This is a genomic window from Leisingera sp. SS27, from assembly GCF_028368855.1.
GTDB lineage: Bacteria > Pseudomonadota > Alphaproteobacteria > Rhodobacterales > Rhodobacteraceae > Leisingera.
In genome coordinates, this window is record NZ_JAQNCY010000001.1 from 167,724 (window position 1) to 1,059,469 (window position 891,746).

873 protein-coding genes, 24 tRNA genes, 1 other RNA gene, 1 pseudogene and 1 riboswitch (2 of these 900 cut by a window edge) are annotated in these 891,746 nt (G+C 62.2%); of the genes and pseudogenes, 416 read left to right on the forward strand and 483 right to left on the reverse strand.

Annotated elements, in window-relative coordinates; all coding sequences use genetic code 11:
* Positions 1-909: the 3' portion of an MFS transporter gene (locus N6L27_RS00800; RefSeq protein WP_271905163.1), read on the forward strand. 261 nt of this gene lie to the left of the window's left edge; 909 of the gene's 1,170 nt are visible here — the last part of the coding sequence; its start codon lies off the left edge, out of view; the stop codon is at positions 907-909.
* A 259-nt stretch (positions 910-1,168) separates the two neighbouring features.
* Positions 1,169-4,027: an excinuclease ABC subunit UvrA gene (gene uvrA / locus N6L27_RS00805; RefSeq protein WP_271905164.1), complete on the forward strand. Its 2,859-nt coding sequence runs from the start codon at positions 1,169-1,171 to the stop codon at positions 4,025-4,027.
* A gap of 89 nt (positions 4,028-4,116) precedes the next feature.
* Here the strand turns inward: uvrA and N6L27_RS00810 are convergent, their stop codons facing one another.
* The gene (locus N6L27_RS00810) at positions 4,117-4,551 is read right to left on the reverse strand and encodes an excinuclease ABC subunit A (protein WP_271905165.1); all 435 of its coding nucleotides are present in this window, start codon (positions 4,549-4,551) and stop codon (positions 4,117-4,119) included.
* A 121-nt stretch (positions 4,552-4,672) separates the two neighbouring features.
* On the opposite strand from N6L27_RS00810, the gene N6L27_RS00815 reads away from it, so the two are divergent.
* Positions 4,673-5,443, forward strand: a complete 771-nt coding sequence (locus tag N6L27_RS00815; protein WP_271905166.1) for an MmyB family transcriptional regulator — start codon at positions 4,673-4,675, stop codon at positions 5,441-5,443.
* A 16-nt stretch (positions 5,444-5,459) separates the two neighbouring features.
* On the opposite strand, the gene N6L27_RS00820 is transcribed toward N6L27_RS00815, so the two are convergent.
* From N6L27_RS00820 to N6L27_RS00840, 5 genes are all read right to left on the reverse strand, one after another.
* Positions 5,460-5,801, reverse strand: coding sequence for a hypothetical protein (locus tag N6L27_RS00820; RefSeq protein ID WP_271905167.1), 342 nt, complete (start codon positions 5,799-5,801; stop codon positions 5,460-5,462).
* A gap of 400 nt (positions 5,802-6,201) precedes the next feature.
* Entirely contained in the window at positions 6,202-7,077 is an 876-nt protein-coding gene (gene mmsB / locus N6L27_RS00825) for a 3-hydroxyisobutyrate dehydrogenase (protein ID WP_271905168.1), read from the reverse strand.
* Complete coding sequence (locus N6L27_RS00830; protein ID WP_271905169.1) at positions 7,074-8,120, reverse strand: enoyl-CoA hydratase/isomerase family protein; 1,047 nt, start codon at positions 8,118-8,120, stop codon at positions 7,074-7,076. Before N6L27_RS00830 ends, mmsB begins: the two co-directional genes overlap by 4 nt.
* A 51-nt stretch (positions 8,121-8,171) precedes the next feature.
* The gene (locus tag N6L27_RS00835) at positions 8,172-9,311 is read right to left on the reverse strand and encodes an acyl-CoA dehydrogenase family protein (protein ID WP_271905170.1); all 1,140 of its coding nucleotides are present in this window, start codon (positions 9,309-9,311) and stop codon (positions 8,172-8,174) included.
* Between the two features lie 362 nt (positions 9,312-9,673).
* The gene (locus N6L27_RS00840) at positions 9,674-10,291 is read right to left on the reverse strand and encodes a hypothetical protein (protein WP_271906266.1); all 618 of its coding nucleotides are present in this window, start codon (positions 10,289-10,291) and stop codon (positions 9,674-9,676) included.
* On the opposite strand from N6L27_RS00840, the gene N6L27_RS00845 reads away from it, so the two are divergent.
* On the forward strand, positions 10,199-11,365 hold the full coding sequence (locus N6L27_RS00845; RefSeq protein WP_271906225.1) for an O-linked N-acetylglucosamine transferase, SPINDLY family protein: 1,167 nt from the start codon (positions 10,199-10,201) through the stop codon (positions 11,363-11,365). The two genes, N6L27_RS00840 and N6L27_RS00845, sit on opposite strands and share 93 nt — an antisense overlap.
* 77 nt (positions 11,366-11,442) lie before the next feature.
* Here the strand turns inward: N6L27_RS00845 and N6L27_RS00850 are convergent, their stop codons facing one another.
* From N6L27_RS00850 to N6L27_RS00860, 3 genes are all read right to left on the reverse strand, one after another.
* Positions 11,443-12,045 carry a L,D-transpeptidase gene (locus N6L27_RS00850; RefSeq protein WP_271905172.1) on the reverse strand — a complete coding sequence of 201 codons (603 nt, stop codon included), beginning with the start codon at positions 12,043-12,045 and terminating at the stop codon, positions 11,443-11,445.
* A gap of 148 nt (positions 12,046-12,193) precedes the next feature.
* Positions 12,194-13,228, reverse strand: coding sequence for a fatty acid desaturase (locus N6L27_RS00855; protein WP_271905174.1), 1,035 nt, complete (start codon positions 13,226-13,228; stop codon positions 12,194-12,196).
* Between the two features lie 202 nt (positions 13,229-13,430).
* Positions 13,431-14,930: a CoA-acylating methylmalonate-semialdehyde dehydrogenase gene (locus tag N6L27_RS00860; protein ID WP_260018415.1), complete on the reverse strand. Its 1,500-nt coding sequence runs from the start codon at positions 14,928-14,930 to the stop codon at positions 13,431-13,433.
* 137 nt (positions 14,931-15,067) lie between these two features.
* Between N6L27_RS00860 and N6L27_RS00865 the strand changes: the two genes are divergently transcribed.
* The 3 genes from N6L27_RS00865 to coaD all read left to right on the forward strand — a co-directional run bounded on the left by N6L27_RS00865 (position 15,068) and on the right by coaD (position 17,081).
* Positions 15,068-15,964 carry a LysR family transcriptional regulator gene (locus tag N6L27_RS00865; RefSeq protein WP_039182816.1) on the forward strand — a complete coding sequence of 299 codons (897 nt, stop codon included), beginning with the start codon at positions 15,068-15,070 and terminating at the stop codon, positions 15,962-15,964.
* 55 nt (positions 15,965-16,019) lie between these two features.
* Positions 16,020-16,457 (forward strand): CBS domain-containing protein, encoded by a 438-nt coding sequence (locus N6L27_RS00870; RefSeq protein WP_271905175.1) that lies wholly within the window; start codon positions 16,020-16,022, stop codon positions 16,455-16,457.
* A 123-nt stretch (positions 16,458-16,580) separates the two neighbouring features.
* Positions 16,581-17,081 carry a pantetheine-phosphate adenylyltransferase gene (gene coaD, locus N6L27_RS00875; protein WP_271905176.1) on the forward strand — a complete coding sequence of 167 codons (501 nt, stop codon included), beginning with the start codon at positions 16,581-16,583 and terminating at the stop codon, positions 17,079-17,081.
* 87 nt (positions 17,082-17,168) lie between these two features.
* On the opposite strand, the gene N6L27_RS00880 is transcribed toward coaD, so the two are convergent.
* Both N6L27_RS00880 and gap read right to left on the reverse strand, forming a co-directional pair.
* Positions 17,169-17,312 carry a hypothetical protein gene (locus N6L27_RS00880; protein ID WP_271905177.1) on the reverse strand — a complete coding sequence of 48 codons (144 nt, stop codon included), beginning with the start codon at positions 17,310-17,312 and terminating at the stop codon, positions 17,169-17,171.
* A gap of 75 nt (positions 17,313-17,387) precedes the next feature.
* The gene (gap, locus tag N6L27_RS00885; protein ID WP_271905178.1) at positions 17,388-18,389 is read right to left on the reverse strand and encodes a type I glyceraldehyde-3-phosphate dehydrogenase; all 1,002 of its coding nucleotides are present in this window, start codon (positions 18,387-18,389) and stop codon (positions 17,388-17,390) included.
* A gap of 242 nt (positions 18,390-18,631) precedes the next feature.
* Here gap and N6L27_RS00890 point away from each other — a divergent pair, with 242 nt between their 5' ends.
* Together N6L27_RS00890 and N6L27_RS00895 are read left to right on the forward strand one after the other, a co-directional pair.
* Positions 18,632-19,603, forward strand: coding sequence for a DUF808 domain-containing protein (locus N6L27_RS00890; RefSeq protein ID WP_271905179.1), 972 nt, complete (start codon positions 18,632-18,634; stop codon positions 19,601-19,603).
* A 121-nt stretch (positions 19,604-19,724) separates the two neighbouring features.
* Positions 19,725-20,231: a hypothetical protein gene (locus N6L27_RS00895; RefSeq protein ID WP_271905180.1), complete on the forward strand. Its 507-nt coding sequence runs from the start codon at positions 19,725-19,727 to the stop codon at positions 20,229-20,231.
* Between the two features lie 256 nt (positions 20,232-20,487).
* Here the strand turns inward: N6L27_RS00895 and tkt are convergent, their stop codons facing one another.
* Entirely contained in the window at positions 20,488-22,509 is a 2,022-nt protein-coding gene (tkt, locus tag N6L27_RS00900) for a transketolase (RefSeq protein ID WP_271905181.1), read from the reverse strand.
* A 243-nt stretch (positions 22,510-22,752) separates the two neighbouring features.
* On the opposite strand from tkt, the gene N6L27_RS00905 reads away from it, so the two are divergent.
* The 3 genes from N6L27_RS00905 to N6L27_RS00915 are packed head-to-tail and all read left to right on the forward strand — an operon-like array spanning position 22,753 to position 24,319.
* Positions 22,753-23,586: a colicin transporter gene (locus tag N6L27_RS00905; RefSeq protein WP_271905183.1), complete on the forward strand. Its 834-nt coding sequence runs from the start codon at positions 22,753-22,755 to the stop codon at positions 23,584-23,586.
* A complete protein-coding gene (locus tag N6L27_RS00910) occupies positions 23,586-23,984 on the forward strand; it encodes a cell division protein ZapA (RefSeq protein ID WP_271905185.1) in 399 nt (132 codons plus the stop codon). The genes N6L27_RS00905 and N6L27_RS00910 overlap by 1 nt, the downstream gene beginning before the upstream one ends.
* A gap of 11 nt (positions 23,985-23,995) precedes the next feature.
* Positions 23,996-24,319 (forward strand): MliC family protein, encoded by a 324-nt coding sequence (locus tag N6L27_RS00915; protein WP_271905186.1) that lies wholly within the window; start codon positions 23,996-23,998, stop codon positions 24,317-24,319.
* Positions 24,320-24,400: 81 nt separating this feature from the next.
* Here N6L27_RS00915 and grxD read toward each other — a convergent pair whose 3' ends face one another.
* The 7 genes from grxD to N6L27_RS00950 form a co-directional block, all read right to left on the reverse strand.
* The gene (grxD, locus tag N6L27_RS00920; protein WP_065267143.1) at positions 24,401-24,763 is read right to left on the reverse strand and encodes a Grx4 family monothiol glutaredoxin; all 363 of its coding nucleotides are present in this window, start codon (positions 24,761-24,763) and stop codon (positions 24,401-24,403) included.
* Between the two features lie 107 nt (positions 24,764-24,870).
* Positions 24,871-25,104, reverse strand: a complete 234-nt coding sequence (locus N6L27_RS00925; RefSeq protein WP_271905187.1) for a hypothetical protein — start codon at positions 25,102-25,104, stop codon at positions 24,871-24,873.
* A gap of 6 nt (positions 25,105-25,110) precedes the next feature.
* Positions 25,111-25,347, reverse strand: a complete 237-nt coding sequence (locus N6L27_RS00930) for a BolA family protein (RefSeq protein WP_039182851.1) — start codon at positions 25,345-25,347, stop codon at positions 25,111-25,113.
* A gap of 65 nt (positions 25,348-25,412) precedes the next feature.
* A complete protein-coding gene (locus tag N6L27_RS00935; protein ID WP_271905189.1) occupies positions 25,413-25,931 on the reverse strand; it encodes a hypothetical protein in 519 nt (172 codons plus the stop codon).
* A gap of 90 nt (positions 25,932-26,021) precedes the next feature.
* Positions 26,022-28,187 carry a phosphoribosylformylglycinamidine synthase subunit PurL gene (purL, locus tag N6L27_RS00940; protein ID WP_271905191.1) on the reverse strand — a complete coding sequence of 722 codons (2,166 nt, stop codon included), beginning with the start codon at positions 28,185-28,187 and terminating at the stop codon, positions 26,022-26,024.
* A gap of 160 nt (positions 28,188-28,347) precedes the next feature.
* The gene (locus N6L27_RS00945) at positions 28,348-28,602 is read right to left on the reverse strand and encodes a hypothetical protein (protein ID WP_271905192.1); all 255 of its coding nucleotides are present in this window, start codon (positions 28,600-28,602) and stop codon (positions 28,348-28,350) included.
* 440 nt (positions 28,603-29,042) lie between these two features.
* The gene (locus tag N6L27_RS00950; RefSeq protein ID WP_271905193.1) at positions 29,043-29,948 is read right to left on the reverse strand and encodes a LysR family transcriptional regulator; all 906 of its coding nucleotides are present in this window, start codon (positions 29,946-29,948) and stop codon (positions 29,043-29,045) included.
* A gap of 169 nt (positions 29,949-30,117) precedes the next feature.
* On the opposite strand from N6L27_RS00950, the gene N6L27_RS00955 reads away from it, so the two are divergent.
* The 11 genes from N6L27_RS00955 (at position 30,118) to N6L27_RS01005 (ending at position 42,666) form a co-directional block, all read left to right on the forward strand.
* A complete protein-coding gene (locus N6L27_RS00955) occupies positions 30,118-33,537 on the forward strand; it encodes an indolepyruvate ferredoxin oxidoreductase family protein (RefSeq protein ID WP_271905194.1) in 3,420 nt (1,139 codons plus the stop codon).
* Between the two features lie 264 nt (positions 33,538-33,801).
* Entirely contained in the window at positions 33,802-34,395 is a 594-nt protein-coding gene (locus N6L27_RS00960; RefSeq protein WP_271905195.1) for a dimethylsulfonioproprionate lyase family protein, read from the forward strand.
* A 119-nt stretch (positions 34,396-34,514) separates the two neighbouring features.
* Positions 34,515-35,393 carry a lysophospholipid acyltransferase family protein gene (locus N6L27_RS00965; RefSeq protein WP_271905196.1) on the forward strand — a complete coding sequence of 293 codons (879 nt, stop codon included), beginning with the start codon at positions 34,515-34,517 and terminating at the stop codon, positions 35,391-35,393.
* Positions 35,394-35,402: 9 nt separating this feature from the next.
* Complete coding sequence (gene murI / locus N6L27_RS00970) at positions 35,403-36,212, forward strand: glutamate racemase (RefSeq protein ID WP_271905197.1); 810 nt, start codon at positions 35,403-35,405, stop codon at positions 36,210-36,212.
* 114 nt (positions 36,213-36,326) lie between these two features.
* Positions 36,327-37,355 (forward strand): N-acetyl-gamma-glutamyl-phosphate reductase, encoded by a 1,029-nt coding sequence (gene argC / locus N6L27_RS00975; protein ID WP_271905198.1) that lies wholly within the window; start codon positions 36,327-36,329, stop codon positions 37,353-37,355.
* A gap of 39 nt (positions 37,356-37,394) precedes the next feature.
* Complete coding sequence (gene ccmE / locus N6L27_RS00980) at positions 37,395-37,838, forward strand: cytochrome c maturation protein CcmE (RefSeq protein WP_271905199.1); 444 nt, start codon at positions 37,395-37,397, stop codon at positions 37,836-37,838.
* 209 nt (positions 37,839-38,047) lie between these two features.
* Positions 38,048-38,659 carry a holin-associated N-acetylmuramidase gene (locus N6L27_RS00985; RefSeq protein WP_271905200.1) on the forward strand — a complete coding sequence of 204 codons (612 nt, stop codon included), beginning with the start codon at positions 38,048-38,050 and terminating at the stop codon, positions 38,657-38,659.
* Complete coding sequence (locus N6L27_RS00990; RefSeq protein WP_271905201.1) at positions 38,650-39,225, forward strand: holin family protein; 576 nt, start codon at positions 38,650-38,652, stop codon at positions 39,223-39,225. The genes N6L27_RS00985 and N6L27_RS00990 overlap by 10 nt, the downstream gene beginning before the upstream one ends.
* Positions 39,226-39,335: 110 nt before the next feature.
* Complete coding sequence (locus tag N6L27_RS00995) at positions 39,336-41,300, forward strand: heme lyase CcmF/NrfE family subunit (protein ID WP_271905202.1); 1,965 nt, start codon at positions 39,336-39,338, stop codon at positions 41,298-41,300.
* 5 nt (positions 41,301-41,305) lie between these two features.
* Positions 41,306-41,779 (forward strand): cytochrome c-type biogenesis protein, encoded by a 474-nt coding sequence (locus N6L27_RS01000; RefSeq protein ID WP_271906227.1) that lies wholly within the window; start codon positions 41,306-41,308, stop codon positions 41,777-41,779.
* A gap of 110 nt (positions 41,780-41,889) precedes the next feature.
* Positions 41,890-42,666 carry an enoyl-CoA hydratase-related protein gene (locus N6L27_RS01005; protein WP_271905204.1) on the forward strand — a complete coding sequence of 259 codons (777 nt, stop codon included), beginning with the start codon at positions 41,890-41,892 and terminating at the stop codon, positions 42,664-42,666.
* A 27-nt stretch (positions 42,667-42,693) separates the two neighbouring features.
* Here the strand turns inward: N6L27_RS01005 and N6L27_RS01010 are convergent, their stop codons facing one another.
* The 3 genes from N6L27_RS01010 to gltX form a co-directional block, all read right to left on the reverse strand.
* On the reverse strand, positions 42,694-43,518 hold the full coding sequence (locus N6L27_RS01010; protein WP_271905205.1) for a calcium-binding protein: 825 nt from the start codon (positions 43,516-43,518) through the stop codon (positions 42,694-42,696).
* Positions 43,519-43,762: 244 nt separating this feature from the next.
* Positions 43,763-45,058: a citrate synthase gene (locus tag N6L27_RS01015; RefSeq protein WP_260018389.1), complete on the reverse strand. Its 1,296-nt coding sequence runs from the start codon at positions 45,056-45,058 to the stop codon at positions 43,763-43,765.
* Between the two features lie 128 nt (positions 45,059-45,186).
* Positions 45,187-46,587, reverse strand: coding sequence for a glutamate--tRNA ligase (gltX, locus tag N6L27_RS01020; protein WP_271905207.1), 1,401 nt, complete (start codon positions 46,585-46,587; stop codon positions 45,187-45,189).
* A 79-nt stretch (positions 46,588-46,666) separates the two neighbouring features.
* On the opposite strand from gltX, the gene N6L27_RS01025 reads away from it, so the two are divergent.
* Entirely contained in the window at positions 46,667-48,730 is a 2,064-nt protein-coding gene (locus tag N6L27_RS01025; protein ID WP_271905208.1) for a ComEC/Rec2 family competence protein, read from the forward strand.
* Here the strand turns inward: N6L27_RS01025 and lexA are convergent.
* The 7 genes from lexA to N6L27_RS01060 form a co-directional block, all read right to left on the reverse strand.
* Entirely contained in the window at positions 48,724-49,431 is a 708-nt protein-coding gene (gene lexA / locus N6L27_RS01030) for a transcriptional repressor LexA (protein WP_271905209.1), read from the reverse strand. The genes N6L27_RS01025 and lexA overlap by 7 nt on opposite strands.
* Before the next feature lie 144 nt (positions 49,432-49,575).
* Entirely contained in the window at positions 49,576-50,748 is a 1,173-nt protein-coding gene (locus N6L27_RS01035; protein WP_271905210.1) for a molybdopterin molybdotransferase MoeA, read from the reverse strand.
* Positions 50,749-51,219 carry a cyclic pyranopterin monophosphate synthase MoaC gene (moaC, locus tag N6L27_RS01040; RefSeq protein WP_271905211.1) on the reverse strand — a complete coding sequence of 157 codons (471 nt, stop codon included), beginning with the start codon at positions 51,217-51,219 and terminating at the stop codon, positions 50,749-50,751.
* Between the two features lie 11 nt (positions 51,220-51,230).
* A complete protein-coding gene (trpC, locus tag N6L27_RS01045) occupies positions 51,231-52,043 on the reverse strand; it encodes an indole-3-glycerol phosphate synthase TrpC (RefSeq protein ID WP_271905212.1) in 813 nt (270 codons plus the stop codon).
* Positions 52,040-52,711 carry a uracil-DNA glycosylase gene (locus tag N6L27_RS01050; protein ID WP_271905214.1) on the reverse strand — a complete coding sequence of 224 codons (672 nt, stop codon included), beginning with the start codon at positions 52,709-52,711 and terminating at the stop codon, positions 52,040-52,042. Before N6L27_RS01050 ends, trpC begins: the two co-directional genes overlap by 4 nt.
* Entirely contained in the window at positions 52,708-53,727 is a 1,020-nt protein-coding gene (trpD, locus tag N6L27_RS01055; RefSeq protein ID WP_271905215.1) for an anthranilate phosphoribosyltransferase, read from the reverse strand. The genes N6L27_RS01050 and trpD overlap by 4 nt, the downstream gene beginning before the upstream one ends.
* The gene (locus N6L27_RS01060) at positions 53,724-54,305 is read right to left on the reverse strand and encodes an anthranilate synthase component II (protein ID WP_271905217.1); all 582 of its coding nucleotides are present in this window, start codon (positions 54,303-54,305) and stop codon (positions 53,724-53,726) included. Before N6L27_RS01060 ends, trpD begins: the two co-directional genes overlap by 4 nt.
* Positions 54,306-54,493: 188 nt before the next feature.
* On the opposite strand from N6L27_RS01060, the gene N6L27_RS01065 reads away from it, so the two are divergent.
* Positions 54,494-56,065, forward strand: a complete 1,572-nt coding sequence (locus tag N6L27_RS01065; protein ID WP_271905218.1) for a divergent polysaccharide deacetylase family protein — start codon at positions 54,494-54,496, stop codon at positions 56,063-56,065.
* Between the two features lie 95 nt (positions 56,066-56,160).
* Here the strand turns inward: N6L27_RS01065 and trpE are convergent, their stop codons facing one another.
* The 5 genes from trpE to fabI all read right to left on the reverse strand — a co-directional run bounded on the left by trpE (position 56,161) and on the right by fabI (position 62,368).
* A complete protein-coding gene (gene trpE / locus N6L27_RS01070) occupies positions 56,161-57,672 on the reverse strand; it encodes an anthranilate synthase component I (RefSeq protein WP_271905219.1) in 1,512 nt (503 codons plus the stop codon).
* Positions 57,673-57,688: 16 nt separating this feature from the next.
* Positions 57,689-59,530: a peptidyl-prolyl cis-trans isomerase gene (locus N6L27_RS01075; protein WP_271905220.1), complete on the reverse strand. Its 1,842-nt coding sequence runs from the start codon at positions 59,528-59,530 to the stop codon at positions 57,689-57,691.
* Between the two features lie 118 nt (positions 59,531-59,648).
* Positions 59,649-60,824 (reverse strand): aminotransferase, encoded by a 1,176-nt coding sequence (locus tag N6L27_RS01080; protein ID WP_271905221.1) that lies wholly within the window; start codon positions 60,822-60,824, stop codon positions 59,649-59,651.
* Between the two features lie 164 nt (positions 60,825-60,988).
* Complete coding sequence (gene gpt, locus N6L27_RS01085; protein ID WP_260018375.1) at positions 60,989-61,492, reverse strand: xanthine phosphoribosyltransferase; 504 nt, start codon at positions 61,490-61,492, stop codon at positions 60,989-60,991.
* 72 nt (positions 61,493-61,564) lie between these two features.
* On the reverse strand, positions 61,565-62,368 hold the full coding sequence (gene fabI, locus N6L27_RS01090) for an enoyl-ACP reductase FabI (RefSeq protein ID WP_222475817.1): 804 nt from the start codon (positions 62,366-62,368) through the stop codon (positions 61,565-61,567).
* A gap of 132 nt (positions 62,369-62,500) precedes the next feature.
* On the opposite strand from fabI, the gene pdxH reads away from it, so the two are divergent.
* From pdxH to N6L27_RS01115, 5 genes are all read left to right on the forward strand, one after another.
* A complete protein-coding gene (gene pdxH, locus N6L27_RS01095; protein ID WP_271905224.1) occupies positions 62,501-63,106 on the forward strand; it encodes a pyridoxamine 5'-phosphate oxidase in 606 nt (201 codons plus the stop codon).
* Positions 63,107-63,237: 131 nt separating this feature from the next.
* Positions 63,238-63,777 carry a cold-shock protein gene (locus N6L27_RS01100; protein ID WP_271905225.1) on the forward strand — a complete coding sequence of 180 codons (540 nt, stop codon included), beginning with the start codon at positions 63,238-63,240 and terminating at the stop codon, positions 63,775-63,777.
* Between the two features lie 55 nt (positions 63,778-63,832).
* On the forward strand, positions 63,833-64,261 hold the full coding sequence (locus tag N6L27_RS01105) for a DUF192 domain-containing protein (protein ID WP_271906229.1): 429 nt from the start codon (positions 63,833-63,835) through the stop codon (positions 64,259-64,261).
* A gap of 43 nt (positions 64,262-64,304) precedes the next feature.
* A tRNA-Pro gene (locus N6L27_RS01110) sits at positions 64,305-64,381 on the forward strand.
* A gap of 723 nt (positions 64,382-65,104) precedes the next feature.
* Positions 65,105-68,749 carry a vitamin B12-dependent ribonucleotide reductase gene (locus N6L27_RS01115; protein ID WP_271905226.1) on the forward strand — a complete coding sequence of 1,215 codons (3,645 nt, stop codon included), beginning with the start codon at positions 65,105-65,107 and terminating at the stop codon, positions 68,747-68,749.
* Between the two features lie 315 nt (positions 68,750-69,064).
* Here the strand turns inward: N6L27_RS01115 and N6L27_RS01120 are convergent, their stop codons facing one another.
* Both N6L27_RS01120 and N6L27_RS01125 read right to left on the reverse strand, forming a co-directional pair.
* The gene (locus N6L27_RS01120) at positions 69,065-69,928 is read right to left on the reverse strand and encodes an acyl-CoA thioesterase (RefSeq protein WP_271905227.1); all 864 of its coding nucleotides are present in this window, start codon (positions 69,926-69,928) and stop codon (positions 69,065-69,067) included.
* A gap of 59 nt (positions 69,929-69,987) precedes the next feature.
* Positions 69,988-71,199 carry a serine hydrolase domain-containing protein gene (locus N6L27_RS01125; protein ID WP_271905228.1) on the reverse strand — a complete coding sequence of 404 codons (1,212 nt, stop codon included), beginning with the start codon at positions 71,197-71,199 and terminating at the stop codon, positions 69,988-69,990.
* Positions 71,200-71,465: 266 nt separating this feature from the next.
* Here N6L27_RS01125 and aroQ point away from each other — a divergent pair, with 266 nt between their 5' ends.
* Both aroQ and N6L27_RS01135 read left to right on the forward strand, forming a co-directional pair.
* A complete protein-coding gene (gene aroQ, locus N6L27_RS01130; RefSeq protein WP_271905229.1) occupies positions 71,466-71,915 on the forward strand; it encodes a type II 3-dehydroquinate dehydratase in 450 nt (149 codons plus the stop codon).
* The gene (locus tag N6L27_RS01135) at positions 71,912-72,667 is read left to right on the forward strand and encodes a LuxR family transcriptional regulator (protein WP_271905230.1); all 756 of its coding nucleotides are present in this window, start codon (positions 71,912-71,914) and stop codon (positions 72,665-72,667) included. Before aroQ ends, N6L27_RS01135 begins: the two co-directional genes overlap by 4 nt.
* 487 nt (positions 72,668-73,154) lie before the next feature.
* Here the strand turns inward: N6L27_RS01135 and tsf are convergent, their stop codons facing one another.
* From tsf to N6L27_RS01160, 5 genes are all read right to left on the reverse strand, one after another.
* On the reverse strand, positions 73,155-74,030 hold the full coding sequence (gene tsf, locus N6L27_RS01140; RefSeq protein ID WP_271905232.1) for a translation elongation factor Ts: 876 nt from the start codon (positions 74,028-74,030) through the stop codon (positions 73,155-73,157).
* 80 nt (positions 74,031-74,110) lie between these two features.
* Positions 74,111-74,884 (reverse strand): 30S ribosomal protein S2, encoded by a 774-nt coding sequence (gene rpsB / locus N6L27_RS01145; RefSeq protein ID WP_039182953.1) that lies wholly within the window; start codon positions 74,882-74,884, stop codon positions 74,111-74,113.
* Positions 74,885-75,066: 182 nt separating this feature from the next.
* Positions 75,067-75,903, reverse strand: a complete 837-nt coding sequence (locus N6L27_RS01150; RefSeq protein ID WP_271905234.1) for a lysophospholipid acyltransferase family protein — start codon at positions 75,901-75,903, stop codon at positions 75,067-75,069.
* Positions 75,900-76,655 carry a GNAT family N-acetyltransferase gene (locus N6L27_RS01155; RefSeq protein ID WP_271905236.1) on the reverse strand — a complete coding sequence of 252 codons (756 nt, stop codon included), beginning with the start codon at positions 76,653-76,655 and terminating at the stop codon, positions 75,900-75,902. The genes N6L27_RS01150 and N6L27_RS01155 overlap by 4 nt, the downstream gene beginning before the upstream one ends.
* A gap of 107 nt (positions 76,656-76,762) precedes the next feature.
* Positions 76,763-76,945: a DUF3553 domain-containing protein gene (locus N6L27_RS01160; protein ID WP_039182960.1), complete on the reverse strand. Its 183-nt coding sequence runs from the start codon at positions 76,943-76,945 to the stop codon at positions 76,763-76,765.
* Between the two features lie 34 nt (positions 76,946-76,979).
* Here N6L27_RS01160 and N6L27_RS01165 point away from each other — a divergent pair, with 34 nt between their 5' ends.
* Positions 76,980-77,576 carry a histidine phosphotransferase family protein gene (locus tag N6L27_RS01165; RefSeq protein WP_271905238.1) on the forward strand — a complete coding sequence of 199 codons (597 nt, stop codon included), beginning with the start codon at positions 76,980-76,982 and terminating at the stop codon, positions 77,574-77,576.
* Positions 77,577-77,636: 60 nt separating this feature from the next.
* Here N6L27_RS01165 and N6L27_RS01170 read toward each other — a convergent pair whose 3' ends face one another.
* The 7 genes from N6L27_RS01170 to N6L27_RS01200 form a co-directional block, all read right to left on the reverse strand.
* A complete protein-coding gene (locus N6L27_RS01170; protein WP_271905240.1) occupies positions 77,637-78,902 on the reverse strand; it encodes a glutamate-5-semialdehyde dehydrogenase in 1,266 nt (421 codons plus the stop codon).
* 75 nt (positions 78,903-78,977) lie between these two features.
* The gene (proB, locus tag N6L27_RS01175) at positions 78,978-80,084 is read right to left on the reverse strand and encodes a glutamate 5-kinase (protein ID WP_271905241.1); all 1,107 of its coding nucleotides are present in this window, start codon (positions 80,082-80,084) and stop codon (positions 78,978-78,980) included.
* On the reverse strand, positions 80,072-81,106 hold the full coding sequence (gene obgE / locus N6L27_RS01180) for a GTPase ObgE (protein ID WP_271905242.1): 1,035 nt from the start codon (positions 81,104-81,106) through the stop codon (positions 80,072-80,074). The genes proB and obgE overlap by 13 nt, the downstream gene beginning before the upstream one ends.
* A gap of 120 nt (positions 81,107-81,226) precedes the next feature.
* Entirely contained in the window at positions 81,227-81,763 is a 537-nt protein-coding gene (locus tag N6L27_RS01185) for a GNAT family N-acetyltransferase (RefSeq protein ID WP_271905243.1), read from the reverse strand.
* A gap of 249 nt (positions 81,764-82,012) precedes the next feature.
* Positions 82,013-82,282 (reverse strand): 50S ribosomal protein L27, encoded by a 270-nt coding sequence (gene rpmA / locus N6L27_RS01190; protein ID WP_019297807.1) that lies wholly within the window; start codon positions 82,280-82,282, stop codon positions 82,013-82,015.
* 11 nt (positions 82,283-82,293) lie between these two features.
* Positions 82,294-82,857 carry a 50S ribosomal protein L21 gene (gene rplU / locus N6L27_RS01195; protein WP_039145986.1) on the reverse strand — a complete coding sequence of 188 codons (564 nt, stop codon included), beginning with the start codon at positions 82,855-82,857 and terminating at the stop codon, positions 82,294-82,296.
* A gap of 201 nt (positions 82,858-83,058) precedes the next feature.
* Positions 83,059-83,910: a DUF2059 domain-containing protein gene (locus N6L27_RS01200; RefSeq protein WP_271905244.1), complete on the reverse strand. Its 852-nt coding sequence runs from the start codon at positions 83,908-83,910 to the stop codon at positions 83,059-83,061.
* A 122-nt stretch (positions 83,911-84,032) separates the two neighbouring features.
* On the opposite strand from N6L27_RS01200, the gene N6L27_RS01205 reads away from it, so the two are divergent.
* Positions 84,033-84,122 (forward strand) — tRNA-Ser (locus N6L27_RS01205).
* 194 nt (positions 84,123-84,316) lie between these two features.
* On the opposite strand, the gene N6L27_RS01210 is transcribed toward N6L27_RS01205, so the two are convergent.
* From N6L27_RS01210 to N6L27_RS01220, 3 genes are read right to left on the reverse strand one after another with little or no spacing between them, the layout of a single operon-like run.
* Positions 84,317-85,378 carry a methyltetrahydrofolate cobalamin methyltransferase gene (locus N6L27_RS01210; protein WP_039182976.1) on the reverse strand — a complete coding sequence of 354 codons (1,062 nt, stop codon included), beginning with the start codon at positions 85,376-85,378 and terminating at the stop codon, positions 84,317-84,319.
* Between the two features lie 9 nt (positions 85,379-85,387).
* Entirely contained in the window at positions 85,388-86,314 is a 927-nt protein-coding gene (locus tag N6L27_RS01215; protein ID WP_271905246.1) for a methylenetetrahydrofolate reductase, read from the reverse strand.
* Positions 86,315-86,338: 24 nt separating this feature from the next.
* A complete protein-coding gene (locus tag N6L27_RS01220; RefSeq protein ID WP_019297813.1) occupies positions 86,339-86,635 on the reverse strand; it encodes a virulence factor in 297 nt (98 codons plus the stop codon).
* A 285-nt stretch (positions 86,636-86,920) separates the two neighbouring features.
* Here N6L27_RS01220 and N6L27_RS01225 point away from each other — a divergent pair, with 285 nt between their 5' ends.
* Together N6L27_RS01225 and N6L27_RS01230 are read left to right on the forward strand one after the other, a co-directional pair.
* Complete coding sequence (locus tag N6L27_RS01225; RefSeq protein WP_271905248.1) at positions 86,921-88,033, forward strand: Ppx/GppA phosphatase family protein; 1,113 nt, start codon at positions 86,921-86,923, stop codon at positions 88,031-88,033.
* A 76-nt stretch (positions 88,034-88,109) separates the two neighbouring features.
* Positions 88,110-88,826, forward strand: coding sequence for an RlmE family RNA methyltransferase (locus N6L27_RS01230; RefSeq protein WP_065267361.1), 717 nt, complete (start codon positions 88,110-88,112; stop codon positions 88,824-88,826).
* 6 nt (positions 88,827-88,832) lie between these two features.
* Here N6L27_RS01230 and N6L27_RS01235 read toward each other — a convergent pair whose 3' ends face one another.
* Positions 88,833-89,021 (reverse strand): hypothetical protein, encoded by a 189-nt coding sequence (locus N6L27_RS01235; protein WP_271905250.1) that lies wholly within the window; start codon positions 89,019-89,021, stop codon positions 88,833-88,835.
* A gap of 129 nt (positions 89,022-89,150) precedes the next feature.
* Positions 89,151-90,017, reverse strand: a complete 867-nt coding sequence (locus N6L27_RS01240; protein WP_271905251.1) for a YihY/virulence factor BrkB family protein — start codon at positions 90,015-90,017, stop codon at positions 89,151-89,153.
* Positions 90,018-90,151: 134 nt separating this feature from the next.
* Between N6L27_RS01240 and cls the strand changes: the two genes are divergently transcribed.
* Positions 90,152-91,567 carry a cardiolipin synthase gene (cls, locus tag N6L27_RS01245; RefSeq protein ID WP_271905252.1) on the forward strand — a complete coding sequence of 472 codons (1,416 nt, stop codon included), beginning with the start codon at positions 90,152-90,154 and terminating at the stop codon, positions 91,565-91,567.
* Here cls and N6L27_RS01250 read toward each other — a convergent pair.
* Positions 91,564-92,013, reverse strand: coding sequence for a potassium channel family protein (locus N6L27_RS01250; protein ID WP_271905253.1), 450 nt, complete (start codon positions 92,011-92,013; stop codon positions 91,564-91,566). The two genes, cls and N6L27_RS01250, sit on opposite strands and share 4 nt — an antisense overlap.
* Positions 92,014-92,207: 194 nt before the next feature.
* Here N6L27_RS01250 and N6L27_RS01255 point away from each other — a divergent pair, with 194 nt between their 5' ends.
* The 3 genes from N6L27_RS01255 to N6L27_RS01265 are packed head-to-tail and all read left to right on the forward strand — an operon-like array spanning position 92,208 to position 96,317.
* A complete protein-coding gene (locus N6L27_RS01255) occupies positions 92,208-92,864 on the forward strand; it encodes an ABC transporter ATP-binding protein (RefSeq protein WP_271905254.1) in 657 nt (218 codons plus the stop codon).
* Positions 92,861-95,278, forward strand: coding sequence for an ABC transporter permease (locus N6L27_RS01260; protein ID WP_271905255.1), 2,418 nt, complete (start codon positions 92,861-92,863; stop codon positions 95,276-95,278). The genes N6L27_RS01255 and N6L27_RS01260 overlap by 4 nt, the downstream gene beginning before the upstream one ends.
* Complete coding sequence (locus tag N6L27_RS01265; protein WP_271905256.1) at positions 95,268-96,317, forward strand: lipocalin-like domain-containing protein; 1,050 nt, start codon at positions 95,268-95,270, stop codon at positions 96,315-96,317. The genes N6L27_RS01260 and N6L27_RS01265 overlap by 11 nt, the downstream gene beginning before the upstream one ends.
* Before the next feature lie 27 nt (positions 96,318-96,344).
* Here N6L27_RS01265 and N6L27_RS01270 read toward each other — a convergent pair whose 3' ends face one another.
* From N6L27_RS01270 to N6L27_RS01290, 5 genes are all read right to left on the reverse strand, one after another.
* A complete protein-coding gene (locus tag N6L27_RS01270) occupies positions 96,345-96,776 on the reverse strand; it encodes a universal stress protein (RefSeq protein ID WP_271905257.1) in 432 nt (143 codons plus the stop codon).
* Positions 96,773-99,382: a TRAP transporter permease gene (locus tag N6L27_RS01275; protein WP_271905259.1), complete on the reverse strand. Its 2,610-nt coding sequence runs from the start codon at positions 99,380-99,382 to the stop codon at positions 96,773-96,775. The genes N6L27_RS01270 and N6L27_RS01275 overlap by 4 nt, the downstream gene beginning before the upstream one ends.
* Positions 99,383-99,495: 113 nt before the next feature.
* Positions 99,496-100,461, reverse strand: a complete 966-nt coding sequence (locus N6L27_RS01280) for a TAXI family TRAP transporter solute-binding subunit (RefSeq protein WP_271905260.1) — start codon at positions 100,459-100,461, stop codon at positions 99,496-99,498.
* A gap of 800 nt (positions 100,462-101,261) precedes the next feature.
* Entirely contained in the window at positions 101,262-104,387 is a 3,126-nt protein-coding gene (locus N6L27_RS01285; RefSeq protein WP_271905261.1) for an efflux RND transporter permease subunit, read from the reverse strand.
* A 3-nt stretch (positions 104,388-104,390) separates the two neighbouring features.
* Positions 104,391-105,533: an efflux RND transporter periplasmic adaptor subunit gene (locus N6L27_RS01290; protein ID WP_271905262.1), complete on the reverse strand. Its 1,143-nt coding sequence runs from the start codon at positions 105,531-105,533 to the stop codon at positions 104,391-104,393.
* 307 nt (positions 105,534-105,840) lie between these two features.
* On the opposite strand from N6L27_RS01290, the gene ypfJ reads away from it, so the two are divergent.
* The 4 genes from ypfJ to N6L27_RS01310 all read left to right on the forward strand — a co-directional run bounded on the left by ypfJ (position 105,841) and on the right by N6L27_RS01310 (position 109,688).
* A complete protein-coding gene (gene ypfJ, locus N6L27_RS01295; protein ID WP_271906231.1) occupies positions 105,841-106,686 on the forward strand; it encodes a KPN_02809 family neutral zinc metallopeptidase in 846 nt (281 codons plus the stop codon).
* A gap of 138 nt (positions 106,687-106,824) precedes the next feature.
* Positions 106,825-107,931, forward strand: coding sequence for an S-methyl-5-thioribose-1-phosphate isomerase (gene mtnA, locus N6L27_RS01300; protein ID WP_271905263.1), 1,107 nt, complete (start codon positions 106,825-106,827; stop codon positions 107,929-107,931).
* 16 nt (positions 107,932-107,947) lie between these two features.
* The gene (locus N6L27_RS01305; RefSeq protein ID WP_271905264.1) at positions 107,948-108,613 is read left to right on the forward strand and encodes a class II aldolase/adducin family protein; all 666 of its coding nucleotides are present in this window, start codon (positions 107,948-107,950) and stop codon (positions 108,611-108,613) included.
* 28 nt (positions 108,614-108,641) lie between these two features.
* Positions 108,642-109,688, forward strand: a complete 1,047-nt coding sequence (locus N6L27_RS01310; protein WP_271905265.1) for a dipeptidase — start codon at positions 108,642-108,644, stop codon at positions 109,686-109,688.
* A gap of 143 nt (positions 109,689-109,831) precedes the next feature.
* Here N6L27_RS01310 and N6L27_RS01315 read toward each other — a convergent pair.
* Positions 109,832-109,917: transfer RNA gene (locus N6L27_RS01315), tRNA-Leu, on the reverse strand.
* Between the two features lie 164 nt (positions 109,918-110,081).
* Here N6L27_RS01315 and N6L27_RS01320 point away from each other — a divergent pair.
* Positions 110,082-110,660: a YqaA family protein gene (locus N6L27_RS01320; RefSeq protein ID WP_271905267.1), complete on the forward strand. Its 579-nt coding sequence runs from the start codon at positions 110,082-110,084 to the stop codon at positions 110,658-110,660.
* A 2-nt stretch (positions 110,661-110,662) separates the two neighbouring features.
* On the forward strand, positions 110,663-111,130 hold the full coding sequence (locus N6L27_RS01325) for a disulfide bond formation protein B (RefSeq protein WP_271905268.1): 468 nt from the start codon (positions 110,663-110,665) through the stop codon (positions 111,128-111,130).
* A gap of 62 nt (positions 111,131-111,192) precedes the next feature.
* Here the strand turns inward: N6L27_RS01325 and N6L27_RS01330 are convergent, their stop codons facing one another.
* Positions 111,193-111,618: an Lrp/AsnC family transcriptional regulator gene (locus N6L27_RS01330; RefSeq protein WP_065267363.1), complete on the reverse strand. Its 426-nt coding sequence runs from the start codon at positions 111,616-111,618 to the stop codon at positions 111,193-111,195.
* A 113-nt stretch (positions 111,619-111,731) separates the two neighbouring features.
* Between N6L27_RS01330 and rocF the strand changes: the two genes are divergently transcribed.
* From rocF to N6L27_RS01375, 9 genes are all read left to right on the forward strand, one after another.
* Positions 111,732-112,658: an arginase gene (gene rocF, locus N6L27_RS01335; RefSeq protein WP_271905269.1), complete on the forward strand. Its 927-nt coding sequence runs from the start codon at positions 111,732-111,734 to the stop codon at positions 112,656-112,658.
* Positions 112,655-113,584 carry a citrulline utilization hydrolase CtlX gene (gene ctlX, locus N6L27_RS01340; RefSeq protein ID WP_271905270.1) on the forward strand — a complete coding sequence of 310 codons (930 nt, stop codon included), beginning with the start codon at positions 112,655-112,657 and terminating at the stop codon, positions 113,582-113,584. The genes rocF and ctlX overlap by 4 nt, the downstream gene beginning before the upstream one ends.
* Positions 113,581-114,627, forward strand: a complete 1,047-nt coding sequence (locus tag N6L27_RS01345) for an ornithine cyclodeaminase (protein ID WP_271905271.1) — start codon at positions 113,581-113,583, stop codon at positions 114,625-114,627. The genes ctlX and N6L27_RS01345 overlap by 4 nt, the downstream gene beginning before the upstream one ends.
* Before the next feature lie 302 nt (positions 114,628-114,929).
* Positions 114,930-115,208: a hypothetical protein gene (locus tag N6L27_RS01350; protein WP_271905272.1), complete on the forward strand. Its 279-nt coding sequence runs from the start codon at positions 114,930-114,932 to the stop codon at positions 115,206-115,208.
* 169 nt (positions 115,209-115,377) lie between these two features.
* Entirely contained in the window at positions 115,378-115,563 is a 186-nt protein-coding gene (locus N6L27_RS01355; RefSeq protein WP_271905274.1) for a PLDc N-terminal domain-containing protein, read from the forward strand.
* Positions 115,564-115,687: 124 nt separating this feature from the next.
* Positions 115,688-116,140, forward strand: coding sequence for a hypothetical protein (locus N6L27_RS01360; RefSeq protein ID WP_271905275.1), 453 nt, complete (start codon positions 115,688-115,690; stop codon positions 116,138-116,140).
* Positions 116,127-116,528 carry a phage holin family protein gene (locus N6L27_RS01365; protein ID WP_271905276.1) on the forward strand — a complete coding sequence of 134 codons (402 nt, stop codon included), beginning with the start codon at positions 116,127-116,129 and terminating at the stop codon, positions 116,526-116,528. The genes N6L27_RS01360 and N6L27_RS01365 overlap by 14 nt, the downstream gene beginning before the upstream one ends.
* The gene (locus N6L27_RS01370) at positions 116,515-117,276 is read left to right on the forward strand and encodes a hypothetical protein (protein ID WP_271905278.1); all 762 of its coding nucleotides are present in this window, start codon (positions 116,515-116,517) and stop codon (positions 117,274-117,276) included. The genes N6L27_RS01365 and N6L27_RS01370 overlap by 14 nt, the downstream gene beginning before the upstream one ends.
* Before the next feature lie 53 nt (positions 117,277-117,329).
* Positions 117,330-118,313, forward strand: a complete 984-nt coding sequence (locus tag N6L27_RS01375; RefSeq protein ID WP_271905280.1) for an AI-2E family transporter — start codon at positions 117,330-117,332, stop codon at positions 118,311-118,313.
* Between the two features lie 39 nt (positions 118,314-118,352).
* Here the strand turns inward: N6L27_RS01375 and N6L27_RS01380 are convergent, their stop codons facing one another.
* Entirely contained in the window at positions 118,353-119,753 is a 1,401-nt protein-coding gene (locus N6L27_RS01380) for a mechanosensitive ion channel domain-containing protein (protein WP_271905281.1), read from the reverse strand.
* A gap of 498 nt (positions 119,754-120,251) precedes the next feature.
* Between N6L27_RS01380 and N6L27_RS01385 the strand changes: the two genes are divergently transcribed.
* On the forward strand, positions 120,252-120,617 hold the full coding sequence (locus N6L27_RS01385; protein ID WP_271905283.1) for a hypothetical protein: 366 nt from the start codon (positions 120,252-120,254) through the stop codon (positions 120,615-120,617).
* A gap of 130 nt (positions 120,618-120,747) precedes the next feature.
* Here the strand turns inward: N6L27_RS01385 and N6L27_RS01390 are convergent, their stop codons facing one another.
* Positions 120,748-121,332 carry an HNH endonuclease gene (locus tag N6L27_RS01390; protein WP_019297838.1) on the reverse strand — a complete coding sequence of 195 codons (585 nt, stop codon included), beginning with the start codon at positions 121,330-121,332 and terminating at the stop codon, positions 120,748-120,750.
* A 230-nt stretch (positions 121,333-121,562) separates the two neighbouring features.
* On the opposite strand from N6L27_RS01390, the gene N6L27_RS01395 reads away from it, so the two are divergent.
* Together N6L27_RS01395 and N6L27_RS01400 are read left to right on the forward strand one after the other, a co-directional pair.
* Entirely contained in the window at positions 121,563-122,216 is a 654-nt protein-coding gene (locus N6L27_RS01395) for a pseudouridine synthase (protein ID WP_271905285.1), read from the forward strand.
* A 12-nt stretch (positions 122,217-122,228) separates the two neighbouring features.
* The gene (locus N6L27_RS01400) at positions 122,229-122,651 is read left to right on the forward strand and encodes a VOC family protein (RefSeq protein ID WP_271905286.1); all 423 of its coding nucleotides are present in this window, start codon (positions 122,229-122,231) and stop codon (positions 122,649-122,651) included.
* 38 nt (positions 122,652-122,689) lie between these two features.
* On the opposite strand, the gene N6L27_RS01405 is transcribed toward N6L27_RS01400, so the two are convergent.
* Positions 122,690-123,355, reverse strand: a complete 666-nt coding sequence (locus N6L27_RS01405; protein ID WP_271905287.1) for an alpha/beta hydrolase — start codon at positions 123,353-123,355, stop codon at positions 122,690-122,692.
* Complete coding sequence (locus N6L27_RS01410) at positions 123,352-124,074, reverse strand: DNA-3-methyladenine glycosylase family protein (protein WP_271906232.1); 723 nt, start codon at positions 124,072-124,074, stop codon at positions 123,352-123,354. Before N6L27_RS01410 ends, N6L27_RS01405 begins: the two co-directional genes overlap by 4 nt.
* Positions 124,075-124,098: 24 nt before the next feature.
* Between N6L27_RS01410 and N6L27_RS01415 the strand changes: the two genes are divergently transcribed.
* On the forward strand, positions 124,099-125,316 hold the full coding sequence (locus N6L27_RS01415; RefSeq protein ID WP_271905289.1) for an MFS transporter: 1,218 nt from the start codon (positions 124,099-124,101) through the stop codon (positions 125,314-125,316).
* A gap of 73 nt (positions 125,317-125,389) precedes the next feature.
* Here the strand turns inward: N6L27_RS01415 and N6L27_RS01420 are convergent, their stop codons facing one another.
* From N6L27_RS01420 to N6L27_RS01435, 4 genes are all read right to left on the reverse strand, one after another.
* Positions 125,390-126,166 (reverse strand): squalene/phytoene synthase family protein, encoded by a 777-nt coding sequence (locus N6L27_RS01420; protein WP_271905290.1) that lies wholly within the window; start codon positions 126,164-126,166, stop codon positions 125,390-125,392.
* Positions 126,156-127,781 (reverse strand): citramalate synthase, encoded by a 1,626-nt coding sequence (gene cimA / locus N6L27_RS01425; protein ID WP_271905292.1) that lies wholly within the window; start codon positions 127,779-127,781, stop codon positions 126,156-126,158. Before cimA ends, N6L27_RS01420 begins: the two co-directional genes overlap by 11 nt.
* Positions 127,778-129,304 carry a cysteine--tRNA ligase gene (gene cysS, locus N6L27_RS01430; RefSeq protein ID WP_271905293.1) on the reverse strand — a complete coding sequence of 509 codons (1,527 nt, stop codon included), beginning with the start codon at positions 129,302-129,304 and terminating at the stop codon, positions 127,778-127,780. Before cysS ends, cimA begins: the two co-directional genes overlap by 4 nt.
* Before the next feature lie 303 nt (positions 129,305-129,607).
* The gene (locus tag N6L27_RS01435) at positions 129,608-130,186 is read right to left on the reverse strand and encodes an outer membrane protein (RefSeq protein ID WP_271905294.1); all 579 of its coding nucleotides are present in this window, start codon (positions 130,184-130,186) and stop codon (positions 129,608-129,610) included.
* 115 nt (positions 130,187-130,301) lie between these two features.
* On the opposite strand from N6L27_RS01435, the gene N6L27_RS01440 reads away from it, so the two are divergent.
* Both N6L27_RS01440 and N6L27_RS01445 read left to right on the forward strand, forming a co-directional pair.
* On the forward strand, positions 130,302-130,595 hold the full coding sequence (locus N6L27_RS01440) for a hypothetical protein (RefSeq protein ID WP_271905296.1): 294 nt from the start codon (positions 130,302-130,304) through the stop codon (positions 130,593-130,595).
* A 775-nt stretch (positions 130,596-131,370) separates the two neighbouring features.
* Positions 131,371-132,921 (forward strand): trimethylamine methyltransferase family protein, encoded by a 1,551-nt coding sequence (locus tag N6L27_RS01445; RefSeq protein ID WP_271905297.1) that lies wholly within the window; start codon positions 131,371-131,373, stop codon positions 132,919-132,921.
* Positions 132,922-133,546: 625 nt separating this feature from the next.
* Here the strand turns inward: N6L27_RS01445 and N6L27_RS01450 are convergent.
* Positions 133,547-134,767 (reverse strand): acyl-CoA dehydrogenase, encoded by a 1,221-nt coding sequence (locus tag N6L27_RS01450; RefSeq protein WP_271905299.1) that lies wholly within the window; start codon positions 134,765-134,767, stop codon positions 133,547-133,549.
* Positions 134,768-134,866: 99 nt separating this feature from the next.
* Between N6L27_RS01450 and N6L27_RS01455 the strand changes: the two genes are divergently transcribed.
* Positions 134,867-135,778, forward strand: a complete 912-nt coding sequence (locus N6L27_RS01455; protein WP_271905300.1) for a LysR family transcriptional regulator — start codon at positions 134,867-134,869, stop codon at positions 135,776-135,778.
* Positions 135,779-135,850: 72 nt separating this feature from the next.
* Here N6L27_RS01455 and phoB read toward each other — a convergent pair whose 3' ends face one another.
* From phoB to N6L27_RS01505, 10 genes are all read right to left on the reverse strand, one after another.
* On the reverse strand, positions 135,851-136,540 hold the full coding sequence (gene phoB, locus N6L27_RS01460) for a phosphate regulon transcriptional regulator PhoB (protein WP_271905302.1): 690 nt from the start codon (positions 136,538-136,540) through the stop codon (positions 135,851-135,853).
* Between the two features lie 3 nt (positions 136,541-136,543).
* Positions 136,544-137,254, reverse strand: a complete 711-nt coding sequence (phoU, locus tag N6L27_RS01465) for a phosphate signaling complex protein PhoU (protein ID WP_260018312.1) — start codon at positions 137,252-137,254, stop codon at positions 136,544-136,546.
* A 16-nt stretch (positions 137,255-137,270) separates the two neighbouring features.
* Positions 137,271-138,068 carry a phosphate ABC transporter ATP-binding protein PstB gene (gene pstB / locus N6L27_RS01470; RefSeq protein WP_271905304.1) on the reverse strand — a complete coding sequence of 266 codons (798 nt, stop codon included), beginning with the start codon at positions 138,066-138,068 and terminating at the stop codon, positions 137,271-137,273.
* Between the two features lie 13 nt (positions 138,069-138,081).
* Positions 138,082-139,440: a phosphate ABC transporter permease PstA gene (pstA, locus tag N6L27_RS01475; protein WP_271905305.1), complete on the reverse strand. Its 1,359-nt coding sequence runs from the start codon at positions 139,438-139,440 to the stop codon at positions 138,082-138,084.
* Positions 139,440-140,912 (reverse strand): phosphate ABC transporter permease subunit PstC, encoded by a 1,473-nt coding sequence (pstC, locus tag N6L27_RS01480; RefSeq protein WP_271905307.1) that lies wholly within the window; start codon positions 140,910-140,912, stop codon positions 139,440-139,442. Before pstC ends, pstA begins: the two co-directional genes overlap by 1 nt.
* 113 nt (positions 140,913-141,025) lie before the next feature.
* Positions 141,026-142,081 carry a substrate-binding domain-containing protein gene (locus N6L27_RS01485; RefSeq protein ID WP_271905308.1) on the reverse strand — a complete coding sequence of 352 codons (1,056 nt, stop codon included), beginning with the start codon at positions 142,079-142,081 and terminating at the stop codon, positions 141,026-141,028.
* Positions 142,082-142,286: 205 nt separating this feature from the next.
* Positions 142,287-143,327: a sensor histidine kinase gene (locus tag N6L27_RS01490; RefSeq protein ID WP_271905309.1), complete on the reverse strand. Its 1,041-nt coding sequence runs from the start codon at positions 143,325-143,327 to the stop codon at positions 142,287-142,289.
* A 71-nt stretch (positions 143,328-143,398) separates the two neighbouring features.
* Positions 143,399-143,920: a gamma carbonic anhydrase family protein gene (locus N6L27_RS01495; protein ID WP_271905311.1), complete on the reverse strand. Its 522-nt coding sequence runs from the start codon at positions 143,918-143,920 to the stop codon at positions 143,399-143,401.
* The gene (gmk, locus tag N6L27_RS01500; RefSeq protein WP_271905313.1) at positions 143,917-144,558 is read right to left on the reverse strand and encodes a guanylate kinase; all 642 of its coding nucleotides are present in this window, start codon (positions 144,556-144,558) and stop codon (positions 143,917-143,919) included. Before gmk ends, N6L27_RS01495 begins: the two co-directional genes overlap by 4 nt.
* Before the next feature lie 16 nt (positions 144,559-144,574).
* The gene (locus N6L27_RS01505; protein ID WP_271905315.1) at positions 144,575-145,471 is read right to left on the reverse strand and encodes a YicC/YloC family endoribonuclease; all 897 of its coding nucleotides are present in this window, start codon (positions 145,469-145,471) and stop codon (positions 144,575-144,577) included.
* 239 nt (positions 145,472-145,710) lie between these two features.
* Between N6L27_RS01505 and N6L27_RS01510 the strand changes: the two genes are divergently transcribed.
* Complete coding sequence (locus tag N6L27_RS01510; RefSeq protein WP_442915726.1) at positions 145,711-146,526, forward strand: PAS domain-containing protein; 816 nt, start codon at positions 145,711-145,713, stop codon at positions 146,524-146,526.
* A 124-nt stretch (positions 146,527-146,650) separates the two neighbouring features.
* On the opposite strand, the gene N6L27_RS01515 is transcribed toward N6L27_RS01510, so the two are convergent.
* Positions 146,651-148,021, reverse strand: coding sequence for a class II 3-deoxy-7-phosphoheptulonate synthase (locus N6L27_RS01515; protein WP_271905317.1), 1,371 nt, complete (start codon positions 148,019-148,021; stop codon positions 146,651-146,653).
* A 181-nt stretch (positions 148,022-148,202) separates the two neighbouring features.
* On the opposite strand from N6L27_RS01515, the gene N6L27_RS01520 reads away from it, so the two are divergent.
* Positions 148,203-149,207, forward strand: coding sequence for a GlxA family transcriptional regulator (locus tag N6L27_RS01520; protein WP_271905318.1), 1,005 nt, complete (start codon positions 148,203-148,205; stop codon positions 149,205-149,207).
* A gap of 19 nt (positions 149,208-149,226) precedes the next feature.
* On the opposite strand, the gene N6L27_RS01525 is transcribed toward N6L27_RS01520, so the two are convergent.
* Positions 149,227-150,276: a PQQ-dependent sugar dehydrogenase gene (locus N6L27_RS01525; RefSeq protein WP_271905320.1), complete on the reverse strand. Its 1,050-nt coding sequence runs from the start codon at positions 150,274-150,276 to the stop codon at positions 149,227-149,229.
* A gap of 240 nt (positions 150,277-150,516) precedes the next feature.
* Between N6L27_RS01525 and N6L27_RS01530 the strand changes: the two genes are divergently transcribed.
* The 7 genes from N6L27_RS01530 to N6L27_RS01560 all read left to right on the forward strand — a co-directional run bounded on the left by N6L27_RS01530 (position 150,517) and on the right by N6L27_RS01560 (position 156,644).
* Positions 150,517-151,710 carry an ABC transporter substrate-binding protein gene (locus N6L27_RS01530; RefSeq protein WP_271905321.1) on the forward strand — a complete coding sequence of 398 codons (1,194 nt, stop codon included), beginning with the start codon at positions 150,517-150,519 and terminating at the stop codon, positions 151,708-151,710.
* A gap of 97 nt (positions 151,711-151,807) precedes the next feature.
* A complete protein-coding gene (locus tag N6L27_RS01535; RefSeq protein ID WP_271905323.1) occupies positions 151,808-152,596 on the forward strand; it encodes an ABC transporter ATP-binding protein in 789 nt (262 codons plus the stop codon).
* Positions 152,593-153,423: an ABC transporter ATP-binding protein gene (locus N6L27_RS01540; RefSeq protein WP_082015792.1), complete on the forward strand. Its 831-nt coding sequence runs from the start codon at positions 152,593-152,595 to the stop codon at positions 153,421-153,423. Before N6L27_RS01535 ends, N6L27_RS01540 begins: the two co-directional genes overlap by 4 nt.
* A 3-nt stretch (positions 153,424-153,426) precedes the next feature.
* Complete coding sequence (locus tag N6L27_RS01545; protein ID WP_271905324.1) at positions 153,427-153,858, forward strand: hypothetical protein; 432 nt, start codon at positions 153,427-153,429, stop codon at positions 153,856-153,858.
* The gene (locus tag N6L27_RS01550) at positions 153,858-154,868 is read left to right on the forward strand and encodes a branched-chain amino acid ABC transporter permease (RefSeq protein ID WP_271905326.1); all 1,011 of its coding nucleotides are present in this window, start codon (positions 153,858-153,860) and stop codon (positions 154,866-154,868) included. Before N6L27_RS01545 ends, N6L27_RS01550 begins: the two co-directional genes overlap by 1 nt.
* Entirely contained in the window at positions 154,865-156,187 is a 1,323-nt protein-coding gene (locus N6L27_RS01555; RefSeq protein ID WP_271905327.1) for a branched-chain amino acid ABC transporter permease, read from the forward strand. The genes N6L27_RS01550 and N6L27_RS01555 overlap by 4 nt, the downstream gene beginning before the upstream one ends.
* 208 nt (positions 156,188-156,395) lie before the next feature.
* A complete protein-coding gene (locus N6L27_RS01560; protein WP_271905328.1) occupies positions 156,396-156,644 on the forward strand; it encodes a hypothetical protein in 249 nt (82 codons plus the stop codon).
* A 32-nt stretch (positions 156,645-156,676) separates the two neighbouring features.
* Here N6L27_RS01560 and N6L27_RS01565 read toward each other — a convergent pair whose 3' ends face one another.
* Complete coding sequence (locus N6L27_RS01565) at positions 156,677-158,221, reverse strand: helicase HerA-like domain-containing protein (RefSeq protein WP_271905329.1); 1,545 nt, start codon at positions 158,219-158,221, stop codon at positions 156,677-156,679.
* A gap of 496 nt (positions 158,222-158,717) precedes the next feature.
* Between N6L27_RS01565 and N6L27_RS01570 the strand changes: the two genes are divergently transcribed.
* Positions 158,718-159,374, forward strand: a complete 657-nt coding sequence (locus N6L27_RS01570) for an invasion associated locus B family protein (protein WP_271905330.1) — start codon at positions 158,718-158,720, stop codon at positions 159,372-159,374.
* Positions 159,375-159,438: 64 nt separating this feature from the next.
* Here the strand turns inward: N6L27_RS01570 and N6L27_RS01575 are convergent, their stop codons facing one another.
* Genes N6L27_RS01575 through N6L27_RS01590 form a run of 4 tightly spaced genes read right to left on the reverse strand, consistent with a single transcriptional unit; the run spans position 159,439 to position 163,699 of the window.
* A complete protein-coding gene (locus tag N6L27_RS01575; protein WP_271905331.1) occupies positions 159,439-160,647 on the reverse strand; it encodes a beta-ketoacyl-[acyl-carrier-protein] synthase family protein in 1,209 nt (402 codons plus the stop codon).
* Positions 160,648-160,653: 6 nt separating this feature from the next.
* On the reverse strand, positions 160,654-160,911 hold the full coding sequence (locus N6L27_RS01580) for an acyl carrier protein (RefSeq protein ID WP_260018290.1): 258 nt from the start codon (positions 160,909-160,911) through the stop codon (positions 160,654-160,656).
* Positions 160,912-160,959: 48 nt separating this feature from the next.
* Positions 160,960-162,033: a UDP-3-O-(3-hydroxymyristoyl)glucosamine N-acyltransferase gene (lpxD, locus tag N6L27_RS01585; protein ID WP_271905332.1), complete on the reverse strand. Its 1,074-nt coding sequence runs from the start codon at positions 162,031-162,033 to the stop codon at positions 160,960-160,962.
* Between the two features lie 37 nt (positions 162,034-162,070).
* A complete protein-coding gene (locus tag N6L27_RS01590) occupies positions 162,071-163,699 on the reverse strand; it encodes a L,D-transpeptidase family protein (RefSeq protein ID WP_271905333.1) in 1,629 nt (542 codons plus the stop codon).
* 347 nt (positions 163,700-164,046) lie between these two features.
* Between N6L27_RS01590 and N6L27_RS01595 the strand changes: the two genes are divergently transcribed.
* The gene (locus N6L27_RS01595) at positions 164,047-164,616 is read left to right on the forward strand and encodes a YcbK family protein (protein ID WP_029204823.1); all 570 of its coding nucleotides are present in this window, start codon (positions 164,047-164,049) and stop codon (positions 164,614-164,616) included.
* 168 nt (positions 164,617-164,784) lie between these two features.
* Positions 164,785-164,861: transfer RNA gene (locus N6L27_RS01600), tRNA-Arg, on the forward strand.
* Positions 164,862-164,890: 29 nt separating this feature from the next.
* On the opposite strand, the gene N6L27_RS01605 is transcribed toward N6L27_RS01600, so the two are convergent.
* A complete protein-coding gene (locus N6L27_RS01605) occupies positions 164,891-165,769 on the reverse strand; it encodes a LysR family transcriptional regulator (protein WP_271905334.1) in 879 nt (292 codons plus the stop codon).
* A 99-nt stretch (positions 165,770-165,868) separates the two neighbouring features.
* Here N6L27_RS01605 and tmpA point away from each other — a divergent pair, with 99 nt between their 5' ends.
* The 3 genes from tmpA to N6L27_RS01620 are packed head-to-tail and all read left to right on the forward strand — an operon-like array spanning position 165,869 to position 168,273.
* Positions 165,869-167,002, forward strand: coding sequence for a 2-trimethylaminoethylphosphonate dioxygenase (gene tmpA, locus N6L27_RS01610; protein WP_271905336.1), 1,134 nt, complete (start codon positions 165,869-165,871; stop codon positions 167,000-167,002).
* 3 nt (positions 167,003-167,005) lie between these two features.
* Positions 167,006-167,611 carry a (R)-1-hydroxy-2-trimethylaminoethylphosphonate oxygenase gene (gene tmpB, locus N6L27_RS01615; RefSeq protein WP_271905338.1) on the forward strand — a complete coding sequence of 202 codons (606 nt, stop codon included), beginning with the start codon at positions 167,006-167,008 and terminating at the stop codon, positions 167,609-167,611.
* Positions 167,608-168,273 carry an ureidoglycolate lyase gene (locus N6L27_RS01620; RefSeq protein ID WP_271905339.1) on the forward strand — a complete coding sequence of 222 codons (666 nt, stop codon included), beginning with the start codon at positions 167,608-167,610 and terminating at the stop codon, positions 168,271-168,273. The genes tmpB and N6L27_RS01620 overlap by 4 nt, the downstream gene beginning before the upstream one ends.
* A 58-nt stretch (positions 168,274-168,331) precedes the next feature.
* Here N6L27_RS01620 and N6L27_RS01625 read toward each other — a convergent pair whose 3' ends face one another.
* The 10 genes from N6L27_RS01625 to N6L27_RS01670 all read right to left on the reverse strand — a co-directional run bounded on the left by N6L27_RS01625 (position 168,332) and on the right by N6L27_RS01670 (position 176,475).
* Positions 168,332-169,552 carry a cysteine desulfurase gene (locus tag N6L27_RS01625; protein ID WP_271905340.1) on the reverse strand — a complete coding sequence of 407 codons (1,221 nt, stop codon included), beginning with the start codon at positions 169,550-169,552 and terminating at the stop codon, positions 168,332-168,334.
* Entirely contained in the window at positions 169,545-170,129 is a 585-nt protein-coding gene (locus tag N6L27_RS01630) for a YIP1 family protein (protein ID WP_039183162.1), read from the reverse strand. The genes N6L27_RS01625 and N6L27_RS01630 overlap by 8 nt, the downstream gene beginning before the upstream one ends.
* Complete coding sequence (locus tag N6L27_RS01635) at positions 170,126-170,611, reverse strand: YIP1 family protein (RefSeq protein WP_271905341.1); 486 nt, start codon at positions 170,609-170,611, stop codon at positions 170,126-170,128. Before N6L27_RS01635 ends, N6L27_RS01630 begins: the two co-directional genes overlap by 4 nt.
* Complete coding sequence (locus tag N6L27_RS01640) at positions 170,611-171,891, reverse strand: SufB/SufD family protein (RefSeq protein ID WP_271905342.1); 1,281 nt, start codon at positions 171,889-171,891, stop codon at positions 170,611-170,613. The genes N6L27_RS01635 and N6L27_RS01640 overlap by 1 nt, the downstream gene beginning before the upstream one ends.
* Complete coding sequence (gene sufC / locus N6L27_RS01645; protein WP_260018278.1) at positions 171,892-172,647, reverse strand: Fe-S cluster assembly ATPase SufC; 756 nt, start codon at positions 172,645-172,647, stop codon at positions 171,892-171,894.
* A gap of 75 nt (positions 172,648-172,722) precedes the next feature.
* Positions 172,723-173,037, reverse strand: a complete 315-nt coding sequence (locus tag N6L27_RS01650; RefSeq protein ID WP_008560327.1) for a heavy metal-binding domain-containing protein — start codon at positions 173,035-173,037, stop codon at positions 172,723-172,725.
* Positions 173,034-173,303, reverse strand: a complete 270-nt coding sequence (locus N6L27_RS01655; RefSeq protein ID WP_271905344.1) for a hypothetical protein — start codon at positions 173,301-173,303, stop codon at positions 173,034-173,036. Before N6L27_RS01655 ends, N6L27_RS01650 begins: the two co-directional genes overlap by 4 nt.
* Before the next feature lie 2 nt (positions 173,304-173,305).
* Positions 173,306-174,829 (reverse strand): Fe-S cluster assembly protein SufB, encoded by a 1,524-nt coding sequence (sufB, locus tag N6L27_RS01660; protein ID WP_271905346.1) that lies wholly within the window; start codon positions 174,827-174,829, stop codon positions 173,306-173,308.
* A gap of 14 nt (positions 174,830-174,843) precedes the next feature.
* On the reverse strand, positions 174,844-175,887 hold the full coding sequence (locus N6L27_RS01665; RefSeq protein ID WP_271905347.1) for a cysteine desulfurase family protein: 1,044 nt from the start codon (positions 175,885-175,887) through the stop codon (positions 174,844-174,846).
* A 129-nt stretch (positions 175,888-176,016) separates the two neighbouring features.
* Entirely contained in the window at positions 176,017-176,475 is a 459-nt protein-coding gene (locus N6L27_RS01670; RefSeq protein WP_039183183.1) for an Rrf2 family transcriptional regulator, read from the reverse strand.
* A gap of 186 nt (positions 176,476-176,661) precedes the next feature.
* Here N6L27_RS01670 and N6L27_RS01675 point away from each other — a divergent pair, with 186 nt between their 5' ends.
* Genes N6L27_RS01675 through N6L27_RS01685 form a run of 3 tightly spaced genes read left to right on the forward strand, consistent with a single transcriptional unit; the run spans position 176,662 to position 178,723 of the window.
* Positions 176,662-177,315: an alpha/beta hydrolase gene (locus N6L27_RS01675; RefSeq protein WP_019296279.1), complete on the forward strand. Its 654-nt coding sequence runs from the start codon at positions 176,662-176,664 to the stop codon at positions 177,313-177,315.
* Positions 177,315-177,557, forward strand: coding sequence for a hypothetical protein (locus N6L27_RS01680; protein ID WP_271905348.1), 243 nt, complete (start codon positions 177,315-177,317; stop codon positions 177,555-177,557). The genes N6L27_RS01675 and N6L27_RS01680 overlap by 1 nt, the downstream gene beginning before the upstream one ends.
* Positions 177,554-178,723, forward strand: coding sequence for an HD domain-containing protein (locus N6L27_RS01685; protein ID WP_271905349.1), 1,170 nt, complete (start codon positions 177,554-177,556; stop codon positions 178,721-178,723). The genes N6L27_RS01680 and N6L27_RS01685 overlap by 4 nt, the downstream gene beginning before the upstream one ends.
* A 31-nt stretch (positions 178,724-178,754) precedes the next feature.
* Here N6L27_RS01685 and N6L27_RS01690 read toward each other — a convergent pair whose 3' ends face one another.
* Positions 178,755-179,537 (reverse strand): class II glutamine amidotransferase, encoded by a 783-nt coding sequence (locus N6L27_RS01690; RefSeq protein WP_271905350.1) that lies wholly within the window; start codon positions 179,535-179,537, stop codon positions 178,755-178,757.
* 251 nt (positions 179,538-179,788) lie between these two features.
* On the opposite strand from N6L27_RS01690, the gene N6L27_RS01695 reads away from it, so the two are divergent.
* Entirely contained in the window at positions 179,789-180,124 is a 336-nt protein-coding gene (locus tag N6L27_RS01695) for a DMT family transporter (RefSeq protein WP_271905351.1), read from the forward strand.
* Between the two features lie 93 nt (positions 180,125-180,217).
* A complete protein-coding gene (gene typA, locus N6L27_RS01700; RefSeq protein WP_271905352.1) occupies positions 180,218-182,038 on the forward strand; it encodes a translational GTPase TypA in 1,821 nt (606 codons plus the stop codon).
* A 55-nt stretch (positions 182,039-182,093) separates the two neighbouring features.
* Here typA and N6L27_RS01705 read toward each other — a convergent pair whose 3' ends face one another.
* The 4 genes from N6L27_RS01705 to recA form a co-directional block, all read right to left on the reverse strand.
* Complete coding sequence (locus N6L27_RS01705; RefSeq protein WP_271905353.1) at positions 182,094-182,477, reverse strand: hypothetical protein; 384 nt, start codon at positions 182,475-182,477, stop codon at positions 182,094-182,096.
* 245 nt (positions 182,478-182,722) lie between these two features.
* Positions 182,723-183,010, reverse strand: a complete 288-nt coding sequence (locus tag N6L27_RS01710) for a DUF1330 domain-containing protein (protein ID WP_271905354.1) — start codon at positions 183,008-183,010, stop codon at positions 182,723-182,725.
* A 78-nt stretch (positions 183,011-183,088) separates the two neighbouring features.
* Complete coding sequence (gene alaS, locus N6L27_RS01715; protein ID WP_271905355.1) at positions 183,089-185,740, reverse strand: alanine--tRNA ligase; 2,652 nt, start codon at positions 185,738-185,740, stop codon at positions 183,089-183,091.
* A gap of 156 nt (positions 185,741-185,896) precedes the next feature.
* A complete protein-coding gene (gene recA / locus N6L27_RS01720) occupies positions 185,897-186,964 on the reverse strand; it encodes a recombinase RecA (RefSeq protein ID WP_271905356.1) in 1,068 nt (355 codons plus the stop codon).
* 192 nt (positions 186,965-187,156) lie between these two features.
* Between recA and N6L27_RS01725 the strand changes: the two genes are divergently transcribed.
* Positions 187,157-187,756, forward strand: coding sequence for a gamma-glutamyl kinase (locus N6L27_RS01725; protein WP_271906234.1), 600 nt, complete (start codon positions 187,157-187,159; stop codon positions 187,754-187,756).
* 35 nt (positions 187,757-187,791) lie between these two features.
* Here the strand turns inward: N6L27_RS01725 and N6L27_RS01730 are convergent, their stop codons facing one another.
* The 3 genes from N6L27_RS01730 to guaB form a co-directional block, all read right to left on the reverse strand.
* Complete coding sequence (locus tag N6L27_RS01730; RefSeq protein ID WP_271905357.1) at positions 187,792-190,107, reverse strand: ATP-binding response regulator; 2,316 nt, start codon at positions 190,105-190,107, stop codon at positions 187,792-187,794.
* 92 nt (positions 190,108-190,199) lie between these two features.
* Positions 190,200-191,375, reverse strand: coding sequence for an RsmB/NOP family class I SAM-dependent RNA methyltransferase (locus N6L27_RS01735; RefSeq protein WP_271905358.1), 1,176 nt, complete (start codon positions 191,373-191,375; stop codon positions 190,200-190,202).
* A 36-nt stretch (positions 191,376-191,411) separates the two neighbouring features.
* The gene (guaB, locus tag N6L27_RS01740; protein ID WP_271905359.1) at positions 191,412-192,860 is read right to left on the reverse strand and encodes an IMP dehydrogenase; all 1,449 of its coding nucleotides are present in this window, start codon (positions 192,858-192,860) and stop codon (positions 191,412-191,414) included.
* A 186-nt stretch (positions 192,861-193,046) separates the two neighbouring features.
* On the opposite strand from guaB, the gene N6L27_RS01745 reads away from it, so the two are divergent.
* From N6L27_RS01745 to N6L27_RS01760, 4 genes are all read left to right on the forward strand, one after another.
* Entirely contained in the window at positions 193,047-194,213 is a 1,167-nt protein-coding gene (locus N6L27_RS01745) for a CaiB/BaiF CoA transferase family protein (protein ID WP_271906236.1), read from the forward strand.
* A 145-nt stretch (positions 194,214-194,358) separates the two neighbouring features.
* The gene (locus N6L27_RS01750) at positions 194,359-196,407 is read left to right on the forward strand and encodes an ASKHA domain-containing protein (RefSeq protein ID WP_271905360.1); all 2,049 of its coding nucleotides are present in this window, start codon (positions 194,359-194,361) and stop codon (positions 196,405-196,407) included.
* A gap of 73 nt (positions 196,408-196,480) precedes the next feature.
* A tRNA-Gly gene (locus tag N6L27_RS01755) sits at positions 196,481-196,554 on the forward strand.
* 144 nt (positions 196,555-196,698) lie between these two features.
* Entirely contained in the window at positions 196,699-197,181 is a 483-nt protein-coding gene (locus N6L27_RS01760) for a hypothetical protein (protein WP_271905361.1), read from the forward strand.
* 48 nt (positions 197,182-197,229) lie between these two features.
* Here the strand turns inward: N6L27_RS01760 and pgi are convergent, their stop codons facing one another.
* The 3 genes from pgi to zwf are packed head-to-tail and all read right to left on the reverse strand — an operon-like array spanning position 197,230 to position 200,998.
* Positions 197,230-198,837, reverse strand: coding sequence for a glucose-6-phosphate isomerase (gene pgi, locus N6L27_RS01765; RefSeq protein ID WP_271905362.1), 1,608 nt, complete (start codon positions 198,835-198,837; stop codon positions 197,230-197,232).
* Between the two features lie 17 nt (positions 198,838-198,854).
* Positions 198,855-199,526, reverse strand: coding sequence for a 6-phosphogluconolactonase (gene pgl, locus N6L27_RS01770; protein WP_271905363.1), 672 nt, complete (start codon positions 199,524-199,526; stop codon positions 198,855-198,857).
* Positions 199,523-200,998 carry a glucose-6-phosphate dehydrogenase gene (zwf, locus tag N6L27_RS01775; protein WP_271905364.1) on the reverse strand — a complete coding sequence of 492 codons (1,476 nt, stop codon included), beginning with the start codon at positions 200,996-200,998 and terminating at the stop codon, positions 199,523-199,525. Before zwf ends, pgl begins: the two co-directional genes overlap by 4 nt.
* A 140-nt stretch (positions 200,999-201,138) precedes the next feature.
* Here zwf and N6L27_RS01780 point away from each other — a divergent pair, with 140 nt between their 5' ends.
* The gene (locus N6L27_RS01780) at positions 201,139-202,092 is read left to right on the forward strand and encodes a radical SAM protein (protein WP_271905365.1); all 954 of its coding nucleotides are present in this window, start codon (positions 201,139-201,141) and stop codon (positions 202,090-202,092) included.
* 135 nt (positions 202,093-202,227) lie between these two features.
* A complete protein-coding gene (locus N6L27_RS01785; RefSeq protein WP_271905366.1) occupies positions 202,228-203,718 on the forward strand; it encodes a caspase family protein in 1,491 nt (496 codons plus the stop codon).
* A 32-nt stretch (positions 203,719-203,750) separates the two neighbouring features.
* Here N6L27_RS01785 and N6L27_RS01790 read toward each other — a convergent pair whose 3' ends face one another.
* Entirely contained in the window at positions 203,751-204,020 is a 270-nt protein-coding gene (locus N6L27_RS01790) for an usg protein (protein WP_039183244.1), read from the reverse strand.
* 224 nt (positions 204,021-204,244) lie between these two features.
* Between N6L27_RS01790 and gyrA the strand changes: the two genes are divergently transcribed.
* Positions 204,245-206,953, forward strand: coding sequence for a DNA gyrase subunit A (gene gyrA, locus N6L27_RS01795; protein ID WP_271906237.1), 2,709 nt, complete (start codon positions 204,245-204,247; stop codon positions 206,951-206,953).
* 137 nt (positions 206,954-207,090) lie between these two features.
* The gene (locus N6L27_RS01800; RefSeq protein ID WP_271905367.1) at positions 207,091-207,441 is read left to right on the forward strand and encodes a DUF6614 family protein; all 351 of its coding nucleotides are present in this window, start codon (positions 207,091-207,093) and stop codon (positions 207,439-207,441) included.
* Between the two features lie 194 nt (positions 207,442-207,635).
* Here the strand turns inward: N6L27_RS01800 and N6L27_RS01805 are convergent, their stop codons facing one another.
* The 3 genes from N6L27_RS01805 to N6L27_RS01815 are packed head-to-tail and all read right to left on the reverse strand — an operon-like array spanning position 207,636 to position 211,067.
* Positions 207,636-209,105, reverse strand: coding sequence for a carboxypeptidase M32 (locus N6L27_RS01805; RefSeq protein ID WP_271905368.1), 1,470 nt, complete (start codon positions 209,103-209,105; stop codon positions 207,636-207,638).
* A gap of 3 nt (positions 209,106-209,108) precedes the next feature.
* On the reverse strand, positions 209,109-210,254 hold the full coding sequence (gene ctaA / locus N6L27_RS01810; protein ID WP_271905369.1) for a heme A synthase: 1,146 nt from the start codon (positions 210,252-210,254) through the stop codon (positions 209,109-209,111).
* Between the two features lie 60 nt (positions 210,255-210,314).
* On the reverse strand, positions 210,315-211,067 hold the full coding sequence (locus tag N6L27_RS01815) for an RNA methyltransferase (RefSeq protein ID WP_271905370.1): 753 nt from the start codon (positions 211,065-211,067) through the stop codon (positions 210,315-210,317).
* A gap of 166 nt (positions 211,068-211,233) precedes the next feature.
* On the opposite strand from N6L27_RS01815, the gene N6L27_RS01820 reads away from it, so the two are divergent.
* The gene (locus N6L27_RS01820) at positions 211,234-211,866 is read left to right on the forward strand and encodes a thiamine phosphate synthase (protein WP_271905371.1); all 633 of its coding nucleotides are present in this window, start codon (positions 211,234-211,236) and stop codon (positions 211,864-211,866) included.
* A 15-nt stretch (positions 211,867-211,881) separates the two neighbouring features.
* Here the strand turns inward: N6L27_RS01820 and N6L27_RS01825 are convergent, their stop codons facing one another.
* On the reverse strand, positions 211,882-213,033 hold the full coding sequence (locus N6L27_RS01825; RefSeq protein WP_271905372.1) for a HupE/UreJ family protein: 1,152 nt from the start codon (positions 213,031-213,033) through the stop codon (positions 211,882-211,884).
* Here N6L27_RS01825 and N6L27_RS01830 point away from each other — a divergent pair.
* From N6L27_RS01830 to N6L27_RS01845, 4 genes are all read left to right on the forward strand, one after another.
* Positions 213,032-213,841, forward strand: coding sequence for a DUF4198 domain-containing protein (locus N6L27_RS01830; RefSeq protein WP_271905373.1), 810 nt, complete (start codon positions 213,032-213,034; stop codon positions 213,839-213,841). The two genes, N6L27_RS01825 and N6L27_RS01830, sit on opposite strands and share 2 nt — an antisense overlap.
* Positions 213,842-213,882: 41 nt before the next feature.
* Positions 213,883-214,791 (forward strand): PfkB family carbohydrate kinase, encoded by a 909-nt coding sequence (locus tag N6L27_RS01835; protein ID WP_271905374.1) that lies wholly within the window; start codon positions 213,883-213,885, stop codon positions 214,789-214,791.
* Complete coding sequence (locus N6L27_RS01840) at positions 214,788-215,702, forward strand: pseudouridine-5'-phosphate glycosidase (protein WP_271905375.1); 915 nt, start codon at positions 214,788-214,790, stop codon at positions 215,700-215,702. Before N6L27_RS01835 ends, N6L27_RS01840 begins: the two co-directional genes overlap by 4 nt.
* A gap of 80 nt (positions 215,703-215,782) precedes the next feature.
* Complete coding sequence (locus N6L27_RS01845; RefSeq protein WP_271905376.1) at positions 215,783-216,499, forward strand: DUF502 domain-containing protein; 717 nt, start codon at positions 215,783-215,785, stop codon at positions 216,497-216,499.
* Here the strand turns inward: N6L27_RS01845 and N6L27_RS01850 are convergent.
* Together N6L27_RS01850 and N6L27_RS01855 are read right to left on the reverse strand one after the other, a co-directional pair.
* Complete coding sequence (locus tag N6L27_RS01850; RefSeq protein WP_271905377.1) at positions 216,496-217,524, reverse strand: patatin-like phospholipase family protein; 1,029 nt, start codon at positions 217,522-217,524, stop codon at positions 216,496-216,498. The genes N6L27_RS01845 and N6L27_RS01850 overlap by 4 nt on opposite strands.
* Positions 217,525-217,623: 99 nt before the next feature.
* Positions 217,624-218,397 carry a 3-hydroxybutyrate dehydrogenase gene (locus N6L27_RS01855; RefSeq protein ID WP_271905378.1) on the reverse strand — a complete coding sequence of 258 codons (774 nt, stop codon included), beginning with the start codon at positions 218,395-218,397 and terminating at the stop codon, positions 217,624-217,626.
* A gap of 427 nt (positions 218,398-218,824) precedes the next feature.
* On the opposite strand from N6L27_RS01855, the gene N6L27_RS01860 reads away from it, so the two are divergent.
* The 5 genes from N6L27_RS01860 (at position 218,825) to N6L27_RS01880 (ending at position 222,959) form a co-directional block, all read left to right on the forward strand.
* Positions 218,825-220,540: an extracellular solute-binding protein gene (locus tag N6L27_RS01860; RefSeq protein WP_271905379.1), complete on the forward strand. Its 1,716-nt coding sequence runs from the start codon at positions 218,825-218,827 to the stop codon at positions 220,538-220,540.
* A 72-nt stretch (positions 220,541-220,612) separates the two neighbouring features.
* The gene (locus N6L27_RS01865; RefSeq protein WP_271905380.1) at positions 220,613-221,446 is read left to right on the forward strand and encodes an arsenate reductase/protein-tyrosine-phosphatase family protein; all 834 of its coding nucleotides are present in this window, start codon (positions 220,613-220,615) and stop codon (positions 221,444-221,446) included.
* 22 nt (positions 221,447-221,468) lie between these two features.
* Positions 221,469-221,945 carry an arsenate reductase ArsC gene (locus tag N6L27_RS01870; RefSeq protein ID WP_271905381.1) on the forward strand — a complete coding sequence of 159 codons (477 nt, stop codon included), beginning with the start codon at positions 221,469-221,471 and terminating at the stop codon, positions 221,943-221,945.
* Positions 221,942-222,598, forward strand: coding sequence for an aquaporin (locus N6L27_RS01875; protein WP_271905382.1), 657 nt, complete (start codon positions 221,942-221,944; stop codon positions 222,596-222,598). Before N6L27_RS01870 ends, N6L27_RS01875 begins: the two co-directional genes overlap by 4 nt.
* Before the next feature lie 130 nt (positions 222,599-222,728).
* Positions 222,729-222,959 (forward strand): hypothetical protein, encoded by a 231-nt coding sequence (locus N6L27_RS01880; RefSeq protein ID WP_271905383.1) that lies wholly within the window; start codon positions 222,729-222,731, stop codon positions 222,957-222,959.
* Positions 222,960-222,968: 9 nt separating this feature from the next.
* Here the strand turns inward: N6L27_RS01880 and N6L27_RS01885 are convergent, their stop codons facing one another.
* Complete coding sequence (locus N6L27_RS01885) at positions 222,969-223,592, reverse strand: helix-turn-helix domain-containing protein (RefSeq protein ID WP_271905384.1); 624 nt, start codon at positions 223,590-223,592, stop codon at positions 222,969-222,971.
* 64 nt (positions 223,593-223,656) lie between these two features.
* On the opposite strand from N6L27_RS01885, the gene N6L27_RS01890 reads away from it, so the two are divergent.
* The 4 genes from N6L27_RS01890 to N6L27_RS01905 all read left to right on the forward strand — a co-directional run bounded on the left by N6L27_RS01890 (position 223,657) and on the right by N6L27_RS01905 (position 228,944).
* Positions 223,657-225,162 (forward strand): class I adenylate-forming enzyme family protein, encoded by a 1,506-nt coding sequence (locus tag N6L27_RS01890; protein ID WP_271905385.1) that lies wholly within the window; start codon positions 223,657-223,659, stop codon positions 225,160-225,162.
* A complete protein-coding gene (locus N6L27_RS01895) occupies positions 225,159-225,824 on the forward strand; it encodes a DsbA family oxidoreductase (RefSeq protein WP_271905386.1) in 666 nt (221 codons plus the stop codon). The genes N6L27_RS01890 and N6L27_RS01895 overlap by 4 nt, the downstream gene beginning before the upstream one ends.
* A gap of 151 nt (positions 225,825-225,975) precedes the next feature.
* Positions 225,976-227,211: a multidrug effflux MFS transporter gene (locus N6L27_RS01900; protein WP_271905387.1), complete on the forward strand. Its 1,236-nt coding sequence runs from the start codon at positions 225,976-225,978 to the stop codon at positions 227,209-227,211.
* Positions 227,212-227,270: 59 nt separating this feature from the next.
* Positions 227,271-228,944 carry a hypothetical protein gene (locus N6L27_RS01905; protein ID WP_271905388.1) on the forward strand — a complete coding sequence of 558 codons (1,674 nt, stop codon included), beginning with the start codon at positions 227,271-227,273 and terminating at the stop codon, positions 228,942-228,944.
* A gap of 54 nt (positions 228,945-228,998) precedes the next feature.
* On the opposite strand, the gene mfd is transcribed toward N6L27_RS01905, so the two are convergent.
* Together mfd and N6L27_RS01915 are read right to left on the reverse strand one after the other, a co-directional pair.
* On the reverse strand, positions 228,999-232,454 hold the full coding sequence (mfd, locus tag N6L27_RS01910; RefSeq protein WP_271905389.1) for a transcription-repair coupling factor: 3,456 nt from the start codon (positions 232,452-232,454) through the stop codon (positions 228,999-229,001).
* 37 nt (positions 232,455-232,491) lie between these two features.
* Positions 232,492-233,016, reverse strand: a complete 525-nt coding sequence (locus N6L27_RS01915; protein ID WP_271905390.1) for a component of SufBCD complex — start codon at positions 233,014-233,016, stop codon at positions 232,492-232,494.
* 184 nt (positions 233,017-233,200) lie between these two features.
* Between N6L27_RS01915 and hemB the strand changes: the two genes are divergently transcribed.
* Together hemB and N6L27_RS01925 are read left to right on the forward strand one after the other, a co-directional pair.
* Positions 233,201-234,199 (forward strand): porphobilinogen synthase, encoded by a 999-nt coding sequence (gene hemB / locus N6L27_RS01920; RefSeq protein WP_271905391.1) that lies wholly within the window; start codon positions 233,201-233,203, stop codon positions 234,197-234,199.
* A 150-nt stretch (positions 234,200-234,349) separates the two neighbouring features.
* Positions 234,350-234,925 (forward strand): YSC84-related protein, encoded by a 576-nt coding sequence (locus tag N6L27_RS01925; RefSeq protein WP_271905392.1) that lies wholly within the window; start codon positions 234,350-234,352, stop codon positions 234,923-234,925.
* Between the two features lie 101 nt (positions 234,926-235,026).
* Here the strand turns inward: N6L27_RS01925 and N6L27_RS01930 are convergent, their stop codons facing one another.
* Positions 235,027-235,902 carry an NAD(P)-dependent oxidoreductase gene (locus tag N6L27_RS01930; RefSeq protein WP_271905393.1) on the reverse strand — a complete coding sequence of 292 codons (876 nt, stop codon included), beginning with the start codon at positions 235,900-235,902 and terminating at the stop codon, positions 235,027-235,029.
* Positions 235,903-236,019: 117 nt separating this feature from the next.
* Here N6L27_RS01930 and N6L27_RS01935 point away from each other — a divergent pair, with 117 nt between their 5' ends.
* A complete protein-coding gene (locus N6L27_RS01935; RefSeq protein WP_271905394.1) occupies positions 236,020-238,497 on the forward strand; it encodes a penicillin acylase family protein in 2,478 nt (825 codons plus the stop codon).
* A gap of 48 nt (positions 238,498-238,545) precedes the next feature.
* On the opposite strand, the gene hflX is transcribed toward N6L27_RS01935, so the two are convergent.
* The 4 genes from hflX to trkA all read right to left on the reverse strand — a co-directional run bounded on the left by hflX (position 238,546) and on the right by trkA (position 243,091).
* The gene (gene hflX / locus N6L27_RS01940) at positions 238,546-239,817 is read right to left on the reverse strand and encodes a GTPase HflX (RefSeq protein WP_271905395.1); all 1,272 of its coding nucleotides are present in this window, start codon (positions 239,815-239,817) and stop codon (positions 238,546-238,548) included.
* Positions 239,817-240,056, reverse strand: a complete 240-nt coding sequence (hfq, locus tag N6L27_RS01945) for an RNA chaperone Hfq (protein WP_005611588.1) — start codon at positions 240,054-240,056, stop codon at positions 239,817-239,819. The genes hflX and hfq overlap by 1 nt, the downstream gene beginning before the upstream one ends.
* Positions 240,057-240,177: 121 nt before the next feature.
* Positions 240,178-241,713: a TrkH family potassium uptake protein gene (locus tag N6L27_RS01950; protein ID WP_271905397.1), complete on the reverse strand. Its 1,536-nt coding sequence runs from the start codon at positions 241,711-241,713 to the stop codon at positions 240,178-240,180.
* Between the two features lies 1 nt (position 241,714).
* Positions 241,715-243,091 carry a Trk system potassium transporter TrkA gene (trkA, locus tag N6L27_RS01955; RefSeq protein WP_271905398.1) on the reverse strand — a complete coding sequence of 459 codons (1,377 nt, stop codon included), beginning with the start codon at positions 243,089-243,091 and terminating at the stop codon, positions 241,715-241,717.
* A 113-nt stretch (positions 243,092-243,204) separates the two neighbouring features.
* On the opposite strand from trkA, the gene N6L27_RS01960 reads away from it, so the two are divergent.
* The 3 genes from N6L27_RS01960 to N6L27_RS01970 all read left to right on the forward strand — a co-directional run bounded on the left by N6L27_RS01960 (position 243,205) and on the right by N6L27_RS01970 (position 246,448).
* Entirely contained in the window at positions 243,205-243,672 is a 468-nt protein-coding gene (locus N6L27_RS01960) for a hypothetical protein (protein ID WP_271905400.1), read from the forward strand.
* Positions 243,673-243,788: 116 nt separating this feature from the next.
* Positions 243,789-244,091 carry a hypothetical protein gene (locus N6L27_RS01965; RefSeq protein ID WP_271905401.1) on the forward strand — a complete coding sequence of 101 codons (303 nt, stop codon included), beginning with the start codon at positions 243,789-243,791 and terminating at the stop codon, positions 244,089-244,091.
* A 14-nt stretch (positions 244,092-244,105) separates the two neighbouring features.
* Positions 244,106-246,448 (forward strand): caspase family protein, encoded by a 2,343-nt coding sequence (locus N6L27_RS01970; RefSeq protein WP_271905402.1) that lies wholly within the window; start codon positions 244,106-244,108, stop codon positions 246,446-246,448.
* Between the two features lie 40 nt (positions 246,449-246,488).
* Here the strand turns inward: N6L27_RS01970 and ntrX are convergent, their stop codons facing one another.
* The 5 genes from ntrX to dusB all read right to left on the reverse strand — a co-directional run bounded on the left by ntrX (position 246,489) and on the right by dusB (position 253,708).
* Positions 246,489-247,898: a nitrogen assimilation response regulator NtrX gene (gene ntrX, locus N6L27_RS01975; protein ID WP_271905403.1), complete on the reverse strand. Its 1,410-nt coding sequence runs from the start codon at positions 247,896-247,898 to the stop codon at positions 246,489-246,491.
* Positions 247,895-250,177: a sensor histidine kinase NtrY-like gene (locus N6L27_RS01980; RefSeq protein ID WP_271905404.1), complete on the reverse strand. Its 2,283-nt coding sequence runs from the start codon at positions 250,175-250,177 to the stop codon at positions 247,895-247,897. The genes ntrX and N6L27_RS01980 overlap by 4 nt, the downstream gene beginning before the upstream one ends.
* A 100-nt stretch (positions 250,178-250,277) precedes the next feature.
* Positions 250,278-251,642 carry a response regulator gene (locus tag N6L27_RS01985; RefSeq protein ID WP_271905405.1) on the reverse strand — a complete coding sequence of 455 codons (1,365 nt, stop codon included), beginning with the start codon at positions 251,640-251,642 and terminating at the stop codon, positions 250,278-250,280.
* A 3-nt stretch (positions 251,643-251,645) separates the two neighbouring features.
* Positions 251,646-252,725, reverse strand: coding sequence for a two-component system sensor histidine kinase NtrB (locus N6L27_RS01990; RefSeq protein WP_271905406.1), 1,080 nt, complete (start codon positions 252,723-252,725; stop codon positions 251,646-251,648).
* On the reverse strand, positions 252,722-253,708 hold the full coding sequence (dusB, locus tag N6L27_RS01995) for a tRNA dihydrouridine synthase DusB (protein WP_271905407.1): 987 nt from the start codon (positions 253,706-253,708) through the stop codon (positions 252,722-252,724). Before dusB ends, N6L27_RS01990 begins: the two co-directional genes overlap by 4 nt.
* Before the next feature lie 182 nt (positions 253,709-253,890).
* Here dusB and N6L27_RS02000 point away from each other — a divergent pair, with 182 nt between their 5' ends.
* The 4 genes from N6L27_RS02000 to N6L27_RS02015 all read left to right on the forward strand — a co-directional run bounded on the left by N6L27_RS02000 (position 253,891) and on the right by N6L27_RS02015 (position 257,345).
* Positions 253,891-255,027 (forward strand): bifunctional 2-C-methyl-D-erythritol 4-phosphate cytidylyltransferase/2-C-methyl-D-erythritol 2,4-cyclodiphosphate synthase, encoded by a 1,137-nt coding sequence (locus N6L27_RS02000; RefSeq protein ID WP_271905408.1) that lies wholly within the window; start codon positions 253,891-253,893, stop codon positions 255,025-255,027.
* Positions 255,024-255,530 carry a phosphatidylglycerophosphatase A family protein gene (locus N6L27_RS02005; RefSeq protein WP_271905409.1) on the forward strand — a complete coding sequence of 169 codons (507 nt, stop codon included), beginning with the start codon at positions 255,024-255,026 and terminating at the stop codon, positions 255,528-255,530. Before N6L27_RS02000 ends, N6L27_RS02005 begins: the two co-directional genes overlap by 4 nt.
* Positions 255,531-255,532: 2 nt before the next feature.
* The gene (locus tag N6L27_RS02010; protein WP_271905412.1) at positions 255,533-256,024 is read left to right on the forward strand and encodes a CinA family protein; all 492 of its coding nucleotides are present in this window, start codon (positions 255,533-255,535) and stop codon (positions 256,022-256,024) included.
* Between the two features lie 139 nt (positions 256,025-256,163).
* Positions 256,164-257,345 carry an ammonium transporter gene (locus tag N6L27_RS02015; RefSeq protein ID WP_271905413.1) on the forward strand — a complete coding sequence of 394 codons (1,182 nt, stop codon included), beginning with the start codon at positions 256,164-256,166 and terminating at the stop codon, positions 257,343-257,345.
* Positions 257,346-257,429: 84 nt separating this feature from the next.
* Here N6L27_RS02015 and N6L27_RS02020 read toward each other — a convergent pair whose 3' ends face one another.
* Positions 257,430-258,071, reverse strand: a complete 642-nt coding sequence (locus N6L27_RS02020) for a thiopurine S-methyltransferase (protein ID WP_271905414.1) — start codon at positions 258,069-258,071, stop codon at positions 257,430-257,432.
* Positions 258,072-258,165: 94 nt separating this feature from the next.
* Entirely contained in the window at positions 258,166-258,612 is a 447-nt protein-coding gene (locus tag N6L27_RS02025; RefSeq protein ID WP_271905415.1) for a type II toxin-antitoxin system RatA family toxin, read from the reverse strand.
* Between the two features lie 74 nt (positions 258,613-258,686).
* On the opposite strand from N6L27_RS02025, the gene hpt reads away from it, so the two are divergent.
* Both hpt and N6L27_RS02035 read left to right on the forward strand, forming a co-directional pair.
* Positions 258,687-259,232 carry a hypoxanthine phosphoribosyltransferase gene (hpt, locus tag N6L27_RS02030; protein WP_271905416.1) on the forward strand — a complete coding sequence of 182 codons (546 nt, stop codon included), beginning with the start codon at positions 258,687-258,689 and terminating at the stop codon, positions 259,230-259,232.
* Between the two features lie 255 nt (positions 259,233-259,487).
* Positions 259,488-259,850 (forward strand): hypothetical protein, encoded by a 363-nt coding sequence (locus N6L27_RS02035; protein WP_271905419.1) that lies wholly within the window; start codon positions 259,488-259,490, stop codon positions 259,848-259,850.
* Positions 259,851-259,853: 3 nt separating this feature from the next.
* Here N6L27_RS02035 and N6L27_RS02040 read toward each other — a convergent pair whose 3' ends face one another.
* The gene (locus N6L27_RS02040; RefSeq protein WP_271905420.1) at positions 259,854-260,996 is read right to left on the reverse strand and encodes an amidohydrolase; all 1,143 of its coding nucleotides are present in this window, start codon (positions 260,994-260,996) and stop codon (positions 259,854-259,856) included.
* Entirely contained in the window at positions 260,993-261,946 is a 954-nt protein-coding gene (gene lipA / locus N6L27_RS02045) for a lipoyl synthase (protein WP_260018212.1), read from the reverse strand. Before lipA ends, N6L27_RS02040 begins: the two co-directional genes overlap by 4 nt.
* A 207-nt stretch (positions 261,947-262,153) precedes the next feature.
* Between lipA and N6L27_RS02050 the strand changes: the two genes are divergently transcribed.
* The 3 genes from N6L27_RS02050 to N6L27_RS02060 all read left to right on the forward strand — a co-directional run bounded on the left by N6L27_RS02050 (position 262,154) and on the right by N6L27_RS02060 (position 265,240).
* Entirely contained in the window at positions 262,154-263,068 is a 915-nt protein-coding gene (locus N6L27_RS02050; RefSeq protein ID WP_271905421.1) for a hypothetical protein, read from the forward strand.
* A 174-nt stretch (positions 263,069-263,242) separates the two neighbouring features.
* A complete protein-coding gene (locus N6L27_RS02055) occupies positions 263,243-263,791 on the forward strand; it encodes a peroxiredoxin (RefSeq protein ID WP_271905423.1) in 549 nt (182 codons plus the stop codon).
* 153 nt (positions 263,792-263,944) lie between these two features.
* Complete coding sequence (locus N6L27_RS02060) at positions 263,945-265,240, forward strand: hypothetical protein (RefSeq protein WP_271905424.1); 1,296 nt, start codon at positions 263,945-263,947, stop codon at positions 265,238-265,240.
* A gap of 34 nt (positions 265,241-265,274) precedes the next feature.
* On the opposite strand, the gene N6L27_RS02065 is transcribed toward N6L27_RS02060, so the two are convergent.
* Positions 265,275-266,348, reverse strand: a complete 1,074-nt coding sequence (locus tag N6L27_RS02065) for a DUF6456 domain-containing protein (RefSeq protein ID WP_271905426.1) — start codon at positions 266,346-266,348, stop codon at positions 265,275-265,277.
* A 231-nt stretch (positions 266,349-266,579) separates the two neighbouring features.
* Between N6L27_RS02065 and N6L27_RS02070 the strand changes: the two genes are divergently transcribed.
* Positions 266,580-266,930, forward strand: a complete 351-nt coding sequence (locus tag N6L27_RS02070) for a DUF6477 family protein (RefSeq protein ID WP_271905427.1) — start codon at positions 266,580-266,582, stop codon at positions 266,928-266,930.
* Between the two features lie 15 nt (positions 266,931-266,945).
* Here N6L27_RS02070 and N6L27_RS02075 read toward each other — a convergent pair whose 3' ends face one another.
* The gene (locus tag N6L27_RS02075; RefSeq protein ID WP_271905428.1) at positions 266,946-268,493 is read right to left on the reverse strand and encodes a trimethylamine methyltransferase family protein; all 1,548 of its coding nucleotides are present in this window, start codon (positions 268,491-268,493) and stop codon (positions 266,946-266,948) included.
* Positions 268,494-268,736: 243 nt separating this feature from the next.
* Here N6L27_RS02075 and guaA point away from each other — a divergent pair, with 243 nt between their 5' ends.
* The 12 genes from guaA to N6L27_RS02135 all read left to right on the forward strand — a co-directional run bounded on the left by guaA (position 268,737) and on the right by N6L27_RS02135 (position 281,200).
* A complete protein-coding gene (gene guaA / locus N6L27_RS02080) occupies positions 268,737-270,305 on the forward strand; it encodes a glutamine-hydrolyzing GMP synthase (protein ID WP_271905430.1) in 1,569 nt (522 codons plus the stop codon).
* A 148-nt stretch (positions 270,306-270,453) separates the two neighbouring features.
* Positions 270,454-271,140 (forward strand): sulfotransferase family 2 domain-containing protein, encoded by a 687-nt coding sequence (locus N6L27_RS02085; RefSeq protein ID WP_271905431.1) that lies wholly within the window; start codon positions 270,454-270,456, stop codon positions 271,138-271,140.
* A gap of 41 nt (positions 271,141-271,181) precedes the next feature.
* Positions 271,182-271,997, forward strand: coding sequence for a glycosyltransferase (locus N6L27_RS02090; protein ID WP_271905432.1), 816 nt, complete (start codon positions 271,182-271,184; stop codon positions 271,995-271,997).
* A gap of 256 nt (positions 271,998-272,253) precedes the next feature.
* Positions 272,254-273,759 (forward strand): hypothetical protein, encoded by a 1,506-nt coding sequence (locus N6L27_RS02095; RefSeq protein WP_271905433.1) that lies wholly within the window; start codon positions 272,254-272,256, stop codon positions 273,757-273,759.
* A 146-nt stretch (positions 273,760-273,905) separates the two neighbouring features.
* The gene (locus tag N6L27_RS02100; RefSeq protein ID WP_271905434.1) at positions 273,906-274,790 is read left to right on the forward strand and encodes a DMT family transporter; all 885 of its coding nucleotides are present in this window, start codon (positions 273,906-273,908) and stop codon (positions 274,788-274,790) included.
* A 103-nt stretch (positions 274,791-274,893) separates the two neighbouring features.
* Positions 274,894-276,018 carry an OmpP1/FadL family transporter gene (locus tag N6L27_RS02105; protein WP_271905435.1) on the forward strand — a complete coding sequence of 375 codons (1,125 nt, stop codon included), beginning with the start codon at positions 274,894-274,896 and terminating at the stop codon, positions 276,016-276,018.
* Positions 276,019-276,159: 141 nt separating this feature from the next.
* Positions 276,160-277,023 (forward strand): ATPase, encoded by an 864-nt coding sequence (locus tag N6L27_RS02110; RefSeq protein WP_271905436.1) that lies wholly within the window; start codon positions 276,160-276,162, stop codon positions 277,021-277,023.
* A gap of 59 nt (positions 277,024-277,082) precedes the next feature.
* Complete coding sequence (gene metA, locus N6L27_RS02115; protein WP_271905437.1) at positions 277,083-278,000, forward strand: homoserine O-acetyltransferase MetA; 918 nt, start codon at positions 277,083-277,085, stop codon at positions 277,998-278,000.
* A 1-nt stretch (position 278,001) separates the two neighbouring features.
* Positions 278,002-278,955 (forward strand): alpha/beta fold hydrolase, encoded by a 954-nt coding sequence (locus tag N6L27_RS02120; protein WP_271905438.1) that lies wholly within the window; start codon positions 278,002-278,004, stop codon positions 278,953-278,955.
* A gap of 95 nt (positions 278,956-279,050) precedes the next feature.
* On the forward strand, positions 279,051-279,536 hold the full coding sequence (locus tag N6L27_RS02125; RefSeq protein ID WP_271905439.1) for a DUF995 domain-containing protein: 486 nt from the start codon (positions 279,051-279,053) through the stop codon (positions 279,534-279,536).
* A 184-nt stretch (positions 279,537-279,720) separates the two neighbouring features.
* On the forward strand, positions 279,721-280,590 hold the full coding sequence (ppk2, locus tag N6L27_RS02130; RefSeq protein WP_271905440.1) for a polyphosphate kinase 2: 870 nt from the start codon (positions 279,721-279,723) through the stop codon (positions 280,588-280,590).
* Positions 280,583-281,200: a TetR/AcrR family transcriptional regulator gene (locus N6L27_RS02135; protein WP_019296190.1), complete on the forward strand. Its 618-nt coding sequence runs from the start codon at positions 280,583-280,585 to the stop codon at positions 281,198-281,200. The genes ppk2 and N6L27_RS02135 overlap by 8 nt, the downstream gene beginning before the upstream one ends.
* A gap of 8 nt (positions 281,201-281,208) precedes the next feature.
* On the opposite strand, the gene N6L27_RS02140 is transcribed toward N6L27_RS02135, so the two are convergent.
* The 6 genes from N6L27_RS02140 to N6L27_RS02165 form a co-directional block, all read right to left on the reverse strand.
* The gene (locus N6L27_RS02140; RefSeq protein ID WP_271905441.1) at positions 281,209-282,267 is read right to left on the reverse strand and encodes an adenylate/guanylate cyclase domain-containing protein; all 1,059 of its coding nucleotides are present in this window, start codon (positions 282,265-282,267) and stop codon (positions 281,209-281,211) included.
* Positions 282,264-282,632: a group I truncated hemoglobin gene (locus N6L27_RS02145; protein WP_271905442.1), complete on the reverse strand. Its 369-nt coding sequence runs from the start codon at positions 282,630-282,632 to the stop codon at positions 282,264-282,266. The genes N6L27_RS02140 and N6L27_RS02145 overlap by 4 nt, the downstream gene beginning before the upstream one ends.
* Before the next feature lie 136 nt (positions 282,633-282,768).
* Entirely contained in the window at positions 282,769-283,380 is a 612-nt protein-coding gene (locus N6L27_RS02150) for a CatB-related O-acetyltransferase (protein WP_271905443.1), read from the reverse strand.
* Between the two features lie 153 nt (positions 283,381-283,533).
* On the reverse strand, positions 283,534-284,019 hold the full coding sequence (gene rpsI / locus N6L27_RS02155; protein ID WP_039178184.1) for a 30S ribosomal protein S9: 486 nt from the start codon (positions 284,017-284,019) through the stop codon (positions 283,534-283,536).
* A 5-nt stretch (positions 284,020-284,024) separates the two neighbouring features.
* The gene (gene rplM, locus N6L27_RS02160) at positions 284,025-284,483 is read right to left on the reverse strand and encodes a 50S ribosomal protein L13 (RefSeq protein ID WP_019296185.1); all 459 of its coding nucleotides are present in this window, start codon (positions 284,481-284,483) and stop codon (positions 284,025-284,027) included.
* Between the two features lie 166 nt (positions 284,484-284,649).
* Positions 284,650-286,053 (reverse strand): aminotransferase-like domain-containing protein, encoded by a 1,404-nt coding sequence (locus N6L27_RS02165; RefSeq protein ID WP_271905444.1) that lies wholly within the window; start codon positions 286,051-286,053, stop codon positions 284,650-284,652.
* Positions 286,054-286,149: 96 nt separating this feature from the next.
* Between N6L27_RS02165 and N6L27_RS02170 the strand changes: the two genes are divergently transcribed.
* On the forward strand, positions 286,150-286,383 hold the full coding sequence (locus N6L27_RS02170; RefSeq protein ID WP_271905445.1) for a DUF1127 domain-containing protein: 234 nt from the start codon (positions 286,150-286,152) through the stop codon (positions 286,381-286,383).
* A 172-nt stretch (positions 286,384-286,555) separates the two neighbouring features.
* Positions 286,556-287,446 (forward strand): archaetidylserine decarboxylase, encoded by an 891-nt coding sequence (gene asd, locus N6L27_RS02175; RefSeq protein ID WP_271905446.1) that lies wholly within the window; start codon positions 286,556-286,558, stop codon positions 287,444-287,446.
* Here the strand turns inward: asd and N6L27_RS02180 are convergent.
* Positions 287,443-287,865, reverse strand: coding sequence for a PaaI family thioesterase (locus N6L27_RS02180; RefSeq protein ID WP_039178196.1), 423 nt, complete (start codon positions 287,863-287,865; stop codon positions 287,443-287,445). The genes asd and N6L27_RS02180 overlap by 4 nt on opposite strands.
* A gap of 58 nt (positions 287,866-287,923) precedes the next feature.
* Here N6L27_RS02180 and N6L27_RS02185 point away from each other — a divergent pair, with 58 nt between their 5' ends.
* From N6L27_RS02185 to gluQRS, 4 genes are all read left to right on the forward strand, one after another.
* Positions 287,924-288,709 (forward strand): enoyl-CoA hydratase, encoded by a 786-nt coding sequence (locus N6L27_RS02185; RefSeq protein ID WP_271905447.1) that lies wholly within the window; start codon positions 287,924-287,926, stop codon positions 288,707-288,709.
* A 300-nt stretch (positions 288,710-289,009) separates the two neighbouring features.
* The gene (gene trmFO, locus N6L27_RS02190; protein ID WP_271905448.1) at positions 289,010-290,365 is read left to right on the forward strand and encodes a methylenetetrahydrofolate--tRNA-(uracil(54)-C(5))-methyltransferase (FADH(2)-oxidizing) TrmFO; all 1,356 of its coding nucleotides are present in this window, start codon (positions 289,010-289,012) and stop codon (positions 290,363-290,365) included.
* Positions 290,366-290,398: 33 nt separating this feature from the next.
* On the forward strand, positions 290,399-291,013 hold the full coding sequence (locus N6L27_RS02195) for a class I SAM-dependent DNA methyltransferase (RefSeq protein ID WP_271905449.1): 615 nt from the start codon (positions 290,399-290,401) through the stop codon (positions 291,011-291,013).
* Positions 291,010-291,870: a tRNA glutamyl-Q(34) synthetase GluQRS gene (gene gluQRS / locus N6L27_RS02200; RefSeq protein WP_271905450.1), complete on the forward strand. Its 861-nt coding sequence runs from the start codon at positions 291,010-291,012 to the stop codon at positions 291,868-291,870. The genes N6L27_RS02195 and gluQRS overlap by 4 nt, the downstream gene beginning before the upstream one ends.
* 49 nt (positions 291,871-291,919) lie before the next feature.
* On the opposite strand, the gene hisI is transcribed toward gluQRS, so the two are convergent.
* The gene (gene hisI, locus N6L27_RS02205; RefSeq protein WP_442915720.1) at positions 291,920-292,291 is read right to left on the reverse strand and encodes a phosphoribosyl-AMP cyclohydrolase; all 372 of its coding nucleotides are present in this window, start codon (positions 292,289-292,291) and stop codon (positions 291,920-291,922) included.
* Positions 292,292-292,369: 78 nt separating this feature from the next.
* Here hisI and N6L27_RS02210 point away from each other — a divergent pair, with 78 nt between their 5' ends.
* Positions 292,370-292,822: an iron-sulfur cluster assembly scaffold protein gene (locus tag N6L27_RS02210; protein WP_271906239.1), complete on the forward strand. Its 453-nt coding sequence runs from the start codon at positions 292,370-292,372 to the stop codon at positions 292,820-292,822.
* Positions 292,823-293,118: 296 nt separating this feature from the next.
* Here the strand turns inward: N6L27_RS02210 and N6L27_RS02215 are convergent, their stop codons facing one another.
* The 5 genes from N6L27_RS02215 to sciP all read right to left on the reverse strand — a co-directional run bounded on the left by N6L27_RS02215 (position 293,119) and on the right by sciP (position 299,021).
* On the reverse strand, positions 293,119-293,241 hold the full coding sequence (locus N6L27_RS02215; RefSeq protein WP_019296173.1) for a hypothetical protein: 123 nt from the start codon (positions 293,239-293,241) through the stop codon (positions 293,119-293,121).
* A 148-nt stretch (positions 293,242-293,389) separates the two neighbouring features.
* Positions 293,390-295,480, reverse strand: coding sequence for an ATP-dependent DNA helicase RecG (recG, locus tag N6L27_RS02220; protein WP_271905452.1), 2,091 nt, complete (start codon positions 295,478-295,480; stop codon positions 293,390-293,392).
* Positions 295,477-297,720 (reverse strand): NAD-dependent DNA ligase LigA, encoded by a 2,244-nt coding sequence (gene ligA / locus N6L27_RS02225; RefSeq protein ID WP_271905453.1) that lies wholly within the window; start codon positions 297,718-297,720, stop codon positions 295,477-295,479. Before ligA ends, recG begins: the two co-directional genes overlap by 4 nt.
* A gap of 176 nt (positions 297,721-297,896) precedes the next feature.
* Entirely contained in the window at positions 297,897-298,616 is a 720-nt protein-coding gene (gene ctrA, locus N6L27_RS02230; protein ID WP_271905454.1) for a response regulator transcription factor CtrA, read from the reverse strand.
* Positions 298,617-298,733: 117 nt separating this feature from the next.
* Positions 298,734-299,021, reverse strand: a complete 288-nt coding sequence (sciP, locus tag N6L27_RS02235) for a CtrA inhibitor SciP (protein WP_019296169.1) — start codon at positions 299,019-299,021, stop codon at positions 298,734-298,736.
* Between the two features lie 147 nt (positions 299,022-299,168).
* On the opposite strand from sciP, the gene mnmA reads away from it, so the two are divergent.
* Positions 299,169-300,314, forward strand: coding sequence for a tRNA 2-thiouridine(34) synthase MnmA (mnmA, locus tag N6L27_RS02240; protein ID WP_271905455.1), 1,146 nt, complete (start codon positions 299,169-299,171; stop codon positions 300,312-300,314).
* Between the two features lie 270 nt (positions 300,315-300,584).
* Here the strand turns inward: mnmA and lpxB are convergent, their stop codons facing one another.
* The 13 genes from lpxB to pyrH form a co-directional block, all read right to left on the reverse strand.
* A complete protein-coding gene (lpxB, locus tag N6L27_RS02245; protein WP_271905456.1) occupies positions 300,585-301,751 on the reverse strand; it encodes a lipid-A-disaccharide synthase in 1,167 nt (388 codons plus the stop codon).
* Complete coding sequence (locus N6L27_RS02250) at positions 301,748-302,536, reverse strand: LpxI family protein (RefSeq protein ID WP_271905457.1); 789 nt, start codon at positions 302,534-302,536, stop codon at positions 301,748-301,750. Before N6L27_RS02250 ends, lpxB begins: the two co-directional genes overlap by 4 nt.
* 4 nt (positions 302,537-302,540) lie before the next feature.
* On the reverse strand, positions 302,541-303,326 hold the full coding sequence (lpxA, locus tag N6L27_RS02255; RefSeq protein ID WP_271905458.1) for an acyl-ACP--UDP-N-acetylglucosamine O-acyltransferase: 786 nt from the start codon (positions 303,324-303,326) through the stop codon (positions 302,541-302,543).
* Between the two features lies 1 nt (position 303,327).
* Positions 303,328-303,798, reverse strand: coding sequence for a 3-hydroxyacyl-ACP dehydratase FabZ (fabZ, locus tag N6L27_RS02260; RefSeq protein WP_065266844.1), 471 nt, complete (start codon positions 303,796-303,798; stop codon positions 303,328-303,330).
* Positions 303,799-303,873: 75 nt separating this feature from the next.
* Positions 303,874-304,428 carry an OmpH family outer membrane protein gene (locus tag N6L27_RS02265; protein ID WP_442915727.1) on the reverse strand — a complete coding sequence of 185 codons (555 nt, stop codon included), beginning with the start codon at positions 304,426-304,428 and terminating at the stop codon, positions 303,874-303,876.
* 55 nt (positions 304,429-304,483) lie between these two features.
* Positions 304,484-306,874, reverse strand: a complete 2,391-nt coding sequence (gene bamA / locus N6L27_RS02270) for an outer membrane protein assembly factor BamA (RefSeq protein ID WP_271905459.1) — start codon at positions 306,872-306,874, stop codon at positions 304,484-304,486.
* Positions 306,875-307,001: 127 nt separating this feature from the next.
* Positions 307,002-307,127: a hypothetical protein gene (locus N6L27_RS02275; RefSeq protein ID WP_271905460.1), complete on the reverse strand. Its 126-nt coding sequence runs from the start codon at positions 307,125-307,127 to the stop codon at positions 307,002-307,004.
* A 143-nt stretch (positions 307,128-307,270) separates the two neighbouring features.
* A complete protein-coding gene (gene rseP / locus N6L27_RS02280) occupies positions 307,271-308,620 on the reverse strand; it encodes an RIP metalloprotease RseP (protein WP_271905461.1) in 1,350 nt (449 codons plus the stop codon).
* A gap of 4 nt (positions 308,621-308,624) precedes the next feature.
* Entirely contained in the window at positions 308,625-309,797 is a 1,173-nt protein-coding gene (dxr, locus tag N6L27_RS02285) for a 1-deoxy-D-xylulose-5-phosphate reductoisomerase (protein ID WP_271905462.1), read from the reverse strand.
* Between the two features lie 16 nt (positions 309,798-309,813).
* Positions 309,814-310,590: a phosphatidate cytidylyltransferase gene (locus N6L27_RS02290; protein ID WP_271905463.1), complete on the reverse strand. Its 777-nt coding sequence runs from the start codon at positions 310,588-310,590 to the stop codon at positions 309,814-309,816.
* Entirely contained in the window at positions 310,587-311,345 is a 759-nt protein-coding gene (locus N6L27_RS02295) for an isoprenyl transferase (RefSeq protein WP_271905464.1), read from the reverse strand. Before N6L27_RS02295 ends, N6L27_RS02290 begins: the two co-directional genes overlap by 4 nt.
* 9 nt (positions 311,346-311,354) lie before the next feature.
* Positions 311,355-311,918, reverse strand: a complete 564-nt coding sequence (gene frr, locus N6L27_RS02300) for a ribosome recycling factor (RefSeq protein ID WP_065266850.1) — start codon at positions 311,916-311,918, stop codon at positions 311,355-311,357.
* 230 nt (positions 311,919-312,148) lie between these two features.
* The gene (gene pyrH, locus N6L27_RS02305) at positions 312,149-312,898 is read right to left on the reverse strand and encodes a UMP kinase (protein WP_271905465.1); all 750 of its coding nucleotides are present in this window, start codon (positions 312,896-312,898) and stop codon (positions 312,149-312,151) included.
* A gap of 129 nt (positions 312,899-313,027) precedes the next feature.
* On the opposite strand from pyrH, the gene miaA reads away from it, so the two are divergent.
* From miaA to N6L27_RS02335, 6 genes are all read left to right on the forward strand, one after another.
* Positions 313,028-313,888, forward strand: a complete 861-nt coding sequence (gene miaA, locus N6L27_RS02310; RefSeq protein WP_271905466.1) for a tRNA (adenosine(37)-N6)-dimethylallyltransferase MiaA — start codon at positions 313,028-313,030, stop codon at positions 313,886-313,888.
* 130 nt (positions 313,889-314,018) lie between these two features.
* The gene (locus tag N6L27_RS02315) at positions 314,019-314,822 is read left to right on the forward strand and encodes a helix-turn-helix transcriptional regulator (protein ID WP_271905467.1); all 804 of its coding nucleotides are present in this window, start codon (positions 314,019-314,021) and stop codon (positions 314,820-314,822) included.
* A 311-nt stretch (positions 314,823-315,133) separates the two neighbouring features.
* The gene (locus N6L27_RS02320) at positions 315,134-316,798 is read left to right on the forward strand and encodes an ABC transporter substrate-binding protein (RefSeq protein ID WP_271905469.1); all 1,665 of its coding nucleotides are present in this window, start codon (positions 315,134-315,136) and stop codon (positions 316,796-316,798) included.
* Positions 316,799-316,917: 119 nt separating this feature from the next.
* Positions 316,918-317,970, forward strand: coding sequence for an ABC transporter permease (locus N6L27_RS02325; RefSeq protein WP_271905470.1), 1,053 nt, complete (start codon positions 316,918-316,920; stop codon positions 317,968-317,970).
* Between the two features lie 15 nt (positions 317,971-317,985).
* The gene (locus tag N6L27_RS02330) at positions 317,986-319,203 is read left to right on the forward strand and encodes an ABC transporter permease (RefSeq protein WP_271905471.1); all 1,218 of its coding nucleotides are present in this window, start codon (positions 317,986-317,988) and stop codon (positions 319,201-319,203) included.
* A 102-nt stretch (positions 319,204-319,305) separates the two neighbouring features.
* The gene (locus N6L27_RS02335; RefSeq protein WP_271905472.1) at positions 319,306-321,396 is read left to right on the forward strand and encodes a dipeptide ABC transporter ATP-binding protein; all 2,091 of its coding nucleotides are present in this window, start codon (positions 319,306-319,308) and stop codon (positions 321,394-321,396) included.
* A 98-nt stretch (positions 321,397-321,494) separates the two neighbouring features.
* On the opposite strand, the gene N6L27_RS02340 is transcribed toward N6L27_RS02335, so the two are convergent.
* Positions 321,495-321,869 carry a hypothetical protein gene (locus N6L27_RS02340; RefSeq protein ID WP_271905473.1) on the reverse strand — a complete coding sequence of 125 codons (375 nt, stop codon included), beginning with the start codon at positions 321,867-321,869 and terminating at the stop codon, positions 321,495-321,497.
* Between the two features lie 118 nt (positions 321,870-321,987).
* Positions 321,988-322,572 carry a lytic transglycosylase domain-containing protein gene (locus N6L27_RS02345; protein WP_271905474.1) on the reverse strand — a complete coding sequence of 195 codons (585 nt, stop codon included), beginning with the start codon at positions 322,570-322,572 and terminating at the stop codon, positions 321,988-321,990.
* Positions 322,573-322,805: 233 nt separating this feature from the next.
* Between N6L27_RS02345 and ssb the strand changes: the two genes are divergently transcribed.
* Positions 322,806-323,321, forward strand: coding sequence for a single-stranded DNA-binding protein (ssb, locus tag N6L27_RS02350; protein WP_271905475.1), 516 nt, complete (start codon positions 322,806-322,808; stop codon positions 323,319-323,321).
* 390 nt (positions 323,322-323,711) lie between these two features.
* Positions 323,712-325,910 carry a methyl-accepting chemotaxis protein gene (locus N6L27_RS02355; RefSeq protein ID WP_271905476.1) on the forward strand — a complete coding sequence of 733 codons (2,199 nt, stop codon included), beginning with the start codon at positions 323,712-323,714 and terminating at the stop codon, positions 325,908-325,910.
* Between the two features lie 77 nt (positions 325,911-325,987).
* Here the strand turns inward: N6L27_RS02355 and aroB are convergent, their stop codons facing one another.
* Together aroB and N6L27_RS02365 are read right to left on the reverse strand one after the other, a co-directional pair.
* Positions 325,988-327,094 carry a 3-dehydroquinate synthase gene (aroB, locus tag N6L27_RS02360; RefSeq protein ID WP_271905477.1) on the reverse strand — a complete coding sequence of 369 codons (1,107 nt, stop codon included), beginning with the start codon at positions 327,092-327,094 and terminating at the stop codon, positions 325,988-325,990.
* Entirely contained in the window at positions 327,094-327,684 is a 591-nt protein-coding gene (locus N6L27_RS02365) for a shikimate kinase (RefSeq protein WP_271905478.1), read from the reverse strand. The genes aroB and N6L27_RS02365 overlap by 1 nt, the downstream gene beginning before the upstream one ends.
* A gap of 81 nt (positions 327,685-327,765) precedes the next feature.
* Between N6L27_RS02365 and N6L27_RS02370 the strand changes: the two genes are divergently transcribed.
* The 7 genes from N6L27_RS02370 to N6L27_RS02400 all read left to right on the forward strand — a co-directional run bounded on the left by N6L27_RS02370 (position 327,766) and on the right by N6L27_RS02400 (position 336,759).
* The gene (locus tag N6L27_RS02370) at positions 327,766-327,915 is read left to right on the forward strand and encodes a hypothetical protein (protein WP_175392908.1); all 150 of its coding nucleotides are present in this window, start codon (positions 327,766-327,768) and stop codon (positions 327,913-327,915) included.
* Complete coding sequence (locus N6L27_RS02375; protein ID WP_271905480.1) at positions 327,905-329,422, forward strand: hypothetical protein; 1,518 nt, start codon at positions 327,905-327,907, stop codon at positions 329,420-329,422. The genes N6L27_RS02370 and N6L27_RS02375 overlap by 11 nt, the downstream gene beginning before the upstream one ends.
* Before the next feature lies 1 nt (position 329,423).
* Positions 329,424-330,365: a site-specific tyrosine recombinase XerD gene (locus tag N6L27_RS02380; RefSeq protein WP_271905481.1), complete on the forward strand. Its 942-nt coding sequence runs from the start codon at positions 329,424-329,426 to the stop codon at positions 330,363-330,365.
* 76 nt (positions 330,366-330,441) lie between these two features.
* Positions 330,442-331,752, forward strand: a complete 1,311-nt coding sequence (locus tag N6L27_RS02385; protein WP_271905482.1) for an HlyC/CorC family transporter — start codon at positions 330,442-330,444, stop codon at positions 331,750-331,752.
* A gap of 13 nt (positions 331,753-331,765) precedes the next feature.
* The gene (locus N6L27_RS02390) at positions 331,766-333,400 is read left to right on the forward strand and encodes a hypothetical protein (RefSeq protein ID WP_271905483.1); all 1,635 of its coding nucleotides are present in this window, start codon (positions 331,766-331,768) and stop codon (positions 333,398-333,400) included.
* A gap of 96 nt (positions 333,401-333,496) precedes the next feature.
* On the forward strand, positions 333,497-335,926 hold the full coding sequence (locus tag N6L27_RS02395) for a GcvT family protein (protein ID WP_271905484.1): 2,430 nt from the start codon (positions 333,497-333,499) through the stop codon (positions 335,924-335,926).
* Positions 335,927-336,177: 251 nt separating this feature from the next.
* Entirely contained in the window at positions 336,178-336,759 is a 582-nt protein-coding gene (locus tag N6L27_RS02400; RefSeq protein ID WP_271905485.1) for a nucleotidyltransferase family protein, read from the forward strand.
* Positions 336,760-336,852: 93 nt separating this feature from the next.
* Here the strand turns inward: N6L27_RS02400 and N6L27_RS02405 are convergent, their stop codons facing one another.
* From N6L27_RS02405 to N6L27_RS02450, 10 genes are all read right to left on the reverse strand, one after another.
* On the reverse strand, positions 336,853-339,081 hold the full coding sequence (locus N6L27_RS02405) for a Hint domain-containing protein (RefSeq protein ID WP_271905486.1): 2,229 nt from the start codon (positions 339,079-339,081) through the stop codon (positions 336,853-336,855).
* Between the two features lie 792 nt (positions 339,082-339,873).
* Positions 339,874-339,963: transfer RNA gene (locus tag N6L27_RS02410), tRNA-Ser, on the reverse strand.
* Between the two features lie 80 nt (positions 339,964-340,043).
* Positions 340,044-340,769 carry an alanyl-tRNA editing protein gene (locus N6L27_RS02415; RefSeq protein ID WP_271905487.1) on the reverse strand — a complete coding sequence of 242 codons (726 nt, stop codon included), beginning with the start codon at positions 340,767-340,769 and terminating at the stop codon, positions 340,044-340,046.
* Positions 340,756-343,206, reverse strand: a complete 2,451-nt coding sequence (locus tag N6L27_RS02420) for a DUF3772 domain-containing protein (protein WP_271905488.1) — start codon at positions 343,204-343,206, stop codon at positions 340,756-340,758. Before N6L27_RS02420 ends, N6L27_RS02415 begins: the two co-directional genes overlap by 14 nt.
* The gene (locus N6L27_RS02425) at positions 343,203-344,237 is read right to left on the reverse strand and encodes a cysteine synthase A (protein ID WP_271905489.1); all 1,035 of its coding nucleotides are present in this window, start codon (positions 344,235-344,237) and stop codon (positions 343,203-343,205) included. The genes N6L27_RS02420 and N6L27_RS02425 overlap by 4 nt, the downstream gene beginning before the upstream one ends.
* Positions 344,238-344,305: 68 nt before the next feature.
* Positions 344,306-345,430, reverse strand: coding sequence for a gamma-glutamylcyclotransferase (locus N6L27_RS02430; protein ID WP_271905490.1), 1,125 nt, complete (start codon positions 345,428-345,430; stop codon positions 344,306-344,308).
* Positions 345,431-345,459: 29 nt separating this feature from the next.
* Positions 345,460-345,900 (reverse strand): TrgA family protein, encoded by a 441-nt coding sequence (locus N6L27_RS02435; RefSeq protein WP_271905491.1) that lies wholly within the window; start codon positions 345,898-345,900, stop codon positions 345,460-345,462.
* Positions 345,901-345,928: 28 nt separating this feature from the next.
* Positions 345,929-347,134 (reverse strand): SAM-dependent methyltransferase, encoded by a 1,206-nt coding sequence (locus tag N6L27_RS02440; protein ID WP_271905492.1) that lies wholly within the window; start codon positions 347,132-347,134, stop codon positions 345,929-345,931.
* Between the two features lie 81 nt (positions 347,135-347,215).
* Positions 347,216-348,640, reverse strand: coding sequence for a cryptochrome/photolyase family protein (locus N6L27_RS02445; RefSeq protein WP_271905493.1), 1,425 nt, complete (start codon positions 348,638-348,640; stop codon positions 347,216-347,218).
* Positions 348,641-348,664: 24 nt separating this feature from the next.
* A complete protein-coding gene (locus N6L27_RS02450; RefSeq protein WP_271905494.1) occupies positions 348,665-349,888 on the reverse strand; it encodes an aminotransferase class V-fold PLP-dependent enzyme in 1,224 nt (407 codons plus the stop codon).
* Between the two features lie 261 nt (positions 349,889-350,149).
* Here N6L27_RS02450 and N6L27_RS02455 point away from each other — a divergent pair, with 261 nt between their 5' ends.
* Complete coding sequence (locus N6L27_RS02455; RefSeq protein WP_271905495.1) at positions 350,150-350,530, forward strand: VOC family protein; 381 nt, start codon at positions 350,150-350,152, stop codon at positions 350,528-350,530.
* A 58-nt stretch (positions 350,531-350,588) separates the two neighbouring features.
* Here the strand turns inward: N6L27_RS02455 and N6L27_RS02460 are convergent, their stop codons facing one another.
* The 4 genes from N6L27_RS02460 to N6L27_RS02475 all read right to left on the reverse strand — a co-directional run bounded on the left by N6L27_RS02460 (position 350,589) and on the right by N6L27_RS02475 (position 355,106).
* Positions 350,589-352,229 carry a BCCT family transporter gene (locus tag N6L27_RS02460; protein ID WP_271905496.1) on the reverse strand — a complete coding sequence of 547 codons (1,641 nt, stop codon included), beginning with the start codon at positions 352,227-352,229 and terminating at the stop codon, positions 350,589-350,591.
* 69 nt (positions 352,230-352,298) lie between these two features.
* A complete protein-coding gene (locus N6L27_RS02465) occupies positions 352,299-352,718 on the reverse strand; it encodes a universal stress protein (protein ID WP_271905497.1) in 420 nt (139 codons plus the stop codon).
* 189 nt (positions 352,719-352,907) lie between these two features.
* On the reverse strand, positions 352,908-353,900 hold the full coding sequence (gene acuI / locus N6L27_RS02470) for an acryloyl-CoA reductase (protein WP_271905498.1): 993 nt from the start codon (positions 353,898-353,900) through the stop codon (positions 352,908-352,910).
* A gap of 111 nt (positions 353,901-354,011) precedes the next feature.
* On the reverse strand, positions 354,012-355,106 hold the full coding sequence (locus N6L27_RS02475; protein ID WP_271905499.1) for a dimethylsulfoniopropionate demethylase: 1,095 nt from the start codon (positions 355,104-355,106) through the stop codon (positions 354,012-354,014).
* 201 nt (positions 355,107-355,307) lie between these two features.
* Here N6L27_RS02475 and N6L27_RS02480 point away from each other — a divergent pair, with 201 nt between their 5' ends.
* The 6 genes from N6L27_RS02480 to N6L27_RS02505 all read left to right on the forward strand — a co-directional run bounded on the left by N6L27_RS02480 (position 355,308) and on the right by N6L27_RS02505 (position 360,179).
* Complete coding sequence (locus N6L27_RS02480; RefSeq protein ID WP_271905500.1) at positions 355,308-356,036, forward strand: FadR/GntR family transcriptional regulator; 729 nt, start codon at positions 355,308-355,310, stop codon at positions 356,034-356,036.
* A 391-nt stretch (positions 356,037-356,427) separates the two neighbouring features.
* Positions 356,428-356,778: a transfer-messenger RNA gene (gene ssrA / locus N6L27_RS02485) on the forward strand.
* Positions 356,779-356,946: 168 nt separating this feature from the next.
* Positions 356,947-357,402: an ester cyclase gene (locus N6L27_RS02490; protein ID WP_271905501.1), complete on the forward strand. Its 456-nt coding sequence runs from the start codon at positions 356,947-356,949 to the stop codon at positions 357,400-357,402.
* A 98-nt stretch (positions 357,403-357,500) separates the two neighbouring features.
* Positions 357,501-358,316 carry a sulfurtransferase/chromate resistance protein gene (locus N6L27_RS02495; RefSeq protein ID WP_271905502.1) on the forward strand — a complete coding sequence of 272 codons (816 nt, stop codon included), beginning with the start codon at positions 357,501-357,503 and terminating at the stop codon, positions 358,314-358,316.
* Positions 358,313-359,584 carry a chromate efflux transporter gene (gene chrA, locus N6L27_RS02500; RefSeq protein ID WP_271905503.1) on the forward strand — a complete coding sequence of 424 codons (1,272 nt, stop codon included), beginning with the start codon at positions 358,313-358,315 and terminating at the stop codon, positions 359,582-359,584. Before N6L27_RS02495 ends, chrA begins: the two co-directional genes overlap by 4 nt.
* Before the next feature lie 118 nt (positions 359,585-359,702).
* Positions 359,703-360,179 (forward strand): SspB family protein, encoded by a 477-nt coding sequence (locus N6L27_RS02505; protein ID WP_271905504.1) that lies wholly within the window; start codon positions 359,703-359,705, stop codon positions 360,177-360,179.
* Between the two features lie 70 nt (positions 360,180-360,249).
* Here N6L27_RS02505 and N6L27_RS02510 read toward each other — a convergent pair whose 3' ends face one another.
* A complete protein-coding gene (locus tag N6L27_RS02510) occupies positions 360,250-360,822 on the reverse strand; it encodes a hypothetical protein (RefSeq protein ID WP_271905505.1) in 573 nt (190 codons plus the stop codon).
* Positions 360,823-361,023: 201 nt separating this feature from the next.
* On the opposite strand from N6L27_RS02510, the gene fumC reads away from it, so the two are divergent.
* The 3 genes from fumC to N6L27_RS02525 are packed head-to-tail and all read left to right on the forward strand — an operon-like array spanning position 361,024 to position 362,809.
* Positions 361,024-362,418: a class II fumarate hydratase gene (gene fumC / locus N6L27_RS02515; protein ID WP_271905506.1), complete on the forward strand. Its 1,395-nt coding sequence runs from the start codon at positions 361,024-361,026 to the stop codon at positions 362,416-362,418.
* On the forward strand, positions 362,418-362,594 hold the full coding sequence (locus N6L27_RS02520) for a DUF4169 family protein (protein ID WP_271905507.1): 177 nt from the start codon (positions 362,418-362,420) through the stop codon (positions 362,592-362,594). The genes fumC and N6L27_RS02520 overlap by 1 nt, the downstream gene beginning before the upstream one ends.
* Complete coding sequence (locus tag N6L27_RS02525) at positions 362,591-362,809, forward strand: ribbon-helix-helix domain-containing protein (RefSeq protein WP_271905508.1); 219 nt, start codon at positions 362,591-362,593, stop codon at positions 362,807-362,809. The genes N6L27_RS02520 and N6L27_RS02525 overlap by 4 nt, the downstream gene beginning before the upstream one ends.
* 59 nt (positions 362,810-362,868) lie before the next feature.
* On the opposite strand, the gene N6L27_RS23235 is transcribed toward N6L27_RS02525, so the two are convergent.
* From N6L27_RS23235 to N6L27_RS02545, 4 genes are all read right to left on the reverse strand, one after another.
* On the reverse strand, positions 362,869-363,063 hold the full coding sequence (locus tag N6L27_RS23235; protein ID WP_334312477.1) for a hypothetical protein: 195 nt from the start codon (positions 363,061-363,063) through the stop codon (positions 362,869-362,871).
* A 45-nt stretch (positions 363,064-363,108) separates the two neighbouring features.
* The gene (locus N6L27_RS02535) at positions 363,109-364,464 is read right to left on the reverse strand and encodes a cytochrome P450 (RefSeq protein ID WP_271905510.1); all 1,356 of its coding nucleotides are present in this window, start codon (positions 364,462-364,464) and stop codon (positions 363,109-363,111) included.
* Positions 364,461-365,711: a hypothetical protein gene (locus N6L27_RS02540; protein ID WP_271905511.1), complete on the reverse strand. Its 1,251-nt coding sequence runs from the start codon at positions 365,709-365,711 to the stop codon at positions 364,461-364,463. The genes N6L27_RS02535 and N6L27_RS02540 overlap by 4 nt, the downstream gene beginning before the upstream one ends.
* 109 nt (positions 365,712-365,820) lie before the next feature.
* On the reverse strand, positions 365,821-366,573 hold the full coding sequence (locus N6L27_RS02545) for a cytochrome c biogenesis CcdA family protein (protein ID WP_271905512.1): 753 nt from the start codon (positions 366,571-366,573) through the stop codon (positions 365,821-365,823).
* Positions 366,574-366,667: 94 nt separating this feature from the next.
* On the opposite strand from N6L27_RS02545, the gene N6L27_RS02550 reads away from it, so the two are divergent.
* Positions 366,668-366,901: a sulfurtransferase TusA family protein gene (locus N6L27_RS02550; RefSeq protein ID WP_271905513.1), complete on the forward strand. Its 234-nt coding sequence runs from the start codon at positions 366,668-366,670 to the stop codon at positions 366,899-366,901.
* Positions 366,902-367,083: 182 nt separating this feature from the next.
* Here N6L27_RS02550 and N6L27_RS02555 read toward each other — a convergent pair whose 3' ends face one another.
* From N6L27_RS02555 to purC, 6 genes are all read right to left on the reverse strand, one after another.
* Complete coding sequence (locus tag N6L27_RS02555; RefSeq protein WP_271905514.1) at positions 367,084-370,071, reverse strand: Rne/Rng family ribonuclease; 2,988 nt, start codon at positions 370,069-370,071, stop codon at positions 367,084-367,086.
* Between the two features lie 588 nt (positions 370,072-370,659).
* Entirely contained in the window at positions 370,660-371,997 is a 1,338-nt protein-coding gene (locus N6L27_RS02560) for a sigma-54-dependent transcriptional regulator (protein ID WP_271905515.1), read from the reverse strand.
* Between the two features lie 30 nt (positions 371,998-372,027).
* Positions 372,028-373,800, reverse strand: coding sequence for an ATP-binding protein (locus tag N6L27_RS02565; RefSeq protein ID WP_271905516.1), 1,773 nt, complete (start codon positions 373,798-373,800; stop codon positions 372,028-372,030).
* 36 nt (positions 373,801-373,836) lie between these two features.
* Entirely contained in the window at positions 373,837-374,505 is a 669-nt protein-coding gene (purQ, locus tag N6L27_RS02570) for a phosphoribosylformylglycinamidine synthase subunit PurQ (protein WP_271905517.1), read from the reverse strand.
* The gene (gene purS / locus N6L27_RS02575; protein ID WP_271905518.1) at positions 374,505-374,735 is read right to left on the reverse strand and encodes a phosphoribosylformylglycinamidine synthase subunit PurS; all 231 of its coding nucleotides are present in this window, start codon (positions 374,733-374,735) and stop codon (positions 374,505-374,507) included. The genes purQ and purS overlap by 1 nt, the downstream gene beginning before the upstream one ends.
* A gap of 101 nt (positions 374,736-374,836) precedes the next feature.
* Entirely contained in the window at positions 374,837-375,598 is a 762-nt protein-coding gene (gene purC, locus N6L27_RS02580; RefSeq protein WP_019297459.1) for a phosphoribosylaminoimidazolesuccinocarboxamide synthase, read from the reverse strand.
* Between the two features lie 271 nt (positions 375,599-375,869).
* Here purC and N6L27_RS02585 point away from each other — a divergent pair, with 271 nt between their 5' ends.
* Complete coding sequence (locus tag N6L27_RS02585; protein ID WP_039178402.1) at positions 375,870-376,187, forward strand: DUF1476 domain-containing protein; 318 nt, start codon at positions 375,870-375,872, stop codon at positions 376,185-376,187.
* Positions 376,188-376,447: 260 nt separating this feature from the next.
* Positions 376,448-377,470: a betaine--homocysteine S-methyltransferase gene (bmt, locus tag N6L27_RS02590; protein WP_271905519.1), complete on the forward strand. Its 1,023-nt coding sequence runs from the start codon at positions 376,448-376,450 to the stop codon at positions 377,468-377,470.
* 72 nt (positions 377,471-377,542) lie between these two features.
* Here bmt and N6L27_RS02595 read toward each other — a convergent pair whose 3' ends face one another.
* Together N6L27_RS02595 and N6L27_RS02600 are read right to left on the reverse strand one after the other, a co-directional pair.
* Positions 377,543-377,821, reverse strand: coding sequence for an acylphosphatase (locus N6L27_RS02595; protein ID WP_271905521.1), 279 nt, complete (start codon positions 377,819-377,821; stop codon positions 377,543-377,545).
* Between the two features lie 73 nt (positions 377,822-377,894).
* Complete coding sequence (locus tag N6L27_RS02600) at positions 377,895-378,947, reverse strand: PA0069 family radical SAM protein (RefSeq protein ID WP_271905522.1); 1,053 nt, start codon at positions 378,945-378,947, stop codon at positions 377,895-377,897.
* Between the two features lie 249 nt (positions 378,948-379,196).
* On the opposite strand from N6L27_RS02600, the gene N6L27_RS02605 reads away from it, so the two are divergent.
* Positions 379,197-379,895, forward strand: a complete 699-nt coding sequence (locus N6L27_RS02605; protein WP_271905524.1) for a corrinoid protein — start codon at positions 379,197-379,199, stop codon at positions 379,893-379,895.
* Between the two features lies 1 nt (position 379,896).
* Positions 379,897-380,607 (forward strand): DUF1638 domain-containing protein, encoded by a 711-nt coding sequence (locus N6L27_RS02610; protein WP_271905525.1) that lies wholly within the window; start codon positions 379,897-379,899, stop codon positions 380,605-380,607.
* Between the two features lie 50 nt (positions 380,608-380,657).
* On the opposite strand, the gene N6L27_RS02615 is transcribed toward N6L27_RS02610, so the two are convergent.
* Complete coding sequence (locus tag N6L27_RS02615) at positions 380,658-381,068, reverse strand: SufE family protein (RefSeq protein WP_271905527.1); 411 nt, start codon at positions 381,066-381,068, stop codon at positions 380,658-380,660.
* A 134-nt stretch (positions 381,069-381,202) separates the two neighbouring features.
* Here N6L27_RS02615 and N6L27_RS02620 point away from each other — a divergent pair, with 134 nt between their 5' ends.
* Entirely contained in the window at positions 381,203-381,712 is a 510-nt protein-coding gene (locus tag N6L27_RS02620; protein WP_271905528.1) for a hypothetical protein, read from the forward strand.
* Positions 381,713-381,787: 75 nt separating this feature from the next.
* On the opposite strand, the gene rnd is transcribed toward N6L27_RS02620, so the two are convergent.
* Positions 381,788-382,945, reverse strand: a complete 1,158-nt coding sequence (gene rnd / locus N6L27_RS02625; RefSeq protein WP_271905529.1) for a ribonuclease D — start codon at positions 382,943-382,945, stop codon at positions 381,788-381,790.
* 230 nt (positions 382,946-383,175) lie between these two features.
* Here rnd and N6L27_RS02630 point away from each other — a divergent pair, with 230 nt between their 5' ends.
* Positions 383,176-383,361 carry a hypothetical protein gene (locus N6L27_RS02630; protein WP_271905530.1) on the forward strand — a complete coding sequence of 62 codons (186 nt, stop codon included), beginning with the start codon at positions 383,176-383,178 and terminating at the stop codon, positions 383,359-383,361.
* On the opposite strand, the gene purN is transcribed toward N6L27_RS02630, so the two are convergent.
* From purN to N6L27_RS02645, 3 genes are all read right to left on the reverse strand, one after another.
* On the reverse strand, positions 383,358-383,954 hold the full coding sequence (gene purN, locus N6L27_RS02635) for a phosphoribosylglycinamide formyltransferase (RefSeq protein ID WP_271905531.1): 597 nt from the start codon (positions 383,952-383,954) through the stop codon (positions 383,358-383,360). The two genes, N6L27_RS02630 and purN, sit on opposite strands and share 4 nt — an antisense overlap.
* On the reverse strand, positions 383,951-384,997 hold the full coding sequence (gene purM / locus N6L27_RS02640; RefSeq protein ID WP_271905532.1) for a phosphoribosylformylglycinamidine cyclo-ligase: 1,047 nt from the start codon (positions 384,995-384,997) through the stop codon (positions 383,951-383,953). The genes purN and purM overlap by 4 nt, the downstream gene beginning before the upstream one ends.
* A gap of 112 nt (positions 384,998-385,109) precedes the next feature.
* Positions 385,110-386,087: an MBL fold metallo-hydrolase gene (locus N6L27_RS02645; RefSeq protein WP_271905533.1), complete on the reverse strand. Its 978-nt coding sequence runs from the start codon at positions 386,085-386,087 to the stop codon at positions 385,110-385,112.
* 119 nt (positions 386,088-386,206) lie between these two features.
* Between N6L27_RS02645 and N6L27_RS02650 the strand changes: the two genes are divergently transcribed.
* The 3 genes from N6L27_RS02650 to N6L27_RS02660 all read left to right on the forward strand — a co-directional run bounded on the left by N6L27_RS02650 (position 386,207) and on the right by N6L27_RS02660 (position 388,675).
* Positions 386,207-387,142 (forward strand): LysR family transcriptional regulator, encoded by a 936-nt coding sequence (locus N6L27_RS02650; protein WP_271905534.1) that lies wholly within the window; start codon positions 386,207-386,209, stop codon positions 387,140-387,142.
* Between the two features lie 37 nt (positions 387,143-387,179).
* A tRNA-Ile gene (locus tag N6L27_RS02655) sits at positions 387,180-387,255 on the forward strand.
* Between the two features lie 235 nt (positions 387,256-387,490).
* Positions 387,491-388,675, forward strand: a complete 1,185-nt coding sequence (locus tag N6L27_RS02660) for a hypothetical protein (RefSeq protein ID WP_271905536.1) — start codon at positions 387,491-387,493, stop codon at positions 388,673-388,675.
* Positions 388,676-388,762: 87 nt separating this feature from the next.
* Here N6L27_RS02660 and N6L27_RS02665 read toward each other — a convergent pair whose 3' ends face one another.
* The gene (locus N6L27_RS02665; RefSeq protein ID WP_039178485.1) at positions 388,763-390,082 is read right to left on the reverse strand and encodes an ATP-binding protein; all 1,320 of its coding nucleotides are present in this window, start codon (positions 390,080-390,082) and stop codon (positions 388,763-388,765) included.
* A 73-nt stretch (positions 390,083-390,155) separates the two neighbouring features.
* On the opposite strand from N6L27_RS02665, the gene N6L27_RS02670 reads away from it, so the two are divergent.
* The 4 genes from N6L27_RS02670 (at position 390,156) to N6L27_RS02685 (ending at position 392,271) form a co-directional block, all read left to right on the forward strand.
* Positions 390,156-391,073, forward strand: a complete 918-nt coding sequence (locus tag N6L27_RS02670; protein ID WP_271905537.1) for an MBL fold metallo-hydrolase — start codon at positions 390,156-390,158, stop codon at positions 391,071-391,073.
* A 69-nt stretch (positions 391,074-391,142) separates the two neighbouring features.
* Positions 391,143-391,217, forward strand: a tRNA-Asn gene (locus N6L27_RS02675).
* Positions 391,218-391,356: 139 nt separating this feature from the next.
* Positions 391,357-392,061, forward strand: a complete 705-nt coding sequence (locus tag N6L27_RS02680; RefSeq protein WP_271905538.1) for a GntR family transcriptional regulator — start codon at positions 391,357-391,359, stop codon at positions 392,059-392,061.
* Positions 392,062-392,196: 135 nt separating this feature from the next.
* Positions 392,197-392,271: transfer RNA gene (locus N6L27_RS02685), tRNA-Asn, on the forward strand.
* 118 nt (positions 392,272-392,389) lie between these two features.
* On the opposite strand, the gene dmdD is transcribed toward N6L27_RS02685, so the two are convergent.
* A complete protein-coding gene (gene dmdD, locus N6L27_RS02690; protein WP_271905539.1) occupies positions 392,390-393,196 on the reverse strand; it encodes a methylthioacryloyl-CoA hydratase in 807 nt (268 codons plus the stop codon).
* Positions 393,197-393,252: 56 nt separating this feature from the next.
* Positions 393,253-395,007 (reverse strand): acyl-CoA dehydrogenase, encoded by a 1,755-nt coding sequence (locus N6L27_RS02695; protein ID WP_271905540.1) that lies wholly within the window; start codon positions 395,005-395,007, stop codon positions 393,253-393,255.
* A gap of 112 nt (positions 395,008-395,119) precedes the next feature.
* Here N6L27_RS02695 and N6L27_RS02700 point away from each other — a divergent pair, with 112 nt between their 5' ends.
* Entirely contained in the window at positions 395,120-396,145 is a 1,026-nt protein-coding gene (locus N6L27_RS02700; protein ID WP_271905543.1) for an AraC family transcriptional regulator, read from the forward strand.
* A 14-nt stretch (positions 396,146-396,159) separates the two neighbouring features.
* Here N6L27_RS02700 and N6L27_RS02705 read toward each other — a convergent pair whose 3' ends face one another.
* Positions 396,160-397,389, reverse strand: a complete 1,230-nt coding sequence (locus tag N6L27_RS02705; protein ID WP_271905544.1) for a cytochrome P450 — start codon at positions 397,387-397,389, stop codon at positions 396,160-396,162.
* A 161-nt stretch (positions 397,390-397,550) separates the two neighbouring features.
* On the opposite strand from N6L27_RS02705, the gene N6L27_RS02710 reads away from it, so the two are divergent.
* The 3 genes from N6L27_RS02710 (at position 397,551) to N6L27_RS02720 (ending at position 398,715) form a co-directional block, all read left to right on the forward strand.
* Positions 397,551-397,898: a TfoX/Sxy family protein gene (locus N6L27_RS02710; protein ID WP_271905546.1), complete on the forward strand. Its 348-nt coding sequence runs from the start codon at positions 397,551-397,553 to the stop codon at positions 397,896-397,898.
* A 141-nt stretch (positions 397,899-398,039) separates the two neighbouring features.
* Positions 398,040-398,210: a YqaE/Pmp3 family membrane protein gene (locus tag N6L27_RS02715; RefSeq protein ID WP_039178496.1), complete on the forward strand. Its 171-nt coding sequence runs from the start codon at positions 398,040-398,042 to the stop codon at positions 398,208-398,210.
* Positions 398,203-398,715, forward strand: a complete 513-nt coding sequence (locus N6L27_RS02720; RefSeq protein ID WP_271905547.1) for a DUF4112 domain-containing protein — start codon at positions 398,203-398,205, stop codon at positions 398,713-398,715. Before N6L27_RS02715 ends, N6L27_RS02720 begins: the two co-directional genes overlap by 8 nt.
* Positions 398,716-398,795: 80 nt before the next feature.
* On the opposite strand, the gene ndk is transcribed toward N6L27_RS02720, so the two are convergent.
* Positions 398,796-399,218, reverse strand: coding sequence for a nucleoside-diphosphate kinase (gene ndk / locus N6L27_RS02725; RefSeq protein WP_039178499.1), 423 nt, complete (start codon positions 399,216-399,218; stop codon positions 398,796-398,798).
* A 198-nt stretch (positions 399,219-399,416) separates the two neighbouring features.
* On the opposite strand from ndk, the gene N6L27_RS02730 reads away from it, so the two are divergent.
* The 5 genes from N6L27_RS02730 to N6L27_RS02750 all read left to right on the forward strand — a co-directional run bounded on the left by N6L27_RS02730 (position 399,417) and on the right by N6L27_RS02750 (position 403,402).
* Positions 399,417-399,695: a hypothetical protein gene (locus N6L27_RS02730; RefSeq protein WP_271905549.1), complete on the forward strand. Its 279-nt coding sequence runs from the start codon at positions 399,417-399,419 to the stop codon at positions 399,693-399,695.
* Between the two features lie 84 nt (positions 399,696-399,779).
* Complete coding sequence (locus N6L27_RS02735; protein WP_271905551.1) at positions 399,780-401,627, forward strand: ABC-F family ATP-binding cassette domain-containing protein; 1,848 nt, start codon at positions 399,780-399,782, stop codon at positions 401,625-401,627.
* Entirely contained in the window at positions 401,624-402,244 is a 621-nt protein-coding gene (locus N6L27_RS02740) for a MarC family protein (RefSeq protein ID WP_019298524.1), read from the forward strand. Before N6L27_RS02735 ends, N6L27_RS02740 begins: the two co-directional genes overlap by 4 nt.
* Before the next feature lie 44 nt (positions 402,245-402,288).
* On the forward strand, positions 402,289-402,870 hold the full coding sequence (locus tag N6L27_RS02745) for a retropepsin-like aspartic protease family protein (RefSeq protein WP_271905552.1): 582 nt from the start codon (positions 402,289-402,291) through the stop codon (positions 402,868-402,870).
* 115 nt (positions 402,871-402,985) lie between these two features.
* The gene (locus N6L27_RS02750; protein WP_271905553.1) at positions 402,986-403,402 is read left to right on the forward strand and encodes a globin domain-containing protein; all 417 of its coding nucleotides are present in this window, start codon (positions 402,986-402,988) and stop codon (positions 403,400-403,402) included.
* A 21-nt stretch (positions 403,403-403,423) separates the two neighbouring features.
* On the opposite strand, the gene N6L27_RS02755 is transcribed toward N6L27_RS02750, so the two are convergent.
* The 3 genes from N6L27_RS02755 to N6L27_RS02765 form a co-directional block, all read right to left on the reverse strand.
* Positions 403,424-403,975, reverse strand: a complete 552-nt coding sequence (locus tag N6L27_RS02755) for a CHAP domain-containing protein (protein ID WP_271905554.1) — start codon at positions 403,973-403,975, stop codon at positions 403,424-403,426.
* Positions 403,976-404,140: 165 nt separating this feature from the next.
* The gene (locus tag N6L27_RS02760; RefSeq protein ID WP_271905555.1) at positions 404,141-404,599 is read right to left on the reverse strand and encodes a DNA polymerase III subunit chi; all 459 of its coding nucleotides are present in this window, start codon (positions 404,597-404,599) and stop codon (positions 404,141-404,143) included.
* Between the two features lie 6 nt (positions 404,600-404,605).
* Positions 404,606-406,081, reverse strand: a complete 1,476-nt coding sequence (locus tag N6L27_RS02765) for a leucyl aminopeptidase (protein WP_271905556.1) — start codon at positions 406,079-406,081, stop codon at positions 404,606-404,608.
* Positions 406,082-406,282: 201 nt separating this feature from the next.
* Here N6L27_RS02765 and lptF point away from each other — a divergent pair, with 201 nt between their 5' ends.
* The 7 genes from lptF to N6L27_RS02800 all read left to right on the forward strand — a co-directional run bounded on the left by lptF (position 406,283) and on the right by N6L27_RS02800 (position 414,639).
* Positions 406,283-407,410, forward strand: coding sequence for an LPS export ABC transporter permease LptF (gene lptF, locus N6L27_RS02770; protein ID WP_271905557.1), 1,128 nt, complete (start codon positions 406,283-406,285; stop codon positions 407,408-407,410).
* Positions 407,407-408,510 carry an LPS export ABC transporter permease LptG gene (lptG, locus tag N6L27_RS02775; protein WP_271905558.1) on the forward strand — a complete coding sequence of 368 codons (1,104 nt, stop codon included), beginning with the start codon at positions 407,407-407,409 and terminating at the stop codon, positions 408,508-408,510. Before lptF ends, lptG begins: the two co-directional genes overlap by 4 nt.
* Complete coding sequence (locus tag N6L27_RS02780; RefSeq protein WP_271905559.1) at positions 408,494-410,683, forward strand: LPS-assembly protein LptD; 2,190 nt, start codon at positions 408,494-408,496, stop codon at positions 410,681-410,683. Before lptG ends, N6L27_RS02780 begins: the two co-directional genes overlap by 17 nt.
* A complete protein-coding gene (locus N6L27_RS02785; RefSeq protein WP_271905560.1) occupies positions 410,668-411,927 on the forward strand; it encodes a peptidylprolyl isomerase in 1,260 nt (419 codons plus the stop codon). Before N6L27_RS02780 ends, N6L27_RS02785 begins: the two co-directional genes overlap by 16 nt.
* Positions 411,924-412,895, forward strand: coding sequence for a 4-hydroxythreonine-4-phosphate dehydrogenase PdxA (pdxA, locus tag N6L27_RS02790; RefSeq protein WP_271905561.1), 972 nt, complete (start codon positions 411,924-411,926; stop codon positions 412,893-412,895). Before N6L27_RS02785 ends, pdxA begins: the two co-directional genes overlap by 4 nt.
* 84 nt (positions 412,896-412,979) lie before the next feature.
* Positions 412,980-413,822, forward strand: coding sequence for a 16S rRNA (adenine(1518)-N(6)/adenine(1519)-N(6))-dimethyltransferase RsmA (gene rsmA / locus N6L27_RS02795; RefSeq protein WP_271905562.1), 843 nt, complete (start codon positions 412,980-412,982; stop codon positions 413,820-413,822).
* Between the two features lie 37 nt (positions 413,823-413,859).
* On the forward strand, positions 413,860-414,639 hold the full coding sequence (locus tag N6L27_RS02800) for a pyridoxine 5'-phosphate synthase (protein ID WP_271905563.1): 780 nt from the start codon (positions 413,860-413,862) through the stop codon (positions 414,637-414,639).
* A 78-nt stretch (positions 414,640-414,717) separates the two neighbouring features.
* On the opposite strand, the gene N6L27_RS02805 is transcribed toward N6L27_RS02800, so the two are convergent.
* From N6L27_RS02805 to prfA, 3 genes are all read right to left on the reverse strand, one after another.
* Entirely contained in the window at positions 414,718-415,395 is a 678-nt protein-coding gene (locus tag N6L27_RS02805; RefSeq protein WP_271905564.1) for a DUF4167 domain-containing protein, read from the reverse strand.
* Between the two features lie 214 nt (positions 415,396-415,609).
* The gene (prmC, locus tag N6L27_RS02810) at positions 415,610-416,461 is read right to left on the reverse strand and encodes a peptide chain release factor N(5)-glutamine methyltransferase (protein WP_271905565.1); all 852 of its coding nucleotides are present in this window, start codon (positions 416,459-416,461) and stop codon (positions 415,610-415,612) included.
* 2 nt (positions 416,462-416,463) lie between these two features.
* Entirely contained in the window at positions 416,464-417,519 is a 1,056-nt protein-coding gene (prfA, locus tag N6L27_RS02815) for a peptide chain release factor 1 (protein ID WP_271905566.1), read from the reverse strand.
* Between the two features lie 60 nt (positions 417,520-417,579).
* On the opposite strand from prfA, the gene N6L27_RS02820 reads away from it, so the two are divergent.
* Entirely contained in the window at positions 417,580-417,879 is a 300-nt protein-coding gene (locus tag N6L27_RS02820) for a hypothetical protein (protein WP_271905567.1), read from the forward strand.
* Positions 417,880-418,089: 210 nt separating this feature from the next.
* On the opposite strand, the gene N6L27_RS02825 is transcribed toward N6L27_RS02820, so the two are convergent.
* The 4 genes from N6L27_RS02825 to N6L27_RS02840 all read right to left on the reverse strand — a co-directional run bounded on the left by N6L27_RS02825 (position 418,090) and on the right by N6L27_RS02840 (position 421,612).
* Positions 418,090-418,515, reverse strand: coding sequence for a hypothetical protein (locus N6L27_RS02825; protein ID WP_271905568.1), 426 nt, complete (start codon positions 418,513-418,515; stop codon positions 418,090-418,092).
* 329 nt (positions 418,516-418,844) lie between these two features.
* Positions 418,845-419,285: a DUF1499 domain-containing protein gene (locus N6L27_RS02830; protein WP_271905569.1), complete on the reverse strand. Its 441-nt coding sequence runs from the start codon at positions 419,283-419,285 to the stop codon at positions 418,845-418,847.
* 73 nt (positions 419,286-419,358) lie between these two features.
* On the reverse strand, positions 419,359-420,306 hold the full coding sequence (gene speB, locus N6L27_RS02835; RefSeq protein ID WP_271905570.1) for an agmatinase: 948 nt from the start codon (positions 420,304-420,306) through the stop codon (positions 419,359-419,361).
* Between the two features lie 139 nt (positions 420,307-420,445).
* A complete protein-coding gene (locus tag N6L27_RS02840; RefSeq protein ID WP_271905571.1) occupies positions 420,446-421,612 on the reverse strand; it encodes a M20 aminoacylase family protein in 1,167 nt (388 codons plus the stop codon).
* 63 nt (positions 421,613-421,675) lie between these two features.
* Here N6L27_RS02840 and mazG point away from each other — a divergent pair, with 63 nt between their 5' ends.
* Positions 421,676-422,491 (forward strand): nucleoside triphosphate pyrophosphohydrolase, encoded by an 816-nt coding sequence (gene mazG, locus N6L27_RS02845; RefSeq protein ID WP_271905572.1) that lies wholly within the window; start codon positions 421,676-421,678, stop codon positions 422,489-422,491.
* Between the two features lie 77 nt (positions 422,492-422,568).
* Here the strand turns inward: mazG and N6L27_RS02850 are convergent, their stop codons facing one another.
* Complete coding sequence (locus N6L27_RS02850) at positions 422,569-423,123, reverse strand: hypothetical protein (protein WP_271905573.1); 555 nt, start codon at positions 423,121-423,123, stop codon at positions 422,569-422,571.
* A gap of 266 nt (positions 423,124-423,389) precedes the next feature.
* Between N6L27_RS02850 and N6L27_RS02855 the strand changes: the two genes are divergently transcribed.
* The 3 genes from N6L27_RS02855 (at position 423,390) to N6L27_RS02865 (ending at position 425,325) form a co-directional block, all read left to right on the forward strand.
* On the forward strand, positions 423,390-424,331 hold the full coding sequence (locus tag N6L27_RS02855; RefSeq protein WP_271905574.1) for a nucleoside hydrolase: 942 nt from the start codon (positions 423,390-423,392) through the stop codon (positions 424,329-424,331).
* Positions 424,328-424,777, forward strand: coding sequence for a GNAT family N-acetyltransferase (locus N6L27_RS02860; protein WP_271905575.1), 450 nt, complete (start codon positions 424,328-424,330; stop codon positions 424,775-424,777). Before N6L27_RS02855 ends, N6L27_RS02860 begins: the two co-directional genes overlap by 4 nt.
* 272 nt (positions 424,778-425,049) lie before the next feature.
* On the forward strand, positions 425,050-425,325 hold the full coding sequence (locus N6L27_RS02865) for a glycine zipper 2TM domain-containing protein (RefSeq protein WP_039178560.1): 276 nt from the start codon (positions 425,050-425,052) through the stop codon (positions 425,323-425,325).
* 347 nt (positions 425,326-425,672) lie between these two features.
* On the opposite strand, the gene N6L27_RS02870 is transcribed toward N6L27_RS02865, so the two are convergent.
* The 4 genes from N6L27_RS02870 to N6L27_RS02885 all read right to left on the reverse strand — a co-directional run bounded on the left by N6L27_RS02870 (position 425,673) and on the right by N6L27_RS02885 (position 429,264).
* Positions 425,673-426,125, reverse strand: coding sequence for an MEKHLA domain-containing protein (locus N6L27_RS02870; RefSeq protein ID WP_271905576.1), 453 nt, complete (start codon positions 426,123-426,125; stop codon positions 425,673-425,675).
* 125 nt (positions 426,126-426,250) lie between these two features.
* Positions 426,251-426,859 (reverse strand): DUF2306 domain-containing protein, encoded by a 609-nt coding sequence (locus N6L27_RS02875; RefSeq protein WP_271905577.1) that lies wholly within the window; start codon positions 426,857-426,859, stop codon positions 426,251-426,253.
* A gap of 63 nt (positions 426,860-426,922) precedes the next feature.
* Complete coding sequence (gene eno, locus N6L27_RS02880; protein WP_271905578.1) at positions 426,923-428,197, reverse strand: phosphopyruvate hydratase; 1,275 nt, start codon at positions 428,195-428,197, stop codon at positions 426,923-426,925.
* 173 nt (positions 428,198-428,370) lie between these two features.
* On the reverse strand, positions 428,371-429,264 hold the full coding sequence (locus N6L27_RS02885) for a DMT family transporter (protein ID WP_271905579.1): 894 nt from the start codon (positions 429,262-429,264) through the stop codon (positions 428,371-428,373).
* Between the two features lie 259 nt (positions 429,265-429,523).
* Between N6L27_RS02885 and N6L27_RS02890 the strand changes: the two genes are divergently transcribed.
* The gene (locus N6L27_RS02890; RefSeq protein WP_271905580.1) at positions 429,524-430,087 is read left to right on the forward strand and encodes a hypothetical protein; all 564 of its coding nucleotides are present in this window, start codon (positions 429,524-429,526) and stop codon (positions 430,085-430,087) included.
* A 22-nt stretch (positions 430,088-430,109) separates the two neighbouring features.
* On the opposite strand, the gene N6L27_RS02895 is transcribed toward N6L27_RS02890, so the two are convergent.
* A complete protein-coding gene (locus N6L27_RS02895; RefSeq protein ID WP_271905582.1) occupies positions 430,110-430,523 on the reverse strand; it encodes a Fur family transcriptional regulator in 414 nt (137 codons plus the stop codon).
* Positions 430,524-430,869: 346 nt separating this feature from the next.
* Between N6L27_RS02895 and N6L27_RS02900 the strand changes: the two genes are divergently transcribed.
* The gene (locus N6L27_RS02900) at positions 430,870-432,192 is read left to right on the forward strand and encodes a DEAD/DEAH box helicase (RefSeq protein WP_442915721.1); all 1,323 of its coding nucleotides are present in this window, start codon (positions 430,870-430,872) and stop codon (positions 432,190-432,192) included.
* Positions 432,193-432,462: 270 nt separating this feature from the next.
* On the opposite strand, the gene N6L27_RS02905 is transcribed toward N6L27_RS02900, so the two are convergent.
* Positions 432,463-433,167, reverse strand: a complete 705-nt coding sequence (locus tag N6L27_RS02905) for an endonuclease/exonuclease/phosphatase family protein (protein WP_271905584.1) — start codon at positions 433,165-433,167, stop codon at positions 432,463-432,465.
* Positions 433,168-433,289: 122 nt separating this feature from the next.
* Here N6L27_RS02905 and N6L27_RS02910 point away from each other — a divergent pair, with 122 nt between their 5' ends.
* Complete coding sequence (locus N6L27_RS02910) at positions 433,290-434,168, forward strand: DMT family transporter (RefSeq protein WP_271905585.1); 879 nt, start codon at positions 433,290-433,292, stop codon at positions 434,166-434,168.
* Between the two features lie 86 nt (positions 434,169-434,254).
* Here N6L27_RS02910 and N6L27_RS02915 read toward each other — a convergent pair whose 3' ends face one another.
* Positions 434,255-435,673, reverse strand: a complete 1,419-nt coding sequence (locus tag N6L27_RS02915; RefSeq protein WP_271905586.1) for a protein adenylyltransferase SelO — start codon at positions 435,671-435,673, stop codon at positions 434,255-434,257.
* A gap of 57 nt (positions 435,674-435,730) precedes the next feature.
* On the opposite strand from N6L27_RS02915, the gene N6L27_RS02920 reads away from it, so the two are divergent.
* Positions 435,731-436,150, forward strand: coding sequence for a cupin domain-containing protein (locus N6L27_RS02920; RefSeq protein ID WP_271905587.1), 420 nt, complete (start codon positions 435,731-435,733; stop codon positions 436,148-436,150).
* Positions 436,151-436,193: 43 nt separating this feature from the next.
* A complete protein-coding gene (locus tag N6L27_RS02925; protein ID WP_271905588.1) occupies positions 436,194-437,096 on the forward strand; it encodes a fatty acid desaturase in 903 nt (300 codons plus the stop codon).
* Between the two features lie 81 nt (positions 437,097-437,177).
* Here the strand turns inward: N6L27_RS02925 and N6L27_RS02930 are convergent, their stop codons facing one another.
* The gene (locus N6L27_RS02930; protein WP_271905589.1) at positions 437,178-438,287 is read right to left on the reverse strand and encodes an anhydro-N-acetylmuramic acid kinase; all 1,110 of its coding nucleotides are present in this window, start codon (positions 438,285-438,287) and stop codon (positions 437,178-437,180) included.
* Positions 438,288-438,430: 143 nt separating this feature from the next.
* Here N6L27_RS02930 and tyrS point away from each other — a divergent pair, with 143 nt between their 5' ends.
* On the forward strand, positions 438,431-439,687 hold the full coding sequence (gene tyrS / locus N6L27_RS02935; RefSeq protein ID WP_271905590.1) for a tyrosine--tRNA ligase: 1,257 nt from the start codon (positions 438,431-438,433) through the stop codon (positions 439,685-439,687).
* Positions 439,688-439,985: 298 nt separating this feature from the next.
* On the opposite strand, the gene N6L27_RS02940 is transcribed toward tyrS, so the two are convergent.
* On the reverse strand, positions 439,986-440,123 hold the full coding sequence (locus N6L27_RS02940; RefSeq protein WP_271905591.1) for a hypothetical protein: 138 nt from the start codon (positions 440,121-440,123) through the stop codon (positions 439,986-439,988).
* Positions 440,124-440,169: 46 nt separating this feature from the next.
* Between N6L27_RS02940 and N6L27_RS02945 the strand changes: the two genes are divergently transcribed.
* The 3 genes from N6L27_RS02945 (at position 440,170) to N6L27_RS02955 (ending at position 442,826) form a co-directional block, all read left to right on the forward strand.
* The gene (locus N6L27_RS02945; protein ID WP_271905593.1) at positions 440,170-441,087 is read left to right on the forward strand and encodes a GNAT family N-acetyltransferase; all 918 of its coding nucleotides are present in this window, start codon (positions 440,170-440,172) and stop codon (positions 441,085-441,087) included.
* 88 nt (positions 441,088-441,175) lie between these two features.
* Positions 441,176-441,931, forward strand: coding sequence for an SDR family NAD(P)-dependent oxidoreductase (locus N6L27_RS02950; RefSeq protein WP_271905594.1), 756 nt, complete (start codon positions 441,176-441,178; stop codon positions 441,929-441,931).
* A 340-nt stretch (positions 441,932-442,271) separates the two neighbouring features.
* Positions 442,272-442,826: a sugar O-acetyltransferase gene (locus tag N6L27_RS02955; RefSeq protein WP_271905595.1), complete on the forward strand. Its 555-nt coding sequence runs from the start codon at positions 442,272-442,274 to the stop codon at positions 442,824-442,826.
* Between the two features lie 145 nt (positions 442,827-442,971).
* On the opposite strand, the gene N6L27_RS02960 is transcribed toward N6L27_RS02955, so the two are convergent.
* From N6L27_RS02960 to N6L27_RS02970, 3 genes are all read right to left on the reverse strand, one after another.
* Positions 442,972-444,780 carry an ABC-F family ATP-binding cassette domain-containing protein gene (locus N6L27_RS02960; RefSeq protein ID WP_271905596.1) on the reverse strand — a complete coding sequence of 603 codons (1,809 nt, stop codon included), beginning with the start codon at positions 444,778-444,780 and terminating at the stop codon, positions 442,972-442,974.
* A gap of 63 nt (positions 444,781-444,843) precedes the next feature.
* Positions 444,844-445,590, reverse strand: coding sequence for a GNAT family N-acetyltransferase (locus N6L27_RS02965; protein WP_271905597.1), 747 nt, complete (start codon positions 445,588-445,590; stop codon positions 444,844-444,846).
* A gap of 66 nt (positions 445,591-445,656) precedes the next feature.
* Positions 445,657-446,130 (reverse strand): outer membrane protein assembly factor BamE, encoded by a 474-nt coding sequence (locus N6L27_RS02970; RefSeq protein ID WP_039179862.1) that lies wholly within the window; start codon positions 446,128-446,130, stop codon positions 445,657-445,659.
* A 101-nt stretch (positions 446,131-446,231) separates the two neighbouring features.
* Here N6L27_RS02970 and N6L27_RS02975 point away from each other — a divergent pair, with 101 nt between their 5' ends.
* The 8 genes from N6L27_RS02975 (at position 446,232) to N6L27_RS03010 (ending at position 453,383) form a co-directional block, all read left to right on the forward strand.
* Positions 446,232-446,768 (forward strand): YceD family protein, encoded by a 537-nt coding sequence (locus N6L27_RS02975; protein ID WP_271905598.1) that lies wholly within the window; start codon positions 446,232-446,234, stop codon positions 446,766-446,768.
* A 224-nt stretch (positions 446,769-446,992) separates the two neighbouring features.
* A complete protein-coding gene (gene rpmF / locus N6L27_RS02980) occupies positions 446,993-447,199 on the forward strand; it encodes a 50S ribosomal protein L32 (RefSeq protein ID WP_008558107.1) in 207 nt (68 codons plus the stop codon).
* 37 nt (positions 447,200-447,236) lie between these two features.
* Positions 447,237-448,349: a phosphate acyltransferase PlsX gene (gene plsX / locus N6L27_RS02985; protein ID WP_271905599.1), complete on the forward strand. Its 1,113-nt coding sequence runs from the start codon at positions 447,237-447,239 to the stop codon at positions 448,347-448,349.
* 18 nt (positions 448,350-448,367) lie between these two features.
* On the forward strand, positions 448,368-449,339 hold the full coding sequence (locus N6L27_RS02990; RefSeq protein WP_271905600.1) for a beta-ketoacyl-ACP synthase III: 972 nt from the start codon (positions 448,368-448,370) through the stop codon (positions 449,337-449,339).
* A gap of 101 nt (positions 449,340-449,440) precedes the next feature.
* Positions 449,441-449,743 carry an integration host factor subunit alpha gene (ihfA, locus tag N6L27_RS02995; RefSeq protein ID WP_008207184.1) on the forward strand — a complete coding sequence of 101 codons (303 nt, stop codon included), beginning with the start codon at positions 449,441-449,443 and terminating at the stop codon, positions 449,741-449,743.
* 16 nt (positions 449,744-449,759) lie between these two features.
* Complete coding sequence (locus N6L27_RS03000) at positions 449,760-451,925, forward strand: MerR family transcriptional regulator (protein ID WP_271905601.1); 2,166 nt, start codon at positions 449,760-449,762, stop codon at positions 451,923-451,925.
* A 175-nt stretch (positions 451,926-452,100) separates the two neighbouring features.
* Positions 452,101-452,177 (forward strand) — tRNA-Pro (locus N6L27_RS03005).
* 126 nt (positions 452,178-452,303) lie between these two features.
* The gene (locus N6L27_RS03010) at positions 452,304-453,383 is read left to right on the forward strand and encodes a 2'-deoxycytidine 5'-triphosphate deaminase (RefSeq protein ID WP_271905602.1); all 1,080 of its coding nucleotides are present in this window, start codon (positions 452,304-452,306) and stop codon (positions 453,381-453,383) included.
* 66 nt (positions 453,384-453,449) lie between these two features.
* Here the strand turns inward: N6L27_RS03010 and N6L27_RS03015 are convergent, their stop codons facing one another.
* The gene (locus N6L27_RS03015) at positions 453,450-454,010 is read right to left on the reverse strand and encodes an Lrp/AsnC family transcriptional regulator (RefSeq protein ID WP_271905603.1); all 561 of its coding nucleotides are present in this window, start codon (positions 454,008-454,010) and stop codon (positions 453,450-453,452) included.
* 44 nt (positions 454,011-454,054) lie between these two features.
* Between N6L27_RS03015 and N6L27_RS03020 the strand changes: the two genes are divergently transcribed.
* A complete protein-coding gene (locus N6L27_RS03020; RefSeq protein WP_271905604.1) occupies positions 454,055-455,209 on the forward strand; it encodes an MFS transporter in 1,155 nt (384 codons plus the stop codon).
* On the opposite strand, the gene N6L27_RS03025 is transcribed toward N6L27_RS03020, so the two are convergent.
* The 10 genes from N6L27_RS03025 to N6L27_RS03070 all read right to left on the reverse strand — a co-directional run bounded on the left by N6L27_RS03025 (position 455,202) and on the right by N6L27_RS03070 (position 464,042).
* Positions 455,202-455,399, reverse strand: coding sequence for a hypothetical protein (locus N6L27_RS03025; RefSeq protein ID WP_260018044.1), 198 nt, complete (start codon positions 455,397-455,399; stop codon positions 455,202-455,204). The two genes, N6L27_RS03020 and N6L27_RS03025, sit on opposite strands and share 8 nt — an antisense overlap.
* Positions 455,400-455,480: 81 nt before the next feature.
* The gene (gene scpB / locus N6L27_RS03030) at positions 455,481-456,158 is read right to left on the reverse strand and encodes an SMC-Scp complex subunit ScpB (RefSeq protein WP_271905605.1); all 678 of its coding nucleotides are present in this window, start codon (positions 456,156-456,158) and stop codon (positions 455,481-455,483) included.
* Positions 456,158-456,952 carry a segregation and condensation protein A gene (locus tag N6L27_RS03035; RefSeq protein ID WP_271905606.1) on the reverse strand — a complete coding sequence of 265 codons (795 nt, stop codon included), beginning with the start codon at positions 456,950-456,952 and terminating at the stop codon, positions 456,158-456,160. The genes scpB and N6L27_RS03035 overlap by 1 nt, the downstream gene beginning before the upstream one ends.
* Complete coding sequence (gene nagZ / locus N6L27_RS03040; protein ID WP_271905607.1) at positions 456,945-457,949, reverse strand: beta-N-acetylhexosaminidase; 1,005 nt, start codon at positions 457,947-457,949, stop codon at positions 456,945-456,947. The genes N6L27_RS03035 and nagZ overlap by 8 nt, the downstream gene beginning before the upstream one ends.
* Positions 457,950-458,075: 126 nt before the next feature.
* Positions 458,076-459,290, reverse strand: a complete 1,215-nt coding sequence (locus tag N6L27_RS03045) for an SPOR domain-containing protein (RefSeq protein ID WP_271905608.1) — start codon at positions 459,288-459,290, stop codon at positions 458,076-458,078.
* Positions 459,291-459,409: 119 nt separating this feature from the next.
* A complete protein-coding gene (gene argS, locus N6L27_RS03050; protein WP_271905609.1) occupies positions 459,410-461,155 on the reverse strand; it encodes an arginine--tRNA ligase in 1,746 nt (581 codons plus the stop codon).
* Positions 461,156-461,319: 164 nt separating this feature from the next.
* Complete coding sequence (locus tag N6L27_RS03055) at positions 461,320-461,658, reverse strand: YciI family protein (protein ID WP_052272268.1); 339 nt, start codon at positions 461,656-461,658, stop codon at positions 461,320-461,322.
* On the reverse strand, positions 461,655-461,954 hold the full coding sequence (locus N6L27_RS03060; RefSeq protein WP_019296548.1) for a YciI family protein: 300 nt from the start codon (positions 461,952-461,954) through the stop codon (positions 461,655-461,657). The genes N6L27_RS03055 and N6L27_RS03060 overlap by 4 nt, the downstream gene beginning before the upstream one ends.
* A gap of 145 nt (positions 461,955-462,099) precedes the next feature.
* Positions 462,100-462,492 (reverse strand): GFA family protein, encoded by a 393-nt coding sequence (locus N6L27_RS03065; protein WP_442915722.1) that lies wholly within the window; start codon positions 462,490-462,492, stop codon positions 462,100-462,102.
* A gap of 398 nt (positions 462,493-462,890) precedes the next feature.
* Positions 462,891-464,042, reverse strand: coding sequence for a deoxyguanosinetriphosphate triphosphohydrolase (locus N6L27_RS03070; protein ID WP_271906243.1), 1,152 nt, complete (start codon positions 464,040-464,042; stop codon positions 462,891-462,893).
* A 102-nt stretch (positions 464,043-464,144) separates the two neighbouring features.
* Here N6L27_RS03070 and N6L27_RS03075 point away from each other — a divergent pair, with 102 nt between their 5' ends.
* Positions 464,145-464,468 carry a HesB/IscA family protein gene (locus N6L27_RS03075; protein WP_039178633.1) on the forward strand — a complete coding sequence of 108 codons (324 nt, stop codon included), beginning with the start codon at positions 464,145-464,147 and terminating at the stop codon, positions 464,466-464,468.
* Positions 464,469-464,580: 112 nt separating this feature from the next.
* Here N6L27_RS03075 and N6L27_RS03080 read toward each other — a convergent pair whose 3' ends face one another.
* The 3 genes from N6L27_RS03080 to N6L27_RS03090 all read right to left on the reverse strand — a co-directional run bounded on the left by N6L27_RS03080 (position 464,581) and on the right by N6L27_RS03090 (position 467,343).
* The gene (locus N6L27_RS03080) at positions 464,581-465,495 is read right to left on the reverse strand and encodes a DMT family transporter (protein WP_271905611.1); all 915 of its coding nucleotides are present in this window, start codon (positions 465,493-465,495) and stop codon (positions 464,581-464,583) included.
* A complete protein-coding gene (locus N6L27_RS03085) occupies positions 465,495-466,556 on the reverse strand; it encodes a DUF6902 family protein (protein ID WP_271905612.1) in 1,062 nt (353 codons plus the stop codon). The genes N6L27_RS03080 and N6L27_RS03085 overlap by 1 nt, the downstream gene beginning before the upstream one ends.
* Before the next feature lie 97 nt (positions 466,557-466,653).
* The gene (locus tag N6L27_RS03090) at positions 466,654-467,343 is read right to left on the reverse strand and encodes a DUF6749 family protein (protein ID WP_271905613.1); all 690 of its coding nucleotides are present in this window, start codon (positions 467,341-467,343) and stop codon (positions 466,654-466,656) included.
* 277 nt (positions 467,344-467,620) lie between these two features.
* Here N6L27_RS03090 and xth point away from each other — a divergent pair, with 277 nt between their 5' ends.
* Positions 467,621-468,427: an exodeoxyribonuclease III gene (gene xth, locus N6L27_RS03095; protein ID WP_271905614.1), complete on the forward strand. Its 807-nt coding sequence runs from the start codon at positions 467,621-467,623 to the stop codon at positions 468,425-468,427.
* A 106-nt stretch (positions 468,428-468,533) separates the two neighbouring features.
* Here the strand turns inward: xth and N6L27_RS03100 are convergent, their stop codons facing one another.
* Entirely contained in the window at positions 468,534-469,700 is a 1,167-nt protein-coding gene (locus N6L27_RS03100) for an FAD-dependent monooxygenase (protein WP_271905615.1), read from the reverse strand.
* A 104-nt stretch (positions 469,701-469,804) separates the two neighbouring features.
* Positions 469,805-470,227 carry an RNA polymerase-binding protein DksA gene (gene dksA, locus N6L27_RS03105; protein WP_039146440.1) on the reverse strand — a complete coding sequence of 141 codons (423 nt, stop codon included), beginning with the start codon at positions 470,225-470,227 and terminating at the stop codon, positions 469,805-469,807.
* Positions 470,228-470,402: 175 nt separating this feature from the next.
* On the opposite strand from dksA, the gene N6L27_RS03110 reads away from it, so the two are divergent.
* From N6L27_RS03110 to N6L27_RS03125, 4 genes are all read left to right on the forward strand, one after another.
* Positions 470,403-471,242: an AAA family ATPase gene (locus N6L27_RS03110; protein WP_271905616.1), complete on the forward strand. Its 840-nt coding sequence runs from the start codon at positions 470,403-470,405 to the stop codon at positions 471,240-471,242.
* A gap of 209 nt (positions 471,243-471,451) precedes the next feature.
* The gene (locus tag N6L27_RS03115) at positions 471,452-472,813 is read left to right on the forward strand and encodes a DUF2927 domain-containing protein (RefSeq protein WP_271906244.1); all 1,362 of its coding nucleotides are present in this window, start codon (positions 471,452-471,454) and stop codon (positions 472,811-472,813) included.
* A gap of 48 nt (positions 472,814-472,861) precedes the next feature.
* Positions 472,862-473,029 (forward strand): hypothetical protein, encoded by a 168-nt coding sequence (locus tag N6L27_RS03120; RefSeq protein WP_271905617.1) that lies wholly within the window; start codon positions 472,862-472,864, stop codon positions 473,027-473,029.
* A 53-nt stretch (positions 473,030-473,082) separates the two neighbouring features.
* Positions 473,083-474,267, forward strand: a complete 1,185-nt coding sequence (locus tag N6L27_RS03125; protein WP_271905619.1) for a vWA domain-containing protein — start codon at positions 473,083-473,085, stop codon at positions 474,265-474,267.
* A 208-nt stretch (positions 474,268-474,475) separates the two neighbouring features.
* Here the strand turns inward: N6L27_RS03125 and N6L27_RS03130 are convergent, their stop codons facing one another.
* Positions 474,476-474,844: a hypothetical protein gene (locus N6L27_RS03130; protein WP_271905620.1), complete on the reverse strand. Its 369-nt coding sequence runs from the start codon at positions 474,842-474,844 to the stop codon at positions 474,476-474,478.
* Between the two features lie 191 nt (positions 474,845-475,035).
* On the opposite strand from N6L27_RS03130, the gene N6L27_RS03135 reads away from it, so the two are divergent.
* The 5 genes from N6L27_RS03135 (at position 475,036) to N6L27_RS03155 (ending at position 480,209) form a co-directional block, all read left to right on the forward strand.
* Positions 475,036-476,502, forward strand: a complete 1,467-nt coding sequence (locus N6L27_RS03135; RefSeq protein WP_271905621.1) for an alkaline phosphatase D family protein — start codon at positions 475,036-475,038, stop codon at positions 476,500-476,502.
* Between the two features lie 201 nt (positions 476,503-476,703).
* Positions 476,704-477,453: a septum site-determining protein MinC gene (gene minC, locus N6L27_RS03140; RefSeq protein WP_271905622.1), complete on the forward strand. Its 750-nt coding sequence runs from the start codon at positions 476,704-476,706 to the stop codon at positions 477,451-477,453.
* Positions 477,453-478,301: a septum site-determining protein MinD gene (gene minD / locus N6L27_RS03145; RefSeq protein WP_039178665.1), complete on the forward strand. Its 849-nt coding sequence runs from the start codon at positions 477,453-477,455 to the stop codon at positions 478,299-478,301. The genes minC and minD overlap by 1 nt, the downstream gene beginning before the upstream one ends.
* A 3-nt stretch (positions 478,302-478,304) precedes the next feature.
* Complete coding sequence (gene minE, locus N6L27_RS03150; protein WP_271905623.1) at positions 478,305-478,571, forward strand: cell division topological specificity factor MinE; 267 nt, start codon at positions 478,305-478,307, stop codon at positions 478,569-478,571.
* A gap of 186 nt (positions 478,572-478,757) precedes the next feature.
* Positions 478,758-480,209, forward strand: a complete 1,452-nt coding sequence (locus N6L27_RS03155; RefSeq protein ID WP_271905624.1) for an HD-GYP domain-containing protein — start codon at positions 478,758-478,760, stop codon at positions 480,207-480,209.
* Here the strand turns inward: N6L27_RS03155 and N6L27_RS03160 are convergent.
* Positions 480,206-481,378, reverse strand: coding sequence for a threonine/serine ThrE exporter family protein (locus tag N6L27_RS03160; RefSeq protein WP_271905625.1), 1,173 nt, complete (start codon positions 481,376-481,378; stop codon positions 480,206-480,208). The genes N6L27_RS03155 and N6L27_RS03160 overlap by 4 nt on opposite strands.
* Before the next feature lie 161 nt (positions 481,379-481,539).
* On the opposite strand from N6L27_RS03160, the gene N6L27_RS03165 reads away from it, so the two are divergent.
* The gene (locus tag N6L27_RS03165; RefSeq protein ID WP_039179889.1) at positions 481,540-482,226 is read left to right on the forward strand and encodes a M48 family metallopeptidase; all 687 of its coding nucleotides are present in this window, start codon (positions 481,540-481,542) and stop codon (positions 482,224-482,226) included.
* A 49-nt stretch (positions 482,227-482,275) separates the two neighbouring features.
* On the opposite strand, the gene N6L27_RS03170 is transcribed toward N6L27_RS03165, so the two are convergent.
* Both N6L27_RS03170 and N6L27_RS03175 read right to left on the reverse strand, forming a co-directional pair.
* A complete protein-coding gene (locus N6L27_RS03170; RefSeq protein ID WP_271905626.1) occupies positions 482,276-482,824 on the reverse strand; it encodes an RSP_2648 family PIN domain-containing protein in 549 nt (182 codons plus the stop codon).
* A 5-nt stretch (positions 482,825-482,829) separates the two neighbouring features.
* Entirely contained in the window at positions 482,830-484,044 is a 1,215-nt protein-coding gene (locus N6L27_RS03175; protein ID WP_271905627.1) for an RSP_2647 family RNA methyltransferase, read from the reverse strand.
* 136 nt (positions 484,045-484,180) lie between these two features.
* Here N6L27_RS03175 and N6L27_RS03180 point away from each other — a divergent pair, with 136 nt between their 5' ends.
* On the forward strand, positions 484,181-485,314 hold the full coding sequence (locus tag N6L27_RS03180) for a WD40/YVTN/BNR-like repeat-containing protein (protein WP_271905628.1): 1,134 nt from the start codon (positions 484,181-484,183) through the stop codon (positions 485,312-485,314).
* Positions 485,315-485,334: 20 nt separating this feature from the next.
* Here N6L27_RS03180 and N6L27_RS03185 read toward each other — a convergent pair whose 3' ends face one another.
* Positions 485,335-485,607 (reverse strand): hypothetical protein, encoded by a 273-nt coding sequence (locus N6L27_RS03185; RefSeq protein WP_271905629.1) that lies wholly within the window; start codon positions 485,605-485,607, stop codon positions 485,335-485,337.
* On the reverse strand, positions 485,588-488,395 hold the full coding sequence (locus tag N6L27_RS03190) for a glutamine-synthetase adenylyltransferase (protein ID WP_271905630.1): 2,808 nt from the start codon (positions 488,393-488,395) through the stop codon (positions 485,588-485,590). The genes N6L27_RS03185 and N6L27_RS03190 overlap by 20 nt, the downstream gene beginning before the upstream one ends.
* A gap of 469 nt (positions 488,396-488,864) precedes the next feature.
* Between N6L27_RS03190 and N6L27_RS03195 the strand changes: the two genes are divergently transcribed.
* From N6L27_RS03195 to N6L27_RS03210, 4 genes are all read left to right on the forward strand, one after another.
* Positions 488,865-489,320: a DUF2852 domain-containing protein gene (locus N6L27_RS03195; protein ID WP_271905631.1), complete on the forward strand. Its 456-nt coding sequence runs from the start codon at positions 488,865-488,867 to the stop codon at positions 489,318-489,320.
* Between the two features lie 85 nt (positions 489,321-489,405).
* On the forward strand, positions 489,406-489,837 hold the full coding sequence (locus N6L27_RS03200; RefSeq protein ID WP_039178689.1) for an RDD family protein: 432 nt from the start codon (positions 489,406-489,408) through the stop codon (positions 489,835-489,837).
* A 130-nt stretch (positions 489,838-489,967) separates the two neighbouring features.
* Complete coding sequence (locus tag N6L27_RS03205) at positions 489,968-490,792, forward strand: arginyltransferase (protein ID WP_271905632.1); 825 nt, start codon at positions 489,968-489,970, stop codon at positions 490,790-490,792.
* Positions 490,792-491,175: a VOC family protein gene (locus N6L27_RS03210; RefSeq protein ID WP_271905634.1), complete on the forward strand. Its 384-nt coding sequence runs from the start codon at positions 490,792-490,794 to the stop codon at positions 491,173-491,175. The genes N6L27_RS03205 and N6L27_RS03210 overlap by 1 nt, the downstream gene beginning before the upstream one ends.
* Positions 491,176-491,343: 168 nt before the next feature.
* Here N6L27_RS03210 and N6L27_RS03215 read toward each other — a convergent pair whose 3' ends face one another.
* From N6L27_RS03215 to N6L27_RS03225, 3 genes are all read right to left on the reverse strand, one after another.
* A complete protein-coding gene (locus N6L27_RS03215) occupies positions 491,344-493,698 on the reverse strand; it encodes a TRAP transporter large permease (protein ID WP_271905635.1) in 2,355 nt (784 codons plus the stop codon).
* A 14-nt stretch (positions 493,699-493,712) separates the two neighbouring features.
* Positions 493,713-494,639 carry a TRAP transporter small permease subunit gene (locus N6L27_RS03220; protein ID WP_271905636.1) on the reverse strand — a complete coding sequence of 309 codons (927 nt, stop codon included), beginning with the start codon at positions 494,637-494,639 and terminating at the stop codon, positions 493,713-493,715.
* 134 nt (positions 494,640-494,773) lie between these two features.
* Positions 494,774-495,856 (reverse strand): TRAP transporter substrate-binding protein, encoded by a 1,083-nt coding sequence (locus N6L27_RS03225; RefSeq protein WP_271905637.1) that lies wholly within the window; start codon positions 495,854-495,856, stop codon positions 494,774-494,776.
* 282 nt (positions 495,857-496,138) lie between these two features.
* On the opposite strand from N6L27_RS03225, the gene N6L27_RS03230 reads away from it, so the two are divergent.
* The 3 genes from N6L27_RS03230 (at position 496,139) to N6L27_RS03240 (ending at position 499,313) form a co-directional block, all read left to right on the forward strand.
* Positions 496,139-497,566 (forward strand): cache domain-containing protein, encoded by a 1,428-nt coding sequence (locus N6L27_RS03230; protein WP_271905638.1) that lies wholly within the window; start codon positions 496,139-496,141, stop codon positions 497,564-497,566.
* A gap of 66 nt (positions 497,567-497,632) precedes the next feature.
* On the forward strand, positions 497,633-498,277 hold the full coding sequence (locus tag N6L27_RS03235; protein ID WP_260018578.1) for a response regulator transcription factor: 645 nt from the start codon (positions 497,633-497,635) through the stop codon (positions 498,275-498,277).
* 67 nt (positions 498,278-498,344) lie between these two features.
* Positions 498,345-499,313 (forward strand): LuxR C-terminal-related transcriptional regulator, encoded by a 969-nt coding sequence (locus N6L27_RS03240; protein WP_271905639.1) that lies wholly within the window; start codon positions 498,345-498,347, stop codon positions 499,311-499,313.
* A 3-nt stretch (positions 499,314-499,316) separates the two neighbouring features.
* On the opposite strand, the gene N6L27_RS03245 is transcribed toward N6L27_RS03240, so the two are convergent.
* Positions 499,317-500,465, reverse strand: a complete 1,149-nt coding sequence (locus N6L27_RS03245) for a lytic murein transglycosylase (protein ID WP_271905640.1) — start codon at positions 500,463-500,465, stop codon at positions 499,317-499,319.
* 265 nt (positions 500,466-500,730) lie between these two features.
* Here N6L27_RS03245 and N6L27_RS03250 point away from each other — a divergent pair, with 265 nt between their 5' ends.
* Positions 500,731-501,720 (forward strand): MBL fold metallo-hydrolase, encoded by a 990-nt coding sequence (locus tag N6L27_RS03250; protein ID WP_271905641.1) that lies wholly within the window; start codon positions 500,731-500,733, stop codon positions 501,718-501,720.
* A 65-nt stretch (positions 501,721-501,785) separates the two neighbouring features.
* Here the strand turns inward: N6L27_RS03250 and N6L27_RS03255 are convergent, their stop codons facing one another.
* Positions 501,786-502,637, reverse strand: a complete 852-nt coding sequence (locus N6L27_RS03255; protein WP_271905642.1) for a HalD/BesD family halogenase — start codon at positions 502,635-502,637, stop codon at positions 501,786-501,788.
* 404 nt (positions 502,638-503,041) lie between these two features.
* On the opposite strand from N6L27_RS03255, the gene N6L27_RS03260 reads away from it, so the two are divergent.
* Entirely contained in the window at positions 503,042-504,793 is a 1,752-nt protein-coding gene (locus N6L27_RS03260) for an acetolactate synthase 3 large subunit (RefSeq protein ID WP_271905644.1), read from the forward strand.
* A 90-nt stretch (positions 504,794-504,883) separates the two neighbouring features.
* On the forward strand, positions 504,884-505,444 hold the full coding sequence (gene ilvN, locus N6L27_RS03265) for an acetolactate synthase small subunit (RefSeq protein WP_271905645.1): 561 nt from the start codon (positions 504,884-504,886) through the stop codon (positions 505,442-505,444).
* A 28-nt stretch (positions 505,445-505,472) separates the two neighbouring features.
* On the opposite strand, the gene N6L27_RS03270 is transcribed toward ilvN, so the two are convergent.
* Positions 505,473-505,823 (reverse strand): hypothetical protein, encoded by a 351-nt coding sequence (locus N6L27_RS03270; RefSeq protein ID WP_271905647.1) that lies wholly within the window; start codon positions 505,821-505,823, stop codon positions 505,473-505,475.
* A 235-nt stretch (positions 505,824-506,058) separates the two neighbouring features.
* On the opposite strand from N6L27_RS03270, the gene N6L27_RS03275 reads away from it, so the two are divergent.
* The gene (locus N6L27_RS03275; protein ID WP_271905648.1) at positions 506,059-506,856 is read left to right on the forward strand and encodes a helix-turn-helix domain-containing protein; all 798 of its coding nucleotides are present in this window, start codon (positions 506,059-506,061) and stop codon (positions 506,854-506,856) included.
* 2 nt (positions 506,857-506,858) lie between these two features.
* On the opposite strand, the gene N6L27_RS03280 is transcribed toward N6L27_RS03275, so the two are convergent.
* Positions 506,859-507,629, reverse strand: a complete 771-nt coding sequence (locus tag N6L27_RS03280) for a DUF2189 domain-containing protein (RefSeq protein WP_271905649.1) — start codon at positions 507,627-507,629, stop codon at positions 506,859-506,861.
* 247 nt (positions 507,630-507,876) lie between these two features.
* Positions 507,877-509,004, reverse strand: coding sequence for a peptide chain release factor 2 (gene prfB / locus N6L27_RS03285; protein WP_271905650.1), 1,128 nt, complete (start codon positions 509,002-509,004; stop codon positions 507,877-507,879).
* Positions 509,005-509,230: 226 nt separating this feature from the next.
* Between prfB and N6L27_RS03290 the strand changes: the two genes are divergently transcribed.
* On the forward strand, positions 509,231-511,711 hold the full coding sequence (locus N6L27_RS03290) for a Hint domain-containing protein (RefSeq protein ID WP_271905651.1): 2,481 nt from the start codon (positions 509,231-509,233) through the stop codon (positions 511,709-511,711).
* Here N6L27_RS03290 and N6L27_RS03295 read toward each other — a convergent pair.
* The 3 genes from N6L27_RS03295 to N6L27_RS03305 form a co-directional block, all read right to left on the reverse strand.
* Positions 511,705-514,206 carry a penicillin-binding protein 1A gene (locus N6L27_RS03295; RefSeq protein WP_271905652.1) on the reverse strand — a complete coding sequence of 834 codons (2,502 nt, stop codon included), beginning with the start codon at positions 514,204-514,206 and terminating at the stop codon, positions 511,705-511,707. The two genes, N6L27_RS03290 and N6L27_RS03295, sit on opposite strands and share 7 nt — an antisense overlap.
* Positions 514,207-514,372: 166 nt before the next feature.
* Positions 514,373-515,602, reverse strand: coding sequence for an N-acetylmuramoyl-L-alanine amidase (locus tag N6L27_RS03300; protein ID WP_271905653.1), 1,230 nt, complete (start codon positions 515,600-515,602; stop codon positions 514,373-514,375).
* Between the two features lie 93 nt (positions 515,603-515,695).
* Entirely contained in the window at positions 515,696-516,841 is a 1,146-nt protein-coding gene (locus tag N6L27_RS03305) for a pyridoxal phosphate-dependent aminotransferase (protein ID WP_271905654.1), read from the reverse strand.
* Here N6L27_RS03305 and N6L27_RS03310 point away from each other — a divergent pair.
* Together N6L27_RS03310 and N6L27_RS03315 are read left to right on the forward strand one after the other, a co-directional pair.
* Positions 516,840-518,219 carry a M48 family metalloprotease gene (locus N6L27_RS03310; RefSeq protein ID WP_271905655.1) on the forward strand — a complete coding sequence of 460 codons (1,380 nt, stop codon included), beginning with the start codon at positions 516,840-516,842 and terminating at the stop codon, positions 518,217-518,219. The two genes, N6L27_RS03305 and N6L27_RS03310, sit on opposite strands and share 2 nt — an antisense overlap.
* The gene (locus tag N6L27_RS03315) at positions 518,216-518,980 is read left to right on the forward strand and encodes a DsbA family protein (RefSeq protein ID WP_271905656.1); all 765 of its coding nucleotides are present in this window, start codon (positions 518,216-518,218) and stop codon (positions 518,978-518,980) included. The genes N6L27_RS03310 and N6L27_RS03315 overlap by 4 nt, the downstream gene beginning before the upstream one ends.
* A 77-nt stretch (positions 518,981-519,057) precedes the next feature.
* On the opposite strand, the gene ispG is transcribed toward N6L27_RS03315, so the two are convergent.
* From ispG to hemA, 3 genes are all read right to left on the reverse strand, one after another.
* Positions 519,058-520,179 carry a flavodoxin-dependent (E)-4-hydroxy-3-methylbut-2-enyl-diphosphate synthase gene (gene ispG, locus N6L27_RS03320; RefSeq protein ID WP_271905657.1) on the reverse strand — a complete coding sequence of 374 codons (1,122 nt, stop codon included), beginning with the start codon at positions 520,177-520,179 and terminating at the stop codon, positions 519,058-519,060.
* A gap of 104 nt (positions 520,180-520,283) precedes the next feature.
* Positions 520,284-521,513, reverse strand: coding sequence for a helix-turn-helix domain-containing protein (locus N6L27_RS03325; protein WP_271905658.1), 1,230 nt, complete (start codon positions 521,511-521,513; stop codon positions 520,284-520,286).
* A 130-nt stretch (positions 521,514-521,643) separates the two neighbouring features.
* Positions 521,644-522,879 (reverse strand): 5-aminolevulinate synthase, encoded by a 1,236-nt coding sequence (gene hemA, locus N6L27_RS03330; RefSeq protein ID WP_271905659.1) that lies wholly within the window; start codon positions 522,877-522,879, stop codon positions 521,644-521,646.
* Between the two features lie 387 nt (positions 522,880-523,266).
* On the opposite strand from hemA, the gene N6L27_RS03335 reads away from it, so the two are divergent.
* From N6L27_RS03335 to N6L27_RS03350, 4 genes are all read left to right on the forward strand, one after another.
* Positions 523,267-524,658 (forward strand): M20/M25/M40 family metallo-hydrolase, encoded by a 1,392-nt coding sequence (locus tag N6L27_RS03335; protein ID WP_271905660.1) that lies wholly within the window; start codon positions 523,267-523,269, stop codon positions 524,656-524,658.
* Between the two features lie 291 nt (positions 524,659-524,949).
* On the forward strand, positions 524,950-525,828 hold the full coding sequence (locus tag N6L27_RS03340) for an alpha/beta fold hydrolase (RefSeq protein ID WP_271905661.1): 879 nt from the start codon (positions 524,950-524,952) through the stop codon (positions 525,826-525,828).
* A 127-nt stretch (positions 525,829-525,955) separates the two neighbouring features.
* A complete protein-coding gene (locus N6L27_RS03345) occupies positions 525,956-526,177 on the forward strand; it encodes a hypothetical protein (RefSeq protein WP_271905662.1) in 222 nt (73 codons plus the stop codon).
* A 59-nt stretch (positions 526,178-526,236) separates the two neighbouring features.
* Positions 526,237-526,638: a nuclear transport factor 2 family protein gene (locus N6L27_RS03350; RefSeq protein WP_271905663.1), complete on the forward strand. Its 402-nt coding sequence runs from the start codon at positions 526,237-526,239 to the stop codon at positions 526,636-526,638.
* A gap of 64 nt (positions 526,639-526,702) precedes the next feature.
* Here the strand turns inward: N6L27_RS03350 and N6L27_RS03355 are convergent.
* The 4 genes from N6L27_RS03355 to N6L27_RS03370 all read right to left on the reverse strand — a co-directional run bounded on the left by N6L27_RS03355 (position 526,703) and on the right by N6L27_RS03370 (position 527,387).
* A tRNA-Asp gene (locus tag N6L27_RS03355) sits at positions 526,703-526,779 on the reverse strand.
* A gap of 67 nt (positions 526,780-526,846) precedes the next feature.
* A tRNA-Asp gene (locus tag N6L27_RS03360) sits at positions 526,847-526,923 on the reverse strand.
* Positions 526,924-527,004: 81 nt separating this feature from the next.
* Positions 527,005-527,081 (reverse strand) — tRNA-Asp (locus N6L27_RS03365).
* 199 nt (positions 527,082-527,280) lie between these two features.
* Positions 527,281-527,387: transfer RNA gene (locus N6L27_RS03370), tRNA-Val, on the reverse strand.
* A 64-nt stretch (positions 527,388-527,451) separates the two neighbouring features.
* Between N6L27_RS03370 and N6L27_RS03375 the strand changes: the two genes are divergently transcribed.
* Positions 527,452-527,682, forward strand: a complete 231-nt coding sequence (locus tag N6L27_RS03375; protein WP_271905664.1) for a hypothetical protein — start codon at positions 527,452-527,454, stop codon at positions 527,680-527,682.
* 515 nt (positions 527,683-528,197) lie between these two features.
* On the opposite strand, the gene N6L27_RS03380 is transcribed toward N6L27_RS03375, so the two are convergent.
* The 10 genes from N6L27_RS03380 to N6L27_RS03425 form a co-directional block, all read right to left on the reverse strand.
* The gene (locus N6L27_RS03380; RefSeq protein WP_271905665.1) at positions 528,198-528,620 is read right to left on the reverse strand and encodes a carbohydrate binding domain-containing protein; all 423 of its coding nucleotides are present in this window, start codon (positions 528,618-528,620) and stop codon (positions 528,198-528,200) included.
* Positions 528,620-528,907, reverse strand: coding sequence for a hypothetical protein (locus N6L27_RS03385; RefSeq protein WP_271905666.1), 288 nt, complete (start codon positions 528,905-528,907; stop codon positions 528,620-528,622). Before N6L27_RS03385 ends, N6L27_RS03380 begins: the two co-directional genes overlap by 1 nt.
* Positions 528,908-529,064: 157 nt before the next feature.
* Positions 529,065-529,286 (reverse strand): hypothetical protein, encoded by a 222-nt coding sequence (locus tag N6L27_RS03390; protein ID WP_271905667.1) that lies wholly within the window; start codon positions 529,284-529,286, stop codon positions 529,065-529,067.
* The gene (locus N6L27_RS03395; protein ID WP_271905668.1) at positions 529,286-529,474 is read right to left on the reverse strand and encodes a hypothetical protein; all 189 of its coding nucleotides are present in this window, start codon (positions 529,472-529,474) and stop codon (positions 529,286-529,288) included. Before N6L27_RS03395 ends, N6L27_RS03390 begins: the two co-directional genes overlap by 1 nt.
* 3 nt (positions 529,475-529,477) lie before the next feature.
* On the reverse strand, positions 529,478-530,158 hold the full coding sequence (locus N6L27_RS03400) for an NlpC/P60 family protein (protein WP_271905669.1): 681 nt from the start codon (positions 530,156-530,158) through the stop codon (positions 529,478-529,480).
* Between the two features lie 16 nt (positions 530,159-530,174).
* A complete protein-coding gene (locus N6L27_RS03405; protein WP_271905670.1) occupies positions 530,175-530,402 on the reverse strand; it encodes a hypothetical protein in 228 nt (75 codons plus the stop codon).
* Positions 530,399-530,842 carry a hypothetical protein gene (locus N6L27_RS03410; RefSeq protein WP_271905671.1) on the reverse strand — a complete coding sequence of 148 codons (444 nt, stop codon included), beginning with the start codon at positions 530,840-530,842 and terminating at the stop codon, positions 530,399-530,401. The genes N6L27_RS03405 and N6L27_RS03410 overlap by 4 nt, the downstream gene beginning before the upstream one ends.
* 25 nt (positions 530,843-530,867) lie before the next feature.
* Positions 530,868-531,119 (reverse strand): hypothetical protein, encoded by a 252-nt coding sequence (locus N6L27_RS03415; RefSeq protein WP_271905672.1) that lies wholly within the window; start codon positions 531,117-531,119, stop codon positions 530,868-530,870.
* Between the two features lie 21 nt (positions 531,120-531,140).
* On the reverse strand, positions 531,141-533,513 hold the full coding sequence (locus N6L27_RS03420; RefSeq protein ID WP_271905673.1) for a hypothetical protein: 2,373 nt from the start codon (positions 533,511-533,513) through the stop codon (positions 531,141-531,143).
* Positions 533,514-533,532: 19 nt separating this feature from the next.
* The gene (locus N6L27_RS03425) at positions 533,533-534,150 is read right to left on the reverse strand and encodes a hypothetical protein (RefSeq protein ID WP_271905674.1); all 618 of its coding nucleotides are present in this window, start codon (positions 534,148-534,150) and stop codon (positions 533,533-533,535) included.
* A gap of 54 nt (positions 534,151-534,204) precedes the next feature.
* On the opposite strand from N6L27_RS03425, the gene N6L27_RS03430 reads away from it, so the two are divergent.
* Complete coding sequence (locus N6L27_RS03430) at positions 534,205-534,474, forward strand: hypothetical protein (RefSeq protein WP_271905675.1); 270 nt, start codon at positions 534,205-534,207, stop codon at positions 534,472-534,474.
* On the opposite strand, the gene N6L27_RS03435 is transcribed toward N6L27_RS03430, so the two are convergent.
* The 29 genes from N6L27_RS03435 to N6L27_RS03575 all read right to left on the reverse strand — a co-directional run bounded on the left by N6L27_RS03435 (position 534,471) and on the right by N6L27_RS03575 (position 557,076).
* Positions 534,471-536,621 carry a hypothetical protein gene (locus N6L27_RS03435; protein WP_271905676.1) on the reverse strand — a complete coding sequence of 717 codons (2,151 nt, stop codon included), beginning with the start codon at positions 536,619-536,621 and terminating at the stop codon, positions 534,471-534,473. The two genes, N6L27_RS03430 and N6L27_RS03435, sit on opposite strands and share 4 nt — an antisense overlap.
* Positions 536,621-537,622, reverse strand: a complete 1,002-nt coding sequence (locus tag N6L27_RS03440) for a hypothetical protein (RefSeq protein WP_271905677.1) — start codon at positions 537,620-537,622, stop codon at positions 536,621-536,623. Before N6L27_RS03440 ends, N6L27_RS03435 begins: the two co-directional genes overlap by 1 nt.
* A 164-nt stretch (positions 537,623-537,786) precedes the next feature.
* Positions 537,787-538,644: a hypothetical protein gene (locus N6L27_RS03445; protein ID WP_271905678.1), complete on the reverse strand. Its 858-nt coding sequence runs from the start codon at positions 538,642-538,644 to the stop codon at positions 537,787-537,789.
* Entirely contained in the window at positions 538,629-539,066 is a 438-nt protein-coding gene (locus N6L27_RS03450) for a hypothetical protein (protein ID WP_271905679.1), read from the reverse strand. Before N6L27_RS03450 ends, N6L27_RS03445 begins: the two co-directional genes overlap by 16 nt.
* A 106-nt stretch (positions 539,067-539,172) precedes the next feature.
* Complete coding sequence (locus tag N6L27_RS03455; protein ID WP_271905680.1) at positions 539,173-539,952, reverse strand: phage tail protein; 780 nt, start codon at positions 539,950-539,952, stop codon at positions 539,173-539,175.
* Entirely contained in the window at positions 539,952-541,112 is a 1,161-nt protein-coding gene (locus N6L27_RS03460) for a packaged DNA stabilization protein (protein ID WP_271905681.1), read from the reverse strand. The genes N6L27_RS03455 and N6L27_RS03460 overlap by 1 nt, the downstream gene beginning before the upstream one ends.
* Positions 541,113-541,276: 164 nt before the next feature.
* Complete coding sequence (locus N6L27_RS03465) at positions 541,277-541,933, reverse strand: hypothetical protein (protein WP_271905682.1); 657 nt, start codon at positions 541,931-541,933, stop codon at positions 541,277-541,279.
* A 274-nt stretch (positions 541,934-542,207) separates the two neighbouring features.
* Positions 542,208-543,470, reverse strand: a complete 1,263-nt coding sequence (locus N6L27_RS03470) for a hypothetical protein (protein ID WP_271905683.1) — start codon at positions 543,468-543,470, stop codon at positions 542,208-542,210.
* A gap of 53 nt (positions 543,471-543,523) precedes the next feature.
* Positions 543,524-543,760, reverse strand: coding sequence for a hypothetical protein (locus tag N6L27_RS03475; RefSeq protein ID WP_271905684.1), 237 nt, complete (start codon positions 543,758-543,760; stop codon positions 543,524-543,526).
* 49 nt (positions 543,761-543,809) lie between these two features.
* On the reverse strand, positions 543,810-544,718 hold the full coding sequence (locus N6L27_RS03480; protein ID WP_271905685.1) for a phage major capsid protein: 909 nt from the start codon (positions 544,716-544,718) through the stop codon (positions 543,810-543,812).
* Positions 544,719-544,730: 12 nt separating this feature from the next.
* Positions 544,731-545,348 (reverse strand): hypothetical protein, encoded by a 618-nt coding sequence (locus N6L27_RS03485; RefSeq protein ID WP_271905686.1) that lies wholly within the window; start codon positions 545,346-545,348, stop codon positions 544,731-544,733.
* A 28-nt stretch (positions 545,349-545,376) separates the two neighbouring features.
* Positions 545,377-545,844: a hypothetical protein gene (locus N6L27_RS03490; RefSeq protein WP_271905687.1), complete on the reverse strand. Its 468-nt coding sequence runs from the start codon at positions 545,842-545,844 to the stop codon at positions 545,377-545,379.
* Positions 545,825-546,706: a hypothetical protein gene (locus tag N6L27_RS03495; RefSeq protein ID WP_271905688.1), complete on the reverse strand. Its 882-nt coding sequence runs from the start codon at positions 546,704-546,706 to the stop codon at positions 545,825-545,827. The genes N6L27_RS03490 and N6L27_RS03495 overlap by 20 nt, the downstream gene beginning before the upstream one ends.
* Positions 546,703-547,026 carry a GroES family chaperonin gene (locus N6L27_RS03500; RefSeq protein WP_271905689.1) on the reverse strand — a complete coding sequence of 108 codons (324 nt, stop codon included), beginning with the start codon at positions 547,024-547,026 and terminating at the stop codon, positions 546,703-546,705. Before N6L27_RS03500 ends, N6L27_RS03495 begins: the two co-directional genes overlap by 4 nt.
* A 65-nt stretch (positions 547,027-547,091) precedes the next feature.
* On the reverse strand, positions 547,092-549,242 hold the full coding sequence (locus N6L27_RS03505; RefSeq protein ID WP_271905690.1) for a hypothetical protein: 2,151 nt from the start codon (positions 549,240-549,242) through the stop codon (positions 547,092-547,094).
* Positions 549,242-550,711: a hypothetical protein gene (locus tag N6L27_RS03510; protein WP_271905691.1), complete on the reverse strand. Its 1,470-nt coding sequence runs from the start codon at positions 550,709-550,711 to the stop codon at positions 549,242-549,244. Before N6L27_RS03510 ends, N6L27_RS03505 begins: the two co-directional genes overlap by 1 nt.
* A 7-nt stretch (positions 550,712-550,718) precedes the next feature.
* Positions 550,719-550,874, reverse strand: coding sequence for a hypothetical protein (locus N6L27_RS03515; RefSeq protein ID WP_271905692.1), 156 nt, complete (start codon positions 550,872-550,874; stop codon positions 550,719-550,721).
* A gap of 139 nt (positions 550,875-551,013) precedes the next feature.
* Positions 551,014-551,322, reverse strand: coding sequence for a hypothetical protein (locus tag N6L27_RS03520; RefSeq protein WP_271905693.1), 309 nt, complete (start codon positions 551,320-551,322; stop codon positions 551,014-551,016).
* 215 nt (positions 551,323-551,537) lie between these two features.
* Positions 551,538-551,614 (reverse strand) — tRNA-Met (locus tag N6L27_RS03525).
* 120 nt (positions 551,615-551,734) lie between these two features.
* Positions 551,735-552,223: a transcription termination/antitermination protein NusG gene (nusG, locus tag N6L27_RS03530; RefSeq protein WP_271905694.1), complete on the reverse strand. Its 489-nt coding sequence runs from the start codon at positions 552,221-552,223 to the stop codon at positions 551,735-551,737.
* A gap of 120 nt (positions 552,224-552,343) precedes the next feature.
* Entirely contained in the window at positions 552,344-552,592 is a 249-nt protein-coding gene (locus N6L27_RS03535; RefSeq protein ID WP_271905695.1) for a hypothetical protein, read from the reverse strand.
* Positions 552,589-552,774, reverse strand: coding sequence for a hypothetical protein (locus N6L27_RS03540; RefSeq protein ID WP_271905696.1), 186 nt, complete (start codon positions 552,772-552,774; stop codon positions 552,589-552,591). Before N6L27_RS03540 ends, N6L27_RS03535 begins: the two co-directional genes overlap by 4 nt.
* A complete protein-coding gene (locus N6L27_RS03545; protein WP_271905697.1) occupies positions 552,774-553,187 on the reverse strand; it encodes a hypothetical protein in 414 nt (137 codons plus the stop codon). The genes N6L27_RS03540 and N6L27_RS03545 overlap by 1 nt, the downstream gene beginning before the upstream one ends.
* Positions 553,188-553,668: 481 nt before the next feature.
* Complete coding sequence (locus N6L27_RS03550; protein WP_271905698.1) at positions 553,669-554,103, reverse strand: hypothetical protein; 435 nt, start codon at positions 554,101-554,103, stop codon at positions 553,669-553,671.
* Positions 554,100-555,560: a DNA cytosine methyltransferase gene (locus tag N6L27_RS03555; RefSeq protein WP_271905699.1), complete on the reverse strand. Its 1,461-nt coding sequence runs from the start codon at positions 555,558-555,560 to the stop codon at positions 554,100-554,102. The genes N6L27_RS03550 and N6L27_RS03555 overlap by 4 nt, the downstream gene beginning before the upstream one ends.
* The gene (locus tag N6L27_RS03560; RefSeq protein ID WP_271905700.1) at positions 555,557-556,039 is read right to left on the reverse strand and encodes a hypothetical protein; all 483 of its coding nucleotides are present in this window, start codon (positions 556,037-556,039) and stop codon (positions 555,557-555,559) included. Before N6L27_RS03560 ends, N6L27_RS03555 begins: the two co-directional genes overlap by 4 nt.
* A gap of 31 nt (positions 556,040-556,070) precedes the next feature.
* Complete coding sequence (locus N6L27_RS03565; protein WP_271905701.1) at positions 556,071-556,343, reverse strand: hypothetical protein; 273 nt, start codon at positions 556,341-556,343, stop codon at positions 556,071-556,073.
* Between the two features lie 101 nt (positions 556,344-556,444).
* A complete protein-coding gene (locus N6L27_RS03570) occupies positions 556,445-556,729 on the reverse strand; it encodes a hypothetical protein (RefSeq protein ID WP_271905702.1) in 285 nt (94 codons plus the stop codon).
* Entirely contained in the window at positions 556,726-557,076 is a 351-nt protein-coding gene (locus N6L27_RS03575; protein ID WP_271905703.1) for a hypothetical protein, read from the reverse strand. Before N6L27_RS03575 ends, N6L27_RS03570 begins: the two co-directional genes overlap by 4 nt.
* 151 nt (positions 557,077-557,227) lie before the next feature.
* Here N6L27_RS03575 and N6L27_RS03580 point away from each other — a divergent pair, with 151 nt between their 5' ends.
* The gene (locus N6L27_RS03580) at positions 557,228-557,536 is read left to right on the forward strand and encodes a hypothetical protein (RefSeq protein WP_271905704.1); all 309 of its coding nucleotides are present in this window, start codon (positions 557,228-557,230) and stop codon (positions 557,534-557,536) included.
* A 401-nt stretch (positions 557,537-557,937) separates the two neighbouring features.
* Here the strand turns inward: N6L27_RS03580 and N6L27_RS03585 are convergent, their stop codons facing one another.
* A complete protein-coding gene (locus tag N6L27_RS03585; protein WP_271905705.1) occupies positions 557,938-558,246 on the reverse strand; it encodes a hypothetical protein in 309 nt (102 codons plus the stop codon).
* A gap of 89 nt (positions 558,247-558,335) precedes the next feature.
* On the opposite strand from N6L27_RS03585, the gene N6L27_RS03590 reads away from it, so the two are divergent.
* Positions 558,336-558,650: a helix-turn-helix domain-containing protein gene (locus tag N6L27_RS03590; protein WP_271905706.1), complete on the forward strand. Its 315-nt coding sequence runs from the start codon at positions 558,336-558,338 to the stop codon at positions 558,648-558,650.
* Between the two features lie 183 nt (positions 558,651-558,833).
* Positions 558,834-559,520, forward strand: a complete 687-nt coding sequence (locus N6L27_RS03595) for a helix-turn-helix domain-containing protein (protein WP_271905707.1) — start codon at positions 558,834-558,836, stop codon at positions 559,518-559,520.
* Here the strand turns inward: N6L27_RS03595 and N6L27_RS03600 are convergent.
* The gene (locus N6L27_RS03600; protein ID WP_271905708.1) at positions 559,463-560,062 is read right to left on the reverse strand and encodes a hypothetical protein; all 600 of its coding nucleotides are present in this window, start codon (positions 560,060-560,062) and stop codon (positions 559,463-559,465) included. The genes N6L27_RS03595 and N6L27_RS03600 overlap by 58 nt on opposite strands.
* A 255-nt stretch (positions 560,063-560,317) precedes the next feature.
* On the opposite strand from N6L27_RS03600, the gene N6L27_RS03605 reads away from it, so the two are divergent.
* The 20 genes from N6L27_RS03605 to N6L27_RS03695 all read left to right on the forward strand — a co-directional run bounded on the left by N6L27_RS03605 (position 560,318) and on the right by N6L27_RS03695 (position 570,016).
* Positions 560,318-560,650: a hypothetical protein gene (locus tag N6L27_RS03605; RefSeq protein ID WP_271905709.1), complete on the forward strand. Its 333-nt coding sequence runs from the start codon at positions 560,318-560,320 to the stop codon at positions 560,648-560,650.
* 20 nt (positions 560,651-560,670) lie between these two features.
* On the forward strand, positions 560,671-561,105 hold the full coding sequence (locus tag N6L27_RS03610) for a hypothetical protein (RefSeq protein WP_271905710.1): 435 nt from the start codon (positions 560,671-560,673) through the stop codon (positions 561,103-561,105).
* 5 nt (positions 561,106-561,110) lie between these two features.
* On the forward strand, positions 561,111-561,533 hold the full coding sequence (locus tag N6L27_RS03615) for a hypothetical protein (protein ID WP_271905711.1): 423 nt from the start codon (positions 561,111-561,113) through the stop codon (positions 561,531-561,533).
* Positions 561,530-561,730 (forward strand): hypothetical protein, encoded by a 201-nt coding sequence (locus N6L27_RS03620; protein WP_271905713.1) that lies wholly within the window; start codon positions 561,530-561,532, stop codon positions 561,728-561,730. The genes N6L27_RS03615 and N6L27_RS03620 overlap by 4 nt, the downstream gene beginning before the upstream one ends.
* Positions 561,727-562,026: a hypothetical protein gene (locus tag N6L27_RS03625; RefSeq protein ID WP_271905714.1), complete on the forward strand. Its 300-nt coding sequence runs from the start codon at positions 561,727-561,729 to the stop codon at positions 562,024-562,026. The genes N6L27_RS03620 and N6L27_RS03625 overlap by 4 nt, the downstream gene beginning before the upstream one ends.
* An 11-nt stretch (positions 562,027-562,037) precedes the next feature.
* Entirely contained in the window at positions 562,038-562,274 is a 237-nt protein-coding gene (locus tag N6L27_RS03630; RefSeq protein ID WP_271905715.1) for a hypothetical protein, read from the forward strand.
* Positions 562,275-562,372: 98 nt separating this feature from the next.
* On the forward strand, positions 562,373-563,083 hold the full coding sequence (locus tag N6L27_RS03635) for an ERF family protein (protein WP_271905716.1): 711 nt from the start codon (positions 562,373-562,375) through the stop codon (positions 563,081-563,083).
* 11 nt (positions 563,084-563,094) lie between these two features.
* On the forward strand, positions 563,095-563,799 hold the full coding sequence (locus N6L27_RS03640; protein ID WP_271905717.1) for a 3'-5' exonuclease: 705 nt from the start codon (positions 563,095-563,097) through the stop codon (positions 563,797-563,799).
* On the forward strand, positions 563,799-563,981 hold the full coding sequence (locus N6L27_RS03645; RefSeq protein WP_271905718.1) for a hypothetical protein: 183 nt from the start codon (positions 563,799-563,801) through the stop codon (positions 563,979-563,981). Before N6L27_RS03640 ends, N6L27_RS03645 begins: the two co-directional genes overlap by 1 nt.
* Complete coding sequence (locus N6L27_RS03650; RefSeq protein WP_271905719.1) at positions 563,981-564,439, forward strand: hypothetical protein; 459 nt, start codon at positions 563,981-563,983, stop codon at positions 564,437-564,439. Before N6L27_RS03645 ends, N6L27_RS03650 begins: the two co-directional genes overlap by 1 nt.
* Entirely contained in the window at positions 564,436-564,828 is a 393-nt protein-coding gene (locus tag N6L27_RS03655; protein ID WP_271905721.1) for a zinc-finger-containing protein, read from the forward strand. The genes N6L27_RS03650 and N6L27_RS03655 overlap by 4 nt, the downstream gene beginning before the upstream one ends.
* Positions 564,825-565,202 carry an HNH endonuclease gene (locus N6L27_RS03660; protein WP_271905722.1) on the forward strand — a complete coding sequence of 126 codons (378 nt, stop codon included), beginning with the start codon at positions 564,825-564,827 and terminating at the stop codon, positions 565,200-565,202. Before N6L27_RS03655 ends, N6L27_RS03660 begins: the two co-directional genes overlap by 4 nt.
* Positions 565,203-565,343: 141 nt before the next feature.
* Positions 565,344-566,087, forward strand: coding sequence for a hypothetical protein (locus tag N6L27_RS03665; protein WP_271905723.1), 744 nt, complete (start codon positions 565,344-565,346; stop codon positions 566,085-566,087).
* 147 nt (positions 566,088-566,234) lie between these two features.
* Positions 566,235-566,699 (forward strand): hypothetical protein, encoded by a 465-nt coding sequence (locus N6L27_RS03670; protein ID WP_271905724.1) that lies wholly within the window; start codon positions 566,235-566,237, stop codon positions 566,697-566,699.
* A gap of 159 nt (positions 566,700-566,858) precedes the next feature.
* Positions 566,859-567,443 (forward strand): hypothetical protein, encoded by a 585-nt coding sequence (locus tag N6L27_RS03675; RefSeq protein ID WP_271905725.1) that lies wholly within the window; start codon positions 566,859-566,861, stop codon positions 567,441-567,443.
* Complete coding sequence (locus tag N6L27_RS03680) at positions 567,433-567,606, forward strand: hypothetical protein (RefSeq protein ID WP_271905727.1); 174 nt, start codon at positions 567,433-567,435, stop codon at positions 567,604-567,606. Before N6L27_RS03675 ends, N6L27_RS03680 begins: the two co-directional genes overlap by 11 nt.
* Positions 567,599-567,916: a hypothetical protein gene (locus N6L27_RS03685; RefSeq protein ID WP_271905728.1), complete on the forward strand. Its 318-nt coding sequence runs from the start codon at positions 567,599-567,601 to the stop codon at positions 567,914-567,916. Before N6L27_RS03680 ends, N6L27_RS03685 begins: the two co-directional genes overlap by 8 nt.
* Entirely contained in the window at positions 567,913-568,227 is a 315-nt protein-coding gene (locus N6L27_RS03690; RefSeq protein WP_271905729.1) for a hypothetical protein, read from the forward strand. Before N6L27_RS03685 ends, N6L27_RS03690 begins: the two co-directional genes overlap by 4 nt.
* Before the next feature lie 617 nt (positions 568,228-568,844).
* Positions 568,845-569,129, forward strand: coding sequence for a helix-turn-helix domain-containing protein (locus N6L27_RS23270; protein ID WP_442915723.1), 285 nt, complete (start codon positions 568,845-568,847; stop codon positions 569,127-569,129).
* Complete coding sequence (locus tag N6L27_RS03695; protein ID WP_442915728.1) at positions 569,015-570,016, forward strand: tyrosine-type recombinase/integrase; 1,002 nt, start codon at positions 569,015-569,017, stop codon at positions 570,014-570,016. Before N6L27_RS23270 ends, N6L27_RS03695 begins: the two co-directional genes overlap by 115 nt.
* Before the next feature lie 74 nt (positions 570,017-570,090).
* On the opposite strand, the gene N6L27_RS03700 is transcribed toward N6L27_RS03695, so the two are convergent.
* From N6L27_RS03700 to N6L27_RS03715, 4 genes are all read right to left on the reverse strand, one after another.
* A tRNA-Val gene (locus N6L27_RS03700) sits at positions 570,091-570,166 on the reverse strand.
* Positions 570,167-570,241: 75 nt separating this feature from the next.
* A complete protein-coding gene (locus tag N6L27_RS03705) occupies positions 570,242-570,811 on the reverse strand; it encodes a histidine phosphatase family protein (protein WP_271905731.1) in 570 nt (189 codons plus the stop codon).
* Positions 570,812-570,924: 113 nt separating this feature from the next.
* Positions 570,925-570,999, reverse strand: a tRNA-Val gene (locus N6L27_RS03710).
* A gap of 233 nt (positions 571,000-571,232) precedes the next feature.
* The gene (locus tag N6L27_RS03715; RefSeq protein WP_260017980.1) at positions 571,233-571,688 is read right to left on the reverse strand and encodes an Lrp/AsnC family transcriptional regulator; all 456 of its coding nucleotides are present in this window, start codon (positions 571,686-571,688) and stop codon (positions 571,233-571,235) included.
* Positions 571,689-571,820: 132 nt separating this feature from the next.
* Here N6L27_RS03715 and N6L27_RS03720 point away from each other — a divergent pair, with 132 nt between their 5' ends.
* Positions 571,821-572,876 carry a Glu/Leu/Phe/Val family dehydrogenase gene (locus N6L27_RS03720; protein ID WP_271905732.1) on the forward strand — a complete coding sequence of 352 codons (1,056 nt, stop codon included), beginning with the start codon at positions 571,821-571,823 and terminating at the stop codon, positions 572,874-572,876.
* Between the two features lie 329 nt (positions 572,877-573,205).
* Here the strand turns inward: N6L27_RS03720 and lon are convergent, their stop codons facing one another.
* Positions 573,206-575,617 (reverse strand): endopeptidase La, encoded by a 2,412-nt coding sequence (lon, locus tag N6L27_RS03725; RefSeq protein WP_271905733.1) that lies wholly within the window; start codon positions 575,615-575,617, stop codon positions 573,206-573,208.
* Positions 575,618-575,883: 266 nt separating this feature from the next.
* Here lon and N6L27_RS03730 point away from each other — a divergent pair, with 266 nt between their 5' ends.
* Positions 575,884-577,125, forward strand: a complete 1,242-nt coding sequence (locus tag N6L27_RS03730; RefSeq protein ID WP_271905734.1) for a sugar-transfer associated ATP-grasp domain-containing protein — start codon at positions 575,884-575,886, stop codon at positions 577,123-577,125.
* Between the two features lie 50 nt (positions 577,126-577,175).
* Here N6L27_RS03730 and N6L27_RS03735 read toward each other — a convergent pair whose 3' ends face one another.
* The 3 genes from N6L27_RS03735 to tgt all read right to left on the reverse strand — a co-directional run bounded on the left by N6L27_RS03735 (position 577,176) and on the right by tgt (position 579,338).
* A complete protein-coding gene (locus N6L27_RS03735; protein WP_271905735.1) occupies positions 577,176-577,820 on the reverse strand; it encodes a hypothetical protein in 645 nt (214 codons plus the stop codon).
* A gap of 104 nt (positions 577,821-577,924) precedes the next feature.
* Positions 577,925-578,077 carry a hypothetical protein gene (locus N6L27_RS03740; RefSeq protein ID WP_271905736.1) on the reverse strand — a complete coding sequence of 51 codons (153 nt, stop codon included), beginning with the start codon at positions 578,075-578,077 and terminating at the stop codon, positions 577,925-577,927.
* Positions 578,078-578,207: 130 nt separating this feature from the next.
* Positions 578,208-579,338 (reverse strand): tRNA guanosine(34) transglycosylase Tgt, encoded by a 1,131-nt coding sequence (gene tgt / locus N6L27_RS03745; protein ID WP_271905737.1) that lies wholly within the window; start codon positions 579,336-579,338, stop codon positions 578,208-578,210.
* A 70-nt stretch (positions 579,339-579,408) separates the two neighbouring features.
* Between tgt and rimK the strand changes: the two genes are divergently transcribed.
* The 3 genes from rimK (at position 579,409) to N6L27_RS03760 (ending at position 582,229) form a co-directional block, all read left to right on the forward strand.
* Positions 579,409-580,815: a 30S ribosomal protein S6--L-glutamate ligase gene (rimK, locus tag N6L27_RS03750; RefSeq protein ID WP_271905738.1), complete on the forward strand. Its 1,407-nt coding sequence runs from the start codon at positions 579,409-579,411 to the stop codon at positions 580,813-580,815.
* Between the two features lie 248 nt (positions 580,816-581,063).
* Positions 581,064-581,954 carry an SPFH domain-containing protein gene (locus tag N6L27_RS03755; RefSeq protein WP_271905739.1) on the forward strand — a complete coding sequence of 297 codons (891 nt, stop codon included), beginning with the start codon at positions 581,064-581,066 and terminating at the stop codon, positions 581,952-581,954.
* The gene (locus N6L27_RS03760; protein ID WP_271905740.1) at positions 581,954-582,229 is read left to right on the forward strand and encodes an NfeD family protein; all 276 of its coding nucleotides are present in this window, start codon (positions 581,954-581,956) and stop codon (positions 582,227-582,229) included. Before N6L27_RS03755 ends, N6L27_RS03760 begins: the two co-directional genes overlap by 1 nt.
* Before the next feature lie 319 nt (positions 582,230-582,548).
* Here the strand turns inward: N6L27_RS03760 and N6L27_RS03765 are convergent, their stop codons facing one another.
* Together N6L27_RS03765 and N6L27_RS03770 are read right to left on the reverse strand one after the other, a co-directional pair.
* Positions 582,549-583,643, reverse strand: a complete 1,095-nt coding sequence (locus tag N6L27_RS03765) for an MBL fold metallo-hydrolase (protein ID WP_271905741.1) — start codon at positions 583,641-583,643, stop codon at positions 582,549-582,551.
* A gap of 155 nt (positions 583,644-583,798) precedes the next feature.
* A complete protein-coding gene (locus N6L27_RS03770) occupies positions 583,799-584,497 on the reverse strand; it encodes a TetR/AcrR family transcriptional regulator (RefSeq protein WP_271905743.1) in 699 nt (232 codons plus the stop codon).
* A 176-nt stretch (positions 584,498-584,673) separates the two neighbouring features.
* Here N6L27_RS03770 and N6L27_RS03775 point away from each other — a divergent pair, with 176 nt between their 5' ends.
* The 4 genes from N6L27_RS03775 to N6L27_RS03790 all read left to right on the forward strand — a co-directional run bounded on the left by N6L27_RS03775 (position 584,674) and on the right by N6L27_RS03790 (position 588,665).
* Positions 584,674-585,138, forward strand: coding sequence for a (2Fe-2S)-binding protein (locus N6L27_RS03775; RefSeq protein ID WP_271905745.1), 465 nt, complete (start codon positions 584,674-584,676; stop codon positions 585,136-585,138).
* Between the two features lie 2 nt (positions 585,139-585,140).
* The gene (locus N6L27_RS03780; protein WP_271905746.1) at positions 585,141-587,327 is read left to right on the forward strand and encodes a xanthine dehydrogenase family protein molybdopterin-binding subunit; all 2,187 of its coding nucleotides are present in this window, start codon (positions 585,141-585,143) and stop codon (positions 587,325-587,327) included.
* Positions 587,328-587,358: 31 nt separating this feature from the next.
* Complete coding sequence (locus N6L27_RS03785; RefSeq protein ID WP_271905748.1) at positions 587,359-587,943, forward strand: hypothetical protein; 585 nt, start codon at positions 587,359-587,361, stop codon at positions 587,941-587,943.
* Positions 587,944-588,074: 131 nt separating this feature from the next.
* Entirely contained in the window at positions 588,075-588,665 is a 591-nt protein-coding gene (locus N6L27_RS03790) for a YceI family protein (protein ID WP_271905749.1), read from the forward strand.
* A 335-nt stretch (positions 588,666-589,000) separates the two neighbouring features.
* Here the strand turns inward: N6L27_RS03790 and N6L27_RS03795 are convergent, their stop codons facing one another.
* Positions 589,001-589,759, reverse strand: coding sequence for a hypothetical protein (locus N6L27_RS03795; protein WP_271905750.1), 759 nt, complete (start codon positions 589,757-589,759; stop codon positions 589,001-589,003).
* 240 nt (positions 589,760-589,999) lie between these two features.
* Between N6L27_RS03795 and N6L27_RS03800 the strand changes: the two genes are divergently transcribed.
* The 4 genes from N6L27_RS03800 to tpiA all read left to right on the forward strand — a co-directional run bounded on the left by N6L27_RS03800 (position 590,000) and on the right by tpiA (position 593,114).
* On the forward strand, positions 590,000-590,362 hold the full coding sequence (locus N6L27_RS03800) for an SUF system Fe-S cluster assembly protein (RefSeq protein WP_271905751.1): 363 nt from the start codon (positions 590,000-590,002) through the stop codon (positions 590,360-590,362).
* A gap of 110 nt (positions 590,363-590,472) precedes the next feature.
* Positions 590,473-591,696, forward strand: coding sequence for a glycerophosphodiester phosphodiesterase family protein (locus N6L27_RS03805; RefSeq protein WP_271905752.1), 1,224 nt, complete (start codon positions 590,473-590,475; stop codon positions 591,694-591,696).
* A gap of 166 nt (positions 591,697-591,862) precedes the next feature.
* The gene (locus tag N6L27_RS03810; protein WP_271905754.1) at positions 591,863-592,222 is read left to right on the forward strand and encodes a HesB/IscA family protein; all 360 of its coding nucleotides are present in this window, start codon (positions 591,863-591,865) and stop codon (positions 592,220-592,222) included.
* Positions 592,223-592,364: 142 nt separating this feature from the next.
* Complete coding sequence (gene tpiA, locus N6L27_RS03815; protein WP_271905756.1) at positions 592,365-593,114, forward strand: triose-phosphate isomerase; 750 nt, start codon at positions 592,365-592,367, stop codon at positions 593,112-593,114.
* Positions 593,115-593,295: 181 nt separating this feature from the next.
* Here tpiA and N6L27_RS03820 read toward each other — a convergent pair whose 3' ends face one another.
* The 5 genes from N6L27_RS03820 to N6L27_RS03840 form a co-directional block, all read right to left on the reverse strand.
* Positions 593,296-594,672, reverse strand: coding sequence for a TRAP transporter large permease (locus N6L27_RS03820; protein ID WP_271905758.1), 1,377 nt, complete (start codon positions 594,670-594,672; stop codon positions 593,296-593,298).
* A complete protein-coding gene (locus N6L27_RS03825) occupies positions 594,672-595,349 on the reverse strand; it encodes a TRAP transporter small permease (RefSeq protein ID WP_039178967.1) in 678 nt (225 codons plus the stop codon). Before N6L27_RS03825 ends, N6L27_RS03820 begins: the two co-directional genes overlap by 1 nt.
* 101 nt (positions 595,350-595,450) lie before the next feature.
* Positions 595,451-596,452, reverse strand: coding sequence for a DctP family TRAP transporter solute-binding subunit (locus N6L27_RS03830; protein WP_271905760.1), 1,002 nt, complete (start codon positions 596,450-596,452; stop codon positions 595,451-595,453).
* Positions 596,453-597,151: 699 nt separating this feature from the next.
* Positions 597,152-598,381, reverse strand: coding sequence for a sigma-54-dependent transcriptional regulator (locus tag N6L27_RS03835; protein WP_271905761.1), 1,230 nt, complete (start codon positions 598,379-598,381; stop codon positions 597,152-597,154).
* Positions 598,378-600,123, reverse strand: coding sequence for a sensor histidine kinase (locus N6L27_RS03840; protein WP_271905762.1), 1,746 nt, complete (start codon positions 600,121-600,123; stop codon positions 598,378-598,380). The genes N6L27_RS03835 and N6L27_RS03840 overlap by 4 nt, the downstream gene beginning before the upstream one ends.
* A 59-nt stretch (positions 600,124-600,182) precedes the next feature.
* Between N6L27_RS03840 and N6L27_RS03845 the strand changes: the two genes are divergently transcribed.
* Positions 600,183-601,367 carry a cytochrome P450 gene (locus tag N6L27_RS03845; protein WP_271905764.1) on the forward strand — a complete coding sequence of 395 codons (1,185 nt, stop codon included), beginning with the start codon at positions 600,183-600,185 and terminating at the stop codon, positions 601,365-601,367.
* Positions 601,368-601,543: 176 nt separating this feature from the next.
* On the opposite strand, the gene N6L27_RS03850 is transcribed toward N6L27_RS03845, so the two are convergent.
* A complete protein-coding gene (locus N6L27_RS03850) occupies positions 601,544-602,452 on the reverse strand; it encodes a LysR substrate-binding domain-containing protein (protein ID WP_271905765.1) in 909 nt (302 codons plus the stop codon).
* Between the two features lie 105 nt (positions 602,453-602,557).
* On the opposite strand from N6L27_RS03850, the gene N6L27_RS03855 reads away from it, so the two are divergent.
* Positions 602,558-602,839 carry a hypothetical protein gene (locus tag N6L27_RS03855; RefSeq protein WP_271905766.1) on the forward strand — a complete coding sequence of 94 codons (282 nt, stop codon included), beginning with the start codon at positions 602,558-602,560 and terminating at the stop codon, positions 602,837-602,839.
* 30 nt (positions 602,840-602,869) lie between these two features.
* Here N6L27_RS03855 and N6L27_RS03860 read toward each other — a convergent pair whose 3' ends face one another.
* Positions 602,870-603,337: an Lrp/AsnC family transcriptional regulator gene (locus tag N6L27_RS03860; RefSeq protein WP_019295909.1), complete on the reverse strand. Its 468-nt coding sequence runs from the start codon at positions 603,335-603,337 to the stop codon at positions 602,870-602,872.
* Between the two features lie 210 nt (positions 603,338-603,547).
* Here N6L27_RS03860 and cobA point away from each other — a divergent pair, with 210 nt between their 5' ends.
* From cobA to N6L27_RS03895, 7 genes are all read left to right on the forward strand, one after another.
* The gene (gene cobA / locus N6L27_RS03865) at positions 603,548-604,303 is read left to right on the forward strand and encodes a uroporphyrinogen-III C-methyltransferase (protein ID WP_271906245.1); all 756 of its coding nucleotides are present in this window, start codon (positions 603,548-603,550) and stop codon (positions 604,301-604,303) included.
* A complete protein-coding gene (locus N6L27_RS03870; protein WP_271905767.1) occupies positions 604,303-604,611 on the forward strand; it encodes a DUF2849 domain-containing protein in 309 nt (102 codons plus the stop codon). Before cobA ends, N6L27_RS03870 begins: the two co-directional genes overlap by 1 nt.
* Positions 604,604-606,268 (forward strand): nitrite/sulfite reductase, encoded by a 1,665-nt coding sequence (locus N6L27_RS03875; protein ID WP_271905768.1) that lies wholly within the window; start codon positions 604,604-604,606, stop codon positions 606,266-606,268. The genes N6L27_RS03870 and N6L27_RS03875 overlap by 8 nt, the downstream gene beginning before the upstream one ends.
* Positions 606,269-606,272: 4 nt before the next feature.
* Positions 606,273-607,034 carry a phosphoadenylyl-sulfate reductase gene (locus N6L27_RS03880; RefSeq protein ID WP_271905770.1) on the forward strand — a complete coding sequence of 254 codons (762 nt, stop codon included), beginning with the start codon at positions 606,273-606,275 and terminating at the stop codon, positions 607,032-607,034.
* A gap of 5 nt (positions 607,035-607,039) precedes the next feature.
* A complete protein-coding gene (locus tag N6L27_RS03885; RefSeq protein WP_271905772.1) occupies positions 607,040-607,435 on the forward strand; it encodes a DUF934 domain-containing protein in 396 nt (131 codons plus the stop codon).
* Positions 607,436-607,577: 142 nt separating this feature from the next.
* Positions 607,578-608,444, forward strand: a complete 867-nt coding sequence (locus N6L27_RS03890; protein WP_271905773.1) for a ferredoxin--NADP reductase — start codon at positions 607,578-607,580, stop codon at positions 608,442-608,444.
* 134 nt (positions 608,445-608,578) lie between these two features.
* Complete coding sequence (locus tag N6L27_RS03895; protein WP_271905774.1) at positions 608,579-609,103, forward strand: hypothetical protein; 525 nt, start codon at positions 608,579-608,581, stop codon at positions 609,101-609,103.
* 88 nt (positions 609,104-609,191) lie between these two features.
* On the opposite strand, the gene N6L27_RS03900 is transcribed toward N6L27_RS03895, so the two are convergent.
* On the reverse strand, positions 609,192-609,761 hold the full coding sequence (locus N6L27_RS03900; RefSeq protein WP_271905775.1) for a hypothetical protein: 570 nt from the start codon (positions 609,759-609,761) through the stop codon (positions 609,192-609,194).
* A 458-nt stretch (positions 609,762-610,219) separates the two neighbouring features.
* Between N6L27_RS03900 and infC the strand changes: the two genes are divergently transcribed.
* A complete protein-coding gene (gene infC / locus N6L27_RS03905) occupies positions 610,220-610,681 on the forward strand; it encodes a translation initiation factor IF-3 (RefSeq protein ID WP_334312482.1) in 462 nt (153 codons plus the stop codon).
* A gap of 128 nt (positions 610,682-610,809) precedes the next feature.
* Positions 610,810-611,448 (forward strand): methyl-accepting chemotaxis protein, encoded by a 639-nt coding sequence (locus tag N6L27_RS03910; protein WP_271905776.1) that lies wholly within the window; start codon positions 610,810-610,812, stop codon positions 611,446-611,448.
* 55 nt (positions 611,449-611,503) lie between these two features.
* Here N6L27_RS03910 and N6L27_RS03915 read toward each other — a convergent pair whose 3' ends face one another.
* From N6L27_RS03915 to N6L27_RS03945, 7 genes are all read right to left on the reverse strand, one after another.
* Positions 611,504-612,292: an FAD binding domain-containing protein gene (locus N6L27_RS03915; protein WP_271905777.1), complete on the reverse strand. Its 789-nt coding sequence runs from the start codon at positions 612,290-612,292 to the stop codon at positions 611,504-611,506.
* Between the two features lie 88 nt (positions 612,293-612,380).
* Positions 612,381-614,744, reverse strand: coding sequence for a xanthine dehydrogenase family protein molybdopterin-binding subunit (locus N6L27_RS03920; protein ID WP_271905778.1), 2,364 nt, complete (start codon positions 614,742-614,744; stop codon positions 612,381-612,383).
* Between the two features lie 100 nt (positions 614,745-614,844).
* A complete protein-coding gene (locus tag N6L27_RS03925; protein ID WP_271905779.1) occupies positions 614,845-615,330 on the reverse strand; it encodes a (2Fe-2S)-binding protein in 486 nt (161 codons plus the stop codon).
* Between the two features lie 164 nt (positions 615,331-615,494).
* A complete protein-coding gene (locus tag N6L27_RS03930) occupies positions 615,495-616,496 on the reverse strand; it encodes a molybdopterin-binding protein (protein ID WP_271905780.1) in 1,002 nt (333 codons plus the stop codon).
* Positions 616,493-617,473: an XdhC family protein gene (locus N6L27_RS03935; protein ID WP_271905781.1), complete on the reverse strand. Its 981-nt coding sequence runs from the start codon at positions 617,471-617,473 to the stop codon at positions 616,493-616,495. Before N6L27_RS03935 ends, N6L27_RS03930 begins: the two co-directional genes overlap by 4 nt.
* 77 nt (positions 617,474-617,550) lie before the next feature.
* Positions 617,551-618,801, reverse strand: coding sequence for a vWA domain-containing protein (locus N6L27_RS03940; protein WP_271905782.1), 1,251 nt, complete (start codon positions 618,799-618,801; stop codon positions 617,551-617,553).
* Between the two features lie 58 nt (positions 618,802-618,859).
* Positions 618,860-619,777, reverse strand: a complete 918-nt coding sequence (locus tag N6L27_RS03945) for an AAA family ATPase (RefSeq protein ID WP_271905783.1) — start codon at positions 619,775-619,777, stop codon at positions 618,860-618,862.
* 209 nt (positions 619,778-619,986) lie between these two features.
* Here N6L27_RS03945 and N6L27_RS03950 point away from each other — a divergent pair, with 209 nt between their 5' ends.
* The 24 genes from N6L27_RS03950 (at position 619,987) to N6L27_RS04065 (ending at position 643,993) form a co-directional block, all read left to right on the forward strand.
* Complete coding sequence (locus N6L27_RS03950; RefSeq protein WP_271906247.1) at positions 619,987-621,048, forward strand: glycosyltransferase family 2 protein; 1,062 nt, start codon at positions 619,987-619,989, stop codon at positions 621,046-621,048.
* A gap of 157 nt (positions 621,049-621,205) precedes the next feature.
* Positions 621,206-622,162 carry a phosphoadenosine phosphosulfate reductase gene (locus N6L27_RS03955; protein ID WP_271905784.1) on the forward strand — a complete coding sequence of 319 codons (957 nt, stop codon included), beginning with the start codon at positions 621,206-621,208 and terminating at the stop codon, positions 622,160-622,162.
* A gap of 64 nt (positions 622,163-622,226) precedes the next feature.
* Complete coding sequence (gene pyrC / locus N6L27_RS03960) at positions 622,227-623,270, forward strand: dihydroorotase (protein ID WP_271905785.1); 1,044 nt, start codon at positions 622,227-622,229, stop codon at positions 623,268-623,270.
* Positions 623,271-623,339: 69 nt separating this feature from the next.
* Positions 623,340-624,017 carry an orotate phosphoribosyltransferase gene (locus N6L27_RS03965; RefSeq protein ID WP_019295930.1) on the forward strand — a complete coding sequence of 226 codons (678 nt, stop codon included), beginning with the start codon at positions 623,340-623,342 and terminating at the stop codon, positions 624,015-624,017.
* A gap of 355 nt (positions 624,018-624,372) precedes the next feature.
* Entirely contained in the window at positions 624,373-625,911 is a 1,539-nt protein-coding gene (locus N6L27_RS03970) for a replicative DNA helicase (RefSeq protein ID WP_271905786.1), read from the forward strand.
* Between the two features lie 76 nt (positions 625,912-625,987).
* The gene (locus tag N6L27_RS03975; RefSeq protein WP_271905787.1) at positions 625,988-626,980 is read left to right on the forward strand and encodes an agmatine deiminase family protein; all 993 of its coding nucleotides are present in this window, start codon (positions 625,988-625,990) and stop codon (positions 626,978-626,980) included.
* Positions 626,981-627,084: 104 nt separating this feature from the next.
* Positions 627,085-628,122, forward strand: coding sequence for an alanine racemase (alr, locus tag N6L27_RS03980; protein ID WP_271905788.1), 1,038 nt, complete (start codon positions 627,085-627,087; stop codon positions 628,120-628,122).
* The gene (locus tag N6L27_RS03985; protein ID WP_039179040.1) at positions 628,119-628,901 is read left to right on the forward strand and encodes an MlaE family ABC transporter permease; all 783 of its coding nucleotides are present in this window, start codon (positions 628,119-628,121) and stop codon (positions 628,899-628,901) included. The genes alr and N6L27_RS03985 overlap by 4 nt, the downstream gene beginning before the upstream one ends.
* Positions 628,898-629,644, forward strand: coding sequence for an ABC transporter ATP-binding protein (locus N6L27_RS03990; protein WP_271905789.1), 747 nt, complete (start codon positions 628,898-628,900; stop codon positions 629,642-629,644). The genes N6L27_RS03985 and N6L27_RS03990 overlap by 4 nt, the downstream gene beginning before the upstream one ends.
* Positions 629,645-630,049 carry a hypothetical protein gene (locus N6L27_RS03995; RefSeq protein WP_271905790.1) on the forward strand — a complete coding sequence of 135 codons (405 nt, stop codon included), beginning with the start codon at positions 629,645-629,647 and terminating at the stop codon, positions 630,047-630,049.
* A 237-nt stretch (positions 630,050-630,286) separates the two neighbouring features.
* Entirely contained in the window at positions 630,287-630,739 is a 453-nt protein-coding gene (locus tag N6L27_RS04000) for a paraquat-inducible protein A (protein WP_271905791.1), read from the forward strand.
* 147 nt (positions 630,740-630,886) lie between these two features.
* Positions 630,887-631,669, forward strand: coding sequence for a DNA repair protein (locus N6L27_RS04005; protein WP_271905792.1), 783 nt, complete (start codon positions 630,887-630,889; stop codon positions 631,667-631,669).
* Between the two features lie 186 nt (positions 631,670-631,855).
* Positions 631,856-633,217, forward strand: coding sequence for a DNA repair protein RadA (gene radA, locus N6L27_RS04010; protein ID WP_271905793.1), 1,362 nt, complete (start codon positions 631,856-631,858; stop codon positions 633,215-633,217).
* Between the two features lie 42 nt (positions 633,218-633,259).
* Positions 633,260-633,814, forward strand: coding sequence for a CvpA family protein (locus N6L27_RS04015; protein ID WP_260017931.1), 555 nt, complete (start codon positions 633,260-633,262; stop codon positions 633,812-633,814).
* Between the two features lie 387 nt (positions 633,815-634,201).
* Positions 634,202-634,882 carry a Hint domain-containing protein gene (locus N6L27_RS04020; protein ID WP_271905794.1) on the forward strand — a complete coding sequence of 227 codons (681 nt, stop codon included), beginning with the start codon at positions 634,202-634,204 and terminating at the stop codon, positions 634,880-634,882.
* 254 nt (positions 634,883-635,136) lie between these two features.
* Complete coding sequence (locus N6L27_RS04025; protein ID WP_271905795.1) at positions 635,137-636,537, forward strand: selenium-binding protein SBP56-related protein; 1,401 nt, start codon at positions 635,137-635,139, stop codon at positions 636,535-636,537.
* 3 nt (positions 636,538-636,540) lie between these two features.
* Positions 636,541-637,200: a hypothetical protein gene (locus N6L27_RS04030; RefSeq protein WP_271905796.1), complete on the forward strand. Its 660-nt coding sequence runs from the start codon at positions 636,541-636,543 to the stop codon at positions 637,198-637,200.
* Positions 637,201-637,562: 362 nt separating this feature from the next.
* Positions 637,563-639,083 (forward strand): amidophosphoribosyltransferase, encoded by a 1,521-nt coding sequence (gene purF / locus N6L27_RS04035; RefSeq protein ID WP_271905797.1) that lies wholly within the window; start codon positions 637,563-637,565, stop codon positions 639,081-639,083.
* Positions 639,084-639,185: 102 nt separating this feature from the next.
* Complete coding sequence (locus N6L27_RS04040; protein WP_271905798.1) at positions 639,186-639,773, forward strand: DUF2199 domain-containing protein; 588 nt, start codon at positions 639,186-639,188, stop codon at positions 639,771-639,773.
* A 156-nt stretch (positions 639,774-639,929) separates the two neighbouring features.
* Positions 639,930-640,190 (forward strand): hypothetical protein, encoded by a 261-nt coding sequence (locus N6L27_RS04045; RefSeq protein WP_271905799.1) that lies wholly within the window; start codon positions 639,930-639,932, stop codon positions 640,188-640,190.
* A 115-nt stretch (positions 640,191-640,305) separates the two neighbouring features.
* A complete protein-coding gene (locus N6L27_RS04050) occupies positions 640,306-640,953 on the forward strand; it encodes an SDR family NAD(P)-dependent oxidoreductase (RefSeq protein ID WP_271905800.1) in 648 nt (215 codons plus the stop codon).
* A gap of 248 nt (positions 640,954-641,201) precedes the next feature.
* The gene (gene surE / locus N6L27_RS04055) at positions 641,202-641,996 is read left to right on the forward strand and encodes a 5'/3'-nucleotidase SurE (protein ID WP_271905801.1); all 795 of its coding nucleotides are present in this window, start codon (positions 641,202-641,204) and stop codon (positions 641,994-641,996) included.
* Positions 641,993-642,640, forward strand: coding sequence for a protein-L-isoaspartate(D-aspartate) O-methyltransferase (locus N6L27_RS04060; RefSeq protein WP_260017922.1), 648 nt, complete (start codon positions 641,993-641,995; stop codon positions 642,638-642,640). Before surE ends, N6L27_RS04060 begins: the two co-directional genes overlap by 4 nt.
* A 102-nt stretch (positions 642,641-642,742) precedes the next feature.
* Positions 642,743-643,993: a peptidoglycan DD-metalloendopeptidase family protein gene (locus N6L27_RS04065; RefSeq protein WP_271905803.1), complete on the forward strand. Its 1,251-nt coding sequence runs from the start codon at positions 642,743-642,745 to the stop codon at positions 643,991-643,993.
* An 80-nt stretch (positions 643,994-644,073) separates the two neighbouring features.
* Here the strand turns inward: N6L27_RS04065 and N6L27_RS04070 are convergent, their stop codons facing one another.
* Both N6L27_RS04070 and N6L27_RS04075 read right to left on the reverse strand, forming a co-directional pair.
* Positions 644,074-644,358, reverse strand: a complete 285-nt coding sequence (locus N6L27_RS04070) for a barstar family protein (RefSeq protein WP_271905804.1) — start codon at positions 644,356-644,358, stop codon at positions 644,074-644,076.
* A 4-nt stretch (positions 644,359-644,362) separates the two neighbouring features.
* Complete coding sequence (locus tag N6L27_RS04075; RefSeq protein ID WP_271905805.1) at positions 644,363-645,205, reverse strand: ATP-binding protein; 843 nt, start codon at positions 645,203-645,205, stop codon at positions 644,363-644,365.
* A 117-nt stretch (positions 645,206-645,322) separates the two neighbouring features.
* Between N6L27_RS04075 and N6L27_RS04080 the strand changes: the two genes are divergently transcribed.
* Positions 645,323-646,486: an adenylate/guanylate cyclase domain-containing protein gene (locus N6L27_RS04080; protein ID WP_271905807.1), complete on the forward strand. Its 1,164-nt coding sequence runs from the start codon at positions 645,323-645,325 to the stop codon at positions 646,484-646,486.
* A gap of 43 nt (positions 646,487-646,529) precedes the next feature.
* On the opposite strand, the gene N6L27_RS04085 is transcribed toward N6L27_RS04080, so the two are convergent.
* From N6L27_RS04085 to N6L27_RS04150, 14 genes and pseudogenes are all read right to left on the reverse strand, one after another.
* Positions 646,530-647,171: a hypothetical protein gene (locus tag N6L27_RS04085; RefSeq protein WP_271905808.1), complete on the reverse strand. Its 642-nt coding sequence runs from the start codon at positions 647,169-647,171 to the stop codon at positions 646,530-646,532.
* 537 nt (positions 647,172-647,708) lie between these two features.
* Positions 647,709-648,026, reverse strand: coding sequence for a hypothetical protein (locus N6L27_RS04090; protein WP_271905809.1), 318 nt, complete (start codon positions 648,024-648,026; stop codon positions 647,709-647,711).
* Positions 648,027-648,104: 78 nt separating this feature from the next.
* Positions 648,105-648,892 (reverse strand): IS5 family transposase gene (locus N6L27_RS04095; RefSeq protein WP_271905810.1). Its coding sequence is split into 2 segments (ribosomal slippage): positions 648,105-648,553 and positions 648,553-648,892, totalling 789 coding nucleotides; the frame shifts between segments, so codons are not numbered across the junction.
* A gap of 280 nt (positions 648,893-649,172) precedes the next feature.
* Entirely contained in the window at positions 649,173-652,547 is a 3,375-nt protein-coding gene (locus N6L27_RS04100) for a D-Ala-D-Ala carboxypeptidase family metallohydrolase (protein WP_271905812.1), read from the reverse strand.
* 30 nt (positions 652,548-652,577) lie between these two features.
* A complete protein-coding gene (locus tag N6L27_RS04105; RefSeq protein WP_271905814.1) occupies positions 652,578-654,782 on the reverse strand; it encodes a hypothetical protein in 2,205 nt (734 codons plus the stop codon).
* A 124-nt stretch (positions 654,783-654,906) separates the two neighbouring features.
* Complete coding sequence (locus tag N6L27_RS04110; protein WP_271905815.1) at positions 654,907-656,154, reverse strand: hypothetical protein; 1,248 nt, start codon at positions 656,152-656,154, stop codon at positions 654,907-654,909.
* Positions 656,151-656,297 carry a hypothetical protein gene (locus tag N6L27_RS04115; RefSeq protein ID WP_271905817.1) on the reverse strand — a complete coding sequence of 49 codons (147 nt, stop codon included), beginning with the start codon at positions 656,295-656,297 and terminating at the stop codon, positions 656,151-656,153. The genes N6L27_RS04110 and N6L27_RS04115 overlap by 4 nt, the downstream gene beginning before the upstream one ends.
* 63 nt (positions 656,298-656,360) lie before the next feature.
* On the reverse strand, positions 656,361-656,837 hold the full coding sequence (locus tag N6L27_RS04120; protein ID WP_271905819.1) for a hypothetical protein: 477 nt from the start codon (positions 656,835-656,837) through the stop codon (positions 656,361-656,363).
* On the reverse strand, positions 656,821-658,158 hold the full coding sequence (locus N6L27_RS04125) for a hypothetical protein (protein WP_271905820.1): 1,338 nt from the start codon (positions 658,156-658,158) through the stop codon (positions 656,821-656,823). Before N6L27_RS04125 ends, N6L27_RS04120 begins: the two co-directional genes overlap by 17 nt.
* A gap of 427 nt (positions 658,159-658,585) precedes the next feature.
* Positions 658,586-659,106 (reverse strand): annotated as a pseudogene (locus tag N6L27_RS04130) (IS5 family transposase); the annotation flags it as partial.
* 162 nt (positions 659,107-659,268) lie between these two features.
* Positions 659,269-659,637 (reverse strand): hypothetical protein, encoded by a 369-nt coding sequence (locus N6L27_RS04135; RefSeq protein WP_271905822.1) that lies wholly within the window; start codon positions 659,635-659,637, stop codon positions 659,269-659,271.
* Positions 659,638-659,731: 94 nt separating this feature from the next.
* Positions 659,732-660,622: a twin-arginine translocase subunit TatC gene (gene tatC, locus N6L27_RS04140; RefSeq protein WP_271905823.1), complete on the reverse strand. Its 891-nt coding sequence runs from the start codon at positions 660,620-660,622 to the stop codon at positions 659,732-659,734.
* A complete protein-coding gene (gene tatB, locus N6L27_RS04145) occupies positions 660,619-661,095 on the reverse strand; it encodes a Sec-independent protein translocase protein TatB (protein WP_271905824.1) in 477 nt (158 codons plus the stop codon). The genes tatC and tatB overlap by 4 nt, the downstream gene beginning before the upstream one ends.
* A gap of 6 nt (positions 661,096-661,101) precedes the next feature.
* Positions 661,102-661,329, reverse strand: coding sequence for a twin-arginine translocase TatA/TatE family subunit (locus N6L27_RS04150; protein WP_271905825.1), 228 nt, complete (start codon positions 661,327-661,329; stop codon positions 661,102-661,104).
* 226 nt (positions 661,330-661,555) lie between these two features.
* On the opposite strand from N6L27_RS04150, the gene N6L27_RS04155 reads away from it, so the two are divergent.
* Both N6L27_RS04155 and N6L27_RS04160 read left to right on the forward strand, forming a co-directional pair.
* Positions 661,556-661,864, forward strand: coding sequence for a hypothetical protein (locus N6L27_RS04155; RefSeq protein ID WP_271905826.1), 309 nt, complete (start codon positions 661,556-661,558; stop codon positions 661,862-661,864).
* A 100-nt stretch (positions 661,865-661,964) separates the two neighbouring features.
* Positions 661,965-662,639, forward strand: a complete 675-nt coding sequence (locus N6L27_RS04160; protein WP_271905827.1) for a helix-turn-helix transcriptional regulator — start codon at positions 661,965-661,967, stop codon at positions 662,637-662,639.
* Positions 662,640-662,703: 64 nt separating this feature from the next.
* On the opposite strand, the gene N6L27_RS04165 is transcribed toward N6L27_RS04160, so the two are convergent.
* The 5 genes from N6L27_RS04165 to N6L27_RS04185 form a co-directional block, all read right to left on the reverse strand.
* Positions 662,704-663,555, reverse strand: a complete 852-nt coding sequence (locus tag N6L27_RS04165) for a GNAT family N-acetyltransferase (protein WP_271905828.1) — start codon at positions 663,553-663,555, stop codon at positions 662,704-662,706.
* A 42-nt stretch (positions 663,556-663,597) separates the two neighbouring features.
* Positions 663,598-664,704: an ABC transporter ATP-binding protein gene (locus tag N6L27_RS04170; RefSeq protein WP_039179106.1), complete on the reverse strand. Its 1,107-nt coding sequence runs from the start codon at positions 664,702-664,704 to the stop codon at positions 663,598-663,600.
* Positions 664,705-664,892: 188 nt separating this feature from the next.
* Positions 664,893-665,942 carry a methyltransferase domain-containing protein gene (locus N6L27_RS04175; RefSeq protein WP_271905829.1) on the reverse strand — a complete coding sequence of 350 codons (1,050 nt, stop codon included), beginning with the start codon at positions 665,940-665,942 and terminating at the stop codon, positions 664,893-664,895.
* Positions 665,943-666,106: 164 nt separating this feature from the next.
* On the reverse strand, positions 666,107-667,231 hold the full coding sequence (locus N6L27_RS04180; RefSeq protein ID WP_271905830.1) for a hypothetical protein: 1,125 nt from the start codon (positions 667,229-667,231) through the stop codon (positions 666,107-666,109).
* 15 nt (positions 667,232-667,246) lie between these two features.
* Positions 667,247-668,026 (reverse strand): SDR family oxidoreductase, encoded by a 780-nt coding sequence (locus N6L27_RS04185; protein ID WP_271905831.1) that lies wholly within the window; start codon positions 668,024-668,026, stop codon positions 667,247-667,249.
* Positions 668,027-668,230: 204 nt separating this feature from the next.
* Here N6L27_RS04185 and N6L27_RS04190 point away from each other — a divergent pair, with 204 nt between their 5' ends.
* The 4 genes from N6L27_RS04190 to N6L27_RS04205 all read left to right on the forward strand — a co-directional run bounded on the left by N6L27_RS04190 (position 668,231) and on the right by N6L27_RS04205 (position 672,772).
* The gene (locus N6L27_RS04190) at positions 668,231-669,244 is read left to right on the forward strand and encodes a Hint domain-containing protein (protein ID WP_271905832.1); all 1,014 of its coding nucleotides are present in this window, start codon (positions 668,231-668,233) and stop codon (positions 669,242-669,244) included.
* 185 nt (positions 669,245-669,429) lie between these two features.
* Positions 669,430-670,236: a glycosyl hydrolase gene (locus N6L27_RS04195; protein ID WP_271905834.1), complete on the forward strand. Its 807-nt coding sequence runs from the start codon at positions 669,430-669,432 to the stop codon at positions 670,234-670,236.
* Between the two features lie 292 nt (positions 670,237-670,528).
* Entirely contained in the window at positions 670,529-672,334 is a 1,806-nt protein-coding gene (locus N6L27_RS04200) for a sensor histidine kinase (protein ID WP_271905835.1), read from the forward strand.
* A gap of 15 nt (positions 672,335-672,349) precedes the next feature.
* A complete protein-coding gene (locus tag N6L27_RS04205; RefSeq protein WP_271905837.1) occupies positions 672,350-672,772 on the forward strand; it encodes a response regulator in 423 nt (140 codons plus the stop codon).
* A gap of 63 nt (positions 672,773-672,835) precedes the next feature.
* Here the strand turns inward: N6L27_RS04205 and N6L27_RS04210 are convergent, their stop codons facing one another.
* Complete coding sequence (locus tag N6L27_RS04210; protein WP_271905839.1) at positions 672,836-674,290, reverse strand: caspase family protein; 1,455 nt, start codon at positions 674,288-674,290, stop codon at positions 672,836-672,838.
* 417 nt (positions 674,291-674,707) lie between these two features.
* On the opposite strand from N6L27_RS04210, the gene N6L27_RS04215 reads away from it, so the two are divergent.
* Genes N6L27_RS04215 through N6L27_RS04225 form a run of 3 tightly spaced genes read left to right on the forward strand, consistent with a single transcriptional unit; the run spans position 674,708 to position 677,063 of the window.
* The gene (locus tag N6L27_RS04215) at positions 674,708-676,177 is read left to right on the forward strand and encodes a hypothetical protein (RefSeq protein ID WP_271905841.1); all 1,470 of its coding nucleotides are present in this window, start codon (positions 674,708-674,710) and stop codon (positions 676,175-676,177) included.
* A complete protein-coding gene (locus N6L27_RS04220) occupies positions 676,174-676,503 on the forward strand; it encodes a hypothetical protein (protein WP_271905842.1) in 330 nt (109 codons plus the stop codon). The genes N6L27_RS04215 and N6L27_RS04220 overlap by 4 nt, the downstream gene beginning before the upstream one ends.
* Positions 676,504-676,541: 38 nt before the next feature.
* Positions 676,542-677,063: a hypothetical protein gene (locus tag N6L27_RS04225; protein ID WP_271905843.1), complete on the forward strand. Its 522-nt coding sequence runs from the start codon at positions 676,542-676,544 to the stop codon at positions 677,061-677,063.
* 163 nt (positions 677,064-677,226) lie between these two features.
* On the opposite strand, the gene N6L27_RS04230 is transcribed toward N6L27_RS04225, so the two are convergent.
* Both N6L27_RS04230 and N6L27_RS04235 read right to left on the reverse strand, forming a co-directional pair.
* A complete protein-coding gene (locus N6L27_RS04230; protein WP_271905844.1) occupies positions 677,227-677,592 on the reverse strand; it encodes a BrnA antitoxin family protein in 366 nt (121 codons plus the stop codon).
* Positions 677,593-677,794: 202 nt separating this feature from the next.
* Positions 677,795-679,408, reverse strand: coding sequence for a response regulator (locus N6L27_RS04235; protein WP_271905845.1), 1,614 nt, complete (start codon positions 679,406-679,408; stop codon positions 677,795-677,797).
* Positions 679,409-679,595: 187 nt separating this feature from the next.
* On the opposite strand from N6L27_RS04235, the gene N6L27_RS04240 reads away from it, so the two are divergent.
* From N6L27_RS04240 to N6L27_RS04255, 4 genes are all read left to right on the forward strand, one after another.
* Entirely contained in the window at positions 679,596-681,203 is a 1,608-nt protein-coding gene (locus N6L27_RS04240) for a peptide chain release factor 3 (RefSeq protein ID WP_271905846.1), read from the forward strand.
* A 100-nt stretch (positions 681,204-681,303) separates the two neighbouring features.
* Positions 681,304-682,362 carry a glycosyltransferase family 2 protein gene (locus N6L27_RS04245; RefSeq protein ID WP_271905848.1) on the forward strand — a complete coding sequence of 353 codons (1,059 nt, stop codon included), beginning with the start codon at positions 681,304-681,306 and terminating at the stop codon, positions 682,360-682,362.
* A 66-nt stretch (positions 682,363-682,428) separates the two neighbouring features.
* Positions 682,429-683,823, forward strand: coding sequence for a DEAD/DEAH box helicase (locus tag N6L27_RS04250; protein ID WP_271905849.1), 1,395 nt, complete (start codon positions 682,429-682,431; stop codon positions 683,821-683,823).
* Positions 683,824-684,023: 200 nt separating this feature from the next.
* Entirely contained in the window at positions 684,024-684,203 is a 180-nt protein-coding gene (locus N6L27_RS04255) for an RSP_7527 family protein (RefSeq protein WP_271905850.1), read from the forward strand.
* 206 nt (positions 684,204-684,409) lie between these two features.
* On the opposite strand, the gene N6L27_RS04260 is transcribed toward N6L27_RS04255, so the two are convergent.
* The 31 genes from N6L27_RS04260 to N6L27_RS04410 all read right to left on the reverse strand — a co-directional run bounded on the left by N6L27_RS04260 (position 684,410) and on the right by N6L27_RS04410 (position 713,657).
* Positions 684,410-686,077, reverse strand: coding sequence for a ribonuclease J (locus N6L27_RS04260; protein WP_271905852.1), 1,668 nt, complete (start codon positions 686,075-686,077; stop codon positions 684,410-684,412).
* Positions 686,074-686,856 (reverse strand): type III pantothenate kinase, encoded by a 783-nt coding sequence (locus N6L27_RS04265; RefSeq protein WP_039179149.1) that lies wholly within the window; start codon positions 686,854-686,856, stop codon positions 686,074-686,076. The genes N6L27_RS04260 and N6L27_RS04265 overlap by 4 nt, the downstream gene beginning before the upstream one ends.
* 12 nt (positions 686,857-686,868) lie before the next feature.
* Complete coding sequence (locus tag N6L27_RS04270; protein WP_271905855.1) at positions 686,869-687,615, reverse strand: biotin--[acetyl-CoA-carboxylase] ligase; 747 nt, start codon at positions 687,613-687,615, stop codon at positions 686,869-686,871.
* Between the two features lie 68 nt (positions 687,616-687,683).
* On the reverse strand, positions 687,684-689,123 hold the full coding sequence (gene nuoN / locus N6L27_RS04275; RefSeq protein WP_271905857.1) for an NADH-quinone oxidoreductase subunit NuoN: 1,440 nt from the start codon (positions 689,121-689,123) through the stop codon (positions 687,684-687,686).
* A 15-nt stretch (positions 689,124-689,138) separates the two neighbouring features.
* Positions 689,139-690,689, reverse strand: a complete 1,551-nt coding sequence (locus tag N6L27_RS04280) for an NADH-quinone oxidoreductase subunit M (RefSeq protein WP_271905859.1) — start codon at positions 690,687-690,689, stop codon at positions 689,139-689,141.
* Positions 690,689-692,803, reverse strand: a complete 2,115-nt coding sequence (gene nuoL, locus N6L27_RS04285) for an NADH-quinone oxidoreductase subunit L (protein ID WP_271905861.1) — start codon at positions 692,801-692,803, stop codon at positions 690,689-690,691. The genes N6L27_RS04280 and nuoL overlap by 1 nt, the downstream gene beginning before the upstream one ends.
* 6 nt (positions 692,804-692,809) lie before the next feature.
* Complete coding sequence (nuoK, locus tag N6L27_RS04290; protein ID WP_008553673.1) at positions 692,810-693,115, reverse strand: NADH-quinone oxidoreductase subunit NuoK; 306 nt, start codon at positions 693,113-693,115, stop codon at positions 692,810-692,812.
* Complete coding sequence (locus N6L27_RS04295) at positions 693,112-693,555, reverse strand: hypothetical protein (protein WP_271905874.1); 444 nt, start codon at positions 693,553-693,555, stop codon at positions 693,112-693,114. The genes nuoK and N6L27_RS04295 overlap by 4 nt, the downstream gene beginning before the upstream one ends.
* Positions 693,556-693,557: 2 nt before the next feature.
* A complete protein-coding gene (locus N6L27_RS04300) occupies positions 693,558-694,160 on the reverse strand; it encodes an NADH-quinone oxidoreductase subunit J (protein ID WP_271905875.1) in 603 nt (200 codons plus the stop codon).
* Complete coding sequence (locus N6L27_RS04305) at positions 694,157-694,576, reverse strand: carboxymuconolactone decarboxylase family protein (RefSeq protein WP_260017885.1); 420 nt, start codon at positions 694,574-694,576, stop codon at positions 694,157-694,159. The genes N6L27_RS04300 and N6L27_RS04305 overlap by 4 nt, the downstream gene beginning before the upstream one ends.
* Positions 694,573-695,067, reverse strand: a complete 495-nt coding sequence (nuoI, locus tag N6L27_RS04310) for an NADH-quinone oxidoreductase subunit NuoI (RefSeq protein ID WP_065267094.1) — start codon at positions 695,065-695,067, stop codon at positions 694,573-694,575. Before nuoI ends, N6L27_RS04305 begins: the two co-directional genes overlap by 4 nt.
* A gap of 3 nt (positions 695,068-695,070) precedes the next feature.
* Positions 695,071-695,709 (reverse strand): hypothetical protein, encoded by a 639-nt coding sequence (locus N6L27_RS04315; RefSeq protein WP_271905876.1) that lies wholly within the window; start codon positions 695,707-695,709, stop codon positions 695,071-695,073.
* 1 nt (position 695,710) lies between these two features.
* A complete protein-coding gene (nuoH, locus tag N6L27_RS04320; protein WP_271905877.1) occupies positions 695,711-696,748 on the reverse strand; it encodes an NADH-quinone oxidoreductase subunit NuoH in 1,038 nt (345 codons plus the stop codon).
* Positions 696,749-696,754: 6 nt separating this feature from the next.
* On the reverse strand, positions 696,755-697,141 hold the full coding sequence (locus N6L27_RS04325) for a hypothetical protein (protein WP_271905878.1): 387 nt from the start codon (positions 697,139-697,141) through the stop codon (positions 696,755-696,757).
* Entirely contained in the window at positions 697,138-699,156 is a 2,019-nt protein-coding gene (gene nuoG / locus N6L27_RS04330; RefSeq protein WP_271905879.1) for an NADH-quinone oxidoreductase subunit NuoG, read from the reverse strand. The genes N6L27_RS04325 and nuoG overlap by 4 nt, the downstream gene beginning before the upstream one ends.
* A 3-nt stretch (positions 699,157-699,159) precedes the next feature.
* On the reverse strand, positions 699,160-699,564 hold the full coding sequence (locus tag N6L27_RS04335; protein ID WP_271906248.1) for a DUF5333 domain-containing protein: 405 nt from the start codon (positions 699,562-699,564) through the stop codon (positions 699,160-699,162).
* Positions 699,565-699,665: 101 nt separating this feature from the next.
* Positions 699,666-700,025 carry a hypothetical protein gene (locus N6L27_RS04340; protein ID WP_241482572.1) on the reverse strand — a complete coding sequence of 120 codons (360 nt, stop codon included), beginning with the start codon at positions 700,023-700,025 and terminating at the stop codon, positions 699,666-699,668.
* A gap of 2 nt (positions 700,026-700,027) precedes the next feature.
* Positions 700,028-700,444, reverse strand: a complete 417-nt coding sequence (locus N6L27_RS04345; RefSeq protein ID WP_271905880.1) for an MAPEG family protein — start codon at positions 700,442-700,444, stop codon at positions 700,028-700,030.
* A 3-nt stretch (positions 700,445-700,447) separates the two neighbouring features.
* Positions 700,448-701,746: an NADH-quinone oxidoreductase subunit NuoF gene (nuoF, locus tag N6L27_RS04350; protein WP_065267087.1), complete on the reverse strand. Its 1,299-nt coding sequence runs from the start codon at positions 701,744-701,746 to the stop codon at positions 700,448-700,450.
* A 6-nt stretch (positions 701,747-701,752) separates the two neighbouring features.
* Positions 701,753-701,980, reverse strand: coding sequence for a DUF5337 domain-containing protein (locus N6L27_RS04355; RefSeq protein ID WP_271905881.1), 228 nt, complete (start codon positions 701,978-701,980; stop codon positions 701,753-701,755).
* Positions 701,981-702,024: 44 nt separating this feature from the next.
* Positions 702,025-703,212, reverse strand: coding sequence for an NADH-quinone oxidoreductase subunit E (locus N6L27_RS04360; protein ID WP_271905882.1), 1,188 nt, complete (start codon positions 703,210-703,212; stop codon positions 702,025-702,027).
* On the reverse strand, positions 703,212-704,435 hold the full coding sequence (locus N6L27_RS04365; RefSeq protein WP_271906249.1) for an NADH-quinone oxidoreductase subunit D: 1,224 nt from the start codon (positions 704,433-704,435) through the stop codon (positions 703,212-703,214). Before N6L27_RS04365 ends, N6L27_RS04360 begins: the two co-directional genes overlap by 1 nt.
* Positions 704,435-705,040: an NADH-quinone oxidoreductase subunit C gene (locus N6L27_RS04370; protein ID WP_271905883.1), complete on the reverse strand. Its 606-nt coding sequence runs from the start codon at positions 705,038-705,040 to the stop codon at positions 704,435-704,437. Before N6L27_RS04370 ends, N6L27_RS04365 begins: the two co-directional genes overlap by 1 nt.
* Before the next feature lie 17 nt (positions 705,041-705,057).
* Complete coding sequence (locus N6L27_RS04375; protein WP_019295997.1) at positions 705,058-705,591, reverse strand: NuoB/complex I 20 kDa subunit family protein; 534 nt, start codon at positions 705,589-705,591, stop codon at positions 705,058-705,060.
* A complete protein-coding gene (locus N6L27_RS04380; RefSeq protein ID WP_019295998.1) occupies positions 705,582-705,947 on the reverse strand; it encodes an NADH-quinone oxidoreductase subunit A in 366 nt (121 codons plus the stop codon). The genes N6L27_RS04375 and N6L27_RS04380 overlap by 10 nt, the downstream gene beginning before the upstream one ends.
* A gap of 233 nt (positions 705,948-706,180) precedes the next feature.
* Entirely contained in the window at positions 706,181-706,963 is a 783-nt protein-coding gene (locus tag N6L27_RS04385) for a crotonase/enoyl-CoA hydratase family protein (RefSeq protein WP_271905884.1), read from the reverse strand.
* Positions 706,964-706,983: 20 nt separating this feature from the next.
* Positions 706,984-707,841 (reverse strand): hydroxymethylglutaryl-CoA lyase, encoded by an 858-nt coding sequence (locus N6L27_RS04390; protein WP_271906250.1) that lies wholly within the window; start codon positions 707,839-707,841, stop codon positions 706,984-706,986.
* A 79-nt stretch (positions 707,842-707,920) separates the two neighbouring features.
* Positions 707,921-709,858, reverse strand: a complete 1,938-nt coding sequence (locus N6L27_RS04395) for an acetyl-CoA carboxylase biotin carboxylase subunit (protein ID WP_271905885.1) — start codon at positions 709,856-709,858, stop codon at positions 707,921-707,923.
* Positions 709,859-709,946: 88 nt separating this feature from the next.
* Entirely contained in the window at positions 709,947-711,551 is a 1,605-nt protein-coding gene (locus N6L27_RS04400) for a carboxyl transferase domain-containing protein (RefSeq protein ID WP_271905886.1), read from the reverse strand.
* A 76-nt stretch (positions 711,552-711,627) separates the two neighbouring features.
* A complete protein-coding gene (locus tag N6L27_RS04405; RefSeq protein ID WP_271905887.1) occupies positions 711,628-712,131 on the reverse strand; it encodes a hypothetical protein in 504 nt (167 codons plus the stop codon).
* Positions 712,131-713,657: an AMP-binding protein gene (locus N6L27_RS04410; protein ID WP_271905888.1), complete on the reverse strand. Its 1,527-nt coding sequence runs from the start codon at positions 713,655-713,657 to the stop codon at positions 712,131-712,133. Before N6L27_RS04410 ends, N6L27_RS04405 begins: the two co-directional genes overlap by 1 nt.
* A 149-nt stretch (positions 713,658-713,806) precedes the next feature.
* Between N6L27_RS04410 and N6L27_RS04415 the strand changes: the two genes are divergently transcribed.
* Positions 713,807-714,409 carry an OmpW/AlkL family protein gene (locus tag N6L27_RS04415; protein ID WP_271905889.1) on the forward strand — a complete coding sequence of 201 codons (603 nt, stop codon included), beginning with the start codon at positions 713,807-713,809 and terminating at the stop codon, positions 714,407-714,409.
* A gap of 96 nt (positions 714,410-714,505) precedes the next feature.
* Here N6L27_RS04415 and N6L27_RS04420 read toward each other — a convergent pair whose 3' ends face one another.
* Positions 714,506-715,666, reverse strand: a complete 1,161-nt coding sequence (locus N6L27_RS04420; RefSeq protein WP_271905890.1) for an isovaleryl-CoA dehydrogenase — start codon at positions 715,664-715,666, stop codon at positions 714,506-714,508.
* A gap of 304 nt (positions 715,667-715,970) precedes the next feature.
* Here N6L27_RS04420 and N6L27_RS04425 point away from each other — a divergent pair, with 304 nt between their 5' ends.
* Positions 715,971-716,429 carry a CreA family protein gene (locus tag N6L27_RS04425; RefSeq protein WP_271905891.1) on the forward strand — a complete coding sequence of 153 codons (459 nt, stop codon included), beginning with the start codon at positions 715,971-715,973 and terminating at the stop codon, positions 716,427-716,429.
* Here N6L27_RS04425 and N6L27_RS04430 read toward each other — a convergent pair.
* Together N6L27_RS04430 and N6L27_RS04435 are read right to left on the reverse strand one after the other, a co-directional pair.
* Positions 716,417-717,610 (reverse strand): DegT/DnrJ/EryC1/StrS family aminotransferase, encoded by a 1,194-nt coding sequence (locus tag N6L27_RS04430; protein WP_271905892.1) that lies wholly within the window; start codon positions 717,608-717,610, stop codon positions 716,417-716,419. The two genes, N6L27_RS04425 and N6L27_RS04430, sit on opposite strands and share 13 nt — an antisense overlap.
* A 79-nt stretch (positions 717,611-717,689) precedes the next feature.
* Positions 717,690-718,352: an HAD-IA family hydrolase gene (locus tag N6L27_RS04435; protein ID WP_271905893.1), complete on the reverse strand. Its 663-nt coding sequence runs from the start codon at positions 718,350-718,352 to the stop codon at positions 717,690-717,692.
* A gap of 131 nt (positions 718,353-718,483) precedes the next feature.
* On the opposite strand from N6L27_RS04435, the gene glmU reads away from it, so the two are divergent.
* From glmU to N6L27_RS04450, 3 genes are read left to right on the forward strand one after another with little or no spacing between them, the layout of a single operon-like run.
* Positions 718,484-719,839 carry a bifunctional UDP-N-acetylglucosamine diphosphorylase/glucosamine-1-phosphate N-acetyltransferase GlmU gene (gene glmU / locus N6L27_RS04440; protein WP_271905894.1) on the forward strand — a complete coding sequence of 452 codons (1,356 nt, stop codon included), beginning with the start codon at positions 718,484-718,486 and terminating at the stop codon, positions 719,837-719,839.
* On the forward strand, positions 719,839-721,659 hold the full coding sequence (glmS, locus tag N6L27_RS04445) for a glutamine--fructose-6-phosphate transaminase (isomerizing) (protein ID WP_271905895.1): 1,821 nt from the start codon (positions 719,839-719,841) through the stop codon (positions 721,657-721,659). Before glmU ends, glmS begins: the two co-directional genes overlap by 1 nt.
* Positions 721,660-721,664: 5 nt before the next feature.
* Positions 721,665-722,348, forward strand: a complete 684-nt coding sequence (locus N6L27_RS04450; RefSeq protein WP_271905897.1) for a DNA alkylation repair protein — start codon at positions 721,665-721,667, stop codon at positions 722,346-722,348.
* 86 nt (positions 722,349-722,434) lie between these two features.
* On the opposite strand, the gene N6L27_RS04455 is transcribed toward N6L27_RS04450, so the two are convergent.
* Entirely contained in the window at positions 722,435-722,893 is a 459-nt protein-coding gene (locus N6L27_RS04455) for a hypothetical protein (protein WP_271905899.1), read from the reverse strand.
* Between the two features lie 90 nt (positions 722,894-722,983).
* Between N6L27_RS04455 and moaA the strand changes: the two genes are divergently transcribed.
* Genes moaA through N6L27_RS04470 form a run of 3 tightly spaced genes read left to right on the forward strand, consistent with a single transcriptional unit; the run spans position 722,984 to position 726,362 of the window.
* Positions 722,984-723,994: a GTP 3',8-cyclase MoaA gene (gene moaA / locus N6L27_RS04460; RefSeq protein ID WP_271905900.1), complete on the forward strand. Its 1,011-nt coding sequence runs from the start codon at positions 722,984-722,986 to the stop codon at positions 723,992-723,994.
* A 2-nt stretch (positions 723,995-723,996) separates the two neighbouring features.
* Complete coding sequence (locus N6L27_RS04465) at positions 723,997-725,304, forward strand: 3-deoxy-D-manno-octulosonic acid transferase (RefSeq protein ID WP_271905901.1); 1,308 nt, start codon at positions 723,997-723,999, stop codon at positions 725,302-725,304.
* Complete coding sequence (locus N6L27_RS04470) at positions 725,304-726,362, forward strand: glycosyltransferase family 4 protein (RefSeq protein ID WP_271905903.1); 1,059 nt, start codon at positions 725,304-725,306, stop codon at positions 726,360-726,362. Before N6L27_RS04465 ends, N6L27_RS04470 begins: the two co-directional genes overlap by 1 nt.
* A 112-nt stretch (positions 726,363-726,474) precedes the next feature.
* Here the strand turns inward: N6L27_RS04470 and N6L27_RS04475 are convergent, their stop codons facing one another.
* The 4 genes from N6L27_RS04475 to N6L27_RS04490 all read right to left on the reverse strand — a co-directional run bounded on the left by N6L27_RS04475 (position 726,475) and on the right by N6L27_RS04490 (position 732,081).
* Positions 726,475-727,638 (reverse strand): M20 aminoacylase family protein, encoded by a 1,164-nt coding sequence (locus tag N6L27_RS04475; RefSeq protein WP_271905904.1) that lies wholly within the window; start codon positions 727,636-727,638, stop codon positions 726,475-726,477.
* 34 nt (positions 727,639-727,672) lie between these two features.
* On the reverse strand, positions 727,673-728,839 hold the full coding sequence (locus N6L27_RS04480; protein ID WP_271905905.1) for a M20 aminoacylase family protein: 1,167 nt from the start codon (positions 728,837-728,839) through the stop codon (positions 727,673-727,675).
* Positions 728,840-729,035: 196 nt separating this feature from the next.
* Positions 729,036-730,217, reverse strand: coding sequence for an acetylornithine deacetylase (argE, locus tag N6L27_RS04485; protein ID WP_271905906.1), 1,182 nt, complete (start codon positions 730,215-730,217; stop codon positions 729,036-729,038).
* 4 nt (positions 730,218-730,221) lie between these two features.
* On the reverse strand, positions 730,222-732,081 hold the full coding sequence (locus N6L27_RS04490) for an ABC transporter ATP-binding protein (RefSeq protein WP_271906251.1): 1,860 nt from the start codon (positions 732,079-732,081) through the stop codon (positions 730,222-730,224).
* Positions 732,082-732,380: 299 nt separating this feature from the next.
* Here N6L27_RS04490 and N6L27_RS04495 point away from each other — a divergent pair, with 299 nt between their 5' ends.
* The 3 genes from N6L27_RS04495 (at position 732,381) to N6L27_RS04505 (ending at position 736,143) form a co-directional block, all read left to right on the forward strand.
* A complete protein-coding gene (locus N6L27_RS04495; RefSeq protein ID WP_271905907.1) occupies positions 732,381-734,084 on the forward strand; it encodes a peptide ABC transporter substrate-binding protein in 1,704 nt (567 codons plus the stop codon).
* A gap of 147 nt (positions 734,085-734,231) precedes the next feature.
* Entirely contained in the window at positions 734,232-735,239 is a 1,008-nt protein-coding gene (locus tag N6L27_RS04500; protein ID WP_271905908.1) for an ABC transporter permease, read from the forward strand.
* On the forward strand, positions 735,232-736,143 hold the full coding sequence (locus tag N6L27_RS04505) for an ABC transporter permease (RefSeq protein WP_271905909.1): 912 nt from the start codon (positions 735,232-735,234) through the stop codon (positions 736,141-736,143). The genes N6L27_RS04500 and N6L27_RS04505 overlap by 8 nt, the downstream gene beginning before the upstream one ends.
* A gap of 73 nt (positions 736,144-736,216) precedes the next feature.
* Here N6L27_RS04505 and N6L27_RS04510 read toward each other — a convergent pair whose 3' ends face one another.
* From N6L27_RS04510 to N6L27_RS04525, 4 genes are all read right to left on the reverse strand, one after another.
* Positions 736,217-737,497 (reverse strand): DUF3422 family protein, encoded by a 1,281-nt coding sequence (locus N6L27_RS04510; protein WP_271905910.1) that lies wholly within the window; start codon positions 737,495-737,497, stop codon positions 736,217-736,219.
* Positions 737,498-737,722: 225 nt separating this feature from the next.
* Positions 737,723-739,159, reverse strand: a complete 1,437-nt coding sequence (locus N6L27_RS04515; RefSeq protein ID WP_271905911.1) for an NAD(P)(+) transhydrogenase (Re/Si-specific) subunit beta — start codon at positions 739,157-739,159, stop codon at positions 737,723-737,725.
* A gap of 15 nt (positions 739,160-739,174) precedes the next feature.
* Complete coding sequence (locus tag N6L27_RS04520) at positions 739,175-740,746, reverse strand: Re/Si-specific NAD(P)(+) transhydrogenase subunit alpha (RefSeq protein ID WP_271905912.1); 1,572 nt, start codon at positions 740,744-740,746, stop codon at positions 739,175-739,177.
* Between the two features lie 138 nt (positions 740,747-740,884).
* Complete coding sequence (locus N6L27_RS04525) at positions 740,885-741,337, reverse strand: methyltransferase family protein (protein ID WP_271905913.1); 453 nt, start codon at positions 741,335-741,337, stop codon at positions 740,885-740,887.
* Between the two features lie 351 nt (positions 741,338-741,688).
* Between N6L27_RS04525 and N6L27_RS04530 the strand changes: the two genes are divergently transcribed.
* The 4 genes from N6L27_RS04530 to kynA all read left to right on the forward strand — a co-directional run bounded on the left by N6L27_RS04530 (position 741,689) and on the right by kynA (position 745,076).
* Complete coding sequence (locus N6L27_RS04530; protein ID WP_271905914.1) at positions 741,689-742,441, forward strand: SDR family NAD(P)-dependent oxidoreductase; 753 nt, start codon at positions 741,689-741,691, stop codon at positions 742,439-742,441.
* Positions 742,441-742,818 (forward strand): MmcQ/YjbR family DNA-binding protein, encoded by a 378-nt coding sequence (locus N6L27_RS04535; protein WP_271905916.1) that lies wholly within the window; start codon positions 742,441-742,443, stop codon positions 742,816-742,818. Before N6L27_RS04530 ends, N6L27_RS04535 begins: the two co-directional genes overlap by 1 nt.
* Before the next feature lie 81 nt (positions 742,819-742,899).
* Positions 742,900-744,093, forward strand: coding sequence for a kynureninase (kynU, locus tag N6L27_RS04540; RefSeq protein ID WP_271905917.1), 1,194 nt, complete (start codon positions 742,900-742,902; stop codon positions 744,091-744,093).
* 149 nt (positions 744,094-744,242) lie between these two features.
* Positions 744,243-745,076 carry a tryptophan 2,3-dioxygenase gene (kynA, locus tag N6L27_RS04545; RefSeq protein WP_271905918.1) on the forward strand — a complete coding sequence of 278 codons (834 nt, stop codon included), beginning with the start codon at positions 744,243-744,245 and terminating at the stop codon, positions 745,074-745,076.
* A 31-nt stretch (positions 745,077-745,107) separates the two neighbouring features.
* Here kynA and N6L27_RS04550 read toward each other — a convergent pair whose 3' ends face one another.
* A complete protein-coding gene (locus tag N6L27_RS04550) occupies positions 745,108-745,689 on the reverse strand; it encodes a TetR/AcrR family transcriptional regulator (RefSeq protein ID WP_271905920.1) in 582 nt (193 codons plus the stop codon).
* 93 nt (positions 745,690-745,782) lie between these two features.
* Here N6L27_RS04550 and N6L27_RS04555 point away from each other — a divergent pair, with 93 nt between their 5' ends.
* Positions 745,783-746,247 (forward strand): (2Fe-2S)-binding protein, encoded by a 465-nt coding sequence (locus N6L27_RS04555; RefSeq protein ID WP_271905921.1) that lies wholly within the window; start codon positions 745,783-745,785, stop codon positions 746,245-746,247.
* Between the two features lie 3 nt (positions 746,248-746,250).
* Positions 746,251-748,491 carry a xanthine dehydrogenase family protein molybdopterin-binding subunit gene (locus N6L27_RS04560; protein WP_271905922.1) on the forward strand — a complete coding sequence of 747 codons (2,241 nt, stop codon included), beginning with the start codon at positions 746,251-746,253 and terminating at the stop codon, positions 748,489-748,491.
* Positions 748,492-748,560: 69 nt separating this feature from the next.
* On the opposite strand, the gene N6L27_RS04565 is transcribed toward N6L27_RS04560, so the two are convergent.
* From N6L27_RS04565 to N6L27_RS04580, 4 genes are all read right to left on the reverse strand, one after another.
* Positions 748,561-749,340, reverse strand: coding sequence for a gamma-glutamyl-gamma-aminobutyrate hydrolase family protein (locus tag N6L27_RS04565; RefSeq protein ID WP_271905924.1), 780 nt, complete (start codon positions 749,338-749,340; stop codon positions 748,561-748,563).
* Positions 749,341-749,442: 102 nt separating this feature from the next.
* The gene (locus N6L27_RS04570; protein WP_271905925.1) at positions 749,443-749,871 is read right to left on the reverse strand and encodes a GlcG/HbpS family heme-binding protein; all 429 of its coding nucleotides are present in this window, start codon (positions 749,869-749,871) and stop codon (positions 749,443-749,445) included.
* A 109-nt stretch (positions 749,872-749,980) separates the two neighbouring features.
* The gene (locus tag N6L27_RS04575) at positions 749,981-752,128 is read right to left on the reverse strand and encodes a malate synthase G (protein ID WP_271905926.1); all 2,148 of its coding nucleotides are present in this window, start codon (positions 752,126-752,128) and stop codon (positions 749,981-749,983) included.
* Positions 752,129-752,357: 229 nt separating this feature from the next.
* Positions 752,358-752,564: a hypothetical protein gene (locus N6L27_RS04580; RefSeq protein WP_271905927.1), complete on the reverse strand. Its 207-nt coding sequence runs from the start codon at positions 752,562-752,564 to the stop codon at positions 752,358-752,360.
* 124 nt (positions 752,565-752,688) lie between these two features.
* Here N6L27_RS04580 and pepN point away from each other — a divergent pair, with 124 nt between their 5' ends.
* The 3 genes from pepN to N6L27_RS04595 all read left to right on the forward strand — a co-directional run bounded on the left by pepN (position 752,689) and on the right by N6L27_RS04595 (position 757,137).
* Complete coding sequence (gene pepN / locus N6L27_RS04585) at positions 752,689-755,253, forward strand: aminopeptidase N (RefSeq protein WP_271905928.1); 2,565 nt, start codon at positions 752,689-752,691, stop codon at positions 755,251-755,253.
* Positions 755,246-755,704, forward strand: coding sequence for a hypothetical protein (locus N6L27_RS04590; protein WP_271905929.1), 459 nt, complete (start codon positions 755,246-755,248; stop codon positions 755,702-755,704). The genes pepN and N6L27_RS04590 overlap by 8 nt, the downstream gene beginning before the upstream one ends.
* 272 nt (positions 755,705-755,976) lie before the next feature.
* Positions 755,977-757,137: a hypothetical protein gene (locus N6L27_RS04595; RefSeq protein ID WP_271905930.1), complete on the forward strand. Its 1,161-nt coding sequence runs from the start codon at positions 755,977-755,979 to the stop codon at positions 757,135-757,137.
* 43 nt (positions 757,138-757,180) lie between these two features.
* Here the strand turns inward: N6L27_RS04595 and N6L27_RS04600 are convergent, their stop codons facing one another.
* The gene (locus N6L27_RS04600; RefSeq protein ID WP_271905931.1) at positions 757,181-759,547 is read right to left on the reverse strand and encodes a Tex family protein; all 2,367 of its coding nucleotides are present in this window, start codon (positions 759,545-759,547) and stop codon (positions 757,181-757,183) included.
* A gap of 173 nt (positions 759,548-759,720) precedes the next feature.
* Between N6L27_RS04600 and gatB the strand changes: the two genes are divergently transcribed.
* The 4 genes from gatB to N6L27_RS04620 all read left to right on the forward strand — a co-directional run bounded on the left by gatB (position 759,721) and on the right by N6L27_RS04620 (position 764,115).
* Positions 759,721-761,232, forward strand: coding sequence for an Asp-tRNA(Asn)/Glu-tRNA(Gln) amidotransferase subunit GatB (gatB, locus tag N6L27_RS04605; RefSeq protein WP_271905932.1), 1,512 nt, complete (start codon positions 759,721-759,723; stop codon positions 761,230-761,232).
* Between the two features lie 242 nt (positions 761,233-761,474).
* Complete coding sequence (gene pepT, locus N6L27_RS04610; RefSeq protein WP_271905933.1) at positions 761,475-762,722, forward strand: peptidase T; 1,248 nt, start codon at positions 761,475-761,477, stop codon at positions 762,720-762,722.
* A gap of 116 nt (positions 762,723-762,838) precedes the next feature.
* A complete protein-coding gene (locus tag N6L27_RS04615) occupies positions 762,839-763,504 on the forward strand; it encodes a hypothetical protein (RefSeq protein ID WP_271905934.1) in 666 nt (221 codons plus the stop codon).
* Positions 763,505-763,617: 113 nt separating this feature from the next.
* Positions 763,618-764,115, forward strand: coding sequence for a DUF4177 domain-containing protein (locus N6L27_RS04620; RefSeq protein ID WP_271905935.1), 498 nt, complete (start codon positions 763,618-763,620; stop codon positions 764,113-764,115).
* Positions 764,116-764,152: 37 nt separating this feature from the next.
* Here N6L27_RS04620 and N6L27_RS04625 read toward each other — a convergent pair whose 3' ends face one another.
* A complete protein-coding gene (locus N6L27_RS04625) occupies positions 764,153-764,407 on the reverse strand; it encodes a BolA family protein (protein ID WP_271905936.1) in 255 nt (84 codons plus the stop codon).
* A gap of 106 nt (positions 764,408-764,513) precedes the next feature.
* Between N6L27_RS04625 and N6L27_RS04630 the strand changes: the two genes are divergently transcribed.
* The 5 genes from N6L27_RS04630 to N6L27_RS04650 all read left to right on the forward strand — a co-directional run bounded on the left by N6L27_RS04630 (position 764,514) and on the right by N6L27_RS04650 (position 771,149).
* Positions 764,514-765,137 (forward strand): DnaJ domain-containing protein, encoded by a 624-nt coding sequence (locus N6L27_RS04630; protein ID WP_271905937.1) that lies wholly within the window; start codon positions 764,514-764,516, stop codon positions 765,135-765,137.
* Positions 765,138-765,545: 408 nt separating this feature from the next.
* Positions 765,546-766,532 (forward strand): cobaltochelatase subunit CobS, encoded by a 987-nt coding sequence (gene cobS / locus N6L27_RS04635; protein ID WP_039179315.1) that lies wholly within the window; start codon positions 765,546-765,548, stop codon positions 766,530-766,532.
* A 167-nt stretch (positions 766,533-766,699) separates the two neighbouring features.
* Positions 766,700-768,577, forward strand: a complete 1,878-nt coding sequence (gene cobT / locus N6L27_RS04640) for a cobaltochelatase subunit CobT (RefSeq protein WP_271905938.1) — start codon at positions 766,700-766,702, stop codon at positions 768,575-768,577.
* Between the two features lie 377 nt (positions 768,578-768,954).
* Positions 768,955-770,745, forward strand: a complete 1,791-nt coding sequence (locus N6L27_RS04645) for an aminopeptidase P family protein (protein ID WP_271905939.1) — start codon at positions 768,955-768,957, stop codon at positions 770,743-770,745.
* A gap of 62 nt (positions 770,746-770,807) precedes the next feature.
* Positions 770,808-771,149 (forward strand): DUF427 domain-containing protein, encoded by a 342-nt coding sequence (locus tag N6L27_RS04650; protein ID WP_271905940.1) that lies wholly within the window; start codon positions 770,808-770,810, stop codon positions 771,147-771,149.
* Positions 771,150-771,323: 174 nt separating this feature from the next.
* Here N6L27_RS04650 and N6L27_RS04655 read toward each other — a convergent pair whose 3' ends face one another.
* From N6L27_RS04655 to murB, 10 genes are all read right to left on the reverse strand, one after another.
* Positions 771,324-771,515: a hypothetical protein gene (locus N6L27_RS04655; protein ID WP_271905941.1), complete on the reverse strand. Its 192-nt coding sequence runs from the start codon at positions 771,513-771,515 to the stop codon at positions 771,324-771,326.
* A 195-nt stretch (positions 771,516-771,710) separates the two neighbouring features.
* Entirely contained in the window at positions 771,711-773,393 is a 1,683-nt protein-coding gene (locus N6L27_RS04660) for a chloride channel protein (RefSeq protein ID WP_271905942.1), read from the reverse strand.
* 89 nt (positions 773,394-773,482) lie between these two features.
* On the reverse strand, positions 773,483-775,132 hold the full coding sequence (gene recN / locus N6L27_RS04665; protein WP_271905943.1) for a DNA repair protein RecN: 1,650 nt from the start codon (positions 775,130-775,132) through the stop codon (positions 773,483-773,485).
* Between the two features lie 27 nt (positions 775,133-775,159).
* Positions 775,160-776,008, reverse strand: coding sequence for an outer membrane protein assembly factor BamD (locus tag N6L27_RS04670; protein ID WP_271905945.1), 849 nt, complete (start codon positions 776,006-776,008; stop codon positions 775,160-775,162).
* Positions 776,009-776,247: 239 nt separating this feature from the next.
* Positions 776,248-777,183, reverse strand: coding sequence for a UDP-3-O-acyl-N-acetylglucosamine deacetylase (lpxC, locus tag N6L27_RS04675; RefSeq protein ID WP_271905946.1), 936 nt, complete (start codon positions 777,181-777,183; stop codon positions 776,248-776,250).
* A gap of 211 nt (positions 777,184-777,394) precedes the next feature.
* Positions 777,395-779,119 (reverse strand): cell division protein FtsZ, encoded by a 1,725-nt coding sequence (ftsZ, locus tag N6L27_RS04680; protein ID WP_271905947.1) that lies wholly within the window; start codon positions 779,117-779,119, stop codon positions 777,395-777,397.
* 386 nt (positions 779,120-779,505) lie between these two features.
* On the reverse strand, positions 779,506-780,840 hold the full coding sequence (gene ftsA, locus N6L27_RS04685) for a cell division protein FtsA (RefSeq protein ID WP_065266242.1): 1,335 nt from the start codon (positions 780,838-780,840) through the stop codon (positions 779,506-779,508).
* 1 nt (position 780,841) lies between these two features.
* Positions 780,842-781,735, reverse strand: a complete 894-nt coding sequence (locus tag N6L27_RS04690; protein WP_271905948.1) for a cell division protein FtsQ/DivIB — start codon at positions 781,733-781,735, stop codon at positions 780,842-780,844.
* On the reverse strand, positions 781,723-782,601 hold the full coding sequence (locus tag N6L27_RS04695) for a D-alanine--D-alanine ligase (protein ID WP_442915724.1): 879 nt from the start codon (positions 782,599-782,601) through the stop codon (positions 781,723-781,725). Before N6L27_RS04695 ends, N6L27_RS04690 begins: the two co-directional genes overlap by 13 nt.
* A 334-nt stretch (positions 782,602-782,935) precedes the next feature.
* Positions 782,936-783,877, reverse strand: coding sequence for a UDP-N-acetylmuramate dehydrogenase (murB, locus tag N6L27_RS04700; protein ID WP_271906252.1), 942 nt, complete (start codon positions 783,875-783,877; stop codon positions 782,936-782,938).
* A gap of 53 nt (positions 783,878-783,930) precedes the next feature.
* Between murB and N6L27_RS04705 the strand changes: the two genes are divergently transcribed.
* Entirely contained in the window at positions 783,931-784,236 is a 306-nt protein-coding gene (locus N6L27_RS04705) for a hypothetical protein (protein WP_271905950.1), read from the forward strand.
* Between the two features lie 32 nt (positions 784,237-784,268).
* On the opposite strand, the gene N6L27_RS04710 is transcribed toward N6L27_RS04705, so the two are convergent.
* From N6L27_RS04710 to ftsW, 4 genes are read right to left on the reverse strand one after another with little or no spacing between them, the layout of a single operon-like run.
* Positions 784,269-784,517 carry a DUF2484 family protein gene (locus N6L27_RS04710; RefSeq protein ID WP_039179341.1) on the reverse strand — a complete coding sequence of 83 codons (249 nt, stop codon included), beginning with the start codon at positions 784,515-784,517 and terminating at the stop codon, positions 784,269-784,271.
* A 4-nt stretch (positions 784,518-784,521) separates the two neighbouring features.
* Entirely contained in the window at positions 784,522-785,919 is a 1,398-nt protein-coding gene (murC, locus tag N6L27_RS04715) for a UDP-N-acetylmuramate--L-alanine ligase (protein ID WP_271905951.1), read from the reverse strand.
* A 5-nt stretch (positions 785,920-785,924) separates the two neighbouring features.
* Complete coding sequence (locus N6L27_RS04720; protein ID WP_271905952.1) at positions 785,925-787,016, reverse strand: UDP-N-acetylglucosamine--N-acetylmuramyl-(pentapeptide) pyrophosphoryl-undecaprenol N-acetylglucosamine transferase; 1,092 nt, start codon at positions 787,014-787,016, stop codon at positions 785,925-785,927.
* A gap of 25 nt (positions 787,017-787,041) precedes the next feature.
* On the reverse strand, positions 787,042-788,208 hold the full coding sequence (gene ftsW / locus N6L27_RS04725; protein WP_271905953.1) for a putative lipid II flippase FtsW: 1,167 nt from the start codon (positions 788,206-788,208) through the stop codon (positions 787,042-787,044).
* 235 nt (positions 788,209-788,443) lie between these two features.
* Here ftsW and N6L27_RS04730 point away from each other — a divergent pair, with 235 nt between their 5' ends.
* From N6L27_RS04730 to N6L27_RS04740, 3 genes are all read left to right on the forward strand, one after another.
* Positions 788,444-789,625, forward strand: a complete 1,182-nt coding sequence (locus N6L27_RS04730; protein ID WP_271905955.1) for an NAD(P)/FAD-dependent oxidoreductase — start codon at positions 788,444-788,446, stop codon at positions 789,623-789,625.
* Between the two features lie 68 nt (positions 789,626-789,693).
* On the forward strand, positions 789,694-789,987 hold the full coding sequence (locus N6L27_RS04735; RefSeq protein ID WP_271905956.1) for a putative quinol monooxygenase: 294 nt from the start codon (positions 789,694-789,696) through the stop codon (positions 789,985-789,987).
* Positions 789,988-789,992: 5 nt separating this feature from the next.
* Positions 789,993-790,427, forward strand: coding sequence for a MarR family winged helix-turn-helix transcriptional regulator (locus tag N6L27_RS04740; protein ID WP_271905957.1), 435 nt, complete (start codon positions 789,993-789,995; stop codon positions 790,425-790,427).
* Positions 790,428-790,483: 56 nt separating this feature from the next.
* Here N6L27_RS04740 and N6L27_RS04745 read toward each other — a convergent pair whose 3' ends face one another.
* Positions 790,484-791,377 (reverse strand): LysR substrate-binding domain-containing protein, encoded by an 894-nt coding sequence (locus tag N6L27_RS04745; RefSeq protein ID WP_271905958.1) that lies wholly within the window; start codon positions 791,375-791,377, stop codon positions 790,484-790,486.
* Between the two features lie 92 nt (positions 791,378-791,469).
* Between N6L27_RS04745 and N6L27_RS04750 the strand changes: the two genes are divergently transcribed.
* Positions 791,470-791,634, forward strand: coding sequence for a hypothetical protein (locus tag N6L27_RS04750; RefSeq protein ID WP_271905959.1), 165 nt, complete (start codon positions 791,470-791,472; stop codon positions 791,632-791,634).
* Between the two features lie 70 nt (positions 791,635-791,704).
* On the opposite strand, the gene N6L27_RS04755 is transcribed toward N6L27_RS04750, so the two are convergent.
* From N6L27_RS04755 to N6L27_RS04805, 11 genes are all read right to left on the reverse strand, one after another.
* Positions 791,705-792,046 (reverse strand): thiamine-binding protein, encoded by a 342-nt coding sequence (locus tag N6L27_RS04755; protein WP_271905961.1) that lies wholly within the window; start codon positions 792,044-792,046, stop codon positions 791,705-791,707.
* Positions 792,047-792,065: 19 nt separating this feature from the next.
* Positions 792,066-793,463: a UDP-N-acetylmuramoyl-L-alanine--D-glutamate ligase gene (gene murD, locus N6L27_RS04760; protein ID WP_271905963.1), complete on the reverse strand. Its 1,398-nt coding sequence runs from the start codon at positions 793,461-793,463 to the stop codon at positions 792,066-792,068.
* A 72-nt stretch (positions 793,464-793,535) separates the two neighbouring features.
* On the reverse strand, positions 793,536-794,762 hold the full coding sequence (locus tag N6L27_RS04765) for a tetratricopeptide repeat protein (RefSeq protein WP_271905964.1): 1,227 nt from the start codon (positions 794,760-794,762) through the stop codon (positions 793,536-793,538).
* A 726-nt stretch (positions 794,763-795,488) separates the two neighbouring features.
* Positions 795,489-796,571, reverse strand: a complete 1,083-nt coding sequence (mraY, locus tag N6L27_RS04770; protein WP_271905965.1) for a phospho-N-acetylmuramoyl-pentapeptide-transferase — start codon at positions 796,569-796,571, stop codon at positions 795,489-795,491.
* 21 nt (positions 796,572-796,592) lie between these two features.
* Positions 796,593-797,993: a UDP-N-acetylmuramoyl-tripeptide--D-alanyl-D-alanine ligase gene (locus N6L27_RS04775; RefSeq protein WP_271905966.1), complete on the reverse strand. Its 1,401-nt coding sequence runs from the start codon at positions 797,991-797,993 to the stop codon at positions 796,593-796,595.
* Complete coding sequence (locus tag N6L27_RS04780; protein ID WP_271905967.1) at positions 797,990-799,492, reverse strand: UDP-N-acetylmuramoyl-L-alanyl-D-glutamate--2,6-diaminopimelate ligase; 1,503 nt, start codon at positions 799,490-799,492, stop codon at positions 797,990-797,992. Before N6L27_RS04780 ends, N6L27_RS04775 begins: the two co-directional genes overlap by 4 nt.
* A gap of 17 nt (positions 799,493-799,509) precedes the next feature.
* A complete protein-coding gene (locus tag N6L27_RS04785; RefSeq protein ID WP_271905969.1) occupies positions 799,510-801,294 on the reverse strand; it encodes a peptidoglycan D,D-transpeptidase FtsI family protein in 1,785 nt (594 codons plus the stop codon).
* Entirely contained in the window at positions 801,291-801,641 is a 351-nt protein-coding gene (gene ftsL, locus N6L27_RS04790) for a cell division protein FtsL (protein ID WP_271905970.1), read from the reverse strand. The genes N6L27_RS04785 and ftsL overlap by 4 nt, the downstream gene beginning before the upstream one ends.
* On the reverse strand, positions 801,638-802,630 hold the full coding sequence (gene rsmH / locus N6L27_RS04795; protein WP_271905971.1) for a 16S rRNA (cytosine(1402)-N(4))-methyltransferase RsmH: 993 nt from the start codon (positions 802,628-802,630) through the stop codon (positions 801,638-801,640). Before rsmH ends, ftsL begins: the two co-directional genes overlap by 4 nt.
* Before the next feature lie 3 nt (positions 802,631-802,633).
* The gene (gene mraZ / locus N6L27_RS04800) at positions 802,634-803,137 is read right to left on the reverse strand and encodes a division/cell wall cluster transcriptional repressor MraZ (RefSeq protein ID WP_082015735.1); all 504 of its coding nucleotides are present in this window, start codon (positions 803,135-803,137) and stop codon (positions 802,634-802,636) included.
* A gap of 863 nt (positions 803,138-804,000) precedes the next feature.
* A complete protein-coding gene (locus N6L27_RS04805) occupies positions 804,001-805,065 on the reverse strand; it encodes an Mrp/NBP35 family ATP-binding protein (RefSeq protein ID WP_271905972.1) in 1,065 nt (354 codons plus the stop codon).
* A gap of 343 nt (positions 805,066-805,408) precedes the next feature.
* Between N6L27_RS04805 and N6L27_RS04810 the strand changes: the two genes are divergently transcribed.
* From N6L27_RS04810 to N6L27_RS04820, 3 genes are all read left to right on the forward strand, one after another.
* Positions 805,409-805,618: a DUF1127 domain-containing protein gene (locus N6L27_RS04810; RefSeq protein ID WP_271905973.1), complete on the forward strand. Its 210-nt coding sequence runs from the start codon at positions 805,409-805,411 to the stop codon at positions 805,616-805,618.
* Between the two features lie 313 nt (positions 805,619-805,931).
* Entirely contained in the window at positions 805,932-806,720 is a 789-nt protein-coding gene (locus N6L27_RS04815; RefSeq protein ID WP_271905975.1) for a phosphodiesterase, read from the forward strand.
* Entirely contained in the window at positions 806,721-807,584 is an 864-nt protein-coding gene (locus tag N6L27_RS04820) for an EamA family transporter (RefSeq protein WP_271905976.1), read from the forward strand. It begins immediately after the preceding gene.
* Between the two features lie 154 nt (positions 807,585-807,738).
* On the opposite strand, the gene N6L27_RS04825 is transcribed toward N6L27_RS04820, so the two are convergent.
* Positions 807,739-810,096, reverse strand: a complete 2,358-nt coding sequence (locus N6L27_RS04825) for an ATP-dependent helicase (RefSeq protein ID WP_271905977.1) — start codon at positions 810,094-810,096, stop codon at positions 807,739-807,741.
* A 253-nt stretch (positions 810,097-810,349) separates the two neighbouring features.
* Between N6L27_RS04825 and N6L27_RS04830 the strand changes: the two genes are divergently transcribed.
* The 3 genes from N6L27_RS04830 (at position 810,350) to N6L27_RS04840 (ending at position 817,139) form a co-directional block, all read left to right on the forward strand.
* Positions 810,350-812,149: a sensor domain-containing diguanylate cyclase gene (locus N6L27_RS04830; protein WP_271905978.1), complete on the forward strand. Its 1,800-nt coding sequence runs from the start codon at positions 810,350-810,352 to the stop codon at positions 812,147-812,149.
* Positions 812,150-812,227: 78 nt separating this feature from the next.
* A complete protein-coding gene (locus N6L27_RS04835; protein ID WP_271905979.1) occupies positions 812,228-813,373 on the forward strand; it encodes an alpha-hydroxy acid oxidase in 1,146 nt (381 codons plus the stop codon).
* 322 nt (positions 813,374-813,695) lie between these two features.
* On the forward strand, positions 813,696-817,139 hold the full coding sequence (locus N6L27_RS04840; RefSeq protein WP_271905980.1) for a pyruvate carboxylase: 3,444 nt from the start codon (positions 813,696-813,698) through the stop codon (positions 817,137-817,139).
* Positions 817,140-817,341: 202 nt separating this feature from the next.
* Here the strand turns inward: N6L27_RS04840 and N6L27_RS04845 are convergent, their stop codons facing one another.
* Positions 817,342-817,527, reverse strand: coding sequence for a hypothetical protein (locus tag N6L27_RS04845; RefSeq protein ID WP_271905981.1), 186 nt, complete (start codon positions 817,525-817,527; stop codon positions 817,342-817,344).
* A 155-nt stretch (positions 817,528-817,682) separates the two neighbouring features.
* On the opposite strand from N6L27_RS04845, the gene N6L27_RS04850 reads away from it, so the two are divergent.
* The 7 genes from N6L27_RS04850 (at position 817,683) to N6L27_RS04880 (ending at position 822,108) form a co-directional block, all read left to right on the forward strand.
* Positions 817,683-817,757, forward strand: a tRNA-Gly gene (locus tag N6L27_RS04850).
* A gap of 145 nt (positions 817,758-817,902) precedes the next feature.
* Positions 817,903-818,862, forward strand: a complete 960-nt coding sequence (locus tag N6L27_RS04855; protein WP_271905982.1) for a DNA cytosine methyltransferase — start codon at positions 817,903-817,905, stop codon at positions 818,860-818,862.
* Between the two features lie 42 nt (positions 818,863-818,904).
* Entirely contained in the window at positions 818,905-819,807 is a 903-nt protein-coding gene (locus N6L27_RS04860; RefSeq protein WP_271905983.1) for a NaeI family type II restriction endonuclease, read from the forward strand.
* Positions 819,792-820,205 (forward strand): very short patch repair endonuclease, encoded by a 414-nt coding sequence (locus N6L27_RS04865; protein ID WP_271905984.1) that lies wholly within the window; start codon positions 819,792-819,794, stop codon positions 820,203-820,205. The genes N6L27_RS04860 and N6L27_RS04865 overlap by 16 nt, the downstream gene beginning before the upstream one ends.
* A gap of 90 nt (positions 820,206-820,295) precedes the next feature.
* Positions 820,296-820,370, forward strand: a tRNA-Gly gene (locus N6L27_RS04870).
* Between the two features lie 144 nt (positions 820,371-820,514).
* A tRNA-Gly gene (locus N6L27_RS04875) sits at positions 820,515-820,589 on the forward strand.
* Between the two features lie 166 nt (positions 820,590-820,755).
* On the forward strand, positions 820,756-822,108 hold the full coding sequence (locus N6L27_RS04880) for an aminotransferase (protein ID WP_271905985.1): 1,353 nt from the start codon (positions 820,756-820,758) through the stop codon (positions 822,106-822,108).
* 78 nt (positions 822,109-822,186) lie between these two features.
* Here N6L27_RS04880 and N6L27_RS04885 read toward each other — a convergent pair whose 3' ends face one another.
* Positions 822,187-822,426 (reverse strand): Lrp/AsnC ligand binding domain-containing protein, encoded by a 240-nt coding sequence (locus tag N6L27_RS04885; protein WP_271905986.1) that lies wholly within the window; start codon positions 822,424-822,426, stop codon positions 822,187-822,189.
* Between the two features lie 173 nt (positions 822,427-822,599).
* Between N6L27_RS04885 and hisB the strand changes: the two genes are divergently transcribed.
* The gene (gene hisB / locus N6L27_RS04890; RefSeq protein ID WP_271905987.1) at positions 822,600-823,187 is read left to right on the forward strand and encodes an imidazoleglycerol-phosphate dehydratase HisB; all 588 of its coding nucleotides are present in this window, start codon (positions 822,600-822,602) and stop codon (positions 823,185-823,187) included.
* A 1-nt stretch (position 823,188) separates the two neighbouring features.
* On the forward strand, positions 823,189-823,827 hold the full coding sequence (hisH, locus tag N6L27_RS04895) for an imidazole glycerol phosphate synthase subunit HisH (protein WP_271905989.1): 639 nt from the start codon (positions 823,189-823,191) through the stop codon (positions 823,825-823,827).
* Between the two features lie 66 nt (positions 823,828-823,893).
* Here hisH and N6L27_RS04900 read toward each other — a convergent pair whose 3' ends face one another.
* Positions 823,894-824,625 carry an AraC family transcriptional regulator gene (locus N6L27_RS04900; protein ID WP_271906255.1) on the reverse strand — a complete coding sequence of 244 codons (732 nt, stop codon included), beginning with the start codon at positions 824,623-824,625 and terminating at the stop codon, positions 823,894-823,896.
* Between the two features lie 115 nt (positions 824,626-824,740).
* Between N6L27_RS04900 and N6L27_RS04905 the strand changes: the two genes are divergently transcribed.
* Both N6L27_RS04905 and N6L27_RS04910 read left to right on the forward strand, forming a co-directional pair.
* Positions 824,741-825,277 carry a peroxiredoxin-like family protein gene (locus N6L27_RS04905; RefSeq protein ID WP_271905990.1) on the forward strand — a complete coding sequence of 179 codons (537 nt, stop codon included), beginning with the start codon at positions 824,741-824,743 and terminating at the stop codon, positions 825,275-825,277.
* A gap of 110 nt (positions 825,278-825,387) precedes the next feature.
* Positions 825,388-825,639 carry a WGR domain-containing protein gene (locus N6L27_RS04910; protein WP_259938399.1) on the forward strand — a complete coding sequence of 84 codons (252 nt, stop codon included), beginning with the start codon at positions 825,388-825,390 and terminating at the stop codon, positions 825,637-825,639.
* Between the two features lie 16 nt (positions 825,640-825,655).
* Here the strand turns inward: N6L27_RS04910 and N6L27_RS04915 are convergent, their stop codons facing one another.
* Positions 825,656-826,042 carry a DUF2147 domain-containing protein gene (locus N6L27_RS04915; protein ID WP_271905993.1) on the reverse strand — a complete coding sequence of 129 codons (387 nt, stop codon included), beginning with the start codon at positions 826,040-826,042 and terminating at the stop codon, positions 825,656-825,658.
* Between the two features lie 135 nt (positions 826,043-826,177).
* Between N6L27_RS04915 and hisA the strand changes: the two genes are divergently transcribed.
* Both hisA and N6L27_RS04925 read left to right on the forward strand, forming a co-directional pair.
* Entirely contained in the window at positions 826,178-826,900 is a 723-nt protein-coding gene (gene hisA / locus N6L27_RS04920) for a 1-(5-phosphoribosyl)-5-[(5-phosphoribosylamino)methylideneamino]imidazole-4-carboxamide isomerase (protein ID WP_271905995.1), read from the forward strand.
* Positions 826,901-826,925: 25 nt separating this feature from the next.
* Positions 826,926-827,213, forward strand: a complete 288-nt coding sequence (locus N6L27_RS04925; RefSeq protein WP_271905996.1) for a hypothetical protein — start codon at positions 826,926-826,928, stop codon at positions 827,211-827,213.
* 2 nt (positions 827,214-827,215) lie between these two features.
* Here N6L27_RS04925 and N6L27_RS04930 read toward each other — a convergent pair whose 3' ends face one another.
* The gene (locus tag N6L27_RS04930; RefSeq protein WP_271905997.1) at positions 827,216-827,662 is read right to left on the reverse strand and encodes a DUF302 domain-containing protein; all 447 of its coding nucleotides are present in this window, start codon (positions 827,660-827,662) and stop codon (positions 827,216-827,218) included.
* A 210-nt stretch (positions 827,663-827,872) separates the two neighbouring features.
* Here N6L27_RS04930 and hisF point away from each other — a divergent pair, with 210 nt between their 5' ends.
* Positions 827,873-828,634, forward strand: a complete 762-nt coding sequence (gene hisF / locus N6L27_RS04935) for an imidazole glycerol phosphate synthase subunit HisF (protein WP_271905998.1) — start codon at positions 827,873-827,875, stop codon at positions 828,632-828,634.
* 11 nt (positions 828,635-828,645) lie between these two features.
* Complete coding sequence (locus N6L27_RS04940) at positions 828,646-828,963, forward strand: phosphoribosyl-ATP diphosphatase (protein ID WP_271906000.1); 318 nt, start codon at positions 828,646-828,648, stop codon at positions 828,961-828,963.
* Positions 828,964-829,204: 241 nt separating this feature from the next.
* Here N6L27_RS04940 and N6L27_RS04945 read toward each other — a convergent pair whose 3' ends face one another.
* The 3 genes from N6L27_RS04945 to rlmB all read right to left on the reverse strand — a co-directional run bounded on the left by N6L27_RS04945 (position 829,205) and on the right by rlmB (position 831,212).
* Positions 829,205-829,675 carry a CoA-binding protein gene (locus N6L27_RS04945; protein WP_271906001.1) on the reverse strand — a complete coding sequence of 157 codons (471 nt, stop codon included), beginning with the start codon at positions 829,673-829,675 and terminating at the stop codon, positions 829,205-829,207.
* A gap of 204 nt (positions 829,676-829,879) precedes the next feature.
* The gene (locus N6L27_RS04950; protein WP_271906002.1) at positions 829,880-830,329 is read right to left on the reverse strand and encodes a YHS domain-containing (seleno)protein; all 450 of its coding nucleotides are present in this window, start codon (positions 830,327-830,329) and stop codon (positions 829,880-829,882) included.
* A 106-nt stretch (positions 830,330-830,435) separates the two neighbouring features.
* The gene (gene rlmB / locus N6L27_RS04955) at positions 830,436-831,212 is read right to left on the reverse strand and encodes a 23S rRNA (guanosine(2251)-2'-O)-methyltransferase RlmB (RefSeq protein ID WP_271906003.1); all 777 of its coding nucleotides are present in this window, start codon (positions 831,210-831,212) and stop codon (positions 830,436-830,438) included.
* A 120-nt stretch (positions 831,213-831,332) separates the two neighbouring features.
* Between rlmB and N6L27_RS04960 the strand changes: the two genes are divergently transcribed.
* Positions 831,333-831,416 (forward strand) — tRNA-Tyr (locus N6L27_RS04960).
* A 132-nt stretch (positions 831,417-831,548) separates the two neighbouring features.
* Here the strand turns inward: N6L27_RS04960 and N6L27_RS04965 are convergent.
* The 12 genes from N6L27_RS04965 to bioB all read right to left on the reverse strand — a co-directional run bounded on the left by N6L27_RS04965 (position 831,549) and on the right by bioB (position 843,952).
* Entirely contained in the window at positions 831,549-832,067 is a 519-nt protein-coding gene (locus N6L27_RS04965) for a DUF2478 domain-containing protein (protein WP_271906256.1), read from the reverse strand.
* 62 nt (positions 832,068-832,129) lie between these two features.
* Positions 832,130-832,792 carry an NnrU family protein gene (locus tag N6L27_RS04970; protein ID WP_271906004.1) on the reverse strand — a complete coding sequence of 221 codons (663 nt, stop codon included), beginning with the start codon at positions 832,790-832,792 and terminating at the stop codon, positions 832,130-832,132.
* Positions 832,793-832,916: 124 nt separating this feature from the next.
* A complete protein-coding gene (locus N6L27_RS04975; RefSeq protein ID WP_271906005.1) occupies positions 832,917-834,953 on the reverse strand; it encodes an ABC transporter permease in 2,037 nt (678 codons plus the stop codon).
* Positions 834,953-836,005 carry a quaternary amine ABC transporter ATP-binding protein gene (locus N6L27_RS04980; protein ID WP_271906006.1) on the reverse strand — a complete coding sequence of 351 codons (1,053 nt, stop codon included), beginning with the start codon at positions 836,003-836,005 and terminating at the stop codon, positions 834,953-834,955. Before N6L27_RS04980 ends, N6L27_RS04975 begins: the two co-directional genes overlap by 1 nt.
* Positions 836,006-836,014: 9 nt before the next feature.
* Positions 836,015-836,980 carry an ABC transporter substrate-binding protein gene (locus N6L27_RS04985; protein WP_271906007.1) on the reverse strand — a complete coding sequence of 322 codons (966 nt, stop codon included), beginning with the start codon at positions 836,978-836,980 and terminating at the stop codon, positions 836,015-836,017.
* A 382-nt stretch (positions 836,981-837,362) separates the two neighbouring features.
* Entirely contained in the window at positions 837,363-838,331 is a 969-nt protein-coding gene (locus tag N6L27_RS04990; protein WP_271906008.1) for an ABC transporter substrate-binding protein, read from the reverse strand.
* Between the two features lie 162 nt (positions 838,332-838,493).
* Complete coding sequence (gene bioC / locus N6L27_RS04995) at positions 838,494-839,285, reverse strand: malonyl-ACP O-methyltransferase BioC (protein ID WP_271906009.1); 792 nt, start codon at positions 839,283-839,285, stop codon at positions 838,494-838,496.
* Positions 839,285-839,899 carry a pimeloyl-ACP methyl esterase BioG family protein gene (locus N6L27_RS05000; protein WP_271906010.1) on the reverse strand — a complete coding sequence of 205 codons (615 nt, stop codon included), beginning with the start codon at positions 839,897-839,899 and terminating at the stop codon, positions 839,285-839,287. The genes bioC and N6L27_RS05000 overlap by 1 nt, the downstream gene beginning before the upstream one ends.
* Positions 839,900-839,902: 3 nt before the next feature.
* Positions 839,903-841,201 carry an adenosylmethionine--8-amino-7-oxononanoate transaminase gene (gene bioA, locus N6L27_RS05005; RefSeq protein WP_271906011.1) on the reverse strand — a complete coding sequence of 433 codons (1,299 nt, stop codon included), beginning with the start codon at positions 841,199-841,201 and terminating at the stop codon, positions 839,903-839,905.
* Entirely contained in the window at positions 841,198-841,839 is a 642-nt protein-coding gene (bioD, locus tag N6L27_RS05010; protein ID WP_271906012.1) for a dethiobiotin synthase, read from the reverse strand. Before bioD ends, bioA begins: the two co-directional genes overlap by 4 nt.
* Positions 841,836-842,975 (reverse strand): 8-amino-7-oxononanoate synthase, encoded by a 1,140-nt coding sequence (locus tag N6L27_RS05015; RefSeq protein WP_271906013.1) that lies wholly within the window; start codon positions 842,973-842,975, stop codon positions 841,836-841,838. Before N6L27_RS05015 ends, bioD begins: the two co-directional genes overlap by 4 nt.
* Positions 842,975-843,952, reverse strand: a complete 978-nt coding sequence (gene bioB / locus N6L27_RS05020) for a biotin synthase BioB (protein WP_019294655.1) — start codon at positions 843,950-843,952, stop codon at positions 842,975-842,977. The genes N6L27_RS05015 and bioB overlap by 1 nt, the downstream gene beginning before the upstream one ends.
* Before the next feature lie 212 nt (positions 843,953-844,164).
* Positions 844,165-844,293: riboswitch (TPP riboswitch) on the forward strand.
* A 138-nt stretch (positions 844,294-844,431) separates the two neighbouring features.
* Between bioB and thiC the strand changes: the two genes are divergently transcribed.
* From thiC to N6L27_RS05060, 8 genes are all read left to right on the forward strand, one after another.
* On the forward strand, positions 844,432-846,246 hold the full coding sequence (gene thiC / locus N6L27_RS05025) for a phosphomethylpyrimidine synthase ThiC (RefSeq protein WP_271906014.1): 1,815 nt from the start codon (positions 844,432-844,434) through the stop codon (positions 846,244-846,246).
* Positions 846,243-847,211: an FAD-dependent oxidoreductase gene (locus N6L27_RS05030; protein WP_271906015.1), complete on the forward strand. Its 969-nt coding sequence runs from the start codon at positions 846,243-846,245 to the stop codon at positions 847,209-847,211. Before thiC ends, N6L27_RS05030 begins: the two co-directional genes overlap by 4 nt.
* Positions 847,180-847,377: a sulfur carrier protein ThiS gene (thiS, locus tag N6L27_RS05035; protein WP_271906016.1), complete on the forward strand. Its 198-nt coding sequence runs from the start codon at positions 847,180-847,182 to the stop codon at positions 847,375-847,377. Before N6L27_RS05030 ends, thiS begins: the two co-directional genes overlap by 32 nt.
* A gap of 1 nt (position 847,378) precedes the next feature.
* Positions 847,379-848,146 (forward strand): thiazole synthase, encoded by a 768-nt coding sequence (locus tag N6L27_RS05040; RefSeq protein ID WP_271906017.1) that lies wholly within the window; start codon positions 847,379-847,381, stop codon positions 848,144-848,146.
* Entirely contained in the window at positions 848,146-848,751 is a 606-nt protein-coding gene (locus tag N6L27_RS05045) for a thiamine phosphate synthase (RefSeq protein ID WP_271906018.1), read from the forward strand. The genes N6L27_RS05040 and N6L27_RS05045 overlap by 1 nt, the downstream gene beginning before the upstream one ends.
* On the forward strand, positions 848,748-849,716 hold the full coding sequence (locus N6L27_RS05050; RefSeq protein ID WP_271906019.1) for a ThiF family adenylyltransferase: 969 nt from the start codon (positions 848,748-848,750) through the stop codon (positions 849,714-849,716). The genes N6L27_RS05045 and N6L27_RS05050 overlap by 4 nt, the downstream gene beginning before the upstream one ends.
* Entirely contained in the window at positions 849,713-850,417 is a 705-nt protein-coding gene (thiD, locus tag N6L27_RS05055; protein WP_271906020.1) for a bifunctional hydroxymethylpyrimidine kinase/phosphomethylpyrimidine kinase, read from the forward strand. The genes N6L27_RS05050 and thiD overlap by 4 nt, the downstream gene beginning before the upstream one ends.
* 115 nt (positions 850,418-850,532) lie before the next feature.
* Positions 850,533-851,891, forward strand: coding sequence for an amidase (locus tag N6L27_RS05060; RefSeq protein WP_271906021.1), 1,359 nt, complete (start codon positions 850,533-850,535; stop codon positions 851,889-851,891).
* 6 nt (positions 851,892-851,897) lie between these two features.
* Here the strand turns inward: N6L27_RS05060 and N6L27_RS05065 are convergent, their stop codons facing one another.
* Entirely contained in the window at positions 851,898-852,887 is a 990-nt protein-coding gene (locus N6L27_RS05065; RefSeq protein ID WP_271906022.1) for a hypothetical protein, read from the reverse strand.
* 167 nt (positions 852,888-853,054) lie between these two features.
* Between N6L27_RS05065 and N6L27_RS05070 the strand changes: the two genes are divergently transcribed.
* A complete protein-coding gene (locus N6L27_RS05070; RefSeq protein WP_271906023.1) occupies positions 853,055-853,546 on the forward strand; it encodes a hypothetical protein in 492 nt (163 codons plus the stop codon).
* 379 nt (positions 853,547-853,925) lie between these two features.
* On the opposite strand, the gene N6L27_RS05075 is transcribed toward N6L27_RS05070, so the two are convergent.
* Both N6L27_RS05075 and N6L27_RS05080 read right to left on the reverse strand, forming a co-directional pair.
* Positions 853,926-854,001: transfer RNA gene (locus tag N6L27_RS05075), tRNA-Thr, on the reverse strand.
* A gap of 20 nt (positions 854,002-854,021) precedes the next feature.
* Positions 854,022-854,588, reverse strand: a complete 567-nt coding sequence (locus N6L27_RS05080; RefSeq protein ID WP_271906024.1) for a hypothetical protein — start codon at positions 854,586-854,588, stop codon at positions 854,022-854,024.
* Between the two features lie 5 nt (positions 854,589-854,593).
* Between N6L27_RS05080 and N6L27_RS05085 the strand changes: the two genes are divergently transcribed.
* Positions 854,594-854,668, forward strand: a tRNA-Glu gene (locus N6L27_RS05085).
* A gap of 158 nt (positions 854,669-854,826) precedes the next feature.
* On the opposite strand, the gene N6L27_RS05090 is transcribed toward N6L27_RS05085, so the two are convergent.
* The 5 genes from N6L27_RS05090 to N6L27_RS05110 are packed head-to-tail and all read right to left on the reverse strand — an operon-like array spanning position 854,827 to position 858,775.
* On the reverse strand, positions 854,827-855,642 hold the full coding sequence (locus N6L27_RS05090; RefSeq protein WP_271906025.1) for a formate/nitrite transporter family protein: 816 nt from the start codon (positions 855,640-855,642) through the stop codon (positions 854,827-854,829).
* 6 nt (positions 855,643-855,648) lie between these two features.
* Complete coding sequence (locus N6L27_RS05095; protein ID WP_271906026.1) at positions 855,649-856,209, reverse strand: hypothetical protein; 561 nt, start codon at positions 856,207-856,209, stop codon at positions 855,649-855,651.
* On the reverse strand, positions 856,206-856,805 hold the full coding sequence (locus N6L27_RS05100) for an SCO family protein (protein ID WP_271906027.1): 600 nt from the start codon (positions 856,803-856,805) through the stop codon (positions 856,206-856,208). Before N6L27_RS05100 ends, N6L27_RS05095 begins: the two co-directional genes overlap by 4 nt.
* Positions 856,805-858,265, reverse strand: coding sequence for a cbb3-type cytochrome c oxidase subunit I (locus tag N6L27_RS05105; protein ID WP_271906028.1), 1,461 nt, complete (start codon positions 858,263-858,265; stop codon positions 856,805-856,807). The genes N6L27_RS05100 and N6L27_RS05105 overlap by 1 nt, the downstream gene beginning before the upstream one ends.
* Positions 858,266-858,775 carry a cytochrome C oxidase subunit I gene (locus tag N6L27_RS05110; protein ID WP_271906030.1) on the reverse strand — a complete coding sequence of 170 codons (510 nt, stop codon included), beginning with the start codon at positions 858,773-858,775 and terminating at the stop codon, positions 858,266-858,268.
* 93 nt (positions 858,776-858,868) lie between these two features.
* On the opposite strand from N6L27_RS05110, the gene N6L27_RS05115 reads away from it, so the two are divergent.
* Positions 858,869-859,339 carry an RrF2 family transcriptional regulator gene (locus N6L27_RS05115; RefSeq protein WP_271906031.1) on the forward strand — a complete coding sequence of 157 codons (471 nt, stop codon included), beginning with the start codon at positions 858,869-858,871 and terminating at the stop codon, positions 859,337-859,339.
* A gap of 41 nt (positions 859,340-859,380) precedes the next feature.
* On the opposite strand, the gene N6L27_RS05120 is transcribed toward N6L27_RS05115, so the two are convergent.
* The 19 genes from N6L27_RS05120 to N6L27_RS05210 all read right to left on the reverse strand — a co-directional run bounded on the left by N6L27_RS05120 (position 859,381) and on the right by N6L27_RS05210 (position 877,491).
* Positions 859,381-859,560, reverse strand: coding sequence for a hypothetical protein (locus N6L27_RS05120; RefSeq protein ID WP_271906032.1), 180 nt, complete (start codon positions 859,558-859,560; stop codon positions 859,381-859,383).
* Positions 859,547-860,419, reverse strand: coding sequence for a cytochrome-c oxidase, cbb3-type subunit III (ccoP, locus tag N6L27_RS05125; RefSeq protein WP_271906033.1), 873 nt, complete (start codon positions 860,417-860,419; stop codon positions 859,547-859,549). Before ccoP ends, N6L27_RS05120 begins: the two co-directional genes overlap by 14 nt.
* Positions 860,410-860,577, reverse strand: a complete 168-nt coding sequence (locus N6L27_RS05130) for a cbb3-type cytochrome c oxidase subunit 3 (protein WP_271906034.1) — start codon at positions 860,575-860,577, stop codon at positions 860,410-860,412. The genes ccoP and N6L27_RS05130 overlap by 10 nt, the downstream gene beginning before the upstream one ends.
* Positions 860,574-861,305 carry a cytochrome-c oxidase, cbb3-type subunit II gene (gene ccoO, locus N6L27_RS05135; protein WP_271906035.1) on the reverse strand — a complete coding sequence of 244 codons (732 nt, stop codon included), beginning with the start codon at positions 861,303-861,305 and terminating at the stop codon, positions 860,574-860,576. Before ccoO ends, N6L27_RS05130 begins: the two co-directional genes overlap by 4 nt.
* Before the next feature lie 6 nt (positions 861,306-861,311).
* Complete coding sequence (gene ccoN / locus N6L27_RS05140; protein ID WP_271906036.1) at positions 861,312-862,934, reverse strand: cytochrome-c oxidase, cbb3-type subunit I; 1,623 nt, start codon at positions 862,932-862,934, stop codon at positions 861,312-861,314.
* A gap of 53 nt (positions 862,935-862,987) precedes the next feature.
* Positions 862,988-863,734, reverse strand: a complete 747-nt coding sequence (locus tag N6L27_RS05145) for a DUF2189 domain-containing protein (protein ID WP_271906037.1) — start codon at positions 863,732-863,734, stop codon at positions 862,988-862,990.
* A gap of 33 nt (positions 863,735-863,767) precedes the next feature.
* Positions 863,768-864,187, reverse strand: coding sequence for a group III truncated hemoglobin (locus tag N6L27_RS05150; protein WP_271906038.1), 420 nt, complete (start codon positions 864,185-864,187; stop codon positions 863,768-863,770).
* Between the two features lie 215 nt (positions 864,188-864,402).
* Positions 864,403-865,440, reverse strand: coding sequence for an extracellular solute-binding protein (locus N6L27_RS05155; protein WP_271906039.1), 1,038 nt, complete (start codon positions 865,438-865,440; stop codon positions 864,403-864,405).
* Between the two features lie 20 nt (positions 865,441-865,460).
* Positions 865,461-866,270 carry an ABC transporter permease gene (locus N6L27_RS05160; protein WP_271906040.1) on the reverse strand — a complete coding sequence of 270 codons (810 nt, stop codon included), beginning with the start codon at positions 866,268-866,270 and terminating at the stop codon, positions 865,461-865,463.
* Between the two features lie 3 nt (positions 866,271-866,273).
* The gene (locus N6L27_RS05165; RefSeq protein ID WP_271906041.1) at positions 866,274-867,203 is read right to left on the reverse strand and encodes an ABC transporter permease; all 930 of its coding nucleotides are present in this window, start codon (positions 867,201-867,203) and stop codon (positions 866,274-866,276) included.
* Positions 867,203-868,333: an ABC transporter ATP-binding protein gene (locus N6L27_RS05170; protein WP_271906042.1), complete on the reverse strand. Its 1,131-nt coding sequence runs from the start codon at positions 868,331-868,333 to the stop codon at positions 867,203-867,205. The genes N6L27_RS05165 and N6L27_RS05170 overlap by 1 nt, the downstream gene beginning before the upstream one ends.
* A 335-nt stretch (positions 868,334-868,668) precedes the next feature.
* Positions 868,669-869,808 (reverse strand): acetylornithine deacetylase, encoded by a 1,140-nt coding sequence (argE, locus tag N6L27_RS05175; RefSeq protein WP_271906043.1) that lies wholly within the window; start codon positions 869,806-869,808, stop codon positions 868,669-868,671.
* Positions 869,809-869,810: 2 nt separating this feature from the next.
* The gene (locus N6L27_RS05180) at positions 869,811-871,880 is read right to left on the reverse strand and encodes an oxidoreductase (protein WP_271906044.1); all 2,070 of its coding nucleotides are present in this window, start codon (positions 871,878-871,880) and stop codon (positions 869,811-869,813) included.
* A 92-nt stretch (positions 871,881-871,972) separates the two neighbouring features.
* Positions 871,973-872,917, reverse strand: a complete 945-nt coding sequence (locus tag N6L27_RS05185) for a LysR substrate-binding domain-containing protein (RefSeq protein ID WP_271906045.1) — start codon at positions 872,915-872,917, stop codon at positions 871,973-871,975.
* Between the two features lie 33 nt (positions 872,918-872,950).
* Positions 872,951-874,447, reverse strand: a complete 1,497-nt coding sequence (locus N6L27_RS05190; RefSeq protein ID WP_271906046.1) for an aldehyde dehydrogenase — start codon at positions 874,445-874,447, stop codon at positions 872,951-872,953.
* A 14-nt stretch (positions 874,448-874,461) separates the two neighbouring features.
* Entirely contained in the window at positions 874,462-875,136 is a 675-nt protein-coding gene (locus N6L27_RS05195) for a DUF1028 domain-containing protein (protein ID WP_271906047.1), read from the reverse strand.
* Positions 875,137-875,258: 122 nt separating this feature from the next.
* The gene (locus N6L27_RS05200) at positions 875,259-875,675 is read right to left on the reverse strand and encodes a RidA family protein (RefSeq protein ID WP_271906049.1); all 417 of its coding nucleotides are present in this window, start codon (positions 875,673-875,675) and stop codon (positions 875,259-875,261) included.
* 88 nt (positions 875,676-875,763) lie between these two features.
* Positions 875,764-877,023, reverse strand: coding sequence for a flavin-containing monooxygenase (locus N6L27_RS05205; protein ID WP_271906050.1), 1,260 nt, complete (start codon positions 877,021-877,023; stop codon positions 875,764-875,766).
* A 378-nt stretch (positions 877,024-877,401) separates the two neighbouring features.
* A tRNA-Ser gene (locus N6L27_RS05210) sits at positions 877,402-877,491 on the reverse strand.
* A 252-nt stretch (positions 877,492-877,743) separates the two neighbouring features.
* Between N6L27_RS05210 and N6L27_RS05215 the strand changes: the two genes are divergently transcribed.
* The 7 genes from N6L27_RS05215 to N6L27_RS05245 are packed head-to-tail and all read left to right on the forward strand — an operon-like array spanning position 877,744 to position 884,260.
* On the forward strand, positions 877,744-878,667 hold the full coding sequence (locus N6L27_RS05215) for an SPOR domain-containing protein (protein ID WP_271906051.1): 924 nt from the start codon (positions 877,744-877,746) through the stop codon (positions 878,665-878,667).
* Positions 878,651-879,865: a D-alanyl-D-alanine carboxypeptidase family protein gene (locus tag N6L27_RS05220; protein ID WP_271906053.1), complete on the forward strand. Its 1,215-nt coding sequence runs from the start codon at positions 878,651-878,653 to the stop codon at positions 879,863-879,865. The genes N6L27_RS05215 and N6L27_RS05220 overlap by 17 nt, the downstream gene beginning before the upstream one ends.
* Positions 879,862-880,521, forward strand: a complete 660-nt coding sequence (gene tmk / locus N6L27_RS05225) for a dTMP kinase (RefSeq protein ID WP_271906054.1) — start codon at positions 879,862-879,864, stop codon at positions 880,519-880,521. The genes N6L27_RS05220 and tmk overlap by 4 nt, the downstream gene beginning before the upstream one ends.
* A complete protein-coding gene (locus tag N6L27_RS05230; RefSeq protein ID WP_271906055.1) occupies positions 880,518-881,636 on the forward strand; it encodes a DNA polymerase III subunit delta' in 1,119 nt (372 codons plus the stop codon). The genes tmk and N6L27_RS05230 overlap by 4 nt, the downstream gene beginning before the upstream one ends.
* 35 nt (positions 881,637-881,671) lie before the next feature.
* Positions 881,672-882,481 carry a TatD family hydrolase gene (locus tag N6L27_RS05235; RefSeq protein ID WP_271906056.1) on the forward strand — a complete coding sequence of 270 codons (810 nt, stop codon included), beginning with the start codon at positions 881,672-881,674 and terminating at the stop codon, positions 882,479-882,481.
* Positions 882,481-883,278: an MBL fold metallo-hydrolase gene (locus tag N6L27_RS05240; RefSeq protein WP_271906057.1), complete on the forward strand. Its 798-nt coding sequence runs from the start codon at positions 882,481-882,483 to the stop codon at positions 883,276-883,278. The genes N6L27_RS05235 and N6L27_RS05240 overlap by 1 nt, the downstream gene beginning before the upstream one ends.
* A 49-nt stretch (positions 883,279-883,327) precedes the next feature.
* Positions 883,328-884,260 (forward strand): AEC family transporter, encoded by a 933-nt coding sequence (locus tag N6L27_RS05245; RefSeq protein WP_271906059.1) that lies wholly within the window; start codon positions 883,328-883,330, stop codon positions 884,258-884,260.
* A 113-nt stretch (positions 884,261-884,373) separates the two neighbouring features.
* Here the strand turns inward: N6L27_RS05245 and N6L27_RS05250 are convergent, their stop codons facing one another.
* From N6L27_RS05250 to N6L27_RS05260, 3 genes are all read right to left on the reverse strand, one after another.
* On the reverse strand, positions 884,374-885,108 hold the full coding sequence (locus N6L27_RS05250; RefSeq protein ID WP_271906060.1) for an aspartate/glutamate racemase family protein: 735 nt from the start codon (positions 885,106-885,108) through the stop codon (positions 884,374-884,376).
* 9 nt (positions 885,109-885,117) lie between these two features.
* The gene (locus N6L27_RS05255; RefSeq protein ID WP_271906061.1) at positions 885,118-885,810 is read right to left on the reverse strand and encodes a GntR family transcriptional regulator; all 693 of its coding nucleotides are present in this window, start codon (positions 885,808-885,810) and stop codon (positions 885,118-885,120) included.
* 94 nt (positions 885,811-885,904) lie between these two features.
* Positions 885,905-886,807: a LysR family transcriptional regulator gene (locus N6L27_RS05260; RefSeq protein ID WP_271906062.1), complete on the reverse strand. Its 903-nt coding sequence runs from the start codon at positions 886,805-886,807 to the stop codon at positions 885,905-885,907.
* A 52-nt stretch (positions 886,808-886,859) separates the two neighbouring features.
* Between N6L27_RS05260 and N6L27_RS05265 the strand changes: the two genes are divergently transcribed.
* The 5 genes from N6L27_RS05265 to N6L27_RS05285 form a co-directional block, all read left to right on the forward strand.
* The gene (locus N6L27_RS05265) at positions 886,860-888,035 is read left to right on the forward strand and encodes an enolase C-terminal domain-like protein (protein WP_442915729.1); all 1,176 of its coding nucleotides are present in this window, start codon (positions 886,860-886,862) and stop codon (positions 888,033-888,035) included.
* Complete coding sequence (locus N6L27_RS05270) at positions 888,032-889,285, forward strand: NAD(P)/FAD-dependent oxidoreductase (RefSeq protein ID WP_271906063.1); 1,254 nt, start codon at positions 888,032-888,034, stop codon at positions 889,283-889,285. The genes N6L27_RS05265 and N6L27_RS05270 overlap by 4 nt, the downstream gene beginning before the upstream one ends.
* A 49-nt stretch (positions 889,286-889,334) precedes the next feature.
* Positions 889,335-890,309 carry a TRAP transporter substrate-binding protein gene (locus N6L27_RS05275; protein ID WP_271906064.1) on the forward strand — a complete coding sequence of 325 codons (975 nt, stop codon included), beginning with the start codon at positions 889,335-889,337 and terminating at the stop codon, positions 890,307-890,309.
* Between the two features lie 72 nt (positions 890,310-890,381).
* The gene (locus tag N6L27_RS05280; RefSeq protein ID WP_271906065.1) at positions 890,382-890,915 is read left to right on the forward strand and encodes a TRAP transporter small permease; all 534 of its coding nucleotides are present in this window, start codon (positions 890,382-890,384) and stop codon (positions 890,913-890,915) included.
* A 6-nt stretch (positions 890,916-890,921) separates the two neighbouring features.
* A protein-coding gene (locus N6L27_RS05285) for a TRAP transporter large permease (protein WP_271906066.1) crosses the window boundary here: on the forward strand, positions 890,922-891,746 show its 5' portion. The gene runs 486 nt beyond the window's last position; only the first 825 of its 1,311 coding nucleotides appear in the window; its start codon is at positions 890,922-890,924; its stop codon lies beyond the right edge, outside the window.

Genomic DNA, 891,746 nt, shown 5'->3' on the forward strand with positions numbered 1-891,746 from the left:
ATGTCGGCGCTGCAGGTGCTGCATCTGCCTTACGGGCTGTTCCTGGTGACACGCGCGGCCGAAGGGTTGTCGCATCTGGGCATCGTGGTGGCGGGGCCGACGCTGATGGCGCTCTTGGCAAGCGACCGCCAGCGGGGCACGGCACTGACCGTGTGGAGCACGTTTTTTGGTGTTGCCTTTGCGCTCTTGAATTGGCTGGGGCTGCCGCTGGTGGCCGCGCATGGCCTGCTGTCGCTGTTTGCCGCGCATGCCGCACTGATGGCGGTGCTGGCTGTTCTGCTGCAGTGGTCGATGCGGGGCCTGCCGATGCCGCCGCGCCAGCCAATGCCGCAGCTGGCCAACCTGGCGGCCCTGCATCTGAAGATCTACCGGTCACCGTTCAAGCTGGCGCCGGCCGCGGGCTGGCTGTTTTACACCACTTGTTTTGTAGCGCTCCTGACGGTGCTTCCGCCGCATCTGCCAGCTGAGCAGCGGGCCTTTGTGATGGGGGCGTTTCCGCTGATCTCCATCGCGTCGTCGATGCTGTTGGGGGTGGCATTGTTGCGGGTGATGCCGGCGGTGCAGCTCATTCAGCTGGGTTTTGGATTATGTGCGGCGGGCGGGCTGTGGCTCTGGGCCATGCCGGGCGATTGGCTGGCGTGTTTTGCGCTGGCGGCGGCCTTTGGCCTGGTGCAGAGCGGCAGCTTTGCCTGCGTGCCGCAGCTGAACACCACTGCGGCGGATCAGGCCGAGGCGAACGGGGCGATGTCGCAGGCGGGCAACGCAGGCAATGTGATCGGCACGCCGCTGCTGCTGGGCTCGCTGGGCCTGGCAGGCTATGGCGGCATGATGCTGGTGGTCTGCGCCCTGTTCCTGGCGGGCATTCTGGTGCACCAGCTGCTGGCCGCACGGCGGCGCGCCTGGGCCTGAGCGGCGGCTCCCGCCCGTCACAGGCCCCAAGGGGCCCGTTCCCGTTGGGCCAAGCGCCGCGCAAAGCGCGCGGCGCAACGGAATTCGTGCCGAATTCCGGGCCGGAAAACCCAGGTTCTCCGGCTGTTGCCAGCTGCTGTCAGCAAGTTTCAACCTGTTCGCGCAATGTTCTCTTTTTGGGCTTGGCGTTTTCCACAGCATTCCCTATCTGTAGGGCGGGCGTCCGCCAAGGGTTCGGCGGCGCGGGTACGGGGGCATTATGGCTGAGCTGAAATCCATCGAAGTGCGCGGCGCGCGCGAGCATAATCTGAAGAGCATCGACGTGGATATTCCGCGCGATGAACTGGTGGTGATCACCGGTCTTTCGGGTTCGGGCAAGTCCTCGCTGGCGTTTGACACGATCTATGCCGAGGGCCAGCGCCGTTATGTCGAAAGCCTGTCGGCCTATGCGCGCCAGTTCCTGGATATGATGGAAAAGCCGGATGTGGACCATATCAGCGGTCTGTCCCCGGCGATCTCGATCGAACAGAAGACGACGTCGAAGAACCCGCGTTCCACCGTTGGCACGGTGACGGAGATCTATGACTATCTGCGCCTGTTGTTTGCCCGCGCCGGCACGCCCTACAGCCCGGCCACCGGCAAGCCGATTGAGGCGCAGCAGGTGCAGGACATGGTCGACCGGATCATGGAGATGGAGGAGGGCACCCGCGGCTATCTGCTGGCGCCGATCGTCCGCGACCGCAAGGGTGAGTACAAGAAGGAATTCCTGGAGCTGCGCAAGCAGGGCTTCCAGCGGGTGAAGGTGGACGGGGAGTTCTATGAACTGGACGAGCCGCCCACTCTGGACAAGAAGTTCCGCCATGACATCGACGTGGTTGTCGACCGCCTGGTGGTGCGTGAGGGGATGGAGACGCGGCTGGCGGACTCACTTCGCACTGCGCTGGACCTGGCCGATGGTATTGCCATTCTGGAAACGGCTCCGCGGGAGGGGGATCCGGAGCGGATCACCTTCAGCGAAAACTTTGCCTGCCCGGTCAGCGGCTTCACCATCCCGGAGATCGAACCGCGGCTGTTCTCCTTCAACGCGCCGTTCGGGGCTTGCCCGGAATGCGACGGCTTGGGGGTTGAGCTGTTTTTCGATGAACGGCTGGTGGTGCCGGACCAGAGCCTGAAGGTCTATGACGGCGCGCTGGCGCCCTGGCGCAAGGGCAAGTCGCCCTATTTCCTGCAGACCATTGAAGCCATTGCGCGGCATTACGAGTTCGACAAGAACACCGTTTGGAAGGACCTGCCGGAGAAGGTTCAGAAGGTGTTCCTGTACGGCTCCGGCGACGAAGAGATCATGTTCCGCTATGACGAGGGCGGCCGGGTCTATCAGGTGGAGCGCACCTTCGAGGGCGTCATTCCGAACATGGAGCGGCGCTACCGCGAGACTGATTCCAACTGGATCCGCGAAGAGTTTGAGCGCTACCAGAACAACCGCCATTGCCATCACTGCGAGGGCTACCGTCTGCGCGAGGAAGCGCTGGCGGTGAAGATCGCGGGCGTGCATGTGGGGCAGGTGGTGCAGCTGTCGATCCGCGAGGCGCTGGCCTGGATCGAGGATGTGCCGAACCATCTGACCCAGCAGAAACAGGAGATCGCCCGCGCCATAGTCAAGGAGATCCGCGAGCGGCTGGGCTTCCTGAACAATGTGGGTCTGGAATATCTGACGCTGAGCCGCAATTCCGGCACGTTGTCCGGTGGCGAGAGCCAGCGGATCCGTCTGGCGAGCCAGATCGGCTCCGGCCTGACCGGGGTGTTGTATGTGCTGGACGAGCCGTCCATCGGCTTGCACCAGCGCGATAATGACCGGCTGATCGGCACCCTGAAGAACCTGCGCGATCAGGGCAACACAGTGATCGTGGTGGAGCATGACGAGGACATGATCCGACAGGCGGATTACGTCTTTGATATCGGCCCCGGCGCCGGGGTGCATGGCGGCGAAGTGGTGAGCCACGGTACGCCGCAAGCAATTGCGGCGGACACGGGGTCGATCACCGGCCAGTATCTGGCGGGCACCCGGGAAATCGCTGTGCCGGCCAAGCGCCGCAAGGGCAACAAGAAGAAGATCAAGGTGGTCAAGGCCAGCGGCAACAACCTGAAGGAGGTGACGGCGGAGTTCCCGCTGGGCAAGTTCGTCTGTGTGACCGGCGTGTCGGGCGGCGGCAAGTCGACGCTGACCATCGAGACGCTGTTCAAGACCGCCTCAATGCGCCTCAATGGCGCGCGCCAGACGCCGGCACCTTGCGAAAGCATCAAAGGGCTGGAGCATCTGGACAAGGTGATCGACATTGACCAGCGCCCTATCGGGCGGACTCCGCGTTCAAATCCAGCGACTTACACCGGGGCCTTCACCCCGATCCGCGACTGGTTTGCCGGGCTGCCGGAGGCCAAGGCGCGCGGCTACAAGCCGGGGCGGTTCTCCTTCAACGTCAAGGGCGGCCGCTGCGAGGCCTGCCAAGGCGACGGCGTCATCAAGATCGAGATGCATTTCCTGCCCGACGTCTATGTCACTTGCGAAACCTGCAAGGGCGCGCGCTACAACCGCGAGACGCTGGAGATCAAGTTCAAGGGCAAGAGCATCGCCGATGTGCTTGATATGACTGTGGAAGATGCACAGACTTTCTTCCAGGCGGTGCCTGCGATCCGCGACAAGATGGACGCGCTGATGCGGGTGGGCCTGGGCTATATCAAGGTGGGCCAGCAGGCGACGACGCTGTCGGGCGGCGAGGCGCAGCGGGTGAAACTGTCGAAGGAGCTGTCGAAACGCTCTACCGGGCGGACGCTGTATATCCTGGATGAGCCGACCACCGGCCTGCATTTCGAGGATGTGAAGAAGCTCTTGGAAGTGCTGCACGAACTGGTGGAGCAGGGCAATTCAGTGGTGGTGATCGAGCACAATCTGGATGTGGTCAAAACCGCCGACTGGATCATCGACATCGGCCCGGAAGGCGGCGACGGCGGCGGCGAGATTGTTGCGGCCGGGACCCCGGAAGCGGTGGCCGAGGAGCCGCGCAGCCACACCGGGCGCTATCTGAAGGACATTCTTGCGGCGCGGAAGGTGGCGGCAGAGTGAATAAGAGGGGCGCTGCCCCTCTTGGCCTTTGGCCAATTCACCCCGGGATATTTTTGGCGAGATGAACAGAGGGGCGTTGCCCCCCTTTGTTATGCAGTTTGCGCGGCGGCGGGGCGGGCCAGCAACAGCGGCACCACGAGCAGCCCCAGAAAGGCCGTGTTCATCACCACGTTGAACCAGGCGCCGGCGGCGAGGGAGCCGAGGCTGTCGGGGATGTACCAGGCCAGCAGCGCCGGGAGCAGCAGGCGGCGGCCAAGGGCCGGGTCGGCACTGTAGATGTGCTCTGTCACAAGGTAGATCAGAACACAGAAGCCGCACATCAGCCCGCCGCTGATGGCTGTCATCAGGGCGGCTGCGCCCGGGCTGAGCGCCTGGGCGCCGTCTAGCGGCAGGAAGGCAAGGTCGAGGAAAAGATCGAGTGCTCTTCCCAGAGGTGTTGCCAGCGCCAGCACGAGGGCAAGACCGAAGGCTGCGCCCAGGATTGAGACTGTCTTGAGCAGTCGGGTTGCGGCGGTGTGTGTCATTGGAAGCTCCTGTGAAATGTCTTCGGCAAGATGCAGCGGAGAGCGGAGGCAAAACAATTACCTGGGGGGTAAGTGTATTCCCCGCTGCAGCCCCCTATGCTGCGGAAAACGGAGGCATCAAATGGCGGAGAGCTTTGGCGCGGTTTTGAAAAAATGGCGCGGACATAGGCGGATGAGCCAGCTGCAGCTGGCACTGGAGGCCGGTGTTTCAGCCCGGCACTTGTCGTTTCTGGAGAGCGGCCGCTCACGCCCCAGCCGCGGCATGGTGCTGCGGCTGAGCGAGGAGTTGCAGCTGCCGGGCGGGGCGCAGAACCAGTTGCTGACGGCGGCGGGGCTTGCGCCGGCCTATGCGCGCCGGGACCTGGCCGATGCGGAGCTGGCGCCGCTGCAACAGGCAGCTGCGCAGATGATGGCGGCGCATACGCCCCTTCCGGCGATGATGATCGACCGGCATTGGACCCTGCTGGATCTGAACCGCCCCATGGAAATGATGCTGGGCAGCGCCGGTATCAGCCGGGGCAGCAACCTGATCGAGGCATTGCTGGACAATTCGGCGTTGCGCGCGGCGCTGGACAATCTGGAGGAGGTGGAGTGGCTCAGCCTGGCGCGGCTGAGGACCGAGCTAGGCCATTTCGGGTCCGATCCGGTTCTGGAGCAGGCGGTTGCACGGCTGCAGGAAAAAGCCTTGAGCCATGCGGCCCCGGAGGAGGGGGTGCTGCCGGCGGTGATCCCTGCGCGGTACCGGATGGGCGGCCAGGTGCTGGCGTTCTTTTCCACCATCACACAGTTTGGCGGCACTGGCGACCTTGCGATGTCGGAGTTGAGGATCGAGATGCTGTTTCCTGCAGACGAGGCGACGCGTCAAGCCATGACAGCGTTGGCCGGGGCTTGACCGGGCATCTGCGCCTCTACTTGGCGAGAGTGTCCGCGGCGCCGATCAGGCGCAGCACCTTCTGGGTCTCGCGGTTGACCTGATAGACATAGCCGCCGGCCTGAACATAAGTGCCATAGGGATCCGGCGCCCATTGTCCGGGATCTCCGATCCAGATGTATTCGTCCAGGATGTGATCACCGCGGCGGTAGAACTTCTTTACCGGACCCGGCGGCGCGCAGTGCGAGGCTTTCATCACCAGCCCGCCGGGGCATTGCAAGCGGTCCCTCTCCTCGCCGCCATTACCTGCGGCCAGCGGAATTGCCAGCGCGCTGGCGGCGGCAAGAACGGTGATCGGAACAAGACGGCGGCGTACCATTTACAGCTGGTCCTTTTTTCGCTGCCTTCGTCATAAAGGGCTGCGGGGCAAAGCCAAGGGAGCCGAAAAACGGCGGCGGCGCGCCGCCAGTTGCCGCTCGGGCGGCGGCAAGAACCCGCGCTTGCAGGTTCTGCGTTGTGCCGGCAGAAGCATTTCGGAACCGGCAGCCGGTTTTAGCTCAGTGCCGGGATAAAAGCCGCGGATTTTCGCCTGCGCGGCGTTGCGCTGCACGCAACCGATTCCGGTGCAGGACGTGCTGCTGCGGACGTGTTTGGCTGGCCGGGAAAACATCTTTGCAGGCCCGCGCGCGGTGTTCCGGATGCCAGAGGCCGGCCCTGTGCGGGGCCGGCCTGGCGCCAAGCCGGTTTGGGAGGAAACCGCGTGGAGGCGGCCGGGCGTGTCAGCCCTCCCGGCTGCGCTTCTCGAACCGCGGCAGCATGGCAGAGAAATCCATGCCCTTGCCGTCTTCGTCCTCGACGAACTTCTTATAAAGCGCCATCGCCAGTTCCCCCATCGGGGTGTCTGCATCGGCGCTCTCAGCCGCTTGCTGGCTGAGGCCCAGATCCTTGAGCATCAGTTCAGCTGCAAAACCCGGCTGGTAGTTGTTGTCGGCGGGCGACTGCGGGCCGACGCCAGGGGCCGGGCAATAGGCGTTCATGGTCCAGCTGTAGCCGGAGGAGGTGGAAACCACGTCGAACATCTTCTGCCGGTCGAGGCCCAGCTTGTCAGCCAGGGCAAAGGCCTCGCAGGTGGCGATCATGGTGACGCCCAGGATCATGTTGTTGCAGATCTTGGCGGCCTGGCCTGCTCCGGCCTCGCCGCAATGCACGGCCTTCTGGCCCATGATGTCAAACAGCGGTTCCGCTGCCGCAAACGCCTCTGCCGAGCCGCCGGCCATGAAGGTGAGCGTGCCGCCCGCGGCGCCGCCGATGCCGCCGGAGACCGGCGCGTCGACGGAGAGGAGACCTGCGGCCTCTGCCTGCTCAGCCACCGCGCGGGCGGAGTCCACATCGACGGTGGAGCAGTCGATCAGCGCGGCGCCCTTGGCCATGGCCGGGATCACCTCCGCCGCGACAAGGCGCAGGATGGCGCCGTTGGGCAGCATGGTGATCACCGCATCGGCACCTGCCGCGGCCTCAGGGCCGGAGGCTGCCATTCTGACGCCTTCGATGCTGACATCGGCCATGTCGAAACCGGTGACGTCGTGGCCTGCCTTGGCCAGGTTGGCGGCCATCGGCCCGCCCATGTTGCCAAGTCCGATAAATCCGATCTTCATGCGAGTTCCTCCTCAAATGTCAGCGCATCCGCGCCCAAGGGCGCCAGCAGGTCGTCAACCGCCTGTGCCGGCACCGGCTGGCCTGCATATTGCCATTGCGGATTGCGGTCCTTGTCAATGATCTGGGCCCGGATGCCTTCCAGGAAATCGCTCTGTTCCATGGCGCGGAAGGTATAGCGGTATTCCAGGTCCAGCGCGCGGCGGATGGCGGGGCCGTCGGCGCGCAGGCGGCGCAGCATCTCCAGCGTGCAGGCCATCGACAGCGGCGAGTTGCGTTTGAGAGATTTCAGTGCGGCAGCGGCAAACTCGCTATCTCCGGCCTCAAGACCAGCAAGAATGTCCTCCAGGCTGTCCTTGCCGAAGTGTCTGGCGGTGTGCTCGCGGACCGTGCGCAGCTTGCCCTCAGGCGCGGGCTTGGCGGCATCCTCGACCAGCTTAGCGCTGCCGGTCTCCTCCAGCGCGGCGACCAGCGCGGGCCATTGTTCCTGCGGGATGAAGTAGTCTGCAAAGCCTGCGAGGATGGCGTCATCCGCGCCCATCCGCGCGGCTGTCATGCCGAGGTATTCGCCCAGGTGATCCGGCGCCAGCGACAGCATCAGCGAACCGCCCACATCCGGCACCAGCCCGATGCCGACCTCCGGCATGGCGATCTGGCTGCTTTCGCCGACCACCCGGTGGGTGCCGTGGCAGCCGATGCCGACACCGCCGCCCATGGTGAAGCCCTGCATGAAGCTGATCACCGGCTTCTTGTACTCGAAAATCCGGGCGTTCAGCCGGTATTCATCGCGCCAGAAGGTGCGGCCATAGGAATAGTCGCCCTTGGTGCCGGTGTCATAAAGCTCGGCAATGTCGCCGCCGGCACAAAAGGCCTTGTCGCCCTCGGCATCGATTACCACCAGTTTGACGGCGTCATCCCCGGCCCAGTCGCGCATGGCCGCGTCGATTGCCATGCACATCCCGTAGCTCATCGCGTTCAGCGCCTTCGGGCGGGTGAAGGTGATGCGGCCGGCCTGGCCGGATTTGCGGATATGGATATCACTCATCGGGCGTGCTCCGTCAGTATGTGTTGCCGCGGGCAGTGTGCTGATTGCAGGTTACTCTGCAATCAGCTGGCGCGCGACGATCAGGCGCATGATCTCGTTGGTGCCTTCCAGGATCTGGTGCACCCGCAGGTCACGCACGATCTTCTCGACGCCGTAGTCGGCCAGATAGCCGTAGCCGCCGTGCAGCTGCAGGCAGCCGTTGGCCACGTCAAAGGCGGTGTCGGTAACCATCAGCTTGGCCATGGCACAGAACTTGGTGGCGTCATGGGCGCCAGTGTCCAGTTTCCATGCGGCCTGGCGCAGGAAGGTGCGGGCGGCCTGCAGGCGGGTTTCATATTCCGCCAGCCGGAACTGCAGCGCCTGGAACTGGTTGATGGATTTGCCGAAGGCCTTGCGCTCGGACATGTACTGCACGGTCTGATCCAGCGCCGCCTGGGCACCGCCCAGCGCGCCGGCTGAGATGTTCAGACGGCCGCCGTCGAGACCCGCCATTGCGTAGGAGAAGCCCTTGCCTTCCTCGCCGATCAGGTTTTCCGCGGGGATCGCGCAATCGTCGAACTGCACCTGAGAGGTCGGCTGCGCCTTCCAGCCCATCTTGTCCTCCAGCGCCCCGAACGACAGGCCCGGGTTGCCGTCCTCGACCACCACGGTGGAGATGCCCTTGGGGCCGTCCTCGCCGGTGCGGCACATCACGACATAGGCGTCGGAGTAAGAGCCGCCGGAGATGAACGCCTTGGTGCCGTTCAGGATGTAGCCCTCATTGCTGCGCTCGGCGCGGGTTTTCAGCGCTGCAGCGTCAGAGCCGGAGCCCGGTTCAGTCAGGCAGTAGGAGAAGATCTTCTCCATGGTGCAAAGACCGGGCAGCCATTTCTGCTTGGTCTCTTCCGAGCCGAACTTGTCGATCATGCCGCCGCACATGTTGTGGATCGACAGGAAGGAGCCGATCGCGGGATCTGCCATGGCCAGCGCTTCGAACACCAGGGTGGCGTCCAGGCGCGACAGGCCGGAGCCGCCGTATTCCTCAGAGACGTAAAGACCGCCAAACCCCAGCTCCGCCAGTTGCGGCCACAGGGATTTGGGGATGGTGCCAGCCTTTTCCCACTCACGGGAATGCGGCGCAATATTGTCCTGGCCGAATGCGCGGGCCATGTCGAAAATGGCCTGCTGTTCCTCTGTCAGTGCAAAATCCATGCGCCGTACCTCCCGTCGCTCAGATGAATTGAACAGTTGTTTATTTAATAGCGGCCGGCGGACGCTGAGGCAAGCTGCGCAAATGCAAAGCCGGCGTGCAGCAATGCCCTGCCTGTACGGCCAGGGATGAGGAGAAAATTAAGAAACTTGCGCGAAACTCTGTCTCAAACCGATCAAGCGCGGGTCAATCCCGCGCGCACATTCCAAAAGGAGTAAGCGCAGTGTCAAATTCCGGGGCGCAGCATTTTCTGGCTTCATCAGTTCCGCAGAGCCCGGACCAGGTCAAGCAAGCTTTTGCTCAGGCTGTGACTGGCAACGCCCGCGCTGATTTTGCCCTGTCTGTCAAGCACGGGACACTGAAGTCAAATGGGGGCAGCCCAAAGGAACAGGCCGCGCATTTGATGAAGGATGCCCGGCGAAAGGCCATTGACCGCAGCTTTGACGATGCGGTCTATCTGCTGGAACGCGCACTGAAGCTTGACCCCAAAAACCGCAAGATCCACACCACCCTCGGCGAAGTTTTCGAGTTGATGGAGAAACGTGATAAAGCTCTTCTTTGTCACATCGAAGCGTTGCGGCTTGAACCTCAGAATTCGGAATGCCTGGCCTACATCGGAAGCTACCTGATGCGGATTGGCCAGGAAGAAGAGGCTATCAACTATTTTCAGGATACGCTGAAATTCAACCCTTCGAATGAGGTTGTCTTTGCCCGGATGATGCATCTGAAACGGCAAAAATGCGATTGGGCAGACTTTGATAAAGCGCGGCGGAAGATCAAGAGCGGTTCGAAAGGTTTGGCGGTCATCGATCCGTTTTCCTTCCTGAGCCTTGCCGACGACCCTGAAATGCAAAAGGAGTATTCTGTTCTTGCGGCGAAAGCCAACAAGATCTGTAAGACCGAAACGGCCAAGTTCACTGCACCCCTGCCGAAAAAAGACAAGATCCGTATTGGCTATTTCTCCTGTGATTTCCTGGATCATGCAACGATGTTCCTTATCGGCCGGATGTTTGAACTTCATGACCGTGAGAAGTTTGAAATCTACATTTATGACTACGGTGCGATGAACGACAATGACGGGCGGCTCAGGGCGGAAAAGTCCGCGGATGTCTACCGGCACGTGGGAAATGTCGACAGCGAGACAATTGTCGAACAGGCGCGGGAGGACGGTCTGGACATTGCTGTTGACCTGAAGGGGCATACCAAGGGCAACCGGATCAATCTGTTCGATCACCGCATGGCGCCTGTTCAGATTTCCTATCTCGGCTACCCCGGAACCTCTGGCGTGGAATCCATCGACTATATGGTTGCAGACCCAGTTGTGGTGCCCCCGAAGTACCGGAAGCATTACACTGAAAAAGTGCTCTATATGCCGGACTGTTATCAGTCGAATGATGATGCCCGCAAAGCCGCTGAGCACAAACCTACCCGGGCAGACGCGGGATTGCCGGAGGATGCGGTGGTGTTCTGCTCCTTTAACAGCCCTTACAAGGTATCACCGGACGAGTTCGACATCTGGATGAAGCTCCTGAAGCTGGTGCCGGACAGTGTTCTGTGGTTCTACGCAGTCCGTGATGGAGTCCGGGAAAACATCCTGGCTGAGGCGAAGCGGAGGGGTATCGGGCCGGACCGGATTGTCTTTACCGGGTTTGCCAAGCAGGAAGAGCACCTGGCCCGTCTCCCGCTGGCGGACATTTTTCTGGATACATTCTTTGTCAACGCTCACACCACGGCCAGTGACGCCCTTTGGGCTGGTGTTCCCGTTGTTACGAAAGTCGGCAAGCAGTTCGCGGCACGGGTCGCAGCGAGCCTGCTGCACACAATTGGCATGGATGAGCTGACTGCCACCACGCCGCAACAGTATCAGGCGCTGGCGCTGAAACTGGCGCGTGACAAGGAATACCTGGCGGACGTGAAGACACGGGTGAAACAGGGGATCGAAACAGGCCCGCTGTATGACACCGAAAAGTTCACCCGCAACTTTGAGGCGCTGCTGGAGAAAACGCTGGAGCGATTCAATGCCGGGCTGAAACCGGACCATATAAGCCTGAGCTGATCAAACCGGACTATGACAAAAGGCGCGGAGGATTTCGCGCCTTTTCCGATTCAGGTCAATTGAACGGAACTGACAGGTCAGAGCAGCCGGACCTGGGTGCCGATCTCCACCAGCTCATAAAGCTCTTCGACGTGCTGGTTATAGAGACCGATGCAGCCGGAGGAGCTTTGCCGCCCGATCTTGCGGGTGTCATGGGTGCCGTGAACCAGGTAGGCGGGCCAATCCAGGTACATCGCGCGGGTACCCAACGGGTTGTTCGGCACGCCGCCTTCGATGGTCACCGGCAGTGACGGGTCGCGCTCCCGCATCGAGGCAGTCGGGGTCCAGCTGGGGTTTTCCCTCTTGCGCACAACCTTGGTGTAACCGCGCTTGGTCAGATCCTCGGTCATTGGCACTGAGGAAGGGAACAGCCGGTAAGTTTCACCGTCCGAACCCCAGTAATGCAGCGCGCGGGAGCTGATGTCGGCCAGCAGGCAGCCAACGCCCAGAGTCTCGAAATGGTCCTGCCAGTTCTGCTGCGTGAAGGCAGAAGTGTTGCGCTGCACCGGGACTTCCTCGCGGATTGCAGGCTCGCTCTGCGGGAAGGCATCAGAAGATTGGGCGCGCAGAAGGGCCGGGGTGGCCATCGTGGCGCCAAGACCCATCAGGGTTGCGCGGCGGGTAATGCGGAGTTTGGTCATGGTGCCTCTACCGTGCTGCTCGAAAACTCCGGCACAAGATAAGCGCAAGCGCGGGTTTTCCTAGGGGCGGCATAGCGGAAAATCCGCGTCTCACAAGCTTGTGTTTTCCCGGGCAGCGGAAGATTGCCGTCCGGGAACTGTCTGGGGGTCAGGCCGCCAGGCTGCGGGCCTGGGCAAAGGACAAGAGGCGCTTGCTGTCCTCATCCCACAGGTGCAACCGGGCATTGGCCAGGCTTTCGCGGATGGTCATCCGGTTGCCTTCGGCCAGTTCTGCATGGTCGCGCAGAACTTCGGGCAGCCGGTAAAATGGGATGCGGCTGTAAAGGTGGTGCACATGGTGGATGCCGATATTGGCGCTGAGCCACTGAAGCACCGGCGGAAGCACGTAATGCGAACTGCCATGCAGCGCGGCGTCATGCAATTGCCAGTCCTCTTCCTGCTCCCATTGGGTGGTCTCGAACTGGTGCTGCACATAGAACAGCCACAGGCCGGCGGTGGCAGCGATCAAGGTGGCCGGCAGAAAGATCAGCACCAGCGGCATCAGGCCGCCGAAATACCAGATCAGCCCCAGCGCGGCCAGGATCGATGCATTGGTGCCCATTGCGCTGATCCAGTAGCGGGCCTGCCCTGTCAGGCCATAGGGGATGCGGTTCTGCAAAAAGAAAAGGTAACCGGGGCCAATGCAGAACAGCGTCACCGGGTGGCGGTACAGCCGGTAGATCAGCCGGTCCCAGCGGCTGGCCGCGCGGTATTCGGCAACGGTCATGGTGTGGATATCGCCCATCCCGCGTTTGTCCAGGTTGCCGTGGGTGCTGTGATGGATCGAATGGGTGCGGCGCCAGACATCATAGGGGGTCAGCGTCAGCACGCCGATGATGCGGCCCACCCAGTCGCTGACATGCCGGTTGTTGAAGAAGGACCCATGCCCGCAATCGTGCTGGATGGTGAACAGGCGCAGGAGGAAGGCAGCGATGCAAACTGACAGCGCAAGCGTCAGCCAGTAGCTGACCGACAGCGACCACCAGGCCAGCGCCCAAAGCACCAGAAAAGGCACCACGGTCACGGCCAGCTCAAAGCTGCTGCGAAAGGAATTGGGTTCGCGGTATTGGGCCAGGATCTTGACCCAGTCGCGGGCGGTCTTTGCAGCCGCCTGCGGCTGGTCCGGTACTTCTGTCTTGCTCATGCGCCTGCCGTTTGTCTGTCTCTTCCAGACCGGATAGACGAGTTACGCTGCGGAACAAGCAAAAACTGGCTGAAGAGCTTATTTTAACTGACTCCGTGCCGGCAAAACCGCCACGATTTTCAGCAATGCAATTGCATCGGAAAACAGGGACTGAAAAAGGCCCCGGAATGTCCGGGGCCTTTTCGTGTTATACCGCAAGTGGTTAGTCCATGGCCTTGAAGTTGAACTCGCCGCCTTCCTTGATGCCCGAGGGCCAGCGGGAGGTCACGGTCTTGGTGCGGGTGTAGAACTTGAAGCTGTCAGGGCCGTGCTGGTTCAGGTCACCGAACATCGACTTCTTCCAGCCGCCGAAGGTGTGATAGGCCAGCGGCACCGGGATCGGCACGTTGATACCCACCATGCCGATGTTCACGCGGGAGGCGAAGTCACGCGCGGTGTCGCCGTCGCGGGTGAAGATCGCGGTGCCGTTGCCGTACTCGTGATCCATCGCCAGCTTCAACGCCTCCTCGTAAGTGCCTGCACGCACAGTGGAAAGCACCGGACCGAAGATTTCCTGCTTGTAGATGTCCATGTCGGTGGTGACATGGTCGAACAGGTGGGCGCCGACAAAGAAACCGTCCTCGTAACCCTGCAGTTTGAAGTCGCGGTTATCGACCACCAGCTTGGCGCCCTGGTCGACGCCGGACTGGATCAGGCCCAGGATGCGTTCCTTGGCAGCGGCGGTTACAACCGGGCCCAGGTCCACGTCGTCGCCGGCGGTGTAGGGGCCGACTTTCAGCTTTTCGATGCGCGGGATCAGCTTCTCGATCAGCTTGTCGGCGGTTTCCTCACCCACCGGAACCGCAACCGAGATTGCCATGCAGCGTTCGCCGGCCGCGCCGAAGCCTGCACCCACCAGCGCGTCAGCGGCCTGATCCAGATCGGCGTCGGGCATCACGATCATGTGGTTCTTGGCGCCGCCGAAGCATTGGGCGCGCTTGCCGTTGGCGGTTGCACGGGAATAGATGTACTGCGCAATCGGGGTGGAGCCCACGAAGGACACGCCCTGGATGATCTCGCTGTCCAGAATGGTGTCCACCGCCTCGCGGTCGCCGTTCACCACCTGGAACACGCCCTCGGGCAGGCCGGCCTCAACGAACAGCTCCGCCAGCATCAGCGGCACGGAGGGATCGCGCTCGGACGGTTTCAGCACCACCGCGTTGCCGCAGGCCAGCGCCGGGCCGACATGCCACAGCGGCATCATGGCGGGGAAGTTGAACGGCATGATGGAGCCGACAACTCCGAGCGGCTGGCGCATGGAGTACATGTCGATGCCGGGGCCTGCGCTGTCGGTGAATTCACCCTTCAGCATCTGCGGCGCGCCGATGCAGTATTCGATCACTTCCAGACCGCGCTGCAGGTCGCCCTTGGCGTCCGGAATGGTCTTGCCGTGCTCGCGGCTCAGCGCCTCTGCCAGCTTGTCCATGTCGCGGTTCATCAGGCCGACCATCGCCATCATCACGCGGGCGCGTTTCTGCGGGTTGGTGGCGCCCCAAGCGGGCTGCGCCGCGGCGGCTTTTTCGATCGCATCGGTGGTCTCGGCAGCGCTGGCCATCGGGCACTGGTACTGCACTTCGCCGGTTGCGGGGTTGAAAACATCGTCAAAGCGGCCCGAGGTGCCGGAGACCAGTTTGCCGTTGATAAAGTGGCCGAGTTCTTTCATCGGATCCTCCTCTGTTCATCTTGCCCATATCGTAGGCTTGCAAAAAACATCGGAAAAGAGGAAACATTTCAAAGAGGCTTTGCAGGAACGCAAAAGGTTAACGTAAGGTTAGCAGCAGAACGGAGGACCCGGGGCCAATGGATCCGCAGTGGGATGATATGAAAGTGTTTTTGGCGGTGGCGCGGGAGGCGAGCCTGTCGGGCGCCGGCCGCATCCTCAAGATGGATCCCGCCACCGTCGGCCGCCGCATTGCCCGGTTTGAGGCGGCACTGGAGACCCCGCTGTTCGTGAAATCGCCGCAAGGTTATGCCCTGAGCGCCGCCGGCGACCGGCTGCTGGTCCATGCCGAGGCCGCGGAACAGGCAATGCGGGCAGGGACGGAAGCCCTGAGCGGCCCCAGCGACACCATGTCCGGCCAGATCCGCATCGGCGCGCCCGATGGCAGCGCCAATTACATCCTGCCGCAGGTCTGTGCCGAGATCGCTGAAGCGAACCCGGATCTGGATATCCAGATCGTGGCGCTGCCCCGCGTCATTAACCTCAGCCGCCGCGAAGCGGATATGGCTGTTACGGTCAGTGCACCCACGGCGGGCAAACTGCTGGTGCAGAAGATCTGCGACTATAAGCTGCACCTTGTCGCCTCGCGTCATTACCTGAAGGACCATCCGCCGATCGAAAAGCTGGAGGACCTGAAGGGCCACAAGATGATCGGCTATATCCCCGACATGATTTTTGACAAGGAATTGGACTATCTGAACGACATCGGGATCGAACGTGTGGCGCTGGCGTCCAACTCTGTCTCGGTGCAGATCAAGATGGCGGCGCAAGGAACGGCGGTCTGCGTGGCACATGATTTCAGCCTGCCGGCCCACCGGATGCTGCGTAAGATCCTGACCGACAAGGTGAGCCTGACGCGCAGTTTCCACCTGGTGCGCCACCAGGGCGACCAGCGCAGCGAGCGGCTGAACCGCTTTGCCCAGGCCTTGTCCAAGGGCATCCGCGACGAGGTGGCCCGGCTGGAAGCCTTGACTTAAAGCTGCGTTGCGGCACACTTAATTTATAGAGAAGTTATTTCCGGAGGTCTCCAGCGTGCTCGTTCAAGAGATTTTAAAGTCCAAGGCCGGCTCGGGTGTTGTTACGGTCAGCCTGTTTGCGAGTGTTTCCGAGGCAGCAAAAGTCATGTCCGACAACCGTTTTGGCACCGTGGTTGTCTCCGCCGACGGAGACTATCCGGACGGCATTCTGTCTGAGCGCGATATCGTCCGGGAACTGGCCAAATCCGGCTCAGGCTGTCTGGACGAGCCGGTCAGCAGCTATATGACCAAGGAGTTGGTCACCTGCACCAGCCAGTCCAACGTCGGCGAGGTCCTGCAGCAGATGACCGATGGCCGGTTCCGCCACATGCCGGTGGTGGAAGACGACGGAAAGCTTATCGGGATCATCACACTGGGCGATGCCGTCAAGGCGCAGCTTGCCCAGGTCGCGATGGAGAAGGACGCGCTGCAGGACATGATCATGGGCCACTGAGCCGCAGGCCGGCGCGCGGGGCACTTGGCCGCAGGCGGGCTCTCTGTATTTCTGCCTACTTGCATTGGCAGCGGCAAATATGTTTGCGTGTGCAGAAATTTCTGACAAGGCAGGAGGCCGCCCATGCGCGTTGGTCTGTATCCCGGCACCTTTGACCCGATTACCATCGGTCATATCGACATCATCCGCCGCGCCAGCGCACTGGTGGACAAGCTGGTGATCGGCGTCGCCATCAACCGCGACAAGGGGCCGCTGTTCCCGCTGGAGGAGCGGGTGGCGATGATCGAAGCGGAATGCGCCAAGCTGAGCGACGAGACCGGCACCGAGATCGTGGCGCATCCGTTTGAGAACCTGCTGATCGACTGCGCCCGCGACGTCGGCGCCCAGATCATCGTGCGCGGCCTGCGGGCGGTCGCCGATTTCGAGTATGAATTTCAGATGGTCGGCATGAACCGGGCGCTGGACAGCTCGATCGAGACCGTGTTCCTGATGGCGGAGGCACGGCACCAGGCAATCGCGTCAAAGCTGGTCAAGGAGATCGCCCGGCTGGATGGCGATGTGTCAAAATTCGTCACACCGCTTGTCAATGACAAGCTGATGGAGCGGTTGGGTAAGTCCGGCTGAAACCAATCACAGCATTGGAAACAAACAAAGCCGGGCTGACGCCCGGCTTTTTGCTGTCCGGGGAACGCTGCTGGAATGTGAGGGGCTTCAGCGCCAGAATGCGGCCCAGTCGATCAGTGCAAACAGCTTTTTGCCGAGAAAGATCATATGCGTGTCGCCGAACAGGATGATATCGATGACAGCGGCGGTGATCAGGAACAGCCCGAGGTAGATGGCAATCCGGTTGGTCATGAAGGCTCCGCCGCAAATGAAAACGCCCGCCCAGATAACCTGAGCGGGCGCGAATTCTCAAGAGGCCAGGGGCGTTTAGCCCAGCTTGCCCATGGCGACAGCAACGTCCGCCATGCGGACCGAGAAGCCCCATTCGTTGTCGTACCATGCCAGCACGCGCACCATGCGGTCCTCGACCACGCGGGTCTGGTCCGGCGCAAAGATCGAGCTTTCCGGGGAGTGGTTGAAGTCAATGGAGACCAGCGGCGCCGGCTCATAGCCCAGAACGCCTTTCATCGGGCCCTCTGCGGCTTCCTTGACGGCGGCGTTGACCTGCTCTGCGGTCACGTCGCGACCGGCGCGGAAGGTCAGGTCCACAGCGGAGACATTCGGGGTCGGCACGCGGATGGCAGAACCGTCCAGGCGGCCCTTCAAGTTCGGCAGCACTTCACCCAGGGCCTTCGCAGCGCCGGTCGAAGTCGGGATCATCGACATGGCGGCAGCGCGGGCGCGGTACAAGTCCTTGTGGCGGCGGTCCAGGGTCGGCTGGTCGCCGGTGTAGGCGTGGATCGTGGTCATGATGCCATGCTCGATGCCGAAGGCCTCGTCCAGCACCTTGGCCAGCGGCGCCAGGCAGTTGGTGGTGCAGGAGCCGTTGGAGATCATCGTGTCACCGGCTTCCAGCTGGTCGTCGTTGACACCGAATACGATGGTCTTGTCGACATTCTTGCCGGGGGCGGACAGCAGAACCTTCTTTGCGCCGCGCTCCAGGTGCGCCTTGGCCTTCTCACCGTCGTTGAACTTGCCGGTGCATTCCAGAACCACGTCGCAACCGGACCAGTCCAGCTCGTTCATGTCGTAGGTGGAGAACATCTGCATGTCGCCGCGGCCCAGGTTCATGGTGCCGTCGCCGATGGTCACTTCACCCGGGAAACGGCCATGCACGCTATCGTATTTGATCAGATGCGCCGCGGTCTCCAGCGGGCCGGTGGCGTTCACCTTGATCACTTCGATGTCGTCGCGGCCCGAAGCGGCAATGTGCGACAGGGTGCAGCGGCCGATGCGGCCAAAACCGTTGATCCCGACTTTGATGGTCATGAGTACGTCTCCAAGCGAGCAAAACCTTTGGCCGCCATATAGACCGGGGCGGATGTGGCCTAAAGGGGTAAAAGCGTCATTAAATGAAACTGTTAGCGCAAAATCATTATGTTGGCGGTAACGGTTTCATCCGGTGGCGTTAACGGAAATCAGCGCTCCGTGCGCGGTGGCGCTAACGCTTGTGCTGCGGCGCGGAACCGGGCAGATTGCCCCCAAACGCGAACAGGTTTGAAGGATTTGGCATGAGCGGATTGCTGGCGCTGCTGGATGATGTGGCGGGGATTGCCAAGGTGGCTGCGGCATCAGTCGACGATGTGGCGGCAGCGGCGGGCAAGGCCGGCGCCAAGACCGCAGGCGTAATCATCGACGATGCGGCAGTGACGCCGAAATACCTGCAGGGCTTTGCCCCGGCGCGTGAACTCCCGATCATCTGGCGCATCACCCGGGGTTCGCTGTTCAACAAGCTGATCCTTTTGCTGCCCGTCGCCATGCTGCTGGCGAATTTTGCGCCTTGGGCAATTACGCCCTTGCTGATGCTGGGCGGGTCCTACCTGTGTTTTGAAGGCGCGGAAAAGGTCTTTCACGTGCTGTTCCCGCACGCGAGCCACGCTATTGACGAAGATATGAGCATCAAGGACCCCGGTCATCTGGAAGAGCAGAAGATCAAGGGCGCGATCAAGACCGACTTCATCCTGTCGGCGGAGATCATGACCATCGCGCTGGCCGCCATCGAGGCGCCGAATGTCTGGATGCAGGCGGCAACGCTGGCCGTGGTGGCGATTGGTGTGACGCTGGCCGTCTACGGCTCAGTCGCAGTGATCGTGAAGATGGACGACGTGGGCTTGTATCTGGCGGGCAACGCACCAACGCCGGTGGGGCGCGGCCTGGGGCGCGGGCTGGTCAAGTTCATGCCGGTGCTGATGTGGATCCTGTCCGTTGTCGGCACCGCAGCGATGCTGTGGGTCGGCGGCTCCATCATCATCCACGGGCTGGAGGTGCTGGGCTTTGGCTGGCTGGGTCATCTGATCCACGATTGGGCCTATGCCGTGGGCCATGCGGTGCCTGAGGGCTGGACCGGCTTTGCCGAGTGGAGTGCCAAGGCGGCGATGGACGGCGTGTTTGGGGTTGTGTGGGGGCTGCTGCTGATCCCGCTGGCGACCAAGGTGATCGGGCCGGTTTTGGGGAAGTTTGGCAGCGAGAAGGCGGACCACTGAGAATGTGTTATTGTCTCTGCTAAACCATAAGCGATAAAGCTCCTTTTAGTCAGTTATGAGGTTCGAACCGAGGTCATGTTAAAAAAACCATTCAACTTCAAAGATTTGATGTCTTCAATTTATGGCTGACGAATTAGCATACTCGCGAAGACAATTGGCAACTGCGGTTAATTTGTCTGCGCTGTTGGGGTGGACAGGGATTGCATTGCCGCTTTCGTTTGAGATTGGGGTAGGAATTCTCCCTTGGGCAGCAGCCATTGGGCTTCCGATTTCGTTTTTTTGCTGCTGGTTGATCGCTGCACCAATCTTTAGGCGGATTATGCGTAAAGAAATAAGTTGCTTTAGGGCCGCGTTCTGGGGCGGTGCAATTGCACTCTTTATGGCACTAGTGAGTATCGTAGCAGGTCGTTTTCGCGGTTGGATGAAGTCACTCGACCCGAACTATAGCTCTCAGCTTGGTGGAGGTGACTACGTTCGGGAAATTGACGGTATACTTACAGCTTACGGCTGGCTCATGTTGGCGAAATCTACCGCTGTTTTTGTAGCATTGGGGGTAATAGTTGCGCTTGCGGTGCGTTGCTGGATCGGGAAGCCCGACACTGTCACTGCGAAGACTGATGCAAATTGAATGATCGGTATTCGCTTTTTGTATCGTCTGTTTGTGGAAAAATATCTCGCACAAAAGACGAACAGTACACTGCTTTCAATCCTACAAATTTTGCTGTTTTGGGTTATCTTTGCAGTCGGCATTTTCGTAGCTTACCTGCGGTTCACTCGCGCTTGAAGTTTGCCCCACCCGCGTGCTTCGGCCAAGCTCATCGACCAAAAAGTAAAAGGGCGCCCTGTGAGGCGCCCTCAATTTCTTTGATGCAAGCTAATCGAGCTTAACCCAGCAGCACTTTCACCTTCGCCACGGTACCCTCGGCCGTGATGCCGAACTTCTCGAACAGCTCGCCTGCCGGGGCAGAGGCGCCGAAGCGGTCCATGCCGACGAATGCGGCTTTCTTCTCCTGGCCGCGCTCGCCCAGCAGCCAGCGGTCCCAGCCGCCGTCGCGGACGGCGGCTTCGATGCCCACACGCACCGGACCTGCGGGCAGGACCTTGCGGCGGTACGCTTCGTCCTGGGCTGCGAACAGCTCCATGCAGGGCATGGAGACAACCCGGGTGCCGATGCCTTCACCTTCCAGCTTGGCCTTGGCTTCCATGGCAACGGACACTTCCGAACCGGTGGCGATCAGGATCACCTGGCGCTTGTTCTCTGCCTCGGCCAAGACGTATGCGCCTTTTTCGACCATGTTGGTCAGCTTGTGCTCGGTCCGCACGGTCGGCAGGTTCTGACGGGTCAGCGTCATCACCGAGGGGGTTTCCTTGGAGGTGAGGGCAATTTCCCAGGCCTCGGCGGTTTCCACGGTGTCGGCGGGGCGGAACACATAGGTGTTCGGGGTCGCGCGGCAGATCGCCAGATGCTCCACCGGCTGGTGGGTCGGGCCGTCTTCGCCAACGCCGATCGAGTCGTGGGTCATCACGAACACCGACGGGATCTTCGACAGGGCGGCCAGGCGCATCGCCGGGCGGGCATAGTCGGTGAAGCAGAAGAAGGTGCCGCCGTAGGGGCGCATGCCGCCGTGCAGCGCCATGCCGTTCATTGCCGCGGCCATGCCGTGCTCGCGGATGCCCCAGTAGACATAGCGGCCCTTGCGGTTGTCGGTGTCAAAGACGCCCAGGTCACCGGTCTTGGTGTTGTTGGAGCCGGTAAGGTCGGCGGAGCCGCCCACGGTTTCCGGCATCAGCGGGTTGATGACGGCCAGCGCCATTTCCGAGGATTTGCGGGTGGCAACCTTGGGCTGCTCTTCGCTCACCTGCTTTTTCAGCGCCTTGATGGCAGCGGACAGCTTCTTGGGCGCGTCCAGGTTGTAGGCACGGTTGAAACGGTCCTGCTTCTGCTGCGAAATCTCGGCAAAGCGGGCTTCCCAGGCGGCACGCTCGGACTTGCCGCGGGCGCCGATTTCTTTCCACTGGGATTTGATCTCTGCGGGCACTTCAAACGCGCCGCCGGTCCAGCCGTAGGCGTCCTTGGCCGCTTTCAGCTGGTCAGGGTCGGTCAGGGCGCCGTGGCCTTTGGAGGTGTCCTGTGCGGCGTGGCCCAGGGCGATGTGGGTTTTGCAGGCGATCATCGAAGGTTTCTTCGATTTTTTCGCTGCGGTGATGGCCTCGTCGATGGCAACCGGGTCGTGGCCGTCGATTTCGATCACCTGCCAGCCGGACGCCTTGAAACGCTGCACCTGGTTGGTGCGGTCGGACAGCTCAACGGTGCCGTCGATGGTGATGTTGTTGTTGTCCCAGAAGACAATCAGCTTGCCCAGCTGGTGGCGGCCTGCGAGGCCGATGGCCTCTTGGCTGATGCCCTCCATCAGGCAGCCGTCGCCGGCGATCACATAGGTGTGGTGATCGACAACCTTCTTGCCGTAATGGGCGCGCTGCATTTCCTCAGCCATAGCAAAGCCGACAGCGTTGGAGATGCCCTGGCCCAGCGGGCCGGTGGTGACTTCAACCGCGTCCAGCAGGAAGTTCTCGGGGTGGCCCGCGGTCAGTGCGCCGGACTGACGGAAATTCTTGATCTGATCCAGAGTCACCTGTTTGTCGCCGGTGAGGTACAGCAGCGAATAGATCAGCATCGAGCCGTGACCCGCCGACAGGATGAACCGGTCGCGGTCCGGCCACTGCGGGTTGGATGCGTCGAACTTCAGGTGCTTTTCAAACAGCACGGTGGCCACGTCGGCCATGCCGATCGGCATGCCGGTATGGCCGGAGTTGGCGGCGGCAACGGCGTCCAGTGCCAGCGCGCGGATGGCGGCGGCCTTGTTCCAATGGTCGGGATTGGCGGTGCGCAGGGCTGTCAGGTCCACTTGGATTGTCCTTTGGCGTTAACAGGCATTTGCTGCGCTCAATAACAGCGATCAGCCAAAGATCAAGCATGGTTGCGCCTATTGCAGCCAAACTGCGCGAACTAGGCGCGGCAAGTGGTTGAAACGCAAAGGGGGGTGATTTATTCCTGAAAGGGAAGAACTGGCCCAGGCCTGCCGCGCCCGCTCGATTCGGACGGACAGCGGAAGGATAATGGAACGGCCGGGTGCGGGTGAGGGACAGGCATGAACCAGATTGAAGAATTGCAAGGCCGCATTCAGGCCGCGCTGGAGCGCATCAGTGCAGGCTCTGCCGCGCTGCAGGAGGCGAGCGCTGCGGACAGGATCAAGGCTGAGGAAGCCGCCGCCGAGGCTGTTCAGGCCGCTGAGGCCGCCGCAGCCGGGGCCGCCAGCGCCGAGCTTGAGCAGGCATTGGACGAAGAGAAGACTGCCAACGCCCAGCTTGAAGAACGGGTGAAGGTGCTGCACGCCCGGCTGAAGGAAGCGGAGGGCGGAACGTCTGCGGGATCCGCCAGCGATGAAGACGTGGCCGCGATGCAGGCTGAGCTTGAACTCCTGAGAAACGAAGCCGGAGACCCGGCAGAGAAACAAGCGCTGCGGTCTGAGGTTGCCCGCCTGAAGGGCCAGCTGGAAGCGGCAGCCAATACCGCGGCCAGCGAAAAGGAAGCGCTGGAGGATGAACTGACCGAGGCCAAGGCAGCCAATGACGCCCTGCAGGCACAGTTGGAGGCCGCACCAGCCGCAGGCGGAACACAGGCGGATGCCCCGGACTTGGACGCTGAACTGGAACGCCAGAACGAGGCACTGGTGCGGCTGGACACCGAACTGCAGCAGCTGCGGCTGGCAAATGAGGAGCTGCGCGCCTCCAACGCCGCGCTGCGGGAGGCCAACGCGCAAAGCCTCGGCGATGCCGGGTTGATCAACACGGCGATGGAAGCTGAGATCGAGGGGCTGCGCGCTGCGCAGGCCAGTGATCAGGCTCAGGTCAATGCGGTTCTCGCCAAGCTTGAGCCGCTCCTGGTCAACGCCCGGAACCTGCCTGAAGGAGAGGAAGTCTGATGCCCGAAGTGACCATTCATATCGGCGGCCGCGGCTTTGAGGTCTCCTGCCAGGAGGGTGAGGAAAGCTATCTGCACGCTGCCGCCAAGATGCTGGATGACGAGGCGCAGGTGCTGTCTGACCAGATCGGCCGCATGCCCGAGGCGCGGATGCTCTTGATGGCCGGGCTGATGCTAGCCGACAAGACTGCCGCGGTCGAGGACCGGATCAAGGAAGTCGAGGCAGAGCTGGCCGAACGCATGCAGGAGCTGGAAACGCTGAAGGCCGCGCCTGCACCCGAACCGGAGCGGATCGAGGTCGCAGTGGTGCCGCCGCAAGTAAACGAGACCCTGGCCGAACTGGCCGCCCGCACCGAGGCGCTGGCGCTGGAGATCGAAGAACAGGCAGCGGCCACGTGAATTTCAGGTTGATGCTATTAGCGGCCGCCGCCGCGGCTGTTTGCGGGCCGGTGCGGGCGGCTTCAGGCCAGGCCCTTGAAGAAACAGCCTACAGCTGTGACGGCGGCTGGATCGACGCTGTGTATGTCGAAACCGGCAGTCAAAGCTCGGTTGTGCTGCTCGCAGAAGGAAATCTGGTGGTGCTGAAGGCCGGCCCTTCCGGCTCTGGCGTCCGCTACGCGCCAGAGAGCGATACGGACGGTTACATCTGGCACGTGAAAGGAGGGCAGGGTGTTCTTGCCTGGCAGGAAGCGGGCCGCAGCAGCCTTGTACTGAACAATTGTTTCGAACAATAGGCGCTGGCCGGCGCAACCGCAGGAATGAAAAAAGCCTCCCGTCAAAAGACGGGAGGCTTTTTCTGTTACGGACACCTAAGATCAGGCGTTGGCTTCGCGGATCTTATCGGCGGCTTCTTTGTTGAAGGCGATGCCGTTGTCGTCAAACAGGGTGTCCAGTTCCGAGGACAGCGCCATCTCGGTGATGATGTCGCAGCCGCCGACGAACTCGCCCTTGACGTAAAGCTGCGGGATGGTCGGCCAGTCGGAATACTCCTTGATGCCGGACCGGATCTCTTCATCCGCCAGAACATTGACGTCGGTGTAGTCCACACCGATGTAGTTCAGCACAGCCGCAACGCGCGAGGAGAAGCCGCACTGCGGCATTTCCTTGGTGCCTTTCATGTAGAGCACCACGTCATTGGCTTTGACGGTTTCGTCGATGCGGGTCTTTGCGTCGGTCATGTATTCATTTCCTTTCGGCAGCTGCGCCGTTTCCGTTGGCGGTCATATAAGGAATGCCGTTCATTTTGCCAATCCGCCCAAATGGGAACACCGGGGTGCGTGTAGCGCTATTTCCGTTTGTTCTTGGGAACAAAGAAACGGGCATATTCCTGCGGGTCTTTGGGAACTTTCCAAGTTCGGGCCGACCCGCCACCCATGCCGGATTGATAATCAGAGCGCAGGGTGTGGTAGTTCGGGTCATCGTCATCCTCTTCCAGCGGGCGGCGGCGCTGGGATACGAGCGCCACTATGGCGGTCATGATCACAATGCCAATCACCAGGATAGAAGAGAACAGCGACATCCCGGGTTATTCCGGCGCCTTGGTGGTCAGCGCCAACGCGTGCAACTCGCCGTCTGGGCCGTCCATCTTGCCTTTCAGCGCGGCATAGACGGCGCGCTGCTGCTGGACGCGGTTCTTGCCGCGGAAGCTTTCGTCGACGACCATCGCCGACATGTGCACACCGTCGGAGCCGCCGACCTGGATTTCGGCATCCGGGAAGGCATCTCGCAGCAGTTCTTCGATTTCATGGGCTTGCATGGGCATCCGGGGAAGTCCTTTGTCTTGTTTGCCAAAAATGTAGGTGTGCGGCAGGTACTGTGCAAGCAGGTTTAGGCTTGGCCCGGCGCAAAAGGCGCAATGCTTTCGACAAATTCCGGCACCGCTGCCAGCGCCTCCTGCACGGTATCTTCCTCAAAATCCCAGACGGAGGAGGGGTCCACCGGGCAGAGCGCCCGGGCCAGCTCTGCGCAGCGGTCCTGAAAGTCCTGCGGCAAAGGCAGCGCAGCGGCCTCCTGCAGAACCAGCAGCGCCTCATGGACCGGGAGGACAACCCGCAGGGCATAGGTCATATGGCTCAGCAGGTCCGGGTCATCACGCCAGGTTTCGCCATCAAACAGCTCCTGTGTCACCCGCTGGCCGGCACCGGCGCAGGAGTAGGCCACACAGCCGCCAAAGCCGCATTTGGCAAGATCGGTGTGAATGGAGCAGCGAAAGTCCGGGGCGAGGTTGGGGCAGGGGGTGTCTGCCGCCTTCAGCAGGCCGAAATCCTCATGCGCCTCAAACGGATAGGCGAGGCAGCAAAGGCCCGCACAGCGGCTGCAATCCTCTGTCAGCTCTGGAAAGGTCATCGGCATGCCTCCGGGACAAAGAAAAAGGCGGGACGGCTGCGCCATCCCGCCAATGTTCATGTATCAACTGCCGCCCGTTCGGGCCAGCAATCAGGCCACAGCAGCGGCAAAGCTGGAGCGGAAGATGTCCTTCAGCTCTGCCAGCGGCGCCTCGGAGGTGCCGATTTTCACCATGTCGCCGCCGAACTTGCCGACGGTGGTGATGGCAACTCCTGCCTGGCCTGCGGCCAGCATCAGCGCCTCGGCCTGGTCGAAGTTGCAGGCGATCAGGTAACGCGCCTGATCCTCGCCGAACACGGTCTGGGTGTCGCCCGCGTCGATCTGCACGCCGACGCCGGCCTCCTCGGCCATCTCGAACGCCGCCAGCGCCAGGCCGCCATCGCCAAGGTCGGTGCAGGCCTTGATCAGTTCGCGGTTGGCGCGGATGAACTCTCCGTTACGCTTCTCGGCTTCCAGGTCCACCGCCGGGGCGTCGCCGTCCTCGCGGTTGAAGACTTCGGCCAGCAGCGCCGACTGGCCCAGATGGCCGACGGTTTCACCAACCAGCAGGGCGACATGGCCGTCGCGCGCCTCGCCGATGATCGGCTCTTCACCCGCGGCAATCAGGCCCACGGCGCCGATGGTCGGGGTTGGCAGGATGCCCTTGCCGTCGGTTTCATTATATAGCGACACGTTGCCGGAGACGATCGGCATGTCCAGTGCGGCAACCGCCTCGCCGATGCCTTTGATGGCGCCGACGAACTGGCCCATGATCTCCGGCTTTTCGGGGTTGCCGAAGTTCAGGTTGTCGGTGGTCGCCAGCGGCAGGGCGCCCACGGCGGTCAGGTTGCGGTAGGCTTCGGCCACCGCCTGCTTGCCGCCCTCAAACGGGTTCGCCTTGACGTAGCGCGGGGTCACGTCAGAGGTGAACGCCAGCTTCTTGTCGGTGCCATGCACCCGGACAATGCCGGAACCCGCGCCCGGACGGCGCTGGGTGTCGCCCATCACGGTGGTGTCATACTGTTCATAGACCCACTGCTTGCCCGCATAGTTCGGCGAGGACAGCAGCGCCTTGAGGCCGTCGATCGGGTCAATGGTCGGCACATCCGCGTCGGTCAGCGCCTCGGCTGCCGGGGTTTCAACCCACGGGCGGTCGTATTCCGGCGCGGTGGAGGACAGCTTGGACAGCACCAGATCGGCTTTCACTTCGCCGTTGTGCATGATCAGGAAGCGGTCTTCGGCAATGGTCTCGCCGACGATGGCAAAGTCCAGGTCCCACTTTTCGAACACCGCGCGTGCCTCGGCTTCCAGCTCCGGCTTCAGCACCATCAGCATCCGCTCCTGGGATTCCGACAGCATCATCTCGTAGGCGGTCATGTTCTCTTCGCGCTGCGGCACCTTTTCCAGGTCCAGGCGCACGCCCAGTTTGCCCTTGTCGCCCATTTCCACGGCAGAGCAGGTGAGGCCCGCAGCACCCATGTCCTGGATCGAGATCACCGCGCCGGTCTGCATCAGCTCCAGCGTGGCTTCCATCAGGCGCTTTTCGGTGAAGGGGTCGCCGACCTGAACGGTGGGGCGTTTTTCCTCGATGGTGTCGTCGAATTCCGCCGATGCCATAGTGGCGCCGCCAACGCCGTCGCGGCCGGTCTTGGCGCCCAGGTACACAACCGGCATGCCAACGCCGGAGGCGGCGGAGTAGAAGATCGAGTCGGTGCGCGCGAGGCCCGCTGCAAAGGCGTTCACCAGGCAGTTGCCGTTATAGGCAGGGTGGAAGCGAACCTCGCCGCCTGCACAAGGCACACCAAAGCAGTTGCCATAGCCGCCGATGCCCTCAACCACGCCGTTGACCAGCTGGCGGGTCTTGTGATGGGACGGCTCGCCGAAGGACAGCGAATTCATCGAGGCGATGGGGCGTGCACCCATGGTGAACACGTCGCGCAGAATGCCGCCAACCCCGGTTGCCGCGCCCTGGTAGGGTTCGATGTAGGAGGGGTGGTTGTGGCTTTCCATTTTGAAAACAACGGCGTCGCCGTCGCCGATGTCCACGATGCCCGCGTTCTCGCCGGGGCCGCAGATCACCTGCGGGCCGTCGGTCGGCAGGGTGCGCAGCCATTTCTTGGAGGACTTGTAGGAGCAGTGCTCATTCCACATCGCGGAGAAGATCCCCAGCTCGGTGAAGGTCGGCTCCCGCCCGATGATTTCGAGGATCAGATCGTACTCGTCGGGCTTCAGCCCGTGGTTTGCGATCAGTTCAGGCGTGATGGCGGGTTCCTGCATCCGTAAACGTCCCCAATGGCTGCGATTGCGCGCCTTTTAGAGCAAGCTTTGCCATTGGGAAAGAGGGGTTGCGCAAACGGATGAAGGCAACTTGGCCGCAGGGCAGCAAAGGGGCGAATTGGACGGCAGCAGCCCTGGCGCGGCAGCCGAGTTGTCTGGATCATCCGCTGCTCGTCTTCTTGTTCTCCTCGGCTGCCTGATGCTGCGCGGCGGCAGCCGCGGCAGGCCTCCCGGTATCGTTCAACCGGTCCGCATCTTCTGGCCCCGGGATTGCCATCCGGACCTCGCGGCGGGCAAAGCTGATGCCGTTTTCGGCAAACGCCGCCTCCACCCGGTTGCAGGTCTCCTTGCGGATGGTGAACAGGGTGCCTGGCTTGGCCGTGAACTTGCAGCCCATGATCATGCCGGCGTCCAAGAACCATCAAAGAAACGATCAAAATGCGGGCAAAGTGCTGAAATTTGAACGTCGACGAAACCTTCTGCGCCAGGGAAGCAGGAGGGAAACGGGCGAAAACTGGACCAGCAGACCCGGTGAGTTGTAATCAGATCAAAGAAACAGGTTTTCGCCGCAGGATGTTAATCCGCTGCATGCGGCCGCACAGGGCCGATTGGCCAAAAAAAAGGCCGAGCACTAAGCTCGGCCGAAGTCCAACAGGGAGGTATGAAGGGGGGCGAAGCCGCCGCCTCCATACGTTTCATTTAGGGTGATGAGGCCTGCCCTTCAAGGGGAGTTACGCCAAATCAGCGTCAATGCTGCTATGCGATTTTTGCATGGCTGACGCCTGCAGTTTCCAAACAACGGCCCGGCTGACGCAATGCAGCTCTGAACCCAGCATGCCAAACCGGTCCGGGCGGTCAGAGTTTGCCCAGTTCCTTCATATGTTTGCGGTGGGCCATAATTTCGCTTTGCACGAAATCACGGAAGGCACCGACGCGCTGGGAGTGACGCAGTTCTTCCGGGTAGGCCAGGTAAACCGGTACTTCGTTTTGCAACTCTTCGGGCAGAACCTCGACCAGCTGGGGAAATTCCTCGGTCACATAGTCAGGCAGAATGCCAATCCCCAGATTGTGCAGCACGCCCTGAAGCACACCAAAGTAGTTGTTCACTGTCAGCAGCGAGCCGGGGTTCATCGCCATCAGCTTCTTGCCAAGAACCGCAGCGGAGCCCACCTGCGCCGACCGCTGATTCTGGCAGATCAGCCGGTGCTGGGAAATATCCTCGGAAGTTTCCAGGTTACCGTGCTTCTCGAGATAGGAAGGTGTTGCATAGAGCCCCATCCGCACTGTCATCAGCCGCTTGCGCACCAGATCGGCCTGGCTCGGCTCCTTCATGCGGATTGCCACGTCAGCCTCGCGCATGGGAAGGTCCAGCACCCGCTCTTCCAGCATCAGGTCGATCTTGAGGTTGGGGTACTGTTCATACAGCTTGGTCAGGCGCGGCGCCAGCCACAGGGTGCCAAAGCCCACGGTGGTGGTCACCCTTAGCTCGCCGAACACTTCCTCTTCACTGTCACGGATACGGGCAGAAGCCGCTTCCAGCCGTGCCGACATGGATTGCGTCGCGTCAAACAGCAGCTCCCCCTGCTCAGTGAGAATCAGTCCGCGCGCATGACGGTGGAAAAGCGTCGCATTGAGGCTTTCTTCCAGTGCACGGATCTGGCGGCTGACCGCCGATTGCGACAGATTCAGCTTGTCACCCGCATGGGTCAGGCTGCCCGCATCGGCCACCGCGTGAAATATTCTGAGCTTATCCCAATCCATATACGTTACTTTCTGTCCGTTCGGGGCCGACTGTATGAAATCTTAGTTATGTATCAGTTTTCACGGTGCAAGCGAGCAAAAACGAAAAAAATGCGGCTATTCAGGTCAGCAATTATGACCTATTCTTGCGGGCAGAAAGTGCAAGCTAATCCCGGTTGAGGAGGCCACGATGAGCACGCCGAAAATCACGCTGAACGACAAATACGACCTGACCAAATCGCCGGTTCTGCTGAACGGCACCCAGGCGCTGGTGCGCCTGATGCTGATGCAGAAGCACCGCGACAAGGCGGCAGGCCTCAACACCGCCGGGCTGGTCACCGGCTACCGCGGGTCGCCCCTGGGGGCCGTGGACCTGCAGATGTCCCGCGCCGAAAAGCAGCTGAAGGAGGCTGACGTCACCTTTCAGTACGGTCTGAACGAGGATCTGGCTGTCACCGCGCTCTGGGGCGCGCAGCAGGCAGAGGTCCGCGGCGAAGGCAAATACGACGGCGTCTTTGGCCTGTGGTACGGCAAAGGGCCGGGCGTCGACCGCTCCGGCGATGCGATCCGGCATGCCAATATGGCCGGCTCCTCAAAATACGGCGGCGTGCTTCTGGCGATGGGTGACGACCACACCGGCGAAAGCTCCACCGTGCTGCATCAGTCGGAATGGTCGCTCTTGGACTGCTACCTGCCGATCGTCAGCCCGGCGGGCGTTCAGGAGATCCTGGACTATGGCATCTATGGCTATGCGCTTTCCCGCTTCTCGGGCCTCTGGACCGGCCTCAAGACCATGAAGGACACTATTGAGGTCACTTCGGTAGTCGATGCCCGGCCGGAACGGATGGAGATTGTCACTCCTGAGTTCGACATGCCCGCCGACGGGTTGAACATCCGCCTGGATGACGACCGTTTCCGCCAGGAAAACCGCATCATCGACTACAAGCGCTTTGCGGCAGAGGCGTTCAGCCATGCCAACAAGATGGACAAGCGCGTGTGGGGCAAACCCGGTGCCAAGATCGGCCTTGTCGCTGCGGGCAAGAACTGGCTCGACCTGGTGCATGCGCTGAAGCTCTTGAACATCGACGAGAACATGGCCGAGCGCCTCGGCATCACCACCTACAAGGTGGGCCAGACCTGGCCGATGGACATGAAAGGCTTCAACGACTGGGCCGAAGGCCTGGACCTGATTGTCGTGGTCGAGGAAAAGCGCAAGCTGATCGAGATCCAGATCAAGGAAGCGATCTTTGACAACCGCCGCGGCCGCCGGGTTTACGGCTGGTACAAGGGCGGCGCCGGCGGCATGCACCGCGAGGAGCTGTTCCCGACCAAATACGCGCTCGACCCGATCATGATCGCCGAGAAACTGGGCGGCATCCTGATCGAGGAAGGCCGCGAGACCGAAGCGATCAAGGCAGGGCTGGAGGCGCTGGCAGAGGCGCGCCGCGCCGACAACGCCGAGGAAATCGCCACCCGGCTGCCGTACTTCTGTTCCGGCTGCCCGCACAACTCGTCCACCCGCCTGCCGGACGGCTCCCGCGCCTATGCCGGCATCGGCTGCCACTTCATGGTGCAGTGGATGGACCGCGAAACCACCGGCTTCACCCATATGGGCGGCGAGGGAGTGAACTGGGTCGGCGAGGCGCCGTTCTCCACCCGCAAGCATGTGTTCCAGAACCTGGGCGACGGCACCTACAACCACTCCGGCGTGCAGGCGATCCGCGCTGCATTGGCCGAAGGCACCAATATCACTTACAAGATCCTGTATAACGATGCGGTGGCGATGACCGGCGGCCAGCAGGCCGAGGGCGGCCTGACCGCGCAGCAGATCGCGCATGAGCTGAAGGCGATGGGCGTCAAGACCATGGCCGTGGTCTATGACGAGAAGGAAGACGTCGACGCCTCCCTGTTCCCGGCGGGCATGCGGATGCATGAACGCGCCGAGATGATGAAGGTCCAGCGCGAGCTCGAACAGGTCGAGGGCGTCTCCGCCATTATCTACATCCAGACCTGCGCCGCCGAGAAACGCCGCCGCCGCAAGCGCGGCCAGTTCCCGGATCCGGACCAGCGGGTGTTCATCAACAGTGACGTTTGCGAGGGCTGCGGCGACTGCGGCGTGCAATCAAACTGCGTTTCCATCGTGCCCAAGGACACCGAGCTTGGCCGCAAACGCGCTATCGACCAGTCCTCCTGCAACAAGGATTTCTCCTGCCTCAACGGCTTCTGCCCGTCCTTCGTGACCGTCGAAGGCGCCAAGATCCGCAAGGAAGCAACCGCGGGCCTGGACCTGCCGGATCTGCCGAAGCCGGACCTGCCGGCGATCGACGGCACGCATAATGTGGTGATCACCGGCGTTGGCGGCACCGGCGTGGTGACCATCGGCGCGGTGCTGGCGCAGGCAGCGCAGATCGACGGCAAGGGCGCGGGCCTGATGGAGATGGCCGGCCTCGCCCAGAAGGGCGGCGCGGTGCATATCCACTGCCGGATTGCGGAGAAGCCCGAGGATATTTCAGCCATCCGCGTTGCCACCGGCGAGGCGCACGCCCTGATCGGCGGCGACCTGGTGGTGAGTGCCGGCGCCAAAACCCTGGGGCTGACCACCACCGGCAAGACCGGCGCGGTTGTGAACAGCCACGAAATCATCACCGGTGAGTTTACCAAGAACACCGAGTTCAAGGTGCCGTCCGACCGTCTGGAACTGGCCCTGCAGGCGCGTCTGCGCGACCAGCTGGACCTGTTTGATGCCTCCGAGCTGGCCCGCGCCACCATGGGCGACTCGATCTTCTCGAACATGATGGTGTTCGGCGGCGCCTGGCAGAAAGGTCTGATCCCCGTCAGCTTTGAGGCCATCGCGCAGGCGATCGAGATGAACGGCGCCGCGGTGGAGCGCAACAAGCGCGCCTTCGACATCGGCCGCTGGGCCGTGCTGCACCCGGAAGAAGCCGCCAGGCTGATCGCGCCCAAGGTGGTGAATAAGCCCAAGACGCTGGAGGAGAAAATCGCCTTTCGCGCTGATCATCTGGTAGCCTACCAGGGCAAGGGGCTGGCCAAGCGTTACGGCAAGCTGCTGGACGGCATCAGCGATCCCGCGCTGAAAGAAGCGGTGGCAAAGGGCTATCACAAACTGCTGGCCTACAAGGATGAGTACGAGGTCGCCCGCTTGCTGCTCGACAGCCGCGCCAAAGCGGAAGAGGCGTTTGAGGGCGATCTGAAGCTTTCCTACCACCTGGCCCCGCCGATGCTGGGCGGCACCGACCCCAACGGCCGACCGAAAAAGCGCAAGTTCGGCGCCGGCATGGAACGCGGGTTCCGGCTGCTGGCCAAGCTGAAACGCTTGCGCGGCACGCCGCTGGACGTCTTCGGCTACACCGAAGAGCGCAAGATGGAACGCGCGCTGATCAAGCAGTATGAGGCTGACATGAAGGAATGGCTGCCCAAAGCCGCGCCTGAGATTATGGAGCCGCTGGTCGCACTGGCCGAACTTCCGCTGCAGATCCGCGGCTTCGGCCCGGTCAAGATGGCGAACGAGCAGAAGGCCGCCAAACGCCGCGAGGAGCTGCTGGCCGCGCTGCGCCAGGGCGGCGTGCCGCTGAAACAGGCGGCAGAGTAAAGCCGCTGAGTAACACCCGGGGCAGGGCGGGGCACTCCCGCCCGCCTTGACCCTTTCAAAGAAAGGCCCAAACCCGTTGGGCCCGGCGCCGTGCTGACGCGCGGCGCTTGCCGTTCCGCCTTTTGGATCCTGTCCGCTTGATTTTTTTTGCTGCGGCGGTCGCTTTTGGCAAATTTTCCTGCAAATGCAGCGCGCGGCTTTATGCGCCGCCGCTAGGCTCGGCCCGAATTGCATGTTTCTGCTGCACCGGAAAGGAGCCGCCCGATGTCCCTCTCTCAGGCCTTGAAGGCCGCACGTGAACTGCACAGCCAGCTGCCTGCCCTGCGCGAGTTTGCACCCTGGCCCAGTGACTTGCAGCCGACTGCGCTTGCGCCCGCAGCAATGCCCGCGCAAGACCAGGTAGCGGGGTTCAGCCAGCCGGGCACGCCCGTGACCCAGCCGCTGATCAATGCTCTGCGCACCTCGGCATCCCAAGCGCATTGGACCCAGACCTACACCGAGGCCGAGGTCGGCGCGCATTTCCTGCAGAACTACGGCTACTTCGAGCTGTTCGGCCCGACCGGCCATTTCCGATCTACAAATTTGCGCGGCTATATCGCCTATTGGGGCGCCGGGTTGAAATACGATTGGCACAGCCACGAGGCGGAAGAGCTGTATGTGGTGCTCGGCGGCGGCGCGCAGTTCCTGACCGAAGACAGCGAGCGCTGGCTGGGCGCTGGCGAAACGCGCTTGCACGGCGGCTGGCAGCCGCATGCGATGAACACGGGCGCACAGCCGATCCTGACCTATGTCCTGTGGCGCGGGGCCGGGCTGGAGGGCCTGCCTCTTATGGGCAGCAACCGGGAGACCGCGGCCTGACCAATTTGCCGACCTTGCGCGGGAATCGGCAGCACATCGTCACACCTGCGTCACAAGCCTGTTGCATGCAGGGTTGCCGGCCTTATCTGGCTGCAGACACCCTACGGAGATCCGCCCGGATGCAGGCGCAGCACCATACCGCACGTGACATTTCTTATGCCCATTCCGCCTCGACCCGCGCAGGCCGCGCGGTGATCCGGCTGATGGAGAACTCCACCGGCCGGCTGAACCTGATCCGACGCGCTGCCGGTTACGAACAGGAGGTGGCGGCGGGCCGGGACTTCTGGGCCGTGATGGCAGACCGCTACGGACTGACGCTGGATATTGCAGGCGGAACGCTGGCGAATATACCGCGGGACAGGCCGGTGATCCTGATTGCCAACCATCCTTACGGCATCCTCGACGGGCTGATGATGGGGCATATCCTGGCCCAGACCCGCGGCGATTTCCGCATCCTGGCAAACCATGTTTTCCGCAAGGCCCAAGACCTGAACAGGGTGATCCTGCCCGTTGATTTTGCCGAAACCCGGGAGGCGGTGCAGACCAACCTGCAAACCCGCAAGGCGGCGCTCAGCTATCTGGGGCAGGGCGGCGCCATCGGCATCTTTCCGGGCGGCACCGTGTCCACCGCGGCGCGCCCCATGGGTCATCCGATGGACCCGGGCTGGCGCGGCTTCACCGCCCGGATGATCGCCAAGTCCGAGGCCGTGGTGGTGCCGGTGTTCTTTGGAGGCCATACATCGCGCCTGTTCCAGATCGCCAGCCACCTGCATTCCACCCTGCGCATGGGACTGCTGATCCAGGAATTCCGCAAACGCGTCGATACCCCGGTCCGGGTGGTGATCGGCGCGCCCATCGGCCGCGACGTTCTGGCGCCAATGGCCAAAGACACAAAAGCACTTATGGATTTCTTGCGCAAAGCGACGTATGAGCTTTCTCCAGAACCGCTCAAATCCTACGCGTACGGGTTTGAGTTCGAAGAGAAACACCGCGCGTGAGAAGGCGACATGGCTGTAGGCATCTTTGATTCAGGCCTGGGCGGGCTGACCGTCCTGGACGCGGCGCAAAAGCGCCTGCCGGATGTGGATTTCCTTTACTACGGCGACAACGCCCGCGCGCCTTATGGCGTGCGCGATGCCGAGGATGTCTATCAGCTGACCAAAGCCGCTGTTCATGACATGTGGGATAAGGGCTGCGATCTGGTGATCCTCGCCTGCAACACCGCCTCTGCCGCCGCGCTGCGCCGGATGCAGGAGGGCGGGCTGCCCCAGGGCAAACGGGTGCTGGGCGTCTTTGTGCCCCTCATCGAGGCGCTGACCGAACGGCAGTGGGGCGACAACTCGCCCCCGCGCGAGGTCGAGGTGAAGCATGTGGCGCTGTTCGCCACGCCGGCCACTGTTGCCAGCCGTGCCTTCCAGCGGGAGCTGGCCTTCCGCGCCATTGGTGTCGATGTCGAGGCGCAGGCCTGCGGCGGCGTTGTCGACGCGATCGAGGACGGCGATATGATCCTGGCCGAAGCGCTGGTGCGCTCCCACGTCGATGCGCTGAAACGCAAGATGCCGCACCCGCAGGCCGCGATCCTTGGCTGCACCCATTATCCGCTGATGGAGCAAACCTTTCAGGAGGCGCTGGGACCGGAGGTCAAGGTATTCAGCCAGGGCAGCCTGGTGGCTGACAGCCTGTCGGACTATCTGACCCGCCACCCGGACATGTACGGCAGTGGCGCGGGCGGGTTCTATACCACCGGCAATCCGGGCCGTGTCAGCGACCGCGCGACCCAGTTTCTCCGACGGGAAATCACCTTTCAGGCGGCCTGAGCGCAAACGTCCCGGAACCTTGTTCCAAGTCAAAGTGCTGAGGCGCAGTATTTCCTATCTCTCTCCGCAGATGGCTGCGGAACCGGCATATCACATTGAAAGACGAGGTCTGACATGACCCATAAAGTGGCTATCCTTGGCGCTTCCGGCTACACCGGCGCCGAACTGGTGCGGCTGATTGCCCAGCACCCGAATATCGAGATCGCGGCGCTGTCCGCCGACCGCAAGGCCGGCATGACCATGGCCGAAGTGTTTCCGCACCTGCGCCATATGGAGCTGCCGGTGCTGTGCAAGATCGATGAGATCGACTTTGCGGGTATCGACCTCTGCTTCTGCGCGCTACCGCACAAGACCAGCCAGGAAGTGATCAAAGCCCTGCCGAAAGACCTCAAGATCGTTGACCTGTCGGCAGACTTCCGGCTGCGCGACCCGGCGGAATACGAGAAGTGGTACGGCAACCCCCATGCCGCGCTGGCGCAACAGGAAGAGGCGGTCTATGGCCTCACCGAATTCTACCGGGATGAGATCAAATCCGCGCGGCTGGTGGCCGGGACGGGTTGCAACGCTGCCACCGGCCAGTTCGCCCTGCGGCCGCTGATCGCGGCGGGCGTCATCGACCTGGACGACATCATCCTGGACCTGAAATGCGCCGTCTCTGGCGCCGGCCGGTCGCTCAAGGAAAACCTGCTGCACGCAGAGCTGAGCGAGGGCTACAACGCCTATGCCATCGGCGGCACCCACCGGCACCTGGGCGAGTTCGACCAGGAGTTCAGCAAGATCGCGGGCCGCCCGGTCAAGGTGCAGTTTACCCCGCATCTGCTGCCGGTAAACCGCGGCATTCTGGCGACCGTCTATATCAAGGGCGACGCCAAGGCGATCCATGACACCTTTGCCAAGGCTTACGCCGATGAGCCCTTCATCGAACTTTTGCCCTTTGGCGAGGCGCCTAGCACCCACCACGTGCGCGGCTCCAACTTCTGCCATATCGGCGTGGCACAGGACCGGATCGAAGGCCGCGCCATTGTCATCGCAGCACTGGACAACCTGACAAAAGGAAGCAGCGGCCAGGCCTTGCAGAACGCCAACCTGATGTTAGGTGAGAACGAGACCGAAGGCCTGATGATGGCGCCGCTGTTCCCCTGATCCAGGGCGGCGCTGAATTGGGCTTGAATTGAGGACACCATGAAGAACCTGAAGAAACAGCGCCGTATCCAGGTCATCGCCGTTGCCGCGGTGGCCCTGATCGTTGCCACCGCCTTGATTGGCACGGCCATGAAAGACGGGATCAACTATTTCCGTTCGCCCAGCCAGGTGGCGGAGGAGCCGCCGAAACCCTCCGAGGTGTTCCGCATCGGCGGGCTGGTGGCCGAAGGCTCGCTGCAGCGCGGCCAGGGCGAGACCGTGCGTTTTGCCGTCACCGACGGCGGCGCCACGGTGCAGGTGGCCTATACCGGCGTTCTGCCTGATCTTTTCGAGGAGAACCAGGGCATGGTCGGCACCGGAAGCTACGTCAACGGTGTCTTTGAAGCCACTGAAATCCTGGCGAAACACGACGAAACCTATATGCCCAAGGAAGTCATGGATGCGCTGAAGGAACAAGGGGTCTATCAGGAACCGGAATCCTGATCACCAACCTGATCTCCGGGTCTGGAACAGAGCCCTCCCGCCGCAAAGACGCCTCCCTTCCGGGAGGCGTTTTGCGTTGGGCCCGGCGCCGCGCGATGCGCGGCGCACCAGCGCCCCGCAGGGGTGTTGCGTACCCTGCGTACGGTGGTGTCAGGGGATCTTAGGCCCTGTGCGGCAGTATGACCCGAACCGGAAAGTGGTGAGGTGACATGCTGACAGTGACTGAGATTGCGGAACAGATCGTGGCGCGCGAAGGCGGCTTTGTGAATGACCCGGCTGATCCGGGCGGCGCCACCAAATACGGGGTGACCATCGGCACGATGCGGCGGCTGGGGTTCGACCTGACCGGCGACGGACGCGTTGGCATCGCGGATGTGCGGGCGCTCAGCCGGGCGCAGGCGGTGGAGATTTTCATCCGCCATTATTACGAGGCGCCCCGCATCGCCAGCCTGCCACCCAGCCTGCAGGCGACGGTCTTCGACATGTATGTGAATGCAGGCAACAACGCGGTGCGCATCCTGCAGCGCCTGCTGCGGGAAATGGGATTTGACGTTGCCGTGGATGGCGTCATCGGCCCCCAAACCGCATCCGCCGCAGAGCAGGCGGCTCTGGTCGACGCGGACGCCCTTCGCGACGCCTACGGGATTGCCCGGCGCAATTACTATTTCCGCCTCGCCGACCGCCGTGCGGCCAGCCGCAAATACGCCCGTGCCCGGGATGGCACCAAGGGCGGTTGGATCAAACGGGCGGAGGAATTCATCTCTGCCCAGTACCACCTGAGCCGCCAGGCCTTTCAGAGGAGGACTGCAGAATGGGGCTGATCACGGATGTTCTGGGTTTGATTTTCGGCAACCGGCGCAATGTCTTGCGCGAAACCGTTGAGGTATTCCGCGAAAATGCCGAGGCGGGTGCCGCGCGGGCGCATGACATGCAAGGCGCTGCGCTGAGCCAACTGGCAGCCGAATTCCAGTATGGCGGCAAAAGCCGGTTCGACCGCTTCATGGACGGGGTGAACAGGCTGCCCCGGCCCTTGCTGGCACTGGGGACACTGGCTCTGATGGGGGCCGCACTGTCAGATCCAGTCTGGTTTGCTGCAAGAATGCAAGGGCTGGCCCTGGTTCCGGAACCCTTGTGGTGGCTTCTGGGAGTTATCGTCTCCTTCTATTTTGGCGCCCGCCATCAGGTCAAAAGCCAGGACTTTCAGAAGGGACTTGCTGCCAGCATGGCACGAACGCCGCAGGTCGCCCGGAATGTCGCGGCGCTGGAGGCTTTGAGGGCAGACTCACCGGCTGCCGCTGCAACCGGCACTGACGCCGCCGCGCGCCTGGATGCAACGGAAACGGAGACCAACCCGGCCTTGCGGGCCTGGAGAGCCCGCCGCGGCTGATCACAATTTGCCCTCTGCGGCGGCGTGGCGCGGCGTTTGCCATTGGCCCTGCCGGCATACAGGCGTATAGGAAACCCATCCCTGAAGACCATGCATGGACAGACCGGCACATGATCACAGAACTCGGACATTTCGCCCTAATTCTCGCCTTCATGATTGCCATCGTGCAGGCCGTTATCCCCTTGATCGGCGCCCACAAACGCTGGCCCGGCTGGATGGCCGTGGCCGAACCGGCGGCGCAGGCGCAGTTCCTGTTCACAGCCTTTGCCTTTGGCGCACTTATGTGGGCCTTCATCACCTCCGACTTCTCGCTGAAGCTGGTGACGCTCAACAGCCATTCGGCCAAGCCGATGCTGTACAAGATCTCCGGCACCTGGGGCAACCACGAGGGCTCGATGCTGCTGTGGGTGCTGATCGTCAGCCTGTTCGGCGCCATGGCATCGGTCTTTGGCGGCGGGCTGCCGCCCACGCTCAAGGCCCGCGTGCTGGCAGTGCAGGCGGCCATAGGCGTCGCCTTCTTTGCGTTCATCCTGTTCACCTCCAACCCGTTCCTGCGGCTGACGGTGCCGCCGTTTGACGGGCAGGACCTGAACCCGCTGCTGCAGGACCCGGGGCTGGCCTTCCACCCTCCGTTCCTCTACCTCGGCTATGTGGGCCTCTCGATGGCGTTTTCCTTTGCCGTTGCGGCCCTGATCGAAGGCCGCATCGACGCCGCCTGGGGCCGCTGGGTGCGGCCCTGGACGCTGGCGGCCTGGGTGTTCCTGACCATCGGCATCGCGCTGGGGTCCTGGTGGGCCTATTACGAACTGGGCTGGGGCGGTTTCTGGTTCTGGGACCCGGTTGAAAACGCCTCCTTCATGCCCTGGCTGCTGGCCGCCGCTCTGCTGCACTCCGCCATCGTGGTGGAAAAGCGCGAGGCGCTGAAAAGCTGGACCATCCTGCTGGCGATCCTGGCGTTCGGCTTCTCGCTGATCGGCACTTTCATCGTGCGGTCCGGCATCATCACAAGCGTGCACGCCTTTGCCAACGACCCGGAACGCGGCGTGTTCATCCTGTTCATCCTGGCGTTTTTCACCGGCGGCGCGCTGACGCTGTTTGCCGCCCGCGCCCAGGCAATGGAAGCCAAGGGCCTGTTTGGCATGGTCAGCCGCGAAACCGCGCTGGTGGCCAATAACATCCTGCTGGCGGTCAGCTGCTTTGTGGTGTTCTTCGGCACCGTCTGGCCGATCGTCGCGGAGATGGTCTTTGCCCGCAAGCTGAGCGTCGGCCCGCCGTTCTTCAACTCTGCCTTCACGCCGTTCATGGTGGTCCTCGGGCTGATCATGCCGATCGGGGCCATGCTGCCTTGGAAGCGCGGGCGGATAGGTAAGGTGGCCTGGCAGCTGCGCTATGTGTTCGGGCTGGCAGTGTCGCTGGGCGTCTTGGCCTGGGCGATGCAGACCGGGCGTTCCGCGCTGGGTCCGGTGGGGCTGTTCCTTGGCTCCTGGATGGTGTTTGGCGCGTTGGCCGACCTGTGGCTGCGCAGCGGCAAGACGAACCGCCTTGGCCGCATGCTGCGGCTGCCGCGGGCGGACTGGGGCAAGGCCGTGGCCCATGGCGGTCTCGGCATCACCATCTTTGCCATCGCGGGCCTGACCGCCTGGGAGCAGGAGGACATCCGCGTAGCCAAGCTGGGTGAGCCGTTTGAAGTTGGCGCCTTCACCTTGACGCTCACAGACGTGAGCCGCGAGCAGGGACCGAACTATTTCACCACCAAGGGCCGCGTCGAAGTCACCCGCAATGGCCGTCCTGAGGCGGTGATGTTCCCGGAGAAGCGCGACTACCCGGTTGCCAAGATGCCCACCACCGAGGCAGCGATTGATTACCGCGTGACCCGTGACCTCTATGTGGTGCTGGGCGACCAGCAGGCGGACGGCAGCTGGACCATGCGGACCTATATCAAGCCCTTTGCCAACTGGATCTGGGCGGGCTGCATCCTGATGTCGCTTGGCGGGCTCCTCAGCCTCAGCGACCGGCGTTTCCGCGTTGCTGCGGGCGCGCGTAAGACACCTTCGGCGGGAGTGCCAGCGGAATGAAACAGATGCGTTTTCTGATCCTTGTGCTGGCAGCGCTGATGGCTGTAGCAGTCTTCGTTACGGCACCGGTGCTGGCGGTGGAGCCGGATGAGGTGCTGGAGGACCCGGCGCTGGAGGCCCGCGCCCGCGACCTGTCCGAGGATCTGCGCTGCCTGGTCTGCCGCAATGAGAGCATTGACGAATCCAACGCCGACCTGGCCCGCGACCTGCGCGTCCTGCTGCGCGAGCGGCTGGTGGCCGGGGACAGCGACCGCGAAGCAATTGATTTCATCGTCGACCGCTATGGCGAGTATGTGCTGCTGAAACCCACGGCATATGGGGCCAACCTGCTGCTTTGGGCCGCAGGCCCCCTGATGCTGCTGGCGGCGCTGGTGATCGGGGTATTCTATGTCCGCGGCCGGGCGCGCGCGCCCAAGGCGGCGGAGCAATCCCTGAACGCGGAGGAGCAGGAACGGCTCAGGAAAATCCTGGAGGATTGACGCCGGGTCTGTCTTTCCGGCCCGCGCGCTTTGCGTCACGATGCCTGCCAACCGGCTGCGCGTGCGGACTGATCGCGCGGCCCATGGCTGATTTTAGGTAGGGCACTTCGATGGAATACAAGGAAATCCTGTTTTCTCTGCAGGACGGGCTGGCGGTCATCACACTGAACCGGGAGGCGCGCAAAAACGCGCTGACCAGCCGGATGCGGTCCGAGATCACCCACGCGATGCGGCTGGCCGCGGCTGAGGCGCGGGCGGTGGTGCTGACAGGCGCTGGCGATGCGTTCTGCTCTGGCCAGGACCTGAGCGATGCAGGCAGCCAGGGCAAGCTGGATCTGGAGCGCACGCTGCGTGATGAATACCTGCCGATGCTGCAGGCGATTTATGACTGTCCGGTGCCGGTGATTGCCGCAGTCAATGGCGCCGCAGCCGGGGCAGGGGCCAACCTGGCACTGGCGGCGGATGTGGTCATCGCCTGCGAAAGCGCGTTCTTCATGCAGGCGTTCACCAGGATCGGGCTGATCCCGGATGCCGGCGGCACCTGGTTCCTGCCGCGCCAGATCGGCCTGGCCAAAGCAACGGGGGCTGCGCTGTTCGCCGACCGCATCAGCGCGCAGCAAGCCAGCGAGTGGGGCATGATCTGGGAGGCGGTGCCGGACACGGAGTTCGACGCCCACTGGCGCGCGCGTGCGGCCTATCTGGCCGAAGGCCCGACCAAGGCGCTGGCGGCAACCAAGGCTGCCCTTCGCGACAGTTACACCCGCACCCTGGCAGAGCAGCTGTCGGAAGAGGCGCATCTGCAGGGCCAGTGCGGCAAAACCCGTGATTTCCTGGAAGGGGTCACCGCCTTCATGGAAAAGCGCCCCGCGAAATTCGAGGGGCGCTGAGAGCCGGAAAGGGAAAGCCAGGCCGCTTTAGAAGAACAGGCGGCCGTTTTCTCCTTGGTCGATAACCGACAGATTACCCAGTGTAAAACTACCGCCTGCGCCTGACAGGCGGGCGACGAGAACACCGTCAGCGAAAACCAGAGCTGAGCCTTGGCCTTCACCGGTTCCGTCATCGTCACGCGTGACCGAGAATTCGGGAAGCGGTCCCTGGCCGTCATGCGAATACACCAGGACGTCTTCACTTGTATTGAAATCCGTCACAGTGACCTCATCATCGTCAGCATCGATCCAGTCACCGACAATTTGGGTATCCTCGCCCTCGCCGAGGGACACAATGTCCCCATCGCCGGAAATGACTGTGTCATCCCCATAGCCCGCGTAAATTCTATCTGGGTCTGAATCGGTGTCTGTGCTCCAGTCCGGTTCCAGCAGAATGGAATCGTCAGGGTCATCGAGAGCAATGTAGTCCCGTGCAGCTTGTACTGCCTGATCAGAGCCAACAGCACTGGTCGAGACAATCAAGTCGCCCCCCAGGTCCCCATAGATGGTGTCACTGCCGGTGCCGTCAATGATCAGGTCGGGGTCCGAACCGCCGCGCAGGAAGTCATTGCCTTCGCCGCCTACCAGCAGGTCTTCACCATCCTGGCCGAACAGGCGGTCGTCGCCGCCGCTTCCGTCTACGATATCGTTGCCGTCCCCGGCGAAAACCGTGTCGTTGCCTTCGGCACCGGCAAGGTCATCATCTTCTTCTGTGCCGGTGATCTTCTCGCCTGTGACATCGTCATCATCGTCCAGCGCAAGGGCGATGCCGCCAACGGTCAGGCCGATACCCAGCAGAATCAATAGTTCCATGTCTTCTATCCCCCAACTGCCTGCCGGAGCGCACTCCGCAATACGCGCAGAAGTGTACCGTCAGCAGTAAGTAAACTTTTCAGTTCAGTAGTGGGTTGTGCAGGGCCAGTCAAATTCTCTTAAATATTGAACTGTTTGCGGAAACAATCCTGGAGAAACCGGGGGATTGTCAGCGGCTTGGCAGTGCCCGGAAAAAGAAAACGCCCCGCAGTTTGCGGGGCGTTTGGATGATTTGAACCGGCGTTTAGCGCTGTTCGATGTCGACGTAGTCGCGCATGGTTTCGCCGAGGTACAGCTGGCGCGGGCGGCCGATCTTGTTCTGCGGATCGGCGATCATTTCCTTCCACTGCGAGATCCAGCCAACGGTGCGCGACAGCGCAAAGATCGGCGTGAACATGGAGGTCGGGAAGCCCATCGCCTCCAGGATGATGCCGGAGTAGAAGTCGACGTTCGGGAACAGCTTCTTCTCGATGAAGTAGGGATCGTTGAGCGCGGTCTGCTCCAGTTCCTTTGCGACCTGCAGCAGCGGGTTGTCGTCAACACCCAAGAGCTCCAGAACCTCGTCCGCGGACTGTTTGAGCACGGTCGCGCGCGGGTCGGTGTTCTTGTAGACGCGGTGGCCAAAGCCCATCAGGCGGAACGGGTCGTTCTTGTCCTTGGCGCGTTCAATGAACTCAGGAATGCGGTCGACGGTGCCGATTTCCTTGAGCATCTCCAGGCAGGCCTGGTTGGCGCCGCCGTGGGCCGGGCCCCAAAGGCAGGCGATGCCGGCCGCGATGCAGGCAAAGGGGTTCGCGCCGGAAGAGGATGCCAGACGCACGGTCGAGGTAGAGGCGTTCTGCTCGTGATCCGCGTGCAGCGTCAGGATACGGTCCATCGCCCGGCTGAGGATCGGGTTCACATGGTATTCCTCGGCCGGAACCGAGAAGCACATGTGCAGGAAGTTGGCCGCGTAATCCAGATCGTTCTTGGGATACACAAACGGCTGGCCGATCGAATACTTATAGGCCATCGCGGCAATGGTCGGCAGCTTGGCGATCAGGCGGACGGCGGCAACTTCGCGCTGCCACGGGTCGGTCACGTCCAGCGAGTCGTGGTAGAAGGCCGACATCGCACCGACAACACCCACCAGGGTAGCCATCGGGTGCGCGTCGCGGCGGAACCCGCGGAAGAAGTTGTGCATCTGCTCATGCACCATGGTGTGACGGGTCACACGGGTCTCGAAGTCCTCCAGCTGGGCTGCGGTCGGCAGTTCGCCGTAAAGCAGCAGGTAGCAGACCTCGAGGTAATGCGACTTGGACGCCAGCTGGTCGATCGGGTAACCGCGATGCAGCAGTTCGCCCTTGTCGCCGTCGATATAGGTGATGGTGCTGTCGCAGCTGGCGGTGGAGGTGAAGCCCGGGTCGTAGGTAAACACACCTGCCTGCGCATAGAGCTTGCGGATGTCGACAACATCGGGCCCGGCCGTCGGCGAGAAAATGGGCAGCTCGTAATTTTCGCCATTCAGCGTGAGCGTGGCAGATTTCTGTGTCTCGGTCATAGATGTCCCTTCCTGTTGCAGGCACGAAAGCTGCCCCGTCCGGGCGTCTTCATGCGGGGCAGCGCCTGCGCGGTTTCGCGCAGGGGTTGTCGTATCAAAACAGGCTTTACCGGGTGTTAAGACCGCAGTCAGCCTGTCGCGTCCTTGAGCCGGGCGAGGGTTTCCTCGCGGCCCAGAATCAGCATCATGTCGAACACCGAAGGCGTTACCGCCCGGCCTGCCAGCACCGCCCGCAAGGGGCCGGCCAGCTTGCCGAACTTGGTATCATGTGCTTCTGCAAATGCGTTCAGAAGCGCCTCCAGATCGTCACGGACCCAGCTAGCATTTTGCAGCTGCGGCGTCAATTCACCCAGTATACCATCGGATACAGAAGTGAGCGCTTTTTCTGCCTTCGCATCCCGTTCAAGAGGCCGTGAGGCAAGGATAAAATGCGCTTTTTCAAGCAGTTCCGGAAAAGTGCGCGCCCGGTCCTTGAGGCAATACATCGCACGCTCCAGCCCTTGTGACTGCGCGTCAGTGAGGGCGGGTTCCCCGGCTGCCGCCAGATAAGCGCAAATTTCCTGCCGCAGCGCGGCATCATCGCTAACGGCAATGTGCTGGCCGCAGAGATTCTCCAGCTTCTTGGTGTCGAACCGGGCAGGGCTTTTGCCGATGCCTGCGAGATTAAACCATTCTTTGGCCTGCGCGTCCGTAAAAAACTCGTCATCGCCGTGTGACCAGCCAAGACGGGCCAGGTAGTTGCGCATGCCGGCCGCCGGATAACCCATCGCCTGGTATTCCTGCGCACCGAGCGCGCCGTGGCGTTTGGACAGCTTCTTGCCGTCAGCGCCATGGATCAACGGGATATGGGCCCAGACCGGCACGTCCCAGCCCATCGCCTGATAGATCATCATCTGGCGGGCGGCGTTGTTCAGGTGGTCATCGCCACGGATCACATGGGTCACGCCCATGTCGTGGTCGTCGACCACCACCGCCAGCATATAGACCGGGGTGCCGTCCGAGCGCAGCAGGATCATGTCGTCGAGCTGGTCGTTGCGGATGGTGACGTCGCCTTGCACCTCGTCTTTAATGACAGTTACGCCGTCCTGCGGTGCCTTGATGCGGATAACATAAGGCGCATCCGGGTGGCTCGCCTCCGCCGCGTCGCGCCAGGGCGAGCGGTAGAGGGTCGACTTGCCTTCTGCCTTGGCCTGGTCGCGGAAAGCGGCGATTTCTTCCTGCGTGGCGAAGCATTTGTAGGCTTTGCCTTCAGCCAGCAACTGCTCGGCAACTTCTGCGTGGCGGTCCGCGCGTTCGAACTGGCTGATCACTTCGCCGTCATGATCCAGACCCAGCCATTCCATGCCTTGCAGGATGGCGGCGGTGGCCTCCGGTGTGGAGCGTTCACGGTCGGTATCCTCGATCCGCAGCAGGAACTTGCCGCCGCGGCCGCGGGCATAGAGCCAGTTGAACAGCGCTGTGCGGGCGCCGCCGATGTGCAGGTAGCCGGTGGGAGAAGGCGCGAAACGGGTGACAACCGGTTGGGTCATGTGCAGGATTTACCTTTTGGAAACCATGTGAGGCGTAGAGTTTCCGCCTGTCTACCGGGCGAGACGGCGGGGGGCAAGCATGGGGCTTGGAACTGCAGCCAGCAACGTTCTGCAAGGCCAGCGCGGCAACCTGTTTCCCTGGGTGCCGGTGTTTCTGGGCACGGGCATAGCCGTCTATTTCAGCCTGAAGGCTGAACCAAGCGCAACGGGTATTGCCGTTTCGGCGGCTGCCTCAATGCTGTTCGCAGCTTGTGCGTTGATACGGCACGCCTTGGCTTTTCTGTGCTGGGTGCCTGCGCTGCTGGCGGCTGGCATTTGCCTGGCGTTCACACGCACACATCAGGCGGCCGCCCCGGTTCTGGACTTCCGCTATTACGGGCCGGTTGAGGGGCGGATAGTGGCAATTGACCGCTCTCCGACGGATGCGCTGCGGCTGACACTGGACCAGGTGCGGCTGGACCGGGTCGCGCCTGCAGATACGCCTGCGAAAGTCAGAATTTCACTGAAGGGATCAATTGACATTCAGCAGCCCGGATCACGAGTGATGACAACCGCGCATCTGCTGCCGCCGCAGGGGCCGGTGGAACCGGGGGGCTTCGACTTCCGCCGCCACGCCTGGTTCAAGCAGCTGGGCGGGCTTGGCTACACGAGGGTTCCTGTGCTGCTGGCCGAGGCACCCGGCAGCGGCAAGCCGGTCGAGCGGCTGCGCAGAACGCTGGCACAGTATCTGCAGACGCGGCTGCCCGGAGAGAGCGGCGGGTTTGCCGCGGCTGTCACGGCGGGCGATCGAAGCGGTGTGGGTGAGGAGACACTGACCGCGCTGCGGCAAAGCAATCTGGCGCATCTGCTGGCGATCTCCGGCCTGCACATGGGCCTGCTGACGGGGTTTGTTTTTGCATCGCTTCGCACCCTGATGTGCCTGGTTCCATGGGCTGCGCTTCGCTGGCCGGTTAAGAAACTCGCGGCGGCGGCTGCATTGGCCGCCGGGTCCGGGTATCTGCTGCTGTCGGGCGGCAATGTCGCGACAGAGCGCGCCTTTGTTATGGTGGCGGTAATGTTCGGGGCGGTGCTGCTGAACCGGCGCGCAATCACCTTGAGAGCTGTGGCGGTGGCGGCGTTGATCGTGCTGCTGAGGCGGCCGGAAAGCCTGCTGAGCCCCGGGTTCCAAATGAGCTTTGCCGCCACCGCGGCGCTGGTTGCAGTGTTTGCCGCGCTCCGGGACGGGGAGGTTCCATTGGGCCCGCGCTGGCTGCGGCCCTTGCTTGCCCTGGTGCTGTCTTCTGCTGTGGCCGGGGCTGCGACGGCCCCCTTTGCCGCGGCGCATTTTAACACCATTCCGCATTACGGGCTGCTGGCGAACCTGTTGTCGGTGCCGGTGATGGGGACGGTCGTGATACCTGCTGCGGTACTGGCACTGGCACTGGCTCCGCTCGGGCTGGAGTGGATCGGGCTGACAGTCATGCAATGGGGCATGGAGTGGATCCTGTGGGTCGCCCGGACCGTGTCCGGCTTTGACGGGTCCGTATCGCATGTCGCAGCACCGGGGCCGCGGGTTCTGCCATTGCTCGCTGCAGGCTTCGTCTTTGCGGTGGTTTGGCAGGGGCGGCTGCGGCTGGCAGGCCTGACAGCCTGTGCCGCCGCCTTCGGGCTGTGGTCAATGGCGGAGCGCCCGCACATCCTGATAGCCGATTCTGGCGGACTGGTCGGCGTCATGGGTCCGGAAGGGCGCGCGCTGTCGCGTGCCAAGGCGCAAGCCTTCATCGCAGGGGTCTGGCTGGAGAATGACGGAGATCCGGAGCCACAGCCTGCCGCCGCCGCCCGCTGGGCTGGCGGGCTGGACGGGTTGGCGGTTTGGAAAGGTAACAGGTTCCGCCTGGTTCACGCACCGGGCATGCGCAAACTTTCCTCCGTAAGCAACTGCACCGGAACAGATATTATCGTTACCACAGTGGCAGGGAGCGGCGATTGCCTGCTGCTGACGCCAGAAGTGATGCGGCAGACGGGCAGCATAGCCCTGACACGCAGCGGCGCGTTTCTGACGGCGCGGGAGACAGCAGGCGACCGGCCTTGGACCGGCTGGCAGCCGGAGGGACAGGAAATCCGCCGCCTGCGGCGGCTGCTGAGCGGGGTCGGCAGTCAGTAAGTGCGGATCAGGCCGACAAGACGGCCCTGCACCTGGACCATATCTTCGGGGTAGCGGCGGGTTTCATAGGCCGGGTTGGCGGCCTCCAGCGCGATCATGGAGCCTTCGCGGAAATACTTCTTCAGGGTTGCTTCCTGGCCTTCGACCAGCGCCACAACAATGTCGCCGTTATCGGCTGCCGAAGATTCGCGGATCACCACGATATCGCCATCGTTGATACCGGCCTCGATCATCGAGTCGCCTTTGACCTCCAGCGCATAGTGCTGGCCGGTGGCGGCGATCATGCCGCCCGGCACCGCCACCTGATGCGAGACCTGGCTGATCGCCTCAATCGGCACACCGGCAGCAATCCGTCCCATCACCGGCAGTTCAACCGCTGCCTGGCGCAGCGGTTCCGCTGGTTCGGCTGTTGGAGCCGTGGCGCGTGCCTGGCCGCCGTCGATCACCTTGGGAGCGAAGCCTTGCGGCTCAGCTGCGCCGCCAAGGCTTTCGGGCAGGCGGATGATTTCGATGGCGCGAGCGCGGTGCGGCAGGCGGCGGATGAAGCCGCGCTCCTCCAGCGCCGTGATCAGCCGGTGGATACCGGATTTCGACCTGAGATCGAGTTCGGTCTTCATTTCGTCAAAACTGGGGGGCACGCTGTCGCGCTGCAAGCGTTTGTGAATGAATTCCAGCAGTTGAAGTTGCTTCTTTGTGAGCATCGCCGCGCCCTCCGTGCCTCATGTTTTCTTTTGTTCTACGCATGTTCACGTTTTGTGTCAACACGGCTGTTTTTCCGGACAGCACGGGAACGCGCCAGAGGCGCGTGCCTCCGGCGGATGTTTTTGTGCAAAGAAGAAGCTGGATCAGATGGAAAGGTATTGCACCGTTTCGCCTGCGCTGCGGGCAGGGTCACCCGGCGGCCGCACCAGCAGGGCGTTGGCGTTCGCAAGGATGGTGAGCAGCGAACTGTCCTGATTTTCAAAAGCCGTCAGTTGGCCGTTTTCGACCTGCGCCCGCATGTAATGCTCTCTCGGGCCATTTTGACCGAGCGGCTCTGCAAGGGTTGCTTCCTGCAGTTGCTGCGCTTCAGCAGGCAATCCCAGCATAGCTCTGATCATGGGGGCCAGGAAAACATGGCCGCAGACCATTGCAGACACCGGGTTGCCGGGCAGGCCGGCCATTGCAGCACTGCCCATGCGGCCGGCCATCAGCGGTTTGCCAGGACGCATGGCAACCTTGTAGAAGCTACGCTCCATGCCGAGGTCCTGCGCCACCTTGCCGACCAGATCGTGATCGCCGACCGAGGCGCCGCCGATAGTGACAACCAGGTCCGCACCCTCAGCCAGCTCAAACGCGGTGCGCAGGGAGCTTTCGGTATCGCGGGCGATCGGCAGGATGCGGGCGCGGGCGCCCAGATCCACGAGCATCGCCTTGAGGCCGAAGGTGTTGGAGGCGATGATCTGGTCCGGTCCGGGCGTGCCGCCGGGCATCACCAGCTCGTCACCGGTGGAGATCAGCGCGATCTCCGGGCGGCGGGTGACAGTGACCGAGGGGAGGTTCATCGCGGCCAGCAGGGCGATGTCCGAAGGGGCCAGCAGCCGCGGTGCGCTGACGGTCTGGCCATCGGTGAAGTCGCCGCCGCGGGGACGGATATTGTGGTTGCTGCCGGGCTCATCCGTGATGGTGATGAGGTCGCCGTTGCGGGTCACATCCTCTTGAATGACAACGAAACTTGCCCCTTCAGGCACCGGGGCTCCGGTGAAGATCCGCACCGCCTGACCGGCACCCACCTTGCCCTGATACGCGTGGCCGGCAGCGGCCTCGCCGATCACCTTGAACATGGCGTGCAGCTCAACCTCGGCGGCGTTGACGGCATAGCCGTCCATGGCGGAGGCGGAGAACGGCGGCTGGTCGCGGCGGGCCTGCACATCGCGGGCAAGCACGCGGCCTGTGGCCTGGTCCAAGGGGACTTCCTCAGGTTCCAGCTGGCTGACAAGCGCCAGAAGATGTGCGCGGGCTTCGCTGACAGGGATCATCTACGCCTCGTACCTGCCTGATTTTCCGCCATCTTTCAGCGTGACACGGATGCCGCCGATCTCCATCGCCTTGTCCACCGCCTTGGCCATGTCATAGACTGTGAGCGCGGCGGTAGAAACGGCGGTCAAGGCCTCCATCTCAACCCCGGTCTGTCCGGTGGTCTTGACCGTGGCCTCGACCCGCACGCCGGGCAGGTCGGGATCCAGCGTCAGTTCGACCGCGACCTTGGTCACAGGCAGCGGATGGCAGAGCGGGATCAGGTCGGGCGTCTTCTTGGCGCCCATGATGCCGGCAAGGCGGGCCACTGACAGCACGTCACCTTTCTTGGCGCGGCCCTCGGCAATGATGTCAAAGGTTTCCTGCGCCATGGTGATGTGGCCCTCGGCAGTGGCGATGCGCGAGGTCACTTCCTTGTCCGAGACGTCGACCATATGGGCGTCGCCCTTGGTGTCGAAATGCGTGAGGCTCATGGAGGGTATCCTTACATCATGCCCGGTGTCAGCGGGTTGGCGAGCAACGCGCGTGTTGCGCCGGCCACGTCGTCCTGCCGCATCAGGCTTTCGCCGATGAGGAAGGTGCGGGCGCCGTAGCGCGCCATATCGCTGAGATCCTCGGGCGTGAACAGCCCGCTTTCGCAGACGATGGTGCGGTCCGCGGGCACCATGCGGGACAGGGTCCGGGTGGTGTCCAGCGTGGTCTCGAAGGTCTTGAGGTTGCGGTTGTTGATGCCCATCAGCGGCGATTTCAGATTGCAGGCGCGTTCCAGCTCTTCGGCGTCGTGCACTTCCAGCAGCACATCCATGCCCCACTCAAAGGCACTTTCCTCCAGCTCCTGCGCCTGAGCGTCAGAAACGGAAGCGAGGATGATCAGGATGCAGTCGGCCCCCAGCGCGCGGGCCTCGGCCACCTGGTAGGTGTCATACATGAAGTCCTTGCGCAGTGCGGGCAGCGCGCAAGCATCGCGGGCCTGGGTGAGGAATTCCTTGGCGCCCTGGAAGCTGGGGGTGTCGGTCAGCACCGACAGGCAGGTGGCGCCGCCGTCCTCATAGGCCTTGGCCAGTTCCGCCGGTTCGAAATCGGGGCGGATCAGGCCCTTGGAAGGGCTCGCTTTCTTTATCTCGGCAATCAGGCCATAGCCTGTTCGGTTTGCCTGCATCAGACTGTCGGCAAAGCCGCGCACCGGCGAGGCCTCGCGTGCCTCGGCCTCAACCGCCTCAATCGGTTTGGCGGCTTTGTCTGCGGCCACTTCCTCGAGCTTGTAGGCCTTGATCTTGTCGAGCACGTTTTTGGTCATTCCGGTGCCTCCGTTCCTGCGTTCCAGTCTATGGCAGTTTCACCACGGTCGGCGAGCCAATTGTTCACTTTCGAAAAGGGCCGGGACCCGAAGAAACCGCGCCGCGCCGACAAGGGCGAAGGATGGGCGGTTTTCAGGATCAGGTGATCGCCCGGTTCGATATGTTTTTCAAGCTTTTGCGCCGCATTTCCCCAGAGAATGTAGGCGGTTGGGGTTCTGGACGTCAGATCCAGCACCTGGTGCACCAGTTGATGCCAGCCCAGATGCTTGTGGCCGTTTGCCTCACCTGCGGGAACCGACAGGGCGGTATTCAGCAAAAGCACGCCCTGACGTGCCCAGCCCCGCAGATCCGCATTCGGGCGGGTGATGCCAAGATCTTCCTGCAGCTCCTTGTAAATGTTGGACAAGGACCGGGGAAAGGGGCGCACATGCGGTTCCGCGGAGAAGGCCAGCCCGTGGGCGTGGCCGGGCGTCGGGTACGGATCCTGGCCGAGGATCACAACCCTTGTATCTTCCGGCTGTGTCAGTTCCAGCGCCGCGAACCGCTGATGCACAGGCGGCAGGATTTCCCGGCCATCCGCTTCAATCGAAGAGGATATCCCAGGCCAAACAGAACTGAAAAAAGGCAGGCTGGACCAGGCGCCCAGCCCTGCGGGAAGATCGGTCATGCGGCTGAGGTGATACGGGCCAGTGCTTCGACCTTTGCCTTGGCGGCACCGCTGTCGATCGACTCGGCGGCGCGTGCCACGCCCTCCTTGAGGTCCGCGGCCTTGCCTGCCACAACCAGCGCAGCGGCGGCGTTCAGCAAAACTGCGTCACGGTAGGCCGAGGGCGTGCCTTGCAAAAGCACCCGGAAGGCCATGGCGTTTTCCTCGGGCGTGCCGCCGATGATCTTGTCAAAGTCGTGCACCGGCAGGCCTGCATCCTCAGGGTGCAGCTCGACATCGCGGATTGTGCCGTCCTCCTCCAGAGCCGAGACCCAGCTGACACCGGTAATGGTCAGTTCATCGGTGCCATCGGAGCCGTGCACCAGCCACGCGCGCTCTGAGCCGAGGGTTTTGAGCGTTTCCGCCATCGGACGGATCATCGCGCGGCTGAAGGCGCCGGTCAGCTGGCGCTTGACGCCGGCAGGGTTGGTCAGGGGGCCTAGAATGTTGAAGATGGTCCGGGTGCCGAGCTCAGCCCGGGTGGGCATCACATGCGCCACCGCCGGGTGGTGCATCGGCGCCATCATGAAACCGATCCCGGCTTCATTTATTGCCTTTTCAACCACTTCCGGCCCGACCATAACGTTGATTCCCATTTGGGACTGCATGTCGGCGGTGCCGGATTTGGAGCTGAGATTGCGGTTTCCGTGCTTGGCGACCACAACGCCGGCGCCGGCGGCGACAAAGGCAGTGGCGGTGGAGATATTGAGGGTATTTTTGCCGTCGCCGCCGGTGCCAACGATATCCATGGCTCCGGCGGGCGCCTTCACCGGATTGCATTTGGCGCGCATCACCGCAGCCGCGGCGGCGTATTCGTCAACGCTTTCACCGCGGGTGCGCATGGCCATCAGCAGGCCGCCAATCTGGCTTGGCGTGGCCTCGCCCTCAAACAGCAGGGTGAAGGCTTTTTCAGCCTCTTCGCGGCTCAGCGAGCGTTCTGCAGCGGCGCCGATCAGTGGCTTCAGCTGATCGCTCATGCCGGCACCTGCATCACGTCGAGGAAGTTCTTCAACAGCGCGTGGCCGTGTTCGGAGGCAATTGATTCCGGGTGGAACTGGACGCCGTGGATCGGCAGCTCCTTGTGCTGCAGCCCCATGATGGTGCCGTCTTCCAGCTCAGCCGTGATTTCCAGGCAATCAGGCAGGCTTTCGCGCTCCACCACCAGAGAGTGATAGCGGGTTGCCTCAAAAGGCGTCGGCAAGCCTTTGAAAACGCCGGTATCCTTGTGATGCATCATGCCCATTTTGCCGTGAACGATCTCGTGGCAGCGCACGACCTTGCCGCCGAAGGCCTGGCCGATGGTCTGATGGCCGAGGCAGACGCCCAGAAGCGGCGTCTTGGTCTCTGCCGCAGCCTCAGTCAGGGCGAGGCAGATGCCGGCCTGATCCGGGTCGCACGGGCCGGGCGACAGCAGAATGCCGGAAGGCTTCATCGCCATGGCTTCCTGCACGTTGATGGCATCGTTGCGATGCACTTCCATTTCAGCGCCAAGCTCGCCCAGGTAGTGGACAAGGTTGTAGGTGAAGGAATCGTAGTTATCGATCAGCAGCAGCATCTTGCGGGCTCTTTTAAGGGTGGCGGGCGGGGTGCGCGCCGCAGTATAGTGGTTGCAACATACTTGTTCAGGGATACGGGGCAGCGTCAAGGGCAGGAACGGCGAATGGCAGAGGGTTACCGGTACCGGTGACGGCTGGCAGGCTGAAATGGCGCAGCACTTGGGAAAGATTGAGAGGCGAAACGGGCATGCGTGGATTTCTGGGCGGCGTGAGTGCCGGGGCTTTGCTGGCGGCGGGCGGACTGGCGATGCTGTCACTTTCGGTGCCATTGCCGCAGACGGCAGTCAAACACGAGCCAGCGCCGGAACCTGCCGGGCAAGCTGCGGGCGCAGGGCCTGAAACGGCGGAGACACAAACATCTGATGCTCCGCAGCCGGTTGCGCATGATCCCGGCGAGGTGCCGCAGATGGCTAATGGCGGCGGGGAAGCCGCAGCCGTTCCCAGCAACGGCCAGCGCGACGCCGACTTGGCCGAGGTTCACCCCGAAGCGCCCGGCACAGATCCAGCCGGAGATGACCTGAGCGCCTTGGCTGGCGCCGATACAGCCCCAGCAGACCAGCCCGCGATCGGCCTTTTCACTGCGGTGCAAGGTGCAGGCAATCTTGCACCTGCGGAGGCTCCGGCCCCGGCAGGGACGTCCGGCGAGCATCAGCCGCAGGCGGCGTTGCCTTCCGCGCCCACGGCGCCCGGCAGCGAGAGTGTCGTCGTGGCCGCAACTGAACCCGCTGCAGCGCCGGATGAACGCACCGGAGCCGTGGAAAGTGACGTCGCTGAGGTGACGGCTCAGCAGAACGCTCCCACGACAGTGGAGGCGCCTGTTTCCAGCACTGTTCAGGTTCCGGACATCGGCAGTGCGCCAGCTGAGGTCACATTGCCGGTGATTGGTGCAGCATCCGGTGTTCCGGCCGCCGAAAGCGGCAGTGTCGCTGGCGGAAGTGCGGATTCCGCTGAAACCGCCGCGGCGCCGGAAACTGCAGAGCCTGCCCCCTTGACGCCAAGCATAGGAACACCGGTTGTGCCGCTGACCGAACGGGACAAACAGGAAACCAGCTCTGCCGCTGCCGGCAGCGAGCCAGTGGACAACCCTTTCACGGCCTTTGCGGAACCGTTTTTTAACCCCGAAGACCGGCCGCTGATGTCTATCGTGCTGATTGATGATGCTGGCGCCGTCGGTGCGGAGGCCCTCGCGGAATTTCCTTATCCCTTGAGCTTTGCGATCGACCCGGAGGATCCGGAGGTCGCAGTGAAAATGGCTGCCCGCCGGAAGGCAGGCTTCGAGGTCCTTATGCTTGCGGACCTGCCGCGTGAGGCCACGCCGCAAGACGCGGAAACCTCCTTTGAGGTCTGGCGCGGCAAGCTGCCGGAGGCAGTGGCGATCCTTGAGGGGGTTGATACCGGCGTGCAAGGAAACCGTCCGCTGGCAGACCAGGTGGCAGCGGTGGCGGCCTCAGCCGGTTACGGCCTGGTGACCCAGGACAGCGGCCTTAATACCGTGCAGAAACTGGCATTGCGCGACGGCGTGCCGGCTGGTGTGGTGTTCCGCGACTTCGATGGTGCAGGGCAGAATCCGCGGGCGATCCGGCGGTTCCTGGACCAGGCGGCGTTCCGGGCCGGGCAGGAGGGTGCAGTGATCATGCTGGGCCGGCTGCGGCCCGATACGATTTCTGCACTGCTGCTGTGGGGGCTTCAGGACCGGGCGGAACGGGTGGCGCTGGCGCCGGTTTCGGCCAGCCTGGAAGCCAAGCTGCCGGCCAAGTGATCCCCTGCAAAGTCAAACGGCGCGCCTGAAGCGCGCCGTTGCCTCCGGCGGGAGTTTTTCAGGAAAGATGAAACTCAGAGCCTTGCGGCTCCGCGTCAGTTGTTGCCGTTGCCAGTGAAACGCGCGGCGTCCGCGGCAGCGCGGCGGATGGCGTTGGATTTGTGGACGGTCTCCATGTATTCGGCCTCCGGATCGCTGTCATAGACAACGCCGCCGCCGGCCTGGATATAGAGGTTCTGATCCTTGACGATAGCGGTGCGCAGCGCGATGCACATGTCCATGTCGCCGCCGGCCGAGAAATAGCCGACGCCGCCGCCGTAGATACCGCGTTTTTCCGGCTCCAGCTCGTCGATGATTTCCATTGCGCGCACCTTGGGCGCGCCGGAAACGGTGCCTGCGGGCATGCCCGCAAAGAATGCGTCCAGCGCATCCTTGTCCTCTGCCAGCTCACCCACGACGTTGGATACGATGTGCATGACGTGGCTATAGCGTTCGATGATGAACTTTTCAGTCGGGCGCACGGTGCCGATCCTGGCAACCCTGCCAGTGTCGTTGCGGCCCAGATCCAACAGCATCAGGTGCTCCGCCAGCTCCTTCTTGTCGGCCAGCAAATCGGCCTCCAGCGCTTTGTCCTCTTCCGGCGTGGCGCCGCGCGGGCGGGTGCCTGCGATGGGGCGGATGGTGACCTCCTGCCCGAAGACGCGGACCAGGATTTCAGGCGAAGCGCCCACCACCTGGAAGCCGCCGAAGTTGAAATAGAACATGAAGGGCGACGGGTTGGTGCGCCTGAGCGAGCGGTAGAGCGCGAAAGGCGGCTGGCGGAATTCCTGGGTCCAGCGCTGAGCTGGCACCACCTGGAAAATGTCACCGGCACGGATGTACTCCTTGGCCCTCTCCACCGCGGCCATATAGCCGTCCTTGGTGAAATTCGACACCGGCGGTGCAGCCTCGTGCGCGTCGCCCAGATCGCGGCTTTCGGCGGGCATCGCCCGTTCCAGATCGCGCACGGCATCCATCACCCGTTCGGCGGCCTGGGCATAAGCGGCCTTGGCCGTCTGGCCGTCACTGGACCAGACGGGGGACACCACGGTCACCTCGCCCTTGACCCCGTCCAGCACCGCAATGACCGAAGGGCGCAGCATCAACGCGTCGGGCAAGCCGAGGGGATCGGGGTTCACGTCCGGCAGGTGCTCGACCAGACGGATCATGTCATAACCCAGGTAGCCGAACAGGCCGGCCGCGGCCTGGGGCAGGTCGTCGGGCAGGTCGATTTTGCTCTCAGCAATCAGCGCCCGCAGGTTGTCCATCGGATTGCCATCCTGCGGTGTGAAATCATCCGCATCAAACCGCGCTGAGCGGTTCAGGGCTGACTGCGCCCCGTGGCAGCGCCAGACCAGATCCGGCTTCATGCCGATGATCGAGTAGCGCCCGCGCACTTCACCGCCGGTGACGGACTCGAGCATAAAGGCGTCCTTCTGGGCACCCGTCAGCTTGAGCATCAGCGAAACCGGGGTGTCGAGATCAGCGGCAAGGCGCGTATAAACGACCTGGTTCTCGCCGGCCTCATAAGCCTTGGAGAAGCTGTCGAAATCGGGGGTCAGGGCCATGAGTCTGGTGCCTTGATTACTGGAAGTTCGCCTGCGCTGCGTTCAGCGCCTGCTGGTCTACACGGGGTTCCGCGCGGGTTTGCACGTCCTGCGCAAAAGCCTGGAACAGCTCCTGCGCCAGCGTCTGGTCCAATTGCGCCTGCAGCGCCTGTGTGAGCAGGGTCATGTCGTCGCTGGCCTCGGGCGGCAGGATGGCGTCAAGACGCACAACCACAGCGGATTCCGCGTCCTGCACCAGACGGAAACCGCCGGTTTCCATTCCGAACACATCCGCGACCAAGGTGGCCGGCACGGTGTCGATATAGGCTGTGCGGGTCAGGCCGGTTTCTGTTTTCACCTCAGCGCCTTCAGCAAAGCTGCCCGAGGCCTTTGCCTGGGCCAGCAGTTCCTCGCCCTGTTTCCGCAGGGTACCGGCCCGAAGGCCAGCATCCCGGGCGGTCAGAACCTTATCCCTGGCATCCGCAAAGGGTTCCGGGCGTTCCGGCAAAACCTCATCCAGACGAATGGCAAACAGGCTGCCATCCTCAAGGAAACCGACTTCAGGGAAGTCCTCGGCAGTGACAGCAGCGGCGGCGGCGCGGAAACCCTCGTAGGCGGCGATATCCTCGCTGCTGTCCTCGGTCCAATTGATTTGGGCCAGCTCCAGCCCGCTGTCGGTTGCCAGCTCCTCCAGAGTGGCACCGCCAGCCAGCATGTCGTCGATGTCCTCGGCCTGCGTTTCCACCAGACGGCGGGCGCGGTCGGAGGCCAGTTCTTCGATCAGCTCAGGTTTGGCGTCTTCAAAAGTGGTGATCTGAGCCGCCAGCCGGCCGTTCACGCGGTAGAGCGCCGGGCCAAGATTGGAGGGCAGGGGGCCTGCCACGGTGCCGACTTCAGCGGCAAAGACATCGGTGCCGGCCGCGCCGAGATCGCCCATGGTCACGTCGCCCATGTCGATGTCCTGCAGTGTCAGGCCGCGGGTTTCGACGAGGCTTTCAAAGGTAGCACCTCCGGTTTCCAGCTGCGCCTTGGCGCTGGCAGCGGATTCGTCATCAGCGAACACAAGGCGTTCGACCAGGCGGCGTTCCGGAACCTGGTATTGGTCGGAGCGCTCCTCGAACAGGCGCTGCAGCTGGGCTTCGTCCACCTCAATTTCGTCCAGCAGCATGGACGGGCGCAGGGCAGCGTAGGTGATGACCTTGGTTTCCGGCAGCATAAACCGGTCCTGGTTGGCCTCATAAAAAGCCTGCAGATCAGCATCAGAGGGCGTCAGGGTGACCAGCGCGATGTCGGAAGCCATCAGCTGCACGTAGGAAAAGCTGCGGCGGGCGCCGATGTAGCTGGTCAGGGTTTCTGTCAGGGTTTCAGGCATCTTCGCACCGGACAATACTGCGCGTTGCACAATGGTGCGGGCGGCTTCGCGGCGCAGGTCCTCCTCGAATTCCTTCTCTGTCAGACCGGCATTGCGCAGAGCAAAACTGTAGGCCTCACGGTCGAACTGGCCATTCACGCCCTGAAAGGCGTCGATTGCGGCCAGTTCTTCGATCAGGTTCTCATCGCCGAGCGAAAGACCGAGAATCTTGGTCTCATGATCCAGTGCGGCAAGTGAAATCAGGCGGCCCAGCACGACCCGATCGAGGCCGAAGGCCGTTAGCTGTGCCATAGACATGGCCTGGCCGGTTTGCGCCTGCAGGGCACGCTGCTCGCGCTGAAGTTCGCGCACATAGGTACCGATGCTGACATCCTCATCACCGACCTGGGCAACGGAGGAAGAGGAACTGGAGAAGTTCACGGCGCCAAAGCCGGCAAGGCCAACGATCAGCATCCCCATCAGGATCCAGACGAAGGTTTTGGATAGATGTTTCATGCCTGCGGCCATGATGCCCTCTTTATTGTTCTGCCGTGCAAGGGACGACCCTGCAGCGGGAAATGCCGCTGACTGAATACGCGGCTGCCCGCAGAGGGGCAAGATGAATGCAGCGCAAACTGCTGGATGATCAGGGATTAAAGGCCGCCAGGCGTTCAAACAGCGTGTGAATGCCCGCGCGGTCCACATTGGCGAAAGCTATACGGAACTGCCGGGCGCCGTCCGGGTCGCCCGCGGGCATGAACATGGAGCCCGGCAGCATCAGGATTGAAGCGTCCTTTACCAGCTGGCGCGCGATCTGCTCCGACGGCTGTTCAAACGGGTGCTCGACATAGGCGAAATAAGCGCCGCAGCCGAGCAGTTTCCAGCCTTTTGCAGCCAGCACCGGGAAGCCTTCCTCAATCGCCAGGCGGCGGTCGAGGATTTCCTGGCGTTCGCCTGCCAGCCAATGATGCAGGTTTTCAATGCCCCACAGCGCGCCGGCCTGCCCCAGCTGGGAGGGGCAGATGGTGACCGTGTCGAGGAATTTCTCCATCTCAAACAGGCGGTCCGTCGAGGCGGCAATTGCACCGACCCTATGGCCTGTCAGACGGTAGGCCTTAGAGAAGGAATAGAGATGGATCAGGGTGGTATCCCAGTCCGGCATCTGAAACAGCCCGTGAGGTGCGCCGCCGCGGCTGTCAGAGTCTCGGTAGGTCTCGTCAACGATCAGCGCCAGCCCGCGGCTGCGGGCGAGGCTGAAGAAAGCCTGAACCAGGCCGCTGGGGTACTCCACACCGCAGGGATTGTTGGGCGTGACCAGCACGATGGCGCGGGTGCGGTCCGAAATCAGCGCTTCTGCTGCGGCCAGATCCGGCAGCATACCTTCGCCCGTTCGAAGCGGCACGGCGGTTACCCCTGCCATGTCCAGCCACATTTTGTGATTGAAGTACCAAGGGACCGGGATGATTACTTCATCGCCTTCACCGCAAAGCGCTGCTATCGCGGCGGCAAAGGCCTGATTGCAGCCCGAGGTGATCCCAACCTGTTCCGGCAAGACCTCTGCCTGATAGTGACGGCACATCTGCTGTGCCAGCGCGCGGCGAAGCGGGTCGTTGCCGAGCACGGGGCCATAGAGATGCGCAGAGACGTCATTGAGCGCAGCATCCGCCAGCGCCTGGCGCAACCCTTCCGGCGGAGCTTCTGCCGGGGCGGCCTGGCTCACATTCAACAGCGGACGGTCCGGAGGGAACTCCGCCCCGGCCAGCCAGCGGCGCGATTCGACGATGGGCGACACAAAGGTGGCTTGGGTGCGGGGCTGGGGCATGGGCGGCTCCGGGCTGCGTCAGAAACTTCCGGCGCGCCGGTTTGCGCGCCTGCGTATGTCTGGCACGGCGGCCCGGACGGCTCAAGCGGGAACGGCGGTGCTGGAACGGCCAAAGAAAAAGGCGCGCAGTGATGCGCGCCTTTGAAATTCAATCACGGTGCGGATCAATCCTTGCCGCGGTAGGGCTCCACATACTGGAGCGCCATATCCCAAGGGAAGAAGATCCAGGTGTCCTGGCTGACCTCTGTGATGAAAGTGTCCACCATCGGGCGGCCCTTGGGCTTGGCATAGACGGTGGCGAAATGCGCCTTGGGGTACATCTGGCGCACCAGCTCCAGGGTTTTGCCGCTGTCGACCAGATCGTCAATGATCAGCACGCCCTCACCGTCGCCCATCAGGCCCGCATCCGGCGCTTTCAGAACCTCGGCCTCGCCCTGGGCCTGGTGGTGGTAGGAACGCACGGAAATGGTGTCCACGGTACGGATGTCCAGCTCGCGGCTGACGATCATGGCTGGCGCCATGCCGCCGCGGGTGATCGCCACAACGGCGCGCCAGGCGCCATCGTCGGGGCCTTGCCCGTCCAGCCGCCAGGCCAGCGCGCGGCTGTCGCGGTGGATCTGGTCCCAGCTGATGTGAAAGCCTTTTTCGTGCGGCAGACGATCTGTCATGTTATGTGCTCCCCGCGGTGTCGCGTCAGCTTGCAGGCGTCCGGACCGCTGCCCGGCCGCCCTTGTTTTCAATTACTTGGAGATATCCGGCGCATCCACGGCCTTCATGCCCACAACGTGATAACCCGCATCCACATGCAGGTTCTCGCCGGTGACACCGGAGCTGAGGTCGGACAGCAGGTACAGAGCGGAGTTGCCGACATCGTCGATGGTCACGTTGCGGCGCAGCGGCGAGTTGTACTCGTTCCACTTCATGATGTAGCGGAAATCGCCGATGCCCGACGCGGCCAGCGTCTTGATCGGGCCGGCAGAGATCGCGTTGACGCGGATGCCGTCCTTGCCCAGGTCCTCAGCCAGGTATTTGACCGACGCCTCCAGCGCGGCCTTGGCAACACCCATCACATTATAATGCGGCATCACCTGTTCGGCACCGTAATAGGTGAGGGTCAGCAGCGAACCGCCGTCCTTCATCATCTTCTCGGCACGGTTGGCAACGGCGGTGAACGAGAACACCGAGATGTCCATGGTCATCTGGAAATTGCTGCGGCTGGTGTCGACGTAACGGCCGCGAAGCTCATTCTTGTCGGAGAAGCCGATGGCGTGGACTACGAAATCCAGCTTACCCCATTTTGCTTCCAGTTCGGCGAACAGTGCATCGATGGATGCTTCGTCCGACACATCGCAAGGCAGGACGATATTGCTGCCCAGTTGTTCGGCCAGCGGGTCGACCCGCTTCTTCAGCGCATCGCCTTGATAGGAAAAGGCAAGCTCGGCGCCGGCGTCGGCGCAGGCCTTGGCAATGCCCCACGCAATGGATTTGTCGTTGGCCAGGCCCATGATGAGGCCGCGCTTACCGGCCATCAGTTGACTAGACATGCAGGTTCTCCGCCTGTGATCTGATAATTTAGCGGTGTTTATAATGCCGCGCGGGGCGCTTCAAGGGTTCACGCCCTTGTAGGCCGAAAGGAAGCTCCTTAGGTTGCAATCAAATTCCCGTTTGAGGTGCCCATGTCCGACCGTACAGGTATTTTTGAAGGCGACGATCCCTTTGCCATCGCCAGGTCCTGGCTCGCAGAAGCAGAGCAGAGCGAACCCAATGATGCAAACGCCATTGCGCTGGCCACGGTGGACGAGACCGGGCTGCCCAACAGCCGCATGGTTCTGCTCAAGGAAATCGAGGACAGCGCCTTTGTCTTTTATACCAACTACGGCAGTGCAAAGGCGCAGGAATTGGATCATGCGGGCAAGGCCGCCTTTGTGATGCACTGGAAATCGCTGCGCCGCCAGATCCGCGTGCGCGGCACGATCACCCGTGAGGAGGGGCCGCAGGCGGATGAATATTATAAGTCCCGCTCGCTCAAAAGCCGCCTGGGCGCCTGGGCGTCCAAGCAATCGCAGCCGCTGGACAGCCGCGGCACGCTGATGGCCGAGGTCGCGAAAGTGACCGCGACGAAAGGCCCGAACCCGGAGCGACCGCCGTTCTGGGGCGGTTACCGGCTGGTCCCGGTCGAGATCGAGTTTTGGGCCGATGGCGCCTTCCGGTTGCACGACCGGTACCGCTGGCGCCGCGATGACGCATCTGTAGCGTGGACGATCCACCGCCTCAATCCCTGACAAGAATCGTCAGTTTACCTTGGGTCAAGAAGTCTTTCCTGACATTTTCAAGACTTTTTAGCTTGAATTCCAAGGTCAGTTTGGCGCATCAGAACACCATCAAAAAAAAGAAACGCGGTAGGGAATATCCAGTGGCAGAAGATCTCAGCAGCTTGCAGCAAGTTCAGGGGCTGGTGAAGTGGTTCGACCCGGCGAAAGGTTATGGCTTTGTCGTTTCCGACACCGGCGGACCGGACATTCTGCTGCATGTGAATGTGCTGCGAAATTTCGGTCAAAGCTCGGTTGCAGATGGCGCCCGTATTGAGATCGTGACGCATCAGACCGGCCGCGGTGTTCAGGCCGTAGAAGTGATCTCGATCCAGCCGCCTGAGCGCGAAGACACACCGGTGCTGAGCGATTTTGCCGAGCTGGACATGGGGAGCCTTCAGAACGAGCCGCTTGAGCCTGCGCGCGTCAAATGGTTCGACAAAGGCAAGGGCTTCGGCTTTGCCAATGTGTTCGGCCGCGGTGAAGATGTGTTCCTGCATGTCGAAGTGCTGCGTCAATCCGGCCTTGCGGATCTGCAGCCCGGCGAAGCGCTGGCGATGCGGGTGATCGATGGCAAGCGCGGCCGCATGGCGGTCGAAGTCCTGGCCTGGGAAGCCGCTCTGGCGGCAGGGTTCCAGGAGTAAGCTGATGCAGCGGCGTCTTCGCAACTGGAGTATCGCCGCCGCCGCTTTTTCTCTGATGGCAGCCCAGGGATTTGCCGGAGAATGCCAATCCGGGCGGGTCGATCTGCGCGGCAGTTGGGGCCAGACCGGGTTTTCCGTTGAAATTGCTGACGACGAGCAGGAGCGCGCCCAAGGGCTGATGTTCCGTGAGTCAATGCCGCGTGGGGCAGGGATGCTGTTCGTCTATGACCGGCCCCAGCCTGCGGCGTTCTGGATGAAAAACACCCTAATCCCGCTGGACATCATTTTCCTGGATAAAACCGGGCTCGTGACCACTGTGCATGAGAACGCCAAACCTGGCGATCTGACACCGATCCCAGGCGGTGATGAAGTGTTTGCTGTGCTCGAAATTAACGGTGGGCTGGCCCGCCGGTACGGCATCGCGCCGGGCACTCAGTTGCGGCACGAAATTTTTTCCGCCAGAGGCGCAGTTTGGCCCTGTTAGGGGTTTTCAAATCACTTCTCTGAAGATAGGAAGGCGCACGGTCCGGGGCGTGGCGCAGTCTGGTAGCGCACCTGTTTTGGGTACAGGGGGTCGTGAGTTCGAATCTCGCCGCCCCGACCACTTCTCTTCATAAAATGAGCAGCGAATCTTTGTCGGCAATAGCCGTATAGGGATTCGTTTCGCGGCTTTGGAGATCTTGAACGCCTGCTAACAACCATGGGTGTTAATACTTCCTTAACGCCTTGTTAACACTCCCTTAACCAACTGCCGCTGTCTCGCATCAGATGGTTAACGAAACGACAGGCGCCGGTCCGGAAGTTCCATGATACCACCGCGAGGCCACCATAAAGCTGGTTGAACCTTCCGGCATACACCGGCCGGCCGACAGCTGTGAATCATTAAGGAGAGGCACTGCGGTCCCGGCACCTCTTAGAAGCGGCAAGTCACTTGCTCGGCGTAAGAATTCCGGGTTCCGCGCGGACCTCAAAGAAGCCCTGCCTGTTGTGGCCGCCTGTGGATGAATCAACGGCCCCGGCCATACCCTTGAAACCGCGAATACCGTCAACAGCAAAGATCGTTGCCAAGGGGTAAATTTTACGTTGACCCTTTGTGTATGAATACGCCAAATTGTGGACACCGGTTGCGACGGCACTAAATCTGGTGGGTTAAGGGGCCGCAGCAACAACGCTGAAAAACAGCAGACAGTCCTGTGAAGAAAGGCCGGCGAGGGCCGCAAGTACGCCGTATCCGGCGTGCGCTGGGTATCTGCGTGTTGCGCGGCCGGGCTGGCTGGTGCGGGGGCACCGTGACACTGACCGATGTGTGCTTGAGAAGGGGCAGAGCATGAAGATCGAACGGAAATTTACCAAACCCGGGCAGGATGCTTACGCCGATCTGGCCTTTGTCTCTGCCACCTCGGAAATCCGCAACCCGGACGGAACCATTGTTTTCCGGCTCGACAAAATCGAAGTTCCCGCGTCCTGGAGCCAAGTGGCCAGCGATGTCATCGCGCAGAAGTATTTCCGCAAGGCTGGCGTGCCGAGCCGCCTGAAGAAGGTCCGCGAGAAGGATGTGCCGGAGTTCCTGTGGCGCTCCGTCCCCGACAAGGGCGCTGAATTCGGCGGTGAAACCTCCTCCAAGCAGGTATTCGACCGTTTGGCGGGCGCTTGGGCCTATTGGGGCTGGAAGGGCGGCTATTTCTCCTCTGAGGCAGATGCACGCGCATACTACGACGAGATGCGCTATATGCTGGCGACCCAGCGCTCGGCCCCGAACTCGCCCCAGTGGTTCAACACCGGCCTGCACTGGGCCTATGGCATCGACGGCCCGGCGCAGGGCCATCACTATGTCGACTACAAGACCGGCAAGCTGACCAAATCGGACAGCGCCTATGAGCATCCCCAGCCGCACGCCTGTTTCATCCAGTCGGTCTCTGACGACCTGGTCAAGGATGGCGGCATCATGGACCTTTGGGTGCGTGAGGCGCGGCTGTTCAAATACGGCTCCGGCACCGGCACCAACTTCTCCCATCTGCGCGCCGAGGGCGAGCCACTGTCGGGCGGCGGCAAATCCTCCGGCCTGATGGGTTTCCTCAAAATCGGCGACCGCGCGGCGGGCGCCATCAAATCAGGCGGCACAACCCGCCGGGCAGCAAAGATGGTGATCGTCGACGCCGATCACCCGGATATCGAGCAGTTCATCGAATGGAAGGTGCTTGAGGAACAGAAGGTCGCGTCGATCGTCGCAGGCTCCAAGATGCACGAGAAGATGCTGAATGGAATCTTTGAGGCAATTCGCAGCTGGGACGGCGCAGAGGCCGATGCCTATGACCCGGCGGTCAACGACGGGCTGAAAAAGGCGGTCCGCGAAGCCAAGAAGGTCGCGATCCCGGAAACCTACATCAAGCGGGTTCTGGATTACGCCAAACAGGGGCACACCTCAATCGAGTTCCCGACCTATGACACCGATTGGGACTCCGAGGCCTACAGCTCAGTCTCCGGTCAAAACTCCAACAACTCGATCCGGGTCACAAACGCCTTCCTGCACGCGGTCGATAAAAATGCCGACTGGGAACTGTTCAACCGCACTGACGGAAAGGTCGCCAAGGTGATCAAGGCCCGCGATCTGTGGGAAAAGGTCGGCCACGCGGCCTGGGCCTGCGCCGATCCGGGCATCCAGTTCCACGACACCGTGAACGAGTGGCACACCTGCCCGGAAGACGGTGAGATTCGCGGTTCAAACCCTTGTTCGGAATACATGTTCCTGGACGACACCGCCTGCAATCTCGCATCGCTGAACCTGCTGAGTTTCTTGAAAGACGGCCAGTTCCAGGCAGATGACTACATGCATTGCTGCCGCCTGTGGACGCTGACGCTGGAAATCTCGGTGATGATGGCGCAGTTCCCCTCCAAGGAAATCGCGCAGCGCTCCTATGACTTCCGCACCCTGGGCCTGGGCTATGCCAATATCGGCGGCCTCCTTATGAACATGGGCTACAGCTATGACTCGGATGAGGGCAGGGCGCTTTGCGGTGCGCTGACCGCACTGATGACCGGTGTTGCCTATGCGACCTCCGCCGAGATCGCATCTGAACTGGGCGCCTTCCCGGGCTATGCGAAAAACGCCGATCAAATGCTGCGGGTGATCCGCAACCACCGCAACGCTGCAAGGGGCAACGCTGAAGGCTATGAGGCGCTGTCGGTCAAGCCGGTGCCGCTGGACATCGCCAATTGCCCCGACGCATTGCTGACCGATTTGGCCGCCAGCGCCTGGGACGAAGCGCTGGAGCTGGGCGAAAAGCACGGCTACCGCAACGCCCAGACCACGGTAATTGCGCCAACCGGCACCATTGGCCTGGTGATGGACTGCGACACCACCGGCATCGAGCCTGACTTTGCCCTGGTGAAGTTCAAGAAGCTGGCGGGCGGCGGCTACTTCAAGATCATCAACCGCTCCGTGCCATCGGCGCTGGAAGGGCTGGGCTACAGCTCCTCCCAGATCGAAGAAATCGTGTCCTACGCGGTGGGCCATGGCTCTATCGGCAACGCGCCCGGCATCAACCACACCTCGCTGGCAGGCCACGGCTTTGGCCCCAATGAGCTGGCCAAAGTGGATGCGGCACTTGAATCTGCCTTTGATATCCGTTTCGTGTTCAACCAGTGGACCCTGGGTGAGGATTTCTGCACTGGCGTTCTGGGCATCCCGGCGACCAAGCTGAACGATCCAACCTTTGACCTGCTGCGCCACCTGGGCTTTACCAAGGCGGACATCGAGGCGGCCAATGACCACGTCTGCGGCACCATGACCCTGGAAGGCGCGCCGCATCTGCAGGAAGAGCATTACGCGATCTTTGACTGCGCCAACCCGTGCGGCAAAAAAGGCAAGCGTTTCCTGAGCGTTGACAGCCATATCTATATGATGGCCGCAGCCCAAAGCTTCATCTCCGGCGCGATCTCCAAGACCATCAACATGCCGAATTCGGCCACCATCGAGGATTGCCAGAAGGCCTATGAGCTGAGCTGGAGCCTGGGCATCAAGGCGAACGCGCTCTACCGCGACGGCTCCAAGCTGAGCCAGCCGCTGGCGGCAGCGCTGGTTGAAGATGATGACGATGCGGCGGAAGTTCTGGAAAGCGGCTCGACCCAGGAAAAAGCCGCGGTTCTGGCCGAAAAAATCGTCGAGAAAGTGGTCATCAAGGAGGTGCTGAAGTCGCACCGCACCAAAATGCCGCAGCGGCGCAAGGGCTATACCCAGAAGGCGGTTGTCGGCGGCCACAAGGTGTATCTGCGCACGGGCGAGTATGAGGACGGAAACCTCGGCGAGATCTTCATCGACATGCACAAGGAAGGCGCAGGCTTCCGGGCAATGATGAACAACTTCGCCATCGCGGTGTCGGTTGGCCTGCAGTACGGCGTGCCGCTGGAGGAGTTCGTAGACGCCTTCACCTTCACCAAATTTGAACCCGCGGGCATGGTTCAGGGCAACGACTCGATCAAGAACGCGACATCGATCCTCGACTATGTGTTCCGTGAGCTAGCGGTGTCCTATCTCGACCGTACCGATCTGGCACATGTGAAGCCGGAAGGCGCGACCTTCGACGACCTTGGCCGCGGTGAGGAAGAAGGTGTTTCGAACCTGACAGAGCTTAGCGAAAGCGCTGCAACGCGGTCTCTGGAAGTGCTGAAGCAGATTTCCTCGACCGGCTATCTGCGCAAGCGTTTGCCGCAAGAACTGGTGGTACTGCAAGGCGGCCAGCCGGAGGCAGGTGTGCTTGGCACCGGAACTGATCCGGTTGCCGCGCTGCAATCGCTGGTGCCGGAGACCACTGAAGCACCGGTGCAAACCACCGGCGGCATGGACGCGCGCACCAAGGCAAAAATGCAAGGTTATGAGGGCGAAGCCTGTGGCGAATGCGGCAACTACACGCTGGTGCGCAACGGCACCTGCATGAAATGCAACACCTGCGGGGGAACCTCCGGCTGCAGCTGAGGACCTTCGCTTGCGGCGCCGGTCTTACCCCCGACGGCGCCGCATCTAAGAACCGCAGGCAGGCTGAGGGCTGCTTGTGACGACATCAGGAACGGGTGCGCCCGTTCTGAACACCGGGATGGCCCAGGTAAGAAAAAACTTTCGGGCAGTCAATGAAGGAGCCTGACCGGTGACAACTGGCTTCCTCTGGATCAGAGGGAGCCATTTTCTTTATGCAGTATGTCTGTGCAAAGGCCTCAATCAATTTCCTATAATCAGAATTATGGTAAATAAACACCCAGTCAAAGTGCCCATACCAAGAAATTTCTCACAAAATCAGCGTCTTAATGGCCTTAACAAGCCTTCCTGGGCTACGCTGGCGACCAATTCGCCGCTTTCTGTGTAGATCGATCCGCGATTGAAGCCGCGGGCGTTACCGGTGAATGGCGCATCCATCGAATACAGGTGCCAGTTCTGTAACTCGACCGGCGCGTGGAACCACATCGCATGGTCCAGACTGGCCGTCATTGCTTCGGGATTATGAAACGTCAGGCCATGCGGACGCATTGAGGATCCGAGCAACCCGAAATCGGACACATATGCCAGCAGTATGTGTTGCAGTTCCGGACCTGCATCACGGGCGGCTTCCATTCTGACCCACATCTGATTGGAATCACTGGCCTTTTCCGGCGCCATCGGGTCGCGCGGCTCCACCTCGCGAATTTCAAATGGCCGTGGCCGCAGCAACTCAGCCTGTTTTCCGGGCGCAAAGCGGCTGGCATTCCGCTTTAGAATTTCGTGGCGCGGCTCCAGACTGCCCGGCTCAGGAACCGCCGGCATTTTGTGCTGGTGATCCCATCCTTCCTCTTGGGCGTGGAAGGATGCTGCCAGGTTAAGGATTTGCTTGCCGTTCTGCATCGCGACAACCCGCCGCGTGGTGAAACTACGGCCGTCACGGGCTGGATCCACCTCGTAGATCACAGGCCGGGACGGATCGCCCGGCCGGATGAAATAGGCATGAAGAGAATGGCATAACCTGTTTGAAACACTAGCATAAGCCGCAGCAAGAGCCTGCGCGATGACTTGTCCTCCGTAAATCCGCGTTGGGGTTTCACCGCCAGAGCCGGACCCGCGAAAGAGATTGCTATCAAGTGTTTCAAGATCCAGGAGATCAAGCAGAGCTTTGGCGGTATCAGTCATTGGGATGTCTTTCGTTCACCATCCGCCCGCAAGTTTTTCAGGGGCGAAAGAGATGGAGGTTAATCTGAGATGGCACCATGCACCAGAGCTTTAAGTTCTGGTCGCGAAGGGTAAGAACTGGACGGCGCGAGCTGGGTCAGGAACACCACCGACAGATCCAATTTCCTGTCTACCCAGAAAAAGGTCGAGGCAATGCCGCCCCAGCTGAAATCACCGACGGAACCTGGACAGCGCGCGCGAGCGGGATTCAGCACCACAGCGCCGCCAAGCCCAAAGCCTATGCCCTCCATCGGCTGCTCTGCAAAACTGCTGGGGCCCATCGATGCGATGTCGCCTGCGAGGTGATTTTCCATCATGAAATCAACAATATGCGGACTGATGATGAAGCCGTCGGAGCAACGCCCTCGTTGCCGCAGCATCTCAGCGAATGCCATATAGTCGTCAATGGGGCCAACCAGCCCGCCACCGCCGGACTGCAAGCTGGCCCGCTCAAACGGTGAGGTTCCGTAACAATCGGTCAGGCGCAGGCTGTCACTGCCTGCTTCTGCTGAATTGAGCTCCATCGCATCACCGGCCAGCGGTGTGTAGAGTGACGCAAAGCGGTTCCCTGCCCCGTCCGGGACTTGAAACCCGGTTTCCGCCATACCCAGGGGCTCAAAGATTTCTGTTCTCAGAAAGTCGCCCAGAGTTTTCCCGGACACAACCTCCACAACCCGGCCCAGTACATCTGTTGCCACTGAATACTCCCAACGGCTTCCCGGCTTGAACGCAAGCGGCAGCTCTGCCAATCGCGCCACCATGGCGGCCAGCGGTCCGTGATCCGGTTTGAACAGGATATCTTCTCTCGCCATCGCTTCGGGTAAAACCCCGGGATTGAACGGATAACTCAGCCCGCTCGTATGGGTCAGCAGCTGATGCAGTGTCGGTACCGGACAGGGCTCCGACTGATCGATTGCAGACGCAGCCGGTACCAATGCACGCATCTTGCTGAATTCAGGGAGGAAATCACTGACAGGCGCATCCAGATGAAATTCACCGCGTTCCAGCAGCAGCATGACAGCCACGGACGTCACCGGTTTGGTCATTGAGTAGAGCCGCACCAGAGTATCGCGGGTGTACGGCAGGTTTTCTTCAATGTTCCTCAAACCAGCGGCATGGAAGTATTTTTCCTCGCCTCCGCGGCGTATCAGCAGGGAGCTCCCGGGGTATTTCCTTTGATCGGCATAGCGTTGCTGCCAGGATCTAATCCTCCCCAACCGCCCTGAGTTCATTGGTTCCTCCCCTGGATGCCCGGTCATTTACCACCGGCTGTTTGCGGATAATGCGTTGCACGGCCAGGCAGGTCGAGCGGATTTCGCGCTGTTTGGCTGAGCAGAAGAATATTGCCCCGGATCACGGGCAACCGCTTCGCTGCCTTCCAGCCGTCTCAACCCCAGCACGTTGCGCTAATTTTTTTTCACCTGAATATGTTTGTATGTTCGCATTCGAAATAAATTTGTCTTAGAAGTTCAAAGGGAAAGACGGCAAGGACATGCAAATGGCGAGTATTCTGGTATTAAACGGACCCAACCTGAACCTGCTTGGCACCCGCCAACCGGAGGTCTACGGTTTTGTTACTCTGGAAATGGTCGAGGATGCCTGTGCGAACCATGCTGCAAAGCTGGGGTTGAAAGTTGAGTGCCTGCAATCGAACCACGAAGGCGCGCTTATTGATACGATCCATGATGCCAAGGGCCGCCATCAGGGGATCATCCTGAATGCCGGTGCCTATACACATACTTCGATTGCTTTAATGGATGCGCTGATTTCCGTTGAAATTCCGGCGGTTGAAGTGCATCTTTCGAACATCTATGCACGCGAGGCATTCCGTCACTCCTCCTACATTTCCAAGGCCGCCCTGGGTCAAATCTGCGGATTTGGAGCACAAGGCTATTTGCTGGCTTTGGATGCCCTGGCGGCGCATTTGAAGGATGCCGGTGCCGCATGAGGGTCCGCAAATATTTGAATTTTGTCTGCGCCGCGCAGAGCCTTGAGGAGTTGTGGCATGGCCACGTCCAGCAGATGTCGGAATATGGTTTCGACAGGCTGATCTACGGGCACACGCGCTACAAGACAGAGACATCACTGGGGGATCCGGATGACTTTGTCATTCTTTCCAACCACAATAATGAATATTTGGACGGGTTTCTGCGTAAGGGGCTCTACTTTCACGCGCCTATGCTTCGCTGGGCACTGGAGAATGAAGGTCCCGGAAGCTGGAGGATCGTGCAGGAGATGGCCGAAGAAGGCACTCTGGGACCCGAAGCCCTGAAAGTTCATGAGTTCAACCAAGCTCTGGATATGAAAGCGGGCTATACAATCAGCTTTTGCTCCTCATCTCCGCGCTACAAGGGTGCGATCTCCCTCGCCGCCCGGTCTGGCCTTTCACAGGATCAAGTTGATGCCCTATGGCAGGATGAAGGCGGAGACATCGCCTTGATGAACAACGTCGCGCATTTGAAGATCCTCACCCTCCCCTACGAGGCCCCGCACCGGAGCTTGACCAAGCGGCAGCGGGAAGTTCTGCAATGGGTTGGAGACGGCAAAACAACCCAGGATATCGCACTTCTGATGGGGCTGACACCGGCAACAATTGAAAAGCACCTTCGCCTGGCACGGGAATCTTTGTCGGTTGAAACGACTGCACAGGCGGTCCTGAAAGCTGCTTTATACAACCAGATGTATGTACTGGACGCCTGAACTCCGCATCTGAAGGACGCCTGGCCCAACTGCGCCGCGTGAACTATCCCATTGATATAGTTTATATTTTGACGCCATCCGGCATTAAAAGATGGGAGAGCCCTGTTTCAGAGGATCAAAAGACGTCAATTAGCGTCAAAAAGTATGGTATTCTGTACTACCGCTAAAGGATAATTCATTGCAAATTCCTCATGTTCCGTGAGTGGTGGCTTTGGCCTAGGAACTTTGGGTATTGAACCTTGCGATTACAGGGCTCTCCTACCTGATCGGGGGCAGGCACGTATAGATCCGTGTTCTGCCCCGATATTTGAGGGGTCCTGCCCATCCCCATCAGCGGGGCCCCTCGCACCTCCTCTGCGCAGCAAATTGCCGGTTTAGCAAGGGTGCTCGAGCCCCTCTCCTCCCTGCCCCTTTCCAGTCATCGGCGCACGAAAAAACCGGCAGGATTTCTCCTGCCGGTTTGCATGCTTCTTGACCTTGGAGCGGATCAGCCCTGTGCAGCCTTTGCCACTTCGGCTGCGAAGTCTTCCTTCTCGACTTCAATGCCTTCGCCGACTTCCACACGGACAAAGCCAGTGATGGTCGCGCCGGCTTCTTTCGCCGCAGCTTCCACGGTCAGGTCGGGGTTCACAACGAACTGCTGGTTCAGCAGGGTTGCTTCAGCCACGAATTTCTTCATGCGGCCTTCGATCATCTTCTCGATCACCTGCTCCGGCTTGCCGGATTCGCGGGCGATGTCGATCTGAACCTGCTTTTCCTTCTCAACGATGGAGGCATCCAGATCAGCTTCGGACAGCGCCGCCGGGTTCACGGCCGCGATGTGCATTGCAACCTGCTTGCCGATGGCTTCGTCGCCGCCGGTCATTGCGACCAGAACGCCGATCTTGCCCATGCCGGCGGTTGCTGCGTTGTGGACGTAGGAAACGACTGTTTCGCCTTCCAGGGTCGCCATGCGGCGCAGCGACATGTTCTCGCCGATGGTGGCGATCTTGTCGGTCAGGGTGTCGGCAACGGATTTGCCGCCCAGGTCTGCAGCGGCCAGGGCCTCAATGTCGCCAACAGCCAGAGCTGCGGCTGCGATTTTGCCGACCATGTCCTGAAAATCACCGTTTTTGGCAACGAAGTCAGTCTCGGAGTTCACCTCAACAGCAACGCCCTTGCCGCCTTCGACGACAACGGCCACCAGGCCTTCTGCGGCGGTACGGCCGGATTTTTTGGCGGCTTTCGCCAGACCTTTGGTGCGCAGCCAGTCAACCGCGGCTTCCATGTCGCCGTTGTTTTCAACCAGTGCTTTTTTTGCGTCCATCATGCCTGCGCCGGTGGATTCGCGCAGTTCTTTCACCATTGCTGCAGTGATTGCCATCTCTTGGCTCTCCTCAATTCAAAAACAGATTTGGGGCAGGTGATACCCTGCCCCGCATGTCAGTTCCGTGACAGGACGGATTAGGCCTCAGCAGCTGCTTCTTCAGCAACAGCTTCTTCTGCCGGTGCTTCTTCCAGCGCGCCCAGGTCAACGCCTGCTGCGCCCAGCTGAGCGGACATACCGTCCAGAGCCGCGCGGGCAACCAGATCGCAGTACAGCGAGATGGCGCGCGATGCGTCGTCGTTGCCCGGGATGATGAAGTCAACGCCATCGGGGGAGCAGTTGGTGTCGACAACAGCCACAACCGGGATACCCAGTTTCTTGGCTTCGGCGATGGCCAGCGCTTCTTTTTTCACGTCGATGACGAACAGCAGGTCCGGCACGCCGCCCATTTCACGGATGCCGCCCAGGGAGGCCTGCAGCTTCTCCTGGTCGCGTTCCATGCCCAGACGCTCTTTTTTGGTCAGGCCTTCGGCGCCGCCGGACATCTTCTCGTCGATTTCCTTCAGGCGGTTAATCGACTGGGAAACGGTTTTCCAGTTGGTCAGAGTGCCGCCCAGCCAACGGTGGTTCATGTAGTACTGAGCAGATTTCTCAGCAGCTTCGGCGATCGGGCCAGCTGCCTGGCGCTTGGTGCCGACAAACAGGATGCGGCCGCCCTTGGCGACGGTGTCACGGACAACCTGCAGCGCCTGGTCCAGCATCGGAACAGTCTGGGTCAGGTCCATGATGTGGATGCCGTTGCGCGCGCCATAGATGAAGGGCGACATGCGCGGGTTCCAGCGCTGAGTCTGGTGGCCGAAGTGAACGCCAGCTTCCAGCAGCTGACGCATGGAGAACTCAGGAAGAGCCATGCTAATATATCCTTTCCGGTTTCAATCCTCGGCGGGGGTTCAGAGCGGATGCTCCAACCGGGGGTCCGTCAGGGATGTCTCCCCTGATCAGGCCAAACCCCACCTGCGGGTTCGTAGGCGCGCCTATAGATCAGAAATTGTCAGCTGACAAGGGCTGCGGGGCGGAAAAGCAGCGCAAACCGTCAATTACCCGCCGGGCGGCCGGTTTCATGGCCGAAACGAACCATTTCCGCCGCCTTGGCGGCCAAGGATTTGCGGTCCGGAAAGTCCGAGACCTTCAGAGGCGGATGGTAGATCAGTTCCACCGCCCCCTGCCGCGGAGCTGCAAGGATCTTGAGCAGATGAGGCCCGAAGTCCATGTCGCCCCACCAGCCGTAAAACCGGTCTGGCTCTCCTTTGGGCGGCAGAAACCGCACGGAAACCGGTTGCACATGCAGCTGTTCGCGCAGTTCCTTTGTGAAAAAGGCGGCAAAGAGTGTTGTTTTAAATGGCAAAACCCGCAATCCGTCTGTCGAAGTGCCTTCGGGAAAAAACAACAGCTTGTGCCCCGCCAGCAGGCGCTGTTCGAACAGTTCCGCCTGCTCCCTTGCCTTTTTCGGATTGCGTTCGATGAAAACGGTGCCGGTTGCCTGCGCGAGCCAGCCAATCCCCGGCCATGTGGCGACTTCCGCCTTGGAGACGAAATAGATCCGCTTACGTGCATTGAGTGCGAAAATATCCAGCCAGGAGGAATGATTGGCAACCACTGCTCCGTTCCGGCGCATCAGGCCGCCCCGGGTTCTGTAATTGATCCCGAGAAGGCGGAACGCATTGCGGCAGACAAACTGGGTGATGAACGGTGTTACCGGGCGCCGAACGCCAAAAAGGGGCCGCTCGGCAAGCCGAACCATCAGCAGAATGGCCAGCCCGCCGAACACCAGCAGCGCCAGCGGAAGACCGCGCAAAAGCACTAGCAACCAGCCAGCAAAGGGGATCCGTATCGGGTCCGGGGGATCTTCGCTGTGCCAGCTGATGTTCATTCCCGGCCTCCCGTGTAGATCCTGCGCTGACGCTCATTCATCCGCGACGTGTCCAGGATCAGGCAAACATCGGTGGTGTTGAAGGCATGATCGACATAGGCGCCTTCGCCGACAAAACCGCCGAGGCGCAGATATGCCTTGATCAGAGACGGTATTTCGACCATGGCGCGCTTTCGGTCCAGATCATCAACGCCCACCAAGTCCATGGTTTGAAATTTCTTTGACCGCACACGCAGATCTGGCGGCGCCAGATGGTTGTGGTGCAGCATGGCAAGCGGATTGGCCAGCGCCTTGGGGTTGGTGCCATGGAAGCTTGCGACGCCGAACAGCAGCTCAATCCCGTGCTTTTCTACATAGTCCGCCAGTCCGGACCAAAGGTGAAACATGGCCATGCCGCCACGGTAATCGGGGTGAAGGCAGGACCGGCCCAATTCCAGCAGCCGGCGGCCTGAGGCCTTCAGCGCACTCAGGTCGTATTCATCCTCTGAATAGAACTGTCCCGCCTGTGCCGCCTGGTCATCACGCAGCAGCCTGTAAACCCCGGCCACCGTGCCCGTGGCCTCATCCGTCACCAGCATGTGGTCGAACAAGGGGTCGAACCTGTCCCGCTCCAGCCCAACCTCGTGATCGACCATCTCGCCGCCACCGCCCAGTTCACGCACGAACACGTCATAGCGCAGGGCCTGCGCGGCGCGCAGTTCATCCTCAGATTCAGCGATTTTCACAGAAAACTCCGGGGCGGCGTCTGCCATTTGCTCACCTTCGCATCGTTGAGGGTTGAGCGCTGCAAGCCAATCAGGCAAAGAGCGCGCAGGTATTGGGGAAAATTTGAGGGAATACGTTAACCCTTCATAAACCGTTATGGATCAAAGACGGGAATAAGGGAGACACGCGCTCCGTCAATCACAAGCTTGCCCTGGTCGGGAAAGTTCACAGTGATCTTGCCGCCCGCGTTCGACTGCACCTGGCCCACTCCCCAATCGGGGTGATCCGGGTGACGGACGAACATGCCGGGGGTGAAAATAGCGTTGAGGTCATTCATAGGGGGATGGCCCAGTTCGGAGGAAGTAATAGTTATGGGTGTAGATAACGCCAATCTGGCCGCATTGGTAGGGTCGCGGATCTGTCATGATCTGATCAGCCCGGTCGGCGCCATCAACAATGGTTTGGAGCTTCTGGGCATGGCCGGCAGCATGTCGGGACCAGAGCTGGAGCTGATTTCCGACAGTGTCGCAAATGCCAATGCGCGCATCCGTTTCTTCCGCATCGCCTTCGGCTCCGCCGGCGACCAGCAGACACCGCGGGCAGAGGTGGTTTCCGTGCTTGAAGACGTCAGCAAGGGCGGACGCATTCAATATCAATGGTCGCCACTGGAGGGCTGCACCCGCAGCGAAGCACGCCTTGCGCTTCTGTCGGCGCTGTGCCTGGAAAGCGCTCTGCCCTATGGCGGCACGGTTAAAATTTTCTGCGCAGATGGCAAATGGACGGTGGTCGGCGAAGGCCGCAAGGTCACGGTGGATGATGAATTATGGGCCCGGGTCAGCGGTGGCAGTTCAAACGCCGAGATTACCCCGGCACTGGTCCAGTTCGCCTTGCTGCCAGAGGCCGCCAAGGAAGCAGGCCGCACTGTGCGGCTCGAGCTGAACCTTGAAAACATCTCGATGCAGTTCTGAACACCGTATTTACACAATGAAACGCCGGGCGATCTGCCCGGCGTTTTGCATTTCCGTGGGTCAGGCGCGCGTAGTGCCGTTGCCGCGCACCAGATATTTGAAACTGGTAAGCTGGGTTGCCCCCACCGGGCCGCGGGCGTGCATCTTGCCCGTGGCGATCCCGATTTCTGCCCCCATTCCGAACTCGCCACCATCGGCAAACTGAGTTGAGGCATTGTGCATCAGGATGGCGCTGTCGAGTTCTGAAAAGAACTTCTGAACCGCGTCCTCGTCCTCAGTGATGATGCAATCGGTATGCTGGGAGTGATGCGTGCGGATGTGCTGGATCGCTTCATCTATGTCCGCTACCTGCTTGGCTGCAATGATGGAATCCAAATACTCCTTCCCCCAGTCTTCAGCCGTTGCGGCGGTCATGCCGTCCGGTCCGGGCAGCCTTGCCTCGGCGCGGATTTCAACGCCGGCAGAGGCCAGCGCGTCCAGAACCATTTTGCCAAGCGTAGGTGCAATGTCCTGATGGATCAGAAGGCACTCGGCAGCACCGCAGATGCCGGTGCGGCGTGTCTTGGCGTTCAGCACCACATCCAGCGCCTTCTGCGGATCTGCAGCCTTGTCGAGGTAGATGTGCACGATGCCCTCGAGGTGGGCAAAAACAGGCACCCGCGCCTCGCGCTGCACAAGCCCGACCAATCCCTTGCCGCCGCGCGGGACGATGACATCCACATAGTCTGTCATGGTCAGCAGTTCCTGCACCGCGGCGCGGTCGCGGGTTGGAACCAGCTGCACGGCGTCTTCCGGCAGGCCTGCGGATTTCAGACCTTCTGCCAGGCAGGCATGGATCGCTTGCGAGGAATGGAAGCTTTCGGAGCCGCCGCGCAGGATCACCGCGTTGCCCGATTTCAGGCACAGCGCGCCGGCATCGGCGGTCACATTGGGTCGGCTTTCGTAAATCACACCGATCACGCCCAGCGGTGTGCGGACACGCTGGATCTTGAGGCCGGTGGGCTGTTCCCACTCATCCATCACCTCGCCAACCGGGTCGCGCTGTTCCGCCACGGCACGCAGGCCGTCAACGATGCCTTGAATACGCGCCTCGTCCAGCATCAGACGGTCCATCATCGCGTCTGACAGCCCCTTACCGCGGCCAAACTCCAGATCCTTGGCGTTTGCGGCGATGATCTCTGCACGGCGGCTCCAGACCGCTTCCGCGGCTCCGATGAGCGCTGCATATTTGCGTTCTGCGCTGGCCGTGGCCAGGGTTTGCGCTGCTTGCTTTGCACGTTTGCCAAGCTCCGCCATCACGGCGGGGATGTTTTCATTGTCTTTCATATGTCTCGTGCCCTTGCCGGTCCCTGTCTGGCACTGATTGCCGTCCCGGCTGGAATAAACTATCAGGTGGTGCGGTCAAAGCGCCATATCATCGCGGTGGATCAGCGCGGCGCGGCCGGGATAGCCCAGCGTCGCCTCTATCTCCTGCGATTGGCGCCCCTGGATGGCACGGGCCTCGTCCGCGGTATAGCGCGACAGCCCCTGCCCCAGTTTGCGCCCGTCTGGGCCTAGGATGGCCAGCGGATCGCCGCGGCCAAAGTCACCCTCCACATGACGAACGCCTGCAGGCAGCAGGCTTTTACCGGACATCAGCGCCCGGGCGGCGCCTTCGTCGATGGTCAGAACGCCGCGGGTCTTCATCGCCGCGATCCAGCGTTTGCGCGCAGCCTGCGGATCCCCCTGCCCGGTGAACCAGGTGCAAGGCGCACCTTCCTCAAGTGTTTTCAACGGGTTCAAAGGTGAACCTTCAGTGATCGCCATGGCGCAGCCAGCGGCGGTTGCCATCTTGGCAGCCAGCAGTTTGGTGATCATGCCGCCCTTGGACAGGCCGGAAACGCCGTCCCCGGCCATCGCCTCAATCTCTGGCGTGATTTCATCAATCCGGTCATAGCGTTTGGCATCAGCGTCCAGCGCGGGGTTGGCGCTGTAAAAACCATCCACATCTGACAGCAGGATCAAAGCATCAGCCCCAACGGTCACCGCAACCTGCGCCGCCAGACGGTCGTTGTCACCATAGCGGATTTCATCGGTGGCAATGGTGTCATTCTCGTTGACGATGGGTACCGCTCCCATGCCCAAAAGCGTCTCCAGCGTCGCGCGGGAGTTCAGGTAGCGGCGGCGGTTTTCGCTGTCTTCCAGCGTCACCAGAACCTGCGCAGTTGTGATCCGGTGCGGCGCCAGCGCCTCCTCATAGGCGCGGGCAAGGCGGATCTGACCGACGGCAGCGGCGGCTTGGGATTGCTCCAGAGGCAGGTCAGCACGCGGCATGCCTAAAACACCACGCCCCAGGGCGATAGAGCCGGAGGACACCAGCACAACGTCGGTGCCGCGCGACTTCAGCCAGGCAACGTCATTGGCCAGCGAATGCAGCCAGCCAGCACGCAGCTCACCGGTCTCCCGGTCAACCAGCAGCGCAGAGCCGATCTTGACGACAATGCGTTTTGCCGACGTCAGGGCTGCCAAGGCGCTTCCTCCTCGGCGGGCTTCATCCGCAGGCGGTCGTCGTCGATCTCATTGCGCAAGGCGCGCAGGATCTCGTTCACGCCCTGGCGGCTGACGCCAGACATGAGATGCACTGGACCGCCAACAGCCTCTTCCAGAGCTTTGCGCTTCTCGTCCATTTCCTCCGGGTCGATGGCATCGACCTTGTTCAACGCCGTGATCCGGGTCTTGGTGGCCAGAACACCGCCGTAGGCCTCCAGCTCACCGATGATGGTCTCGTAGTCCTCGACCACGGTATCGGAAGTGCCGTCAATCAGATGCAGCAGCACCGCGCAGCGTTCCACATGGCCGAGGAAACGGTCACCGATCCCCTTGCCCTCATGGGCGCCCTCAATCAGGCCCGGGATGTCCGCAACCACAAACTCGGTATTATCGATGCCGACCACGCCCAGGTTAGGGTGCAGCGTGGTGAAGGGATAATCCGCGATCTTGGGCCGGGCATTGGAAGTCGCCGACAGGAAGGTCGACTTGCCGGCGTTCGGCAGGCCCAGAAGCCCGGCATCCGCAATCAGCTTGAGCCGCAGCCAGATGGTGCGGTCCACGCCTTCCTGCCCCGGATTGGCGCGGCGCGGGGCCTGGTTGGTGGCAGATTTGAAATGCAGGTTGCCGAAACCGCCGTTGCCGCCCTTGGCAAGCAGCACCCGCTCGCCGGGCACGGTGAGGTCGGCCAGAACGGTTTCCTGATCCTCGTCCAGGATCTCGGTTCCGACAGGCACACGCAGAATGATGTCGTCGCCGTCCTTGCCCGTGCGCTGGCGGCCCATTCCGGACTGGCCGTTCTTGGCAAAGAAGTGCTGCTGATAGCGGAAGTCGATCAGAGTGTTCAGCCCCTCGGTCACCTCAGCCCAGACTGAGCCGCCCTTGCCGCCGTCACCTCCATCCGGGCCGCCGTATTCAATATATTTTTCACGGCGGAAACTGACGCAGCCGTTCCCGCCGGCGCCCGAGCGGATGTAGACCTTTGCCAGATCGAGGAATTTCATGACAGCTCCTTAATGCGGCAGGCACCCTGCCCCGTCCGCGCAGTACAAGTATCCCGCCAGAGCCCAAGGCCGTGGCGGGACTGTTTCGATTGCCTTACCGCAAAGCGCTTGCCGCGCCAATCACAGTTTTCGGCTGTAGGTCCAGGTTGGAACGGTTGTGTCGCGGGCCACCGAATAGCTTTCGGCGTCGCCCAGATAGTCGAAGCCGCAATGGATCAGCACCCGTGCCGAGGCCGGATTGTCCTGAAAGACGCAGGCGAACATCGCATCGTTGTTCTGGGGGTTGGCATCGACCAGCGCCTTCAGCGCGGCTGATGCCAGCCCTGTGTTCCAGAACGGCGGCGCAGTCCAATAGGACACCTCCGACTGGTTCCGGTCCATCCGCTTGAGCCCGATCACGCCCTTCAACTCGGAATCGCCCTCGACCGTGCCGTCAATCACCCAAACGTCTTCATCCCGTTCTTCAGCCATCGCGCGGGCCACAAATGCCTCAGCCGCGCCTGGCGGCAGCGGATGCGGTACTGAACGTGTCATCCGGGCGACGCGCTGGTCGCTGACGTAATGCTCAATCAGGCCGGCATCGGACTTTCGCAGCGGCCGCAACACAAAACGTTCTGTTTCGATAACTTGCTGGCACACGATCTGTTCCAGGTTCATGGGTCTGCTCCTCCTCAGCCCGTATTCTTGCGGCTGCTTGCTTGAGATGTGTCTGCGCGGCTGCCACAGCAATAGTTACAGCGTTCAAATTGTGCAAAAATTCCCGTTTGCCGGGCGTGAACACATTCTAAGCGCGCCCTAACATCGGACTTTACTGGGAAACTCATCACATTCTCACAGACTAAAACGGCAAAGGGGACCGGCCTTGTAGCCGATCCCCCTAAAGATTTCTTTACCCTTCGGGTCGGCTTACTCAGCGGCCTCCGCCACTGGGAGAACCGATACAAAGGTGCGGCCTTTCAGGCCTTTGCGGAAGCTCACAGCACCGTCAGCAGTTGCAAAGAGTGTGTGGTCCTTGCCCATGCCAACGCCTTCGCCGGCCCAGAACTTGGTGCCGCGCTGACGCACGATGATGTTGCCTGCGATGGCTGCCTGGCCACCGTAGAGTTTCACGCCAAGGCGGCGACCAGCAGAGTCGCGGCCGTTACGGGAGGAACCGCCAGCTTTTTTATGTGCCATTCTCTCTCTCCTTAGCCTTTGGCCAGTTCTTTGGCCTGCTCAACCCACTCGGGCTTCACTTTGATCGCCTCGATACCAGCAATGTCGTCTTCGGACAAGGCTGCGATCTGGGCGAAAGTGGTCAGGCCGGCTTCTGCCAGTTTCTTGGCAGCAGCGGGACCAACACCGGTCAGGGCAGTCAGGTCGTCCGAACCTGCAGCAGCTTCAGCGGCCGGAGCAGCTTTGGCTTTGGCAGCAGCTTTCGGTGCGGCTTTGGTTGCGCCCGAAGCCAGGATCTCGGTGATCCGGACCAGGGTCAGCTTCTGACGGTGGCCTTTGGTGCGCTTGGAGGAGTGCTTCCGGCGGCGCTTGACGAAGTGGATCAGCTTCTCGCCTTTGATCTGCTCGATCACTTCTGCCTTGACGGCTGCGCCGTCAACCAGCGGAGCACCGACAACCGGAGCGTCGCCGCCCAGCATCAGAACTTCGTCGAATTGGATGGTGTCGCCGGCATCTGCAGCAAGTTTCTCAACGCGGAGCACGTCGCCCGCCTGAACCTTGTACTGCTTGCCGCCAGTCTTGAGGACCGCAAACATATGCGTCTTTCCTTTTCTAACCGCGTCCTACGGCCCCCTTGCGGGCGTTTCGGCAGATGCCGCCTCGAACAGCGCGCCCTTGGATGGGCGTATGACAAATAAACCCCGGCGCACGGATTCCGGGCCGGGATGCGGGCTTATGGTTCGGAATTCCGGGGGTGTCAACCGTTTTCCACAGGCGCGCCGGCTGATCTGCGGAAATCAGATATCCTGGCCCGGTGTCAGCTCAGCCATGCGGTGGGCAAGTTCCTCAAAACGGTTGGCTGTGATCTCATACTGGACCGCGTTCAGCAGTTCATAGACCCGTTGCATCGGCTCCTCCTCCAGGGCCTCAACATATGCCTGCACCTCGGCGTCCGAGAACTCCTGATAGGTATAGGCCGAAGCCGCCAGGCTGGAGGCCTGCAGGCTGAGGCGCAACTCGCCCTCCTGCTCCTTCATCAGCGCCCGCAGCTCATCGGCGTCAAGTTCCAGGTCAATCACACCAGCAGCAGCGGCGGCCATCAGGAAGCGGAACTGGATCTGCTGCAGCGCCTTGACGCCAGTGCCAGCAGCATCAATGGCCGTTCCCATCCGCTGGTACATCGCCACCCTTTTGCTGCCAGCCTTGACCAGATCCGAGATGATGCGGTTTCCAGCCAGCTGCTTCACCTCGTCATCCTCAATCAGATGAGACGAATTTTCCGCGCGCACCAGACGCTTCCCAAGGTCACTGGCATAGAAAGCGGCAGCATGGTCCAGCGCGGCATCGTCCAGGGTGTTTTCCAGGATGTCCAGCGCCAGGCCGCGCATCTTGTCAGTGTCAAAGACGTCTTCGGACATTTCGGTCCACTGGCTGCCAAATGCGCCGGCATCAACGCCCAGCATGTCCGGGGCAGTAGAGGCTGACAGCGCAATGCTGTCGAGCGCCACATCGAAGCCGGTGATCTTTAGAAATGCCTCCACCTGCGTACGGTCCGCGGCAGCAACGGGCTGCGCGGCACCCCAGCAGCCGAGCCACATCACGGCAAGACAGCGCATCAGGAAAGCGGGGAACGGAAGGAACATCTGCATAGTGCAAATCTAAGCAAAAACCTTTGGCTGGCAACGGAAATCCGGCTTTTTTTGCCAAAGCCGCATTTCCCGCTTGCGCCGGCCCGGAATCAACCTTAAACGCTGCCCCACCAGACCCCCGCGGAGAGGTGCCGGAGTGGTCGAACGGGGCGGTCTCGAAAACCGTTGTGGGTGCAAGCCCACCCAGGGTTCGAATCCCTGTCTCTCCGCCATCCCCCTTACAGGCCGCTTCAACATCAGACCGCAGAACTACGCGGTGACGCGACTATTTCGTCCGCTTGCAGTGACCCCCAGGTGCGTTCCGAACGCCTGCAGCGGCCTAACATCGCCCCAACCACCCTTGAAATCACAAACAAAAAGGCCGGACATTGCTGCCCGGCCTTTGTATTCCTTCGCTTTGCGCGGATCAGGCGCGGCGGCGGCGTCCGCCGGCGCGGCCGCCACGGCCGCGGCCTTCTTCACCCTCGGCTGCCGGGGGCTTGTTGAATTTGATCCACTCGCCGCCATGCGGGTCGTTGTTGGTCAGGAAGTTGGCGGCGCGGATGGCCTCCATCTCTTTACCGGCGCGCGGCTTGGTGGAACCGAGGCCGAACATGGTGACAAACGCCTCGTCGTCCATGGCTTCCGGCAGGATGATGCCAGCGGCTTCGACGGCGGCCTTCTTCTCGGCGATTGCCTTTTGGGTCACCGGCAGCGCCACCGGGTTCATGATCGCAGAAGTCATGCCGGCGCCCATTGCCATCGGCAGGAAGGCGTTGTTGATGCCGTGACGGTTCGGCAGGCCGAAGGAGATGTTGGACGCACCGCAAGTGGTGTTAACACCCAGCTCTTCGCGCAGACGGCGGACCAGGGCAAAAACCTGCAGGCCGGCAGTCGCCATGGCGCCAACGGGCATCACCAGCGGGTCCACCACGATGTCATGCGCCGGGATGCCGAAATCGGCAGCACGCTCGACGATCTTCTTGGCGACGGCGAACCGCACGTCGGGGTCTTCCGAAATGCCAGTGTCGTCGTTGGAGATCGCCACAACCGGCACGTTGTACTTTTTGACCAGTGGCAGGATCTGCTCCAGGCGCTCTTCTTCGCCGGTGACCGAGTTCAGCAGCGGACGGCCTTCACAGACTTCCAGGCCAGCTTCCAGCGCGCCGGGAACCGAGGAGTCGATGCAGAGCGGCACGTCAACCAGGCCCTGAACCAGCTCGACGATCTTCTTCATCAGCGGCGGTTCAGTCTCGTTCGGGTTCGGGTTGGAGTTGTAAACCACACCCGCGTTGATATCGAGCACGGTTGCACCGGCCAGAACCTGTGCCACAGCGTCCTTTTCAACGGTGGAGAAATCGCCGGCTTCCAGCTCGGCCGCCAGTTTCTTGCGGCCGGTCGGGTTGATGCGCTCACCGATGACGCAGAACGGCTCGTCAAAGCCCAGGACCGCGGTTTTTGTTTTTGATTCTACGACTGTACGGGTCATTGTGGATCCTTAGGAGTTAACCGGCTTGGCGGAGTCGCCGCCGTTGTTGATGGCCCAGGTGGCATTGGTCTTGATGCCGCCCAGCGGGAAGAAGTGAACCTTCTCGATTGCAAAGTCAGGGTTGGCTGCCTTGTGGGCTGCCAGACCCGCCAAAACCTCACCCGGCTCATGCGGCAGCAGCAGCTTGGACACGTCCTTGGCGCGCTTCTGCAGAACTTTCAGCGACGGGCCGACGCCGCAGGCGATGGCAAATTTGATCATGGTCTGCAGTTTGGCCGGGCCGGCGATACCGATGTGAACCGGCAGGTTCATGCCGCGCTCGTTCAGCTCGTTCACCCAGTCGATCACGGGCTGTGATTCAAAGCAGAACTGGGTTGCCAGCGCCATCCGGGCGTCGGTGCGCTTGGAGAATTCCTGTTTCCAGTCCAGCGCCGCATAGGTGTTGGCGCGGCCGCCTTTGGGGTCGATGTCCAGGTTCGGCTCGGGGTGGCCTGCCACGTGCAGGTTGGTAAAGCCTACCTGGTCGAACAGGCCGGTCTCCAGCAATTGCATCGAGCTGTCGAACTCACCGTGCGGCTTGGCAACGCCGCCCGCCAGAATCAGGCCCTGCTTGACGCCGGCTTCGCCCTGATAACGGTTGATCCAGTCACCCAGGGTCGCCTTGTCCTTGATGATCCGCGCCGGGAAGTGCGGCATCACATCATAGCCTTCGCCAGCGATGCGCTTGGCGGTATCGACCATATCCTCGATCGGCGTGCCTTCGATGTGCGCAATGTAAACGCGCGTTCCGGCGGGCAGCAGGTCGCGGAAGTCCTCCACCTTTGCAGCAGTACGCGGCATCACCTCGATGGAATACCCCTTCAGGAAAGCCTCCATCTCCGGGGTGGCGGATTGGCCTGCGCCAGAGTCGCGTTTTTTAAAGTTCAGCAAAGCCATCACGGCCTCCCAAAGTGGTAAGGGTCACGCCCATCCGTCATTCGCAATCAGTGCCTTCAGGCGGTCCTGATCATACTCAGTTTCCAGGCGCTTCGCTTCGGCTTCGGCGACTTCAGCCGCCTCGCCTTCAGCAGAGAAAGGCGCGGCCTTGCGCCATTCAGCCAGATAAGCGTCCGCGTCTTTTGCGTTCACCTTCATAGCTGCGCGGTCAATTGCCTGCTCGAACCGTTCTTCGAGCTGACGCTTGGCGCCGCGGCGGCCTTTGCCAACGATGACCTGCGCGGGGATATCGCGCCAGTATACGATCGTAACGTCGGGCATGCCTTGCTTTCCTCCTAACCTGAATAGACCACGTTCTAGTGCGGTGGCGCGCCGCAGGTTGGTCGATTTTCGACAACACGATGGGATTGAGCGACGTTTTGCTGCCGCGACACTAGCTTTGTGCACCTGTGAATGCCACAGCGGCGAACCGCCAAAATATTCATGTGGATTATGAGATTTCCGGGAAGCAGCGGAATTTGCTTCACTTCTGCCCCCGCGGCGCTTGCGCCTGTGCAGCCGCGCACCTATTGTCATTGTTAACACGATAATCGGAGGGCGTGAATCATGGCGCCCAGGCGCTCGAAAGGTGCGGGCGCGTTTCCCAAAGCGGTTGAGACCCCTGCACCGGCCCGTCCCGATCCTGATGCGCTTTATGCGGCGCTGGATCTGGGTACAAATAGCTGCCGCATGCTGATTGCCCAGCCCAAGGGCAGCGGCATTCATGTGGTCGACAGTTTTTCCAAGTCGGTGCAGCTCGGCGCCGGGCTGGAGCGGACCGGACGGCTGTCGCGGTCGTCGATGGCGCGTACCATTCAGGCACTGCGTATCTGCCAGCAGAAACTGAAACGCAATAAGGTCAAGCGGATGCGGCTGGTGGCCACAGAGGCCTGCCGCCGCGCCAAGAACGCACGCGACTTTATCCGCCAGGTGAAACGGGAAACCGGGCTGACGCTGGAAATCATCCAGCCGGAGGAGGAAGCGCGGCTCGCAGTGATTTCCTGTGCACCACTGGTGTCCACCAAGACCGAGCAGCTCTTGGTGGTTGATATCGGCGGCGGCTCGACCGAACTGGTTTGGATCGACGTCTCATCTGTGCCGCGGCGCGACCGCCCTGCGGCCATCATGCGTCTGCACAACGGGTTTCACCCGACCGAAAGCCCCTTCCCTGCCGCCAAAGTGGTGGACTGGATTTCGGTGCCGCTGGGAGTCGCCACGCTGCGCGACCAGTTCAACGACGTGGAGGATGACGCCGCGCGTTTTGCCCTCATGAGCTGGTTTTTCGAGGAGAACCTCACCGATTTCGCCCCTTACAAGGACGAACAGGCACGGGCGGGCTTCCAGATCGTCGGCACCTCCGGCACCGTCACCACTGTGGCTGCATCGCATCTTGGCCTCAAACGCTATGACCGGACCAAGGTGGACGGGTTGCGGATGACCAGCGATCAGATTGACAAAGTGATCCGGGGTTATCTAGAACTCGGCCCTCAAGGCCGCCGCCGCGATCCCCGCATCGGCGAAGACCGGCAGGCCCTGATCATGTCCGGCTCCGCCATCCTGCAGGCGCTGCTGCGCTGCTGGCCCACTGACCGCCTGTCGGTCGCGGACCGCGGCCTGCGCGAAGGCCTGCTTTATGCGCAGATGAGCGCGGATGGTGTTCTGGAAGACGGCCCCTATTAGGCGGGGCCGGTAGAATTGGATTTTTCCGGGCCGGAGGTGTCGAAACTCCGGGCACCCGGCGCAAATGGTGGCAGTCATGGCAAAGACACCGACAGGAAAGAATACTTCGGGACGCGGGCAGCGGGATCTGAAGGTCAATGTGAAGACCGCGCGCGGACGCAAGCTCAGCTCGACCCGCTGGCTGCAGCGCCAGCTGAACGATCCTTATGTCAAACGCGCCCAGGCCGAAGGCTACCGCGGCCGGGCCGCCTATAAGATCATGGAGCTGGACGACAAATTCCGCTTCCTGGTGAACGGTGCGCGGGTGGTCGACCTTGGCTGCGCGCCGGGCGGCTGGGCGCAAGTGGCTGTGAAGCGGATCAACTCCCTGGGCGAAAAACAGGGCAAGGCCGTCGGCCGCATCATTGGTGTAGACCTGCAAGAGGTCGAACCGCTGGCGGGGGCAGAATTCCACCAGCTCGACTTCATGGACGACGGCGCGGACGAGCAGGTCAAGGAATGGCTTGGCGGCAAGGCGGACGTGGTGATGTCGGACATGGCGGCGGCCAGTTCCGGCCACAAGCAGACAGACCATTTGCGGATCATTTCGCTGTGCGAAACTGCAGCCTACTTCGCCTTTGACGTGCTGGAAGAAGGCGGCACTTTTGTCGCCAAGGTTCTGGCCGGCGGTGCAGAGGGTGAGTTGCAGAAGCTGCTGAAGCAGAAGTTCACCAAGGTGATGAACATCAAGCCGCCCTCCTCGCGGTCGGACAGCTCAGAGAAGTTTGTGGTTGCCACGGGGTTCCGCGGCTAAGCCTGCTCAGACCTGACGGTTATGGGGCATGGTCAGCGACCGGGCGGCCATTGTGCGAAGCAAGATGGCCTCGTCGCCCTCTTCGTCAGTCAGCCGGGAAACCCGCAGTTCGCGGCCGGCATTGCTGGTCATGCCACGTTGTCGCATCAGTTCAAACAGCCGCATGCGGCGCAGTTTGTTTTGCAGTTTTGTCATGGTGGCCCCTTCTGGATCCGCTGCTTTCCAGCAGTCCTAGGGGCCGATTGGGCTGAGACCGGGGCGCAATTGTGGCAAGCCTGCCTTATTGTTGAATAAATGGAAACAGTTGCACCAGGGCCGCAGGTTCTATGTCCGGCCCATGCTGTTGGCCATATCGATGAGGGCACCGTTGAATTCCGCGCCCAAGATCAGAATAGCGGAGTTAAGATACAAAAAGATCATCGCCGCCATCGCGCCTGCCAGGCCTGCATACGTGGCTGAATACTGAGCAAATGAGCCGACATAGATCGCAAAGCCGCTGCCGCAGAGCAGCCACAGCAGCAGCGTCAGCACAGCGCCCGGCAGAATGCGCCGGATACGATGCACCCGCCCAGGCAGCAGAACATGAAAGGCCAGCACTGCACCCGTTGGCAGCGCCAGCGCCAGAAGCCCCCGCAGCCCCTGCTCCCAGCCTTGCGGCACAGAGGCAAAAGGCAGCAGCTTGGCAATGTGGCGCACATAAAGCGGCATGATCACTTCAAACACCGTGACCGCCAGAATGCCCGCTCCGCCAAGAATGACCAGCGCGATGCACAAGGCTCGGGACCGCCAGAACGGCCGGGTGTCCGTGTCGTGATAAGCCTGGACCATGGCGGTCCGCACTGCGTCGACCCCGTTTGACGCAAAATAAAGCGCAAACAGGCCGCCCAGTGTCACCAGTTGCGTATTGGACGTACGCAGCACCGCCTTCAGCTCAGTCAGGATCGGCCGTGCCACCGCATCCGGCCAGACACTGAACACCTGCTCCGTCATCGCCTCGACCTCGACCTCCTGCGACAAGAGACCAGCAACGGTGCCCGCAAGTGCTACGGTGAACAGCACAAAAGGAAAAAGCGCCAGCATCATCGACATGGCGATGTGACTGCTCATCACCCAGCCGTTCTTGCTGTTGAAGCGGCCGGCGGCGGATAACAATGCGGCTGGCCACATGCGGAGTGGCGGAAGGATCGGCATAGCCGCAACGTCCCACAACTGCAGGGCAATTGCCAGCGTCAAATAATTGCCCCTACTGATCAGAACCTCCACGGGTATGGCGGGGAACCCGGATCAGTACTAGTCTGACACTTAGGCAGATTTTGGAGCCATCTATGTTCTGGATCGTTCTAAGCACGGCGGCCTTGGCCGCAACCTGGACGGCGGCCGGAGTGGCAGCACTAAGCGCAGCACGTACTGCACGCACCCCGCAAGGGGCCATCGGCTGGGTCGTGTTCCTTCTGTCGGCTCCGGTGCTGGCTCTGCCTGCCTACATGATTTTCGGCCACCACCGCTTCAAAGGATACTGGACGACCCGCCGGGCTGCGGAGCAGGCCGTTATCGCCAAGCGCAACTTTACCACTGCCCGGACACAAGACGTTTCTGAACTGACCGTAAATACAGCCCCCTTTGAGGTGATTGCAGGTCTGAACGTCTGTCAGGGCAATGGCATGAGACTGCTGCTCAACGGCACAGAAACCTTCACCTCCATCTTCGAAGCGATTGATAACGCGCAGGATTACATTCTGGTGCAGTATTACATCCTGCACGCCGACGGCGTCGGGATGCAACTGCAGAACCGGCTGATTGCCGCCGCACAGCGTGGTGTGACTGTCTGGCTCATGACGGACAGCATTGGCAGCCGAAAGCTGCCGCGCGACTACAAGCAAGCGCTGGAAAACGTCGGCGTCAACATGATTGATCCAGCGGTCCAGCGCGGCCCCTGGCACCGTTTGCGGATCAATTTCCGAAACCACCGGAAAACTGTGATCGTGGATGGGCGGATTGGCTTTACCGGCGGTCTCAACGCCGGGGAGGAATACATGGGGCTGGATCCGGAATTCGGACCTTGGCGCGATACGCACGTCCGGCTTACCGGACCCGTGGTCCAACAGCTTCAGTTGTCCTTTGCAGAAGATTGGCACTGGCGAACCCAAGAACCTATCCTGGACCTTCTTGCCTGGAAGCCCGAAGTGTCACCGCAGGACCTGCCAGGCCTCATCGTCTCGACTGGGCCAGGTGACACAACCGGCAATGGCTCCATGCTCTATTTCTCCGCGATCACTGCGGCGCAGTCCAGGATCTGGCTGGCGTCTCCATACTTCGTTCCTGATCAGGATGTTTTTGCAGCCTTGAAGCATGCGGGCCTGCGGGGTGTTGATGTCCGGGTACTTTTGCCAGAAACTATTGACCACCACCTGCCATGGCTCGCCAGCTTTGCATTTTTTGATGAGTTGCGCGACGCCGGGGTTCGGATCCTGCGCTATCAGGGCGGCTTCATGCACCAAAAGTGCTTTGTAGCCGACGACACAATTGCCGGCATCGGGACCGCAAACCTCGACAACCGCTCCTTCCGGCTGAATTTCGAAACCATGGCGCTTTTTTTTGATCCGGGCCCCGCCTCCGAAATTGCCAACATGCTGGCAGAAGACTTTCAGAGTGCGTACGAAATGACCGAAAGTCTGAGCCAGCAGAAACTCTGGATCAGGCTTCTGGCACCTGCAGCGCGCCTGTTCGCCCCAGTGCTCTAGCCGTCCGCGCCGGGACGTTGTCCATTGAAGGAAAACAGCCGCCCCATGGCACTTACAAGGAACGCTGTGCTGATCCCGAACCCGAACAGCCCCGTTACCGCAGCCAAGGCCGCAAAAATCCTAAGAGCAGGCCCCAGCACCACATCGCCATAGCCAAGCGTGGTATAGGTCACCAGCGAGAAATACACCGACGTGTTCCAATCCTCGATCGCGCCGACCATAACAAAGGCCGAAGACCAGATCCAAACCTGGGCCGTATGGCTGCCGAGAATGATAAAAATGGCAACCAGCAGCATCAGCCCCAACTGCCAGGGCCGGTAGGGTTTGGGAAACCGTTTGGACATCCTGTTCAGCACCGAGGCGCACCAGACCAATACCGTGATTTCAAGGATCAGGCAGGCGCTGAGGTAGATTGACCCCCACAGAAGCTGGTTCCACAGCGTCACGCCTAACCTCCCGTTTGAACTTGCTTTGGCAACCCTTGGCTGCACCATAGAAATCCCGTGTGAAAGACGCAATTGCAGCATTCCGCCACGGCGCAGTGACCCTACATCACGGTCTCGCGTCTGGACATAGCCGGCACAAGCGTATTGAGTAATTTGGCAGCAGATAAAGGCCCGAGGCGCAGAGACAGACGCAAATGGTTCTGACAATCCGCAATGTGACCAAGCGTTTTCCGGGCCAGACGGAGGAAACCGCCGTGCTCCGCGGGGTATCTCTGGATCTGGATCGCGGCCGCAGCCTGGCCCTGACAGGAGAAAGCGGATCCGGCAAGAGTACCCTGCTGCATCTGGCCGGTGCGCTGGACCATTTTGAAAGCGGCGAAATCACTATTGGCGGCACGCGTCTCTCCGAGCTGGGTGACACTCAGCGCGCCGCGCTGCGCCGCCGTGATGTTTCGCTTGTTTTCCAGCAATTTAACCTGATACCTTCACTTGATGTCAGCAAAAACATCGTCTTGCATGCGCGTCTTGGCGGCAGATTGGATGAGGGCTGGGTGACGCGGCTTTCAGAGCGGCTAGGGCTTGCTGGTCTTCTGGACCGCTATCCCGAACAGCTTTCCGGCGGACAGCAGCAGCGTGTGGCAATTGCCCGCGCGCTTGCTGTGCGGCCCAAATTGCTGCTGGCAGATGAGCCGACCGGAAACCTGGATGAAACGGCCAGCGCAGCCGTGATGGAACTGATGCTGGAACTTGTCCGGGAAAGCGGCACTGCACTGTTTCTGGTTACCCATTCAGAAGCAATTGCCCGGATGCTAGACCAGCGCCTGCATTTGCGGCACGGCAAGGCCGCATGATAAGCGCTGCGCTTCCAGCAATTCTGTCCCATTGGCGGCGCCACCCTCTGCAACTGGCTACCCTGATCGCCGGGCTGGCGCTCGCGGCCGGTTTGTGGTCGGCCGTCCAGGCAATCAACGCCGAGGCGCGGGCGAGTTACTCCCGCGCAGCCGAACAGCTTGGCACGGCGGGACTTGCCCGGCTTGTTCCAGAGTCCGGATCCATCCCAATTGCCCGCTACGCCGAGTTGCGGCGCTCGGGATGGAAGCTTGCTCCAGTGCTGGAAGGAGTTGTCAGATTCGACCGGCAAAGCTTTGATATCATGGGTGTTGACCTGCTCCAGCATCCGAACGCACCGGACCTTGCCAAAGCCGCAGAAGCCGACTCCGCAGCACCACTGGAGGCACTGCGGCCGCCAGGGCGGATTTTTGCGCACCCGGAAACAGCCGCGCTTTTTTTCAAAGCGCAGCAAGTGCATCCAGTAACCCCTTTGGAGGCGTTGCCGCGGGGACTTGGAATGGCGGATCTCAGCCTCGCCAGCCATTTGCTCCGGCAGCCAGACAGTTTGAGTTACCTGCTGGTTCTGCCTGAACAGCCGCCTGGACTGGACCCGCTTGCCGAACTTGCGCCGGAACTGACCTTCATCCCTGCCCGCGCAGCGGCCTCGGATACGGCACGGCTGACGGACAGTTTTCATCTGAACCTTACCGCTTTTGGCCTGCTGTCCTTTGCTGTCGGCCTGTTCATCGTTCAGGGCACCATCGCGCTGAGCTTGGAACAGCGGCGCGGGATGATCCGGACCCTGCGCAGTCTTGGTGTGCCTATGCGGCTGCTGACCGGTCTGTTTATCGCCGAACTCGCCGCCATTGCCCTGGTAGCGGGTATTGCCGGGCTTGTGTGCGGCTACCTGTTGGCGGCGGCATTGCTGCCCGGCGTCAATGCGACCTTGGCCGGGCTTTATGGCGCGTCCGTGGATGGCAGTTTGTCACTGCGCCCGGGCTGGGTGTTTTCAGGGCTTGCGATGACGCTGGGCGGCGCGTTTCTGGCCGGTGCGCGGTCGCTCTTTGCGCTTTGGCGGATGCCGATTCTGGCTGCTCCGGCAACCCGCGCCCGCGGCCAGCAAGCCAGCCGTTCGCATGTGGTCAGCGCTTTCTCCGGCGTTGCAACCATAATTGCTGGTTTAGTAATTATATCGATTTATCAGAATCTTATTGCAGGCTTTGCATTCCTTGGCGCACTCATGCTGGGCGCTGCGCTTTTGCTGCCGCTGCTGATTTCGGCGGGCCTATCGCTCGGAGCGAAGATGGCAAAGGGCGCGTTGACTGAATGGCTGTGGGCTGACACCCGCGCTCAGCTCCCTGGCATGTCCCTGGCATTAATGGCACTGCTGCTCGCTTTGGCTGCGAATGTTGGCGTTGGCACAATGGTGTCCAGTTTCCGCCTGACCTTTACCGGCTGGTTGGATCAGCGCCTGTTCGCGGAAGTCTATGTCACTGCTGCAAGCGATGCTCAGGGTGCTGAACTGGCGCAATGGCTGGAGACGCAGGGCGTCACGGCACTATCCCGCAGTTATCATGACACCCGGTTCAAGAGCGCACCGCTGCGGGTTTACGGATTTGAAGATGACTCAGCCTACAGGTCCAACTGGCCCCTGTTGGACGCCTTGCCGGATGTCTGGGACAAAACCGCGAGAGGTGACTCTGTGCTGATAAACGAGCAGCTTGCACGCCGGCACGGGCTGGTACCCGGCAAAATCCTGGAACTTGAACCTGGATGGCGCCTGCCAATTGCCGGGGTTTACTCGGATTACGGCAATCCGAACGGCCAAGCCATGGTTGCGCTGCAAGCGCTGCAAAAACACGTGCCTGGCCTGCCCAACCGGAGTTTCGGCCTGCGCGCAGCTCCGCAAGAGGTTTCCACCTTGATCACCTTAATCAGACAGAGGTTTGACATCCCAAGGGAAAACATCACAGACCAAGCCACAGTCAAGGCGCGTTCACTGGAAGTTTTCGACAGAACTTTTGTCATTACCGCGGCTTTGAACCTGCTGACGCTGGGTGTCGCGGGGTTTGCGCTGCTGACCAGCCTGCTCACGCTGTGGAGCCAGCGCCTGCCTCAGCTAGCGCCGGTATGGGCCATGGGCGTGACCCGCCGCCAGCTGGCCGCCGCTGAGGTTCTGCGCAGCCTTCTGCTTGCGGCTGGCACAGCGGTTCTTGCGCTGCCACTGGGGCTGGTTCTGGCTTGGGTTCTGCTTTCGGTGATAAATGTGGCAGCCTTTGGCTGGAAGCTGCCCATGTATCTGTTTCCGCTAGATTGGCTGCGGCTGTTTGTGCTGGCACTTCTCGCTGCGGTTACTGCTGCAGCCCTTCCAGCGTGGAGGCTGAGCCGGATTGACCCGGCAGATCTGCTCAAGGTATTTGCCAATGAACGCTAAGATCTTTCTAGTTGCCTCGGGCCTCATCTGGGCAACTGCCGTGCAGCCGCAAGGCTATGCCGGGCTGGGAACGGACGCGGAGGGGTTTGCTATCCCAAAACCCGATACCGGGCCGACCTTCCCTGCGGACCACGGCCCTCACCCTGATTTCCGTATTGAATGGTGGTACTTGACGGCCAACCTTGAAGGCGCGGATGGCGCAGATTATGGCATTCAATGGACACTGTTCCGCTCTGCTCTGGCCCCCGGAGAAGCAGCAGGCTGGCAAAGTCCGCAAATCTGGATGGCTCATGCCGCCGTCACCACAAAAGACAAGCACCTGTTTGCTGAACGTATCGCGCGCGGCGGTGTAGGACAGGCTGGTGTGCAAACGCATCCCTTTTCCGCATGGATCGACAACTGGCAAATGCGTTCCGCCGATGAGACGATTGAAAATATTTCTCTTTCCGCCTCCGGAATGGAGTTCTCCTACGACCTGAATCTAATGGCGGACGGCCCGCTGGTTCTGCAAGGCAATGCCGGCTACTCCGTCAAGTCTGCCAGTGGCCAGGCGAGCCATTATTATTCTCAGCCTCACTATATGGTTTCCGGAACACTGTCGCTGCCTGACGGGCCGGTGGATGTCACCGGCCATGGCTGGCTGGACCGCGAATGGTCAAGCCAGCCGCTGGCAGAGGATCAAAGCGGCTGGGACTGGTTTTCGCTCAGCTTCGACAGCGGCGAAAAGCTGATGGGGTTTGTCCTGCGCGGTGCACGCGGCGATTTCACCTCCGGCACCTGGATATCCGCTGACGGCACCGCCGAACCGCTGGAACCAGGCGCTTTTCAAGCGCAGCCGCTTGGTATCAGAGATGTTCAAGGCCGCGAGATGCCCACGCACTGGCATGCCTCTGTGCCAGACAAGGGTGTTTCCGTCGAAGTTCTGGCGCTGAATCCGCAAAGCTGGATGGGCACCTCGTTCTCTTATTGGGAAGGCCCGGTCACGGTCACAGGAAGCCACAGCGGCAAAGGCTACCTTGAGATGACCGGCTACGAATAAGGGCGCCCGCAGGCGCCCTTGTTTAACTTAGCGGACCACAAAGACCGAACAGTCCGAGTGGCGGATCACCCGGGCCGCGTTTGGCCCCAGCAGGTAATCCTTCAGGTCCCGCTTATGCGCGCCGATCACGATCAGCCCGCTGCCTGCGGTTTCCGCAACCTTCAGGATTTCCTGATAGGCCGTCCCGGTCGCCACCAGATGGCGGACCCTGGCATTGCGCTCCTTGCCAAGAACGCTTTCGCACAGGCCGGTCAGCCGTTGAGTGGTGTCTTTGACAGCCTTCTCGTGGTGGTGCTCCTCAAAAAAGCCCGAGACCCAGCTTTCACCAAAGTCTGGCAGCACGTTGACAACATCCAGCTGCGCGCCATCCAGATCGGCCAGCCGGGCAGCCTGAACCAGAACTTTTTCGTCCAGATCCGGGTCGTTCAGTTCCAAGGCGCAAAGAACAGGTTTTCTCATGCTGTTACTCCTTCTTCTTCACGCGCGCGGCCGCGCTGCATAAGGGCAACCAGCGCCACCAGCAGAAGTGCCGGCAGGAACATCAGTTCCTTCGGAAGCTGGCTGGCGGGGGCCTGGATGGTGACGATCTGCACCGGCGCGTCGGCATAGAAATCGAAGCTTTCCAGGTTGGGGGCTGCAGGCGTGCCGAACATCGGCTCTTCCAGCTTGACCGCACCATCCTCTTCCAGCAGCAGCAGACCATAGGCATCCAAGGCCGCCTGCCCGTCCGAGCCATCGGCGGTCATGATCATCGTGGTGCTCTTGATCTCAGAAGTGTCGAAATCGGGACCTTCAACAGTGATCCGAAGCTCAGCTCCCGGTTCTGCCTCACCCAGAGCCTGCGCCAGCTGGGCCGGCGGAACCTGGGTAAACGGCGGCATCACCCGGTCCATGAAGAAATCCGGCCGGAACAGCGCAAAGGCTGCAAAGATCAGCAGGATGCTCTCATAGATCCGGTTGCGGCTGACGAAGTAGCCCATGGTGCCCGCGGTAAAGACAAGAATCGCAATGGTGGCTGATATGGCCACAAGTATCCCCTGTATCCAGTTTACATCGATTAGCAGCAGGTCGGTGTTGAAGATAAACACAAAAGGCAGTGCCACAGTCCGCAAGCTGTAGAAGAAGGCGGTGAAACCTGTGCGGATCGCATCCCCGCCAGACACCGCCGCGGCGGCAAAGCTGGCAAGCCCCACAGGAGGTGTCACGTCAGCCATGATCCCGAAGTAGAACACAAACAGGTGCACAGCAATCAGTGGCACGATGAGACCGGACTGGGCACCCAGTTCCACGACCACACCCGCCATCAGCGAGCTGACGACGATGTAGTTGGCGGTGGTTGGCAGGCCCATGCCCAGCACCAGCGACAGAAGGCCAACCATCACCAGCATCAGGATCAGGTTGCCGCCGGAGACGAACTCGACCAGATCAGCCATCACCTGTCCGACTCCGGTCAGGGTCACGGTGCCGACGATCACGCCAGCCGTTGCTGTGGCCAGCGCGATACCGATCATATTGCGGGCGCCGTCGATCAGGCCGTTCCACAGGTCATGCACACCTTCCACGAAGGCGTTTGCCATGTCGCTCTGACCGCGGAAAATGGCCTTGAGCGGTTTCTGGGTCAGCAGTATCACAAACAGCAATGCTGTGGCCCAGAATGCCGACAGGCCGGGCGACTTCTGTTCAATCATCAGGAAGTAGACCAGCACGATGATCGGCAGCAGGTAATGCAGGCCTGCCTTGTAGATCTCAGCAACAACCGGCAGTTCGACCTCTTTGGCGTTGGGGTCATCCGGCACCAGGTCATCAACACCCGAAGCCAGCCACAGCAGCGCGATGTAGGCAACCACGACCAGCGCCGACAGGGTCAGGCCGGAGGCACCGGGCATCGCTGCGACAATCCACTTCACCGGGTACTGAACGCCATAGCAGAGCGCCGCAAAGCCCGCGAAGAACAAAGCCATGCCGCCAATAGTGCGGCCCATGGACACCACGCGGTTGCCCAGCGTCGGCATGTTCCGCTTCACGGCCTCAAGGTGCACGATATAGACCAGCGCGATGTAGGAAATCGCAGCCGGCAGAAAGGCATGGGTGATCACCTCGACATAGGAGATGCCCACGTATTCCACCATGAGGAAGGCCGCAGCACCCATCACCGGCGGCATGATCTGGCCGTTCACGGAGGACGCGACCTCGACCGAGCCAGCCTGCTCAGAGGTGAAGCCAACCCGCTTCATCAGCGGGATGGTGAAAGTGCCGGTGGTGACCACGTTGGCGATGGAGGAGCCGGAAATCAGGCCTGTCGCAGCAGAGCCGACAACAGCCGCCTTGGCCGGGCCGCCGCGCAGGTGGCCAAGCGCGCCAAAGGCCATCTTGATGAAGTAATTGCCGGCCCCCGCCTTATCCAGCAGCGCGCCAAACAGCACGAAGAGGAAGACGAATTTGGTGGAGACACCCAGGGCAATGCCAAACACGCCCTCGGAGGTGATCCACATGTGGCTCATCGCCTTCTTCAGGCTGGCACCTTTCCAGCGGATAACCTCGGGCACCCATTCGGAGGAGCCGAAGAAGACATAGGCCAGGAAGATCGTCGCAATGATCGCCATCGCCGGGCCAAGCGCGCGGCGTGCGGCCTCGAACAGCAGGAGCAGGCCTGCCAGCGCAAACCATTTGTCCATGTCGTCGGCAAGTCCGCCGGAATCAACGATTTTTTGGTAGAAGATGTAGCCATACATGGCGATTGCAGTACCGGCCAGCGCGAACATCCAATCCTGTACAGGAATGTAATTCCGCGGGCTGGACTTGAATGCGGGATATGCTGCGTAGGCCAGGAAAATGGCAAAAGCCAAATGAATTTGGCGGGAATTGTTGATCACGCTGCCAGGCAGCAGCTGATTGGCCAGCGGCGAGGCCAGGATGACTTGGAACACGGACCAGATGACGGCGACAATCGCCAGAAACAGTCCCACGCTTCCCACCGGGTTGCGGGCGCCGGCGTCTGAGGACGCGACAAGTTCCTGAAGCTCTTCTTCACTGAGCGGCCGATTTCCCTGAGCATCGGATGTCATGGATAATCTCCCCTGCGGCCGCCGTTTCCCGGGGCCGGTATAGTCAAGCCCGGGCCTTGGGCCTCAGGCGAAAACGGGGCGCTTGATGCGCCCCGTTCCTGCTGTCTGGCGGATTACTCGATCCAGCCTTTTTCTTTGTAGTATTTGGCAGCGCCAGGATGCAGCGGCGCCGACAGCCCGTCTGCAATCATCTCTTCCGGCTTCAGGTTGGCAAAGGCCGGGTGCAGCTTCTGGAAGGCTTCGAAATTTTCAAAGACTGAGCTGACCACTGCATAGACTGCATCCTCAGACACGTCAGCGGAGGTCACGAAGGTCGCGCCCACGCCAAAGGTGCTGGTGTCGTTGTCAGACCCGCGGTACATGCCGCCTGGAATGGTTGCCGTGCGGTAGAAAGAGTTGTCGCCAACCAGCTTCTCAACCGCTTCACCGTCAACGGTCACCAGAACCGAGTCACAAGCCGTGGTGGCTTCCTGGATAGAGCCGGACGGGTGGCCGACGGTGTAGATCATTGCGTCGATCTGGTTGTCGCAGAGCGCCGCGGACTGTTCCGCCGCCTTCAGCTCGGTTGCCAGGGCGAAATCTTCCATACCCCAGCCCTTGGCTTCCATCAGAACTTCCATGGTGCCGCGCTGGCCGGAACCCGGGTTGCCGATGTTCACGCGCTTGCCTTTGAGGTCGTCAAAGGTGGAGATGCCGGCATCTGCGCGGGCCACAACGGTGAAAGGTTCCGGGTGAACCGAGAACACGGCGCGCAGGCCTTCGAAGGCGCCCGCTTCCTCAAACTTGGAAGAGCCGTTGTAGGCGTGGTACTGCCAGTCAGACTGGGCAACACCGAACTGTAATTCGCCTTCACGGATGGTGTTGATGTTGTAGACCGAACCGCCGGTGGATTCGACGGCGCATTTGAAGCCGTGCTCCTTGCGGCCCTTGTTCACCAGACGGCAGATGGCGCCGCCGGTCGGGTAATACACGCCGGTCACGCCGCCGGTGCCGATGGTGATATATTCCTGAGCAAATGCTGCGGGCGCCGAAATGGACGCCGCCACCAATGCACCGATAGCCAGCTTGGTGTGTTTCATGATCAAGTCTCTCCCACTTGTCTTATGAATTTCAGCTTGTCTGCGTCCGCCTGAATTACCTGTCTGCAGTTGACCCGCAGACGTCAGTTCCGGTCCGACAAGCAAGCTGTGTGCGGTTTATTTTGCACGCGCAGAAGGGTTTCACTGCCACCCTCTCAAGTCAAGACTGCTATTTATTGACGCACCCTCTTTAGGCCCATTTTTCCTCTTATTGACGTAAGTTAGAGATTTTTCCCCGCAAACGCACAACACTTCCGCACGGTCTGCGCGCAAAGTTTTTTCTTGCAGGGAAAGATCAGTTGCGCACGATTCTTGACTGCCTCACCTCGAACCCGAAGACTTGCACCGGGTAACACGTGAATTCCGGCGGTTTTGCACATACTGAAAAATCAGCCGGTGACAAACCGCCGCAACACAGCTATTACACAGCCCATAAAAAAATTGAGCCACGGTTTAAAAAACGCCGTGGCCGTTACCAGCAATTGACAGGGAGCCTGCAGCGATGCTGCTGAGCCAAGTAATTTTCAGCAATCCGTCCCTGACGGACTTTTGGGCTTTGGAGCGGTGTGTCTCCGCTCAGGCCCGCCGGCTTCCGCGGGAAATCAGCGCCCCGCTGACATGCGACGTGGAGCCTGAATTCAGGTGCACCCCCCGAAAGTGGGAATTGATCCTGGCCGAAGCACATGAACGCGGACTGAGAGCGCGTCAGGCGGCCTGAGCCTCCAGCGCCTCAGGCTTTGCGACCCGCTCAAGGAAGGAACAGTTCCCCGGCAACGCAAAGGCTGCCGGGGGCGCATATTTTATTCAGCCGGATTGATCTGCGGCTTGCCCTTGATCCGTTCGCGCATGCCTTGCATCAATGCATAGAGCACCGGCACGACGATAACGCCGACAACGGTCGCTGCAAGCATACCGCCGAAGACAGCGATGCCGATGGCTTTCTGGCTGGCAGCGCCTGCACCTGACGCGATCAGCAGCGGCACCACCCCCAGCAGGAAGGACAATGCCGTCATCATCACCGCCCGGAAGCGCTGCTTGGCTGCTTCCTGCGCAGCTTCGCGGATGCTGAGCCCGGCCGCCCGCTGCTCCATCGCGAACTCTACTATCAGGATGGCGTTCTTTGACGCCAAGCCGATCAGCATGATCATCCCGATCTGCGTGTAGAGATTGATGTCATTGCCAGCGACCGCCACGGCAGCAACAGCCCCGAACAGCGCCACGATGACCGAAAGAAGAATGGCAACCGGCATCGTCCAGCTTTCGTACTGACCGACCAGAAACAGGTAGCCAAACAGCACCGCCATGGCCAGGATCACGGTGACCAATCCGGCTGAATCCAGCTGCTGCTGCGCTGTGCCGGTCCACTCAAACGCATACCCCGGCGGCAGTGCTGTCGCGGCTTCCTCCTGCATCACCCGAATCGCGTCGCCGGTGGACAATCCTGGTCCGGGGACAGCGGTCACGGTCGCCGAGCGGAAAATGTTGTGCCGTTTCAGCAATACCGGCCCCAGAACATTCTCTACGTCAATCAGGGTCGACAGGGGCACCATTTCGCCGGACTGAGCACGCACGTACAGGCCGCCGATATCCTCGATCTTGTCGCGGTAAGACCCCTCTGCCTGCAGCATCACCTTGTAGACGCGGCCGAAAAGGTTGAAGTCGTTGACATAGTAGGACCCCAGATGGGTCTGCATGGTCTGGAACACCTCGGCAATCGGTACATTCAGCGTCTTGGCCTTTTCCCGGTCCAGATCGACAAACACCTGCGGCACATTGGCCCGGAAGGTTGTGTAGGACTGGGCAATCTCAGGCCTCTGATTGGCGGAATAGACCAGCGAGCCGACCGACTGCGCCAGATCCTGTGGTGTGCCGCCGGCGGTTTGTTGCACTGCCATCTCAACACCGGCTGACATACCAAGACCCGAGATCGGCGGCGGGTTAAAGGCCACGATACTGGCTGCGGCCTCACCGTTGGCAATCCCATATATCTGGCCGAGGATCGCATTCGGCTGCAGCGCCTCGTCTTGCCGCTCCCCCCAAGGCGCCAAGGTTGCAATGATCATCGCACCGTTGGCGCTGGCACCGTTCAAAAGGCTGAAGCCGTTGACCAGAACGGTGCCCTGCACGCCCGGGATCTGACGGATTTGCTCGTCGATCCGTCGGGTCACTGTTTCGGTCCTCCCCAGCGCTGCCGCGTCAGGCAGCTGAACATCGACAAACAGGTAACCATTGTCCTCGGCCGGCAGAAAGCCCTTGGATGTGGAATTGAAAACCGTGCCGGTTCCAAAAGCCACGACGGCGATTATCGCAAGCCCTATTACCGGCAGCCGCAGCAGGCGCGTCACAATACTGAGGTAGCCGCTGCGCACCCCGCCGATCATGTTCTCAAACACCGCCAGCAGCCCCTTTGGCGGGCCGGAACGGGCTTTGAGAACGATCGCGCAGAGCGCGGGTGAAAGCGTCAGCGCGTTCACCGAGGAAATCACCACCGCAACAGAGATCGTCACCGCGAATTGCGAATAAAGCTTGCCAGTGATCCCCGGCATGAAAGTGACCGGCACAAATACTGCCAGCAGCACCAATGTGGTTGCGATCACCGGGCCAGTGATCTGACCCATCGCCTTGCGGGTCGCATCAGGCGGTGACAGCCCCTCTTCGGCTATGATGCGTTCGACGTTCTCCACCACCACGATGGCGTCATCCACCACGATCCCGATCGCCAGAACCAGCGCAAACAGCGAGATGGTGTTAAGCGACATGCCGAGCACGAGGAGGAAAGCAAAAGTGCCGATCAGGGATACCGGGATGGCAACTGCCGGAATGATTGTTGCGCGGAAAGACCCGAGGAAGATGAACACAACCGAAATCACCAGCACAAAGGTCATCATCAGGGTAGTGACAACATCGTTCAGCGATTGTTCAACGAAATCCGTGGTGTTGAACGGCACCGCATAGGAAACATCCTCGGGGAAATCCGCGGACAGGCGCTCCATTTCCGCCAGCACATTCTCCGACACCGCAAGCGCATTGGCGCCAGGCGCCTGATAGACCGCCAGAATGGTTGCAGGCACGCCGTCAAAGAAACCGGAAGAACTGTAGCTTGAAGCGCCCAGTTCCACCTTGGCGATGTCCCGAAGACGCACGCTGCTGCCTCCGTCGCCGGTACGGATGACAATATTTTCGAACTCGCTGACTTCTGTCAGCCTGCCCTTGGACTTGATGGTGTACTGGAACACCTGATCACCCGGAACTGGCGGCGCACCCACCTGCCCTGCCGAAACCTCAATGTTCTGCTCCTGCACGGCGCTGATCACATCACCCGGTGAAATACCCAGGCCTGCCATCTTATTCGGATCCAGCCACACCCGCATGGCGTACTCAAAATTGGTCAGGATATCCGCCTTGCCAACGCCGTCGACACGCGCCAGCGCATCTTTGATGTTGATCGCAGCATAATTTGACAGGAACACGCTGTCATAAGACCCGTTCGGCGACGTCAGCGCCGTTACCAGCAGCATGTTGGAGGAACTTTTTTGGGTTACAACACCATTGGCGTTGACCTCAGCTGGCAGAGACGCCGTGGCCTGTGCCACCCGGTTCTGCACGTTGACTGAAGCGATGTCAGGATCAGTTCCAACCTCAAAGGTCACCGACAGCGAATAGCTGCCGTTGTCAGCTGAGGTGGAAGACATATAGAGCATGCCGTCGACGCCGTTGACCTGCGCCTCAATTGGCGCAGCGACACTCTTCTCAACAGTTTCGGCGTTGGCACCCGGGTATGTTGCGGTGACATTCACCACCGGCGGCGTGATTTCAGGAAACTGTGCAACCGGCAGTGCGAAATAGCCGATCACTCCCATGACCGTCAGCACCAGGGAGATGACGATTGCGAATTTCGGCCTTGAAATGAATGTGGAAGAGAACATCGGTTACTCTCCTGCCTGGGCGGCCATGACCGGATCCACCTCGACGCCTGGGCGGATTTTCTGCAGGCCTTCGACCACAACGGTTTCACCTTTTGCGAGCCCGTCAAGAACGATGATCCCGGTGCCCTGAACCTCCCCGGTGACGATATAGCGCTGCTGGACCTGGTTCTGGTCATCGACCACCAGAACAAACGGCCCCTGTTGATCCCGCTGGATCGCCGCTTGGCTGATGACGATCCGGTCTACAGCCTCTTGCGACTGGAGGCCGACAGTCAAAAATGCGCCGTCCAAGATCAGCCGCTCATCATTCTTGAATTCCGCCCGCACGGTGACAGCGCCTGTTGTCGGATCAACCCGGTTGCCGGCAAAGGCGATCCGTCCTTTCTCCTCCAGTTCCGCTCCATTAGGCAGCACCACGAACACCTCTGGAGCGGCTTCGGTATTGCCGCGGTCAATTCCCTCGGCTTCAAGTTCCTGCAGGATTTCGACAAACTGCTTTTCGTTCAGCGAAAAAGCCACATAAACAGGGGCTTCGCGCACGATATTCACCAGCGGAGATCCGCTGGGGCTGACCACATCACCGGAACTGACCTCTACGCGCCCGATCCGTCCAGAGAAAGGGGCATGGACTTCGGTATAGCTCAGATCCAGCTCCGCTTGCTGAATTGCGGCTGCTGCCGCACGCACTTGCGCCTCAGCCACCAGTTCATTTGCGCGCGCGGTATCACGGTCCGCCTCCGGAACCGATCCGCGCTCGAACAGTTCCTGTTTCCGGACCAGGTCCAAGGAAGCCAGTTCCAAATTTGCTTCGGCTTGCGCAAGTTCAGCGCGCCGACTCTCCAGCACAGCCTCATAGGCGCTGCGCTCGATGCGGAACAGAATGTCGCCTTTTTTGACTTCGGCGCCATCCTTAACCAGCACTTCCTCCAGGTACCCGTTGACCCGGGCCATAATGTCGGCCTTGTCAATTGCCTCACCCCGGCCGATGAATGTCGCCGTATCCTTAATCGGTTTGATCACCGCCTCGGAAACCGACACTTTAGGAGCAGCGCTCTGCTGCTGTGCCTGGACTGCACCCGCAGCAGTCAAGCCAAACGCCGTAACTATTGCCAGCCCGGTCAGGCCCCTGTTCCAGAAACAAGTCATTCTTGAGCCTCTCAATCAATCAGAAATTTCGCACAAATGCCAAACCGGACAGCCGCCCCGTTTCCAAATCATTCCCCTATTGAATACTTTCTCGGCATTCATCTGCAAGCAGCACACGCATCTTTAAGAGACTTCCGTCGCTGACGGACGCTCAGCACAAGCGGTGGAGACAGAAAACTGCCGCCCAATTGCAGGTGTTTCAGAAAAGCTGAACGGAACCAATCCTTGCAGGCAGCATTTGATTACTGTGGCTCGGCAGTTACCTTGTTCCGGCAAGGGTGCCTGGCTTGAAAGCAAGGAGCATGACATGCGGTGGAGAGGGCGGCGGCAAAGCCGGAATATCGAAGACCGGCGGGGCCGCCGGATGTCTGGCAAAGGCGCGGGGATCGGCGGCGCCGGTCTGTTGCTCATCGTTGTTGCCGGGGCCTTCTTGGGCGTAGACCTGACACCGCTTCTTCAAGGAACCGCACCGCAATCCAGTGCTAATGCTCCAGTCACTGCAGCCGACCAAGAGGCTGCACAGTTTGTCAGCGTCGCGCTCGCGGATACAGAGGTTGTCTGGGCTTCCATTTTCGAACAGCAGCTCGGACGGCGGTACAGCCCGGCCGTTCTTGTCCTTTACAAGGGAGTGACCCAGTCTCCTTGCGGCGGCGCAAACGGCGCAACCGGCCCATTTTATTGCCCGCTGGATGAAAAGGTCTATCTCGACACGTCCTTCTTCACCACACTCAGCCAGCGGCTGGGCGCGCGGGGCGACTTCGCAGCCGCCTATGTCGTCGCCCATGAAGTTGCTCACCATGTTCAAAACGAGCTTGGCATCCTAGGTGAGACCCAGCGTCTCAGGGCCCGCGTAAGTAAAGTGGAATCCAATGCAATTTCTGTCCGGACGGAATTGCAGGCAGACTGCTTCTCGGGGATCTGGGCGCGCTACGCGAAGGACGCGCTCGGCACGCTTGACCCCGGCGACGTCGAAGAGGCCATGAACGCCGCAAAGAAGATCGGCGACGACACATTGCAGCGGAATGCCGGCCGTGTGCCCCAGCCGCACACGTTTTCCCATGGCACCAGCGCACAGCGGCAAGAGTGGTTTGCCCGCGGATTTCAAACAGGCGAAGTTCAGGCTTGCGACACTTTCTCAGCCAGCTCCTTGTGACACTTTGAGTGTGCAGGCCGTTGAAATCTTTTAGTACTGGTGGTTGTGTAGCAGCACAGGCAGCACTGCACAGGACACGCATGACAGAATGCCTTCGGCCGCATGCACATACAGCAGCACACCAAGGGAGACAGCAGAATGAAAGTTGACGGGACGCACTACCGTTCACTGTGGTGGGACCACGAACGGGACGTATTGCAGATCATCGACCAGCGCTGGCTGCCGCACGAGTTCCGCGTTCAGCAGGTCGACACGCTGCAGGGTTTTGCTGATGCCATTGTTGAAATGCGGGTGCGCGGTGCTCCATTGATCGGGGCGACTGCTGCCTATGGCATGGCGCTCGCGATGCGGCTGGATCCGTCCGATGCCGCCATGGATCAGGCCTGGAGCTTTCTAAACGCAACCCGTCCGACTGCAATCAATCTGCGCTGGGCTTTGGACCGCTGCCGCGCGCACCTGCGGCCGCTGGCTGAAACAGAGAGGGCCGCGGCTGCGTTGGCTCTGGCACATGAGGTTTCGGATGAGGACGTCGAAATCAACCGCAGCATTGGCGCGCATGGTCTGGAACTGATACGGCAGATCGCCGCAAACAAACCTGCAGGTGGGCCGGTCCGGCTGCTGACCCATTGCAACGCCGGCTGGCTGGCAACCGTGGACTGGGGCACTGCCACCAGCCCGATGTATCACGCCCATGAGGCCGGAATACCAATTCACGTCTGGGTCGATGAAACCCGTCCGCGCAATCAAGGCGCGCTGACCGCGTGGGAACTTGGCAGCCACGGGATCAGCCACAGCTATATTACCGACAACGCCGGCGGCCACCTGATGCAGCATGGCCTGGTTGATCTGGTCATCACCGGCACTGATCGCACCACCCGACGCGGCGATGTCTGCAACAAGATCGGCACCTATCTGAAGGCATTGGCCGCCCATGACAACGGGGTGCCCTTCTACGTCGCCCTGCCCTCTCCGACAATCGACTGGACTGTCACCGACGGCGTTGCCGAAATCCCTATCGAGGAACGCAGCCAGCAAGAGATTACTCATGTTCAGGGCAAGACCGATGAAGGCGCAATCGGCGTTGTCCAAGTGACACCTGACGGAACACCGGGCGGCAACCCGGCCTTTGACGTGACACCAAACCGGCTGGTTACCGGGCTGATCACCGAACGGGGAATTTGCAAGGCGTCCGAGGACGGTTTGGCAGGCTTGTTCCCCGAAATGGCCGCAGCCAAATCCGCCTGATGCCTGAGGCTGTCCAATGAAACCACCGTATCGGGACTGCACCGCACTCAGGCAGGCGGTGATAGACGCCTGCCTCGAAATGAATGCTGCCAGGATCAATCAGGGCACTTCCGGCAATATCTCTGTTCGCGCAGGAGATCACATGCTGATCACCCCGTCGGGGGTTCCATACGAGACTATGATGCCCGAAGATCTCGTCCTGATGCCGCTGGACCGCAGCGGCTCTCAGACGGGTCAGCGGAAACCCTCAACCGAATGGCCTTTTCATCTGGCGATCCTTCAGGCCAAGCCCGGCGTAAACGCTGTGGTCCATGCCCATCCCGTTTTTTGCAGCGCGCTTGCAATGAACCGCCAGGCGATCCCGGCGTGCCACTACATGGTTGCGGCTTTTGGCGGCAGCGACGTGCCTGTGGCGGATTACGCCTTGTTCGGAAGCCAGAAACTTTCCAACAACATTTTGCGCGCCTTGCAAAACCGCAGTGCGTGCCTCATGGCCAACCATGGCGCGGTTACAACTGGTGACAACCTTCCCCGAGCTCTCTGGCGAATGGTGGAATTAGAAACTTTGGCACAGAGTTATACGACAAGCCTAACCATCGGAAAGCCGCACATTCTGAGTGAGGAGGAGATGGCGGAAGTTGTGACTGCCTTCTCGGATTACGGCTTGAAGGACAGCCGGTAATCTTGCAAAAACGCAAAACGGAGCCGGAATGGAACACCCGCTGATTTTCGATGGGCACAATGACCTGCTGCTGCAGATCCAGACCGGCAATGTTTCAATTGATGAGGATGGCTTCCTTGGCTCTGGCGGCCACCACATCGATTTACTCAAAGCTCAAAAAGGCGGCTTTGCAGGCGGCCTGTTTGCGATCTTTGTTCCTGATGAAACCGATGCATGCTTCATGGAAGAAATGATGGCCGAGAGCTATGATCTGCCCTTGCCACCGGCCCTGGGCTGGCCGCGGTCAGCTCAAATCGCTTTTGCTCAGGCCGCCATTCTGAAGCGTCTTGAGCAACAAGGTGCGGTCAGTATTTGCCGCACGGCTGCCGACATCCGCGGAGCGATGCAAGAGGGCATCATGGCAGCCGTCATGCATATAGAAGGCGCCGAGGCAATCGACCCCGATTTTCATACGCTCGAGGTTCTGCACTCCGCGGGCTTGCGTTCGCTTGGTCCGGTTTGGAGCCGGCCCACACTCTACGGGCACGGCGTGCCATTCCGCTTCCCCTCCAGTCCGGATACCGGTCCCGGCCTGACGGCAGAAGGCATCCGCCTTGTCAAAAAATGCAATGATTTAAATATCATGACTGACCTTTCTCATTTGAACGAAGCGGGTTTTTGGGATGTTGCCAGCCATAGCAGCAAACCTCTGGTCGCCACCCATTCTAATGCTCACGCGCTGTGTCCGCACAGCCGCAACCTGACAGACCGGCAACTGCATGCGATCCGCGATAGCGAGGGCATGGTCGGGTTGAACTTCGCCGTTGCCTTCCTGCGGGACGACGGGCGTATGGACGCAGACACGCCAGTTGCCCGAATGATTGAACACCTCGACTACCTGATTGGCGAACTTGGTGAGGACAGAGTCGGACTTGGCTCTGATTTCGACGGCGCAACTGTGCCCGCGGCAATCAGGGATGTATCCGGGCTGCCGGTGCTGCGCGATGCAATGAAGGCACGCGGTTTCGGCGAAGGCCTGATGGCAAAGCTCTGCCATGAAAACCGGATTCGGGTACTGGAGAACACCTGGTCATAGCGCAACGCTGTACGTCACCAGCTGAACAAAGCAGATGACCGGCACACAGCTTGAGCCGGAATGCAGGGGTCGTCTTCCTGGGGAAGCGGATTTCGAAAAACAAAGGCCTGCAGCAAGAGAACGCCGCAGGCCTTTGTTTTTGTTGGTACCCAAGGCCGGACTCGAACCGGCACGCCCGCAAAGGCGGGGGATTTTGAATCCCCTGCGTCTACCATTCCGCCACTTGGGCCACGCCCTGTTCCTAGCCAAGCAATCGGCCAAGGTCCAGAGGCAAAACGGCAGGCGGCCGCTGAAAATACACCGGGTTGCAAAATCAGCCTCCGCCCAGCTTGACGGAACGCCGCGCGCGTGCCACCTCCCTAGGAAAACGCCGGTGAGGACGCAGGACCCAGCATGCTGAAACCATTATATGACCGGACAATGGCCTTGGCGGATCACCCCAAGGCGCTGTGGTGCCTGGCGGCGGTCGCCTTTGTTGAAAGCTCGGTTTTTCCGATCCCGCCGGATGTTCTGATGATCCCGATGATCCTGGCCCGCCCCTCGCGGGCCTGGCTGATCGCACTGGTGGCGCTGATTGCGTCCGTGGCCGGAGGCGTTCTGGGTTATGCCATTGGCGCCTTCTTTTATGAAGGCATCGGCCAGCCGGTTCTGGAGGCCATGGGCAAGGGCAATGCCATGGCAGAGTTCAACACCCGTTTCAACGATTTCGGTTTCTGGGCTGTTCTGGGCGCAGGCATCACACCATTCCCCTACAAGGTGATTACCATCATGTCGGGATGGACCGGGATGCCGCTTGGAACGTTCATTGCCACCTCTATCCTCGCACGGGCATTGCGTTTTTTCATCGTTGCAGGCCTTCTGTGGCAGTTTGGCGCCCCGGTCCGTGATTTCATTGAACGCCGCTTGGGCCTGGTTTTCACTGCCTTCGTGGTGATCCTGTTCGGCGGCTTCCTGATGGTGAGGTTCATCTGATAATGCACAGGCTTCTGATCGTTCTTGCAGCTGGCGGTTCAGCTGCGCTGCTTCTTGGCGCCCTTGGCTTTCAGTACATTGGCGAAATGGCCCCCTGCAAGCTGTGCTACTGGCAACGCTACCCGCACGCAGCAGCCGCGGGCATCGGCGTTCTTGCGCTGATTATCCCGGGAGCGGTACTGCCTTATTTGGGCGCGCTGGCCGCGCTGGCCACTTCAGGAGTCGGCGCCTATCACACCGGGGTCGAGCGCGGCTGGTGGGAAGGCCCCAGCACATGCACATCCGGACCCATTGGCGGGCTGTCCCCTGACCAGCTGATGGACCAGATCATGGCCGCGCCGCTGGTGCGCTGTGATGAGGTTCCGTGGGAGATGCTGTCGCTCTCCATGGCCAGCTGGAACGCCATCGCGTCCTTTGGCCTTGCACTGCTGTGGATTTCCGCCGCCAACCACATCCGCAAACAGAATTAACTTTTCTGAAAGCTTCAATGCGGCCTCCAACGCACTGGCCGCATTGAAAAACCTGACCTGCCTCAGGTGTCTTTTTTGGTAGCCAGCAGCAGGTTTGTTTCGCTGCTCACGACGCCCTCGAACGTCCGGATTTTGGCCAGAGCGGCATCCAGTGTTTCCAGCGTCTCAGTGCCGAGTTCGACAATCAGGTCCCAGCGCCCGTTGGTGGTATGAATAGCCCGCACTTCAGGCAGCCCCTGCAACTGCCGAGTGATGCGGCTGGTGCCCCGGCCCTCGATCCCGATCATCATCAGCCCGCGCACCGGATCGCGCAGTACATCCTCCTTCAGCACTACGGTAAACCCCAGGATATCCCCCCGCGCCTGCAACCGCTCAATCCGCGCACGCACGGTGGTCCGCGACAGGTTCAGCTCCAGCGCCAGATCAGACAACGAAGCCCGCGCATTGTGCCGCAAGGCTGACACCAGCCGCTCATCCGTTTTGTCCATGCCCCACCCCATTTTGGCCAATTGCCCCTCATTATGGGCAAAATGACCGCTAGATTCCATCACGTTTCGGAAGTTTCTAGTATTAAACCTGAGAATTTGGGAGATTAAAAACAGTGACTTCGCAACACTGCATCCTGATTGGCGCACCAGTGGACAGCGGCAAACGCAGAGCTGGCTGCCTGATGGGCCCTGATGCCTACCGCACCGCCGGCATCACCGAAGCCCTGCAAAGCCTAGGGCACACCGTTGAGGACCTTGGCAATCTGTCCGCCGACCCCCATGAAGAAGACGCCAACGACGGGCTCTTGTTTGCCCGCAATGAGACCATCGGATGGACTTCGCGCCTGGTACAGGCCGCGGAAGATGCTCTGGGGCGCGGCATGCCTGTCTTTCTCGGCGGCGACCACTCGCTATCTCTGGGATCTGTGGCCGGTGCAGCCAACCACGCTGCCAAGGCAGAACGCCCCCTGTTTGTGCTGTGGCTTGACGCGCACACGGACTTTCACACGCCGCAGACAACGGACAGCGGCAATCTGCACGGCACACCGGTTGGATATTTCACTGGCCGCAAGGGCTTCGATGGCTTTCCTAAGGTGACTAATCCGGTTCCGCAGGAAAACGTTTGCATGATCGGTTTGCGTTCCGTTGATACACAGGAACGGCTGGCGCTGGAAGGCAGCAGCATCCTGACTCACGACATGCGCCATATTGACGAAAACGGCATTGCCGGCCCTCTGAACCGTTTCTTGGAAAGGGTGGCACAGGCCAACGGCATGCTGCATGTCTCGCTGGACGTCGACTTTCTTGACCCGTCTGTGGCTCCTGCGGTCGGCACCACAGTGCCCGGCGGCGCTACCGTGCGCGAAGCGCATCTGGTCTGCGAGATCCTGCATGATTCCGGCCTGATGACTTCGTTGGATCTGGTCGAACTTAACCCCTTCCTGGACGAACGCGGGCGCACCGCTCATTTGATGGTGGACCTCTGCGCCTCTGCACTTGGCCGCCGCGTCTTTGACCGCCCGACCCGGAGCTACCAGTGAGCAGCCTGCAAGCACCCTCAGCGGTGGTTATGATCCGGCCCCACAACTTCTGTTCAAATCCGGAAACGAAGGGCGACAACGCCTTTCAAACACTGGCAAATGAGTCGGCAGAAGCAACCTCTGCCCAAGCACTGATCGAGTTTGACGGCGCTGTGGAAGCCCTGCGCGGTGCTGGCGTCACCGTGCATGTATTTGACGACACCACCACCGAAACACCGGACAGCGTGTTCCCGAACAACTGGTTCTCCACCCATGCAGGCGGCCATGTTGCGGTGTACCCGATGTACGCCGAAAACCGGTGCAAAGAACGCCGTTGGGACGTGATTGAGCTCCTTAAGCGTGACTACCGCGTGCAGGACGTAATCGACTATTCCGGCCTTGAACAGGACGGCCTGTCGCTGGAAGGTACCGGCGCCATGGTGCTCGACCACATCGGGCGCATCGCCTACACGGTGAAATCCAACCGCGCCGATCCGGTGCTGCTGGAACGCTTCTGCACCCATTTCAATTTTGAACCCATGGTGTTCGAAGCCAAAGATGATGCAGGCCGCGACGTCTATCACACCAATGTTCTGATGGGCATCGGCACTGAATACGCGCTGATCTGCCTGGACATGATCGCCGATCCGGCACGCCGCGCAGAGGTTGCTGCGCGACTGGAGGAAACAGGACGCCGGGTCATTGACCTGACGCCAGCGCAGATCTCCAGTTTTGCAGGAAACGCTTTGGAACTGACAGGCCGCCGGCGCCTTCTGGCCCTCTCCGCCAAAGCTCTGCAAGCACTGCGGCCAGACCAGATTTCGGTCATCGAGCAAAGCGCTGAGCCGCTGCCGCTCACCATTCCCACAATCGAAACCGCCGGCGGGTCGGTGCGCTGCATGCTGGCAGGCATCCACCTAAGCCCCCGTGAAAGGATATCAGCATGACACAGCCCTCAGATAAGGCCCTGGTGCCTTTTGTCAGCGTCGACAACATGATGCGCCTCATTCATCACGCAGGAATCGAACAGATGCTGCGGGATCTGGCGGACTATGTTGAAGAGGATTTTAAGCGCTGGGAGCTGTTCGACAAGACTCCGCGTGTCGCAAGCCATTCGGACGTCGGCGTGATTGAACTGATGCCGACCTCGGATGGCGAGGCCTATGGCTTCAAATATGTGAACGGCCACCCCAAGAACACTTCCGAGGGGCTGCAGACCGTCACCGCCTTCGGGCTGCTTGCCGATGTCTACACTGGCTACCCGGTGCTGCTGACCGAGATGACCATGCTGACCGCGTTGCGCACTGCGGCGACATCAGCCATGGCCGCCAAGTATTTGGCGCCCAAGGGCGCGACCACCATGGCGATGATCGGCAACGGCGCACAATCCGAATTCCAGACCCTCGCGATGAAGGCGATTATCGGCCTCAAGTCCGTTCGCCTATATGACAAAGACGCGGCGGCGACCAGAAAATGCGCCCGCAATCTGCAAGGCCTGGGGATCGAAGTTGTCAGCTGCAAGACACCGGAAGAAGCCATTGAAGGCGCTCAGATTCTCACCACCTGCACCGCCGACAAGCAGTATGCGACCATCCTGACCGACAACATGGTCGGCAGCGGTGTGCATATCAATGCGATCGGCGGCGACTGCCCCGGCAAGACCGAACTTGCTGCAGGCATCCTCAGCCGCTCAGACGTGTTTGTCGAATACCCGCCTCAAACCCGGATTGAGGGCGAAATCCAGCAGATGCCGGAAGATTTTGCCGTGACGGAGCTGTGGGAAGTGATTTCCGGCAAGAAACCGGGACGCACCGGCGACCGGCAGATTACGCTGTTTGACAGCGTTGGCTTTGCGATCGAGGATTTCTCAGCACTGCGCTACATCCGCGACCGCATCAAGGGCACTGACTACTTCATAGATCTGGACATGCTGGCAGACCCGGATGATCCGCGCGATCTGTTCGGCATGCTGCAGCGCGCAAAGGCGTAATTCCGTTCCGGCGTTTGCCGCGAGAGCGCCAAACGCAGATCCAACGAAGAAAACTTGCATTCATTGGGGAACCAATCAGCGTCTTGTGCGTCTTACACAGACAGGCAGCCTGCCGCTGCTACTGGACACGTCCCCAAAATGTCCGACAACTGGCCCCCGCCTTCTACTGGCGGGGGCTTTTTCTTTTTCAAAGAGCCTTGGCATCAAAAAGCACCGGAACCTTTTGCCTGCACAACCGTTGACCCGGCACAACGCGCTGATCGATGCGCTGCAACGGCAACCAGATGCAAAGGAAAGAAAGTATGACAAAGACAGCCGCAACAAAGCAGTTTGCCAACGCCGATCCCGCATCCGAAAAGCCCTCGGGCGAGCGGCTGGCTGACCGGGCCAAAGATCAGGCCCAAGAGGCCGTTGAGCAGGCACAGGAACACCTGCAAGCCGGCATCAGCTATGGCAAAGGGGAGATCGACCGGCTGACCAGCCAGTCTCGGGACTTCATCAGGAAGAACCCGGGCCTGGCCGTTGCCGGTGCACTTGGCGCTGGAGTGCTGCTTGGTCTGGCGCTGCGCAGGCGGTATTGATCTGCTAACCATCCTTACCTGCTTCAGAAAGCTGCGCAGATCGCGCAGCTTTTTTTGTTTTCCGCACTCATCTGATTGCGCCTTTCACGCCGAAACAGCTTGCAGCAGGGAACCATATCCTTGCTGCCCGCGTTTACCCATCAGAAGCAATTTCCTGAGGGAGAAGATCATGGAATATGGACTTATCGGCCTGCTTGTTCTGGCAGCAGACATTTATGCGATCATCAAAATTGTCTCCTCCGGCGCCTCTGCCGCTGCAAAAATTCTCTGGGTTCTTCTGATTCTGCTGCTGCCGGTCGTGGGCTTCATTATCTGGCTGATTGCCGGTCCGAAATCCTCTGCCGCCCACATCTGATCGCCGCAATGGCACCAACCGCCGACCTGGCTTGAATGCCGTCAGGCCGCTGGCACCATTTGCACAGGTATCCCCTGCAGAACGCGCTGCACTTCAGCGCACGGACACCCGAGAGGCTTTGAAAATGATCGACACTTCCGATTTGGAGCAACAGGCGCGCAGTCAGGCTGCTGGTTTGGGCCGCAAGGCCAAGGCTGCGGTGGCAGGAAAACTCCGTGAAGCAACGGACGCCGCTCAATCTCAGGCCGCACAGGAGGTAGAGGCCACGGCGGATGCGGCAGATGCAGCCGCCGGTGCCTTTGCACCCGGATCAGTGCAGGCCCAGGCTGCAAGCATGGTTGCCGGTCATTTGGAGGATGCAGCCCACCGCGTCCGGTCGCTCGACATTGAGCAAACAGTTGAGGATGTCAGCGCCTTTGCGCGCCGCAACCCGCTCCTGTTCCTGAGCGCGGCTGCGCTTGCCGGTTTTGCTGCAACCCGCTTTCTGAAGGCACACGATCGCGAAGCTGAAACGTCAGGCGGCGCTGTCCGCAATCCTGCTTCACAACAGATGGGAGCTGGTCATGGCGCATCGTGATCTGCGCGAGACGCGGCAGCTGATCTTCGAGTTACTCCGCCATTTTGCGGCCTTGTTGCGCAGCGAAGCTGAACTGGCCAAGGGTGAGCTGCAGGAGAAGGCTGCCAGCGCCGGAACCGGCCTGGCCTGTCTGGCCGCCGCAGCAATACTGGCTCTGGCCGGCTTACATGTCCTCGCGGCCGCACTGGTTGCATGGATTGCATCCGCAGGTTTGTCTCCGGGTCTTGCTGCCTTGCTTGTCGGCGGCGTGCTGATGGCTGCAGCCGCATGCCTGCTCGCCGCGGCCAGAGCGCGCCTGAATAGCAAGGCGCTTTTGCTCTCGCGCACAATCCGCAGTGTCCGACTGGATGCTGCCAGCATCATGGAGGCCACTCATGACCGGAACTGACAAGCTCGAACAGCAGGCCCAGGAAAACAGGCGCCGCTTGGCAGTTTCTCTATCCGGGCTGACCGGCGCGTTGTCGCCTCGTCATGTCACAGAGCAGCTGACAGCTACGGCCCACGGGTATGGCGGCCAGGTGGGCCATGAGGTGATGTCCGCTGCCAAACGCAACCCGGCCGCGCTGCTTCTGACCGGTGCAGGCCTTGCACTGATGTTATCAGGCACAGGCAGCCGCCCGAAGGCGCCGCCCGCAGAATGCGTTGCGGTTCCGCCCGAAAAAGCGTTTACCGGCTTCGATGACCGTGTTGCCGCAGCGGACGCCGCGATGAAACAGGAGATGACAGGGATGAGCGAAGAAAACGTCCGCAGCAGCAAGATGCGTGAGACCTTGCATGCAGGGCTGGACGCCCTGCCCGATGCCGCCCGCAAACGCGTTCTCAAGGCGCGCACGGCTGCATTGCACGCCCAGGAGAAAATCGAAGAACAAGCCGCGCGCGCGGTAGCTCAGGGCCGGACCTTCTATGACCGGAATCCGCTGGCTGCAGGTGCCATTGCGCTAGGCCTGGGTGCGCTGATCGGTTCGCTCCTGCCGCCTACCCGCCGCGAAGACGAACTGCTGGGGGCGCACCGGGATGCCCTGGCTGCCAAGGCAGAAGCGGCCCTGCGGGAGGAGATAGACAAACTGTATCACAAGGCCAGTGCAAAGCTGGATGCAGAAGACAGCAGGCTGCCGCGCCAGACCGCTGCACACTGACGGTCATGCCCGGGTTCTTGAAAACTGCCCTAAGCGGCCGGGGGGTCCGCGTGATGCTGATGATCCTGACGGTCATCAGCATCACTGCCGCTTTGCAATTGGCACAGCAGATCCTCGCACCGATGAGCTTCGCGCTTGTGCTGGGTGTGGTGGTGTCGCCGCTGGCCGACAAGCTGGCGCGCGCCGGCGTGCCGCGGCTGGCCATTGCTTTGACGCTGCTTCTGCTGTGCACGCTGTTTGTGGCGGTCATCCTGCTCTTGATCGAACCACTGATCAACGTCCTGATAGACGAACTGCCCCGCATCAAATCTGTTATGGTCGGCTTGATCGACCGCGCCTCTTCTCTGCTGCGGGGCATCGAAACAATCAGCCAGGAAATCGAAGAAAGCGTCGGCGCCGAAGCGGTTGAACCACAAACTGCGATCCCCTCGGTCGGCGATGCCCTTTGGCTGGCACCAAGCTTTGTTTCCCAGGTTTTCATCTTCGTGGGCACATTGTTTTTCTTTACGCTGACCCGCAACGATCTCTACAACCTGACGGGATCGCTAAAGCCCCGGCTGAAGCACGCAGATACCGTTGTTGCACGCTACTTTGCGGCGATCACCCTGGTGAACACAGGCCTTGGAGCCGTCACCGCTGCCGCGATGATGGCGCTTGGTGTTGAATATGCCCTTCTGTGGGGCCTGGCGGCGGGACTGTTGAACTACGTGCTGTACCTGGGCCCGCTGCTGATAACTGTGAGCCTGGCAATTGCCGGAATGCTCCAGTTCCATGGCTTCTATGCAGTGCTCCCGCCGGCTGTCTTCCTGCTGATAAACGTGACAGAGGCCAATCTCGTAACGCCATTGGTCGTGGGTCAGCGCATGGCGATCAATCCCTTGCTGATCTTCGTGGCGATTGTCTTCGGCTTATGGCTGTGGGGGCCGGTTGGCGCCTTCGTGACACTGCCGCTGCTTCTTTGGCTTGGCGTTTTGCTGGAACCGCAGCCGGGACCAAAGGGGCTAACGGCAAAAGACCCGCTGAACAAAGTCATGTGAAACCGCAGGCGCCCCCCGTGCAGCTGGCGCTCTATTCTATCACTCCACCTGTTGCTGAACGTCCAGCAGGTTCTCTCCGCCGTCCAGTCCCGTGCGTTCACGTTCCGCAGCCTCTGCCACAGCAGGTTCCGAGCGTGCGGGATCCGCAGCCTCTGGCAGGTCGGCAGGTTCAGTTGCGGGACGGCCAGCCACAACGGTTTCTTCAGAAGACGGCACTGCCGCCTGGGCGCCATCAAGACGCACGCGGTAGATCGGCTCAGGCAGACCGAAGCCCGCAGCCTCCAGCGCCAGCTTGGCCGCCCGGATAGCCTCGCCGCGCGCCTTGGCAAAATCCACCTTGGTCTGATCCACCCAGCCGGTGAAGGTCAGGATCACGTTGGAATCCCCTACCTCGCTGATCCAGGCACCGACTTCGGGATCCTTCAGCACAAACGTCTGCGCCTCCAGCGCGGTGACCGCCGTGGCCAGCGCGGCCGCCAGATCCGCATCCGCATCGACCCCCAGGTTAAACCCGAAACGGCGCCGGGGATCACGGGTGAAATTCACGATACGGCCCTTGAACACGGTGGCATTCGGAATTCGGATATGGTTGCCCTCGGGAGAAATCAGAATGGTCGCGCGCGAGGTCAGCCGGGCGACCGTCCCCTGGTCCCCCTGGATGTCCACAAAGTCGTTGGGCCGGAACGGCTGACGCAGGCTGAGCAGAATGGAGGCAATGAAATTCTCCACCGTATCGCGCACCGCAAAGCCAAGAGCCAGACCAACGACACCAGCGGCACCCAAGACCGCGCCGATCAGCGCGGTTGCATTCAGGATGTCCAGCGCCAGCACCAGCCCCGTCAGGATGAACAGGATGCGCGCAACGGCGCGGTAGACATCAGCAATAAAAGCGTTGGGAGCCAGCCGGGTCCAAATACCGATCCGCGTGGTCAGCAGCCAGCCCCCCGCTGCGACCACAAGAAATGCCGTCAGCGCCACAAGAAAAATCGGCCCGTTTGCCAGCAAGTTACGTGTCCTTGCTGCAATCCGCTCCATTGCCGGGGCCAACCGTTCCTCCAGGGTTCCGCTGATCTCGGTCTCGTTTTCGATCGCTACCACGCCCTCTACCCGGTTGATGATCTGGTTCACCCGGTCCTGCGCCGCATTGTCGATCACTTGCCCGGTGATCCTAACAACCCCTTCGGAAACCGACACGTCCACCGCGGCAAACCCATCAATCTGGGCCAGAAGCTTTTCGATCCGGTTGAGGATCTCACTATCGCGCACAGCTTCGGCGCCCACTTCGATTTGACCATCTGTCTGAACCGGACCGTCTGCGGATTGCGCCAGACTGCCGGACGCAGTGAGAGAGAACATCGCAGCGGCCGTCACACCCAGAACCACACGCAATAGCGCGCGCTTTACATTCACGGACCCGTCAACTCCCCGTTCCAGCTTCAAGTCGACTTCCTCCTCAGAGCAATAGCGGCGTCAAAAATAACGGCCTGCGCTTCAACCAATACCCCGGTGGACCCGGTTGCGCATTACTTAGAGCAGAAAAGCGGGGTTGAACACGCAGGATAATACATCACTGCTCCACTGCGACGGGTTCCGGAGAGTTCAATGTGGTTGCCCGCCTCGGTTCTCTCATCTGTTTTGCTGAAGTATTGCGGAGCGCCTCGCCGGAGCCAGTTAATCTGCGACAACCTACCAGCCTAGGCGCAAGGCCAGAGAAAGAGCCCGGAAACGACAAATGCCCCTTCCTGCCCGCGGCCCAATTTTGCAACTATATCATTGTAATTATTCACAAAACTAGAATGGAGAGACAAAATTTCTTTTTCCGCAAACCAGTTCTGACAGAGCTATAATTTTTTTGAGCAACTGCACGCTGGTATGTCACAGTTTAATGCGGCTCCGCTGTCCAAGTGGCATGGCTCCTTGATCACTCAAGGAGACCTTATGGGCACTGAATCTCGTAGTGCGGACGCACCAGTTCTAATTCTGACCGAGAACACGTTCGAGAGCCTCGACATCAGCGACTACTTGATGCGCCGGGGACAAGGCAAAATTGTCAGCGAAACCAAGATCGAGCATTGCGATACATTCCTGGAAGATGGCGCGCCGCCTCCACAGCTTGTGTTTTTCGCATTCTCCCTTGGCGTTCCTGCGGCCCGGAACTGGCTTCTTGCCGCACGTGACAGGGGGTGGCGTATCATACTGGTCAACGGGAAAACCACAGACCCGGATGTGAAGGGCCTGCCGATGCTGAACCGGCCATTCTCGACCGCGCATCTGGACGCAGTGATGGACCAGATCGAAAAATAGCCACTTCTGAACCCGTCGCACATTGTGAAAACAACTGAAACAGCGCATGGCCTTATCAGGCCGTGCTCCTGGTGGAGACTGGGATTTCCTGGAAAGTTTTTCAAAAATAGGAGGCCCCTGCCTCCTCACTTCAGGCGTCCAGCTCGGTATCCCAGTACAGGAAATCCATCCAGCTTTCATGCAGGTGGTTCGGCGGGAACTTGCGCCCGGTATTGCGCAATTCCTCTGCTCCTGGCCGGCGCGGCGGCTTGCGCAGCGACATCCCTGCCCGGTGCAGCGACTTCGACCCTTTCTTGAGGTTGCAAGGGCTGCAAGCGGCAACGACATTTTCCCAGCTGGTCACCCCGCCAGCCGCCCGCGGCACCACGTGATCGAACGTCAGCTCGCCTTTGCTGCCGCAGTACTGGCAGCAGAATTCATCCCGCAAAAATAAATTAAAGCGCGTGAAGGCCACGCGCTTTTGAGGTTTTACATAATCTTTCAGAACCACCACAGACGGTATTCGGATCTCTGTGCTCGGACTGTGCACAACCTCGTCATATTCTGCCACGATCGCCACCCGGTCGAGCCAGGCAGCCTTGACCGCATCCTGCCAAGACCAAAGTGACAGCGGATAATATGAAAGCGGCCGGTAATCCGCATTCAAAACCAATGCCGGGTGCTGTTTCAGCGCCCCGGGAGATCTGACAAACTCTGCTCTGAAATCGCCATCCATTTTTGAACGTCTTCCTCGCCCTGACCTTCCGTTTCCCGGAACCAGAGCGGGGAACCCGCCCCAGCCTAAGTTTGACTATATATCGTGGTTGGCACCTGACAAGCCCCAATGATCCACAATATGTCGGGAGCAAGCTGCGCTGATTCCATGACAGGCCGATGACAGTTACCCACAGGCCGCAACAAGGGCTGCCTCTTGCCCTGCTGCCCCAGTCCGCCTATTGCGCAGCCATGACCCGCCTGATCCGCTTCAACAAACCTTTTGACGTCCTGCCGCAGTTTACCGACCGCGGCAGCCAGGACAGCCCGCGAGCGACGCTCAGCCAGTATATTGACTGCCCCGGTGTCTATGCGGCAGGCCGCCTTGACCGCGACAGCGAAGGACTGATGCTGCTGACGGACAACGGCCGCCTGCAATCCTGGATCACCGACCCCAAGCACAAGATGGATAAGACCTATTGGGTGCAGGTGGAGGGCATACCCAGCGCAGAAGCGCTCAAGCTGCTGGCAGAAGGCGTTGAACTCAAAGACGGAGCAACCCGGCCAGCCAAGGTGCAGGTCATTCCGGAACCGCCCGGTCTCTGGGCGCGCACGCCGCCTGTCCGGGTGCGCAAAACCGTCCCGGACAGCTGGATCGCGCTCACCATTCGTGAAGGGCGCAACCGCCAGGTACGGCGTATGACAGCGGCTGTCGGGCATCCGACCTTGCGGCTGATCCGCTACAGCATCGGCACCTGGACCCTGGATGGGCTGGCCCAAGGCGATTGGGAGGATCTGGAACCGCCGCGCGTGCCCGGCCCGCCCAAACCCTCTCTGAAACCGCCGCGCAGGCCCAAGGCTGTATCACCGCGCCCGGCAAAAGGTGACAGGCCCCGCCGCCGCTGATAGCCTGCAGCCATGCTGCCCAAAGCCCCTGCACCGAAAGCCATTCTCGAATCCGCGCTCTATGTGGATGATCTGGATGCCGCCGAGGAGTTCTATGGCGGCCTGCTTGGGCTGGAACGGATTCAACGGGCTGACAACCGGCATGTGTTCTTCCGCTGCGGCAATTCCGTCCTTTTGCTTTTCAATGCATCAGAAACAGTAAAGGCGGCCGGCAACCCCCGCTTGCCGGTGCCTCCGCATGGTGCACACGGCCCGGGGCACGTTTGCCTCGCCCAGCCCCGCGAAGACATGCTGGAAATGCGCGACAGGCTCCGCGCCGCCGGTGTTGACATAGAGGCGGAATTTGACTGGCCTCATGGGCCCCGGTCTGTTTATTTCCGGGACCCGGCTGGAAATTCAGTTGAAATCGCCGAGCCGCATTTGTGGTCGTATTGAACCGCGGCAAGATCGGAAATTCTTTCAACTGCAAACCGTTACAGGCTCAACTTGTCCCGCATGAAGGCCAGCGCAACGCTCAACCCGTCGGGGGCGATGCCATGAGCCGTGCCCTTTTGGATATGGGCAAACACATCCTGAAAACCCGCCTCTTGCAGCGCTTCGGCAGCTTCCGGCAGCGACTGCACCGGCACCACGTCATCCTGATCGCCATGCACCAGCAGAACCGGCATTTTGGAAACCGCTTCATCCTTCAGCAGTTCCGGCGCCAGCAGACGGCCAGAGAAAGCCACGATCCCGGCAACCGGATCTTCTCGCCGCGGAGCCACATGCAGGCTCATCATCGTCCCCTGGCTGAAGCCAAACAGAACCACCTGCTCTGGCAGTACGTCCTCGTCGACCATCAGCGCATCCAGGAAGGCGTTCAGATCTTCGACCGCGGCCTGCATGCCGCGCATGCTTTCTTCTTCGGACGAGCCGTCAATCCACGGGATCGGAAACCACTGGAATCCAAACGGCGCCCCGGCGCAGGACTCGGGGGCGTCGGGGGCGACAAAGAGCGTATCCGGCAGGTGTTCACCCAGTGGGTCGGCCAGCCCCAGCAGGTCCGCGCCATTGGCGCCATAGCCATGCAGAAACACCACAACAGAGCGGGTTTCGCCGGAGAACGGCTCCTTGCGGCCAGCATTCAGTACACGAGTCATCGGATTCCTTCCCTGTCCTTCGCCACCCGGTAATAGGCCCACAGAATGCGCGCCGCAACCGACCGCCATGGCGACCAGGCCTCCGCGATTTGCCGCATCTCCCGCTCCTTGGGGCGTGCCGGCAGATCGAACAAAACCCGCGCAGCCTCCTGCAGCGCCAGATCGCCATGAGCAAAGACATCCGCGCGGCCCAGCGAAAACATCGCGTAGATCTCCGCTGTCCAGACTCCGATCCCCGGGACCTGAACCAGCGTGGCAATCACCTCCGCATCAGGAACGTTTCGCAAAGCCTTGAAATCAATGCGTGCCTCAGCCAGCGCCCGGGCATAGCGGATTTTCTGGCGGCTGAGGCCAGCTGCGCGCAAGTCGTCGTCCGTTGCCCAAAGGATCTTGCGCGGCCCTGTCAGCTTGGCGTCCTTCATCCGTTTCCAGATCGCGTTCGCAGAGGCCACGCTCACCTGCTGGCTGACAATAGCGCTCAGCAATTCGGCAAACCCTTCGGGCTTGCGCCGCAATGGCAGCGGACCAGTCAGCTCCAGCGCTTCGGCAAACCGGCGGTCCTTTATCGCCAGCCATTCCGCGCCCTCTATTACGCAGTCGCCGCATTGGATGATCCGGCCGGCACCGGGCAAAAACTTCGGCTGATCTGACGCCACGTCACCCCCTTTGACCGCGGCAAATGGGCGGCCTTCCAGCGCGGCAAGCGCCTTGCCCCGCATCCGGTTCACCGCTACGCATCCCATATGAGCATGACCATGACCACCCCCAGCGACGCGGTCGCCAAGAAAAACGTTGCCATCCTGGTTCTGGCCCAGGCGATCCTCGGCGCGCAAATGCCGATGATCTTTATCATTGGCGGCCTTGCCGGCCAGTCGCTGGCGTCCAACCCCTGCTTTGCAACTCTGCCCATCTCTCTGATCGTGGGCGGCTCAATGCTGGCAGCCACGCCGATCTCGGCCATCATGCAACGCTGGGGCCGCCGCGCCGGCTTCTTCACCGGCGCCGCATTCGGCGCGATGGGCGGCCTGGTCGGCGCCTACGGGCTGTACCTTGGTTCCTTCCCGGTCTTCCTGCTCGGCAGCCTGATGACCGGCGTCTACATGAGCGCACATGGCTTCTATCGTTTCGCGGCGGCGGACACCGCCTCAGAAGCGTTCCGCCCCAAGGCGATTTCCTATGTGATGGCAGGCGGTCTTGCAGCCGCTTTGATCGGCCCGCAGCTTGTGAAACTGACCAGCCAAGCCTTTGTTATTCCGTTTCTTGGCACTTATCTGGCAGTGATAGCCGTCAATGTGTTCGGGGCGGCGCTGTTCCTGTTTCTGGACATTCCCAAGCCGCCTGCCCCCAGCCAGGACAGCCCAATGGGCCGCAGCCGTCTCGAGCTGCTGAAGACCCCGGTCATTGCCGTTTCCGTAATCTGCGCAATGGTTTCCTACGCACTGATGAACCTTGTGATGACATCCACCCCGCTGGCGGTCGTGGGCTGCGGATTCTCCAAGGACAATGCGGCTGATGTGGTGATGTTCCACGTTCTGGCAATGTATGTGCCATCCTTCTTTACCGGCCACCTGATTGCCCGTTTCGGCGTGGAAAAGATCGTTGCCGCAGGCCTGGTAATTCTTGCCGGCGCCGGGGCAGTTGCGCTCCAAGGCGTTGAACTGGAGAACTTCTTTATCGCGCTTGTGCTGCTCGGCCTTGGCTGGAACTTCGGTTTCATTGGCGCAACCACCATGCTGGCAGGCGCCCATGACAGCCACGAAAAGGGCAGGATGCAGGGATTGAATGACCTGCTGGTCTTTGGCGGCGTCACCATGGCGTCGCTGGCCTCGGGCGGCCTGATGAACTGCTCAGGCGGCAATCCGGTGGACGGCTGGAACGCGGTCAACATGGCCATGGCGCCCTTCCTGGTGCTGGCAGGCGGTGCGCTGATGTGGCTGGTGATGCGGCCCAAGGAGGCCTGACCACATCCGGTTAAAAGTCAGGACAAAGGAAAAAGGCGCCCGAACGGGCGCCTTTTTGAATCACTCGAGCCCCTTACCAGCGCCCGGTGACCGCCCGGCGCATCAGCCCTGCCCGGCGCCGGAACTCGCTTTGGCCAAGGGCGCCCTGCGCAACCCGCCCAGGCTGCCTGATTGCCTGTTTCAGCACCGCTTCTGCTTGCCATCCCGCCAACAGCGCAACGGCGGAAGGCTTTGAAACAGAAGCTCTCTGACTACGCGCTTTTTGCAGTCTTTCCAGCCCCTTGCACGCCAAATTCTGCACACCTTCCAGCGTACCATCCAAGAGCGGAATCCGTTTCTGCGCTTCCAGTTCAGGGATTGCGCGCAGCCAGCTGGCAACACCCGCTCCATAACCGAAGTCCCTGACCACGTCCTCCTCTGCCGGCCCCAGGGACGCGGCCGCCATCCACATCAGAGAGCCACTGGTGCGGTCAATGTAGCGGTCGAATTCCGCCTGATCCTCAAAAGGATCCTTGTAAATGTCCCAGCGGCGGGCCTCCGCCATGGTGTCAATACAGGCAGCCAGCTCCGGTTTCAGCAGCCGTGCCAAGGGGGTTGCCACATAGTGACGGCGCACCTGCTTGCCCTCGGCAATCTCCGCCCCCACGTCGCGCCACCATTGCACCCGCATCTCTGCAATCATGCCTTCCTTACTGGCCCAGGGCGCCCGCGCCAGCTCGATATTGAAGGCATAAAGCGCAAACAGCAGCGGGCGCGCCGGGACCGGCGCTGCCATGGTGGCAAGAAACCGGTCCGGATCGCTTTTCTGCACCAGTTCCGCGCAGGCAGTCAGATCTGCGTCAAATTGCATCCGCCTGCCCGTCATGGATCAGCTTCCAACGGATTGCGTCCAGCAGCGCCTCGAACGACGCGTCGATTATGTTTGCGCTGACCCCAACGGTGGACCAGCGATGCCCCTGGCTGTCCTCACTGTCGATGATGACCCGTGTCACCGCCTCGGTGCCGCCTTGGGTGATCCGCACCTTGAAGTCCACCAGCCGCATGTCCTCCAGCTGCGCGGAATAACGACCCAGATCCTTGCTCAGCGCCCGCGCCAGCGCGTTGACCGGGCCGCGGTCGCTGCCGGTTTCATCCAGCGACTCGCTGACCGACAGGCGTTTTTCTCCATCAACCTTCACCACGACCACCGCCTCTGACAGGCTGACCATGCGGTTATACTTGTTTTTGCGCCTCTCAACAGTGACCTTGTAGCGCTTGACCTCAAAGAAATCGGGCAGCTGGCCCAGTTCCTTTCGCGCCAGCAGCTCGAACGAAGCCTGCGCGGTGTCATAGGAATAGCCCTCTGCTTCCCGCTCCTTGATCCGCTCCAGGATTCGCGCCAGCGCCGGGTTGCCGTGATCGACGCTCAGCCCCGCATCGGTCAGCCGCTTGCGCAGGTTCGACTGCCCGGCCTGGTTCGACATCGGGATCACCCGCGCATTGCCAACCTTGCCCGGCTCGATGTGTTCATATGTGGAAGGATCTTTCAGGATCGCGCTGGCGTGCAGACCCGCCTTGTGGGCAAAGGCCGAAGCCCCCACATAAGCCGCCTGTCGCACCGGAACCCGGTTCAGGATATCGTCCAGCATCCGGCTGTTCCGGGTCAGCCCCGCCAATGCTTCCAGGCTTACCCCGGTCTCGAACTGGCTGGCATAGGGTTCCTTCAGCAGCAGTGTCGGGATCAGAGCGGTCAGGTTGGCATTGCCGCAGCGCTCGCCCAGACCGTTCAACGTGCCCTGGATCTGACGCGCGCCGGCGTCGACAGCCGCTAACGAGCAAGCGACAGCATTTTCCGTGTCATTATGGGTATGTATGCCCAGTTTCTCACCCGGAACACCAGCTGCAACAACCTCACTGACGATCCGGTGAACCTCTGCGGGCAGCGCGCCGCCATTGGTGTCGCACAGCACCACCCAACGGGCCCCGGCCTCCAGCGCGGCACGGCAAGCGGCCAGCGCATAGTCAGGATTGTCCCTGTAACCGTCAAAGAAATGCTCGGCGTCAAACAGCGCTTCCCGCCCCTGCGCCACGATATGAGCAACCGAGGCACGGATGTTCTCCAGGTTCTCTTCCAGCGTGATCCCCAGCGCATGGGTCACGTGGTAGTCATGGCTCTTGCCAACAAGACAAACCGCTTCGGTTCCTGCGTTCATCACCGCGGCCAGAACATCGTCGTTCTCCGCCGACCGGCCTGCCCGCTTGGTCATGCCAAAGGCCGTCATGGTGGCGCGGGTTTGCGGTGCCTCCGAAAAGAACGCGCTGTCAGTGGGGTTGGCCCCCGGCCAGCCGCCCTCGATGTAGTCGATTCCCAAGGCGTCCAGCGCCTTTGCTATTTGCTTTTTCTCTGCGGTTGAAAACTGCACCCCCTGGGTCTGCTGACCGTCGCGCAGAGTGGTGTCGTAAAGGTAGAGGCGTTCCCTGCTCATGAAACAAACTTTTGATAGAGTTTTTCAATCATAGTTGACTGGTTTTCTTTGCAAGGATGCTGTCCGGATTGCATTCTACTCAGAACTCGAGACCAGAAAACAGCATCATCATCACTTTCCGTAGCTGTCGCTCTGTTGGCTCTTGCTTCAACTGAAGTCATAGAATCTAGCTGCGAGACTTCCCATTCCACGCCTTCCGATGTGTCTTTCAACAAAACACCAGCCGTTTTCAACCCATCTCTTATTTCGTCGGCAACTTCAAAATTCTTACTTTCCTTTGCCGCTCTACGGGCTTCGATCAGGGCTGCGACTTGGCTTTCGATTTCTGTAGAAACAACTTTCACGTCCCAAGCGCCCATCTCCTCCGTCAGCAGTCCCAGCATCCGGGCCGAGGCCAGAAGACCGGCGGCATCGCCAGCCGCGGCCAGCTTGTGCAGTTCGGCAATCGCACCGGCAGAGTTCAGGTCATCCGCCAGCGCGTCCAGGACCGCGGCAGCAGCGGTGGACGCGGGTTCGATGCCCGCGGTCAGCGCCCGCCACCTGCGCAGCGTGGCTTCGGCTTCCTTGGCCTTCTTGTCGGTCCAGTCCATCGGCTTGCGGTAATGGGTCTGCAGGAACACCAGCCGGATCACCTCGCCCGGATACCCCTGGTCCAGCAAGTCGCGCACGGTGAAGAAATTGCCCAGGGACTTGGACATTTTCTTGCCTTCGACCTGCAGCATCTCGTTATGCAGCCAGTACCGTGCAAAGCTGTCATCGCCATTGGCGCAGCAGCTTTGCGCAATTTCGTTTTCATGGTGCGGGAACATCAGGTCATTGCCGCCCCCGTGAATGTCGAATGTCTCACCCAGCAGTTCGTACGACATTGCCGAGCATTCGATATGCCAGCCAGGCCGGCCACGGCCCCAGGGGCTGTCCCAGCCCGGCAGCTCATCGCTGGACGGCTTCCACAAAACGAAATCCATCGGGTTCTTCTTATAGGGCGCCACTTCAACCCGGGCACCCGCTATCATGTCGTCGACCGAACGGCCCGACAGTTTGCCATACAGCTCCTTCCAGCTGTCGACGGCAAACAGCACATGGCCTTCAGCTGCATAGGCGTGACCTTTGGCGATCAGATCTTCGATCATCGCCACCATCTGCGGAATGTACTGGGTTGCACGCGGCATGTGGTTGGGCTCCAGCGCGCCGAGCTCACCCATGTCATCCAGGAACCATTGCGTCGTCTCGGCGGTAATGTCGCCAATCGGCCGCCCGCTTTCCGCCGCGCGGGCGTTGATCTTGTCATCAACATCCGTGAAGTTCCGGGCGTAAGTCACTTGTTCTGCGCCATAAACCTCCCGCAACAGCCGGTACAGCACATCAAACACCACCACCGGGCGGGCATTGCCCAGATGCGCCCGGTCATACACGGTAGGGCCGCAGACATACATCCGCACGTTTTCGGCGTCGATCGGAGCAAAGACCTCTTTCTTACGGGTCTTCGTGTTCTGCAGCTTGATCACTCTGTCCATGGTTCCCATGCCCGGTTCCTTTCGCATGCCCAGCCAACAGCGGCAGGCACTACCCTTTGCGCGCAGCGCGGGCTTAGCAACTTGTCAGGGAAATGAAAACGACAGAAACCAGCCCGCTGATATGTCAGCAGGTAATGCAGCAGGTAATGGTGGTGCAATTCTGGTTCATGCAGGCTGCTTAACACGCAGCCTCAACTCCGCCAAGTCTTTTGGCGGAGAGAAACGTCAAAGACCGCCCGGTCAGCCTTGGGTGCAAACCGGGCGGCCAGCAGCGCGGCGGAACAGGCGTGCCGCGCTGGTGTTTTTTTCAGGTTAGAATTTAAAGGACGCGCGCAGCGACACTGATGTTGCATCGGCGCCAACGCCCGAGGTGCCGAACTGATCGAAATCATGTTCCAGCACTTCACCGCCGACCTGCCACTGGTCGGTCACCTGGTAGGCCAGTCCGACACCGTAGAAGTCGCCGGTTTCGCTGCCCAGCGAGCTGTCTGCCTCGGCCACACCGCCGGTCACATAGGCCAGTACCCGGCCAAAATCATAACCGGCCTTCAGCTTGGCCCGGGCCACCGAGTCGACAGTTGCGCCGCCGCCCAGATCCAGGTCGGTTGCGTCATAATCCAGTTCGCCGCCCAGCACGAACCGGCCAAAATCATAATTGTAGCCGCCGTGAATACCGTATGCGGCATCATCACCGGAGGCGCCGTTACTGGCATCCGCGTCCAGCTGGCCGATCTGGCCACCCAGATAGAAACCGGTCCAATCGCCGCCCTCATTGACCGCAACCGGCGCCGGAGCCGGCGCGGGTTCGACCACCGGCTCAACCAGGTTGCCGGCAAAGGCCGCACTGCCCATTACGGTTGCGATGGCTGTCATAGCTACGAAACGAGTCATTCAGACTTCTCCTTTTGCAGTCCCGGCGCAGGCTGTGCGCCGGTGACGCCTACAAAAGGTCTTTGCCTGGCAGTTTCCAGAGCTGCCGGGTTCACGAGCTTTGACTTGGCGGTGAGTGGCCGAAATCCCGTCACCAGCCGCGCTTTTCCGCCGGAATCCGCGAGCGGAAATCCGCCAAGCTATTGAAAGAGCGCAGAGCTTTTCCTATCGCCCAGCCAAACAGACGCACGCTGCCGTGCGATCAAAACCGGAACGCAGCACTGACCGCGAGGGTTTCGCCACGCGGACTTCCACTGCCGTCCCTTGGACCAGCTTCGTGATGCAGAAGTTCCCCGGTCAATTGCAGCGCGCGGTTCAAGGAAACCCGCATGCCGAAACCGAACAGCGTCCCATGGCGGCGGCGGCCTGAATCTTCAGCCTGCAGACCTCCGACAGTCACAAAGCCGGTCGCAGGCCCAAAGTCGTACCCCGCATGCAGGCGCAGCTGATGCGTTTCCTCCGCCTGCAGGGTTCGTGTGAAAGGACCGGTCTGCCGGGTTGCAACACTGCCCCCCAGGATCAGCCCATCAGCCCCCTGGCCGTATCCGAAAGCGAAAGAGTGACCTTCGCCCCCTGGACTGCTGAATCTGAACGGTACTGAACTCTCAGAAGCGGAGCGGCCGCGGTCCTCAGCCCAAGCGGATTGCCCATGCAGCGCCGCAACGGCAAGTGCCGCGGCAAGCGTTCGGCAGAGTTTGGTCATCCTAACCATCGGCATGTGGCTTTGCCTTCTCTCAATGCGCCGTTCAGCGCGTCATCCCCCTAGGCCCCCACTTATACCCATTAATGCTTAATATTTGGTTCCAAGACTGCCTGAAAACGTTCTGTTTCAGAAGCGTTAAAAGAGGCGCCTTTACCGTAAAACCCAGCAAAATTTATGAACCGTTCACGCTCGGGCGTGTGCCCCAAACGACCGGATGAAAAAAATGTCGCATTTTTCACCAAGGTCGTTATCGTGCTAGAAACTTCGCAAATGCATGCCAAACTGCCGCGAAGATAACAGGAGACCGCATGCAGGAAGAACGCAGCCTTCTTAACCTCGTTTGCCGCACCATTGGCGCGGCTCGGGGACGCGCCGCCAGAGGCCGGCCGTACTGAGTTGAAATTAAGCAAGTTTCAACTCAAACTCCCGAAAGGCTCCCAATATGAACGACCAAGCCTCCCCCGCCCGCGCCACCCGCAGCGGCGGGCGCAATGCGCGCCGTGCAGCCCGTGCCGCCGCCCTCCCCGACCATCTTCGCCCGATCCGCCCCGGCATGGAATCCACCGCCTTGAAAGTGCTGAGCCAGGCGGACATGGAAAAGATCCACGAGGCCGCCCTCACCGCGCTGGAAGAGATCGGTCTTGCTGACGCCCCGCAGAGCGGGATCGACTACCTCACTGCCGCCGGCTGCACACATGGCGATGACGGGCGCATCCGTTTCCCCCGCGCACTGGTAGAAGACACAATCGCCAAGGCAAACCGCTCCGTCACCCTTTACAGCCGCGACGGCAAGAACGATCTGCAATTGTCCGGCGGCCGCGTCCACTATGGCACCGCAGGCGCCGCAGTCAGCGTTGTCGATGTGCTGGGCAGGAACTACCGCGACTCTACCGTTCAGGATCTGCATGATGCAGCCCGGATCTGCGACCAGCTGGACAACATCCACTTTGTCCAGCGCCCGATGGTCTGCCGCGACATTCCCGACAACTGCGAAATGGATCTGAATTCCATCTACGCCTGCACTTCTGGCACCACCAAGCATGTCGGCGTGTCCTTCACGGAACCCGGCTTTGTCAAACCCGGACTGGAGCTTTTGCACATGATTGCGGGCGGAGAAGACAAATGGCGGGAGCGCCCGTTTGTTTCCAACTCCAATTGCTTCGTGGTTCCGCCGATGAAGTTTGCCACCGAATCCTGTGAGGTGATGGAAGAATGCATCAAGGGCGGCATGCCTGTTCTTCTTCTGTCGGCAGGCATGGCTGGCGCCACCGCCCCCTCCACCATTGCTGGGGCAATCACACAAGCGGTTGCCGAATGCCTGGCAGGACTGGTTTATGTAAACGCCGTAAAGCCTGGTGCTCCCGCGATTTTTGGCACCTGGCCCTTCGGTCTCGACCTGCGTACAGGCGCCATGACCGTTGGCTCCGGCGAGCAAGCCTTGCTGACGGCCGGCTGCGCCCAGATGCACAAATTCTACAACTTGCCAGGCGGCGCAGCAGCCGGAGCGTCAGATTCCAAACTGCCGGACATGCAGGCTGGCTGGGAGCAGATGTGTTCTGCTGTCATGGCAGGCCTGTCAGGGCTCAACATGGTCTATGAGTCAGCCGGAATGCACGCCTCGCTGCTTGGGTTCTGCCTGGAATCTCTGATCCTGGACAATGACTTGCTGGGCCAGGCGCAGCGCTGTGTCCGCGGCATCGAAGTGAACGACGAGACGCTTGCGCTCGACCAGATGCGCGCCACCTGCATGGGCGGGCCTGGTCACTATCTGGGCACCGATCAGACGCTTGGCCGGATGCAGGTGGATTATGTCTACCCAGACCTGGGCGACCGCACCTCCCCCAAGGAGTGGGCAGAGCGCGACAAGCCGGACCTGATCGAAAAAGCAGTCGCCAAAAAGGAGAAAATCCTGTCCGAGCGCGCCGCAGCCCGGTTTGATGCGGAAACCGACATGGCCATCCGTCAAAAATTCAATATTCATCTGCCTGCCTGAGGCAGAACTGAATGACCTTACAGCGGGCCGGGAATTCCGGCCCGTTTTCGTTTGGCCAACGGCTTCCGAACTATGCGGAGGTCGCAAATTTCAATTCTGAAAACCCTCTTAACTTGGACCTTGAGCCTTCCGGGATTGCAGGTTAACCTCTTGTAAAGAGTGAAATAAACGCAAAGGCACGCGGCATCTGGCGCCGTTTAACCTGCAAACAGGCAGGGATAGAAACGCAAAACGCAATTGCAGTTTCGCAAAGCGCGCCATTTGCATGACGATTTTCAGTCAAACGCATTGCAAAGATGCAAGGCGAGCACGCAAAAATCCCCTCAATTGGCACACTGCACTTTTGCAGGATCAAGGCCGTAAAAAGCGTGATCAAACGCCCTATTTTGCAGATCTGGAAACGCGCATTAACTTTTAGTCCGGCAGCGAAGTGATACTTGCTTCAAAATTTACCGCATTGAGCTGACAAGGCGTTAACAACGACCCTGCGCCCCGGCAACTTCTCAGGCACAATTGGCAGCCTCTTACCCTTTGCAGATTTCTTAGTCCGCCTTGGCATTGCAAATATGCATTTCCACCTTGCAGAAACACAGCGCGGAGCGATCTCCGCGCTGTGGCCGTGCGATCAGAAGAACGCCTGCAAACCGGTCTGGGCGCGTCCCAGGATCAATGCATGCACGTCGTGGGTGCCTTCATAGGTGTTCACGGTTTCAAGATTCACCATGTGGCGGATCACGTTGAACTCCAGGCTGATGCCATTGCCGCCGTGCATGTCACGCGCCATCCGGGCAATTTCCAGCGCCTTGCCGCAGTTGTTGCGTTTGATGATGGAAATCATCTCAGGCGCGGCGTTTGCCTCGTCCATCAGACGGCCGACACGCAGGGACGCCTGCAGGCCCAGGGTGATTTCGGTCTGCATGTTCGCCAGTTTCAGCTGGAACAGCTGGGTGTTGGCCAGCGGCCGGCCAAACTGGGTGCGGTCCAGACCGTATTGACGTGCCGCATGCCAGCAGGCCTCTGCGGCCCCCATGGCGCCCCAGCTGATGCCATAGCGTGCACGGTTGAGACAGCCGAACGGCCCCTTCAACCCTTCCACATGGGGCAGCAGCGCGTCCTCGCCGACCTCAACGCCGTCCATGACGATCTCACCGGTGATCGACGCACGCAAAGAGGCCTTGTTTTCGATCTTCGGCGCGCTCAGGCCCTTCAGGCCCTTGTCCAGCACAAAGCCGCGGATCTTGCCGCCATGCGCCTCGGACTTTGCCCAGACCACAAAAACATCGGCAATCGGCGCATTGGAAATCCACATTTTGGATCCCTTAAGCCTATAGCCGCCTTCAATTTTCTCGGCCCGGGTCTTCATGCCTGCAGGGTCGGAACCGGCATCCGGTTCCGTCAGGCCGAAACAGCCGATCCACTCTCCAGAGGCCAGTTTCGGCAGGTATTTCTGGCGCTGCTCCTCGGTGCCATATGCATATATGGGATACATAACCAGTGAGCTTTGCACAGACATCATCGAGCGGTAGCCGCTGTCCACACGCTCCACCTCTCGGGCCACGAGGCCATAGGACACATAGCCGCCGCCAAGCCCGCCGTATTCTTCGGGGATGGTGGTGCCAAGCAGGCCCATTTCGCCCATCTCGCGGAAGATCTCGGGATCTGTTTCCTCATTTTCATAAGCACTTAGCACGCGCGGTTGAAGTTTTTCCTGAGCATAGGCACGGGCTGAGGCGGAGATCATCCGCTCATCCTCAGTCAGCTGATCCTCAAGTCGCAGAGCGTCTTCCCAGTTGAAACGGCCCAGGTCCGGGGCATCCTTGGCGCGCAGGGCGGGTTTATCGGTCATCTTGTCACCTCAGTGGTTCGCGATTTGGCCAAACCCTAACGGGAGGTGAACGGAAAAAACAGCGAGACTTTGGCAACAAAGCATGACAAACACTCATACATGACAGTCCCACGCAAATTCCTGCCCTCAATCTCCTCCCTGCGCGCCCTGGAGGCGCTGGACCGGCTTGGCAGCGCCTCTGCCGCCGCGGATGAGCTGGCCCTGACGCAAGGTGCAGTCAGCCGCCAATTGCAAACTCTGGAGCGTCAGTTGGGGATGGAGCTGGTCCAGCGCGACCAAAAGCGGCTGGCGCTGACAACAGAGGCCCAGGATTACGCTGCGGAGATCCGGCAGGCCCTGAACCAGATCGTGCAATCCACCTTGCGTTTGCAAGCCGCACCGCTGGCCGGGACGCTGAACTTGGCGATCCTCCCAGCCTTTGGCATGCGCTGGCTGATGCCGCGACTGCCGGAGTTTGCCCGGCTTCATCCGGATGTGACCATCAACATGGCCACCCGCCTGGAACCATTCAATTTTGCCACTGAACCCTTTGATGCTGCGATACATTTCGGAAACGCCGAGTGGCCCGGAACACAATCCCTGCTGCTGAAGCATGAACAGCTGCTTCCGGTCTGCGCACCGCAACTGCTGGACGGGCGCAAGATTGAAGAGCCGAAGGACATTCTGAAGCTGCCGCTGCTGCACATTCAGACCCGGACAACCGCCTGGAAGGATTGGTTTGAGCAGCAAGGCATTGAGGCTGACGCGGGATTAAGCGGTACGATCTATGATCAATTCGCAACCATTACCCAGGCCGCGCTGCACGGGCTTGGGGTCGCGCTGATGCCGGATTACCTGGTGGAACAGGACCTGGCGACCGGCCGGCTGGTGGCGCTGCATCCGGAGGCGGTGGAGACTGCCGGCGCCTATTACCTGGTCTGGCCGGAGCGGAAATCAGACGCGCCGGCGCTGATAAAGTTCCGCGGCTGGCTGGCAGGAAAAGCGCAGCCGGAGGACCCGCTGCCACGGTGAAAATCAGGGGGTGGCATGCGTGCACCCCCTGTACACCCCTTGTGCACCCCCCGGTGCCGTTTCCGCCAGGCCTCAGCCCAGGGCGTAGCCGGCGCCGCGCACGGTGCGGACGGGATCGTCGCCGCCGTGCTGGGTCAGCGCCTTGCGCAACCGGCCGATGTGAACGTCGACGGTGCGGGTATCGACATAGATGTCGCGGCCCCAGACCCGGTCCAGAAGCTGTTCCCGGCTCCAGACCCTGCCCGGCTTCTCGATGAAGGTGGAGAGCAGGCGGAATTCGGTCGGACCCAGCTTCAGCTGGTTTCCGGCACGGCTGACCTTGTGGGTTTCGGCGTCCAGCACGATGTCGTCGTATTCCAGGCGCACACCAACGGTGGAGGGCCGCACCCGGCGCAACTGGCTGCGCACCCGGGCCATCAGCTCAACCACCGAATAGGGTTTCACCACGTAATCATCGGCGCCGGTTTCAAGGCCGCGCACCTTGTCCACTTCCTCTGACCGGGCAGACAGCATGATCACCGGGATGTTGCGGGTCTCGGCGCGGGTCTTGAGGCGGCGGCAAACCTCGATGCCGCTGAGATTGGGCATCATCCAGTCAAGGATGATGATGTCGGGCATGTCCTCCTCGACCACCAGCAGCGCTTCCTCGCCATCCTTGGCCTTGAGCACGCGGAAGCCGTCAGCTTCGAGATTATAGGCCAGCACTTCGCGCTGCGCCATTTCGTCTTCTACAACCAGAACGGTGGGCTGGTCGGTAGCCATCGGTCAGATCTCCTGCGGTGTGGTCGAGGTGGTGTCGGCTTTCTTGCGGTCTTCTTCCGGCTTCTCGCCGGTGACCAGATAGATCACCTGTTCGGCGATCGCGGTCACGTGGTCGCCCATGCGTTCGGTGTTTTTTGCTATAAAATGCAAGTGCATACAGGCCGAAATGTTGCGCGGATCTTCCATCATGTGGGTCAGGAATTCGCGGAACAGGGCGTTGTACATCTGGTCGACGTCGCGGTCGCGTTCGATCACGTCGCGCGCCAGTTCCACATCGCGCTGGATGTAGGAGTCCAGCGCATCTTTCAGCATCCGCTCCACCTCGCGCGCCATGCGGCGCAGGGCGGATGTGCCTTCGCTGATATTCGGCCCCTGGGCCAGGACACCGGTACGCTTGGCCATGTTTTTTGCATAGTCGCCAATGCGTTCCAGGTTGCCGGCAATCTTCATCACCGAAAGAACCAGCCGCAGGTCAGAGGCCGCAGGCGCGCGCAGCGCGATCAACCGGGCGGTTTCCTCGTTGATCAGCTCTTCCAGCCCGTCGATGGCCTTGTCGCCCTGGCGCACAGTCAGCGCCAGTTCCTCGTCACGGGTTTCCAGTGCCTGCGCGGCTTCACGGATGGCGTCCTCGACCAGACCGCCCATTTTCATGATCCGGGCCTGAATTGCCTCCAGATCGCGGTCGAATGCAGATGCAATATGCTGTGCAGTCATTTGTTTTTCCTAGAAATCAGCCGATCCGGCCGGTGATATAGCTTTCGGTGCGCGGATCTTCGGGGTTGGTGAAGATCTGGCCGGTGGGGCCGAATTCCACCAGGTTTCCGAGGTGGAAGAAGGCGGTTTTCTGGCTGACCCGCGCGGCCTGCTGCATCGAGTGGGTGACGATCACCACGGAATACTGGCTGCGCAGTTCGTCGATCAGTTCCTCAACCTGCGCGGTGGCGATCGGGTCAAGCGCCGAACAAGGTTCGTCCATCAGCAGCACCTCAGGCTCTGTCGCAACGGCACGGGCGATGCACAGGCGCTGCTGCTGGCCGCCGGACAGGCCGGTGCCGGGGGCATCCAGACGGTCCTTCACCTCATCCCAGATCGCACCCCGGCGCAGGGATTTTTCCACGATTTCATCGAGTTCCGCCTTGTTTCTGGCAAGACCGTGGATGCGCGGGCCATAGGCCACGTTGTCGTAGATCGACTTGGGGAACGGGTTTGGTTTCTGGAACACCATACCGACCTTGGCACGCAGCTGCACCGGATCGACGCGCTTGTCATAGATGTCCTCACCGTCCAGCAGGATGTCACCCTTGACTCGGCAGATGTCGATGGTGTCGTTCATCCGGTTCAGGCAGCGCAGGAAGGTTGACTTGCCGCAGCCGGAGGGGCCGATGAAGGCGGTGACGGTGTTGTCCTCGATCTCGACGTTCACGTCTTTGATCGCGTGGCTGTCGCCGTAATAGACGTTCACGTCCTTGGCGGCGATTTTGATATTCTGGGTTTCCACGGTCTTTTCCATCAAGGTCATGTCGTTCATTACTATGCCCCTTTTACCAGCGGCGTTCAAAGCGGCGGCGCAGGATCACGGCAAGCGTGTTCATGGTCACCAGGAAGAGAAGAAGGATGATGATGCCGCCCCAGGCGCGTTCGTAGAATGCGGGGTCGGCGCGTTTCGCCCATTCGTAGATCTGGGCGGGCATGGCGGAGTTCGGCGCCAGCAGGCCGTCCGCCAGGGTTTCCGGCGCATTGGAGGCGATGAAGCCAACCATGCCGATGAGCAGCAGCGGCGCAGTTTCCCCCAGCGCCTGCGCCAGTCCGATGATGGTGCCGGTCAGGATACCCGGCGCGGCCAGCGGCAGCACGTGGTGGAACACCGCCTGCATCTTGGACGCGCCGACACCCAGCGCTGCGTCGCGGATCGACGGCGGCACCGATTTCAGCGAGGCGCGGGTGGAGATTATGATGGTCGGCAGCGTCATCAGCGTCAGCACCAGACCGCCCACCAGCGGCGCCGATGTCGGAAGGTGCATGTAGTTGATGAAGACCGCCAGGCCCAGGATGCCGAACACAATCGACGGCACGGCTGCAAGGTTTGAGATGTTCACCTCGATCATGTCGGTGAGCCAGTTCTGCGGCGCAAACTCCTCGAGATAGATCGAGGCGGCGACGCCGATCGGCAGCGCCAGCGCCAGTACCACCAGCATCATGAACAGCGAGCCCAGCATGGAGACGCCGATGCCGGCGGCCTCAGGGCGGGCATCGGAGGCATCCGCGCCAAAGATGAAATCGAGGTTGAAGGTCTTCTCCAGCACTCCGGCAGCGGCCAAAGCATCAACGAGATCAAGCTGTTCGGCTGAGATGTTCTTGTCGTTGACGATGCTGTCGCGGGTCACCCGGCCCTTCAGGTAGCCGTCCACACGGCTGGAGGCGAGGAAGCGGAACTCCACCGTTTGACCGATCTGGTCCGGGTTGGCGATCACATAGTCGCGCAGCTGGGCGGCGACGTCCTTGGACAGGATACCGGCCAGTTCTTTGGATTTGAGGCTGGTCTCAATGCCCAGATCCTCGATTGCTGCCTCCATCGCGCCCTTGATGATCGGGGCGTAGCCGAAGGTGGTGACCTTCTTGATGTCGGCCAGATCGCGGTTGCCCTTCTTGTCGAGCTTGGCTTCCAGCAGCTCCACATTCAGCGTGACAAAGGTCTGCTGGAAGGCACCGGTGCCCTTGCCGACGATGGTGGTCACCAGCACCAGCAGCATGATCAGGCCCGCGGTGATGGCGGCAATGCCATAGGCCTTGAACCGGGTTTCTGCCGCGTTGCGTTTCCTGGTGTGCGGGGATTTCTCCAGCAGCGAGCCGCCGTGTTTGCGGGGTGCAGCGCCTGCGGGATTTTGGCTGAGGTCAGTCATTATTCGTACTGCTCCCGGTATTTGCGCACGATGTAGAGCGCCAGGACGTTCAGGCCGAGGGTCAGGACAAACAGGGTCAGGCCCAGGGCAAAGGCAACCAGCGTTTCCGGGCTGGCAAAGTCGGTGTCGCCGGTCAGCTGGCTGACGATACGGGTGGTGATGGTGGTCATCGATTCCAGCGGGTTGGCGGAGAACTTGGCAATCGCCCCTGCCCCCATCACCACGATCATGGTCTCGCCAATGGCGCGCGAGGCGGCCAGCAGCACCGCGCCGACGATGCCCGGCAGCGCGGCGGGCATAACAACCTGGCGCACGGTTTCCGATTTGGTGGCGCCGAGGCCCAGCGAGCCGTCACGCATCGCCTGCGGCACCGCGTTGATGATATCATCGGACAGAGAGGAGACGAAGGGGATCAGCATGATGCCCATCACAAGACCCGCAGTCAGCACCGAGGTGGCGCCAGCCATCCATTCGACACCCAGGAGGCCGCCCTTGCCAAAGAGGTCCGCCAGCGCCGGGCCGACGGTCAGCAGCGCAAACAGGCCGTAGACGATGGTGGGAATGCCCGCGAGGATTTCCAGCAGCGGCTTGGCAAAGGCACGCACGGCGCCGCTGGCGTATTCGGACAGGTAAATGGCGGCGAACAGGCCAACCGGCACAGCAACCAGCAGCGCAATGAAGGAGATGTAAAGCGTGCCCCACAGCAGCGGCAGGATCGACAGTTCACTGCCGCCGCGGAAATTGGGTGCCCAGGTGGAGCCGAAGAAGAAATCTGTCCAGGAATGCAGGCCAAAGAAGTTTTTGGTTTCAAACAGCATCGACAGAACGATGCCGACGGTGGTCAGGATCGCCAGCGAGGCGGCCAGCACCAGCAGCGCCAGCACCGCGCGTTCCACCACGTTGCGGGCGCGGAAATCCTTGTGGGTGCGCACGTAGGCGGAGGCAAAGCCGCCAAGAGCCAGCAGCGTCACAACCACGGTCATGGCGGTGCGGCCGGCGTGGGACAGGTTGCGGTAGGCCTGTGCGGCCTTCAGCACTTCAGGGCGCACCTCGGAGCCGAGAGCGACGCCCACTTCGCCCATCAGGGCGCGCAGGTCCTGCTCGCCAGCAACAGCATTGCGGGCCTCACGGGCGCTCAGCAGCCCCTGCTCCACTGCCAGATCCAGCCCTTCGGCAACCCGGCGCACGTCGCTCATCACCAGGCCAATGGAAGAGCTTTCCGGGACCGCCGCTGCCGGGATCATGCCAGAGACGCGGGTCTCGATGAACATTGGCTGGGCGAGCAGCCAGACCAACAGGGCGGCAATGGCCGGCACAAAGGCCGAAAGCGCAACATGGTAGCCGTAATAGGATGGGAGCGAATGAAGGTTTTTCACATTGCCCGCAGCGGTGGCAATCGCGCGGCGGCGGCCGCCGTAGAAGCCGGCGGCGGCAAGCGCGATCAGGAGGACAACAAGCCAGAAAGTGGGCATGAAAAGCTCCGGTTTTGGCGGTGGCGTATCAGCTGCGGCAGCCCTGCCGCGGAAAGAATGCGCCGGGGCGGATGGCTCCGCCCCGGCAAGGATCAGATCACAGGCGGGGCCGCTTAGGAGTTGCCGCCCATCACGGTCTCATTGGAAACCGCTTCCTGGGTTTCGGTCAGTTCCGGATCGGCAACCAGGCCGTATTCGGCCAGCGGCCCGTCTTCGCCGGCAACCTCGTCAGCGACGAAGAACTCAGCATATTCCTTGAGGCCCGGGATCACGCCGATGTGGGCTTTCTTCACGTAGAAGAACAGCGGGCGGGAGACCGGATATTCGCCGGTTGCGATGCTCTCGGTCGAGGGCACAACGCCGGACATGGTGGCAACCTGCAGCTTGTCGGTGTTGTTCTCGTAGAACGCCAGGCCGAAGACGCCGATGCCGTCTTTGTTGCTTTCGATGCGGGCCAGGGTTTCGGTGTAGTCGCCGTCGATGTCGACCGATTTGCCATCGGTGCGCAGGGCAATGCAGGCCTTCTCAGCGGCCTTGTGCTTGGCCTTGTCGGTGTCGCCTTCGGCGTGGGCCAGCAGGTGCTCAAACGCGCCGGTGGCTTCGCAGCCGGCCAGGATCACCTTGTCTTCGAAGACTTCGCGGGTGCCGTGCTTGGTGCCCGGAACGAAGGCCTGGATGTCCACGGCAGGGAAATTCGGGTTCACGTCTGCCCAGGTGGTGTTCGGGTTGTCGGCCAGTTCACCGTCAACCATCACCTTGTCGGACAGGGCCAGAAACCAGTCGGTGGGGGTGAATTCAAAGGAGTTGGCGTTGATGTCGGAGGCAAACACGATGCCGTCATAGCCGATGCGCACTTCGATGATGTCGGTCACACCGTTTTCGGCGCAGGCGGCGATTTCTTTGTCTTTGATCTGGCGCGACGCGTTGGCGACGTCGATGGTGTTTTCACCCACGCCTTCACAGAAACGCTTGAGGCCGGCAGAGGAGCCGCCGGATTCCACAACCGGGGTCGGGAAATCAAAGTTCTCGCCAAAGGCTTCTGCCACGATGGAGGCGTAGGGCAGAACGGTGGACGAACCGGCAACCTGCACCTGATCGCGCGCAGCGGCTGCGGTGGCGGAAACGGCGGAAATCGCCAGGGCGGACGCGGTCAGTTTCACAAAGGACATTTGTGTCTCCAAGAGTTTCAAAGGTCGATCACCCCGTGATGATCTTGCCGCCTCTCCTAGAAGCTGCTGATGAGGCTTTTGTGACAGCTGTGTAACGCCTGTATGACAAAGCGGGGTTCGGCAGAAAAATTTCTGATACAAACGGCAAAACCGCCGCCGCGGAAGAGCAGCAGCGGCTTGGTTCGCTCTGGCAGGCGGAAATGGGTTAGTCCGGCAATATAACCGTAAAAACAGACCCTTGGCCCAGCTCGCTTTCGACGCGCAGGCGCCCGCGGTGGCGATTGACGATGTGTTTGACGATCGCGAGGCCAAGGCCGGTACCGCCCATCTCGCGGGAGCGGTGGCTGTCGGCGCGGTAGAAGCGCTCGGTCAGCCGCGGCAAGTGGATGGGATCGATTCCCGGGCCGTTGTCGATCACCTGGACATGCGCGGCAGGCGCACGCACCGAGGGATCACGGTCTGTTCGGCTCAGCACCACCCGCACCTGATCACCGCCATACTTCACCGCGTTTTCCACCAGGTTGGTGAACACCTGCTGCAGCTGGTCCGGGTCGCCGGTGACGCAGACCGGGTCCTCCGGCGACTCCAGCACCATCGCGGCGCCGCGCGCCTCTGCCACCGGTGCCAGAGTTTTGAGCGTGGAGGCCAGATGCGCGCTCAAATCCACCTGTTGTTTGGGGCGCACCCGCTCTTCACTTTCCACCCGGTTCAGCGACAGGAGGTCGCCAACAAGACGGTTCATCCGGCTGGCCTCGCCCTCCATGATCGTGAGGAACCGGTCGCGCGCGGCGGCATCATCCCTGGCAGGGCCGCGCAGGGTTTCGATGAAGCCGATGAGAGCAGTGAGCGGAGTGCGCAGTTCATGGCTGACATTGGCCACGAAATCACGCCGCATCTGGCTCGCCTGCTCGCGCTCGGTGATGTCGTCGAAACAGGCCAGCACCGCGCCGCCGCCTACCGCGCCGATGCCGGGCACATAGCGCAGGGTGACCGTGTAAGTGGTGTCCTGCGCGCCATCGTTGGACAGATGCCGGGCGGTGCGGGGTTGCTTGTCGTGCAGGCAGGCCTCGATCGCAGAGGCAACGCTGGGCTGGCGCAGGATGGTGGCAAAGTGGCGGCCCTGGATGCCCTGCCCCAGCAGCGCCTCGGCACCGCTGTTGATGGCAATGAAGCGTTCGGTCTGGTCCACCATCACGGAAGGCAGCGGAAAAGCAGCCAGAAACCCGTTAATCAGATCCGTTGTCATCTGGTCTCCGCGGTTAAGATCCCGGCCTGTCTAGCGCTGCTGTGTAAAGCTGATGTTGCAAAACCTGCCGGCTACAGCGGTTTCAGCTCCGCCCGGAAGCGGCGCATGTTGTCCTGATAGAGGAGCGCGCTTTGCGTCAGCTTTTCAGCCAGCGCCGCGTCCACCTCCCGCACCACCTTGCCGGGGCTGCCCATCACCAGGGAGTTGTCGGGGATCTCCTTGTTTTCCGTGATCAAGGCCCCGGCCCCGATCAGGCAGTTCTTGCCGATCTTTGCCCCATTCAGAATTGTAGCGCCCATGCCGACCAGGGAGTTTTCGCCGATGGTGCAACCATGCAGCATCGCCTTGTGGCCGATGGTGCAGTTTTTGCCGATGGTCAGCGGATAGCCAGCATCAATATGCATGATCACGTTTTCCTGCACGTTGGTGCCTTCGCCGATGCGGATTTCCTCATGGTCGGCGCGGATTGTTACGCCGAACCAGATCGAGGAGCCCGCTTCCATCACAACCTTGCCGATCAGGTTGGCATCGGGGGCGACCCAGGTGTCCTCGTGGATCTGCGGCTGATCAGCGCCAAGAGCAAAAAGGGTCATGACTGTTCCTCAAACTGGGTTTGCAGGGTACGCACGTGATCCTGCAGCCGGGGCTGCTGGATGCGGCGCATGCGCTCAGCCTCGACGATGGTCTTCAGCCTGGCCTCGGTCTCGTCCAGGTCGTCGTTGACCAGCACATAGTCATAATAACCCCAGTGGCTGATCTCATCCCAGCTTTTCATCATCCGCTTGGAGATCACCTCATCACTGTCCTGCGCCCGGGTTTCCAGGCGGCGGCGCAATTCGGTGATCGAGGGCGGCAGGATGAAGATCGACAGTGCATGCTTGCCCAGATCGGAATTGCGGATCTGGATCTCACCCTGCCAGTCGACGTCGAACAGCACGTCCTGGCCAGCCTCGATGGTGTCCTTCACTGGGCCTGCAGGGGAGCCGTAGAAGTTACCGAACACGTGGGCGTGCTCCAGCATGCCGCCCTCGGCCACCTTCTGTTTGAACTCTTCTTCGGACAGGAAGTAATACTCACGGCCGTGCTCCTCGCCCGGGCGCGGGGCGCGGGTGGTGGCAGAGACCGAGAACGCAAGTCCCGGATCCCAGGCCATCAGGCGGCGGGCCAGCGTGGATTTGCCTGCCCCCGAAGGCGATGAGAGGATGATCAAAAGGCCGCGGCGGTCCGCCATCTGGGCACTCCTTTTCTTATTCTATGTTCTGCACCTGCTCGCGCATCTGGTCGATCACGGTTTTCAGCTCAAGCCCCACAGCCGTCAAGCCGGCATGCTGCGCCTTTGAGCAGAGCGTATTGGCCTCGCGGTTGAACTCCTGCATCAGGAAGTCCAGCTTGCGCCCCACAGCCCCGCCCTTGACCAGCAGGTCGCGGGCGGCGGCGGCATGGGCGCCCAGGCGGTCCAGTTCCTCGGTCACGTCCGCCTTGACCGCGATCAGCGCAAGTTCCTGTGCCACCCGATCTGGATCGGCACCATCCGCGTTGTCCATAACCCGCGCCAGATTGGCCGTCAGCGTTTCAGCCATTTTTGCCTTGCGCTCTTCAGCGCGCTCTGCCGCCTGGGCGGTCAGGGCAGCCACCTCCTCCAGTTGAGTGTTAAGGATTACGGCAAGCGCGGCGCCCTCGGCCTCGCGCATCTGCACGAATTCCGCCACAAGGGTTTCCAGTTCCTTTGCAAGCGCGGCAGTCAGAGGTGCCGGGTCGTCATCGCCTGCGGATTGTTCCAGCACCCCCTTGAAGGACAGCAGCTCGGCTGCTGAGGCCGGGCGAACCTCCACCCGGTTCTGCTTCGCAATCGACTGCGCCTCCCCCAGTGCCATGACCACGGACTTCAGAACCGCGGCATTCACCTGCACCTGACCGGCGCTGTCTTCAGTGCAGGCAATCCGCAAGGTCAGCGAGACATTGCCCCGTGCCAGCGCCTTGGAAAGGGCGGACCGGGTCAGGTTTTCAAGGCCTTCCAGCCAGTCCGGCACCCGGAGACGGATATCCAGCCCCTTGGCGTTGACCGACCGGAGCTCCCAGTTCCAGCTGTGCTGATCGGAGCTGCCCTGTGCCGAGGCAAAGGCGGTCATGCTGCGGATGGTCATCGGAAAGCCCCCTGAACGCTGGTGATTTATCTGCTCTACTGTCTTGAAACTACAGGGTGCAAGCGCAATTGCAAAAACGGGCGCACGCGAAGGCGTTAACCATTGCTTAAAGAAGTAGTCCAAATTTGAATTAGATTGTGGCATCTTAACTTCAGGGTAACCAAACCGGCCCTAAGTCTTAAGGCAGCAAGGAGCTGCGCAGGACCCGAGGGATGTCCGGAGTTGCAGGGGAAGAAGAGATGATTTTTGGCAGCCGCAGCGGAAATGGCCTTTCTGACGGACCGGGGAACGTAGTATCCATGAACCGCTTCCGCAAAGGCGGTGCGCTGTCGCCGCTGCGCCAGGCTGAAGCCTATTGGACTGCATTGCGCCGCGGCGACGATGTGCCAAACCGCTCGCAGATCGATCCGCGCGGTCTGGAGAATATCCTCAGCAACACCTTCATTCTGGAACGCATTGCGCCGGGCATTGCGCGCTTCCGTCTGGCTGGATCTCAGGTTAATGAAATGGCCGGCATGGAAGTGCGCGGCATGCCTGTGACTGCGTTTTTCACTGCAGATGCGCGCAAGCAGCTGAGCAATGCGATGGAGCACATGTTCGACACCCCTGCAGTCGTCGAGCTGGAATTGCAGGTCCTGTCGCCGCGTCTCAGCACCCCGCGCGAAGCCCGCATGCTGCTGCTGCCGCTGCGCAGCGACCTTGGCGACATCAGCCGGGTGCTGGGGGTGCTGGTAGCGGATGAGGTAACATCCGTCACATCCCAGCGGTTCTCGATCACCTCGATTGAGATGCGCGCCGTCGGCAAAGCGGATACCTCTGCCGAGTTCAAGGCCAAGCCGCGCGCAGAGACCAAGAATGAGAATACAGACGTGAACCAGCCCAATCCCGGCTTTGCCGAGACCCAGGCCCGCTTTAAGCCGGAACGCTCGCTACTGGACGAGGCCAAGGCTATGCTGGAGCGCAGCCGGGCCGGCAAGACAGAGGAATCGGCCGATACCGCCCCTGCCAAGCGCAAGGGCGCGCCGCATTTGCGCCTGGTGGTCAGCCGCGACTGATCAGGGCGCAGCCCTAAGAGAATTCAAGGTTCAAGTACAAGGTCATAACTGCTTGAATTGACTGCGCCCCGGAGGAGAACCTCCGGGGCGCTTTTTTAATTTCCAAAAGCTGACACAAGATGCGTCAGCCGGCCTGACGGGCGGATTGCTCCGCGCGCAGGGCAGACAGCTCTTCCGCCACCAGGAAGGCCAGCTCCAGCGACTGGCTGGCGTTCAGGCGCGGGTCGCAGGCCGTGTGGTAACGGTCGGACAAGTCTTCTTCGGTCACCGCACGCACGCCGCCGGTGCATTCGGTCACATCCTGGCCGGTCATTTCGAAATGCACGCCGCCCGGGATGGTGCCCTCGGCCTTGTGAACACCGAAGAAGTCGCGCACCTCGCGCAGCACGCTGTCGAAGGGACGGGTCTTGTAGCCGGTGGAGGACTTGATGGTGTTGCCGTGCATCGGGTCGCAAACCCAGGTGACATTGGCGCCCTCTTCCTTCACCGCCTTGATCAGGCGCGGCAGATGCTCCCCCGCTTTGCCGGCCCCGAAGCGGGCGATCAGGGTCAGCTTGCCTTCTTCGTTCTCAGGGTTCAGGCGCGCTGTCAGCACCTTCAGGTCCTCAGCCGTGGTGGTGGGGCCGCATTTCAGGCCGATCGGGTTCAGCACGCCGCTGCAGAATTCCACATGCGCGCCGTCGGGCTGACGGGTGCGGTCGCCAATCCAGATCATGTGGCCGGAGCCGGCCAGCCATTTGCCGGATGTGGAATCGAGACGGGTCAGGGCCTCTTCGTATTCCAGCAGCAAGCCCTCGTGGCTGGTGTAGAAATCGACGGTGGAAAATTCATAGGTGGTGTCGGCAGTAATGCCGGCCGCTGCCATGAAATCGATGGTGTCCTGAATGCGGGTGGCGATCTCGCTGTACTTTTGCACTTCCTGCTCATCGGTAAAGCCGAGAGTCCAGGAGTGCACCCGGCTCATATCGGCAAAGCCGCCGGTGGAAAATGCGCGCAGCAGGTTCAGGGTCGCAGCCGCCTGGGTATAGGCCTGCAGCATCTTCTGCGGGTTCGGAATGCGGGCCGCAGAGGTGAAGTCCAGTTCATTGATGATATCGCCGCGATAGCTTGGCAGTTCGACACCATCAATGGTTTCGGTCGGCGCGCTGCGGGGCTTGGCGAACTGGCCCGCCATACGGCCCACCTTCACCACCGGCACCTTGGCGCCATAAGTCAGCACCATCGCCATCTGCAGCATCACCTTGAAGGTGTCGCGGATCGCGTCGGCGCTGAACTGGTCAAAGCTTTCGGCACAATCGCCGCCCTGCAGCAGGAACGCTTCGCCGCGCCCTGCAGCCCCGAGGTGCTGCTTCAGGCGGCGCGCTTCACCAGCAAAGACCAGCGGCGGATACTTGGACAGCTGAGCCTCAACAGCGTTCAGCGCTGCGGCATCGGTGTAGTCCGGCATCTGCACCCGCGGCTTGTTGCGCCAGTCCGATTTTTGCCATTCGCTCATGACTTTATCTCCGCATCAGAGGTCTTTAGAATATGTTGGGTGCTCTATACAAAATCCGCCCGGGAGAGACCAGTTTAGAATTACGGAGACTTGACCCCGGGTCCAAGCTGTGAGCACGGTTTTCCGACTTGCCGCGGAGCCTGCTCCCGCGGCCCGACTTGTTTCTTGAAGGACACCCGCCATGCAGACGCCACGCAAGCCTGCTGTTTCAGGAGTAGCCGCCGGCCAGCCGAAAAGGTTTGTCTTCGTGCTCCTCGACAAATTCACCCTGCTTTGCTTTTCGGCCGCGATGGAGTCGCTCAGGATCGCAAACCGGATGGCTGGCAAGGAGTTGTACAGCTGGTCTGTGGTCGGTGAAGGCGGCGAGACGGTAACTTGCTCCGCGGGTACTGTTTTCCAACTCGATTCGGATCTGGACGATCTGCAGCGCGACGACACAATCATGCTGTGCGGCGGTATTGACGTTCAGGGCGCCTCTACCAAGAAAATTCTGTCATGGCTGCGCCGTGAGGCCCGCAAGGGGCTGATGGTCGGCGGATTGTGCACCGCGTCCTACACGCTGGCCAAGGCCGGGCTGCTGGATGGCAAGCGCGCGACCATCCACTGGGAAAACGCCGACAGCTTCAACGAGGAATTCGACGAGGTGGAACTGGCGAAGTCAGTCTTTGTGATCGACGGGAACCGGCTGTCGACAGCCGGCGGCACGTCCTCCATCGATCTGATGCTTAAGCTGATTGCCAACGACCATGGCGAGGACTTGGCCAATGCCGTTGCGGATCAGCTGATCTATTCCTCGATCAGGACCGACCAGGACACCCAGCGGCTGTCAATCCCGACCCGGATCGGTGTGCGCCATCCCAAGCTGTCGATGGTGATCCAGATGATGGAAGCCAATATCGAGGAGCCGATCAGCCCGTCGATCCTAGCGCAGGATGTGGGGATGTCCACCCGTCAGCTGGAACGGTTGTTCCGCCGCTATCTGAACCGCTCTCCCAAGCGCTACTACATGGAGCTGCGGCTGCAGAAAGCGCGCAACCTGCTGATGCAGACGGATATGAGCGTGATCAACGTGGCGCTGGCCTGCGGCTTTGCCTCACCGTCGCATTTCTCCAAATGCTACCGGGCGCATTACGACACCACCCCTTACCGCGAACGCGGCAGCAAGGCGGCGGCGTTCAAGGCCTGAGCCGCCCCGGCCCGGGCGGCTAACGGGAGATCCGGAAAACCGCCCCCTCGCTTTCTGACGCAAACCAGATGCTGCCATCGGGCGCCTCCCGCACATCGCGGATGCGCCCGGTTGCTGTGCCGCGCAGTTGCTCGGCCTCTTTCAGCGGCGCCCCGGAAAGCCGGGAGATATAGTCGAACTTGAGCGAACCGACGAAGATATGGCCGCGCCACTCAGGCCACATCCGGCCGGAATAGATCATCATGCCGGACGGCGCCATGGAGGGGTCCCAATACCATTCGGGCTGTTCCATGCCGGGTTTCGAAGCGCCCTCGCCGATCTTTGCACCGGAATAGTGGCGGCCGTTGGAAATCACCGGCCAGCCGTAGTTTGCGCCCTTGCGGACGCGGTTCACCTCATCACCGCCTTTGGCGCCATGTTCCGCCACCCAGAGGTTGCCCTGCAAATCAAGTGCCATGCCTTGCGGGTTGCGGTGGCCGTAAGACCAGATTTCGGGCTGCGCATCTGTGCGCCCGGCAAAGGGATTGCCGTCCGGCAGGGTTCCGTCCCTGTTTATCCGAACCACTGATCCCTGATGCAGCCTCAAATTCTGGGCGCTGGGCCGGTCACCGCGCTCCCCCAGTGAAATGAACAGAGTACCATCCCGCGCTTCCATCACGCGGGAGCCGAAGTGGCGCCCGCCGGTGGCACCGGGTGCGGCTTCGAACAGGATCCGGAGATCAACCAGTGCGCTGTTATCCGCACTGAGACGGCCCGCGGCCAGAGCGGTTCCCGCGCCGCGGCCCTGACGTTTCGCAAAGGTCAGGAAAACCTCCCGGCTGGTTTGAAAATCCCGCGGCACCATCACATCCAGCAGGCCGCCCTGCCCCTCTGCGGCCACGGCGGGCGTGCCGCTGATGCGATTCTTTTTTCCGCCTTGAACATGGAAAAGCGTGCCGTCCCGCTCTGTCACCAGAAAACCGCCATCCGGCAGAAAAGCCAAAGCCCAAGGCACATCGAAGCCGCCCGCCATCCTCGTCACGCTCACGCTGCCAAGGCTGCTGTCCATCGTATCTGCCTGAACAGTCATGGAAAACGGCACCAGAAGAAACGCAGCCGACAAAATGAGTAACCGCCGCAACATTTTTGCTTCCCCTTTTGTTACTTCAAGCTTAAATTAAATGCAGCTCCGCAGAACACAAACGTATAATAGCGGAGAAAAACGGGACGGACTCTTTGCTATCTCACGCCTCAACGGGACTTTTCTTTTCCAGACGGCTTGCCTAGGGTCCGATGTGAACATTTTTGTTCCAACAATGGGAGTTCTCAAATGAAGAAACTGCTGATGGCCACCGCGGCCGCTGCGCTGACTGCTGGCACCGCTTATGCCGGCGGCCATGCCAAGGAAGTGAAACTGGGCGTGCTGTTCGGCTTCACCGGCCCGATTGAATCGCTGGCCCCGGCCATGGGCGATGGCGCTGAGCTGGCCATGGAAGAAGTCACAAAATCCGGCAAGCTCTTGGACAGCGCCACCGTGACCCCCGTGCGTGCTGACACCGGCTGCATCGACAACGGCCTGGCCGTGGCAAACGGCGAGAAGCTGGTTGCCGAAGGCGTGAACGGCATCATCGGCGGCGACTGCTCCGGCGTGACCGGCGCGATCCTGCAGAACGTGGCAATCCCGAACGGCATGGTGATGATCTCGCCGTCGGCGACCTCGCCCGGCCTGTCGACCATGGAAGACAACGGCCTGTTCTTCCGCACCTCCCCGTCGGATGCGCGCGAAGGCCAAGTGATGGCCGAGATCCTGAAAGAGCGCGGCATCAACTCGATTGCCCTGACCTACACCAACAACGACTATGGCAAGGGCCTGGCGGACGCGATCCAGTCCTCGTTCGAGGGCGTTGGCGGCGAAGTCACCATCGTGACCGCGCATGAAGACGGCAAGGGCGACTATTCCGCTGAAGTCGGCGCACTGGCATCGGCCGGCGGCGACGTGCTGGTGGTTGCAGGTTACCTGGACCAGGGCGGCCTGGGCATCATCCAGGGGTCGCTGGATTCCGGTGCCTTTGATACCTTTGGCCTGCCCGGCGGCATGATCGGCGACAGCCTGCCCGCAAACGTTGGCGCGGATCTCGACGGCTCCTTTGGCCAGATTGCGGGTTCCGACAGCAAAGGCGCTGAAATCTTTGCTGAAATGGCAAAAGAACGCGGCTTTGACGGCACCTCGGCCTATGCGTCTGAATCCTATGACGCAGCAGCGCTGTTCATGCTGGCAATGCAGGCCGCCAACTCCACCAATCCGGCGGATTATGTCGGCAAAATCCTGGACGTGGCAAACGCCCCGGGCGAGCCGATCAACCCCGGTGAGCTGGGCAAGGCGCTGGAAATCCTCGCCGCTGGCGGCGACATCGATTATCAGGGCGCAACCGGCGTTGAGCTGATCGGCCCGGGTGAGAGCGCAGGCTCCTACCGCGAGATCGAAGTGAAGGACGGCAAGAACGAAACCCTGCGCTTCCGCTGATAAGCATCTGAAAAGCAACCAAGATAGGCCAGCCCGGGTTTTCCCGGGCTGTTCTAAATTAAAAACGCCGCGAAAACGCGGCAGGGGATGAAATGACATGATCGTCGTCGAGGACTTGCACAAGCACTTCGGCGGGTTCCACGCGGTTGACGGCGCCTCGCTGGAAATCGCCAAGGGGTCCATAACCGGTTTGATCGGCCCGAACGGGGCGGGAAAAACCACACTTTTCAACGTCATCGCAGGCGTGCTGAAGCCGACCTCAGGCCGGGTCACCATGGACGGTGAGGACATCACCGGCCTGCCGCCGCATGAGTTGTTCCACAAGGGGCTGCTGCGCACCTTCCAGATCGCGCATGAGTTCTCTTCGATGACGTGCCGGGAAAACCTGATGATGGTGCCGGGCGCGCAATCAGGCGAGACGCTGTGGAACACCTGGTTCGGCCGCAAACGGATTGCTGACGAAGAGCGCGCGCTGCGGGCCAAGGCTGACGAGGTTCTTGAGTTCCTGACCATCAGCCACATCGCGGACCTGAAGGCGGGCCAAGTGTCCGGCGGCCAGAAGAAGCTGCTGGAGCTGGGCCGCACGATGATGGTGGACGCCAAAATCGTCTTCCTCGACGAGGTTGGCGCCGGTGTGAACCGCACCCTGCTGTATACCATTGCCGACGCGATCAAGCGCCTCAATGAGGAGCGCGGATACACCTTTGTCGTCATCGAGCATGACATGGAGTTCATCGGCCGCCTGTGTGACCCGGTGATCTGCATGGCCGAAGGCAAGAAACTGGCCGAAGGCACCCTGGACGAGATCAAGGCAAACGAGCATGTGATTGAGGCCTATCTGGGTACCGGCCTGAAAAACAAAGACAAACTGGAGGCGGGCGCATGAGCGACAACCCCTACCAGGACGATCACGGCAACAAGGATGCCTCGATCACCAATACGAAAGGCATCGGCACGATGCAGCCCGCCCATATGAAAAGCGGCCCCACCCACAAGGTCGACGGCGGCCCGTTCCTGATCGGCGACACCATGACCGGCGGCTACGGCAAGGGTCCGGACATCCTGCATGACTGCACCATCGCCGTCGACAAAGGCGAGATCGCGGTCATCGTCGGCCCCAACGGCGCCGGCAAGTCGACCGCGATGAAGGCGGTGTTCGGGATGCTGAACGTGCGTTCCGGCGCCGTGCGCCTGGATGGCGAGGACATCACCCAGCTCACCCCGCAGGACCGGGTGGTCAAGGGCATGGGCTTTGTGCCGCAGACCAGCAATATCTTCACCTCGATGACGGTGGAAGAGAACCTGGAAATGGGCGCCTTCATCCGCACCGATGATTTCCGGGACACGATGGAGCAGGTCTATGATCTGTTCCCGATCCTGCGCGACAAGCGCAACCAGCCCGCAGGCGAACTGTCCGGCGGCCAGCGCCAGCAGGTGGCCGTGGGCCGCGCACTGATGACCAAGCCCAAGGTGCTGATGCTGGACGAACCCACAGCGGGCGTCTCTCCCATTGTGATGGATGAGCTGTTCGACCGCATCATCGAGGTCGCCCGCACCGGGCTGCCGATCCTGATGGTGGAACAGAACGCCAAGCAAGCGCTTGAGATCGCGGACAAAGGCTATGTCTTGGTGCAGGGGCGCAATGCCTATACCGGCACCGGCAAGGAGCTGCTGGCCGATCCCGAAGTGCGCAAGTCGTTCCTGGGGGGATAAAGAATGCACATTGTTATCCGCCCCGTGCTTAAGTTGGCCGCAGCAGTCAATGCGGCTGCCCTGCTTGCTCTTCCTCTACCGAGCTTCGCTTCGGCAGCCAGCCAATGGACATGCATATCGTCACATGGCTGCGTGGCGACAACCCCATGCACTGAAAAACAAATTGGCCATTCGATTATCCACAACGGTGAGAACGTAGTCTTTACTTCAGCAGAAAGCCGTTTCGACCTGAAGGCACTTGAGCCGTCAGATGGCGCTATTTTACGTGCCTATGGTCAGCCAATCGCTGCCCAAGGAGTGAGCTCTCTGACTTTGTTTGACGACCTGACATTTGCCTACTCAATCCATGTCTCAGTCGAAATGAATCCAGATACAGGTCAGCACATGGGGCTTGTTGCTTCCGTGCTTGGCACCTGTGAAACGGTGGTGTCGTAATGGATCTTCTCAACGCCCTTGTGGCGCTAACCAACTTTGTACTTGTCCCTGGGCTGGCCTATGGCAGCCAGCTGGCGCTCGGCGCGCTGGGGGTGACGCTGATCTACGGGATCCTGCGGTTCTCGAACTTTGCCCATGGCGACACCATGGCGTTCGGGGCGATGGTCACGATCCTGATCACCTGGGCCTTTCAGTCGATGGGCCTTAGCGCAGGCGTGCTGCCGACGGCGCTTCTGGCCCTGCCCTTTGGCATCCTTGGCGCCATCGCGCTGGTGCTGCTGACCGACCGCACCGTCTACCGGTTCTACCGCGAGCAGAAGGCAAAGCCGGTGATCTTTGTCATGGTCTCGCTGGGTGTGATGTTCATGATGAACGGCATCGTGCGCTTCATCATCGGCCCCGGCGACCAGCGGTTTGCCGATGGCGAGCGTTTCATCATCAAGGCGCGCACCTTCAAGCAGATGACCGGCCTGAACGAAGGCCTGGCAATCAAGACCACGCAAGGCATCACCGTGATCACCGCGATCATCGTGGTGGCGGTGCTGTTCTGGTTCCTGAACAAGACCCGCACCGGAAAATCCATGCGGGCCTATTCGGATAACGAGGATCTGGCGCTGCTGTCGGGCATCAACCCGGAGCGCGTGGTGATGTACACCTGGATGATCGTCGCGGCGCTGGCGACCATTGCAGGCGTGCTTTACGGCCTCGACAAGTCGTTCAAACCCTTCACCTATTTCCAGCTTCTGCTGCCGATCTTTGCCTCTGCCATCGTGGGCGGCCTCGGCAACCCGATCGGGGCCATTGCCGGCGGGTTCATCATCGCCTTCTCCGAGGTGACGATCACCTATGCATGGAAGAAGGTTCTGACCTACAGCCTGCCGGACAGCCTGGCACCTGACGGGCTGGTTCAGCTCCTCAGCACCGACTACAAGTTCGCGGTCTCCTTCGCGATCCTGATTGTTGTCCTCCTGTTCAAGCCCACCGGCCTTTTCAAAGGGAAAGCGGTATGACCGAGACCATGAAACATACCCTTCTTTTCGTCTTTGTCGGCGTGATGATACTGGCTGAGGGCGCGACAGACTTCCTGTTCTTCTCCGGCTCCTGGAACTCGGCGCTGGTGATCCTGAACATGGGGCTGATCTCCGCCATCATGGCGATCGGTGTGAACATCCAGTGGGGCTTTGCCGGTCTGTTCAACGTCGGCATCATGGGCTTCACCGCGCTTGGCGGGCTGGCCGTGGTACTGGTGTCAACACCGGTGATCCCAGCGGCCTGGTCGTCGGGCGGCGTCAGCATCGTGATGGCGCTGGTGATGGGCGCCCTGACGGTTGTGTCCGCGGTGATGGTCACAAAGTTCCTGCCCGCAGGCAAACTGCGCACTGCTGTTCTGCTGGCGGTGTTGATCGTGGGCTTCTTTGTCTACCGTGCGATCTTTGATCCAGCGGTCGGCTCAGTTGAGGCAATCAACCCGGCGCTTCAAGGCAATATTGGCGGTCTGGGCCTGCCGGTGCTGCTTGCCTGGCCCGCGGGCGGGCTGCTGGCGGCTGGAGCTGCCTGGCTGATCGGCAAGACCGCTTTGGGCCTGCGCTCTGATTATCTGGCAATTGCCACGCTGGGCATTGCAGAAATCATCATCGCGGTCCTGAAGAACGAGGACTGGCTGTCGCGCGGCGTCAAAAACGTGGTCGGCCTGCCCCGACCGATGGCATATGAGATCGACCTGCAAGCCGATCCTGCCTTTATTGAGCGGGCGGCAGCGTTTGGGCTGGATGGCGTGGAGGCCTCGACGCTCTACGTCAAGATCATCTACGCACTGATGTTCACCGTGGTGCTGCTGGCGCTTCTGTGGATGGCGCAAATGGCATTGAAAAGCCCTTGGGGCCGGATGATGCGCGCGATCCGCGACAACGAGACCGCAGCAGAGGCGATGGGCAAGGATGTGACCCGCCGCCATCTGCAGATCTTTGTGCTGGGGTCCGCGATCTGCGGCATCGCCGGTGCGATGATGACCACGCTGGACAGCCAGATGACGCCGGGCACCTACAACCCGCTGCGTTTCACCTTCCTCATTTGGGTGATGGTGATTGTCGGCGGGTCCGGCAACAATTTTGGCGCGGTGCTGGGCGGCATGCTGATCTGGTTCTTCTGGATCAAGGTGGAGCCAATGGGCATCCTGCTGATGGAGCTGGTGACCGCTGGCATGGCCGAGGGCAGCGCGCTGAAGGCGCATCTCCTGGAAAGCGCCTCGCATATGCGGCTGTTCACCATGGGGCTGATCCTGTTGCTGGTGCTGAGGTTCAGCCCGCGAGGCCTGATACCTGAAAAATAAGGCAGCATGGGTCCGGACTGGAACACCCTGTCCGGGCCCAGCGTCCCATGGCGGTAACGCCGTCCGGCATTTATTTGCCTTACCCCTTGCAGGAATTCCGGCAGCCAAAATCGCCTCAGCATTGCCCCAGAACGGCGAAAGTGGCGCCTTAATTAATTGTTCTTTTGTGGCTGATACTGCTCAGAAGAGTTCAATGAGGCCGGAAGCCATGCACATCGTTTTGAAATCCTTTGCCGCCATCGGCACACTTGCGGCTTTGACCGGCTGTGTATCCCCGGAACAATTCGAAACCGCCCCGGTTCAGCTGAGGACAAGCAAGGGCATTGTCACCTGCCAGCTTTACACCAAGGAACGGGTCCTTTGGGACCGCTCGATCGACCGCCCGGCATCGATGACCGTTCAGGAGGCCGATGACATCTGCAAACGCGAAGGCTACAGGCAGAAGATCGAGGGCTGATAACAGCCCGGATCCCCAATGCCCGTCTTTGGTCAGCGCCCCTTGAACAGACTGCCCAGGATACCGCGGACGATCCGGCGGCCGGTTGTGCCCTTTAGTTCCTTGATAACTGCCTCTGACATGGCGGACGCAAAATTGTCTTTCTTCTTGTAGGAACGTGACGTTGACCGGCTCACCCGTGACCCGGAGTAGCGGCGGGCGGCATTGAACTCCCGCGCCATCGGTTCAGAAGCAGCCTCAGCAGTTTCCTCTGCAGCTTCAGCCGCCTGCGCCGCGGCCTGCGCCCGCTGGGCCAGGATTTCAAAGGCCGATCTTCGGTCCATCGGGGTGTCGTATTTCCCGGCCATGTCAGAGGCTTGCAGCATCTCCTTGCGTTCCTCCGCTGTGATCGGCCCCAACTGCGTGCTGGGCGGGCGGATCAACGTCCGTTCGACCACGCCAGGCACGCCCTTCTTCTGCAGCATTGAGGTGACCGCTTCGCCCACGCCGACCTCGCGAATGGCAGCTTCGGTCGAAAACCGCGGGTTCTCCCGGTAGGTTTCGGCCGCCAGCCGCAGGTTCTTGCGGTCCTTGGCCGTAAACGCGCGCAGCGCGTGCTGGACGCGGTTGCCAAGCTGCCCCAGAATGTCCTCTGGCACATCTGCGGGGTTCTGGGTGATGAAATAGATCCCGACCCCTTTGGACCGGATCAGACGGGCAACCTGCTCCACCTTGTCAATCAGCGCCTTGGGCGCGTCGTCGAACAGCAGATGCGCCTCATCGAAGAAGAACACCAGCCGCGGCTTGTCCGGGTCGCCCACCTCTGGCAGCTCCTCGAACAGCTCGCTCAGAAGCCACAACAGAAAAGTGGAATAAAGCCCCGGCGCCGCCATCAGCTTGTCCGCGGCCAGGATATTGACCATCCCCTTGCCTGACGCGTCACAGCGCATCAGGTCGCTGAGCGCCAGCGCCGGTTCACCGAACAGTCCCGCACCGCCCTGGTTTTCCAGTACCAGCAGGCGGCGCTGAATGGCGCCGATTGAGGAAGTGGAGACGTTCCCGTATCGAAGCGACAACTGGCTGCGGTTCTCTCCGATCCAAACCAGAAGCGCCTGCAGGTCTTTCAAATCCAGAAGCGGCAGCCCCTCTTCGTCGGCAAGCCTGAAAGCGATGTTCAGGATGCCCTCTTGCGCCTCGCTCAGCTCCAGCAGGCGTGCCAGCAGCAGCGGCCCCATCTCCGCAACAGTTGTGCGCACCGGGTGGCCCTGCTCGCCGTAGAGATCCCAGAATGTGACTGGGCAGGCATGATAGGAATAACCGGCAAAGCCGATCTTGGCGGCGCGGGATGTGAAAGCCTCGTGCAGCTTGTGGCCTTCCGAGCCTGCCTTTGCCAGCCCGGACAAATCACCCTTCACATCCGCAAGGATCACCGGGACACCAGCATTGGAAAACCCTTCCGCGAGGATTTGCAGGGTCACTGTTTTACCGGTTCCGGTTGCGCCCGCAATCAGTCCATGGCGATTGGCGTATTTGTAATTCAGCCCTTGCTGCTCACCGTAGCCCTCGCCACCGCCGCCTAGAAATAATATGTCTGACATGCCTGCCCCGCGTGTTCTTTTTCCTGTGGATAACAATACAAAGTTAACTTTTGGATGCGATAGTCAATCTTGCCCGCCCCTGCAAAAGCGGTTGCCGTGGCGGACATTTCCTCCCTGTCAGACTGGCCGTGCTTCGTGCACGGCCTTCTTTTTGGGCAATGTTTGCCTGTAAAACGGGCATATTTCTCTGCTCACTCAGCCCAAAGCCTTCAATTTTCATGAAATCCGGCCCGTCAGGAAATTTTTTGAAGTTGGATGTTGACCGATGGCCAGCCCTTTCGTAACGTCCTACGCAATAACTAAGTCGGCCAGTCCGACGGGGAGATGCAAACACGAGAAAGGGGACCAGCCGGTTCCCTTTTTTGCATTTTTTCAGAGACTTCCGCGGCTGAGCTGCGGTGCGCGGAATTCCCCGCAAATCCCGAGTAATAGGCCTGACACCGTCTGGGCGGCATGCTAAACGCGTTGGCAGCGTCTTTAGAAAAATGAGGCATTCATGTTGAAGTCCCTGACCCCGATCACGCTTGCCGCGGTGCTGGCCATGACCGCACCGCTGGCGGCGCAGGAAACCACCTCCGAGGACACTGGCGCCACGGACCAGGCCGCCGGGGCGGAAACCGCAGAGCAGGCAGAACAATCGGGATCGACTGCAGATCAGCTGCTGGACCTGGGCGAACCGGTAAATGACGGCCCCAAGCTGGGAGACCGCTATTCCAAGGAGAAACACGGCGACTGGGATCTTGCCTGTATCCGGACCGAACAGGAAAACGACCCCTGCTCGCTGTTGCAGGTTCTGGCCGGGCCGCAGGGCAATCCGATGGCCGAAGTGTCGCTGTTCCGGATCGAGCAGCAAGGCGGCCAGGCGGTTGCCGGAGCCACCGTGATCGTGCCGCTGGAGACTTTGCTGCCGGCAGCGCTGACCATCTCCATCGATGGCGCACCGGCCAAGCGCTACAACTATTCCTTCTGCAACCCGCTGGGCTGTGTGGCGCAAATTGGTCTGACCCAGGGCGACATCGATGCCTTCAAAAAGGGCAAAGAGGCCGTGCTGTCGCTGCGCCCGGCACCGGCGCCGGACCAGATTGTCGAGATGAAACTTTCGTTGAGCGGTTTTACCGCCGGCTTTGACGTGGTCGACGTCGTCAAGCAGTAAGAGCAGGCATCAGCCAAACATTCCGCCGCGCGCCCAAGGGCCGCGGCGTTTCTGTTTAAGGGCATCAGATCTTGCGAAGTGCCAGCACCGCGTTCAATCCCCCAAAGGCGAAGGCGTTGGACAGTGCCACCGCAACCTTGGCTTCGCGCGCTTCGTTCGGCACGACGTCGAGCGCACATTCCGGATCAGGCTCCTCATAGCCGATGGTCGGTGCAATCACCCCGTCGCGCAGCGCCATGATGCAGGCCAGAAGCTCCACCGCCCCGGTGCCGCCGATCAGGTGGCCGTGCATGGACTTGGTGGAGGAAATCATCAGATTGTCAGCCTGCGGCCCGAACACATCCGCCACTGCAGCGCATTCCGTCTTGTCATTGGCTGCTGTGCCGGTGCCATGAGCGTTTATATATCCAACCTCTGAGGCGTCGATGCGACCATCCTGCAGTGCACCGGAAATGGCCCGTGCCGCCCCCTGCTTGCTGGGCATCACAATGTCAGCCGCATCAGAGGACATTGCAAAGCCGATGACTTCGCACAGGATTTCTGCCCCCCGGGCCTTGGCGTGCTCGTATTCCTCGAACACGAAAATGCCGGCGCCCTCCCCCTGCACCATGCCGTTGCGGTTGGCGCTGAACGGGCGGCAGGCGTCCTTGGACATCACCCGCAGGCCTTCCCAGGCTTTCACTCCGCCAAAACACAGCATGGATTCCGATCCGCCGGTGATCATCACCGGGCTCATTCCGGAACGCACCATTTGAAACGCCTGCGCCATCGCATGATTGGAAGACGCGCAAGCCGTGGATACGGTGAAGCTGGGTCCCTTGAGGTTGAACCGCATCGACACGTGGCCGGCCGCTGCATTGTTCATCAGCTTGGGCACGACAAACGGATGCACGCGGTTCTTGCCGTCCTCGTAAACGCTGCGGTAGTTCTCATCCAGCGTCTGCATACCGCCGCCGGAATTGCCCAGAACCACTCCGGCCTTGGCTGACAGTTCGCCATGAAACTCCAGCCCTGACTGTTCGATCGCTTCTTTGGCAGCGGTCAGCGTGAACTGGGTGAACCGGTCATAGAGGCTCATCTGCTGGCGGTTGAAGCGGCCCTCGGCCTCAAAACCGCGGACCTGGCCGCCGATCCTGATGGCCAGCCGCTCCACATCGCGGAAGTCCAGCTGACCAATACCGCAGCGCCCCTCGCGCATGGCGGCCAGCGTGGCGGGGACCGAATGACCCAGGGCATTGATGGTTCCGGCCCCGGTAATGACGACGCGTTTCATGAAGCCTTACGCTTTTTCCAGAACCAGCTTGTCGATACCGGCAACAATTGCTGCGACATTGGAAATGTCAAAGTCGCTTTTTTCCGGCTCATTGGCGTTGAAGGGAATCGAGATGTCGAATTCCTCTTCGATTGCAAAGATGCTCTCGACCACGCCCAGGCTGTCGATTCCCAGATCCGCAAGCGTGCTGTCGAGGGTCACATCCGACGGCTCCAGAACCGCCTGTTCGGCAATGATTGCAATGACCTTGTCCTGCGTGCTCATGTAAAGATCCCCGATGTTCTGCCTGAGGCTGATGTAGGTATTCGACGGTTACTTGAAAACAGCCTTTTTTAACAATTCGATGTCACGCATCAAACGCGGCAGGCGGCGCTGTGCCTTATACATTTCGGTGTTGGTCTCCATCTTGACCGCGGGATAGCCCATGATGACACGGCCCGCCGGCACATTGGACAGGATCTTGGTGCCGCCGCCGGCAATCACCCCGTCACCAATGAAGATATTGTCAACCACACCGCACTGGCCGCCCAGTACAACGTTGTTGCCAATGTCCACCGATCCTGAGATCCCGGTCTGGCCGCACAGCAGGCAGTCATTGCCGACGCGGGTGTTGTGGCCCACATGCACGAGGTTGTCGAGCTTGCTGCCATCGCCAATCACGGTGTCGCGGATGGTGCCATTGTCGATGGTGCAATTGGAGCCGACCTCCACGTCATCGCCAATCGTGACCGCCCCCAATGAATGGATACGAATCCAGGATTGCGCCTTGGCCTCGCCCTGGTCGCCCAGGGTCTTGCGCACGTTTTCCGCGCCCGACACTTCGGGCGTGACATAGGAAAACCCATCCCCGCCAACCCGCGCGCCAGGCTGTGCACGGAAACGGGCGCCGATGGTTGCGCGGGCGGAGATGGAAACCATTTCGCGCAGATATGCGTCGTCGCCGATAACAGCATCCGCCCCGACATAGCAGTGCGGGCCAATAACGGAGCGCGATCCGATCCTTGCGCCCGCGCCGATCACGGCCAGCGGACCGACAGAGACATCTTCACCCAAAACCGCTGAAGGATCGATAACGGCGGACGGGTGGATACCCGGCGGGAACCCCTGGCCGCGGTCCAGCATTGCCGTCACACCGGACATGGCCATGCGCGGGCGCGGGGCAAATATTGCCGCCTTCAGTCCGAACGACTGCCAGTCCGCACCGTCCCAAAGAATGGCTGCCAGCGCCTGGCCTTCCTTCAGGCCATCTGCATACTTCGGCGCCATTGCCATGGCGAGCTGACCCGCCTGAGCATCCTGAGGCTCCGCTGCCTCTGCGACCTGCAGGTCAAGGTCGCCCTCGGCATCAGCGCCCAGAGACTCGGCAATCTGGCGGATTGTGAACATGTCAGGCCCTCTCAGAATTCCTGTATGGGCCCGACATTTACCCCTGAACGCTGGGCAGCGCCACCCCTGCCCGTTCCAGTGCCGCCCAGACTTTGGCGTCACGTCCATAGACATCCCGGCGGAACTCCGCGCGGCCTTTGCCCGACACCACAGCGGTCCGGTAAATGATGTGTACCGGCACCTTTGTCTCAAGCTCGACCTTGGTTTCCTTGCCGGAATTCAGAATGCGGTGAAAGAAATCCTTGGGGTTTTCGGTCTGCTTGGCCAGCAGCGCATAGGCGAACTCGAATGGCTGGGCCAGGCGGATGCACCCATGCGAGAAGGCGCGCACTTCGCGGGCAAACAGGCTCTTCTGCGGGGTGTCGTGCAGATAGATGTTGTATTTGTTCGGGAACATGAACTTAACCAGACCCAGCGCATTACTGCGGCTGGGGGGCTGGCGCATGGAGAACGGGAAATTCCGCGCAGTATATTGCGAGAAGTCTGCCGAACCGCGGTTCACAACCCTTCCGCGGCGGTCTGTGATCTGGATGTGGCCCACAGCGTTCGGATTGTTCTTGAGTTTCGGCAGGTATTCCTTGGTGATGATCGAGCGCGGCACATACCAGCTCGGGTTGATCACCATATGCTCCATCTCATCCGAGAATTCCGGGCTGCGGCGGTCATGGGTGTTCTTGCCGATCACGGAGCGGGTTTCAAAGGTCACATCGCCGTTGTCGACGATCTTGGCGGTGAAATCGGTCTGGTTGACCAGAATATGACGCTCGCCGCGCTCCGGCGTCAGCCAGCGCTCCCGCTCCATAGCGATGATGATGGACTTCAGGCGCGCGCTGACCGGCTTGTTGATCTCATCAATGGTGCCGGCTCCTGCCACGCCATCTGTTTCCAGACCATGATCTGACTGGAAGCTTTGAACAGCCTTCTCCAGTGCCGCATCATAGGTCCGCGCAGCGCTGCGCTGCAGGTAGCCCATCAGCATCAGCCGGTTGCGGAGCGCAACTACGGCCGGTCCCTGATCGCCGCGCTCCAATTTCTTGGCGTTCACTGCCGGACCCCAGCCGCCAGCAGCCATGACCTGCTCCAGCCGCAGTTTTTCCCGCATAAGCCCACGGTATTGCGGCGATGCCGGAACCAGGCTGCGCAAATAAGCATATGGCTGGGTGTCGCGGATCCCCGCCAAGAACGTTGCCCCGTCCACAGTATGTTTCTTGCGCACCATACCGTCATCGATTTGCGAGGGAACCAGCAGCCCGGTCTGCAGATCGGTGGCATATTGCACCAAGGCCCGGCTCAGCGCGGCCTCGACATTGCCGATATCACGCGTCGTGCGCACATCACGCATCTGCTCAATCAGCGCGCTGACCTCGGCAGAACGGTCCGGCAGGCCATGGGCCTGGGTGTCGCCCAAGGCTGCCAACAGAGCATTGCGGCGCTGGCGCGACGCCTCATCCTGACCGGTCCAGATCGCCTGGTACCCGTTTTTGCGGTAGAATTCCGCCACGGCGTCGCTGCCAAAGGCCGCCTCGGCAACGGCTTGGCGGAAAGCCGCCGAAACTTCAGCCTGTGCTGAACTGGAAACAGCCCCCGCGGCCAAACCGCCCAGTGCCAGGGCAAACAGCCCGGCTTTGATCCCTGGCAAGAAGCTTCCTGCAGTCGCACGAGTCATAATTTCCGGTCCTTGCGCCGATTTTTGTCAATTCTGGCAGTGCCTAACTGAAATTCTGGTAAATGCCAGCCGCTGTTGTCCATTCACAATTGCGAAAAGTCAGCTTTGATGCAGCAATGACGCGTCTATGAAACCCGGCTGCAACAGTCGCGGGGAAAAGTTCCCTTGCCCTCCCCTTATGCGCAAGAAATCGCCGAAAAACCGGCTATCCGTTACAGCGCGGCAAAGAAATGTTGGATCAGGATTCTCTGTGTGCCATACATGCCGCACGTTAACTGAGATCGTTAACGAGCCCGTAACATCGGGCAATAGGCAGGACTAAAAGCGTACGGGACGGCGCAGTGACAATGGCAAAAACCACGGGCACGGGGATTTCCCGGCGTTCTCTCTTGGGTGTATTTGCTGCAACCGCAGTGGCAGCAGCCCCGACTTTCTCCAATGCAGCAGGCTTCCTTCGCGGCGGCGGAGATATCCGCCGCATCCGCATGTACTCGGGCCGCACCGGCGAGCGTCTGGACATGGTGTACTGGATTGATGGCGACTACATCAAAGATGCGGTCAAGGAAATCAACCACTTCATGCGGGACTGGCGTACCGATGAAGTCAAGAACATGGATCTGCGGACCATCGACATCATGGCGGCTTCCCACAACCTGCTGGATGTGAACGAGCCCTATATGCTGCTGTCCGGCTATCGCAGCCCCAAGACCAACGCCATGCTGCGAAGCCGCTCTCGCGGGGTTGCGAAAAACTCGCTGCACATGCGCGGCCAGGCTGCTGATCTTCGCCTTGCCTCCCGTTCCGTTTCGCAGATGGCACAGGCCGCTGAAGCCTGCCACGCAGGCGGAGTTGGTAAATACCATCGCTCGAATTTTGTGCATATGGATTGCGGTGTTGTCCGCTCCTGGCGCGGTTAAACCCGCCAGCCTTTGCAAGAATGCAAGCCTGCACACCACGTGCAGGCTTTTTTGTTTTCAGCACAATCAGCCAAGGCCGTGATCTATGGGCGACGTCAGGAATTTGGAAACAGGCAGTTTTTCCCGTTGCAGAGGCAATCAAGCGCGGGTATACCCCGGCGTAACGACGCACCTGTAGCTCAGCTGGATAGAGCGCTGCCCTCCGAAGGCAGAGGCCAGAGGTTCGAATCCTCTCAGGTGCGCCACTTCTCCCGCAAACTAGACGAAGTTTCCGCTACTGATCCTGTTCTTTGATGGCATCAGCGAGCGCATCCAGAAGCGTTTTCTGCCGCGGGGTTTTCCCGAGGCTCGGCGGCCAGGTCAGCCAATAGCCGTCAATCGTGCTCATTTCGGCGGCAGGAAGACAGATCAACTGCCCGGTCAGCAGCAGATTGGCAGCCAGCGCCCTGGATCCCAGAACCACCCCCATTCCAAGCCGGGCCGCCCGCAGCGCATGCGCCATGGAATCCACCGAAACCGGCCCGGCCTCAGGCGCCGGCTCTCCTGTTACCCGCGCCCACTCGCTCCAGCCCGGCCGTTCTCCGCGCAACTCAATCGCCGGCAGTTGGCGCCAGTTGGCTGTATGATCCGGGGCCGCCATCGGTTGAAGAACCTCATTTGCCAGCAGGACACCGTCGCGGCCTTGCCAGTTACCGCGCCCGAAACGGATGTGCAAAGCGCCATCTGCCGCTTCGAAGTCCAGCCGCTTCGGCACGGTTTCCGTGACCAGCCGAAGCTCTGGATGACTTTCAGAAAACGCCGTAAGCTTCGGCAGCAAAAGCATTTCCAGATGCGAAGGCTGAGCAGCGATCCGAAGCTCCCGAACACTGTGCCCAAACAGGTTTTCTGTTCCCTGCTCCAGCGCACGCAGGGAATCATGGACCAGCGGCAGGTAGCTTTCACCATCGACCGTCAGCGACACACCGCGGGCGGAGCGGATGAAAAGCTGCCGCCCCAGCCAGGATTCCAGGTTGCGGATCCGCTGGCTGACGGCGGCCTGTGTTGCCCCGAACTCTTCTGCTGCGGCAGTAAAACTGCCATGCCGGCCAGCGGCCTCAAAAACCTTGAGCCAATCAAGCGGCGGCAAGCCCTGCTTGTTCACTTTCTTAGGCATTAGAAAACCTAACTCTCAAACCCCAATTTCCGTCGTTCTCTTGATGGCTCAGCATTGTTAGCAAGGCAAGCAAGAACCAGGCCAACCGGAGAGACCCTCATGCCCCGTTCCGTATCCGCCGACGCATCCGGCAGCTTCCTGACACTGACTTTTGAAGACGGCTGCGAAAGCCGCTTCCATGCGATCTGGCTGCGTGACAACGCGCTGGACCCTGAAACCCGTTCACCGGGGAACGGTCAGCGGCTGATCACCATTGGTGACATTCCAGCCGACACCAAGATCAGCACTGCGCTGGTGGAAGACGGATCTTTAACCGTCACATTCGCCCCAGAAGGAAAGACCGTGACTTTCCCGGGTGCCTGGTTGAAGGCACACGCCTATGATATTGAGCGGAGGACGGAATTCGGCCGATTGGCACCTGGCATCGAAACCTGGAACAGCAACCTGCCCGCCCCTGTATTCGACTGGGAGGAGGTGCAGTCCGACCCCAAAGTCAAACGGGACTGGCTGGAGGCGATTGCACGTTTGGGGTTCGCCAAACTGGTGAACGGCCCTGTGAGCGAAGGCGCGCTGATTGAGAATGCCGGGATGTTCGGTTTCGTCCGCGAGACGAATTACGGCAAGTATTTCGAAGTGCGCACCGAGGTAAACCCGACCAACCTCGCCTATACTGGCCTGGGCCTGCAGGCCCATACCGACAACCCCTACCGCGACCCGGTGCCGTCGCTTCAAATCCTCTATTGCCTGGAAAACTCTGCTGAGGGTGGTGAAAGCATTGTGGTGGACGGCTTCCGTGCCGCCGAGCGTCTGAAAGCGGAAAACCCAGAGGGCTTTGCGCTACTGGCAGGCTTTCCGGCCCGGTTTGAATACAAAGGATCCGACGGTGTGCACCTGCGCTCCCGCCGCCCGATGATCGAACTGTCACCCGATGGCGAGATGATCGGGATGCGCTTCAACAACCGGTCCTCTGCCCCATTTGTCGATATCCCGTTTGACAAGATGGAAGCCTACTACGCCGCTTACCGCCGTCTGGGTGAATTCATCGACGATCCGGACATGGGCGTCTCCTTCAAGCTGGAGCCGGGGGAGAGTTTCATCGTGGATAACACCCGCGTAATGCATGCCCGTTTGGGGTATTCCGGTTCCGGCTCCCGTTGGCTGCAGGGCTGCTACGCAGACAAGGACGGGTTGCTGTCGACGCTCAACGTGCTGAACGCGCAGCTGGAGGGCTGAGAGATGAGCAAGCCAGACGTCAGCCAGCTGAACCGGGACAATATCGTAGACTTCATAGGCGGCATTTTTGATCGCCGCGGCGACGAAGAATACCTGGGCGAACCAGTCACCATGGCCGAGCACATGCTGCAAGGCGCCACCATCGCTGAGCAGAACGGCCAGCCGGAAGAGATCATCGTGGGGGCGCTCCTCCACGATATCGGCCATTTCACCAGCGAGTTCGGCACATTCTCCATGGATGACACAGAGGACCGCTATCACGAGGAAGCCGGAGCCGAAGTTCTGGAGCAGTTCTTTCCCTCGGTGATCACCGATTGCGTCCGCTACCATGTGGCGGCCAAGCGCTATCTCTGCGCCACCAAACCGGAGTATTTCAACCGTTTATCAGAGGCTTCTGTACACTCCCTGAACCTGCAGGGCGGGCCGATGAACGCTGAGGAAGTGGCCGAGTTCGAGAAAAACCCGAACCTCAAGCAGATCGTCGCAGTGCGGTATTTGGATGAGGCCGGCAAGCGGGACGACATGGACACCCCGGACTACTGGCATTTTGCACCGATGGTCCAGCGTATGGTCGATAAGCACCTGGGTACGGCAGGTTCTGCAAAATGAGCGCGCCCGAGTACATTTTTGAGGCCAGTTCGAAACCTTCGCTGCCCTGGCACGAGGTGCCGCTGATCCGGGCTACCGATGAAAGCGTAAAGGGCTATGGCTGCCTGGTGGATGATCCGGAGAATTTCGAGATCGAAATCGTGCAATGGCCGGCTCAGGGCTGGCGGCCGATCGACGAGGGCACCGGCGACGAGGCCGGCTGGGTCGAGGGTACCTTCCGCGGCGACTGGCGCGGTGATGTGCTCTACGGCGAGAACGAAGCGGTCAACGGCAACTATGTGCTGGGCTGGTCCACCGACCCGCAAAAGGCACAGGCGGACAAGCAGACCGCGCCGCGGGACCAGGTGCTGTTGTGGCACATGAACTATCACCCCGACGGCGGCCAGATGTTCTATCCGCTGGACAACAAACCCTTCATCATTCCAGCGGCCTTGCCGGGGGATGATCTGAAACCGGAAAAGGTCGTGGCGTTCTGGTGTGACGGGTCAAAGGGGCTCTATATCCATCCCAATATCTGGCACGAGGGGATCTTTCCGCTGGACAACAGCCAGCGTTTCCTCGACCGGCAGGGCAAGGTGCATGCCCGTGTCAGCTGCGACATTGGCAAGGAGTTCGGCGTCTACCTGTCCTGCCCGCTTCGCGAAGCAAAGATCCAGGGTTAAAGCCTGAAAGAAAAACGGCGCCTCGAGGGCGCCGTTTTTTGATTATCAGGTGAAGAGCTTAAGCAAACAATTCATGCGCCAGCTCCAGAGCGTCGACCAGCGTGTCGACTTCTTCCTTGGTGTTGTAGAGGCCAAAGGACGCGCGGCAGGTGGCGGATACTCCAAGATGATCCATCAGCGGTCCGGCGCAGTGATGGCCGGCACGCACAGCGACACCCTTCTTGTCGAGGATGGTGGAGATATCGTGGGCGTGTGCCGCACCCTCCATGGTGAAGCTGAAAATCGCTGCCTTACCAGGTGCTTGCCCCTGCACATTGATCCAGTTCAGCCCGGTCAGCCGCTGCATCGCATAGTCGCGCAGGCAGCCCTCGTGCTTGGCAATGTTGTCCATGCCAAGCGCCATCATATACTCCAGTGCAACCCCCAGACCGATGGTCTGCACAATGCCCGGCGTGCCGGCCTCGAACTTCATTGGCGGATCGTTGTAGATGATCCCCTCTTTGGAGACCTCTTTGATCATGTCGCCGCCGCCGATGAAGGGGCGCATCTCTGCCATGCGTTCCGGTTTGATATAGATCGCGCCGGAGCCGGACGGACCGTAGAGCTTGTGACCAGTGATCGCGTAGAAGTCGCAGCCGATGTCCTGCACATTGACCGGCATGTGCACCGCGCCTTGTGAGCCATCAACCAGAACCGGCACCCCCTTGGCATGGGCGCCTTGGGTGATCGCCTTTACATCCACAACCGTGCCCAGCACGTTGGAGCATTGAGTGACGGCCACCAGTTTGGTCTTGGGGCCAATCGCATCAATGACTTTCTGCGGATCAAGGCTGCCGTCCGCTTCGGTATCCACCCATTTCAGCACCACCCCCTGACGTTCGCGCAAGAAGTGCCAGGGCACGATGTTGGCGTGGTGTTCCATAACGGACAGGACGATCTCGTCGCCCGCCTCAAACCGCGGCATTGCCCAGCCGTAGGCAACCAGATTGATCCCCTCAGTGGTGCCGGAGTTCAGAACGATGGTGTTCTCATCGCCTGCATTCAGGAACCGCGCAATGATGCCGCGCACGGCCTCATATTTCTCCGTCGCCAAGTTGGAGAGAAAGTGCAAGCCGCGGTGAACATTGGAATATTCCTCAGCATATGCCTTGGTGATGGCATCGATCACCACCTGCGGCTTCTGGGCCGATGCGCCGTTGTCGAGATAGGTCAGCGGCTTACCGTTCACCTCGCGCGACAGGATCGGAAAGTCGGCGCGGATTTTGTCCAGGTCATACATTTTCGGGAAGTCCCAGATTGGCTGGGCCGATCAGACCCACGATAAAGAGAAGAGCAAAGACCAGGATCATGCTGGCCATTAATACCACCCCAAGCGAGCGCCAGACGGAACCAAAACGGTGCGCCGCGTTGACGAAATGCAGAAGGATGAAGAACACAACGATATTGGCCGCAATATTCAGCAGTGCGGCCAGCGACGGCATAACCAGGAACACAACCACAATGGCACCGTTCAGTCCCGCCTGCAGCAGCTGCAGCCAGGTAACAAGCGCCAGCAGTTCAGGCAAGTTGCCTTGCCCGCCCAGCCAGCGGCCGGCTGAGGACAGCATCGCAATGAAACAGAGCTGCAGCAGCAGCACCATGGCGAAATAGACGCCGGGCGTGAAGCGCGGCAGCAGGACCTCAGGCGGCAGCGGGAACAGGATTTTCTGAACTGTGTAGACGCAGGTGTTCAGAACCACCGACAGCAGGAAGGCGGTCCACAGCGCCTCCCGCGGCCAGTCGCGCGCCAGAATCTGATGCGCCGCATCACGCGGCGACTTCAGTGTCAGAAGGGCAAAGGCAGCCAGCGCATTCATGATTTGGCCCAATAGCCCTGGATCATGCCGGACACCCAGAACCAAATAAATACAGCGCACCACAGGATGCCCACCAGGGTCAGGGACGGACCGGGGCCGATGAAACCGGCAACCAGCCCGTTCAACAGCATCAGCGGGCTGGCCGCCAGAAACGCCCAGAAAAGCGCCAGCCGGGCGCGGTAGGCATCACCCTGACCGCCAAAGGCGCGGGCAATCCAATGGGCAACCAGCGCCAGAACATACAGCAGAAGCGGCGCGATAAAGACCAGCGCCAGCAGCGAACCGCCCAGCAGCATGTTCAGCTCCTGCCCGGTCAGATGCGCCTCCCGGGCCAGTTTCGGCATCTGCGCGACAAAGGTCAGAACACAGCCCGCAAGCAGGAAGACCAGCAGACGGTCCTCTCGGGCGCCCATGGCCAGAAGCCGCGCAAACACCTTGCGCGGCCCCTTATAGGTCGCCGGGATATCCGTTGTGACGGACATCAGCGGCGCCGGGCCAGCCAGCCTTCAAGGCGGGAGACGATATCCGCGGCGATTTCCGCGTCCTCGATCTCATCCACCGCTTCAGCCAAAAAGGCCAGCGTCATCAGGTCGGTTGCCTCTGCATGCGGCACACCGCGGGAGCGCAGGTAGAACAAGCCCTCCTCGTCGATGGCGCCAGAGGTGGAACCGTGCGAGCAGGCCACGTCGTCGGCATAGATTTCCAGTTCAGGCTTGGCCAGAAACTGGCTGTCATCGTCCAGCAGCAGCGACTGGGAAATCTGATACCCGTCAGTCTTTTGCGCGCCTTCCTTCACCAGGATCTTGCCCTGGAACACACCGGTGGCACCGTTGCGCAGCACCTTCTTGAACACCTGACGGCTTTCGCAGTTCACGGCGTCATGGGTGATGAAAACGGTGTCGTCGTGGTGGAAGTCACCGTCGCCCACGCAGGCACCTGCGATATGGGCAACCGCGTCATCACCGGTCAGCTCAATCACCGCCTCATTGCGGGTCAGTACGCCATTCACGGTCAGGGTGAAGGACTTAAACACCGACTCTGTACCCAGTCGGGCAAACAGATGGGTCGCCGCGCGGCGCTCATGGTCGCGGCCCTGGGCACGCACAAGATGCATCTTGCCGCCATCGGCGATGTCGATCTCCATGCATTTGTTAAAGCGCGACGCAGCCGGGCCGTTCTCCAGGATCGTCACCTCTGCGCCGGTTTCCACGCGGATCACATGGTGCAGGATCGCGTCGGAGTTTTCGTCCGAATGCACATAGGTGAAGTTCAGCGGTTTGGAGACCTTGCCTGTCACCCGGATCGCCACGCCATCACTGGCAAAAGCGGTGTTCAATGCTGCCAGCGGACGTTCCACCGGGGTCTGGCCGCGCGCCTCAAGAACACCGTACAAGTCCTTGGCCCAATGGATATCCTTGCAGCAGATATCCTCAATCCGGTCGATAGTCAGACCTTCAAGCTCCAAATCGTCAGAGGCCTCGGCGTCAAACACGCCATCCACAAAGACGATATTCAGCCGCTCAAACGCGTTGAACATCGGGGCTTCGTCGGCGTGAAACACGGCTGCCTTGGGCGCTTCCGCCTGCACCAGCGTGTCCGGCTTGGTGTATTTCCAGTATTCGTCGCGGCGCGACGGCAGACCCATGGTCTGGACCCGCGACAGCGCTGCCTGGCGGGCCGCCTTGAGGCAGCCGCTCTCCGGCAAGGTCAGCGCCGACAGCCGCGCCTCGGTTGCACTTTGCTTGACTTCGGGCAGGGCCATTTACGCCTCCTCTGCCAGGATGCCGGCGTAACCGTTGTTCTCGACTTCCAGCGCCAGCTCCGGGCCGCCGGTTTTGACGATGCGGCCGTTTGCCAGGATGTGCACCACGTCGGGTTTGATGTGGTCCAGCAGGCGCTGGTAGTGGGTGATCACCAGGAAGCCGCGGCCTTCGTCGCGCAGGGCGTTCACGCCTTCGGCCACCAGCTTCATTGCGTCCACATCAAGACCGGAGTCGGTTTCGTCCAGAATGCAGAGCTTCGGCTCCAGCATGGCCATCTGCAGGATCTCGTTGCGCTTCTTCTCACCGCCGGAGAAGCCGACGTTGACCGGGCGCTTCAGCATTTCGGCGTCGATCTTCAGGGTCTTTGCCTTGGCACGCACTTCCTTCAGGAAGTCGGAGGCCGACAGCTCTTCCTCGCCGCGCGCCTTGCGCTGTGCGTTCACCGCGGTGCGCAGGAAGGTCATGTTGCCGACGCCGGGGATCTCCACCGGGTACTGGAACGCCAGGAACATGCCCGCCGCGGCGCGCTCTTCCGGCTCCAGCTCCAGAATGTCTTCGCCATTCAGGGTGGCGGAGCCTTCGGTCACTTCATAACCATCGCGGCCCGACAGCACATAAGACAGGGTGGATTTGCCCGAGCCGTTCGGCCCCATGATGGCATGCACCTTGCCGGCCTCGACCTTGAGATCCAGACCTTTCAGGATCTGCTTGTCTTCATCTTCAAGCTTGACTTGCAGGTTCTTGATTTCGAGCATTTTCTTCCTCGTCTCACATGTCTTGCAGGCCTGCGGCCCGCAATATTCCCATGGCCCATCGGGGCCGTTACATTCCTATCCCAGCACCACCGCGGTGCCGCTGGCCGAGACCATCAGCATGGACTGCCCGACCACTTCGTAATCCAGATCAACGCCAACCACGGCGTTTGCGCCCTTGGCCCGGGCGCGGTCTTCCAGCTCTGCCAGCGCGGTTTCGCGCGCGTCTTGAAGCTTGCTTTCGTAGGCACCGGAGCGGCCGCCGACGATGTCGGTGATCGAGGCAAAGACATCGCGCACCACATTGGCGCCCATGATCGCCTCACCCACCACGATGCCCTTGTATTCGGCAATCTGGTAGCCTTCGACGTTTGGTGTGGTTGTGACGATCATTTCTTCCAATACTCCAGCACTTTTCGTCCTTGCCGGGAGGTGAACCCCCATAGCAGCAGGGCGGGTCCTCCAAAAATCGCCAAGCAGAGCAGCCCAGCTACAACTCCATTCACAGCAAAGGCCATAATAACGGCAAACAAGAAAACGAAGAAAAGAGGTGCGGCTATGCGCTGCAAGAACCAGATGAACGCAACGGCGCGAACACCTTCTTTCGCGTTATATTCAAAGGCCTTGACCTCCGCTGCTGACCTCTCCTCCACGGTCATTATTACCCCACAGACCCTTCCAGCGAGATCGCAACCAGTTGCTGCGCTTCCATGGCGAACTCCATCGGCAGCGCCTGCAGCACGTCCTTGCAGAATCCGTTGACCACCAGGGCCACAGCCTCTTCCTCGTCCATGCCGCGCTGGCGGCAGTAGAACAGCTGATCGTCGTCCACCTTGGACGTGGTCGCCTCATGCTCGACGCGCGACGAGTTGTTCTTGACCTCGATATAGGGAACTGTGTGGGCGCCGCATTTGTCGCCGATCAGCAAGCTGTCGCACTGGGTGTAGTTGCGGCTGTCCTTGGCCTTGGGGTGCATCGACACCAACCCGCGGTAGGTGTTCTGCGCCTTGCCCGCGCTGATGCCCTTGGACACAATGCGCGACTTGGTGTTCTTGCCCAGATGCACCATCTTGGTGCCGGTGTCAGCCTGCTGCATGTTGTTGGCGATGGCGATCGAGTAGAATTCGCCCTGGCTTTCATTGCCGCGCAGGATGCAAGAGGGGTATTTCCAGGTGACCGCCGAGCCGGTTTCGACCTGGGTCCACATCACCTTGGACCGGTCGCCGCGGCAATCGGCGCGCTTGGTCACAAAATTGTAGATGCCGCCCTTTCCGTTCTCGTCACCGGGATACCAGTTCTGAACGGTGGAGTATTTCACCTCGGCGTCTTCCTCGATGATGATTTCCACCACCGCGGCATGCAGCTGCGCAGTGTCACGCTGCGGTGCGGTGCAGCCTTCGAGGTAAGAGACGTAGGATCCTTTGTCCGCAATGATCAGGGTACGCTCGAACTGGCCGGTGTTTTCCGCGTTGATCCGGAAATAGGTGGACAGCTCCATCGGGCAGCGCACGCCCGGCGGCACATAGACAAAGGAGCCGTCCGAGAACACGGCAGAGTTCAGCGTCGCATAGAAGTTGTCGGAGACCGGAACCACGGAGCCGAGGTATTTCTTCACCAGTTCGGGGTGCTCGCGGATCGCTTCAGAGATCGAGCAGAAGATGACGCCAGCCTCTTTCAGCTCTTTCTGGAAGGTGGTGCCGACGGAAACGGAGTCGAACACCGCGTCCACGGCGACCTTGCGGCCTTCTTCCGGGGTCTCGCCTGCGCCTTCGACGCCAGCCAGAATCATCTGTTCTTTCAGCGGAATACCCAGCTTTTCGTACGTTGCCAGCAGCTTGGGGTCGACCTCGTCCAGCGACTTGGGCTTCACTTCCATCGATTTCGGGCGGGCATAGTAGTACTGGTCCTGGAAGTCGATTTCCGGGTAGCTGACCATCGCCCAGTTTGGCTCATCCATCTGCTCCCAGCGTTCAAAGGCCTGCAGGCGCCAATCGGTCATCCATTCAGGCTCTTCGTTCTTTTCCGAGATCAGCTTGACGATATCGGGGTTCACGCCCTTGGGCGCGTATTCCATCTCAATATCGGTTTCCCAGCCGTATTTGTAAGCACCGCCAACCTCGCGGACTGCGTCCACGGTTTCCTGGTCAACACCTTCCTTGACTTGGGTCTGGTCCAAAGCGGCCATTGTCATCTCCTCACTCACGCCGCGCGGGCGCGATGTTTCTTTTCTTTTTGCAGCCACGCCTCGGCAAAGCGCAGCACATCTTCTTCCGTTGCCTCCGGCCCCAGCGACACCCGTACGGCGCCTTGGGCTGTGGCCTCGTCATATCCCATTGCGGTCAGCACCGCGCTGGCGCGCACCTTGCCGCTGGAACAGGCGCTTCCGGCACTGATCGCAAAACCTGCAAGGTCCATCTGCATGACCTGGGTTTCGCCCTTCCAGCCCGGCGTTGCAAAACACAGGGTGTTCGGCAGCCGCCTCTGATCCTTCCCGACAAAAATAGTATGGCTTACGCCAGACACAAGCGCCTTTTCTAGAATATTTCTAAGTTCTGCAACCCTGTCCCAAACACCATTTGCCAAATCTTTTGCGGCCGCTTCAGCTGCAGCGCCGAAGCCTGCGATTCCAATGACATTTTCGGTGCCGGAGCGGCGACCCATTTCCTGACCGCCACCCTTGATCTGCGCAGGCAAATCAGTTCCGCGTTTCATCACCACGGCGCCGATCCCCTTGGGGCCGCCCAGCTTATGCGCCGAAATCAGCGCCATTCGGGCGCCCAGCCAGTTAAACGCCACCGGCAGTTTGCCAAAGGCCTGTGTCGCATCGGTGACTGCCAGCCCTTCGGGCAAGCTCTGCACAATGCCGGTCTCCGAGTTGGCAAGCTGAACTGTGGATCGCGCTGGGTCTGCAACCTCCACAGCACCCCCTGCAGTCACATGCAAATCTTCAACAGTCCAAGCCCGCACCGCATCATGTTCCACCGGCGCGCCATGCAGTCCGCGTCCAGCCAGTGCCAGCGCCGCGCCTTCAGTAGAACCAGAGGTGAATACGATATCCGCCCCGTCCGCGCCAAAGGCCGCAGCCACCTGCGCCCGTGCCTTCTCAACCAGAGCCTTGGCGGCCCGGCCCTCGGCATGCACCGACGACGGGTTGCCGCAGACCTCCATCGCCGCAATCATCGCAGCCTTCGCCTCAGGGCGCAGCAGGGCGGTGGCGTTATGGTCGAGGTAAACACGTTTCATAGAGTCATCTTTTCGCGGGCAACTGCCGCGTCATAAGCCGCCTTGCCCCAATTGGCAAAGCTTCCGCGCAGTTTTTGTGCGGATTGCGCTCCAACCTGACAGGCGGATCTGTGTTGCCTGACCTGCACCTCAGTCATCCACCACCGCAAACAGGCTGGGCACAGCCGGGCACGGGGCCAGATCGTTCTTGATCACATCCGACAAGCGGGTCTGGTGCAGGAACACATAGACATGCGCGCTCAGCCCCTCCCACAGGCGGTTGGTCAGCGACTGCGCGCGGCTGCCGGACAAGGCGCCGGATGCCCCTGCCCCCTTGTGCATGGCATCGACAGTTTCATCCACGGCAGACAGCACATCCACCACCCGGATCTCAGATGGGGGCATCGCGAGCCGGTAACCGCCGCCCGGGCCGCGCACCGACTCGACCAGCCCGGCGCGGCGCAGCTTAACAAACAGCTGCTCAAGATACGGCAGCGAGATGTCCTGGCGCTTGGAGATATCGCCCAGCGGCACCAGATCGCCCTGCGGCTGCAGCGCAATATCCGCCAGCGCAACCATCGCATAGCGCCCTTTGGTGGAAAGCTTCATAATTTACCCCTCGAAACCAGGGCGCGAGTGCGAAAACATTGACCTTCCCTCCGACTGTGCGTATCTCAGCCTGACGGTGTATGGCGAGGCCAGCGCCCGTGATTAGAACTGTTCTAAGATGCCTGACCGAACCCGTCAAGTATTCTGCCGGCAGACCCGACAACGAGAGTAGGATTTTAACCGCCCATGCCCGAGGTCATCTTTCCTGGACCCGAAGGCCGCCTCGAAGGCCGCTATCACCCGCAAAAAGAAAAAGACGCCCCGATCGCAATCGTGCTGCACCCGCACCCGCAGTTCGGCGGCACCATGAACAACAAGGTGGTCTACAACCTCCACTACGCGTTCTACAACATGGGCTTCACGGTTCTGCGGTTCAATTTCCGCGGCGTCGGCCGCAGCCAGGGCGAATACGACCAGGGCGTAGGCGAGCTGTCCGATGCCGCCTCAGCGCTGGATTACCTTCAGTCGATGAACTCCAACTCCAAGCATTGCTGGGTTGCGGGCTTCTCCTTCGGTGCCTGGATCGGCATGCAACTCTTGATGCGCCGCCCTGAGATTACCGGATTCATCTCGGTTGCGCCGCCGGCCAACATGTATGATTTCTCCTTCCTGGCACCCTGCCCGTCCTCCGGCCTGATCATCAACGGCACCGCCGACCGTGTGGCACCGCCCGCGGACACTGCCAGCCTGGTCGGCAAGCTGCATGAGCAGAAGGGCATCACCATCACCCATACTGAGGTGGAAGGCGCGGATCACTTCTTTCAGGAACCGCACATGGACACGATGATCGGCACTGTTTCCGATTACGTGAAGCGCCGCCTGACGGAGAACACCCGCTGATGGGCACAATCGAAACGCTGGCCCAGAAACTGGCGGTCGATACGCTCAAAGTGCAGGACGCCAGTGGTGAAGATCGGTTTTATGTGGAGGTGGGCCAGGTTCTTGGCGCCGCCTCCCAATCGCTCGAAGAGGCATTTCTGACCGAAATCCGGGTGCGCTTGGCTGAACGCAAGGCGCGCGACTTCCTCAACAAGAAAGTTGCCGACCTGCAAGCCCAGCTCGGCGCGAAGGGTGAGACGTGAGCGCCCGCCTGCAGTCGCAGTTTGCCTTTCTGCTCGAAGCCGACAAGCTGCGCGGTGTTGAGCGCCAGAACCTGATCATCGATTGCAGCCGTTGCGAGAACTCGGCCGAGCACAGCTGGCACCTGGCGCTTTATGCGCTGGTTCTGGCTCCTTTTGCCACACCGGAAGTGGATGTTTTCCGCGCCATACGGATGCTTCTGCTGCACGATCTGGTAGAGATCGACGCAGGCGATCACCCGATTACCGATGAAGTCGATTGGGAAGCGGTGGCAGCTGCAGAACAGGCTGCGGCCCAGCGGCTGTTCGGGCTGCTGCCGACAGATCAATGTGCTGAATTCCTGTCCCTGTGGCACGAATTCGAAGCCGCAGAGACGCCCGACGCTCAATTTGCCAAGCGGGTGGATCACTGCCAGCCGATCTTTCAGACGCTCTATGGCGCTGCTCCGCTGGATTGGCACATAGATGTGGTCCGGCAGAACCTGTTTGGCGGCCGGGCGGCAGCACTGGAACAGCATCTGCCGGAAGCCTTCCATCACGCGCTTTCGCTGCTGGGTGAGGGTACAGGGCACGATTGCAGCCGCCTGACTGCACGCCTGCCCTTCCTCAACGAGGCCGACAAACTGAAGCTGATTACCCGCGCCTCTAAACTTGGCGATGGGTCAAGGCACGAAAACTCGGCGGAGCATAGCTGGCACATCATGCTCTATGCCTGGGTGCTGTCAGAACACAGCTCTGAAACAGTTGAAGTCGACCGGGTGCTGCAGATGCTGCTGCTGCACGACCTTGTGGAGATCGACGCCGGCGATGCGCCGATCCACGGCGTGGTTGATCCTGCAGCACTTGCTGCCCTGGCTGCCGAGGAACTGGCTGCTGCGGATAGATTATTCGGCCTGCTACCTCAGGACCACGGGGCACCGATGCGGGCGGTCTGGGAGGAATTCGAGGCTGCAGAAAGCTCTGATGCAGTTTTCGCCAAATCCATCGACCGGGTGCAGCCTGTACTCTTGAATCTGCTGAACGGCGGCGGCAGCTGGGTCGATTACGACGTCAGCCTGCCGCAGCTTGACGCCCGTGTCGGCGGCAAAGTCAGCCGCGGCGCGCCAGATGTCTGGACTTATGTCCGGGCGCAGATCGAGCCCTGGTTCCGCGAAGCAGGCCGCCTGTAAACAGTTGCGCCGCCCCTCACGAGGCAGCACTTCACCCCAAAAATGGCTGAAACGGCTGAATTTCCGCCCCCTTCGATGTCAGCGCCAGAAACTCTCCCGGCTTCAGCTCGCACCACGCTTCACCAGTATCCTCCAGCGGCTCCGACACCACTGCCCAGCCGTTCATGCATTCACTCCAGCGGTAGTAAACCGACGGCGCAATGCTGTCCGATGAATAACGCGCCGCGTACAAGGTCTTGCCATCTGACATCGCCGCCGACAAACGCATATGGGGGGTTGTCCCGCGTGCCCGCGAGAGCCCCTCCATTCGCGCCACTGCGCGTTCCAGAGCCCCCTTGGGATCCGCATCCAGCCCCTCACGCAGGGCCAGCAGAAACAGCACCTCGCTGTCGGTAGCCCCCTTGCGGTGCTCATACAGTTCATCCGGGATGCACATGTCGGCGTGGCGGCGAAACGTCTCGAACCCTCCGACCTGTCCGTTGTGCATGAAGCTCCACTTGCCTGCGGTGAACGGATGGCAATTGTTACGGCTGGTGGCAGATCCGGTGGAGGCCCGGACGTGCGCCAGGAACAACCCCGACTGCACCTGATGCGCCAGCGCCCGCAGGTTGCAGTCCGACCAGGCCGGGTAGACATCGCGGTACAGTCCGGGCTCGGCCCGCTGGCCATACCAGGCGATCCCGAACCCGTCGCCATTGGTGGCGGTTTTGCATTCCACCGCTTTCTGGCTTTGCGCAATCAGCGAATGCGCAGGTATAGATATGATGTCTTCCAGGAAGACGTCGGCACCCGTATAGGCAGCCCAGCGGCACATGCGGCAATCCTCATTCCGATTCCAGGAATCAAACTAATGTTTCAGTTCGATCCACATTGTTGGAACAATCTCCTAATAATTAACCAACATGAAGTACAGTGTGCCTGCGCACAGTAGCCTGTTCACTTCGCGGCGCTTGCGGAATCCGGCAAGCCCGTGCCGCTTCAGGACTTCCCCGGCACGAACAGATCGGATAGGCCGGATGTCAGACCAGCGGGTTTACCCGCGGCAAGCGCTTGAGGGAGGCTGGGATGCCGGTTCACTACGTCTACCTGATCATCGCGGTGGCTGCAGAGACCATCGGCACCACAGCGCTGCAGGCCAGCCAGCAGTTCAGCAAACTTGGCCCGTCTCTGATCGTGCTCGTCGCCTACGCCTTTTCGTTCTACATGATGGGACTGACGCTCAAATTCATGCCCGTAGGCGTCGTCTACGCCATCTGGTCCGGCCTTGGCATCCTGCTGATTGCGGTCATTGCGTTCATCGTCTTCGGGCAAAAACTGGACCTGCCCGCCGTTATCGGCATGGCGCTGATCATGTCCGGAATCGTCATAATCCACTTGTTTTCCAAGTCCTCAGGCCACTGATCGGCATTTGAGGCGGCCCGCGGCGGTTTTCCTCTGGCCTTTGTGCGGGGTTCGGGCTATGCGCGGCCCAACTTCCTTACAAAGGCGAACGTCATGGATATGCGCAACATTGCGATCATTGCTCACGTTGACCACGGCAAGACCACCCTGGTTGACGAGCTTCTGAAACAGTCCGGCGCCTTCCGCGAAAACCAGGCTGTGGCGGAGCGCGCCATGGACAGCAACGATCTGGAGCGCGAGCGCGGCATCACCATTTTTGCCAAACCGACCTCGGTGGAATGGCACGGCACACGGATCAACATCGTCGACACCCCCGGCCACGCCGATTTCGGCGGTGAAGTTGAGCGGATCCTGTCGATGGTCGACGGTGTGGTGCTGCTGGTGGATGCGGCCGAGGGCCCGATGCCCCAGACCAAATTCGTGACCTCCAAGGCGCTGGCCCTGGGCCTGCGCCCGATCGTGGTTCTGAACAAGGTCGACAAGCCGGACGCCGAGCCCGACCGCGCGCTGGACGAATGCTTTGACCTCTTTGCCTCGCTCGACGCGACCGAAGACCAGCTGGACTTCCCGCACATGTATGCCTCCGGCCGCAACGGCTGGGCCGACAATGAGCTGGACGGCCCCCGCAAGGACCTGAGCGCGCTGTTCAACCTGATCGTGAACCACGTGCCCGAGCCCAAGCAGGTGAAGAAGCAGGACGACGATTTCCGCATGCTGGCCACCACGCTGGGCAGCGACCCGTTTGTCGGCCGCCTGCTGACCGGCCGGGTTGAAACCGGCACCCTGAAAGTCGGCGCCACCGTGCAGGCAATCTCCCGCATCGGCCAGAAGATCGAACAGTTCCGCGTGACCAAGATCCAGGCGTTCCGCGGTCTGGCCCAGCAGGACATTGAAGAGGCACAGGCGGGCGACATCGTTTCCATCGCCGGCATGTCCAAGGCCACCGTTGCCGACACGATCTGCGCCCTGGCAGTGGATGAGCCGCTGGACGCCCAGCCGATCGACCCGCCAACCATCACCGTGACCTTCGGCATCAACGACAGCCCGCTTGCGGGCCGTGACGGTAAGAAAGTCCAGTCCCGCGTTATCCGCGACCGCCTGATGAAAGAGGCCGAATCCAACGTCGCCATCAAAATCGCCGACACTCCCGGCGGTGAGGCATTCGAGGTCTCTGGCCGCGGCGAACTGCAGATGGGCGTTCTGATCGAAAACATGCGCCGCGAAGGGTTCGAGCTGTCGATCTCCCGTCCCCAGGTGATCATGAAGGAAGTCGACGGCGTCCGCATGGAACCGATCGAAGAAGCCACCATCGACGTGGACGACGAATACTCCGGCGCGGTGATCGAGAAGCTGACCGGCGCCCGCAAGGGTGAACTGGTCGAGATGAAGCAGGCTGGTGCCGGCAAAACCCGCATCATCGCCCACGTCCCCTCCCGCGGTCTGATTGGCTATCACGGCGAGTTTCTGACCGACACCCGCGGCACCGGCGTGCTGAACCGCGTGTTCCATGGCTGGGCTCCGCACAAGGGTTCCATTCCGGGCCGCCGCGCAGGTGTGCTGATCTCGATGGAAAACGGCCAGTCCGTGGCTTACGCGCTGTGGAACCTGGAGGAGCGCGGCAAGATGATGATCGGCGCCCAGGCCGACGTATACACCGGCATGATCATCGGCGAGCACTCCCGCGACAACGACCTGGAAGTGAACCCCCTGAAGGGCAAGAAGCTGACAAACGTGCGGGCTTCCGGCACCGACGACGCGGTCCGCCTTACCACCCCGATGTCGCTGTCGCTGGAAGAGGCTATTGCCTATATCAACGACGACGAACTGGTCGAAGTGACACCGAACAAGGTACGCCTGCGCAAACGCTACCTGGACCCGCATGAGCGTAAGCGGATGTCCAAGGCCAGCCAGTAAATACAACAAAGGCCGCTCTGCAGAGCGGCCTTTTCCTTGGCAGGGCTGCTTGTCCTCAGACCCGGATATCCATGATCGGTTTTGACGGGTCATGACCCGCCGCAGCCAACTGCGTCTTCAGCTCCGTGCGGAACTCACCGTTTGATGAAGTGCTGCTCAACAGATCCTCTAAAATCTTGACAGCTTCTTCGTTTATGCCACCGGTGCCGCCGCGCCTGGGCTGCTGATTCAACTCAGACTGCAAGTCCGCGTCGCGCCCCTTCCCGGTATCCGGCACCGCCAGGACCACCATAGACGCCACCGCACTGCCCGGCAGTTTGGACGCAGGCTGCGCAGAGAGCAGCCTTTCATCAGAGCGTTGCGCATGCTGAGTTTGCTGAACCTGCTGCGGACCAGGCTGCGGAACTGTCTGCGATCCAGAGATAATGTGAACAATCATGGCACGGCTTCCATCCTGAGCGAACCACGATCCGGTAGATCAGAAGGTCATCCGCTTTTGGTTCCTTGGAGAACATCCCCCTTGGGAATCGCCGTTCTGGTCATCTGTTTTCAACACCGCAGCACGCACATCTCAAAATGAACAAGCCATGATGCAACCTTTCCTGATTAACACAAAACCCCATCCGGCAAAGCGCCGAATGGGGCTAATTTCTATCAAACAGAACGTGTCTGCCCGACCAGCGCCTATTCGCTGGTTTCCAATACCATCAATTCGCGCTCAGACGCGCCGCGCGCGTGGCTCAGCGCTTCCTGGTATTCCGGGCTGTGATAACAATCCACCGCAGCTTCGACGCTCGGGAATTTCGCCACCACATTGCGCGGGCGCTCCTTGCCCTCCAATTGCACGAACCGGCCGCCGCGAGCGATGAATTCACCGCCATGCTTGGCAACGGCGGGTCCTGCCAATTCGGCATATTTGCCATAGGCATCGGCATCAGTAACGGTCACATGTGCAATCCAAAGTGCGGGCATCGGAGCCTCCCAGTTTCATGATCTTTCCGGCAGCTTAGGCAGATTGCCGGAAAGACCAAGTGTTTTTTGACCAAATGGTCAGCCGGCCAGCAGCGCCTCCGCTGCCTTGATCGCTTCCTCAGCGCCGGAGAAGTCCTTACCGCCGCCTTGGGCCATGTCCGGACGGCCGCCGCCGCCCTTGCCGCCCACTGCAGGGACGGCAGCCTTCAGCACATCCACAGCCGAGACTTCACCGGTCAGATCGTCGGTGACACCGGCCGCGACAGCAACCTTGCCATCTTCCTCGGCGATCAGCAGGATCACACCGGAGCCGATGTTCTGCTTGTGCTTGTCGATCAGGCCGCGCAGGTCTTTACCGGACACGCCCTGCAGCGCCTGGGCCAGGAATTTCTTTCCATTGACGTCCTTGGCCTCAGCTCCGCCGCCGGAACCACCGCCCATGGCAATCTGCTGCTTGAGGTTGGAAATCTCGTTCTGCAGCGCCTTGCGTTCGTCCATCATCGCCTTCAGACGGTCCAGAACCTCAGCAGGCTGCGCCTTCAGCGCGCCAGCGACCTCAGCCATCCGGCCCGCTTCACGCTCCAGATGCTCAACCGCCGCCGCACCGGTCAGCGCCTCAATCCGGCGCACCCCGGCAGAGGACGCGCTGTCGCCCAGGATGACAAAGGTGCCGATGTCGCCTGTCTGCTTCACATGGGTACCGCCGCACAGCTCAATCGAGTAGGTGTCGCCATCGTGGCCCTTGCCGGTCGGCGCACGGCCCATGGAGACAACACGGACCTCTTCGCCGTATTTTTCGCCGAACAGTGCCTGGGCACCCAAGTCGCGCGCGTCATCCGGGGTCATGATCCGGGTCGACACGGGCGTGTTCTGACGAATGAAATCATTCACTTCCAAGCCGACCTTGGCCAGTTCTTCCGCGCTCATCGCCTTGTTGTGGCTGAAGTCGAACCGCAGCCTGTCTTCTGCGTTCAGCGACCCCTTCTGCGCCACATGTTCCCCCAGCGCATTGCGCAGCGCTTCGTGCAGCAGGTGCGTGGCCGAATGGTTGGCACGGATCCTGCTGCGGCGTGCGTGATCCACTTCCATCGCCGCGCCTTTGCCCACGGCAATCTCGCCCTCGGTCACTTCGGCGATGTGCAGGAACAGGCCCTCCACCTTCTTGGTGTCGGTGACACGGGCTGCACCGCCTTCAACGGTCAGCACGCCAGTGTCGCCCACCTGTCCACCGCTTTCGCCGTAAAACGGCGTCTGGTTCAGGATGACCTGCACAGTGTCGCCCTTGGCCGCGGACTGCACCTGCGCGCCGTCCTTGACGATGGCAACGATCTGGCCCTCGGCCTTCTCGGTCTCATAACCCAGGAAATCAGTGGTGCCGGCGGCGTCCACGATGTCGAAGTAAACCTTCACATCCGCGGCTTCACCCAGCCCGATGCCGCCAGCGCGGGATTTCTCTTTCTGCTCTTTCATCGCAGCGTCGAACCCATCGGTGTCGACCTCGATCTCCTTGGCGCGCAGGGCGTCCTGCGTCAGGTCGAGCGGGAAGCCGTAGGTGTCATAGAGCTTGAACGCGGTTTCGCCCGGCAGAACATCGCCCTTGCTCAGATCGGCAGAGGCGTCGTCAAGCAGCTTCAGGCCGCGGTCCAGGGTCTTGAGGAAGCGGGTTTCTTCCTGCTCGAAGGTTTCCTCGATCAGCGCCTGCCCTTGACCAAGTTCCGGATAAGCCGCGCCCATTTTCTGGACCAGCGACGGCACCAGCTTGTGCATCACGGGATCGGTGGCACCCAGGAGCGAGGCATGACGCATCGCGCGGCGCATGATCCGGCGCAGAACATAGCCGCGGCCTTCGTTGGACGGCAGCACGCCTTCTGCAATCAGGAAGGAGCAGGAACGCAGGTGATCGGCAATCACCCGGTGATGCACGTTCTGATCGCCAAACGGATCGGTGTTGGTGACGTTTGCTGAGGCTTCGATCAGCGACTTGAACAGATCGGTTTCATAGTTATCGTGGGTGCCCTGCAGCAGCGCTGCAATCCGCTCCAGCCCCATGCCGGTGTCGATCGACTGCATCTCGAGGTCAACCATCGAGCCGTCCGCGAACTTCTCGTTCTGCATGAAGACGAGGTTCCAGATCTCGATAAACCGGTCGCCGTCTTCCTCGGGCGAGCCCGGAGGGCCGCCCCAGATGTGGTCGCCGTGGTCATAAAAGATTTCGGTGCAAGGCCCGCAAGGACCGGTGTCGCCCATCTGCCAGAAATTGTCAGAGGTGGCGATGCGGATGATCCGGTCCTCCGGCACGCCCATCTTCTTCCAGATTTCAAAGGCTTCGTCGTCGGTGTGATAGACGGTGGTGTACAGCCGGTCTTTCGGAATTTCGAATTCCTTGGTGATCAGTTCCCAGGCAAAGGGGATCGCCTCATGCTTGAAGTAGTCGCCAAAGGAAAAATTGCCGAGCATCTCGAAGAAGGTGTGGTGGCGTGCGGTATAGCCAACGTTGTCGAGATCATTGTGCTTGCCGCCGGCGCGCACGCATTTCTGCGAGGTGGTCGCGCGCTTGTAGTCGCGGGTTTCCACCCCGGTAAAGCAGTTCTTGAACTGAACCATGCCTGAGTTGGTGAACATCAGGGTCGGGTCGTTGCGCGGCACCAGCGGGCTGGAATCGACAACTTCATGCCCCTGTTTGGCAAAGTAGTTCAGAAAGGTGGAGCGGATATCGTTGAGCGTCGGCATGTGCGGGATCTCTTGCGGGCTTAAAACAAGCGTTCCGGGCAGGTTTACCCGTGCACCCGGGCGCTGTCCACAGCGGTAAGCGGCATCGCCTGCGAAAAAGGGCGCAGCCTGCGCCGCGCCCTTACCGTTTCGGTATTTGATCAGATTTTCCGGCGCTTAGGCCTCAAGGATATCGTCTGCGCCGTCTGTTTCCGGGCGCTCGAACTCCAGCCCGTGGGAGGCGCGGATCTTATCTTCAATGTCAAAGGCAACAGACGGGTTTTCCTTCAGGAAGGTCTTGGCGTTTTCCCGCCCCTGCCCGATCCGCTCATCCCCGTAGGAGAACCAGGCGCCGGACTTGTTGACGACACCGGCCACCACCCCCAGGTCCAGCAGTTCGCCCATCTTGGAGATGCCTTCGCCATACATGATGTCGAATTCCACCTGCTTGAACGGCGGCGCGACCTTGTTCTTCACCACTTTGACGCGGGTTGCGTTGCCAACCACCTCGTCCCGGTCCTTGATCGCGCCGATGCGGCGGATGTCCAGACGGACGGAGGAGTAGAATTTCAGTGCGTTGCCGCCGGTGGTGGTTTCGGGCGAGCCGAACATCACGCCGATCTTCATGCGGATCTGGTTGATGAAGATCACCATGCATTTGGAGCGGCTGATGGAGCCGGTCAGCTTGCGCATTGCCTGGCTCATCAGACGGGCCTGCACACCGACGTTGCTGTCGCCCATATCGCCCTCAAGTTCGGACTTAGGGGTCAGCGCCGCCACCGAGTCGACGATCACCATGTTGACCGCGCCGGACCGCACCAGCGTATCGGTGATTTCCAACGCCTGTTCGCCGGTGTCGGGCTGCGAGATCAGCAGCTCATCCAGATCGACGCCCAGCTTCGCCGCATACTGCGGGTCCAGCGCATGTTCCGCGTCGACAAAGGCGCAGACGCCGCCCTTTTTCTGCTGTTCCGCAATGCAGTGCAGGGTCAGCGTTGTCTTGCCCGAGCTTTCCGGGCCATAGATTTCGATGATCCGGCCCATCGGCAGGCCGCCGATCCCCAGCGCGATGTCGAGCCCCAGAGAGCCGGTCGAGCTTGCCTCGATCTCCTGCATGGCATTGCCGTCGCCGAGCTTCATGATCGAGCCCTTGCCGAACTGCCGCTCAATCTGGGCAAGCGCGCTGTCGAGCGCCTTTTGCTTGTCACCGCTTACTTTATTTTTCATGGTCAAAAGATCCGCCATAGTCCCTTGTCCTTTTCTATGTGTCACACACCGGGGCGCGCGGCAATCACTGCTTTGTTCACCTCTTGTTCCTTATGGGATCAAAAGGAGAACATTGCAACAGATTTCTGGAGTACCCACTTCAGGACGAGGGTGTTAAGGATTGGTTTATGGTTAATCGGCAGCAAGATTATTTACCGGGCAGTTAACGGAATGATGATATTTTTCAAGGAACGGCTGGCACTTTTGTCTGTTCCCAAAACCGGCACCACAGCGTTTCAGGCGGCCCTGCGCGGCCGTGCCGATCTGGTGATTTCCGATCCGCCGGAACTGAAGCACGCGCCGCTCTACCGCTACAACCGCTGGATACGGCCGATGTTTGAAAAGGTCTGCGGCGCTGAACTGGAAGTTGCAGCGGTGATGCGGGAACCCGTCAGCTGGCTCGGCAGTTGGTTCCGCTACCGTCAGCGCCCCGCGCTTGACGGCCAGCCGAATTCCACAAAAGGGGTCAGCTTCGACGAATTTCTGCAGGCCTATTGCAAGGGCAAGCCGCCTGCATTTGCCAATGTGGGCAGCCAAGCGAAGTTCCTGGAGGCGCAGCCCAACGGCTGCAAGGTAGATCATCTGTTCCGCTACGAAGATCAGGAAGCGCTGAAAGTGTTTCTAGAACACCGCCTGAACACCGAAATCCGGCTGGAACGCAAGAACGTGAGCCCCCAGGCGCCCATGACACTCAGCCGGGAGACAGAGACGCATCTGCGGCGCAAGCGCGCAGCAGAGTTTGAGCTCTACAGCAGCATCCCAACCCGCTGACTGAAACGGACCGCCGGCAACGGCGGTACACCCGGTCAATGCAGCTGCGCGTGCACTGTCTCCGTCAATTGATTGAGCGAGAACGGTTTTGGCAGGAAGACTGAGTTTGGCACATCCGGCTCTGCCTCGCCAAAGGCGCCCTCTGCATAGCCGGATACGAACACCACACGGGTGTCCGGGCGTTCCTTCAGTGCCTCGCGCACCCAGCTTGGACCGTCCATTCCCGGCATCACAACATCCGTGACGAACACATCCACCGTGAGCCCGGGATCTTCCAGCGTGCGCAGCGCATCTTCGGCCGATTCCGCTTCCAGAACCGTGTAGCCGCGCATTCTAAGCGCACGGGAAGCAAAGGCACGCACCGGCGCCTCGTCCTCGACCAGCAGCACCACGCCTTCACCATGCTGCGCGGCGGCGGCCTTGTCGGCAGCGGCTTCCGGCTTCTCCGCGGCCAGCTGCTCTGCCTGCTGTTTGTAAACCGGGAAGAACAGCGTGAATTGCGTTCCGTGGCCTTTCACCGAATCGACAAAGATATAGCCGCCTGTCTGTTTGATGATGCCGTAGGCCGTCGAAAGCCCCAGGCCCGTCCCCTCACCCGTGCGTTTGGTGGTGTAAAACGGCTCAAACACCTTCTGCAGCTTGTCCGGGGCAATCCCGACACCTTCGTCCGAAACCTTCACCGTCACCCAATCGCCTGCAGGCACCGTTGCCCGGTTCCGCTCCAGAGGTTTTTCAAGCGAGACGACTTCGGTCTCGACCCGGATTTCACCGCCCTGCGGCATCGCATCACGGGCATTCACTACCAGGTTCATCAGAACCTGTTCCAGCTGCCGCTTGTCGGCCCGGATCGATTTCATCACCGGATCATGGCTAAGCGTCAGTGTGACCTTTTCCCCGACCAGGCGGTTCAGCAGATGGGTCAGGTCGGACAGCGTATCCCGCACATCCAGGGTTTCCGGCTGCAGGGTCTGCTTGCGGGAGAACGCCAGCAGCTGGCTCACCAATGACGCCGCCCGGTTGGCGTTTTCATGGATCTGAATCAGATCGCCATAATCCTGATCCCCCTGGTCGTGACGCAGCAGCAGCAGGTCGCAATGGCCTGAAATCGCCGTAAGAAGGTTGTTGAAGTCATGCGCCACACCGCCTGCCAGCTGGCCGATCGCCTGCATTTTCTGGCTTTGGACAAACTGCGCCTCCAGCGTTTTCAGCTCTGTCGCGTCATTCAGGACGGCAATCAGAAGCGGTGTTCCGTCTTCCACCACGCGGGTCAGTGTGACCTGTACAAAAACTTCCTTGTCAGAGCGCGACAGACGGAGGAATTCCGATTTGTTCGGGGCCAGCCCGTCCGCGGTATCGCGCAGCCAATCGGACATCGGGCGGCCAAGGCCTTCCATAAGCTGACCCAGTTTCAGGCTGGCGCAGCTGTCGACCCCAAGAAGCCTCAGCGCCATCCGGTTGCTGCTCAGGATCTCCCCCGAAGGCGCTACCTTCAGGAAGGGCACAGGCAAAGCCTCGAACCCGGCTTGGGCGGACTCAAAACTGCTTTCATCCACCTCCATCAGGAACAGCTCGCTGCGGCCCTGGGTGCGGTTCTGCTCGCTCACAAGCACCTGCACCGGCCCTTTTTTGGTGCTGAGCGTGTTGATCTGCCCCGGCAGCACCGGAAGCACCGGAAACAGGCGGTCCGTTGACTTCACCCGCTCGCCGATCAGGCTGCGCGCGGCCTCGTTCATGAACAGCACCGCACCAGTGCGGCCCACAGTGATCATCGGAACCGGCAGCGCGTCGGCGCCGCGGCCATTGCTGCTGCGCTCCAGTATATCCTCTACCCGCCACAGGAAGCTGCCGCCGCTCATCTGGTGCACGGCCAGACGCACATGGCCGCGGCGGGTGACAATGTCCTCACGCGCCGCACCGTCAACACGGGCGCGGCTTTGCAGCCGGTAGAGCACCGCAGAGGGGTTTGCCAGGATCGACCGCAGCGAGCCTGCCAGCGTTTCGCGGCTGGCATCTTCAAACCGCTTTATGGCAGCGCCATTGCACGCGTGGATCACCCCGTCACCATCGGTGACAAAGCTGGGGGTAGCATCCTTTTCAATGAATCCTGTCAACAGCTCCGCCGCCATCGCCCGCGCATTCAGCCGCATCCGCGCCTGCACCACCAGCAGCGCTGCAACAGCCGCCAGCGTCAGCCCCACCATGACAAAGCCGCGGTCCATCCAGTGCGGCAGCGGCAAGATCCACGGCGCTGCCATCAGCATCACCGCCAGCAGCAGTGTTGCGGCCAGCCGGGCATGTTCAGGTGCGTAAACGCGCAGTTCCGGGACGGAGGATTCTAGGCGACCGGACATTGCGGCTCCATGGTCAGTGCATATTGTCGCCATAACGCGGCGGTTTAGGTTAAAACCACGTTAAGAAACACAAACGCTTTACGGTCAAAACCCTAACAACCGCCCTTTGCGCGCGTCAACACGGCAACATAGAACCCGTCAGTGCCGTTCTGTACCTGCCAGCCATTTTGATCCGCCAGATGCCAGTCCGGGCTTTCCTCAATAAACCTTTGAACTTGCGCGCTGTTTTCGTCATCGAGCATAGAGCAGGTCGCATAGGCCAGCGCGCCGTCCGGCGTCACCAGCCCAGCCGCCTTGCGCAGGATTTCCCCTTGGATGCGTTGCAGATCCGCCAGCCCTTTGGCGGTCAGACGCCATTTACCTTCGGGCGCCCGGCGCCAGGAACCGGAACCGGAACACGGCACATCGCACAGAACCAGGTCAAACGGTCCGGAACGGGCCAAATCACCGGTCGGAAGAAGCGTGACTTCCGCGCCGGCCCGCGCGGCTCGCTCCGGCAGGTCCTTCATCCGCCGGGGGTCGGCGTCATGTGCGAAACTCCGGATACTGGCCCGCGCCGCCATGGCCAAAGACTTGCCGCCTCCACCGGCGCAATAGTCCAGAACCTTCATGCCGTCTGTTAACGGCAACCGGTCCGTCACAGCCTGACTGGCCGCGTCCTGAAGCTCCACAAAGCCATCCTGATAGGGCTTGGAGTTGCGTAGTTTCCGCGCACCATCTGTCACTTCAAGCGCAGTGGACGAAGCAGGGTGCGGCTCAGCAGTAATGCCTTCCGCAGCCAATGCGTTCACTGCCTGATCAACAGTTCCGCGCGCGCCATTCACCCGCAAATGAACAGGTGCCCGGCTGCGCAGTGCCAGTGCTGCGGCCGCGGCCTCTGCGCCAAGGCTCGCGCGGAAATCCGGCCATAGCCATTCGGGGATATCCAGCGCTTCCGCCCCTGAAGGTGCGGACGGCAGGTCCCGTTCGCTGTCTGTCAAAGGCGCAGGCGCATGACCCAGGCCGGTGAAGACCTCATCCGGGTCCTGCCCTGCCTCGCGCAGCGCGCCCAGGATCAATCCGCGGCCGCTGCCGGCGCCTCCAAGAGCGGCGTGCGAGCGCAGGCAGCGCACCGCATCAAACACATGATCGCGCACCGCGGCCCGGTCCTTGGACCCGGCAAAACGGCTGCGGCGCCCCCAGGACGTCAGCGCCTTCTCGGCGGGTTCCCCCGCCAGCACCTGATCCAGGATTTCGATGGCCGCCTGCAGGCGGGCGGCGGGGGTCATGCCCCTGCCCTGTTTTGACACGCGGCCATCATGATCTTACCCCACCCGGTAGTTCGGCGCTTCGCGGGTGATCTGCACGTCGTGGACGTGGCTTTCCTTCAGACCAGCGCCGGTGATGCGGACAAAGTTGCAGTTCTTGCGCATCTCATCGACGGTTGCACAGCCGGTATAGCCCATCGCCGCACGCAGGCCGCCCACCAGCTGGTGGATCACTGCATTGGCACCGCCTTTATACGGAACCTGGCCTTCGATCCCTTCCGGCACCAGTTTGTCGCTGGCCGCGTCCTTCTGGAAATACCGGTCGGCAGAGCCGCGCGCCATCGCGCCCATGGACCCCATGCCGCGGTAGGATTTGAACGAGCGGCCTTGATACAGGATCACCTCGCCCGGGGACTCATCGGTGCCGGCAATCATCGAGCCGACCATGGCGCAGGAGGCGCCAGCCGCAATCGCCTTGGCAAAATCGCCGGAGAACTTGATGCCGCCATCCGCGATAACCGGCACATTGCCAGCCGCAGCGGCGCAGTCCATGATCGCGGTCAGCTGCGGCACGCCAACGCCCGCCACCATACGGGTCGTGCAGATAGAGCCGGGGCCGATACCGACCTTAACCGCATCGGCGCCTGCGTCGATCAGCGCGCGGGTCGCATCACCGGTGGCGACGTTGCCTGCGATAACCTGAATATTGCTGTATTGTGCCTTGATACGCTTCACGGCGTCGATCACGCCCGCGGAATGACCATGCGCGGTGTCCACCACCACAACATCGACGCCTGCGTCGATCAGCGCCTCGGACCGCTCATACCCGCTGTCACCAACAGAGCTGGCAGCCGCCACACGCAGGCGTCCCAGCTCGTCCTTGCAGGCGGTGGGGTTCAGAACCGCCTGCTCCGTGTCCTTGAGGGTCAGCAGGCCAGTCAGCTTGCCGTCCTTGTCGGACACCAGCAGCTTCTCGATCCGGCGCGCCTTCATCAGCGACTTGGCCTCTTCCAGATCGGCCGGCTCTTGCAGCATGGCCAGATTGTCCGAAGTCATCATGACGGAAACCGGCGTGCTGGCATCGGTTGCAAAGCGCATGTCGCGGTTGGTGACGATGCCGACCACGCGGCCGGACCCATCCACCACCGGAAAACCGGTAACGCGGTAGCGTTCCTGCAGCGCCTGGGCATCCGCCAGGGTCTGATCCGGGGTCAGGGTGATGGGGTTGTAAACGATACCGGAAACAAACCGCTTGACCCGGCGCACTTCGCGGGCCTGCTCCTCGGTGTTCAGGTTCTTGTGGATCACGCCCATGCCGCCGGCCTGCGCCATAGCAATCGCCATCCGCGCCTCGGTCACGGTGTCCATCGCCGAACTCAGCAGCGGAATGTTGAGGGCGATCGACTGGGTCACGCGTGTGCGCGTATCCGCAGTGTTGGGCAGAACGCTCGACGCGCCTGGCACCAGTAGAACATCATCAAAGGTGAGAGCCTCACGAATCTGCATTGGTCGTCCTCATGCATAACCCCGTTTGGCGGTGACCCTATGGCACAGAACCTTGCGGGTGGAAAGAGGCCCGTTGCAAGAATTCCTGCACCGCAGCAATTCTTTGGCGCGCGGCTGATCTGGGTCAAGGCGTATGTCCAGACACCGGCTATCTGTAAAGCTGCAGAAATGACTCAGGATTTTGCCATGTCCGCCCCCTTGAAAGACATCACCGTTCTGGACCTGACCCATGTTCTGGCAGGCCCCTATTGTTCAATGATCCTGTCGGACCTTGGCGCCAGGGTGATCAAGGTGGAGCGGCCGAGGACCGGCGACGACACCCGCTCTTTCCCTCCTTTCAAAGGCGGAGACAGCGCCTATTTCGCCACCATCAACCACGGCAAGCAAAGCATTGCGCTGGACTTGAAGGCGTCTGAGGACCGTGAGATCTTTGAACGCCTGCTGGTGCAGGCCGACGTGCTCCTGGAGAACTACCGCCCGGGCGTTATGCAACGGCTGGGGTTCGGCTGGGAAGAGCTGCACGCCCGGTTCCCCCGGCTGATCTACGGAGCGGTCTCAGGCTTCGGGCACACAGGCCCTGACGCCTTGAAACCGGCTTATGACATGGTGGTCCAGGCCCGCGGCGGCGTCATGTCGATTACCGGCGAAAAGAACCGCGAACCGGTGCGTGTCGGTGCCTCCATCGGCGACATCGTGGCTGGCATGTTCCTCGGCCACGGCATCCTCGCAGCCCTTCTGGACGTTCAAAGAACGGGCAAGGGCCGTTTCATCGACGTCGCCATGCTGGACAGCCAGCTGGCCTTGCTCGAGCACGCTATTGCCATCACCTCCGTCACCGGCGAAGCGCCGCTGCCCTCCGGTGCGCGGCATCCGTCGATTACCCCGTTTGAAACCTTCCACGCTGCGGATGGGCTGTTCGTGATCGCGGCAGGCAATGACACACTGTTTGCCCGGCTCTGCGACGCCCTGCAGCTGCCGCTGGCCGCAGACCCGCGCTTTGCCACCAACCCGGCACGATGCGAAAACGCCCGCCTTCTGAAGCGCTTGATCGAAGCAATTACCTTGGATCGCCCCAAGGATCACTGGATTGCGGTTCTAAGCGAGGCTGGTGTTCCCACTGGCCCGATCCAGACGGTGGATCAGGTGCTGCGCGATCCCCAGATCCTGGCCCGGAACATGGTTGTTGATGTGCTGGATGAGGACGGCCGCCCGGAAAACACATCCGCCGGCAACCCGATCAAGATGACCGGCCTGCCTGACCCGGACACCCGCCGCCCGGCTCCGCGCCTTGATGGCAACCGGGCAGAGATTCTGGCGTGGCTGGAAGACGTTGAGGCGCAGGCGGGCGGCTGACCGCAAGCCGCTCAAAAACAGCATTCGAAACTCATCAAATCCCGGAAAATGGCGCCAGCAGACGTGAAAATGCCGCCCATTGCCTTTCGCTTGCCGCAAAAGCCCATATGCTCCGCCTAAATTGCGGAATGAGAAGGCCACAGGCATGACTGACGAACCCCTCGTTGTGTTTACCCCCTCCGGCAAGCGCGGGCGTTTCCCCGCGGGCACGCCGATCCTGACAGCCGCCCGGCAGCTCGGTGTCGATCTGGACTCGGTCTGCGGCGGCCGCGGCATCTGCTCCAAGTGCCAGATCACGCCCTCCTACGGCGAGTTTCCCAAACACGGGGTGACCGTGGCCGAGGGGGCATTGAGCGAGTGGAACAAGGTTGAGCAGCGCTACAAGGACAAGCGCGGCCTGATCGACGGCCGCCGCCTGGGCTGCCAGGCCACCGTGCAAGGCGATATCGTGATCGACGTGCCGCCCGAAAGCCAGGTCCACCGCCAGGTGGTGCGCAAGCGCGCCGAGGCCCGTGACATCACCATGAACCCCTCCACCCGGCTGTACTATGTCGAGGTGGAAGAGCCCGACATGCACAAGCCCACCGGCGACATGGAGCGGCTGATCGAGGCGCTGGATGCCCAATGGGACCTGAAGGGCGTCAAGACCGACCTGCATATCCTGAACGTGCTGCAGCCCGCCCTGCGCAAAGGCAGCTGGAAGGTGACCGTTGCCGTGCATTTGGGCGATGAGAACCACCCGCCCAAGATCATGCACATCTGGCCCGGCTTCTATGAGGGTTCGATCTATGGTCTGGCGGTTGACCTTGGCTCGACCACCATCGCTGCCCACTTGTGTGACCTGAAAACCGGTGAGGTCGTGGCCTCCTCCGGCATCATGAACCCGCAGATCCGCTTTGGCGAAGACCTGATGAGCCGCGTTTCTTATTCGATGATGAACAAGGGCGGCGACCAGGAGATGACCCGCGCGGTGCGCGAGGGCATGAACGCGCTTTTCACCCAGATCGCAGCTGAGGCAGAGATCGACAAGGCGCTGATCGTGGATGCCGTTTTTGTCTGCAACCCGGTGATGCACCACCTGTTCCTCGGCATCGACCCATTTGAGCTGGGCCAGGCGCCCTTTGCGCTGGCGACCTCCAACGCACTGGCGCTGCGCGCGGTGGAGTTGGATCTGAACATCCACCCCGCCGCCCGTGTTTACCTGCTGCCCTGTATCGCCGGGCACGTCGGTGCCGATGCCGCCGCTGTGGCGCTGTCCGAAGCCCCCGACAAATCCGAGGACCTTGTGCTGGTCGTGGACGTTGGCACCAACGCCGAGATCCTGCTGGGCAACAAGGAGAAGGTCCTCGCCTGCTCCTCCCCCACCGGCCCGGCGTTTGAGGGCGCCCAGATCTCCAGCGGGCAGCGCGCCGCCCCTGGCGCCATCGAACGGGTTGAGATCAATCCGGAAACCAAGGAGCCGCGCTTCCGGGTGATTGGCTCCGACATCTGGTCGGATGAGGACGGTTTCTCGGAATCCATCGCCACCACCGGCATCACCGGCATCTGCGGCTCAGGGATCATCGAGGCGATTGCAGAGATGCGCCTGGCAGGCGTGCTGGACGCCTCCGGCCTGATCGGCTCAGCTGAGCAGACCGGCTCTGCCCGCTGCATTCAGGACGGGCGCACCAACGCCTACATGCTGTGGGACGGCTCCGCCGAGGGCGGCCCAACCATCACCGTCACCAACCCCGACATCCGCGCCATCCAGATGGCCAAGGCCGCGCTCTACTCCGGCGCCCGCCTCCTGATGGACAAGTTCGGCGTCGACACCGTGGACCGCGTGGTGCTGGCCGGCGCCTTTGGCGCGCATATTTCTGCCAAGCACGCCATGGTTCTGGGCATGATCCCCGATTGCGTGCTGGAGAAGGTCACTTCGGCCGGCAACGCCGCAGGCACCGGCGCCCGCATTGCGCTGCTGAACACCGAAGCGCGCGGCGAGATTGAGGAAACCGTGCGCCGGATCGAGAAGATCGAAACCGCCGTAGAGCCCCGCTTCCAGGAGCATTTCGTGAACGCCTCGGCGATCCCGAACTCGGCGGAACCCTTCCCGATCCTGGAAACCGTGGTCACCCTGCCGCAGGTGAATTTCAACACCGGCGGCGGTGATGGCGACAGCGCGGGCGGCGGCCGCCGCAGACGCCGCCGCGGCTGATCCTGTCGAGCTAAAAATTCCGCTGCGGCGCCCTTGACCTTACCGGCGCCGCAGCATAATCCTGCCCTCACAAGCGGGTATGGTGAAATGGTATCATGCGAGCTTCCCAAGCTTAAGGCGCGGGTTCGATTCCCGCTACCCGCTCCAGCCTTCCATATTTTTAAAACACTTACCGAACGCACTCCCGGCGCAGCCGTTTGACCGCCCCGGTCAAGCACCAGCCAGCTGTTTGTGCTAAACTGGTGTCGCGCGCCCGCGTAGTCCGGGCTGTTAGTTTGGGAGGGTACCAGTATGACACGCCACTTTTTTGCCGCCGCACTCCTGTGCGCCTTCAGCGCCGGATCTGCTGGAGCAGGAACAACCTGGGAACAGGGCGGCACCGGAACAGGCACCGCAAGCAACTCCCCCACCGAGATTGCTGACGGCCACATGGTGATCCAAACCAGCAGCACCTATGAGAATGTCGAAATGGAGGATCCCGGTCATCCTATGAACGGTGCCGCAGGCCCCTGTTTTGGCGCAGTTGAAGCCGCACCAGCCGGAGTGACGGGCGGCGGCATCTGCGCCTTCACCGACAAGGCCGGCGATAAGGTTGTGCTGCATTGGCACGCCGAGGGCATGGATGCCTCCGGTGCCCTGACCGGCAGCTGGAAGCTGAGCGGCGGAACCGGCCCCTGGGCAGCAGCTGAGGGAGGCGGTAAGTTTTCCTCCCTCACTGATCCGGCAAGCGGAAACTTCGTCAACACAATCACCAGCAGCGTCACGCTGCCCTGATCATAGCCGCGCGGGGCGTTGCCGCCCCGCCACCACATAAAACCGGGATTACCCGCTGGCGCTGCGCACATAGTCTAGCAAAGCGCGGGTTGACCCGTCTTTGCCGTCTGCACTCTTCTCCCCCGCCAGCAGCGGAGCCAGCGTGTTGGCCAATTCCTTGCCCAGCTCCACCCCCCATTGATCAAAGGAGTTGATTCCAAGGATCACACCCTCGACAAACACCCGGTGCTCGTAAAGGGCAATGATCTGACCCAGCACATGCGGCGTCAGCTTGGGATAGAGCAATGTGGTTGAGGGCCGGTTGCCCGGGAACACCCGGTGCCGCGCCTGGCGTTCCAGCTCGGCGCCCTCAAAGCCCTTGGCCCGCATCAGCGCGCAGGCTTCCTCCAGGCTGCGGCCCAGCATCAGCGCCTCAGACTGGGCCAGGCAGTTCGCCACCAGCAGCTTGTGGTGATGCGCCAGATCCGGCTCATGCCCCTGTGCCGCCACCAGAAACTCGGCAGGAATGACCGATGTGCCCTGATGCAGCAGCTGATAGAACGCGTGCTGGCCGTTGGTTCCGGGCTCTCCCCAAACCACCGGGCCGGACGGATACGGCAGCGACGTGCCGTCCATGGCCGTAGATTTGCCGTTTGATTCCATTTCCAGCTGCTGCAGATAAGCCGGCAGCCGCCGAAGCCGCTGGTCATAAGGCAGCACTGCCCGGGTCGGGTAGCCGCAAACCTGATTGTGCCAGATGCCGGTCAGTGCCAGCATCACCGGCATATTCTGCGCCCAAGGGGCATTGCGGAAATGGTCATCCATCGCCTTGCCGCCCGCCAGGAAGGCACGGAAATCTTCCGGTCCCACAGCCAGCATCAGGCTCAGCCCGATCGGCCCCCAGACCGAATAGCGTCCGCCGACCCAGTCCTCAAAGCCGAAGACATGATTGCGCGGAATGCCAAAGGCTGCCGTTTCCTCCTCAGAGGTCGACAGGGCGAGGAACTGCTGCGCCGACTCACCACCGCCTGCCTCAACCCAGCGCCGCGCAGTCGCCGCGTTGGTCATGGTTTCAATGGTCGTGAAGGTTTTGGAGGCGACAATCACCAAAGTCGTCTTCGGATCAAGCCGTTGCAGGATGTCGTGAATATGCGCGCCATCCACGTTTGAGACAAAATGGCAGCGCGGCCCGTCATGGTAAGGCGCCAGCGCAAGCGTCGCCATCACAGGCCCCAGGTCGGAACCGCCAATGCCGATATTGACCACGTCGGTAAACATGCCGCCCGGCCCCTGCATCACGCCAGAACGGACATCGGAGGCCAGTTTCTCCATCCGCTCAAGCGTCTTGCGCAAGGGCGCCCGGATGTCTTCACCGTCAACCAGCAGCTCCGGCCCGCCCGGATCGCGCAGGGCTGTGTGCAGAACCGCGCGCTGCTCGGTTTCGTTGATCTTGCTGCCCTGGAACATCGCCTCGCGCCGGCCTGCGACCTCCCGTTCGCTGCACAAAGCCGTCAGAGCGTCCCGAACCTCGCCGGTTATGAGGGTTTTGGAGTAATCAAACAGAAGATCCCCGAAACAAACGCTGAACGTATCAGCACGGCCCGGATCCGTATCAAACAAATGAAAAATATCTTCGCTGCAAAGCTTGGAATGCAGCGTCTTCAATGCAGTAAACATTTCTACCTTTCCAGTATTCAAGGCGCCCAATGGACTGACGCCTCGGACAGAACAGCTTGAATGGGGGCGTCTTCCGGCGGCAGCGACATCGCCTGCTCCAGCGCCTTGCGCTTGGCATCGCCGAAGATCACCAGATGCTTGGCAATGGCCTCATCCAGCACCCTGGCCGTCAGGCTGATCCGCGCCTCGGGCTGGCTGTCCGGCCGCATCACCGCCAGCGGCGGAGCGTTCGTGGCCAGCGCCGCCTCAATTCCGGCAGTACCGGGAAACAGCGAAGCCGTATGCATGTCTTCGCCCATGCCCAACAGCAGCACAGACAGCGGCAATTCCGGCACCACCAGGCTTTCAAGCTCTGCCAGCACGTCTTCCGGTTCCCGCTCCGGAACATGGAACGGAAGGAACTGCGCACTCGCAGCCCGGCTCTGCAGCAGCCGCTGGCGGATCATCGCCGCGTTAGAGCGGGCATGCTCCTGCGGCACCCATCGCTCATCTGTCGCCATGACGTGCACCCGGTCCCATTCGATATCCGCGGCGCATAGATCATCAAAAATCAGCCCTGGCGAGGTCCCGCCCGCAACTGCAAAGGACACCGTGTCGTGATGCAGAAGATGAGTCTTCAGATCCCCGGCGATTTCATTTGCAACTTCAATCGCCAGCATGTCCCGATCAGGATATTCGTTGAATTTCATGGGTTGATCCCCCTCCATTCCCGCCCGTCGCGGCGCATCAGCAAATTGGCGTCCTCCGGCCCGGTGGTACCGCTAACGTAGGGTTTAGGCACATCGCCGCGGGATTTCCAGCCCTCAATTACCGGATCGGTCCAGGCCCAGGCGGCTTCGACCTCGTCGCCCCTCATAAACAACGTCTGGTTGCCGCGCACAACATCCATGATCAGCCGTTCATAGGCATCCGGCGGATCGCCGCCCTCTGGCCCAAGTGCCTCGGCAAAACTCATGTCCAGCGGCACATCGATCAGCCGCATCCCGCCCTGCCCTGGCTCCTTGATGGTCACGCTGAGGGTGATGCCTTCGTTCGGCTGCAGACGGATCTTCAGGTGGTTGGCATGCCGCCCGGCCTCGGCGCCGAAGATCGAATGCGGCGCGTCCTTGAACATCACGTTGATGACGGATGACCGGTTCACCAGACGCTTGCCGGTCCGCAGATAGAACGGCGTGCCCGCCCACCGCCAGTTGCTGATATGCGCCTTCAGCGCCACATAGCTCTCAGTGGTGCTGCGCGGGTTGCCGACCAGCCCGCGGTAGGATGGATGCGGCGCTTCGGGGTCCAGGCTGGCCTGATACTGGCCGCGCACGATGTGGTGCGGCTCCACCGGTTCCATCGCCCGGATTACCTTCAGCTTCTCATCGCGGACCGCGTCAGGGTCGAACTTCGCGGGCGGTTCCATCGCGATCAGGCACAGAAGCTGCATCAGGTGGTTCTGCATCATATCGCGCATGGCGCCCGCGCGCTCATAATACTCCTCACGGCCTTCAACACCGACTGTCTCGGCCACGGTGATCTGGATGTGATCCACGTACTGGCTGTTCCACAGCGGCTCAAACAGCATGTTGCCGAAGCGGACCGCCATCAGGTTCTGCACCGTCTCCTTGCCCAGATAATGGTCGATCCGGTAGATCTGGCCCTCGTCAAAGTGGCTGGCCAGCGTCCGGTTCAGCTCCCGTGCGGTTTCCAGATCACGGCCAAAGGGTTTTTCCACCACGATCCGCGTATCCGCGTTGGCCAGCCCATGCCGGTGCAAACGCTCTGCCAGCGGCCCGAACAGGCCGGGTCCGACCGAGAAATAGAACACACGGACCGGCACATCCTCCGCCGGGCGCAGCTGCCGGCTCAGCTCCTGCCAGCCCTGCTCTCCCAGGGCATCCAGCGCCACATAGCTGATCCGCTCCAGAAACGCCTCCAGCGCGCCGCCGCCGCAGGCCTTAGGCCCTGCATGCGCGCGCAGCGCTTCAGCCACAACGGTCCGGTACTCTGCGCTGGTCAGGCTGGTGCGCGCGGCACCGATGATCCGCTCATCCCCCTCCAGCTGGCCGGCGCAATGGCGCCGGAACAGCGCTGGCAGAATCTTGCGCTGCGCCAGATCGCCCGTACCGCCGAAAATCACCAGGTCAAAAGGGTCGACCGGTATCACACGCGAAACCATTCTTGTTCTTCCTGTCTCCGCCGGTGCAGGCGCGGCACACCGCCGCTCACATCCCTGTCATGTGCCTGCCCGGCCGCTTTCATTTCCCGCCCAGTATAAGGTAGCTTGCCGCGAAAGGAACTGCTCCGAAGGACATCCGCATGAAAGACCTGCAAAAATCTGCCGCCAACCTAGGCAAGTTCCAAGACGCCTTTGTGACGGCAGACGGTCAGCAGCGGGCTTCAGTGCCGCTCAGCCATCCGGAAACCCTTTGGTTCAATACCGGCACCCTTTGCAATATCGAATGCAGCAACTGCTACATCCTCAGTTCTCCGACAAATGACGCGCTGGTCTATCTGTCCGAAGCGGAAGTGCAGGACTACCTAGACCAGATTGAGGAGCGCAACTGGCCCATTCGGGAAATCGGCTTCACCGGCGGCGAGCCCTTCATGAACCCGGAGATGATCCCAATGGCCCGCGCCGCGCTGGAGAGGGGGTTCGAGGTTCTGATCCTGACCAACGCCATGCGCCCGATGATGCGCAAGACGGTCAAGACAGGTCTTCTGGCCCTGCGAGAAAACTACGGTGACAAACTGACCCTGCGCATATCGGTCGACCATCACAGCGCCGAACTGCACGATAAGGAACGCGGCGCCGGCAGCTTTGCCAAGACCATCGAAGGCATGGAATGGCTGCGGGACAACGGTTTTGCAATGGCAGTGGCAGGCCGCACCGTCTGGGGGGAGAGCGAAGCTGAGGCCCGCGCAGGCTATGCCGCGCTGTTTGCCGAACACGGCTTTGCAATCGACGCGCAGAACCCGGGCCAGACCGTGCTGTTCCCCGAAATGGACGAAACCGTCGAAGTCCCCGAAATCACTACCGCGTGCTGGGGTATTCTGAACAAGACACCGGACAGTGTGATGTGCGCCTCGTCCCGTATGGTCGTGAAGCGCAAAGGCGCCGGCAGCCCCGCTGTGCTGGCCTGCACCCTTCTGCCCTACGCGCCGGAGTTTGAGCTGGGCAGGACCTTGGCCGAGGCAGAGCGCCCGGTACAACTGAACCACCCGCATTGCGCCAAGTTCTGCGTCCTCGGCGGCGCCAGCTGTTCGGCCTGAAACCGCAACACGCTTTGACCTAACGGCAGCGGGATGGCACCATGGCGCCATATTGTCTGCCGGGGTTCCATCATGCGTTTTCTGTTTGCTCTTTTTCTGTGTCTTATTCCCATCGCGGCATCAGCACAGAACCGGATGGCGCTGGTCGTTGGCAACAACAGCTATTCTGACGTCCCCGTTCTGGCCAAGGCCCGCGCGGATGCTCAGTCCATTGGCACAAAACTCAATGAGCTGGGTTTCACCGTCACTACTGCTCTGGACCAGGACCGCCGCGGACTGAACAAGAAAATCTCTGAATTCACCGCCCGTCTGGAACCCGGCGATGCGGCCTTTGTCTTCTTTGCCGGCCACGGGGTGGAGATCGACGGCGAGAACTACCTGCTGCCCACGGACATTGCGGCCCCCAGTGCTGGCGGCAGCGACTTTGTGAAATCCGAATCCATTGCCCTTTCGGATCTTCTGGACCGCGTCCGCAAGACCGGCGCCCGCTCCGCCGTGGTGGTCATAGACGCCTGCCGCAACAACCCGTTCGAACTGGTCGAGGGCCGCAGCATCGGCACCACCCGCGGCTTGGGCCGTATTGCGGCCCCGCAAGGCACCTTCGTGATCTTCTCCGCCGGCGCTGGCCAGCTGGCGCTGGACCGGCTGAACGAGCAAGACACCGCAGAAAATTCCGTCTTCACCCGTGCGCTGCTGCCGCTGCTGTCCGAACCGGGGCTGGAGCTGCGCACGCTGGTGGCAGGACTGCGGCGCGAGGTGCGCGATCTGGCACTGACCGTCCAGCACCGCCAGGTGCCTGCCTATTATGATGAAATGCTGGGGGAATTCTATTTCACACAAGCCGCCCTGCCAGCTGAACCTGCGCCCTTGCCTGCAAGCACAATGCAGACAGATTTTGAGGTCGCCCGTTCGATAGGAACTCCTCAGGCCCTCGACAGCTTCCTGGAACGCTACACGGGCCGCGAAGACGAATACACCTACACGGTTGCCCTGCAGCTGCGGCAAGGCCTGGAGCCCACGCACCCCCTGCCGGAAGCAGCCGCTGAACAATTGCCGGAACCGCCTGACGTTCCGGTCATCCCGGACTCCAAGGCGGTGATGCGCGACACACAGGCAGCGCTGAACGAAATCGGCTGCCACTCTGGACGCCCCGACGGAATTGCCGGCCCCCGCACCCGCAGCGCCTTTGCCGCCTATCTGGCAGCGGCAGACAGCACCCTCGGCGCCGATGATCTGGGCACCGCCCACGCGCTGGAAGAACTGCGCCAGAAGTCGGGGGAAATCTGCAAACCTGCGCCCGGAACTGCCTCCGCCCGGGCACCTGCACCAGCAAAAGCCGCTGCGCCGCTGGCAGGCGCCTGGAAGTTCAAGGCAACCTGCGCCCTGGTGGTCAAGGTCACGGGAAACGTCCATTACACCCATGCAGGCGGCAATAAATACCACGGGCGGCTCAGCGACTCACTGGGCCAGAACGCCAACACTGAGGTCTATCTGAACGGCCAGCAGATCAGCGGCACGGATTATTTTCCCGGCATCACCGTCACCTGGCGCGGCCGTCTTGCCGCGGACGGGCGCAGTTTCACCTCCAGCGGCTCAACCGGCTGCGCGGTCTATGCCTGGCGCTGATCCGGAACAATGGATTTGACCGGTGAATATGGTCAGTGGATCTGAAATTCTCCGACCACGTTGCGCCATTCGCCGGGGCCGATCATCTTGCGGTGATTGAACCGCACCGAATGCAGCGGCCCTTCGATCTCGCGATGCCAGAATTCGATGAACTCAAACAGCCGCGGGTGGTCCGGCGCGAGGTCGTATTGCTGCCAGACAAAGGTATTCAAAACATGGATATGATCCGGCATGTGATAGGTGAATTCTGCCGTGGTCAGCCCGTATCCCTTGAGCATCAGCTCGGTTTCGCTGGTCTCCATCTCTAGCCTCCAATTCTTACCCCCTCAGATTGATGCTAGGCTGCAATTGGTTAATTTCCTCAAAAACAGTGCGTTACCGATGCGTGAACAGCAGGTTTCCGGCTTTCGGGGGCTGTGTGCTTGCGCCCCATATACGGTCTCTGATAGGGTGCGAACACAATATATAGACCCAGAAGAAAGAGCGGGCAGCCAACGTGAGCGATACGCCGGAAACTCCTGAAAACATGGACGAAAACCTGCCGGAACGCCCGGCCTATGACGGGCCGACCGTTTCCATCGAAACCGAGATGCGCAACTCGTATCTCGACTATGCGATGTCGGTCATCGTCAGCCGCGCGATTCCGGACCTGCGGGACGGTCTGAAACCGGTGCACCGCCGCATTCTCTATGCGATGCACGAATCCGGCAACAGCCATGACAAGGCCTACCGCAAGTCGGCGCGTCCAGTGGGCGACGTGATGGGTAAATACCACCCGCACGGCGACAGCGCGATCTATGACGCACTGGTGCGCATGGCGCAGGACTTCTCGATGTCGCTGCCTCTCTTGGATGGCCAAGGCAACTTCGGCTCGATGGACGGCGATAATCCTGCGGCCATGCGTTACACCGAAGTGCGGATGGACAAACCAGCCGCCTTCCTTCTGTCTGACATCGACAAGGAAACTGTCGATTTTCAGGACAACTACGACGGCAAGGACCGCGAGCCCACCGTGCTCCCGGCCCGCTTCCCGAACATGCTTGTCAATGGCGCCGGCGGCATCGCGGTCGGCATGGCCACCAACATCCCGCCGCACAACCTGGGCGAAGTGATCGACGCCACTCTGGCACTGATCGAGGATCCGGATCTGACCAGCGAGCAGCTGATCGACTATATCCCCGGTCCCGACTTCCCGACCGGCGGTGTGATGCTGGGCCGCTCCGGTGCGCGCAAGGCGTACCTAGAGGGCCGCGGCAGCGTGATCATCCGCTCGAAAACCCGCGTCGAAGAGATCCGCAAGGACCGCTATGCCATTGTCGTGGACGAGATTCCCTATCAGGTGAACAAGGCCGCGATGATCGAGAAGATCGCCGAGCAGGTCCGCGAGAAGAAGATCGAGGGCGTCGCCCATGTTCAGGACGAATCCGACCGCAACGGCGTGCGGGTTGTTGTTGAACTCAAACGCGACGCCACGCCCGAGGTGGTGCTGAACCAGCTGTTCCGCTTCACCCCCATGCAGACTTCCTTTGGCTGCAACATGCTGGCCCTGAACGGCGGCCGGCCCGAACAGCTGACCCTGCGCCGTTTCCTGACTTCCTTCATCGATTTCCGCGAGGATGTCGTGGCCCGCCGTACTGCGCACCTGCTGCGCAAGGCCCGCGAGCGCAGCCACATCCTGTGCGGTCTGGCTGTGGCGGTCTCCAACGTCGATGAAATCGTCGCAACGATCCGCTCCTCCGCGGATGCGGCTGAAGCGCGTGAAAAGCTTATGACCCGGCGCTGGCCAGCCGCCGATATTGCAGACTACATCCGCCTGATCGACGATCCGACTCATAAGATGAACGACGACGGGACCTATAACCTGTCGGAAACCCAGGCCCGGGCAATCCTGGAATTGCGGCTGCAGCGCCTGACCCAGATCGGCGTCAAGGAAGTCACCGACGAACTGGAAGAACTGGCAGCCAAGATCAAGGAATACCTTGAGATTCTGTCCTCGCGCGAGCGCATCATGGGCATCATCGGCGATGAGCTGCGCGAAGTTCGTGACAACTTCGCCGTGCCGCGCCGAACCGAGATTGTCGACTGGTCCGGCGACATGGAAGACGAGGACCTGATCGAGCGCGAGGACATGGTTGTGACCGTGACCTCCGGCGGCTACATCAAGCGTACTCCGCTTGCCGACTTCCGCGCCCAAAAGCGCGGCGGCAAGGGCCTGAGCGGCATGCAGACCAAGGAAGAGGATGTGGTGACCACGCTGTTTGTGGCCAACACCCACACCCAATTGCTGTTCTTCACCACCGACGGCATGGTCTACAAGCTCAAGACCTGGCGTCTGCCGCAATCGGGGCGCACCGGCAAGGGCAAGGCGATCGTCAACATCCTGCCGATCCCCACAGGCGTTTCCATCGCTGCCATCATGCCGGTCGATGTGCCGGATGAGGAATGGGAAAACCTGCAGGTGGTCTTTGCTACCTCCGGCGGAGACGTGCGCCGCAACCGTCTGTCGGACTTCACCAACGTCCGCCGCAACGGCAAGATCGCAATGAAACTGCCGGAAGACGGCTCCGTTAAACTGGTGAACGTGCGCATCTGCTCGGAAGATGACGACGTGATGCTGTTCACCAATTCGGGCCGCGCCATCCGCTTCCGCTCCACCGACGTGCGCGTGTTCAACTCGCGCGAATCCACCGGTGTCCGCGGCATCAAGCTGACCGGCGAGGACGATGTGGTCTCGATGTCGGTGATCCGCCACTCCAAATACACACCGGAGCAGCGTACCGCCTACCTCAAAATGCGCCGCGCGATGGCCGGTCTGACCGACGATGCCGAGGCCTCGGATGAGGACGCACCGGAGGATCCAAATTTCTCCACCGAGCTTTATGCAGAGATGTCTGCGGCGGAGAACCTGATCCTGACGATCACCTCGGGCGGTTCCGGTAAACTCTCGTCCTCGCACGACTACCCGGTGCGCGGCCGCGGCGGCATGGGTGTGACCGCGATGGACAAGGCGATGCGCGGCGGCGAGATCGTTGCCTCCTTCCCGGTGGAAATGGACGACCAGATCATGCTGGCGACCTCCAAGGGACAGTCGATCCGGGTTCCGGTCGATGGCATTTCCTTCCGCTCTCGCTCTGCCGGCGGTGTGCGGGTGTTCAACACCGGCAAGGGCGAGGAAGTTGTCTCTGTCGCTTGGATTGCCGAGAACGGCGAGGAAGAGGATGGCAGCGAGGAATAAGCCCCTTACGCCCCATCCCATTGGAAACATTAAACGCCGTCCCGTTGCCGGGGCGGCGTTCGCTTTGTTAACGGCCCCCTAACAGATCTTGGATATTGTTGCGGCAAGTTCTGATTTCTCATGAAGGGATTGCCCCAATGAACTTGTACCACTGCTCCATCGACCTGCAGCATGAGGCTAAGGCGCTGAGTTTTGCCAGTGCGGTCGATCAATGGATGGGATACTTGCAGGAACGCGGCGTGGTCCAAAGCTGGCGCCTGCTGCGGCGCAAACTGGACATGGCCAGCGACAATTGCCGCGACTTCCTCCTGGAGATCGAATTCCGGGACATGACCCAGTTGGATCAGGCCTTCCGGGTGCTGGGTGAGCATGACGAGGAGGTTGAGAAGCTCTATTCCCACGTCAGGGCTTTGATCGCCACCGCCGACATCGGTCTCTACCGGCCCTTCCCGGATCCGGAACGGGCGGAGCGGATGGCGCTGATCTGACGGGCAGATGCCTCAGACCAGGGTGGCTCCCAGCACATAACTGGCAAAGATCAGGTAGGCGACGGCTGTATGCATCAGATTACTCTCTTACTCACACCCCCAAGGATTAAGAGAATACTGTTAAAATGCGGCATTTTCGGGGCAGCGGGATTTCCGCTGCCGCCAGAGGGCCTTAGCGGTAGTTCAAACCCGATTCAGAGATCGTAGAGCAGGCTGAACTTCTCTTCGAGGTAGGCCAGCAGCGGCGCGTGGCCGGGCTCCATGCCGGAGGCGTGCCTGATGGTTTCGCGCGGGCTGCGCAGGCCGCCGTGCTGCTGCAGGTTTTCCTTCAGCCAATTGGTTGCGCCTTCGGTGTTGCCTTCCGCCAGCTCTGCATCCAGCCCCGGCACATCCCGCCGCAGCGCCTGATACAGGCAGCCGGCATAGACATTGCCCAGCGTGTAGGTCGGGAAATACCCGAACAGGCCCACCGACCAGTGCACATCCTGCAAACAGCCGTTGGACGGTTTGTCCACGGCATAACCGAAGTCCGCCTCGAACCGGTCGTTCCAGGCCGTTTCCAGATCCTTCACCGCCAGATCGCCGCTCATCAGCGCGCGCTCCAGGCCGAACCGCATCATGATATGGAGGTTGTATTGCAGTTCATCCGCTTCTGTCCGGATATAGCCCTTGTGCACCGTGTTCACGGCGGCATAGAAAGCATCCGCATCGGCAACACCAAAGTCGCCAAAGGCGTCCTTCATCTCACCGAACAGCCAGCCGGTAAAGGCGCGGCTGCGGCCGATCTGGTTCTCATAGATCCGGCTCTGGCTTTCATGCACCCCCATGGACACGCCGCTGCCCAGCGGGGTCAGCAGGTAATCGCGGCTGATGTTCTGCTCATAGGCGGCATGGCCGACCTCATGAATGGTGGAATAAAAGCAGTTGAACGGATCGCTTTCGCTGGTCCGCGTGGTGATCCGCACGTCCAGCCCCGCGCCGGAGCAGAACGGATGCACTGCCTTGTCGACCCGGCCGTGGGACATGTCATAGCCGAACTGCCTGGCGAGCTTTCGGGTCAGCTTCATCTGCACGGCTTCGTCAAATGTGCCGGTCAGCCCCTTTGGCGCGGGTTTTTCCAGCACCTTGGCACGCAATTCCACCAGTCCGGGGCGCATGGCATCAAAGATCTCCGCGATCGCAGCCCCTGTCATGCCATGCTCATAGTCCTCGACCATGGCGTCATAGACATCACCGCCCGCCGCCAGCGCCAGTCCCTCCTCGCGCTTCAGCGCAACGACTTCCTCCAGCACCGGGACAAAACCCGCCACGTCCTCATCCGCCCGCGCCGCGGCCCATTGGCCCTGCGCGACAGAAGTAACCTGAGCGATCTTCTTGGCCAGATCGGCGGGCACCTTGACGGTGCGCTCATAGCTGCGGCGGATTTCGCGCAGCTGCGCCTCACCTGCCTCATTGGGGGCAACCGCTTGCTCCAGCCACTCCGCCACCCGCGGGTCGCTGCGGCGGGCGTGCAGCACCGCCTCCATCGCGGCCATCTCCTCACCCCGCTGCGGCGCCGCCCCGCGCGGCATCATGGTTTCCTGATCCCAGCCCAGACGGCCCGCAATCTGCCCCAGCGCCTGGGTTTCGCGCTGGAAGGCCATCAATTCGACAAATGCGCTCATAATTCATTGATCCTTGATCGAGGTTGCAATGGGATAGGCAGACAGGAAGCGGGCGCGCAGGATCAGTACCCATACGCCCACAGCCACCAGCTGGTGGGTAATCGCGGCGTGCAGCGGCGCAGCATAAACCACGGTGATGATCCCCAGCAAAACTTGCACGGAGAGCGCCGCAAAAACGGCATTGAACGCGAAACGGGTGCGCGCGTGGGCCGAGTTGCGTCCCCGCAGCCAGGCGACCACAGCAAAGGCAAACAGCAGATAGCCTGCCACCCGGTGAATGAACTGCACCAGACCGGGGTTTTCGAAGAAGTTCTTCCACACCGGGTCGATCATGAAGGGGTTCGGAGGGATCACCTGCCCGCCCATCAGCGGCCAGTCGGTATAGGAGCGGCCCGCGTCAATCCCTGCGACCAGCGCGCCCAGCAAAATCTGCAGGAAGGCAAAATGCATCAGGCCCGTAGACAGGCTGAACAGCTTGGCTTCCTTGGCGCGGCGCGCCTGCATCAGCTCGCGCTCTTCGCGGCCCAGCATCAGCACATACCAGGCAATGAAGCCAAGGATCACGAACGCCAGCCCCAGATGCACCGCCAGCCGGTAGGAGGCCACCGCAGTCATCCCCTCGCCCTGGGTGACGCCAGAGGCCACCATCCACCAGCCGATGGCGCCCTGCACGCCGCCCAGAAGGCCAGGCAGCAGCAGTCGGCCGGTCCAGCCCGCCGGGATCTTGCGGGCCGCAAAGAAGCCAAGGAAGCCGAGCGCCCAGACTACGCCAATGAAACGTCCCAGCTGGCGGTGGCCCCATTCCCACCAGTAGATCTCTTTGAAATCAGACAGTTCCATCCACTGGTTCTGGATGCGCCACTGGTCGATTTCCTTGTACTTGTCGAATTCAGCCTGCCATTCCGTTTCGGACATCGGCGGGATGGCTCCGGTCACGGGGCGCCATTCTGTGATCGACAGGCCAGAGTCTGTGAGCCGCGTCAGACCGCCCACCACGATCATTGCAATCACAAGCGCAAACAGCACCATCAGCCAGGCGCGGATCGCCTTGCGGGCGCCGCCGCGGCCGCGGTCGATCAGCCCCGGCTGGCCTGCGGGCGCGTCCTTTTTCTCGCCCTCAACCTCTTCGAAAATGCTGCGCTTGCTCATGCTTGCCTCTTTGTCTGTGGTGCCAAGCTAGGGGCGGGTTATTCAAAGGTCCAGAGCGGCTTACTCGCCGCCACGCTCTTTCCAGCGGACCATCTGCCGCATGATCCCGTGCAGCATCTGCACATCCGAGCGGGTCATCCGCATCCGGGACCACAGGTTGCGCAGGTTGGTCTTCATGCCTTCGGCCTTTTCCGGCGGGAAGAAGAAGCCCGCCTCGTCCAGCCGGTCCTCGTAATGCTCCACCAGTTTTTCAACCTCAACACCGGTGGCCCACTCGCCCTTGCGGCCAAGGTCGGTGGTTTCTTGCAGCACTTCGCCGGATTGGCGCATCCATTCATAGCCCGTGAGCAGCACGCACTGGCCCAGGTTCAGCGAGGCATAGAGCGGGTTCACCGGCACCGAGATGATGGCGTTCGCCTTGGCGATATCCTCGTTTTCCAGCCCGGCACGTTCCGGGCCGAACATCACCGCGACCTTTTCGCCCGCTGCGATCTTCTCAGCCGCGATCTGCATGGCGCGTTCAGGGCTGTAGACAGGTTTGGTCAGGCCGCGCTGGCGGGCGGTGGTGGCGAACACATAAGTACAGTCGCCCAGCGCCTCCGGCACATCCGCACAAAGCTGCGCCTCGTCCAGCAGCCGTCCCGCACCCGAAGACATCGCCACCGCCTTGGGGTTCGGCCAGCCGTCGCGCGGCGCCACGATGCGCATCCGGTCGAGGCCGAAGTTCCACATCGCCCGCGCCGCGGCACCGATATTCTCGCCCATCTGCGGGCGGACAAGGACAAAGGCGGGCTGGGGCGTATCGGTGGGCATCGTATTCTCCGGCAAAATCGGCACTGCTGTACTGCCCGCGCGGCTGCGGGGCAAGGTCCAGCGCGGGTTTGGGCTTAATTTACCGGGGCTTCACCACCGCAAATCCTTGCGTCCTGCAAGAAATCGGCTAAACACCGTCAAACCGCCTGAACAATGGAGCACCGCCATGGGAAGCCCTGCTGACGCACCGGAGCAGCCGCAGATCTATCTGATTTCCCCGCCGAGTTTCGAGCTGGGCAAATTCCCCGGCCAGCTGGCGCGGGTGCTGGATGAGGTCGACGTGGCCTGTGTGCGCCTGGACATGGCGAGCCGCGATCAGGACACCCTCAGCCGCGCTGGCGATGCGCTGCGCGAAGTGACCATGGCGCGCGATGTGGCGCTGGTGATCTCCGACCATCAGATCCTGGCGGAACGGCTGGGCCTGGACGGCGTGCATCTGACCGATGCGTCCAAATCCATCCGCACCGCGCGCAAGGCGCTGGGGCCGGATGCGATTGTCGGCTGTTTCTGCGGCGCCTCGCAGCATGACGGCATGGTGGCCGGTGAGGCAGGCGCGGATTACGTGAGCTTTGGCCCGGTGGGCACCTCCGGCCTGGGCGATGGCGCGCAGGCAGAAGCAGACCTGTTTGAATGGTGGTCCAAGATGATCGAGGTGCCGGTTGTGGCCGAGGGCGGCCTGACTGAGGATCTGGTGCGCGGCATCGCGCCCTATACAGACTTCTTTGGCATTGGTGATGAGATCTGGCACACGGAAGACCCGTTGGCTGCGCTCAAGGTGCTGCTGCGGGCGATGGGCTGACGTTCTGCAGGGTGTTTACAGGAACACCCGCTCCACAAACCAGTAACCGCCGATCATCGCGATGGTGACAGAGGCCGGGATCGCCACCCGGCCGCGGTACTTCGGATGCCGCCCGAACCACAGACGCACCCCGAGGTAAGCGACGGCAATCACCGCCAGCTGGCCGAATTCCACCCCCACGTTGAATCCAATGAGCGCGGGCAGGAACTGATTTTCAGGCAAACCGAACTCCCCCAGCACAGAGGCAAAGCCGAGCCCGTGCAACAGCCCGAATCCAAAGATCACGAAACTGCGCCATGTGTGCAGCTTGCGGGCGAAGATGTTCTCGACCGCAACAAACACGATCGACAAGGCAATCAGCGGTTCGACAATGGCGGGGTTCACATTGACTATGCCCAGCGCGCCCAGCGCCAGCGTGATGGTATGCGCCACCGTAAACAGGCTCACCTGCAACAGCAGCGGCTTCACCCGCGGGCTAAGGAAGAACAGCCCAAGCACAAACAGGATATGATCCAGCCCCTTGGGCAGGATGTGGGTAAAGCCGACAGGAATGTACTCCATGAAGGCCTCAACCGGCGTCTTGGCCGCGCCGCCTCCCAATGGGATCGGCGGTGAGGTCTCTCCGCCTTGCAGGTATCCCGTATACGGCTCATCCACCCCGTTCTGCCGCAGAACCACCCCGCCAGACCCCTTGGGCCAAGTGATACGCAGGCTGCCTGTGCCCGGAGGAATGCCCCCGGCCAGTTCCAGGAAGGACGCCCGCGGCAGGCTGGCGTCGCCGACCTCCGGTATGGTGATCCGTGTGACATCCAGATCAACAGGCTCCGCTGCACGAATGGAGACCGTCTCCAGCCATTCCTCCGCAAAGAGCTTGACCATTGGGGTCAGCTCTTCCGGCGTCAGCGCCCGCAGTTCATCGTAGTCAGCGGCCTGTGCGGTCTGGTTGGTATCTGAGAGCCCATCGAGGTTTATGCCCGCAACAAAGGCCTCCACGTTCAGACGCAGTTCCAGCGTGATCTGCCCGTCCTTCACCGTAAAATCTGCAATCGCGGGCGTGACCTCATGCGCGCGGGCTGGGGACGCAGCTATTGCAACCACACAGAACAGCAGCGCAAATAGGCTCTGCAGCCAAATGATGCCGCGTCTGACAGCCAAGGACATTTCCATGCAATACCGCCTGTTCTGCTCAATTCTTTGTGCCGGGCTGACCCTTGGGGCCTCGCCAGTGTTATCCCACGAGTTTTGGATTGAGCCGCAGAAATATCAAGTGAATTCCGGGGAGCCGGTGGTGGCTAAACTGCGCAACGGACAGGAGTTCAACGGGGCGGAGCAGCCCTATTTGGATCACCGCATCGCCCGGTTCGAGGTTTTTCAGGGCGGAACCGCCGTGCCCTACCTTGGCCGCATGGGGGATATGCCCGCCTTTGCCGCCAGCACCTTGCAGGACGGGCTAGCCGTGATGATCCACCAGACCCGGCCGCAGACCATTACCTATGACAGCTGGAAAGAGTTCCAAGCGTTCATTGATCACAAGGCTTTTGGCGATATCCGCACACAGCACCAGGCGCGCGGTCTGCCGGACGCGGGATTCGTTGAGCAGTACACCCGCTATGCCAAGGCGCTGGTTGCCATTGGCGATGGCAAAGGAGCGGACAAAGCCACCGGGCTGGAGACCGAGATCGTGGCCCTGGCCAATCCCTATACGGACAACCTGGCAGACGGGCTTCGGGTCCGGGTACTGTATCAGGGTGCTCCGAGGGCAGACGCGCAGGTTGAGGTGTTTGCCCAGGCCCCGGATGGCACAGTCTCCATCACGACCCAGCCAACGGACGTGAGGGGGGAGACCATCGTCCAGGTTGCTCCCGGACACAGCTATCTGCTGGACGCCGTGGTTCTGCGCCCTGCCCCCGATGGCAAGGATTACGTTTGGGAAAGCCTTTGGGCGGCCCTGACATTCGCGGTGCCCGCCCGGTGAAGCGGCTTGCAGAGGCCTGCCAAAGGCGGCAATAGGTCAATATGACACAAGCCCCAAACTCTCAGACACCCGCCATCCTGTGCATCGGGTCGGTCCTGTGGGACATCATCGGCCGCTGCACCAGTGAAATGCAGCGCGGATCGGACATGCCCGGGCGCATCACCCGGCTGCCCGGCGGCGTTGCCATGAACATCGCCATGACCCTGTCGCGCTTTGGTGTGAAGCCTGCATTGCTGACCGCCGTGGGCCGCGACCCCGAAGGTGACGAGCTGATCCATGCCTGCGGCCACTTCGGCCTGATCACCGATCACATCTACCGCTCCGAGGACCTGCCCACCGACCGCTACATGGCTGTCGAGGGCGCCAACGGGCTGATTGCCGCCATTGCCGACGCGCATTCGCTGGAGGCTGCAGGCGACAAGATCCTGCGGCCGCTGTCCGATGGCTCGCTGGGCACAGAGGCCGCACCCTATGAGGGCCAGGTGGCGCTGGATGGCAACCTGACCCTGTCGCTCTTGGATGACATCGTCGCCAGCCCGGCCTTTGCCAAGGCCGACCTGCGCGTGGCGCCTGCTTCGCCGGGCAAGGCGGAACGGCTGCGCCCCTTCCTGACCCGCACCCGCGGCACGCTCTATGTGAACCTGGAAGAGGCCGGCATCCTGTGCCAGGCGGAGTTCACCGACAGCGAAACTGCCGCCACAGCGATGCTGGACCGTGGTGCCGCGCGGGTGCTGGTCACCGATGGCGGCGCCTCTGCCACCGTGGCCGATACCGAGGGCACCATCACCCTGCACCCGCCCCGCGTCACCGTTGCCCGCGTGACCGGCGCAGGCGATACCTTCATGGCCGCCCATATCGTTGCCGAGGCACGGGGCGAAGACCGCAAGACCGCTTTGGCCTCAGCCCTCAAGGCTGCGGCGACCTACGTTTCAGGAGAACCCCCGCTTTGATCGACATTCAGTATTCGTCAGAGGTTCAGGCCGCCAAGGCCGAGAACCGCGCTATTGTTGCGCTGGAAAGCACCATCATCACCCACGGCATGCCGTACCCGCAGAATGTCGAGGTCGCAGCACAAGTGGAGCAGGACATCCGCGATGCCGGCGCCGTGCCGGCCACCATGGCAGTGATTGATGGCGTGCTGCATGTAGGTCTGGAACCCGATCAGCTGCAGGCGCTGGGTCAGGCCAAGGGCGTTGCCAAGATCTCCCGCGCGGACATGCCTGCCTGTATCGCCACTGGCGGCACAGGCGCGACCACCGTGGCAGCAACCATGATTGCGGCACGGCTGGCCGGCATCTCCGTCTTTGCCACCGGCGGCATCGGCGGTGTCCACAAGGGGGCTGAAACCACATTCGACATCTCCGCCGACCTGCTGGAGCTGGCGCAGACCCCGGTGACGGTGGTAGCCGCAGGCGCCAAGGCAATCCTTGACCTGCCGAAAACGCTGGAAGTGCTGGAAACCCAGGGCGTGCCGGTGATTGCCTACGGGCAGGACAGCTTTCCCGCCTTCTGGTCCGCCCAGTCAGACCTGAATGCGCCGCTGCGCATGGACGCGCCCGCTGAAATCGCCCGCGCCCATGCCACCCGCCAGGCCATGGGCCTGCCCGGCGGCCAGCTGATTGCCAACCCGATCCCGGCAGACGCCCAGATCGCGGCAGAGGAACTGGCACCGGTGATTGCCCAGGCCCAGTCCGAAGCAGATGCCCAAGGCGTCGCAGGCAAAGATGTGACCCCCTTCCTGCTGTCCCGCATCTTCGAGCTGACCGAAGGCCGCTCGCTTACTGCGAACATCGCACTGGTGCGCAACAATGCGCGGCTGGCGGCAAAGATCGCACAGGAACTCAACAATCTCGCACAATGAGTTGATTTTTGGGGCGGAAACCATTGCTCCGCCCCAAAACAGTGCCTAGGTTCCACGCGGAATTCCTGGAAAACTGATCTATGACCACGCCATTCGACGAAGAACCCCAACGCCGCCGCGGCCTGTTCGCCAGCCTGCGCGCCTCCTTCTTTACGGGCATCGTCGTGATCGCGCCGGTGGGGCTTACCATCTGGCTCTTGTGGTCTGTCATGGGCTGGATCGACAGCGTGGTGCTGCCGCTGGTGCCGCACACGTTCCGGCCTGAGCAGTATATCGGCATCAACCTGCGCGGCGTCGGGCTGATCATCTTCCTGCTGTTCACCATCATCGTCGGCTGGATCGCCAAGGGCATCATCGGCCGCTCGCTTATCACCTTTGCCGAAAGCCTGGTGGACCGGATGCCGGTCGTGCGCACGGTCTATTCCGGCATCAAGCAGATCTCCGAGACCGTCTTTGCCCAGTCCGAGCGCAGCTTTGAAAAGGCCTGCCTGGTGCAATACCCGCGCAAGGGCATCTGGGCCATCGGCTTCATCTCCACCCATGCCAAAGGTGAGATTGCCAAGCGCGCGGAAACCAGCGGCGGGCTGGTCAGCGTCTTTCTCCCAACCACGCCGAACCCCACATCCGGCTTCCTGCTGTTTGTACCGGAGGAGGACGTGATCGAACTGGACATGACGGTGGAGGACTCGGCAAAACTGGTGATCTCGGCAGGCCTCGTCTACCCGAACCCCAAGGACCCCACCAAACCAGTGGAGAACGGCAAGAAGCCGAAGGCCCTGGAAAAAGAAGACGCCTAGCCGAACATTGCCGGCAGATCAGCCGACGAACGCACCCCAAGGTTTTCCCGGTTCTGGGTCAGAAACCCCTCTGCCGCATCCCGTCCTGCCTGCTTCAGCCGTGCCAGGATCTGCGGCACAGGGAACAGCTTGGTGGTGACCGACAGCTGCGTCATCAGATCGTCATCCGCGATCATATGCACCCGCACCTCTTTCATCCGCCCCTGCTGAATGGTGCCATCGGCCAGCAGCCGCTGCACGAAGTTGATCGCCCTGAGCTCCCGCAGCAGCGAGGAGTTGAAGCTGATCTCGTTCACCCGGTTGCGGATCTGCTGCGGGGTCTTGGGGACCTCCTCCCGCTCCAGCGGGTTGATGTTCACAATCACCACATCCCCCGGCAGCGCGTCGTGGAACAGCGGAAACAGCGCCGGATTGCCGGTATAGCCGCCGTCCCAATAGGCTTCCATCCTGCCGGTTTCAGGGTCCTCGATCTCCACCGCCTGGAACAGGTCCGGCAGGCAGGCGGACGCCAGGATGGCATCGGTGCTGATCTCCTCCGCCTCGAAGATGCGGATCTTGCCGGTCCGCACGCAGGTTGCACAGATGAACAGCTCCGGCCCTTCGCCTGCACAGACCTCGGCAAAATTGAACGTCTCAACCACCTCGCGCAGCGGGTTCTTGTAGAACGGACCGTAATGATAAGGAGAGATCACCTGGCTGAGGCTTTCCAGCGGCGAAAACGGCATCGCCGCCTCCAGCGCGCCAGCCCAGGCCACCGCGTCGAACCGCGTCAGCCAATGATTGAACCGCATGTCGCCGACCGCGCCCATCCGCGCCCAGAGCCCGTCCAGCGCAGCCTTGGCACCCGCGCGCCCATCCTGCACCATCCCGGCCTTGAACGCAGCGCCGTTCAGCGCGCCGGCTGACGTTCCGGTGATGCCCGCAACCTCGATCTCTTCCTCTTCCAGCAGCCGGTCTAGCACGCCCCAGGTAAAGGCCCCATGCGCCCCGCCGCCCTGCAGGGCCAGATTAATCCGTGTCACCACATGCCACCTGCCAGTTTCACCTTTGTGAAAATACTCCGGGGGTGAATTGCCCCAAAGGGCAAGAGGGGGCCGGCCCCCTCCCGCCGTTTCCCCGAAAGCCTACAGCGCGGTCCAGCCGCCGTCGACGCTGATGGTGGTGCCGGTAATCTGCGCCGCCGCGTCCGAACACAGGAACACGGCAGTGCCGCCCAGCTGCTCCACCGTTGCGAACTCGCGGCTCGGCTGGCGCTCCAGCATCACCTTCTTGATCACCTCTTCCCGGCCCATGCCGTATTTCTCCATGGTGTCGGGGATCTGCGCCTCCACCAGCGGTGTCAGCACATAGCCCGGGCAGATCGCATTGCAGGTGATCGGCTCCTCAGCGGTTTCCAGCGCCACTGTCTTGGTCATGCCGACCACGCCGTGCTTGGCGGCCACATAGGCGGCTTTGTAGGGCGAGGCGGTCAGCCCATGCGCTGACGCAATATTTACGATCCTTCCCCAGCCTGCTGCGCGCATCTTCGGCAGCGCCGCCGCCATGGTGTGGAAGTTCGAATTCATGTTGATGGCGATGATGGCATCCCACTTTTCCTGCGGAAACGAGTCGATTGGCGACACATGCTGGATGCCGGCATTATTGATCAGGATATCGCAGGCCCCGGCCTTTTCGATCAGCGCCCGGCAGTCGGCGCCCTTGGACATATCGGCCTGCACGTACTGGGCCTTGACGCTGAACTCACGGGCGAGTTCAGCTGCCAGCGCGTGATCCTCCTCCCGGTCGGTAAAGGAGTTGAGCACCACATTGGCCCCTGCGCGTGCCAGCTCTCGGGCCACCCCCAGGCCAATCCCTGAATTCGATCCGGTGATAACGGCGGTCTTGCCTTGCAATGTCATCGCACCCTGCCCCTTGGCTGATTGAAACTGCCGCTACTGTGCCATGCTGCAAATGCAAAAGAAACGCGTAAGACTACGGATGCCGCAAAGGTCATTCCTGCTATTTTCACCGCTCGCAAATGAGAGAAACGGGCAGAAAAAAACGCCCGCACAAGGCGGGCGTTAGTTATTGAGGCAGGTTTCATACAGGCAAGAAACCTATCGAGCAGTGATCCCTTTATAAGCAATTTCCGGCTTTCGTCCAAGCTAAAAGTTTGAAAAGACGAAAAAGCGCACGTAGCGTGCGGAGGCAAGAAAATAAGGGCAGAGCGGGATTGTTGTGAATCAGCGAAAAGAAAATTTCCGGACTCTTCGCGCGGCACTGGCTGGAATCACCCTGGCAGTTACCGCGAATTATGCGCTGGCAGAATCGGCCCATGGCATAGCTATGTACGGCGACCCCGCACTGCCACCGGATTTTGTGTCTTTACCCTATGCGAACCCGGACGCGCCGAAAGGCGGCAAAGTTGTGTTCGGCAACACCGGAGGCTTTGACAGCCTCAACCCGTTCACCCTCAAGGGGACCACTCCGTGGCAGCTGAGGTTCTGGGGATACGAGAGCCTGATGGGCCGTTCCTGGGACGAACCGTTCACCCTTTACGGTCTTCTGGCCGAATCGATTGAGGTGCCGGAGGACCGGTCCTGGGTCGAATTCACCCTGCGGCAGGAGGCCCGATTCTCGGACGGAAGCCCGGTGACCGTCGACGATGTGATCTGGTCCTACGAGACATTGGGCACCAAAGGCCATCCGCGTTACCGCGGATTTTGGACCAAGGTGGAGACCATCGAACAGACCGGGCCGCGCAGCCTGCGGCTGACCTTCAACGTCGAGGACCGCGAGCTGGCGCTGATCGCCGGCTTGCGCCCGATCCTTCAGAAGGCGCAGTGGGAGGGACTGGAATTCAACTCCGATGAAATCAATGGCGCACCCGTTGGGACTGGAGCTTATGTGGTCAATGCCTATGAGCCCGGCCGCTTTGTCACCCTCACCCGCAACCCGGACTATTGGGGCAAGGACCTGCCCCTGCGCCTCGGCACCCAGAACTTTGATGAGCTGCGCATCGACTTCTTCGGCGATGAAACCGTGCTGTTCGAGGCCTTCAAGGCGGGCGAGCTGAGCGCGGTGCGCGAGTTCAATGCCGACAAATGGGACAGTGTTTACAGATTCCCGGCGATCAACCGCGGCGACGTTGTCAAAAGCGAGATCCCGCATCAGCGCCCTTCCGGCATGACCGGGCTGGTGATGAACACCCGCCGCGCACCGCTGGACGACTGGCGCGTGCGCGAGGCACTGCTGCTGGCCTTTAACTTCGAGTACATCAACGGCACGGTGACCGGCGGCACCCAACAGCGTATCTCCTCTTATTTCTCCGGCTCGGTTCTGGGCATGCGCCCCGGCCCGGCAAAGAGCAAGGTGCGGTCTTTGCTGGATCCCTTTGCGGACGGCCTGCTGCCCGGCACGCTGGAGGGTTACACCCTACCCCAGGGCGACGGCAGCAAACGCAACAGAGGCAACCTGCGCAAGGCGATGAAACTGCTGGCTGACGCCGGCTGGACCGTGACCGATGGGGTGCTGCGCAATGGGGAGGGTACCGCGCTGGACCTCAGCGTGCTGATCCGCCAGGGCGACGGCGAGATGAAGACGGTCACAGAAATTTACGCCCGCGCGCTGGAGCGGCTGGGCATCACCCTGACGGCTGAGACCGTGGACAACGCGCAATATGCCGAACGGGAGAACGCCTATGACTTTGATCTCACCCGGTTCCGCCGGGAACTATCGCTGAGCCCCGGCAACGAGCAGCGGTACTACTGGGGCAGCGACGGCGTGGATCAGCCCGGCAGCCGCAACCTGATGGGCATGGACAGTCCGGCGGCGGAGGCGATGATTGACGCCATGCTGACCGCTACGGAGCCTGAGGATTTCACGGCCGCGGTTCGGGCGCTGGACCGGGTGCTGACCGCCGGGCGCTATGTCATTCCATTCTGGAGCTTTGACACCGGCCGCATCGCCCACATCAAGGAGATGCGCTTCCCGGAGAACCTGCCGATTTATGGCGACCGCACCGGGTTCATGCCGGACGTTTGGTGGTATCAGCAAGACTGACTGCGCAGGAAGGTTCTGCGCGCAACACCAAGTCTGTTGACAGCCGCAGACTATTTCCATATTTCACGAAATATGGAAATAGAACTATCGGAAAAACTCGCCGCTTTGGCGCACCCGAACCGGCTGGCACTGTTCCGGCTGCTGATGCGGCGCTACCCGGATGGCGTGCCGGCAGGCGAGATTGCGCAAGCGCTGGAGTTCAAGGCCAATACCGCGTCTTCCTATCTGTCAGCCCTGAAAAACGCTGGCCTGATCACCCAACAGCGCTGCGGCACCTCTTTGATTTATGCTGCGGACCTGCCTGGCCTGCGAGGCATGTTCGACGGCCTGCTATCCGGCTGCTGCCGAAACAGGCCCGATATCTGCGCCTCTGTCACCGGGGTAGAAAAGATTTTGCCGACAACCGAACGTCCGTTTGATGTCCTGTTCGTCTGCACTGGCAACTCTGCCCGGTCCCTGTTGGCCGAAGCCATACTGAACCAGGAAGGCGGCGGCAGGTTTCGCGCTTTCTCTGCAGGAACCCGGCCCTCGACAGGGCCTCACCCGGAGGTGATATTGCTGCTGCAGGCCAAGGGTATTGATACCGGCAGCCTGCGTTCCAAGGACCTGGAACAGTTTTCCGTGCAGGACGCGCCGCAGATGGATTTCATCTTCACCGTCTGCGACCACGCCGCCAATGAGGAATGCCCGGCCTGGCCCGGCCAGCCGATGAGCGCCCACTGGGGCCTCGCCGATCCGGTCAAAGCCGAAGGTACCGACGCCGAACGCCGCCTTGCCTTCCAGCAGGCCTATGGTCTGCTCAGAAACCGGATCAAGGCGTTTGCATCACTGCCTTTTGAAACCCTCGACCGCATGTCGCTGCAGCACCGGCTTGACGGCATCGGCCAACTGAATTCATCCGACTGAAACGAAAGCACGGACATACAAAATGAACATTCTGGTCCTCTGCACCGGCAATTCCGCGCGCTCCATCCTGCTGGAGTCGATTTTCAACACTCTGGGCGCAGGCCGCACCCGCGCCTTTTCGGCGGGCTCAAGCCCTACCGGAAAGGTGCATCCGCAGTCGCTGACGCTGCTGGGGGAATTGGGCCATGACACCGTCGGCGCGCGCTCCAAGAGCTGGGACGAATTTGCAGGCGCCGATGCGCCGGAGATGGATATGGTGATTACCGTCTGCGACTCCGCCGCCGGTGAAACCTGCCCGGTCTGGCCCGGCGCTCCGGTGCGCGCCCATTGGGGAGTTGAAGATCCGGCGGCAGCAGATCAACCGGAGTGGGACAAGGCATTCCGCACAGCCTATTTCACGCTGGAAAAGCGCGCCAAGGCGCTGCTTGAACTGCCGATTGAAACCATGTCCTCCACCGATCTCTCTCAGCAGCTCAAGCGGATCGGAGAGATCGCATGACCGCGCAAAAACTGCTGGCTGAAGGGCTGGGCACCGCCATGCTGCTGATCGGCGTCGTCGGTTCCGGCATCATGGCCGAGACGCTGGCGGCTGGAAACGTGGCCCTGGCGCTCTTGGCCAATGCGGTTGCCACCGGCTGTATGCTCTATGCCATCATCACCACCCTTGGCCCCGTATCCGGCGCCCATTTCAATCCGGCTGTGACGCTGGCCTTTGCCCTACGCGGCGAGCATGCCTGGAGCGCTGTCACCCCTTATGTCCTGGTTCAGATCGGCGGCGGCATCCTCGGCGTCTGGGCCTGCCATGTGATGTTCGACCTTGCAATCCTGCAAAGCTCGGCCACGATGCACCGCAGCGGCACCGCGCAGTGGTTTTCCGAGATCCTGGCCACATTCGGCCTCTTGTTCGTGATCTTCGGCGGCTTGCGCTCAAGACCCGAAGCAGTGCCTGCACTGGTCGGGCTCTATATCACGGGCGCCTATTGGTTTACCTCCTCGACCAGCTTCGCCAACCCCGCCGTTACCATCGCCCGCGGCTTCAGCGACACCTTTGCAGGCATCTACCCCGGCCACATACCAATGTTCATCCTGATGCAGCTGATCGCGGTTGGAATTGGCCACCTCGTGCTGCCAAGGCTGTTTGCACCACGCTGACAACCAGCAAAGAACCGCTTACAGATACCGCCCCAGGCCGGCACCTTGGGGCGGACGTTACAAAATCTCACAAAAAGTGTTAGGATGGGGGTCCGAAAACCATAATCCGTTTGTCAGGGAGTGCCCCCCAATGCCTGTACAAGCAGCAGCTGCCAGCTGGATTGACAGGATGCCCCGCATCAAACAGCGCTTTCCTCATCTGAAAGCCAGTAACGCGCCGTCCATACTGGACGACAGGGACAAATTCGTCGCCTATTTGGCACGGACCCATCACCTTACCATGAACGAAGCCAAGGAAGAGGTGGACGATTTCCTGTATATCGAAAGCCTGCTGAGAGAGCTGGACGGGCGCAAGCACTAGCCCGGAGCATCAGGCCAGAGATGTCACCCAGAGGATTGTTGCGTCCTCGGGGCTGACGGAAATCACATTGTGTCCCATTGCCGCGTCATAATAGGCGCTGTCACCGCGGCGCATTTCCACCGGTTCATAGAATTCCGTGTAGAGCTTGACCACGCCGGTCAGCACATAGAGGAATTCCTCGCCGTCGTGGCGCACCCACCCATCAAATTCTTCCATCGATCGCGCCCGCACCCGTGCACGGTACGGCAGCATCTGCTTGCGCGTCAGCCCGTCAGCCAGCAGTTCGTGTTCATATGTGGCGGTGGCGTGCGCTGAGCCATCACCGGATTTGGTGACTGTCATGCGGCCGTTCACCTGGTCCCGCTGCGGCGGTGTGAACAACTGCGGGATCGAAATCTCGAGCCCCTCGGCCAGCTTCTTCAAAGCCTCGTAAGTCGGTGACATCTGGCCGTTTTCGATCTTGGACAGGGTCGAGCGTGCCAGCCCGGCCTGATTGGCCGCATGTTCCAGCGTCCACTCCCGCGCTTTTCGCAACTCGCGCACGCGGGCGCCCAGGTCCAGGGGTTCGGCTTGATCGTCGCCGCCGTTCGCGCGGGCGATGGTGATCAGGGATTTCGGATCGCGGCTTTTCATGGGGACTCTATAAGCCGCACCCGCGCGCCTTGCAACGCAGGACAGTGCAGGCTAGCCATTTGCCATGCTGTCGGTTTTTGATCAGGGACCTTGTGCGCCCTGCCCCTCACCCTTCAATCTTGCGGCCCATGTGCTGCGCCATGCCGTGCGGCTGGCGGACAAGACTGCGCTGTCCGTACTTGACGGCGCGCACTGCGACAATTGGAGCTATGCCCGGCTGGAGGCCGCTGTGCGCGGCACCGGCACCGGGCTGCTGCGGGCCGGCCTGGTGCCGGGTGACATAGTCCTGATGCGGCTGGGGAACACTGTCGAGTTTCCCATCGCCTATCTGGGTGCTATCGCTGCCGGTCTGGTCCCGGTGCCGACCTCATCGCAGCTGACGGTGGCGGAAACCGAACGTATGATAGCAGATCTTCAGCCCGCGGCCGTGCTGCGCGATCCGGCTGTGGCCTGCGCGAGTCACCCGAAGCAGTTTACGACTGCCAAGCTGCTTGAGATGCACGATCTGCCTCCTTGTGAGTACGCCTTTGGCAGCCCGGAGCGACTGGCCTATGTGGTCTACACCTCCGGCACCAGCGGAAATCCGCGTGCGGTGGCGCACGCCCACCGGGCAGTCTGGGCGCGGCAGATGATGGTCGACGGCTGGTACGGGCTGACAGAGAAAGACCGGCTGCTTCATGCCGGTGCCTTCAATTGGACCTATACCCTCGGCACCGGCCTTATGGACCCCTGGGCGGCGGGTGCCACTGCGCTGATCCCTGCCCCTGACACGCCCCCGGAAGAGCTGCCCGCTCTGTTGCACCGCCACCGCGCCACAATCTTTGCCGCGGCCCCCGGCGTCTACAGGAAATTCCTGCGCGGCGGCGTTTTGGACCTGCCGGATCTGCGGCACGGGCTTTGCGCAGGTGAAAAGCTCTCACGCCATGTTTACGAGGCCTGGGAAGCCGCAACCGGCTGCTGCCTCTATGAGGCTTTCGGGATGTCGGAGTGCTCGACCTTCATCTCCTCCTCGCCCGCGCACCCGGCACAGGGCGGCGCCTTGGGACAGCCGCAGCCGGGCCGCAAAGTGGCGGTTGTTGGCACGGACGGGCCGGTCCCCGTGGATCAAGAAGGCACCATCGCCATCCACCGGTCCGACCCCGGCCTGATGCTGGGCTATCTGAACGCGCCGGAGGAAACCGCCGCCCGTTATCAGGGCGACTGGTTCCTGACCGGCGATCTGGGGGCAATGTCTGCGAACGGCCAGGTCCGCTATCTGGGCCGCAGTGACGACATGATGAATGCAGGCGGCTACCGGGTGTCGCCAATTGAAGTTGAAACCGCTCTGGCGGCCCACCCTGGCATCACCCATGCCGGCGCCGCCGCGGTGGAGGTGAAGGAAGACACTTACATTATTGCAGCCTTCTACACCGGTCCCGAAGAGTTGAAGACAGAAGACCTGCAGGCCTTTGCATCCGAGCGCCTGGCCCGTTACAAGCAGCCCCGCGCATACGTCCATCTGGACGCGCTGCCCAGCGGCGCCAACGGAAAACTGTTGCGCCGCGCCCTGCCTGCCCTGTTCAAAGGATGACCCAAATGCCCGCCGTCAAGCTCGACATCCTGTCCGACCCGATCTGCCCCTGGTGCTATATCGGCAAGACCCATCTGGACAAGGCGCTGGCGGAGGTGCCGGACCATCCGTTCGTCATCGAATGGCACCCGTTCCAGCTGAACCCTGACATGCCGCGCGAAGGCATGGACCGGCGCGAATACCTGGAGCGCAAATTCGGCGGCAAGGAGGGTGCGGTCAAAGCCTATGCCCCGGTGGTAGAGCACGCGGAAAAGGCCGGGCTGACGATCAATTTCGAAGCCATGCAGCGCACCCCCAACACCCTGGACGCGCACCGTTTGATCCACTGGGCCGGGGTCGAAGGCAAGCAAACGCAGGTCGTCGACGCCCTGTTCAAGGCCTACTTCGTCGACGCCAGGGATATCGGCGACCACGCGGTGCTGGCGGACGTGGCGCAGGAGGCAGGCATGGAGGCGAATGTTGCCGCCCGCCTGCTGGAAGGCGACAGCGATGTGCAAGCCATCCGTGACCGCGACGCGCATTCCCGCAAAATGGGCGTGAGTTCGGTGCCGACTTTCATCGTTGCAAATCAGCACGCGGTGCCGGGCGCCCAGCCGCCGGAACTGTGGAAGCAGGTGATCGAAGATATCCTGCAGCAGTTGAAAGCAGCCGGGACTGAGTAAACCACTACCAATTGCTTAGCATCGCAACGATGCACAGATTCCTGTGCAGCCGGGCGCTGGCCCGGCTGGCGGGTTTGTGATAGCGGATGCGGACGGCTCCCAGACCGGCCTCATTCCCCGGATCCATCTGAAGAGCTGTTAGAGGTTTCAGATGTCCCAACCCCAGGCTCAAAACCCGGCCCATGGCATGGCCAAGGCTGAATTCATTGCCCTGATTGCAATGATGTTTGCCACCATTGCGCTGTCGATCGACGCCATGCTGCCTGCCCTGCCGGAAATCGGCCAGACGCTGAGTCCCGGCAACGTCAACCGGGCGCAGCTGGTGCTGACGTCCTTTGTCCTGGGCATGGGGCTTGGCACATTCTTCACCGGCCCGCTGTCGGATGCCTTTGGCCGCAAGCCCGTGGTGGCCACGGGCTGCGCCCTTTATGTCCTGGCCGCGCTGACCGCCTGGCTGTCGCCCTCGCTGGAGGTCTTGCTGATCTCCCGCGTGCTGATGGGCATTGGGGCCGCCGGTCCGCGGATCGTAGGCGTTGCCGTTGTCCGCGACCTTTACTCTGGCCGCGAAATGGCCCGTCTCATGTCCATCGCCATGATGATCTTCATGATTGTTCCGGCCATTGCCCCCTTGATGGGCGCAGGAATCATAGCGCTGTCCGGCTGGCGCACCATCTTCCTGCTGTTCGCGCTGTTTGCCGCCGTCATTGTCCTGTGGACCAGCGTCCGCCTGCCGGAGACGCTGGCACGTGAAGACCGCCGTGCCTTTCGCGCGCCGTTGCTGATGGCTGCGGTCAAGGAGATGCTCACCCACCCCACAGTCCGCCTGTCGATCATGGTGCAGACGCTCTGCCTGGGCATGCTGTTCACCATGCTGACCATGGTGCAGCCGGTCTATGACATCATCTTTGACCGTGCAGACAGCTTCCCCTTGTGGTTCGGGCTGGTTGCGGTGATCTCCGGCACCGCCAGCCTGCTGAATGCCGCCATCGTTGTGCGGATCGGCATGCGCCGCATCGTTACCGTTTCGCTGGCTGCACAGATCCTGATCACCGGTACGATGCTGCTGATCAGCGGCTGGAGCCTGCCGGACCCTTGGATGTTCGGCCTGTTTGTGGCCTGGCAGGCCAGCGTGTTCTTTATGGTCGGAACCACAGTCGGCAACCTGAATGCCATGGCGATGGAACCGATGGGCCATATCGCCGGCATGGCGGCCTCGGTGATCGGAGCGATCTCAACCGTTCTGGCCGCCGCCGTCGCCGCGCCTGTCGGGCTGCTGTTTGACGGCTCGCTGGTGCCGCTGGCGGCAGGTCTCCTGATCATGGCCTGCATCGCCTTCTTGCTGATGCTGCAAATGGCCAAAGCCGAGGCGCGCTTGCCCGCAGAATAAGCGCCTTGCCCGTGCCCTGGCCGCTCCCTAACCTTCCCATGTGAAGGGGGAGGTTTTTCATGGGCTATGATTACGATCTCGGCAGCTATTCCTGCCCGGTGACCACAACGTCGCCTGAGGCGCAGCGCTGGTTCGACCGGGGACTGGTCTGGACCTATGGCTACAATCACGAGGAGGCCATCGCCTGCTTCCGCCGCGCGCTGGAACACGACCCGGAATGTGCCATGGCCCATTGGGGCGCCGCCTATGCCGCTGGGCCGAACTACAACCTGCCGTGGGACCTGCGCGACGCCAAAAGCCGTGCCGAAGCGCTGACTGAGGCCTATGACGCAGCACAGTCCGCACTGGCGTTTATCAAAGGCTGTACTGAGCCTGAACAGCGGCTGATCCGTGCCATTCAAACCCGTTACCCCCAACGCGAACCGGGGGAAGACATGCACGCCTGGGACTATGAGTTCGCTGAGGCGATGCGCGCGGCCTTTGCTGCCTGCCCGGATCATCTGGATCTGCGCACGGTATACGCTGAGAGCCTCTTGAACCTCACCCCGTGGAAAATGTGGGATCTGAAGACCGGTTTGCCCGCAGAAGGTGCCGCGACGCTGGAGGCGCAGGAGGTGCTGGAACAGGCGATGGAGACTGCCCCGGGGGCCATGCAGCACCCTGGCCTGCTGCATCTCTACGTGCATCTGATGGAGATGTCGCCCACGCCCGAAAAGGCGCTGAAAGCCGCGGATGTGCTGCGCACGCTGGTGCCGGATGCGGGACACCTGGTGCATATGCCCACCCACATCGATGTGCTCTGCGGCGACTACCACAGTGCCGTGCACTGGAACCAGAAGGCGATCGAGGCGGACCTGAAATTCTACCAGCGCGAAGGCGCATTCAACATCTATACCGGCTACCGCCAGCACAATTACCACTTCGTCATCTACGGCGCGATGTTCCTGGGCCAGCTTGAACCGGCGCTGGCGGCCAATCAGGGCATTCTGGACACCACCCCGCCGGAAATGCTGAAGGTCGAAAGCCCGCCCATCGCGGATTTCTTTGAAAGCTACCTGGCAATGCACCCGCATATCCTGGTCCGCTTCGGACGCTGGGAGGAGGCGATGGCGCTGGAGCTCCCGGAGGATCGGGACCTCTTCTGCACGCTGACCGCGAACACCCATTACGCCCGCGCCATTGCCTATGCCGCAACTGGACGCGTGGCGGAAGCTGAAGCAGAGGAACAGCATTTCCTGACCGCCAAAGCACGGGTGCCAACGGCCCGCCGCCTGCACAACAACAAAGTCAGTGATCTGCTTGAAATCGCAACCGAAATGCTGCGCGGAGAAATCGAGTACCGCAAAGGTAACTACGACGCGGCTTTCACCCATTTGCGCCGCTCGGCTGAGCTGGACGACAACTTGCCTTACGATGAGCCTTGGGGCTGGATGCAGCCCACCCGCCACGCGCTGGGGGCGCTGCTGTTTGAACAGGGCCATATTGAGGAAGCCGAAGCCGTCTACCGCGCCGACCTCGGGCTGGACTGCACCCTGTCGCGCGCCTCCGTGCATCCCGGCAATATCTGGAGTCTGAAGGGGCTTCACGACTGCCTGAAGGCGCGCGGTGAAACTGTTGAAATCCAGCACATACAACAGCAGTTGGACCTGGCACTGGCGCGGGCTGACCGGGCCGTGGGCGCATCCTGTTTCTGCGCTCAGGCGGCGATGACGCCCAACTCTTGCTGCGGCTGACCAAATTTCTTGCGAAGAAATTTGCCAAGGAAATTTGAATTTCCTTGGCGTATTTTACCCCGCCTTCGCCTTCTTCTTCTCGGCAACGACCTTCTCTGCCAGATCGCGGGCGATGGCAAAGGCGCCCTTGATCTTGTCGGCGTCCTTCTTCCAGTCACGGCGCACGACGATCTTGTTGTCCTTCACCTTGGCCAGACCGTTCTGGCCTTGGATGAACTCCACCAGCCCCTGCGGCGATGCGAATTTGTCGTTGTGGAACTGGATCGTTGCCCCCTTGGGGCCGCCATCCATCTTGGCGATGCCTGCGCGTTTGCACATCGCCTTGATCCGCACCACCAGCATCAGCGTGTTCACTTCCTTCGGAAGTTTGCCGAAACGGTCGATCAGCTCAGCCGCGAAACCTTCCAGCTCCACCTTGGTCGACAGTGACGACAGGCGGCGGTAAAGACCCAGGCGCACATCGAGGTCCGGCACGTAATCCTCGGGGATGAGCACCGGAACGCCCAGGTTGATCTGCGGCGCCCATTGATCGTCGGCGTCCGACAGCCCCTCCATCTCGCCCGCCTTGATCTTGGCAATCGCCTCCTCCAGCATCGACTGGTACAGCTCATAGCCGACATCGCGCATCTGGCCGGATTGTTCCTCGCCCAAAAGGTTGCCGGCGCCCCTGATATCAAGGTCTTGCGAGGCGAGAGTAAAGCCTGCGCCCAGCGTATCGAGAGAACCCAGCACCCGCAGGCGCTTCTCTGCCGCAGGGGTCAGCCGCTGGCGCGGCTTGGTGGTGAGATAGGCATAGGCGCGGGTTTTGGAGCGCCCGACCCGGCCGCGGATCTGATAGAGCTGCGACAGGCCGAACATATCGGCGCGATGCACAACCATGGTGTTGGCGGTTGGGATGTCGAGGCCGCTTTCCACAATCGTGGTGGCCAGCAGCACATCGTATTTGCCGTCATAGAAGGCGTTCATCCGGTCATCGAGTTCGCCTGCCGCCATCTGGCCGTGTGCCACAACGTAAGTCAGCTCCGGAAGCTGCGCCTTCAGGAACTCTTCCACGTGCGGCAGGTCTGTAATCCGCGGCACCACATAAAAGCTCTGGCCGCCACGGTAATGCTCGCGCAGCAGCGCCTCGCGGATGGTGACGCTGTCAAATTCGCTGACATAGGTGCGGATCGCCAGACGGTCGACCGGGGGCGTGCCGATGATCGACAGATCGCGCACACCAGTCAGGGACAGCTGCAGGGTTCGCGGGATCGGCGTCGCAGTCAGTGTCAGCACGTGAATGTCGCTGCGCAATTGCTTCAGCCTCTCCTTGTGACCAACGCCGAAGTGCTGTTCCTCGTCGATGATCAAGAGGCCGAGGTTCTGGAATTTGATGTTCTTTGCCAGCACCGCGTGGGTGCCGACCACGATGTCGACGGTTCCCTTGGACAATCCTTCGCGGGTCTGGCTGGCTTCCTTGGTGCTAACAAAGCGCGACAACTGCCTGACCTGCAGGGGAAAACCACGGAACCGCTCCGCAAAGGAGGCAGCGTGCTGGCGGGCCAGCAGTGTCGTGGGCGCCACCACCGCCACCTGCAGCCCCGACATCGCGGCAACAAAGGCCGCACGCATCGCCACCTCGGTCTTACCAAAGCCGACGTCGCCGCAGATGAGGCGGTCCATCGGCTGGCCGGAGTGCAGATCCTCCATCACATCTTCGATGGCGCGCAGCTGGTCGTCGGTCTCCTGATAGGGGAAACGGGCAGAGAACTCCTCCCACGCATGCGGCGGTGGATCCATCACCGGCGCCTTCCGCAACGCGCGCTCGGCAGCGATGCGGATCAGCTTGTCCGCCATCTCGCGGATCCGTTCCTTGAGCTTGGCCTTCTTAGCCTGCCAGGCTCCGCCGCCAAGACGGTCCAACAGGCCCTCGTCATGGCCGTATTTGGACAAAAGCTCGATGTTTTCGACCGGCAAGTACAGCTTGGACTGTTCGGCATATTCCAGCAGGATGCATTCATGCGCCGCACCTGCGGCGGTGACGACCTCCAGCCCCTTGAAGCGGCCGATGCCATGGTCCACATGCACCACCAGATCGCCGGGGCTGAGCGATTGGGTTTCAGTCAGGAAATTCTCTGCCTTGCGGCGTTTTTTCGGTGCCCGGATCAGCCTGTCGCCCAGCACGTCCTGCTCCGCGATCACCGTCATATCCGGCGCCTCAAACCCGTGCTCCAGCGCCCAGACCGCCAAATGCAAACCGGATTTTCCGATACGGGTGCCATCCATCACCGGGATGGCCTCGGCCAGACCTTCGTCCTCGATCAGCCCAGTCAGCCGCTCCCTCGCACCTTCGGAGTAAGAGGCGATGAGGACCGGACCCTCTCGCATCCGCACCTTTATGTGCGCCGCCAAGGCTCCGAAAAGGCTGATGTTTTCCTGCTGGCGCTCCGGTGCAAAATTGCGCCCGATGCGGCCGCCCGCATCCGCCACGCCAGGGCCGGAGGCCTGCGGCAGCGGATGGAACTGCACCACCCGCATATCCGCAACCGCCGCCTCCCAAGCCGCATCATCGAGGTACAGCAAACCCGGCGGCGTCGGTTTATAGACGGTGTCGATCCGCCCCTTCTGCTCCAGCGCGTGTTTGCGGGTGCCGTACTGGTCCTCGATGCTGTCCCAACGCGCCAGCCGGGCCGGTGTCAGCTGGTCGTCCAGCGTGACGGTCGCCTGCGGCAGGTAGTCGAACAGCGTTTCCAGCTTCTCATGGAAAAACGGCAGCCAATGCTCGATCCCCTGATGCTTTCGGCCTGCGCTGACGGCCTCATAGAGCGGGTCATCAGTGCCTGCCGCGCCGAATTCGATCCGGTAATTCTGGCGGAACCGGGTGATGGCTGCCTCGTCCAGGATCACCTCGGAGACCGGCGCCAGTTCCACCACCTCCAGCTTTTCGGTGGTGCGCTGGGTCGCCGGATCGAAGCGGCGGGCGCCGTCCAGCACATCGCCGAACAGGTCCAGCCGCACGGGGCCGCTTTCGCCCGGCGGGAAGATGTCGATGATGCCGCCGCGAATGGCATAATCACCCGGCTCCATCACCGTCGGACTTTGAGAAAAACCCATGCGGACCAAGAAGTTGCGAAGCGCTTCTTCATCCACTCTTTGATTGACACGGGCAGTGAAGGCGGCCTCGCGCAGCACCTCCCGCGCAGGTACCCGCTGGCTCGCGGCATTGAGCGTGGTCAGCAGCACGAACTGCTTGGGCATCTGGTGCACCAGCGCCGCCAGCGCAGCCATCCGCGCCGCGGAGATATCCGCATTCGGCGATACCCGGTCATAAGGCAAGCAATCCCAGCCTGGAAACACGAACACCGGCATGTCAGGCGCAAAGAAGGCCAAGGCCGCCCGCATTGCCTCCATCCGCTTGTCATCTCGCGCCACATGCAGCACCGGCGCGCCGGATTTCTGCACTTCTTTCAGGATCAGCCGGGCATCATACCCCTCAGGAGCGCCGCCCATGGTGATTGCACGCTGTGCCATGCAGTTTCCTTTCCGGGTTCGCCTGGAACCCTGCCCCTCAGCCCAAGGCGCCGATCGAGAGGTTCTGATACATGCCCCAGAAGGCGGTGACCAGAATTGAGATTGCCCCAACGAACTGGATGCAGAGCCGGCACAAGGCCAGCCGCTTGCACAGGTCCTCGCCCGAAGCCCCATCCCGTGCAATCCGGCGCGCCGTGAAATAGCTGATGACACCAACGAAGGACATCGGGAAAGCGAGCAGGAACACAGCCTGGGCGAATTCCATCAGGAAAACAAAGCCAAGCGTCGCCAGGGCGGACAGCAAAAAACAAGCCAGCGCCACCAGCCAGGGCCCGGACACTTCGGCAATGTAGAGGAGCCGGTTCACGTTGACACGGACCATGTCCTCCAGGTCCTGTTCGGCCTGCCCTGCGCGGCGGCGTGCGCGCTGGACCATGTCGAACGGAACCCCCAGTACCCTGTGACTGGCAGAAGACCACATCACCGCCAGCGCGATCCAGTACCAGAGGTTGGAAAACGACCGAAGGTCAATCATCTCATAGAGGATTTGAAACAGATCCACTCCAGCCCCCATCTTGCCGCTGCCGGCCCTTGGGGCCTGTTTTATGTAACTGGCCCTATATCAACCGGGAAACGCGCGCAGGCAAGCCCGCAGAGCGCACAAGTTCCCAAGCGCGGCGAATGTGCCTCTTGTTCCCGGGGCGGCTTCCATGCCACCCATGGGCCAGCCAAAACGAGAGACCGCCATGAAGCCCACCGTCGCGCCCTTTCCCGCCGCCCGCCTGCGCCGCACACGTGCCAGCCAGGCGATCCGCAATCTGGTGCAGGAAAACACCCTGACCCCGTCCGATTTCATCTGGCCTGTATTTGTCCGCGACGGTGAAGGCGTGGAGGAGGCTATTGCCTCAATGCCAGGCGTGATGCGCCGCTCGGTGGACAAGATCACCGAAGCCGCGGTTGAAGCCCAGGCGCTGGGTATTCCGGCGATTTGCCTGTTTCCCTACACCGATGCCTCGCTCAAGACCGAGGACTGCGCCGAGGCCTGGAACCCTGACAACCTGACCAACCGTGCCATCCGCGCCATCAAGGACGCGGCACCTGATATCGCTGTGATGACCGATGTGGCGCTGGATCCCTATAATATCACCGGCCACGATGGCTATGTGGTGGATGGCGAGATCGTCAATGACGCCACGGTTGAGGCGCTGGTCAAGATGACGCTGGCCCAAGCCGACGCCGGCGCCGACATCATCGGCCCTTCCGACATGATGGACGGCCGCGTTGGCGCCATGCGGACGGCCTTGGAACAGGCAGGCCACCACAATGTGGCGATCCTGTCTTACTCGGCCAAATACGCCTCAGCCTACTACGGGCCGTTCCGCGATGCGGTTGGGGCATCCGGCGCGCTGAAGGGCGACAAGAAAACCTATCAGATGGACCCGGCCAACAGCGACGAGGCTCTGCGGCTGATCGAACGTGATCTGATGGAAGGCGCCGACATGGTAATGGTCAAACCCGGCATCGCCTATCTGGATATCTGCCAGCGGGTGAAATCCGCCTTTGGCGTGCCGACTTACGCCTATCAGGTCTCCGGCGAATACGCGATGATCCAGGCCGCGGCCCAGAACGGCTGGGTCGACGGTGAGAAGGTGATGATGGAAAGCCTGATGGCCTTCAAGCGCGCAGGCTGCAACGGCATCCTCACGTATTTTGCTCCCGCCGCGGCGCGCTTGCTGAACGGCTGACGCTGCACTGCGGGCCGCCCCGGATCACTTCAGCGGGAAGCCGCCAATATCCGCACCGCAGCGGATGACAGGCAGCGGTTTTCCGCGTATACACGGCCCCAGAGCCGGATCGAACCGGCCTTGGAGCAAATCATTACAGGCACCTGAAAAATGAGCGATAATTCCTCTACCCGCATGACCCGCCGCGGTTTCGCCCTGACCGCTTTGGCCGGCGCAGGCGTCACTGCCGCCTGCGGCAATGGCGTTGGCAACAGCAATGCCGCCACCATCGACGCCCGTGTCGATGCCACGCTGAACTATATGTACAACCAGTACCCGAACACCCGCACCCTGGCGGACAAGGCTGCCGGCATGCTGGTGATGCCGCTGGTCACAGAGGCGGGCTTTGTCTTTGGCGGCGCATATGGCCGCGGCGCGCTGCGGATCAATGATGTGACCGTCGATTACTACGCCACCTACAAGGGCAACGCCGGGCTTCAGATAGGCGCTCAGCAATACGCCCACGTGCTGTTTTTCATGACCCAAGACGCACTGGCAGACTTCCGGCGCTCGCAGGGCTGGGCGGCTGGCGCCGATGCCGAGTTCGTCATCATGAACGAAGGCGAATCTCTGAGAGCCGACACCAACACCCTGACATCACCGGTGCTGGCCGTGGTCTTTGCCCAGGCGGGCCTGCGTGTTGGCGCCACCCTGGAAGGCACCAAATACACTCGCATCATTCCCTAAGACCACGGGACGGAGGCGGCAGGATCCGCCTTTTAATCTGGCTGGAAATATCCCCGCCGGAGGCATGGCCTTTCCAATTGGAAAGGCCATTTTCTTTGGTCTCAACCGTCCAGCTTGCGCAGCCGCTTGAACAGCGACGAGGTATCCCAGCGCCCGCCGCCCATTTTCTGCACCTCCTTGTAGAACTGATCAACCAGCGCCGTCACCGGCAGGCTGGCGCCGGTTTCATCGGCCGCATCCAGACAGATCCCCAGGTCTTTACGCATCCAATCCACCGCAAAACCGTGTTCGAAATGATCATCCAGCATGGTCTCGTACCGGTTGGCCATCTGCCAGCTGCCCGCCGCGCCCTGGCTGATCACCTCAACCACCGCGCGTCCGTCCAGCCCTGCCTTTTCAGCAAAGTGGAGCGCCTCGCTGAGGCCCTGCACCAGACCTGCAATGGCGATCTGGTTGCACATCTTGGTCATCTGGCCCGCGCCGCTCTCTCCGATGCGGCGGCAGATGCGGGCATAGGCATCAATCACTGGCTCTGCACGCGCATAGGCGTCTTCATCACCGCCGCACATTACTGACAGCACCCCGTTCTCCGCTCCCGCCTGGCCGCCTGAGATCGGCGCATCGACAAAGGCAATCCCCTGCTCCGCCGCAGCACCATAAAGCTCGCGCGTGACCTTGGCCGACACCGTGGTGTGATCGGTAAAGACAGTGCCCTTGGCCATGCCTGCAAAGGCCCCGTCCGCACCCAGGCAGACCGAGCGCAAGTCGTCATCATTGCCAACGCAAGCCATCACGAACTCCGCGCCCGAGGCTGCTGCCCGCGGGGTTGCCGCAAAATGGCCGCCATGCTCCTTGACCCAGGCCTTGGCCTTGGCTTCGGTGCGGTTATAGACGGTGACCTCATGGCCCGCGGCCTGCAGGTGCCCGGCCATCGGATAGCCCATGACTCCAAGCCCCAGAAACGCGATTTTTGCCATCTGCTTTTCCCCTGATCTGACTTCGCATATGTTGGCGCCAACCCTAACACCGCCGCCGCGGGGCGCAATCTGCCATGCGGCTGGAAATGACAAAAACCCAAGGGAAAACAACCGCTGATGGGACTTCTTTTCCGCTGGCTCATGCGCCTTGCTGCGGGCCTGATTCTGCTGAGCCTTCTGGCTGCCGCGCTGGTTTATTACCTCGCCTCGCAATCGCTGCCTGAATACGACAAGGACCTGGCCCTTCCCGGCCTCTCCTCGCCTGTTGAAATCGTGCGCGATAACGCCAATGTGCCGCATATCTTCGGCAGCTTCGGCGCCAGCGATGAAGACGTGTATTTCGGCCTCGGCTATGCCCATGCCCAGGACCGCCTGTGGCAGATGGCGGTGATGCGGCGCACAGCCCAAGGCCGCCTGTCGGAAATCTTCGGTACCCGCACGGTGGAGACCGACACCTACTTGCGCCGCCTCGACCTCTACAATCTGGCGCGGCAGTCGGTAGAAGTGCAATCGCCTGAGGCGATGGCCGCGCTCAAGGCCTATGCTGATGGCGTCAATGCCCGGCTGCTGGAAATCAACGAGGACGCGCTTGGCCGCGGCGCGCCGGAAATGTTCCTGTTTCAGATGCCGCTCGCCCCCTGGCAGCCCGCCGACAGCATTGCGATCATGAAGCTGATGGCGCTGCAGCTCTCCGGCCACATGAAGGAAGAAATCCTGCGCGCCCGCACCTCGCTGGCGCTGAACGATGCGGAGCGCATCCGGGACATCCTGCCGGACGCGCCGGGCAAAGGTGTCACCGCCCTGCCCGAATACGCGGAACTGGTGCCCGGCGCCCGGCAGTTTGCCTCTGCCACACCCATTGAGGAAAACAGCCTGCTGTTCCCGGTTGCTCCACGCGGTCTCGCTGGCGCCTCCAACGCCTGGGCCGCCGCTCCCAGCCGCTCTGCAGCAGGCGGCACGCTTCTGGCCAATGACCCGCATCTGGGCCTCAGTGCCCCGGGCGTCTGGTATCTGGCCCGGCTGGAACTGGCGACCGGCGGCGTGATCGGCGGCACCATCCCCGGTATCCCCGCGGTGATCACCGGCCGGTCCGATGCTTTGGGCTGGGGGGTCACTTCCTCTTACATGGACGACCAGGACCTGTTTATCGAACGGCTGAACCCGGAAAACCCGCAGGAATACCTGAGCGTTGACGGCTACAAGAAATTCGTCACCCGCCCCTCGATCATCAAGATCAAGGACGAGGCGCCCGTCACCCTAACCCTGCGCTGGACCGACAACGGCCCGGTTCTGCCCGGCTCCATGTTCAACCTGGCGGACATTACCCCGCCCGGCCACGTGGTTTCCCTCGGCTGGACCGTTCTCAGCCCCAAGGACACCTCAATGAGTGCCACCATCGGCCTGATGCGCAGCGCCTCGGTGCAGGAGGCGATCACGGCAGGCGAGGATTTCGTTGCCCCGGCGCAGAACCTGACACTGGCTGACAAGGACACCATCGCGCTGAAAACCGTTGGCGCTTTTCCGCTGCGTGATGCAAACCATCAAAGCAAAGGCCGGATGCCCAGCCAGGGCTGGCGCCCGGAAAACCGCTGGCAAGGCCAGGCGCCGTACGGGGAAAACCCGGAGTTTGTTGCGCCTGCCGGCGGCATCTTGGGCAACACAAACAACAAGATCCTCGACCGCCCGTTCCCCAAGCATGTCTCCTTTGACTGGGGCGACACCCAGCGCATCCACCGCTGGGAAAAGCTGATGCAGAACCGCGAGGTGCATACCCGCGACAGCTTCATTGAGGCGCAGCTGGACACGGTCTCCTACACCGCGCGCACCCTGTTGCCGCTCATTGGCGCAAACCTGTGGTTCACCGGTGAGGCCGCCCCTGCCGGCACCCGCGAGCGGCAGCGCCAGATCGCCCTCACCCTGCTGTCGGAGTGGAACGGCGAGATGAACGAGCACCTGCCGGAACCGCTGATCTATGCTGCCTGGCTGCGCGCGCTGCAGACCCGCCTGATCACCGACGAACTGGGTCCGGTCGCAAAATCCTACCGCCACGTGGAGCCGTTGTTTATCGAGCGTGTTTTCCGCAACGTCGACGGTGCCTCGGCCTGGTGCGACGTGCGCCAAAGCGCGCCTGAGGAGAGCTGCACCGACATGGCCCGTCTGGCGCTGGATGATGCGCTGATCTGGATTGAAGAACGCTATGGAGATGCGCTGGAATCGCTGCGCTGGGGCGACGCGCATCAGGCGGTGCAGGACCATGCCGTTCTGGGCGACATGCCGCTGCTGCGCTATTTCGTGAACATCCGCCAGTCCACCAGCGGCGGCGACAACACCCTGCAGCGCGGCAAAAGCTCCGGCAAGGACCCTGAGCCGTTCCAGAACATCCACGCCGCGGGCTACCGCGGGGTCTATGACTTTGCCGACCCGGACAGTTCCGTCTTTATCACTGCCACCGGGCAGTCCGGCCACCCGCTGTCCCGCTACTATGACGACATGGCCCAGCTGTGGCGCCGCGGCGAATACATTCCAATGTCGCTGGACGAAGAACTGGCCCGTGCTGCGGCTGTCGGCATAACCCGGATTGCACCGAGGCAATAAAAAACGGGCGCATCAGCGCCCGTTTTTTATTGTAAGCAATATGGAAGTTCACAGCCTCTCGAACTTGGCCTTCTGCCGGTCTGTCCACAGCACGGTGATATCGAAACCGCTCTCGGTCTGCTCCTCGCGCTGCACCAGGTCTTCCTTGAACAGCCAAGCCCGCTGCTTGCCTTGCGCAAAGGTCAGCTGCAGCAGTTCCTCGTGCCGCACGCCCTGCAATTGCTCCGCGATATCCGCCAGCAGACCTTCCAGCCCCTCGCCGGTCAGGGCAGAGATCGCATGGATGCCTTCCTCGCGCGCCGCACGCTGCCGCCGGGCTTCGGCTTCTTCTTCAGACAACTGGTCCAGCTTGTTCCAGACCTCAATCCGGGCGCGGTTTTCGTCCACACCCAGCGACGTCAGGATCGCCTCCACATCCTCTGCCTGCTCCTCGCTCTGGTCATGGCTGATGTCACGCACATGCAGGATGACATCCGCCGCCAGCACCTCTTCCAGAGTGGCGCGGAAAGCGGCAACCAGTTCCGTCGGCAGGTCCGAGATGAAACCGACGGTGTCGGACAGGATCACCTCCGGCCCGTCGGGGATCTGCACCCGGCGCATGGTCGGGTCCAAGGTCGCGAACAGCATGTCCTTGGCCATCACCTCAGCGCCCGTCAGCCGGTTGAACAGCGTCGACTTGCCAGCGTTGGTATAACCCACCAGCGCCACGATCGGATAGGGCACCTTGGCGCGCGAGGCGCGGTGCAGCGTCCGGGTCTTTACCACCTTGTCCAGCTGCCGGCGCAGCCGCACCAGCTGGTCGTCGATGGCCCGCCGGTCGGCCTCGATCTGGGTTTCGCCGGGTCCGCCGACAAAGCCCAGTCCACCGCGCTGGCGCTCCAGGTGGGTCCAGGCCCTGACCAGCCGCGTCCGCTGATAGCTGAGCGCCGCCATTTCGACCTGCAGCACGCCTTCACGCGTCGCCGCCCGGTCCGAGAAGATCTCCAGGATCAGCCCGGTCCGGTCCAGGATCTTGACCTTCCAGGCCTTCTCCAGGTTGCGCTGCTGAACGGGGGAAACCGGCCCGTCAATCAGGACCAGTTCAATGTCATTCGCCTTCAGGATGCCTGCCAGCTCTTCGATTTTGCCGGAGCCGAACAGCATCCCCGGATGCGCCTTGGGCAGGCGCACCACGTTTGATCCGATCACATCAAGATCGGGCAAGGCCGCTGCAAGCGCAACGGCCTCCTCAAGCGCGGGAGCAGCCTCGCGGCGTCCCATGTCAGATTTGATTTCCGGATGCAGGACCCAGGCACGGGTCTGCTTCCTGTCATGCTCCATCAATTGGAGTCTTCACCCTCATAGAGACTGATCGGCTGGGCCGGCATGATGGTCGAGATCGCGTGTTTGTAAACAAGCTGCGACTGTCCGTCGCGGCGCAGCAGCACGCAGAAATTATCGAACCAGGTGATCACACCCTGCAGTTTGACCCCGTTGATCAGAAAGATTGTAACCGGAACCTTGGTTTTGCGAACGTGATTCAGGAAGGCATCCTGAAGATTCTGTCTGTCCGAAGCCATTTTTTATTATCTCGCCTTTGTTCTTGCCGCGCGCTGCGGACCAGCACGCACGTTAAAATTCAGTATGAACAAAGAAAATATAAGTTTCCACCCGAAAAACACTTTTCACCCGCGGGAAGAGTCAGCTGCGCCAGAGGTTCGGGGACAAGAGCGCGATAAAGGCCAGTGTTTCCAGCCGGCCCAGCACCATGGCGATGCACAGGATCAGCTTGGCCGGGTCGGTCAGCAGGTTCAGCACGATCGGCGCACTGCTGGCGCTCTCGGTCAGCGGGCCGGTGGTCGAGAGCGCGGCAATCGCCAGCACCAGAGACTGTTCAAAGCTGGAACCAACCGCTGCCAGCGCGGTGCTGACCAGCGCCAGCGACAGGGCAAACAGCATGAAGAAAATCCAGGCGACAAAGGCACCGTTCTTTTGCAGCCGCTTGGTCCGGTCGCCTTCGCCGCTGACCGAACTTGGGTGGACCAGCCGCTCCATTTCCCGAAGACCGTTCAGGTAGAGCGCATAAACCCGCAGCAGTTTGACCCCGCCCGCGGTGGTGGCAACACCGCCGCCGAAGACGGCCAGCCCCAAAAGGATCATTCCCGGCGTTTCCAGTCCGGACCAAGTCCGCGCGGCCTCCCAGTGCAGGCTTTCGAAACCGGTCGTGGACAGGAAAGACATCACCGTGAACAGCGTGCCCCAGAACGCCCGCAGCGCCTGCAGCAGATCCTCACCTGCATCCACCTCGAAGGCGGCAAACCAATGGCGCAGGAACAGGAGCAGCGGCACACCGAAGACAATCAGCAGCCCCGTGCGGAACTCCGGGTCCTTGTCCAGCCGCCCCTGCCCCGCAGTCACCGTATCACTGGAAAAGGTCAGACGTGACAGCGCGAAGAACATGAACAGGAACATCACCATCTCGCCGGCGATCCCGCTGCCGGCGTTCTCCACACCGCCGGTGGCGGAGATGCCCGAGGTTGCCATCACCGACATCGCATGGCTGAGCCCGGTCAGCGCCTGTTCGCCGGTGATCATCAGCAAGAGCCACAAAACCATGGTTAGCCCGGCATAGACCGGCGCCAGAGTCCGAGTGACGAGCAGCAACTGGCGGCGCGGATCCGCGCGCTCCATATGGCCCGGCCCGGCAATGCCGCCGCCCGGCTCGCCCTTGGCGGTGACTTCGAAGCCGCCCAGCGACATCGGCGCCAGCACGGCTGAGGCGGCCACCCACATCAACAGCCCGCCCAGCCAGCCGACCATCGCCCGCCACAGATGCACGCTGGGCGGCAGGCGGCCGGGATCGGCCCAGATATCGGCGCCGGTGGTGGTAATGGCGCTGACCATATCGAAATAGGCGTTCAGGTAGCGGGTGCTGACCAGCGCGTCCTGCACCGGCACCGCCAGGAACAGCGGCAGCACGGTGAAAGTTGCCAGCAGCGACAAGAGCTGCCCGGGCATCCCGTAGCGCGGCACCCGGTTGCCCATCGACAGCGCAATCAGAACCACCAGGATCAGCCCCGCCAGTCCGGAATAGAAAAAGCTCTGCGATGTGTGATGGTCATCCAGCACCACCGCATGGATGGCCGGCAGCCACATTGCCAAAGACGCAATGCCCCAGATCAGCAGGAACAGCGGCAGGCGCAACACGCCAATAGGGGCTTTGACCACACGGCGCATGCTAGAAGTAGTCGATCGACACCTGCAGGAGCCGCTCCACCTCGGGCACGTCATCGGCCATTGCAAACAGCGCGATCACGTCGCCTTCCTCGATCCGGGTCTCACCTGACGGGCGCAGCATCTCGCCGTTCTTCAGGATGCCGCCAACCAGCACGCCCTCGGGAAAGTCCGTCTCGCGGATCATCTGCCCGGCAATCGGCGAGGTCGACAGCACCTCAGCCTCAATCATCTCTGCCTCAGCGTCGCCCAGCGAGTAGACCTGCCGCACCCGGCCATAGCGGATGTGGCGCAGGATCGAGCTGACAGTGGTAGACCGCGGGTTGATATAGGCGTCGATGCCCAGGTGCGGCAGCAGCGGCACCAGGGTCGGATCGTTGATCAGCGCAATCGCCAGCGGGCAGCCCTCTGCCTTGGCCCGCACCGCAGCCAGCATGTTGACCTTGTCGTCATCGGTCACGGCCAGCATTGCATCCGCCTTGTCGATGCCAGCCTCGATCATCAGGGAACGGTCCAGCCCGTCGCCGTTCAGCACGATGGTGCGCTCCAGCTCCTCGGCAGCGCGTTCGGCGCAGCGGCGGTCCCTCTCGATCACCTTGGCACGGATACGGGACGTGCTGCTCTCCAATGCCTTGGCCACTTCCAGCCCGACGTTGCCGCCGCCGACCACCACAACCCGGTCCTGGCGTTTTTCTTTCTTGCCAAAGACTTCGATGGTGCGCGGCACATCGTCCGCATGGGAAAACACATAACAGCTGTCACCGACAAACAGCTGGTCGCCCGGCTCTGGCGCAAACAGGGTGCCATCGCGGCGGACCCCCACGACGATCGCACGCAGGGTGGAGAACAAATCGGTCAGCTGGCGCAGCGGCGTGTTCACCACCGGGCACTCGGCGTCGATCTGGATCCCCAAGAGCTGCGCCTTGCCGCCCATGAAGGTCTCGGTGTCAAAGGCCGCCGGCGCTGACAGCCGCTGCATCGCGGCCGCGGCCACTTCGCGCTCCGGGCTGATCACAACATCGATTGGAAGATGCTCGCGCTGATAAAGGTCGGAATAGATTGCGGTGAGGTAGCTTTTGGCCCGCAAGCGCGCGATCTTTCGCTGGATCTTGAACACGGAATGCGCCACCTGGCAGGTCACCATGTTGACCTCGTCCGAGTGGGTGGCGGCGATGATCATATCCGCGTCCCGCGCCCCGGCCCGGTCCAAAACGTCCGGGTAGGAGGCAAAGCCATGGATGCCCTGCACGTCCAGCGTATCGGTCGCGCGCCGCACCAGTTCCGGATTGCTGTCGACCACCGTGACATCATTGTGCTCACCGGACAGGTGCCGGGCGATCTGCCAGCCGACCTGGCCCGCGCCGCAGATAATGACCTTCATTTACATGTCCCTTGGCGGAGTTTCGGGCAGAGATTTGCCTGACGTGAATGACAGATGCCGCATTCACGGTCAAATTAATTGTAACTTCCTCAGTTTGCGGCCATTCTTTCGGTATGCAACGCATTTTCACCGCTACCTCAGGCGCTGTTTTTCTGGCCTTTACAACGGCCTGCGGGCCCCTGCCCGTCTATTACAAGCAAGGGGCAGAGGTGTCGCGCCTGCAAAGTGACGAACTGGCCTGCGCGACCCAGGCTCTGAAAGACGCCCCGGTCGCCAATCAAATCCGCCAGCATCCGCCGGTTTTCCACCCCGGTCGGCAGGTCTGCCACAACGGCAATTGCCACTATTACCCTGGATACTGGTCCGAAGGCAGCATCTACACCGTTGATGTCAACAGACCACTGCGCCAGCGGCTGGAAAAATCCTGCATGGCCTCAAAGGGCTACCAGCAGATTGCGCTGAAACGCTGCACCCGCAGCAGTGCCGGCACCCCGATTGGGCCACGGCTGGCACCGCTGAGCGAAGCATCCTGCGCGCAGCGTAACCGCGACGGCAGCACCGTCATCCGCAGCGGCGGCTGAACCTCCGGCTGTGATCAGCCGCTCCGCGGCAGGACATTTTTGATTTGCGGCCTAAGTTCAAGTAAGCTGAACGCCAATTGTTTTTGACCAGTATTCTCAAAAGAGAAAGGTACCCGATGCGGATACATTTCCTGTTTGCCGCGCTGCCTGTGGCAGCTGTTGCCGCAGCCTGTGAACCGGTGGCTCCGATTGCTCCACCACCGGCGGCGGCACCTGCACCGGCGGCAGCACCTGCCAGCTACAGCACCCAGGCATCGCGCCCGGCGCCCGCACCGGCCCCCGCTTCCACAGCCCCGGCCAGCACAACAACCGCTCCTGCAGCAACAACCATCGGCCCGCCGGGCGGCGGTGGCGCCGGTTCAGGCGGCGGCGGTGGCGGCGGTGCTGGAGGCGGCGGCGGCGGTGGCGGCTGGGGCTGAACCCGAACAAAACCATGACAGCCCATTCCCCCATCCCTTCCGCGCTTGCGGCTCTGACCCTTTCCTGTGCAGGGATGCTGCCTGCGGCGGCGCAGGCAGCCTATGAAACCCGCGAAGGCAGTGCCGCCCCCGAAACCGCCATCGTGATCGGCATACAGGACTACGACCACGTCAGCGATCTGACCAACACCCGCAAGGACGCCGAGGCGATGGCAGAGATGCTCAAGACCTTCGGCTATACCGTCTATGAAGGCTACGATCTGGACAAGCGCGGGTTCGAGGCGTTGCTCCGGCAGGCAGCGCTCAACATCCGCGAAGGCAGCCAGGTGTTTTTCTACTACGCGGGCCACGGCATTCAGCTGGGACGGCGCAATTATCTGCTGACCAGCGATGCCGAGCTTACGGGGATCCACGACCTGCCGTTCCAGTCAGTCACACTTGACCGGGTATCCGCCATTCTGGGCGGCAAGGCCGGCAGCCAGATCCTGATGCTGGATTCCTGCCGCGACAATCCTGTGCCGCAGGCCAAGCTCAATGCCGAGGTCGGTGCCCAGCTTTATGAGGCGCGCGAAGGTTTTGATGTGTTCCGCCCGCCGCTGAACACGCTGGTGGCCTTCTCCACCTCCCCCGGCGCCACCGCGCTGGATGGGGAGCCCGGCAGCAACAGCCCTTATACCGCTTCCGTTGTGCGGCACTTCCCGGACAACCCGGACGAGGACGCAATGACCGTCCTGGCAGCCATCCGCAGCGATGTCTACAGCGCTACCGGCAATACGCAGGTGCCCTGGGAGAGCTCCACCCTGATGCAGAAGATCTACCTGCGCCCTGCGGAGCGGTCCCTGAATGTTGCCTCGGCCAGTACGGACACCGCATCTGGGACCGTGGCCGCCAGCCTTGATCAGATCCCGGCGGAACTGTCTGTCAAAGTGCCGCTGGGCCGGGCGCTGGAGCTGGCGCCTGAAATCAGCCCTTATGTTCAAGCGGGCACAACGGTTTCGATTGTTGAAAATTCGTCTTCCGGCGTCACATCGCTGCAATCCGGTGACGGCCGTGCGCTCAGCGTCAGCTATGCGCCCAAGCTCACTGAGCTGCCCGCCCGCAAGGACGGCGGCCAGGTCCGCAGGGACCGGATGGTACTGCGGCTGGCACAGGCAGATGCGGTGCGCGATGTCACCGTGAACCTCGAGATGATCGCCCGCCAGTGCGACCTGGAAGCCGGCGATTTGCTTGACCTGCAAGGTGTTGGCCTGTTCCGTTTCCCCAATGAAATCGACCTCAAGGCGGCTGAGACCGCCTGCCGGGAGGCTGTTGAGGCCGCGCCGGATCTTGGCCGTCTGCACTACCAGCTTGGACGTGCGCTGCAGGGCCAGGGGCGGCTGATGGACGCCTACGAAGCCTTTGAAAAGGCGTTGGAACTGGGCCACATCCGCGCCTATAACGCGGTGGCCTATCTGCATGTCACGCCAAATGTGGACCGCGAAACGGTGCCGATCCCCTATGACCCTGACAAGGCCTTTGCGCTTTGGGACAAGGGCATTGAGGCCGGCGACCCCTTCTCGATGCATGCACGCGGCAAACGGCTCCTGCGCAAAAGCAGCACGCCTGAGGAAAAACAGCGCGGCTACGACCTGCTGAGCCGTGCTGTCGAGCTTGGCCATACCTACTCGATGAACGAGCTTGGCTATTTTTTCTTGTGGAGCGGCGATGAACTGGCGCAGCCGGAGCGCGGGCTGACATATCTGGAGGCCTCCGCCGGGCGCGGCGACATCTATGGGACAGCCAATCTGGGCTACGTCTACCGCGACGGCGGTGCCGGCAAACCGGTGGACAAGGAAAAGGCCCGCGCGCTGTTTGCGGAGGCCGCCCAGCTGGGCCACCCGCATGCCCCGGGTGAGATTGGCCGCATGATCATGAACGGCGACCTGCCCGGCAGCGACGCTGCGGAAGCTCTGGAATGGTATGACATGGGCCTTGCCCGCGGCGATGCCTGGGGCGGTGCGAACGGCGCCTGGGTGGCACTGAACCGCTTGTCTGACCGTGTCCCGGCCCATGCCGCCGCGGCCCGGGCCGGCAAGGCGATGGCCCTGAATGACCCGGACGCAAGGGCCGCGGCACGGGAGCTGCTGGCCGGAATGACCAAGGCAGACATCGCCGCTGCCACCCAGTCTGTGCTGCGCGGGCTCGGGTCTGGCATTGCCGTTGACGGCCAATTCGGCCCGGCCTCACGCCGGGAACTGGCAGATTGGGCCCGCAAGGCAGGGCTGCCCGCAACCGTGCCCGGGGACGCCGTCGATCAATTGCGGCTGGCAGCGCAGGTTCATTTCGCGCTGAACCCGATCCGCCAGGACCTGTTCTGACCGCAAAAGCGCCCGGCTGAAACCGGGCGCACGCAGCTTTTCAGGCCTCTTCTTCCTCGTTCTCCACATGCGCCACCCGGGCGCCTGCCTTGTTGGACGTCACCACCCCCAGCGACTTCAGCTTGCGGTGCAGCGCCGAACGCTCCATGCCGACAAAGGACGCCGTCCGGCTGATATTGCCGCCAAAGCGGTTGATTTGGGTCAGCAGGTATTCACGCTCGAACGCCTCCCGCGCCTCGCGCAGCGGCAGTGTCGCCAGCGCGCCGGACAGCACCACCCGGCCCTCTTCCTGCGGCTTTTCCTCCTCGCGCGGCAGATCCTTGGCCTCGATCGGGCCGCTGCCGTCGCCCAGGATCAGCACCCGCTCCACCAGGTTCTTCAGCTGCCGCACGTTGCCTGGCCACAGCATGGTCTGCATCAGCGCCACCGCCTCATCCGTCAGCTCGCGCAGCGGCAGGCCCTGGGCTTCGTTGAATTGAGCAATGAAGTGGCCTGCCAGCAGCGGAATATCCTCGCGCCGGTCCGCCAGCGACGGCACAGCCACCGGCACCACATTCAGGCGGTGATACAGCTCCTGACGGAAGGTGCCGGCCTCGATCTCGGCGTCCAGGTCCTTGTTGGTTGAAGAAACAACCCGCAGATCCACCTTGACCTTGTCCGATCCGCCAACCCGCTGGAACTGCTGGTCCACCAGCACCCGCAGGATCTTGGACTGGGTGCCCAGCGGCATGTCGGCGACCTCATCAAAGAACACCACGCCGCCATGCGCCTGCTCCAGCAGCCCCGGTTCCACGCCGCGCTCAGAGGATTCGCGCCCGAACAGAACTTCCTCCATCCGGTCGGGCTCAATGCTGGCGCAATTCACGGTGATAAACGGCGCAGAGGCGCGGTTCGAATTGGCGTGGATATAGCGCGCCGCGATTTCCTTGCCGCTGCCCGCTGGGCCGGTCAGCATCACCCGGCCATTGGATTTGGTCACCTTGTCGAGCTGGCCGGTCAGGGTTCGGAACGCCGCAGAGGTGCCGATCATCTCTGCCGGGCCGGTGTCCTTGCGCTTCAGGTCCGTATTCTCCCGGCGCAGGCGCGAGGTTTCCATCGCACGCCGGATCACCACCATCAGCTGGTCGATGTTGAAGGGCTTCTCGATGAAGTCATAAGCGCCCTGCTTGATCGCAGCGACCGCGATTTCGATATTGCCGTGGCCTGAGATGATCACCACCGGAACATCCGGGGTGTCCCGCTTCACCGCCTTCAGAATGTCGATCCCATCCATCTGACTGTCCTTCAGCCAGATGTCCAGGATCATCAAAGCCGGCTGAGCCGCCTCCAGCTGAGCCATGCATTCGTCGGAATTGCCGGCCTTGCGGGTGGCATAACCCTCGTCCTCCAGAATATCCGAGACCAGTTCACGGATGTCGCGCTCATCATCTACAATCAGAATGTCACTCATGTCAGACCTGCTTTCACTGTGCTCTTGTTAGGCGCCGCCGCTTTCTGGGCTGCGGCGGGCAGGCGGATCACCGCCATTGCGCCGTTATGCGCGTGTCCCTCGAACACCGGGGCATCTTCCAGCGTCAGCGTGCCCCCGTGCTCCTCGATGATTTTCTTGACGATCGGCAGCCCCAGCCCGGTGCCCGCATCCCGCGTGGTCACATAAGGCTCAAACAGCCGCGCCCGGTCCTCCGGCAGACCGATGCCATTGTCAGCAATCCGGACCTCATAGGCATTGCCTGCCTGCTGGGCGGACACCCGGATTTCCGGCACGAGGCCTTCCGGAGCGCCTTTTTGCTGCAGGCTTTCGATAGCTTCGCCTGCGTTCTTAATCAGATTGGTCAACGCCTGGCCAATCATCGTTGCGTCCAGATCCGAGGGCATCTCTGCCTTGGGCAGATCCGCCGTGATCAGGACGTCCGGCTGGCCCTGCTGCTGCAGGATCACCGCGTCCCGCACCAGTTTGACCAGATCCTCCTCGCGCCGCTCCGGTTCCGGCATGCGGGCGAATTTGGAGAACTCATCGACGATCCTGCGCAGGTCATTGGTCTGGCGCACGATCACGTCAGTCATGGATTGCAGCTGGTCGCTGTTCTCCTCGCCCAGCTTGGGCGCAAACTTGCGTTTGATGCGCTCCGCGCTCAGCTGGATCGGGGTCAGCGGGTTCTTGATCTCATGCGCGATGCGGCGGGCCACATCGCCCCAGGCCGCCATCCGCTGGGCGCTGACCAGATCGGTCACGTCGTCAAAGGCCACCACATAGCCTTCCAGCCCGCCTTCCTCTGAACGGCGCGGCGACATCCGGACCAGCAAGTTTTCCAGCTGCCCCTGGCGGGTTACCTTGATTTCTTCCTGCACAACCTCGGCACCGGTTTCAATCAGCTCTGCGAAGAGCGGCCCGAACTCCGGCACCGACACGGCCAGTGCCAGCGATTGCTGGTCTTCCTGCCAGTCCAGCAGCCGTTCAGCTGAGCGGTTGACGAAGGTCACCCGCCCGTCCGCATCCAGACCTACAACTCCGGAGGTCACGGAGGACAGCACCGAGTCAAACAACCGCCGCCGCCGCTCGATCTGGCGGGTGTTGTCGATCAACCGGCCGTGCTGCGCCTTCAGTTCCCGGGTCATCTGGTTGAAGTAGTCTCCCAGCTGAGCGATTTCGTCACCGTCCCGCTCGACCGGAACCTGCACGTCCAGATTGCCGGCTCCGACCCGCTGCGCCGCGACAGTCAGGCGTCCCACCGGACGCGACAGCCGCTCTGCAAACCACATTCCCAGCCACATCGCTGCCAGGATCAGGATTACTGCAAAGCCAATATACAAGAGCGCAAATTCAAACAGCACCCGTCCGCGCTCACTCTCGAGCTGCTGATACAGATGGGCAGTTTCCTGGGTGTCATCCAGCAGGTTCAGCAGTTCGCCGTCCACATCGCGGCTGATGTACAGGAACCGGTCAACAAAGGCGTCCAGCCTCACCAGCGCACGGAATTCGCTGTTGTTCCAATCCTCGATCAGCAGCAGGCCGTCCTCGCGGGCGGTGCTGATCTGGCGGTCATTGGGCTTTTCAAAATCGAATTCATAAGACCGCTCGCCGCGTGCGCGGATCAGGCCTGCGCTGTCGACAATATAGGCTTCGCGCAGCCCCCGCTGAACCTGAAGCTGCCCCTGCGCCAGCACCAGCCGCAATTCAGCATCATTGATGAAGAAACTGCGCGACCGGCTGCTGTCGAGATACCGCGCCAACGCACGGGCATCCTCTGTCAGATCGCCCTTCTGCTGAGCCTGATACGCCTCCGCTGCCTCCAGTGAACTGCCGATCACCTGCCGCACCCGCTGCGAAAACCAGCCCTCAAGACCCACGTTGACCGTCAGCACCGCAAAGACCGCGACAATGACAGTGGGAATCAGCGCCAGAAACCCGAAAGCCCCGATCAGCCGCAAATGCAGCCGGGAGCCGGCCGACTTGGAACGCCGCGCCGCAAACAGCCGAAGGATCTGGGCCATCACCAGGGCGGCGATGGTCAGGATGTATACCAGGTCAGCCAGCAGGATCAGCCGCAGCGATCGCGAAGAAGCGCCCTGCCCGAAGGGACCGATAATGAGGAAGGTTGCCAATGCAAGGACGGGGCCCAGCAGAACCAGGCCAATGGTGCCGATATTGCGCGCCCGGCGGGTTCTCCGCCACCGGTCCAAGGCCGCAAACGGCCCGTACGCCGCCCTCAGATGTGACTTATGCGCCACTTACTGCCCTCATCCTGATGTGCGACTCTTTGCGAGTCACCGCCATATCTCGTGGCCCTGCCTAGGAAATTCACAACAAGGCCACATTTCTGTGGCGATATTACATCAGTTTGCGGCGGCGTGTCACCTCAATATCCAGATCGGTGATCTTCTTACGCAGGGTATTCCGGTTGATCCCCAGTAAATCCGCGCATTTTGCCTGGTTGCCACCGGTTGCGGCCAGGGCAATTTCAATCAGCGGTGCCTCCACCTCGCGCAGCAGACGCATGTAAAGGCCCGGCGGCGGCAGTATGTCCCCGTGCAGGTCAAAATACCGCTGCAAATGGCGGCCCACTGCCTCTGACAGCTTCTCATCGGAAAATCCCGCCGCAGCTGGCTGCGGGCCGGCTTGCGGTCCCAGTACAGCCTCGGCATCCGCCTGGGTAATTTCTTCGCTGCGTGATGTCAGCGCCAGCCGGCGGACGGTATTTTCCAGCTGCCGGACATTGCCGGGCCAGGAGAACCGGCGCAAAACCTCGCGTGCAGCTTCGCTCAGTTCCCGGTGCGGTGACCCGTCGTTTTCAGCGGTGATCAGGAAATGCTCTGCCAGCAGCGGTATGTCCTCCACCCGTTCCCTCAGCGCCGGAACATGCAGTTCCGATCCGCAGATCCGGTAATAGAGATCCTGGCGCAGATCGCCGCTTTCCATCGCCTTGGACAGATCCTTCTGGCTGGAGGCAATGAACCGCGGCGCGTGATCCCCCGGAACATCCATCATCCGGACCAGCCGCGCCTGCGCCTCCTCCGGCAGGTCTGCCAGCTCGTCAATGACCAGCGTGCCGCCCTTCACTTGCGCCAGCAGCCGCGACGGGCCTTCCAGCGCGATCAGATCCGCAGCATCCGCATGCACAAACGGCAATGTGCGCCGGTCCGAAAAATCATGAATTGCCTGCACGATCAGCGACTTGCCGGTACCGCTTTCACCCGTAACCAGCAGCGGCAGATCGGTGTTCATAACCCGGGCGATAAGCCGGTACAGTGTCTGCATCACTTCGCTGCGGCCAATCAGGGGCAGTTCTTCGGGGCGTTCCTTTGCATCGGCGCGCGGCACTGGCGCGACCCGTTTGGCCGCCAGCGCCTTGGCGGTGCGTTTCATCAATTCCGGCAGGTCAAAGGGCTTGGGCAGATAGTCATAAGCCTCCGCCTCCTCTGCCTTGATCGCCGTCATGATGGTGTTCTGCGCCGAGATCACGATCACCGGCAGCCCCGGCCGGTCCGCCTGGATCTTGGGCAGCATTTCCAGCCCGTTCCCGTCCGGCATCATCACGTCCGATATCACCACATCGCCCTTGCCCTCGCCGACCCAGCGCATCAGCGTCGTCAGTGAAGAGGTCGCATGCACCTTGCAGCCCGCGCGGGTCAGCGCCTGGGTCAGTACAGTGCGGATGGTGCGGTCGTCGTCAGCGACCAGAACGGTGCCGTCCATGGATCAGCTCTCCTGCGGTTTTGCGTCACGCGGCACGCGCGACAGCGACAGCCGGAACACCGTGCGCCCGGGAACCGAGCTTACGGAAATCCAGCCATTGTGCTCCGAGACGATCTTGCTCACCAAAGCAAGGCCCAGCCCGGTGCCGTTTTCCCTGCCTGAAACAAACGGGTCGAAAATATCGTCCTTGATCTTGTCCGGCAGCCCCGGCCCGTCATCGGTGATCTCGATCTGAAGGGGCAGCAGCTTGCCCGTCCCATCGCTGCGGCGCAGCCGGAAGGAATGCTCATAGAAGGTGCGGATATGAATGCTTCCGCCTTTTGAATCAGCCGCTTCCGAGGCGTTCTTCAATAGATTCAGCACGACCTGCAGCAGCTGGTCCGCATCGCCCCAGGCCATCGGCAGCGAGGGGTCGTACTGTTCGGTTATGGTCATATGGGCGCCAAATCCCAGCAGCGCCGACCGACGCGCCCGGTCCAGCACATCGTGCAGGTTCACCGGCTGGAATGCGGGCTCAGTCAGGTTGCCGAACTGCTCCACCTGCTCCAGCAGTTTCACGATGCGGCGGCTTTCGCTGACGATCAGGTCAGTCAGCTCCAGGTCTTCCGGCCCCAGCCCCATACTCAGCAGCTGCGCAGCTCCGGTGATGCCCGCCAGCGGATTCTTGATCTCGTGCGCCAGCATTTCCGCCATGCCGATGGCAGAGGCGGCGGCGGATTTGGCGGAATGGGTCTGTGTCATCCGCCCGGCCAATTCCCGCGGGGTGACCATCAGCAGCATCACGCCTTCCTGCCCTTGCATGGGGGCAATCTGCACCCCGCATTGCAGCGGTGCCCGACTGCCGGAGCCGACATCGATGTCATTCACAAACAGCGGCGTGCTCTGCACCCGGGCGCGGGCAAAGGCCTCCTCGATCGGGGCGTCGATGGCCAATGTGTCCCAGACCGGCTGCCCCAGCAGCGCCTTGCGCGAGGTGTTGAGGAACCCCTCGCCGGCCGCATTCACATCAGAGATCTTGTCCCAGGCGTCGATCAGAAAGGCCGGCACCGGCATAGAGGCCCACAGAGCAGTGCTTTCCATCATGCGGCGGCCTCCGAGTTTTGTGCGCTCAGCGCCTCCGGCAGCAGGGCCAGCACCTCTTGCGGGTTCTTCTCCGTCAGCACTGCGCGGCGCATGGTGGGGCCGGCTCCGGCCTCATCCATGTACCAGCCCAGATGCTTGCGCGCGACGCGCACCCCCAGGTCCTGTCCGTAGAAGTCGAGCATCGCCCGGTAATGATCTGAAACCATTTGAATAAATGCATCCCCTTCCGGGATTTCCGGCGCTGGAGTTCCCCACAGATGATGGGTCACCTCCGCCAGCAGCCAGGGCTTTCCTTCGGCCCCGCGCCCGATCATCACGCCATCGGCGCCGGACTGCTCCAGCGCCTGCCGGGCAGTGGCAGTATCAACGATGTCACCATTGGCCAGCAGCGGCACAGTCACCGCTTTCTTGACGTCCCGGATCGCCGCCCAGTCAGCGAAGCCCTTGTAGAACTGGCAGCGGGTGCGGCCGTGGATCGTCACCATCTGCACCCCGGCCTCACAGGCCCGGCGCGCCACATCCGGTGCGTTCAGGCAATTGTCGTCCCAGCCCAGCCGGGTCTTCAGCGTGACCGGCACATCCACGGCGCCGACAACGGCCTCGATCAGCTTCAGCGCATGGTCCGGCGTTTTCAGCAGGGCTGAGCCGGAATAGCCGTTTGTCACCTTCTTGGCGGGGCAGCCCATGTTGATGTCGATGATCCGTGCGCCCTGCCCGGCAACCTGTTTCGCCGCCTCGGCAATCCAGTATTCGTCCCGCCCCGCCAGCTGCACCGCGGTGTTCTCTACATCCGCGCTCAGCTCGGCCCGCTCGCGCACGCCCGGCTTGGCCTGCACCATCTCCTGGCTTGCCACCATCTCGCTCACCATCAGTCCCACACCAAAGGAGCGGACCAGATCCCGGAACGGCCGGTCGGTGATTCCCGCCATCGGCGCCAAGGCGATGGGCGGGGACATGGAGGTGGTTCCAAGCGTGAAGGACAACTGCCTAATCCTTGTGCAACTGAGAGGTTTTTACCCGAAGCCTCTGCTATGCAGCAATGAAATGCGCCTCCGCAAGCCGCTCCCGGACATCATTTGCCTATTTTTTAATCACATTCCGCCGGGTGATTGCCACTTCCTGCGCCACCTCATAAACAATGCGGGAACTTCCGCATGAGGACCGCATGACCACAGCCGCCCTGATCGTCGCCGCCGGCCGCGGCACCCGCGCAGGCGGCGGCACGCCCAAACAGTGGCGCCCGCTGAAGGGCCGCCGGGTGATCGACTGGACGCTGGAATCCTTTGAAAGGGCGGGTGTTGGCCTCACGGTTCTGGTGCTATCACCGGATGACACCGCCGCTTGGGAGGAATTCTCCGGCAAACCCGGCCTGATCCTGGCTGAAGGCGGCGCAGAACGTGCAGCCTCCGTTCTGAACGGCCTCAAAGCGCTGGAACCGCACGGCGTGGGCAAGGTGCTGATCCACGACGCCGCCCGGCCCTGCGTCAGCCCTGCCTTAATCCACAGTATTCTCAACGCCTTGGACGAAACACCTGCTGCAGCCCCGGCGCTTGCCGTGACTGATGCGCTGTGGACTGGAGCAGACGGCACCGTCACCGGCACCCAGGACCGCAATGGCCTGTTTGCCGCGCAGACGCCCCAGGGTTTCAGGTTCCAGGACATTCTGTCGGCACATCTTGCCCACCCCGGCGGAGCCGCAGATGATGTCGAGGTTGCACGCGCTGCAGGGCATGACGTCCGCATCATTCCGGGCGAGCCGGACAACATCAAAATCACCCGCCCCGAGGATTTCGCCCGGGCAGAACGCATTCTGGGAGCAGACATGGATATCAGGCTTGGCAACGGCTACGACGTGCACCGGTTCGGCCCCGGCGACAGCGTGATCCTTTGCGGGGTGGAAATTCCGCATGAGAAAACCCTGCAAGGCCACTCCGACGCCGATGTCGGCATGCACGCCGTCACCGACGCCATCTATGGCGCGCTGGCGCAGGGCGACATCGGCCAGCACTTCCCACCCTCGGACCCGCAGTGGAAAGGCGCCTCCAGCGAGATTTTCCTGCGCCACGCCGCCAATCTGGCGCGCGAGATGGGCTTCACCCTGTCGAACGTCGACTGCACGCTGGTCTGCGAATACCCCAAGGTTGGCCCGCACGCCGCCAGAATGCGTGCTGTGATGGCTGAGATCCTGGGCATCGGCGCAGACCGCGTGTCGATCAAGGCCACCACGTCGGAGCGCCTCGGCTTCACCGGCCGCGGCGAGGGCATCGCCGCCATCGCCACCGCAGCACTGGTGAAACTATGAAGAGATCGCGTCTGGCCTTCCTGATCGGCACTGTGGGCGGCATCGGCTATTTGCGTCCGGCCCCCGGCACCTGGGGCTCGCTTGCAGCCCTGCCCATGGCCTATGCGCTGCACCAGCTGGGCGGGTTCCTGCTGCTGGCGCTGGCGACCGTAATCTGCATGGTCGTGGGTGTCTGGGCGGCGGAAGCGATGACACGCAACCGCGAAAACATGGACCCTTCGGAATTTGTCCTGGACGAGGTCGCAGGGCAGTTCACCGCGCTTTGGGCGGTGTCCTACCCGGCCTGGGCGCATGACATCGAGATCACCGCGCTTTGGCCGGGCTGGATCGCGGCCTTTGTGCTGTTCCGCCTGTTCGATATCCTGAAGCCCGGCCCCGTCGGCTGGGCCGACCGGCAGAAGGGCGCAACCGGCGTGATGATGGATGACATCATCGCGGGCATTCTGGCCGCCATCTGCGTCGCTGCGCTTGCCTTCCTGTCGCACGGCGTATTGGGGATGTAACCATGAGCACGGATGAGCTGATCAGGCGCGCAACGGCTGCCGGCATCACCATCGCCACGGCTGAGAGCTGCACCGGCGGTATGATTGCCGCCGCGCTGACGGACATCCCGGGCTCCTCCGCCGTGGTTGACCGTGGCTTTGTCACCTATTCCAACGCCGCCAAGATGCAGATGCTGGGGGTGCGCCCCGAAACGCTGGAGGCCGTGGGCGCCGTCAGCGAGGAAGTTGCCGCGGAAATGGCCGAAGGTGCGGTGCGGAACGCAGGCGTCACCCTGTCCGTCTCCGTCACCGGCATCGCCGGACCCGGCGGGTCAGAGTTCAAACCCGAGGGCCGCGTCTGCTTTGGCCTGGCCCGCGCTGGCCGGCCGGCCATGACGGAAACCGTGGAATTCGGCGCCATCGGCCGCGCCAAAGTCCGCGCAGCCACCCGTGACCACGCGCTGGAGCTGCTGGCGCGGGCCGTTTCCCAAATCGAACGCGAAACGGGCAGCTGACCGGCAGCGGCGCTCAATTTTTCAGCACTTGCAAAAAAGCCCCGTTTTTGTGCGCCTCCCGCACCCCTGCCGCTTTTTTCTGCGCACGGTCTGCGCTTTCTCCTGACCTCACCGGTTTTTGAGGGGAAGGAACAATCGGATGAACGGAGCGGATACCGCATGGATCATAGTGGCCACGGCCCTGGTCCTCTTCATGACACTGCCAGGGCTGGCCCTGTTTTACGGCGGCCTTGTGCGCGCCCGCAATGTGCTCAGCGTCTTCATGCATTGCTACGCAATTGCCTGTTTGATGAGCGTTCTGTGGCTGGCCTTCGGTTACACCATTGCCTTTGGAAGCGGCACCTCTGGCATCTGGGGCGGTCTGGACAAGATGTTCCTGAACGGCGTCACCGCCGACAGCCTGTCGGGCACCCTGCCTGAGGTTCTGTTCTTTGCCTTCCAGATGACATTTGCCATCATCACACCGGCGCTGATCGTTGGCGCCTATGTGGAGCGCGTGGGCTTTGGCTTCGTCCTCGTGTTCTCAGGCCTCTGGATGCTCTTGTGCTATGCGCCCGTGGTGCACTGGATCTGGGGCGGCGGTTTCCTGGCGGACGGCGGCATCTTCGGCGACGTGGGCGTCAAGGACTTTGCCGGCGGCATTGTGGTGCATGAAACCGCAGGCCTTGCTGCACTCATCATCGCCTTCTTCCTGGGCCCGCGCAAAAACCGCACCATCCCGCCGCATAACCCCGGCTATGTGATGATCGGCGCCGCGATGCTCTGGGTCGGCTGGTTCGGCTTCAACGGCGGCTCGCAGCTGGCGGCGGACGGCGGCGCGGCGATGGCACTGACCGTGACCCATATCTCCGCCGCTACCGCCTCGCTCACCTGGGCGCTGTGGGAAAAGATCAAATACGGCAAGGCTTCCCTTGTGGGCCTGGTCACCGGCACCATTGCGGGCCTCGCCTCAATCACCCCGGCCTCCGGCTTTGTCGGCCCAGTGGAAGCACTGATCATCGGTGCCGTCGCCGGCGTGCTGTGCCAGGAGATGGTCAACCTGGTGCGCAACAAGATGCAGATCGACGACACCCTGGATGTCTTTGCCGTGCACGGCGTCGGCGGCATCTTCGGCACCATCATGATCGCTGTCTTCGGCGCCGGTGCCTGGGCTGCACAGCTGGGCGCGCTGGTGATCGTCGGCATCTTCACCGCGGTTGTAACCATCGCGCTGGTGAAGATCTCCGCTTTGATCACATCCCTGCGCGTGGATCTTGAAAGCGAAACCAACGGCCTCGATCTCTCTGTTCACGGTGAGCGCGCATACGACATGAACAGCTGACCCCGGCCATGACGGATGCCACCACTCACGGCAGACGGTGCCAATTTGCACCGGACGGGTCCCTTCGGGGACCCGTTTTCTGTTTCAGACCAAGGGAGTTAACAGCCAGGCCTGTTCCAGCGCGCTGCAGCGTTCGCCGATACGTCCGTCGGCGGCGCGCTCCTCGATCAGACGGATTTCATGACTGACCTGGTAAAGCGCATGCACCGCTGAACCGGGCACCGAAAACGGCGGCCCGTCCATCAGGGACTGATCATAGTCAAAGCCGATCAGCAGCTGCCTGGCAGTGCCGGTGATCCGGTTCAGATGCGCTGCATAGGCCTGCCGGTCCTCCGGTGTCACCGCAACCAGCGCTGCCCGGTCATAGACTGCATCGACCTGCCCGATATGCACTGGGGAAAGGTCAAAGAAGTCGCCTGTGTAAAGGGTCAGTTCGCCTGACTGATAGCGGATTAGCCCATCTGCCTGGCAGACCTCCGGCACCAGCCCCAGCCGGGCAAAGACCGCCTCCACCGCGCCCTGATTGAACTCCACACCGGTCACACGCAATCCCTTGGAAAGCCGCCAATCCAGGTCCAGTGCCTTGCCGCAAAGCGGCACAAAGACGGATTGGCCTGCCTCCAGTGCAAGCTGGGAAAAATGCTTGGTCAGCAAAGAGTTGGGCGCGGCCTCGTGAAACCCTATGCGGTTCTCGCGCCAGCGCGCCTGCCAGAATTCCTGCTCCATTGCGGGGTGTTCCTTCCATGCCAAATGACAATTCCAGCCGGTGATACGACTTCAGGCCCGCTTGAGGTCAACAGCTATCTCGCGCGGCAGTGCCTCAGCTGTAAAGCTCCGCAGCGCGGCGCTCAAACGCGCGCACGATGCGCTGCATCGCCTCGTTGAAAACCACGCCGATGATGCCCTGCAGCACCGCGTTCTTGAATTCGAAATCAACAAAGAAGTCGACGTCGCATGTACCATCCTCGCGCGGGGTGAAAATCCAGTGGGATTTCATGTAGCGGAACGGGCCGTCCAGATACTCTGTGTCGATTTTTCTCTCGCCGGGATAAAGAGTTACCCGGCTGCCGAAGCGTTCGCGGAACACCTTGAAGGAGATCACCAGATCCGCCTCCATCACCTCCGCTTCACCCATCGGCGCACGGCTGCGGATGCGGGCTGCGGCGCACCAGGGCAGGAATTTGGGGTACTGCGCGACATCGGCCACCAGATCGTACATCTGCTGCGCCGAATAGGGCATCTGGCGGGTTTCCGAGTGTGTGGGCATCTGTCCGCTGATTTTCTGCTACAATTACCGGGCGTGATGTCCTATGTACGCGCGGGAAATTCAAGGGGGCAGCCATGACACAGCGTCCATATGTCATTGATGTGATGATCTCGGCCAAGGCAATCGCCGCGCGGATCGAGGAGCTTTGCGAGGAAATCCAGAAGGAATTCGGCAATACCGACAAGCTGGTCGTGGTTGGCCTCTTGCGCGGCAGTTTCGTGTTCATCGCCGATCTGGTGCGGGAACTGGACCTGCCGATTGAGGTCGATTTCCTGGAGGCGTCCTCTTATGGCGATGCGATGGAGAGCAGCCGGGAAGTCCGTATTCTCAAGGACTTGCGCGGCGCCATTGAAGGGCGTGACGTGCTGGTTGTGGAGGATATCGTCGACACCGGCCACACGCTGAACCACGTCACTCACCTGCTGCAAAGCCGCAATCCGGCGCGGCTGAAATCCATTGCACTGCTGGACAAGCCGTCGCGGCGCGAGGTGGAATTCCGCTCTGACTGGGTGGGTTTTGAGATCCCCGACGAATTTGTTGTCGGCTATGGCATCGACTATGCGCAGCGCAACCGGAACCTGCCGCATATCGGCAAAGTGCGGTTCACCGACGAGGGCTGAACCGGCCAAGGACCGGGGGTGACATGCGTGCACCCCCTGTACACCGCCTGTGCACCGCCTGTGCACCGGTCAGACACCCTGCCCCGGGGTCTTGTGCAAAACTGCCACAAACAGCGATAAATACAGCGCAATCGGGAACCGGCGACCCTCCGCCGGTTTCGGGGCAAGGGCGGCGTATTCCGGCGCAACGGATTTGCCTTTCCCCACCGCCTGCCCCATGTGATTGGCAAACGCAGCGATCACAGGAGATCCGCCATGCAAAAGTTTCTGACTGCCGCCGCAGCCGCGGCCATGACTCTGACCCTTGCCCCCGCAGCCACCCATGCGGGGCCGCCGAAATGGGCGCCGGGCCACAGCAACAGCGCCGCCCATTATGCGCCGGGCCAGGTGAAAAAACGCCATCACCGCAAGCACAGCCATGGTCACGATCACGACCATTACGACGGCCGTATTCGCGGGGACGACTGGGTCTACATTGACGACTACGGCCGCTGGGGGCTGAACCCGCCGCGTGACGGGCACCGCTATGTGCGCCAGGGCGACAAGATCTTTGAGGTCGTCAAGGACACGCTGGCCATTATCGGCGCAGTGGCCGTTGTTGACGCGCTGGTGAACTGACGTTCAGCCCAGCAGATTTCTGACGGCTTGCAGAAAGATCCCGGCTCCGGCCGGGATTGCTGCGTCCGGGAAATCGAAATCCGGGTTGTGCAGCTGCGGCTGCGCCTCCCCGGAGCCCAGCCAGAACATCGCCGCTTTGGCGCATTTGCCGAACTGCCCGAAATCCTCTGACCAGCGCTGGGGATAGTCCCTCATCTGCGCCGGGTTGCCTGCGGCTGTACAGGCGGCCTGCAACATCTCCACCGCCTCCGGGTGGTTTGTGCAGGCGTCAAACACATCGTCAAATTCGATGGAGAACCCCAGCCCCTCCGCTGCGCAGACCTGCTCCACCAATGCAGTGGCATCTGCAACGAGCTGATCCATCCGGGGATCCGTCACTGTGCGCAATGTGGCCCAGACCTCGCCCTCGCCGGGGGCGATGCCAAAGGTCGCTTCACCCAGCCGTGCATGGGTCAGGGTGACCAGCGCGAACTCCGGCCCCAAATCACCGCCGCTGCCCAGGGCAACCAGCCCCGGCAGCAGCCGGGACATCGCACCGGCAGGCGACACCCCGTCCTGCGGCGCGGCTGCGTGAGAGGTCTTGCCAACCAGCCTGATGCGCATTCCGCGCGACGCGCAGTTGGCAGCACCGGAACACAAGGCCACCTGCCCCACCGGCAACCCCGGCAGGTTGTGCAAAGAAAAGGCATAGTCCGGTGCGATCTGCCCGAAATCCGGATCGGCGATCACTGCCGCGGCTCCCTTGCCGGTTTCCTCAGCAGGCTGGAACAGCAGCACGGCGCGGCCCCGCGCGGGGCGTTGTGCTGCCAGATCCTGGGTCAGCGCCGCCACCATCGTCATGTGGCCGTCGTGGCCGCACAGGTGGCCGCGGCCCGCATGGGTGGAGCGGTAGGGCTGATCCGACAGTTCCTCAATCGGCAGCCCGTCCAGCTCGCAGCGGATCAGGACCGTGGGGCCGTCTTCCCTGCCCTCATAAACCGCCGCAACACCGTGGCCGCCGAGGCCGGTCAGCAGCTGGTCGGCGGCGTGCCCGCGCAGATAGTCTGCCACCATGGCCGCGGTCTTTTCCTCGGCGCCGGAGACTTCGGGGATCTGGTGCAGGGCTTGGCGAAAGGCGCTGAGCTGCGCCAGACGCTCAGGCGTCATGCCAGGCCCAGCTTCTTGTTGCGGGCCTCACGCAGGCGGGCGAAATCGTCGCCGGCATGGTAGGAGGACCGGGTGAGCGGGGTTGCCGAGACCATCAGGAAGCCCTTGCCATAGGCGGCTTTTTCATAGGTCTTGAACTCCTCGGGCGTCACAAAGCGGTCGACCGCGTGGTGCTTGGGCGTCGGCTGCAGATACTGGCCGATGGTCAGGAAATCGATGTCGGCGGCGCGCATGTCATCCATCACCTGCTTCACCGCCTGCGCATCCTCGCCCAGGCCGACCATGATGCCGGATTTGGTGAACATCGACGGATCCAGCTCCTTGACCCGCTGCAACAGGCGCAGGGAGTGGAAATAGCGCGCGCCGGCACGCACTTCGGGGTAAAGGCCCGGCACGGTTTCCAGGTTGTGGTTGAAGACATCTGGCCGCGCCTCGACCACGGTTTCCAGCACCGAGGGATCGCATTTCAGGAAGTCCGGGGTGAGGATTTCAATGGTGGTATTCGGCGAGCGGTGGCGCACCGCGCGGATGGTCTGGGCAAAATGCTCTGCTCCGCCGTCCTCGATATCGTCGCGGTCAACAGAGGTGATCACCACGTGGTTGAGACCCAGTTTTTCAACCGCATGGGCGACGCGGCCCGGCTCAAACGCATCCAGCGCCTCGGGCGGCTTGCCGGTGGCGATGTTGCAGAAGGAACAGGCGCGGGTGCAGACCTCACCCATGATCATCATGGTGGCGTGGCCCTGGCTCCAGCATTCGCCGACGTTGGGGCAGCCCGCTTCCTCGCAGACCGTGGTCAGCTTGTTGTCGCGCATAATCTTGTGGGTTTCGGCATAGCCTTTGCCGCCCGGCGCCTTGACCCGGATCCAGCTTGGCTTCTTGGGCTGAGCATTGTCGGGACGATGCGCCTTTTCGGGGTGGCGCTGCTCCGGGATCTTAAGGTCTCTCACGTGGGTTTCCCTTCCGGCCTTTGGCTTTGTGAGCGGTTTAACATAGCTGATCTGGCTTGGCACGGTCATATCGTCAACCCTGCCCTGCCTCCTTGTCATGGCTCAAACTCCGCAAATGTGCCGTTTTCCTTTGCCAAAGCGGCGCAGCGGGACACATAATTCCCGCAAGCAAGCACGTTTCAACGGAGATCATTCAGGGAGGGACGCATGGCCAAGGAACTGGAGAAATTCAAGGCAGAGGCCAAGAAGCTGGCCGCTGGCACCAAGAAATTCACCACCGCAGAAGGCGACAAGCTGAAGAAGCGGATCGGGATTTCGCTGGGCAACGCCTGGGAGGGCGAGGATTATTTCCGCGAGAGCCTGGCCAAGGCGCGCAAGGACGGGGTGAAATCGGAGAAGCTGGCCGATTTCCAGAAGAACAAGCATTTCAAGGACGGGCTGGTCACCTGGAACAAGGCGGTGGATATCCACCAGGAGGAAGTCGGCGCGATGAAGGGGTTCTGCGCCGATGCCAGGGCGCATATGGCCAAGCAGCAGGCGCTCTTGAAGGACATCGAGAAGGACCTGAAGAAACGCGGCAAGTCCTCCGCCTCGAAGAAGGACATCGAGGCGCTTCAAAGCGATCTGGAGAAGGAGATTGCCGCGGTCAGGAAGGCGTCCGAGTATGAGGGCAAGCTGAACGCGGCGCAGAAGCTCTATGGGGCGAATTTCCAGAAGACGGTCGACAAGATCCTCAAGGAAAAGGCAGAGGGCCATGACAAGAAGAAGGACGCAACAGAGCTGCCGCAGCTCTTGGTGGACCGGAACCTGAAGAAGTACACAAACCAGGTCGGCGCGCTGGTGAAGGCAATCAACACCCATTGCGTGACAGCCATCGACAAGGCGGGCGAGGATCTGAAGGCCGCCGCGCCGGAGCTGAAGGCGGCAGCGGCGAAATACAAGGATCTGAAGAAGATCAACGACCAGTACCAGACCGCCAAAAAGAAGTTCCCGGGCGCCATCGAGGATTCCAAGGACAAGAAGAAGCTGTTGGCGACGCTCAAGAAGTTCAATGACCTGACAGCGGCCGCTGAACGCAAGATCCGCGGCACCACGGTCACGATCAAGAAGGCTGCGGCGTAACGTCCCGCAAGGGGCCGAAGATGCCGTTTTCGCAAGATTTTCCGGCGCCGGACCGCTGCCTGCGCGGACTGGCGCAGGAAACCTGCACGCAATTCACAGGGATGTGTTGAAGCCAGCTTAGAATCATTTTAAGCCTGCCCGCCGAATGAAATCCTCAATCAGGAGCAAGCTGAGATGAAAGCTGGCGTTAAGCTGCCCGACGTGACCTTCCACACCCGTGTCCGTGACGAAGCGATCGAGGGCCCGAACCCGTTCCGCTGGGAAGACAAGACCACCGCTGACTACTTTGCAGGCAAGCGCGTTGTGCTGTTCTCGCTGCCGGGCGCCTTCACCCCGACCTGCTCCACCTACCAGCTGCCGGGCTTTGAAAAAGGCTTTGCCGATTTCCAGGCCGAGGGCATCGACGCGATCTACTGCATGTCCGTGAACGACAGCTTCGTGATGAACGCCTGGGCGCGCGCGCAGGAGCTGGAAAACGTGGAAGTGATCCCGGACGGCTCCGGTGAGTTCACCCGCAAGATGGGCATGCTGGTCGCCAAGGACAACCTGGGCTTCGGCAACCGCTCCTGGCGCTATGCGGCCATCGTCAACAACGGTGTGGTCGAAGCATGGTTCGAAGAGCCGGGCCTGTCCGACAACCACGGCGAAGACCCCTATGGCGTGTCCTCCCCGGAGACCGTGCTGAAGCACCTGAAAGACGCCAAGGCAGAAGTGGCAGCCTGATCCCGCCCGCAGCTGCACCAAGTTCAAGGCCCGCCCCGGCGGGCCTTTTTCTGTTCATGGACCTGCCCGGCGGCCCCATTTGACCGCTAACTGTTCGTTCTTCTAGGATCGCAGACGGAGGTCCGGCTGGTGCCGACCCGCAGGGGGAACAGCATGCAGAACGTCGAAAAGCGCCTGTCGGGCATGATTGCCGATCTTCAGGCTTTGATCACAAACATGACCCAGCTCGGTGCCGCATTGGCAGAGGCCAAGGCACGGGCAGCAGCACCGGTGCTTTCGGATGAGGCGGCCCAAGCGGTCAAGCAACAACTGGCACAGACGCTGGCAGCAGTGCAACAACAGCAGGGCCGCCCTGCGACTCTGGTTGAGGCTCAGCGCATCGAGGCCAATCTAACCGGCAATGCACAAAGTCAAATCAGGGCTGATGCGCAAGAACAGTCAGTTCAGATCGAGGAAATGTTCCGCCATGTCATCAGCCAGCTGAAACCGATGTGGTCCAACATCCGCGGCTATAAGCATGAAGCCGACATACTGCTGCGCCAGTATCAGAAAGGGCGGCTGCTCATTCCCGGCCTTCCGGGCCTGAAAAAGGGCGATGTCGGTGTGAAAAAGCGGCCCTCTGATAAGGTTAAGGAGGTGATCCGGCAGCAGGCCGTAGGAACGGACGGACAGCCCCAGTTTCAGCCGGTGCTCGACGAGCAAGGGCAGCCGGTCATTGATCCGGCAACCGGCCAGCAGATGTTCGAGCCGGTCATTGCGGAAACCCTCGGGAAAAATCAGAAGGACGAAGCAGGCAAGAACTTGAAATTCGATCCGACGGAAGGGATAGGCGAACCGGTCGACAAGATCTTTCAGGCCAAGTCATTTTCGGCGTCTGACAATTCCGACCTGCGGACGATGATCAAGGAAGCCTGCAGGCAGCTGTTCGGCTATGCGCATTCCGAAATCCCTGACGCGAACTCGATCCTGGTCGCCGACATCGATATTCATTCTGGAAAATGCTTCTTTCCCTTCACCAAAACCAAATATGCATCTGGCAATTACCCCGGAACAACCAAAGCAGCCATGAAGACGCTGTTGCTGGAAGATGTGCAAAAACAAGCTGCGAAGGGGCTGCAGGAAGCTGCGGCAAATTGGCTGAGGCATCCGGTTGTCAAAGGACAGAAGCCCAAACCCGGAACCGCGCCTGAACCAGCTGAAAATCTTGCAGCCCGCGCTGCGGCTTACAGCCAGCAGCGCCTGCAGGCGATTGCTTCTTCCACCATTGAGGTTCGGTTGAACTTCAAAAAGCAGCTGAAGGCGGAAACCGGCCTGGGTCCAGGTGGCGCAGATGCGTATTTCCCCCGCTCCGTTGAAGGCAGCATCCGCCGTCTCAAGGTTTTTTTACAGGCGGATGCCACCGGCAATATCGTGGCACTGAAGTCTAAAGCCAAATTCGATATGGGATAGAGCGGTTCCGGCCGGCAGGGTACCGGCGGCGGCTTCAGCCGATCATCTCCTCCTGCTGCGGGCAGGTCTCGCCATAGAATTCCGCAAGATGCTGCAGGGCGATGCGCAGCACCACCTTGCCGGATCTGGCGGGCCAGCCGAGATTGCGTTCCGCCGTTTCCAGCCCCTCCAGATGGCAGCAGCAGCGCAGGGCGATGTCGCTGAGACCGGCCCCGAGCTTCTGCAACGCACCGGTCATCCGCTGATAGGCTGCCGCCGCTGCCTGATGGCTGGTGCTGCGCATCGGGTGGCTGCCTTGGGCGAAATACAGTTCTTCCTGCATCAGGTGGCTGCTGATCTGCGCCAGTTCGAAATCCTCGCGCAGCCGCCGCCCGGCCCGCACCATCGGCTGGGTCAGGAAGGACTTGCCGTCCTTGTCCAGCAGCCGGGCCAGCATTTCCAGCGGCGTTTCAGCCCCGCTGTAACGGGATTTTCGGCCCAATCCCCCGGCCTCGCCCGCCTCAGGCGCCTCAAACGGTGCCTGTGCTTCGGCAAAGCCGCCCTCCAGCCGGGCGCGGGCACGGTTTTCCTGATCTGCAATGATCCGGTTCAGTGCCGCGCGGCCGCCTGCTGTGATCGAATAGCGGCTGATCCGGCCCTTGCGGGAACAGGCAATCCAGCCGGTCAGCGCCAGCGCCCCGGCCAAGGGCCGCGACACCGCGACCTTGTGCCCGTCGGCCTCCTGGCCTTCGCGCACGACAACGGCCATTTCCATGCCTTCTGCTGCGGCCAGGACCGCACCGCCGCGGCTGAGAAGGGTCAGCACGCTGGCCGCCTCCCGCTCGAACCCCGACCGCAGGCTGCGGCTTGCGGCGGAGGGCTTGTCTTCCTGGCGCGGTTTTGCCGTTGCCGACTTATAGCGCCCGGCCAGATAGGTCAGCACCTCATCGATCAGCGGATCGTCCCGCAGGACCTCTACCCGCCGGACCTGGCGCAGGATGGTGGATGGATGGCATCCTGCCTTGCGGGCCAGCTGGCGGATCGGGCGACCCGCCTCGGTGTGCTGAAGGTAGCGGCATGTTTCCAGCGGCACCCAGCCTGGAAAGGGTGCCTGAGTCATATTTTGCATTCGTAACCCCCGGTCGTGAGCCAGGCTGCCGGGCCAGCCGCACTCAAAGGTGCCTGCGGCTTGTCCCATTACGCCCGGCTGAAGTTGGACAAAAGCGCGGATCGGACATCATTGTTTCCAGAAAAAAATAATCATCACAAAACGGACCGTTCACCGGTCGCCCCCTTTCCGCAACACCACCTGAGGTTGTGTTATAGCAGAGCCAGATCAGAGATAGGAAAGGAGACGGTCATGCAGGATGTACTCAGCCGCGTTTCGTTGCTGCGGCGCCCGAGGATTCTGGCGCGGGCGGCCCGGTTAGGTGCCTGTAATTACTGCCGCAAACGCGACCTGCGCCGCATTCTGGGCTACGGCGAGGTGCCCAAGCCTGCCGCCGCAGTAATGCTGCTGCTGGAACTTGAGGATGGCTTGAACAAGGCTCGCAAGACTGGCGAAGCCGGGTATTCAATGATCCGCCATGTAGATGTGCTGATTGCGCTGGCGGGCGAAGCCGCCTGTCTGACGGCACGGTCAAAAGTAAAAACGGCGGCCCAAAGGGACCGCCGTTTTCCTGCGGCAGAGGGTGCGGCCCCCTGCCCCTGATATTCAGGCCCGCGCTTACATGAAGGCGTCGGGCATGGAGGCCTTCTTCTCGGCCACATATTCGTCCAGCGCCATCTTGATGGACGGATCGAGCGCAGGCTGCTCGTAGGTGGCCAGCAGCTTCTCGACCCGGCTTTCGGCCAGCGCATAGGTGTCGCGCGCGCCTTCTTCTTCCCACTGTTCGAACGGCTTGTAATCAAGCACTTCGGATTTCCAGAACGCCGACTTGAAGTTCGCCTGAGTGTGGGCGCAGCCGAGGTAGTGGCCGCCGGGGCCGACTTCGCGGATGGCGTCCATCGCCTGGCCGTTCTCGTCCACGGAAATACCCTTGGCGAGGCCGTGCAGCGTGCCCAGCTGGTCGGCGTCCATCACGAACTTCTCGAAGTCGGCAACCAGGCCGCCTTCAAGCCAGCCGCAAGAGTGCAGCATGAAGTTCACACCGGACATCAGACCCATGTTGAGCGAGTTGGCGGTTTCATAAGCCGCCTGCGCATCCGGCAGCTTGGAGCCGCAGAAGGAGCCGGCCGAGCGGAACGGCACGCCGAGGCGGCGGGCCAGCTGGCCTGCGCCATAGGTGACCAGCGACGCTTCGGGGGTGCCGAAGGTCGGGGCGCCGGAGTTCATGTCGATCGACGACACGAAGGCGCCGAAGATCGCAGGCGCGCCGGCGCGGCACAGCTGGTTGTAGGCGATGCCGGCCAGAACCTCTGCCAGAACCTGCGTGAGGGTGCCAGCCACCGACACCGGCGCCATGGCACCGCCGACGATGAACGGCGAGATGATGCAGGCCTGCATGTTCTGGGCGTAGACTTCCAGCGAGCCCATCATCACGTCGTCGAAGGTCATCGGCGAGTTGATGTTGGTCAGCGAGGTCATCACGGTGTTGTTCTGCACGAACTCCTTGCCGAACAGGATGCCCGCCATGTCGACGGAGTCCTGCGCGCGGCTGGGTTCGGTGACGGAGCCCATGAACGGCTTGTCGCTGAGGGTCATATGCGCCATCAGCATGTCCAGGTGGCGCTTGTTCACCGGGATGTCGGTGGGTTCGCAAACGGTGCCGCCGGAGTGGTGCAGCCACTTGGACATATAGGCCAGTTTCACGAACTTGTTGAAATCGTCCATGGTCGCATAGCGGCGGCCGCCGCTGCGGGTGCGAACGAACGGCGGTCCATAGACCGGAGCCAGAACCAGGTTCTTGCCGCCGATGACCACCGATTTCTCGGGGTTGCGGGCGTGCTGGGTGAATTCCGCAGGAGCAGTGGAGCACAGCTTGCGGGCCAGGCCGCGGGGGATGCGCACGCGCTCGCCCTGGACATCGGCGCCGGCCTCGCGCCAGCGCTGCAGCGCCGCCGGGTTGTCAACGAAATTGACGCCGACCTCTTCCAGAATCGTGTCCGCGTTGTACTCGATGATCTCCAGCGCTTCCTCGTTCAGGATCTCGAAGTTCGGAATGTTGCGCTCGATGTACTTGGCGGTTTCGATCTTGACGCTGGTGCGCTCGGCGCGGCGGGCGGCACCGCCGCCGGAACCGCGGGCACGACGGCGCGGGGCTGCTTCTGTCATGGTTTATCCTCACCACAGGCATTTCATTGCGAAGGGTATTATAGCCCCCGCGCGCGCTGCCGCCGCAGGATTGCGGCCATTCAAGTTGAAAAGCGACATTGCCGAAGCATTTTCCACCGCACTGGTGGACTTTTGCATACCTTCGGCACGCGGGATGCCGATCTGCCGTGAAATCACGCACGCTGCCCGTCAAGGCAGCCAAACCCCCTTGCGGAAAACGCGTTCCTGCCCTATGGCGCGTGCATGACAGAGACATCCCATGACCGCCTTCTCATCATCGACTTTGGCAGCCAGGTCACGCAGCTGATTGCGCGCCGCCTGCGCGAGCTGAACGTCTATTGCGAAATCCACCCCTATCAGAATGTCACCATGGACTTTGTGCGCGAGCTGGCGCCCAAGGCAGTGATCTTCTCGGGCGGGCCGGACAGCGTGACCCGCGAGGGCAGCCCCCGGGCGCCGCAGGAGATTTTCGACTATGGCGTGCCGATCCTGGGCATCTGCTATGGCCAGCAGGTGATGATGCACCAGCTGGGCGGCACAGTGGAAAGCGGCCATGGCACCGCAGAATTCGGCCGCGCCTATGTGACCCCAACGGTGGAAACACCGCCGCTGCTGGAGGGCTGGTTTGCCAATGACGCCGACCGCGAGCAGGTCTGGATGTCGCATGGCGACCACGTGAGCAAGATCGCCCCGGGGTTCGAGGTCTACGGCACCTCCCCCAACGCGCCTTATGCAATCACCGCCGATGTCTCCCGCAACTTCTATGCGGTGCAGTTCCACCCGGAGGTGCACCATACCCCGAACGGCGCCAAGCTCTATGAGAACTTTGTCAAGCTGGCAGGGTTTTCAGGCGACTGGACCATGGGCGCCTACCGCGAACAGATGATCGAAAAGATCCGCGCGCAGGTCGGCGACAAGCAGGTGATCTGCGGATTGTCCGGCGGTGTGGATTCGTCCGTCGCCGCGATCCTGATCCACGAGGCAATCGGCGACCAGCTGACCTGCGTGTTCGTGGACCACGGCCTCTTGCGCAAGAACGAGGCGGAAGAAGTCGTCGCGATGTTCCGCGACAACTACAACATCCAGCTGATCCACGCGGATGAGAGCGATCTGTTCCTGGGCGAGCTGGACGGGCAAAGCGACCCGGAAACCAAGCGCAAGATCATCGGCAAGCTGTTCATCGACGTGTTCCAGAAACACGCCGACACCATCGACGGCGCCGAGTTCCTGGCGCAAGGAACATTGTACCCGGATGTGATTGAATCGGTGTCCTTCTCGGGCGGGCCTTCGGTCACCATCAAGTCGCACCACAACGTCGGCGGCCTGCCGGAGAAGATGGGCCTGAAGCTGGTCGAGCCGCTGCGCGAGCTGTTCAAGGACGAAGTCCGCGCGCTCGGCCGTGAGCTGGGCCTGCCGCAGAGCTTTATCGGCCGCCACCCCTTCCCCGGACCGGGCCTGGCGATCCGCTGCCCCGGCGAGATCACCCGCGAAAAGCTGGAGATCCTGCGCGAGGCGGATGCGATCTATATCGACCAGATCCGCAAGCACGGTCTGTATGACGAAATCTGGCAGGCCTTCGTGGCAATCCTGCCGGTCCGCACCGTCGGCGTGATGGGCGACGGCCGCACCTATGATTATGCCTGCGCCCTGCGCGCAGTGACGTCAGTTGATGGCATGACGGCTGATTACTACCCGTTCAGCCACGAGTTCCTGGGCGAGACCGCCACAAGGATCATCAACGAGGTGAAAGGCATCAACCGCTGCACCTATGACATCACCTCGAAGCCTCCGGGCACCATCGAGTGGGAATGATCTGGGCTTTTCACGGGCTTTGAAACAACGGTGGAAACCACGCCTGTTTTAAAGAACGTTTAAACAATTTGCGCCATCTTGAACGCAACGCTTGGCCGCCGGTTTGACCACGGGCGGCCAACTGCTTCGAGGCTAATGGAGGCGCAAAATGCCCTTGATCAAATACAAAGACGTGCTGCTGCACTTCGCGCATATTCCCAAGTGCGGCGGCACATCCATTGAGCGGTACATTCAGGGCCTGAACGGCGTCAGCCTGGCATTTCTGGATGAACAGTATGTCGCCAATCCGCCGCAGCAGCATTGGAACATTTCGTCTCCCCAGCACATCGACGGGGAATCGATTGGGCGGCTGTTTCCCAAGGAATTTTTCACCGGCTTTTTCACCATCGTGCGCGATCCGATTACCCGTCTTGAAAGCGCCTATAAGTTCCAGCGGCTGGTGGAGCGCCGGATCGGCAGCGATGAAACCCTGGACCAATTCGTCAAGACCCGCCTGCTGGAGAATGTGCTGAACAAGGGCTGGATGGACGGCCATTTCTACCCTCAGTCGGGCTTTTTCTATCCCGGTGCCAATTACCAGGTATTCAAGCTTGAAGAAAACGGCGCGCAGAAGGCCAAGGCCTTCATCGATGCGGCCCTGTTCGGCAACCCGGCCAGCCATCAGATGACCCACAGCAACCACCTGCGCACGCCAGACGGGTTTGACCTCGGTGATCTGGTGCTGAGCGATGAGGGCCTGGCCGTTGCCGAGAAGATCTACGGCATGGACTTTGACAATTTCCAGTATCAGCGGCGCTCTGCTGCCGGGCAGCTGCCCGAAGCAGCGGCAGGCTGAGGTCCGATTGGCATCCCATGACACAAAGATACAATATCTGCTTGGCAGAACCCCAGAACTACATTCACTCCGGTGCGTTTTACGAGATCGCCGACCTGCTGCTGTTTGCGCTGCGCGAACTCGGCCATGAGGCGGCTTTGAAGAAGAACGGGATAGACCCAACTGCCCGCAACATCCTGATCGGCGTGCATCTGCTAAGCCCAGCCCTTGCTTCGCAGATGCCGCCGGGAACGATTATTTTGAACACCGAACAGCTGGGCGGAACGTTCGGCGAATGGAACAAGAAGATATTGGAGTGGTTCTCGCACGACTTCACCCTGTGGGACTACAGCGACGTGAACGTTGGCTACCTCAGGGAATTTGGCGTCAAGCGCGTGGAAAAACTCCAACTCGGTTTTCAACAGGAGCTTTGCCGTATTACGTCGCAGGAAGAGCGCGATGTCGAAGTGTTGTTCTACGGCTGTATCAATCAGCGGCGCAAACTGGTGCTTGATGATCTAATCTCCCGTGGTCTGCGGGTCAAAGTGCTGAGCGGCGTCTTCGGCGCTGAGCGCGACGCTTGGATTGCGCGCTCACGGCTCGTGCTGAACCTTCACTATTATGAAACGCAGATCTTCGAGATTGTGCGCGCCTTTTACCTGATGACCAATGGCATCCCCACGGCAGCAGAGGTGAACCCGACTACCCGGATCGACGACTGCTACCGTGACGGGCTGTTGTCTCTTCCTTATGACGGGCTGGCAGCGGGCATTGAAGAAGCGCTGCAGGACGAGACCGGGCTCGAACAGCTTGGCGCGAGGGGCCAAGAGACGATTGCGCGGCACCCACAGGCCCAATTGCTGCACGAGATCCTCTAGCAGCCACAAATCCCACTGCTTCTGCGAGCCCCGCAGCGTCCTGCTAGGCGCACAACTCTAGCCCGCCCCCTTCCCAATGAAATCATACGCAAATTCAGGCGGCCTGGGTTTGCAAACCGGGCCGCCTTTTGTTGCCGCGGTCACCTTTTCCAACCGTTCACCCGGTCCGCCGCTGAAATCTCTGCGTCGTCCGGTTAACCAATTTGTCAGGCGATTTTGGGATAGTCTCCAGGACGCCGACGGCCTGGAGAACCCAATGATTATTTGCCACCCGCTGAAACTCATCTTCATCAAGACCAAAAAGGTGGGCGGCACCTCGTTTGAAATCGCTTTATCCAGCTTTTGCGACGGGACCAGTATCATCACTCCGATTTCTCCTGATGATGAAAACATCCGCGCAGAACTGGGTTATCCCGGTGCGCAAAACTATCAGCACCAAATCTGGCCTGATGGCACAGAGACGGAAGCAGAGTTCTTTAACCACATTCCGGCTTCCCAAGCCAAGCCCCTCATCCCGCAAGAGATCTGGGGCAGCTACACAAAGGTCACCATATGGCGGGACCCCTATGACGCGATCATCTCACGTTACTATTGGGAAAAGGCGGACGCGGCAGGCATTCCGTTCGGGCAATTTGTCCGCCAGTTGCCCGGCCTGCTGGCAGAAAACAGCCAGATCGCGCCGCTGGAAGGACCGGCTGCACCAGACGTTTTCCTGCGTTACGAGCACCTGGAAGAGGACATCGCGGCGCTTGGCATCGACGGGCTGTGGGAGCGGTTTACAAGCCTGCGTGCCAAAGGGAACATCAGTCCGCGCACCGGAGCTGATCCCGAAACACTCTATGCCCGGCATCCGGAGGCGGCAGAGGTCGTGGCGGAGCAATGCGCGGTGGAGATCCGCAAATTCGGCTATACGCGCCCTGGCATGGCACCTGCGGCGCCCAAGCCGGCGCAGGCCCAGAAAAGCGACTTTTTCTTCACTCTTTCTGCAGGGCGCACCGGTACGGCCTGGCTGGCGCAGTTCCTGGGTGACAATCTTCGGATCAAATCCATACATGAGCCGCTGAACATTGATGACTTCGGCACACAAATGCCGGAAATCAGGCACATGCGGACCTTCAACACTTACGGCATGAATACCCGGATGCAGAAGTTCTGGAAGGACAAGCTGGCGTCACTGCAAGCGCCTTACGCCGAATCCAACCACACTTTGGGCAAATGCGGGCTTATCGAAGCGCTGGCGGGAAGCCCCATCCGCAGCCGCACCACCGTTATCCTCCTGCGCCGCGACCTGGCCAAGCAATGCGCGAGCTATGTCAGCCGCAATGACTTCATGAATATCACCATCCGGTGGCAGTGGTACTTGGACATGGGCTACAGCAATTTGATCGTAGACCCTGCCGGTTTACTGTCGCTTGGCCAGGTCGGCTGCGCCATCTGGTACGCGCTGGAGATGGAGGCGCGCTATGCCTATTACCTGCTGAAATACGGCCAGCAGGTCAATTTTGTAGAAGCTAAGCTGGAAGAAGCAACAAAGCCCGAAGGCGCTGCAAGGCTGCTGGCCGATCTGGGCTTTAACGGCGTGCCGAAGCTCCCGGAAAAGAAGAACGCGACCCGCAATCCCTCCGATGTGACCGAAGCGCTGACCCTCGAAATTCGGACACTGCTGAACCGGCTGAACTTTGACCCGGTGGCCTCCGCGGCTGCTTATATCAAATCGGGCCGCTCCCTGGATTCACCAACCCTGCGCAGGGCAGCGGCCTGAGAGCCGGCAGGCTTCAGGCAGCCGCAGCAGCAGCCAAGCGATGAATTTCACACCCCGGCCCTGCAATCTGCGGCGCTGGGGCCTAAGGCCTTGACCCGCGGAGAGCTTTCCGCCTCTGTTCTCCCCAGTTGAACAAGGGGGCAGGCATGGCAGAGGGCGAGACACGCGCGGGACTGGCAGCGCTGTGGATGGTTGGGGCCATTGTGTCCTTCTCTGCCATGGCGATTGCCGGGCGCGAGGCCGGGCTAACGCTGGACACCTTTGAAATCATGGCCTACCGCAGCCTGGTGGGGGTGGTGATCGTGGTTGCCGTGCTGAGCGCCGCAGGCCGCTGGCATCAGGTGCGGCGGCAGCGGCTGGGCGTGCATCTGCTGCGAAACCTGTTCCACTTCACCGGCCAGAACCTGTGGTTTCTGGCGGTGACGCTGATTCCGCTGGCCCAGGTCTTTGCGCTGGAGTTCACCTCGCCGCTGTGGGTGATCATCCTGTCGCCGCTCTTGCTGGGCGAGGCGCTGACCCGACGGCGGATGCTGGCGGCAGCACTGGGTTTTGCCGGTATTCTGATTGTCGCGCGGCCCAGCCCGGAGACGCTGAGCCTTGGCCTGGCGGCAGCAGCCAGCTGTGCCATCTTCTTTGCTCTCACGGCGATCCTGACCAAACGGCTGACCCGGCATGAGCATACCGCCTCGATCCTGTTCTGGCTGACGTCCATGCAGCTGGCCATGGGGCTGCTGGCGGCCGGGTGGGATGGTGACATGGTGCTGCCCAATGCAAGCACCCTGCCCTGGCTGGTGCTGATCGGCATTGCCGGGCTGACTGCGCATTTCTGCCTGACCACGGCCTTGTCGCTGGCCCCCGCCAGCGTGGTTGTGCCGGTGGATTTTGCCCGCCTGCCTGCCATCGCCATTCTCGGCATGCTGATCTACGGAGAGGCGTTGGATGCCTGGGTGCTGGGCGGCGCTGCCATCATCTGCATTGCAAATTATCTTAATATAGTTGCAGGCCAGCCGCGCAGAACTCCGCAAAGCTGATTGAATCGGTCTAGTTGCCGTGCGGTTAATGTTGATTTGCCGAAATCCGCCCGATTACGTTTGCGTAAAGCGGCTTCCACTGGCCGCAACTCAGGGAGGAACAATGAAACGCTATCTTGCAACTTCGGCGGCTTTGGCGCTGGCATCCGGCTCTGCCATGGCAAGCGGTCTGGACCGCACCGGCCAGCCGATCGGGATCATCTTTGAAGAAGGCAACTATGCCGAATTTTCGTTCGCGACGACATCCGTGGACTTGTCGGGCAACGACCGCACCTCGCTGAACCCGTTCGGCTCCGCCACTGGCGATGTCGGTGAGCGGTTCAACATGTTTGGCGCCGGCTACAAGCGCGACATCAATGAACAGCTGTCGTTCGCTCTGATCTTTGACCAGCCGTGGGGCGTGGATGTGAACTACCCGACCACCGGGTCCCTGTTGCTTGGCGGAACGACCGCACAAGCGGATTCGAACTCGATCACCGCCCTGCTGCGCTACAAGTTCAATGAGCGCTTCAGTGTCCATGGCGGCCTGCGCTACCAGGAGCTTGACGGCGAAATCAATCTGCAAGGCGGGGCCTACACCTCCATCGGCGGCCGATACAACGTGAAGGTGGACAAGGACGGCGCCTTTGGCTGGGTGGCAGGCGTGGCCTATGAAATTCCTGATATCGCCCTGCGGGTTGCACTGACCTACAGCTCTGAGATCGAGCATGATTTCAACCTGAACGAGACCTTTGCCACCAGCGCCACCGCAAGCACCACAACAAAAACCAAAACTCCGCAATCGGTGAACCTGGACTTCCAGACCGGCATCGCCCAGGACACGCTGCTGTTTGGCGGCATCCGCTGGGCTGAGCACAGCGTAACAGATCTGGTGGTTCCGGGCCTGAGCACCCTGGCCGGCCGCTCCGTCGATCTGATTGATCTGGACGACTCGATTACTTACACCTTGGGTGTTGGACGCGCCTTCAATGACAAGTGGTCCGGTTCGGTGGCGCTGATCTATTCGGATTCGGACGGCGACAACCTGGTCTCTCCGCTGGCACCGACGCATGGCTATGAAGCGATCCGGGTCGGCGTGCAATACAAGCAGGACAACATGACCGTCTCTGCCGGCGTCCGCTATACCCAGCTGGGCGATGCGGTGGCCTCCCCTGGCGGCAGCCCGGTCACCAACTTTCAGGACAACGACGCGGTCAGCTTTGGCTTGAAGGTCGGCTTCCACTTCTAAACCAGAAACCTGCCGGGCAGTTTGCCCCGTCCCTTCCGAGGGGCGGGGTTTTCTTTTGGCGCGGCTGAAGCGCGCATGGAATTGACCCGGCCCCTACGGGTAGCTAGCAAGGCGTGACACCTTCAGGGACTTGAAATTTCCATGCTCTACTCTTCCGCACAGGACTGGCGCGACGCGCCGAACAAACGGGTGCTGTTCTTTGGCATGTCCGGGCTTGGCAAAACCTATGTCAGCAACGTTCTGCGCGGCGCCGGCAGCTGGTTCCACTATTCCATCGATTACCGCATCGGCACCCGTTATATGGGTGAATACATTGCCGACAACGCCAAGGCCGAGGCAATGAAGGTGCCCTTTCTGCGCGAACTCTTGCTGACGGATTCGATCTTCATCGGCTCCAACATCACTTTCGAGAACCTGCGCCCGGTCTCTGCCTATCTGGGCAAGCCCGGCGACACCGCCAAGGGCGGTCTGCCGATTGCCGAGTACAAGCGCCGCCAGGAGCAGTTCCGTGTCGCCGAAATCCGCGCCCTGCTGGACACCGAGTATTTCGCGGACCGGGCGCAGCAGCTTTATGGCTATCCGAATTTCATCTGCGACACCGGCGGGTCGATCTGTGAGTGGGTCGATGCCAATGACCCGAACGACCAGATCCTGTCCGAGCTGAGCAAGCACACGCTGATGGTCTGGATTAAGGGAAGCGAGGAACACACCGCCGAGCTGGTCCGCCGCTTTGACAGGGCCCCCAAGCCGATGTCCTACCAGCCGGAGTTCCTGAACCGGGTCTGGCAGGAATACCTTAAGGAAAACAAGATATCTGAGGCGGATGTGGACCCCGATGCCTTTATCCGCTGGACCTATGCCCAGGCGCTGGCGCACCGCCAGCCGCGCTATCAGGCGATGGCGGACAATTGGGGCGTCACGGTGACTGCCAGCCAGATCTCCGCCGTGAAGGATGAGGCTGGTTTCGTGGATTTGATCGCCAAGGCCCTTGAGGACCGCGGCTAACCCGCTTATCTGACAACCTCCGCTATATCGTACAACTTTCCGCAAATCAGGATACTGACATGCCCATCAAGATCCCCGCTGACCTGCCCGCCTATGACGTTCTGACGAACGAAGGCGTGATGGTCATGTCGCCGGATCAGGCGGCGCGTCAGGACATCCGGGCGCTGCGCATCGGGCTGCTGAACCTGATGCCCAAGAAGATCCAGACCGAGAACCAGTTTGCCCGGCTGATCGGGGCGACGCCCTTGCAGATCGAGCTGAGCCTGATCCGGATGACCGAGCATCAGACCAAGAACACCGCTGCCGCGCATATGGAGGAGTTCTATCACTCCTTTCAGGAAGTGAAGCACGAGAAGTTCGACGGGCTGATCATCACCGGCGCGCCGATCGAGCATCTGGACTTTCCCGAGGTCACCTATTGGGACGAGATGCGCGAGGTGTTCGAGTGGACCCAGACCAATGTGCATTCGACCTTTGGCGTCTGCTGGGGCGGCATGGCGATGATCAACCACTTCCATGGCGTGAAGAAGCACATGCTGGACCACAAGGCGTTCGGCTGCTTCCGGCACCAGAACCTGGCGCCGGCCTCGCCGTACCTGCGCGGGTTCTCGGATGATTTCGTGATCCCGGTCAGCCGCTGGACGGAGATGAAGCAAGCGGAGGTCGATACCGCCGAGGGGCTGAAGACACTTTTAGGCAGTGACGAGGTCGGCCCCTGCCTGATCGAGGACAAGGCGCACCGCGCGCTCTATATCTTCAACCATTTTGAGTACGACAGCGATACGCTGAAGCAGGAATACGACCGCGACGTGGCCAACGGCACCCCGATCAACGTGCCGGGCAACTACTATCCGGACGATGACCCCAGCCGCCAGCCGCAGAACCGCTGGCGCAGCCACGCGCATCTTCTCTATGGCAACTGGATCAATGAGATTTACCAGACAACGCCTTATGACATGGATGAGATCGGCCGCTAGGATGCTGATCTGGACAGGCCTTGCTGTGGCAGCGGGGACTGCCCTCACGCTCTGGCAGGCAGGCCGGCGCGAGGCTGCGGCTGAGACCCGCCATCCGCCGCAGGGCCAGGTTCTGGTGGTGGGCAGCCACCGGGTGCATGTGGTGGAAATGGGCCGGCCCAAGGGCAGCGCACCGGATCTGGTGCTGCTGCATGGCTCCAGCGGCAACACCCGCGACATGACGTTCCGGCTGGCACCAGCGCTGGCTGATGAGTTCCGCATCCTGATCTTCGACCGGCCTGGCCTGGGGTATTCCAGCCCGTTGAACGGCACGGGCGCAACCATTCGCCAGCAGGCAGATGTGATGCGCCAGGCCGCGGCGCAGATGGGCGCCGAGAAACCCTTGGTTCTTGGCCAGAGCTATGGCGGCGCCGTGGCGCTGGCTTGGGCAGTAGATCACCCTGAAAGCCTATCTGCCTTGGTGTCGGTGTCTGGCGTGGCCTACCCCTGGACCTCGCCGCTGGATCCGCTCTACCGCCTCACCTCCTCGCGCTTTGGCAGTGCGGTGGCGGTGCCGCTGCTGACGGCCTATGTGCCAGATGCCGTGGTCAGCCGCTCTCTGCAGGAGATCTTTGCCCCGCAAGCGGTGCCGAAGGGATACGCGGAACACTTTGGCACCCGCCTGTCGCTGCGGCGCAGCTCGCTCAGGGCCAACGCCCGGCAGCGGGCGAACCTGCTGGAGGAAGTGACAGAGCTTTCGCAGCACTATGGCAGCATCACGGTCCCGCTGGAGGTGATCCACGGCACTGAGGATGATCTGGTGAACCTCAATCTCCATGCCGAAGGGCTGGCCCGGGACGTGGACAGCGCGCGCCTGACCCTGCTGGAGGGCATTGGCCACATGCCGCAGCACGTCGCAACGGACGATGTTGCTGATGCGGTCCGCCGCGCTGCTGAGCGCGCAAATTTGCGTTAAAGCGAAGTAACCGCGGCCAATGGCGGCCCAAATACAACCTCCGCAACCCACTACACAAATCGTGCTATACTATACCTCTGGTAATGGAGGGCACCATGAAATCATCTCATCTCGCCGTCTTGGTAACGATTCTCAGCGCGGCTTTTTCAACGACACAGGCCACGGCTGACCCCAAACCGCAAAATGCGGCAGTCCCCGCGGCACAAGAACTTGCCAACTTGTACGGCGGCAATACGCAAATTTGGAAGAAATGCCAGGGCGGTGTCTACTACGGGCCGCGCTGGGAGGCGCAAGGCTACTGCGCGCAGCACCCCAACAGCGTCGGTGTCGGAAAATGGCACATCGACGGCAGAGGCCGCGTTTGCCAGAAAATGACCTGGTATCATTCCAAAGACGGTGCACTTGTCGCAAAGGAAGGCGAGGAAGAATGCATCTCTCATCTGCAGGCAGCAGACGGCATTGTCTGGCGCAGCTGGCCGAAGGACCGGGAGTGGTGGAAGGCGACCAACAGCGTGAGCCTGGAGAAGGGTTTTAAGTTTAAATCCAAAATCCGGCGGCTGCGCAAAAAACTCAAAGTCTGAGACTGCGGCAACTGATCCCTGGCGCAACATATGAATCGCTGGCGCCCGCCCGCGGCGGCCAGGTGCGGCGTTCACAGACCTGCCCCGCAGCTTCCTGCTGCGGCCTGTGCAAATTTGCGTTAAAGCGATTCACATTCCATACTCCTTTCCCATATAAAGGATTGAGGACAGGAGGGTTTTGCACATGCCGCTGCCGTTTGACGGGGCCATCAGCCGCTATTTCCAGAGCGGCGCACCGGAGGAGATCCGTAAGGCCATCAAGGGCGCGGACAAGGATGAAATCCTCAGCCCCAGCTATCCGCACAGGAAGCTGATGAAGCGCAAGGCCTATGACAAAGAGCTTGAGGCGCTGCAGATTGAACTGGTCAAGCTGCAGTCCTGGGTCAAGGCCACGGGCCAGCGGATCGCCATCGTCTTTGAGGGCCGCGATGCGGCCGGCAAGGGCGGCACAATCAAGCGGTTCCGCGAAAACCTGAACCCGCGCGGAGCGCGCATCGTGGCACTGCCCAAACCAACTGAAGCCGAGCAGAGCCAATGGTATTTTCAGCGCTATGTGCAGCAGCTGCCGTCGGGCGGCGAAATCGTGTTCTTTGACCGCAGCTGGTACAACCGCGGTGTTGTCGAAAAGGTGTTCGGATTCTGCTCGGATGCGCAGCGGGAGCGGTTCTTTGACCAGGTTCCCGACTTTGAAAAGGCGCTGGCAGAGGACGGCATCCACCTGTTCAAGTTCTGGCTGAATGTGGGCCGGGCAGAGCAGCTGCAACGGTTCCTGTCGCGGGAATCCGACCCTCTAAAAAAATGGAAGCTGAGCTCCATCGACGTGAAAGGGCTGGAGAAATGGGATGACTACAGCGCCGCCATTTCAGAAACCTTTGCGCGCAGCCACAGCCCTGAGGCCCCCTGGACAATCATCCGGTCCGATGACAAACGGCGGGCGCGGCTGGCGGCGATGCGCAGCGTACTGCACGCGATTGATTACACCAGCAAGGACGCCAAGGCGATTGGTTCTCTGGACACGGAAATAAGCGGAGGCCCGGATATCTGGGATGCCTAAACGCGGTTATCATCACGGCAACCTGCGCCAGGCGCTGGTCGAGGCCGCCCTGCAGCTGATCGAAGCCAAGGGGCCGACCGGCTTTACCCTGTCGGAAGCCGCCAAGCAGGCGGGCGTTACACCGGCTGCGGTCTACCGCCATTTCGAGGGGCGCGAGGACCTGATCGCGGAAGCCTCGCGCCAGGGCTATGTGATGTTCGCCGACCTGATGCAGCACGCCTATGACAAGTATCAGCCCTCGGCGCTGGCTGCGTTTGAGGCAACCGGGCGGGCCTATCTGGCATTTGCACGCAAACATCCCGGCCACTACATCGCCATGTTCGAAAGCGGTATTTCGGTGAACCGGACACCCGAACTGGCCGACGCCGCCGCCCGGGCACGCGCAATTCTGGAACGCGCAGCAGCGGACCTGAGCCAGCACATCCCGGCAGAAAAACGCCCGCCGGCCTCGATGTTCTCTGCCCATGTGCTGGCGATGAGCCACGGGGTAGTGGAGCTTTATGCGCGCAACTCTCCCGGTGCCGCCTCGCCGTTTCCGCCGGAGGATCTGCTGGAAAGCGGCATCGGCATCTACCTGCGCGGACTGGGGCTGATCGGGCCGGACAACTAATCCGGCAGCTAGAACCGGCCGCTGGGCTGCGGTGCGCTCAATTCATCGCCGACGTTCACGAGGTTCACCTCGCCGATGCCCTTGATGTCTTCGGGGCCGATGTCAGTGACGTGGAATTCCTCGGACAGGGCATCCTTCATTTCGTCTGGCGCGACGATTTTCATCGGGTTGGCAAAGACCTGCAGCCGCGAGGCGAGATTCACTGCGGGGCCGAAGACGTCATAGACGTACTTCTGAATACCCACCACGGACCCCACGGCAGAGCCGGTGCCAAGACCTATCCGCGCCTGCCATTTGTGCTGATGGCTTTGGTTGCGGCGGTCCAGGTAGCGCAGGAAGCGGGTGGCGCAATGGGCCACGGCGGTGGCGTGGTCCGGCGTCGGCTCCGGCATGCCTGCAACCGCCAGATAGGCATCGCCGATGGTCTTGATCCGCTCGCAGCCGTATTGCTCGACGATGCGGTCGAACGCGGTGAAAATGTCGTTCAGCTCTCCCAGCGTCACCGTCGGATCGGTGCGGGAGGCGAAATCGGTGAAGTTCACAAAATCCAGCATCACCACCGAAACCTTGGGATAGAGCTGCGGAGTAACAACACCGAAGGTCTTGAACTCCTCATAGACCGAGCGCGGCATCAGATTGAGCAGCAGCCTCTCCACCCGTTCCTTCTCACGCTCCAGCTCGCGGGTATTGCGCTCCACCATGGTGGAGTAGCTGTCGATCATGCTCTCCAGTTCGCGGATGCGGGTAATGTTCTGGCATTCCACCACCAGAAGCGCCTCGTCCAGATGGCTGGCCTGGGAGATGTTGATCGCAAAGACCAGCGTGCGGCGCTTGCGCTTGATCTTCAGCTCCGCGGAATAGCGCAGCCCCTCGTCGCAGAGCGGCCCCAAGTCTTCGGGCTGCAGGCCATCGATGGCATCGGTCAGCGCCGCGCCCTCGCCCGGTGTGCCGAACCACTCTGCAAAGGGCTGGTTGTGAAAGACAAATCCCAGATCAGAGGCCCGGACCACGGCCACGCCAACGCCGATCGCTCGCAACAGCTGTTCATTGATGGCGGCAATGCTCATGCCGCGTCCCGGGTGACGATAATGCTGCGCTTGCCCTCAATGGCGCTGAGCGTGGTGCGGATGTCCGGCTCCGACAGCCCATGCTGCTCCAGCGCGTCCTGCAGCAGTGCGCCCATCTCATCGAAATCTTCGTGGGTAATGCCGAGGGCCCTATGCACCGCCTCAAGCCTGTCGTCACTGAAAGACGCAGGGCCGCCAAGAAGCGAGGAAATGAACTTGGTCTGGTGATCAATCAGCCGTGCCATGTCGACATCGGCGAAGTAGTCGCCGATCTGGTCGGAGTCGAGCGCCAGTTCGTAAAAGGTCATCACGACCCGGCTGATGGCGCTGAACCCGCCGTATTTCTCGTAGATCGTTTGCGGCATGACAGCTGTCCCCCATCAGGAAGCGGTCCGCCTATGTTACGCTAATTTTGCGAAAATGTTAACGCCTGGAAGCCACAAGGGCAGCCCGGGCTGGAGTCCGGACTGGAAACCAGAGGTTTTTCAGCCTGTTGCGCGGTCAAGCCGCGCTTTCATCGGTGAAGGTCACCAGATCGCTCACGATGCATTGCAACCCCTCGATCAGGTCCAGCGTGGGCTGTGTGGACAGCAGCGGTGCCATTTCCTGGATCAGCGGCAGCGGCAGGTCCCACCAGCGCAGCGCCAGAAGTTTTTCGCAAACCGCCCTATCGAAGCGCTCGCGCACCAGCTGCGCCGGATTTCCGGCCCAGACCTCATAGGCGCCGACGTCGCAGGTTACGGTCGCATTGGGGCTGATCACAGCGCCATCACCGATCGTCACCCCCCCCAGCAAGGTTGCATTGGCACCGATCCAGACGTCATTGCCAACCACCACATCCTGGCAGCCCGGCCGGGGAGCATGGGTTTCGGACCCGCCCAGGTGATCTGTAAAGATTTCGCCGAAGGGAAAGGCCGTTATCCGCTCCAGCGCCGGAGACTGGTCCAGCATCACCCGAACACCGCGTCCGATCGAGCAGAAAGAGCCCACCGCCACATTTGCACCACCACCCTGCCCTTCGATCTCCATGTCCTCATATCCATGGGTGAAGCGGCCGATTTCCAGTTTGCCGTTGCCGATTGGGGCAGTCTTGAATTGCTCTGGTGATGTCATGTTGTTCTGCCTTCCGGTTCCCGTCCCAGGATTTCCAGGCCACCCTAGGAAATCTTTCTAAAGGAACCCTGAAGGCAGCCGGAATTCCGCAGCACCGGAAATGCAGAAGGGCCCGCCAGCGGCGAGCCCCTCCAAAACCATATGGTTCCCAGCTTAGCGCTTGGAGAACTGGAACGAACGGCGGGCTTTGGCCTTACCGTATTTCTTACGTTCCACAACGCGGCTGTCGCGGGTCAGGAAGCCTGCTGCTTTCAGCGCGCCGCGCAGCGACGGATCGTACAACTGCAGTGCTTTGGAGATGCCGTGCTTGACCGCGCCGGCCTGACCGGACAGGCCGCCGCCTTTGACGGTGGCGTAGACGTCAAACTCGCCTTCGACGCCGGCAACCTGAAACGGCTGGCGCAGGATCATCTGCAGCACCGGACGGGCGAAGTACTTGTTGATTTCCTTGCCGTTCACCTCGACCTTGCCGGAGCCCGGCTTGATCCAGACGCGGGCAACAGCGTCTTTACGCTTGCCGGTGGCATAGGAGCGGCCCAGTTCGTCACGAACCGGCTCACGCGCGATGGTTTCTTCAGCCACTGCTTCCACACCGGTTGCAGCTGCGAGCTCTTCGAGAGTGTTGATCTGATCAGCCATCGGTATCAGCTCCGGGTGTTTTTCTTGTTCATGGATTTGACGTCCAGAACTTCAGGGGCCTGGGCTTCGTGCGGGTGCTCGGCACCGGCGTAAACGCGCAGGTTGGTCATTTGCTGACGCGACAGGCGGTTGCCCGGCAGCATGCGCTTGACCGCTTGGGTCACAACGCGCTCCGGGTGTGCACCTTCCAGGATTTCCTGCTTGGTGCGCGACTTGATGCCGCCCGGGTGGCCAGTGTGCCAGTAGAAGTGCTCATCGCGCTTCTTGCCGGTCATCTGCACCTTTTCGGCGTTGATGATGATGACGTTGTCGCCCATGTCCATATGCGGAGTGAAGGACGCTTTGTGCTTGCCGCGCAGGCGCATGGCAACGATCGAGGCAAGACGGCCCAGCACCACGCCCTCGGCGTCGATGATGATCCACTTCTTCTCGATATCTGCCGGAGTAGCAGAGAAGGTTTTCATGGCAGGTCAATCCTGTTTGTCGTGAAGGCAGAATCCCAGAGGTCTTCGGCCTGAATTCGATGGACGGGGTTTACGGGTATCCGCAGCCTCAGTCAACACCAGCAAACAAGAATAAACCGTTACAAAACAATGTGTTAAAAATTAGGTATTATAATACCCCACGAATTCACACGCTGATCTGCTCCGGCGGGTTGTCCAGCAGGGCGCGCAGGCGCAGCATTGCCTCCTCGAACTGTTTCAGCGGCACATGCGCGTTGATGGCAATGCGCACCGCATGAGGCGCGCGGCCGTCGCGCAGAGCGAATTCATCTGCCGAGCGGATCTGCACGCCGTTGGCCTCTGCCGCACGGGTAAAGGCGGCGGCGCGCCAGCCGGACGGCAGTTTCAGCCAGAGGAACGGAACCTCAGGGTTCCAGGTCAAGTCGAAACCGCCAAGCGCGTTGACCGCCACCCGCACATAGCGGGCCATTTCGTTGTTCACGGCCTTCACCAAGCCAGGCAGCCGCGGATCGCTGAGCAGGATCCGCACAAGTTCCGCCAGAGGCTGCGCCAGGCCGAAATAGCCGTATTCCGCCACCCGCCGCAGGTCTGCCGCTTTCCCCTCCGGCGCCAGCGCAAAGCCCACGCGCAGGGCCGGGGTCAGGATCTTGGAGATCGAGGAGACATGCCATGCCAGTTCCGGCGCCAGCGCCCGGTAGCTGGGCGCGCGCGATTCCCCCAGCCGGTAACAGTCGTCCTCGACAATCTGCACACCATGGCGGCGGGCGATGCGGACGATCTCCTTGCGCCGTTCCAGAGGTGTGAACAGCCCGGTGGGATTGTGCACTTCCGGGCTGGTGCAGATGACGGAGGCGCCGGACTTGCGGATTGCCAGCTCCATCGCATCCGGGCGGATGCCGTGCTCATCCATGGCGACTTCAACCACCTGCGCCCTGAGCAGCTCCGCCGCGCGGCGGAAACCTGCATAGGTCAGATCCTCGACCATGATCACCGGCTGCGGGCCTTGCAGTATCGCCTGCAGCGCTACCATGATGGCGTTTTGGCCGCCATGGGTCAGCACCACGTCCTTTTCACTGACCGGGCCAACCGGCGCTTTGGCAATCCAATCCGCAGCGGCTTGGCGCACTGGCTGATAGGCGTCGCGTGTCGGGTAGTTCAGAAAGTTGCGCGCCTCGCCTTCAGCGACCTTGTGCAGCGCTTCGCGCACCGCCGCCACCTGGCCCATGTCGGCAATCCGCGGGCTGAACAGGCTGACATGGCCGGGATCGCGCGCCTCCAGAAGATGCAGCTCCCGCGACCATACGTCATCGGGCACCGGCTTCTTCTTTTCGGCTACGAAAGTGCCGCGCCCGACTTCGGCTTCCAGCACACCCTCATCGGTCAGGATACTGTAAGCGCGGGCGACAGTGCCGGGCGTTATACTCAACTGATACGCGAGGTCACGCACCGGCGGCAGCTTTGTACCAATTTTTAAACTGCCCATTTCGACAGCAGAGCGGATTGTATCTGCGACCTTTTTGTACTTGGGACCTTTTGTCTCACCCAGCGTTTGCGGCCAAATTGTACCCATTACAATCCATCCTTGGACAACCTCTCACCCCCTTTGTATCAAAACACTACGACAAATCAACAGGATTGTATCAACACAATACGAAGGAAGCCTCCCATGGCACAGCATATGCAAATGGCACAATCGAACATGTCCTATCTGAACAGCCGCCCGGCCCTGCCGGTGCTGGCGCAATGGGCCGTCTCTTTTGCCGTGCTGGTGACCAAGTGGAGCCTGCGCCATCGCACACGAACCCATTTGAAACATCTGAGCGACACGCAGCTGAAAGACATCGGGCTGACCCGTGAGGACGCCCATTATGAAGCCACTCTTCCGTTCTGGCGCCCGTGATCCCCTGGGCAAAGGAACAACCTGACGGCCGGGGTTCGCCCCGGCCTTTTTTATTTGCGCCCTGGCGCCTGCGGAGGTGAGCCTGGCAGCCGCCGCATTAAACATCCGCTCTTGGCCCCGCCCGCGCGCTTTGCTAGGCGCAGCGGGACGAAAACCAGATTTGGCAGATTAGATGCAGCGCGACCCCATTCTTGTTGTAGACCGCGAGACCGGCGAAACCTTTGAAGAGGCGGTGCTGGGTGAAAAATGGATCCGCTGGGCCTATCAGAACGCCAGTGCACGGCCGGTGGAAAAGCTGCTGTTCCGATCCAGCCTGATCAGCCGCCTGATGGGCGCCTGGTTCAACTCGCGGTTTTCCAAGGGCAAGATCGCGGCAGTGGTCGACGAACTGTCCATCGACATGAGCGAGGCCACCGCACCGGCAGACAGCTACGGCTGTTTCAACGACTTCTTTGTCCGCAATCTGAGACCCGAAGCCCGCCCCTTCAGCACGGACCCGAAGCAAGTTGTCTCGCCCGCCGATGGCCGGGTACTGGTGTTTCCGGAGCTGGCCGGGGACGTGTTTGTCCCCGTGAAGGGCTACCCGATGTCGGTGCACACCATGCTGCCCGGCATTGCCGATCGGTTCATCGGCGGTGCGCTGGCGATTGTTCGGCTGTGCCCGGCGGACTACCACCGCTACCATTTCCCAGCCGCAGGCCGCATCACAGCGTCGAAGGACATTCCCGGCGCGCTGCATTCGGTCAACCCGATTGCGCTTGGCGCCGGGCCGGATGTGTTCGGCGAGAACAAGCGGACCTGGACACTGATCGAAACTGAAAACCTGGGCAGCTACTGCTTTGTAGAGGTCGGCGCCTTCGGCGTCGGCTCCATCGTCAACACCCGCACCTCTGGCGCTGTGCAGAAGATGGACGAGAAGGGCTATTTCAAGTTCGGCGGCTCTACTGTGGTGGTGGTGTTCGAGCCGGTTAAAGTGCGGTTCGCCGATGATCTGGTGGCAAACAGCGCCAAGGGCCGCGAAACACTGGTCAAGGTGGGCCAGTCTTTCGCCACCGCTCTTTAGCGTTTCGGCGGGATCGAATAGGTCATCGAGGCGCGCGCCACCGGCTCTGCCATGCCTTCGGAATAGATCAGCACATCTGCCACAGCCAGCACACGGCCCAGCTTGAGCAGCCGCGCCTCGCCGATCAGGTCGGCACCGGCCGCGGGCTTGCGCATAAAATCGAGCGAGCAGTTGGTTGTGACCGCCAGCGCCTCTTGCCCCAGATGGGCCAGGATCAGCGCGTAGACCGCGCAATCGGCCAGCGCGAACATCGACGGGCCGGAGACAGTGCCGCCGGGGCGCAGGTGCCGCTCCGCCGTCAACAGCCGCATCCTCAGGTGGCTTTCCTCCATCGCGTCGATGACAAAGTCATCCCGCACCTGCGGAAAAATCTCATGCAGGTATGCTGTCAGACCTGCGACATCAAATGCCAGCGCCATGCTTTCCCTTTCTGTCCGCCCCGCATAGAGTTGCCCCCGGATTTGCGAGGAGGGCAAGATGGCAATTCTGGAACGTCACGACACGGGCGCGATTGCACGGCTTACGATGAACATGCCGGAAAAGCTGAACGCGCTGTCGGATGAGATGCTGGCCGCACTTCAGGAGCAGATCGGCGCCTTGCGCGAAGACAGCCGCGTCAAGGTTGTGATTCTGTCCGGCGCAGGCAAGGCATTCTGTGCAGGCCATGACATCAAGCAGATGACCGCAGGCCGCGCAGGCGAAGATGGCGGCAAAGCCTATTTCCAGGATCTGTTTGCCCGCTGCACCAGCGTGATGACGGGGCTGCAATCCCTGCCCCAGCCAGTCATTGCCCAAGTACACGGCATTGCCACCGCGGCGGGCTGCCAGCTGGTTGCCTCCTGCGATCTTGCAGTGGCGGCGGAAGGCACCCGGTTCGGCGTCAACGGCGTGAACATCGGCTTGTTCTGCTCTACCCCGATGGTGGCGCTGTCGCGCAATATCCCCCGCAAACAGGCGTTTGAGCTGCTGACCACCGGCGAATTCGTGGACGCGGCCCGGGCTGTTGAGCTGGGGCTCGCCAACCGTGCTGTGCCGCTGGAGGACTTGGAGGCGGAGACCACGCGGCTGGCGGAAACCATCGCATCCAAACTGGGGGCGGCGGTCAAGATCGGCAAGCAGGCGTTCTATGAGCAGCTGCAGATGCCGCTGGACCAGGCCTATGCCTATACCAGCGGCGTGATTGTCGAGAACCTGATGCACCGCGACACCATCGAAGGCATGGCCGCCTTTATCGAAAAACGCGCCCCCGACTGGCAGGAGTGAAATTTTCCGAAAATTAACGGAAAGCTTTAGCCTTTGTTTACCAATCGGAACGTAATGTTTCCGTAATAAGCCAAATGCCCGGCTTTCAATTCGGGCAGAAAGATGGCAGAGATTGGGCAAGGTCGCAGACCGGCACAATTTGGGCTGCTGCTGCAGAAGGGTCCCTCCAACCGGTTCTCTCACCCCGGTGATCCATTCCTGCAGCGGCGGCCCCAAATCTCCCCCCCCTCCCGCATCGAACGGCGTCCGGCCCGCCCCAAGCCTGTTGCACGCGCCCGCCCCCTGCCCTATGTGGCGGGCATGACAGATCATTCGGCACAGACATTGCATATCGTGGGCGGCGGCATGGCCGGCTCGGAAGCGGCCTGGCAGGCGGCAAACATGGGCGTTGAGGTGGTGATCCACGAAATGCGCCCGAAGGTAGAGACCTTTGCCCACCAGACCGGCAATCTGGGCGAGATGGTGTGCTCGAACTCCTTCCGTTCGGATGATGATGAGCAGAACGCCGTGGGTCTGTTGCATTGGGAGATGCGCGCGGCAAACGGGCTGATCATGACCACCGCGGATGAGCACCGGCTGCCCGCAGGCGGCGCCCTGGCTGTGGACCGCGACCCCTTTGCCGAAACGGTGACCGCCAAGCTGAAGGCGCATCCGAATGTTACTGTTTCTTATGAAGAAATCACCGAACTGCCGAGCGATGGCCACTGGATTTTTGCCACCGGCCCGCTGACCTCGCCGGAGCTGGGCAAGGCCATTCAAGCGGAAACCGGGGCCGAGGCCCTGGCCTTCTTCGATGCCATTGCGCCGATTGTCTATGCCGAATCCATCGATATGTCGCAGGCCTGGATGCAATCGCGCTATGACAAGGGCGAGACCGAGGAGGAGCGCACCGCCTACCTCAACTGCCCGATGGACAAGGACCAGTATGAGGCCTTCATCGACGCACTTCTGGCTGCCGACAAAACCGAGTTTCACGAGGGCGAGACCGCTGGCTATTTCGACGGCTGCCTGCCGATCGAGGTGATGGCCGAACGCGGCCGCGAGACCCTGCGCCACGGGCCGATGAAGCCGGTGGGATTGACCAACCCGCACCAGCCGGAGGTCAAGGCCCATGCGGTGGTGCAGCTGCGCCGCGACAACGCCCTGGGGACGCTGTTCAATATCGTGGGCTTTCAGACCAAGATGAAATACGGCGCCCAGACAGAAGTCTTCAAGATGATCCCCGGGCTGGAAAACGCCAGCTTTGCCCGGCTCGGCGGCATCCACCGCAACACTTTCCTGAACTCGCCCACGCTGCTGGACAGCCAGATGCGGCTGAAGTCCCGGCCCCACATTCGCTTTGCCGGTCAGATCACCGGGGTTGAGGGTTATGTGGAAAGCGCGGCCATGGGACTGCTGGCAGGCCGCCTGGCTGCGGCAGAGATCCTGGGCCAAGAGCTGCCCGTTGTTCCGCAGGACAGCGCCATGGGCGCTCTGATCCATCACATCACCGGTGGCGCTGAAGCCAAGACCTTTCAGCCGATGAACGTGAACTTCGGCTTGTTCCGCCCGGTTGACGGCCTCAAGGGCGGCCGCCGCGGCCGCAAGGACCGCTACAAGGCCTATACCGACCGCGCCAAGGATGTCTGGCAGGAGTGGCTGAAAAACTTTTCCTAGACGAAAAGCCCTGCCCGCGCCTAAACTTTTCCCATGAGCGAAAAGTTTCTGGACAAGGCGTACGGCCTTGAAACACCGGAAGCGACCCTGGAGCACTATGACCAATGGGCCGCTTCCTATGACGCGGAGATTGCCGAAAACGGTTACGCGACACCGGGGCGGATTGCCCGGGCTTTGGCAAAATACCAAACGGACATGAGCGACCCCGTGCTGGATTTCGGCTGCGGAACCGGCTTGGCGGGCCTGGCCCTGCGGCTGCAAGGGTTTGAAACCGTGGACGGTATGGAGCCATCGGAGGAAATGCTGGCCCAGGCCCGCAGCAAAGGCGCCTACCGCACGCTGACGCGGATCGATCCCGCAGAAAAACAGCCGATCCCGCGCGGCGCCTACCGGCTGATCACCGGCTGCGGCGTTCTGGGCACGGGCGCAGCCCCGCCTGCGGTGTTCGACACAATCATGCACGCCTTGCCGCGCGGCGGATTGTTTGCCTTTTCCTATAACGACCACGCGCTGGCCGACCATGCCTATACCGGCAAGCTTAATGAATGGCTGGACTGTTCAGCAGCACGGCTGCTATTCCGGGAACACGGGGATCACCTCCCCGGAATCGACCTGAAGTCCACCGTTTATGTAATTGAGAAAGCGTGACATTCACCACACGTTTCGCGCCGTCGCCAACCGGACCACTGCATCTGGGCCATGCCTATTCTGCCATGCTGGCGCATGACATGGCAGTGGCCGAAGGCGGCACCTTCCTGCTGCGCATCGAAGACATTGACCAATCCCGCACCCGCCCTGAATGGGAGGCGCAGATCTACGAGGACCTGCGCTGGCTCGGCCTCGGCTGGCCCGAACCGGTGATGCGCCAGTCAGAGCGGCTGCCCCGCTATCAGGAAGCACTGGGCCAGCTGACCGCAATGGGTCTCACCTATCCTTGCCGCTGCAACCGCGCCGACATAGAGGCCGCTGCTGGCGCCCCGCAGGAAGGTGTGCCGCAATTCGGCCCGGATGGGCGCATCTACCCCGGCACTTGCCGCGGCCGGCAGCCGACGGACACGACGGGCCCGGACGTGATCCGCCTGAATATGGAAAAAGCGGTTCGCGCCGCGGACTTGCGAAGTTTCACGGAGACGGGGCCGGATTTTCAGGGCACGCATGCCTTGAACCCTGACGCGCTGATCGCAGCTGTCGGCGACATCATTCTGGTGCGCCGCAATATGGGCAGCTCCTACCACCTGTCGGTGGTTGTGGACGATGCGGACCAGCAAATCACACACGCCGTGCGCGGTGCCGACCTGTTCGAAGCCACCCAGATCCACGTTCTGCTTCAGTGCCTGCTGGGCCTGCCCACACCTGCCTACCACCACCACCGCCTGATCCGCGACGATCAAGGCAAGCGGCTGGCCAAGCGCGACGACGCCCGCGCCATCGCCAAATACCGCGCCGAGGGCGTCACCCCGCAGGACATCCGGGACATGGTGGGCCTGCTCGCTTCTTCTGGCTGAAAATATCCCCGCCGGAGGCACGGCCCGCCAGGGCCGTACACGAATCGGATCAGCTCATCGGCTTCATAAGCTCAACCTCTTCCCCGTCCCGCACGGCGGTATAGAAACACGTCCGGCGGTTGGTGTGGCAGGCCGCCCCGGTCTGGCGCACCAGCGCCAACAGGCAATCCTGGTCGCAATCAATCCGCAGATCCACCAGTTCCTGTACATGGCCGGAGGTTTCACCCTTGATCCAGAATGATTGCCGCGAGCGCGACCAATAGGTGACCTTGCCGGTCTCCAGCGTCTTCGCCACCGCATCGGCATTCATCCAGGCCATCATCAGCACTTCGCCGGAGGTTTCATCCTGCGCAATGCAAGGGATCAGACCGGCATCGTTATAGGTCAGGCTGGAGGGGTCAAAGGACTTGGGCGAAGACATGGGGCAAAAACCTTTTGCATCTGCTGTTCGGCTCCCTATGTATGGGGAACCTGCAAAATGGGAAAGACCGGGAAAGCGATGTCTGGCGATAGTGATCTGATCAAGCTGTATTCCTCGCGCATCTTGGCGCTGGCCGCCGACATTCCGCATCTGGACCGGCTGCAGGCACCGGATGCCACGGTCAAGAAGCGCTCGCCGCTGTGCGGCTCTGCCGTGACGGTCGACATCAAGGTAGGGGACGGCCGGATCACGGATTTCGGCCAGGACGTGAAGGCCTGTGCCCTGGGTCAGGCCTCTGCCGCGGTGACTGGTGCCAACGTGATCGGACGGACGCTGCAGGAAGTGGAAACCGCCCGCGATCAGTTGAAGGCCATGCTGACCCAAGACGGACCGGTCCCTGATGCGCCGTTTGACGGGCTGGAAGTTCTGCAGCCTGCAAAGGAATTCAAGAACCGCCATGCCTCGATCATGCTCGCGCTGGAGGCAACGCTGGAAGCCATGCAGGCCGCAGCCAAGGAGCAGTGCGCCTAAGGGCGCCGCCCGTTACCATTGCACAATTACCAATGTGTGCTGCCCGTTGCTTGAGCGGGCGATGCGTGCTTCTCCCTCCTTCTGACATGAAAAAACCGCCGCACATCCGGGCAGATGGCGGCGGCAGTCATGCTCTGCGGTGCGGGACCCGGGCGGGCCAGGCAGGATCTTGAGGCAATTCAGTCAAAGATCGGGCCGAGGGGGATCGGGACAGGCGGTTGATCCCCAAAAAACAGTCCGGGACAGGAAAGGGCCGGCCCGGCACAGCAGTGGCATTCAGGAAAACGGTAAGGGGATCAGAACAGCCCCGGCAGGTGCAGCGCCGCCACAAGCATCACCATCAGCGAGGCCGCGCCGATGGCGTCCTGCAGCAGGGTCGAATGGGCATTTTGAATGGTGGTCTTGATCTGTGCAATCATGGCTCGGGCCTCCTCCAGTCTGTGATGCTGCTCTCTGGCAATCTTGTTGCCTCTTTGTTCTCATTTTCAGGCGCGCCTGTAAAGAACTTTTTGAGAACATTTGCGAACATAGGGGAACACTAAGGCGGAACAGACGCCTAACGGCTGCTTAACCCACTGAAATCAAACGGATCGCCTGATCCTGCTTCATCAGCCACAACAGAACGCGCGCCGCCTTGCCGCGTTCCCCTTCCAGCTTTGGATCAGCAGCCAGCAGCGCCCGCGCATCACTTTGCGCCACAGCCATCAGCCCGGCCTGGCGTTCCAGGTCGGCAATCTGGAATCGCGGCAGGCCCGATTGCGCGGTGCCGATCATATCGCCTGCTCCGCGCATCTGCAGATCAGTTTCCGAGATCCGGAACCCGTCCTCAGTCTCGCGCAGCACCTCCAGCCGCTTGCGTCCGCCTTCGGTCAGCGGCGGCTGGTACATCAAAAGGCAGGTCGACTCGGCGCTGCCGCGCCCCACCCGCCCGCGCAGCTGGTGCAGCTGGGCAAGACCGAAGATCTCCGCCCGCTCAATCACCATGATCGAGGCATTGGGCACGTTCACCCCGACCTCGATCACCGTGGTCGCAACCAGAACCTTTGTCTTACCTTCGACAAAGGCCGCCATGGCCGCGTCCTTATCGGCGGGCGGCATCTGGCCGTGCACCAGCCCAACCGTGCCTTCGCCTAGGATGGCGCGCAGGTGCTTGAAGCGTTCCTCCGAAGCGGTCAGGTCGCTCAGCTCGGATTCGTCGACCAGCGGGCAAACCCAATAGCATTGCCGCCCCTCAGCGATCGCTTTGCGCAGGTGGTCCACCACCTCCTGCATCCGCTCTGTACTGATGACAGCGGTCTTCACGGGCTTGCGCCCCGGGGGCTTCTCATCCAGCACCGAGACATCCATGTCACCGTATTGCGCCAGTGCCAGCGACCGAGGGATCGGTGTAGCGGTCATCACCAGCACATCGGCGCCCTTGCCTTTTTCCGCCAGCTCCATCCGCTGGCGCACGCCAAAGCGGTGCTGTTCATCAACGATGGCCAGGCGCAGGTCGCAGAATTCCACGTCCTGCTGGAACACCGCGTGGGTTCCGACCAGGATATGAATATCGCCGCGCTTCAGCGCCGCCAGCTTGGCCTTGCGTTCGCTGCCCTTGTCGCGGCCCGTCAGAATCTCAATCACCACGCCCGCATCTTCAGCCAGCGGCGTGAGACCTTCCATGTGCTGCTGTGCCAGAATGCCGGTCGGGGCCATCATCACCCCCTGCCCGCCGGTTTCAACCGCAACCAGCAAAGCCATGAAAGCAACAAGGGTTTTCCCGGCGCCCACATCGCCCTGCAGCAGCCGGTTCATGCGTTTGTCCGAGGCCATATCGGCTGAGATTTCCTCAATCGCGCGGGCCTGCGCACCTGTGGGCCGGTACGGCAGCGCCTGCAGCACCTTGGACTGCAACCGTCCGGTGGCCGCACTTTGGATGCCACGAGTCTTGCGCTCCTTCTGGCGCGCCAGTGCCAGGGTCAGCTGATGGGCAAAGAGTTCGTCATAGGCCAGGCGCGCCCGTGCCGGCGCCTGCGGGCTGAGGTCATCCGGCCCCTGCGGCGCATGGGCAAAGTGCAAGGCTTCATGCCAGGCGGGCCAGTTCTCCCTCAGCATTTGCGCCGGGTCGATCCATTCCGCCAGTTCCGGCATCCGCGCCAGCGCGCTTTGCGCCGCCTTGTACATGGTCTTTTGCGTGACCCCGTGGGTCAGGCTGTAGACCGGCTCAAACTCCGGGATGCCGTGCGCCTCTTCCACCGGCAGCATGTGGTCCGGGTGGACCATCTGCGCGAGACCGTCGAACAGCTCCAGCTTGCCCGAGACCACCCGCCGGGATCCTTCGGGCAGCTGCGCCTCCAGATAGCGGCTGCGGCCATGGAAGAAGACGAGCTGGAACTCGGTCTCTGCGTCCTCCACGTGAATGCGGTAAGCGCCGCCGCGGTTGCGCGCCGGGCGGTGGCGGCCAATGGTCACCTCCACCGTCACCGTGGCTGGCAGGTCGACCCCGCGGATGGTGTCGCGGCGGCGGCGGTCCACCACCGAATAAGGCAGCGAAAACAGCAGGTCACGCGGCGTTTCAATATCAATCTGGCTGAGGGTCTGCGCCGTTTTCGGGCCGACACCCTGCAGGGTCTCGGCACCGGCAAACAGCGGAAACAGGATCTCCGGACGCCCGCTCATACCCCTGCGATCAACTCCAGCCAGCCGTCTTCGTCCATCGTCCGGATACCCAGTTCCGCGGCCTTCTTGGCCTTGGAGCCAGCCCCCGGTCCCGCCACCAGAATGTCGGTCTTCTTGGAGACAGAGCCTGAGACCTTGGCCCCCAGCGCCTCTGCCCGGGCTTTGGCCTCGGCCCGGGTCATCTTCTCCAGCGTACCTGTGAACACCACGGTTTTTCCGGCCACCGGGCTGTCCGCGGCAGGGGCATCGGGCGCGACGATGGTCAGTTTGGCCACCAGCCGGTCAAACGCTGCGCGCTCCTCCGGGTTGGCGAAGGCATCAGACAAGGAAAGGCCCAGCACCGCGCCGATGCCATCGACGCCGGTAAGGTCGGCCCAGGCCGCGGAAGCCTCCGCCGGAACCTCGCAAGCAGCAACGGCTGCAGCCCGGGTTTCGGAAATCTTCGCGCGCCGGCCCTCATCCGCAGCCCATTGGCGTTCGGTCTCCTCAGCCTCATCCGCGGCCCGGTGCGCCAGGGCAGCCGGGCGGGCCGCGTCGATCGCATCCGCCATTGCCTGCCAGTCAAGATAGTGCAGCGCCAGATCGCGGCCCGCAACCTCGCCCGCGTGGCGGATGCCAAGGGCAAAAATCAGCTTGGCCAGCGGGATGGTGCGCTTTTCCTCAATTGCAGCAAACAGGTTCTCCGCAGACTTTTCGCCCCAGCCTTCCCGGTTCTTCAGCTGCTGCAGGCCGGAGCCGTATTTCTCTTGCAGATCAAAGATATCCGCAGGCTCCCTGATCCAGCCATCACCGTGAAACTGCTCGACCTGCCTGGCTCCCAGCCCTTCGATATCAAAGGCCGCGCGGGAGACGAAGTGCTTCAGCTTCTCAACCGCCTGGGCCGGGCAGATCATGCCGCCGGAGCAGCGGCGCACCGCATCGCCCTCTTCCCGTTCGGCAGGGCTGCCGCACTCGGGACAGGCATGCGGAAACTGGTAGGCTTCTGCGTTGTCGGGGCGTTTGGACAGGTCGACGTCCGCCACCTTGGGGATCACGTCGCCCGCGCGGTAGATCTGAACCCAATCACCGATGCGGATGTCCTTGCCGCCGCGGATTTCCTCACCCTTGGAATCCCGGCCCAGGATGTAATCCTCGTTGTGCAGCGTTGCATTGGACACAACCACACCGCCAACGGTCACCGGGCCAAGCCGCGCCACCGGGCTCAGCGCGCCAGTGCGGCCAACCTGAATGTCGATGGCCTCCAGCCGGGTCCAGGCAAGTTCGGCCGGGAATTTGTGCGCAATCGCCCAGCGGGGCGTGGTGGAGCGGAACCCCAGCCGCGCCTGCAGCGCCAGGTCGTTGACCTTGTAGACGACGCCGTCGATGTCGTAGCCCAGCGTCGCGCGCTGTTCCTCGATGCTGCGGTAGTGGCTTATCATCTCCTCAGTGGAGGCACAGAGCCGGGTCAGCGGATTGGTCTGAAAACCTAAAGCTTCGAGCCGGGCAATGGCGTCCATCTGGGTCTCTGCAAGCGGTGCGCTCAGCTCTCCCCAGCTGTAGGCAAAGAACCGCAAAGGGCGCGCACGGGTGATCTCTGCATCCAGTTGCCGCAAGGAACCCGCCGCCGCATTGCGCGGGTTGGCAAAAGTCTTGCCGCCGCGTTCTTCGTGCCGGGCGTTCAGTGCCTCGAAATCCGCGTGGCTCATGTAGACTTCGCCGCGCACCTCCAGAACCTCAGGCGCGCCTTCCAGCTGCTGCGGGATGTCGGCAATGGTGCGGGCGTTGGCGGTCACGTTCTCGCCAATGCTGCCATCGCCGCGGGTTGCGGCCTGGATCAGCGTGCCGTTTTCATAGCGCAGTGACAGGGACAGGCCGTCGATTTTGGGCTCCGCGGTAAAGGCCAACGCATCCTTAGGGCCGAGGCCGAGGTATTTTCGGATACTGCGGTCGAAGTCGGCAACGTCTTCATCCTCAAACGCGTTGCCCAGCGACAGCATCCGCACCGAATGGGTGATTTTGCCAAAACCGGAGGCCGCCGGCGCGCCGACTGTGTCCAGCTGGGTGGCTGCCTCCGCCAGACCGGGAAAGGCGTCTGCCAGAGCCCGGTAGCGCCGCTTCAGCGAATCATATTCCGCGTCGCTGATCTCCGGCGCATCCTCCTGATGATATGCCAGATCCGCCGCGCGCAGCTGCTCATCCAGCTTCAGAAACTCCGCCTTTGCGTCCTCTGCCGTCAGGCCGGCCACGTCTTTTTCTGTCATTCCTGCCACGCGCGGTCCCTCTTCGTTCTCCCCTCCGGTGATAAGGCTCTGCGCCCGCCGCGTCCAGCGCATCTGACAGTCAGCTTGCGGAAGCCGCAAAAACAAAAAGACCCGCCGGTTGGCAGGTCTTTGCAACCGGTGGCACGCCTTCACGCGCCGCCGGGGTGTTCATCCTTTCAGGCGCCGACAGCCATCCGCTGACCGCCAGACATATGATCCTCCTGCGGATCGCGCAGCACATAGCCGCGGCCCCAGACGGTTTCGATATAGTTCTCGCCATCCGTCGCGTTACTGAGTTTCTTACGCAACTTGCAGATGAAAACATCGATGATCTTCAGTTCCGGCTCATCCATGCCGCCATAAAGATGGTTCAGGAACATCTCTTTGGTCAGCGTGGTGCCCTTGCGCAGGGACAGAAGCTCCAGCATCTGGTATTCCTTGCCGGTCAGATGCACGGCCTTGCCGCCGGCTTCCACCGTCTTGGCGTCCAGGTTGACCGCGATCTTGCCGGTCTTGATAATCGACTGCGAATGGCCCTTGGAGCGCCGGATGATCGCATGGATCCGCGCCACCAGTTCCTCGCGGTGGAAAGGTTTAGTCAGATAGTCGTCCGCACCAAAGCCGAAGCCCTTGATCTTGTTCTCAGTATCGTCGGCACCGGACAGGATCAGAATGGGGGTTTCGATGCGGGACATGCGCAGCTGGCGCAGCACCTCGTGGCCGTTCATATCCGGCAGCCCCAGATCCAAAAGGATCAGGTCATAGTCGTAAAGTTTGGCCAGATCGATCCCTTCTTCCCCCAGATCCGTCGTATAAACGTTCAGGTTGGCATGGGTCAGCATCAGCTCGATGCTTTTTGCCGTGGTCGGATCATCCTCAACCAGCAGAATGCGCATATTATTTTCTCCGCCTGTACACTGTTTCCCTCAGGTCGCGTTAACCTTGGTGGAAAAAAGTTAATGCCTCGTTACCATGATGGTTAATTTAGAATTTCAACTCAAGGGCGGCCTGATTTATTTTGCGTCCTGATCACGGAATTTCTTGAGACGTGTGGTTTTCAGGGCCTCTTCGCCATGATCGGCAACGGCCGCGACCCAGCTGCGGAACTCTTCCTCGCTCAGCCCATAGCGGCGCATCGCTTCCTTTTGCGGCAGCAGCCCGTAGAGAACACCGCGCACCACAGCCGCCTTGCGCGAGGCCACCCAGCGCTTGGTGGTTTCCGGCGGCAGATCCGCCCGGGTCATGATGGTTCCGTCCGGCAGGGTGACTGCCCGCGGCCCGTCGACTTTCTTCAAAAACATCTTTCTTCCCTCTGAAGATCTTGCTCGTTGGGTCTGGCACCAGAATTTCCCATCAGGCTTAACGCTGCATGAACCACGCCCCTTGAGAGTCCTTAGGATTTTCATATATTCTGCGGCGCCTGCCCCCTTGCCTTTAGGAGCTGCCCCATGGCGCTGGACCAAGACCTGGAACTGAACTCGCTCGGCTTTGCCAAACCGCCCTCGGAAACCCGGGTGGTGGTGGCCATGTCCGGCGGCGTCGACAGCTCTGTTGTTGCTGCATATTTGGCCGATCAGGGCTATGACGTGGTGGGCGTCACGCTTCAGCTTTACGATCACGGCGCGGCGCTGGCCAAAAAGGGCGCCTGCTGCGCGGGCATCGATATCCACGACGCACGCCGCGTGGCAGAGGAGCGCGGCTTCCCGCATTACGTTCTGGATTATGAGAACATTTTTAAAGATGCGGTGATTGACGAGTTCGCCGACAGCTATCTGGCAGGTGCTACCCCGGTGCCCTGCATCCGCTGCAACGAGCGGGTGAAGTTCAAAGACCTTCTGGAAACCGCCAAGGATCTGGAGGCCGACTGCATGGCAACCGGCCATTACATCCAGCGCAAGATGGGCGAGCACGGGCCGGAACTGCATTCGGCAGAGGACGCCAACCGCGACCAAAGCTATTTCCTGTTCTCCACCACGCCGGAGCAGCTGGATTACCTGCGCTTTCCGCTGGGTCACCTGCCCTCGAAGGACGCCACCCGCGAGATGGCAGCACAATACGGCCTTGCGGTAGCGGACAAGCCCGACAGCCAGGACATCTGCTTTGTTCCGGACGGCAATTACGCCAGCGTGATCGAAAAACTGCGCCCCGGTGCGGCAGAACCGGGCGAAATCGTGCACTCGGACGGCCGGGTACTGGGCAGCCATGAGGGCGTCATCCACTACACAATCGGCCAGCGCCGCGGTCTCGGCATCGGCGGCCTGTCAGAGCCGCTTTATGTTGTGAAGCTGGACGTTGACAAGAAACAGGTGGTTGTCGGCCCCAAGGAGCTGCTGGCGACCCGCACCATCCCGGTGCGCGAGATCAACTGGCTGGGCGATGAACCCTTTACCTCCCGCGAAGAATGGCATCTGAAGGTCAAGGTCCGCTCCACCCGCCCGCCGCGCGAGGCAATCATCCGGCCGCTGACCGATACCACCGCCGAGGTGGAGCTGCTGACGCCGGAGGAAGGTGTCTCCCCCGGTCAGGCATGTGTGTTTTACGCCAGTGAAGGCAGCCGCATCTTCGGCGGAGGCTGGATCTGGCGCGGCTACTGATCCCCTGCCCGCAACTCCGGGTCAAGGAAGGCGCAGCCTCCGCGCGGCACGCGCGGCTTGTCCTTGACGCGGCACCTTAAAACCATACTCGGATTGGCGCCTGAGGGCAGATCTGCCCTCAGGCGCTTCTCAGCAAAACCAGCAAATTTTTCGGCTTTCGCAGCGGTGTTTTTTCCGCAGCAGCCCTGCGGTAAGCGCCGCGCGGATGCCCAAGCATCCGCGCCACCGGAAGACACGCGGCGGAGGCTCTGCATCCGCTGCGCCGTGGCCTCAGCCAGCTGGCAGCCGGCTAAGAACCGCCCGCGCGGCACGCAGACCCGGAGCCTCTCCACCCTGCCCCAGGCGCGCCATGGTCAATTCCATCGCGTCCATTTGGTCGCTTGGGTTCTCTGCCAGCGCTTCCAGCCTGGCGGAGATGTTCTCTGGCGTGCAATCGGGCCCCAGGCATTCCGGCACCACGCGGGTATCGCTCACCAGATTGACCAGCGTCACCGTGTCGATCAGTGCCATGCGTTTCATGATCTGCCAGGTGAGCCATTGAAACTTATAAGCGATCACCATCGGTGTACGGGCTGCGGCCAGTTCCAGCGACACCGTGCCGGACGCGGCCAGCGCCAGGCTGGCAGAGGCAAAGGCTGCACGTTTGTGCGCCTTGGCCGAAGCGGCGTCATATTTGTTCGGATCGACCAGCACCGTTCCGCCCGGCCAGTTCTGCAAGGCGTCCTGCACAAAGCCCGCAACAGGTCCAGCTGCAGGAACCACAATCCGGTAGTCTGGATGCCTTGCACAGAACTTAAGCAGCGCCTTGCCGAACTCCGGTGCCAGCCGCGAGACTTCAGACCGGCGCGAGCCGGGCAGCGCCAGCACAAAAGGCGCGCCGTTCAGGCTGAATTCACTGCGGAATGCGGCAATCTCTGCGTCCGTGGCCTGCGGCTCCGCCACCACCGGGTGGCCGACAAAGTCGCAGTCCATCCCAGCCGCTTCCATATAGGGGGGCTCAAACGGCAACAGCGCCAGCACATGGTCGATGACTTCCGCCATCTTCTGCGCCCGCTTGGGCCGCCACGCCCAGACCGAAGGTGCAACGTAGTGCACGGTTCGGATATTACTGCGCTCCTTGACCAGCCGCGCCACGCGCAGGGAAAAATCCGGGCTGTCGATCGTGATCAGCACATCCGGCTTGCTCTCGATGACAGCCTCTGCCGTCTCGCGGATCCGGCGCTTGAGGTGGCGGTACTTGGGCAGCACTTCTGCAAGCCCCATCACCGACAGCTCATCCATGGGGAAAAGGGAGGTCAGCCCCTGCTCCGCCATCAGCGTCCCGCCGACACCATCGAATTGAACGCCGGGTGACAGTTGTTTCAGGCCTGCCATAAGCGCGCCGCCCAGCCGGTCGCCCGAAGGCTCGCCAGCCAGGACGAAGACCCGCAGGCTCATGCCTCGCGCAGCCAGAGGAACAGACCGAGCCGGTCACAGGCCGCAACCACGGCATCCTGATCCAGAACGATGACACCGCCCGCTTCCAGCACCATACCGGAAAGGCCGGCCTTGGCCGCAGCTTCAACCGTTTCCACCCCGATCGCGGGCAGGTCTGCGCGGCGGTCCTGACCGGGTTTCGGCGCCTTGAACAGCAACCCGCCCTGACCGTCCGGCCGCTGCTGCAGGGCGGCCAGCATCCAATCCGTTCCAAACAGGTTCTCAACCGCAATTGCCTGCTGCTTGCGCACGGCGCAGGACTGCCCGATGTCAGCCGCCGACATTGCCGCGACGATCTCTGCGCCGCGTTCCGCATCCGCCTTGTCCAGCTCGCCCGGCTGCACTTTGGTCGGCACGCCAGCATCCATCAGCAGGTCCGGCGCCACCTCATGGGCGGCGCGCACGGCAAAACCGGCCTGCTCAAAAATGCCCATGATGGCCCGCAAGGCGCCATCGTCACCGGCCGCCAGCGCCGCTTGCAGCACCGGTACCAGCGGCATCGTGGCCGCATCAATGGCAGAGGGGTCAATCTGAGGTCGGCGCACGGCACCTGCCAGGCAAATCTCGGTCACCTCTGCCGCCTGCAGCCGCTCCAGAAAGCTGCCAAGCTGTTCAAACCGGAAGGTGATCTCAGGATCGACCATATCCGGCTCGGCCCCTGCCATCGCGCAAATCAGCGGACGGCCCGGTGCATGCGCGGCCACTTCAGCCGGCAGCGCGCCGGTCCCTGCAATCACTGCCAGCATCGCGTCAGCCCCCCGGTGTCAGGAAAGAGCGGTCGCTCTCGCCGGTGATGAAAGAGACGATTTCCTGCACGTACTGGCTCTCGGTTTCATCACCCAGCCGCTTGGCACGCTCCTGGAAGGTGCCCTCGCCCTGGGCCAGCATCTGGAAGGCTGCACGCAAGGCAGTAATGTCGCTGCGGGCGACACCTCGGCGCTTGAGGCCCACCAAGTTGAGCCCGTCCAGTTCGCCGCGCTGCGCCTGAACCAGACCATAGGGAATCACGTCATTGGTCACCATTGTGACCGCACCGATGATGGCACCGCGTCCGATCCGCACCCATTGATGGATACCGGACAACCCGCCGATGATCACATCATCCTCCAGCACGCAATGGCCCGCCACCGCGGCAGAGTTCACCACGATCACCCGGTCGCCGACCTGGGCGTCATGGGCGATGTGGCAGCCTGCCATGAACAATCCGTCATCACCGATCTTGGTCACACCGCCGCCACCCTCTGTTCCGGCATTCACCGTCACATGCTCGCGGATGCGGTTGCGCTTGCCGATCACGGTCTTGCACTTCTCGCCCTTGAACTTCAGATCCTGCGGGATCTCACCCAGCACCGCAAAGGGGAAAACCACTGTCTCGTCACCGATTTCGGTATCGCCGGTAACAACGACATGGGATTTCAGAACAACCCGGTCCCCCAGAACCGCTTCAGCGCCAACCACGCAGAACGGGCCGATCTCGCAGTCCCTTCCAAGCTTGGCGCCCTCTTCTATCACGGCACTGGGGTGAATCTTGCTCATCTCAGCTGCCCTCGGCCTGGCGGTCGACCATTGCGGTGAACTCAGCCTCTGCGGCCACTTCCCCCTCAACCGTTGCCCGGCCCAGGAACTTGAAGATCTTGCCGCCCGGCTTGCCGCGCAGAGTTTCCACATGCATTTCCAGCACGTCGCCCGGCACCACCTTGCGGCGGAATTTGCACTTGTCGATGTTCATGAAGTAGATCAGCAGATCGGTGTCGACCATATCCATGCCAACACCCAGCATCACACCCGCGGTCTGCGCCATCGCCTCGACGATAGTGACACCCGGCATGATCGGCGTGCCCGGGAAATGACCCTGGAAATGCGGTTCGTTCATGGTGACATTCTTGATGCCCCGGGCCGATTTATAGCTGTCGATGTCGACCACCTTGTCGACCAGCAGGAACGGGTAGCGGTGCGGCAGGATCCGCTGGATCAGTTGAATGTCAGCGCTTTGCAGCTCGGTGGTCATGCGTGGTTTCCCGTCTACGTGAAAAATACTGCGCTGTCCCTAGCAAGCGAACAGCCGTTGGGCAAGTTCGCACGCTCAGTGTTCGCCAGCCTCGTCCGCGGCACCATCCCCCAAAACAGCATCAATCCGCGCAATTGCCAATGACGTGATATCGGCGGCATCGGCACTCAGAAACACCGAGGAGTGGTCGAGGATCGCGCCTGCACCGGTTTCGCGCATAATCTGCTGAAGCACTGGCAGCGACGCCGCTATGAACTCACGCCTGGCATCCTCACCCATCTGGGAGATCTCCCGCAGTTTCTGATCCTGGCGGAGGCGGGTTTCCTGCACTTTCTCGTCAAAGGAATCCGCCAAGGCACGAAAGGCTTCCGGCTCCATCCCATTGCGCCGTTCGGTCAGTTCCAGTTCTTCTTGGCGCAGTTCCGCTTCTATCCGGCGGTTTTCGGCAGTCAGAACCGCGCCTTCGGCCTCAATCTCTCGCTCCACCCGTTTGCCAAAGGCGCTTTCGGAAAACAGGCGGTCCGGCTGGATTGTGAGGATACCGCTTTGCGGCAGCCCCAGCTGGAACTCAGTTCCTCCGTTTGCATTGGCGTCCTGGGCGTGTCCGAATGGCGCCGAAAACCAATTCAGCGCAAGGGCAAGGCCAAACGCTGCCCAGTTTCCGGGCGCAAACCGCGGCACCAGATCAGAACCTCGCCTGCAAGGTCAGGTCAAAGGTCTGCTCTTCGTCGAAGTCCTCTTTCTGGAGAGCTTTGGAGAAGTTGAACCGCAGCGGGCCAAACCCTGTGGTCCACAGCAGCGATACGCCAACCACATGGCGGAAAGACCTGTTGCGGCCGACAATGGTGGCGCCTGTTGTGTCAACATCCTGAAGGCCCCAAAGCCCGCCGACATCGTAGAACAAGCCGCCGCGCATCCCCAGTTCCTCAGGCAGGCCGAGCGGGAACTCTGCGTCGAAACGCGCAACAGCGTAATAGTTGCCGCCAAGGAAGTCGTTGTAATTGCCGCCGCCCGGATTGCCGGGGCTTTGGTCCCGCGGACCAATACCGCCGGGTTCAAAACCGCGCATGACAGACGGCGTCAGAACAAATCGGTCGATAGAGCGGCTGCTGCCGCTGCCTTCCCACTGGAAGGCTCCAGCCTCAAGGGTCGCGCGGATCGTCACTTCCTCGTTGAAGATCTGCTTCTGTGCAATCAGCTTGGTTGTTGCCTTGATGTACTCGGAATCCCCGCCGATACCGGCATAGTCCGCACCGATTTCAACCAGGAAGCCTGCGGTCGGATCCAGCCCGGTCAGGCGGCTGTCATAGCGGTAGGTAAACCCGATCGCACTGGCGTTGCGCTCGCCCTGCGCGATCTCGTTCCGCACCACTGGTCCTGCCAGATTCTGGTTGGTATCGTCATCATCAAACAGCATCTCATCCGCATCCCACGTATAGCGGACTTGTAGAGAAGTATCCTCCCCGGTGTCGAATGTCAGTGCCGGTCGGAAGAATACACGCTTGGTTCGATACTCCGAGAAACTGGAATCCGTTTCATTCAAACCGAGATCAAGATCGAAACGCAGCTTCCGTCCCAGCAGATAGGGTTCGGTGAAGCCCAGAACATACGAATCTGACTCGGTTGCGGTTGCAATATTGAAAGACAGACGCTGCCCGCGGCCCAGGAAATTGTTTTCCGTCAGGCCGATACTAAGGCCAAAACCATCGGTCACCGAGTATGCACCACCCAGGTTCAGCGAGCCGGTTGGCTGCTCTTCGACATCCACATCGACGATCACCTGATCGGCAGAACTGCCTTCGCGGGTTTCAACATCCGCATTTGCAAAGAATCCAAGCGCCCGGATCCGTTCCGCGCTGTTGCGGATGGAACGCGGATTGAAGGGGTCGCCCTCGACAGAGGCAAACTGCTGGCGGACAACCCGGTCCAGCGTGGTGGTGTTGCCCTCAATGTCGATCCGTTCGACAAAGACGCGCGGGCCTCGGGTCAGAACAAATTCGATGTCCAGCGTCAGGTCGCGGTCATTGCGGGTGACCCGCGGTTCGACCCGCAGGAAGTCGATTTCCTTGCGGACGGCCAGACCTTCCATCCGGTCGATTGCATTTTCGACCAGCGTCGGCGTGTAGGTAACACCCGGCTTGATCCTCAGGGTCGATGCGAACTCGTCCGCATCCGCCTCAGCCATTTCACTGCTGACAGTGATATTGCCGAATTTGAACTGCTGCCCCTCTGTCACGTCAACGACCAGGAACACTGCATCGCGTTCTTCGGTCACTTCGGCGTTGGTGCTGTTCACGCGGAAATCAACATAGCCGCGCGACAGGTAGAAGTCCCGCAGCACCTGCTTGTCAAACTCCAGCCGGTCCTCAATCAGCGTATCAGAGCGGATGAAGCCGCGCAGCAGGCCGGCTTGCTTGGTTTCCAGGACCCGGCGCAGGCGGCGGTCGGAATAGACGCGGTTGCCGGTGAAGGAAACGCGCTCCACTTCGATGGTATCGCCTTCGGAGATCTCGAAGACCAGGTCAACGCGGTTGTTGCTGCGGCGGATAATCCGCGGGGTCACGCGTGAGGCTAGGCGCCCTTGCACACTGTAGGCTTCGGCGATTGAAGCGGCGTCACGCTCTGCCTGGCTGGGGTTGAACACCCGGCGCGGAGCAGATTCGATGATCTGGGTGAGCGCGTCGTCTTTCAGGCGTTTGTTGCCCTCAAAACTGATTTGATTGATGGTCGGGAATTCAGTGACCTTGATCACCAGAGTGCTGCCGCGCGGCACGATTTCCACTGTTTCAAATACGCCACTGTCAAGAATGCGCTGGTAGGCATCGTTCAGCTCGCCCGCGCTGACAGTCTGGCCGCGCTCGATGCCGGTATAGGCCACAACCGTGGACGTCTGGATGCGCTGGTTGCCTTCGACCTGCACCGAATTGAAACGGTAGCTTTGCGCCTCAGCCGACAGCGGTGCCAGCGCGTAACCCAGCGCAACTGCCAGAGAAATAGCAGAAACTTTCCGGTACAAGATATTGATGCCCGACTTGCGCTCGACACAGGACTTGCCTGCGATTTTCCCCCAAACCATTTTTCAGAACCCGATTATTATAGCAGCTTTGGGATGTGCGTACCGGGTTTGAAAGCGCTTGTCAAAACCAACTAAGGCGCTTCATCGGGGTAAGGCGCGCAGCGGGCTGCCGCGCCGGTTGCGGGAATCACAAAGAGGCGAGCCAGGCGCCTGCAGCAAGCGCACCAAAGATCGCGAAACCGGTCAGTGCCCGGTCCCAATTCAGCCGGACCAGAAGGCCAAGGCCGTGATATGATTGCGAGAGTACGTGCATCACTTTCCCCAGTTCTTCACCCAGCCGCCGGCAAGCAGCAGAAGGTCCTGCCAGCGGGTTGAAGAAAAGTTAATGCGGGATTGTGGCAGCACTTGGGCGGCACTGTGGCCGCCCTTGGCCGGGAACTTTAAACCGGTGCCCGTTCAGCAGAACAAGTCGTTACCCAACGCAAACAGCATCAGCGACAACACCACCGCGATGCCAAAGGTCATCAGAACCCGAACCGCCCTGTCGCTGGGCGGACGGCCTGCAACGGCCTCATAAGCGTAGAACATCAGATGTCCGCCATCGAGCGCAGGCACAGGGAACAGGTTCAACAACCCTACGGCCGTCGACAGAACCGCGATAAACCGGATGAAGCTTTCTGCCCCCTGGCTGGCCATCGCACCAGAGGTTTCGGCAATTCCGATCGGGCCGGACAGATTACAGGTGCTGATCGCGCCGGTGATCATGTGCTTCAGGCCCGACAAAGAGGTCTCTACCACCGCCCAGACCTGATAAGTGCCCGCCGCCAGCGCTTCGCCGAACCCTGCGGATTCGGTTGCCGGCGAAAACGCCAGACCGCCGACAATTCCGATCCGCCAGCGGGTGGCAAAACCGCCATCCGGCTGCGGTTCGTCCGTGCGCCGCGGTGCGAGCGCCATCTCGACGGTTTCGCCGCCGCGCCACACATCCAGCACCAGCACCCGGCCGTCGGCTGTCTCAACCAGTTCCTTCAACTGATCGAAAGACACCAAGGGCGCGCCATCGACCGAAACGATCACATCACCCGGCTCCAGCCCCGCGTCAGCGGCGGCGCTGCGCGGAACAACGCCCCGCACAAAAGGCGGGTAAAGATACGGCCCGCTGACCGTCAGCTCCTCGCCCTTCCGGCGCACGGTATAGTCCAGCGGCTGTTCCTGGGGCAGTTCCTCCCGGAACGCCTCCCAGGCGTCTGAATCCAGGTAGTCGGGCACTGCCAATCCACCCGCTGCAATCAGCTCATCCCCCGGCTGAAGCCCGTTTGCAGCTCCGGGCAGCGTCTCAAGGGAGCCGATCGTTAGAGGATCGCGCATGGTTCCCTGCGAGAACGCGATGGCCGTGAAGATCAGCGCGGACATCACGAAGTTGAACACCGGGCCTGCCGCAACTGTTGCCCCCCGTGCCCACAGGGGCGCGCCATGCATGGTGCGCCGCAAGGCTGCCGGGTCAGCCGCAGCGGCCTCCATAGCCTGTGCATCCTTGCCCGAGGCCGCATCGGCATCACCCAGGAACTTCACAAAGCCGCCAAACGGCAGCGCAGCCACCTGCCAGCGGGTGCCGTGCTTGTCCACCCGGCTCCACAGAACAGGGCCGAAGCCCAGAGAGAACACCTCTGCATGGATGCCTGACCAGCGGCCGACGATGTAATGGCCGTACTCATGCACCGCCACGATCACCGACAAGGCAATGACAAAGCTGGCGATGGTATAGAGAAAACCGCCAAACTGCGGGACAAAAGAAAGTACGTCCAAAGATCTACCCTATGCGTTCTTCGGCGGCCTGAGCCGCCTGTTTCCTGGCGACATGGTCAACCCGGGTCACGTTATCAAGTGTCATTGCGGCATCAATGAGGTCGCTTTCCGCCTCAATCCGCTCCAGAACTGCCGCCGTCACCGCTGCCATGTCAGTGAACCGGATGCGCCCGGCGATGAATTCATCCAGCGCCTGTTCCTTGGCTGCGTTGAAGGCCGCCCCCATCAGGCCGCCCCGCTCCATCACCTCATATGCCTGCCGAAGCGCCGGATAGCGCGCCGGATCGGGGGCGCGGAAATTCAGCTGACCGATGCGGGCAAGGTCCAGCCGCTCCACCGGCAGGGCCTGCCGCGCGGGCCAATGCAGCGCATAGCCGATAGCATGGCGCATATCAGCAGCGCCCAGATGCGCCATCAGCGCGCCATCGTTGAAGCCGACCAGCGCATGGACCAGCGATTCCGGGTGCACCAGCACCTCGATTTGCTCAGGTCGAACGCCAAAGTATTCACGGGTTTCAATGACTTCCAGCGCCTTGTTGAACATCGACGCACTGTCGATGGTGATCCTTTGACCCATGTCCCAATTGGGATGCGAGGACGCCTGCGCCAGGCTTGCCTTGGGCAGATCCTCCAGCGGCCAGTCACGGAAAGCGCCGCCCGACGCGGTGATGACAATCCGTTCAACCGCGTTCATGTCCTCGCCTGCAAGGCCCTGAAACACCGCCGAATGTTCACTGTCCACTGGCAGAAGCCGGGCCCCGTGCCTTTCCGCGGTTTCCAGCAGCAGCTTGCCTGCGCAAACCAAGGATTCCTTGTTGGCAAGCGCCAGCGTGGTGCCGTGTTTCAACGCCTCCAGCCCCGGCGCCAGCCCGGCAGCGCCAACAATCGCGGACATGATCCAATCCGCGGGCCGCCCCGCGGCCTCGACCAGAGCCGCCTGCCCGGCAGCAGCCTCCACGCCAGACCCCTCCAGCGCCGCCCGCAGATCCGGCAGCCGGTCCGCAAAAGCGGTCACGGCCACATCTGCGCGCAAGGCAATGGCGTCTTCGGCCAGCTGGGCAATATTGGCACCGCCAGTCAGTGCCACGACGTCGTAGGCTTCGGGCGCGCGGCGGATCAGATCGATGGTGTTCTGGCCAATCGATCCGGTGGCACCGAAGATGGAGATTTTCCGCATGGTCTTTCCTGACTGGTTATCCCCAGAAGGCGGCTACGGCCAAGAACATGGCCGCCGCGCCCAGCATACCGTCGAACCGGTCGAACAGGCCGCCATGGCCGGGAATCAGCGCGCTGGAATCCTTGACGCCCATTTTGCGCTTCAGGGCGCTCTCGGCAACGTCGCCGGCCTGACTGGCCATCGACAAAAGAACCGACAGGATCACAAAGCCAAACCCCTGCCCCATCTGTCCTGCAAAAACTGCGCCGACGATGGCGGCCGCAATCCAGCCAGACGCTGTGCCGCTCCAGGTTTTCTTGGGGCTGACACGGGGCCAGAACTTGGGTCCGCCAATGGCCTTGCCTGCAAAGTACCCGGCCACATCCGTCACCACCACAATGCAGACCAGCCACAGCATCCAGGCCATGCCCATCTGTCCGCGCAGCCAGATAAAGCCGAAACCCGCCAGCAGCACCCACAGGGCAAAACCAGTGAAGTACTGCCGACGTTCGCTGATCTGACTGAAACCGGCTGCCACCGGCGCCGCCAGAACCGGCAGCACCCACAAGGCAGGCAGCAGGGACGCCAGCAGGACCGCGGCGGCCGAAATCGCACCGAGCTGCAGCGCCGTGCCGCTGCGCGACGGCATTAGCATCCGGACCAATTCCCACACCATGCCGCCGCAGCACAGCGCGATCATTGCATTGAAGATCAGCCCGCCTGACCAGACGGCAACGCCGCCCGCAGCGATCATCACCACGGCGGACAAAGCCCGCGGCAAGAGATCCGCCCAGCGGTCCTTGGCACCGCTCATGTCTTAACAGCCCCGAACCGGCGGTCGCGGCGGCCATAGCTGCTGCACAGCCGCGCCAGTTCCTCAGCCGTGAAGTCCGGCCAAAGAGTGTCGATGAATTCGTATTCTGCATAGGCCGACTGCCACAGCAGGAAGTTTGAGATCCGCGCCTCGCCGCTGGTGCGGATCACCAGATCCGGATCTGGCAGCACATGGGTGTCCAGGTAGCGCGGCAGGGTTTCCTCATCGACGTCATCAGGGTTCAGCCGGCCCTCGGCCACGTCCCGCGCCAGCCGCTTGGTGGCCCGGGCCACCTCGTCGCGGCCGCCATAGTTCAGTGCGATGGTCAGCTGGGTGCCGCTGTTGCCCTCGGTCTTGCGCTCCAGCTTGTCCATGAGACCGGTCAGCTTGGCATCCAGCCGCACCCGGTCGCCGATGAACCGCACCCGCACATTCTTCTCAGCCAAGGCATTCATTTCCTTGGAGATATAGCGGCGGAACAGGCTCATCAAACCGGTGACTTCGGTTTGTGTGCGCTTCCAGTTCTCTGTCGAGAAGGCAAAAATGGTCAGGTATTCCACGCCCAGACCCGGGCAGCACTCGACAACTTCACGGACCCGGCGCGCGCCGGCATGGTGGCCGAACAGCCGCGGCCGGCCCCGGGCCTGCGCCCAGCGGCCATTGCCATCCATGATGATGGCCACATGGCGCGGGCCGGAACGCACCGCCGGAGCTTCTCCGGCAGCGCGCACTTGCGGGTTTGCGTCTCCTGGCATTACAGCCCGTCAGACCTGCATGATCTCGGCTTGCTTGGTCTCAAGCGCCTCGTCCACATGCTTGATCATGGCGTCGGTCAGGTCCTGAACCTCGGCTTCCCAGAACTTCTGGTCGTCTTCCGACATGCCGTCGGCCTTGGCCTTCTTGATCTGGTCCATGCCGTCGCGGCGCACGTTGCGGATCGACACCCGGGCGTGCTCGGCGTACTGGCCGGCAACCTTGCCCAGCTCGCGGCGGCGCTCCTCGTTCAGTTCCGGGATCGGCAGCATGATGATGGTGCCGTTCAGCTGCGGATTAATGCCCAGGCCGGATTCGCGGATCGCCTTTTCCACCTTGCCAACCAGGCCCTTGTCCCAGACGTTGATGGTTACCATGCGCGGCTCCGGCACGTTCACGGTGCCAACCTGGTTGATCGGCGTCATTGAGCCATAGGCATCCACCATCACCGGCTCCAGCATCGAAGCCGAGGCGCGGCCGGTGCGCAGCGAGGCGAACTCGGTGCGCAGGTTGGCCATGGCGCCTTCCATGCGGCGTTTCAGATCGTCGGTATCCAGTTCAAAATCATCAGACATGCTGCTCTCTCCCCTTATCTGAGGCGGTCTTCCATTGGCTCATAAGCCATTGGAAGGCTGATGTATAGCGATCAAGCGGAGGATTCGCCGCCGCCGGTGCTGCAAGATCTAGCCTGCCCGCAGCCGAATTCACGGAATTGATCAAGCCGCTCTGACCCAGGCTTCGGCCTGACAAGCAAGACCGCCAGCGCTCAGAGCGCCAGCGGTTTTTCCTGTGGCGTCTCAGAAGCTCAGCCCTGCACCTTGGTGTAGGTACCTTCACCCGACAGGATGCCGCGGAAACCGCCCGGCTCATCCAGCGGGAAGACGATCAGCGGCAGGTTGTTGTCACGCGCCAGTGCGATGGCAGAAGCGTCCATCACCTTAAGGCGTTTAGCAAAGACATCGTCATAGCTGATCTCGTCGTAGCGGACCGCATCAGCGTGCTCCTTGGGATCTTTGTCGTAGATCCCGTCCACGCCGTTCTTGCCCATGAAGATGGCCTCGCAGGCCATCTCGTTGGCGCGCAGCGTGGCTGCAGTGTCGGTGGTGAAATAGGGATTGCCGGTGCCCGCAGCAAAGATGCAGACCCGCTTTTTCTCCAGGTGGCGCACGGCACGGCGGCGGATGTAGGGCTCCGCGACTTCATCCATGCGGATAGCGGAGATCACCCGGGTGAACACCCCCAGACCTTCCAGCGCCGACTGCATTGCCAGCGCGTTCATCACCGTGGCCAGCATCCCCATGTAGTCGGCGGTGGTGCGCTCCATCCCCTGGGCAGAGCCGGACAGTCCACGGAAAATGTTCCCGCCGCCGATCACCATGCAGATTTCCACCCCCATTTCGTGCACGGTTTTCACTTCGCGGGCGATGCGCTGCACGGTCGGCGGATGCAGGCCGAACCCCTGGTCGCCCATCAATGCCTCGCCCGAAATTTTCAGCATGACGCGTTTATAGGCGGCGGCCGGATCCAGTTCCGGCTTTTCTTGCGGTTGAGGCATGTTGCGCTCCAGAAGATGTGAGGGTTAATTTGCGCGGCAAAATGAAGTAAATCGCTGACGGTTTCAATCCGCGCAGCGCAGTTTCCGCGCATATTTGCGGAACACGCCCAAGAGACGGACTGAACCCGGATGAACCTGCCCGACATTGACCCTGGCAAGCCTGTGCTGATTGCTGGCCCCACCGCCTCAGGAAAATCAGCGCTGGCGCTGGATATTGCGGCCCGCCAAGGCGGCGTCATCGTCAATGCCGACGCCAGCCAGGTCTATGACTGCTGGCGGGTGATCACCGCCCGCCCTTCGGCAGAGGAAGAGGCGCAGGCGCCGCATGCGCTTTACGGCCATGTGGCTTTTGACGCGGAGTATTCGGCCGGCCATTGGCTGCGTGAGGTGCTGCCCCTGCTCAATGGCCCGGAGCGTCTGATCATCGTCGGCGGCACCGGCCTCTACTTCACTGCTCTGACAGAAGGCATGGCCGAGATTCCCGCCACTCCGCCCGCAGTGCGGGCCGAAGCTGACAGCCTGCCGCTGGAGGCATTGCGTGCAGAACTGGATCCGGAAACCGCCAGCCGCATCGACCTGATGAACCGCGCCCGGGTGCAGCGCGCTTGGGAAGTGCTGAAGGCCACCGGGCGCCCCTTGGCAAGCTGGCAGGACGACACCCCAGCCCCGGCCCTGCCGCTCAAAAACTGCACGGCGATGGTCCTCAACTCGGACAAAACCTGGCTGGAGGACCGCATCCGCCGGCGCTTTGGCCTGATGCTGGATCAGGGCGCCATGGCGGAAATCGAAGCCATGCGCAGCCGGTATGATCCGGTCCTGCCATCCTGCAAGGCCATTGGCGTGCCGGAACTGATGGGCTACGCCGAAGGCCGCCTGACACTGGAGGACGCGGAAGAGCGTGCGGCGGTTGCCACCCGGCAGTTTGCCAAACGTCAGCGCAGCTGGTTCCGCGCCAGGATGAAAAACTGGCACCAAGTCTCAATGACCTGAGCAGCGGATGCCGGCCGCAAGCCCTTCAAATTTTCAGCATCTTCCAGGCTGATAAGCGAAAACTTGCCAGAATCAGCAATTCATGAGCAGTTTCAGCCACTGACTCCGGATCCTCTGCCAAAAATTGCTTATGCCATTCGATTCAGACTTCCCCAGAGATATCCATGCTGCTCCGCTGGTGCGGCTGGCTCCGGACGGCAGCTGGCAAACCCGTCTGGCACACAGCCGCTGCGACCATCTTCTGATCTGGATCACCCGCGGACAGGGCCGCCTCCTGCTGAACGGCGAACAGCGCGGCTTTGGGCTGCATAGCGTCATCTTCATTCCCGCAGGCACGTTATGGTCCGCGGATTTCGGCCGCCAGTGCCTGGGCCAGGTACTGACGATGTCGGGCCCCTTGCTGCCGCCGTTCCCCGAAGAGCCCGTGCACAAGAGGTTCGCCAGCCTGCAGGAGCAGACCAGCCTGGCCGGGCACTTTGAGGCCATCAGCCGCGAACAGTCCGCACGCGAGCCGCACTGGAACCAGGCTGTTCAGGCCCGGTGCGAGCTGGCCGCAGTCGCCCTTCGGCGCCAGCCGGCATCAACAGGCAAGCAAACCGCAGCGCAGCGCCTCTGCCGGGCCTATTGCCAGCGTATCACCAGCCTCCAAGCCGGACAGCTCAGCATGGCAGACCACGCGGCGGCCCTAAACGTGACACCGACGCATCTGACCCGGGTGTGCAAGACCGCAACCGGCAAGACCGCAGCAGCCTTGCTCACAGAGCGCCAGTTGCACGCCGCACGGACACTGCTCATCACTTCAGACCTTCCCATTCGCGACATCGCGTCCCGGCTGGGCTTTGGCAGTGCAGCCTATTTCACCCGCTTCATCTCGCAGCACACCGGCCAGCCCCCTCGCGGATTGCGGGAACCCGCCCGCAGGCAGCCGCAATAGCCTGATCCCTCAACAGTTTCCCGGCACAGGCCGGATGGGCCGCAATTTTGCACACTTGCCCGCCCCAACTACTGGGCAGTTTTGAACAGTATGCGGATGTATGCCGTCCGTATTAATAAAACCGACGCCAGAAATGTCGTATTTTTACACGGAAACGACGAAACTGTGCATTGACGAAACGCCGTATCTCTGCCGGAATGCAGGCATGGGGAAACTTTAATCCAAAACCTGAACCAAAAACGCCCGGCACACAGCCGGGCCAATATCCGTTTTGCACATAAATGACCGAACGGAATGACAGGGAGACCTAAATGACCAAAGACACCATCAACGGAGCCCCGATCCATTGGGCCGCCAAGATGCACGCCAAGGAAGTGCTGGACGGCAAGCTGGACCGCCGTGAGTTTCTGACCCGCGCCACTTCGCTGGGCGTTACCGCGGCAGCGGCCTATGGCATGATCGGCCTGGCCGCCCCGGTTAAGGCGGCTGAAGAGAAAAAGCAGGGCGGCACCCTGCGCGTGCAGACCGAAGTCCGCCCGCTGAAGGACCCGCGCACCTTTGACTGGTCGCAGATGGCCAACAAGACCCGCGGCACCATCGAATACCTGGTGGAATACAACAACGACGGCTCCTTCACCGGCATGCTGCTGGAGAGCTGGGAAATCAACGAGGACGCAACTGTCTACACGCTGAACGTCCGCAAAGGCGTGAAGTGGAACAACGGTGACGACTTCACCGCCGAAGATGTTGCCCGCAACATCGCCGGCTGGTGCGATAAGGGCCTGGAAGGCAACTCGATGGCCGGCCGTTTCGCAACCCTGGTCGACGGCGACACCGGCCAGGCGGTTGAAGGCAGCATTGAGGTTGTGGACAGCCACACCGTCAAACTGAACCTGCCGGCGTCCGACATCTCGCTGATTGCAGGCATGGCCGACTACCCGGCGGCCATCGTGCACTCTTCCTTCCAGACCAACGACTTCACCCAGAACGTCGGCACCGGCCCGTTCCTGCTGACAGAGCTGGAAGTCGGCGTGCGCTCAGTTCTGGAACGCAACGACGACCACACCTGGTGGGGCGAGGCAATTTACGGCAAGCCGGCGCTGGATCGCATCGAATACGTGGATTTCGGCACTGATCCGTCGTCTTGGCTGGCGGCACTGGAATCTGACGAAGTGGACATGCTCTATGAGTCGGTTGGTGAATTCATCGACGTGATGGACGGCCTCGGCTACAAGAAGTCCGAAGTTGTGACCATGTCCTCGATCGTGATCCGCACCAACCAGCTGGCGGAAATCGACGGCAAGAAACCCTATGCAGACAAGCGCGTCCGCAAGGCGATCCAGATGGCCGTCGACAACTCTGTCTGCCTGGAACTGGGTTATGGCGGCCGCGGCGAGCCTGCAGAAAACCACCACGTTGGCCCGATCCATCCGGAATATGCCGAACTGCCGCCGCAGGCGGTTGACCCCGCCGGCGCCAAGGCGCTGATGGAAGAAGCCGGCATGATGGACTTCGAGCATGAAATCCTGTCGATTGACGACGACTGGCGCCGGAACACCACCGACGCGGTGGCGGCACAGCTGCGCGACGCGGGCTTCAAGGTGAAGCGGACTGTTCTGCCCGGCTCGACCTTCTGGAATGACTGGGCCAAGTACCCGTTCTCCTCGACCAACTGGAACCACCGCCCGCTGGGCGTGCAGATCTGGGCGCTGGCTTATAAGTCGGGCGAAGCCTGGAACGAGTTCGGCTGGTCCAACCCTGAGTTCGACGCCCTGCTGGAGCAGGCCCTTTCGATTGCCGACGCTGACAAGCGCCGTGAAATCTCGGCCAAGGGCCAGGCCCTGATCCAGGAAGAAGGCGTGACCATCCAGCCCTACTGGCGTTCGCTGTACCGCCACATGCGCGAGGGTGTTGTCGGTGCCGACATGCACGTCTCCTTCGAACACCACCACTACAAGTGGGGCTGGGCAGCCTAAGCCCGACCGGCTCCTGACCTTTGCACCGCCCCTTCTCAGGGGCGGTGCTTTCCAGCTCAAAAGATAAGAGACCCGCACCGCGAGCCGGGTCCGATCCGCCAGACTGACAGGGGACCCAAATGGGACTTTTCATTCTCCGCCGTTCGGGCGTGATGCTGCTGACGGCCCTGTGCCTGACGTTCATCGTGTTCTTCCTGACGAACCTCTACCCCAACCTCGAAAAACTCGCCAAAACCCAGGGCAACTTCCGCATGACGGATGAGGCCGTGGCCAGCTGGCTCGACAAAAACGGCCACAGCGGCTGGATGATCAGCCGTTACGGCGAATGGCTTGGCGTGCTGCCAGGCTGGACCCGCGAGAACGAGGAAGGTGTCACCGGCCGCTGCATCACCGGTGCCGTGAGTGCAGAGGAGGCTGCAAATGCGCCCACCTTCTGCGGTATCCTGCAAGGGGACTGGGGATACTCAAGCGTTTTCAAGAAAGATGTGGCCAGCATTATCTCGGAGCGCTTGCAGAACACGCTGCGCCTGATGGGCTGGGTTCTGCTGCTGATGGTTCCTTCTGCCCTGATCATCGGCGTGCTGGCCGGGATGAGAGAAGGCTCCGCAACGGATCGCGGCCTATCGACCGTCTCCATCCTGACGACGGCGACGCCCGAATACGTCTCTGGTGTTATCTTCATTGCGGTCTTCACCTCGTCCACCGTCGGTCTGAAGTGGTTCAAGGGCACCGCAACTGCGGCCACCGATAACCCCACGTTTGAAAACTTCTTCCTGCCGGTGCTGACCATCGCGCTTTACGGCATGGGATATATCGCCCGGATGACCCGCGCCTCGATGACCGAGGTGATGACCGCGCAATACATCCGTACCGCCCGTCTCAAAGGTGTGAGCTTCCACAATATCGTCATCAAACACGCGCTGCGGAACGCGCTGATCGCCCCCTTCACGGTCATCATGCTGCAGTTCCCCTGGCTCTTGAACGGTGTGGTGATCGTGGAAACCCTGTTCAACTACAAAGGCTTCGGCTTCATCCTGGTGCAAGCTGCCGGAAACAACGACATCGACCTGCTGCTGGCTGTGTCCGTGGTGTCCGTCTTCGTTGTTCTGATCACCCAGATGATTTCCGACATAGGCTACGTGTACCTCAACCCGCGTATCCGGATCTCCTAAGGAAGGCAGCAAAGCATGGAACCTCTTAGCGCACTCGATATCACCGCGCGGATTCTCTACCAGCTGTCGCCGGTCTGGATTTCGCTCCTCATCCTCTTTGCCCTCTCTGCGGCCTTCAAACGCCGCCTCGGGCTGTATGGCAAACTGTTTGACAGCCCCATCGGCATGATCGGCTTTGCCCTGGTTATGTTCTGGGTCTTCACCGGCATCTACGGTGCGATGGACATGATTGTGACGCATGATCCGCTGTCTCAAGTCTCCGGCATGAAGAACAAGGTGCCCGGCACCCCGGTCCGCGGCCTCGGCGAGGAAGAATACCAATGGTACCTCCTGGGCGGCGATAACCTGGCCCGCGACGTGTTCAGCCGCCTGATCAAGGGCGCCTGGGTGGTCGTTCAGATCGCCCCGCTGGCCACATTGTTTGCCTTCATGGTCGGCATCACCCTGGGCCTGCCTGCCGGCTATTACGGCGGACGGCTGGACACCATCCTGTCATTCCTGGCAAACCTGATCCTGGCCTTCCCGGTGATCCTTCTGTTCTACCTGCTGGTCACGCCCGAGATCGTCGCAACCGGCGTGCCGAATTATATGGCGATCGTCCTGTTCATGTTCCCCATTGTCTTCATCGGGGTGCTGCTGAACTCGCGCTATTACACCCGTCCCAAGCTGCGCAACCCGCTGCTGGCCGGTGTTCTTGGCATCGCCATATGGCTGTATCTGCAGCTGGTCTCCAGCGGCGGCTACCTGATCAACACCAGCACCGGCTTCAAGATCCCGGGGCTGCCCAAGGTTTTGGACTTCTTCGATATCCCCGGCGGTATCCTGGTGGTGTTCGTGTCGGTGGTCTTCGTCAACTCGCCCACGGTGTTCCGTATCGTGCGCGGCCTGACGCTCGACATCAAAACCCGCGACTATGTGGCTGCGGCCCAGACCCGCGGCGAAGGCCCCTGGTACATCATGCTGTGGGAGATTCTGCCCAACGCCCGCGGGCCGCTGATCGTCGATTTCTGCCTGCGCATCGGCTACACGACCATCCTGCTGGGCACCCTGGGCTTCTTCGGCCTTGGCCTGCCGCCGGAAAGCCCGGACTGGGGCTCAACGATCAATGACGGCCGCAAGCTGTTGTCGATCTACCTGCACCCGGCGCTGCCGCCCGCCTTTGCGCTGCTGACGCTGGTTCTGGGCCTGAACCTGCTGGCCGACGGCCTGCGCGAGGAAAGCCTGAAGGATTGATCCAAACCGGCGGGACCGGGGGCCAGCCCCCGGACCCCCGGGATACTTGAGGCCAGATGAAAGGGATCCTGTCTCTTCCAGCCTCAACAGGGAGAAAAGAATATGAACAAACTGGCAGACTACGACGGCCCGATCCTCGAGATTAACAAGCTGTCGATCTCCTTCTTCACCCGGCTGCGCGAAATTCCGGCGGTGATGGATTTCTCGGTCACCGTGCAGCCTGGCGAAGCGGTCGGCCTGGTCGGCGAGTCCGGCTGCGGCAAATCCACCGTGGCGCTTGGCGTTATGCAGGACCTTGGCAAGAACGGCCGTGTCGTCGGCGGCACCATCAAGTTCAAGGGCCGCGATCTGGCGGAGATGAGCGCCGAGGAGCTGCGCGACATCCGCGGCAACGAGATCGCGATGATCTATCAGGAACCGATGGCTTCGCTCAATCCGGCGATGAAGATCGGAAAGCAGCTGATGGAAGTGCCGATGATCCACGAGGGCGTCAGCGAGAAGGTAGCCTATCAGCGCGCGCTGGAAGTGGTGACCGACGTGCGCCTGCCCGACCCGGAACGGATGCTGAACTCCTTCCCGCACCAGCTGTCGGGCGGCCAGCAACAGCGGATCGTGATTGCGATGGCGCTGATGTCGAAGCCATCACTCCTGATCCTCGATGAACCCACTACCGCGCTGGACGTGACGGTGGAGGCCGCGGTGGTCGAGCTGGTCAAGGATCTGGGCAAGAAATACGGCACCTCGATGCTGTTCATCTCGCACAACCTCGGCCTGGTTCTGGAAACCTGCGACCGGCTCTGTGTGATGTATTCCGGCGAGGCGGTGGAGCGCGGATCCATCCACGACGTGTTTGACGAGATGCAGCACCCCTATACCCAGGCGCTGTTCCGCTCAATCCCGCTGCCGGGTGCCGACAAGAACTCGCGCCCGCTGGTGGCGATCCCCGGCAACTTCCCGCTGCCCCACGAACGCCCGCCCGGCTGCAACTTCGGCCCGCGCTGCGATTACTTCGAGGAAGGCCGCTGCGATCAGGACATGGTCATCCCGATGTCGCCGGTGCATGGCAACGACCGCCACGAAACCCGCTGCCTCAAGTTCCAGGAAATCGATTGGAATGCGCCGATCACGGTCGGCGAGCAGAAGGAAAAGACCGCGCCCGGCAAGGTCGTCCTCAAGATGGACAACCTCAAGAAATACTACGAGGTGGCTGCCAACGCCCTGTTCGGCGGCGGCGATACAAAGGTGGTGAAAGCCAACGAGACGCTGAGCTTCGAGGCCCGCGAGTCCGAAACCCTTGCCATCGTCGGCGAGTCCGGCTGCGGCAAGTCCACCTTTGCCAAGGTGCTGATGGGGCTGGAGACCGCTACCGAGGGCCAGATCCTGCTCGACAACCGCAACATCGAGCAGATCCCGATCGAGGAGCGCGACACCAAAACCGTTTCCGACGTGCAGATGGTATTCCAGAACCCGTTTGACACGCTGAACCCGTCGATGACCGTAGGCCGCCAGATCATGCGGGCGCTGGAAATCTTCGGTATCGGCAATTCCGAGGCCGAACGCCGCAAGCGGATGCTGGAGCTCTTGGACCTGGTGAAGCTGCCCCGCGCCTTTGCCGACCGGATGCCGCGGCAGCTGTCGGGCGGCCAGAAGCAGCGTGTGGGCATCGCCCGCGCCTTTGCCGGCGGCGCCCGGATCGTGGTGGCGGACGAACCCGTCTCAGCGCTGGACGTTTCGGTGCAGGCCGCGGTCACCGACCTCCTGATGGAGATCCAGAGGAACGAGAAGACGACACTCCTGTTCATCTCCCACGACCTGTCGATTGTGCGTTATCTCAGCGACCGGGTGATGGTGATGTACCTCGGCCATGTGGTCGAACTGGGCGACACTGATCAGGTGTTTGCACCGCCCTACCACCCCTATACCGAGGCGCTGCTCAGCGCGGTGCCGATCGCCGACACCTCCGTGGAGAAAGAGCACATCGTTCTGGAGGGCGACATCCCCTCGGCGATGAACCCGCCGCCGGGCTGCCCGTTCCAGACCCGCTGCCGCTGGAAGTCCGAAGTGCCGGGTGGATTGTGCGAGAAGGACGTTCCGCCGGTGCGCACATTGGACGGCGGCCACCAGATCAAATGCCACCTCAGCGACGACGTGCTGGAGCGCATGACGCCGGTGATCAAGGTCGCAGCCGAGTAAGGCGCCGGAACAACACGCCGCAAAAAAGCCGGGGTTCTAACACCCCGGCTTTTTCATGCGCAGCATCGCAGCAATGCCCCACTCCCACGGGGGCGGTCTCAGCTCAGCAGCAGCACCGAAATCATCAGAAGGTTGATTGAGGCGAATTGCATCAGCCGCGGCGCCTTGCTGCCCTTGGCTGCCGCAATCAGAGCCGCAGCAACTGAAACCGCAAGTCCGGCCAGGGTCAGGCCGCTGCCTGCCAGTCCGGCCAAGCCGCTGTCCGGCCCCCAAGGCGCGTCCGGAACCGCCATGCCCTTCAGCCCGACGCCAATCAGGATACCTGTCACCGCGCCCGCCAGGCTGAGCATCGCACTGCGCGGCTGCACCGGCAGGCGGCTTGCCAGAACGCTGTCGATCATATGCCGGGTCGGCACCGCGCTTGGCTGCCAGTCAATGCGGTCAAGACGCTCGTCAAAGCTGTTGATATACAAGGCATTCCCTCCAGAACCTGCGCACAGATTCACGAAAAATTAAGGCAAATGCTTGACACTCCGGCGGAGTTAACGCGGCATTAAGGAAAGTTATCCACAGGTTAACGCCTGCGCCGCCTCAGCTGCCCCAGATCTTGCGGACGTAGTTCTGGGTTTCCTTGTAGGGCGGCACGCCGCCGTATTTCTTCACCGCATCAGGCCCCGCGTTATAGGCCGCCAGCGCCAGCCGCCAGGAGCCGAACTTGCGGAACTGGCGCGCCAGATAACGGGCGCCGCCTTCCAGGTTCTGCTGCGGAACCGCCGGGTTCACACCCAGGGCCCGCGCTGTGGCCGGCATCAGCTGCGCCAGCCCCAGGGCACCCTTGTGCGACTTGGCATTGGGGTTCCAGTTGCTCTCCTGCTGGACCAGACGCAGGAACAGATCCTCAGGCACGCCATGCTGGCGCGCCGCACTGCGCGCCATTTCCAGATACTGGCCGCGGTACTTGCCGCTGTAAGGCAGCGTGCCGCCAGCGGAAGGGATACTGAAGGTCTGGGGCTGAAGCCGGACAGAGTTTTTGTACTGGGTCGCGGCGCGTCCATCCAGCACCCTGGTGTGCGCAGCGAACAGATCCCGCCGGTTCTTTGTTCCCAGCATATCGGCAGACGCAGGCTGCCCTGCCCCAACCATGGCAATTACCAAACCCGCAACGGTCTTGCGCATTTCCGCTGTCCCGACACTGTCCCACTTTGCGCAAATATAACTAATGCGGAGCAAATTTAAAGCAACACAGGCGCAAGAACCCGGGTTTGGCGCTGAAACAAGCGCAAAACCATCCCCAGAGAGCTGCTTTCCTCACCCTGCCGGGGTCTATAGTGTGCTGACAAAACAGCCCGGACGGATTCGCACCGGTCCGGTCAATGACAGGATATTCAGGAAATAAAGGACGGAACCCTATGGCCGGCTCACTCAACAAAGTCATGCTCATCGGCAACCTGGGCCGCGACCCGGAGGTGCGCAGCTTCCAGAACGGCGGCAAGGTCTGCAACCTGCGGATTGCCACCTCGGAAACCTGGAAGGACCGCAACACCGGCGAGCGCCGTGAGAAGACTGAATGGCACTCCGTCGCTGTCTTCAGCGAGGGCCTGGTGCGCGTGTGCGAGCAGTACCTGCGCAAGGGCTCCAAGGTCTACGTCGAAGGCCAGCTGCAGACCCGCAAATGGCAGGACCAGAGCGGCCAGGACCGGTACTCGACCGAAATCGTGCTGCAGGGTTTCGGCGGCACGCTGACCATGCTGGACGGCCGCGGCGAAGGCGGCGGTGGCGGCGGCCAGGGCGGTGGCGGCTATGGCGGCGGCAATCAAGGCGGCGGCTACGGCGGCGGCTATGACAGCGGCTCCCAGGGCGGCGGCGGCGGCAACTTTGGCGGCGGCGCCTCCCACAACATCGACGACGACGAAATCCCGTTCTGAGCCCAGCCGGGCCTCTCAGGAAACCGGGCAGCTTCTGCTTAAGCCCTCCGTCCCAACCGGGCCGGAGGGCTTTTCTTTTAACGCTGCCTTACCCGTGCCTTTACGAAGCTTCCAAGTCCCCGCGCAATAACGGCGCTAAAGAGTTCCGTTTGCACTCTTCCAGAAGGTTCCGCCCCACCCGCCCTGCTTGATTGCGGCGGCATATACGGCCAATCTTTCAGCGCTTTACCAGTTGCACACCCCAGCACCGGAAACCGGAGCGGAACACCCGCCTTCCATAGCTGCCCCAGCCCCTATTAACCGCCCGCACAGCAAGGCTAGGCAAAAATTAAGACATATCACGGATGGTGAATGGATATGTCGTGAAAAGGTACATCAAGGATTCGGAATATGGGTATGCGTTTTCTGCAGCATCTCTCGATCAGCACCAAGATCGGAATGCTTCTGGCGGCTCCTCTGCTGCTCAGCCTTTGGTTCATCGGGCAAACGCTGCTCGATCTGCAGCGCAAGGCACAGGCCGACACGGTTTTTGCCGGTCAGGTGATGGAACATATGAGCAGTCTGGTCCACAATCTGCAGCTGGAACGCGGTTTGAGCGCAAGCTATCTCGAAAGCGCCGCCAGCGCACCGCCGGAGAAACTGGTCAAGGTGCGCCAGGAAAATGACGCCAAAATGGCCGCCTATCTTGAGGAGATCAGCCACGTCGACCCGGCGTCGCTGCCATCCGAGTCCGCAGAGGCAATCGCCTTTGCCAAGTCGGAACTGGCCCGCAAGAAGGACATCCGCCAGAAGATTGACACCCATTCCTTGAAACTGAAGGCATTGATTTCCTATTACACGGACCTGAACGAGGCCCTCATCCAGACCGGCCTGGCACTGGCCAAGGGCATTGACGACCCCGTGATCTCTCAGGAAGCCGTGGCACTGCCCTTCTTCATGCGCGCAATCGACGCCGCGGGCCTGGAACGTGCCGCCGGCGCCGTTGGGTTCAATCATGGCTGGAAACCTGAAGACCGCGAAGCGTTCGTTGCCGATCATGAACTGTTCAAGGAACGCCTGAGCACGTTCAAGAATTTCGCAACCGCTGAGGACCGCGACGCCGTCAAAGGCCTGTTCAGCGATCCTGCCATGAAGAAATTCGATGAAATGCGCGAATCAATTCTGCACGGCACAGACGGTGAAGGCGTTACGGCTGAGCAATGGTTCGCAGCCGCAACCAAGGCCATCGAGGTGCTGCAAAAGAAGGAAATGCTGCTGATCGAGCATCTGGAGCGCGACATGGCGGCCTTTGACGCACACAACAAGCTGATGCTGACAGAGATGGCCATTTTCGCCGTTGTCATGCTGGGGCTCGTTCTGCTGCTCAGCCTGGTGATCGCCCGCGACATGACCCGGAACCTGTCGGTCCTGAATGTGGCGCTGAAAAAACTTGGCTCCGGCGAAACCGAAGTTGAGGTTCCAGGCGCGACCCGCCGTGACGAGATCGGCGCGGTTGCCCGCAATGTGGTGGACCTGCGCACCGTCACCCAGCGCAAGCAGGAAGAGCGCGTGCAGGAGGAGAAGGACCGCCGCGAGGAGATCCTGACCGTCGCCCGCAGCATCGGCAGCGCCCTTGCGGACCTGCAGCACAAGCGGCTGGACAACCCGATCCAGGAATTCTTTCCGGAGGAGTTCAAATCGATCCGTATGGACTTCAACGACTCGCTGACGTCGCTCAGTGCAGCAGTTTCCGTGATTGCCGAACTGACCAGCAGCGTCGATGAAAGCACCAAGTCGATTGCCGAGGCCTCCATGGACCTGGCCCACCGCACCGAGGCGGAATCGGCGACGCTGGAAAAAACCACCCAGGCAATGGGCGAATTGACCGGCAACGTGAAGCGGACTGCGGAAAATGCCGGCCGCGCCGAAATGCTGGCGGACAGCGCCCAGCACGGGGTCAAATCCTGTGACGAGGTGGTAAAGAACACGATCTCTGCCATGGACAAGCTTCAGGAATCCTCTCAAGAGATTTCCCAGATCACCAAGGTGATCCAGGACATCGCCTTCCAGACCAACCTGCTGGCCTTGAACGCCGGGGTCGAGGCCGCCCGCGCTGGCGAAGCAGGCCGCGGTTTTGCAGTGGTCGCCTCCGAGGTGCGGATGCTGGCACAGCGCTGCGCCGATGCCGTGCAGCAGATCGACGAACTGACTGCCCGCAGTTCCGACCAGGTCAAAAACGGCGCCGCGCTGGTGGATCAGGCCGGCCAGGCGATGGCCACCGTGAATGAGCAGGTCGGTGAGATTTCCTCATTGGTGGTCGAAATCGCCGGCAGCATGAAGGACCAGTCGGCGCAGATGAACGACGTCAACACTGCCGTCGGCGAGCTGGAGATGATGGCCCAGCAAAACGCCGCCATGGCCGAGCAAACCACCGCGGCGACGACATCGCTGTCCGATCAGGCGCAGGAACTGCGGGAGCAGGTCACACAATTCACGCTGGGATCGACGGCAAGCGCCGCTCCCGCGCCCGCGGCGCATCCACCGCTGGCCATCGACTTTGATGACAGCGACGACGGCTGGGACCAGGATCTGAACAGCAGCGCCGCTTGACCCCGGCACCGCCGGCAAAACAGAAAGGGCAGCCTCTGCGGCTGCCCTTTGACTGTCTGCGTTCTGTGCACCGCGGTTCAGGCACCTGCGCTGCTCAGCACCTCCAGGACCTTCTCCGGCGGCACGTCGCCAGTCACGAACGCCTCGCCGATGCCGCGCGCCAGAATGAACCGCAGCTGGCCGGCAACCACTTTCTTGTCCTGCCCCATCAGATCCAGCAGCGCCCCGGCTCCGGGCAGATCACCCGGAATATCGGCCAGATCGGTCTTCATGCCCATCGCCTTCAGATGCGCGCGCACCCGGCTGGGGTCTTCCTGCGAACACAGGCCCAGCTTCGACGAAAGTTCAAACGCCAGCGCGCAGCCGATCGCCACGCCCTCGCCATGCAGCAGCCGGTCCGAATACCCGGTGGCCGCCTCCAGCGCGTGGCAGAAGGTATGGCCCAGATTGAGCAGGGCCCGGTCGCCCTGTTCGGTCTCGTCGCGCACCACGATATCGGCCTTCATCTGCACCGACCGCGCCACCGCCTCGACCCGCGCAGCCACATCGCCCTCGGCAAGCGCAGGGCCGTTCTGCTCAAGCCAGGCAAAGAACTCCGAATCGCCCAACAGGCCGTATTTCACCACTTCGCCATAGCCGGACAGGAAATCCCGGGCGGTCAGGGTTTCCAGCACCGATGTGTCTGCCAGCACCAGAGACGGCTGGTGGAAAGCGCCGATCAGGTTCTTTCCCTGGGGGGCATTGATGCCGGTCTTGCCGCCCACGGAACTGTCGACCTGCGCCAGGAGCGAGGTCGGGATCTGCACAAACCGCACGCCGCGGCGCAGCACGGCAGCGGCAAAGCCCGCCAGGTCGCCGATTACCCCGCCGCCAAAGGCCACAACCACGTCGCCGCGCTCCACCTTCTGCTCCAGCAGCCATTCGACTGAGCGGGTGAACTGCGGCCAGCCCTTGGTCGCCTCACCCGGCGGCAGCGCCAGCGCAGTCATCTCCACACCCGCAGCGGCCAGCCCGGCACGCAGGGCGTCCAGGTGCTTCTCCGCCACGGTCTCATCCGTCAGCACCGCCACCTGCGGGCGGCTCAAGAACGGCTTGATCCGCTCCCCCGCCTGCGCCAGCAGGCCGGGGCCGATCACCACATCATAGGCGCGTTCGCCCAGGGGCACATGAACCGTGCGCTCCATCAGTTCCACTCCAATACATCGGGGCGTGCCTTCAAGGCATCCAGCACGCGGTCCACCATGGTTTCAATCGAGGCCTGCCCGTCCGAGACCACCGCCACATCCGCCTTGGCATAAAGCGGCACCCGCTGGTGATACAGGTTGCTGAGTGTCGCACGCGGGTCGGCCGTGCGCAGCAGCGGGCGGGTGTCGCGATGGCGCACCCGGTTCCACAGCACCTCAAGGTCGGCATTCAGCCAGACCGAGACACCCTTGGCGGTGATCACCTGCCGGTTCTCCTCTGCCAGGAAGGCCCCGCCGCCGGTGGACAGCACACCGCGCTCCTCTTCCAGCAGCCGCGCGATCACCTGGCGCTCCTTCTGGCGGAAGAACGGCTCGCCGTCGCGGGCGAAGATCTCCGGAATGGTCATGTTGGCGGCGGCTTCGATCTCGTGATCGCTGTCCAGAAACGGCGCGTTCAGCCGGGCCGCCAGCGCCCGTCCCACGGCGGTCTTGCCCGCCCCCATCATGCCCACCATCACGATGGTCTTCTTCAATTTCCCCGGCACCGGCGCTGCTGCCTTCTGGCCGCTGATTTGCTCTTTTTCGCTCATTCTTCAGTGAATGACGTGATCTTGCCGAAAAGGGAATATATAACTTGGGCAAAAGAGCAGGAAACAGGCATTGGATGCACTATGGGGCGATTGATTAAGTATTTGGTCTACTTGCTGGTTCTGGCTGCAATCGGGCTGGTGGGATATGCCTATGTCGGCCCCTGGTTCGGTGCCGATTTCAGCGCGCCCAGCAGCGAAGTGCGCAAACCGGTGGTGCTGAATGCGGATTAAGGCGGCTGCCGCCGGAGTGATGCTGGCAGGCAGCGCGCTTGCCAACGAACCGCTGGCGGCAATTGACTGGCTGAACCAGCCGGCACCCAGGGTCGGGCTGCCGGGCACGGTGCTGCTGGAACCGCCCGTCGCGGGAACCGCTGCTTTGCCCCAAATATCCGTCACGCCGCTGGAAACCTTGCTGCCTCCGGTCGGGCTGGTGCCTGCTGCCGCAACCGGCCTGCCTGCCGACCTTTGGCGCGGCAGTTCCGCCGATGACATTACCCATCTGATCGAAACCGTGCCGGTGCGCGGCAGCCCGGCGATGCAGGCGCTGCTGTTCACCCTCTTGTTGTCGGAAACCCGCCCGCCCGCCGCCACCGGCGACCGGATCCTGCTGGCCCGGCTCGACCGGCTGCTGGCACTGGGGGCCACCGATCCCTCGCAGGCACTGGTGGAGCACGCAGGCCCGGCAGACAGCAAAGACCGCTTTGCGCGCTGGTTCGACGCCACCCTGCTCACCGGCAGCGAGGATGCCTCCTGCGCGGCCCTCACCGCGTCGCCGCATCTGTCGGACAGCTACGCCGTGCGGATTTTCTGCGCAGCCCGGCGCGGCGACTGGCCGACCGCGGCGCTGATGCTGGAAACGGCCCACGCGCTGGAGCTGCTGCCGAAGGACCAAATGGATCTGCTCGACAGGTTCCTGAATCCGGACCTGTTCGAACTGGCCCCGCCGCTGCGCCGCCCGGCGCATCCTGACCCGCTGACCTTCCGGCTGTTTGAAACCATTGGCGAGAGCATGCCGACCGCCCCGCTGCCGCCGGCATTTGCCGCCGCCGACCTGCGCGACATTGCCGGCTGGAAGGCGCAGCTGGAAGCGGCAGAGCGGCTGGCCCGCGCCGGCGCGCTCAACCCGAACCAGTATCTGGGCTTGTTCAGCGCCCGCAGGCCGGCCGCCTCCGGCGGCATCTGGGATCGGGTTTCGGCGGTTCAGAAACTCGAAGACGACTTGAGTTCCGGCAGCCCTGACGCCATAGCCAGATCCCTGCCCCGCGCCTGGAAGGCCATGCAGGAAGCCGGCACCGAAACCGTCTTTGCAGATCTCTTTGCCGAGCCGCTGGCGCGCGCAGAGCTTACAGGCCCGTCTGCCCAGCTTGCCTGGCGGATCCGCCTGCTGTCACCGGCTTACGAAACCGCTGCCCATGACGCTCAGGCTTCTGGCGCGGCAGACCATTTCCTGGCGGCCCTTGCCCAGGGCCGGCCCGGCGATGCGGCTGCGCCATCACCGCTGGCAGACGCCATTTCGCTGGGGTTTGCTGCGGAGGCTTCCGCGCCACCCGCCATCCGCCGGCTGCTCGACAACGGCCAGCTTGGCGAGGCGATCCTGCGCAGCATGGTGCTCTTTGCCCAAGGGGCCGACGGCAATCTTGGCGATCTGACCGCTGCCCTCTCCGCCTTCCGCGCCGTCGGGCTGGAGGACACCGCCCGCCGCGCCGCCCTCCAGCTGATGCTGCTGGAGCACGGCTGACATGGCAGCCCCGCGCGACAACTTGCAATGGATTTCCACCTTCCTGGATGCCCAGGCGGCGGAAACCGGGGCCTCGCAGAACACACTGCTGGCCTATGGCCGCGACCTCAAGGATCTGACCGCCTGGCTGGAACACCGCAAACTCAGCTTCCTGACCGCCACTCAAGACAATATCGAGGCTTATCTGATCAGCTGCGACGCTCAGGGACTGGCGCGTGCCACCCGCGCCCGGCGGCTGTCGGCGGCCAAGCAGATCTACCGTTTCGCATTTGAGGAAGGCTGGCGCGAGGACAACCCCGCAATCCAGATCCGGGGCCCCGGACGGGAAAAGCGGCTGCCCAAAACCCTTGAAGTGATCGAGGTCGACCGCCTGCTGGACGCCGCCCGCCAGACCGGCCGGACAGAGGCCGACCGGCTGCGCAACACCTGCCTGATGGAGCTGCTCTATGCTACCGGCATGCGGGTCACCGAGCTGGTCTCGCTGCCGGTCTCCGCCGCCCGCGGCGACCCGCGGATGCTGCTGATCCTGGGCAAGGGCGGCAAGGAACGCATGGTGCCGCTGTCGCCGCCGGCCCGCGAAGCATTGGCGCAATGGCTGCTGGTGCGGGACGAGACGGAAGCTGAGCGCGAAGCCAAGAGCCACCCGCCCTCGCGCTTCCTGTTCCCGTCCCGCGGCAAATCCGGCCACCTGACCCGCCACCGGTTCTATCTGCTGATCAAGGAACTGGCAGTGATCGGCGGCATCTCCCCGGACAAGGTGACGCCGCACACCCTGCGCCATGCCTTTGCCACCCACCTGTTGGCAAACGGCGCCGATCTGCGTGCGATCCAGGCGCTTTTGGGCCATGCCGACATCGCCACCACAGAGATCTACACCCATGTTCTGGACGCCCGGCTTCAGGAACTGGTGCTGGAACATCACCCGCTGGCCAAGCGCAGCTGACGGCACCGCTTGAAGCGGCGGGGCTAAGACCCCATAAATACTGCGAACAATCAACTGACCGGACACCCGCCTCCTCATGGACACCGCCTCCACCGTTCTCGACAGCGCCTTCTGGACCACTGCCGGGGCCATCGTGCTGCTCCTCGTCTTTTCCGGCTTCTTCTCGGGCTCGGAAACCGCACTGACCGCCGCCTCGCGCGGCAAGCTGCGCGCCCAGGCCGACAAGGGCTCCCGCGGGGCGCAGCGCGCGCTCTTCATTACCGAAGATAATGAGCGCCTGATCGGTTCGGTCCTGCTGGGCAACAACGTTGTCAACATCCTTGCAGCATCACTCGCCACCGCATTGTTCACCAGGCTCTTCGGTGAAGGCGGTGTTGCGATGGCGACGCTGGTGATGACCCTCCTGGTGCTGGTCTTTGCCGAGGTTCTGCCCAAGACCTACGCAATTTCCAACGCCGAGAAGGCCGCCTCGGCGGTGTCTGCCCCGATCAGCTTCCTCGTCATGATCCTGTCGCCGATCGTGGGCGCGGTGCGGCTTTTCGTGCGCGGCGTGCTGCGCGTCTTCGGTGTGCAGATCGACCCCGACAGCCACATCATGGCCGTGCGCGAGGAAATCGCGGGCGCCCTGCAGCTTGGCCACTCAGAAGGTGTGGTCGAAAAGGAAGACCGCGACCGCATTCTGGGCGCGCTCGACCTCTCCGACCGCTTTGTCGAGGAGATCATGCTGCACCGCTCCCACATCGAAATGGTTGACGCGGACGCAGAACCCGAAACCATCCTGGAGCAATGCCTGCACAGCCAGCACACCCGCCTGCCGGTGTTTCGCGGCGAACAGGAGAACATTATCGGTGTGGTTCACGCCAAGGACCTGTTCCGTGCGATGTATGAGCAGGCCGGCGGCGCGGGCGGGGATTCCGGCCGGCTGAAGTCCTTTGACATCGCGGAAGTGGCCAAGGCCCCCTACTTCGTGCCCGAAACCACCACCCTGGACGAGCAGATGCGGCAGTTCCTGCGCATGCGGTCCCACTTTGCGCTGGTGGTTGATGAATACGGTGCCCTGCAAGGGCTGATCACGCTGGAGGACATCCTGGAGGAGATCGTCGGCGAGATCACCGACGAATTCGACCCCGCAGAGGAAAGCGTCGCCAGAAAGACCGCCGACGGCTCCTATCTGGTCGAAGGCGCCACCACCATCCGCGACCTGAACCGGGCCATCGAGTGGAGCCTGCCGGATGACGAGGCCAATACCGTTGCGGGCCTCGTCATACACGAGGCCCAGATGATCCCGGTCAAGGGTCAGGTATTCTCGTTCCATGGCTTCCGCTTTGAAGTCACGGCGCGCGAGGGCAACCGCGTGACCGAGCTGAAGATCCGGCCGCTTTCTTGACGGGAGGGCGGCAATGACCCGCGCGGCAGTGCTGGCCTGGGGCTGGTTCGACAGCATCGTGCTGGAGCTGTTCCGGCAGCTGCGCTGGTCCTTCCTGCCGCCGCTCTTGATCTATTTCGCCTATGGCGCGCAGGGCATCAGCACCGTCGCCGCGTCCTTTTACGTCAAGGAATACCTGGACCTCTCCGCCGCCTTCCTGGCCGGTCTGGCGTTCTGGGTCGGGCTGCCCTGGGCGCTGAAGATGCCGTTGGGCCATCTGGTCGACCTGATCTGGCGCTGGAAATACCTGCTGATCCTCGCAGGCGCCGCGCTGATGGCGGCCAGCTATGGCATCCTGGCTGCCATCGTGCTGCACCCCCAAATGATGGGCGCGCTGATGCCGCTGGGCGCCTGGTACGTCACCGCCGCCCTGCTGGCGCCCTGCGGTTTCGTGCTGCAGGATGTGGTGGCGGACGCCATGTCGGTGGAGGCGGTGCCGCATGTTGACGCTCAGGGCACCCCCCTGCCCGAGGCTGAGACCAAATCCCTGCACACCACCATGCAGACCTTCGGCCGCATCGCGCTTATCAGCGGATCCAGCGCCGCCGCCGCGCTGAATGTCGCGCTGTTCGACGGCGCCGATGCCCTGCCGCAAGCGGACAAAGGCGCGCTTTACGGTTTTGTCTTCACCCTCGCCCTGCTGATCCCGGTGATTTCCCTGTCCGGCGTGGCGCTGGCGATCTGGCAAAAGTGGCGCAAGGCCGCCGCTCTGCGCCGCGCAGGCCTGGCCGAACCAGAAATCCGCAGACGCATCGACCTCCCACGAGAACCGGTCACCCCGAACCACTGGTATTTCATCGGCGGCGGCGCCTTCGTCGCACTCTCCCTGGCCGTGGGCCTCGGCGACGTCCCCTACTCGCAGGAAATCGTCTTTGGCGGCTCCATGGCCATCGTCCTGTTCCTGATGCGCCAGCTGGTTGCGGTGCTGCCCACCGACCAAGCCCGCGCCCTGATCGGCACCGCCATCATCATCTTCGTCTACCGCGCCACGCCTTTGCGCGGCCCCGGCGCCACCTGGTTCGAGATTGACGTGCTGGGTTTTGACCAGCAGTTCCTCTCAGTCCTGTCCCTCATCACCTCGCTACTGACACTTGCCGGCATGCTGATCTTCCGCCCGCTGATGGCCAGCCGTCCGATTGCCTGGATCGTCGCCTTCCTGGCCATCACCGAGGCCGTCCTCAGCCTGCCCAACATCGCGCTCTACTACGGCGCCCACAACTGGACCGCAGCGATGACCGGAGGCGTGGTCGATGCCCGCTTCATCGCCATCGTCGACACCGCGGTGGAATCGCCGCTGGGCCAGGTCGCGATGATCCCGATGCTCGCCTGGATCGCCCGCAACGCGCCCTCAGGGCTCAAGGCCACTTTCTTTGCGGTCATGGCCTCCTTCACCAACCTGGCGCTCTCAGCCTCCAGCCTCGGCACCAAATACCTGAACGAGATCTTTGTGGTCACCCGCGAGGTCACAGATTCGGCGGGCACCATCACCACGCCCGCCGACTATTCCCAGCTGGGCATGCTGCTGATCACCGTCGGCGTCCTTCTCCTCGCCGCCCCTCTAACGGCAATTTTCCTCATCCAGAACAGCCGGTTCCGCACCTCGGAATAACCTCACAGCCCATTAGCGGCACAGCGTGCCGTTTTTCTTCTGGACTACTGTTCACTTCTGTACAGAATGCAGGGAACACCTATCAGGGAGGCCCACATGAAAACCACCACCCGCGTGGCAGTGATCGGCGGCGGCGTCGTCGGCTGCTCTGTCCTCTACCACCTGACCAAGCTCGGCTGGTCCGACGTCGTGCTGATCGAACGCTCGGAGCTGACCAGCGGCTCGACGTGGCACGCGGCGGGCGGTTTCCATACCCTCAATGGCGACACCAACATGGCGGCGCTGCAGGGCTACACCATCAAGTTGTATAAAGAGCTGGAAGCGATCACCGGCATGTCCTGCGGCCTCCACCACGTCGGCGGCGTCACCCTGGCTGAAACCCAGGAACGCTTCGACATGCTGAAGGCGGAACGCGCCAAGCACCGCTTCATGGGGCTGGAGACCGAAATCGTCTCCCCCGAAGAAATCAAGAAGATCGCCCCCGTCACCAATGTCGATGGCATCATCGGCGGGCTGTACGATCCGCTCGACGGCCACCTCGACCCCTCCGGCACCACCCACGCCTATGCCAAGGCCGCGCGCATGGGCGGCGCCACGATTGAGACCCACTGCAAGGTGATCGAGACCAACCAGCGCCCGGACGGCACCTGGGACGTGGTGACGAACAAGGGCACCATCCACGCTGAGCATGTGGTCAACGCAGGCGGCCTCTGGGCGCGCGAGGTCGGCGCCATGGCCGGCGTTTACTTCCCCCTTCACCCTATGGAGCATCAGTACATCGTCACCGACGAGGTGCCGATGATCGCCGAAATCATCGACGGCGGCGGCGAGCACCCGCATGTGATGGACCCGGCCGGCGAAAGCTACCTCAGGCAAGAGGGCCGCGGCCTCTGCATCGGGTTCTACGAACAGCCCTGCAAACCCTGGGCGGTCGATGGCACGCCTTGGGACTTCGGCCACGAGCTGCTGCCCGATGACTTCGACAAGATCGAGGATTCCATTGCCTTTGCCTACAAACGCTTCCCGGCGCTGGAGGCCGCAGGCGTCAAATCAGTGATCCACGGCCCCTTCACCTTTGCGCCTGACGGCAACCCGCTGGTCGGCCCGGTGCCCGGCATGCGCAACTACTGGTCCGCCTGCGCCGTCATGGCTGGCTTTAGCCAAGGCGGCGGCGTCGGGTTGATGCTGGCCCAATGGATGGTCGAGGGCGAATGCGAACGCGACACATTCGCAATGGACTGCGCCCGCTTCGGCGACTGGATCACCCCGGGCTACACCCGCCCGAAAGTCATTGAAAACTATCAAAAACGCTTCTCCATCGCCTACCCGAACGAGGAGCTGCCCGCGGCCCGCCCGTTCCGCACCACCCCGATGTACGACGTTTTCGATGGCATGGGCGCGGTCTGGGGCGCGCAATACGGCATGGAGGTCCCGAACTACTTCGCGACAGGGGACGAGCCGCGCTACGAGACCCCCTCCTTCCGCCGCTCCAACGCATTCGAGGCCACCGCGCGCGAGGTCAAGGCGGTCCGCGAAAATGTGGGCATCAACGAGGTCCACAACTTCGGCAAATACCTGATCAAGGGCGCCGGCGCCCGTTCCTGGCTCGACCGGATCATGGCCGGCCGGGTGCCGCAGCCGGGCCGCCTGTCGCTGACCCCGATGCTGTCCCCCAAGGGCCGCCTGATCGGCGACTTCACCATCTCCTGCCTTGGCAAATCAGGGGCGGAAGAAGAGTTCCAGCTCACCGCCTCCTACGGCAGCCAAGCCTACCACATGCGCTGGTTCCTGCAGAACCTGGACGACGGTGTTCACCTCGAAAACATCTCCGACACCCGCAACGGCTTCCAGATTGCAGGCCCCAAGGCGCGCGAGGTGCTGCAGGCCTGTACCCGCCGGGACATCTCGGACATGCGCTTCATGGATGTGCGCCGCCTGACCGTCGGCATGGCCGACTGTATCGTGCAGCGGGTCAGCTATACCGGCGATCTGGGATATGAGATCTACTGCGACCTGCCCAGCCAGCGGTCCCTGTGGGACAGCCTTTGGTCTGCGGGCCAAGCGCAGGGCATGAAGCCATTTGGCATGCGGGCGATGATGTCGCTCAGGCTGGACAAGTTCTTCGGCTCCTGGCTGCGGGAATTCTCGCCGGACTACACCGCTGCGGAAACCGGGCTGGACCGCTTCATCTCCTTCAAGAAACCCGCGGATTTCATCGGCCGCGCGGCAGCTGAGGCCGAACGCGACGCGGGCCCCGCCCGCCAGCTCTGCGCCTTTGAGGTCGCGGCAGACGACGCCGATGTCGTGGCCTATGAACCGATCTGGCTCGACGGCGAAGTCGTGGGATTCTGCACCTCCGGGGGCTACTCGCACTATGCGCAGAAATCCATCGCGCTGGGGTTTGTCCCCACGGGGAAAGCCGTTGAAGGCCTTGAAGTGGAAATCGAAATCCTCGGCCAGATGTACAAGGCCCGGCTGGTCACCCAGCCGCTGTTCGACACCGACGGCGCCCGGATGCGCGGCTGAGCCCCAAAAGCACTGAATTCAGGTCAGCCCGCCTGACCTGAATCCGCCCCGTTGCCATATCAGCGCACGCTGACGCCGCGAAACCCGCGCAACACATAGGTCAGTGCCGGCACCCGAATGTTTCGCGCGCGAAACATTCGGTCAATCCTACTGACCTATGCGGCTTTCACTGGATCCGCCTCTTCATCTGGCTAAAAATATCCCCGCCGGAGGCATCCATCAGCCCGGCAGAAGCCGAGGTTCGAACAGTCATGACCGCCATCGCTATTCTCCTGCTCGCCGCCGGCGCCTCCGCCCGGATGCAGGGCCGCGACAAGCTGATGGAGGAGGTGGACGGCCAGCCCCTTCTCACCCTGATGTGCCGCCGCGCCGGGCTGACCGGGCTACAGGTTTTCGTCACCCTGCCCGGCCCGTCTCATCCGCGGGCGGCAGCAACAGGCGATGCAATCCAGGTTCCGGTGCCGGATGCGGCTGAGGGCATGGCCGCCTCCATCCGCCGCGGCATTGCAGCGCTGCCAGCAGGAACAGAGTCGGTGATGATCCTGCCCGCCGACATGCCGGAAATAACGGCCCAGGACATGCTGCGCCTTGCCGCGCATTTCGGCGGACATGACAGCCCCATCCTGCGCGCCACGGCACAGGACGGCACACCAGGCCATCCGGTGCTGTTTCCGCAGCGCTGTTTCAAAGCCCTAAAGTCCTTGGGAGGGGATCAAGGCGCCCGCAGCATCCTGAAGGCTGAGACGGTCCGTCCCGTTCCGCTGCCAGGCCGGCACGCGGTGACCGATCTGGACACGCCGCACGACTGGGCCGCCTGGCGCCAGAACCGCTGATCCCTGCAAAAGCAGAGAAGGCAGGGCACAAGGCCCTGCCTTCCTGCGCTACGCTCTTTTCCACCGCCTCCCCCAAGACGGCAGCTGCACTTTTCAGTGCACAAGCAGATGCGCCTCGTGTTTCCGAAGGGAACGGCGCGCGGAGGTGTAACCTTCGCGGCCCTTTTGCGATTTCAGTTCCGGGAACAGTTCGAACAGTTCATTGCGCTGTGCATTGTCCAGCCCGCGCAGGGACTGATCGCCGGGCTGGAAGCTTTCGGTCCAGGCACCGTCGGACAGCACAACCTCATGCTGCTCGAACATGAAGTGGATGTAGATCACGCTATCGACCTCGACCGGATCCACGCCAGCCAGGCCGGTCAGATGCTTCGCCGCAACCAGCACTTCACGGTCCTCAAAGTAGAGCGCGGTCTTGTCGTTGGCGACCAGCACCCGGTGGTTCGGGCTGACCATCATGTCACGCTCCGGCAGGCCGTTGCCCAGGGCGCCCTGACGGATCAGAACCGGCTGGAGATGCGCGGCGCCTTTCAGATCACCGGCCTGCAGCGTGCGGGTGCCGACCCAGCGGATTTCCTGAATGCCGTTGTCGCGGGTGATCACCCGGTCACCGGCTTGCAGGTCCTCGACTTTGCGCTCCCCCTGCGGCGTGGCGATCAGCGTGCCCGGTGTGAAGCAGGGAATGATCTGCTCGATCTCGCCAAAGGTCATCGAGCCGGTCACGCCGCCGTCTTCATCGAGGAAGTTCACGGTTCCCGACAGGCTGTTGCCATCCGGATCAACCGTGACGCCAGTCAGCTCGAACGGGCCGCTGCCTGTCAGGTCCAGAGTGTCAAAGTCGTCGCCGCCGGAGCCGCCGTCAACAACGTCACCAGCAGTGCCGCCGATGAACGTGTCGCGGCCGTCACCGCCCGACAGCGTGTCAGCGCCCTGGCCGCCGGTGATCAGGTCGTTGCCGTCACCGCCCTCGACATAGTCATCGTCGATGCCTGCATCGATGGTGTCATTTCCGGTGCCGCCATAGATCTCGTCGTCGTCATCCTGGCCATAGATCACGTCATTGCCGGCGCCGCCGTAGATCGTATCCATCCCGTTGGTGGGATCCGGGTCCGCGGGGCGGCCATCGCTGCCGTCGTCGGTGATGTTCAGCCCGTCGGGGAAAGCCGGGTCCAGCCCGCCATAGATGGTGTCGCCGCCGCTGCCGCCTTCGATGAGGTCTGATCCCTCGCCGCCGGTGATCAGGTCGGCATCCGCGCCGCCATCAATGGTGTCGTCGTCGATGCCGCCGTCGATCACATCCATGCCGGTGCCGCCGTCGATCAGGTCGGCGTCATCCCCGGTGGAGATGGTGTCGTTGCCAGCCCCGCCCAGAACCGTGTCGCGGTCGTCATAGGGATCGGCATCGGCCGGTATGAACGGAATATCCGGGTCTGTGCCGGTGTAACCCGGGAAGCCGCGGTCAGGCAGAGGTGTGCCGCTGTCGCTGGAGGTGTCGATCACATCGTCGCCATCGCCGCCTTCCACCGAGTCGGATCCGTCGCCGCCGTCGATGGTGTCATTGCCGCCGCCGCCAAGGATGGTGTCGTCGCCCTCGCCGCCGCTCAGGCTGTCATCACCCGGCACAACCGGGTCCACGGGGTCGGAGGAGTAGTCGTAGTGCGCGCTGTCCAGCGTCGTGCCGGAGGTGCCCAGATCAACGATCAGCTTGACGTCGTTGAAGTCCCTGTCACCAAGATTGCGCAGATCCTCGAACCCCAGCTGCACCGATCCATCGGGGAACTCGTAGATCCCCTTGGTATGGTCCAGCCCGTCGGGGTTCAGATCGGCATTCTCGCCGTAACCCGAGGAATAGAAGGTTCCTTGCGGGCTGATGATGCCAACGCCGATTACCGCGCCAGCGGGCGCATCATAGGTGTAGGTCTCGCCCACATCCGCATTTGCATCCTCAGATAGCACGACAATATTGCTGATCTCACCGGTTTCCGGATCGATGGTGTAGGCAAAGACCTGGTTCTGAAAAGTAGCGCTGGTCGAGGAGATGGTGATCTTTACAGGTTCATAGACACCCGAGACGCCATCGCCGAGAATCAGGTCGTTTCCGCTGCCGCCGTCCACAGTGTCACTGCCCGAACCCGCGTAGACAGTATCATCGCCGCCGCCAGCGACGATGACGTCGTCATCAGGCCCTGCTGCGGGATCTATGGCGTCTGCATTGTCAACCATGTCGCCTTCAGGATCGCCGGTGTAGGCCCCGTCAATCAGGTCATTGCCTGCGGTCCCCTCTACGATTCCGTCCAGTTCCGGATTCGGATTTTCGTCGCTCATAGTCTTCACCCTCTCCTTGCCGGGCAGGTCCCAAGCCCCATCGTCCGGACCAGCCTGGCAATCGCGCAGCCACGCAGAATGCCGCCCAAAAAACACCCGCCCATGCAGGAAGAGGGCCAGACCGCGCATGCGTTCTGGTTTGCGTGCTCAAGCAGCACGCAGCCGGATTGCAGTCGCTTTTCGGATCAGTGGAATGTGCTTATAACGGCACGAAGACTTAAAATTAAATTTTAGCAGTCCACCACAGTCCAGCAGCTTGCAGAACATGCCCCCCCAATGGGCTGAATCATGAATACTTTAGGCGCGGCGGGCGACAAAGCCAAAAAATTGCCTAAAATTCCCCTCATTTCGCCGCCCGATCGGATAATTGCGGTCTGTTCAAGGTTCAGGCACCGGTGACTGTTTCCAGATGTTGCCCCAAATTGCGTGTTGGATGGGGGCAAACATGCCGTTCCCACCATGTACGGGCGGTTTCAGGGCAGATTTGGTTTCCAAATCCGAAACATGGAACTTTCCGGGCGCGCTCAGCGCCGTCTGCCTCATTTTGCCGATGCCGCCTTGAGATTGGGGCCCATACGGCAATCAATTATGCGCGATCCGCGGCTTTTGTTTCCCGGATAGACCAAAGATTACCCTGCAAGACACGAATCAAGGCAGCAAAAGGGCAGCAACCGGCCGCGCGTGAACAAGGTGATAGTCCAGGGGAATTTATTCAAACCCGAAGCAGCCGGACGGATTGCAACGCCCTGCAGTGCGGCAGGGGGCGTACATTCAACGGCAGTTTCAGGGTTATGGCGGAGAGACAGGGATTCGAACCCTGGAGACGGTTTCCCGCCTACACACTTTCCAGGCGTGCGCCTTCGACCACTCGGCCACCTCTCCGTTGAGGGGGCTTTTGAAGGATCAGCCGGGGAATTGCAAGGGCTGAAACTGCAAAAACTTCACTTACCCCCAAAACTTTTTCAGGCCTCCAGATGCAGGTAGACGCGGCGGTTCTGTTTGCCCTTTTTCTCAACCTTTCCAAGGCGGATGCGGCCGATTTCGCCGGTGCGCTTCACATGGGTGCCGCCGCAGGGCTGCAGGTCCACCTGCTCGTCTTCCGTGCCGATCCGCACCAGGCGGACGTGTCCTGCCCCGCGCGGCGGTGACACCGACATGGTCTTGACCAGTTGCGGGTTGGCATCCAGTTCGGCGTCGGTGATCCAGTCCTCCGTCACCGCCAGATCGCGGTCGATCAGTGCCTGCAGCTGCGCCTGCAGCGCCTGCTTGTCTTCCGGCGCCTCGGGCATATTGAAATCCAGCCGCCCCTTGTCCGCACCGATCGAGCCGCCGGTCACCTCCAGCGGAATCACCACTGACAATAGGTGCAGTGCGGTGTGGACCCGCATGTGGCCATAGCGGCGGTCCCAGTCGAGCGTCTGGGTCACTGTGGTGCCCACCGCAGGCAGCGGCTCGCCTTCATGCGGGACCAGAATGATCGCGCCCTCCCCGCCCTTGACCGTGGTTGCGATGGAGCACTGGCCGCCGGCCCACAAAAGCTGGCCGCTGTCGCCAGGCTGGCCGCCGCCGGTGGCATAGAATAAGGTCCGGTTCAGCACGATCCCGCCCTGATCAGAGTGGGCCACCACTTCGGCCTCGGTCATCCGGGCATAGGCGTCCTTGCGGAACAGCGGTTCACTTGTCGGCATCGGCTTCCCCTTCTCCCTCTTGGTCCTGCTGCAGATCGCTCACGTCCGGCCTGGGCGGTATTGCCGGGGCCGGAGGGCTGCTGCTGGCAGCGCTGGCAGGCGCCGCGCCCCCGGTTGAAAGCGCCTCCGGATTGCGGATCCAGATGTCGCGCTGCATGAAGGGGATCTCAATACCCTCTTCCTGGAAGCGCTTGGCGATTTCATAGTTCATGTCGGATTTCACCGACAGAACCCAGTTCACGTCGCGCAGGATAGCGCGGATTTCAAAATCCAGGGAGTCGGCACCAAAGCCCTGGAACACCACATAAGGCGCCGGATTGAGCAGCACCATCGGATGCGCCTTGGCAATCTCGGTCAGAATGGCCTCGACCTTGCGCGGTTCGGTGCCATAGGCGACGCCAACCGGCACGATCACCCGGCCCACGGTGTTGCCGCGGGTGTAGTTGGTGACGGTTCCGCTGATCAGGTCCGAGTTCGGCACGATCACATCGGTGCGGTCAAAGGTCTCGATCCGGGTGGAGCGCACCGAGATGTCGCGCACGTAGCCCATCAGCCCGCCGACCTCGATCCAGTCGCCCTTGGAGACCGGGCGTTCGATCAGGAGGATGATGCCGGAGACGAAGTTCGACACGATGGTCTGCAGGCCGAAACCGATGCCGACCGACAGTGCACCGGCAACGATGGCCAGCGAGGACAGGTCGAGGCCTGCCATGGAAATGGCAATCACTGCCGACAGGAAGATGCCGACATAGCCCAGGCCTGAGGTGATGGCGTTCTGGCCGCCCGGGTCGATCTTGGTCTTGGGCAGCAGCGAATTGCGCAGGGACCCCTGGATCAGCCGGGTCAGCGCGTAGCCTGCAGCAAAGACCACCGCAAAGGTCAGGAAGGCGGTGGGCGATATACGGGTGTCGCCGATCTGGAAGCCCTCGAGGAAGCGCGACCAGAGCTCGGTCATGTCCGCCACCCGCGCGCCCCAGATCAGCGCCAGCAGCGGCAGCGCCAGGGCAGCCAGCAGGAAGCCGATCAGGACCGCAAACAGCGACTCCCGCGCGGCAGAACCCTTGCCGGACAGCCAGCCGTAGACATCGCCCAGGAACCGCTGGAACACCAGCAGTGCGGCCAGCAGGGCCAGAGTGGACACCGCGGGGTAGATCAGCGCCTCAGCCGCGTTGACATAGCCAAGCGCGGCCAGCAGCGGAGAAACAAAGCCCAGCAAGTAGCTGGCGCGCCGCGCAAAGGTCAGGATGCGGTTGGCCCCGGCGGCAATGGCACCGTCCTCTGCGGTGTCCGCCGTCTGCTTCTGGCGCCGTTTGGCACCGATCCGGTGCAGCCGCAGCAGCACCAGAGCGGCCGCGGTGATCAGCGGGAAGCTGGCAACTGCGTGAACGGAGGACGGGATGGTTTCGATGTTTTCCAGCTTTACCAGTGCATCCTGCATCACCAGGATCACCGCCAGGATATCGACCATCAGCCGGGTTTCATTCAGCCGCCCCTCCTGCACCGGCACCAGATCGTTTTCGATACGGCCCGAGAACAGCTGGTTGCCCAGCCAGTGGAATGACAGGACCAGCAGCGCCCAGCCTGGGACATAGTCCAGCAGAAGCGTGCCGCGGCTGCCGAGGATGCCCGAAAGTTCCACCGCAGCGGCCAGGCAGATGATGCCGATGAAAGGCAGAATGACTTCGAGCAGCGACACAATGAAGCCCCAGACACCGCGGCCGCTGCTGCCGAACTGGCGCAAGTAGTCGCCCGCGGCATGGGCCCAGGGGCGCCCCCTCAGCAGCAGAAACGCGGCAATTCCCAAGAGCAGCAGCAGCGCCGGCAGGCTGTTGTTTATGCGTTCGGCAGTGGTGGCACTGCCGATCCTTGAGGCGGTCTCATTCCAGATCGAGCTTGCCGACCGGTTGAGGGTGCGCAAGGCTCCGGGCCAGTGTTCCGGATTCAGCGGCGACGGGCCGCGCTCCAGCAGGGTGCGGGTGCGGCGCTCGCGGATGATCTTGTCGATCTCGGAAATCAGGCCGTTGGCACGGCTGTAGGCCTCCTCGGAGACGATGCGCGGCACTTTCAGGTCGCGCAGCTGCTCTTCCAGGGAGGCGCGCAGCCGGGCGATGTCCTCGGGTTCGCTCTCGCCCTCTTCCGGCGCCTTGCCAAGGGCGCTGATCTGGCCTTCCAATGTCTTGATACGGTCGCCGTTTTCCGTCCGCGCTTCCAGAAACCGCTGGCGGTAGGTGGTCAGCTCCTTGCGCAGTGTTTCCAGTGCGGCGCTGGAAGCGCGGCTGGCGTCAATCACTTCTTCCGCGCGGGTCGCGGTCTTGAGCCAGTCCTCATAGTAGGCGCGGGACTCAGCGGTCAGCTGCGCCAGCGCAGGCACTGCGAGGCCAGTCACAAGGACCAGCCCCAGCAGCACATTCCGCAAAGCGGTTATCAAAGGTGTCATACGTCCTCAAAAACACCGGGGATCGATGCGGGCGTGTGGGTCATCCACTCCGGCACCGGCAGGTTCTTTTCACGCAGGAAATCGGGGTTGAACAGCTTGGACTGGTACCGGGTGCCGTAGTCGCACAGCACGGTCACAATGGTCTTGCCCGGCCCCATTTCCTTGGCGAGGCGCACGGCACCGGCGATGTTGATCGCGGAGGAACCGCCCAGCACAAGGCCCTCGTCGTGCAGCAGATCAAAGACGTAAGGCACGGCTTCTGCGTCGGAAATCTGATAGCTGTGATCCGGTGTGAAGCCTTCGAGGTTCTTGGTAATGCGGCCCTGGCCGATGCCCTCGGTGATCGAGCTGCCCTCAGAGGCCAGCTCGCCTTTGGTGTAGTAGGAATAGAGCGCCGCGCCCATCGGGTCTGCAAGTCCTATCTTCACGCCCTTGGGCTGAAGCGCATCGGCGACGCCGGCAATGGTGCCGCCGGAGCCGACGGCGCAGACGAAACCGTCCACCTTGCCGCCGGTCTGTTCCCAGATCTCCGGGCCGGTGGTTTCAACATGGGCCTGACGGTTGGCGACGTTGTCGAACTGGTTGGCCCAGATGGCGCCATTGGGTTCGGTCTTGGCCAGTTTCTCAGCCAGGCGCTGGGAATAGCGCACGTAGTTGTTGGGGTTCTTGTAGGGCGCTGCGGGAACCTGAACCAGCTGGGCACCAGCAAGGCGCAGCATGTCCTTCTTTTCCTCGGACTGGGTTTCCGGGATCACGATCACCGTCTTGAAGCCCATCGAAGCGCCGACCAGTGCCAGGCCGATGCCGGTGTTGCCGGCGGTGCCTTCAACGATGGTTCCGCCCGGTTTCAGATCTCCGCGGGCAATGGCGTCGCGGATGATATAGAGCGCGGCGCGGTCCTTGACCGACTGGCCCGGGTTCATGAATTCCGCCTTGCCCAGGATCTCGCAGCCGGTCTCTTCGCTGACGCGGTTCAGGCGGATAAGAGGTGTATGGCCGACGGCATCAGCCAGATCGCGTGCAATGCGCATGGTATCCCTTTCGATCGTTCCCCCATGGTGTATCCAAGCGGATTGCCGATCACAAGGCGGGAAGCGGGTCAGGAATGCTGTGCGCGCAGACGATCACGGTGCCGTGACAGCCACAGCGCTGCCGTGCTCAGCGGCATGTCCTGATAGGCCTGCGCATCGATCCCGGCCATCAGCTCCTCATAGCTGAGGGTCTTGCTGCGGATATCTTCGCCTTCGCCGGCAACGCCACCGCCGCCCGAGACATCAGAAAGATCCGCTATGCCAATGAAAATATGAATATATTCCGCCAAAGCCCCGCTGGAAGGATAGCCGCGCGCAACAGCCTCCATGTGCTGGAGGGTGACCCCCGCCTCCTCCACAGCCTCGCGCCGGGCGGTCTCCTCGGCGGTCTCGCCCGGGTCGATCACACCTGCAACCGGCTCCCACATCCAGGGGTGAGCGTCCCCCATCATGAAGGGCGGTGCGCGGAATTGTTCCACCAGCAGCACCTGGTCAAGCACCGGGTCATAAGGCAGCACAACAGCCGCATGGCCCGCCATGGACGCCGACCGGTTCAGTACCGGGCTCATATTGCCATCGAAACGGCGGAATTGCAGGTCCATCTCCTCCATTGCGAAGAAGTTCAGGTGGGCACGTTTGTGGGAATGGACGATCACATCGCGGCTGAGCACATGCACCCCGTCGCCGGGCCGGGCCTGACCTGCCAGCCAGGCAGCGGCGCGGCGGCGGATGGAGGGGAAACTGCGGGCCACCTCCTCAGCGCTCATCCGGCCATGATAAGCCATCACTTCCTCAGCAGCGCGCAAGGAGAGCGCACCCCAGTCTGCGACCCAGGCCGCAAGGTCCCAGGGCTCCGCAGTCTGCCAAAGCCTCGGCTCCGGGAAATAGACGTCAGCCGCGGCCGTGCTTCCGTCCTCCAGCTCTACTGTAACTGGCTTGAGCGCGTAGCCGAAGCCGCCCTCATAGAAGTTCAAGGCATCCAGATCGGCCTGCGACAGATCCCGCACCAGAACGCCATCTGCAGCGGCACCCTGACGTTCCTCGATTGCGGGAAAAGGCTGACCAACAACCTGATAGACACCGTGGCCAGGCAGTTTGGCGGGCTGCGCCCTCAGCACGTCCCGGCTGCGGCCCAGAACCAGCTCGAGCAAAGGCAAATGGCGCAGCGTGCCAAAGAAGAAGAGATCAGCCACGGGAGACAACCTGTCGTTTGTAATTGTTTTCAGCGCCAGCGCTGCGAAGCGTTTTCGGTCACAAGGCCGGCCAGCGCGCCGCCGACCACCAAAGGTATCAGCACCGACGGCACGGCGATCAGGAAGAAGTATTCCATCCCGATGACAAAAATCTGCGACAGCGCCTCAAACGGGCCGCCGTAGCGGTGCCGCATGGCAAGGCGGAACATTTCCCAAGCGCCCTGGACAAACAGCGCCCACAGCACCAGCACGGCCATGCCCGTCAGGCCATTGTTGATCGCAGGCACAACCCCGCGGCCGGCGCGCTTGCCCATGAAAATCCAGCCGCAAAGCAGCCCCAGCACCACGTTGATGTGCACGAAATATCCGAAGTTGGTGCCCTCAGGCAGCAGCGGCATGACCAGAAACGAGACAATGAACGCCAGAGTTGCCAGAGAAATTGCGGCGGCAAGGCGGGCTCCGGTAGGCATATCAGGTCAGTTCCGTAACGCAGTTCAGTTAGCGATGCGCAACTGTAATCTGCGTCACGTCGCAATTTCCAGTCCTAAAGGCAGCTGCGCAGGAAGTGAGGTAAAAGTTCCACATCTTTCGGAACCGCTCATCAAAGCCAAGGGCTGCGATCCGGTCCCACCGGGTGTTAAAGGTGTCGTGCCAGCGCCTGAGTGTCTGGTCGTAACTGCTTCCGAATTCGATCGACCGCACGACGTCCAGGCCCGCCTGTTCCACCTGGGCGCGCAGCACCGCCGGTGACGGCAGCATGCCGCCCGGAAAGATGTGCTTCTGGATGAAATCTACACCCTTGCGGTAGACCTCCCAGCGCCTGTCTGCCACGGTGATGATCTGGAGGGTCGCGTTGCCGCCGGGCTTCAGACGGTCGCGGACCGCGCCGAAATATGCGGGCCAGTATTTCTCGCCAACCGCCTCGAACATCTCTATTGAAGCGATACCGTCGAATTGCCCACGGCAATCGCGGTAGTCCTGCAGGCGCAATTCCACCCGCCCGGAAAGACCTGCCTTTTCAATTCGTTGCCGGGCAAACCTTAACTGTTCCTTACTGATTGTCAGCCCGGTCACCTTCAACCCGCGCTCCTTGGCGGCGTATTCGGCAAAGCCGCCCCAGCCGCAGCCGATTTCCAGCACATGATCGCCGGGCTGCACCCCCATCTGATCGACCAAGGAGGCGTATTTGGCGGTCTGCGCCGCCTCAAGACTGTCCTGGCCGCTGCGGAACAGGGCACTGGAATAGGTCATCGTGTCATCAAGCCAAAGCTGGTAGAACGCGTTCCCCAGATCGTAATGATGGGCGATGTTTTTCTTTGCCTGGCGGCGGTGGTTGCGATGCAGCCAGAAGCGGAACCGTTCATAGGCCCGCGCCAGCCCCTGGCCCGGAAACCCGTCATAGACGGTATCCGCCCCCATGTGCACGAGATCCATAAAGGCCTGCAGGTCGGAAGTGCTCCACCAGCCTTCGAGATAGGCATCCGAGAAGCCGAGATCGCCCTCGCGGATCAGGCGGGCAAAGCAATCGGGGTGGTGGATGATCAGATCCGCCGCGGGACCCGGCTTGCGTCCCCTGGCAGTGAAAATGCGCCCGTCCGGCAGCTGAATATCCAGCTGCCCGACCTCCATGGCCTTTACCTTGGCAAACACTGCCGGAAAGTAGCGCGGCAGGTCTTTCTGGCCCTCAACGGACGTGAACTTCATTCGCTTCCCCCTGTGCAGGAAACAGGCGTGCTATGGGAAAAAGCTAGGCCGCAGGGGGCTTTGAGGCAAGGAAACTATGCGTCATCGGTCTTCACGGCTGTCGTGATAGGCGTTGAGCGCCCGGTCCCGGCCTGTCTGAAGGCTGATGACCGGCTCTGCCCGCGCCTCGTCCGGTGACAGGCCCCAGGACAGCGGTGCTGCGTCATAAAAATCAAGCGCGGTCTGCGGCGGATTTCCCCGGCCTTCGGCAATCCAGCGGCGGGTGTAGGCGCCATCAGGGTCGAATTTGTCCAGCTGGCCCGACGGGTTGAACACGCGGAAGAAGGGCGAAGCATCAGGGCCGGAGCCCGCAACCCACTGCCAGCCCATAGCGTTGGAGGCCGGATCCCAGTCCACCAGCGTGTCGGCAAACCAGCCCATGCCGATTTTCCAATGCGTCATCAGATGCTTAGTGAGGAAACTTGCCGCGATCATCCGGGCCCGGTTGTGCATCTTTCCGGTCACGAAAAGCTCCCGCATGGCGGCATCGACAAAGCCGTATCCGGTCCGGCCCCGCTGCCAGGCCTGCACTTTCGGGGTTACCTCCTGCAACCATGGGAAATCCTGCCATTCCTCCCGCCAGCTGTCAGTCAGAATATGCGGTGAATTGTACATCAGGTGATAAGCAAACTCGCGCCAGACCACCTCCTTCAGGAAGGTCTCGCCCCCGTGGCTGGCCTGCTCCATGGCTGCGCGGCCCCGGTGCCAAAGGCGGTGCGGGCTGATTTCGCCCCAGGCGAGGTTTTCCGACAGGCCGGAGGTTGCGTCCTCGCCCGGAAAGTCACGGCGGTCCTTGTAGGCAAAGACCTTGTCTTCCAGGAATTCATCCAGCCGCGCCTGCGCCGCAGCCTCCCCCACGCGGCAATAGCGCGCCACAACTTCGGCGCCGCGGCGCATGGCGGCGCCCAAGTTCCACGCAGCCAGGTCATCACTGTCAGGCCATCTGTCCGGAGCGGGCAGCTTGCCCGGCGCAGGCAGCAGCCTGTCCACGTCGCGCACCCGCACGGATTTCCAGAACGGGGTAAAGACCTTGTACATGCCGCCGGTCTTGGTTTCGACAGACCAGGGCTCAAACAGCAGCCGCCCGCCGTGGGACTTGGCCGCAATCCCCTGGGCCTTCAGCTGTTGCTTGACCTCCGTGTCACGGGTTATGGCCTGCGGATCGTAGAGGCGGGACCAGTGAACGGCCCCTGCCCCGGTTTCCTTGATAAGTTCCTGAAGCTCCGCCAGCGCTTCGCCGCGGCGCAGGATCAGGCGCGACCCGGCCTTTTCCAGCTCTCGCGCGAAATGCTCCAGCCCCAGTCCGAGGCGGAACTTGGGTGCGGCGCCCAGCGTCTCGTCCTGTTTGTCGAGGATGTAAACAGGCAGCACAGCTGCGCCGCTGTTCACAGCAGCCGTGAGGGCCGGATTGTCTGCCAGGCGGAGGTCCCGCCTGATCCACCAGATGACCGGGGCATGGCTGCTCATGTCTTTGTCCTTGTGCGGTTCCTGTTACAGCACCCGGTCCAAGGCCTCGATCAGCTTGGCGACCTCCGCCTCGGACGTGTAGTGCGTGAAGCTGATACGCAGCACGCCTTCGGCTGGATCAATGCCCATCGCCTCCAGCGCGCGCACGGCGTAGAAATCGCCGCCGCCGGCCATGATGCCGTGCTCTGCCAGCTGTGCCGCAACGGGTTCAGCTGTGCGGTTGAGGGCCAGGGCCACGGTGGGCGCGCGGTTTTCGGCGGTGGACGGGCCCAGCAGGTGCAGATCGTTGCGGTCCTTCACTGCGTCCAGCAGCGGCTGCAGCAGCTTGATCTCATGCGCGCGCATCAGATCGTGGACAAAGGCGCCGGTTTCGGAGGCGCTGCCGCTGTGGCCGTGATGAGCCGCCAGCGCCTCAAAATAATCTGCCATGCCAGCGGAGGCGGCCACCTGGGCGTGGTCGGGGCCGGCCGGGGTGAAACGTTTATAGAGATCGCCCGCATTGAAGTAATGCGCCTGGTTCGGCAGCAGCGCGCCCAGCGCCCGGCGGATCACCATGACGCCCTGATGGGGGCCGTAAGTCTTGTAGGAGGAGAACAGGTAGATGTCGGCACCCAGTTCGTCGACATTGGGCAGCCCGTGCGGCGCATAGGAGACACCATCGACGCAGACAAAGGCGCCTGCGGCATGGGCCAGCGCGGTGATCTCCGCCACCGGATTGATCTCTCCCACCACGTTGGAGCAATGCGGGAAGCAGACCAGGCGGACGTTTTCATCCAGCAGGTTTTCCAGCTGCGCTGTATCCAGATGGCCAGTTTGCGGATCCAGCTGCCATTCGCGGACTTCGATGCCTTCCTCAGCCAGCCGCCGCCAGGGGCCGGTATTGGCCTCATGGTCCTGGTTGGTGACGATGATTGCTTCGCCCGGCTTCATCATCTTGCGGAAGGCCTGCGCCAGCACATAGGTGTTCTGGGTGGTCGAGGGGCCAAAGCTCAGCTCATCCGTGGCGACGCCCATCAGCGCGGCCAGGCGGGCGCGGGCCTCGTCCATTTCCGCGCCGCCAAGGCGGGACGCCTCGTAGGGTGCGTAGGGCTGCACCTTGCGCTGGGTGTAAAAGCGGGTCAGCCGGTCTATCACATGACGGCAGGTGTAGGACCCGCCCGCGTTTTCAAAGAACGCCTGCCCGTTCAGGCTGGGTTCTGCAAAGGCGGGGAACTGTGCCCGGACGAAATCAATATCCAAAACGCTCATCGCGTGTCTCCTCAATCGCTGCGGTTCAGGGGGCGACCGGCACATGCCAGGGATCACCCCGAACATGGCAGGTCTTCCAGCCGAGCCGCGCTCCCGCACAAGGATTGAGGGATCGCAGGCAGCCCTGCAAGGCGCAAAAGACCTGACAGGACGCAAGGGTCGTAACGTACCGGCAGCGGTCTGGTCAAGCGGGATGGCTGATGCCGGAAACTGTCAGGAGGGCATGGCAGTCTGGCGGCATCATATCAAGGAGGATACGTTATGACCTTTACCCCCAAAGATTTTCTGGTCTGGGGCGAACTGCCCGTCAGCGATCTGGACGCAGCGGTCACGTTCTACAGCAAGGTAACCGGCGCCGATTTGAGCATCGACAGCAGCGGACCCAATCCGATTGCGATGTTCAAGCCTGCTGATGAGGCAACCGGTGTTTCCCTGCATCTTTACCCCGGCAAACCTGCAGGCGATGGCCGCGGCCCGACCCTGCATCTGACTGCCGAAGGCGAGCTGGCAGACGTGATGGAGCGCGTCACGGACGCAGGCGGCAAGGTGGTCTCTGAAACCATCGAGATCCCGCCCGGGCGGTTCTTCTATGCCACCGATCCGGATGGCAATTCGCTGGGTTTTTTCAAGTACAACAGCTGAAAATGAAATACGCCCCGGCAACTGTGCCGGGGCGTTCGGTTCTTACAGGCCGGATGCTTCAGCGCGCTTCTGTCTGGAGCCCCCGGAAAATGGCCCAGCACATCAGCAGCAGCACCACTGTGAACGGAAGGCCGGTTGAGATCACCATCGCCTGCAGCGCGCCAAGCCCGCCGCCGAGCAGCAGCACGATGGCAACAGCACCCTCGAAGATGCACCAGAACACCCGCTGCGGCACCGGCGCGTCAACCTTGCCGCCAGCGGTGATGGTGTCGATCACCAGCGATCCGGAGTCGGAGGAGGTCACGAAGAACACCACCACCAGAATGATCCCGACAAAGGAAGTGATCCCGGCCAGCGGCAACTCTCCCAGCATCTTGAACAGCTTGAGTTCAAGCGCCGCGTCCTGTGCACCGGTGAAGCCGTCAGAAAGCACCTGGTGAATGGCGGTGCCGCCGAAAACGCTCATCCACAGGACACAGACGAGGCTGGGAATCAGCAGCACGCAGATCACAAACTCCCGCACAGTGCGGCCGCGGCTGACGCGGGCGATGAACATGCCCACAAACGGCGACCAGCTGATCCACCAGGCCCAATAGAACGCCGTCCAGCCCTGGCTGAAGTTCACATCCTCGCGGCCGACCGGGTTGGACAGAGCGGGCAAATACTCCACATAGGCCATCAGGCTGGAGGCAAACCCTGTCAGGATGGCCATGGTCGGGCCGACCAGCAGCACGAAGACCAGCAAGAGGAAGGCCAGCCCCATATTGATCTCCGACAGCACCTTCACGCCGCCGTCGAGGCCGCGCAGGACCGAGATCAGCGCAACGGCCGTAATCGCGGAAATCAGGATGACTTCGGTGGTGGCACCGGTCGGCACGCCGAACAGCTCATTCAGGCCTGCGTTGGCCTGGGTTGCACCGAAGCCAAGCGAGGTCGCGAGGCCGAACAGCGTGGCAAAGACCGCCAGGATGTCGATGAGATGGCCGGTCCAGCCCCAAACGCGTTCGCCGAAGATCGGGTAGAAGGCAGACCGGATGGTGAGCGGCAGACCCTTGTTGTAGGTGAACAGTGCTAAAGCCAATGCCACGATCGCGTAGATTGCCCAGGGGTGCAGGCCCCAGTGGAAGATGGTGGCCGCCATGCCCAGGCGTACCGCTTCGGCCTCATCCCCCGCAGCAGCGCCAAGCGGAGCCCAATCGGTTCGGGCGCCGCCGCCCTCAGGCTCCGCAGTGCCGCCGAACGCAGTTGAGAAATGGCTCATCGGCTCACTGACGCCGTAGAACATGAGGCCAATGCCCATGCCTGCGGCAAACAGCATCGCAAACCACCCCATGTAGCTGTAATCAGGCGTGGCTTCGTTGCCTCCCAGGCGCACCTTGCCCCAGGGGGAAACGATCAGAAACAAGCAGAAAAGCACAAATAGGTCTGCCGCTCCGAAGAAGAACCAGTCAAAACTGCTGGTGACTGCGGGGCGCAGCCAGTTGAAAAAGGCGCCAGCCTGGTCCGGTAGCGCCAGCGCGTAGAATACGAAGGCCACGATCACGAGGCCTGAGACCAGGAACACCGGGTTATGGATGTCGACCCCGAACGGGCCGATTTGGGTTTCGATATTGTCCTGGCCGATCTCATATTCGGTGTCGATGATATCAGCCTCCCCTTCCGGGGCGGGGATACCCTGATTGGTGGTTTCGTCAGCCATTTCGGCCTCCTTCCCTGTAAACTTAAACCGGGCTAGCCCGGGCTTGCACCGCAACCGGCGTCCCGTGCATCAGTCGCCGCGAACAACGGCAACCGAAACCGGTGCCATTTCTGCAACACGTCCGCCGTGTGCGTGGAAGAGATAGTTGCTGACACCCGGAATATGGCTGGCCATGACGATCAGACCGGCGCCAGTATCACTGCAGGCCTTGAGCAGTGCCGCCTCCAGATCCACCGCAGGATCGTGGCTGACAACCGCATGGCCGGAAGCAGAAATGCCCCGTTTGCCGGCCTGTTCGGCGGCAAAGGCATCCAGCTTGGCTGAAAACTCCTGCGGGTTATGCGCAACCGGACCGGGCTGGGGTGAGGTCACCCCCACGAAGATCACATGGGCCTTGTAAAGATGCGCGAGATCCGAAGCCATCTGCAGCGCCTTATCCAGGCGGGCGGCGTGGGCCAGATCAACGGGCACCATGATTTTTGAAAACACGGTCTCCCTCCTTTGCTTCAACATTTTGCGTCTCGGGCAAAGCGGCCAGGAGAACGCCGGGCGCAGAAAAATACGGGGCCGCAATTTGCGGCAGTGCACCCCCAAAGGCAGCGGCGGTGCCGCGCCCCGAACGAAAAACGCGCGAACATCGCCGCGCGTCTTCCGACAGATACCAGCTATTATAAGGATTTAGGCGTTAACGTCCACCACCACCCGGCCTTTGACCTGCCCCTTGAGGATGTCCGCGCCCAATTGAGGCAAATCGCTGAGTGCCGCGGGCTGGATCATCGCCTCGAGCTTGTCCATCGGCAGATCACTGGCGATCCGCTGCCAGGCCCGGACGCGGTTTTCATAGGGCTGCATGACCGAGTCGATGCCCAAGAGGTTCACCCCCCGCAGCAGGAAGGGAATGACGGTGGCCGGCAGCGCCGCCCCGCCTGCCAGGCCGACCGCAGACACCGAGGCGCCGTATTTCATCTGCCCCAGCACCCGCGCCAGCATGGCGCCGCCAACCGCATCAACGCAGCCTGCCCAGGATTCGCTTTCCAGCGGGCGCTTGGTGGTCTCGTTGATCTCCTCACGCGCCACAATTTGCGTTGCACCCAGCGATTTCAGGTAGTCCGCGGTTTCCGGACGTCCGGTCACCCCGGCCACTTCATACCCGAGGTTTGCCAAGATCGCGGTGGCGACGGAACCGACACCACCCGCGGCCCCCGTGACCAGCACCGGGCCATGTCCGGGCTCCAGCCCGTGATCCTCCAGCGCCATCACGGCCAGCATCGCGGTGAACCCCGCCGTACCGACGGCCATCGCCCGGCGGCTGTCCAGTCCCTCGGGCAGCGGCACCAGCCAGTCGGCGCGCACATTGGCTTTCTGGCTGTAGCCGCCCCAATGGGCCTCGCCCACGCGCCAGCCGGTCAGCACAACCTTGTCGCCCGGCTTGTAGCGGTCATCCGACGACGCCTCGACGGTGCCGGCAAAGTCGATTCCAGGCACATGCGGGTACTTGCGCACCAGCCCGCCGCCCGGCCCGATGCACAGCCCGTCCTTGTAGTTCACCGTGGAGTATTCCACTGCCACCGTCACCTCGCCCTCTGGCAGCTGATCCAGGCTGATCTGCTCCACCGCGGCCGAGGTCTTGCCGCTGTCTTCGTCCTTGTTCACCACCAGTGCATTGAACATCTTGCCATCCTTTCCTGTACCGCGAACCAGATCCCGTGTTCATCTGGCCCGAATTATCCCGGGGGAGCCGCGGCCTGCCGCGGCGGGGGCAGCGCCCCCGGCGTTTTTGCATCACCGCCAGAACTTCTCCTGAACTGTTGCCGGCAGCATTCCTGCCGGGGTCTCAACTTCCAACGCAGTGCCCGGCGCCCAATGAGACCGGTCCACCATGCCTATCGCGGCGTTCACCTGAAATTCAGGCGAGAAAATGGCCGAACCGGCCTCTCCAACCCGGCGCCCATCCGCAAAAAGCGGCCAGGCGTCCAGGCAAGGCGGGATCTCTCCGCCGATCACCAGCGGGCGGATCTGGCGTTGCGGACCGTTTGCGGCCTGCTCCGCCAGCGCGGCCTTGCCAATGTAGTCTTCCGGCGAGTTGCAGAACTTGCCCAGCCCGCATTCATACGGCGTGTTTTCGCGGGTCATGTCGTTGCCATAGCTCAGCAGTCCGCTTTCAACGCGCTCGATGGCGTTGGGGCAGCCAGCCCGCACGTTCAGGTCTTCGCCTGCCGCAAACAACGCGTTCCACAGCGGCATGCCCAGGTCGGAACCTTCGACATAAACCTCATACCCGCCCTGCTTGGACCAGCCGGAGCGCGCCACAACCAGGTCCGCGCCCTGGAAGTTCAGCCGCTTGTAGCGGAAGAAGCGGATATCGCGCACCGCTTCGCCAAAAACGCGGGCCATCAGCTCATCCGCCTTGGGCCCCTGCACAGCCAGCGGCGAGACATCGGGCTCTGTGATCTCCACATCGAACCCTTTGGCAATGGCGATCCCCAGCGCAAACTGCAGCAGATCGCCATCTGCCAGCGACAGCCAGTAGTGATCCGCGGCCAGTTTCACCGCCACCGGATCGTTCAGCATGCCGCCCTTGTGGTCGACCGTCGGCACATAATAGCACTGGTCGTCTGCCATCTTGTCCATATCGCGCGGGCTGATCAGCTTCATCAGCCGCAGAGCATCCGGTCCCTTGATGCTGACCTGGCGCTCGCAGGCGACATCCCAGACCTGCACATGCTCTTTCAGGTGGGCGCAGTCGTATTCCAGGCTGTCAAACACCGTTGCCAGCAGCATGTGATTGTAAACCGTATAGCCCTTGACGCCCGCGGCCTCGACACCGGGGGAAAAGGGTGTGCGCCGGATGCGGCGGGAAGGAAAGATGCTTGCCATGCTCAAGTCTCCGTTTGAGCGTTTCAGGAAATTGGCTGCACGCGGCAGAACCATTGCCGCAAAGGCCTGAGCTCAGCGGAGGCGGGCATTGCCCTCCCCCGACTCACGCCTTAGGATCTAAATGTCAGACTTTTAAATGTCAGACAAATGAATTCTTGCCTGCAGCTCTCCTCTGCACAGCTCATTGCCAGGACCAGAAGCATGAAGATTGACCCCAATAGCCCCGCCGATCTGTCGGTTCAGATAGCGCAAGCCATCAAGGATGCCATCATCTCGGGCGAATTGATCGTGGATGAGCGGCTGCCGTCCGAAGCGGAGCTGTCGGATCATTTCCAGGTGTCCCGCCCGACTGTCCGCGAGGCGCTGAAGCGGCTGGCGGCGCAATCGCTGATCCGCACCCAGCGCGGGGCGTCCGGCGGGGCCTTTGTGAACCGGTTGAGCTTTGAGGATGCTTATGCGCAGCAGGTCACCACCTCGACCCTGCTGCTGAGCATGAATGAAGTCAGCTTTGATACCGCATGCGAGGCGCGCTATGCGCTCGAGCGGGCCTGCGCCCCGCTGTCGGCCGCCCGCCGCAGCGCTGACCAGCTGGCGACCATGCGGGCGGAGATCTTCCGTCAAGGCCAGCCGGGGCTTACGGATGTGGCCTTCTGCGCCTCCGATGTGGCCTTTCACCGCGCTCTGGTGGACGGGGCCGGTAATCCGGTGCTGTCCTATCAGCTGGCTGGCGCTGTCGAGGCGATGCAGCCCCTGATGAACATGATTACCTTCACCGCCCGTGACCGCGCGGTGATCACCGGCCTTCATACCCGGATTGCCGATGCCATTGAGGCCGGCAACAGCGGCGCGGCGGTTAGCGGCCTGCAGGATCTTGAGGACGAAACCCGCAAGCTGGCCTCAGATGTCTTTGCCGCCCGGTCTGGCAGGTAAGGTTTTGTTAACCGAGAATCCGGACACTCCCGGCATGGTCAAACCCGGTTCCTCCCTGTCCCCGGATATCTGGATGTGAGATATTTTCGCATGCAAGGCAGTGCAGAACGGCGGCGTGGTCCGCCGCAAGCGCCGTGACATTGAACGCTACGCCGGGATGGAGGCTTTTCTGGCGGAAGTGCGCGCCCGCGGGTTTCAAGCGGTGCAGAACCGCGAGCAGGTCATCATCTTCTGCAATAGCGCTCCAATCCGGAAGCTTGAGTAGCGCCGCCGTTTCCCGGCGCGGGAAACGGCCAAAAATCCTGCGAGGATTTTTGTGCGCATCAGTTGCCGCAAGCGCCGGTTTTCCGCGCCGGAAAACTGGCCGGAATCCTCGCAGGATTCCGGTTCCCCCCTTTGCAACCGCCGGGAAGCCGACTATATGACTTCTGTTCCCTCGTGGAACTATGGACATAAACGCGCTCGTAATAAGCGGATCGGACCCGGGGGCGGTACCCGGCGGCTCCACCAACATCCTTCGTTTGGGGATCATGGGGCCGAAACAGGATCGACGGACGTCTAAAGGGGTTTTGCTTTGTCTCGGCGGGGTGCCACCGTACCGGCCCAAACAGTACAATTGCAAACGACAATCGTGCTCCGGTTGCTCTGGCTGCGTAAGCAGTTCGAGGAATCGAAATCTAAGCCCTTGCGCCTAGCCGCGTAAGGCGGGGTTCGCAGGTACCTGGCAACAGAAACCTGCACTTTCACACCAGTGTCCTGTTGCGCCATACGTCTTCTGCGCAAAACAAGTGCCCAGGTGGAATTCCAACACACCCCAAGCAGTTTCAGACCGCTTTAAGCTTGAAACTCCATCTTCAAAAATGGTTCCTGAGTAAACACGCGTGACCGCTGGAAGGACCAAGAAGTGGCGATGTCAAAGATTGAAACTCTGCTCCTCTGGCTGAACGAAACCTGGGGCAACAGGAACTTCAACTATGCGGATAAACTTCTGACGGAGGACGCCACAGTCCGCGGTGCAATGACCCGGGAACCTGTCTGTGTCGACGAAGTCAAGGAGTTTGCGCAAACGTTCAGCGGTCTCCTTGGACCAATAATGGCATCTGCGGAACTGGCAGTTGAACAAGGTGACTGGCTGGCAGCCCGGGTGATTGTCGAGACCGAAAACCCGCGCGACCGGACACCATTTCGCTTCAGCGATCATTTCATTGTCCGGTTCGAAGGCGGCAAGATCGCCGAAGTAGTCAGCCAGCTAGACTACTTCACCCTGTTTGAAAACCTGGGCCAGCTGCCGCCGGATGCACTTGACGCCTGCATGACCGGGGAAACCCTTGACTGGAAACGGTCCGGGCTTGACACGGACCCGTAGGCTCAGGTCTCATGGCTTTCATGGGGAGAGACGCGAACGCCCCGTGAGGCGACAGCCCAAGGTTCGCATGTTACCCTTGCTCGCGAGGAGACATGCCCATGGCTGCCCCGAATGAAATCACCCCTGCCCAGCTCTCGCGCCTGATCGGCACGTCAAACCCGCCGGCTCTGGTGGACATCTGCACAGATGAAGACTTTGCCGCAGATCCCTATCTGATCCCCGGTTCCTTCCGGCACCCGCATACCGGAATCGAAAGCCTCAAGAAACGTCTAGGCGGGCAGAAATGCGTTGTGATCTGCCAGAAAGGCCTGAAGCTGTCGCAGGGTGTTGCCGCCTGGCTGCGCAATGACGGGATAGAGGCAGAGCATCTGCAAGGCGGCATGTATGGCTGGCGCGATCTGGAGGGCGCTCCACGCATTCCCGCCGGCGCCCTGCCCGCGCCTGTTGGCGGCAGCACTTTGTGGGTGACACGCCATCGCCCCAAGATCGACCGCGTTGCCTGCCCCTGGCTGATCCGGCGTTTTGTGGATCCAGCGGCACGGTTCCTGTTTGTCGCTCCCTCTGAGGTTGCTGGTGTCGCAGAACGCTTTGCGGCCACACCTTTTGACGTCGAGGATGTGTTCTGGTCGCACCGCGGGGATCTTTGCACCTTTGACACCATGCTGGATGAGTTCGGCCTCAGAACCCCGGCACTTGACACTCTGGCCCGGGTTGTGAGAGGCGCCGACACAAACAGGCACGGCCTGGCGCCCGAGGCTGCGGGGCTATTGGCCCTTTCAGTTGGGTTGTCGCGCCAGTTCAAAGACGACCATGAGCAGCTTGAGGCAGGCATGATCCTTTATGACGCATTATACCGCTGGGCCCGGGACGGGCGCGGCGAAGGCCACGACTGGCCCGCGGACCGGACATCATGAGTCAGCCTTCCTGGGCGGAGATGTTCCGTGTCTTCGGGCGCATCGGCGTGCTGAGCTTTGGCGGCCCGGCAGCCCAGATCGCGGTGATGCACAAGGAGCTGGTGGAGGACCGCCCCTGGCTGAGCGAGGACAGCTTCCTGCGCGGGCTCAGTTTCTGCATGCTCTTGCCGGGACCGGAAGCTATGCAGCTGGCGACATATACCGGCTGGCGGATGCGCGGTACCGCAGGCGGGCTGCTGGCCGGGCTGTTGTTTGTGATGCCAGGGGCAGCGGTGATAGCGGCACTGGTCTGGCTCTATGCGCAATACGGCACCCTGCCCGCGGTTCAGTCCGCGTTTATGGGCGTCAAGGCTGCAGTGGTGGTCATCATTCTGCAGGCGCTGCGCCGACTGGCTGGCAAGGCGCTTAAACATCCGGCGGATTGGGCACTGGCAGCCTTCGGTTTTGCAGCGCTGTTCCTGCTGAACCTGCCGTTCCCCCTGGTTGTTCTGGCTGCCGCCAGTACCGGTCTGATGCGCAAGGATGCCAATGCCCCCGAAGCGCTGCACACCCCGCCCGCCAGCAATGGCAGCACCCTGCGGACGATTGCCGTCTGGGGCGCCTTGTGGCTGCTGCCGCTGATTGCCCTGAGCCTGTCAGGAGCCTCGTTCCTGGCGGATATCGGCTGGTTCTTTTCCAAGCTCGCTGTGGTGACCTTTGGCGGGGCCTATGCGGTGCTGGCCTACATCAGCCAAACGGTCGTCAGCCAGTTCGGGTGGATCAGTGCAGGCCAGATGATCGACGCCCTGGGACTGGCGGAAACCACGCCCGGGCCGCTGATCCTTGTCACTCAGTTTGTCGCCATGCTCTCGGGCCTGCTCGAAGGCGGCATCACACTGTTTCTGGCAGCGGGGGCAGTGGCGCTCTGGGCCACTTTCATACCGTGCTTCCTGTGGATCTTTGCCGCCGCCCCTTATGTGGAGCGCATTGCAGCGCATCCGCGCCTCGGGATGGCGCTGAAGGCCGTGACCGCCACTGTTGCTGGCGTCATACTGAACCTGGCAGTGTGGTTCCTGATGCATGTCGCCTTTGCCGCAACCGGTGTATTTGAGGCCGGTGTTCTGCACGTTCCTATCCCGGCCTGGAACAGCGTAAACACGCCAGCCCTGCTGCTGGTTCTGCTAGCGCCGCTGGCAGCCTGGGCGGTGCGCGGCAATATGCTGCTTTTGCTGGCTCTCATGGCGGCTGCCGGCCTGTCCATCGCAGAATTACCGTTTGCAATCAGCTGACTGCGGCGCATCAAAGGACTTCACCTGCAGCAAAAATTTTCCTTCCTCCCGCAAGGCTGCTCTTTTGTTTCCGGCAGAATCTCCTATGCTTAACAGCAAATGAACAAAGGGTGACTGCATGTCCCGTGAAATTGACTATGGCAACCTGATGCACTCTGCCATGCGCGGCCTGATCCGGACCGTACTGCAGGACGTTTCGGATAATGGTTTGCCTGGCAACCATCACTTTTTCATAACCTTCGACACTGCCCATCCGGACGTGGAACTGGCGGATTGGCTGTCCGACCGCTACCCGGGTGAAATGACCGTGGTCATGCAGCACTGGTTTGACAATCTGACGGTTGATGAAGACGGCTTCGGGGTCACGCTGAACTTCGGCGACTCGCCTGAACCTCTTTATATCCCCTATGATGCAATCCGCACCTTTGTGGACCCTTCGGTGGAGTTCGGCCTGCGGTTTGAAAGCGCCGATGAGGACGCTGACGGCTACTCCGCAGAACCGGACGCGGAGGACGAAGCTGCCAGTGCTGATGACCAGCCGGAGGCCAAGAAAAAGGATGCGGATGTGGTCTCGCTCGACAGTTTCCGCAAATAGGCTGCCAGTGCCGGCCACAAGATCAGGCAGCCCGGCGGGCTGCCTTTTTCATTAGTGCGAGCGCAGACCGTTAGTGCCGGACGAGGAAAGTTTTCAGCTGCCGCTGCGGCTCTCCGTTCAGACGGGACGTATAGACCAGATCCAGCCCGCCGTCCGCCAGAGTCCGGTCGTACTGCTGCATCTCGTAGTCGCCGTTCGGATGTATGAACAGCGAAAACACGGTCAGAGTGTCGCCGGTGATCCGACCCCAAACAAAGGGTTCGCCTTCCATTGGATCAAGCGGCACTTCATGACCGAAGACATTCCGCTTCATTGCTGCAGAATAGACACCGTTGCGCCGCGACGTCTGGAATTCAATCTCGTAAGTTTTGGATTTCCTGCTGCCGTCGTCCCGTTCGGTCGTGGAGGTCCATTTAATGGTGAACCCTTTCTTCATTTCGCGGATCACCACGCTCATGTCGCGCGGATCGGTATCGCCGTCGGCCTTGACGATTTCGACACTGCCGGAGTACTCGCCTGCGAACTGCGCAATTCCGGCTGCAATCCCCTGCCCGGCTGCAGCCGCGAGAATTCCGCCCGCCACAATCAAAGCGGCAAGAGATTTCAATGACAATTCAAGACACAAGCGGATTGGCACATTCATTTCCTTTCCGGATGCAGCAGAGCCCGTTTCACGCACCTTAAGCATAGCATGTTCTCAGGCAATGGCACGCGCGCGGTTGTGCCAATTCAACACTATACCTTGCGGCCCTTTTGGCTATGCTGCGCGCAACTGGCCAATTGCGCTGCAAACCGGCGCAGGCTAAACGGCATACAATCGCATACTCAACGGAGAGACAGACGGATGTCCGCAACCCGCACCGAAACCGACAGTTTTGGCCCGCTTGAAGTCCCGGCAGAGAAATACTGGGGGGCACAGACTCAGCGCTCGATCATGAACTTTCCGATCGGCTGGGAAAAGCAGCCTGTGGCAATCGTGCGCGCGCTTGGCGTCATCAAGCAGGCTTGCGCCATGGCCAACAAGGCCTCAGGCAAACTGGACGCGACCATCGCAGATGCGGTGATCCAGGCGGCTGGTGAGGTGATTGAAGGCAAGTTCGACGACAACTTCCCGCTGGTGGTCTGGCAGACCGGATCCGGCACCCAGTCCAACATGAATTCCAACGAGGTGATCGCCAACCGCGCCATTGAAATCCTGGGCGGCGTGATCGGCTCCAAAGACCCGGTGCACCCGAACGATCACTGCAATATGGGCCAGTCCTCCAACGACACCTTCCCGACCGCCATGCATATCGCCACAGCGATGTCCGTGCGCGACGTGTTGGTGCCGGGCCTCACGAAACTGGCCGAAGGGCTGGAGGCCAAGGCGGAAGAGTTCAAGGACATCATCAAGATCGGCCGCACCCACACCCAGGACGCAACCCCGCTGACCCTGGGCCAGGAATTCGGCGGCTACGCGCATCAGATCCGCCAGGGCCTGGCACGGGTCGAGGCGGCAATGCCCGGCATTTACGAGCTGGCACAGGGCGGCACTGCCGTCGGCACCGGCCTGAACACCCAGAAAGGCTGGGGCGAGACTGTGGCCGCCAATATGGCCGAAATCACCGGCCTGCCCTTTGTCACCGCGCCGAACAAATTCGAGGCGCTGGCAGCGCATGACGCCATGGTGTTCCTGTCCGGCGCGCTCGCGACCATTGCGGGCAGCTGCTACAAGATTGCCAATGATATCCGCTTCCTGGGCTCCGGCCCGCGCTCCGGCCTGGGCGAGCTGATCCTGCCGGAGAACGAGCCCGGCTCCTCAATCATGCCGGGCAAGGTGAACCCGACCCAGGCGGAGGCACTGACCCAGGTGGCAGCGCATGTGATGGGCAACGACGCGGCGATCAAATTTGCAGGCTCCCAGGGCCATTTCGAGCTGAACGTCTACAACCCGATGATGTCCTACAACCTGCTGCAGTCGATCCAGCTGCTGGGCGATGCCGCCGACAGCTTTACCGAGCGGATGCTGATGGGCATCGAGGCCAACAAACCGCGCATCCAGAAGCTGATGCAGGAATCGCTGATGCTGGTCACCGCACTGGCGCCGACAATTGGTTATGACAACGCCACCAAGGTCGCCAAAACCGCTCACAAGAACGGCACCACCCTGAAGGAAGAGGCGATTGCGCTTGGCTTCGTGGATGAGGCGACCTTTGACGCCGTGGTGCGCCCCGAGCAGATGATCGGGCCCAAGGACTGATGGGCAAGCCGGTCAATCTGAACCGGTACAGAAAGGAAAAAGCGCGGGCCGAAAAAAAGGCCCGCGCTGACGAGAACGCTGTGACCTTCGGGCGGACCAAGGCAGAGAAAGAACTGGACAAGGCGCGTAACGCGCAAGACGCCCGCCGCCTGGACGAACATAAGCGCGACAAATGAACGGCCGCCCCAGAAAGCACTCCCTGACCCTGCGCGGACACCGGACGTCGGTGTCGCTGGAAGATGATTTCTGGGATGCCTTCCGAGAGATTGCAGTGCAGGAAGGCCGGGCTATCAATGATTTGGCTGCAGAAATTGATGAAACCCGTGGGGAGGATTGCGGGCTGGCATCTGCGATCCGGCTGTTTGTGCTGCGGCGGTTAAGAGCGCTTTAACCACAAATTGCCATTGTTAGTTTATGCCGGTTCCTGCCCCTCTTTCCGCTGACGCGTGGTCACAGCAACTGTTCCGCTCTCAAGCGGCTGCGAAAGGCGGTGTGATCCGGCGGCAGAAGCGCGATATTGAACGGCTGCTCGGCTGGGACCGGTTTCGGCGGGAACTGCAGCATCGGGGTTTTCATGCCGTGGAAAACGCCGGTCAGGTTGTCATCTTCTGCAATCAGGACGCCGTGCGCATCATCCAGTGACACAAATTTCTTCAAAGAAATTTGCCAAGAAAATTCGAATTTTCTTGGCTATCTAGGCGACAGCTGCAGCCAGATCCCCTTCTTTGATCGGACAGTCAGATGCGCTACAGGCACCGGCACCTTCCCCGCAGCCGGTTCGATCCGGAACCGCCGCAAGATCATCGAAAGGATCAGCGGCCCCTCCACCATTGCGAATCCGGCACCTGTGCACACGCGGGCACCGGCTGAGAACGGGATATAGGCGTCCCGCTGGCATTGTTTCCCATTCTCCGTCTGCCAGCGCGCCGGATCAAACCCGTCCGGGTTTTCCCACAGCCGCTCATGCCGGTGCAGGTGCCAGGGGCTCAGCACCATCTGCGCGCCCTTCGGAACGTCCCGGTTACGGAAGCGTTCCGGGCAGGCGGCCTCGCGCACCATCATCGGCACCGGCGGATACAGACGCAGCGTTTCGCGGAACACATCGCGGCTGATCTTAAGCTTTGACACTACGGCAAAGCTTTCATCCTCCAGTGCAGCCGCTTCCGCAGCCACTTTCTCCTGCCAATCCGGGTATAGTGCCATCAGGTAAAGCGCCCAGGCCAAAGCAGAGGCGCTGGTTTCATGGCCAGCGAGAAAAAAGATCGCCACCTGATCCACCATCTCAGCCGCATCAAATGTGCTGCCGGTTTCAGGGTCACGGGTGGTCATGATCTTGGTCGCCAAGTCATCCGGCGCGTTGCCCGCTTCGATCGCAGCCATGCGTTCGGCCGTCAGCTGCGCGATCAGCGCCCGGATCTCTGCCGCGTTCTGCCGGGTGCCGCGGCGGAAGAACCGTGGCATCCAGCGCGGCAACGGTACAAAGGCGGCCAGGTTCAACAAGGGCTGGCTGCGCTGGTAGTCACGGAAGCGGTTAAAGACCTGCCCCGCCACCTCATGTTCGATCGGAATTGAGAACAGCGTCCGGAAAATCACGTCTGCTGCTGCGTGTGAAGTTTCCTCCTCGATCTCCACCTGCCCTTGCCGCCCTTCCAGGCGCGCCACGGCGGCCTCAGCCGCCGCCCGCATTGCCGGAAAGGTATCCTTCAGCCTGCCGCCTTCAAAGGCCGGGTCAATGATCCGCCGCTGCCGTTTCCACGCCTCGCCATTTGTCAGGAACACTGAGTTGCCAAGCAAGGGCTTCAACCCCTCGGCAATGCGGTCTGACTTTGGAAAATCATCCGGGCGCTCTTTCAACAGCAGCTTCACCAGATCCGGCTGGTTCACAAGGAAAGAGCGAAAGAACGGCGTTCGGAACTCCGCCATCCAAGCGCTGTACAGTTTCGCAGGCTGGGCTGACAGGATGTCCTGACGGAACAGCCGCACATACCGCCACAGCGACACCCGTTCAGGCCGAGCAGGCGGTTTGGGCGGGATCACGTGTTTCATTCTGCAGCCACCGAGGTGAACTTCGACACGGGCACGTCGATCCGGGACTTTGAAGGCTTGCGGTTCCTGTAGCGCTCCGCCAGCGTCAGCGGTCCGGCTGTGATACGGAAATAGTCGTAGTCACCTGGCCGGTCGAAGGCACAGAGATATTGGAAATGCAGCCGGAAGAACCGCCAGCGCAGCTGCTTCCAGCGATCCGGGCTGAGCGTTTGAGTAAAGGCCGCAGAGAACACCAGCGGCCAGCGCTTGCCTGCAGGGGCGACACCGCTGACCGACACCGGGTCGCAGAGGGCAAAGGCACAGCCGTCCCCCGGCGCAGTAACATCCACCCAGGCAAGTTCCTCACGCTGGCACAGGTATTGCAGATCCCCCCGCAACCGCCGCGCCCGCGGCAGGAAAGAGACCATTGGCACCACTTGCCCCAACGTCAGGAATCCCAGGGCCGGCCGTTCCGGCGGCAGCCCATCGCGGATCAGGTCTGCCAGCACTGACACCCCCAGATGCGCGCCGGAGGAATGGCCGACAACCAGCACTTCATCCACGTTTTGATCCTGCAAAGCCTCTGCGATCAGAGCGCGAAACTGGCCCATCCGGACTTCCATCTCCGGTGCGATGGCACCCCGAGTGGCAGCAGTATGCGCGTAGTCGTGCATCAGGTAATAGGCAAAGAACTTGCCATCGCGCTTTTTGAACCAGCGCAGCAGCGCATAGCCCCCGCCAAGCCCAAGGCTCCAGCCCATGAAGGTAGTCAGCGGGCCGCCAAGGCTCAGCAGCCCGGCAAGAATGCCACACGCGCGAGCCAAGCCCGATGCCAGCAAAAGCGCCAGCAGCGCCTGCAGCAAAAGCATTCCAACCGGGTAAAACGCCGCGATAACCGGCCCCTTGCGCAACCGCGTCAGCCGCCGCAGCGCGCCAGTGGAGATATAGATCCAGGCGGTCCGCACAAGCAGCCAATAGGTGCCCGCAATCGTGGCATCCATGCTGCCGCGCACGATGTCGGACCAGACCAGCACCTCTATGTCCGACTCGGACCGCTGCCCGTCCATCTCTGCGGCAGCATGCCAGCCATAGGGGCCTTTCGTCTGCTTGGGAGAGAGAGTCAGGCTGTAACCGGAAACCTCCGCTTGGGCCGCGCTTTCCTTCCTGTAAAGCTCCCGGTACCGGCGCGGATGAATCGGATCGTAGCCGGGGATGTAGAACACCCGCCGCCTGCGCACCTGCTGAGGATTGGAACCGGTTTGATCCACGCTGACCTGCTCTGCCTTTCCGGGTTCAGACTAGCAGTGCAATCCGGCAAGAGTAAGGCCGGGAAACCGTGAGGAAAAGGGACCCTGAGGCCCCTCGCACTCCTTGGTCTCAGCCCAAAGTTGCCAAGGCCGGAAACGTCTCCAGCAGCCACCAGGAAAAGGTGGTGAACAAGCCGGTGACCAGCATGATGCCGACAAACAGCAACAGGCCGCCCATCACCTTTTCGATCAGCCCCATATGGCGCTTCATCTTGTTCATCAGCGTCATCGACCGGTTGAGGAACATAGCCGCCAGCAGGAAAGGCACACCGAGGCCCGCGGCATAAACACCCAGCAGGATGGTGCCGCGGCTCACTGAGGCCTCTGAGGCCGCCAGCGACAGGATTGCGCCCAGTTGCGGACCGATGCAGGGCGTCCAGCCAAAGGCAAAGGCCAGACCCAGCACATAGGCACCCAAGGCAGAACCACCCGACTCACCCGCCTCCATCCGCGCTTCGCGGTCCAGCAGCGGAATGCGGAACACAGACAGGAAATGCAGGCCGAAAATGATCACCACCACACCTGAAACTTGCGCGAAAAGCTCCTGATTTTTCAGCACAAAAGCGCCGAAGGCAGAGGCCGTGAAGCCAAGCAGCAGGAACACCGTCGACAGACCCAGAACAAAGAACAGCGCAGCGATGATCGCCTTGCGCCGCGCCGCGGCAGTGCCCTGCATCTCACCGATGGTCACGCCGCTCATGTAGGCCAGATAGGGCGGCACAATCGGCAGCACGCAGGGCGACAGGAAACTGATCACGCCGCCCAGCAGCGCCACCAGCATGGCAGGGAGCAGCCCTGCGTCGATGATCTCGATTCCAAACATGTTCCAACACTTATGCCAGCCGCGGACCAACGTCACGGGGACGGCTGGTCACATCCTTGTGGACAGCATGAAACATCCCGCTTATCTGCACACCATGACCGAGATCAAAGAGACAGTAGACGCAATCGGGCTGCTCTGCCCCCTGCCCGTCCTGAAGGCCCGCAAGCGGCTGAAATCGCTGCAGCCCGGCCAAGTTCTTGAGCTGCTGGCGGATGATCCGGCGGCAGTGATCGACGTGCCGCATTTCTGCAATGAGGCAGGCCATGAGTTTGTTGGCCACAGCGCCGGTGACGGCCATCAGGTCTACTTGATCCGCAAGGGCAGCTAAGCCAAAGGAAGCTGAGGCATCTCCGCGAGGGAACCGGAATTCGGCGCGAATTCCGGCTCGGAAAACGCGCGTTTTCCGGGCCGTTTTCCGCGCCGGAAAACGGCAGCCGCAAACAACAGAACGCACAAAATGAAAGGCAGGCCAAACGGCCTGCCTTCTCCAAAATCATTTTTCATTCAGCCTCAGCCGCCCATCGACCACCAGCCGCGGCGCTTGGGCTTGGGCGGGGATGCCGGTTCCGGCTCCGCCTCGGCGCCAGCCAGCGCTGGCTGCTTCTCCTCTTGTACAGGTGCAGGGTCTGCAGGTGCGGCCTCTTCTGCGACGGGCTCTGCTTCCGCCTCGGATTCTTCTGCCTCAGCAGTTTCCTCTGCGGATTCTTCAGCGCTCTCTGCAGAGACTTCTTCGGTTTCTGCGGACGCCTCCTCCTCCAGGGCCGGAGCTTCCTCTTGTACAGGGGCTGTTTCAGCGCCTGCAGTTGCGGTTTCAGCCTCGGCAGCCGGCTCAGCTACAGCTTCGTCGGCCTCAGCCACCGGCGCATCAGCTGCCTCGGCAACCTCCACAGCCGCCGCGGGTTCCTCAGCTGTTTCAGCCGGCGCCGCCTCTTCGGCTGGGACCTCTTCACCGGCAATAGATTCTGCCTCGGCTGGCTTGGCCTTCGCCTTGCGGGAGCGTGTGCGTGTGCGGGAGCGTTTCTTCTCCTTCACCTCTTCCGCAGGGGCTTCCTCACCGTCAGCAGCAGCCTCGGATGCCTCGGCGGCTTCTTCCTTGGGCTGTTCCGGATCGTCAGACGCCTCGTCGCTGTTCTCGCCGGTCTCACCGTTCTGAGACTGCTCGCCATTGGCGCCCTTCCGGCGGCGGCGGCGGCGGCGCTTGCGCTTGGGCTTGTCGTCCTGCGATGCCTCATCCGCGGTCTCCGGTACGGCCGGTGCCTCATCCTCGTCCTGTTTGGCCTCATCTGCATCCACCTGATCCATGATCGAGGTGTCGACCGATACCACCGGAGCTGCGGCGGCAGGAACGTTGCGCGAGGCGGTCTTGAACTTCTCAAGCACAAAGTCCGGGCTGACCAGATGCGCATCGCCTTCGATGCGCACGGACAGGCCGTAGCGCGCCTCGATCTGAGCGATATGCTCGCGTTTCTGGTTCATCAGGAAGTTGGCGATGGAGACCGGGCAGCGCACCAGCACTTCACGCGAACGGCGGCGGGTGCCCTCTTCCTCGATCTGGCGCAGGATCGACAGCGCCATCGAATCGTCGGAGCGGATCAGACCGGTGCCGTGGCAATGCGGACACGGCGCGGTGGTCGCCTCGATCATCCCGGGACGCAGGCGCTGGCGCGACATTTCCATCAGACCGAACCCCGAGATCCGGCCCACCTGAATGCGGGCACGGTCGGTCTTCAGCTTGTCCTTCATGCGCTTTTCGACGGCGGCATTGTTCTTGCGCTCGTCCATATCGATGAAGTCAATCACGATCAGGCCTGCGAGGTCGCGCAGACGCAGCTGGCGTGCCACCTCTTCAGCAGCTTCCAGGTTTGTCTTGAGCGCGGTTTCCTCGATCGAGCCTTCCTTGGTGGCACGGCCGGAGTTCACGTCGATCGCCACCAGCGCTTCGGTGACGCCGATCACGATATAACCACCTGATTTCAGCTGCACTGTCGGGTTGAACATGCCCGCCAGGTAGCTTTCCACCTGATAACGCGCAAACAGCGGAAGCCCTTCCTGATAGTGCTTCACGTTCTTGGCGTGGGACGGCATGATCATCTTCATGAAGTCCTTGGCGATGCGGTAGCCGCGATCACCTTCCACAAGAACCTCGTCAATCTCGCGGCTGTAAAGGTCACGGATCGAGCGCTTAATCAGGTCGCCCTCTTCATAGATCTTGGCCGGCGCGATGGATTTCAGCGTCAGCTCGCGGATCTGCTCCCACATCCGTTGCAGGTATTCATAGTCGCGCTTGATCTCGGACTTTGTACGCTTGGCACCGGCAGTGCGCACGATCAGCCCTGCGCCTGACGGCACGTCCAGTTCGGTTGCAATGTCTTTCAGTTTTTTCCGGTCGGCTGCGTTGGTGATCTTGCGAGAGATGCCGCCGCCACGGGCGGTGTTGGGCATCAGCACGCAGTAGCGGCCGGCCAGCGACAGATAGGTGGTCAGCGCTGCACCCTTGTTGCCGCGCTCTTCCTTGACGACCTGCACCAGCAGCACCTGGCGCACCTTGATCACTTCCTGGATCTTGTAGCGGCGCGGGCGCGGTTTGCGAGGCGGACGAATGTCTTCGCTGTCGTCCTCGTCGGCAACCGACTCGATGCTTTCATCCTTGGCGGCGGCATCAGCGCGGCTGGTTTCGCCGTCGTCGTCGCCGTCATCATCGCTGTCAGCACCGCCGTCTTCCTTGGCTTCTTCAGCCACAGCCTCAGCTTCCGCAGTAACGGCTTCTGCTTCTGTCTCTGCTTCGGCTTCGTTTTCCTCAGCGGCTTCAGCCGAGGCTTCTTCGACCGGTATCCCGCCAGCCGCGGCGTCTTCAGCCGGAACAGCCTCTGCTGCAGCCTCTTCGGCTTCGGCTGCAGGCGTACCCTCTGCAGCCTCGCCCTCATCCGGCTCTTCCACCGGGGTTTCGGCCACGCGCTCCATCGGCGAGGAACCTTCAGGGACCTCTGCCAGTTCTGCCGGGACATCCGCAGCTTCAGAGCTGTCAGTCAAGTCGATGGTTTCCATACCGGCGATTTCACCGGCTGCCTCAGAAGGCTCAACTTCCTTGGTTTCCACGGCATCCTTGGACGACGCCTTGGCTGCCTTGGCAGAAGACTTGGAGCGGCGCGAGCGCTTGGGCTTCGCCGGCTTCTCTTCCTCGTCTTCATCACGGGCGCGCATCGCCTCAGCATAGGCGCGCTCTTCCTCCATCAGGGCCTCACGGTCCGCGACGGGGATCTGGTAATAATCCGGATGGATCTCGGAAAACGCCAGGAAACCATGACGGTTTCCGCCATAGTCCACAAAGGCCGCCTGCAGGGACGGTTCGACGCGTGTTACTTTTGCGAGGTAGATGTTGCCAGCCAGCTGGCGTTTGTTCTCGGATTCAAAGTCGAACTCCTCAACCTTGTTTCCGTCGACCACCACAACGCGGGTCTCTTCCGCGTGGGTGGCGTCAATAAGCATCTTCTTTGCCATGGGTCCTTGGTGCACCTGCCCTGTGCGCCCGCAAGCCTCCTGCTTCCAGGCGGCCGCGCGCGTTTCGGGTGGTGTCTTGTCAGGGCGATAATGGACGGCGCGGTGCAGCAGATGGTCCCGGGGTCAATGCCCGGCCTTCCTGCCTCAGTGCTCTTCGCTCTCGCGCGCGTCATCGCGGTTCTTCTCCGGCAGTCGGGGTGTGCCCGCGCCTGCCTTGTTATCCCTTTACCGGTTTGAAGTCCGGCTTGGGCGCTAAACTGTCCTCTTTATGCAAGAGGACCAATCGGTCTGGCTGCTGCTTTCTCGGATCATGCCGGACAAAAGCCGAAGCCAGCGAAACTCATCAGAACGGGCTGAACCACTTGCCGGTTTCCGGCCCGTTGCGCCAGCATAAGGCCTGTGGATAGGTAATGACAATGGACATTCGTCACCACGGGGTCTGAAAATGCAAACGGCCAGCCCTTATCAGGCAAGCCGTTAATTTCAGGTTAGTTTTCCTGCAGGCATACGGAATTTGACGCGACTTCCGAAACCGAAAACAGGTGCTTTCTGAGCCGTTTCCCGGCGCGGGAAACACCTGCTTTCAGTTCAGGCCAGGTAATCCGACCGCTGCAGGCCGTATTTCGCCATTTTCTCGTTCAGGGTCCGGCGCGGCAGGCACAACTCGTCCATCACGCTGGCGATCGAGCCCTTATGGCGGCGCATGGTGTTGTCGATCAGCATGCGCTCGAAGGCTTCCACATATTCTTTCAAAGGCTTGCCTTCGGTGGTCATCACAGGCTGCATCTCCTCGTGATCAGACATCAATAGCGACGCGATGGTGCCGGAACCGCGGCGCGACTGCAGAACTGCGCGTTCGGCGATGTTTATCAACTGGCGCACGTTGCCCGGCCAGGGCGCCTGCAAGAGCTGTGCGGCTTCCTGAGCGCTCACCTGCGGCGCGTCACAGCCGTATTCCTCAGAGAATTGCTCCGAGAGACGGGTGAAAAGGGTCAGGATATCCTCGCCGCGCTGACGCAGCGGCGGCACGGTGATGCGCAACGCCGCCAGGCGGTAGAACAGATCCGGGCGCAGCGCGTCCTCACAGGTCTTGCCCGCTTCCTGCAGGTTGGAGATAGCAACAATCCGGGTTTCCGCCGGGGTGCCCTGCTCGTTGATCACACTCAGCAGCTTTGCCTGCAGGGTTTCTGACAGCGCGTCGATGTCCTCCAGTACCAGGGTCCCGCCGCGGGCCTCTTCGATGGCAGGCAGCATGCTGTCTTCGGGCAGCATCGGACCGAACAGACGCTTGGCCAGCGCCCCTTCCTCCAATGCAGCGCAGGAAATCAGCACGAACTTCTTGCCTGCACGGCTTCCGACCGCGTGCAGCGCGTGGGCCACCAGTGTCTTGCCAGTGCCGGTCTCGCCGTCGATCAGCACATGGCCGTCGGCCTGGCCAAGGTCCAGGATATCCTCGCGCAGCCGCTCCATCACCGGGCTCTGACCGATCAGCTTTTTCATGATCTGGCCGCCGTCGGACAGTTCGCGCCGCAGCACTCGGTTGTCGAGCGTCAGCCGGCGTGCGCCAGTGGCGCGTTTGGCAAGCTCCGACATACGATCCGGATTGAAAGGCTTTTCCAGGAAATCGAAGGCACCGACGCGCATCGCTTCCACCGCCATCGGCACATCGCCATGGCCGGTGATCATAATCACCGGCAGGGCGCTGTCACTGCCCATCAGCTTCTTCAGGAACTGCATGCCGTCCATGCCCGGCATCTTGATGTCGGAGATCACGATTCCCGGATAATCCGGGCCGAGCACCTTCAGCGCTTCCTCGGCGCTGGAGAAAGTCTCCGTGTCATAGCCAGACAGCGCCAGCCACTGGCTGATCGACTGCCGCATATCCTGTTCGTCGTCCACGATCGCGATTTTCATAGCCTGGGCCATGCGCGTTCACTCCTAATCACTCCGCGCTGCCTATTCGGCAGCTTCGATACCGTCCACCAGGACCGGCAATTGCATTTCAAAGACCGCCCCGCCGTTCTGCCCGTTGCGGGCGGTCAGCCGTCCCCCAAGGTCGTTGACGATCCCTGAAGAGATGGCAAGCCCCAATCCAACCCCGTCGCCGGGCTGCTTGGTTGTGTAAAAAGGCTCAAACAGATTGTCGAAGTCCTTGATACCCATCCCGTTGTCACGCACCGACAGGGTTGCTGTCTCACCCGCTGCCAGCAGGATTTCCACCTCAGGGTCCGCCACGGATTTGGTGGCGTCCAGCGCATTGCGCAAGAGGTTGACCATCACCTGTTCCAGCCGCATCCGGTCGCCCATTACCATAACAGGTTCTTCCGGCAGGATGCGGGTTATTTTCACATGGCGCTGGCGCAGCTGCGGCTCCATCATCGACAGGCTGGAGGCCAGCGCATCGCCCAAGTTTACAGGGCTGAACGCGTCGCCGCCCTTGCGCGCGTAGGATTTGAGCTGCCGTGTGATTGCCCCCATCCGCTCGATCAGATCGTCGATGCGCCCGAAGGAGGCCAGAGCCTCGTCCGGGCGGTTCCGGTTCAGCAGAAGCCGCGCACCGGCCAGATAGGTTTTCATCGCCGCAAGCGGCTGGTTCAGCTCGTGGCTGACAGCGGCAGACATTTCGCCCAAAGCCGCCAGTTTTGAGCTCTGAGCCAGGCTTTGCTCCGCCACGGCAAGGGTCTTTTGCATGCGTTCACGCTCGGCAATTTCCCGCTGAAGGCGAGCGTTCAATACGCGAAGCTCTGCCGACTCGCGCTGGAACAGCGCCATGCGCAGCGCGGTCTTACGGCTCAGGAAATAGAACGCAAGCGCCAGAAGGATGGCGAATCCCATGATCTCCAGCGCCAGCACCGCATTCACACGCTCCCGGACAGAGGAATAGGTGGTGAAGGTCGCCATGCGCCAGCCCTGGAACGGCACCCGCGTCTCCAGCCGCATCACGGCTTCGCCTTGCAGGTAGGCATCCGGCGGGAGCGCCGTCCAGTCAGTGGTGGCACGGATCGCCCGCTGTATCGCGCCTTCGGGCGTCTGCAGCGTCAGCGCATCATCTTCCTTCAGCCCGCGCCAGCGCGCCTCGGTCGCCAGAATGATGTTACCGGTGCTGTCAGTGACCAGCACCGCATCCGAAATCCCGGCCCAGGCGCGTTCAAACTTCTGCAGGTCGACCTCGACAACAATTGCGCCAAGCACCCCGGTCGCATCAATCACACGCCGGGAGTAGGTGAACCGGTAGCCCCCCACTTCCCGCGGGATGACCGAAAACACAGTCGACTTGGCGCGCACCGCATCAACGAAATAAGCCGCGTTGCGGTGGCTTTCCCCCAGCCGGTTGCGGTCGGTCGCCGCCACCGTGCGCCCGTCCTGCGCCAGCAGCATGATTGAGGCCGCGCCGATTTCATCGACAAAGGAAATCAGCCGCTGGGTCGACAGGGAAAAATCACTGGACTGAAGCGCAGAGATCAACGTTTGGTCGCGGGCCAGAAGCTGCGGCACGATGGCGTGCTGGCGCAGCTCGCTCAGCAGGTTGCCGGAGTACAGCGCCAGCCGCAGCTCAGCGCGGTTGCGGGTGCTTTCGGTGAAACGGTGGGTCAGCGCCCGGTTGGTGGTCCAGACCGTGACTGCAGCCACGGCCATGAACAGAACAAGCGCAAGCCGCGCCCGCCAAGAAATCGTGCGGGACCCGGACTTGGGCTTGTTTTTGGTCTCATCAGAGCGCGTGGCGGTCATAAAGATACCCTATGACCGCCACGGCATATCCTCAAGTCACGCAGCGGTGACCATCCCCGCCAATGCGCGGAAGACTGCCGCGCCGTCGGTGCCACCGTGGCCCTCGTCCGCAGCGCGTTCCGGGTGCGGCATCATGCCAAGAACACGGCGGTTTTCCGACAGGATGCCCGCGATGTCCGCAACGGAACCGTTGGGGTTTTCTTCATAGGTGAAGGCCACCCGGTCCTGATCCTGCAGCGCCTTAACGGTCTCTGCATCAGCAAAGTAGTTGCCGTCGTGGTGGGCAATCGGCACGCCGATCACATCACCCGCGTTATACCCTTGGGTAAAGACGCTATCAGAGGTCGCCACCTTCAGGTTCACGGTGCGGCAGATGTACTTCAGCCCGGCATTGCGCAGCAGCGCGCCTGGCAGCACACCCGTTTCGGTCAGGATCTGGAAGCCGTTGCAGACGCCGATGGCATAACCGCCGCGGTCCGCATGCTGAATCACCGCCTTGCAAATCGGCGACTGGGCTGCGATCGCGCCGCAACGCAGGTAGTCGCCATAGGAGAACCCGCCCGGCACACCCACGATATCCACGCCTTCGGGCAGCGCGCTGTCCTTGTGCCAGACCATCGAAACGTCGAAACCGGCCTGTTCAAACGCCACCGACAGGTCGCGGTCGCAGTTCGAACCCGGGAAAACAACAACCGCCGCCTTCATCAGGCCAGCTCAATGCTGTAGGATTCGATCACGGTGTTGGCCAGCAGCTTCTCGCACATCGCAGTCACATCTGCCTCGGTCGCGCCTTCGGCCAGATCCAGATCGATCACCTTGCCCTGACGCACGCCTTCAACCTTATCAAAGCCCAGAGCGCCAAGCGCGTGGCGCACAGCCTCGCCCTGCGGATCCAGAACCCCGTTCTTAAGCATCACATGCACCCGTGCCTTCATCGCATCATCCCTCAGGTTTTCGATGGCGAAGCCCTGCCGGGCTTCATCTTTCCAAAATTACTCAAAGACCCGCGGCGCTGCAGGCGCTGCGGGTCCCTATCTCAGTTCACCAGCGTCGGTTTGCCCGGCGCGGGCGGATTGTTCGGCATCACGCCCAGACGGCGTGCCACTTCGCTGTAGGCATCCGTGAGGCTGCCCAGGTCGCGGCGGAACACGTCCTTGTCCAGCTTCTGGCCGGTTTTGATGTCCCACAGACGGCAGCTGTCGGGGCTGATCTCATCCGCAATCACCAGGCGCTGGAAGTCGCCCTCGTAGATCCGGCCGATCTCGATCTTGAAGTCTACAAGCCGGATACCCACAGCCAGGAACACACCGGACAGGAAGTCGTTCACACGCAGCGCCAGGCTCAGAATATCATCCATGTCCTGCTGGCTGGCCCAGCCGAAGGCAGCGATATGCTCTTCGGTGACCAGCGGATCGCCCAGGGCATCATCCTTGTAGCAGTATTCCACCACCGGGCGCGGCAGCTGGGTGCCCTCGTCGATGCCGAGACGCTTGGAGATCGAACCGGCCGCATAGTTGCGCACAATCACTTCCAGCGGAATGATCTCGCAGCTGCGCACCAATTGCTCGCGCATGTTGAGGCGCTTGAGGAAATGGGTCGGGACGCCGATCTGCGCCAGGCCGAGCATAAAGAACTCGCTCAGGATGTTGTTCAGGACACCCTTGCCCTCAATCACGTCGTGTTTTTCAGCGTTGAAGGCGGTGGCGTCATCCTTGAAATACTGCACGATAGTACCGGGCTCGGGGCCCTCGTACAAAGTCTTGGCCTTGCCTTCGTAAATCTTCTTGCGACGCGCCATTGGGAACCTTTCGGGTCAATGCCGGGAATCCGGCCCTGCGATGTGCCGCTCTCATAGTGCAAGGGGGCCTCAGCCGCAAGCTTGCAGCGGCGCGGCGCACCGATACAGGGCAATCCCTCCGCAGCTTGCCGCAGCAGGCACAAGGCCCGCAACGCCGGCACTGCCCGGGAACATAGAAACTAAGGCCTTATCCGGCAGAGTTTTTTCTTGCCCTGCCCCCCTATCACACTCCTATCATAGATGGGGTTCAACCGGTTAATGAGGATGCACCATGACAACATTTGACGACCGCGAGCAGGCATTTGAAGCCAAATTTGCCCACGACGAAGAGATGCAATTCAATGCGCAGGCGCGCTGCAACAAAATGCTGGGCCTGTGGGCCGCCGGCTTGCTGGGGCTGAGCGGCACGGACGCCGATACATTTGCCGGAACCGTCGTGGCCGCGGATCTGGAAGAGGCAGGCCACGAGGACGTTGTGCGCAAGCTGGAAGACGCGTTGCAGGGCAAAGCCTCCGCGGATGAAATCAGGGCGAAACGCGCCGAACTGCTTCCGCAGGCGAAAGACCAGATCCTGAGCGAGGCTGGCTGAGGCCCTTTGGCGGCTGGCGGGCCGCGGCTTTAACCTTTTGTTTGCCGCGGCAGAAGTTTTTAAGGCTGAGCACGGCGGCTTGTGCTTTATGCCATGCCGCATATCACCCTGCGGCGGCGGCTTTGCGGCAGCTTGTCAGTGATCTCATAATGAAGATGAGGAAAATGAAATTGCCCTTGCCCGCCCGGCGTGAGACAGGGGAAGACCACAAATTTGCCGACCTGCCCGCAGGGGCGGCGCGCTGACACGGGACACAACTGATGACAAACACCTTCAAACAGCTGCTGGACACCAGGGACGTGCTGCTGGCGGATGGCGCGACCGGCACCAACCTCTTTGCCATGGGCCTGCAATCCGGCGATGCACCGGAGCTGTGGAACGTTGATGAGCCCAAGAAAATCCTGGCGTTGTACCAAGGATCGGTTGATGCGGGCAGCGACCTGTTCCTGACCAACAGCTTCGGCGGCACCGCTGCGCGCCTGAAACTGCACGACGCGCAGGGCCGCGTGCGTGAATTGAACCGCATTGCAGCCGAATTGGGCCGCGAAGTCGCTGACAAGGCGGAACGCAAGATTGCCGTTGCCGGTTCCGTCGGACCGACCGGCGAAATCTTCGAGCCGGTTGGGGAGATGTCCCATTCCCTGGCGGTTGAGATGTTCCACGAACAGGCCGACGCCCTGAAGGAAGGCGGCGCCGATGTGCTGTGGCTGGAAACCATTTCCGCCCCCGAAGAATTTCGTGCCGCTGCCGAAGCGTTCAAGCTGGCAGACATGCCCTGGTGCGGCACCATGAGTTTTGACACCGCCGGGCGCACCATGATGGGCGTGACCTCCTCTGACCTGGCGCAGCTGGTGGAAGAGTTCGACAACGCGCCGCTGGCCTTTGGCGCAAACTGCGGCACCGGCGCCTCCGACATCCTGCGCACAGTGCTGGGCTTTGCCGCGCAAGGCACCGAACGCCCGATCATCTCCAAGGGCAATGCCGGCATTCCAAAATACGTCGACGGCCACATCCACTATGACGGCACTCCGGAACTGATGGGCGAATATGCGGTAATGGCCCGCGATTCCGGCGCCAAGATCATTGGCGGCTGCTGCGGCACCATGCCTGACCACCTGCGCTCCATGCGTGATGCGCTGGACAGCCGCCCGCGCGGCGAGGCACCGGCGCTGGAGAAAATCGTCGAAGTGCTGGGCCCCTTCACCTCTGAAAGCGATGGCACCGGAGAGGATGCAGCCGCAGGCGGCGAACGCCGCGGACGCCGCGGCCGCCGCCGCGCCTGACCGCTAGCTGGCACAGACAGAACGAAAGGCGCCGCGTCCTCACACGCGGCGCTTTCTTTAGGCCTGCCCGGCCTATCCGGTGATACTAAAGCCGCTGATCCCAGGGTCCGGATCGGTTCTTTCTGTCAGTACATCCTTAACCGAGGCTGCCCCGGGGCCGCGGCCCATTTTGCGCACCATATCCGCGACGCTGGCTGCGGGCCCTATCAGCAGCGCCCGGACAGAGCCATCCGGTTCATTGCGGACCCAGCCCGACAATCCGTGGCGCAACGCCTCCGCCCGCGCCCAGGTGCGGAAAGCCACGCCCTGCACGCGCCCTGTGACGCGCGCCTTCATAGCAACTATGCTCATTGGACACGCTCCTTCTTGTCAGAGTGATGCCAACCTTAGCACACTTCAGCCGCCCGGATTGTTCAACAACCGGTCAGAACAGCGCCAGCTGGTCGCCCGGCTGCGGAGGCCGCGCAAAAAGGTCGCAACGCAGTGCCTCCGTCTGCTCCCGCAGGCCCAGCCGTTTGCAGGCCGCCTTGAAGCGCTGAGCGATCATCTCGGCATAACGTCCTTCGCCCCGCATCCGATGCCCCCAGCGCGGATCATAATCGCGCCCGCCGTGCATCTCGCGCAACCGCGCCATCACCTTGGCCGCCCGGCCCTGCTCGTGTTCTTCCAGCCACTCCTGCCACAGCTCCGACACTTCCCGCGGCAGCCGCAGCATGATCCAGCTGGCAGCATCAGCCCCGGCCTCCGCTCCCGCGGCCAGCAGTGCCTCCAGCTCATGATCCGTCAGCCCCGGCACAACAGGCGAGGTCATCACCCGCACCGGCACCCCGGCCGCAGTCAACCGCCGGATCGCAGCCAGCCGGCGGGCGGGCAGCGGCGCCCGCGGCTCCATCCGGCGGGACAGGTCCGGGTCCAGTGTGGTCAGGGAAACCCCCACCCGCACCAGCCCCTTGGCCGCCATCGGTGCCAGGATGTCCAGATCCCGCTCCACCATTGCTCCCTTTGTCACGATTGCCACCGGGTGGTTGAAGTCGCGCAGCACCTCCAGGCAGGCGCGCGAAAGGCGCAGATCCCGCTCGCAGGGCTGGTAGGGGTCCGTGTTGGCGCCAAGCGCAATTGCAGCCACCCTGTAGCGCGGTGCCGACAATTCTTTGCGCAGAACCTGGGAAGCGTTCGGGCGTGCAATCAGCCGGGTTTCAAAATCCATCCCGGGCGACAGTCCCAGATAAGCATGGGTGGGCCGCGCGAAACAGTAAATGCAGCCATGCTCGCAACCGCGGTAGGGGTTGATAGACCGGTCGAACGGCAGATCGGGAGAGCGGTTGTAAGTGATCAATGTGCGCGCCGTTTCCTGGCGCACCTCAGTGGGAATCACGGCATCCGGCAGTTCCTGGAACCAGCCATCATCCACCCCTTCCCGAACCATCTCGAAACGGCCTGCCGCATTACTGAGGCTGGCACGCGTTTTGCGGCGCATGGTGTGTGACGTGTTTTCAGGCAGCATGGGCGCAAAATAGCGGCCGCAGGAGAACAAATAAAGAACAAATGGGTAAAATCGAAGATTTCCATGTGGAATCTTCATTATTCTTGCGCCGGAATTGTCTCTATACGTCGGTTAGAAACGCGGCAATGTCGCAAATAATGCAGTTCGCAAACAGCATTCTGTCACAAAAGCCTCAGAAATAGGCCAACACCGGGGATTCCCCCGTCAGCAAGGATTAGGCGCATGTCGGACGAAGAAGACATCATCCTCTCGGAACTCGATGACGAGGAACTTGTTCAGCAGATGTTTGACGACCTCTATGATGGTCTCAAAGAGGAAATCGAAGAAGGCGTGAATATCCTTCTGGAACGCGGCTGGGTTCCCTACGACATTCTGACCAAAGCGCTGGTTGGCGGCATGACCATCGTCGGCGCCGACTTCCGCGACGGCATCCTGTTCGTTCCTGAAGTGCTGCTGGCGGCAAACGCGATGAAGGGCGGCATGGCTATCCTGAAGCCGCTGCTGGCCGAAACCGGCGCGCCGCGCGTGGGCTCCATGGTCATCGGCACCGTCAAGGGCGACATCCACGACATCGGCAAGAACCTGGTCTCCATGATGATGGAAGGCGCAGGCTTTGAAGTGGTCGACATCGGCATCAACAACCCGGTTGAGAACTACCTGGAAGCCATGGAAGAGCATAAGCCGGACATTCTCGGCATGTCGGCTCTGCTGACCACCACCATGCCCTACATGAAAGTGGTTATCGACACCATGGTCGAGCAGGGCCTGCGCGACGATTACATCGTGCTGGTTGGCGGCGCACCGCTGAACGAAGAGTTCGGCAAGGCAATCGGCGCCGACGGCTACTGCCGTGACGCAGCCGTGGCCGTGGAAATGGCCAAGGACTTCGTTGCGCGCAAGCACAACTCGATGAGCGCCTGATTTGGCACGTAAAGGACGTGCAGCCCGCTTGACCGAGCGGGCTGCCTTCCGCCCTCCCACCGGGCGGACGCTTGAGGAAACATCCCTCACCGAACAGGGCCTGGCCGCACCTGAAAAGAAGACCGGCCGCATCCTGCTGATTGCCTGCGGCGCGCTGGCGCGCGAGATCCTTGCCATCAAGGACGCTAACGGCATGGATCACATCGACCTCACCTGCCTGCCTGCCAAGCTGCATCTTTATCCCGAGCAGATCGTGGACGCCGTCGACGGCGCCGTGGCCAAGCATTCAGCCGTTTATGACAAGATTTTCGTGGTTTATGCCGACTGCGGCACTGGCGGCGCGCTGGAGCGTAAATGCGCGGAACTGGGCGTGGAGATGGTGGCAGGCCCGCATTGCTATTCCTTCTTCGAGGGCAACGAGACCTTTGCCCGCCATTCGGAAGAAGGCGAAATTACCGCTTTCTACCTCACAGACTTTCTGGTCAAGCAATTCGACGCCTTTGTCTGGCGCCCAATGGGCCTCGACAAGAATCCGGAACTGCGGGACATGGTGTTCGGCAATTACACGAAACTGGTCTACCAGTCCCAGACCAGCGATCCCAAGCTGCTGGAAAAGGCGCAGGAATGCGCAGACCGCATGGGGCTGGAGTTCGAGCACCGGCACACCGGCTATGGCGATCTGGAAACTGCCATGTCAAACTGGGCCCGATAACCCCTTTTCAACTTTCCAGAAAACGCGAAAGGCCGCCCCCTCGCCCGGCGTCAGGCCTGCGCCATCGCTGTTTCACGGATCCGCTCGATCATCGCACGCAACCCATTTGACCGCTGCGAAGACAGATGTTCATTGAGCCCCAGACGTTCCAGCTCGGCCCTGGCATCCACTGCCGCGACTTCGGCCACTGGCAGCCCATTGTAGAGGCAGCGCAGCACCGCAATCAGGCCGCGTACGATCATGGCGTCACTGTCGCCATCGAACCGGAACCCGCCGCCCTCGACAGTGGCATGCAGCCAAACCTGGCTGGCACAGCCGTCCACCTTGGTCGCAGGCACTTTCAACGCTTCGTCGAGCGGCTCCATTGCCTTGCCCAGATCGATCACATGACGGTAGCGGTCCTCCCAGTCCTCCATGAACTCGAAGTCTTCCACGATCTCTTCAAAGGCGGCAGTGGCCATCGTCGGTCAATCCTCTAAACCCGCATTAGGTGCAGATCAGCACCTAAGCCCCTGCCCGCCCCTTTTCAACCGCTTTTCAAGCTGCACCCAATCAGGTAATCCGTTGCAAAGACAATTTGAATGGGCGGGGACAAATGCATAAACCACTGGCTCTTACATTGGCCTGCGCGCTGGTGCTTTCAGCGTGCGGCTGGCGGGATTCGCGGCTGAACCCGACCAACTGGTTTGGCAGCTCGGAACCGGCAGAGGTAGAGGTGGCGGAAAACGTCAACCCGCTGCTGCCCCAGGAAAGCAATGCCCGCGGCATCTTTGCCAAGAAGCCACCCAAAGATAAAAGCGTTCTGATCAGCCAGATCTCCGGACTGCAAATTGAACGGACGACCTCCGGAGCGATCATCCACGCGACCGGCATTGCCGAGCGTCAGGGCGCCTTCAAGGTCGAGCTGCGCCCTGTGGAAGACACTGAGGACGGGGTGCTGGCATACGACTTCCGCGTGGTTTACCCAGAAGAACCGACCCTGACCGGCAGTGAGTTCAGCCGCACGCTGCATGCAGCGCGCACTCTGTCGAACCAGGATCTGGAGGAGGTCCGCCTCGTCCGGGTGAATGGCGAGTCAAACGCACGCGAAAGCCGCCGGCGCTGAACCACTTGACCAATAAAAAGGAAAACGCCCGCTGAAGCGGGCGTTTTCCTTTTTTACTGACACCAGACTGGAAACCTAAAGCTCAACGACTCTCACGTCCTGCCCCTTGGCTGCCAGTCCGATCTTGCCTTCGCACAGCCGCAGCGCATCAGCACCGAACACCTCGCGCCGCCAGCCGCTGAGGGCTGGCACATCGCGCAGACCTGCTGCAATTGCATCCAGATCGGCGCTCGGCGCGATCAGTTTGGCTGCAACACCCTCCGCCTCAGTCTTGGCTTTCAACAGCACCCGCAGCAGATCCGCCAATGCCGGATTCACCTGCAGCTTTTCTTTGCTGCGGTCCATCTTCGGGTGCTTCTCTGCCGGGCAGGCAACGCCCTTGGCCACGGCCTCCAGAATACCTTCGGCAATCGCGCCTTTGCGCGCTTCGCGCAGCAGCAGGCGGGAGCCGCCCAGATCCCCCGGATTGCGCGGCTTGGTCGAGGCCAGCTCGACAAGCGCATCATCCTTGAACACCCGGTTGCGCGGCACGTTGTTGCTCTGCGCATATGCCTCTCGGAAGGCGGCCAGTTCGCGAACAACCGCCAGGAACTTACCGGAATTGGTGCGGGTCTTCACCCGCTTCCAGGCATCCTGGGGCTGAATGTCATAGGTCGCGGGATCCGTCAGCACCTGCAGTTCCTCCGTCACCCAATGGGCGCGGCCGCTTTTTTCCAGTTCCGCAGCAAGGAATTCATAGATCTTGCGCAGATGGGTCACATCCGCCAGCGCATAAGTCTTCTGCGCCTCGCTGAGCGGGCGGCGCGACCAGTCGGTAAAGCGCGAGGTCTTGTCCAGCCCCTGTTTAACGATCTTGCGCACCAGCGTCTCATAGCCCGCCTGCTCGCCAAAGCCGCAGACCATCGCCGCAACCTGGGTATCAAACAGCGGCTTGGGGAAGACCTGCGCATCAACCCAGAAGATTTCCAGATCCTGGCGCGCAGCATGGAAAACCTTGACCACATTCTCGTTGCGGAACAGTTCATACAGCGGTTCCAGAGAGATACCATCGGCCAGAGGATCAACCAGAACCGCGTCGTTCTCCCCATCCCCGGCAAAGGCCAACTGGATCAGGCACAGCTTGGAGTAATAGGTCCGCTCGCGCAGAAACTCGGTATCCACCGTGACATAGGCATGCTGCGCTGCAGCTTCACAGAAGGCCTGCAGTTCTTCGGTAGAGGTCAGAGTTTTCATCAATTACGGCTTTTCGTTATCAGTAAGACCGGGCCGTGATACGCGCTTGTTCCGGCCAATGCAAACAGGTGCCGGCATGGTCAAGGAATTCCATTGGCACTGCTGTGGCCTTCGGCACACGGGCGCCACCGGCGTTCACGATCCGTGATGAACAAACAGGCAAACATTCATTTTCATAATGAATGCTGCACTCCTAGATTGGTGGCACACCCGTCACAGGAGGACACTCAATGACCGCACTTGACCTTTCCCCCGCCAAATCCCGTGGCTTCACCCTGTCCCGCGGATTGATTCCGGTTCTGGCGGCTGCAGTGCTGCTGTTGCTGCTTGGCCTGCCCGCACTGATGGCGCCGGACCAGCAGGCTGAGCCGCAGAACTGGCATGGCAACAGCGCCGCCGTGCAACTATTGCGTTAGGGCAGTTGCACCGGCGTCTTGTCGCCCGACGCAAAGCGGCGCAGCACGGCCGGATACAGGGCGTGCTCTTGCACCAGCACCCGCGCGGCCAGCGTGTCCGGCGTGTCAGCTGCCAGCACCGGCACCCGCGCCTGCCCCAGAATGGGACCGTCATCCAGCAGCGGTGTCACCTCATGCACGGTGCAGCCATGCTCTGCATCGCCCGCTTCAAGCGCGCGGGCATGGGTGTTCAGTCCCTTGTATTTGGGCAGCAGTGAGGGGTGGATGTTCAGCATCCGCTCCTCAAATTGCGAAACGAACCCGGCCGTCAGAACCCGCATGAAACCGGCTAGGCAGACGATGTCTGCACCGGTCTCAAAGATCGGCTTTACCAGCTCTGCTTCAAAAGCCTCCCGGTCGCCCTTGAACGGACGGTGGTCCACAACGGCGGTTGCGACACCTGCCGCCGCAGCCTTGGCCAGGCCACCGGCATCGGCGTTGTTGGAGAGAACCAGACAGGGCCGCGCCGGATGATCGCCGGTCATGCTCTCCAGCAACGACACCATATTGGAGCCGCCGCCGGAAATCAGAATAGCAACCTTTTTGTGGCTCACAGCAGCTTGCCCGAGTAGCGCATGCCGACGCCTGCGGTGACGGTGCCCAAACGGGCCACGGTTTCGCCTTCACCCTCCAGCACCTTGACCAGTTCATCGGCGCGGTCCGCGGAAACCGACAGGATCATGCCGATGCCGCAGTTAAAGGTTTTGAGCATCTCTGCTTCGGCGATACCGCCGGTCTCTGCCATCCATTTGAACACGGGCGGCAGGTTCCAGGCGTTCAGGTCGATGTCGGCACCCAGGTCCTCGGGAAGCACCCGCGGCAGGTTCTCGGTCAGGCCGCCGCCGGTGATGTGGGCCAGCGCATGCACGCCCCCTGCCCGCACCGCGGCGAGACACTGTTTGACGTACAGGCGGGTCGGTGTCAGCAGCGCCGCACCCAGGGTGCCTTCGCCAAACGGGCAATCCGCATCCCAGTTGAGGCCGGAGACTTCGACCAGTTTGCGCACCAGCGAATAGCCGTTGGAGTGCACGCCGTCAGACGCCAGCCCCAGCAGCACGTCGCCCTCAGCCACGCCTTCAGGCAGCGCGGTGCCGCGCTCCATTGCACCGACAGCAAAGCCTGCGAGGTCAAAGTCGCCCTCGGGGTACATGCCCGGCATCTCTGCCGTCTCACCGCCGATCAGCGCGCAGCCGGACCGCACACAACCCTCGGCGATGCCTTCGATGATACGGGCGGCCACATCAGTTTCCAGCTTGCCGGTGGCGAAATAGTCCAGGAAGAACAGCGGTTCGGCACCCTGGCACACGAGGTCATTGACGCACATCGCCACAAGGTCGATGCCAACACCATCCACCACGCCGGTGTCGATGGCGATCCGCAGCTTGGTGCCGACGCCATCGGTTGCGCCGACAAGGATCGGGTCGTTGTAACCCGCGGCCTTCAGATCGAACAGCGCGCCGAAACCACCCAGGCCGCTGGCAACGCCGGGGCGGTTGGTGCGCTTGGCGGCCGGTTTGATCCGGTCAACCAGGGCATTGCCCGCATCAATGTCCACACCTGCATCTGCATAGGTCAGGCCGTTCTTGCCGCTGGTCATCACATGGCTCCTTCCAACACGTTGCGGCAGCCTTTAGCGCAAGGCGGAACGGAAGGAAACAAGCGATTGCACCGCACCCCGAATATGGGGCGCGGCGCGGGGATTGACGGTCTCAGAGGCCAAACTGCCAAGGCGCCGCCTGATAGGCAAAGGCTTCACCCTGCCGCAGCACCCGGCCCAGCGCGGGGAAGTCCAGATGCGCGCCGGTGACCAGCAGATTGTCGGCCGACGCGCGGTCCAGCATCTTGCGCCGGGTCTCCACCGTCTGGGCCGGATCGGTGTCAAAGGCAATGGTCCACTCCGGCAGCGCAAACTGCAACGCGGCGCTGTGAATGATGTCCCCCCAGAACAGCAGCCCTTCACCGCCTGCCTCCAGCATGAAACCGGTGTGGCCCGGCGTGTGGCCCGGCAGCTCCAGCGCAGTGAAACCGGGCGCGGCTTCCCCCTCTCCCTGCAGCAGTTGCAGACGGTTCGCATATGGCGCGACCGAGCGGCGGGCCATGTCAAAGAACCCGCGGCTGCTTTCCGGCACACCTGCCATGATGGCATCGTCATGCCAGAAGTCCCACTCACGCTGCGCCACCACCAGTTCGGCATTGGCAAATGCCGCGGAGCCATCCCCCGTGATCAACCCCCCGGAATGATCCGGGTGAATATGGGTCAGGAGCACTGTATCGATACTCTCCGGCACAACCCCGGCCGCAGCCAGTCCGTCGCCAAGCGCACCAAGCCCCGGCCCCATGAGCTGCGCCGTTCCGGTGTCTATGAGCAGCTTCTTATCACCGCGTTCAACCAAGTAACCGTTGACCGGGATCTGCAATGAATCGTTTTGCATCCGGTGCAGCCCCTGCGCCAGGACTTCTTCAGCTTTGGCCGGGTCATAGGCGTTGAAAAGCTGGGTTCCCAGAGGCAGATGCCCGTCCAGCAGCACCGTGATCCGGGCATTTCCAAGCCTGAAAGAATGGATGACAGGCTTAACCGCTGTTACCCCCTCAGCCGCCGCGGCCCAGCCTCGGCCTGCAAAGCCCATTGCCAGTGCCGCCGGAGCTGCTGCGATCCCGCCCAGTAATGCCCTGCGATTGATTGTCATAAGAAACTCCAATATCTGTTTCAGGGAAATCCCCTGCACACCGGACTTAAGGTGGTGAGTTTTATGCTTGCAGCCCTGCAGCGCCGATAACAGGTATTAGCAATCCTAATAGGCCAAATATGGACAAGCTGACTCTGCTGGAAACCTTCACTATTGCCCTCGATGAAGGCAGCCTGAACCGCGCGGCCCAGCGCCGCGGCATCACCCAGTCGGCGGTCAGCCAGCAGATCAAGCAGTTGGAGACTGCGATGCGGCAGCAGTTGCTGCACCGAACCGCTAAAGGCATCCATGCCACCCGCGCGGGCGACCTGGTCTACAGCCACGCGCAAGCCTTGCTGAGCGGCTACAACCGCATGACAGCAGAAGTGGACGCGCTGGATGGCAGTGTCTCAGGCACTTTCCGCATCAGCGTGAACTCCTTTCTCGGGCGCAGCGTGATCGGCCCGATGCTACTGGACTTGAACCGGGAGCACCCGGATTTGAACATCGTGATGCGGCTGGAGGACCGGCTGGTCGATGTGGTGCGAGAAGGCTATGATCTGGCGATCCGCACCGGGCAACTGGGCGATACTGATGGATTCGGGCGCAAGATCTCCACCCTTGAAACGGTGCTGTTTGCCACCCCGGACTATCTGGACCGTCAGGGCCGGCCGCAAACGCCGGAGGAGCTGAAACGGCTCAAGTTCATCCAGCACCACGAGGACCAGACCCGCGGCTTTTTCCCTCTGCGCCGCGGCGGGCAGGAGTATCCGGCTCCGGTACAGGTAGGCTTCACCGCCGATGACCCCGACCTGATCATGCGCGCTGTCAGCAGCGGCTCCGGGTATACCCGCGCGCCCCGGTTCATGGTGGAACAACAACTGGCCTGCGGGGAGTATGAACAGGTACTGCCCGGGTATGAGGCTCCGCTCAAGGACGTGTTTGCTGTCTACCCTTCCCGCCGCACGCCAGACCGCCGCCGGGACCTGACCATCGAGCACACGATGGCCAAGCTGGAAGCCCTGCACAGGCGCTCACCGGAGGAAACGCCGGCGGCCTCTTCAATCACCGCTTGACCTTCCTTGCCTCATTTCCTAACCACAAACCCATGGCGGGCCTGTAGCTCAACGGTTAGAGCAGAGCGCTCATAACGCTTTGGTTGCAGGTTCGAATCCTGCCGGGCCTACCATCTTCACCGCTTTCTCCGCCGAGCGATCATGTCCGGCAGCGCTTTGCTTGCTTGGCAAGCGCATCTCCGCGCGCAGTGGTTAAGCCTGCCTTCATATCACGCCCAGCTTTTGCTTTCATAAACACTACAGCCCGGTAAAGTGGCCCCGGGCAGTTCCCCCCTATGTTCCCTTGCGATTTTGATTCCGTTTCCAGATCCTGCTCACGCCAGAAACACAATTAGAGGCACGACATTTATGGCGACCGAAAAACTCACCATCATCAAGGCAGACGTCAAGAACGAGGTCACCAAGAAGGTCAAACCCAAATTCGTTCAGCTCGGCAACATGAACTTCGCTGCCACCGTGGAAGTTGACAAAAAGGTGGCCGCTGAACTCGACACTGATGCCCGCTTTGTTGCCAAGCTCTATGATGATGCGACCAAGGAATACAAAAAACTTCTGAACGAATGCTGCCTGCGGGTCGATGCAGCCAACAACCTGGGCTCTGTGATGCCGCTGAGCGACAAGGAATGCAAAGAGCTGGACGCTGACATCAAGAAGATCTTTGCCAAATACGAAAAGTCGATTGAGCAAGTTGCCACCAAGCATTTCGACAAATGGAAACAGGCCAACAAGGACCGCAAGAAATACCGCATCAAGGTGGTGAGCGCGATCGTTCTTGGCAGCGCTGCCGCCATCGGTTCCACCGCGTCGCTTGCGGCGGGTGCTGTTACCGGCGGCGTGTCGATTGCCGCCAGCATCTATGGCATTGCGCAAAGCATCGTTTCAGTTGCGCGTGCGGTGCAGAAGGTTACATCGGATATCGTCAAGGTGCACGGCCAGCTGGAAAAGGCGCTGAAGGAACTGGTTTCGGCCTATGAGAAGCAGTCCAAGGCCAAGGTGAAAGCCAAGGAGATCGGTAAGGAGTTTCTGGCCGATTTCCTGATGATCGAAACCGCGGGTTTCAACCGGGTCGACAAGCATCTGGAAACCTACAAAGCCAAGCTCAAGAACATAGATCTGGAAATTGCCGCACTGGGCAAGGAACTGAACAAGCTTCTCGACAAGCAGAGCAAGCTCGACAAGGAGATCGAGAAGAAGCTGGGCAAAATGGCCAAGGACCGCGGTTACAAGAGCAAGAAACTGGACGGGCTGTTCGCTGCCATGGAGGCCACGCGCAAGGAAACCGCCAAGCTGATCAAGAGTATCGAAGCCTATCACGTCAGCATCAAGCCAGCCGAGAAGTTCCGCGACAACTCGCAAAAGGCCGTTGATGCCCTGCGCCACAAAGACCCGGTCTGGGCCAAATGGGTTATCTGGGTCGGCAGCCTGGGCCTTAGCACTACGGTCACCAGCATAGCCTCCGGCGGAGAAAACCTGGTCAAGGCTGCCTCTGCCATCGAAACCGGGTTCAATACCCTGTCCAAAGAGTTTGCGTGACGGCCGGCTGAGCAGCAAGCCCGGATCCGAGCACCCATAGATTGGCAGCCCTTGCAGGGCTGCCAATGTGCTTTGACCCTCGTGCTGTCAGCGGGCGATAACAATATCCGCTTTCAACCCGCCCAGCTCCGCGCTTTCCCCCAACCGCAGGGTGCCGCCATGAGCACGCGCGGTATCGGCGACAATTGCCAGCCCCAGCCCGACGCCGGATCCACGGTTCTGATTACGGGCCGGATCCAGACGGGTGAAGGGGCGCACTGCGTCGCCGCGCTGTTCAGCCGGAATGCCCGGTCCGTCATCTTCAACCCGGATCCGCATCGACTTGTCTGTCATCGCAACGGAAACCCGTGCCCGGGTGCCATAGCGCACAGCATTGGAAATCAGGTTTGCAACCGCGCGGCGCATTGGTTGGCGGCGCAGCATGACCTGCCCCTCTCCGGACATTTCACCCAGCGTCACCTGCTGCTCCTGCCGCTGCCAGTCACTGATGATATCGCGAACCAGTTCTTGCGGATCCACCGGCTCCGGCTCGCTGACAGCGGCACCGCGGGAAAAGTCAAGGAACGCATCCAGCAGCGCCTGCATTTCATCAACGTCACGCAGCATCGGCGCTGCGTCTTCCTCATCAAGCATCGCCAGTTCCAGCTTCATCCGGGTCAGTGGCGTGCGCAGATCGTGGCTGACCCCCGACAGCATCAGCGTGCGCTGTTCGATTTGCCGTTCGATCCGCGCACGCATATCCAGAAAGGCGCTGCCCGCCGCCCGCACCTCTGTTGCACCAGATGGCGAATACGGAACCGCGCGCCCGCGCCCGAAGGCCTCTGCCGCGTTGGCCAGCCGCTTGATCGGCCGCAGCTGGTTTCGCATGTAGAGAAAGGAGATCATCATCATGAAAAAGCCGAACAGCAGCATGGTGACAATCAGCTGGTGCGGCGCCGCGGCAGTCAGCCTGCGGCGGTCAAAGCTTAGCTCCACCAACCCATGCGCGGAACCAAAATAGACCTGCACCATCCGGTCAGGCAGGAACCGTGCCGCCAGGAATCCCGGAAAGTTCTTTTCCATTTCCTCGCGCACCACACGGCCAGAGAATTCGATCAGGCTGAACTCATCTTCCGGCAGCGCTGCGCCAGGCGGCAGAAACCGCGCCTGCATCTGCAGCGGCTGCAGCACCGGCGCAATCTGTGCCAGCGCCGCTTCCTGGTCCGGCGCGGCATCCGCGATTTGGCGCAGCAGCTCCATCTCGCGCTGAATGGTTGCCGTCATTTGCACCGTCACATCCTCAAGGTCGCGCTTGATGAACACAACAGAGATCACGATTTGCAGCGCCACGATCGGCACCACCAGGATCAGGGCCGCCCGGGCGTAAAGGCTGCGCGGCATATATCGTTTGAGCCATTGGAAGAACATGGGCTAAGCCTATAGGGCGCCGGGGAAAGAGGGAAGATTGCCCGGACCGGGAAATCATCAATGAGGCAGGACTATGCAGGCACCGGACGACTTCAACCCGCAACCCGGACTGGCAGAAGAACTGGAGCCAGGCCTGCGCCGCATTCTGGCGCCGAACCCCTCCCCCATGACCTACCGCGGCACCAACACCTATGTGCTGGGTACCGGCGGGCTTGCGGTGATCGACCCGGGGCCGGCGTCTGACTCGCATCTGGCGGTAATCCTTGCCGCAGTGCAGCCGGGTCAGAAGATCACCCATATCATTGTCACCCACAGCCACCTGGACCATTCACCACTGGCCCGGGGCCTAAGCCACGCCACCGGTGCACCGGTCTATGCCTTTGGCGGCTCTCAGGCTGGACGGAGCGATATCATGACACGCCTGGCAGCAAACGGGCTGGCCGGCGGTGGAGAGGGAATCGACAAGGAGTTCACCCCGGATGTCCCAGTGGAGGATGGCGAAGTCATCAGCGGAGACGGCTGGGACCTGGAAGTGATCCACACCCCCGGCCACCTGGGCAACCACATCGCGCTGGCGTGGAAAGATGCCTGCTTTACCGCCGACCACATTATGGGCTGGGCCAGTTCCCTGGTGTCGCCGCCGGATGGCGACCTGACCGACTTCATGGCCTCCTGCCGCCGCCTGCAACAGCGCAACTGGCGGGTTTTTCACGCAGGCCACGGCGCGCCGGTTTCCGACCCGGCTGCACGGCTTGACTGGCTGATTGCCCACAGGAAGTCACGCGAAACAGCAATTCTAGGAGCCTTGGCACAGTCCCCGGCGACAGCCCGTGAACTGGCAGAGAAAATCTATACCGAAACCCCGCCTGCCCTGCTGAATGCTGCGGAACGCAATGTCTTTGCCCATCTTGTGGACCTTACAGGCCGCGGCATGGCGTCTCCTCAGAACGTTCTGTCAGCGTCCTCGGTATTCGAACTTTCGGGAAACTGAATTTTTTCAAAAAAGTGCACGCCGCCCTCTGGACGCCTCATTCCGGGAACGCTATACGGCACGAACCGTTCCGGCGTAGCTCAGCGGTAGAGCAGTTGACTGTTAATCAATTGGTCGTAGGTTCGATCCCTACCGCCGGAGCCATGAAAAGCCCTCAAGCCTCAACCGCTTGAGGGCTTTTTTGCATTTGCAGCCTGCCAGAGCCGCCGTCCCTGCAGCTACGCGCTTTCCAAGCCCCTTATGTCTATATATATAGGCATTAAGAAATTTTATTGGAGGCAGCATGGCCGCACCACGGGCAAACATGAGCTACCGCGATATCAAACAGGTGGTACTGGACCGCATCCACAACAAGATCTGGGCTCCGGACAGCCTGCTGCCCAGTGAAACCGATCTCGCCGAGGAGTTTTCGAGCACCCGCACGACCGTCAACCGGGCGCTGCGGGAACTGGCCGAGGAAGGCTATCTCGAGCGCAAGCGTAAGGCTGGCACCAGGGTTCTGAACTCACCGGTTAGAAAGGCTCAGTTTGCAATTCCGCTGGTCCGTGATGAGATCACGGAGAACGGATCCGAGTACCGATACGCGCTTGTAGAGCGCACCGTCCTGCCGGCTCCGGCATGGCTCTGTGCCAGAATGGACATCCCGCAGGGCCTGGATGTGCTGCACCTCAGATGCATGCACTATGCCGGCAGCGCGCCGTTTCAGTATGAGGTGCGCTGGATCGTTCCGGACAGCGTACCTGATGTTCTGGAGGCGGATTTCTCCTGCTCTGGTCCCAACGACTGGCTGGTGCAGAAGGTGCCCTTCACCAATCTGGAGTTGAGCTTCCTGGCGACCAAGGCCGACCAGAGTGTTGCCGAGTTTCTGGGCGCACAGGCGGGTGACCCGATCTTTACCGCTGAGCGCATCACTTGGCTGCGGGGCCAGCCCGTGACGCTGGCAAAACTGTTTTTCGCACCGGGCTACAGGATGACGGCCAACCTGTAGAAGGGGGCAAATCCACCTTGCTATCCCTTTCATGCCCGCCTCAAGACCCGCTTATTGTGGAACAAAAAAATTTCCCTCCGCATGAGAATTTCCTCTGGACGCAGCAATCCGGAAATCCTATACGACGCCTCATGTTCCGGCGTAGCTCAGCGGTAGAGCAGTTGACTGTTAATCAATTGGTCGTAGGTTCGATCCCTACCGCCGGAGCCAAAGAATTCAAGGGCTTAGCGTTCTCTCGCTAAGCCCTTTTCTTTTTGGGCTATTGGCGCGTCCCGGATTGCATGCGCACCGCCAGACGTCCCTGCCTCCGGCGGTGCTTTGTCCAGACTTAGCTGTTGGGGCGCACCCTGGCAGCGGTCTTGTTGGCAAAGGCCTCCAGCCGTTCGCGCGCTGCAGGCTGAGTGTTCACTACGCCCGCCACCACTGCCTCGGCATAGGCAGCATCCATACCGGACATGTTGTTCAGATGGCTGATTGCCGAGCAAATCGCATAGTTGGTCAGCGGCAGGTTTTCAGCGATCTTGTCCGCCAGTTCAAGCGCCTTGTCAAAGCTCGAGCCTTCGGTGATGTATTGCGCCAGTCCCAGATCGACCGCTTCCTGGCCCTGATAAACGCGGCCGGTCAGAATCATGTCGATCATCCGGTACTTGCCGATCATGTCAGAGACCCGGATGGTGGCACCGCCGCCGGTGAAAATACCGCGCTGGCCCTCTGGAAGGGCGAAATAAGTGCTCTGGTCAATGACCCGGATATGGGCCGCGCTGGCCAGTTCCAGCCCGCCGCCGACAACCGCGCCCTGCAGAGCAGCGATAACCGGGACGCCGCCGTATTCCATCTTGTTGAAGGCTTCATGCCAGCGCAAGCACACATGCATGAAATCGTCGGGGCTGCGGTCTGCTTTCCAATGTTCAACCAGATCAAGACCAGCGCAGAAATGATCGCCCTTCCCGGCCAGCACCACGGCCTTAACACCGTTGCGGTGGGCGTTGCTGAAGAAGCAGACCAGTTCCTCGATGGTTGCGGTATCCAGCGCGTTGCGCTTGGTCGGGCGGTTCAGCCGGACAATGCTGACGCCATTGTCCTTCTGTTCAATTTCTAGGTTTTCATAGGATTGCGCATTTGCCGCTTGGGTCATGAGTCCGGCCTTTTCTTTGTTTTCCGGCACCGAGACGTGCCGCTGTGATTAGGTGTTCAGAGATTGAGTGCGGCATCGCCCAGGCTGGCGCTGCCTTCGGTGATGCGCAGGTTTTCGGCACCGCACTCCACCAGGATGTGCTGGGCGTAGAAAACTGCGGTTGCAATTTTCCGGGTCATGAAGCCCGTGTCTTCGCCTTGCTCCAGCTTGGCGCTGGCCGCCAGCATGGACCGGCCCAGCTGCCAGGCAGCTGCCAGATTGCCAGTCAGCATCAGGAACGGGACACTGCCGCCAAAGGCTGCATTCAGGTCCTTACCTGCGGTGTTCAGCAGCCACTTCAGGCTGGACTCAAACATCTGTCGCGTCTCGCCCAGCCGCTTTGCCACGGCCTGCGCCTGCGCATTGCCCCCCTGCAACGCCTGCTCGGTCTCCTGTACCATCCCGGCAAAACGGCGGGCAGTTGCACCGCCGTCCCGCAGCACCTTGCGGCCCAGCAGGTCATTGGCCTGAATCGCAGTGGTGCCCTCATAGATCGGCAGGATCCGCGCATCACGGTAGAACTGGGCAACACCGGTCTCCTCAATGAAGCCCATGCCGCCATGCACCTGCACCCCGAGGGAAGTGACCTCCAACGACCGCTCGGTGCAGAATGCCTTGACAAGCGGCACCAGGAATTCGGCCATATCCTCAGCCTCAGCGTCACCCTGCTTGGCCAGATCCAGCCAGCCCGCAGTGGCAATCGCCAGCGCCCGGCCGCCTTCGGTCAGCGCCCGCATCCGCAACAGCATCCGCTGCACATCCGGGTGGCGGATGATCGGAGCCGCATCTTTGGTGCTGCCATCCACCGGGCGGCTTTGCACGCGCTCCTGCGCGTATTGCAATGCATGCTGACAGGCGCGTTCCGACACTGCAACACCCTGCACACCCACGGCAAAGCGGGCGGCGCGCATCATCACGAACATATTCTCCAGCCCGCGGTTTTCTTCGCCAACCAGAAAACCGGTCGCGCCGTCGTATTCCAGCACCGCGGTCGGGCTTGCGCGGACGCCCAGCTTGTGTTCCAGGCTGACACAGGTGACCGCGTTGCGGCGGCCCAAGGAGCCGTCCTCCTCGACCAGGAACTTAGGCACAATAAACAGACTCAGCCCCTTGGGGCCGGCCGGAGCACTTGGGGTGCGGGCCAACACCAGGTGAATGATGTTCTCCGTCAGCCCATGCTCACCATAGGTAATGAATATCTTGGTGCCGGACACCGCATAGGTTCCATCTGCAGCCGGTTCCGCCTTGCAGCGCACCCGGCCTAGGTCGCTACCCGCCTGCGGCTCAGTCAGGTTCATGGTGCCGGACCACTGGCCGGAAATCATCCGTTCCAGGTACGTCTGTTTCTGTGCATCAGATCCAGTCAGCAGCAGCGCCTCCACCGCGCCATCGGTCAGCAGCGGACACAGGCCGAAACTCAGATCAGATGCATTCAAAATCTCAGTCGCAGCCGCTGCTGCCGCCCGCGGCAACCCCATGCCGCCAAACTCCTCCGGGTGCGGCAAGCTTTGCCAGCCCATTTCGGCGAATTGCGCATAGGCCTGCGTATAGGCCTCAGGCAAAACGGTTTCGCCCCCCTCGAACCGCGCGCCGGTTTCATCCCCAACGCGGGACAACGGCGCAACGATGTCAGAGCAGAAGCGTCCCAGCGCCTCTAGCGCAGCGCCAACATCTTCCAGTTCGATCCCACCGCCAACAGCGCCTGCTTCCGGCGAGGGTGGCAGGTGCTCAATATTGAACATGATTTCGCGAATGGGCGCCTGATAGGTCATTTCCGCAGCTCCGGATTAGTGTTCCCTAATGCCAGATACGCGTTGCAAGACGGCCATTCCACGTTCATTACAGACATAATGCTTTCAAAAAGTGACAACACACCCATACACAATGCAGATCCCGCCGCCAGATTCCTCCAGCCTTGCAACTGTGTCGCCGCAGTTTGCCGAAGACTGGCTGCGCGCGCTGCGCCAGTGCAGCACGGAAAGCCAACTGCCGTCCTTCCTGCAGCGGGCCGGGCTGCATCTGGCGGAGGGGCAGCTGACGCACCGGGTCACACTGGATCAGATCGTGCGGCTCTATCAGATAGCCGCAGTTGAAACCGGGGACGAGATGACAGGCCTGTGGAGCCGTCCGGTCCGGCCCAGAGCTTTGCAGCACTTGCTGACGTCTGTGCGCGAAGCCAGCACCCTGCCCGCCGCCTTGCACCGGTTCTCCACCTTCTGGAACCTGCTGCTGGACGACTATCAGGTTGAACTCATTGAGGATGGTGCAAGCACCGTGTTGCAACTGGTGCCGCAGGGCGAGCAGCCCGTGCAGCGGTTCGGCCACATGCTGATCCTGAAATTGGCGCATGGTCTGCTGTCCTGGCTTGCAGGCTATGAGGTGCCGGTCCGCGCAGTGCAGTTTGCCTTTGAACGTCCCGCTTTTGCCCAGGACTACGCGGTCATATTCCCTGCCCCCGTCAGCTTCGGCGTGCACTGTTCCGAGATCGCATTTGAAACCAAGCCTCTTGGCGTGCCCGGCCATCGCAGCAATGCAGAGCTGAATGCATTTCTGGCCCGCGCCCCCCGTGATTGGATCTTCACCGGGTTCCGTGAACACACCCAGTCGCTGAAAGTGCGGGAATTTCTGTACCGGAGCAGTTGGGAAAACTGCCACCTGGCAGATGCCGCGCGGGCACTAAGTGTGACCCCCCGCACGCTGATGCGGCGGCTGGATGCAGAAGACACATCATTTCAAGCCATCAAGGACGGGTTGCGCCGCGACCTGGCAATCCGCGACCTGCAATCGGGTTTGAAAAGCATCGAGGAAATCTCGCAGGACACCGGGTTTTCCTCTGCCGCCAACTTTCACCGGGCGTTTCGCCGCTGGACCGGGGCGCCACCAAGCGCCTACAGATCAGCGGCAGGCTGACGGCAGCGGCCCCCTCACCCCAGCGCCGCGGGCAAAGCTGCATAGCCTCGGAAGCGGATCCGCCCGCCCTGCACCCGGTCTGGCAAAATGCGGTAGTCCGGGAACCGGCGCAGCAGACGTTCGATGGCGATCTTGCCTTCCAGCCGCGCCAGCGTTAGCCCGACGCAGACATGCGGCCCGCCGGCAAAGGCCAGGTGCCGGTTCGGCGTCCGAGTAATGTCAAACTCTTCCGGGTTCTCAAACACTTCCGGATCGCGGTTCGCGGCGCCGATCACCAAATGCAGGTTGGTTCCCGCAGGCACCTGGATGCCGCCAATCTCCGCCTCCGCTGTGGTTTCGCGGTTGCCCAGCTGGTTCGGAGAGCGGAACCGCAGCATTTCCTCCACCGCGGACTTGATCAGTTCCGGCTGCGCCAGCAAAAGCTGCCTTTGCTCCGGGTGATCATTCAGCAACGCCAGCCCGTTGCCGATCAGGTTGGTCGTGGTCTCATGACCTGCATTGAGGATGAAGATGCAATTCTGGATCAGCTCAATCTCGCTGAGCGAGCCCTCGGCGCCCTCGCCCCGGATCAGCCGGGTCAACACGTCGGTTTCGAGATCGCCTGGATTGGCACGGCGCCGGGCAATCAGGTTCTGCAGATAGGTCTTGAACTCCTCCACTGCACGATGCCCTGACGCCAATTGCGCCTCGCTCAGCGCAGGCTCCAGCGCACCAAGGATTGCCAGGGACCAATCCCGAAGCGGCGCACGCTCCGCCATTGGAACATCCAGCAGATTGCCGATGATCTGGATCGGGATGGAAGCGGTGAAATCGCCGATCAGATCCACCTGATCCCTGCCCGCCATCTCTTCCAGCAGAACATCGACGGTTTCAACCAGCCCCGGCTCCATCTTTGCAATAGCCCGCGGCGTCAGGGCTGACGTCATGATCTTGCGCACCCTAGTGTGCAGAGGCGGGTCCGAGAACACCAGCGAGGTGGTGTGATGCTCAAATAATGGCGAGCCTTCGCCGTATTTCGGGCCAAAAACACGCTTCTTGTCCGAAGAGAACAAAGCTATGTCGCGGTAGATCCGGTCAAGATCCGCATGGCGGCAAACCAGCAATGACCCATCCGGCTGCGGCAGCACCGGGGTCTCGCGCAACAAGGCATCGTAGTAAGGAAAGGGATCCTCGACAAAACCCTCCGGCGGATTTGCCAGATCAAATTCCTTAATATTCGCAGGCACATGCGATCCACCGTTCATCCGCCACCCTCCCTCTTGTTGTCCGGATAGCGTTTCTGCCGCATTTGCGACTGTCAATCACTCAATCCAGCACGGGACCCAGCGTCAGAACACCGAACTGCAATCTTCAAAGATGCTTGATTTCGCGTGACAACGGTAAGCGCCCCGGGTAGAAACAAACCATGAACACAGCGATTTCCTCTATCCGCAATCTCGGCCCTGCCTACGAAGAAGCCTGCCACCGCGCGGGTATTGCTTTCGCTGAGGACCTGCGCGCCCTTGGCGCCGATGCAGCCTACGCCCGGCTGTTGCAAACCGGCACCCGGCCGCATTTCATTGGCTATTACGTGCTGGTCATGGCCCTGCAAGGCCGGTCATGGAATGATTGCAAGGGCAAGGAGAAGGAAGAGCTCCGCAAACGCTTTGATGCCATCAAGGAAGAAGCGCGGCCTCAGCCTGGTTCCAAATTGCTGGCAGAGCTTGACGCCATTGGTGTGCGTGCAACCCAGTCAGACCTCGAGACGCTCTGACTCCAGTGCCTGCATTGAAACGGCTGGCTGTTATAGGCCGCTCAGATCCCGGACAAGAAAACTGCCTCCGGAAAATCTGCAACTATTCCACACTTTCTGCGTTGTGCCCCCAAGAGCTGACACACCAAAGGGAGTTCCGGAATGGACCTGATCCGCATCATCTTCGCTGTCATTTTGCCGCCGCTGGGCGTTTTCCTGCAGGTGGGTCTGGGTAAGCACTTCTGGCTGAACATCCTGCTCACGCTTCTCGGCTATATCCCCGGCATCGTGCACGCGGTTTGGATCATCGCACGGACGCCTAGCCATGCCTGAACTGCCGAGCCATCAGAATAGTGAGCTGGAGAAGCTTGAACGTCTCGCTCAGCGTATGGACCGCGCCTTCCGTGTTCCGCTGGTTGGGGTACGGGTTGGCTGGGACAGTATTGCGGGCCTGATGCCGGGCATCGGGGACGCGCTTGCCCTGGCCCCCGCCGGCTACATTCTCTACCGCGGCTTCCGGATGGGGGCCTCTGCGCCGGTGCTGGCGCGGATGGCGGCCAACATTGGGATCGATACGCTGATAGGCTCGATCCCTCTCGCCGGTGACTTGTTTGACGTTGCTTGGAAAGCCAACACCCGCAACACCGCCTTGCTGCGCCGCCGTTTCGAGGGAAATGGAAGAAAAGGGGAACCACTGCCTAAACGCTTGGGCCAGCGAAAGTTTTCCAGCTTAACAGCTCCGCGGGAACTGCGGCTGTCTCCCGCTTGGGCTGGTAACCGAGGCCCGCAGAGGAAACCTACGCGGGGCCGGCACCACCCGCTTGGGCGCCCATTGTAGATAGGAAAACAGGCTGCGTGGATACGAAAAAGGCTGCAACCCGCAGGCTGCAGCCTCTCTTAACCAGTTAAGCCTATTGCTTAGCCGACCAGCTCGAGGCCGGAGAAGAAGTAAGCGATTTCCACTGCAGCGGTTTCCGGTGCGTCGGAACCGTGCACGGAGTTTTCGCCAACCGATTCAGCGAATTCAGCGCGGATGGTGCCGGCCGCGGCGTCTGCCGGATTGGTGGCGCCCATGACTTCGCGGTTCTTGGCGATGGCGTTTTCGCCTTCCAGAACCTGTGCAACGATCGGCGCGGAGGCCATGAATTCGCACAGCTCGTCGTAGAACGGACGCTCGGCGTGCACCTTGTAGAACTCACCCGCTTGCGCTTTGGTCAGGTGAATGCGCTTCTGTGCCACGATGCGCAGGCCGGCTTCTTCAAACTTGGCGTTGATTGCGCCGGTCAGGTTGCGGCGGGTTGCATCGGGCTTGATGATCGAGAAAGTGCGTTCCAGTGCCATGGGGCAGACTCCTGTGCTGAAAAGCCGGACGTCATGCCCGGCCCGTTACGAATTGCCGCCCCGATAGCATGGCTCTGTGACAGGATAAAGAGGGGATTGCGCAGCTTTGACGCAGCTGCCGTTTCGGGGTTGCACTTATCTGATTTTTTCTGTCAGGTACTGCAGCGCGAACAGGGTTGAAACTTGAAACAAGGTTGAATGATGAAACCTGCATTTGCTCTGATCGCCTCCCTTGCAGCAGCCCCGGCGGTTGCCGCTGAAACTGCCATACCCATGACCTACGGTATATTCGAAACAGCCATCGCCCATACAGATCTGGAAAGCTGCCCGGCGCAGCTTGCCAAACCGGGCACCTTCTGCCGCGCGACCCTGCGCCATGACGAGATCCACGTCTTTGCCTTCAGCCGCGAAGACGGCAACCCGCTGGTCGGCTTTGCCTCCTATGCCTTCGACGATCTCGCACAGCATCTGAATTAACAGCTGCTCATGATGGGGCTGCCAGCCGCCGCCAGCTCCCCTCCCCCATTGACAACACCGCAGCACTGCCGCAGTGCTCGGCTCATGTTACGTATCAGCGATATCTCCTATGCGGTCGAAGGCCGCCTCCTGTTCGATGGCGCCAGCGCCACGATCCCCACCGGGCACAAAGTCGGGCTGGTCGGCCGCAACGGCACCGGTAAAACCACGCTGTTCCGGCTGATCCGAAATGAGCTGTCGCTGGAATCCGGCAGCATTTCCCTGCCCAGCCGGGCACGGATCGGCGGTGTGGCGCAAGAAGCGCCCGCCTCGGATGTGTCGCTGATCGATACTGTTCTGGCAGCGGACGCCGAACGCGCCGAACTGATGGCAGAGGCAGAGACCGCACAGGACCCGGGCCGGATTGCGGAAATCCAAACCCGCCTGGCCGACATTGACGCCTGGTCAGCCGAGGCCCGCGCCGCCTCTATCCTCAAAGGACTGGGGTTCGACTACGACGCCCAGCAGCGTCCCTGCTCCGATTTCTCAGGCGGCTGGAGGATGCGTGTCGCATTGGCATCAGTGCTGTTTTCCCAACCGGATCTGCTGCTGCTTGACGAACCGACCAACTATCTCGACCTGGAAGGCGCGCTGTGGCTTGAGGCCTATCTGGTGAAGTACCCGCATACGGTGATCATCATCAGCCACGACCGCGAACTGCTGAACCGCTCGGTCAATGGCATTCTGCATCTCGAGGACCTGGGCCTGACCTTCTATTCCGGCAACTATGACCAGTTTGCCCGCCAGCGCGCCGCCAATCGGGCCAATCAGGCGGCCCTGGCCAAGAAACAGGACGCCCGCCGCGCCCACCTGCAGGCCTTTGTGGACCGGTTCAAGGCCAAGGCCAGCAAGGCAAAACAGGCGCAAAGCCGGGTGAAGATGCTGGAGAAGATGGAAACCATCCGTGCGCCCGAAGACGCCGCGCGTACCGTGTTCACCTTCCCCGAACCCGAAGAACTGTCGCCGCCGATCATCGCCACCGAGGGCACTTCTGTCGGCTATGACGGCACCACGATCCTCAGCCGTCTGGACCTGCGCATCGATCAGGACGACCGCATCGCGCTGCTGGGTAAGAACGGCGAAGGCAAATCCACCCTGTCCAAAATGCTGTCGGGCCGCCTGGATGTGATGACGGGCCGGATGACCCAGTCCAGCAAGCTGCGGATCGGTTTTTTTGCCCAGCATCAGGTGGATGAGCTGCACATCGACGAAACGCCACTGCAGCACCTGCAGCGCGAACGCCCCGACGAAGGCCAGGCGCGGCTGCGCGCCCGGCTGGCCGGATTTGGACTGGGCGCAGATCAGGCCGATACAGCCGTGGGCCGCCTCTCAGGCGGGCAGAAAGCGCGCCTTTCACTGCTGCTGGCCACCCTGCCCGCGCCGCATCTGCTGATCCTTGACGAGCCGACCAACCACCTGGACATCGAAAGCCGCGAGGCCTTGGTCGAGGCGCTGACGGCCTATTCCGGCGCGGTCATTCTGGTCAGCCACGACATGCACCTCCTCAGCCTGGTGGCGGACCGCCTGTGGCTGGTGTCCGGCGGCACGGTGAAACCCTTTGAGGGCGACTTGCCCGCCTACCGCGACCTGCTGCTGACACGCGACAAACCGGCGGGCAAACCCAAGGCAGAGAAGCCCAAGCGCCCCTCCCGGGACACCATCCTGGCCCTGCGTGCAGAGGTCCGCAAGGGTGAGGCCCGGCTCGAAAAAGTCAGCGAAATGCGGGACAAACTGGCCAAAAAGCTGGCGGACCCCACGCTCTACGAGGAAGGCCGCAAGGACGAGGCTGTGGTCTGGCAGCGCAAATATGCCGAAGTGATGGAAGCGCAGGACCGTGCCGAGGATCTTTGGATGAAGGCGCTGGAAAAACTGGAACAGGCAGAAGCACAATGATCGACACGGCATTCCTGATCACATCCTTTGTGACATTGTTCGTGATCGTCGACCCGATCGGCCTGACACCGGTCTTCATCGCCCTGACGCAGGGCATGTCGTCTTCCCGCCGCCGCTCCATCGCGCTGCGGGCGACCATCACTGCAGCCGTGCTGCTGGCGATTTTTGCAGGTTTTGGCGAAGCAGTGCTGGGCTTCATCGGTATTTCGATGCCCGCGTTCCGGGTGGCCGGCGGTGTGCTGCTGTTCCTGACCGCACTGGACATGCTGTTCGAACGCCGCAACAAGCGCCGCGAGGACCGCAGCGAAGAAGATGACTTTGACGACCCATCCGTCTTTCCTCTGGCAATCCCGCTGATGGCGGGCCCCGGCTCCATCGCCACGGTGATCCTGCTGACAGGCCAGCAGCCCGGCTTTGCAGGCTTTGCCATGGTAATGGGCGTGGTGATTGCCGTGCTGGCGATCCTCTTGGTAATGTGCCTGTTTTCCGGCCTGTTCGAACGGATGCTGGGCAAGACTGGCATCACTGTAGTCACCCGGCTTCTGGGTATGCTGCTGGCAGCTCTGTCGGTGCAGTTCGTGCTGGACGGCCTGCGCGACTTCGGTTTTGCAGGCTAGTATAACGTCCCGGCCCGCCTACATAATAAACAGGAGGTGAGCACATGGGCGAATATGAAATCGGGCGGTTTATCTATCTGATCATCCTGCTGGTCGCGGTCGGGTCATGGGTCTTTGTCCAGAACCGTCAAAGCCTCGGCAAGACGATGCAGATGTTTGCCGTCTGGGGCTTCATCTTTCTTGGCGTGATCGCTTCATACGGGCTGTGGGAAGACATCCGCCAAACTGTTCGCCCGCAGCAAAGTGTCGCCATCGACGCGGGCCGGGTCGAGGTGCCGCGCGCACCGGACGGCCACTATTATCTGACCTTGGACGTGAACGGCGTCCCGGTCGAATTCCTCGTCGACACCGGCGCCAGTCAGGTTGTGCTGAATGAACGTGACGCCCAAAGCGCAGGCATCGACACCGCCAGCCTTGCCTACCTCGGCCGCGCCAGCACCGCCAATGGCGAGGTGCGGACAGCCTCTGTCTGGGTGGATGAGATCTCGCTGGGCGGCATCTCGGACAAGAACCTGCGCGTGTGGGTCAATCAGGGAGAGCTGGAACAATCCCTGCTGGGGATGGGCTACTTGCAGCGCTGGTCCAGCATCGAAATCCGCAACGGCGCGTTGTTACTTACACGCTGACGGCCGCAAACGCGCAACTTCGGCCTGCAATGTATTGAGGCGGATCAAAGTTCTGCGCCCGCTTGCCCCTTAGATTGGAACTCAATCAACCCAACAAAGAGAGGAGCAAGCCGCCGTGACCGATGACGAACTGAAACAACTTCAGCAAAGCTACAGCAAGCTGAAAGAGGAAACCGGCAAGTCGCCCTCATATTTCTATGACTCGCTGTTCCGTCATGCGCCTGAATTGCGCCAGCTGTTCCGCGAGGATCTGGAAGGCCAGGGAATGAAGTTCATGACCACACTGGGCGTGATTGTTGCCAGACTGAATGATGAAAGCGCCGTGGCCCCGCAATTTCAACAGCTCGGCAAGACTCATGCGTCTCTTGGCGTCCTGACAGAACACTTCGCCCCGATGGAAGAAGCCCTGATCGACACCCTGCGCCACGCGCTCGGAAAGGAGATGACCCTGGAGCTGGAGGCGCTGTGGCGCACGGCCTTCAAGGAGATTTCCCTCAAGATGATCGAACGCGGCGGCATTCAAGGCCACTGAAACGGTCTCTTGGCAGCAGCGTCAGCTGTTGCCGGGTTCAGCCGTAATGAATCCTTTGACGGGATAAACCCGGCCGAACGCGCCCGGATAGCTTTCCAGCCGGACCGCAGACCAATCGTTCTTTTCCGACACGTCAATCACCGCCATGCCGAGCGAGATCTTGTTGCGGTGCCAGTTGGCGTGGTTGACCCGGATCCTTCGCGCATCCTCGACTTTTGAAACCACAGCAACATGCCCCAGCGGGTTGGAGCGGGTGGCACTGAAGGCCATCACGGCACCCAGTTCCGGCTCTTTGCTGCGGCTGTACTGACCCGTGGCCTGCCCCCACCAGGTCTTGGCATTTCCGAAAATTTCGATCCCGCTGGCGTTGCGGGCAAAGGGCACACACCAGACACGGCGGCCTTTGGACTGCAAATACTGAACTTCCTGAACGGCATACTCCAGCCGCGCAGCCTCGGCCTCTGCCCGGCTGACGGATCCGTTCTGAACATCACCGCAATTGGCCAGGAAAAGCAGGCCGACGCCGGCAATAGGAAGCATCCGCAGCCGCTTGACCGCACGTACGAAATTCATCTGTCCCCCCAGTGTCCTGGTCGTTTTCCCGGTTGACCGGGATTTGTGCTGGAAGGGATAAAGGCCAAGTGACGAAAAATCGAGTAATTGTTGCCCTTGTGAAACAAATCTAATGGGGCATCGGCAAATTTTTGCCAACACCAGGTGCCGCAACCGTAGATCCGCCTATTTTTCGGCCTTCTTTTCCCAGCGACCGCTTTCCTCGGACCAGTACTGGGCGGAACAGCCCTCATCCGTCAGGGCCTTCCACTGGGTGCGCGCATGCTGCACGGCCTCGGGATCGGTGCCGTCAAACAGGATACAGACCCGGCTCATCGCCTGCACTTCTTCGGCACTGACAGCGGCGCCATCCACCGCCATCACGCACTCCGGATTGTTGGCCGCCTCAGGGCCCGCCGTCAGCAGGATGGGCTGCAGCGCGTCATGGGGGCCGCCCGCAAGGCCATGAGCCCGGAAACTCTCTTCCGGCCCCTGCCACAGGCGGTCATCCAGCCAGGCCATACGCTCCGGATCGCGCCCGCGCACCGCAATGCGCCAGCCCGCCCCGCGCGCCTTGTCCAGAAGGACCGGCAGGGTCTCCTCCAGCGGCCTTTGCGTCAGATGATAGAAATAGGCGGCTCCCATAACGGCCTATTCCGCCTCGAACTTGTCCGCGACCAGCCGGTTCAGCGCCATCACGCCCCAGCCGGTGGCACCTTTGGGCGCATAGTCCGTGTCCTTGCTGACCGATGCCACGCCGGCGATATCCAGATGGATCCAGGGCACATCGTCCTTGATGAACCGCTGCAGAAACTGCGCCGCAGTAATGGAGCCCGCAGGGCGGCCGCCAACGTTCTTCATGTCGGCAATGCGGGACTTAAGCTGTTCATCATAGGCCTTGCCCAGCGGCATCCGCCAAGCGCCCTCGTCCTCAGACTTGGCAGCCTTCAGGAAGGCATTGCACAGGTCATCATCATTGGAGAAGACACCGGCGTTTTCATGCCCCAGCCCGATGATAATCGCGCCGGTGAGGGTTGCCAAATCGATCACACCTGCGGGCTTGAACCGCTCCTGCGCGTACCACAGGACATCACACAGCACCAAGCGCCCCTCGGCGTCGGTGTTGATGATTTCGACGGTGTCGCCCTTCATGGACTTCACCACATCGCCAGGACGGGTGGCGTTGCCAGAGGGCATGTTCTCCACCAAGCCAACCAAGCCAACCACATTTGCCTTGGCCTTGCGCAGCGCCAGCGCGCGCATGGCGCCTGCCACGACACCGGCGCCGCCCATGTCCATGGTCATCTCTTCCATGCCTGCCGCGGGCTTCAGGGAAATACCGCCGGTATCAAACACCACGCCCTTGCCGACCAGCGCCAGCGGTGCTGCATCCTTGGCGCCGCCCTTCCACTGCATCACCGCCACCTTGGAGGGGCTCTCGGACCCCTGCCCGACACTCAGCAGCGTGCGCATGCCTAGCTTTTCGAGATCCGTCTCTTCCAGGATCTCAACCTCCAGGCCAATGCCCTTCATTTCTTCGATGCGGCGGGCGAATTCAGTGGTGGTGAGGACATTTGCAGGCTCATTGACCAGATCACGCGTCATATGTACGCCCTCGGCCACCGCCAGCAGCGGCGCACAAGCGGCCTCAAGCTCAGCCGGTGACTTGGAGGCGACGACAACCTCTCCCTCCGGCTTGTTGCCTTTGGGAGACTTGTGGTTATCAAAAGCATAGTCCCGAAGCGCCATACCCAAAGTCAGATCCGCAGCCTTGTTCATGCTGCCAGCCATAACGGTCAGCCGCTTGCCTGCAGCCCCCTTCACCAGCTTGGCCCCCGCCTGCCGCGCCTCCACCGGAGACAGCTTGCGGGGCAGCACCAGAACATCCAGCGCCTCAACCTGCATGCCTGCTGGCCAGCCCAGGGAAATCACATCGCCTGCCTTCGCCTTCTTGAACCCTTCCGAGTCGATCAGCCGGGCAATTGCCCCCTTGGACATCCGGTTGGCGCTGCGCGCAGCTTGGTCCATGCTGCCGTCCGGCGTCACCATGACCGCGACCCGGCCAGTCATCTCTGCTATCGCCTTGGGGTCGTAGTCGACGAAACGGATCGGGGTAAGGCTGCTCATTCTTGCGCGCTCCTGCTGAAAATCTCTTGGTTCTTGGCACCAGAGGTATCCTGCAGAGCGGCAGTTGGAAAGACCCGGCGGCGCAGGCCGGCACCTGCGGTCAGCCGCCGATTGACGGGCGGGACGAGAATGCAGTTTTCCCCGCCAATCAAATCCACTAAGGTCCGCAAAAATAACAATGGCAAGATCTGGGGGGATCGGGTGTCACGCTACGACAGATATGTGCTGTCACAGTATCTGCTCTTCTTCGGCTTCTTTGCCCTGATTCTGGTGGCCGTGTTCTGGGTCAACCGGGCCGTTGTCCTGTTTGACACGCTGATCGGCAACGGACAGTCCGCGCTCGTGTTTCTGGAATTCACCGCGCTCACCCTTCCGAACCTGATCCGCATGGTGCTGCCGATTGCCGCTTTCGGCGCTGCAGTCTGGGTGACCAACCGGCTGAACAGCGAAAGCGAGCTGACCGTCCTGCGCGCCACCGGAACCAGTCCCTGGCAAATGGCCCGCCCGGCGCTGGTATTCGGCCTTATCACCGCACTGATGATGTCGGCGCTGACGCACTATCTGCTGCCTGCCTCGATCAATCAGCTGGAACTGCGGGAAAGCGAAGTATCGCGAAACATCACCGCCAAACTGCTGAGCGAAGGCGACTTTCTGCACCCTGCTGATGGTGTCACGTTCTATATCCGGCAGATTGAACCGGACGGGACCCTTCAGGACGTTTTCCTTTCAGACCGCCGCGACCCGGAAGTCACAGTCACATATACCGGTAACCGCGCGTTTCTCGTGCGGGACGGCGAAAGCGCGCACCTGATCATGGTGGAAGGCATGGCGCAGCGGCTCGAGAACAAGTCGCAACGGCTTTCGACAACTTTCTTCACTGATTTTTCGTATGATATCAGTTCTCTGGCCCGCCAAGCTGAGAACCCGGCCCGCAACATTCGCGCAATTCCCAGCTTGGAGCTGATGACCCGCACTGCGGCCGTCACTCAAAGCGACGGTTACTCCGCCGGCGCCCAGGCCGAAGAGCTGCACCTGCGCTTTGCCCGCGCACTGGTCTGCATTGCGGTGACGCTGATTGGATTCTCCGCATTGATGCTGGGCACATTTTCGCGTTTTGGCGTCTGGCGGCAGGCGATGCTGGCTTTTGTTATCCTGATCTTTGTTGAAGGCCTGCGCGGCGTGGTGTCCGAACCCGTTCTTCAGAACCCCGATCTATGGCCGCTGATCTACTTGCCCACCCTGCTGGGCTTGGCGGTGGCACTGGTCTTTCTGATCCTCTCCGCCCGCCCCAAACGGATTCGGGCACTGGCACCGGAGACCCCGGCATGAAACTGGACCTCTACTATGCGCGCCGTTTCACGCAATGGTTTCTGGTGATTGTTGCTGTCCTGATGACCTTGGTGGTGCTGATTGATCTGAACGAGCAGATCCGCCGGTTCGAATCCGTTGACCTTAGCCTGGGACAGCTCGTTGGCCTGACCCTGCTGAACATTCCTGCAGCACTCAGTGAGTTCCTGCCGCTGATCATGATCCTGTCAACCATCGTGCTGTTTGTTGGCCTTGCCCGCAGCAGCGAGCTGGTGGTGACCCGTGCCATCGGCCGGTCTGGCATTCGGGCACTGGCCGCCCCGGTACTGGTGGCCGCAGCAATCGGCGGCCTGGCCGTTACCATGCTCAATCCCATCGCAGCCGCCACTGCCAACCGCTACCAGGACCTCGCAGAGACCTATCACAACGGCGGCCCCTCGGCCTTGTCGCTGAGCGGAGAGGGATTGTGGCTGCGCCAGGGCGGCGCCCGCGGCCAGTCGGTCATTCACGCCAAGGGTTACAGCGGCGATGCCGCTGAAATCACCCTGATTGATGTTTCGATTCATGCCTACACCAATGCGGGCGGCCCGGTGCGCCGCATAACCGCTGAAACGGCCAGGCTTGACGGCAGCCATTGGGTCCTGACCAACGCTAAGGCCTGGCCGCTGACAGCCGGTATCAACCCCGAAACCGGAGCGGCCCGGCATGAAGAGCTGCGCCTGCCAACCACACTGACCACAGACCGTATCCGCGGCACACTCGGTACCGCCAGCGGCATCTCGATCTATGACCTGCCCTCCACAATCCGCGAACTTTCAGCCGCCGGTTTTACCACCAAACGCTACGAAGTCCGGCTGCAAGCGGAACTGGCCCGCCCCCTGTTTCTGATAGCCATGGTTCTGGTCGGTGCATCCTTCACCATGCGGCACGCCCGCTTTGGCGGCACCGGACTGGCGGTGATGATGGCGGTACTGCTGGGATTCGGGCTTTATTTCATCCGCAATTTCGCGCAAATCCTCGGCGAGAACGGGCAAATTCCGGTGGCGCTGGCCGCCTGGGCGCCGCCCGCTGCCGCGATACTTTTGACTTTGGGACTGCTACTCCATGCCGAAGACGGGTAAATTGCGCCGGGCGCTGCTTCTTTCCGCCGTGCTGCCCTGGCTGGCTCTGTCTGCTCCTGCCTCTCAGGCTCAGACTGCCGCGGCCCAAGATCCGGCCCAGCCTGCAATGCTTGTCGCTGATCAGGTGTTCATCACCCCGGACCGGACACTCGTGGCAGAAGGCAATGTAGAAGCTTTCCAAGGCGATATCCGCCTGCGCGCGCAAAAGATCACCTTTGATCAAGGCACCGGCACCCTGCAGATCGAAGGCCCGATCCGCATCGATCAGAACGGTGATATCACCATTCTGGCCAACGCCGCGGAAATGGACAGCAGCCTGCGCAACGGACTGCTGGACGGAGCCCGCATGGTATTGCAGCAGCAGCTTCAGCTTGCCTCGCTGCAGATGACACGGGTCAGCGGCCGCTATACCCAGCTTTACAAGACAGCAGTTTCCTCCTGTCACGTCTGCGAAGACGGGCGCCCGCCTCTCTGGCAGATCCGTGCTGAGCGCGTCACCCACGATCAGCAGGAACGCCAACTGTATTTTGAGAACGCCCAGCTCCGGGTACTGGATGTCCCGGTATTCTATTTCCCGGCGTTCCGCCTGCCGGATCCCTCATTGGAGCGGACCAGCGGCTTTCTGATTCCGTCCGTGCGCTCGACTTCGAACCTCGGCACCGGGGTCAAGGTGCCCTATTTCTTCACCCTTGGCCCGCACAAGGATCTGACGATCGCGCCCTACGTCTCTTCCAGTACCCGGACGCTGGACCTGCGCTACCGGCAGGCTTTCCGGCGCGGCCGGATCGAATTCAACGGCGCCTATACCCGTGACGATCTGTTCCCGGATCAGGACCGCGGTTACATCTTCGGAAATGGCCAGTTCGAATTGCCGCGGGATTACCGTCTCACGTTTGACGCAAAGGTGGTTTCGGACGATGCCTACTTAGCGGACTACGGCCTGCCTGACCTGGACCGGCTGCGGTCCAGACTGGAGCTTTCCCGGGTCCGCCGCGACAGCCTGCTGCGCACGTCGCTGACCCACTATAAAACGCTCCGCTCAGACGAAGACCCCGATGAAATCCCATCAGGCATCGCCGAAGCGCTCTTTCAGAAGCGCTTTTTTCCCGGCATCGCCGGCGGTGAAGTCCGGCTTACGCTTCAAGGCAACGGGCGTTACCGCCGCTCAACTAACCGGGGGGACGGCCTGAGCGAGGATTCTGCCACCGGCCGGGACATCGTCCGGCTGACGGCCGACCTCAGTTGGCTCCGCACCTGGAGGTTTGGCTACGGGATCCTCGCAGAAGCGGAAATAGGCGCAGCGGCTGACGCCTCCAGGGCGTATGACGATGCCTTTTTCACCGACGAAGTCACCCGCCTGACGCCCCGTGGCGCTTTGACCTTCCGCTTGCCGATGACCCGTCGCGAGACCAATGGCGCAACCCAGTATCTGGAGCCGATCCTGCAATTGGGATGGCGCGACGAAGGCAGCGGCAATGTGGTCAGTGAGGAGAGCCGGTTCGTCGAGTTCGATCAGGGCAATCTTTTGTCGCTGTCCCGTTTCCCTGCAACCGATGCCCGCGAGGACGGGTTTACACTGGTCTATGGCGCCAATTGGGCGCGCTACTCCCCCCAAGGCTGGCAGGCCTACGCAACTATCGGCCAAGTGCTGCGCAGTGAAGACGACACCCGCTTCACCAAGAGCTCGGGGCTAAGCGGTACTTCCTCAGACCTTCTGCTGGCCGGCCAAATCAAGTTTGGCGACGGGCTGGCGATCTCCACTCGCGGCCTGCTGAACGGCTCGCTGAACTTCTCAAAGGCCGAGGTCCGCGGTGAATGGCACACGGACCGTTCCAGCCTATCCGGCACGTATCTGTGGCTTGGCACCGATCCTGTCGAGGAACGGACCGAGGAAAGTTCGGAAATTTGGGTTGACGGGCGCTACGACATCAATCCCAGCTGGTCTGCCAGCGCCCGGCTGCGCTACGACATTTCCGGCGCCCGTGCCACCAGGGCCGGTCTGGGTCTGGCTTACCAGAACGAATGCGTAACGGTCGACCTTTCGGTCAACCGCCGCTATACCTCAACAACAAGTGTTGAGCCGACAACGGATTTCGGCTTTACCATCTCCCTCAGCGGTTTTTCCGTAAAGAGCGGCAACAAACAGTACAGGCGGTCATGCAGCAAGACGTGAAATCCCGGTTCCCGGCTCCCTTCCTTTCCCGTGCCCTCAAGTCCGCAACCGCGCTGGCGCTGGCGGCAGGTCTTTCCCTGACCGCCCTGCCGGCCGGGGCACAGAATCTTTTTGCGCCCGCGATTACGGTAAATGACGAGGTCATCACCCGGTATGAGCTGGAACAGCGCGCCCGCTTCCAGGCGGCGCTGAGGGTTCCGGGCGACCCGCTGGATACCGCGCGCGAGGAGCTGATCAATGACCGGCTCAAATTGCAAGTGCTGCAACAGGCCGGCATTGAACTGTCCGATGAGGATATTTCTGCCGGCATGGAAGAAATGGCGGGCCGCGCCAACCTGTCGCTGAACGAATTCCTGACTGCCCTCCAACAGCAGGGGGTCGCTCCGCAGACTCTGCGCGATTTCACCAGGGTCGGTCTGGGCTGGCGCGAATACACGCGCGTCCGTTTTCTGGCCCAGGCACGCCCGACCCAGGAAGAAATTGACCGGGCTATGGGGTCCGCAGGCACAGGCAGCGTCCAGGTGCTGCTGAGCGAATTCATTGTGCCTATCAATGACCAGAATGCAGCTCAGGTAGAAGAGCTGATTGAACAAGTTTCCCGGCTCAAGGGCTATGACAGCTTTTCCGCCGCAGCGGCGCAGTACTCGGCTGCGGCCAGCCGCAATGAAGGCGGCCGCCTGCCCTGGATGCCACTGACCAAACTGCCGCCCCAGTTGCAGGAAATCGCACTGGCACTGAAGCCGGGTGAAATCTCCGAACCGCTGCCGCTGCAAAACGCCGTGGCACTGTTCCAGATGCGCGGCGTGCGCGAGGTTGAAGGCGCTGCACCGCGTTACACCGCGATCGAATACGCAACCTACTTCGTTCCCGGCGGGCGCACACCTGAAGGACTGGCAGCAGCACAGAAAGTTGTGAACAGCGTCGACACCTGCGAGGACTTCTACGGCCTCGCTCAAGGTCAGGACCCGTCGGTGCTGGACATCCAAAGCCTGCCGCCTGCTGACATTCCCCGCGACATCGCATTGGAACTGGCCAAGCTCGACCCCACTGAGACTTCCACTGCGCTGACCCGCAACAACGGCCAGACGCTTATGGTTCTTATGCTCTGCGGCCGCACCGCCGACCTCGGTGAAGGCGCCAACCGCGAAACCGTGGCCAATGCGCTGGTGGCGCAGCGGATGACATCGCTGACGGACAGCTTTCTCGAACAACTGCGCGCCGACGCCCGGATCGACATCAAATGACCCTTTCCGGGCCCATTGCCCTTAGCTGCGGAGAACCAGCAGGCATCGGCCCGGAAATCGCCGTCAAGGCTTGGGAAGCACTGCGGGGCGACTGCCCGTTCTTCTGGATCGGCGACCCCAGGCATTTACCTTCAGGCACGCCGGTCTGCAGGATTTCCACCCCTGCTGAGGCGGCCCCGGCCTGCGTGGGCGGCTTTCCTGTCCTGCCGCTTGCCTTCGGCGGCAATGCTGTCAAGGGAACGGCCGATCCGGCCAATGCCGCTGGCGTGATCCAATCTATTGAGACCGCTGTAAAGCTGGTCCAGGCAGGTGAGGCCTCCGCCGTCTGCACTGCCCCTATTCACAAAAAGGCATTGATCGACGGCGCAGGTTTTGCCTATCCCGGCCATACCGAATTTCTCGCCGCGCTGGCGGGCCGGGACCGGGTTGTTATGATGCTGGCCAGCGAGCAGCTGCGGGTGGTGCCCGCCACCATCCACATCGCCCTGTCGGACGTGCCTGCCGCGCTGACACCGGAAGGCTTGCGCGAAACCATAGAAATCACCGCCGCCGGCCTGCGAAGCCAGTTCGGCATTGCTGCACCGCGCATCGCTGTCGCGGGCCTTAACCCGCACGCAGGCGAAGGCGGCGCCATGGGCCGGGAAGAACTCGACTGGATCAATGCATTGGTCTCGCAAATGCAGAGTGAAGGCCTGAATGTCACCGGCCCGCACCCGGCTGACACGATGTTCCACGCCGCCGCCCGCGCCCGCTATGATGCCGCGGTCTGCATGTACCACGACCAGGCACTGATCCCGATCAAAACGCTGGATTTCGACAGGGGCGTAAATGTGACTCTGGGCCTGCCGTTCATCCGCACCTCTCCCGATCACGGCACTGCCTTCGACATCGCGGGGACCGGTCAGGCCAACCCCTCCAGCCTGATCGAGGCACTCAAGCTGGCGCAGGCCATGGCCGCCAGCTCTTGATTCTTCCTCTTGCCGGAAATATCCCCGCCGAAGGCATGAAAACTCCGGCGCACCGCCCGCGTCACGTCCTGAGGTCCAGATGACATGAGCGCTATCGATAGCCTTCCCCCTCTGCGCGAAGTGATCGCGACGCATCAGCTGTCGGCACGCAAGTCGCTGGGCCAGAACTTTCTGCTCGACCTCAACCTCACTGCCAAGATCGCACGGCAAGCCGGAGATCTGACCGGCTGCGACGTGCTGGAAATCGGCCCCGGCCCTGGCGGCCTGACCCGCGGTTTGCTGGCCGAGGGCGCCCGCCGCGTTCTGGCTGTGGAGAAGGACAGCCGCTGCCTGCCCGCGCTGCAGGAGATCGCAGACGCCTATCCAGGCCGGTTTGAGGTGATCAACGGCGACGCTCTCGAAATCGATCCGCTGGCACACCTCACCCCGCCGATCCGCATTGCCGCCAACCTGCCCTACAACGTCGGCACCGAGCTTCTGGTGCGCTGGCTGACGCCCAAGGACTGGCCGCCGTTCTGGCAGAGCCTCACCCTGATGTTCCAGCGCGAGGTGGCAGAGCGCATCGTTGCCCAGCCCGGCTCCAAGGCCTATGGCCGCCTGGCAATCCTGGCGCAGTGGCGGGCGGATGCGCGCATCGTGCTGTCGCTGCCGCCCGGAGCCTTCACCCCGCCGCCCAAGGTCTCCAGCGCCGTGGTGCACCTGGACGCCTTGCCGGAACCGCGGTTCGAGGCCGACGCCGCAGTGCTGTCTCGCGTCGTGGCCGCCGCTTTCAACCAGCGCCGCAAAATGCTGCGTGCCTCGCTCAAGGGCATCTCTCCAGATATCGAGGCGCAGCTGACCGCGGCTGGCATCCCGCCCACCGAGCGCGCCGAACAAGTGAGCCTGGAGGCCTTCTGCGCTCTTGCGCGTGAAGTCGCCAAGGCCTGACCCTCCTTTCCCGACAATACCGGAGCCTGTTCATCAGATGACCCAAGCCGTTACTGCGCGCCCGACCCTTTTGTCCGTGAATGTCAACGCAGTTGCCTACCTGCGTAACCGGCGCGACGTGCCTTGGCCGAACCTGATCGACATTTCCCGTGCAATCCTGCAGGCCGGCGCCCACGGTATCACCGTGCACCCGCGCCCGGATGAACGCCACATCCGCTTTTCCGACCTGCCTGCCCTGTCCCGCCTGATTGCCGAGGAGTTCCCCAAGGCCGAGTTCAACATCGAGGGCTACCCGACCCGCCATTTCATCGACCTTGTGCTGGAGAACAAGCCGCATCAGGTGACACTGGTGCCGGACACGCCGGAGCAGTCCACCTCAGATCACGGCTGGGATTTTGCCGCCGATGGCGAGATGCTCCTGCCCATCGCTGAGGAGTTCAAGGCGGCCGGCATACGGGTCTCTTACTTCGTGGACGCCAATCCGAACGACCCGGTAATGGCGTTGCAAGCTGGTGCCGACCGGATCGAATTCTACACCGGCCCCTATGCTGACCAGACAGATCCTGATGCCACCGCGCGCGAATTGGACATGCTTCGGCAAACGGCAGATGCAGCCCGCGCACTGGGCACTGAGGGCAACAGCCTGATGATGAATGCAGGCCATGACCTGACCGTCGAAAACCTGCCCGGTCTGCGCCAGGCGATCCCCGATCTGGCCGAAGTCTCCATTGGCCATGGCCTGACCGCAGATGCCCTGATGCTCGGCTTTCCCGAAGCCGTGCGCCGCTATCTGCGGGTTCTGGGGCACGACACCTGAACGCAACGTTAGCGGTTCTCCAAAAGAAAACCCCCGAAGCTGTCAGCTTCGGGGGTTTTGATTGTCTGTCTGCTGCCTTTATTCGGCAGCTTCCGCCGGGCCATCCTCGGCCTTCGGCTTCGGCTTGGCGCGCGGGCGGCTAGGTTTCTTCGGTGCCGGGGCTTCACCACCCTCGCCCGCGGTCTCGCCACCGTCAGCCTTGGCTGCAGGCTTGCGGGCACGGGGCTTGCGCGCCGGGGCTTTCTTCGGGGCTGCTTCTTCTCCCCCCTCAGCCGGAGCGGCACTCTGGCTCTCCGGGGTCTCGACCAGACCGCTGTCCTGCCCGTTGCCATTGTCACCGCGCGGGTCAATCACTTCAGGCTGCGGCGCACTTGCCGGGTCGCTCTCAGCAGCCGCAGAAACCGCGGCCTCGCGCTCCTGGCGCTCCAGCCGTTCAGCCCGCTCGCGGTCACGCTCCGCCTGGCGTTCGCGGTTCTGGCGCTCCTGCTCCTCGCGGCGCGCCTCGATCTCGCGCTGCGCCTCGTTCAGCATCCGCAGGTAATGCTCTGCGTGCTGCTGGAAATTCTCGGCCGCAACCCGGTCATTGCTCAGCTGCGCATCGCGGGCCAGCTGGTTGTACTTGTCGATGATCTGCTGCGGGGTTCCGCGCACCTTGCCTTCGGGACCGGAGCTGTCGAACACCCGGTTGACCACATTGGCGCCATTCGGGCGATTCCGGTTCGACTTGGAGCGGGAACGTGATTTGGACGATCTCATATGCCTATCATAAGCCTTGAGTTAATGCGCCGTTGACCCTGTGCAGCGCGCCTCAGCGCCGGATCGTTAGCTTTTTTGGGCTTGATGCCGCGGGAATGCTTGAAAAGCGTTCACCTCTATACGGCTCATCTTGAGTAACCATGTTCCGGGAGCGCAGACAAGGGGGCCAAAAGGTTTTTCTGTGTTTTTTCACCCGAATCTGCGGATTACCGCGTTAAAATCCGCGATTTGAGGGGGAATGCGCCCGCACCACCCGGTCACGCCCGTCCAGGTCCGGCAGCACCGCGATGCCGCTGAAGCCCGCCGTTTCCAGCAGCGCGCTGACCGCCCGGCTCTGGGTCGGACCGATTTCCAACAGCACCCGCCCGCCCGGTGCAAGATGTGCGGCGGCCTGTGCGGCGATCTGACGGTAGGCACCCAGGCCATCGCCGCCATCGGTCAGCGCAATGCCCGGCTCATGCCCCCGCACCTCTGCCGACAGCCCGTCCATCTCATCCAGCGCGATATAGGGCGGGTTCGACACGATCAGGTCGAACTGCCCCTCGATCTTTTCAAACCAATCCGATTGCTGAATGTCGGCGCGCGCCTCCACCCTGTGCAGCACCGCATTGGCACTGGCCTGCAGGCAGGCTGCCTCGCTGATATCGACGCCCAGACCGGTGGCCTCCTGCCGCTCTGCCAGCAGTGTCACCAGAATGCAGCCGGAGCCGACGCCCAGATCCAGCACCCGCGCGTAAGGCTCCGCCAGTGCCGCTTCAATCAGGATCTCGGTCTCAGGCCGCGGATCCAGCACATCGCGCGAGACCTTAAACCGGCGCCCGTAAAACTCCCGCTCGCCGATCAGATGCGACACCGGCACCCGAACGGCCCGCAGGGAAATCAGCTGCTCATAGCGTTCGGCGATTTCCGGTGCCAGCTCCTCAGGCGCGATCAGAGTAACCCGGCTGGCCTCGATGCGCGCGGCATGGGCCAGCAGCACCCGCGCATCCCGGGCCGGATCCTGTACCCCGGCGGCCCGCAGCTTGGCTGTCGCTGCCGCCATTGCCTTTGCCGCGGTCTCTGCCATGGTCACTGCCCCATCTCGGCCAGAAGCCGCGCCTGATTGTCCGCGGTCAGCGCGTCGATGATCTCCTCCAGGTCGCCGCCCATCACCTGGTCCAGCTTATAAAGCGTCAGGTTGATACGGTGGTCCGTCATCCGCCCCTGCGGAAAGTTGTAGGTCCGGATGCGCTCTGAGCGGTCCCCCGAGCCCACTTGGCTTGCACGGTCCGCTGACCGCTCGCTGTCAATCCGCTGCCGCTCCAGATCATACAGCCGCGTCTTCAGCACCTGCATCGCGATTTCGCGGTTGCGGTGCTGGGACTTCTCCGACGAGGTGACGATCAGCCCGGTCGGCAGGTGAGTGATCCGCACGGCGGAGTCGGTGGTATTCACGTGCTGCCCGCCGGCGCCCGACGCGCGCATGGTGTCGATACGGATGTCATTCGCATCGATATGGATATCCACATCCTCTGCCTCCGGCAGCACAGCAACGGTGGCTGCTGAGGTATGGATGCGCCCGCCGCTTTCCGTTGCAGGCACCCGCTGCACCCGGTGCACACCGGATTCATATTTCATCCGGGCAAAGACATTTTCACCCTTGATATGGGCGACCACTTCCTTGATGCCGCCCAGCTCGGTCGCCTGCTCCTCGATGATGTCGAACTTCCAGCCCTGCCCCTCGGCATAGCGCTGGTACATGCGCAGCAGATCACCGGCAAAGAGCGCCGCTTCGTCACCGCCGGTGCCAGGCCGGATTTCCAGCATCGCCGGGCGGCTGTCCACCGCATCCTTGGGCAGCAGCGCCAGCTGCAGCGCGTGCTCGGCTTCCGGGATCGCCGCCTTCAGCGCCGGGATCTCCTCCGCGGCCAGATCCTTCATGTCCGGGTCCGCCAGCATCGCTTGCGCCTCTTCCAGATCGCTTTGCAGCTTGCGGTAGGCCGTCACCTGCTCCGCGACCGGACGCAGGTCAGAGTATTCCTTGGCCAGCGCGGCAATATCCCCGCCCCCGGCACCATCCGCCATTGCGGCTTCAAGATACTGAAACCGCTGCAGGATCTGTTCCAGCCGTTCTTCGGGAACCATGGGCGCGCCTATTGTTGTTCATGTTTTGGCCAAATGACCCCCATGTGATATGCTAGAGCCATGCGACATGCCAGAGCCCTTATTGCCACAATCCTCCTCACCCTGCCCGGCCTGGGGCTGGCGGATGTGAAGGGGCCCGGCGGCAAGACCATCGACTGCTACTGCACAGACAAATCCGGCTCCCGCGTGGAACTGGGTGAGCTGCGCTGCCTGCAGGTGGACGGGCGCATGTTCATGGCGCAATGCCAGATGTCCCTGAACGTGCCGATGTGGCGCGAGGTGCAAAGCAGCTGCCTGTCGGCGTCGCTGGGGGATGTGCGCAGTTCTTCAGCAGCTCCACCAGAGCTCCCGAAGATTTAAACCGCAGCCGCAGCCGCTGGGGTGCAATCTCTGCCGCACAGTGAAAGCACCTTTGCCGCGCGCAGCTGTGCCGGCATTCTCTCGTCCACGGGGCCTGCAACCGCGCTTGAAGCAGCAAGGCTGCCTATGACGGGATTGAAGGGCGAAGACCAGTATCCGTGCCTTTGCCTTGCGCGCGCTGCCCTTCCCCCCCAATTGACACCAGCCCGATCAATCCACAAAAGGAGTGGAACCGTCCCACCCTGAACTGTTGCCTGCCGGCGTCACCACCGGCGCCGCCGGGGCTGGCTTCGGAGTGGCAGGGGCGGTCGGGGCGGCCACAACATAGTTCTGACCTGCGTCTGCGGCAGACACGCTATATTCTCCGGATGCGCAAGCGCCTGAAAAAATCTTGTAGTCAGGGGCAGTTGGCAAAACTCTGACACTGAAGCCTGAAACAGGACCGCCGCCGCATATCTGATTGACGGCATAGGTGTTGATATCCTGTACCGTCCAGCCTGAACCCGCACTTCCGCTGAAACGGCCATTCCCGTCGTTGTCGAATTGCAGCTCATTGCTTGCAGGTACTCCACCGCAGGCAGCAAACAGCGCGCAACAAGCAAGAGACAGCACAGGCTTCGGAAATCCAGGGGTCATGAAATGTTCTCCATATTCAAGTCGGCACTGATGCTCAGCGCCTAAAAATCTTTTCTGAACAAGGCTCTGCAAACCACAATCAACAATCACAGAACCGGGTCAAGGGTGGCACAGCCACCGCGCGCCAGCACGGCTTACCCTTGATGCGGCATCAGCAAACACACTCGAATTGGTTTCTTCAGGGGCAGCCCTGCCCCTGAAGCTCTTCTCAGCAAACCCCAAGGCTCTTCCGCCGAAGGCGGATGAGCCTGCGCCGCGCTTTGCGCGGCGCCCGGCCCAACTGTAAGAGGCTTTTTGCAAAAAGGCCGAGTACAGGCGGGAGCCGCCGCCTACTCTCCGGCAGAAACAGCCGTCGGAGCCACTTCCATTTCCGCGAGCCAGGTGTTTATCCGTTCTTTGTTGGCGCCGAGGTCAGACCGGCCGAACCGCAGGCGCGCGTAAACTTTCAGCAGATCGCCGTCCTGCGCCGCGGTGGTGTAGTCGGGAAAGCCCAGAACCTGGGTGCGGGTGATATAGGTCACCATGCCGTCGTCTGGCCCGCCCGCCAGCACGCTGGTGCGCGGCGCGTGGCTGGCGATGCGGTGGAACCGCTCCAGCCCGTCCGGCCCGGTCCGGACCACCCGGAACACGCCGCCGCGGAACTCCTTGTCCTCGCTCAGCTCCGGCTGGGTGTTCCAGTCCAGCGGATCGCTCGGCGCCAGCCGGACAAACCCCAGCCCGGCGATAATCGCGGCCAGCAACAGCCAGCCCAGCAGCATCAGCCGCCTCAATGCGGTTTCAAGGTCACCTCTTGCCTCCTCCTCACGCGGCCCTCCCCCGGCCTTCCGCTTGAGGCCGGACCGCTTATCTCGTTGCCACGCCCGGCAGCACGCACAACAGCTCATAGAGCAGGTTGGCGCCCACCAGGGCAGTGTTGCCCGACGGGTCATAAGGCGGCGACACCTCCACAAGGTCGCAGCCCACGATGTTGACCCCCTTCAGGGACCGGATCAGTTCCAGCGCCTGCGGCGTCGTCAGCCCGCCGATTTCCGGCGTGCCGGTGCCCGGCGCATAGGCCGGGTCAAGACTATCGATATCATAGGTCACATAGACCGGCCTATTGCCGATATCGCGGCGAATTTCCGCACCCATCTGGTGCAGCGAGCGGTTCCACAATTCCTGCGCCGGGAAGTGCTGGAACCCCCAGCCCTGCGCCTCGGAAAAATCGGTGGCGGCATAGCCGGTGCCGCGGATGCCGATCTGGTAGGTCTTGTCCGGGACGATCAGCCCTTCCTCATAGGCGCGGCGGAAGACAGTGCCATGGGTCTCGCGCTCGCCGAACATCTCGTCGTTCACATCCGCATGGGCATCCACATGCACCAGAGCCACGGGGCCGTATTTCTTGGCAATGGCGCGCAGGATCGGCAGGGTGATCGAATGATCGCCGCCCATCGCCACCGGGATCACCCCGCCGGACAGGATCGCGTCATAGCTGTCTTCAATAATACGGAGTGATTCCGGCAGCGAAAACGTGTTGATCGCCAGATCGCCGATATCGGCAATGTTCAGGCTGTCAAACGGCGCCGCCCCGGTTGCCATGTTGTAGGGCCGCAGCATCGCGCTCTCGGCGCGGATCTGCTTGGGGCCGAAACGGGTGCCCGACCGCCAAGAGGTGCCAATATCCATCGGAACACCCAGCACTGCCACATCCAATCCATCCAGCGAAGTCGCCTGCGGCAGCCGCATGAAAGTGTTCGGCCCGGAAAACCGTGCCAGGTCATTGCCGCTGATAGGTTGATTGAAGTCGGTCATAGTCTCTCACGTTCCAGCAAAGAATACGGCAGAAGCGCGCCGCCTCTTGTCCGGCAATAACACCTGCACCGCTGGTGTCAAAGACCGCAGACAGCCGCTGCTGCACCGGCCCCGCAGACTGGTGCAGACACGCCGCGTTTCAGCTGTTCAGCGGCTGCGCGCGTTCCACCAGCCGGGCAAAGAACGACGCCCCCACCGGTGCAATTGCGTCATTAAAATCATACTTCGGATGATGCAGCCCTGCGCTATCACCTTGCCCCAGGAACAGATAGGAACCGGGCCGTGCCTGCAGCATATAGGCAAAATCCTCTGCCCCCATCTCGCGTCCGCCGTCAGCCTCCACATTCGCATCGCCGGAAATCTCCTTGGCAACGTCCACCGCAAAGGTGGTCTTTTCGGCGTCGTTGAACGTGGCCGGATAGCCGATCTCATAGTCCAGCTCTGCCTCAACGCCGTAACTCGCCGCCTGCCCGGCAACGATTTCCTTCATCCGCCGCATCACCATCTTCTGCACATCGGGGTTAAACGTGCGCACGGTGCCGTTGATATAGGCAGTGTCCGGGATCACGTTGTCGACGGTCCCGGTGTGGATCTGGGTGACCGATACCACCAGATCCTCCAGCGTGTGATGGTTACGGCTGACGATGGTCTGGATCGCTTGCGCCATGCCGCAGGCCGCCATCACAGGGTCACGGGTTTCATGCGGCATTGCGCCATGGCCGCCCTTGCCCTGGATGTGGATGTGGAAGGTATCAACCGCAGCCATCAGTGCGCCCGGTGTCGTCAGAAAATGACCCTCCGGCAGGCCGGGCGCATTGTGCAGCGCATAGACCTCGCTGATCCCGAACCGCTCCATGATGCCTTCCTCCACCATGATGCGTGCGCCGCCGATCGCCTCCTCGGCGGGCTGGAAGATCAGCGCAACGCGTCCCTTGAAGTTGCGCGTCTCAGCCAGGTATTTTGCCGCCCCCAGCAGCATCGTTGTATGGCCGTCATGGCCGCAGGCATGCATGTTGCCCGCATGGCCGGAGGCATAGTCCACCCCGGTTTCCTCAGGGATCGGCAGCGCGTCCATATCGGCGCGCAACCCGATGGTCGGGCCCTCACCCTGCCCGTTGATAATCGCCACCATACCCGTCTGCGCGATGCCCTCATGCAGTTCATCCACGCCAAACTCCCGCAGCCGCTCCGCCACAAATGCGGCAGTCTTGGGCAGGTCCAGCGCCAGCTCCGGGATCTGGTGCAGATGCCGCCGCCAGGCCTTCATCTCCTCGGCGTAATCGGCAATACGGTTCACAACGGGCATCGGGGTGGACTCCTGCTCCAGACTCGGGATGATGCATCTGACACCGGAAAAAGAGCAGCCGCAATGCAAGAAACAGACCTGATCCACGACCAGTCCGCCGGCATCGAGCGCCTCCTGGAAATCATGGCGCGCCTGCGCAATCCCCAAGCCGGCTGCCCCTGGGACATCGAACAGGATTTCGCCACCATCGCCCCCTACACCATTGAAGAGGCGTATGAAGTTGCCGACGCCATCGAGCGCGAGGCCTGGCAGGAACTGAAGGGCGAACTGGGCGACCTGCTGTTCCAATCCGTCTTCCATGCACAGATGGCAGAAGAAGCCGGGCATTTCACCTTTCAGGACGTGGTGCGGACCATGTCGGACAAGATGGTCTCCCGTCATCCGCATGTGTTCGGCGATGAGTCCCGCGAGAAATCCGCCGAACAGCAGACGCAGGATTGGGAGGCAATCAAGGCGGCAGAACGCGCAGGCAAGGAACAGAAGGGTACGCTGGACGGTGTGGCGGTTGGACTGCCCGCGCTCCTGCGCGCTTACAAACTCCAGAAACGCGCGGCCCGCGTCGGTTTTGATTGGCCGTCAGCCGACAATGTCATCGCCAAGATCACCGAGGAATGCGCCGAGCTGGTCGAGGCTCGCGACACCCTCACCCACGCGGAAGTCGAAGAGGAATTCGGCGACCTCCTGTTTGTGATGGCCAACCTGGGCCGCCACCTGGGGGTTGAGCCGGAAGCCGCCCTGCGCGCCGCCAACGCCAAGTTCACCCGCCGCTTCGAAGGCGTCGAAGCCAAGCTCGCCGCGCGCGGCAAACGCCCCGAAGACAGCGATCTGGCGGAAATGGATGCGCTCTGGGATGAAGTGAAGTCAGACGAGCGCGCCTGAACGCGCCCTGTCCCTTCTTCTTTGCCTGAATACTCAAATCCCGGCGGCGCAGCCGCCGGGCCTCAGGCGCGGCTGGATCAGACCAGGTTGGCCTTCTTCAACGAAGACGAAATTGCCTTGTAGTCTTCCAGGATCTTTTCCTTCTTCGCCAGCTCTTTCCACAGCTTTTCGGCGGTCTTCTTGTCGTCGACGGCGACATTCACCATCACTTCCTTCAGCTTCTTCACATCGGTGATGCCCAAGAGCTTGGCCGCCTTCTTGGGGTCCCCCATCGCGTTTTCGGCCACGTATTTCTTGTATTCATCGCCGCCGGTGAATCCCATCACATCCTTGTTCAGCATCTTCACGACCTCTTCCTTGCCGGTCGCGATGATTTTCTTCCAGTCGCCGCTCTTGAAATCGCCCTTATCGGCCAGCGCTTTGGCAGCCAGATGAGTCTTGGAGGTGATGTTGACCGGCTCCTTGCCTTTCTTCTGGTCCATGTAACGGGTCCAGAGCGATTCCGGGTTGCCTTTGTTCTGGGTGAACATGAACTCATTCAGGCAGTACCGCCGCTTGCAATAATCCATATAAGCGGCGGTCATTTTCTTGTCTTTCAGGATATCGCCAACAACTTTGGGCTCTTTGGGCATGTCTCACTTTCCCCATGCAAATCAATGTGTTTCCGGCTGAACAAAGCCGTACCAATAAGGCCCGGAATCGGGCTGAGCAATCACTGGCGGCGTCTGCGGGCCATCCCGCCCGTGACGCTGCGTCAGGCAACTATAGAAAGCAAACGCGGGGGCGGCAAACTTCCGTCGCAGAAAATCTCCGGAAATTTGCAAAGGTTCGCGCCCTGCCGGTTCAATCCCGGTTCGGCAGCGCGTAGTCTCACAGCTCACGACCAGCGGAGACCGCCATGAGCGCCAGAAAAATCATCATCGATACCGATCCCGGCCAGGACGATGCCGTCGCCATCCTGCTGGCGCTGGCCAGTCCGGAAGACCTCGACCTGCTTGGCGTCACTTGCGTGGCGGGCAATGTCCCTCTGGAGCTGACCAGCAAGAACGCCCGCATCGTCTGCGAGGCTGCAGGCAGGACGGATGTGCCGGTATATGCAGGCAGCGCGGCGCCGCTTGCCCGTCCGCTGATCACCGCCGAACATGTGCATGGCCAGACCGGCCTGGACGGACCGGACCTGTGGGAGCCCGCAATGCCTCTGGCTGACGGGCATGGCGTCGATTTCATCATCGACACACTGCGCAGCCATGAACCCGGCACTGTCTCTCTCTGCACGCTTGGTCCGCTCACCAATATCGCTGCCGCCTTGAGCACAGCCCCGGACATCATCCCCCGGGTTCAGGAAATCGTAATGATGGGCGGTGCCTACTTCGAGGTTGGCAACATCACCCCGGCAGCGGAATTCAACATCTATGTCGATCCGGAGGCCGCGGAAAGTGTGTTCAAATCCGGCGTGCCGGTCACAGTGATGCCGCTCGATGTGACGCATAAAGTGCTGGCCACCAAGCCGCGCGTCGAAGCAATCCGCGCCCTCGATACCCGCGTCGGGCATTTCACCGCCGAAATGCTCGACTTTTTCGAGCGCTTTGATGTGGAGAAATACGGCTCAGAAGGCGGTCCGCTGCACGACCCCTGCGTCATTGCCTGGCTGCTCAAGCCGGAGCTGTTTTCCGGCCGCCATGTGAATGTCGAGATCGAAACCGCTTCTGAGCTCACCCTTGGCATGACTGTCGCCGACTGGTGGGGCGTCACCAACCGCAAACCCAATGCCCTGTTCATAGGCGATGCCGACGCGGACGGCTTCTTCACCCTTCTGACCGAAAGGCTCGCCCGCCTATGAGCGCCGCCCTGCATCTCGCCAAGCTCGAACATATGGAAACCGTTCTGGCGCTGGTGGCCGCTTTTCATGCCGAATCCGGCCTGGACAGCAGCGACGAGCACCGCCGCGCAGGCATTGAGCCTTTGCTGAACGGCCACCCTTACGGTGCCGTCTACCTGATCGGCCCCACCCGTGCGCCGATCGGCTATATTGTCATCACCTTCGGCTGGTCGGTGGAATTCGGCGGCATGGACGGTTTTGTCGATGAACTCTACATCCGCCCCGCCGTGCGCGGCCGCGGCATTGCTACCGAAGTGCTGACCGAACTGCCGAAAACTCTTGCAACCGCTGGCATGCGGGCCCTTCATCTGGAGGTCGACCGCGAAAACGAAACCGCACAGCGGCTTTATCTACGCACCCGCTTCCAGCCGCGCAAAAACTACATTCTGATGACCAAACAGCTCTGACACGGCTGCGCCACAGGCAGTTTGATGAACAAAATACGGCCCGGAAGCCACCCGGCTTCCAGGCCTGAGATCGAACTGAAATGCGGCACTTCACGGCGGGCTCTTCCACCCCTCCCCGGCAAAAGCCCGCCGCTGTGCGCCCCCCTCCGGCAGAATTGCGCTGCTGTGATGACTGCGCGCATTTATAAGGAACCATCCTGCCGGGACCGGCGTTACAGTCCCGTCTGCGGCCCGCAATACAGCCGCACCGGACCTGAAAATGGAGATATCAAATGACTTTCCGCTGGATCCCTGCTCTCGCAAGTTCCGCCGTACTGGGCCTTGGCGCCTGTACCAACCTGACCCCGGAACAGCGCACCGTTGCCGGTGTGGCAGGCGGCGCCGCAGCTGGCCTGATCGCCGCTGACGCGCTCAAGGCTGACGACGACTGGCGGCTTATCGCGGCGCTTGGCGGCGCTGCCGCCGGAACCCTGGTCGCCCAGAACAACCAGTCAAATCAGTGCGCCTATTCCCGCGGTGACGGCACCTATTACACCGCAGCCTGCTAATGATTTTTGATCTGGCGCCCTCCCCCCGGACAGGGCGCCAGATCTTTGGCTGCAGCCCGTGTTCAGGCCGCAGCCCTGGTATCAGCGTATTTCCCCGCCAAGGTTCAGCCGCTGGACCGGATCATCCGGTGACGCGGCCTGACCGCTGAACGGGTACATCCCCGGACCGCTGCACCCTAAAAGGGTTGAAAGAACTGCACAGATTGCCACTGTGCGCAACATCCGCATCTGCATGGCCTGTTCCCCTTTCCCGCAGCACCTTTGCACCGCGTAGGAACACGCTACCATGACGTCATTGTGAGCGTCTGTGATCCGGGCCACACATGCCGTTTCCGGCAGGTATACTGTCAGATGAACCTGTAATCCCGGAAACTTGCCGCCTCGCCCAGCTTTACGCCGTCCGGTCCCAGCAGCGGCCATATTACCGCCCCGCGGATCTCAAACCGCCGCCCAGAGGCGCTGATCCTGACGCCGGCACAATCCCCGATGAAGCCTTTGGCCCGCATCTCGGCAAACATCATATCCCGTTGCTCCCGGTGCGCAGGCTCTGCCGTCAGCCGCGACGGCATCGCGGTCAACTGTTCCCAGCCCATCTCCCACAATGCCTGCGCCGCCAGGTTTCCATAAGTCAAAACCGGGTCGGCGGCGGTGTTGTGCGACAGCACCGGAAACGGCGCATGATAGAGCGCTTCGGCATCTGCGCCCTCCAGAAGCGGCCGGCCAACTACCTGCAAATAGGAGCGCAGCAGCAGCTCCGCATGGCCGCATTGAAAGCTATTGTCCGTACCAGGTACCTGCATTTCAGCCTCTCAAGAATTCTCCCAGCAGCCTTATCTCTACTTCTCCAGATCCGCCACTTATCCAACCAGCATGCTCCCCTTCCAGAGCTGGAAGAGTTAGTGGCTAAAGCAGAGCTAATGCACTCCTACGCTTTTCGAGAAGTGCCGCTGCGCGCTTCCAGCACCAGAAGAACACCCAGGTTCGTCACCAAACCCGCAGCAGATGCAGCAGTGAAACTCTGCTCAAACGGGACCGACATCATTTGGTCAGCCAGTTCGATATAAATCCGCGCGGTAGACACCGTCATGCCTAGAGCGAAAGCCAGCCGCATCGCACGCAGATGCAAAACGAAGCGTCGGCACCGCGCCAAATTGTATGCACACGCCATTGCGGCCATCATGCTGATGCATATCGCAAAAGTTACGGCCTGGGTCAAAACCCCGCCAAGCGCCGGGAAAACCAGCACCATATACATGACGCTAAGGCATGAGGTCACACCGCAAAGAATGAACAAACGGCCCAATGTCCGGTGCACCGCTGGCAAACGCCTGCGAACTCCAGAGGAGAATTGCAGCGGTCCAATCAGGAAAAAGAAGATGCCCGGAATTAGGTGAAGAGCGGAGGCCAACGGATGATCGGCATAACGCTGATCCAGAGACGGCAGCCTGTCGTGGTTCATGGACAGGAAGATCAAACGGTCAACACTGTCCTTCAGGACCGGCAAGCTCAAAAGATAGAGAAAAACAGTTTTCAAATCGGCACATCTGAATGAATCCTGGGAGGAAAAGCCCCGCCGGAATGGCGGGGCTTCGCAATCTTACTTCAGGATCGAACGGCCTGCGTATTCGGCCACTTCACCCAGCGCTTCCTCGATACGGATCAGCTGGTTGTACTTTGCGAGCCGGTCAGAGCGCGCCAGCGAGCCGGTCTTGATCTGGCCGCAGTTGGTGGCAACCGCAAGGTCGGCAATGGTGGCGTCCTCGGTCTCGCCGGAGCGGTGCGACATCACGTTGGTGTAGCGGGCGCGGTGCGCCATATCGACGGCCTTCAGGGTCTCGGTCAGGGAGCCGATCTGGTTCACCTTCACCAGCATCGAGTTCGCAACGCCGCGCTCGATGCCCTCAGCCAGGCGCGCCGGATTGGTCACGAACAGATCGTCGCCCACCAGCTGCACAGAGTTGCCGATCTTGTCGGTCAGTAGCTTCCAGCCGTCCCAGTCGTCTTCGGACATCCCGTCTTCGATGGAGATGATCGGGTAGTCATTGACCAGCGCCGCCAGATAGTCGGCGTTTTCCTCGGAGGACAGGGATTTGCCCTCGCCCGCCAGCACGTATTTGCCGTCCTTGTAGTATTCGGTCGCCGCGCAATCCAGCGCCAGGTAAATTTCCTCACCGGGCTTGTAGCCGGCTTTTTCGATCGACTTCAGGATGAAGTCCAATGCCTCGCGGGAGGAGCCGATGTTGGGGGCAAAGCCGCCCTCGTCGCCGATCCCGGTGCTGAGGCCCGCCGCCGACAGCTCTTTCTTCAGGGTGTGGAACACTTCCGAACCCATGCGGACAGCTTCGCGGATGTTGTCCGCGGCAACCGGCATGATCATGAATTCCTGGATGTCGATCGGGTTGTCGGCATGCTCGCCGCCGTTGATGATGTTCATCATCGGCACCGGCAGCACGCGGGCAGAGGTGCCGCCGATATAGCGGTAGAGCGGCTGGGTGGTGAAATCTGCGGCTGCCTTGGCCACCGCCATCGACACGCCCAGAATGGCGTTTGCGCCCAGGCGGCCCTTGTTCTCGGTGCCGTCCAGCTCAATCATCGCCTGATCGACTGCAACCTGCTCGGTGGCGTCAAAGCCCACCAGCTCTTCGGCAATCTCACCGTTCACAGCGGCAACCGCTTCCAGCACGCCTTTGCCCATGTAACGGGACTTGTCGCCGTCGCGCTTTTCCACCGCCTCATAGGCGCCGGTCGAGGCACCGGAAGGCACGGCGGCACGGCCCATGGTGCCGTCTTCCAGGATCACGTCGACCTCAACCGTCGGGTTGCCCCGGCTGTCGAGGATCTCACGGGCGTGAATGTCGATAATGGTGCTCATCTGTCCATCCTTGGTTTGGCCTGAAAGCGGCGCGTTTTGCTGCCAGCGTCATACCAGCCGCTGCAGGAAAGTAAACCGGGATCGTTATCGCTAACACACATAAAAGCGGCAGGTTAGGGCTAACAAGACGCTGTTTGCGCCAACAGGACAGAGGATTTCCGCCAGCCGGGACGTCAGGCCGCAGCAGCCGCCGCCCGGCGGGCCCGCCGTGCCAGCCGCTGCTCGCGCACAAAGGTGTAAAGACCCGATCCGATGATCAGCGCAGCACCCGTCAGCGTCAGCGTATCGGGACGCTCGCCAAAGACCAGCACGCCCGCCAGGATGGAGAACAGCAGCCGGGTATAGCGGAACGGCGTCACCGCAGAGGCATCCCCCACCCGCATTGCGGTGACGATGCCGTAATATCCCAAGACCCCGAACAGAACGCCGCCTGCCATCATCAGGTATTCGTTCTGCTCCATCATCTGCGCCTCGCCAGGGGTAAAGGCCAAGAGCAGCAGGCCTGCCGGAATGACCGCCAGGAACGCCTGGAAGCTGACAATGGTGGATGGCACCGCACTGTCCATCACCCGGGTCATCAGATCCCGCGTGGCCACCCCCAGCACCGCAATCACCACTAGCAATGCCGCAGGCTCGAAGCTGTCCAGCCCCGGCCGGATGATCAGCAGCACACCCGCAAAGCCAACGCAGATCGCCAGCCAGCGCCGCCAGCCGACCTGTTCCCCCAGAAACAGCGCAGCCCCCATGGTGATCACCAGCGGCGTTGCCTGAAACACGGCTGCCACAACCGAGATGTCGACCAGCGCCAGCGCCGAGGCAAAGCCCATTGCCGACACCGCCTCTGTCCCTGCACGCAGTACGGGGCGCAGCCGCCAGGACCGCGGCGCAAACAGGTTGTGTCCCTGCATCTTGGCCATCACCGCAAAGACCAGCCCGCTGCCAACACCAAGGCAGATCAGGATCTGGCCGACGGGCAAGGTACCGGACAGCTGCTTGATGAACATGTCTTCAAGCGTGAAGAACGCCATTGAAGCGATGACCAGAAGAATGCCGTGCAGGTTGTTCATGTTCGCGCGTCCCGTAATGCAGACCAGCAGCACGCCAGGCCATCCGGGCAAAAAACATCAGCGCCCCGGCGCGGGCAACTCCGTTTCCGACCCCCTACCATGACAAGTCGTTACGGTGACCATCAAGACTTATGATATATGTTAAGGAATGGCGGCTCCCGGATTCAGCCGCGGCAGGCTGGCAGCGCACCGGTTTTTCGCCGCACCGCACCGCTTATTGCACCGCTTTCCGTTTCCATATCCAGCAGGAGACACCCTGATGCCAGACTTCGACCCGCTGAATTCACTGATCAAAACCGCCAAGGACGCCGAAAAGGCAATCGACGAACTTGGCAAATCCGCCGTGGATGAAATCAGGGCAGCCATGCATGATGCCAACAAGGCGGAAAACAAGAGCTATCCCATCGCCTATGAGCACATGAAACGCTCCATTGATGGCAAGGGAAACATCAGCCACGGGGTGAAATCAAAAATCTCGCAAGCCATCCTGAACAGCGCGGAACTGCGCAAGATTGCTGGCAAGCACAAGAAGCCGGTCAAGCTGAAGAATGAGACGATCTTCTTCGTCAAGAACCGCGACCTGGCCAGAACACTGTATCAGGCGTCCCTCTCCGGCAATCTGACCCCCAAGGGCAAGACGTTCGAATTCGATGGAACTGTGAACGATGTCTATGACTTCCGCTGGGACTGGGTCCCCAAGAAGAAAACAGTCAGAGGGTTCAAGCTGCGCTACGCAGGCAATGCCGCTTATCTGGCCCAGCAAATGAAACTGATGAAGTCCTACAAGATCACGGTGCAGATCAAAGGCGAAGCCAAGCTGTAGCGTGGCCAGTTCTCCGGCAGCTTCAGGCCTTCTTGGCCGGCACCCCGTAAAGCTCCAGCTTATGCCCGCGCAGCTCATAGCCCAGCTTGCGGGCGATCCGCTCCTGCAGTTCCTCGATTTCCGGGTCGCAGAACTCGATCACCTCGCCGGTGTTCATGTCGATCAGGTGGTCATGATGCTCGCGTTCAGCATCCTCATACCGCGCCCGCCCGTCGCCGAACTCCAGCCGTTCCAGAATCCCCGCCTCCTCGAACAGCTTCACCGTGCGGTACACTGTGGCGATGGAAATCCCCGCGTCCATCGCGCTGGCCCGTGTGTACAGCTCCTCGACATCCGGATGATCATCGCTGTCCTGCAGCACCTGGGCAATCACCCGGCGCTGGCCGGTCATGCGCAGCCCCTTGGCCTCGCAGCGGGCGATAATCGTCTTTCGCATCTCTTCCTCGCGGTTTTCTGACCTTCCTCTTTAACGGATGCATTCTGCGGCGAAAACAGGCTTTTCACCCGTATCAAAGCTTGACAAACACCTTATCCACAGCCATTTGGCGCACAGGCATCCCTCCCTGCCGCGTGAGCAGAGGCCATGAGACCGGACGCGCATCCAGCGCATGACCATATTCCGGGGTCTAGTGATATGCCGCCATTCCCAAGATCACGCGTGGGGATTGCAGAGGCCAGCGGCCTGGCATCCGGCCAGCGTACGTCTGAGGTCCCTGCCCCACCCCATCCGCGGCTCTGATCCGCGGCACCGGCCTGTGCATATTGCCTGGCCGCACAAGGATATGAATGTGACTGAATTTTCAACCATGGGGCTGCCCGAAAAGCTCCTGAACCGCCTCAAGGACATGGGTCTCAATGACCCCACCCCGATCCAGGCCCGCGCCATTCCGCATGCGCTGAACGGCAAGGACGTGCTTGGCCTGGCGCAGACCGGCACCGGCAAGACCGCCGCCTTCGGCGTGCCACTGGTGGCGCGGATGCTGGAATACGGCCGCAAGCCCGCGGCGATGACCGTGCGCGGCCTGGTGCTGGCGCCGACCCGCGAGCTGGCCAACCAGATCGCCGACACGCTGAAGGGCCTGACCGAGGGCACCCCGATGAAAGTGGGCCTGGTGGTGGGCGGTGTTTCCATCAACCCGCAGATCGCCCGCATCGCCAAGGGCACCGACATCCTGGTCGCCACCCCGGGCCGCCTGATCGACATCCTCGACCGCGGCGCGCTGGACCTTGGCTCCTGCGACTTCCTGGTGCTCGATGAGGCCGACCAGATGCTGGACCTGGGCTTCATCCACACCCTGCGCAAGATCGCCGCACTGATCCCGGCGGAACGCCAGACCATGCTGTTCTCGGCCACCATGCCCAAACAGATGAACGAGATCGCCAACTCCTACCTGCAAAGCCCGGTCCGGATTGAGGTCTCGCCCCCGGGCAAGGCCGCCGACAAGATCACCCAGTCGGTGCATTTCATCGCCAAGGCCGCCAAACTGGACCTGCTGAAGGAACTGCTGAACGAACACAAGGATGAGCGCACCCTGGTGTTCGGCCGCACCAAATGGGGCATGGAAAAGCTGATGAAGACGCTGGACAAGGCGGGCTTTTCGGCCGCTGCGATCCACGGCAACAAATCCCAGGGCCAGCGCGAGCGCGCTTTGGCCGCCTTCAAGGCAGGCGAGATCAAGGTGCTGGTTGCTACCGATGTCGCCGCCCGCGGTCTTGATATCCCGGACGTGAAATACGTCTACAACTTCGAGCTGCCGAATGTGCCGGACGCTTATGTCCACCGCATCGGCCGCACCGCGCGCGCAGGCAAGGACGGCCAGGCGGTTGCCTTCTGCGCCCCGGATGAGATGGAAGAACTGAAGGCGATCCAGAAGGTGATGAAACTCACCATCCCTGTGGCCTCCGGCCGCCCCTGGGAAGCGATGCCTGATCCGGCGGCCCCCGCAGGCAAACCGGGCGGCCGTCCCGGCGGGCGACGCGGCGGCGGAAAACCCGGCGGCCCGCGCCGCCGCGGCGGTGGCGGCGGCAACAGCGGGCAGGGAAAACCGCAGGGCGGCAAGCCCGGCAACGCCCAGCGCCGCAGCCAGAAACAGCGCGCGCGCTAAGCGCTCTCCGCCAGCGCCGGGTCAAGGGTCCCGCAGGGACCGCGCGTCACGCGCGGCGTGCCCTTGACGCGGCGCTGGCGGATCACACACTTGAATTGGCGCCTAAGGGCAAACCTGCCCTTAGGCGCCTCTCAGCAATGAGTATCGATCAGGAAACTGTCCGGGGGACAGTTTCAGTTGCGAACGGGCGAAGCCCCGCTGCGCTGCGCAGCAGCGCCACGCCCAAGCCTGACGGCAACCTGCCGGAAAAGGCGCGGGAGCGCTCCCGCCTCACACCGCCCGCAAGTCCGCCCAGACCGGCAAATGGTCAGAGGCGATATGCGCCGGCCGCTTGCCATGCACCCCATGCGCCACCGCCGTCAGCCGCTGGCAATGGGCAATCCGGTCCAGCGCTCCAAGGGGCCGCATCGCCGGAAAGCTGGCCCGCGGCGGCAGGAACTTCAGCGCCGGGGCGATATGTTCCAGCACCGCTCCGCGCGACCATTCGTTGAAATCCCCAGCCAGAATAACTGCAGCGTCATCGTGTTTGGCAGCCCTTGCGAGCGCATGCATCTGCTCGCGCCGCGCCCGGCCTGTCAGCCCCAGATGCGCACCAATCACCCGCACCGGCCCCAAGCCAGTGTCCAGTTCCACCCAAACCGCGCCGCGCGGCTCCAGCCCCGGCAGCGCAATATGACCCTTGCCCCGCAACTCAACACCGTTGCGGTACAAAACCGCGTTGCCATGCCAGCCGAGCGACCCCGCACCGCCCAGGTCCGCCGCCTGCCAGCCGGTTTCCTCCACCAGAAAATGCGGCAGTGCAGCCGGGCGCGGCGGCAGGCGCTTGTCCGCCTCCTGCAGTACGGCCACATCGGCCCTGATCCCGTCCAGCACCTGCAAGATACGCTCCGGCCGCCGGCGCAGGTCCAACCCGATGCATTTCTGAATATTGTAAGTGGCAATCCGCAGCGTATCAGGCCGTTTGATTGTCGGCATCCGCCCCCCTTTCGATGTCCCGATCTTGCGCAAAACCCGTGCCGCCGTACAGCCCCGATCCATCCGCCAGCGCCGCCGGGTTCCGCTTGACTTGACGCGCCTGCCCGCCTCCAGTGGCCGCCATGACAGAAAAACGCCCCATCGATACCTCCGGTGCCGCGCTGCTGACCGGCTTTGCCCTTCTCCTCGCCTTCAACCAGGTGGTGATCAAGGTGACCGGCGGCGGCTTTGGCCCGGTGTTCCAGGCAGGTTTGCGCTCAGCCATCGGCCTCCTGGTGCTGGCGGTCTGGATCGCCCTCCGCCGCCCGCGGCTCGGCCCGCTGCCCCGCGGCGCCGCGCTTTGGGGCGTGGTTGCAGGCCTCCTGTTCTGCTTTGAATTCATCTGCCTGTTCATCGCACTGGATGTGACCTCCGTCTCGCGCGCGTCGATCATCTTCTACTCGATGCCGGTCTGGCTGGCGCTGGCCGCGCATCTGCTGCTGCCCGGCGAACAGCTGACCCGGGTGCGCAGCCTGGGCCTGGTGCTGGCGATGGGCGGGGTGGCACTGGCGGTTCTGGACCGCGGCGGCGGCACCGCCAGCCTGGCGGGTGATCTGCTGGCACTGGGGGCCACTTTCGGCTGGGCCGGCATCGCGCTGTGCCTGCGCATCACGCCGCTTGCGGCAGTGCCGCCGGTCACCCAGCTGGTGTTCCAGCTGGCGGTTTCCGCCGTGCTGCTGACGGCTGCCGCGCCGCTGTTCGGCCCGCTGATCCGAGCCTTGGAACCCCTGCACCTCTGGGGGCTGGCCTTCCAGGGCATCTGCATCGCCAGCCTTGGCTATCTCCTGTGGTTCCAGCTGATCAAGATCTACCGCGCCAGTTCGGTGGCCTCTTTCAGCTTTCTGTCGCCAGTGCTGGCAGTGCTCATGGGCTGGGCGCTGCTGGATGAGGTGATCGGCCCGCAGGTTTGGGCCGCCCTGGCGCTGGTTGCCGCCGGAGTGTTCCTGATCAACCGGAAATGATGCGGCAATAAGGGGGCTGCCTGCCCCCTCTTGAGCCTTCGGCTCAATTCACCCCTGGGGATATTTCAGGCCAGATGAACAAGGGATCAGGTGCCGCAGAAGGTCGCCGGCACCACTTCCTCCGGCAGCGGCGGGCGCTGCAAGTCAGTATGTTCCGGCTGATCCTCATAAGGGTTGGACAGCACAGCGTTCAACTGGTGGAACAGCGCATAGTCGCCTGCCACCGCACCGGCAATCATCTCCTCGATCCGGTGGTTGCGCGGAATGAAAGCAGGGTTCGCCGCACGCATGACCGCCTGCGGGTCCGGTTCCCCTTCCAGCCGCGCCTGCCAGTCCGGCTTCCAGGCATCAAAGGCCGCCGGATCAGTGAACTGGTCCCGCGCCTTGCCTTCACCCAGGGCACGGAAGGTATTGGTGAAATCGCTCTGGTTCTCTGCCATCCGCCCCAGCAGGGCAGTAACCAGCTCCAAATCACTCTCCTGTTCTGAAGTGATCCCCAGTTTTGCGCGGAACCGCCGCAGCCAGGCCGCCTCGGTCAGCGCGGGCATCGCATGCACGATTTCCGTTGCCGCCTCGACACCTTCCTGCGGGTCCTTCATCTGCTGGATCAGCGCAGTCGCCAGCTGTGCCAGGTTCCAGACCGCAATCGTAGGCTGGTTGGCATAGGCATAGCGCCGCCCCCGGTCGATCGAGGAAAACACGGTGTGCGGGTGATAGACATCCATGAAGGCGCAAGGCCCGTAATCAATGGTTTCGCCGGAGATCGCGGAATTGTCGGTATTCATCACACCGTGAATGAACCCCACGGACATCCAGGCGGCTATCAGCTCCGCCTGCGCATCGCGCACGGCCCGCAGCAGGCCCATCGGGCCTTCCGCCTCTGGGCAGTGACGGGCAATGGCATAGTCCGTCAGCTGCTGCAGGCTGGCCTTGTCACCGCGCGCGGCAAACACCTGGAAGGTGCCCACCCGCAGATGGCTCGCCGCCACCCGCGTCAGCACCGCGCCAGGCAAGCCCCCTTCGCGCCATACGGTCTCACCCGTCTCTACCGCCGCCAGCGCGCGGGTGGTCGGGATGCCCAGGCTGTGCATCGCCTCGCTCACCACATATTCGCGCAGTACTGGCCCCAGCCAGGCCCGCCCGTCGCCATTGCGCGAATACGGCGTCCGGCCAGAGCCCTTCAGCTGAATATCACGGCGCCTGCCGTCCGTTCCCACCACTTCGCCCAGCAGGATCGCGCGCCCGTCGCCCAGCTGCGGATTATAGGTGCCGAACTGATGCCCGGAATAAAGCTGCGCCAGCGGATCAGCCCCCTCAGGCACCTGATTGCCGCCGAACACCGCCGCCATCTCCCCGGCCTCGCCGGGTGTGATCCCCATGATCCGCGCCAGATCCTCGTTAAAGGCCGCCAGCCGCGGCGCCTTTACCGCCTGCGGCGGCAGTTTGGAGTAGAACTGCCCCGGCAGGGCAGCATAGGTGTTGTCAAAGGGGATCGTGAATGTCATGGCCCAAACATATGACTGGAATAGAGATTTACCAGCACCAAAGCGGAGGCAGCATCAATGGACGCAGACCGGATCATCGAACACCTGGGACTGCAGCAGCATCCGGAGGGCGGCTGGTACAAGGAAACCTGGCGTGCGGAAAATGAAGGCCGCCCCACAGGCACCTGTATTTACTTCCTTTTAAAGGCAGGCGAGGCCAGCCACTGGCACCGGGTCGATGCCGCCGAGATCTGGCTCTACCACGCCGGCGCACCGCTGGTGCTGTCGCTGGCGGCGACCGATGAGGGCCCGGCTCAGGACCACCTGCTCACCCCGGAATTGACCCGGGGCGCGCCGCAGCTGATTGTGCCCAAGGGCCACTGGCAGGCCGCCCGCAGCACCGGAGACTACACGCTGGTCAGTTGCACGGTGTCGCCGGGGTTCGAGTTTGAGGGGTTTGAACTGGCTGCTCCAGGCTTCGACATCCCGCACGGCTGACCCGCCCTTGCAGCGAATCATCGGACTGGACGAGACTGTCCGTATGTCTGCCGAACCGGAACATACGCGCCTTATCAAATCGCTGCCGCCGGACACCAAGGCAGCCTTGACCGCCCGTTCCAACGCCGCTGGCCTGCGGCATCTGGCACTTTATCTGGCTGTTCTCGGCGCCTGCACCGCAGGCATTGCGCTGCAAGTGCCGCTCTGGCCGCTACTGATGCTGCCGCAAGGCATACTGCTGGTCTTTCTCTTCACCCTCAGCCACGAATGCACCCACCAAACCCCTTTCCGCAGCAAGTGGCTGAACGAGGCTGCGGGCCATTTCTGCGCCCTTGCCATCGCGCTGCCCTTCACATGGTTCCGCTATTTCCACCTGGCGCATCACAAATACACCAATGACCCCGAACGCGACCCGGAGCTGGAACATGGCGGACGGCCTGAAACCTTCAGCCAATGGTTCCTGTATCTGAGCGGCTGGGGCTACTGGCGCGGCATGGCAGAGACCATCTGGCGCAACGCCTTCGGCACCATCGATTCTCCATACCTGCCGGAACGCCGCCACGCGGACATGCGGATGGAGGCCCGGCTGCTGCTGGCACTTTACGCCGCCGCGCTGCCGACCTTGCTGATGTCGCCCCTGGTTCTGTGGCTCTGGATCGTGCCGCTTCTGATCGGCCAGCCGTTCCTGCGGGCCTACTTACTGGCGGAGCACGGCCTCTGTCCCCCGGTCGCGAATATGCTGGAAAACTCCCGCACCACCTTCACCAGCCGGCTGGTACGATTTCTGGCCTGGAACATGCCTTATCACGCCGAGCATCACGCCTTTCCGAACGTGCCTTTCCACCGGCTTCCCGCATTCCACACCATGACCCAAGCACATCTCAAGTCGACGTCAGACGGGTACGGGGAGTTCACGGCGGACTACCTCCGCCAGCTCTCCCGCTGATCCGCCGCCAGAGGCCGCACAAATTTCTTCGAAGAAATTTGCCAAGAAACTTCGAAGTTTCTTGTCCGCCCGGTCACAACCTCACACCCCCGGCACACTCACCACGCCGCCGCCCACGCAAGCGCGCACCCCAGTGGTCCCAGGCGCTGATGTCGGCATCCCGCGCGCCACCCGCACCGCCAGATGGGCAAAGGCCTGCGCCTCCAGCATGTCGCCGTCCAGCCCTGCGTCCTCCACCGGCTTTACCGGACAATCGAGCGACACACGCAGCATCTCCATCAGCACCGGGTTGTGCCGCCCGCCGCCGGTGACCAGCACCATCTCCGGCGGCTCGGGGCAATGCTCCATGCCCTGCGCCACGGCGGCGGCGCACATGGCTATCAGGGTGGCCGCAGCATCCGCGTCGCTCAGCTCATTGACCAGTTCAACCATCTCAGCAAAATCGTTCCTGTCCAGCGACTTGGGCGGCATTCTTGAAAAATAGGGTTCGGCCAGGAACAGCTCCAGCGCACCGGTTTCAACGGTGCCGGACCGCGCCACCTTGCCGTCCGCGTCCCAGGGAATGCCCAAACGCTCCTGCACCAGATCATTGACAGGCGCATTGGCCGGGCCGGTGTCAAAGGCCAACAGCGCTCCTGGCTCCTCCGGCCTGTCAAACCGCGGATCCACATAAGTCAGGTTGCCAACCCCGCCCAGGTTCAGGAAACACAAGGGTTTCTCAGCGCCGATGTATTTGGCGCAGGCAAAGTGAAAGAACGGCGCCAGCGGCGCGCCCTCGCCGCCCATCGCTACATCGTCCGTGCGGAAATCCCAGACCACCGGCTTGCCCAGCTTTTCGGCCAATGCAGCACCGTCGCCGACCTGCAGCGTGCCCTGCAGCCGCGGCGCATGGGCCAGCGTCTGGCCGTGAAAGCCGATGATTTCCACTTCGCCGAACTCCGCCAGCGCCGCCGCATGGGCCGCATCGCAGACCGCTGCCGCGGCCTCAACCTCCGGCCCCGCCCACTTGCCAAGGCCCGCCCGCAGCACCCGGCGCTCCTCCGCCGAATACTCGCGGTAGCTGCTCTCGCCGAACCCGTGAATGCGCGCGCCGTCGGTCACCACCACCGCCGCATCCACCCCGTCCAGCGAGGTGCCGCTCATCGCACCCAGCGCCCTGACCGCACCCGTTTTTGCAATGGCCCTGCTCATGGCCTGCCCCCATCCTTCAGGATCCGGGCCGTACCGCCCGTTGCAGGGGATACTACAGCGCATATTTTGCCGGGAAAACAGGTTCCAACCGGCGTCAATGCGATTTATAGGGCATGGTGCAAAACCATAGACCGAGGCATGTTATGACCTACACACCGAAATCGGATTTCGTCGCAGTCATGATGGAACGCGGGTTCCTCGCGGACTGCACCGATTATCAGGGCCTGGACGACGCCCTGCTGCAAGGTGTGCGCCCGGCCTATATCGGCTTTGACGCCACAGCGAAATCGCTGCACGTCGGCTCGCTTATCCAGATCATGATGCTGCGCTGGTTCCAGAAGACCGGCCACCAGCCGATCACCCTGATGGGCGGCGGCACCACCAAGGTGGGCGACCCCTCTTTCCGCGCAGATGAGCGCCCGCTGCTGACCGAATCCCAGATCGACGACAATATCGCGGGCATCAAGAAGGTGTTCTCGGCCTATATCGACTACGACAGCGACGCGCCGAACAAGGCGCTGATGCTGAACAACGCCGAATGGCTGGACGGGCTGAACTACCTGGAATTCCTGCGCGACATCGGCCGCCATTTCTCGGTGAACCGGATGCTGTCGTTCGAGAGCGTCAAGTCCCGCCTCGACCGCGAGCAGTCCCTGTCATTCCTCGAATTCAACTACATGATCCTGCAGGCCTATGACTTCATGGAGCTGAACCGCCGCTACGGCTGCATCCTGCAGATGGGCGGCTCGGACCAATGGGGCAATATCGTCAACGGCATCGACCTGACGCGCCGCACCATCGAGCATGAGGTCTATGGCCTCACCTCGCCGCTCTTGACCACCTCGGACGGCAAGAAGATGGGCAAGTCGCAGGACGGTGCGGTCTGGCTCAACGCCGAAATGCGTTCCCCATATGAGTTCTGGCAGTTCTGGCGCAATACCACCGATGCTGACGTCGGCCGCTTCCTCAAGCTCTACACCGAACTGCCGGTGGAGGAATGCGAGCGCATCGGCGCCCTGCAAGGCTCTGAGATCAACGAGGGCAAGGTGATCCTCGCCAATGAGGTGACCAAGCTTCTCCATGGTGCCGAGTCCGCGGCGGCTGCCGAGGCCACCGCCCGCGAGGTATTCGAGAAAGGCGGCGTGGGCGATGACCTGCCCACCCTGTCGCTGACGCCTGCCGATCTCGGCGACGGCATTTCGATCGTTCAGCTGATCGTGAAATCCGGCCTCGCCAAATCCGGCAAGGACGCCAAGCGGCTGATCAGTGAAAACGGCGCCCGGATCGACGACCAGCCGCTGACCGATGCCGGCCTGATGATCGACGCAGGCGCACTGTCCTCGCCGATCAAGCTGAGCGCCGGCAAAAAGCGCCACGCGCTGGTGCGGCTGGACGGCTGAACCTTCTGACATAAAACCGAAAAAGGGAGCCGCCGCGCTCCCTTTTTTGTTGCCCGCAGATGCTCCCGCCCGTTCCAGCCCCTTCAAAGACGGGTCCTCACGGTTGGGCCGGGCGCCGCTGCGCGGCGCGCCAGCACATCCCCGTAACGCCCCACTCAGGCCAGCCCCGGGTCAAGGGCCGCCCAAGCGGCCGTGCGCAGCACGGGTCCCCCTTGAGGCGGGGATGGCCGGGATACACTGAAACAGGCGCCTTAAGGGCAAACCTGCCCTTAGGCGCCTCTCAGCAAATCATCCTGCCTCAGAAAAACAGCGCCTCCACCAGGGTCAGCACCAGAAAAACCGGCACCGACAGGCCGATGGCGATCAGCAGCGCTGCCGCCTTGGTCATCCGCGGGGCAGCAGCCGTCCGCCCCATGATCCGTTTTGCTTTTCTCATACTCAAAATTAACCATGATTTAGGTTTCCAGCGCGTTAATGGCCCCATGTTCGACAGCGCCTCCGATCCCGAATTGCCAGCAGCCGCAACCGCCCGCCCCCAGCCCCGTGCCCTCCAGCAAGCGCCGGAATTTGCCCGCGCGTTGATGGCCTGCGGCCAGGAGCCGCTGACGCTGGAGGGTACTTTGGTGCTGCGCCGCCGCTTCCCCGGCGGACTGCGGCTGGCAATGGTAAACCGGGCAGATCTGACTGATCCCACGCCCCTGCTGGCAGCCCTGCGCGCAGGCGGCTTTGCCCGGACGCCGCTGATCCTGTCGCCCGAGTCCCCGGCCCCGCACCTTGCACGCCTCGGCGCCGTGCCGCTGGCCACACCCGCCCATGCCGCGCTCTGGGATCTGACAGGCGAGCCGGACCAGCGCCGCGCAGCCCTGCACCAGAAATGGCGCAACCGGCTTAAACACGGTGAGGCGCAAAACCTCCGCCTCGCCCGCCAGAACCTGCCCCATGACGTGCGCCACTGGCTGTTTCGGGCCGACGCGGCACAGCAAACCCGGCGCGGATACCGCAGCTGGCCCATCGGCCTCACTCTCGCCTATGCACGCGAAAACAAGGGGCAGGCAAAATTGTTCCAGGCGTTTGAAGGCAAGGAGCCGATTGCAGCCATCCTGATCCTCACCCACGGCAGCACCGCCACCTACCACATCGCCCACACCACCGCCCGCGGCAAGCAGCTCAGCGCCCACCCGCTTTTGCTGTGGGAGGCCGCGAACTGGCTCGCTGCCAAGGGCATCTGCCGCCTCGACCTCGGTCTCATCAATTCCGAGGACGCCGCGGGCCTTGCCCGCTTCAAGCTCGGCACCGGCGCAAGGCTCCATCGGCTGGGCGGCACCTGGGGCCTCTGGCCGCCGCTGGGCCGCCTGCTGCAACCGCTGTCGTTGCTCGACCGCCGCCTGATGGGCGCGTAACCCCCCGCGACGCCCCGTCCCGCTGGACAGATGCCCGGCCCCTCCATTATATGAACACACGTTCAGATAACCGGGAGGAGCCCCGCTCATGAAACTTGCAGACACCGCAGCCGTTGTAACCGGCGGCGCCTCCGGCCTGGGTGAGGCCACCGCGCGCTACTTCGCCGAACAAGGCGCCCAGGTCACCATCCTCGACCGCGACGCCGAGCGCGGCACCCAGGTGGCCGAGGAAATCGGCGGGTACTTCGCCCAGACAGATGTCACCAGCGAAGAGTCGGTCTCTGCCGCCATCGCCCATGCGGTGGAAATGATGGGCAAGATCACCGCCTGCGTGAATTGTGCCGGCATTGCCACCGGCGCCAAGACCGTGGGCAAGGACGGTGCGCATCCGCTGGATGCCTACAAGCGCACAATCGACATCAACCTTGTCGGCACCTTCAACGTCGCCCGCCTCGCCGCTGTCGAGATTGCCAAGAACACCCCCGACGCGGACAACGCCCGCGGCGTGATCATCAACACCGCCTCCATTGCGGCCTTTGACGGCCAAAAAGGCCAGGCTGCCTATGCCGCCTCCAAAGGCGGGGTTGCCGGCATGTGCCTGCCAATGGCGCGGGATCTCGCGTCCTTGGGCATCCGGGTGATGACCATCGCACCCGGCATCTTCATGACCCCGATGCTGGCCGGCCTGCCGGAAGAGGTGCAGCAGCAGCTGGCCGCCGACGTTCCCAACCCCGCCCGCCTGGGCGACCCGCGCGAATTCGGCCGTCTCGCCGGTTTCATCACCGAAATGGGCTACCTCAACGGCGAGGTCATCCGCATCGACGGCGCCCTGCGCATGCGCTGATGCCCCTTCCGTTGCGGGCGGGTCAAGGGGTGAGCAAGCTCCCTGGAAACGCTCCGGGGGAGCGTTTCGCTTGCGAACGGGCGGAGCCCAAAGCGGCGGCGCTTGACCCGTTCACCCTTGAGAGGCGGCCTCAACAAGAAACACACTCGTGATGGCGTCTTGAGGGGCACTCCTGCCCCTCAAGCGCTTCTCAGCAAAGTCCCTTCGCACCGCGCCAGCGGTGCCTGGCCCAAGGCCGCACAAAGGCGCGTTGGCGCAGCCAAGGCACCTGCGGACGCGGGAGCACCACGCCGATTGACAATCCGTTCACCCCGCCCTTCACTCCTGTCAGGAGGCCCGGATGAGCAAAACCGAACGGCAGAAAATGCAGGATGGCGACTGGTACCGTTGCCAGGACAGCGAACTGGGGGCGTTGCAGCACAAGGCCCGGGTTGCCGTGCATCAGCACAACACCGCAGCGCCCGATCCGGGAGCCCAGCTCAGCCCGCCGCTGGCCAGCCTCTTTGCCGCCCACGGTGAAAACTGCCTGATCGAGGCGCCCTTCCACTGCGCCTACGGCATCAACATCCGCCTGGGCCGCAACGTCTACATGAACGCAGGCTGCACCATTCTGGACACTGCCCCTGTCAGCATCGGCGATGGCACCATGCTGGGGCCGTATGTGCAGATCTACTGCGCCCAGCACCACAAAGACAAAGACTTACGGGCGAAGGGCCTGGAAATCGCCCATCCCGTCACGCTCGGCGCAAACGTCTGGATCGGCGGCGGCGCGATCATCCTGCCAGGCGTTACAATCGGCGACGGCGCCATTGTCGGCGCAGGCGCCGTGGTGACCAAAGACGTCGCTGCCGGCGAAACCGTGACAGGCAATCCCGCCCGCTCCCGGCAGAGATAGCGAAAAGGTAAAGCTTGCGCCCGCAACCTTCACCCTCAGTTCATCTTTCTTGATAGTTTACAAAGTTTTACGACAGCATCTTTGACCAAATGTTTCGCGCGCGAAACATTTGGTCAGGCGTCCTGACCTAACTGAAGAACCAGCCTCACCCCCCCGCCTTCTCCTCCAGTTCCAGCCATTCCTCTTCGGCGGCGGACAGCTTTTCCTGCCGCTCCACCAGCGCCTCGGTGGCCTTCTTGAACTTCACTGGCTCGCGGGTGAACAGCTCCGGATCGCTCATCAGCTCCTGCAGCTTGCCGATCTCCGCCTCCAGCCGTTCAATCTCAGCCGGCAGCGCCTCAAGCCGGTGCTTCTCCTTGAAGCTGAGGCCGTCCTTGGGCTGGCTTTCCTGCTTGGGCCTTGCCTTGGCAGGCTTCGCCTTCTCCGGCTTCTCAGCACCCTCCAGCGGGCCCCGCTGCGCGATGTAGTCGCTCCAGCCGCCAGCATAGGCGGTGGCCTTGCCGTTGCCTTCCATTGCAATGGTGGCGGTCGCCACCCGGTCCAGGAAATCCCGGTCGTGGCTGACCAGCAGCACCGTGCCGTCGTAATTGTCCAAGAGCTCCTGCAGCAGGTCCAGCGTCTCCACATCCAGATCGTTGGTCGGCTCATCCAAAACCAGCAGGTTCGAGGACCGCGCCATCAGCCGCGCCAAGAGCAGCCGCGCTTTCTCGCCGCCCGACAGCGACCGCACCGGCGCCCGCGCCTGCCGCTCGTCGAACAGGAATTCCTTGAGGTAGCCCACTACATGCTTGGGCTGGCCGCGCACCATCACCTGATCCGCCTTGCCGGAAATGCCCAGCAGCGGGTCCGCGGTCAGATTCTCCCACAGGGTCGAATCGCCGTCCAGCTGGTCGCGGGTCTGGTCGAACAGGGCAAGTTCCAGATTTGTACCCAGCTGCACCTTGCCTGCATCCGGGTCTTCCATTCCCAACAGCATCTTCAGCAGCGTTGTCTTGCCTGCGCCATTCGGGCCGACAAAAGCCACCCGGTCGCCGCGCTGTACCTTCAGCGAGAAGTCCCTGACGATCTGCTTGCCGCCAAACGCCTTGCTCAGGCCTTCAGCCTCGATCACCTTGCGGCCTGACTTCGGCCCGGCCTCCAGCGCCATCTCGGCCGCGCCTTGCCGCTTGATCTGACCTGCGCGTTCCGCCTTCAGATCCTGCAAGGCCCTGACCCGCCCCATGTTGCGCTTGCGCCGGGCCGAGATGCCTTCCACCGCCCAGCGGCTTTCGGCTTTGATCAGCCGATTCAGCTTATGGCGCTGCATGTCCTCGTCATCCCAGACCTTGTCGCGCCAGGCTTCGAAATGCTCAAACCCCCTCTCCTGGCGGCGCACCTCGCCGCGGTCCACCCACAGAGTGGCGCGGGTCAAGACGCGCAGGAACGCCCGGTCGTGGGAGATCAGCACAAAACCCGCACGGGTGCTCTTGAGTTCGTTCTCCAGCCAGGTGATCGCCTCGATATCCAGATGGTTCGTGGGCTCGTCCAGCAGCATCAGGTCCGGCGCCTCGGCCATCAGCTTGGCCAGGGCTGCGCGGCGGCGCTCACCGCCGGAGGCGGTCTCCACCGGGCGCGCCGGGTCGAACTTCAGCCCTTCGCCCGCGCGTTCCACCTTGTACATTTCGCCGGGGTCCAGCGCGCTGGCGGCAAAATCGCCAAGCGTTGCAAAACCCTCCATCTTCGGGTCCTGCTCCATGTAGCCGACCGACTTGCCCGGCGGCACCACGATGTCGCCCTGATCGGCTTCAACAATCCCCGCCATCACCTTCATCAGGGTGGATTTTCCGGAGCCGTTGCGGCCCACCAGCGCCACCCGGTCACCGGGCTGCACCACCAGATCAAGACCTGAAAAAACCGGATCGCCCCCGAAGGTCAGGGAAATGCCGGACATCTGCAAAAGAGGAATACGTGCCATGCCAGCCAGCTACCCCGGCGGCAAAATCGCGTCAACGCTCCCCGTTCATCTTTCCTGAAATACTCAGTCCCCGCTGGCCACAGCCCGCAGCAGCCGCTTGCGGACGTCAGGAATGGCGCCGGTCTCCAGCCCGGTGAACACATGCAGCGTTTTCATCTGCCGGTCCACCACCGCATGGTCGCTGACCCAGCCGCCCATCAGCAGGTATGTGCGCAACAAGGGCGGCATTTTCTGAAGGGCCTTCTTAGTTTCCGCCTCCCGCAGCGGTTCCGCGCCAAAACGCACCACCTCGGGCGCTTTGATGCCCGGCCGCCACTGCGCCGGCGCCAGATGCCGCTGCTGCAACAGCGCCAACGCCTCCGTGTAAGGTGCAGCAGAAGTGCCCGCAAAGGACGAGCAGCCAAACAGCATCTGCACGTCCTGCCCATCCACCAGGCGCGTCATCGCCCCCCAGGCGACACGCAAAATATCTGCATCCTGCCGTTTCCTGTGAATGCAGAAGCGGCCCAGTTCGGCCATCCGCCCCTCAAAAGCCTGCAAGGCGGTCAGATCATAAAACTGTGCTGAATAGCTCCGCGCCAGCTCCGCGCCACTGTCCAGCAGCAGCAGCCGGAAGCAGCAGACCAGTGCGCCGCCGGGCTGCTCCTCCACCAGAACATGGCAGCATTCGCTGTCAAAAGCATCGCTGTCTGTGCACCCGGAGCGGAAACACTGGGCCCGCAGGGCCTGCGCCGCGGCCACATCCGCTGCACTTGCAGCCAGCCGGGCGCGATAGCGCCCCCTGCTCAGTAGCATGTCAGGTTCCGCCATGGCAGCGGCCTCCAGCTTTCCAGCTCAGACCTTAGCATATGCGCAGTGACAGAGCAGGAAGCAGTCCTATTCGTTGTTCAGCAGCTGACCGGGGGCGAAATTGCCCAGGTTGCCCAACAGCTGGCGCAGGAATGTGTTGTCCTGAACGCCGGAGCTGGTCACGCGGCGCTCCAGGGGCACCACCTTGCCGTCTTCCAGGCTGTAACGCTCGATCGCCTGCACCACGCCGGATGTGTCAAAGCTGATCGCCACCAGGTCGCGCGCCACCGGCTCCGGCGCCTTGGCACCGTAGTGGCGGAACCGGGTGGCCACGTAGTAGTAGCCGCTTTCGTTGAGCACGCCGGTTGAGGATGGAATGCCGATGGTCTCGGCCACCGAATCCCGGGTGTCGACACCCGGCACCACCTCTGCCAGCAGTTCCGGCGCCGGCACATAGCCGTGCTTGCGGTAGACCGAAGTACAGGCCGCCAGGGCCAGCCCCGCTGCCGCAAATACCGCCCCGCGCAAAACCGCCTTGAAGTGAAATGCCTTTGCAACCATGACTGCCCCCCAGCCTGCCGCCATCACCGGCGGCTTGAATACGTCTTTTAACCCGATTACCTAATGACCGCCTCCGGTTCAAGAAACGAAAGTCCCCGAATATGTCTGACAGCACCGCTTTGCGGGTCGCGGACCTGCCGCAGAACACCCCGACCGCCTTTGAAATCATCCCGGACAAGGCCGCCCTGGCCGCGCTGGCGGCGGAACTGGGGGTGAACGCCTTGCGCAAACTGCGCTTCAGCGGCGCGATCAATGCGATGGGCAAGAAGGACTGGAAACTGTCAGGCCGGCTGGGGGCAACCGTTGTGCAGGACTGCGTGGTCACGCTGGAGCCGGTGACCACAAGGGTCGAGGAAGCGGTGGAAATCACCTATCTGGCCCGCATCGAAACCCCGGAAGGCGCCGAGGTTGAAATGCCCGAGGATGACAGCATTGAACCGCTGGGCAGCCACATCGACCCTGCTGCGGTGATGGCAGAGGCGCTGGCGCTGCACATTCCCGCCTACCCGCGCAAAGACGGCGCCGAACTGGGAGAGGCGGTCTATGCCGAGGACGGCGTGCAGCCGATGCGCGACGAGGACACCCGGCCGTTCGCAGGCCTTGCGGCGCTGCGCGGCCAGCTGAAAGATGAGGACTGAGCGCAGATTTTTTGCAGCGCAGAAAATCATCTCTGGCGCCGCACCGCCGGCTGCCTTAAAAAACAGCTTGCGCCAGCGAAGATTCGCAGTATTTTCGCGCGCTCATCGGAATTTTTGGTTGGACAATGCTTGGGCAGACGCCTAAACGCACGTCAGACTGATCGAACAGAATGCAATCGCGCCGCGGGGATGGCCCCAAGGCCCAAACAGACAAAGGTTGAGACATGGCCGTCCAACAGAACAAAGTATCCAAATCGCGCCGCAACAACCGCCGCGCGCACGATGCACTGGTTGCTGCGAACCCGAACGAATGCGGCAACTGCGGCGAGCTGAAGCGCCCGCACCACGTATGCCCCTCCTGCGGCCACTACGACGACAAGGAAATCGTCGCAGCTGCAGACGAGATCGAGATCGATGAGGACGCGGCGTAAGCCACGGACAGGATCCTGATGCCAGGCAGGCTTTCGCATGACGGGTAAACCCGATCAAAATCAGGCAAAAGCCGGCCGCATCACTATTTCTGTTGACGCCATGGGCGGAGACGCCGGCCCTGCTGTTGTAGTGGCCGGCATTGCCATGTCTGCGGAAAAGAATCCGGATATCGGGTTCATCCTGCATGGGCCTGCCGAACAGCTGGAACCTCTGGTTGCCAAAAAGCGCGAACTCAAGGGCCGCGTTGAGATTCGCGATGCCCGCGATGTGGTCACCATGGAGGACAAGCCCTCCCAGGTGATGCGCAACGGCAAGGGCACCTCGATGTGGTCGGCCCTGGACGCGGTCAAGAACGGCGAGGCTTCGGGCGCGGTCTCCTGCGGCAACACCGGCGCGCTGATGGCGCTCTCGATGCTGCGGCTGCGCAAGCTGCCGGGCGTCAACAGGCCCGCCATTGCAATCCTGTGGCCCTCGCTGAACCCGCAAGGTTTCAACGTGATGCTGGATGTCGGCGCCGACGTGAAGGCGGATGCCGAGGATCTGCTGCAATACGCCCTGATGGGAACTTCCTATGTGCGCAACTCGATGGACATCATCCGCCCCCGCGTGGGCCTGTTGAATGTCGGCACCGAGGAGCACAAGGGCCGCGCCGAGCTGAAAGAGGCCTTTGGGCTGATTACAGAACAGGCGGAACAGGCGCACTACGAGTTTGTCGGCTTTGTCGAAGGCAGCGATATTCCCGGTGATGTGGCCGATGTGATCGTGACCGACGGCTTTACCGGGAATGTGGCGATCAAGACCGGCGAAGGCACCGCCAGCCTGATGCGCACCGCATTGGGGGAGGCGTTTGCTTACTCCTTCCTGTCAAAGATTGCCGCGGTGCTGGCGATGACCTCCCTGAAACGGCTGTCCAAACGGATGGACCCGCGCCGCGTCAACGGCGGCGTGTTCCTGGGCCTCAACGGCACCGTGGTGAAATCCCACGGCGGCGCCGATGCCACGGGCGTCTCCGCTGCGGTCAAACTGGCCTTCCGGCTGGCACAGCACGGATTCGCCGAAAAGCTGGCCGCGCGGGTTGCATCTGCCGGTTTGCATACCCAAGATAATACTGCCCCCCGCGAATTGCGGGCGGCCACCGAAAAAGACTGAAAATAGGCAGGCAGACGGATGACGCGACGCGCGGTAGTTGTTGGCACAGGACACTATCTCCCCCAACGGGTGGTTGAAAACGCGGAATTCGAAGCCACGCTGGACACAACGGACGAATGGATCCGCAGCCGTTCCGGCATCGAACGCCGCCATTTTGCCGCTGAGGGAGAGACCACATCGGATATGGCCGCCAAGGCAGCGGAACGCGCTTTGGCGGATGCGGGCCTGACCGCAAATGATGTGGATGCCATTGTTGTGGCCACCTCAACCCCGGATCTCACCTTCCCCTCTGCCGCCACCATGGTGCAGTCCAAGCTGGGCATGACCAGGGGTTTTGCCTTTGACGTGCAGGCGGTCTGCGCGGGCTTTGTCTATGCACTGTCCAACGCCAGCGCCCTGATTGCGTCGGGCCAGGCGTCCCGCGTGATGGTGATCGGCGCGGAAACCTTCAGCCGGATCATGGATTGGACCGACCGCTCCACCTGCGTGCTTTTCGGCGATGGCGCCGGCGCGCTGCTGCTGGAGGCACAGGAGCAGCCCGGCACCAATTCCGACCGCGGCATCCTGGCGACCGACCTCAACTCCGACGGCCGCTACAAGGATTTGCTTTACGTCGACGGCGGGGTGTCCACCCATACCACCGGCCACCTGAGGATGCAGGGCAACCAGGTATTCCGCCATGCGGTCGAGAAACTCGCCTCCACCGCCAATACGGCGCTGGACCGCGCGGGTCTGTCTGCGGCTGATGTCGACTGGATCGTTCCGCATCAGGCCAATATCCGCATTATCCAGGGCACGGCCAAGAAAATGGGCCTCAGCATGGACAACGTGGTGGTAACTGTGCAGGATCACGGCAATACCTCCGCCGCCTCCATTCCGCTGGCCCTTTCGGTCGGCAAGGACCGCGGCCAGATCAAGGAAGGCGATCTGATCGTGACTGAGGCCATTGGCGGCGGCCTGGCCTGGGGAGCTGTTGTGCTGCGCTGGTAACGGCGCGGTCAGATTCTCCGCCCGAATTCCCCCGCGCAATTCATTGATATTGACAGGGAAATTCCCTCCGCCCTATGCTTTGGCAAACAACGGGGATTGGTATGGGCGAAAAAACACTGACACGAATGGATTTGAGTGAAGCCGTTTTCCGGGAAGTCGGCCTGTCGCGCAACGAGAGCGCGCAGCTGGTGGAAAGCATGCTGCAGCATATGTCGGATGCCCTGGTGCGCGGTGAACAGGTTAAGATTTCCTCGTTCGGCACCTTCAGCGTAAGGGACAAGTCGGCCCGCGTCGGGCGCAACCCGAAGACGGGCGAAGAAGTGCCGATCCAGCCGCGCCGCGTGCTGACCTTCCGGCCCTCCCACCTGATGAAAGACCGCGTGGCAGACGGCAACCGTAAGTAACGGGACCTATTAAGTCATGTCGAAATCACCGGACGCCTTCCGCACCATCAGCGAAGTTGCGGAATGGCTGGACGTGCAGGCGCATGTTCTGCGCTTCTGGGAGAGCAAGTTCACCCAGGTCAAACCTGTAAAGCGCGCCGGCGGGCGGCGCTATTACCGGCCTGCGGACATGCAGCTGTTGGGCGGCATCAGGAAACTGCTGCACGTTGACGGATTGTCGATCAAAGAAGTGCAGGCGCTTTTGCGCGAGCAGGGTGTGGCCCATGTCGCCAGCCTGTCGCACCCCCTGGACGGCGAAGAAGAGCCGGCCGTTGAAGCGGCAGCGCCCGCGGACAAGCTGGGTGATGACTGGCAGCAGTCGCTGGAGATGAGCGCGGAGGCTTCGGCCGGGGGCAGCACGGAGGACAGCAATGTTGTCGGCTTCCCGCAGGCTGGAGCAGACGATGGACCGCCCGCGCCCCCGGCAGCATCCCCCGCCGCACCAAGACCCGAAGCCGCAGCTGCGCCGCAAATGCAGATGGACCTGGCACCACCCGCCGCAAGCGAAAGCCCCGCGCCGTCCGAAGATGCGCCTGCCGCCGCCGCAACGGCGTACACGGCCCCTTCGGCAGATCCCGCCTCAGCCGCGGGCGAGCCAGCCGGACTGGCCAAGGATCAGGCAGAAGATGCGGCACCATCTGAGGATCAGGCGGTTGAGGATCAGCCGGTATCCGCGCAGCAGGCCTTCGGTTCCGAACCGGCGCTGCGGCCGGAAGCAGAGGACACAGAACCGTCCGCTGCAGATTCCACAATGCTGGATCAGGAACCGGAACCCATTGAAGCAAGCCCGCTGCAAGACGGTGCCGATACGCAGGAACAAGTTGCCGGCCCCGCCCCCGGACAGCCGCAGCAGCTTTTTGCGGATGGCGCCGGCACAGAACCGGAAACCGCCGCATCTCTGATGGAAGACGTCCTGGAGCCTGCTTTCGCGCCTGAGGCAGCTGACAGGACAGAGGAACCGCAGGCGGAGTTTTCCGGGATGCCCGGCGCTGCGGAGGATGTATCTGCGCCCGTGCCGGAAACAGCTGAACCCGTTGAAGACACCTTGGAAACCGTGCCGGAACCTGCAGCGGAGCCTGCGGCGTCTGCTCCGCCCTCCCCGCTGGCGGATATCGCCCCGCTGACAGGCCAGGAGCACTTGCCCGAACCCGATTCAGGCGCCGGAACCGCAGCTGCGGAGGAACCAGACCTTGCCGCCGCCGGGCTGCCGCTGGAAGAGGAAAATCTTGAAACTGCCCCGGAAACGGCAGCAGAGGCAGCCCCCGTAACACCGCCAGCGCCGCTGGAAGAAGTCGCGCCGCTGACCGGCCAGGAACATCTCTCCGCGCCGGATGCTGCGGCGGCTGCGGGAACCGAAGCGCCTGAGAAGGACCTGACCGGCGCTGAGGCTCCTGCGGACGCCGGACCGATTCTGTCTGCGGACGCACAGGCGCCTGAGCCCGAACCCGCTGCCGCACCGGCGGAGTTTGGCGCGGACCACAGCGCAGCAGTTGCAGAACCCGCGGCGGAAGACGTGCCTCCCGCGGCAGACGCTGACTTGGCGGAGCCTGGCCGGGAGGTGCTGCCGGACCAGGAACCGGAACAGGACACGCTGGTTCCCGCCGCAGGGATGCAGCCAGAGGAACCGATGGATTTTGCCTTTGCCGCCGAAGATCCGGTGCAGACAGCGCCTGAGCCGGAAGAAGACATTCTGTCCGATTCCGCCGCAGCCTTCCCGCCGCATGATCTTGATGAGGCCGCCCGCCAGGTGGATGCGCTTGAATTTTCCAGCGGTTTCAATGGCGGCGGTGAAAGCGGCATCGAAGAAACGGACCAGCCTGAAGCCGAACCTGAAGCCGAACCTACGGCGGAACCTGATGCCCTGCGGGAGCCTGATACCCTGCCGGAGCCTGATGTCCAATCGGAGCCTGCGCCTGAGGAAATTTCAGCAGAGGCTGCAGAACCAGCGCCGGTGCCTGCCGTGGAGGATGCTCCCGAAGAGCCGGCAGAAATTCCCGGTGAAGAGCCGACGGCAGCCCCTGCCCCGCTGCAGCCCGGCGTTCTGGCGCTGCTGGCCGAAGCCCGCAGCCTGCCGCCGCAGTCTCTGGCGGCGATTGCTGCCTGCACCGAAGAATTGCGCGCGCTTATTCAAAACAGGCCCTGAGGCCCGCGCACCGGAATTCGGCACGAATTCCGGGCCGTTTCCCGTGCCGGGAAACGGCCCCGGCCCATGGCCGCTCCGGTAACTGCTTTGCCCTGCTGAAATTCTTTGCGGGGCTGGAAAAAATCTTGCCGCCCCCTCTTGCCCCTGCCGCGAAAACGGTTAGAAGGCTTTGCAACGGGCTATGGCGCAGCCTGGTAGCGCGTCCGTCTGGGGGACGGAAGGTCGCAGGTTCGAGTCCTGCTAGCCCGACCATATGAAAAACGCCCGGGTGTTCACGCACCCGGGCGTTTTCACATCCGGAACCAGCTTTGCCGATTGCGCATGGCGCCCGGATGGGACAGCATCGCCGCAAAGCCGGCGCGCGGAGGGGGACAGGACATGACAGGCGTATTGCCCAGCCAAACCATTGAAATGATGCTGGAACGCGGAGAAATCACCGTCAGCACACCGCTGGTGGAAGGCCAGGTGCAACCTGCCAGCCTCGACCTGCGTCTCGGCAGCGTGGCCTACCGGGTGCGAGCGTCTTTTCTGGCGGGCCAGAACCGCAGCGTTTCCGACCGGCTGACAGAATTCGAGATGCACAGGATCGACCTGAGCAACGGCGCGGTTCTGGAAAAAGGCTGCGTCTATGTGGTGCCGCTGATGGAAGGGCTGGCGCTGCCGCAGGATGTTTCTGCCGTCGCCAATGCCAAAAGCTCCACCGGGCGGCTGGACCTTCTGACCCGCACGATCACCGACGGCGGCGAGGAGTTTGACCGTATCAAGCCCGGATACACCGGCCCGCTTTATGCCGAGATTTGCCCCCGCTCCTTCTCTGTGCTGGTACGCCCCGGCATGCGTCTGAACCAGATCCGTTTCCGCACCGGCCAGGCTGTGCTGTCGGACGCCGAACTGAAGATGCTGCACGCAGGCTCTCCGCTGGTGGATGGCGAGGCGGTGATCGAGGACGGCCTTGGCTTCTCCGTCGATCTGAAGCTGCCGGGCACCGATCTGGTCGGCTACCGCGCCAAGCCGCACACCGGCGTCATCGACCTGGACCGGATCGGCGAATACGACCCGCAGGAATACTGGGAAGAGGTGCGCACCAAGGATGGCCGCATCATCCTGGACCCCGGCGCGTTCTACATTCTGGTCAGCCGCGAGGCGGTGCATATCCCGCCCGCCTATGCGGCGGAGATGGCCCCCTATCTGGCAATGGTCGGTGAATTCCGGGTGCATTACGCCGGTTTCTTCGATCCCGGCTTCGGCCATGACGCCGCCGGCGGCACCGGCTCGCGCGGGGTGCTGGAAGTGCGCTGCCACGAGGCACCCTTTGTGCTGGAGCACGGCCAAGTGGTCGGCCGCCTGGTCTATGAGAGGATGGCCGAGGTGCCGGAACAGCTTTATGGCGCGGGCATTGCCTCCAACTACCAAGGCCAGGGTCTGAAGCTGTCGAAGCATTTCAAGACGCCGGAGTAACCATCTGCAGCTAAGGGCTGCGCCCGGCCTTCGGCCAGACGGAAGATCCGTCACTTCACCGCGCCCTCAACGCTTGATATACAGTTCCTCCTCCAGTTCCGCGCTGACGCCGGCCTGCACAGTGCGCTCCAGATGCGTGGAAAGCGTCATATAGGTGCGGGTGCCGCGCACCCCTTCTACGTCGTAGATGCGGGCCAAGAGCCCCTCCAGCGCATGCGGCGAGGCCACCCGCACCTTGAGGATCAGGCAGGTGTCGCCGGTGGCAGTGTGGATTTCCTCCACTTCCGGCCAGGCTTCCAGCGACATGAGTTCCGCCGTCTTGCCCCAGCCGACCGTGTCCACATGGATGAAGGCCAGCATCGGCTTGCCTACCGCCGGCCCGTCCAGCTGCGCCACCGTCGCCCGGATCGCGCCGGAAGCTCTGAGCCGTTTTACCCGCTCATGCACCGCGGGCGCCGACAGACCCGCCACCTGCCCGATGGCAGCATAGGACAAAGTCGCATCGACGCTCAGCGCGCCTAATATCTTTCGGTCCAACGCGTCCAGAGCACGGGAGGACCCGCCGTTTCTCCGAACCTCATCTGTTTTTTCCCTGACCATTTTCGCCCGCCCTTCACAGAACACCATTCAGCACTTAGCAAAGATACCTGAACATTCTTCAAGGTAAACCCATGCGAACCCCGATTCTGATCCTGATGAGTGCAATTGGCGTGATTGGTGCCAACTCGCTGCTGCTGTCGCCAGTGGTCACGGCCGTCAGCCAAACCCTGAATGCCACCACCGCAGAGGTGATGCTGGCCGCCAGCACCTATGGGCTTGGGGTCGCCGCTGCAGCCTTGCTGCTGGCACCGCTGGGGGACCGGATCGGCGCCGGGCGGCTGATGCGCGCGGCACTCCTGCTGCTGGGGGCCGGGCTGGGCGCCAGTGCCGCGGCGCCGGATGTCTGGACACTGATGGCCGCGCAGGCGCTCTGCGGGCTGGCGGCCGGAGCCTCCCTGCCCTCGATCTACACGCTGGCAATGGTGATTGCCCCCAAGGGACGCGAGGCGCGGGTGCTGGGCTATGTGCTGGCGGGCTGGACGGTGTCGATGGTGCTGGGTGTCAGCGTCAGCGCCTGGGCCACCGATCTCGCGGGCTGGCGCGCGGTCTATGGCGCGCTGGCGGCGGCGGCGCTGCTGCTGTGGGCCGCCTCTGCTTCGCTGCGCGCGGCAGGCAGCCCCAGCGGCCAGGCGACCTCGCCGCTGACCGCGCTGCGGGTACCGGGGATTTTCCGCGGCCTGGCGGCAACCGCGCTGCTGATGATGGGCTTTTACAGCAGCTATTTCTTCACTGGAGCCCATATCACCCAAGCACTTGGCCTCAGCACCACGCAGGCGGGTCTGTTACCGCTGTTCTACGGTATCGGCTTTGGCCTCGCGGTGCTGCTGGATCCGCTCTTGGACCGGCTGGGACTGGCCCGCGCCACGGCGCCGGTGCTGCTGGCGGTCACAGCCAGCTACCTGCTGATGCTGGCGGTTGCGCCGGAATACCTGCTGCTGCTGGGGGCTGCCCTGATCTGGGGCGTGTTCCAGCATCTTGCCCTCAACCTGCTGGTGGCGCGGCTTACGGCGCTGGAGCCTGCGCAGCGCGGTGCCATCATGGGCCTTTACAGCACCGTCACTTACCTCTGTGTGTTTGCAGCGCCCTTTGCGGGCGGTCTGCTGTTCACTGCCTGGGGCCTCGCAGGCTGCCTGATGCTGTCAGCACTGCTGGCGCTCAGCGGCGCGGCGGAGGCGCTTGGCCTCCGGCACAAGCCCGGCGCACTGCCCGCCGGTTCCGCTACTTGACCTTGGGAATGCGTGACCTTGCATTGCGGAATTTGCGCTGCGGGCTGGGGCCAGGTCCGAACCCCGGTGCCGGCCCCTTGCTCTTGCCCAGGCGCTGCGCACCGTGTTGCGCAGCGCGGCGCAGCCCGGCATTGACCGCGCGGCCGATCAGGCGGCGCAGCACCATGCGGATGATCCAGTTTGCGTTCATGGCTTCAGTCCTCTGCCTAGCCTTGCGGGCATCTTAGAAAACCAATGCGGCAATTTCCGGGCGTACTGTGTCGCGCAGGCGTCACTCCTCGAACAGTTCCGCCTGTTCTTCTGCCTCGTCGTCCTCGTCGCCGCCCTGACCCAGCGGCAGGCTGCCCGGCGGCGGCCGGTTTTCCAAGAGACCCGCGGCACGCAGCTCCTTGAGCCCCGGCAGGTCGCGGGCGCTTTCGAGGCCGAAATGGTCCAGGAAATCCGGCGTCACCACAAAGGTCACCGGGCGGCCCGGGGTCATCCGGCGGCGGCCCAGGCGGATCCAGTCCATCTCCATCAGCTGATCGATGGTGCCGCGCGACACTGAAACACCGCGGATTTCCTCGATCTCCGCCCGGGTCACCGGCTGGTGATAGGCGACAATGGCCAGGGTCTCGATGGCGGCACGGCTCAGCTTGCGCAGCTCGGTGGTTTCCTTCTGCATCAGGAAGCCGAGGTCCGGCGCGGTGCGGATCGCCCAGGCATCGCCCAGCCGCACCACCCGCACCCCGCGCCCCTCATAGCGCTTGCGCAGATGCTCCAGCGCCTCGCGCGGGTTGCAGCCGGGCGGCATGCGGCCCTCAAGGTCGCGCAAGGTAACAGGCTCTGCGCTTGCGAACAGCACCGCCTCCACCATCCGCTCCTGCTCTGCCATCGGCGGCGCGTCAAACAGGGTGTCATTCTCGGTCCGGCCAGAGCTGCTGGCCGCATCCATGATCTGATCTTCCATCAGGTATCCTCGTCGAGGCTGCGCAGCTGAATCGGCGCAAATGTTTCGCTCTGGCGCAGCTCAGCCTTGCCTTCCTTGACCAGTTGCAGCGAGGCGGCAAAGGTCGCCGCGGTGGCTGAGCGCCGCTTTACGGGGTCGCTGTGCCAGCCGTCCGGCAGATAGCTGATCAGGTCGGTCCAGTCGCCGGTGAAGCCCAGGAGATGCCGCATCCGGTCCAGCGCCTCCTCCATGGTGAAGACCGAGTCGCGGTCCATCACGAAGGGGCGGAAATCCTCCTTGGTGCGGATGCGGGCATAGGCCTGCATCAGATCCAGAAGGTTGGCGGTATAGGTCACGGTCTTGATGCGGGCGACGCTTTCTTCCTCGCCGCGGCCAAAGAAGTCGCGGCCCAGCCGGTCGCGCCCCATCAGCCGTGCGGCAGCGTCGCGCATCGCCTGGAGGCGTTCCAGCTGGAATGCCAGGTGGGCGGCCAGTTCTTCGCCTGACGGGCCTTCTTCCTCGGGGTCCGGCGGCAGCAGCAGGCGGGATTTCAGAAACGCCAGCCAGGCCGCCATCACCAGATAGTCGGCCGCCAGCTCGATCCGCAGCTCCTTGGCCTTCTCGACAAAAGCCAGGTACTGCTTTGCCAGCTCCAGAACGGAGATCTTGCGCAAATCGACTTTCTGCGTGCGCGACAGGGTCAGCAGCAGATCGAGCGGGCCTTCGAACCCGTCCACGTCGACGATCAAGGCCTCGGCCGCCAGCCGTTCCTCTACGCTCGTGTCCGCCTCTGAAAAGAGTGTCTGCTCAGCCATACACCTGCCCGCCCATGAGGGCGGCAAGTTCTCTTTCAGCGCTCATAATGTCAAGGGGAACGGGCGCGCGCCGGGCCTCCAAAGCCCGGTCTGCGCGGGTCTGTGCCGCCGTGCCCATGGTGCCGGCAGCCTCAGCCACGGCGATGCGTTCCTCAAGCGAAGCATTGCACAGCAGGACGACATCACAGCCTGCCTCGATCGAGGCGCGGGCGTTGTCCGCCAGCGATCCCTGCAGCGCCTTCATCGAGATATCGTCGGTCATGATCAGCCCGTCAAAGCCGATGCGTTCCCGGATCAGCCGCATCATCACCGGCGATGTGGTGGCGGGCTGGTCGTCATAGGCGTCATAGACCAGATGCGCGGTCATCCCCAGCGGCAGGTCGTTGAGCGCTGTAAAGGCGGCAAAATCGCTGTCCTCCAGCGTCTCCGGGTGGCTGGCCACATGCGGCAGGTCCAGATGGCTGTCCGCGGTGGCGCGGCCATGGCCCGGGATATGTTTCAGAACCGGCAGCACGCCGCCGTCCAGATGCGCGGTGGCCACTGCGCGGGCAATCCGCGCCACCGTGGCGGCGCTGGTGCCATAGCAGCGGTTGCGCAGGAATTCGTGGGTCTCGGCAAAAGCAATATCAGCAATCGGAGCGCAGTTGCTGTCGATGCCCAGCCCGTGCAGCTCATGCGCGATCAGACGGTAGCGCAGGTACATCGCCCGAACGGCATCTTCTCCGGCCAGCTGCACATGCTCCAGCGGCGGATGCCAGTTGCGCGCCAAGGGTTTGCGCAGCCGCTGCACCCGGCCGCCCTCCTGGTCGATGGTGATCGGGCAGTTTCGGCCCACCGCCTCGCGGAAGTCACTGCACAGGGCCTGGATCTGCTCGACATCTTCCAGGTTGCGGGCAAACAGAATGAAGCCGAACGGATCCGCGTCGCGAAAAAACGCCTTTTCATCCGCTGTCAGCCGCAGGCCCTCTGCGTCCAGAATGGTGGCTCCGTAGGTCATGAGTGCCTCCTGCTGCGTCCTCCAAGGAACAAAGGCACCTGTCTCAGGATGCCGCCAGCCCGCCGGGGAGGAACCGGCGGGCATTGCCCGGAATTTCCGGGCAAAAGAAGTATTTCATTCAGATCATTACCGGGTGGTTACTGGAATGCAATCCGCATTGCCGGCCACCAGCGCCGAACAGAACCGGCGCGCGTCGGACAGCCCGTCGAATCCCATTGCCCGCAACCGGTAGAATGTCCGCCCGCCGCTTTCGGCGCGCTGGATCACCCGCTGTTTGGCTTCCAGATACTCCGGGAATCGGGCGCTGATGCGGTCCCATTCCGCGCGTGCGACCTCCGGGCTTTCATAGGCGCCCAGCTGCGCCAGGCGGGTGCCGGCGGCCAGGGTTGCCGGGTCCACATCCACGGTTCCGGCACGCGCTGCCGGTGCGGCTGCGGCCGGAGCGGGGCTGAACCGTGCGGGGCGGGCCGAGGGCCGCAGCGAGATCTTGACGCCGGGCGCATTCAGCACCGCCGGAGAAGCAGCGGCGGCAGCCAGTGCCGGCTGCAGCGGTTCCGGCTGCACGATCGCCGGGGCTGCTGCCGAGGCGGGGACCGCAGCGGAAACATCCTCGGCTTCGCGCGCAAGCTCAGCCACCAGCGCATCGATATCGCCATTCTGGAACGAGGCCACCGCTTCGTCGCTGACATTGGTTGAGGCACCCGGGGCAGAAGGAAGCTCAGGCTCAGCCGGGACAGCAGGCAATTCCGCAGCCGGCGCGGCTTCGGCTGCCAGTTCCGGCAGCGGCTTGTCGTCTTCTGTCAGTTGAATTGCAGCGGGCGCCAGGGTCAGACGGTCTGCGGGGGCCTCGGCGCTGCCGCTGGCCGCCACCGCGTTCACCGCCAGCCCCTGATGGTCTGCCTGGCTGCCGCCCGGGTTTGCCGGCTGTTCGCGCATCGGGCCTTCGGCGGCACGCACCACAGGCACGCCGCTCACGTCGCGCATCACCAGCTTGTAGCCCCAGAAACCGACACCTGCGACCAGCGCGATGGAGGCCACCGCGCCCAGGATGCTCAGGCTCTTGGAGAACCGTGCCCGCAGGCCCGCGGGCGCTGCGGCATAGGCTGCATAGTCATCTGCGCCGCAGCCCTGCTCCTCCGGCTGATAACCATAGGCCGGATCTTCATAGCCGCAAGACGGTTCTGCGCCGGGCCCGGCATACTGCTGGCCACCGTATTGCTGCCCTGCATAGGGCTGATCGGAGTGCTGCTGCCCGTAGGAGCTGCCGGCCGCAGCGTCCTGCTGCCGGCCATCACCCTGAGAATAGGCGTGGCCGTGGCCCGCCTGCGCAAAATACGCCATTGTCCGCCTCACTGCCCGGGTGGCGGCGCCGTCTGTGGCACCGCATTCCCAGATCTCTTGAACTGCCTCGTTCCGGCGGAATGCGCGATTTATATCCGCAAGGGCGTGCGCCCCTTTGGTTATCGCATCTCTTCTGCCGGTTTGACGCCAAGAATACCAAGACCTGCGGAAATGACAACGGAAACGGCCCGGGCCAGTGCCAAATTCGCATGTGTTGCCGATTGGCTGCTCTCGTTAACGAAACGTAAACCTTCGTTCGACTTGCCCAGATGATACAGCCCGTGCAGCTCGGACGCGAGGTCGTAGAGATAGAAGGCCACCCGGTGCGGCTCATGGGTGCGGGCGGCGATTTCCACCTGGCGCGGCCATTCGGCCAGCTTCTTTGCCACCGCCAGCTGCGCCGGATCGGCGATCAAGCTGAGGTCGGCAGCGTTCAGGGTGGCGTCATCCGCGGCGATCCCCTGTTCATTTGCCTTGCGCAGGGTCGAACAGATTCGCGCATTGGCGTATTGCACATAGAACACCGGGTTGTCCTTGGACTGCTCCAGCGCCTTGTCGAGATCGAAGTCGAAGCCCTGGTCGTTCTTGCGCGTGAGCAGCATGAAGCGGGTCACGTCCGCGCCGACAGCATCAACCACATCGCGCAGGGTAACAAAGGTCCCTGCCCGCTTGGACATCTTGAATTCCTGGCCGTCCTTGAACAGCTTCACCAGCTGGCACAGCTTGATGTCCAGCGGCACCTTGCCGTCGGACAGTGCCGACACCGCCGCCTTCATCCGTTTGACATAGCCGCCGTGGTCGGCGCCGAAAATGTCGATCAGCTCGTCAAAGCCGCGCTCCACCTTGTCATAGTGATAGGCGATATCGGGCGCGAAATAGGTCCAGGAGCCGTCGGATTTCTTCACCGCCCGGTCCACGTCATCGCCGTGATCGGTGGATTTGAACAGGGTCTGCTCGCGCGGCTCCCAATCGTCGGGCTTCTTGCCCTTCGGCGGCTCCAGCACGCCCTGGTAGATCAGGCCCTTGGATTCCAGGCTGGCCAGCGCCGCCTCGATCTTGCCGGTGCCATAGAGCGATTTCTCGGAATAGAACTTGTCCATCTTGATGCCGAGCTGGGCCAGATCCTCGCGGATCAGCGCCATCATCGCGTCGGTGGAGAATTCACGCACCTCGGCCAGCCAGACGTCCTCGCCCTTGCCGACATAGGCATCGCCCACCTTGTCCTTCAGCGCCTGCCCGACGGGAACCAGGTAGTCGCCCGGGTAGGTGCCGTCGGCAAAGGCCACTTCCTGCCCGTGTGCCTCCAGGTAGCGCAGGTAGACAGAGCGCGCCAGCACATCGACCTGGCCGCCGCCGTCGTTGATGTAGTATTCGCGAGTGACGTCATAGCCGGCATAGGCCAAGAGGGCCGCCAGCGCGTCGCCAAACACCGCACCGCGGGTGTGGCCGACGTGCAGCGGGCCGGTCGGGTTGGCGGAGACATATTCGACGTTCACGCGCTTGTCCGCGCCCATGTCCGAACGGCCGAAATCCGTGCCTGCGTCCAGGACCGATTTCAGAACGCCCTGCCAGATGCCAGGCGCCAGCCGCAGGTTCAGGAAGCCGGGGCCTGCAACCTCAGCGCTGGTGATCCGTTCATCAGCGGCCAGCTTGGCCGCCAGCGCCTCGGCAATGTCGCGCGGCTTCATCTTGGCGGGCTTGGCCAGCACCATCGCCGCATTGGTCGCCATGTCGCCATGGGCGGCATCGCGCGGCGGCTCAACTGCCACATTGGCAAAATCGAGCCCCTCGGGCAGCGCGCCCTCACCGGTCATGGCGGTCAGGCTGTCAATCACAAGCGTGCGGATATCGGTAAAGAGGTTCATGTCTGGCGTCCCAACTGTTCAGCACTGCGGATACCGGGGGCCAGAGGCAGGGTCAACAGCATTGCAGGGGCAGCCGCTGGCCGCGGGAGCAACCCACCGGAAAATTCGAATTCTCCGGCCAATTTTCTTGATCAAGAAAATTGCGCCGCCGCCACGGCGCCGGCTCAAAGAACCGCGGTGCGGTCTTCCAGGATCTTGCCCCAGGTGAAAATCTCATAGGACCGGAAAGCAGGCACGTAAAACGGGTCGCCATGGATCAGATGCTCCACCTCGATCCGGTCCTCGGCTTCGACAATCCACAATGCGCCGCAGAAATCGCCATCCGTGTCCGGTTTCAGCCCGCCGCCGATGCGCAGCTCCGGGTGATCCTCGACATAGGCCACATGGGCATCGCGACGGGCTTTATCGGCGCGGATATCCATCATCGCAGGCGCATCGCGGAACATCACCGCCCAGCGGGTCAGTGCGGGTGCGGATTTGCGGGCTTCAATTGCGGCGGTCATGAAAACATCCCCTGGATGGCAGAGGCGGTGCCCCATTCAGTGATCTTGTAAGTGCGCAAGGAGGCCACGTAATAAGGGTCCTGCAGGATCAACCGCTCCACATCCTGGCGGGTCTCGGCCTCCACATTCCAGATCGCACCGGGGAAGTCCTGCATCGGCCGCATCGCCAGCGCACCGCCGATCTGCAGCTCGGGCCGTGCGCGCACAAAGGCGATATGCGCCTCGCGCCGCTTCTTGTCGCTGCGCACCCGGTCCATTTCGGGCTTGTCCGTGAATGTGACGGTCCAGCGTGCCATGGCTTTCCCCTCGTTATGCCTCCTCTCGCGGATAACGCCGATGCCCTGCGGCATCATAGGGCCAGATCATAACACGGTTTACGGCCAATTCGGGAAACCGCATTGCACGCAAGACGGGCAGTCCGCCCGCCCTGCACTGTCATGCCTAGGCCGGATGCCCCTGCGACTGCTTTGCCCCGTCGCAGATTTCATACCAGCCGGGTTTCTCGCCCACGAACTCATGAAAACTGTTTCCGGCCTCCAGCACCCCGTCCAGCGCATTTGCAGCAATCGGGAAGCTGTCCTCCTCGGACAGGATCTCCCCCAGCGAGCTGCCGCAGATCCGGCAGAAGCAGCGGCCGTATTTATAAGGCGGCGCAGGCTGATACAGCGCCACCTCCTCCTTGCCCGCAATCCAGTGCAAATCGGCCTTCTTCACAAACACGATGGTGCTGGCCCCGGCCTTGCGGCAGCGGGAGCAATGGCAAGTGCCCATCAGCGCAGGCTGCGCCATTAGTTCGAATTTCACAGCACCACAACAGCAGCTTCCCTCAATCATTCCGGCAATCCTTCTGTTCAATTGAATTTGATGAGAACATTACGGGAACATTTTCTATCAATCAAGCCGCCGCAGCGTGTTGCGCAAAGGCCCGCCGCAGCGCACGCCCCGCTTGCACGGCCTTAACCCGGATCTGCGATTGTCATTCCCGCTGCAGCATTTGGCACGGGTCTGGCACCCCGTGCGAACAGGAGACCAGGCCCCCCAAGACCACTTCCTCAAAAGGTGCAGGGGCGTCACATGGTTGAAGCTTTTGACCGGACCCGGGGCGCGCTGGCGTTCCGGCCCTACCCTCCGCCCCCGTTGGCGGCGCCGCCATCCTTAATCGCCCCGGAAAGGCACCCAGGCAGGACACGCGCAGACAGAAAGACAGCAGATACGGCAGCCGCCGGACGCGTTCAAACCTCGACCTTCACCCCGATCAGCCGCTCATGCAGCTGCAGGGCAAAGCGGTCGGTCATGCCGGCGATATAGTCGGACACGATCCGTGCCAGCGCGGTGCGGCCCTGTGCCGCCGCGATCTCGGCGTGCCAGCGCTCCGGCATGTCCTGCGGGTTGTCCAGGAAATAGGGAAACAGCGCCTCCACCACCTTGGAGACCTTGGCCCGCTTCTCCATCACCGAGGGCGCCCGGTACATGCGGGTGAACAGGAAGGCGCGGATTTCCTTCAGCCCCTCCCAGATCTCGGGCGAGAACTGCACCACCGGGTGATCCAGCGCCCGCACTTCCTCGACGCTTTGTACCCTGGTCTCCGCCAGCAGGGTCCGGGCGGTGGAAATCACATCCCCCACCATCACCCCGAAGAACCGCCGCAGCGCCTCATGCCGGCGGCGGTTCGGGTCGAGGCCGGGATAGAGCCGGTCCACCTCCCCATAGGCCTGATCCAACAGCGGCAGCCGCGCCAGATCATCGTCGCTGAACAGCCCGGCCCGCAACGCATCATGCAGATCGTGGTTGTTATAGGCGATGTCATCGGACAGAGCCGCCACCTGCGCTTCGGCGCTGGCGTGGGTGTGCAGTTCCAGGTCGATGGCCGCATTGCATTCGGCCAGCGCCCAGGGCAGCTCCCCCACTACCGGGCCGTTGTGTTTTGCAATGGCTTCAAGGGTTTCCCAGGTGAGGTTCAACCCGTCAAATTCGGCGTAGTGGCGCTCCAGGCAGGTGACGATGCGGATTGCCTGAGCGTTGTGGTCAAAGCCGCCATAAGGTTCCATCAGCGCATGCAGCGCGTCCTCGCCGGTGTGGCCAAAGGGCGTATGGCCCAGATCATGCGCCAGCGCCACCGCCTCGGTCAGCTCCTGGTTCAGCCTCAGGGCGCCGGCGATGGTGCGGCCCACCTGCCCCACTTCGATGGAATGGGTCAGCCGCGTGCGGTAGTTGTCGCCCTCATGCTCCACAAAAACTTGCGTCTTGTGCTTCAGCCGCCGGAAGGCACTGGCATGGATGATCCGGTCGCGGTCGCGCTGGTACGGCGAACGGAAGGAGCTTTCCTCCTCCAGCACCTGCCGTCCGCGGCTGCGGTCCGGCATCGTGGCATAAGGTGCGTGCAGTTCAAATCTTTTAACCAAAGCTGGGGCTCCACATCTTGCCGCGTGAATTGCACCTTTCTATATAAAGCTTTGCGCTGCAACCTACGCCCGTGGAGAAAGCTGATGAACCTGCCCCCCAAAGTCACCGACCGCGCCTTTGCCCGTCTGGCCGAGATCGGCGCCGCGGACCAGGGCCAGGCACTGCGGGTCGCGGTGGAGGGCGGCGGCTGCTCCGGCTTCCAGTACGAGATTGCGCTGGATGAGGCCAAGGAAGACGATCTGGTGCTCGAAGGCCAGGGCGAGAAAGTCGTGGTCGACAGCGTTTCCCTGCCGTTTCTGGAAAACGCGGTGATTGATTTCACCGAGGAGCTGATCGGCGCACGCTTCACCATCGAGAACCCCAACGCCACCTCCAGCTGCGGCTGCGGCACTTCGTTCTCCATGTAGCCCCGCCGTTTTCCGGCGCGGAAAACGGCCCGGAAAACACGTGTTTTCCGAGCCGGAATTATCGCATAATTCCGGCGCCCCTTGCGGGGCGCGACGGGTTCCGGGTCAGACGTTAAGGATCGGTCCGCAGCCGCCCGGCGACACGCCACCGCATAGCCGGCGCGAACTGGTCCCAGACCAGATACAGGCCGGATGCAATCACGATGGCGCCGCCCAAGTAGCTGGAGGCCGGCGGAAACTCCCCGAAGAACACCGCACCAATGACGGCCATCCAGATGAACTGCAGGTTCATCAGCGGTGTGACCGCATAGGACGCCAGCAGGCGCAGCGCCACCACCAGCAGCCAGCGCGCCCCGAACAGCAGGAACGCATAGGCCGCAGCCCAGCCCACATCCGCCAGCGGCATCGGCACCCAGACAAAGGGCAGCGCCAGCAGCATCGCACCGCACAGCGTGAGGTTCGGATAAAACACCTGCGCCAGCGCATTGCTCTCAACCCGGCCGATAAACCGTGCCATGGTCATGGAAAAGGTGCCGGAAACAACCGCGGCAAATGCCACCAGATGCCCCGTCGCAGAATGGCTGCCGTCACCGCTATGCGGCAGCAGGAACAGCACCCCGGTAAAGCCCGCCAGCAGTGCAATCCAGGCCGCCGGCCGCACCGGCTCCTTCAGCACGAGGCCAGACATCGCCCCCGCCAAGAGCGGCATCAGGCCGATGAACACAAACACTTCAGCAAAGGGCAGGAGCCGGAAGGCGTAGAAGAAACAGACCGCGGCAACCAGCGTCGCCACCGAACGCAACGCCATCGCCCGCGGGCAGCGGGTGCGGAAGCCGCCGCGCTGCCGGGGCATCCTGTCGGCCAGCAGGCAAAAGCCAGCGACCATAGCCCCCGACAGCGCATAAAGCTGTGCCGCCGCATACTGGCCCGCCAGCAGCTTGGTGATCCCGTCAGCGGAGGCGATCAGCCCGGTATAGGCCACCACCAGCAGCGCCCCGCCCAGGGCCTGGTTACGCGAACACGCCATCATGCGGCCCCTGCATTGCCCGCCCGGGCAAATCCCTCGAAGAAGCTTGCGAAGCCGGCACAGCTGCGCTCTGCTGCGCACAGCAGCCCATGCTCTTCCTCGTTCAGCATGGCTTCGGTCCGCGCTTTGACCGCGCTCCAGCCCGGCCGGCCTGTTCCAGCCTCGAAAACGGCTTCTGAAAGGCTTCTCAAGATACTTCCTCCCCGCACCGCTGACACCTGCACGCCCCTTTCGGGTACCGCCTGCCGGAAGGGTTTTCGTCCGGACAGGATCATGAGCCAGTTAACAACAAAATACTCGTGATAAGAATCGTGAAGTCCAGAGAATTCTCGCTCTGATAGAGTAAAGGCGGAAACCTGCCTGTCAAGCCAGCCCTCCCAGGCGGCAGGCGGCTGCTGCCCGCCATAGCGCAGGGCAATGCAAATCTCGGCCAGCAGATCAGCGTTCTGATCGAGAAAAGCCACCAGGCCGGCATACTCGAGACTGGTCAGCGCCGCCTGCGGCAGTTGCGGGTCGCGGCGGCCGTACTCCGACAGGTAGAAGACGATGTGGGTCAGCTCGTATGCGGCCTTTTTGTTCGGAATGGCAAAGGTTTCGGGACGCGAGATGAAGGCACGCAGCCGGTCATCCAACCCGTCGTCCCGCAAGACAACACCGCGGCGCGCCAGCAGGCGGCGGGCCTCGGCCCGCTGAAGGTCGGACAGTTCGGCTTGCACCAGGCCCTGCGCTTCGACCCATTCCGCCAGTTGCGCGCCAGCTTCACCGGGCAGGCCCAGATCCTCCAGATCCAGGCAGATCGACAGGATGAAGCGGTAATATTGGCGGAAGAAACTGATGCGCCGCGCCGCACCGTCATAGAACTCCTGAAGCGGTGCCAGGGCCTCAGCGGCAACATCGGCCCCGGTGCATTCCAGAATATTCAGCAACTCGGCGTTTTCCTTGAGCCAGAACACATCCTCCTGCGGGCGCCGCTGCGTGGCAAAGCTGCCAATCAGCGCGGTTTGCGCAGCTGCCCGGGACTGGCGGGCGGCGGATGAGAAGAACGGAATGATCTGGGCCATGAAAACCTCCTGCGGGAAAGGGCGGCGCGGCAAGGGCGGCTCCGGATGCGGAACCGCCAAAGGTCAGGGGCCGGGAGGGAAACCGGCCCCGCTCAGGTCAGCTGCCCGAGGAGAACAGCCGGGTTGCGTCGCCATCGCTGGTGCGGGCTTCTGCCGCCGGCGCAGAGCCGGAGGAAAACAGATGCGTTCCCTCGCCTGCATCAGCCTCAGCCGTTGCCGACGGAGCCGAGCCGGAGGAGAACATCTCTACACCTTCGCCCGCGCCTGTTCCTGCCTGCGCTGCCGGGGCCGAACCCGAGGAGAACATTTCCGTCAGATCACCCGCAGCAACCTCAGATTGAGCGCAAGGTGCAGAGCCGGAAGAAAACATCTGCACCAGATCGCCTGCAGACGTGTCTGCCCGGGATGCAGGCGCGGAACCGGAGGAGAACATTTCCACCAAGTCGCCGGCCGTGGTTTCGCTGCGGGCCGACGGCGCCGAACCGCTGGAGAACAGCCCGGTTTCACCGCCTGCCCAGCTCTCTGCCATCTGCGGCATGGAGCCGGAAGAAAACAGCGATACGCCCTCTCCTGCTGACATATCCGCGGTGCATTCGGGTGCGGAACCGGAAGAGAACATCTCTGTTGCGCCGCCTTCGAACAGGCTGGCGCCTGCGGCCGGACGGGTGGCGTGGATGGCTTGGATTTTACGCTGAGCAGTCATGTTGGAACCCCATTCGTTAAGGACAAAAGGCTCCTTGACGCTGGCACGGGTGCCGCGCAGCGCAAACAGAAAATGCAATTTCACATTGTATTTTGTAGTTTCAATTACTTTAACTTCAAGCTGCTATTTTTTGCGCAATTTCAATTATTTCAATTCATCCACAGGATATGCACCGCGTTATTCACACGCATATTATTGCAAAGTAAAGAAACTCAACCCTAGGGGTATTTTTCACCCATGCAAAACGCCAGCATCCGGCGGCGTCAAAGGTGATTCGCGATTCGCGCATCGGGCTTGCCCCGGGGCGCTGATTCAGCGATAGATCGGCCCCGAATAAAGAATTCTGCGCCGGAGACAAGCCATGAAAATCGCCACTTTTAACATCAATGGCATCAAGGCCCGGGCGCAGGCGCTGCCGGACTGGCTGGATGAGGCGCAGCCCGACGTGGTGCTGCTGCAGGAAATCAAGTCAGTGGATGAGGCCTTCCCGCGCGAGATCTTCGAGGAGCGCGGCTATAACGTCGAAACCCATGGGCAGAAAAGCTTCAATGGCGTGGCGATCCTGTCGAAGCTGCCGCTGGAGGACGTGACGCGCGGGCTGCCCGGCGATGACAGCGACGAACAGGCCCGCTGGATCGAGGCCACGGTTGTGGGCAAGCAGGCGATCCGGATTTGCGGCCTCTATCTGCCCAATGGCAACCCGGTTGAGCTGGAGGCGGACGGCAGCCCGGTGGCGGGCGGCAAATACGCCTATAAGCTGGCCTGGATGAACCGGCTGAAGACACGCGCAGAGGCGCTGATGGCCGCGGAGATGCCCGCGCTGATGGCCGGGGATTACAACATCATCCCGCAGACCGAGGATGCCAAGCGCCCGGAGGCCTGGCGCGAGGACGCCCTGCACCGGCCGGAAAGCCGCGCGGCGTTTCAGCGGATCGTCAACCTGGGCTTCACCGAAGCCTTCCGCGCCCGTCATCAGGGGCCGGGACATTACTCCTTCTGGGATTACCAGGCCGGCGCCTGGAACCGCGACGACGGCATCCGCATCGACCATTTTCTGCTCACACCGCAGGCCGCCGACCTGCTGCGGGACTGCCAGATCGACAAAGACGTGCGCGGGCGCGAAAAACCCTCCGACCACGTTCCGGTCTGGGTGGATCTGGACATCTGAACGCTGCCCGCGCCGCGCATCCGCGCGGCGCTCCGCCCAACGGGAGCGGTTCATTTTCAATGAAACTGCGACGGGCGGGAGCCGCGCCTGTCCGCCTCTGCCCTCCTCAGGCGGTGACGTCGTGGCGGTAGATCCAGTCGAACTGGCTGACCATGCGGTCCGGGGCAAATCGGCCGCCCAGTTTCAGCACCTGATGCGCAGGCCAGCTGAGCGGTGCGCGCAGATGGTATTTCCAGGCGTTGTTGCTGGCGGCCTGCACCACCCTTTCTGCCCGATCCCGGCGGCGCTCCTGGTACATGGCCAGGCCGGAAGCCATTCCCGCGGCTTCCTGCAGGGAGCGCGCCAGCACCCAGGCATCCTCCAGCGCCAGGTTGGCGCCCTGCGCCATGAAGGGCAGGGTCGGATGCGCGGCGTCGCCCAGGAGGGCAGTGTTTTCGCCGTGCCAGCGCTCCGCCACCGGATGGCGGAACAGCCCCCAGAGCAGAACCTCCTCCACCGCGTCCAGCAGTGCCGCGGCGCTGCCGCCGAAACCGCGGAAGGCCGCGCGCAGGTTGACCGGGTCGTCCTTGAGGTTCCAGCCCTCTTCGGCCCAGGCCCGGCGCTCCTGCACTGCAACCAGGTTCATAAGGCTGCCATCGCGCAGGGGATAGGCCACCAGATGCCGCCCCGGCCCCATGAACACCTGCGCCTCCGGCGGCAGATTCAGGTGGTTGGGCACCGTGGCGCGCCAGGCAACCTGACCGGTGAAGAAGGGCTTTCGTTCCCCGTTCAGGGCCACCCGGGTTTTCGAATGCAAGCCATCTGCGCCCACCAGCAGATCACCGCTGCACTGCGCACCGTTGCTGAGGTGAACCAAAGGCTGCGGTCCGGGCTCAACCCGGTCGGCCTTTTGCAAAAGCCGCACCTGCACGCCTTCGCGGCGCGCCGCGCCGGCCAGGATGCCGATGAGGTCAGAGCGGTGCACGAAGTAATAGGGCAGTCCGGCGGCATATTCATCCAGATCCAGCCGCAGCACCTGATTGCCGCGCCGGTGGCCGCGCAGCACCACCGCGCGCGCGCGCTGCGAGCACCAGGCCAGATCATCGGCCAGCCCCAGCGCCTTCAGCACCTTGACCCCGTTGGGAGTGATCTGCAGCCCCGCACCGACCTCTGAGATTCTCTCGGCCTGCTCCAGCACGGTGACGGATGCCCCGAAGCGGCGCAGCGCCAGCGCTGCGGCCAAGCCGCCGATTCCGGCGCCGATTACGGTTGTTTTCAGGCCTTTGAGGTCCATGGGGGTCCCGCAGTTTCTCCGCCTGCTCCCAATGGAACAAAAAACGCCGGAGCAAAAGGCCCCGGCGCTCATGTTTGTCGCGTTTTTACCGCAAAAATCAGCGGTTAATCGTCGCGGTGAACCTTTTCGCGGCGCTCGTGGCGCTCCTGTGCTTCCAGGCTCATGGTGGCGATGGGACGCGCATCCAGGCGCTTCAGCGAAATCGGATCGCCGGTCACTTCGCAGTAGCCGTATTCGCCCTCGTCGATGCGGCGCAGAGCCGAGTCGATCTTGGCGACCAGCTTGCGCTGGCGGTCGCGGGTGCGCAGCTCCAGCGCGCGGTCAGTCTCTTCGCTGGCACGGTCGGCGACATCGGGAATATTGCGGGTGCTGTCCTGCAGCCCCTCAATCGTGTCGCGGGTATCCGCCAGCAGGTCCTGCTTCCATTCCAATAGCTTGCGTCGGAAATACTCAGTCTGCCGTTCATTCATGAACGGCTCATCTTCAGCCGGTCGGTAGTCGTCCGGCAGAAACACTTCTTGCTTCATTTCGGCTCCTTCGGTCTGGCCCATAATGCTGGTCATAACCTGTACCTCAACATTTTGGCTCCCCCTCTGCCGCAGCGTTTATCCCTATCGGACAGGAATGTCACTACACAATAGTGGCGCTGTTTGGTTAAAACCGTGATAACAAGACGGCAACCACGGCTGACACGGGAAAGATATGCGATTTCAGGGCACTAAGGAATATGTTGCGACCGATGACCTTAAGGTTGCGGTTAACGCGGCGGTGACGCTGGAGCGGCCGCTGCTGGTCAAGGGGGAGCCCGGAACCGGCAAAACAGAGCTGGCCAAGCAGGTTGCAGAGGCGCTGGGGCTCAGAATGATCGAGTGGAACGTGAAATCCACCACCCGCGCCCAGCAGGGGCTCTATGAATACGATGCCGTCAGCCGCCTGCGCGACAGCCAGCTGGGCGAAGAACGCGTGCATGACGTGAAGAACTACATCCGCAAGGGCAAGCTGTGGGAGGCCTTCGAGGCGGACGAGAAAGTCGTGCTGCTGATCGACGAGATCGACAAGGCCGACATCGAGTTTCCCAACGACCTCCTGCAGGAACTCGATAAGATGGAATTCCACGTCTACGAGACCGGCGAGACCATCAAGGCGAAGCACCGCCCGATCATGATCATCACTTCCAATAACGAAAAGGAGCTGCCGGACGCCTTCTTGCGCCGCTGCTTCTTCCACTACATCCGCTTCCCGGATGCGGAGACGATGAAAAAGATCGTCGAGGTGCACCACCCCGGCATCAAGGAAGCGCTGCTGACCGCCGCGCTGACCCAGTTCTACGAGATCCGCGAGACGCAAGGCTTGAAGAAGAAGCCCTCCACCTCGGAGGTGATCGACTGGCTGAAGCTATTGCTGGCCGAAGACCTGAGCCCGGAGGATATTGCGCGCAACGGCGCCGATGCGCTGCCGAAACTGCACGGGGCGCTGCTGAAGAACGAGCAGGACGTGCATCTGTTTGAACGCCTGGCGTTCATGGCGCGCGGACGGCGCTGACCGCAGGGGCCTGCGGCACAGACCGCCAGCACCTTGGGGCGGGCGCATTTGACGGCGCCTGCCTGTTTCGCTTCAAATCGCTGCCGCATTCCCCTATCAGAGTTAGCAGGGCCAGGCTGCGTTAGCCGGGCCGCTAGGGAGACACCTGAGTGCCCGTGGACGCAGCAATTGAACCGGTCAAGACCCTCCGCCGCGGCGGACCCCGCCTGATGCAGGCGGCTACCGGCGTTCTGGCGGCACTTGTGCTGGCTGCCTGCACCGCTCCAACGGCCCGGGTCGAGGCACCGACCCGCGCCGCCGCCGCGCCGCTGGCGCTGCCGCCGGTCAAGGTCTTTGCCGCGCCGCGTCCGCAAGCCCCGCAGCGCGCCAATGCGGAGATTGCCCGCGACTTCCTGGATCTGCATTTCCAGCTGGAGGGCGGCAGCACCCTGCCCCATTTCACCCGGTTCGAAACGCCAATCACCCTGCGCGTCACCGGCGCGCCGCCGCCGGGTTTCAACCGCGACCTGTCCGCATTGCTCAGCCGCTTGCAAGCCGAAGCCGGGATTACCATCCGCCGGGTCGCATCCGTTGACGCCAGCATTACCATCCAGGCCGTCACCCGTGCCGAGATCCGCCGCGCCCTGCCCAAGGCGGCCTGTTTCGTGGTGCCCAATGTCTCGTCCCTGGCGGAGTACCGGCGCAACCGGCGCAGCCCGCGCACCAATTGGGCGCTGCTGCGCGAGCGCAGCCGGCTGGCGGTGTTCATTCCCAATGACACCAGCCCGCAGGAGGTGCGCGACTGCCTGCACGAGGAGCTGGCGCAGGCCATCGGCCCGCTGAATGACCTGTACCGGCTGCCGGATTCGATCTTCAACGACGACAACATGCACGCGGTGCTGACCGGGTTCGACATGCTGATCCTGCGCGCGACCTATGCGCCGGAGCTGCAAACCGGCATGACCCGCGCGCAAGTGGCCGCCCGCCTGCCCGCGATCCTGTCCCGGCTGAACCCGCGCGGGAATAGCGTTGCGGCCTGGCCGCTGCCGGCAACCCCGCGCGCCTGGTCTGCCGCCTACGAACAGGCACTGGGGCCGCAGACCGCCCTGCGGGAGCGGCTGCGCGCCGCCAACAGGGCTGCGGAAATCGCCCGCGACCTGGGCTGGAGCGACCACCGCCGCGCCATGAGCCACTATACGCTGGGACGGATGCTGCATATCCGCGAGCCGGAGCTGGCACTGCGGCATTTCCTGACTGCTCAGACCTATCTGGAGGCGCAGCGCGGCACTGCCATCCATCAGGCCAAGCTGGCGGTGCAGCTGGCCGCCCATGACGTGGCCACCGGAGATGGCGCGGCAGCCCTGGCCCGGCTGAAGCCCGCTGCGGCTACGGCGGCGGCGCATGAAAATGCCGCGCTTCTGTCCACGCTGCTGATGCTGCAGGCAGAGGCCCTGGACCTGCAGGGCAAGACGGTTGAGGCACGCCGGGTCAGACTGGACAGCCTGGGATGGGCACGCTACGGCTTTGGCCCGGACTGGGTGGTGGAGGCCCGGCTTGAGGAGGTTGCAGCGCTGCGGCCCGCCGGCTCCTGATGCGGCCTGCAAGAGACAGATCCTGAAAGACAACGGACGGAAAGAACCATGATCGTAATCCTCGGCGTTCTGCTGGGCGGCCTGATCGGCGCCCTTAAGGCAAAGAAACGGGGCGGCAACACCCTGGACATGCTGCAATACGGCGCTGTTTATGCCATCCTCTTTGGCGTGCTCGGCCTGCTGGCCACCATCCTGACCCACCGGGTGCTGGCCTAGCGCCCGCCCTCACCCGAACGCGCCAGCTTACCCCTGCCGGAGACCCTTCCGCGATGTTCCAGCCCTTCTTCGAAAACCTGCGTAAGGCGTCGATTCCGGTCAGCTTGCGCGAATACCTCACCTTTCTGGAGGGGATGAAGGCGGGGCTCGCCACCTATGACATTGAGGCATTCTACTTCCTCGCCCGCGCGGCGATGGTGAAGGATGAGCGCAATATCGACAAGTTCGACCGCGCCTTTGCCGCCACCTTTGAAGGGCTCGAGGCGATCCCGTCTGAGGCAGTCATGGAGGCCGTGGACATTCCGGAGGAGTGGCTGCGCAAGATGGCGGAGAAGCATCTGAGCGCGGAGGAAAAAGCCGAGATCGAGGCGCTTGGCGGGTTCGACAAGCTGATGGAGACGCTGAAGGAGCGCCTCAAGGAGCAGCAGGGCCGCCACCAGGGCGGCAACAAGTGGATTGGGACAGCGGGCACCTCGCCCTTTGGCGCCTATGGCTACAATCCCGAGGGCGTGCGGATCGGCCAGAAGGAAAGCCGCCACCAGCGCGCGGTCAAGGTCTGGGACAAACGCGAATTCAAGAACCTTGACGGAGATGTCGAACTGGGCACCCGCAATATCAAGGTCGCCCTGAAGCGGCTGCGCCGCTGGGTGCGTGAAGGCGCACATGAAGAACTGGACCTGGACAATACCATCCGCGCCACCGCCGAGCACGGCTACCTGGACGTGAAGACCCGGCCGGAGCGGCACAATGCGGTGAAGGTCCTGCTGTTTCTGGATGCGGGCGGTTCTATGGATCCGCATATCCAGGTGGTGGAGGAGCTGTTCTCGGCTGCGCGCGCCGAGTTCAAGCATCTGGAATACTACTACTTCCACAATTGCCTTTATGAAGGCGTCTGGCGCGACAACCGGCGGCGCTGGAACGAGAAGACGCCGACGCATGAGGTGCTGCGCACCTACGGGCCGGATTACAAATGCATCTTCGTGGGTGATGCCTCAATGTCCCCTTATGAGATCGCCTATCCCGGCGGTGCAAACGAGCATTGGAACGAGGAGGCCGGCCAGGTCTGGCTGCAGCGCGCGCGCGAGGCCTGGGCTTCACACCTCTGGATCAACCCGGTGCCGGAGAAATACTGGGACTACACCCATTCGATCGGCATGATCCGGGAGATCTTCGAGAACCGGATGGTGCCCATGACGCTGGACGGGCTGGAACGCGGCATGCGGGAGCTGAGCCGCTAAACTCCATCGCCTCCGACACCGCAGATCTCCCGCGCCTGCAGGTGCAGCGGCTGGCGCCGCCACCCCTTGGCAGCCTTGGGCAGGGCATTCTGCCTGCCTTGGGCAGGCAGAATGCGCGCCGGACCAGCAGGTCCGGCGCCGGGCCCAACCGGGAGGTTTGCATTTCCAATGCAGGCCGGCCGGGCGGGAGGGCCCTCTTTGCAATCCTTCAGCCAGCCCACAGCCCCCAGGCGCCCAGGCCCGCAACCGGCACGAACAGCCAGCCCTGGGGCAGCAGGCGGTAACCTGCCCGGCGCAGCAGCGGCAGCAGCAAGCCAATCAGTGCTGCCACCGCCGCCATAGCCGTCCCCGCCAGCGCCATCCCGGCTGCCCCGCGGGCGCCGAGGAACAGGAACAAGGCCATCAGACCAAGAAAGCCGGTGACCATATGCCAGCACAAAAGCATGGTTTCGCGCGCTGCGTCGGGCAGCTGCCGGTCCTGCGCCAGCGGCCGGGCACACTCGCGGCCGCCCGCAACGGCATGAACCAGCATCCATAGGGCAGCCAGGGCCGCAGCGCCGAGAAGGCTCCATTGCATCTCAAAATCTCCTTAAAAAAGACACCCGCAGCGGCCGGGGCAAAGGCGGCACTGGACATAAGCAGGCATAGTCAGACCACGGCAGCACCGGTTGAGCCATGGGCAATTCTGCCGCAGACCCGGGCCATGACCCAGCACAATGCCGCCAGCGGTTGAATGCAGCGCAGGGCGCACCTAGGTGACGTGGCGGTATGAGCAGCATCACCCGGACAACAGGCCCTGCCAGCGGACCCGCCGTGAACGCAATCACCGGCCCCATCCTGATCCTCGATGATCTGCGTGATGGCCGGATGGTTCTGTCTGCCCTTTTCATTGCCCCGACAGGCGCCATCCTGCCGCCGCTGCTGCTGGAGGATGGCGCAGCGCAGCCCGAGCCGCTGGCGGAAATCAGCGCCTGCACGGTGCTCAGAGCGCGGTTCAGCCTGCCTGCGGACCGGCCCTCTGCCTACCAGTGGAACGGCACCCGCTATGCGCTGGCCGGCGGTTTTGGCGGCGGCCTGCGGATCGCCTATGCCTCCTGCAATGGCGAGGAGCATGGCGACCTGGACCGCGACGGCGCCGAGCGTAACGCGATGTGGGCGCGGATGGGCGCGGAGCATGCGGAACAGCCCTTCTCGCTGCTGCTGCATGGCGGTGATCAGGTCTATGCGGATGAGGTGACACATGGACACCCCCTGAGCGCAGACTGGCCGGACCGCCTCCCCCGCGATCCTGCACCCGAAGAGCTGAACAGTCTGCGCCGCCACCTGCGGGAGGGGTTCCTGAAACGGTATCTTGCGGTTTATGCCGCGCCGGAATTTGCCTGGATCGCCGCCCGGGTGCCATCGCTGATGCAATGGGACGACCACGACATCTGCGACGGCTGGGGGTCCTTGCGCCGTTCGCGCACCTATTCCCCTGTCGGCCAGACCCTGTTTGCCGCTGCGCGGGAGGCAGCGCTGCTGTTTCAGCACGGCTGCTGCGACGGGGACCTGCCTGCCCGCTTTGCCGACCCCGAAGGCAGCCACCTGGGCTGGCGCATCGAAGCGCCGGGCCTGCGGCTGCTGGCCCCCGACCTGCGCTCGGAACGCAGCCGCCGCCGGGTGATGGCGCGGGGCGGCTGGCGGATGATGAAGGCAGCGGCAAAACAGAGCTTTGCCGGGCGCAGCCTGATCCTGTCGAGCGTTCCGCTGCTAGGGCCGCGGCTGTCGCTGCTGGAGCTGCTGATGGTGCTCACGCCGCGGATGCAGAAATACGAGGACGACCTGCGCGATCAATGGCAGAGCCGGGCGCACCGGGCCTCGTGGCGGCGGATGCTTCGGCTGGTGCGGGACATGGCGGCCCAGGACGGCCAGCAGGTGACAGCCCTTTCCGGCGAGATCCACCTGGCCACGCGCGGCGAGATGGCGCTTGGCGGCGGCAAGCTGCTGCACCAGCTGGTGGCCTCGGGCATTTCCCACCGGGCGCCGCCGCGGGCCTGGGCCAGGGTGCTGGGGATGCTGTCTTGGCTGGGCGACGCGCCCCTGCCCGGCCACCCCATCCGCATCCGCAAGATCCCCGGCCAGTCCGGGCGCTATGCCGCCGAGCGGAACTATCTTGTTCTGGAGCGCAACGGTGAAACCTGGTCTGCCGCATGGGAGCTGGAAACCTCCGGCAGGTCTGCGCCCCTGGCGCTCTAGGCACCGCGCCACTGCCAGGACGGCAACCGTTTTCTGCGCAACCCCAGGCAGATCATCTGCGGAAATCCGCCGCCAGGCATGGCGGCAGGCGCATGTCCGCCGACCCTGACCGGCTGCGGTTGAACGGCCTGCCTGCCTGGCGCTACCCAAGGGGAAAAGCCGCGGCAAAACAAGGCCGCCATTTCCGAGCAGGAGCATCGCGTGAGCGTGCCGCATCAAGACATCAAACCGCGTGGCAGCGCCCCTGCCGCCAGCGTGAAACCGTTCCAGATCCGCGGGCGGTATTTCACCGCGGTCGCCTTGCGCCCCGAAGACGGGCCGCTGGACCAGGCGTTCTATGCCGCGCTGGACGCGCAGCTGCGCTGGAGCCCGCATTTCTTTGACGGCGCGCCGCTGATCCTGGATCTGGCGCAGGCTCCGGGGCTGAGCCGCCCTGCCGAGATCCGGGCGTTGGCCGACAGCCTGCGCAGCCGCGATCTGGCGGTCTTCGGGGTGCAGAACGCCACCCCCGCACAGGCCGCTGCGGCAGAGGACGCGGGGCTGATCACGCTGGCGAGCGGCAAGGACGCGCCGCTGAACACCGGCCCCGGCACCCGCCGGGAAATCCCCAAGAAATTGCGCCCGCCCCAGAACGTTGTGATCACCCGCCCGGTGCGCTCCGGCCAGACGGTGGTGGCGGAGGGCGGCGACCTGGTGGTGGTCGGGCCCGTCAGCTCCGGCGCGGAGCTGATCGCGCGCGGCAATATCCATGTCTACGGCCTGCTTCGAGGCCGCGCGATGGCCGGCGCCGAGGGCGACGAGAGCGCGCGCGTCTTCTGCCAGCGGCTGGATGCGGAGCTGCTGGCAGTGGCGGGCCTTTACCGGACGAACGAGAATTTGGAGCCGGAGCTTTTGAACCGCGCAGCACAGGTATTCCTGCGCGACGGCCGGCTGTGTGTGGAGGCACTGTAATGAGCAAGGACCTGACATTGGAAGAACCGCTGGGCAAGGTGATCGTTGTCACCTCAGGCAAGGGCGGCGTCGGCAAGACCACAACCTCGGCGGCGGTGGGCGCTGAACTGGCGCGGCGCGGGCACAAGACGGTGGTGATCGATTTCGACGTCGGATTGCGCAACCTGGACATGATCATGGGCTGCGAGCGCCGGGTGGTCTTTGACTTCATCAACGTCATCCAGGGCGACGCCAAGCTGAAGCAGGCCCTGATCCGCGACAGGCGGCTGGAAAACCTGGCGGTGCTGCCGACCTCGCAGACCCGCGACAAGGACGCGCTGACCAAGGCGGGCGTCGAGAAGGTGCTTGATGAACTGCGCAAGGAGTTCGACTATATCATCTGCGACAGCCCGGCAGGGATCGAGCGCGGCGCCCAGATGGCGATGCATTTTGCCGATGAAGCCATTGTGGTCACCAACCCCGAAGTCTCCTCGGTGCGCGACAGCGACCGGGTGCTGGGGCTCCTTAACAGCATCACCGACCGGGCCGGCAAGACCGGCGCAGAGCCGGTGAAGGCGCAGGTGCTGATCACCCGCCACGACAAATCCCGCGTCGACAGCGGCGAAATGATGACAGTGGAGGACGTGCTGGAGGTTCTGGCGGTGCCGCTGCTGGGAATTATCCCCGAGAGCAAGGCGGTGCTGCGCGCCTCCAACCTCGGCGTGCCGGTGGTTCTGGATGACCCGTCCGCAGCCGCTGCCGCCTATGAGGACGCAGTGGGCCGTCTGATCGGTGAGCAGATCGAAATGCGGATTGCTGCTGATCCCCGCCGCGGCTTGCTGCAGCGGCTGTTCCGGCGGGCGGTGTAAAGAATGTTCGGATTTTCCCTGCGCCCCCGCAAAGCGGCCTCTGCCAATACAGCCAAAGAACGGCTGCAGATCCTGCTGGCGCATGAGCGCAGCGGCAGCGGCGGCGCCCGCCCCGACTGCCTGCCGCAGCTGCAGCGCGAGATCCTGGAAGTGATCCGCCGCCACGTGCAGATCGGCGACGAGGCGATCGACATCCGCATGGAGCGCGGCGACGAGCTGTCGAGCCTGGAGATCAATATCGAGTTCCCGGGCAAACTGGGAGTGAACTAGGGCCGGGGTGCCCCGGGGCGGCCGGCAGGCGGCCCCCACTGTTGAGCAAGGGGCTGCCATCCGGCGGCCCCGGGCATTTTAGGAAAATCCGGCGCAGAGTCCCCACCCCTATCCTGCGCCGGGTAAGGGCAGGTTAATCCTGTCCGTGTTGTCATGGGCCTTCCGCATTTTCCCTGCCGAAGGCCCATGACACATTACGTTTCCCCATTCAGTCCCGGTCAGGCCGCAGATGCCGCGCCGCAGGATACCTTGCGGCTTGGCGAGCTGCTGGGCGCGCTCAGCCATGCGCTGGATCTGACCGAAGGCCAGCCCGAAGGCCATTGCGTCCGCTGCTGCTGGATCGGCATGCAGGTTGCGGCCGAACTGGGGCTGGGACAGCAGGCGCGTTCGGACCTCTATTTCACGCTGCTGATGAAAGATCTGGGCTGCAGTTCCAACGCCGCGCGGATCTGCCAGCTGTACATGACCGATGACCTGGCCTTTAAGCGCAGCTTCAAGACCGTCAGCGGCCTGCGCCAGGGGCTTGGCTTCCTGTGGCGCAACACAGCTGCCGCAGCCGCGCCCTGGACCCGCCTGAAGACCCTGAAGAATGTGCTGGCGAGAAACAGCGAAATCTCCGGCGAGCTGATCGAGACCCGCTGTAACCGCGGCGCGGCGATTGCCCGGCAGATGCGGTTCTCTGAGGATGTGGCGGAGGGCATCGCCTGCCTGGATGAGCATTGGGACGGCGGCGGCCAGCCGCTGGGGCTCGCGGGCAATACGATCCCGCTTTTTGCACGCATCGCGCTGATGGCGCAGGTGACGGATGTCTTTGCCACTGATCTGGGCGCTGAAGCTGCGGCAGAGGAGCTGGAGCGGCGCGCCGGAACCTGGTTCGACCCGGATCTGGTGCCGGTCTTTACAGCGGTCATCCGGCGGCCGCGGTTTCTGGCAGACCTGCAGGATCCGGGGCTGGAGGCAGAGGTCTTTGCCACTCCGCAGGCGCAGCATATCCATGCCGTCGACGAGGAATACCAGGATGAGATCGCCCGGGCGTTTTCGCTGGTGATCGACGCCAAGAGCCCGTTTACCCACGGCCATTCGCAGCGGGTGGCGCGGTACACCGGGCTGATCTGCGACCAGCTGGGATATACGCCTGAGCGCCGCCGCTGGATGGTGCGCGGGGCGCTGTTGCATGACATCGGCAAGCTGGGGATCTCAAACACCATCCTGGACAAGCCCGGCAAGCTGACGGATGAGGAGTTTGTCCTGATGAAGCAGCACCCGGTATTGGGCCACGAGGTGCTGAGCCGGATCCATGCCTTCCGGGATCTGGCGGATGTCAGCGCCGCGCATCATGAGCGGCTGGACGGCAAGGGCTATCCCTACGGGATGGATGCCAGCCAGCTGACCCAGGAGATGCGGGTGATGGCGGTGGCGGATATCTTTGACGCGCTGACCGCCGAACGCCCTTACCGCGCGGCGCTGCCGCTGGAGAAGACCTATGCCATCATGGACGGCATGTCCGGCTCCGGCATTGATCCCGAGTGTTATGCCGCGCTGCAGGATGCGGTGGCGGCCAGCGGCTGGCCCGCAGCCACCGACGCGCCCCTGACTGGCGGTGACTGGGAACTGTCCGAGGCGGAACAGAGCGCCTAACTGGCGAGGTTGCGGTTCTTCTGCGCATAAAGCGCCAGCGCCGTCACCTGCCCCGCCACAATGGCTGAGAACATCAGCAGCGCCGACAACCCGATGCTGGCATCCGCCATCAGGGTCTCGTTGAACAGCGACTGGGTGGCGCTCATCAGAACCCGGCTGCCGGGAACCAGGATCAGAATGCCCTGCACGATATAGATGGCGCCGGTCAGATTCAGCGTTTTGGCGAGCCAGGTGCCATAGAGAGTGATGCACATGGCGGTGACCCAGGTGCCGACGATCCAGCCGCCGCCGAAGCCCAGGTACAGCGGCCCCCACATGCCCAGCACAGTGACCGGCAGCGCCCGCAGGATGTCGACCATGCGGGCGTTGAAGATCACCCCGATCGAGAACGACAGCGCCGGCAGCGCCATATAGGGCATCCACCACAAGACCCCGTTCACGTTTTCCACATGCGGCGTTGCCCCCCACAACGCGGCGCCGATGCTGACACCGATATAGATGCCGATGAACAGTTTCATCAGCACAAAGATCGACTGTGCAAACAGGCTGGAGCCGGAGATCACGTCATTGAAGGCAAGGCATTCCAAAGAGTTGGCAATCGACAGCCCCGGCACAAACAGCACGATGGCGGCAATGCAGGTGCCCCAGACCGGCACCTCCACCCCCATGCTGCTGACCAGCGAAACAGTCAGGCCTGCGACCAGCGCCGACAGGAATTCGACCAGGATCACCCGGTCGCCGCGGCAGAACAGCTGGCAGAGCCAGACCAGGAAGCCCAGCACTGCCGAGAGCGCGATGGTGGTGAGCGCGCTGCCGATCAGGGTCAGGAAGGCAGGCGGGATGGCGATATTGGCCAGCATGATCAGCCAGCCGGGATAGCGGCCCGGCTCCTCGATTCCCGGGTCCTCCACCGCATTGATGCGGATGATGGTGCGCGCCAGCAGGCTGAGGTTGATCTGCGCAGGCTCCAGCCGGCGGATGATGAACTGGTTGTCCTCATCCGGGAATTGGCAGGAGATCGAGGTCGGGGTGGCCTGCACGATCACATTGATGCCCTGTTTGCGGGCATAGAACTGCAGGTATTTCTCGATCTTGTAGGGTGCGCAGCCGCTGCGGTGCAGGGTCTCGCCGGTGTCGGCGATATTGCGGAGCTGAGAGAGCGGTGCCATGAGCCGGAAGCCGTTGTTATCTGATGCCTTTGGGAAGCCTCCCCTTAAAGGATGCGATGTGCCGCGGCGAGTGCGGATTTTGCATGGCGGCCTGCGCGGAATGCAAGGCTTCGCGGGTGCAGGCCCTTGCTGCCGCCGGTGTTTCCGCCCATATCTGTGCCATGCTGCGCCTTCTGCCCATTCTGCTGGCCGTTGCCTATGGCCTTGTGATGTACCGGATTTCGATCTGGCGCACCCACCGGGAGCTGGACCAGCGCTCAACCGAACTGGCGGACCCCAGGCTGAAACAGCTGACGGACCGGCTGGCAGCGGCGCTGAACGTGGCCCGCATCCCGGTCCATATCTACGAGGTCGATCCGGTGAACGGGCTGGCGGCGCCGGACGGGCGGATCTTCATTACCCGCGGGTTTTACCGCAAGTACCAGAACGGCGACGTCAGCGCCGAGGAGATGGCATCGGTCATCGCGCATGAGCTGGGCCATGTGGCGCTGGGGCACGCCAAGAAGCGGATGATCGATTTCTCCGGCCAGAACGCGCTGCGCACCGCGCTGATGATGATCCTGGGCCGCTACATCCCCTTTATCGGACCGTGGATTGCCGGAGTGCTGACATCACTGCTGGCAGCAAGGCTGTCGCGCGGCGATGAATATGAGGCCGACGAATACGCCGCCGCGCTGCTGACCAAGGCAGGGATCGGGCTGGCGCCGCAGAAAAGCCTTTTCACCAAACTTGAGGCGCTGACCCAGCAGCGGGCGGGTATGGCCCCGGCCTGGCTGATGAGCCATCCCAAGACCGAAGAACGCATCGCCGCACTTGAACGGCTGGAAGACAAATGGGCCAAGGGCTGAGGCCGCAGCAGAGTTGAGGGGCCGGCCCCTCAAACTCCCCGGAGTATTCTCACAAAGAAGAAGAGAGTGCCTTGGCGAGCCGCGGCAGCCGGGCTTTCTTGAGCAGCGGGCGGATCTCCCAGCTGCCCCCCGACAAGCGGTTGGCTTCGTCCAGAACCGCTGCGCCCAGCGCCTCCATGCCGCTGCTGTCCTGCAGCCAGAAACCATAAAGCAGCTCATCCGGGCCGAGGCGCTGCAACCCTTCCTCTGCCAATGTGTGGCGCGGGAAGTCCTTGTTGTTGACGGTCACGATTGCATCGGCGTGGCCTGCGATGGCTGCGGCCAGCACATGGGTGTCGGCGCTGTCGGGCAGCCAGAGACGCGCCTCGACACCCGGTGCCGGAGCGACCTCCGCCTTGGGCCAGTTGGCGCGGATCAGGGCGATCTCCGCCTTGGCCTGCGCGGCACCGGCGGGGCCGAGTTTCACTGCAGCCCGCTCCCATTCACCCAGGATCCGCGCGGACCACAGCGGGGTGAAATGGCCGCGGCGCGCCGCGCCCAGCAGCATCTCCCGCATCACCGTCGGGTAGAGGACGCAAGTGTCGAGGAGCAGCTTCACCCGTGTCAGTCCAGCCGGAAGAACACGGCCTTCAGATAGCCGCTTTCGGCCAGCTGCGGCAGTTGCGGGTGGTCCGGGCCTGCATAGCCAGTGTGAATAAGCGCTGCGCGGCGCCCGCCCTTGCCGATGCCGCGGGCGGAGGCGTTGCGGAAACGGGTGAGATCGGCAGCATGCGAGCAGGAGCACAGGCCGAGGTAGCCGCCGGGTTTCACCAAGGGTGCTGCCAGTTTGGCGATGCGCTCATAGGCGCGCAGGCCGGCTTCCAGCGCCTGTTTCGAGGGGGCGAAGGCGGGCGGGTCGCAGATGACGACGTCGAAGGTTTCGCCCTCTTCCCCCAGTGCGGTCAGCACGTCGAAGGCGTCGCCCTGGCGGGCGGTGAACGTGTCCTTGAACCCGGCGGCGTCCGCGCCCTGGGCGGCAAGTTCCAGCGCGGCGGCGGAGCCGTCAACGCAAGTGGCCTGCCCTGCCCCGCCTGCCAGCATCGCCAGGCCAAAGCCGCCGACGTGGGAAAACACGTCCAGCACCTTGGCGCCCGGTGCGGTCAGGCGGGCGGCAAAGGCGTGGTTTTCGCGCTGATCAAAGAACAGCCCCGTTTTCTGGCCGCCGGTAAGGTCGGCCATATAGGTGGCGCCGTTCATCTGCACCGGAAGCGGCGCGGCGGGGGCTTCGCCGAGCAGGGTCTGGTTCACGTCATCCAGGCCTTCCAGACCGCGGGTACGGCCCGACGCGTTTTTCAGGATCACCGCCGCCCCCGTGACTTCGGCCAGTGCGGCAGAGAGCATGTCCAGATGCGCCTCGGCCCAGGCGGCATTGGGCTGGACCACGCAAGCTGCGCCGAAACGGTCGATCACCACGCCGGGCAGACCATCGGATTCGGCGTGCACCAGCCGGTAGAAGGGCGCGTCATACAAGCGTTCGCGCATGTCCAGCGCACGCGACAGGCGGGCGGAAAACCACGCCTGATCAATCACCGCCTCCGGGTTGCGGTCCAGCATCCGGGCGATGATCTTGCTTTCCGGGTTCACCGAGACCAGCCCCAGCGGGCGCTGCGCTTCATCCTGCAGCACCGCCAGGGTGCCGGGCGCCAGATTGCGGGTGCGCCGGTCGGTCACCAGTTCATTCGCATAAACCCAGGGAAACCCGTGCCGGATGGCGCGGGCGTTGGACTTGGGCTTCATTTTCACGCGGGGGCGCAGGAGCGCATCAGGGGAGGCTGTCATAGGGTCCTCTTAGCGGCAAGCACGGGACAGGAAAAGGGGCCGCATGCCCTTGTTGCTGGGCAGCCCGTTGCTTACCGCCCCTGCCGTTACGACATTGGCAAGAGCCTGTGGTAACCTTTCAGCAGGAGGACCCGCCATGAGCACATCCGCAAGAGTTCTTCTTGGCACCACCAAGGGCGCCTTTGTTCTGACACCGGACGGCACGGACTGGACTGTCAGCGGCCCCTACTGCGACGGCTGGTGCATCAACCATGTGATCGGCGATCCGGACAGCGGCATGCTGTGGGCGGGCGGCGGCGGCGACTGGCCGGGCGCCGGGGTCTGGCGCTCTCAAGATGGCAAGGCATGGGAGCTCAGCAAGCTGTCAAGTGGCCAGATAGATGAATGGGCGGCCACGGACCCGGAAACAGCGGCGTTTTTCAACTGGGAACCTGTGGAGGTTCCTTTTAAGGACCTCAAATCTGTGTGGTCGCTGCACCAAGCGCATGGGGTCCTTTTTGCGGGCACCAAACCGGCAGCGCTGCTGTCCAGCCGGGATGGCGGCAGGACTTGGGAGAGGAATGCCGCTCTAGACGGCCACCCGTCGCGCGAAAGCTGGAATCCCGGAGCCGCCGGACTGGTTTTGCACACGCTGCTGAGCGATCCGGAGAGCGCGGAGAAGCTGTGGCTGGGGATTTCCGCGGCGGGCGTCTTTGCCACGGAGGATGGCGGCAGCAGCTGGCAGCGGCGCAACCGGCTGTCCAATGATACGGTCTGCACGGAACATCATCACCCCGCAGCACCGCGCAATGGCGAGACCGGCCACTGCGTGCACAACATGCAGCACGGCCCCGGGGATCTGCTCTATCAGCAAAACCACCATGGCACCTACCGCAGCAGCGATGGCGGACGCACTTGGAGTGACATTACCGCCGGTCTGCCCTCCACCTTCGGCTTTCCAATAGCAGTGCATCCGCAGGATCCGGATACAATCTGGGTGCTGCCGCTGAACGGAGATGCCGCCGGGCGGTTTCCGCCGGAGGCCTCGGCGGCGGTCTGGAAGTCCACTGATGGCGGAGACACTTGGCAGGCCAAGCGCGATGGGCTGCCGCAGGGTGCGTGTTTCTTCACCGTGCTGCGTCAGGCAATGGCCACCGATACAGAGGCAGGGGTCTATTTCGGCACCAATTCCGGTTCAGTCTTCGCCAGTTCCGATGCCGGCGAAAGCTGGTCGGAAATCGCCCGGCATTTGCCGGCGATCCTGTCTGTTGAGACACTTAGCTGCAGGTAACGGTCTGCCCGCCCTGCCCCTCAGCGTTCGCGCGAGCGCCAGCCGCCGCGGCGGCGCGGCTTTTCGGCGCCTTGCAGCCCGTCGCGCAGCACCGTAGTCATCGGATGCTCCGGCTGGGCGCTGCCATAAAGATCCAGCAGCGCCTGGATGTCGGCGCGGCTGTCGCACGCGGCATCCATGCCGAGCGCCCAGTCAAAGAAGATGCTGCGGCATTGGGCATCGGTGATGCCCTCTATCCGGTAGGATTCGTAGATCAGCCCGCGCGGGTCCTGTTCAGTGCTGCCCGTCTTCATCTGCCGCTTCCCTTTCCAAGGTTTCCCCAATAAGCGCAGCACAGCGGACGTAGCGGTCCTGCAGCTCCTGCTCCAGCGCGTCCAGCCGGTTGAAACCGGTGGTTCGGCAGAGGAACTGCGCCCCGCCCTCTCCCAATGTTGCGGCGTCCAGCGCCTTGGCAGAGAGCAGCCGCGCTGCGCATTGCACGGACCAGAATAGACGGTATCCGGCAGTCAGGTATTCTGCATCCGCGTCATTCAGCCACCCGGCAGCGACAGCCCCCTGCAGACCTGAGGCCACATCCCGGGCGGCGGAGGCAGAGGTGAGCGTACCGGCCTGCGACAGCAGCTCGATATCCATCATCCGCCCCGGCCCGTTCTTGGCATCCCAGGTACCCGAAGGTGTCTTGGCGGCAGCGAGTCGTTCCCGCATCTGCGCCACCTCGCGCAGGACCTTGCCGCGGTCGCGCGGTTCTGACAGGAAGCCTGTGCGGAAGTCCTCGATTTCGCCGGTCAGGCTGCGGTTGCCTGCGATGGTTCGGGCGCGGGTGAGGGCCAGATGCTCCCACACCCAGGCCTCGTTCTGCTGGTACAGGGTGAAGCCTGCGAAACTGACTGCGACGGGACCTTGTGTGCCCGAAGGGCGCAGGCGCATGTCGACCTCATACAGCCGGCCCTGGGCCATCGGTGCCGACAAAGCTGTGACAAAGGCCTGGGTCAGGCGCGCGAAATAGGGGCGCGTGGCCAGCGGGCGCTTGCCCTCGGACATTTCCACCTCTTGGGGGTCGTAAATCACGATGAGGTCGAGGTCGGACTGCGCGTTGATCTGCCCCGCCCCCATTGAGCCCATTGCCAGCACTGCCGCGCCGCGGCCCGGCGGGGGCCCGTGCTTTTTTGAAAATTGCGCAACCACCTCTGGCGCGATGCCTGCAATCACAACCTCTGCCAGTTCGGCATACTGGGCGCCCGCCTGGTGGCCATCGATCAGCCCGCGCAGATGGTGCACACCGATCCGGAAATGCCACTCCTTGCACCAGCGCCGTGTGGCGTCGAGCCGCGCCTCATAGTCGTCCTCCTGTTCCAGCCGGGCCTTCAGCTCTTCCCGCAGCTTTTCAGCCCCTGGCCAGGGGTCGAAGAAAGAGCCGCCGATCACCGCATCGAAAACGCCGGAGTTGCGCGACAGGAAGGCCGACAGATCGCTGGAGGTTCCAGCGATATCGATCAGCAGATCAATGAGCTGCGGGTTCGCGCCGAACAAGGAGAACAGCTGCACACCGGCAGGCAGCCCGGCCAGGAAGCCATCAAGCGCCAGCAGGGTTTCGGCTGGCTTGGCGGTCTTGGCAACGCGGGACAGGAGTTCCGGCTTCAATCCTTCAAAAATCCGAGCGCCGCGCGAAGAGCGCAGCGCCGGATAGGTGGGCCACCGGGCGATAATAGCGCCATCCAGCTCCGCCGTATCCTCCGCCAAGGGCGCCGGCCGCGGCGCCGCGCCGGGGGAGAAGAAGCCCTCGGTCAGCTCATGCACCTCTTCCAGGCGGGTTCTGATTTCGGCCTGCAGTTCCGCCGCGTCCCGGTCCATCAGGCAGGCGATGCGGGCGATGCCGTCTTCGGACTTGGGCATCTTGTGGGTCTGTGCGTCATGCACCATCTGGATGCGGTGCTCGACCTCGCGGTGGGCGCGGTAGTGGGCAGTCAGGGTCTCTGCCGCTTCTGGCGGCACCCAGCCCTTGCCGGCCAGTGCCGCCAGCCCTTCCACCGTGCCGCGCAGTCGCAAATCCTCATCGCGCCCCCCGGCAATAAGCTGGCGGGTCTGGGTGAAGAACTCGATCTCGCGGATGCCGCCTCGGCCCAGTTTCATGTCGTGCCCGGGTACGTTCAGCGCTCCGCCGGTCCCCTTGTTCTCGCGGATGCGCAGGCGGATGTCATGAGCGTCCTGGATCGCGGCAAAGTCCAGATGCCGCCGCCAGACGAAGGGGCGCAGGGTGTTCAAGAAACGCTCCCCCGCCGCGATATCGCCAGCGCAGGGACGCGCCTTGATGTAGGCCGCGCGCTCCCAGGTGCGGCCGAGACTTTCGTAGTAGCGCTCTGCCGCTTCCATCGCCAGGCACACGGGGGTGACTGCCGGGTCCGGGCGCAGCCGCAGGTCGGTGCGGAACACATAGCCGTCGCCGGTACGGTCGCTGAGCGCAGCGCACATGTTCTTGGTGGCGCGCACCATGCCCTGGCGGGCCTCGTAGAAATCCTCCGGATCGAACCGGGTTTCGTCGAACAGGCAGATGAGGTCGATGTCGGAGCTGTAATTCAGCTCATGCGCGCCCATTTTGCCCATCGCCAGGATAGTGAGGCCGCCCGCAGTTTCCACGTCGTCCTCCGTCAGGCCTGGCAGTTTCTTGCGGCGGATCAGATTGGCAATCTCCGCCTTGACCGCCACATCAGCGCAGAGCGCGCCGAAATCGGTGAGCGCCCCGGTCACCTGCTCCAGGCTCCAGCCGCCCGAAAGATCGCAGAGCGCGGTCAGCAGCGCCAGCCGCCGCTTGGCCTGGCGCAGGCCCGGTTTCAGCTCTGCCGCTTCCAGCGCGCTGCAGTCCGAAAAGACCTGCTGTACCGCGGCCTCCGGATCGTGCAGCGCCTGAGGCAGCCAGCCTGCCTCCCGTTCCGTCAGTTCTTTCAGATAAGGGCTGGAGCCGCAGGCACCGGAGACCAGCTCTGCCAGTTCGCCAGACAGCTCCGGGACTAGAGCTCGCGCCTCGACGCCAAGTTCCAGGTCATAGGGGCGGGGAATGCGGGAGATCGTCAAGCCAGTCGTCATGGAAACGACACTGTTCCGCAGGCAGGATGGCGTCAATGGGTGAAGTGCCGCACTGCCGCATAGGTTTACCAGGGGTCAGGAATACCCGAATAGGTTAAGATTGAATTTTAAGGTAATGTTAACGTTACGGTTATGCTCCCGTTACGGGGCCATTTCGAAGTAAAGAGTGATTTGTTTTCAGGGGACGTTTGGATCTGTCCGTGATTTCTGACTGATTGTCGAAACTGCAGTGCCGGTATCTCCCCTGTATTCGGCCATGTAGCCGGAGCATAACCGCGCTTCCCCTCCTGCCAGACCGGTCTGCGATTTACCTGTGCACGCCAGTTTCCGCGACAGGCTGCCGCTTCTGCTGCCTTCAGAACCGAAATGTGAAAAAGATTTACATGAGGCCTTGAAAGCCTACGGCCGGCTTCCGATATGCAGTCATGTGAAAAGGATTTACATTCACCCGCAAACCTGGAGGACCCCGATGACGAGTTTCACCCCGACCGCCCCTGCCGCCCCGGTACAGGGCTGGTTTTCCCGCAGCGAAGCCTGGCTGGACAGTAAGGGCAAGGGCGCCTGGATCGCCGCAATGGTCCTGGGTTTCGTGTTTTTCTGGCCGGTTGGCCTGGCCCTTCTCTTCTACATGATCTGGAGCAAACGCATGTTCAGCAAATCCTCCTGCCGCCACCGCAAGTCCTGGGCCCGCCACGGATACTCGGCGATGAAGCCCTCGGGAAACAGCGCCTTTGACGCCTACAAGGCCGACACGCTGCGCCGGCTGGAGCAGGAGCAGCATGACTTCGAGGCTTTCCTGCAGCGCCTGCGCGAGGCCAAGGACAAAGCGGAGTTCGACGAGTTCATGGATGAACGCGCCCGTACCGCTTCCGGCGAAGATCTGGAGGACGAAGACGAGGATCCAGGCGAACCCAAGCGCCACTGATCCTGCTCCTCCGGCTGCCCCGCCCATCCGTCCGGGCGGGGCTTTGCCATGCCGCCCCAGCCCAATTGAGAAAAGGACCCCTTGCATGACCGCCCTGCCCGATCCCGATTACCAGGCAGAATTCTATGCGTCAGTGCCCGCCAAGCGGCTGATCGCCTGGATCATCGACAGTATCCTGATCTTTGCACTCAGCGCCGGCGCTGTGGTGCTGACCGCTTTCACCGGCCTCTTCATCTGGCCGCTTCTGTATCTGGCGGTCGGCTTTGCCTACCGGACCGTGACCATCGCCAACGGGTCTGCCACCTGGGGTATGCGCTTTGCGGGCATCGAATTGCGCGACGGCGAAGGCCGCCGGATGGACAGCGGCATGGCAGCGTTGCACACGGCCGGCTACACCCTGTCGCTGGCACTTCCGGTGCTGCAGGTGATCTCGGTGATCCTGATGCTGACCTCATCACGCGGCCAAGGTCTGACGGACCATTTCCTCGGCACCGTGATGCTGAACCGGCGGGTTTGAATGAAACCGGCAAGACAGCGTTAAACCATTTTCCATAACAGCGCTTGGCGCACCGGAACCGCGTTGCTATCATCCTTGGGACTGCAGGCGATCTGTTCCGCCTGTTTCGCGAAACTGCCAACGGGTTCCGATGCGCCACACACTTCCCATTGCGCCGCAATTCTATGTGACGGCTCCCCAGCCCTGCCCCTATCTGGAGGGCCGGATGGAACGCAAGCTGTTCACTGCGCTGCAAGGCGACGGGGTGGATCAGCTGAACAACAGTCTCAGCCAGCAGGGGTTCCGCCGTTCGCAGAATGTGCTCTACCGCCCGTCCTGCTCGGAATGCTCTGCCTGCCTGTCGGCACGGATCGACGTGGCGGCCTTCAGCCCCAGCCGCAGCCAGAAACGCACGCTGAAGCGCAATGCGCATCTGGAACGGCGCGCCACATCTCCATGGGCAACAGAAGACCAGTTCTCCCTGTTCCGCAATTACCTGGACAGCCGCCACGCGGATGGCGGCATGGCCGATATGGACGTATTTGAATACGCTGCGATGATTGAGGAAACCCCCGTACGCAGCCGGGTGGTGGAATATGCAGCCCCCGGCAGCAGCGAACTGACCGCGGTGTCGCTGACTGATGTTCTGGAGGACGGCCTGAGCATGGTTTATTCCTTCTACGCCCCGGACCGGCCGCAGGACTCGCTCGGCACCTTTATGATCCTCGATCACATCAAGATCGCACAAGAGGCAGGTCTTCCTTACGTCTACCTTGGCTATTGGGTGCCCGGCAGCCAGAAGATGGGTTACAAGGCGAAATTCTCCGGACTTGAAATCTACCACCAGAGCGAATGGAAGAAGATGCGTGACCCGTCGCAGTTCGAGACCGCCAGCCACCCGCTGTCGACCGACCCGATTGCCGAGCAGGTCGCAAATATCCAGCTCCCCGAACAGCCGATTCACCGCGAACGCTGATGCAATTCCTCCATGCCATTTCGCTGGTGGTGCCGGATTACGACGCCGCCATCGCCTTTTACTGCGGCCAGCTTGGGTGGCAATTGGCGGAAGACGTGGACCAGGGCCGCAAGCGCTGGGTGCGGATCCTGCCGCCCGGGGCCGAACAAGGCAGCCTGATCCTGGCCCGCGCTGAAGGACCCGCGCAGGAGGCCGTAATTGGCAATCAGTTCGGCGGCCGTATCGGGCTGTTCCTGGCCACGGATGATTTTGCCCGCGACCATGCGGCGATGCTGGGCCAAGGCGTGGCGTTCGAGGAAGAGCCGCGGCATGAGCCCTATGGCACCGTTGCGGTCTGGCGCGACCCCTTCGGCAACCGCTGGGACCTGATCCAGTTCGCCTGAGCCGCCGGCCGCGCCTGACGGTCCCCGCTAGGATCCCCTGTTCATCTGGCTGAAAATATCCCGGGGTGAATGCGCCAAAGGCGCAGAGGGGCAGCGCCCCTGCCTGTTTCGAATATGCAAAAGGGGCCCGCGTGGGGCCCCTTTTCCGTATCTGTCTTTGATGCCGGATCAGTTCGGGATCAGCGCCGGCACGATGGTCACGATCGACGGGAACATCCACAGGATACCGATGCCGACCACCTGGATCAGCACAAAGGGCACGATCCCGCGGTAGATATGGGCCGTCGTGACTTCCTTAGGTGCCACCCCGCGCAGATAGAACAGCGCGAACCCGAAGGGCGGTGTCAGGAACGATGTCTGCAGGTTCACCGCCACCATGATGGTCACCCATTTCGGATCAAACGACCCGCCATAGATCACCGGCCCGACAATGGGGATCACGATGTAGATGATCTCCAGGAAGTCCAGAACGAAGCCGAGGAAGAACAAGACCAGCATCACGATCAGGAAGACCGTCATCTCGTTGTCGAAGCTCTTCAGGAACTGCTGGATGTAGTGTTCGCCGCCAAAGGAGATCACCACGAGATTCAGCAGCTGAGAGCCGATCAGGATGGTGAAGACCATGGAGGTCACCTTGGCGGTTTCCCGCACCACCGGGGTCAGCACGCCGGAGCGGAACAGAACCCAGCAGCCGTAAAGCAGCCCGAACAGCGCATAAAGGTACATCGCATAAGCCGCGATGAATGCGATCCAGCTTTCGACGCTGACGCCGCCCTGGTTCACCCGCAGATCGAAGTTCATGCCGATCAGGATGCAGAGCATGACGGCAAAGGTGGACCAGATGATGATCTTGCCCGATTTGCCCTCGTCCTGCAGCTTGCGGTAGGCCGCCAGCATGATGGCACCGCCTGCCCCCAGCGCCGCAGCCGGCGTCGGGTTGGTGATGCCGCCCAGGATCGAACCGAGCACAGCGACGATCAGCACCAGCGGCGGGAACACCACCCGGATCAGATCGTTCCTTGCGCAGCGGGCCGCGGCCTCGCGGCAGCCGTAGAGCGCCAGCAGCAGCGGCAGTGCGATCCACAGCACGGTCACCCCGGCAGAGGTGGTGGGCGCAATTGCCACCAGATCCACAAATGCAATCAGCAGGATGCCGATGGCACCCAGGATCAGCGGCTTGGCATCGCGCGACGGCGCCACACCACGGCCGAAGGCCAGCACCAGGCCCAGCAGAACCATGATCACGGTGATACCTGTGCCAATGGGCGCGGCAGAGGCGATCTTGGCTTCACGGGCGGCGGCGATTTGCTCTTCGCTCAGCCGTTCGGCCAGGGTCACACCTCCTGCCTCGTTGATGGCCTTCTGCTCTTCGACAGCAGCATCCCATGCTTCCTGGCCGTGCAGCTCAATCATGGATGCCTTGCACTCCGCACCGACAGAAGTGCGCAGGCTGGCGGTTTCACCGGCATCCGAGAAGGTGGAAACGGTGATGTTCTGGCTGCCAATCACGTTAAAACTGTTCAGCAGGATCGCACCGCCGATCAGCGCCGCGGGCACGCCCAGGAACCAGATCAGCCCTTCGTTGCGGGTGATCACTTCGCCAGTGCCGCCTTCGATATTGACAGCCGGCGCCTTATGCGGGTTCAGCAGCGCGTAACCAAAGGCGTAGGTGGCGTAGAGGATCGCCAGCATGATCCCCGGCAGCAGCGCCGCCTGGAACAATGTGCCGACCGAAACCACCGCCGGCTCCCCCAGGTACGTCAGCGCGTCGGAACAGCCTGCCTCCATTGCGCGTGTTTCCTGCGCAGTGGAGTAGAGGTCACCCGCAAGCGTGCCCAGTAGAACGATCACGATGGACGGCGGGATGATCTGGCCAAGGGTGCCGGAAGCGGCGATCACGCCGGTCGCCAGCTCCGGCGAGTAGTTGTTGCGCAGCATGGTGGGCAGGGCCAGAAGCCCCATGGTCACCACGGTGGCGCCGACGATGCCGGTGGAGGCTGCGAGGAACGCGCCCACAACCACAATCGACACCGCCAGACCGCCGGGCAGCGGGCCAAAAACGCGCGCCATGGTGGTCAGCAGATCATTGGCGATCTTGGAGCGTTCCAGGGTGATGCCCATCAGCACGAACATCAGCACCGCCAGCAGGGTTTCAATCGACGCGCCCGCCAGCACCCGCTCGTTCATCCGGTTAACGATGAAGGAGACATTGCGGTCCAGCGCCACTTCCCAGCCCTGAACAAACACCGGCTCCGCCATGCGCGGCAAGTCCGGGTAGCGGAAGACGGATATCTTGTCGGGCCTGATGCCCGATCCCACCAGATCGCGGTAGGCCTGCGACGAGGTGTCGATAGCCTGGTGGATCAGGATGCCGGCGCTGTCCAGCGCGGCGATGATCCCGAAGGAGATGATCCCGGCGCCGCCGATGGCAAAGGCCACCGGAAAGCCGGAGAGAATGCCCCCGAAGAGGCAGAAGAATACGATGAGCAGGCCGATCTCGACGCCATCAAGTCCAAATAGCATTTTAAGACGTCCCCTTAGTGCGTGCCTTCGTAGGCTTCTTCACCCTCTCCAAGGCTGTCCTTGTCGAGGTATTTGTTTTCACTGCCCTGGCCTTCGACAAACTCCAGGAAGGAGCGGTAGAAGAAGGCGATGGCGTGCAGGAACACCAGGCCTGCAAAGGCGATCAGCAGGATCTTGAACAGGAAGTAGGCGTTGAACCCGTTGGGGCTGAAGCCGATGGTTTCCACGTTCCAGCGCAGGGCGCGGGATTTCATCACCAGCCGGTCAAGCGTGTCCGAGGCCGAGGGTTTCGGCACAATCAGGTGGCGCCACAGGAAGAACCAGCCGTACATCCACGTCAGCACCGCGGCGGGCATCATGAACAAGAGCGAGCCGAGCATGTCGACGACCTTCTTGGCGCGGAAGCTGATGCCGGAATAGATCAGGTCCACCCGCACATGGCCGCCCTGCACGAATGTATAGGTCACACAAAGACAGACCACCAAGGCGTTGTAAAACTTCAGTTCTTCAGCAAACCAGCTGATGTCCTGGCTGAACGGAATGCCAAAACCGAAGCTGATGTCAGGCCGTGCGAACACCCGCTGCATGAAGACGATGATGATCTGCTGCAAAACCATCAAGAGGCCCGCCCAGGCGAAGAAGCGGCCGACGGTATTGGCCATCCCCTCCAGCCCGCGCACCATGCCCCACATGAAGCCGCGGAAATAAATTCCGACAGCGGTCAGCACCAGGAAGGCGGTGAAGATCACAAAGAAGAACTCGACCGAGCCGCCGTAGTAGACGAAGCGCATGATCGAGGCCTTGTCGGACCAGTCGAGCCAGAGCTGCGGATGGGTGATGGCATAGCCGAAATTGTAAAAGGCGCCGGCGGTGTTCTGGACCAGCCAGAGCAATCCGCCCGCTATGGCGCCGAAGAAGGTGAGGCCACTCTCTTCCTGCATGTTTCCCCCGGGGGTCTTTGTTGCGGCGGGTCAGGCGCGCGGCCTTATGGCCGGCCTTCAGCCCCGCGTCACGCAACTGGAAAGGGATCCCCCGCGGCAAGCGCGGAGGATCCGGTTGATGCCGGTCAGGCAGATCAGCCGAGCACGCGGTCGCGCTGAACGCGGTAGGCGCCTTCGGATTTGGTGATCCAGCCGGAGGAGGCTTTCATCGACGCTTCGACGCTGCCGCGGATTTTTGCGAACAGCTCGTCGCCCATGAACTCGTCCAGGGTTTCCTTGGTCGCTGCACCGAAGGCATCCCAGACGCTGTCGGGGAATTCCAGGGTCTTCACGCCGCCGGACTGCAGGCGCTGCAGTGCTGCACCATTGTTGTTCATGAACTGCGCCAGGCTCCACTGGTGGCCGGCGGCAGCTGCCATCTCGATGATCTTCTGGTGCGCAGGCGACAGGCCTTCGAACACGTCGCGGTTGGTGGCAACCGACAGGGCCGCGCCCGGCTCGTGGAAGCCCGCGGTGTAGTAGGTCTTGGTGATTTCCTGGAAACCCGCCTTTTCGTCCGCCCAGGGGCCGATCCACTCGGTGCCGTCGATGGCGCCGGAGGACAGCGCCTGATACACTTCGGAGCCCGGGATGTTCTGCACGGAGGCACCTAGCTTGCCCAGCGCCTTGCCGCCCAGGCCCGGCATCCGGAACTTGAGACCGTTGAAGTCCTCGGGGCCGTTGATTTCCTTGTTGAACCAGCCGCCGGCCTGCGGGCCTGTGTTGCCGCCGATGAAGGACTTCAGGCCGAAGATCTGGCCCAGCTCGTCATGCAGCGCGTGGCCGTCGCCGTGGTAGTACCAGTTCACCAGTTCCTGCGGGGTCATGCCGAAGGGCACGGCGGTGAAGTAGGCATAGCCCGGGTGCTGGCTGACGAAATAATAGTCAGCGGCGTGGTACATGTCGGCCTGGCCTGCAGTCACGGCGTCGAACACTTCGAACGCGCCAACCAGCTCGCCTGCGGCTTTTACGTCAACGGTCAGGGTGCCGTCGGACATGGCGGTGATGGTGTCGGCCACAAACTGCGCCGAGTCATGCACGCCTGCCAGGCCGCGGCCCCAGGTGGTGACCATGGTCAGGGTGCGGTTGCCCTGGGCATAGGCCGGTGCCGCCAGGGTGCTGGCTGCTGCTGCGGACCCGCCCAGCGCGGATGTTTTCAAGAAAGAACGGCGATCCATTAATTATTCCTCCCATTATCAATTCGGATTGCCCCAGGTCCCCCCAAGGCGGATCGGTTCGAGTGCGGTCAGCCTAGCGGCGATGAATTTTATGTGAATACCTAGTACTGCGTAGAACGGAACGTTTTTGCCGGTCATTGCAGCAATTCGCATGCATTTCACACGCGATGAGAAAACCGCGGACTCCCGCAGTAAGGGCAAACCACCCCTGCCCCTTTGATTCCTCTGGGCGGCTGCGCAATGATTCGGTACACGATTCTGACCCATTCCCGCGGAGTGCTTATGCGTCTGTTCCGTTCCCTGCTGCGCCCCGATTACGCGCAGAAGCTGTCGCTGCTGATGACCCTGCCGCTGATCGTGGCGGGCACTGCGATTGCGCTGGTGGTGGGCTATCAGTCGCGCGCCCTGGCCGAACGCGAGATCCAAGCGCTGGAAATGCAGCTGCTGGAGGCAAAGAAGGCGGAGCTGCGCAATTACGTGACTCAGGCGCGCAACGGCTTTGCCCATATCTATGGCCTGGCGGCACCCGATGATGCGGGGGCCAAGGAGCGGGTCACCCAGATCCTCAGCGCGATGATCTACGGCAAGGACGGGTTCTTTTTCGTCTACGACTATGACGGCACCAACCTGGTGAGCCCGCGTCAGACCGAGTACATCAACCGCAATTGGGCCGGGCTGCGGGACAGCGCAGGCGTCCCGGTGGTGGATGAGTTCATCCGCCTCGCCCGCGACGGCGCCGGCTGGCACAGTTTCACCTGGGAGAAGCCCTCAACCGGCGAGGAGGCGCAGATGATCGCCTATGTGCTGGGCCTGCAGGACTGGCAATGGGCGATCGGAACCGGTGTTTTCATCGACGATGTGCTGGCCACGGTCGCCGCCTCGCGGGCAGAGGTTGAGGCGCGGGTGCGGCGCACGTTCCTGTATATCGGCGGCATCACCCTGGTGTCGCTGGCGCTGGTCTTTGCCTCCGGCATGTTCCTGAACATCCGCGAGCGGCGGCTGGCGGATGCCAAGCTGAAGGAGCTGACCCAGCGGGTGTTCGACGCCCAGGAAGAGGAGCGCGGACGGGTTGCGCGGGAGCTGCATGACGGCATCAGCCAGCTGTTGGTCGGGGTGCGCTATGCCCTGGACAACACCCGCCGCCGCCTGTCGCGCGGCGATGGAGAAGGCGCGGCGGCGCCTTTGGAGAAAGGCACGGAGAACCTGCTGACCGCCATCACGGAGGTGCGGCGGATCAGCCGCGATCTGCGCCCCGGCGTGCTGGATGACCTGGGTCTGGGGCCGGCGCTGAAGGCGCTGACCGATGACTTTGCAGTGCGCACGGGCATCGAAACCGAGTTCTCCACCGTTGTTTTCCGCAATCGTCTGGATCAGGATTCCAAGATCGCTCTCTACCGTATCGCGCAGGAGGCGCTGACCAATATCGAGCGCCACGCGGAGGCCAGCAAGGTCAGCATCGACCTGCGCGGCCATACCCGCGGCGCCACCATGCGGATCTCCGACAACGGCCGCGGGCTGCCGCCGCGTGATGCCCGCACCGGGCCGGGGATCGGCCTGCGCAACATGCAAGAGCGGATCGAGCAGCTTGACGGCACCTTGCGCATTCTGTCATCACGGGGCACCCAGAGCGGCACCGTGATCGAGGCAAGCCTGCCCTTGAGCCACCTGCTGCCGCCGGGCGAGGAAGGCACGCCAGCGCAATTGCCGTAAGTCCTGGGGAGGATACGGTACCCGGCGCAGCCTTTGGAAAGTTCGACAACTGCCGTTGGGGGGATGATGGCGGATCCAGTAAAAGTTCTGATCGTGGACGACCACCCGATGGTGGCTGAGGGCATCCAGTCGATCCTGGAAAGCTATGACGATATCGAAGTTGTCGGCTCCCTGACCGACGGTCAGGTTGCGGTGGACCAGATGGGCCTTCTGGCTCCTGACGTGGTGCTGATGGACCTCAACATGCCCAAGCTCGGCGGCCTCAGCGCCACCGAGATCATCCTGGAACAGCACCCCGGCACCCGCATCCTGATCCTGTCGATGCATGACAGCGCCGAGTATATCTCCACCGCGCTCAGCCACGGGGCCATGGGTTATGTGCTGAAGGATGTGCCGACCGACGAAATCAAGCAGGCCATCGATGCGGTGATGCAGGGCAAGACCTATCTGTGCACCGGCGCCGCCGGCTCGCTGAAGCCCAAGGACGGTGACATCCGCGAGGCGCTCACGGGGCGCGAGCAAACCATCCTCTTGGAGCTGGCGCAGGGCAAGTCCAACAAGGAAGTCGCGCAAACGCTTGATATCTCTGTCAGAACGGTCGAGACCCACCGCAAGAACATCAAACGCAAACTGGGGATTTCCTCCACTGCGGGCCTGACCCGCTATGCGCTGGAGCATGGGGTGCTGCAGGGCACCGGCGCCGGTTTCTGACCGCTTCCAGATTTTTCTTTGTGATCCGCAGCCCCTGCCCTAGCCTTGCGCGTCAAGGAGCTGCGCCATGAGTACAGACAAGCCCGCAATCCCACCGCAGACTCAGGCCAAATGGCAGCGGGTGGTGGATCTGGTGGCCGAACTGACCGATGTGCCCGCCGCACTGATCATGGCAACGGTCGATCTGGACCACCGGGTGAAGGTCTCCAACACCGCGGAAAACAACCCTTATTTTCCTGGCCGCAAGTACCAGCTCAACGAAAAGCTCTACTGCTTTGGCGTCTTTGAGAACGACGGCGAACTGGTGGTCGAGGACGCCCAGTGTGAGCCGCGCTGGCAGGACAACGAGGACATGGAGCACGCCATGTCCTTCTACATCGGTTATCCGATCAAATGGCCGGATGGGGAGATTTACGGCACCATCTGCGTGCTCGACACCCGGCGCAACAAACGCGCGCTGATGTTCCGCAAGGGACTGCAGGAGTTCTGCCGGGTGGTGGAGGGCGATCTGGCGCTTCTGCTGGAGGTGGCCCAGCGCAAGCAGGCGCAAGCCGAGCTGCGCGAGACGGTGCGGGCGCGGGAGGACACCATCAAGCGCCGCACCAAGGCGCTGGAGGAGGCCAACACCGCGCTGCGGGTGCTGATCGACAACGTGGAGGCGTCGCGCCATGAAAGCGAGCAGCAGATCGTGCAGCAGATCAAGGGCATGGTGCTGCCCTATGTGGCCAAGCTCAGACATCTGGATGCGGGGCGCGAGCTGCAGAGCGCCTATTTGATGATGATCGAGGACAATCTGAAGAACATCACCTCCGCCCTGTCGTCCAAGATGTCAGAAGCGCTGGAACAGCTGACCCCAGCGGAGACCGAGATCATGCAGCTGATCATGATGGGCCGCACCACCAAGGAGATCGCCGCCACCCTGGGGCGCGAAACCAGCACCATCGACTTTCACCGTAACAACATCCGCCAGAAACTGGGCCTCAGCCGGCGCGAGAACCTGCGCCAGCATCTGATTGCGCTGAGTTCGGCGGAGTAGCCGCTAGTTCAGACTTCTGAGCAGCGCCTGCGACGGGTCACCGGTTGCCGGCAGGCCGCGGCTGGACTGATAGGCACTGATCGCCGCGCGGCTTTTCGGCCCCAGCACCCCATCGGCACCGCCGGTGTCAAAACCGCGTGCGGTCAGGCGTTTCTGCAACAGGATGCGGTCGTCCTTGGTCAGCCCGTATTTGTCCGGAGGGAAGCTGGCGCGCAGCGCGGCACCGCCGGCGATGCGGTCGGCCAGATGACCCACGCCGATCGCATAGGCATCTGAATTGTTGTAGCGCTTGATCGCATTGAAGTTGCTGGTGACAGAGAACACCGGGCCGCCCGGCTGCGGCTGCAGGCTGCGTCCCGAAGGGGTGCCCGGTGCCCCGGCCTCACCGCCCCACTTCAGGCCGCGGGTCCAGCCGTTGCGCTGGAGATAAGCAGCGGTGGAGGCCAGCGCGTCGGTCGGGTCCTCCGACCAGATATCACGGCGCCCGTCGCCGGTGAAATCCACGGCAAACGCCTGGTAGGAGGTCGGAATGAACTGGGTATGCCCCATGGCGCCGGCCCAGCTGCCGGTCATGCGGGCGGGCGTGATGTCGCCGTTCTGCAGGATCTTCAGTGCAGCAATCAGCTGTTTTTCAAAGAACGCTCCGCGCCGCCCGTCAAAGGCCAGAGTGGAGGTGGCGGAAATCACCGGAACGTTGCCGCGGCGCTCGCCAAAGAAGCTCTCCAGCCCCCAGATCGCGCAGATGATTTCCGCATCAACGCCATAGCTGCGCTCGAGCGTGCGCAGGGTGGACTGGTGGCGGGCAAAGGCAGCACGGCCTTTGGTCAGACGTTCGTCAGAGACCGCGATGGAGAGGTAATCCTCAAGCGAGCGCTTGAATTCGGTCTGATTGCGATCGCGTTTGACGACACCGGGCAGATAACCCGCGCCGCGGAAGGCGGCGCGCAATGTGGCGCTGGAAATGCCACGGGCCTCTGCCCGCGTGCGGAAGGCGGCAACCCAGGCGTCGTAGCCTGCATTGGGAACGGGGCGAAGGTCTGCTGGCAGGCTGGCGGTTCCGCTGGGGCCGCTGCCTGCGGGCACCGTGCTGCTGCAGGCGCTCAGCCCCAAGGCTGCCAGGCCAAATCCGAAATGACGCCGTGTGATGTTCATGCTCTCTGCCCGCTCCACGAGGTGTTTTGCTGCCCGGCTTCGTCCGGATCCTTTCCGGACAGGCTGCCAGAAACCGGGAGAAGCGCCAAGGCCCGGATTTCCCCCACAGCAAGGACCCGCCGCTCGCCCGTGCGCCCTCACTATGGGGGCTACCCCCATATTCCCCCCATATTCTTCCGGGGCACCCCTTGGGTCTTCTCGCACCTAGCCTGTTTGCACCGCTGCGCCAAGGCGGCGGCTAGACAACAACAGGGAGACGGAACCAATGGATGAGCACAAGAAAGAGCTGAATCCGGCCAGGCTGGACGGCCGCAAGGATGACCTGGCGCCCGGCCTGTCCCGGCGCAGCTTCTTTGCCGCCGCAGGTGCTGCAGGCGTCGGAACAGCCGCCAGCCTGCTGGGCACCACCAGCGCACAGGCGCAATCGACCGACTGGCTGCAGCCCGGCAACAACAACCATGTGATCGATCTGCAGAACATGTCCGCCTTTGCAGATGGCGAGGTAAAGATTGATTTCTACGGCCATTGCGCGATCAAGATCACCTCTCCCGGCGGCGCATCGATCCTTTTTGATCCGTGGCGGGATGACCCCTCCGGTGCCTGGGGATTATGGTTCAAGCAGAAGTTCCCGGAGACTCTGGTGGATATCACCATGTCCACCCATACTCATTTCGACCATGACGCCATCGACCGCCCGCAATCGACCATGGTGCTGGACCGGATGGTGGGCACGTTCGAGTTCGCGGACCTCAAAATCACTGGCTACGCCGACAAACACGCCTGCGTCGCGCCGGGCTGGTATCCCTGGACCAACGCCCTGGCCGAGTTCGGGGTTGAGGCCTGCCCGCCCAACAACCCGGGCCACATGGATATGGTGACATATGTGGTGGAGACCGGCGGCATCCGTACTCTGATCTGGGGCGATAACCGGCCCGACCCGGCAGACGGATTCTGGGACGCCATCGGGCGCATCGACGTGCTGACCCTGCCGGTCGACGGCTCTGAGCACATCCTGTCCTATGAGCAGGCCAACGCGCTGGTGGAACGGATCCAACCCAAGGCGGTGATCCCCACCCACTACCTGTCGGAGACCACCACCTATACGCTGTCGACGCTGCAGCCCGCTGACACCTGGGTGAAGGACCAGAAAAGCTACAAGATGCTGGACGGCGCCTCCCTGTCGCTGGCGGCGGCGGATGTGCAGGCGATGGACAAGGAGTTCCTGTATTTCGGGCACAACGCGCTGACGGAGTAATCCCCGGCATTGCCGCAACATTGTTGTGCCCGTCCGGGCGCTCTCCCCCCGGGGCGCCCGTTTTGTTAGTCTCGCAGCGCGTCTGCGCGCAGGCCTTCGCGCTCGTAGTGGCGCGGCAGGACGCGGCCGTAAAGCTGTCTGGTGCGCTCCACCCCGCCGCACATGCCCTCAGTCTCGACAAAGGAAAAGATACCGACATACCTCCTGCGCGGCCCTTCCACCGGAGCCACCCTGTGCAAAGAGTAACGGCCGCGGAAGATCTGCAGATCGCCCGGCTGCAGCACCAGCCTGCGCACCAAGGGCGAGCCGCCCGCCAGCACCCGCGCAACGCCGTCGTAGTTTTCATCCGTGGGCGTGCGCAGCATCGGTGCGTATTCGAAATCGCCGCCGGCCTCGCCATTCTGGATCGCCAGCGTCACCGTGTAGTTGTTGGTATCAAAATGCCAGGGGAAGCCGCCGCCTTCCTCGACCATGTTGATGATCACATCCGCCAGCGGGTCGTCATAACGGAAGAAACGGTTCTCCGGCTCCCCCAGCGCCTCGCGGATGAAGGGCATGAAGCCGGGAAATTCGTAAATCGTCCGCAGCGGGCTGGCCGCGCCGAAATTATCCGCCGGAATAAAGGCATTGGAGCGGTCATAGAACTGGCGCACCGGGTGGTCTTGCGGCAGCGACGGATCGTCCTTGGAGAAGTAAGCGTTGGTGCGGCTGAACGACTTATGCCCCTGATCCGCTACGGTATCAGCTTCGGCCGCCAGCCTGGCGATGCCGTCCGGGTGCACAAAGCCCGGCAGCACCGCGCAGCCGTCAGCTTCCAGCTCGCTTTGCACGTCCGCCATCATCCGCGCATAGGCGGGCGAGCCACGCCTGTCGATCGGATAGCGCCCCAGGTCCACCAGATCTGCAAGTTCAGCCATGTTCATGTCCTTCCCTGTCGCCTCTTTTAGGGTGAGCTTGCCCGCTGCGGTTTGGCTGATCTGGCACAAACGGGACATGGGAGTGCCGGTTTTGAACGAATCCACACCGGCACGCGCCGTCATTTTCGCGGAAATTTCGCCGCACCCCAGGGCGTGAGCAAGAAAATGTCCCTGAACAGGTGTTTTTTGACAGCTTTCGCGGTTGACGCCCCTGTCCGGCAGACATAATGTCCCCCGCAACGCAAAGAGGAGCCTGTGGCAGTGACCACCCTAGTCGTAATCGTAGGAACCAAGCGCATGGGCCGGTAACGGTAGACCATAATCGAACCCATGCGCCTCCGACCAGAAATCGGGGGCTTTTTTTATGCGTAACGGACGATGCCGCCAATTGGAGCAAAAAGCAGATGACACGTGAAATGACCGGCGCAAAGATGGTTGTCCAAGCCCTGAAGGATCAGGGTGTGGACGTAGTCTTCGGATACCCAGGCGGCGCCGTGCTGCCGATCTATGACGAGATCTTTCTGCAAAATGACATCCGCCACGTCCTGGTGCGGCACGAACAAGGCGCCGTACACGCCGCTGAGGGCTATGCCCGCTCCACCGGCAAGCCGGGTGTTGTGCTGGTGACCTCCGGCCCCGGTGCCACCAATGCCGTCACCGGCCTCACTGATGCGCTTCTGGACTCGATCCCGATCGTGGTTCTGACCGGCCAGGTGCCGACCTTTATGATCGGCTCCGACGCCTTCCAGGAGGCCGATACCGTCGGCATCACCCGCCCCTGCACCAAGCACAACTGGCTGGTGAAGGACACCGATGCGCTGGCCGGCACCCTGCATGAAGCCTTCCACGTCGCCAAATCCGGCCGCCCAGGCCCGGTTCTGGTCGACATCCCCAAGGACGTGCAGTTTGCCAGCGGCAAATACCAGGGACCGAAACCTTCGGCATCGCATTACCAGCCGCAGGTCAAGGGCGATATGGAAGAGATCACGGAGCTGGTCGAGGCCATCGAGAAGGCCAAGCGCCCGGTGTTCTATACCGGCGGCGGCGTCATCAACTCCGGCACCGCGGCCAGCCAGCTGCTGCGCGAACTGGTGGATGCCACCGGCATTCCGGTCACCTCGACCCTGATGGGGCTCGGCGCCTATCCGGCCTCCGGCAAGAACTGGCTGGGCATGCTGGGCATGCACGGCCTTTACGAGGCCAACATGGCGATGCACGGCTGCGACCTGATGATCAACATCGGTGCCCGTTTCGATGACCGGATCACCGGCCGCATCGACGCCTTCAGCCCGAAGTCGAAGAAGGCGCATATCGACATCGACCCCTCCTCGATCAACAAGGTGATCCGGGTCGACATTCCGATTGTCGGCGATGTGGCCCATGTTCTGGAAGACCTGCTGAAGGTCTGGAAGTCGCGCGGCCGCAAGGTGAACCGCGAGGCGCTGGACAAGTGGCACAAGCAGATCAACGAATGGCGCGCGGTGAACTGCCTGTCATTCAAGAACTCGGACAAGACCATCAAGCCGCAGTACGCGCTGCAGCGTCTGGAAGAACTGACCAAAGGCCGTGACCGCTATGTCACCACCGAGGTCGGCCAGCACCAGATGTGGGCAGCGCAATACCTGGGTTTTGAGGATCCGAACCGCTGGATGACTTCCGGCGGCCTCGGCACAATGGGATATGGCTTCCCGGCCTCGATCGGCGCGCAGATGGCACACCCGGATGCGCTGGTGATCAACGTCGCAGGCGAGGCATCGTGGCTGATGAACATGCAGGAGATGGGCACCGCAGTGCAGTTCCGCCTGCCGGTGAAGCAGTTCATCCTCAACAACGAGCGCCTGGGCATGGTGCGCCAGTGGCAGGAACTGCTGCACGGCGAACGCTACAGCCACTCCTGGTCCGAGGCGCTGCCTGATTTCGTGAAGCTCGCCGAGGCCTTTGGCTGCAAGGGCATCTGCGTCAGCGATCCTGCGGATCTGGATGATGCGATCATGGAAATGATCAACTATGACGGGCCGGTGATCTTCGACTGCCTGGTTGAAAAGCATGAGAACTGCTTCCCGATGATCCCGTCGGGCAAGGCGCACAACGAGATGCTCTTGGGCGAAGCCGAGACGCAGGGCGTTATCCAGGCCGGCGGCGCAGTGCTGGTGTAACCGCGGCTGGACCGCAAAATTCTTATGAAGAATTTTGCCAAAAGTTTTTCTGAAAACTTTTGGCAGCGAGAGATGAGAGAAAGGCACAACATGTCTGCCCTGCAAATCAAAAAAGGCTCCAACCGCCATTCCGCCTACAACCTGCGTCCGACGTTCTCGGACGTGCAGGAGCGCCATACCATTGCCGTGCTGGTGGAAAACGAACCCGGCGTTCTAGCCCGGGTGATCGGCCTGTTTTCGGGCCGCGGCTATAACATCGAAAGCCTTACCGTGGCGGAGGTGGACCATACCGGCCACCTGTCGCGCATCACCATCGTCACCACCGGCACACCGCAGGTGATTGAGCAGATCAAGGCACAGCTGGGACGGATCGTGTCCGTCCGCGACGTGCACGACCTGACCGTCGAAGGTGCCGCAGTGGAACGGGAGCTGGCGATCCTGAAAGTGGCAGGCGAAGGCGACAAGCGCGTCGAAGCGCTGCGGCTGGCGGATATCTTCCGCGCCAATGTGGTCGACAGCACCCTGAACAGTTTTGTGTTTGAAATCACCGGTGCGCCGGAAAAGATCGATGCCTTTGCGGATCTGATGCGCCCGCTGGGCCTGGCTGAGATTGCCCGCACCGGCGTTGCCGCCCTGCTGCGCGGCAACTGACCCCGTCACCGGCCGAACAGGGCCGGTGTTATCCTTGAAAGTTGCGAAGCGGTGCGGATACGCGCCGCTTTTCTGCTGTCTGCAGAGGGAACGGAACGACCTTCTGCTCCTGGCTGCCGGCCTCAGCCGCTTTGCACTCCGCCGTTGCACTCAACCGGTCTGCCAGATCAGGACTACCCTGCTCCAGCACAACGGCGAGGTTTTCTGCAACTCTGATATTGCCACTCAGAGTTACATCAAACTCAACCCAGTCCCCTGGATTCAGTTCGGCATGCTCCGTTCCAGCCGTATTTGTATAAAAAGCAAGGTCCCCTTGGTCATCGCACCAGATTACGGCTTTGGTCAGGGGAGCATCGCTCCATAAAATGACTCCAATCATACCAGTCCTCGTTTTGCCGCCCGTTAATTCTGAAGCAATTGAGCTGACGCCAACATGACAAAAAACGAGTCCCGCTATTGCATTTTGTGTCAGTTCCGCTAGCCTCCTGACGTGAACTAGAGACACTCCTGACGCTACAAGGGTGCACCGACTGCTGTGCCGATGCCCTAAACTGGCATAACCTACCGGCAAACAGGGAAAATTCTACGCAAAAGCCAAACCGTCAGGACCCCGAATGAACAGCCAGAACCGCTCTCCAGCTGACCTGAGGAACATGTTTGGCGCGAACTTGCGTCAATTGGCGCGGCAATACCGGTCGATTTCAGAGCTGTCGCGCCAGCTGGGCATCAATCGCACGCAATTCAACCGCTACCTGTCCGGCGAGAGTTTTCCGCGCCCGGATATTCTTGACCGCATTTGCCGTTTCTTTGACGTAGACGCACGTATCCTGCTCGACCCGGTGGAAACGCTTTCAAAGGCGGGCCAGGTTGTAAACGGTGCATTTCTGGCGGATTTCCTTGGCCACGGCGTTCAACAACTGACCGAGGAGTTTTTCCCTTCCGGATTTTACCGTTTCACGCGCCGAAGCTTCATCAATGAAGAGAAATTCGTGATCGGCCTCGTCTACGTGTTCCGGGAGGGTGGCGTCACTTATATCAAGGGGTTCGAGGCAAAAGAGGCGATGCAGAGCCAGGGCCTGCCGGCCAGTCTCGGGGTGCGGGAGTTCCGGGGCTACATCAGCGGCCACGAAGACGGTGTCGCCTTTGTCATCGCGCGGCGCAAGGCGATGACCTACTCGTTCAATTATCTGGCGCGGGTGGCGTCCCTGCAGAACAACTTCTGGTCGGGGTACGTCGCCCGCACTGTCCGCGAAAACGGTGCCGGGGAGCGGGTGACACGGATGGTTTATGAACATCTGGGCCGCGATACACCTCAGGTTCTGGCCGCCGCACGCAGTGCAGGCTTTGCTGACGAGGACGCTCTGCTGCCCTTCCACCGCCGCCTGCTGAACACCGGCCAGCCCTTTCGTTGACGCTAACTCGCGTCAGCGAGCCTGTAGATGTGCCAAGTGGCGTGGCCCAAGAGCGGCAGCACCATGAACAGACCCAAGAACCATGGCAGCAGCGCAGCAAAGGTCAGAACCGCAATCATTCCAGCCCAGATCATCATCACCAAGAAGTTCTGCTGCACATATTGGAAGCTGGTGATCATGGCGGTGACAAAGTCCACCTCGCGGTCCAGGAGCAGTGGCAGTGCAATCACCGTGATCATGTAAAGCAGCAGGGCAAACATTGCCCCGACCACCGTGCCGACTGCCAGCATGGTCAGCCCGTTGGCAGTCAGGAACACCTCTGCCGAGGTGGAGATGTTGGTCATCGTCGCATGCCCCAGGAACAGCGCAAAAATCATGTGGCCGAGGAAAAACCAGAACAGGAACACCACAACGATGATGGCGCAGATAGACGGCAACTGACGGCGGCTTTGCTGCAGAACCACCCCCAGAATCCGTCCGACCGCAATCCCCCTGCCCTGTTCCAGCCGGTGCGACACCTCATAAAGGCCAACCGCGGCAAAGGGACCGATCAGCGGGAAGCCGATGGCCGCCAGCACCAGCCAGTAGGTGGTGCCTGTGCGCACCGTGATCCAGGCCATCATCCAGCCTGCCAGCACGTAAAACGCTGCAAAGAACAGCCCGTAAAGCGGCTTCCTGCGGAAGTCCCCCCAGCCACGGCGCAGAGCCTCGAACAGCATCTGCGTCGTGACCGGTTGCAGCGGCGGCACGCCAAAAGGCTTTTCTGGTGTCATCGCGGTGCTCCTCCCCTCAGGCAGGCCCGGTTTTCTGTCCTGTTGCGGATAGCCTGCGTCTTTTTCAAATGAAGCATCAAAAATGCTTCATTTGAGCCTAGCCGCGAAATCCGCAGAATAAAATGCCTTGCAGATGCATGATATATCTGCCGCTTTGCCCGCAGCTGGACCCGCTCAAAAATTGGGCAGCCGGTGCAGGCTGCCCTTTACTACACGGTTGAGTGCCCTGTTCCGGGCAGCACTGGGGTCAGTCTTCGGCCTGCGCGTCGGCGCGGCTCTTGCCGGACACGTTCAGCGCCAAGGTTGCGGCCATAAAGCCGTCCAGATCACCGTCCAGCACGCCCTTGGTGTCAGAAGTCTCATGCTGGGTGCGCAGGTCCTTCACCATCTGGTAGGGCTGCAGAACATAGGAGCGGATCTGGTTGCCCCATCCGGCATCACCCTTGGCCTCATGCGCCTCGTTGATGGCAGCGTTGCGGCGGTCCAGTTCCTGCTGATACAGGCGCGACTTCAGCGCTTTCATGGCGATATCGCGGTTCTGGTGCTGGGACTTTTCCGAGGAGGTCACCACAATACCGGTCGGGATGTGGGTAATCCGCACAGCCGAGTCCGTGGTGTTCACATGCTGGCCGCCGGCGCCGGAGGAGCGGTAGGTGTCCACCCGGATATCCGACGGGTTCACTTCGATCTCGATATTGTCATCCACCACCGGATAAACCCAGACCGAGCTGAACGACGTGTGCCGCTTGGCCGCCGAGTCATAGGGCGAAATGCGCACCAGCCGGTGCACGCCGCTTTCGGACTTCAGCCAGCCATAGGCGTTGTGTCCGGAAATCTTGTAGGCAGCAGACTTGATGCCCGCCTCGTCGCCTGCGCTTTCGGATTGCAGCTCGACCTTGTAGCCCTTCTTCTCAGCCCAGCGGACATACATCCGCGCCAGCATAGACGCCCAGTCGCAGCTCTCTGTGCCGCCGGCGCCTGCGTTGATCTCGAGGAAGGTGTCATTGGCATCCGCCTCGCCGTCCAGGAGCGCTTCCAGCTCCTTCTCAGCCGCCTTCTCCTTGAGCGCCGCCAGAGCAGATTCTGCGTCTTTGATCACCTCGGCGTCGTCTTCCATCTCGCCCAGTTCGATCAGCTCGATGTTATCCGACAGATCCTGCTTGATGCCCTTGTAGGTATCAATGGAATCCACCAGCGCCTGGCGCTCGCGCATCAGTTTTTGTGCCGCCTCCGGATCGTCCCACAGGTTCGGGTCCTCGACCCGCGCGTTGAACTCCTCGAGCCGGTACTCGGCGGTTTCCCAGTTCAACCGCTGGGCCAGCAGTTCCAGCGATTTCTCGATGTCTGCGACGATATTCTGGGTTTCCGCGCGCATGGGAGGTCCTTGCAATCTGAGATCAGGCCTGCGTGATAAACCACCCTTGCGCCGCGGGCAAGCGGGCAGCATGTCCCGGCAGGCGCAGGGAGATACGGAAAATGCATCTAAAATGCAGCGCGGTATCTGATCCGGAAAATACGCAGAATTAACGCAGCCTGCTGAAATCTGAGCATTGGATCGCGCGGGCAGCCTGGCCCGCCGTGCATTTTGGGGAATTGGGATTATGCCCAGCGGGTATCTTGTCCAGCTTGGAGATGGGTCGCTTGATCACGGCGACACGATCACGTCTACCTATTCCTCCTTTACCACCGACCAGAACCTGGGCGCGGGCAGCTGGAGCTGGACCGGTTCGCACGGCGGCACGCCCTATACCAACGAGGTAGAGCCTGGCGTCTATTACCTGGCCACCAACGGCAATGTCTATTTCGTTCCGGACTACGGCCAGCCCGACTCTTTCAGTTCCGCAACCGCCGACAACCCGCCCGCCTATACCGACAGTGACGGTCCGGTGGAGGGCACCAGCGGCGCCGACAACATCGACAGCAGCTATACCGATGCCGACGGCGATCAGATCGACAACGGCAGCGGCGGCGGCGCCTCTGGCAATCAGGACACGGTGGAGGCCGGAGCAGGCGATGATACGGTCAACGCCGGCGCCGACAACGACATGGTGTTCGGCGGCTCCGGCGGCGACAGCCTGGCGGGCGGCAGCGGCGATGACACGATCTATGGCGACAGCAGCAGCGAAGCGGGGCTGACGGATTCGCAGCAAAGCATCGACGATGCCAACGTCACCGACACCAGCAGCGGCTTCACCGTGACCGCCAGGGATTTGGCGGGCAACGCCAGCGCCGCCAACATCGACTATTACGACGGCGGCTTTGGTGTTGCCGGGGCGATATCGGATTCCGACAGCGGCGTTGACGCTCAGGTCGGCTATGACAAGGCATCCGGCATCTCAGAGGAAATCATCGTCGACTTCGACCAGGACACCGACGATGCCAGCTTCTCCTTCAGCCACCTCTACACCGACGGCTTTGGAGAGGAAGGCCACTGGGCCATCTACCTGGACGGGGTCCTGGTCGCCGAGGGCGATTTCACAGAGGGCACACCCGGTTCCGGCTCCGGCACGGTCAATATCAGCGGCTACGGCGATTTCGACCAGCTGGTGCTGTCCGCCAATCTTCAGACCGATGGCACAGACGGTTCCGACTACATGGTCACCGACATCACCTTCACGGTGCCGGCGGAAGTACCTGCGGACGGCAACGACAGCATCGACGGTGGAGCCGGGAACGACCTCATCTACGGTCAGGGCGGCAATGACACCATTTCCGGTCAAAGCGGCAATGACACGCTGTATGGCGGCAGCGGCGATGATACGCTGTGGGCTGGAACCGGCGACGACCTGGTCTACGGCGGTGACGGGGATGACCTTTATGACACAGATGAAGGCAATGACACCTTCTATGGCGAAGGCGGCGACGATTGGGTTGCGGTCTGGGCCAACCCTGACGGAGAAACGCTGGTCGGCGGCGAAACCGATGAAACGCTGGGCGACATGCTGGAGCTTTACGGCGACGGCTCCAGCATCAACATCACCTTCACCAGCGACGAAGCCGGCACCTTTACGGTCGGTGCCGATACCGTCACCTTTTCAGAGTTTGAACGCTACTACCTGCATTCCGGTGATGACACGCTGGATGCATCCATCGGCACCTCGGACATCTGGGTCCAGGGCTTGGGCGGCAACAATGTCTTCACCGGCGGCAGCGGCAATGACACGCTCCTCGGAGGGGGAGGCAGCGATACCCTGCGCGGCAATGCCGGGGCAGACTCGCTGGATGGCGGGTCCGGGGATGACAGCCTGATCATCGGAGAAGGCGACACTGCCACGGGCGGCGATGGCGACGACTACTTCACGGTGGAGGACACTGGAGATACCGGCAGCAACGACATTTATGTGACCGGCGGCGATACAGGCCAAACCACCGGTGACACGCTGGATTTCAACGGCCAGCTAGTGCTGGGATCGGTCAACATCACCGACAACACCGGCGGCAGCCTGACAGGTACGGCGACCTTGCTGGATGGCAGCACAGTCCATTTCTCGGGCATCGAAAACATCATCTGCTTTACCGCAGGCACCCGCATCGCCACTTCAGCGGGTCTGCGCTGCATCGAAACCCTGCGCCCAGGCGATCTGGTGATGACCCGCGACAACGGCCTGCAGCCGGTGCGCTGGATCAGCCAGTCAACAGTCCCGGCGTCGGGCAACCTGGCCCCGATCCGGATCAAGGCAGGCCAGTTCGGGGCGGAACGTGACCTGCTGGTCTCGCCGCAGCACCGGATGCTGTTCTCAGGTTCCCAGGCCAGCCTGCTGTTTGGCGAAAGCGAGGTTCTGGTCTCAGCCGTGCATATGCTGAACGACCGCTCCATCCGGCGCGAACCGGGTGGCACCGTCACATATGTGCATGTGCTGTTCGGCCAGCATGAGATCATCTATGCCGAAGGCGCTGCCTCCGAGAGCTTCCACCCGGGCGATCAGGCCGTCTCAGCCCTGGAGGAACCGGTTCGCGAGGAGCTTTTCCGCATCATGCCGGACCTGCGATGGCACAGCGGCGAAGGCGGGCGCACCGCCCGCCTCTGCGCCTCGCGCCACGAGGCCGCACTGCTGCTGCCGCGCCCCTCGCAGGATCAGTAAAGCCCGCCGGAACTGACGGTGCCGAAGGTCGCCTTGGGCCCCAGCACAGCCGTGCCGCCGCTGGACGTGGTAACCTGGCGGCCGGACTGCTGCACTTCCTCAATCAGCGGCAGGTTCGACCCCATCGCAAAACCGCCGTCATAGGTCAGGCCGAAGATCGGCTCCGCCCCGTCGCGGAAATACTCCGCCACCACATAAACGCCCGACGCCCCATCCGGCAGCCGCGCGCCGGTGTAGCGGTCGATCTTGATGAAATGGCCGCCTTCCGGCACCTCGAACGGGCCGCCGCCGAATTTCTCGGTCGCCTTTTTCATGAACTGCTGGAACACCGGGCCGCACATGGTGCCGCCATAGGCGCCGCGGCCCATCGGGCGGGGCTGGTCAAAGCCCATGTAGCAGCCGGCCACGATGTTGGAGGTGAAGCCGACGAACCAGACATCGCGGGAATCGTTGGTGGTACCGGTCTTGCCCGCGGTGGGCACCGGCAGGTTGATCACACTTGATGCGGTGCCGCGGTCAACCACACCCCTCATCATCGAGGTGAGCTGATAGGCGGTGATCGGGTCCATTACCTGTTCGCGGTCGGTGACAATGCGCGGCGCCTGACCCGGCGCCAGCGCGGGATCGGAACAATCCACACAGTCGCGGTCGTCGTGGCGGTAGATGGTCTTGCCGAACCGGTCCTGCACCCGGTCCACCAGCGTCGGCTGCACCCGCTCGCCGCCGTTGGCGAACATCGCATAGGCCGCCACCATCTTGTAGAGCGTGGTTTCCTCTGCCCCCAGCGAGTTGGCCAGGAACGGACCCATATTGTCATAGACGCCAAACCGCTCAGCATACCCTGCAACCACCGGCATCCCGACCTCTTGCGCCAATCGGATGGTCATCAGGTTTCGGCTCATCTCGATGCCGGTGCGCAAGGGCGTCGGACCGTAAAACTTGTTGGTGGAGTTCTTGGGCCGCCACAGTCCCTGCGGCGTGTTGATCTCAATCGGGGCGTCAACCACGATGGTCGCCGGGCTGTAGCCGCTGTCCAGCGCTGCCGCATAGACAAAAGGTTTGAAGCTGGAACCCGGCTGCCGCATCGCCTGGGTGGCGCGGTTGAACACCGAATGCTGGTAGGAGAAGCCGCCCTGCATCGCCAGAACCCGGCCGGAGTTCACGTCCATCGCGACAAAGCCGCCCTGCACTTCCGGCACCTGACGCAGCGACCAGTGGCTGAAGGCATGGTCCTTCTTCTCGGCCCGGACCAGCACAACGTCGCCGCGGGCAAAATTGTCGGCAAAGCTGCCCTTCATCCACTTGATGTCGGAACGCGGAACGGTCCCCGTGCCTTCGCTCTGCTCAACCCCGATCGTCAGGGACTTGTCGCCAACCTCCAGCACCACCGCCGGATACCAGCGGCCGCCGAGCGCGATGTCGCGGGACACTTCCGTGTTTGCCAGTGCCGCGCGCCATGCAGCTTCGTCCTTAAGCTGATCCTCTTCCAGCTTGATGCCGGTGCCCCGCCAGATTCCGCGGGAGCGGTCGTATTTTTCCAGCCCGCCGCGCATCGCCAACGCCGCCTCGGCCTGCATGTCGTGGTCGATGGTCGCGCGCACCGTGAAGCCGCCGGTGAAGAACTCGCCCTCGCCGAAGTCTTCAGTCAGCTGCCGGCGGATTTCATCGGTGAAATAGTCGCGCGGCGGCAGCGTGGTGCGGAAGCCCTCGAAATCGCCGTTCTGAACCGAGCGCAGCGGCTGCGCCACTTCCACGTCATAGACATCCTTGGAGATATAGCCGTTCTCGCGCATCTCCCGCAGCACATAGTTGCGCCGCGCCAGCAGGCGATCCTTCTGGCGGACCGGGTGGTAATCCGACGGTGCCTTAGGCATCGAAGCCAGTGTTGCCGCCTCATGCGGTTGCAGTTCACCCAGTGTCTTGTTGAAATAGGTCTGCGCCGCCGCCGTCACGCCATAGGAGTTTTGGCCGAGGAAGATCTCGTTCAGATACAGTTCCAGAATTCGTTCCTTGTCGAGCGTTTCCTCCAGCCGGGTGGCGAGGATGATCTCCTTGATCTTGCGCTCGGCCCGGCGGTCGCCGGATAGCAGGAAGTTCTTCATAACCTGCTGGGTGATGGTCGAGGCGCCGCGCACGTTCTGGCCGCGCGACCGCACGGCCTCAATCGCCGCTGCCGCGATACCGCGGGCGTCATAGCCGCCGTGGCTGTAGAAATTCTTGTCTTCTGCCGAGATGAACGCCTGTTTCACCAAGTCAGGGATTTCCGCAGACGGCGTGAACAGGCGGCGTTCCTTGGCAAACTCGTCGATCAGGTGCCCCTCGCCCGAATAGATCCGGCTGATCGTCGGCGGCTGGTACTGCGCCAGCGATTCATGGCTCGGCAAGTCGCGCCCGTAGATCCAGAACACCGCTCCGATGGTCAGTGCCACCATCGCCACGCCAAGGGTGATGGTGCTGAAGATAGAGCCGAAGAAGGAAAATATGAACCTGAGCACGGATGTTGGCCTTTCACGCGGGGTGCCGCCTATATAGGGATGGCAACCGCCCGCGTCAAAACGGGAAACCGGGGATATGCGCCAGGGAAGGCGGGAAAATCCTAGCAGTTTTCACCCCACCCGGCCCCAATTTGCGCAACACCCGCCGATTCCGGCGCAAATGTGCCTACTGCCGCACCAATGCCCGGCGGGCATCATCTTCGATGCGCCAGGCGATCAGCCCGTTCAGAATGCCGCGTGCGGCCTTGGATCGCCATTCAGCATCCACAAGATTCTTGATGTCGCGTTTGCTGGACAGAAACCCGATTTCAACCAGCACAGATGGGATATCTGCGGATTTCAGAACCGAAAACCCGGCAGAGCGCAGCGGCCGGTTATTGATCGGCCGCCCCTGCCCGCGCAGACCCTCGATCAGCGCCGCTGCCAGCGCGTCGCTGCGCGGCTGGGTTTCCTGCCGTGCCAGGTCCAGCATCACAGCCGTCACCCCATCATCTGCCTGGCTGAGGTCGGTGCCAGACAGAAGGTCACCGCGCAGATGCCGTTCCGCAAGCTTGGCAGAGGCCGCGTCTGAGGCATCCTTGGACAGGGTATACACAGTGGAGCCATGGGCGCGGCCTTCGGAAATCGTGTCGGCGTGCAGCGAGATAAATACATCCGCCCCAGCCTGATGCGCCATCGCAATGCGCCGCTCCAGCGAGACAAAATAGTCATCGTCGCGAGTCATCTGCACGGTGAACTGACCGGACCGCACCAGCGCCTCACCCAGTTCGCGGGCAAATTGCAGCATCAGGTGCTTTTCGATCACCACATCTGTCTCGGCACCCGGATCAATACCACCGTGGCCCGGGTCCAGCATGACAATTAGTGGCGCGTTTTGATCCCGCGCTGCTTTGGCTTCCATGGCTTCCGGTGCAGGCAGATCCCAGCGCGGGTCCTGCGGCGCCCCGGCGCTGGCGGCAAACTCCTTTGCCGCGGCTTGTTCCAGCGCGACCTTCAGCGTTGCCTCAGCTGTCACCTGATCAACCGACAATCCGGCAGATGCCACTTTCATAGGTTCCGCCAGCTGGAGCACCAGCCGCGACCAGCCGGGAACATAGGTGCCGAATTGCGCCGCGGTGACTTGTTCCCCCTGGAGCAGATTCTTTGCTGTCAGCCCGGTCCAGTCGACTTCCTGAAAATCCAGCACCAGACGCAGCGGCTCCGTGAGGGTGAACAGCCGGTACGGCACCCCCTGGCTGAGGCCCAGTGTGATCTCTGCCCCTTGACCGGCGTCCCGCACGTGGCTTGCGTCCGCATCGATGCGCGCCAGGCCGCTGAAGCTGCTGCCGCCGGACTGTGCCCAGGCGCCTGCGGCCAATGCCCAGATCAATGCGGTGATTGTGATCAGTCTGCCCATATCTGCCTCTTGCCCGGCCTGCTGGCCCTTTTGGCCGGCAGACTAGGCAATTTGCGTTTGCTTGGAAATCCGTCTTCTGCGGTTATCCCCGCCTTAGCCGCGGGACGCCATGAACAGCGCCAGCCGCGCCAGGCCTTCCTCGATGTCATGGGTGGAGCGCGCATAGGAGAACCGCAGCGTCGTGGCGCCGCGCAACGGGTCGAAATCCAGACCCGGTGTCACCGCAACGCCCGCCTTTTCAAGGACTTCGGCGGCGAAACTGCGGCTGTCATCTGTCAAGTCGGACACATCGGCATAGACATAAAACGCCCCGTCCGGCGGCGCGATTTTGGTGAATCCGGCCTTGGGCAGCCCGTCCAGCATCAGCTGGCGGTTCCTTGCGTAAACGGCCAGGTTTTCCCGCAGCTCGTCCTCGCAATCGAGCGCCGCCAGCGCTGCCACTTGGCTGGCGTGCGGCGCACAGATGAACATGTTCTGAGCAATGCGCTCCACAACCCGCACATGATCCTCCGGCACCACCATCCAGCCGACCCGCCAGCCGGTCATCGAGAAAAACTTGGAGAAGGAGTTGATGACATAGCATTCGTCGGTCAGCTCCAGAGCGGTAACCGCCTTCGCCTCGTATTCAAGCCCGTGATAGATCTCGTCGGAGATGAAGCTGGCGCCCTCGCCCCGCGCTGCATCAATCAGCGCGCCCATCGCCGCGTGGCCCAGCATCGTGCCGGTCGGGTTGGCGGGCGACGCCACCATCAGGCCCGCCAAATTCTGCCCTGCAAGATCCGCCGCGACCGGCTGCAGCCGGTTTTCCGGTGCTGTCTGGATGTCCACCGGCACCAGCCCGAGCGCCTTGAGGATCTGCCGGTAGGAAGGATAGCCCGGCGCGCCGATGCCGACCCGGTCGCCGCTGTCGAAAAGCGCCGTAAAGCTGAGCAGGAAAGCGCCGGAGGAGCCCGGCGTCACGATCACCCGTTCCGGGTTCAGATCGACGTTGTACCATTCCCCATAGAGCTGTGCGATCCGCTTGCGCAGGGCTGGCAAGCCAAGGGCAACCGTATAGCCCAAGGCATTGTTTTCCAGCGCACTCCCCAGTGCCTTCCGCGCCCCGGACGGCGCCCCGGTCGACGGCTGGCCCACCTCCATGTGGATGATGTGGCGGCCTGCCTCCTCAGCCTTGCGGGCAGCCTCCATCACATCCATCACAATGAAGGGATCGACCTCGGACCGGGTTGAGTTTCGCATGCTAATCTCCCAATGTGCGCGCATGAGTTTTGACCGTTTCTTCCGGCTGGCGTCAATCCCGGCTCTTCTGGTTTGCGCGCTTGTTCAATTTGCAGCGGCGGCGCAGGCGGCATCGATCTCGCTGCTGCGCGATCCGGATGTCGAACATGGGCTGAGCCGGCTGGCTGCCCCAGTGCTGCGCGCGGCAGGTTTGAACGCGAACCGGGTTCGCATCCTCCTGGTCAACGACAGCTCCTTCAACGCATTCGTTCTGGATTCCCGCACGATTTTCGTAAATTACGGACTGATCCTCAAGGTCACCTCGCCGGAAATGCTGCAGGCCGTACTGGCCCACGAGGCCGCCCATATCACCAATGGCCACCTGTCGCGGCGGATGCAGAACCTGCGTTCTGCCAACAGCGCTGCTGGTCTTGGACTGGCCTTGGCCGCACTGGCGGCGGCTGCAGGCGGCGGGGATGCCGCTGCTGGCATTGCCATCGGCACCCAAGGCTCGGCTTTCCGCAGCTTTCTGGCCCACACCCGTGCCGAGGAAAGCAGCGCCGACCGTTCTGCCGCCGAATATCTGAACCGCGCCGGCATCAGCCCGCAGGGTCTGGTCGACCTGCACCGGGCCTTTGCCGGCCAGGAAGTCCTCAGCGCCGGCACCCAGGACCCCTATACCCGCTCACATCCCCTGAGCCGCGACCGTATCCGCGCCGCGCAGGCCTATCTGGCGGCCCATGGCGACAAGGGCCAGACCAGCGCCGAGGCACAGTATTGGTTTGCCCGCGTCCGCGGAAAGCTGTCGGCCTTCACCCGGGCTCCGAAATGGACCCTGCGGCGGGTGCGCGAGGAACAGTTCAAGGACGTCCGCCTGATGCGCGAGGCCGCGGCCTATCACCGGCAGAACAGCCTCCAGAAAGCATTGAAGGCCATCAATGGCGCGCTGGCTGCACGCCCCTCCGATCCGTTCTATCATGAGCTGAAGGGGCAGATCCTGATCGAGAACCGCCAGTGGTCAGCCGCGCTTGCCGCCTATGGCAAGGCCGTCAGCCTTGCCCCCAAGGACCCGCTGATCCTGACAGGTTACGGCCGCGCCCAGCTGGCGGCGGGCCAGCCTAAGGCAGCGCTCAAATCCATGGAGCGCGCCCGCGCCATCGACTTCCGCAACACCGTGCTGCTGCGCGACATGTCGCTGGCCTACGCCAAGACCGGACAAAACGGCATGGCCGCTCTGGTCACCGCCGAGCGCTATGCGTTGCAAGGGCGTCTGAATGACGCCGGCATTCACGCCAAACGGGCCGTGGCCCAGCTGCCTGCAGGATCCCCCGCCGCGCGGCGGGCAACCGATGTACTGGTGGCCTATGAACAAGCTCAGAAGAGAAAGAGACGCAAATGACCCTTTTCACCCGCACCGCCACCGCCGCGGCCACAGCCCTCGCCCTCTTGGGCGCACCGGCGCAGGCATTTGACATCAGCGCGATGTCAGAGGCTGAGCGCGAGGCCTTTGGCAAGGAGGTCCGCAGCTACATCCTGGCGAACCCGGAGCTGATCCTGGAGGCGGTTGACCTTCTGGAGCAGCGCCAGCAGCAGGCCGAGGCTGTGCGCGATGACGCGCTGGTCGCCGACAACCTGGAGGAACTGGTCAACGACGGCTATTCCTGGGTTGGCGGCAACCCCGAAGGCGACATCACCCTGGTTGAGTTCATGGACTACCGCTGCGGCTACTGCCGGCGCGCTGCGCCTGAGGTGGCCAAGCTGCTGAAAAGCGACGGCAACATCCGCCTGGTGATCAAGGAATTCCCGATACTGGGCGACGCCTCTGTACTGTCGGCGCGCTTTGCCGTCGCCACCAAGCAGGTGGCCGGCGATGACGCCTACAAGGATGTGCATGACGCGCTGATCGAATTTGGCGGCGAACCGAACGAGGTGGCGCTGCGCCGCCTGGCCGAAGGCTTGTCGCTGGATGCAGAGGCGATTTTCGCAAAGATGGACAGCGAAGACGTGACCGCCGAGCTGCGCCAGACCCGGGCGCTGGCGCAGCGGATGGCGATCTCCGGCACACCGACCTTCGTGCTGGGCACTGAACTCCTGCGCGGCTACCTGCCCGCCGATCAGATGGAGCTGATGGTGGCGGAGATCCGCGAGCAGCAGAGCTGAGCTTCAGGCTGATCTGCAGGGACCGGGGCGCTGCCACGGACCCCGGGATATTTTCAGCCGGATGAAGAACGGATGCCTTACTCTGCCGCTTCCTGGGCCGCCTCGATCTGGGCAGCCTTCTTCTCAACCTCCTCGACGATGTGGTCGACCATCTGTTCGTTGGACATCTTGTGGCTGGCCTTGCCCGCCAGATAGACCATGCCGGAGCCCGCACCGCCGCCGGTGAAGCCCACATCTGTCATAAGTGCTTCGCCGGGGCCATTCACCACACAGCCGATGATCGAGAGGCTCATCGGCGTGTGGATATGGGCCAGCCGCTCCTCCAGCGTTTCCACCGTCTTGATGACGTCAAACCCCTGCCGCGCGCAGCTGGGACATGAGATAATGTTGACGCCGCGGTGGCGCAGGCCGAGGGATTTGAGGATCTCAAAGCCCACCTTCACCTCCTCCACCGGATCGGCGGAGAGACTGACGCGCAGGGTATCGCCGATGCCCATCCACAGCAGCTGCCCCAGGCCGATCGCCGATTTGATCGTGCCGGAGACAAATCCGCCAGCTTCGGTCACGCCCAGATGAATAGGCGCGTCGGTAGCCTCCGCCAGCTGCTGATAGGCAGCGGCGGTCATGAAGACGTCCGAGGCTTTCACGGAGATCTTGAATTCGTGGAAGTCATGATCCTGCAGGATGCGGATATGGTCGAGACCGCTCTCCACCATCGCCTCCGGGCAGGGTTCGCCGTATTTGTCCAGCAGGTGCTTTTCCAAACTGCCGGCGTTCACCCCGATGCGGATCGAGCAATTGTGGTCGCGCGCCGCCCTGATCACCTCGGCCACGCGCTTTTCGTCGCCAATATTGCCCGGGTTGATGCGCAAACAGGCGGCACCGGCTTCAGCGGCCTCGATGCCGCGCTTGTAGTGGAAATGGATGTCGGCAACGATCGGCACCGGGCTTTCACGCACGATTTCCTTCAGCGCCTTGGAGGAGGCCTCATCCGGGACCGAGATCCGCACCAGATCAGCACCCGCCTCTGCCGCGGCCTGCACCTGGGCGACCGTTGCCGCCACATCGGTGGTCAGCGTGTTGGTCATGGTCTGCACCGCAATCGGCGCGTCACCGCCAACGGGCACGTTACCCACATGAATCTGGCGGCTCTTGCGGCGTTCTATGTGGCGCCACGGGCGGATGTGATTGATCGACATTGCGGCTGGTGTCCCGGCTGGATCCTGTTGTGGATTAGATACGTGCAGACGCCCGGCGCTGCAATGGCAGCACCGGGCGTCCTGTGAGAATTCCTGTGCCGGTATTACTCGGAAGGCTGCTGCACTGCTGCCTGCAGTTGCGCGACCAGCGTCGCCAGCGCCTCGTTGCTGCCGTCCTGCAGATCCGCCAGCTCAAACCGGCCGGTGATTGCATCCATCGACAGCTCGACATTCTTGGTAACCTGGCCGCGTTCGCCGACCGGACCGAAATGCTGGCCATTGACGGCAAAATAAATGGCGCTGCTTTCACCGGTGCGCAGCTTCGGCGCGTCTTCGGTCACCGGCACCTGGAACCGCTGGCCCGCGTCCATGATGGTTTCCAGAATCACGCTGCCATCCGCCGCGGTGACCTGCACCCATGAGGGACGCACCGCAACCATTTCGACACCCGGCGCAATCTCGGCCAGAACCTGAGGCACTTGCGGCCCCTGCTCGCCCTGCTGCAATGGCCCGGCGCCCTCGAACGGCAGGCTGGCCTCAGCCAGACTGATCGTCGGCACATCCGGCGCGGCAAAATTCCCCAGTGTGGAGGGATCAAGAGTGGAAATCGGCGCGTCGCGCGCCACCAGCACCGGCACATCCAGCGCCTGCGGGCGGTAAAGCCTGTCCAATGCCTCCGCCGCGGGATCCTGGGTGCCTTCGGCAACTGCCAGAACCGCACCATTCAGCGGATCGAGATCCGCCAGCACCGCCGGGGTCTGATCCACCGGTGCGAATTGCACCTGCTGCACCTCCTTCAAGACAGCCCAGCCGCCATAGGTGATGCCGCCAATCAGGCCGGCCAGCACCATAAGCGAGCCGACGGCGCGCAGTTCAATCTGGCTCAGGATGCTGCTGGGTGCGGGAATGAACGGGGTATTCGGAGAGGCAAAGGCATCCCCGCCAAGGCCCTTGGATGCAACAACCGGCGCATTGCCTGACTTGCTGCGGCTGGAAGCCTCAGCAGACATGCCGTGCGCCACGGAAAAGCCGCTTTCCTTGCAGAAATCCTGGAACGCCTGTTCGGCATCCATGTTCAGATAGCGCGCGTAAGACCGCACGTAGCCGGCGATGAAGCCGGGCGTATCAAAAGCAGAAGGGTCGGAATTTTCGATGGCAGCGATGTAGGAGGCCTTGATCCGCAGTTCGCGCTGGACATCGAGCAGTGACTTGCCCATCGTCGCCCGTTCGCCGCGCATCACGTCGCCAAGCTTCAGCTCGAAATCGTCAAAACCCTTCGGCTCTGCCGTTCCGCCATGCTCATCTTGCTTGCGCTGGGTAAAGCGCCCGATCATGCCTGCCGTCCCATACTATGCCTGCCGCCATCGTTTCTAAACGGTGAAAGAATCACATGTGCGACTCAGATCCGTTGATTGATTAGCAACAGCGTAACACACTCAGTGTTAATTTACACTGATCAGTAAGTTACCCGGCAAGTTCGGCACGATTCAGCGCACAATGCGACCACAATGCGTCCATTGCGTGAACCAGCGCGTCGATCTCCTTGGGCCCGTGCACCGGCGAGGGCGTGAAGCGCAGGCGTTCGGTGCCGCGCGGCACTGTCGGGAAATTGATCGGCTGCACGTAGATGCCATAGTCTTCCAGCAGGTGATCGGACAGCACCTTGGTGTGCACCGGGTTGCCAACGATCACCGGCACGATGTGGCTGCCGTGGTCGATGATCGGCAGGCCAAGACCCTTCAGGCGCAGCTTCAGCACCTTGGCCTGATCCTGATGCTTGTCGCGCAGATCATGAGCACCTTTCAGATAGGCAACCGAGGCCGCCGCCCCTGCCGCCACTGTTGGCGCCAGCGAGGTGGTGAAGATGAAGCCCGGCGCATAGGAGCGGATCGCGTCGCACATCTTGGCCGAGGCTGCGATATAGCCACCCATCACACCATAGGCCTTGGCGAGGGTTCCATTGATGATATCGATGCGGTGCGCCAGCCGGTCGCGCTCCGTCACGCCGCCGCCGCGGGGGCCGTACATGCCAACGGCGTGCACTTCGTCGATATAGGTCAGCGCGCCGAATTCATCGGCCAGATCGCACAGTTCCTCGATCGGCCCGAAGTCGCCGTCCATCGAATAGACCGACTCGAAGGCAATCAGCTTGGGCGCCTTGGGATCGTCGGCTTCCAGCAGCTCGCGCAGGTGGGCCACATCGTTGTGGCGGAAGATGCGCTTGGCACCGCCATTGCGGCGCACGCCCTCGATCATGGAGGCGTGGTTCAACGCGTCTGAATAGATGATCAGCCCCGGGAACAGCTTGGGCAGAGTGCTCAGCGTCGCGTCATTGGCGATATAGGCCGAGGTGAACAGCAGCGCCGCTTCCTTGCCGTGCAGGTCAGCCAGTTCGGCCTCCAACTGCTTGTGATAGACCGTGGTGCCAGAGATGTTGCGGGTGCCGCCAGAACCTGCGCCGGTTGCATCGATGGCATCATGCATTGCATCCAGCACCACCGGGTTCTGGCCCATGCCCAGATAATCGTTGCCGCACCAGACGGTGATGTCCTGCTTGGTGCCGTCCGGCCGGTTCCAGACCGCATGCGGAAAATGACCCTTCTTGCGCTCGATGTCGATGAAGGTCCGGTAACGGCCCTCTTCGTGAAGGCTGGCAATCGCTGCATCCAGTTTCGCGGTATAGTCCACCGGCATCTCCATAGCTAATTGTGCTCCTGCAGAGCACGCGGGCTTTGTAAAGGGCACGGGTCTTCTGACGATTAGGCCACAATCACGTTCACGACTGGTTACCTGAGGCAGTCCCTTCGATCAACTGCATACGCGCCGCCAAGGGTGCGCAACATTGATGCAGGTCAAATAAAACTTAAACAGAGGCCGGGCAAGGACAGCTGCGGCCAACCTTTGGCCGTTTGCGTCGTATCTGTTTCCCGAATTTCTATATAATGTGCAGTATCGGAAACCTCAGCTGTGGAAAATACCAGGATTTTCCAGCCCTGAGGCCTCTGGCCCCTCCTCAATCGCGCTGCTAGGGTCCGCGGCAAATCGGCCCTTTCCCGGGGCTTCCCCCGAAAAACAGGAGAGCATGAGATGGCACTGAATGATGTTCTGGACCGGATCGACGCAGAGCTGGACGCTGCCACGGAACGGCTGATGGAGCTGTTGCGGATCCAGTCGATTTCCACTGACCCGGCCTTCAAGGCCGAATGCGACAAGGCCGCCGATTGGCTGGTCGCCGATCTGAACTCCATCGGCATCCAGGCGGAAAAGCGCGTGACCCCGGGCCACCCGATGGTGGTTGGTCATGTCGGAGAGGAAAACACCGATGCGCCGCACGTACTGTTTTACGGCCATTATGATGTGCAGCCGGTCGATCCTCTGAACCTTTGGAACACGCCGCCGTTTGAGCCGCAGCTGGAGGAAACCCCGCACGGCACCGTGATCCGCGGCCGCGGCTCCTCGGACGACAAGGGCCAGCTGATGACCTTTGTCGAGGCGTGCCGCGCCTGGAAGGCCGTCAACGGCTCCCTGCCCTGCCGCATCACCTTCTTCTTCGAAGGCGAAGAGGAAAGCGGCTCGCCCTCGCTCATCCCCTTCATGGAGGCCAACGCCGAGGAGCTGAAGGCCGACATCGCGCTGATCTGTGACACCTCGATGGTGTCGCGCGGGGTGCCGTCAATCTCCTCGCAGCTGCGCGGCATGCTGAAGGATGAATTCACCGTGGTCGGCCCCCGCATCGACCTGCACTCCGGCCACTACGGCGGCCCCGGCCTGAACCCGCTGCGCGAGCTTAGCCGCATCGTCGCCTCCTTCTATGACGAGGAGACCGGCAAGGTCGCCGTCGAAGGCTTCTATGAAGGTGTGCATGAGGTGCCCGGGGACCAGCTGCGCCAGTGGGAAGGCTGCGGCTTTGACGAGAAGGATTACCTCGATAACGCCGGCTACACCCAGGCGCATGGCGAAAAGGACCGCTCGGTGCTGGAACAGCAATGGGCGCGCCCGACGCTGGAGGTGAACGGTCTCTGGGGCGGCTACAACGGGGCGGGCTCCAAGACCGTGATCCCGTCACAGGCGCATTGCAAGATCACCTGCCGCCTCGTTGGCGACATGGACCCGGACGCGCTGCGGGTGAAGATCCGCAAGCATGTGGAGGCGCAGCTGAAACCCGACTGCAAGGTGGTCTGGGACAACGATCTCGAAGGCTCCAAGGCCTCTGTCATGGACATCACCCGCCCCGAATTCACCGCTGCCCGCGCCGCGCTGTCGGACGAATGGCAGCGCGAGGCAGTGTTCTGCGGCATGGGCGGCTCGATCCCGATCGCGGGATTCTTCAAGTCGATCCTGGGCATGGAATCAATGCTGGCGGGCTTTGCCAATGACGACGACGCAATCCATTCTCCGAACGAAAAGTATGACCTCAAAAGCTTCCACAAGGGCATCCGCTCCTGGGCACGGATCCTGAACGCACTGACGCAGAAGTAAGCAACCTCGGGGCGGGCAAACCGCCCGCCCCTCCATCCCCCTGCAAAGGGGCTTTCTCCCGCCCGTCATCGGCGCTCTGAAGAGCCCCTCTTCCCGTTGGGCATGGCGCCGCCAAGGGCGGCGCGCGCCGTGCTATCGCACGGCGCCGGGCCCAAGGCTTGTTGCGCGGCATCTTTGATGCCGCCCCAAGGCGCGGGAGCACTCCCCCTCGCCGAAACGCAGCGGCAGGCTTGCTTCGGACCGCGGCTCTGGCTCCAATACCTGCGAACCCGCCAGTCAAGGGAGAGAGCCATGCCAGCCGCCATCGAATCCGGCGCATTGCAAGTGAACGGCCAGCAGATCGCCTATACCCGCCGCGGAGACGGCCCGCCGCTTCTGCTGCTGCACGGGTTTCCCCAGACCAAGGAGATGTGGGAGAAAGCTGCCCCGCTCCTCGCCCGTCATTTTACGGTGGTGACAGCGGATCTGCGCGGCTATGGCGCCAGCTCCAAACCGGAAGGCGCGGAGGCCATGAGCTTCCGCAGCATGGCCGCCGACCAGCTGGCGCTGATGCAGGCGCTTGGGTATCCGCGCTTTCACCTCGCTGGCCACGACCGCGGCGGGCGCACCGCCCACCGGCTGGCGCTGGACGCACCAGACGCCGTCGCCAGCCTCACCGTGATGGACATCATCCCGACCCACCTGCTGCTGGACCAGCTGACACATCAAGTCGCCCGCGCCTATTACCACTGGTTCTTTCTGGCGCAGCCCGCACCGCTGCCGGAGCGGATGATCGGCGCAGATCCGCACGCCTATTTCGAGAGCTGCCTGCTGGGCTGGGGAGGCGCGGCGCTGTCGGATTTCCCGCAAGGTGCGCTGGCGGCCTACCGGCGCGCCTGGGCGGACCCGGACTGCGTGCATGCCATGTGCAACGATTACCGGGCCGCGATAGAAGTGGACTTCCACGACGATGCCCGCGATTTGGACCGTCTGGTGCACTGCCCGGCGCTGGTGCTTTACGGAGCCGATGGCGCCATGGCCCGGGCCTATGATGTCTCCGCGACCTGGGACCCACGGCTGCAGCACATGACAGCGCGCAGCGTGCCCGGCGGGCATTTCTTCATCGACAGCGCTCCGCATGAAACCGCCGAAGCCGTGCTGGATTTCCTGGTGCCGCTGCCGCCGCCCTGAGCCGCAGAACCGCAGGGTGAAAAGACCCCGGTTTTATGTTCGATTTACGCACTCCGGTTAAGACTTGCTTATCGCTCTTGCCTTACCCTTGGCACCACGCGCAAGCCCACTGAAGACGGAGATCAAAATGACGCAAAGCAGGTTCAACCGCCCGCCAGGGTTCGAGGGCAATCAGACGGACCCGGAGGAAAGCTACCGCGCTGGCTATCAGCACGGCACAAGGGTGCTGCTGCGCTATCTGGAATCCAACCCCAAACCCGATCTGGACCGGCTCAAGAAATGGGTGGATGCGGAGCTGACCGGCTGGCGCCACGACACGGAAGCTGCCCCGGCCCCGCCTGCTCTCTGACGTCCGGCGCGGCTCATCGGCCGCTTGCCTGACCTGCTGTCCGCGGTCAGGCTGGCGTCATGATACAATCGATTCTGACAGACGGCCCGCAACTGGACGAAATCCTCTCCCTGGAGACCAAGGTCTGGGAGGCCATGGCCCTTGGCGACCAGCACTCGGGCGAACAAGTGCTCTGTGACAGTTTTCTGGGCGTGTACCCCAGCGGCTTTGCAGGCAAATCCGATCATTGCGCGCAACTCCAAGACGGGCCAGTGGTCGCCGAGTACAGGCTGAGCGCTGCCCGTCTGCGCCGCATCGGCGACGCCGCTGCGCTGCTCTCATACCGCGCCTCCTTCCGGTCATCCGGCGCGGCAGGCTGGAAAACCATGCTGATCTCGTCACTCTGGGAAAAGGAAGACGGGAAGTGGCGGAACACCTTCAGCCAGGACACCCCGGGAACGGGGCACGCAATGCACGAATGAAGGCTGGCTCTGCACGACTGAAGCCTGGTTCTGCCGGTATGTGATTTGATTGTTCAGAAGAAAGTGGCGCGGTTGACGGGGCTCGAACCCGCGACCCCCGGCGTGACAGGCCGGTACTCTAACCAACTGAGCTACAACCGCGCATGGGCCTTTCGGCTATGGTCCCCATCCGGGGCGGACCCTGAAACGCCAGGGCGGCGGGCGAAAGTGGCGCGGTTGACGGGGCTCGAACCCGCGACCCCCGGCGTGACAGGCCGGTACTCTAACCAACTGAGCTACAACCGCATTTTCGCCTTGCGGCGGACCGTTTCCGGCCCTGTCCCCTCCGGGGCGGTCCCTGTTCAGCCCCGGGAAGGGGCGCAGCGGTGGCGCGGTTGACGGGGCTCGAACCCGCGACCCCCGGCGTGACAGGCCGGTACTCTAACCAACTGAGCTACAACCGCCCGCTGCACATTGCGGCATCGCTGCCGAACGTTGGGCTGTAATATTCCCCGCCCCGTGACCCGTCAAGCGGTGTTTTGCCTTTTTCAGAACTTTCCCGGAAAAAAATGCGCAGATCCGGGCACCGCACATGGAATGAAAGAAAAACGTCGCGAATACAGCCTCTTACGCAGGCGGCAGTCGGATAACGAAGGGAGGGAATGGTGGGTCGTGAGAGGCTCGAACTCCCGACATCTTCGGTGTAAACGAAGAGATAGGCAGACAAGGTATTGTTTTTTGGTCTGAGGCGCTGTTTTTAATAGTCCCCCATACTGCATTTCCGCAGGGTTTGCCGGTTCGCGCCGGTTCACGGAACTAGGGAACACTTCGTAGATGCTCGCCATCCAGATCGACTGCGCCTGCGGGCACTATGGAACCGTGACCGATGAGCGGGCCGTAGAGCGCTGGAAGAATGCGGAGCCGATGCAATTCCGCTGCAGCCATTGCGGGCGGTCAGACCGGACAGAGGCCCGGCTGGCATGGCAAGCCGTGGTGAACGCGCTGGCGGATTCGAAGGAGGACGGGCAGCGGCTCCTATCTGGACTCAGTATGCATCAACCATGATGCGCCACGGGCGGCCATCCTCTCGCAGGATCTCTGCCGCCCTGGGGGCCGCGTATGCCGTATCAAGCCCGACACTTGGCGGCCCGAAGCGGCCATTATGACCACAGCATGAATGCCGCGTCCTGATACCCGCCGCCCACAAGCGCTCGATGATATCAGAAATGCAGGCATCCACGCTCACTGTCGGCTTGCCAGTGTCGGGGAAGTACTTGGCCTGGCTCAGAACGACCTCAGGCACCGAACCCGTTTTTTCCGGCTGGTTGTAGCTCTGACAGTTACACATCGACCTTCACCATTTTCATGATCGTCTCGCAATTGGCGCACTCCACGCGGGGCAAATTTGAAGCACCGCACTTCACGACCTTGAATGTCGCGCTTGCGCACTCTGGGCAGGTCAGCAGTGACCGATCATCTGCCCGCTTTGACGCTGTAAACTCAACTACCGCCATCGCCATTCTCCTATCTGGACTTCTGTTTCCGGTGGCGCTCTGGTGCTTGCCGGTGTCAGACGGCAGTTAGCTGTTCAGGCGCAGCACCACATCGTCAATCGATGCTGATGTGCCAGTGGTGAAATTCCTGAAGCCAATACGGTCAGCCGATGCCGAGGCCGTGAAGGTGATCTCATTGGCCCCGGATTCGGTAGAGCCGATGCTGACTGCCGCGCTGTCGTAAATCGGGATGCTCTGGCCCGATGCAGTAAAGGTCAGGGTATAGGAGACACCTGGCGTGAGCGTGACCATTTGGTTGCCCCGCGCGGTGCCGGTGACGTTGTCTATGACGAACGCCCCGCCGATTACCGTTGCGGACCCGCCCGCACTGGATGAATCCGTCCAGCCGGTCATTCCGTCAGAAAAATCGCCATTGACAAGGAGGTTGGGGGACACGCTTGCTGCGCGGGCGGACAGGCCGAGGCCGAGACCGAGACGAAGGCCGGGCATTACAGCGCCTCCCCGTTCACGGCAGGCTCAGTCATAAAGAAGTCCCAGCCCTGCCCCACAATGCACGACTGGCCGCCCTTAGTCAGAACTGCCGTCCAACTTCCGGTTTCAGAATTCCCCCACCATTCGACCATGCGGCCACGGGCGTCGATGCCGCGGGCAATGGTTTCCTCCTGGTACTTGCCGCGCAAAATGTCCAGCACCTGCGCCCGCTCCGCACAGTTGGCTTGCGCCCATGCGGGCATAGCAAAAATGGCCGCCAAGGCGGTTGCAATGAGTGCTTTCATCGGTCTTGCTCCTTATGGGATCAGGTGCGCCCAGTCCGGGCAGGCCAAAGAGAACGCGGCATAGGCTGCCTGGATCTCGTCCGCCGTCTGCTGGGTGTCTTGCCGTGAGCGCGTCGGCAGGGACTTACCCCACTGGCGGCACAGCTCCGCGCCGGTCTCAGTCCCGCCAGCCGGCGTCGTCCAACTTGCGCACCCGGTCATCAAGATTGCGGTCAACACGATCACGGATTTCGTCAGCGGTTTCATGGTCTTTTGCCCTCATCTCAATGTAGGTTTCGTCCCGACCCTGTTTCTTCTTGGAGCGGCCCCACAGAGCCAGCCCCGCCAGCAGCGCGCCAGCCGCCGCCACGTATCCCCAGATCCGGCTGAGAAAGCCCATCACCGCACCCCGAACTGCTTGGCGATGGCATCCAGGCCAAATGCGCCAGCGGCAAACAGGAACACGGGCGTTGCCATGAACTTCGCGGAATCAACCACGGCCTCTTGCCCGGCCCCGTGGCCGTAGGCAAAGGCTCCAGCGAGGGCTGCCAAAAGTGCCCACGCAGTTTCGCGCTTGTAGGTTTTCATTTCTCAGGCCTCATTGCTTGAAATCGGGACGCCACCAGGCGTCAGGTGAATGCGCCGCCCGGTCACGGGAACGCCGTCAGGCCACCGGGACGCCAGCAGCCGCTCTTTCGCCATCCGGCTCACAGTCACGGCATTCGACTGATTGCCGCCCAGAACGTGGAAGTGAGTTGCGTCCTCGCCATGGTAAAACCCGACATGCCCCTGCCAGGACTGCGGAGACACGCGCCAGAACACCAGCGTTGCCCCATGCACCGGATCTGTGGACTTACCCCAGTTGCGCCAGTTTCGCGCGCCAAGCGGGTTTTCCGGCAAGGTGATGTGTGGATCTGCCAGCCGGTGCGCCGTGGCGACAAACGCACCGCACCACGGCACGTCCCGCGGGTCAATCCAACTCACGGACTTGTCGAACCATTTGCGCAAGCGCGAGGTGTCGCGTTGCTCGTGCAGGCCGCGTATCTTGGCCGCCTCTTGCATCCACGGCAGCCGCACTCGCTCATGGTCGGGGCGCGGTTCCAAGGCAGACAGCGTAAGAGGGCCGACGTAGGGGCGCGGGAGGAAACCGATTGATCGCTTGAACGCCACTACAGCCGCATCCGTGCGAGGCCCGCGCACACCGTCAAGAGGGCCTGGGTCAAACCCAAGCTCCCGCAGCCGGGCTTGCACCCAGCGATAGTCAACTGTCATGGATTGCTCCTTGCGCCTACTTGGCGCTTCTGCTGAACAGCTTGCGGCCAAGAACAGCAACACCGAGAACGCCCGTAAGGCCGACGATGATTTGTTGAGGGGTTACCGCGGCCATTGATCCGTTGATTTCCCATAGCCAGAGAGGTGCTTCAAGGATGGGGACAACCGGCGTTGCCAGGCTAGTCGCGGCTACGGCGGTTGGGTAAGCTGCGCCCGCAGCCACTACGGTTTTCGCGCTGCTCATACCAGTTTACCACCCTGCGAAGAATTACGTGAATCGCGCAAATTCCGATGAGCGCCGTCAATGCCCCGAACATAGGCGCGCCCCCCTATGGCGATCAGCGCGAGATAGTGGGCCGCTTCCTGCGCCGTCATGTACCATGATGCAGGCGCCAGCACCTGCATGACATCCATCGTGCTTGCCCCTAGAAAAATAAGGCAAATCCACACATGAACGATACCGCCGGAATTTCGTTTTTGCAACCTTTGCGCCCAGTCGATGAAGATAGCCGCAACCGCAAGGTTAAGCGCAAGGTTGACGTTGACAGGGGTCAGGTTTCCGGTCACGAGAAAGGCCAGCGTGCCACCCCAAAACGGGGCCTGGGACAGCAATGCTGCCCCAAACCATGACCAGTTGCGCCTGCAGGCAAACCAGAGGCAGAAACATCCTGCCACGACGGCCATAATAGTATGCTCTACCCCCCACATGTTACCGGCCACCGCCGCCGCGGGTTCCCACCTCATCGCCGTAACCCTCGGGATAATGCGTGTAGAGCACTTCCAGAGCGTCGGCATGAAGTTCCATCGTCCGCCCCCTGATGCCCATGACAGCGTTTGCCGCGCGAACCCGGCCCGCCTTCATGTTGATCTGCTCAATCTGGTGCAGCGAGGACTTGAGGTCGCCCAGAGCCGCCTGTGCCTTGGCGATGTAGTCGTCTTCCGTGAGAATTGCTTCAGCCATGTTTTCCTCTTTGGCTTGGTGTTACGTCAGTTTGATCTTGTAATGGCCGGAAACCGTCATGGACGTGTTTGCCAGCACGCCGCCGGGCACCATGGCCGCAGGCGCAGTGTTATCCACGCACTCAAGCAGGCGGATCTGCGTCTCACCGGCATTGATATGCCCTGTTGGGTGCGCCCCTGTGGTGGTCAGATCCCACCGCCAGTTGCTCAGGTATGCGCCTCCCTGTGTCGCTGACGCCGCCACATAGGGCAGCCCCTTGATCACCATGTTGCCGGTAGCAGCAGTGTTGATGGCGCTGACGACAATGCGGATCTGGAAAAACACCACATCGCCGAACCGGGTCCAGTCCAGCGCTTGCGAACTGTAGGAGTAATCCCCGTCCGTCGTGGTTCCCGCCAGGGTGACTGTCCCGGTGCCGCCTTCCGTCCACCCCTTGAAATTGCCCGCGACGGTCTGCGCCGGCATCTCAGTCGGGGCTATGTCGGTCGCGGTCAGAACATCAACAAACACGCGCCTGTCTGTGGTGCTGAGGCCGTCCAGAACGCCGTCGAACGTTCCCTGCGAAATGTCGCCAATCAGATCGGTGCGGCCATAGTAGACAAAGCCCCCCGACTGGAAATTGCCGAGCGTGCAAAGCGGCTCCCCGCTGGACAGGTACTGACGGGTATAGGGCAGGTTCAGCACACCATTCTGATCCATCCAGAGGCACTTGCCGCCCCGGCCCACGGTGTCCGCCGCCAGAATTCCGGTGAAGCTGCCCTTCCAGTCTGCCCCGGCGATGGAGTAGAGCGAGGACCGCTCATCAACCGGCTGAGCCTCCGCGTGGATCTTGCTGTCAAGGATGATGAAGTCCGTGGCGATGTTCACGCCCAGGCCAACCCCCGCATAGTTCTCCACATGCAGGCGCTCGATCACCAGGTCATTGGTTTCGGGCCTGGACGCGCTGATGCCGGAGTAATCCGGGTTCGAGGCGATATCGATGCACGGGGTATAGAACACCGCGTCCGATACGGTCGTGGACGCATTGTCCGCCAGCGTCACCTCTGTTGCGGAGACATAGGCAGAGATCTGCGAGGCCAGCACCTTGCCGCTTGCTCCTGCGCCCTCCACGTAAACATATAGGCCCACGTCCTCAGCGCTGAACACCGAAGCATTGGCGGTTAGCGTGGCGCTGCTGGCCGTCATGGCGCAACGGGCATGTTCGAAGGTGCCAACAACCGTCTGGGTGCCGCTGTCGAAGGTGTAATCAGCGTTCGCCGTCACCTCAACCTCGGTGGTCGAAGTGAAGGACGCAATCACGAACTTCTCCCCGGTGCCGTCGTCGCGGGTCAGGCGGATGGTTTTACCAACATCACCTGCGGCGAACACTGCACTGGTGGAGGTGAGAGTGGTGGTGCCGCTGGTGATATCGAACTCAATACCGTCCGTTGCCTTGTATAGATAGTGCCGCCCGCCAAAGTAGCTCTGAATGTCGTTGATCCGGTAATTGTACAGGACTTCATGCCGGGCGTGGCTGTTGTTCGACCCGGCAAACGACATTGGCAGCAGTCGGGCGTTGCTCACACCGTAGGTGTGCAGGAAAATAGGCTGCCGGTCGCCGCTGCTGTTCCTTTCAATGCGGAAGTTGCCAATAGATGGTGTTCCACCGCAGCGCTCTGCAGAGTTCGGGGATTTGACCTGAATAAAGTCGCGGCTGTGATCATCAATGCCGGTGATCAGGATGGACGCCGCCCGGTCCTCGCCCTCGAAGCCCCACTTAACCGTAGAGCCAACTGCCAGACCGCAGTCGATAGTGGTGGTGCCGCAATAGTGGCGCCCCTCGGGGACAAAGACGATGCGCCCATTGGCCTTGGCCCAGTTCACCGCCGCCGCAACACCAGCGCCAATGTCCGTGGTGCCAGGCGTAGTGTTCGCCGCCCAGTGGGTCACATAGGCCCGGCCCGCTGGTGACCATGTGGCCCCGTCTCCGGTAGTGAGCGCGGTTCCTGAGGCGTCACGGTAGTATTCCAGAACCCTGCCGTTGTTGATCAGGGCGATCTTGAACACAACAGCCAGCACAATTGCCGCCTCCGCCTCCGCACGGGTGTTGAAAGTGGAGACCGCCGCTGCCGACTGCGAGGTGACAACCTCTTGCGGGAACCCCGGGAGGCTCGCCCCATCCGGATCTTGAATGTCCACCTTATACCCGCCATCCGCGGCGTAGATCGTGTCGAAGATACCGGCTGCGTTTGCGACCAGAGGCCACGGGTGCGCCGTGGTCAGCCCTGCATCGGTGTATGCCGTTGCCTGGGTCGTTGTTCCGGCGATATACAGCTTCAGGAGGGCGCCGGATACCGGATCACCATTGCTGTCCACTGCACGGAATGAAAGGGCTTCACCGCTCAGAATGGGCATTGCCTACCTCGTTTTGATGTCAGGAGTTCAAAGTGCTGAGAAGGCGAAGGGCGTTGCGCCGATGGTCCGCCATTTGTCCCTCTACTTTGTCGCGCACGGTGCCAGGGGCGCCGCCGTTGTTCGCATCTGAAGCGCCGTAGCGCCCCACGCCGCCCGCGTTGATCGCGCTGTAGATATCCAGCAGGCCCATCCCAGGGCGCACGCCTGTGTCGCGCAAGTATTTCGCAACTGCACCATTCTCGCCGAGCTGGGTGTTCACCGGGTCCCCCCAATCAACGCCGTACCGCTCCGCCTGCGGCTCCCCGAACTGGATCAAGCCCCGGTGCTGACCCCACTGGGTTGTCGGGCCCTCCTTGGCCGGGTCAAACGTGCCGGCGGTCTCGTAGGAAATGGCTGTTGCGAGGTCCAACGGGTCAATACCCAGTGAATGTGCGGTGCTGACGATGCCTGACGCCAACCCGCCATCCGCTGCCGAAGCCGCTGCGCGGGTCGGCCCGCCAAACGCTGCAAGGGCGTTGTATTGGTGCGTTTGCGACCCGCGCGGCTGTTCCGCCAAGGCATTCTGAAGCCGCCGGGCTTGAACCATTTGCGCAAGCGCATTGCCCGCGATGTTCGCGGTTTGGAGCTTGGGAAGCATGGGGCCTCCTGAATTATGCTTGGATATTTGAGCTGGGGTGCTTACATCTTAGGGATGAACCAGACCCTCACCCCTGAAATTATTGCCAGCGGAATACTTATGGCGGCAGCAGTGATCTACCTGTTCCGGCTTTCTTTCGCCCTATGGGGGCGTGGCAAAACAGGGCTTGCGTTGCTGACTGGAATCCCTGCAGGTCTTTACGGGTTTGGCCTGATCATGGCCGGCCTTGGCTTCGGGGCCGGGTTTCACCCTGACACGGACCTTAGCATCCGACCCCCAACCCAAACCTTGATCGACGGTTACGCTGATCGCCCTGGCAACTAGCGGACCGTCGCGCTTTGAGCCGCTGCGCCCGAGGCAACCCCAGCGCCGACCGCAGTTGATACTGAGGCTGGCTGGCGCACGATACCCCGCGCCGCTGCCTTTGCCGCCATGCCCGCGGTGAAGTCCGTTCCCTGCGAGACGGCTTCGCGCCCCGCAACTGCACCCAGAGGCCCGCCAGCAGAGCCCGCCATCGCGCCAAGAAGCTGCATAAATCCACGCTGGATCTCGTAGCCGCTACCGCTCGGATTGGTAGCTTTCTGGGGTGGGACGAGGGTTTTCAGCAAGTCGCGGAACTCCCCAATCTGCTGCAGCTCTCGCGGGGAGAACATTTCGCGCGCCAGGGCTTTGCCTTTGCCGTTCAGGAATTCGCTGAGATTGTTCGCCACGCGCTGAGGGCCGAAATCCTTGCCTTCCGGGGCCTTGGTGATGTGGTCCCATGCTGCTCGCTTCACAGACTGCCATTCGGCGCTGTCGGGGCCTAGAATGTCCCGCACCCTGCGGGCCACCAGAGAGGTTTGGCCGCCGCCGGGGGTGGTCGCAGCGCCATATAGCCAACCTGCGACCTGATCCGGAGAAAGGTCGTCTTCCACAATCTTGCGGATGAAGTTGTCCGCGCCCTTCCGGCTGAGGAAGGTTTGCTTGTACTTGCCCCACAGCGCGCGCGCTTCCTTGGCAAGAGGCAGCGCTGCTCCTTCACCCTGAATAAGGGAAGTGGTGATCGTGTCATCAACCCAATCATCAAAGGCGCTGACCACCTCGGACATTGCGATCTGATCCGCACCAATGTTGCCGCTCTTTGCGGCTTGGTTCATGCGGACAAGAGACTGACGCGCCCGCTCTATGCTCGTGAACGGCACAGCGCCGCCGGGCTGCCCCAGCATGCTGTCCAGCAGCCCCAAAGCGGCGCTTGCATTCGGGGTGTCCGCCCCGACTTGGAAGCCCGCCATTCTGACGCGGTTCTGGATGTTGCCGCGCAGACCTTCCACCGCCTCACCGCTCACCGCAGCCCCAGCGTCCTCCAGCACCTGATAGGCAGCTCTGCCAGCCTGACGCGCGGTTTCTGCCTCTTTTCGGACGCCTGAGATCACAGCATCTGCTGCATCTACCCGGTCAATCGCATTCGCGCCCACGCGCTGCCCAACACCCTCGCGTGCTTCTTCAACTGCCGCCCTCTGCACCCGGTCAAAGCCGCCCATTACGTCCAGCGCCCTTTGCCCTCTGGCGCCCGCACGGAACGCTTCCTCCTGCGCAATGTCGATCACGTTTCCGGTGGCCTGCCCTTGGGACAAAGGCACACCGAACCGCTCAGCCCGCGCCAGCCGCGCCACGGTCGCAGCGTCGTCTGATCCGCTTTGCGCCGCCTTTTCTGCGGCAACGCCGAATGCAGACTGCATTTCGGAGGAAAGCTCGTTTGCGTCAAACCCGAGTTGTTGCAGCCGCTTCCGCCCCGCGTCGGTCAGCTCCCCAGTGCGGGAATTATACAGGCTGCGGTTTGTGAAAACTGCCCTAAGCGCCCTACCGCCCTTGTCCTGCGCGAATTTTGCAACTTTCGACAGGCCAATGCCGACCAAGGGGGCAAAAACCGCACCGACGCCCGCGCCAATTGCTGCATTCACCGCGCGGTTTTTCGGGCCACCCTCACCAGAGCCGAATCCTTCGACCGCGCCCGCTGCAGCCCCGCCTCCTGCGACCTGCGCAACACGGCCAAGCGGTGTTGCAGCAGCCTTCAGGCCAGCGCCCGCTGCTGTTGCCCCGGCGGTTGCGACCCCGCCCGCAATCTGTGCCGTCAGCGCCTTGCCGGGGTTTTCCTCCTGGTATTCTCCAATCTCACGCCGGATCTCACCAAGAGCAGTGTCGTAACGCTCCCCAATCGGCTTAGAGTAGTCGAACCAGTTTGCACCGCCTTGCCCGTCAGGCTGAACGCCCAGAACCGCTGAGAGGCCCGCAAGGTACTCATCCCCAAAGCCAAAAAGTGCTCCTTGGGTGGCGTGGCCGGAAAGGCCGCCCGTGTGGGAAATCTCCTCCCGCTCCGGCAAACCAGCCTGCATCCCCTTGATGGCCTTGGCGATCTGAGTTGCCGCAGCATCATCACCCGCGGCAACTGCGTTCTTGAACGCCTTGACGGCGCGGTCGAGGTCTTCAGCCATCAGTCGCCCGCCCATTTATCAATAAGGGATTGAGTTTCAGCGTCTATGCCACCGCCCACTGTTGTCTTTCCGTCCGCCGCCATTTTCTTGAATGCTTGAAGCGGGTTCTCCAACTCCGAAAGCGCCTTCCGGGCCTCTGCAGGGGTGATTTCACGGTTCGCCACTGCTGCGGCAATGGCTGCTTGCCCTTGCTGGTACTGCGCAAGCCCGCGCAGGGTTCGCGCGATTATCAGGTTGCCCTGACGGGTATTGATGAGTTGGGGGAGGGACTGTTTGAACAGTGCAAGATCTGCGTCGGACATAGGTCCAGACCCCGGTTGGCGCTGCGCAGGCACCAGCCGGTTGATAATGGCCTGTGCAGCTTGCAGAGAGTCAAGGCCCTCCGAGGGGATGCCGAATTGGCCGGCGGTGTATTGAAGCGCCGCAGCGATGCCTTCCGGGGTGTTCTGGTCCGCCAGAATGCGCTCCATTTCATCGACCATGGCGATATTCTGCGGGACCTGCGTCCCTTGTTCGATCAGGGCTGCAAACATTTCCCCCTGCTTCTTGTCCAGCGTCTCGTAGAGTTTGGACCCGCCGCCAGTATCGACGTTGACTGTGGTTCCGCTTGCGGTGAGCGGCGTTCCTTCAGGAAGCAGACCGGCGTTAATATCCGCCTGAACCTTGCCAGCGCCAGAAAGCGGCTTCGGTGGCGCTTGCTGCTCTAGGATCTGTGCGGCAGTCATGAACTGCCGCAGCAGAGGATCTTTCTGCCCGAACTGCCCCACCAAGTCTGGCTGCCCGAACTGGGTAACGATTGCGTCCCATTCCTCCGGGGTTTGGGCACCAGACGCGGCGAACACGCCTTTCTTGATCTGTTCGGCCTGCGCCGCTGCCTCTGCTGAATCCAGGCTAGCAGCATAGCGCTGCATTTCCAGATCGAACTGCTGCGCCTGCCGGTCTGCCGACTGCTGCCGCAGATCCATTGTCTGCCGGGTGTTCTGCACGTTCAGCGCAGCCATGGGGTCCAGCGCGGCGAGGGCGTTGATCGCATCCGGATTGCCCTGCGCGATCCCGGCCCCGTGCTGCTGGTACACATCGTCCAGACGCCGGTTGCGGTTGAACTGCGCCAGCGCATTGCCGGTGCCGACTGCCCGCGTCACGCTGCCAAGAACGTTCGGTCCCATCAGCTAAACACCCCCATGTTGCCCAGTGTGTAAATTCCGGCAATGTCGCCAATCGTGCTGTTTAGGGCGTTGGCCTGGTTCATGTAACCGCTGGCCCGCGCATTGCCTGCCACCAAGGCGTTTTGACCGACTGCGCCGGCATAGTTCTGACCTGCCCCGATCTGCTGCTGAGTTGCAGTCTGCCCGACACCAGCCATGCCAGCGAGGCGGTTCAGGTAGTTGCCATATTCCTGCGAAGCGAGGCCAGTGGCGTAGTCTGCGCCAGCCTTAAGCGTGCCACCCGACAGTCGAAGACCCCGAGCCGCGGCCATGCGCTCAATTGCCTTGTTGCCTTGGTCCAAGTTGAACTGATAGCCCGGCGTCTCTTGGAATCCCCGGTAATCAAACCCTCTGTTCTCATCGATCCAGTCTTGAGCCGACCCCCGGCTGTCAAAGGATCGGTCTCCCACCATGTAGGTGGTTTTGTCTGGGGTTGCTGCGATACCACCAAGCGCAGGAGGTCGGTCTCGGCTCCAGCTTTTGGTGTACGGGTTGAAATACAGCCCATCATGGTTCGGCTGAATTGCATTCCCAGGCCGCGCCGGGGTGCCTGGCGTGAACACCTCCGCAATCTGGTAGTCTCTGCTCTCAGGTCGCTCCGCTAGGCCAAGTTCATAAGACAGCGCAGAAAGCGCATTCAGGCCCTGCTGTCGCTGCGGCTCGGTCAGCTCCACACTGCGGTCAAAGATATACCGCTGGGTTTGGTTCGCTTGGTCTGCGGCGGCGGTCTGCGCCTTGGCCGCTTTAGACGCGCTGGAGGCGCTAGCTACCCCGCCAAGAATTGAACCGCCTGCGAGTGCTGCTACTGGTCCGGGCAATTGAATTCCTCCCAAAGCTCTTTCGGGGTTTCGCCGTAGCTGCGCCAGATTTCCGGGCCGCATGTTTGCGCCCAGGTGTCGCCGCCAATGATCCAGGTGATGACGTGGAGGAACCCGTAGTAACCGGCGCGCAGGACATACGCCTTGCACACGTCGCTGGGGTCGCCGCGGTCCAGAACGTTCGCCGCGGTCCACTGCAGATACAGGTTCAGGAACTGCGGGCGCAGGATGTGTGAGTGTTCGAAGTAAAACGGCTGGTACTCGATGCCGAAGGTGAGGAATGGCAGGAGTTCACGGCTGAACTCGCCATGGTCCGGCTCATCGTGAAGATCGTCCCACTGCTGCAACGCTGTCCAAAGCTGCTCAGCCAGTGCGCAGGCATCCTCGTTGCCCCGGAACCAAACCCGGAAGCGGTCATTCATCGTCTGTTCCGGGGCGCTAGCCCCGACACCAAACGATGGTTCTTCCGTCTGCTCATGCGTGTAACATGGCCGTGCTGGCTCGTGGAGTGTATAAGTCATTTTCGCCTCACGTCTTGATCAGCCAATTGACGCCCAAAACCGGCGGCAGAATGCTGAAAGCGTTGCCCGAGCCTGCGCTATTGACAGTGATCCCGGTGGTTGCTGTGGAGTTCGTGCCGCCCGCTGTTGCGTTACCGACCGTCACGCCAGTAGAGGCGCTGTCCACCGTCACGCCCGTTGTAGCGCTGCCTGAGGTGCCGCCCCCGGTGGCTGATGTAACATCTGCGCCTGTCGCCGCATCCGCCGCCCCTGCTGCCTCATCAACGCTGTGCGTATGGCCTGGGTCTGTAACCGTGTGGTCGTGCCCCGGATCGGTAACCGTATGATTGTGCGGCGTGCCGGTGAATGTGTGGGTGTGCCCCGGATCGGTGATCCCGTGCGAGTGTGCCGGCATGTTCGCAGTCGTAAGCGTTTGGGTCAGAGCGCCCGCCGTACCCATCAGGGAAGCGGCGCCGCCAGCGCCCATCATGATCAGATCTTGCGCATTCGGCAGAGAAAACGACGCTCCCGCGCCTCCAAAGGTGTAGCCGATGACCGCAAACAGATCGGGATAGTCAGAGACGCTGAGGGACTGCCCGTCGCACAGCTTCCACTCCCCATCGTCAGGCTCCGCACTCGCCAGGGTGCAGATAAGTGTTCCGGTGGGCGGCCTTTGGTTTTCCTGCGCGTTCGTCCGGCGCAGCACTAGGTCAAGCCACTGCAGAAACCCCTGATCTGGTGACACTCCACCGTCACGATTAACCCGGCCAATCAGGCCGCGCGGGCGGAAACTCGGAAGATCAGCCATCAGTTATACTTCACCCCGTAGATGTCGCGCTGCACCGCATCCGTGATGCGGATGCGGAACTGAAACCTCCGGGACGCCCCCAGGCCGTGCCAAACCACCCTGCGGAAGAACTCGCCAAGCGCGCCCATGGGCCGCCACCGCTCCAGCCCCCAAGTGCGCCCGTCTTTGCTCACCTGCAGCATCACTTGCCCCTGGCTGTTCACGTCGCCCGCGGCGATGTTCAAGTGCAGTCGGCTGATCGTGATAAAATCCGCCTCCACCAGCGGCACGGAAATGGCCTCCGCCTCAAGGTATCCGCCAAGATCTTGATAGGTGTCCGGGTCCATCGTGGCGACATGCCCGGACACGGTGCCGACATAGAAGGTTCCGCCGTTGCGAACCGAGCAAGCCCCGTCAAACTCTGCCTCTCCTAGGCCGGTTGAGAACTCGCACCACAAACCCGTCGTCAGATCGTAGGCCAGTGCCGGGCGGCCAGTCAGGCGAACTACGAAGAACTTATGCCCCCGGTCATCGGCAATGAATGCACGCCCCAGCGCGGCCTCAGACAGGACTTCCTCCACTTCCCGTGTGCTGATCACTTGGGGCGATGTGCCGGAGGACCGATAGGCGCGCAGATCCTCGCCAATCCAGAACACCGCGTTGTCCTCTTTGGCTGCTGTTCCCGCCGTGGCGCCGCGCTCGATCAGGGCGCCGGCGTTCCGCTGGAACGGGAAGGCCGCAGCGCCGCTGTTGTACCATATTTCAGTGGTTTTACTGCCGAACAGCCAGATCTCGTTATGGTCCTCGATGATCGCCACCAGGGCATCCGGCGCGTTCTCAGCGAAGGCGAAGTCCAGGGCACCGAAGGTTGTTCCGTCATCCAAACCGCTCACCGTCAGAGCATCGTCCCGCCCGCCGGATGTTCCGATCACCAGAAAGTAGCCATCCATGAAGGCAACACCCTTAGGCGACGTCACGGCACCCGTGCTGTATTCCGTGGTCGCTGTGCCATCGCAGATGTAGTATTTGCCGCCCGCGACAATCGCCAATTCCGTGCTGCTGGCTGCCACTTGGGTCTGCTCATCATCCAGAACCGTGCCAACGCTCGTGGCTGTGCCCCCGCTGATCTTGTAGACCGTGCCGCCAGCCACTGCGTACAGCACCCCGGCCAGCGTCTCCATGGCCCGCACAGCGCTGCCAAGGTTGTGCTGGGAAAGAAGGCCTGACCTGCCAATCAGAACGCCTTGCGAATATCCGTCAGACGGGCGCAGAGACAGGTTTTTCAGCCGCTCACCGCTGTACCCCGGGGCGTCTTTGCTCTGCCGTGCGAAAGGGACCAGAGGCACTACTCCGCGCCCTCCCCAGCGAAGAACACAGAGCCTTCCCGGTCAAAGGCAAATGCCTTGTCGTGAAGCATCTGTGCCCGTGCAATCAAGGTCGGGTTGTTGAGGCCAAGGGTTTCCGTGATCTGGGCCGCCAGGCCGTAAACAGCCGTCAGCCACATCTCCCCTGGGATATCCACCACATCATTTAGCGATGCGATATCCTCCAGTTCGCGCTGATAGGTAAATTCGATGGTTTCCCCTGCCGCCGCCGACAAAACCGGCCAGACATAAAAGAGAGCATTCTCGCGCTGCCGGTCATAGTAGAATTGAGTCGGTGTGCCAGTGGTCGTTTTCTGCGGCAGGGCGTCGTATTCCTCCCGCGTCATTTCGATCATGGGCGTCTCGATGCCGTTGCGCTTAAACCTAGCGCTCTCGATTTCCAGAGGCCGAACCGGGGACAGGGCGTAGGATGCTGCCGTGGTTAACGCCAAGGTCCCGGCGGCCTTTGTCCACACGCTCGCCGGTTCGTTCTGCCACTCCTTGAGCATCAGGTTCAGCTCATCCATGGCAAGATCCGAATCCTCCGCGGCAGGTGTGTCACCGGGACCGATAACGCGCGCCTTGCGCAGCGCGGCGGTCACTATGTCCCGCACTGTTTTGGTGCCAGTCACAGCCATCAGAGGTCCTCCGGGGATACTTCATTGCCCGAGCCGGGCGACACGTCCGTGCCATCACTGTCAGGGCGCACCCATGGCGGGGCCTGCCGGTCCCGCTTGCCTTTCACATGGTCCTGCGGATGACGCGGCTCCCAGCAGTCATTTGTCCCGGGGCCGCTGCACACTCGGAACCCAGTCCACTCTTTGCGGAGTTGATTGTTCTTGAAGTCGAACCCGCAGCGGTCACACACGCACTTCCAGGCGCCTAGCGTGAAATGATCAGGCCCGCTGCGCATCAGCTTGGGCGCTCATTGATTGACACAATGCCGCCAAGCTTTGCCGTGACATTGTTGGCCGTGGTCTGATTTTCCACCCACACCTCCAGCCGGTCGTTTTGGTCGAAATCGGAAAAGGCGTGCAGACCGATGTTTTCTGCTCTGCCTGCCGCGTTCATCGTGAAAGGGCCGGTTTCTGCCAGGTCTACGTAGCTGGAAGAACTCTCAACCCAGTGCCGCAGGATGACGTTGATCTGGTTGCCGTTCGTTCCTGTGAACGAAAGCTCCCCATGTATCTCTACTCCAATCTGGTCCGACCCGATGTAGCGCATGGCGTTGTCTGTCGTGTTGTCGAACCAGTTCTGATCCGCATAAGTGGTTGTCCCAGCCATCTTGACCGGCGTATTCGCCGCGCCGATAGTCGTTGCGGCTTCTGCAGTGATAGACCACTGCGAGCCAACGTAGGTGTTTCGGAACCCAACGCAGTTCGAATACCGCGCCTTTACGCTTGTCGCTGGCATGTTTGGAAACGGAGTCGCTGCCGGGTTGCAGCGCACACCTGTCATTCTAAACTCCGCGTCATTTGCGATGTTTGCCGGTGCGAAGTCGGAAATTTCTCCCGAGGCATCAAGCTGCAGGGCGTTGAGGTCAGAGCGGATCGAGCCGTTAACTATCAACGAACCACCAGCCTTTAGCAGCGTTCCGGTGAACGGCGCCCCAGCCGCAACAATGATGGCCGTCAGAATGGCAAAGCCGCCAGACCATGTTCCGTCCATCGTCAACCCGTCTGTGCAGGCGATAGTGGCAAAGTTGGACCACAGCCCTTGGCGGTATGCTGTAAGGGTGCCGATGCTGGTGCAGGAGACAAAGTTGAAGTCGGTACACTCGACCGCACCGCCGTTGCCCTGATTGTCGAGGTTGAACACCTGAGACCCTGCGCCGGAAGTGGTCACATACATATCGCGCATCAGAAGGGTGCCGGAATGCCCACCGCCAGGGGTTACAAACATTGTATACCCCGCCGCGGTTGAGATAAGCCCGGAGACGCCGAAATCCTGGCCTCTCAACGTCAAGCCGCCCGCGGGAACGGTGATGGACTGGCTACCCATGTCGATCACGCCGTCAATCAGATACAGGGTGCTGCTGTCCAGATCCCCCGCTAGGTCTGCGGCTGTTCTGACAACTGTGACGGCTGCGGGGGCGATGGGTTCGCCATCACGGTAGTAATCCCCTTGAAGCAGATCGAAGTTGTTGCGCAGACTTGTGACGGGACGGGAAACCATGGATGCACCCCCTGTTGCTGCCAGCGGCCCCGGTTAGGGCCGCCGGTGTTGGGTCAGCTTGCTGTGATCTGCGCGGCTTGCAGCGCCGCGTTCAGTTCGTTGACCTTCGCCGCCAGAGACGCGATGGCGTTTTGCACCTCGGTCTGGCTGTAGGTGGCGCCGATAGCAGCGATGGTGTCCGCTGCGGTGCCCCCGCTGTTGTCGGTCAAATCCACGATTGCCGCCTCCTGCGCCTCGGAGGCGTTCAGGATCGGGCCGCGGATGCCGTTGGGAAAGTTGGTTGCAGGCATAGTCTGCTCCTTTCATGCAGAGGGGGCAGCCGGAGCCGCCCCGCTCAGGTTATGCCCCGGGCGAACCGAACACGCCGCGCCAGTCACCCCAGCCAGCGGCGTAGCGCTCGGTGGCCTTCATGCAGGCGTTGGTGGTGTCGAAGTCGTTGTCCTGGGTCATTTCCAGCTTCCAGCGCTGCTGGCGGATCAGACCCTCTGGGCAATCGGTTTTGATGAACCACGCGTCCGGATCGGTCAGGTAGTCCCAAATCACAACGCCGCCCGGCAGCATGCCCAACTCTTTCATGGCGTTGATGTCGTTGTTTGCAGTCCCGGACTGGTTGGTCGAGGACAGGATGCGAGTTGCTTCAAACTCGTTCTCCGGTGCTGCAATCAGCTTCATGCCCTGGAGCTGCATACGGAGGCCGCGGCTATCCTTGGCCTGGCGGATCTGCGTCAGCATATCCTCCAGAGCCGCCTCGGACAGGTCCGCTGCAATAGCCAGTTCGTTCGACTGGCTGCCGCTCAGCGTCGGGTGGTCCGTTGCCAGAAGCTCCTTGCCGTCGCCGCCAAGATAGGACGAGTTGAAGCCGCGGTTCAGGATATTGGCGAACACGTTCTCTTTGGTCTGGCGCATGGAGCGCGCCAGCTTTCCGGATTTCCGCATTGCAACCGATTCGTACTGGTTGTCGGAAATCGCCTCCTTGGAGATCTTCGCGCCCAGGCCATAGGTGACGTTCTGCAGCCGCGAGGTGTAGCCCTGCGCGTCGGTGTCGTATGAGACACTGTCTGTCTCTGCCTTCTGCGGTGCCAGCCCGTAGCCGGTTTCCTCAACGTATTCTTCGTAGGCCTTGTTCGAGGTGTACTCGTCAAAGACCATATCGCAGACCATCGGCTTTTCATCGTAGGTCTTGCCGAAGAACTTTTTCACACCCGGCCAAAGGGCCTTGGGATGCGAACCAGTGGTGGTAACAGCCATGTCTAGCCCTCCTTAGATGCCGATGGCGCCGTGCGCCTCGGTGTGGTTGTTGATGCGGACCAGGCACTTGGTGAACGCAGAGCCAGCTTCATTGTCGGCGCGGTTGATCACGCGGAGAATGGTGAGCTGGTTCGACGCATCCGCGGCGGGAACATCGGACGTGGTGTCCAGTTCTGCCCCGGACTGGCCGGTGTTGGTGTCGCCCGCATTGGTGTAGATCAGCACCGCATTCAGTCCGACCTGAGCAGCGGCAATGGCGCCGTCTGCCTGGATCTCGAACTCGGTCTGCGGGTCGTCATTGACGAAAACCACGCCGCCAGTGGAGGCCGGGATGTACCGGCGCCCCAGGGCATCGGGGTCTGCTGCCACAGCGACAATCACGCCAGTGATGGCGTTGCCGTCGCCTGCGGTTGCCTTGTTCACCTCGGCCAGGGTTCCGATGGGGAAATCACCTGCGCCCGGGGCGGAAACCGCTGCGGTGTTTGCGGTGCCGGTCTTCACAACCGGGTCACCAGGGAAAAGGGCCGTGCCATAGCTTGCCGGGACGTGATAAGCACGCACCCGGGCACCAGACAGACCGCGAGGATGCCCTACGGCGCGAAGGCCGTAGGGAGTATCTGCATTTGCCATTTTGATGGGTTCCTTGAAGGACGCCCCGTCAGGTCATCGAAATGCCTTCGTTCGGGACGTAATCAGCTTGTGAGCTGCCATCGCGGTTGCGCCCGCGGCGCAGCTCGGCGAGTTGCTTATCAAGAGCCGCTTGTGCTTCGGCCCGGTCTTCGTCGTAGAACGTCTTCAGTTTGCGCGCGAGGTAGGCCCGCTTGGGCGAGCCGTCCTTGTGTGCGCCCACGATGATCGACACTTTGCCGCCGAGGTCGGTGTTGTCTTCTTTCTGACCGTCCTCCGGGACAAGATCCCAGTCGTCGTGTTTGGTCTTGAGAACAATGCGCCCGTTCTGCTCGTCGTTGATCCAGCGATAGGCGTATTTGCTGTGGTCAAGGAGATCGGGATTCACTCCCAGCTTCCCGAGCGTTTGGCCGGCCGATTTGCGGCGGCGGCGCTCGCCTTCGCGCTTCGGGCTGCGGTCTTCCTTTTGGCGGCCTTGCTCACGCTGCATTGAAGTCATTGGCGAATTCCTCTTGATCTTCTTTCGTGTTTTTGAACACCCCCTGCTCCACAAAGCGCTTGAACTGGGCTTTCGCGTCTGCCGGGAGTTTGGTGAAGGCCCCGGATGCAACCGCGCCACCGCCGCCAAGGCCGCCAGGGTCAACCGCTTGTCGAGGCTTGGGCTTCGGCTTGGGGTTGTCCGGCTGGGGGAAATAGGCTGGGTACATCTTGCGCAGTTCCGCCTCGGCGAATTCGACCTGCTTCTGCGGCGGCTGCAGCATGATATCCGGGCGCGCGTTGATCAGTTCGCGCCCGGTGTTGAACAGAACCGGGTTGTTCAGCCAGGCGCCTTGCTCAGATGCCCGGTAGTTCTCGACAAAGGGGTCAACCTGCGGCGTCTGCACCGGCTCTTGCGGCTGCTGCTTCATCAGCGCTTGCCGCTGGTTCTCCAGCTCGTCAAAGCGATCCGGGTCCGCATCGGCGGCTGCCTGCCGCTGCTGCTTGGTAATCCGGTCCATGTCCGCGTCAAACTGGGCTTTCTGGCGCTCCAGGGCGGCGGTGTTCATCGCCTCCATGCGGCGGGCAGTCTCGCGGGCTTCGCGCTCCTGCGTTTCCAGTTTTTCGCTCATGGTGGAGAAGATCCGCGACCGCTTCACGCGATCAAGAAATTCCTCCGGGTTGTCGATGTAGCCAGCGGGCTTGTCACCCTGCCATTCATCCGGGCTTTTCCAGCCGAACAGGCGGGCCTCCTCGGCGTCCTCGTCGGACCATTGCGGCGCAGGCGGGGCGGGTTGCTCCTGCTCGCCGACAGCGTCCAGATTCTCCGGGGCAACGGCGTCAAGGTCTTCGGCCTCGGGGGCGTTCTGCAGGTCGTCGGTCATGCTAGCACCCCCGCAATCGCCTTGTCCTTCATCAGCCAGTATTTCTCGCCGTCAGCGCCCTTGATCTCGGTCGCCTGGTACTTCGAGAAGACCACGCGGTCGCCCGCTTTCGGCTTCTCCGAGTGCGCCGGCCAACCCTCGTAATTGTAGGTGAACGCTGCCGGGGATACGGCGATCAGGTCGCCCTCCATCTGGCCGAAATGCTCGCGCTCCTTGGTGTCGTCGGGCAGATACAGCCCGCCGCTCGTTTTTGCCTCAACCGCCTTGGGCTTCACCACGACGTTGTATTCAACGGGAATAATCCCGCTTGGGTTTGTCATCTTCGCTCTCCATGACTTCTTTCACGTCTTCTGCGGAGCTTTCAAAGAAATCCTCCGCCCATTGCTCAACCAAGAGCAAAGCCTTGCGGTCCGCCTCGTCCCATGGCTGGCCCGACAGGTAGGCCTCCACCATCGCCGAACGGCGGCGCTTGCATACCCGGCGCATTGCCTCCTGCAGCAACTCCGTTACCGGATGCCCTTTCCAGGCTTCCAAATCCTCGGATAGCTGTTTCAAGTCGCGCACGGTCTTCCTCCAGTGTCTTAAACAGAGCGTCCATCCGGTTTCTCTTCGCTTCAAGCTGGACGCGCGTTGTGTCGTTCTCTGCTCTCGTGATGTTCTCGATCACCTGGCTGCGGGTTTCTTCCACCTGCGCCAGCTTCAGTTCCACATCGGCCATTTTCAGCGCCAGGTCCGCCTGCGCGGCCTGCATCTGCATCATTCCCATCTGCTGCTGCATCGGGTCAGGCTGCGGCATCAGGGACTCCACGTCCTCGATATCCATGGCCTCGGACATGCGGGACAGTGCCTCGCCCTGATCGACAATCCCGGCCTGCGCCCACTCGAACAGCATCTGCGCCTTGGCTGCCTGCTGCATCTTCGTAACGCTGCGAGGGTCTGCCACCGGCTGGATGTTCATGTCCGACAGGTTGAAATCTTCCGCCGGATCCGCTGGCCGTTCCTCATCAAGGAAGGCGTTGTATTCCTCCGGCGTGATTGTTTCCGCATTAACCCCGGCCAGCAGCGAGTATTCCGACTTGAGCGCCCGAAAGATCCGCTTATAGGCCGCGGTGAACACCATCATGCCCTGCTCAATGAGAGCAATCGTGGTGGTTGCCGTCTGGTTTTGCCGCGGCGCCTCTCCGGTCATCACATCCTGGACGCTTGCCAGCTCGCGGCCCGCGTCGATCATCATTCCCAACATCTGGAACAGGGTCGCATCCGGTCCCGGGAAGGTCATAGGCACGATGCTCTCCCGCACCGCCTGACCGCTGCTCTGCACCATCTTCCACTCGCCGGGCCGGTGACGCTGCGCGCCGCCCTTCATGCGGAATTCTGCGCCGATGAACCCGCCACCGAGGGACGCATAGTGACCAGCGTCGAGAAGCATGTTGATGATGCTGTTGATCGTCTCCGAAATGTCGCCCAGGAGAAGTCCCAGGCCGGTGCCGTGGAACCCGCCGTCCAGAGAAGGCAGGAACTTGAAGGCCACAAAGTAGCTGCCGCGCTTGATGCTGCGGATGCCGGTTGCGTATTCCTCAACCTGCGTGGCGGTGGCAATGACGGTTTCGCCAGTCACGGGGTCTTGCACCGGCACTGCCACCTCAACGGGGCGCTCCTCAGTGGTGAACTGCACGTCTGTTTCCCGAAAGTCGGCCACCAGCCTTACAACGGTCTGCGTTTCCACATGGACCGTCACCACATACGGCTCAGGGTATCCGTCCTTGTCCAGATCCAAGCGGGTGTGCTGCTCAACAAACTCCTGCTGGCCTTGCGCATCCTCCGGGTCTTCGGTGAACTCGAACTCAACAAAGCTTCCCGAGCGAACGCGCTGTTCAATCTCCACCGGATACAGCGGCAACTCCTCAGAGCAGCGCGGAGCGTCGTTCAGGTTCTTCACCTTGTCGTTGACGATGAACTTGCCCGGATCGACAAGGCGGCAGCGAGCGCGGGATGCCGCCGGGTCATACCACCACTTGCGCACCATCGTGCCGACGATGGGAAGCTGCACCAGCAGGTTGTCAGTCTCCTCCTCCCACTCCTCGATAGGTCCGGAAAGCTGGTAGCTCATGAATGTGGAGACGCGAAGCGCACGCGCCGCTTTCAATCCGCCTTGATCATTGCCCCAGACCTTGGCTTTCACCACCTGGTCCGGCGGCACAATGGCGGGGTATGCGCGGGCGTTGAACTGCAGCGCCGCAGAGGTCACCAGGGGATATTTGACGTTTGCCGCCCCGTTGAACGGGTAGCTTTTGTCCTCCTTCACCAGAGACGCCAGTTTGATGCCCCGCTCCATCTTCTGGAACCACTCGGACATGCTGTCCTTGTCCAGGTGATAATCCCGCAGAACTTGCTGGGCGATCTCGCGCAACTTCTCCTCGCTGATTTCCGCCGCGAGGTTCTGGGACTGGACCGCGAAGGCAACAAACTCCTCAGGCGACACTTGCGCCTGCTCCGGGGCCTGTTCTTCCAGCATGATATCTGCTTCAGCTTCCATCAGTACCCCGTGGTTCCATTGCGGTCATAGTCCGCGTCGTCGTGTTCTTCCCAGTCGTCATAGAGATCTGGGGACTGGTACCCACAGGCGAAGGTCATAAACCCATCCGCACCGTGGCTGCTCACATCGTGGCGGGGTCGATCCTTCCAGACCTCCCGCTCGTCGTCCCATTCTTTGCGGAAATGGCGTAGGCGCTTGATTCCGGTCGCGCATTCGGTCTTGTCAAAGTCGCATGACGCGAACACCTGACGGGCCGCGTCGATTGCATCCATCTTGGTCGCCGTCCGGCCGACAATCTTGGGCTTCAGGCCGTGACGCTCAGCCTCTCCCAGGCGTCCATTTTCCAGGAACAGATCTTCGCGCTTTCCATCGTGCGGCCAATAGTGATCTCCGAAGTATGCGTCTCGCTCTTGCGCCCACTCCTTGAGCCAGCGCGCATAGTGACTGATGTGTTCGCCGCTGTTCTCGTAGTAGCCAATGAATCGGTTACGATCTCCGACTCTCTGATGCAGCCAAATGGTGTTCAGATCGTTCCGCCCCAAATCCCAGAAAGTGTTGACCGGGTATTTCGGGTCATACGGAAACCTGCCGATCTTGCCGAACTTGTCCGCATGGGAGAGCTGCGCCGCAAAATAGGCCCCCTCGATTGCCTGCTCGAATGCCTCCTGCGGCGTTGACGGGTTCTCCCGCTTCATGTCGCCACCGAGCAGTTGCTCTTGCTTAACCCACCAAGCTTTCTGCCCCTCGGTCAGGTCAATGCCGTGCTCATGCTTGAGCTTGTCGAAGTATGCCCTGTGTTCAGGCAGAAACCGGACCGCCGCCGGGTCATAGGTGTAAAGCGTTTCCTTCCACCAGGGGAAGAAATGGAACTTGAATGGCCCCTCCCCTCGCATCGCCTTGTCAGCATACTCGAAGAAGAACCCTTCCTGACCTTCTGCCGTGCTTTCAATCGTCTTGGGGTTTTTACCCACCGCCGGGAAGGCCCCGGTCACAATCTCCCGCGCCTTCTGCGGGTACTTGGCGCAGATCTTGCCAAACTCTGAAACGTGAAGACGCTGTAGGGTGCCAGAACGCGCCGAGGTTGCTACCCTAACGCTAGAGCCGTGCTCAAATCTCAACAGGCCGGCGCGGTCGTTTCTGGCTGGGCGCCTCTCTTTGATCAGGTCGGGCAGGTTGTCATACGGATACTTGATCTTGCTGTCGAAGATCTCGTTCGCATCGTTCAGCGTGTGGGCGATGATTGCCGCCCTGTGGTCGTTCAGAAAGATTGCCTCATCCAGGCTGACGATGCACATTAGTGTCGTGAACCCGAGTTGGCGCGCCTTCAGGATGATATCCTCCGCGCTGGCCTCTTGCAGGTACGCCATCTGCGCATCGTTCGGTGTGAACTTGACCCTCTGCCCGTCCTTGTCAGTGATGTAGTAGAGGTTGCTCAGCCGCCACAAGGGGTCGCAGAACTGATCAACCACTTTCGCGTCAAGAGCCAATGCGCCTGCTCTGACCTGACACCAGCCCCAGCAGGTCTGCCAAGCTGTCGGTCACATCATGGGTTGCATCCATCTCAACCGCCTTTAGGTCTGGCAGCACTTTGTTCAGCAGTTTGGTTGCCGCTGTCACCTGACTCGCGTCCATGATCGGCTCGTCAGAAAGTGCGTGCTTCGTCAATCGGTTAATGAGCTGACTTGCCTGGATTTTATGCTTCACCTCATCTGGGTGAAATGCTTGCTTCCGCTTTGCCATACCGCCCTCTCTCGTCTACGGGCGTGGCTGGTTATGCCACGTCGATGATGCTGACAAACCCGGCGTCGGTGCATTCAAACTCACGCTGCGCGCCTTCCGGGATGTAATGACCTGTTGATGCCGTTGCCGCAGTTCCGCCGAATGCGATGCGCATGGCCTCACTTGCGTGGATCTGGAGAACGTCACCTGCTGCCAGGGTGATATCCCCGATGCCGTCCTCAAGGTTCGCGGCAGTCGTGCTGGTCGCAAACGCGCCCGAGGTCTTTACCTCTGTTGCAAACAGACCGCCTGAATTGATGCGGCGGCCATACTTACCAACCGAAAAGCTTGCTGTGCCCATAGTTCAGGCTCCTGTGCTGGTGCCGGGGATGTGCTGGGGAATAGAGCGGGCGGCGGGGGTTACGGTTCACATTTGCTGACGGAAACCTTAGCGCCTGATGCCGCCGCGCTCAGGAGGTAGCACTCCTTGCAAGTAATCCGGCCCGCCTAAGCAGCCTGATGACAAGCGCTACCGCCAGAAAGCGGCTGTGCGGGTCTTTCCCCGCTTGTCAGCCCTGGTTGCGCGGGCCGGACTCGAACCGACGACCTCCAGGTTATGAGCCTAGCGAGCTACCATCTGCTCCACCGCGTCACCAGAAATGCAGTAGCACGCGCCCTTTCCTCAGTTCCGAAACCGGGGGCGCGTGGTCGGGCACGACCGGAGCAATCCAGGTGCGGCCTTACCCGTGACTATACCACATCTTGCAGGTGCATCAAGATGCTGCGCGCACATCCAAAGGGTCAACTTTTACGCGCGTCAGCCGACCCAGGATTTCCATCTGAGCCTCGATCATTGGGTGCATGTCGTGGGCAGATTGCACCATGCCTGTGAACTCCACCACCCGATCAGCAAACGGACCCGCCAGCACCTCCAGCGCCGCTCCCGGTTCGAACTGGCACATGGCCGCACGGTCCCGGCTGTCGATGATGCGCTGAGCCTCTGCGTTCTCCTGCTCCACCTTGCTTAAGAACGGCTGAACATGCCGGCGCACCTCCTGCGGGCTTACGGCCATCAGCGACGGGCTGAGGCCGCGGCACTGGATGGCCTTGGTGAACATAGCCGCGGGGATCTCCGCGAAGATGTAGCCTGGCAGGTAGGCCGATGTGACCGGCTCTGCGTGGCGCTTCTTGCCCTGCCGCTTGAACTCGATCTTGCGAGGAGCGACTGCTTCCAAGCCAAGGGCGCGAAGCTGGCGTTCCACGGCGAACTCCCCGCGCTCCTTGTCTGCACCCGGCGATGGGGCGATGTGCCTGGTTGTTGTAATGCCTAGATACCACATCCCTCTACCCCCTGCCCCGCGTGGTGTTGATTGCGTAGGTGGTCATTGGTCGGCCCCTTCGAGTACCTCGGAGGCTGCCCGCAGGCCGAGGAACGTGATCTGATACCGCATCGATATTCCGTCTTGGAACTTGCGGTCGGCGAAACCAAACCGCCACAGGTCGTGCATCGCCGTCTTCATCGCCCTAGGATCCTTCGGCTCAACGCCATGCGGCTGCGCGTCACGCAGGATGCGCAGCGCCCACTTGTGGTTCTCGGTCAGCTTGGACCATTGCTCTGCCGGTAGTGTCATTCCTCTGCCTCCGGGACTGCCTCTAGGAGAATTTCAGCCTTGGCGATTTCCAGAACGCCAACAGCCAGAGCCAAAGGTGCGCGATCCTCGTAGCTGTAGATCACCGCCTTGATGGCATCGCACATTTCCTCGGCAACGTCCGCCGGGCGCTGGCCGCCGAAGTAAACGCGGAGGTTATCCATTACTCCCCTGCCTCCCTCTGCGCAGCCGCCGAAATGAAAAGCGCTGGCCTGCTGTCGCCGTCCGAGCCGCCACGTGCAGCGCGGATCTTCACGATCTGCCCGCGCTCGCACAGGTCGCGCAGAGAACGCAGAGCCTGCGCCTTGGTGCAGCCAGTCGCTTCCATAACATCCCAAGACGAAACCGGCTTAGCTGCCATCGCCATCACTTGTTCCGTCCTGGCCGCCGCCTTCACCACTGCGGGCTTGATCTTGACCGGGTTTGCCAATGGGGAGGCTGGCAGTTTTGCCTTCGGGTTCCGCAGGCCGCCAAACTCCCGGCGATACCCCGCCCGGAACAGGTTTTCCAACGCCCGCGCTTCTGCCGGGCTGTACTGCGCGAGGGGCTGCGCGCTGATCTTCTGAAGTGCGTTCATTTCGTCTGCTCCTTGCTGTTAGTTTAATCGTTAAACTATCTTGTTAGGCCGCGACCCGCGTCCTTCCCCCCGCTATTGAAACGTCTCCCTGTGGCGGGAGAGGCCTGCTAGAGGCCAGAGAAAGCCCGTCACTGACGATCCGTATCCACGCGCTGCCCGTAACGTGGGCCATCCGCCTTCCCCCTGGGCTTTTCACCCAGCCCGCCTCCGTGGCGGTCCCCAGTCCTTCGAGGCCGTCTCCCGGCTCTCACCCGCTGGTGGGATTTAGTAGGCGCGCTTCTCTGCCGGGCCAGACGGGGCCGCTTCGGCAAGGGTCGGGTCACTTCCCCGGATCTTCCCCATTGGTTTCGCCCAACGGTCAAAAGCGGCAACGGTGTGGCGGTTTCTTTGCGATGTGCCCGGGTGTCCGGTTTGCTCCAAAAGAGTTTCGCCATTCTCAGCTTTCCGACCGTTGCCCGGATCGCTGAGCTATGGGGTCAGATCATTCCGCAGCCTCCAGCACGTCCAAATGCACGTCCTCACCGGCTAGGACGGACCCTAGCGCCCTCCATTCCCGGTACAGGCTCTTGGCGTACTCAGCCTGTTTCCGGCTGGGCGTGTCGCCTTCCTTGACCAGCCTCATGAAAGACTTGCCAAACTGGTGACTGTCGGAGCCTTCGAGGGACCGCAGTACGTGGAACCACCAGCGGGCTGCTTCCTCCAGTTCCGGGTCTTTCAGGCCTGGGAAACGGTCCGCCGGGGCCGGTACGTCGTGCGGATAGTTCGATACCTTGCTGAGGAAGTTCTGGCGCTCGAAGGCTGGCAGCTTCTTCCACAGGGCAAAGAACAGCTTTTTGACAAGCACCTGCTCCTCGTTCTTCGAGCGGGCAAGACAGATAGCCTCAGCGTGCTTCAGGATGCGCAGCTTCGCGTTCATGCTGCAGTCCTCATCTGCTCGTGGGAGATTTTGATCCGGTCGAGGATCCAGCCGACGCAAGGCACCGCCATGCTGTTGCCAAGCGCTTTGTATTGGGGGCCGTCAGCGGCGGGTTTGCCGCGGTAGGTGATCGCGCAGTGATCATCGGGAAAGCCCTGCAACCGGTGGCATTCGGCTGGTGTCAGGCGGCGCACGGCCCAGCTATCGGCCAGCGCTGGTGGATGTGCCCCTGCTGCAAGGGGATGGCATGGTTCTCCGGGCTGCGGGTTTGAATAGTTCGCTGCGCTGGTAATCTGCGTGGTATCGAATGCCACGGCAGCGTGACCGCCGGCGTTCTGATGGCTGTTGTTGTGCCCCATCGATCGCAGCGGAGGCATCACGCCGGAGGTATCGTTCTGAACCTCCGTGCCCTTGCAGTCGAAGGCAACTGGCACAATTGGTGTGCCCCTTCCAGTACCGTCTTCGCTTGCGTCAAAACCCTCCCCGCGCAGGGAATGGGTGACCATGTTGAAACCGTCGGCACGGCTATAGTCGTCACACGTGGTTTGCAGGCAGTTTGCAACCTCCGCTGCGATCAACCCCCCGTCGCAGTCGAAGTCTGTTCCGAGCCCACCACCGCCGTTAGTGCGCGCTGCAAGGGTTGGGGCAGGTCTTTGCCCCGCTTCTCGGCGCGGCGAAGTATCCCCGCGCAGGCGGTCTGGCTCAAGTAGTACCGCTGCGGGATCGACGCAGTTTCCAAAATCGATGACAACGAACACGCGACGGCGCCGCTGCGCCACTCCGAACCATTGGGCGTCAAGAACGGACCATGCTGCCCGTGCCCTTGGCCCCTGCACCATACCTTCACCGGGCCATGTGCATCGGTGGTGGGGTTCCGCTGTTTCGAACTCTCCTGTGGGCTCGCCATCGTCTCCAAGGATTTCGATTTCGCCGCCCTTGTGCCATTTCCAGAAAGCGTTGGATTTTCCTCGCTTTGGCCGGGGGCTTGGTAGGAGGGAATCCACTGCGCCGACAAGGCCTCCCAGGAAGCACCCAAAGGCGTTTCCTTTGTCGGAGAGGACGCCGGGGACGTTTTCCCAGAGGACGGCGAGTTTTCCATCAGGTCGAGCATCGACGATTGCATGCAGCAGCTCCACGAATGTTAGGGTGAGGTTTCCACGGTCGCCGTCCAGACCAGCACGAAGGCCCGCGACCGAAAAATCTTGGCAGGGTGTGCCGGCGACGATCAGTTCAGGCATCAGAACGCCGCGCTCGCGCAGCAGGTCCGGCGTGATCTCGGTCATGTCGCCCCACAGAAGCGGGTCGCCCTGGTTGTGATCCTCCGGAAGTTTGTATCCGAAACGCTCCTGCAGAACGGCGCGGGGGAACGGTTCAATCTCCGATGCAAGGCGCCAGTCCACCCACGGGGCGGCCATTTCAGGGGCGCCGATGCCGGAACAGAAGGTTGCGCCGATCATACCAGCCCCTTTTTCTTGAGCCAGCCCGCGAAACTCGTCCTGGACCGCGGGGCCATCCCCTCAACAGCAACAACCGCCGCCGCCATGAGTTCGTTCTGCGATGCGCCGGCAGCCCACATGCGGGCCGTAGACAGAACCTCTGCCTTGTCCTCTGGGTCCAGAGGCGGCAGGAACTCCCAGCCGCATTCCAGCGCGCTCTTGGCTGTGTCAAAGGCTGCCTCCCCCGGCATGGCGCGAAGGGCGGCCCATGCGACAGAGGCAAGCTCCTGCTCTGTCAGCTTGCGGCTCAGAGTCGGGCTTGCTGCAAGCCACGCTTCACGGTCATCCTCGATCAGGCAGCACAGAATTGCCTTGGCTGCGTCTTTCCGGCGCGCAAGGTCGCCCGCCAACTGTTGAGACACAGCTCCCACGGATTTCCATGTTCCCTGTTCATCCCCATTGCGTTCGGGAGGGGTCGCTTTACTATCGTCATAAGCCATTCTCGCGTTCTCCATTTGCTACGCGTGACGGTCAGGCCCGTTCCGGTGTGTCCGCACCGTTTCGGGCCGTTTCATTGATGATCTCGACATAGACAGCTCCGCCCTTTTCAGGCTCTCCGCGCTCCAGGCTCAGAGACCACTCGCTATCGTCCTGTCCGGTGGCGTCTGCCACGCCGTCCAGACCGCTCTTGAGGCTGGCCAGCATGTTGTCGAGGTCCCTGCGCCGCTCATCCGGCGGGCAGAAGCGGATCGCCACATGCGCGCCCGGTTCCAGCTTGGCCGCCTTGGCCGTCCAGCCGCACACCTTCCGGTATTCCCTGCGGATGCCGGAGATAGCGCGGCGGTCACAGCGGGCGTTCGGGGATAGCTGCCTGGGGGGCCATGGGAGTTTGACCTGATTGCCCATCACGCTTCCCCCTCTGCCTCGCAGCGCGCATCTGTTACGATGGCGTTGAGGACGTCGATAATGGAGCATTTGGAGGCCCAAGCCTGCGTCTGCAGCCACGCTCTGTTGTCGTCGCTGAGAAGCTGTGGCGCTCCGGCCTTTCCGAACTTGATGCTGTGCTGGCTGGCAACCGTCCGAACTGTTTTCGGGCTGCTGTCAGCAGCAGCGGCGATTTCAAACGCAGACCTGCGCGGATTGGCCGCCAGTTCAGCCAGGATGGCGTCTGTTATGGGGCGGCGGCTCATTCCCCTGCCTCCCCGTTCAGGGCGGCGCGGGCGTGCATGATCGCATTCCAGCAGCACCAAATGTCATACGAAACGCCAGCACCGAGATGGTCCAGAACATCGCGATGATCCGATCCGGCAGGAATGAAGCCCTGCAGGTGTGCCGCCAAATGGTTGCCGCCGACCATGACGCCCTGCAGCGCCTCCCGCAGGATCGCCTCCCGCGCCCGGGCTGCCTCCTTGGTCGCTTCCATTTCGTGGTTCAGCCGGTCGATCTGCTCCCGCGCCAGCTCCAGAAGGATCTCGCTGTCGTCAATGCGGTCGCACTGTTTCAGGTGGTCGGTGATCTGCTGGGATAGGTCTGTCATTGGGGCGCTCCTGTCGGAAATCTCTGGTGGGAGTTCAGGGTCACAATGGGGGGGTCAGGGCGGTGGGTTCTGCGCAACCAGGGCTTTACTGCCGCCCCGGCTGCGCGCACCTTTCGCAACACGCCAATGCTGAACGAAAGGAATCCTCAAAATGGCAATCATGACCGCCACCATTGCAGCCGGATCAGAGATCCTGACAGCCGACGTAATTTCTCACGAAGGCGGGCTTTGGCTTGTGCCGCACTGGTGGCAACACCCAACCGAAGGATGGATGCGGCCAGCCAGAATAATTCGGATGGACACGCTTCAGCATCAGCGCCTGTTTGGGGCTGAGACGGACTTTCTGGTAAAGACCCCACTACCCATAGGCGCCCTTGATGGCAGCCAAGCACCAGACGAATGCTCGGGATTCGAGGTGATCGACAACCCGGACGTTCGGTTAGTAGTGGGTCAGGCTTAATGTAGCTCATGCGCCCTCCCCCATCTTTCGGATGGCGGCCTCTGCGCTTGACTCGGACGCACGCAGCGATTGAAGCTGCAGCGGATGAAACGCGCGCATTTCAGGAGCCTGTCTTGATGCTGAGAAAGATTGCCCTCGCCCTGCCCGTTCTGATGCTGGCCGGGTGTGAAGAACCAAAGCCAAGCCCAGGTGATGCTCGGCTGATCCAAGCTTGCGAAGCAGGGGACACGAACGCCTGTATTGCTTATGAACAGATCCGGGCGCAGCGAATAGCGGCTGTGTCTGCATATCTTGGGGCGCGGCAACCCGTTCAGCTTCAGCACACGCCAATGCCTGTATCGACACCGGTGCGGACGAACTGCACGACGACGCTCGGGCAAACGAATTGCACGACGTATTGATCATGCCGCGCCCTTTTGCGTTTTTTTGACGCGGGGTTGACCATCGCCCGCAGCGTGACCACATCGGTCATCATGAATAGAACGCGCCGCCATCAAATCGTGCCAGCTCAAAGGGATATTCCGTTTGCTGGCTCCTGCGAGGATGGCGAGGTCATACTTGCCGTCAATCGAACCGCGCTGATGCCAGCGGTGGATGGCGACAATTTCAATTTGATCGCTCGGGGACAGGCTCTCGTTGACATCGTCAAGGAGAGCCTTCCTGTTTGGCCATTTATCGATGATGGCTTGAGTGAGGTGCTTTTTGCTCATGCCTCACACTATAATGACCATTTCGGTCATTCGTCAACTCACCTGAATGGTTATTGAACATGAACACTTTGGTCATGATAGATTGCGTCATGAGCACGAGCACCGACGCACAACAGCAAAAATCCAAATTTGCACAGGAAATGCGCCCCGAAAGAATCGGGCAGCGCCTAAAGTGGCTCCGCCTTGCACTGGGGTTTCAGCCGGCAGAAATGGCTGACTTTCTCGGCATCGAACGCACCTACTGGTCGCGGATCGAGGGCGGCAAGCGAGCCACATCCAAAGAGCTTGCCGCCATCATTAAAGAGCGGTGTCATGTAACGATGGACTACATCATCGTTGGTGAGCTGGGCGGCTTGCCTCTGGACTTAGCGAACAAGATCACAAAGATCGCCAACCAGGACTGATGAAAATAGATATCATCAACAGATTGCCCTGACTTCAGCGCCGCCCGAGCAGCGAAAAAGAGCTTCAAGTTCCAGACCCAGTACAGCACTTATCTTCCCAATCGCAATCAACCTATGGACGACATGAGCGCACAGCCCACAGCACCTGTCAAAAGCACTTTTTGCCCGTCGTAAATTTTCGACATGAGCGGAAAGGGCGAGGCAACCAGACTAATACTGTGGCTAGAAGCGCAAGTCGAGAGCCGTCGCGCCGAGCTTGGCTTAAGTCTTGGAGAGGCATCAATTAAGGCTGGCAACAGTCGAGGCTACCTGTCCCGGCTCTTCAGGGACAAGAATGATATTGGCATTGCCCGCTTCCACAGGATCTGTGACGCACTCGGGATATCAACGTCTGAGCGGACGTCAGCTCTGGCACGGAACGATTTCCCCAGCCTGGATGAAATCACAGAACTTGTCGCACGCGGCGCAACCGAGGCCGAGATCCGCGCATTTGAGGATCATATCTTGGTTTATGCGGAGCCAGACGATAGCGACAGCACCCTGCGGCTGGTTCACATGGGTAGCAGAAGCTTGGCCGCTCAAGTGATATCGACACGATCGCCATCGGTTCTTCAGAGGGCCGTGGACGCCTTTCCAGATGCGTCACGCAAGAAACTGTTGGCCTCTTACCGAGTTGCGGCCAAGGGCGCGTGCATCATTACGATAGAACGCCTGTCAGCTCACCTGCACGGGCAGCCTGGAGTAGATGAGTTGGTCTACAAACGGCTGCTGTTCCCCATCGCCTCTTTCGATGGCGCGCCAGGTGTCGGGATCTACGCTATCCCGGTGTCCAACTCAGCCAGGTTCATCACGTCATCCATCGAGGAATAGCAGCACGCCTCATGATCCCCCCTTGTTTCAGGCGCAGGCGTTGACCACACTTGAGCGCGAGGGATGCAGGACATGAGCCCGAGTTGGAAACCGAACCCCCGGCGCAAATCCCGATCCTTGAGAAATGCGTAAAACTGGTTGGCGCGCCAAGTTATCGCCGCATGGTACAATGCCGCTCGGCCAAAATCCTCAACGGCTTTCAGCTTCCGCAATTCGGGGCTGAAGAAAAGATCGCCGAAATAGACCACATCACCAGACAGCCGACCGTCAACCAGGCTGGATACTTCCTTGATGGTTGCAATGTCATTTGCGCCTGGATACTGCCGCTGGTGGATGCGCTTCCAGTAGTCGGAGACCCGCTCTCTGCCCAAGCGCTCCAGTTTGACGCCTGCCGCTCCAAGCATCTTACCTGAGCCGCTGATCGTCACCCAAAAACACCCATCGTATGTGAAGTCGTTTTTCTCTGGGGAAAGCGTAGGCGTCAGGTATGGCTTCCCAATCTCTAGCAGTTTCTCCGCCACAGATTGGTAATCGTGGGTCACACGGACAGTGCAGCCCTTTGCCTTCAGGCTGGACAGCCTGTGCGAGAGAGCGGCGGATAGAATGAATGCTTGCTCCGACATCAATACCTCGAACAATTCATGACAAATGCCGCCTCGCCTTATAGCTGATTAACGACATTCTGCGAGCACCTTGAATCCGCTGCGGCATGTGTGAATGTCCATTATGGTCATTTTTCTTGTTGACTGTGACCATTTTGGTCACTACATTGGTTCTCAAGCAAAGGGAGAACCGAGATGACCGAAGAAGAACTTTCCAAATTCCTCACCGACAATTCTGCTCGCATCAAAGAGGCCGCCGTCGAGGCTTGCATCGAGAAGGTGCGCGACAATATCCGCTTTGGCCTTCCATCGTCCGTTCAGGACGTCGTTTCTGCATTCATGAAGGATGAAGTCGCTCCGGCGGTCGCAAAGGCCCTCGCCGGCGAGAAGGGTGCAATCATTGCTGCTGCTGTCTCCGGCGCGGCGAAGATCGGAGACGAGCTTTCGAAAACCATGGTCGAGAACGCGGTGAAGAACATGACCGGGTACCGCGGCTCCGAAATCATCAAGGACCTGATGAAAAGCTAACTCCATTCGGGAGAACCGAGATGCACAGCGCCTTCGAGAATATCCAGACCAAATACGCCACCACACGGGCAAACCTGAGCCTGGGCAGCAAGCCGCGCCGCCGCCGTTACACCGAGGTGATCCACATTGAGGACTTCGACATTGACTGCGGCTCGTTGGCTGTGGACGTGGAGTTTTCCTACGACGTTGAGCGCGAGGCAGCAGACCCGTCCACCGGCTACGATCAGGAGACGTTTACCGTGACCGGCGACATTCTGGCCGTCACCGTTTCCGCCCATAACATCCGCCGCAACATGGCCGATCCGTTTGCCTGCGACCTCCTGAACTTCATCAGCGAGGACACTCTGGCCGCCAAGGCAGACCTTGGCTGTTACGAGCAGTTTCTCTGCGACCAGATCCAAACCGAATACGAAAGCGGCGACCGCACTCCGGGCGGATCGCTGGCAGCGGAGTGAGCGATATGAGCATCTTCGACCAGATCAAAGCAGACCGTGAGGCGGGGACGCCGGGGCTGTGGGTTAATGAGGTTATCTACGGATGGGGGGATACCCCGTGCATCCGGGTTGATGGCATGGAAGAGCCTTTCATCAATTTCATCCGGCCCAAGAGCTACCACCCAGAATATGTGACGACAGCAGACGGGTCTTGGGTTCTGAGCGAAAGCCGCGCCAGGGAGGCTGGGAATTACGTCCCGACGAAAGAGCACCGGGAGCAGGTAGCCGCCGCACAGGACGCAGACGCCCGCCGCATCGCCCGCGTGCCTCAGTTGGAGCGCATCGCTCTGGCGGCGGAGGAGCTGGCGAAGGCTTGCGAAGATCGAGGCGGCCTGTCTGCTGAGCGCCAAGGTGAAGCCTTGGCGGCATTCCGGGAGGCCTGCAAATGATCGACTGGACCGCCTTCATCTACGCTGTTGGTGCCGTGATCGGAATGTTTGCCGCCGCTGGCCTGCTGCTCGTGTGGACTCTGGCAAGCGCGCGGGTTTTCAAGACAACCGCCGCCGCAACGGCATCAGCCCTACTGCCTCCCGTGATGATCATGTTCGCAATCTTCTACCTCAGTTTTTCGGGAGTGATCCAATGACCAACATAACCATTCTCCCGGCAGCGACCTCCCGCGCTGCCACCACCCCGGCGGCAAACACCACTCACGGTTTCGAGCAGTGCCGCCGGGGGCAGGATGATCCCGAGAACCGGGGCCCCAGCGCCCAAGTGTTCGAGGACTTCAACGGCCAGCACTTCCACGACGAATGGACGCAAGCGCTTGTGCTTGGCGTCTGGGCGTTGGCCTTCCTCGTTGCTGCCGGAACCGCCATCGCCGCGCCCTATGTGCTGCGCCTCCTGTTCGCCCTGTTCGACTTGATGGGCCTCGCACTGTGAAAGGACACGACATGAAACTGACAGCCCTTGCCCTTCTGATCACCGTGGCCGCCTGCGCAACGCCGGAGCAGTCCAAGGAGTTCGCACAGAGCCGCTGCGCCTTCATTGGCTATGAAATGGAGCGAGAGCGCGTGCCGACCCTGCAGTGCGTTGAGCGCAAGTTCGACCAGCACCAGGCCCGCGGGCGCGCTGTCGCAACCGGCCTCACCGTTGGACTGACCACCGCCGCCGCTGCTGGCGCTTTCTGAAATCTCCCCGGGCGCTTGGAAACCCTGGCGCCTGCACCTCACCCCGGCGGCTACCTTGCCGTTCCCTGTCGCCGGGGTGCTTTTGAAAGGAGCGAGACATGACCAAGCATGAAGCGATCACAGCCCCGGATAACGACGGTAAGCCTGCCGCGCACCAGAGCGTTTTCGCAGCTATTGCCGCTGCAGTCGCAGAGGTGAAGGTTCTGGGCAAGAGTGATCGGAACAAGTTTGACGGGTACGACTTTGTGTCTATCGACAAGTTCCTAGCTCTTGTGAACCCGATCTGCGCGCGTCACGGGCTGTTCCCAATCGTCGCTCTTCGAGAGCTTGAGCAATACGAGAACGTCAACAGCAAGGGCGGCAAGTCCGTTTGGGGCCGGTTCTTCTACGATATCACTTTATTCCACGCCAGCGGCGACAAGCTGGGGCCGGTAAATATCATGGTGTCGGTCCCGTTAAATGGTGCGCAGGCCAGCGGCTCGGCCCAGTCATACGCTCTAAAGCAGTTCTTCCGCGCAACCTTAATGATTGCCACGGGCGACAAAGACGACGCTGACCTTATCCCGACTGAGCAGCACCACGCTCCGCAGGTGCAACCAGTTTCCGCCGGACAGTTCACCAAGTTGCGAGACCTGGCGAGGGCCGCGGGCGTCACCGAACAGGAGATATGCGCCAAGGTCGGTGCTTCCAGCCTGGAACAGTTCCCTGCCAACAGGTTCGACGCCGTGGCTAAGGGCCTGCAAAGCAAGATTGACGCAGCAAAGCCCAGCCCATCCGAGCAAGTCACGGACGACGAAATCCCTTACTAAGGAGAACGACAATGCCGCTTGATATGTCCATCATTCAAGAAGCCTACGCCGCGCAGCGGTTCGTTTACTTCGACATTGAAACCATCCCCTGCCAAGACAAAACCTATCTGGCAGAGCTGGAGCGCAAGGTGCAGGCCCCGGGGAATCTCAAGAAGCCTGAAAGCATCGAGAAGTGGCTGGCCGATAACCGCAAGAGCGCGGCGGTCGATGCGCTGTCAAAAACCAGCTTCGACGGCGGGCGTGGACATGTGTGTACTATCGCATGGGCGAAGAATGACAGCCCGATCACCGTGCGGCACGCCAAGACCACCGCGGATGAGCGCAATATTCTGGCCGATTTCTTTGATGATCTGGACCCGTACCACAGTGAAACGCTAGTGGGCCACAACATCGCAGGCTTCGATATCGGCTTTCTCCGCAAGCGCGCCATTTACCTTGGCGTGAAGATGCCGACGCCTAACAGCTTCCCGCGTGACCCTAAGCCGTGGGACCGGTCTATTGTGGACACCATGTCGGCATGGGCCGGCGGCACCAACCGTATCAGCATGGATGAGCTGTGCCAGATCCTCGGCATTCAGGGCAAGGACGGTTTCGACGGCTCTCAGGTGGCTGCAGCATGGGCTGCTGGTGAGCATGACAAGATTGCGGAATACTGCCGCGATGACGTCTATCGCACCCGCGAAATTCACAAGCGTTTTCTGCAGGCGGGCTTCTGATGCCCTGCGCCAAGCTCGACGCCGCTGTGCAGGACTATTTCGCCCGCGAGGCAGCCGCCAGCCAGACACCGCAAGGCCAAGACTGCAACGCCCTGTGGGAAGCGGTATCCCGTGAACACGAGGTGGAGTTCGATGTTCTGCAAGAGGCGGTTATCGCCGCCGGTATGCCGAGGGTTGGGTGATGGCTACCAAGGTGCTGCGCTCTGCTGACGATATCGACGCCCTGGCGCGGATGATTGGCGCTCGGACGACGTACCCCATGACCGTGACCATCACGCAGGGAGACCCGCGGCGCAGCAAGCAGAACCGCTTGGCGCAACGCTGGTTCACCGACGTTTCCCGCCAAAAGGAGGACGAAACCCACGAGGAAATTCGCGCCTTCTGCAAGCTGCACTTCGGGGTGCCGATCCTCAGGGCAGAGAACGAGGCGTTCCGGCAGAGCTATGACCGCACCATGCGGCCACTCGACTACGAAACCAAGCTGGAAGCGATGAAGGCCTTGGACGTGCCTGTAACCCGCCTGATGACCGCAAAGCAGATGCGGGCCTTCATGGATGAAATGCAGCGCTACTGGGGTGGAAGGGGCTTCCGGCTGACCGATCCCGAGGCCCTTAAGTATGAGGAGGAGTTCGCCCAATGACCCGCGAAATCTACTGCTGCGGCTGTTCTGACAAAGTGCCGGCGCGCCTGACCGATGGGGCGGAAATCTACCCGCATCGCCGCGACCTGTCCGCGCTGCCTTTCTGGAAGTGCGACACCTGCGGCAACCATGTCGGCTGCCACCACAAGACCAGCCACCCGACAACCCCTCTGGGCTGCATCCCAACACCGGAAATCAAGAGCGCCCGTCAGCACATTCACCGCATTCTGGACCCGATCTGGAAGAAAGGACGCATGACGCGCAGGGCTGTTTACGCCGAGGTGGCGGAGCGCTTGGGTCGCAAGGACTACCACACCGCCAACATTCGCAGCGTCGATGAGGCGCGGCAGGTCTACCGCATCGTCAAAGAGATTGGAGCGCAGGTATGACCCGCCCTGTATCCGAATGGATCGGCAAGACCGACACCACCCAGGCCCCGGCGCGCGTCAAGGCCCGGATCATTATGGCGCAGGACGGTATCTGCGCCTGCGGCTGCGGCGTCAAGCTGGGCGCGGCTGGCGAAGGAATCGACTTCGACCACGAAAACCCGCTGATCCTTGGCGGCGAGAACCGGGAGGCCAATCTGCGCGCCCTGCGCCGCCCCTGCCACAAGGTGAAGACAAAGCAGGACGTTGCGCAGAAGTCGGTCGAGGCCCGCAAGCGATCAAAGAACTACGGCCTTCACAAGCCGAAATCCACCATCCAGGGCAGCAAAGGCACGCGCTGGAAGAAGAAAATCGACGGGACAGTTGTTCCCCGCTGACTGCGCCCTGACAGCAACCGGGCGGCTGAGCCAGAAGCGGACGCATACCGCGCCTGCCAATCATACCGAACCGCTCAGCCGAATTTTGCCGCACCAATACCCCGGTTGCTTTCAAGACGCAGTGAACAAGGAGAGAGACAGTTGAAAGATATTCCTGATGACGTATTGAGCACCCTCAGCGCAGCAGAACTGGACGGCCCAAACCTGCGCCTAACCGGCCAGTTGGACCGCAAGCTTTATACCGCGACCAACAAGGTTCTGGAGGTCGCGGGCGGCAAATGGAACCGCAAGGCCAAGGCTCATGTGTTTCCCGAAGACGCTGTTGATGCAATCGAACCCCTGCTGCTGACCGGCCAATACGCCGACACCAAGAAGGATTTTCAGCAGTTTGACACTCCAGAGGACCTGGCTATTCGTGTGATCGAGGAAGCCTGGATCAGGCAAGGAATGTCTATCCTGGAACCCTCTGCCGGCTTGGGGAACCTAGCTCGCCGCGCAGTTCTGGTGGGCGGCATCGTTGACTGCTTCGAACTTGATCCGGAGCGTGTCGAAGTTCTGCAGGAAGGCCCTTACAAAATCGTGGAACGCGCGGACTTTCTCTCCGTGCAGGCATCCCCTCTCTACCATCGGGTTGTGATGAACCCACCGTTCACCAGGGCCGCAGACGTCAAACACGTTCGCCACGCCTATGAATTCCTTCACCCCGGCGGTCGCCTGGTGGCAATCATGTCACCCGGCTTCACCTTTCGCCAAGAGCGGAAGTTTACAGAGTTCCGAGCATGGGCGGAAAGCCTGGGCGCGAAGATCGAACACCTGCCTGAAGGGGCATTCAAGGAAAGCGGGACCGGAGTCCGCACTCTGATCCTCACCATTGATAAACCATAATAAACCCATGCCAGACCCCTTAACCCCCCTCCGCAAGGCCCCACACCAATCTGTGCCTTGGCACGAAAACAACCCGTTGGAGCGCTTCACGGATGAGGAACTGGCCGCAGAACTGAAGCGGCGCGAGAAGCAGAGGAAGGAATCGGAATGACCATCGACACCAGTGCGGAGGCTGTAGAGGCCCGCTGCCAGCACCTTGATCACTGCTCCCATGACGGGAAGTCAGAAGATGCCGCGCTGATGCGAGCGCTGGCGTCAGAGCGGGACGAGGCCGACCGGCGCGCGGGGGCTGCCGAACGAAAAAACGCCGATGAGATTTCGGACCTGAGAGACACGCACGACAAGCGACAGCAGTGGCTGCGCGAAGCAAAGGCAAGCAGAGGGTATGACGACAACGTATCGTTTGACCGTGTGTGGGGAGAAACATGCGCCGCTGCTGACGAACGTGACGCCGCCCACGCTGCCGGGCGCAAGGAGGCGCTGGAGGAGGCGGCATCGCTTATCGCACCGCACCCTGACCACGACCAATCGGATTGGACAGAGTATGCGCACGATTGCAACAATTTATCTAATCGCATCCGCGCCCTCCAGCACCAGAGGGAGGAAGGCTGATGCGGGCGCAGGCCGTTCTGTACCGGGACAAGATGTACCCAAGCCTCCGCGCAATGTCCGAAGCGCTTAATTGTTCGCCAGGCGCCATTTCACGGGCGTTGAAACGCGGCACCTTCTACGGATTTCCCATCATCCCCGTTGAACCGGAGGACACCCCCAATGACTGAACAAACCGAAATGAAGCCGGGTACTTGCGACGGCATTGAGCAGGATGCATTCGAGGAGTGGGCGCGAGGCCAAGGAATGAACATGAACCAGCACCCGCTGCACTACCTGTTTCTTGATCCAGTCACAAACGGCGCCCGCCAGGCGTGGAAGGCCGGTCTGATGCACTGCAAGGAGCGGATGGAGGTAGAAACCCCAGCCGTGGCAGTGAAGCCGCTGCAGTGGGAGCCCGGAATTGTGGACTGGGCTCGCCCCTTGCCGGGAATGAAGTATGTGGCCTGCTCAAGTGAGGGAGGAAAATGGTCTTGGTGGCTTGAAGGCGAAGATAGAACGCATGCGGTTCAACGTCAGGTTTGCGAAAACGAGGCTGCCGCAAAGGCCGAAGCGCAGAAAGACTTTGATCAACGTATCATCGCCCACTCTCCACAGCCCCCGCTGTCGCCACAGGAAGCGGCAATGGTGCTGCTGGATGACGCTTCTGCAGTGGAACGCTTGGCTATGGCCGGGGCCTCTGCTGGCAGGCACGGTATAGCGACTGTTCTCCGCGCCATCGCAGGAGGTTCCGACCATGAAGGCTGATCCGAAGCGCGTGGAGCGCTGCATTATTGCCTTGCATGACCTTGGAAGCCGCTCAAATGCCAGCCGGAACAAAGTGATGAAAGCGCTGCAAAACGAAGGCTTCACGGATGATGAAATTCGTGAAGCAGCGACAAAGATGCTTGGAGGCGACACCCATGACTGACAACAAATACACCTGCCCCCGCTGCGGCGGTACTGGTGAGGAGCGGGAGGCTGTGCCTGCGGATCAGGTGGGGTCGTCCGATTTAGTGAAATGGTGCCGCACAGCTGCCTTCGGCGCCAAAGGGCGAGCAGGCATCAGGCTATCCGCTTGCGCCGACCACATCGAGGCCCAAGTCGCGCGGATCGAGAGGCTGGAGACAGAGAACGCAATCCTGCGAGCAAAGGCAACCGGCGCAGTCTACGTCTGTCCTGAGTGCGACATAGAAGGATGCAAGCACGTCCGCGCCGCCCTGCAGGAGCCCCAGTCATGAGCGCGCCGGATCGGATTTGGTTTGCGCCCGACGATGGCGAGATTAGCAAACATGGCTGGGCTGGGGTCCAGAACGGCAAGGACCTCCTATACTGGGAGTCTGAGCAAGCACATCACCCTAATGATGACGGTGAACTATTCCTCCGCGCCACCCCCGCCAGAGAGCATGCTGACGAACTGGCAGAGGCGCTGAGGGAGGTGAAAGCGGACTGTGAAGCGCGTGCCGTATCTGGCGTTGTTCCTATTGGCCGCTCTGCATGGATCGCCCTGACTGACGCCCTCGCCAAGCTGGAGAAGGAGGAAGGGAAGTGATCGACGTTGGGAAGCTAATTGGATGGGTGGTTTTTACCGCTGGGGTTACTGCCATTGGGGCGTATTTGTTCGGCGGCGTCGGTGCCGGGATCGCTCTTACGACAGTCGGTACGATTTTGATTTGGGGGAGTACCTAATGACCCCCGCCCCCACCGACCACGACCGCCCCACGCACATCAACCGGCCCCGCGATAGAGCGCCCACGCTCAAGCAGAAGATCCGCCAGCAGTAACAAGCGGAAGGTCAAGATCACACTGTCGGCATTCCCGGCGAAGAAAGAGAGATAGGAGAGAAGGATGGGGTTCACCAAGGAGCAGAAAGAAGCGGCACTGCCGGTAGCGCTACGCGAAGCTGCGGCGGTGCTTGAAAGGATGCAGCGGGAGAGTGGTACGGATTGGCGAGCCAAGTGCGTAGAGCTTTCAAATCAACTTTCGGAGCTGCGCGAAGCGATTGATGGCGGGCCTATGCCAATGTGTCGTGATTGCGCAGATGGTGATGGGACGTGCTCTATGGACGGATTGCCATGCGACCCTCAGGGGCGCGCCCTTGAGTTAGTCCGCCGTCTTCGCCGCACTACCTAACCCCTCCCCGCCACGAGAACAGGAAAGGAGTAAGCGATGGAACCTGCACGACCATTTTCAGCCGACACCCTGGCAGAACGCTGGGGATGCTCAGCCGAAAGCGTCCGGCAACTGGCGCGCCAAGGCGCAATCAGATACTTCCGTGTTGGGAAGATGTACCGCTTCCCCAAATCCGCTGTTGAGGAATTTGAATGTCAAACATCAGGATCGGACGCCTCCGCGGCGGCCTCTGCGTCTACTGGGACGACCCGGACACCGGTAAGCGAAAGCGGTATCAGCTTGACTCACGCTCCAGAAAGGAAGCGGAAGCCGAGGCAATAGACGTATTCCGGCGGGAGACCTTCAAGGCCACCCCTAAGGGCGCCGATGTGCAGCAGATCTGGGACGCTTACATTGCCGACCTGGGCGACAAGCCCACCGCAAAGACGATGGGATATACCGGAAAGGCGATCTTGCCGCACTTCGGCCCGTTCCTCCCTCAGGATATCGACAAGGCCCTGTGTCAGGCCTACGAGCGCGACCGCAAAGCTTCCGGGAAGAAACAGGGAACCATCTGGACGGAGCTGGGACACCTGCAGAGCGCCCTGAACTTCGGCAAGAAGGTCCGCATGATCGAGGGGGAGACGCCTCATATATGGCGGCCCGCCAAACCTGAAGGTGACAAGCGCATCCTGAACGCCGGAGAGATACGCGCGCTCATCAGCGCTGCTCATGATCCGCACATTCGGCTTGCCCTGATCCTACTTCTAAGCACCGCTGCACGTGTCGGCGCAGTGCTAGATCTGACGTGGGACCGGATCGACCTTGAGCGCGGCGTGATCAATCTGCGCCGGGAGGATGGGGCGACCCGCAAGGGCCGGGCCGTGGTGCCGATGAACGCCAGCACCAGGGCCGCGCTGCAGACCGCGAACGACATGGCAATGAGCGATTACGTGGTTGAATATGCTGGCGGGCCGGTCAAGAGCATCCGCAAGGGCGTTTCAAATGCGATCGATCGATCCAAGATCGGCCACGTGACCATCCACGAGCTGCGCCACACCGCCGCGGTGCACTTGCTGGGCGCGGGCATACCGATAGAGAAAGTCTCGCAGTACCTGGGCCACAGCAACGTGCAGATCACGTTCAAGACCTACGCCCGATTCCTGCCGGATCAGATGCAGGATGCCGCCGAAGTGCTGGATTTCATGAACTTCAGAAAGGCGAACTAGGTTCACGGAACCGGCGCGCGCTTCGCAAATGCTCTATCAGGACATTCAATAGTGCGTATTTTCAAGGGGTTGAATGGTGGGTCGTGAGAGGCTCGAACTCCCGACATCTTCGGTGTAAACGAAGCGCTCTACCAACTGAGCTAACGACCCGATGAGCGGGGATTTAGACAATGCCGCCGGTCAGCGCAAGGGGGCTTTGCAGATTTTTTTGCCCATCCGGGCCGCTTATTCCAGAACCGTTTCCATACCGTTTTCCAGCACATAAACACAGCCCTGCCCGTTCGGCAGCGCCGCCATCCGGTCGCGGCTCAGCCCGCAGACGATACCCCGCATCACTTGTCCCAGCAGCCCATGCGCGACCACCACCGAAGGGCCGGTCAACGACTGCATGAAGTCGAGGATGCGGGCATGGAAACTGCCGTATCCCTCGCCGCCCGGCGCCTCGCAGAAAAGGTCCAGATTGTACGGATTGGCACCGTGGATATCCGGGTACGTTGCTGCGACCTCCTCCAGCGTCATCCCCTGAAAGGCCCCGGCATAGGCCTCTGCCAGCCGCGCATCGGTCACGAAAGGCGCACCCCCCAAGGCAATATCCGCGGTCTGCTGCGCCCGGCCAAGGGGGGATGCAAAACAGGCCGGATTCTGCATCAGAACCGGCACCATCAGTGCGGCCTGGCGCCGGGCGTGTTCCACTCCCAGCGCGCTCAGCGGAGATTCCAGCTGACCCTGAATGCGGCGTTCGGCATTCCATTCGGTCTGCCCGTGCCGCAGCAGCCAGATTTTTGGAAATTGCATGATCTGCTCCCTGCCCGGTTGTTCAGGCAATTGGTAGCGCCGCAGTGCCGCCAGCGGAACCCCGGAAAGCAAAAAGGCGCTCAACCTTTTCAGGGAGCGCCTTTGGGAAATAATGGTGGGTGATAAGAGATTTGAACTCCTGACATCTTCGATGTGAACGAAGCGCTCTACCACTGAGCTAATCACCCGTGAGGCAGGCTTTTAACTGTCCGCTGCGGGCTCCGCAAGAGGGTCATTGGCAGAATTTTTGCTTCCCGCGCTTTTTCTTGCGCGGCGCTGTCTTCGCATTTTGCAGGGCTCTAGCGCGTCTGCAGCCTCTAAACGGGCAGCCCGGCGCTGCCATGCTGGCGGCCGCGGCTGAAGGTCGGCTGGCCACAGGGTCTCAGGTTCAGCCCGCGCCGCTCCCGCCGCCATGAACCGCTCAGCAGGACGGCAGCGCGTCGCGTTGTATCATTGTCCGCAGGGTGAAGCTGGATCGGGTGTTGCGAATCCCGGGCACCCGCATCAGCCGGTCCTCCAGGAAACGGTCGAAATCCGGCAGGTCCTCCGCCACCACCCGCAAGAGGATGTCCCGCGTGCCGGTCATCAGGTAGCATTCCATCACCTGGTCGAACTTGCGTACCGCAGTCTCAAATGCCAGCAAAGCATCGGTGGATTGCCGCTCCAGCTCCACCGCCACAAAGATCGTGACCGGCAGACCCAGCTTGGCCTGATCCACCCGCGCCGAATAGCCCGCGATCACACCGCTGGCTTCCAGGTTTGCGACCCTGCGGGCGCAGGGTGTCGGGGACAGGCCGATCATCTCCGACAATTCGGAAATCTTCAGCCGCCCGTTGCGCTGAAGCGCGGCGACAATCTTGCGATCAATCGAATCCATGGAGGTTTCCTCTAGCAACTTCTCCAATTATGGCCGGCACCGCCAAAAGTTACAGATATAAGAGGTCTTTTTGGTGAAAACCGGCGTTTACGCGCTGGTATCATCTGGAAAAGTTTTGCAGGAGCCATCCAGATGACAGTGACCGCCGTTGCGTCCAGCACCCACGAAGAGATTTACCGCGTCGAGGAGCCCTCTGTGGGTCTCTTGGGCTTTATTGCCGTGCATTCCACCCATCTGGGACCGGCGGCCGGCGGCTTGCGCATGCGCCCCTACGCCAGCGAAGACGAAGCGCTGACCGACGTCAAACGCCTGAGCGAAGGCATGACCTACAAGAACGCGGCGGCGGGCCTGACACTGGGCGGCGGCAAGGCGGTGATCATCGGCGATCCGGCCAAGGACAAATCGCCGGAGCTGCTGCGCGCCTTTGCCCGCGCCATCGAGGGTCTGGACGGCCGCTATATCACCGCCGAGGATATGGGCATGAGCCCCGCCGACATGGCTGTCCTGGCGGAGGAAACCCGGTTCGCGGCCGGCCTTTCTGATGGCGAGTTTGCCAGCGGCGACCCCTCCCCGATCACCGCGCGCGGCATCTTCAACGCGATCCGCACCACCCGTGCCCACAAGCACGGCAGCCGCGACCTGAACGGCGTCACCGTGTCGGTTCAGGGCTTGGGCCACGTCGGCTGGTACCTTTGCCAGTTCCTGCATGAGGCCGGCGCTAAGCTGGTTGTCACCGACATCGACGAGGCCCGTGTCGAGACCGCAATCGCCGAATTCGGCGCCAAGGCAGTGCCGCTGGCAGAGATTTACGGCGCAGAGGCAGACGTGTTTGCCCCCTGCGCCATCGGCGGCATCCTGAACGCGCAAACCATCCCGCAGTTGAAGGCGGATATCGTCGCAGGCGGCGCCAACAATCAGCTGGCCACGGCTGAAGACGGCGCAGCACTGCATGCCCGCGGCATCCTCTATGCGCCCGATTTCGTGGCCAATGGCGGAGGCATTATCAACGTCGCGACCGAGATCCAGAAGATCAAGGACCGTGAAGGCTTTGTCGCCGAGAAGCTGCAAGCGCTGGATGAAACCATGGCGGCGATTCTGACCCAGGCCAAGGCCGCGGATGTCAGCCCTGCGGAAATGGCCATTGCCACCGTGCAAGCCAAGATGGAAAAGGCCAGCAAGGCCGCCTGATCCGTCGCTACTTGGCACCGGAGGCAGCGGGCTGCTCCCGCGGCTGAATGGCCCCCGGCCTGCGGCCGGTCTCCCTCCTGCCTTTGGGCCCGGCGGCCTGCCCCTCCCGGGGCGGGCCGCGCGCCGCACCGCAGGTGCGGCGCCATGCCCAACCGGCGCGGCGGCGTTGAAAACGCTGCCAGCAACGGGCGGGAGCACCGGCATCCGGCTGCTTAGAGAGCCCGGAACGCACACGCCCCGGAAAGAAGGGCCAGAACGGAAGAGAAAACTAAAAAAGGGCGGCCTCCTCGGTCCGCCCTTTTCTTTTCCTTGCTTGCGTGAACCGCGGGTCAGTGCGCCGTTGCGCCTGCCCCCTCGCCAGAGCCCTTCAGCGCCGCCTTGGCAGCTGCGGCTTCCTCCGCCTCCTCGTCCCATTCGATGGGTTCGGGCTTGGAGACCAGAGTGTGTTCCAGAACCTCGGACACGTGGCTGACAGGGATGATCTCCAACCCCTCCTTCACGTTGTCCGGGATTTCCGGCAGGTCCTTCTCGTTCTCCTGCGGGATCAGCACCGTCTTGATACCGCCGCGCAGAGCCGCCAGCAGCTTCTCCTTGAGGCCGCCAATGGCGCTGGCATTGCCGCGCAGAGTGACTTCGCCGGTCATCGCAATGTCCTTGCGCACCGGGATACCGGTCAGCACCGACACAATCGCGGTCACCATCGCCAGGCCGGCGCTGGGACCATCCTTCGGCGTTGCGCCGTCCGGCACGTGCACATGGATATCCAACCGGTCGAACTGCGGCGGCTTGATGCCGATCTGCGGGCTGACCGAGCGCACATAGCTCGACGCCGCCTCGATCGATTCCTTCATCACGTCGCCCAGCTTGCCGGTGGTCTTCATCCGGCCCTTGCCCGGCAGCCGCAGCGCCTCAATTGACAACAGCTCGCCGCCAACCGAAGTATATGCGAGACCGGTGACAACACCCACCTGGTCCTCCAGCTCGGCCAGGCCATAGCGGTACTTCTTGACGCCCAGGAAATCATCCAGATTGTCCGCCGTCACGGTCACGCTGTCGGCTTCTTTCTTGACGATCTTGGTCAGCGACTTCCGCGCCACCTTGGCGATCTCGCGCTCCAGGTTCCGCACGCCGGCCTCGCGGGTGTAGGTGCGGATCATCTCGGTCACCGCATCATCGGTCAGCTCGAACTCCTTGGCCTTCAGGCCGTGGTTCTTCACCTGCTTGGAAATCAGGTGCTGCTTGGCAATCTCGCGCTTTTCGTCTTCGGTGTAGCCGGACAGCGGAATGATCTCCATCCGGTCCAGGAGCGGCCCGGGCATGTTGTAGCTGTTCGAGGTGGTCAGGAACATCACGTTCGACAGGTCGTACTCCACCTCCAGGTAGTGATCCATAAAGGTGTTGTTCTGCTCCGGGTCCAGCACCTCCAGCATGGCCGAGGCCGGGTCGCCGCGGAAATCCTGGCCCATCTTGTCAATCTCATCGAGCAGGATCAGCGGGTTGGTGGTCTTGGCCTTCTTCAGCGCCTGGATGATCTTGCCGGGCATCGAGCCGATATAGGTGCGGCGGTGGCCGCGGATCTCGGACTCGTCGCGCACGCCGCCCAGCGAGATGCGGATGAATTCGCGGCCGGTGGCTTTGGCCACGGATTTACCCAGCGAGGTTTTACCCACGCCCGGAGGGCCGACGAGGCACAGGATCGGCCCCTTCAGCTTGGCCGAGCGCTGCTGCACCGCCAGATACTCGACGATCCGCTCCTTGACCTTCTCGAGGCCATAGTGATCCGCATCCAGGATCTCCTGAGCCTTGTTCAGGTCTTTCTTGACGCGGGACTTGTTGCCCCACGGGATCGACAGCATCCAGTCGAGGTAGTTGCGCACAACCGTGGCTTCCGCCGACATCGGCGACATGTTCTTGAGCTTCTTCAGCTCAGCATCCGCCTTCTCGCGCGCCTCTTTCGACAGTTTGGTTGCGGCGATCTTCTCTTCCAGCTCGGCGATTTCGCCTGCACCTTCTTCGCCGTCACCCAGTTCCTTCTGAATGGCCTTCATCTGTTCATTCAGATAGTACTCGCGCTGGGTCTTCTCCATCTGGGATTTGACGCGGGTCTTGATCTTCTTCTCGACCTGCAGGACCGACATTTCGCCCTGCATCAGGCCATAGACCTTCTCAAGCCGCTCGCTGACTGAGAGCGTCTCCAGCAGTTCCTGCTTGCGGTCCACCTCGATACCCAGGTGACCTGCCACCAGGTCGGCCAGTTTGGCCGGCTCCGCGGTTTCGCCCACGGCAGACAACGCTTCCTCGGGGATGTTCTTGCGGACCTTGGCGTAGCGCTCGAACTCGTCGCCCACAGTGCGCACCAGCGCCTCGGTGGTGGTGACGTCGCCCGGGATCTCGCTCAGCTCTTCTGCCTTGGCCTCGAAGAAATTGTCGTTCTCCAGGAACTCGGTGATCTTCACGCGGCTCTGGCCCTCGACCAGCACCTTGACGGTGCCATCGGGCAGTTTCAGCAGCTGCAGCACATTGGCCAGCACGCCGGTGGTGTAGATGCTATCTGTTTCGGGATCGTCCTCGGAGGGGTCGATCTGGCTCGACAGCAGGATCTGCTTGTCGTCGGCCATCACCTCTTCCAGGGCGCGCACCGATTTTTCCCGGCCCACAAACAGCGGCACGATCATGTGGGGGAACACCACGATGTCGCGCAGCGGCAGGACTGGGTAGGAGGAATTGAGTGGCTCTTGCATACTCGGTCCTTTGGTTAGGCAAGACGGCCCGGCCCCGGTATTGGCAGCTTTGGCCCGTCTCCTCATTGGATGTCTTTACTTGGTGGGGCGGCTCTTTGTTTTCAACCGCGGCACCTCAAGGCTGGGGGTCACCTTGCCCGCTGCGCGCCGGGACCACAAGGGCGCAAATGCAGGAAGGGTGAGCAAAGAGCTAACAAAGGCTGCCTCCGTCAGCGGACCGCACTCTGCAACTGTCAAGTGCACCCCCTGCGTCCCAATTTGCAGGAATGTTTGCCGTATTTTGGTCACTAACCCGCGCTATCATTCTGAATACCGAGGAAGCAGCAGTTTTACAGGACATAACAATGAACCAGCAGCGGCCACTTACAGCAGCGGAACTGGACCAGAAGAGCTATCTTGAGGCCAGAGACAGCAGCGACAAGGAACTTCTAATTTTCGCAGCCAGAAAGTCCGGACGGTCGCCGCTCAAGATCCAAAGAGAGTTCCGTCAGCTCGCCAGATCTGAATCCCGTCTCAATCTGGTCGAATACGTCCGCAACGGGCTTTATCACATCGACCGTTTCAACGACGAGGAACGCGCCGCGTTTATCTCGAATGACCTGCACTGGCCGATTACGCACAAATGCAATGACCGCCGGTGGGCCGGAGCTGCCGAAGACAAAATCGTTGCGGAGACGATGCTGTCAGCCGGTGATGTTCCCGTGCCGCAGACACTCGCGGTTTTAGACACCTCTTCTCGCCTGTTTCCCGGCAAACAGAAAATTCAAACGCCCTCCGAACTTCGATCCTTTCTTCAGAAGCACTCCGGCAAAACAATTTTTGGCAAAATCCTGAACGGGATGGTCAGCTTCGGCGCGTTCCGAATTGAACAAGCCGATGACACCCATGTACATTGCGCCGGTCACGATCCGCTGACTTATCAGGAGTTTATGCAAAACTACATCGGCTCAAACGCATATCTGTTGCAGAAGGCGCTGGACAACCATTCGGAATTCTCGAGCTACTGTTCCGCATTGGCCACCGTCCGCATGGTCAATATGGTTACTCCGGAGAGGGTCATCACACCTCTTGCCATCATCAAGCTGCCGCAAGGGGACAATATCGCTGACGCATTCTGGCGCCCGGGCAACCTGGCCTGTGAAGTGGACATTGAAACGGGCTGCATCCGCACAATCGCCCAGCGCGGGGTTGAAACGGAATTCCTTCGGGATCATCCCTCCAAGGGCGGGCTTATGGGCCTGCAACTGCCGCACTGGAACGAACTGAAGGAGATCAACGACCGTGCCGCGCGCATTTTCGCGCCAATCCGCTACCAGTCCACAGACATCGCAATAACCGAAGATGGGCCGGTGCTTGTCGAAATGAACTACGGCGGCGGTTTTGACCTGCCCCAATACGCCAGCGGGCGGGGCATGCTGACACCAGAGGTCCGGGCATTCTTCAAAAGCTGCGGAGTTGAGCTGACGCCACCGCGCAGGAAAGGACTCTTTTCGCGCCGCCGCAAGTAATGCCTTCTGGCCGCGCCGGGCTGACACTGTTGGGATCAGCCCCGCGGCCGTCAGCGCCGCAGCAGCGTGATCAATCCGCGCTCCAGCCGCCCGCCCGGCCAGGTTTCGCGGTAGGTGCCGCTCATCCGGCCCTGATCGACCAGGAAAAGACGGATATCCTGCCGCAGCATCTCTCCGGTGCCGCTGTCGCGCTCCGCCAGCAGGTTCAGCCGCAGCAGTTGATCCGCGCCGCAGGGCAGCGCGCCCAGCGCCAGTTCATCCAGAAAGACTTCAGTATCGTCCGGCAAGTCGCCACGGCCCGCGCTTTCAGCCCTCAGCCCTGTGCCGGGCTTCAGCGGCGCCCGGTCCTCAACCCCGATGGGCAGAAACCCCAAGGTCGCGGAATCCGCCACCAGCCGCCCATTGCGGAAGCTTAAGCGCAGCAGGTCGCCGGTGCGTTGCGGCAGCGGCACCATTTCAATGCGCCCGCCGGTTTTCAGCGAGATTTCGCCCGGCCCCTTCTGCACGATCCATTGCCCGCGCAAAGCCTGCGAGCCGCCCTTGATCAAGTCGTCAATGGAGATACGGCAGCCATCCAGAGGCGGCGCCTTGAAGAAGCTTGAGGCCTCCGCCAGGGATCCGGGCGCAGTCTGCGCCTGAACCGCCGGTGCAATGCCCAGCACGGCAGCTGCAACCAGCGCACGCAAAAATGTCATCGCCATCCTCCGCATTTTGGCGGCAGGATAGCGGATCAGGTCTTCATAACAGGTGAACGGGGCCGGTTCCGTCCGGCCCGAACAGTCTTGAAATGCAGCGCGTCCTATCTTTCTGGCTGACCAGCCAGATGGGTCAGCCCGCGCGACTGCCCGGCAAGCGCCTGGCCGTCATCCAAGACCGCAAACATCGCTACGCCAATGGCCAGAACAGCCAGCAGAGTAACATGAGCAACACCGGCAGAAATTGCGTCTTTCATCAGGGACCTCCACGTCGTTTATCAAGCCTCGGCCCGATTTCACGCCGAATTTGCGGCAGAAGCGTGTCCCGCCCCTGCCGCAGCCGTGAAAATACAGTCAAACTTGAGTCAAGGCGGCGCGCAACCGGTTTTACAACCGCTCAATATCCCCCTGCGCGCGGGTGTCGTGGAAGTCCTTCTGCCAGGCCTCAAACGTACCCGCAGCAATCGCCTCCCGCATGCCCCCCATGATCTCTTGGAAGTAATGCAGGTTGTGCCAGGTCAGCAGCATTCCCGAAATCATCTCGTTCGAACGGAACACATGGTGCAGATAGGCCCGCGAGTAATTGCTGCACGCCGGGCAGGAACAGTGCTCATCCAAGGGGCGCGGGTCGTCCTGGTGACGGGCGTTCTTGATGTTCACGACACCATAGCGGGTGAACGCCTGCCCCGTGCGGCCAGAGCGCGACGGCAGCACGCAGTCCATCATGTCGATACCGCGGGCAACGGCGCCGACGATGTCGTCGGGCTTGCCCACGCCCATCAGGTAGCGCGGTTTGTCCTCGGGCAGGAAACCGGAGGCATAATCAAGGCAGTCGAACATCGCCTCCTGCCCCTCGCCCACCGCCAGGCCGCCCACCGCATAGCCCTCAAAGCCAATCTTTTTCAGTGCTTCGGCGCTTTCCTCGCGCAGGTCCTGCTCCAGCCCGCCCTGCATGATGCCAAAGAGCGCATGGCCCGGACGGTCCCCAAATGCCTCGCGCGAACGCTCGGCCCAGCGCATCGACAGGCGCATCGATTCAGCGATGCGGTCGCGGTCTGCGGGCAGCGCCGGGCATTCGTCGAAACACATCACGATGTCCGACCCCAACAGCCGCTGAATCTCCATCGACCGCTCCGGCGTCAGCTCATGCTTGGAGCCGTCCACATGGCTCTTGAAGGTCACGCCCTTCTCGGTGAGCTTCCTGAGTCCTGCCAGCGACATCACCTGAAACCCGCCGCTGTCGGTCAGGATCGGGCGCTCCCAGTTCATGAACTTGTGCAACCCGCCCAGCCGGTCGATCCGCTCTGCCGTCGGGCGCAGCATCAGGTGGTAGGTATTGCCCAGCAGGATATCGGCACCGGTCGCGCGCACGCTTTCCGGCATCATCGCCTTGACCGTTGCGGCAGTGCCAACCGGCATGAAAGCAGGGGTGCGGATCTCGCCGCGCGGGGTGTTAATGACACCTGTGCGCGCCTTGCCGTCGGTTGCCTTCAGTTCGAAGTTGAAAAGCTCTGCCATCTCGTATTCCTGCCGTTACACTTAAACCGGCATCCCGGTGATTCACCCCTAATGCCAAGGAGCCAAGCTCATGTCCACAGCCGACCCTGCACCGCAATTGAAACTCGGCTGGGAGGAATGGGTCAGCCTGCCGGACCTCGGCCTGCCTGCCCTGCGGGTCAAGGTCGACACCGGCGCCCGCACCTCATCGCTGCACGCCACCGGGATTGAGACTTTCGGGCCTGCAAACGCCCCCAAGGTGCGCTTCATGGTGCATCCCATTCCCGGCCAGTACGATCTGGAAATCCCTTGCTCTGCCCTGATCAAGGACCGGCGCGAGGTGACTTCGTCAAACGGCGAAAGCGAAATGCGCTTTGTGATCGAAACCCCGATGGAGATCGGCGGCGCGTCCTGGCCGGTGGAACTGACGCTGACCGACCGGCGCGGCATGGCCAAGCACATGCTGCTGGGCCGCCAGGCACTGACCGAGAACGTGACAGTGGTGCCCGGCGAACGCATGTGCCAGCCGGCGCTGGACTATTCCGTCTACACCTCTGCCAATATCCGCAAGTCCGCCCCCAAGCGCGCCCTGCGCATCGCCGTTCTCAGCCGCGAGGACAACTATTCCACCCGCCGCCTGGTGGAAGAAGGCGAAAACCGCGGCCACACGGTGGAGGTGATCAACACCACCCGCTGCTACATGGCGCTCAATGCGCTGGCGCCGGAGATCCATTACGACGGCAAACGCCTGCCCCGCTACGACGCAGTGATCCCGCGCATCGGCGCCTCTGTCACCCAATACGGCACCGCGCTGTTGCGCCAGTTCGAAACGCTCGGCACCTTCTGCGTCAACGGGTCTGAGGGCATCACCGCCAGCCGCGACAAGCTGCACGCGCACCAGATCCTGGCCCGGCACAAGATCGGCATGCCCGCCACCGCCTTTGCCGCCTCGCCCAAGGACACAGGCAGCCTGATCCAGATCGTCGGCGGCGCGCCCCTGATCGTGAAACTGCTGGAAAGCACCCAAGGCAAAGGCGTTGTGCTGGCAGAAACCAAGAAAGCCGCCGAAAGCGTCATCACCGCCTTCCGCGGGCTCAAGGCCAACTTCCTGGTACAGCAATTCGTCAAGGAAGCCGCGGGGGTGGACATCCGCTGCTTCGTCGTCGGCTCCAAAGTGGTGGCCTCGATGAAACGTTCGGGGGCTGAGGGCGACTTCCGCTCCAACCTGCATTTGGGCGGCAGCGCCGAGACCGTCCGCATCAGCAAGGAGGAGCGCGCCACCGCGGTGCGCGCCGCCCGCGCCTTTGGCCTCAATGTGGCAGGTGTTGACCTGCTGCGCTCGGAAACCGGCCCCAAGGTGCTGGAAGTGAACTCCTCCCCCGGGCTTGAAGGGATCGAGAAAACCTCCGCCAAGAACATCGCCGGCCTGATTTACGCCGAGATCGAGAACCGGGTCCGCCCGGCGCCGCTGCGGCGGCTGAAACCCTCCAGCAACTGACCTGTGCCGGCAAGCCCGTCCGGGCTTGCCAGTCTGGGCTTGCCAGTCTGGGCTGCGACGCGTCATATACGCCCGCAACCTCTTGAAACTGCCGCGGCAAACACCCACTTGTATACCATTGCACACAAATGGGCCTGTCATTGAACAAGGCCAAGACACCGGGCGCAGGGCCGCTGCCCGGCGCGCCGGCGGAACCGGCTGCGCTGGCGGCTCCTGCGGCCCCCGCTGATCCATCAAAGGAATTTTACATGAACGAAGACCTCATCCTCGACCTCCTGTCCGGCAACCTGCTGTATCTGCTGGGCGCCGTGCTGCTGGTCATCATTGTCCTCAAGGGCATCAAGATCGTTCCGCAGTCGGAAAAATACGTGGTCGAACGCTTTGGCCGCCTGCATTCGGTGCTGGGCCCGGGCATCAACTTCATCGTGCCTTTCCTCGACGTGGCCCGCCACAAGATCTCGATCCTGGAGCGCCAGCTGCCCAATGCCACCCAGGACGCGATCACCAAGGACAACGTGCTGGTGCAGATCGACACCTCTGTCTTCTACCGCATCCTTGAGCCGGAAAAGACCGTCTACCGGATCCGCGACGTCGATGGCGCCATTGCCACCACCGTGGCCGGCATCGTGCGCGCCGAGATCGGCAAGATGGATCTGGACGAGGTGCAGTCGAACCGCGCCCAGCTGATCTCCCGCATCCAGGAAAGCGTCGAAAGCGCAGTGGATGACTGGGGCATCGAAGTGACCCGCGCCGAGATCCTGGACGTGAACCTGGACCAGGCCACCCGCGACGCCATGCTGCAGCAGCTGAATGCCGAACGCGCCCGCCGCGCCGAGGTGACCAAGGCCGAGGGTCAGAAACGCGCCGTCGAGCTGCAGGCCGATGCTGAGCTTTATGCTGCTGAACAGACCGCCAAGGCCCGCCGCATCCAGGCCGAGGCTGAGGCCTATGCCACAGAAGTTGTTGCCAAGGCGATTGCCGAAAACGGGCTGGAGGCTGCACAGTATCAGGTGGCGCTGAAACAGGTGGAGTCTCTGACTGCGCTTGGCAAAGGCGAAGGCAAGCAGACCATTGTGGTCCCTGCCCACGCGCTGGAGGCCTTCGGCAACGCCTTCAGCCTGCTGAAAGGCGGCAGGTGATGGACGCCCCCTTCTGGGTCCTGTGGTGGGTCTGGGGCGCGGGCGCGCTGGTCCTCGCCATTCTTGAGGTTTTGGCACCAGGCTTTGTGTTCCTGGGGTTTGCCATCGGCGCGGCCATTGTCGGCCTGCTGCTGCTGGCCGGCGCCAGTTTCACCCTGCCGCTGCTGCTCCTGATCTTTGCCGCGCTGTCGCTGGCAGCCTGGCTGGTGATGCGCAGGGTCTTTGCCCTGCCCAAAGGCCAGGTGAAGACTTTCAACCACGACATCAACGACTGATCCTGCACCCGGAACCCGCTTGGGTTCCGGGCCGCTTCACGCGGCAGAACTGTCAATCTTCTCCTTGTTGGACCGGCACCCTCGCTTCGCACACAGCCTCCGGCTGCTCCGGCTGTCCGCCGCACTTGCAGGCAAGAGAAGTGCCGCAGTGCCCTTCATCAGTTCAGCCAGCACGCCGCCGCTCCCCTGGCCGTAGCGCGGTAATGCCAAAATCCCGCTGCGGGAGATTGCAGCGCATCACAGCGCGGGACGGCCCGGACCAGTCACCGCGAGACGGAAGACTGCGCGGTGGTCCTGCACCCGATACACTTCTGGCGTCCTAAAGGTGCGGCAGCGCAAGATCTCCCGCGGACAAATTTACGGTTTCACCGATTTTCACCACGACAGCATTTTCCGCCCCCAGACCCTGCGTCTCAGCCGCCTGCCGAAATTTCACGGGAGCTTCAAACGGGTTTTCCGGCGTCAACGCAATTGTTCCCCAATGCATGCCGATTGCGCTTCGCGCACCAACTCTCTTTACCAGATCAACAGCTTCTTCAGGCGTGACATGGGCTCCCTTCATCAGTTTGCGCGGCTCATATGCTCCGATGGCCACCAAGGCCAAATCGAAGGGCCCCGCCTTCCTGCCGATCTCATCAAAGACCGGGCCGCTTGCCGTGTCACCGGAGAACCAGATGCTGCCTTCCCCTGTGTAGATGCCAAAGCCGGCCCACAATGTTTTGTTCTTGTCCCGAAGCCCGCGGCCGGAGTTGTGGATCGCCGGCAATGCAGAGATTCTGAGTGAGCCGGATTGCCAGTCATCCCACCAGTCCTGTTCGATTACCTTTGAATAGCCGCGGCTGATAAAAAATGCTCCCAATCCCAATGGCACAATAACCTGGATGTCCGCCTTGTAAGGGTAGGCCTCAATTGTCGGTGCGTCGAGATGGTCATAGTGGTTGTGGCTGACCAGCAGCACATCGGCCTTAGGCAGTTCCGCTCCGCTGATCGGAGCCGCGGCAAACCGCTTGGGGCCAAATCCTGCCGGGCCAGCGGTTTCCCCCAGGAATGGATCTGTCAGAATGACCTTGCCGCCCAGTCTAATGATAAAGGCTGAATGCCCCAGCCAAGTCACGCTTGGATTGCTGGCCTGCGCCAATTGACGGCGGAATTCCTCAACTCCCAGGACATGATCGCTGGGAACAGGTATTTTGAAAGAAGAGAGCAGTTGGTTCAGGATGAACCCAAGCATCTCTCCGGCGGATCCTTCCCGTACCGGGCTGCCGGGAGGGTTCCGGAAGCCGCGATTGGCAGTGTGATGGCTGGGTACTGAACTGCTCATGGTCTGAACCTTGTCTTTTGCTTCATAGGAAGCACACGCGCCTAGGAGCGGGAGAATTCCGGCTGTCAGGAGTGCGCGGCTCTTCTGTTTCATTTTCATTGTCTGAGGCTGCCAGCCCAAGGCCATCCCCCTGGCGGGGAGGGCTCTCTCATCGCTCATTCTGCGGTGAATGAAGACGGCAGCGTGCAACGCCGGGACATTCCTTGACAGAGAGTTGGCCGGTCCTTGGGCAGGTTTCCATTATGTATTCAGCTTTTGGTACTCGTATTGGCAGTTGCTGAGATCTTTTCGATCAGCATTTGAACGGCAAGTTCGAACACGTCTTCGTTTGAAGGGATCGGGGAGCCCAGGTGGCGGATTAAGTTCGGGTACTCAGCCGGATCAAGCCTGGTCTGTTTTTGCCGTACCAGTGCCTTGCCGCGGACTGGATCAGAACCGAACACATGTTCACCGGTTCCAACGCCAATCGCCATGGAAAGCAGAACTTCTCCGAACACCGGAATTTGGCTTTCCGGGAGCCCGGATTTCTCCAGCGCAAGGTAGATTGCTTCAATGACGTAACTGGCTGCCCTGACATCAGAGCCAGACAGGTTTGTCACTTCCAGCCCGATCGTTGGGAATACCAGGTAAACACTCCGGACAGACGATGCGATTTCTCTGAGCTGGGTCGCCCAGTCTTCGTCTTTTATATCTCTTGCCGGCAGCATCCTTGCGTAGATCCGGTCTGCCATAGCCTGCAGCAGCTCGTTCTTGCTGCGGAAGTAGCGGTAGACCGCGGTAGGATCCGCATTCAAGGCCTTTCCGATTTTCCGGAGCGACAGCTTTTCAAGGCTTCCGACCTCCTCAGCCAGGGTGAGGGCAGTATCCAGGATCAGTTCCGTGCTGAGACTGGTTCCAGCTTTGAAGACCAGTTTTTGAGTTTGGATGGTGGGGTTTTCCGAAGTCATGACGCGAATGTGATCGCTTTTGGCGGGAAGTCAAGCTTGTTGTCACCGCCTGCAGTCAACAAATGTTGACAACATATGGTGATTCCCAATACCGAGGAAGGCACCTTCAATAAGCTTCTGCCAAGCCGTGCGTTCTCCAAGCAACTGCAGGGCGGCTCCGCCAAAGGGAAGTGAACATGACAATCAAGCTGAAACTGAACGGCCAGACGCATAGTGTCGAAGCTGGATCGGGGACCCCGCTTCTTTGGGTGATCCGGGACGAACTGAAACTCACCGGGACGAAGTTCGGCTGCGGGGTTGCTTCCTGCGGTGCCTGCACTGTGCATCTCGACGGGGAGCCGGTCCGCTCCTGCCAGACATACGTCGAAGATGCCGAGGGCGCGGAAATCACCACCATTGAGGCCGTCGGCAACGGAGCCATCGGGTCTGCTGTGCAGCAGGCCTGGCTGGAGCTGGATGTTGTTCAATGCGGCTACTGCCAATCCGGGCAGATCATGTCTGAAGCGGGGCTGCTTGCCGAGAACCCCAAACCCACGGCGGAAGAGGTCGACGATTACATGTCCGGGAACGCCTGCCGCTGTGCTGCGTACCAGCGCATCCGGGCGGGCATTTTGCGCGCCGCTGAAATTCTGGAGGGCTGAAGATGACCCCGAACACGTCCCGCCGAAATTTTCTGAAGGGGGCTGCGGCTTCCGCAGCTGTTCTTTTTGTTGGAATGCGCCCCAGCGGCGGTCTGGCAGCCGCCAGGGAACACGCGGCTCAGTTCAACCCGTTTGTCAAAGTCGGGTCGGATGGTGTGGTGACGGCAATCGTCAAGCACTATGAGGCTGGCCAGGGCATCAGCACCGGGCTTTCCACTTTGATTGCAGAAGAAATCGGTCTGCGTCTTGATCAGATCGAGTTCGATTTCGCGCCGTCCGATCCTGAACTTTATGCCAATCTCAGGTTCGGGATTTTCCAAGGCACAGGCAGCTCCACATCCCTCGTCAACTCCTGGGATCAGTACCGCCAGGCCGGCGCTGCAGCCCGTGAGATGCTGATCGCGGCCGCGGCTGCGGCATGGGGGATTGATGCCGCGGAAATCACAATCGACGAGGGGATCGTCAAAGCGGCCGGGCAGTCTGCGCCCATCGGCGGATTTGTGGCGGCGGCGGCACAGCTCCCGGCACCTGAAAGCCCGCGCCTGAAAGACCCGGCGGATTACAAGCTGATCGGCTCGCCTGCGGCCCGCCGTCTGGATTCCGCAGGCAAAGGCAACGGTCAGGCCAAATTTGCCATGGATGTGCATCTTCCCAATCAAATGGTTGTGCTGATCAAGCGCCCGCCGTCGCGGGGCGGTCTGGCCGTCAGCTTTGACGACAGCGCCGCGCAGGACGTGAAAGGCTACCTGCATTCCGCGGTTCTGCCGAACAAGGCGGGCATTGCGGTTTATGCGGAAAACACCTGGGCCGCAATTCAGGCGCGGGAAGCGGTTGAGGCCGCGTGGGATCTCTCCGCCGCCGAGACCCGCAGCTCTGATGAGGTCGAAGCCGAAATCCGGGCGGCGCTGGACGCCGAACCCCAGTACCGGGCAAACAGCACGGATCCGGCTGCTGTGGCGGCAGACATCGACGGTGCGGATCAAACCATTGAAAAGACCTTCTACTTCCCGTTGCTGGCACACGCCCCGATGGAGCCGCTGAATTGCACCATTGAGCAGGCCGAAAACGGGGACATCGTGCTCCATGACGGGGCGCAGATGCCGACGGCCACCCATCTGGCCTATCAGGAAATCTTCGGGCTGCCGCAGGAAAAGATCCGCATCAAGTCGATGTTCGCTGGCGGATCCTTCGGCCGCCGGGCCACCCCGACAGCCGACTATCAGGTCGAAGCGGCCCTGGCCTTTATCATGACGGACCGGTCGCGGCCGGTGAAACTGGTCTGGACGCGCGAGGATGATATCCAGGGCGGCTATTACCGGCCTGCCTTCGGCCACAAGGTGCGGGTCGGCCTGGATGCCAATGGCGGCATCATTGGCTGGCAGCATCAGATCGCCGGCCAATCCGTGATGAAAGGCACCCCCTTCGAACAAATCGTCGTGCATAACGGCGTGGACCACACATCCGTGGAAGGGGCTGTTGATACGGCCTACAGCATTCCCGGATTTGCCCTGGGCCTGACAGATACCCAAAAGGCAACCTCGGTCTTGTGGTGGCGCTCCATCGGCCACGCGCACACCGCCTATGTGATGGAAACGATGATGGATCTGGCGGCCAAAGCCGCCGGGGCCGATCCGCTGGAGTACCGGCTGAAGTATCTCGCAGGCGGGGAAGACAAGAACCAGCAGAGGAAATCAGCGGTTCTGAAACTGGCTGCGGAAAAGGCCGGCTGGGGCAATGCCCCTGCCGGTCATGCGCAGGGGATTTCGGCGCATATGTCCTTTGGCACCTTTGTCGCCCTTGTTGCCGAAGTGTCCGGAAATCCGGAAGACGGCGTAAAGATTGAGAAGATCACATGCGCGGTGGATTGCGGCATTGCCGTCAACCCGGACATTGTGGACGCCCAGATCCAAAGCGGTGTCGGTTACGGCATCGGGCATGTCATGCGCGATCAGATCACCCTCAGCAGCGGTGCAGTGGACCAGTTCAATTTCCCGGACTACGAGCCGCTGCGCATCGGGGACATCGGCGCCATTGATGTCCACATCATCCCCTCGGCAGAAGCCCCCAGCGGCATCGGCGAACCCGGCACGCCTCCGGCCGGTCCGGCCTTGGCCAATGCCATCGCTGCCCTGAACGGCACAATGGTCAGCAAACTGCCGATGGCTGAAAACGGCGTGACTTTCGCCTGAAACTCCAACTCTTCAAGGAAATGACAAGACGATGAGAATTGATTGGACGGTGCCCGGTAAGCGGGCAGGATTCTGGGGTTTTATCGACACGCTGATCGGCCCAGGCGCAACAAAAGCGGAAAAGAACCTTCAGCTTTATCCGCCGTTCATCTTTGCAGCCGGCGTTGTTGCATTCGGTCTTTACCAGAACGCTGACTGGAATATCTGGCAGTATATTCTGGTTGTTCTGATGGCGGTGGATATGGTCGGCGGGGCCATTACCAATTCGACCTCCGCCGCCAAGCGCTGGTTCTTCCGCGAAGGCGAAGGCTTTCAGGCTCATATGACCTTCATTGCGATCCACCTGATCCAGATCACCTTGTTCAGCTGGGCGTTTCTGGGCTTCGATCTGGGCTGGATTGCCATGGTCTACGGCTTCACCCTTGCGTCCAGTGCAGCGATCCTGCTGACACCGCTGTATCTGCAGCGCCCGTTAGCAGCCCTTATCTACTGCGTCGCCCTGCTTTTGTCGCTCTACGTTTTCGAAAATCCCGAACATCTGGAATGGTTCCTGCCAATCCTGTTCTTCAAGCTTCTCGTCAGCCATACGCTACGGGAAGAACCCTATCAGCCCTGATGCCTGACCCTGCCAGACCGGGGCCGGAACATAAAAGTGTTCCGGTTCCGGCCGAAGCCAGCGATTTGCGTGGAACACACGCTTTTTCATCCCACGACCTCAATTCCTCAACCTTCAAGATTGGAGATACCATGTCTTTCCCGAACTTCCTCACCGCGACTGCAGCCGCCGTTCTTCTGGCCGCCCCTGCATATGCAGAAAAAACCTATAAAACCCAGCAGGGTCACACCGAAGTCCGCGTTGCCTGGAGCCACGCAGGCGTCTCGATGCAGCATGGTGAATTCACCAAGGCGGAAGGCACCCTGGTTCTGGACGAAGCCAATGTCGAAGGCGCGAGCCTGAAGGCGATGGTGGATGCAACCAGCATCCATTCCGGTGTCGCCGCGCTGGATGATCACATCAAGAATGCGGACTTCCTGGAGGTGGACACCTATCCGGAAATCACTTTCGAAAGCTCCTCCGTTACCCGTACCGGTGACAAGACCGCTGATATCGCGGGCAATCTGACCATGCACGGCGTGACCAAGCCCGTGACACTCCAGGCCACTTTGACCCACATCGGCAAACACCCGCTGGCGCAGTTCCTGGAGTACTACAAAGGCGATTGGGCGGCGTTTCACGCACGGACCGAAATCGAACCCAAAGACTTCGGCGTCGGCATGACCATCCCGGTCGGAACACTGGTCATCGAAATCGACACCGAAATGCAGGCCGTCGAGTAACCTCTCTTTTTGGGTGCAGTGCCGGCCGATCATGCCCGCGCTGGAGAAAAATCTGCGAGCATCGCCGTTGCCGGCATTGCAATGGCCTCTGGCCGCGCACCTGCACTGGCTTTTTACAACAGGCCTTTCCTTCGGGCTTTCTTTCCGGGGATTGACGCTGCAAATGGAACTGGCGCGGTGCTTGAAACAGCCGGGCCAGTTCTGTGTCGCCTGGGCTGGCCTCTTTGCTGCCCTTCGCCACGGGCCGTGCAAACCTCTGCTTCAGTCTTATGGCCCCTGCAGGAGTCTCGCAGGCCCTTTCTGCGGACGGCAGCGCCAAGCTCACGCTCCGGCAGTCAGAACCGGAACCCGACGCCAGCCAGCAGGCTGTGCGTTACAACATCATGGCGGAAGAAATTGCCGGTGTCGCGGATGCCTTCCTCATAGTCCACCCCCAGCCCGCGGTAGAGAACATAGATGGACGCATGTTTCCAGCGGTGGTGCACCAGCCCGCCCATCACCGACCAGCTCTCTTCCGAACCGGCACCAAAACCGCCGATGTCGCCTTCCAGGGTCACGCTGAAACTGTCCGACAGCCGCCGTTCCCAGCGCATGCCAACGACGGGATCAGTCCAGTCCGCCCCGCGCCGCAGGGCGGCCCCTGGCAAGGAGGCCGAGACATCCACATCCCAGTGGCGCACGCCGCCAAAGACCTCGAACTGGTCCAGCCCGCGCCCGAACCGGTAGGCCACCAGCGCCTCGGCCAGGTTCTGGTCGTAGCGCACCCCGCCCGGCCCTACCGACGACAGCGCATTGGAATCGGCATCCAGCACTGCATAGCGCAAGCGGAAGCCGAAATTGCTGTAGTGGGTGCCCTCGAACTGCAGCATCCCGCCGGCCTGCAGCTGGTCAAACACATCTCCGGCGTCAATTGAGACATCGCCGCCGGTCCAGCCCAGCTCGGTTGTGCTGTCGATGGAGGGCGCCACCATGAACGGCGTCAGCTGCCACTGCCAGTTTTCCCCGGCAGCTGCAGCAACTGCCCCCGACAGGCCCGCGGCGGCCGCCAGGCAAACCTGCGCAGCAGCGCGTAGGGGTGCAATCGGATCACGCATCGCTCCTCCCGGCGCACCAGCCCGCCCGGCCCGGACGGCAAACAGCATCCGGTCCGCTGCAATCTGGCAGCCTTTACAAAAACATCGCGGGGGACTCACAACTTAGAGCGGGTGCAGCCCCAAATCAAATTTTCACATCAGCGTGAGGCAGATTTCCCTGGGCCCGCCATGCCCGCCGCCTCTGGACGCCGGGGCGCATATTCCCTATATAAACCGTCGGAATATAGAACCGGGATCATCATGACCAACCCTGCCGAACCGCTCGAAGGCGCCCCGCTGATCGCGCCCTCCTCCGTCAGCCACCCGCTGTACGAGGCCATCGTCGACGCCTGCCGCACCGTCTATGACCCGGAAATCCCGGTGAACATCTACGAACTGGGCTTGATCTACACCATCGATATCAGCGGCGAGAACGACGTGAAGATCATCATGACCCTGACCGCGCCGGGCTGCCCGGTGGCAGGCGAGATGCCGGGCTGGCTGATCGATGCTGTCTCCCCGGTTGACGGCGTCAAGAGCGTCGACGTCGAACTGACCTGGGAGCCGCCCTGGGGCATGGAAATGATGTCCGACGAGGCACGCCTCGAACTGGGCTTCATGTAAGCCGCATCCAAACTGTCATGGGAAATTGATGCGCCCGTCATACGGGCGCAGTCCGGCTGTTACACTTGCGCGCCACTCTGGCCGCAAACTGATCAACCGGAGAATACCCCATGCGCCTTGCCCTGACTTCGGCAACCGCCCTGCTCGTGTCCACCGCAGCCCTTGCCGGCAATCCCCCGGAGGCAGCGGACGCGGGCCTCAGTTACGGCCCCCGCCCCGCCTACCTGATCTCCAAGCTGCCGGAGGGCGCGCTGAAGGACAAGCTGCAGTCCTGCGCGGACCAGACGCCCCAGCGCACTGATTTCTCCATCGGCCACCGTGGCGCGCCGCTGATGTTCCCCGAACACACCGCCGAATCCAACATCGCCGCTGCGCAGATGGGTGCGGGCATTCTGGAATGCGATGTCACCTTCACCAAGGATCAGGAGCTGGTCTGCCGCCACGCCCAGAACGACCTGCACACGACCACCAACATCCTGACCTCGGATCTGGCGGACACCTGCGTCACGCCTTTCACCCCGGCGGACGGCGACACACCTGCGGCGGCCGAGTGCCGCACCTCAGACATCACCCTGGCCGAATTCCGCACCCTGCAGCCTAAGATGGACAGCGCCGACAAGACGGCCCTGACCGCCGAAGCCTACCAGGGCGGCACCGCGGACTGGCGCTCCACCCTGTTTGCCGGTGACGCCACCAGCATGACCCACGCGGAATCGATCGCATTGTTCAAATCGCTTGGCGCCAAATTCACCCCCGAGCTGAAAAGCCCGGCGGTTGAGATGCCCTTCAACGGCTTCTCCCAGGCCGATTACGCCCAGAAGCTGATCGACGAATACAAGGCCGCAGGCATCCCGGCTTCCGACGTCTGGGCGCAAAGCTTCAACCTGAACGACGTGCTCTACTGGATTGAAAACGAGCCGGAATTCGGCAAGCAGGCGGTGTACCTCGACGCCAGCTACGACCTGGAAGGCTTTGATGCGGACAACCCGGCGACCTTCCCGCACGACTTTGCCGCGCTGCACGCCAAGGGTGTGAACTACATCGCCCCGCCGATGTGGATGCTGGTCACCGCTGAGGACGGCAAGATCGTTCCTTCGGCCTATGCCAAGGCCGCCAAGGCTGCAGGACTGAAGCTGATCACCTGGACCCTGGAACGCTCCGGCCCGCTGGCCTCTGGCGGCGGCTGGTACTTCCAATCGGTCGAGGACGTCACCACTGACGACAGCATGTATTACCAGCTGCTGGACGTGCTGGCTCAGGATGTGGGGGTTCAGGGCGTGTTCTCCGACTGGCCCGCCACCACCACCTATTACGCGAACTGCATGGGGCTCTGAACCCTGTCCCCCATTGACGGACCCCATCACAGGCCGCCTCCCTGCCCAGGAGGCGGCCTCTTTTAATTCTGCATACCGGGTATATCTTATTGCTTCCCCGTCGCATCCGGGGTTGAGCCGCCCCCGCAGCCATCCTAGATAAAAGGGGAAGCGCAAGGAGACTTACATGTTCGGCATTCCCGGCAAACAGGCGGTGACCATGACGCCCAAGGCTGCGGCCCAGATCGCCAGGCTGATGGCAAAGGACGGCCATGCCGGCCTGCGCATCGGCGTCAAGAAGGGCGGCTGTGCGGGCATGGAATACACCATGGAATATGTCGACGCGCCCGACGCTAATGACGAGGTCGTGGAACAGGACGGCGCCCGTATCCTGATCGCGCCGATGGCGCAGATGTTCCTGTTCGGGACTGAGATCGACTATGAGGTGTCGCTGCTGGAAAGCGGCTTCAAGTTCAACAATCCCAACGTGGCCGAGGCCTGCGGCTGCGGCGAGTCGATCTCCTTCAAGGAAGCGCCCGGAACCTGATCCGCGGCACCGGTACGAAAGACACCGGGGCGGAGCATTCTCCGCCCTTTTTGCTGCCCGCTCCGAACCTTCAAGCGAATTGCGCCGCCCCGCCGCCGGTGCTACCAGTCACGCCCAAACAGCACATTTCGGAGGCACCCCCATGCGGCGGAAACTGGCAGCAGGCAATTGGAAGATGAACGGCACCGGCGCGAGCCTCGCGGAACTGGCGGCACTTGCGGAAAGCCATGCGCGCCCCGCAGCCGACATTCTGATCTGCCCGCCGGCAACCCTCTTGTCGCGCGCCGCGGACACCGCCAAGGGCAGCGCCGTCGCGATCGGCGGCCAGGACTGCCATGCAAACACCTCCGGCGCACACACTGGCGATCTTTCGGCTGCGATGCTGAAGGACGCAGGCGCCTCCTCCGTGATCCTCGGCCACTCCGAACGCCGGGCCGACCATGGGGAGACCGATGCACAGGTCTGCGCCAAGGCTGAGGCCGCCATCGGCGAGGGCCTCATTGCGGTGATCTGCATTGGCGAAACCCTGGCGGAACGCGAAGCCGGCGATACGCTGAAAGTGGCCGGCACCCAGCTTGCAGGTTCCGTTCCCGCTTCGGCCACCGGTGAAAACACCGTAATCGCCTATGAACCGGTCTGGGCCATCGGCACCGGCAAGGTGCCAACGCTGGAGCAGATCGCAGAGGTTCACGATTTCCTGCGCGCCGAGCTCACCGCCCGTTTCGGCGCGGAAACCGCAGACAGCATCCGGCTGCTCTACGGCGGCTCGGTCAAACCGTCGAACGCCGCGGAAATCTTTGCCGTCTCCAACGTCGACGGCGCGCTGGTGGGCGGCGCCAGCCTCAAGGCCGCGGATTTCTCCCCGATCATCACCGCGCTGGAAGCCAGCTGATACGCGCCTTGCGGCGCGTGCCTCCGGCGGGGATATTTTCAGCCAGATGAAGAGCGGATCCCCTGTTCATCTGGCAGGAAATATCCTGGGGTGAATGCGCCCGCGGCGCAGAGGGGCAAAGCCCCTGCCCTGAAATGACAAACGCCCCGGTCTCCCGGGGCGTTTCTTTTTGGCAAATCGCCTACTTTGTTATGATCTCCGGCCCCATCACCGCATTTGGCAGCACTGTGGACAGCCAGGGCACATAGGTGATCAGGATCAGGAACACGAACAGCACCGCCAGGAACGGCAGGGCCGCGCGCACCACCCCCATCATCGGCATCCCCGCCACGCCCGAGGTCACAAACAGGTTCAGGCCAACCGGCGGGGTGATCATGCCGATCTCCATGTTCACCACCATGATGATGCCCAGGTGGATCGGGTCGATGCCCAGCTCGATGGCAATCGGGAACACCAGCGGCGCCACGATGACCAAGAGGCCCGAAGGCTCCATGAACTGGCCGCCGATCAGCAGGATCACGTTCACGACGATCAGGAACATCACTGGGCCGAAGCCCGCCGACAGCATCGCATTGGCGATATGCTGCGGCACCTGCTCATCCGTCAGCACATGCTTCAGGATCAGCGCATTTGCGATCACGAACAGCAGCGTCACGGTCAGTTTGCCCGCCTCAAACAGCGTGTGCTTGGTGTCGCTGTGGAAGAAGGCAGTGACCAGCGCATAGGGTTTCTTCATGAGCGGCGTCTTCGCCTCGCCCTCGCCGTTCGACAGCGGCCCCATGTCCTTGTACACAAAAGACGCGATCAGGAAGGCATAGACCGCCGCCACCGCCGCCGCTTCAGTCGGGGTGAAGATGCCGCCATAGATGCCGCCCAGGATGATCACGATCAGGAACAGCCCCCAGCCGGCCTCGCGGCCTGAAGTGATGATCTCGCCCCAGCCCTTCCACTCGCCCTTCGGCAGGTTCTTGACCTTGGCCATCACATAGATGGTGACCATCAGGAACAGACCAGCCAGCAGGCCCGGAATGACACCCGCAAGGAACATCCGTCCGACGGAGACTTCCACAGCCGCCGCATAGACCACCATCACGATCGACGGCGGGATCAGGATACCCAGGGTGCCTGCGTTACAGATCACACCGGCCGCGAACTCCTTGGTGTAGCCCACCTGCCGCATGCCCGCGATCACGATGGAGCCGATAGCCACAACAGTCGCGGGCGACGAACCCGAAAGCGCCGCAAACAGCATGCAGGCAAACACGCCCGCAATCGCCAGCCCGCCCGGCAGGTGCCCGACACAGGCGATGGAAAAGCGGATGATCCGCCGCGCCACGCCGCCCGTCGTCATGAAGCTTGAGGCCAGAATGAAGAACGGGATCGCCAGCAGGGTGAAATGCCCTTCAAAGGCTTCAAACAGCGTGCCTGCGACACTCGCCAGCGAGCTGTCGGAATAGATCAGGAGAAAGATGGTGGAGCTGAGGCCGAGCGACACCGCAATCGGCACCCCGATCAGCAGCAGGCCAATGACCATCGCAAAGAGAATTACCACTTCCATCAGTCATGCTCCCCGCGCTGCGCCTGCACTTCTGCAATTTCGTCTTCGACCTCGTGGCTGGCGACCAGACGGTCGGCCTCGCCGCGGGCAATCTGGAACGCCGCCTGGATGAAGCGGAACACCAACAGCAGCATCGATACCGGCAGCACCACGTAGGGCACCACTTTCGGCAGCTTCTCGTAAGAATCGCCGTAATTGATCAGGTCTTCCAGGAACTTGAAGACCGCCACCATCGGCACGTCCTGCACCTCATAGAAGCTTTGGCTGCGCGCCTTCATGTCCAGCCCGGTCGGAAACCAGCGGCCGGAGGTGGGCGGCAAGTCGGCAAACACCGCCCAGTAGTCATAGGCGCCCTTCAGCAAGAGCAGCGAAAACACGATGCAGCATCCGGCAGCAAACAAGCCCACCGCCTTGCGCGCACCGGGCGCCAGCATGTTGACGATGGCATCAACGCCCAGATGCGCGTGGGTCTTGACCGCGTAGGACGCCCCCAGCAGCACCAGCCAGGCAAACAGGAACACGGTCAGCTCCAGCGCCCATAAAATGTTGGAATTGAACACGAAGCGCGCGATCACATTGGCGAAGGTAATCGCCGTCATCAGCCCCAGCAGAAGCGCGATCAGGGTTTCTTCGAGTGAATTGATAAGCCCGCTCGGGCCGGTTCTGGACCCCGCCATGGCTGCCTCCCAAGTTTTGCGGAAAGTATGGGTGCAGGCGGCGGATCCCCGCGCCGCCTGCGGTCACGGGGCGCCCGCGCGGGGCACCCCGGAGGCGGCCTTTAGAGGCCTGCGTTGATGGCTTGCGCCGCGTCGATCTTTTCCTGGCCGACGTCGCCTGCGAATTTCTCCCACACGGGCTTCATCGCCTCGACCCAGGCCGCACGCTGCTCAGGGGTCAGCTCGCGCACCACGCCGCCGGCGTCGATGATCGCCTGGCGTGCCTCGCCGTTCACCTTGGTCGACTCGGCGTTGCGCACCGCGGTTACCTCGTTGAGGATGGTCAGGAACTGGTCGCGCACTGCCGGATCCAGGCTGTCCAGCCAGTCAACGGAAGTTACCACCAGATAGTCCAGCGCGCCGTGGTTGGTCTCGGTGATGCCGTCCTGCACCTCAAAGAACTTCTTGCCGTAGATGTTGGACCAGGTGTTTTCCTGCCCGTCCACAACACCCTGCTGCAGCGCGCCGTAAACTTCCGAGAACGCCATTTTCTGCGGGCTGCCGCCGATTGCTTCCATCTGCGCCACCAGCACGTCAGAGGACTGCACGCGGAACTTCAGCCCGTTGGCATCCGACGGCTCGACCAGCGGCTTGTTGGCGGACATCTGCTTCATGCCGTTGTGCCAGTAGCCCAGCCCCTGCAGGCCGCGGCGCTGCATCGAGTTCAGCATCTCCTGGCCGGTTTCGGACGCCTGGAAGGCATCCACGGCATCGATGTTCTTGAACATGAACGGCAGGTCGAACAGGCGGAACTGCTTGGTGAACTTCTCGAATTTCGAGAGGCTCGGCGCGGCCAGCTGCACGTCGCCTTGCAGCATCGCTTCCAGCACCTTGTTGTCGTTGTACAGCGTGGAGTTCGGATAGACCTCCATGCACATGGTGCCGTTCATCTCTTCGTTGACACGCTTCTCCAGCAGCGCCGCTGCAATCCCCTTGGGGTGCTTGTCGGTGTTGGTGACGTGGCTGAACTTCACCACGATCTCACCGTCCTCACAGGCCGCGCTTGCGGCGCCTGCGGAAACGGCCAGTGCCAGTGCGGTGGCGGCAGTTGTCAGGAATTTCATGGTTTTTCCTCCCAGAAAAATCGTCTGTAAATCCGATGGTGCACTCAGCGCAGGGCTGAGGCCTGGCAAGAGCATCCCAAGTTGCGGAAAACCGCTCAACAGTTGATTCGGGAATCATCATCCCACGAGATTCTCCGCGTCTTTGCATGGGCTTACGGGACACATCAAAGGCGCGTCAGCAGCGCCTGCCAAAAGCTGTGCGAAATCCCGCACAGGGCCTTCCGGGCTTTGTGCGGAAAACCGCACAAATGTTAGCGCCGGACAAAACAGCAGGAATCACGAGCATGCTTGCAACTGTTAGGTCTGCGCCTGACCGTTTTGCCGGAGGCAAACCTGTGGTTTGACGGGCAGGCAGGCGCAGACCGGGCCGCAAGCGACCCGGTCTAAGAAGGGTGTTGCGTCCCCGCCGTACGCACCGCTTGCGCCTCCTTAACCCGGGCCTGCGATATTCAATCCCGTCGCGACACCGGTGCGGACTGACACCCCGCACCACCAGGAGATCACAGGGCCCCCGAGACCATCTCTTCATCGGGTTCAGGGGCGTCCCGCACCGAAGGCTTCAGCGGACATGGGGGCTTGCGACCCCCGTCCTCCCTCCGCCCATGGCCCACCCCAGGGCTTCCCGGCGGCGCCGCCTCCTTAAAGGCCCCGGCCTCAGCGCCGGAAAAGACGAACCGCAAGGTTCCCGGCCAAACGCCCTCAACGGCGGTAATCCTCGGGCCGGATGCCATAGCGGGCCAGCTTGTCATAAAACGTCTTGCGCGGCAGCTTCAGGGCTTCGGCGGCCGCCGCCGCGCGCCCGTTGGCGCGGCCCAGCGCCGCAATCAGCAGCGACCGCTCCACCTGCGCCATCTGCTCTGCCAGTCCCAGCCCGGCCGCCGCCGCGGCTTCCTCCGGCATTCCCAGCACAAACCGCATCGCCGCCGACATCAAAGATCTCGCATTGCCCGGCCAATCCTGCGCCATCAGCGCCGCCAGATGGTCCTGGCTGATCTCCGGCGGCTCGATCCCTGCCTGCTCTGCGGCTTGCGCCACGTAATGGCGGAACAGCACCGGAATGTCGCCAGGACGCTCCGCCAGCGAGGGGATACGCACCCGCATCACATCCAGCCGGTAGAACAGATCGGCGCTGAACTTCCCTGCCTGCGCCAGCTCTGCCAGACTGGCGCTGGAGCCCGCGATGATCCGCACCCCGCCGCCCTGCTCCAGCTGTGCAAGCAGCGCGTATTGCGCCGCCTCCGTCAGCGCCTGCACCTCATCCAGAAACAGCGACCCGCCCGCCGCCTCCTGGCACAGTTCCGCCACGGTTTCAGCCGCCAGCCCAGCAGCCGGGCGTTTCACAAAGGGCCCACGCGCGGCCGGTGACATCAGGTGGATGACCTCCGCCACCTTGGATATGCCGCTGCCTGGCGCCCCGGTGACCAGCACCTCTGCGCCAGTTGGCGCCACCGCCCGCACCCGCTGCCGCATTTCCTTGGCCTGCGGCGAGGTTCCGAACAGCAGCCGTGCCGCCGGGTCGCCGGTTTCCAGCTGGTGCTTCAGCCGCCGGTTCTCCAGCACCAGCGCCCGGGTCTTCAGCGCACGCTCCAGGACCGGCAGGAAATCGGCAGGCGCGCAGGGTTTCTCCAGGAAATCAAAAGCGCCTTGCGACATCGCTTTCACCGCCATCGGAATGTCGCCCTCACCGGTCAGCAGCACCACCGGCAGTTCCTCATCCATGCCGCGGGCATAGTCCAGCAGATGAAACCCGTCCCGCCCCGGCATCCGGATGTCGGAAACGATAATGCCGTCGAACGCCGGGGTGATGTGGTCCTTGGCCGCCACAAACGAGCCGCAGACCACCACCGCCAGATCGTTCAGCTCCAGCGTCTGCGCCAACGCCTCGCGCACCGCCGCGTCATCATCCACCAAGAGAACCTTGCGGGTCATGCGGCGTCTCCCTTTTTTTCACCCTCGCGCCACGGCTCCAGCTCCACCGTGAACACGGCGCCGCCGCCAGTATTGGCGCCGCGGATATTGCCGCCAAAGCTCTGCACCAGCCCGTATGAGATCGACAGCCCCAGCCCCATGCCCTCGGAACTGCCCACCGCCTTGGTCGAATAAAAGGGATCAAACATTTTCTCCGGCTCCTTGATGCCAGGGCCGCTGTCCTGCACCCGCACCTGCAACCGCGGCCCGGTGTCGACAGTGATCGAGATCACCTTCTCCACCTGCCCCTGCATCGCATCTGCCGCGTTGTTGATCAGGTTCACAAAGACCTGCGTCAGCCGCACCTCGCCGCCCCAGGCATGGACCACCCCGCCGCAGGCCGCCGCGTCCCACCGGAGGTCAATATGGTCGGCCTTCAGCCGCGGCGCGGTCAGCTCCACCGCGGCGTCGATCACCTGCACCAGATCGACCTGCCCCATCGGCTCGCTTTCGTTGCGCACGAAGGCGCGCAGGTTCTTGATGATCCGCGCCATCCGCGCCGCCATATCGGCAATCCGGCCCAGGTTCTCGCCGGTGCGCTCCGCCTTGCCGCGCTCCAGAAAGGCGGCGCCGTTTTCGGCGTATTGCTGGATTGCCATCAGGGGCTGGTTCAGCTCGTGACTGATCCCCGCCGACATCTGACCCAGAGCCGACAGCTTGCCCGCCTGCACCAGATCCTCCTGCGCCCGCTTCAAGGCCGCTTCGGCCTCCTCCCGCTCGCGCACCTCGCGGCGCAGCCGGGTGTTGGCCGCCGACAGATCGCGGGTGCGCTGCTCGACCCGGCTCTCCAGCACCGCGTTGGCCTCCGCCAGAGTGCGCCGCCGCTCCATCACGATGAACAGCATCGCACCCAGCGCCAGGCACACCGCCGCCAGCGCCGCCGCCTGCAGCAACGCGATCCGCCGGGCCGGCGCCACATCCACCAGGATCTCCCCGGTCATACCGATGACCGGCAAGCCCACCGTCAGATGCAGCGCCTGCGCAGGCAGATAGGGACTGCCCTCCAGGCTCCAGATCTCATACCCGGCAAAATAGTCCCGTCCCGTCACGCTTGGGTTCTGCCCGTCAGCGCCGCGCTGCCAGAACAGCAGCTCCGTGCGGTTGGCAATGAACACCTCTCCGCGCTCATCGGTAAAGAACACCGCCGGCAAGGAGCCGCGCCAGGTCTGCTCCACGTCTCCGACATCCGCGACCACCACCAGCGCGCCCCGTACCCGGCCCTCACTGGAAAAGGCAGGAGCCGCATAGAAATAGGCCCGCTTGCCCTCCGCAGGCAGCACCCCATGGCCCGTGCCCAGCGCTCCCTGCGCGGCCCGTATGAAATAATCCTCCTTTGCCACGCTGGCGCCGGTCACCCCCTCGGCCGCCGCCAGCACCCGCCCGTCTGCGGCCGCAAAGAACACATCCAGCGCCGCGGTCTTGTCGGCCACCGCGCGCAAGAGCTCCGCCGCTGCCGACCGCGCTTCGGGCGTGGACAAATCCGCCAGCACCGGATGCTCCGCCGTCAGAACCGCCAGTTCCTGATAGACCTGCAACTGGGTGCTGACGCGGTCCGACGCCAGCGCCAGATCCGCAGCGCTGCGCTCTGCCAGGCCGTTCAGCGCCTGACGGTATCCGTAGGACCAGACCGCAAGCGCCAGTGCCGCCACGGCCAGAAGGAACCCGGCAGGCAGGCTCCAGCGAAGATAATGCTGTGTTTTCATTGCGGCACGTTATCAAAGCGCCCCTTGCATTGACCAGACGCAACGGCAACAACCGGTGTATGAAGACTTTTAGCCAATCCCCCACCGATCCCGCCTTTGTGCAGGACCCCTATTCATTTTATGCCGAAGCCCGGGAACGGGGGCAGCTGCACTATTGGCAGGACTATGGCATGGTCGCCGCCTTTGGCCATGCTGCCGTGCACATGCTGCTGCGCGACCGCCGCTTCGGCCGCGAGGTGCCGGAAGAGCTGCGCAAGACCGGCCCCGCCCATCTGGCCCCCTTTCTGGCGGTGGAGGCGCATTCCATGCTGGATGCCGAGCCGCCCCGCCACACCCGCCTGCGCCGCCTGGTGCTGCACGCATTCACCACTCGCGGAATCGCGGCGCTGGAACCGGGGATCAAGGACCTGTGCCACCAGCTGATCGACGCTTTTCCGGATCAGCCCTTTGATCTCTTGGAGGCCTATTGCACCCAGGTTCCGGTGGTGACCATCTGCCGTCTGCTCGGCGTGCCGGAAGAGATGGGCGCCAATCTCGTGGACTGGTCGCACAAGATCGTGGCAATGTATCAGGCCGCGCGCACAGAGGCGACAGAACACACTGCAGCGCAGGCAGCGCAGGAGTTCACGGATTTTCTGCAGGGCTACATCGCGGAACGCCGCAACGATCCCCGTGACGACCTGATCACCCGGCTGATTGCCGCCGAGGAAGAAGGCGACAAGCTGTCCACCGACGAACTGATCGGCACCTGCATCCTGCTGCTGAATGCGGGCCATGAGGCCACCGTGCATTCGCTGGGCAACGGCGTGAAGACCATGCTGCAGCAGGGCTGGCAGCCGGACTGGCTGGCACCGGAAGGGATCGAGCGGCTGGTGGAGGAGATCCTGCGCTTTGACCCGCCGGTGCATCTGTTCACCCGCTACGCCTATGAGGAGGCAGAGGTGTTCGGCCATACCTTCCAGCGCGGCGACCAGGTGGCGCTGCTGCTGGGGTCTGCCAACCGCGACCCGAAGGCGCTGGACGATGCGGACACGTTCGACCCAACCCGTCCGCCCAAGGTGAACAAGAGCTTTGGCGGGGGCCTGCATTTCTGCGTCGGCGCGCCGCTGGCGCGGCTGGAAATGCAGATCGCCCTGCCCATTCTGTTCGAGCGCTGCCCCGGCCTGAAACTGGCGGCGGACCCGGAGTACTCCAACAGCTTCCACTTCCACGGGCTCACCCGGCTGATGGTCACCCGCACCTGACGCAGCGGGGCGCTCCCGCCCGCGCAGCGGGGATCACAGATCCCCTTGCACGGTTGGGCCGGGCGCCGCTGACGCGGCGCCCCCCTCTTTTCACCTTTGGAAAAATACTCCGGGGGTGAGGCGCCCGGCGCCGAGGGGGCAGCGCCCCCTGCCTGCTACCGTGCCTTGCCGAGATGTCACTGCGGCAAGGCCGGCAGGGCCGCCATGCCGGGATTGTTCAGCAGCCATTCCCGGAACGCGGCCACCTTGGGGTCATGCCATTTCTGCCGGTCGCCGATCAGCGCATAAGCCCCGTCCGGCGTGCCGCAAGTCATGTCCGGAAAGGGAAGCACCAGATCCCCGCGCGCCAGTTCCTCGCGGCACAGAAGCAGATCCGCCATCACAACTCCGGCCCCCATCACCGCCGCCCGGGTGGCCATGTCGAGGTTCGGGAACGTCTCGCCGCTGGCCGTGTCCACCTCCTTCACCCCAAAGTGCTGCACCCAGGCAGCCCAGTCTTCGCGGCGCGGGTTCTCATGCAGCAGCCGCTGCCCGGCCAGCGCCGCCGGGCCATCTGCCAAGGCCGGCAGCAGCGCGGGGGCGCAAGCCGGAGACAGATGCATGTCAAACAGCGGCAGCACCTCGATTTCTTTCGGCCTGCCGCGGCGGTTCTGCACGGAAATGCCAAGATCAAATTCCGCCGGATCAAACCCCTTGCCGCCGTAGAAGCTGGTGGTCAGCCGCACTTTGATCTCCGGATGCGCGATGCGGAACTGCTCCAGCTGCGGCAGCAGCCAGCGCAGCGACAAGGTCGGCGGGCAGATCACCCGCAGCTCGGAGGCATCCGCCGCGATCCGCTCCACCTCCTGCAGCATCTTCGCAAAGGCCTCTGTCAGCACCGGGTAAAGCCGCCGCCCCGCTTCCGTCAGCGCAACCCCGCGCGCACCCCTGTGAAACAGCTGCACGCCGATGTGGTCCTCCAGAATCTTCACCTGGCGGCTGATGGCGCCGCGGGTCACGAACAGCTCCTCTGCGGCAGCGATAAAGCCTTCGTGGCGGGCGGCGGCCTCAAAGGCGCGCAGGGAATTGAGGGGCGGCAGGCGCATCATCTCACCTTGGGTCAGTTTTCCTGATCCAAGGTGGAGATTAACTGGTTTGCGCGCAAGCCCTCTCCGCCTCTATCTCTCAAGGGCCAGAACGGAGGAATTCCCATGACTTCAAATTGCGGAACAGCAGACATCCGGCCCCACGAGGGTGTGGTCCGCAGCCTGCTTGGCTGGATCGCAGGTCAGATGGGACTGAGAAAAGCTGAGCCTTTTGCAAACGCGCCCCGGAAAATTGTCCGCGTGCCGCGCCGCGACCTGGAGCGGCTGTCCGGGATCTCTCCGCACCTGCTGGCCGATATCGGGGTCGTGCCTGCAAGCGCCGCTGAGGACACATCGCCCTGGCGGCTGCAGGACGGGCGCCACCTGCTGCTGCGCCCGCCTCTGTGAGGGACTGGGAGGACGACCTCCTCCTGACCGTCAGCTGCCCAGCGGCAGCATGGTGGTCGACTTGATCTCTTCCATCGACAGAAGCGCAGTCACATTATGCACTTTCACCTCTGAAATCAGCGCCTGGTAAAAGACGTCATAAGCGCGTGCGTTCTGCACCCGCACCTTGAGGATATAATCGATGTCGCCCGCCAGCCGATGCGCTTCCTGCACTTCGGGGCGTTCCTGCAGTGCTTTCAGGAACTTGGCCTGCCATTCCGCCTCATGCTCCGAGGTGCGGATGAGGACAAAGAAACAGGCCTCGAACCCCAGGGAATCCGCATCCAGCAGCACTGTCTGCTGGCCGATCACCCCGGCCTCCTTCAGCTTGCGGATGCGATTCCACACCGGGGTCTTGGAAGACCCCACCCGGCGGGCTATTTCATCCAGCGACTGGCTGGCGTCGCGCTGCAACTCAGCCAGAATTTTCCGGTCCGTGCCGTCGATCCGCACCGTCATTCCTGTTTTCTCCTTTTGTGAGGACCAATCGGCCCGATGTCCCGCCGCGGCAAAACCAATGTTCTTATTTATCCGCCCATATAGCGCAATACCGGGAATATTTCCTATATCTACCCTCAAGTCAAACACACTGAAGAGGGTACAGGAATGTCCGCACCATCGACACATGCTGCCAATGCCGCCACTCAGGTCCGTGGCAGCATGGACTGTATGGTTGCAGGCCAGGTGTGTTTTGCGGGCTCCGGCCCCGGCGATGCAGAGCTGCTGACCCTGAAAGCCCTGCGCGCGCTGCAAGCCGCCGACGTGATTCTGCACGACCGTCTGGTGAGTGCAGAGATCCTGGAACTGGCTGGCCCGCAAGCGGTGCTGGAAGACGCCGGCAAGGAAGGCTTTGGCGTCCAGGTCTCTCAGGCAGACATCAACGCCCGCCTGGTGGAACTGGCCAAGCAGGGCAAGAAGGTGCTGCGGCTGAAGGGCGGCGATCCTGCGATCTTTGCCCGCCTGGACGAGGAGCTGACCGCCTGCGAGGAAGCCGGCATAGCTTACACCATCATTCCCGGCATCACCGCCGCCTCTGCAGCCGTGGCCGCCATCGGCCAGAGCCTGACGCAGCGCGGCCGCAACACCTCGGTCCGGTTCCTGACCGGCCACGCGATGACCGGCTTTGCCGATCACGACTGGGCCGCACTGGCACGCCCGGGCGAAGTTGCCGCTGTGTACATGGGCAAGAAATCCGCCCGCTTCGTGCAGGGCCGCCTGATCATGCATGGCGCTGACCGTGCAACGCCGGTGACCATCATCGAAAACGCCTCGCGCCCCGATCAGCGGGTGCTGGAAACCACATTGGACCGCCTGCCCGCCGACTTGGATGCGGCTGGTTTCGATGGCCCTGCCCTCACATTCCTGGGTCTTGCCCCGCGCCAGGCGGCGGCAGCCCTGAACGATCTCAAAACGGAGCTTGCATAATGGCCCGCGCCTTTACGCCCAAAGTCATCACCGCCAACGACCTGCTCGAGGGTGACGTGATCTATTTCACCGCCGAAGACACCTGGACCCGGCATATGTCCGAGGCCGAGCTGATCACTGATGAGGCAGACGCCCAGCTGCGCCTGCTGGAAGCAGAGAAGCAGAACATCAAGATCGTCGGCGCCTATCTGGCCGACGCCAAGGCGGGACCGAACGGACCCGAGCCGACCCATTTCCGCGAGGAATTCCGCCGCACCGGCCCCTCGAACTACTTCCATGGCAAGCAGGAGGCGCAAGCCAATGTATAAGTACAACGAGTTTGACGAAGCCTTCCTGGCTGAACGCAACGCCCAGTTCCGTGCCCAGGTTGAGCGCCGCATCGACGGATCCCTCACCGAGGAAGAATTCCGCCCCCTGCGCCTGATGAACGGCGTCTATCTGCAGCTGCACGCCTATATGCTGCGGGTTGCGATCCCCTATGGCACCCTGAACCCCGACCAGATGCGTGCGCTGGCGCTGCTGGCCGAGAAATGGGACCGCGGTTACGGCCATTTTACCACCCGCCAGAACATCCAGTACAACTGGCCGAAGCTGCGCGACCTGCCGGACATGCTGGACGCGCTGGGTAAGGTCGGGCTGCATGCCATTCAGACCTCGGGCAACACCATCCGCAACACCACTGCTGACCATTTCGCCGGTGCCGCCGCTGAAGAAGTCACCGATCCGCGCCCCTATGCCGAGCTGATCCGCCAGTGGTCCACCGACCACCCGGAATTCCAGTTCCTGGGCCGCAAGTTCAAGATCGCGATCACCGGCAGCAATACCGACCGTGCCGTGATCAAGGCGCATGATGTGGGCCTGCAGGTCATTGAGCAGGACGGCCAGATCGGTTTCAAGGTCATCGTCGGCGGCGGCCTGGGCCGGACCCCAATGATCGGAAAGACCCTGCGCGAATTCCTTCCGCAGGCGGATCTGCTTCCCTACCTGGAATCGGTTCTGACCGTCTACAACGTGCTGGGCCGCCGCGACAACAAGTACAAGGCTCGCATCAAGATCACCGTGTCGGAAAACGGCATCGACACCTACCGCGCGATGACCGAGGAAGCCTTCCTGACCATCCGCGGCCAGTACGACGGCACCGATCAGCAGCTGCTGGAGGAATTCAAGGCACACTTCCAGGCGCCGGAATTCCGTTCCGCCTCAACCGAAGCCTTCGACACCGCCTATGAGAACGACCCGGTGTTCCGTGCCTGGGCCGACACCAACCTGGATCAGCACCGCGCCGAAGGCCATGCCATCGCCACGATCTCGATCAAGGCGCATGGCGCGACCCCGGGCGACGCGTCCGCTGAGCAGATCCGCGTGATGGCGGACCTGGCGGAGCAGTACGGCTATGGCGAGCTGCGCATCAGCCACCAGCAGAACGTGATCCTGCCGCATGTCCACAAGTCGGACCTGCCCGCGATCCACGCCAAGCTGAAGGAGCACGGTCTGGCCACTGCCAACCTCGGCCTCATCTCGGACATCATCGCCTGCCCCGGCATGGATTACTGCAACCTGGCCACCGCCCGCTCGATCCCGGTCGCGCAGGAGATTGCCACCCGCTTTGACGAGCTGAAGCTGGAGCATGACATCGGCCATCTGCAGATCAAGATCTCGGGCTGCATCAACGCCTGCGGCCACCACCATGTGGGCCACATCGGCATCCTTGGTTTGGACCGTGCCGGCGTCGAGAACTACCAGATCACCCTGGGCGGCGACGCTTCGGAGAACGCCGCCATCGGCACCCGCACCGGCCCCGGTTTCGCCTATGACGAAATCGTGCCTGCGGTGGAGCGGATCGTGGAGACTTACCTGGCAATCCGTGAGAATGCCGAGGAGACCTTCATCGAGACCTACCGCCGGGTCGGCATGGATCCCTTCAAGGCCGCGCTTTATCCCGAGGCTGCAAAGAAAGTCGCCTGATCTGATGTTCCACACAGCCGGAAACAAGCCCGCCGGAGAAGCTGATCTTCTCCGGGACCGGGAGCTGGCCGCAAAGGCGGAGGCGCTGAATGCGCGCTTCCGCCACCATTCGGCCACCTCGGTGATGGAGGGCGCATTGCGGGACGCAGGGCACATCGCCCTGGTCTCCTCTTTCGGCGCGGAATCCGTGGTGCTCTTGCACATGGCCGCGATCATCGACCCGATGACCCCGGTTGTGTTCGTGGACACCGAGCTGCTGTTTACTGAAACGCTGATCTATCAGCAGGAAGTGAGCGAGCGGCTGGGCCTGCGCAATGTGCGCATCATCCGCGCCGATGACATCGCCGAGAAGGATCCCTATGGGGCCCTCAAGTTCAGCGACAAGGACGCCTGCTGCACCCTGCGCAAGACGGTGCCGCTGCAAAAGGCGCTGGCCAATTACGATGGCTGGATCACCGGCCGCAAGCGGTTCCAGTCCGGCACCCGCGCTGCTCTCGAATTCTTTGAAGTCGAGGAAGGCACCGGGCGGCTGAAGATCAACCCGCTGGCCCATTGGGCGCCGGAAGATGTGCGCGCCTATATGGATGAGAACCGCCTGCCCCGCCATCCGCTGGTGGCCAAGGGCTATCCCTCGATCGGCTGCGCGCCTTGCACCAGCCCGGTCAAGGAAGGCGAAGACCCGCGCGCCGGCCGGTGGCGCGGAGAGAACAAAGAAGAATGCGGCATCCACGTTGTGGACGGCCAAATGGTACGCACAGGAGCGTGAGTGAGATGACTGTTATCGTGACCGACACCGGCTTTGCGGCCGACGATTGGACCACCGGCTTTGAGGGATCAGACGTGCTGGTTCTGGCCTCCGACGCCAACCTGAACGACGTTGCCCTGGACGGCGTTGAACTGGTGCGGGTGGAGTTCCCCAGCTTTGCTGACGGGCGCGGCTTTACCCTGGCCCGCCAGTTGCGGCTGAAGGGCTATCAGGGCCGCCTGCGCGCCTTTGGCCATGTGATTGCCGACCAGTATGCCATGGCCCGCCGTTCCGGTTTTGACGAGGTCGAACTGACAGACGAGCTGGCCGCCCGCCAGCCCGAGGACCAGTGGCTGGCCCGCGCCAACTGGAAAGACCACAGCTATCAGGCCCGCCTGCGCGGCAGCACCGCTGCCCGCTAAGCCAGCCCCCGAACCCGGGAAAGCTCCCTGAAACCGGCTCCGTTGCGTCAAACGCGGGGCCGGTTTCGCAAAACAGGGGGTTTTCCTGACCTGTATCAAAGACTAATCAGAGGTGCCGGCTACTCCTCCGGCAGTGGAACCGATGAATGAGATGACACCCGTGACCGACACTGCAACCGACCCGAAACCGGCCAAAGCGGTGCCGGCGCTGCCCGACGCCCAGACCGTGACCCAGGTGAAACACTGGACCGACCGGCTGTTCTCCTTCCGCTGCACCCGGCCCGCGTCCCTGCGCTTCCGCTCCGGCGAGTTCGTGATGATCGGCCTGATGAACGACCCCGATCCCAAGACCGGCAAAGTAAAACCCTTGCTGCGCGCCTACTCCATCGCCTCGCCGTCGTGGGACGAGGAAATGGAGTTCTACTCGATCAAGGTGCAGGACGGCCCGCTGACCTCCAAGCTGCAGCACATCAAGGAAGGCGACGAGATCATCCTGCGCCCCAAGCCCGTCGGCACCCTGGTGCATGATGCGCTGGTTCCGGGCAAGCGGATCTGGTTCTTTGCCACCGGCACCGGCTTCGCGCCCTTTGCCTCGCTGCTGCGCGAGCCGGAAACCTATGAGAAATTCGATGAAGTGATCATCACCCACACCTGCCGCGAAGCAGGCGAGCTGACCTATGGCCGCGAGCTGATCGAGAGCCTGAAGGACGACGAACTGCTCAATGAGGTGATCGGCGAAGGCTTCTGGAAGAAGATCAAATACTACCCGACCACCACCCGCGAAGAGAGCCCCAAGATGGGCCGCATCACCGACCTGATGCGTTCCGGCGAGGCCTTTGCCGATCTCGGCGTGCCGCCGCTGAACCCGGAAAGCGACCGCGCGATGATCTGCGGCAACCTGGCCTTCAACCTGGAGCTCAAGGATCTTTTTGAGAACACCTACGGGCTGGAAGAAGGCGCCAATTCGAAGCCTGCGCATTTCGTGGTGGAAAAGGCATTCCTGGACTGATCCCGGGCCGGGCCGCCCGGCGGGCTGCCCGAATTTTGACACTGTTTTGACGGGAGGCTGCCGCCTCCCGTTTATCATTTGTTGGTGATGAATCGGTATTTCTTCTGCTGAGATCCAGAATGGAGCAGCAGCAGATGCACAATGAAACGGCCCCCGGGCAGGCGCCCGTCTTCCGGTCCGTCAGAACCGAAGCAGGCAAGGCCCGCGTCCGCGCCGCGCTGTCCGGTTTCCAAAACCGCCCTGATAAGGTTCAGCCGTCGCTGCCGGACAGGATCGCCGCCATCAAGGCCCGTTTCGACCTGCGTGCCATGACGCCGCAGGACATCGACCAGATGTTTGACGCGCTGGTGCAGGAAGGCCAGCCGATGACCGCGCCGATGCTGCTTTTGAACTCGATGGGCGACCGCTTCCGCAGTCATCTGTCAGGCCTTACCGGCAAGGAATACGACGGCGGTAAAGCCCTGGACCTGGTCGCAGTGGCGCAGCTGCAGATCCAGCGCGCCCGCAAGCAGGGCGGCGCCAGCGGCGGCTGGGAAAGTTTTCTGACGTTCCTGGTGCCTCAATCCCCGGCGGACCATCCCGCGGCCCAGGCGCCGCTGCAGCATATGGCGCGCCTTGCCCAGCAGGCCCAAGCGCAGGTGCACGCGCGGCCGAACTGACCCGGCGCGCTGCGCGCCAGTGCTGGAATGGAAAAGGCGGCCGGGTCATCCCGGCCGCCTCTCCCTTTTTTAGCCTGCAGCGGGGCAATCACTCGCTGGCAGTTGCAGCCTCATCTGTGGTTCCGGTTGCGGCGGTGCCGGACTGGTTCAGCAGTTCCTCAGCGGCGGAGGTTGCGCTGTCCAGAGCTTCGGTTGCCGCATCCTGGGTGGCTTCGACCGCGCCAGCTGCGGAATCTGCGGCGCTGTCAGCCGCGCCCGTTGCGGTATCCACCGCGCTGTCAGCCGCAGCAGCTGCTGCATCCGCCGCAGTGCCGGTGGCGTTCCCGGCCGCTTCACCTGCGCTGTCAAGCGCGTCGCCCACGGTTTCGGTCACGGCCTCTGCGGCTTCGTTCACCGCATCCTGTGCAGCCTCGACGGCGGCACCGGCCGCCTCGGTACCGGCCTCAACGGCCTCTTCAACTGCCTCGGCAGCCTCCTGGGCCGCCTCCTCTGCCACAGCCGCCGGCTCCTCAGAGGTTACCGGCTCGGTGCTGCTCTGTTCTTCCTGCACCGCAGGCGCCTCAGCCGGGACCGGCTCCTGCGCGTCCTGGCGGCTGACCACCACATAGGCCCCAACGGCTGCGGCACCCAGCGCCAGCACGATCAACAACTGTTTCATAGTCTCTCTCCTCACTCCTGCCGGCCCGCCCGGGCCGGGGGCCGCAGCTGGTGCGGCATCTGCCCTGCCAGATGGCGGTGCCAGGCGCTCAGCTCAAGGGGGAAGTTTGCCGCGATTGCATCACGGGCGGCCCAGCGCCGCCCCGCCAGGCAAAACTGGCGGAAGGCCGCCGCAATCGGGCCATTTCAAACTGTTGCACAGCGCAACCCACCCAGTCCTGGTTCCGGATTCACGCCTGTTTTCCAAGCCTTTTGCAACATGCGGCCTTGAAAAGCGCCTTTCCTGCCGCCATACCGCCCATAACGCTTGAATCACACGCGCGGGGGCAGTAGCGTTCCCGCACTTTTTGCAATGACAGAAGGATAGCCGTCATAGCCCGCAGACCTCATAACGCGCCGCCGCAACGCGACACCGGCCCGCGCGTCAACGAAAAAATCCGTGCCCCCGAAATCCGCCTGATCGGCGCCGATGGCGAAAACGTCGGGGTTGTGCACCCGGCCAAAGCCATGGACATGGCGGCAGAGGCCGGACTTGATCTGGTTGAAATCTCGCCCAACGCCAACCCGCCCGTGTGCAAGATCATGGACTTTGGCAAGTTCAAGTATGAACAGCAGAAGCGCGAGAGCGAAGCCCGCAAGAAGCAAAAGATCATCGAGGTCAAAGAGGTCAAGTTCCGTCCCAACACGGACACCCATGACTATGATGTGAAAATGCGCAATGTCGTCAAGTTCCTGGAGAACGGCGACAAGGTGAAGGTCACGCTGCGCTTCCGCGGCCGCGAAATGGCACACCAGAACCTCGGTAGAGAGCTGCTGGAACGGGTTGCCGAGGACGTCAAGGAAATCGGCAAGGTCGAGAACATGCCGAAGATGGAAGGCCGCCAGATGATCATGATGATCGGGCCGCTCGCCAAGAAATAAGCCTGCGCACCGCTGGTGCCGGACGCACCCCCGCAAGCTGCCGCTTGCGGGGTTTTTCTTTTGCATCGGTTAGCGCTGCCTTAACGCCTGCCCCCTATACAGATGTCATCCCCAGTGAAGGCAGACGCATGACCAGCTTGACCGACGTTCAGAACACCGCCTTCATGGCCATCGGCCCCAGCCGCATCGCCGCGCTGTCGCTGCTGGCGCTGGCACAGGCGCCTCAGGATGCGGACGGCAGCGGCGCTGAGGACGTTCTGGTGCTGTCGGTGCAGCGGATTTGCGCCGCGCATGACATGCTCGGCAGCGGGCTGGAGGCCCTGCTGGCGGATTGCAGCTACGCCCTGCCCGCTGAACTGGAAGCCAAGCGCAAGTCTTGTCTTGAGATGCTGGCGCCGCTGCATCGCGCCGTCACTGCCGCCGGGGACGAAGTGCTGGCGCAGGTGCGTGCGGTGCCGGATCTGGCCGCCCTCTGCCTCTACCGGCTGGAACCCGCGGTGTCAGCGTTTCTCAAGGACATGGTCCAAACCTTGCGAGAGGCGCAGCAGCAGCGCGAGGAAGACCGCGACGCGCAGATGCGGGCGACGATTGCCACCGCCGAAGGGGTCGGCAAGAACATCAAGTTCATTTCCTTCAATGCCTCGATCGAGGCGGCGCGCATCGGCGAGATGGGAAAGGGGTTTGCCGTCATTGCCACCGAGATCCGCGAGCTCTCCGGCAAGACCCAGAACCTGCTGGAAGAGATGTCCACCTATCTGCGGCACTGAAACGGAAACAGGCACCGGAGACCGGTGCCTGCGCCTGTCTTTCCACTGAGGCTGGTCAGCCCGCTGCGGCCACCGCGCGTTTTGTCATCACCCCGACCAGATGGGCGCGGTATTCCTTGGAACCGTGCAGATCGCCGATCATACTGCCGGCATCAACGCTGAGCCCATTCAGCGCGTCCGGCGCGAAACTGGCGTCCAGCGCCGCCTCAGCCTCATGCCAGCGGAAAACCCCCTCCTCTGACGCGCCGGTCACAGCCACCCGCACGCCCGCCGCATATTTCGCCGCAAAGACGCCCACCAGGGCAAAGCGCGATGCGGGCTGCAGGAACTTCTGGTAATTGGCCTTCTCCGGTACTGGGAAGCGAACCGCGGTGATGATCTCGCCTTCGTTCAGAGCAGTTTCAAACAACCCTTGAAAATAGTCATCCGCAGTGATCTCGCGGGCGTTGGTCACGATAGTTGCGCCGCTGCCGAGCGCCGCCGCCGGGTAACAGGCGGCCGGGTCGTTATTGGCCAGCGAACCGCCGATGGTACCGCGGTTCCTGACCGCCGGGTCCCCAATATGGCTGGCCAGTTCCGCCAGCGCCGGGTAGCTGCCGGCCGCAGCCGCAGCCACCTCAGCATGGGTGACCGCGCCGCCGATGGTCAGCATGCCGCCGTTGTCGCTCAGCTCCTTCAGCTGCGGGATGCCAGTAAGGCTCACCAGTTTCGACGGCATCGCCAGCCGCTGTTTCAGCGTCGGGATCAGCGTCTGCCCGCCGCCCAGCGCCTGTGCGTCCTCATCCGCCAGTGCGGCCACGGCCTCGGCGACGGTTGAGGGCTTCTCAAACTCGAATTCATACATCTTTCACTTCCTTCCTGAAGAACGCGGATCCGCTCTTCATCTGGCTAGAAATATCCCGGGGGTATGGGGGCAGCGCCCCCATGATCCGTTATCCATTCATTGCTGCCCAGACCCGCGCGGGCGACAGCGGCATGTCAATATGGGTGACGTTCTTGCCGCCGGACTGCAGCGCGTCGATCACCGCGTTGACCACCGCAGGGGGTGAGCCGATGGCGCCGGCCTCGCCGCAGCCCTTCACCCCTAGCGGGTTGTGGGTGCACGGCGTCTGGCAGGAATGATCCACCTGGTAGAACGGCACGTCATCAGCCCGCGGCATCGCGTAATCCATGAAGGAGGCCGACAGCAGCTGGCCGTCTTCATCATAGGCGGCGTTTTCCAAGAGCGCCTGGCCGATGCCCTGCCCCAGCCCGCCATGGACCTGGCCGTCGACGATCATCGGGTTGATGATATTGCCGAAATCATCGGCGGCTGAGAACCGTTCAATGCTGACCTTGCCGGTGTCGGGATCCACCTCAACCTCGCAGGCATAGGCGCCGGATGGGTATGTGAAGTTGGCCGGGTCGTAAAACGCGGTTTCCTCCAGCCCCGGCTCCAGCTCCTCCAGCGGGTAGTTGTGGGGAACATAGGCGGTCAGGGTCACATCGCCCCAGGCCACCGATTTGTCGGTGCCCGCAACGGTGAACTGGCCGTCCTTCAGTTCGATGTCGGCGTCAGAGGCCTCCATCAGATGCGCGGCGATCTTCTTGGCCTTGGCGATGATCTTCTCGGTCGCGCGCACCATGGCCGAGCCGCAGACCGCAATGGAGCGCGACCCGTATGTGCCCATGCCGAACGGCACCCGTCCGGTGTCGCCGTGCACGATATCGACCATGCTCTCGTCGATGCCGATCATCTCGGCCACCACCTGCGGGAAGGAGGTTTCATGCCCCTGCCCATGGCTGTGGGCGCCGACAAAGACGCTGACGGTCCCGGTGGCATTCACCCGCACCGTGGCCGCATCATAAAGCCCGGCCCTTGCCCCCAGCATGCCGACGATGTTGGAAGGTGCGATGCCGCAGGCCTCGATGTAGCAGTTGATGCCAAAGCCGCGCAGCTTGCCGTTCTTCTCGCTTTCGGCGCGGCGGGCGGCGAATCCTGCCACATCGGCCACTTCCTCCAGCTTGTCCATCGTCGCCACGTAATCGCCGGTGTCATAGGTCAGCGCCACCGGGGTTTCATAGGGGAACTGGGTAATGAAGTTCTGGCGGCGCAGCGCAATCGGGTCCGCGCCGAGTTCGCGCGCGGCCTTGTCGATGACGCGCTCCAACTGGAAGGTCGCCTCCGGCCGGCCGGCACCGCGGTAGGCATCCACCGGCACCGTGTTGGTGAAGACCGTCTTCACGTTCACCTGCACGATCGGCGTCTTGTAGTTCCCCGCCATAAGCGTGCCGTGCAGGTAGCTGGGCACTGAGGTGGAGAAGGTCGAGAGATAGGCGCCCATATTGGCCATCGTATTGGTGCGCAGCGCGGTGAAGTTGTTGTCAGCATCCAGCGCCAGCTCGATCTTCGTCACATGGTCGCGGCCATGGGCGTCGGAGATAAACGCCTCCGACCGGGTCGAGGTCCATTTCACCGCCCGCCCGCAGGCGTGGGCGGCGAAGGTGCAGAAAGCTTCCTCGGCGTAGTGGAAGATCTTGGAGCCGAAACCGCCGCCCACATCCGGCGCGATCACCCGCACCTTGTGCTCCGGCAGGCCCAGCACAAAGGCGCACATCAAGAGGCGGATCACATGCGGGTTCTGGCTGGTGGTGTGGAGCGTGTATTCATCCGTGCCGCGGCTGTAATCGCCGATGGCCACGCGCGGCTCCATCGGGTTGGCGACCAGGCGGTTGTTGACCAGTTCCAGCGTCGTCACATGTGCAGCGCTGTCAAAGGCCGCCTGCACCGCGTCGTCATCGGGATTGCCGAACACCCAGTCATAACAGAGGTTTGACGTCAGATCCTCATGCACCTTTGTGCTGCCGTCACCGAGCGCCGCGGCCATATCGACCACTGCAGGCTTGTCGCCCAGGTCCAGTTCGATGGCTTCGGCCGCATCGCGGGCCTGTTCCAGCGTGTCGGCGACTACGGCGGCGACGATCTCGCCCACGTGGCGGATGGTGCCGTCTGCGATGATCGGGTGGCGCGGCTCCTGCTGCGGATTGCCGTGGCGGTCGGTGACGCCCCAGCCGCAGGGGATGCCGCCCACCTCGGCGAAATCGGCGCCGGTGAAGATTTTCACCACGCCGGGCATTGCTTCGGCCGCGGATGTATCGATGGAATTGATGGTTGCGTGGGCCACATCAGCGCGCAGGAAATGCACATGGGCCTGGCCGTGCACATTGATGTCGTCGGTATAGTTGCCGGCTCCTGTCAGGAACCGCACGTCCTCGCGCCGCTTGGGGCTGGCGCCGATGCCGTTATCTTTGGGCATGTCTGGTCTTCCTCCCTGGAGGGTGCTGCCTTTGCGGCGCACCTCTTTGTCAGTCACTCCTTGTTCAGCTCAGGCCGGGTGCCGGCCTGGGGTCGTCCGGTTATTCCGCCGCGATGGAGGAGACATCCTGGCCCGAGGCCGCCATGATCGCCTTGACGATGTTATGGTAGCCGGTGCAGCGGCACAGGTTGCCTTCAAGGTAGTCGCGGATTTCCGCCTCGGTGGGCTTGGGGTTGTCCTTCAGGAGCGCTGCCGCCGACATCACCATGCCCGGCGTGCAGAAGCCGCATTGCAGCCCGTGGTGGTCCTGGAACGCCTGCTGGATCGTGTTCAGCGAGCCGTCGGCGTTGGCCTGCCCTTCGATGGTGGCAACTTCGGCGCCTTCGGCCTCTTGCGCCAGCATGCTGCAGGCTTTCACCGCCTTGCCGTCCACATGCACCACGCAGGCGCCGCACTGGCTGGTGTCGCAGCCCACATGGGTGCCCGTGAGCCCCAGCTGCTCGCGCAGGAATGATGACAGCAGCGTGCGCCCTTCAACGTCGCCGCTGGCAGCCTTGCCGTTCACGGTCATGGAGACCTTGGCCATAGTACCCTCCCTTTAGCTTGTTTTTGTCTGGCTGAGGGGAGTTAAGCACGGGTGCCCCCGTTCCGCGAAGTGTTTTCCGGGGAAACAGAAGTGCAAATTCGCGTCAGCAGGGCTTACCCAAGGTTGTGACCTTGCGTCACAAATCCCGCGCTGCAGTGCCGCATTCAGCCTTCTGCATCGCGGCGCGGCATCGGGCGGGTGGGAATTTCCTTCAACAGCCCGCCAACCCCCATCGCAGCGATATCGGCGGAGGTCACAGGCAGCCCGCAGATCACCCGCTCCAGCACCCAGTCGGCGCCGTTGAGGGCTGGCGAGCGGGCGCAGCCCGGCAGGCCGATGACCACCCTCTCCTGATGTTTGCCGAGAAACAGCAGGTTGCCGGGATCCACGGGCATGCCGAAACGGGTCACCGTGCCGCCTGCCTGCCGCAGCCCTTGAGGCGCCACGTCGTGAGTGTCTGAGGTGGCGGAACCAGTGAGAATCAGAACCAGCTTCCCGGACGCGTTTGCGATGGCCTCCGCCAGCGCGTCTTCCTGATGCGGCACAACCACGCGGGGCGTGAGGGTTATGCCCATCCGGTGCAGGCGGCCCGCCATCGCGGCGCGGCCCTTGTCCGAAGGGGTGTCCTCGCTCACCGTGGTTTCGATCAGCGTGGCAGAGGACAGGACGGGCGGCAGAACCCGGATCGCATCCCCTGCCCCTTCGCTGGCGCGGCTGATGGCATCGGCGGGCACGCCGTAGGAGATGATCTTGATGGTCGCCAGCATGCCGCCTGCATCGGCGCGGTGATAATCCGGCACGGTGGCAACCGTGATCATCGGGTCCACTGCATTGACGCCCTCCAGCTTTTCCGGGTCCAGCCGCACCAGCCCGGCGCCAGCGGCATAGAGGTTCACCCGCCCGGTGCCTGCACCGGAGATGCGGATGCCCTGTGCGGAGGGGTCCGGCACCAGAGCGTTTGCCAGCGCCTCCGCCGCGGCATCCTCGTGCAGGTCAGCGGGGCCGAGCCGGGCGACAGTCAGGGTGTCATGGCCCGCGGCGGAAAGGTCTGCGAGGTCTTCGCCGGTCAGCACCGTGCCCTTGGCAACCTTGCCGCTGGCGCCCTGCAGCGAATGCGCGAGGATCGCGCCCTCCGCATCCTTCAGCGGAACCGGGCCGAACCTCATGGCTGCTTGCCGCGCAGGACGGCGGTCATTTCCGACAGGATCGACACCGCGATTTCCGCCGGGCTGGCAGCGCCGATATCCAGGCCGATGGGGCCATGGATGCGGGCGATCCGGTCTTCGGTAAATCCGGCCTCCTGCATCCGCGCCACGCGGGCGGCATGGGTTTTCTTGCTGCCCAGCGCGCCGATGTAGAACACATCTGCCGCCAGTGCCGCCTGCAGCGCCGGGTCGTCAAGCTTCGGGTCATGGGTCAGCAGCACCAGCGCGGTGCGCGTGTCCAGTCCCAGCTTTTCGACCGCCTCATCCGGCCAGTCGTCCATCAGGGTCTCATCCGGGAAACGTTCGGATGAGGCAAAGGCCGTGCGGGGGTCGATGATAACCGGGTCATAACCCGCGATCCGCGCCATCGGCACCAGCGCTTGCGTAATATGCACGGCTCCGACGCAGATCAGCCTCAGGGGCGGGTTGTGAACCGCCACGAAGGTCTCCCCGTCTTCCTCCAGCCCGGAGCGGTCCATGCGCATCCGGTCCGCATAATCTGCGCACGTGAGGCGGCGGGCGCCGGTGGCGAGGTTCACCTCATAGGCCATCGGGGTACGGGCTGCGCGGGCGGCCACCAGATCCTCCAGCAGGTTCCCGGGCAGCGCCGAGCCCACCGGCTCCACCAGCACCTTGATGGTGCCGCCGCAGGCGAGGCCGACGGCAAAGGCGTCCGCGTCGCTGACGCCGAATTCCAAGAGCCGGTGCTGGCCGTCCTGCAAGGCCTCCAGCGCCTCACTCACGACTGCGCCCTCGACGCAGCCGCCGGAGACCGAGCCCTCAATCTGACCTTCGCCCGAGACCACCAGCTGCGACCCGGTGCGGCGCGGGGCGGAGCCCCAGGTCTGCACCACGGTGGCCAGCGCCGCGCCAATGCCCGCCCTGTGCCAGTCCAGCGCGGTTTCCGGGGCGTGCTCAAACGGGGTTATGTTCTGCATTGGCGGGCCTTCCGGTGTCCGGTGGGTTTGCGTTTAAACATCGGCGCTTGCGGCGCTGGTTTCAAGCGGCATCCGTATCAGAGCAGCGCCATCAGCCGCGCCTTATCACCCGCATCAGAGGGGCTGGAGATCACCTGCGCCAGATCCTGCAGCGAGGCGATGGAATGGCCGGCGCGGAAGCTGTCGGTGTAGGGCAGCATGGCGCGGATGCCCTGCGCCTTGGGGGCAAAGCCGTCCCAGCGCAGCAGGGGGTTCAGCCAGATCAGGCGGCGGGACGACAGCTGAAGGCGCTGCATCTCCCGCGAAAGGCCCTCGGGGTCGCCGCGGTCCAGCCCGTCGGTGATCAACAGAACCACCGCGCCCTGCCCCATGACACGCCGCGACCAGTCGCGGTTGAAGGCGTGCAGGCAGTCGCCGATCCGGGTGCCGCCCTCCCAGTCCTGCGCCTCTGCCCCTGCGGCGGCCAGCGCCGCGTCCACATCGCGCTGCTGCAGATGCCGGGTGATATTGGTGAGGCGGGTGCCAAAGGTGAAGCCATGCACCCGCGCCCAGCCCTGCCCCTTTGCATTGGCGGCAGCGTGCAGGAAATGCAGGATGATGCGGCTGTACTGGCTCATCGAGCCGGAGATGTCGCAGAGCACCACCAGATTGGGCCAGCGGATGCGGCGTTTGGCGCGGGCGATCTGCTGCAGGTCGCCGCCCTGCCGCGCGGCATTGCGTAAGGTTTTGCGCCAGTCGGCCCGGTGCCCCCGCGGCGCCGCCATCAGGCGGCGGGACTCGATCGGGGTCACCGGCAGTTTCAGCTGCGCCAGAATGCGCTTGGCAGCGGCAATTTCCGCCGTGCTCATCTGTTCGAAATCCAGCGTCCTGAGGCGTTCCTCCGCCGACATGGTGCGGGAGGCGTCGATCTCGATCTCCGTTCCTTCCTGCTCCGCTTCCGGAACGTCCGGCTGGTCAAGCATGCCGTCCAGCAGCGCCTCTGCCGCGCGTTTTTCAGCAGGTTTGGCAGGACGGTCCTCCTGCACGCCGCGGATAGCGGGCAGCATGGCGGCCATCATCTGCTCCAGATAGCGGGGGTCGCGCCAGAACAGGCGGAAGACCTGGGAAAATACAACCCGCTGTTCCGGCTTGGTGACGAAACAGGCGTGCAAGGCCCAGTAAAAGTCCTGCCGGCTGGTAAAGCCTGCCGCTGCAACCGCGCGCACGACATCCAGCACCCGGCCCGGGCCGATGGGCAGCCCCGCCTTGCGCAGGGCGCGGGCAAAATGGGTGATGTTGCGGAGCAGCTTGGGGTCGTCCTGCAGGGAGAGCGGCGGGTAGTCAGGCACTAGTGCTTATGGGGGCGCTGCCCCCATACCCCCGGAGTATTTCCAGAAAGATGAAGCATCAGGCCGCGTCCAGGCTGGCCTTGGCCTGATCAAGGATGCGCTTGGCCTCGGAGCCGTGCAGGCGGGCGATGTCGTCCTGGTATTTCAGGATGGCGCCGAGGGTGTCGGCGATCACCTCGGGGCTGAGGGCGATGACGTCGAGCGCCAGGAGGCAATTGGCCCAGTCGATGGTTTCCGCGACGCCCGGTTTCTTGAACAGATCTTCGGTGCGCAGAGATTGCACGAAGGCGACGATCTCGCGGCTGAGCTGTTCGCTGGCCTCGGGCGCGCGGGCGTGCAGGATGTCGAGTTCACGCTGGAAATCGGGGTAATCCACCCAGTGGTAGAGGCAGCGGCGTTTCAGGGCGTCATGCACCTCGCGGGTGCGGTTGGAGGTGAGGATGACAATCGGCGGCTCCGGCGCCTGGATGGTGCCAAGTTCGGGGATCGTCACCTGGAAATCGCTGAGCGCCTCCAAAAGGAAGGCCTCAAAGGGTTCATCGGTGCGGTCCAGCTCGTCGATCAGCAGCACCGGGGCGCCGTGCTCATCCGGGCGCATGGCCTGCAGGAGCGGGCGTTCGATCAGGTAATCAGAGGAGAACAACTCGTTCTGGAGCGCGGCGCGGCCGGCGCTGCCTGCGGCCTCGCCCGCAGCTTCAGACGTGCGGATGGCCACCATCTGGGCTGCGAAGTTCCATTCATAGACCGCGCTGGCGGCATCCAGCCCCTCGTAGCATTGCAGCCGGATCAGGCGGCGGCCCAGCGCGGCGGCCAGCGCCTTGGCGATCTCTGTCTTGCCGGTGCCGGCCTCGCCCTCCAGGAACAGCGGGCGGCCCAGTTTCAGCGACAGGAACACCACCGTGGCGAGCGCCCGGCCGCAGACGTAGCCCTGCTGCGACAGCAGGTCCTGCACCTGTTCGATGGATTGTGCCTGCATGTCTGACCTCCCCTTGCCCCGCCCAACAGGCCACGGGCAGGCGCATCGGTCAAGCGGCGGGTGTGTGCGACGCTGCGGCGAAGCGGCAGGGTTTGTATCGCAGCTGCCTTCGGGTAAGACTGGCAGCAAAGCAATGAAGGCCGAGGCATGAGCAAGACATCCCAGATGCGGTATCAACCGGCAGCCCGGCACTGGGGGGGCGTGTGACGATGCGGGTGCTGGCCATTCTTTGCGTGCGCAACGAGGGCGCCTTCCTGCTGGAATGGCTGGCCCATTACCGCGCCGCCGGCTTTACCGATTTCCTGGTGTTTTCCAACGATTGCCAGGACGGGACCGATGCGATGCTGGACCGTCTGCAGGCGATGGGGCAGCTGGCGCATGTGCGCAACGACGGGCCCTATGGCCGCGAGGGCATCCAGTTCACCGCGCTCAAGATGGCGGACAAGCACCCGCTGATGAAGACCGCGGATTGGGTGCTGGTGGCGGATATCGACGAGTTCCCCTGCATCAAGACCGGCGGTGGCACGGTGGCGGACCTGCTGGCGGCGCTGCCGGATGCGGATGCCATCCCCCTCACCTGGCGGCTGTTTGGCAATGGCGGTGTGGCGACCTATGAGGACCGTCCGGTCACGGAGCAATTCACCCAATGTGCGCCTGAGGTGATCCACTGGCCCTGGCGGGCGGTGATGTTCAAGACGCTATACCGCAACGACGGCACCTATGGGAAATGCGGCATTCACCGGCCCCGCAGCATCCGCGACAAGGTGCGGCTGGAAGGCTGCCGCTGGTTCGATTGCGAGGGTCGCGAGCTGGGTGCGGCGTTCAAGACCAAGCGGCTGTTTTCCGATTACGGCCAGCCGAATTACCGCCTGGCGCAGCTGAACCATTACCCCTTGGGTGCAATGGAAAGTTACGTGGTGAAAGCTGAACGCGGCCGGGTGAACCGGCAAGCCCGGCTGGGCATGGATTACTGGGTGGAGCGCAATTATGCCGCCTGCGAGGACCGCGCAATTGCGCGCTATGCCGCGCTGCGCAGCACCCTGCAGGCAGAGCTGATGGCCGACGCGGAACTGGCCCGGCTGCATGGCACGGCAGCGGCCTGGCGCAAGACACGGTTCCTGGAGCTGATGCTGGCGGAAGAAAACAGGGCATTGTTCACCCGCCTGCTGATGTCGCCGCCTGCGAGGGTTCTGACGGCGGAGGAAGGCGCAAAGATGCGGCGCTTTGCCATGCTGGGGCTGGCGGCTGAGGGCAGCAAACAGCCGGGCTGAAAGGAAGCAAGCGTGCAAAAGGCAGGCAACGGACCGCTGATCGCCCCGGACCAGACAGTAAAGAGGCCTTAGTTTTTCCAAATTTAGCCTTATTTGTCACCTAGGCGTAAATCAGCAAAACCGCCGCTCGGCGCAGGGGGGACTCAAGGTGGAAGTCATGCAGGACGGACTCGAAAATCTGGATGAAGACCTTTCCGGGCTGAAACCGGCACAGTGGAAGGCCCGGATGGCGGCGCTGGCCGAACAGCACGGCATGTATCAGCCGCTGGGCGACAAGCATTTCACCACCTTCATCGATCAGGGCAATACCCTGCTGGTGACGTTTGAGACCATACAGGGCATCCACAACCTGTCGGATCAGGCGCAGCCGCTGGGATTCGACCTGGTGAAGAACCTGGGCTGGTCGCATATGTGCGTCGTCTCCGACGGCGACACCTGGTTCCGCGACGAGCGCATCTATGGCTTCTTCGACCAGCTGGTCGACGACGGCTTCTTTGACGAATTTGAAAATGTGCTGTTCTACGGCGCAGGCCCCTGCGGCTATGCGGCGGCGGCGTATTCCGTGGCCTCGCCCGGTGCCACCGTCGTGGCGGTACAGCCGCAGGCGACACTGGACCCGCGGATGACCGAATGGGACGACCGCTTTGCTGAGAACCGGCGGCTGTCGTTCACCGACCGCTACGGCTATGCGCCGGACATGCTGGATGCCGCCGGGCAGGCCTTTGTCATCTATGACCCGCAGGTGCGGCTTGACGCGATGCACGCGGCGCTGTTTGCCCGCAGAAATGTCACCCGGCTGCGCGCCAGCCACATGGGGGACGCGGTGCAGACCCGTCTGATCGAGATGGAGATGCTCTATCACATCCTGTCGCTGGCTGGCAGCGGCAAGCTGTCGGAGGCGGCTTTCTGCAAGCTGTTCCGGGCGCGGCGCAACAACCCTTTCTTCCTGCGCAACCTTCTGGGCCGGCTCGAGCGAGAGGACCGCGGAGTGCTGATTGCGCTTCTGTGCCGCAACGTGACGGAGCGGATGCGGGCACCCCGGTTCCGCCGCCGCCTGGAGGAGATGCAGAAGCGGGCAGAAAGCGGCGAATTCACCATCCCGGACAAGCGCTGATCCGGCCGGGCCTGCGAGCATTCTGCCGCTTTGTTTCCCCGCCGCCATGTGCTAACGCACGCGCATGACCCAGACGCTGACCATCCCGCGCCCCGATGACTGGCACCTGCACCTGCGCGACGGCGCCATGCTGCAGGCCGTGCTGCCCGAAACCGCCCGCCATTTCGGCCGCGCGATCATCATGCCGAATCTGGTGCCGCCGGTGGTGACCGGGGCGCTGGCCGCGGCCTACCGCGAGCGCATTCTGGCGGCGCTGCCGGAGGGGATGGCGTTTGAACCACTGATGACGCTGTACCTGACTGAGGACACCGATCCGGCGGATGTGGCTGCGGCCCACGCCAGCGGGCTGGTCAAAGCGGTGAAGCTCTATCCGGCCGGCGCGACCACCAATTCGGCCTCCGGTGTGACCAATTTCGACAACGTCCGCGCGGTGCTCGAAAAAATGGCCGAGATCGGCCTGCCGCTGTGCACCCACGGCGAAGTCACCGACCACGACATCGACATCTTCGACCGCGAGGCGGTTTTCATCGACCGCGTGCTGGACCCGATCCGGCAATCGACACCGGGCCTGCGGGTGGTGATGGAACATATCACCACCAAGAACGCCGCCGACTATGTGGCAAGCCAGGAGCAGGATCTGGGCGCGACGATCACCACGCATCACCTGATCATCAACCGCAACCACATCCTGGTGGGCGGCATCAAGCCGCATTACTACTGCCTGCCGGTCGCCAAGCGCGAAGAGCACCGTCTGGCGCTGCGCGCTGCGGCAACCTCGGGTGACAAGCGCTATTTCCTGGGCACCGACTCGGCGCCGCATACCGACCCCAACAAGGAAAGCGCCTGCGGCTGCGCCGGGTGTTTCACCGCCACCAACACCATGTCCCTCTTGGCACATGTCTTCGAGGAAGAGGGCGCGCTGGACAAGCTGGCGGGCTTTGCCTCGGAAAACGGCCCTGCGTTCTATGGCCTGCCGGTGAGCAGCGAGACGCTGACCCTGACCAAGCAGGATGCGCCGGTGGCTTTCCCGGAGAAGATCGAAAGCGGCGACGGACCTGTCACCGTGTTTGATCCGGGCTTCCCGGTTTTTTGGAACGCCGGCGGCTGAGCCGCAAATTTCTTCGAAGAAATTTGCCAGGAAAATTCGAATTTTCCTGGCGCCAGAAAGGACCCGACCATGATCCCCACCTCCTACCCTTCCCGCGAAGAAATCGCCCGTCTGTCGGCCCGGATGCTGCTGGAAATCGGCGCGGTGAACTTTAACACGGATGAGCCGTATACGCTGGCCTCCGGCCTGCCCTCGCCCAGCTATATCGACTGCCGCAAGCTGATCTCCTTTCCGCGCATCCGCACCACGCTGATGGATTTCCTGACCGTGACCGTGATGCGCAACGCCGGCTTCGAGGCGTTTGACAATATTGCGGGCGGAGAGACCGCCGGCATCCCCTTTGGCGCGCTGGTGGCCGAACGGATGGCGCTGCCGATGACCTATGTGCGCAAGAAACCCAAGGGCTATGGCCGCAATGCACGCATCGAAGGGGTGATGACCGAGGATCAGCGGGTGCTGCTGGTGGAGGACATGACCACCGACGGCGGTTCCAAACTGTCCTTTGTCGATGCGATCCGCGAAACCGGCGCCTCCTGCGGCCATACCGCGGTGATCTTCTACTACGACATCTTCCCCGAAACCACCAAGCGCCTGGGCGACCACGGGGTTGAGCTGCATTACCTGTGCACCTGGTGGGACGTGCTGGCCGAGGCCAAGGCGCAGAAGAGTTTCAGCGAAGAGACGCTGGCCGAGGTGGAAAAGTTCCTGAAAGACCCGCGCGCCTGGCAGGAAGCGCATAAGGCCTGATCGGATGGCGGGCGGAACCGCCCGCCCTGCACGCCCCCGCAGGGTGCACAAACCGCCTTCCGTGCCGGCCCCGGTGTCCTGCCGCGCCCCCTGCAGCTTAACGCAAGGGAAAGCGTTACGGGACGGGATGTGGACAAGCCTGCCCCGAATCGTTTCCCGCACAGGTTGATGCGCAGATCTTGGGGCCTTCCCACAGCGCACCGCATCATGTAGCCTGAATAGGACAGGCTTGCTGGCCTATCATGGTAAACGGCCCACAAACCCTGCGGCTTTATCCACAGGGAATCCACAGAGATTCCCAGATAGGAGAAACCCGCGCGGCACCGTATAAGCGGGCCGAGTGACGAGAGCAGTGATGAACGAGATTACCCCTTTCGACGGCGATATGCCGCCCCCCGCCCCGATGCCGGACAATCTGCCGGCCCCCGCGCAAGCGGACCAGGCGATGCCGGACAACGAACTGCCGCATTCGGTGGAGGCGGAACAGCAGCTCCTGGGCGCGATCCTGACCAACAACGAGGTCTACGACAAAATCGCGCTGATCATCGACTCCTCGCATTTCTACGACCCGGTCCATGCCCGCATCTATGAGGTTGCGGCGGCGCGGATCTCCAAGAACGCGCTGGCCTCGCCGGTGACACTGAAGGCGTTCCTGGAGGATCACGAGGGGCTGAAGGAACTGGGCGGGCCGGCCTATCTGGCCAAGCTCGCGGGCGCGTCGATCTCCGCCTTTGCGGTGCGGGACTACGCGCAGATGATTTACGACCTGGCGATCCGGCGCGAGCTGATCGCCCTGGGCCAATCGATTGCAGAAAAGGCGCGCCGCGTAGACGTGGCATCAGAACCTAAAGAGCAGATCGTTGAGGCAGAGCAGTCGCTTTACCAGCTGGCAGAGCAGGGCCAGACGGAAAGCGGTTTCAAATCGTTCCTTAAGGCCGTCACCGAAGCGGTCAATGTGACAAACGAGGCGTATCAGCGGGGTGGCGGCATGGCCGGCATCTCGACGGGCCTGATGGACCTCGACAAACAACTCGGCGGCCTGCATCCCTCGGACCTTCTTATCCTCGCAGGCCGCCCCTCTATGGGGAAGACGTCGCTGGCGACCAACATCGCCTTCAACGTCGCCAAGGCATACAAACGCGGGGTGAAACCCGACGGATCGGAAGGGGCGCTGGATGGCGGCGTCGTGGGTTTCTTCTCGCTCGAGATGAGCGCCGAGCAGCTGGCGGGGCGTATTCTGGCGGAAGCGTCAGAAATTTCCTCGCACAAGATCCGCCAGGGCGACATGACCGAAAGCGAATTCCGCCGCTTTGTGCAGGCGGCCAAGGATCTGGAAAGCTGCCCGCTGTTCATTGACGACACGCCCGCGATCCCGATCTCGCAGCTGGCCGCGCGCGCGCGCCGCCTGAAGCGGACCCACGGTCTGGACCTGCTGGTGATCGACTATCTGCAGCTCTGCCGCGGCATGTCGGACAACCGCGTCAACGAGATCGCTGAAATCTCGATGGGGATGAAGGCGATTGCCAAGGAATTGAACATCCCGGTCATTGCGCTGTCGCAGCTGTCGCGTCAGGTGGAAAACCGCGAAGATAAACGCCCGCAGCTGTCGGACCTGAGGGAATCAGGCTCGATCGAGCAGGACGCCGACGTGGTGATGTTCGTGTTCCGCGAGGAATACTACAAGGAACGGGAAAAGCCCGGCGACCACGAGCTGGACAAGATGGAAGAATGGAAGCAGGCGATGGAGCGGCTGCACGCCAAGGCCGAGGTCATTGTCGGCAAGCAGCGTCACGGCCCCATCGGCACGGTGGAACTGTCGTTCGAGGCGCAGTTCACCCGCTTCGGCAACCTCGCCAAGGCCTGGCAGCAAGGGCAAGAGGACGGCGGTTATTAACCGCCGCCGGTTTATGGCCGGTTCAATGGCCGGTGCCGCAGGCGCCGGCGCGCTGTCCATTGCGGGAGGTCCGGGCATGGCACAGGACGGGTTCCGGGTGCCGCCGGAAGAGGCGCCGCATCAGCTGACTTTCATGCAATGGCCGGTCACGGCTGAGGTCTATGGCACCGGGCGCTACCGCAAGCAGGTGCAAAACCAGATTGCGCGGATCGCCAATACGGTTGCGGAGTTTGAGCCGGTGGTGATGCTGGCCGCGCCAGAGGAACACGCGCGTGCCCGCCGAAAACTGTCGGGCAAGGTGGAGCTGTGGGACATTCCTGCAGATGATCTGTGGTGCCGCGACTCCGGTCCCTTGTTCGGGCGCGACGGGCGCGGGCAACTGTCTGTCCGGCAGCTGAACTTCAACGGCTGGGGCCGATACCATCTTCCAGATGACGAACGCATCGCTGCCCGGGTGGCGGAACGGCTGGGGCTGCCGCTGTTTGACAGCGGCATCAGGGGCGAGGCCGGAGGGGTCGAGGCGGACGGCCATGGCCTGTTGATGGCCAATGAAAGCAGCTGGGTGAATGCTAACCGTAATCCCGGCGCTGGCCGCGATGAAATTGAAACGGCCCTGTTGGCTGCCTATGGCGCGGACCGCATGATCTGGGGCAAGGGCGTCAAGGGCCAGGACGTGACCGACGACCACATCGACGGGCTGGCCCGCTTTACCGGCGGGGGCCGCGTGCTGATGATGCTGGCAGACGCGCCTGTTCCAAATGACCCTTTTGATGCCTCGGCCCGGCAGTTGCAACGGCGCCTGCTGGAAGCGGGCCTTCAGGTCGACACCCTGCCCTGGCCCGAGGCCGGGCGGATCAGGGACGTGAACAGCCAGTGCAGCTATGTGAACTACTATGTCTGCAATGGCGGGGTGATCGCACCTGAAAGCGGCGACAGGCGCACTGATGCGCTGGCCGCAGAGGCGCTGCGCCGCCATTACCCCGGGCGCGAGCTGGTGATGCTGGACACCGATCTGCTGGCGGAACTGGGGGGCGGCATCCATTGCGCCACCCAGCAGATGCCCGCCTGAGCTGGCTGCCACAGACCGCCCAGCACCCTGAAAGCAGGCAACTATTGGCCTGTGTGGCGGGTTTTCCCACTTGACCTGCGCCCCTCCCATGTCATGAACACCGCATGAGCACGGCAAAACTGACAATCAACCTGGATGCGCTGGTCACCAACTGGCGGAATCTGGATGCGCTGACCAATTGCGAGACTGCCGCAGTGGTGAAGGCGAACGGGTACGGCCTGGATGCAGGCCGGGTGGGCAAGGCACTGGCCAAGGCCGGTGCGCGCAATTTCTTTGTGGCGGCAGCCGAAGAAGGCGGCGCGCTGCGCCGTGCGCTGGGGCCGGGCCCCGGCATCTCGGTGTTCTCCGGCCATATGGAGGGCGATGCAAAGCTGCTCAAAGATTTCCAGCTGACGCCGATGCTGAACTCGCTGGATCAGATGCTGCGCCATTTCGAAACCCTGCCGGGCCACCCGTTCGGGGTGCAGCTGGACAGCGGCATGAACCGGCTGGGGATGGAGCACGGCGAATGGGCCGCGGTGGCAGAGATTGCCCTGGGCCAGAACCCGGTGCTCCTGATGTCGCATCTGGCCTGCGCCGATGAGCCGTCTCACGAGATGAATGCGCAGCAGCTGAAAACCTTCCGCGAGATGACGGACGGGCTGGAGGTGCCACGCTCGCTGGCTGCCACCGGTGGCATGCTCCTGGGCAAGGATTATCACTTTGACCTCTGCCGCCCCGGTGTCGGGCTTTATGGCGGGCTGCCGTTCACGGATGCAGTGCCGGTGGTGCAGCTGGACCTGCCGGTGATTCAGGTGCGCGATATGGAACCGGGCGAAAGCGCCGGTTACGGCAATGCCTGGGTCGCCCAGCGCCCCAGCCGCATCGCTACCGTTGCCGCGGGTTACGCAGACGGGCTGCACCGGGCGATGGGAAATGGCGGCATTCACGTCTATGCGGGCGAGACCCCCTGCCCCGTGGTCGGCCGCGTTTCGATGGATCTGATCACCGTGGATGTCACCGACCTGGGTGAGGTTCCGCAGATGCTGGCAATCCTGAACGAGCGTCAGACCGTCGACATGCTGGCCGACGCGGCCGGCACCATCGGCTATGAGATCCTGACCTCCTCGGGCCACCGGTCGGCGCGGACATATCTGGGATGAATCCAATCGCTCTCCTGGCCCGGCTGGGCCGCACCGCCCTGGCGGGGCTGGCGGCTGTCGGCCGCGCGGCGCTGTTTGCACTCAGCGCCTTCAGCCACATGATCCGCCCGCCCTATTACCCGCGCGAATTCTTTCAGGCGCTGTTGAACGTCGGCTGGCTGTCGCTGCCCGTCGTCGGCCTCACCGCGATTTTCACCGGCGGCGCACTGGCGCTGCAGATCTATGCAGGCGGCGCCCGGTTCAACGCCGAAGCCGTGGTGCCGCAGATCGTTGCCATTGGCATGGTGCGGGAACTTGGCCCGGTGCTGGTCGGGCTGATGATCGCGGCGCGCGTGACCTCCTCCATCGCGGCAGAGATTGCTACCATGAAGGTGACCGAACAGATCGATGCGCTGGTGACGCTGTCCACCCACCCGATGAAATACCTGGTGGCCCCGCGGGTTCTGGCGGCGCTGATCACGGTGCCGGTGCTGGTCGGTGTCGGCGACATCATCGGCATCATGGGCGGCTACACCGTGGCGGTGCAGAACCTCGGCTTCAACCCGGCGGCCTACCTCAAGAACACCGTCGATTTCCTGGAAGCGCTCGACATCATCTCCTCGCTGGTCAAGGGCGCGGCCTTTGGCACCATCGCGGCGATGATGGGCTGCTATTACGGCATGCAATCGGGCCGCGGCGCGCAGGGCGTGGGCCGCGCCACCAAGGGCTCGGTGGAATCCGCCGCCGTCCTGATCCTGGCCGCCAACTTTGTCCTCACAGGGGTGTTCTTCTCGCTATGATACGCATGGAAAACGTCCACAAGGCCTTTGGCGACAACCGCGTGCTGAACGGCATGAACCTGGAGATTGCCAAGGGCACTTCGATGGTGATCATCGGCGGGTCCGGCACCGGCAAGTCGGTGGCGCTGAAAAGCATCCTGGGGCTGATCACGCCTGACTCAGGCCAGATTTACGTCGATGGCAGGCCCGCTGGTTCCGGCGACCGCGACAAGTTCCTGGCGCGCTTCGGGATGCTGTTTCAGGGCGGCGCGCTGTTTGACAGCTTGCCGGTCTGGCAGAACGTCGCCTTCCGCCTGCTGCGCGGCGCGCTGAAGCGCCCGCAGGAGGAAGCCCGCGAGATCGCCATTGAAAAGCTGCGCCGGGTGGGTCTGAAGGCGAATGTCGCCGACCGGTTCCCGGCGGAACTGTCGGGCGGCATGCAAAAACGCGTCGGCCTCGCCCGCGCCATTGCCGCCGAGCCTGAGATCATCTTTTTCGATGAGCCGACCACCGGCCTCGACCCGATCATGTCAGGTGTGATCAACGACCTGATCCGCGAGATCGTGGTGGAAATGGGCGCCACGGCGATGACCATCACCCATGACATGACCTCTGTGCGGGCGATTGCCGACAATGTGGCGATGCTGCATGGCGGGGTGATCCAGTGGACCGGCCCGGTGGCAGAGATGGACGCCTCGGGCGACCCTTATGTGGAGCAATTCATCCACGGCCGCGCGGAGGGGCCGATCGAGGCGGTGCGTTAAATGGAGCTTTTCACAGAAACTACAACTGCAATCACCCTCAATTTCCCAGTGTTACTCCCCGTGCTGGCAGGTATTGCACTTTTCCTGAAGCACAGATCGGGACTGCAGGTCGCCTTTTACCGAACCGGCTTTCTGGCCGCACTTGCCTGGTCTGTCTGGACATTAGCTGAGATTGCCCTGCCGCTGCGCTGGCCTTATTTCAGCGCTACGCTGATGTATTTCCTGGCCAGCATTTCTCTGTTTTTCGCAACTCTTTTTGTGTGGGGGTATGCTTTGAAAACGTCTCCAGTCGGCTCAAGAGCGGAAGACTACCCTGTCATCATCGTATTTGCTGTTTGGCTGGCCAACGTTCTGATTGCGCCGCTTGTGAAATTCACTTGGGCGTTTTCTCAAGCAGTGAGCTGATCTGACAACATTCCAATCCTCTCTCTCTTCACCTTGCACCAAATACTCCCGCCGGAGGCATCCAACGCGAGACCGGCACCTGAGCCTGGGCGTGTGCGAAAGCGCTCTCAGGTGGGGAGGGTCGAGTGCTCGCAGGACTGCAAGGCGCCCCGGCTGATTGCTTCGCAGCCGTTTTCCCCCTTCCATAATCGGCGCCGAACGCACAAGTCTTGGCGGAACCGCATAAAACGAGCTGCTATGACCCTCCGCCTCCTCACCCTCACGCTGCTGATCCTTTACCCCGTCGCCTGGTTTGCGCCCCTGATGCGGGCGGGGCTGCTGCCGATCTTCGGCCTCAGCGAGATCTCGGTGATCACGGGTCTGCAAAGCCTTTGGGGCAGCGACGCGGTGCTGGCGCTGATCGTCACCTTCTTTGCGATTTTCGCCCCCTACCTCAAAACCATCGGCACCGCGCTGGTGCAGTGGCAGCTGATGGACGCCCGCGTGCAGAAGGTTCTGCACGTGCTGGGCAAGCTGGCGATGGCCGATATTTTCCTGATCGCGCTCTACATCACCCTGGCCAAGGGCATTGGCCTGGCAACCATTGAGACCGCCTGGGGGCTTTACCTTTTCACTGCCTGCATTCTGGCGTCGATTGTGCTGGGTATGCTGACGGAGCGCACGGCCAGGATGCAGCACAAGCCGCGCTAAACCCTTGATCCGGTACCAAACCGCTCCATTTCATAAGGCCGGACAAGTGAAAACGCACCGTCGCGGACCTGGCCGGCTGTGCCCTTTTCGGGCTCCCCCCGCCTTGCAGGCCCCGGTTCCGGGCGTGCATTTGCTGGAGGGGGGCCTATGGCCGGCATTCAATCCATCCTGTTCACCGCGCAGACCGCGCTCATGCGGTTTGCCTTTGCACTGATCTGCCTGGCCGCCGCAGCGATGCTGGCGGCAACCACACTGTCGGCCCTGGGCGTCTGGCCCTGGCTGTCACTGCAGGCGGGCCTGGGCGGCGAACCGATGCCGCAGGCCGGAATGGCCGCGCAGATCGCGCTGACCGCGCTAGCAGTGATGCTGGTGTTCTTTCTGCCCGCCAACGGGCGCATCATGGCGCTGGAGGCCTCGCACCGGCGGTTTTCCATGAACATGGAGGACGTGCTGCAGGCCTATCAGCTGGCTCATGCCGGCGACCGCGCAGGCATATTCACGCTGGCCTCCGAATTTGATGCGGTGAAGGAACGGCTTGCGTTCCTGCGCGATCACCCGGATCTTGAGGGGCTGGAGCCGGATGTGCTGGAAGTGGCCGCGCAGATGAGCCAGGTGAGCCGTGAGCTGGCAGAGACCTATTCAGATGCCAAGGTGGCCCGCGCCCGCCAGTTTCTGAAGCAGCGCCAGGAAGAACTGGAGACCTTCAAGGCGCGGCTGGAGGATGCCCAGATCATCATGCATGAGCTGCGCCAGTGGACCCGCGACGTGGAGATCGAAGAGAGCATCGCCAAGTCGCATCTGGGGCGGCTGCGCGGCGAATTGTTTGAACTGCTGCCGGAACTGTCGGCGCAGTTGCAGGGCCAGCCGGACGGTTCGGATCCGGAAGGCGGCAGCGTGGTGCCGATCCAGCCGCCCCGCCGCGCCGACTGACGTGCTGCAGGGGGCTCCGCCCCCGGCCCTTTCGGGCCTCCCCCGGGATACTTAATGCCAGATGAATGAAGGATCTCTTCTTCATCTGGCCGCAAATATCCCGGAGCGCGAGGCAGAGCCTCGCATCCGCCCGGAACAGCTCGCGCCCCTTGAACAAAAGGGAAACATCTGCCACTGATCTGAACCATGGCAAAAACATCTTTCTCCTGCTCCGCCTGCGGGGCCAGCTTTTCGAAATGGTCGGGCCGCTGCGAGGGCTGCGGCGAGTGGAACACCATCACCGAGGATCAGGGGCTGTCCTCCGGCCCGTCCAAGAAGTCGCTGGGCGTCAAGCGCGGCCGCACCATCCAGCTGACCGATCTGTCGGCGCGGGAAACCCCGCCGCCGCGGGCCTGCTGCGGCGTGGGGGAATTGGACCGGGTGCTGGGCGGCGGGCTTGTTGCGGCCTCGGCCATTCTGGTGGGCGGCGATCCGGGCATTGGCAAGTCCACCCTGCTGCTGCAGGCGGCAGCGCGGTTTGCCCAGGCGGGGGTCAAGACCGTCTATGTCAGCGGCGAGGAGGCATCGGCCCAGGTTCGGATGCGGGCGCAGCGGCTGGGGCTGGCGGATGCGCCGGTGCAGCTGGCGGCAGAGACCAACCTGCGCGACATCCTGACGACGCTGGAGGCGGAGCGGCCGCAGCTGGCGGTCATCGATTCCATTCAAACCATGTGGGCGGACCATGTGGACAGCGCGCCCGGTTCTGTCAGCCAGGTGCGGGCGGCGGCGCATGAGCTGACCACATTCGCCAAGCGGCACGGGATCTCGATCATCATGGTTGGCCATGTCACCAAGGAGGGCCAGATCGCAGGCCCGCGTGTGGTGGAGCATATGGTCGACACGGTTCTGTACTTCGAGGGCGAGCGCGGCCATCAGTTCCGCATCCTGCGGGCAGTCAAAAACCGCTTTGGCCCGGCGGATGAGATCGGTGTGTTCGAGATGACCGGCAGCGGCCTCAGCGAGGTGATCAACCCCTCTGCCCTGTTCCTGTCGGAGCGCGGCGAGCCTTCGCCCGGGTCAGTGGTCTTTGCCGGGATTGAGGGCACAAGACCCGTGCTGGTCGAGATGCAGGCGCTGATTGCGCCCTCCCCCCATTCGCAGCCCCGCCGCGCGGTGGTGGGCTGGGATTCTTCGCGGCTGGCGATGATCCTGGCCGTCCTGGAGGCGCGCTGCGGCATCCCCTTTGCGGGCCTGGACGTCTATCTGAACGTGGCGGGCGGTATGAAGATTTCAGAACCCGCTGCTGACCTCGCCGTGGCGGCGGCGCTGCTGAGCGCGCGGGAAGACGTCGCCCTGCCCGCAGATACGGTGGTTTTCGGAGAAATTTCGCTATCAGGCGCCCTCCGGCCCGCCCCGCAGACCGAAAACAGGTTGAAAGAGGCGCAAAAACTTGGTTTCACGGCGGCGATTGCCCCGGGCGGCAGCAAAACCGTGTCCGTAAACGGTCTGAATCTCAGAAAGTCAGGCGATCTGGCAGGTTTTGTTGGCGAATTCTTCGGGGCCGGTTAAAGTCGCAAAAAATTTGAGATCGCAGGCAAACGGGCGAGGGACATGGAAGGTTTCACAATTATCGACGGGGTCGTGGCCCTGGTCATCGTGGTATCGGCGCTGCTGGCCTATTCGCGCGGTTTCGTGCGCGAGGCGATGGCGATTGCCGGCTGGATCGCCGCAGGTGTCCTGGCCTTCATCTTCGCGCCGCAGGTGGAACCGCTGATGGCGGAAATCCCTGTGATCGGTGACTTCATCGCCGACAGCTGCGAGCTTTCGATCATTGCCGCCTTTGCCGCGGTGTTTGCCCTGGCGCTGATCGTGGTCTCCTTCTTCACGCCGCTGTTTTCCACCCTTGTGCAGCGTTCTGCGCTTGGCGGGCTGGATCAGGGTGCCGGTTTCTTCTTTGGCGTCCTGCGCGGCATTCTTCTGATCGCGATTGCCTTCTTCCTCTATGATGTTGTGATGACCGGGCAGAGCTTCACAATCGTTGACGAAAGCCGCTCTGCCGAGGTGTTTGAGCGCCTGACCGGCAAGATCGAGGAACGCAATCCGGAGCAGGCCCTGGGCTGGGTGACAGAGCAATATGAGGCGCTGATCGGAGCCTGCGGCCAGTAATTCCAAGGGATTACCACCTTCAGACAGATACGCGGGCGCCCAAGGGGCGCCCGTTTTGCTTGAATTTCAATGCGTTCACACAGTTATCCACAGGATGCTGGGTGCAGCCGTTAACAGAGCAAATTCGCATTAACACTCTGTTAACCAAAGAGAATCGGGCGTCGAGCGGCAATTGGGCGCGTCTCAAAAATTGCGTCAATTCTTAATAAATCCTCAGCCCGCACCGTGAAAAGGTTAACAATACCGCTGAAAAAGCAGCTTTTGTCCCCAAAAAATCGCCTCATCCCGAAAGGCGACGCACCCCTGCCCCAATTTGGTCCCAATTCGGAGGCCACATGGCTTCAACGGCAAAACGCCGGGACGAAGACGCTCAGAAGGGACGCAACAATGCAGCTGGATCACACCACAGATTTCGCCGACTACCTGCCGGTTGACGTGCTGCTGCTGACCAATCCCCTGCCGCACTCCGTGAAACCCGCGCCCAAGCGCGCCCGCATCCGCAGCGGCGGCTTCCTGCCTGATACGCTGGTGGAGACCGAAGAAGGCTTCAAGCAAGCCCGCGACGTCAAGCCCGGCGACATGGTGTTCACCTTTGACGGCGGCGCCCAGGAAGTGAAGGCGGTGAAACACGCCGTGCCGCGCCTGACCACCCTGATGCATGTGCCGGCAGGCGCCCTGGGCAATGACACCGACCTGATGCTGCCCTCGGACCAGAAAGTGGCGCTGGAGATGGAAACTGCAGAACGCCTGTTCGGCCTGCCGGTCGTTGTCGCCAAGCTGATCGCCCTGGCCGGCTACAAGGGTATCACCGCAGCCGCGCCGGAACGCCTGGGCCGGATCCATTTTGAATTCGCAGAAGAAGAGCTGGTCTGGGCCGAAAGCGGCATGCTGCTGCCCGCCCAGGATGCGGTTGAAGACTCCGCCTTTCACCAGCTGTCGCTGACCGAGACCCGCCAGGTGCTGGCCAGCGATGAAGGCCGGGCGCTGTCGCAGACCGGCATGGGCGAGATTGACGCCCGTCTTCCCAGCCCGCTGGACAACCTGCTGGACCGCATCCTGGCGGCCTGATCCAAGGGCCAGCCAGCAAGACATTCCCTCCCCCCCCCTCGGGCCCGCCTTTGTGCGGGCCTATTCTTTTGGCGGCCCGGAGAGACTGGCAGGGTTCCACCCCGGGCATTTCCGCGGAATTGCGGAACGCACGTTCCATACGCAGGGGCATTTCCGGAAAAAGTTGCCCGGAAAATATATGTATGCCAGCATCCCCGCAGGCGCCAAAGGCACCGCAGAGCAACCGGCGCCCGGTATTTAGGGAGGATTTGACGATGAACTTGCGGCCTGACCCAACATTTCACGCAACACCCAAACTGGCGATGGAGGCCCCAGCGGAAAAGCTGGCGTTCACACTGATGCTGAGCCCGGATTTTTCGCAGCCGGACGGGCTGGCGGTGGTCGATGTCGACCCGGGCTCAGATACCTATGGCCAGATCGTTCATCAGCTGATCATGCCCAACAAGGGCGATGAGTTTCACCATTTCGGCTGGAACGCCTGCTCCTCCTCCCTGTCGCCCCTGTCGGGCCACGCGTTCCTGGAGCGGCGCTACCTGATCATTCCGGGCATCCGCTCCAGCCGGATTTATGTGGTGGACGTGAAAGAGCCGCTGAAGGCGAAGATCCACAAGATCATTGAGCCGGAGGAGGTTTTTGCCAAGACCGGCTACTCGCGCCCGCACACCATCCATTGCGGCCCCGAAGGCATCTATGTCTCGACCCTGGGCGGCGGCGGCAAAGACGGCACCGACGGGCCGCCGGGCATCTTCATCATGGATTGCGAAACCTTCGAGATCCTGGGCCGCTATGAAATGGACCGCGGCAAACAGGACAAGCATTATGATTTCTGGTGGAACCTGCCGCGCGATTACATGGTGAGTTCCGAATGGGGCCTGCCGCCGCAGTTTGAGAACGGCATCGTGGCAGAGGACCTGCTGAGCAACAAATACGGCCATTCGATCCACTTCTGGAACCTGCGCCAGCGCAAGAACGTGCAGACCATCGACCTGGGCGAGAACCACCAGATGGCGCTGGAAATCCGCCCGGCGCATGATCCCTCACGCGATTACGGGTTCTGCGGCGTGGTGGTGGACACCACCAACTTGCAAGGCTCGATCTTCACATGGTGGCAGAAGGACGATGGCACCTTTGAGGCCAAGAAGACCATCACCATCGACCCGCGACCGGAGAAGGCCGAAAACCTGCCGCCGCTGTTGCAGGGGTTCGAAGCGGTGCCACCCCTTGTCACCGACATCGACCTGAGCCTGGACGACAGATACCTTTATGTGGCCTGCTGGGGGCTGGGCGAGATGCATCAGTATGATGTCTCCGACCCGATGAACCCCAAGCTGGCCGGCAAGGTCGAGCTTGGCGGCATCGCGCGCGGCGCCAAGCACCCGAACGGCAAGGATTTCGCTTATGGCCCGCAGATGGTGGAGATCAGCCGCGACGGCAAGCGGGTCTACTGGACCAACTCGCTCTATTCCACCTGGGACGACCAGTTCTATCCCGATGCCGTGGGCGGCCAGATGGTGATGGCCAACGTCGGCGAAAACGGCGGGCTGGAGCTGGACAAGGACTTCTATGTCGAGTTCCCGAAGGGCTACCGCAGCCACCAGATCCGGCTGGAAGGCGGCGACTGCTCCACCGACAGCTTCTGCTACCCCTCCGTCTGACGCGTGGCAGAGATCAGCACGGCGGCGGCCCTGTGGGGGGCCGTCGCGCTTTCCGGCGTCTATCACGGCGTGAACCCCGGCATGGGCTGGCCGCTGGCGGTCTCAGCCGCGCTGATGGAGCGCGCGCAGGGCAGCCTGTGGCGGGCGCTGGCCGCGCTGGCGGCGGGGCATCTTCTGGCGATGGCAGCGGTGCTGTTTCCGTTCTCGATGCTGCTGGTGCTGGCCGAATGGCAGCGCGAAATCCAGATCGGCGCCGCCTGCCTGGTGATTGCCCTGGGGCTGTATCTTCTGTGGAACCGCCGCCACCCGCGCCTGCTGGCCCGGGTGCCGCCGTCGCGGCTGGCGCTATGGTCGTTCCTGGCGGCGATGGCGCATGGCGCCGGGCTGATGCTGGTGCCGATCTATCTGGGGCTATGCGCCACGGTGGAAACAGATGCCGGACATGCTGCCGCCGGGGCGCTGATGACCGGCAGCGCGGGCATCGCCATGATGGTGGCCTTGGCCCATACGCTGGCGATGACGCTGGCGGGCGGCGCCATGGCCTTTGGCGTCTACCACTGGCTGGGGCTGAAGTTCCTGTCCCGCGGCTGGTTCAACCTGGATCTGGTCTGGGCGCTGAGCCTGGTGCTGGTCGGCGCAGTGTCGCTGCTGACGCTGCATTGATTGCAGCGGCGCGCCCTGCCCGCATACTCGGCAAACCGCCCCTATTGCCGCAGCGCAGAAGGGAAATGTGATCCTTTGATGACAGACGCCGCGAAAGCCTCTATGTGAGGGCGCGAACAGGAAACGGATTCGGAGCCACACCGCCTTGCCGCTGCTGCAGACGCTGCCCGCCTGCCCTTGTGGACCTGACCTGATGCGCGCGGCGCCGGGTTGCGGGACTGCAAGCGGCCATCAGGCTCCGGACGTTTTGCCGGCCAGCCGCTTTGGTGCCTCCGGAATGGCGCGGGCGCGCAAAAATGCGCTAGACTGCCGGCCAAGCCGCTTCCATCAGCCATCGGACTAATCGGGATTGGAGCCAGCCAATGTGCGGGATTTTGGGGATCGCAAGCCGGGACACGGAAGTCTTTGCAGAGATTTATGACGGGCTTCTGATGCTGCAGCACCGCGGCCAGGACGCCTCGGGCATCGTGACCTACACCGGCGAGTTCTTCCGCGAGCGCAAGGCGAACGGCCTGGTCAAGGATGTGTTCGGGCCGACGGACGCGGAAACCCTCACGGGCCGGGTCGGCATGGGCCATGTGCGCTACCCCACCGCGGGCTCCCTCAGCGCCGCCGAGGCGCAGCCGTTCTTCGTGAACGCGCCTTACGGCATCTACCTGGTCCACAACGGCAATATCACCAATACCGCCGAGCAGCGCGAGAAGGTGACCGGCAAATACAGCCGCCATCTGCGCACCACCTCCGATTCCGAAATTCTGCTGAACGTCCTGGCCGACAAGGTCGCCGATGCGATAAAGGTCAATGGCAACGCCGAGCCGATCCGCAACATCTTTGCCGGCGTCAAGATGACTATGGAGCGGGTGCAGGGCGCCTATTCGGTGCTGTGCATGATTGCCGGTATCGGCATGCTTGCCTTCCGCGACCCGCATGGCATCCGGCCGCTGTCGCTGGGCAAGCGCCCCGCGCAAGGCGAAGGCGACGATTACTGCATTGCGTCTGAGGACGTGGCCTTTGGCATCAACGGCTTTGAGAAGGTCCGCGATGTGAAGGCAGGCGAGGCGGTGCTGATCGACCTGGACGGCAACCTGCATACCTTCCAGGCGGTCGAGGGCAAGCTGACCCCCTGCATCTTTGAATATGTCTACCTGGCGCGCCCGGACTCGATGATGGATGGCGTTTCGGTCTACAAGACCCAGCTGCGCATGGGCCAGGCGCTGGCCAAGCAGATCCAGGAGTCAGGGCTCGAAATCGACAGCATCATCCCGGTGCCTGATTCGGCCCGCCCCGTGGCGCTGGAAGTCGCCAACTCCACCGGCATCCGCTACCGCGAGGGGCTGGTGAAGAACCGCTACGTCGGCCGCACCTTCATCATGCCGGGCCAGGCCGAGCGTCAGAAATCGGTGCGCCGCAAGCTCAATGCGATCCCGCTGGAGTTCAAGGACCGCAACGTGCTGCTGATCGACGATTCCATCGTGCGCGGCAACACCATCAAGAAGATCGTGCAGATGTGCCGCGAGGCCGGCGCCAAGAAGGTCTATATCGCCTCTGCCTCGCCGCCGGTGGTCTACCCGAACGTTTATGGCATCGACATGCCAACCAAGCATGAGCTGATCGCAAACGGCCTCAGCATCGAGGAAATCCGCGAGGAGCTGGGCGCCGATGCGCTGTTCTACCAGAAACTCGAAGACCTGATCTGGGCGGCGCAGGAAGGCAACCCGGACATCCAGGGCTTCGATTGCTCCTGCTTTGACGGCAACTACATCACCGGCGTCACCGAAGAGTACCTGGAGACGCTGGAAAGCAGCAGCCGGGTCAGCGCCAAGATCCAGGACATGCCCGCACCGGGTGCCTCCTGGAACGCCTCCAAGCTGGCCACCGGCTGAGGCCTGCCCCAACAGGGGTTTGAACTTTGGCCCGCATGCGTCTATGAGGGCCCGGAACTTTGCATGGGGAGGCGCTGGCCATGACGGCCCGCGCCTTTTCCTATGCTCCTGACGAAAGGCCGCTCCTTGGACGCGCATCTTGCCCGCATGCTGACTTCCCCGCGCCAGTGCCGCTGCTGCGGCGCGACCTTTGCGCAATTGCTCAGCCTCAGCTGCGACCGGCCCGACATCTGTTCCGAGGACATTGAGGTGGAGGACAACTCTGCCGTCCTCGCCACCCGCGGCGACATCCTGACCGAGGACTTCTGCCGCCTCGGCGATCTGCGCTTTGTCCGGGCGGTGCTGGCAATTCCATTGAACGGCACCCGCGGCGAGGAGTTCATCCTGGGCACCTGGGCCAGCCTCAGCCGCGATGATTTCGACGCCTATCTCGACCTCTTTGAGATGCGCGAGACCGACAAGCTGGGCGACCGCCCGGCCTGGCTGGCCAATGCCATCCCGCCGGACATGCCGCTGCCTGCGGGCTGCATGCTGGAAATGCGCCCCGGCGGCCAGTACCCGGAGCTGAAGGTCACCGAACAGAACCACCCGCTCTACCCGCTGCAAAAGGACGGGGCAGAGCTGGAGGAGCTTCTGGAGCTGCTTTATGCATACGGGCACGACCTGCCGTCGCTGGTCTATGACGCCTGAGTCATGACCCAAGGCCCGGTGCAAGCAGCCTGACGCGGGGCCGTCGGCGGTCCTCCACTCAGCCAGCTGCAGCTTTCCGCCGAGGCCCGTTTTGCCTGCTTGAAACACCTGCGCCGGCACGCCAGATGCCTTTCCGATCAACGAAGGACGGACAAGATGGCGAACGAGCAGACCTCCGCCAAGGTGGCGGGGCTGGCAACCCAGACCAATGCAGTGAACCGCAGCAACCTGAGCCTGCTGGGGATCTACGGGCCTGAGAACAGCATGAGCGCGCTGATCCGCCTGCCCTCCGGCCGCACCCGTGAAGTGAAGCGCGGCACCAAGCTGTCGCAGGGCCAGGTGATTGCCATCGACGCCCAGGGTCTGGTTCTGAACCAGCGCGGGGAAACCAGACGCCTGGTTATGCCGGGCAGCTGATCAGGCGGGCTGCAGCGCAAATTCCTTCCAGGAAATTTGCCAAGGATTTTCGAAAATCCCCGGCGCTGCCTTCCGCCTCTTGACCTGCCCGCGCGGGCGGCCCAAGAAGGCGGCCATGACAGACAAAATCGCTCTCATCACTGGCGCATCGCGCGGCCTGGGCAACGCCCTCGCCGAAGCGCTTGCGCCCACCCATCACATCGTTGCCGTCGCCCGCACCACCGGCGCGCTGGAAGAGCTGGACGACCGCATCAAGGCGGCGGGCGGCTCTGCCACCCTGGCGCCGATGGACATCACCGTGCCGGAGGCGATGGCGACGCTCTGCCGCGGCATCCATGACCGCTGGGGCGAGCTGGACCTGTGGCTGCACACCGCGATCCATGCAACGGCTCTGTGCCCGGCGCCGTCAGTCGCGCCCAAGGACTGGACCAAGGCCGTGGCAATCAACGCCACCGCCACTTCGGTGCTGATCCCCTATGTGGCACCGCTCCTCGGTCAATCTGGCCGCGCGGTATTCTTTGACGACCCCAAGGCCGGCGAGAAATTCTATGGCACCTACGGCGCCACCAAGGCGGCGCAGATGGCGCTGGCCCGCAGCTGGCAGGCCGAAACAGAGCGCACCGGCCCGAAGGTCAAGATCCTGGAGCCGCAGCCCATGGCCACGGCGCTGCGCGCCCGTTTCCACCCGGGCGAGGACCGCGAAGCGCTGACGCCGATCCAGGACGAGGCCGCGCGACTGCTGCCGCTGATCCTGGCGGACTGACCTCTCAGACCGGTCCGCGCCGCGCTCCTGCGCGGCGCCCGGCCCAAGGCTTTGGACGGCATCTCTTGATGCAGGCCAAAGGCGCGGGAGCCCGCCCCTGCCCCGCCCGGCTGTCCTGCCCGGACGTCCCGCCTGTTGCCTCCCTGCCCCGCTTTGCCGCGGATCCGGCTTCTCCCTGCGAAATCCTTGCCCCCTTCAGGTGCAGGTCCTATTCAATCGAAAACCCGGTTGAAGACGGCAGGCACCCCATGCGCATTCTGATCACCAATGACGACGGCATCAGCGCCGAAGGGCTGAAGGTTCTGGACGCCATCGCCCATGAGGTCGCAGGCCCCGATGGCGAGGTCTGGACCGTGGCGCCCGCATTTGAGCAGTCCGGCGTCGGCCACTGCATCAGCTACACCCGCCCCACCATGCTGAGCCAGCTGGGCGAGCGCCGCTTCGCCGCAGAAGGCTCGCCCGCGGACTGCGTGCTGGCCGGCATCCATGTGGCGATGCATGGGTCAAAACCGGATCTGGTGCTGTCAGGCGTGAACCGCGGCAACAACTCGGCTGAAAACGCGCTCTATTCCGGTACCCTGGGCGGCGCGATGGAGGCCGCGCTGCAGGGCATCCCGGCAATGGCACTGTCGCAGTATTACGGGCCCGCCAACCGCGAGACGGAAAATCCGTTCGAAGCCTCTGCCGTGCATGGCGCCGCGCTGGTGAAGAAGATCCTGGCAGCCCAGCCGCATGACAATCAGGACTACCGGCTGTTTTACAACATCAACTTCCCGCCGGTGCCGGCTGCGGATGTGAAGGGCGCGCGGGTCGCGCCGCAGGGCTTCCGCCGCGGCAGCCATTTTTCGGCTGAGGAGCAGCTGTCGCCCACCGGCCGCCGCTATTTGTGGATCCGCGGCGGCAACCAGCATGTGGAAACCGCATCCGGCTCTGATGCGGCCGTGAACCTCGACGGGTATATCTCCGTCACCCCGATGCGTGCCGACCTGACTGCACGCGATGCTATGGACGCGCTGAAAGCAATTGAGAGCACCGGCGCATGAGCGGACCCGACGCGCAAACCAAGATGCAGTTTGTCTACTCCGTGCGCTCGCGCGGGGTGACCGACCAGAAGGTGCTGGAGGCGATCGAGGAGATCGACCGCGGGCTGTTCGTGCGCGGCATCTTTGCGGAACGCGCCTATGAGGACGTGCCGCTGCCGATTGCCTGCGGCCAGACCATATCGCAGCCTTCCGTGGTGGGCATGATGACCCAAGCGCTGCAGGTCAGCCCGCGCGACACGGTGCTGGAGGTCGGCACCGGCTCCGGCTACCAGGCGGCGATCCTGTCGAAGCTGGCACGCCGGGTCTATACCATCGACCGCCATGCCCGGCTGGTGCGCGAGGCGCGGATGGTGTTTGAGCAGCTGCAGCTGGCCAATGTGACCTCGCTGGTCGGCGATGGCAGCCACGGGCTGAGCGAACAGGCGCCGTTTGACCGCATCATCGTGACCGCCGCGGCGGAGGACCCGCCCGGGCCGCTCCTGGCGCAGCTCAAAACGGGCGGCATCATGGTGCTGCCGGTCGGCCAGTCGGACCACGTCCAGACCCTGATCCGGGTCCGCAAGACAGAGGACGGGCTGGAGTACGACGAGTTGCGCCCGGTGCGCTTTGTTCCCCTGCTTGAGGGCCTGGGGAAAGACACGTAAACTGGCGGCGGAATTCAGCCGAGCCGCAAAAGGCATCGGCTATAGTGATTGACGCGAGAGAATCCCCGCGAAAAAGGGGATGCGTGTTTTGAGGAGAGCGAAATGACCCGGATCCCCCCCGCCCGGACCGTGTTCCGCGGCCTGCCCCATTCGGTGCTGCCCCGGGCCCGGCTGCTGGCCGTACTGCCGCTGGCCGGTGCGCTGGCAGCCTGCCAGAGCCCGCTGGACTATGACCTGCGCGGCCAGATCGGCGGTTTCAACACCACCACCGCCGCGCAATCCGCCACCGCGAACCGCCCTGCGCCCGACGCCCGCGGGCTGATTTCCTACCCGTCTTACCAGGTGGCCGTGGCCCAGCGCGGCGACACGGTGGGTGATGTGGCCGCCCGCATCGGCCTGCCCGCCGGCGAGGTCGCCCGGTTCAACGGAATGGAACCCGGCGACGCGATGCGCCAGGGCGAAGTTCTGGCACTGCCGCGCCGCGCGCCTGCCAGCCAGCCCGGCGCCGCGGCGCCGGGGTCTGTCGACATTGCCACGCTGGCGGGCGAGGCCATCGACAGCGCGCCGCTGACCTCGCCCAATGCAGGCTCCGTGACCACAACCGAAATCCAGCCTGTGCCCAACCCGCAGCCTGCGAAAGTGCAGTCCGGCCCGGAACCGGTGCGCCACAAGGTGAAGCGCGGCGAGACCGCCTATACCATCTCGCGGCTTTACCAAGTGCCTGTGAAGTCGCTGGCGGAATGGAACGGGCTGGGCAGCGATTTTGCGGTACGCGAAGGCCAGTACCTGCTGATCCCGCTGAAAGAGCAGCCCGCCGCCGAGGTGACGCCTGCCGCTGCAGCGGCCCCCGTGGTAGTGACAGAGCCGGGCGCAGGGTCCGAGACGCCGGTGCCGCCCAGCGCCAGCAAACCGCTGCCGGAGGAGAAGGTCGAACCGGCTGCGGTCAAACCCGCTGCGGAGACCCTGCCCAAGCCGGAGCTGCCCGAACCCACCCGCAGCAGCAGCGCGGCAATGGCCTATCCGGTGCAAGGCAAGATCATCAAGACCTACTCCAAGGGCAGCAATGACGGCATCGACATTGCCGGCCCCGCCGGCGCGCCGGTGAATGCGGCCGAAGCCGGCACCGTGGCGGCAATCACCAAGGATTCCAGCAATGTGCCGATCGTGGTGATCCGCCACAGCCAGAAGCTGCTGACGGTCTACCAGAACGTCGGCAATATTACCGTGAAGAAAGGCGACAGCGTGGTCCGCGGTCAGCGCATCGCCTCGCTGCGCGGCGGTGACGACGCTTACGTGCATTTCGAGGTGCGCGACGGCTTCGAAAGCATCGACCCGCTGAACTACCTGAACTGACAGCAGCAACAGACTGTTAATAAAGAAAAGCCCGGCCAATTGACCGGGCTTTTTTGAAACTCGTCTGGCTGAATTTCGGGTCAAGCGAGCACTAAGAAGGCTTCAATACTCTCGACTTCCCTCGCTTCATCAAAAACTTTTTGAATTTTCTCTGGCAACTCAACCAAACTGGGTGGCAGTCTTTCGCTGCCGTTGAAAGTAATCGAGAATGGTGGGCACAAGCCATTGTCGCCGTTGACCAGGCAGTCCCACAAGGCATCCAGATTTCTCCCATGCCAGTCCGGAGCCTCCAACACCGCAAGGAGAACATCGTAAACCTCGTCTGCGGTACGGCAAGCGGAGATATCGGCTGAAATCTGCTTCATGGCCTCAGCGCAAGGCCACCCCGTGCCGCCCGGCCAGATCGGTGAAGAACTGCCAGGCCACCCGGCCCGAGCGTGCGCCGCGGGTGGCTTGCCATTCAACGGCCTCGGCGCGCAGCTTCTCTGCGTCCACCTCGACGCCATAGGCGGCGCAGTAGCCCTCGATCATTGCCAGATACTCATCCTGATCACAGGGGTGGAATCCCAGCCACAGCCCGAACCGGTCCGACAGCGAGACCTTTTCCTCCACCGCCTCCGACGGGTTGATGGCACTGGAGCGCTCGTTCTCGATCATGTCCCGCGGCATCAGGTGGCGGCGGTTGGAGGTGGCATAGAACACCACGTTCTCCGGCCGCCCTTCGATACCGCCGTCCAGTACCGCCTTGAGGCTCTTGTAATGCTGGTCGTCATGGCTGAACGACAGGTCATCGCAGAACAGGATAAACCGGTGCTCCGACCCGCGCAGGTGCCCCAGCAGCCGCGCGACCGAAGGCAGATCCTCGCGCTGCAGCTCCACCAGCTTCAGCTCCGGGTGATCCGCCGCCAGCGCCCCGTGCACGGCTTTCACGAGGCTGGATTTCCCCATCCCCCGCGCGCCCCACAACAGCGCATTGTTGGCAGCAAAGCCTTGGGCAAACCGCCGGGTGTTCTCCAGCAAGGTATCGCGGGAGCGGTTGATGCCGACTAGCAGGTTCAGATCAACCCGGTTCACGGCTTCCACCGGCTCCAGCCGCTCCGGTCCAACATGCCAGACAAAGGCGGCGGCCGCGTTGAAATCCGGGGTTTCCAGCGGCGCGGGCGACATCCGCTCCAGCGCCTCGGCAATGCGGGTCAATGCGATCTGGTCCATGGGAAGCCTCCGTGCGTCAGTTGCGGGATTTCAAAGCATGTTCAGGGGCAAGCGGCAAGGGCAAGCCGGCATCTGTTCTGCTGCAAACCTTAAGTATAACCTGTCCCCATGGACGCCATGGAAGAACTCTCCCGCTGGATGATAACCGAAGGCCGCCGGTCGGGCGATCCGGTCAAGGCCGTGTCCCGCTTCTGCACGGACCTGATTGCGGCCGGCGTGCCGTTGTGGCGGGTCAACATCGGGCAGCGGTTCGCGAACCCGCTGCTGATTGCCTGGGGTGTGGTCTGGACGCCGGAGGGCGCAGAAAGCTACGACGTCACCCATGATGTGATGCAGACGGACAGTTACGTCGGCAGCTCGTTTGAGTACATTCTGGCCCACCGCCGCCCGCTGCACAAAAGCCTGCGCGGGCTCGACCCGGAGGCCGATCACATTTCCTATCATGAGTTCGCGGAGGCCGGCGGCACCGATTACTATGCAACGCTCATGTATTACGGCGACGGGTCCATGCACGGCTGCACCTTTGTCACCCAGGCGGACAACGGGTTCACGGCGGAAAACCTGGAGATGATAGAGGCCGCCCTGCCCGCCCTCTCTTGCGCGCTGGAACCCGTCACCATGCGCAAATCGTCACGCAGCCTGCTGCGGACTTATCTCGGCGATGGCCCGTCGGAGGCGGTCTGGAACGGCTCCATCAAACGCGGCGAGCGCACGGCGCTGGACGCCGTTGTCATGTTCACCGACCTGCGCGGCTTCACCGCCTTGTCTGACACCGCCAGCGAAGAAGAGGTGTTCGGCGTCCTGAACACCTATTTCGACGTGGTGGTGCAGGCGGTTGAGGAAGCGGGCGGCGACGTCCTGAAATTCATGGGAGACGGCATTCTGTCCATTTTTCCAGCCGCTGACGGAAGCAGCCGCGCGGATCAGTGCCGCCAGGCTGCTCAGGCAGCGCAGCAGGCGCTTACCGGGCTTGCTGCGGTGAACGGCGCCCGCGCTGAAACAGGCAAGCCGCCGCTGGAGATCGGCATCGGCTTGAATGCGGGCCGGGTGAGCTATGGCAATATCGGCAGCCCCGGAAGGCTGGATTTCACCGTGCTCGGCGCCGCAGTGAACCTTGCAAGCCGGATCGAGGGTCTAACGAAATCGACCGGGCATTCCGTTCTGGCATCCTCAGCCGTCGCTGCGGCTGCCCCGGACCTGTTTTCCAGCTGCGGGACCCGCAGCGTGCGCGGCATATCCGATCCGGTCGAGGTCTTCTTCCTGCACGTTGACGCCGCATAGGAAGACGCGTCCGATCAAGCGCGCCTTTCCGTGATTTGCCTGCTCAGTCTGCCGCGAAGCAGTAGAAATAGCCGTTGCCGCCGGTGGAGCGCAGGTTATCGGCACTGCAACCGCGCGAGTTATGCGCCGCGTTCCAGGAGGTGTTGCCGCCGCCGTGGCGGTCATGGTGGCCGACTGTGGCAGACCCTTCGCCGTTGGAGGTCCAGTTCGAGCAGGTCTTGTCGCCCTCCTGCCAGGGGAAATAGGCAGTGCCGTCCTCCTGGGTGCCGGTCAGGATGTCATGCTCGTTCGGGCTGTCGCCGCGGCCCTTGATGCGGTTGCCGTTCTCATCCACCGCGGTACGGGCATAGAGGTTCGGCATGATATGAAGCTGGTCCAGATCGACCGCGATCAGCTCGCCGTTGGCGTTGTACCAGGGGCCGGTGCCGATGCGCGAACGGGCCGAGATGCCGCGCTTCCCTTCCTCCTGCGTGCTGAGATAAGCGCGCCAGGTGCGCCCTGTTGAGCCCGCCGCTTCTGCCAGGCTGGCGCAATGGGCATCCGCCCCCTCCAAGCCCCCCAGATTGCCGCCGTCGCCAAGGCCAACGGAAGTGACAAAGAACCCCATCGGCGGGTCTTCGGCATAAGAGGCAGACGCCAGCGCGCAGGCAGCAGAGCAGGTCAGGACAGTGAGAAACGTTTTCATGGAAACCTCCCTTTTCCAGGACTGTGCGCAGGATGCCGCATGGGGCCGGGCAAAGATACGCCAGCGGACGGTGCTTCACGAAAGCGTGTTGGGATCACCGTTCGCAAGACCGGCCGGCTCCATTGGAGGCCAGCAGACCTGACTGAAGCAGCCCCGGGGCAGCTCAGAGCAGCGAAGCAGCGCTCAGCCGCAACGAAGCACCTTCAGGATAAACGAAGGGCAGCTATGCCGGATTTCCGGACTTTTGCTCATGCGGCTATTGCTGATGCAGAAAACCCCCACTCCCGCAGCACAAGTTTTTCGGCAGCGCGGCGATCTTCCCGTTTGCGGTCGTTCAGATCCGAAGAAATCGGCGGAGCTCAAACCGCCCCTTCGCTGCAGCCAGGCCGGACAAATGAGACGCGGACAGAGTTTTCTTTCGCTGCGACTGCGCCAATGACGGCTTTCGTTCTGGCGATGAGCTCTAGCCGACCACTGATTGGGTTCTTTACGTGAATTTCTTATGGACCAAAGCTGTATAGTGTTCCATATGAGAAATCATTCTAGTGCAGCCGCCAATCCAAGGTTTGGCTCCAAACCACCCAAATCAGAAATGAGGAACTTGCGGAACCTTTCCTTTTGCACGCTGGACTGACGTTGTTGAACGAGCTCTTTACCAGCGAAGAAGGCGCTGACTTCAGAAATTAGTAAGTCAGCATCCCCGAAAGTTCGCCATAAAAGTAATTTCCCACACACATCTGACCAATTCTCTCCGTTCGAGTTGCACGCGCTTCGCAGAAGCGAGTGAACGGGTGAAATAAAATCAGAAGCGTTTTCGATCAAGGCGGATGTTGTAGCCCAGATAAGCTTTGGCATCTCAAGGCATTCCTGAGGTAGGTTATCTATAGCTGCTGCGCTTTCCATCCACTTCTGAAGAAATTCGAAGCGGCTAGGTCATGTTGACAAATGGCGTAGCCATAGGCGGATTGATGTGATGTCGACGAAGCCAAGGAAGCTCTCGGCTGTCTTGTCGTAGCGGGTGGCGACCCTTCGGGCGTTCTTGAGTTTGTTGAAACACCGTTCGACGAGATTTCGCAGCCGATACAGCGAACGATCCACGCCAACACGCTTCTTGCGGCACTTGCGCATGGGGATGACCGGCCGGACGCCGCGGGCGGCCATAGAATTCCGAATGCTGTCAGCGTCGTAGCCCCGGTCAGCAAGCAAAATCTTTGGCTGGGGCAGATTGTCAGCCATGACCAAGTCAAAGCCAATATAGTCAGATGTTTGCCCTGGCGTGACTTCGGTTCTCATGGGCAGCCCAGCGGCATTGACGAGGAGGTGGTTCTTGGTCGTGAAGCCACCTCTTGAACGGCCGAAACCATGCCGCGGAGTCCCCCTTTAGCGCCCGCAGCCTGATGGTGCGCGCGAGCCACGGTGCTGCCGATCATTTGCAGCACGTCCGACACTGCGCCGCTTGCGTTCAGCACATCCATGATCTGCTCCCAGAGCCCGGCCAGGGTCCAACGCCGGAACTGGCGGTAGACACTTGACCATTTGCCGAACTCTTCGGGTAAGTCACGCCACGGAGCTCCCGTCCGCGCGATCCAGAAAATTCCGTCAAGAACAAGGCGGTGGTTGGAAGGTTTGCGCCCGTTCGGGGCGCGGACAGTGAAGAGGAAACGTTCAAAGAACGCCCATTCCTCGTCTGACATCAAATCTCGTGCCAAGCTGGTCTCCATCGCAGATACCAGCTTGAATCACGGTTGGCGGCGGCTGTGAATCCTTTTTGTCAACACGACCTAGCGGATACACGAACTGTTATGCGATGCCTATGTCTCTTCGGTTGGAAGCAATAGGGATGGAAAATATCAAGGGATGCCGCGGCGCTCGGGTAAGAGAAGCGTTTGGACAGTACAGCTTAGCGATTATTCTGGGATCTCTATAACGCCTTGCATAGCGTAGAATTCGCCCACCCCAAAAATTGGCCAGAATGGGCGAAAGATAGGTGAAAGCTCAGACTCAGCTTAAAGGGATATCTTCGATCAGGGTTTTGCGTGTATCTGCCAGTCGGATCTTTACCAGCTCGCGCACCGCATCGTAGATCGTCGTGCTCAGCGACAGGTTTTGCGCGGCCAGCCAGTAGTCGAGCTCATTTTTACCCCAGGAAACAAATAGGATGTTCTGCTTTTGGTCCTCGTAAGTGAAATTGAAGGCTCCAAGCGCAATGTTGATCACGTCTCCGGCCGCCTCAGCGGCACCGATCTGGAAATTGCCGCCCGTCGTCTGTGAGGTTTCTAGGTCGAACAATTTGATCTTTCCATCATCGTTCGACAAACCGCGCAGGGCCTCGATCGCGCTTTTGACAATCTCGAACTGGTTTCCTGTCGCGACCTGGGCCAGCGTGGAAAGGATCACTTTGTCAAAGCTGCCATTACCCTGCATTTTTTGGCTTGTGGTAAAGGGTGCCTCTTCGCGGACCCAGCCAAGTAGGCTCAATATCTCCATATACCGTGCAAACCAGGCTTCGCGCTGATTGACCGGATCAAACTGACTGTCCGCAGCACGCTGCGCAAACAGCGTTGACAGCAGAACGTCTTCCTTCTGGCCCGGCGTCAGGTTTTCGACAAAAGAAATGACGCTGGACGCGCTGACAGCGGCCGAGAGGGTCTGCTGCTTTTCTGCAAGCTCTGAACTGGGATCAAAGGCGTTGGAGGACCGAACAACCGGATCGGCAAATGCTGAGGTTCCGGTTTTGGACCGTCTTCCGCGCATTGGGGCCAGTTCAAGGCTGTTCATCATGGCCAGACGCTCGGTCAGGTTCCGCGGCCCTGCAGGTGCCATCGACGTTGTGGCGGGCAGTGCGCTGTTGCGGAAGGCGGGCGGCCAGGTGGCATTGTTCCCACGCGTGTCCACATGGGTAAAGCTGTTGTAGCGCCCGATCCCTCCTTTGAACAAGTGTTCGCGGTCACGCAACACACGCAGCGCCTGCGCCACATCCGGGGCCGACATGCCCCGGACCTGAAAATCAAGCGCGGTGAACTTCATGTGTTGGCTGCCGCTAGCGCCGCCGATGCAGGCGTTATAGGCCGGTCCGCGATAGGCGTTGGTTATCACGATGGGTTTGCCCAGACGTTCGCGCAGATGTTCCAGCACCCGGGCCGTTTCCGCAATGTTTGTCCACAGTGCGCGTGGCGGGTAGGTATTCTTTCCCTGACAGTTGCCACCGGATGTGTTGTGGGCACCACCCAGAACCAGAAACTCGTCGGTGGAAAAATGCCTGAGGCCAAGGGACCGTATGAAGGCGTCGAAATCAGCATAGTCGGACCAGGTCAGCGCCGCCTGCGAATCCCGGAACCCCGCGCCGCGCAGTTTGGAAGACAGGATTGCATCTGCCAGTGCCTGATCAATTTGATCGGCTTCTTCACCGTCACCTTCGACGTCATCCTCGGCCCTTGCGACCGGCGCTGTCGGAAAGTGCGTGGCAGTTGCGGCCCCTCCGGGACGCAGGGTAAAGGGCCTGTCGCCGGTAAAGTCGGGGTCGGACACGAGTTTTTCGAACAGTTGCGGCGTCTGGCTGGGGCTGTCGATTTCGGCGTCGATTTCGGCCCGGAACGCGTGGTAATCCCCCGGGAACCGCCCGGTGTTCCAGACTTTCAGTAACGCGCCGGTAAATGCGCCATAATGTGCGCCGTCCATGGCAAACTGCTCGTCCTTGCAGGCCCCCAGATTGAGAACCGAGGCCTTGACCGGCGTCGACAGCGGATTTGTCATCACGCTTTCCTTGAGGGCCGAGTATGACCGCGAAGCTTCGCGATAGGCAGCCTCATTCGCGCGCCAAACCCGGTCTTCAACGTTGATAGGCATCGCACGTACCCCAAGCGGTGCGTCGACCTGGCGTCCGAACAGCATGGAGGGAGTGGCCGGGCCGAACTTGACCATCGATCCCGAATGACAGGTGTCGGGTACCATCAGAACCCGCACACCCGCCCGGAATTCCGACCACAGCATGTAAAGCTCGTCATCGGCCAGTTGGAAGTCATAGAGGCACAGCGTTTCATCCATCTTGATGTCGCCATCATGATCTTCGTCCTGATTGAAATCAGGAATGCGGCCGCCATGGCCCGAAACCGTCATCAGGAACATGTCGCCGCCTTTCAGGTCACGGGCAGCGCGGCGGATCTGCTCGGTCACGTTTGCTCGTGTCGCATCCGAGGTCAGCAGGTGGGTCGGGGCAAAGCCCTCGGCTGTTGCAAGCGTCTCCATGGCTTGCGCATCCGCTTCGCAGGCCGTCAACCGACCATCCCAACCGTCATAGTGATCGGGATCGACCGTATTCAACCCGACATGCAGCGACATACCATTTGGCTGACCACCGGCAATGACTGGCGGAGCTGCCATCGCGCGCGACAGTTCTGACGCCTTGCCGAACGGGCCGCTGATGATCATCGACGGGCCGCTGCGGGAATTGGCGACCACCTCGATCTCTCGGCGGAATTTCTTTGCCACCTCGCCATAGCCTTCGTCGGTCGGGTGCAGGCCGTCATGCCAGCGGTGGTCGCCCACCACACCCCTGCAATCCAGATAGGTAACATGCGGCATCGCATTCGCCAGCCGCCGCAGTCGACGGTTGAAATTGTCCATCATCCGCGCTGCGATGGCCTTTTGCAAAGATCTGTTGCGGATGCCCCGGCTTTCCATCGGTTTGCCCAGCCAACGGTCCTTGTTCGGCACCGGATAGTCGTAACCGTGGCACAGTATCGAAACATGCGGGAATTTGGTCTGCACCTCGCGAAACATGCGGCCATAGTGGTGCAGCGCATCGTCCAGCAGGCGATGGAAGGATGGCAGCAAATAGTCCTCGGGCTGCAGCGCGGGATCGAACTCTTCAAGATGCGATGCAAGCGCGCCGCCGGCAACCAGATCGTTGCCACCGCCGGACAACAGCAGAATTTCCGCCCCCGTTGCGCGCAGGGCCGAGACATATTCGCGTTTATCCGCCATCCGCTTGAGCAAATCACCCGCCGCGCCCAGCGAAAACACGGCATAGTCGTCCATCAGGTGATCAATTGTGTCCTTCAACAAAAGCGGGTACTGAAACCAGCTGTCTCCTTCTGAAACAATGATCGGTCCGTCATATCCCTTTGACAGCGCTTTGCGGAACCGGGATTGTCGACGAAGGCGGGCGAACCAATTGGCGGAATTCATTAAAGCCGCCGTACGCTGATCGGCATCCGCACTGCGCGGGATCTGAACCGTGGACGGGTTGAGCTTCAACTGCGGCGCAAAAGCGCCCGAGGCCTCCTGATCTACGGTGAAATAATGGGCCAGTTCGCTTTCTTCAATCGAAGGGTCGGCCATTTTCGCCATAAGTTGTTCAACAGAAACTTTTGCCATTCTCAACGTCCTCCATGCTGATACACCGGGCTATCTGCGGCGGTCCCGGATGGTTTGAAAAATACTTTCGGTAATAGTGGGGTCCCGCATCAGGTCCGATTGCGTTACCGGATCGCCGGTTTCGGATTGGTTCGATATGCGGTTGAGCTGGAAAATTGCCGATTGGGCTGGAAAATCCTGATTGCCCGCAATATTGGCAGAACCCAGAAAATCGCGATGCTGACCGCGCTGAATAGTACCGGTTTCCGACAGGATATAGTTGGGATCTTCAAAGGCGCGCGCCACCAGATGCAACAGCGGCTTGCTGTAACGGCCAAAGCGCAGGTTTTTTTCGAGGTTTGGGGCAGGCACGTAAATCCGGCCCCGGATGTCCGACAGTTGCTTGCCGGACAAATCAACCCGCGGTGTGACAGTTGGCGTTTGCGACCGGCTGGGCGAACGGTCCTTGCCGGTCTGTCCGCCGTTCATCGCCTCAAGACAGGGTGTCAGATACTGGCTGGCGCGCCGAAGACCGATGCCCGGATGAATCAGATGCAGCGTATCGAACAGAGCCGAGGCATCGTGGCTCGAAAAAAGCTGCAGCTCAGCCGGTCTTTTCCTGTCCTCGGCAATCATCGACAGCATTTCGTGAACGACCAAAGCGCCGGCGCCTTCACTGACCAGATGCATTTCGCACTGCGTTTCGTCCTTCAACTCCATCAGATCGCGTAGAAAGCAGGTTACAAAACCCGGCCAGGGACCGTCGGTTTGCAGTGGCTCGGTCGGGTGTTCGGTTGGACCGCGCACGGTTTTTTTTGCGCTGGTTTCGATTTCCCGCCAAAAGGCCCGGCCGATGCCGCGCACGCGCTCTTCGATCAACGCGTCCAGATGCTGGGCGCGTTCCCCAGCCCGTTGCTCGCAGTCGTCAAAGAGGACTTCAAAAATCTCCAGCGAAGTTTTTGCGAAACTGTTGCACCAGAAGACAGAATAAGGATACAGATCCAGCTTCTTAATCGCGTGCTTGCGCGACGCAGCCGCATCGAAGGAGGGTTTTATTCCTTCCAGACTGCCGGGTATCCAGAGCAGCACGCCCTTGTAGTTGTGTTCTGATTCCGCGGTCTTTGTCCGTTTTGGTGTCAGCGTGCCTTTCAGATAGGCGCAGGTTTTTCCCCAGCTGGAAGGGAACGAGGGATAGGAACCTGTCGATACGTGCAGACCATCGTCCAGATGCATGAAATGGCCGATCAGTTCGAAACAGGGTTTCGAACCGGACTGAATGGGTTGGTACAGCCCGTTTAACCCTTGTTCGCCGATCGAGGCGTCAAAGGCCTTTGGTGCGGGTACGCCAAGCCGCAGAACCCATGCGTCAATGATGTTTTTTGCCCAATCGGCATAGGACCAAAGCGCGATGCCCGCTTGTCCACGGTATCCGCCCCAGTCCGAACCCCAGGAATTCAACACGTGAAACCCGTCGCGGTCATATCCCGTCAGAACCACTGCGTGATAACCAATCAGACCTTCCTTGGGGGGCCACGGGATGATCCCTCCGCTGGCTGCAGTCACGTTTCGCCACCCGTCATGGATTTGGGTCGACACCAATATGGCCTCGGCCTCGTTGAGCGCCGAATGATAGTGGTTGAGGGATGATGCGAGGCGAAAGTAGGCCCCTAACCCGATTTCACGCGCCTTTTTTGCCTGGGCGACAGACGGGTATTTGGCCTGATCGTCTTTGCTTTGTGGGAAATAGCTTGTGCTTTGCCACCTCCATTCTTCAGTGGCTTGTGTGTCCATGGGCCAGTCTAGACAGGCACCGTGATGATAGAAGCCCTTTATGGCAGAGCGGAGCGAGCGGATGCCCTCGACACCCTGCAACTCGTCGATGCCCGGATAACGGTCATGGAAATAGGCCATCCGGTACAGCATGTCCGCGCTGGCGATATCCGTGCGAAATGTGTCCTTTTTCTGCTCCAACCTGTCCTGTCCGTCGGGGCGGCGCAGCAGTTGCAAACAGCGCTGAATGTCGATCAGAGCGGCCAGAGAATATCCAACACAGCGCTGCGAGTGCGATTGATTGCGGACGCCAAAGATTGGCTGCCTCAAATCCGTGCCAGCGATGTGATCCGTTAGGTTCTGGTCAAGTGAAACACTGTCCCAAAGGATGGTCAGGCCGGGCACAAACGGTTGATCCCGCAAGTCGACCCAGTCCTTACGGATACCGCGCGCCGTAATGAACTTCTTGTCTATGTCGTCAGACACCACTCTCTCCGGTCATCGAAAATTAAAAAAGGGCTTGGTGGCGGTCCGGTAATATTCATGATCCCGGCGAGGCAGCAGAGTTTTAATTCAAAACAGTCTGTCAGATGGCCGGTCATTCGCCGTGCTATTCCTTGGGATTTTCGTCGCCGGTTGGTATGCTGTTAATTCTGAACAACGTTTCAAGGTACTGTGATTGCCGTCTTTCCCCGAACCGGCCTTTGAACATCTGGGCAATCGTGCCATCGGAGAACATGGAATACAGCGCCAGCGTGAAGTCCTCGGGGAAGCCACTGTTTTCGTTGGAAAGAACCAAGGCATAGGGTTCATAAGCCCCCCGGGAAGATGGCGTTTCATCTGCGGGGCAGTCATTGTCCGTATGGTTGGCGCGATAGGCTTCGATAGCCGCCCGAACCAGATCGACATCTCCGAAATAGCGGTAAATCTCGCCGTTGCAGAACGCCTCGGTCGCCAAGGCATGCGATTCAAATGCCTGCGTACAAATGCCGACAGATGAGGGTGCCAGCTTTGCGGCTTTGTCAACTGATGGTCCGATGGTCGACCCTTTAAGGTATCCCCAAATCTCGAATTCAGGCTCTACCGGATCCGGCTCCGGCCAGATTTGCGGAGGCCAAACTTTTCGTTTCTGATCTTTGGTATCAGTCGGCAACTCCTTTTCTGTCGCCATGGCGTCCAGAATGGCATCACAAGCGCTCGCCCAGTCTATGCTCGGCTTTTTGCCAAACAACGATTTATCGGGTCGGCGAAGCCATTCCCAACCGGTAGGGTGTTCGCGCCCGCCACAAAAAACAGGCTTCAAATCCGGAAACTGAACGCATCGAAATTTCAGGACCGTTGCAAGCTGTTCTCGAAAAACCCTTCTGGGGTAACCCCGCTGAAAATACGATCCATTTGCCAGATAAAGGATGGGGGAAAAAACAAAACGTTGCAGGCCTTCACCGGTTTTTTTGTCCTGTAGATCCGTGAAAGTCTGCATTCGTTTCAGGTTTACAGTGGTTGGATCGCACAACAAGTCCACTGTCCCGATCTCGGTGGTGCAGGCTTCGTAGTCCTCTTCTGCATTTGTGCAATAACTGCCTTTGGACAAAAGGTCCGACCGTTGCTCGGCCGAGATTGGCACGGTGTCGAACGGGCGATCTGAGCGCACGAGTGCTTCGACACAGATATCCCAGAAAAGTCCGCGGTACTTTTGGCTCTTTTTGTCTTTCCAGATAAAGGGCGGCACATCGGTGCGCGCGCCCATGATGACGTTTCGATCCTCGCTTACAACGGTCTCAAGCTGGGTTTCTTGTCCAACTGCAAGCGCAGGTAGGCAAATCAGGCTCAGCAGGGTTATCCGGACAATGGCGTTCATTTCTCAGTCCCCACAACGTCCGAAGACATGCTGTCTGCGGTTTCTTTCGGGGCACGATAGAAGGCACGACGGGTAAGAACCTCGGACAGGCAGAACATCACCAAAGCGGCCAGAAAAGCGGCATAAAGCGTCGCCCAGATCATCAACCCGGCGTCAATATGATCGAACGACCGCGGATAATCCTGAGAAGCTGCCAGAAAAGACAGTTAGCGCATGACAGGGGTTATGATCAGCATCATGAACACACCCACCGCGACCCAGGCCAAACTGTCCAGAAAGGATAGCTCGCTCCAGGTTTTGGCATTCGATATCATTTGATCGCTAGAGGGATGCCCCTTGCGCTGTCGCTGCTCAAACCGACCGGCATCAGTCCACAATCGTTGCCTTGCATCTAAAAGCACGATCACTAGCAGCGCCAGACAGGCAGCCCGGAAGGAAATCGGGCCCATGTACTCAAACCGCCAGCGGATCGAAGTCATGAACTCTTCGAATGTCATGCGCCAGGCTTCTGCTTCGGTAGTCCTAGTTTCCGTTATCCATAACTGAACCGCGATGTTCAATGTCGTAGAAACCAGGAAGGCAATCAAGAACAGGCCCAAGGCTTGCGGCAGCCACCGCGTCCAGTGGTTGGGATAGCGCATGTTTTCCCACTTTCGCTGGCCGTCCTCAGCGACCGAAGTCATTCGGACCCAGCGAATGGTGATCGCAACGATTGTGGCAATGCAGTAGGTGTTGAATGCGTTGACCGAATACAGCCTGATCCTCAGATAAGTATCGCTGCTGAGCAAGCCCCATGTCAGGTTGTATTCCGCCCGCCCCGGCCACAGCACGGCCCAGGCGACCGTCCAGCTCAGCACGATTGTCAGCGTCCAGAACAGCGTCAGATTGTTGCCGCGACGCTGCATTAGTGGTTCGGTCTTGTTCTTGTAAAGGACGTCTACGAATTGCCGCAGCCTGGCCCGCGCGCGGCGTTGGCTTTCGGTTTGGGGCAGGGCGCTGATCATAGGGTTGAATGATGTCCTGTTCGTCGTAAAGGGCGATCAGCACGCAGAAATCGCTGGCCAACTCATCAGCGGCAGTGGCCACTGCATCCCAGCCTTCATGGGAAAGATCGGGACTGTTTGCGGCACTGAACAACTCGTTCTTTCGGCGGCGCAGTTCATTTTCGATTTCTTCGAAACGGTTTTTGTCACCAGCCCCTGTGGTTCGCAGCTTTTCATCCAGAAACCAGGCCGACGCCACAAGGACGACTTCGACATTCAGGATGAAATCATCCAGGTTACCCAGAAAGGGCTTGGCCTTGACGTGCAGATCCATGACCCGTTTGCGTTCGGGTTCCGAAATTAGATATTCGCTGGAATTGTCCTCTTCGCCATCTGTGAAGAACCGCAGAACCTTGGCGTTCGACCGCAATGCGTCCGAGGTATCGATGACCCAGGTCGGAATTCCTGCAACGCGATGCGCAAACATGCGCAGCCATTCATCCACGCGAACCAGCGCCTTAATGGATGGCGCCAGCCCAACCATGATCAGGGCCAGCCCCATGGACACTTCCGGTGCGATATTGATGCCTGAGCTGGAGTCCATAGGCTTGGAACTCGTGGCGGGTTCAAGACTTTTTATCCAGAATTCGGCCGCTGATGTTCCCATCGGCGCAAAACCCGTCGTCGGTTCGGATGAGGCGTCTGACACAGGGGCCGTGCTTGTCGACGCCTCGGTCGGCAACGTGCTGGCCCCAATCTCGGGCAACAGGCTTTGACCGCCGATTAGCGGCAACAGAACCTCCGCATAGGCGCACAGGATCAGATAGAGGATGATCAGCGAAAGCGTGTAGATGAAATAGGCATAGGTAACCTGTCGACGCGCGCGCAGCTTATCCGGCGTCAGGAAAAGGACCAGCCGATCCAGACGCTTGCCGGTCTCATAGGAAATCCGGTTAAAACGTTCATGGGAAAACGCGATTATTATGCCAACGCCAAAAGACAACGCGACAATGTCGTTCATAAGGTCCGCAGACATAATGTTACGGCGCTGTCTTATCGACAAGTTTCGCGCGAAGGGTCGCAACCCACCTGAGAATGCAGCGAAGAAGGGGATGCTGCAAACAGCGAAGCGAACAAAACGACTAATACCAAAGTTGACTTCACAGCAGATACCCCCTCACATCGTAAACAAAACAACCTGCATTATAGTGATTGTTTCGATTCTATCAACCCTTGGTTGGATCTCGGGGGTGGGATCGGCGTCGGGTCAGCTTGTGCTGCCTTGTTCGGGTTTCCTTTTATCTGGCTACAAGCCATGCGGTTTGTGGCAATCAGGATCTGTTCGATAAGGGGAAGGATCGCCTAGGTGATTGATCCCAATTTTTTGATGGATCTGGTCAGCAGTGAATTCGTTTGGCTTTGAAGTCCATATCTTGTGGATGTTTAGGTCATGTTGACAAATAGCGCAGCCATAGGCGGATAGACGTAATATCGACGAAGCCAAGGAAACTCTCGGCTGTCTTGTCGTAGCGGGTTGCGACCCTGCGGGCGTTCTTGAGCTTGTTGAAGCATCGTTCGACCAGGTTTCTAAGCCGGTACAAGGAACGATCCACACCGACGCGTTTCTTGCGGGACCGGCGCATGGTGATCACGGGGCGAACGCCACGGTCATTCATAGACTTACGAATGCCGTCAGCGTCATAGCCGCGGTCGGCCAGCAATATCTTATGCTGGGGCAGGTTTTTTGCCATGACCAGGTCAAAGCCCAGATAGTCGGACGTTTGCCCTGGCGTGATTTCGGTTCTCATGGGCAGACCATGCGCGTTGACGAGGAGGTGGATCTTGGTCGCGAAGCCACCTCTAGAACGGCCGAAACCCTGTCGCGGAGTCCCCCTTTTGCACCCGCTGCCTGATGATGGGCCCGGATCACGGTGCTGTCGATCATTTGCAGGGCGTCTGGCACGGCCCGCTTTGGAGACTTCTTTCGAAAATTTTTTTCTATGATTCACCCATGTTCAAGATGGACTTTCCGAGCAGAGTAGACCAATGGAAATATACTTCAGCCTATGTCCCCAAGAAGTTCCTGGAAGACGGAAACCTCCAATTTGGTCAAAGGATTGAAACCACGGAGCTACGATTTTAATCGGTTTTCGAGAATTTTATTCTTCCACAACATATTCTGAGGCACCTTATCAACGGAGAGCCAATCATAACTGACTGGAGCGAGTACGACGCGGCGATCGGATGACAACTGGGCTTGCCGCTCGATAGTTGGCATAATGAACCCTATCGGTGCGTGGAGGGCGTTGATCCGCCGAGCAACAGCAGCCATTGGCGCAGCCGCAGCGAATTGACGCTTCGTCCTGCGACCTGTGAATTCGGGTGACAGATATCGCCGCAGCATGCTTGAATGGCTGGTTTTCATGCCGCGCAGCGGCGCCGAAAATAATGCAGTCGCGGCGATTTTGCTGCTGCGAGCGCGCGCAGCGAATAAATCCAAGGTACAGGTTGGGCTCAAAGCAGACCAGCACGTCCACCGCAAAAAAGCGCGCCCTTTCAGGCGCGCTTTTGCATTTCAAACCCTCTCAGGCTTATCAGACCTTGCCGTCCTCGGCGTCTGCGGCCGCCGGCTCATCGGGATGGGCTTCCATTTCCTCGCCGTCATAGTAGCCCTCCGCGCGCAGCTTTGCCTCGCGCTTGGCCTCTACCCGGCGAACCAGGAAGATCGAAACCTCGTAAAGCCCGTAAACCACCACAAACAGGATGATCTGGGTGATCACATCCGGCGGCGTCACAAGTGCAGCCAGCACCAGGATCGCCACCACAGCGTATTTGCGGACCGCCCCCAGCCCCTCAGCGCTCACCAGGCCGGCCTTGCCCATCAGGGTCAGCAGCACCGGCAGCTGGAAGCAGAGGCCAAAGGCCACGATGAACTTGATCGTCAGGTTCAGATACTCCTGAGCGGACCCCTGGAAAACCACGCTGAGACCCTGATTCACTTCCTCGCTGCTTACAGCCTCGCCGCCAGAGCCGAACTGCTGGAAGCCCAGAAAGAAATCATAGGCCAGCGGGGTAACGACATAGAAGGCAAAGCTGGCGCCCAGAAGGAACATGAAGGGCGAGGCGACCAGGAAAGGCAGGAACGCCCCCTTTTCGGACTTGTACAGCCCCGGTGCCACGAACCGCCACATCTGGAACCCGATATAGGGAAACGCCAGGATGAACCCGCCCAGGAAGGAGATCTTGATCGCGACAAAGAAGCCTTCCTGCGGGCTGATGAAGATCAGCGCACAGTCCTGGCCGCTCTCGGCCAGCACCTGGCACAGGGGGGCGGTCAGGAAGTTGAACACCGGCGTCGCCACGGTGAAACAGATCACCATGCCGGCGATGAAAGCCAGCACCGAATGGATCAGCCGGTTGCGCAGTTCGGCCAGATGCTCAATCAGCGGCGCGGTTGAGTCGTCGATCTCATCCGTCTTGCTCATGACTTGGCCTCTTCTTCCTTCGCTGCCGCGGGCTTCAGCGCCGCCTCAGCCGCTTCAGCCTTGGCCAATGCTTCCTCGGCCTCACGCGCCTTGCGCTCTGCTGCGGCGCGCGCTGTCGATGCCTGGATCTTCTTGGCATCCTCCGCGCGTTCCGCCGCCAGCTTGCCGGTCTCGCTGTTAGGGTCGTATTTGGTGGGGTCGATCGAAGACGCCATTTCCTGTGCGGCCTGCTTGACCCCATCCATGGCAGTGCTCATCGGGTTCGACGCGGCCTTCAGCCCTTTGGCGACCTCATTGACCCCGGCCTCATCCGCGGCATCGTGCATTGCCCGGCTGAATTCACGCGCCATCCCCTTGGCCTTGCCGACAAACCGCCCCACGTTGCGGAACAGCACCGGCAGGTCCTTGGGGCCGACGACGATCAGCGCGACAACGCCGATGACCAGCAGTTCGGTCCACCCAAGATCGAACATCCGCGCTTAGGCCTTGTCTTTTTCGGTCGCAGTTTCGGCGCCTGGGGTGACGTCCTTGGCCGCGTCTGCGGCGTCCTGCTCCAGTTCCTTGGTGCCTTCGTTAATGCCTTTCTTGAAAGAGGTGATGCCTTTGCCGACCTCACCCATCAGCGAGGAAATCTTGCCGCGGCCGAACAGGACCAGCACCACGACAGCGATGAGAAGAAGGCCAGGCAGGCCGATGTTGTTGAGCATGTGAGTCTCTCCTTACTTGATCCGGCGCGTATTTCGGGCGCCGGTGGAATTATTCGCTACGGGTTTAGCGCGGGCGCGGCTTTGAGCGAAAGCAACTCCGCGTGCTTTAGGCACCGGCAAGCGCAGGATTCCGAAGTTTTTGCCGCCCGCCCGCATCCAACTGACAGGTTTATGTCAGTTGCAAGTCGGTAAAGCCAGCCCATCACATGAACAAAGGAGAAACGTGATGAGCAAACATGTCGCCGAAATCGTGACCTTCAAACTGGCCGATGGCGTGAGTCCCGCCGATTTCACAGCCCTGATGCAGCGCACCGAGGGCTTCGTGCGCGCGCAGGACGGCTTTGTCACCCGCCAGCTGAGCCAGGGTGAAGACGGAAAATGGACCGACTATGTGGTCTGGAAGGACATGGCAACGGCGCAGAAAGTGGCGCAGACCTTCATGCAGCAGGACTTCGCCCCTGAAGTTGTTGCAGCACTGGCGCCGGACAGCGCCAGCATGCGCCACGAAGAGGTGCTGTGGCAGATGACGCCCTAAGCCTGCCGGGCTGCGTCTGAAGGCCGGAACACTGCAGGTTGCGCCTGCGGGCCAGGCGCAGCCCTTGACCTCCTGACGCCACCGCGCAAAGGCTAGCCCCATGCGCCGCACCGACCGCCTTTTTGAAATCATCCAGATCCTGCGCGACGGGAAGCTGCACCGCGCCCAGGACATCGCCGAACGGCTGGAGGTCTCCACCCGCACCATCTACCGCGACATGGACACGCTGGTGGCCTCCGGGGTGCCGGTGGAGGGGGAGCGCGGCGTCGGCTACATGGTGCGCGAGCAGATCAGCCTGCCGCCGCTCACCCTGACGCCGGAGGAGCTGGAAGCGCTGAACCTCGGCATGGCGATTGTGGCAGAGGCTGCCGACCCCGGCCTGAAGGCCGCCGCCCTGTCGCTGGCCGCCAAAGTGGACGCCGTGCTGCCGGAACAGACCATTGCCGAGGCCGACGCCTGGAAATTCGCGGTCTACCCGTTTTCGGACGCCGCCCGCGCCCTTGCCCATATGCCAACCCTGCGCGCTGCCATCAAAGCGCGCCAGAAACTGCAGCTCAGCTACCGGCGCATCGACGGCACCCTGACAGAGCGCAAGATCCGCCCGCTGCACATGGAGTACTGGGGCCGGGTCTGGACCCTGACCGCCTGGTGCGAGACCCGTAATGCCTTCCGCGTGTTCCGCGTCGACCTGATCGAGGATGCTTCCGCCCTGCCCGAGCTGTTCGTGGACGAACCCGGCAAGCGGCTGCAGGACTATGATCCTTTCGGATCCTGAGATCCTTCCTTCATCTGGCTGAAAATATCCCGGGGGAGGCCCGCCGGGCCGGGGGCAGCGCCCCCTACCCCAGTTCAAACGAGGTCACCCCGTAAATCAGATCCGTGTCCAGCAGCGGTGCAGGCCCGCGGTACATCCGGGCGGTTTCAAACACCGGTTCAAGACCGAGGCTGCGCGCCAGATCCACCGCCGCGGCATGGGGTTCCGGCACATCCAGAAACACCTCCTGCCCCGCAGGCAGTTCCTGCAGCAGGCGCGCCAGAACCACCTCGGCAGCCGGGCGCGACACCGCCACCAGCGGCCCGATCTTGCAGCCGCTGCCGCAGGGCCGTAGCGTGCCGAAGCCAGCCAACTTGCCATCCTTGTAAGCGGCAAAGGAGCGATGCCCCGCAGCCCCCAGCCACTGCTGCCAAAAGGCCGTGCGCGGCGCCGGGAAGACGCGCGCGTCCAGCGCTTCCAGCTCGGCCGTCGGTGCCGAAAGCGGCGACAGATCAAAACCCTCCGGCGGCGCCGGCCTGTTGCCGGGCACCCCGCCAAAGCGGATGTTGCGGTACGCCAGCTCAAAGCCGGAGCGTCGGTAATTGCCTTGCTGGTCCACCACACCGTCCAGGCCGACAACCCGGCTCCCGGCATGCTCCAGCGCTTCCTGCCACAGGGCATAGCCGTAGCCCTGGCCGCGATGCTCCGGCGCCACGATGTAGAAACCGAGGAAAGAAAACACCTCGACGTAGTTCACCACCGAGATGCAGGCGACCATCTGCCCGTCCAGGAACCCGCCCCAGAACCCCTGCGGATCCGCCGAGGCAAAGCAGGCCGCATCCCGGTGGCCCGGGTTCCAGCCTTCGCGCGCGGCCCAGTCAACAGCGGTCTGGATTTCCGCGACCGCCAGCGGTCTGATCTGATAACTGCCCTGCATCTGCACCTCCTGTCTCGTCGGGTGCAGAATGCCCGCTAACACTCAGGCAGGAAAGACAAAACAGCGGTTGCGGCGCACCGTCAGCCACATCACCCGGCCTGCCTCCGGCAGGAACACATTGGGCACCGTGGCTTTCAGAACCGAGCCGTCGAAATCCATCCGGAACTCCACCAGGCTCTCGCTGCCCAGAAATCGCGCGCGCTCCACAACCGCGCGTGCCGGCACGCCGTCGCTGGGGGTCGGCAGCGGCCCCTGCCCGCCGCGGTCGAAGTCGATGCGCAGATGCTGCGGGCGGAACACAATCTCCACCGCGGTGCCATCCGCCACGCCAGGCGCCAGAAACTCGCCAAAGGCCGTGCGTGCCAGCGCGCCGTTCACCTCGGCCTTCAGGACGTTCACATCGCTGAAGAAAGACACCGCGGCCTTGTCCACCGGGTGGGTATAGACGTTATAGGGTGCGCCCTGCTGCACGATCCTGCCGCCGCGCATCAGCGCGATCTCATCCGCCATCCGCATCGCCTCTTCCGGCTCATGCGTCACCAGCAGGACGGCGGTGTCTTCCTCTTTCAAAAGGCTCAGCGTCTCATCCCGGATGCCGTCGCGCAGCCGGTTGTCGAGGCCGGAGAACGGCTCATCCATCAGCATGATGCGCGGCCGCGGCGCAATCGCGCGGGCCAACGCCACCCGCTGCTGCTCGCCGCCCGACAGCTGGTGCGGGTAGCCGTCGATGAAGCGCTTCAGCGACACCCGGTTCAACAGTTCCTCGACCCGGGCGCGTTTCTCGTCCTTGCTGCCCTTCAGGCCAAAGCCCACGTTGTCAGCGACGCTGAGGTGCGGGAACAGGGCGAAATCCTGGAACATCAGTCCGATCTCGCGCCGTTCGGGGGGCACCCGGAACACGGTGTCGCAGATCAGCTTGCCATCGACATAGATCTCGCCGCTGTCCTGCATTTCCACGCCGGCAATCATCCGCAGGGTGGTGGATTTGCCGCAGCCCGAGGGGCCCAGCAGACAGGTCACCTGCCCGGCCCGGATCTGCAGCGAGACATCGTCCACCACCGCGCGCCCCTCGAAGAAGCGCCGGATATTGCGGATTTCCAGCCGCGGCGGGGCAATCGTGCGGCTGATGCCGGCGGGGGCAGTGTTCATGAGGCCTCAGTGCTGTTTCCGATGAAAACGCTTGGGTTCACGCCGGGATAGCAACCCAGCGGCAGCGCCGCAAGCGGTCTGCCCCTCTGGACACACGGAGACGAGGGCAGCGCCCGCCCCGTGGGGGGCGGGACGGGCGCTGCCCGCCCCATCGGCCGGGCGTTACATTCCAATCATACTGGAAGTGATTAGCAGCAGCCTGCCGCAGCACCGTCCTGCTCCAGCCCGTTGAAAGGCGAATTGCCGCCGCAACCCGCAAAGATACCGTAATGGGTGTCAAACGAGCCGATGAACTCGAAATGCGGCGCAAGACGGGTGTCCTGCAGCATCATCCAGGTGTTACCGCAGACCGGGAACACCTTTCCCGCCTCGATCACATGGTGGTCATCCAGTATCAAACGGTGCGGCGCGTGGTCGATGGTGCCCTTGTAGATCACCGCCTGGCCGTAATCTTCGCAAGCCGGCTCCAGCGCGGGCAGCTTGAACAGCCGGTAGGTGGCCGACAGGAATTTCAGCGGCTGCACCCGTTTTTCCAACACAGGGTTTTCAATGGTCAAGAGGCGCGAGGTCACCATCCGTGGGTCCTTGAACCCCGCCTCCTTGGCGATTGACAGAAAATCGTTCCAATAGAGCGCCCCGGACAGGCATTCGCCGTACAGAACCTCATCCTCTGCCATCTCCTGCGGCACCCGGCGGTCGGCATAGACATCGGAGAAATACATCTCCCCGCCTTCTTTCAGCAGATGATGCGCGCCGCGCAGCACAGCGCTCTTGTCGGTGGCCAGGTTGATCACGCAGTTGGAGACGATGATGTCAAAGGAGCCCGGCTCCAGGTCCAGTTCCTCCAGCTGTTCGATAAACCCGTGGTGAAACTCGACGTTTGACTTGGCATAGCCGAAGGCCTCAGCGTGGTAGTCCTGATGGCGGCGCGCCACCTCCAGCTGGGCGGGCGTCATGTCGACACCAACGACCTTGCCGTGCTCGCCCGCCAGCGCCGACAGCGCATAGACGTCCCGTCCTGCACCGCAGCCCAAATCCAGGATGCGCGCACCCTCCAGCGCTTCCGGCGCAATCAGCCCGCAGCCGTAGTAGCGGGTCAGCACCTCATCGTGGATTTTCGACAGCACCGCCTTCACATGATCCGGCATGTCGTCCGGCGTGCAGCAGGCGTTGGTCTGGAGGTCATCGCTGCCTTGCAGCACCTCGCCGTAATAGGTCTGCACGTTTTCATGTTTCATGGGGGCGCCTTTCCTGCTGTGTCAGGAGCACAGGGATAGCGGCCCCCAGCCACCCGGGCAATCGGGCCGGCGGGAGGCCTGACGCAACTGTGATAGAGCGTGGGCATTGCGGCTGCCCGGCCTTCCGGCCGGGCGGAGTAGAAATTCGATGATGTGGCTGAGGCTCACCCTTCCGGCAGCAATTCAAACGCGGCCTCTGCCCGCACCTTGCCGTTCACCATCAGCTCAATCCGGTGCGGCCCCGGCACCAGCTTGAAGGTTGTGGCGTTGCCCTTCAGCTTGTGGCGCTTATCCAATTTCAACAATTTGCCAGAAATTTTCGATTGCTTCAGCTTGAACACTTTCGCCGATATCTTGCCGCCAGGCCGCTGGAAATGAAGGATATAGTCGACCAGGACCGGTGACCCCGCCTGCCCCTCCAGATGTGCCGAGAACTCCAGGGCATCGCCAATCCGAACATTTTGCGATTTCAGTGCGATTTCAGCGCTCAAGTCCAGATCCGGGTCATAACCCAGCATCTTCATCGCCCGCGGGTGGCCCGCCTTGACCAGCCCGCGCAGCGCATGCGAGGTCATCCAGCCCAATTCCTTGGCCGACTGCACCCCGGCTTCCTGCCAGCGCTCCAGCCGGTCCATAACCAGATCCGGATCCTTCTTGGCGATGTCGTTCAGGTGGTTTGCGATTGACCGGGTCACATAGCGGGTCGGGTCGGAATGCAGATGGTCCAGCAGCGGCAGCGGCTCATCCAGCCGCAGCCCCACCGCCTCGCCCCAGGGCAGCCGCGGCCGGGTGCCTTCGCTGACCAGGCGGCGGACGTGATAGCTGGAATGTGTGGCCCAATCCTCCATCCGCGCCAGCACCTCTGCCGGCCAGCGGTTCAGGAAGGGGCGGATCGCCCATTCCATGGAAAACCGCTGGGTGATTTCTTCCAGCAGGTCCAACGAAAGGTCCGGATGTGCCTCAACGCCTCGTGCGGCCACATACTCACCCAAGGGAGCAAAGATGAAATCGCCGAAATCATCATCGGTTTTCGACGGGTCCAGTGGCGGCGGCAGCGCCTTCAGCAGCACCGGAGCAGCGTTGTGCAGTGCCTCCGGCAGGTGATCCGCCAGCACATCCGCAATCAGCGTCATCCGCTGCTTCAGCTCCAGCGCCGGCAGGTCTGCCATCACTTGGGTTTCAAACGCTTCAGCATCAAATCCGCCGTCCGCAGCCGCGAACAGACCCGCCAGATACCGGACCTTCTCACGGTTAAATAACTGGTCCTTCAGGGAAAACCCGCCATCCATATGCCCTGCCCCTCCTTACATCGTGCTGTTGGTGGCGCCGCCGTCCAGCAGGATATTCTGCCCGACGATGAAGCCCGCATGCTGTGAGCACAGGAAGGCGCAGGCGGCGCCGAACTCCTGCCGGGTGCCATATCGGCCAGCGGGAATCGTGCCGAACCGCTGCTTCTGCGCTTCTTCGGGCGTGATCCCCTGCGCCTTGGCGGCACCGCCATCCAGCGCCACGGCGCGGTCGGTGGCATGGATGCCCGGCTGCAGGTTGTTGATCGTAACGCCGTGGCCCGCCACCTGCCGCGAGGTGCCCGCGACATAGCCCGTCAGCCCTGCACGGGCCGAGTTTGACAGCCCCAGCACCGACACCGGCGATTTGACAGAGACCGAGGTGATATTGACCACCCGGCCCCAGCCGCGCTCCATCATGCCGGGCAGCAGCGCCTTCATCAGCGCAATCGGCGCCAGCATGTTGGCGTCCAGCGCCTTGATGAAGTCCTCGCGGTCCCAGTCGGTCCACATGCCCGGCGGCGGACCGCCTGCATTTGTGACCAGGATATCCACCCCCTCCGCCGCATCCAGCACCTGCTTCTGGCCCTCCGGCGTTGCGACATCCGCAGCCACCGTTACCACGTCGACACCGTACTGATCACGGATGGCCTGCGCTGAGGCCTCCAGCGCCTCTGAACCGCGGGCGTTCATCACCAGGTTCACACCGGCCTCCGCCAGCGCCTCCGCGCAGCCGAGGCCCAACCCCTTGCTGCTGGCACAGACCAGCGCGCGCTTGCCAGAAATACCCAGATCCATCGTCGTCCTCCCTCCGGATTCTTCGCCGTTTGGCGGAGAGTGCACCGCCCGCCTGCCAAAGGCCAGCCCCGGCCGGCCGCTGACGCAATCGTGAAGCTGCCGGAAAATCAGCCCCGTTCCACCGCCATTGTGCCACATTCCGCAGGCATTTCTGTTGGACAGCGCCCCGTGCGCTCCCTCATATGGACCAAGGCCAACCCGCAGATGGGACAGACAGTGACCGCCAGCCTCTCCTCCGTTCAGGCCTACCCGGCCGAGCGTTTCCGTGTGGAATACGGCGCCAATTCCGGCGATCCGCTTGGCGTGCTTGAGGATCTGGTGCTGGATGACATCTACCTGCTGAACAGCCCCGCCCCGCCGCAGCGCCTTGGCATCGCCGCCCATCACGACGGCAGTTTCACCGTTGCGGACGGCAGCGCCATCGGCGCCCCCGGCGCGGTGCTGCATCTTGACTGCCTGCTGACCCTGATGCCCGACCGCGGCCCCAACACCGAGACGCTGGTGATGGTGGAGGCCGACGCAGAGGGCTATATCGCCGCCATTTTCCTGGTGCCGCTGGCGCCGCTGCAGGCTCAGATGCCCTACACTCTGGTAAAGGCAGAACGCGAGCCCGCCCGGCGCAAGCTGGCACAATCGGCCTGTGTCTCCTTTACCCGCGGCACCCGCATCACCCTGTCGACCGGCGAACAGCGCCCGATCGAGGAGATGCGCGCAGGCGACCGGGTGCTGACCCGCGACGACGGCATCCAGGAAGTGCGCTGGGTCGGCCAGTCCACCCTGCGCGCGGTGGGCGACCTGGCGCCGATCCTGATCCGCAAGGGCGCCCTCAACAACTCCAACGACCTGATCGTCAGCCCCAGCCACCGGCTGATGGTCTACCAGCGCCGCGACGAGATCGGCGCCGGCGCACCGGAACTGCTGGTGCGCGCCCGCGATCTGGTGAACGGCGGCAGCGTTGTCGTGCTAGATGGCGGCTTTACCGACTACTTCCAGATCCTGTTCGACCAGCACCACATCATCTATGCCGAAGGCATTGCGGCTGAGAGCACCTTCCTGGACCCGGTCACCCGCCAGGTTCTGCCCGAGGACTTCTGGGCCACCCGGCCCGGCAGCCTGCCAGCGGCCCACACCCGCGGCGCCCATGGTCTGGACGTGAACCGCTCCCTCCTGGACCGGCCGGACGCGGTGCGGCTGCTGAAACGCTCCTCACTGCGCTGAGCAGCGGCAAGGCTGCGGAACCGTTTCTCTTTCGCCTCAGACAGTTGCGTGAATACGAGCAATTTGCTGCCAATTGCATCTGTATTTAGTGGTTTCAAACTGACACTCACACCAGATCCTGCTATTCTGCTGCCAACAAAAAAGAGAGCAGTATGATCAGGCACTTTCTCCTCACCTTGGGGCTCATGCTTGTTGCATGGCCGGCCGCGGCGCAAAAAGCAGGCGTCGGCGCATGGGAGAACTCCAGTTACAGCATCCTGTCCTGGATCGAGGACACCCCCGGTCTTGGCTGGTACTACAACTGGCGCCCGGATCAAATGTACCACAAGGGCCGTCAAAGCCGCTCTGTCGAATTCGTGCCGATGATCCACGGCGCCCGCGACGTGAACAAGCGCATCCGCTCGGACCACAGGGTCAGCGCACTACTGGGCTTCAACGAGCCGGACGGGCGCAGCGGCGGCCATCAGGCCGGGATGAGCGTGAAACAGGCCATCAAACTCTGGCCCAGACTGGAACGCCACGGGCTGCGCCTGGGCAGCCCGGCCACCACTCAATCAGGCACCTTGGGGCACAACTCCTGGCTGCGCCGCTTTATGGATCAGGCGGAAGCCAGGGGGCTGCGTGTCGACTTCATGGCCGTCCACTATTATTCCGAGGATGGCAGCGTGAAGGACTTCGAACGCTGGCTGCGGGCCGTCCACCGCGAATACGGCCGCCCCGTCTGGGTGACCGAATTCGCCCATATCGATTGGACCCGCCCGGCATCCGCCAGCCACGCGCAGAACGCTGCCTTTGCCCGCAAGGCGATTGCGATGATGGAGCGCCTGCCCTTTGTCGAGCGCCACGCCTGGTTTGCCGCCAACCCCTATCCCTGGCAGGGCCGCGTGCCGCAGATCAACCTCCTGAACGATGACCTGAGCCCGACAGCCGCAGGTGACGCCTTTGCCCGCGCGGTCAGCCGGGCTGCCGGCCTGCAGGTGGCCAGCAACTGAACCAACGGCCAGGCGGGACACCCCCCAATCCGGCATCTGGGTTTGCGGCGGCAGTGCATCCGGCCATCCGGTGCGCCCCGTCCTTGGGGCCTGCCTCCTCCCCGTGCACACCGCAGTTCCAACAAAAAATCAAGGCGTTTTCTGCGGATGAAAGAGATGCTGCATTGCGGAAACAAAGGACGCCCGGTCAACTGACCCGTTTCGAAAGAAGAGGTACACGCTGGGGTTTTGTTCACACAATGTTAATCGCGTAAAAGCACAATGAACCTGGCGGGCAAGGGATTGTGATTACATGCCGGAACATTCACCCGAACTGCATAACTGGCGCCGGCTCTTCGGCCGCGGCCATCTTTCGCTGATCCATGCTCTGATCATCGGGCTGTCGCTGATGATGACTTTCGGGGCCTGGTACTATGCAAAAGCGCAGACCGAGACCCGCACAGAAAATGCCTTCAAGGCCGCGCGCGACCAGGCGGTCGGCCTGATTTCCGCCCGGATGGCGAAATATGAGGATGCGCTCTGGGCTGGTGTCTCCACCGTGCAGTCTCATGGCGGCGATATGAGCTACCAGGAGTGGAAGGAATTTGCGCGTTCGCTGCGTGTGGACGAACGCTATCCCGGGATTAATGGCATCGGCATCATTCATCATGTCGAGCCGGACCAGTTCGAAAGCTATCTGCAGACCCGGCGCCAGGAACGCCCGGGATTCTCCGTTTACCCGGAGCATGATAACAGCATCCGCCTGCCCATCTCCTTTATTGAGCCGGAGACCCTCAATGCAGCCGCCGTTGGCCTGGATGTCGCGCATGAAGTGAACCGCCGGACGGCGGCCCTGGCCAGCAGCGCGACCGGCGGCGCCCGGATCACAGGCCCGATTGTACTGGTGCAGGATGAAAGCAGCACCCCGGGTTTCCTGTTTTACGCCCCATTTTACACTGGCGGGCGCAGTGCGGACACGGCGCCTGGTGAACGGCATCTGGACGGCATGGTTTACGCACCCTTTGTGGTCCGCAAGCTGATGGCTGGCTTGCTGTCCAAGGACCTCAGGAATGTGCGCTTCAGTATCAGCGACGGCGCTGAGATGATCTATGACGAACACGATCCCGCTGACCCTCAGTTCGACTCCTCTCCCAGGTTCTCCGAAAAAGTAGAGCTGGAGATCTATGGCCGGACCTGGACACTCGATTTCCGCACCAGCCTTGGCTTCCGGCAAGCGCATTCCTACTCCCAGCCAGTGCTGATACTGGTCGGCGGCCTGGTGATCGAGGCACTGGTGATTTCGCTGCTGTTCCTCATGGCGCGCTCCAACCAGCGCGCCAGGGCCTATGCTGACCGGGTCACCGCAGACCTGAAGGAAAAAACCGCAAAGCTGGAGAAGGCCCACGACGAGCTGGAGCAGTTTGTCTATATCACCTCCCATGACCTGAAGACGCCGGTGCGCGGCATCGGAGCGCTGACAGAGATAATCCAGGAAGACCTGGAAGACTACTTCAACTCCGCCGATGCAGATCCCGATGTGGCCGCCAACCTGGCCCTGATCACCGAACGGGTGGCCCGGATGAACAATCTGACCCAGGGGGTGATGGAATACGCGCGGACCGGCGCTCATTCAGCCGAAGACGAGGAGCTGTGCCTGCAGGATACGATCAAGGCGCTCCGGTCCGACTTTGGCCTCTCCGGCCCCCAGCTGGAGCTGAGCGGCAACGCAACCCGGATCTCCACGGATACCTTCAACTTTGTCCGCGTGCTGGAAAACCTGGTTGGAAATGCGGTCAAATACCACCCGGATCCGGAGCACGCGAAAATCGCTGTCACCGTGGATGACATGGGAAGCCGCTATGCCGTCTCGGTCCGCGACAACGGCGGCGGCATCGCCCCGGAGCACCACAGCAGGATCTTTGATGTCTTTCAAACCCTGCGCCGCGCGGGGGAGCCGGAAAGCACTGGCATCGGCCTCGCCATCGTTAAAAAATCTGTGGAAAAGCATGGATTTGAAGTGACTGTCCAATCCGAGATCGGACAAGGAGCCGAATTCCGGTTCAGCTGGCCCCGCAAGGGCCAAGCAGCCCCGGACGCACACCAAGACAAAGCTGCCTGACGTGGAGAACACTGAATGAATATCCTTCTGGTTGAGGACAATGACGTGGATGCGCTCATCCTGGAGCGCACGCTGAAAAAGCAGTCCCCGTCAGCCAGGATCGTGCGGGCCTGCGACGGCCTGGAGGCGCTGGAGATCCTCACCTCTGAGCGCGCGCGGGACCTGCTGCGCCCCTTCTTCATCCTGCTGGACATCAACATGCCGCGCATGAACGGGCATGAGTTTCTCGAGCAACTGCGCGCCAAGGAAGAGATTTCCGGCAACATCGTGTTCATGTTCACCACCTCCGACAACCCCAGGGACATCGCCCGCGCCTACCACCGCAACGTGAGCGGCTACATCGTCAAGCCAAGCTCCTCCGCAGGCACCAAAAAGGTGCTGAGCGCGCTGCAGGACATGTGGGAGATATGCACCCCGCCGCAATGCGCCACGGCGTGACGCAGAGCCTGCATCCGCTGCCGCAGCCGGCATGGGCCGGACATGCGGCCACTGAAATCCCGATCAGCGGAACTGCACCTCGCTGATCGCGGTATCCCGGTATCTGGTGCCGTAATAGACGCCGCTCAGCGTGAGGGTGATCCAGGTCACCTCCCCCAGAGGCGGCAGGCGCAGCTCTTGCAGCCCGTCCCGGTCCTCCAGCACCACCTCCTGCCGCACCCCGGCCGAGGTCTCCACGATCAGCGACCGCACCCGGCCGTTCTTCAGAAAGATGTCGCGGCTCTTGCCATAGCCGTTGGCCACCAGCACCCGGCTGACCTGCTGCGGCGCGTCAAAGGCAAACCGCAGCACTTCTCCCTCGCCGTCATCCGCCCGCCCCTCGACCCAGGCGGTGCGGGCGCTGCCGTCCGAAAGCATCGCGCCTGAATAGGCATTGCGCCCCTGCGGCGCCAGGTGGGAGGAGACGCACAGCTCCGCAGGAACCGCGCCGAACCGCCCCCGGTTGCAGGCATAGGCCGGGGTGGCAGGCAGCGGCAGATGCCGCGGCGGCTGCGGCGCCGGCGCTTGCAGCCCCGCCAGCGCCTCCAGCGCCAGCAGCACATAGAAATCCTCCGGCCGGTCCCGGTGCGCATCAACAAAGGCCTGCCAGGCCGCGCGGGTCCCGATCCGCTCCGCCAGCTGGTACTTCCGGGCGATATCCTCCACCGGCGCCGCAGCGACGGCCGCAGGCTGCGCCGCCGCCGCGGGCCGGCTGTGGAAATAGAAATCCCCGGTGATCGAGCTGGTCTCCCACGGCACCTGCCGCTCCTGCGTCACCGCCAGCACCTCGCTGCGGGCCGCCTTGAACACCGCCTCGATGGTGCGCCCGCCCCCGGCAGAGATCGCCCCGGCCAGCGCCCTGGTATAGGGGGAGTTGGCGCCGCTGCCGTCCAGCGCCACATCGCCCGGCGCGGTGGCATAGGCAATCAGCGTGCCGCGCGGCGCATCCACCGGCGCCAGCCCCCGCGCCGCCGACCGGGTAGAGCCGGCAAAGGGATTGTTGCGGCAGGCATCCAGAATGACGATGTTGATGCTGGCATTCGATGAATTCATCACCCGCAGAAAGCTGTTCACATTGACCGCTTCCAGGTCGATCTCATCCTCGCTGGCGATGGCGGCGCTGACCGGCACCAGATAATTCTCGCCCTCCACCTGCACCCCGTGCCCGGCATAATAGAACAGCCCGGCCTCCACCCCCTCGCCGCGCAGCCGCCGCCCGAACCGCAAGAGCGCCTGCTTCATGCCGCCTAGATCCGCGTCCAAGAGCGTGGTCACCTCAAACCCCGCCCCCTCCAGCGCCGCCGCCATCACCCGCGCATCATTGCCGGGATTGGCCAGCGGCGCGGTATGGGCATAGTTCGAATTGCCCACCACCAGCGCAATCCGCTCCCCCGCCCGGGCCGGCGCGGTGGCAAGCGCCAGGAGCGCCAGCACCACTCCCGCCGCCGCAGCCCGGAACAGCCAAATCCGATACAGCATCCCGCTTCTTTCCCTGTGGTTTGCAATCAAGGGCTTGCGGGTATCTAGGCAAAGGCAGCGGCAAAAATCAATCGGGGGGACTGGCGGGACCTTGCAGACCTTCGCTGCGGGTGCAGTGCAGTCAGCCAGAAGCGGCGGCATTGCGCAAAAAGCGCCCTTTGCAAATCTTTTCTTTTCGCCAGATCAGGCCGCGATTTTCGCCGCGCTGCCGCGATCAACAGCTGCCGCTCGTCTGGGCGCAGCATGAAACTGACATCGTGTGACTAGGTTCGGGACTGCTCAGCCCTTCATTCTGTAGTCATCGACGTCTGTGGCTCATTTACAGTGGCTCTGAGGCAGCGCTTTCTTGCAGTAGCGCTCTTTCCATTTTGGAGCCTGGCGCTTAAAGAACAGAGATGTGGATTGAGGGTTGAGTGATTGGCAAAAGACATCCCTAAAAGTAACGGCTACGTGCAACTTCACAGTGATGCGGAAAGTGAAGAAGCATATCGTTTCATAGACGCACAAAAGAGAAAAGTGCTGCGAAAGAAGTGGCATATCAATGGCTTGAAGCCAAAAGAAAGAGCGAGGCATCGAAGGGCTGTTGAGAAGATCATTCGTCGCGAAAAGAAGTACGACCAACGCCGGGCCAGATTGACTCGCGATGAACTAGTAATGTTGCTCCGCGACAAACGCTCTTCTTTAGTAATGGACCACTTGTTCCCTGATCGAAACCGCCCAGGTCGTTGGATCAAGTATGAAGACCGGCGAATGGCGGCTGACGGTGAGCCATTTGACATAGATTTATCGGGTTTCAGTCTTTTGGACAATCCACATGGATGTATTCAAGGCTTGGCAAACATTGCTGAGCATGAAGCGTCGTCGAGTTCAGTACAGATCAATTTCAAAGACAAGTATTGCTTAGACGTAGTGCCCTACATGCTGCTGACCGAATTTTGGAACGATATGTTGCCCGTTTTCCAAGGGGGCGAAATGGACGTCCCCATGCAGAAGGTACTTGGTTCAATTGGAATAGCTGAAGATCTCAACGTAGGGCTCCGGGGGGTAAGGGATTTTGATGACGTTTGGGCATTTCCATTAACTCGCCGCCGAAGGGACGGCGGAAGCAAGTCTCGAAGCATTTACTTCGATGTCCCTAGCCGCGATCACGCATCTGACCGGTTCTGTGATGCTCTCGACGAATGGTTGAACCGAGATGAGATACAGCTCCAACTTACACAAGCTGGCAGAGGGCATATCAAAGTTCTGCTTGGTGAACTCCTTGAAAATGCCGAACGGCATTCAGACGGGAACAGACGCGACGGCTCATGGACCGTTGCCGGTTTTTTAGCCAAGCGGAGGGTTTACGAAGATGACGAGTTCATCGCCCATATTGGGATCGTTTCTCTTGGAGATACCTTTGCAGACAGTTTGGAACGCGCTTCCGATCAACAAAAGCAGGACCTAGATGATTTCCTAAATTGTATGAGGGCGGCACGGGCTCCGCAGTCAGCTGCGACGCTAAAAACGCTCGCTGCATTGCAAGATGGTGTGACCTGTGTGCCGGAAGCAGACAAAGCTGACCGTGGTGGGTATGGTCTCATGCAGATGCTGGAGCTGACGAATTTGCTGGGATGGTCCGAGAATGACAATCTTAAGCCAGAGATCACCATTGTGTCAGGAACCTCTTGCGTTCAGCTGAAAAGTCCTTACTTCGAATGCTATCAGCCCGCAGGTGCCGATACCGCAAGGGTGCAATGGTGCAACGCGGATAACTCTGCTAGGATGGCGCCCGACCCAAACCATGTGTTTGACCTAGAAAAAGGCCTGCCGGGTACTGCCATTAGTATCCGCTTCACACTTGATCCGCAATATCTGCAAAAGATGATGGACAACTTAGAACAATGATTGAACTTAGCATTGATTCGTTTCTCCAAGGGAAGGGCGTTCGGAACCTGTCCGGCCACGAGCGAGGTGTGGCGGCTCGCGACTTCTTTGATTTGGATGAACTGGACACGGCTGAAGACGAGATTGTGATCGTTGTCCCCCCTTGTATTGATGCTATTGCCAGCTCATTTTTCCAGGGCATGTTTGCGAATAGTGTGCGTGAGTTTGATTCCGACGAAGAGTTCTTAGAACACTACCGCTTCAAGGCAAGCCCAAGCGTTTTTCGCCAAATCGAACAAGGAATTCGGCGCATTCGAACCAAGCGTCGTTCGGCGTTCGCTCGGTAAAACTGCAAGCTCCATCTTTCGAAAAGTGATATTCTGGCATGGAAACGTGGAAGATTGCCACGATTGGGTTAACTTCCCTTTCATTGCTTTGGAACATTGGAAACACGATATACACCCGAGTTTCTAATGATCGAAATACTAGGCGTCTGGTAAACTTAGAAGAGTTCCGCTCTCGGGTTCGGGACCCACTCGAAGATGCGCTTCGCCGAGGGGAGGCAATTATTCGGGAGATTGATCAGTGTGCTCGACAACCCGGATTTCCTGTGGGATTTGAAGAAAAGCTGATTGAATTAAACCAGAGCTTAATGGGAACCTTGCCAGAAGTCGTCGATCGGCTCATGGACGCGGACGAAAGTAGATTTTCTGACGATATCAATTGGCTGGATATGTATGATCCAGCCGAGGATCAGATAATGCGCCGGATGAACGGCGTTTTGGACGATAGCTTTACCCCCGACGCCCGCAAAGATGAAGCAAGACTGTGCAGAGCAGATTATCGACGTTTTAAGAAATTAGTAATGTCGAAAATCGAAGCGCAAGTCGAAAAACTCTCCGCATAGCCGTCCTGTCAACGGCCGCTTGACGCCGTTCACGGCTTGCTGCATGTGCGCTGACCGACACCGTGGCAAGGTCTGAAGTGGGCTCGAAGCGGTCGTAAGCCGTGTCCGATGCAGAAAGTTTCTTTCCGAACGGGGCAATAGTCACAACGCCCCCCTTCCCCCCTCACTTCCGCTCCGTCCCATCGGCATTCCGGCCCATGGCGATGTAGCGCGCCTGCAGGCTCAGGCGCAGGATGGTGTTGTCCTTGTCATGGGCCTGGATGTAGCCCGCCATCAGCGCCATCCAGTAGGTCCGCAGCACGGAGTTGATGCGGCGGCTGTAGTTCGGGCCCAGCTTGCGGAACCATTTCACCATGTCCGCGTCCAGCCGGATCGTCACCCGGGTCTTGGGCTTGTCGATCCGTTCCCAGCTGTCCATGCCGTCCCATTCGGCGGGCAGGCTCTTGTCCAGCCAGTCGCGGCGCAGGGATTGCTGCAGCTCATCAAGTTCCAGCTGCATTTCATTGTCATAGTATCGCTTGCTGGGCATCGCTCTCTCCCGTGGCGGCGGCGGTTTCGGCGCGGGGCGGCACTCCCGCGCTGATCCCACCCTGCCCCGATCCGGTTAATTCCGCGCCAGCGGTGCGTACGGTGCCCCCGCAACACCTCCGGACAGGCCTCTGCCCCGCCACCCGGCACCGGGGGGTGCACAGGGGGTGTACAGGGGGTGCACGCATGTCACCCCCGCTTTTTCAGGCTGGTTTTGCCTGCCGCAGGATCCGCGCCAGCAGCTCATTCTTGCGGAAGGGTTTGGCCAGGAAATCATTCATCCCGGCGGCCAGGCAGGCCTCAACATCGCTGGGCTGGGCATTGGCGGTCAGGGCAACAATGGGGCATTCCGGCAGCCCTGCGTCCCGTTCATGCGCGCGGATCCGGCGGGTGGCGTCCAGCCCGCCCAGAACCGGCATCGACAGGTCCATCAGGATCAGGTCCGCGCTTTCGGAGGTGAAAATCTCCAGCGCGGTCAATCCATTAGCGGCAAAGCGCAGATCGGCACCTGTGGATTTCAGCATTTTCCGGACCAGCAGCTGGTTGGTCCTGTTGTCCTCCGCCACCAGGATGCGAATCCCGTTCAGCGCCTCCAGCGGCAGCTCCGGCACCGCCATGCCGGGCGGGGCGGCCAGTGCCCGCCTGCTGTCCTGAAACTGCGCGAGATCCGTGCCGCCCGAAGCCTGTTCACCCAGCCGCGGCAAGTTCAAGCCAACCGTGAAAACCGATCCCTCGCCGGGCACAGAAGAGGCCGTGACCGAGCCCCCCATCCGCTCTGCCAGCGCACGGGTAATGGCCAGCCCCAGCCCTGTGCCTTCGATCACGCGGGCCGCCTGCCGGTCAACCTGCTCAAAAGCGGAAAAGATCCAATTCATCTGCGAAGCCTCGATCCCGACGCCGGAATCGGAGACCTGGATATGCAGGGGCAGCGCTGTGCCTGCGGGGTCATAGGCGACACTGACGGTCACATGGCCGTCGTCCGTGAACTTGATCGCATTCCCCAGGAGATTCATCAGGATCTGGCGGATCTTGCTGGCGTCGCCGACAAATTCATGCGGCACGTCTTCGGGGTATTCGGTGCGCAGGTCGATCCCCTTGTAGGCGGCCCTGGCCCAAAGGAGGGTTCCCACGTCCTGAACCACGTCGCGCAGCGAAAACGGCGCATCGTGCAGGGAGATCTTGTCGGCCTGGATCTTGGAGAAATCCAGCACGTCGTTGATCACCGTCAGCAGAGCTGTCGCGGAATTGAAGATCGTATCGGCAAACAGCTGCTGCTGCTCGTCAAGATCCGTCTCTTTCAGCAGCTCACACATGCCGATGATACCGTTCATCGGCGTTCTGATCTCATGGCTCATGTTGGCGAGAAACCGTTCCTTGGCCTGGCTGGCCTCCTCGGCCTTATCCAGTGCCATCCGGGTCAGCTCCAGCGCTTCGTCGCGCTCCCGCTCAGTCGTGATGTCTGTCGAAGACCCGACGAGATAGGCCATGCGCCCGTCCGCACCAAACACGGGACGAAGCGTGGTGCTGAGGTATTTTTCCCTGTTCTGGGTCGGGAGGACAATGTCGTAAGTTGCCTCCCTGCCGCTGCTGATCACGGCCAAATGGTGGTTCAAAGCACGGCGTCCGGTTGCCCCGCCGTAAAGTTCGAGGGCGGTCTTGCCCGCATAATCGCTGTGCTCGAACTTTGTAAATTCCCGTGACTTGGTGTTCATGTGAACGTAGCGCGGCAGCCCGTCCTCGCCGAGTTTCAGGACAATCACCGCGATTTCGACTGCGTCGAGAACGCCGAAATGATCTGAAAATTCATCCTGCTGCACGTATCGTTCCTGAAACGGGAGAGATCATCGAAACCCTGTAACACACAGGTACAGCACAAGTGTTACAGGAAAAGCGTTAGCGAACTATAGGCAAAACAACCTATGTCATTGGGGAAAACAGGTCCAACGCGGCCCTCGGACTCCGTTTTTCTTGCCTCTTTCGCGGTTTGTGGATACAGCCACCCGCATGTTGGACACCGCTGCAAACCGCCCCGAACTGCCCGCCGAGATCGCGCGGCGCCGGACCTTTGCGATCATCTCGCACCCGGACGCCGGCAAGACCACGCTGACTGAAAAGTTCCTGCTTTACGGCGGCGCTATTCAGATGGCCGGCCAGGTGCGCGCCAAGGGTGAAGCACGGCGCACGCGCTCGGACTTCATGCAGATGGAGAAGGACCGCGGGATCTCTGTCTCGGCGTCTGCGATGTCCTTTGATTTCAGCGGCTTCCGCTTCAACCTGGTGGACACCCCCGGCCACTCGGACTTTTCCGAGGACACCTACCGCACCCTGACAGCGGTGGATGCGGCGGTGATGGTGATCGACGGCGCCAAGGGCGTGGAAAGCCAGACTCAGAAGCTGTTCGAGGTCTGCCGCCTGCGCGACCTGCCGATCCTGACCTTCTGTAACAAGATGGACCGCGAAAGCCGCGACACCTTTGAGATCATCGACGAGATCCAGGAAATGCTGGCGATCGACGTGACCCCGGCCAGCTGGCCCATCGGTGTCGGCCGCGATTTCATCGGCTGCTATGACATGCTGCGCGACCGGCTGGAGCTGATGGACCGCGCCGACCGCAACAAGGTGGCGGAAAGCATCGCGATTGAGGGCCTGGACGACCCCAAGCTGGCCGAGCATGTGCCTGCGCATCTGCTGGACAAACTGCTGGAAGAGGTCGAGATGGCGCGCGAACTGCTGCCTGCCCTGGACCCGCAATCGGTGCTTGAGGGCCACATGACCCCGATCTGGTTCGGCTCTGCCATCAACTCCTTTGGCGTCAAGGAACTGATGGACGGCATCGGCAAATACGGCCCCGAGCCGCAGCCCCAGTCAGCCGAGCCGCGCCAGGTGGCACCGGAGGAAAAGAAGGTTGCGGGCTTTGTGTTCAAGGTTCAGGCCAACATGGACCCCAAGCACCGCGACCGGGTGGCCTTTGTGCGGATGGCGTCAGGCCACTTCAAGCGCGGCATGAAGCTGACCCATGTGCGCACCAAGAAACCGATGGCCGTGTCGAACCCGGTGCTGTTCCTGGCCTCCGACCGGGAACTGGCGGAGGAAGCCTGGGCCGGCGATATCATCGGCATTCCGAACCACGGTCAGTTGCGCATCGGCGACACGCTGACCGAGGGCGAGGCGATCCGCGTGACTGGCATCCCGTCGTTTGCGCCGGAACTGCTGCAAACGGTTCGCGCAGGCGACCCGATGAAAGCCAAGCACCTGGAAAAAGCGCTGATGCAGTTTGCCGAGGAAGGTGCCGCCAAGGTCTTCAAACCCTCAATCGGCTCCGGTTTTATCGTCGGCGTGGTCGGCCAGCTGCAGTTCGAAGTTCTGGCAAGCCGGATCGAGATGGAATACGGCCTGCCGGTGCGGTTTGAGGCCAGCCAGTTCACCAGCGCACGCTGGGTCAGCGGCGACAAGGCAGCGGTGGACAAATTCATCAACGCCAACAAGCAGCACATCGCCCATGATCATGACGGCGACATCGTCTATCTGACCCGGCTGCAATGGGACATCGACCGGGTGGTGCGGGATTACCCCGAGCTGAATTTGACAGCGACCAAGGAAATGATGGTCTGATTGAAACGCCCGGATCGCCCGGGCGTTTTTCTTTGCGGGGCTTGCGCTTTTTCCTGCCTGCGGAAATGGTTGTGAAAAACGGCAAGGCATGAGGCAGGCAATGGCGGATCAGGGCGTCAAATGGGGCATCGTCAGCACCATAAAAGCGGACGCCGAAACGATATTGAACTTCGCCGCGTACCATCTGGACCTGGGCGCGCACCGTCTGCACATCTACTTGGATGAACCAAATCCCGCAGCCTATGCACAGCTGGATCAGCACCCCAAAGTACGGGTTACAGTGTGTGATGACAGCTATTGGCAAAACTGCTGCGGCTACCGGCCGGTCAAACACCAAATGCGCCAGATACGGAATTCCGCCCATGCCTATCAGCGGATCCAGACCGATTGGATCGCCCATATCGACGTGGACGAGTTTCTCTGGCCCGCCTCGGACCTGGGGCAAATGCTCGCGGCCCTGCCTGCCAGCGCCCTGAGCGCCAAGGTACGGCCGATTGAAGCGCTGTCAGGACGTGACGGCCAGTTCAAGGCGGTGATCCCGAAAAGTCCGGACCGCGAGGCAGAGGCGCGCACTGTATACCCGGCCTTCGGAGGGTTCTTGAAGGGCGGCTTTCTCAGCCACACAGCCGGCAAGATCATTGCTCGGACGGGCGTGCCGCAAGCTGAAGTGCGCATTCACAATATGTATTTAGCTGGCAAAAGGATCAAAGCGTCCACCGTTCTGGAGCAGGTTGACCTTTGCCATTGCCATGCTCTGAGCTGGGAACAGTGGCAAACCACTTACCGTTACCGATTGCAGCACGGCTCATACCGGCCTGGATTGAAGCCTGGGTATTCGCGGCTGATCGGCGGATTGAACTCACACGAACTCTTGTCGCTGATCGAAGAAGAGCACGGCCAAGACGGCCTGCGCAGCTTCTTTGATGAGGTCAGCGCCCGGGATCCTGAGGTTTTCCGCAAGCTTCAGGAACGCGGGCTGGTGCGGAATCGCCCGCTCGGCCTGGCGGACAAACGGCAAAAACACTTCCCCGGCTTTGGAAAAATTGTTTCCAATTTGCCGATCCCGGCGACAAAAACCCTGCAAAACCCGGCATTAATTGACCTGCGCATAGGATTTTGCTATGCCCCGCCACGAGCCGGCAGCTGCCACACCGCATGACCTTTTGCGGAGCCGGCTGCAACACACACGCGCGGGCCAGGTCAGTGTCCGCAATGACGGATGCAAATGACAAAATTCACCGATCTGAACCTTAATCCCAAGGTCCTTAAAGCTATTGAGGAAGCCGGGTACGAAAACCCCACCCCGATTCAGGCAGGGGCCATCCCGCCTGCGCTGGAGGGGCGCGATGTTCTGGGAATCGCCCAGACCGGCACCGGCAAGACCGCGTCGTTCACGCTGCCGATGATCACGCTTCTGGCCCGCGGCCGTGCCCGCGCCCGGATGCCGCGCAGCCTGGTGCTGTGCCCCACCCGTGAGCTGGCCGCCCAGGTGGCGGAGAACTTCGACACCTACGCCAAGCATGTGAAGCTCACCAAGGCGCTGCTGATCGGCGGTGTCTCCTTCAAGGAGCAGGATGCGCTGATCGACAAAGGCGTCGACGTGCTGATCGCCACCCCGGGCCGCCTGCTGGACCATTTCGAGCGCGGCAAGCTGCTGCTGACCGGCGTGCAGATCATGGTGGTGGACGAGGCCGACCGGATGCTCGACATGGGCTTCATCCCGGATATCGAGCGTATCTTCTCGCTGACGCCTTTCACCCGCCAGACCCTGTTCTTCTCTGCCACCATGGCGCCGGAGATCGAGCGGATCACCAATACCTTCCTGTCGGGTCCGGCCCGTATTGAAGTGGCCCGTCAGGCCACTGCGTCGGAGACCATCGAACAGGCCGTGGTGCAATTCAAGGCCTCGCGCCGCGACCGCGAAGGCAGCGAAAAACGCAAGGTTCTGCGCGCGCTGATCGACGCCGAGGGCGACAAGCTGACCAACGGCATCATCTTCTGTAACCGCAAGACGGATGTGGATATCTGCGCGAAATCGCTCAAGAAATACGGCTATGACGCGGCTGCCATCCATGGCGACCTGGATCAGAGCCAGCGCACCAAGACGTTGGATGCCTTCCGCGAGGGATCCTTGCGCATTCTGGTGGCCTCGGACGTGGCCGCACGCGGTCTGGACGTGCCAAGCGTCAGCCATGTGTTCAACTTTGACGTCCCCGGCCATGCCGAAGACTACGTCCACCGCATCGGCCGCACCGGCCGTGCCGGCCGTGAGGGCAAGGCGATCACCATCTGCATCCCGCGTGACGACAAGGCGCTGGCCGCTGTCGAGGGCCTGATCCAAAAGGAAATTCCGCGGCTCGAGAACCCGGTCAAGCCGGAGCCCAAGAAGGAAAAGCCCGCCCGGCCCGCCAAATCAGAGAAGGCAGACGCGGACACGCGCGAGAGCCGCAAGGACGAGGGCCGCGAGCGCCGCAGGGATGAAAAGCCCGCGCAGAAGCAGGAGCGCTCCTCGGGCCGCGGCGGCAAGCACGGCAAGCGTGACGACAAGGCTGTGGTCGGCATGGGCGACCACCTGCCGAGCTTTATCGCGCTCAGCTTTGCCGAGCGCCGCGCCAGCTGACCGACGTTTGCAGACAGGTTATGAGGCCGCTCCGCTGGGGCGGCCTTTTTCGTGGCGCCCGCCGCACACCATGCAGTTTCGGCATAGCGACCTTTGCAACCGCAGCATAGCGGGTCTTCGATCTTGGCCGGCGTAATTTCCGGCAAAGCGGCGTAATGCAGTCTCAACACTGAAACGCGCCATGAATGATGGGCCACGCCATGAACACCACCGACACCAAAACCCTGACCATCTCCCAGTTCCAGGCCATCGAAGCCCGCGCCCATGAGCTGCGCGCCGAAGCCTTCGCCGCCATGATGCGCCGCCTGTTCGGCGCCCTGTTCAGCGCTCCGCGCAAGGTGGTCTCCTGCCCCAGCTGCGCCCGCCCGCTGCACGGCTGAAACGTCTGCCGCTCCCTGTGGAGCTGCACCTGAATTGAAAACGCCGCGTGCCCCAGGGGCCGCGGCGTTTCTCTTTTTCAAACGGTGGCGGTCTGAAGCCGCGCCGCAGGCCCGCCAGGGGCTGCGGCGCCAGGCCCAACGGGGCCTGCAGCATTTTGGATGCGGCATGGGCCGGGCGGGAGAACTGCCCTGCCCTACCGGCGGGATCAGCGCATCCGGCTGACCACCACTGTCACCTCGGGTTTCTTGCCGATCTCGGCCTGCGCGGTCTGACGGGTGATGCGGCGCAGCTCCTGTTCCAGCTTGTCGTCGTCGCGCAGTGTCTTGGCACCTGCGCGCATCAGGAACTGGTTCAGGTCCTCTTCCAGCACCTCAACCAGCGCGGCGTTGGAGGTGCCGGTCTCGGGCAAGCCTTTGAGGTCGCACCAGGGCTCACCCAGCGGCTCGTCTTCTTCGTCCAGGATCACCGTCACCAGAACATGGCCGTTCAGCGCCATACGGATGCGGTCGCGCACGATGCCATCCATCGCACCGTATTTGACGGATCCATCCAGATAGGTACGGCCGGTCTCAATCCACTCGGTCACAGACGGCGCACCTCCGGACAGGTCCATCATCATCCCGTTCACAACGACAGCGCTGGCAATGCCCTTGGCCTCACCCAGCCGCGCGTGCTGGCGCAGGTGGCGGTGCTCGCCGTGCATCGGGATCAGCATCTTGGGCTTAAGCAGGTTATGAACCACCTCCAGGTCCGGGCCGTTGGCGTGGCCCGAGACGTGGTAGAGACCGGAGCTGTCATCGACCACATCCACCCCCATTTCGGAGAACTGGTTGATGATGCGGATAACCCCCTTTTCGTTGCCCGGAATGGTCTTGGAGGAGAACAGGAACAGATCGCCCTCCTTCAGCTCCAGCCCGCGGTACTTGCCGCGCGCCAGCTGTGCAGTGGCGGCGCGGCGCTCGCCCTGGCTGCCGGTGGTGATCAGCATCAGGTTGTCGCGCGGCACGTTGGCGGCGTCTTCCGGGCTGATCACCTTGGGGAAATCCACCAGCACGCCGGTTTCGACCGCAGCCTCGATCATCCGGCGCATGGCACGGCCCAGCAGCACCACGGAGCGGCCGGCCTTCACACCGGCCTCTGCCAGAGTTTTCACCCGCGCCATGTTGGAAGCGAATGTGGTAGCCGCAACCAGCCCCTTGGCCTCGGAGAACAGCTTGGTGATTTCTTCCGGCAGCTCAGACTCCGAACGGCCGGGATGCTGCGAGAACACATTGGTGGAATCGCAGACCAGCGCCTGGATGCCGTCCTTGGCGATCTCCGCCCACATCTCCGGGTCAAAGGGCTCGCCCACCAGCGGGTTTGCATCCAGCTTGAAGTCGCCGGTGTGCACCACCCGCCCCGCCGGGCTGTCGATCACCAGCGCGCCGCTTTCGGGGATCGAATGGCTCATCGGCGCAACGCCGATGGTGAAGGGGCCAAGCTTGGTTGTCTCCGGCCAGGCCTGCACCGTGTGCACATTGGCCGGGTCGTGGCCCGCCTCTTCCATCTTGCGGCGCGCCAGGTTTGCGGTAAAGGCGCGTGCGTAGACCGGCACGTTCAGATGCGCATAAAGATGGGCGATTGCGCCGATGTGGTCCTCGTGCCCGTGGGTGATGAAGATGCCCTCCAGCCGGTCGGCGCGCTCCTTCAGCCAGGTGATGTCGGGCATGATCAGGTCCACGCCGGGTGTGGTGTCCATGTCCGGAAAGGTCACGCCCAGGTCCACCAGGACCAAGCGTTCCTTGCCCTGCGGTCCATAGCCATAAACATAGGCGTTCATGCCAATTTCACCCGCCCCGCCGAGGGGCAGGTAGATCAATCTATCACTGCTCATGCGTCAGTACCGTTATCCTTATTGTATTTATGGATGATCTGAAGCCCGTGCATTGTGAGGTCGTCCTCAAATGCGTCAAACAGATCAGCAGATTGCTGGAACAAAGGCGCCAGTCCGCCTGTCGAGATCACTTTCATCGGCACCGCCCGCTCCGCCTTGATGCGGGTGCAGATCTCGCGCACGAGGCCGACATACCCCCAGAACACGCCGGATTGCATGCAGGCGACGGTGTTGGTGCCGATCACGTTCTGCGGCTTGGAAATGTCCACGTGTGGCAGCGCGGCAGCGGCCTGGTGCAGCGCCTCCAGACTGAGGTTCACGCCGGGCGCAATCACCCCGCCGACATAGGCGCCATCCTCGGCCACCACGTCAAAGGTGGTGGCGGTGCCAAAGTCCACCACGATCAGGTTGCCGCCATAGGTGTCGAAACCCGAAACCGTGTTGACCAGCCGGTCGGGGCCGACCGCGGTGCCTTCGTCCACCCGCACTGCGACGGGCAGCAGGCATTCGGGTTTGCCCACCACCAGCGGCCGTGTGTTGAAATAGCGGTCCGCCAGAACACGCAGGTTGAACACCACCCGCGGCACGGTGGAGGAGATGATCATGTCGGTGATATCCGCCTCGATCCCCTGCAGCCGCATCAGCGTGCTGAGCCAGACGTAATACTGATCAGCGGTGCGCTGCCACTCAGTGGCGGTGCGCCACATGCCGATGAACTTCTCACCGTCATAGATCGAGAAGACGGTATTGGTATTGCCGCAATCAACTGCCAGAAGCATTGCTGCTCCTTCCTAGAAATAGATGTCGGCCGCGGGAATGCTGACGCGGCCCTTGGCGGTGTTTAGGACAAGGTTGCCGCTGGCGTCCACCGTTTCAAAGGTGCCTTCGGTCTCAGACGCCGCGGTCTTGGCAGTGATCACCTCGCCCAGCTTGGCCGCACGCGCGAGCCATTCGGTGCGGATCGGTTCAAAGCCATAGGTCGCGAACTGCTGCTCATAGCGGGCAAAGGCCTCGGCCACGGCTTCCAGAAACTCCTCCGGAGTGACCTGCACGCCGGTTTCAGACAACAGCGACACTGGCCAGACGGCGCCGGGTTCCAGCCATTCCTTCATCGGCGTTTCCACCAGGTTGACGCCGATGCCGACGAACAGGTGGTTCACGCCCTTGCCGTTGCCCGCGCTTTCCAAAAGGATGCCAGCCAGCTTGCCGCCCTTCAGCAGCACATCGTTGGGCCATTTCAGCGACAGGCCTTCGCTGCGGCCAGTGACCGCGACGCAGGCGTCATAGACCGCCAGTGCCGCCACAAAGCTGCGCAGCGCGGCCTGATCCGGGGCACCTTCCGGGCGCATCACCAGGGTGGCCGCGAAATTGCCTTTGGGGTCCTTCCAGTCGCGGCCGCGGCGGCCGCGCCCTTGGGTCTGGCGCAGGGCCAGGATCCATTCCGGACCCGCCAGTTCCCCAGCGATGCGGGCAGCCTCGTTCAGGGTGCTGTCCACCTCATCAAGCACCCGTTTCCCATATCCTGCTGGCCAGCTCATATGCGCTCCTTAGATGCGGAAAGGCCCGGTCACAAGACCGGGCCTCCCTAGCCTGCCTGAAAAGCAGATCAATTTACAAGGGTTGCTGCCGCGGCAGCGGCGGCACTGTCGATGCCGAACTGGTAGACCACGCCCACCAGCATCAGAGCAGCGGAGGCCATCAGCGCCACGCTCAGAACCGGGGAGCCCTTCGCCTCCACATCGTCCTCGCCAGTACCGAAGTACATGTAGAAGACGATGCGCAGGTAATAAAATGCACCGATTACAGAGGCGACGGCAGAGGCAATGACCAGCGTCATCAGGCCCGCATCAACACCAGCCTGCCACACGCCGAACTTGGCAAAGAATCCCAGCATAGGCGGTACGCCTGCCAGCGAGAACATCAGGATCAGCACCGCCAGCGCCTTGCCAGGCTCGCGCGCAGCAAACTGGTTCAGGGCCAGGATGTCAGTAACCGGTTTGCCGTCCTTCTCCAGCATCAGGATGAAGGAGAAGGTGCCGATGTTCATGGTGACATAGATTGCGAGGTACACCAGCATTGCTGTGATGCCCTGTTCGGTGCCAGCGGCCAGGCCGATCATCGCATAGCCCATATGGGCGATGGAGGAGAATGCCATCAGTCGTTTGATGTCGCGCTGGCCGATCGCCGCGATGGCGCCCAGGAACATCGACAGCACCGACAGCACCACGATGATCTGCTGCCAGTCAGCGATTGCGCCGCCGAAGGCGTCAAACAGCACGCGGGCGAACAGGCCCATGGCCGCAACCTTGGGCGCGGTGGCAAAGAAGGCCGTTACAGGCGTCGGCGAGCCTTCGTAGACGTCCGGGGTCCACATGTGGAACGGAACCGCCGAGACCTTGAACGCAAGCCCCGAGATCATGAAGACCAGGCCGAACAGCATGCCGATGGACATGTGACCCTGCTCCGCCACCTGGATAATGCCCGCGAACTGGGTGGTGCCGGCAAAACCGTAGACCAGCGAGGCGCCATAAAGCAGCAGGCCGGAGGACAATGCGCCCAGTACGAAGTACTTGAGGCCCGCCTCGGTCGACTTGACGCTGTCGCGGCGCATGGCGGCCACGACGTAGAGCGACAGCGACTGCAGCTCCAGCCCCATGTATAGGGACATCAGGTCACCGGCGGAAACCATCATCATCATGCCGACAGCGGCCAGCGCCACCAGGACCGGGTATTCGAACCGCAAAATGCCGCGGCGCGCCATGTAGTCCTGGCCGATCAGCAGCACAGCGGATGCGCCCAAGAGCAGCGCCACCTTGGCAAAGCGCGAGAAGCCGTCGTCGATGAACATGCCGTTGAATGCCGTTTGGGTACCGGCCGGGCTGGAGGCAATCCAGAAGGCAACCACTGCCAGCAGTCCGGCCGTGCTCCAGACCAGCGGCACCGCCAGCTTGTCCTTGCCGGTGTAGACGGCGCCAAGCAGCGCCGCCATGGCGTAAAGCGCCAGAACGATCTCTGGCAGGATTACGGTAAGATCAGCTTGGATCATCTGCCTGATGCTCCCTTAGTGCGAAGCAATCTGGGTCGCGGCGGGCGCAGTGTCCGCAGCAGCCAGAGACTGGTTGAAGTTTGCGATCAGCGCCTCGGTCGAAGGGCTGATGATGTCGGTGACCAGCGACGGGTAAACGCCCAGAAGCAGGGTCATGACGACCAGCGGCGCAAAGACGAAACGCTCACGCGCGGTCATGTCGCGGATGCCCATCAGGCTGCCCTTGATCAGGTCGCCGAACACTACACGGCGGTAGAGCCACAGCGCATAGCCGGCCGAGAAGATCACCCCGGTTGCAGCCACCGCAGTCACCCAGGTGTTCTTCTGGAAGGTGCCCATCAGGGTCAGGAATTCACCGACAAAGCCCGAAGTGCCCGGCAGGCCGACGTTGCCCATGGTGAAAAACATGAAGACCAGCGCATAAGCCGGCATCCGGATCACAAGGCCGCCATAAGCGTCGATGTCGCGGGTGTGCATGCGGTCATAGATCACGCCAACACAAAGGAAGAGCGCGGCAGAAATGAAGCCGTGCGACAGCATCTGGAAGATGGCGCCGTCAACGCCCTGCTGGTTGGCGGCAAAGATGCCCATGGTGACAAAACCCATGTGCGCCACCGAGGAGTAGGCAATCAGCTTCTTCATGTCCTCCTGCACCATCGCCACCAGCGAGGTGTAGACCACCGCAATCGCGGACATCCACAGGACCACATCAGTCATCACGTCCGCGCCCACCGGGAACATCGGCAGGGAGAAGCGCAGGAAACCGTAGCCGCCCATCTTCAGCAGGATCGCCGCCAGCACCACAGAACCCGCAGTCGGCGCCTGAACGTGCGCGTCCGGCAGCCAGGTGTGCACCGGCCACATCGGCATCTTCACCGCGAAGGAGGCAAAGAAGGCCAGGAACATCAGGGTCTGGGCGCCGCCCAGAACATGGATGCCCAAGACGTCGAACGACGCCGCCGAGAAGCTGTGGGTCAGCAGGGTCTCGATATCGGTGGTGCCGGCATCCACATACATGAAGACCATCGCCACCAGCATCAGCACCGAGCCGAAGAAGGTGTAGAGGAAGAATTTGAAGGACGCGTAGATCCGCTCCTTGCCGCCCCAGATGCCGATGATCAGGAACATCGGGATGAGGCCCGCCTCGAAGAACAGGTAGAACAGCACCAGGTCCAGCGCCATGAAGACACCCAGCATCAGGGTCTCCAAGAGCAGGAAGGCGATCATGTATTCCTTCACCCGGTCCGTGACCGACCAGCTTGCCAGGATGGTCAGCGGCATGATGAAGGTGGTCAGCATCACGAACAGAACCGAGATCCCGTCGACGCCCATCTTGTACTTGAGCCCGAAGATCCAGGCCCGGTCCTCGACGAACTGGAAGCCGGTGTTGGCCGGGTCGAACTGAGAATAGATCCCAAGGCTCACCAGGAAGGTGATCGTGGTGGCAAAGAGAGCAACAAACTTGGCGTTGCGCTGCGCCGCCTTATCCTCGCCGCGCAGGAACAGGGCCAGGATGGCCGCCGCAAGCGCCGGGATGAAGGTGACAATAGAAAGGAGATTGTCCATCAGTGCGCTCCTCCGCCGATCGACATCCAGGTGACCAGGGCTGCAATGCCCAGCACCATCCAGAAGGCATAAGTGAAGATGTAACCGGACTGTGCGCGTCCAGCGAGACGGGTGAAGAAGGGTACAACGCCCATGGCCAGACCGTTCAGGAAGCCGTCGATGGTGTTGCCATCGCCGCGTTTCCAGAAGAAGCGGCCGAGCGCCACGGCCGGTTTGACGAAGATCACGTTGTAGATCTCGTCAAAGTACCACTTGTTCAAGAGGAACAGGTACAGCGGGCGCTGCTGCTTGGCCAGGCGCGCGGGCAGCGACGGGTTCCAGATGTAAAACCACAGCGCCAGCACCAGGCCGCCGATCATGGCAGCGAAGGGGGACAGTTTCACCCATTTCGGAGCCGCGTGGGCATCCTCCAGGATGTGGTTGTCCGGCGCAATGTAAAGTGCACCTTCGCCCGGCTTGCCGGCAAACACATAGTGGTGCTCGCCGCCATGTGCCGCGTCTTCGCCATGGGCGGCCTCTTCACCGTGCGCAGCGTCGTCGCCATGCGCGGCCTCTTCGCCATGCGCGGCAGCGGACGCTTCCGCTACCGGGATACCATAGAATTTGCCGACTTGATCAGCGTGGCCGAAGAAACTGCTGTACCACAGCATGCCCGAGAAGATCGCGCCGAGGGCCAGCACGCCCAGCGGCACCAGCATGGTCCAGGGGCTTTCATGTGCGTGGTCGTGGGTGTGCTTGTCACCACGCGCCTCGCCGTAGAAGGTCATGAAGATCAGGCGCCAGGAATAGAAGGAGGTCATGAAGGCTGCGATCACCAGCGCCCAGAAGCCGAACATCGATCCGCCCGCATAAGCGCTTTCGATGATGGCGTCCTTGGACACAAAGCCGGCAAAGCCAACCCAGCCGCTCAACGGGATGCCGACGCCGGTGATGGCAAGCGTGCCGATCATCATCGCCCAGAAGGTATAGGGGATCTTCTTGCGCAGCGCGCCATAGTTCCGCATGTCCTGCTCGTGGTGCATGGCGTGGATCACCGAACCTGCGCCAAGGAACAGCATCGCCTTGAAGAAGGCGTGGGTGAACAGGTGGAACATCGCCGCCGAGTACATGCCGACACCAGCCGCAACGAACATGTAGCCCAGCTGCGAGCAGGTCGAATAGGCGATCACGCGCTTGATGTCGTTCTGGACCAGGCCCACTGTGGCTGCAAAGAAGGCGGTGGCCGCGCCAAGCGTGGTGATGAAGGCCGCGGCCTCAGGCGCGAACTCGATCAGCGGCGACATGCGGCAGACCAGGAACACGCCTGCGGTCACCATGGTCGCGGCGTGGATCAGCGCCGACACCGGGGTCGGGCCTTCCATCGCGTCCGGCAGCCAGGTGTGCAGGATCAGCTGCGCCGATTTGCCCATCGCACCGACAAACAGCAGGAAGGCCAGCAGGTTCGCCGCATTCCACTCGGTCCACAGGAAGGAGACCTGAGTCTCCGCCAGCGTGGGGGCCGCCGTAAAGATGTCGGACAGGTTGATGCTGTCGGTCAGGAAAAACAGGCCGAAGATCCCCAGCGCAAAGCCGAAGTCGCCGACCCGGTTGACGATAAACGCCTTCATTGCCGCCGCATTGGCCGAAGGCTTGCGGTAGTAGAAGCCGATCAGCAGGTAGGAGGCCACGCCGACGCCTTCCCAGCCGAAGAACATCTGCACCAGGTTGTCGGAGGTCACCAGCATCAGCATCGCAAAGGTGAAGAACGACAGGTACGCAAAGAAGCGCGGCTTGTAGCTCTCGCCCTCTTTCCACTGCGGGTCATGATCCATGTAGCCGAAGGAATAGAGGTGCACGAGGGAGGAGACCGTGGTGATCACAATCAGCATGATCGCGGTCAGACGGTCCAGGCGGATCGCCCAATCGGTCGACAGGGTGCCGCTTTCGATCCAGCGCAGGATCTGGATGGTCTCGGTCTGCCCGTCGAAAGTCAGGAAGGTGATCCAGCTGAGCAGCGCCGCCAGAAACAGCAGCGCTGTGGCGGTCACGGTGGCGGCTTTTTCGCCGATCATCTTGTGGCCGAAACCGCAGATAATCGCGCCAACCAGCGGGGCAAAGAGGAGGATGGTTTCCATGTGTCTTCAGCCCTTCATCACGTTGACGTCTTCGACGGCGATGGTGCCGCGGTTGCGGAAGAAGCAGACCAGGATCGCAAGACCGATGGCGGCCTCAGCCGCGGCCACGGTCAGCACGAACAGGGTGAAGACCTGCCCCACCAGATCGCCCAGGAAGCTGGAGAATGCGACCAGATTGATGTTCACCGCCAGAAGCATCAGTTCGATGCTCATCAGGAGGATGATCACGTTCTTGCGGTTCAGGAAGAGCCCGAAAATGCCGATGACGAACAGCGTCGCCGCTACGGTCAGATAATGTTCAAGTCCGATCATTTGCTTGCCTCTTCCTCTGTCTGGGTACCCAGACAATTCATTTCTTGCGGATCAAGCTTCATTTCTCGGCGCTGTGGAAGTGCGCCCAATAAACGGGCATCTTCGTCCACCGCGCCCAAGGTCACCTTAGTGTTGCTATTCAGGTAACTGGTTCGCAGTGCCTCAATCTCTTCCTGCACGTCGATCCACTTCCCATTCTTCAACTGCCCTTTGGAGACAATTTCCAGGCCTTCGCCAGTTCGGCAACTAACGACCACCCATGTAACTCCAGGAGCGGGGCAACCGATTTCAGAAACGAAGTACCAATCTTGGAGCCCAGGAAGTGCCTCTCCCATAGAGCCGTCGTATCCATGGCAAGGAACCTGCATATCCAGTTCACTGGGAGGCGGCTCGGAAGCCACCGCGATCGTGGCTGTGCTTGCAATGACTGCTAACGCCATCTTCACAGCCCCTGCCCCGGTTTCACGTCCTTCAGTTCCATCGCCGCGGCCGGGTCGCGCATCATCTGGGCAACCACGTCCTGGCGCTTGACGTCGGTGCGGTGGCGCAGGGTCAGCACGATCGCGCCGATCATCGCCACCAGCAGGATCAGGCCCGCCAGCTGGAACAGAAGGAAATATTGATCATAGATGATGAGGCCGAGCGCCTCGGTGTTGTGGCGGTCCGCAGGCACCGGATTGGCCAGCAGCTCAGGCGCCTTGTGCGCGGTTTCCCAGACGCCGAAGGCCAACACGAACTGCATCAGGATCACCAGGCCGATCAGCAGCGCCAGCGGCATGTAGCGCGCCATCTCGGCCTTCAGCTCGGCAAAATCCACGTCCAGCATCATCACCACAAACAGGAAAAGCACCGCGACCGCGCCCACGTAGACGATGACCAGCAGCATGGCGACGAACTCCGCCCCCAGAAGCACAAACAGCCCAGCCGAGGAGAGGAAGGCCAGGATCAGCCACAGAACCGAATGCACCGGCTGGCGGCTGATCACGGTGAACAGCCCGCCGGTGATGGTGCTGATGGCGAAGAGGTAGAAGGCAAAAACGCTCATGTCTCATCGTCCCTTTTGTCGTCCATGACTCCTTGCGCCAGATCCAGCGCCCGGTTCATGGCCGGAATGCCGGCAAACACCGACATCTGTCCGATCGTTTCCACGATCTCTTGTTTCTTGGCGCCGGCCGCGAGGGCGTGGCGCACGGTCTGGCGCACGGCACTGTCGGCCTGCGCGCCCTGCATTGTCAGCCCGGCCAGTGTCAGCAGCAGCCGGGTCTTGGCATCCAGCCCGTCCTTGTTGACGGTGTTGCCGAACATCATTTCCATGACCTCTTTGGGCATGGTGGGCCACAGCGCCTCGAACTCCTTGAACGCCTCGGAGGGCGAGAAGTTCTCCAGCGCCGGGTTGAACGCCTTGGCCATCTGCTGGGCCTGGGCCATCATGGCCTCGAAAGGGTTCTTGGGATCGCTCATCGGTACGGCGCGTCGATTTCCAGGTTGCGGGCAATCTCGGCTTCCCAGCGTTCGCCGTTCGAAAGCAGCTTCTCCTTGTCGTAGAACAGCTCCTCGCGGGTCTCGGTGGCGAATTCGAAGTTCGGGCCTTCGACAATCGCATCCACCGGGCAGGCTTCCTGGCAGAAACCGCAGTAGATGCATTTGGTCATGTCGATATCATAGCGCGTGGTGCGGCGGCTGCCGTCCTCGCGCGGTTCCGCGTCGATGGTGATCGCCTGCGCCGGGCAGACCGCCTCGCACAGCTTGCAGGCAATGCAGCGCTCCTCGCCGTTCGGATAGCGGCGCAGCGCGTGCTCACCGCGGAAGCGGGGCGACAGCGGGCCCTTCTCGTGCGGGTAGTTCAGGGTGGCTTTGGGGGCGAAGAAATACTTCAGCCCCAGTTTGAAGCCGACCCAGAAATCCTGCAGCAGGAAGTATTTGGCGGCGCGGGTGTAGTCGATTTGGGTCATATTTCAATTTTCCCTTTCACACCGGCCAACGGTGTCTTGCAGGATCGGATCTACAGAACCGGCCCAGTTGGATGGGGCAGCTTCAGAATTCGCGACTTCGACCAATCGGTCGCCCGCACCAAACCAGTGCTTGCATTCCAAATCCGCCAATACTTTCCGTACAGCTTCAGGACCGAACCCCTTTCTTTGCGGCAGTTCCGGCACTTCTTCTGCACTTGGCATCAGACACCGTGCAAGTGCGGCCTTGGCGGCAACCCGCTGCGCAAGCGCCCGGCCATTCTTCAACCGTTCTTCATCCGGCTGGGTCGCGCCATTGCGCATCAGATCCATCAGTTTCAGCGACTCAGCAGAGTAGTCCGTAAGCATCACCAAGAAGCCAGTTGCCTCCAACGTGACGCCAGACATTGGCCACTCATTATGCCAATCACCCTTTTCTGCCGCTCCAAATACCGCCGCATCCAAAGCTGTATGCCCCTCGTTTGCCAGGGACGTCACGCTAGTAAACTCCGAAGAGCACTGGCTGGCCGCAAAATCGCGAACCGCGGACATTGCCTGCGCGACAGAGGGCTGCCCGGCCGTCGATGGCTGCGCTGCCATGGCCAGAACGCCGGCAGCAAGAAGATATGAAACCTTCTTTTTCAAGTTAGCCTCCCACGGTCCAACGGGCAAAGATGCCCCAGAACCAGTCAAATTTTGCAGCAAAGGACACGAAAACCACCCAGGCCAGCGAGAACGGCAGGAACACTTTCCAGCCCAGGCGCATCAGCTGGTCGTAGCGGTAGCGCGGGGTGATCGCCTTCACCATTGCGAAGAGGAAGAAGAAGAACGCCATCTTGGCAACCATCCACAGGACGCCGTCGGGCAGGCCCGGGATTGGGGACAGCCAGCCGCCGAAGAACAGCAGGGTTGTCAGCGCGCACATCAGGAAGATGGCGATGTATTCCCCGGCCATGAACAAGAGGAACGGCGTTGCCGAATATTCAACCTGGTAGCCCGCCACCAGCTCTGATTCCGCTTCCGGCAGGTCAAACGGCGGCCGGTTGGTTTCCGCTAGCGCCGAAATGAAGAACAGGAAGACCATCGGGAAATGCGGGATCCAGTACCAGTTCAACAGGCCCAGATCGCCGTCCTGCGCACGTACAATGTCCCCGAAGTTCATCGAACCGGTTGAGATGATTACACCGATGATGATCAGGCCGATGGAAACCTCGTAGGAGATCATCTGTGCGGCGGACCGCAGCGAGCCCAGGAACGGGTATTTCGAGTTAGACGCCCAGCCGCCCATGATCACGCCGTAGACCTCCAGCGAGGAGACCGCGAAGACGTAAAGGATGGCAACATTGATGTCCGACAGGACCCAGCCGTCGTTGAAGGGGATCACAGCCCAGGCGATCATCGCCAGCACGAAGGAGGTCATCGGCGCCAGGATGAAGACGGTGCGGTCGGCACCGGCCGGGATCACCACCTCCTTGACTACGTATTTCAGCGCGTCGGCCACCGATTGCAGCAGGCCGTAGACGCCCACCACGTTCGGGCCCCGGCGCATCTGGACCGCGGCCCAGATCTTTCGGTCCCCGTAGACGAGGAACAGGAGCGAGATCATCACAAAGGCAACAACTGCAAGCACTTGCGCCAGGATCAGAACAGCGATGCCGCCTGGAGTGGTAAAGAAATCAGCCATAGGTCCTCACACCGTGGGTATTCCGTTTGCCGCGCAATCCGCAACCGCGACATCAGCGTCGATGGTGCGCAGCCCGCGCGGCAGAGAGGGCGAAATCAGGTAAACCGCATCCGCGGAAGATTTGCCCCCAGCCTGTGTCAAAGTTGTGCGCACATGGCGCGCAAATCCGTAACCCCGGATCAGCGCGTATTGCGCGGCGGCGCATTCCGCATAGTTCTCAATGTCTTCCGGCGCGGCGGCACCGCGCATGGAGACGTGAAATTGCACCAGATCGCCCTCCAGCAGGCTGGTTTCCACCCCTTCGTAAACCGGGACGGGCCGCTCGCCTCCGCTGCCAGGCGCCATTGCGCAGGCGGCCAGCAGAAAGGGCGTTATGAGGGCGAGGCGGATCATTCGGCGGCCATTGCCTCGCTTCCGCGGGCTTTCACGCCAGCCGACAGTTCCGCCATCAGCTGGGATGCGCGGGCGATCGGGTTGGTCAGGTAGAAGTCCTTGATCGCAGGCAGGAAGTCGGCGTTGCCGAGTTTGTCCCGCTCCAGCGGCTCGCCGTCCTTTTCGGCCACTTCGTCGATCCGGGCCAGATGCGGAACTTCGGCGACCAGCGCCTGGCGCAGCTGCGCCAGCGAGTCATAGCCCAGCTGAGCACCGGCTTCGGCGCTGAGCGCGCGCAGGATCGCCCAGTTTTCCTTGGCCTCACCCGGCGCAAAGGCTGCGCGCATCGCCAGCTGCGGGCGGCCTTCGGTGTTCACGAACAGGCCGTTTTCCTCGGTATAGGCGGCGCCCGGCAGGATCACGTCGGCACGGTGCGCGCCGCGGTCGCCGTGGCTGCCCTGGTAGATCACAAAGGCGCCCGCATCGATTTCCACCTCGTCAGCGCCAAGGTTGTAGATCACCTCTGCCCCGTCGATGGCGGCGGCCATGCCGCCTTCGGTCACAGCGCCGATGTCCATTGCACCAACGCGGGAGGCGGCGGTGTGCAGCACCATCAGCTTGGAACCGGTATCAGCAGCCAGCTTCTGCGCGGCAGCCAGAACCGCCAGGCCGTCTGCCTCGCGCAGGGCGCCCTGCCCCACGATCACAACGGAGGGCGCATCTTTGACGGCGCCGTAGTCCTTGTCCAGCAGGCTCTCCAGCGCAGCGCGGCCGGTGCCGACGTGGGCGTATTCATAGGTCAGGTCTGCCGGCTGGCCGACCAGGCCCACTTGCGCGCCGGACAGCCATGCCTTGCGGATGCGGGCGTTCAGAACCGGCGCTTCGTCGCGCGGGTTGGTACCGATCAGCTGGATGAACTTGGCGCTGTCGATGTCTTCGATGGTGGCGGTGCCCGCATAGCCTGCGCGGTTGCCGATCGGCAGGCGAGCGTTGTCAGTGCGGCATTCAACCTTGCCGCCCAGCCCCTCAACCAGCTGCTTCAGCGCAAAGGCTGCCTCAACCGGAGCCAGGTCGCCGATCAGGCCCGCAACCTTCTTGCCCTTCATGGCCGCAGCGGCGGCAGACAGAGCCTCGGCCCAGGTGGCAGGCTTCAGCTTGCCATCGACGCGCACATAAGGGCGGTCAAGGCGCTGGCGGCGCAGTCCGTCCCAGACAAAGCGGGTCTTGTCGCTGATCCACTCCTCGTTCACGCCGTCATGGTTGCGCGGCAGGACCCGCATCACTTCGCGGCCTTTGGTGTCGACACGGATGTTCGAGCCAAGCGCGTCCATCACGTCGATGGTTTCGGTCTTGGTCAGCTCCCACGGGCGGGCGGTGAACGCATAAGGCTTCGACGTCAGCGCGCCCACCGGGCAGAGGTCGATGATGTTGCCCTGCAGGTTCGATTGCAGCGTCTGGTTCAGATAGGAGGTGATCTCCGCATCCTCGCCGCGCCCGGTCTGGCCCATCTGGGTGATGCCTGCGACCTCAGTGGTGAAGCGCACGCAGCGGGTACAGGAGATGCAGCGGGTCATGGTGGTGGAAACCAGCGGACCGAGGTCCAGATCGTCCACCGCGCGCTTGGCTTCCTTGAAGCGGCTGCCCGACAGGCCATAGGCCATCGCCTGGTCCTGCAGGTCGCATTCGCCGCCCTGGTCGCAGATCGGGCAATCCAGCGGATGGTTGATCAGCATGAATTCCATCACGCCTTCGCGGGCCTTTTTGACCATCGGCGAGTTGGTCTTGACCTGCGGCGCCTGGCCTTCGGGGCCGGGGCGCAGGTCACGCACCTGCATGGCGCAGGAGGCAGCAGGCTTCGGCGGGCCGCCGACAACCTCAACCAGGCACATGCGGCAGTTGCCGGCAATCGACAGCCGCTCATGGTAGCAGAAGCGCGGGATCTCGACGCCGGCCTCCTCACAGGCCTGGATCAGGGTCATTGCCCCATCCACCTCGATCTCGGTTCCGTCAATGTTGATCTTGCGGAGGTCAGACATGGTCTATTTCGCCCTCAGTAACACGCCGATCGCGCTGTTTTTCTCAATTTCTGCGCGGCCATAGGCGCAGAATGTTTCGGGTTCGCCGTAGTCAACGCCGTTCTGCGCCAGGAGATGTTCCCCCTTGGCGCGCATCCGGGCCTTTTCGGCATCAGATTCGATGTAGCTGCGGATTTCCGAGTCCGAGTACCCCAGCGCGTTTGCGCGCGCTTTGAGCCGGCGCAACTCGCCCAGCCCTTTCAGGTAACGCGGGGAAATATCGTCGCAGTAGTCCGAGACTTCCTTGGCAACGGCAACGGCAAACAGGGGGTCTTCGATTTCCTGCACATCACGCAGTGATGGTTTGGCCAGCGCTGCGGCAGGCAGGGCAACAACAGTGGACAGAACAGCGGCAATCAGGGCACGCATGGCATGGGTCTCCTTCAGTTTCGAAGCCCCCATGCGCAGGCGCGCGCTGCTGCTATGCAATAGCAGCCGGACCGTAAGGCCCTGATATGCCGGAAATCCGCTCACGGGGTGCAGGTCCCCTGGAACACAGCGCGGCCATCGGTGATGGTCAGCGGGGTCTCCTCGTCGCGCGGGTCGTTGGCCCAGTCAATCTTTGAGGACCCGTAGGTGGTCACGCAGTAGGTGGTGCCGCCATGGGCCGCCGCTTCCCGCGCGCCTTTGACCGAACGCTCAACGCCCTTGATGTCGATCTGGAACACTGCGGGGTTTGTCTTCTTGTCGATGGGCTTGGCCTTCGCCTTGAACGCCACGCCGTCGTACAGCTCGCGGTTCTTGTTGGTCGTGGAGGTGCCGCAGGCCGAAACCAGCGCCAGAGCCGCCAGGCAGGCCGCAGGCACGGCCATCCGGTATGTCTTCATCATGCTCAAAATACTGCCGCCAATGCCAGGATCGCCAGACCCGCCATGCAGGCCCAGCCGAGAACGTAAAAAACAGAGCGTGGACCGCTGTGCGGTTTGCCGATGCCCTGCAGGTGAATGAAAATCATGACGACCCGCGCCGCCAGCGCCAGCGAGGCCAGCAGGTTCACCCAGAACGGCGCCGCGCCTGCCAGGATTGCAACCAGTGTCACGGTCAGGAAGGCCGGCAGCGTCTCGCAGCCGTTCAAATAGGCCCGGTTCAGCCGGTAGGCCTTGTCCGCATAATCCTGCTGCGGCGTGGCGCCCGGAGCGAGGCCCGCCTTCTGCTTGGCCAGCGCCGAAAACGGCGACAGCGCCAGGGTGATCAGGGTAAAGATCACCAGCGCAGCCAAGGCGTGGGAATATGCGTCGAAGGCTTCCATCAGTTATTCCGCCGCCATCGCGCCCATGCGGCCGGTCTTTTGGGCCTTGATGCGGTCCTCGATTTCCTCGCGGAAGTTCTTGATCAGACCCTGGATCGGCCAGGCCGCCGCATCGCCGAGCGCGCAAATGGTGTGGCCCTCGACCTGTTTGGTCACGTCCCACAGCATGTCGATTTCTTCCAGCTCGGCCTCGCCCTTCACCAGGCGGTCCATCACGCGCATCATCCAGCCGGTGCCTTCGCGGCAGGGTGTGCACTGGCCGCAGCTTTCGTGCTTGTAGAACTTGGACAGTCGCCAGATCGCCTTGATGATGTCGGTCTGCTTGTCCATCACGATGACGGCTGCGGTGCCAAGACCGGAGCCCAGTTCGCCGCGCAGGTAGTCGAAGTCCATGATCGCGTCGCGCATATTCTCGCCGCGCACGCACGGGACAGAGGAGCCGCCGGGGATCACCGCCAGAAGGTTGTCCCAGCCGCCGCGGATGCCGCCGCAATGCTTCTCGATCAGCTCCTCGAACCCGATCGACATCGCTTCTTCAACGACACAGGGGTTGTTGACGTGGCCGGAGATCGCAAACAGCTTGGTGCCCGCGTTGTTCTGGCGCCCGAAGGAAGCGAACCAGTCGGCGCCGCGGCGCAGGATGGTCGGAACAACCGCGATGCTCTCCACGTTGTTCACGGTGGTCGGGCAGCCGTAGAGGCCCGCACCTGCCGGGAACGGAGGCTTCATCCGGGGCATGCCCTTCTTGCCCTCAAGGCTTTCGATCAGCGCGGTTTCCTCGCCGCAGATATAGGCCCCTGCCCCATGGTGCAGGAAGACGTCGAAATCCCAGCCGGAGCCTGCCGCGTTCTTGCCCAGGAGGCCCTTGTCATAGCATTCGTCGATCGCTGCCTGCAGAGCCTCGCGCTCACGGATATATTCGCCGCGCAGGTAGATGTAGCAGGTATGCGCGTTCATCGCGAAAGAGGCGATCAGCGCGCCTTCGATCAGCGTGTGCGGATCGTGGCGCATGATTTCGCGGTCCTTGCAGGTGCCGGGCTCCGATTCATCCGCGTTGATCACCAGATACGCCGGGCGGCCGTCGCTTTCTTTGGGCATGAAGGACCATTTCAGGCCGGTCGGGAAGCCCGCACCGCCGCGGCCCCGCAGACCGGAGTCCTTCATGGTCTGAATGATCCAGTCGCGGCCCTTTTCGATGATGCCGGCCGTGCCATCCCAATGGCCGCGCGCCTTGGCGCCCGCCAGGTTGCGGTCGTGCATCCCGTAAAGGTTGGTAAAGATCCGGTCCTGATCCTTCAGCATGTGTGCCTACCTTTGGCTGTCCCGGCGCATGCGCCAGAGTTGAAATATGTTGACCAGGGCATAGATCATGCCCGCCAGCGCGGCGAAGTCGAACAAGAGCGCATAGCGCCCCGGCAGCCCCAGCATGGGGCCGATGAACAGCGAGACCACGATCCACAGCGAAATGGTCCCGGCGATCACCAATGCGATGTGCCGGCCTTTTGCTGCAATGGCCTGATACTGTTCCTTGCTCATCTGTTCCCTATCACCCGAAGGCGGCCCGAACGGGCCGCTTCCGATCAGTCTTCTTTGTCGTCGTAGAGGTGCTCTTCTTTGGCACGCTTCGCAAACTCGGTCTCGTCACCCACCGAAAGGCGCTTGGCCTGTTCGATCCAGCCATCCCGTTCGATCCGGCCTTTGAACTTGAGCCGGGCATCAACCCAGGCGACCTCGGCACCGGTCCATTCGGCGATCTGGTCAAAGTGGAAGAAACCCAGTTCGTTCAGCTTTTCTTCCAGCTTGGGACCGACGCCCTTCAGGAGCTTCAAGTCATCCGGCAGGCCGCCGCGGGCCTCTTTCAGGACCTCGGGCTGGCTTTCCTCTGCCTGGCTGTCTGCCGAGGGTTTCGCCGCAGCCCCTTCCGGCGAAGCGGGTTCCTTGGCGGCAGCCTTCTTGGGCGCAGCCTTGGCGGCGTCCGCTGCCTGCTTCACGGCGGGCTTGGGTGCTTCCGGCGCCTTCGGCGGCTGACCTTCGGCAGCGCGGCCCGCAACAACGCCGTCCTTGCCGACCCAAGGGGTCAGAAGCGGCACTTCATCGCCCTGGATGCGCTTGACGCCATCCTTGATGTCCGTCGCCAATTGCACAGATGCATTGTACTGGGTTTTGCCGCTGTCGAACTCGGTCAGCGAGGTGAGGCCGGATTTCGGCTCCGCCGCATACCGGCCGTTCTGAGGGCCGGGGACAACGTCTTTGCCTGCAGCCAGATCATCCAGCAGCCTGGTGAAGCTCTCGACGGTCAGATCCTCGTAGTAGTCCTTGCCGATCTGCGCCATCGGGGCGTTGGTGCAGGCGCCCAGGCACTCAACCTCTTCCCAGGTGAACTTGCCGTCCGCCGACAAGGTGTGCGGCTTCTCGGCAATCTTTTCCTTGCAGACTGCCACCAGATCCTCGGCGCCGCAAATCATGCAGGACGTGGTGCCGCAGATCTGGATATTGGCAACGGAACCCGTCGGTTGCAGCTGGAACATGAAGTAGAATGAGGCAACCTCCAGCACCCGGATATAGGCCATGCCAAGCATATCGGCTATGGCTTCAATCGCGGGTTTGGTGACCCAGCCTTCCTGCTCCTGCGCGCGCCACAAAATCGGAATAACCGCAGAGGCCTGGCGCCCCTCAGGATATTTGGTGATCTGCGCCTCGGCCCAGGCCTGGTTGGCCGGGGTGAAGGCAAAGCTTTCGGGTTGTTCGGAATGCAGACGGCGAAGCATTAGCGGTCAATCTCTCCAAATACGACGTCCATGGTGCCGATGATGGCGGCGACGTCGGCCAGCTGGTGGCCCTTGGCAACGTAGTCCATTGCCTGCAGGTGCAGGAAGCCCGGCGCGCGGATCTTGGAGCGGTAGGGTTTGTTGGACCCGTCCGCCACCAGATAGACACCGAACTCGCCCTTGGGCGCCTCGACGGCGGCGTAAACCTCGCCTGCGGGGACGTGGAAGCCTTCGGTGTACAGCTTGAAATGGTGGATCAGGCTTTCCATCGAGGTCTTCATGTCGCCGCGCTTGGGCGGGGTCAGCTTGCCGCGGGCCAGCACGTCGCCGGTGGCTTCGCGCAGCTTGGCAATCGCCTGACGGATGATCGAAGTCGACTGGCGCATCTCTTCCATCCGGCAAAGGTAGCGGTCATAGCAGTCGCCGTTCTTGCCGACGGGGACCTGGAACTCGAACTCGTCGTAGCATTCGTAGGGCTGCGCGCGGCGCAGATCCCAAGCGAGGCCGGAGCCGCGCACCATGACGCCGGAGAAGCCGTATTCCTGGATGTCCTTCTCGGTCACCACACCAATGTCGCAGTTGCGCTGTTTGAAGATGCGGTTTTCGGTCAAGAGGCCGTCGATATCGTCCAGCACTTTGGGGAATTCCATCGCCCAGAGGTCGATGTCATCCAACAGATCGTCCGGCAGGTCCTGATGCACGCCGCCGGGGCGGAAGTAAGCCGCGTGAAGGCGCGCGCCGCAGGCCCGCTCGTAGAAAATCATCAGCTTTTCGCGCTCTTCAAAGCCCCACAGCGGCGGGGTCAGCGCGCCGACGTCCATCGCCTGCGTGGTGACGTTGAGGAGGTGGTTTAGCACCCGGCCGATTTCCGAGTAGAGCACCCGGATCAGCTGGCCGCGGCGCGGCACTTCGGTGCCGGTCAGCTTTTCGATGGCCAGGCACCAGGCATGTTCCTGGTTCATCGGCGCCACATAGTCGAGGCGGTCGAAATACGGCAGGTTCTGCAGGTAGGTGCGGCTTTCCATCAGCTTCTCGGTGCCGCGGTGCAGCAGGCCGATATGCGGATCGCAGCGCTCGACAATCTCGCCGTCGAGTTCGAGCACCAAACGCAGAACCCCGTGCGCCGCAGGGTGCTGCGGGCCGAAGTTGATGTTGAAGTTGCGGATCTTCTGCTCGCCGCTCAGCGCGTCAACGCTGCCGTCGTCAAATTTGGAGCCGTCCATCATTGCGCCCCCTCCTTCTCGTCGCCGGGCAGGATGTATTCGGCACCTTCCCACGGGGACATGAAATCAAACTGGCGGTATTCCTGCACCAGCTTCACCGGCTCGTAGACGACGCGCTTTTGCGCCTCGTCATACCGCACCTCGGTATAGCCGGTGGTCGGGAAATCCTTGCGCAGAGGGTAGCCGCGGAAGCCGTAGTCGGTCAGGATACGGCGCAGGTCCGGGTGGCCGGAGAACAGGATGCCGAACATGTCGTAGACCTCCCGCTCGAACCAGTTGGCCGAGGGGTGCACGTTCACCACCGAAGGCACCATTTCATCCTCGCGCACAGCGGCGCGCAGGCGAATGCGCTGGTTCCGGTACATCGACAGGAAGTGGTAGACCACGTCGAACCGCTTGGCGCGGTCGGGGTAGTCCACCGCTGTGATGTCCACCAGGGTCGAAAACTTGCAGTTGGCGTCCAGCTTCAGGAACTCCACCAGACCGGCGATGTTCGAGGGTGTGACGTCAATGTTCAGTTCATCAAAGGACACATCCCAGGCCACCACGCAATCGGGGCGTTTAGCTTCGATCTGGGCGCCCAGTTCTTTCAGTGCTTCGCTCATGTTGTCTCCGCCCCTCCTTAGCGCACCAGGGTGCCGGTGCGGCGGATCTTGCGCTGCAGCTGCATCAGGCCATAGAGCAGCGCCTCTGCCGTCGGCGGACAGCCGGGCACATAAACGTCAACCGGCACAACCCGGTCGCAGCCGCGCACCACGGAGTAGCTGTAGTGATAATAGCCGCCGCCGTTGGCGCAGGAGCCCATCGAGATCACGTAGCGCGGCTCGGGCATCTGGTCGTAGACCTTGCGCAGGGCCGGCGCCATCTTGTTGGTGAGGGTGCCTGCGACGATCATCACATCCGACTGGCGCGGCGAGGCGCGCGGCGCGATGCCGAAGCGTTCGGCGTCATAGCGGGGCATCGAGGTGTGCATCATCTCCACCGCGCAGCAGGCCAGACCGAAGGTCATCCAGTGCAAGGAACCGGTGCGCGCCCAGTTGATGATGTCCTCAGCCGAGGTGAGCAGGAAACCCTTGTCCTGAAGCTCAGCATTGATGGCCCGGGTGACAACTTCCTTGTCCACGCCCGCCGTATTGGGTCCGGTCATCACTGCCATTCCAGGGCCCCTTTCTTCCATTCATAGGCAAAGCCGATGGTCAGCACGCCCAGGAACACCATCATCGACCAGAAGCCGAGGTCGCTGATATCCTTGAAACCGACGGCCCAGGGAAACAGGAAAGCGATTTCCAGGTCGAAAATGATGAAGAGAATCGACACCAGATAAAACCGGACATCGAATTTCATGCGGGCATCGTCAAAGGCGTTGAAACCGCATTCATAGGCGCTGACCTTTTCCGGGTCCGGGTTGCGGACCGCCAGTACGACGGCTGCCAGGATAAGGACAATCCCCAAACCTGCCGCGACGGCCAGGAAGACCAGGATCGGCAGGTATTCCCTCAACATCTCTTCCAAGAGCAGCTCCTTTCCCCGGGCGGATTTCCGCGCGGCGTCAATTGGCGTGTTGATTTGAACTGTGCATACCTCCGCACCCGGGGAGCGTCAACTAAAGCGAGGTTAATCCACAGGGGTTTGGATAGAAAAAGCACTGTTGCAACACAGGGATAATTCCCAAGTGTTTTCATAAGAAAAGCGGCCGCAGGGGAAACTGCAGCCGCCTGAAAAACGTGAGTCAATTTTGCTGCTTTTCAGCTTTGCCAGACTGGTTTGCGTTTTTCAAAGAACGCCGCGATACCCTCGCCTGCTTCCGGCCCTTCCCAGCGCTCCACAAGCGCCTTGATTGTATGGTCGATCACGCCGTCGTCCAGCCGCGGGCCCAGATCGCGGGCCAGCTTCTTGGCCGCCGCCACCGCGCCGGGCGCGCAGTTCAGATAGGGGACAACCTCCGCCTCAACCGCCTCGGCCAGCTGCTCCGCGGGCACGGCCTTGGCTAGCAGCCCGAGCTCGACCGCCTCCGCCGCACCGAACAGGCGGGCCGACATGAACACCCGGCGCGCCTTGGCTTCACCCATGCGGGCGATCACGTAAGGCCCAATGGTGGCGGGAATCAGTCCCAGCTTGGTCTCGGTCAGGCCCATCTTCAGATGATCCGCACCAATGGCCACGTCGCAAACCGACGCCATTCCGACACCGCCGCCGAATGCGTTGCCCTGCACCGCGCCGATCAGCGGCTTCGGGAGGGTGTTGAGCGCCATCAGCATTTCCGCCAGCACCCGCGCCTCACGTGCCCGGGTTTCAGCATCGGCATCCATCTGCGCCCGCATCCAACCCAGATCGCCGCCTGCGCAAAAGCTTTTGCCGGCACCGGTCAGCACCACCACGCGAACCGTGTCGTCCTCCGCCAGCCGCTTCGCCGCCATGGTCAGCTCCTGCAGCATCTGGCCGGACATGGCATTGTGCTTCTCGGCCCGGTTCAGGGTCAGTGTGCAGACGCCACGGGCGTCGGTGTCCAGGGTGATTGTCTCGAACATCTTGTGTCTCCGGTGAAATCTTATTGCAGGCCGCGCATGGCCCGGGCCAGCGCGGCGGCTTCTTCCAGCACCTCCGCATTCAGGCCGGTGTCATAGCCCAGTCCGGTCAAGCGCTTGTGCACCGCTTCCGTTGCCACATTGCCCGCCGCCCCCGGCGCATAGGGACAGCCGCCCAAGCCGCCGACAGCCGCATCGAACACCCGCACGCCCTGCGCCAGCGAGGCCTCGATATTGTCGAGCGCCCGGCCCGCGGTGTCGTGGTAGTGGCCAGCAAGCTGTGCCGCGGGCACCCGCGCGGTGACAGCCTTGAGCATCGCAGTGATCGCCTCCGGGGTGCCCTGCCCGATGGTGTCGCCCAGCGAGATCTCGTAACAGCCGAGCGAGAACAGCCGTTCAGCCACCGCGGCCACCTTTCCGGGCGGCGTGGCTCCGTCATATGGGCAGTCGGTCACACAGGAGACATAGCCCCGGACCGGCAAGCCGATCTTCTTGGCTGCGTCGAGAATGGGCAGGAAACGGGTGATGCTTTCCTCGATGCTGGCATTGATATTGGCCTTGGAGAACCCTTCGGAAGCGGAGGCAAAGACTGCAATCTCATCCGCCTTGGCAGCGACCGCATCCTCATAGCCGCGCATGTTAGGTGTCAAGGCTGCATAGCGCACACCAGGCGCGCGGGTGATGCCTGCCAGCACCTCCGCACTGCCCGCCATCTGCGGCACCCATTTGGGCGATACGAAGCTGGCGACCTCGATGCGTTTGAACCCCGCGCGGCTGAGGCAATCAGTCAGCGCCACCTTTTCCGCAACCGGGATCTCCCGCTTTTCATTCTGCAGCCCGTCGCGCGGGCCAACCTCGAAGATTTCGGCAAATTCGCCCATGGAATGCCCTTTCGGCTTCATCTTTCCAGAAATACTCAAACCACAGCAGGGGCGGCAGGCGCGCCGCCCCGGACCCGGGTCAGCCGTCTTCTTCTTCCAGCCGCACCAGCGCTGCACCGGCCTCAACCTGACCGCCTGCAGCGGCCAGAACCTCGGCCACAACACCATCGCGCGCTGCCAGCAGCGAATGCTCCATCTTCATCGCTTCCAGAATGGCAAGCCGGTCGCCCTCTTTCACCGCCTGGCCTGCTTCGGCAAAGACCGCCTTCACGAGGCCCGGCATCGGCGCCTCGATCACATTGCTGTCGCCGCCTGCCGCCGCATCGCGGTCCAGCGGGTCAATCGCGGTGAATTCCAGCCCATAGGCGTCATGCACGGTGATCAGCGTTCCCGACTGCGACACCGCCGGCATCCGGCGCTCACCGATGCGCCACTGGCCCTGGCTGCGTTCGGCCACGACAGTTTCGCCATCAATGGTCCAAAGCTGCCGGTCCGGCCCGTCCACCTGCACATCCGCCGTAAACTCCTCTCCCGCGTGGGAAAGGGCAACGGCCCGGTGCAAGGGCGCCCAAAGGGTAAAGCCGGTGTCCGGAGAAGCCTCCACCAGATCCAGCGCCACCATGCCGGCCGCCGCCTTGTGGCGCAGCTCCACCACCGGCGCCGCGGTCAGCGCGTCCAGATCGCGGGCTATCAGGCCGGTGTCCACGTCGCCATTGGCAAACCCCTCATGCGCCGCCAATGCGCCAAGGAAGGCCAGGTTGGTGACAGTGCCGCCAACTTGCGTTTCCTCCAGCGCGCGGGCCAGCCGCGACAGCGCCACCTTGCGGGTGGAACCATGCACGATCACCTTGGAGATCATCGGGTCGTACCAGGGGCTGATGGTGTCCCCTGCCCTGACGCCGCTGTCGGCGCGGGCCTCAGCGGGGAAAGACAAATGCGTCAGCGTGCCGGTTGCAGGCAGGAAGCCCTTCGGCACGTCCTCGGCATAAAGCCGCGCCTCAAATGCGTGGCCGGTGATGGTGAGGTCTTCCTGCTTGGCAGGCAGGCTCTCACCCGAGGCAACGCGCAGCTGCCACTCCACCAGATCGACGCCGGTGATCAGCTCGGTCACCGGATGCTCCACTTGCAGGCGGGTGTTCATTTCCATGAACCAGAACCCGTCGGGACGCAGCCCGTCAGAGCCGTCGACGATGAATTCTACCGTGCCTGCGCCCTTGTAGCCGATGGCTTCGGCCGCGCGGACGCCGGCCTGTCCCATCGCCTTGCGCATCTCGGTGGTCATCCCCGGCGCGGGCGCCTCTTCGATCACTTTCTGATGGCGCCGCTGCAGGGAGCAGTCGCGCTCGAACAGGTGCACCGCTGTTTCGCCGTCGCCAAAAACCTGGACCTCGATATGCCGCGGCTGCTGGATGTATTTCTCGATCAAGACATCCGGGTTGCCAAAGGCGGTGGTCGCCTCGCCTTGCGCGCTCCTCAGGGCATCGGCAAATTCGGCGGGCCGTTCGACCAGCCGCATCCCCTTGCCGCCGCCGCCGGCAACTGCCTTGATCAGCACCGGATAGCCGATCTTCTCCGCCTCGCCGGCCAGAAACTCCGGGTCCTGGTTGGCACCGTGATAGCCCGGCACCACCGGCACGCCGGCCTCCTCCATCAGCGCCTTGGCTGCGTCCTTCAGGCCCATCTTGCGAATGGCGTCTGCCGACGGACCGATAAAGACCAGCCCCGCGGTCTCCACCGCCTCGACGAATTTCGGGTTTTCCGACAGGAAGCCGTACCCCGGATGGATCGCCTGTGCGCCGGTTTCCTTGGCAACACGGATGATTTCCTCGCCCTTCAGATAGCTGTCCGCCGGGGCCGGTCCGCCAATGTGCACGGCCTCATCCGCCAGCGCCACATGTTTCGAAGCCGCATCGGCATCGGAGTATACAGCCACGGTCCGCACCCCCATGGCACGGGCGGTTTCCATCACGCGGCAGGCAATCTCTCCGCGGTTGGCAATCAGAATTTTGTCAAACATGGGGTTGGTCCTTTGTCTGGATCTCTGGACCGGGGGCTGCCTGCCCCCGGACCCCCGGGGATATTTTTAACCAGATGAAGTGCGGATCTTACATCCGGAAGACGCCGAAGCGCGTTTCTTCGATAGGCGCATTGAGGGCCGCGCTCAGCGAAAGCGACAGCACATCGCGGGATTTGCGCGGGTCGATGATGCCGTCATCCCAGAGCCGCGCGGAGGCATAAAGCGGGTGGCTCTGTTCCTCGAACATCTCGATGGTGGGGCGTTTGAATTCCGCTTCCTCCTCGGTGCTCCAACTGCCACCCTGGCGTTCGATTGCGTCGCGTTTCACGGTCGCCAGCACGCCCGCGGCCTGCTCGCCACCCATCACCGAGATGCGGGAGTTCGGCCAGGTCCACAGAAAGCGCGGGGAATAGGCGCGGCCAGACATACCGTAGTTGCCGGCACCAAAGGAGCCGCCGACCAGCATCGTCACTTTCGGCACATTGGTGGTCGCCACCGCCGTCACCATCTTGGCGCCGTGGCGGGCGATGCCCTCGTTTTCGTACTTCCGCCCCACCATAAAGCCGGTGATGTTCTGCAGGAACACCAGCGGGATCTTGCGCTGGCTGCAAAGCTCAACGAAATGCGCGCCTTTCTGGGCGGCTTCGGAGAACAGCACGCCGTTGTTGGCGATGATGCCGATCGGGCAGCCCTTGAGGTGGGCAAAGCCGGTGACCAGGGTTTCGCCAAAGCGCGGCTTGAACTCGTCAAAGCGGGAGCCGTCGACCAGACGCGCGATCACCTCGCGGATGTCATAAGGCGTGCGCAGGTCGCCCGGAACCACGCCGAGGATTTCCTCGGGGTCGTAGGCGGGCTCCTCGGGACTGGCCCAGTTCACCGTCAGCGGTTTGGTGATGTTCAGCGACTGCACCGCACGCCGCGCCAGTGCCAGCGCATGAGCGTCATCTTCGGCCAGATAATCCGCCACGCCGGAGAGGCGCGTGTGCACATCGCCGCCGCCCAGATCCTCGGCGCTGACAACCTCGCCCGTGGCGGCCTTCACCAGCGGCGGGCCGGCCAGGAAGATGGTGCCCTGTTCCTTCACGATGATGGTGACATCCGACATCGCAGGCACATAGGCGCCGCCCGCGGTGCAGGAGCCCATGACGACAGCGATTTGCGGGATGCCCTTGGCCGACATCCGGGCCTGGTTGTAGAAGATGCGCCCGAAGTGGTCGCGGTCGGGGAAGACTTCGTCCTGATTGGGCAGGTTGGCACCGCCCGAGTCGACCAGGTAGATGCACGGCAGACGGTTTTCCTCGGCGATCTCCTGCGCGCGCAGGTGCTTCTTCACCGTCATCGGATAATAGGTGCCGCCCTTCACAGTGGCGTCATTGCAGACCACCATGACCTCTTGGCCATGCACCCGTCCGATGCCCGCGATCACGCCAGCCGAAGGTGCGGCGCCTTCATACATCGCGTGCGCTGCAGTGGCGCCGATTTCCAGGAACGGGGAGCCGGGGTCCAAGAGGTTCGCCACCCGGCGGCGCGGCAGCATCTTGCCGCGGCTTTCGTGCCGGGCGCGGGATTTCTCGCCGCCGCCCATGCGCGCGGCCTCTGCCGCCTCGCTGATCTGCGCAAGCGCGTCCAGATGCGCCTCGCGGTTCTGCTTGAAGCCTTCCGAGGAGGGCATCGCCTTGGATGTGAGTTTCATGTCCACTCTCCCGTTATAGGGTTGAGATCTTTATTTCCGGTTGGGGCAGCCTACGCCGGGTATGCAACACCTTGGATCATTGGCTTGCCTCCCCGGTCATATCTTTACTGCGCATCAGAACTCTTAGTTTGAGCCATTCTGAAAGTGCTTCCGAATAGCGGCACACTAATTCGGCAGGCAAATTGGGGTCCGAAATCTCGGTACAATCGGGAGCGTCACCCAAAGCAGGCATGGACAGCGACAGACCTGCAGGCCCGTTGCCATCAAGAACGCTTTTGTCGAAGCCGGGCATCTGGCTAACGATGCGCGCTCCATCCGCCTCCAACCACGCCGCGGCGCTATCAACACAGTACTGTAAAGTCTTGTTTTCTTGACTCATGTTGCACATGCGGACGGCTTGCGAGACGCATTGAGTGTCCATGGGCACCGCAGAGCCAACATCGGGAACAAATCCAGTGCAAGCGCTCAGAAAACCGGCTGTATCAAAAACGGGGGTCTCCTCACCTGCCGCAGTAAGTGGTATAGACGCGCCAAAAGCGCAAGCACAGGCTGAAAGAACGGAAAGGACCGGCTGTTTCATCAGTTCATCTCCCCAGCTGCCCGCGCCTTAAGCTCTTTGCGGATCACCTTGCCGGTCACCGTCATCGGCAGTGCGTCCAGGAACGCCACTTCGCGCGGGTAGGAATAATGTGCGAGGCGGTTCTTGACGTAGTCCTGCAGTTCCCTCTCGGAGGCTGAGGCGCCGGGTTTCAGCACCACATAGGCCTTGACGATCTCGGTGCGCAGCTCATCCGGCTTGCCAATCACGCCCACCGTCGCGACGGACGGATGGGTCAGCAAGCAATCCTCGATCTCCGCCGGGCCGATGCGGTAGCCGCCGGAGGTGATCACATCATCCTCGCGGCCGACAAAACGCAGGTAATCCCCCTCCCAGATGCCGCGGTCGCCGGTCACCAGCCAGTCGCCGCGGAACTTGGCCGACGTTTCCTCGGGCCGGTTCCAGTATTCCAGCAGCATTGAGGCCGAACCGCGGCGGATGGCGACGTCGCCCTCGCCTTGCGTAGGGTTGCCTGCCGCGTCGATCACCGCCAGTTCATGCCCCGGCACCGCTTTGCCGATGCAGCCCGGGCGCGGCTCGAATTCAGCGGCGCAGGAGGAGGCCACCATGTTGCATTCGGTCTGGCCGTAGAATTCGTTTATGGTCACGCCCAGCTGACGCCGGCCCCAAGCGAGCATCTCCGCGCCCAGGGGCTCTCCGCCGCTGGCAACAGAACGCAGGCCGCTGAGCCCCTGCCCGGCGGCCTTCAGCATGCGGAGCGCGGTCGGCGGAAAGAAGATGTTGCGCACGCCTGCCTGCGCGATCAGCTCCGCGCAGCCCTCCGGCGTGAACTTGTCCAGCCGCGCGGCCACCACCGGCACGCCCAGCGCCAGGCCCGGCATCAGCACGTCGAACAGTCCGCCGATCCAGGTCCAATCCGCCGGGGTCCAAAGGACATCATCCAGCTGGCCGAGGTGATCATGGCTGATGGCAACACCCGGCAGGTGGCCGGTCAGCACCCGATGGCCGTGCAGCGCGCCCTTGGGGCTGCCGGTGGTGCCGGAGGTGTAGATCAGAACGGCTGGGGTATCCGGTTCCGTGTCCGCGAAGGGCACCTGCGCGCCATCAATGCCGACTGTATCCGCCATCACGGCCTCGGCCAGATCCCCCAGCAGGTCCGCGCCCTCGGCATCGGTAAAGACAAACCGCACTCCGGCATCTCCGGCCCGTGAAGCCAGCGCATCCTGTTTGAACAGCTTGAACAGCGGCACCGATATGCCGCCGGCCTTCCACACCGCCAGATGCGCCGCCGCGCACCAGGGCGACTGGCTGAGCAGCACGCCCACGCGGTCGCCGGGCTGAATGCGGTTCAGCAGGTAGCGCGCCAGCCCGTCGGTCATTGCTGCCAGTTCGCCATAGGAAATGTCCCGGCGCGCAGGGGTGGTCATGTCGATCAGTGCCAGCGCATCGGCTGGCTGCGCCAGGCATTGCGCAGCCATATTCAACCGTCCTGGCAAGTCCCAGCTGCCATCTGTTTGAAGCCCCGGAATGTTACGAATTTGATGCATATTTAGACATTCCCGAAACGCATAGCCGGTATGCAATTTTCTACTGCATTTTCAAAGGCTAACAGCACGCCGACTTGACTCAGATCAGGGTTTGACACCCGTTTCGGGCGCATCACGTCGAGGTGAACACAAGAAAAGGGACGCACCCCATGAAACGCATGGTTTCCGCGCTTGCGCTGACCTCCGCCCTGGCCGCGCTGGCCGCCCCCGCACTTGCTCAGGAGCAAGGCGACTGGACTGTCGGCGTCGGCATCGCCAATGTGAACCCGAAATCCGATAATGGCACCCTGGCCGGCGCGCTGGCTGACATTGATGACGGCACCGCACTGTCGCTGACCGTTGAGTATTTCTTCCGTGACAACTGGGGCGTCGAACTGCTGGCGGCCACGCCGTTTAAGCATGACGTCAACTTGGGTGGTGCCTATGCGGCCTCCGCCAAGCAGCTGCCGCCGACCCTGTCGGTCAACTACCACTTCCCCACCCAGGGAGTGATCAAGCCGTTCCTTGGCCTTGGCCTGAACTACACCACCTTCTTTGAGGAAGAGACCGCGCTTGGCACGCTCAAGCTGGACGACAGCTTTGGCGTCGCGGTGAACGCCGGGGCCGACTACCAGATCTCTGACAATGGCGCGCTGCGGTTCAACGTCCGCTGGATGGACATCGACACCGACGCAACCCTGGACGGCGCCGCCATCGGCACCGCTGAGATTGATCCGGTTGTCGTGAACTTCGCTTACGTGCACCGCTTCTGATCCTTGGTTATCCAAGTAAGGCCTGGCGGCTTGCCTCGTGCTGCCAGGCCTGTTTCAGCCCCGCGCATTCCTTGTGATAGCGCGGGGTTCTCGTTTTTACATGGTGCCCATCAGCTCGCGGCCGATCAGCATCCGGCGGATTTCACTGGTGCCCGCGCCGATTTCCATCAGCTTGGCATCGCGGAAGATGCGGCCGACCGGGTTGTCGGACAGGTAGCCCGCGCCGCCAAAGGCCTGCACCGCCTGGTGCGCCTGGGTCATGGCGACCTCAGAAGCATAGAGGCAGCAGGCAGCTGCGTCCTGACGGGTCACGGTACCCTTGTCGCAGGACTTGGCGACCTCATAGACATACGCCCGTGCGGTGTTCATTGCGGTGTACATGTCGGCAATCTTGGCCTGCATCAGCTGGAAGTTCCCGATCGGCTGGCCGAATTGCTTGCGCTCTTTCATGTAGGGCATCATCTCGTCCATGCAGGCAGCCATGATGCCAGTGCCGATGCCAGCAAGCACCACGCGCTCATAATCCAGACCGGACATCAGAACGCGCACGCCCTTGCCTTCTTCGCCCAGGATGTTCTCGAATGGGACTTCCACATCCTCGAACACCAGCTCAGCGGTGTTGGAGCCGCGCATGCCCAGCTTGTCGAAATGCTTGGAGGTGGAGAAACCCTTGAATTCCTTCTCGATCAGGAAGGCAGTGATGCCTTTGGAGCCCGCTTCCGGATCGGTCTTGGCATAGACCACCAGCGTGTCGGCATCCGGTCCGTTGGTGATCCAGTACTTGTTGCCGTTCAGGCGGAAATGGTCATTCCGCTTCTCCGCGCGCAGACTCATCGACACCACGTCGGACCCTGCGCCCGCCTCGGACATTGCCAGCGCGCCGACATGCTCGCCGGACAGCAACCGCGGCAGGTATTTCGCCTTCTGCTCGGCGTTGCCGTTCAGCTTGATCTGGTTGACGCAGAGGTTGGAATGCGCGCCGTAGGACAGCGACACAGAGGCGCTGGCTCGAGCGATTTCCTCAATCGCGACAGTATGGGCCAGATAGGACATGCCGGCGCCACCAAACTCCTCCGGCACGGTGATGCCCAGAAGCCCCAGCTCACCCATCTCCTGCCACAGCTCCGCCGGGAACGCGTTCTTCTGGTCGATCTCCTGCGCCATCGGCTTGATGCGCTCCTGCGCCCAGCGGTGAACCACATCGCGCAGCGCGTTCACGTCCTCACCAAGATCGAAAGTCATGCTTGCGTTGAACATCCCGCGGATCCTCCAGGCCAGAGCCGATTATATGAACAGTTGTTCAATTCAATAGAGGAGCCTTCGATTCGGGTCAATGGCGGTCCAGCAGCCACGGACGCAGCGTCCAAGCCGCATGACCGCCTGAAACCAGAAGACTCCGTTTTCCTGCACGGAAAACGGAACGGAAAACACGTGTTTTCCGGGCCGGAATTCTCGTAGAATTCCGGTTGGCAGTTCAGCCGGCAGGGATCTTTTCCCGCTTGCGGGCGTTAAGAGACAGACGCGGAAAACCGTGCCTGCCTGTAATCCAGAGGAGTTCCAAATGACACGAGCAACCCACGCCCTGACCGCCGCATTCTGCCTGCTGAGCCTCCCTGCCAATGCAGAGGAAGTGGGGAAGATTGGCGTGGACTGGGTGGGCAATGACATCATCATCGAGGCCATCGCCGACCCCAAGGTCGAAGGCGTAACCTGTCATATTGCTTATTTCGAACGCGGATTGCTGGACCGGTTGTCCAAAGGCAACTGGTTTGAAGACCCGTCAAACGCCTCCATCGCCTGCCGCCAGACCGGGCCGATCACAGTGGGCGACATTGACCGCGGCCGTGATGGCGAGGATGTGTTCCGCGCGTCGCGCTCGATCATCCTGAAATCGCTTCGGGTGAAGCGGATATTCGACGAGGCCAACCAAACGCTGATCTATGCCGCCCACGCGGCAGAGCTGACAGACGGGTCGGCCAAGGTCTCGATCTCGACGGTGCCGCTGTATCAGGCGGACTGATAGACGGCGGAAACCTCTGCCCGGATGATGCGGGCGATCTGAACGCAGTCCTCCAGGCTGAAGGTCAGCGGCACCCGCATGTCGATGATGCCCGCAAGGATGCGGTCGCTTTGCGGCAGCCGCGGGGTGTCCGCATAGCGCCAGCTGTCATAGCGGGAAGTGAAGGCAACAGGCTCCGGCGTGCCGAACCACTTCAGCTCCACCCCGCGCGAAGCACAGCGGCGCACAGCCTCCTGAACGGCTTCTTCGCTCCAGTCCAGAAGCAGGAACTGGATCGAGGAGCCGACATAGACCTCCTGCGCAGGGCGCTCCACCACGGTGAGGCCCGGTGTGCCGCGCAACCCCTCCTCCACCGCGCGGTAGCGGTCGTTCCAGCGCTGTACCTGCGTGTCCAGATCATGCAGCTGCGGCCGCAGGATGGCGGCACGCAGATTGTCCATGCGGCCGGAGATGTTGGGGGTTTCGTATTTCACCCGTTCAAACACCTCAGGTCCCGGCGCAGCCAAGTGGCGGCCATAGAGCATGTAGGAGCCGGACATCATGATGGCGCGGGCGGCAATTTCTTCGCCATCGGTGATGAGCAGCCCGCCCTCGCCGGAATTCACATGCTTGTAGGTCTGGCAGGAGTAGCAGCCAACAGCACCATGACGGCCTGACAGCATGCCGTTCCAGCTGGCACCCATGGTGTGGGCGCAATCCTCAATCATGGTGATGCCTGCCGCGTCGCAGATCTCCATCAGCCGGTCCATGTCGCAAAGATGCCCGCGCATGTGCGACAGCATCAGCACCTTGGCCTGCCCTGCCTTAGCTGCCAGATCGTCTAGATCAATGGTCAGCCCTTCGGTCACTTCGACAAACACAGGCACCGCCCCGACCGAGGCAATCGACCCCGGCACCGGCGCAAGCGTGAAGGCATTGGTCAGAACTTTGTCGCCCGGTTTCACACCCACGGCCCGCAGCGAGGTTGCCAGCGCATAACCGCCAGAGGCCACCGCCAGGCAGTATTTCGCGCCCATCTGCGCCGCGAACTCCTGCTCCAGCAGCGCGGTTTCGCCCTCTTCGCCGGCTGCCACGTTGTAGCGGTGCAGCCGTCCGCTGCGCAGCACTGCCAGCGCGGCCTCGATGGCGTCTTCGGGAATGGGTTCCTGCTGGGTGAATGACCCGGTAAATGTCTCGCTCATGCGGCGTTTGTGAGCCGCGGACCGTCAGCGGTCAAGGGGGAAGCAGGACAGACGGTTTTCCCGAAACTGAGTTGCGAGATCACGCAATCAGCCGGTCTGCGACCTCCAGAAGGTCCTCGAACCGGTCGAGCAGCGCCTCCGGCTTCAACGCTGCCATGTCATCGCCGGAGGGGCCGAAGGTCACCAGCACCGACGGCACGCCTGCATTGGCCGAAGTGTTGCGGTCGGTGTCACTGTCGCCCACCAGCAGGGTCCGGGCCGGGTCGCCTCCCGCGCGGCGGGCAGCCTCGAACAGCGGCTCGGGGTCGGGCTTGCGTACCGGCAGCGTGTCTGCCCCGACCAGCGACGCAAAGGCATCGCGCGCACCAAGGCTGCGCATAAGCTGCTCTGCCAGCCCCTCAGGCTTGTTGGTGCAGATGCCAACACCGAATCCTGCGGTTTTCAGGGTTTCAACAGCCTCCATTGCTCCGGGATAGAGCGTGGTGTGGTGGTCGATGGCGTCACGGTAGGCTTCCAGCAGCACCGGATAGAACTCATCAACGGTGGCCTGATCAAACCGGCCCGCCCGTTTGAGACCGGTCGCCAGCATGTTCCGGCCGCCGCGCAGGGCAACAGCTGCGTCCTCCGGCCGGTCTAACACGTCACCCAGGCCCATCTGCCGGAAACAGGCATTGGCCGCGGCCAGCAGATCACCCGAGGTATCCGCCAGCGTGCCGTCAAGATCGAAGATTACCGTTCGCATGTCCTGCCCTTTCGGCACTTTTCCGCCACCGCATGTTGCAGCCCGCAATCTAGTTTGATGGCGCTATCCCTTGCGCCCCGCCTGTTAGCGGATAAAACGGGAGCGCTAAAAAGACAAAGAGAAAAGCGATTATGAGCATTGCCCTTGTCATCCTGGCGGCCGGAAAAGGCACGCGGATGAACTCCGACCTCCCCAAAGTGCTGCACCCGATTGCCCAGGCGCCGATGCTGGAGCACGCGATGGCCGCAGGCCGCACGCTGGCGCCGGAGCGCACCATCATCGTGGCAGGCCACGGGGCAGATGAGGTCCGCAAGGCAGTCTCTGAGATCGACGACGAGGCCGAAGTTGTCCTGCAAGAGGAGCAGCTGGGCACCGCCCATGCGGTTGACCAGGCCCGCTCCGCGCTGGACGGGTTCGCGGGCGATGTGGTTGTGCTCTATGGCGACACGCCCTTTGTCAGTGCGGAAACGCTGGAGCGGATGATCGAGGCCCGCCAGCGCGCCGATCTGGTGGTTCTGGGGTTCGAGGCTGCCGATCCGGGCCGCTATGGCCGGCTGGTGATGCAAGGCGACAGCTTGGAGAAGATTGTCGAGTTCAAGGACGCCACTGAGGCGGAGCGTGCGATTTCCTTCTGTAATTCCGGCCTGATGGCGGGCAAGGCCAGCGCGATGTTTGATCTGATTGCCAAGGTCGGCAACGAAAACGCATCGGGTGAATACTACCTGACCGACCTGGTGGAGCTGGCCCGGCGCGAAGGTCTGAGCGTGACCGCCGTGTCCTGCGACGAGGCGGAAACGCTGGGCGTCAACTCCCGCGCGGAACTGGCGCAGGCGGACGCGCTGTTCCAGGCCCGCGCCCGGGCAGACCTGATGGAGCTGGGCGTCACCCTGATGGCGCCTGAAACCGTCTATTTTGCCTTTGACACCTTCATCGGCCGCGACACCGTGATTGAGCCGAACGTGGTCTTTGGACCCGGTGTAACGGTGGAAAGCGGCGCGCTGATCCGCGCGTTCTCGCACCTGGAGGGCTGCCATGTCAGCCGCGGTGCCAAAGTCGGGCCGTATGCGCGCCTGCGCCCCGGCGCGGAGCTGGCGGAGAACACCCACATCGGCAACTTCGTCGAGATTAAGAACGCCGAGATTGCCGAAGGCGCCAAGGTCAACCACCTCAGCTACATCGGCGATGCCTCTGTCGGCGAAGCGACAAACATTGGCGCAGGCACAATTACCTGCAACTATGACGGGGTGATGAAGCACCGCACCGTAATCGGCGCCCGTGCCTTTATCGGCTCGAACACCATGCTGGTGGCGCCGGTCCGGGTCGGCAACGAAGCGATGACCGCAACCGGCGCCGTGGTGACCAAGAACGTGGAAGACGGCGACCTGGCCATTGCCCGCGCCGAACAGAGCAACAAACCGGGCCGCGCGCGCAAGCTGATGGATATGCTGCGCGCCAAGAAGGCCCGCCTGCAGAAGGGAGCCAAGTGATGTGCGGAATTGTCGGCGTACTGGGCAATCACGAGGCCGCCCCGATCCTGGTCGAGGCGCTGAAGCGGCTGGAATACCGCGGTTACGACAGCGCAGGCATTGCCACGGTGAATGACGGCGCCCTGCGCCGCCGCCGCGCGGTGGGCAAGCTGGTGAACCTCTCCGACCTCCTGGTGCACGAGCCGCTGGCCGGCAAAGCAGGCATCGGCCACACCCGCTGGGCCACCCACGGCGTGCCGTCCGTGAGCAATGCTCACCCGCACCGCGCCGGTGCCGTCGCCGTTGTGCACAATGGTATCATCGAGAACTACAAGGAACTGCGCGCAGAGCTGTTGAACTGCGGCATGGAGTTCCGCACCGAGACCGACACCGAAACCGTGGCCCTGATGACGGAGCGCTATCTGAAGGAGGGTCACTCCCCCGTAGATGCCGCCTTTAAGACACTGAACCAGCTGGAAGGCGCCTTTGCCCTGGCCTTCCTGTTTGACGGCGAGGAAGACCTGATCATCGCCGCCCGCAAAGGCTCTCCGCTGGCGATCGGCCATGGCGACGGCGAGATGTTCGTGGGTTCCGACGCAATTGCCCTGGCGCCGCTGACCGACCGGATCACCTATCTGGAAGAAGGCGACCGCGCGGTTGTCACCCGCGCAGGCGCAGAAATCCGCAATGCCCGCGGCGAGCTGGTGAACCGCGAAACCAAGACCATTCAGATTGACTCCACCCAGGTGGACAAGGGCGGCCACAAGCATTTCATGGCCAAGGAGATCGCCGAGCAGCCGCATGTGATTGCTGAAGCCATCCGCCACTACCTGCCGGTTGAAGAGAACGCTGTGCGCCTGCCCGGCGAGGTGGATTTTTCGCAAGTCGAACGCTTAACGATGGTCGCCTGCGGCACGGCATACTACGCTTGTTTGACCGCCAAATACTGGTTCGAGCAGATTGCGCGCCTGCCGGTCGAGGTCGATATCGCCTCAGAATTCCGCTACCGCGAGCCGCCGGTCCCCGGTAAGACGCTGGCGCTGTTTGTCTCTCAATCGGGAGAGACCGCCGACACCCTGGCGGCGCTGCGTTACTGCCAGGAAAAAGCGGACAAGATCCTGTCGGTGGTCAACGTCCCCGAAAGCTCCATCGCGCGGGAAAGCGATCTGGCGCTGCCGATCTTTGCCGGGCCTGAAATCGGCGTAGCCTCCACCAAGGCCTTCACTTGCCAGCTGACGGTCCTGCTGGCACTGGCGCTCAAGGCCGCCTGCGACCGCGGTCATATGAATGCCGAAGAAATGGCCGAATACGCTTCCGCAATCCGCGGGCTGCCGAATGTGCTGTCGTCAGCGCTGGAGCAGAACGAGGCAATCCGGCTGGCGGCGCAGAAGGTCAGCGAGGCGCGCGACGTACTGTTCCTGGGCCGCGGCCTGATGTTCCCGCTGGCGCTGGAAGGCGCGTTGAAGCTGAAGGAAATCAGCTACATCCACGCCGAGGCTTATGCCTCCGGCGAGCTGAAGCACGGCCCCATTGCCCTCATCGACAAGAACATGCCGGTGGTGGTGCTGACGCCCAAGGACTCGCTGTTCGACAAATCCGTGTCCAACATGCAGGAAGTCCTGGCCCGCAAGGGCAAGGTGCTGATGATTTCCGACCAGGACGGCATCGACGAGGCAGGCGACGACGTCTGGTGCGCCATCCGGATGCCAAAAGTAAAAGAGGCGCTGTCACCGATCCTCTATGCCATTCCGGCGCAGCTTTTGGCCTATCACACCGCGGTTGCCAAAGGCACCGATGTGGACCAGCCGCGCAACCTTGCGAAGTCAGTGACCGTGGAGTGAGTTCATTGACCGCTGCGCAGGCACTTTCTCAACTCAAAGCCCGGGCCGAACCCGGCCGGGCAGAGCAAATGGCGTCTTATCACAAGCAAGCCCGCGAAGTGCTAGGAGTGCCCAACCCGGCCACCAATGAGCTGACCAAGTCCTGGCGCCAATCCCTCAGCGTGGCCGAGCGCGTTGATCTGGCACGCGCGCTGTGGGACACCGATATCTTTGAGGCCCGCATCGCTGCTGGGAAACTGCTCACGCAAGCGCGGATCAGAGACGATCAGGCCGTCTGGGACCTGCTGCAATCCTGGGTGCCGCAGTTCGACAGCTGGGCGATTGCCGATCACGCTTGCTCTGCCATTTCAAAGCGGCTGCTGGCGGACCCGGCGCGTCTGGACGCGGTGGAAGGCTGGAGCCAATCGGACCACATGTGGACCCGCCGCGCCGCACTCGTCGCAACCCTGCCCTGGGCCAAGATGAACAACCTGAAGCCCGCTGATCAGGAGGCCCGCGAGCGCATCCTGGGCTGGGCGGCAGCTTACGTGCCCGACCGCGACTGGTTCATGCAGAAAGCGGTGGCCTGGTGGCTGCGCGACCTCAGCAAACACGACGCCGAACGCACCCGCGCCTTCCTGGCGGAACATGGGCAAGATATGAAGGGATTTGCCCGCAAGGAAGCGGCAAAGTACCTGAAAGACATCTAGGTCAGCAAAAGGGTCCGCCCGGCAGCCGCCGGGCAGCGCCCGCCCCGCCAAAGCAGGCGGGCGCTTTTGCCGGTTCAACAGACAGCTCAGCCCGCGGGGGGCAGCACCTGTACCTCGGCCAACTCCGTCAGCGGCAAGCCCAGCGCACGCATCGCTCCGATCGACAGGCGGCTGCCGCCGGATGCCTCGCCCGGGGCCGGCTTCAGCGTCACCACCACCTGGGTGTTGCGGTTGGAGCGGATCAGCGCCTGCTGCTCTGCCGCCACCAGCGGCGTTTCCATCCACAGCCCCGGCAGCGACGGATCGCCCAGCGAAGCCACGGTAGTGGCGGACCCGAGGAAGGACGGCGCGGAGGGCGATGTTGGCGCCAGCGGCTCTGCCCCGGTCACATCAACACCAGGCGCGGGCTGCAGCACCGGGTCCTGCGGCGCGGCCGCCGACGGCGCGCCGCCGCCGCCGCCGTTCAGAATGGAGGAATTCAGCTGCAGCCCATTGCAGGCCGCCAGCATGGAAATCGAAGCAAGGGAAATGACTGTCATACGCATGGGGCGACCCTAGCCAGCTGCGAAACTCTTTGCCAGTCACAAATGCGGTCCCCCCTTGCCGCGGGCGGTGCCCCGCTTTACCTAGGAGGCATGACGGCACCCCTTATCGATCCCTTCGCCCGCGCAATCACTTACCTGCGTGTCTCGGTCACCGACCGCTGCGATTTCCGCTGTGTCTACTGCATGTCGGAAAATATGACCTTTCTGCCCAAGAAGGACCTGCTGACGCTGGAAGAATTGGACCGGCTCTGCTCCACCTTCATCCGGCTGGGTGTCGAGAAGCTGCGGATCACCGGCGGCGAGCCACTGGTCCGGCGCGGCATTATGACCTTCTTCCAGTCGATGAGCCGCCATCTGGAAACCGGGGAACTGAAAGAGCTGACTCTCACCACCAATGGCTCGCAGCTGGTGAAGTACGCCGAGGACCTCTATGCCGCCGGGGTGCGCCGTGTGAACATCTCGCTCGACACGCTGGACGAACAGAAATTTGCCGATGTCACCCGCTGGGGCCGCCTGCCGCAAGTGATGAAGGGCATCGATGCAGCGCAAAAGGCAGGCCTCAAGGTCAAGATCAACGCGGTGGCGCTCAAGGGTTTCAACGAGGAAGAGCTCCCCCGTATCACCGAATGGTGCGCCGGGCGCGGCCTCGACCTCACCTGGATCGAAGTGATGCCGATGGGCGAGGATATCGGCGCCATGGAACGCATCGGCCAGTACTGGTCGCTGAAGGACGTGCGCAAGGAATACGAAAACCACTACACCGTGACTGATCTGGCCGAACGCACAGGCGGCCCCGCCCGCTATGTGCGGCTGGAGGAAACCGGCCAGAAGATTGGCTTTATCACCCCGCTGTCGCACAATTTCTGCGAAAGCTGCAACCGGGTGCGGGTGACCTGCACCGGCGAGATCTACACCTGCCTCGGCCAGGAGGGCAAAGCCGACCTGCGGGCGCCCCTGCGCGCCAATGAGGAAGGCACCGGCGTGCTGGAGGCCGCGATCCGCGCCGCCATCGGCGACAAACCCCGCGGCCATGATTTTGATTATTCGCGGCAAGAGGCCGGCGGCCAGATGTCCCGCCATATGAGCCACACTGGCGGCTAACTATGCCCGGGACCGCTCCAGCGCGCAGGACGCTGCTCTATTCCCTTTACTGCGGTGTCAGCGCGCTGATTGCCCCCTTTGCCTGGCGCAAGGTCGCGGGCAAGCTGCGCGATTACGGCCTGCCGGAGGAACGGGTGCGCGAACGGCTCGGCCACGCCTCCCTGCCCCGACCCACGGGACGGCTGATCTGGTTCCATGCGGCTTCGGTCGGGGAAAGCCTGTCGGTGCTGACCCTGATTGCCCGCATGGGCGAACAGGCGCCGGACGCAGAATTCCTTATCACCTCCGGCACCCCCACCTCGGCTGAGCTGATCGCCAAAAGGATGCCGCCACGCTGCCGCCACCAGTTCCCGCCGCTGGACACCGCCGCCTCGGTGAACCGCTTCCTGAACAACTGGCGCCCGGATCTGGGGGTGTTTGTCGAAAGCGAGCTGTGGCCGCAAATGCTGGTGCGCGCCCGCAAAATGGGCTGCCCGCTGGTGCTGCTGAACGCGCGGCTGTCGGACAGGTCGGTCGAGGGCTGGACAAAACGCCCGGATACTGCACGGTTCATTCTGGATCAGTTCATCCTAATGGTCACACAGAACCAGAAGACCGCGGCCAGCCTGCAGGCAATGGGCGCCGACCCGGACCGCATCCATCCCGGCAGCAATCTAAAGGCCGTCTCTGCGCCGTTGCCGGTCGATCAGGACACCCTAGACAAGCTACGCGGCAATATCGGCGAGCGCGCCGTCTGGATTGCCTCCTCCACCCACGAGGGTGAAGAGGAAACCGTGCTGGAAGCCCATCAGGCGCTGCTGAAGCAGCACCCGGACCTCTGCCTGCTGCTCGCCCCCCGCCACCCGGAACGCGGCGACGTGGTTGAAAATCTGATCAAGGATGCTGGCCTCAGCTGCGCACGGCGCAGCAAGGGCGTGCTGCCCGGCACCCAAACGCAGGTCTATCTGGCCGACACGCTCGGCGAGGTCGGCACCTGGTATGCGCTGTGCCCGCTGGTGTTCCTGGGCGGCTCCTTGCGTGAAATCGGCGGCCACAACCCGTTTGAACCGATGCAGGCAGGTGCTGCGGTGATCACCGGCATCGGGCATTATAATTTCGCCGAGACCTATGCCGAGCTGACCGCCCTTGGCGCCGCGGCAGAGGTCCGGTCCGCAGCAGAGCTGGCAGATCAGGTTGCCAAGTGGCTGGAGCAGCCGGACGCCTTCCAACCCGCCCGCGATGCCGCCGGGACATTCATCTCGCGGCAGTCGGATCAACTGGACAAGACGGTGGACGCCCTGCTGGCGCTGCTGCCTGATAGGAGACCCTGATGGCACAGGTTGACGCCAACGAGATCGAAGTCATCGCACCGAATTTCAAGCGCCGCCTCTCCGGCGTCACCTCTACTATCGTGCGGCTGGTGCCCTTGCAGCGTCAGCAGATCGCCATTGCCACCGCTGGCAGCGGCCTGCCCGGGGACATGCCGCATCTGTCGACCGCGCAGCTTATCCTGATGAACCGCAACGGCCCCTCAGGCGCCCGCGTCTGGCACGCCCGGCGCAATGTTGAAATGCTGGGCGGGCTGGCGCTGAAATACCTTCTGGGCAAGCGGCTGAAGCTGTTGTTCACTTCCGCGTCGCAGCGGCGCCACTCAGGCTATACCAAGTGGCTGATCTCTCAGATGGACCGGGTGATTGCCACCTCCGCCAAGGGCGCAGCCTACCTTGAGAAACCTGCGCAGGTGGTGCACCACGGGATCAATACCGCGGAGTTTTCGCCGCCCGCTGACAAGGCCGCCCTGCGGCGTGAGCTGGGCCTGCCCGACGACGCTATCCTGATCGGCTGCTATGGCCGGATCCGGGCGCAGAAAGGCACCGACGTCTTTGTCGACGCCATGCTCGAGGTGCTGAAGGCGCACCCCAATGCGGTGGGCCTGGTGATGGGCCGCGCGACGGAAAAACACGTGGCGTTCGAAAAAGAACTGCGCGCCAAGGTCGAGGCTGCGGGCCTATCGGACCGCCTGCTGTTCCCGCCAGAGGTGCCGGTCTGGGAGGTTTCCCGCTGGTACCAGGCGCTGGACCTCTACGTTGCTCCGCAGCGCTGGGAGGGGTTCGGCCTCACCCCGCTCGAAGCGATGTCCTGCGGCGTGCCAGCCGTGGCCACCCGTGTCGGCGCCTTTGAAGAGCTGATTGCGCCGCATGAGACTGGCCTGCTGATCGACCCGGGCGAAACCGGTCAGATGGTGGACGCAATCAAGGAAGTCCTGTCCACCGAAGGCCGGCTGGCCGAGTGGTCCGCGGCCGCCCGCAAACACGCTATGACCAATTTCGCCCTGGAGAAAGAGACCGAAACCCTGGTCGCCATATACCGCGAACTGCTGGAGCACTGACACCAGCGCCGCAGCGCAACCTGATCCCTCTTCATCTGGCTGAAAGTATCCTCGGGGGTGAATTGAGCCGCAGGCTCAAGAGGGGGCAGACGGCCCCCTCCTCCGTCTCAGATCAGGCCGCAGGCATCCGCTGCTCGACGATCTCCGCCCACCAGCTGCAGCCCGCAGGGATTGCGTCGTCGTTGAAGTTGTACTCCGGGTGATGCACCATCGCGGTGTCGCCGTTGCCCATGAGAATATAGGCGCCGGGACGCTCCTCCAGCATGAAAGCGAAATCCTCACCGCCCATCACCAGCGGCGCATCCCCGCAGGAGCCGGACACGCTGGCGGCCACCTTGGCGGCGAACTCGGTCTGCTCCTCGTGGTTCACCATCACCGGATAGCCGCGGTGATAGGTCACATCGGCAGTGCCGCCGAAAGTCGCCGCGATGCCGGTGCAGACCTCGTTGATCCGCTTCTCGGCCAGATCGCGCATCTCCCCCGACATGGTGCGCACGGTGCCCTTGATCTGCACTTTCTGCGGGATCACGTTGAACGCCTTGGAAGACGTCTCAAACGAGGTCACCGAGACCACGATCTGATGCACCGGGTCGGCATTGCGCGAGGCGATGGTCTGCAGCGCCAGTACGGCCTGAGCAGCCAGAACGGTTGTATCCACGGTCTCATGCGGCTTGGCGGCATGGCCGCCGCGGCCCTCGAAGGTGATGTCGAACTGGTCGGTCGCGGCAAAGAAGGAACCGGGGCGGATCGCAAAGGTGCCCAGCGGCTGGCCCGGCCAATTGTGCAACCCGTAAACCTCCTGCACGCCCCAGCGGTCCATCAGACCATCGTCGCACATCACCTTGGCGCCGCCGCCGCCTTCCTCGGCGGGCTGGAAGATCACCACCACGGTGCCGTCAAAATTGCGGGTCTCCGACAGGTACTTGGCCGCGCCCAGCAGCATCGCGGTGTGGCCGTCATGGCCGCAGGCATGCATCGCGCCAGGGGTCTTGGAGGCATAGTCCAGCCCGGTCTGTTCATGGATCGGCAGCGCGTCCATGTCGGCACGCAGGCCGATCACTTTGCCGGAGGTGTCCGCCTTGCCCTTGATCACGCCGACCACGCCGGTGCGGCCAATGCCGGTCACCACTTCGTCGCAGCCGAACTCCTGCAGTTTCTCTGCCACCAGCGCGCTGGTGCGGTGGGTTTCGAACAGGATTTCCGGGTTTTCGTGGATGTCACGGCGCCAGGCGGTGATTTCATCCTGCAGTTCGGCAAAGCGGTTCTTGACCGGCATTTCTCACTCCTTTGGTTGTCTTTCCCCCGCAGCCTCAGGCCGCGGGCATTCTTCGTTCCACCAGCTCGGCAAACCAGCTGCATCCCAGCGGGATCGCTTCGTCGTCAAAGACATAGGCCGGGTGGTGGCACATCTGGGTGTCGCCGTTGCCGAGGAAAATATAGGCGCCGGGACGCTGTTCCAGCATGTAAGAGAAGTCCTCGGACGGCATGATCGGCGGGGTCTCGGCATCAACCTTGGCAGAGACCGCCTGCGCCGCCTCCACCGCATGGGCAGTGCCGCTTTCGTCATTGATTGTAACGGGATAGCCCGGAACCCATTCCATGTCCGCCGTGGCGCCGAAGGCCGCCGCAGTGCTCTCAGCCACCCGGCGCACCCAGCCTTCGGCCTGGGTACGGTACTCGGGGTCCAGTGTGCGGACGGTGCCCTGCAGTTTGGCGGTATGGGCAATCACGTTGGAGGCGGTGCTGTCGGTTTCAAAGGTACCGACGGTCAGCACCACGCGCTTGATCGGGTCCACGTTGCGCGAGACGATGGAATGCAGCGAGACCACAATCTGGGAGGCCACCAGCGTGGTATCAATCGCCTCATGCGGGGCGGCGGCGTGGCCGCCCTTGCCGGTGACAGTGATAATGAATTCATCCGAAGACGCCATCAGCGGACCCGGGCGGATGGCAAATTCGCCTACCGGCAATCCAGGCATATTGTGCAGGCCATAGACCTCCTGAATGCCCCAGCGGTCCATCAGACCGTCGTCGCACATCGCCTTGCCTCCGGCCCCGCCTTCCTCTGCCGGCTGGAAAATCAGCACAGCCTTGCCGTCGAAATTCCGTGTCTCTGCAAGGTATTTAGCAGCCCCCAGCAGCATCGAGGTATGGCCGTCGTGGCCGCAGGCGTGCATCACGCCAGGGGTCTTGGAGGCATAGTCCACGCCCGAGGCCTCGGGGATCGGCAGCGCGTCCATGTCGGCGCGCAGGCCAATGGCGCGGCCCGAGGTATTGGTCTTGCCCTCGATAACCGCCACAACACCGGTCCGGCCGACGCCGGAGGTGATATCGGTGATGCCGAATTCCTTGAGCCGCTGCACCACAAAGGCAGCGGTTTCATGCACCTCGTACATCAGTTCGGGGTTCTCGTGCAGGTAATGGCGCCAGGCGGTGATCTCCTGGTGCATCTCGGCAAAGCGGTTCTTGGCCGGCATTTTCCCCTCCCCTTTTCTGTTTCAGGTTCCGTTGCGGCAAACTGTCCGCGAAAAAACTTAGCTTCGCAAGTATCCGGCCCTGCCGCGACGTGGCGGAACACGCCAGCGCGGGGGTGCCACGCGTGCACCCCCTGTGCACCACCTGTGCACCCCTGTGTGCACCGTCAGCATCAATCTGAGCACGAAACACGCCGTTTCAAGGCAGCGGGAAGTAGCCGCGCAGTTTCTCCACCAGCTTACGCATGAAGTCGTGGCCGGCCTCGAACTGGGCCACGGTGATGTATTCATTGGGCTGATGCGCCTGCGCGATGTCGCCGGGGCCGCAGATCACCGCCGAATAACCGGCCTGCTGGAACTGGCCCGCCTCGGTGCCGTAGCTGACCACATGCGAACCGTTGTCGCCGGTCACCCGGCGCACCAGCGCCTCGGCTTCGCCGTTTTGTTCCGGAACCAGCCCGGGCACGTCGAAGTGTTTGGACACATCAATTCGGGCGTCCGGATGGATGGCCTGCATCTCCACCTCAACCTCGCGCACCTTTTGCAGGTAGGCGGCCTCCCAGTCGCTGGCGCTCTCTCCCGGCACCACCCGGAAATCCATCAGGAAGCGGCAGTCCTTGGCGGTGATGTTATGGGCGGTGCCGCCTTCGATCATGCCGACGTGGCAGGTGGTCCAGGGCGGGGTGAACATCGCCTGCACTTCGCCCGGTTCCCCGGCCATATTCGCAGCATTCTGCTGGTTGGCCCAGTCGATCAGTTTCGCCCCCTGCATGATGGCGCTGACGCCCGTGTGCATGAGCGAGGAGTGCACCTCAAAGCCCACCAGATGAGTGTCATAGCCGGTGCCGCCCTTGTGACCGGTGACGGCCTGCATCATCGAGGGCTCACCCACAATCACCGCCGAGCCCTTGGGCAGCACTTGCTGCATGGCTTCGATCATCGGCGGGGCGCCGGTGCAGCCGATTTCCTCGTCAAAGCTCAGCGCCAGTTGCAACGGGCGCGTGACACCGCCGGTATGAGCCTCCACCAGTGCCCAGATCGCCAGTGCATCAAACCCCTTCATGTCGCAGGTGCCGCGTCCGAAGTATTTGCCGTCCTTCTCCACCACCGTGAAGGGATCGGTGTCCCAGGGCTGGCCGTCAACCGGCACCACATCGGTATGGCCGGAGAGTAGAACGGCGCCCTCTTCCCAAGGGCCAACGTGGGCAAAGACGGCAGCCTTATGGGGTTGATCCGGATCCACCCATCGGTGGCTTTCGATGCCATGGGACGACAGGTAATCCTGCACCCAGTCGACCAGTGGCAGGTTGGTATCACAGCTCACCGTCGGGAAGGAGACCAGCGCTTGCATGATCTCCAGCGGTGTCAGTTTATCGGCCATGGTTTCAGTACCCGCTGTCAGTCGTCAGAACGAAATGGCCCGGCTCCACTTCCAGATACTCCGACGGCGCGGCCTCATAGCCAACCTCGTGAATCGGCGAGGGGATCGGCTTGAAATTCAGCTCCTTCTCCGACTTGCGCTGGCGCGGGTCGGCAATTGGAACCGCCTTCATCAGTGCCTGAGTGTAGGCGTGCTGAGGGTTCTCAAACACGCGCTCACGCGGGCCGAGTTCGACAATGCGGCCCAGATACATAACGCCGACCTGATGGCTGACACGCTCCACCACCGCCATGTCGTGGCTGATGAACAGGAAGGAAAGGCCCAATTCGGCCTGAAGTTCCATCATCAGATTCAGCACCTGCGCCTGCACCGACACGTCGAGCGCGGAGACCGCCTCGTCCGCGACGATCAGCTTGGGGTTCAGCGCCAGCGCACGGGCGATGGCGATCCGCTGGCGCTGGCCGCCGGACATCTCGTGCGGGTAGCGGCGCATGAAGCTGCGCGGCAAGTGGACGCGGTCAAAGAGGCTGGCGACCCTGTCGTGCAATTCGGAGCCGGAAGCGAGGCCATAGTTGCGCAGCGGTTCCGCCACCTGGTCGATCAGCTGCATCTGCGGGTTCAGGGAGGCAAACGGATCCTGGAAGATCATCTGCATGTCCTGGCGCGCCTTGTGCATTTCGGAGGCATTGAAGCCCAGCACGTTGCGGCCTTCAAAATTCACCTCGCCCGAATGCGGTTCCACCAAACGCAGGATCGAGCGGCCCGCAGAGGACTTGCCGCAGCCGGATTCGCCGACCAGCGACAGGGTCTGGCCCTTGTAGACCTTGAAGGACACATCCTCCACCGCGTGCACGTTGGAGATGGTGCGGCGCAACAGGCCGCCCTTGACCGGAAAGCGGGTGGTCAGGTTCTTCACGTCCAGCAGCACCTCGTCAGTGCCTTTGATCGGTTCGATCTTCTGGTTTTCGACGCCCATCAGCTTCATCGGCTCGGGGTAATGCTTGCCGCGCATCTCCCCCAGTTTCGGAACTGCCGCCAGCAATGCCTTGGTGTAGTCGTGCTGCGGGTTTTCGAAGATCTCCTCGACGGTGCCTTCCTCAACCTTGTTGCCGCGGAACATGACGACGACACGGTCGGCCATCTGCGCCACCACCGCCATGTCATGGGTGATGAACATCACCGCGGTGCCGGTTTCGCGCTTCAGCCGGTCCATCAGCGCCAGAATCTCCGCCTGGATGGTCACGTCCAGCGCGGTTGTGGGTTCATCGGCAATCAGCAGCCGCGGCTCGCAGGCCATCGCCATGGCGATCACCACCCGCTGGCGCATGCCGCCCGACAGTTCGTGCGGGTACTGTTTCAGACGGCGTTCCGGTTCCGGGATGCGGACCTGGCGCAGCAGTTCCAGCGCGCGTTCCTCGGCCTGGGATTGCGTCATCTTCTTGTGGATGCGCAGGCCCTCAGTCAGCTGCCGGCCGACGGTGAACACCGGATTGAGCGCGGTCATCGGCTCCTGGAAGATCATGCCGATCTCATTGCCGCGAATCTGCTTCATCATCTCCTGTTCGGAGTCCGCCAGATTGGTATCGCCGCCCTCGCGGCGGTTGAACAGCAGCTCGCCGCCCGCAATCTCGCCGCCGCCGAATTCCACCAGGCGCATCAGCGACAGCGAGGAAACCGATTTCCCGGAGCCGGATTCGCCAACGATACAAACGGTTTCGCCGGGGCTGACGTCAAAGGAGACGTCTTCGACGCCGACCACCGGGCCGTCCTTGGTCTGAAACTCCACCCGCAGATTTCTGATGGATGCAATGGCGTTGTCCAGCATGACGGCTCCCTGTTTTTCTTGGCTGGACCGCCGGAACAGGCGGCCTCAGGTCCCGGAGTAAACTCTACTTTCCCCGAAAATGCTCATGCAAATAATGCATGGCCCCTTCGAAATTGGAATTTGCAATTTACCCGCAAAAGCGTTTCGATACCCCCGTGGTTGTCTGCAAGCTGTCACATGCCGGCGTCTCTGGCAAAGTGTTAAGGGACTACAGTTCCATGGTTTTCCCTGTGCCTGCAGGCCCAGTGCTACACTTCCGCAGCAATGCGGCAACCCCCCGGGCCTGTTCCGGCCCGGCCAACAAAAAGACACGAAACGTGTCCGACAAGGAGTGTGTGATGAAACTGAAATCCCTATTGATGGGTGCCGTTGCCACGGCTTCGCTTGCGCCTGCAGCCTTTGCAGAGCGCGGGTCCGACGGCCAGGTCAACATCATCTACTGGCAGGCGCCGTCGATCCTGAACCCGTATCTGTCAAGCGGCACCAAGGATATCCAGTCCTCGTCTCTGGTGATTGAGCCTTTGGCGCGCTACGACCCGCAGGGCAACATGGTCCCCTATCTGGCCGCGGAAATTCCAACTGTCGACAATGGCGGCGTCAGCGAGGATCTGACCTCTGTCACCTGGAAGATTGCACCGGGTATGAAGTGGTCCGATGGCAGCGATGTCACCGCGCATGACGTGAAGTTCACCGCAGATTACTGCATGCACCCTGAAGGCGGCTGCGCCCAGCTGACCAAATACGAGGGTGTCACAGGTGTCGAAGCAATTGACGACCTGACCGTAAAGGTGACTTTCGACAAGCCGACCCCATTCCCCTATGGTCCGTTTGTCGGCGGCGAAGGCCCGATCCTGCAAAAGGCCCAGTTCGAGAACTGCATGGGCGCCAAGGCGCCGGAATGCACCTCCGCCAACTTTGGCCCGATCGGCACCGGCCCGTTTGTGGTGGATGAATTCAAACCGAACGACGTGATCACCATGTCCGCCAACCAGAACTACCGTGATCCGGCCAAGCCGGCCTTTGCCAAGGTTCTGTTCAAGGGCGGCGGGGATGCAACCGCGGCTGGCCGCGCAGTGATGGAAACCGGCGAGTTCGACTATGCATGGAACCTGCAGCTGGCGCCTGAAGTGATCGCGCAGATGGAAGCAGGCGGCAAGGGCAAGCCGGTTGCGGGCTTCGGCTCGCTGGTGGAACGCATCATGCTGAACCAGACCGACCCGTCGCCAGAGCTGCCGGAGGGCGAGCGCTCCACCGCCAAGCATCCGCACCCCTTCCTGAAGGACCCGGCGGTCTACAAGGCCATGTCGCTGGCCATCGACCGCCCGCTGCTGGTGGAAATCGGCTATGGTAAGGCTGGCGCGGTCAGCTGTAACTGGGTGCCGGCACCGGCGGCCTTTGCCTCTGATACCTTTGACTGCTCCACCCAGGACATCGAAGGCGCCAAGGCGATGCTGGAAGAAGCAGGCTACAAGGACACCAATGGCGACGGCGTGCGGGAGACCCCGGACGGCAAGCCGATGAAAATCCTGTACCAGACCTCGACCAACGCCGTGCGTCAGGACTTCCAGGCGCTGATCAAGGAATGGTGGAGCCAGATCGGCATCGAGACCGAGCTGCGCAACATCAACGCCTCCGTCTTCTTTGGCGGTGATCCGGGCTCGCCCGACACCTTCCAGAAGTTCTATGCCGACGTCGAAATGTACGCCAACAACTTTGACGGCACCGACCCGCAGTCCTACCTGGGCAACGGGCTGTGCGACCAGGCACCGCGTCCGGACACGCAGTGGCAGGGCCAGAACATCTCGCGCTTCTGCAACGAGGAGTTCGACCAGCTGCACGCCGAGCTGAGCAAGACCGCTGGTCTGGAAGCGCGTGCCGAGATCGGCCGCCGCCTGAACGACATCATGGTCGAAAACGGCGGCATGATCCCGCTGGTGCACCGCGGCCGCCTGTCGGCGCATTCCAACACCCTGGGCGGTGTCGACCTGAACGTCTGGGACAGCGAGCTGTGGAACGCGGCTGACTGGTACCGCATCAAGTAAGCTCGGGCTTGCTTCCCGGGGCCCCGGCGCATGCCGGGGCCTCTTGCCATCTGCTGGGGCTGCAATGCATCCCTGCGCGTGGCCTGGACGCAGGGCGCCCGCCCCGCCTGTTCCGAATTCAATACAAGTTGCAAAGGCGCTTAGCAGATGCTGACCTTTACAATCCGGCGGCTGATCCTGGCAGTTCCGACACTGCTGTTCATCAGCCTCGTGATCTTCCTGCTCCTGGAGCTCGCCCCCGGCGACCCGATGGCGCAGGTTCCCCTGACCGTCCCCGCAGAAGTCAAAGAAAAGATGCGCCTGGCCCTGGGCCTGGGCGAACCGATGCATATCCGGTTCTGGAAATGGCTGGTGCAGTTTTTCTGGATCGAACCGCAGGTGCTGATCGACAACATCTTCGGCACCGGCCTGGCCGACGGCAAGCTCAGGGTGATCTCCTGGCAGACCCGCTCGCCGGTGATGGACATCGTGGTGCAGCGTATCCCGCAGACCCTGTGGGTGGTTGGCACGGCCTATGTGGTCGCCATCCTGATCGCGCTGCCGATCGGCATCTACTCTGCCTACCGCCAGTACAGCTGGTTCGACCAGATGGGCACATTCGTATCGATGGTCGGCTTCTCGGTGCCGCCGTTCTTCTCGGGCGTTCTGGTCATCGTGATCTTCTCGGTGCAGCTGGGCTGGTTTCCGTCGATCTATGACACAACCCATGTGGTCGACAGCTGGGACGCCTTTGTCTATCAGCTGAAGCAGATGATCATGCCTGTGATGGTGCTGGCGCTGCAGATCACCGCGCAGCTAAGCCGCTTCATGCGCGCCTCGATGCTGGACAACCTCAATCAGGATTATGTCCGCACCGCCCGTGCCAAGGGTCTGAGCGAGTATGTGGTGGTGATGGTCCACGTTTTGCGCAATTCGATGATCCCGGTGGTCACGGTGATTGCACTTGGCATCCCCTCGATCTTTGGCGGTGCCATCATCACCGAACAGGTGTTCAAGGTGAACGGTATCGGCCAGCTGCTGATCGGCGCCATCCAGGCCAACGACCTGCCGATGGTGCAGACGCTGACCTTCATCTTTGCGGTGCTGATCGTGCTGTTCAACCTGATCGCCGACGTGCTGTACGGCATTCTTGACCCGAGGATCCGCTATGACTGAGCTGAGCAATCCCGTCCCTTCCAAGCCGCCGCGCAGCCAGTGGCTGGACGTCTGGGACCAGTTCAAATCCCACCGCGGGGCGCTGATGGGCGGGGCGCTGTTCCTGTTCATCATCCTGGCGGTCTATCTCGGCCCGTTGTTCTGGGACCTTGAAGCCACCCAGATCGACATCCGCGCCCGCAACCAAGGCCCCAGTTGGGCGCATCCCTTTGGCACCGACCAGCTGGGCCGCGACATGCTGGCCCGGATGATGGCGGGCGGTGCAACATCGGTGTCGGTGGGCCTGACCGCGATGCTGCTGGCGCTGTTCCTGGGCTCCTTCATCGGGGTGATGGCCGGTTTCTTCAAGAAGCTGGACGGGCCGCTGATGCGCCTGACCGACCTGTTCCTGGCGCTGCCGCTGCTGCCGCTGCTGCTGGTCATGATGCTGCTGTTCCGCGAGCCGCTGAACGCCACGTTCGGGCCGGAACAGGGGATTTTCATCCTGATCGTGATCTCCATCGGGGTGACCAGCTGGATGCCGACTGCACGGATTGTGCGCGGCGATGTGCTGGCACTGAAGGAGCGCGAGTTCGTGATGGCGGCGCGCTCCATCGGCACCACCAACAGCGGGCTGATCACACGGCACATCCTGCCTAACGTGCTGTCGCCGATCATGGTCTCGGCCACTCTGGGCATTGCCACCGCGATCATCACAGAGTCGTCGTTGTCGTTCCTCGGTCTCGGCTTTCCGCCGGATTTTCCGACCTGGGGACGGCTGCTGTTTGATGCCACCGATTACCTGCAGCAGCATCCGGAACGGGTGTTCTGGCCGGGCATGGCGATCTCGCTGACGGTGCTGAGCGTGAACTACCTGGGCGACGGTCTGCGCGATGCGCTGGACCCGCGGATCCGGGGCCGCTGAGCAGCCACCGCAGACACGAAACAGGGCCGCCCCGCCGGGGCGGCCCTTTTCATTTGCGCGAACGCGGGCGGCCTCAGTGCAGCCTTTTGCGGATCCGCTGGATCCCCAGCCACACCAGCCCGATCACCGGCAGGGTCACGGCGGCAATCAGAACCTTCTTGGTCAGCCCGTAGCGTTCGGCCAGCGGTAGCAGGAAATCGGAGACCAAGGATATCGCGTAGTAGCTGACCGCCACCACCGACAGGCCTTCGACCGTGTGCTGCAGACGCAGCGCGATATCGGCGCGGCGGTCCATACTGGCAAGCAGCGCCTGGTTCTGGGCGGAGCGCTCCACATCCACCCGGGTCCTGAGCAGTTCCCCTGCCCTGCGTGCCCGGCTGGCCAGCGTATCCAGCCGCTTCTCGGTGGAATTCACCGTGCGCATCGCAGGTTCAAACCGGCGCAGCATAAATTCGGCAAAAGTCTGAAAGCCCTCGTGCCGATCCTCCCGCAGCAGGCTGATGCGCTGACTGACCAGCGCGTCATAGGCGCCGGTGGCCCCGAAGCGGAAGGCAGACTGTGCCGCCATTGCCTCCAGCTCAGCCGAGACCGCCAGCAGCTGGGTCAGGATTTCCTCTGCGGGTTTGGAACCCCCAGTCATCTCCACCATCATCTCGCTGAGGCGGGTGTCGAGTTTGCCGATCACTGGCGTCAGCCCGCGGGCACGGGAGAAGCCCAGCATTGACATCGCCCGGTAGGTCTCGATCTCGCACAGGCGCTGCACGATACGGCCCACCCGCTGGGCGCCGGTATCCGTATTGGGAAAGATGGCAAAGCGCACATGGCCTGCCGGATCAATCCGGAAATCACCGGCCACCACGGCGCTGTCGTCCAGCACCTGCGAAGCCGCGAGGCTTTCCGGTACGAGCCAGTCGTGCATGGTGGACTTCAGCACCCCCGGCGCCACCCGCGGCACCACCCGGATCAGCGCCGAAGTGATCCGCTGACCCGGGGCATCTGCCAGCCAGTCAGCCGGGAAGACATCGAAATCCGCCGGATCAAAGGCACGTGCACTGACGCCATCGCGGTAGACGGTATAACTGACGAATTCAGTGTGCTGCTCCCACTTGATCATGTGGCGGCCGATCTGGGCGGTGTGATGGGTCGCGCCCGGCTGGGGGTGCGGCGCACCATGACGGTCCAGCAGCTGGATCAGGTGCTGCATGTCCAGCATCCGGTCGCGGTGCACGGCCTCCTGCGGCTGTTTCAGGGCCAAATAGACCACCGTGCAAGGGCTGGTCATGGTCGGGAACGGGCGGGCGTGCAGCTCATTGGTGAGCTGGTAACGCAGCGGGTGATCCTGGATCGGCGGCATTCTTGGTCTCCGGGGCAATGCCGCGGACCATAGTGCGGTCAAGGAAATATGTACAGAAATGTTTTTTTTCAATACGTTACCGGAATGCAACGGTATACCGACGCAGCAAAGGGGGCTCTGCCCCCGGCCTGCGGCCTCCCCCGGAGTATTTTAGGCAAGATGAAGACCGCTAAAGAAAAAAGGCGCCCCGGGTGGAGCGCCTTTTCATTGGTTCAATGTGCCCGGTTACTGCACGAGGCCCAGCAGGGTATCGAGGCTTGCTTTCGCGTCGCCATAGAACATGCGGGTGTTTTCCTTAAAGAACAGGGGGTTCTCGATGCCGGAATACCCCGTGCCCTGGCCGCGTTTGGAGACGAAGACCTGTTTTGCCTTCCAGCACTCCAGCACCGGCATGCCGGCGATGGGCGAGTTGGGGTCCTCCTGGGCGGCCGGGTTCACGATGTCGTTGGAGCCGATCACGATCGCCACGTCGGTCTCGGGGAAGTCCTCGTTGATCTCGTCCATTTCCAGGACGATGTCGTAGGGCACCTTGGCTTCGGCCAGCAGCACGTTCATGTGGCCCGGCAGGCGGCCTGCGACCGGGTGAATCGCAAAACGCACGTCTTTGCCCTTGGCGCGCAGGCGGCGGGTCAGTTCGGCGACGTTCTGCTGCGCCTGCGCCACCGCCATGCCGTAGCCGGGGATGATGATGACGCTGTCCGCCTCGTCCAGCGCGGTGGCCACACCATCGGCGTCGATGGCGATCTGCTCGCCTTCCACTTCCATCGCGGGACCGGTGGTGCCGCCGAAGCCGCCCAGGATCACGCTGACGAAGGAGCGGTTCATCGCCTTGCACATGATGTAGCTGAGGATCGCACCGGAGGAGCCCACCAGCGCGCCGACCACGATCAGGAGGTCATTGCCAAGCGAGAAGCCGATCGCCGCGGCGGCCCAGCCGGAGTAGCTGTTCAGCATCGAGACCACCACCGGCATGTCGGCGCCGCCGATACCCATGATCAGGTGGTAGCCGATGAACAGCGCCGCCAGGGTCATCAGGAACAGCGGCAGGAAGCCGCCGGAGCTGAAGTACCAGATCAGGCAGAGGAAGGAGAGGCCTGCGGCACCGGCGTTCAGCATGTGGCCGCCCGGCAGCTTGGTGGCAGCAGAGGTCACCTTGCCCGCCAGCTTGCCGAAGGCAATCACGGAACCGGTGAAGGTGATGGCGCCGATGAAGATGCCGAGGAACAGCTCAACCCGCAGGAAAGAGATCTCCGCCGGGGTTTTCTTGGCGATCAGCTTGGCAAAGGTGCCGAGATCTTCGGTGCTGCCCGCAGCAACAGCCGCCGCCACATTGCCGATCTCGAAATGAGCAATAAAGCCCACAAAGACCGCCGCGAGGCCGACCAGCGAGTGCATCGCGGCCACCAGCTGCGGCATCTCGGTCATCTGGACCTTCTTGGCGACATAGGTGCCGATGATACCGCCGCCCGCGATCAGCAGGATCGACAGCAGCCACAGGCCGGAGCCGGGGCCGATCAGGGTGGCAAAAACCGCCAACCCCATGCCGGCGATGCCGTACCAGACCGCGCGTTTGGCGCTTTCCTGGTTCGACAGGCCGCCAAGCGACAGGATGAAAAGAACAGCCGCAACGACATAGGCGGCGGTGGTGAAACCGTAATCCATGAACTCGGCCCTTCTTTAAGATTTCTGGAACATGGCGAGCATGCGCCGGGTGACGAGGAAGCCGCCGAAGATGTTGATCCCGGCCATGAAAACGCTGAGCGCCGCCAGCAGGATCACCAGGAAGCTGCCTGATCCGATCTGCATCAGCGCGCCCAGGATGATGATCGAGGAGATCGCGTTGGTCACAGCCATCAGCGGCGTGTGCAGCGAGTGGGCCACATTCCAGATCACCTGGAAGCCCACGAAACAGGCCAGCGCAAATACGATGAAATGCTGCATGAAGCTGACCGGCGCAAAGAGGCCCACCAGCAGCAAAAGCGCACCGCCGCCGGCCAGCATGGTGACCTGGCTTTTGGTCTGCGCCTTGAAGGCTTCGATTTCCTTGGCGCGCTTTTCTTCCGGTGTCAGTTCCGGCACGACCTCCTTGGGCTTGGCCGCAATGGCCTGCACCTTGGGCGGCGGCGGCGGGAAGGTGATCTCACCCTCAAACGCCACGGTGGCGCCGCGGATCACGTCGTCCTCCATGTTGTGATTGACCTGACCGTCTTTCTCCGGCGTCAGATCCGTCATCATGTGGCGGATGTTGGTGGCATAAAGCGACGAGGACTGCGCCGCCATGCGGGACGGGAAATCCGTATAGCCGATGATGGTGACACCGTTTTCGGTGACGATCTTCTCATCCGCCACGGTCAGCTTGCAGTTGCCGCCCTTCTCCGCCGCCAAATCCACGATGACCGAGCCCGGCTTCATCGCCGCAACCATATCTTCGGTCCACAGCTCCGGCGCTTCGCGGTTGGGGATCAGCGCGGTGGTGATGACGATGTCCATCTCCGGCGCCAGCTCGCGGAATTTGGCCAGCTGCGCCTCGCGGAATTCCGGCGAGGAAACCGAGGCATAACCGCCGGTGGCAGCGCCGTCCTGCTGCTCTTCCTCGAAGTCCAGATAGACGAACTCGGCCCCCATCGACTCGACCTGTTCCGCCACTTCGGGGCGCACGTCAAAGGCATAGGTCACTGCGCCCAGGGAGGTCGAGGTGCCGATGGCCGCCAGACCGGCAACACCGGCGCCGACCACCAGAACCTTGGCGGGCGGCACCTTGCCCGCAGCTGTGATCTGGCCGGTGAAGAAGCGGCCGAAGTTGTTGCCCGCCTCGATCACAGCCCGGTAGCCCGCGATATTGGCCATCGAGCTGAGCGCATCCATTTTCTGCGCCCGCGAAATACGCGGCACCATTTCCATGGCGATCACATTGGCGCCCTTGGATTTGGCCAGTTCCATGCCTTCTTCGTTCCCTGCCGGGTTGAAGAAAGAGATCAGCGTCTTGCCCTTGGTCAGCCGCTTCAGTTCGGTTGCGTCCGGCTGGCGCACCTTGGCGACGATGTCGCAGGCCTTCCACAGCGCCGCCGGGGTCTTGATGATCTCAACCCCCGCCGCCTCATAGGCCGCATCGGAAAAGCCCGCAGCAGCCCCCGCCCCGGCCTCAATCGCGCAATCGTAGCCCAATTTCTGCAGCTGCTTGGCTGAATCCGGTGTCATCGCAACCCGGTTTTCACCCGCAAATGTTTCCTTTGGTGTACCTATTTTCACCTTCTTGGTTCCCCTCGTCTTGCCCGCGCCAGCAACGCCCGGGTTCGGATCACAATAATTCTCTCTACATTGCGCAACTTTATTGCGCAAGGATTTTGCCGCATTGCCGCAAAGTCATGCCGCATTGCCGCATTGACATCACATCCAGCGGCGCACCTTCTGCTCGTACCGGGCCCAGTCCGCCCGGAATTCACGCCGCATCCGGCTTTCCTCAGGAATGACGAACCGCTTCTCGAGCAGCCACAGGAAGACCGGTATCAGCGGCAGCGACAGGACCGCATCAAACCACAGGATGAGGCCCGCCAGGATCAGAACGTCGCCCAGATAGATCGGGTTGCGGCTGCGGCTGAAGATCCCCGATTGCACCAGGCGGCTGGGCGTCCGGTGCGGGATCACAGTGGTTTTCTGGCGCCGCATTTCGGTGATTGCCAGCAGCGCCAGCAGGATGCCGCCCCCCACCAGAATGCCCGCCAGAAATTCAGCCCAGGCCCCGCCAAAGGAGAGGCCGAATGAGAAACGATCCGCCTGCAGCCAGGCCGCCGCGACAAAGACAGCCAGCCAGACCGGCGGCACATCCAGCCACCGTGTCATGCCCAGCTCCCTTGAAGGTATTTGTCTGAAATATCACCCATCGCGGGCAACCTTCCTTTATCCGGCCTGCGCGTCCAGCCCGCTTTGGCCGGGATTGAAAGAAAAGGACAATTTGCCCCACATGCCACGAAAACGGCGAATCCCTTCCCGCATGCGGCATGATCCTGCATAGTTTCGTCCGGATGCCTATGTATTTCTTTGTGTACAATGCGGCGGCCAAACCGGCGCGGTCCCACTGGCTGCCGCTGAACCGCGCGTTTCACCAACCCAAGAGCGCCGTGACGGCACGGCGGCCTTGCCACAGAGCAGCGCCCGGATAGGCTGACCGATAAAACAGGGAGGCCGTAAAACATGGCATTGCAAGGCAAACACGCGCTGGTCACCGGCGGAGGAACAGGGATCGGGCTGGCCATTGCTTGGGCCTTGGCGGCGGAGGGCGCACAGGTCACCATCACTGGCCGCAGGCAGGAGGTGCTGGAGGACGCCGCAACCGAAGGGTTGCATGCCCTTGCAATGGATGTGCGCGACGAAGCGGATGTTACGGCCAAGGTCGAGGCAGCCGTGGAAGCCCGCGGCCCCGTCCAGATCTGCGTTGCCAATGCCGGCATCGCCGAAGGCGCGGCGCTGCACAAGACCTCGATGGAATTCTGGCGCGACATGATGGCCACCAATCTGGATGGCGCTTTCCTGACCATCCGGGAGTGTTTCAAGTCGATGCGGCAGACCGGTTGGGGCCGGGTCATCACCGTGTCGTCCATTGCAGGCCTTCGAGGCCTCAAGGGCGGTGCCTGCTACACCGCCAGCAAACACGGGCTGGTCGGACTGACCCGCGCGCTGAGCGAGGATTACCTGGGCACGCCTTTCACCTTCAATGCGCTGTGTCCCGGTTACGTGGACACGCCGATTGTCGAGCGCAACATCACCTCGATCGCTCAGCGCGCCGGGTTGAATGCGGTTGAAGCCTTGGATGTGATGGTCAACGCCAACCGCCACAAGCGGCTGATCGAGCCGGAAGAAGTGGCGGCGGCGGCGCTGTGGCTGTGCGGGCCGGGATCCGGGTCGGTCAACGGCCAGTGCATCGAAATCGCCGGAGGGCAGATGTGATGGACCGCAAGGCATTCAATGAGTTCTGCGCCACTTTCCCGGCGGCGGAGCATGTGGTGCAGTGGGGCAATTCCGACGTCTGGAAGGCGGGCGGCAAGCTGTTTGCCGTCTGCGGCTGGGCTGATGGCAAGGACGCCTTCACCTTCAAGGCTGGCGACATCGCCTATGAGGTGCTGCAGGAGCGCCCCGGTGTCCGTCCGGCGCCCTATCTGGCGTCGCGGGGGATGAAATGGCTGCAGCAGTATGATGAAAACGGGCTGACCGATACGGAGCTGAAGGAGCAGATCACCCTGTCCTATCAAATGGTCACTGCGAAGCTGTCGAAGAAGAAGCGCGCCGAGTTCGGGATACCGGACCCGCAGCCGGCGGGCGGCTAGGCACTGGACAGAACGTCCAGGATAGGATAGCAAACCGGAAAAGCTTCAAGCTTAAAATACCCACCAGACGCGAGGCCCTTCATGACCGATTTTGCCGCAACCAAGGCGATGTTCGACCTGCCCGACGGGGTGATCTATCTGGATGGCAACTCGCTCGGCCCCCTGCCCCGCGCTGCCAAGGACCGGGTCGCGGCGATGATGCAGGACGAATGGGGCCAGATGCTGATCACCGGCTGGAACAAGGCCGGCTGGATGGACAAGCCCAAGGCGCTGGGAGACCGGGTCGGGCGGCTGATCGGGGCGGAGCCGGGCCATGTGGTGATGGGCGACACGCTGTCGATCAAGGTCTATCAGGCGGTTGCCTCGGCGCTGGAGCTGAACCCGGGGCGCAAGGTGGTGCTGTCGGACAACGGCAACTTCCCCACCGATCTGTACATGGCCAGCGGGCTGCTGAAATCGCTGGGGCCGGAGTATGAACTGCGCGTCGTGGACCCGGAAGCGGTTGAGGACGCCATCACCGATGAGATCGCAGTGCTGATGATCACCGAGGTGGATTACCGCACGGGGCGCAAGCACGACATGAAGGCGCTGACCGAAAAGGCCCATGCCCACGGCGTGCTGACGGTCTGGGATCTGGCGCACTCCGCCGGCGCCATTCCGGTCGATCTGGCGGGGTGCAAGGCGGATTTTGCAGTGGGCTGCACCTACAAGTACCTGAATGGCGGCCCCGGCGCGCCCGCCTTTATCTATGTGTCGCCGCGCCACGCAGAGACCGTCCGCCCAGCCCTGTCGGGCTGGCTGGGGCATGAGGCCCCCTTTGCCTTCGACCTCGACTACCGGCCCGGCAGCGGCATCGACCGGATGCGCGTCGGCACCCCGCCGATCCTGCAGCTGACCGCGCTGGAGGCGGCGATGAATATCTGGGACATGGCGGAGATGGACGCGGTGCGCGCCAAATCAATTGAACTCTGCAACCTGTTCATTGCCCTGGTTGAGGAAAGCTGCCCGCAGCTGGAGCTGGCCTCGCCCCGCGACCCCGCCTTCCGCGGCAGCCAGGTGTCGTTCAAGTTCGACGAAGGCTATGCCGCCATGCAGGCGCTGATCGCCCGCGGCGTGATCGGCGATTTCCGGGCGCCGGATATCATGCGGTTCGGTTTCACCCCGCTGTATATCGACGAGGGCGACGTGCGCGCAGCGGCTGAGATCATTGCCGATGTCATGACCAACGCCCTGTGGGACCGGCCGGAATACATGGTCCGCCACGCCGTCACCTGATGCGCCTCATCCGCGCATACCACATTCCGCTCTGCCGCCCGGCGGGCTGGGTCGCGCTGTGGCGCCGCCTGGCCCAATGCGGCACCCTGAACCGGAGGACGCATTCCTTTCCCTGACATATACTGACTTTAGGAAAAGGAACGACTCCGATGAGCAAACCCTATGATCCCGCCGAAGACGGCGCCCAGATGTCCTTTGACGGGCGCATGTCCTATGGCGACTACCTGTCGCTCGACATGCTGCTGAACGCGCAGAAGACATGGACCGACACCCATGATGAAATGCTATTCATCATCCAGCATCAGACCTCTGAACTGTGGATGCGGCTGGCTATTCATGAACTCAGCGCCGCCCGCGACCGGCTTCTGGGCGGCGAGGCACGGCAGGCGTTCAAGATGCTGGCGCGGGTGGCGCGCATTTTTGAGCAGCTGAATTCCGCCTGGGACGTGCTGCGCACGATGACGCCCTCGGACTACACCGCCTTCCGGGATGAGCTGGGCCAAAGCTCCGGCTTTCAGTCACACCAGTACCGGCAGATCGAATTCATGCTCGGCAACCGCAACAAGGCGATGCTGCGGCCGCACGCCCACCGCGCGGACATTCTGGCGCTGCTGGAAGCAGAACTGGAACAGCCGTCGCTCTATGATGTGGCACTGAAAGCGCTGGCGCAGAGCTTTGAACTGCCGGATGAGGTGGTGAACCGGGATGTGTCGGAGGCCTATCAGCCGCATGAGGCGGTGCAGGCCGCCTGGACCGAGGTCTACCGCGATACCGAAACCCACTGGGAGCTGTATGAGCTGGCCGAGAAGCTGGTGGATTTCGAGGACTATTTCCGCCGCTGGCGTTTCAACCATGTCACCACGGTGGAGCGCGTCATCGGCTTCAAGCGCGGCACCGGCGGAACCGGCGGTGTCAGCTATCTGAAACGGATGCTGGAGGTGGAACTGTTCCCCGAGCTTTGGCACCTGCGCACCGAACTCTGAGACAGTTACGGGCCGGCCTGTCCGGCCCGCATCACCGCGGCGTCAGCCCGGCCCCGGCAAGGACCGCCAGCTGGCGCACCCCGGCCTGATAAGCCGCGTAGTCCACGGCAGTCTGCTTGATCCCTTTCAAGGAGGCGCAGAGGGTGCGGGCAATCACAGGGGCATCGCCACTCAGAACCGCCCGCCCGGCCGCAGCCTGCCGCTGCAGCCACTCCGCATAGATCCCGCTCAGGGCGGCCTCGCCTGCTTCGATTTCCGCACCGGCCACGTGTTTGGTGACTTCGAACAGCTCCATCCCGTGCGGGGAGGCCATCATCTGCTCAATCGCTTCACCGCCCTGGGCCGCAAAGGCCGCCTGCAATTGGTCCGGAAGCGGCCCCGGCCCTGCAAGCGCTGCACGCACGCCGGATGCGGCGTTGCCGTAATAGGCAGTCACCAAAGCCCGGAAAATCGCATCCTTGTTTTTGAAATGCAGATACAGCGCAGGCCGCGACATGCCGGCGCCTTTAGCGATGTCGTCCATCGAGGTTTTGCGGAATCCATAAGTTGAAAACGCCATCCAGGCGGCCTCAAGGATTGCCTGCTGTTTCGGATCAATGCCTGCCATGTTCATCTTTCCGCTTCTGACATTGTTTGTAAAAAATGTCAATTGACACCCTGACAAAACTCGTTACTTTTGTCAGGAGCACAGCAAGGGAGTCCCGCCATGCCAACAGACCTGCGCATCAATGGAAAAACCCATCAGGTGGATCTGCCTGATGATGTGCCTCTCCTCTGGGTTTTGCGGGACGAGGTTGGCCTGACCGGCACCAAGTTCGGCTGCGGCGTTGCGGCCTGCGGCGCCTGCACCGTGCATATCGACGGTGAGGCTGTGCGCTCCTGCCAGGTGGCGCTGTCGGATGTCTGGGGCGAGGTGACCACGATCGAAGGCCTCGGCAGCCCTGATGCCATGGCTGCAATACAGAAGGCCTGGGTGGAGCATCAGGTGGCGCAATGCGGCTACTGCCAGTCCGGCCAGATCATGCAGGCGGCCAGCCTTCTGGCAGAGAACCCGGCACCTTCTGACGCGGAAATTGACGAGGCGATGCAGGGCAACCTCTGCCGCTGCGGCACCTACCCGCGCATCCGCGCTGCCATCCATTCCGCCGCCCAGAAGATGCAGGAGGCGTAGCCCATGGCCAGCATTGCAAAAATCGCCCGCCGCACGTTCCTGATCGGCTCCGCCGCCATCGTGGGCGGTGTTGCCTTCGGCGCCTACTATGTCAGCCGCCCGGCCCCGAACCCGCTGAATCCCGGCGATGGCGAGGCCGCACTGAACCCCTTCGTGCTGATCGACCAGAACGGTGTCACCCTGTTTGCCCCGCGGGCTGAGATGGGCCAGGGCGTAAAAACCAGCTGGGCCGCGCTGATCGCAGAAGAGCTGGATGTCGAGCTGGATCAGGTCCGTGTCCTGCACGGGCCTGCGGCAACCGGCTATTACAACTCTGCCTTCATCGCAGACGGTTTGCCCGGGCGCGGATACGACACTGGCAATTTCAAACATGCCATCGGCGAGGCGCTTGGCCATCTGGGCAAGACCCTGAACCTGCATGGCACCGGCGGCTCCACTTCGATGAAGGACGGCTACAAGCGGATGCGCCAGGCGGGCGCAACAGCCCGGGAAACACTGAAACAGGCCGCCGCAGAGCGGCTGGGCGTGGAGCGCGCGCAGCTGAGCACTGCCAAAGGGGTTGTGACCGCACCGGACGGCACGGCGATCCCCTATGCCGAGCTGGCGATGGAGGCTGCCAAGCTGGACCTGGTTGAAACCGGTCTGCGCCCCAAAAGCGATTGGCGGCTGATCGGCAAGTCCCAGCCCCGGCTCGATATGGCTGCCAAGGCGACGGGCACCGCAGAATTCGGCGTTGATGTGCGGCTGCCGGGGATGAAGTTCGCCTCGCTGCGGATGAACCCGCGCCAGGGCGGCGGCATGAAGGGCTTTGACGCCTCCGCCGCAGAGGCGATGCCCGGTGTTGAGCAAGTCGTGAACATGGGCGCAGGTGTGGCTGTCGTTGCCCGCAACACCTGGCTGGCGATGCAGGCGCTGGACGCCATCGAAGTGGACTGGGAGGACGCCCCCTACCCGGCTGAAACCGATCAGGTCTTTGTCAAGATCGCAGAGGCCTTTGACGACGCGCCCAATTCGGTCATGCGCGACGACGGCAATGCGGACACCCTGCCAGCAGATGCGGTTGAACTGACGGCGGACTACCAGGTTCCCTATCTGGCCCATGCCACCATGGAGCCGATGAACGCCACCGCGCTGCTGGAGGACGGCAAGCTGACCGTCTGGTGCGGCAACCAGATGCCGACCTACACCCAGATGAAATGCGCCGAAGAGGCCGGGCTGGAAAGCGAGCAGGTGGATATCCGCACCACCTATCTCGGCGGCGGTTTCGGGCGGCGGGTCGAGTTCGACTATGCAGTCCTTGCCACCCGGCTGGCGAAACAGATGCCCGGCACCCCGGTGCAGCTGACCTGGAGCCGTGAAGAGGACATGCGCCACGACATGTACCGCCCCGGCGCGCTGGCGCGGATGCGCGGCGGGGTGAAGGACGGCCAGGCGGTGCTGCTGGACGGCAAGGTGGCTGCCGCCTCCCCCGTGGCACAGGCAATGAAACGGCTGGCCGACCTGCCCCAGGCCGGACCCGACAAGGTGCATGTCGAGGGTTTTTTCAACCCGCCCTATGCAATCCCGAACTTCCGCATGGCCGGGCATTTGTCCGACATCCAGATTCCGGTCGGCTTCTGGCGCTCGGTTGGCAACAGTTTCAACGCATTTTTTGTCGAAAGCTTCATCGACGAGATGGCCCATGCCGCAGGCGCCGACCCGCTGGAGTTCCGGCTGGATATGGCCCGCCGGGAATGGGCCCCTGCGGCCGGCGTGCTGGAGGCGGTCCGGGATATGTCGGGCTGGACCGGCAAAACAGCGGAAGGCACCGGGCGCGGTGTCGCCATGTGCTACAGCTTCGGCACCCCGGTGGCTGAGGTCATTGAGGTAGTGGAGGAAGACGGCAGCATCCGCATTTCCAACGCCTGGATCGCCTGCGACGTTGGCCAGGCCATCGACCCGTCGATCATCCGGGCGCAGATGTTCAGCGGCATGGCCTATGGGCTGTCGGCAGCCTGTTTCGGCGAGATCACCTTTGCTGATGGCGCAGCGGAACAGGGGAATTTCCCCGACTATGATGCCATCCGCATGCACACGATGCCGACAACCCAGGTGCAGGTGCTGGAAACCCAGGCCCATCTCGGCGGCGTTGGCGAGCCCGGCACCCCGCCCGCGGCCCCGGCGCTGGCCAATGCGCTCTTTGACCTCACCGGCAAGCGCGCCCGGCGGCTGCCGCTGATGCATGACTTTGATCTGCTGATCTGAAGCCTCAATGCGGTCCGCCCTGACGGGCGAACCGCCTGAGCCCTCAGGCCTGAGGCGCCAGAGACCTTCTTATGCGGATTTTTGCAGGCCGGACTGGGTCCCGGCATCCGCCCAGGCCCGCACTGCCGCCCCGAAAGCCTCAAACAGCGGCCGGGACACCGGGTCCGCTGCAGCCTCCCATTCAGGGTGCCATTGCACCGACAGGGTAAAGCCTGGCGCATCCTTGATATAGACCGCTTCCGGCGTGCCGTCCGGCGCTTGGCCGTCGATCACGACCCGCGAGCCCGGGCGCTTGATGCCCTGGCCGTGCAAGGTGTTGGTCATCACTTCCTCAGCACCGAACAGGCGGTGGAACACCCCGCCGGAGTTGAATTTGACCGTATGGCGCAGGGCAAATTTTTCCTCCAGCGTGCCGTCCGGCGGCATCCGGTGGTTCATCCGCCCCGGAAGGTCGCGGATTTCCGGATGCAGGGTACCGCCCATCGCCACGTTCACCTCCTGAAAACCGCGGCAGATTCCCAGGAACGGCTGGCCGCGCTCCACGCAGGCGCGCACCAGCGGCAGGGTGATCGCATCGCGGGCGCGGTCAAAGGCGCCATGCGCCTCAGTCTCGGCCTCGCCGTATTCGTTGGGATGCACGTTGGGGCGCCCGCCGGTCAGCAGGAAACCGTCGAAAGTATCCAGCAGTTCCGCCACTGTCACAAACCGCGGGTCTGAGGGGATCATCAGCGGCATACAGCCTGCCACCTCGGCAATCGCCTCGGAGTTCATCGTCCCGCCCGCATGCACGGGATACTGATCGTTCAGCAGATAGGAATTGCCGATTATGCCTACTTTGGGTCGCGCCATGTCGTGCTTGTCTCCGTTCCCTGACAGAAAATCTAGCTCTGCCAGGGGCCGGGTTCAACCGCAGTGACGGCGCAACAGAGTGTTCACAGGCGCACGGGAGGGTTAGATTTCGCCTTGCAGGCCAGCGGCTTCGATGCCGGCCATGGCGGCAATCGCGTCGTTGTCAGAGGTGTCGCCGGTCACGCCAACCGCGCCGATCACCGCGCCGTCCGCGCCGCGCACCAGCACGCCGCCCGGCACCGGCACCACCTGACCGCCGTAAACACCGTTCACCGCTGCCATGAAATAGGCCTGCGCCTCTGCCCGCGCCATCTGGGCGCTACCGGCCATGCCCAGCATCACCGAGCCATAGGCCTTGCCATGCGCAATCGGGAAGCGGCCCGGTGCGGCACCGTCTTCGCGCTCAAACGCCTGCACATGGCCGCCGGCATCCAGCACCACCACCGACAGCGGCTTCAGGTTCAACTCATGCCCCTTGTCCAGCGCCACGCGGATGATGGTGCGTGCCTGCTCCAGTGAAATCCCAGCCATGTGTTCAGCCTCCTCTCCTGACGTTACGGAACAGAAAAGGAGGCCAAAAGGCCCCCTTTGACTACCCCTTTTTGCGGGGAAACTGTTTCATCCGGTCAGTTTGCCGCGGTCAGGCTGCGGCTTCCTGTGCCTTCAGTTCCAGCCGGCGGGCATGCAGCACAGGTTCGGTATAGCCGGAGGGCTGCACCCGGCCCTTGAAGACCAGGTCACAGGCCGCCTTGAAGGCGATGGTGTCGTAGCCCGGCGCCATCGCGCGGTAGCTGTTGTCGCCGCGGTTCTGCTCATCCACCACCTTGGCCATCTTGCGCAGGGAGCCCATGACTTCCTCCTCAGACACAACGCCATGGTGCAGCCAGTTGGCGATGTGTTGCGCCGAAATACGGCAGGTGGCGCGGTCTTCCATCAGGCCGACGTCGTTGATGTCCGGCACCTTGGAGCAGCCGACACCCTGATCGATCCAGCGCACCACATAGCCGAGGATGCCTTGGGCGTTGTTGTCCACCTCGCGGGCGATCTGGCGCGGGGTCCACTTGCGGTAGGTCGCCAGCGGAATTTCCAGAATGCCATCAACATGCGCGCGGCGGCCGCCCTCTTTCAGCTTGGCCTGAACTGCCAGCACGTCCACCTTATGGTAATGCAGCGCGTGCAGGGTCGCGGCGGTCGGGCTTGGCACCCAGGCGCAATTGGCGCCGGATTTCGGATGCTCGATCTTCTGTTCCAGCATTGCCGCCATCATGTCCGGCATCGCCCACATACCCTTACCGATCTGCGCCTTGCCCGACAGGCCGCATTCCAGGCCGATGTCCACATTCAGGTTCTCATAGGCGCCGATCCAGCCTTTCCGCTTGATGAAGTCCTTACGGCTGAACGGCCCCGCCTCCATCGAGGTGTGGATCTCATCGCCGGTGCGGTCCAGGAAACCTGTGTTGATGAAGGCGACCCGGTGCTTGGCGGCGCGGATGCATTCCTTGAGGTTCACTGAAGTGCGGCGCTCTTCATCCATGATGCCGATTTTCACGGTGTGGCGCGGCAGGCCCAGGATGTCCTCGACCTTGGCAAAGATCCGGTCAGTGAACGCCACTTCCTCCGGCCCGTGCATCTTGGGCTTCACCACATAGACAGAGCCATGGGCGGAGTTGCCGCCCTCGCGCTTCAGATCGTGCTTGGCGATCATCACGGTGATCAGCGCATCCAGCAGGCCCTCGTAAGCCTCGTTGCCGTTCTGATCCAGCACCGCCGGGTTGGTCATCAGGTGGCCGACATTGCGCACCCACAACAGAGCGCGGCCCTTAACCGACATCGCCGAGCCGTCCGGCGCGCTGTAGCCGAAGTCCGGGTTCAGGCGGCGGGTGATGGTCTTGCCGCCCTTCTCCAGCTCCGCCTCCAAATCGCCTTTCATCAGGCCCAGCCAATTGGAATAGGCCTGAACCTTGTCCGCGGCATCGACGCAGGCGACCGAGTCCTCGCAATCCATGATTGCCGACATCGCGCTTTCCAGCCGTACGTCTGCCAGCCCCGCCTGATCGCGGGCGCCAATTGCGTGGGCGCGGTCAAACAGCAGTTCCACATGCAACCCGTTGTTGCGCAGCAGAACCGCTTCAGGCGCCTTGGGATTGCCGCGGTAGCCCGCAAACTTTTCCGGCTGTGCCAGCGGCAAGTCGTCAATGAGCAGCTGGCCGTCCTGAACATGGTAGCGGCGCACGTCCGCATGGCTGGCGCCATTGATCGGAAATGCCTCATCCAGGAACACCCGCGCCCGCGCCACAACCCGCGCGCCGCGGCCCTTGTCATAACCGCCCTTGGGCGCAGGCGTGCCCATCGCATCGGTGCCGTAGAACCCGTCATACAGGCTGCCCCAGCGCGCATTGGCCGCATTCAGAGCGTAGCGTGCGTTGGTAATTGGAACCACCAGCTGAGGCCCCGGAACCAATGCAATCTCAGGGTCGACATTCTGGGTCTCAATCTCAAAATCGCCGCCTTCGGGCAGCAGATAGCCGATCTCTGTCAGAAACGCCTTGTAGGCCTCGTGGTCATGCGGCTTGTCGCGATTGGCGATATGCCAGGCGTCGATCTTGGCCTGGATCTCTTCCCGCTTGGCCAGCAGCATGCGGTTTTCCGCCCCGAAACCGTTCACCAGCTCTGCCAGCCCTTTCCAGAACGCCTCAGCCTCAACACCGGTACCGGGCAGCGCCTGTTTCTCGATGAACTCCGCCAGCTCCGGCGCAACCTGAATTCCCTGTTTCTCGACCCGGCTCATGACTTGCTCCTTATGGGCGGTACACCACTGTATGCTGACATCTAACTAGGGCAGAAGTTTCCAGTCAGCAACAAAACACCCCATCGGTGAAACCGAACTCAATTTCTTGATTTTCAAGAAAGTGCCGAAAAGAATTCCGAAAATGCATCAGCCGCGCAATCCCCGCATGAGGGAAAGGCGCGCAGGTCAAGCTGCGCGCCTTCAGAATTGCTGCTTTGCATCGCACCGGTCAGTCCGCCGCACCGTCGATGACGGCTTGCACCTCCGCCGCCGTGGCTGGAACTTCAACGGCGTCCTGCTCGCCGCCACGGTCGAAGACCATCGCCAGAAACACCCCGAGCGACACCAGCGCAAACACCACGGCTGCTCCGGTCCCCAGCAGCGAAGGTTTGTGCTTTTCTGCCTGACGTTCGACATTGGTATCCGGTGCGGACATGGCGGAACTCCTTTCCTGAACAAATTGAGGCTCAGGACGGCTTGCTGCTCCGCCCGCTGTTGCCTACGACTATAGGGAATACGCACCGGCCCCTGGTCCGGTTCCATAAAAACGAGGTCCCGCTGTGAAAGACGCAAACCCCGCAACCGCCCCCCAGACCTTCTATCTGAAAAACTACACGCCCTTTGGGTTTGACGTCGAAAGCGTTCACCTGACCTTCCGCCTGACACCGGAAACCACCCGCGTCCTGAGCAAGATCCGTTTTGCCCCCAAGCCGGACGCGGCGGACAAGACGTTCTTTCTGCACGGCGAGGACTTACAGCTGATCTCGGCCAAAATCGACGGCCAGGACGTGACACCGGAGCTGGCCGGCGGCGGCCTCAAGTGCGAGGTGCCCAGCGCCCCCTTCACCTGGGAAGCCGAAGTTGAGATCAACCCGGCCGGCAATACCGCACTGGAAGGCCTATACATGTCCAACCGCATGTACTGCACCCAGTGCGAGGCTGAGGGTTTCCGCAAGATCACCTATTACCCGGACCGCCCTGACGTGATGTCCACCTTCACCGTGCGGATCGAGGGTGACGAGCCGGTGATGCTGTCCAACGGCAATCCGGTGGGCGCGGGTGAAGGCTGGGCCGAATGGCATGATCCCTGGCCGAAACCGGCCTATCTGTTTGCGCTGGTGGCAGGCGATCTGGTGAACCACCCCGGCAGCTTCACCACCAAGTCCGGTAAGGAGGTTGAGCTGAACATCTGGGTCCGTCCCGGTGATGAGGGCAAATGCGCCTTCGGCATGGAAGCGCTGAAGAAGTCGATGAAGTGGGACGAGGACGTCTACGGCCTCGAATACGACCTGGAGCTGTTCAACATCGTCGCAGTGGACGACTTCAACATGGGCGCGATGGAAAACAAAGGCTTGAACATTTTCAACTCGTCTTGCGTCCTGGCATCGCCTGAGACCACAACAGATGCCAATTTCGAACGTATTGAGGCAATCATTGCCCATGAGTATTTCCACAACTGGACCGGCAACCGCATCACCTGCCGGGACTGGTTTCAGCTGTGCCTGAAGGAAGGGCTGACCGTTTTCCGCGACGCGCAGTTTACCGCCAACATGCGCTCGGAGCCGGTCAAGCGCATCGACGATGTGATCACGCTCCGCGCCCGCCAGTTCCCGGAGGACAACGGCCCGCTAGCGCATCCGCCGCGCCCCGAAGCCTTTCAGGAGATCAACAACTTCTACACTGCGACCGTCTATGAAAAAGGCGCCGAAGTGATCGGCATGCTTAAACGGCTGGTGGGGGATGAAAACTATTACAAGACGCTGAAACTGTACTTCGAGCGCCACGACGGGCAGGCCTGCACCATCGAGGACTGGCTGAAGGTCTTCGAGGATGCGACGGGGCGCGACCTCAGCCAGTTCAAGCTCTGGTACAGTCAGGCCGGCACCCCTCGGGTGAAGGTTTCCGAGGATTACGCCGACGGCACCTATACCCTGACGTTTGAGCAATCGACACCGCCGACGCCGGGCCAGCCCGATAAGGCGCCGCGGGTCATTCCGGTGGCGGTGGGCCTGTTGTCGCCCAACGGTGACGAGGTGCGCGCAACCGAGGTATTGGAGCTGACCGAGGCCAAGCAGAGTTTCACCTTCGACGGCCTCGCCTCCAAGCCGGTTCCTTCCATCCTGCGCGAATTCTCCGCCCCGGTGATCCTGGAGCGCGAGACCACCAACACCGAACGCGCCTTTTTGCTGGCTCATGACACCGATCCCTTCAACCGCTGGGAAGCGGGTAATGCGCTGGCCAAGGAAACCCGCGTTGCCATGGTTCTGGACGGGGCGGCACCGGATGCGGCCTATCTGGACGCGCTGGAAAAACTGGTGCGCGATGACAATCAGGACCCGGCCTTCCGTGCGCTGGTGCTGTCACCGCCCAGCCAGTCCGACATTGCCCAAACCCTGCATGAGCGCGGCTATACCCCTGACCCGCAGAAGATCTACGATGCGGCAGAGACCTTTGCCCAGACGCTGGCGCAGCAATTGGAAACCAGCCTGCCCCGGCTCTATGCGGCGACCACGGTCGATGGTCCCTACTCTCCGGACGCTGAATCGGCTGGCAAACGCGCGCTCAACGGCCGCATCCTGTCGCTGCTGACCCGGCTTGACGGCGGCGAGCAGGCTGCCCGCCAATATGCCTCGGCCGATAACATGACCCAGCAGTATGCCGCGCTTGGCGGGCTGATGAAGGCTGAGAACGGCGCGGCGCAGAGCCAGGCGTTCTTCGATCAGTGGCAGGACGACCGGCTGGTGATGGACAAGTGGTTTGCCCTGCAGATCGCCTGTGCCGCACCTGAAAAGGCGGCTGCAACCGCCGCGGTCCTGACCCGGCACCCCCTGTTCGACATGAAGAACCCCAACCGCTTCCGCGCGGTGATGGGGGCGCTGGCGGGCAATCACGCGGGCTTCCACCATGGCAGCGGCGAGGGGTATCAGCTGCTGGCCGAAAACCTGATCGCGCTGGACAGCCTGAACCCGCAGACCACCGCCCGCATGTGCGCCGCCTTCCAGACCTGGAAGCGCTATGACGCGGGCCGCCAGTCGCTGATCCGCGCCCAGCTCAGCCGGATTGCCGGGACGGACGGGCTGAGCCGTGACACCACCGAAATGGTGACCCGGATCCTGGATGCCTGAAACGCCTGTCACACCAGCCCCGGCGGAGGGCTACAGCTTCTCCCGCCGGGGCCGCTCCCGGGCGGCCATTCTGGCAACAGGCGGCTGGCTGGCTGCGTTGCTGGTACTGTGGCTGGTGCTGGATGCAGCTCTGTGGCTGGTGATCCTGCTGGCCCTTCCCGTTCTGCCCGCTCTTGCTGATCTGATCCGCAACCCGTTGTCTGGATTAAAAATTTCCGCCAGCCGCATCGAATGGTTCACCGGAAAACTGACCGGCAAGGCAGACCTGGCGGAGATCGCCATGGTGCGGTTTGATACCCGTTGGGACTTTTCAGTGCGCGCCACACTAATCCTCAAGAACGGCAAACGCATCCGCCTGCCGCAAGAGGCCACCCCGCCGCACCAGGAAACAGAAGCAGAGTTTCAGAAGCGCGGCATCCGTACGGAGCGGCACCATTTCACTGCGTTCTGAAGACCCGCCGCAACCCCTCCGCGAAAATCCGCTCGGATTTTAAACAGCTGTGCGCAATTAACCGCCCAGGCGCGTTAACTTCCTCAGTGCCGCCATCTTTGCGCCCCATTGCCTGACGAAATTGGCAGCAACGATAAGCTGCCACCCATCAGGAAGCGCAAATGCTCACACAGTCTCGACAGGCACTGGATCTTTTCTCCCGGATTTCAGCCCTGGTTTCCAGCCGCTCCCGGCCCACTGCACGCCAGGCGCCAGCCCCAGCGGAACAGCCCTTGGCCCAGCGCCCGGAAGACAGCCTGTCCATCGCGGTCCTCAGCGCGCAGGACGCACCCGAAGGCACCGAGGCCCAGGACCGCGGCCAGTTCCTGGCCCGGCAGGAACGCTGGGACGACCTGTCCCGGCAAATCCGCACGGCAGACGAAACCCGCGCTGCCACCCGCTGCGGAGTGCCGCTGGCCGATCTCATTGCTTATGGCGCCCGCGCCGATGTCGTGAGCGCCACAGAACACGCGCTGACCGAACATCACGACGCCCGCAGCCGCGCCCTGATCCGCGGCCTGATGGCCTTTGAAGCGTTGCGCGCGGAGAACCGGCATGACCCCTATCTGACGGCCCTGGTGGCGCTTGCCCACATCGACATCGGCTGGGCCTGGCGCGGCGCCAGCGGCCAGGACAGGCCGGACACGAACCAGCGCCGCTGCGCAGCCCATTTCGACCGTGCTGCCGCACTGCTGGAGCCGATGGCAGCGGACAGCCGGAACAGCCCGTTCCTGCTGGCTGCGCAATGCGCGCTGTTCGCCGGCCGCAGCCCCGGCACCCTGCAGGTGGCGGACACCTACAGCGCGCTGATTGACCTGGCACCTGCCAACCACCGCCACATGCGGGCGCTGGGCACGCATATGCTGCCGCGCAGCGCCGGATCCTATGCCGCACTGGAATTGGAGGCGCGCCGCACCGCTGCCCGCACCGAAGCCACTTGGGGCGCCGGTGGCTACACCTGGGTGTACTTCGACGCCATCACCACCGACACACAGGCCTGCGCCCGTGTCGACACGCGTTTCTTCCTGGACGGGCTTCGCGATATCGTGCAGGCCGACGCCTCGCAGGAAATGATCAACTTGCTGGCCGCCTACTGCACCGTTGCCCTGCCCAGGGACATGGGGCAGGACCTGCAGGCCGACGTGCCGCGGCTCCGGATTGCCGGGGCCGCCGACTGGCTGATCCGCGACCACCTGACGGAACTTCACCCGCTGGTCTGGGCACATGCCGAGGAAGGCTTCGACAACAGCGCTCTGATCCGCTCCGTCAGCCGCTTTGCCGCCCGCGGGCATGCCGGCGCGCTGCAAGCCCTCGCGGCCCAGTTCCGCGAGGAGATCGAAAGCGGTCAGAAGATTTCCTTCACCGAACAGGGGCTGCATCTCAGCCCCGCCTGACAACCTTTATTGAAAAGGAAAACGAGGCCCTGGCCCCGTCTCCTCAGTTTTTCTTAAAGGCATCCATCAGGGCTGCACCCAGCGCGCCGGTGCCTTGGCCTGAGCCCTGCCCGGACGCCTGCCCGCCCTTGGGTCCGGCAGACATCCTGCCTTTGCCGCCCTGGGGCCCTCCGGGCTTGCCGCCGCGCCGCGGCCCTGTGCCCCTGGAAGGACCGCGTGTATTGCGCTCCTCCTTGGCTGAGGCGCCACCGTCCTTCTTCATGGTCAGCCCGATCCGCTTGCGCGGCACGTCCACCTCGGTGACCGTGACCTTCACCACCTGGCCGGTCTTCACCACCTCATGCGGGTCCTTCACAAACCGGTCTGCCAGCTGGCTCACATGCACCAGCCCGTCCTGATGCACACCGATATCGACGAACGCGCCAAAGGCCGCAACATTTGTCACCGTGCCTTCCAGAACCATACCGGGCTTCAGGTCGGTGATCTCCTCCACCCCATCCTTGAACGACGCTGTCACGAACGACGGACGCGGGTCGCGTCCGGGCTTTTCCAGTTCCTGAAAAATATCGCGCACAGTCGGCAGGCCGACGTCCCCGCCCGCAAAATCCTCCGCCCGAAGCGGTTTCAGCGCCGCCCCGTCACCCATGATTTGCCGGATATCGCGCCCGCAAGCGGCCACGATCTTGCGCGCCACATCATAACTTTCGGGGTGCACAGAGGACGCATCCAAGGGCTCCTTGCCATCCCGGATGCGCAGGAAGCCCGCGCATTGTTCAAACGCCTTGGGACCAAGACGCGCAACCTTCAGCAAGTCCTTGCGCGAGCTGAAAGCACCGTTCGCATCACGGTGCGCCACAATCGCCTCTGCCAGACCGGGGCCAAGGCCTGAAACATGGGACAAGAGCGGCGCCGAGGCCATGTTGAGATCTACGCCCACTGCGTTCACCACATCCTCGATCACCGCCTCCAGCGACTTCGACAGTTTGTGCTGGTCCACATCGTGCTGGTACTGGCCAACGCCAATGCTCTTGGGTTCGATCTTCACCAGCTCCGCCAGCGGGTCCTGCAGGCGCCGCGCAATCGACACTGCACCGCGCAAGCTCACGTCCAGGTCCGGGAACTCCCGCGCCGCCAGCTCGGACGCGGAATAAACCGATGCGCCGGCCTCGGACACAACCACCTTGGTCGGCGCCTTGATCTTGGCGGGCAGGTGTTTCAGCACCTCCGCCACCATCTTTTCAGTCTCGCGGCCGGCGGTGCCGTTGCCGATGGCGATCAGCTCGACGCCATGTTCCGCAATCAGCTTGACGATGGACACCTGCGCCCCGCGCAGATCATTCTTCGGCTGGAACGGGTACAAGGTCTCTGTGGACACCAGTTTCCCGGTCGCGTCAACCACTGCCGCCTTGACGCCGGTGCGGATGCCCGGGTCCAGCCCGAGTGTCGGCCGCGCACCGGCCGGAGCTGCAAACAGCAGGTCCTTCAGATTGCGGGCAAATACCTGAATAGCATCCTCCTGCGCACGGCCGCGCAGATCGCCCATCAGTTCCAGCATCATCGACAGTGACAGCTTCACCCGCCAAGTCCAGCCAGCGACCTTGCGCAGCCATTTGTCGCCCGGCCCATTGCCGCCCGCGCCCAGTTCTGCCGCGACCATTGCTTCGGCACGTGCCACGCCCTCTTCCGGCTCCGGGCCCACGTCCAGCGTCAGCACGCCCTCGTTGGAGCCGCGCAGCATCGCCAGCGCCCGGTGCGAGGGCACATCGGCCCAGCGCTCGGAATGCGCAAAATAGTCGGAAAACTTGGCGCCCTCCTGTTCCTTCCCCTCGACCACCTTGGCGGTCAGCACTGCCTCCCGCTGCAGGAACTCCCGCAGGCGGCCCAGCAGGCCGGCATTTTCCGTCAGCCGCTCGGTCAGGATGTCGCGCGCGCCGTTCAACGCGTCCTTCACCGTGGCGACTGCCTCGGTGACATAGCTTTCCGCAAGCTTCTCCGGATCGGAACTGCGGTTTTCCAGAATGGAATCCGCCAGCGGCTCCAGCCCGTTTTCGCGGGCAATCATCGCCTTGGTCCGCCGCTTGGGCTTGTAAGGCAGGTAGATGTCCTCCAGCTGCGCCTTGGTTTCCGCCTTGGCAATCGCAGTGGCCAGATCGTCAGTCAGCTTTTCCTGCCCCTTGATCGAGTCAAGTATGGCGGCGCGGCGCGCTTCCAGCTCCCGCAAATACGCCAGCCGTTCCGCAAGCGTCCTCAGCTGGGTGTCATCCAAGCCCCCGGTCGCCTCCTTCCGGTAGCGCGCGACAAACGGCACCGTAGCCCCCTCGTCCAGCAACGCAACCGCGGCGCTCACCTGCTTGGCAGCGGCGCCGATTTCCGTGGCAATGGTCTGGCTGATGCGGGCGGATGTGTCCAAGGCGGCCTCCTGAAAATTCTGCTCGGGCTGCCAGTTCTAGCTGTCCGCCCTGACCCCGCCAAGAGGGCAAATGCGATCCCGGCATTCCCGCGCCGCCATTGCCCCCTTGCCCCTGCCCGCCAGCGGGCCTAGAACGCTTGCCAACATTGGACATTCGGATACGGCGGAAAACCATGCTCGACCTGACATATGAACTCCCCAAGCCCAAGGTGATCGCGGGCGCCAAGCATGACTGGGAACTGGTCATCGGCATGGAGGTGCATGCCCAGGTCAGCTCCAATGCCAAGCTGTTCTCCGGCGCTTCCACCAAGTTCGGCGCCGAGCCGAACTCCAACGTCGCATTCGTGGACGCAGCGATGCCCGGCATGCTGCCGGTGATCAACGAATACTGCGTCGAGCAGGCTGTGCGCACCGGGCTGGGCCTGAAGGCCGATATCAACCTGTGGTCCGCCTTTGACCGCAAGAACTACTTCTATCCCGACCTGCCGCAGGGCTACCAGATTTCCCAGCTTTATCATCCCATTGTGGGCGAGGGCGAAGTGCTGGTGGAGCTGGGCGACGGCACTGCGCGCAACGTGCGTGTCGAGCGTATCCACATGGAGCAGGACGCGGGCAAGTCGATTCACGACATGGACCCCAACATGTCCTTTGTCGACCTGAACCGGACCGGCGTCTGCCTGATGGAGATCGTCTCCCGCCCCGACATCCGGGGTCCGGAGGAAGCTGCCGCCTATATCGCAAAGCTGCGCCAGATCATGCAGTATCTGGGCACCTGCGACGGTAATATGCAGAACGGCAACCTGCGCGCGGACGTTAACGTCTCCGTTTGCCTGCCCGGCCAGTACGAGAAGTACCAGGAGACCCAGGACTTCAGCCACCTCGGCACCCGCTGCGAAATCAAGAACATGAACTCCATGCGCTTCATCCAGCAGGCCATCGAGGTCGAGGCGCGCCGACAGATCGCCATCATCGAAGGCGGCGGCAAGGTTGAGCAGGAAACCCGCCTCTACGATCCGGACAAGGGCGAAACCCGCTCCATGCGCTCCAAGGAAGAGGCGCATGATTACCGCTATTTCCCCGATCCCGACCTGCTGCCGCTGGAAATCGAGCAGGCCTGGGTGGACGATATCGCTGCTAATCTGCCGGAGCTTCCGGACCAGAAAAAGGCGCGTTTCATCAATGACTTCAGCCTCAGCGATTACGACGCCTCGGTGCTGACCGCGGATGTGGAATCGGCGGCCTTCTTTGAGGAAACCGCCAAGGGCCGCAGCGGCAAGCTGGCAGCGAACTGGGTCATCAATGAGCTGTTCGGGCGTCTGAAGAAAGAAGATCATTCGATCACCGAATCCCCAGTCTCCCCGGCGCAGCTGGGAGGCATCATTGATCTGATTTCCTCCGATGCGATTTCCGGCAAGATTGCCAAGGACCTGTTTGAAATCGTCTATACCGAAGGCGGCGACCCGGCCCAGATCGTCGAAGAGCGCGGCATGAAGCAGGTGACAGATACCGGCGCGATTGAGACTGCCCTGGACGAGATCATCGCCGCCAACCCGGCGCAGGTGGAGAAAGCCAAGGTGAACCCGAAGCTGGCAGGCTGGTTTGTCGGCCAGGTGATGAAAGCCACCGGCGGCAAGGCTAACCCCAAGGCGGTTAACGAGCTGGTCGCCAAGAAACTGGGCGGCTGATCCGCCGCACATCCGTTACCGAAAGGGCGCCCTTCGCGGCGCCCTTTTTCGTGCCGGAAACGGGGGGTGGCATGCGTGCACCCTTTGTGCACCCCTTGTGCACCGGGCAGTGCCATTTAGACCTTTCGCCCGGCGGTCGGGGGCTGCCCTTTCTGTTCTGCTACACCCTGCGTTCGCGCACCTCCCTGCCTTGACCTTCCCTGCGCAAGCGGCTTTCCTCCACCCGCATTCCCGGAGGTTTCATGACCCGCATTTTTGACCAAGAGCTCGAGGACCGTCTGGTCCGCTATACTGCCATCGACAGCCAAAGCGACGAGAACTCGGCCGCCACGCCCAGCACCGCGATCCAGTTCGACATGCTGAACCTGCTGGTGAGCGAGCTGCAGGAGATCGGCGCCCAAGAGGTAGAGCTAACCGGCTACGGTGTGGTGCTGGCCACTGTTCCAGCCACCGCGCCGGGGCCGGCCATCGGCTTCCTCGCCCATGTCGACACCGCGCCGCAGTTCAATGCCACCGGCGTCAAGCCGCGGGTGATCAAAGGGTATGACGGAGGCGATATCACCTATCCCGACAACCCGGACCTGGTGCTGTCTCCGCAAAAATCCCCCTATCTGGCCTCCAAGCAGGGCGATGATCTGATCACCGCTTCCGGCCTCACCCTTTTGGGCGCTGACGACAAGGCGGGGGTTGCCATCGTGATGACCCTGGCGCGGCACCTGCTGGCGAACCCGGAGATCAAACACCCGAAGATCCGCCTTGCCTTCACCCCGGACGAGGAGATCGGCCGCGGGGTCGGCGAACAGCTGCCCAAAGACCTGGGCGCGGAATTTGCCTACACTCTGGACGGCGGCGACGCGGGCGAGATCGTCTATGAAAGCTTTTCCGCCGACCGCGCGGTGGTCAGTATCAAGGGCGTGTCGATCCACCCCGGTTGGGCCAAGGAGAAGATGGTCAACGCCGCGCATCTGGCGGCCAAGATCGTGCAGACTCTGCCGCAGGCCACGATGACACCGGAAACCACGGACGGGCGCGAGGGCTTCATACATATCACCGACATGAACGGCGGGTCTTCAGAGATGGAGATCAAGCTGATCCTGCGAGACTTTGAAATGGACGGTCTGGCGGCCAAGGGCGCCCTGCTGCGCAGTGTCTGCGACGCCGTGCAGGCCGCCGAACCGCGGGCAGAAATCATCTGTGAGATTTTCCCGCAATACCGCAACATGCGGTACTGGCTGGAAAACGACATGACTCCGGTGGAACTGGCCGTGGAAGCCTGCCGCGCGCATGGGATCGAGCCTATCTCTGCCCCGATCCGAGGCGGCACAGATGGGTCACGGCTGACCGAGTTCGGGGTGCCGACACCCAATATCTTCACAGGCATGCAGAATGTGCACGGGCCTCTGGAGTGGATTTCGGTGCAGGACATGGCCAAAGCCACGGAGGTCTGTCTGACCTTGGTGCAAAAAGCAATTGCTCACGAAGTCCGCTAGATTTTCAGTAAACTTCAGCCACTCAATCCTGGCCCAACCAGAGGCAGAAACTGTTCCTTAACGCATAGCACTGCCCCAAACTTCTTTTTCCAAACCAATTTTCAGGACCTGTGCTCATGAAAAACATTCCCGTTTGGGTATTTTCGACCATTGCTGCAGGAACTGCCTGCTGGTTCGCCAGGGCGGCAATGAGCCTCATGATTGCAAAATCGTATCATCCCCAGGCCTACTACGGCAGCTTCGGCATGGTGTGGATGTGGGTTTTTGCATCTTTCGCAGGAACCGTGTTCACCGCTCGCATCATCTGTTTCTTCGCTCTGAAACAGCATCAAAAAGCTCTAAGCCTTGGTTCGGCAGCAGTGCTCGCTTTAACTGCTCTTGCGCACTCCGCGTCCATGTCGGTTGACACAGGTCACAAGGAAATTTTCTGGATCGGCGGTGTCAGGCATGATGTTCCCTGGCAATACGCTCCGCAAACTCGGCGTAAGAATGGTGTTTCCAGCCTATTCCAGATCCAAGTGGGCACAGAGGAACTGCGGCCTCGCTACAGTTCAGGCGGAGCCGGCTATTTCACTCTGACAAAGTCAATTGCCCCAGAAAATGGCGTAGCAAAAGCTCTCTTGGATCAATGCAAGCAGGAAGACTATGGCATAACCTGCCGGAGCCTCCGCAATGGTTTCCTCTACGCCATCCATGGAAGAAGCAAAAACCTGCCGCAAAACACCGCGAGATTGCTCAAACCTGCACAGGAGTTGCTCGATAGTTTTATTGTGTCACCCTAGCATTAGAGCAAACTCAGCTGGGACTAGCCGCCTCCCGCTTACCGGTTCAAACGCCACCTTGGCCTCTGGCCGCCTGATTGATAAAAGCGGCCAAACTTCAAGAGATCAGCACCATGCAAGCATTTGAATACAAGGTTGTCCCCGCCCCGGCCAAGGGCACCAAGGCCAAAGGGGTTAAGACACCGGAGGCGCGCTTTGCCAATTCGATCGAGACCCTGCTCAATGAGATGGCTGCCGAGGGCTGGGAATTCCAGCGCGCCGAACTGCTGCCGAGCGAGGAGCGCTCCGGCATGATGGGCTCCGCCACCAACTGGCGCAACGTGATGGTGTTCCGCCGCGCGCTGGCGGCGGAGGAAAAGCCCGCCAAGGTGCGGGAAACAGGCCGCAAGGAGCCTGCCGCGCCGTCGGTGGAATTCCGTCACAGCGAGGCCGATACACCGCGGCTGACGGCCGCCGCAGGCGACCCAGAGGCTCCGCCGGAAGCGGAACAGGTGCCCGGCCCCGGCGCCGCAAAAATGCAAGCCGATGACGGTGTCGAGGAACTGAGCCCGGTGTCCGGCATGACGGCGGCCTTGAAGGCCCGGGCCGGAATCAAGGACGGCGAAAAGTAAGCCGGCACATGGCGGGCAGAAAGCCCGCCGCGCCCCATCAGACGCCGATGTCCAGTGCCAGCGCGTGAATGCGCGGCACGATGCCGCCCAGCGCCTTGTGCACTGCCCGGTGCTGCTGCACCCGATTCATGCCCTGAAAGGCGCCGGCGCGGATCATCACGGCAAAATGGCTCTCGCCCGAGCCATCATCGCCCGCGTGGCCCGCATGCTTGTGGCTTTCGTTGACCACTTCCAGCGCGGTTGGCTCGAATGCCGCTTGCAGCGCCGCTTCCATTTCCTGCTTCACGTTCATTTTCCGCTCATCCCCATCTTTTTTGCCTGCGCCCCCTTCAATCTGGCGCCCCTTAGACTAAACTGCTGCCTCCGAGTCGAACAGATGCGTCTAGAAGGTGCGCCCCATGAGCAAATCCGATCCCTTTGGCTTTGATATGTCCGTCCGCTCCGCCAAAAAGAAGAACCCGCGCGGGCGGCGCGCTGCCAGCGGCGCCTCCGAGACGTCCCAGCGCGTGTGCGACAAGGACGGCTGCGAGGAAGCCGGCAAGTTCCGCGCGCCCAAAGCTCCGGATGTGCTGGATGACTTCTTCTGGTTCTGCCAGGAGCACGTGCGCGAGTACAATAACCAGTGGAATTTCTTCGAAGGCACCACCGAGGCAGAGCTGAATGCGCAGCGCTCCAAGGACAAGGTGTGGGAGCGCGAGACCAAGCCGCTGGGCGACCCGGAGGCCCGCGCCTGGGCCCGGCTGGGCATTGAGGACCCGCATCAGGTGCTGGGCGCCAATGCAACGCAGAACCCGGGCCGTGCCGCCAAGACCGGCCGCCGCCTGCCGCCGACCGAGCGCCGCGCCATCGAGATCCTTGAGGCCAAGGACGACTGGTCCAAGGCCGACATCCGCAAGGCCTACAAGAAGCTGATCAAGGTGCTGCACCCCGACATGAATGGTGGCGACCGCAGCCAGGAAGAACAGCTGCAAGAGGTCCGCTGGGCCTGGGACCAGATCAAGGACAGCCGCAGCTTCAAGTGAGCCGGGGGCGGATTTCCGGACACCGGGGCGGCAGCAGCCGCCCTTTTTCTTTGCACTGCCGCCGGTTGCGATGCGCGGTCTTTTGCCGAAAACTTATGATAGAAATTTTATTTCTTTGACGCATGCCGCTCCAACCGGTTACGCAAGGGCATGCCGGATGCAGCTGTCCCCCCAAAAGCTAGACATAACCGGCAAAACGCGCCCCCTGCTGCCCGGCTGGGGGCGCTTTGAATTTCCCCAGCAGCGCTGAACCGCCCGGCCGGCAGGCTCCGGCCCGTCCAGTTGCGGATCAATCGCCCCCTCAGCTGGCTTCCAGCGCGACTTTCCCTTGCCCTTGGCCGCCAGATCAGGCACCAATCCCGCGAATTGGCCCCTGACAGCAGGGAAGAGGGATAAGGACAGACTGCGATGACCGACGGATTTGTGGATATGAATGCGAAACCGACCGAAACGATTTCGGTGCGCGATGTGTTCGGGATCGACACCGACATGACGGTCAAGGGTTTTGCCGAGGGATCCGAGCGGGTTCCGGCGATGGACCACACCTACAAGTTCGATCCGGAGACCACACTGGCCATTCTGGCGGGCTTCAGCCACAACCGCCGGGTGATGATCCAGGGTTACCACGGCACCGGCAAGTCGACCCACATCGAACAGGTTGCCGCGCGGCTGAACTGGCCGTCGGTGCGTGTGAACCTCGACAGCCACATCTCCCGGATCGACCTGATCGGCAAGGACGCGATCAAGCTGCGCGACGGCAAGCAGGTCACCGAGTTTCACGAGGGCATCCTGCCCTGGGCGCTGCGCAATCCGGTTGCCATCGTGTTCGACGAATACGATGCCGGCCGCGCTGACGTGATGTTCGTGATTCAGCGGGTGCTGGAGCACGACGGCAAGCTGACCTTGCTGGACCAGAACGAGATCATCACCCCGAACCCGTTCTTCCGCCTGTTTGCCACCGCCAACACCGTTGGCCTGGGTGACACCACCGGGCTGTACCACGGCACCCAGCAGATCAACCAGGCGCAGATGGACCGCTGGTCGCTGGTCTCCACCCTGAACTACCTGAGCCATGACGCCGAAAGCGCCATCGTTCTGTCCAAGGCGCCGCATTACAACACCGCCGAGGGCCGCAAGAAGATCTCCCAGATGGTGACCGTTGCAGACCTCACCCGCACAGCCTTCATGAACGGCGATCTGTCGACCGTGATGTCGCCGCGGACCGTGATCAACTGGGCCCAGAACGCCGAGATCTTCCGAAACGTGGGCTATGCCTTCCGCCTGTCGTTCCTGAACAAATGCGACGAACTGGAGCGCCAGACCGTTGCCGAGTTCTACCAGCGCTGCTTTGACGAAGAGCTGCCGGAGAGCGCCGCGAGCGTTTCGCTGGGCTAACTGGTAAAATGCCGCCCGGCCGCAGGCCGGGCAGCGCCCGACCCGCCCCCCCACGGGACGGGCGCTTCTCGCCCACCCCGCCGGGCCGGCCGCTGCCCTATCCGCAGCACACTCGCTGGACTTTGAATCAGGCAAGGGCGATGCTGACTGGCGGAAAAGGTGCGACCATGAAAAAGCCGAACGACAACCCAGCTGATCCGTTCAAGAAGGCCCTGTCCGAGGCCACCAAGGTGATGGCCAACGACCCGGAGCTGACGGTCAGCTACACGGTCGACCCCTCGGGCCTCACGGGTGACACCATGCGGCTGCCGCAGGTCTCCCGCCGGATGACGCGTGAGGAGGTGCTGCTTGCCCGCGGCACCGCAGACGCGCTGGCGCTGCGCCACAAGTTCCACGATGACGCCACCCACGCCAAATACGTGCCGCAGGGCGAAATGGCCCGCGACCTCTATGAGGCGATGGAAACCGCCCGCTGCGAGGCGATGGGCGCGCGCCACATGCCGGGCACCGCTTCGAACATCGATGTGAAGATCCGCAACGAGTCGATCCGCCGCGGCTATGACCAGATGAAGTCCTCCTCAGAGGCGCCGCTTGCCGCCGCCGCGGGCTATCTGGTGCGCCATCTGGCGACCGGGCGCGACCTGCCCGAAGGTGCAGGCAATATCATGGAGCTGTGGCGCGGCTTCATTGAATCCCAGGCGGGCGGCACGCTGGAGAACCTGGACGAGACCATTGCCGACCAGGCCGCCTTCGCCAAGCTGGCACGGCAAGTGATCTCTGACCTTGGCTACGGCGACCAGCTGGGCGACGACCCGGATGAGCTGGACGACGAGGCAAACGACGAGGCCGAGGACAACGCCGAGGAGCAGCAGGACCCGGACAGCACCGGCCAGGACGACAGCGAGGAGGAGCAGGCCGACGCGTCGCCGGAGCAGAGCCAGGAGCAGCAGCAGGACGAGAGCCAGGCCCAGGTCTCGATGGACGAGATGGCCGATGATGAGCTGTCCGAGGACGTGGAGATGCCCGACGGCGAGGCGCCGCTGGAGCCGCCTGCCCCGCCGCCTGTCTCTGACGCTGATCCGGACTACAAAGTGTTCCGGGATGCCGATGACGAGGAAATCAACGCCGAGGAACTGGCCGAGCCTGCCGAGCTGGAGCGCCTGCGCGCCTATCTCGACCAGCAGCTGGAGCCGCTGAAGGGCGCCGTCAGCCGCCTGGCGAACAAGCTGCAGCGCCGCCTGCAGGCGCAGCAGAACCGGTCCTGGGAGTTTGACCGCGAGGAAGGCATCCTGGATGCCGGCCGCCTGGCGCGTGTTGTCGCCAACCCGACCACGCCCTTGAGCTTCAAGGTCGAAAAGGACACTGAGTTCCGCGACACCGTAGTGACGCTGCTGCTCGACAACTCCGGCTCGATGCGCGGCCGTCCGATCTCCATCGCGGCGATCTGCGCCGACGTACTGGCCCGGACGCTGGAGCGCTGCAACGTGAAGGTCGAGATCCTCGGCTTCACCACCCGCGCCTGGAAAGGCGGACTGGCGCGCGAGGCCTGGCTGAACGAGGGCCGCCCGCAGCAGCCCGGCCGCCTCAACGATCTGCGCCACATCATCTACAAGGGCGCCGACGCCCCGATGCGCCGCACCCGCACCAATCTGGGCCTGATGATGAAAGAGGGCCTGCTGAAAGAGAACATCGACGGTGAGGCACTGGAATGGGCGCACCGCCGGATGGTGGCGCGGCGCGAGGCCCGCAAGATCCTGATGGTGATCTCCGACGGCGCGCCGGTGGATGATTCGACACTGTCGGTGAACCCGGCGAACTATCTGGAGAAGCACCTGCGCGACGTGATTGCGATGGTCGAGAAGCGCAAGCAGGTGGAGCTGCTGGCCATCGGCATCGGCCATGACGTGACCCGCTACTATGAGCGCGCGGTGACGATCACTGACGTTGAGCAGCTGGCCGGTGCCATGACCGAGCAGCTGGCGGCGCTGTTTGACAGCGACCCGCGCGCCCGTGCCCGCGTCATGGGGATCAAACGCGCCAGCTGAAGGCCTGCCGCGTTTCCCTAGGCACTGCGGGAGCACTCCCGCGCCTTAGGCCTGCATCAAAGATGCCGCCCTATGCCTTGGGCATGGCCGCGCGCAAATGCGCGCGGCGGCGCCGGATACCTGCGGTATCCGGCGCTTGGCCCAACGGGCCGCAGGGCATCACGGATGCCCCAAGGCCGGGCGGGAGCCCATGCTGCAAATCCCAGGCAGGTTGTGCCGTCAGGTCCAGCGGTTTCCTTTGCCCGCCGCCCTTGCCAGCGGCAGGGTGATTTGGGACAAGAAGGGGCGCGCGGCTGCTCAGCCCCGCGCCTTTTCTTTGCAGCGGCCCTCAGGATGACCCCTGCCGCCGCCCCGCCTTATCTGCAGGAGAGACGCCGATGTATCAGACCTTCGATGTGACCGCCCGCCCGGACCAGGGCCCGCCCCGGCTGGCGGCTCTGCGCAAGGAACTGACGACGGAAGGTCTCGATGGCTTCCTGGTGCCCCGCGCCGACGCCCATCAGGGCGAGTATGTCGCGCCCCATGATGAGCGCCTCTCCTGGCTCACCGGTTTCACCGGCTCCGCGGGCTTTTGCGCGGTGCTGCAGGAGATTGCCGGCGTCTTCATTGACGGCCGCTACCGCACCCAGGTGAAACGGCAGGTCGCCGCGGACTACACCCCCGTGCCCTGGCCCGATGTGCAGCTGGCGGACTGGCTGAAAGATCAGCTGCCCAGTGGCGGCAAGGTGGGCTTTGATCCCTGGCTGCATGCCGCCGGCCAGATCACTTCCCTCACCAAGGAGCTGAAAGGCAGCGGCATCGCCCTGGTGCAATGCGAAAACCTGGTGGACCGGATCTGGGAAGACCAGCCCGCCCCGCCGATGAACCCCGTGGCCGCGCATCCGCTGGATTATGCAGGCGAAAGTGCTGCCGACAAATGCGCGCGGCTGGCCAAGGGTCTGCGGGACGCTGGCCAGGCGGCGGCGGTCATCACCCTGCCCGACAGCATCATGTGGCTTCTGAATATTCGCGGCGCAGACGTGGCCCGCAACCCGGTGGCGCATGGCTTTGCCATCCTGCATGACGATGCGCGGGTGGACCTGTTCATGGCCGCAGAAAAGCTGGCAGGCCTGAAGGACCATTTCGACGCCTCCGTCACGGTCCATGCAACCGAAGATTTCCTCAAGGCCGCAGCAGCCCTCAATGGCTCTGTCGCAGCCGATTCCGGCACTGTGCCGCAAATCGTGGCGGACAAGCTGGGCGAACGGCTGATTCCTGCGGGTGACCCCTGTGCGCTGCCGAAGGCGCGCAAAAACGCCGCCGAGATCGAAGGCAGCGCAGCGGCGCATCTGCGCGACGGTGCCGCGATTGTGGAGATGCTGGCCTGGCTGGATGCGCAAGGGCCCGGCACCATTACTGAGATCGGCGTGGTGAAGAAGCTGGAGGCCTTGCGCAGCGCAGACCCTTCCTTACGCGACATCAGCTTTGAAACCATCGCGGGCACCGGCGAGAACGGCGCCGTCATGCACTACCGCGTGACCGAGGAGACTGACACGACGCTGGAGGACGGCCACTTATTAGTGATGGACAGCGGCGGGCAGTATCTGGACGGCACCACCGACATCACCCGCACCATCGCCATCGGCACCCCGGGCGAGGAGGAACGCGCCGCCTTTACCCGCGTGCTGCAGGGCATGATCGCCATGTCCCGCCTGCGCTGGCCCAAGGGGCTGGCCGGCCGCGACATCGAATGTATCGGCCGGATGCCGCTGTGGCTGGCGGGCCAGGACTTCAACCACGGGCTTGGCCACGGCGTCGGCGCCTACCTCAGCGTGCATGAAGGCCCGCAGCGGCTGGCGCGCACCAGCCATGTGCCGTTTGAACCCGGGATGATCCTGTCCAATGAGCCGGGATACTACCGGGAAGGCGCCTTTGGCATCCGGATCGAGAATCTTCTGGTTGTTGAAACCGCCCCGGCTCTTGACACCAGCGACCCGGAGCGCGACATGCTGTGCTGGCGCACACTCACCTTTGCCCCGGTTGACCGGCGGCTGGTGAATGCCTCCATGCTGACAGCAGACGAGAAAGACTGGCTCGACAGCTATCACCAGGAGGTTCTGGCAAAGATCGGCCCGCAGCTCAGCCCCGCCGCAAAGGCGTGGCTTGATGCCGCAACCGCCCCCTTGTGACACCGCTGTGTTACATAGGCTGAACACAAGATGACAAGACCGAAGAGAATGGGAAAACACGCATGACCACTATCCGTATCCGCAAGGCCGAAGGCACCTGGACCGTCCGCTCCGGCGGCGCCGTATTGGGGGAAACCTCCAATGCACTGGAGCTGTCGGAGGGCGATCTGGATCCGGTCATCTACTTCCCGCGCGAAGACATCGCCATGGCGTTCCTGGACCGCACCAGCAAGACCACCCATTGTCCGCACAAGGGTGACGCCAGCTATTTCTCGATCGCCAACAAGTCCTCGGTGACGGAGAATGCCGCTTGGAGTTATGAGGATCCCAAGGAGGAAGTGGCGCAGATCAAGGGCCATCTGGCCTTTGTGCTGAGCGAATCCGTCAAGGTGGAGCAGGTCTGAGCAAGGCCGCGGGCCTTGGTGCAGCCCCTGCCGGCTGCCTGACGGCGAAAAGCTTATAAACCATGCACCGGTGCCTTGGCGCCGGTGTTCTATTTCAGGGAAGTGTGGAGCCAGCGTGCCCCACCGCCGCAGCCGCGATCAGCGCCTGTTTGCTCTTGCCGCAGAAGGAGGGGATCAGGTCAGGACGGCCCGGCTGAGATTCTGCCTGGCCTGCTCAAGAGAGTCGCCATTGCCCAGAATATCCGCCTCGCGCGCGCATTGGATCGCGTAATTGATCACCGCTTCCAGTGCCGCCCGTTCGTTTTCCCGCTCGTTCGCCTTGTGGTTCGTACCAGCCTCTTGCGGGCCAGTTTCGAATTTTCGCATCTTTGGTGCCTGCCAATGTGAGTGTTTTTGCGATTTCCTCACGTAATGGTGAGCCAGACACTGCCGCAGGGCAATCCGCAGATTAATTAATCCTTAACCTGTATCCAAAAACGCACATATCAGGGGAAGAAGCGGGCATTTTTCCCCTAAACTGCTCCGGGTTCATTCAGAAAAGCCTCAACTGCCGCGCCAGGCCTACCTGTGCTCTTCGGCGGCTGTTGCTGCGAGGGCGCGGTTGTAGGCCTTCAGAGCATCCACGTGGTAGAGCGCACCGATGACCTGCTCCCTTCCCTCTTCTTCCATGACCACCGGCAGATAGGCCGCGTCGGCGCGGTCAAACACCGGCATCGCCGCCTCCAGCGAGGCAGCGGCGCGGATGCACAACCCCTCTTCCACCAGGGCCTCGCACTCCTCCAGACTGGCACAGCGGCTGTCGCCCATCGGGCGCATCACGGCGCCTGCCCGGATCAGCGCCAGCAGATAGGCCTGCGGGCCGGCCGCACAGTGAATGTCGCGCCGCTCCAGCTGGGTCAGGAAAAACGACCGGTCCACCAGCCGCGAGGCCAGCGCGGTGGACATGGAGACCGACACCATCACCGCCAGGCCGATCTGCCAGTCTCCGGTCAGCTCGAACACAATGAGCGTGGTCGAAATCGGTGCACCCAGAACCGCGGCTGCTACCGCCCCCATGCCGGCAAAGGCATAAAGCGTGTGGGTGCCCGACACATCCGGCAGCACCGAGGTTGCAATCAGCCCGAAGGCCAGCCCGGTCAGCGCGCCGATCATCAGCGAGGGCGAGAACACCCCGCCCCCCATGCGCCCGCCCATCGTGATCGCCACGGCGGCGGTCTTGACCACAGTAAAAATCACCGCCTGCCCCAGCAGCAGGCCGCCGGTCAGTGCCAGAACGGTGGTTTCATAGCCGACGCCGATGATATGCGGGAACCACACGGCAATCACGCCCAGCATGGCGCCGGACACCGCAGGGCGCAGCCAGCGCGGTAGCGACAGGCGCTGCTGCACCGTGTTGCCCACCTTTTCGGCAAAGAAGATCGCCCGCATCTGAGCCACTGCCACAAGGCCGCAGATCAGGCCGAGGATCAGGAATGCGGGCAGTTCCACATAGAACTGCAGGGCACCCGGCGTGCTGAGAGTGAATTCGGTCACGTCGCCGTATTCCAGCCGGTTGATCACGGTGCCCGCGACCGAGGCCACCACGATCGGCGCAAACGCGTTGACGGAGAAATGCCGCAGCACCACTTCCATCGCAAACAGCGCCCCCGCAATCGGCGCGTTGAAGCTGGCGGAGACGCCTGCAGCCACCGCACAGCCCAAGAGGTCGCGCCCGGTGATGCCATCGGCGTTAATCCGGTTGCTGACCCAGGTGGAAATCACCCCGGCCAGATGCACCACCGGCCCTTCCCGCCCGGTGGAACCGCCGGTGGAGAGCGTGATGAAGGACGCCAGCGCCGAGGCCAGGCCTTCCTTGTGCTCAACCCGTCCGTCATGCAGCGCCGCGCCCTCGATCACGTCGGCAACCGAACGCACCCGGGCATCCGGAGTGAAACGGTCTAGGATCAGCCCCACCACCAGCCCGCCGCCCGCGGCAATGCTGACCAGCACATACCAGGGCAGGTCCTGCGCGTAGGAATGCAGATAGTCGACATCCGGGGCGCCATAAACCCAGGCCTGCAGCGCCGCGATCCCCTTGCGGAAGAACAGGGCGGCGAAACCCGCGGCAATGCCGATCAGCAGGGCGATCAGCCAAAACTGGAACTGGCTGGGACCGCGGTGGCGCAGCATCCGCCAGATGTCCTTGAGGCCGGCCAGCCATTGCAGGAGGATTGCGGAAAGGGACGAACGGATTTCTTGCACCATAACCTGTCAGCGGGTCTTCTTGTCTTCTGTGGCTCCTTGCTGCCACATCCCGGTTAAAGAACCCTCACCCAGGCCATGGAACCGGCGGGTCATCCGGCCAGCAATGCGCGGGCCGCGGCACGGGCCTCCTCTGTGATGGTATCACCGGACACCATCCTGGCAAGCTCATCAATCCGTTCCGCCTCTGCCAGCGGCACCACCTGTGACAGCGTCATGCCGTCGACCACCTGTTTGCGCACCTGCCAGTGATGGCCGCCAAGGGCTGCAACCTGCGGCGAATGCGTGACCACCAGCACCTGTCCGCTGCACGCAAGGCTGCGCAGGCGGCGGCCCACGGCGTCTGCTGTTGCGCCACCAACGCCGCGGTCGATCTCGTCAAAAATCAGCGTCTTGCTGGAATCTTCGCCCCGCAAACAGACTTTCAGCGCCAACAGAAACCGGCTCAACTCGCCGCCAGAGGCAATTTTGTTCAACGGACCTGCCGGTGCGCCGGGGTTGGTGGCAACGGTAAAGGCCACCGCATCCATGCCGTCCGGGCCGGGCTCTGCGGTGGTGATGCGGGTCTCGAACACCGCGCGTTCCATCTTCAGCGGAGCAAGCTCCGCCATCACCGCCTGGTCCAATGCTGCGGCGCTTTGGCGGCGCACCGCGCCCAGCTGCTTGGCGGCTTCGGTATAGGCTGTCTCCGCGGCCTTCAGCGCCGCTTCCTGATCGGCCAGATCCTGATCGCCCGCATCCAGCGCCGCCAGCTTGCCGCGCAGGGTTTCCGCATAGCCTGCCAGCTCGTCCGGCTGCACATCATGCTTGCGCGCGAGGCTCCGGATCGCAAACAGGCGCTCTTCGCAGTCCTCCAGCTCACCGGGGTTGAAATCGAGGCTGTCCAGCACCCGTTCGACCCCGTCCTGGGCGTCCCCCAGTTCGATCATGGCACGGCTGAGAGCCGCCAGCGGTTCATCCAGGCCGCCCTCGGCCTCCTGGCCCGCAACACCTTCCAGCCAGCGCTGCGCCTCGCCCATTGCCGTCTCGGCGCCTTCACTCAGCAGCGCATGGGCGCGGGCAATGTCGCCGCGGATGCGCTCTGCTGCCTGCATCTGGCGGCGGCGGGTGTCCAGCGCCTCATCCTCGCCCGGCTGCGGGTCCAGCTTGTCCAGCTCCGCCACTGCGTGGCGCAGGAATTCCTCTTCGGCCCGCACGGCGTCCAGCGCGGCGCGGGTCGCCGCCACCGTCTTGCGCGCCTTTGCGGCCGCGCCCCAGGCGCTGCGCACCTGTGCCAGCAGGTCCTGCACACCGGCATACTGATCCAGCAGCGCCATGTGGCCGCGCGGATTCAGCAGCCCGCGGTCGTCATGCTGGCCGTGCAATTCAACCAAAGTCTCCGACAGCGCCCGCAGCACCTCGCCCGAGCAGCGACGGTCGTTGACCCAGGCGGTTTTGCGCCCCTCGGCGGTGTTGACCCGTCGCAGGATCAGCTCAGTGCCGCCCGGCAGCCCGGCCTCTTCGAGGATCGCGTGTGCGGGGTGGTCCGCGTTCAGCTCGAACTCCGCCAGAACCTCCCCCTGCGACGCCCCCTGGCGCACCAGTTCAGCGCGTCCGCGCCAGCCCAGCACAAAGCCCAGACTGTCGAGAAGGATCGATTTCCCTGCCCCGGTCTCACCGGTCAGCACATTCAGGCCGGGCTGAAAGTTCAGCTCCAGATGATCGATGATCAGGATATCCCGGATATCAAGCGCGCGCAGCATTGCCCCGCCCCATTGCTGCGGCGGCCGTTACAGCCACCGCCCCTTGACCGTCTGGCGGTAAATCTGGCTCAGCCAGTTGTTGCCGCGGTCCCTGGGCTTGAGCCCGTTTGCAGTCAGCAGCTTGTAGCTGTCCTCATACCAGTCGGTGGACTGGAAGTTGTGGCCCAGAATGGCAGCCGCAGTCTGCGCTTCAGCGGTCAGCCCCAGCGACAGATAGGACTCGACCAGCCGGTGCAGCGCCTCAGGCGTGTGGCTGGTGGTCTGGAAATCCTCCACCACCACCCGGAAGCGGTTGATCGCAGAGGTGTAGTGGCCGCGGCGCAGATAATAACGGCCGATCTCCATCTCCTTGCCCGCCAGATGGTCAAAGGCGAGGTCGAATTTCAGGATCGCCGAGTTGGCATATTCGCTGTCCGGATAGACCTCGATCACAGTGCGCAGCGCCTGCAGCGCCTGGAAGGTCAGCCCCTGGTCGCGGCCCACTTCGTCGATCTGGTCATAATAGCTCAGCGCCAGCAGATACTGGGCATAGGCCGCATCTTCATCTGCCGGGTAGAAGTCGATGAACCGCTGCGCGGCGGCGCGGCTGTTCTCGTAGTCCTTGACCCGGTGATAGGCAAAGGCCTGCATGATCACCGCCTGCTTGGCCCATTCGGAATAGGGGTACAGGCGTTCAATCTCGGAGAAGTAATAGACCGCATCCTTGGGGCGCCGGTTGGCCAGTTCGAACTCGCCGCGCTCATAGATCTGATCGGGAGAGAATGCCTCGACCGACTCGCCGCGCTTCACCGCGCCGCCGTCGCCGCCGCAGCCTGCAAGGGCTGCCACCAGCAGAACCGCGCCGAGGGTTTTGGCTCCCGCCCAGATGCCGTTCATAATGCCTCACCTCACCGTCTTTGCCTTACGGGTGTCCGCCCCGGTTATGCCGTCTCTAGCATATTCAAATGGCGCGCAAAACGCCTTTCGCCACTTCCGCCCTCACTTGGCAGAGAAAGCCGGCGATGGTCAAGGCCGGCCGGCGGCACGGGCCCTCATCTGCAGGCAAACCCGCGGTAAAAGACCCGGGACGATTATGTCCCGGGCCAGTCTGTCCGCTCGTTCTTTGGTTTTCTGCCTTATGCCACGCGGCGCTGTTCGGCCGGGATTTCCGACCAGATCAGCCCCTGCCCCGGCAGCCGTGCGGTCATCGCTGCATCGCAGGCGACGGCCCGGACCGCACCCGGCTCCGCAAACAGGGCCCGCAGCAAGGTGTTGGTCAGCGCGTGCCCCGCGCGCTCGCCAACATAGCGCCCCAAGATCGGCCCCCCGGCCAGCGCCAGATCGCCCAGCGCATCCAGCATCTTGTGGCGTACAGGCTCGTCCGAGTGGCGCAGGCCCGCACCGCTCTCGACCCGTTCTCCGTCAAACACAACGGCGTTCTCGCCGGGCACACCGCCCAGGGCGAGGCCGTTGGCCTGCATTGCTTCGACATCTGCCTGGCGGCAGAAGGTGCGGCTGTCGCACAGCTCACGCGCAAAGCTGCCGTTGCGCATGTCCAGGGACTTGCTCTGGCGGCCGATGGCGGCCTCGGCAAAGTCGATGTGGAATTCGATGGTCAGCCGGTCGCTGGGCAGCAGGGTGGCGCGGGCGCCATCCTTCTCGACCGTGACCGGCTTCAGGATTTCATAGGCGATGATGGGCGCATCCTGGCGCTGCACGCCCTGGCTCATGATGCCGCGCACGAAGGGGGCGGAGGAGCCATCGACGATCGGCACTTCCGGGCCGTCGATTTCGATCAGCGCATTATGCACGCCGCAGCCGGCCAGCGCCGCCATAATGTGTTCGACGGTGGAGACGCTGACGCCGGAGCCATTGACCAGTCGGGTGCAAAGCGGGCTGCGCTCAACCAGATCCCAGCGGGCCGGAACCAGGGTATTGCCCAAGGCGATGTCGGTGCGCTTGAACACGATGCCATGCCCCGCCGGAGCCGGGATCAGGACCATACGTGCGGGTTTGCCGGAATGCAGGCCGGCCCCTTCGAATGCCACCGATGCTTTGAGCGTGTTCTGCACGTTGCGCCTCGTCTCGCTGTTTCCGGCCTCGGGGGCCGTGTTGCGGACGAGAGTTAAGGTTTTGCTGAAAAACGCACAACTCAATCTTTGTAACGGTTTGAAACATGGCTGTAACAGCTCGGCAGAACACCGCTCAAAACACACCAACTCACTGTAAATAAAAAGTAAAAAGCCGCCCGAAGGCGGCTTTTGAAGCGCGATATGTGATGCGTCAGTTGGCTTGGCGGCGCAGGAAAGCGGGGATTTCGATGCGTTCCTGGTCCGGATCCGCCTGCTGCTGCTGCATCTGCTGCGGCTGGGCTGCCGGTGCATGCGCGTGCATGGAGGGCTGCTGGCGCACCGCCTGCGGCTGCTGCTTGGCGGCAGGGGCGTCATTGCTGCCGGTCATCCGGTGGATCAGCGAATTGAGGCCAAAGCGGCGCTGCCCTTCGGGCTGCTGCTGGGCCTGTTGCTGCTGCTGCGGAGCCTGGGCAGCCGGTGCCGCCGGACGCATCTGCTGCTGAACCTGCGGCTGCTGAGCCTGGGGCTGCTGCACCCGCTGGGCCGCGGCCTGCAGACGCTCCAGCGCTTGCGGCGACGGGGTGCCCGGAGCCGGCGCCTTGGGGGCCACAAAAGCAGCTTGCGGGGTTTCCGCGACATCTGCCTGCGGGCGGAATTCCGGCACTTGCGGCTGATACGCGGGGGGCGGCAGGCCATCGTCAGCCAGCGGCTCCACGGTTTCCACGACGTCTTCCACCAGGTCCTGCTCAGCAGCCTGCTGCACGTTCAGTTCCTCGAACAGCGACGGCTCTTCCAGAGCGGCGGCGGCAGGCGCTTCCTGTACCGGTGCAGGCGCGGCCTCAGCGGCCACGGGCTGCTGAACTGGGGTTTCCAGCTCCAGCGGCGCGGCGCGGTTTTCCTCAACGCTGACGGTCTGGCGCAGCGGTGCGGACATCGGGCGGCGCGGCACCGGCATGTCGGTGTTCACGTCAGTTGCGTCGATGCCGGTGGCCACGACGGAGACCCGCATTTTGCCTTCCATGCCGGTATCCAGGGTCGAGCCCACGATGATGTTGGCGTCCGGGTCCACTTCCTCGCGGATGCGGTTGGCGGCCTCGTCCAGTTCGAACAGGGTCAGGTCGTGGCTGCCGGTGATGTTGATCAGCACGCCCTTGGCGCCCTTGAGGCTGATTTCGTCCAGCAGCGGGTTGGCAATCGCCTTCTCGGCCGCCTGGACCGCGCGGTCCTCGCCCTCGCCCTCGCCGGTGCCCATCATCGCCTTGCCCATCTCGTCCATCACGGCGCGGACGTCTGCAAAGTCGAGGTTGATCAGGCCCGGGCGGACCATCAGGTCGGTCACACCTTTGACGCCCTGATACAGCACGTCATCGGCCATCGAGAACGCCTCGGTGAAGGTGGTCTTCTCGTTGGCAAGGCGGAACAGGTTCTGGTTCGGGATGATGATCAGGGTGTCGACGACCTTCTGCAGGGCCTCGACGCCAGCCTCGGCCTGGCGCATCCGCTTCAGGCCCTCGAACTGGAACGGCTTGGTGACAACACCAACGGTCAGCACGCCCAGTTCGCGGGCGGCCTGCGCGATGATCGGCGCGGCGCCGGTGCCGGTGCCGCCGCCCATGCCCGCGGTGATAAAGCACATATGCGCGCCCGCCAGGTGATCAACGATCTGCTCGATGCTTTCCTCAGCCGCGGCAGAACCCACCTGCGGGCGGGCGCCTGCGCCGAGGCCTTCAGTGACCTTGATGCCCAGCTGCACCCGGCTCTTGGCCGAGCTTTGCTGCAGCGCCTGCGCGTCGGTATTGGCCACGACGAATTCGACGCCATCCAATTCCTTGGCGATCATGTTGTTGACGGCATTGCCGCCAGCGCCGCCGACACCGAACACGGTGATCTTCGGCTTCAACTCTTCATTCCCGGGCATCGAAAGGTTCAACGTCATGCTCATACCGCCTGTGTTACCTGCCCTTCCCGCAAAGGGCTTATTCCTGTCCTATTCACCATAATCTACCGCGGAGAGGGTGTTTCGTCATCCTAAAAAGCACGACACGCCACAAAATAAGGCCTCATTCTAAGGCTAAAACCGCGGTATTTCGCCGTCCCTAGCAGATATTGCGGATTGAGCACAAGCCACACACAACAAAACCTCTCCATCCGCAAAATCGCTTTGCAGAGGAGGTTGGTTCCAAGGTTTGGCTGGCCACTGCCCGGCCTGCTGACTCGCCGCGTTTGCCGCGGACGTTAACGGCAGACTAACGGCTCAGGAGGACGCTGTCACGCCCTCTTTGCCCGTTCCGGCTGAATTGAATTGCCCGTGCGCGCCCGGGTCTACCAGTTGTCCCGGAACCAGCGCACCGCGCGGCCCAGAGTGCCCGCCGGATGACGGCCCGCGGGCATCTCGAAATCCCACCATTCATCCTGCGGATGGGCGGCAAACAGGCACAGCCCCACGGCAGAGGCAAAGCCCGGCCCGGTCGCAGACTGCGGCAGGCCGTGGACACGCAGCGGGCGGCCCAGGCGGACCTGCTGGCCCAGAATGCGGCTCGCCAGCCCGTCCAGCCCCATGATCTGGCTGGAGCCGCCGGTCAGCACGATCTGCTGGCTCGGCAGGTATTCGAACCCGGCCGCATCCAGCCGCGCCCGCACCTCTTCCAGGATTTCCTCGACGCGGGGGCGCATAATGCCGATCAGCTCCGCCCGGCTGACGGTGCGCCGGTCATGTTCCCAGTCGCCGGTATCGCCGCCGATGTCGATGATTTCGCGGTCGTCGGCGCCAGTGGCATGCACCCCGCCGTTGAAGGTCTTGATCCGCTCCGCATTGGCCATCGGAATGCCCAGGCCCATCGAGATGTCGCTGGTGATGTGATCGCCGCCCAGACGCACCGCGTCGGCATAGATCATGTGCTTCTTCATAAAGATCGAGATCGAGGTGGCGCCGCCGCCCATGTCGATACAGGCCGCGCCCAGTTCCTGCTCGTCCTCGACCAGCGCCGAGAAGCCGGAGGCATAGGCCGAGGACGCAATCCCCGCCAGTTCCAGATCGCAGCGCTGGATGCAGCGCACCAGATTCTGCACCGCGATGGCATCCACCGTCAGCATATGCATGTCGACCGCAAGGGTCTGCCCCATCTGGCCGCGCGGATCGCCCAGGCCGGAGCGGTTGTCGAGCGCAAAGTTCACCGGCTGCGCGTGCAGCACCTCGCGGCCTGCGCCGTATTCCGGCACCTCGCAGGAGGCCAGCACCTGCGCCACCTCATGCTCGGAGACCACCTGCCCCTCAAGGTCCAGCTTGGCATCCAGCCCGTAAGAGCGCGGATTGGCGCCGGAGAAACAGGCGATCACATGATCGACGCGCACCTCTGCCATCTTCTGCGCCGCCTGCACCGCGGTGCGGATGGCGCGCTCGGTCTCCTGCATGGCGTTGATCTCGCCGAACTGCACTCCGCGCGACCGCGTTGTTGCGGCGCCGATCACCCGGAACCCGGATTGCCCGGCCAAGGCGCCGATGGAGCCGTCCTCGCTGAGCCGCCCGGTGCCGTCAAAGCGCAGCACCAGGCAGGCGATCTTGGAACTGCCCACGTCCAGAATAGCCACCACGCCGCGCTGCATCGCCTGACGCCGCATCTGCCGCATCGCCCGCTGCGATTGATAAAGATCTGTCATGTTACTGCCCGCCCCCGTTCAACTGCCGGATCCGCCACCAGTTTTCCACTGAGTTTTCGGTCATCCGCACGGTGGGGCGCCCAGCCAGACGCATATCCACCGCTGCCACATCGCGTTCCAGCAAATCCTGTACTTCACTCACCGCCAGCACCCGCTCCAGCGCCCGCACCGGGTTCTTGGCTGGCAGCATGATGCGCTGCTTGCGGTCCAGAACCACGTCCCAGCGCCGTTCGCCGACGCGCACCAGCCCGCGCAGCCGCGGACCCAGCGGTTTCGCCGCTGCAAACAGCCGCAGTGCCTGCGCCGCGTGCCCGGCCGCACCCTTGCCCGCGATCAGCGGCAGGTCCGGGTGCAGGCTGCGGCGGCCCAGTTCGGCCACGTGAATGCCCTGCTCATCCAGCAGCGCCAGCCCCTCGCGGCTGCGCCAGATCAGCGCCGGTTCGCGTTCCTCAACATCGACCTGCAGGATGCCGCCGGGGCGGATCCTGACGCTGGCGGTTTTCACCGGGTCCAGACCGGTGATCACATCGCGGATCTGCTCCAGGTCCAGATCAAAGGAGCTGACCGGAAAATCCAGCGGCACCACCTCGCGGATGTCGCGCGCCACGCTGACGCCGGCCCCGTCCACTGCCATCACCTTGACCATGAACTCGGGCCGTTCCTGGATTGCGGCGCGGGCGTCATTATAAAGTGCCACCAGCGTGTCGCGCCGGGCCTCATCCGCCAGATAGGCGCTGCCCGCCGCAAACACCAAACAGAACGGCACCCCGAAGCGCAGGCCAAAGCGGATGCCCGGTGTCAGCATCCAGCGCTGCAGACGGTATTTCAGCCGCGACGGCGCCGGGTCGCAGCGCCCTTCCTCCGGCTTGCGGAACCAGCTCCTCAGCGGTTGCATGACGCATCCTCCACCATCCAGGCGCAGAGCTGGCCAAAGGTCATGCCGCAGTGGGCCGCCTGTTCCGGCGCAAGAGAGGTCGGCGTCATGCCGGGCTGAGTGTTTGTTTCAAGCAGAACAAGCCCGCTGGCGCCGCGCGCCTCATCCCAGCGGAAATCGGTGCGGCTGACACCGCGGCAGCCCAGCACCTCATGCGCCTTCAGGGCATATTCCAGGCACAGGTCAAAGATTTCCCGCGGCAGATCCGCAGGTAGCACATGGCGTGATCCGCCGGGCTTGTACTTGGCGTCATAGTCATACCAGCCGTCGGTCAGAATGTCCGTGACGGTCAGCGCCCGGTCCCCGACCACGGTGGTGGTCAGCTCGCGCCCCGGCGCATAGGTCTCGACCATCACCTCGGCCGGCATTTCCTCCGACAGCAGCGGCGGGCCGTTGGCGGCCTCATGCACGATATAGATGCCGACGCTGGAGCCCTCGTTGTTGGGCTTCACCACATAGGGAGGCGCCATAACATGGCCCGCGCTCACATCATCCTTGGCGAACAGGCCGCTTTCGACCACCGGCAGCCCGGCGGCGCGGTAGACCTCTTTGGAGCGCTGCTTGTCCATTGCCAGCGCCGAGGCCAGCACACCGGAATGGGTATAGGGGATCTGCAGCCATTCCAGCACGCCCTGGACGCAGCCGTCCTCGCCCCAGCGCCCATGCAGCGCGTTGAACACAACATCCGGCTTCACATCCAAAAGGCGCGCGTGCAAGTCAGCGCCTGCATCCACCTCGGCAACCTCGAACCCCTCACCGCGCAAAGCGGCCGCGCATTCACGGCCGCTGGACAGCGATACCTCGCGTTCGGCTGATGGGCCACCCATCAGCACCGCGACTTTCGGGAGTGCCCTGCTCGACTTACTCACCACGAAACGCCTCAATATACGCGGGGCTTTTTGCCCCTGTTTCTTGGGACCCGTTACAGGCCCGCCTTTATAATTTGAACCGGATTTGTTCCGGCTGATCTGTGCAGGGCTGCACGCCCCTGAAACCGGCGGTGCCTTGCCGCCTGTGCGGCACCGTAACGCCCAAGATCTTACCGGCGCATTAACAGTGCCTTTACCACGGTTAAGATTTCCGCTTCCCGGACCTGTGCCAGGCCCTGTTCCTTTTCCAGCTGCCGGTGCAGAAGCCTTTGCCGGCGCTCAAGATTTCCGGTTATTCGGGAAGCGGATCACCTATCCGCATGATTTCCCACTCTAGCGTGATGCCGGAATCTTCGTAAACCTTTTTCCGCACATCTTCGCCCAGCCCTTCCAAATCTGCGGCAGTTGCGCCACCCGTATTGATCAGGAAGTTGGAATGCTTTTCGCTCATCTGCGCCCCGCCGCGCCGCGCACCGCGCATGCCGGCGTTGTCGATCACCTTCCAGGCCTTGAGGTCATGCACATCATCGGCCCGTCCCGTCGAAGAGAAACCCGCCGGGTTGCGGAAGGTGGATCCGGCAGAGCGGTCCCTGACCGGCTGGGTCTCGTCGCGCTTTTGCAGCTGCGCTGTCATCCGGGCGTGCAGCTCTTCCGGGTCTCCCTTAGTGCCGCGCAGGGTGGCGGAAACCAGCACCGCGCCCTCGGGAAATGCAGTCTGGCGGTACCGGAAGTCCAGTTCCTGTGCCGCGATCTCGCGGATTTCGCCCTGGCGGGTTACGATGGTGGCTGACACGAACACATCCGCGGTGTAACTGCCGTAGCAGCCCGCATTCATCCGCACCGCGCCGCCGATGGAGCCGGGAATGGTGCGCAGGAAGGTCAGGTCAATCCCCGCATCCGCCGCACGTTTTGCCACATGCGCATCCAGCGCCGCGGCGCCCGCGGTCACTGTATCGCCGTCAGCTTCAATGCTGTTGAACCCGCGGCCCAGACGGATCACCACCGCCCGCATGCCGCCGTCGCGCACGATCAGATTGGAGCCAACCCCCATCGGGAACACTTGAACGCCCGGGTCCAGCTGGCGCAGGAATTCTGCCAGATCATCAATGTCCTCAGGCTGGAACAGATAGTCAGCCGGGCCGCCGACCCGCAGCCAGGTCAGTTCCGCAAGCGGTTTCTGCCCTGTAAGGCGGCCACGCACCGCCGGAAGTATAGCTTGATCTTGCGCCGCCATCGCCGCTTCCGCCCCAAGTTCCATCCTACAAACGCGCATAGTCCGTAAACAAGATGGCCGCGGAAATAAAGGGACAACGCAACCTCGCGGAAATCATGAACGTGATCGGCAAAACACTGCTTCTGCTCCAGCCAGACCAGCGTGGCCAGCCAGCCTGCTGCAGCCAACGCCGCCAGCCAATGCCGCCGGAACCGGCCGAGGCAGTAAAAGCCAAGCAGCCACATCAGGCCAAAGGCCAGCCAAATTGCAGAAACGGCGATCATTGCCTGCCTCCACCGCCGGAAAGCACGTACCGGCATCAAACGGGTTACAAAGAGTATTCCCGCCTGAGTATCAGGCCAACCGGAAGAAAAGGTTAAACCTTTCGAACCACCAGCCCTTTTGTGAAGTTTTACCGGCCCAAAGCGCGTTTAACCCAGCGCCCGAAATACAGCACGGGCCAGCGCAGCACCGACATCCCCGCCAAGAGCACTGCCAGCCCCCACCAGGGGCCGTTTTCATAGGTCACATACCCCAGCAGCGGAATGCCCAGCGCAATCAGCACGTAGGCCCGGCGCCAGTGGTTGTCGCGGCTGGGGATCATCGCCAGCACGTTTGCTGCCAGCGCCCAGACGGCGGCCAGGGTCAGCGACAGCGTCATCGCTCTAGCGCTCCAGACGCTGGGGCAGGCCATTGGCCCAGGTGCTGATGGTGCCGGCGCCGAGACAGACCACCATGTCGCCGGGGCGCGCCTGCTCGCGCACCAAGCGCTCCAGGTCTTCTTCGCTCAGGATGGCGCGGGCGTGGCGGTGGCCATGGCGGATCAGCCCTTCGACCAGATCATCGCGGCTGGCACCTTCGATCGGTTCCTCGCCGGCCGCGAACACTTCGGCAATTGCCACCACGTCCGCCTCGTTGAAACAAGCGCAGAAATCTTCGAACAGGTTCGAAAGGCGCGAATAGCGGTGCGGCTGGTGCACAGCGATGACCCGGCCCTCGCAGGCCTGGCGCGCCGCCTTCAGCACCGCGGCGATCTCCACCGGGTGGTGGCCATAGTCGTCGATGATGGTGACACCCCCCACCTCGCCTACCTTGGTGAAACGGCGGTTGACGCCGCCAAAGGCCGCCAGAGCCTCGCGGATTTCGACACTGTTCATGCCCAGATGCCGCGCCACTGCCACCGCAGACAACGCGTTGGAAACATTGTGGTCCCCCGGCATAGGCAGGGTGCAGCCCTCGATCACCCGGTCCTCGGCCTGCAGCACCACGTCGAAATGCGCAACGCCGCCCTTGTAGGTCAGATTGACGGCGCGCACATCCGCCTGCGCGTTGAAGCCATAGGTCACCACCCGGCGGTCGGAAATCCGGCCCACCAGCGCCTGCACCTCGGGGTGGTCGGTGCAGCAGACGGCAACACCGTAGAACGGGATGTTGGAGACAAACTCCAGGAAACCGTCGCGCAGCGTGTCGAAGTCGCCCCAGTGCTCCATATGCTCAGGGTCGATATTGGTCACCACAGCGATGGTTGCGGGCAGCCGGTTGAAGGAGCCGTCGCTCTCATCCGCCTCGACCACCATCCATTCGCCCTGACCCATCCGCGCGTTGGAGCCATAGGCGTGAATGATGCCGCCGTTGACGATGGTCGGGTCAAATCCGCCGGCCACCATCAGTTCCGCCATCATTGTGGTGGTGGTGGTCTTGCCGTGGGTGCCGGCAATGGCGACGTTGGACTTGAGCCGCATCAGCTCTGCCAGCATGTCGGCGCGGCGCACCACCGGCAGGCCGCGCAGGCGGGCCTCGTCCAGTTCCGGGTTGCCCGGCTTGATTGCAGAGGAGATCACCACAACCGCGGCCTCCTCCAGGTTCTCCGCCTTCTGGCCGGTGAAAACGCGCGCGCCCAGCTTCTCCAGCCGCTCGGTGATCTTGGAGGACTTCAGGTCCGAGCCCTGCACCATGTACCCGAGGTTCAAGAGCACCTCGGCGATACCCGACATACCGATGCCTCCGATCCCCACGAAATGGATCGGGCCAACGTCACCGGGCAGTTTGGTTGCAGGGTTCATGATCGTTATCCTTCCTCGGCCAGCTGCTCCACCAGTGCTGCCAGACGTTCGGCAGCATCGGGGACCCCGGCGCTCAGTGCAGCGGTTGCCATCTGCGCGGCAGCCTGCGGGTTACTCAGAATCGCGCCCATATGCTCTGCCAGCACCGGGATATCAAGGGCGCTTTCGGGAATCATTACGGCAGCATTGGCATCAACCAGCCCGCGGGCATTGGCGCTCTGGTGATCGCCTGCAGCGGCGGCAAAGGGGATCAGGATCGACGGCCGCCCGATGATCGAGATATCCGCGACCGAGGAGGCGCCCGAGCGCGAGATCACCAGCTGCGCCTCCGACATGCAGGCGGGCACATCGGTGAAAAACGTCTGCACATCGGCATTTATGCCGTGTTCGGCATAAAACGCATTGACCCGCTGCAGGTCTTCCTCGCGTGCCTGATGCGACACGCGCAGGTGCCTGCGGATCTCCTCCGGCAGCGCCGCCACAGCAGCGGGGACCACGTCAGACAGGATGCGCGCACCCTGGCTGCCGCCCATCACCAAAAGCGACATCGGGTAATCGCCCGGCGGGATATAGCCGGCAGCGGCCCGTTCCTTCACCGCGCTGCGGACCGGGTTGCCCACATGCTCATGCGCGACGCCTTGTGGCAGCGCGGTCGGCCAGGTGCCGCAGGCGACACCCGCGACGCGGGTGGCAAAGATCTGGTTGACGCGGCCCAGCACGCCGTTCTGCTCATGGATCATCCGCGGCAGTTTCAGCAGCGTCGCCGCCCCCAGCGCCGGGATAGACGGGTAGCCGCCAAAGCCGATCACCGCATCGGGGCGGTCACTGCGCATCTGCATCGCCATCGACAGGACGCCGCCGGCAATCTTCGGCGCCACCAGCGCCTTGGCCAGCAGACTGCCGCGGGCAAAGGTGGCAGAGGACACCTGCGAGATTTCAACCGCGCTGGGGAAGGACGCGGTATAGCGCGCACCGCGCGCATCCGTCGACAGCTTCACCCGCCAGCCGCGCGCCAGCATTATCTCGGCCAGCGCCTGTGCAGGAAACATATGGCCGCCGGTTCCGCCGGCAGCCATCAAAAGCATTTTCTGTGCCATCGCAGCTGGTCTCTTTTCTCTCTCGTCAGCGGCCGCGGCCGTTCAGGTAATCGGCAATCCCGCCCTGCGGGCGCGTCCGGGTAAAGGCCAGCAACATACCCACCGCAATCCCGGTGGCAATCAGCGAAGATCCGCCATAGCTGACGAACGGCAAAGTCATGCCTTTGGCGGGCAAGAGCCGCACCGCAACCCCCATATTGATCATCGCCTGCACGCCGAACATGCACACCAGGCCAGTGCCCGCGAGGCGGATGAAGGTATCGCGCTCGCGCATCAGCCGGAACAGCGAGCGCACAACGATGGAGGCGTAAAGCGCGATCAGCACCGCCACCAGCACCAGCCCGTATTCCTCTGCCGCAACCGCCACGATGAAATCGGTATGGGCATCGGGCAGCGACCATTTCACCTGCCCCTCGCCGACGCCGACGCCGAACAGCCCGCCCTCGCGGATCGCGTTGGTGGCATAACCCAGCTGGGTTGTGGGATCGACATCCGGGTTCAGGAAGCCGTCGATGCGGCGGGCAAAGTGTTCCGAGCTGTTATAGGCAAAGACGCCGCCCATCACGACCACCGCGGCCATGCAGACCAGCAGCAGCATCGGCGCCCCGGCGACAAAATACATCACGCCCCAGCCGAACAGGATCAGGCTTGCCTGGCCGAAATCCGGCTGCAGGACCAGCATCATCACCACCATCATGCACAGCGCGAACGACATCAGCGTGCCCGGCGGGCCGTTGATCTGCTGGCTGGCCGCAATCATCCAGGCGGCCACCACGATGAAACCGGGCTTGAGGAACTCCGATGGCTGCAGCGAGGCAAAGCCAAGCGAGTACCAGCGCACCGCGCCCTTGCCGAAATCGGTTCCGAAGATCGGCAGGAAGGCCAGCGCCACAAAGGCGACCGCAAAGCCGACCACCGCCAGCCGCCGCACCAGCGTGGGCGACATCACCGAGGTGATCAGCATCGCCATCAGCGCCGTCAGGCCGAAAACCGCCTGCCGCTGCACATAGTGGAAATTTCCGAACCCGTTCCTTTCCGCCAGCGGCACCGAGGCGGCAAGCCCCAGCAGCAGCCCGATCACGAACAGCATCAGGATGCAGGACATTGTCCATTTATCCAGCGTCCGCCACCACTTGGGAAGAATCGGTTCACCAGCCTGCACGGGAACCGCGCCATAGACCATCTCAGTCATGGGAATACCGCCACTATATGCCTCGTTCCGCCCCATTTTTCGGGGTCTCACAGAAACTGTAACGATTCGTGAGCCGCGGCGCCAGAAAAAGAACACAGTTCGGCAAGAATCCACCGCCCGCGCGGCGGCCCGTCTTGACAGGCAGGAAGCCGCCCGCCTGCCAGCGCCAATCCGCCGGGCCGCGCCCGCCGGCCTGCCCCTTGCGCCGCCACCGGTTCCGTGGTGGATGCGCGCCATGCGGATAAACACCCTGATTCTCGGCGCCGGCGCGGCTGGCATGATGTGCGCGGCCCGCGCGGGCGGCAGCACATTGGTGATTGACCACGCCAAGGCGCCGGGTGAAAAGATCCGCATTTCCGGCGGCGGCCGCTGCAACTTCACCAATATGTATGCAGAGGCGAAGAACTACCTCTCTGCCAATCCGCATTTCTGCAAGTCGGCGCTGGCGCGCTATACCCAGTGGGATTTCATCGAACTGGTGGACCGCCACGGCATCGCCTGGCACGAAAAGACCCTGGGCCAGCTGTTCTGCGACGGCTCCTCCAAGCAGATCATCGCCATGCTGGTTGAGGAGATGCGGGCGGCCGGCGCCGACCTGTGGCTGCACACCTCTGTTGAGGCCGTGGCGCAAGCCGCAGACGGCTATACCGTCCGGCTGCTGCGCGAGGGCAAGGCGCAGACCGTCACCTGCCGCAACCTGGTGCTGGCGACCGGCGGCAAGTCGATCCCCAAGATGGGCGCCACTGGCCTCGCCTATGACCTTGCCCGCCAGTTCGGGCTTGAGGTGACAGAGACCCGCGCAGGCCTGGTGCCTTTCACATTCCCCGACGGGCGGTTTCAGCCGCTGGCGGGTGTCTCCCTGCCCGCGCGTCTCAGCAATGCGCGCACCGCCTTCGACGAAGCGCTCTTGTTCACGCACCGCGGCCTTTCCGGGCCCTCGGTGCTGCAGCTCTCCTCCTACTGGCGCGAGGGCGAGGAGATCACGGTCAACCTGATCCCGGATACCCCGCTTTATGCTCTCCTGCGCGACCAGCGCCAGACCGAAGGCCGCCGCGACCTGACAACCGAACTTTCCCGCCACCTGCCCGGCAAGCTGGTGGATTTCCTTGCCCCGCAGCTGGGCCTCAAGGGCCGCCTGGCGGACCAGTCCGACGCCGCGCTTCAAGGCTTAAGCGAAGCCCTGCAAACCTGGCATCTGCTGCCCGCAGGCACCGAGGGCTACCGCACCGCCGAAGTCACCCTGGGCGGCATCTGCACCGGCGGCCTCTCCTCCAAGACCATGGAAGCCAAAGCCGCCCCCGGCCTTTTTGCGATCGGCGAAGCCGTGGACGTGACCGGCTGGCTTGGCGGCTACAATTTTCAGTGGGCCTGGTCCTCAGCCCATGCCGCAGGCACCGCCATCGCCGCCAAAGGCTGAGCACAGCTTGACATCCCCCCCGGGCGCCACCAATATAGTTACCATGGTAATAAAAATCGGAGCCTGCCATGACAACCTCCTTTCAGCTTGTCGCCAAAATCACCCCGAAACCGGAGCATATGCAGGATGTGCGCCAAAGCCTGCTGGACATTCTGGCGCCGACCCGGGCCGAACCCGGCTGCCTGAAGTTCCTGCTGGCCGAAGGCCGCGACGGCAATTGCTTCTATCTGGACGAAGAATGGGCCAGCGACGACGCCTTGGCGGCGCATTACGCAGCAGATTACATCACGCCGGTCTTCGCCAAATACGAAGCGTGGCTTGCCGCCCCGGTGGAAATCCACAAGATGACCCCGCTGGCCTGACGCGAATGTTCTTCCTCAAGGACCTGCCATCGCAGCAAATGGTCGGCACCTATGCCGAGGCTTACGGTGCCGACCCGGCCCATATCAGCGGCGCGCTTCTGATGATGCGCCGCGCCAGCCTTCTGATCCGCAGTCTGGAAGCCTTTTTCGCAGCACAAGGCCTGTCCCAGCTGCGGTTCCTGGTGCTGATCGTGATCGACCGGGAACCGGACCGCGACTGGCTGAGTCCAAACGAGATCGCCGAGCGCATCGACGTGTCCAAACCGGTGATGACCCGCACCCTGCAATCGCTGCAGAAAGACGGGCTGATAACCATATCGGCAAGCCCTTCCGACGGGCGGTCAAAAAAGGCCATGCTGACAGCAGAAGGCCGACACCGGCTCAGAGAGACTCTTCCCGGCTACTTCAAGATTTTGTCACAGGAAATGTCCAAAGGCTGAGTTGCTGGGTTTCCCTCTTGGGTGAGAATGAAATCCTCCTTCTCTCAATTCAGCCTTCACCCGGCGAATTCTGCCACCTCCGCCAGCAGCCAGCTACGGAAGGCTGCTATGGCCGGGGCATCGCGGCGCCCCTCCGGGTAGACCAGCCAGACAGAGATATCATCCTCCGTCACCAGATCGAACGGCTGCACCAGTGCGCCGCTGGCAATCAGGCCGCGGGCATAGGCCGGTGTCAGCAAGCAAGCGCCCTGTCCCGCAAGGGCCGCCTGAACTTCCAGCATCTGGGTGCCCAGGCTGTGCTGCTCGGCTGGCTTTGGCGGCGCTACGCCGGCTGCGCGGAACCACAGGGCCCAGGCCGGGTCCCCGGCATCCACCCGCGGCACCCGCAGCAGGTCGGCGGGCTGCTCCATAGGGCCAAAGGCCTCTATCAGCGCCGGCGTTATCAGCGGCGTATAGCTGCCGCGGATAAGAAGGTCCGCCGCCAGCCCCGGCCAGCTGCCGCGCCCGGCACGGATCGCCACGGTGGCCTCCCCCGCCAGCAAATCCGCCACCCGCGGATTGACGTCCACCCTTGTGGTGATGCCGGGGTGCGCCACCTGAAACTGCCCCAGCCGCGGCGCCAGGATGAAGGCGGCAAAACTGGTGAGGGTGCTGATCACCAGCTCCTCGCCGCCGCCGCGCAGATCCGCCCATCCTTGGCGCAACAGATCCAGTGCTTCGCGGGCGTGGCGCTGCAAGGCCTCTCCCGCGGCGGTTGGCGCCACTCCGCGCGGCAGACGGCGGAACAGGGGCTGGCCCGCCCGGTCCTCCAGCAGCTTGATCTGATAGCTGACCGCAGCCTGCGTCATCGCCAGTTCCTCAGCCGCGCGGCTGAAACTGCCCAGCCGGGCCGCGGCTTCAAAGACGCGCACCGCCGGCAGCGGCGGCAAGGGGTTCACAGAGCGATCCATCAAGACAGCTTATACCAGGGCCGCTGAGATTCAATTGGTCATTGACGCGGCAAGCGGCCACATCTTGTTCAGATAGAACAAGGATCAGGCCCATGGCTGAAATGCTTTCACAGATGACCCTTTGGCACGTTATCAGCAGAGCTTTTGCTTCGCACCCGCGCAAGGACGCCCCCGCCAGCCAGGCTGCCGGCCAGCAGCTCGCCCGCAGGCGGTTGAGCCACCTGCCGGAGCACCTGTTGCGCGATATCGGTCTTTGACCCGGCTGCAGGCAGCCGGATGCGGGTGTTGGGACCTGTCAGATGGCGGCAACTGCACGGCTGCCGCCATTCACTCTTCGATGAACACCTTGTTGTTCGGGGTCACACCGCGGGTATAGGTGCAGAAGGTATCGTGCGCCTCGGGCGTGGTCGTGTGGATCTTGATATTGGTGATCACTTCCACCGCGCCGAACTCCAGGCAGGCTTTCTCCGCCTGCTTGACGATCTCCAGCAGGTGATCCAGCTCACCTTTCATGGTGGTCTCCATCGCCCCCACCTGGAACGGCACGCCTGCGGATTTCACCACGGCAATCGCCGCGTCCACCGCTTCGAAGTTGTTGCCCGCGCGCAGCCGCGGGATGACCTGAAATGCCAGCATAACGGTGTTTTCTGTTGAAGTGCCTGCGGTCATGCCTGTTTCCTCCTGCGACTTAACCAAGCCGCGCTTTCACTTCCGCAACGAAATCATCACCGCGCTGCTCGAAGTTGTCATATTGGTCAAAGCTCGCCGCGGCCGGCGCCAGCAGTACCGTGTCACCCGGCTGCGCCTCTGCCATGGCGCGCTCCACCGCTGCGGCCATGGTGGTGCAGACCTCCGCCTCCACGTCCAGCTGCAGCGCGAACCCCGCCGCCTCGCGGCCGATCACATAGGCTTTCACCACATTGGCAGTTTGCCCCTGCAGCGCATTTAGCCCGCCGTCTTTTTCCAGCCCGCCGCAGATCCAGCGGATGTTCCTGAAGGCGCTCAGCGCCTTTACAGCGCTGTCCAGGTTGGTGGCCTTGCTGTCATTCACATAGCGCACGCCATCTGCCTCAGCGATGGTCTGGCTGCGGTGCGGCAGGCCGGGAAAGCTGGCCATCGCCTCGCCGATCAGCCGCGGCGCCAGCCCCAGCGTGCGCGCCGCAGCATAGGCCGCGCAGGCGTTTTGATGATTGTGCGCGCCCGGCAGGCCCATCATCTCCCGCAGGTCGATGGAGGCCGCCTGCCGCCCCTTGCGATACTCGCTCAGAAACCCCTTCCTGGCAAAGACCTGCCAGCCCGGCCCGGTCAGCTTGCGCGCGGCGGACACCCGGATCACCCGGTCGTCCCCCAGCCCTTCGGACAGCTGGCCCGCCAGAAACAGCCCCTCGTCCTCGTCGATGCCAATGACGGCGCGGTCCGGCCCGCCTTCGGCAAAGAGGCGCCGTTTGGCTGCGAAATAGCCGCCCATGCCGCCATGCCGGTCCAGATGGTCGGGGCTGAGATTGGTGAACACCGCCACATCCGGCGTCAGTGCCCGCGCCAGCTCCGTCTGATAGCTCGACAGCTCCAGCACCACCACGCCGCCCTCGCCGGGCGGATCAATGTCTAAGACCCCGCGGCCGATATTGCCCGCCAGCTGGCTGTCACGGCCCGCCTCCTGCAGGATGTGGTGCAGCAGCGCCACCGTGGTCGATTTGCCGTTGGAGCCTGTCACCGCCACCACCTTGGGCGGCTGCTCAAACATCTGCCACTCAGCATCAGCAAAGGAGCGGAAGAACAGTCCGATGTCATTGTCCACCGGTACGCCCGCCTCAATCGCCGCGCGGATCACCGGGTTCGGCTTGGGATAGAGATGCGGAATGCCGGGTGAGGTGATCAGCGCCGCCACATCATCAAAAGCACCGGATATATGCAGGTCGCGGCAGGTGAAGCCTTCTGCCTCAGCCGCCTCCCGTGCCGCCGGGTTGTCGTCCCAGCAGATGGCCGCGGCCCCGCCCGCGCGCAGAGCCCGCGCCGTCGCCAGACCTGAGCGCCCCAGCCCCAGCACCGCCACCTTGGCGCCTTCATATCCTTTGACCGGGATCATAGCCTGCCCTTTCGCACGTCCGCCGTTTTGGGGATTACCCTGTACAGAGGAACCTCCGGAATGCAAGCGGGGCTATTCTGCCTGTTTGGCCAGAAAGATCTCCAAATTCCTGCGTACAGTTTGCGTTTTCGGGTGCTTACCCCCCAATGCCCGCTCAGATACCGCCAGCGCCTCGCGGTACAGCGGCTCCGCCTCCTCATGCCGCCCGGTCGCCTGCAGCAGCCCCGCGAGGTTGTTCAGGTGGGTGGCATAACCGGGATGCTCTGTGCCAAGCGTCTTGCGGTCAATCTCCAGCGCCTCGCTGTACAGCGGCTCTGCCTCTTCATACCGCCCGGTCGCCTCCAGCAGCCCCGCGAGGTTGTTCAGGCGGATGGCATAATCGGGATGCTCTGTTCCAAGCGTCTTGCGGTCAATCTCCAGCGCCTCGCTGTACAGCGGCTCTGCCTCTTCATACCGCCCAGTCGCCCGCAGCAGCCCCGCGAGGTTGTTCAGGTGGATGGCATAATCGGGATGCTCTGTTCCAAGCGTCTTGCGGTCAATCTCCAGCGCCTCGCTGTACAGCGGCTCCGCCTCATCATACCGCCCGGTCGCCCGCAGCAGCTCCGCGAGGTTGTTCAGATCGGTGGCATAATCGGAATGCTCTGTGCCAAGCGTCTTGCGGTCAATCTCCAGCGCCGCGCGGTACAGCGGTTCGGCTTTCGCGTACTCCCCCTGAGATCTCAAGCTCCCGGCAAGATTATTCAGCGCAGTTGCTGTTCTTTCATCCTCATCTCCAAATTCGCTGCGTGCAACATCCACCAGATCCTCTTCAAAGCGGATTGCCTGCTTGTGCCGTCCCGCCCGCCAAAGGAATGTGCCGGCTTTGATCAGGGTTTCATAATTCGGGTCCAATTTTGCGGCGCGCGCGTAGTGTTCCGCCGCATCCAGCCAACGCACTTCCTGTTCGGCAATTTCACCCCGGCCAAAGGCTGCGCGGGCCGCTTCCTGCACTTCCAGTTCTCTATGTGCCTCGATTTCTGCAAAAATCCCGTCTGCGATGGAGAAGTCCCCCTGCTCCAAAGCGGTCCGCGCTTCGGCAATGCGCTCACCGCCTATGCCGTTGCCCGACCGCTCGAGCAGCGCTTCCAGATCGGCGATGCGTTTTTGAGCGTCTGCCAAAGCCGGCTCCGGATCAGCGATCTGTTTCTCCAGCTCGGCTATCCGTGCGCGAAACTGGTCTTTCTCCGACTGGTCCGCTTCAGCCAGTTCCCGCTCCAAGTCTGCTTTCAGATCGCGTCGTATGCGGATGAATTCCGGCACTGTCAGAGCCGGGCCATCTACTGCTCGGTTAGGACTTAGGGCAGCAACTGTCTTTTCATCCAGCGTGACTTTCTCTGGCGCTTTCCGCCGAGCAAACAGAACTCGGACTGGCTTAAAGAAGAACTCAATACCAGCGAGTAATGCAGCCCCACCGCCCAAAGCCGTTCCATGTGTATTCAGGAATGCCAGAATCTCATCGCGCAAAGCGTTTCCCCTGAACAGAGTAACTAATTGAGCCGGACAATATCAAATCGCATAGAAGTTGAAAGCTGGCGTTTTCCACTGAGGGCAGTGCCCGAACCGAGGGGCGGGGTGTAAAGCGCCCGCGTCGTGCTGGAAGCACGCCTGCGGCATGACGGGGATGGTTCGGGCGCTGCCCGGCGTGCCGCCGGGCGGGAGGCTGCAACTGGCAGGTGTTGCCTACCCACCGTACGCGGCCCTCACCGTATCTTCACTCCGTCAGGTTAGTCTCCAAGCGTTGCAACAAGAAGACCAGGAGACCGGCCCCCTCAGACCACCTCTTCATCGGGTGCAGGGCGGGCCCGCGAAAGGCCGATAGACGGGCACAGCCCCTTGGCAAGGGCTGTCCGATGCTCCGCCCCTCCGGCGGCGCCGCCTTCTTCCTCAAAGACAAACCGCCCGCAGCAGCAGCCCCGGGCGGTTCCATGAAAAAGAGAGTTCAAACTGCCCCGCCAGCGTGACGGCGCGGCGGCCAAACGGCGTGTTTTACCGCACCTTCAGCGTTGCGAGGCCGATCATCGCCAGGATCAGCGAGATGATCCAGAAGCGGATCACGATCTGCGGCTCGGCCCAGCCCTTCTTCTCGTAATGGTGGTGGATCGGCGCCATCAGGAACACCCGCCGCCCGGTGCGCTTGAAGTAGAGCACTTGGATGATCACCGACAGCGCTTCAACCACGAACAGGCCTCCGACGATGGCCAGCACCAGCTCGTGCTTGGTGGCAATGGCGATGGCCCCCAGCGCACCGCCCAGGGCCAGCGAGCCGGTGTCGCCCATGAACACCGCCGCGGGCGGCGCGTTGTACCACAGGAAGCCGAGGCCCGCGCCGAACAGAGCCGCGCAGAAGATCAGGATCTCGCCAGTTCCAGGCACGTAATGCACGTCCAGATACTCGGTGAAGTCGACCCGCCCCACCGCATAGGCAATGACACCCAGGGTGCCGGCCGCAATCATCACCGGCATGATCGCGAGCCCATCCAGACCGTCCGTCAGGTTCACCGCATTGGCAGCCCCCACCAGAACGCAGATCGAGAACGGCACATAGAAGATACCAAGGTTGATCAGCGTGTCCTTGAACACCGGCAGCGCCAGCTGGTTCTGCAAAGGCGCCGGGTGATAGGCCGCAGCCCAGAGCGCCGCAATCACCGCAATCATAATCCCCAGCGCCAGCCGCACCTTGCCGGGCACGCCCTTGGTGTTCTGTTTGGATACCTTGGCGTAATCATCGGCAAAGCCGATGAGGCCGTAGGCCAGTGTCACAAACAGCACCAGCCAGACAAAGGGATTGTCCCAGCGCGCCCACATCAGGGTAGCGGTCAAGAGCGCGCCCACCACCAGAAGGCCGCCCATAGTCGGCGTGCCCGCCTTGGAAAAATGCCCCTCCGGCCCGTCATCACGGATCGGCTGGCCCTTGCCCTGGCGCTTGCGCAGCACGTTGATCAGCGGCTTGCCGAACAGGAAGCCGAAGATCAGCGCGGTCATGAAGGCGCCGCCTGCGCGGAATGTGATGTAGCGGAAGAGGTTGAAAACATCCCCCCCGTCCGACAAAGCGGTCAGCCAATAGAGCATCTGAGCCCTTCCCTCGTTCTCTTATGCGTTTTCTTGTGTGGGGGTGGAGTGACCCATTTCGCGGATGCCGTCAACAATCCTGGCCAGTGCCATGCTGAGCGATCCCTTGGCCAGCACGATGTCACCGCCGCGGATTTCATCATTCAGGTCCGGCACCGCCTCAGCGCTGGACTGATACCAGCCGCCGCGTTTTGCCTCCGGCAGGGCCTCATGCAGCGCCTGCATCAGCGGGCCGATGCAATGGATCCTGTCGATGCCCTGCACCGCGTCCAAACCGGCCAGCCCGGCGTGCAATTCCGCCTCCTGCGGGCCAAGCTCCTTCATGTCGCCGACATAGGCGATCCGCCGCCCCTGCCCCGGCGTGGCTGCCAGCACCGCCAGCGCTGCTGCCATCGAGGTCGGATTGGCGTTATAGCTGTCGTCCAGCAGGGTAATGGCGCCGCTCTCCAGCTGGATGCTCTCACGGACACCGCGGCCCTTGACCGGCGACCACAGGGCGAGGCTTTCGGCTGCTTTTGCCGGATCGGCGCCCAAGGCTTCGACACAGGCCAAAGCGCCCAAGGCATTCATTGCAAAATGGGCGCCAAGGGATTGAATACGCAGCTCAACTTCGCGCCCCGCTGCGGTGGCGCGGGCAACGGTCTCCTCGCCGTCGATCCCGGCGGAATGCAGGGTGTAGTCTGCGGCGCTTTCGCCAAACCAGCGGGTGGTTGCGCCCAGGTCCGCGGCCACATCCCGCAGGACATCGGCCTCTGCGATATCGGCATTCAGCACCGCGACGCCGCCAGGCTCCAACCCCTCCATGATCGCAGCCTTTTCGCGGGCGATGCCTTCGACGTTTTCAAATGCCTCCAAATGCACCGCCGCCACCGTCGTAACCATCGCCACATGCGGGCGCGCCTGTTTTGCCAGCGGCGCGATTTCGCCGGGATGGTTCATGCCGATCTCGATCACCGCAAACCCGGTATCGCGCGGCATCCGTGCCAATGTCAGCGGCACGCCCCAGTGGTTGTTGTAGCTGGCAACGGCGGCATGGGTGCGGCCCTGATCGCTGAGCATCCGCGCCAGCATTTCCTTGGTCGAGGTCTTGCCGACCGAGCCGGTCACCGCAACGACCTTGGCGTTCGTCCGGGCGCGCGACGCGCGGCCCAGGGCCTCCAGCCCCGCCTGCACGTCCTCGACGATTAATAGTGGCGCGTCGGCCGTCACTCCATCCGGAATGCGGGAGACCAGCGCCGCGCCTGCGCCCTTCTCCAGCGCCTGCGCCACGAAGTCATGGCCGTCGCGCGCGGCCTTCAGCGCCACGAACATATCGCCGGGTGCGATGGTGCGGGTGTCGATCGACAGGCCGGAAACAGCCCAGTCGCCCTGCGCCTTGCCACCGGTGGCGGCGGCGGCCTCAGATGCGGTCCAAAGGGTCATGCGATCCTCCCGTCCAGCGCGGCCACGGCAATGCTGGCCTGCTCCACATCATCAAACGGCAGCACCGTGTCGCCGACGGTCTGGCCGGTCTCATGCCCCTTGCCGCAGACGATCAGCGCATCACCCGCCTGCAGCATGTCAGCGCCGCGCAGGATCGCCTCGGCGCGGTCTCCGATCTCAATGCAATCCGGCGCGCCGCCCTTGACGGCGGCGCGGATGATGGCCGGGTCTTCGCTGCGGGGGTTGTCGTCGGTGACGATCACCACATCGGCGTTCTCATGTGCCGCCTGCCCCATCAGCGGCCGCTTGGTGGTGTCGCGGTCGCCACCTGCGCCCACGATGGCAATCAGCCGGCCCAGCACATGCGGGCGCAGGGCCTTGATGGCGCTGGCCACGGCATCCGGTGTATGGGCGTAGTCGACAAACACGGCCGAGCCGTTGTCGCGCGATGCTGCCAGCTGCATCCGGCCGCGCACGGTGGTCAGATGCGGCAGGGTTTCAAACACCCGCTCCGGATCCTCGCCCCCGGCAATCACCAGCCCGCAGGCCAAGAGCACGTTTTCCGCCTGGAAACCGCCGATGAGGTTCAGCCGCACCTGATAGGGCTTGTCATGCCAGGAGAAGCGCACGTCCTGCCCGGTGCCGTCATAGCGCATGCCCATAAGGTTCAGATCGCCAAGGCCCCGGCCCACGGAAATCACTTCCTGCCCCCGGGCAGCGGCCACTGCGCGCATCTCAGCGCCGCGCGGGTCGTTCATGTTGATGACGGCCACGCCCTCATCCGGCAGCACCCTGCGGAACAGGCCCGCCTTGGCGGCAAAATAGGCGTCGAATGTCTCGTGGTAGTCCAGATGGTCCTGGGTGAAATTGGTGAAGCCGGCAGCCGCCAGTTGCACCCCGTCCAGACGCCGCTGATCCAGCCCGTGCGAGGAGGCCTCCATCGCCGCATGGGTAACGCCTGCCTCTGCCGCGGCGGCCAGCGCGCGGTGCAGAGTGATGGGTTCCGGTGTGGTATGGGCCAACGGGGAGCTCCAGGCGCCTTCGATGCCGGTGGTACCCATGTTGACGGCCTCATGGCCCAGCTCTGACCAGATCTGACGCACGAATGTCGCAACAGATGTCTTGCCGTTGGTGCCGGTCACCGCCACCACGGTCTGCGGCTGGCCGCCGAACCACAGGGCGGCGGCATAGGCCAGCGTCTGGCGCGGATCCTCGACAACCACCAGGGCGGCGTGGCTTTCGTCCAGCACCCTAGAGGCGATTTCCGCCCCTGCGGCATCCGTCAGGATCGCAGTTGCGCCCTTATCCAATGCGCCCGGAATGAACTTGGCGCCATGCATCTGGCTGCCCGGCAGGGCGGCAAACAGGAAGCCTTCGCGCACTTCGCGGCTGTCCACTGCCAGTCCGGAAATCTGCGGGTCAGCGCCGCCGCGGGCAGTAAGCCCCAATTGGCTCAGTCTCAATTGGTTCTGGGGCTGGTCTGGTCTGCTGCTGCTCATGGCGGCCCTCACCTGTGTCAGTTCGAGGTGAGGGTTATACCAGTCACCTCTGCGGGTTCAACTTGCGGACGCAGCCCCAAAAGCGGCGCGACCCGGCCGATCATCTCCGCCGCCACCGGGGTGGCGGTCCAGCCTGCGGTTCGGCGCTCCTCGCCGTGGGCGATAATCGACGGTTCGTCCAGCGTCACGATCAGCACATACTTGGGGTCATGTGCCGGGAAAATAGAGGCAAAAGTGGCAATCACCTTGTCATCATAATAGCCGCCGCGAGGCTTGGGCTTGTCGGCGGTGCCGGTCTTGCCGCCCACCTGATAGCCCTCGACCTCGGCAAAGGAGGCGGTGCCCTCGCTCACCACCTTGCGCAACATCTTGCGCGCGGCGGCGGCGGAGGCCTCGCTCATCACCCGCGGACCCAGCTGCGGCGCGGTCTGTTTCAGAATCGTCGGGGCCACGTAACGACCGCCGTTGGCCACCGCAGCATAGCCTGCCGCCAGGTGCATCGGTGTGGTCGAAATACCGTGACCGTAGGAGATGGTCATCGCCGACAGCTCCGACCAGTTGGCGGGCAGCAGCGGTTTGCCGCCCGCGGCCTCGGAAATCTCGAACGGTGTCGGCTCCAGCATGCCAAGAGTGTCGAGGAAGCTTTTCTGCCGTTCCACCCCGATCTGCTGGGCCAGCCGCGCGGTGCCGATGTTGGATGATTTGACGATAATTTTAGTTACCGACATTTCGTTTCCGTAGTTGCGGAAATCGCGGATCGCAAAGCGGCCCCAGCGCAGCGGCCCGCGGGTGTCGATCACAGTGTCGGCGTTGACCAGCCCCAGGTCCATCGCCTGCGCGGCAGTGAAAATCTTGAAGGTGGATCCAAGCTCATACACGCCCTGAACCGCGCGGTTGAACAGCGGGCTGTCTGAGGGATCAAAGCCGGAGGTCGGCGGGCGCGGGCGGTCGTTGGGGTCGAAATCCGGAAAGGAAACCACCGAAATCACCTCGCCCGTGCGGGCATCCATCAGGATCGAGGTGGCGCCCTTGGCGTTCATCAGTTTCATGCCGCCGTAAAGCACCTGCTCTGCCGCCGCCTGTACGGTGAGGTCCAAGGACAGCTGCAGCGGCTTGCCCGCATTGGCCGGGTCGCGCAGGTAATCGTCGAACTGGCGCTCGACACCGGCAACGCCGATCACCTCGGCGGCGTTCACGCCTTCCTTGCCGAAACCGGCCCCGCCCAGCACGTGAGCCGCCAGGCTGCCGTTCGGGTAAAGGCGCATCTCGCGCGGGCCGAACATCAGGCCGGGATCACCGATGTCATGCACCGCCTGAAGCTGCTCAGGGCTGATTTTCTTCTTCACCCACAGAAACTTGCGCTTTCCGGTGAAATCCTTGATCAGGCGCTCGCGGTCGAGATCGGGGAAGATCTCCACCAGTTTCTCCGCGGCACCGACGGGGTCGATCATCTGCGGCGGCTGGGCATAGAGGGAGTGGGTCTCGAAATTGGTGGCCAGCAGGCTGCCGTTGCGGTCGACGATATCAGCGCGCTGCGCGGCGATGGCGGCGCCGGGGACGCTGGCCACGGGTTCCGCCGGCTCAGACACAGCTGTCATGCCCATCCGCGCGATGATGGCGCCAAAGGCGCAGACGAAGAACAGGCCCAGCACCAGAAGCCGTCCCTCGGCGCGCTGGCGGGCGTGCACCTGCATCTCCTGATGGCGCAGGCTGATGTTTTCCTCTTCGATCACATCCGGGTTTTCTCCGCTGGCGCGGGCGTGGAGGATGCGGGCCAAAGGACGCAGCGGCGTGCGGATCATTGCTGCGCCTCCGCGTTCAGGCCGGAAACTTCGACCTCGTTGGTGATCTCCAGCTCCGGCGGCACAGGGTAGGAAACCTCGTCGACGCGGCCGAACTGATCCGGGCGCAGCGGCAAGAGGCCGAGACTGTCGAAGTTAATCTCTGCCAGATCGCGCAGCCGTTGCGGGCGGTTGAGGTAGGCCCATTCGGCGCGCAGCACGCTGAGGCGCACCTGGGCAGCGCCGATTTCACGCTGCAGCGCGCGGGTGTCTTTCAGCACCTGCTGGGTGGCGTAGTTTTCGCGGTAAGCCCAGAAGGCGAGGCCAAAGACGGCCAGGCAGGTTGCGGCATACAGCAAAGTCTTCATTTGCGCGCCTCTTTCAGCTGCGGCATTCCAAGCTCCTTGGCCGAGATCGGCCCGGGTGCGGCATCGGTGCGGCGCCCGACCCGCAGGCGGGCGGAGCGGGAGCGCGGGTTCTCGGCCAGTTCCTGATCGTCCGGCCCCACCGCCTTGCGGGTGACCAGTTCGAACTGTGACGGAGCCTCTTCCTGCTCCGGCGCCCAGCGGTTGGCGCGGCCGGTCTTGCCTGCGCGGTGCTGGAAGAAGCGTTTGACCATGCGGTCCTCGACCGAGTGGAAGGTGACAACCGCCAAAAGCCCGCCGGGCTTCAGCGCCCGTTCGGCGGCCAGAAGACCCTCGAACAGCTCCTCATATTCGGCGTTCACCGCGATGCGCAGGCCCTGAAAGCTGCGGGTCGCCGGATGCGACTGGCCGGGCTTGGGGCGCGGCAGGCAGCTTTCGATGATTTTGGCCAGGCGCAGGGTGGTGGTGATCGGTTCGATTGCCCGTTCTTTTACAATCGCCTTGGCGATGCGGCGGCTGGCGCGCTCCTCGCCGTAGTGGAACAGGATGTCGGCGATCTGCGCCTCGCTCAGCTCTGCAATCAGATCGGCGGCAGACGGGCCGGACTGCGACATGCGCATGTCCAGCGGACCGTCCTTCATGAAGGAGAAGCCGCGTTCGGCCAGGTCCAGCTGCATCGAGGAGACGCCAAGGTCCAGCACCACGCCGTCGAGGTCCTGCGCGTATTCATCCATGCGGGAGAACACACCGGGTTGCAGGATCAGGCGGTCGCCGTACTCCCCTGCCCAGGGTTTTGCCAGTTCAAAGGCCAGCGGGTCACGGTCCACGCCGATCACCTGCTCTGCACCGGCCTCCAGGAGGCCGCGGGCATAGCCGCCGGCGCCGAAGGTTCCGTCAAGCCAGCGGCCCGAAACCGGCGCCACGGCTGCAAGCAGCGGGCGGAGGAGAACCGGAATGTGGGGACCATTGGCAGCTGTTTGGTCCTGGGTCATGTCTTAAGCGCCCCCGGCGCCGTCTAGGAATTCCATTGGATCGAAGCCCTCTGGCAGGTCGTCCATCCACTCTTCGGCCTGGGCCAGCTCTTCCTGCTCGTAGGTTTCCGGCTTCCAGATCTGGAAGGTGTCGCCTGCGGCGATGAAGAAGGCCTCTGCCTCAAGGTCGATCTTCTGGCGCAGCTTGGCAGGAAGCACCAGGCGGCCGGTCTCGTCCACGTTGGTCGGGAATGACTGGCCGTGGAACATGCGCTGCAGCATCTTGCGCTGCATCGAGCCGCGCGGGAGCTGGTCGATCTTGGCGTCGACCTCCTCGATCGCCTCGATAGTATAGCATTCCAGGAAATTGCGGCGCTGGTCGCCGTAGACGATCACCAGTTCCGGGTTCTGGCCGGGCTGCCAATTGGGATCGGCGGCTTCCAGCACACGGCGAAAGGAGGCCGGTATCGACACCCGCCCCTTTGTGTCCACCTTGTGGTGGCTTTCGCCTCTGAACCTGCGGCCCAATTTCCCGTCCTTTTCGCGCGTCCCTCGCGTTAATCCGTCCCCCAGAATGAAAAGGGGCGGGTTGATCTGCTGCCACTGATCAACCCGCCGCCTTGGCCCGCTTTGCGGGATGTCCGACTGCACGCGCCACCTGGGGGGATGTCTGCTCGCCCGCGCGCCGGATCTCTTGGTTCGATGAAAGCGAAGGCCTGTATGAAACCTGCTTGTTTTGTTTTTGGCTCTGGGGTCGTTTGGCGCCCCGTCCTTCGTCTCATTCGATGAACTAGGGATACTATGGGAATTGATGGGCTCGCAACTGTTTTCTGCGGAAGACCGTCGAATCCTTGACAAGGAATCTGTGGAATCTCACAGGATTCGCGGCATATTTGGGGCGAATTTCAGAACTTATAGTGAGTAAAGCTAGCACAAACACTAGATGTAGATGCGAGTTGCAGGGGTAAATTTTTTCCCATAGTTTCCCGCGATTCCGCAGATCCGGCAATCAGACTTCGGAAAGTTCCCGCTATGTTCACACCTCGAGGGCAAGAGCCGCGCTGAACACGGTCCATAAAGGCGTTTCAATACCCAGTGATTCGCAACTTCAAGGGGTGTTTTGCGGATCAAGGGCCATGATTTCCCATATCGCCCATGATTTCCCGCTGATCCCATGGTTTCCCAGCCAGCCCGCGGCTTCCCAGCTGCCCCATGAGTTCCCGCGCGGCGCAGCAGGTGCCATGCGGTCCCATTTCCCGCTCGCAACCCCATCTGCGCCCGTTAGGCTGCAAGCAACAAAGCCGCGGGGCCCTCAGCCAGAAATGGCCCGCCAGAACGGCGGGCCAGTCAGGTCGCTTTAAATAGGTGCGTGATATGCGTGCATGAATGCCTCAGGCCATGCCGCCGCCGATCAGCCCTTCGGCAATGCGGGCATAGGCCTGGGCCATCGGCCCCTCCCCCGCCGCAATGGGCGTGCCGCTGTCGCCGGCCAGGCGGGTCTCCAGATCAATCGGCAAGGCGCCCAGAAGCGGCAGTCCAAGCGCCTCGGCCTCAGCCGCGACACCGCCATGGCCGAAGATGTGATGCTCCCCGCCGCAATCGGGACAGGTGAAGAAGGACATGTTCTCAATCAGCCCCAGCACCGGGGTTTTCAGCGTGTTGAACATGTCCAGCGCCTTGCGCGCGTCCAGCAGCGCCACATCCTGCGGGGTGGAGACCACGATGGCACCGGACAGCTCTGCCTTGGTGCACAGCGTCAGCTGCACATCTCCGGTGCCGGGCGGCAGATCGACGATCAGCACGTCCAGTTCGCCCCAGTTCACCTGTCCCAGCATCTGCTGCAACGCGCCCATCAGCATCGGGCCGCGCCAGACCACGGCCTTGGCGTCATCCACCATGAAGCCGATCGACATCAGGGTGACGCCATGCGCGTGCAGCGGTTCGATGATCTTGCCGTCCGGGCTGGCGGGCCGACCCTTGGCGCCCATCATCCGGGGCTGGGAGGGACCGTAGATGTCGGCGTCCAGCAGGCCGACCTTGCGGCCCTGTTTGGCCAGCGCCACGGCGAGGTTCGAGGACACGGTGGACTTGCCTACCCCGCCTTTACCGGACCCAATGGCCAGGATGCGCTTGACCCCGGCGGGCTTCAGCGGTTCGGCCTGCGGCTTCGGGTGGCCGCCGACCTTGAGGCTGGGCGCGGGCTGCTGGGGCGCGTGGGCCGTCAGCGCGGCGGAGACGGTTTCGACACCGTCCAGAGACAGCACCGCAGCCTCGGCAGCCTTGCGCAAGGGCTCCATCAATTTGGCAATCTCGGGGCTGGGCGCCTCGATCACAAAGCTCACCCTGCCGCCCTCGATGCGCAGCGCACGCAGCATGTCGCGCGATACCAGGGTGCCGCCGTCCGGCAGCGCCAGCCGCTCCAGCACCGCGCGAATCTGTTCCTGTGTGACACTCATTGCTGCTCTCCTGCGTCAAATCCGGCCCATATATATGTGTGCCCAGGCGCGCAGGGAACCCGGACTGCGCGTTTGCCGCATCTGCAAGGCGGCGGATGTGTTAATCCGCGGCGGCAAGACCCATGCGCTGCACGCAGCAGCCTGCCCGGAAATTATACAGCCGCATAACGGACTGCCGAAAAACCTGGCCAATTTCAAAGACCTACCCTGCGTCACCCATGCATATGCCGCATAGCAGCAATGACGAAGCACGGGATTGTGCATCCGCAGCATACCCTTAAATTGTCATTCAAGAAATGCCACAGCGGCACACGACGAGACGGTTAGACGAAGGAACAGAACGATGGCAGCAGCACAACAGATCTCCGCGGTGAACTTTGCCTCCCCGCTTGGCTTCCTGGATGCCCTGCTGGTCAAGTTCGTCCGCTACCGCCTGTACCGCCAGACCGTGAATGAGCTGTCTGCGCTGACCGCCCGCGACCTGGCAGACCTGGGCCTGAACCGGTCCGAAATCAAGCGCGTCGCCTACCAGGCGGCTTACGAGAACAACTGATAGAGATCAGGCTCCTTCTCCTCCTCCCTTAGAAGAGCCTGTCTTCTGCGGCGGCATCCTCCTCCTCCCTGATGCCGCCGCACCCTATACCGGCCAGAAGCCGGCCTTGGATCACCGGGGTCTCCTCCTCCCTGATACCCGGTGTTTGACAGAACGGCGGTGCCCCTCCTCCTCCCTGGGCGCCGCCGTTTCTTGATTCCGGCACAGTTAATGCCGCACCCGGACCGGGCGGCTGACGGTTTTGCGCTATCCCTTGGCCGCATCTGCTGATTTGATCGCAGGCATAGGCATCAGTGATTTGCGGGACCGCGTCATGAAATTCATTCACCTCACCGATATCCACCTGATGGCGCCGGGCGTGCCGCTGAACGGCGGGGACCCGGCGGCGAATTTCAGCCGGGTGCTGGCGGATATTGCCGCATGGCACGCGGACGCCGCGTTCTGCGTAATCTCTGGCGATCTGGCGGATGAGGGCGATCCGGCGGCCTATGGCTGGCTGCAAGAGCAGCTGGCAGCCTTTCCGCTGCCTACATTCCTGATGCTGGGCAACCATGACGTGCGGGAGAGCTTCCTGCAGGTCTTTGCGGACCATCCGCGCAGCGGCGGCGGCTATGTGCAGCACAGCCATGCTGCAGGCGGTGCGAAGTTCCTGTTCCTGGACACGCTGACCGGCCGACCGGATGTGCATGACGGCGAATTGTGTGCAGAGCGGCTGGCCTGGCTGGAAACGGAACTGGAAACAGCAGGCGATACGCCTGTGTTCCTGTTCCTGCATCATCCTCCATTTGACATCGGCCTGCCTTATGTCGATGACATCAAGCTGCGCGACCCGGAGGCGTTTCACGCGGCGCTCAGGAAGGGGCGGAACATCCGCCATATCTTCTTTGGCCATATTCACCGGATGACCTATGTGAACTGGCGCGGCTACAGTTTCACCTCGCTGCCCAGCACCAACCACCAGATCCCGCTGGTGCCGGAGCGGGCTGGCACTGAGTACAGTGTCGAGCCCATGGCCTATGGCGTGGTGCAGATCAGCGATGACCAGGTCACAGTGCATTTCGACGCTTATCTGGACCGTCCAGGACAGGACGCGGCCGGTTAAGTGGAGCTCTTCTGGATTCTGCTGGTTCTCTTGTCGGCGGTCACCCATCCGCTGCGGGACCTGACGCTGAAAGGCGTGGCGCATCCGGTGTCCTGCTATACCGGGGTGTGCCTCAGCTGGGTGGTGTTTGCCGCTGTGCATATGGCGCTGGCGGGACACAGCCCTGCCCTGCCCGCCGGGATCTGGCCGCTGGTTCTGGCCTCGGCGCTGGGGCTGACGATTTACTACTACGGCACACTGTCTGCACTGCGGCGGGGCAATGTCTCAGCCTATTACCCGATTGTGCGCTCTTCGCCCTTGGCCATTGCCGGGTTCAGCTGGCTGATGCTGGGGCAGAGCTATTCAGCCGCAGCTCTCTTGGGGATGGGGCTGATCATCTGGGCCGGGCTGATGATCCAGAAGGGCAAGGGGCGGCTGCTGGATGACCCGCGTGCCTTCGCCATGGCCCTGATGGCGATGCTGGGATCCGCGGCCTATTCGATTTCAGATGCTGCCGCAATGCAAGGCACCACCAGCGCGCCGTTTCTGTTCTGGACCTATATCCTGGTGACGGCGGCCATGGGGGCTTTGCGAGCGCGGGAGGAACGGGGACAGTCGGCGCCGCTGCTGGGTGTGGTGCGCGGCTGGGTGCAGAACCCCTGGCGCATCCTGTTTGCGGGACTGTCGTCCTACCTGTCCTATCTGCTGATCCTGCAAGTGTTCCAGCTGGGCGCCGAGGCGGCCGCCGTCAGCGCGGTGCGGCAGGTGTCGATCCCGGTTTCCGTGATCCTGGCGGCGCTGGTGCTGAAGGAGCCGCGCGGCCTCAGCCGTCTGGGCTGGGCGGTGCTGATTGCCGCAGGCATTGCGATGATTGCGCTGCGGTAAAGCCGCAGTCCTGCCTTCACTGCCGTAAGAAAACTTCAAAGGAAAGGGGTGGCGCAGGCGTGGCGGGCAGCTTTGCTGCCCGCCACGCCTGCGCCCGGACCGGATCGCTGCGCGATCCGGTCCGCCGGTTTAACCGGCCCGCGTATTTGAAAGGTCAGAACGGAACATCGTCTGTGGCTGTGACGAACTTGGCAACCACCTTCTTGAGGCCTGCCTTCTCGAAATCCACTTCCAGCTTGTCGCCCTCGATACCGGTGATTGCGCCATAGCCGAACTTCTGATGGAACACCCGCTCTCCCAGGATGAAGCTGGAGGTCGCGGTGAGGTCGATCACCTGATGCTTGCTCTCCTTGGGCTGGGACATGCCGTACTGGCCCGCGCGGGCCTGCATCCGCTTCCAGCCGGGGGAGTTGTAGCCGTCCGCCTGTGCCACCTTTTCCTCGATGGTGGACCGCACCTGGCCCGCACCCGGTGCAGCCGCACCGTAACCGCCGCCGTAGAGGCCCGGCGGGGTCAGCACCTCGACATGTTCTTCAGGCAGCTCATCAATGAAGCGCGAGGGCAGCTGTGATTGCCACTGCCCGAACACCCGGCGGTTGCCGGCAAAGGAAATGGTGCAGATTTCCTCGGCCCTTGTGATGCCGACGTAGGCCAGGCGACGCTCTTCCTCCAACCCCTTGAGGCCGCTTTCATCCATCGAGCGCTGCGAGGGGAACAGCCCGTCCTCCCAGCCGGGCAGGAAGACCGCGGGAAATTCCAGGCCCTTGGCGGCGTGCAGGGTCATGATCGAGACCTTCTCCTCCGCGTCCTGCTTGTCGTTGTCCATCACCAGGCTGACATGTTCGAGAAAACCCTGCAGGTTTTCGAAAGACTCCAGCGCCTTCACCAGTTCCTTGAGGTTTTCCAGACGGCCGGGAGAATCCGGGTTCTTGTCGTTCTGCCACATGGCTGTGTAGCCGGACTCGTCCAGGATGATCTCGGCCAGTTCCATGTGGGTGATGTCCGCGTCGTCGGCCATGCGGCCCCACCGGGCAATGCCCTCGACCAGCTCGCGCAGTTTGCCTGCGCCCTTGCCCTTGATATGGCCGCCTTCGACCGCCAGCCGGGCGCCTTCGACCAGCGAGACGCCGTTCTCGCGGGCAATCATCTGGATGGTCTGCTGCGCCTTGTCGCCAAGGCCGCGTTTGGGCGTGTTGACGATGCGTTCGAACGCCAAGCCGTCGTCGGGGGAGACCACGACCCGGAAATAGGCCATGGCATCGCGGATCTCCATTCGCTCATAGAACCGCGGTCCGCCAATGACGCGGTACGGCAGGCCGATGGTCAGGAAGCGGTCCTCGAATGCGCGCATCTGGTGAGAGGCGCGGACCAGGATCGCCATGCTGTTGAGGCCGATGGGGGCCTGGCCGCGGGTGCCGCGCTGCATGGCTTCGATCTCTTCGCCGATCCAGCGGGCCTCTTCCTCGCCGTCCCAATGGCCGATCAGCCTGACCTTTTCACCCTCGCCTGCATCGGTCCACAGCTCCTTGCCCAGACGGCCGGCATTGCCGCGGATAACATTCGAAGCCGCCGCCAGGATATGGCCGGTGGAGCGGTAGTTCTGCTCCAGCCGCACCACCATGGCGCCGGGAAAATCCTTCTCAAACCGCAGGATGTTGCCCACCTCGGCGCCGCGCCAGCCATAGATCGACTGGTCATCGTCGCCGACGCAGCAGACGTTCTTGTGCGCACCGGCCAAGAGCCGCAGCCAGAGGTACTGGGCGACGTTGGTATCCTGGTATTCGTCCACCATGATGTATTTGAACCAGCGCTGGTACTGCTCCAGCACGTCCGGGTGGTTCTGGAAGATTGTCACCATGTGCAGCAGCAGGTCGCCGAAATCCACCGCGTTCAGCTCCCGCAGGCGGGTCTGGTACTGGGCATAAAACTCGGTGCCGCGGCTGTTGTAGGCGCCGGCATCTGCAACCGGCACCTTCTCCGGTGTCAGCGCGCGGTTTTTCCAATCGTCGATAATGTTTGCCAGCATCCGCGCGGGCCAGCGCTTGTCGTCGATGCCCGCAGCCTGGATCAACTGCTTCAGGAGGCGGATCTGGTCATCCGTATCCAGAATGGTGAAATTCGATTTCAGCCCCGCCAGTTCCGCATGGCGGCGCAGCAGTTTCACGCAGATCGAGTGGAAGGTGCCAAGCCAGGGCATGCCTTCAACCGCCTGACCCAGCATGCCGCCAACCCGTTCCTTCATCTCGCGGGCGGCCTTGTTGGTGAAGGTGACCGACAGGATCTCGTTCGGGCGCGCGCGGCCGGTGCTGAGAAGATGCACGATGCGGGTAGTCAGCGCCTTGGTTTTGCCGGTGCCGGCGCCGGCCAGCATCAGCACCGGGCCGTCGAGGCATTCAACCGCCTCCCGCTGGGCTGGATTCAGCGAGTCCATATACGGCATCGGCCGCGCGGCCATGGCGCGGGACGACAGCGATGCGCCCTCAAAGGCGTCCATTTCGTCAAAACTGCTCATGGCCGTGATCCTAGCGTGATTCAGTCCCGGCGGAAAGAGGACGTTCACAGTCTGTTCACTTGCCCGGGCCGCACCCGCGTGCCCCCAAGAAGAGCTGCTTTTGATTGCATTTTGCCTATTCGGCACAAGCAGAGGCGGGTTTCTTCACCTTATATAAAGACTGCCGCGCAAGTCTTGCGCAAAGACTGCATGCCCGAGGACTGTTATGAGATACCGGCAAGACCGGAAGTTTCTTTCCAAACTCAAAACTTTAATGGCCATCCCGCTGCTGCTGGCGGCGGCCGTCCTGTCCGCGTGGGCGGTCTATTCCGTACCGCCGCCCGTCGTGGACCGGATGCTGGAGGCGGATCTGCGCAAACAGTCCGACACCTGGCGGCGGGCCGTCTTGCTGCATCTGTCCAGCAGCGAGGATGCCTTTGTTCTGGGCGACCTGAACATGCATGACGAGGAATATCTGAGTCTGTTGCCGCAAACCTCGGACGTTTACCGGCTGAAGCTGTTTCAGGCGGATGGCACCATCTTCTGGTCCACGCGGCTAGAAAACATCGGCGAGCGTAACAATAAGCCCTATTTCCGGACAGTCGTTGCCGAGGGCCTGACCTACTACAAGCACGAAGCGATACCCGCTAACGAGGTGGACAGATTGAGGGTAGCGGTCAAGGCCGACGGTTCCATCCCGCTGCGCGAAGTGGCCGAAGTCTACACCCCCATCATGCATGACGGTTATTTCGTCGGTGCGATTGAGTTTTATTCGGACATAACCGATGTTCGGAACACTTTCATAACTCGGGTCCGCATTTCGCTGGCTCTGATCTCGGTAGTGATGATTTCAGCAATGACCATTGTCATGGTTGTGATTATGCGGACCAACCGCCGCAGCCTGCGCCAAGTTGAGGAGCGTTCGGCCAAGGACCAGGAGATCATGGCGACCCAGCTGCAGCTGGCGCGGGAGGTAAAGCTGTTGGGCGAACTGAATGAATGGCTGCAGTCGTGCCGCTCTCTGGATGAGTTGTTTAACATGGTTTCGGAGTTCATGAGTCACCTGCTGCCGGATTCGGAGGGCAGCATCTATGTCTTCTCCAATTCACGCGACGTGCTGGACGGCTGGGCCAGCTGGAACGGCGGCAGCCACAAAGATCATATCCAGCCGGGCGAGTGCTGGGGGCTGCGCCGCGGCCGCACCTATGAATTCGGCGCCTCGGAAGTGGAATTCACCTGCGAGCATGCGGAACCGCATGACGGGCGGCCCTATTTCTGCTTTCCGATCCTGGCGCATGGCGAAACCGTGGGACTGATGCACCTGCGGGCGCGGCCCAGCCGGGCCGGGGATTTTTCCGCCTGCAAAAAGCTGGCGCAGATGTGCGCCGAGCAGATCAGCATGGCGATTGCCAACGTGAAGATGCGCGACCAGCTGCATGACCAGTCAGTGCGCGATCCGCTGACAGGACTGTTCAACCGCCGCCACATGACTGATTCCCTGCGGAAATTCGTGGCGGCCAGCCAAAACAGCGGAGCACCGCTGAGCGTGGTGTCGATCGACGTCGATCATTTCAAGAAATTCAACGACAACCACGGCCATGATGCCGGCGACATGGTGCTGCGTGCGGTTGGCACCGCGCTGGAACAGGCCTGCGACGGCGACGAGGTGGCCTGCCGCCCTGGCGGCGAAGAGTTCGCGCTGCTGCTGCCAAGGGTTGCCCCCCATGATGCCATCACCAAGGCGGAATTGCTCCGCCAAACAGTCGAAGACATCGTTGTGCGTTACGGCGAAAAGGCACTGCCGCGGATTACCATCTCGCTGGGGATTGCCCATTACCCGATGCACGGCACCCTGCCGCAGGAACTGCTGCGGGCTTCGGACGAGGCGCTTTACGAGGCTAAGGCGAAGGGCCGCAATCAGCTGTGCATAGCAGCAGGCAACAGTGCTTTGCCGCGTGATCCTGCTGCGCAGCCGGAACAGTCCAGCCCTGAGGCGAAGCCTGCGGACAGCAATGCCCCCCGTCAGGAAGACAAGCTGGCCGCTGAGGAAGCCAGAAAAAAAGGCGCCGCCTAAAAGGACGGGACGCGGAAGCTGCATTATGTGCTTGCGCTTTTGCTTGCACATCTGCGGCCTGCGCGTACCAATGCCTGCATGGATCTGCATCAGACATATCCGGGCCTGGAGGACCTGAAACACCGCGCCCGGCGGCGGCTGCCCAAGTTTGTGTGGGAGTATCTGGACAGCGGCACCGGCTCGGAGGCAGCCAAGGCGCAAAACCGTGCCGGTCTGGACCGGATCGGCATGCTGCCCTCGGTGCTGCACGGGCCGCTGGAGACGGAGCTGAGCGTTGAACTGCTTGGCACCACGCACGCCTTCCCGTTCGGGGTCGCTCCTGTCGGCATGTCGGGGCTGATCTGGCCGGATGCTGAGGGCATCCTGGCCCGCAGCGCCAGAACGGCTGGCATTCCCTATTGCCTGTCCACCGTGGCCAGCCGGTCGCCTGAGGATCTGGCCCCGCATCTGGGGGCAAATGCCTGGTTCCAGCTTTATCCGCCCAAGGATGAGGGCATCCGCGCCGACCTGCTGAAGCGGGCGAAGGACGCCGGGTTCCGCACCCTGGTCCTGACAGTGGATGTGCCGGTGGCGTCGCGCCGGGAACGGCAGACGCGCTCTGGCCTGACACAGCCGCCGCGGCTGACACCCCGCCTGTTGGCGCAAATCGCCATGCGCCCTGCCTGGGCGCTGGGAATGGCGCAGCAGGGGATGCCGCATATGCGGACCCTGGACAAATACATCAGCGGCGACCAGGCCAACCTGCCGCCAACGGCGCATATAGGGTACCTGCTGCGCACCTCGCCCGACTGGAATTATGTGCATTGGCTGCGGCGCAACTGGGACGGGCCCTTGATCATAAAGGGTGTGCAGCGGGCCGCGGATGCGCAGCGGCTGCAGGAGGCAGGCGCGGATGCAATCTGGCTGTCCAACCACGGCGGCCGCCAGTTCGACGGCTGCCCGCCAGCCATCAGCCTGCTGCCGGAAGTGCGGGATGCGGTGAGCGTGCCGGTGATCTTTGACAGCGGCATCGGGGGCGGGCTGGACATTCTGCGGGCGCTGGCACTGGGGGCGGACTTCATCATGCTGGGGCGCGCCTTTCACTATGCGCTGGCCGCCCTGGGAGAGGCCGGACCGGCGCATTTGATCAGCATCCTCGCCAAGGATCTGGAGGCCAACATGGGCCAGCTGGGCCTGCCCGGCCTGGCCGAAGCGCGCGGTTTGCAAATCCGTCACCTGGGCTGATTGCGCGCCCTGCCAGCGCTTTTTGCGCCAATTCGGATGAATTGCGCCAAAATGACGCACACGCAGCGTCACTTTGCGCTGCACCGCAACAAAGAAAGTTACAAAACTATGCTGCATGTGCAGAATTTCTGCAGAATCTGCAAATGTTAGCGCCAAGCAATGCGGTAAGTTGCAAAGTCAGCACCCCCAAAAAACGCGGCCAGAAAGGAAAGGACAAGCCGCTTGAGAGCGCAATCATGCCGGAAATACCCAGAACTACTGTTGTGCGGTTCGATAATATCCGCCTAACACTGCACCAACTTGCACGGACCCCGAGGGTGACATGACCGACTTCAAAAAAATCCTGATTGCCAACCGTGGCGAGATCGCGATCCGCGTGATGCGCGCCGCCAACGAGATGGGCAAGCGCACCGTCGCCGTCTATGCCGAGGAAGATAAGCTCGGCCTGCACCGGTTCAAGGCGGATGAAGCCTACCGGATCGGCGAAGGCATGGGGCCGGTTGCGGCCTACCTGTCGATCGACGAGATCATCCGCGTCGCCAAGGAAAGCGGCGCCGATGCGATCCACCCCGGCTATGGCCTGTTGTCCGAAAACCCGGATTTCGTCGATGCCTGTGCCCGCAACGGCATCACCTTCATCGGCCCCAAAGCCGAAACCATGCGCGCGCTGGGTGACAAGGCCTCTGCCCGTAAGGTGGCCATTGCGGCCGGCGTGCCGGTCATTCCGGCAACCGAAGTGCTGGGCAACGACATGGACGCGATCCGCAAGGAAGCGGCCGAGATCGGCTACCCCTTGATGCTGAAAGCCTCCTGGGGCGGCGGCGGCCGCGGCATGCGTCCGATCCACGCCGAGAAGGAGCTGGAAGAGAAAGTGCTGGAAGGCCGCCGCGAGGCGGAAGCCGCATTCGGCAACGGCGAGGGCTATCTGGAAAAGATGATCACCCGCGCCCGCCACGTCGAGGTTCAGATCCTGGGCGACAAGCACGGTGAGATCTACCACCTGTATGAGCGCGACTGCTCGGTGCAGCGCCGCAACCAGAAAGTGGTTGAGCGCGCCCCTGCCCCGTATCTGAGCGAAGAACAGCGCGCCGAGCTGTGCGACCTGGGCCGCAAGATCTGCCAGCATGTGAACTATGAATGCGCGGGCACCGTCGAATTCCTGATGGATATGAACGACGGCAAGTTCTACTTCATCGAAGTGAACCCGCGGGTGCAGGTGGAGCATACCGTGACCGAGGAGGTCACCGGCATCGACATCGTGCAGGCGCAGATCCTGATTGCGGAAGGCAAGACCATTGCCGAAGCCACCGGCAAGGCCAGCCAGGGCGACATCCGACTGAACGGCCACGCGCTGCAGACCCGGGTGACCACCGAAGATCCGCTGAACAATTTCATCCCGGACTACGGCCGCATCACCGCCTACCGCTCCGCCACCGGCATGGGCATCCGCCTGGACGGCGGCACCGCATATGCGGGCGGCGTGATCACCCGCTATTACGACTCGCTGCTGACCAAGGTGACCGCCTGGGCGCCGACCCCGGAAAAGGCGATTGCCCGCATGGACCGCGCGCTTCGTGAATTCCGGGTCCGCGGTGTTTCCACCAACATCGCCTTTGTCGAAAACCTGCTGAAGCACCCGACCTTCCTGTCGAATGAATACACCACCAAGTTCATCGACGAGACCCCGGACCTGTTCCAGTTCAAGAAGCGCCGCGACCGCGGCACCAAGGTGCTGACCTATATCGCGGACATCACCGTGAACGGCCACCCGGAGACTGAAGGCCGCGCGGCCCCCGCCGCCGACCTGAAGGAGCCGCGCGCGCCGAAGGCGGACGTGGGCAACCTGCCCTATGGCACCCGCAATCTGCTGGAGGAAAAGGGCGCACAGGCGGTGGCGAACTGGATGAAGGCGCAGCCGCAACTGCTGCTGACCGACACCACCATGCGCGACGGCCACCAGTCGCTGCTGGCGACCCGGATGCGCTCAATCGACATGATCAAGGCGGCACCTGCCTATGCACAGAACCTGAGCCAGCTGTTCTCGGTTGAATGCTGGGGGGGGGCGACCTTTGACGTGGCCTACCGCTTTTTGCAGGAATGCCCGTGGCAGCGCCTGCGTGACCTGCGCGAGCGGATGCCGAACCTGATGACCCAGATGCTGCTGCGCGCCTCCAACGGCGTCGGCTACACCAACTATCCAGACAATGTGGTGCAGGAGTTCGTGCGTCAGGCGGCAGCCACCGGTGTCGACGTGTTCCGCGTCTTCGACTCGCTGAATTGGGTTGAGAACATGCGCGTTGCGATGGACGCAGTGGTCGAAAGCGGCAAGGTCTGCGAAGGCACCATCTGCTATACCGGCGATATCCTGGACCCGAACCGCGCCAAGTACGACCTCAAGTACTATGTCGGCATGGCCAAGGAGATGGAGGCGGCTGGCGCCCACATCCTGGGCCTGAAGGACATGGCAGGCCTGCTGAAACCCGCCGCAGCCCGCCAGCTGGTCAAGGCGCTGAAAGAAGAGGTCGGCCTGCCGGTCCACTTCCACACCCATGACACCTCCGGCGTGGCTGGTGCCACCATCCTGGCGGCGGCAGATGCCGGCGTCGATGCGGTGGATGCAGCCATGGACGCCTTCTCCGGCGGCACCTCGCAGCCCTGCCTGGGCTCCATCGTCGAGGCACTGCGCAACACCGACCGCGACACCGGCATCGACATTGCCAAGGTGCGCGAGATCTCCGGCTACTGGGAGCAGGTGCGGGCGCAGTATGCGGCATTTGAGTCGGGCCTCGCGGCGCCGGCCTCCGAGGTCTACCTGCACGAGATGCCGGGCGGCCAATTCACTAACCTGAAGGCGCAGGCACGCAGCCTGGGGCTGGAAGAGAAATGGGCTGACGTGGCGCAGACCTATGCCGACGTGAACCAGATGTTCGGCGACATTGTGAAGGTGACGCCCTCCTCCAAGGTGGTTGGCGACATGGCACTGATGATGGTCAGCCAGGGCCTGACCCGCGATGAGGTCGAGGATCCCAAGACCGACGTCGCCTTCCCCGACTCGGTCGTCGACATGATGCGCGGCAACCTGGGCCAGCCCCCGGGCGGCTTCCCGGAGGGCATCGTTGCCAAGGTTCTGAAAGGCGAAGCGCCCAACACCGAGCGTCCTGGCGCGCATCTGGAGCCGGTTGACCTGGAAGCGGTCCGCGCGGACCTGTCCCAGCAGCTGGAAGGCTTCAAGGTCGATGATGAGGACCTGAACGGCTACCTGATGTATCCCAAGGTGTTCCTGGATTACATGGGCCGCCACCGCCAGTACGGCCCGGTGCGTACCCTTCCGACCCGGACCTTCTTCTATGGCATGGAGCCGGGTGAAGAGATCACTGCTGAGATCGATCCCGGCAAGACCCTGGAAATCCGCCTGCAGGCGATTTCCGAGACCGACGAGAAGGGCGAAGTGAAGGTCTTCTTCGAACTGAACGGCCAGCCGCGGGTGATCCGGGTGCCGAACCGCCTGGTCAAGTCTTCGACCCAGGCCAACCCCAAGGCGGAAGCGGGCAACCCCAACCACGTTGGCGCGCCGATGCCGGGTGTTGTGGCGTCAGTCGCGGTGCAGGTGGGCCAGCAGGTGCATGAAGGCGACATGCTGCTGACCATCGAGGCGATGAAGATGGAAACCGGCATTCACGCTGAGCGCGACGCGGTGGTCAAGGCCGTGCACGTTCAGGCCGGCGGCCAGATCGACGCCAAGGATCTGCTGGTCGAACTGGATTAAGCCGTTCTGGCGAGGAGCACAGGAAGGGCGCCTTGCCGGCTGGCGGGCGCCCTTCTTCGCTGCCGCCAGCACCCGGAATTCGACGCGAATTCCGGCCCGATTTCCGGCACGGCAAACGGGTGGTGCACCAAGGGCATGGCGCCCGAAAATCCTCGCAGGATTTTTGGCCGTTTCCCGCGCCGGGAAACGGTTTCCTTCAACGTCAGGTGTTGAATACCGGGGTGGCCGGCAGGGACACCCTCTCAACCGACACCGGGCGGATCATCTCTATCGGGCCTGCCCAGCTGTCTGCTTGCGGTGCGCTGCTGTGCTCACCACTGTGCACCAGCAGCCCTAAGGTAATCGCAGCGCCCAGGCTGACGATCCGCAGATAGTCCTTGCACGGCATCGGCTCAGTCTCCCCTGAAGTTTCTCTTGCTTGAGGGTCATACGAGGCTCCTGCGCCGTTCCGTCGCTGCCAGTGCGGTTTTTTTCTCCTGCTGCCGATTTTCCTCTTGCAGCCTCGCCCTCAAGCCCCTATTTCACCGCTCACCGGATGGCAGCGCGGGCGTAGCTCAGGGGTAGAGCATTACCTTGCCAAGGTAAGGGTCGTGAGTTCGAATCTCATCGCCCGCTCCATCGGGAAAACGGACAGGCCGCCCTTCGGGGCGGCCTTTCGCTTTTCAGCATTTCCGCATAGTCTGGCCGGGTGCAGAAAACCTTGTGCGGAATCGCTTTACCGCATAGGAACAGAGCAAGAACGCGAACGGACAGGCAGAGCAGAATGCTGACATCGGTAGAACTATGCGCAGGTGCGGGCGGCCAGGCCCTCGGGCTCGAGGCGGCGGGCTTTGACCACACGGCGCTGGTTGAGATCGACAAGCACTGCTGCGCCACCCTGCGCCACAACCGCCCGGCGTGGAACGTGCTGGAAGAGGACGTGCGCAAGTTCAAGGACGTCGCAAGCAACTACAAAGGCATCGACCTCTTGGCCGGCGGCCTGCCCTGCCCGCCGTTTTCGGTCGCGGGCAAGCAGCTGGGCGAGAAGGATGAGCGCAACCTGTTTGATGATGCAATTGAGATCGTCGATGCCACCCGCCCGCGCGCGGTGATGATCGAGAACGTGCGCGGCTTTCTGGATGCAGTATTTCATGACTACCGTGAAAAGCTGAAGAAACAGCTTTCGAAACTGGGCTATGAAACCGACTGGCGGCTGCTCAATGCCTCCGATTTCGGCGTCCCGCAGCTGCGGCCGCGGGTGGCGATTGTCGCCCTGCGCAAGGAGTTTGCCGGCCAGTTCAACTGGCCCGAGCCGCTGCCGCACAACCCGCCGACCGTCGGTGCAACCCTGGTCGACCTGATGAAGGAACGCGGCTGGCGCGGGGCAGATGACTGGGCTGCCAAAGCGGATGAGATCGCGCCGACCATCGTCGGCGGCTCAAAGAAACACGGGGGTCCCGATCTGGGCCCCACCCGCGCGCGGCGCGCCTGGGCGGCTTTGGGCGTTGAGGGCCGCACGATTGCGAACGAGGCGCCGGATCCGTTTCACAACGACATGCCGCGCCTGACGGTGCGGATGGTCGCGCGCATCCAGGGCTTCCCCGATGCCTGGCACTTCACCGGTGCCAAGACCAATGCCTACCGCCAGGTCGGCAACGCCTTCCCGCCGCCGGTGGCAGAGGCAGTGGCGCGGGAGCTGAAGGCGGCGATTGCCAAACCAAAGCTGCATGCAGTGCGGGCCTAACCCCGCGCCCGCTGCCTTGCCGGCCGCCGGGCGGCTTTTGCCATGAAACAGAAGATTCCCAACAGCCTGGTTGATTTCGACCACCAGGATTTCAACGTCCTGCTCCACCTTGAGATGGAGATCACCCAGCGCGCCGGCGGGCTGCTGGCGCTCGAGCATGGCGTGGCCTTCATGCTGCGCGACTGCATCGACGATGTGATCATGACACCCAAGACCGGGCGGCGGTCTTACGAAGAACTGGAGAAAACCGAAAAGACCTATATCGGCACCCGGGTGGAGATTGAGCTGCGGGCCCTGCTGGGCCTGCGGAAGGGACGGCTGGACACCGTGATTTTGGGCCATGACGTGGACATCAAGCACACCATGGGCAGCAACTGGATGATTCCGACCGAAGCTGTGGGCAGCGCTTGCCTGCTGGTGGCCGCAGATGAGGCGCGGGCGCGCTGTTACCTTGGGCTGATCGTGGCCCGGCCCGAATACCTGACTGCAGGTCAGAACAAGGATGCCAAGCGCAGTATTTCCGCTGAAGGTTTCAAACACATTCAATGGCTGCTGAAGGACCACCCCTACCCGGCCAACTTCTGGCGCACTGCGGATGCGGATGCCGTCCAGGATATATTTGACTGCGACACGGGCAACGCCCGCATGGCCACACTGTTCCGGCTCATGCAGCGCCGCCCGATTCCCCGCGCCGCGGTGGAGGCGGTGGCGCAGCAAAAGGATTTCATGCGCCGCATCCGTGCTGACGGCGGCCATGGCACCCGCGACATTCTGGGGCGTGAGCAGATCGTGGTGCTGGAGGGACGCAAGGACGCCCAGCTGATCAAAGCGCTGGAGCTGCCGCCCTGTGCGGCCAGCGAGTTCATTTCCTGCCGGATTGAAACGGAGTACCATGCCCGCATGGCCGGACAATCAGGGCATCCAATCGCGTGGCCGACAAGCTGACACCAGAGCGGCGCAGCGCCAATATGGCAAAAATCCGCGCCAAGAACACCAAGCCGGAAATGCTGGTGCGGCGGATGGTGCATGGGATGGGGTTCCGCTACCGGCTGCACCGCAAGGACCTGCCGGGCAAGCCGGACCTGGTGTTCGGCCCGCGCCGCAAGGTGATCTTCATGCATGGCTGCTTCTGGCATCTGCACAGCTGCCGCGACGGGCGCATTCCCGCCTCGCGCCGCGACTACTGGGAGCCGAAGCTGCTGCGCAATGCCGAACGCGACGCGGAACAACTGGCAGCCCTGCAGGCGGCGGGGTGGCAGGTACTGACCATCTGGGAATGCGAGACCAAGGATCTTGCCGCCTTGGAAGAGCGCCTCGCAGACTTCCTTGAAACGACAGAATAATGCTTATCCACAGTCACTTGCGAGGTTCCGAAAATTTCCTCTTGCGGCCCGTTTGGGAAAACCCTAAACACCGCCTCACTGAATGGCAGCGCGGGCGTAGCTCAGGGGTAGAGCATTACCTTGCCAAGGTAAGGGTCGTGAGTTCGAATCTCATCGCCCGCTCCATTCGAAAGCGGAACAGGCCGCCCTTCGGGGCGGCCTTTCGCTTTTCCGCACCGCAGCACCGGCGGCATTTTCTTCACCATCCTGTCATTTTCCGCTTGCGGTGCAGCCGCGGATTTCCTATTCACCGCGTCACCGGATGGCAGCGCGGGCGTAGCTCAGGGGTAGAGCATTACCTTGCCAAGGTAAGGGTCGTGAGTTCGAATCTCATCGCCCGCTCCATCGGGAACCGAAAAGGCCGCTCAGCTGAGCGGCCTTTCGCTTTTTCAGGGCTACACGCATAATTTGATCAAATTCCTTTTGACCTGCAGCGCAAAGCCGGCCAATGCTACGGGCAAAAGGCGCCCCTTGGGTCATTTGAGGGGCGGTTCGTGCAAGGAGTTTGGCAATGGCCCCAGTCATCTATCCCACCACCAATTTCACCGCGACCGAACAGCTGTGCCTGGACCGCGGCGAAGGCATCTACGTCTATGACACGGACGGCAACAAATACATCGAAGGGCTGGCAGGCCTGTGGTGCACCTCGCTGGGCTACAGCAACACCGAGGTGATGGACGCAATCACCGAGCAGCTGCACAAACTGCCGTTCACCCACACCTTCGGCGGCAAAACCCACAAGCCGATCATGGAGCTGGCCGAGAAGCTGAAGGCGATGGTGCCGGTGGAAGATGCCTATATCTTTTTCGGCAACTCCGGCTCGGATGCCAATGACACGCACTACAAGATGCTGCGCTATTATTTCAACGCCATCGGCAAGCCGGAGAAACGCAAGATCATCACCCGCGAGCGCGGCTATCACGGGGTGACGGTGGCGGCTGGCTCGCTGACCTCCCTGCCCGCGAACCTGGCGCATTTCGACGCGCCGCTGGAGGCGCTGTCGATCCTGCGTTCGGACGCGCCGCATTATTACACCGGCCGCCAGGGCAATGAGACCGAAGAACAGTTTGTCGACCGGATCATCAACAACCTGGAACAGCAGATCCTGGCCGAGGACCCCGACACCATCGCCGCGATGATCGTGGAGCCGATTACCGGAGCGTCGGGCGTGATCGTGCCGCCGGAAGGGTATTATGAGAAACTGCAGGCGCTGTTGCGCAAACATGGCATCCTGGTCTGGGCCGATGAGGTGATCTGCGGCTTCGGGCGCACCGGGGCGGATTTTGGCTGCACCACCATGGGCATCAAGCCGGACCTGATGACCTTTGCCAAACAATTGTCCTCTGCCTATTTCCCGATCTCCGCCTCCGTCATTCCGGGATACATGTATGAGGCGATGATCGCGCAGACCAATGAGGTTGGCGTCTTTGGTCACGGCTACACCTACTCCGGCCACCCGGCGGCCTGTGCCGCGGCCCTGAAAACGCTGGAGATCTATGAGCGCGACAACCTGTTTGAACACGCGGCAGAGGTCGGCGCCTATATGCAGGCGCAACTGCGGGAGATCTTCACCGATCACCCGCTGGTCGGCGAAGTGCGCGGCAAAGGCCTGATCGCGGCGCTGGAGCTGGTGTCGAACAAGACCACCGGCGCGAGCTTTGCCAAAGGCGCGGCGGGCGCGGCGGCTCAGAAAGCCTGCCAGGAGAACGGCCTGATCCTGCGCGCGGTGGCAGGCAATGCGCTGGCGCTGTGCCCGCCGATCATCATAACCAAAGCCGAAGTGGACGACATGCTGGCGCGGCTGAAGACCGCGGTTGATACGGCCTATGCAGAGCTGAAGGAACAGGGGCTGATCGCCGCCTGACTGAGCAGCGGCCGATAATCTGAAAACGCCCCGCATTGCGGGGCGTTTTTGCATTCCAGGGGTTTGCTGCCGGATGTCTCAGAACACCTTATAGGTCATCGTGGTCAGCGACCGCTCAATCCCTTCGATCTGCAACAGCTGGTCGTTGATGTATTTGCCGACATCTTCGCCTGCCGGGATGTAGAGCTTCATCAGCAGGTCGAAATTGCCGCTGGTGGAGTAAAGCTCGGAGTGGATTTCGCGCAGGGCAATCTCCTCAGCCACCTTGTAGGTGGTGCCGGGTTTGCAGCGGATCTGGACAAAGACGCAGGTGGACATGGGTGCCCCTTTTGAATGGCCGGTTGTTTGCATCCAAGCTCGCACGCGCTGCTGCCGGACGCAAGAGACCGGGATTGCTGCAACAGATTGCCGCCATTGCACAATGGCACACTTGAGCCGCGGCCCCTGCCCGCCTTATAAGCGCGTGCAGCATGACGAAGGATGAGCCGCTGATGCGTACCGCCAAAGTGACCCGCAAGACCGCGGAAACCGATATCTCTGTCGAGATCAACCTCGACGGCACCGGGGTTTATGACAACCAGACCGGGGTCGGCTTTTTCGACCACATGCTGGACCAGCTGGCGCGCCATTCACTGATCGACATGACCATCCGCGCCAAGGGTGATTACCACATCGACGACCACCACACGGTGGAGGACACCGGCATTGCGCTGGGTCAGGCGATGGTGCAGGCGCTGGGAGACAAGAAGGGCATCCGCCGTTACGGCGAGTGCCACCTGCCGATGGATGACGCTTTGGTGCGCTGCGCGCTGGACCTGTCGGCCCGCCCCTTCCTGATCTGGAATGTGGAGCTGCCGACCCAGAAGATCGGCACCTTTGATACTGAATTGGTGCGCGAGTTCTTCCAGGCGCTCAGCACTCACGGCGGCATCACTCTGCATATCGACCAGCTGCACGGGTTCAACAGCCACCACATTGCCGAGGCGGCGTTCAAGGCAGTGGCCCGCGCGCTGCGGCTGGCGGTAGAGACCGATCCTCGCAAGGCGGATGCGATTCCGTCCACCAAGGGTGCACTCTGAGATGCTGACCGCGATTATCGACTACGAATCCGGCAACCTGCACTCCGCCGAAAAAGCGTTTCAGCGCATGGCGCGGGAGATGGACGCGGGCGAGGTCGTGGTGACCTCTGACGCCGATGTTGTTGCGCGGGCCGACCGGCTGGTGCTGCCAGGCGATGGTGCTTTCCCGGCTTGTGCGGCAGAGCTGCGCGGCCACAAGGGCATCTATGACGCAATGGTCGAAGCGGTGGAGCAGAAGGGCCGCCCGTTTCTGGGCATCTGCGTCGGCATGCAGCTGATGGCGACCACCGGGCATGAATATGAAGAGACACCGGGCCTGGGATGGGTTGGCGGCGACGTGGTGAAGATCGCACCTGCGGACCCGGCCCTGAAGGTGCCGCATATGGGCTGGAACGATCTGGTGATCGACCATGCGCACCCGGTGTTTGACGGCATCCGGAGCGGCGATCACGTGTATTTCGTGCATTCCTACCATTTCCGCGCGGCCAGCCCGGCTGAGCGGCTGGCGCATGTGGATTATGCCGGTGACGTGACCGCTGTTATCGGGCGGGACACAATGGTGGGCATGCAGTTCCACCCGGAGAAAAGCCAGGCCACGGGCTTGCGGATGATCGGCAACTTCCTGACCTGGAAACCCTGAAGGGACGGCGCTAACGCGCCGTGGCCTCCGGCGGGAGTATTTTCGGAAAGATGAAAGCCGGGACTTTCAGGCGGCAGCGGTGCGCAAAGAAACCGGCGCTACGCCATAAACCTTGCGGAAAGCGCGGGTAAAACCTTCGGGGCTGGTATAGGCATAGCGGCGCGCGACGGCCTCCACCCGGTCGCCGCGCACAAGATCCTGATGCGCCAGGATCAGCCGCCAGCGGCGCAGGTAGCCGATCGGGGTTTCTCCGACTTCGGCGGCAAAGACTTCCGCGAAGCGCGACAGTGACAATCCCGCCTCTTGCGCCAGGTCGGCATTGGTCCAGAGGCGGCCCGGATGATCATGCATCGCCACGATGGCGCGGCTGAGGCGCGGATCGGCGAGGCCTGCCAGCAGCCCCGGCTCTGTCGCGCCTTTCTGGATCTGGCTGCGCAGCAGGCGCACGATCAGTACCTCGCCCAACCGGTTGATCACCGATTGCGCGCCGCAATGACGGCCCTCCGCCTCATCCCGCATCAGCCTGATCAGCCCCTGCGCCTCGGCATTGCTGGAAACGTCATACTCCACCATCGGCGGCAAGGCGGCCAAAAACGGATTGCTTTGCCCCGACCATTCCACCCGCGCCGCCCACATGACCGCACCCAAAGCGGGGTCCGCCAGCGGGCCGCGGGTGCAATAGAGGATCTGCACTGGCTTTCCTGCCGCATCAGCCAAGGCAATCAGGTTGGCCCGGGCAGGGGGAGCGGCCTGCACGGCGAGCTGGAAGCGGTCCATCAATGTGGTGAGGCGGTCCATGTTTTCGGTGTTTTCATCAGGTTTTTCGGATTTATACGACAATGAACTGCGCGATACATTCAGGCAAGCACCACCACTCACACACTCCAAACCACCACTCACGAGGACAATTCACATGCTGATCCCCCGCCAGAAGACCCCGGACCTGACCCTGCCGACGCTGGACCACGGCCAGTTCGACCTGTCCTCGGAAACGTCCGAGCGCGGCACCGTGATCTGCTTTTACCGCGGCCTGCACTGCCCGATCTGCGCGACCTACCTGAAGGACTTTGAAAAGAAGGTACCGGCCTTTGCCGAGCGCGGCGTCAACTGCATCGCCATCAGCACCGACGGCGAGGAGCGCACCCGTGCGATGGCCGACAAAATTGAAGCCAAGGAGCTGCGGTTCGGCTATGATCTGCCGCTGTCTGCCGCCAAGGAATGGGGGCTTTATATCTCAACTTCGCGCGGCAAGACCTCGATCGGGATCGAGGAACCAGAGCTGTTTGCCGAACCCGGTCTTTTCATGGTGACACCGGAGCAGACTCTCTATTACGGGTCTGTGCAAACGATGCCGTTTGTGCGCCCGCACTTTGCGGAACTGGTGGCGGCGCTGGATTTCGCGATCCCCAACAACTACCCGGCGCGCGGTGAATACACCGGTGAGGTGTAAGCGCCGCAGCTGCCGCCGGGGCCGGTACAATTCACCGGTTTGAGCAATAGACAAGAGGTCCGCTTCGAGGCATACGGGGCGGACCTTTTGTCACTTCGGCAGCCTCTCCCTTGCACATCCGTTTTGAGAAATACGACCACGCTGAAGGCAAGCACCGCTATTGCCTGCTGAGCCTGACGCCGACCCTGTTCGGCGACTGGTGTGTTGAGCGTGTGTCCGGGCCGCTGAACGCGCCGGGCGGCGCGCAGAAGCGGACCTATTTCGCGGGCCACGCCGAAGCGCTGGCGATTTTCGAGGGGTTCCGGGACCGGCAGCTGAAGCGCGGCTATGCGCCGATCCCGGTGCAGCTGGGGCTGCTGTAGGAGCAGCCCCGAAGCGTTACTGGACGCGGGTCCAGGTTTGCTTGGAGCAGATCAGCCCGCCCGCGACGCAGCCGCGCAAAGCCAGAGAGCTGCCTGCCAGATCCATCTTGCCGATGTAGATCTTGTCATTCGACGGGCGCCAGACCTTGCCCTCGTAAGATCCGTCGCCGTTCGGCACCATGTCGATCACCAGCGTCTTGCCAATATTCGGGGACTTGTACTCGCCTTCGCTGTTGAAGGTACGGGCAATCTTGCCGCAGACCGCAGCGCCGCATTTCGCCATCTGGATATGGGCATAGGAGCCGTCATCAGCTTGCGTTTTCCAGACACCCAGCACCGGATCCGCCGCCGCGGCGCCTGCCAGCCCGACGGCTACGGCCATGCCTGCCAGTAGATGTTTCATTCCATTTCCTCCCTGTTTTTCAGGCAGCCTGTCCCTGATGCGGTCTTTGAGGCAAGGTTGACTTCGGGTCGCGTTGCAATCTGCCCTTACGTTGTGCAAAACACCGCCAGCTTGATTTCACGAAGGACCGCCCGGATGATCCTCTACCCCGCGATTGACCTAAAAGACGGCCAGGCCGTGCGCCTGCTGCATGGCGAAATGGACAAGACCACCGTGTTCAACGACAACCCCGCCGCGCAGGCGCTGGAGTTTGTCGAGGCCGGCTGCGAGTGGCTGCATCTGGTGGACCTCAACGGCGCCTTTGTCGGCGAGCCGGTGAATGCGGCGCCGGTGGAGGAGATCCTCAAGCAGACCAAGGTGCCCGCGCAGCTGGGCGGCGGCATCCGCGACATGGCAACCATCGAACGCTGGATCAGCAAAGGCCTGGCGCGGGTCATCCTGGGCACTGTGGCGGTGGAGAACCCGGAACTCGTGCGCGAGGCGGCGCGGGAATTCCCCGGCAAGGTCGCGGTCGGCATCGACGCCCGCAACGGCAAGGTCGCAACCAAGGGCTGGGCCGAGGAAACCGACGTGATGGTGACCGATCTGGCCAAGTCGTTTGAAGACGCAGGCGTTGCCGCGATCATCTATACCGATATCCTGCGAGATGGCGCGATGAAGGGTCCGAATGTGGAGGCCACCGCTGATCTGGCCAATGCAGTCAGCATCCCGGTTATTGCTTCCGGCGGTGTCTCCTCGCTGGACGACCTCAGGACGCTGAAATCCTGCGGCGCGCCGCTTAATGGTGCGATTTCGGGCCGCGCTCTCTATGATGGGGCCATTGACCTGAAAGAGGCGCTGGCGGTTCTGAAAGCCTGACGCCGTCCCGGCAAAGGGAAACCTCATGCGCCTTGTCCGCCGTATCCTGGCCATCCTGACCATCGGGCCGATTGTCCTGTGGCTTCTGTGCATAGCCTTTGTGATGCTGCTGGGGTTCGGCTTTGATTGCGAAATCCACGAGGGGTTTGCCAACCCCTGCGTGGTGCTGGGCCAGGACCTGGGCGAGACGGCCTATACCATGGGGGTCCTTGCAGCCTGGGGGCCACTGATCTTCGGCCCGGTCTCCATGGGGGCCGGGCTGCTGTGGGGGCTGGCCATTGCGCTGTCGCGCTATCTGGACGCGCGGCGCTGAGCCTACTCGGCTGCTTTTGCAGTCAGCTTGCCCAAGGCGCCCTGCATCTTGGCGATGAACGCCGCATCGGCGGGGATATCAAGGCCCGAAAGCATTTCAGCCGGGTCCTGATAGGTCAGCCAGACATGCCCGTCGGCGTCCTCATAAGCCAGCACCTTCAGCGGCAGATAGAGCCCTGCCCGCATATCCGCCTGTATCGCCGGAGTGCCGAGCTTTGGGTTGCCGAAAATCAGAAGCTGCGATCCCGCCAACTTCATTCCTGCCTTCTCTGCGCCGCCTGCATGGTCAACACGGGCAAAGACAGTGGCGCCCGCGCCCTCCACTGCCGCCTGCAGCGCATCCATGGTTTCGGCCACGGGTTTCTGGCTTGGCACAGTCACCAGCTCCGCGGCAGCGGGCAATGCAGAGGCGAGCGCCAAGGCGCCTGCGAGGGAAAGAGATTTTTTCATAACGGAAACTCCGGAAATCAGGGACATTTGCACATCATCGGGGCTGTCATCCCGCAGGGGCAATTCACTTCTGCGAGACCGCCCGGTTCCGGCGGTTCCGTGCGGACCGCGCAAGGGGTCCGGACCAAAACGCGCATATCCCTCCATATCTGTTGCGCTTGCCTTTTGGTTTGCGTACCCACGGGGCAAGCAGCTTGAAAGGCACGATCCATGCTGAAAACCCGCATCATTCCCTGTCTGGACGTCGCTGACGGGCGCGTGGTCAAGGGCGTCAACTTTGTCGGCCTGCGCGATGCGGGCGATCCGGTGGAATGCGCCAAGGCCTATGATGCGGCGGGCGCGGATGAGATCTGCTTTCTCGATATTCACGCAACCCATGAAAACCGGGGCACCATGTTCGACATGGTGCAGCGTACTGCAGAGCAGTGTTTTGTCCCGCTGACCGTGGGCGGCGGGGTGCGGACCAAGGAAGATGTGCGCGCGCTGCTGCTGGCGGGCGCTGACAAGGTCTCCTTCAACTCTGCTGCTGTCGCCAACCCGGATGTGATTGCCGAGGCCGCGGATCAGTTCGGCAGCCAGTGCATCGTCTGCGCCATCGACGCCAAGACCGTGGAGCCAGGCCGCTGGGAGATTTTCACCCACGGCGGGCGCAAGCCAACCGGCATTGATGCGGTGGAGTTTGCACGGACCGTGACAGCCAAGGGCGCCGGGGAAATCCTGCTGACCTCGATGGACCGGGACGGCACCAAATCCGGCTTCAACCTGCCGCTGACCAAAGCAATTTCCGATGCGGTGGACGTGCCGGTGATTGCCTCAGGCGGCGTCGGTAATCTGGATCACCTGGTGGAAGGCGTGACCAAGGGCGGCGCAAGCGCGGTGCTTGCGGCCTCGATCTTCCACTTCGGCGAATACACCATCCAGGAAGCCAAGGAACACATGGCCGCCGCCGGCATCCCGATGCGGCTGAACTGAAGGGATATGTGATGAGTCTGCTGCACGATCTCGAAGCCACCATCGCCGCACGCAAGGGCGCCGATGCAGAGACCAGCTGGACCGCCAAGCTGCTGGCCAAGGGTCCGGAGAAATGCGCCGAGAAATTCGGTGAGGAAGCCATTGAGGCGATCATCGAAGCGGTGAAGGATGACAAGGCAGGGCTCGCCTCCGAAGGGGCCGATGTTCTCTATCATTTCCTGGTGATGCTGGCCGCCCGCGATGTGGCGCTGGACGATGTGCTGCAGGTGCTGGCAGAACGCCAGGGCCTCAGCGGCATTGCCGAGAAGGCCAGCCGCCCCAAGGGCTGATCCACAGTCAGGGCCGGCCGTCCGGCCGCGGGTCAAGGGAGGCGCAGCCTCCGCGCACCAGCGCGGCGTGCCCTTGACGCCCACTCTGAAACACACTCGGCAAGGCCCTTGAGGGCACTCCTGCCCCTCAAGGGCTTCTCAGCAAAAAAATCTGCGCCGTGCAACGGCGCCCTGCCCAACCGTGGAAGCCGTCCGGCAGGACGGCGGGAACGGGCGGGAGCACCCTGCCCGGCTACAGGCGTCACAGTTTCGAGGAAATGATCCCGGTGGCAAAGCCGCCCATACGCAACTCGCCGAACAGGCGCTGGTATTCGATCTTGGGGCAGCGGTTCTGGATCACGGTCACCCCGCGCGCCTCGGCCTTGGCGGCCGCCTCGGCGTGCTCCACTCCGATCTGCATCCAGATGGTCTGCAGCTTCGGGAACGCCTCCAGTGCCTCATCAACGACCGGCGGCACCGCTTCGGAGCGGCGGAAGATGTCGACCATATCCACCGGCAGATCAATTTCCGAGAGACTCGCCCGCACTGTTTCACCAAACAGCATCTTGCCGGCATGGCCCGGGTTCACCGGAATCACCCTATAGCCCTTCAGGCCCAGGTAGCGCGCCACATAGTAGCTGGGGCGCACCGGGTTCATCGATACGCCTACCACCGCCACCGTCTTGGCGCGCTGCAGGACCTTCTTCAGATGCTCGTCGCTGTAATCAGTCATGCGGGAACCCTAGCGGCGGCGCTGGCGGCCGCATAGGCGGAAACGCCGCCTGGATACAAAAATGCGCCCGGACGAACCGGGCGCAAGGTATGGAACGAGGGACAGTGAAAAAGATCTGCGGTGGTTCCACTCCGCAGTCTGTATTGTATATGGGTCACGGTTCGGAAAATAAAAGCACCCATCACACATTTGTGAGATGACAGGCTATTTTCTGAGGACTGCCGGCCAATGAATCCTGCCCGAGGCAATCATATGCGCCGTGTCAGCCTGCCACAGCACATGCACACGCCTGTTATTCAACAGAAAAAGCTCTCCGTCGACAATTGCCCACAGTTCCGGATTGCCTTCGTGCAACCGACCCATTGACATGGCATAGGCGCAGTAGCCCCCGAAAGCAGGCGCATAGGCCCGCGGGTTGGCTTCGAATTGCGCCCGATTGCGGGCTGAGGAAAAGCGCCAGACAACACCCTTCCACATGACGGCATGGACAGGCTGCCCCTCCTCGGCGGATCCATGTTCAAAAAACGCAATCGCATCATATCCGCCGATGGCGACCCCGGAACGCGAGGAGTACACGGCCGGATCTGCCCTTGCCGCATCCGGCAGGGACAGGATGAGCACCGCGGCAGCCATCAGAACCAGACGCAGGATCACATTGCACTCCATTCACTGCATGTATCAGGCCTGCGACTCTGCCGTACCGCCATGGCGTTGCAAAGACAGCTTACGCAGATGTGAACAGGGCGTGACGACACCTGCCTCAGCGGGCAATGGACGCATAAAGGGCAATCGCCGCTGCATTGGACACGTTGAGTGACCCGAATCCGCCTGCCGCGCCGATCTTGACGAGCCCGTCCACGGTTTCCTTGGTCTTTTGGCGCAGGCCCGGTCCTTCGGCACCCAAAACCAGCGCTACCGGCAGATGCTGTTTGGCCGACAGCGCCGATTCGATGGTCTGTTCCGCTTCGCCGTCGAGGCCCAGCACGATAAAGCCCATCCCTTGCAACTCTGTGATGGTGTCGGCGAGATTGCGCATCCGCAGGTAGGGCTGACGCTCCAGCGCACCGCTTGCGGTCTTGGCCAATGCCCCGGTTTCCGGTGCCGAGTGGTGGCGGGTGCCGATCACGGCACTGGCCCCCAGCACCTCGGCCGAGCGCAGGATAGCGCCAACGTTATGCGGGTCAGTGACGCGGTCGAGAAGCAGCACCCGCGGTGCCTCTGCCCCGATGCAGTTTTCAGCCAGCCCGCCCCAGTTCAGCGGCTTCACTTCCAGCGCCGCCCCTTGGTGCACCGACTGCGGGTCGATCGGCGGATTGAACTTTCGCGGGTCGATGACTTCGGCCTCGACGCCGGAAGCTTCGATCGCATCTGCCAGCTTCGCCTGCGCGTTCATGGTCACCATCAAGCGCAGTTTTTCACGCTTGGGATTGAGCAGTGCATCGCGCACCGCATGCAGCCCGAATAGCCATACGGTTTCGGCAGCAGCAGCCCGTTTGGCCTGCTCTTTTTCGACGACCCACTTGGGTTTCTTGGACATCTTGCTCTCCGGCAGAAAGAATTTGCGAGGCGCACGAAAAACTTGCGTTTTTCCGGTTGACGCCCCTTTGGCCTGCTTGTAATCACGCCTCCACATCAGGTGCAACATGCAACTGACAGTGGGCGACAGGCCGCAAGGTGTGGCAGGGGACTGTAACTCCCTCGCGGAGACGCACGCCTGGTTCGATTCCAGGGTCGCCCACCATCTTCTCTCTTTTTTCAGATCAGACGATGGTGGTTCAGCAGCAGGCTGGACAGGTCACGCGCTGCCCCGCGCAGCAAAAAGCCCGCGCGAACTTTGCAGGCTTCTCCACTGTTTCCAAACGGTAAAGTTTGCTCAGGCAGTCGCAGCCACAGCCTGTTCCGCCCATTCAACCAACGCCTCCAGATCCGGACCTGCGGCCACCGCCATGCCATCTGAAAACGCCTGGAATGGTTCCACATTCATCTTGTTGACGCCGGAAATGACTGGGATACCCAAGGCCAGCGCCTCACCGATAATGGGGCGCATGCCGCGCCCGTCAGCCTCGTGCTTGCCGAATTTGTTGACGATCATCAGCTGCGGCGCCGGGTCCGTATGAAGCGTGGCAGAGACCTGACCGACCGCCTGCTCCAGTGCCTCCGGGTTCAGGCGGCAGCCGCGGGCGCCGGCGCCCAGGGATTGCGAAATGCGGATGGTCTCGCCCGCGGGCAGAACCCGCACGTCCATGTCGCACAGCTCCTTGTCATAGCATTCCACATTGGTCTGCACGATGCCGGCCAAGCGGATCCCCTTGGCCTCCAGTTTTTCAGCCAATTCGCTTAGCAAACGGTCCGTGGCACCGCGTTCTTCGGTCATCACATAGGCCAGGTGCATTGGTCGTTCTCTCCAGTCTGGTGTCGTTTCATAGGTGGTCATACGGCGCCCTTGGTCAACCCCTACCAGGGCAGCGGGCTGTAGCCGATGACAGGGGCATGCAGCAGCAAAAGCGCCAGGAACACCGCCCCCGCCAGCGCGGCCTCGCCGCCCGAGGGCCGCAGCCGGCCAAGGTTCAGCCGCGCGGTATTGCGGCTGAGGCGGCGCCATTCCCCCTGCCCCATCTGGCGCTGCTTGCGCTTGTCGATCAGCGCCATGCCCATCCAGGCAAAGCCCGCAAAGAGGCCGAACAGAATAACATACGCCAGATCGCCGTTTGCCAGCAGATGCGCCCCGGCCCAGAGCGCCATCGCCGCCAGCAGCGGATGGCGGCTGACTGCCAGGATGCCGGGATCCGCCGGATCAAAGGGCTTGATACCAAGCCCTCCAAAGCTGAACGGATTCTGCCGCATCATGCCGCCCACTGCCAGCAGGCAGGCCAGCGGCATCACCAGCAGCGGCACCCAGCGGAAGCCCTCCCAATAGGGCAGCACGCCGACATAGGGCGCCCGCGCGGCGGCCACGACCAGCCAGGCGAGGATCATCAGCGACAGCACACTGTAGGCAATGAAATAGCCGCGCAGACCCAGACGGCTGACCAGCCAGGGCCGCACCGGCGGGCGCACGGGGATCGCGTGGCTAGCCAGGAACAGCATCAGCGCAGCGGTGAATTCAAGCCAGCCCATCGGGGTCTCTCCGGGTATTGATCAGTCTTAATTGCAGCTATAGGCGGACGGGCAGGCTTTAACGTTGCCCCAGATCAAAAAGGGCGCCGCTGGGGCGCCTTTTTCTGTGTTATGCCAGAAGTGTTCACAGACCCAGGGCTTTGCGCCGCTCTTCTGCAAAACCCTGCACCATGCGGTCGGCGATCAGGGCAAGGATCGCCATCGCCGCGCCAGCCGAGATGCCCAGCCCAACGTCGGCCTGCCCCAGCGCCAGATAGATCGACTGGCCAAGGCCGGTGGTGCCGATCAGCGCCGCAATGACCAGCATCGCAAAGGCATAGAGAATGGTCTGGTTGAGCCCCAGCAGGATCGACGGCGCCGCATAAGGCGCGCGGATATCCTTGAGCATCTGCCATGTTGTGGCGCCAGAAGCGGTCGCGGCCTCAATCATCTCATCCGGCGTCGAGACCAGCCCGTGCCGCGTGTAGCGGATCATCGGCACGATGGCATAGGCGATGATCGCCAGGAAGGCGGAGAACTCGCCGATCTGGAACACCATCAGCACCGGGATCAGGAACACGAACAGCGGAATGGTCTGCAGCATGTCGCAGATAGGTCGCACCACGCGCCAGACACCGGGCGACACGGCGGAGGCCAGGCCGATGGCGCCGCCCATCACCGCGCAGGCAAAGACCGCTGCACCGGACAGATAGAGCGACAAGAGCGCCCGCTCCCAGAGACCGGAGAGCAGGATGGTGGCCAGCAGCACCACTGTCAGCACCGCCAGCCCGCGTCCGCTTGCGACCCAGGCCAGCACCCCCGCCCCCACCAGCACAAACGGCCAGGGCAGCTGGGAGATGCCTGTCTCCAGCATTCCGGCAGCAATCAGCAGCATCACCCCCAGTGCCATCTGGCCGCGCAGCGCAAAGACGGCGCCGGCCGCAGCACCCGCTGCGAACAGCGCCGCGCTCATCATCGGGGTCCAGGCAAATCCCCAGGTAAAGGGCAGCACCGCCTGATCCAGCCCGATCCGCATCGGAAGCAGCACATAGAACAGCACGTTGTTCTTGAGCGCGGTCAGGAACTCCGCATTGGCGCTGGTAAAGGACGAGAGACCGCGGTCGACACTGTCCGCCACCGGGTTGAACAGGCCGTAGGTTCCGGGCTGCTGAACGCTGCCCCAGAAGGCCGCGCTGACCACGACACCCAGCGCCAAAATGCCCCAAGCAACACGCGGGTCATGCCTGTCGCGCCGGTCCTGGGTCAGGGTGCCGCTCATCCGGTCGATCAGGATGGCGAAGATCACGATCACCAGGCCTGCCAGCAGGCTTTGGCCGAACTGGGCCTTGCGCATAGTCAGCAGGACCTCCCAGCCAATGTCGTCAAAGCCGCCGATCACGGCAGCGATGATCACCATCGACAGCGCCGCCATCAGGCATTGATTGACGCCCACCATGATCTGCTGCCCGGCGGAAGGGATCTCGCACTGGAACAATTGCTGCAGGCGGGTGCCGCCGGCCATGATGGCGGCTTCCTTGATCTCCGGCTCCACCCGCTCCAGCCCCAGCAGCACATTGCGCGCCATCGGCGGCGCCGCGTAGATGGCGGAGGCGATGAGGCCCACCACCGGCCCAAAGCCGAACAGCACCAGCAAGGGTGTGAGATAGGCAAATGTCGGCACCGTCTGCATGATGTCGAGCACCGTCTGCACCGGCTGGCGGATGCGGGGGTATTCATTGGCAAGGATGCCGATACCGCCGCCGATAATCAGCGCCAGCGGCACCGAGACGGCAACCAGCGCCAGGGTATTCATGCTTTCGGGCCAATAGCCGGATGCGAGCACAAAGCCGAGGCCCACCACCGCCATCAGCGCCATCCGTACCCCGCCCAGGGTCCAGGCCAGCGCCGTGGTGGCGCAAATGACAAGCGGCCAGGGGGTATGGCTCAGCACGTAATTCGCGGCTTCCATCGGGTAAAACATCAGCGCCGAGAAGGCACGGGCCGTTGGTTTGATCAGCGCCAGGAACCATTCCATGAAGGCCCCGACCCAGTCGGTTGCAGGCAATACCCAAGCGGCGGGAAACTTGACCAGCCACGGCAGGCTGCTTTCCAGCAACAGGCACAGGGCACCCACAACGGCTGCGATCAGCGCCGCAATCGAGCCTTTTGAGAGAGACGCCATCACCCCTGCTCCACCTGCAGCGCGGCAGCGAGGTCTGCTGGATTCACCACGCCGACCAGTTTGCCGTCCTCCGTGCGGACCGGCACCGGCTCGTACAACTCCATGCAGCGCGCAAGGGCTGCGTCCAGCGTCATGTCCTGGCGAAGCCCGGGATCGTCGGCGCCGTAAACATGGTGTTCGCCTGGCTGCATCACCGAGGACACATGCGCGTGCTGGCCCTTGGCTACATCCTTGGAGAACTCGCGCACGTAGTCGTCGACCGGGCGCAGCACGATGTCAGCAGGCGTGCCGATCTGCACAACCTTGCCGTCGCGCATGATGGCGATGCGGTCAGCCAGCTTCAGCGCCTCGTTGATGTCATGGGTAATAAAAACGATGGTGGTTTTCAGCTTGGCCTGGATCTCCAGAAACTCATCCTGCAGCTGCCGCCGGATCAGCGGATCCAGCGCCGAGAACGGCTCATCCAGGAACCAGACCGAACAATCGGCCACCAGCGAGCGGGCGATGCCGACGCGCTGGCGCTGGCCGCCTGAGAGTTCGCGCGGGAAGTTCTTTTCGCGCCCGCCGAGGCCGACCAGTTCGATGACCTCCTGCGCCTTGGCCAGCCGCTGCTTTTTCTTCACGCCCTGCACCCGCAGCGGGTAGGCCACGTTTTCCGCCACGGTCATGTGCGGGAACAGGCCGAAGTGCTGGAACACCATGCCCAGCTTCTTGCGGCGCAGTTCAATCAGCCGCTTGGGGCTGGCCTCGACGATGTTCTCGCCGTCGATGCGAATCTCGCCGCCGGTAGCATGCAACAGGTGCGAGATGCAGCGGATCAGGGTCGACTTGCCGGAGCCCGACAGCCCCATGATCACAAACAGCTCCCCCTCCTTCACGTCAAAGGAGGCGTCCTGAACTGCAGGGATCAGCCCTTTTCCCCGCAATTCCTGCGCGGCTGCTTCGGGTGTTTCGTGCTGCGACAACGCCTCTTTCAAGGCGCTGTCTGCGTTGTTGCCAAACACCTGCCAGACATTCCGGCAGGTGATGGCGGGCGTTTCAGAGCCGGTCACGTGTGCGGCTCAGTTGATGGCGGCGTCGACAACCGGGCGCCACTTGTCCTCATTGGCAGCCATCCATTCGGCAACCACCTCTTCGACCTTGCCGCCGTCCACGTCGACCGCGCCCATCATCGGCTGCTGGTCTTCCACGGCCAGGGTATAGTTCGACAGGATCTCAAACGCTGCAGGCCAGGTTTCGGCGGTGCCGGACCAGGCGGCCTTGAAAATACGTGAGGGTGAGAAATCGCAGTCGTTCACGGCATCCGGGTTCGGGCCCCAGGCCGGATCGCTGAAGCAGGCATCCTCGCCCGGCGGCAGGTCGACGAATTTGACGTCATAAGCCGACATCGCCCAATGCGGCTGCCAGAAGGTGACCAGCAGCGGTGTCTTGCGTTCGGTGGCTGCGCGCAGCTCGACGATCAGCGCGGCCTCAGAGCCCGCAGGCACGGCCTTGAACGGCAGCGCCAGCCCGGTCATGCGGTCGGCACCCGGAGTGCCCCAGTCGGCCGGATAGTCAACCAGGCGGCCTTCAGGCAGCGTCTCAGCGGTGGCGAATTGCGCGGCGCAATCCTTGAGCGCCTCCCAGGCAGGCAGGCCGGGGCAGATCTCGGCTACATGCGCCGGATAGGCGATGCCTTCCCGGGCGTTCAGCTCCAGATCGCCCAGCTCGACCACGGTGCCCTCCTCAACCTTTTTGGCGTATTCGTCGGACACGTTAGAGGACCAGATTTCCAGCGTTGCGTGGATGTCGCCATCGGCAATCGCCTGGAACTGATTCATCATCCCGGCCGAAACATATTCCACGTCATAGCCTGCAGCCTTGAGCATCTCGCCCGCGATGTGGGTGGTCACATGCTGGCCGGTCCATTCGTTCACCGCCAGCTTGATCGGCTTGCTGGTGTCGCCCAGCTCGGCAGCGGAAGCGATGCCCGCGGCAACCGTCATTGTTGCGGCGCTCAGCGCCAGCGCATATTTTTTAAAGTCCATTCTCAATACTCCCTGTCATTGTTGTTGCACCGCCAGTTGTCCGGCTTGGCGCGTCATTGGAACCCGGCGGTTCAAGGCTCCTGCCAGGCATTTTGGCAGTTCGTTCTTTTACGTGCAGGAGCCGGTGCCCCAAGTGTGGCCGGGGATAAAGCAAGTATTGGAACATATTACGACCGCTTGTCGAGCAAATGCGACGCAAATGGCGAAATAATTTGATTGACGATTCAAGTTTTTGTGCAAACACACAAGTTCTGGAATCATCCCGGCCCGCCGGAGCAGGACCTAAGCAGCTGACCAGTCAGCCGCAAGCCGCGTCCGGAACTGAAAACAGCGCCCCCGTCTTTCGGGCGCGCTGTTGAAGGGGCTGAGACATTTGAGTGCTTCAAGAGCGGCCCTTGCCTGTGGCCTCCTCGACAATTGGCATCCACTTGGCGCGGTTTACCGCCAGCCATCCGCGCGCTGCACCCTGCACAGTTTCACCACGGACATCCACCAGGCTGATCAGCGGTTGCTGGTCCCAGATGCTGAGCTGGTAATTTGCAAGAATTTCGTAGGCCGCGGGCCAGCGATCTTTCAATCCTTTCCAGGAAGCCTTTGCAACGCCGCCGCGCTGGAAATCGCAGTCGCCGGTCTCATTCGGGTTTGGCCCCCAAGCCGGATCGGTTTGGCAGGCGGGGTCGTATCCGGGCAACCGGACAAACTGCAGCGCATATGTCGACATGGCCCAATGCGGTTGCCAGAAAGTAGCAATGACTGGGCGCTTTTCCTTGTAGGCGTTCTGGAACTCTTCGATCATTGCAGCTTCGGACTCAGCTGCGACCACATCGAAGGGAAGCTCAAGCGCACGGATCCGGTCACCGCCAGGTGAGCCCCAGGATTCAGGGTATGCCAGATAGCGGCCCCTTTTCCCCCCGCCGTCCGCAGAGAATATCGCAGCGCAATCGCGAAGTGCTTCCCAATCAGGCAAGCCCGGGCACATCTGGGCGACATAGGGCGGAACAACCACGCCGTTGCGCGCATCAAGCCCAAGATCGCCGAGATCCACCATATCCCCGCCATCCAGGGCCTCTTGGTAGCCTGCAGGCGAACTTGAGGTCCAAATCTCCATGATCGCATGCAGCTCTCCGGACTCGATCCGCGGGAACACCCCGCCAAGCTCCGCCTCAACATATTCGACGGTATAACCGGCCTCTTCCAGCATGCCGCCAGCGATATAGGTGGACAGATGCTGGCCAGTCCAGTTATTGAGCGCCAGACGGATCGGCGCCCCCACATCCCCCATATCTGCTGCTTCGGCACCCCCCGAAACCGCCAGCGCCGCAAACGCCGCGGCAATCACATTGATTTTCATTGGCGTCACTCCCGTACTGCCAGTCGTCCCACATGCCGCGCCTCGGCGCAGCTCCATGGTCCGGGATATCAGGCGGGAGTTGACAAAGATTAACGGCGCGCAGGAACCGGTGCGCCTTCAGTTAGAAAAACGCCTAAAACTTGCCTCAAGGGCGCGCTGAAATCAGCCAGTGCGCCGCGCTACCAGCAGCACCGGGTCGTAGGTCAGAGGCAGCTTTCCGCGCTGCCCGAACTGCGCGCGGTAGGCATCCTCGAACGACCGCAGCTGCCTGCGGCTCCAGCCGCGCTGAGCGTTGCCGTTCACGCCGGTCTGGCGCAGGTGCTTGAGCAGCTGCAGAGCAGAGTCAAATTCAAGCACTACGGGGCATTGTTCGATTTGCAGGATCTCCAAGCCTTCCGGCAAGACCGGCAGCCATTCATCCGCATCCAGGTAACAGGGCGCCGCGGCGGCTGATCCCAAAGCCGCAAGTTCGCGGAACTGGCCTCTGCCAAAGCCCGAAAGCGCCAGCCAGCCGCCCGGCTTCAGATGCAATGCCAGCCGGGCCATCAGACCAGGAAGATCAGAAATCCACTGCACGGTCGAGGCTGAGGCGATCAGGTCCAGATCCTGCGGCAGCGGCAGGCTTTCGATCGGGCCGCTCCTGAAGCGGGTATGAGCCTGAATTTCCTTTTCCAGCGTCTGCAGCAGCTGTGCAGCCTCCGGCACAAGATCATTCAACATCAGGCAGTCCGCGCCGAACCGCTGCAGCAGTTGCCGGGTCAGGTGGCCGGTGCCGCAGCCGAATTCCAGAACACTGCCAAAGTGCCGCGGAGCGCCCTCCTCCTGCAGCATTCGGGCCAGGCGGCCAGCGGTTTCCGCCTGCACCGAGGCTGCGCAATGATAGCTTTCCAGCCCGCGGCGGAAGCTTTGCTGCACGCGGGACTGATCCAGATGCGGGGGCTGCATGTCCTTCATCAGAACAGCTCCTCCCACTGCGCAAACCGGTCGAACGGCGCATGCGGCGCGTCCAGGTGCGACACGTTCTGTCCGGCCCAGGCGCGGGCCAGATTAGCTGGCGGGAAGATCTTGTCGCCGGAACAGATCCAGACCCGGCTGAACCGAACCTGCGGAGCATCCCCCCGGCGCTCCACCGCCAGCAGCTCGGCCCGCCGGGCCTCTACATCCAGCGCCTCGGCGTCCTGAGGGGCACCGAAAACGCGGCCCAGAAACTGCTGGTAGCTGTCCGCGCTCAGGGTTTCCACGGTGCGGCGGAACACGGCGGGCGGAATGCCTGCGCCGCGACTCACTGGCTGCAGGCTGCCGTTCACTGCTGCCTTGCGCTGGAACGGATCCGGACGCCCCTGCTGCCAATGCGCATAGGCGGCCACGCCAAACGACCAGGCCAGCAAGCTGACCCGCTCATAACCGGACAGGTCCGGCAGCTCTGCATCCAAATCGGAATACTCTCTGGCAAACAGGATGTCCTGTTCGCCTTCCAGATGCCAGAACACCTCCGGCCCCACAGCCCAGCCGCCGAAGACCACGATGGCCTCGGCAGCACTGTCCTGTTTGAGCCAGCGGAACTCCATGGTTTACAGCTCCCGTGCCAGCCGCAGCATGCCTGCGGTGATCTCGCTCAGCTGCTCCGGCGAGGTGATGAAGGGCGGCATGGTGTAGATGTTGGTTCCGAAGGGGCGCAGGAACACGCCCATTTCATGGGCCCGCGCGTGTGCCTCATCCGCCGAGACGCGGTGCTTCATCTCGATGACGCCGATGGCGCCCAAGACCCGCACGTCCGCAACGTTGAGCAAATCGCAGGCCGGGGCCAGTTCGGCCTGCATCTGTTCGCTGATAGCCGCCACCCTGCCGCGCCAATCCTGCCCCGTCAGCAGGTCCAGCGAGGCCTTAGCCGCGGCGCAGGCCAGCGGGTTGCCCATATAGGTCGGCCCGTGCATGAACAGGCCGGGGTTGCCGCCGCCGATGCCTTCCGCCACGCGGTCGTTGGTCATGGTGCAGGCAAAGGAAATATGGCCGCCGGTCAGCCCCTTGCCGAGGCAGATGATGTCCGGCTCGACAGTGCAGAAATTGGTTGCGAACAGCTCCCCCGTACGGCCGAAACCGGTGGCGATCTCGTCGAAGATCAAGAGGATGCCCAGTTCATCGCAGAGCGCACGCGCCTGGTTCAGGTATTCCGGGTGATAGAAATACATGCCGCCGGTGCCCTGAACCACAGGCTCAAGAATGAAGGCGGCGATCTTTTGCGCGTTGGCTTCCAGCACCGCGCGCAGCTCGCCCAGGCCGTTCTGCGCCGGGTCATCATCCCAGTCCTCATGGATGCGGACCGGCGGGCGGGACACAAAATGCTGCACGCTCAGCGCACCCTGGAACAGGTGATGCATGCCGGTGTCCGGATCACAGACGCTCATCGCCTTCCAGGTGTCGCCGTGATAGCCGGAGCGGATGGTGGCAAACTCCTTGCGGCCCGGCTGGCCGATCGCGTGCTGGTACTGGACTGCCATCTTCATCGCCACTTCGACCGAGACAGACCCTGAATCGCAGTAGAAGATGCGGGTGAGGCTTTCGGGGGTGATCTCCAACAGCTTGCGGCCGAGGTCGATGGCCGGATCATGGGTCAGCCCGCCGAACATCACATGCGGCATAGTGTCGAGCTGATCGTGAATCGCCTTGGTGATCGCCGGGTTTTTGTGCCCGTGCATCATGCACCACCACGACGACATGGCGTCGATCAGCCGGGTGCCGTCGTCCAAGGTGATGTAGATGCCTTCGCTTTCCTTCACAACGAAGGTCGGGCCGGGCTTGGCGACGTTAGTGTAAGGATGCCAAAGGTGCTGCTGGTCGAATTCCAGCTGGGTGAGGTTCGCGGCACTCATGCCATCTCTCCTTCGGCCAAGGCCTCCTTGATCAGGTCCACCCGGATGCTGGCTTGGAACGCTACGGCCAGCGCGTCAGAGGTCAGTTCGCCCAGCAGCGGCAGCCGCCCCAGATTCGCCACCTGGCCGAACTGGCAGATGGTTTCCTCCACCGCCGGTTCCGCGTCGCCAATGAAGGCCACGCCCGCAACCGGGCAGCCCGCATCGCGCAGGGCTTTCAGCGACAGCAGCGTGTGGTTGATCGTGCCCAGCTGGGTCCGGGCGCATAGGATCACCGGCGCGCGCCAGCGGGCGAACAGATCGAGATACAGCACCTTGCGGTTCAGCGGCACCATCAGCCCACCTGCGCCTTCGGCCACCAGCACGCCATCAACCTCAGGCAAAGACAGCGAATTCGGGTCGATCTCCACGCCTTCGGCCTCTGCCGACAGATGCGGCGAGGCGGGCAGCTGCAGCAGGTAGCCCTCGGGCAGCGCCGGGCGGCCCGACAGGCGGGACACAATCTGGCTGTCGGTTTCCTCCTCCAGCCCGGATTGCACAGGCTTCCAATATGTGGCGCCCAGCGCCTGCACCAGGCCGGCCGAGAAGATGGTCTTGCCGATGCCGGTATCGGTTCCGGTGACGATCAGCGCGCTCATGGCTTGGTCTCCATTTCCCGGGCAAGGTGTTCGAACATTTGGGTGATGACCCCTGCCGCCGTGTTCAACGTGATCGACAACCGCAGCCGCGAAGTGCCGCGCGGCACTGTCGGCGGGCGGATGCCGCGGATGTCGTAGCCGCGGCCCTGCATCGCTGCAGCCAGCACCATGGTGCGTTTGTCGTCGCCGATCACCACCGGCAGGATCTGGCTTTGGAAACCCTCCAGCCCGCACAGGCGCTTGGCCTCGCGTTGGGCGTGGGTAATCCCCTGCCACGCCTGTTCACGGCGGCCCGGGTTCTGTTGCAGCTCCTGCAACGCCGCCCGCACCAGCGCCGCGTTCAGCGGCGAGGGGGCGGTCGCAAAGATAAACCCGCGCGCCTTGTTGATCAGCGTCTCGATCAACACCCGCTGGCCGCAGATCAGCGCGCCCGAAGCACCCAGTGCCTTGCCGCAGGTGTGCAGGGACAAAACATTCGGACGGTGGGCAATTTCATGCGCCAGCCCGCAGCCCAGGTTGCCGAACACGCCAGAGGAATGCGCCTCATCCACCACCAGCACGGCGCCTTCGGCATCTGCCAGCGCCATCAGTGCGTCCAGCGGGGCTAGGTCTCCGTCCATGGAATAGACCGCCTCAACCGCAATCCAGATCTGACCCTCGCCGCCATCAGCACGCCAGGATTTCAGAACCGCTGCGGCGTCTTCAGCGTCTCCGTGGGCAAAACTGCGTGTCTCGGCCCGGCCCAGCCGCATCCCGTCATGGGTGCTGGCGTGGATCAGCGCGTCATAGAGCACCAGATCGCCCTGCTGCGGCAGGGTGGAGAAGATCGCTTGGTTGGCGTTGAAGCCGCCGCCCATGAACAACGCGGCCTCAGTGCCGAAGAACGCGGCTGCCTCAGCCTCCAGCAGCTGATGTTCTGCGTCGTTGCCGCGCAAGAGGCGCGAGCCGCCTGCCCCCACCGGCACCCCGCGCGTCAGCGCGTCTGCGGCGGCGGCGCGCAGAACATCGCTGCTCGCCAGCCCGAGGTAGTCGTTGGAGGCAAAGTCATGCCCGTCCCGCGGCATCAGCTGCCGGTAGCGTCCGCGCGTGCGCAGCGCTTCCAGCGATTTCTCATGCCTCGGGAAGGCGCCCGCCATCAGCGGCTGCCGTCGCAGCCCGCGGCCATGGCGGTGATGCCCAGACGGTCGAACAGCTGCTGGTCCTTGTCCTCTTCGGGGTTGTCCGCTGTCAGCAGCGTGTCGCCGACAAAGATCGAGTTGGCACCGGCAAAGAAGCACATCGCCTGCATCTCATCCGACATATCTGTGCGGCCTGCTGACAGACGCACGTGGGACTTCGGCATCAGGATGCGGGCCAGCGCCACCGAGCGGACGAATTCGATCGGGTCCAGCTTCTCGACATTGGCCAGCGGCGTGTCAGCGATCGGGATCAGCATGTTGACCGGCACCGAATCCGGGTGCACCTCCAGCGTGGCCAGCGCCAGCATCATGTCGATACGGTCCAGCTGCTTTTCACCCATACCAACAATACCGCCGGAGCAGACCTTGATGCCTGCTTCGCGCACCCGGTTCAGGGTGTCGATACGGTCGGCAAAGGTGCGGGTGGTGATGATCTCGGAGTAGTAGCGCTCCGAGGTGTCGATGTTGTGGTTGTAGTAATCCAAGCCAGCGTCGCGCAGGCGGAACACCTGCTCCTCGTCCAGCATGCCGAGGGTCATGCAGGTTTCCATGCCCAGATCCTTGACACCCTGCACCATCGCTTCCAGCGCCGCCATGTCGCGGTCCTTGGGCGAGCGCCAGGCGGCACCCATGCAATAGCGCGTCGCGCCGCCTTCCTTGGCTTTCTTGGCCTCGGCGATCACCCGCTGCACTTCGATCAGCTTGGAGGCCGAGAGCTGCGCGCCGTTGCGCGCTGACTGCGAGCAATACGCGCAATCCTCGGCGCAGCCGCCGGTCTTGATGCTGAGGAGCTTGGATTTCTGCACCTGATTGGGGTCGAAATACTGCCGGTGCACGGTGTGCGCCTGAAACAGCAAGTCCATGAAAGGCTTGTTGTAAATCGCTTCCGCTTCCTCGCGGGTCCAGTCGGTGCGGATGGGTGCAGCGTCCAGCATGCTGTCTCCTGTTCTCTATACCTGTTGGCCATGCGCGGATGGCGTTTCCGGTTTTATAGATAATTTTGCGACCGCCAATCAAGCATCAAAGCTGCGCTGCAGCGATTTGCCCCAATGCCGCGCCAATAAGGCCAATATGAAACTGATTTTAATACCAAAAAATAATCTACAAAGATTCCGGTTGACGCAAACCCCGTACCTCCCCTAGCCCTATAGGCACGCAGGGGAGTCCCGCCCAAGGGACTGAGAGGCGTCATGGTGCGGGGCATCCCGGACCGGCGGCGCGACCCTTTGAACCTGACCCAGTTGATACTGGCGTAGGAAGCAAGAAGCAGCGCACGGCGCCCCGGCGGCAAGCGGTGTTTCGGACAGGCAGCATGCGTGCACCGGCTGTACACCGGCTGTACACCCCCCCTGCCCGTTTTCCTCCGTCCCGGCTCAATTGGTGTTTTTGAACCGAAGGCCCGGAGGAACACCAGATGAACGTCCCCAACCCGAAAATCACCACGGGCGCATTGCCCGCGTCGCGCAAGATTTACGTCAGCGGCGAGGTCCATGAGGACATCCGCGTGCCGATGCGCGAGATCTCCACCCACCCCACCGCGGGCGAGGCGCCGCTGCCGGTCTATGACAGCTCCGGCCCCTATACCGATCCGGAGGTGCTGACCGACATCCGTGAGGGCCTGCCCGCCCTGCGCCGCCAGTGGATCGAGGCGCGCGGCGACGTCGAAAGCTATCAGGGCCGCGACGTGAAGCCCGAGGACAACGGGTTTGTCGAGGGCGACCGTCTCACGCCTGAATTCCCGGTGAAGCCTGCCCCGCTGCGCGGCAAGGACGGCAAGGCGCCGACCCAGCTGGCCTATGCCCGTGCCGGTATCATCACCCCCGAAATGGAATACGTGGCGATCCGCGAAAACCAGCTGCGCGAGCTGTCGCCTTGTCATGCAAACCGCGACGGCAATGACTTCGGTGCCAATATCCCGGACTACGTGACGCCGGAATTCGTGCGCCAGGAAATCGCCGCGGGCCGCGCCATCATCCCCGCCAACATCAACCACCCGGAAATCGAGCCGATGATCATCGGCCGCAATTTCAAGGTGAAGATCAACGCCAACATGGGCACCTCTGCCGTGACCTCCTCGATGGAGGAAGAGGTCGACAAGCTGGTCTGGGCGATCCGCTGGGGCGCCGACACGGTGATGGACCTGTCCACGGGCCGCAACATTCACAACACCCGCGAATGGATCGTGCGCAACTCGCCGGTCCCGATCGGCACCGTGCCGATCTACCAGGCGCTGGAGAAGGTCAATGGCATCGCTGAGGACCTGACCTGGGAAGTTTTCCGCGACACGCTGATCGAACAGGCGGAACAGGGCGTCGATTATTTCACCATCCATGCGGGCGTGCGCCTGCACATGGTGCCGATGACGGTGAACCGGGTGACGGGGATTGTCTCACGCGGCGGGTCGATCATGGCGAAGTGGTGCCTGCATCACCACAAGGAGAGCTTCCTCTATGAGCATTTCGAGGAAATCTGCGACATCTGCCGCCAGTATGACGTGTCCTTCTCGCTGGGCGACGGGCTGCGCCCCGGTTCCATTGCGGACGCCAATGACGAAGCGCAGTTTGCAGAGCTGGAAACCCTGGGCGAGCTGACCAAGATCGCCTGGGCCAAGGACTGCCAGGTGATGATCGAGGGGCCTGGCCATGTCGCCATGCACAAGATCAAGGAGAACATGGACAAGCAGCTGGAGTGCTGCCACGAGGCGCCTTTCTATACGCTGGGGCCGCTGACCACTGACATCGCGCCGGGCTATGACCACATCACCAGTGGCATCGGGGCCGCGATGATCGGCTGGTTCGGCTGCGCGATGCTGTGCTACGTGACGCCGAAGGAGCATCTGGGCCTGCCCGACCGCGACGATGTGAAGACCGGGGTGATCACCTACAAGATCGCGGCCCATGCTGCCGACCTCGCCAAAGGTCTGCCGGGCGCCCAGCGCCGCGACGATGCGCTGTCCCGCGCCCGCTTCGAGTTCCGCTGGGAAGATCAGTTCAACCTGTCGCTGGACCCCGACACCGCGCGCGAGTTCCACGACCAGACCCTGCCGAAACAGGCCCACAAGGTCGCGCATTTCTGCTCCATGTGCGGACCGAAATTCTGCTCCATGCGGATATCTCACGACATCCGCGCCGAGGCGCAGAAAGAGGGGATGGAGGCGATGGCCGCCAAGTTCCGCGAGGGCGGCGAGCTCTATGTGCCTGCTGCCGAAGCTGTGGAACCGGCCGAATGATCACCATCGCAGGCGCGGGCCTTGCCGGTCTCGCCTGCGCCTATGAACTGGCGCAGCGCGGGGCGGTGGTCACCGTCTATGAGCGGAGCGGGGCGCCCGGCGCCGGCAGTGTCGCACGCTTTGCGGGTGGCATGCTGGCGCCCTGGTGCGAACGCGAAAGCGCCGAGGAGGAAGTGATCACCCTCGGCAGCCGCTCCGTCGGCTGGTGGGCCAAGATCACCCCGGTCCACAGGCACGGCACGCTGGTGGTGGCGCCTGCCCGCGACCGGGCAGAGCTGACCCGCTTTGCCCGCCGCACATCGGGCCACCGGGGCGTGGACGGGGCGGAGATTGTCGCACTGGAACCGGCGCTGGCGCGGCGGTTTGCACAAGGACTGTTCTTTGAGCAGGAAGCGCATCTGGACCCGCGGCGGGCGCTGCGCGACCTGACTGAGAAGGTACAGAAACTGGGGGTGGAAATCCGTTTCGGCACCCCTGCCCCGGCCCGCATCACGCTGGATTGCACCGGCATGGCGGCTCCGCTGCCCGGTTTGCGCCCGGTGCGCGGCGAGATGGCCATCCTGCACTGCCCGGAGGTGGAGATCTGCCGCACCCTGCGTCTGCTGCACCCGCGGATGCCGCTCTATCTGGTGCCCCGCGGCGACGGGCATTTCATGATCGGCGGCACCATGATCGAGAGCAGCTCGGACCGTGCCATTACTCTGCGGTCCTTAAGTGAACTATTGAGTGCGGCCTTTGCCCTGCACCCGGGATTCGCCGAGGCCAGTGTGGTGGAGACCGGCGCGGGCCTGCGCCCGGCCTTCCCCGACAACCTGCCGCGGCTGGTGGAGCAGGACGGCACGCTTTTCCTCAACGGCCTCTATCGTCATGGCTTTCTGCTGGCGCCCGCGATGGCGCAGCAGGCCGCGGACCACCTGCTACCGGAGACATCAGATGAAGATCATCGTGAACGCCAAACCGCATGAAGTTTCGGCAAGTGACCTGCAATCTGCCCTTCAGGAGCTCGGCTTTGCCAGTTCCGCCGTTGCGACCGCGCTGAACGGCACGTTTGTTGCCCGTAGCCAGCGGGCAGAGGTGCAGCTGGCCGCGGGCGACTGCCTGGAAGTCCTGGCCCCGATGCAAGGAGGCTGAGATGAGAGTTTACGGAACAGAGATCACCTCTCGGCTGCTCTTGGGCACGGCGCAATACCCGTCTCCTGCGGTGCTGGCAGAGGCGGTGAAATCAAGCGGCACGGAGATCATCACCGTGTCCTTGCGCCGGGAGACCGCCGACGGATCCGGCACCGCCTTTTGGCAGGAGCTGCAGAAGACCGGCTGCCGCATCCTGCCGAACACGGCCGGTTGCCATTCGGCGCAGGAGGCGGTGACCACTGCCCGTATGGCGCGGGAGCTGTTTGATACGCCCTGGATCAAGCTGGAGGTGATCGGCCATTCCGACACGCTGCAGCCGGATGTGTTTGGTCTGGTGGAGGCCGCGCGGGTGCTGAGCGGCGAAGGGTTCCAGGTCTTCCCCTATACCACCGACGATCTGGTGGTGGGGGAGAAGCTCTTGGAGGCGGGCTGCGAGGTGCTGATGCCCTGGGGCGCGCCGATCGGTTCCGGCCAGGGGCTGCGCAACCCGGATGCCTTGCGGGCGATGCGGGCGCATTTTCCGGGCGTGCAGATGATTGTGGACGCTGGGATCGGGCGGCCCTCGGACGCGGCCCAGGCGATGGAGCTGGGCATGGATGCGGTGCTGCTGAACACTGCGGTCGCCAAGGCCGGCGACCCCGCCGGGATGGCCCGTGCAATGGCGCTGGCGGTTGAGGCAGGCCGTGCCGGCTTTGCCGCCGACCCGATGGAGCGGCGCGACATGGCGGTGCCCTCAACCCCTGTTCTGGGAATGGCGGAGTTTTCATGATGGAACGGTTTTATTTGATTGTCGGTCATGTCGGCCGTCTGGAGCTGCTGGTTCCTCAAGGCGCGAAACTGGTGCAGTTGCGCATCAAGGATCAGCCGGAGGCTGAAGTGCGCCGCCAGATCGCCCGGGCGCGGGATTTCTGCGCGGTGCATGATGCGCAGCTGGTGGTGAATGACTACTGGCAGGCGGCCTTGGACCTGAACTGCGGCTTTGTGCACCTGGGGCAGGAGGATATGGACAGCGCCGATTTCGCCGCGCTGCGCCGCAAGGGGGTCCGCTTCGGCCTGTCGACCCATGACGAAGAAGAGCTGGACCGCGCGTTGTCCTTGGGGCCGGAGTATGTAGCGCTGGGACCGGTTTATCCGACGCTCTTGAAGAAGATGAAATGGGGGCCGCAGGGACTGGAACGGGTGACGCGCTGGAAGCAAATGGCGGGAGAGACCCCACTGGTTGCCATCGGCGGGCTGACGCCGGAGCGGCTGCCGGGGGTGTTTTCCGCGGGCGCCGACAGCGCGGCGGTGGTGACGGACATCCAGCTGGCCGATGATCCTGAGGCCCGCACCCGCGAATGGGTGCAGGCCTGCCGGATCAAAGAAGACGCATGAGCCGCTATGCGCGTCAGGTGATCCTGCCGGAAGTGGGTGCAGAGGGGCAGGAACGCCTCGCCCGCGCCCATGTGCTGGTGGTTGGCGCCGGAGGGCTGGGCTGTCCGGTGCTGCAATACCTGGGCGGCGCCGGTGTGGGCCGGATCACGGTGATGGATGGCGACGTGGTGGAGGAGAGCAACCTGCACCGGCAGGTGCTCTATTCCGCTGCGGACATCGGTTCGCCCAAGGCAGAGGCGGCCCGGCGGCACGTGCTGGCAGCCAATCCTGGCCTGCAGGTCACAGCACAGGCCCTGCGCCTCGATGCGGCCAACGCAGAGCAGATGGTGGCAGCGGCCGATCTGGTGGTGGATGCCGCGGACAGTTTTGCGGTCTCCTATATCCTGTCGGATGAATGCCTGCGTCAGGGCAAAGTGCTGATTTCAGCCTCCGCGCTGGGGCAATCGGGCTACGCAGGCGGTTTTTGCGGTGGTGCGCCGTCGCTGCGGGCGGTGTTCCCGGACCTGCCCGCACAGGCCGCGACCTGCGCAACCGCCGGGGTGATGGGGCCGGTGGTCGGCATGATCGGCGCGCTGCAGGCGCAACTCGTGCTGAAGGCGCTGCTGGGTCATCAGCCCTCGCCGCTGGGGCAGCTGTTTGTCTTCCGGCTGGAGGATCTGCAGGTAAGTTCCTTCCGCTTTGACGGGGCTGAGGAACCGGAGGATACCCTGCCCTTTGTTTCAGCCGCGCAAATTCTGCCCGGTGACACGGTGGTCGAACTGCGGGACACGGCAGAGGCACCGCAACCGGCGGTGCCGCAGGCCCTGCGGATCGCCCGCACGGATCTGCCCGCCGCCGGGCTGCCGCGCGAGGGGCGGATTGTGCTGTGCTGCCGCAGCGGGCTGCGGGCCTGGGGCGCGGCGCGGGATCTGCAGCAGGCGGGATACAGTGATCTGGCCTTGCTGGCGGCCGGGGACGGAACATGACAATCATTCTGGCCATCGGCGGCACCGACAGCAGCGGCGGTGCGGGGCTGACGCGGGATACGGCGATGGCCGCGGAACTGGGCGTGACTGTCCGTCCGGTGGTGACAGCCGTCACCGTGCAAACCGACGAGGCGGTTCTGGGTATTCACCCCTGCCCGCCCGAAGGTGTGGCCGATCAGCTTTCCGCTGCGCTGGCAACAGCTCCGGCGCCGGGGGCCGTGAAGATCGGCATGCTGGGTTCTGCCGCCGCGGCAGAGGCTGTGGAGGCCGCCTTGCCAGCAGGGCTGCCCATTGTGCTGGACCCGGTCCTGAAGGCGAGCTCCGGAGGCTCTTTGATGGACGCAGGCGGGTTTGGCGCCCTGTTGCACCGTGCTGCGCTAATCACGCCGAACCTGGCTGAACTTGAGGTGCTCGCCGGTTTTGATGGGCCGCTTGAGACGCAAGCGACAGCCCTGCTGGGCCAAGGCGTACAGGCGGTGCTGGTCAAGGGCGGGCATGGTACTGGAACTGAAAGCACCGACGTGTTGTTCACGCCGCAAGGGGCCGTCAGGGGCTATTCGGCGCAGCGGCTGCCTGCTTCGAAACGCGGCACCGGATGCAGCCTCGCCACCGCCATCGCCTGCCTGCTGGCACAGGGTGCTGATCTGGACGGAGCCTGCGGCCAAGCCAAGCGCGCCGTCCACCGCTGGCTGCGCCGCTGACCGCGGCAAGGTCGCTGGCAGGCGGTTTTCAGGACGGTTTCAGGAAGGAGCGCAGTGCAGAGGCTCCCTAGGGTCATGGCAGCACCGCCGCCGCCTCGACCGGGAGACCTGCCGAATGACCGATATCACAGCGCTTACCGCCGGGGACATGGCGGATAAACTGCGGTCGCGTGAGCTGAGCGCCCGCGAGGTACTGGCAGCCCACAAGGCACAGACCGGGGCGCGGGAGGCCACCGTGAATGCCTTTGTCACCCTGGACTGGGACGCGGCAGAGGAACGGGCGGCGGAGCTGGATGCGATGGCCGCACGCGGGGAGTTTGCGGGCCCGCTCCACGGTCTGCCGGTTGCCATCAAGGATTGCTTTGAAACCAAGGGGCTGCGCACCACTTGGGGGTCCAAGAGTTTTGAAAATCATGTGCCGGACTATGATGCGCTGCATGTCGCCCGGTTGCGGAACGCAGGCGCGGTGATCACCGGCAAGTCCAATACACCGGAGTTCACATTGTCCGGCCAGACAACCAATCTGGTCGCGGGCACCACCCGCAACCCGCTGAACCCCCAGAAATCGGTAGCGGGCAGTTCAGGCGGTGCGGCAGCAGCGCTGGCGGCAGGCATGGCGGCACTGGCCGATGGTTCCGACCTTGGCGGCAGCACCCGCACGCCCGCCGCCTGGTGCGGCGTTGTCGGGATGCGCCCGACCTCCGGCCTGATCCCCTATGGCCCGAACCCGGCACCCTTTGACGGGCTGTCGGTGCCGGGGCCGATGGCGCGGAACGTTCGTGATCTGGTGCTGATGCTGGAGGTGATGCAGGGCAATGCGGCCTGCCAGCCCCTGGGGTTCTGGCAAAGCCTGCCGCGGCTGGGGGGCCTGGAGGATCCCCCGGCCCGGCAAACCGGACGCGTGGCTCTGTCGCTGTCCCCCTTTGGGGCCAGCGTAGAGCCATCCGTGCAGGCGGCAATTGCCCAGGCGGAAACTCTTTGCCGCGGCCTTGGCTGGCAGACCGCAGAAGACGCGCCGCCGCTGGAGCCGCTGATGGCGCATCAGGACGTCATCCGCGGCCAATGCGCGCTGCAGATACGTGCAGCGCTGCAACCGGACATGGCGCTGGCGGGGGAAAGTTTCCGTACTGCCTGCGCCCAGGCCGAGGGACGCAGCCTGGCAGAGCTGATCGCCTATCAGGCAACCCGCGCCCGGGTCTGGGCAGAGGTCTGTGCTTTCTTTGAACGCTACGATTTCGCCCTCTGGCCCACCGCGACGGGGATGCCGTTTTCCGCTGACCTGCGCGACGGAGTGATCACCGAGGACTGGCGCACGGTGACGCTGACGCCGCCGATGGAGCTACCCTCGATCTCGATCCCTTTTGGCCAATCTGCTGACGGGATGCCGGCAGGGCTGCATATTACCGGACCAAAGGGAACAGATGCGCGGCTCTTGCAATTTGCCCGCAGCATCGAACGGGTGCTTCAGGGATGATGCGGCTCAGCGCATCCAGAACCCCTCGGACTTGATCTTGTTGCGGATCGCCTGCTCGCGGCGCGGCAGGTTTTCACGGTCAAACAGCGCCCGCACCTTCTCGCCGCGGCCCTGATAGACCATGCGCTTGATCGGCTCGTATCCCTTCAGCACCTTCTTGATCCGGTTCGGTGCGGCGACCTCGTGCAGCACTTCGACCACATGGTCGCTTTCGCGCGCATAGAGCAGCGGGAACAGCCGGTAGTGGCAGCTGGTTTTGCCGTCGAGATACCCTGCTGGCAAAGCGTCCCGGCCGCCGCCGAGGGAGTGGATCACCAAGGGCAGCACGACCTGATCCAGCCAGGGATCGAGGCTCTGCCCCACCAGCTCCGGCGGCGGATCATTCCTGACCGATTGCGCATATTCCAGGAACCGCGCGCCAAACACCCGCGGGCAGGCGCTGTAGAAGTAGCCCGCGTTGAAATAAAGGTAGCGTTTCCAGTATTCATCCGGCTGGCTGAGGTCGAGGCTGGACTGGAAGTCGAGGCCGAAGCGGTCATAGAGCGCCTGCCAGATCCCCGCATATCCCGGCCCGTAGAGCGTCGGCTTGGGCCAAGTGCCTTCGACCCGCAGCGACGCCGAGGGGCGGGAAAAATCAAACGGCACCTTCGCCAGCTCACCGGTGATCAGCGTGTCGGTGTCGAAGAACACAAACGGCTCCCCCTCAGGCAGCGCCAGCAGCGCCTCGATCTTGTTGCCATAGGGGTAGGCAACGCCGAACACCTTGCTTTCAAACGGCAGGATCTCCGCATCCAGATCCGCAAGGGCCTGAAGAACATCCGGGTTGCGGATGCCGGGATCCCTGTCCCACAGCGGCCCTGTCTGCGGCACCGCAACGAACAGGCGCCCGGCAAACCCCGGCGAGCAGCGGCGCAGCGAAGCTGCAAACAGCAGCGCCTCATACTGCAGCCGGCCCGCCTGGCCGGCGATCATCACATTGAAGGGGGCATTTGCCATTGTTTTCCCCGTTTTCCGCCGCCACCCGGCGGTTAGGACTGCGCGTTAAGGCCGCAAAGAGACTTGCCTGCTAAGCTAGCTATAAGCCGGCAAACTGCCGCGCAACCGGCCATTGGAAATTTCGGGACGCCTTGTGACGCAAAAGGCGCCGTTAGGGGAGAGAGACGATGTTTGATGTGATCCTGGCCATTATTGCCGCCTCCGCACAGCCCGGCACAGACGGCGGCACACCGGAAACCGCGGCCGCCGCGCCAGCACCCGCCGCCGTGCAAAATGCCCTGGCCGCAGAACCGCAGGAGGCCACAGGCCGCTTCACCACCGCCCTGGAGGTCAAGCCGATCCTGGCCGCGACTCAGGCCAACTGGATCCATGTCCGTGAATTCGACGGCCAGGACCTGCTCTATGTGACCCACCTCTGGTCCTGGCGCTGCGGCCTGGCGCAGGTCAAGCTGGGGGTGAACGGCCAGCCGCCGGAAATATGGCCGCTGCCGGACTGCCATCTGGACGAAGGCTTTCCCAACATGATCAAGGAAGAGGATGGCCTGCCCTACCGCAGCTATCCGCTGGGCTCGATCGAGCAGATCGCAGTTGAAGTCACCTATGACGACCTGAGCACGGAAAGCCTGACCTTCGGCCGCAACGGCCAGCCCCGGCAGTGACCCGGCAGCACCTGCGCTCTTCAGCATACGGGCTCCGCCCGCATGAAACAGAACTGCAGATTTAGCCCGGCTCGCATAACCCGCCGCAGTGCGTTCTCTCCCTGCTGCCTTTACCTGTATTTGCCGGTCCTCCACGCGGCCATGGCCGGATGGGCAATCCAGTGCTCGCCCGGCCGCACCGCACCCCTCACTGACCGCAGGCAGTCCTTTCCACAGTGAACCCGCAATCCAAGGAAAACCGCCTGAAGCCCTTCAGGATCAGCACAAGCTGCACCGCCATCTTCCCCAATGACAGGACTGCCGAGTTGGTCTCAGGCGTAAAGCACGCCACAAGCCCTGCGCAAAAGCACAAACGAGACCAATGTGTTAGCTGAAATGATGGTGCCCCCACACGGACTCGAACCGCGGACCTACTGATTACAAATCAGTTGCTCTACCAGCTGAGCTATAGGGGCGCCGAGCTGTGAAACCGCGCTTACCATCCTTCGGCGGTCTCTCGCAAGAGGTCTTTTGGGCAAAAAAGCAGGCCTGCTGAAAATCGGCAGGGCGAAGCCAGTTGTCTTGCAAGTAAAGAGTTTGGGAGCACCTGGGGCTCTGCATCCGCTTGCCGTGCCGGAGTTGCAGAAAACCGGGCTTGCGCGTGGTTCGCAAGCACCATATGGCCCGCAGCCGCGCTTCTGGCTGACGGGGTTTCCGTCAAATCATGACGCCGGGCGGATTGGCCTGTGTGCCGCCCGTCGCGTCCCTTGCCTATAGTCGGCTGCAATCCCGCATCAGCACGGTATTTGCGGCGAATCCGCAAAAGCGTCAAAATGATTGATTGGCCCTGATCCTTCGCGGACAGACAGACAAAACCGCCGCTTAAACGAAGAACGCCACTGCGCTTTTTGCCGGAAACCATGGCGGCGGCTGCATCACTGTGGACTTTTCCGTTTTTTAATACGGATTTAGCGTGCCAGCCCGCCTGGCTGAGAATATTCGTATTTCTGCAAAAAGCCTCTTGCGCACGCACCACGCAATCAGTAAACAGCGCCTCACACACAGAGTGGCCCGTTCGTCTATCGGTTAGGACGCCAGGTTTTCAACCTGGAAAGAGGGGTTCGATTCCCCTACGGGCTGCCACTTTCTCTCTACAAGAAATGCTTATTCGAGCGCCGGACGGGACGCCTTCTGAAACCGCGTGGAGCCGCAGCTCCAGCCCGCACACTGCTGCTTTTCGCCACCGGAAAAGGCTTGGGAGGCGCGCCGGATCAAGCTTGAAGTTTTCGCCTTGAACCCTTTCAGCCGGTTTTTGCTGCAGATCCGGAACTCACAGCGGAGTCCACATGCGGGCGGGAAGCCGCGCGCCAGTAACCCCAGCCCATGATCACCGCGCCGGAGAAAGTGTTGCCCAAGGTGACAAAGGCGAGGTTACGGGCCGCACCGGCCAGAGAGATGCTGTCCGGGTGATCCGACATCAGCGCCACCGAGAACACCGTCATGTTGGCTATGCTGTGTTCGAAACCGGCGGCGATGAAGGCATAGAGGCACCAGAAGATGATGATGCATTTGGTCACGTCGTCCTTGGCCCGTGCCGCGCTCCACAAGGCCAGGCACACCAGCCAGTTGCACAGCACAGCCTTGGCGAACAGCTGCAGCGCAGAACCATGCATTTTCTTCGCTGCCACCTTGTACAGCAGTGCATCCTCGCCTGCGCCCAGGATCAGCCCGCCGCCGCCCGCAGTGAACACGGCCGCCAGCAGCAGCGCCCCGGCCAGGTTGCCGCCCCAGCTGGCCGCCCAGCAGCGCAGCAGGTCGCCGAGGCAAGTCTGGCCGGTCAGCAGGCCCTGCGTCATGTACATGGTGTGGCCGGTGAACAGCTCAGCACCGGCGAAAACCACCAGCGTCAGCGCGATACCGAAACTTGCGCCCATGACAATCGGGCGGAAAGCCCCCTCCACGCCCTGCCCCACCGAAAAGATCAGGAGAATTCCGGCCCCGACAAAGGCACCTGCCTTCAGCGCCAGGATCAGGAAGGCCAGCGGATCCGTGCGCAGGTGGAGGCTTTTCTGCCGGGCCAGATATGCAAAGTTCAGGACCGTCTCGGCATAGGTCATGTCACGTCATGCTCCGCATTTGGAACATCCGGCGCTGCCTGACGGCAGCCAGCGCGGATGTCCGAACAAAACCGGGACAGCCCAAATGCAGGCCAGCACCACGGCAAGCTGAAGAAAGGCAAATCCCAGATCCTGCTGGGCAGACACCAGGTAGGAATTGCAGATCCGCAAGGGGGCATGGGTGTAAAGGAACCCCAAAACCCCCAGCATCGACAGCGCATTGGCCTTGAGAAAGCCGCGCAGAACGGGAGCCAGCCACGGCCAGCTCAGCCGCAGCGGCACGCCAAGCAGCAAAGGCAGGCTCAGGTATTTGGCGGTCTCCCCGGCTGGCGTCAGCGCCCAGTCCACACTGCGCGGCAGCATCCAGAACAGAAAGGCCGTCAGAGCGGTCAGCAGCAGCGGAACCGCCCAAACACGCCGCCCGCGCATATCCCAGCTGATGAGCACGCCCGCCAGCACCAGCAAGGGCATCTGCACCAGCACATGCTGGATCGGGCTGGCCTCTGCTGCCTGACGCAGGGCAATGGCCTCAGCTGCGGCAAGCAGGGCCAGGACGGTCATCTTCATGGCTGCGCCTCCCCAAGATAGGCAACCACTGCCTGCACAGCATCCGTGTCATAGACCGCTGAAAACCGGCCATCGCCGTTGATCACATGAATCGCTGCGTTATGCTGAAACCCGCCCCATTCGTCCGGAATGACCGTCACATCAAACAGCTTCAACAAGCCTGGAAGATCTTTCTGCGACGGCCGTGCGATGGTCCACATGATCCCATCAGCCTCATGGGCATCTCCATAGATCGACATCTGCTCCGGCGTGTCCCGCTCCGGGTCGAAGCTGACTGACAGCAGCCGGGCCTGCACCCCTTGCGCCTGCAGGTGGTCGCGGATCCCGGCAAAATCCGCCGCCGCGGTCTGACAGATATCGCCGCAAACGGTGTAGATGAACTCAACCAGCACAACTTCACCCGCTTGCGGCAGCAGTGGCACCTGCCGGCTGGCCATATCCTCCAGAAGCACTTCGGGCACTTTGCGAGGCGACTGCAGAACATCCAGCCGCCGCGCCGCTTCGCTGGTGAAGGCCCGGGCCCCGTCCGTGGCCAGCCACAGGATCCCGCCGCCGGCCACGGCGGCGAGAACCGAAGGGAGAAAGCGGGCGGCCATCAGCCTTCGCGCCGCCCGAGCCGCGCCGCAAAGCGCAGGACAAAGACCAGCGTCCCCAGCACAACCAGCCCGCCGAACAGGGTGCCAATGCGGTCGTGGGCCAGCCATTCCTCATAGTGCACCGCCCAGCGCCGCGGGATCGAGGCAGCACCGGAGAACAGGAACACAGTCACGAACCCTGCGGCACCCGCCAGGTAGGTAACAAAGGCCGCCCGGTCCAAACCGTCCATCTGCGAGATGGTCTTGCCGCGCACCAGCCAGGCCATGAAACCAAAGGCCATCGCCACCTCCCCCAGCAGCAGGTAAGTGTGGAAATGCCCCGGCACCCACATGGTGTTGTGCATCACCTTGTTGACACTGATCATCCCGTCAATGGAGGCCGGAACCGACCCCACCGACCAGCCTGCAACTGACAGAACCAGAAGCGACGACGCCAGGTCCCAGGTCATCTTGGAGCCGCGCACATAAAGGAAGGTGGAAAAGGCGGTGACAGCAATCAGGGGAATGCCGCTGAAGTAGGAGACCAGCTGCCCCACAACCAGCATCCAGGGCGGCATGACCACATCCTGCAAAAGGTGGTGCCAGTAGACCGCCATCACAAAGATCAGCACCGCATTCCAGGCAATTGCAAACAGCCGGTTCGATTTCCACGGCTTGCCGGTGTATTCCGGCAGGATCTCGTAAACAGCTGTCACAGCCATATAGATCGAGGCGTTAATGAAGACATGGCCGAAGAAATAAATCAGGTTCTTTGCCAGCAGCGCATCCACCTCAAACCCCGGCACCAGCAGATGCACAAGGCTCGCCACCAGAACGGCCGCTCCCAGGATAATCCCGATCGAATTGAAGATGGTCACAGCGGCGGCAGCTACGATTGCGGGCGGCGGCGGATCATTATCCTCGCGCCCCAGGATCAGGTTCCAGCCCAGCGCCCGTACAAGGCTGCCATAGCGCGCATGGATCCGGCGGCCCAGCTCCAGGTAATACAGCAGAAAGCCCACCCCGATAGCGGTATAGCCCAGCATGAAGGCCGCGGCTGCTCCCGCCTCCCAAGCACCGCCGGACAGGGCCGGCAGAGGGAACAGGAAGGTCCAGGCGCCACCGTAGCCACCGATGAAGATGGCGCCAAGGATCAGCACCACTCCCAGCAGGAACAGGCCGAGGAAGGCCCAGAAAATGCCTCCCGACAGCACCAGATGGCGGCCGCAGAAGTACCACATGATGGCCGCACCAGACAGCGCCGCAGTGCCCACCATGCCCGCACCATGTGCCGTCAGCAGCTGGTAGAAAAGCGCGGCGTCCAGATCAATCCACTGCCCCTGCGCCGCGCGCATGAGGAGGCCGAAGACCATCATCAGCGCAAACACGGCACCAGAGAGGACCATCGTCAGCTTGACCGCCCCCGCCTGCGGCGCAGCCGCCGCATGCCCGGGCACATAATTTTCGGATACTGTGCTCATTTACCCCTCCGCCGCGATGACTTCGAATTCATTGACCATGTCGTGATGCGCCACGCCGCAGAACTCCATGCACAGGATCTGGTAGCTGCCCGGTTCCTCGAACGTGTAGGTGATCTGCGTGGTGTAGCCGGGGATCGCCTGCACCTGGGTCAGAAGTGTCAGATCGCTGTCATAGATGCCCATCCCATGGGTCACGTCCTCGGTTGTGACGTTGAAATTGACCGGCTTGCCCGCCGGGATTTCCGTGGTGTCGATGTCCCACCACCACTGGCCGCCGCTGACATTCACCTCCAGCGCATCACCGGTGCCGGCCAGTGCATGCGGCCACTCCCGCAGCGAGGCAACGGAGACGATCACGCCCAAAATCGTCATCACCCAGATCAGCCCGCTGCGTTTTGCGCTGGCGCCAGGCCCTGGCGCCGGACCGCGCGAGGCCCGCGCCGCCGCAACAAAGACCGCTGACAGCGCCGCCATCAGGATCAGTGAGATAAAAAGAACAACTGGCTGCATGCGCTGCCTCCATTTAATAGGTATTTCAAATGCCCATTATTGGACCGCCCGAATACATGTCAACAAAATACGTCTTTTCAGTGCATATTAATTATGGGATCAACGCTTATGCAGATCACCAAGTTTTCCGATTACGCCCTGCGCATCCTGATCCACCTCGCCACCCACGAGGACGGGCTGATGACCACCCGCGAAATTGCCGGGATGCAGCAGCTGCCGTTCAACCACCTGGCCAAGATCTCACAGTGGCTGACACACGAGGGCTATGTGGAATCGGTCCGCGGCCGCAACGGCGGCATGCGCCTGGCCAAGCGGCCCGAGGCAATTTCAATCGGCGCATTGCTGCGAAAATCCGAACACGGCACGCCGCTGGTGGAATGCATGAAAGAGGACGGCGGCTGCTGTGTGATGACACCGGCCTGCGGGCTGCTGCCGATCCTGTCTGAGGCGCAGGAAGCCTTCTTTGCCGCGCTCGACAGCCGCACCCTGAAGGACGTTCTGGAAGGAAACCGCGGCATGAAGAACCTGATCCGAAAGCTGGAAGCGGAGCAAGCCTTGAAATAGGCAGCAGCAGCCTGCAAGGCCGCTGCTGTTTTACCCCCTCTTCACTTGGCAGCACCGGAAACAGTGCCCTCCAGCACCTGCCCGTCCCAGGCTTCAAACGCCACGGACAGGTGCCAGGCCTTGAACCCGGCGTAGCCTGCCAGCAGCGCCAGTATCAGCAGGTACATCATCCTGCGGAAGCGCGGGTTCTCTTCAGACTGTGAGTTCTCAGTCCGCTGCATCATTGCCACTCCACAGCACATACAGGGTCAGCATCCGGATTTGGGCATCGCTCAGCCGCCCCTCCCAGGCCGGCATGACGCCCATCCGGCCATAGTAAACACTGCGGTAAATGTCGCCCCGGCTGCCGCCATAGATCCACCGGTCATCCCCCAGGTCAGGCGCACCGTTTTCATAGCCGCCACGCCCGTCATCACCGTGGCAGGCCGCGCAGTTGTCCTCAAACACCACCCTGCCCGCTTCTGCCAGCTCAGCGTCATGCGCGCGCGCCGAAAGCGACAGAACAAATTCCACTGCCTGCTTGACCTGCACCTTGTCCAGCATCCCGTCGGCGCCAAAGGCCAGCATCTGAGCGCTCCGGGTGTCGTCATGGGCCGCATTGATGCCATAACGGATGCTGTATTCGACCTCCTCCGGACTGCCGGACCACAGCCAATGCCCGTCCGTCAGATCGGGGAATCCGGCCTGCCCCGTCAGCCCCGTCGTGTGGCAGGCGGCGCAGTTGTCGGCAAAAAGCTTGCCGATCGCCAGGCCATACCGCGCCTCAAGCGCCGGGTCCGCCGCCAGCGCTGCAATGTCCTCGGACTGAAACGGCGCAAAGGCCTGCGCCCGCTCCGCCTCTGCCTGATCCACCGCAGCTGCCACCTCCGCCCGCGTGGAATAGCCCAGCAGCCCCTTGGCATAGCCGGAAACCAGCGGAAACGACGGGTACAGCAGCCAGAACAGCACCGAAACCGCAATGCTGGCCCACAACGCCCAGCGGGAGGCCCAGGGCACCGGCGTGTCCATCTCCTTGATCCCGTCCCACTCGTGGCCGGTAAGCTCGGTGCCAGAGAGCGGGTCCCTTTCCCTTATTCCCATGGCTGATCCTCCCGCCCGTCCAGCGGGGACTGCGCCGCATCGTCGTAGATCCGCCGCCGCGACGGCCAGTAGGTCCACAGCACGGCGGCCAGGAACACCACCAGCAGGTACACCAACCCCCAGGTCTTGGAGAACACAAGAACGGCATCATGGGTCATCGGCTGCTTTCCTCCGGGTCCAGCGTGTCCAGCTCTGCAAGCCTTCCCAGCATCTGCAGATAGGCGACCAGCGCATCCATTTCCGTCAGCCGCCCGGGCTGGCCGTCAAAATCGCGCACCTGCACTTTTGCGCCATAGCTTTCCTGCAGCTCGCCCTCGAAATTCTGTTCGAAGTCTGCCTGCCAGACCGCGTCCTTCTCTGCGTTTTCAATCTGGGCTTCGGTATAGGGCACCCCAGCGCGGCTCAACGCCTTCAACGCTGCGGGCAGATGGCCGGTCGCCAGCCGCGTGTCCGACAGGAAGGCATAGCCCGGCATCACCGAGCCCTCCACCAGCTCCCGCGGGGCCTCCAGATGGGCCACATGCCAGGCATCCGAATACTTGCCGCCGATGCGCGCCAGATCCGGACCGGTGCGCTTTGAACCCCATTGGAACGGATGATCGTACATGCTCTCGGCCGCGAGGCTGTAATGACCATAACGTTCCACGTCCGAGCGCAGGGTGCGGATCATCTGACTGTGGCAGGCATAACACCCCTCCCGGACATAGATGTCACGCCCCGCCAGCTCCAGCGGTGTATAGGGGCGCATCCCTTCCACCTCCTCCACCGTGTTCTCGATGGTGAACAGCGGCGCGATCTCTACGATGCCGCCGATCGAGGCCACCAGCAGGATTGCTAAAGCGAACCTGATGGAATTCCGTTCAAGCTTCTGATGCTGTGTGCTCATGGCTGATCACTCCGCGGGCTGGCTGGAGATTGGCCCCGCTTGCAGGGTTTTGGTCTTGCGCGGCCCGCTCACCGTCATCCAGATGTTGTAGGCGCCGATGCAGCCGCCGATCAGATACAGCAGCCCGCCCACCGCGCGCGCAGCATAGTAGGGATGCATCTCCACCACGCTGTCGAGGAAGGAGTAGAGAAAGGCTCCGTCGGCATCATACGTCTGCCACATCAGCGACTGCGTAATACCGCTGTTCCACATCGCACCGACGTAGATCAGCGTCCCGGACAGGGCGAGCCAGAAGTGCCAGGCCTCCAGCTTCAGGGAGTAGACGCCTTCGCGCTGCCACACCCAAGGCACCATCTTGTACATCGCGCCAAAGGTGATGAAGGCAACCCAGCCCAAGGCACCTGCATGCACGTGGCCCACTGTCCAGTCGGTGTAGTGGCTCAACGAGTTGACCGAGCGGATTGCCATGAACGATCCCTCAAACGTCGCCAGCCCGTAGAACAGCACCGCCACCATCATGAACCGCACCGCCGGGTCGGTGCGCACCTTGTCCCAGGCCCCATTGATGGTCAGGATGCCGTTGAAGACCGAGGCCCAGCTCGGCACCAGCAGGATGATCGACATGGTCATGCCGAGGTACTGCACCCAGTCCGGCAGCGCCGTGTAATGCAGATGGTGCGAGCCGGCCCAGAGATAGAGGAAGGTAATTCCCCAAAAGCCGACGATCGACATCCGGTAGGAATAGACAGGCCGGTTCACAGCCTTGGGCAGAAAGTAATAGAGCATGCCGAGGAAGCCGGCGGTCAGCAGGAAGCCAACGGCGTTATGCCCGTACCACCACTGCGTCATCGCATCCTGGGTGCCCGCAAACAGCGAATAGCTCTTGGGGTAAGCAATCGAGACCGGCACCGAGAGGTTGTTCACCGTGTGCAGCATCGCAATCACCACGATGAACGCCAGATAGTACCAGTTGGCGACATAGATATGCGGCTCTGCCCGCCGCGCCAGTGTTTTCAGGTACAGCGCCAGATACCCCAGCCACACCACCAGCAAGAGCAGGTCCGCGTACCATTCGGGCTCGGCGTATTCCTTGGACTGGGTGATGCCCAGCGGATAGCCGGAGGCGGCCAGCACCAGAAACAGGTTGTAGCCCCAGAACACCAGCCACGGCAGGGTTTCACTGGCCAGCCGCGCTCTTGAGGTGCGCTGCACCACATAGAACGAAGTGGCAATCAGCGCGTTGCCGCCAAAGCCGAAAATCACGCCAGAGGTATGCACCGGCCGCAGCCGCCCGAAGTTGGTCCAGGCCATATCGCCGTTCAGCGCCGGGAAGGCCAGCTGCCAGGCCAGGATGTCGCCCACCGCAAAGCCGATGATGGCCCAGACCAGCGCCGCAACCACGCCAAAGCGGATCACCCGGTCGTTATAGACCTGCGGCACCTCAGCCCGGGTATCACCCAGCCGGTTCAGCATCCACAGGACGCCCCATCCCGCCGCCAGCGCAATCAGCCATCCGTGCAGCACATAGGGAACCGGCACGCCCCAGCCCAGGATCGCCAGCCCGCCCAGCAGCACCAGGCCCAGCGCGCACAGGATGGCGGTGTCTTCCAAGGGAACTCTACCCAGCATCGGGACACTCCATTTTCAGAGGAAATCTTTCCTGGCCTCCCGGTCCCATGGCGTCAGCTCTCATTCCCGCCTCCATGAAACAGATCCGCATAAGCATGCCAGGTAGCGTAGCCAAGCAGCGGAAAGATCACCGCAAGCCCCAGCAGCCCGGTCAGCACTCCCAGCCCGGTCAGCAGGGTGATCGCCGCCCCCCACCAGACCGACAGCCGGAAATTATGCGTGGCGGCGTTGAAGCTCAGCCCCATGGCAGAGAAACCGTCGATCCGGCGCTCCACCAGCATCGGCAAGGAGAAGGCCGATACCGCAAACCCCAGCGCCGCAAACAAACCGCCGGTCAAGGACCCCGAAATCAGCAGCACCCAGCCCGCCGGCGTGCTGATCATCAGCACCAGCGTCTCAACAAAGCCGGCAAAGGGCCTGAGGCCATAGACGATGGCGAACAGCACCGTCGCTGCCCGGATCCAGGTCAGGGCAAACACCATCAGGATGGCGCCCACCAGCGCGATCTGACCTTTCGAGGCCACCTCGCGCCGACCGCGGGCCGCCGTGTACAGGCCGACCGTGGCGACAGGCCCGACCAGCACCCCGCCCGCCAGCAGCGGCAGCAGCATCCAGCCGGTGCCGGTTGCAGCCAGCAGCCAGATTGCGATCCACCCCAGAAGCACCAGCGCAGCGCCATAAGCCAGCGAGTATCCGGGATTGTCGCGCAGATCGGTCCAGCCCGCCGCCAGCCAGCGCCGCACCACGCGGGCGGGCGGCTCTGAAATGACCCGGGCCTTGGCGTACAGCGGTTCGGGCATGTCAGCTATCCTCCGCACAACACGCACCCCGGGTCATGTCAGCACCGGCGGCGCATCCGCCTCGCGCCGGAAGTTTTCCAGCCCGTAGGACAACCCCTTGCCGATGCGGTCTGCCAAGGCGGCAAAGGCCTTAGCAGTCTCCGGCTTCAGTTCCCGCTCCGCGGTGTCGCGGAACAAGGCCAGCCAGATCGTGAAATGCTCCGTTTGGATCCTGGGATTGGCCAGATGAACCTGCATTGGATTGCCCGAATATCCAGGCTCTCGCAGGATCGCCCCGCGCCAGAAGGCAGCGATGCGCGCCTCATGCTCCGGCCAGTCAGTGACCGCGGCATTGAACACCGGCCCCAGAACAGCATCCGCGCGGACCCGGGAATAAAAACGGGCGACAACCAAGGCAATCTCATCGGCTGTCACCTTGAACAACCAAGGCTGCTTGTGCGGCGAATCCTTCATGGCACCTCTCCATACATGCACGCCGCATTCATGTATCACAAAATAGGTATTGTAAAGTCGTATTTAAATCTTGAACAGGACTGGCTATGGCGCCAGGCACTTTCCAAGCGTCTGCGAAACAGCTCCGGAGGCAGAGGTTCAGGCTAGGATCTACGGCTCATGCTGCCCCGGGCATTCAGGGCCCGGGGCAGTTGTCTTGGCCGTAAACAGGGGCATCACTTCTTCAGGTTGGTCCAGATCTGATCATAGACCGCTTGGGTTTCCTGGTTGCAGACCTCGATGAACACGCCCTCACCCGCATTTGCATGGGGGTTCTTTTCCGGCTGCGCAGCCAGCGATGGATTGAGATGTTCGCTCACGCCGGTCACCCCAGCATTATACTGCGCATAGTTCGTGACTGCGGCGATGTTTTCAGGCTCCAGCAGGAAATCCATGAACTTCAGCGCGTTTTCCCGGTTGGGAGCGTCTTTCAGCAGCACAACATTGTCCATCCAGGCAACATAGCCCTGGGTCGGATAGGCGTATTCCACATTGGCGCCTTCCTCACGCGCCTTGGCAGCGAAACCGTCGTAGATCTGCCCGACAGCCGCATCGCCTGACACCAGAACCTCTTTGGCGGTGTCCGAGTTGAAAGACGCCCAATGCTGCTTGGCGTTCTGCAGCATGGCATTCAGCGCCTTCAGCTGCTCCCTGTCGGTGGAGCACTGCGGGATGCCCATATGCAGAGAGGCCATCGCCATCACCTCGCCCTGGCTGTCCAGCATGTTGATCTTGCCCGACAGCTCTGCCGGGGGCTCAAACAGAATGGCAGTGGTCTGGATATCGCCGCTGTAGGCGTCCCGGTTGACCGCAAAAGAGGTGGAGCCCCACTGGTAGGGGATCGAGGAAGCGCGGCCCGGGTCAAAGCTGGGGTCGGCCCATTCCGGGGCGATGTTGCCCTTGTTCGCCAGTTCGCCGTCAGCGATGGTGTCCAGCAGGCCCTCACCCGCCATTATGCTGACCATGTAGTCGCCCGGTACAGCCACATCGTAAGTGCCCATTCCGCCGGCCTTCAGCGTTGCCAGCATCGATTCATTGGAATCGTAGGTGTCCATGGTCACCTCAATGCCGGTCTCGGCGGTGAACTTGTCCAGCACCTCCTGCGGCATGTATTCGAACCAATGGTACAGCACCAGTTTGCCCTCGGCGGCGGCGGCGTTGGCAGCAACACTCAGTGCAAGGGCTGCGGCGCTGGATTTCAGCAGGTTTTTCATGTGTTTCCCTCCAGGTTGGATCATTTTGTGTTGTCGGATTTGCTGACGAAGTAGCTGATGGTGACCATCACGATTGAGATGCTCAGCAGCATGGTCGAAATCGCCATGATATTGGGTTTGATGCCCTGCTTGACCGAGCCGAAGATCGCGGTGGGCAGGGTCTCGACACCTGCACCCTTGACGAAATTGGTGATGATGAAGTCATCCAAGCTGACGATGAAGGCCAAGAGGAAGCCGGAGATGATGCCCGGCGCCATCAGCGGCATAAGGATTTTGGTGAAGGCCTGCCGCCGGGTGGCATACAGATCCATCGCCGCCTGCTCGAAACTGTCCTCGATCCCCTGCATCCGGGCCGAAATCGGCAGATAGGCAAACGGGATGCAGAAGGCGATATGGGCCACCAGAATGGTCATGTAGCCGCGGGTGAAGCCGATCGCGTTGAAGAAGATCAGCGTGGCAACCGCCGTTACGATCTCCGGCACCATCAGGGGCAGCGAGATCAGGCCGAAAGACACCGTGCGAAGCTTGAAGTTCCCGCCCCGGACCATGGCAGTTGCCGCGAGGGTCGCAATTGCCGTGCTCGCCGTGGCCGCGATAATGGCGATGGTGAAGCTGTTGAAGGCAGCAACCTTGAACTTCTCGCTTTCCGGCCCGGTGAACACCTCGGCGTACCAGCGCAAGGAGATCCCCTCCCAGTTGGTGATCGATTGGGAAGCGTTGAAGCTGTAGATGGTGACAATCACCAGCGGCGCATAGAGAACCACCAGACACAGGAGAGTGATGGAGCGGAAGCCCTTGTAGGCTTTGATATTGTCATTCACATGCGCCATGGCTCAGCCCCCTGCCTTGTCTGCTTTGGCCTGCTGGCGGGCGGAGAACATCAGGATGATCAGCACCATGGTCAGCAGGATCATTGAGGCGGCGGCGCCGAACGGCCAGTTGCCCGCATTGCCCTTGAACTGCTCCTCGATCAGGGAGCCGATCATGAAGTTCTTGGCGCCGCCCAGAAGATCCGGCGCCAGGAAGGAGCCCATCGAGGGGACGAACACCAGGATGCAGCCCGCTACCACGCCCGGTTTCACCGCAGGCAGCACGATGCGGCGCAGGGTGGTCCACTTGCTGGCGTAAAGATCCGCCGCAGCCTCAGACAGCGAGAAGTTGTAGCGCTCCACAGCGGCATAGACTGGCAGCACCATGAACGGCAGGTAGGAATAGAACAGCCCCAGCTGCACTGCGAAGTTGGTGTTGACGATGTGAATGGGGCTGTCGATCAGCCCGGTGCCGATCAGGAAGTCATTCAGCGGCCCTTGGTCGCGCAGCAGGAACTTCATGCTGACAGTGCGGATCAGCAGGTTCACCCAATAGGGAATGGTGATCAGGAACACCCAGACAGGGCGCACGTTTTCAGGCCGTGTGGCAATGAAATAGGCGGTCGGGAAGCCGATCACCAGGCTGAGCAGCGTCGCTGCCCCGGCCTGCCAGATCGAGCGCCAGAAGATAGTGATATAGGTCCATTCGATCGTGGGCGGCTCATCCCCGAACAACCCGCGGTCAAAGAAGAACTGGTCATAAGCCGCCAGGGAAAACTCCCAGATCACCCCGCCGCGGAATTCCTTAGTCAGGAAGGAATAGATCAGCATCATGCAGACGGGACCCAGCACAAAGATGCCGAGCACCGCCCAGGAGGGCAGCAGCAGCCAGCCGCGGGCGTCCTTGTAGGTATCTGCGCGGGCCGAGCCGCCGCTTGCTGCGCCTGCTGCCATCAGTCCATCAGGAGGCGCCCGGCCCCCAGCTCCATGTTGACGAAAATCTCGCTGCCCGGCTCAAAGATCCGCTTGTTGCCGCGGTCGGAATTGGAAGTGCGCACGATGAACTGCGGCCCCTCGGCCAGATCAACCAGCGTGCTGATGTCGGTGCCCACGAAAATATTCTCGGCCACCCGGCCCTTGAGGCTTTCAGTCTCCACCGGCACGTCGGACATGAACAGCCGCTCGGGCCGCACCGACATATGCACCTTGGCACCCTCACCGATGCCGTCAACCGAATTGCAGGTAAGTGCATGGCCGCCGCCCAAGTGGCAGACTGCGCGGCCATTGCGGACCTCATCGACAGACACCTCCAACAGGTTGGTTTCACCGATAAAGTCCGCCACGAACATGTTGCGCGGCCTTTCGTAAATTTCGGTCGGGGAACCCAGCTGCTGCATCTCCCCTGCCGACATCACCGCGATGCGGTCGGACATGGTCAGCGCTTCCTCCTGATCGTGGGTCACGAAGATGAAGGTGATCCCGGTTTCCCGCTGCAAGTGCTTCAGCTCCAGTTGCATGGCCTTGCGCAGCTTCAGGTCCAGCGCCGACAGCGGCTCATCCAGAAGCAGGACTTTTGGCTGTGGCGCCAGCGCTCGCGCCAGCGCCACACGCTGCTGCTGGCCGCCTGAGAGCTGAGACGGTTTGCGGGCAGCGAATTGCGACAGCTGGACCAGTTCCAGCATCTCACCTGCCCGTTTGCGGGCGGCGGCTTTGGTTTTGCCGCGCATTTCCAGGCCAAAGGCCACATTGTCCAGAATGGTCATATGCGGGAACAGCGCGTAGTTCTGGAAAACTGTGTTCACCGGCCGCAGGTGCGGCGGCAGGCTTTCAATCTCGTCGCCATAAAGCAGGATCTCGCCCTCGGTCACATCCTCGAACCCGGCGATCATCCGCAACAGCGTGGTCTTGCCGCAGCCCGAGGGGCCCAGCAGGGTGAAAAACTCATTGTCCTTGATCGTCAGCGATATCCGCTTGAGGGCGGTGAAGTCCCCATAGCGTTTGACTGCATTGCGCACATCAATCGCATCTGTCTTGTTGCCAGGCACTTGCGCCTCCCCTCTGCCGCGTGTCGTTAAATCCAGCATAGGAAGGGCGGAGGGCTGCTTTAAGAATTGACTCCCTCAGCAAATGTTAGTCTCTGCCTAACCTTCTAAAATGCAGCCCAGCCAGAGCCTTAGAAAGATCTTCAAAAGATGCTGCGGCTGGTTTGCCTCAGCTCTGGCCTGCCGGTTTCGCAAGATGGCAAGGGACGCGGTCAGCCGGATCACCACCAGCTATCCACCAACGCAATTCCCCGCGCTGAACGGGAACTTGTCGGCCGGACACAGGCCGCGCGACCAGGTAAATGGCCTCGGCAATAGTCGCCGCGCCGATCCGCCCGGGGGCATCAAGTCAGGCGGCCATTGCCGTGCCGTGTTTCTCAAGTTGTCAAATCGTCCAGAATCCGGTCCATCATGGCGTCGCAGGCGGCAAGCTGGCTCAGCTCCAGATATTCGTCAGGTTTGTGCCCCTGCCCCTCCATCGAACCCGGACCGCAGACCACAGTGGGCACACCCAGCTGGTCAAAGAACCCGGCCTCTGTGCCAAAGGCGACCTTGGCGGCGGTATTGCTCTGGGCGAGCTTCTGCGCAAAAGGGACGACAGGGCTGTCTGCAGGCACGTCCAGGCCGGGATAAGCGTTGCACTGCTCCACCTCGATACGGGCCTCAGCCGGGTAACGCCTGCTGGCCCGTTCTGCGGCGGCCTGTATGCGGGCCAGAATGTCCGCACTGCGGTCGGCCGCCAGATGCCGGTACTCAAATGTCAGTTCCGCACGGTCCGGCACGATGTTGAGCGCGGTGCCGCCGTTCATCTTGCCAACATGCACGGTGGAGTACGGCACCGCATAGGCCGCATCCCGCGCGCCATTGGCGGCAAAATCCTGTTGCAGCGCACGCAGTTCAGCCAAGAAATCCCCGGCCAAGTGCAATGCATTGGTGAAATTCGGCGCCAGGGCAGAATGGCCGGCTTCACCATGGCACACCGCGCGCAGGGCCGCTTTACCCTTGTGCCCAATGGCGACTTCCATCCCTGTTGGCTCCCCCACGAAACAGGCGCGCGGCTGGCCGATCAGCGGCGCCAGGCGTTCCAGCATCTCTTGGATCCCGACACAGCCGACCTCCTCGTCGTAGGACAGCACGATCTTCAGCGGCTCTTTCAGATCCGCCTTCGCCGCCCGGTCTGCCAATGCCAAGACACTGGCGGCAAAGCCCTTCATATCAGTGGTACCGCGGCCGTAGACGCGGTCTCCGTCCCGGGTCAGCCGGAAGGGATCGCGGGTCCAGTGCTGCCCATCCACGGGCACCACATCGGTGTGGGCAGACAGCAGGACTCCCTGCCCCGCCGGGCCTTTCTCGGCGTAAAGCCCGGTCTTGGCGCCATCCGGCGACGGCAGCCGCATCACAGCGAAACCGCGCTCAATCAGGAAACCTTCCGCATAGGCGGCAAGCTTCAAATTGGAATTGCGGCTGACCGTGTCGAACCCGGTCAGCCGCTCCAGTATGTCCAGCGTCGCTGTCATCGTCAGTCCACGGCCAGCTCGGTGATTTCGCGGCGGAAAGGCAGCGCGTCACCGATGTCCGGCCCGTCAAGCTCCCGCGCATAGCGGTGGCCCGCATAGGTCGCCCAGGCAATCGGACCCGGCGCACTGGCGTCGCCGATGATCTTGACCGACTTGATGCCGGCATCCGCCCAGTCCGCGTCGCGGGCGCGCAGATCCTCGTAGATGCTGTCGTTGCCCGTGCGCGAGGCGACCATCACAACCGCATCCGCCTCGATGTTCCAGGCGCGGTCCGTGTAGGTGCAATTGCTGATCACATGGCCCGGGTGGATTTCCGTCACCCCGCGGTTCAGCACGATCTCCACCCCGGCCTCAACAAGGCGCGGATGAATGGCAACCTGTTCCAGCGTATTGTTGGTCCAGTCGCTGACAAAAGCCGAGGGCGTTACCAGCGTTACCTGCGCACCTTTGGAGGCCAGCAGTTCGGCCAGAACCCCGCCCATATAGTAATGGTCGTCGTCATAGACCACCACGCGGCCTTCGGGGATGGTGCCATCCATCAGATCGTCGGGGGTATAGACCTTTGCACCCTCACCAATCGGCATCGGCACCACATGCTGGCGGGAAACCCCGTCCCGGCGCCAGGTGGAACCGGTGGCGATACAGATGTTTTCAAAGCCGAACTCCAGAATACTGTCCGCATCCAGCGGGCTTTCGCGGTAGATCTCCACATTCGGGCGCTGGCTCAGCTGATAGTCGCGGTAGTCCACCACACGGCCCCAGGCGTTCAGTCCCGGCAGCTGGCGTTCGCGGGTGACACGGCCGCCGATCACGTCCTTCGCCTCGGCCACCGCCACGTCATAGCCGCGGCGGCACAGCGCCCAGGCCGCTTCCAGTCCTGCCGGGCCTGAGCCGACGACCAGCACGTTGGAGCTTTCGCCCTTGGTGTTCATCTTCTCCGGATGCCAGCCCTTGCGCCATTCCTCCATGAAGGTCGGGTTCTGGGTGCAGCGGCTGATCGACATGGTCATGTCGCCGGTAATGCAGATGTTGCAGCCGATGCATTCACGAATATCCTCGATCCGGCCTTCCTCGATCTTCTTCGGCAAGAAAGGATCGGCAATCGAAGGCCGCGCACAGCCGATGAAATCGAGCGTGCCGGATTTAACCATCTTGGCCATCACATCCGGGCTGGTGAAGCGGCCGACACCGACGATGGGCTTATCGGTCAGCTCATGAATGCCGCGCACCAGATGTTCCTGCGCAGCTTCCTCCTTGAAACGGGACGGGCCGGAACAATCCTCCCACGTCCCCTGCGCCAGGTCCCACAGGTCCGGCAGGTTTTTGTTCATCTCGATGTAATCGCGCACCTCGGCGTTGGAGAAACCCAGTTCCCCGATGGTCTCGTCCAGCGAAACCCGCAGGGTGATTGCCATGGTATCGCCCACGGCGTCGCGCATGTCCGCAATCACTTCCTGGCTGAACCGCGCCCGGTTCTCCAGACTGCCGCCGTATTCATCCGACCGCTGGTTGGTCGCCCGGCTCAGGAAGTGCTGGAAGATGCCGAACCCATGCGCGCCATAAAGGCAGATCAGATCAAACCCCGCCTCTTTCGACCGTTTCGCCGCATTCACGAACCAGCGGCGCAGGTCCTTGATGTCCTGCTTGTCCAGCGCACGGGCCTGCACCGGGTCATTGGTGAAGGTGCGGATCGGCAGCGCAGAGGGCGCAAGCGGCACCTCCTTGGAATAAAGGTTCGGACCATTGATCCCGGAATAGGCCAGCTGGATCCCGGCCAGCGCACCGTGGGTCTTCATCCGCTCCGACATCTTCCTGAGCTGCGGGATGTCTTTGTCCTCCCACAGGCGCAGTTCGATGAAGGGCGTGATTTCCGAAGTGTGATGCATCTCGCACTGTTCGGTGAAGATCACGCCCCAGCCGCCCTCCGCCTTGATGCCCCGCATCGCTGCCGCCGCAGAGGGGTCCCTGTAGCCGCCGCCGTTGCAGTGGGGCACCTGGTAAAAGCGGTTCTTGGCGGTGAGCGGGCCGATCTTCATCGGCTCGAACAGAATATCATAACGGGGATCGCGCAATTTCCATCTCCTTCGGTGCAAGAGCCCCACAAAGGTACAGGACCGGCCCAAAGGCGAAAGTTGCGCTTACGGAAGCATTGATTAGCCGTCGCCTAAGCGCCGCCGCCGTCCCCGATGCGTATACCCGGCACGCTGCCGTCAGTGATCCGCTCCTTGCAGTAGCTGATGAAGGTCTTGACGGTCAGCACATTCTCGGCGCCCTCAGCGGTCAGCAAGCCCATCCGCATCGGCCGCAGCTTGCCTTCGATCGGCACGAAACTCAGCTTGCGCCCGTCCGGCGCCATGTCTGTTACCGGGCGTATATTGGCAATGGAATAGCCAAAGCCGTTTGCCACCAGCCCGCGCATCACCGCCATATCGCGTGTGCGCTCGGCAATCTGAGGTGTAACTCCAGCGCCCTCAAAGAATGACAGGAAGTACTCAGCGCTCAGCGGCAGATCCAGCAGCACCATCGGATGCCCGGCCAGGTCTTCCACCGTGACGCTGTTGCGGCCCGCCAGCGGGTGATCCTCGCTCAGCAAGGCATAGGGCGGCAGCTCCGCCAGTGCGTTGAACTTAAGGTCCGCCGGGATATTCAGGTCATAGGTCAGCGCCACGTCGATGCGCGCCTGGCGGATCAGCTCAATCAGCCCGGCCTGGTCGCGCTCCGTCTGGCTGATGGTGACGGCAGGATAGAGCGCCTCGAACTGGCGGCGCAGGCCCGGCACGATCAGCTGGGCAAAGGTCAGCAGGCATCCCACCGACAAGGGCCCCTGCACAAAGCCAGAGATATTGTCCGCCAGACGGCTGAGCGCCCCGGCCTCATACAGAACGGCGCGCGCCTGATCCATGAACTGATGCCCGGCCTGGGTCAGCGACAAGCCCTGCGCGTGCTTGCGCACAAACAGCTGCAGGCCGAATTCGTTCTCCAGCTGCGACACAGCCGCAGAGATCGACGGCGAGGACACATTCACCTTCTCCGAGGCCAGGGCAATGGACCCGGCCTCGCCGACGGCGACGAAATACTCCAGCTGGCGCAAGGTGAAACGCAAAGGCATGTCAGCAACTATGCCGGAGCAGGACCGGGCCGATCAAGCCCGGTATTTGATCCAAGTGGTTTTCAGCGCGGTATATTTTTCCAGGCTGTGCAGCGACAGGTCACGCCCGAAGCCCGACTGCTTCATGCCCCCGAACGGTGTCTGAGCTGACAAAGCGTCTACAGTGTTCACCGAAACGGTGCCAACCTGCAGCTTGTCCGCCACCCGGCAAGCGCGGCTGAGGTTGCCGGTCCAGACCGACGCCGCCAGCCCATAGATCGAGTCATTGGCCATGGCGACGGCCTCCTCCTCGCGGTCAAACGGGATCACCGACAGCACCGGGCCAAAGATCTCATCCCGGGCCAGCGGGTTGTCGTGGCTCACGTCGTCAAAGATCGTCGGCTGCACGAAACAGCCCTTGCCATCAACGGTCACCCGCTCGCCGCCCGCCACCAGATTGGCCGAGGATTTGCCCGCCTCGACAAAGCGCATGATGCTTTCGGTCTGCTTCTCATCCACGATGGCGCCCATTTTCGAGGCCGGATCCAGCGGATCACCCGGCTGGGTAGCCGCGGCGCGGGCAATCAGCTTCTCGACAAAGGCGTCCTTGATCGAGCGCTCCACATAGAGCCGCGAGTTGGCCGAGCAGACCTCCCCCTGATTGAAGAAGATGCCAAAGGCAGCCATGTCGGCAGCCGTGTCCAGATCCTCGCAATCCGCAAACACCAGGTTGGGGCTCTTGCCGCCGGTTTCGGGCCAGACCTGCTTCAGGTTCGACTGCCCGGAATACTGCATGAACATCTTGCCGACTGCGGTAGAACCCGTGAAAGCAAGGCAGTCCACATCCATATGAAGACCCAGCGCCTTGCCCGCGGTTGCACCATAGCCCGGCACCACGTTGAAGACCCCGTCCGGCACCCCGGCCTCAGCCGCCAGTTCCGCCAGCCGCAGCGCTGACAAAGGCGACTGTTCCGCCGGTTTCAAAACAACCGAGTTGCCTGCGGCCAAGGCCGCCGCTGCTTTCCAGGTCGCCATGTCCAGCGGGAAGTTCCAGGGCGTTACAGCCCCGACCACGCCCAATGGCACGCGGCTGACCAGCGCCAGATCGCCCGGCCCGGTCGGCGCCACCTCGTCATAGACCTTGTCGATGGCCTCGGCATACCATTGAAAGAAATGCGCAGACCCGGGCGCGTCGATGGTGGCCGCATCGGTCACCAGCTTGCCCATGTCCAGGCTGTCCAGCAGCGCCATCTCCTCCAGATTTTCCCGGATCAGGTCCGCCAGTTTCAGCATCACCGCCTTGCGGTCCCCCGGCGCCATCCGCGACCAGCGCCCATCCTCAAACGCCCTGCGGCCCGCCGCAACGGCGCTGTTCACGTCTTCTTCATCACATTCGGAAACCTGCGCCAGCACCTCGCCCGTTGCCGGGTTCACGCTGGCAAAGGTCCTGCCCGAGGCCGCATCTATGAACTTGCCGTCAATAAAGGCCTGACTGCGGAATGAGAGAGCCGCAGCCCGGGATTTCCAGTCGTCAAATGAATAGTCCAGCATCGTCTCTCTCCTGATTATTCGTCGCCCGGCACGCCGTAGGACGGCGCCTCGCGCGGGTCGAGCGCGCGCTGGACGTAGGCATCCAGCTGCGGCTTGTAGATGTCCCAGGCCATGGCAATGTTCTCGATCGGGCAGTCCTCAGACCAATCGCAGCGCAGGTCGGCCACAGGCCAGCTCACCTTGTCGACGATTTTCATGCCTGCCGAATGCACCGGCCCGGCCTCGCCGCCTGCTGCCAGCCCGGCCCGCATGGCGGCAATCAGCCGGTCGCCAAGATGGCCGGTTGAAGCCGCGAACCCGTCCACAATGGCCTGGCAGACGCCATCGTTGGCCAGCAGGTTGCCGCCCGAGGCCACATCCTGGCCTTCTGCCTGCGTCCAGATGCCCAGAGAGTTCGGCCCGGAGTGAATGGCCGTGCCGCCGCTTTTGTCTACCGCCAGCACCTGCCGGTATTCAATGAACCTGCCGCGCCGCTGAACTTCCGCAACCGCCTCAGCCGCGCTCAAGCCCTGCTCCATCAGGTTCAGTGCCAGCGGGCCGAGGCTGGGATCGGTCACATTCTGGCTTGCCACCGCGCCAACACCCGCCCGCGCAAAGGAACAGCGCGCCGCCACCGCCGGCGAGGAGGACGAAATCGCCACCCCGAACATGCCCGTTTCCGCGCAGCGCGCCACAAGCGAAAATGTCATCGTATTTCCTCCTCAACAGCCACTGGAAACGGATCCGTTCTTCATCTGGCCGGAAATATCCTCGGGGGTGAATTGAGCTGCAGGCTCAAGAGGGGGCAGACAGCCCCCTTCCCGCTTCCGGATCAATCCGGGATAACCGCGGTGCCGTCGATCTCCACCAGCCACTCGGGCCGTGCCAGCGCCTGCACAACCAGGCCGGTCGACACCGGGTGCACCCCTTTGATGTATTCGCCCATGGTGCGGTAAACCGCCTCGCGGTGGCGCACATCGGTGATGTAAACGACGACCTTCACCAGATGCTCCATTGTGCCGCCGCACTCTTCGATCAGCTGCCTGATGTTTTGCATCACCTTATGGGTCTGCTCCACCGGGTCGTGGCTTTCAATGTTCTTCGCATCGTCCAGGTTCTGCGGGCATTGGCCGCGTAAATAGACAGTCTTGCCGCCCTGCGTTACCACCGCCTGGCACAGGTCGTTGTCGAGGTTCTGTTCCGGGTAGGTGATCTTGGTGTTGAACTTGCGGATACGGGTATGAGCCATGGTGTCCTCCTGGCCTGGCGGGATGGCGTGTCCGGTCAAAACCTGCGCTGACCGGCACAACTGTCATGTGCTGCTGCGAACCGGAAGGTCAGGCCTCATCAGGCGCGCGGTAGCCTTCGTAATGACGCTGGATGGCGATCTGGTCGGCCACATGCTTGGCATCATGCCAGACCCCCCAGATGAAGGTCGAGCCGCGGCGCGACTGCCAGGGCAGGCCCAGGAAGTAGATCCCCGGCTCGGCGGACACACCGCGCTGATGCTGCGGGCGGCCGGTCCCGTCAAAGGCATCGACGTGCATCCACGAGAAATCCTGACGGAACCCGGTGGCCCAAAGAATGGTTGTGATACCTTCGTCTTCCAGGTCGAGTGCGCGGATCGGGTTTGTCAGACTGTCCGGATCGGGGAAGGCCTTGCGGGCTTCCGGCTCCTCGGGCAACTCAATGCCGGTGCGTTCGGCATAGGCATCCGCAAGATCCAGCATCTTCAGGTAGTCCGCGTCGCCTGCTGCAATATTGTCCTGCAGATCGCCGGCGAAATTCATGACCCCGTTTTCATAGGACTCGGTCAGGCCCAGCAGCGTCACCCCCTCGCCTGCCAGGCGGCGGAAATCCATGGTCTGACCGCCATAGGCCCCGCTGACGGAGATTGTCACATGCTCCTTGCCCGGCTCCAGCGCGGCCTGATCCCACAGGCCCAGCACCCCCAGCCACCAGACAAAGTCGCGTCCCCGGTACATCCGCGGCGGGCGGTCGTGCGGCCCCACCGAAAGATAAACCTTGCGGCCTGCCCGATTCAGCTCATCGGCGATCTGCGCACCGGATGACCCCGCACCGACCACCAGCACCGCGCCTTCGGGCAGCTGTTCCGGATTGCGGTAGAGAAAGGAATGAAGCTGGTTCACCTCTGCGCCCTCCGGCACCAGCGGCGGGATAACGGGGTGCTGAAAGGCGCCGGTGGCAGCAACAATGCGCTTCGCTTCGATCACGCCATTTGAGGTCTCGACCCGGAAACCCCCGCTGCCCTTGATACGCTCGGCCCTGGTCACTTCGACACCGGTCCGGATCGGGGCGTTGAAACGCCCGGCGTATTCAACGAAATAATCCGCAATACGTTCCTTCCCGGCAAAGGCCTCCGGATCGGTATCCGTGAACTCAAGGTTCGGAAAACGGTCGTGCCAGGCCGGGCCGTTGGCCACCAGCGAGTCCCAGCGGCCAGTGCGCCAGGCCTCGGCAATCCGGTTCTTTTCCAGCACCAGATGCGGCACGCCATGACTGGTCAGGTGTTCGCTCATGGCCACCCCGGCCTGACCAGCACCGACAACCAGCGTATCAGTTTTTTCGATCGCCATGTCCAAACCTTTCCTGCATCTTCCGCCGGCGCCATCGCCCTGCCGGCTCTAGAGGGGAGAATGTTCACATCCTCAGCGCAGGAGAAAGAAATCTATGGCTTACCCCTGCTTCGCCTGCCGCTAACCCGCGCTTCTCCGGCCTGTGCACTGCACCAGACCCGGCGCCGCAGACCTTGCGCAGAAGGCGGTGAGTGACAGACTGGCCGGGTAACGCCGTCGAAACAGGCCCAAGGCATGCCTCAGGCGTGAAGGAAAATTGGAGCTCAGGCCACCTTGGAATATCCGGGAACAATCAGGCGGAAAGCCTGAAGCAGAACAAACTGACCGGTTCAAAAGCCAGGTCAGGCTCAGGAGAGAATTGCCGTTTTCGTGATTTAGTGGCGGGGAGACAGGGATTCGAACCCTGGGAACGCTCTCACGTTCAACGGTTTTCAAGACCGCCGCATTCGACCACTCTGCCACCTCCCCGGTCCGTCAGCGGTTTAGGATGCAACGCCGGGCGAGGCAAGCGGAAATCCTTGGCCAGCGGAAACTGCGCAAGAGAAATTTTCCAGCCGCCGTCAGACACGCGGAAATCTGCCACCGGCGCGGCTTTCCCTTGCATCGTGATCCGGCAGGGTTTTCATGACCGGAAGCGCAGGCTATCATGCCGCAAATCAAGAAGACCGGGCATTCCGGCAGGGGCGCAAAAGCGCCGCGGGCACAGGCAAGGATGAAAGCATGTCAAACACGGTGTCGAGAGCAAGAAAGGCCCCGCGGATCACCGCAGCGGCCTTGGGCCTGCTGGTCCTGGCAGCTTGCGAGGACGGAGCGAAACTGGGCTTCCTGGCGCCAAAGCCCAAGGCAGAAGGCGAGGTCCGCACCTCCAGCAGCACCAAGCTGGTGGAACGCGACGTGGAGGCGCCCGACGTGTTTCAGGTCACCGAGGCCGGCCTGTGGGACGGGCGCCCGTCGATCGGCGGGGTCTGGGTGGCGCACCCCGACACCAAGGACCCGGAACGGGTGATCATCCGCAACAATGCCAACGGCCAGTTCGTGATCGGCGCCCTGTTCCGGCGCGAACGCGAGATTCCGGGACCGCGGCTGCAGGTGTCTTCGGATGCGGCCGCCGCATTGGGCATGCTCGCCGGTGCACCGGTTGAAGTGAACGTTACCGCTCTGCGGCGCGAGGAAGTCGCCCCGGAACCGCAGCCGGAGGACGCTGCCGCCGGGGAGGAAACCCAGCCGGAAGGCACGGAAACGGCCGAAGCCGCGCTGGCTGGCAGCGAGATTTCCGAAACCCCGCTGGATCCGATTGCCGGTGCCGCTGCCGCGATTGAGGCCTCGGCGCCCACCACCCCGGAAGCAGCTGCGGCACCGGCCGAGGCTGAGGCCGCCTCAGCGCCGGCGCCCAAGCAGCAGAAGACGTCGCTCAGAAAACCCTACATCCAAATCGGCATCTTCAGCGTTGAAGCCAACGCCAAACATGCAGCCAACGCTATGCGCAGCTCCGGGATGGTGCCGGAAGTGCGTAAGCAATCCACCAGCGGCAAGACTTTCTGGCGGGTGCTGGTTGGCCCGGCGCAAAGCAAGGCCGAGCGCAGCCAGCTTCTGAAAAGCGTAAAGGACACCGGATTCGCTGATGCCTATGCTGTCACGAACTGACACCCCCGGCGCGCATCTGGCGCGTCTCCTGAAATCATCTCTGCGCACGGGTCTTGCTGCCGGTCTGGCCGTAAGCCTTTCGGCACTGTCAGCCGCCGCTTTTGATACCAAGGCACGCGCGGCCTATGTGCTGGATTCGGGCACGGACACCGTGCTGCTTTCAAAAAACGCCGATGTGCCGCTGCCGCCGGCCTCGATGTCCAAGCTGATGACGCTCTATGTGGCCTTTGAGGCGCTGCGCGACGGCCGTCTGACCCTGAATGAGACCCTGCCCGTCAGCCAGCACGCGATGAGCTACAAGGGCTCCACCATGTTCCTGGACACGCTGGACCGGGTGCGGGTCGAGGATCTGCTGCGCGGAATCATCGTGCTGTCCGGTAACGACGCCTGCGTGGTGATCGCCGAGGCGCTGAGCCCGGATGGAACAGAGGCTGGCTTTGCCCGCTACATGACCAAGCGCGGCCAGGAACTGGGCATGACCGCCTCGACCTTTGCCAATTCCAACGGCTGGCCCGCCGCCGGGCACCGGATGTCGGTGCATGACCTGGCGATACTGGCCGAGCGGCTGATCGAGGATTTCCCGGAATACTATCCGCTGTTTGCCGAAACCAAGTTCGAGTTTGACGGCCGCGCGCCCTCCAATGTCCGCAACCGCAACCCGCTGCTGAAGCTGGGCATCGGCGCCGACGGGCTGAAGACCGGCCACACTGAAGAAGCGGGCTACGGTCTCGTCGGCTCTGCCAAGCAGGGCGACCGCCGGGTGATCTTCGTGGTCTCCGGGCTCGACACTGAGCGCGGGCGCGCAGAGGAGGCTGAAGCCCTCGTTAACTGGTCGTTTCGCCAATTTACCAAAAAAACCGTTGCCAAGGCGGGCATCCCCATCGCCGAAGCCGAGATTTGGCGGGGGGCCGAGCGATCGGTAGGACTGGTGCCCGCGGAGGACCTGGAAATCCTGCTGCCGTCACTGGCAAGCGGCACCATCGAGGGCGAGGTCGTCTACAGCGGCCCGATAGAGGCTCCGGTGGCCCAGGGCCAGCGCCTGGCGGAGCTGGTGCTGCAGCCTGAGGAATTGCCGGAGGTGCGGCTGCCGCTGGTCGCCGAGAGCGATGTGCCCGCTGGCGGCTTTGTGGTGCGGGTGAAAACCGCAGCCCAGGTGCTGATCAAGCAATTCCTGACCGGTCCCGAGGGGGCGCTGTGACAGCTGGCACGGGATCTGGCTCAGGGCGCGGCCTGTTCATCACTTTTGAAGGCATCGACGGGTCCGGCAAGTCCACCCAATGCCGCCTGCTGGCCGAGGCGCTGCAGGCGGAGGGCCGCGATGTTGTGCTGACACGCGAACCCGGCGGCTCGCCCGGCGCCGAGGAAATCCGCCGCCTGGTGCTGGAGGGTGACCCCGACCGATGGTCGGCGGAAACAGAGCTGCTGTTGTTCATGGCTGCGCGGCGCGACCATCTGGAGCGCACCATCGAACCCGCCCTCGCGGCTGGCAAAGTAGTGATCTGCGACCGCTTTGCCGACAGCACCCGTATGTATCAGGGCCTGTCGCGCGGCGACCTGCGGGCGGCGGTGGACCAGATGCACAAGCTGATGATCGGCCGCGAACCGGATCTGACCCTGCTGATTGACATGGACCCGGCAGAAGGGCTGGCCCGTGCCAAGGGGCGGCAGGGTACAGAAGAACGGTTCGAGGATTTCGGCGTCGAGCTGCAAGAAAAGATGCGCGCGGGCTTCCTGGCGCTGGCGCAGGAATTTGCCACCCGCTTCCGCGTGGTCGACGGCGCCCGCCCGGTGGAGGAGGTCGCCGCAGACGTCCGCAAGCTGGCGGATGGAGCACTGGAAGGGCCTGCTGCATGAGCGCTGACGAAGACTTTCCCCGCGCCGATCAGGCCGAGGGCGCGCCGCATCCGCGCGAGACCCTGCGTCTCATCGGCCAGGACGCGGCGGAGCAGGATTTCCTGACTGTATACAACTCCGACCGCCTGCACCACGGCTGGCTGCTGACCGGCCCGCAGGGGGTGGGCAAGGCAACGCTGGCCTGGCGGATCGCCCGTTTCCTGCTGGCAACACCGCCGGCCGAGGACGGCCTGTTCGGCGCCCCGCCGCCGCCGCAGACGCTGGACATTGACCCTGATCATCCAGTTTCCCACCGCATCCAGGCGCTGGCGGAGCCAGGGCTGGCGCCGATCACCCGGTCTTATGACGACAAGGGCAAACTGCGCAGTCAGATCGTGGTCGATGACATACGTAAATTGAACCGCTTCTTCGGCCTGTCGGCCACGGACGGCGGACGGCGGGTGGTGATCGTGGACGCCGCCGACGACATGAACGTGAGCGCCGCCAACGCGCTCTTGAAGATGCTGGAGGAACCGCCGGCGCGCACCACGATCCTCTTGATCTCCCACCAGCCCTCGCGCCTGCTGCCGACGATCCGTTCGCGCTGCCGCACCCTGCGTTTAGGGCCGCTGTCCGCGCAGGACATGGAAGCGGCGCTGGCGCAATCCGGCGTTGAGCTGCCGCAGAACATGGAGAACCTCGCGGCCCTTGCTGGCGGATCCGTCGGTGCAGCCCTGAGGCTGATCAATCTGGGCGGGCTCAGGATCTATTCAGAGCTGGTGCAGATCCTGAACACGATGCCACGGCTGGACCGGCAGCGGGCAATGTCCCTGGCTGAGGCCGCTGCCCAGCGCGGCGCGGCTGAGAAGTTCGAACTGCTCTTGTCGCTGACCGAGATGGCGCTGGCTCGGCTGGCACGCACCGGCGCCACCGGCGCACCGCCAGCGCCGGAAGCGGCACCACAGGAGGCCGCGATGCTGCAGCGCTTGTCGCCCGATCCGCGCAAGGGCCGCGCCTGGGCCGACCTTGCCGCGGAAGTGACCGCCCGCGCCCGCCACGGGCAGGCGGTGAACCTTGACCCCGCCGCCCTTGTCCTAGATACGGTTTTCAAGATGCAGGAAACCGCGTCGCGCTAGGGTTTTGGCGCGGTGCAAGCGGCACCAGAGGACAAATGACCGAGACGCCCCCACAGATAACGGACAGCCACTGCCACCTGGACTTTCCGGACTTCGAAGGCCGCCTGGATGAGGTGATCGCCAGCGCCGCTGAGGCCGGCGTCACCCGGATGGTGACGATCTGCACCAAGATGAAGAACGAGCCGTCCGTGCGCGCAATTGCCGAAGCCCACGCGCCGGTGTTCTACGCCGCCGGCACCCACCCGATGAGCGCCGCGGACGAGCCGCTGGTTTCGGTGGATGAGTTGGTGGCGCTGGCCAAACACCCGAAGTTTGTCGGCATTGGCGAGACGGGTCTCGACTACCACTACACCGCCGAAAGCGCCAAGGTGCAGCAGGAGTCCCTGCGCATTCACATTGCTGCCGCCCGCGAAACCGGCCTGCCGCTGATCATCCACGCCCGCGCCGCCGACGAAGACATGGCGCGCATCCTGGGCGAGGAGATGAAGAACGGTGCCTATTCCTGCGTGATGCACTGCTTCTCGTCTTCAGCTGAGCTGGCAAAAGCCGCGCTGGACCTGGGCTTCTACCTGTCGATGTCCGGCATTGCCGCCTTCCCCAAAAGCCAGGAGCTGCGCGATATTTTCGCCGCCGCCCCGGTGGAGCGCATCCTGCTGGAAACCGACGCGCCCTATCTGGCGCCGCCGCCCTACCGCGGCAAGCGCAACGAACCCGCATACACTGCCTTTACCGGCAAGGTGGGGGCTGAGGTGTTCGGCATGGACTACACCGCCTTTGCCACGCAGACACAGGCCAATTTCGACCGCCTGTTCTGGAAGGCAGCAGCTTATGAGGCCGCCGCCTGATGGCTGAGATGCGTTTCACCATCCTTGGCTCGGGCTCCTCCGGCGGGGTGCCGCGGATTGGCGGCCATTGGGGCGATTGCGACCCGGGGAACCCCAGGAACCGCCGCGGACGCTGCTCGATGCTGGTGGAACGCGACGGACCGGATGGAACAACCTCGGTGCTGATCGACACCCCGCCGGACATGCGCAACCAGCTGCTGGATGCTGAGGTGGGCCGGCTGGATGCGGTGGTTTACACCCATTCCCACGCCGATCATCTGCACGGCGTCGACGATCTGCGCATGGTCTATTTCAACATGCGCCAGCGTATCCCCGTCTATGCAGACGGGCCGACCCAGAACGACCTGCTGAACCGCTTCGGCTATGCCTTTGCGCAGCCCGACGGCTCCCCCTACCCGCCCATTCTGGACCTGAAGAGCATCAGCGGACCGTTCACCATTGACGGGCCTGGCGGCGAAATCCCGTTCCGCCCGTTTGAAGTGAACCACGGCTCCATCGACGCGCTTGGGTTCCGCATCGGCGGACTGGTGTATCTGCCGGATGTGAAGGAAATCCCGGATGCCGCGCTGCCGGAGCTGGAGGGGCTGGACGTCTGGATCCTGGACGGGCTTCGCCGGACCCCGCATCCGACGCATTTCAGCTACCAGGACGCGCTGGACTGGTTTGAACGGATGGCGCCCAAGCGCGGTATCATCACCAACATGCACATCGACATGGACTACGCGACCATCGATGCCGAGACACCAGAGCACATCACGCCCGCCTATGACGGGATGGTGATCCGGATGGAGATCTGAGGGGCGCGTAACAGCGCCCTTTTTCATTTGCGCAATTTGAGGCCGCACAGTGTTCCAAAGCCTGATTGACGTCATCCTGCCGGTTTTCCTGGTTGTCGGCGCAGGCTACGCCGCGACTGCACGGGGCGTGCTGAGCCAGGACCACATCGAAGGTGTGATGAAGTTCGCGCAGGGCTTTGCCATTCCCTGCTTGCTGTTCAAGGCGATGGCGGAGCTGGACCTGTCGGCCAGCTTTGACCCGCGGCTGCTGGGGAGCTTTTATACCGGCGCCTTCACCTGCTTCCTGATCGGGGTGTTCGGCGCCCGCATCCTGTTCAAGCGGGACTGGGAGGACTGTATCGCGGTTGGCTTCTGCTGCCTGTTCTCCAACTCGGTTCTGCTGGGGCTGCCGATTACTGAACGCGCGTTCGGGCCGGAGAACCTGACAGGGAACTACGCGATCATCGCCTTCCACTCGCCTTTTTGCTACGGCGTCGGCATCACCGCGATGGAGTTTGTGCGCAACCGCGGCGCGGGCGGGGTCAAAACCCTGACCTCGGTGCTGAACGCAATGTTCCGCAATGTTCTGATTCTGGGCATAGCCGCCGGGTTTGCGGTGAACCTCTCCGGGTTTGCCATTCCGCTGGTGGTGGATGAGGCGCTGTCGCTGATCATTCGCGCCGCCCTGCCCTGCGCGCTGTTTGCGCTTGGCGGCGTGCTGGTGAAATACCGCCCCGAAGGCGATATGCGGGCGATCCTGTTTGTCTGCTTCACCTCGCTGATGATCCATCCGGCGATTGTCTGGACGCTGGGTTCGGCCTTGGCGCTGCCGCAGGACCTGTTCCGGTCGGGTGTGCTGAACGCGGCAATGGCAACCGGCTTCAACGGCTATATCTTTGCCAATATGTACGGGCGGGCCAAGCGGGTGGCGGCGTCCTCGGTGCTGATTGCCACCGGGGCCAGCATTCTGACCGTGTGGTTCTGGCTGCTGATTTTGAGCTGAAAAGAAAGGTCAGCACTTCTGTCCAAATGTTTCGCGCGCGAAACATTCGGACAACAAGGCTGACCTTATCCTTCAGATTTCATTAGTAATTTTCTACCAAGTGGTTACCGCCCTCAAAACCGCGGATCATCCAGTTCCGGCGGAAATCCCTTGGGCAGCAGACCGGCCTGAAACCAGTTGATGAAGGAATGGATCGAGAACACCGGCAGGCCGGTCGCCTTCCTCACATCGCGGGCGTAGGGCACCATATTTGTGCACTCCAGCACAATGGCGCCCAGATCCGGTATGTCCGCCACCATTGCGCGGGCCGCGTCGATCATGTCCAGACGGCAGGCCTCGAAGTCAATCTCTGCGGCGTCGCCCAGGATATCACGCGTGAAGGCCCGGCCGCCATCAGTGCCTGCAATGGGCGTATCAGGCGCAACACCTGCGGCAACAAGGTGGGCAGGTGTCAGCGTCGCCTTGGAGATCGTCAGGATACCGCAACGCTTGCCCGCGGGCAGCAGGTTCTGGACCATCGGCACCTGCATCAGCGAGGAGGTTGCCACCGGCACCCCCAGCGCCTGTTTCACCTCATCCTGGATCAGCGCCAGAAAACCGCAGTTGGTGGTGAGGCCATCCGCCCCCATGGCCACCAGGTCGCGCCCCGCTTCAACAAACAGGTCCACCAGCTCCTTGGGATTGCCGCGCACGACGTTCGCAGGGTTGGCGCCGCGCACCACCTTGTAGTGGACGGGGAAGTCCCAGGTCATCGCGTTGCCCATATCACCATGGATGCGGGGAAAGCGGGTTTCCAGCATCAGGATGCCAACCGCCGCGCCGAAGACCGTCTTGCCGCCGTGTTCCATGGAGCTCCCCTATTCGTCCGGCACGTAAAGCTGGGAAAAGGCGATGCGGACAGCCTCCGTCGCCTCCTCCCGGCGTTTTTCAATATGGCTGCGCATGGCCGACACGGCAGCCTTCGTGTTGCGGGCTGCAATGCCCTCGACGATCTGGCGGTGGGCGGAGATGTCGCCCGGTGCCTTGCCCCCGGCCCGGTCGCGCATGCGTTTAAGATCAATCAGGCGGATGTAACGGATCCGGCCGTTGAGGTTGTTCAAAATCCGCTGCAGCTCGCTGTTGCCCGACAGCTGCGCCAGTCGCGCGTGGAAGCTTTCGTCCATGGCCAGCAGCTCTTCCGGGTCGGTGGCGCTTTGATACTCCGGCTCCATCCGGTTCAGGTAGTCCGCCAGCGCGGCGATGTCCTCGTCCGGGGCGCGGGTGCAGGCCAGCCGCGCGGCTTCGCACTCCACCGCCACCCGGGCCTCATAGAGATCCATGATATAGCTGGGTGTCAGCGGGCGGCAGAAGAAACCGCGGTTGTTCTGGAAGGTCAGGAAGCCCTCGGCCACCAGCCGGTTCAGCGCTTCGCGCAGCGGCGTGCGGCTGGCGCCCAGAACCTCTGACAGGGCGCTTTCGTTGATCCGCTGGTCCGGCTTGAAGGCAAAATCCGCCGCCATCCGGCGCAGCGCCTCATAGACCCGGTCCACATTGCTTTCGCGTTTGGCCATGTTTCCGCCGTTCGTTCTTTTCGCGGTGCAAGGTAGGACAGCATCCGGCCCCGCGCAAGATTGAATTCGAAACTGAATACAATTCAGGCGCCCCTTAGTCCCGGCGCGTGGTGTAGGGTGCCAGCTCCTGCTTCAAGAGCGTCAGAAACTCCTGACCGACTGCCGACAGGGGCCGCGACTTCGAGGTGATTACTGCCATTTCCATCATGATCCGGGGCCGGAACGGGCGGGAAACAAAACCGCCTCCGGCCTCGAAATCCAGCACAAAAGGATCGAGTATCGAGACCCCCATCCCCTCCTGCACGAAGCTGAGAAGGTTCTTGAAGAGATGCGAATGCACCCGGGTTTTCAGCGGGATACCTGACTGCTGAAACACCTCGCGGGTGCGGCGGTGGGTCATATGTTCCGGCCCCATGACGATAAACGGCACCCCCTCCAGCAGTTCAGGCGTCAGCACCTCATGTTCAGCCAGCGGGCTGTCCGCCGGCATCGCCAGCCGGGTTTCGACGCTGACCGGATGCACCTCCAGCCCGTCATGGATCAGCGGCATCTCGCAGACGCCGATCTCAAACAGGCCGGCAATGACCCACTCCTGGATCTTCAGCGAATACTGCGCCTGAAAGGAGATCGACAGATCGGGGCGCGCGCGGGCAAAGCGGGCGATCAGCGCGGGCATGAAGCCGAAGGACATGGAGTGCTGCGAGGCGACCTGCAACTGGCCCGCCTGCTTGTTCTGCAGGTCTGTGACCGCCTGTGCCACGTGGTCCAGCCCGCGCACCACCGTGTCCACCTCCTGAAACAGCACGCCTGCCTCCGGCGTCGGGATCAGCCGGCCCTTGCTGCGCTCAAACAGTTTCAGGCGGGTTTGTCGTTCCAGCTGGTAAAGCAAGTTTGAAATGCCTGGCTGGGAAATTCCCAGCTGCTCCGCCGCACCGGTGACGGTGCCGGTTTCAACAATGGCGTGAAAGGCCTGCAGCTGGCGGAAACGGAGAGACATATCACCCCATCATTTAAAATGATATCTTGTCCAATTCTTTGTATTGGTAATGATGTTTCAGTCAAGGCACGCTTTCCCCGCACCTGGGAGGACGATCAAAGTGCTGGAACAAAAGATTGCCGGGATGGACCTGTGGCATCTTGCGCTGCCCGTGCTGTCGCGCCGCGACCACGGGATCGGGTCTGTGGAAGGCTCCTGTGAGGTCATCATCTTGCGCCTGCGCAGCGAGGGCGGCGCCGAGGGGTTTGGCGAGGCCTCAACCTGGTCTGTGTTCACCGGCACGCCGGAGGCAAGCCTGGCAGCGCTCGACCGCTACATCCGCCCGCTGGTGGAAGGCCGCCGGGTGGCGGACCGCGCAGCGATCATGGAGGATGCGGCCAAGGCGGTGGCCCATTGCACCGAGGCCAAGGCAGCGCTGGAAACCGCGCTGCTGGACCTGACCGGGCAGATCACCGGGGTGCCGGTCTGGACGCTGCTGGGCGGAAAATGCCGCGATACCATCCCGCTCAGCTGCTCGATTGCCGACCCGGATTTCGGGAAGGACATCGACCTTCTGCACCGGCTGCGGGCGGACAAGGTGGGGTTGATCAAGCTGAAAACCGGGTTCAAGGATCATGCATTCGACATCATGCGGCTGGAGCGGATTGCCAGGGACTTCCCCGGATTCCGGATGCGGGTGGACTATAATCAGGGCCTCAGCATCGAGGACGCGCCAGCGCAGGTCCGCGATGTGGCGGAGTTCAAGCCGGATTTCATCGAGCAGCCGGTGCGGTTCCACCACTTCGCCATGATGGCAAAGCTGCGCCAGATGATTGATGTGCCTCTGCTGGCCGACGAAAGCGTCTTTGGCCCGGAGGACATGGTGCGGGCCGCGCGCGAGGGCATCTGCGACGGCGTCTCGGTCAAGATCATGAAATCGGGCGGCCTCCACCGCGGCCAGACGGTGGCGCGGATTGCGGCGGCGAACGGGCTGTCGGCCTATGGCGGCGACATGTTCGAGGCCGGGCTGGCGCATCTGGCGGGCACCCACATGATTGCCGCCACGCCCGAAATCAAGCTGGGCTGCGAATTCTACCAGGCGAGCTATTTCCTGAAGGAAGACATTCTGGAGACGCCGTTCCAGGTCAAGGAAGGCCAGGTGGTGGTGCCGGACGGGCCGGGTCTGGGCATCAAGCCGGATGTTGAAAAGCTGGATCGTTTCGCGGTCTCGAAAAAGGTTGCGGCATGAGCGAGACGAAGAAAACCGTTGCCATTATCGGCGCCGGCATCGTCGGTGTCTCGGCGGCGATCGAGCTTCAGCGCGACGGGCATCAGGTGATCCTGATCGACGGCAAGGGGCCGGGTGAAGGCACCAGCCATGGCAACGGCGGCATTCTGGCCTCCTGCTCCATCGTGCCGGTCACCGCGCCGGGGCTGTGGAAGAAGGCGCCGAAGATGCTGCTGCATCCGGATCAGCCCTTGTTCATGCGCTGGGGATACCTGCCCAAGCTGGCGCCCTGGCTGATGAAATACATGGGCCATGCCAATGCAGAGGATACCGCCCGGATTGCGGCAGCGCTGGCGCCCATTGTGGGGGACTCGCTGGCCGATCATCAGGCACTGGCGGCGGGCACCGGGGCGGAGCGGCACCTGAAATCCTCGGACTACTTGTTCCTCTACAATAACCGCGCGCATTTCGGCGAAGATGCCTTTGGCTGGGGATTGCGCCGCAAGCACGGCTTTCACTGGGATGAGCTGGAAGGCGCGGATTTCCGGGCCTACGACAGCATCTATTCCCAAGATATTACCTTTGCCGCCCGGCTGAAGGACCACGGGATCATCACCGACCCTGGCCAGTATGTGAAGGACCTGGCGGCCCATGCCGCCGCCAATGGCGGCCAGCTGATCCAGGCCCTTGTGACCGATGTGGCGCGCGAGAACGGCAAGGTGACAGGCGTGCGCGCAGGCGGCGAGACCATTCCGTGCGATGCGGTTATCGTGGCCACCGGGGTCTGGTCCAAGCCGCTGGCAGAGAAACTGGGGATTTCCGTACCACTGGAAGCAGAACGCGGCTATCATCTTGAATTATGGGAGCCTTCGGCGATGCCCAAGGCGCCTGTGATGGTGGCAGCGGCCAAATGCGTGGTGACCCCGATGGAGGGACGGATCCGGATTGCAGGCATCGTGGAATTCGGCGGGCTGGAGGCTGGGCCGTCGAAAGGGCCGCTTGAGCTGCTGCACAGGAACGCGCGCCGCATCCTGCCGGGTGTCACCTGGAAACACGAAGAAGAATGGCAGGGCGCCCGCCCGGCACCGGCGGACTCGATCCCGGTTATCGGCGAAGTGCCCGGCCTGTCCGGCGCCTGGGTCGGATTTGGCCACCACCATATCGGCCTGACAGGCGGGCCAAAGACCGGGCGCCTGCTGGCGCAGATGATTTCGGGCCGCACCCCGAACATGGAAATGAGCGCCTATGACCCGGCGCGATACGCGATCTGATACCAACCAGTGCCCCATAAGGGGCCGCAACCACAACAGGGAGAAGACCATGAAGAAACTGACCAGACTGCTGGCTGCCACCGCGCTGACCGCCGCCGCCGCCCTGCCCGCCGCGGCAGAAACCTGGGACATGCCGATGGCCTATTCGGCCTCCAACTTCCACTCTGCCACCGGCGCGGAGTTTGCAGACTGCGTAACCACCGGCACCGGCGGCGAGATCGAGGTCAAGACACATCCATCGGGCTCACTGTTCAAGGGCGCCGACATCAAGCGCGCGGTGCAGACCGGCCAGGCCCCCATTGGCGAGCGGCTGCTGTCCGGCCACCAGAATGAAAACGCGCTCTTCGGCTTTGACTCGATCCCGTTTCTGGCGACCTCCTTTGACGACAGCGACAAGCTGTGGAAGGCCGCCAAGCCGTCCATCGAAAAGCTGCTGGCAGAGCAGAACCTGACCCTGCTTTATGCCGTGCCGTGGCCGCCGCAGGGCCTCTACTTCAAGAACGAAGTGAACTCGGTGGCCGAGATGAAAGGGATCAAGTTCCGCTCCTACAACAACGCCACCTCCCGCCTTGCAGAGCTGACAGGCATGCTGCCGGTGACCATCGAGGCGGCTGAAATCAGCCAGGCCTTTGCCACCGGCGTGGCGGACTCGATGGTGTCCTCCGGCTCCACCGGCTATGACCGCAAGGTCTGGGAAAGCCTGAACTATTTCTACGAAGTGGATGCCTGGCTGCCGCGCAACTATGTGTTTGTGAACTCGGATGTCTGGAGCGGCACCTCGGAGGCGAACCAGAACGTGATCAAGGGCTGCGCCAAGCTGGCCGAGTATGCGGGCAACTGGCGCGCCAAGGAATACACCGGTTTCACCCTGCAGGGGCTGCGCGACGGCGGCATGACCGTGGGTCCGGCGTCTGATCAGATGGTGGGCGAGCTGAAGGAAATCGGCGTCACCATGACCAATGAATGGCTGGAAGCGGCCGGGGACGAGGGCAAGGCCATCGTTGACGCGTTCAAGGCCGAATAACCACTCCGCATGATACGGGCGGCGCTGAAGTGCCGCCCGTTTTCTTATCAAGAAAAAGCAGATGGGGTTGCTATGACTGTGCTCAGGGGGCTGCGCTCCGGTCTCGATTTTTTGTACCTGGCGGCGGGGGTTCTGGCCGCCCTCTGCCTGATCGCCATTCTGGGGCTGATCGTTGTCCAGATGCTCGCCCGCTGGACTGGTGAGGTCTTCCCCGGTGCGCCGGATTACGCAGGCTATGCGATGGCGGCGGCGTCGTTTCTGGCCTTTGCCAATGCGCTGAACCGCGGCAGCCATATCCGGGTGTCGATCCTGCTGAATGCGGTGCCCGAAGGCTTCCGCCGGGTGCTGGAGGTCTGGTGCTTCGGCATCGGCACCGCGGTGATGTGGTACTTCTGCTTCTACGCCTACCGCTTTGTCTACTGGAGCTGGAAATTCAACGATGTGAGCCAGGGCCAGGACCGCACGCCGCTGTGGATGCCGCAAAGCGCCATGCTGATCGGCGCGGTCATCCTGGCCATCGCCCTCACCGACCATTTGTTCCACGTGATTTTCCGCGGCGATCACCGCATCACCCGGGATCTCGAAGATCAGAGCCACGCGGAGTAAGGGCACATGGAAAACATATCCGTCATCATCCTTTTCCTCTTTGTGCTGTTCACGCTTTTGGGTACTGGCGTCTGGGTCGGCCTGGCGCTGATGGGCGTGGCCTGGGTCGGCATGGAGCTGTTCACCACACGGCCCGTCGGCGACGTGATGCTGACCACCATCTGGTCGGCCTCCTCCAGCTGGACCCTGACGGCGCTGCCGATGTTCATCTGGATGGGCGAAATCCTCTACCGGACGCGATTATCGGAGGACATGTTCAAGGGCCTCTCCCCCTGGATGGCACCGCTACCCGGCGGGCTGGTGCACACCAACATCGTCGGTTGCACCGTCTTTGCAGCGGTCTCTGGCTCTTCCGCGGCGACCCTGACCACGGTGGGCAAGATGTCGATCCCGGAACTGCGCAAGCGCAACTACCCGGAGCGCATGGTGATCGGCACGCTGACGGGCGCGGCCACGCTCGGCCTGATGATCCCGCCGTCGCTGACGCTGATCGTCTATGGCGTCACCATCAATGAATCGATCACCAAGCTGTTCTTTGCAGGCATCCTGCCCGGCCTGGTGCTGGCGGCGATGTTCATGGGCTACGTGGCGATCTATTCCAAGGTAGGCAAGGACTGGAACCCGGCGCGGGAGGACAAGCTGACCTTCGCGCAAAAGGTGAAGAACTCCCGCTTCCTGGCGCCGGTGATTGCGCTGATCGTGGTGGTAATCGGGTCGATGTACCTGGGCTTTGCCACTGCAACCGAGGCAGCGGCCTTCGGGGTCATCGGCTCGCTGCTGCTGGCGCTTGGCCAAGGCTCCTTGAACTGGAAGACCTTCACCGAGAGCCTG

What these genes read in the sequence shown, in the direction of transcription:
- uvrA (WP_271905164.1), top strand. Translation starts at nt 1,169, where the DNA reads ATGGCTGAGCTGAAATCCATCGAAGTGCGCGGCGCGCGCGAGCATAAT.
- N6L27_RS00810 (WP_271905165.1), bottom strand. Translation starts at nt 4,551, where the DNA reads ATGACACACACCGCCGCAACCCGACTGCTCAAGACAGTCTCAATCCTG.
- N6L27_RS00815 (WP_271905166.1), top strand. Translation starts at nt 4,673, where the DNA reads ATGGCGGAGAGCTTTGGCGCGGTTTTGAAAAAATGGCGCGGACATAGG.
- N6L27_RS00820 (WP_271905167.1), bottom strand. Translation starts at nt 5,801, where the DNA reads ATGGTACGCCGCCGTCTTGTTCCGATCACCGTTCTTGCCGCCGCCAGC.
- mmsB (WP_271905168.1), bottom strand. Translation starts at nt 7,077, where the DNA reads ATGAAGATCGGATTTATCGGACTTGGCAACATGGGCGGGCCGATGGCC.
- N6L27_RS00830 (WP_271905169.1), bottom strand. Translation starts at nt 8,120, where the DNA reads ATGAGTGATATCCATATCCGCAAATCCGGCCAGGCCGGCCGCATCACC.
- N6L27_RS00835 (WP_271905170.1), bottom strand. Translation starts at nt 9,311, where the DNA reads ATGGATTTTGCACTGACAGAGGAACAGCAGGCCATTTTCGACATGGCC.
- N6L27_RS00840 (WP_271906266.1), bottom strand. Translation starts at nt 10,291, where the DNA reads ATGATCCAGGAAATCACAGGAGAAATAGCCAATACGGATCTTGTCTTT.
- N6L27_RS00850 (WP_271905172.1), bottom strand. Translation starts at nt 12,045, where the DNA reads ATGACCAAACTCCGCATTACCCGCCGCGCAACCCTGATGGGTCTTGGC.
- N6L27_RS00855 (WP_271905174.1), bottom strand. Translation starts at nt 13,228, where the DNA reads ATGAGCAAGACAGAAGTACCGGACCAGCCGCAGGCGGCTGCAAAGACC.
- N6L27_RS00860 (WP_260018415.1), bottom strand. Translation starts at nt 14,930, where the DNA reads ATGAAAGAACTCGGCCACTTTATCAACGGCAAACTGGTCTCCGGCACC.
- N6L27_RS00865 (WP_039182816.1), top strand. Translation starts at nt 15,068, where the DNA reads ATGGATCCGCAGTGGGATGATATGAAAGTGTTTTTGGCGGTGGCGCGG.
- coaD (WP_271905176.1), top strand. Translation starts at nt 16,581, where the DNA reads ATGCGCGTTGGTCTGTATCCCGGCACCTTTGACCCGATTACCATCGGT.
- N6L27_RS00880 (WP_271905177.1), bottom strand. Translation starts at nt 17,312, where the DNA reads ATGACCAACCGGATTGCCATCTACCTCGGGCTGTTCCTGATCACCGCC.
- gap (WP_271905178.1), bottom strand. Translation starts at nt 18,389, where the DNA reads ATGACCATCAAAGTCGGGATCAACGGTTTTGGCCGCATCGGCCGCTGC.
- N6L27_RS00890 (WP_271905179.1), top strand. Translation starts at nt 18,632, where the DNA reads ATGAGCGGATTGCTGGCGCTGCTGGATGATGTGGCGGGGATTGCCAAG.
- N6L27_RS00895 (WP_271905180.1), top strand. Translation starts at nt 19,725, where the DNA reads ATGGCTGACGAATTAGCATACTCGCGAAGACAATTGGCAACTGCGGTT.
- N6L27_RS00905 (WP_271905183.1), top strand. Translation starts at nt 22,753, where the DNA reads ATGAACCAGATTGAAGAATTGCAAGGCCGCATTCAGGCCGCGCTGGAG.
- N6L27_RS00910 (WP_271905185.1), top strand. Translation starts at nt 23,586, where the DNA reads ATGCCCGAAGTGACCATTCATATCGGCGGCCGCGGCTTTGAGGTCTCC.
- N6L27_RS00915 (WP_271905186.1), top strand. Translation starts at nt 23,996, where the DNA reads ATGCTATTAGCGGCCGCCGCCGCGGCTGTTTGCGGGCCGGTGCGGGCG.
- grxD (WP_065267143.1), bottom strand. Translation starts at nt 24,763, where the DNA reads ATGACCGACGCAAAGACCCGCATCGACGAAACCGTCAAAGCCAATGAC.
- N6L27_RS00925 (WP_271905187.1), bottom strand. Translation starts at nt 25,104, where the DNA reads ATGTCGCTGTTCTCTTCTATCCTGGTGATTGGCATTGTGATCATGACC.
- N6L27_RS00930 (WP_039182851.1), bottom strand. Translation starts at nt 25,347, where the DNA reads ATGCCCATGCAAGCCCATGAAATCGAAGAACTGCTGCGAGATGCCTTC.
- N6L27_RS00935 (WP_271905189.1), bottom strand. Translation starts at nt 25,931, where the DNA reads ATGACCTTTCCAGAGCTGACAGAGGATTGCAGCCGCTGTGCGGGCCTT.
- purL (WP_271905191.1), bottom strand. Translation starts at nt 28,187, where the DNA reads ATGCAGGAACCCGCCATCACGCCTGAACTGATCGCAAACCACGGGCTG.
- N6L27_RS00950 (WP_271905193.1), bottom strand. Translation starts at nt 29,948, where the DNA reads ATGGATTGGGATAAGCTCAGAATATTTCACGCGGTGGCCGATGCGGGC.
- N6L27_RS00955 (WP_271905194.1), top strand. Translation starts at nt 30,118, where the DNA reads ATGAGCACGCCGAAAATCACGCTGAACGACAAATACGACCTGACCAAA.
- N6L27_RS00960 (WP_271905195.1), top strand. Translation starts at nt 33,802, where the DNA reads ATGTCCCTCTCTCAGGCCTTGAAGGCCGCACGTGAACTGCACAGCCAG.
- N6L27_RS00965 (WP_271905196.1), top strand. Translation starts at nt 34,515, where the DNA reads ATGCAGGCGCAGCACCATACCGCACGTGACATTTCTTATGCCCATTCC.
- murI (WP_271905197.1), top strand. Translation starts at nt 35,403, where the DNA reads ATGGCTGTAGGCATCTTTGATTCAGGCCTGGGCGGGCTGACCGTCCTG.
- argC (WP_271905198.1), top strand. Translation starts at nt 36,327, where the DNA reads ATGACCCATAAAGTGGCTATCCTTGGCGCTTCCGGCTACACCGGCGCC.
- ccmE (WP_271905199.1), top strand. Translation starts at nt 37,395, where the DNA reads ATGAAGAACCTGAAGAAACAGCGCCGTATCCAGGTCATCGCCGTTGCC.
- N6L27_RS00985 (WP_271905200.1), top strand. Translation starts at nt 38,048, where the DNA reads ATGCTGACAGTGACTGAGATTGCGGAACAGATCGTGGCGCGCGAAGGC.
- N6L27_RS00990 (WP_271905201.1), top strand. Translation starts at nt 38,650, where the DNA reads ATGGGGCTGATCACGGATGTTCTGGGTTTGATTTTCGGCAACCGGCGC.
- N6L27_RS00995 (WP_271905202.1), top strand. Translation starts at nt 39,336, where the DNA reads ATGATCACAGAACTCGGACATTTCGCCCTAATTCTCGCCTTCATGATT.
- N6L27_RS01000 (WP_271906227.1), top strand. Translation starts at nt 41,306, where the DNA reads ATGCGTTTTCTGATCCTTGTGCTGGCAGCGCTGATGGCTGTAGCAGTC.
- N6L27_RS01005 (WP_271905204.1), top strand. Translation starts at nt 41,890, where the DNA reads ATGGAATACAAGGAAATCCTGTTTTCTCTGCAGGACGGGCTGGCGGTC.
- N6L27_RS01010 (WP_271905205.1), bottom strand. Translation starts at nt 43,518, where the DNA reads ATGGAACTATTGATTCTGCTGGGTATCGGCCTGACCGTTGGCGGCATC.
- N6L27_RS01015 (WP_260018389.1), bottom strand. Translation starts at nt 45,058, where the DNA reads ATGACCGAGACACAGAAATCTGCCACGCTCACGCTGAATGGCGAAAAT.
- gltX (WP_271905207.1), bottom strand. Translation starts at nt 46,587, where the DNA reads ATGACCCAACCGGTTGTCACCCGTTTCGCGCCTTCTCCCACCGGCTAC.
- N6L27_RS01025 (WP_271905208.1), top strand. Translation starts at nt 46,667, where the DNA reads ATGGGGCTTGGAACTGCAGCCAGCAACGTTCTGCAAGGCCAGCGCGGC.
- lexA (WP_271905209.1), bottom strand. Translation starts at nt 49,431, where the DNA reads ATGCTCACAAAGAAGCAACTTCAACTGCTGGAATTCATTCACAAACGC.
- N6L27_RS01035 (WP_271905210.1), bottom strand. Translation starts at nt 50,748, where the DNA reads ATGATCCCTGTCAGCGAAGCCCGCGCACATCTTCTGGCGCTTGTCAGC.
- moaC (WP_271905211.1), bottom strand. Translation starts at nt 51,219, where the DNA reads ATGAGCCTCACGCATTTCGACACCAAGGGCGACGCCCATATGGTCGAC.
- trpC (WP_271905212.1), bottom strand. Translation starts at nt 52,043, where the DNA reads ATGACCAAAAACGTGCTCGACAAGATCAAGGCCTACAAGCTCGAGGAA.
- N6L27_RS01050 (WP_271905214.1), bottom strand. Translation starts at nt 52,711, where the DNA reads ATGACCGATCTTCCCGCAGGGCTGGGCGCCTGGTCCAGCCTGCCTTTT.
- trpD (WP_271905215.1), bottom strand. Translation starts at nt 53,727, where the DNA reads ATGAGCGATCAGCTGAAGCCACTGATCGGCGCCGCTGCAGAACGCTCG.
- N6L27_RS01060 (WP_271905217.1), bottom strand. Translation starts at nt 54,305, where the DNA reads ATGCTGCTGCTGATCGATAACTACGATTCCTTCACCTACAACCTTGTC.
- N6L27_RS01065 (WP_271905218.1), top strand. Translation starts at nt 54,494, where the DNA reads ATGCGTGGATTTCTGGGCGGCGTGAGTGCCGGGGCTTTGCTGGCGGCG.
- trpE (WP_271905219.1), bottom strand. Translation starts at nt 57,672, where the DNA reads ATGGCCCTGACCCCCGATTTCGACAGCTTCTCCAAGGCTTATGAGGCC.
- N6L27_RS01075 (WP_271905220.1), bottom strand. Translation starts at nt 59,530, where the DNA reads ATGGCCGCAGGCATGAAACATCTATCCAAAACCTTCGTCTGGATCCTG.
- N6L27_RS01080 (WP_271905221.1), bottom strand. Translation starts at nt 60,824, where the DNA reads ATGCCCCAGCCCCGCACCCAAGCCACCTTTGTGTCGCCCATCGTCGAA.
- gpt (WP_260018375.1), bottom strand. Translation starts at nt 61,492, where the DNA reads ATGACAGATCGTCTGCCGCACGAAAAAGGCTTTCACATCAGCTGGGAC.
- fabI (WP_222475817.1), bottom strand. Translation starts at nt 62,368, where the DNA reads ATGTCTAGTCAACTGATGGCCGGTAAGCGCGGCCTCATCATGGGCCTG.
- pdxH (WP_271905224.1), top strand. Translation starts at nt 62,501, where the DNA reads ATGTCCGACCGTACAGGTATTTTTGAAGGCGACGATCCCTTTGCCATC.
- N6L27_RS01105 (WP_271906229.1), top strand. Translation starts at nt 63,833, where the DNA reads ATGGCAGCCCAGGGATTTGCCGGAGAATGCCAATCCGGGCGGGTCGAT.
- N6L27_RS01115 (WP_271905226.1), top strand. Translation starts at nt 65,105, where the DNA reads ATGAAGATCGAACGGAAATTTACCAAACCCGGGCAGGATGCTTACGCC.
- N6L27_RS01120 (WP_271905227.1), bottom strand. Translation starts at nt 69,928, where the DNA reads ATGACTGATACCGCCAAAGCTCTGCTTGATCTCCTGGATCTTGAAACA.
- N6L27_RS01125 (WP_271905228.1), bottom strand. Translation starts at nt 71,199, where the DNA reads ATGAACTCAGGGCGGTTGGGGAGGATTAGATCCTGGCAGCAACGCTAT.
- aroQ (WP_271905229.1), top strand. Translation starts at nt 71,466, where the DNA reads ATGGCGAGTATTCTGGTATTAAACGGACCCAACCTGAACCTGCTTGGC.
- N6L27_RS01135 (WP_271905230.1), top strand. Translation starts at nt 71,912, where the DNA reads ATGAGGGTCCGCAAATATTTGAATTTTGTCTGCGCCGCGCAGAGCCTT.
- tsf (WP_271905232.1), bottom strand. Translation starts at nt 74,030, where the DNA reads ATGGCAATCACTGCAGCAATGGTGAAAGAACTGCGCGAATCCACCGGC.
- rpsB (WP_039182953.1), bottom strand. Translation starts at nt 74,884, where the DNA reads ATGGCTCTTCCTGAGTTCTCCATGCGTCAGCTGCTGGAAGCTGGCGTT.
- N6L27_RS01150 (WP_271905234.1), bottom strand. Translation starts at nt 75,903, where the DNA reads ATGAACATCAGCTGGCACAGCGAAGATCCCCCGGACCCGATACGGATC.
- N6L27_RS01155 (WP_271905236.1), bottom strand. Translation starts at nt 76,655, where the DNA reads ATGGCAGACGCCGCCCCGGAGTTTTCTGTGAAAATCGCTGAATCTGAG.
- N6L27_RS01160 (WP_039182960.1), bottom strand. Translation starts at nt 76,945, where the DNA reads ATGAATGACCTCAACGCTATTTTCACCCCCGGCATGTTCGTCCGTCAC.
- N6L27_RS01165 (WP_271905238.1), top strand. Translation starts at nt 76,980, where the DNA reads ATGGGTGTAGATAACGCCAATCTGGCCGCATTGGTAGGGTCGCGGATC.
- N6L27_RS01170 (WP_271905240.1), bottom strand. Translation starts at nt 78,902, where the DNA reads ATGAAAGACAATGAAAACATCCCCGCCGTGATGGCGGAGCTTGGCAAA.
- obgE (WP_271905242.1), bottom strand. Translation starts at nt 81,106, where the DNA reads ATGAAATTCCTCGATCTGGCAAAGGTCTACATCCGCTCGGGCGCCGGC.
- N6L27_RS01185 (WP_271905243.1), bottom strand. Translation starts at nt 81,763, where the DNA reads ATGAACCTGGAACAGATCGTGTGCCAGCAAGTTATCGAAACAGAACGT.
- rpmA (WP_019297807.1), bottom strand. Translation starts at nt 82,282, where the DNA reads ATGGCACATAAAAAAGCTGGCGGTTCCTCCCGTAACGGCCGCGACTCT.
- rplU (WP_039145986.1), bottom strand. Translation starts at nt 82,857, where the DNA reads ATGTTTGCGGTCCTCAAGACTGGCGGCAAGCAGTACAAGGTTCAGGCG.
- N6L27_RS01200 (WP_271905244.1), bottom strand. Translation starts at nt 83,910, where the DNA reads ATGCAGATGTTCCTTCCGTTCCCCGCTTTCCTGATGCGCTGTCTTGCC.
- N6L27_RS01210 (WP_039182976.1), bottom strand. Translation starts at nt 85,378, where the DNA reads ATGACCCGTACAGTCGTAGAATCAAAAACAAAAACCGCGGTCCTGGGC.
- N6L27_RS01215 (WP_271905246.1), bottom strand. Translation starts at nt 86,314, where the DNA reads ATGGCTTTGCTGAACTTTAAAAAACGCGACTCTGGCGCAGGCCAATCC.
- N6L27_RS01220 (WP_019297813.1), bottom strand. Translation starts at nt 86,635, where the DNA reads ATGCCCGACGTTACGATCGTATACTGGCGCGATATCCCCGCGCAGGTC.
- N6L27_RS01225 (WP_271905248.1), top strand. Translation starts at nt 86,921, where the DNA reads ATGGCGCCCAGGCGCTCGAAAGGTGCGGGCGCGTTTCCCAAAGCGGTT.
- N6L27_RS01230 (WP_065267361.1), top strand. Translation starts at nt 88,110, where the DNA reads ATGGCAAAGACACCGACAGGAAAGAATACTTCGGGACGCGGGCAGCGG.
- N6L27_RS01235 (WP_271905250.1), bottom strand. Translation starts at nt 89,021, where the DNA reads ATGACAAAACTGCAAAACAAACTGCGCCGCATGCGGCTGTTTGAACTG.
- N6L27_RS01240 (WP_271905251.1), bottom strand. Translation starts at nt 90,017, where the DNA reads ATGCCGATCCTTCCGCCACTCCGCATGTGGCCAGCCGCATTGTTATCC.
- cls (WP_271905252.1), top strand. Translation starts at nt 90,152, where the DNA reads ATGTTCTGGATCGTTCTAAGCACGGCGGCCTTGGCCGCAACCTGGACG.
- N6L27_RS01255 (WP_271905254.1), top strand. Translation starts at nt 92,208, where the DNA reads ATGGTTCTGACAATCCGCAATGTGACCAAGCGTTTTCCGGGCCAGACG.
- N6L27_RS01260 (WP_271905255.1), top strand. Translation starts at nt 92,861, where the DNA reads ATGATAAGCGCTGCGCTTCCAGCAATTCTGTCCCATTGGCGGCGCCAC.
- N6L27_RS01265 (WP_271905256.1), top strand. Translation starts at nt 95,268, where the DNA reads ATGAACGCTAAGATCTTTCTAGTTGCCTCGGGCCTCATCTGGGCAACT.
- N6L27_RS01270 (WP_271905257.1), bottom strand. Translation starts at nt 96,776, where the DNA reads ATGAGAAAACCTGTTCTTTGCGCCTTGGAACTGAACGACCCGGATCTG.
- N6L27_RS01275 (WP_271905259.1), bottom strand. Translation starts at nt 99,382, where the DNA reads ATGACATCCGATGCTCAGGGAAATCGGCCGCTCAGTGAAGAAGAGCTT.
- N6L27_RS01280 (WP_271905260.1), bottom strand. Translation starts at nt 100,461, where the DNA reads ATGAAACACACCAAGCTGGCTATCGGTGCATTGGTGGCGGCGTCCATT.
- N6L27_RS01285 (WP_271905261.1), bottom strand. Translation starts at nt 104,387, where the DNA reads ATGTTCTCTTCCACATTCATTTCAAGGCCGAAATTCGCAATCGTCATC.
- N6L27_RS01290 (WP_271905262.1), bottom strand. Translation starts at nt 105,533, where the DNA reads ATGACTTGTTTCTGGAACAGGGGCCTGACCGGGCTGGCAATAGTTACG.
- ypfJ (WP_271906231.1), top strand. Translation starts at nt 105,841, where the DNA reads ATGCGGTGGAGAGGGCGGCGGCAAAGCCGGAATATCGAAGACCGGCGG.
- mtnA (WP_271905263.1), top strand. Translation starts at nt 106,825, where the DNA reads ATGAAAGTTGACGGGACGCACTACCGTTCACTGTGGTGGGACCACGAA.
- N6L27_RS01305 (WP_271905264.1), top strand. Translation starts at nt 107,948, where the DNA reads ATGAAACCACCGTATCGGGACTGCACCGCACTCAGGCAGGCGGTGATA.
- N6L27_RS01310 (WP_271905265.1), top strand. Translation starts at nt 108,642, where the DNA reads ATGGAACACCCGCTGATTTTCGATGGGCACAATGACCTGCTGCTGCAG.
- N6L27_RS01320 (WP_271905267.1), top strand. Translation starts at nt 110,082, where the DNA reads ATGCTGAAACCATTATATGACCGGACAATGGCCTTGGCGGATCACCCC.
- N6L27_RS01325 (WP_271905268.1), top strand. Translation starts at nt 110,663, where the DNA reads ATGCACAGGCTTCTGATCGTTCTTGCAGCTGGCGGTTCAGCTGCGCTG.
- N6L27_RS01330 (WP_065267363.1), bottom strand. Translation starts at nt 111,618, where the DNA reads ATGGACAAAACGGATGAGCGGCTGGTGTCAGCCTTGCGGCACAATGCG.
- N6L27_RS01345 (WP_271905271.1), top strand. Translation starts at nt 113,581, where the DNA reads ATGACACAGCCCTCAGATAAGGCCCTGGTGCCTTTTGTCAGCGTCGAC.
- N6L27_RS01350 (WP_271905272.1), top strand. Translation starts at nt 114,930, where the DNA reads ATGACAAAGACAGCCGCAACAAAGCAGTTTGCCAACGCCGATCCCGCA.
- N6L27_RS01355 (WP_271905274.1), top strand. Translation starts at nt 115,378, where the DNA reads ATGGAATATGGACTTATCGGCCTGCTTGTTCTGGCAGCAGACATTTAT.
- N6L27_RS01360 (WP_271905275.1), top strand. Translation starts at nt 115,688, where the DNA reads ATGATCGACACTTCCGATTTGGAGCAACAGGCGCGCAGTCAGGCTGCT.
- N6L27_RS01365 (WP_271905276.1), top strand. Translation starts at nt 116,127, where the DNA reads ATGGCGCATCGTGATCTGCGCGAGACGCGGCAGCTGATCTTCGAGTTA.
- N6L27_RS01370 (WP_271905278.1), top strand. Translation starts at nt 116,515, where the DNA reads ATGACCGGAACTGACAAGCTCGAACAGCAGGCCCAGGAAAACAGGCGC.
- N6L27_RS01375 (WP_271905280.1), top strand. Translation starts at nt 117,330, where the DNA reads ATGCTGATGATCCTGACGGTCATCAGCATCACTGCCGCTTTGCAATTG.
- N6L27_RS01385 (WP_271905283.1), top strand. Translation starts at nt 120,252, where the DNA reads ATGGGCACTGAATCTCGTAGTGCGGACGCACCAGTTCTAATTCTGACC.
- N6L27_RS01390 (WP_019297838.1), bottom strand. Translation starts at nt 121,332, where the DNA reads ATGGATGGCGATTTCAGAGCAGAGTTTGTCAGATCTCCCGGGGCGCTG.
- N6L27_RS01395 (WP_271905285.1), top strand. Translation starts at nt 121,563, where the DNA reads ATGACCCGCCTGATCCGCTTCAACAAACCTTTTGACGTCCTGCCGCAG.
- N6L27_RS01400 (WP_271905286.1), top strand. Translation starts at nt 122,229, where the DNA reads ATGCTGCCCAAAGCCCCTGCACCGAAAGCCATTCTCGAATCCGCGCTC.
- N6L27_RS01405 (WP_271905287.1), bottom strand. Translation starts at nt 123,355, where the DNA reads ATGACTCGTGTACTGAATGCTGGCCGCAAGGAGCCGTTCTCCGGCGAA.
- N6L27_RS01410 (WP_271906232.1), bottom strand. Translation starts at nt 124,074, where the DNA reads ATGCGGGGCAAGGCGCTTGCCGCGCTGGAAGGCCGCCCATTTGCCGCG.
- N6L27_RS01415 (WP_271905289.1), top strand. Translation starts at nt 124,099, where the DNA reads ATGAGCATGACCATGACCACCCCCAGCGACGCGGTCGCCAAGAAAAAC.
- N6L27_RS01420 (WP_271905290.1), bottom strand. Translation starts at nt 126,166, where the DNA reads ATGCAATTTGACGCAGATCTGACTGCCTGCGCGGAACTGGTGCAGAAA.
- cimA (WP_271905292.1), bottom strand. Translation starts at nt 127,781, where the DNA reads ATGAGCAGGGAACGCCTCTACCTTTACGACACCACTCTGCGCGACGGT.
- cysS (WP_271905293.1), bottom strand. Translation starts at nt 129,304, where the DNA reads ATGGGAACCATGGACAGAGTGATCAAGCTGCAGAACACGAAGACCCGT.
- N6L27_RS01435 (WP_271905294.1), bottom strand. Translation starts at nt 130,186, where the DNA reads ATGACTCGTTTCGTAGCTATGACAGCCATCGCAACCGTAATGGGCAGT.
- N6L27_RS01445 (WP_271905297.1), top strand. Translation starts at nt 131,371, where the DNA reads ATGAACGACCAAGCCTCCCCCGCCCGCGCCACCCGCAGCGGCGGGCGC.
- N6L27_RS01450 (WP_271905299.1), bottom strand. Translation starts at nt 134,767, where the DNA reads ATGACCGATAAACCCGCCCTGCGCGCCAAGGATGCCCCGGACCTGGGC.
- N6L27_RS01455 (WP_271905300.1), top strand. Translation starts at nt 134,867, where the DNA reads ATGACAGTCCCACGCAAATTCCTGCCCTCAATCTCCTCCCTGCGCGCC.
- phoB (WP_271905302.1), bottom strand. Translation starts at nt 136,540, where the DNA reads ATGGCTACCGACCAGCCCACCGTTCTGGTTGTAGAAGACGAAATGGCG.
- phoU (WP_260018312.1), bottom strand. Translation starts at nt 137,254, where the DNA reads ATGACTGCACAGCATATTGCATCTGCATTCGACCGCGATCTGGAGGCA.
- pstB (WP_271905304.1), bottom strand. Translation starts at nt 138,068, where the DNA reads ATGAACGACATGACCTTGATGGAAAAGACCGTGGAAACCCAGAATATC.
- pstA (WP_271905305.1), bottom strand. Translation starts at nt 139,440, where the DNA reads ATGACTGACCTCAGCCAAAATCCCGCAGGCGCTGCACCCCGCAAACAC.
- pstC (WP_271905307.1), bottom strand. Translation starts at nt 140,912, where the DNA reads ATGCCCACTTTCTGGCTTGTTGTCCTCCTGATCGCGCTTGCCGCCGCC.
- N6L27_RS01485 (WP_271905308.1), bottom strand. Translation starts at nt 142,081, where the DNA reads ATGTCCTTTGTGAAACTGACCGCGTCCGCCCTGGCGATTTCCGCCGTT.
- N6L27_RS01490 (WP_271905309.1), bottom strand. Translation starts at nt 143,327, where the DNA reads ATGACAACGGATCTGATTAACGGGTTTCTGGCTGCTTTTCCGCTGCCT.
- N6L27_RS01495 (WP_271905311.1), bottom strand. Translation starts at nt 143,920, where the DNA reads ATGACCCTTTTTGCTCTTGGCGCTGATCAGCCGCAGATCCACGAGGAC.
- gmk (WP_271905313.1), bottom strand. Translation starts at nt 144,558, where the DNA reads ATGGCGGACCGCCGCGGCCTTTTGATCATCCTCTCATCGCCTTCGGGG.
- N6L27_RS01505 (WP_271905315.1), bottom strand. Translation starts at nt 145,471, where the DNA reads ATGACCATCCGCAGCATGACCGCCTTTGCCTCGGCACAGGGCAGCTCC.
- N6L27_RS01510 (WP_442915726.1), top strand. Translation starts at nt 145,711, where the DNA reads ATGATTTTTGGCAGCCGCAGCGGAAATGGCCTTTCTGACGGACCGGGG.
- N6L27_RS01515 (WP_271905317.1), bottom strand. Translation starts at nt 148,021, where the DNA reads ATGAGCGAATGGCAAAAATCGGACTGGCGCAACAAGCCGCGGGTGCAG.
- N6L27_RS01520 (WP_271905318.1), top strand. Translation starts at nt 148,203, where the DNA reads ATGCAGACGCCACGCAAGCCTGCTGTTTCAGGAGTAGCCGCCGGCCAG.
- N6L27_RS01525 (WP_271905320.1), bottom strand. Translation starts at nt 150,276, where the DNA reads ATGACTGTTCAGGCAGATACGATGGACAGCAGCCTTGGCAGCGTGAGC.
- N6L27_RS01530 (WP_271905321.1), top strand. Translation starts at nt 150,517, where the DNA reads ATGAAGAAACTGCTGATGGCCACCGCGGCCGCTGCGCTGACTGCTGGC.
- N6L27_RS01535 (WP_271905323.1), top strand. Translation starts at nt 151,808, where the DNA reads ATGATCGTCGTCGAGGACTTGCACAAGCACTTCGGCGGGTTCCACGCG.
- N6L27_RS01540 (WP_082015792.1), top strand. Translation starts at nt 152,593, where the DNA reads ATGAGCGACAACCCCTACCAGGACGATCACGGCAACAAGGATGCCTCG.
- N6L27_RS01545 (WP_271905324.1), top strand. Translation starts at nt 153,427, where the DNA reads ATGCACATTGTTATCCGCCCCGTGCTTAAGTTGGCCGCAGCAGTCAAT.
- N6L27_RS01550 (WP_271905326.1), top strand. Translation starts at nt 153,858, where the DNA reads ATGGATCTTCTCAACGCCCTTGTGGCGCTAACCAACTTTGTACTTGTC.
- N6L27_RS01555 (WP_271905327.1), top strand. Translation starts at nt 154,865, where the DNA reads ATGACCGAGACCATGAAACATACCCTTCTTTTCGTCTTTGTCGGCGTG.
- N6L27_RS01560 (WP_271905328.1), top strand. Translation starts at nt 156,396, where the DNA reads ATGCACATCGTTTTGAAATCCTTTGCCGCCATCGGCACACTTGCGGCT.
- N6L27_RS01565 (WP_271905329.1), bottom strand. Translation starts at nt 158,221, where the DNA reads ATGTCAGACATATTATTTCTAGGCGGCGGTGGCGAGGGCTACGGTGAG.
- N6L27_RS01570 (WP_271905330.1), top strand. Translation starts at nt 158,718, where the DNA reads ATGTTGAAGTCCCTGACCCCGATCACGCTTGCCGCGGTGCTGGCCATG.
- N6L27_RS01575 (WP_271905331.1), bottom strand. Translation starts at nt 160,647, where the DNA reads ATGAAACGCGTCGTCATTACCGGGGCCGGAACCATCAATGCCCTGGGT.
- N6L27_RS01580 (WP_260018290.1), bottom strand. Translation starts at nt 160,911, where the DNA reads ATGAGCACGCAGGACAAGGTCATTGCAATCATTGCCGAACAGGCGGTT.
- lpxD (WP_271905332.1), bottom strand. Translation starts at nt 162,033, where the DNA reads ATGTTCACAATCCGCCAGATTGCCGAGTCTCTGGGCGCTGATGCCGAG.
- N6L27_RS01590 (WP_271905333.1), bottom strand. Translation starts at nt 163,699, where the DNA reads ATGACTCGTGCGACTGCAGGAAGCTTCTTGCCAGGGATCAAAGCCGGG.
- N6L27_RS01595 (WP_029204823.1), top strand. Translation starts at nt 164,047, where the DNA reads ATGGCAAAAACCACGGGCACGGGGATTTCCCGGCGTTCTCTCTTGGGT.
- N6L27_RS01605 (WP_271905334.1), bottom strand. Translation starts at nt 165,769, where the DNA reads ATGCCTAAGAAAGTGAACAAGCAGGGCTTGCCGCCGCTTGATTGGCTC.
- tmpA (WP_271905336.1), top strand. Translation starts at nt 165,869, where the DNA reads ATGCCCCGTTCCGTATCCGCCGACGCATCCGGCAGCTTCCTGACACTG.
- tmpB (WP_271905338.1), top strand. Translation starts at nt 167,006, where the DNA reads ATGAGCAAGCCAGACGTCAGCCAGCTGAACCGGGACAATATCGTAGAC.
- N6L27_RS01620 (WP_271905339.1), top strand. Translation starts at nt 167,608, where the DNA reads ATGAGCGCGCCCGAGTACATTTTTGAGGCCAGTTCGAAACCTTCGCTG.
- N6L27_RS01625 (WP_271905340.1), bottom strand. Translation starts at nt 169,552, where the DNA reads ATGTATGACCTGGACAAAATCCGCGCCGACTTTCCGATCCTGTCGCGC.
- N6L27_RS01630 (WP_039183162.1), bottom strand. Translation starts at nt 170,129, where the DNA reads ATGAATGCGCTGGCTGCCTTTGCCCTTCTGACACTGAAGTCGCCGCGT.
- N6L27_RS01635 (WP_271905341.1), bottom strand. Translation starts at nt 170,611, where the DNA reads ATGTCCGTCACAACGGATATCCCGGCGACCTATAAGGGGCCGCGCAAG.
- N6L27_RS01640 (WP_271905342.1), bottom strand. Translation starts at nt 171,891, where the DNA reads ATGGCCCTGCCCGAAGTCAAGCAAAGTGCAACCGAGGCGCGGCTGTCG.
- sufC (WP_260018278.1), bottom strand. Translation starts at nt 172,647, where the DNA reads ATGCTCGAAATCAAGAACCTGCAAGTCAAGCTTGAAGATGAAGACAAG.
- N6L27_RS01650 (WP_008560327.1), bottom strand. Translation starts at nt 173,037, where the DNA reads ATGATCGTCACAACCACACCAAACGTCGAAGGCTACCAGATTGCCGAA.
- N6L27_RS01655 (WP_271905344.1), bottom strand. Translation starts at nt 173,303, where the DNA reads ATGACCGTGGAGGAGAGGTCAGCAGCGGAGGTCAAGGCCTTTGAATAT.
- sufB (WP_271905346.1), bottom strand. Translation starts at nt 174,829, where the DNA reads ATGGCCGCTTTGGACCAGACCCAAGTCAAGGAAGGTGTTGACCAGGAA.
- N6L27_RS01665 (WP_271905347.1), bottom strand. Translation starts at nt 175,887, where the DNA reads ATGAAACGTGTTTACCTCGACCATAACGCCACCGCCCTGCTGCGCCCT.
- N6L27_RS01670 (WP_039183183.1), bottom strand. Translation starts at nt 176,475, where the DNA reads ATGAAGCTTTCCACCAAAGGGCGCTATGCGATGGTTGCGCTGGCGGAT.
- N6L27_RS01675 (WP_019296279.1), top strand. Translation starts at nt 176,662, where the DNA reads ATGCCCGAGGTCATCTTTCCTGGACCCGAAGGCCGCCTCGAAGGCCGC.
- N6L27_RS01680 (WP_271905348.1), top strand. Translation starts at nt 177,315, where the DNA reads ATGGGCACAATCGAAACGCTGGCCCAGAAACTGGCGGTCGATACGCTC.
- N6L27_RS01690 (WP_271905350.1), bottom strand. Translation starts at nt 179,537, where the DNA reads ATGTGCCGCTGGGCTGCCTATACGGGTGCCGACGTCTTCCTGGAAGAC.
- N6L27_RS01695 (WP_271905351.1), top strand. Translation starts at nt 179,789, where the DNA reads ATGCCGGTTCACTACGTCTACCTGATCATCGCGGTGGCTGCAGAGACC.
- typA (WP_271905352.1), top strand. Translation starts at nt 180,218, where the DNA reads ATGGATATGCGCAACATTGCGATCATTGCTCACGTTGACCACGGCAAG.
- N6L27_RS01705 (WP_271905353.1), bottom strand. Translation starts at nt 182,477, where the DNA reads ATGATTGTTCACATTATCTCTGGATCGCAGACAGTTCCGCAGCCTGGT.
- N6L27_RS01710 (WP_271905354.1), bottom strand. Translation starts at nt 183,010, where the DNA reads ATGCCCGCACTTTGGATTGCACATGTGACCGTTACTGATGCCGATGCC.
- alaS (WP_271905355.1), bottom strand. Translation starts at nt 185,740, where the DNA reads ATGCCGACGCTCAACGATATCCGCTCCACCTTTCTGAACTACTTTGCC.
- recA (WP_271905356.1), bottom strand. Translation starts at nt 186,964, where the DNA reads ATGGCGGATCTTTTGACCATGAAAAATAAAGTAAGCGGTGACAAGCAA.
- N6L27_RS01725 (WP_271906234.1), top strand. Translation starts at nt 187,157, where the DNA reads ATGATGATATTTTTCAAGGAACGGCTGGCACTTTTGTCTGTTCCCAAA.
- N6L27_RS01730 (WP_271905357.1), bottom strand. Translation starts at nt 190,107, where the DNA reads ATGTCCGGTCGCCTAGAATCCTCCGTCCCGGAACTGCGCGTTTACGCA.
- N6L27_RS01735 (WP_271905358.1), bottom strand. Translation starts at nt 191,375, where the DNA reads ATGACCCCCGCCGCCCGCCTGCAGGCGGCCATCGAAATCCTGGATCAG.
- guaB (WP_271905359.1), bottom strand. Translation starts at nt 192,860, where the DNA reads ATGCAGATTCGTGAGGCTCTCACCTTTGATGATGTTCTACTGGTGCCA.
- N6L27_RS01745 (WP_271906236.1), top strand. Translation starts at nt 193,047, where the DNA reads ATGTCCGCCCCCTTGAAAGACATCACCGTTCTGGACCTGACCCATGTT.
- N6L27_RS01750 (WP_271905360.1), top strand. Translation starts at nt 194,359, where the DNA reads ATGACTGACGAACCCCTCGTTGTGTTTACCCCCTCCGGCAAGCGCGGG.
- N6L27_RS01760 (WP_271905361.1), top strand. Translation starts at nt 196,699, where the DNA reads ATGACACGCCACTTTTTTGCCGCCGCACTCCTGTGCGCCTTCAGCGCC.
- pgi (WP_271905362.1), bottom strand. Translation starts at nt 198,837, where the DNA reads ATGTTTACTGCATTGAAGACGCTGCATTCCAAGCTTTGCAGCGAAGAT.
- pgl (WP_271905363.1), bottom strand. Translation starts at nt 199,526, where the DNA reads ATGAAATTCAACGAATATCCTGATCGGGACATGCTGGCGATTGAAGTT.
- zwf (WP_271905364.1), bottom strand. Translation starts at nt 200,998, where the DNA reads ATGGTTTCGCGTGTGATACCGGTCGACCCTTTTGACCTGGTGATTTTC.
- N6L27_RS01780 (WP_271905365.1), top strand. Translation starts at nt 201,139, where the DNA reads ATGAAAGACCTGCAAAAATCTGCCGCCAACCTAGGCAAGTTCCAAGAC.
- N6L27_RS01785 (WP_271905366.1), top strand. Translation starts at nt 202,228, where the DNA reads ATGGCGCTGGTCGTTGGCAACAACAGCTATTCTGACGTCCCCGTTCTG.
- N6L27_RS01790 (WP_039183244.1), bottom strand. Translation starts at nt 204,020, where the DNA reads ATGGAGACCAGCGAAACCGAGCTGATGCTCAAGGGATACGGGCTGACC.
- gyrA (WP_271906237.1), top strand. Translation starts at nt 204,245, where the DNA reads ATGGACGAAAACCTGCCGGAACGCCCGGCCTATGACGGGCCGACCGTT.
- N6L27_RS01800 (WP_271905367.1), top strand. Translation starts at nt 207,091, where the DNA reads ATGAACTTGTACCACTGCTCCATCGACCTGCAGCATGAGGCTAAGGCG.
- N6L27_RS01805 (WP_271905368.1), bottom strand. Translation starts at nt 209,105, where the DNA reads ATGAGCGCATTTGTCGAATTGATGGCCTTCCAGCGCGAAACCCAGGCG.
- ctaA (WP_271905369.1), bottom strand. Translation starts at nt 210,254, where the DNA reads ATGAGCAAGCGCAGCATTTTCGAAGAGGTTGAGGGCGAGAAAAAGGAC.
- N6L27_RS01815 (WP_271905370.1), bottom strand. Translation starts at nt 211,067, where the DNA reads ATGCCCACCGATACGCCCCAGCCCGCCTTTGTCCTTGTCCGCCCGCAG.
- N6L27_RS01820 (WP_271905371.1), top strand. Translation starts at nt 211,234, where the DNA reads ATGGGAAGCCCTGCTGACGCACCGGAGCAGCCGCAGATCTATCTGATT.
- N6L27_RS01830 (WP_271905373.1), top strand. Translation starts at nt 213,032, where the DNA reads ATGCAATACCGCCTGTTCTGCTCAATTCTTTGTGCCGGGCTGACCCTT.
- N6L27_RS01825 (WP_271905372.1), bottom strand. Translation starts at nt 213,033, where the DNA reads ATGGAAATGTCCTTGGCTGTCAGACGCGGCATCATTTGGCTGCAGAGC.
- N6L27_RS01835 (WP_271905374.1), top strand. Translation starts at nt 213,883, where the DNA reads ATGACACAAGCCCCAAACTCTCAGACACCCGCCATCCTGTGCATCGGG.
- N6L27_RS01845 (WP_271905376.1), top strand. Translation starts at nt 215,783, where the DNA reads ATGACCACGCCATTCGACGAAGAACCCCAACGCCGCCGCGGCCTGTTC.
- N6L27_RS01855 (WP_271905378.1), bottom strand. Translation starts at nt 218,397, where the DNA reads ATGACATTGCAAGGCAAGACCGCCGTTATCACCGGATCGAATTCAGGG.
- N6L27_RS01860 (WP_271905379.1), top strand. Translation starts at nt 218,825, where the DNA reads ATGTACGGCGACCCCGCACTGCCACCGGATTTTGTGTCTTTACCCTAT.
- N6L27_RS01865 (WP_271905380.1), top strand. Translation starts at nt 220,613, where the DNA reads ATGGAAATAGAACTATCGGAAAAACTCGCCGCTTTGGCGCACCCGAAC.
- N6L27_RS01870 (WP_271905381.1), top strand. Translation starts at nt 221,469, where the DNA reads ATGAACATTCTGGTCCTCTGCACCGGCAATTCCGCGCGCTCCATCCTG.
- N6L27_RS01875 (WP_271905382.1), top strand. Translation starts at nt 221,942, where the DNA reads ATGACCGCGCAAAAACTGCTGGCTGAAGGGCTGGGCACCGCCATGCTG.
- N6L27_RS01880 (WP_271905383.1), top strand. Translation starts at nt 222,729, where the DNA reads ATGCCTGTACAAGCAGCAGCTGCCAGCTGGATTGACAGGATGCCCCGC.
- N6L27_RS01885 (WP_271905384.1), bottom strand. Translation starts at nt 223,592, where the DNA reads ATGAAAAGCCGCGATCCGAAATCCCTGATCACCATCGCCCGCGCGAAC.
- N6L27_RS01890 (WP_271905385.1), top strand. Translation starts at nt 223,657, where the DNA reads ATGCTGTCGGTTTTTGATCAGGGACCTTGTGCGCCCTGCCCCTCACCC.
- N6L27_RS01895 (WP_271905386.1), top strand. Translation starts at nt 225,159, where the DNA reads ATGACCCAAATGCCCGCCGTCAAGCTCGACATCCTGTCCGACCCGATC.
- N6L27_RS01900 (WP_271905387.1), top strand. Translation starts at nt 225,976, where the DNA reads ATGTCCCAACCCCAGGCTCAAAACCCGGCCCATGGCATGGCCAAGGCT.
- N6L27_RS01905 (WP_271905388.1), top strand. Translation starts at nt 227,271, where the DNA reads ATGGGCTATGATTACGATCTCGGCAGCTATTCCTGCCCGGTGACCACA.
- mfd (WP_271905389.1), bottom strand. Translation starts at nt 232,454, where the DNA reads ATGGCACAGCGTGCAATCACCATGGGCGGCGCTCCTGAGGGGTATGAT.
- hemB (WP_271905391.1), top strand. Translation starts at nt 233,201, where the DNA reads ATGAAGCCCACCGTCGCGCCCTTTCCCGCCGCCCGCCTGCGCCGCACA.
- N6L27_RS01925 (WP_271905392.1), top strand. Translation starts at nt 234,350, where the DNA reads ATGAGCGATAATTCCTCTACCCGCATGACCCGCCGCGGTTTCGCCCTG.
- N6L27_RS01930 (WP_271905393.1), bottom strand. Translation starts at nt 235,902, where the DNA reads ATGGCAAAAATCGCGTTTCTGGGGCTTGGAGTCATGGGCTATCCGATG.
- N6L27_RS01935 (WP_271905394.1), top strand. Translation starts at nt 236,020, where the DNA reads ATGGGACTTCTTTTCCGCTGGCTCATGCGCCTTGCTGCGGGCCTGATT.
- hflX (WP_271905395.1), bottom strand. Translation starts at nt 239,817, where the DNA reads ATGGAGCATGACAGGAAGCAGACCCGTGCCTGGGTCCTGCATCCGGAA.
- hfq (WP_005611588.1), bottom strand. Translation starts at nt 240,056, where the DNA reads ATGGCTTCGGACAGACAGAATCTTCAGGATGCCTTCCTGAATCACGTT.
- N6L27_RS01950 (WP_271905397.1), bottom strand. Translation starts at nt 241,713, where the DNA reads ATGCGCCGTGTGGTCAAAGCCCCTATTGGCGTGTTGCGCCTGCCGCTG.
- trkA (WP_271905398.1), bottom strand. Translation starts at nt 243,091, where the DNA reads ATGAAGGTCATTATCTGCGGCGCGGGCCAGGTCGGCTGGCAGATCGCC.
- N6L27_RS01960 (WP_271905400.1), top strand. Translation starts at nt 243,205, where the DNA reads ATGCAACGCATTTTCACCGCTACCTCAGGCGCTGTTTTTCTGGCCTTT.
- N6L27_RS01965 (WP_271905401.1), top strand. Translation starts at nt 243,789, where the DNA reads ATGCGGATACATTTCCTGTTTGCCGCGCTGCCTGTGGCAGCTGTTGCC.
- N6L27_RS01970 (WP_271905402.1), top strand. Translation starts at nt 244,106, where the DNA reads ATGACAGCCCATTCCCCCATCCCTTCCGCGCTTGCGGCTCTGACCCTT.
- ntrX (WP_271905403.1), bottom strand. Translation starts at nt 247,898, where the DNA reads ATGAGTGACATTCTGATTGTAGATGATGAGCGCGACATCCGTGAACTG.
- N6L27_RS01985 (WP_271905405.1), bottom strand. Translation starts at nt 251,642, where the DNA reads ATGGACGGCACCGTTCTGGTCGCTGACGACGACCGCACCATCCGCACT.
- N6L27_RS01990 (WP_271905406.1), bottom strand. Translation starts at nt 252,725, where the DNA reads ATGATGGAAAGCACTGCTCTGTGGGCCTCTATGCCGGTGCCGGCCTTT.
- N6L27_RS02000 (WP_271905408.1), top strand. Translation starts at nt 253,891, where the DNA reads ATGACCACAGCCGCCCTGATCGTCGCCGCCGGCCGCGGCACCCGCGCA.
- N6L27_RS02005 (WP_271905409.1), top strand. Translation starts at nt 255,024, where the DNA reads ATGAAGAGATCGCGTCTGGCCTTCCTGATCGGCACTGTGGGCGGCATC.
- N6L27_RS02010 (WP_271905412.1), top strand. Translation starts at nt 255,533, where the DNA reads ATGAGCACGGATGAGCTGATCAGGCGCGCAACGGCTGCCGGCATCACC.
- N6L27_RS02015 (WP_271905413.1), top strand. Translation starts at nt 256,164, where the DNA reads ATGAACGGAGCGGATACCGCATGGATCATAGTGGCCACGGCCCTGGTC.
- N6L27_RS02020 (WP_271905414.1), bottom strand. Translation starts at nt 258,071, where the DNA reads ATGGAGCAGGAATTCTGGCAGGCGCGCTGGCGCGAGAACCGCATAGGG.
- N6L27_RS02025 (WP_271905415.1), bottom strand. Translation starts at nt 258,612, where the DNA reads ATGCCCACACACTCGGAAACCCGCCAGATGCCCTATTCGGCGCAGCAG.
- hpt (WP_271905416.1), top strand. Translation starts at nt 258,687, where the DNA reads ATGACACAGCGTCCATATGTCATTGATGTGATGATCTCGGCCAAGGCA.
- N6L27_RS02035 (WP_271905419.1), top strand. Translation starts at nt 259,488, where the DNA reads ATGCAAAAGTTTCTGACTGCCGCCGCAGCCGCGGCCATGACTCTGACC.
- N6L27_RS02040 (WP_271905420.1), bottom strand. Translation starts at nt 260,996, where the DNA reads ATGACGCCTGAGCGTCTGGCGCAGCTCAGCGCCTTTCGCCAAGCCCTG.
- N6L27_RS02050 (WP_271905421.1), top strand. Translation starts at nt 262,154, where the DNA reads ATGGCCAAGGAACTGGAGAAATTCAAGGCAGAGGCCAAGAAGCTGGCC.
- N6L27_RS02055 (WP_271905423.1), top strand. Translation starts at nt 263,243, where the DNA reads ATGAAAGCTGGCGTTAAGCTGCCCGACGTGACCTTCCACACCCGTGTC.
- N6L27_RS02060 (WP_271905424.1), top strand. Translation starts at nt 263,945, where the DNA reads ATGCAGAACGTCGAAAAGCGCCTGTCGGGCATGATTGCCGATCTTCAG.
- N6L27_RS02065 (WP_271905426.1), bottom strand. Translation starts at nt 266,348, where the DNA reads ATGCAAAATATGACTCAGGCACCCTTTCCAGGCTGGGTGCCGCTGGAA.
- N6L27_RS02070 (WP_271905427.1), top strand. Translation starts at nt 266,580, where the DNA reads ATGCAGGATGTACTCAGCCGCGTTTCGTTGCTGCGGCGCCCGAGGATT.
- N6L27_RS02075 (WP_271905428.1), bottom strand. Translation starts at nt 268,493, where the DNA reads ATGACAGAAGCAGCCCCGCGCCGTCGTGCCCGCGGTTCCGGCGGCGGT.
- guaA (WP_271905430.1), top strand. Translation starts at nt 268,737, where the DNA reads ATGACAGAGACATCCCATGACCGCCTTCTCATCATCGACTTTGGCAGC.
- N6L27_RS02085 (WP_271905431.1), top strand. Translation starts at nt 270,454, where the DNA reads ATGCCCTTGATCAAATACAAAGACGTGCTGCTGCACTTCGCGCATATT.
- N6L27_RS02095 (WP_271905433.1), top strand. Translation starts at nt 272,254, where the DNA reads ATGATTATTTGCCACCCGCTGAAACTCATCTTCATCAAGACCAAAAAG.
- N6L27_RS02100 (WP_271905434.1), top strand. Translation starts at nt 273,906, where the DNA reads ATGGCAGAGGGCGAGACACGCGCGGGACTGGCAGCGCTGTGGATGGTT.
- N6L27_RS02105 (WP_271905435.1), top strand. Translation starts at nt 274,894, where the DNA reads ATGAAACGCTATCTTGCAACTTCGGCGGCTTTGGCGCTGGCATCCGGC.
- N6L27_RS02110 (WP_271905436.1), top strand. Translation starts at nt 276,160, where the DNA reads ATGCTCTACTCTTCCGCACAGGACTGGCGCGACGCGCCGAACAAACGG.
- metA (WP_271905437.1), top strand. Translation starts at nt 277,083, where the DNA reads ATGCCCATCAAGATCCCCGCTGACCTGCCCGCCTATGACGTTCTGACG.
- N6L27_RS02120 (WP_271905438.1), top strand. Translation starts at nt 278,002, where the DNA reads ATGCTGATCTGGACAGGCCTTGCTGTGGCAGCGGGGACTGCCCTCACG.
- N6L27_RS02125 (WP_271905439.1), top strand. Translation starts at nt 279,051, where the DNA reads ATGAAATCATCTCATCTCGCCGTCTTGGTAACGATTCTCAGCGCGGCT.
- ppk2 (WP_271905440.1), top strand. Translation starts at nt 279,721, where the DNA reads ATGCCGCTGCCGTTTGACGGGGCCATCAGCCGCTATTTCCAGAGCGGC.
- N6L27_RS02135 (WP_019296190.1), top strand. Translation starts at nt 280,583, where the DNA reads ATGCCTAAACGCGGTTATCATCACGGCAACCTGCGCCAGGCGCTGGTC.
- N6L27_RS02140 (WP_271905441.1), bottom strand. Translation starts at nt 282,267, where the DNA reads ATGAGCATTGCCGCCATCAATGAACAGCTGTTGCGAGCGATCGGCGTT.
- N6L27_RS02145 (WP_271905442.1), bottom strand. Translation starts at nt 282,632, where the DNA reads ATGCCGCAAACGATCTACGAGAAATACGGCGGGTTCAGCGCCATCAGC.
- N6L27_RS02150 (WP_271905443.1), bottom strand. Translation starts at nt 283,380, where the DNA reads ATGACATCACCAGAGCAATTCAAGACTGCCCCAATCGGCAACGGCAAA.
- rpsI (WP_039178184.1), bottom strand. Translation starts at nt 284,019, where the DNA reads ATGGCTGATCAGATCAACACTCTCGAAGAGCTCGCAGCTGCAACCGGT.
- rplM (WP_019296185.1), bottom strand. Translation starts at nt 284,483, where the DNA reads ATGAAAACCTTCTCTGCTACTCCGGCAGATATCGAGAAGAAGTGGATC.
- N6L27_RS02165 (WP_271905444.1), bottom strand. Translation starts at nt 286,053, where the DNA reads ATGGGTACAATTTGGCCGCAAACGCTGGGTGAGACAAAAGGTCCCAAG.
- N6L27_RS02170 (WP_271905445.1), top strand. Translation starts at nt 286,150, where the DNA reads ATGGCACAGCATATGCAAATGGCACAATCGAACATGTCCTATCTGAAC.
- asd (WP_271905446.1), top strand. Translation starts at nt 286,556, where the DNA reads ATGCAGCGCGACCCCATTCTTGTTGTAGACCGCGAGACCGGCGAAACC.
- N6L27_RS02180 (WP_039178196.1), bottom strand. Translation starts at nt 287,865, where the DNA reads ATGGCGCTGGCATTTGATGTCGCAGGTCTGACAGCATACCTGCATGAG.
- N6L27_RS02185 (WP_271905447.1), top strand. Translation starts at nt 287,924, where the DNA reads ATGGCAATTCTGGAACGTCACGACACGGGCGCGATTGCACGGCTTACG.
- trmFO (WP_271905448.1), top strand. Translation starts at nt 289,010, where the DNA reads ATGACAGATCATTCGGCACAGACATTGCATATCGTGGGCGGCGGCATG.
- N6L27_RS02195 (WP_271905449.1), top strand. Translation starts at nt 290,399, where the DNA reads ATGAGCGAAAAGTTTCTGGACAAGGCGTACGGCCTTGAAACACCGGAA.
- hisI (WP_442915720.1), bottom strand. Translation starts at nt 292,291, where the DNA reads ATGTCTTCGCCCAAGTCCTTTGACCCCTCCAGCCTGACCTATAACGAT.
- N6L27_RS02210 (WP_271906239.1), top strand. Translation starts at nt 292,370, where the DNA reads ATGTCTGGCGATAGTGATCTGATCAAGCTGTATTCCTCGCGCATCTTG.
- N6L27_RS02215 (WP_019296173.1), bottom strand. Translation starts at nt 293,241, where the DNA reads ATGATTGCACAGATCAAGACCACCATTCAAAATGCCCATTCGACCCTG.
- recG (WP_271905452.1), bottom strand. Translation starts at nt 295,480, where the DNA reads ATGAGCGGGCGTCCGGAGATCCTGTTTCCGCTGTTTGCCGGTGCCGAG.
- ligA (WP_271905453.1), bottom strand. Translation starts at nt 297,720, where the DNA reads ATGACAGAAAAAGACGTGGCCGGCCTGACGGCAGAGGACGCAAAGGCG.
- ctrA (WP_271905454.1), bottom strand. Translation starts at nt 298,616, where the DNA reads ATGCGCATTCTGCTGGTTGAGGATGATCCGACCACGGCAAAAAGCATC.
- sciP (WP_019296169.1), bottom strand. Translation starts at nt 299,021, where the DNA reads ATGTTTTTGAAGAAAGTCGACGGGCCGCGGGCAGTCACCCTGCCGGAC.
- mnmA (WP_271905455.1), top strand. Translation starts at nt 299,169, where the DNA reads ATGGCGCTGGACCAAGACCTGGAACTGAACTCGCTCGGCTTTGCCAAA.
- lpxB (WP_271905456.1), bottom strand. Translation starts at nt 301,751, where the DNA reads ATGAGCCTGCGGGTCTTCGTCCTGGCTGGCGAGCCTTCGGGCGACCGG.
- N6L27_RS02250 (WP_271905457.1), bottom strand. Translation starts at nt 302,536, where the DNA reads ATGCTGGCAGTGATTGCAGGGACCGGCGCGCTGCCGGCTGAAGTGGCC.
- lpxA (WP_271905458.1), bottom strand. Translation starts at nt 303,326, where the DNA reads ATGAGCAAGATTCACCCCAGTGCCGTGATAGAAGAGGGCGCCAAGCTT.
- fabZ (WP_065266844.1), bottom strand. Translation starts at nt 303,798, where the DNA reads ATGACCACCGAGCTGCAAAGCGCTGACATTCAACTGATCCAGCGGATC.
- bamA (WP_271905459.1), bottom strand. Translation starts at nt 306,874, where the DNA reads ATGGTTTGGGGGAAAATCGCAGGCAAGTCCTGTGTCGAGCGCAAGTCG.
- N6L27_RS02275 (WP_271905460.1), bottom strand. Translation starts at nt 307,127, where the DNA reads ATGCACGTACTCTCGCAATCATATCACGGCCTTGGCCTTCTGGTCCGG.
- dxr (WP_271905462.1), bottom strand. Translation starts at nt 309,797, where the DNA reads ATGCGGAAAATCTCCATCTTCGGTGCCACCGGATCGATTGGCCAGAAC.
- N6L27_RS02290 (WP_271905463.1), bottom strand. Translation starts at nt 310,590, where the DNA reads ATGAGCGGTGCCAAGGACCGCTGGGCGGATCTCTTGCCGCGGGCTTTG.
- N6L27_RS02295 (WP_271905464.1), bottom strand. Translation starts at nt 311,345, where the DNA reads ATGCCAGGAGACGCAAACCCGCAAGTGCGCGCTGCCGGAGAAGCTCCG.
- frr (WP_065266850.1), bottom strand. Translation starts at nt 311,918, where the DNA reads ATGTCTGATGATTTTGAACTGGATACCGACGATCTGAAACGCCGCATG.
- pyrH (WP_271905465.1), bottom strand. Translation starts at nt 312,898, where the DNA reads ATGCCTCAACCGCAAGAAAAGCCGGAACTGGATCCGGCCGCCGCCTAT.
- miaA (WP_271905466.1), top strand. Translation starts at nt 313,028, where the DNA reads ATGAACCTGCCCGACATTGACCCTGGCAAGCCTGTGCTGATTGCTGGC.
- N6L27_RS02315 (WP_271905467.1), top strand. Translation starts at nt 314,019, where the DNA reads ATGCCATTCGATTCAGACTTCCCCAGAGATATCCATGCTGCTCCGCTG.
- N6L27_RS02320 (WP_271905469.1), top strand. Translation starts at nt 315,134, where the DNA reads ATGACCAAAGACACCATCAACGGAGCCCCGATCCATTGGGCCGCCAAG.
- N6L27_RS02325 (WP_271905470.1), top strand. Translation starts at nt 316,918, where the DNA reads ATGGGACTTTTCATTCTCCGCCGTTCGGGCGTGATGCTGCTGACGGCC.
- N6L27_RS02330 (WP_271905471.1), top strand. Translation starts at nt 317,986, where the DNA reads ATGGAACCTCTTAGCGCACTCGATATCACCGCGCGGATTCTCTACCAG.
- N6L27_RS02335 (WP_271905472.1), top strand. Translation starts at nt 319,306, where the DNA reads ATGAACAAACTGGCAGACTACGACGGCCCGATCCTCGAGATTAACAAG.
- N6L27_RS02345 (WP_271905474.1), bottom strand. Translation starts at nt 322,572, where the DNA reads ATGCGCAAGACCGTTGCGGGTTTGGTAATTGCCATGGTTGGGGCAGGG.
- ssb (WP_271905475.1), top strand. Translation starts at nt 322,806, where the DNA reads ATGGCCGGCTCACTCAACAAAGTCATGCTCATCGGCAACCTGGGCCGC.
- N6L27_RS02355 (WP_271905476.1), top strand. Translation starts at nt 323,712, where the DNA reads ATGGGTATGCGTTTTCTGCAGCATCTCTCGATCAGCACCAAGATCGGA.
- aroB (WP_271905477.1), bottom strand. Translation starts at nt 327,094, where the DNA reads ATGGAGCGCACGGTTCATGTGCCCCTGGGCGAACGCGCCTATGATGTG.
- N6L27_RS02365 (WP_271905478.1), bottom strand. Translation starts at nt 327,684, where the DNA reads ATGAGCGAAAAAGAGCAAATCAGCGGCCAGAAGGCAGCAGCGCCGGTG.
- N6L27_RS02370 (WP_175392908.1), top strand. Translation starts at nt 327,766, where the DNA reads ATGGGGCGATTGATTAAGTATTTGGTCTACTTGCTGGTTCTGGCTGCA.
- N6L27_RS02375 (WP_271905480.1), top strand. Translation starts at nt 327,905, where the DNA reads ATGCGGATTAAGGCGGCTGCCGCCGGAGTGATGCTGGCAGGCAGCGCG.
- N6L27_RS02380 (WP_271905481.1), top strand. Translation starts at nt 329,424, where the DNA reads ATGGCAGCCCCGCGCGACAACTTGCAATGGATTTCCACCTTCCTGGAT.
- N6L27_RS02385 (WP_271905482.1), top strand. Translation starts at nt 330,442, where the DNA reads ATGGACACCGCCTCCACCGTTCTCGACAGCGCCTTCTGGACCACTGCC.
- N6L27_RS02390 (WP_271905483.1), top strand. Translation starts at nt 331,766, where the DNA reads ATGACCCGCGCGGCAGTGCTGGCCTGGGGCTGGTTCGACAGCATCGTG.
- N6L27_RS02395 (WP_271905484.1), top strand. Translation starts at nt 333,497, where the DNA reads ATGAAAACCACCACCCGCGTGGCAGTGATCGGCGGCGGCGTCGTCGGC.
- N6L27_RS02400 (WP_271905485.1), top strand. Translation starts at nt 336,178, where the DNA reads ATGACCGCCATCGCTATTCTCCTGCTCGCCGCCGGCGCCTCCGCCCGG.
- N6L27_RS02405 (WP_271905486.1), bottom strand. Translation starts at nt 339,081, where the DNA reads ATGAGCGACGAAAATCCGAATCCGGAACTGGACGGAATCGTAGAGGGG.
- N6L27_RS02415 (WP_271905487.1), bottom strand. Translation starts at nt 340,769, where the DNA reads ATGCCGACAAGTGAACCGCTGTTCCGCAAGGACGCCTATGCCCGGATG.
- N6L27_RS02420 (WP_271905488.1), bottom strand. Translation starts at nt 343,206, where the DNA reads ATGACACCTTTGATAACCGCTTTGCGGAATGTGCTGCTGGGGCTGGTC.
- N6L27_RS02425 (WP_271905489.1), bottom strand. Translation starts at nt 344,237, where the DNA reads ATGCGCATTGCACGCGATCTGGCTGATGCCGTCGGCCATACACCTCTT.
- N6L27_RS02435 (WP_271905491.1), bottom strand. Translation starts at nt 345,900, where the DNA reads ATGCCTACCGGAGCCCGCCTTGCCGCCGCAATTTCTCTGGCAACTCTG.
- N6L27_RS02440 (WP_271905492.1), bottom strand. Translation starts at nt 347,134, where the DNA reads ATGAAGTTCACGTCCGTTGAGGGCCAGAAAGACCTGCCGCGCTACTTT.
- N6L27_RS02445 (WP_271905493.1), bottom strand. Translation starts at nt 348,640, where the DNA reads ATGAGCAGCCATGCCCCGGTCATCTGGTGGATCAGGCGGGACCTCCGC.
- N6L27_RS02450 (WP_271905494.1), bottom strand. Translation starts at nt 349,888, where the DNA reads ATGAGCGTTTTGGATATTGATTTCGTCCGGGCACAGTTCCCCGCCTTT.
- N6L27_RS02455 (WP_271905495.1), top strand. Translation starts at nt 350,150, where the DNA reads ATGACCTTTACCCCCAAAGATTTTCTGGTCTGGGGCGAACTGCCCGTC.
- N6L27_RS02460 (WP_271905496.1), bottom strand. Translation starts at nt 352,229, where the DNA reads ATGGCTGACGAAACCACCAATCAGGGTATCCCCGCCCCGGAAGGGGAG.
- acuI (WP_271905498.1), bottom strand. Translation starts at nt 353,900, where the DNA reads ATGTTCAATGCACTGGTGGTGAACAAGGACGAAGACAGCGGCAAGACC.
- N6L27_RS02475 (WP_271905499.1), bottom strand. Translation starts at nt 355,106, where the DNA reads ATGGCAAGCATCTTTCCTTCCCGCCGCATCCGGCGCACACCCTTTTCC.
- N6L27_RS02480 (WP_271905500.1), top strand. Translation starts at nt 355,308, where the DNA reads ATGAAGATTGACCCCAATAGCCCCGCCGATCTGTCGGTTCAGATAGCG.
- N6L27_RS02490 (WP_271905501.1), top strand. Translation starts at nt 356,947, where the DNA reads ATGTCAAAGATTGAAACTCTGCTCCTCTGGCTGAACGAAACCTGGGGC.
- N6L27_RS02495 (WP_271905502.1), top strand. Translation starts at nt 357,501, where the DNA reads ATGGCTGCCCCGAATGAAATCACCCCTGCCCAGCTCTCGCGCCTGATC.
- chrA (WP_271905503.1), top strand. Translation starts at nt 358,313, where the DNA reads ATGAGTCAGCCTTCCTGGGCGGAGATGTTCCGTGTCTTCGGGCGCATC.
- N6L27_RS02505 (WP_271905504.1), top strand. Translation starts at nt 359,703, where the DNA reads ATGTCCCGTGAAATTGACTATGGCAACCTGATGCACTCTGCCATGCGC.
- N6L27_RS02510 (WP_271905505.1), bottom strand. Translation starts at nt 360,822, where the DNA reads ATGAATGTGCCAATCCGCTTGTGTCTTGAATTGTCATTGAAATCTCTT.
- fumC (WP_271905506.1), top strand. Translation starts at nt 361,024, where the DNA reads ATGTCCGCAACCCGCACCGAAACCGACAGTTTTGGCCCGCTTGAAGTC.
- N6L27_RS02520 (WP_271905507.1), top strand. Translation starts at nt 362,418, where the DNA reads ATGGGCAAGCCGGTCAATCTGAACCGGTACAGAAAGGAAAAAGCGCGG.
- N6L27_RS02525 (WP_271905508.1), top strand. Translation starts at nt 362,591, where the DNA reads ATGAACGGCCGCCCCAGAAAGCACTCCCTGACCCTGCGCGGACACCGG.
- N6L27_RS02535 (WP_271905510.1), bottom strand. Translation starts at nt 364,464, where the DNA reads ATGAAACACGTGATCCCGCCCAAACCGCCTGCTCGGCCTGAACGGGTG.
- N6L27_RS02545 (WP_271905512.1), bottom strand. Translation starts at nt 366,573, where the DNA reads ATGTTTGGAATCGAGATCATCGACGCAGGGCTGCTCCCTGCCATGCTG.
- N6L27_RS02550 (WP_271905513.1), top strand. Translation starts at nt 366,668, where the DNA reads ATGACCGAGATCAAAGAGACAGTAGACGCAATCGGGCTGCTCTGCCCC.
- N6L27_RS02555 (WP_271905514.1), bottom strand. Translation starts at nt 370,071, where the DNA reads ATGGCAAAGAAGATGCTTATTGACGCCACCCACGCGGAAGAGACCCGC.
- N6L27_RS02560 (WP_271905515.1), bottom strand. Translation starts at nt 371,997, where the DNA reads ATGGCCCAGGCTATGAAAATCGCGATCGTGGACGACGAACAGGATATG.
- N6L27_RS02565 (WP_271905516.1), bottom strand. Translation starts at nt 373,800, where the DNA reads ATGACCGCCACGCGCTCTGATGAGACCAAAAACAAGCCCAAGTCCGGG.
- purQ (WP_271905517.1), bottom strand. Translation starts at nt 374,505, where the DNA reads ATGAAGGCGGCGGTTGTTGTTTTCCCGGGTTCGAACTGCGACCGCGAC.
- purS (WP_271905518.1), bottom strand. Translation starts at nt 374,735, where the DNA reads ATGAAGGCACGGGTGCATGTGATGCTTAAGAACGGGGTTCTGGATCCG.
- purC (WP_019297459.1), bottom strand. Translation starts at nt 375,598, where the DNA reads ATGGCGCGTCGCAAGAAGATTTACGAAGGCAAGGCCAAGACTTTGTAC.
- N6L27_RS02585 (WP_039178402.1), top strand. Translation starts at nt 375,870, where the DNA reads ATGACAACATTTGACGACCGCGAGCAGGCATTTGAAGCCAAATTTGCC.
- bmt (WP_271905519.1), top strand. Translation starts at nt 376,448, where the DNA reads ATGACAAACACCTTCAAACAGCTGCTGGACACCAGGGACGTGCTGCTG.
- N6L27_RS02595 (WP_271905521.1), bottom strand. Translation starts at nt 377,821, where the DNA reads ATGAGCATAGTTGCTATGAAGGCGCGCGTCACAGGGCGCGTGCAGGGC.
- N6L27_RS02600 (WP_271905522.1), bottom strand. Translation starts at nt 378,947, where the DNA reads ATGCGCCGCAAAACGCGTGCCAGCCTCAGTAATGCGGCAGGCCGTTTC.
- N6L27_RS02605 (WP_271905524.1), top strand. Translation starts at nt 379,197, where the DNA reads ATGTCGGACGAAGAAGACATCATCCTCTCGGAACTCGATGACGAGGAA.
- N6L27_RS02615 (WP_271905527.1), bottom strand. Translation starts at nt 381,068, where the DNA reads ATGGCCACTGCCGCCTTTGAAGAGATCGTGGAAGACTTCGAGTTCATG.
- N6L27_RS02620 (WP_271905528.1), top strand. Translation starts at nt 381,203, where the DNA reads ATGCATAAACCACTGGCTCTTACATTGGCCTGCGCGCTGGTGCTTTCA.
- rnd (WP_271905529.1), bottom strand. Translation starts at nt 382,945, where the DNA reads ATGAAAACTCTGACCTCTACCGAAGAACTGCAGGCCTTCTGTGAAGCT.
- N6L27_RS02630 (WP_271905530.1), top strand. Translation starts at nt 383,176, where the DNA reads ATGACCGCACTTGACCTTTCCCCCGCCAAATCCCGTGGCTTCACCCTG.
- purM (WP_271905532.1), bottom strand. Translation starts at nt 384,997, where the DNA reads ATGACCAGCGGCAAGAACGGCCTGACCTATGCAGATGCAGGTGTGGAC.
- N6L27_RS02645 (WP_271905533.1), bottom strand. Translation starts at nt 386,087, where the DNA reads ATGACAATCAATCGCAGGGCATTACTGGGCGGGATCGCAGCAGCTCCG.
- N6L27_RS02650 (WP_271905534.1), top strand. Translation starts at nt 386,207, where the DNA reads ATGGACAAGCTGACTCTGCTGGAAACCTTCACTATTGCCCTCGATGAA.
- N6L27_RS02660 (WP_271905536.1), top strand. Translation starts at nt 387,491, where the DNA reads ATGGCGACCGAAAAACTCACCATCATCAAGGCAGACGTCAAGAACGAG.
- N6L27_RS02665 (WP_039178485.1), bottom strand. Translation starts at nt 390,082, where the DNA reads ATGTTCTTCCAATGGCTCAAACGATATATGCCGCGCAGCCTTTACGCC.
- N6L27_RS02670 (WP_271905537.1), top strand. Translation starts at nt 390,156, where the DNA reads ATGCAGGCACCGGACGACTTCAACCCGCAACCCGGACTGGCAGAAGAA.
- N6L27_RS02680 (WP_271905538.1), top strand. Translation starts at nt 391,357, where the DNA reads ATGGCCGCACCACGGGCAAACATGAGCTACCGCGATATCAAACAGGTG.
- dmdD (WP_271905539.1), bottom strand. Translation starts at nt 393,196, where the DNA reads ATGACCCAAGCGGCAAATGCGCAATCCTATGAAAACCTAGAAATTGAA.
- N6L27_RS02695 (WP_271905540.1), bottom strand. Translation starts at nt 395,007, where the DNA reads ATGACCTATCAGGCGCCCATTCGCGAAATCATGTTCAATATTGAGCAC.
- N6L27_RS02700 (WP_271905543.1), top strand. Translation starts at nt 395,120, where the DNA reads ATGCAGATCCCGCCGCCAGATTCCTCCAGCCTTGCAACTGTGTCGCCG.
- N6L27_RS02705 (WP_271905544.1), bottom strand. Translation starts at nt 397,389, where the DNA reads ATGAACGGTGGATCGCATGTGCCTGCGAATATTAAGGAATTTGATCTG.
- N6L27_RS02710 (WP_271905546.1), top strand. Translation starts at nt 397,551, where the DNA reads ATGAACACAGCGATTTCCTCTATCCGCAATCTCGGCCCTGCCTACGAA.
- N6L27_RS02715 (WP_039178496.1), top strand. Translation starts at nt 398,040, where the DNA reads ATGGACCTGATCCGCATCATCTTCGCTGTCATTTTGCCGCCGCTGGGC.
- N6L27_RS02720 (WP_271905547.1), top strand. Translation starts at nt 398,203, where the DNA reads ATGCCTGAACTGCCGAGCCATCAGAATAGTGAGCTGGAGAAGCTTGAA.
- ndk (WP_039178499.1), bottom strand. Translation starts at nt 399,218, where the DNA reads ATGGCACTGGAACGCACTTTCTCGATCATCAAGCCCGATGCAACCCGC.
- N6L27_RS02730 (WP_271905549.1), top strand. Translation starts at nt 399,417, where the DNA reads ATGATGAAACCTGCATTTGCTCTGATCGCCTCCCTTGCAGCAGCCCCG.
- N6L27_RS02735 (WP_271905551.1), top strand. Translation starts at nt 399,780, where the DNA reads ATGTTACGTATCAGCGATATCTCCTATGCGGTCGAAGGCCGCCTCCTG.
- N6L27_RS02740 (WP_019298524.1), top strand. Translation starts at nt 401,624, where the DNA reads ATGATCGACACGGCATTCCTGATCACATCCTTTGTGACATTGTTCGTG.
- N6L27_RS02745 (WP_271905552.1), top strand. Translation starts at nt 402,289, where the DNA reads ATGGGCGAATATGAAATCGGGCGGTTTATCTATCTGATCATCCTGCTG.
- N6L27_RS02755 (WP_271905554.1), bottom strand. Translation starts at nt 403,975, where the DNA reads ATGAATTTCGTACGTGCGGTCAAGCGGCTGCGGATGCTTCCTATTGCC.
- N6L27_RS02760 (WP_271905555.1), bottom strand. Translation starts at nt 404,599, where the DNA reads ATGGGAGCCGCCTATTTCTATCATCTGACGCAAAGGCCGCTGGAGGAG.
- N6L27_RS02765 (WP_271905556.1), bottom strand. Translation starts at nt 406,081, where the DNA reads ATGAGCAGCCTTACCCCGATCCGTTTCGTCGACTACGACCCCAAGGCG.
- lptG (WP_271905558.1), top strand. Translation starts at nt 407,407, where the DNA reads ATGAAACTGGACCTCTACTATGCGCGCCGTTTCACGCAATGGTTTCTG.
- N6L27_RS02780 (WP_271905559.1), top strand. Translation starts at nt 408,494, where the DNA reads ATGCCGAAGACGGGTAAATTGCGCCGGGCGCTGCTTCTTTCCGCCGTG.
- N6L27_RS02785 (WP_271905560.1), top strand. Translation starts at nt 410,668, where the DNA reads ATGCAGCAAGACGTGAAATCCCGGTTCCCGGCTCCCTTCCTTTCCCGT.
- pdxA (WP_271905561.1), top strand. Translation starts at nt 411,924, where the DNA reads ATGACCCTTTCCGGGCCCATTGCCCTTAGCTGCGGAGAACCAGCAGGC.
- rsmA (WP_271905562.1), top strand. Translation starts at nt 412,980, where the DNA reads ATGAGCGCTATCGATAGCCTTCCCCCTCTGCGCGAAGTGATCGCGACG.
- N6L27_RS02800 (WP_271905563.1), top strand. Translation starts at nt 413,860, where the DNA reads ATGACCCAAGCCGTTACTGCGCGCCCGACCCTTTTGTCCGTGAATGTC.
- N6L27_RS02805 (WP_271905564.1), bottom strand. Translation starts at nt 415,395, where the DNA reads ATGAGATCGTCCAAATCACGTTCCCGCTCCAAGTCGAACCGGAATCGC.
- prmC (WP_271905565.1), bottom strand. Translation starts at nt 416,461, where the DNA reads ATGGCAGAGACCGCGGCAAAGGCAATGGCGGCAGCGACAGCCAAGCTG.
- prfA (WP_271905566.1), bottom strand. Translation starts at nt 417,519, where the DNA reads ATGGTTCCCGAAGAACGGCTGGAACAGATCCTGCAGCGGTTTCAGTAT.
- N6L27_RS02820 (WP_271905567.1), top strand. Translation starts at nt 417,580, where the DNA reads ATGCGACATGCCAGAGCCCTTATTGCCACAATCCTCCTCACCCTGCCC.
- N6L27_RS02825 (WP_271905568.1), bottom strand. Translation starts at nt 418,515, where the DNA reads ATGACCCCTGGATTTCCGAAGCCTGTGCTGTCTCTTGCTTGTTGCGCG.
- speB (WP_271905570.1), bottom strand. Translation starts at nt 420,306, where the DNA reads ATGACCGACTTCAATCAACCTATCAGCGGCAATGACCTGGCACGGTTT.
- N6L27_RS02840 (WP_271905571.1), bottom strand. Translation starts at nt 421,612, where the DNA reads ATGCCCGTTGTGAACCGTATTGCCGATTACGCCGAGGAGATGAAGGCC.
- mazG (WP_271905572.1), top strand. Translation starts at nt 421,676, where the DNA reads ATGCAAGAAACAGACCTGATCCACGACCAGTCCGCCGGCATCGAGCGC.
- N6L27_RS02850 (WP_271905573.1), bottom strand. Translation starts at nt 423,123, where the DNA reads ATGCCCAAAGAGCCCAAAGTTGTTGGCGATATCCTGAAAGACAAGAAA.
- N6L27_RS02855 (WP_271905574.1), top strand. Translation starts at nt 423,390, where the DNA reads ATGAGCGCCAGAAAAATCATCATCGATACCGATCCCGGCCAGGACGAT.
- N6L27_RS02860 (WP_271905575.1), top strand. Translation starts at nt 424,328, where the DNA reads ATGAGCGCCGCCCTGCATCTCGCCAAGCTCGAACATATGGAAACCGTT.
- N6L27_RS02865 (WP_039178560.1), top strand. Translation starts at nt 425,050, where the DNA reads ATGACTTTCCGCTGGATCCCTGCTCTCGCAAGTTCCGCCGTACTGGGC.
- N6L27_RS02870 (WP_271905576.1), bottom strand. Translation starts at nt 426,125, where the DNA reads ATGCAGGTACCTGGTACGGACAATAGCTTTCAATGCGGCCATGCGGAG.
- eno (WP_271905578.1), bottom strand. Translation starts at nt 428,197, where the DNA reads ATGAGCACCATTATCGACATTCACGCCCGTGAGATCCTCGACAGCCGG.
- N6L27_RS02885 (WP_271905579.1), bottom strand. Translation starts at nt 429,264, where the DNA reads ATGAACAACCTGCACGGCATTCTTCTGGTCATCGCTTCAATGGCGTTC.
- N6L27_RS02890 (WP_271905580.1), top strand. Translation starts at nt 429,524, where the DNA reads ATGCCAGACTTCGACCCGCTGAATTCACTGATCAAAACCGCCAAGGAC.
- N6L27_RS02895 (WP_271905582.1), bottom strand. Translation starts at nt 430,523, where the DNA reads ATGCGAAAGACGATTATCGCCCGCTGCGAGGCCAAGGGGCTGCGCATG.
- N6L27_RS02900 (WP_442915721.1), top strand. Translation starts at nt 430,870, where the DNA reads ATGAATGTGACTGAATTTTCAACCATGGGGCTGCCCGAAAAGCTCCTG.
- N6L27_RS02905 (WP_271905584.1), bottom strand. Translation starts at nt 433,167, where the DNA reads ATGCCGACAATCAAACGGCCTGATACGCTGCGGATTGCCACTTACAAT.
- N6L27_RS02910 (WP_271905585.1), top strand. Translation starts at nt 433,290, where the DNA reads ATGACAGAAAAACGCCCCATCGATACCTCCGGTGCCGCGCTGCTGACC.
- N6L27_RS02915 (WP_271905586.1), bottom strand. Translation starts at nt 435,673, where the DNA reads ATGACATTCACGATCCCCTTTGACAACACCTATGCTGCCCTGCCGGGG.
- N6L27_RS02920 (WP_271905587.1), top strand. Translation starts at nt 435,731, where the DNA reads ATGGACGCAGACCGGATCATCGAACACCTGGGACTGCAGCAGCATCCG.
- N6L27_RS02925 (WP_271905588.1), top strand. Translation starts at nt 436,194, where the DNA reads ATGTCTGCCGAACCGGAACATACGCGCCTTATCAAATCGCTGCCGCCG.
- N6L27_RS02930 (WP_271905589.1), bottom strand. Translation starts at nt 438,287, where the DNA reads ATGAGCAGGGCCATTGCAAAAACGGGTGCGGTCAGGGCGCTGGGTGCG.
- tyrS (WP_271905590.1), top strand. Translation starts at nt 438,431, where the DNA reads ATGACCTACACACCGAAATCGGATTTCGTCGCAGTCATGATGGAACGC.
- N6L27_RS02940 (WP_271905591.1), bottom strand. Translation starts at nt 440,123, where the DNA reads ATGAGAAAAGCAAAACGGATCATGGGGCGGACGGCTGCTGCCCCGCGG.
- N6L27_RS02945 (WP_271905593.1), top strand. Translation starts at nt 440,170, where the DNA reads ATGTTCGACAGCGCCTCCGATCCCGAATTGCCAGCAGCCGCAACCGCC.
- N6L27_RS02950 (WP_271905594.1), top strand. Translation starts at nt 441,176, where the DNA reads ATGAAACTTGCAGACACCGCAGCCGTTGTAACCGGCGGCGCCTCCGGC.
- N6L27_RS02955 (WP_271905595.1), top strand. Translation starts at nt 442,272, where the DNA reads ATGAGCAAAACCGAACGGCAGAAAATGCAGGATGGCGACTGGTACCGT.
- N6L27_RS02960 (WP_271905596.1), bottom strand. Translation starts at nt 444,780, where the DNA reads ATGGCACGTATTCCTCTTTTGCAGATGTCCGGCATTTCCCTGACCTTC.
- N6L27_RS02965 (WP_271905597.1), bottom strand. Translation starts at nt 445,590, where the DNA reads ATGGCGGAACCTGACATGCTACTGAGCAGGGGGCGCTATCGCGCCCGG.
- N6L27_RS02970 (WP_039179862.1), bottom strand. Translation starts at nt 446,130, where the DNA reads ATGGTTGCAAAGGCATTTCACTTCAAGGCGGTTTTGCGCGGGGCGGTA.
- N6L27_RS02975 (WP_271905598.1), top strand. Translation starts at nt 446,232, where the DNA reads ATGTCTGACAGCACCGCTTTGCGGGTCGCGGACCTGCCGCAGAACACC.
- rpmF (WP_008558107.1), top strand. Translation starts at nt 446,993, where the DNA reads ATGGCCGTCCAACAGAACAAAGTATCCAAATCGCGCCGCAACAACCGC.
- plsX (WP_271905599.1), top strand. Translation starts at nt 447,237, where the DNA reads ATGACGGGTAAACCCGATCAAAATCAGGCAAAAGCCGGCCGCATCACT.
- N6L27_RS02990 (WP_271905600.1), top strand. Translation starts at nt 448,368, where the DNA reads ATGACGCGACGCGCGGTAGTTGTTGGCACAGGACACTATCTCCCCCAA.
- ihfA (WP_008207184.1), top strand. Translation starts at nt 449,441, where the DNA reads ATGGGCGAAAAAACACTGACACGAATGGATTTGAGTGAAGCCGTTTTC.
- N6L27_RS03000 (WP_271905601.1), top strand. Translation starts at nt 449,760, where the DNA reads ATGTCGAAATCACCGGACGCCTTCCGCACCATCAGCGAAGTTGCGGAA.
- N6L27_RS03010 (WP_271905602.1), top strand. Translation starts at nt 452,304, where the DNA reads ATGACAGGCGTATTGCCCAGCCAAACCATTGAAATGATGCTGGAACGC.
- N6L27_RS03015 (WP_271905603.1), bottom strand. Translation starts at nt 454,010, where the DNA reads ATGGTGTTCTGTGAAGGGCGGGCGAAAATGGTCAGGGAAAAAACAGAT.
- N6L27_RS03020 (WP_271905604.1), top strand. Translation starts at nt 454,055, where the DNA reads ATGCGAACCCCGATTCTGATCCTGATGAGTGCAATTGGCGTGATTGGT.
- N6L27_RS03025 (WP_260018044.1), bottom strand. Translation starts at nt 455,399, where the DNA reads ATGAACGCAAACTGGATCATCCGCATGGTGCTGCGCCGCCTGATCGGC.
- scpB (WP_271905605.1), bottom strand. Translation starts at nt 456,158, where the DNA reads ATGGAAGATCAGATCATGGATGCGGCCAGCAGCTCTGGCCGGACCGAG.
- N6L27_RS03035 (WP_271905606.1), bottom strand. Translation starts at nt 456,952, where the DNA reads ATGGCTGAGCAGACACTCTTTTCAGAGGCGGACACGAGCGTAGAGGAA.
- nagZ (WP_271905607.1), bottom strand. Translation starts at nt 457,949, where the DNA reads ATGACCTACGGAGCCACCATTCTGGACGCAGAGGGCCTGCGGCTGACA.
- N6L27_RS03045 (WP_271905608.1), bottom strand. Translation starts at nt 459,290, where the DNA reads ATGGCGTATTTTGCGCAGGCGGGCCACGGCCACGCCTATTCTCAGGGT.
- argS (WP_271905609.1), bottom strand. Translation starts at nt 461,155, where the DNA reads ATGAACCTCTTTACCGATATCCGCACGCTTGTGATTGACAGCCTGACC.
- N6L27_RS03055 (WP_052272268.1), bottom strand. Translation starts at nt 461,658, where the DNA reads ATGACCGCCGCAATTGAAGCCCGCAAATCCGCACCCGCACTGACCCGC.
- N6L27_RS03060 (WP_019296548.1), bottom strand. Translation starts at nt 461,954, where the DNA reads ATGGCACGCTGGACCGTCACATTCACGGACAAGCCCGAAATGGACCGG.
- N6L27_RS03065 (WP_442915722.1), bottom strand. Translation starts at nt 462,492, where the DNA reads ATGATTGAGGGAAGCTGCTGTTGTGGTGCTGTGAAATTCGAACTAATG.
- N6L27_RS03075 (WP_039178633.1), top strand. Translation starts at nt 464,145, where the DNA reads ATGAACCTGCCCCCCAAAGTCACCGACCGCGCCTTTGCCCGTCTGGCC.
- N6L27_RS03080 (WP_271905611.1), bottom strand. Translation starts at nt 465,495, where the DNA reads ATGGCGTGTTCGCGTAACCAGGCCCTGGGCGGGGCGCTGCTGGTGGTG.
- N6L27_RS03085 (WP_271905612.1), bottom strand. Translation starts at nt 466,556, where the DNA reads ATGGCCCAGATCATTCCGTTCTTCTCATCCGCCGCCCGCCAGTCCCGG.
- xth (WP_271905614.1), top strand. Translation starts at nt 467,621, where the DNA reads ATGAAAATCGCCACTTTTAACATCAATGGCATCAAGGCCCGGGCGCAG.
- N6L27_RS03100 (WP_271905615.1), bottom strand. Translation starts at nt 469,700, where the DNA reads ATGGACCTCAAAGGCCTGAAAACAACCGTAATCGGCGCCGGAATCGGC.
- dksA (WP_039146440.1), bottom strand. Translation starts at nt 470,227, where the DNA reads ATGAAGCAAGAAGTGTTTCTGCCGGACGACTACCGACCGGCTGAAGAT.
- N6L27_RS03110 (WP_271905616.1), top strand. Translation starts at nt 470,403, where the DNA reads ATGCGATTTCAGGGCACTAAGGAATATGTTGCGACCGATGACCTTAAG.
- N6L27_RS03115 (WP_271906244.1), top strand. Translation starts at nt 471,452, where the DNA reads ATGCAGGCGGCTACCGGCGTTCTGGCGGCACTTGTGCTGGCTGCCTGC.
- N6L27_RS03120 (WP_271905617.1), top strand. Translation starts at nt 472,862, where the DNA reads ATGATCGTAATCCTCGGCGTTCTGCTGGGCGGCCTGATCGGCGCCCTT.
- N6L27_RS03125 (WP_271905619.1), top strand. Translation starts at nt 473,083, where the DNA reads ATGTTCCAGCCCTTCTTCGAAAACCTGCGTAAGGCGTCGATTCCGGTC.
- N6L27_RS03130 (WP_271905620.1), bottom strand. Translation starts at nt 474,844, where the DNA reads ATGCAATGGAGCCTTCTCGGCGCTGCGGCCCTGGCTGCCCTATGGATG.
- N6L27_RS03135 (WP_271905621.1), top strand. Translation starts at nt 475,036, where the DNA reads ATGAGCAGCATCACCCGGACAACAGGCCCTGCCAGCGGACCCGCCGTG.
- minD (WP_039178665.1), top strand. Translation starts at nt 477,453, where the DNA reads ATGAGCAAGGACCTGACATTGGAAGAACCGCTGGGCAAGGTGATCGTT.
- minE (WP_271905623.1), top strand. Translation starts at nt 478,305, where the DNA reads ATGTTCGGATTTTCCCTGCGCCCCCGCAAAGCGGCCTCTGCCAATACA.
- N6L27_RS03155 (WP_271905624.1), top strand. Translation starts at nt 478,758, where the DNA reads ATGACACATTACGTTTCCCCATTCAGTCCCGGTCAGGCCGCAGATGCC.
- N6L27_RS03160 (WP_271905625.1), bottom strand. Translation starts at nt 481,378, where the DNA reads ATGGCACCGCTCTCTCAGCTCCGCAATATCGCCGACACCGGCGAGACC.
- N6L27_RS03165 (WP_039179889.1), top strand. Translation starts at nt 481,540, where the DNA reads ATGCTGCGCCTTCTGCCCATTCTGCTGGCCGTTGCCTATGGCCTTGTG.
- N6L27_RS03175 (WP_271905627.1), bottom strand. Translation starts at nt 484,044, where the DNA reads ATGACAGCCTCCCCTGATGCGCTCCTGCGCCCCCGCGTGAAAATGAAG.
- N6L27_RS03180 (WP_271905628.1), top strand. Translation starts at nt 484,181, where the DNA reads ATGAGCACATCCGCAAGAGTTCTTCTTGGCACCACCAAGGGCGCCTTT.
- N6L27_RS03185 (WP_271905629.1), bottom strand. Translation starts at nt 485,607, where the DNA reads ATGAAGACGGGCAGCACTGAACAGGACCCGCGCGGGCTGATCTACGAA.
- N6L27_RS03190 (WP_271905630.1), bottom strand. Translation starts at nt 488,395, where the DNA reads ATGACGACTGGCTTGACGATCTCCCGCATTCCCCGCCCCTATGACCTG.
- N6L27_RS03195 (WP_271905631.1), top strand. Translation starts at nt 488,865, where the DNA reads ATGACGAGTTTCACCCCGACCGCCCCTGCCGCCCCGGTACAGGGCTGG.
- N6L27_RS03200 (WP_039178689.1), top strand. Translation starts at nt 489,406, where the DNA reads ATGACCGCCCTGCCCGATCCCGATTACCAGGCAGAATTCTATGCGTCA.
- N6L27_RS03205 (WP_271905632.1), top strand. Translation starts at nt 489,968, where the DNA reads ATGCGCCACACACTTCCCATTGCGCCGCAATTCTATGTGACGGCTCCC.
- N6L27_RS03210 (WP_271905634.1), top strand. Translation starts at nt 490,792, where the DNA reads ATGCAATTCCTCCATGCCATTTCGCTGGTGGTGCCGGATTACGACGCC.
- N6L27_RS03215 (WP_271905635.1), bottom strand. Translation starts at nt 493,698, where the DNA reads ATGCTATTTGGACTTGATGGCGTCGAGATCGGCCTGCTCATCGTATTC.
- N6L27_RS03220 (WP_271905636.1), bottom strand. Translation starts at nt 494,639, where the DNA reads ATGCAGGAAGAGAGTGGCCTCACCTTCTTCGGCGCCATAGCGGGCGGA.
- N6L27_RS03225 (WP_271905637.1), bottom strand. Translation starts at nt 495,856, where the DNA reads ATGGATCGCCGTTCTTTCTTGAAAACATCCGCGCTGGGCGGGTCCGCA.
- N6L27_RS03230 (WP_271905638.1), top strand. Translation starts at nt 496,139, where the DNA reads ATGCGTCTGTTCCGTTCCCTGCTGCGCCCCGATTACGCGCAGAAGCTG.
- N6L27_RS03235 (WP_260018578.1), top strand. Translation starts at nt 497,633, where the DNA reads ATGGCGGATCCAGTAAAAGTTCTGATCGTGGACGACCACCCGATGGTG.
- N6L27_RS03240 (WP_271905639.1), top strand. Translation starts at nt 498,345, where the DNA reads ATGAGTACAGACAAGCCCGCAATCCCACCGCAGACTCAGGCCAAATGG.
- N6L27_RS03245 (WP_271905640.1), bottom strand. Translation starts at nt 500,465, where the DNA reads ATGAACATCACACGGCGTCATTTCGGATTTGGCCTGGCAGCCTTGGGG.
- N6L27_RS03250 (WP_271905641.1), top strand. Translation starts at nt 500,731, where the DNA reads ATGGATGAGCACAAGAAAGAGCTGAATCCGGCCAGGCTGGACGGCCGC.
- N6L27_RS03255 (WP_271905642.1), bottom strand. Translation starts at nt 502,637, where the DNA reads ATGGCTGAACTTGCAGATCTGGTGGACCTGGGGCGCTATCCGATCGAC.
- N6L27_RS03260 (WP_271905644.1), top strand. Translation starts at nt 503,042, where the DNA reads ATGACACGTGAAATGACCGGCGCAAAGATGGTTGTCCAAGCCCTGAAG.
- ilvN (WP_271905645.1), top strand. Translation starts at nt 504,884, where the DNA reads ATGTCTGCCCTGCAAATCAAAAAAGGCTCCAACCGCCATTCCGCCTAC.
- N6L27_RS03270 (WP_271905647.1), bottom strand. Translation starts at nt 505,823, where the DNA reads ATGATTGGAGTCATTTTATGGAGCGATGCTCCCCTGACCAAAGCCGTA.
- N6L27_RS03275 (WP_271905648.1), top strand. Translation starts at nt 506,059, where the DNA reads ATGAACAGCCAGAACCGCTCTCCAGCTGACCTGAGGAACATGTTTGGC.
- N6L27_RS03280 (WP_271905649.1), bottom strand. Translation starts at nt 507,629, where the DNA reads ATGACACCAGAAAAGCCTTTTGGCGTGCCGCCGCTGCAACCGGTCACG.
- prfB (WP_271905650.1), bottom strand. Translation starts at nt 509,004, where the DNA reads ATGCGCGCGGAAACCCAGAATATCGTCGCAGACATCGAGAAATCGCTG.
- N6L27_RS03290 (WP_271905651.1), top strand. Translation starts at nt 509,231, where the DNA reads ATGCCCAGCGGGTATCTTGTCCAGCTTGGAGATGGGTCGCTTGATCAC.
- N6L27_RS03300 (WP_271905653.1), bottom strand. Translation starts at nt 515,602, where the DNA reads ATGGGCAGACTGATCACAATCACCGCATTGATCTGGGCATTGGCCGCA.
- N6L27_RS03310 (WP_271905655.1), top strand. Translation starts at nt 516,840, where the DNA reads ATGCTAATCTCCCAATGTGCGCGCATGAGTTTTGACCGTTTCTTCCGG.
- N6L27_RS03305 (WP_271905654.1), bottom strand. Translation starts at nt 516,841, where the DNA reads ATGCGAAACTCAACCCGGTCCGAGGTCGATCCCTTCATTGTGATGGAT.
- N6L27_RS03315 (WP_271905656.1), top strand. Translation starts at nt 518,216, where the DNA reads ATGACCCTTTTCACCCGCACCGCCACCGCCGCGGCCACAGCCCTCGCC.
- ispG (WP_271905657.1), bottom strand. Translation starts at nt 520,179, where the DNA reads ATGTCGATCAATCACATCCGCCCGTGGCGCCACATAGAACGCCGCAAG.
- N6L27_RS03325 (WP_271905658.1), bottom strand. Translation starts at nt 521,513, where the DNA reads ATGATCGGGCGCTTTACCCAGCGCAAGCAAGATGAGCATGGCGGAACG.
- hemA (WP_271905659.1), bottom strand. Translation starts at nt 522,879, where the DNA reads ATGGAGATGCCGGTGGACTATACCGCGAAACTGGATGCAGCGATTGCC.
- N6L27_RS03335 (WP_271905660.1), top strand. Translation starts at nt 523,267, where the DNA reads ATGGCACTGAATGATGTTCTGGACCGGATCGACGCAGAGCTGGACGCT.
- N6L27_RS03340 (WP_271905661.1), top strand. Translation starts at nt 524,950, where the DNA reads ATGCCAGCCGCCATCGAATCCGGCGCATTGCAAGTGAACGGCCAGCAG.
- N6L27_RS03345 (WP_271905662.1), top strand. Translation starts at nt 525,956, where the DNA reads ATGACGCAAAGCAGGTTCAACCGCCCGCCAGGGTTCGAGGGCAATCAG.
- N6L27_RS03350 (WP_271905663.1), top strand. Translation starts at nt 526,237, where the DNA reads ATGATACAATCGATTCTGACAGACGGCCCGCAACTGGACGAAATCCTC.
- N6L27_RS03375 (WP_271905664.1), top strand. Translation starts at nt 527,452, where the DNA reads ATGCTCGCCATCCAGATCGACTGCGCCTGCGGGCACTATGGAACCGTG.
- N6L27_RS03380 (WP_271905665.1), bottom strand. Translation starts at nt 528,620, where the DNA reads ATGCCCGGCCTTCGTCTCGGTCTCGGCCTCGGCCTGTCCGCCCGCGCA.
- N6L27_RS03385 (WP_271905666.1), bottom strand. Translation starts at nt 528,907, where the DNA reads ATGAAAGCACTCATTGCAACCGCCTTGGCGGCCATTTTTGCTATGCCC.
- N6L27_RS03390 (WP_271905667.1), bottom strand. Translation starts at nt 529,286, where the DNA reads ATGGGCTTTCTCAGCCGGATCTGGGGATACGTGGCGGCGGCTGGCGCG.
- N6L27_RS03395 (WP_271905668.1), bottom strand. Translation starts at nt 529,474, where the DNA reads ATGAAAACCTACAAGCGCGAAACTGCGTGGGCACTTTTGGCAGCCCTC.
- N6L27_RS03400 (WP_271905669.1), bottom strand. Translation starts at nt 530,158, where the DNA reads ATGACAGTTGACTATCGCTGGGTGCAAGCCCGGCTGCGGGAGCTTGGG.
- N6L27_RS03405 (WP_271905670.1), bottom strand. Translation starts at nt 530,402, where the DNA reads ATGAGCAGCGCGAAAACCGTAGTGGCTGCGGGCGCAGCTTACCCAACC.
- N6L27_RS03410 (WP_271905671.1), bottom strand. Translation starts at nt 530,842, where the DNA reads ATGGCCGTCGTGGCAGGATGTTTCTGCCTCTGGTTTGCCTGCAGGCGC.
- N6L27_RS03415 (WP_271905672.1), bottom strand. Translation starts at nt 531,119, where the DNA reads ATGGCTGAAGCAATTCTCACGGAAGACGACTACATCGCCAAGGCACAG.
- N6L27_RS03420 (WP_271905673.1), bottom strand. Translation starts at nt 533,513, where the DNA reads ATGCCCATTCTGAGCGGTGAAGCCCTTTCATTCCGTGCAGTGGACAGC.
- N6L27_RS03425 (WP_271905674.1), bottom strand. Translation starts at nt 534,150, where the DNA reads ATGCTTCCCAAGCTCCAAACCGCGAACATCGCGGGCAATGCGCTTGCG.
- N6L27_RS03430 (WP_271905675.1), top strand. Translation starts at nt 534,205, where the DNA reads ATGAACCAGACCCTCACCCCTGAAATTATTGCCAGCGGAATACTTATG.
- N6L27_RS03435 (WP_271905676.1), bottom strand. Translation starts at nt 536,621, where the DNA reads ATGGCTGAAGACCTCGACCGCGCCGTCAAGGCGTTCAAGAACGCAGTT.
- N6L27_RS03440 (WP_271905677.1), bottom strand. Translation starts at nt 537,622, where the DNA reads ATGGCTGCGCTGAACGTGCAGAACACCCGGCAGACAATGGATCTGCGG.
- N6L27_RS03450 (WP_271905679.1), bottom strand. Translation starts at nt 539,066, where the DNA reads ATGAATGACCGCTTCCGGGTTTGGTTCCGGGGCAACGAGGATGCCTGC.
- N6L27_RS03455 (WP_271905680.1), bottom strand. Translation starts at nt 539,952, where the DNA reads ATGGCTGATCTTCCGAGTTTCCGCCCGCGCGGCCTGATTGGCCGGGTT.
- N6L27_RS03460 (WP_271905681.1), bottom strand. Translation starts at nt 541,112, where the DNA reads ATGGAGACGCTGGCCGGGGTGCTGTACGCAGTGGCTGGCGGCACGGTC.
- N6L27_RS03465 (WP_271905682.1), bottom strand. Translation starts at nt 541,933, where the DNA reads ATGGCTGTGACTGGCACCAAAACAGTGCGGGACATAGTGACCGCCGCG.
- N6L27_RS03470 (WP_271905683.1), bottom strand. Translation starts at nt 543,470, where the DNA reads ATGGTTTCCCGTCCCGTCACAAGTCTGCGCAACAACTTCGATCTGCTT.
- N6L27_RS03475 (WP_271905684.1), bottom strand. Translation starts at nt 543,760, where the DNA reads ATGCCTGCAACCAACTTTCCCAACGGCATCCGCGGCCCGATCCTGAAC.
- N6L27_RS03480 (WP_271905685.1), bottom strand. Translation starts at nt 544,718, where the DNA reads ATGGCTGTTACCACCACTGGTTCGCATCCCAAGGCCCTTTGGCCGGGT.
- N6L27_RS03485 (WP_271905686.1), bottom strand. Translation starts at nt 545,348, where the DNA reads ATGGCAAATGCAGATACTCCCTACGGCCTTCGCGCCGTAGGGCATCCT.
- N6L27_RS03490 (WP_271905687.1), bottom strand. Translation starts at nt 545,844, where the DNA reads ATGACTTCAATGCAGCGTGAGCAAGGCCGCCAAAAGGAAGACCGCAGC.
- N6L27_RS03495 (WP_271905688.1), bottom strand. Translation starts at nt 546,706, where the DNA reads ATGACCGACGACCTGCAGAACGCCCCCGAGGCCGAAGACCTTGACGCC.
- N6L27_RS03500 (WP_271905689.1), bottom strand. Translation starts at nt 547,026, where the DNA reads ATGACAAACCCAAGCGGGATTATTCCCGTTGAATACAACGTCGTGGTG.
- N6L27_RS03505 (WP_271905690.1), bottom strand. Translation starts at nt 549,242, where the DNA reads ATGGAAGCTGAAGCAGATATCATGCTGGAAGAACAGGCCCCGGAGCAG.
- N6L27_RS03515 (WP_271905692.1), bottom strand. Translation starts at nt 550,874, where the DNA reads ATGGACGCGAGTCAGGTGACAGCGGCAACCAAACTGCTGAACAAAGTG.
- N6L27_RS03520 (WP_271905693.1), bottom strand. Translation starts at nt 551,322, where the DNA reads ATGGGCACAGCAAGCTTTTCGGTTGGTAAGTATGGCCGCCGCATCAAT.
- N6L27_RS03535 (WP_271905695.1), bottom strand. Translation starts at nt 552,592, where the DNA reads ATGACACTACCGGCAGAGCAATGGTCCAAGCTGACCGAGAACCACAAG.
- N6L27_RS03540 (WP_271905696.1), bottom strand. Translation starts at nt 552,774, where the DNA reads ATGGATAACCTCCGCGTTTACTTCGGCGGCCAGCGCCCGGCGGACGTT.
- N6L27_RS03545 (WP_271905697.1), bottom strand. Translation starts at nt 553,187, where the DNA reads ATGAACGCACTTCAGAAGATCAGCGCGCAGCCCCTCGCGCAGTACAGC.
- N6L27_RS03550 (WP_271905698.1), bottom strand. Translation starts at nt 554,103, where the DNA reads ATGAACGCGAAGCTGCGCATCCTGAAGCACGCTGAGGCTATCTGTCTT.
- N6L27_RS03555 (WP_271905699.1), bottom strand. Translation starts at nt 555,560, where the DNA reads ATGATCGGCGCAACCTTCTGTTCCGGCATCGGCGCCCCTGAAATGGCC.
- N6L27_RS03560 (WP_271905700.1), bottom strand. Translation starts at nt 556,039, where the DNA reads ATGGCTTATGACGATAGTAAAGCGACCCCTCCCGAACGCAATGGGGAT.
- N6L27_RS03570 (WP_271905702.1), bottom strand. Translation starts at nt 556,729, where the DNA reads ATGAGCCGCCGCCCCATAACAGACGCCATCCTGGCTGAACTGGCGGCC.
- N6L27_RS03575 (WP_271905703.1), bottom strand. Translation starts at nt 557,076, where the DNA reads ATGACAGACCTATCCCAGCAGATCACCGACCACCTGAAACAGTGCGAC.
- N6L27_RS03580 (WP_271905704.1), top strand. Translation starts at nt 557,228, where the DNA reads ATGGCAATCATGACCGCCACCATTGCAGCCGGATCAGAGATCCTGACA.
- N6L27_RS03585 (WP_271905705.1), bottom strand. Translation starts at nt 558,246, where the DNA reads ATGAGCAAAAAGCACCTCACTCAAGCCATCATCGATAAATGGCCAAAC.
- N6L27_RS03590 (WP_271905706.1), top strand. Translation starts at nt 558,336, where the DNA reads ATGAGCACGAGCACCGACGCACAACAGCAAAAATCCAAATTTGCACAG.
- N6L27_RS03595 (WP_271905707.1), top strand. Translation starts at nt 558,834, where the DNA reads ATGAGCGGAAAGGGCGAGGCAACCAGACTAATACTGTGGCTAGAAGCG.
- N6L27_RS03605 (WP_271905709.1), top strand. Translation starts at nt 560,318, where the DNA reads ATGACCGAAGAAGAACTTTCCAAATTCCTCACCGACAATTCTGCTCGC.
- N6L27_RS03610 (WP_271905710.1), top strand. Translation starts at nt 560,671, where the DNA reads ATGCACAGCGCCTTCGAGAATATCCAGACCAAATACGCCACCACACGG.
- N6L27_RS03615 (WP_271905711.1), top strand. Translation starts at nt 561,111, where the DNA reads ATGAGCATCTTCGACCAGATCAAAGCAGACCGTGAGGCGGGGACGCCG.
- N6L27_RS03620 (WP_271905713.1), top strand. Translation starts at nt 561,530, where the DNA reads ATGATCGACTGGACCGCCTTCATCTACGCTGTTGGTGCCGTGATCGGA.
- N6L27_RS03625 (WP_271905714.1), top strand. Translation starts at nt 561,727, where the DNA reads ATGACCAACATAACCATTCTCCCGGCAGCGACCTCCCGCGCTGCCACC.
- N6L27_RS03630 (WP_271905715.1), top strand. Translation starts at nt 562,038, where the DNA reads ATGAAACTGACAGCCCTTGCCCTTCTGATCACCGTGGCCGCCTGCGCA.
- N6L27_RS03635 (WP_271905716.1), top strand. Translation starts at nt 562,373, where the DNA reads ATGACCAAGCATGAAGCGATCACAGCCCCGGATAACGACGGTAAGCCT.
- N6L27_RS03640 (WP_271905717.1), top strand. Translation starts at nt 563,095, where the DNA reads ATGCCGCTTGATATGTCCATCATTCAAGAAGCCTACGCCGCGCAGCGG.
- N6L27_RS03645 (WP_271905718.1), top strand. Translation starts at nt 563,799, where the DNA reads ATGCCCTGCGCCAAGCTCGACGCCGCTGTGCAGGACTATTTCGCCCGC.
- N6L27_RS03650 (WP_271905719.1), top strand. Translation starts at nt 563,981, where the DNA reads ATGGCTACCAAGGTGCTGCGCTCTGCTGACGATATCGACGCCCTGGCG.
- N6L27_RS03655 (WP_271905721.1), top strand. Translation starts at nt 564,436, where the DNA reads ATGACCCGCGAAATCTACTGCTGCGGCTGTTCTGACAAAGTGCCGGCG.
- N6L27_RS03660 (WP_271905722.1), top strand. Translation starts at nt 564,825, where the DNA reads ATGACCCGCCCTGTATCCGAATGGATCGGCAAGACCGACACCACCCAG.
- N6L27_RS03670 (WP_271905724.1), top strand. Translation starts at nt 566,235, where the DNA reads ATGACCATCGACACCAGTGCGGAGGCTGTAGAGGCCCGCTGCCAGCAC.
- N6L27_RS03675 (WP_271905725.1), top strand. Translation starts at nt 566,859, where the DNA reads ATGACTGAACAAACCGAAATGAAGCCGGGTACTTGCGACGGCATTGAG.
- N6L27_RS03680 (WP_271905727.1), top strand. Translation starts at nt 567,433, where the DNA reads ATGAAGGCTGATCCGAAGCGCGTGGAGCGCTGCATTATTGCCTTGCAT.
- N6L27_RS03685 (WP_271905728.1), top strand. Translation starts at nt 567,599, where the DNA reads ATGACTGACAACAAATACACCTGCCCCCGCTGCGGCGGTACTGGTGAG.
- N6L27_RS03690 (WP_271905729.1), top strand. Translation starts at nt 567,913, where the DNA reads ATGAGCGCGCCGGATCGGATTTGGTTTGCGCCCGACGATGGCGAGATT.
- N6L27_RS23270 (WP_442915723.1), top strand. Translation starts at nt 568,845, where the DNA reads ATGGAACCTGCACGACCATTTTCAGCCGACACCCTGGCAGAACGCTGG.
- N6L27_RS03705 (WP_271905731.1), bottom strand. Translation starts at nt 570,811, where the DNA reads ATGCAATTTCCAAAAATCTGGCTGCTGCGGCACGGGCAGACCGAATGG.
- N6L27_RS03715 (WP_260017980.1), bottom strand. Translation starts at nt 571,688, where the DNA reads ATGGATTCGATTGATCGCAAGATTGTCGCCGCGCTTCAGCGCAACGGG.
- N6L27_RS03720 (WP_271905732.1), top strand. Translation starts at nt 571,821, where the DNA reads ATGACAGTGACCGCCGTTGCGTCCAGCACCCACGAAGAGATTTACCGC.
- lon (WP_271905733.1), bottom strand. Translation starts at nt 575,617, where the DNA reads ATGCAAGAGCCACTCAATTCCTCCTACCCAGTCCTGCCGCTGCGCGAC.
- N6L27_RS03730 (WP_271905734.1), top strand. Translation starts at nt 575,884, where the DNA reads ATGTTTGCCGTATTTTGGTCACTAACCCGCGCTATCATTCTGAATACC.
- N6L27_RS03735 (WP_271905735.1), bottom strand. Translation starts at nt 577,820, where the DNA reads ATGACATTTTTGCGTGCGCTGGTTGCAGCTGCCGTGCTGGGCATTGCA.
- N6L27_RS03740 (WP_271905736.1), bottom strand. Translation starts at nt 578,077, where the DNA reads ATGAAAGACGCAATTTCTGCCGGTGTTGCTCATGTTACTCTGCTGGCT.
- tgt (WP_271905737.1), bottom strand. Translation starts at nt 579,338, where the DNA reads ATGGCAGAGCTTTTCAACTTCGAACTGAAGGCAACCGACGGCAAGGCG.
- rimK (WP_271905738.1), top strand. Translation starts at nt 579,409, where the DNA reads ATGTCCACAGCCGACCCTGCACCGCAATTGAAACTCGGCTGGGAGGAA.
- N6L27_RS03755 (WP_271905739.1), top strand. Translation starts at nt 581,064, where the DNA reads ATGAACGAAGACCTCATCCTCGACCTCCTGTCCGGCAACCTGCTGTAT.
- N6L27_RS03760 (WP_271905740.1), top strand. Translation starts at nt 581,954, where the DNA reads ATGGACGCCCCCTTCTGGGTCCTGTGGTGGGTCTGGGGCGCGGGCGCG.
- N6L27_RS03765 (WP_271905741.1), bottom strand. Translation starts at nt 583,643, where the DNA reads ATGAAACAGAAGAGCCGCGCACTCCTGACAGCCGGAATTCTCCCGCTC.
- N6L27_RS03770 (WP_271905743.1), bottom strand. Translation starts at nt 584,497, where the DNA reads ATGACTTCGGAAAACCCCACCATCCAAACTCAAAAACTGGTCTTCAAA.
- N6L27_RS03775 (WP_271905745.1), top strand. Translation starts at nt 584,674, where the DNA reads ATGACAATCAAGCTGAAACTGAACGGCCAGACGCATAGTGTCGAAGCT.
- N6L27_RS03780 (WP_271905746.1), top strand. Translation starts at nt 585,141, where the DNA reads ATGACCCCGAACACGTCCCGCCGAAATTTTCTGAAGGGGGCTGCGGCT.
- N6L27_RS03785 (WP_271905748.1), top strand. Translation starts at nt 587,359, where the DNA reads ATGAGAATTGATTGGACGGTGCCCGGTAAGCGGGCAGGATTCTGGGGT.
- N6L27_RS03790 (WP_271905749.1), top strand. Translation starts at nt 588,075, where the DNA reads ATGTCTTTCCCGAACTTCCTCACCGCGACTGCAGCCGCCGTTCTTCTG.
- N6L27_RS03795 (WP_271905750.1), bottom strand. Translation starts at nt 589,759, where the DNA reads ATGCGTGATCCGATTGCACCCCTACGCGCTGCTGCGCAGGTTTGCCTG.
- N6L27_RS03800 (WP_271905751.1), top strand. Translation starts at nt 590,000, where the DNA reads ATGACCAACCCTGCCGAACCGCTCGAAGGCGCCCCGCTGATCGCGCCC.
- N6L27_RS03805 (WP_271905752.1), top strand. Translation starts at nt 590,473, where the DNA reads ATGCGCCTTGCCCTGACTTCGGCAACCGCCCTGCTCGTGTCCACCGCA.
- N6L27_RS03810 (WP_271905754.1), top strand. Translation starts at nt 591,863, where the DNA reads ATGTTCGGCATTCCCGGCAAACAGGCGGTGACCATGACGCCCAAGGCT.
- tpiA (WP_271905756.1), top strand. Translation starts at nt 592,365, where the DNA reads ATGCGGCGGAAACTGGCAGCAGGCAATTGGAAGATGAACGGCACCGGC.
- N6L27_RS03820 (WP_271905758.1), bottom strand. Translation starts at nt 594,672, where the DNA reads ATGGAAGTGGTAATTCTCTTTGCGATGGTCATTGGCCTGCTGCTGATC.
- N6L27_RS03825 (WP_039178967.1), bottom strand. Translation starts at nt 595,349, where the DNA reads ATGGCGGGGTCCAGAACCGGCCCGAGCGGGCTTATCAATTCACTCGAA.
- N6L27_RS03830 (WP_271905760.1), bottom strand. Translation starts at nt 596,452, where the DNA reads ATGAAATTCCTGACAACTGCCGCCACCGCACTGGCACTGGCCGTTTCC.
- N6L27_RS03835 (WP_271905761.1), bottom strand. Translation starts at nt 598,381, where the DNA reads ATGACCCGCAAGGTTCTCTTGGTGGATGATGACGCGGCGGTGCGCGAG.
- N6L27_RS03840 (WP_271905762.1), bottom strand. Translation starts at nt 600,123, where the DNA reads ATGAAAACACAGCATTATCTTCGCTGGAGCCTGCCTGCCGGGTTCCTT.
- N6L27_RS03845 (WP_271905764.1), top strand. Translation starts at nt 600,183, where the DNA reads ATGAAGACTTTTAGCCAATCCCCCACCGATCCCGCCTTTGTGCAGGAC.
- N6L27_RS03850 (WP_271905765.1), bottom strand. Translation starts at nt 602,452, where the DNA reads ATGCGCCTGCCGCCCCTCAATTCCCTGCGCGCCTTTGAGGCCGCCGCC.
- N6L27_RS03855 (WP_271905766.1), top strand. Translation starts at nt 602,558, where the DNA reads ATGACTTCAAATTGCGGAACAGCAGACATCCGGCCCCACGAGGGTGTG.
- N6L27_RS03860 (WP_019295909.1), bottom strand. Translation starts at nt 603,337, where the DNA reads ATGACGGTGCGGATCGACGGCACGGACCGGAAAATTCTGGCTGAGTTG.
- cobA (WP_271906245.1), top strand. Translation starts at nt 603,548, where the DNA reads ATGGTTGCAGGCCAGGTGTGTTTTGCGGGCTCCGGCCCCGGCGATGCA.
- N6L27_RS03870 (WP_271905767.1), top strand. Translation starts at nt 604,303, where the DNA reads ATGGCCCGCGCCTTTACGCCCAAAGTCATCACCGCCAACGACCTGCTC.
- N6L27_RS03875 (WP_271905768.1), top strand. Translation starts at nt 604,604, where the DNA reads ATGTATAAGTACAACGAGTTTGACGAAGCCTTCCTGGCTGAACGCAAC.
- N6L27_RS03880 (WP_271905770.1), top strand. Translation starts at nt 606,273, where the DNA reads ATGTTCCACACAGCCGGAAACAAGCCCGCCGGAGAAGCTGATCTTCTC.
- N6L27_RS03885 (WP_271905772.1), top strand. Translation starts at nt 607,040, where the DNA reads ATGACTGTTATCGTGACCGACACCGGCTTTGCGGCCGACGATTGGACC.
- N6L27_RS03890 (WP_271905773.1), top strand. Translation starts at nt 607,578, where the DNA reads ATGAATGAGATGACACCCGTGACCGACACTGCAACCGACCCGAAACCG.
- N6L27_RS03895 (WP_271905774.1), top strand. Translation starts at nt 608,579, where the DNA reads ATGCACAATGAAACGGCCCCCGGGCAGGCGCCCGTCTTCCGGTCCGTC.
- N6L27_RS03900 (WP_271905775.1), bottom strand. Translation starts at nt 609,761, where the DNA reads ATGAAACAGTTGTTGATCGTGCTGGCGCTGGGTGCCGCAGCCGTTGGG.
- N6L27_RS03910 (WP_271905776.1), top strand. Translation starts at nt 610,810, where the DNA reads ATGACCAGCTTGACCGACGTTCAGAACACCGCCTTCATGGCCATCGGC.
- N6L27_RS03915 (WP_271905777.1), bottom strand. Translation starts at nt 612,292, where the DNA reads ATGTATGAATTCGAGTTTGAGAAGCCCTCAACCGTCGCCGAGGCCGTG.
- N6L27_RS03920 (WP_271905778.1), bottom strand. Translation starts at nt 614,744, where the DNA reads ATGCCCAAAGATAACGGCATCGGCGCCAGCCCCAAGCGGCGCGAGGAC.
- N6L27_RS03925 (WP_271905779.1), bottom strand. Translation starts at nt 615,330, where the DNA reads ATGGCCAAGGTCTCCATGACCGTGAACGGCAAGGCTGCCAGCGGCGAC.
- N6L27_RS03930 (WP_271905780.1), bottom strand. Translation starts at nt 616,496, where the DNA reads ATGAGGTTCGGCCCGGTTCCGCTGAAGGATGCGGAGGGCGCGATCCTC.
- N6L27_RS03935 (WP_271905781.1), bottom strand. Translation starts at nt 617,473, where the DNA reads ATGCAGAACATAACCCCGTTTGAGCACGCCCCGGAAACCGCGCTGGAC.
- N6L27_RS03945 (WP_271905783.1), bottom strand. Translation starts at nt 619,777, where the DNA reads ATGCAGGCACAATCCATCGAACAGGTGCAGGACCTGCTGTCGCAGCAG.
- N6L27_RS03950 (WP_271906247.1), top strand. Translation starts at nt 619,987, where the DNA reads ATGCGGGTGCTGGCCATTCTTTGCGTGCGCAACGAGGGCGCCTTCCTG.
- N6L27_RS03955 (WP_271905784.1), top strand. Translation starts at nt 621,206, where the DNA reads ATGCAGGACGGACTCGAAAATCTGGATGAAGACCTTTCCGGGCTGAAA.
- pyrC (WP_271905785.1), top strand. Translation starts at nt 622,227, where the DNA reads ATGACCCAGACGCTGACCATCCCGCGCCCCGATGACTGGCACCTGCAC.
- N6L27_RS03965 (WP_019295930.1), top strand. Translation starts at nt 623,340, where the DNA reads ATGATCCCCACCTCCTACCCTTCCCGCGAAGAAATCGCCCGTCTGTCG.
- N6L27_RS03970 (WP_271905786.1), top strand. Translation starts at nt 624,373, where the DNA reads ATGAACGAGATTACCCCTTTCGACGGCGATATGCCGCCCCCCGCCCCG.
- N6L27_RS03975 (WP_271905787.1), top strand. Translation starts at nt 625,988, where the DNA reads ATGGCACAGGACGGGTTCCGGGTGCCGCCGGAAGAGGCGCCGCATCAG.
- alr (WP_271905788.1), top strand. Translation starts at nt 627,085, where the DNA reads ATGAGCACGGCAAAACTGACAATCAACCTGGATGCGCTGGTCACCAAC.
- N6L27_RS03985 (WP_039179040.1), top strand. Translation starts at nt 628,119, where the DNA reads ATGAATCCAATCGCTCTCCTGGCCCGGCTGGGCCGCACCGCCCTGGCG.
- N6L27_RS03990 (WP_271905789.1), top strand. Translation starts at nt 628,898, where the DNA reads ATGATACGCATGGAAAACGTCCACAAGGCCTTTGGCGACAACCGCGTG.
- N6L27_RS03995 (WP_271905790.1), top strand. Translation starts at nt 629,645, where the DNA reads ATGGAGCTTTTCACAGAAACTACAACTGCAATCACCCTCAATTTCCCA.
- N6L27_RS04000 (WP_271905791.1), top strand. Translation starts at nt 630,287, where the DNA reads ATGACCCTCCGCCTCCTCACCCTCACGCTGCTGATCCTTTACCCCGTC.
- N6L27_RS04005 (WP_271905792.1), top strand. Translation starts at nt 630,887, where the DNA reads ATGGCCGGCATTCAATCCATCCTGTTCACCGCGCAGACCGCGCTCATG.
- radA (WP_271905793.1), top strand. Translation starts at nt 631,856, where the DNA reads ATGGCAAAAACATCTTTCTCCTGCTCCGCCTGCGGGGCCAGCTTTTCG.
- N6L27_RS04015 (WP_260017931.1), top strand. Translation starts at nt 633,260, where the DNA reads ATGGAAGGTTTCACAATTATCGACGGGGTCGTGGCCCTGGTCATCGTG.
- N6L27_RS04020 (WP_271905794.1), top strand. Translation starts at nt 634,202, where the DNA reads ATGCAGCTGGATCACACCACAGATTTCGCCGACTACCTGCCGGTTGAC.
- N6L27_RS04025 (WP_271905795.1), top strand. Translation starts at nt 635,137, where the DNA reads ATGAACTTGCGGCCTGACCCAACATTTCACGCAACACCCAAACTGGCG.
- purF (WP_271905797.1), top strand. Translation starts at nt 637,563, where the DNA reads ATGTGCGGGATTTTGGGGATCGCAAGCCGGGACACGGAAGTCTTTGCA.
- N6L27_RS04040 (WP_271905798.1), top strand. Translation starts at nt 639,186, where the DNA reads ATGCTCCTGACGAAAGGCCGCTCCTTGGACGCGCATCTTGCCCGCATG.
- N6L27_RS04045 (WP_271905799.1), top strand. Translation starts at nt 639,930, where the DNA reads ATGGCGAACGAGCAGACCTCCGCCAAGGTGGCGGGGCTGGCAACCCAG.
- N6L27_RS04050 (WP_271905800.1), top strand. Translation starts at nt 640,306, where the DNA reads ATGACAGACAAAATCGCTCTCATCACTGGCGCATCGCGCGGCCTGGGC.
- surE (WP_271905801.1), top strand. Translation starts at nt 641,202, where the DNA reads ATGCGCATTCTGATCACCAATGACGACGGCATCAGCGCCGAAGGGCTG.
- N6L27_RS04060 (WP_260017922.1), top strand. Translation starts at nt 641,993, where the DNA reads ATGAGCGGACCCGACGCGCAAACCAAGATGCAGTTTGTCTACTCCGTG.
- N6L27_RS04065 (WP_271905803.1), top strand. Translation starts at nt 642,743, where the DNA reads ATGACCCGGATCCCCCCCGCCCGGACCGTGTTCCGCGGCCTGCCCCAT.
- N6L27_RS04070 (WP_271905804.1), bottom strand. Translation starts at nt 644,358, where the DNA reads ATGAAGCAGATTTCAGCCGATATCTCCGCTTGCCGTACCGCAGACGAG.
- N6L27_RS04075 (WP_271905805.1), bottom strand. Translation starts at nt 645,205, where the DNA reads ATGGACCAGATCGCATTGACCCGCATTGCCGAGGCGCTGGAGCGGATG.
- N6L27_RS04080 (WP_271905807.1), top strand. Translation starts at nt 645,323, where the DNA reads ATGGAAGAACTCTCCCGCTGGATGATAACCGAAGGCCGCCGGTCGGGC.
- N6L27_RS04085 (WP_271905808.1), bottom strand. Translation starts at nt 647,171, where the DNA reads ATGAAAACGTTTCTCACTGTCCTGACCTGCTCTGCTGCCTGCGCGCTG.
- N6L27_RS04090 (WP_271905809.1), bottom strand. Translation starts at nt 648,026, where the DNA reads ATGCCAAAGCTTATCTGGGCTACAACATCCGCCTTGATCGAAAACGCT.
- N6L27_RS04100 (WP_271905812.1), bottom strand. Translation starts at nt 652,547, where the DNA reads ATGGCAAAAGTTTCTGTTGAACAACTTATGGCGAAAATGGCCGACCCT.
- N6L27_RS04110 (WP_271905815.1), bottom strand. Translation starts at nt 656,154, where the DNA reads ATGAACGCCATTGTCCGGATAACCCTGCTGAGCCTGATTTGCCTACCT.
- N6L27_RS04115 (WP_271905817.1), bottom strand. Translation starts at nt 656,297, where the DNA reads ATGATCTGGGCGACGCTTTATGCCGCTTTTCTGGCCGCTTTGGTGATG.
- N6L27_RS04120 (WP_271905819.1), bottom strand. Translation starts at nt 656,837, where the DNA reads ATGACTTCGGTCGCTGAGGACGGCCAGCGAAAGTGGGAAAACATGCGC.
- N6L27_RS04125 (WP_271905820.1), bottom strand. Translation starts at nt 658,158, where the DNA reads ATGAACGACATTGTCGCGTTGTCTTTTGGCGTTGGCATAATAATCGCG.
- tatC (WP_271905823.1), bottom strand. Translation starts at nt 660,622, where the DNA reads ATGAGCAAGACGGATGAGATCGACGACTCAACCGCGCCGCTGATTGAG.
- tatB (WP_271905824.1), bottom strand. Translation starts at nt 661,095, where the DNA reads ATGTTCGATCTTGGGTGGACCGAACTGCTGGTCATCGGCGTTGTCGCG.
- N6L27_RS04150 (WP_271905825.1), bottom strand. Translation starts at nt 661,329, where the DNA reads ATGCTCAACAACATCGGCCTGCCTGGCCTTCTTCTCATCGCTGTCGTG.
- N6L27_RS04155 (WP_271905826.1), top strand. Translation starts at nt 661,556, where the DNA reads ATGAGCAAACATGTCGCCGAAATCGTGACCTTCAAACTGGCCGATGGC.
- N6L27_RS04160 (WP_271905827.1), top strand. Translation starts at nt 661,965, where the DNA reads ATGCGCCGCACCGACCGCCTTTTTGAAATCATCCAGATCCTGCGCGAC.
- N6L27_RS04165 (WP_271905828.1), bottom strand. Translation starts at nt 663,555, where the DNA reads ATGCAGGGCAGTTATCAGATCAGACCGCTGGCGGTCGCGGAAATCCAG.
- N6L27_RS04170 (WP_039179106.1), bottom strand. Translation starts at nt 664,704, where the DNA reads ATGAACACTGCCCCCGCCGGCATCAGCCGCACGATTGCCCCGCCGCGG.
- N6L27_RS04175 (WP_271905829.1), bottom strand. Translation starts at nt 665,942, where the DNA reads ATGAAACATGAAAACGTGCAGACCTATTACGGCGAGGTGCTGCAAGGC.
- N6L27_RS04180 (WP_271905830.1), bottom strand. Translation starts at nt 667,231, where the DNA reads ATGGATGGCGGGTTTTCCCTGAAGGACCAGTTATTTAACCGTGAGAAG.
- N6L27_RS04185 (WP_271905831.1), bottom strand. Translation starts at nt 668,026, where the DNA reads ATGGATCTGGGTATTTCTGGCAAGCGCGCGCTGGTCTGTGCCAGCAGC.
- N6L27_RS04190 (WP_271905832.1), top strand. Translation starts at nt 668,231, where the DNA reads ATGGGACAGACAGTGACCGCCAGCCTCTCCTCCGTTCAGGCCTACCCG.
- N6L27_RS04195 (WP_271905834.1), top strand. Translation starts at nt 669,430, where the DNA reads ATGCTTGTTGCATGGCCGGCCGCGGCGCAAAAAGCAGGCGTCGGCGCA.
- N6L27_RS04200 (WP_271905835.1), top strand. Translation starts at nt 670,529, where the DNA reads ATGCCGGAACATTCACCCGAACTGCATAACTGGCGCCGGCTCTTCGGC.
- N6L27_RS04205 (WP_271905837.1), top strand. Translation starts at nt 672,350, where the DNA reads ATGAATATCCTTCTGGTTGAGGACAATGACGTGGATGCGCTCATCCTG.
- N6L27_RS04210 (WP_271905839.1), bottom strand. Translation starts at nt 674,290, where the DNA reads ATGCTGTATCGGATTTGGCTGTTCCGGGCTGCGGCGGCGGGAGTGGTG.
- N6L27_RS04220 (WP_271905842.1), top strand. Translation starts at nt 676,174, where the DNA reads ATGATTGAACTTAGCATTGATTCGTTTCTCCAAGGGAAGGGCGTTCGG.
- N6L27_RS04225 (WP_271905843.1), top strand. Translation starts at nt 676,542, where the DNA reads ATGGAAACGTGGAAGATTGCCACGATTGGGTTAACTTCCCTTTCATTG.
- N6L27_RS04230 (WP_271905844.1), bottom strand. Translation starts at nt 677,592, where the DNA reads ATGCCCAGCAAGCGATACTATGACAATGAAATGCAGCTGGAACTTGAT.
- N6L27_RS04240 (WP_271905846.1), top strand. Translation starts at nt 679,596, where the DNA reads ATGTTGGACACCGCTGCAAACCGCCCCGAACTGCCCGCCGAGATCGCG.
- N6L27_RS04245 (WP_271905848.1), top strand. Translation starts at nt 681,304, where the DNA reads ATGGCGGATCAGGGCGTCAAATGGGGCATCGTCAGCACCATAAAAGCG.
- N6L27_RS04250 (WP_271905849.1), top strand. Translation starts at nt 682,429, where the DNA reads ATGACAAAATTCACCGATCTGAACCTTAATCCCAAGGTCCTTAAAGCT.
- N6L27_RS04255 (WP_271905850.1), top strand. Translation starts at nt 684,024, where the DNA reads ATGAACACCACCGACACCAAAACCCTGACCATCTCCCAGTTCCAGGCC.
- N6L27_RS04260 (WP_271905852.1), bottom strand. Translation starts at nt 686,077, where the DNA reads ATGAGCAGTGATAGATTGATCTACCTGCCCCTCGGCGGGGCGGGTGAA.
- N6L27_RS04265 (WP_039179149.1), bottom strand. Translation starts at nt 686,856, where the DNA reads ATGCTTCTGGCAGTTGATTGCGGCAATACCAATACCGTCTTCTCGATC.
- N6L27_RS04270 (WP_271905855.1), bottom strand. Translation starts at nt 687,615, where the DNA reads ATGAGCTGGCCAGCAGGATATGGGAAACGGGTGCTTGATGAGGTGGAC.
- nuoN (WP_271905857.1), bottom strand. Translation starts at nt 689,123, where the DNA reads ATGATCCAAGCTGATCTTACCGTAATCCTGCCAGAGATCGTTCTGGCG.
- N6L27_RS04280 (WP_271905859.1), bottom strand. Translation starts at nt 690,689, where the DNA reads ATGGACAATCTCCTTTCTATTGTCACCTTCATCCCGGCGCTTGCGGCG.
- nuoL (WP_271905861.1), bottom strand. Translation starts at nt 692,803, where the DNA reads ATGGAAACCATCCTCCTCTTTGCCCCGCTGGTTGGCGCGATTATCTGC.
- nuoK (WP_008553673.1), bottom strand. Translation starts at nt 693,115, where the DNA reads ATGATCGGACTTGAACATTATCTGACCGTAGCGGCGACGCTGTTCGTC.
- N6L27_RS04295 (WP_271905874.1), bottom strand. Translation starts at nt 693,555, where the DNA reads ATGGCGTTAGCAGTCATTGCAAGCACAGCCACGATCGCGGTGGCTTCC.
- N6L27_RS04300 (WP_271905875.1), bottom strand. Translation starts at nt 694,160, where the DNA reads ATGAGCGTTTTTGCCTTCTACCTCTTCGCCATCAGCACCATCACCGGC.
- N6L27_RS04305 (WP_260017885.1), bottom strand. Translation starts at nt 694,576, where the DNA reads ATGAGCGATCCCAAGAACCCTTTCGAGGCCATGATGGCCCAGGCCCAG.
- nuoI (WP_065267094.1), bottom strand. Translation starts at nt 695,067, where the DNA reads ATGACCCAAATCGACTACACCCGCGCCGCCAAATACTTCCTGCTGCAG.
- nuoH (WP_271905877.1), bottom strand. Translation starts at nt 696,748, where the DNA reads ATGGCTGATTTCTTTACCACTCCAGGCGGCATCGCTGTTCTGATCCTG.
- N6L27_RS04325 (WP_271905878.1), bottom strand. Translation starts at nt 697,141, where the DNA reads ATGATCCGCCTCGCCCTCATAACGCCCTTTCTGCTGGCCGCCTGCGCA.
- nuoG (WP_271905879.1), bottom strand. Translation starts at nt 699,156, where the DNA reads ATGTCTGACCTCCGCAAGATCAACATTGACGGAACCGAGATCGAGGTG.
- N6L27_RS04335 (WP_271906248.1), bottom strand. Translation starts at nt 699,564, where the DNA reads ATGCGTGCCCTGATTGCCGCTGTTCTGTCCACTGTTGTTGCCCTGCCT.
- N6L27_RS04340 (WP_241482572.1), bottom strand. Translation starts at nt 700,025, where the DNA reads ATGATGAAGACATACCGGATGGCCGTGCCTGCGGCCTGCCTGGCGGCT.
- N6L27_RS04345 (WP_271905880.1), bottom strand. Translation starts at nt 700,444, where the DNA reads ATGGAAGCCTTCGACGCATATTCCCACGCCTTGGCTGCGCTGGTGATC.
- nuoF (WP_065267087.1), bottom strand. Translation starts at nt 701,746, where the DNA reads ATGCTGAAGGATCAGGACCGGATCTTTACCAACCTTTACGGGATGCAC.
- N6L27_RS04355 (WP_271905881.1), bottom strand. Translation starts at nt 701,980, where the DNA reads ATGAGCAAGGAACAGTATCAGGCCATTGCAGCAAAAGGCCGGCACATC.
- N6L27_RS04360 (WP_271905882.1), bottom strand. Translation starts at nt 703,212, where the DNA reads ATGCTTCGCCGTCTGCATTCCGAACAACCCGAAAGCTTTGCCTTCACC.
- N6L27_RS04365 (WP_271906249.1), bottom strand. Translation starts at nt 704,435, where the DNA reads ATGGACGGCTCCAAATTTGACGACGGCAGCGTTGACGCGCTGAGCGGC.
- N6L27_RS04370 (WP_271905883.1), bottom strand. Translation starts at nt 705,040, where the DNA reads ATGAGCGAAGCACTGAAAGAACTGGGCGCCCAGATCGAAGCTAAACGC.
- N6L27_RS04375 (WP_019295997.1), bottom strand. Translation starts at nt 705,591, where the DNA reads ATGGCAGTGATGACCGGACCCAATACGGCGGGCGTGGACAAGGAAGTT.
- N6L27_RS04385 (WP_271905884.1), bottom strand. Translation starts at nt 706,963, where the DNA reads ATGTTCGAGACAATCACCCTGGACACCGACGCCCGTGGCGTCTGCACA.
- N6L27_RS04390 (WP_271906250.1), bottom strand. Translation starts at nt 707,841, where the DNA reads ATGGGCGAATTTGCCGAAATCTTCGAGGTTGGCCCGCGCGACGGGCTG.
- N6L27_RS04395 (WP_271905885.1), bottom strand. Translation starts at nt 709,858, where the DNA reads ATGTTTGACAAAATTCTGATTGCCAACCGCGGAGAGATTGCCTGCCGC.
- N6L27_RS04400 (WP_271905886.1), bottom strand. Translation starts at nt 711,551, where the DNA reads ATGAAACTCACATCCAAGGCGATGCCCTCCTCGGAAGGCTTCAAGCAG.
- N6L27_RS04405 (WP_271905887.1), bottom strand. Translation starts at nt 712,131, where the DNA reads ATGAAACAGCCGGTCCTTTCCGTTCTTTCAGCCTGTGCTTGCGCTTTT.
- N6L27_RS04410 (WP_271905888.1), bottom strand. Translation starts at nt 713,657, where the DNA reads ATGCATCAAATTCGTAACATTCCGGGGCTTCAAACAGATGGCAGCTGG.
- N6L27_RS04415 (WP_271905889.1), top strand. Translation starts at nt 713,807, where the DNA reads ATGAAACGCATGGTTTCCGCGCTTGCGCTGACCTCCGCCCTGGCCGCG.
- N6L27_RS04420 (WP_271905890.1), bottom strand. Translation starts at nt 715,666, where the DNA reads ATGTTCAACGCAAGCATGACTTTCGATCTTGGTGAGGACGTGAACGCG.
- N6L27_RS04425 (WP_271905891.1), top strand. Translation starts at nt 715,971, where the DNA reads ATGACACGAGCAACCCACGCCCTGACCGCCGCATTCTGCCTGCTGAGC.
- N6L27_RS04430 (WP_271905892.1), bottom strand. Translation starts at nt 717,610, where the DNA reads ATGAGCGAGACATTTACCGGGTCATTCACCCAGCAGGAACCCATTCCC.
- N6L27_RS04435 (WP_271905893.1), bottom strand. Translation starts at nt 718,352, where the DNA reads ATGCGAACGGTAATCTTCGATCTTGACGGCACGCTGGCGGATACCTCG.
- glmU (WP_271905894.1), top strand. Translation starts at nt 718,484, where the DNA reads ATGAGCATTGCCCTTGTCATCCTGGCGGCCGGAAAAGGCACGCGGATG.
- glmS (WP_271905895.1), top strand. Translation starts at nt 719,839, where the DNA reads ATGTGCGGAATTGTCGGCGTACTGGGCAATCACGAGGCCGCCCCGATC.
- N6L27_RS04455 (WP_271905899.1), bottom strand. Translation starts at nt 722,893, where the DNA reads ATGCGTATGACAGTCATTTCCCTTGCTTCGATTTCCATGCTGGCGGCC.
- moaA (WP_271905900.1), top strand. Translation starts at nt 722,984, where the DNA reads ATGACGGCACCCCTTATCGATCCCTTCGCCCGCGCAATCACTTACCTG.
- N6L27_RS04465 (WP_271905901.1), top strand. Translation starts at nt 723,997, where the DNA reads ATGCCCGGGACCGCTCCAGCGCGCAGGACGCTGCTCTATTCCCTTTAC.
- N6L27_RS04470 (WP_271905903.1), top strand. Translation starts at nt 725,304, where the DNA reads ATGGCACAGGTTGACGCCAACGAGATCGAAGTCATCGCACCGAATTTC.
- N6L27_RS04475 (WP_271905904.1), bottom strand. Translation starts at nt 727,638, where the DNA reads ATGCCGGTCAAGAACCGCTTTGCCGAACTGCAGGATGAAATCACCGCC.
- N6L27_RS04480 (WP_271905905.1), bottom strand. Translation starts at nt 728,839, where the DNA reads ATGCCGGCCAAGAACCGCTTTGCCGAGATGCACCAGGAGATCACCGCC.
- argE (WP_271905906.1), bottom strand. Translation starts at nt 730,217, where the DNA reads ATGGCCGATAAACTGACACCGCTGGAGATCATGCAAGCGCTGGTCTCC.
- N6L27_RS04495 (WP_271905907.1), top strand. Translation starts at nt 732,381, where the DNA reads ATGAAACTGAAATCCCTATTGATGGGTGCCGTTGCCACGGCTTCGCTT.
- N6L27_RS04500 (WP_271905908.1), top strand. Translation starts at nt 734,232, where the DNA reads ATGCTGACCTTTACAATCCGGCGGCTGATCCTGGCAGTTCCGACACTG.
- N6L27_RS04505 (WP_271905909.1), top strand. Translation starts at nt 735,232, where the DNA reads ATGACTGAGCTGAGCAATCCCGTCCCTTCCAAGCCGCCGCGCAGCCAG.
- N6L27_RS04510 (WP_271905910.1), bottom strand. Translation starts at nt 737,497, where the DNA reads ATGCCGCCGATCCAGGATCACCCGCTGCGTTACCAGCTCACCAATGAG.
- N6L27_RS04515 (WP_271905911.1), bottom strand. Translation starts at nt 739,159, where the DNA reads ATGGATTACGGTTTCACCACCGCCGCCTATGTCGTTGCGGCTGTTCTT.
- N6L27_RS04525 (WP_271905913.1), bottom strand. Translation starts at nt 741,337, where the DNA reads ATGACACGGTGGCTGGATGTGCCGCCGGTCTGGCTGGCTGTCTTTGTC.
- N6L27_RS04530 (WP_271905914.1), top strand. Translation starts at nt 741,689, where the DNA reads ATGGCATTGCAAGGCAAACACGCGCTGGTCACCGGCGGAGGAACAGGG.
- N6L27_RS04535 (WP_271905916.1), top strand. Translation starts at nt 742,441, where the DNA reads ATGGACCGCAAGGCATTCAATGAGTTCTGCGCCACTTTCCCGGCGGCG.
- kynU (WP_271905917.1), top strand. Translation starts at nt 742,900, where the DNA reads ATGACCGATTTTGCCGCAACCAAGGCGATGTTCGACCTGCCCGACGGG.
- kynA (WP_271905918.1), top strand. Translation starts at nt 744,243, where the DNA reads ATGAGCAAACCCTATGATCCCGCCGAAGACGGCGCCCAGATGTCCTTT.
- N6L27_RS04550 (WP_271905920.1), bottom strand. Translation starts at nt 745,689, where the DNA reads ATGAACATGGCAGGCATTGATCCGAAACAGCAGGCAATCCTTGAGGCC.
- N6L27_RS04555 (WP_271905921.1), top strand. Translation starts at nt 745,783, where the DNA reads ATGCCAACAGACCTGCGCATCAATGGAAAAACCCATCAGGTGGATCTG.
- N6L27_RS04560 (WP_271905922.1), top strand. Translation starts at nt 746,251, where the DNA reads ATGGCCAGCATTGCAAAAATCGCCCGCCGCACGTTCCTGATCGGCTCC.
- N6L27_RS04565 (WP_271905924.1), bottom strand. Translation starts at nt 749,340, where the DNA reads ATGGCGCGACCCAAAGTAGGCATAATCGGCAATTCCTATCTGCTGAAC.
- N6L27_RS04570 (WP_271905925.1), bottom strand. Translation starts at nt 749,871, where the DNA reads ATGGCTGGGATTTCACTGGAGCAGGCACGCACCATCATCCGCGTGGCG.
- N6L27_RS04575 (WP_271905926.1), bottom strand. Translation starts at nt 752,128, where the DNA reads ATGAGCCGGGTCGAGAAACAGGGAATTCAGGTTGCGCCGGAGCTGGCG.
- N6L27_RS04580 (WP_271905927.1), bottom strand. Translation starts at nt 752,564, where the DNA reads ATGTCCGCACCGGATACCAATGTCGAACGTCAGGCAGAAAAGCACAAA.
- N6L27_RS04590 (WP_271905929.1), top strand. Translation starts at nt 755,246, where the DNA reads ATGCCTGAAACGCCTGTCACACCAGCCCCGGCGGAGGGCTACAGCTTC.
- gatB (WP_271905932.1), top strand. Translation starts at nt 759,721, where the DNA reads ATGCTCGACCTGACATATGAACTCCCCAAGCCCAAGGTGATCGCGGGC.
- pepT (WP_271905933.1), top strand. Translation starts at nt 761,475, where the DNA reads ATGACCCGCATTTTTGACCAAGAGCTCGAGGACCGTCTGGTCCGCTAT.
- N6L27_RS04615 (WP_271905934.1), top strand. Translation starts at nt 762,839, where the DNA reads ATGAAAAACATTCCCGTTTGGGTATTTTCGACCATTGCTGCAGGAACT.
- N6L27_RS04620 (WP_271905935.1), top strand. Translation starts at nt 763,618, where the DNA reads ATGCAAGCATTTGAATACAAGGTTGTCCCCGCCCCGGCCAAGGGCACC.
- N6L27_RS04625 (WP_271905936.1), bottom strand. Translation starts at nt 764,407, where the DNA reads ATGAACGTGAAGCAGGAAATGGAAGCGGCGCTGCAAGCGGCATTCGAG.
- N6L27_RS04630 (WP_271905937.1), top strand. Translation starts at nt 764,514, where the DNA reads ATGAGCAAATCCGATCCCTTTGGCTTTGATATGTCCGTCCGCTCCGCC.
- cobS (WP_039179315.1), top strand. Translation starts at nt 765,546, where the DNA reads ATGACCGACGGATTTGTGGATATGAATGCGAAACCGACCGAAACGATT.
- cobT (WP_271905938.1), top strand. Translation starts at nt 766,700, where the DNA reads ATGAAAAAGCCGAACGACAACCCAGCTGATCCGTTCAAGAAGGCCCTG.
- N6L27_RS04645 (WP_271905939.1), top strand. Translation starts at nt 768,955, where the DNA reads ATGTATCAGACCTTCGATGTGACCGCCCGCCCGGACCAGGGCCCGCCC.
- N6L27_RS04650 (WP_271905940.1), top strand. Translation starts at nt 770,808, where the DNA reads ATGACCACTATCCGTATCCGCAAGGCCGAAGGCACCTGGACCGTCCGC.
- N6L27_RS04655 (WP_271905941.1), bottom strand. Translation starts at nt 771,515, where the DNA reads ATGCGAAAATTCGAAACTGGCCCGCAAGAGGCTGGTACGAACCACAAG.
- N6L27_RS04660 (WP_271905942.1), bottom strand. Translation starts at nt 773,393, where the DNA reads ATGGTGCAAGAAATCCGTTCGTCCCTTTCCGCAATCCTCCTGCAATGG.
- recN (WP_271905943.1), bottom strand. Translation starts at nt 775,132, where the DNA reads ATGCTGCGCGCGCTTGATATCCGGGATATCCTGATCATCGATCATCTG.
- N6L27_RS04670 (WP_271905945.1), bottom strand. Translation starts at nt 776,008, where the DNA reads ATGAACGGCATCTGGGCGGGAGCCAAAACCCTCGGCGCGGTTCTGCTG.
- ftsZ (WP_271905947.1), bottom strand. Translation starts at nt 779,119, where the DNA reads ATGACGTTGAACCTTTCGATGCCCGGGAATGAAGAGTTGAAGCCGAAG.
- ftsA (WP_065266242.1), bottom strand. Translation starts at nt 780,840, where the DNA reads ATGACAGATCTTTATCAATCGCAGCGGGCGATGCGGCAGATGCGGCGT.
- N6L27_RS04690 (WP_271905948.1), bottom strand. Translation starts at nt 781,735, where the DNA reads ATGCAACCGCTGAGGAGCTGGTTCCGCAAGCCGGAGGAAGGGCGCTGC.
- N6L27_RS04695 (WP_442915724.1), bottom strand. Translation starts at nt 782,601, where the DNA reads ATGGGTGGCCCATCAGCCGAACGCGAGGTATCGCTGTCCAGCGGCCGT.
- murB (WP_271906252.1), bottom strand. Translation starts at nt 783,877, where the DNA reads ATGGCGGCGCAAGATCAAGCTATACTTCCGGCGGTGCGTGGCCGCCTT.
- N6L27_RS04705 (WP_271905950.1), top strand. Translation starts at nt 783,931, where the DNA reads ATGGCCGCGGAAATAAAGGGACAACGCAACCTCGCGGAAATCATGAAC.
- N6L27_RS04710 (WP_039179341.1), bottom strand. Translation starts at nt 784,517, where the DNA reads ATGACGCTGTCGCTGACCCTGGCCGCCGTCTGGGCGCTGGCAGCAAAC.
- murC (WP_271905951.1), bottom strand. Translation starts at nt 785,919, where the DNA reads ATGAACCCTGCAACCAAACTGCCCGGTGACGTTGGCCCGATCCATTTC.
- N6L27_RS04720 (WP_271905952.1), bottom strand. Translation starts at nt 787,016, where the DNA reads ATGGCACAGAAAATGCTTTTGATGGCTGCCGGCGGAACCGGCGGCCAT.
- ftsW (WP_271905953.1), bottom strand. Translation starts at nt 788,208, where the DNA reads ATGACTGAGATGGTCTATGGCGCGGTTCCCGTGCAGGCTGGTGAACCG.
- N6L27_RS04730 (WP_271905955.1), top strand. Translation starts at nt 788,444, where the DNA reads ATGCGGATAAACACCCTGATTCTCGGCGCCGGCGCGGCTGGCATGATG.
- N6L27_RS04735 (WP_271905956.1), top strand. Translation starts at nt 789,694, where the DNA reads ATGACAACCTCCTTTCAGCTTGTCGCCAAAATCACCCCGAAACCGGAG.
- N6L27_RS04740 (WP_271905957.1), top strand. Translation starts at nt 789,993, where the DNA reads ATGTTCTTCCTCAAGGACCTGCCATCGCAGCAAATGGTCGGCACCTAT.
- N6L27_RS04745 (WP_271905958.1), bottom strand. Translation starts at nt 791,377, where the DNA reads ATGGATCGCTCTGTGAACCCCTTGCCGCCGCTGCCGGCGGTGCGCGTC.
- N6L27_RS04750 (WP_271905959.1), top strand. Translation starts at nt 791,470, where the DNA reads ATGGCTGAAATGCTTTCACAGATGACCCTTTGGCACGTTATCAGCAGA.
- N6L27_RS04755 (WP_271905961.1), bottom strand. Translation starts at nt 792,046, where the DNA reads ATGACCGCAGGCACTTCAACAGAAAACACCGTTATGCTGGCATTTCAG.
- murD (WP_271905963.1), bottom strand. Translation starts at nt 793,463, where the DNA reads ATGATCCCGGTCAAAGGATATGAAGGCGCCAAGGTGGCGGTGCTGGGG.
- mraY (WP_271905965.1), bottom strand. Translation starts at nt 796,571, where the DNA reads ATGCTCTATTGGCTGACCGCTTTGTCGGACGGGGGGGATGTTTTCAAC.
- N6L27_RS04775 (WP_271905966.1), bottom strand. Translation starts at nt 797,993, where the DNA reads ATGACCCTTTGGACCGCATCTGAGGCCGCCGCCGCCACCGGTGGCAAG.
- N6L27_RS04780 (WP_271905967.1), bottom strand. Translation starts at nt 799,492, where the DNA reads ATGAGCAGCAGCAGACCAGACCAGCCCCAGAACCAATTGAGACTGAGC.
- N6L27_RS04785 (WP_271905969.1), bottom strand. Translation starts at nt 801,294, where the DNA reads ATGATCCGCACGCCGCTGCGTCCTTTGGCCCGCATCCTCCACGCCCGC.
- ftsL (WP_271905970.1), bottom strand. Translation starts at nt 801,641, where the DNA reads ATGAAGACTTTGCTGTATGCCGCAACCTGCCTGGCCGTCTTTGGCCTC.
- rsmH (WP_271905971.1), bottom strand. Translation starts at nt 802,630, where the DNA reads ATGACCCAGGACCAAACAGCTGCCAATGGTCCCCACATTCCGGTTCTC.
- N6L27_RS04805 (WP_271905972.1), bottom strand. Translation starts at nt 805,065, where the DNA reads ATGAGTGTCACACAGGAACAGATTCGCGCGGTGCTGGAGCGGCTGGCG.
- N6L27_RS04810 (WP_271905973.1), top strand. Translation starts at nt 805,409, where the DNA reads ATGGCAGCAGCACAACAGATCTCCGCGGTGAACTTTGCCTCCCCGCTT.
- N6L27_RS04815 (WP_271905975.1), top strand. Translation starts at nt 805,932, where the DNA reads ATGAAATTCATTCACCTCACCGATATCCACCTGATGGCGCCGGGCGTG.
- N6L27_RS04825 (WP_271905977.1), bottom strand. Translation starts at nt 810,096, where the DNA reads ATGAGCAGTTTTGACGAAATGGACGCCTTTGAGGGCGCATCGCTGTCG.
- N6L27_RS04830 (WP_271905978.1), top strand. Translation starts at nt 810,350, where the DNA reads ATGGCCATCCCGCTGCTGCTGGCGGCGGCCGTCCTGTCCGCGTGGGCG.
- N6L27_RS04835 (WP_271905979.1), top strand. Translation starts at nt 812,228, where the DNA reads ATGGATCTGCATCAGACATATCCGGGCCTGGAGGACCTGAAACACCGC.
- N6L27_RS04840 (WP_271905980.1), top strand. Translation starts at nt 813,696, where the DNA reads ATGACCGACTTCAAAAAAATCCTGATTGCCAACCGTGGCGAGATCGCG.
- N6L27_RS04845 (WP_271905981.1), bottom strand. Translation starts at nt 817,527, where the DNA reads ATGCCGTGCAAGGACTATCTGCGGATCGTCAGCCTGGGCGCTGCGATT.
- N6L27_RS04855 (WP_271905982.1), top strand. Translation starts at nt 817,903, where the DNA reads ATGCTGACATCGGTAGAACTATGCGCAGGTGCGGGCGGCCAGGCCCTC.
- N6L27_RS04860 (WP_271905983.1), top strand. Translation starts at nt 818,905, where the DNA reads ATGAAACAGAAGATTCCCAACAGCCTGGTTGATTTCGACCACCAGGAT.
- N6L27_RS04880 (WP_271905985.1), top strand. Translation starts at nt 820,756, where the DNA reads ATGGCCCCAGTCATCTATCCCACCACCAATTTCACCGCGACCGAACAG.
- N6L27_RS04885 (WP_271905986.1), bottom strand. Translation starts at nt 822,426, where the DNA reads ATGTCCACCTGCGTCTTTGTCCAGATCCGCTGCAAACCCGGCACCACC.
- hisB (WP_271905987.1), top strand. Translation starts at nt 822,600, where the DNA reads ATGCGTACCGCCAAAGTGACCCGCAAGACCGCGGAAACCGATATCTCT.
- hisH (WP_271905989.1), top strand. Translation starts at nt 823,189, where the DNA reads ATGCTGACCGCGATTATCGACTACGAATCCGGCAACCTGCACTCCGCC.
- N6L27_RS04900 (WP_271906255.1), bottom strand. Translation starts at nt 824,625, where the DNA reads ATGGACCGCCTCACCACATTGATGGACCGCTTCCAGCTCGCCGTGCAG.
- N6L27_RS04905 (WP_271905990.1), top strand. Translation starts at nt 824,741, where the DNA reads ATGCTGATCCCCCGCCAGAAGACCCCGGACCTGACCCTGCCGACGCTG.
- N6L27_RS04915 (WP_271905993.1), bottom strand. Translation starts at nt 826,042, where the DNA reads ATGAAACATCTACTGGCAGGCATGGCCGTAGCCGTCGGGCTGGCAGGC.
- hisA (WP_271905995.1), top strand. Translation starts at nt 826,178, where the DNA reads ATGATCCTCTACCCCGCGATTGACCTAAAAGACGGCCAGGCCGTGCGC.
- N6L27_RS04925 (WP_271905996.1), top strand. Translation starts at nt 826,926, where the DNA reads ATGCGCCTTGTCCGCCGTATCCTGGCCATCCTGACCATCGGGCCGATT.
- N6L27_RS04930 (WP_271905997.1), bottom strand. Translation starts at nt 827,662, where the DNA reads ATGAAAAAATCTCTTTCCCTCGCAGGCGCCTTGGCGCTCGCCTCTGCA.
- hisF (WP_271905998.1), top strand. Translation starts at nt 827,873, where the DNA reads ATGCTGAAAACCCGCATCATTCCCTGTCTGGACGTCGCTGACGGGCGC.
- N6L27_RS04940 (WP_271906000.1), top strand. Translation starts at nt 828,646, where the DNA reads ATGAGTCTGCTGCACGATCTCGAAGCCACCATCGCCGCACGCAAGGGC.
- N6L27_RS04945 (WP_271906001.1), bottom strand. Translation starts at nt 829,675, where the DNA reads ATGACTGATTACAGCGACGAGCATCTGAAGAAGGTCCTGCAGCGCGCC.
- rlmB (WP_271906003.1), bottom strand. Translation starts at nt 831,212, where the DNA reads ATGTCCAAGAAACCCAAGTGGGTCGTCGAAAAAGAGCAGGCCAAACGG.
- N6L27_RS04965 (WP_271906256.1), bottom strand. Translation starts at nt 832,067, where the DNA reads ATGCACCTGGCCTATGTGATGACCGAAGAACGCGGTGCCACGGACCGT.
- N6L27_RS04970 (WP_271906004.1), bottom strand. Translation starts at nt 832,792, where the DNA reads ATGGGCTGGCTTGAATTCACCGCTGCGCTGATGCTGTTCCTGGCTAGC.
- N6L27_RS04975 (WP_271906005.1), bottom strand. Translation starts at nt 834,953, where the DNA reads ATGGCGTCTCTCTCAAAAGGCTCGATTGCGGCGCTGATCGCAGCCGTT.
- N6L27_RS04985 (WP_271906007.1), bottom strand. Translation starts at nt 836,980, where the DNA reads ATGGACTTTAAAAAATATGCGCTGGCGCTGAGCGCCGCAACAATGACG.
- N6L27_RS04990 (WP_271906008.1), bottom strand. Translation starts at nt 838,331, where the DNA reads ATGAAAATCAATGTGATTGCCGCGGCGTTTGCGGCGCTGGCGGTTTCG.
- bioC (WP_271906009.1), bottom strand. Translation starts at nt 839,285, where the DNA reads ATGAAGGACATGCAGCCCCCGCATCTGGATCAGTCCCGCGTGCAGCAA.
- N6L27_RS05000 (WP_271906010.1), bottom strand. Translation starts at nt 839,899, where the DNA reads ATGGAGTTCCGCTGGCTCAAACAGGACAGTGCTGCCGAGGCCATCGTG.
- bioA (WP_271906011.1), bottom strand. Translation starts at nt 841,201, where the DNA reads ATGAGTGCCGCGAACCTCACCCAGCTGGAATTCGACCAGCAGCACCTT.
- bioD (WP_271906012.1), bottom strand. Translation starts at nt 841,839, where the DNA reads ATGAGCGCGCTGATCGTCACCGGAACCGATACCGGCATCGGCAAGACC.
- N6L27_RS05015 (WP_271906013.1), bottom strand. Translation starts at nt 842,975, where the DNA reads ATGGCGGGCGCCTTCCCGAGGCATGAGAAATCGCTGGAAGCGCTGCGC.
- bioB (WP_019294655.1), bottom strand. Translation starts at nt 843,952, where the DNA reads ATGCTGGACGCTGCACCCATCCGCACCGACTGGACCCGCGAGGAAGCG.
- thiC (WP_271906014.1), top strand. Translation starts at nt 844,432, where the DNA reads ATGAACGTCCCCAACCCGAAAATCACCACGGGCGCATTGCCCGCGTCG.
- N6L27_RS05030 (WP_271906015.1), top strand. Translation starts at nt 846,243, where the DNA reads ATGATCACCATCGCAGGCGCGGGCCTTGCCGGTCTCGCCTGCGCCTAT.
- thiS (WP_271906016.1), top strand. Translation starts at nt 847,180, where the DNA reads ATGAAGATCATCGTGAACGCCAAACCGCATGAAGTTTCGGCAAGTGAC.
- N6L27_RS05040 (WP_271906017.1), top strand. Translation starts at nt 847,379, where the DNA reads ATGAGAGTTTACGGAACAGAGATCACCTCTCGGCTGCTCTTGGGCACG.
- N6L27_RS05045 (WP_271906018.1), top strand. Translation starts at nt 848,146, where the DNA reads ATGGAACGGTTTTATTTGATTGTCGGTCATGTCGGCCGTCTGGAGCTG.
- N6L27_RS05050 (WP_271906019.1), top strand. Translation starts at nt 848,748, where the DNA reads ATGAGCCGCTATGCGCGTCAGGTGATCCTGCCGGAAGTGGGTGCAGAG.
- thiD (WP_271906020.1), top strand. Translation starts at nt 849,713, where the DNA reads ATGACAATCATTCTGGCCATCGGCGGCACCGACAGCAGCGGCGGTGCG.
- N6L27_RS05060 (WP_271906021.1), top strand. Translation starts at nt 850,533, where the DNA reads ATGACCGATATCACAGCGCTTACCGCCGGGGACATGGCGGATAAACTG.
- N6L27_RS05065 (WP_271906022.1), bottom strand. Translation starts at nt 852,887, where the DNA reads ATGGCAAATGCCCCCTTCAATGTGATGATCGCCGGCCAGGCGGGCCGG.
- N6L27_RS05070 (WP_271906023.1), top strand. Translation starts at nt 853,055, where the DNA reads ATGTTTGATGTGATCCTGGCCATTATTGCCGCCTCCGCACAGCCCGGC.
- N6L27_RS05090 (WP_271906025.1), bottom strand. Translation starts at nt 855,642, where the DNA reads ATGACCTATGCCGAGACGGTCCTGAACTTTGCATATCTGGCCCGGCAG.
- N6L27_RS05095 (WP_271906026.1), bottom strand. Translation starts at nt 856,209, where the DNA reads ATGAAGATGACCGTCCTGGCCCTGCTTGCCGCAGCTGAGGCCATTGCC.
- N6L27_RS05100 (WP_271906027.1), bottom strand. Translation starts at nt 856,805, where the DNA reads ATGGCCGCCCGCTTTCTCCCTTCGGTTCTCGCCGCCGTGGCCGGCGGC.
- N6L27_RS05105 (WP_271906028.1), bottom strand. Translation starts at nt 858,265, where the DNA reads ATGAGCACAGTATCCGAAAATTATGTGCCCGGGCATGCGGCGGCTGCG.
- N6L27_RS05110 (WP_271906030.1), bottom strand. Translation starts at nt 858,775, where the DNA reads ATGCAGCCAGTTGTTCTTTTTATCTCACTGATCCTGATGGCGGCGCTG.
- N6L27_RS05115 (WP_271906031.1), top strand. Translation starts at nt 858,869, where the DNA reads ATGGGATCAACGCTTATGCAGATCACCAAGTTTTCCGATTACGCCCTG.
- N6L27_RS05120 (WP_271906032.1), bottom strand. Translation starts at nt 859,560, where the DNA reads ATGCAGCGGACTGAGAACTCACAGTCTGAAGAGAACCCGCGCTTCCGC.
- ccoP (WP_271906033.1), bottom strand. Translation starts at nt 860,419, where the DNA reads ATGGGAATAAGGGAAAGGGACCCGCTCTCTGGCACCGAGCTTACCGGC.
- N6L27_RS05130 (WP_271906034.1), bottom strand. Translation starts at nt 860,577, where the DNA reads ATGACCCATGATGCCGTTCTTGTGTTCTCCAAGACCTGGGGGTTGGTG.
- ccoO (WP_271906035.1), bottom strand. Translation starts at nt 861,305, where the DNA reads ATGAGCACACAGCATCAGAAGCTTGAACGGAATTCCATCAGGTTCGCT.
- ccoN (WP_271906036.1), bottom strand. Translation starts at nt 862,934, where the DNA reads ATGCTGGGTAGAGTTCCCTTGGAAGACACCGCCATCCTGTGCGCGCTG.
- N6L27_RS05145 (WP_271906037.1), bottom strand. Translation starts at nt 863,734, where the DNA reads ATGCCCGAACCGCTGTACGCCAAGGCCCGGGTCATTTCAGAGCCGCCC.
- N6L27_RS05150 (WP_271906038.1), bottom strand. Translation starts at nt 864,187, where the DNA reads ATGAAGGATTCGCCGCACAAGCAGCCTTGGTTGTTCAAGGTGACAGCC.
- N6L27_RS05155 (WP_271906039.1), bottom strand. Translation starts at nt 865,440, where the DNA reads ATGAAAAACCTGCTGAAATCCAGCGCCGCAGCCCTTGCACTGAGTGTT.
- N6L27_RS05160 (WP_271906040.1), bottom strand. Translation starts at nt 866,270, where the DNA reads ATGGCGCATGTGAATGACAATATCAAAGCCTACAAGGGCTTCCGCTCC.
- N6L27_RS05165 (WP_271906041.1), bottom strand. Translation starts at nt 867,203, where the DNA reads ATGGCAGCAGGCGCAGCAAGCGGCGGCTCGGCCCGCGCAGATACCTAC.
- N6L27_RS05170 (WP_271906042.1), bottom strand. Translation starts at nt 868,333, where the DNA reads ATGCTGGATTTAACGACACGCGGCAGAGGGGAGGCGCAAGTGCCTGGC.
- argE (WP_271906043.1), bottom strand. Translation starts at nt 869,808, where the DNA reads ATGACAGCGACGCTGGACATACTGGAGCGGCTGACCGGGTTCGACACG.
- N6L27_RS05185 (WP_271906045.1), bottom strand. Translation starts at nt 872,917, where the DNA reads ATGCCTTTGCGTTTCACCTTGCGCCAGCTGGAGTATTTCGTCGCCGTC.
- N6L27_RS05190 (WP_271906046.1), bottom strand. Translation starts at nt 874,447, where the DNA reads ATGCTGGACTATTCATTTGACGACTGGAAATCCCGGGCTGCGGCTCTC.
- N6L27_RS05195 (WP_271906047.1), bottom strand. Translation starts at nt 875,136, where the DNA reads ATGACATTTTCGCTTGTGGCGCGCTGCGCGGAAACGGGCATGTTCGGG.
- N6L27_RS05200 (WP_271906049.1), bottom strand. Translation starts at nt 875,675, where the DNA reads ATGGCTCATACCCGTATCCGCAAGTTCAACACCAAGATCACCTACCCG.
- N6L27_RS05205 (WP_271906050.1), bottom strand. Translation starts at nt 877,023, where the DNA reads ATGGCGATCGAAAAAACTGATACGCTGGTTGTCGGTGCTGGTCAGGCC.
- N6L27_RS05215 (WP_271906051.1), top strand. Translation starts at nt 877,744, where the DNA reads ATGTCAAACACGGTGTCGAGAGCAAGAAAGGCCCCGCGGATCACCGCA.
- N6L27_RS05220 (WP_271906053.1), top strand. Translation starts at nt 878,651, where the DNA reads ATGCTGTCACGAACTGACACCCCCGGCGCGCATCTGGCGCGTCTCCTG.
- N6L27_RS05230 (WP_271906055.1), top strand. Translation starts at nt 880,518, where the DNA reads ATGAGCGCTGACGAAGACTTTCCCCGCGCCGATCAGGCCGAGGGCGCG.
- N6L27_RS05235 (WP_271906056.1), top strand. Translation starts at nt 881,672, where the DNA reads ATGACCGAGACGCCCCCACAGATAACGGACAGCCACTGCCACCTGGAC.
- N6L27_RS05240 (WP_271906057.1), top strand. Translation starts at nt 882,481, where the DNA reads ATGGCTGAGATGCGTTTCACCATCCTTGGCTCGGGCTCCTCCGGCGGG.
- N6L27_RS05250 (WP_271906060.1), bottom strand. Translation starts at nt 885,108, where the DNA reads ATGGAACACGGCGGCAAGACGGTCTTCGGCGCGGCGGTTGGCATCCTG.
- N6L27_RS05255 (WP_271906061.1), bottom strand. Translation starts at nt 885,810, where the DNA reads ATGGCCAAACGCGAAAGCAATGTGGACCGGGTCTATGAGGCGCTGCGC.
- N6L27_RS05260 (WP_271906062.1), bottom strand. Translation starts at nt 886,807, where the DNA reads ATGTCTCTCCGTTTCCGCCAGCTGCAGGCCTTTCACGCCATTGTTGAA.
- N6L27_RS05265 (WP_442915729.1), top strand. Translation starts at nt 886,860, where the DNA reads ATGTTTCAGTCAAGGCACGCTTTCCCCGCACCTGGGAGGACGATCAAA.
- N6L27_RS05270 (WP_271906063.1), top strand. Translation starts at nt 888,032, where the DNA reads ATGAGCGAGACGAAGAAAACCGTTGCCATTATCGGCGCCGGCATCGTC.
- N6L27_RS05275 (WP_271906064.1), top strand. Translation starts at nt 889,335, where the DNA reads ATGAAGAAACTGACCAGACTGCTGGCTGCCACCGCGCTGACCGCCGCC.
- N6L27_RS05280 (WP_271906065.1), top strand. Translation starts at nt 890,382, where the DNA reads ATGACTGTGCTCAGGGGGCTGCGCTCCGGTCTCGATTTTTTGTACCTG.